Here is a 915295-nt window from a genome sequence, read left to right on the forward strand (position 1 = left end):
AGGCCAGGACGCCACCATGTGCGTCCGCCCGGAAGACATCAGCTATTCTCAATTGCTTCTTCATCTTCTGAAGAGGCTTCATTCAAGCAGAAGCTTGCAACTTACCCTTCGTATGCACCGTCATTCGTTTTTCCGGTGGCAATGTCGGAGGGGTCACACCCGTTCCCATCCCGAACACGGAAGTTAAGCCCTCCAGAGCCGATGGTACTCCGCGGGAAACCGCGTGGGAGAGTAGGTCGCTGCCGGATTCTTTTTGAAAGCCCCTGGTGCCGCAAGGCGCCAGGGGCTTTGTCTTTGCGGGCTTCGCTTCTCCCCGCCGCCCCTCTGGCTCGAGCGCTGATCCGCGCTCGCTGGAGACTGTCTTTGCGAATCAGCCCAGCAGGCGGACCGCGAGAAACACGGGGAGGGCGACATAATAGAGCGCCCGGCAACTCCATTCAGCGCCGATGCGGACGTTGCGTGCCCATCTCGGGCCCAGCCATGCGGCGCTGAAACACACTGCTTCGGCGAGGGCCCTCCAGAAGCAGCCAAACAGCAACAGCGCGAGGAACACTGGCAGCCAGGTGCGCATGAAGGACGTGAGGTACGCCGTCCATCCGTACATCTGGAGCTCTCCGAACGGACCTCCGAAGGAGATGTACTGGTGTGCCCGGAAGAAGATGCCCGCGAGCACTCCGGGCACCAGGCCGTACTTCAATGCCTGGTCGTACCAACGCCTGCGCCACTTCTCGCTTCGGGCCTGCGCATACCTCACCCGCGGGTCGTTCCGCGCCTCTCCCCGACTTCCCATCGCCGCGAGCAGCGGCATGGGCGCCTGGATCTCCAGGCCATGGTCGAATGTCCGTCCTGTGCGCAGCCGCAAGGTGAGCCCCGGGCCTGGAACGGGCAGACGCCACGGGTGGATGGACTCCAGTGCTTCGAATGGAATCTCGAAGTGGGCTCCCCCTCGCTGGGTGAGCACCAGCCCCTCTGGACGCACCGTGACCGTGGCCCTCGTGCCCAGGCGCAGCAGGTGGAGCGCGATGAACGGCAACACTCCTCCGACCGCCAGGCCCGTCGCCAGTGGCTCGGGGAGCAGCGTCTGGGTGCCCGCGAGCACGTCCTTGAAGAGCAGCGCGGTAAAGAAGCAGAGCGTGCCCAGCATCACTGCGTGCAGGAGCGCTCCCACTGCGCGCAGCCGAGGCGTGAAGGCGTGGACGGGGAAGGGGCCGGACGCGTCGACGGTCATGGTAGGGGCATGGCCGCGCGCGCATTGCCTCTCCGCGAGCGGCTTCCGTAGCATACGCACCCTGGAGGCCCCCCGAGAACATGCGTTCCCCGCAGCCTGGCCCTGAGCGTCGCACCGATTCCGATGGCGTGACGCGGGTGACGCCCTCGCGCGAATCCCCTGGCGGCGTGGGTCCCTGGCTCATCGGTGGGGCCCTGGCCATCACCGGTCTGTGCGTGGGGCTCTGCCTCTGGTGGCTCTCCCGCCCCGTTCCCGTGGACGACCTGCCTCCCATCGTGGTGGCCGCGCGCCCCGCGCCGGTGGCTCCCTCCCTGGCTCCGGCGCGCCCATCCGTGCGCCCTGCAGCAGTCCCCGTCGCCGCGACCACGCCCGTGGAGGAGCCCGCTCCCATGCCCGTTGATGAGCCGCCCCCCCCGGAAGGAAAGAGCGGGACGGCGCTGTACCAGCGCGGCACCAAGCCGTTGAAGCGTGGGCTTGTCGTGCCCGACGACTTCGAGCTGCCCCCTGGCTTCATGCGCCACTACCAGACGACGGATAACGGCCAGCCGCTCGCCGCCATCCTGATGTTCCATCCGGACTTCACGCCCAAGGACGCCAACGGGCAGCCCATCCCCATCCCCGAGAACCGCGTGGTGCCCGAGGAGCTGGCGCCCCCTGGCATGCCCCACCGGCTGCTGGAGATTCCTGTCGAGGATGGGGACTCGCAGTGACGTCTGTGAAGGGGTGGGCCGGGGCGCTCCTGGGCGTCGCGGCGACCACCGTGCTGTTCTCGCTGTTCGGACAGCTGAACCCGGGCTGGGTGTGGCTGGGCGCGGTGGCCATGGCGCCGTGGCTCGCGGCGGTGGATCGGGTTCCCTCCGCTCGTGGTGCCGTGGCCCTGGGCATCCTGCTGTCGGTGGCGTTCACCGCGGCGGTGTTCGGCTGGTTCCCGGGCGCCATCGCGGCGTACTCGCGTGCTCCGGTGTGGCTGTGCTGGGGCGTGTTCCTGCTCATCGCTCCCGTGCTGGAGCTCCAGTTCCTTACCGCCGCCTGGGTGCGGTGGTACGCGCGCCGGCAGGTGGGAGAGGCGCCTCACCTTGCTTGGGTTCCTCCCGTGCTCACCGCCCTCGCGTATGTGGGCACCGAGTGGTTCACACCCAAGCTGTTCGCCGAGACGCTGGGCCACGGCCTCTATGCCTCGGAGACGCTGCGCCAGGGCGCAGACGTGGCCGGCGCTCCGGGCCTTACGCTGGTCCTGCTGCTCATCAACGAGTGTGTCGTCTCGGTGGCGCAGGGGCTGGCTTCCCGGCGGGCCTTGCGGCTGGGGCCGGTGGTCCTCGCGGTCGTGCTCGCTGTGTCTGGCTGGGGCTACGGGCGGGTGAGGCTGGGGCAGGTGCGTGCGGCGGTGCACTCGGCTCAGTCGCTGGTGGTGGGTGCGGTTCAGGCGAACATCACCAACATCGAGAAGATGGCCGCGGAGCAGGGGACCTACGAGGTCGTTCGCAACATCCTGGATACGCACTACGCGATGTCGGATGCGTTGCTGCGCTCGGCGCCGCTGGACCTGCTGGTGTGGCCGGAGACGGTGTATCCGACGACGTTCGGTACTCCGAAGAGCGAGGACGGCGGCGCCCTGGATGATGAGATCCGTGCGTGGGTCGCGGAGCGGGGTGTGCCGCTGGTGTTCGGCACGTACGACCTGGACGGCGAACGCGAGTTCAACGCCGCCATGTTCCTGGGGCCCTCCGCTACGGGCGAACTGGCGCAGGCCGCCTACCGCAAGACGATGCTGTTCCCTCTCACGGAGTGGGTTCCGGACGCGGTGGATACGCCCGCGCTCCGCGCCTGGCTTCCCTGGACCGGCCGATGGAAGCGCGGTCCTGGCCCTCGGTTGGTGGACTTCCGGCTGAACGGCGGCCGCGTGCTCAAGGTCGCTCCGCTCATCTGCTACGAGGCGCTCTTTCCCAACTACGTCGCGGCGGAGGTGCGCCAGGGGGCGGACCTGCTCCTCACGCTGTCGAATGACTCGTGGTTCTCCGGTACCCCCGCGCCCCGGTTGCACCTGATGCATGCGGCCTTTCGCAGCATCGAGACGCGTACGGCGCAGGTTCGGGTGACGAACTCCGGCATCTCCGCGTTCATTGACCCGGCGGGGACGTGGACCTCCGAACTGGAGGACAACCAGCGCGCCAGCACCGTGATGCGCGTGCCTACGGCGGATCGGCTGAGCTCGCTCGCGGGGGCGTGGGGGGACTGGCTGGGACCCGTTGCGCTCGTGCTCTCCGTGGTGCTGGGCGCGTGGATCCGTCGGCGCGGCGTGGAACGGCCTGGTCCCGTCCCGGTGTGAGCACTTCGGTCCCGCCCGGATTTTACCTTGGCGTTTCGACCCTGGCCTCTACCTCTGACGAGGGATGGTGGGGTGTGCGAGGCGTCGCGATTCTTGGCGCAACCTCTTCACAGGAGCTGCCATGAGCGACGATCTCAAGAACCGGGGACCGAAGGACCGCGCGCGGATCAACGTCAACGAGCCTTGGGAGGTGAGTTGGTGGTGCGCCCACTTCGGGTGCACGGCGGCGCAGTTGCGCGCTGCCGTACAGGCCGTGGGGGTGATGACTGCCGACGTGAAGCGCCACCTGGGTAAGTAGAAACGCCCCCACTCCGTGGCACTGGGGCCGGAGCCCTTGTTCAGGCGGCTTCGGCTTTCTGGGCGGGGAGCTGGGCGTCTGTCTTGGGCTTCTGGGCGATGACCTGGATCTCCCTTCGCAGGTGCGTCAGCCGGCACACCTGCACCCAGGCCCATAGGAAGGCGAAGCGCACGTATTCGTAGGGGGCCCTCGCGCCCTTCGCCAGCCTCCGGCGGAGGATGTCCTTGCCTGCCTTCACTGGCTGCATCCCGGCCCGGGCGCAGGCGTCCGCGAGGTTGTGCTCGTAGAAGTACACGTGGTGCTGCCAGCCTCGCCGGTCCGGCCGGAACGAGCGGCCCTTCCGGGGCATCACGATGATCTTGTAGTACGCCGCGTCCGGGACGATGACGAACGCCACCCCTCCCGGCCTCAACACGCGCTGGATTTCACGCAGCCCGTCCATGGGCTGGTCCACGTGCTCCAGCGTGTGCTTGAGCGTGATGATGTCGAACGACGCATCCGGGAACGGCAGCTGCGTCAGCGAGCCGTACTCGGCCGTGTAGCCTCGCTCACGGCAGAGGTTCACCGAGAACTGTGAGTAGTCCAGCCCCGTGGCCTTCAGCCCCGCTCGCTGCGCGGCCTCCAGCACGTAGCCCGCTGAACAGCCGACATCCAGCAGGTCCTTCGCGTGCGGCGCGTACTCCAGGCACACCAACACCTGCCGCAGGCACTTGCGCACCCGGTGGTCCCAGCGGCTCAGGTACTTCGCGCGGTTGTGCTTGAAGTACTTCTCCTCGTAGCCGTCGCCCAGGCCCGGCTGTTGCTCGCGCTTGTAGATGAGCCCGCAGCCTGTGCAACGGCCGTAGCTCAGCTCGCGGAACGCAACGACCGGACGGGATCCGGTCTCCTTGCAGACCGGACAGGCAGAGTAGAAGGGAGCAAGCATCGCGGACCGCACCATCGGGTGCCTCGTTCCAGAGTGTCAATCGCACTCGGGACGCAGGGGGCGCGGCTCAGGGCCGCCGTGCCCGCTTCGTCAGGCCGAGCGCTCCCAGGGCGAGCAGGGCTGCGATGGCGACTCCCAGGGCCATGGGCCTCGCCGTGCCGTCGTGGCTCGCGCTCACCGCCGCGGAGGCTCCGGCCGCCAGCAGGAACTGGAGCGCTCCCAGCACCGCTGATGCGATGCCTGCCTGCTTCGCGTGCTGCTCCATCGCCAGCGCCGTCGCGTTGGGCGTGATGGCTCCCAGGCTGGAGACGAACACGAACAGCGACAGCGCGATGCCCCACAGTCCACCGAAGCCCGTCGCGGCCACCGCCACCAGCGCCAGCCCCGCGAGCGCGGCGATGCGCACCGCCTGCTTCAACACCCTTTCCGGTGAGGCGCGCGCCAGGAGCCAGTGATTGAGCTGCGACACCGCCACCAGCCCCGCCGCGTTCGCTCCGAAGAACCAGCCGAAGTGCTCCGGCTTCACGCCGTGCAACGTGATGAACACGAAGGGCGAGCCGCTGATGTACGCGAACATCCCCGCCTGCGAGAGCCCCGCCGCCAGCGCGGGCCCCAGGAAGTCTGGTGCCTTCGTGATGCCCCACATGGCCTGGAAGGGTCGGGACCGGGGCGCTCCGCTCCTCGGCGGCGCGGTCTCCGGCAGGATGGCGAAGGCCGCTCCCAGCGCGATGAGGCCGATGACCGCGTGGCTTCCGAAGATGGCTCGCCAGCCCGCGGCTCTCAGCACCCAGCCGCCCAGCAGCGGTGCGAGGACGGGCGCCAGACCCATCACCAGCACCAGGCGCGACATCATGCGCGCCGCCGCTGCTCCCGAGTGCAGGTCCCTCACGACGGCTCGCGAGGTCACCATTCCCACCGAACCGCCCAGCGCCTGCACGAACCGGCAGGCCGCGAGCACCTCCGCCGAGGGCGCGGTCGCGCAGCCGATGGAGCCCAGCACGTACAGCAGCAAACCCGCGTAGAGCGGCTTCGTCCGGCCGAACCGGTCGCTCACCGGACCGGAGAGGAGCTGCCCTACCGCGAGCCCCGCGAAGAACGTCGCGAGGGTGCGCTCCACTTCGCCGGCGGTCGCGTGCAGCGACTCGCTGATGGAGGGGAACGCCGGCAGGTACATGTCGATGGACAGCGGCCCGAAGCCGATGAGCGCTCCCAGGAGGAGGATCAGCCCGGGGCCCTCCGTGGAGCGGGACAGCTTGGGCGTGGCGGTCGTCATCCTGGCTTCCTCTTCAGCGGCTTCTTCCGGGCGCGCGCCGGCGCTTCCCGTGGGGGCAGCAGCACCCGGATGAGCTGGCGCAGCACGGCTTCGTCGTCGCCGGGGGCATAGGTGGTTCCTCCTACGTGGGCGTTGAAGCAGCGGGCCTCCAGCGCTCCACAGAGTGCTTCCGCCACGGCCCCGGGCCTGGCCAGGTCCACCCGTCCGGCTCGCTTCGCCCGGGTGAGCCACTTCGTCAGGCCCTCTCGCAGCGCGACGGGCGGCGGCGTCTCCAACTGCATGGCCCTGGCTCCGCCGAGCCCCGAGTAGTGCAGCACGAACAACCAGGGCACCAACTGGCGCAGGAAGTCCCGGTGGTGCAGGAGCGCTTCCAGGAGCTGGTCCTCGATGGACACGCGTTCCTTGGGGCCTGGCTCCAGGAGGGCCAGGGCGGTGGGGGGCACGGGGCGGAGGGCTCGGGACATCAGCGCCTCCTTGGTGCCCACCCGGTGCAGCAGCGCCGCCTGCGAGATGCCCAGCCGCTTCGCGATGTCCTGCAGCGGAGCGGACGGGCCCTGGGCCAGGAACACGGCTCGGGCGGCTTCGTCGATCTCCGGGTCGAGGACTCGAGGGGGACGGGACATGGGCGCGGGATTAGTTACTGACTGGTAGGTAACCAATCCGCGCCAGCCGTGCAAGGGGCCCGTCCTTCCGGGCCCCTTTGCGTCTCCAGCTTCCGAGGGACTCTAGAGGCGGCCGGCCTTGAGCTCGCCCACCAGGTGCGCGCAGGCGCGGACGGTGACGGCCATCATCGTCAGGGTCGGGTTCTGCGGGCCCTGCGAGGGGAAGCAGGAGCCGTCCATGACGTAGAGGTTGGGCACGTCCCAGCTCTGGTTGAAGGGGTTGAGCACGGACGTCTTCGGGTCCTTGCCCATGCGCGCGGTGCCCACCTCGTGGATGGCCATGCCGGGCTTGGAGAGCGTCTTGTTGATCTTCTCCACCGTGCAGCCGGCCTCCTCCAGCATCTCCTGGCAGGACGTGGCCGCGTCCTCCGTCATCTTCAGCTCGTTGTCGGAGTGCCGGCACTCGATGTGCGCCGCGGGGATGCCCCAGCGGTCCTTCACCGTGTCGCTCAGGGTGACGCGGTTTTCCGGGCGCGGGAGCATCTCTCCGAAGGGCACCAGGTGCATCTGGTCGTCGAAGGTGAAGACCTGCACGCCGTAGCCTCGCGCGAAGTCCGGGTGGCGCTCGGTGACGTTGCGGAACTGGGGGATGTACGCCCAGCCGTGCTCCTTCTGCTGCAGGTGCGAGGGCAGGCCCATGCGCGCCTCGATGCCCTGCAGGTACATGTGGTCCATCAGGTGCCGGCCCACGAGGCCCGAGCTGTTCGCCAGGCCGTCCGGGAACGCCCGGTTGCGCGAGTGCAACAGCAACCGCGTGGATTCAATGGTGCCCGCGGACACCACCACCACCTTCGCGCGTACCTCCTCGGACGTGCCGGAGTTCGCGTCGATGAAGGACACCCCCGTCACCTTGCCCGTGGTCGGGTCGTGCAGGATGTGGCTGGCGATGGCGTGCGAGCGCAGCGTGAGCCGCCCTGTCTTCAGCGCCGCGGGCAGCGTCACCGGCGCGTTCGAGGTGCGCCGGGCGACGACGTGGCGCTGGGGCCAGCGGGCCTTCACCTTCTCGCGCAGGCGGACCTCACCGGGAGACAGCGGCGCGGGGGCGGCGAAGACGGAGTCCGGCAGCGTGTCCACGCCGTCCGAGTTGCCGCGCAGGCCCATCCACCGCTCCACGACTTCGTAGGACGGCGCCAGGTCCGCGAGCGTCAGCGGCCAGTCCGGGCTCAAGCCGTCCAGGCTGCCCGCTCGGAAGTTGAAGTCGGACAGGCGGTAGAACTGGCGGCCGTGGCTCCTCACGCCGGTGCGCCCGCCCACCTGCCTCGCGCGGATCCAGGCGAACGGCGCGTCGTCCGGCGTCGTGTAGGGGTTGTCCACGTCATCCACGAAGGCGTGGGGATGGAAGGGCCAGGCGAAGCTCGTGGACTGCACGGACTGGCGCGAGGTCCGGCCGGAGTCCGACTCGATGCGGTAGCCCAGCTTCTGCTTCACGCGGTGCATCAAGTGGAGGGCCCGGTCCGCCTTCTCACTCCGGCCCGCCTCCAGCACCAGCACCTGGAGCCCGGCCTCCGTCAGCTGCTTGGCCGCCCAGCCGCCACAGGCGCCCGAACCCACCACCACCGCGTCATAGACCGTCTTCGACGTCTTCATGCCTGCTCACCCGGACGGTCTTTCTGCCGCCGCTGCTAAAGTTCGCCTAAACTGTAAACCAGGGGCCTGTTGGTGCCTATAGGGTCTAAGGGCCTGGAGGGTGCCAACACAAGCCCGGGGCGGGGGCTTCCGCCTCTGGTACTGGTCGCTTGCTGTCGGAGAGGGACGGACATGGCTGGGCTCTTGAAGCGAATCCGGTGGGGGCGGGTGCTGGGCGTGCTGGTGCTGCCCGTCCTGGTGGCGGCGCTGGCGCTGGCCGGCCGCGCGGCGTGGCGTTCCGAGCAGTACTTCCACTACCCGAAGCCGGCGGCGGTGCTGCCCGCGGACTTCGGCTCCGCGCGCGAGGTGACGCTGCGCACGGACGACGGGGTGGAGCTGCGCGGCTGGTACGTGCCTTCGCGGAACAAGGCGGCGTGGGTGCTGGCGCACGGCCTGTCACAGACGCGCATGGACCTGTTGCCGGAGGCCCGCGTGCTGCTCGACGCGGGCTACGGGGTGCTGCTGTTCGACCTGCGCGCGCATGGACAGAGCGGCGGCGAGACATCTACCTGGGGCGACAAGGAGCGCCAGGATGTGCGCGCGGCGCTGGCGTATGTGCGGGCGCAGCCGGACGTGGACCCCGCGCGCGTCGGGGCCCTGGGGTTCTCCATCGGCTCCGCGGCGGTGGCGGAGGTGGCGGCGAAGGATCCGCAGGTCGCGGCGGTGGTGCTGCTGTCGCCGTTCAACACGCTCTGGCTGGCGGCGGCCTATGACTTCCGGCGCTTCGGCGTCGTGACGCAGACGGGGGCGCTGATTCCGTTCTGGCGGCGGGGGATTGCGTTGGATGAGGTGCGGACCCTCGATGCGGTGGACCGCATCAAGCCCCGGCCCCTGTTCATCGTCGCGGGGACGGAGGAGTCCGGGCAGCCGCTGCTGGATGAGCTGTTCGCGCACGTCGCGCCGTATGCGCAGACGTGGCGCATCCCTGGCGCGTCTCATGGCAACTTCGTCGCGACCGCTCCGGAGGAGTATCCGCGCAGGCTGCGCGCGTTCGCGGATGCCGCGCTGAAGCCGGCTCCTGTCGTGGAGACGGCTCCAGCCGTGGCGCCGACGCCCTCGGTGGAGAAGAAGAAGGCTCCGGCGAAGAAGCCTTCACGGCGGACGAAGGCGGGGGCCCGCTGAACGGCGGCTACGCCTGCGCGGGCGGGGTGGCTTCGAGCTTCGCGAGCTGATCCAGGTACATGCGGCCCTTCACCGGATCCGTCATGTAGAGGAACGCCGCCATGCCCTTGAGCTGCTCCAGCGACTCGCCTTCGCGGCCGGGCTTGCCCTTCTGGCGGTTGTGGATGGCCGCTCGCAGGCGGCGCACCACGTCGCGGGGGACTCGCGCGGCGGGCGTGCCTTCCTTCGCCTCGTTCACCACGAGCCCCGTGACGCGCTGACGGCTGCCCTTGCGGGCGACTCGCGTCTTGTCCGGGTGCACCGTGAAGCCTTCCGTCTCCACCACGTCCTTCACTCGCGCCAGCAGCACCGCCACCGGGGCTCCCTGCGCGCGGCGGGCCTTGGGGGCCTTCGCCTTCGTCCAGGAGAAGGTCAGGTCGTCCGCGTAGCGCGTGTACGTGAAGCCCAGCTTGCGCGACAGCGCCGACAGCCGCTTGTCCAGGCGCAGGCACAGCGCGTTGGTGATGCCCGGTGAGGTAGGCGCTCCCTGCGGGAGGGCTCGCGGCCCCTTCGCCACGTGCAGCGTCTTGCCCCGGAAGGACATGCGCTCGCGCGGGGCTTCCGTGGACATCAGCGCCAGCAGTGTGGAGGTGTTCTCCGGCAGGCCTCCCTTGCGCAGCAGGCCCTTCACGCGGCGCCACGTCACCGTGGGGAAGAAGTCCTTCAGGTCCACCTTCACCACCACGTCCGCGCCCCGGTGCGCCAGCGCGTTGGTGAGGATGGAGCGCCCCGCCACGAAGCCGTGCGCCGCGCCGTGCACCGGCAGCCGCTCCACGACGTTCGACAGCACCCAGCGCTGCGCTTCCTTCAGCTCCGGCTTCGGCGACGTGATGGTGCGCTCGCCGCCCGTGCGCTTGGGGATGCTCCACGTCACGTAGTTGGAGCCCGTGTCCACGTCGCGGTGGAACGCGAAGCCGCGCAGCTTGGACACGCTCAGCCCCAGCGCCTTCGCCAGGTCCTCCGCCGAGTCCAGCGTGGGCAGGCCGTTCTGGCGCGCTCGCTCCTCGCGGTGCTCCAGGTCGAACTTGTCCGGCCCGCCGGCTTCGTTCCAGTGGATGCCCACGCCCAGGTGGTTCACGTGCGTGGCCTTCCACGCCTCGTGGGCCTGGCGCTCCAGCGCGCGGCGCTCCACCGCTTCGGCCTTCTTCTTCTCCTTCCAGGCCGTCTTCTCCTTCTCCTTCAGCGAGGAGAAGTCGACTTCATCCGCGAGCGCGCCCTTCGCCACGAGCTGCGCTTGCACCCATTCGTCGGTGCCGCCGGCGTCGGTGATGGCCTTCCAGCGCGTGAGGAGGGCGTCGTGCGCGGCCTTCGCGGCCTCGCGCTTCGCGGCGGTGTTGGGAGCGGCGGCGGGCGTGGTTTCAGCAACGGCCTGCGGCGGGGCGGCGGGGACGAACGACTCCAGCTTGGCGGTCATCGAGGTACCTTCGACGGGCGCGGCGGCTCAGGACGGGGTGCGGGACGAAGCGAGTAGTCGAGGGAGGCCAGGAAGGCACCACCAGCTCACCTGGGGCACGGTAGCCTCACCGGCTCTCCCCTCCGGTGCACTGGTACCCGGGTGGGAAAACGGCGGCTGCGTCGTTGGTTCCGCTTCCCGCCCGGGTACCAGTGCACCGGAGGGAGAGAGCCAAGAACAGGCTACCTTGCGGAGAGTGTCCAGCATTTCAACCAGAGCGGCGCAACGCCGCTCCCGCGCTCGAGGCGCTGAGGCTGATGCAGTCCAGACCTCTCTCGACTACTCGCTATTCAGTTGTCGTCCGGCACCTGAGTCCTTCCGGCCGCCCCGTCGGCGGCCGGGCCGTTGGTTGAGGGTTTACACCAGAGTCGAGGCCGCGTCGATGTAGCCGTCCGCGGTCAATTTCTCCAAACGGCTGAAGTACGCCGTCCGGGCTTCCGTGTCCGAGTCGAACCACAGGCGCTGGTGGCGCGAGTCGCCCAGGCGCGGGCCCCACGTGAGGGCCACCACCTTGCCGTCCAGTGACACGCGATACACCTGCTCCAGGCCCGTGGCCGGGTCCCGGCGCACGTACGCGCGCGTCTCCGCGCGGATGAGCTTGCGGCCCTCCGGCGTCTGCCGCAGCGCCTCTTCCTCGGCGCGGCGGCGCGCGTAGGCCAGGCGCAGCGCGAGCATGTGCTCGCACGGGCCTTCGCGCAGCCCGGAGCGGCGGAAGTGCGGACAGCCGCAGCCCGCGTCCTTCACGCGGCCTTCCAGGTCCATGGTGAAGCTGGGGAAGAAGCTGCGCACCGCCTCGCGGTCCACCACTTCGCCCTGGATGCGCGTGCCTTCACCGACGAGGTCGTGCACCTGCGTGAGCTTCACCTCGCCGGAGCCCGGGCCGCCGTCGCCGAGCAGGCGGTGGGCGCGGGCTTCCCGCTCGTTGCCGTAGCGCAGCGCGGCCTCGTCCACCGGGGTGGGCATCAGCTCGCGCGGGCGGTAGGTGCCGCGGGCCACGTCGAAGAGGACGCGGCCCCGGAGGCATTCGAGCTGGAGCGCGGCGCGCACCTGGTCCTTCGGGGCGCCCGCGTCCTTCGTCAGCACGTCGAAGGGGAGGGGGCCGTCCTGGCGCAGGCGCTGGCGCAGCTTCTCCGCCAGGCCGTCCGGCACGTCGCGCGGCATCAGCGCGTCGAAGGCGGCGGCGCTGGACCAGCCGCTCTCCGTCCAGCCGGTGAGCCCCAGCGTCAGCGTGGCCACGCCCAGGTCGATGACCCAGAACACCGGCAGGCCCGGACCCATGAGCTGCACGTGCACGCTCTTCGCGTGGGGCAGCAGGCGCGCGAGCGCGGCGAGGCGCTGACGGCCGAAGGTGCGCACCACCGCGGGCGCGCTGCCGGTGTACGCGCCGCCGTGGCACTCCAGCACCTGCTCCCAGGGCTCCAGCACCAGCCGGGGCGGCGCGCCGGGGACCAGCTCGAAGCGCAGCGCGCGGGGGGCCTTCTTCGAGCGGCGGGTGCGCAGCGCGAAGAGCAGGTTGTACAGGTCGATGGGCGCGATGGAGCAGGTGGTGGCCGGCAGCGTCGCGGCGGACTGCACCTGGAGGAAGCCTCGCAGCCAGGCGTGGGGGACCTCCACCGTGCGCGGGGCCCGGGGCTCCGTGGCCGGGGTGGCCTTCGCGGTGGGGGCGACGTGGGCCTCCAGCGTCACCGGGGCGTAGGCGCGCAGGCGGTCCAGCCGGGCGGGCAGGTCCTGCGGCACGTCCAGGAAGGTGGAGCCGTGCGCCGCTTCGCGCTTGTCGAAGAGGCTGTTGTCGAAGGCGAGGCGCGCGTAGGCGCTCTCGTCACGGGAGAAGACCTCCAGCGACACCTGGTCCGGATCCACCGTGAGGACGGGGTCCAGGACGGCGTCCTTCTTCTCCTCGCCCTCCAGCGCGTTGTCGAGGAAGGCCTTCTGCGCTTCCCAGATTTGAGCGCTGGCGCGCTTGCCCTGCTTCATCAGGTACGCGAGGTACGCGGTGCGGTCGCGGCCCCGGTAGCGCAGGTCGCTGGAGAGCACCGCGAAGGCGGCGGCCAGCGCGTCGCGGAAGAGGGTGGGGTCCTTCACCTGGCCACTGACGCCCACGGTGCCGCGCGAGCCCTCCAGGGCCAGCTGCACGCGCGAGGCGTCCGGCGTGACGACCACGTCGCTTTCCGCGGCGTAGTTCAGCGCGACGGGATGACGTGCGGTTGCGGTGCTCACGACGGTTGACCTTCCTTCCGGGCGCGCTCAGCGGCCCGGCGTGCACGTTTGTGGGCGCGGTAGGCCGCCTTGCGCAGCTCCACCGACTGCGACTTGTCGAAGGCCGCCGTCTTCAGCAGCTCCGCGGCGGCGTCTCCACCCAGCCGTCCCAGCGCGGCCCAGGCATCCTGCTTCACCTCGGGCTTCGCGTCGGCGGCCACGGACTTGAGCGGCTCCAGGTCCTTCTTCGCCAGGAGCGCGGGGACCGCGAGCCGGCGGGCCTCGCTGGCCGTGAGCGCGGACGAGGCCACCTTCGCGCCCGTGGGGCCCAGGGCCACCGGGTCGAAGGGCTTCACCTCCAGCGCCCAGGCCGAGGCCTCGGCGGGCACCAGCTCGGCCAGCACCGACGCGGCGGCGGAGCGTACGTTCGCGTCCGGGTCCCCCAGCGCGGTGCGCAGGGCCTGCGCCTCGTTCTTCGCCTTCATCCGTCCCAGCACCCGCGCGGCTTCCTGGCGCACGGCGGCGGGGGCCTGGGCTTCACCCTGGCGGAGGATTCCGGCGGAGGTCGCGACCAGCTCCTTCGCGCCCAGCCGTGAGCCCGCCCAGAGCAGGCGCTCCCAGGCGGCGGCCAGCGGGTCCTTCTTCGCGGGCTGCGCGGTGGCCCAGGCGGTGGCGGTGCGCCGTTCGGCGGCCACGAGCGCGCGGGTCAGCCCGGCCGTGTCCACGGCGCCGGCTTCGGGCGCGTCACCCGTCCAGGTGCCCACGAGCCGCGCGGCCTCCTCGCGGGCCTCCGGCTTGTCGTGGCCGAACAGGGCGATGACCTCCGGCACGGGCATCGCGCCACGGCGGGCGAGGCCTCGACGCAGGCGGAGACGCAGCTCCGCGTTGTCCAGCGTGGCCAGCCGGGGCACGAGCAGGGCCGGGTCGCCTTCGCTGGCGAGGTAGGTGGCGGCGGGCTCGGAGATGTCCTCGTGCTCGCTCTGCACGGCGAGGAACTCCACCCGCGTGCGCTCCTTGGGGAAGAGGACGTCCAAGGCCTTGCGCGCGGCGGCGCGAAGGTCGTCGTCCTCCTCGTTCAGCGCGGCGGCCAGCGCGGCCTCGGCGGCCGGGTCTCCGAACCTGCCCAGCTCCTCCGCCACCGTGCGGCGCACGTCGTCGTCGGTGTCGCCGTCGGCGAGCAGCGCCTCCAGCTTCACCCGGGCGCGCTCTCCGCCCAGGGCACGCAGGCCGCGCACGCCGGCTTCCTGGCGCTGGAAGGCGTTGCCATCCGTGGCCGCGGCTTCCACCTTCTCCTCGATGCGGCGGCGGTCCTCGCCATCGGGCATCCGGTTCGCGAGCCGGCCCAGCGCCTCGATGGCGGCGAACACCATGTCCTCTTCCGCCGGGGCGTCCGGGGTGCCTCCGCCGGCCACCGTCTCCAGCTCGGAGAGGGCGCGCACGTCGCCCAGGGTGCCCAGCGCGAGCAGGGCCCGGCCGCGCTCGTGCGGCTCACCGGCGCGCGCGTACAGGAGCAGGGGGCGCAGGGCGCTGGCGCGACGCTGGTGGGCGACGCCTTCCGCCGCGGGCAGCATCAGCTCCCGGGCCCCGGCGCGGAGGATCTCCTCCAGGGGCTCCACCGCCGCGCCCTCTTCCACCACGCGCTTCGAGTAGTGCTCCACGGCCGCCGCGCGCACGGTGACGTCGCGGTCGCTGAAGAGCTGGACGAGCAGCGCGTCCTGGCCCTCGCTCTTGCCGTGCTCCAGTTCGCGGGCGGCGGCCTTGCGGACCTCCGGGTCCTGGCTCTTCACCGCCACGCGCAGGAAGCGCACCGCGAGCGCCGCGTCACGCTTCTTCAGCTCGCGCTCGTCCTCGTCCAGCTTCTCCTGCTCCGGCGGCCAGGTGAGCTGCATCGCGGCCGTCACGCAGGTGAGGCGCACGAACGGGGCCTCGTCCTCCACGCTCTGGCGCGCGAGCACGTCCAGCGCGTCCACGCGGTGCGTGCGGCCCAGCGCGGCCACCAGCTTCGTGCGCTCCGGAATCTCCGTGGCCACCGACAGGCGCGCGGCGAGCGCGGCCACGGCGGCGGAGGTCCCCAGGCGGGCCAGGGCCTCCTGCGCGCGGCGGGTCACGGCCGGCGTCTCCGAGCGCAGGAAGGTGCCCAGCACCTCCACCGCCCGGTCGTCGCCCCGGAACGCGAGGAGCTCCGCGGCGCGCAGCCGCAGGTCCTCGTGCTCGCTGCCCATCGCGCGGCCCAGGGCCTCCGTGACGCGCGAGTCGTTGGCGCCCGCGAGCCGTTCAATCACGCCCACGCGCAGGTCGGCGTGCTCGCTGCCCAGCGCGGCCAGCAGCGGCTCCAGGCTGCCCGGCGGGCTGAGCTTCTCCAGCAGCTCGAAGGCGGACTTGCGCACCTCCGGCAGCGGCGAGTTGAGCGCCGCGGTCACGCGCGGACGGGCCTTGTCACCGCGCTCCGCCAGCTCCTCCAGCGCCGCGCGCGCCACGTCCGGCGCCAGCGACGCGAGGGCCAGCGCCAGCGGCTCGTCGCTGCCGGCGGGGTACAGCTCCTTGAGGCCCGCGAGCGCGGCGCGGCGCACGAGCTGGTGCGGGTCCTCCAGCGCGCGCAGCAGGGCGGCCACGGCGGCGGACGTGCCCGCGTAGCCTTCCTGCGTGAGCTTCACCACGCGGTCCACGGCGTCGCGGCGGACGCGGTGGCCTTCCTCGTCGCCCGCGGTCACCTGGCGCAGCAGGCCCACGTAGGCGCCGAAGGCGAGGCGGCGCAGGTGCTGACGCTCCGCCTGCGTCGCCGACTGCGGCGTCGCCGACGCGCCTTCCGCCGGCTTCACCGCGGAGAAGAGGCGGCGCAGCCAGCTCTTGCCCGTGGCGGAGGCCGTGCCCTGCTTCTCCGGCGTGGAGGGCTGCACCACGTGCGCGGCGCCCTGGGCGGTCTCCGGCTTCCAGGGAGCCTGGAGCGAGCTGGGCCGCGCGACCTTCTGCGCCTCGCGGAAGTAGTCCAGCGGCTTGTTGCGCAGCAGCAGCACCTGGGCCGCCGCGTAGCGCTGCTCCGGCTGACCGCTGGAGAGGGCTTCGGCGAGCCCAATCACGCGCTTGGCCCGCTCTTCCTCCGCGGGCCAGTCCTTCATGTCGCCGGCCTTCTCCGGACGCGGCGGCAGCAGCACTTCGACCAGGTGGGCGCGGTAGGCCTCCGGCTCCGTGCGCAGCTCCAGCGCGCGGGCCGCGGCGTAGCGCACCTCCGGACGGCCGCTGGACAGCGCGCTCGTCAGCAGGTCCGGCGGTCCGCCCTCGCGGCTGGCGCGCAGGTCCCGCGCGAGCACGATGGCGAAGACCATCTCCTGCACTTCGCGCGCGGAGTCCTCCAGGCCGTGCAAGAGGCCACCGTCGCCCTCGGGGCCCAGGGCCGCGAAGGCGAGGATGGCGCCCAGCCGGATGGGCAGGTGCTCATGGCGCAGGTTCCCGGTGAGCACCGGCAGCGCGCGCACGTCACCCAGACGCGCGAGGCCGTCCGCGGCCCACGAACGCGCCGCCACCAGCGAGTGGCCCAGCGCATCCAGCAGCGCGCCCTCGTCACCCCGGCGGCTCGCGGTGGCGAGACCGCGCGCGCCCTGCTCCTGGAGGTCCGTCAGCTCGTTGGGCAGGAGCGTGGTGGCATAGAAGCCCAGCAGGCGCCGCGAGCCCAGCGTGGCCAGCGCTCGCGACGCGCGGATGCGCAGGGGGACGAGGAAGCCGGGCGGGTACATCCGCTCCAGGTCCTTGTCCGTGATGAGCCCGCGCATGGGCTCGATGATGTCCTCCGCGCCGCGCGGGGCGAGCAGCTCCGCGGCCCGCACGCGCACCGGCAGCGCCGTCGCCGCGATGCCCGCGAGCAGCGGCCCGTTCTCGTTCGGGATGAGCTTGTCGAGCGACTCCAGCGCCGCGAACGCCACGTCCAGGTGCTCGTCCTGCACGCGCTTGAGGAGCGCGGAGCGCATGGCTTCCGCCGGGGCGTGCACGGAGGCCTTGGCGGCCTTCTCGCGCAGGGCCGGGTGCGGGGTGTTGAGCGCGGCCAGGTGCGGCTCCGGCTTCTCCTTGCCGGCCAGCTTCACCCACGCCTCGTAGGCGGCGGTGGCCACGCCCGCGTCGCGGTCGTCCACGGACTTCTTCAGCCGCTCCAGCGCCCAGTCGTCGGTGCCCTTCTGCGCGAGCACCTCCACCGCGCGGGTGCGCAGGTCCGGGAAGCGGCCCGCCAGCGCGCGGTCCAGCGCCTTCACCGGCTCCTGGTCGTTCCACGCCCACAGCGTGCGGAACGCCTCGCCGCGCACCTTGGCGGATTCGTCCTCCAGCGCGTCGCCCAGCAGGCCTTCCGCGCCCTCCGCCTTCGCGCCCAGCTTCACCAGCCGGTCCAGGCCGCGCACGCGCACGTCCTCGTGGCCGGAGCGCAGCGCGGCCTCCGCGGCGGACAGCGGCGCGTCCGAGTCCAGCGCCACCACGGCCGTCAACGCCGCCGCGCGCACGTCCCCGTCCGCGTCGTCCAGCATCCACACCAGCCGCTCGCGGGCGCGCGGATCCTGCAACGCCTGGAGCGCGGTGGCCGTCTCGCGGCGGATGGCGGCGTCGTCCTCGCGCGACAGCTGGAGCAGCGCGCCCAGGGCGCGGCCGTCACCCAGCTGCGCCAGCACGCGCGCTCCTCGCACCGCCGTGTCCGGCATGCGGCACGCCATGGCGGCGAGCAACGGCTCCAGGTCCGCTTCCGTCAGCGCCGTGCCGGCGGCCGTCTTTCCGAAGAGCTGCTCGCGCGAGGCGGCCAGCTCCGCGTCGGTGGTGAACTTCGCCTCCGCGTCCCCGGCCGTGCGCCTGGCCTGGAGCGTCAGCATGCGGGCCACTTCCCGCACCGTGCGCGCGAACTCCTCGTCCTTCGCCTCCAGCGTGGCGGCCAGCGGGCGGCGCTCCAGCACGCGCACCGCGAAGGCCACGCGGCGCACGTCCCGGTCCGCGTCGTCCAGCGCGCGCGCCACCAGCGGCTGCAGGCGCGGGTCTCCCAGCAGGCCCGCCACCGACGCGCGCAGCAGCACCTCCACCTTGAGGGCCGCGGGGCCGCGCTCGAAGGCGAGCTTCAGCGGCTCCGTGCTGCCCTTGGGCGACACGGTGGTGAGCGCGTCCAGCGCGGCGGTGCCCACCTCCGCGTTCGTGTCCGGCAGCTTGCTGGCGATGAGCCCCGGCACCAGCGGCGACGCGCTGCCTGGCTTCGCCAGCAGGCGCAGGCCCTGCACGCGCGTGTCCACGAAGCGCGAGTCCAGCGCCGCGCGAGGGGCCGCGAGCGGAGACTCCGTCTCCAGCTTCGTCAGGGCCTCCAGCGCCGCGGCGCGCACCGTCTTGTCGTCGTCGTTGAGCCGCTCGCGCAGCTTCGCCCGCGCGGCGGTGCGGCCGTGGTTGCCCAGCTCCGTGGCCGCCAGCCGGCGCGCCACGAGGTCCTTGTCCGAGGACAGCACGCCCAGGACGAAGTCCAGCGCCTCCGGCTCCTGGAGCGCCACCGCCTCCTTCACCGCGGCCTCGCGGCGGGGGAGGGCGGCCTTCAGCGCCTCGTTGAGGACGTCGAAGCCGTGCCCGTACGCCGTCGTCTCGTCCGTGGGCTTGCCGTCCGTGCCCAGCGTGATGCGCGTGACCCGGCGGTCCTCGCCGCCCACGAAGAGGAAGCCCAGCAGCTGCTTCGCCTGACGGGGGTTCGCCGGGGGCGCGAAGGCCACCGCGCTCAGGGCCTTGCTGCCCAGCTCGAAGGTGCGCGGCTTGCGGCGCTCGTCCAGGCGCCAGACCTTCAGCCTGCCGTCGCTGCCCACGGACGCGATGCGCTCCGCGGGGTCCTGCCCGGGTTCCGCCTGGGGCGTGGGCGGGAACACCAGCCCCAGCACGGAGCCCGCGTGGCCGCTGTCCTTGTCGCCGCGAACCTCGAACTCCACCGCGCCGACGAGGTAGCCGATGCGCAGCTTCCCGTCGTCGCCCGCGGAGACGAGCCGGCCGTCGCGCGGCGTGAAGGCCAGCGCCCGCACCGCGCCCTCGTGGCCCGGCATGTCACGGCGCGCACCCGTCGCCACCGTGAACGCGCGCACCACGCTGTCATCGCCCGCGCAGGCCACGTACGTGTGCGTGGGGTCCACCGCCACCGCGCGCAGCGGCTGCGACGACGCGCTCCACTCCTTGAGCTTCTTCGTGCTGTCCCAGTCCCAGGCGCGCACGAAGCCGTCCACGCCGGCCGTGTAGAGCACCTTGCCGTCGGGGCTGGCCGCCACCGCCGTGCAGCCGCCGGGGTGCGCGTTGTGGAGCTGGAACTTCACCGTGCCGTCGGTGAGCGACCCGAAGCGCACGGTGCCGTCCGCGCCCGCCGCGGCGAACTGCTCGCCGGACAGCGCGAGGCCCAGCACGTGCGCGGGCAGCGGGCTGGTCCACAGGACCTTGTTGTTCGCTGCGTCGTACGCGGTGAGGCGGCTGTCGGCGGCCGCGCGCGTACCGCCCACGAGCAGCAGGCGCGCATTGGCGGCGAGCGCACGGACCTTCTCGATGTTGCCGATGGAGAGGTTGGCCATGGTGTCGTTGTCCTAGATGCCGCCGAGCTGCACGCCCGGGTGTGCCGCACGCAGTTGCACCAGCGAGGCCAGGCAGCTCTGCCACTCGCCCTTCGCCACGGAGCCGGTGAACTCGCCCAGCACGGGCGCCACCACGCGGGCGAAGCTCTCGTCTTCCAGGCCCAGGTCGCGCACCAGCTCCACCACGCGGCGCTTGGCCACGCTCGCGGACAGCCGGCGCTGCACGTCGCCCTCACGCGCTTCCTTCGCGCGCCCGGGCGGCAGGCCGAACAGCATGCGCCGCAGGAACGTGCGCAGCGCCTCCACGTCGCCAAAGCGCGTGGTGCCGCCCGCCTCGCGCTCGTCCTTGCCGCCGCCCGCGGGCTTCCAGCCCTCCGGCAGGTGCAGGGGCCGGTGCTTCTCCCAGAGCAGCCGCACCGCGAACAGGCCCACCTCGCGGTCCGCGCTCTGCATGAGGCCGGACAGCCGCTCCGCGCCGCCCAGCCGCGCGTAGTGCCGGCGGATGAGCTCCACGGCCACCTCGCGCGTGCTGCGCTTGGTGGACTCCGTGAGCGCGAACACCTTGCCCGCGTCCAGCTCCTCCGGCTGCAGCGTGTGGCGCGCGTCGGCGCCCGGCTCGCCCGCGTTGAGCAGGGCGTCGTAGGCCAGGTTGCGGATCTCCTTCGCCTCCGAGTCCGCCAGCTCGTACACCCGCGTCTGGTAGCCCCAGGCGCGCAGCTCCGAGCGGGCGATGGTCAGCGCGAAGCGGCGCACGTCGTCGCGCGCGTCGAACAGGGCCGGCCACAGCCGCTCCGCCGAGTACGCCTTGCGCGGCGCGCGGGGGCGCAGCTCGTAGGACTTGGACTCCGGCTGCTCCGGCCCGATGCCCGGGTGGTGGCAGCGCAGGTACATCTGCGCGAACGCGCGCACCGGCGGCGGCTGCTTCGCGCCCAGCGCCAGGTCGAACAGGCGCTCCAGGCCCGCGTCCGCGTCACCCGAGTCGCTGAAGTCCGCGGGCACCACGTTCGCCAGCAGGTAGCGGTGCGCGAAGTCGTGCAGCTCCGGGTCCGCCCGCCGCGCCAGCGCCAGCAGCCAGGGCACCGTGAGCTGCCGCGCGGTGAAGAGCTTGCGGTTGCCGAGCAGCTCCAGCGCCGTGCCGCGGAACTTGCTGTTGAAGACGAGCGCCTTCACCCGCTCCACGTCCAGGCCCGGCAGGCTGTCCGCGCGGGTGAGCCACTGCGCCGCCTGACGGCCCAGGCGCGGGTGCGCGACGAGGTCCAGCACCCACTCCGGCCCGATGTCCGCGACCTTGTAGGTGGACAGGGCCTTCATCGCCACGTCCTCCACGATGCGCTGGCGCGTCGAGCGCTGCTTCGCCTCCGTGAGCGCCACCTTCCAGAAGTCCGCCGGCATCTCCCCGGCCGCGTACTTCGTGGCGACGTAGCCCTTCGCCCAGTCGAGCTGCTGCTGCTTGCCCCAGAGCAGCTCGCGCAGGAAGTCGTGCGTGAGCTCCGCGCGGTCGAAGGACTGCTCCAGCGACTTCGCCGCGAACGCCGCGGTGGGCTTGGACACGAGCAGCCGGCCCAGGAGCGGCAGCCCCAGGTCGCGCGGCTTGTGCTTCTCCAGCGCGGCGGCGGCGAACTTCTGCACGTCGTCCTCGCCCTTCTCCACCAGGTCCGCCAGCCGCTCCGGGGCCAGGTCCTGCGCGTGGCCGCGCGCGTACTCGATGGCGTAGGCGCGGGCCTTGTCGCTGGGGGAGAAGAGCAGCGCGAGCACCGCTTCGTGCAGCCCGGCGGCGCGCAGCTTGCCCTGGTGGAACTCCGGCGAGCCCTGGAGCGTCTCCACCAGGAAGTCGTGCGCGCTGCCCAGCGGACGGCGCGCCAGCCGGTCCAGCCACGCGGGCGTCACCTTGCGCAGCGCCTCCGGGTGGTCCTTGCGCAGGCCCTGGATGGCGAACTTCGCGGCCGGGTCCGACTGGCACGTGTCCAACAGGCGCATCAGCGCGTCCGGCGAGCGCTTCCACGCGTCCGGATACATGCGCTGCTTCACCATGTCGTTGGGCGGCTGGATGGCGAAGCGCGACGCCGAATAGCCCTTGCTGTTGTGCGCCCAGACGTGGTGCGCCACCCAGCACTGCGCCCACGTCGTCTCCGGCTCGTAGTGCCGAAGCACCTCCACCGCGAACTGCGGGTAGAGCTCCGGCACGGCCGCGCCCAGGTGGCGAAGGAAGCGCCACGCGCGGCGCTGGAGGTAGGTGAGGGTGCCGCTGCCCACCTCGCGCTGACGGCGCCGGCCGCCGCGCTCCGTGTCGAAGCGCCACGCCAGCGCGCCGAACATCTCCGCGTCGTGGCGCGCTTCGGACAGCTTGTAGATGCGCTTGAGGCCCGCCCACAGGCCGAACTTCAGCGGCGCGTCCTTCACCAGCGTGACGAGGGCGGCGCGCGCGGGCTCGGTGTTCTTTTCGTACAGGGACACCAGCAGGTCCGCGAGCGCGAGGCGCGGCGGCTGCGGCACGTCCTTCTGCGCGAGGAAGCGCTGCCACGCCTCATGCGAACCCTGGCGGCGGCCGGGCTTGTCGCCGCTCGCGCGGGCCTGCTCCAGCAGCTGCTTCAGCGCGTCGAAGGAGAGCGCGCCCTGTGGCAGCGGCGCGTCCGACGTGCGGTCCGGCTGGTCGAGGAAGGCCAGCACGGACTCGGCCAGGTCTGGGGCTTCCGCCCTGGCCAGACGTTCGAGGTCTGCTGCGCTCAGCGCGTCGCTCGGGGTCATGGGGTGTGGGGTTTAGCACAGCTCCCTCACACCGCGAGGCATGATGGACCCGCCTCGTCACCACGGCAGCGCGGGCACCTCCACCTCCTGCACGTCCTGCACGGTGCCCGCGCCCACCGTCACGTCCTCGCGGAAGGACAGCCAGCGTCCCTCACGTTCTTGCAACACGAGAAGCGTGTAGGGCCCGGGAGGGACGAGGACCCAGGTCCCTGAGTTGTGAATCAGCGGCGGGAGCGCCTGTTCGCGCAGCCACCGCACCTCCGTGGCGGAGGCCGATTCGGGCGGCGCGGGGACCCGGCCGGGGAGGAGGTATGAGGTGCCCTGCCTGCCGCGCTCGCTCCAGCGCAGCTTCAGCTTGAGCCCCGTCGTCGTCAGCGGCAGGTCCACCCGGTTGACGCGACGTGGCTCGACGTGCACGACGCGAGGCACGGCCCTGCCGGTGTTCCCGCCCGCGATCTTCACCACGTAGTCGCCCGGGGCCAGGTCGCGGAACATGGCCACGCCGTCGCTCGCCGGGGCGAGGCGCTGCTCGTCCGGGTCCGCCTTCGAGACGGCCGCCAGGACGATCGACGACGGACGGCCCTGCGCGTCCCGCGCCGAGACCTCCAGGCGGGTGGCGGACGGCAGGCGCAGCTCGAGCGTGTCCTCGGTGGGGCTCAGCGTGCGGTGGAGCGACGCGTGCTCCGCCTCCTGCACGGTGAGCACGTACGGCCGGGACTCCACCGCGGGGAGCTGGAAGGTGCCATCCGGGCCGGTGAGGACGTCCGCGAAGGAGCTGGAGTCCTCCGCGTTGCGGGCGTCGTCCAGCGGCAGCGCCAGGGAGACGGACACGCCGGCCAGCGGGGTGCCGGTGGCGTCGTCCACCACGCGGCCCTTGATGACGCGGCCCACGTCCACGCGCACGGTGCCCAGGTCCACGTCGCGGCCCACGGGGACGTCCACGTCGCGCTGGGTGAGGGCGTGGCCAGGCACCTCGAAGGTGAGGTGCTGGGGGCCGGGCTCGTCCACGTAGACGGTGAAGGCGCCCCTCGGGTCGCGCACCGCTTCCTCGTTCACGGTGAAGCGGGTGATGGGCGTGCCGTCCTGCTTCACCAGCCGGCCGGTGACGCGGCCCTGGAAGGCCATGACGATGCGCACGTCCATGTTCCCCGCGCGGGCGATGACCTTGGGGCCCTGCTGGTCCTCCAGCCACCGGTGGATGCGTTCGCTCATCTGCTCAGGGGTCTCGTCGTCCGGGCCCTCGTCGAGGCTGTCCTTCTTGGGTGGCCGGGGCAGCGCGTAGCCCGGCTTCACCGCCTCCAGCTCGTAGTCCCAGTCCCGCGCCAGCGGCTCCAGGACGAAGCGGCCGTCGGGGCCCGTCTTCGCGGTGAGCGGCGAGAACGAGCGGCCGCCGCTGGCCTCGTCCTCCTTGGCGGTGGCGTCCACGGCGACGTCCGCCAGGGGCCGGCCCTCCGCGTCCACGACGATGCCGCCCACGCGGCCGTCCAGGTCCAGGCGCAGCGCCAGCTCCACGGTCTCCGAGCCCCGCAGCACCACGCGGTCGGGCATGAGGCGCTCGTAGCCGCCCGGGTTGGCGCGCATCCACACGAGATAGGTGCCGGGCGGCAGGCCCTGGATGGCGAAGTGGCCGTCCTCCCCGGTGGAGCCCGCGAAGGTCCTGCGCTCGGCCTCCTCCTCCTCTTCGCTCGAGCCTTCGGAGGGGGCTTCGTCCACCTCCTGCTTCACCAGGGAGATATCGACCTCGTTGACGGGCGTGCCGCGCGAGCTGGTCACGGTGCCGCGCACCGTGGCGCCCGTGTCCAGGGCCAGCTTCAGGCCGGACGTGGGGGCGCGGACCTGGAGCTTGCGCGGCAGGTAGCCCTCCGCTTCGACGGTGAGGGTGCCGGAGACGGGCTCGTCCAGCTTGATGGCGAAGTGGCCCTCCGCGTCGGAGGTGGCGTCGAAGGTGATGGGCGCCTCGCGGGGCGGGTGCATCATGATGTGCATGCGCGCGATCACGGGCGGAGGCGCGCCTTCCGGGCGCTTCTGTTTCGGCGGACGCAGCGACAGGGAGACGTCCGCCAGCGGCTTGCCCGCGGTGTCGGTGACGTGGCCCTCCACGAGGAGGGCCGGGGCGAGGACGAACTCCAGCGGAGGGCCCCCGGCGGCCACGGTGCGGACGGCGGTGAGGTCCAGCAGCCGGTCCGCCACCACCTGGAAGGTGTAGGTGCCGGCCTGGAGCGGGCCCAGGCGCACGCGGCCGTCCGCGTCGGTGGTGCCGAGCGGCTGGAAGATGGGCGAGCCGTAGTGCTCGGCGATCTCACTCGGGAGGTCGGCGTTCACCTCCGCGTTGGCCACGGGGTTGCCGGCGGCGTCGCGCACGGTGGCCTCCACGAAGAAGGAGGTGCCCAGGCGCAGCGTCACCTGGGCCTCGCGCTGGTCCTCCGTGACCTTCACCGTCTCTCGCGCCTGGAGGCCGCCCTGCTCCGCCTCCAGGGTGTAGTCGTCGGGGGACAGGCCGTCGAAGGTGAAGCGCCCCTGGGCGTCGGTGGTGGCCACGTGGTCGCCGCCGACTTCCGTGACGGTGGCGCCCGCGACGGGCTGCTCGCCGTCCACCACCGTGCCCACGATGCGGCGGGGGGCGAACATCACCACGTCCGCCACCATGGGGCCCGTGGCCAGCTCCTGCTCCCACACGGGGAGCCTTCCCGGGTGGAAGGCGAGGAGGCCGTAGGTGCCCGCGTCAGGCAGGGGGCCCACGGAGAAGCGGCCGTCCGCGCCGGTCTTCGTCTCGAAGTAGCGCGCCGTTCCGGTGTGCAGCACGGTCACCTGGACGTTGGCGAGCGGGGCGCCGTCCTCGTCCACCACGCGGCCGGTGACGGGGTGGCTGGACTCGAGCTCCAGCGTCACGTCCCGGGTGCCGGTGACGACGTCCTCCTGGAGGCCGGCGCCGTGCGGACCCAGGGCCCAGAGCGTGACCTTTCCCCCGGGCAGGTCCTCCAGGGTGAAGGTGCCGTCCGACGCGGAGGTGGTGCGTGACAGGACGAAGGCGCTGCCCCGGTGGGCCTCCACCAGCTCCCGGACCCAGCGGGAGGCGGAGACGGAGGCGCAGTCCTCCGAGAGCAGGGAGACGCCGGGCGAGTCCGTGGCGTCGCACGGCAGCTCCGACAGGGTCTCCCCGGGCAGGCCCACGGAGGCGGACACTTCCATGCCGGCGACGGGGTGCCCCTGGAGGTCGACGACGCGGCCCCGGACCTGGAGGGCGCCCTGGGGCGGCGCGGGCGGGGTGGCGGGGAGCTGCCGGCGCGCGGTGCGGGGGGGCGGTGGGGGCGCGGGGGCGGGCGGGGTGGGGCGCAGCCACCAGAAGGCTCCGGCTCCGAGGAGGAGCAGCAGCACGACCCCTCCGATGACCACCGCCGACGGCTTCCGCATGGCGCCCCTCCAGGGTGGGCGACTGTAGCAGCAGCGCTGACGCAGGCCTCAGGGGCGGGCGGCCCGAGCCCTTGCTTCAGGGGAAGCGGAGGAAAAAAGCAGGCCCTGAACCAAGGTTTTCCGCGGCCGACGTATTGAAGGCGAGGTGGGGATGCTGGGGGCAGAGCCGCCGGTGTCCAAGGGCTCGGAACGCAGAGCGGACCGGGCAGAGGGGGAAAGGGTTTCGGGGGTCGATCTTCCGGGACTCAAGGTTTCTGGCAGTCGACGTTTTGAAGGAAAAGCAGGACGGACGCGGGTCTTTGGGGGCCGCATCCGGATGAGGGGGACCCCTCGGGGGAGGGGTTGAGTTACTGGGAGCGCGTCGAGGGGGCGCGCTCCCAGTATTTTTTTGTGCGCCGAAGTTCGCCGCTTCCCTAGCCGCTGGAGACCACCCGCAGGGGTTGGGACGCTTCGCGGGAGGGCTTCGTGGCGCCGGGCAACTCCAGCACGTGGGCGCCTTCCGCTTCGAACTGCTCGCGCAGCCACGGGTGGCAGGTGAAGGCGATGACTTGGTGGTGCTCCGCCAGCCTCGCGAAGAGCCGCACCGCGCCCCGGGCCCGCTCCGGATCGAAGTTCACCAGCACGTCGTCCGTGATGAGCGGCAGCGCGCCCCGCGTCTCTCCGAAGTCGCGGATGACGGCGAGCCGGAACGCGAGGAACAGCTGTTCCCGCGTGCCTCGCGACAGCTGCTCCGCGCTCCAGTCCTTTGCCCCGTCGCTCACGCGCAGCTCCCGAGCGTCGCCCGCCGGGATGAAGACGCGGCGGTAGCGTCCCGCGGTCAGCTCGGAGAACAGCTCGCTCGCCAGCTGGATGACGCGGGGCTGCTGCTCCTCCTCGAACCTCCGGCGCGCGCGCCCCAGCAACGCCAGCGTCAGCCGGTCCGCCGCGTAGCGCGTGGCCAGCTCCGCGGCCTTCGCCCGCAGCGTCTCCTCCTGGATGCGCAGCCGCGACACGCGGTCGTCGTTCTCCCACTGCGCCAGCTGCGTCTTCAGGCTGCCCTGCTCCGTGAGCACCGCCTTGTGCCGCTCGCCTTCCGCGCGGTGGCGCTCGCGCAGCGTGGCGAGCTGGTCCTTCAGGCCCGCCTCGCCTCCCGCCGCGTGTACCTCCTCGCGCGCCATGTTCTCGCCCAGGCCGGTGAGGGCCTGCACCCGCTGGCCATGCTCGCGCACCCGGACCGTCAGCTCCGCGTACCGGCGCGCCTGCACCGCGCGGCGGCGGAAGGTGGCCTCGTCCTGGCACCCCCCTTCCGTGAGCAGCGCCTCCCACGCCTGGTCCTCGTCCAGCACCAGCTGGTCCAGCCGCGCCTTCTCCGCCAGCAGCTCCCCGCGCTGACCGTCCAGGTGCCGCTGGTCCGCTGCCCGCGAGCGCACCTCCTCCAGCGCCACGGACACCCGCGCGGCCACCGTCTCCGCCGGGCCCGGGGGCAGGTCCGCCGCCCGCGCCTCCTGGAGCAGCCGCGCCGTCACCGCGTCACAGGCGGCCTCCGCCACCGTGAACTCCTCTTCGTCCGTGCGCAGGTCCAGCAGCCGCTGCCGCAGCGCCGCGGCGTCGCGCCACAGAGTCAGCGCCGAGGCCGCGGAGAGGGCCTCGGGGAAGCGGCGCGCCACCAGGAACGCCACCCACTCCTCGCGCAGCACCTCCCCGCGTTGATCCGCGCGCAGCCGCGCCTCCTCCACGCGCTGCTCCTCGCGCACCGCCGCGTCCCAGGCCGTGCGCAGCGTGTCCTCTTCCCGCAGGAGCAGCTCGCGCCGCTCGGCCTGCGTCAGTTGCTCCGCGAGCAGCGCCTCCTGCGCGGCCAGGTCCGCCAGCGAAGCGCCCGGGGAGAGTCCCGCCGCGCCGGACGCGTGCAGCAGCTCCCGCTGGAGCAGTTCCTCGCGCGCGCACATCGCCGCCTGCACCGAGCGGAAGCGCTCCTCCTCCTGCTGCCGCCAGCGATGCCGCGCCGCCTGCGCCTCCAGGCTGGCGTGCCGTGCCGCCTCCACGCGATGGCGCACGAGCAGGAGCAACCCCACCAGCATCATCCCGCCCGCCGCGCACAGCATGCCCACCGTCACGTTCGCGACCCACGCCGCGAGCCCCGCGAACCCCATGGCCACCACCGCCGCCGCCACCACCCACGACAGCGGCAACAGCGAGCGCAGCGGCACCGCGTCCGTGGGGGCCCGCACGCCGTCCATCTGCCGGCGCTGCTCCAGGCGCTGCTCGGCCAGCCGCTCCAGGTCCCCGCGCACCGCGCGCATCCGCCCCACCGCCGCCTGACGCTGACGCACCTGCGCGGGCCGCGCCTCGGGCAGGGACTCCACCTCCGTCCGCACCCGCGCCAGCGCTGTCTCCAGCCGCGCCCGCTCCTCCCGCGTGCGCGCCTGCTCCACCTCCACCTGCGCGAGCGCCGAGTCCGCCGCGTCCAGCCTCGCCGCGAGCGACTCCAGCTCCCCGCGCGCCCGCGCCCCCAGGTCCAGCGCGAGCAGTCCGCCCGCGTCCACCGCGAGCCCCAGCTCTCCCAGCGACTGCTCCAGCTGCCGCCGCCGCGACGTGAGCGCCGCCCTGCGCGCGGGCAGCGCGCGCAGCTGCTCCGAATGCCCCGAGTACGTCGCCAGCGCCGTGCGGAGGGACTCGGCGCGCTCGCGCACGGGCCACGGGGCCGCCAGCCGCTCCCGCGCTTCTTCGATGGGCATCAGCCGCTCATGCAGCTGCGCCTGCTGGGCCCGGTACGTCTTGCGCCGCTGGAGCACGTCCTCCAGCCTCGTCTCCGCGCCCGGCGGGAAGGTGTCCAGCACCGGCAGCGTGGCCAGCTCCGCCCGGTCGCGCGCGAGCACCACCAGGTCCCCCAGCGCGGACTCCAGCCGCGCGGCGTGGTCCAGCGCGTGCTCGGTCTGCTTGCGCGCCACCTCCAGCGCGTGGCCCTCCGCGATGCGCTCCGCCAGCCGGTCGCGCGTGGAGAAGTAGAGCGCGGGCCGGTCGCCCGCCTCGCGCAGCGCCTGCTGCACGTCCTCCAGCTCCTTCATCACGCGGTTCAGCTCGGGCTTCTGCCCGCGCGGTGCGTAGAGCCCGTCCGCGTCCTTGCGCAGCCGCTCCACCGCCTCCGGCAGCCGACGCGCGCCCTGCATGCCCGCGGCGAACAGCGCCTCCGACACGCCGCGCTGCTGCGCGAGCCGCTGGAAGGAGGACAGCTCGTCCAGGCGGAAGGCGAACACCTCGAAGAACAGCTCGCGCGGCACGTCCGCCAGCGCCTGGTCCAGCAGCGTCTCCGGCAGCGGCTGCCCCTCCGGGCTGCGCACCGTGAGCGTTCCCTCCGACGCGCGCTTGCCGCCGTGGCGGTGCACCACCAGCGGGCCGGACGCCGTCTCCAACCACAGCTCGCCGCCGAAGAGCGCGCCCTCCGGTTCGTAGCGCTCCGGCTGGCCGCGCTTCTCGAAGCCGAACAGCACGCCGCGCAGGAACGCGAGCAGCGTGCTCTTGCCCGCCTCGTTGGGCCCGTACAAGAGCGTGAGCCCCGGCCCCGGCGTCCCCGAGTACCCCCGGAAGTGCCCGAAGCCGTCCACCTGGAAGCGGTTGATGCGCAGGCCCGGCTTCATGATGCCTCCTCGTGGAGCTGCTCCACGCCGCGCTGCCCGGCCTGCGTCACCAGCTCCGGCCGGGGCGCCTCCAGCGCGTCCACGCCCAGCCGCTTGAGCCGCTGCCCCAGCGTCGTCAGGTCCTCGTCGTCCCACAGCGACGCGAGCGCCGCGTCGTCGTGCGACAGCGCCTGCGCTTCCTCCAGCAGCGTGCCCAGGAAGCCGCCCCCGGCGCGCACCGCCTCCAGGTCCACCTCCGGCCGGCTGCCATCGCGCAAGGACTCCAGCAGCACCGGCGGGTGCGCCCGCGCCAGCCTCTCGCGCAGGTCCGCCTCCAGCTGCGACCTCGCGCCCGGCCGCGCGAGCTCCCGGTGCAGCGGTCCGCGTCCGGCCAATGTCAGGCGCACCGCGTGCCCGTCGAAGTCCTCCGCGCAGCGCGACTCCACCACCTCCGTGGCCACCGCCTGGAGCATGTCCAGCGACGTGATGCCGGACAGCGGCACGTCCAGCCGGTGCCAGCGCACGCGGTCCACCGGCACGAACCTCCGGCGCGCGACGCCGTCCTCCACGTCCACCACCACGCAGCCGCGCTCGCCCGTCTCGTGGACGTGCCGGCCCTGCGGGTTGCCCGGGTACACCGCCACGCCGCCGCCGGGCAGCAGGTGCTCCGCGCGCGTGTGCACGTGGCCCAGGGCCCAGTAGTCCAGCCCGCCCGCCGCCAGGTCCGCGGCCGTGCAGGGCGCGTAGTTGGCGTGGCCCGCGTCGCCGCCCAGGTTCGCGTGCAGGAGGCCCACGCTGAAGTGCTCGCCGGTGCGGCGGAAGCGCGCGGACAGGTTCTCGCGCACCTCCACGTCCGGATAGGACACGCCCTGCACGTGGCACAGGCGCCGGCCCTCGCGCCGCACCTCCACGTCCTCCCACTCCGGGCCGAACACCTTCACCGACGCGGGCAGCCCCAGCGCGCCGGTGTCGCCGCTCAGCGGATCATGGTTGCCGTGGACGATGAAGGTCTGGATGCCCGCGCGGTCCAGTCGCGCCAGCTCCGCGCGCAGCGCGAGCCTTGCGCGCACCGAGCGGTCCTTCACGTCGAACAGGTCCCCGGCCAGCAGCAGGAACGTCACGCGCTCGCGCAGGCACACGTCCACGATGCGCGCGAGGGCGTGGAAGGTGGACTGCTGGAAGCGCTCCAGGAGCGGGCCGTGCGTGGCCACTCCCCGGAACGGCGTGTCCAGATGGAGATCCGCGGCGTGCACGAAGGAGAAGCGCATCGTGCGGGCACCGTACCCGAGTCCCGACGCCTACCCGACTTTCCCACCCCGAAGGGTGATGCACCGGTGGACACAGGGGACGTCCTGGGGTCGCACGCGGAGTCCACCGGTGGAAACCCGGCACGTTGGACGTACGTCCAACCCCCTTGCGCTTCGCGCGAAGGCAAGCGTCGGCGCCCTGCGTTTCGCACGACGCGCGGGCACCGGTCCTCCCTCCAACCTCGCGAGGTTCCTGGAGTCCCGCGCCCGCTGCCCCCCGGTACGGTGGCTGCAATCCGTCAGGGGCCATGAGACCCGTCACCTCCTGGCTGCCCTGGCTCCCGTTCCTCCCCGCGCTGCTGCTCGCGCCGAGCGCCCACGCGCAGGCCGAGGAGCGCCCCGCGCCGCTGGCCTTCGCGGACTTCTCCTGGCTGCCCGGCAACGCGGGCGCGAGCGAGAAGCCGCTCAGCTTCGGCCCGTTCACCGGCGAGTTCCGCCTGGACACGGCGTACCACTACAGCTTCAACCGCCCCCAGGACGACACGCTCTCCGGCTCCAGCGAGGTGTTCCGCCACGGCGAGGTGCAGGTCACGCAGCTCGGCATCGGTGGGGACTTCCTCTACAAGAACGTCATGGGCCGGCTGATGACCCAGTTCGGCATGTACTCACGGACCACGCCGCGCAACGACGCGAGCGCCTCGCGCGGCCAGTGGAACCTGGACGACGCGTACCGCTACGTCTCCGAGGCCTACGGCGGCTACCACTTCGAGGCGCTGCGCGGCATCAACCTGCAGGCCGGCATCTTCATGAGCTACATCGGCTTGTGGAGCTACTACAACGCGGACAACTGGACCTACCAGCCGTCCTACGTGTCGTCGAACACGCCGTGGTTCTTCAACGGCGTGCGCGCGCAGATCTTCGTCAGCGACACGCTCAAGATTGAACCGTGGCTCGTCAATGGCTGGCAGTCGTATGGCCGCTTCAACGACGGGTACGGCGTGGGCGGGCAGGTGCTGTGGCGGCCCACGGGCTGGCTGTCGGTGGTGGGCAACCAGTACTACGGCTCGGACACGCTGGGGAACCCGGGCCGCAAGCGCGTGCACACCGACGACAGCGTGATGGTGAAGTACCTGGACACGCCGGGGGGCTTCGTCACGAAGGCGGCGGCGTCGCTCACGCTCGACGCGGGCTGTGAGTTCGGCGGCGGCATGGACTGCGGGTCGCAATACTTCCTGGGCTTCATGGCGTACCACCGCGCGTGGTTCCTCCAGGACCGGCTGGCGTTGACCGTGGGCGGCGGCGCCATCACCAACCCCGGGCGCTACCTGGTGCTGCTGCCGCCCATCAACGGGACGACCGCGGCCTCCGGCACGCCGTACTTCACCGCGAACCCGGGCGACCGCTACCGCGCCTGGGACTTCCAGGTGGCCGCGGACGTCATCCCCCAGCCGTTCATCACCTTCCGCGTGGAGTTCAACCACCGCGCCGCCAACGTGCCGTACTTCTCCGGCCCGGGAGGCGTCACGCCGCCCGGTGGCAACCAGGGCGCGCCCGGTTCGCTCGTGGACGGCTGGAGCCCCGACCTGGTGAAGACGGAGAACCGCCTCACCGGCGCGTTGATGGTGAAGCTCTGAAAGGGAAGGGCGCGGGCGTGGCATCGCCCGCCCGCGCCGTCCCGAGGTCTCGATGCATCGGCCTAGCGGGTGGTCTCGTTCCCGGAGCCACCCGTGTTGCCGCCCGTCCCGGTGGTGTGGCCGCCGCTGGACGAGCCCATGTCGCCGCCGGAGCCCGGCGTCATGGAGCCGCCGGTGTCGCTGCCGGTGGTGCTGCCGGAGCCACCCGCGCCCTGGTCCATGCCGGAGCCGCCCATGCCCGCGTCACCGGCGCCGCCCATGCCCGCGTCACCGGCGCCGCCCATGCCCGCGTCACCGGCGCCGCCCGTGCTCGGTTCCATCGTCGAACCCGTGCTCGGCTCCGTCTTCGGGCTCGTGCTCGGGGTCGTCGGGCTCGTGTTCTGCTCAGACCCCGTGCCCATGCCGGCGCCCCCGGTGCCTCCCGTCCCACCCTGCTGGGAGCTGGAGCCGCCCATGCCTTCCTTCGAGCGCTCCTTGCTCTGACACCCGGTCAGGGTCATCGCGCCCGCCACCGCGCCCAGCACCACCCATCGCGTGAAACCCTTCATGTCGAACCCCCGTGTTGGTTGTGACGAACCCAAGGCTGGGGGTGGGGCGTCGCGGGAGCATCGTCCGGAGGCTGCACGCCGCCGGGCCGCCCGCCCCGCGAGGGGTGGAGTGAGCGCTCGCCGGGCCGCCCGTCCCAACACGGCACTTCACGCTTCGCGGCGCAGCACGAGCAGCGCGTACTCCAGGCCTCCGTCGAGCAGGCCCTGTTGCAGCCACAGGTGCTCACGCCGGGACTCCGCGCGCACGGCGTTGAGCGCGGCGCGCAGGTTCTTCGCCTCACCGGAAGCACAGGCCATGTGCTCGTGGATGAGCAGCTCCGAGCTCAGCGTCCAGAAGCCCACCGCCCGCGCGGACACGTCGTCGTGCGCCTCCAGCTCCAGGCCCGCCTCGCGCGCGTCGGCGAGGAACGCGGTCACGCTGCCCAGCTGCTTGCGCCACGCGTCCTCGGACGGGTGCACCGCGTTGGGGCGCACCCAGAAGCAGTCCGCGACGGCCAGCAGTCCGCCGGGCTTGAGCCGGGCGTGCACGCCGCGCAGCCACTCCGCCCGGGGCTGGGCGCAGGTGTGCTCCACGGCGATGACGGCGTCGTAGCACTCGCGGCTTCGCGGCGGCTCGCCCGAGCACAGCCGGGGCTGCACGCGCGAGCACATGCCGGCTTCGTGCACGAACCTGCGCACGTGCTCCAGGTGCGTGGGCACGGTCACCATCGTCGTCACCCGCGCGCGGTGCTCCTGGGCCCAGTACAGCGCGTTGCCGCCCAGGACGCTGCCCGCGTCCAGCACGTCGCCGCCGTCCGGGAAGGGACCCATGGCGCGCGCCAGCTCCGCGAGCAGCGTCTCCTGCGAACCCCGCAGGCGCTCCATCAGCTCCGGCCCCGGAGTGCCGGGCGGGGGCAGCCGGTCCACCAGCCCCGTGTGGCCGTACACCCGGGGGCCATGGCCCTGGCGCACCAGGCCGCGCGCGGCGAGGGCCTCCTGGTACGTCCACACGTCGCACGGCGTGAGCGGAGACGGGTCCGCGCTGGACGGGGCCACCACTTCGTTCGCGTCCCGCCCGCGCGCGAGCGGACCGGACAGGGGCGCGATGAGGGCGCTCAGGGGCTTCATGGGTACTCCCGGGGCAGCAGGATGCGGAGCAGGGCGCCGCCGCCCGGTCCGTTGTGCCGGTGCAGCAGGCCGCCGCTGGCGCGCAGCAGGCACTCGCTGGTGTAGAGGCCCAGCCCCGTGCCCTGGGACTTGGTCGTGTAGAGCTCCTCCGCGGGCGCGTTGAGTCGCTCCGGGGGGAAGCCGGGGCCGTCGTCTTCGATCTCCACCTCCAGGCGTCCGCTGAGCGGCTCGGTGCGCGCGCGGATGAAGACGCGGGACGCGCCCTGTTCGCCGTTGCCCTCGCAGGCGTTGACCACCAGGTTCTCCACCACCCGGCGCAGCGTGAGCGGTCCGCCGCGCAGGAGCGCGCGAGGGGGCCCGTGCGGCTCCAGCTCCACGTGGATGTCCACGTAGGGGAAGCGCAGGGACACCTGGGCCTGCACGGACTCCAGCACCAGCCCCAGGTCCACGGCCTCCGGCTCCGTGCCGGCGAAGCGGCGGCTCTTGGCGCGCACCTCCTTCACCATCTCCTGGAGCTGCCGCAGGCTGTCCTGGAGCTGGCGGGCCTGGTCCTCGAAGCCGCTGCGCGCGAGCAGGCCGCGCTGCGCGCCGAACGCCTTCATCATGTCCGCGGCGGTGCCGGCCTCGTGCAGCGCCTGGTCCATGCCCTCGTGGTGGCCCAGGATTTCCGCCATCGCCTGGGTGAGGCGGCCCACGTCGCGCTCCTGCTGCTCCACGAGCTGCGCGTGCACGGCGGCGCGCAGGCGGTCCGCGTCCGCGCGGGCCCGGTCGTAGCGCACCGCGAGCGCGCCCAGGTACAGCTCCGCCAGCAGCGCGGCAGGGCCCACGACGGCCAGGAGCACCACGTGCTGGGCGCTCCGGGCCAGGGGCAGGGCGCCCAGCAGGGCCGCGAGCGTGCCCACCGCGAGGAAGGGCTCGCGCCAGGTCACCCGGTAGCGCCGGCCATGCACGGCGGCGGTGCCGATGAGCAGCACGCCGAAGACGAGCGCCCCGGGGAGCTCCGCGAGCGCCATGAGGCTCGCGAGGAAGAAGTGCAGCAGCGCCAGGCCCGGCAGCCACGCGAGCCAGCCCCCCGCGTTCACGCGTCTGCGGCGCGCGAGCACCCAGGCGAAGGCGACGCGGTGGACGGCGCAGGGCAGGAAGCACGCGAGCGCGGGCGTGGGGGGCACGGAGAAGAAGGGGTGGACGCCGGGCGCCCACGCGACGACGCCCACGAGCGCCGAGCCCCGGAGGAGGAAGCCCGCGAGGGGCCGCGCGCGCAGCGAGGAGAGGAGCCGGCCCGCGTCCTGGGAGCGCATCCAGCGCCGGAAGGCGCTCACGCCACGGCACGAGGACACGGGCGGGGACTTCATGCGCGCGCACCGGTGCGGGCCCGCGACGCGGTGGCGAGGGCAGGGTGGTGCCCGGACGGATGCGGGTCTCCGCGATGTGGACGCATGCTGGTCAACCCCCCGGCACCAGGCGCAGCCCTCGACAGGGAGAAGCAAAGTGCGGAGGGGCGGGTCCGGTCAAACGCGGGGGCACGGACACTGTTGGCCAGTCCGCCGACCCTGGCCTGGGGGGCAGGGAGGCGCGGAGCGCGGTGGATTCCCCCTGTCCGGAACGACAGTGCTTGGGAGGGTGCGCGGGGCGCGATAGAGGGGCGCCCCATGCGTGACAGAATCCAGGCGGTGTTGCGGCAGCTGGTCCAGGTTCCGGAGTTGGAAGTGCGGTGGCTGCACACGCTGTCGCTGCTGGAGTTCATTGGTGCGCGGAAGATTTCGCGCACGGTGGCGGACCGGCATCCGTCGCTGGAGGTGCTGGCGCACCTGGCGGACGAGACGCGCCACGCGTTCACGTTCAAGCGGCTGGCCTGTGAGGTCGCGGGCCGCGAGGACGTGACGGAGTTCCTGAGCGTGGGCGCGGCGTCCGCGTGGTTCCAGGCGCTGGACCGGCAGCTGGCGGAGTGGGTGACGGGGGTGACGGGGACGGCGGACGTGTACCTGCACTACCTGCTCACGACGGCGGTGGTGGAGCGCCGGGCCATGGTGCTCTATCCGCTCTACAAGGCGGCCACGCGGCAGGCGGTGGTGCGCGAGGAGCTGGGGCGCGTGGTGGTGGAGGAGCAGTCCCACCGCCGGGCCATCGAGGACGCCTGTCAGCAGCGCCTGGAGAAGGCGGGCGTGACGCTGGAGCCCGCGCTCGCGCTGGAGGAGCGCCTGTTCGAGACGTTCCTCATCCAACTGGAGAAGGACGTGGCCCAAGCGCTCGCGGGAGCGCAGGCGGCCTGAGCGGCACGGATTGCATCTCCCGGGCGTGAGGGATAAGTGATTCACTTCCGCGTCAGAAGTGAGTCAGGAGTGCTCGCCATGTCCCACCGACTGCAACCCACCGTTTCCGATCCGGTCATGGAGCAGGTCCAACGGCTGCGGCGCGAGCTGGGCGGGGACGTCTCGGAGATCATCACCGAGGCCATCAGCCTGCTGGACAAGGTGGTGCTGGAGGCGCGGCGGGGCGCGCGGCTCGCCTTCGTGCCCCACGAGCCCGGGCAGCCCCTGCGCGAGTACAGCTCGCCAGCGCTGACCCGGCTGGAGTGGAGGACGATGGGGGAGGAGTCCATCGTCCTGCCCGCGAAGGACTTCGACCGGGTGGCCAGGGCGGTGGAGGCGCCCGCGAAGCCGACGCGTGCGCTGCGTGAGCTCTCCCGTCGCCGCCGTCGCGAGCGCCCTTGAGCCGGAAACCGCCCGTCATTCCCGCGCCGTACACGGAAGCACTGACGCACGAGGACGCGGCCAGCGGCTTCCAGTGCGAGCACGAAGCGCTCAACCGCTTCTTCCGACAGGACGCGGGCCAGAACCAGCGCCGTGACGTCAGCCGGACCTGGGTGCTGCGCCGGCCGGACACCCGGCCCGACTGGCCCCGGGTGCTCGGGTACTACACGCTCTCCGTGGGGCAGGTGTCGCGAGACGAGGCACCGGAAGAGGTCATCAAACGCCTGCCGCGCTATCCGCTTCCGGCGGTCATCCTCGGAAGGCTCGCCCGGGACTCGCGGGTCCGCGGCGCGGGTGTGGGCGAGCAGCTGCTGGACGACGCGCACCGCCGCGCGCTGGCCATCGGGGAGAACGCGGGCGTCGTGCTCGTCGTCGTGGATGCGAAGGATGCGTTCGCGGCCCGCTTCTACGCACGCTTCGGCTACCGGCCGCTCGTCGGTGCCGGGCCCGGCGCGCCGGAGTGGCCCCGGCGTCTGTTCCTGCCCCTGAGCTACCTGCGCGCGTCCTTCGAGGACGACGACGCCTGAGCCGTCAGGTCTCGCCCGGCGACGGTTCTTCTTCTCCGTCGCCAGCCGTGCTGGACAGCTCCAGCTTGCCGCCCGTCCACGTCGCCTGGAGGTTCCTCGCCCGGCGTGCGCGCTTGCGGCTGAGCTCCACGCCCACCGCGTCCAGGCCCAATGCGTTGGCCACCGCGAGCGCGGTGCCGTGGCCACAGAAGGGGTCCACCACCGTGCGCGTGCGCGTCTGCTCCAGGATGAAGCGGCAGGCCACCAGGCACGCGTTGAGTCCCATGCCTCGCGTCCACGTCACCTCGCCGGGGTCCGGCAACACGTCCGCCGTGGACTTCCCCGCGTCCGCCTTCAGCCCCCGGCTGAAGCACAGCAGGTGCGAGTACGCCGGCCTCCCGAACGTCACCGTCCCCGGCGTCCGGCGGCACACCACCTTGTGCCAGAGCGTGTCGCACCCCGCCGCCTCCGCCGCCTTCGACACCAGGTAGCCCTTGTCCACCCACGCCCCGTCCTTCTTCACGTCGGACTGGTAGAACACCGCCACCCCGTCCGGGGGCACCCGCGACAACACCTTCGCCGCCGCCCCCACGAACCAGTCCTTCCACTGGGGCACCGTGAGCGACGGGAACTCGGAGACGTCCGGCAGCGACGCCACCACCGAACACCCGTCCAGCACCGGCCGCGCCTCCAGCCACGCGAGCGCGTCCTCGCAGTACACCGTGCGCTTCGCTCCCGCCGTCCCGCTGCGTCCATCCGTCATGACGCCCCCGAGTCTGCCGCAAAGCGCCCACCCGCTCCCACCCCTCATTCCCACCCGTCACGTCTCCCTGCTGGGGCAGCCCGCCCTTCATCCCTCCATCCAACCCCCGAGGAGCCTGTGGACGGCCACGTCCCAATCGTGGCTTGCTACGCTTCCCCTTTAAGCCACGACTTCCCGCTGTTCCCCCCTCGGAGGAAGACCCCCATGCCCACGACGAACGCGACGGATGGCACACCCCTGCACTACCGGGTCCTGGGGGACGGTCCTCGCGACGTGGTGCTGGTGCATGGGTGGATGGTGTCCGGCGCGGTGTGGGACTCGATGCTGGAGAAGCTGGACATGACGGGGCTGCGGCTGCTGGTCCTGGACCACCGGGGCACCGGACCGTCCGGGCGGCCGACGTCGGGGTACTCGCTGGAGCAGTACGCGAAGGACGTGCTGGCGGTGGCGGACCACGCGAAGGCGCAGCGCTTCACGCTGGTGGGCCACAGCATGGGCGGGCAGATCGCCAAGTGGGTCGCGTCGGAGGCCCCCGCGCGCGTCACCGGCCTGGTGCTGCTCAACACGGTGCCCGCGTCGGGGCTGCCGCTGCCGCCGGACGCGGCCGGGCTGTTCCGCACCTCCGCGGGGGACCGGGAGAAGCAGAAGACCATCCTGGGCCTGGCGTGCAAGCAGCTGTCGCCGGAGTCGCTGGAGGCCCTGCTGAAGGACTCGGGCACGGTGGGCAAGGACGCCATCGAGCAGTGCTTCGACTCCTGGACTGCGGGTGGCTTCGCGCACCGGCTGGCCGCCATCACGGCGCCCACGCTGGTGGTGGCCACGGATGATCCGTTCCTGCCGCCGGTGTTCCTCAAGCAGGCGGTGGTGGGGCTCATCCAGAACGCGCGCCTGACGCACCTGCCGGGCCCGGGGCACTACCCCCAGGTGGAGCGTCCGGCGGAGACGGCGGCGCTGCTGTCGGCGTTCCTCGCGGGCAACGCCGCGCAGGCCTGAAGGAGGACGTGACATGGCCTGGGGTATGTCCTTCGAGCGCGACGCCGAGCACGACGTCGTCACCGCGAACTTCACCGACTGCATCCTGGCGACGGATGAGGACGTGCATCGGTGGGGGCGCGAGGTGGAGGAGCAGTTCGCGAAGTTCGAAGGCCGCGTGGACCTGCTCATCAACCTGGACGGGCTCATCGTCCGCCACACCGCGGGGCGCACCTTCGGCAAGGTGCGGCGCGAGGTGCTGGAGCGCAACACGCACCGCTCGTTCCGCTACGGCGGCGACGAGATGACGCTCACGTTCATCAACACCAGCGGCGCCATCCATGGCGCGGCGGTGAACCACTTCCCCACGCGCGAGGCCGCCCTGGCGGCCCTCATCGCCGAGCGCGAGAGCCTGCGCAGGCGCGGCTTCACGCCGTTCCTGCCGGGCGTCGTCAACACCAAGCGCTGAGCGCCCGCGCGCTACACGCCGGCGAACCACTCGTAGCCGCGGTCCTCCCAGGTGCCCCCCGTGGCCTCCGGGAGGAAGCGCACGGTGGTGAGGTACTTCACCATCTTGTAGCCCAGCTTCACGCCCGAATAGAGGCGCAGGGGCGCGCCATGGCCGGGGATGAGCGGCGCGCCGTTCATGCCGTACGCGAGCACGGTCTGCGGGTGCAGCGCGCTCGGCGCGTCCCAGGAGGAGTAGTAGCCCTGGTCGAACGAGCGGAACTCCACGAAGCCCGCGCGAGGGTCGGCGCCCACGGCCCGGGCCAGGTCGCTGACGCGCACGCCGTGCCATGACGCCACCGCGCTCCAGCCCTCCACGCAGTGGTGGCGGATCCGGAAGTCGGTCCGGGGCAGCTGGCGCAGCTCCTCCAGCGAGAAGGCGCGCGGCCGGGCCACGAGTCCACCGACCTCCAGCCGCCAGCCGGCGGGGGCCAACGGCACGGTGTCGGAGATGAAGTAGTGGGGGAAGTCGCGGGGCGGGGTGAGCTGTTCGACGGGCTCCTCGGGGGCCAGCCGGGCGGGGTGGAAGAGGGCGGTCTGCGCGCGCTGGTTGAAGCGGTCCATGACGCCGAGGAAGCCCTCGCGCGGGCGCTGGGAATCGCAGGCGCTGGTGGCGAGCGCGGCGGCGCCCAGGAGGACGCGGCGGCGCGTGAGGATGCGCTCAGACATCGGGCTTCCTCCCGCCGGTGATCATCTCCCCGAAGGTGCGCGGGTGCAGGGCGACGAGGACGACGTGGCCCACGGTGAAGAGGGCGAACAGCGCGAGCAGCAGCAGGTGGATGAAGCGCGCGGGGTCGTAGCCACCGAAGAGGGTCATGAGCCAGTGGAGCTGCACGGGCTTGTAGATGGCGAGGCCGGACAGGACGGACAGCGCGCCCATCACGAGGGTGGCGGTGTACGCCAGCCGCTGGAGCCCGTTGTAGAGGCCCGTCTGCACGGGCGCGGGGCGCAGCCGCAGGTAGTACGCGAGCGTGGCCACAGCGTCGCGAGCATCGCGGCGCGGGAGGAACAGGCGGCGTCGCCACTCGCCGCTGAGCGCGAGGTAGAGCACGTACACGACGCCGTTGAGGGCCAGGAACCAGCCGAACGCGAAGTGCCAGCTCCGCGCCCCCGCGAGCCAGTCCCCCAGGCGCAGCCACGCTGGCGGCATGGCGTCCTGGAAGGGATAGAGCGCGAACGGCCGGCCGCGAGGCCCCATGCGCGGATACGCGACGAGGATCTGCAACCCGCTCGCCGCGAGGATGGCGAGCAGCGGCACGTTGGCCCAGTGGGTGAGCCGGATGGGCCAGGGCTGGGGACGGCGCTGCTCGGGCGGGTGCACGCGGCGGAGCCCAGCATCGCGGCGTGGCCCGGGGCCATGCGGCGGGGGGATGGCGCGAACGCTCGGGAGAGGACTTCGCTGTCGAGGGGGCTAGGATTCCCGGATGGGTTCCATCTCCCGCCCCACCCACCTGATTGGCTGGATGCGGCTCTGGTGTGAGCGGCCCGGCATGTTCCTGGTGGGCGCGCCCGACTACCAGTCGATCAACGTGTCGTATCTGCGCATGTGCATCTTCGCCTACGACTGGGCGCGTGAGGACCTGGGCCATCCGCCGGAGCATTCGGCTTTCCGTGAGTGGATCTTCGCGAGGCGTCCGGACCTGCGCCATCACCCGCTCTGGTACGGAGAGGCGCTCCTGCCGGAGCTGGGCAACGACCACGCACGGGTGATTGCCCGGATAGGGCAATGGGTGGACCAGTACAGCGCCGAGCAAGGATTGCCGTAGCACCGGCCCACGGGTCGCAAGGAATTGGCAAGCATTGCACGGCGTGCCGGGCACACATGGCCGCCGGTCCCCGTGGATTGGACGTCCGGGAGTGACCCGGTATCGTTCCTGTTCCCGTCCGCCTTCCCCGAGGATGCCGTGACCCTGAAGCCCGCCAATGCGTTGCTCCTCGTGGGGGCGTTGCTGCTGACCACGTTCGGTTGCGTGGAGGAGGAGCCCTCCTTCACGGCGCCGCTGGCGGGGGGCGCGCGGGTCGTGGTGGCGGTGCCCCGGTCCGCGGAGGCCGTCGCGGTGACGACCATGGTGACGCACGCGTCGGGCGCCACGGAGTCGAAGGCGCTGGCGCCGCGGACGGATCCGGATGGCGGCGTCGCATGGGCGGCCGTCGTGAAGCCGGAGTCCCCCGAGGAGGAGCTCCGGCTGGCCGTGGACGCCCGGAACGCCTCGGACGCGGTGGTGGCCTCCGTGAGCCCGGATGCCGGCGTGAAGCTGCCGCTGTACGAAGAGGCGCTGGTGGTCCTGGTGCCCCAGTCCGCGTCCGGCCTGCCGGGCCTGGCCAACCACGCGCCCCTCATCCACGAGGTGATTGCACCGCGCTCCATCGTCGCCCCGGGCGACACCGTGGAGTTGAGCGCGCGGGCCAGTGACCTGGAAGGGGATGCGCTCACCTACGCGTGGAGCGCGACCTCGGGAGTGCTCGACTGCGCGGAAGCGACCTGCGCGTGGACGGCGGCGTTCCCGCCGCGCGATGTCGGCGATGGCGGCGTCGACCCGGAGTTCGCCCATGATGCGTTGATCCGCGTGCGGGTCACGGATGCGCAGGGCGCGGAGTCCATGCTCCAGTTCCGCATCGGCATGGGCACCACGCGCGCGCCCCCGACGCTGGATGACACGCGGTTCAACCGCTCGCCCGTGGCGTCCGCGCCTGGAGCTGCCCAGCAGGTGGGCCTCAACGTGCCCTTCCAGGTCCAGGCGGCGGTGACGGACGAGGACGGCCCCCGGGACGTGCTGAAGTACGCCTGGAGCGCGACGTGCGAGGGCACCTTCGAAGGCGGCACCACCGCCACGCCCGTCTTCACCGCGACGGCGGAGCCCGCGGACTGCGGCTGCCAGTTGAAGGGCGCCGTGACGGACGGCTTCGGCGGAAGCGCGGAGCAGCTCGTGAACCTATGCGTGCGAGCGGCCGCGCCGCCCGTCCTCGGCGATATCACGCAGTCCGCGCAGTCCGCGCTCGCGGGCGAACGCGTGACGTTCACCGTCAAGGCGACGGACCCTCGCGGCGAGGCCATGACGTTCGCGTGGACGTCGAACGTGGGCGCGCTCGGCACGGCGACGGGGGACGGCGCGACGAGCACGGTGGACTGGACGGAGCTCACCTGCCTGCCGGCGGGCGTCACGCCCACGGTGGACCTGGTGGTGACGAACGCCTCGGGCGCGAGCACGCGGCAGTCCTTCTCCGTGGCGTGGGCGGGCCGCCGCTGCGGTCCGGGGGAGTCCCCCTGCGGCATCACCCTGTCACCGGGGAAGGTGACGCTGCGCGCGGACTGCGTGGTCCAGAGCGCGGTGTTCATCCCGGACGGCCTCACGTTCGACGGAGCCGGGCACACGCTGACCGCGTCCGAGGAGGGCGCCGGGGACCACTACAAGGGCGCGGTGCTGCGCAACCGGGGCTCGGTGGCGAACGTGCGCGACGTGACCGTGACGGCGCGGAACCTGTCGGACGTGTGTGACGGGGACGTGGACCGGCTGCGCGGCATCCTGCTGGAGGGCGCGAGCGGCACCATCGAGGACACGGTGGTGGAGGACGTGAACCAGGCCGGCAACAACAGCGGATGCCAGGAGGGCTTCGCCATCGACGTGCGCAACAGCGCGGCGGGTGCCACGCCGGTGACGGTGGTCATCCGGGGCAATCAGCTGACGGGCTACCAGAAGGCGGGCGTGGTGATGCTGGGTCGGGTGGAGGCGACGGTGGAGGACAACGTCATCGACGGCCTGGGCCCCACCGACCGCATCGCGCGCATCGGCATCCAGCTGGCGTATGGCGTGTCCGGGCAGGTGGCGGGCAACCAGGTGAACGGCAATGCGTACCGGTTCGAGCGCGACTGGGGCTCCGGCATCATGGTGCTGGGCGGCGCGTACTACGGCGCGGGGCGGGAGCTGTGCCACGACCTGCTCATCCAGGACAACGTGCTGACGGAGAACGACGTTGGCGTCTACCTGCTGCAAGCGGTGGACTCGGACTTCAACCCTCCGCCCACGTCGCAGAACCTCCAGGTGCTCGGCAACACGCTGAGCAAGACGGACCTGACGGCCAGCTATCAGGCCGCCATCGCGGACAACGGGACCGCGAACCTCATCAGCCGCAACCGGATCAGCGGTGACGGGTACGACCCGGACGTGTACCCGGCGAATGCCGCCTCCGTGGACGTGACGACGCAGGGCGAGGACCGCCAGGTGGGCTTCGCCACGCCCGCGCGGACGCTGGACGTGGGGGCGTGCTCGGAGGTGCTGGCGGTGCAGGGTCGGGACCTGGCGGGCAACCTGGCGCCGCTGTCCGTGCCGGAGGTGACGCTGGCCGCGTCGGATCCGGGCGCGACCTTCCACCTGCTGCCGGACTGCTCGGATGCGCCCGTGACGGTGGTGAGCCTCAAGAACCCGCAGCGCGAGGGCCTCTTCTACGTCAAGGCCGCGACCGCGGGCACACTGACCGTCACGGCGACCGGCGACGGCGCGAGCCAGACCCAGGAGCAGACGGTCAACTGATCCACGCGCGTGCTCCGCGTGCGCGTGACGTTCCGACCCCCGGTCCGAGTGGACACATCTGTCGCAGGATGTTCGCCTCGGCGCGGAGGGCGCGGTAGACGGAGCACGTGTTCAGACGGGCGGTCATTTCCTGGGTGGGGCTCTGCCTCCTGTTGCTGCTTCCCGCGTGTACGCCACGTGCCGCGAGGCCCGTCGTCGCGCCTGAAGGGCCGGAGGACCTGGCCCGTCAGTACCTGGACGCGTGGGCGCGCAACGACGTGGCGGCGCAGCGCAAGGGGCTGGTGGACGCGCCTCCGGACTTCGACGCGCAGCACGCGCGGTGGCGGCAGGACCTGGGCGTCGTGGCCTCGCGCTTCGAGCAGCCGGAGCTCGAAGCCGACGACGGCGCCACGGCGGTGGTGAGGTTCCGTGGCGTGCACACGCTGCGGGGGCTGGGGGACTGGGAGGTGGAGTCCCGGCTGCGCTTCGAACGCAGGGGCCCGCGCTGGGGCCTGCGCTGGACGCCGGAGGTGCTCCATCCCGCCGCACGGCCTGGAGATCGCTTCGGCCGCACCCGGACCTGGGGCCCGCGCGCCGCGCTGCTCGACGCGGACGGGGATCCGCTCACCGTGCCCGGAGAGGTCATCCGCATCGGCGTGATGCCGGGCCGGGTGAAGGACCGCGCGGCCGTGGCCAGCGTGCTCCAGGCGCAGCTCGGGGTGGACCCCTCCCGGGTGCTCACCGCGCTGAACGCCGCGAGCGCGCGGCCGGAGCAGTTCGTCGCGTTCATCGACGTGCGCCCGGAGCGCTACCAGCAGGTGCGCGCCGCGCTCGCGCCGGTGCCCGGCATCTTCTTTCGCAAGAAGCCCGCGCGCCTCACGCCGGCGGAGGGCTTCGCCGCGCACACGCTGGGCCGCGTGGGCGAGGTGACGGCGGAGGCGCTCCAACTGCTGGGCCCGCCCTACCAGGCGGGGGACGTGGTGGGGCTGTCGGGCCTGGAGCGCGCGCAGGAGCGGACGCTGGCGGGACGTCCCTCCGGCGAGGTGCGGCTCTTGCGCCGCGCGGGTGACAGCGAGGTGCTGCACCGCTTCGACGGCGAGCCGGGACGTGATGTTCGCACCACGCTGCGGATGGACGTGCAGGCGGCGGCGGAGGCCGCGCTCACGGACGTCACCTGGCCCGCCGCGCTGGTCGCGGTGGACACGTCGACGGGCGAGGTCCTGGCGGTGGCCAGCCGGCCGCTCGGGGAGGCGCTGCACCGCGCGCTGACGGGGCGCTATCCCCCGGGCTCCACGTTCAAGGTCGTGACCGCCGAGGCGCTGCTCGCGAACGGCCTGAAGCCGGACTCCCGCGCGGACTGTCCCCTGGAGGTGACGGCGGGCCGCAAGCGCTTCCGCAACTTCGAGTCCGAGGTGCTGGGCACCACCACGCTGCGGCGCGCGTTCGCGCTGTCGTGCAACACGACGTTCATCCAGCTGGAGTCGACGCTGGACCCGGGAGTGCTGGAGGACGCGACCCGGCGCTTCGGCTTCGGGGTGGCCTACGACGTGGGGCTGCCCTCGCCGGGCGCCACCTTCCCGGAACCCCGCGACGACGCCGAGCGCGCGTCGGCGGTCATGGGCCAGGGCCGCGTGCTGGTCACGCCGCTGCACATGGCCACGGTCGCGGCGGCGGCGGACTCCGGCGTCTGGCACGCGCCGCGCCTGCTGGCGGACGCGGACGCGGGTCCGGAGGCCCGGCTGAGCCCGGGCACTTCCAAGTCGCTCCGGGAGCTCATGCGCGCGGTGGTGACGGAGGGCACGGCGAAGTCCGCCGCGCGCATCGCGGGGCTCATGGGCAAGACGGGCACGGCGGAGTTCGGCACCTCCGTGCCGCCCGAAACCCACGCGTGGTTCATCGGGGTGCGCGGCGGCATCGGCTTCGCGGTGTTCGTGGAGGGCGGCGGCGTGGGAGGCCGCGTCGCCGTTCCAATCGCGATCCGCTTCCTCCAGGCGCTGGACGCGCCGGGGGTCCTCTCCTTCAAGGACGACGACGCCCGCCAGGGCGCGGGCCCAAGGTGAGGCCGGCCCTCCAGGCGCCCACCTCCTCCCCGGCCGGGCGGCTGGCTTCCTGGAGGGCACTGCGCACGTTGTGAAGATGGGCGTCGCACGCTCGAACAGCCGGGGTGCCGGGGGCCTGGCGCATCTTCCGCGCCGCTCCGGCGGGCGGCGGGGCCCGGCACCGGAGCGGAAGGGACCGTCCGCCTGGAGTGCGCCGGAGGAGTCCCTCCGCGCCCGCCTGGGCAGCACGTTCCAGGGCCTGTCCCAGCAGGAAGCCGAGGCGCGGCTCGAGTCCCTGGGGCCCAACGCGCTGGAGTCCCGGCGACGCCGGCCGCTCCTCCTGGAGCTGCTGCTGCGGCTGGGCAACCCGCTGGTGCTGGTGCTGCTGGTGGCGTGCGGCATCTCGGCGGTCGTCCACGACCTGACCAGCTCCGCCATCATCGCCGCCATCGTGTTGATCAGCGTGACGCTGGACTTCGTCCAGGAGCACCGCGCCAACAACGCGGCGGAGCGCCTGCGTGGCGCCGTGGCCCTGCGCGCCCGCGTGCTGCGCGACGGCGAGGAGCAGGTGCGCCCCGCCACGGAGCTCGTCCCCGGGGACGTGGTGCTGCTGGCCACCGGCAGCCGCGTCCCCGCGGATGCGCGCCTGCTGGAGTCGCACGAGCTGACCGTGAACGAGTCGCTGCTCACCGGCGAGCCCTATCCCGTGGAGAAGGCGCCGGGCCTCGCGCCCAAGGACGCCCCGCTCGCGGAGGTGGGCAACGCCGTCTTCGCCGGGACGTCGGTGCTGGGGGGCTCGGGGAGCGCGCTCGTGTTCGCCACCGGCCGCGACACGGAGGTCGGCGGCATCGCCCGGGGGCTGGACGCGCCCGTCGCCTCCACCGCCTTCGAGCGGGACACGCGCCGCTTCTCCGTGATGCTGATGCGGCTCACGGTCCTCATGGTGCTGTTCGTGCTCCTGGTGAACCTGACCCTGGAGCGCCCGCTGCTGGAGTCCTTCCTCTTCGCCATGGCCCTGGCGGTGGGGCTGACGCCGGAGCTGCTGCCCATGGTGGTCTCGGTGACGCTCGCCCGGGGCGCCGTGCGCCTCGCGGAACAGGACGTCATCGTCAAGCGGCTGGGCGCGGTGCACGACCTGGGCTGCATGGACGTGATGTGCACCGACAAGACGGGCACGCTCACGGAGGCGAACATCCGGCTGGAGCGCACCGAGGACGCCGCCTCCCAGCACAGCGAGCGCACCCTCGCGTGGGCCTGCCTCAACAGCCACTTCGCCACCGGCCTGCGCAGCCCCATGGACGAGGCCATCCTGGCCCGGGGCGCGGCGTGCACGCAGGGCTGGGTGAAGCGGGACGAGCTGCCCTTCGACTTCGAGCGCCGCCGGGTGTCCGTGCTGCTGGAGAAGGCCGGCCGGAGCGTCCTGGTGGTGAAGGGCGCGCCGGAGGCGCTGCTGCCCCTGTGCGAGGCGCGTGAGGCGGCGGACGGGACGGTCCAGCCCCTGGACGCGGCCGGGGGCGAGGCGTTGCAGGACCGCGCGGACGCGCTGGGAGGGCAGGGCTTCCGGGTGCTGGGGCTGGCCTGGCGCGACGGCCCGTTCCCGGGCGGGCAGGTGTCCGTGGAGGAGGAGTCGGGGCTCGTCTTCGCGGGCTTCGCCTCCTTCCTGGACCCGCCCAAGCACAGCGCCCGGCCCGCGCTGACGGCGCTGCGCGAGGCGGGCGTCGCCGTCAAGGTGGTGACGGGCGACAACGCGCGGGTGGCGGTGCACGTCTGCCAGCAGCTGGGCCTGGAGGTGCGGGGCGTGCTCACCGGCGCGGAGCTGGCCCTGCTGGACGACCTGGGCCTGCGCGCGCGGGCGGAGGACACCACCGTCTTCGCGCGCGTGTCCCCCGCGCAGAAGAGCCGCATCCTCCGCGCGCTGCGGCAGCGCGGCCACGTGGTGGGCTTCCTGGGGGACGGCATCAACGACGCGCCGTCGCTGCACGAGGCGGACGTGGGCATCTCCGTCGCGGGCGCGGTGGACGTCGCGCGCGAGGCCGCGGCGCTGCTGCTGCTGCGCCCGGAGCTGGGCGTCCTGCATGACGGCATCCAGGAGGGACGGCGCACCTTCGGCAACGTCATGAAGTACATCCGCATGGGGACCAGCTCCAACTTCGGCAACATGCTCAGCATGGCCCTGGCGTCGCTGGTGCTGCCGTTCCTGCCCATGCTCCCCATCCAGATCCTCCTCAACAACATGCTGTACGACGTGTCGGAGCTGGCCATCCCGCTGGACACGGTGGACGCGGAGCAGCTCGCGCGGCCCCCCCGCTGGGACATGCGCTTCGTGCGCCTCTACATGGCGGTGTTCGGCACGCTCAGCTCGCTCTTCGACGCGGCCACCTTCACGGTGCTGCTGTACGGCTTCCACGCCGGCGCGCCGCTCTTCCAGACGGGCTGGTTCATGGAGTCGCTGACCACGCAGGTGCTGGTCATCTTCATCATCCGCACCCGGGGCGGGGCGGGGCGCAGCGCCCCCGCGCGGCTCCTGCTGCTGTCGTCGCTCGGCGTGGTGGCGGTGGCCAACGTGCTGCCCTTCACGCCGCTGGGGCACGTCTTCGGCTTCGTGCCGCCGCCGCCCGGCATCCTCGCGTCGCTGGGCGCGCTGGTGGCGCTGTACCTGGCCTGCGCGGCGTGGCTCAACCGCTGGTTCTTCCGCCGCTTCGACACCGCCTGACGCGCCCCTCGCGGGAGGATGCAATCGCTCCGCCACCGGGACGTCTGTAGGTTCATGCATGGAAGAGACCGGATGACCTGGAACCCGTTGCGCGTGCTGGGCGTGCTCGCCGTCGCCCTGCTGTTCATCCCCGTCGCCGCCGGCGCCGCGACGCGGCAGCAGGAGCTGGACCGGCTGCTGACGCAGTACCACCAGCTGCGCCAGTTCAACGGCGCGGCGCTCGTGGCCAACGAGAAGGGCGTCATCCTGAAGAAGGCCTACGGCTCCGCCAACTTCGAATGGAACGTGCCCAACACGCCGGACACGAAGTTCCGCCTCGCGTCCGTGACCAAGCAGTTCACGGCCATGGTCGTCCTCCAACTGGTCGCGGAGGGGAAGCTGAAGCTCGACGACACGCTGGCCTCCGCGCTGCCGGACTACCGCAAGGACACGGGCTCGCGCATCACCCTTGCCCAGCTGCTCAACCACACGTCCGGCATCCCCAATTACACGAACCGGCCGGACTTCTTCTCCAAGGTGTCGCGCAATCCCTACACCGTCGCGGACTTCGTGAAGCAGTTCGCCAGCGGTGACCTGGAGTTCGAGCCCGGCTCGCAATACGCCTACAGCAACTCCGGCTACTTCCTGCTGGGCGCCATCATCGAGCGCGCCACCGGCAAGACGTACGCGCAGGCGGTGCAGGAGCGCATCTTCACGCCGCTGGGCATGAAGGACTCCGGCTACGACGTCCATGCGACGGTGCTGCCCAAGCGCGCCAGCGGCTACGAACAAACGCCGGAGGGCTACGTCAACGCCCCCTACCTGGACATGTCCCTGCCGTACGCCGCCGGGTCGCTGTACTCGACGGTGGAGGACCTGTACCGCTGGGACCGCGCGCTCTACGGGAACACGCTGCTGCCGGAGGCCCTCAAGCAGAAGATGTTCACGCCCGGCCTGAAGAACTACGGCTTCGGGTTCTCCATGGACCCGCTCAAGCTGGATGACGGCAAGACGGAGCTGGCCACCATCCAGCACAGCGGCGGCATCAACGGGTTCAGCACGCGCATCTTCCGTGTGCCGCAGGGCAAGGAGGTGGTCATCCTCCTGGACAACACGTCGGGCGGCGACAATCTCAAGCCGCTGGCCACGGGCCTCTTCAGCGTGCTCCACGGCATCCCGCCCAAGGCGCCCCGCATGGGCATCCGGGAGGTGCTGCTCCAGACGCTTGGCAAGGAGCCCGTCGCGAAGACCGTCGCGCGCTACCGGGAGCTGAAGGCCACGAAGCCGGACGCGTATGACTACTCCGATGGTCAGCTCAACAGCCTGGGCTACCGGCTGCTCCAGACGGGCCGCGCGGCGGACTCCATTGAAATCTTCAAGCTCAACGTGGAGATGTTCCCCCAGGTGGGCAACGTCTACGACAGCCTGGGGGAGGCGTACCTCGCTGTCGGGGACAAGGAGCAGGCGCGGGTGAACTACCGCAAGGCCTTGGAGCTGGACCCCGCCAACGCGAACGCGGCGGCCGCGCTCCAGAATCTGGGAGCGCCCTCAAAGGCAGTCCCCTAGCGACGCCGGATGTGAGCGAATGCGGCCCGCGCCCCGGGCGTTTCCAGTCCGGGGTCATTCCACGTGGTGCTCACGAAAGGTGCCTGCATGAAGCTCTATTTCAATCCGCGGAGCCGGGCGGTGATTGGCAAGTGGATGCTCGATGAGGCGGGGGTCGAGTACGAAATCGTGCCCATCGACCTGGACAAGCGGGAGCAGAAGTCGCCCGAGTACCTGAAGGTGAACCCCGCCGGGAAGCTGCCCGCGCTGGTGGACGGAGAGGCCCGCGTATTCGAGAACGCGGCCCTCTGTCTCTACATCGCGGACAAGTACCCGCAGGCCCGGCTGGCGCCGAAGCTGGATGCGCCGGAGCGAGGCCGGTACCTGTCGCTGATGGTGTACTCGACGTCGCAGCTGGAGCCGTCCATGGGCGACCACATGGCCAAGGCCCCCACGCCGCCGCAGCGCGGATGGACGGAGTACCCGCAGACGCTGGACGCCATGGAGCGCGAGCTGGGGGACGGCCCCTATCTCTTCGGCGACTGGTTCACCGCCGCGGACGTGATGATCGGCTCCATGTTCATCTACCAGCGCATGCTCGGCGGTTCGACGGGACGGCCGAAGCTGGAGGCCTACGTGGACCGGCTGATGGCCCGTCCCAAGGGCATGAAGCTGCGCTGAGCCCCCTGGCGCGGCTGGCATGCGGGCAGGGGAGCGGGCGGCCAGGAGGACTCGCGCTCCTGGCGTCAGGTCCCCGCCGTGGGTGGCTTCGAGCGGCAGGCATCCCCACCGTTGTCGCGTGAGCGACTGGAAGTCAGGGATGGATGCCGGATGGGCGGATCCGCGGCTGCGGGCGCTGGAGCAGCTGCTGGCCCTGCCCGCGGCCGAGCTGCGCCCCACGCTGGATACCGCGGGCCAGCTCATCTCGGAGCTGCTGCGCGCCGAAAAGGTGGACGTCTTCCTCATCGAGCACTCCACCCAGACCCTCGTGGCGGTGGGCACCAGCCAGACGCCCTTGGCCCACCTGCAGAAGTCGCTGGGGCTGGACCGCATGCCGCTGGCCAACGGCGGGCGCGCGGTCCAGGTGTACGAGACGGAGACCCCCTTCATCTCCGGCCGTCTGGAGGAGGACCCGGACGAGCTTCCCGGCATCAAGCACCGGCTGGGGGTCCGCTCCAGCCTGATGGTGCCCCTGCCCATCGGCATGGAGACGCGGGGCGTGCTGGCCGTGTCGTCGGCCCGGAACGACTTCTTCACCGAGCACGACCTGAGCTTCCTCCAGGCCGTGGCGCGCTGGGTGGGCATGGTGGCCCACCGCGTGGAGCTGGGGCAGGAGCTGACGAAGCTGGCGGTGAAGCAGGCGCGCCGCAAGGCGGCCGAGGAGCTCATCACCGTGCTCGCGCACGACATGGCCAACCACCTGCTGCCGCTCCAGGCGCGCATCCAGCTCATCCAGCGGCGGGCCGCGCGAAACAACGCGCAGGAGGACGTGCGGGACGCGGCGGGCGCGGCCGCGTCGCTGCGCTCCCTCACGCGGCTCATCAACGACCTGCTGGACGTGGGACGCCTGGACCAGGGCCTCTTCAGCCTGCGTCCCCAGCCGGTGGACCTGGCGGGGCTGGTGCGGGAGCTGGCCACCACCGCGAGCACGCCCGAGCGCCCCGTGCGCTTCGAGGGGCCCGAGGAGCTGGTGACGGTCGCGGATCCGGACCGCGTGCGGCAGGTGCTGGAGAACCTGGTGGCGAACGCGCTCAAGCACTCGCCGCAGGGGCGGTCGGTGGACCTCGCGCTGCGAACGCAGCCACGTCCGGAGGGGGCATGGGTCCAGGTGTCGGTGAGCGACCAGGGGCCGGGCATTCCGGCGGAGCTGGTGCCCACGCTCTTCGAGCGCTTCACGCGGGACCCGGGCTCCACGGGGCTGGGCCTCGGCCTGTACCTGGCGCGGCGGCTCGCGGAGGCGCATGGCGGCACGCTGGAGGTGGTCGCGACGTCCCAGGCCGGAACGCGCTTCGAGCTGTCGCTGCCGCTGGTGGCGGGATAGCGCGGAGAGGAATCGCACGCGGGGGGTGAGGGGAAAAAAGGGGCATTTCCGTTGGGTGGGTGCAGGCGCGAAACCGGACGGCCCTCACGGCCGCCGGGCGCCCCCTTCCGAGGAGCAGCCTCATGACCCCATCCCCGCGTCTCCGCTGACGCGAACCTCCCGTAGCCCGCGAGTGTCTGTCCTCCCCGGGGGTCCGCGGGCGCCGGGGAATTTTCACGGATTGCCCGGCTTCTCCTGGCCGCCGATGATGCGTCCGAACGACGCTCGGTGGGAGGCCTCTTGGAGTTGCGACACGGCCCATGGACGGGTGCATCCCCGGACGCCGGGTTGGAGACGCTGCGGCGTGACCTGGGCCGGGCGCTCGCGAGCGTCTGTCCCGCGTCGCTCGCGGACCGGCGGGACGACCTGCTGCAGGTCGCGATGATGAAGGTGGTGGAGCTGCGCGGGCGCGGTCCGGGCCACGCGGAGCTGACGCCCGCGTACCTGTACCGGGTGGCGTACACGACGCTCATCGACGAGCTTCGCCGGCTGGGGGCGCGCAAGGAGGTGGCGTTGGACGAGGTGGAGCAGGGGCCGGCCCAGCCGGTGGCGCCAGGAGATCCGGAGCGGGCGGCCAGTGCCGCGCAGATTGCCCGGGCCGTGCGTGACTGTCTTCAGGGCCTGGTGCAGGACCGCCGTCTGGCCGTGACGCTGCACCTGCAGGGGCACACCGTCCCGGAGGCCGCGGAACTGCTGGGCTGGGAGTCCAAGCGCACGGAGAACCTCATCTACCGGGGGCTGAGCGCGCTGCGAGCCTGTCTCTCCACGAAGGGAATCGAGCCGTGAGCGAACGCCGTCCCGAGGACGACACCCTGGATGCCGCGAGCGTGGAGCGGCTGCGCACGGCGCTGCGTGAAGATGACGCGCAAGGGGAGCCGGTGGACGCGGACCGCGTCTGGCTCGCGGTGACGAACGCGCTTCCGGCCGAGGAGCGCCGGGAGATTGTCGAGAAGGTCGCGGCGGATCCCGCGTGGGCGCAGGCGTGGCGGTTGGCGAAGGCGATGTCGCAGGCGGCTGCGGAAGCGGAGCGGGCTCCGTCGGCGGGTGTGGAGGCGACGGAGGGCAGGGCTCCAGCGGCGGGCGGGGACGCCCCCGCGACAGGCGGTGAGGCACCCGCGAAGGTGGTGCCCCTGTCCGCCCGGCGTGAGCCGGCACGGCGCGTCTGGCAGGGGCGGCCCGCGTGGGCGGCGATGGCGGCGATGCTGGTGGTCCTGTTGGGCACGGTCGTGGTGCTGCGGCAGCAGCAGGCGGGGGAGGACCCGAATCGGATCCGCGGCGGCGCGGCGGAGACCATCACCTCGAGCGTGCCTGAGGCCACCGCGCTCCCGCGCGAAGCGTTCGTGCTCCGCTGGAGCGGAGTGCCCCAGGCCGTGTCCTGGGGCGTGCAGGTGTCGTCGGAGGATTTGAAGTTGTTCCATCGCGCGGAGCGGCTGGCGTCGCGCGAATACACGGTGCCGGCGGACGTGCTCGCGGAGCTGCCCGCCGGCTCCCGCATCCTGTGGCAGGTGGAAGCCCGGCTGCCGGATGGAAGCGTCCAGCGGAGCAACACGTTCGTGAACCGGCTGCGGTGAACGCGGCGCCGTCTGCTCCAGGCGGCGTGTCCCGCGCGAGCCGCGGGTCGCGGGTCCTTGGCTGTGCACGCGTGCGAAGCCGCACGTGGGGATGGTGGTACACGCAATGAATGACATACAGAGGGGGAAGACGATGAAGACAGTCAATGCTTGCAGGGGATGGGTGCGCGCGCTGTCCGTGATGGCGCTGCTGTGGGGCGTTTCAGCGGTGGCGCAGTCCGCGCCCACGCAGTTCACGGTGGTCCTGACCACGAAGCCGCTGGTGGGGGCCGCGCAGGACACGGTGGTGGCCTCCGTGGTGGACGCGGGCATCCTGGGGCAGGTGTCCACGGTGCCCATGACCCTGCGCATCGTGGACGACGCCGGGGCCGTGCTCGCGGCCGTCACGGGCACCGTGAGCGCGACGGTGCCGCTGCGGGTGAGCGTGACTGCGCCTTCGTCCGGTGGAGTTCGCGCGCAGCTCGTCCTGCCGCCGGGCGCCGGGAAGCTCTCCGCCGGCGTCCTGGTCATCGAGCGGGAGGGGCACGGTGAACCGCCACCTCCTCCCAAGCGGACCGTCTGTGAGATTCCCCAGACCGTCAGCCGGGATCCCAACACGGGCACGAGCGATCCTGTCACCCTCTGGGCATGCAAGGTGGAGGTCGTGCCCTGACGTGATGGGAAGGCGGCGACAGCGCGTGGGACGCCTGGGCGGCTTCACCCTTTCGGTGGGGCTGGCCCTGTGCGCCCCCGCGCGGGCCGCCGCCGCGGAGCCCTCCGCGCTCGCCCGGTGCGAGGAGGCCTTCGACGCCCACCCGGAGGACTCCGAGGCGGCGATGTGCTTCTTCCGGAAGGCCCAGGGGCAGGAGGCGCGCGACGAGGCAAGGCGCAGGCTCCAGGGGCTCATCGCGCGGCACCCGGACCGCCCCTGGCTCACGCTGGTGCTCGGCCACGTGGAGCTGCCCTCCGAGCCCGCCCTGGCGGAGGCGTCCTACCGCCGCGCGGCGCTCGCCTTCCGGAATCAGGGGGACGCGGAGGGCGAGGTGCTGGCCGGCATCAACGTGCGCAACGCGCTGGGGATGCGCGGCCAGACGGAGGAGGCGCACCAGTGGGTGCTGCGCGTGGGCGAGGTGGCCCGGGCCTCCGGGGACCCGAAGCTGGAGGTGCGCGCGCTCATCCTGGAGTCGGCCGAGCTCTCCGACCTGGGCCAGGACCTGGGGCGCGCGTACCGCCTGCTCAAGCGCGCGGAGGCCCTCGCCTTCCCGGATGGCACCGACGGCCTGAAGAAGCAGCTGCTCGGCACCCTGGCCACGGTGAGCGTGAACCTGGGCCGCTTCGACGAGGCGCTGGACGTGTACGCGCGGCTCCAGGAGCTTGCGGAGCGCACGAAGGACGCGGGCACGGAGGCGCGCGTCCGCTTCGCGCTCGCGAACCTCGCCTGGCGGCGGCTGGACGCGCGGCCCGACCCGGGAGGCCGGGCCGCGCTGCTGCGGCTGGGGCGCGAGGCGCTCACGGCGTCCCGGCGCGCGGGCAGCAAGGTCTCCGAGATGCTGTCGCTGCGCCTCGTGGGGGAGCTGCTGGGCGATGGGGCCGGGGAGCGGAGCGAGGCGGAGGACGTCCTCGGCCGCTGCATCGACCTCGCGCGGGAGACGGGCCTGCCCGAGCGGCGCATCGCCTGTCTGTGGACGCGCGCCGAACGCCGCGCGGCGGTGGACGTGGACGCCGCGTGGCGCGACGCGGACGAGGCCCTGTCGCTGGCCGCCGAGCACGACAACCCGCTCTACCTCGCCTCCGCGTGGCGCACGCGGGCGACGGTGGCCTTCCGCACGCGCCCGCTGCCGGAGGCCCTGGGACACGCGGAGCGCGCGCTCGACGCGGTGGAGGTGCTGCGCCAATGGCAGCGGGACGCCTCCAGCCAGGCCGAACTCTTCTCCAACTGGGCCAGCGATTACCACCGGCTCGCGGGCCGCACCCTGGAGGCCGGAGAAGCCTCCGCCGTGCCGCCCCGCGAGGCCCTGGAGCGCGCCTTCGCGGTGAGCGAGCGCCTGCGGGCGCGGACGCTGTTCGAGACCCTGGTGGCCTCGCGCGCGCTCCCCACGCAAGAGGAGTCACCAGAGCAGCGGAAGGCGCGGGACGGCGTGCTGCGCGGCCTGTCCGTCACCCAGCGGCGGCTGCTGGATCCAGCGCTGTCCGCATCGGAGCGAGCAATGCTGTTGGCGGAGCTCCAGGAGCTGGAGCGCCGTGAGCGCGAGCTGCGCCCCGCGACCCGGCGCACGGAGCTTCCCTTGGCGTCGCTCGACGCCACCGGGCGGCCTCGGGAACAGGAGCCGCATTCAGCGGCCCGTCGCGCGGAGCTGCCATTCGCGTCGCTCGCCGCGACCGAGCAGCACCTGGGAGAGGAAGAGGCCCTGCTCGTCTTCCTCGCGGGCGCGGACCATGACCTCCAGGGCGAGCCCGCGGGAGGCGCGTGGGTGCTGGCGGTGACGCGCGAGGGCACGCACGCGTACCGCATCCCGGAGCGTGCGCGGCTGCGCCCCGCGGTGGCGCTCCTGTCGGGCCTCATCGAGCGCCGCGATGGTTCGGAGGCCGCGGCCGCCTCGGCGCTGTACGCGCAGCTGCTCGCCCCCGCGCTGCGCGGGTTGCCATCGAAAGTATCGCGCCTGCTGCTGGTGCCGGATGGCCCGCTGCACGACCTGCCCTTCGCCGCGCTGCGGGAGCGCGCGGACGGCCCGCCGTTGATGGCCCGGTACGAACTGGCGCGGGTGCCCTCCGCGAGCCTGCTGCACTACTGGCGCGCGCAGCCCGAGCGGCCACCGGAAGGCGAGGCCCTGGTCCTGGCGGATCCCGACCGGAGTGAGTCCCACCCAGGCGCGAGGGTGGCCACCGCGAGGGGCGGCGTGTTCCTGGAGACCGCGAGCCTGGGCGCGCTTCCGGAGGCGCGACGCGAGGGGCGCACCGTGAGCGAGGCCCTGGAGGACACGGCCGTGAAGCCCCGGTTGCTCATCGGAACGGAGGCGTCCGAGCAGGCCCTCAAGTCCTCCCGCTGGGACGCGGTGCGCATCCTCCACGTGGCCGCGCACGCGGTCGTGGACGTCGAATCCCCCGAGCGCTCCGCCCTGGTGCTGGCCCCGGGCGCGGCGGGAGAGGACGGCCTGCTCCAGCCCCGGGAGATCACCGAGCTGCGGCTCAGGGACGCGCTGGTGGTGCTCTCCAGCTGCAGGGGGGCCTCCGGCGCGCTGCTCGCGGGCGAAGGCGTGCTGAGCCTCGCGAGGGCCTTCTTCGAGTCCGGCGCTCGCGCCGTGGTGGCCAGCCTGTGGCCCATGCGCGACGCCGAGGCCGCGGAGCTGCTGGAGCGCTACTACCGGCACCTGGCGGCGGGGCAGGGCACGGCGTCGGCGCTGCGCGACGCCCAGCGCGAGGCGTGGGAGGACGGCGAGCCCGCGGCCATGTGGGCGGGGTTGGGGGTGATGGGGGACGCGGCGCTGGTGCCGGTGCGGCCCGCCGCGGGGGCGGGCTCTCGCGGCGTGGGGCGGACTGTCTTCCTGGGGCTGTCGGGGCTCCTGGCGCTGGGGCTGTCCGGCCTGGGGATGTGGCGCGCGCGTCGGAAGCGGAGGGAGCGGGCAGGCGGTGGGGCGGCGTGAAACAGGAGCGCGGCGGCGGGGCGCGCGCGGTAGGGTTCCGGGGCGATGAGTGACGCGAGCCGTGAGCCGGCGCCGAAGTTGACCCTGGAGGTGCGGGACCTGCACAAGTCGTTTGGCGGGCAGCCGGCGCTGCGGGGCGTGGACCTGGTGGTGCCGGAGGGCACGACCTGCGTGCTGATGGGCGTGTCCGGTTCGGGCAAGACGGTGCTGATGAAGCACATCATGGGCCTGATGCGGCCGGACCGGGGCGTGGTGTTGGTGGAGGGCGAGGAGGTGGCGAAGATGAACGAGCCCGCGCTCAACCAGATGCGCCGCAAGCTGGGCATCCTCTTCCAGGCGAACGCGCTGTTCGACTCGCTCAACGTCTTCGACAACGTGGCGTTCCCGCTGCGCGAGCGCACGAAGATGTCCGAGCCGGACATCACGAAGACGGTGAACGAGACGCTGGGCAAGGTGGGCCTGTCGCACGCGGCCACGCGCTTCCCGGGAGAGCTGTCCGGCGGCATGCAGAAGCGCGTGGGCTTCGCGCGCGCGACCATCCTCCAGCCGAAAATCCTCCTCTACGACGACCCCACGGCGGGTCTGGATCCGCTGACCACGGCGGCGGTGAACGAGATCATCACCACGGGCAAGCAGCAGCTGGGCGCCACGTCGCTGGTCATCACCCCGGACGTGGCGTCCGCCTTCGGCATGGCGGACAACCTGGCGTTGATGCACGAGGGGCGCGTGGTGGAGTACGGCCCGCCGGACCACTTCCGCCAGTCGCAGCACCCGGAGGTGAAGGCCTTCCTGCGCAACTGGCTGCGGCGGCGCTCCGCGCAGGCGACGCCCCCGCAGGCCTGACGCCGGTTCGGGGTGGAAGCCGGAGGCCGCATGTCCCGGCAGCTGGCGCCCGAGCTGATGCCTGACGGGCTGGCTTGGCTGGAACCAATAGATTGATTTTAACTGGCAGTCAGAAGCAATCTATTGGTCATGCCCCGTCAGAACCTGTCCGAGGACACGACGCCGTTCGCCGTGGCCCGGGCCATCACCACGCTGGGACAGAACATCGCTCGCGCCCGGATCCGGCGTGGGCTCCGGCAGGTGGATCTCGCGAAGAAGACAGGGCTGGCCCTCGGCACACTCCGGCGAATCGAGGAGGGCAGCCCCACCACGGCGCTCAGCGCCTACTTCACCGTGCTCTGGGCCTTGGGGCTCGAGCGCGAGTTCAACGACCTGGCCTCTCCGGATCGGGACGAGGAGGGCAAGACGCTGGAGGCTGCACGTCAGCCCGCGAGGGTGGACCTCAAGTCGAAGGGGGGACTCGATGGCGACTTCTGATCCGTCCGGCTGCTACGTGTACCTCCAGCTTCCGGCCTCGCTCGACGTCGTCACCTGTGGTCGCTACGTGCAGCAGGAGGGGGTGGGGCAATTCGTCTACGGCAGGAGCTACCTGGCCAACCCCCGCGCCGTCGCGCTGGATCCGTTCGAGCTTCCTTTGAGAGAGGGCGTCTTCACGACGGCGCGGCTGGGGGGCATCTTCGGTCCGCTGCGAGACGCTTCTCCGGATGCCTGGGGACGCAGGGTCATCGAACGGCAACTGGGACGTGGGGACCTGACCGAGGTGGGCTTCCTTCTCAACTCGCCAGAGGACCGCGCGGGCGCACTGTCCTTCGGGGAGAGCATCGCGCCGCCCGCCCCTGTTCATCAGTTCAACAAGGTGCTCCAGCTCCAGCAGTTGCTGGAGGAGGCGAACCGCGTCGAGCAGGGGCTGCCACCGTCACCCCAGGTTAACGCACTGGTGCAGCCCGGCAGCTCCATGGGCGGCGCGCGTCCCAAGAACGTCGTCGAGGACGATGACGGCTTGTGGGTCGCCAAGTTCCCTTCGCGGAGCGACCGCTGGAACAACGCCGTGGTGGAGCTCGGCATGCTGGAGCTCGCGCGGGAGTGTGGGCTTCGCGCGGCCTCCGGGAAGCTCATCCGGGTCGCGGGACAGGACGTGCTCCTGGTCCGCCGGTTCGACCGCGAACGGACCGGTCCGAACTATCTGCGTCACCGGATGGTCAGCGCCCTGACGGTGCTTCGCGCGGACGAGGAGCCGCGCGCGGGACCGAGGGAGCGAAGTGGCTGGTCCTACCTCCTGCTGGCGGATGAACTGAAACGCTGGGTTCGCGACCCGGACCAGGACCTGCGGGAGCTGTTCTCGCGGATGGTGTTCAACGCGCTCATCTCGAACATCGACGACCATCCCCGGAACCATGCGCTCATCGCGCCCGACGTCCACTGGAGCCTGTCGCCCGCCTATGACCTGACCCCTGCGCCACAGGCCAGCACGGAACGGGACCTGGCGATGGAGGTGGGAAGCGCCCAGCATCGCCGTGCCAATCGGCGCAACCTGTTGAGTGAATGCGCCCGCTTCCGCCTATCGATGGAAGAGGCCACTCGGGTTATCGACGAAATGAAGTCTCACGTCTCGGCCCGGTGGCGTGAGGTTGTCAGTGCCCGCGGAGGCACCGAGGCGGACCTGAAGGCCATCGAACGGGCCTTCGACTACGAGGGCTTCGAGTACGGCACGGAGCCTTGAGTCAGAGCGGCGGCAGCTTCTCCAGCAATCCGGAGCGTGACAGCCACAGCATCAGCGCGAAGCTGATGGTGTTGAAGGCCGTGTGGGCGACGATGAGCGGCAGCAGCCGTCCCCGGTACCAGAGGACGAAGCCGAACCAGGCGCCCATCACGAACGTTTGGAAGACGGCCAGCGTGCCCTCGTAGAAGTGCCCCACGGAGAAGAGCGCCGCGGCCCCCAGGATGGCCGGCACCCAGCCGCCCAGCACCACCCTCAGGCGGGGCACCAGGAAGCCTCGGAAGACGAACTCCTCGAAGCCCGTCACCACCACCATGATGGCCGCGAACGCCGGCACGCCCAGCCCCGTGCCCAGCAGCGCCGCCGCCACGCCCTTGCGCGCCTCCAGCTCCTGGCCCGCCAGCTTCAGCGCCACCGCGACCGCCGCCAGCGGCACCGACGCCGCCAGGTGCACCACGTACGTGCCCACCAGCACCGCCACTCCCAGCAGCAGCTCGCGCGCCCAGCCCTCGCGCACCAGCCCCACCTGTGCGGGCCCCTGACCGTCGCGCCACAACAGCACCGCCACCAGCAGGCACATGCCCAGCGCCCGGACGACCAGCGGCGCCATGGACAGCGAGAAGCCCTTCTCCGCCTCCGCCGCGTCCGACGCCACCCACGCACCCGCGCCCGCGCCGCCCAGCGCCACCACCAGGCCCAGCACGCCCCACCAGGCGCCGCGCCGCGAGGACTCCCAGGGACGCAGGAGCATCAGTCCCCACGCCAGCAGCGCCAGCTCCACCGCGACGGCGGCGCCCTTGCCCAGCCGCGCCACCGACGACGGCCCCAGCACCGCGAAGAACACGAACGCCGCTTCCGCCAGCGCCTGGCGCTTCGACGGGGCCTTCTCCAGCAGGACGGCGACATCTCCACGAAGCACCACGGGCACTTCCTTCCGGCGCCACGGGGCAGGGACCCGTGGGGTTCCCGGACACGCTAACGGCTTCGCCCCGCCGCTCACGGGTTTTCCTCCGCGCGACGCCCGGTTCAGGACGGGAGGGCTTTCTTCCGGGCCCCTCCCGCCCCGTCACACATGCGACCTACTGGCAGGTGATGCCGGGGAGCCCCCGGTACGCGCCCTGCGCCGTCCACCGCGTGTAGGGCGTGCCGCAGGAGCCCGCGTAGGGGTCATCCGTGCCGTAGCCCGGCACCCAGTACTCGAAGTGCAGGTGCGGTCCCGTGGACGCGCCGGACGAACCCACGCGAGCAATCCAGTTGCCGCAGGCGAGCGTCGTCCCCCGGGCGAACTGCTGCGTGTAGGCCTTCAGGTGCCAGTACCAGGTCTGCGTGTTGTCCGGGTGCCGCATGATGATGTAGTTCGCCGTGTAGAGGCCGCACGCGGCATAGGGATTGGCCTGGTCCCAGTAGTTGCACCGGTCGTAGTACCCATCCACCGACGCCTCGACGTAGCCCCGGGCGGCGTTCATCGCCCAGACGCCGTAGTCCATCTTGGAGAACCCGCCCACCAGCGCGTAGTCCGTGCCCGTGTGCCCGCTGTAGCGCACGCCGCCGCAGGCGTAGTCGCGGCCGCCGTAGTCCTTGTACGCGCTTACCGTGCAGCCGCCGTTGCCGCACTGGTCCGCGAGCTGCGACGCGGGGAAGCGGAACATCGTCTGCGCGGAGGAGACCGCCGGGAGCGCGAGCAGCGCGAACGTCACCAGGAGCCGCTGAAGGGTCGAGCGCATCACTTCGCACCTCCCACGTCCGCGGCCGCGTGGCCGGTGCGCACGTTGAGCGTCCAGAAAACGCCGCCGCCCGCGTTGTAGCGGAGCACGTCGTCGCTCAACCATTCCATGTGGTGGCTGGAGACGGGCGGGGGCACGAACTCCTTCGGCGGGCCGCCGAACAACATCCAGTTCTCCAGGCCCACGTTGGTGAGCTGTCTGGCTTCTCCGCCCTCCACCGTCGTGACGAAGAACGACGCCACGCTCGTCCGGCCCGACACGAACACCACCGTCCTGCCGTCCGGGGAGATGCTCGGCGTCGCGTCCACGCCCGGGCCGTCCGCCAGCACCTTCACGCGCCCCTTCAGGTCGATGATGCCCACCGCCGTCTCATGCGGCCCCGGGACCCCCGTCTTCAGCGTGGCCACCAGCGCGTCGCCCTTCGCCGTGGGGAACAGGTCGCCGCCCACCTGCTCGGCGAGCAGCCGCTCCTGCCCGTTCGCGTCGCGCAGCCGCAGCGTGCCCGCGCCGTCCAGCAGCGCCACGTCCTGCCCCACGATGCGCGCCTCGCGGTACTTGAACTCCGGGGCCACCACGCGGACCGCGCCCGTGTCCTCGGCGTACCGGACGATGGCCAGCAGCGGCAGGTCATCCGTGCCCAGCGGCTCCACGGGGACCTCCGCGACCACGCCCGCCAGCATCTCCCGGCCCTGGCCGAAGAGCTGGACGAAGCGCGCCCTGGGCCCGAAGGCCTTCTCCACTGCGGGCACCAGGCTCTCGCGCGCCTTCGTCACGCGGCGCAGGTCCGCCGGGTTCGGAGGCGCTTCCGCGAAGGCGGGGCTGCCCACCAGCGTCATCACGGTGAGTACGAGGTATCGATTTTTCATTTCACTCCTGGGGATGGTGAGCCCGCGACGGGAGCGCGGTGACAAGGTTCTCTCGATGTCTGGGATTGAGTTGCTTTTAAACTGGTTATTCAGGAATAGATGGAAAATTGAAGAATTGATGCAAGGGCGCGGCCGGGCCCGACGTGTTACGAGCCTCCGCATGGCGAAAACCCTTCCCGACCGTCCGCGCGCGATCCTCGTCGGTGTCCAGCTCCCCGGTGTCACGGACGAGGCGCATGCCGCGGACCTCGCGGAGCTGAAGCGGCTGGTGCACACGCTGGGCTTCGACGCGGTGGGGACCCTGTCCCAGCGCAGGCAGCGCTTGGCCAACGGCACGGTGCTCGGCTCCGGGAAGCTCAAGGAGCTGGCCGCGCTCACCGGCGGCTCCGGCGTCATCCCGTCCGGCGCGCAGGGCAGGGCGTCCAAGGCGCGCGAGAAGTGGGAGGCCGAAGCCGGCGCGGATCCAGAAGGCGCGGACGCCCCCGGCGATCCGGGCGTGGACGCCGAGGCACCGCCCGACGAGGACGACGACGCCACGGACCTGGACCTGGAGGCCACCGCCATCGAGCCAGGCCCGAAGCCCACGGTGGTGGTCGTGGACCACGAGCTGTCCCCCAGCCAGCTGCGCAACCTGGAGCGGGCCACCGGCGCGCAGGTGCTGGACCGCGCGGGCGTCATCGTGGACATCTTCCACCGGCACGCGAAGAGCCACGAGGCGCGCATGCAGGTGGAGATCGCCCGGCTCAACTACCTGGCCCCGCGCCTGCGCGAATCCTCCGGAGGCAGCGAGCGCCAGCAGGGCCGCGGCTCGGGTGACTCCGCGGTGGAGCTGGACCGCCGGAAGATCCGCGACCGCCTGGCGGAGCTGCGCGAGGGCCTGGCGGCCATCCAGAAGGACCAGGACCAGCGCCGGTATGCACGGCGCGACCAGCTGCGCGTGGCGCTGGTGGGCTACACGAACGCGGGCAAGTCGTCGCTGATGCGGGCGCTGACGGGCAGCGCGGTGCTGGTGGCGGATCAGCTCTTCGCCACGCTGGACACGACGGTGCGCGCGATGCAGCCGGAGACCCGGCCGCGCATCCTCGTCTCCGACACGGTGGGCTTCATCCAGAAGCTGCCGCACGACCTGGTGGCGTCGTTCCGCTCCACGCTGGACGAGGCGCTGGAGGCGTCGCTGCTGCTCTACGTGGTGGACGCGTCCGACCCCACCTGGGCCGCGCAGCTGGAGGTCACCCGCACGGTGCTCCGCGAGATTGGTGCGGAGGTCGTCCCGAGCAAGCTGCTCTTCAACAAGGTGGACCGCCTGGACGCGGCGGCGCAGGAGGCGCTCAAGGCCTCGCACCCGGACGCGCTCCAGCTCTCCGCGCACCGCCCGGAGGACGTGGCCGGCTTGCGCCGGGAGATCATCGCCTTCTTCGAGGCCTCCATGGTGGAGGCGGACCTGGTGATTCCCTACGCGCGGCAGGCCCGCATCGGCGAGGTGTACGAGCACACCACCGTGGTGTCTCAGGCCTACGACGAGACGGGCAGCCGGCTGCGCGTGAGGGGCCTGCCGGGCGCCATCGCCCGGCTGACCCGTTCGCTCCAGGACTGACGCGTCAGCGCACGACGGGCACGGTCACCGGGTCCTTGTCGTCCACGGTGACCTCCACCTTGCCCACGCGCCACAGCACGGGCTGGAACGCGAGGTTCAGCCGGTGCCCGTCCGCGGTCTCCACCAGGGCCGTGCCCTCCTTGGGCAGGTAGTTGCCCACCTCGTACAGGAGCGACGTGAAGGTGATGCGGTCCGTGCCGGACGGGCCGGTCAGCTCGCCCGGACCGTCGAACAGCAGCGTGGTGCCGCCGATGATGGGCAGCCCCTCGCGCTTCCCCACGCGGCTGTTGATGTGGAAGCGGTGCTCCGCGCGGCCCGGCACCTGGCCCTCCACGTCCGCGAACAGGCGCGTCTCGTCCGCGCACGTGCCGTAGCCCACCTTCGCCTGGAGCGGCTGGCCGTCCACGGCCATCTCGCGCAGGTCGGCGTGCATCTCCATCAGGTCCTCGCCGCCGCGGTACTCCAGCACCGCGCGCCCGGTGAAGCGCAGGCCGTGCACGTCACAGCCACCGGACGGGAAGGTCACGACGACGGCGTCGGTGACGTCGTCCACGGCCTGCACCGTGGCCGTGGCGCAGGCCACCGTGGAGGACAGGCCCTCCACGGCGTGGTTCAGGAACGAGCGCCGGGGCTCGCCGCACGAGTATACGGGCATCAGGCCCAGCATCTCCAGCGCGCCGCGCACCAGGTGCGTGGAGGCCGCCACGCGCTCCACGCGGGCCTTCGCGTCGTCGATCTCCTCCTGCGTGGGCGCGTTGTCTCCGCAGGCGGTGGTGGCGAGGGCGGCGAGGGCAAGGCAGGCGATGCGACGCATGAAGGGCTCCGGAAGAGACGGTGCGGCTCCCCCGCGCCATCGCGGGGACCGTACCCCGGCCCTTCAGCAACCGTCGTGCCCCCCTCAACCCCGCGAATCCCCAGGGAAAGGGGTTCCCGTGACACCTCGGGCGTGTGCAGCGCGCTGCGCACCCAGGGGCGGGCCTGTCCGGGCGGCCTGGTGCCAACCGGTCCGACAGTCGGACCAGTTCACGCGGTGCGGCGCGGACGGGGCGCCACCCGCCGCCTGCGTCATGGCGGACCCCTGAATCCTTTTGCCGCCTCGGTGGCTCTCACCCAGATTGCACGCACCTTCCCGGGGGCCATCCGCCCCGGGTACCGGAATGGAGCCGCTTCATGAAGACCGTTCTCGCCGTGACCGCCGCCGCGCTCGTGGGTCTCCTCGTCGTTGCCTGTGCGCACTCGCGTCCGGACGACGCCGCCGTAGGGCCCGAGGCGCGCCGCCGGGTGGAGGCGGGCGCTACGCTGCTGGATGTCCGCTCGCCGGAGGAGTTCGCCGCCGGGCACCTGCAGGGCGCGGTGAACATCCCGGTGGACCAGCTGGAGCAGCGGCTCGGTGAGCTCGGCTCGCCACGGACGCCCGTGGTCGTCTATTGCCGGAGTGGCGCGCGCAGCAGCCGTGCCGAGCGCTTGCTGAAGGAGCAGGGGTTCCAGGACGTCTTCAACCTGGGCCCCATGTCAGCGTGGCCGTGACACGCGGGGGGCGGGCCGTGCGGTCGTCGCACCTGCTGGCCCTGTCGGTGGCTCCGGGGGCCCTTTAGAACTGCATCCGGGAGCCGAGCGTTTTTCCGGTGAGGAGGCGAAGGGCGGATGTCGACGCGAACCGATGTGCAGTTGATGGAGGCCGCGCGCACGGGCGACGACAAGGCCCTGGACGAGGTCCTCGCGCGTCACGAGAAGCAGGTGTACCGCTTCGGCCTGCGCATGTGTGGCTCGGAGGAGGACGCCAAGGAGGTGCTCCAGGAGACGCTGTTCACGGCCTTCCGGGGCATCCATGCGTTCAGGGGGGACGCGGAGCTGTCCACCTGGCTGTACCAGGTGGCCCGCACCCACTGCTTCCGCCTGCGCCGCAAGCGCGTCGGTGTGCCCGAGTCCTTCCAGCCGCTCGACTCTCCCGCGGCCACCCACGTCGCCGCGGCGGAGGCCACCCCGGACATGGTCTCCCATGCGCGGCAGATGGGAGAGGTGTTGCAGGCGGCCATCCTCGCGCTGCCGGACGCCCATCGGGAGGTGCTCATCCTCCGGGACGTGGAGGGGCTCTCCGCGGAGGAGGCGGCGAAGGTGGTGGGCATCGAGGTGCGAGCGCTCAAGAGCCGGCTGCACCGCGCGCGGCTCCAGCTGCGCGAACACCTCTCCACGCTCATGGGGGAGGGCGCGCAGGGGCAGGCCCCGGCGTGCCCGGAGCTGGCGCAGGAGCTCTCCGAGTTCGCCGCGCAGGAGGTGGACCAGGCCACCTGCGTGCGCCTCGAGGACCACCTGTCGCGCTGCCCGCGCTGTACCGAGGCGTGCGACGCGCTCAAGCGCACGGTGTCCCTGTGCCGGCGCATCCCCGGGGATGAAGTCCCAGCGCCCGTGCGCGCGGCGGTCCGGCAGGCGCTGTCACGTGCGCTGCCCGTGTGAGCCCGTGGACGCGAGGTGCCCGCGCTGCCGGCTCATCCGGCCAGGGAGGACGCGCTAGGCGCCGTCTTCGTCCGGGGATGACGCCTCGATGCCCGTCACGCCGTCGTCGTCCGCCGGTCCCGCGTCTCCCTCCAACGCGTCGTCTTCCTCCAGGTCGTCGTCCGGCTCCGCTTCCTCCACGTCCACCGGCGCGGAGTCGGACGCTTCCGTGAGCACGGTGCCCAGCGGGTAGATGACCAGGTGGCGCTGGGGCTCGCTGCCCACGCTCACGGCCTCCAGGTGGTTCTTCACGACCAGGGTGTGCTGCACCTTGCGCAGGCGCGACGGGCGCGGCGTGAGCGGCAGGCTGATGCCCTCCGCGAGCACGCGCTGGATGGCCTCCTCCGCGTCCGCCACCGCGGCGTGCACGTCCGCGGGGTCCACGCCCTCCAGCAGGTGGAACTCCGTGCGCAGCGCGCGGCGGATCTCCGTGGAGCTGTTGCGCTTGATGGCCAGCACGCGCGCCCCCACGCGCTCGGCCGCGCGGCGCAGCCGGGGAGAGTTCGCGCGGCTTCGCAGCGTGAGCACCACGTCCGCGTTCTCCGGACGGCCCACCACCACGGCCTCCACCGGCAGGTCGCGCAGCACGCGCTCCAGCAGCTCGCGGCTCACCGCGTGCGCGGCGATGCGCGTGGGGCCGGGGCGGGGCGCTCCCAACGCGGGCGTCCCCTTGGGCACGCGGCCCCCCGGCGGCGTGGCCTCCACCACCTCCGGCGCGGCCTCCACGTGCACGGCGCCGTCCTGCTGCCGGCGCTTCTCACCGCCCACGTCCGCGCCCGTGAGCAGCCGGTCCACCGCGCCGCCCGTGTCGCGGTGCACGCGCACCTCGTCGCGGCTCACCATCTCCACCACGATGTCGAAGGTGGGCGTGCCCTTGCGCTCGGTGACGGTCTTCTGCGTGCCCCGGCGCCGCGCCTCGTCGTCGCTCAGCGTGACGGTCTGCACGCCGCCCACCAGGTCCGACAGCGTCGGGTTCAGCACCAGGTTCTGCAGCGTGTTGCCGTGCGCCGTGGCCACCAGTTGCACGCCGCGCTCCGCGATGGTGCGCGCGGCGGCGGCCTCCGCGGCGGTGCCAATCTCATCCACCACGATGGCCTCGGGCATGTGGTTCTCCACTGCCTCGATCATCACGTCGTGCTGGCGGTCCGGCCGGCTCACCTGCATGCGCCGCGCGCCGCCGATGCCCGGGTGCGGGATGTCCCCGTCGCCGCCAATCTCGTTGGACGTGTCCACCACCATCACGCGCTTGCCCAGCGCGTCCGCGAGCACGCGCGCCACCTCGCGCAGCTTCGTCGTCTTGCCCACGCCCGGCCGCCCCAGCAGCAGCAGGTTGCGCCCGGACTCCACCAGGTCGCGCAGCATGTCGATGGTGCCCTGGATGGCGCGCCCCACCCGCAGCGTGAGCCCCACCACGCGCCCCTGCCGGTTGCGGATGGCGGACACGCGATGCAGCGTGCGCTCGATGCCCGCGCGGTTGTCGCCGCCCGGCTCCCCCACCCGGGCGAGCACCGCCTGGAGCGCCTCCGCGTCCACGGGCGTCTCGGACAGGCGGGCCACGCCGTGCACCAGCCGCGCCTCCGGAGGCCGGCCCAGGTCCATCACCACCTCCATCAGCTCCGCGTGGGGCAGCTTCCGCACCGCCTCCTGGAGCGGCGGCGGCAACACCGCCACCAGCAGGGCGAAGTCATTGTCGAAGGGAGTTCCCGAAGCCATCCCCCAAAAGTGCCAAGCGACGCCCGCCTGCGCACGGCTTTCCTGCGCTTTCCCGGGAGGCACCTCCCCCGGAGGACGCTCCTGCCCAGCCCGGCAGGCGGCCAGGCGCACCGGCCGTGACGGGGAGGAGCCGGACGAGGGCCATCCCTACCTTCAGGCCATGCCCATCGCGACGCAGGACCGCTCCCCCCTCTGGCCCCAGCTCGAGCAGGAGGCGCGCGAGCGCTTCGGCGTGGAGGACTTCCGGCCCGGGCAGCGGGACATCATCGAGGCGGTGCTGGCGGGGCGCGACGTGCTGGGCGTGCTGCCCACGGGCGCGGGCAAGAGCCTCACCTTCCAGCTCCCGGCCCTCTTCGTGCCCGGCGCCACGGTGGTGGTCAGCCCCCTCATCGCGCTGATGCACGACCAGCGCGAACACCTCACGGAGCGCTACGACCTGGACGCGGCGAAGCTGGACTCCACCCTGAGCGCCAGCGACCTGAAGACGCTCCAGAAGGAGATCCGCCGGGGCGAACACGAGTTCATCTACGTCACCCCGGAGCAGCTGGAGAACCCGGAGCGCCTGGCGCTGCTCCAGCGCGCCAACGTGAGCCTCTTCGTGGTGGACGAAGCGCACTGCGTCTCGCAGTGGGGCCACGACTTCCGGCCCGCCTACCTCTCGCTGGGGGACGCCATCCGCGCGCTCGGCCGGCCCCGGGTGCTGGCGCTCACGGCCACCGCCACGCCCCGCGTGCGCGAGGACATCCGCGCGCAGCTGGGCCTCCAGGATCCGGTGGTGGTGTGCACCGGCATCCAGCGCGACAACCTCACGCTGGAGGTCCATCGCACGGTGAACCCGGAGCTCAAGCGCCAGAAGCTGCTGGAGCTGCTGCGCGCCAACGACGGCAGCGCCATCGTCTACACAGCCACCGTGCGCAAGGCGGACGAGCTGTGGCGCTGGCTGCGCGCGGAAGGCCTGGAGGCGGAGCGCTACCACGGCAAGCTCAAGGCGTCCGAGCGCGAGGAGAGCCAGCGCCGCTTCATGGACGGCACCACGCCGGTGGTGGTGGCGACGAAGGCCTTCGGGCTGGGCATCGACAAGCCGGACCTGCGGCTCGTGGTGCACTACCACTTCCCCGACTCGCTGGAGAGCTACTACCAGGAGGCGGGCCGCGCGGGCCGCGACGGAAGGCCCGCGAAGGCGGCGCTGCTGTACCGCCTGGAGGACCGGCGCATCCAGGGCTTCTTCCTGGGCGGCAAGTACCCGCGCCGCGACGAGAGCCAGCGCCTCTACCAGGCCGCGACCACGCTGTGCGCGCGGGGCAGGGCCGTGGCCCTCAAGCGGCTGTCCGAAGCGAGCGGGCTGGGCGACAAGCGCACCCGCGTGCTGGTGGCGCAGCTGGTGGCCGCGGGCGTGCTGGAGAAGGGCGCGCGAGGCGTGAAGCAGCTGCGCGCGTTCGACACGCTCGAGGAGCTGGACGCGTACCTGAGCGCCTACGAGGAGCGCCACGACGGGGACCGCGAGCGCCTGGACGCGATGATGCGCTACGGCAGCACCACCGCGTGCCGCTGGAAGGTGCTGGGCACCTACTTCGAAGAGCCGCTGGAGGACGACTGCGCCCGCTGCGACAACTGCCGGGCCCGCGCGGAAGGCCGCTTCGAAGCCCGGCCGCCCGCCCGCTCGCGCCCGCCCGTACTTCACCGGGAGTCACATCATGAGGTCGCCGCCGCCCCAGCGGCGTGAGGCGTTTTCCCCACCTTCGCGCGACTTCCAAACCCGACTTCCGTACTCGAAGTGCGGGGCTCCCGGGTCTTCAGGCCTTGGGGCATTGTGCACGAATACAGGTATGGCGTATATTGCACAGCATACCTGGACGTAATGCACTTCAGACCTTTCCCTCAAGGTCCTGGAAGGCGGAGACGCGATGGCGGAAGGCAAGTTGAAGGCACTTGTGGTGGATGATGACCCACTCGTGCTCGAACTGGTGGAGCGCTCCATCAGCCGGTACGGCTTCGAGGTCGTCACCACGCGCGCGGCGCTGGGTGTGGCCAACCTGCTGCGGACCGAGCAGCCGGACATCGTGCTCCTGGACGTGAACATCCCGGCGCTGAGCGGTGACCGCATCCTGGGCGTGGTGCGCCAGTTCGCGGGGCCGGACACGCTGTTCATCCTGTACTCGTCCATGGACGAGTCGAAGCTGCGCGAGCTGGTGCGCGCGTCCGGGGCGGATGGCTACATCCCCAAGGGCGTCACCGGTCCGGAGCTGGCGCTGAAGCTGTCCGGTCTGCACCACAAGCGGATGGCGAACCGTCCCACGCCCGCGGTGCGCGTGGAGACCGCGCCCCAGTCCCAGGGCACCCCGGCCCAGGTGTCGATGGCGTCGCGGTAGGTGTAGGCGGTCTCGAATCTCCAGCGCGTGCGTCGAAGAGGCCCATCCCCCGGTGGGCCTCTTCCCTGCGCATCAGCGAGCGAGGCCTGCCGTGCCCGGCGGCGGCTTGTCCGGCAGGTCGTTCTTGGGCTCGTCATCCGGGGCTCGCGCAGGCGCGACGGACGACGCGTCCAGTCCCGCGGGGCCCGGGGGCGGCTTGTCCGGGAGATCCGACTGGCGCATGTCCTTCCCCGGCGACTGATCGGCGCTGCTCCGACAGTTCTTCATGACCGTCCTCCTGGAGGCCCGTCCACTCGCGGCCTCTTCTTGAAAACGTGTGAGGTCCGGTTCTTTTTGAAGGACCTCACGGGTATTCATTGGAACAGGAGCACGTCCTGCACCCAGCGGTCACCGGGTGAAGCCTGGAGCCACGCTTGCCGCTCGTCGCGCAGGGCCACGGCGGGAGCGGCGCCTGCGTGGATGCGCTCACGCACGTTGTTGAAGAAGCGGCCCGCCGTGTCCGGGATGTCCACCGTGGCGGCCAGCACCGCGCGCGCCCCGGCTTCGAGGAAGGCCACCGGCAGGCTGAAGGACTCGTGCGGGAAGGGCGCGGTGCGCGCGGCGCCGCACGCGGCCAGGAACACCAGCGGCGCTCCGAAGAGCCTGTGGGCCCGCACCTGTCTGGCGGTGAGCGCGTACTGGCCATCCTGCTCCGGAGCCAGCATGAGGAGCGAGGCGTCCGACAGCTCCGGGCTGAACACGCCATGCGTGTGGATCTCCACCTCGGCGGCGGTGACCATCGCCTTCAGCACGCGCGACGGCGTGGCCTGATCGCCCTCCAGCATCGCGCGGCGGGCGTCTTCCCCTGGGGGAGGTGCCATCGAAGGCAGGCGCGGAAGGCCCAGGGCCGCGGGTGTGTCCACGTTGGTGACGACCAGGTGCCTGCCGCTGTCCCCCCGCGGAGGATGGCCTGGCGTCGCGTGGCCCACCCGGTAGCTCCAGGCGATGTCCGGAGGAAGCAGCCGGGGCAGGCCGTTCACCGGAGGCGGGGCCAGCACCTGCACCTCGTCACACCCGCGCAGCGCATCCTGGAGCGCGGGGGGCACCAGTCCGGAGGCGTCCTGTCCCAGCGGGGCCGTGCGCGTCTGGGTGAACTCCCCGGACACCGCGCCGGAAGGCCCACGCGCCACCGCGAGCGTGCGCTCGTGCTGCACCGACACCGCGAGCACGCAGCGCTCCGGCACCTCCAGCACCTGGAGCTGGCGGCCCGCGAGGGTCAGCGCCTCCACGAACGCGCCCGTGCGTCCGGCGTCGGAGATGAGCGCGGCGGAGGCGCGGGCCTTCGCGCGGCGGGCGTACGCGTCGTCGGGCCACGGCTCCGCCTGGGTGAGGGCGCTTTGCAGCAGGGCGCGCCCGGCGGTGCGGTCGCGCTCCAGCTCGAACTCGCCCTGGATGGCGTCCAGCAGCGCGCGTTCGCCGGGGCGCGGCTGGCCCTGTCTCAGGTCGGAGAGGGCGCGGGACAGCGCGTCCGCGGCGCCGGGCATGGGGCCGAAGCGGGCCAGGTCCGCGAGCACACCCGCGCCATTCAGGCCTGGCGGCAGGCTGGACTCCAGGACCAGCTCCATGTGCTGGCGGGCCTCGTCCACGCGGAAGTCCATCCACGCCAGGGTGGCCAGGTTGCGGTGCACGTAGCCGAATTGCGTGGAGTCGTCGGGCATGCGCGCCAGCGACTCCCGCAGGTACGCGCTCGCGGTGGGGACGACGTGGTGGAAGCGCGCCACCTGCGCCAGCTCCTGGAGGAACGTCCGCTCCTGCTGCCATTCCCCGTGACTCTTCGCGAGCCGCCAGCCGCGCAGCGCGTGTTCGTGGGCCTCGGCGGGACGGTGCAGCTCGCTCAGGTACATGTCCGTCATCCACTGGTGCAGGTCGGCGCAGCGGTAGTCCAACCGCTCCGCCTCACACGTGCGCAGCGCCTCCAGCACGCGCGCCTCCGCCTTCCACCACTGGCCGTCACGCACCTCCTGCTGGGCGCGCTCGCGTTCGGCGATGAGGTGGAACCACGGGTCGCCCAGTCCGTCCGCGGCGCGGACGAACGCCGCCACGTCCACGGGCCGTCCCGCCTTGAGCTCGTAGCCGAGCGCGCCCACGTACAGGTCGTCCTCGCCGGAGCGCCGCAGCGCCTCCAGGTAGGCCGGAGGGAAGGGGCTTCCCCCGCGCACGAACCGCGCGTAGTCCCGGGCGAGCGGCCCGCGCTTCTGGAAGTCCCGCGCCGCCACGCGGGTGACGGTCGCGTGCAGCACCCTGCCGCCGCCATGGGCCCGGTCCAGGGCGTCCGCCAGCGGGAGCAGCCGCAGCACGGCGTCCTTCGAGGGCGCCGCGCGGACCGCGTCGTAGAAGGCCAGCCGCACGATGCCGGGCAACCGCGAGGCCTCCTCCAGCGGGAGCCTCGCGTTGGGATCCGCCATCAGGTCCTGCGTCGCCGCGAAGGCCTGCTTCCAGGCGCGGCCCCGGGCCAGCGTCTGTTCACGCAGTCCCCGCGCATGGGTTCGCGCCTCCGCGCTCCAGCCGGGCTCGCCCAGCTTCGCCACGGCGTCGAAGGCGTCCGCCGCCAGCAGGGGCAGGTCCAGGTTCCGCAGGACGAGCGCGTGGTTCCACAGGGCCTGCGGGTGGTCTGGCCGGTCGCGGAGCGCGTCCTCCAGCACGACCAGCGCCTCATTGAGCGCCCGCTGCTCGGAGGCGTCGGCATGGGCCAGCGCCAGCGCCACCGCGCGATCGGAGCCCACGTCCGGGGAAGCGGGCGCGTTGCCCAGGTAGCTCAGCGCCTGCCTTGCATCGCCCGAGAGCAGGTACGCGGAGGCGATGCCCCGCCAGTCCTGCTGGTCCTCCATCCGGGCCAGCTCCCGCAGCGGTAGCAGCGCTGGGAGGGGTGCCCCTCCGCGCAGGGGGGCGTAGGGGCGGTATCCATCCAGGGCCGCGGTGGTCAGCCGCGCTTCCATGGACCGCGTGGCCTGGAGGGATGGCCAGGGGGTGGGGGCTTCACGTGGCACCCGCGCCGCCCCGATGCCCACGAGCGCGAGGACCAGGGCGAGCGCGCCCAGGTGGCTCCAGTGAGGGCGCCCGCGGCGCGGCGGCGGGACCCTGACCTCGGCGGGCTCGAACGGGACGGACCACGGGGCTGGGGAGTCCGCCGTGGCCTCGTGAGGCGAAGCTGCTTTCGCGAGCGCCAGCCGTCCGAGGATGTCCGCCTGTAGCAGGTCATGGAACCGGACGCCGCACGCCACGCAGGAGACCAGGTGCGCGCGGAAGCCCTCGTGGTGTTCAAGGGGGAGCTCTCCGTCCACGAAGGCGGGGAGGCGGGTACATAGTGCGTTCATCCGCTCCCCAGCTTCCGACGGGTCTCGGCGATGTCGCGGAGCTGGTCACGCAGCTTGAGGCGCGCGTGGTAGAGCCACGTGCCCACCGTGCCCACGGGGGCCCCCAGCCGGCGGCCGATCTCCGCGTGGCGCAGCCCTTCCGAGTGCAGCTCGAAGGTCCGGCGCAGGTTGAAGGGCAGCGACGTGACGGCCTGGAGCAGCTCCGCCTCGGTGACGCACTCCCACAGCTCCGGGTCTGGCGCCTCCGGCTCCTCCAGGAGCTTGTGCACGTTGCCCAGGTTGATGACGTTGGTGGCCTCGGTGCGCTGGCGGCGGCACTGGTCGAGGAAGCGGTTGTGCATCACCCGCACCAGCCACGCGCGGCGCCCCGGCTCCGTCCATTCGCGCAGGGTGTCCCACTTCAGCAAGGCCCGCAGCAGGATGTCCTGGACCAGGTCGTCGCGAGCAGTGGCGTTCCCCCCGCAGAGGTTCCGCGCGACCGCCATCAGGATGGGCTGATAACGGACGGCGAAATCGGCGTACTCCATGTCGGAAGTGTCGAGTTCTTCTCTCCTCACGCATCCCCCAGTGCCTGTACTGAAAAGAAAACGTGATAGGTCTGATTCCTTTAGAACCTCGATAAAGCCTTACGGGCAGGGAAGAAGCAGCTGGCAATTCTTGGCGCTTGAGGAGGCATCCGGATCGCACCGCGCGTGTGGGCGCGGAAGATGAAAGCCATTCCTTTTGTCTGGGCGTGTCTGAGCGGGCCCGGTTGGCGTTGGAGCCTGGAGTAGGGCTCCATCGAAAGATCCGCCGACTCCGTCTGAATCCCCGCTCTGTCATTCATTGCGGGTCGGACGCATCTTCGGGGCATGACCCACGATCATTCCGCCCACGCACCCACGCATGGCTTCGGCGCCGACCGCGCGCCCCATTACGACGCCCAGGCCGCGGTGAATCTCGCCGGCTACCAGGCGGCGTATGAGCTGGGAGTCAGCGCCCTGGCGGCCCGGTTGGACGGCCAGGAAACAGCGTCGCTGCTGCACGTGGGCCTGGGCACGGGCGCGGAGCTGGTGCCCTATCAGCGCTTCAACGTGCCGGGCTGGCGCTTCACGGGCGTGGAGCCCTCGGGCCCGATGCTGGAGGTCGCGCGCAAGCGATTGGAGGCGGAGGGGCTGCTCGCGCGCACGCACCTGCACGAGGGCGAGCTGCGCACCCTGCCGCCCGGTCCCCCGTTTGATGGCGCGCAGTTGATGGGAGTGCTGCACCACGTGGACGGAGACGAGGCCCGCGTCGAGTTGCTGCGAGAGGTGACGCGGAGGCTCAAGCCGGGAGCGCCGCTGGTGCTGGGCTGCCGCGTCGGCAAGGACCCCGAGCTGACGAACGTGGAGCTGCGGCGGCTGCGGGCGTACGGCGTGACTTCAGAGAAGCTGGAGGCCCGGCGTCAGGCCTACGCGAAGATGCAGCCCATCGAGTCCGATTCCGCCCTGTTCGCGATGTTCGCCCAAGCGGGGCTGGTGGCGCCGAAGACGCTCTTCGTCTCGCTCCAGTACAAGGTCTTCCTCGCGCGCTTCGGGCCCTGAGAGGGTCAGTGGGGCTCGGGCGTTCCCGTCACGCGCTCGAACGACACACCCAGGTTCCCGACTGCTTCAAGGGCGTTCTTGATGTCCTCCGACACGATGAACGCCGTCTTGAACTTCATCAGCCGGAAGACCTGCGCGCCCTCGGTCTTCATGGGGTCGATTCGCAGTCCGTAGATCCAGTTGTACTCCCCTTCATATCCAGGGGCAGGGTCGTCCTCGTCATAGTGATGCACCTCCCGGCACCGGGCCTCGTCTATGGCATCAACCACCTTGGTGGCATTGACGACGAAGAACGGGTCGGACTCTCCCTCCACCATCACCGGAAAGAGCTGGACGTCATCGGGGGCCAGTGCCCGGAAGACGTTCGCGATGGCCTCGCTGACGATGGGGGCCTGCTCTATCACGGAGAATACGAACGCCCGCCTCTTGCCTGGGGTTGTGATGAGGGCCTTCATACGCCCTGGTTCTTCAAGGACACGGCCATCCGCGAACATCCAAGGCTCGTCAAACGCCTCACCTGTTCCTCGTGTCGGCGTCTCGATGAGCCATTGCGGCACGTCACCCAGCCTTACCCAGTAGAAATGGCGCTCCACCTCACCCCTCCACTTTCACAATGAGACTCCGCAAGTCGGAGCCCTGTGTCAGAAGCTCGTTCGCTATCCTCGCAAGCTCCTTCATCAAGCTGGCCCGGCAGGTTTCTGTCGTTCGGCATCGCTCGACAGATCGCTCCAAGCGGCCCATCACTTCTTTGTGGTAGCGCTCGGGATGAGGCCCCTCGTGTCCATTGAGCCGCACCTTGTTCGCTGCATCTTCGAGCGTCATCCCGGCCTTCTTGAAGACCTTCTCGCACCGTGGCGTCCAAGGACCGCCAGTAGCATCGGAGAGGGGGTTCTTGTTCGTGCAGATGTGATGAACAGGTCCCGTCTCGTCACCCGGAAACCGCCCATCCGAGTACATCGCCAGTGCAGCCGCGGCTCCCGGAGCCAGCGCCACGTTGAGCACACCAGCAGCCGGCAACGAGATTGAGCCCACCCCGCCGTTCAAAGCGGCAGTGAGCTGGAAGCCTGACTCAGCCTGCGCCCGAATCGCGGCCTGGGGGAATCCCGGGAGCCTGGGCCCCTGGGCCGCCATCGCGCTCTTGCCGCCAAGGGCCGCCGTAACGAGCAGAATCAGGACGCGTGTGCCGTTCGTACCGAGGACCCTCCCGAAGCGGTGTCCGATGTCCTGCAACTCGATGATGCTCGTCGCACCTTCTGCCTCGTCCCACAGCCGCACGAAGCCCCGGCCCATCTCCCAGACCGGCACCACCCCCAGGTAGGCCACCATCGCCGCCGTCAGTACCACCACGATGGCCTTCGTGACGGGTTCGGGCAGCGTCATCGTGAGGAGCACGGACAACGCGGCCGAGGTCACCATGGCCTTGAGCACCACCGGGTTCAGCATCTTGCCGATCTCCGCCTCGACACTCCCCCAGACCGTATCCAGCGCGAACGACAGGGCCATCAACGTCCGGTCCTTGCGCGAGAAGGGAAGCCCCGTTCCGCCCACCAGGGTCAAGCACTCGTCGCCGTCGGGGCAGATGTGCGAATACAGGGACTCCAGAGACGCCCCAGCCCCCGAGTCCGAGAGCCCCTTCGCGGATGCGAGCAATGACCGGGACCTCACCCAGCCTCGCTGGTCGGCCGCATCGGTCTCGCGGAAGGCAACGTCCATGCGCATGTCCAGGAGGAGCTGCGTGAGGGCCGCCTTGAACGCGTCCTCACCCACTTCGACGGGCTCGACATCCCGGGACTCGTGAACCACCTGCCTGCCGTCTCCAACATCCACGTGGACGACACGCGCCGTCGCACACCCTCCCATGAAAAGGAGTGACGCAATGAGCCCCACCCACCGCATAGATGCTCCCGAAATGGACGGCTTGCTGGGTGCCGCTGGGTTGGCTGCCGCTCTGCCATCCTGATACGTTGTCCAGTCTATGCGATTTAGCCCACTCGCAGAGGCTATCCTGCTTCTCGCACTTCTGAGCGCGGTGACCGCCAAGGCAGGCGACAAGTGCGACCGTCCCAAGCAGCGGACCATCCTGCTCTCCGAGCACCCTTCAGATGGCACCCAAACCGTCTACGTGACAGGGCAGGTCATCACGGCCTTGCGCTTCGAGGCATCCGTTGACCCCAGCAGGACGAAGGTCATTGGCTGGGAGGGCCGCCTCGAACCGCTCACGGTGGTCCGCAACAAGGTCATCATCGAGCCCATCCGGGATCTCGACAGCGATGAAGGGCTCCCCCTGGTCGTGACGCTGGTTGATGGAACCGAGATCCCGTTCCTCGTGAGGCCTCCGTGGAGAGAGAAGGACAGTGGTGGGTGGCCGCCAATTCTCGACCAACAGGTTGACGTGTTCAAAAACCGGGAGAGCTACGCGGCCATGCACTCGGCCCTGATGGACGCCCTCAAGAAGAACGACGCCCTGGCCGAGGAAAACGAGCGCCATCGCAAGGAGGAGAACTCCATCGACCACGCCTACGCGACGCTTCTGGCGAATGGGCAGGCGAAGAAGACGCCGTTTCGATTCGTTGCATCCGCCCGCCCGAAGGATCCGGGCATGGAAATGGTCGTTGAGGTCTACTCAGGCCAAGGCAAAGCAGCCGCCGTAATCTACCTGTCGAACACCGGCTACGGCGAGACATGGGAGTTCGCGGACGCTTACCTGACGCGTGACATGACGAGCTATCCAAAGCAGCCCTTCGCGCTTCGGATGACCCGTTCCGCGATTGCTCCAGGACAGTCAGGAACCATCGCCGTCGTGGCGGACAAAAGCGCCTTCGAGAAGAACGGGCAGCTCGTGGACCTGGCGCTTCAGATTTTCCGGTCTGACGGCAACCAGCAGGTCCTGGTGCGGATGGATCGCACCCTGATTCGGCAGTAAAGGTGCCGATCATGCCCACCAGCCGAGCCCTGCTGATCCCCTCTGTCATTCTACTTGCCGCGTCCTCAGCATGCACCACGACGGGTGGAGTTTCATTGCGCTCGGACGGCTCTCCTGGACCGCAGGAGTGTCCAGAGAAGGCGCTTGAGGCCATGCGATACCTGAAGCTGCATGTGGGTGACGCCGCGCTCGTAGAACTGGACGCGAACCAGATGAGGTCACGCCGCAGCACCCTCTACGATGGCCCGATTGAGAGCGTCCTCATGCGCGACTTGGGCCCACTGGAGACGACAACCCGGCTGTACGGACAGGTCTGGACGAGCGGGCCGCAGGTCGTCGTCCGGTACTACAAGGCCCACCCACCAGACGGCGACGAGGTGCCCATCTGCGCGGTGGCACGGCTGAGCGAGGACCAGATGCGGAAGCAACCCGAGTCAAAGCCCGGCACGGCCATTCTCGATGGCTCCATGGCGTCTGCCGTCGTGGTCAATGCGTTCCGGTGACACTCCAGTCCGAGGAGCGCTTCAATCCTGGCGCGAACCGTGGGGTAGCGTTGGAAAAGGGCTCGGGTCGATGAACCCGGGCCGCCAGGGATCCGAGGCCGCATCAGAATTCCGAGGCAGGTTCCTCCATCCAAGCGCGCGGAATCCCTGAGCAGCCCTCCTGGTCCACGCCTTGCTCCGGGCTGAGGCTTCACGCCTTCCATGGAGCCACGATGCGCTGGATGCGAATGCTGGGCTGTTGTCTGACGGTGATGACCCTCGCTGCCTGTGGTTCGGACGACGGGGAGAAGCTGGGGCGGTTGAAGCTGCGGGAGGGCCAGTCGCTGGACCTGGCGCAGGAGTGCGGCGTGAACCTGCCCCAGTGTCCGCAGGGCCTGTCCTGCCTCGTGCTCAAGCTGGACGGCGTGTCGAAGGCGCGCTGCGTGGATGACACCCAGGTGTGCAGCAAGCTCGTGTCCTGCACGGGCGGCACCGAGTGCGCCATCCTGGACTCGTATCCCGGCCAGGTCACCTGCTCCGGCAAGTGCACCTCGGACTGCGACTCCTCCGTGTCCAGCAGTCCCTGACGTCAGCGAGCCTGGAGTAGGTGGTTGATGGCAGAGGTCCAGAGCTCCGTTGCGAGCTTGAGCACGGAGACCTCGGTCTCGGCCTGACTGGCGTTCCCGTCACGTAGCACGCGAAAGGTGTGTCCCGTGGGAAGCGCCTCGATGCGGTGCTCCAGGGGGACGGCGTCCGTGCTGGGCAGGGTCAGCCGAACGCCCGCGCCTTCCTTGTTCCATCCGCCGATCCCTCCTCCCGGCGGGATCGCGCTGAAGGAAAGATCGATGTGCGCGCCGTGGCTGTCACCCACCAGGCCGAAGAGCCAATAGGGGGCCTTCTGGATGGAGGCCCACTCACGCTCCGTCAATGCAGGGAGTTCGGACACCCGAAGGCGCGGCCGATCTCCCTCCGGGAACTTCGCCATCAACTGCTCCGCGAAGTCCACGAGCGATCCATGAAGCACACGGACCGCTTCGTACCAACGGCCGAACTGGGATGCCGTCGCGGTCCGCGTCTTGCCCAACTGCTCCGCCAGGTAATCAATCGCAGGCTCGCGGACTTCAATGACCTCACGGGCCGCGCGCTCGTACTCATCTCCCATCCACGAAGGGATGGATCGTCTCGAACCACGCATGCGCGATGGCGCAGACGACCACGGGATGCTCGTTCTTGGCCCCGGCCAGCCACTCACCAAAGGCCCGCATCTCCTCAGGCACCCGGACCGCTTCCGGAGGGACGTGCTCCGTGCCGCCGATCCGCACGTTGATGCGCCGATAGACACCGGCATTCTCAGGGTCGATTCCGCGCAGGACGATGCCGTGCAGCTCGCGCACATCGCGCTCGCCCAGCACGGTCTCCTTGCGGGCCAGCGCTTCAACGAAGTCGAGCGCGTGCGCGAGGTTGACCGCCTCGAAGTGGTCCTTCAGCGACTTGCCCGCGATGGTGATGCCGTCCTCCACCACCGCGCGAGTCTCCGGCAGGGTCAGCCGGTTCCCCTCGATCGCATTCGAGTTGTACGTGTGATGGATCCGGAACCAGCGCCGCAGACTCTGCACCGCGGCAGGCGGCATCGTGGTGGCACGCAGCCGGCGCATCCGCTCGGTCGCCTGCTGAAGCCTGGGTTCGATGCTCTCGCTCCACCGGTACGGATGCACGCCAACCCCCTCCGCGCTCCACTGTAACCGCTCGCCGGTGCCTGCCCGTCCGCTGTCGCCCCCTTTCACCCTGCGACCCTCGCCGGCCCCCATTCCTGCATCTTGCAACCCGGCCCCACGGGCCGCTTCCGTAACCCGCTGGAATTGCTGCACGCTCCGCCCCCGGCGGGCGGTACAGGAACTGCTCCTGGGAAGGTGGACCTCATGTCAGCCCCCGAACTTGCCTCCTCGCTGCTTCAGCTGTTGTTGAGCCAGGCCCCCGAGGCCACGTCCTCTTCCTCCGTGCGCTCCCAGCTCCAGGTCGAGGGCGGCGTGGACGCCTACTACGGCTACAACTTCAACCGCCCCGGCAGCGACGTGAACTTCCTGCCGGGCACCGGCACCACCGCCCGCCGGCACAATGAAATCACCGTCAACCTGGGCTCGCTGGGCGTGAGCCTGGAGCCAGAACCCGTGGGCTTCCACGTGCTGCTCGGCTTCGGCACCGGCATGGATGTCCTGCACCGCGCGGAGCCCGAGGAGGACGCCACCGGCCCCGACGTCTGGCGTTACGTGCAGAAGGCCTCGCTGTCCTTCGAACAGGGCCCCCTCACCCTGGAGGCGGGCATCTATCCCAGCCACATCGGCCTGGAGTCCTTCCAATCCCAGCTCAACTGGACCTACACCCGCTCTTGGATGGGCGAGTTCTCGCCCTACTACCAGGCAGGCCTCAAGGGCACCTGGCGCTTCGATGAGCGCTGGAGCGCGCAGCTCCATCTGCTCAATGGCTGGCAGACCATTGGCGACAACAACGGCGGCAAGGCCCTGGGCACCCAGGTCGCCTACGCCGGGGACCGGCTGAGCGCGGCCTTCAACACCTTCGTGGGCAACGAGGGCTCCGGCGACGCGGAGGCCCTGCGTCTGTTCGCGGACACCGTCGTCACCCTGAAGGCCACCGGCACCGTGAGCCTCTCCGCCACCGCGGACGTCGGCCGGCAGGCCCGCCCCGGGACCTCCGCCGCCCTCTGGTACGCGGCGGGCGCCAACGTCCGTGTCCAGCTCGCGACCCCCGTGGCCATGACGGCGCGCGCGGAGGTGTACCGCGACCGCGACGGCCTGATCAGCGGCACCGCGCAGACCCTGGCCGAGGGCACGCTCACCCTGGAAGTGAAGCCCGCGGAACACCTCACACTCAAGGCCGAGGCGCGCCACGACCACTCGACCCAGAACGTCTTCGACGGACCCACGCGCGGGGACGAAGGGCCGCCCCTGCCGCGCTCCACCCAGACCCTGGTCGTCGTCGGCGCGACCGCCACCTTCTGAACCCGAAGCGGAGCTTCCCGCCATGGACCTCGTCCTCATCCTGGTGACCGCTGGTTTCTTCGCGCTCACGCACGCCTATTCCCACGGCTGCGAGCGCCTGTGAGGAGTCCCCTGCCATGACCTTTGAATACGTCGCCGGGACCGCGCTCGCGGTCCTGCTGTCCGCCTACCTCGTCTACGCCCTGCTCCGGCCAGAGCGCTTCTAGGAGCCTCGCCATGACCCTCATTGGCTGGTCGCAGACCCTGCTGTTCTTCGTCCTCGTGCTCGCCCTGACGAAGCCCGTGGGCGCCTACCTCTTCCGCGTCCTCGAAACGGACGCCCGCCCCCTGCCTCGCGTGCTGGGCCCCGTGGAGCGCGGCCTGCTGCGCCTGTGCGGCGTGGCCCGGGAGGAGGAGCAGACGTGGGGCCAGTACACGGCCTCCCTGCTCGCCTTCAGCCTCTTCAGCGTGCTGGGCGTCTACGCGGTCCAGCGCCTGCAGCACCTGCTGCCCTTCAACCCGCAGGGGCTGCCCGCCGTGGGCCCGGAGCTGGCCTTCAACACCGCCGCCAGCTTCACCTCCAACACCAACTGGCAGTCCTACGCGGGCGAATCCACGATGAGCTACGCCACCCAGATGCTGGGGATGACGTGGCAGAACTTCACGTCCGCCGCGGCGGGCCTGGGCGTCGCGCTCGCGCTGGCGCGCGGTCTCACCCGCCGCCCAGGTCCCGAGGGCCGCAAGACGCTGGGCAACTTCTGGGGCGACCTGGTGCGCGCCACGCTCTACGTGCTCCTGCCCCTGAGCTTCGTCGCGGCCCTGTTCTTCGTGTCCCAGGGCGTCATCCAGAACCTGGCGCCGTACCACGGCGTCACCACGCTGGAGGGCGCGAAGCAGACGCTCGCCTTCGGGCCGGTGGCCTCGCAGGAGGCCATCAAGATGCTGGGCACCAACGGCGGCGGCTTCTTCAACGCCAACAGCGCCCACCCGTTTGAAAACCCCACGCCCCTCACCAACCTGGTCCAACTGCTGCTCATCTTCGTGCTGCCCGCGGGCCTCACGTACACCTACGGCAAGATGACCGGCGACACGAAGCAGGGCTGGGCCCTCTTCGCCGCCATGTCCGTCCTCTTCCTCGTGGGCGCCGCGGCCAGCTATGCCGCCGAGTCCCAACCCAACCCCGCGCTGGCCGCCGCGGTCGCCCAGGACGGGAACCTGGAGGGCAAGGAGACGCGCTTCGGCGTCGCCGCCTCCTCACTGTTCGCCACCGTCACCACCGACGCGTCGTGCGGCGCGGTCAATTCCATGCATGACAGCTTCACGGCGCTCGGCGGGCTGGTGCCGCTGGTCAACATGCACCTGGGCGAGGTCATCTTCGGCGGCGTGGGCGCGGGCCTCTACGGCATCCTCATGATGGCGGTCCTCGCGGTGTTCATCGCGGGCCTGATGGTGGGCCGCACCCCGGAGTTCCTGGGCAAGAAGATCGAAGCGCGCGAGATGAAGCTCGCCATGCTGTACGTGCTCATCTTCCCGCTCGTCATCCTGGGCCTGTCCGCGGTGTCCGCCGTGATTCCGCAAGGCACGTCCTCGCTCAACAACGCGGGCCCCCACGGCCTGTCCGAAATCCTCTACGCGTTCACCAGCGGCGTCGCCAACAACGGCAGCGCCTTCGCGGGCCTCAACGCCAACACGCCGTTCTGGAACGTCAGCCTGGGCGTGTCGATGCTCGCGGGCCGCTTCCTGATGATGGTGCCGGTGCTGGCGCTGGCCGGCTCGCTGGTGGGCAAGAAGGTCGTGGCCGCCGGGCCCGGCACCTTCCCCACCCAGGGCGTGCTGTTCACCGGCCTGCTCGTGAGCGTCATCCTCATCGTGGGGGCGCTGACGTTCTTCCCCGCGCTGTCCCTGGGCCCCATCGTCGAGCACTTCCTCGGCGCGGCCGGAAAGGTGTACTGACCATGGCTGCTTCGTCCAAGCCGGCGTCGCTGCTGGACCCGGCGCTGCTCAAGCCCGCCGTGTGGGAGAGCCTCAAGAAGCTCCACCCGCGCGACGTGGCCCGCAACCCGGTGATGTTCGTGGTGTGGGCCGGCAGCCTGCTCACCACCGTGTTCGTGCTCAAGGACCTCACGTCCCAGCACGAAGCCAGCGCCCCCATGTGGTTCACCGTGTCCGTGATGCTGTGGCTGTGGTTCACGGTCCTCTTCGCCAACTTCGCCGAAGCCGTGGCGGAGGGCCGGGGCAAGGCCCAGGCGAGCGCCCTGCGCCGCATGCGTCAGGACACCCAGGCCCGCCGCCTCAACGACGACGGCCAGGAGGAGCGCGTCGCGGCACCCGCCCTGCGCAAGGGCGACCGCGTGGTGTGCGAGGCCGGAGACGTCATCCCCGGTGACGGCGACGTGGTGGAGGGCATCGCCAGCGTGGACGAGTCCGCCGTCACCGGCGAGTCCGCCCCCGTCATCCGCGAGTCCGGCGGCGACCGCTCCGCCGTCACGGGCGGCACCAAGGTGCTGTCCGACCGCATCGTCATCCGCATCAGCGTGGACCCTGGCGAGTCGTTCCTCGACCGGATGATTGGCCTGGTGGAGGGCGCGGCCCGCAAGAAGACGCCCAACGAGATCGCCCTGCACATCCTGCTGGTGGGCCTCACGCTGGTGTTCCTCCTGGCGTGCGTGACGCTGGTGCCGCTGGCGCTCTACTCCGGCGTGCCGCTGTCCGGCACGGCGGTGGTGGCGCTGCTCGTGTGCCTCATCCCCACCACCATCGGTGGCCTCCTGAGCGCCATTGGCATCGCGGGCATGGACCGGCTGTTGCGCAAGAACGTGCTCGCGCTCAGCGGCCGCGCGGTGGAGGCGGCGGGGGACGTGGACACGCTGCTGCTGGACAAGACGGGCACCATCACCCTGGGCAACCGCATGGCCTCGGAGCTGCTGCCCATGCCGGGCGTGCGCATGGAGGAGCTGGCGGAGGCCGCGCAGCTCGCGAGCCTCGCGGACGAGACCCCGGAGGGCCGCTCCGTCGTGACGCTGGTGAAGGACACCTACAAGCTGCGCCCGCGCGAGCTGCGCGCGCACCAGGCCACGTTCGTCCCCTTCACCGCGCAGACGCGCATGAGCGGCTGTGACCTGGTGGACCCGCACCCCCGCAGCATCCGCAAGGGCGCGGTGGACGCCATCGTGCGGCACACGCGGGAGCAGGGCGGCAGCGTCCCGGACGCGCTGACCGAGGCCGCGGGCCGCATCGGTGACGCGGGCGGCACGCCGCTCGCCGTGGCGGACGGCGCGCGGGTGCTGGGCATCATCCACCTGAAGGACGTGGTGAAGGGCGGCATCAAGGAGCGCTTCGACCGCTTCCGCGCCATGGGCATCCGCACGGTGATGATCACCGGCGACAACCCGCGCACCGCCGCCGCCATCGCGCGCGAGGCCGGCGTGGACGACTTCCTGGCGGAGGCGACCCCGGAGGCGAAGCTCGCGCTCATCCGCGCGGAGCAGGCCAAGGGCAAGCTCGTGGCCATGACGGGCGACGGCACCAACGACGCGCCCGCGCTGGCGCAGGCGGACGTGGGCGTGGCGATGAACACCGGCACCCAGGCCGCCAAGGAGGCCGGCAACATGGTGGACCTGGACTCCAACCCCACCAAGCTGCTGGAGGTGGTGGAGGTGGGCAAGCAGTTGCTGATGACGCGCGGCACGCTGACGACGTTCTCCATCGCCAACGACGTCGCGAAGTACTTCGCCATCCTCCCGGCCCTCTTCATGGGCGTCTTCCCCCAGATTGCACCGCTCAACGTGATGGGGCTGACGTCGCCGTTCAGCGCCATCCTGTCCGCCGTCATCTTCAACGCGCTCATCATCGTGGCGCTCATCCCGCTGGCGCTGAAGGGCGTGCGCTACCGCCCGCTGGGGGCCGCCGCGCTCCTGCGCCGCAGCCTGCTCCTCTACGGCGTGGGCGGCGTCATCGTCCCGTTCGTGGGCATCAAGGTCATCGACGTGCTGCTCACCACCGTGGGCCTGGCGTGAGCACGCAAGAAAGGAACACAGCCACCATGGTCTCCGCGCTCCTCACCGCCCTGCGAGTCAGCCTCGTCACGCTGCTGCTCACGGGTGTGCTGTACCCCCTGACCGTCACCGGCGTGGCGCAGGTGCTGTTCCCCCATGAGGCCAACGGGTCGCTCGTGAAGGACGACCGGGGCCGCGTGGTGGGCAGCGCGCTCATCGCCCAGGGCTTCACTCAAGCGGGCTACTTCCAGCCGCGCCCCTCCGCCGCGGGCACGGGCTGGGACGCGACGGCCTCCGGCGGCAGCAACCTGGGGCCCACCTCCCAGAAGCTCCGTGACCGCGCCGTGGCGGAAGCGGAACGGCTGCGCCGCGAGAACCCCGAGGCCGGAGGCCCCGTCCCTGGCGAACTGGTGACAGCCTCCGCGTCCGGGTTGGATCCGCAGGTGTCGCCGGAGGCCGCGCTGTGGCAGGTTCCCCGCGTGGCGAAGGCCCGAGGCGTGGACCCGGCGCGCGTGCGGGCGTTGGTGGCGTCTCAGGTGGAGGGCCGGACGTTCGGCGTGCTGGGCGAGCCCCGGGTGAACGTGCTGACTTTGAACCTCGCGATGGACCGGCAGTTCGGCGGGGCCGCTTCCCCGCCCGCGACGCCCCTGGGCGCCGCGCAGCCCGTCTCCCCGTCCCCCTGAGGCGGGCTCCCCGGAAGAGGAGGACCCTGGCATGACGACGCGGCGACCTCGCGCGGAGGACTTCCTGGAACTGGTGGAGCGCGGCCGGCGCGGCCGGCTGAAGCTCTACATCGGCTTCGCGGCGGGCGTGGGCAAGACGTTCCGCATGCTGGAGGAGGCGCACGCGCTCAAGGCGCGCGGCGTGGACGTGGTGCTGGGGTTCATCGAAACGCATGGCCGGCGGGAGACGGAGGCGCTCGTGGCGGGGCTGGAGGCCGTGCCCCGCCAGCGCGTCAGCTACCGCGACGTCACCGTGGAGGAGATGGACCTGGACGCCGTGCTCGCGCGAAGGCCCCAGGTGGCCGTCGTGGACGAGCTGGCCCACACCAACCTGCCGGTGTGCCGCCACCGCAAGCGCTACCAGGACGTGCAGGAGCTGCTGGCCGCGGGCATCAACGTCATTGGTGCATTCAACGTGCAGCACCTGGAGAGCCTCAACGACCTGGTGGAGCGCAACACCGGCGTCACCGTGCGGGAGACGCTGCCCGACAGCTTCCTCAAGACGGCGGATCAGGTGGTGAACCTGGACCTCGCGGTGGAGGACCTGCACGAGCGCCTCAAGGCCGGGAAGATCTACGCGCCCGACAAGGTGCCGCACGCCCTGGAGCGCTTCTTCACCGGCGACAACCTCTCCACGCTGCGGGAGCTGGCGCTGCGCGAGGTGGCGGAGAGCCTGGACCGTGCCACGACGGGCAGAGAGGTTCGCGCGGGCGAGGAGCCCTCACCGAAGGGAGGCGCCTGGGGCCGCGTGCTGGTGGCCCTCTCCAGCAACCCTCCGCGCGCGGCGACGCTGCTGCGCCGCGGGTCCCGCATGGCGGGCCGGCTCAACACGGACTGGTTCGTGGTGTACGTGGAGACGCCGCGCGAGGCGCCGAACCTCATCGACGCGGAGGCGCAGCGGCACCTGCTGACGAACATCGAGAAGGCGAAGGAGCTGGGCGCGGAGGTGGTGCGCCTGCGCGCGGGCGACCCGGTGGCCGCGCTGCTGGACTTCGCCCGGTCGCACGGCGTGGGGCACATCATCATCGGCCGCTCCAACCAGGCGAAGTGGCGCCAGCGGCTGGGGATGACGGCGGACGCGCGCCTCTTGCGCGAAGGCGACGGCTTCGACATCCATGTCGTGTCCTTCGAGCCCCACGAGGAGAAGCGCCCATGACGCTGCGCTCCCGGCTGCTGCTGGCCCAGGCCCCGCTGGTGGTGGCGCTGCTGCTGCTGGGCACCACGGCCGTCGTCACCCTGGCGCGCGTGGGCCGCTCCGGCCAGCGGGTGCTGGAGGACAACTACCGCAGCGTGCTCGCCACCCAGCGCATCACCGAACAGCTGGAGCGCATGGACAGCGCGGCGCTGTTCATCATCGCGGGAGAGCGCGAGCGCGGCCTGGCCCAGCAGGCCGCGCAGCGCCCACCGCTGGAGACGGAGCTGGGCGTCCAGCTGGGCAACATCACCGAGCCTGGCGAGGCGGAGGCGACGCAGCGGCTGCGCGCCGCGTGGGTGAAGTACCGGGAAGAGTTCGACGCGTTCCTCCAGGAGCGTGACGCGGAGGCCGCGCGCACGCGCTACTTCGAGTCGCTCTCGCCGGCCTTCCAGGAGGCGAAGGCGGCCGCGTCCTCCATCCTCGCGTTGAACCAGGACGCGATGGTGCGCAAGAGCGACCGGCTGCGCCAGCAGAGCGAGCGGGTGAACACGCTGATGGCACTGGCCGTGGTGGCGGCGCTGGGCTTCGGCCTGTTCTTCACCACGTCGCTGGTGCAGCGCGCGCTGCGCCCGGTGTCCGTGCTGTCGCAGGCGGTGCGCCGCCTGGGGCAGGGCGACGTGGAGGCGCGAGCGGTGGTGGAGGGGCGGGATGAAATCGCGCAGCTCGCGCGGGACTTCAACACCATGGCGGAGCGGCTGGGGCAGTACCGCAAGAGCAGCCTGGGAGAGCTGCTCCAGGCGCAAGCCGTGTCACAGGCGGCCATCGACAGCCTGCCCGACCCCGTGCTGGTGCTGGGCGCGGACGGCGGGCTGCTCAACGTGAACGCCGCGGCGGAAGAGGTGCTGCGCCTGAGGCTGGACGAGGGCGGGGACGCGCTGGGCCGCGTGGAGCCGGAGGTGCGCGCCGTGCTGGAGCGCGTGCGAGCCCACGTCGTGGGCGGAAGGGGCGCGTACCAGCCCCGGGGCTACGAGGAGGCCGTGCGGGTGGAGGCGTCCCCGGAGGGCGGCCGGTGGCTCCTGCCGCGAGGCAGCCCGGTGCACGGCGAAACGGGAGACGTGGTGGGCGCCACGCTCATCCTACAGGACGTGACGCGGCTGCGGCGCTTCGACGAACTGAAGAACGACCTGGTGGCCACGGTGGCGCACGAGTTCCGCACGCCGCTCACGTCGCTGCGCATGGCCATCCATCTGGTGGCCGAAGGGGTCGTGGGGCAGGTGACGGAGAAGCAGGCGGACCTGCTCTTCGCGGCGCGCGAGGACTGCGAGCGATTGCAGGGCATCGTGGACGACCTGCTGGACCTGTCGCGCATCCAGTCCGGGCAGCTCCAACTGGACGTGCGGGAGGTGCGCACGGAGGAGTTGGTGGAGCACGCGCTGGCCGCGCAGCGCACGCTGGCGGAAGACCGGGGCGTGCGCCTGTCGCAATCCCTGTCACCGGACGTGGAGACAGTGCGCGTGGATCCGGACCGGCTGCACCTGGTGCTGGGAAACCTGGTGGGCAACGGCGTGAAGCACACGCCCCAGGACGGCGAGGTGTCCGTGCACGTGTCGCGCGACGGAGCCCACGTGCGCTTCGAGGTGCGAGACACCGGCGAGGGCATCCCCGCCCAGGAGCAGGCGCGCATCTTCGAGAAGTTCTACCGCGCCCCGGGCGCACCGGCGGGTGGCGCCGGCCTGGGGTTGTCCATCTCAAGGGACATCGTCCAGGCCCACGGCGGCGAGCTGGGCGTGGTGAGCACGCCAGGGCAGGGCAGCACCTTCTGGTTCACACTGCCGCAGCCCGCGGAGGCCTGAAGCGGCGTCACACCGGCGCGGACGTCTCCAGCTGACGCATCGCCTCGCGGCGCGCGTCGGACGCGGAGCGGACGATGTCCTCGCTGGACGGGCCGAACACGCCCGAGTCCATCTTGCGCAGCCGGGGCAGCACCTCGCGCTCCTCTTCGGACATGTGCTGCGCCACCACGGCCTCCAGCTGCCGCACCGTGGCGTCGCGGCGGCGCGCGTCGTGGCGGATGCGCAGCAGCTCGGAGAGCAGCTGCATCATCTCCCCGTGCTCCTCCACGGCGAAGTCGATGTGCGGCCCGTCGACGACGGTTCGCGCGACGGGGTACACCCAGCGCTCCTCGAGGGTGGTGTGCAGCGTGAGCGTTTCAGCCAGGCGCAGGCACAGCTCCGGCTTCTCTTCGTCGGGAGTGTGACGCCAGGCCTCGAAGAGTGCTTCGGCGTCGCGGTGCTGCTGGATGAGCACGTCGATGAGGTTCATGACGAGCCAGGGTCTTCATGCGCGCGCCAGGGCGCAATCCACTCGCAAGGGCGAGTGTCCCTGCACGCCTCACCCCCAGGGGTCAGGCCTGCATGCACTGGTGCACAGGCCGCGCGCGTCACGTCTCCGGCTTCGCGTCCGCTTCGTACTTCTTGCGCTTGCGCCACAGCGTCGACGCGTCGATGCCGAGCAGCCGGGCCGCCTCGTCCAGCGTCGGCGCGGAGGCCATCACCCGCAGGATGTGTTCACGCTCCACCTCTTCCAGCGTGTGCGGCCCGCCCAGGCTCACCCCCGGCCCCACCGCCGCGGCGATGCGCTCCGGGAAGGCCTGGGGTTCCAGCACGCCCGACGCGCCCACGATGAGCGCCCGCTCCAATGCGTTGCGCAGCTCGCGCACGTTGCCCGGCCATGCATAGGCCCGCAGCATCGCCTCCGTGGCGGGCGACAGCTCCGGCGCTGGACGCTGCGCGGCCTTCGCGAAGAAGGCGACGAAGCGGCGTGCCAGCGGGATGAGGTCCTCCGGCCGCTCGCGCAGGGCGGGGAGCTTCACCTCCAGGACGTTCAACCGGTACATCAGGTCCTCGCGGAAGCGTCCCTCCGCCACGTCCTTCTCCAGGTCGCGGTGCGTGGCCGCCACCACGCGCACGTCCGCCTTGCGCGTGCGTCCCTCCCCCAGCCGTTCGAACTGCTTCTCCTGGAGGAAGCGCAGCAGCTGCGCCTGGAGCGACGGGCTCATCTCCGCCACTTCATCCAGGAAGAGCGTGCCCCCTTCCGCCTGCTCCACGCGCCCCGGCTGGTCCTTCACCGCGCCCGTGAAGGCGCCGCGCGCGTGGCCGAACAGCTCGCTCGCCAGCAGCTGTTCGGACAGGGTGGGGCAGTTGATGGTGACGAACGGCCGCTTGCGCCGGGCGCTCATGAAGTGCAGCGCCCGCGCCAGCACCCCCTTGCCCGTGCCGCTCTCTCCGCGCAGCAGCACCGCCGCGTCGGACGTGGCCGCGCGCGTGATGAAGCCGATGGCCGCGTGCATGGCCGGCGACGCCGTCTCCAGCGTGGCCTCCGGCACCGCCTGCGCAAGCTGCCCCTCCAGGTCCCCCAGCTGCGAGGACAGCTCCCGCTGCGCCTTCGCGCGCTCCAGCACGTGGCGGATCTGCGCGGGGGTGAAGGGCTTGGGCAGGTAGTCGCGCGCGCCCCGCTTCACCGCCTCCACGGCCGTGTCGAACGTCGCGTAGGCGGTGATGAGGATGACGTCCAGGGCCGGTGACTCGGCGAGCAGGCGGGGCAGCAGCTCCAGCCCGGACGCGTTGCCCAGCCGCAGGTCCACGAACGCCAGGTCCGCCGGCCCCTGGGCGAGCGCGGCCAGCGCGGCCTCCGGCGTGGCGGCCTCGCGCACCTCGCAGCCCAGGCCCTCCAGACACACGCGCAGGGTGTGGCGGATGTTTCGCTCGTCGTCCACCACCAGCACCCGCATGGGGCGCTCCATCGCCTCGGCACTGGCACGCACTTCCATGGACACAGTCTAAGAGCATGCCGTGTGCCGGGCCCGTCTGTCGGATGCCGGGCGGCGCAAGTCACGGCGGGTGCATCGCATCCGGCACGGTGCGCCCCGGAAGGCGGTTGCAAGGTGCAACCCCGGACGGGCTGGTGTCTGCTGCGGCGCGGCCGTGCGGCTGGCACGCGCCATGGATGGAAGGAAGCCCATGGGCAACGAAGAGACGCCCCCGGATGAAGGGGGCGAGGACAAGAACATCTTCGCGAAGGAGCTGGCCCCGCCGCCCAGCATCTGGCTGCGCAAGGGCACCTGGCTGGCCCTGGTCTTCCTGGTGCTGGTGGGCGTCTTCATCTGGCTCCAGGGCGGGGAGAACCGCGCGCTGGAAGCCATCTCCCCCTCGCAGCGGGAAGCCCTCTTCACGGAGACCCGCGCCGAGTTCCGCCTGCTGTGCCTGGTCGACGGCGGCGCCTCGCGCTGGCCCAAGAAGTGCGCCCGGGAGGCGGACTTCCTCGTCCGTTTCCCCGAGTGTGACGACGCCTGTCGCCGCGAGGCGGGGCCCTTCCTCCCGCGTCCCTCGCGCTGAGCGTGGCACGCGGCTTGCCCTGCGCGGGGGCATGGTGGCTCCGAATCCGCGTCCTGCTCCCGTGAGGGGAGGGCTGGCCCGCCCGTGGTGGCGGGACCTGCCCGGCTGGCTGTTGTTGTGGACCCTGGCGGCGGCGGTGTTCGTCGGCACGTGCTCCGAGCGCAGGGCCCTCCATGAGACCTCCCCCCAGGCGCGGGCGGCGCTCTTCCAGCGGACCTGGGAGCACTTCCACGCCCTGTGCGAAGGCACTGGCGGCAGGGACTTCCTGTCGCGCTGCCGCGAGCAGGCCCACTTCCTCCGCGAGTTTCCAGAGTGCGAGGTCGACTGCCGCGCCCGCCTGGAGCCCTGGCGGTAGCGCGGGCGCTTTCGCACCGCATCCTGCAAGGCGCCAGCGTGCAGGATGAAACCGCCCGGAGCGGGAGTCCGGGGGATTCCCCAGCAAGAACAGGGGGTTGGCGGGCAGGAGTGGCGGCACGCGGGATGCTCTTGGAAGGGGGCGCCGGATGGAAGAACACCGGCAACCAGGAGCGAAGACACCATGGGAATCGTCGCCATCTTGAACGCGTGGGCCCCGTCGCGGAGGCCCGCGGTGCGTCGTGAGCAGGCCCAGGAGGAGGGCTCGCTCAAGGCGGTGCGCATGCTGGGGGCGCAGGGGCTGGAGGACGCCCGCCGCCAGGGCGCGCGTGCGCTGGAGAAGGCGTGGCGCTGCACCTGCTGCCGCGGCCTGCTGGCGCACGTCTTCGAGCGCGTGGGCTCCACGCTGTTCCTCGACGACGACCCGGAGGTGCTCGCGCAGTCCTTCGACGACAGCGAACGGGACCCGTTCAGCGCGCGAGTGCTCGCGGCCTGCATCGTGATGGTGGGACGCGAACGCGTGGCCGTCGCCGTCTGAGCACCGGGCCCGCGCGGACAAGGAAAGGCGAAGGAGGCATGCACATGCTTTGGATGGACTTCCTGTCGGTCCAGGCCGTCCGCCCGGCCCTGCGGGCGCGCGACAGCGCGTCGCTGCTGGGAGAGCTGGCGGAGCTGCTGGCGCCGGAGGCGGAGGTTCCCCCCGAGATCCTCGCCGGGGCGCTCCAGGCGCGCGAGCGGCTGGGCACCACGGCGATGGAGGGCGGCGTGGCCATTCCGCACTGCCGCGTGGAGGGCGCGCGGCGCATCGTCACCTGCGTGGGGTTGCACCGGGGAGGCCTGGCCTTCGGCGAACCCGAGGACGGCCTCGTACACCTCTTCGTGGGCATGGTGGCCCCGCCCGACACGGCGGGCCTGCACCTCAACGTGCTGTCGCGTATCGCGTCCCTGCTGCACGCCCCCACCCTGCGCGACGCGCTCCTCGCCACCGTCACCGCGAGTGAAGCCCACGCCCTGCTGGCGCGGGCCGAGTCCGCCCTGCACCCGCACGCCGCGGCTCCCCCGCACCGTGCCGGCCTTGGCGGCTGAAGCGCTCACCGGGGTGCTGGAATGATCGCGCCCGGCTGCCTGCCTGCCCCCTCCAGGCGAACGTGGGGCATCCTCCGCCACGGGTCCCACCTGTCAGGATGAAGTGTCCCGTATGACCCTGCGGGGCAATGCCGACTCGTTTGCAGGATATTTCAAGGGACGCGGGCTTGAGTCGGGGGGAGAGGTGTTGTCTATCCTACGTGCGCTGACGAGGCCTTGGCCGTCGGGGGCCCCGCTGGGGCCGCGGAAGGATGAGCGACAATGAGCTGGCGCAGCAGGCCCGGCGCGGGTGCACGACCGCGCTTCATCGGGATGGGTGACGTGGGCCCGCGAGGGGGTGTGTGATGGCGTTGAGGCTCAAGCAGAAGATGATGGTGCTGCCGGTGGTCGCGGCGGCGTTCCTGGTGGCCATCGTGGCGGTGACGGTGGCGCTGGGCTCGCGCACGCGGGCGGCCTCGGAGCGCATCGGCTCCAGCCTGGCGCCGTCGGTGAGTCAGGCGCAGACGTCGCGCGCGGGCTTCGCGGCGTTGCACCAGGACGTGGGCGACGCGGTGGCGCTGCACGCGGTGAAGCAGCAGACGCTGGACGCGCAGGTGGCGGAGCTCAACAAGGGGCTCGCGGCGCTGCGCGCGCTGCCGGACGTGGACGGTCCGAAGCTGGAGGCGCTGCAGGGCGCCTTCGCGCGCTACTGGCAGGAGGCGTCGCAGGTGGTGGCGCTGGCGGCCCGGAGCGACGCGGCCGCGGAGGCCGCGCTCGGGAAGCTGGAGCCCGCGTACCGCGCGGTGCATGAGGGCCTGGAGTCCGTGACGGCGCAGCAGGAGGCGTCGCAGCGCGAGGCCTTCATGGAGGTGTCGTCGCTGCACGGCACGACGCTGACGTGGGTGCTGGTGCTGTCGCTCGGGTGCATCCTGGCGCTCGCGGTGGCCACGGTGTGGCTGCTGCGCGAGGTGACGGCGCCCCTGGCGCGGCTGACGGCGACGGCGACGCGCATCGTGCGGGAGGGCAACCTGTCGCTGGCCATCGACACGAGCTCGCAGGACGAGGTGGGGGAGCTGGCGCGCAGCATCCAGACGCTGATGACGCGACTGGGCTCGGTGCCGAACACGCTGCACGCGGTGGTGACGGAGCTGACGGCGGCGGCGGCGCGGCTGAACGCGGCGAGCCACGAGCAGCTCAACTTCCTGACCAGCCAGTCGCGCAGCCTCACGGAGGCCAGCTCCACCATCGCGGAGATCGCCCAGACGTCCGGCATGGCGGCCAGCCGCGCGGAGATGGTGCTGAAGGTGGCGGCGCAGGCGGACGCGTACAGCGCCTCCGGGCAGGTGTCCATCGAGCGGAGCGCGGAGGGGTTGCAGCAGATCCGCGCGCGCGTGGGCGCGCTGGTGGGGAGCATCGGCGTGCTGTCCGAGCAGGCGGTGCACGCGGGTGAAATCATCGGCAGCGTGAAGGACCTGGCGGACCAGTCCAACGTGCTCGCGTTGAACGCGGCCATCGAGGCGGCGCGGGCGGGCGAGGAGGGCCGGGGCTTCGCGGTGGTGGCCAAGGAGATGCGGGCGCTCAGCAGCCAGTCGCTGCAGAGCACGCAGCGCATCGGGAAGATCCTCCTGGAGATCAACCAGGCCATCCGCGAGACGGTGGGCATCGCGGAGGGGGACAGCCAGAAGATGGAGGAGGGCATCGAGCAGGTGCTCGCCTCCGCGACGACGCTGAAGGACATCACCCAGGTGGTGCAGGAGAGCAGCCAGGCGGCGCGGCAGATCGTCGCCTCGGTGACGCAGCAGAACGCGGGCATCACGCAGATGACGGAAGTGGTGACGCAGCTGTCGGAGATGATGAGCGACGTGGTGATGGCCACCAGCAACGCCGAGCAGGCGGTGGGGCAGATCAACACGTCCCTGGGCAAGCTCCAGGAGCTGTCCACCGCCTTCCGCGTCTAGCCGTCCGCACGCGAAGCCAGCAGGGCCCACGGGCCGCTCCGGACGCACCGGGGCGGCCCGTCGTGCGTTGAGGGGGGACTGTCAGGAGGCGTTGTCAGGCGTAACTTGTATGCTACGCCCGGATTGGAGCCTGGAGCCCTGCCATGACCCCCACGGGATTCGACCGTTACTTCGAGAAGAAGCTCAAGCGCCCGGCCTTCGCGGAGGCGTATGCGAAGGCGCGCGCGGAGGTGGACGCGGCGGACCGGCTGATCCGCGCCCTGGACGCGCGGCGCGAGGAGGCGGGCCTCAGCAAGGCGGACCTGGCTCGCAAGGCCGAGACCCCGCCGGAGGTCGTGCGCCGCCTGTTCACGGCGCCCTCCGCGAACCCCACGCTGTCCACGGTCACGAAGCTGGCCGCCGCGCTGGGCTGCCGCCTGCAACTGGTGCCAGCACCCGAGCGCCGCAAGGCGGTGCGGCCACGGGCCCCCGCCCCCCGCGTGCGCCGCAAGTAGCCCGCGCCTCAGCCGGCCCACACGCTCCGGGGACGGCGGCGCTGGTACTCGTCCCGGAGGGCACGGACCTTCGCGTAGTCGGACTCCGAGAGCACGGTGCGGAACGCCTTCGCTCTCCCGGTCAGGAGGACGAGGCTCGGGCCGCCCAGGCCCAGCGCTTCACCCTCCCGATCCAGGAGGCAGAAGAGGCGGTAGTGACGCCGGCCCCTGCCATCCGCGCGGACTTCATTGATCCCCGCCATGGCGCCGTGCATGGCTTCCCACTTGCCTCCGCCACTGAAGGCGGGAGGCGGCGCGTCCGCCACGGCCTTCACGACGGCGAGCAGCTTCGCGCTGACCGCGTCCGGACAGGCGTCCAGGAAGTCGCGGGCAGGCACGGCGCGCGCCGGGTCGTCCTCCGGATGTCGCTGGAAGAAGTGGATGCGCCAGGGCTGGGCGTGCTTCGGGTGGGGCAGGGTGGCGTGCTCCCGTCGAGTGAACGGCGGGAGACGCTAGGCCCTACCCCTGACGTCACTCGCCCTGCATCAGGCCTGTGATGCGGCCGTCGGGGTGGACGGTGACGCGGCGGGCGGCGGGTTCGCGCGGGAGGCCCGGCATGGTGAGCAGTTCTCCGGTGAGCGCCACCAGGAAGCCCGCTCCCGCGGACAGGCGCACCTCGCGCACCGTCAGCGTGAAGCCCCGGGGCCGGCCCGTCTTGGTCGGGTCGTCCGACAAGGACAGGTGCGTCTTCGCCATGCACACCGGCAGCCCCGCGCCTCCCAGCGCCCGCGCCGTCTCCAGGTCCTTGCGCGCCCCCGCCGTGAAGGCCACGTCGTCCGCGCCGTACACCGTGCGCGCGATGGCGCGGATCTTCTCCTCCGGCGTCTGCTCCAACGCGTAGAGGAAGCGCGGCTTCGGCGGCGCCGCGTCCGTCGCGTCCAGCATCGCCAGCACCGTGTCCGCCAGCTCCAGTGAACCCTCGCCGCCCTTGCCGAACCCGTCGCATACGGCGATGCCCACGTTCCGCGCCTTCGCGAACGCGCGCAGTTCGTCCAGCTCGCTCTCCGTGTCCTGCGGGAAGCGGTTCACGCATAGCACCGCCGGCAGGCCGAACGCCGCCACCGACTCCAGGTGCTTCTCCAGGTGGCCGAAGCCCTTGAGCAGCGCCTCGCGGTCCGGCTCCGCCACCTTGTCCGCCGCCGCGCCGCCGTGGTGCTTGAGCGCCCGCAGTGTCACCACCAGCATCACGCCCCGGGGCCACACGCCCGCGCTCCGGCACTTGATGTCCAGGAACTTCTCCGCGCCCAGGTCGAAGCCGAAGCCGGCCTCCGTCACCACCTCGTCCGCGTACGCGAGCGCCAGCCGCGTGCCCACCACCGACGAACACCCGTGCGCGATGTTGCCGAACGGCCCCGCGTGCACGATGGCCGGCCCGCCCTCGCGCGTCTGCGCCAGGTTCGGCATCAGCGCGTCCTTGAGCAGCGCCACCATGGACGCCGCCGCGTTCACGTCGTTCGCGCGCACCGGCGAGCCGTCCGGCGCCTGCCCCACCACGATGCGCCCCAGCCGCGCCTCCAGGTCCTTCAGGTTCTCCGCCAGCGCGAGGATGGCCATGACCTCGCTGGCTGCGGTGATGTCGAAGGACGTCTCGCGCGGCACGCCGTGCGCCTTGCCGCCCAGTCCCACGATGACGTTGCGCAGGAACCGGTCGTTCATGTCCATCGCGCGCCGCCAGCGCACCCGCGTGCCCTCCAGCGCCACCGGGTGGCCGTAGTACACGGCGTTGTCCACCAGCGCGGACAGCAGGTTGTGCGCGCTGGTGATGGCGTGCAGGTCGCCGGTGAAGTGCAGGTTGATGTCCGCCGCCGGCTCCAGGCTCGCCTGCCCGCCGCCGGTGCCGCCGCCCTTCACGCCGAAGACGGGCCCCAGGGACGGCTCGCGCAGCGCAGCCACGGCCTTGCGGCCCCGCTTGCGCAGGCCCATGGCCAGCGCCACGGACATGGTCGTCTTGCCCTCGCCCGGGGGCGTGGGGTTGATGGCCGACACCAGGACCATGCGGCCCTGGCGCGAGCTGCGCCCCAGGGCGTCCAGGGACACCTTGGCGCGGTCGCGGCCCCAGGGGAGGACGTCTTCCGGCGCGAGACCCAGCTCGGCGCCGACTTCAGCGATGGGACGGAGCGTCATGGCGGGGGACTCTCCGCGCCCGGCTGGACGAGGTCAACGCTCGCGACACGGGGGGCAGGCAGGCGCGCGTCGACGGTTGGTTCCCTGGGAGGAGGGCGGGTGGGAGGATGCAGGCGCAGGGCGGAGCTCCGGGCGCGGGATGGAATAGGCGGCCGGGAGTTCCGTCAGGGAGAGCATCATGAACCGCATTCTCGGCATCGCATCGGTGGGGTTGGCTTCGCTGGCGCTCGGAGTGGCCCTGTGGGGGCCTGGGAAGTCGGAGGCCCCTGTCACCCAGGATGCGCCCCGCGTGCAGGACTCGACGGCGGAGGTCCGGGCGCTCCAGACGCGCGTGAAGGCGCTGGAGGAGACAGTGCAGCTGCTGTCCCGGCGGATGATGGCCTTCGAGCAGGGCGGCGGCACGGTCTCCGCGGGCACGGGCGGTCCTCCGCCCGCGGGCCTGGAGGCGGAGGTCGCGAAGCTGCGCGAGGAGCTGCGCGGCGTGATGGTGGGCGAGGCGATGACCACCGACAGCGGGCGCCAGACGCTGAAGGAGCTGATGCGCACGGTGCAGGACGAGCAGCGCACCGAGCAGCGCCAGCAGTGGCAGCAGCAGGTGGACCAGATGCGGACCCAGGCGGAGGCGGAGCGCTCCGAGCGCCTCAAGGCCTTCGTCACCAACGCGCGGCTCAACTACAGCCAGGAGCAGGCGCTGACGAAGGCGATGCAGGCGGAGGACGCGAAGCGCCAGGAGCTGACGGCGTCGATGGCGGGAGGCCGGCCGGGGCGTGACATGCGTCAGCAGATGCGCGACCTGCGCACGCAGACGGACGCGGAGATGCAGAAGGTGCTCAGCGCGGAGCAGCTGACGCAGTACCAGGAGATGCGCCGCGAGGACATGGGCGGGCGCGGTGGCGGTCCCCGAGGCGGCCCGATGGGTACCGGGGCCGGCTGGGAAGCGCGCGGCACCCCCGGGCAGTAGCGCCTTCAGCCCAGGCGCAGGACGTCTTCGACATCGAAGGCGTCCGCCAGCGCCACCAACGGAGTGCAAAGCAGCACGGGGACCCGAGAGGACGCCGCGCGAGCGGCTTGGACCCGGTCCCAGACGGCACTCGCGGACTGGACGCGGAAGCCGCGCAGGAACGCGTTCATCGTCCGTACGCCAGTGCGCCGATACACGAACGCCGCGAAGCTCCCTCAAGAGCTCCGCGGCGCGCGTGATGCTCACGGCCCGTCCGGCGGTTACTTCCCGCCGAAGATGCCTTTGAGCCGCTTCTTCGCCTCTTCCTCGGCGCGCTTCTTCGCCTTCTCCTGCTCGGCGCGGGCCTGGTCCTCCAGCTTCTTCCTCTCCTCGGCGGCGCGCGCCTCTGCTTCGGCCTTGGCCTTGTCCTGGCCGCCCGTGATGATGTCCTGCACGGCCTTGCCCTTCTCACCCAGCAGGTTGCCCGCCACGGACGCCCCCGCCAGCTTCAGGATGGTCGTCGCCGCGGGCTTCACGTCCACGCCCGTCACGTCCGGGCTCCACGCCTTGCCTCCCAGCTTCACTCCCACCGGGATGGCCTCCGTCGGCGTCACCTTGCCCACCGTCAGCGTCTTGATGGTCGCGGGCGTCAGCGACACTCCGCCCGTCAGGTTCAGCGTGCCGTCCAGCCCGATGCCGCCGTCGAAGCTCATCGCCGCCTCCGGCCGCGTCCAGGTGATGGGCTTGCTCAGCTGCGCCACGCCGTTCTTGATGGTCACGCTGAAGGGCAGGTCCCCACCCAGCGACGTCACGTCACCGCTCTTGAGCGCCTTCGCGAAGGGCAGCGCCTTGGCCAGCGGCCCCGTCACGGACGACACCAGGTCCTTGCCCAGGAACGTGCCCTCCAGCAGGTTGCCGTTGATGCCGCCCAGCAGCGTCTGCTGCAGCTTCTCCGGCGTGTAGCCCACGCCCTGCACGTCCACGTTGCCGTTGAACTTGCCCGTCAGCACCTGCTTCGGCGTGCGCGCCGCCAGCGCCTGCGCCACCTCCAGGCCCTGCACCTGCACCTTCGCCGTGAAGGGCCGGGCCTCCGGCGCGGGCCCCAGGCGGATGGTCGTCCCGTCCGCCACCACCTTGCCGCCGTAGATGCCCGTCGAGAACTTCTCCACCGTGATGAGGTCGTCCACCATCTTCACGACGCCCGTCACGTTGCTCAGGTCCATCGCCGTGTAGCGCAGCGACGCGATGGCGAACTGGATGTCACCCCGGTAGCCGTTGAAGCGATTGGCCTCCACCGGCGGCTCCGGCGGCGGCTTTCCGCCCGTGCGCGCCAGCACCTCCTGCTCGCTCATCAACAACTTCTCCGCATCCAGCCGGGCGGCCTTCACGTTCGCCTTGAACGTCGTCGTGGCCTTCTTGCCCGTGCCCGCGAGCGCCACCGTGGCGTTGCCCGTCACCGTGTCGTCCAGCGCGCCCAGGCTCATGCTGGTGACGTTCACCGTCATCCCGTTGCCCGTCTTCGCCGGCGCGTACGTGCCCGCCGCCGCGACCTCCAGCCGCTGCCCCGGCGCCTTGTTCACCAGCAGGCCCGGCCGCAGGTCCACGCCGTTCATGTCCGCCTTCGCGTCGAAGTGGAGCGCGCCGCCGCTGGCCGCCGCGCCCGTCACCTTCGCGTTCAGCTTCATCGCGCCGCCGGCTTCCTTCGTCAGCTGATCCGGCACGCGCAGCCGCACCGGCGTCAGGTCCACCGCGATGTTGAGGGCCTGCGCGTCCTGCGTGCCGCTGCCGCGCACGTCCAGGCCGATGGGGCCGGCGATCATCCCTTTGAGCTGCTTGCGCAGGGGCGGGTAGTACTCGGCGAGCACGGCCGGATCCAGGTTGCGCCCCACCAACTCGAAGCCCTCCACCGCGGGCTTGTCCGTGAGCAGCCCCTTCACCTTGCCCTTGCCCGTGATGGCCGCGGGGCCCAGGTCCAGCTTCAGCTTGTCCAGCGCCAGGTCACCCGTGGTCATGTCGCCCGTCACGTCCGTGTCGAGCACCACGTCCAGCGCCTTGCCGCCCTCCGAGCCCGCGAACTTCATCCCCAGGGCCTTGATGACGCCCACGAGCTTCGTGGGCCCCTTGCCGCCGGGCACCGCGCCGCCCAGGTCCGCCTTCCAGTCCGCGTCCAGCGTGCCCGCCTGAAGCCCCACGTCCGGGGGCAGGAACGGCCCCAGCGGCGACAGGTCGATGTGCTCCGCCTTCAGCGTCACCTGCTCCGGCGTGGGGATGAGCGTCGCCGGCAGCGGCGCTGCCGCGAGCGTCATCTTGAGGTTCTGCTTCTCCGCGAGCACCGCGGCCGCCAGGTCCACCTTCAGGGGCTGGCCCACGCGCAGGTCCTTCACCTCGATGTCCAGGTCCTTCACCGCCAGCTCGCGCGCCTGCGCGCCCGCCGCGCGGTCCACGAAGCGGATGGTGCCGTCGGTGAGCGCCGCGCGCTCCACGTGCACGCCCGACAGGTCCGTGGGCTGCGACTCCTCCTCCGGCGGCTGCTCCTTGGGCTGCTGCTCGGCCAGCTTCTCCTGGAGCCGCTGCACGTTGGTGGTGCCGTCCGCCAGGCGGATGACGTTCACGGTGAGCCCGGACGCCTCCGCGTCCCGCACGCGGATGTCCTTGCCCTTGGAGGTGAGCAGCGGCATCGCCGCCACGCTCACCGTCACGTCCTTCACCTCCGCGAGCGGCAGCTCCTCGCCCTCGGCGGGGCCCACGGTGACGTTCTGGATGCGAGCGCCCACGTAGGGAAAGAGCTTCGTGGAGACGTCGCCAATCTCGATGGGGCGCCCCAGCTTCTGCGAGTACGTCGCCGCCTGGTCGCGCGCCGTCTTCAGCAGGATGGCGTCCAGACGCCACAGCACCACCGCCACGATGGCGATCAGGAGGACGAGGATGCCTCCCAGCACATACGGCCAACGCTTCTTCTTCACAGCCGCCACGGTTCCTCCTCCGTCGGGAGAGCGGTCGAACGCTTAGCGCAGCGCCAAGGGGGCCGCACCTCCCATGCACAGAGGGAGGTTGTAAGCGTGACGGTCAACAGCCGGGGGAAAGTCATACTCCCGTCGACCCTTGCATCTAGGCACGAACGACCCACCCAGGAAGGGGTGGCCGCGTGCTTTGGGGACGCAGGAGTCCGGGAGCTTTCAAGGAATCATGGGATTGATGCGCGGGGCCTCAGAGGTCGATGACCTCCGGCTCCGTGCCGGGCACGGGCGGTGAGTCCCCCTGGCCCTCCAGCGAGAAGCCCCAGGGCGCGTACACGTTGCCGCCCGTGAAGGCGTCCACGTAGAGCACCACGGGCGTGTCCAGCCCGTCGTACGTCACCTCGAAGATGGACAGCTTCCCCTGGCCCTGGCCCTGGCCATCCACCTGGGTGAACTCGCAGCAGTCCCCCATGCGGCGCCACGCCACCGGCTGACCCTGCGGGCCGCGCAGCAGCTTGAAGTACGCCATCACGCCCTTGTCGCCCCAGCCCACCCGCACCGGGTTCTCCGGCCGGGTGCCGTAGGTCAGCGGATCCGGCCGCTTCGGCATCAGGGGCTCGGTGCGGCGCATCACCTCCTGCATGGACGTGCCCGGGGAAGCGCACGCCGTCAGGAGCAGCACCGCGGCGGGGATGAAACGGAACAGGGACATCGGGACCTCCAGCTCGGCCTTGGGAACCGCCCCAAGCTGGCGTCCGCTCCGGCTGCCGCGCATCCCCTCCTCCCGGACGGACCGTCCTTCGGGAAACGCACCCCCCAGGCCAGCGCACACGCGCAAGGTCCCGGGGGGAAGGACGGCCAGGCTCCGGCTCTCAGCTGAGCGACTTCAGGTCCAGGCCCAGCTCGTGGCGGTAGCGCTCGAAGCACCGCGCGCCCGCGGTCAGCCGCAGCAGCGCCCCTTCCGCCAGGGGTCGCGCGCACGCGGGGTTCGCCGCCACCAATGGCCGCAGCACTTCCTTGTTCCACGTCTCCGAGTGCTTCACGTCCAGCGTGGAGTGCAGCGCGTAATAGCGCCGCACGCGCATGTCGAAGCCCAGACGCTTCAGGCCCTCGTTGACGCACGCGGTGCGGCCCGGCGCCGTCTCCTCCACGATGCCCAGCGCGCCCACCGCGTGGAACGTGTAGCGGCGGTTGAACGCGAACGCGCAGAGCAGGTTCGCCAGCGCGTGCGCTTCCCACACGGTGTCCTCGTCGGTGGGCCGCAACCCCAGCTTCGCCGCCATCTCCGCGAGCATCGGCCCGTGCATCGCGTCCTCGCGCCCGCGGCCCATCTCGTCCCAGTAATTGCGCGCCAGCTCCAGCTTCGCCTGCGTGGGCAGCTGCAGCTGCGTCAGCGCCACCAGGTCGTCGAAGCCCGCTTCGCCCGCGACCTCCTGCGTGAGGAACCAGTTCATCTGCTCACGCGTGGCCTGCGTGGCCAGCCACGGGAACAGCGGATCATGCTGTCCGGGACCGGACTCCTTCAGGTCCTCGAACCACGCGATGAACCCGTCCGCGTCCTCCGGTGCCTCGGCGGCCCACGCCGCCACGCGCTGTCGCTCGGCCTCCACGTACTCGCCTTCAAGTAACCGCAACTGCGTCTCTTCCTGCACGGCTGCTCGCCAGCCCTCGGTGGGAAACCCCGGCGCCAGTCGTGCGCGGTTGAAACGCAAGAGGGTCCGGTGAAGCCGTTCAGACAGGCGTGCGTCCTCCGTCCCCGCTTCCCCAGCCACCTCGCCAAGCCCGCTCATGGTGCGCACCCTCTCTACACATCCCGGAAGGCGGGAGTGCCTTCCGGCCACATGTATGGGGATGACCTTGCACACCGGCCACATCGCTCCCGCCACCTTCGCTGTCAGTCAGGTGCGCTGTGAGAAGGACCACGTCCGCTCCCGCGACTGCGCGTATCAGGTCGCCTGGAACATCAACCCGCATATGAAGCCCGGCGCCGTCGCGTGGCGCCGCGCCTGCACCCAGCACCGCGAGTTCCTGCGCACCCTGCGCAAGGCGGGCGGGACCTTCTTCGAGCTGCCCTTCGTCCACGGCGCGTTCGACTCCGTATTCGCCAAGGACAACGCGGTGCTCGTCTCCCAGGAGGGCGAGCTGCGCGCGCTGCTCGCCACCATGCGCCATGGCCAGCGCCGCAACGAGCAGCTCGCCAGGGCCCGGTGGCTCTCCGCGCGCGGCTTCGACGTCATCGAGCCTCCGCGCGTGCACATCGAAGGGGGCGACGTGGCCATGCTGCCCGCGGGCCGGGGCGCCCTCTTGGGCTGGGGCATGCGGTCCACGCAGCGCGCCGCGGGCGTGCTGGAGGCCTTCCTCTCCGCGCCCGTGACGCCGCTGGAGCTGTGCGACCCGTACCTCTACCACCTGGACACCGCGCTCACCGTGCTGTCCGACGGCACCGCGCTGGTGTGCCCGGAGGCCTTCACGCCGGAGTCCCTGCGGATGCTGGCGCGCACGGAGGGCATCCAGCAGGTGGTTCCCATCGCGCGCGAGGACGCGCTCGCGTTCGGGCTCAACCTGGTGGAGGTGGGCAACACCGTCATCATCGGCGCGCGCGTGCCTCGCGTGGAGGCGGTGCTGCGCGGCCTGGGGCGCAGGCCCGTCAGCGTGCGGTTGGATCAGTTCCACCTGGCCGGGGGCAGCGCGGCGTGCCTGGTGGCGCGGGTGCACACGCTGCCGCCCATGAACGCCCAGCGCTTTCGCGAGGAGCAGCAGCAGGACGAGGCCCAGCAGCTCTCCGCGTGACAGGCATTGAAAGACGAAGACCTCCCCGGGCGACTGGAGCGCGCGGGGAGGTCCGGGGTGAAGCGGGGGGAAGGACTGTCAGGACTGCTGTTCGCTGGAGGCTTCCGGCGCGCTCAGCCCTTCGGCGCTCCAGAAGCGGCGCGGGTGGCCGTCGCCACGGGTGCCGCCGGAGAGCTTGTCCACCCAGGGGTACTTCACCGCCTCTTCCGCCGTGTAGCCCAGGTTGAAGACGGTGGGGCTCTTGGGCTTGTCGGACGCCTTCTCGTACAGCGTGCCGAACAGGCGGTCCCAGAAGTAGTTCGTGATGCCGTAGTTGCCCTGCTCGTTGTGGAAGTGGTGGGACATGTGCAGCCGCTTGATGTCCTTCAGCCACTTCTGCTGCGGGGCGTAGTTGAGGTGCTGGATGCAGTGGCAGAACTCGTAGAAGCACGTGGTCACCATGCCCCAGCCCAGCGCCGCCGCCGCGCCGGACCGGCCGCCGATGAGGTAGCCGATGGGCGTGAGCACCAGCGCGATGGTGGGCAGCGTGGTGTGCAGCGCGCCGAAGAGCACGCGCAGGTCGTGCGGGTCCTGGTGGTGGTCGAAGTGGATGCGCTTCCACGTCACCGCCGTCGCCGCGGACTTGTAGAGGAAGCGACCGTGCAGGATGTACCGGTGGATGAGGTACCAGCCGAACGGGTACGCCACCGTGGCCACCAGCACCGCCGCGGCCATGCGCGCCGGGGCCTCGAACCACTTCACCGACAGCACGATGCAGGTGATGCCGATGAGGATGTAGGCGACGACGGCGTAGTAGGTGAAGAACGAATAGACCAGGTCGCGCAACGACATCCGGTCCAGGTTGTGTTTCCGGTTCAGGAAAGAGACCGCCACGGGGATTCCCTCACTGTTCGCTCCAGCGCGGGTCCCGGTCAGCCGGGGTGCGCGGGGCTCGAAGGCTTGCTCGCATCCCGGCCCTTGGGGTGATGCGGGGGTTCCTGAGCTATCAGTCCAGCTGCCCTTTGGCCCAGGAACGGTGGGGTCCTCTTAGCGCCTTCCTGGAGGCGTTGAGAAGCTCCACTGTTGCCGCGCACCTACATTGTCCGGCTGCCTGGCCTCCATCCGACCCGGGGCCAGACTTCCGTGCCGGGGGCACAAACCCCACCTTTCCGCCCACACGCGAGCGATCGCACGAGGGGGCAGACAGATGGCGCGCAAGGCACAGGGACCACAGGACACCGGGAACCAGGCGGGCGGGCGGCCCGCGCGGCGCAAGACGACGCCCCGGAAGAAGGCGGGCACGGCGAACGCCAGCGAGGGGCGCCTGGAGCTGCGCCGGGACATCGCGGAGTACCGCGCCGCCGCGGAGGCCCAGGCGGACGTCGTGCGCGAGCGCATCAACGCCGCGCTGGAGGTCAGCCGCCGCACCCGCGAGGAGATCGAGCAGCGCATCGCCAGCGAGCTGCACACCCCGCGCGTCACCGCCGCGAAGAAGGCCGCCCCGGCGCGCAAGCGCACCCGCGCCTCCACCCGCGCGTCGGCGAAGTAGGGCGCCGTGGGCCCTGGAGCCTCCTAGGAGCGGAGCGCGGGGACGCGCGCGGCCTGCGCCGCCCCCTCCGCGCCGGAGGACTCCAGGTCCAGGGCGGAGAGCTTGTCCGCGAGGGCCTGGACCCGGTCGCCGCTTCCTCCGAGGGGGGACGCGCCCCGGGCCCCGATGAAGCACACGCGAGCGCGCTCCAGCAGGGCCACCTGGGCGTGCAGCTGCGCGAGGAGGCGCTCCTGGCGGCGTGACAGCGCGTCCAGGTGGTTGAGCTCCTCACCCAGCGACGCGGCGGCGCGCTCCAACTGGCGCCGGGCCACGCCGTCCTGCGCGTCCTGGGCGCGCTTCTTCAATTCCTGCACCTGCGAGTCCACGCTCCCCTGAGACGCGGCGGCGAGCTGGGCCTCCAGCTCCGTGTGGGACTCCGCCAGCGTGAAGGCGTCCCGGGCCAGCTTGCCGAGCACGGCCTGGAGCTTCTCCCGGCCCGGGCCCGTGGCCAGCTTGTGCGCCTCTTCCAGGCTCTGGCGGTAGAGCGTGAGCGCCCGGGCCACCAGCCCGCGCACCTCGCCGGTGAGCGTGGCCTCCAGGCGCATGCCCCGGGTGGCCACCGCGTCCAGGTCCATGGCCAGGTTCGCCGGCAGCGTGCCGATGCTCCAGAACAGCGCCACCACCGCGTAGTCCACCAGCAGCGGGAAGTAGCCCCGGGCCGGCAGGAAGCGCGCGTCGAGCACGTCCTGCACGTACAGCCCCAGCGCCGTGGTGACGGCGGCGGCCCCGGCGCACAGCGCGATCTGCGCGGGGGTGCCCACGCTGTCGCGCCCGTTGCCCCGCCACGCCAGCAGGCCCGCGGCGAGCGCGCCCGCCACCGCGTGTTGCCAGGACGACGGCAGTCCCAGCACATAGGGCAGGGCGGGCAGCAGCACCATCGCCGCGCGCACCAGGGCGTTCTCCGCCGCCTTCGGCTTCACCGCGGTGACGGCCGCCGCCATCAGCGCGAAGTAGCCCGGATCCACCGGGACGCGCAGCACCTGCCGCGCCACGCCGGCCACCATCGCCATGGCCCCGGCGCCCACGAGCGCGGACAGGCAGCGCGACTCGAAGTCCTCCCGCCGGATGAGTTGGATGGAGAGCGACATGGCGCACCGTTCCGTACGTCGGGAGTGACTAGTAGGAGTTGCTCTGCCCGAAGTTCTTCATCGTCTTCTTCTTGAGCGCCATGGACGCATCCCGCACGTCCGCGTCGCTCCGGGCGTTCCCATAGGCTGCCTGGGTCTGGTCCACGTCCGCAAGCTCCCCCGAGAGCGCGGCCGCCGAGGTGCCGAAGAGTCGACGCGCGTTGCCCAGCAGGTCGAGCGCGCCCGTGCGGTCGCCGCTCTTCATCGCCTCCGCGGCCGCTTGCAGCTGCTGCGTGCCCAGCGCGCGGATGGCGTGGACGCGCACGTCGCGGTCCAGGTTCGCGTGCACCACCTGGACGTCGTCCGTCACCTTCGCGCCCAGGGCCAGCGTCACCTGCGACGGCTGGTTGGCCGTCACGTCCACGTACGCCACCGCGGCGTCCAGCACGTTCATGTCCTTCGCGTCCGAGGGCGCGTCCAGCGTCAGCTTCACCACCACGCGCGCGGACTGGCCGCCCGTCAGGTCGTAGAGGGGGATGCGCACGGTGTTGCCCTCGCGCGTGGACGGCAGGCCCATCACCTCCACGCCGCTCACGCCGGGCGGCAGCGTCAGCGTCAGGCTCACGTTGCGAGCGACGGTGCTGGCGGCCTGCTCCAGCTCGCGGGTGAAGATGGTGGCCAGCTGCGAGGAGTCGCTGATGAAGCCGGAGAAGCCGCCGCCGCGCTCGGCCATGCCGCGCATCAGCGTGTCGTTGAAGCCGGTCCCCACGCCCAGCGCGCTCACGGTGATGCCCGTCTCGCGGATCCTCCCCACCTCGGAGAAGAGCCCGTTGTTGGACGTCACGCCCTCGGTGGGCTCGCCGTCGCTCAGCAGGATGGCGCGCGTCACCCGGTAGTCGCTGGCGTACGCGCGCACCGCCTCCGCGCCCGCCACCAGCCCGCCGCTCATGTTCGTGCCGCCGTTCACCTGGATGGCTTCGATGGTGCCCAGGAGCTCGCGGCGCGTGGTTTCGTCAATCTTCACGCTGGGCACCACCGTCACGTCGGAGCCGTAGTGCACCAGCGCCAGCCGGTCGCCCTCGCGCAGCTGCCGCACCAGCTCCTGGGCCGCGCGCTTCGCGTCCGCCAGCTTGCCGCCATCCATGGACCCGGAGCGGTCCACCACCAGCGCCAGGTTCACCGGCACGCGCTGGGTCTTCTCCGGCAGGCGCGCGGACAGCTCGAACACCGCGAAGGCCTCACCCGGCCCCGCCTTCACGTAGGCGCCGGACAGCTTGCCCGTGAGCTCCACCGTGCCGGCGTTGCCGGAAGCGGGCCGGCCCAGCACGACGGGCAGCACCCCGTTGACGGGCGTCTCATCCGGCTGCACCACGGTGTGGGTCCGGTCCAGGGCCCCCGGGGTGGGCGTGCTCCGGCGCGTGTGCCCGTTGGGGAGCGTGTTGCCCATGGGCGGGTGCGACGAGGTCTTCGCGAAGAGCGAACGCGCGTCGAGCGCGAGCGCGCCCAGGAACAGCAGGCCAGCAAGGGACAGCAGCAGTTTGGTGCGGTTCATGCGCGGCGGACCTTCCCCCAAGGGGTGCGAGCGGACGAGCACACGCTCGCAGAGCCGTCACCCGGGCGCATCGGTCACTGGGAGGACCCTCCTCCCGATGACCGATGGGGCGGATCCGAACCGGAGGCCGCCTGGGGTCAGGCCGCGTCCGGCGGGCCGTGCCGCACCAGCTCCTCCACGGCGCCGCGCACGCGCGCCTCGTCGAAGGGCTTCTCCAGCAGCGGGTTGGGGATGCGCTCCAGGAACTCGCGCGCGCCGGAGGTGAAGGCGCCGCCGGACACGAAGACGAAGCGGCGCTCCAGGCCCGGGTATTCGCGCCGCACGGCCTCGTACACGTCGCGGCCGGCGAGGTCCGGCATCATCACGTCGCACAGCACCGCGTCGAAGCCCGGAGCGCGCGACATGCGCTCCAGCGCCTGGCGTCCGCTCGTGGCCACCTCCACGTCGTGGCCGCGCAACAGCCGCTGCAGCACGCGGCCCACCGCGGGCTCGTCGTCCACCACCAGCACGCGGCCTCGCGGCACCACGGGCGCGGCGGGCACGGGGGCCTCCGGCGGGCGGACGACGGGGTCGGGCCGCGGCGAGGGCAGCACCACGCGGAACGTGCTGCCCTGGCCCAGGGTGCTCTCCACGAGGATGTCGCCGCCCAGCCCGCTGATGATGCCGTGGCAGATGGACAGCCCCAGGCCGGTGCCCACGCCCACGGGCTTGGTGGTGAAGAACGGATCGAAGATGCGCCCCATCACCTCCGGCGCGATGCCGCTGCCCGTGTCGCGCACCTCCACCACCACCTGCTCGCCGGACGCGCGCGTGGCGAGCACGATTTCATGGTCGTGCGCGGAGCCCTCCGGGATGGCCTGCGCCGCGTTCACCACCAGGTTGAGGAACACCTGGCAGAGGCGGCCCTCGTTGGCCATCACCTGCGGCACGGTGCCGTACTCCCGGCGCAGCCGCGCGCGGTGGCGGATCTCATTGGCGGCCATCATCACCACCGAGTCCAGCACCGCGTGCACGTCCACCGGCGTCATGCGCTCTTCATCCGGCCGCGAGAACGTCTTCAGCTGGCGGACGATCTGGCGCACGCGCTCGGCGCCCTCGCACGCCTCGCCCAGCACCTCCTGCCACTCGGCCACGTCCGGCGGGCGCACGCCGCGCACGCCGGGGCCGGGGGACAGGTGTTGGCGGAACTCGTCCGACAGGAAGCCCAGGTTGGAGAGCACGAAGGCCAGCGGGTTGTTGATTTCATGCGCGATGCCCGCCGCGAGCGTGCCCACCGACGCCAGCCGGTCCGCCAGCGTCAGCCGCGCCTGGAGCTGGCGCTGCTCCGTCACGTCGCGCGCGATGGACACCACCGCGGGCTGGCCGTCGAAGCGCAGGGGCAGGCTGGCCAGCTCCACCACGCGCGTGCGCCCGTCGCGCAGCACCAGGCGCCGCTCGCTGGTGAGGGGCGTGCTGTCCACGGACGCCACGCCCGTGCCCGGCACGTCCGCCAGGAACTCCGACAGCCGGCGGCCCACCAGCTCCTCGGCGCGCGCGAAGCCCAGCGCGGTGACGAGCGCCGCGTTGGCGTAGACGATGTGGCCGTCGCGCTCGATGGCCGCCGGGTCGGGGAAGCCCTCCATCAGCGCGCGCAGGCTGGCCTCGGAGCGCTTCAGCGCCTCCTCCACCTGACGGCGCTCCGTGATGTCGCGCGCCAGGCCCTCCACCGCCACCACGCGGCCCGCGGAGTCCGTCACCGGCGCCACCACGTGCTCCAGCCACAGCAGGCTGCCGTCGGGGCGCAGGAAGCGCAGCTCCACCGTTGAGCCGTCCACGGACTGGGGCGACTCCAGCAGCCGCTCCAGCGCGGCCCGGTCATCCGGGTGCACCTGCCGGTACCACAGCTCCGGATCCGAGTAGTGCGCCTCCGGCCCCAGGCCCAGCTTGGCGTGCGCCACGCGGCTGACGTACGCGAAGCCGCGCGGTGCTTCACAGCGGTACAGGTACAGCACGTCCGACGCGTTCTCCGCGAGCTGGCGGAAGCGGTGCTCGTGCTCGCGCAGCGCCCGCTCGGACGCGCGGCGCTCCAGCGACACGGAGATGGCGCCGCTGGCCGCGGACAGCAGGTCCACCTCCAGCCGGTCCCACTCGCGCGCCTCGAAGCAGTTGTCGAAGCCCACGAACCCCACCAGCCGGCCCTGCACGCGCAGGGGCAGCACCAGCAGCGTGAGGATGCCCTGCGGCTCCAGCAGGTCCCGCTCGACGGCGGGGAAGGTGGCCACCCGCCCCGTGACGACCTCGCCGCGCTCCAGCAGGTTCACCCAGCGCCCCAGGATGGGCCGCATCGGGAGGTCCTGGAGCATCGGGTTGTCGATCTCCGCGGTCACGCCGGGCGCGCACCACTCGGCGCGCTGGCTGCACAGCAGCGCCCCCTTCGCGTCGGTGAACGTCTCGAAGACGTAGACGCGGCTGGCGCCGGAGGCCTGCCCCAGCGGCGCGAGCGCGGGGCCGTACAGGTCACCACCCTCCGGCACCGACAGCAGCCGCTGCTGCATGTCCACCAGGGCGGTGAGGTAGCGCTCGCGCCGGGCGAGCGCGTCACTCGTGCGCTTGCGCTCGGTGATGTTGTTGAGCGTGCCCGCCATGCCCACCAGCGCGCCGGTGTCGTCGAACGTCACCCGCGCGAAGACCTCCACCCAGCGGAAGCCGCCGTCGCGCGTGAGGTAGCGCACCTCGTGCTGGACGAACTCGCGCTCGCGCGTGAGCAGGGTCTTGCAGACCTCCAGCGTGCGCTCCCGGTCGTCCGGGTGCACGAAGTCCAGCGCGGAGCGGCCCAGGCTCTCCTCCACGGGGAAGCCCGTCACCTCGGTCCACGCGGGATTGAGGAAGACCCAGTTGCGCTCCGTGTCCGTCTGGAAGACGACCTCCTGGAGCGTGTCGATGACCTGCCGGAAGCGGCGCTCGGTGGGGGTGGTGCCGTCAGGCCGGGTGAACGGCATCTGCATGCTGGGGACTCGCGGTGGAAGAACTTGGCCGTGCGGGCGGAACGCCTGGGGACGCGGACGTGGACAGTCGAACGATTGAGGATCGCCGACATGCAGGCAAGGGGGCCTGCGGGAAGAGCGTGACGATGGAAAGCATTCCCTGTCCTTGAGGATGGAGTGGGCTCTGGCTTCTGTCTTCCTTTCTTCCCGGGAGGCGGCGATGACACCATGATGCGTGCGGAAAGCCTCGGCATGTCCGGCGTCACCTCTCCAGCCTCGGATGCCCGCGTGACGGACGGGGATGCCCCGCTCCTGTCAACGCGCGTCATGGACGCGGAAGGGGTTGTGCTCGTCGAGTGCACGGGCCGTGTGCCTTCATTCAACGCACAAGCCGCGGCGCACTTCGGCATCCCGGTTCCCCTCCACATCGAGCACGCCCGCCTGCCTGGGTGTGAATGGGTGCGCGCGGACGGCACACCGCTGCCGCCGGATGAGTCGCCCCTCGCGCGAGCGCTGGCGGGCGAAGCGGTGGACGCCTCCGTGTGGAACGTGCTGCGGCCGGATGGGACGCGCATCGCGCTGCGGTGCACGGCGGTGCCGGTGCGGGGCGCGGACGGGCAGGTCGCCGCGGCGCTCCTGCGCACGCATGCCTTGGACACGTTGCCCGTGGCGGTGCTGGATGCGTCGCGCCTGCTGGCGGAGGCCGGGGCGCTGCTGGGCACGTCGGTGGACGCGGAGGCGCGGCTGGAGCCGCTGCTCAAGCTGCTGGTGCCCTCGCTGGGGGACGGCGCGCTGCTCGTCCTCCGGGGCCCGGGTGGCGCGGGGCAGGAGGCCCTGCGGGTGGCGGCGTCGCTGCACGCGGACCCGGGCCGGCACGCGCTCCTGCGGGAGTTGCTCACGCGCTATCCGCTGGAGCCGCTCGTGCCGGGCGGGCTGCCCGGGGCGTTCGTGTCCGGGGCGGTGGGGCGGCTGCCCCTCCTGTCCGAGGAGCACGTCGCGGCCCTCGCGCTGGACGCGGAGCACGCGCGGCTGATGCGCGAGCTGGGGCCGCACGGCTGCCTGAGCGTGCCGCTGGGCGCGCGCGGCAACGTGCTGGGCGCGCTGCTGCTGCTGCGCTCCAACGGGCCGCGGGCCTTCGGCGCGGAGGAGGAGCACTTCCTCACGGAGCTGGCCCACCGCACCGCGCTCTACCTGGAGAACGCGCGGCTGTACCGCGAGGCGCGCGAGGCGGTGCGCCAGCGCGACGAGTTCCTGGGCATCGCGAGCCACGAGCTGAAGACGCCGCTCACGCCGCTGAGCCTCAAGGTGCAGCTGCTGCAGAAGCAGGTGGTGGTGCTGGCGCGCGAGGGCAAGGAGGTGCCCACCGAGCGCGTCGCCGAAGCGCTGGACGTGGTGCAGCGCCAGGTGCGCCGGCTGTCGGGGCTGGTGGACAACCTGCTGGACGTGTCGCGCATCACCGCGGGCCGGCTGCGGCTGGAGCTGGAGGAGCTGGACCTGGCGAGCGTGGCCGCGGAAATCCTCTACCGCTTCTCCCCCGCGGCGGCGCAGGCCGGCACGGAGCTGGGCCTGGAGGCGCCGGTGCCGGTGGTGGGCCGCTGGGACCGGCTGCGGCTGGAGCAGGTGGTGACGAACCTGGTGTCCAACGCGCTCAAGTACGGCGCGGGCCAGCCCGTCATCGTGGGCGTGGAGGCGCAGGGCTCACTGGCGCGGCTCACCGTGAAGGACCACGGCATCGGCATCGCGCCGGACGACCTGGCGCGCATCTTCGAGCGCTTCGAGCGCGCGGTGAGCGACCGGCACTACGGCGGCCTGGGCCTGGGGCTCTACATCACCCGCCAGATTGTCGAGGCGTTCGGCGGCACGGTGCGCGCCGTCAGCACGCCCGGGCAGGGCGCCACGTTCATCCTGGAGCTGCCCCGGGGCGACATCCCGGAGGAGTGGCTCAGCGCGCACGCGGCGCCGGGGCCGACCCAGGGCGAGTAGCCGCCAGTCCGCTCAGGCGACCTCCAGCACCGTCCACTCGCGCACCTCGCCCGCGAGCGTCACCTCCACCACGTCGCCGGCCTTCTTGCCCAGCAGGGCGCGGCCCACGGGCGAGCTGGGGGTGATGACGGAGAGGAAGCCGTCGCCCCCGGGGCCGGTGAGCTCGGTGCCCGCGCCGGCGGGGAGCACGAAGAAGGTGCGCTCGGCGAAGCCGTCCTCGTCCTCGGTGCTGCAGTCCACCAGGGCGCCCAGGCCCACGGGCCCCTGGCGCGGAAAGCGCGGCAGCTCCTTCTGGCCGAAGGCGGTCAGCGCCTGCAGCTCTTCTTGAAGGCGGCGGGCGCGCTGGGCCTGGCCCGTGGCGAGGCTGCCGTACTCGATGGCGGCGCGGCCGTCCTCCTTCTTCTCGGACTCCGTGGCGAGGCTGCGGGCGGCCTCGCGGGCGTCAGCCTCCGCGCGGTGGGCCAGCCGGTCGCTCTGCTGGAGCCGCTCGGCCAGTTGGTGGAGCAGGGTGTGCTTGTCGAGTCGCATGGGTATCGGTACAGGACTGTAGCGCCCGGTGCGAACGCCTCCAGTTTTCAGCCCGGCGGAGCCCCATGCTTTGATTGAATGGGACCCATGACGCCTCAGGAACGCTCGCAGAAGGCCCACGAACTCGTCGCGAAGGGCGCCGTGCTGCTGGACGTGCGCACCCCGGAGGAGTTCCAGCAGGGACACCCGGAAGTCGCCCGCAACATCCCCGTGCAGGTCCTGGCCCAGCGCCTCTCGGAGGTGGGCCCGGTGGGCACGTCCGTGGTGGTGTACTGCGCGGCGGGAGGCCGCAGCGCGGTGGCCGCGGAGCTCTTGCGCAAGGGCGGCTTCCCGGACGTGTTCGACCTGGGGTCGGTCAAGAACTGGTAGGCCCAACGGGTGAGCCCGCGCCGCCGGCCCACGTGACAGCGGGCCGGGTCTTGCGTCAGCGTGCGCGCTGAAAAGCGCCATGCAGACCCGCACCACCGGCTTCCTCCTCGTCGCCCTGTCCGGCGCCTCCTTTGGCGCGCTGGGCCTGTTCGCGCGCCTGGCCTACGCGGCGGGCACGGACATGCCCACGCTGCTGTTCCTGCGCTTCTCACTGGCGGGGCTGGTGCTCGCGGCCGTGATGGTCGCGAAGGGCGGCACGTGGCCCCGGGGCCGCGTGCTGGGTGGCCTGGTGCTGCTGGGCGCGGTGGGCTACTTCACGGAAGGCAGCGTCTACTTCATCGCGCTCCAGCACGCGTCCGCCGGGCTGGTGGCGCTCTTGCTCTACCTCTTCCCCGCGCTGGTGGCCGTCATCCAGGTGGCCCTGGGGCGTGAGCACCTGAGCCGTCCCCGCTGGCTCGCGGTGGGGCTGGCCCTGTGCGGCACGGCGCTCACGGTGGACCCGGGGCCGGACGCGAAGCCGCTGGGCATTGCCCTGGGCGTGCTGTCGGCGGTCATCTACGCGCTCTATGTCCTGTCCAGCGCGCGGGTGGCGGGGCCGGCGGGACCGCTCGCGGCGAGCACCGTCGTCCCGCTGTCCGCGGGGCTCGCCTTCGGGGCGCTGATGCTGGTGAAGGGCCCGTCCTTTCCCCAGACGTTGGGCGGCTGGGGTGCGGTGGCGGGCCTGTCGCTGCTGTCCACGGTGGTGGCGATGCTCACGTTCTTCGCGGGCCTCAAGCGCATTGGCCCGGTGAACACGTCGCTGCTCTCCACGCTGGAGCCGGTGATGGCGGTGGTGCTGGGCGCCATCTTCCTGGGTGAGCGGCTGTCGCTCCGGCAGGGCCTGGGCGGCCTGCTCATCCTCGTGGCGGTGGTGGTGCTGGCCCGGAATGACTCCGGCCGCCCGGAAGCTGGAGCGGCCGGAGCCTGAAGCGCGCGGGCTACAGGCGCTTGAGGAACTGGTGCACGTCGTGCACGAAGCGCTCCGGGCGCTCGGCGTGCGGCGCGTGGCCGGTCTCCGGATAGAGCAGGTACTTCGCGCCGGGGATGGCGCGGGCCAGGGCGCGCTGCTCGTCCACGGAGAAGAAGCCGTCATGGTCCCCGCCGATGATCAGCGTGGGCACGCGGATGCGGCCCAGGCGCGCGGAGTGGTCCTCCGCGATGAGCCCGTCCAGCGCGTCCTGCCACACGCGCGCGGGCAGCTTGGAGCTCTCCGAGACCAGGGTGTTCAGATAGGACTGGGGCACGGGCGCGTAGAAGGTGCTGGCCTGGAACTCGTAGATGAAGGCGGGGTCCACGGGGTCGGTCAGCGTGTCGACGACCTCCTTGAGGCCCAGGGCCACTTCATTGCCCGCCACGGTGGGCGCGGAGCCCACCAGCACCAGCGCCCTCACGCGGTGGGGGAAGTCCAGCGCCACCTGCTGCGCGATGAAGCTGCCCATGGAGTGGCCCACGAGCACGGCGCGCGAGACGTGCATCGCGTCCAGGAAGGCGACCACGTCCCGGGCGAACGCCTGCTGCGTGTAGCAGCACAGCGGACGGGTCGAATCACCGTGGCCGCGCTGGTCCAGCGCGTACACGTGGAAGTCGCGAGGGAAGCGCGGCAGGTCCAGGTCCCAGGTGTGGTGCGAGTCCGTATAGCCGTGCAGGAAGACGACGACGGGCCCGTCCTGACGGCCCTGCTCCACGTAGCGGAGCGTGACGCCGGTGGACAGCCGCACGGAGCCCTCACGTGCGTTGGCGCCACCCCCGCGGTCGGAGTCCTCCAGCGCGGCCGGAGCACTCACGAGGTCGGGCTCGGAACCCGAAGCCATGTCGGGTCCACAGCCGGCGAACAGCAGCACCGCGAGGAGGGCAGGAAGGAACCGCGTCATGCGTCAGGGCCTCTTTGGGATGGGACGCGGCGGGTAGGTCCGCCGCGGGGATACACGCCATCCTAAAGAGACCTCTGACATCCCATCCGAAAACCTGTCCTGACAGGTCGGAAACGACACCCGGAAGGGTCTGGCCCACCCCGGTCGGGGACGCCTAGTGGCAGGAGTACACCCGGGTGTCTTGGAGCCAATCCCGGCAGGTCACCATTCCTCCGCCGTAGTCATCCGCGCGATAGGTGCACTCCTCTTCACCGGCACAGGCGACGACACTCCCGTCGTTGCACTCGACGACCACCTGGCACGGGCCCTCGTAGCGCTCCGTGGCATAGGCCACCACGGGAACCAGCACGCCCAGCGCCAAGGCCACGCATGACACCAACGCCATCCACTTCATGGAGACGCTCCTCGCCCATGGGGCGCTATGAGGTTTTCCATGTTAGTCTGGTCTATCGGCTCCCGGCGCGTCAAACCCTGCTCAGGGCCGCCGCGCGAAGATGAACTCGCCCACGCCGCCCAGGCGCTGTTCGCGCTTGAGGATGCGGAAGCCGGCGGTCTCCACCAGCCGGAAGGTGTCCCGGTTGAGGCGGCAGCCGCCGGACAGCCGCCGCCACGCGGGTGTCAGCAGGTCCTGCGCGGTGGCGATGGCGCGGTGGGGCGCCCGCACGTGCTCCAGCAGGCGCAGCTCACCGCCCGGCCGCAGGACGCGCATCACCTCCGCGAGCGCCGTGGCCGGCGCGTCCACGCAGCAGAACACCAGGCTGGAGACCACCGCGTCGAAGGAGCCGTCCGTGAACGGCAGCGCCTGCGCGTCCGCCTGGAGCAGCGCCACGCCGCTTCTGCGCGCCCGCGCCCGCACCAGCGCCTCCAGGTCCACGTCCACCGCCGTCACCGACGCCACCGTGTCCGGATAGGCCGGCAGCGCCAGGCCCGTGCCCGCGCCCACCTCCAGCACCTTGCCGGAAAGCCCCTCCACCAGCTGCCGCCGGGCGGCGTTCAGCCCCGCCCAGCCCAGCGGCGCCATCAGCGCGTCGTACGCCAGTGCCCTCACGTGGAACCCCCCTCCCAGCGAATCGCGGACCTGCCCATGGACCCTGCTACCGCGCCGTCTCCACCCGGCCCTGCGGCGCGGACGGCTTCTGTGAGGAGGAGCTCGGCGCCTGCTTGCGCAAGAGGCCCCACAGTCCGTACACCACCAGCAGCAGGCTGCCGTACTGCGCCGGCGTCAGGCCGAAGTAGCGCGCGTCCACGTACGACAGGTCCGTGGCCCGCAGGAAGTCCAGGCTGAAGCGGGACGCGGCGTACAGGAGCGCCAGCAACGGCAAGAGCCGCCCCTTCATCTTCGGCAGGTCGCGCACCGCGTACAGCAGGGCCGTGAGCGCGAACAGCACGATGGCGTCGTAGAAGCCCAGGTCGTGCCGGTTGCCGTTGGGGAACTGCACCGCCAGGAAGAAGTCCGTCAGCTTGCCCGGGTGGTCGTGCACCGCGAAGCACCCCAGCCGCGCCACCGCCCAGCCCGGTGCCACGCCCAGCGCGAAGCTGTCCGCGTAGTCGTTGAAGCGCAGCTTCTTCACCCGGAAGAACACCACCGCCGCCACGATGCCGCCCAGAAGGCCGCCAAAGGACGACAGGCCGTCCCAGAACCGGAGGATCTGGAACGGGCTCTTGGACAGCTCCTCCGGGTGGTAGAAGAACAGGTGCACCCAGTGGCCGAAGAGCATGCCGGCCGCCACCCCCCACATCGCGAAGTCCGCCAGCGGGTTGGGATCCAACCCCTCGCGCTCCGCCTGCTTCGTCAGCAGCCGGGCAGCCAGGAGGATGCCCGCCGCCACGAAGACGTTGAAGGGGTTCAGCTCCAGGGGCCCCAGCTTGAACGAGGGGGCATGCCAATAGGGAATCAAGGGGGCTCCAGAAAGGCCAGGGACCCGCCCGGGCACTGGCCCGGAGGATGGAACGCGAACAATCGGCGCATCCCGGGCTTCCCTCCACCTCTTTTTCACCCCCACGCCCGCCGGATGCGCAAGCCCCACCCGGACGCCCTCCTGGGCCCCCGCCCCTCCTGCCTGCCCCTTCCCCACATCCGCTGGCGGACAGAGCCCGTGTGCGCCCCTCGCCATTGCCCTCGTCCCCCGGAGGGAATCCGTTGTGTTTCCAGAGGTTCGGGGAAGCCGAGCGAGGACCGAGACACCAGACAATGGGTGTCTATTACGGAAATCCCGTGATTTTTTGTCAGGGGGGCGCGGTCAAATCCCCCGGTTGGCCCCCAGCGCATGGGGAGAGGGGAGGGCAGGTGATGCAACGGCTCCGGGCGACGCCCGCGAGCCCGACCCACCGGATCCGAAGGGGCTTGTCAGGGTCCCCAGGTGGACGTGGTCGTACCGCAGGTGCTCTCCCTTCGGGGCCCGGCGCGGATAGGCGGTTCAAGGAGCACAGCCATGAAGTCTTTCCTGTTGGTACCCAAGGAGTCCATCGAGACGCAGGCCCGGCCCGGAGTGCGTGGCACGGCGCAGGGCGAGCGCGTCCTCAGCCGCAGCACCGCGCTGCGCTTCAGCGCCGGACAGAAGGCACCGGATGCCCTCACCGCCCTCGGCCTGCGGTCCGCGACGCTGCCCGGCGTGAAGCCCGCCGTCAGCGACCAGGAGCCCCGCGGCCGCAAGCGTGCCCGCGGCAAGAAGGCCAGCGACGTCGACGCCACGCCCATGCCCGGCGCTCCCGTGACGGAACAGTCCGGCACGGAGGAGGTCGGCAGCTACCGGTTCATGCCCCTCATCGGCGCCACCATGGCGCACTTCTACTCCCAGGACGCGGAGAAGGCGGCCCGGGGGGAGCTGGCGGCGGAGTTCGAGTTCATCCCGGACGTGGTGCCCCTGTCCTTCCCCGGCCCGGTGTCCGCCGGCCAGACGGGGCCGCGCAACCGTGGCATGAGCTCGCTCGCCACTCGCGAGTGGCCTGACGAGTCCGGTGTCCCCCTGGCGCACGCCCAGGGCATCCGGGGCGCGGGCGTGATGCTGGGCATCCTGGACACCGGCGTGGACGCGGACCACCCGGAGCACGCGAGCAAGACCATCCAGTTCCGCTACGTCTCGCTCTTCCCCAACTCGCCGCACAACCCGGCGCGCGACGTGCGCGGCTTCGACCCGGACGGCCACGGCACCCACGTGTGCGGCATCGCCGCGGGCGTGCACCACGGCGTCGCGCCGGAGGTGGACCTGTACGCCGCGTCCGTCATCGAATCGGAGACCATCCGCACCAGCCTGGGCCGCGTGGCCGCCGGCATGGAGTGGCTGCTCCACCAGTTCAGCCGCCCGGAGAACGCGTCACGTCCCGCCGTCGTCAACCTGTCGCTGGGCTTCCCGCTGCAGCCGCCCCCGGGCATCTCCGAGGCGGACTACCTGCTCAACCAGCGCGCCCTGCAGGCCATGCTGCGTCGGCTTCTGGACAGCAACATCCTGCCCATTGTCGCGGCGGGTAACAGTGGACCCGACACGGTTGGTTACCCAGCGGCCTTTCCCGAGGCGTTGGCTGTGGGGGCAGTCGACTTCGAGCGCAACGTGGCCACTTTCTCGGCCAGCGGCGCCGTGGGGCGGCGTGTCGTGCCTGATGTCATGGGCTACGGGGTGAACGTGTATTCGTCTACTGAACGCCGCTGCAACAATCAGGCGTTCTATGAACGAATGAGTGGCACGAGCATGGCGGCGCCTTATGTCGCGGGTATCGCTGCACTGTATCGTTGCCGTGCCCCTGACTTGACGGCATTGGAAGTGAGAGATTTGATTCTGGCCAATGCCATCAAGCTTCCTCGCTCGGCGAACCACCGGACGGGGAAGGGCCTGGCTGTTTTCAGGTGACGCGGTAGTTGCCGGGGCCGGTGCCACGTGAGCACCGGACCTGGGGAGGATGTGGCCATGCGCAGGAAGAATGGCGTGCCGGGCGAACCCCAAGACATATCGGCCCGGATGTCCTCCGTCGCCGCCGTGCGTCCGCTGCCTGGCAGCGGAGGCACGGTGCGCGCGTTGCCGGGCGCCGGTGGCCTGGAGCGTGACGCGCAGCCGAGCGGCGACATCGACGTCACGGTGATGCCCCGGGAGCCGGCCGCGCCGAAGCGTGCCGCCGCGTCCCCGCGGGCCCCCATGCGCTCGCGCGCGGAGCTCTACAAGGAGGGCCAGGCGGAGAACGCCCGCTTTCGCGAGAGCTTCATGCGCTGGCTGGAGGCACACCAGTTGGTGGGCGCCGTGCGCGCCATGAGCGAGCCGGGCGGTTCCCTGCCCATGCTGCACGTGAGGTGCGCCCCGCGCGTGCTGGACCAGCTGCGCCGTGCGCCGGAGTTCGAGGCGGGCACGATGATGCCGCTCGAGCAGCTGTACTAGTCCCGCTCCAACGCCTCCTGTCCCAGGCCCCGCTTCCCTTGTAACGGAAGGCGGCCCTCCGGCGGTCTATCCCGCCTTCGCGAAAGTCGGGCACCCACGCTGGGGGCGCCCACGCTGTCGCACCGGGAAGAAGCTTGCTCGCCGCGTTCACCCCTGTGGAACCGACGGCGGGGCTGCTTCTTCCTGATTAACCTAGAAACTCAGGATTGTAGCGGCCGGACGCCACTGAACGGCGGGACCAGTGTGCTGTCTGGGATTGGACGGTGTCAGTCAATCCGGCAGGCGTCCTCGAAGGACAGACGCGGGTTGCGCGGGAAGAGCTTCGCCGGGTCGCCGTAGCCCAGGTTGAGGAGGATGTTCGACTTCCAGCCGGTGCCCTGGAGGAAGGCCGCGTCCACCTTCGCCTTGTCGAAGCCGCCCATGGGGCCGCAGTCGAGCCCCAGCGCGCGCGCCGCGAGGATGACGTAGCCCGCCTGCAGGGAGCCGTTGAGGAAGGCCGCCTGCTCGCGCGCCTCCGGCGTCTGCCCGGCGAAGACGCTCTTCATGTCGCGCGACGGGAACAGCCTGGGCATCTGCTCGTGGAACGCGGTGTCGTACGCGACGATGGCCGTCACCGGCGCCTGCATCGTCTTGTCCACGTTGCCCGGGGACAGCGTGGGCTTGAGCCGCTCCTTGGCCTCGCGGCTCTTCACGAACACCAGGCGCACCGGCTGGCTGTTGACCGCGGTGGGCGCCATGCGCGCCAGCTCATAGATGCGGCGCAGCGTCTCCTCCGTCACCGGCCGGTCCTGCCAGCCGTTGTGCGTGCGCGCTTCCGTGAAGAGCCGCGCCAGCACCTCCGCGTCCAAGGCCGTGTTCGTCGTCGCCATGCGTGTCGTCCTCCGTTGCGAACACCCCATGGCTATCCGCGTCACTTTTATTTCGCAAGCAACTTCCAAAAAGTAAGTGCGTGCCGGGCGGAGGGGGCGGGCGCTATACTTCCGGGCGGAGGCGACACGATGCATGACGACCTGAGTCCGCTGTGCTCGCGGTTCCTGGCGGCGGCCGACCTGCTGGGCCGACGCTGGACGGGCGTCATCCTGCGCATCCTGATGGACGGGCCGTGCCGCTTCGGGGAGCTGACGGAGCGCATCGGCACCATCAGCGAGCGCGTCCTGTCGGAGCGGCTCAAGGACCTGGAGGCCGAAGGCATCCTCGAGCGCCACGTCGACCCGGGCCCGCCCATCCGCTCCGAGTACCGCCTGACGGAGAAGGGGCAGGCGTTCTGGAAGGTCATCGACGAATTGGGCAAGTGGGCGGAGCGCTGGGTGGACGTGAAGGCTCCGGCGCAGGCGCGCAAGGGCGTGGGCGCGAAGTCCACGCGGGCCGCGCCCCGGAAGCGCAAGAGCGCCTGACGTCCGGAGCGCGGTTGCAGCCTGGCGGCCTAGAAGTTGTGGCCGCCGTCCACGTCGATGGTGCGGCCGTTGAAGTAGTCGCACTCCACGATGAACTTCACGGCCACCCAGATGTCCTCCGGCTCGCCGATGCGGCCCACCGGGATGGCGGCCACCAGCGCGTCGCGGGCCTTCTGGTTCATCCCCTGCGTCATGGGCGTCTCAATCATGCCCGGCGCGATGGCGCCCACGCGGATGCCGAACGGCGCGAACTCGCGCGACCAGGTGACGGTGTTGGCGGCGAGTGCGGCCTTGGCGGACACGTAGTTGGACTGGCCGCGGTTGCCGTGCCGCGCGATGGACGACATGTTCACGATGACGCCGGGGCGCTGGTCCGTCTCCACCATCTTGGAGACGACCTCGCGCACCATCAGCGTGGCGCCGGTGAGGTTCACGCCGATGACGGCGTTCCAGTCCGCCGTGGACAGCTTCTTCACCTGGCCGGTGGTGCGGTCCTTCTTCACGAGCAGCGCGTCGCGCAGGATGCCCGCGTTGTTGATGAGGCCGTTGAGGCCGCCCATGGCGCCGTGCGCCCACTGCACGAAGTCCGTGACGTCCTGCTCGTTGGACACGTCCAGCTTGCGGCGGTGGATGCCCGCGGGCAGCGCCGCGAGCTTCTCCTCGTTGACGTCGCCAACGGCCACCTGGCCGCCCGCCTCGTGGATGCGCTGGGCGAAGTGCGCGCCCATGCCCTGCGCGCCACCCGTCACGATGATCTTCAGGTCCTTCAGCTGCATGTGCCTCTCCTTGGGCGTGTCCGAAAAACGCGCGCAGGGTACGCACACCGCGCGGGCCCTGGCCAGCGCCGCGGAGGCTGAAACCTGAATCAAGCTTCAACTTCTCATGAGGCCCGGACCCCCGACGCGGTGCGTTGGGGGCCGGGTGCTGGAACTAGAGGGCGTCCGAGATGACGGAGCCCAGCCGCTTCATGCCCTCGACGATGAGCTCGGGCGGGCGGTTGGAGTAGTTCAGCCGCATGAACTGCGGCTTCTGGTCGTTGGCGAAGAATGGCGCGCCGGGGACGAAGGCGACCTTCTGCTCCACGGCCAGGGGCAGGAGCTTCGCCGCGTCCAGCCCCCCGGGCAGCTCCACCCAGAGGAACATGCCGCCGTCCGGCCGGGTCCACTGGGTGCCCTGGGGCATGTGGGCCTTGAGCGCGTCCAGCATCGCGTTGGCGCGCTGGGCGTAGATGGGCATCAGCGCCTGGATGTGGCCCGCGTAGTCGAACGTCTCCAGCAGCCGCGCCGTGGCGCGCTGGGCGAGCGTGGCGGTGTGCAGGTCCGTGGCCTGCTTCGCGATGGTCATCGGCTTGAGCAGCGCCTTGGGGCCCGTCACCCAGCCCAGGCGCAGGCCGGGGGCCAGCGTCTTGGAGAAGGTGGACAGGGACAGCACCACGCCCTGGTCGTCCAGCGACGCCAGCGACGGCAGGTGCACGCCCTTGAAGCGCAGCTCGCCATACGGGTCGTCCTCCAGGATGACGAAGCGGTGCTCCTGGGCCAGCCGCACCAGCGCCTTGCGGCGCTCCAGGGACAGGGTGGTGCCCTTGGGGTTCTGGAAGTTGGGGATGACGTAGAGCAGCTTCGGCTGGCGCTTCTTCAGCAGGGCCGCCAGGTCGTCCGTGTCCATGCCCGCGTCGTCGCTGCGCACGGTGGCGAACTCCACCTCGTAGCCGCCGAAGGTCTGCAGCGCCGCCAGGTAGCTGGGGTCCTCCACGACCACCAGGTCACCCGGGTCGAGGAGGATCTTCCCCGCCAGGTCCAGGCCCTGCTGCGAGCCGCTGGTGATGAGCACCTGGTCCGCGTGGACGTTCTGGCCCTTGCGGGCCAGGTGCCCGGCGATCCACTCGCGCAAGGGGGCGAAGCCCTCCGTGGTGCTGTACTGGAGCGCGGAGCGCCCGTCCGCGTCGCTGGCGAAGGTCTCCGCGAACGCCTTGGCGATGGCGTCCTTCGGGAAGAGCTCCGGGGCGGGCAGGCCGCCGGCGAAGGACAGGATGTCCGGGCGCTCGGCGATCTTGAGGATCTCCCGCACCGCGGACGTCTTCATCCGGGACATGCGCTGGGACAGCCGGTAGGCCGGAGGAGGGGGCAGGGGTGCACTCATAGCGTCCGCGCTCATGTTCATTCTCCGTTCAACAGCTCATCGGGGACACGCACGTGCGTGTCTTCCTTCAAGGTCGACAGGACGATGGTGGTGCTCGTGCGGGTCACACCTGGAATGGTGCGCAGCGTCTCCACGAGCAGCGAGTCCAGCGTCCGCGTATTCGCGGTCTTCACCTTCAAGACGTACGAGTCCTGCCCCGCGACCCGGTGGGCCTCCAGCACGTCCTCCAGCTCGGCCACCTTCCGCGCGAAGCCCTCGAAGTGCTTGGGGTGCTCGATGCTCACCCCGATGAAGGCGGTGATGTCCTTGCCCAGCTGCGTCGCGTCCACGCGCGCCGTGTAGCCGGTGATGACGCCCTTCTCCTCCAGCTTGCGGATGCGCTCCGCCACCGCCGGCTGGGACAGCTTCACCCCACGTGACAGCTCCAGCTGCGTGGCCCGGCCATCGCGCTGAAGCATGTCCACGATGCGATAATCCAGGGCGTCCATGGGGCTTTAGACCTTATTTTTATAAGCGGTCTTGGCGGTCGACGGTGAAGTTATATGCATCCGACCCGGAGTGCAAGTCCGTTTGCATGCAAAGTGGTTGGTGCCGCCGGAGGGGCCTCCGCCCGACCTCCGGAGTCCCCCGGCAGGCAGGCGAAAGGTGGTGCTGGAGGGGTCGCCAGGGAGTGCTCCCGCGAGCGAAAGGGGGGCGTGGTGGACACTTCCGCGCTCACGGCCCGGCGCTGTCACGGCAGGTGTTTGACGCCGCGCGTCCGTGTCTGTCTTTGACGCAAGGAGCCATCCATCCGCTTTTGACAGGGCGGTCGGCCGGGTGCTACCCGTTCTGAAAGATGAATCGCCCTTCAACTTCAGAACGCGTCCCCGTCACGCCGCGCGGTCAGCGGACGCGGCAGAAGCTGTTGAAGGCCGCGGAGGCGGTGTTCGGCGACAAGGGCTACGAGCGCGCGTCCATCGCGGACCTCACGCGCAAGGCCAGCGTCGCGCTGGGCACCTTCTACGTGTACTTCCCCGACAAGCAGTCCATCTTCGTGGAGGTGGTGGACGAGCTGGGAGCGCGCCTGCGCCGCCTCATCGCGGAGTCCACGGCCGCGTGCACCACGCGCCTGGAGGTGGAGCGCGAGGGGCTGCGCGCCTTCTTCGAGTTCGTGCGCCAGCACCCGAACCTCTACCGCGTGGTGCGGCAGGCGGAGTTCGTGGACGCGGACTGCTACCGCCGCTACTACGACCGCTTCGCCAAGGGCTACGTGCGCGGCCTCACGCAGGCCATGGACAAGGGCGAGGTGCGCCGCATGGACCCGGAGGCGCTCGCCTACTGCCTGATGGGCATTGGCGACTTCCTGGGCATGCGCTGGGTGCTCTGGGAGGAGGACCCGGGCCTGGAGCGCGTGCTCGACACGGCGATGGCGCTGCTGTCCCACGGCCTGCCGTCCCACCTCCAGGCCGTCCCGCCCCCCTCGCGGCCCGCCGCGAAGCCTTCGAAGCCCACCCCCCCCAAGCCGTCCCCCCGCCGTCCGTCACGCGGTCCCCGGAGCTGAATCCCCGTCATGCGTTACGCGAACATCCTGTCCACCGGCCGCTACGTCCCCGAGAAGCTCCTCACCAACGCCGACGTGGAGAAGATCCTGGGCGAGAAGGTGGACGAGTGGCTCCAGCAGAACGTGGGCATCAAGCAGCGCCACGTGATGGCGGACCACCAGGCCACCAGCGACCTGGCCGTGGCCGCCGCGAAGGAGGCGCTGGCCCGCGCGAAGGTGGATCCGAAGGAGCTGGACCTGGTGCTCGTGGCCAGTGACACGCCGGACTACCTCTCCCCCGGCACGTCGTCCGTGGTGCAGGCGAAGCTGGGCGCGGTCAACGCGGGCACCTACGACATCAACGCGGCGTGCGCCGGCTGGGTGACGGCGCTGGACGTCGCGTCGAAGACGATCTCCGCGGACGACAGCTACCAGCGCATCCTGGTGGTGGGCGCCTACGGGATGACCCGGTACGTGAACTGGAAGGACAAGAAGACCTGCACGCTGTTCGCGGACGGCGCGGGCGCGGTGGTGCTGGGCGCGTCCGACAAGCCGGGCTTCCTGGGCGCGAAGCTGCTCGCCAACGGCGAGTACCACGACGCGCTGGGCATCTACACCGGCGGCACCAACCGGCCCGCCACGGCGGAGACGCTGGCGCTGACGGACGGCAAGCCCGCGGTGCAGTTCGTGCGCAAGTTCCCCTCCACGTTCAACACCGAGCGCTGGCCCATGCTGCTGGACACGCTGCTCAAGCGCGCGGACCAGACACTGGACGACGTGAAGCTGTTCGTCTTCACGCAGCTCAACCTGCGCACCATCGAAGCCACCATGAAGGCGCTCAACCAGCCCATGGAGAAGGCGCACTACACGATGGACAAGTGGGGCTACACGGGCTCCGCCTGCATCCCCATGACGCTCGACGACGCGGTGCTGCAGGGCAAGGTGAAGAAGGGCGACCTGGTCGCCTTCTGCGCCAGCGGCGGTGGCCTCGCCATGGCGTCCGCCCTCTACCGCTGGACGGCCTGACCTTACCCCCCCGCACCCCGCCTCATTCAGACAGGAGTTCTTCGCATGTTCATCGGGGACTGGATGGGGCGGGGTGCCCTTTATTGGCCGGACGCGGTGGCCGTGGTGGACGTGGCCCGGAAGGACGCGGGCCGCTTCACCTACCGACAGATGAACGCGCGCGCCAACGCGCTCGCGGGCTGGCTGCGGGACGTGGCCGGCGTGCGGCGCGGCGACCGCGTGGCCATCGTCGCGCACAACGGCGTGGAGTACCTGGACACGCTGTTCGCGTGCGGGAAGCTGGGCGCCGTCTTCGTGCCCTACAACTGGCGGCTGCACGCGGCGGAGCTGACGGATGGCGTGCGCGCCATCCGCCCGCGCGTGCTGCTGTTCGGGGACGACTTCAAGGACGCGGTGGCCCAGGTGCGCGAGCACGTGGGCGACGGCCTGCGGCTGGTGTCCCTGGAGGCGCAAGGGCTGCCCGGCGCGGATCCGTACGCGCAGGCCATGGCGTACGCGCCCGCCGCTCCTGTCACCAACGACGCGGTGAGCGAGGAGGACATCCTCTGCCTGCTCTTCACCGGCGGCACCACCGGCCGGTCCAAGGGCGCGAAGGTGTCGTACCGCATGGTGGCGTGGAACACGCTCAACACGCTGGTGCATGAGATCCGCCAGGGCGACGTGACGGTGACGCACACGCCGCTGTTCCACACGGGCGGGCTGCTCGTCTACACGCTGCCGCTGCTCACCGTGGGCGGCACCGTGGTGCTGATGCGCCGCTGGGACCCGGACGAGATGCTGGGCCTGGTCGCGAAGGAGAAGGTGACGCTCTTCTTCGCGGTGCCCACGCAGTACCAGCAGTTGATGGACTCGCCGCGCTGGAAGGGGACGGACTTCTCCTCCGTGCGCTTCGTCACCAGCGGCGGCGCGCCCCTGCCGGTGACGCTGCTCCAGGCGTGGCAGGCCGTGCACCCGGTGCCCTTCAAGCAGGGCTTCGGCATGACGGAGTTCGGCCCGGGCATCTTCAGCATGGGGCCGGAGTTCGCGGTGTCCAAGGCGGGCTCCATCGGCCGGCCCAACTACTTCATCGACGCGAAGCTGGTGGACGACGCGGGCAGGCCCGTCCCCGTGGGCGGGGTGGGGGAGCTGGTGCTGAAGGGGCCCTCCATGTGCTCCGGCTACTTCGAGGACGACGCCGCGACGAAGGAGGCCATCGACGCGGACGGCTGGTTCCACACCGGGGACCTGGCGCGCGTGGACTCGGACGGCTTCTTCACCATCGCGGGCCGCAAGAAGGACATGTTCATCTCCGGCGGAGAGAACGTGTACCCGCTGGAGCTGGAGTCCGTGCTGTACGAGCACCCCGCCGTGCAGCAGTGCGCGGTGGTGGGCGTGCCGGACGCGAAGTGGGGCGAGGCGGGCCGGGCCTACGTGGTGCTCAAGCCCGGGGCCGAGGCCTCGGCGGACGCGCTGCTCGAGCACCTCAAGGGCCGGGTGGCACGCTTCAAGGTCCCCAAGCGGGTGGAGCTGGTGAAGGCCCTGCCGGTGTCCGCGGCGGGGAAGATTCTGAAGCGCGAGTTGCGCGAGGCGGCCATCGCCGCGGACGCGCGGGCCGCTTCCTGACGCACGGGTTTTCTTCTTCAACGCAACGCAACCAGGAGCGCGCACATGGCTGATACATCCAGGAAGGTCGAGATCCGGGACATCCCCACGCAGCGGCTCCGGGTGCGCGCACGGCTCGTGGGCGAGGAGGGCTTTCCGGTCATCTTCGTGCACGGCAACTGTTCCTCGTCCGCGTTCTTCGAGTCGCTGATGAAGACGCTGCCCCAGGGCTTCCGGGGCATCGCGCCGGACATGCGCGGCTACGGGCACACGGAGGAGAAGACCATCCACGCGACGCGCGGCATGCGCGACTTCAGCGACGACCTGGTGGCGCTGATGGACACGCTGTCCCTGAAGCGCGCGGTGTTCGTGGCGCACTCGGCGGGCGCGGGCATGGTGATGCAGCTGTCCCTGGACCACCCGGAGCGCGTGGCCGGGCTGGTGGTGGAGGCGCCGCTGTCGCCCTACGGCTTCGGCGGCACGAAGGACGCGGACGGCACGCCGTGCTGGGCGGACTTCGCGGGCTCCGGCGGCGGCACGGCCAACCCGGACTTCGTGCAGCGGCTGAAGACGAAGGACCGCTCCACGGAGTCGCAGACGTCGCCGCGCAACGTGATGAACGGCTGCTACGTGAAGCCGCCGTTCCGGCACCCGGACGAGGAGATGCTCCTGAGCTCCGTGCTGGACACGCACGTGTCGGACGAGCTGTACCCGGGCAACTTCGCCCAGTCCCCGAACTGGCCGGGCGTGGCGCCGGGCACCACGGGCATGAACAACGCCATGGCGCCCGCCTACTACAACACCTCCTCCTTCGCGGAGCTGAAGAACGGGCCGGACGTGCTGTGGATCCGCGGCGCGGATGACGCCATCGTCTCCGACACGTCCCTGTTCGACTTCGGCTTCCTGGGCAAGCTGGGCGCGGTGCCCGGCTGGCCCGGGGATGAGAAGTACCCGCCGCAGCCCATGGTGTCGCAGATGCGCAAGGTGATGGAGCGCTACGCGGCCAACGGCGGCCGCTACCGCGAGGTCGTCCTCCAGGACACGGGCCACAGCCCGCACCTGGAGAAGACGAAGGAGTTCCACGACCTGCTCGTCCCGTTCCTGCAGGAGCACGCCCGCTAGTCGTTCCGCCGTCTCCTGACGCGCGCTGAAGGCACGCGAGGGCCCTTCCGGGAAGACCCTGGGGCCCGTCGTGTGTCCCGTGCGTCCTTTTGGCCTGTCGCAGTCTGCTGTCGCCGCACCCGTAACCCCCAACGGAGGTACGCATGCGAAGCACCTGGACGTTGTCACTCACGGCCGCATTGTTGATGGCAGGCTGCGGGGCGGAACCCCCCGCGGAAGCCCCCCCGGCGCAGGAGTCCGTCGCCACGGCCGAGGCCCCGCTGGACGCGGACCTGGCGCCGTACTTCGACGCCGTCCCCACCTTCACCGGCAACTACCGGGTGGTGGGCACGTACACGCCGCCCTCGTGGTCCTGGGGGCAGATTGAGTTGCTGGAAGGCAAGCAGCGCTTCCGCACGGAGTACTACAACCCGCGCACGCTGAAGCTGCGGGACCAGGACACGTACCAGTCCACCGACTACCCGCTGCGGACGTACTTCGGTTCGCTGAACCAGCAGCTGGTGAACGCGTTCAACCTCTACTACGCGAACAGCTGTGCCACGACGTCCGGGGCCACCTGCCCCACGCCCGGCCCCACCAAGCCGGAGGCGCGCTTCGTCCTCTTGCACAAGGGGCGGGCCACCGCGGCGCGCACCTGTAACGTCAACCTGACGCCGACGCTGCTGGTGCACGGCGCCATCCAGGACGGAAACGTCTGGATGTTCCCCAACGGGAACAACGGTACGGGCGGCACCTACGGCGGCGCGGCGCAGCTGACGGGCATGGTGCAGGACCTGGAGTCGAAGGGCCGCTGCGTGTACGCGGTGACGTTCGGCTCGTTCCACGGCGACAACTTCAACCACGCCATCCACGTGGCCAACGCCGTCCAGCGCATCAAGGCGCTGCACCCGGGCGTGGCGCGGGTGGACGTGGTGGCGTGGAGCAAGGGCGTGCTGGCGGTGGACCCCTGGCTGGAGAACGCGGCGACGTGGGGCGGCTTCAGCACGACGCGCTTCTTCGAGCGTCTTGCGAAGGAGCAGGCGTCGCAGGTGCCGGCGTATGACGACTCGGTGCGCGTGTACGTGCCGCTGTCCGGGCCGCACAAGGGCATCGACCTGAACTTCCGCCACCCCATCCACACGCTGACCATCGCGAGCACGGCCTCCAACGCGCCGGTGGGCCGTGGCCCGATGCCGTGGACGTACTTCTCCGCGATGCAGTGCGTGACGTTTGGTTACAGCGTGCCCTGGTTCAACAACCCCTACGCGGAGAGTGTGTGCAAGGATTCCGGCGGCGTGTGGACGGACTACTTCCGCCGCATCTACCTGTCGAACATCACGGGCCTGTCCAGCACGGGCACGCCGGTGTCCAGCAGCACGCTGCAGACGCTGAACACGAACCAGGGGCTGTCCGCGTCGTCGTTCAAGTTCGACGACTACAACATGAGCCTCTTCGGCGCGGTGAACGACAGCGGCAAGTACGTGACGGCGTACCCGGGCCAGCTGCAGGCGGCGTACGACCTGCGCGGCACGTACCCGATTCCGGACCGCAGCGCGTCCGCGTGGGACGACATCGATCCGGACGAGAACCGCTACTTCCCCTGGCTGGACACGAAGCTCGTCTACAACCCGTACAACCCCTGGGTCGCGGCGGGCTACATGGCGTCCAGCGACCACCGCGTGTGCCGCACGACGGCGTTCGACCCGGTGGGCTCGCCGTGCTTCGCGTACCACGCGTACAACACGAACCAGAACCGTGAGGCGTACGACTCGCTGATGTACGGCAAGTACCGCATCATGGACGGCCTGGGCATCAACGCGGCGATGGAGATGGGCGGCAAGTTCATCACGCGCCTGGCGGAGCACGGCCTGGATTCGCGCCTGCCGTCGCTCTACGTGCTGTACGGCACGGCGGGCGGGGCGACCCCGTTCGAGACGGACGGCATGACGTCCACCACGTCCACGCTGCGCAGCGACGGCGTCCTCTTCGAGGCGAGCATCGCAGCGATGACCCAGCTCACCCAGGGCTGGACGTCCACGAAGAAGACCGCCGACGCGAAGCAGGAGGGCATGGCCTATGACCACCTGAGCATGGGCATCACCCCGGCGGTGTGGAACAAGATCTCCGCGCACTTCGTTTCGCGGGATTGATGATGTGACGTGAGGCACGGGCGCGTTCCGCGCGTCCGTGCTTCGCGGGTCAGTGGCGTCCGCGCGTCTTTGCCTTGGCGGGTCTGGAGGCCGCGGTCTTCCTGGCGCGAGCCTTTCCTGGGAACTTCGGGCCGGGGCCGTACTCAACGGAGGGCCCGCGCTGCTGGGAAGAGACCTTGATGAGCAGTTGCCGCTCAACCATGTCCGCGAGGACGTCCCGGGCACGGGTGACGTCGATGTCGAACAGGTTCTGGAGCGTGCGATTGTTGACCCGGCCATATTCACGGACGTGGGTCATGACCTTCCGGTCCAGCTCGTCCACCGTCCGGCGTTGGTAGTCCACGGCGGAGCCCAGCTCCTTGAGAACCTCTCCACGAAGCCGATAGGCGGGATGGGCGTTGCGCGCGGTCTGCCGCGTGGCCTCCAGGATGGAGGGGTCATTGCTCGCCAGCCTGCGCAGGATGGTTTCGGCCTCCGGCACGGACTTCTGAAGCAGGGGGGCTGCTTCCTGTGCGGTCACCGTGCGACGGCGGCGCAGCCAGAACAGGATGAGGAGCGTGTCCGTGTCATCCCGCTCCTGCTCGGGAAGTTGGGCGATGAACCGGGTGATCTGGGTCCTGGCCGCGCCTCCCACCAGCTTGACCTGGACCAACTCGCTAGAGGTTTCGATGTGCGGGATTTCGCGGCCGGAGCGAATCATCTCGCGGTACATGCGGTCGACGCCCCGTCCCGCTTCCTCCGCGAAGCCGAGTGTGCGCGACGCCTTGGCCAGGAGCGCGTTGCGGGGCTTGGGTGGGTGCGTGAGGATGTTCTCGGGTGTGACGCCCGCGACGAGCGGTCCCGGCGAGCTCACGATGAAGACCTGGGGAGAGTGCTCGATGAGCACCGCGCCCTGGAGCCGGTAGTCCCGGTGGACGAGCGCGTTGACGATGGCTTCCCGGATGGCCAGGCTCGGAAAGTCGGCGACATCCAGGAGTTGTCCGTTGGGGAGTGATACGGGCACCTGGTTGAGCCTGGCTCGAATCAGCCCGAGAATTTCGCCGAACGCCAGGACCAGGGGCGCATCAATGCGCTGGATGGCCAGCGGCTCGCCTCCGGGGGTCTGGCGGTAGTGGTACTGGAGCGCGGGTGAAGGAGACGCGTCGCAGAAGAGCAGTTCGCCTGCCTTGAGAAGCTCTCCCTCCTGGGTGACCAGCCCCAGGGCACGTAGCAGGTCCTGGGGGCTTCTGAGACGCGCGTAGTTCCGGCGCTCATCCGTGAGGGTGGCCAGGCTTTCCCTCGCGGCCTGAAGGGCCAGGGGCGAAGCCTCCTGGATGTCACGTCCGCTGGGCTGCGCGGACCAGTCAAAGCTCCGGCGGTCATCGCGCAGCCTGGCGATCTCCTCCGGGCTCATGGGCAGGCAGTCACTGCCAAGCCTCCGCCGTGCACGCCCTTGTGGATCGGAGTGCACTTCAATGCCTTGGGGAACGAAGACAACGAGCAGGCGTACCCCGGCAAAGAGGTGCTCTTCCACTTCGACCAGCAGGGAGGGGCGGGTCAGCTCGTAGATGCGCCGGCGAACTTGCTCGGCTTCCAGGCTCGTTCCCAGGAACGCGGCGGGTCCGCCCTGCTTGTCATCGACTCCGATGACGAGCGCTCCTCCGTTCGCGTTCGTGAAGCAGATGGCGTCACCTGCGAGCTCACGCATGAAGTCATCGGCACTGCGCCCCTCGCGCTTGAAGTCGAGGGTGACGCTTTCCAGCTTCTGCGCAGGGTGCCCTTCCTGAACCTTCTCCAGGGTAGGGCGCAGTTGGTCCCGGATGTGGCGCATCATGGCGGTTTCCGTGCGAGTTCGCGGCGTGTTTGCGGATCTCCTTCAGAGTGTAGGGTGGTCGCAAACTCGACGCAAACTCCGGTGAGTCTCCCCCGCAGGGGGCGTGGCGTGCCTTAGAGTCGTAGGGTGCCCATCGTCCACGACTGGCTGGCCCGGCGGGCTTCGCTCGCCCCGGAGCGCACGGCGCTCGTTGATTCGCTCCGGGGTGGGCGGCGCATCTCGTGGGCGGAGTGGAATGACTCCGCCCACCGGACCGCGCTGCTGCTGCGCGACCTGGGCGTGGGCGTGGGTGACCGCGTCTCCGTCCTGGCCTTCAACGGCGTGGAGACGCTGGACCTCGTGTTCGCGTGCGCCAAGCTGGGCGCCGTGCTCCAGCCGCTCAACTGGCGCCTGGGCGTGGAGGAGCTGCACGGCCTGCTCTCCGATGTCGCTCCCTCCGTCGTCTGCTTCGGTCCGGAGTTCGGCCCTCAAGTGGACGCCTTGCGCTCACGTCTTCCGGCGCACTGGGTCTCCCTTTCGGATCCGCTCTTCTGCTCGCGCGAGACGCTGACCGGCGCGCTGCCCTCCCTCGAACTGGAGGCGGATGCACCTTGGGTGCTGTGCTCCACCGGCGGGAGCACCGGCCTTCCGAAGTCCGCCGTGCTCACGCATGGCTCGCTCACCGCCAACGCCGTGAACACCGTCGTCAGCTGGGGCCTCACCCAGGACGACGTGGCGCTCGTCAACGCGCCCCTGTTCCACACTGGCGGCCTCAACGTGTTCGCCCTGCCCCTGGTGTACGTGGGCGGCGCCTCCGTCGTGTGCCGTGCCTTCGACGTGGCGCAGACCTTCGACCTCATCGACTCGGGCTCCGTGAACCTCGTGTTCGGCGTGCCCACCATGTTCATCGAGATGCAGCGGCATCCCCGCTTCGAGGCCGTGGACTTCTCCCGCCTCAAGCTGCTCATCAGCGGCGGCGCCCCCTGTCCCGCCCCCGTCTTCGAGCGCTTCTTCGCTCGCGGCATTCCCTTCCGCACCGGCTACGGCCTCACCGAGGGCGGCCCCAACAACTTCTTCCTCCCCGACGCCGTCATGCGCTCGCACGCGGGCTTCGTCGGTGTGCCCCTGTTCCACGTCGAAGCGCGCATTGACGGCGAACAGCGCCCCGGAGACGTGGGTGAGCTGCTCCTTCGCGGCCCCCACCTTTGCGCCGGCTACTGGCGCCGGCCGGAGGAGACCGCTCGCACCTTCGTGGACGGATGGCTGCACACCGGCGACCTGGCCTCCCGCGACGCGCAGGGCTTCTTCCGCATCGAGGGCCGCGCCAAGGACCTGATCATCTCCGGCGGCGAGAACATCCACCCCTCCGAGGTCGAGAGCGTCCTCGCCGGCCACCCCGATGTCGCCGAGGTCGCCGTCATCGGCGTCCCCGACCCGAAGTGGGGCGAGGTCCCCCGCGCCCTCGTCGTCCCCCGGCCGGGCGCCGATCCGACCCTGGAGGCGCTGGTGGCCTTCTGTGCCGGCCGGCTCGCCCGGTACAAGCTGCCCCGCACGCTGCGGCTGCTGGAGTCCCTGCCGCGTACCCCGGCGGGCAAGGTGGACCGGCGGGGGCTCGCCCGGATGCACGGCGAGGGCTGAATTTCCGTTCCGTTGCGCCCGTCCCCCTGGAAGCCCCTGGGATGTCCCTGCGGACCGCCGTTCGTAATATTTCGTCATGGGCCCGTAGCCCCCTGGAAATGTACGGGTGGGAGGTTGCAGGTCGCGGCCCGGAGGCGGTCCGCATCCCCCGCGGAGACCCGAACCATGGAGAACACGCCACGCCCCACGGCCTCCGAGGAGGCCACCATCCAGGTGCTCCTCGTGGAGGACGATGAACGCCTGGCGCGGCTCACCGCCCGCTACCTCCAGGAGCACGGCATCATCGTCACCGTGTCCGCGTCCGGCACCGACGCGCTCCTCCAGACGTCCCGCCACACCTACGACGTCATCCTCCTGGACCTCATGCTCCCCGGCCGCGACGGCCTGGAGGTCTGCCGCGAGCTGCGCACCCGCACGGACGTGCCCATCATCATGCTCACCGCGCGCGGCGAGGAGGCCGACCGCGTCCTGGGACTGGAGTCCGGCGCGGATGACTACCTGCCCAAGCCCTACTCGTCGCGCGAGCTGCTCGCCCGCATCCGCGCCCAGGTGCGCCGCGCGCGCGGCAAGGTGGGCCCCACCAGCCACCCCGTGCACGCGGGCCGGCTGGTGCTGGACCCCCGCAGCCTGAGCGCGTCCCTGGACGGCAAGCCGCTGTCCCTCACGACGTATGAGTTCAGCCTGCTGCGCGTCCTGGCCGAGCGCGCCGGCCGCGTCCTCAGCCGCGAACAGCTGCTCGACCTGGTGAAGGGCAGCGCGGACGAGGTCTTCGACCGCTCCGTGGACGTGCACATCTTCCGCCTGCGTCAGAAGCTGGAGGTGGACCCCCGCAACCCGCGCCTGCTCAAGACGGTCCGCGGCGCCGGCTACATGCTGGCCACGGAGACCGAGGCGGAGTCGTGAAGTTCTTCCGCCTCCCCATGGGCCTGCTCCCCCGCATCTACCTGGTGGGGGTCATCCAGATCATCCTCGTGGGCGTGTCGCTCATGCTCGCTCGGGACCTCCTGCGCAACGAGTCCTGGCGCAACCGCTTCGACGACGAGCTGTCCTACTTCGTCGACGAGTGGGCCAACCTGCGCGACCAGCCCGCCGCGCTCCAGGCATCGCTCGACCGCGCCCAGCAGCGCATGGGCATGCGCGTCACGCTGCGCGCCGCGGACGGGACGCTGCTGGGCAACACGCGGCCGGACCCCGTGCCGCCGCTGACCTCCGAGGAGTTCTCCGCCGTCGCCTCGCGCGTCACCCGCAGCGGTCCGCGCGGCCCGTTCCCCGGGCTGGGGGGCGGACCTGGCCGCCTCCTGGTGGTGAGTCCCTACCCGGGCCCCATCCAGGTCTACGCCTCCGTGTCGCTGCCCCCGCCGCCCCCGCCGCCGGATGGAGACCGGCAGACGGCCATCATCGTGGGGCTCGTGCTGATGTGTACCGCCATCACCTCCGTTGCCTTCGCGCGCACGCTCGCGGGCCCGCTGGAGAAGCTGGCCAGCGCGGCGCGCGCGTTCGGCGCGGGGAGGCTGGACGTGCGCGCGGGCCTGCGCCGCAAGGACGAACTGGGCCTGGTGTCCGAGGCCTTCGACGAGATGGCCGGCCGCATCACCCAGCTCTTGCGCTCGCAGAAGGAGCTGCTCGCCAACGTGTCACACGAGCTGCGCACGCCCCTGTCCCGCATCCGCGTGGCGCTGGACCTGGCCGCGGAGGGCGACGCGCAGACCGCGCGCGAGCTGCTGCCCGACATCACCGAGGACCTGTCGGAGCTGGAGCGCCTGGTGTCCGACGTGCTCACCACGTCCCGCCTGGAGCTGGTGACGGATGGCGCGAGCGGCGGCGTGCCCCCCCTGCGCCTGGAGCGCGTGGACGCGAACGCGCTGGTGGACAAGGCCGCCGCCCGCTTCCGCTCCGCCCGGCCGAAGCACCGGCTGGAGGTCCAGGTGGACGGCGCGCTGCCTGCGCTGGAGGCAGACCCCGTGCTGCTGCGGCGCGTGTTGGACAACCTGCTCGACAACGCGGGGAAGTATTCGGAGGCCGGCACCACCGTGAGGCTGCACGCCCGGGCGGAGGGCGGCGGCGTCCAGGTGGAGGTCCGGGACCAGGGCATCGGCATCGACGCGCAGGACCTGGCGCGCGTGGGCACGCCCTTCTTCCGCACCGACCGCAGCCGCGCCCGCACCACGGGCGGCGTGGGGCTGGGGCTGGCGTTGGTGCGCCGCATCCTGGACGCGCACCACGGCCACCTCACGCTGGAGAGCCAGCCGGGCCAGGGCACCACCGCGCGCGTCGTGCTCCCCGGAGTGGGGGCGGCGGACACAGCGGAGGGTCGCCTCGCCGTGGGTCATCTTTCGTAATAGAGACGAGATTCGCCGAAACATTTCAAAACGTAGATAAGGGGCATGAAGGCCTTGAGCGAGATGCCGCGGGAAGCGCCGGCCCTGGCGCCGGTGGAGCTGGACGAGGACGAGGGTCGCAAGCGCGGAGTGCCGCGCTGGGCCTGGGTCCTGGCGATCCTGGTGGTGGCGGGCGCGGGGGTGTTCTGGCGCATGCGCGCCGGAAGCCAGGCGGACGCCGTCACCTACGAGACGACCCCCGCCGAGGCCCGGAAGCTCACGGCCAGGGTGACGGCCACCGGCACCGTGGCGGCGCTGGTGACGGTGCAGGTCGGCAGTCAGGTCTCCGGCCGCATCCAGGAGCTGATGGTCGACTACAACTCGCAGGTCAAGAAGGGGCAGGTCATCGCCCGCATCGACCCGCAGCTGGTGCAGGCCGCGCTGGACCGGGCGAAGGCAAACATGACGGCCTCGCGCGCGAACCTCCAGAAGGCGCGCGTGAACGCGGACGTGGCGAAGAAGCAGGCCGCGCGCTCGAAGGAGCTGCGCGCGCAGCAGTTCATCTCCCAGTCGGAGCTGGAGACGGCCGAGTCCGCCGCCGCCAGCGGGCAGGCGGAGGTCACGGCCGCGGAGGGCTCGGTGGCCCAGGCGCAGGCCGCGCTCAACGAGGCGGAGGTGAACCTCAAGTACACGACCATCGTGTCGCCCACGGACGGCATCGTCATCTCGCGCAGCGTGGACGTGGGCCAGACGGTGGCCGCGTCCCTCCAGGCGCCCGTGCTCTTCACCATCGCGGAGGACCTGCGCAAGATGCAGGTCAACACCAGCATCGCGGAAGCGGACGTGGGCAAGCTGCAGCCCGGCATGAAGGCCACCTTCACCGTGGACGCCTTCCCGGGGGAGACCTTCGACGGCGTCATCCGGCAGATCCGCAACGAGGCCATCACCGTGCAGAACGTGGTGACCTACCTGGCCGTCATCGACGTGCCGAACCCGGACCTCAAGCTCAAGCCGGGCATGACGGCGAACGTGACCATCGTCACGCAGCAGAAGGACCAGGCGCTGTCCGTGCCCAACACGGCGCTGCGCTACCGCCCCGCGCCGTCGCCGAACGCGCCCGCGCAGGCTGCGGCGGCCCAGCCGCCCCCCGCGGGCACGCGCACCGTCTACGTGCTGCGCCGCCAGCCGGAGCAGAAGCCGCAGCCCGTGGCCGTGAACGTGCGCACCGGCATGACGGATGGCACGTACACGGAGGTGGTGGAAGGGGACATCAAGGCCGGCGACCGCGTCATCACCGCGGCGAATTCGCCGGCGGGCTCGACGTCCACCGGGGCTCCTTCGGGTGCGAGCCCCGTCGGCGGCGCGGGTGGCGGCCGGGGCATGGGCGGCGGCCGCCGGGGCCCGTTCTAGGCACGCGGCCGTTCCAATCACTTTCATCGCGGGCAGGGGAAGGGACAGAGGCAGACCGATGGACGCGGAAACGAAGCGGGCACCCCCCGTCATCCAGCTCAAGAACGTGGCGAAGGTGTACCGCTCCGGCGACGTGGAGGTGCGGGCCCTGCGCGGCGTGGACTTCACGGTGGAGCCGGGCGAGTTCGTCTCCATCATGGGCTCCTCCGGCTCGGGCAAGTCCACGCTGATGAACATCCTGGGCTGCCTGGACCGGCCCACCTCCGGGGAGTACCTGCTCAACGGCCGAGAGGTGGCCCGCCTGGACCGCGACGGCCTGGCGCGCGTGCGCAACCGCACCCTGGGCTTCGTCTTCCAGAGCTTCAACCTGCTGGCGCGCACCACCGCGCTGGAGAACGTGGAGCTGCCCATGCTGTACGCGGGCGTGCCCTCCAAGGAGCGCCGCGCGCGGGCGAAGGAGGCGCTGGAGCGCGTGGGGCTGGGGGCCCGGCTGGACCACCACCCGAAGCAGCTCTCCGGCGGTCAGCAGCAGCGCGTGGCCATCGCGCGGGCGCTGGTGGGCCGGCCGCGCGTCATCCTCGCGGACGAGCCCACGGGCAACCTGGACTCGCGCACCACGGTGGAGGTGATGGCGCTGTTCCAGCAGCTGCAGAAGGAAGGCCTCACGCTGGTGCTGGTGACGCACGAGCCGGACGTGGCCGAGTACACGCAGCGGGTGGTGGTGGTGAAGGACGGGCGCATCGTGAACGACAGACGCCAGACGCCGAACCCGGCGGTGGTGCCCGCCGAGGAGGTGGGGACATGAACATCCTGGAGACGGTCGTCCTGGCGCTGCGTGCGCTCTTGCGTTCCAAGACGCGCTCGGTGCTCACCGCGCTGGGCATCATCATCGGCGTGGGCGCGGTCATCGCCATGGTGGCCATTGGCGACGGCGCGAAGGCCAGCGTGCAGAAGGTCTTCGACTCCATGGGCACCAACCTGCTCATCATCCTGCCGGGTTCGTCCAGGTCCGGTGGCGCCCGGGGCGGCTTCGGCAGCCAGCCCACCATCACCTGGGACGACCTGGAGGCCGTGCGCACGCAGCTGTCCACCGTGCGCGGCGCGGCGCCGGAGATGCGCTCCAACGCGCAGGTGTTCAGCGAGGACCAGAACTGGAACACCAGCATCATCGGCACGACGACGGACTACTTCACCGTGCGCAGCTGGACCATGGCGAAGGGCGCGCACTTCACGGACGCGGACAACGAGGCGGGCGCGAAGGTGGCGGTGCTGGGCCAGACGGTGGTGGACAACCTCTACGGCAAGGGCTTCAACCCCGTGGGGCAGGTCATCCGCATCAACAAGACGCCCTTCACCGTGATGGGCGTGACGGCGCCCAAGGGCCAGTCGCCCGTGGGCCAGGACTTCGACAACACGGTGTTCGTGCCGGCCACCACCTTCCGCCGCCAGGTGCAGGCGCAGAGCCTGGGCGCGTACATCACCGGCGCGGTGTTCGTGCAGGCGGCGAGCGCGGACCTCACGGCGAAGGCCCAGACGGACGTGACGAACCTCCTGCGGGAGCGCCACCGCCTGGGCGAGGACGACGCGAACGACTTCGACGTGCGCAACCTGGCGGAGGTGGCCAGCGGTCAGCAGCAGAGCACGGAGACGCTGAGCCTGCTGCTCGCGGCCATCGCGGCGGTGTCGCTGGTGGTGGGCGGCATCGGCATCATGAACATCATGCTGGTGAGCGTCACCGAGCGGACGCGCGAGATTGGCGTGCGCGTGGCGGTGGGCGCCCGGCCGCGCGACATCCTGGCGCAGTTCCTCATCGAGGCGCTGACGCTGGCGGTGCTGGGCGGCATCATCGGCGCGGCCGTGGGCCTGGGCGTGGCGAAGCTGCTGGCCGCGCAGTTCGGCTGGCCCATGCTGGTCCGCCCGGACGTCGCGCTGCTGGCCATCGGGTTCAGCGGCCTGGTCGGGGTCGTCTTCGGGCTGTACCCGGCGCGCAAGGCGAGCCTGTTGGATCCCATCGATGCACTGAGGTACGAGTGATGCGCGCGCTTTCGTTGACGCTTTCGTTGTGGGTCCTGCCCGTGGTCGCGGGGGCCCAGACGCCGGCTCCGGCCACGGCGATGCCCCAGGACCCGGCGGCGCCCGTGACGCCTCCCGCCGTGCGGCAGTCCCTGTCCGCGTCCGCCGCCTCCGAGGGGCGCGTCATCACCCTGGCGGAGGCGGAGACCGCAGCGCGTGAGCACCAGCCGACGCTGCGCTCGGCGCAGGCGAACACCGACGCGGCGTACGCCCGGGTGGATCAGGCCTTCTCCGGCTTCCTGCCGCAGGTGAGCGCCAGCGCCAGCTACACGCTGGGCACCAGCAACCGGGCCGTCATCCAGAACGTGCCGGGCAGCGACACCGCGGTGGTGTCCAGCTCCACGCGGCGCTTCAGCGGGGGCATCTCCGCCAACCAGCTCATCTACGACTTCGGCCGGACGTCCGGGCGCTACAACGCGTCGAAAGAGAGCGCGGGCGCGCAGGAGGACTCGCAGCAGCAGGTGCTCCAGGACGTGCTGCGCGACGTGCGCTCCGCGTACTTCAACGTCCTCACGCAGAAGGCCCTGCTGGGCGTGGCGCGCGAGACGCTCCAGAGCGAGGAGGCGCGGCTCAACCAGGTGAACGCGTCCGTGCAGGTGGGGTCGCGGCCGGAAATCGACCTGCTCCAGCAGCGCACGGCGAAGGCCAACGCGCAGGTGGCGCTCATCCGCGCGCAGAACGCCTACGCCACCGCGAAGGCGCAGCTCAACCAGACCATGGGCGCGGAGACGTCCACCGACTACACCGTGCAGGACGTGACGGTGGCGGCCGTCGCCGGTGAGGACGAAGTGCTGGACGCGCTGGTGAAGCGCGCGCTGGAGGCCCGTCCCGACGTCGCCGCGCGCGAGCGTCAGATTCTGGCGCAGGAGTCGCAGGTGAAGGTGACGAAGGGCGGCCACTGGCCCAGCCTGAGCGCCACGGGCAACGTGTCCAACGTGGGCGCGAACCCGGTCAACGGCGCCACGCTGAGCGCGCAGGGCGGGCTGCAGCTGAGCTGGGCGCTGTTCCAGGGCGGGCTCGTCAACGCGCAGACGCGCGAGGCCAACGCCAACCTGCGCGACCTCCAGGCGCAGAAGGACGCGCTCCGGCAGCAGGTGCGGCTCCAGGTGGAGCAGGCCCGGCTCAACGTGGTGGCCACGCGGGAAGCGCTCACCGCCGCGGACGAGGCCCAGGTGAACGCGCGCGAGCGACTGCGGCTGGCCGAAGGGCGCTACCGCGCGGGCGTGGGCAACATCATCGAGGTCAGCGACGCGCAGGTGGCCTTCACCAACGCCGCCGCCCAGCAGGTGCAGGCGACGTACGACCTGGCCACCTCCCGCGCGGAGCTGGCGCGCGCCCTGGGCACGGTGGAGCTATCCACCGTGGCCTCGCGGTAGGCCCGGCGGGTGAAGACGTGAAACATGAGCCAACCCTGAAGGGTGGCAGTGGCGGCAGGACGCTCGAACACCGTAGGAAACGGCGGCTCCAACGTCATGGGTCACCTCCCGACAGGCCCGGAAACCCGCGGGGATGCACGCCGTGGAGGCCGTTTCCAGAGGGCACTCCGTCTCAGAAGTGGCATGGGTGTCGGGGTTGCCCGGACTCTGAAAGTCCACCTCCCGCGCAGCGACCCTATGGGTGAACAATGGGAGGCTGACCCGGCAAGTTCTGTCTGTCTGCCTCTATACGTCCTATGCCGTCGGCCAAACGTTTCGGGTCGGCAAGCAAAGGCATGGACAAGAAACTCGCAACCACCATCGGCGCATCGGCACGGGTCGCCCGGGGCCGCATGGAGCTTACGCAGGCCGACGTCGCCGAGCGAATCGACGTGGCCACGGAGGTGTACGGCCGCCTGGAGCGCGGCGGCATGCTCCCCAGCGTCCAGACCCTGCTGAAGCTGTGCCACGAGCTGCACGTCTCCGCGGACGAGCTGCTGGGACTCGCGGCGCAGGGTGCGCCGCCGTCGCGCGCCAGCGAAGCCCCGCCGCCCACTCCGGAGCGCCCGGAAGTGCGCCGGCTTCTGCGCAGCGTGCGTCAGCTGGACCCCGCCCAGGTGAAGCTGCTGGGCCTGGTGGCCAACGCGCTCCAGCGGCGGTAGCCCTCTTCCCCTCCCGCTCCTCCCGGCTTTGGGGGACACCGGACCGCGCGCGAACCGCCTTCAGAGGTTCGACAGGACGCGATCCAGGTCGGCGGGCCGCACCGGCTTGGTGAGGTGCACGTCGAACCCGGCCTTCAGGGCCTGCTGGTAGGCCTCCGGGTCGCCGTAGCCGGAGAGCGCCACCAGCCGCAGCTGCTGCCCCACGCGCGCGCGCAGCGTCCTCGCCACCTGGTAGCCGTCCAGCCCCGGCAGGCCAATGTCCACCAGCGCCAGCTCCGGCGCGTGCTCCAGGGCCAGCGCCACGCCCTGCATGCCGTCCTGGGCCACCGCCACCTGGTGGCCCCACAGCTCCAGCAGCTCGCGCATGGACTGGCGCGCGTCCGAGTTGTCCTCCACCAGGAGGATGCGCCGCGCGCGCCGCGTGTCCATCAGGTTCGCCCCGGTCGAGCGGGGGACGCGGTCCGCGGGCAGCAGGGGCAGCCGCACCACGAACTCGCTGCCCTGGCCCAGGCCGCCGCTGGTCGCGTCCACGCTGCCGCCGTGCATCCGCACCAGCGTGCGCACGAGGGTGAGGCCAATGCCCAGGCCCCCGCGCGAGCGCTCCAGGGACGTGTCCGCCTGGGCGAACAGCTCGAACATGGCGGGCAGCTTCTCAGGCGGGATGCCGATGCCGGTGTCCTTCACCCGCAGCACCGCCTGCGCGCTGCCGTCCACGCCCTCCTGGAAGAGCTCCACGGTGACGGTGCCCTGGTCCGTGTACTTGGCCGCGTTGTCCACCAGGTTGGTGAAGACCTGCTCCAGGCGCGTGGCGTCACCCTCCAGCCACAGCGGCGCGCGCGGCAGGTGGGCCTCCAGCGTCAGGCCGCGGGACTCCACGCGGGGGCGCAGGATGGAGAGCACCTGCTGGAGGACCTCCGTCAGGCTCACCGGCTCCTGGCGCAGCTCCACCTTGCCCCGGGTGATGCGGCTGACGTCCAGCAGGTCGTCCACCAGCCGCGCCAGGTGGTTCGTCTGGCGCTGGATGATGCCGTGCATCCGCGCTTCCTTGGTGTCCGTGGACGCCTTGCGCTCCAGGATGCCAATGGCCGTCATGATGGCGGCCAGCGGGTTGCGCAGCTCGTGGGCCAGCATGGCCAGGAACTCGTCCTTGCGCCGGTCCATCTCGATGAGCTGGTCCGTGCGCAGCCGGGCCTGCTGCTCCGCGTGGCGCAGGCGCAAGAGCGAGCGCACCGTGGCGATGAGCTCCGACGGCTCGTAGGGCTGGGTGAGGTACGCGTCCGCACCGCCCTCCAGGCCCTGCACCTTCTTGTCCGGCGTGACGAACGTCGCGGACGTGTGCATCACCGCGATGGCGGCCGTGGCCGCGTTGGCCCGCAGGCGCGCGCAGACCTCATAGCCGCTGATGTCCGGCAGCTTCACGTCCAGGACGATGACGTCCGGGCGGTGCTCCTCCGCCAGCAGGAGCGCCGCCATGCCGGTGGCCGCCTCCAGCACGTGGTAGCCGGACATCTCCAGGATGCGGTTGACCAGGTAGCGGTTGGCCTCGTCGTCGTTGACGTTGAGGACCGTTGCCAGACGGGGTTGCTCAGCCACGGGGGTTCGCCTCGCGCAGTTCCCGGTTCCCCAATCCCGCCTTGGACAGCGCGTCGCGGATGCGGGTGATGGCCACTTCCCGGCTGAGCGTGTGCTTGGCCAGGATGGCGGACGTCTCGCGTGACAGCCGCGCCCGCTCCGCCTCCTGCAGCTGGTGGGAGGTGTGCAGGATGATGGGGATGTCGCGCGTGCGCGGATCCGCCTTCAGTTCGTCCAGCACGTCGAAGGCGGTGATGTCCGGCAGCACGAAGTCCAGGAAGATGAGGTGTGGGGCGTTCTCGCGCGCGATGCGCACGCCGTCACGGCCGTTGGAGGCCTCCAGCAGCTGGTAGGGCGTGTCCTTGAGCAGCTGCTTGAGCAGGTAGCGGTGCACGTCGTCGTCGTCGATGATGAGCAGCCGCTCCACCGGACCGACGCGGGCCAGCGACGCCAGCTTCTTCTGCAGGCGCACCTCGTCCACGGGCTTGAGCCAGAACTCGTCCGCGCCCAGGGCGCGCGCCTTCTGCTCGCGGTCCGTCACGGTGACGACGAGGATGGGGATGTCGCGCGTCTGCTCGCCGTTCTTCATCTCCGCGAGGAAGCTCCAGCTCGTCTCGCCCTCCAGCATCACGTCCAGCACCATGGCGGCGGGGCGCACGCGCTGCATCACCTTGCGCGCGTCCTCCACGGTGCGCACGGGCAGCACCTGGAAGCCGGAGCGCGCCAGGTACTTCTCGTAGAGGAACAGCGTCTGGCGGTCGTCCTCCAGCACCAGCACCGGCGCGCGGCCCGGGTCCAGCTTCTCGCTGCGCTGGGTGAGCCCCGTCATCTCCGACACTTCCGGGTGGACGCGCGGCAGGGTGATGGTGAAGGTGGCGCCCTGGCCCAGCGTGCTCTTCACGGTGAGCGAGCCGCCCAGGACCTCCGCCAGCTTGCGCGCCAGCGGCAGGCCCAGGCCGGTGCCCTTCACCTGCCGCTGCAGGTGGCTGTCCACCTGGATGAACTCCTCGAAGACGCGCTCGTGGTTCTCCGGCGCGATGCCGATGCCCGTGTCCTTCACGGTGAACACCACCGTGTCCTTGGGGCCCGGGGCCACGGTCACCGTGATGGTGCCGGACTCGGTGAACTTCACCGCGTTGGACACCAGGTTGCGCACCACCTGGCTGAGCTTGGACTCGTCCGTCTCCAGCTCCAGCGGCGCCTCCGGGCCCTCGAAGGTGAGCGTCACCGGCGAGTCCGGCGGCAAGAGGGGCCGCGTCATGCCGCGCAGCGCGCTCATGAAGTCGGAGGCGACGAAGCGGCTGTGGCGCAGCGTCGTCTTGCCGGACTCCACCTTGGACAGGTCCAGGAGGTCGTTGACCAGCTCGAAGAGGGACTCCGCCGAGCCGCGGATGAACTGGACCTGCTTCTCCTGCTCCGGCGCCAGGCTGCCGTTGAGCGGGTTGAGCAGCACCTTGGACAGGCCGAGGATGGAGTGCAGCGGCGTGCGGAACTCGTGGCTCACGTTGGCCACCACGCGGCTCTTGATTTCGGACGCGCGCTGGAGACTCTCCGCCTTCTCGTCCAGGGCGGCGTGCAGGCTCCTCACGCCCTTGTTGGACTCCTCCAGCTCGCGGTTGAGGCGCGTCAGTTCCTCCGCGCGGCGCTTGAGCTCGTACTGCTGGCGCTCCGTCTCGCGGTGGAGCGCGGACAGCTCTCCCAGCGTGGTGCTCACCTGGGTGAGCGCGGCGCCGTAGTCCTCCGGCACCAGGCTGCCCACCAGGGCGATGCCGCCGTCGTGCGGCCGGGCGCGGAAGGCGAACGCGGCGGGCTTGTGGTCGCGCTGGAGGATGAGCTCCCAGCCGTCCACGGCCTCGTCGCGCGCCTGCACCAGCAGCTTCTCCACCTTGCTCTCGCTGCCGTGGCTGGCCAGGCTCTTCAGCGACTGGCCGGGCTTGACGCCCAGGATGCGCGCCGCGCGCTCATCCCGCCAGACGACCGTGCCTTCCGCATCGCAGGCCAACGCCAGCTCGCGGCTGAGGAGTTCGAAGATCCCGGAGGCGCGATCATCCTCTTGCATCATGAGTGCGTCTCCTCCCACGAAACTGGCGTTCGCGCGAGCAACGTTCGCGCTTCCGGGTGAGCGCTCCCCAGGACGGTCTTTAGCGCGTCCAGGCATTGGAGAAGGTTCACGGGCGCCAGCCCCCGCTGGGGCCAGAACCCCGCGTACCACTGGAGGTGGGCGTCCCACAGGTCCGCACGGCCCAGCGCGAGCGCGTCCGAGAGATAGGACAGCTGGAGGCGCACTTCTTGTTCCAGGCGCGGGCGGCTTCCGGAAGGCAGTGGGCCCTCCAACCGCCGGACGACCGCGCTGATGAGGCCGGGGGCGTCCGCCTCCAGGGTGTGTGCGGGGCCTTCTTTATAGCGCAGCGCCTGACGGGCGGCCTGGACGTAGGTGAAGGGCAGCGAGTCCGGGCCGAAGCCCTCCGCCTGGAGGGCGCGCAGCAGCCCCTCGAAGTGCTGATCCAGGTGCAGCGAGCACATGCCCCGCGTGACGAGCAGGGTGCGCAGCCAGCGCGCGTAGTCCTCCAGGATGGCGGGGCGGGACGCGTCGAGCGCCTGGACGAGGTAGCGCACGTGGAAGACGGCGTCCTCGTCACCGAAGCGGCGGGCGCGTGCGAGGCCGTAGCGCGCGGCCCAGAACGGATCCTCGTACAAAGCTTGAACAGAATTGGGAGCGAGGGACGCGGTCCGGGCTTCCACCTGGAGACTCACGTTCGACATGGTGTCAGACCCCCAGGGTGCGGCAGGCGGAGGAGACCAGCTCGCGGACGCTCTTGCCGAAGAAGGTCACGGCCAGCTCCTCCTCGAGCACGGGACCCCAGTCGAAGGCGAGCCCGCCCACGGCGATGGGCAGGGACGGGGAGACCTCACGCACCTTGCGCACGGCCTCGCGGACCTGGGGCATGTGGAAGGGCATGGTCACGGAGAGGGCCAGGAGGTTGGGCGGGGTTTCGCGCACCATGCGGGCCAGGTGGTCCGCGGGCACGTTGGCGCCGAGGAAGCGCACGTCGAAGCCGGCCATCTCCAGGAAGTCGCTGGCCATGCGCGCGCCCACCTCGTGCAGTTCGCCCTCCACGCACGCCATCATCACGACCTTGCCGTTGGCCGGGTCGCGGGGCAGGTGGCGGTACAGGTGCGCCAGGGCGTACTGGGAGATGGCGGTGGCCAGGTGTTCCTGGGCCACGGAGATGGCGTTCTCCTGCCAGAGCCGGCCGATTTCGTACTGGGACGCCTGGATGACCTCCAGGTGCAGGTCCTGGATGGGCACGCCGCACAGCAGGCCCTCATCCACGAGCAGGCGCAGGGCCTCCTGGCGGTTTCCGGAGAGCTGCGCGGCCAGATACCGCGCCCGCAGCGTGTCGATGGCAGGGGTCGATTGGATCACGAGAACCGGGCGGGTGGCGGACGGGGCAGGGTAGGGGGGTCCCTGCTTTCGTTAAACCCTGGAGCCGTCGCCCGCACCCGGAAGTGAACAGTTCGCCGGCCCATGCGTCGACCGGCTGCTTTTCTGCTTGCAGGACAAGCGAACTCCCTGGGTGGGTGGATGGAATCCGGGAATTCCCGGCCCGGGGTGGCCGGGGTGGGGGGAAACGGGGTAGGGACGCCGCTTTCGGAAAAAGGCCGGTGACAGATTTCGGGGGCACCGGTGTTCCCCTGGCCAACCGGGAGGCGCGCGCGGTGTCCGTCGATGTGGAGGCCTATTACCGACGCTATGGCCCCCAGGTGCTCCGGCGCTGCCGCTTCCTGCTGCGCGACGAGGAACAGGCCGTGGACGCCATGCATGACGTGTTCGTTCAACTGCTGCGCTACCAGGCCGCCCTGAAGGACGCGGGGCCCTCCAGCCTGCTGCACCAGATCGCCACCCGCGTGTGCCTCAACCGCCTTCGCGGCGCGAAGCGGCGCCCCGAGGACCGCGACGACGAGCTGGTGCTGCGTATCGCCGCGTCCGGCGACACCGAGGCGCGCACCGCCGCCCGGGGCCTGCTGGACCGCCTCTTCGGCCGCGTCCCCGCGTCCAGCCGCGACATCGCCGTGCTCCACCTGGTGGACGGCATGACGCTGGAGGAGACCGCCCGCGAGGTGGGCCTGTCCGTGTCCGGAGTGCGCAAGCGCCTCCGGGCCCTGTCCGCTGTCCTGCAGGAGCTGGAGGCCGCATGACGTCCCCCCACCGCACCCCGGACTGGCTGCTGGAGCGAATCGCCCTGGGCGAGCTGCCCCCGGACGAGCTCGCCGCCGCCCGCGACCGCCTGTCCCGCGAACCCGACGGCCCCGCGCGCCTCGCTGCCCTGGAGGCCGACTCGCGCACCACCCTGGAGGCCCTGCCCCCCGACCGCGTCGCCCGCGAGGTGAAGGCCCGCGTCGCCCGCGCCGGCCCCCCCGCCGCGCCCCGCGCCGAGGCCCCACCGTCGCGCCCTTCCTGGCGCTTCCTGCCCGCCCTGGTGCCGGTGCTCGCCGCCGCGACCCTCTTCGTCCTCGTCCGGCCGGGGGCGTCGTCCCAGGAGCAGGAGGCGCGCGACCCGTGGTCGGCGACGGGGACCGGAGGCACCCCCGGCGTCCTGGAGCCCACGCGCAGCAAGGGGCTCCAGCCCCGGCTCGACGTGCACCGCCAGGCCGCCACCCGCACCGAGCGCCTCACCGACGGCGCCCCCGCCCAGGCCGGTGACGTGGTGCAGCTCTCCTACACGGCCGCCGGCCACGCCCACGGCGTCATCCTCTCCGTGGACGGCCGGGGCGCCGTCACCCCGCACCTGCCCGACATGGGCGACACGTCCGCGCCCCTGGAGCGCGGCGGCACGCACCTGCTGCCCCGCGCCTACGAACTGGACGACGCCCCGGGCTTCGAGCGCTTCTTCCTCATCACCGCCGACGCCCCCTTCGAACTGGAGGGCGTGATGGCCGCCGCGCGCGTCCTGGCCACCTCCCCCGAGGCGCGCACCGCGCCGCTGACCCTGCCCCCGGGCCTGGGCCAGACGTCCTTCCTGCTGGAGAAGCCCTCCCCATGAGAGCGCTCGTCATCCTCCTGTTCGCGCTGGGCGCGGCCACCTCCGCCCACGCCGCGGAAGCCTCCGCCGTGCGCCGGCTGGCCCTGTTCGTGGGCGTCAACGACGGCGGCCCGGAGCGCGTGCGGCTGCGCTACGCGGAGACCGACGCGAAGGCCTTCGCCCTGGTGCTGTCGGAGCTGGGCGGCGTGCTGCCCCAGGACCGCGTGCTCCTCATGGACGTGGACCGCGCGGGGGTGCTCGCGGGCTTCGACCGGGTGCGCAAGCTCGCGGAAGGCGTCCGCGCTTCAGGGGCCCGCCGCGTGGAGGTGCTGCTGTACTACTCCGGCCACTCGGACGACGAGGGGCTGCTGCTCAAGGGCCAGCGGCTGGACTACGGCGAGCTGCGCCGCTCGCTGGAGGGGTTGCCCGCGGACGTGAGGATCGCGGTGCTGGACTCGTGCGCGTCCGGCGCGTTCGCGCGCAAGAAGGGCGGCGTCGCGCGGCCCGCGTTCCTGGTGGACTCCGGCATCCAGGTGAAGGGCCACGCCATCCTCACCTCGTCCAGCGCGGACGAGGCGTCGCAGGAGTCGGACCGGCTGGGCGGTTCGTTCTTCACGCACCACCTGCTGTCCGGCCTGCGCGGCGCCGCGGACGTCACGCACGACGGCCGCGTCACCCTCACGGAGGCCTACCAGTTCGCCTTCCACGAAACGCTCGCGCGCACGGAGCGCACGCAGGGCGGCGCGCAGCACCCCAACTACGACATCGAGCTGGCCGGCACCGGCGACCTGGTGATGACCGACCTGCGCGCCACCACCGCGGGCCTGGTCCTCACCGAGCCGCTGGAGGGCCGCCTGTACGTGCGCGACGCGGTGGGCACGCTGGTGGTGGAGGTGCAGAAGGTGTCCGGCCGCGCCACCGAGCTGGGCCTGGCCCCCGGCGCCTACCGCGCCCGGCGCGAGTGGGACGGCGGCGTGTCCGAGGCGGCCTTCACGCTGAAGGAGGGCGCGCGCACGCCGCTTTCGCCCGGTGACTTCCTGGGCGTGGGCCACGAGGCCACCGTGATGCGCGGCGGCGGTGGGGGCGGCCCGGCGCTGTCCCCACAGGGCCGTCAGCTGCTGCCGGTGAACCTGAGCCTCGTGCCGAGCATGAGCACCAACACGCTGAGGGCGGGCCGGGCGCAGGTGGAGAACCGCTTCGCGCTGGGCGTCGTCAACGGCGGCACCGCGCTGGGCGGCGGGCTGGCGCTGGGCCTGGCGGGCAACGTGTACGACGCGGAGGTGTCCGGCCTGGCCATGGCGCTGGGCTTCAACACGTCCGGCGCGGACGTGGCTGGCGCGCAGCTGTCGCTCGTCACCAACGTGGCGGGCGGCGCGGTGCGGGGCGCCCAGGGGACGCTGGGGCTCAACGTGGCCAACGGGGACGTGGACGGCGTGGGGCAGCTGGCCCTGGGCGCGAACGTGGCGCGCGGCGCGCTGGGCGGCGTGCAGGCGGCGCTGGGCGCCAACGTCACCACGGCGGACGCCACCGGAGTGCAGCTGTCACTGGGTGTCAATCACGCGAACGGCACCATGAAGGGCGTGCAGTTCACGCTGGGCATCAACTCCGTGGCGACGGCCGCGCGGGGCATCCAGGGGTCGGTGCTGCTCAACCGCGCCCCGTCCCTCACCGGCATGCAGCTGGGGTTGATCAACGTGGGCGGTGACGTGTCCGGCATGCAGCTGGGGCTCATCAACGTCGCGGACACGGTGCACGGCATGCAGCTGGGGCTCGTGAACGTCTCCGACGAGGTGCACGGCGCGCCGGTGGGCCTGGTCTCCTACGAGAAGAAGGGCCAGCTGCACCTGGAGGTGTTCGGCAGCGACGTGCAGCTCACCAACCTGGCGCTGAAGTTCGGCGGCAGGCACTTCTACACGACGCTGCTCGCGGGGATTGGACCGGACGACCGCGTCCAGCGCTTCAGCCTGGGCCTGGGCCTGGGCGGGCACATCCCGCTGGGCTCGCGCTTCTGGGCGGACGTGGACGTCGCGGGCAGCCAGGTGCTGTCCACGCGCGATCCGTTCTCCGGCGGGTCCAACACCCTGCTCACGCAGGCGCGGCTCATGCTGGGCTTCCAGGTGATGCCGAGGCTGGCCGTGTTCGCCGGCCCCACCTACAACGTGGCCTTCACGTGGGGCGAGCCGGAGTTCGCGAAGCTGACCACGCTGCCGGTGCGCTCGCACGCCATCGACGCGGACACGCGCATGCAGCGCTGGCCCGGCTTCCAGGTGGGCGTGCGGCTCTGAGCGACAGCCGGGACCGGCTCAGGAGTCGGTCCCGGCGCGCAAGCAGCTCAACCGACGACGCGGGTGGCGCGCAGGACGATGGCGTCGCCCGCGGGGCCGGCCTTGAGCCGCTTGTCCAGCGAGCCCTCCAGCTTGAGGCCGGGGCCGCCCTTGGCGGCGCGCTGCAGGAGCTCGCCCATCTTCGCGTCGTCCCCGCCAGTGACGGCGCTCAGGTCGATTTCGTGGAGGGACTGGAGCTTCTTGTCCGGCGCGTCCGCGCTGAAAAGGTCGTAGTGGTCGCAGGGCGGCGCGAAGCAGCGCTTCCCGTTGTCCTTGACGATGTAGACGGTGCTGGTGGTCATGGTGGCGTCTCCGGGTGAGGGGGTGGGGGCGGCCGTGCCGGGTTCGTTGGCGGCGCCCGCGGGGGCGTCCACCTCCGTCCGCTTCAGGTCGGTGGGGGCCGCCGCGCCGGACACGTCACCGGACGGCTGCGCGGGGGGAGAGGACGGCGTGCTGCACGCCACCGGGCCGAGCACGAGCACGGCGGACAGGATCAGGGAGCGGGCGTTCATGGCGACTCCGGAAGGAGGACGGGGTGTCCTCCTTCAACGCGGGAGGGACACGACCGGGTCCACTCTGCCCGGCCGCGCGCTCGCCGGCCAGGGTGCCAGGGGCGATTTTGCTCCATGTCCTACATGGGCCGGAGCCCGTCGAGAAAGGGGTGCCAAGACGGTGCCTGTTCGTTGTACACCCGCGCCCCAAGAGATCGGCCTCCGGGGCCGTGACCTGTAAGGACGCCCACGATGGAATTCCGCATCGCCGCCGACGAGCTGAAGAAGGCCCTCTACCGCGCCCAGGGCATCGTGGAGCGCAAGACGACGATGCCCATCCTCGCCAACGTGCTGCTCACGGCGAACAAGGGCAGCATCACGGTCACGGCCTTCGACCTGGACATCGGCATCGTGTCCGAGCACGCCGCGGACGTGGCCAAGCCGGGCGCCGTCACGCTGAGCGCGAAGTACGTCTTCGACATCGTGCAGAACCTCCCGGACGCGGAGGTCACGCTCAAGAAGCTGGCGAACAACTACGTCGACATCTCCTCCGGCTCCGCGCACTTCAAGATCGTCGGCATGGCCGCCGAGGAGTACCCGAAGCTGCCCAAGGAGGAGAGCGCGCCGCTGGTGCAGATCTCCGGCAACGTCCTTCTTGAGATGATCAAGAAGACCCAGTTCGCCATCTCCAGCGACGAGACGCGCTACATCCTCAACGGCGTCTTCTTCGAGCCCCAGTCCAGCGGCAAGGTCCGCATGGTGGCCACGGACGGCCACCGGCTGTCGCTCATCGAGCGGGAGATGTCCGGCGACTTCAAGCTCAAGAGCGGCGTCATCATCCCGCGCAAGGGCCTGATGGAGTTGAAGCGCCTCCTGGACGAAGCCCCGGACGCGGAGTGCCACCTGGGGTTCGCGGAGAACTCGGCGCTGTTCAAGAAGCCGGGCCTCACCATGGTGATGCGCCTCATCGACGGGCAGTTCCCGGAGTACCAGCGCGTCATCCCCAAGGAGGGCGAGAAGGTCGTCCTCGTCCCGAAGGTGCGCCTGCTGGAGGGCCTCAAGCGCATCGCGCTGCTGTCCGCGGACAAGAGCAACGCCATCCGCATCGGGCTGGAGAAGGGCAAGCTGCTCATCACCGCCAGCAACCCGGACCTGGGTGAAGCGCGCGACGCGCTGGACGTGGACTACAAGGGCAACGACATCACCATCGGCTTCAACGCCCGCTACCTGATGGACGTGCTGGGCGTGACGGACACGGACGAGGTCAGCTTCGAGCTGGGCGACGAGCACAGCCCGGGCGTGCTGCACGGCCCCGGCGACCGCAGCTTCACCGCCGTGGTCATGCCCATGCGCGTCTGAGCCGGGCTGGCGTCCACCTTCCCACGTCGGGAGGGGGGCAGCGTTCCAAGCCTGACGCTCCGCGCCAAGGGGAGGCCTGCGCCCGGCGCGGCGGCTCCTTATGATGGGGGCGTGGCCACCCGTCCGGATGATCTGAAAGCGCGGCTGGAGGACCGAGCGGACCTCCTGGAGGCCACGCGCCTGCGCTACCGCACGCTCAAGGGCGTGCTGGAGTCCTTCTTCTGGAAGGACCGGACGCGCAACCACTTCGAGCTGCTGCGGGAGGTGGCCGCGGCCCAGCCGGAGGTGGACGCGACGCTGGCCGCGCTGCGACGCCGCGTGGAGGCGGAGGGCTGGCCGCGAGACGCGGCGCCCGTCCGGCTGATGCACGAGGTGGAGCGCCTGCGCGAGGCGGTGGAGCGCGCGGCGGAGCGGCGGCTGGCCTCGGCGTCGGATGACGAAGCGGCGGACGTGCCCGCGACGCTGGGGGCGCGGCTGTTGCGCCTGGAGACGGAGGTGCTGGACGCGGCGCCGTTCCTGGGCGGGCGTGTCTGGGCCCAGGCGGTGGAGCTGTTGCCGCGCAACCTGCCGGAGCTGCGCGCCGCGTGCGCCGCGGGCGAGGTGTTCGAGCGCGTGTTCAAGCGCCCGGTGACGGAAGGGGCGCCGGCGTTCTCCGACGACGAGGCGCGGGAGCTGGCGCGGGCGCTGCCGCTGGGGGCCGCCGCGCTGGTGGCGCTGTGGGAGCGGCTGGAGCGCTACGACAGCCGGGGGAGGGTGAAGGACTTCCTCCAGCGGCGCATGCGCCGTGCGCCGACGCGGGTGGCGCGCAGCGGGCCGGAGCTGCTGTTGCACGCGGCCTTCTGGCACGACGTGGCGAGGGTTCGCGTGCGAGCGGTGCTGGAGGCGGAGCTGGCGCCGGTGGTTCCGCGCGAGCTGGAGCTGCCCGCGCTGTTGTCCTGGCGGGCCGCGCTGTCGGAGGACCCGGCGCTGCGGCTGTCCGCGCGGAGCGTCTTCACGGAAGGGCGCGCGGGGCTGGTGGAGACAGCGGCGGCGCTGGCGGCCCTGTCGCGCGAGCGGCCCCGGGGCGCGTGGAGTGAAGAGGTCGCGTGGGCGCGGCTGGAGCAGGCCGCGCAGCGAGCGCGCACGGAGGAGGGGCCGGAGGCGGAGGCCCTGCGGGACGCCCTGCGCCTCTTCGTGATGCTGAGAGGCCAGGCGCGCACGCCCGCGCGGCTGTTCTCACCGGAGCACGCGAAGCCCGCGAGCGGAGACGTGGCGCGCAACGGGGACCTGGTCGCGCTGGTGCAGGCGGCGCGTCACGCGGCGCTGCGGCAGGGTGGCTGAAGACAGACGCCGGTTTGGGGTGATTGGAAGGCTTCTGTTAGGTTGACAGGGCCGTCTCCTTTTCCGGTTGTCACCCCGCCCATGACCCAGCCTGTTCCTCCGCCTGCCTCCGAAGAGGCATCGCTGCAGTTCGACCGCGCCGAGTTCACCGAAGCCCCCTCGGCGACGAAGTGCTCCTTCTGCCAGCGCGCCATCCGGAGCGTCTACTTCGAGGCGAACCAGCGCCTGCTGTGTCCCGAGTGCCGCGAGCAGGTGGAGTCGGCGATGACGGGCGGCTCGAAGTCGAAGCGCTTCGTGATGGCGTCGGTGTTTGGCTTTGGCGCGGCCATCGCGGGGGCGCTCGTGTATTGGGTGGTGGGCCTGACGGGCTATAACATCGGCCTCATCGCCATCCTGGTGGGGTGGATGGTGGGCACCGCCGTGTTCAAGGGCTCGGAGTCACGCGGCGGCTGGGTCTACCAGGCGCTCGCGGTGGGGCTGACGTACTTCGCGGTGGCGGGCTCGCTCGCGCCGGATGTCTACAAGGAGATCGAGGCGCCGCCTCCAGCCGAGGCCGAAGCCGCTGTGGATGCGGCCGAGCCGCCGTCCCCGGGGCGCAACCTGGTCGTCGCGGGCGTGGTCACCGTGGCGGCGCCGGTGCTCGTTGGCATCAACAGCCCCATCTCCGGGCTCATCTACGGCTTCGCCCTGTTCGAGGCGTGGCGCCGCACGAAGCGGACGGTGTTGAACATCGCGGGCCCGTTCAAGCTGCAGGAGGCACCCGCGCAGGGTGAGGCGGCGCCGGCGGAGCAGGAGCAGGCCGTTGGCTGAGGCGCTCGCGGTTTCGCTCCTCGCGCAGCGCTGTGAGGGGTGTGGTTCGGAGCTGGCGCCCCGGCTGCTCACGTGTCCGTCATGCCGGAAGCTGGTGCACGGCAAGCGGCTGACGCAGCTGGCGGCGGACGCGCAGGCGGCGTCGGAGCGGGGCGCGCCGCTGGAGGCGCTGGCGCTGTGGCGCGAGGCTTTGGACTTGTTGCCGCCGGGCTCGGCGCAGCATGCGCAGGTGACGGCGCGGGTGACGGCGCTGAGCCAGCAGGCGGACGCGCAGGGCCTGGCGGTGCCGCTGGCGGAGGCGGAGCGCAAGCGCTCGGGGATGCCGAAGGTGTTGGCCAGCATGGGCGCGGTGGGCCTGATGCTGTGGAAGTTCAAGTTCGTGCTGGCGCTGCTCCTGGGCAAGGGGAAGCTGCTGCTGCTCGGGCTCACGCAGGCGAGCACGCTGTTCTCCATGCTGTTCGCGGTGAGCGTCTACTGGACGATGTGGGGCTGGAGCTTCGCGCTGGGGCTGGTGGCGTGCATCTACGTGCACGAGATGGGGCACGTGGCGTCGCTGCGCCGGCAGGGCATGAAGGCGGATGCGCCCATGTTCATCCCGGGGTTGGGTGCGTTCGTGCGCCTGAAGCAGGTGCCGGTGGATGAGCGCGAGGACGCGCGCGTGGGGCTCGCGGGGCCCATCTGGGGCAGCGCCGCGGCGGTGGTGGTGTTGGTCGCGGCGGTGCTCACGGGATGGAAGGCATTGGGCGCCATCGCGCACGCGGCGGCGTGGCTGAACCTGTTCAACCTGGTGCCGCTGTGGCAGCTGGACGGTTCGCGAGGGTTCCGGGCCCTGGCGCGCAAGCAGCGGTGGCTGGCGGTGGCCGTGCTGGGCGCGACGTGGTTCCTCACGGGAGAGAACCTGCTCCTGCTCATCGGAGGTGTGGCGGTGTTCCGCGCCCTGCTCACGCCCGCGTCGGAGAAGGGCGACCTGCGCACGCTGGTGGAGTACAGCGCGCTGGTGGTGGGACTGGCTGCACTGGGCTGGGCCGCGCGGCACTGGACGGGGGCGACGGCGGCGCTGTGAAAAACGCCTCCACCCGGGAATCCACGCGCCCCGGCCAGGACCGATGGGTGCCGTTGTAGTTCCTGAGAGTGACGTCGAAGGGGCCGGAGGTAATTCCCGGGGTCTCCATCGTTTCCCTTACAGAGGGAGGCTCCGACAATGCTCACCGTGGCCCAGGCGTTCGAGCGGTTCATGCAGGACTTGCGGTTGCGCGAGGGGGAAGCGCGCGAGGCTACGCGTCAGCAGGAGTTCGTTTTCAATGCGATGCGCCGTCGCCTGGGGCCGAAGGAATCCATCCTGTCGGGGTCGTATGGTCGGAATACAGCCATCCGTCCCCTCCATGACATCGACCTCTTCCTCGTCTTCTCGGACGAGGCCGGTATTTGACAGCGGCTGCCGAACGAACAAGCGCAACGGTTGTTCATGGAGCAGGGATTGCTCCTGTTGGTGCTGAACGATGGGTTGCGATTCGTCCTCAGAAGGCCCCGAACCTCTTCGGACACAAGCCCTGAAGAGAGGCTCCTCTATGTAAAACCCTTCGAGGAGAACCCTGCGGGCTTGGGATGGACGTTGAGCAGGTCGCGCTGCTCACCGCGCGGATGACATTGCAGACGCTCGGAGAGCGGATCGAAGGCGGGCTCGACTACCCGAAGGCCCACGGCGATCACCTGATCTGGTCCAATCACGGCAAGTGGTCCGAAAGTGAAACTGCACAGGTTTTCGCCTTCCGTGCCGCTTCCCTCCGGTCCAGGTCGTCAAGTCAGCCCGCCCTGATACTCCCTGCTTCGCATGGCCGTGCGGAGGCTTCACGGAAGGTGAGGGGATTGTCCATGAGCGGAAGGTGGGGCGTGGCGCTGTGTCTCCTGGCGTGGGCATGGCCCGACCGAGTGGTCGCACGGGAACAAGCCCCGGATGCGACCGCCAGCGAACTTTCCTCCATCTTTCGTCACGCCTCTCAGTCCGCGAGCAGCACTCCTCACCTTCAGGCCCTGGAACTGGAACCGCCCAGCGCAGTGGAGGACTGGCACCTCCTGACCCGGCTCGAGGTGTCGACCCTTGCCCTGCTGCCTCGCGGAGGCAGCGGAACACGCGAGGGTTTCGTCCAGGTCGCTCCCACGCTGATGCTGGATGGTGGCGCGGAGTTCGCCGTCAACCTGGGTGCGCCGGTGAGGCTGCGCCTGTGGGACGGCAAGCGGAACGCAGGCGCCTTCCGCCAGGAGGACTGGGACAGCCCGTCGGACTGGGGGCAGGTGGTTCGAGCCCTCAAACTGGGGTCAAACAAAGCCCCTTGGGCGCTGTGGATGGGAGCGCTGGAGAGCTACAGCCTGCTGTCCGGGCACCTGGTGCGGCGTTACTCCAACCGCATCAACCCCGACTACCACCCGGCGGGAGGCTTCTTCACGGGGACCCTCGGCCCGCTCTACGGGGAAGTCTTCGCCTCGGACGTCCTTGGCGCGCGGCTCTTCGGAGCGGAAGCCGAGGTGGACCTGGAGCACATCCTCTTCGGCCAGCCAGCCCAAGCCGGACGGTACACGCTGGCCGTATCCGCCGTACACGAGGGTGGCAAGGGGGAGGGGACCTCGCCTCAGGTCACGCTGGCTCACCTGGATGGGACCGCGGTGGTGTGGACGCGTCCGGGCTTCGAACTGCACCTGCTGGCCGGCTGGGGAGGCCATCCTGGAACGGGTGGCGCCTGGGGCGCGGTGGCTGGAGTGGGGGCGGACGCGGAGACAACCAGGTTGAACGTGCGGCTGCGCCTGGAGGCGCGGCGGCAGCACGGAGGTTTCCGCCAAGGGGCCTTCGGCCCGGACTACGAGCTGGCGCGCTTTCGCGCGGTGGGCACCTCCGAGCAGCCCCTGGCGGAGGCGTCTTTTCCGGAGGGTGCGTCTGTTTACGCTGAAGCCGATGTGGGCTGGGACGCGGAGCGGTTGGTGGGGAGGACGCAGCGGCACCTGACCCTCTCCTGGGCGGTAGAGGTCTTCGCCTGGGGACGCGTGGACACGGACGGACGCCTCGCCCTCCAGCTCTTCGAGCGGAACCTGGAAGTCGCCGTGAGCGTGCTGGGAATGGGCCTGGGACGGCAAGGGGCCCGCTACCTCGTGTCCGGAGACCTGCGCTGGCGCTTCGCGGGGAGACTGTACGCGCTGGGGCAAGGAGGAACGCTGTTGTTTCCGGAGGCGGACGGAGCGCTGCGTCCGGGCGCCTACGCGTCTCTGGGCGTGGGGGTGGACAATGCGCGCTGAAGTGCTGCTGTTGAGCACGGTCCTGCTCCTCACGGGCTGTGCTGCCGGGCACCGCGGCATCCTGAAGCAGGGCTCGGCAGCAGCCCTCGAGCCGAGCGGGACCTCACGGCTGCGACGACATCACGTCGAGCGCTCCCTGGACACGGAGGTCGCGCGAAGCGCACGGGCCCAGGTCGCCGAGCGGGCCTTCATCCCCGACCCCCCGGAGGCAGATGCCTTCGAGCACCTGCTGGTGCTCGCGGGGCTGGACCCCTGGGACGAACTGCCCCTGCGTGCATCCGCGCTGACGCCGACGCAGGCCGCGCGATTGTTGTCGGTATTGCTGAAGAAGCCCGTGACCCTGGGCAACTTCCCGCCTCGCATGGGTGCGAGCCTGCTGCTGCGCGAGGTGCTGGAGGGTGACAGCGTGTCGCGGGAGGAACTCCTGCGCCGGATGACCCGGCTCGAACGGCTCGCGGTGTTGAGGCCTGACGGCTGTCTCGCGTGGGTCATCAACGGACGCACGCAGCAGCGCGTAGGGCCGGTGGAGTGGAAGGACGGGGCCTTCGTTGCGTTGGGCTTCGAGTTGGGGCGCTTCTACGTCGACACCGGTGGCGTGTTCCGACCGACGGATGCGCGGCTCCATCCCGTGTTCAATGGGTTCGTCGTGGAGGTGTACGACGACGCGGACATCCTCAGCCGGTCGCTGGATGGCGCCGCGGACGCGTTCTTCGAGCTGGCCATGTCCATCGGGAAGTTCTTCACCTCCCCAACGGACAGCCTCCTGGCACTTCAACATCTGCCAGAGGGCATCGCCGCCCTCGTCGCTTCCTCTCCCGAGTACCTGGAGCGCTTCGCCTCCATGCCGCGAGGAGAGCAGGTGAGGACTGTCGCGAAGCTGTTGACGACGCTCTACGCGGGAGGCGGTATCGCCAAGGGCTCTACTGTCGCCCTGACCACGGCGACGGGAGGAGTAGAAGCCATGCTCCCCATGCTGTCCCTCACCGGCGATGGGGCTCTGGTGGTGGAACGCGTCGCTGTGCCCGTGGGGCGGATGGCCACTGCGGTCGGAGCAGGCGTAGGCGGACTCTACGTCCTGTCGGGCTCCAGCGCCGCCACGAGTGGCGGTGCTCCCGGTATCGCGTCCGACGTGGCGGGAAGTTACCGGAACGTGGAGATTGTCGATTCCCGCGGAAACCCGCTGGGAGAGTTCGATGAGATCCAACCCGGAATGTTCATCGAGGACAAGTCGGCCAGGAACCTGGATGTCCTCCATCCCAGAACGGGACAGCCCATGCAGACCGCCGAGCAATGGGCCGCGAAACAGATCTACGAGAAGACGACGGTTCGGATCAGGAACCTCATGACACAGGCCAGCGCCACGCGCCCTGCCGTTGGAGGAACTCCCAAGGTGCCTCCGCTTTCGGAACTGAAGAAGTATCGAAGCATCCTCTTCAGGATTGAAGACGGGAGTCCTGCGCTGAGAGAAGTCGTGTCGAAGCAGCTCGCACGCCTGACGCAGGAAAACCCGGGCTGGTCCTTCACCGCGACGTATGGTCCGTGAGCGGGTTCGCCCAAGGAACTGGAATGTCGATCTCCATCCTCATGAAGCAGCTTCCGGAAAGCGTGACGAGCGAGGAGCTGGTTCCACTGGCGACCGAGGAGGTCTTCCGCCGGTATTGGGTTCCCGGCTGTGAGGCTCTTGGGCTGCGGTGGGTGCCCCTGTTCAGGACGGGCGTACCCCTCCAGAAGGAAGACCTCGGTCCGGTGCTCACGGAGCTGCGCGCGCTTCGTCAGTGGATGGAGGAGCAGCCAGGCGAGGGCACAGTCGCCGTGAGGCCCAGGCTGGACGCGGCACTGACGATTCTTGAGCGCGCCGCTGCCCTGCCAGAGGCGGATATCTTCATCGGGTAGTGGGACGCCTGTAGTACGAAGCACTCCCCCTTCACGGTGACGCTGTGCGCCTCCTCTCGCTCCAGGTCCAGGACTTCCGCAACCTCCCGACGGTGCAGCTCGCACCCAGCCCTCACGCGACCATCGCCGTGGGCCAGAACGGGCAGGGGAAGACCAACCTCCTGGAGGCGCTCTACTTCCTCGCCACCCTCAAGCCCCTGCGCGCCGGCCGCCTCTCGGAGCTCGTGCGCTGGGGCGCCTCCGCCGCCCGCGTCACCGGCCGCTTCCTCCTCAAGGGCGCCGAGCGTGAAATCTCCGTCGAGGTTGGCGGCGGCACCCGCCAGGCCCTCGTGGACGGCAAGAAGGCCTCCAGCCTGGAGGACTACTTCGGCGGGGTCTCCGTCGTCGCCTTCACCCCCGACGACCTGGAGGTCATCAAGGGCGGCCCCGACGCGCGCCGTGCCTTCCTCGACCGCGCCGTGTTCAACCGCTTCCCCGCCTTCCTCAAGGAAAGCCGCGAGTACGCCCGGGCCCTCAAGAACCGCAACCGCCTGCTCCGCGACGGCGCCACCGTCGACGCCGCGTACCTCGACGCGTACGACGAGACCCTCGCCCGCTCGGGCGCCCGCCTCTACGCCCGCCGCCGCGCGCTGATGGCCGAGCTCGCGCCCCGCGCCCAGGCCACCTTCGCGTCCATCGGCCGCACCGCCGACCCCGCCGTCTACGGCTACCACCCCGCGCACCTCGGCGCCGACTTCGCCCATGCCGACGAGGCCGCCCTCGCTACCGCCCTGCGCGAGGCCCTCTCCGCGCGTCTGAGACGCGACCTGGACCGCGGCTTCACCTCCGTGGGCCCGCATGTGGACGATGTCTCCGTGACGCTGGGGGGCCGCAGCGCGCGCGCCTACGCGAGCCAGGGCCAGCAGCGCGCCCTGGTGCTGGGATGGAAGATCGCGGAGATTGAAAACCTGGAGGCCTCCATGGGCTTCCTCCCCCTGCTGCTCCTGGATGACGTCTCCAGCGAGCTGGACCCCGAGCGCAATGCCTACCTCATGGGCTACCTGGCCCGGAGCGGCGCGCAGGTCTTCCTCACCACCACCGACGCGGGGCTCGTGCGAGCCGCCGCCGCCAGTGACACCCTGTGGCTCACCGTCCACGCGGGACAGGTGGCCACCGAACAAACCCCGGCATAACCCGGGTCAGTGCACCCGCCGCCGCTGCCAGGGCCAGTGCACCGGTCCCCGGCGCGCGTGGTGGTGCGGCAACTCCTGCCGCGTCACGTGCCCGAAGTACTCGAAGCGGAACTCCGCCCAGAGCATCCCGAAGGCCACCGCGAACAGGAACACCGCCAGCGTCAGCCACCACACGGTGCCCGTCGCCAGCGCGGCGATGAACAACACCCCCAGCACCGCCGCCACCCCCAGCGACAGGTCCCGCAGGCGCTTCGACTCGCTGAACGCCATCCCCATCGCCAGCATGGAGATCGCCAGCAGCGGCCACGCCAGCCAGTACGCGGTGCGCGCGTACAGGCTGGCAATCGACAAGAGGAACAGCCCGAATCCGAATATCGCCAGTCCGCCGTCCATCGAATCCTCCTCGGGAGAATCCCCCGGCTCCCGGCTGAACATGCGCCTTCCCCATGTGCGCATGCAGCCCGCCTTCCCCAGTCCGACCGGGGACACGGCGGGAGAGCGGCCCCCGGCGCATGGCTCGGAATACACGGCCTTCGCCCCCGGTCTCCTTCGTGTTCCCACGACCGCGTGCGCACGAGATGTCCGGGGACCTGACAGGGCGTCGGGCCCTCGTCCGGCGCGCGTCCGTGAGTCGACGTTCGCTCCGTCGAAGTTCTTGCGGACCCGCCGGGCGTGCACCATGACGAGCACCCCGTCCCACCGGGCCTCTCCGGTACGAACGAAATGGTGCCATGTCGCGCTTGCTGCTGACGCTCGTGCTGTCCGCCCTCCTCGCGGGGTGCCACCGCGCGACGTTCGAGGACTCGGTGCTCCAGAAGTCCGACGTGAAGTACCGCGTCGGCCCGCTGTCCAACGACGTCTGGGAGCGCCGCGGCTTCGACGACAACGACCTGGCCTTCGTGGAGCGGGGCGACACCGGCCGCGTCATCGCCACCAACTCCACCTGCCGGGACCACGACGACCCGTCCCTCCAGGTCCTCACGAAGCACCTGCTCATGGGCTTCACCGAGCGCCAGGACCTGGGCCAGCGCAGCTTCACCCTGGACGGCCGTGAGGCCCTGCGAAGCCGCTACGTCGCGAAGCTCGACGGCGTGCCCATCCAGCTGGAGCTGGTGGTCCTCAAGAAGGACAACTGCGTCTTCGACTTCAGCTACGTCGCCCCGGTGGGCACCGCCGACCAGCGCATGGCGGACTTCGAGAGCCTCTTCCAAGGCTTCCACGCGGAGCGCCAGCGATGATGCCCGAAGCGAAGCTCTTTGCCGGCGGCGGCCCCAGCCTCAAGGAGCGCCTGCGCGAGCGCATGGAGTCCCTGGGCGCCCTGTCCGTCATGACGGGCCAGGTGTTCAGCCGCGCCGTGCGCCCGCCCTATGACTGGGCCGGGCTCGTCTTCCACACCGAGTCCCTGGGCGTGCGCTCGCTGCCCATCGCGCTGCTCACCGCGACGTTCGCGGGGCTCGTCATCTCATTGCAGTTCGGCTACTTCCTCGCCCGCTTCGGCGTGCAGTACACCGTGGGCCGCGTCGTCATCCTCACGCTGTTCCGGGAGCTGGCCCCCGTGCTCACCGCGCTCACCGTGGGCGCGCGCATCGGGTCCGGCATCGCCGCGGAATTGGGCTCCATGACCGTGACGGAGCAGGTGGACGCCATCCGCGCGCTGGGCGCGGATCCGTTGCGCAAGCTGGTGGTGCCGCGCGTGTTCGCGTGCCTCATCGTGATGCCGGTGCTCACCGTGTTCTCGGACGTGGTGGGCCTGGTGGGCGGCGCGCTGGTGGTGAAGTCCCAGTACGGCATCTCCCTGGACCAGTTCTTCCAGGGCGCGCTGGACGCGGTGCTGATGGGCGACTTCGTCTCCGGCGTCATCAAGGGCGCCGTGTTCGGGCTCATCATCGGCCTGGTGGGGTGCTTCAAGGGGCTGGCGGTGGAGGGCGGCACGGAGGGCGTGGGCCGCGCCACCACGCAGACGGTGGCCATCACCTCCGTCACCGTGTGCCTGGCGGACTTCTTCATCACGAAAATCACGCTCTACTTCTGAAGCCGCACGCCCCCATGCGCAAGGCCCGCTCCGCTCACGCAGACCCCGCTGTCCCGTTCCGCTTCCGCAAGCCCACGCCGGGCGAGGAGCTCATCCGCTTCGACGGCCTCATGAAGCAGTTCGGCCCCAAGCGCATCTACGACGGCGTGGACCTGGACGTGCGCGCCGGGGAGACGCTGGTGGTGCTGGGCGGCTCCGGCGTGGGCAAGAGCGTGCTGCTCAAGTGCCTCATCGGCCTGCTGCACCCGGACGGCGGCAGCATCCTGTTCGAAGGCTACGACCTGGCGAAGTTCTCCGAGGCGCAGTTCCTGGAGGTCCGCAAGCACGTGGCCATGGTGTTCCAGGGCGCGGCGCTGTTCGACTCGCTCAGCGTGGCGGACAACGTGGCGTACCCGTTGCGCGAACACTTCCCCACCATGTCCCGCGCCGAAATCCAGAAGCGCGTGGCGGAGAAGCTGGAGCTGGTGGATCTGCCCAACACGGAGAAGCTGATGCCGTCGGACCTGTCTGGCGGCATGCGCAAGCGCGTGGGCCTGGCGCGCGCCATCGCCACGGAGCCGGAGGTCATCCTCTGGGACGAGCCGACGACGGGCCTGGACCCCGTCACCACGCAGACCATCAACGAGTTGATTGAGTCGATGCAGCAGCGCCTGGGCGCCACGTCCATCGTCGTCACGCACGACATGGTGAGCGCCTTCGTGCTGGCGGACCGGATGGCCATGCTGGCCAACCGGAAGATCGTCCAGGTGGGCACCCCGGAGGAGATGCGCCGCTCCCAGGTGCCGGAGGTGCGCGCCTTCATCGACGCGCGCCGCCTGGAGCTGAACCCCCGGGGAACACCATGAGTCTCTTCACCTCGACCTCGAAGGAAAAGCGCCTGGCCGTGCGGGCGGGCCTCTTCGTCGCCATCGGCCTCGCGGTGGCCGGCGTCGTCGTCTTCTTCATCGGCCGTGAGTCCAACCTCTTCCAGCGCCAGGTCCTCTTCCGCGCCTACTTCGCGAGCGTGGACGGCCTGAGCGACCAGTCCCCCGTGTGGATTGGCGGCCTGAAGGTGGGCCGCGTGAACAGCGTGTCCTTCTCCCAGGACCTGAAGGACAGCCGCCTGCAGGTGGAGTTCCAGGTGGCCAGCGCCTACGCGGACCGCGTCCGCGCGGACTCCGTGGCCCGGCTTACCAGCATGGGCGTGCTGGGCGACAAGGCGGTGGACATCTCCCTGGGCAGCGCGGACCAGCCGCCCGTGGCGCCCGGCGGCGTCGTGAAGTCCAGCAGCGGCGGGGACCTGTCCAAGCTGATGAGCAGCGCCAGCCGCGTCATGGATAACTCCGTCGAAATCAGCGAGTCCCTCAAGGACGCCGTGAAGGCGTACTCGAACCCGGACCTGACGCGGGACCTGGCCAAGAGCGTCGCCTCGCTGCGCTCCATCATGGAGGAGGTGGAGAAGGGCAACGGCGCCCTGCACGCCCTCATCTACGACCCGCGCACCGGCCAGGAGGTGAACACGCTGCTCGTCAACGCGTCCGGCGCCGCGAAGCGCATGGACGGGGCCCTGAGCCACGTGGAGGCCATCCTGGGCGAGGTGCGCCGGGGCGACGGCACCGCGCACGCGCTCATCTACGGCCAGGACGGCGCGGTCGCCATGCGCGAGCTGGGGGCGGCCGCCGGCCAGCTGGCGGGCCTGCTGGAGGACGCGAAGAAGAGCCCCAACGGCGCCGTGCACCAGCTCATCTATGGCGACGCGAAGGGCATGTTCGCGGACCTGGGCAGCGCCGCCGCGGACATCAAGACCATCACCGCCACCGTGGCCAAGGGCGACGGCACCCTGGGCGCGCTCGTCAACGACCCCACCGTCTACGACGACCTGCGCGAGGTGCTGGGCAACGTGAAGCGCAACCGCATCCTCCGCGCGCTGGTGCGCTTCTCCGTGAGCAACCACGAGTCCCTGGACCAGGTGGGAGCCCCGCAGACGGCCCCCACCCCGCTCACGCCCGCCGCGGACGCGGGCGCCCCCGCCACCCCGGCCTCCGCGCCTGCCACGCCTTCCTCAACGCCCTGAGCCAACGCCCCGGGCCATCCGGCCGCGTCAGGAAGGCCGGGGTGCGAAACGCCTCCTGGGTCAAAGACAGACCCCCATGTTTCACGCGGCGAGACACCGTGTGAGCCCATACGGTTTCGCAGTGTTTCCAAGACTGTCTGTGTATTGACTTGGATGGGTTTGAAGGCGTATTCCCCGCTCCCCCTGCTTTTCAAGGAGTCGGGAAACAATGCTTCGTCACGTCGCGCAGCGCAGTGGCCGTGTCGCGGTGGTCCTTGGCACGCTGATGTCCCTGGCGGGCTGCAGCAGCAACGCCCCGGCTCCCGAGGAGCAGGCGCCCCAGACTCCGGCGGAGGAGACCGCCACCCAGCAGGCCATCCCGCACCGCGGCTGCGCCACCATCGAGCCGTCGGCCGATGAGAAGCTGGAGATTGAAGCCGCGATCGCGGGCCGCGTTCAGGCCAAGCGCGCGGTGGGCTCCGTGAACGTGCCCGTGTACTTCCACGTCATCAACAACGGCACCAGCGTCTCCAGCGGCAACATCCCGGACTCGCAGATCACCAGCCAGATGAACGTGCTGAACGCGGCGTACGCGAACACGCCGTTCCGGTTCACGCTGGCGGGCACGGACCGCACCACGAACAGCACCTGGTTCAACCTGGCCCAGGGCAGCAGCGCCGAGCGCTCCATGAAGACCACCCTGCGCAAGGGCGGCAAGGAGTCGCTGAACATCTACACGGCGAACCTGTCCGGCGGTCTGCTCGGCTGGGCGACCTTCCCCTCCAGCTACACCAGCAGCCCGTCCATGGACGGCGTGGTCATCCTCTTCAGCAGCGTGCCCGGCGGCACCGCGTCCCCGTACAACCTGGGCGACACGGGCACGCACGAGGTCGGTCACTGGGTGGGCCTGTACCACACGTTCCAGGGCGGCTGCGCCAGCCCGGGTGACTCCGTCAGCGACACGCCCCCGGAGGCGTCGCCCGCGTACGGCTGCCCCGCCGGCCGTGACACCTGCTCCGGCGGTGGCGCGGACCCCATCTACAACTTCATGGACTACAGCGACGACAGCTGCATGAACACGTTCACCGCCGGCCAGAGCGCCCGCGCGGACAGCCTGACCGCGACGTACCGCTAAAAAGAGCGGAGCGGCCGTGGCCGATGTGACGACGCCGGGGTCCCCAAACAGGGGGCTCCGGCGTTTTCCATTTCCTGGATGAAACACGGACAGGCCGTATCCCGGCCTGTGACGCTTGGTTTGTCTTCAACGGGTTTCGCCGGGAATTCAATTTTACCGCACCCGTTGACTAGAACTGTTTCGTACGTGTATTGGTGTCTCCCCCACTTTTCTAGGAGTTGGGAAACAATGCTTCGTTTCGTCGCGCAGCGCAGTGGCCGTGTCGCGGTGGTCCTTGGCACCCTGATGTCCCTGGCGGGCTGCAGCAGCAGCGCCCCGGCTCCCGAGGAGCAGGCTCCGGCGGAGGAGACCGCCACCCAGCAGGCGGTGCCGCACCGTGGCTGTGCGACGGTCGAGCTGACCGCCGATGAGAAGCTCGAGGTTGACGCGGCGATCGCGGCCCGCGGCGTGAGCGCCAAGCGCGCGGTGGGCTCGGTGAGCGTGCCCGTGTACTTCCACGTCATCAACCAGGGCTCGGGCATCGCCAACGGCGACATCCCGGACTCGCAGATCACCGCGCAGATGAACGTGCTGAACGCGGCGTACTCCAACACCCCGTTCAAGTTCACGCTGGCCGGCACGGACCGCACCACGAACAGCACCTGGTACAACCTGCGCAGCGGCTCCGCGGCGGAGAAGAAGATGAAGTCCGCCCTGCGCAAGGGCACCGCCGCCGCGCTGAACATCTACACGGCGAACCTGTCCGGCGGTCTGCTGGGCTGGGCGACGTTCCCCTCCAGCTACACCAGCCAGCCCTCCATGGACGGCGTGGTCATCCTCTACAGCAGCGTCCCCGGCGGCACCGCGGCCCCCTACAACGAGGGTGACACGGGCACGCACGAGGTCGGTCACTGGCTGGGCCTGTACCACACGTTCCAGGGCGGTTGTAACAACCCGGGCGACTCCGTCAGCGACACGCCTCCGGAGGCCTCCGCCGCGTTCGGCTGCCCCGCCGGTCGTGACACCTGCTCCGGTGGCGGCGCGGACCCCATCTACAACTTCATGGACTACACCGACGACAACTGCATGAACACGTTCACCGCCGGCCAGGTGGCCCGCGCGGACAGCGTGACCGCGACGTACCGCTAGTCAGCGTCTTCGCTTCCTGAAGTGTCCGACGCCGGAGTCCCTTCTGCACGGGGGCTCCGGCGTCTTCCTTTTCCAGCGTGGACAAGCCGGGCCCGCGCTGGCCACAGTGGGGGACCGCCCTCCACTGCCCGGAGGGCTCCAGGAGGGTGTGGCGCCGTGAGAGACCTGTTGATGATTCCCGGGCCGGTGGACGTGGACGCGGAGGTGTTGCAGGCGCTGTCGGCGCCGGTGCCCGGGCACCTGGACGCGGGCTTCATCGCCACCTTCGGCCGGGCCCTGAAGCGCCTGCGCGAGGTGTCGCTCGCCCCCGGCGCGCAGCCCTTCGTCGTCTCCGGCAGCGGCACGCTGGCCATGGAACTCGCCGTGGCGAACCTCGTCGAGCCCGGCGACCGCGCGCTGGTGGTGAACACCGGCTACTTCAGCGACCGCATGGCCCACATCCTGGAGCGCCACGGCGCGAAGGTGACGCACGTGCGCGCTGCCAGCGTGGGCGGCGCCCCGGAGGTGGCCCAGGTGGAGGCGGAGCTCCAGCGGGGCGGCTTCAAGCTGATGACCGTCACCCACGTGGACACCTCCACCGCGGTGCTCGCGCCCGTGGAGCCGCTGGTGAAGGCCGCGGCAAGGCACGGCGTCCTGGCCGTGGTGGACGGCGTGTGCGCCACCGCCGGGGAGTCCTTCCACCAGGACGCGTGGGGCGCGGACGTGTACCTCACCGCCAGCCAGAAGGCGGTGGGCGTGCCCCCGGGCCTGGCGCTCCTCACGGTCAGCCCCCGCGCGCTGGCCACCTGGAAGGCGCGCAAGTCCCCCGTCGCCAGCGTGTACGCGGACTGGGCGGAGTGGCTGCCGGTGATGGAGGCCTACGAGTCCGGCAAGCCCGCCTACTTCGCCACCCCGCCCACGTCCCTGGTGTGCGCGCTGGACGTGAGCCTGGGCCACATCCTCGCGGAGGGCATGGAGGCCCGCTTCGAGCGCCACCGCCGGATGGCCCGCGCCTTCCGCGCCGCCTGGAGCGCGCTGGGGCTCAAACTGGTGCCCACCTCCGAAGCCGTGGCCGCCAACACCCTGAGCGCCGTCTACTACCCGGACGGCGTGGACGCGTCCTTCGTGGGCCGCGTGAAGGCGCAGGGGGTGGCCATCGCCGGCGGCCTCCACCCGGAAATCAAGCCGCGCTACTTCCGCGTGGGCCACATGAACCGCGTCAGCGCCGGGGACGTGCTCGTCACCGTGGGCGCCATCGAGCGGGCCCTCCACGCCGCCGGCCACCGCGCCGCCGCCGCGGGAACGGGCCTCGCCGCCGCCCAGGCCGCGCTCTCCGGGTGAGGCCCGGGTGAGGAGCCCGACCCCCACTTTTTTCTCAGGCTACGAGAAAAGCTGTCCGCACTCCCATTAGATTTGTGTAAGCTCCTGGATAATGTCAGGTACTTCCGGGCTTACTCGGATTCCTTGGCGTTTTAATGGAAATGTGTGAATAGGCTGCAAGGTGTGAGCGGGGCGTGGGCCCCGGCACCTGTGAGGGGGAAGGGCTGCGCTGGCGGACGGGACCCGTGGAACGGGTGGTCTGATTCCAGCGCCTGATGTGGAGGTGGGTATGGATCGCGGACCGGTGGAAGGTTCGTCGAGGGCGGCGGGCAGGGCGGAGGAGAGCGCGGCGTGGCACCTGACGGAGCGGTGCCTGGCCGCGACCCCGGAAGACGGGGCGCGGGGGATGTTCTTCCAGGGCGTGGTGGGCGTGGTGGGCTTCCTCCAGGGCGAGGCGGCCGCGGCGAAGTGCCTGTCGGCGTCCGGGCTGAAGGAGCTGAACCCCGCGGAGCTGTACCCGGTGACGCGCTTCCTGGCGATGTCCGCCGAGGCGACGCGGCTGCTCAGGCCCCAGCTGGGGGACTGGGCCCAGTCGCTGCGCTACATCGGGACGCAGGCCACGGTGGACTTCCTGGCCTCCATGTTCGGCCGGGACCTGATGCAGGCGGCCGGCCGCAACCCCCGGAAGATGCTCCAGCACATCGTCGAGAACTACCGCGTCGCGGTGAGCTACGGAGAGCGCGGGGTGCTCTGGACCGGGGACCACAGCGCCCGCTTCGTGATGCGCCGGGACTTCATGCCCGCGCCGTACCACGAGGGGGTGCTCCAGGCCGCCCTGGAGGCCGTGGGCGCCCAGGACATCCAGGTGCACGGGCGGCAGCTGTCCCTGCTGGACACGGAATACGACGTTTCCTGGTAGTCCGGACGCACCCCACCCGCTGCGTGGGGCCCTCTGGCGGGACGTTCACCAGCCACTGCTTGGTGCTGAACGTCCCCCATTTCTCCCGCTGGCGTGACAGGGAGGACCACTAGCATGTGGTGAGAGAGGCCCACACCCCATGGGAGGCGTCACGCGAATGGAGACAGGCGGGGCCCGGGTATGACGCCCTTCCGGCTGTTGCTGGTGGAGGACAGCGTCAACGACGCGGCGCTGGTGACGGCGGAGCTGGAGCAGGCGGGCTACCTGCCCACGGCGCGGCGCGTGGACTCGCTGGAGGCGCTGCGGGAAGCGCTGGCCGCCGAGGCCTGGGACCTGGTGCTGTGCGACTACCGGCTGCCGCGCTTCACCGCGCTGGACGTGCTGGCGCTGCTGCACGCGCACGGGCAGGACGTGCCGCTCATCGTCCTGTCCAGCCAGCTGAGTGAAGAGCAGGCCGTCACGCTGATGAAGGCGGGCGCGCGCGACTGCTTCTCCAAGGACCGGATGGCCCGGCTGGGCCCGGCGGTGGCGCGCGAATTGGAGGAGACGCGCGTGCGGCGCGAGCGCGCGCGGGCGGAGGTGGACCGGGACATCCTGGCCCGGGCCAGCGAGCTGCTCACCGCGTCCCTGGAGCAGGCCGCGCGGTTGGACCAGCTGGTGCAGCTGATGGTGCCCCGGGTGGCGGACTGGTGCGCCTTCTTCCTCCAGGACCCGGACCAGGGCGGGCTGCGGCTGGTGGCGCTGGCGCACCCGGACGCGGAGCGGCGCGCCCATGCGTGGAAGCTGGACCAGCGCTTCCCGCTGGACCCCCAGTCCGCCGCGGGCCCCGCGCACGTGCTGCGCACCGGCCAGCCGGAGTTCATGCCGGACGTGCGCAAGCGCCCGGAGCCCATCACCCGGGACGCCGCGCACCAGCGCGCCATCGAGGGGCTGGGGCTGCGCTCCGTGGTGAACGTGCCCCTGCCCGGCAACGAGGGCCGGCTGGGCGTGCTGTCCATGGGCACGCTGGGCGAGCGCCTGCTTTCGCCGGTGGACCTGGCGCTGGCGCAGGAGCTGGCGCGCCGCACGGGGCTGGTGCTGGAGAACGCCCGCCTCTTCCAGGAGGCGCGCGAGGCGGTGCGCCTGCGCGACGAGTTCCTCACCGTGGCCGCGCACGAGCTGCGCACCCCCCTCACCACGCTGCGGCTGCAGCTGGGCACGCTGCTGCAGCGCTCGGAGGCGCACCACCTGGAGCCGGACGTGGTGACGCGCCTGGAGCGCAGCGTGCGCCAGGTGCGCCGGCTGGGCACGCTGGTGGAGGGCCTGCTGGACGTGTCCCAGCTGTCGAGCGGCGAGCTGTCGCTGATGCCCGAGCGCTTCGACCTGGAGGAGCTGGTCGCGGAGGTGCTGGAGCGCTTCCAGGCGGAGGCCCGCGCGGCCGGCTGTGAGCTGCGCCAGTCCCCCCGCCGCGGGCTCTGGGGGACGTGGGACCGGCTTCGGGTGGACCAGGCGGTGGCGGCGTTGATATCCAACGCGCTCAAGTTCGGTCCGGGACGGCCAGTGGAGGTGGACGTGGGGCGGCAAGGGGGCTTCGCGCGCATCCAGGTGCGCGACCGGGGCATTGGTGTTCCCGTGGACCAGGTGGAGCGCATCTTCGAGCGCTTCGGCCGCGCGGTGAGCTCGCATTCGTATGGAGGCCTGGGCCTGGGGCTGTACCTGGCCCGCCGCGCGGCGGAAGCGCACGGCGGACGGGCCTGGGCGGAGCCCGCCACCGGAGAGGGCGCGCGCTTCACGCTGGAGCTGCCGCTGGAGAAGGAGACGCGCGAGTGAGCCGGCCGCTGTTGGTGGTGGATGACGACACGGACCTGCGGGAGGCGCTGGAGGAGGTCCTGCGCGACGCGGGCTACACCGTGCTGGGGGCGGGCAACGGCCTGCAGGCGCTGGAGGTGCTCCGCACGGAGTCGATACTGCCTGCCCTGGTGCTGCTGGACATGATGATGCCGGTGATGGACGGCGCGACGTTCGGCCGCCAGATGCGCGAGGTGGACGCGTGGCGCGACATCCCCGTGCTCGTCTTCTCCGCCTCCGCCAACGCCCGCCAGGTCGCCGAGGAGATGGGCGCCTGCAGCTACCTGCGCAAGCCGGTGGACGTGGAGACGCTGCTCAAGGCCGTGGCGGCCCACAAGGCGCCGGAAGCCGCCTGACACTCCGGGTATGTCCTTCCCTCGCGGGCGGCCCTGCTCGCGCGGGTTGACGCTGCGCGTGGGGGCTTGGTAAGTGCGTCCTTAACACTTTCCCAGCGAGGCCTGTCAGATGAATCCTCACATGCTCGCCCAGCTCCTGGTCCAGCTCATCGTCATCATCGCGGTGTCGCGGTTGATTGGCCGCGGCGCGCGCTGGCTGGGGCAGCCCCTGGTCATCGCGGAGGTGGTGGCGGGCATCGCGCTGGGCCCGTCGCTGCTGGGCTGGCTGGCGCCCGGAGCCATGCACTGGCTGTTCCCGCCGGAGTCCATGCCGTTCCTGAAGATGCTGGCCGAGGTCGGCCTGGTGCTCTTCATGTTCCTGATTGGCCTGGAGCTGGACCCGAAGCTGCTGAAGGGGCGGGGGCACGCGTCGGTGGCCATCAGCCACTCCAGCATCGTGGTCCCGTTCGCCCTGGGCGCGGCGGCGGGCGCGCTGTGGCTCTACAAGTCGCTGTCCAGCCCGGACGTGCCGTTCTCCTCGTTCGTGCTGTTCATGGGCGTGTCCATGAGCATCACGGCCTTCCCGGTGCTGGCGCGCATCCTCAGCGAGCGCGGGCTCATGCAGTCGAAGCTGGGCGCCATCGCCATCGCGTGCGCGGCGGTGGACGACGTGACGGCGTGGTGCATCCTGGCGTTCGTGGTGTCGCTGGTGCGCGCGTCGGACCTGGCGCACGCGGGGCTCACCACGCTGTTCGCGCTGCTCTACATCGGCTTCATGCTGTTGCTGGTGCGGCCGTTCCTCGCCCGGCTGGGCGCGCGCGTGGCCAACCGCGAGGGGCTCACCCAGAACGTGGTGGCCATCACGCTCATCCTCCTGCTCGCCTCCGCGTGGACCACCGAATACATCGGCATCCACTCGCTCTTCGGCGCCTTCATGTTCGGCGCGGTGATTCCCAAGGAGGGCGGGCTGGCGGCGGCGCTGGCGGAGAAGCTGGAGGACGTGGCCGTCGTGCTGCTGTTGCCCGTGTTCTTCGCCTTCAGCGGCCTGCGCACGCAGCTGGGCCTGCTGGACACCCCGGAGGCGTGGCTCACGTGCGGTGCCATCATCGTCCTCGCGTGCCTGGGCAAGTTCGGCGGCAGCGCGGTGGCCGCGCGCCTCACGGGCCTGCGGTGGAAGGAGGCGGGGGCCATTGGCGTCCTGATGAACACGCGCGGCCTGATGGAGCTCATCGTGCTCAACCTGGGCCTGGACCTGGGCGTCATCTCGCCCACGCTCTTCACCATGATGGTCATCATGGCGCTGGTCACGACCTTCATGACCACGCCGTTCCTGCGCCTGCTGTATTCACCGGAGGAGCAGGCGCGCGAACAGCTGGTGCGGGCGCCGGAGCCGCCGCTGCCTCCGTCCGCGTACACGGTGCTGTTGTGCGTGTCGCACGGGCAGGCCGGCCCGGGCATGGCGGTGCTGTCGCGCGCGCTGGCGGGCGAGCGCAACGAGGCGAACCTCTACGCGCTGCACCTCCTGTCGCCGGAGCGGTCGCTCAAGGCCCGAGGGGACGAGGCGCTGGACCCGTCCGCCGCGCCCGGTGGCGCGCTGGCGCCCCTGGTGGGACGGGCGGAGAAGCTGGGCCTGTCGGTGCGCACGCTGTCGTTCGTGTCGTCGGAGCCCGCGCGGGACATCTGCCGCACGGCGCAGGCGAAGCGCGCGGACCTGGTGCTGCTGGGCTGGCACAAGCCGCTGTTCAGCCAGACGGTGCTGGGCGGCACCGTGCACGAGGTCATGCAGGAGGCGGGCGGCACGGTGGCGGTGCTGGTGGACCGCGGCCTGACGCAGGTGCGCCGGGTGCTGGTGCCCTTCGTGGGCAGCCGGCATGACCGGGCGGCGCTGGGGCTGGCGCGGCGGCTGGTGAAGCAGGCCGGCGCGGAGGTGACGGTGCTGCACGTGACGTCGCCGGATGGCGCGGGCGCGGGCCGGGCGCAGGTGGAGGAGCTGTTCCCCGCGGAGGAGGGCGCCTCCGTGAAGCTCAAGGTGGTGCGCCACGCGTCGCCGGAAGACGCGGCGCTGGAAGAAGCGAAGGCGGGTTACGACCTCGTGGTGGTGGGCCTGGGGGCCGAGTGGGGCCTGGAAGACCGGTGGTTCGGCGTGCAGCGCGAGCGCATCGTGCGCGGCGCGCCCGCTTCGCTGCTGCTCGTGCGTCACCCGGAGGGGGCGGCGGTGCTGGCCCAGACGCCGGAGGGGGCCCGGACGCAGGGCTCGTCTCCGGAGACGACGCAGCCCGTCGGCGCGCGGAGCTGAGCGCCATGCACCTGGGTGCCACACTGCGGCTGTTGCGCGTCGACGCGGGCCTGTCCCTGCGCGACCTGGCGCGCCGCATCGGCGTGTCCAGCGCGTACCTCAGCCGCGTGGAGAACGGCGTGGACGCGCCGCCCACGCAGGAGCGGCTGACGGCCATCGCCCGGGAGCTGGACGTGCCCCCGGGGCTGCTCATGGACGTGGCCAACCGGGTGAGCCCGTACGTGGCGGGCTACCTGGAGGACGTGCCCGCCGCGGGCACGCTGCTGCTGGACATCGCGCGGCGCAAGCTCACCGGCGCGCAGCTGGCGCGCGTGCGGGCCTTCCTGGACGCGGAGTTCCCCCTGCGCGAGGTGCGCGGCGACGAACCCGTGCCGCCGCTGGCGCCGCTGCTGTCCACGGAGCGGGTGGTGGTGCAGCTCTCCTGCGGGGACTACGAGGACGCGCTGGACGTGGCGGCCGGGCGGCTGGCGGCGGCGCTGCCCGGCGTGGACGCGGCGACGCTGGCGCAGGGGCTGCGCCGGCGCGAGGGCGAGGTCCCGTCCCAGGTGGGCAACGGCGTCGCGGTGCCGCACGCGTTCGTCGCCGGCGCGGCCCCGGTGGCGGCGCTGGTGACGCTGGCCCGGCCCCTCAAGGTCGAGTCGCCGGACGGCCAGCCGCTGAGGCTGGTGGTGGCGCTGGTGGATGGCCACGTGGGCCGCGCGCGGCTGATGCGGCTGGCGCACGTGGCGAGGCTGGCGGGGCGCGGGCTGGCGGACCGGCTCCACGGCGCGGAGGACCCCCAGCGGGTGCTGGAGACGCTGGAGGAGCTGGAGGCGCTGCGCTGAAGCTCCGGTGAAGCTCCGGCTGAAGCCTCAGCCCGCCCGCGGCGGCACCCAGTGCTCCCAGGCGCCGATGTCGCGGAAGCCCAGGTGCCGGTACACGCGCAGGCCCGCCGGGGTGGACTGGAGCACCATCGCGGTGCACCCGCGCCGGCGCGCCTCGGAGATGAGCCCGCGCATCACCGCCGACGCGAGCCCCAGCCCCCGCGCGTCCGGGTGGGTGGCCACCAGGTACACGCCCGCGGTGTCCGCCACGTCCACCGCCAGCCCGCAGGACAGCGCCTTCCCGTTCTCTCGCGCCACCACCGTGTGCACCGGAACAGGCAGCGGCGGCCGCCGCCAGACGGCGAGGATGTCCCGCCACTCCTGGCCGTAGGTCTGGACGTTGAGCTCCACCAGGTCGCCCATGTCCTCCACGGTCTCCACCGGCACCCCGGGCGCCTGGTCCGGCAGCTCGTGCAGCCAGGCCCCCATGGCCACGACGGTGAAGTCCGGCCGGTAGCCGTTCCCGCCCAGCACCCGCAGCGCGTCCCGCTGCCCCGGCGTCACGGTGACGCGCCAGCGCGAAAGCCCCAGCTCCCGGTAGAAGGCCGTGACGGCCGGCAGCGCGGCGGCCAGCGCGTCCGCGTCCGTGAAGAGGACCTGCTGGAAGTGCGCGTCCTGGTACGACGGCAGGGCGAACGCGTCCACGCCGGGGAGCTGGAGGTGGCGCAGCGAGCCGCGCTCTGCCTGGAGGCGCTTGAAGGCGATGAGGTTGGTGAGAAGTCGAGAGGTGAGTTCGGCATCCGTCATGCGGGCCGGCAGCCTATGCGTGGGGACGACGGCCAAAGAACAGCCTCGGAGGAAAGGACGCGCGCACGGTCCGCCAGGGGGTTAGGTTTCCATCCCTTCCAAGCCATGACCCCGCGCTTCTTTTCATTCGATCCGCGTCCCACCCGCATCTCCCTCATCCTGGGCGCGTGCCTCCTGGCGGTCCTCACCGCCTGGGCCCTGGCGGACTACCGGGGCGGCGGGGGGCTGGTCGCCATGGCGCGGGCCGGCATCAGCGCCGGCCTGATGCTCACCTTCCTCGTCTCCGTCCACCGCCTGCGCCCCCGCGCCCGGTGGGGCATCACCCTGGATTCCGCGGGCGTGCGGGTGGCCCGTCCCTTCAGCGGCCAGCCGCTCGAATTGCACTGGGGACAGATTGATTCCGTGCGCCGGGTCGGCCGGAGGGGGAGCGTGCTCGGGCTCTTCCTCAAGGAAGAGGGAAGGGTGCTCGTCACCCGACATCTTTTCGCCCGCAAGGCTGTTTATGAAGAGTTGATCGCGGCGCTGGAGGACCGCCTCCCGCCCTCGCGTTTCGACGCCTGATTCATGAATCTTTCCGCAGCCTTGCGCGGGCTCCCGAACCTTGTCCGGGATGCCCGGTGGTGGTAGGCACAGCAGGCACAGCCCTGTCGCAACGGCAGCCTTTCCCAAGGACACGCTTCACATGGAAAAGACCCCCGCTACCGGCGCCGCGCTGGCCGCGCCGCCCGCCGAGTATGGGACGGACAGCATCACCAAGCTCGAAGGGCTGGAGGCCGTCCGCAAGCGCCCTGGCATGTACATCGGCGACACGATGACCTACGGGCTCCACAAGCTCGTCTACGAGGTCGTCGACAACTCGGTGGACGAGGCCCTGGCCGGCCACTGCACGGACATCGAGGTCATCATCCACGTGGACGGCTCGCTCAGCGTCCAGGACAACGGCCGCGGCATCCCCGTGGGCCCGCACCCCGACCCCAAGTTCAAGGGCAAGGACACGCTGGAGGTCGTGCTCACGGAGCTGCACGCCGGCAGCAAGTTCGGCAACGGCGCGTACAAGGTGTCCGGCGGCCTGCACGGCGTGGGCGTCACCTGCGTGAACTTCCTGTCGGAGTGGTTCAAGGTCCGCATCCAGCGCGCCGGCAAGGTCTACGAACAGTCCTACGCGCGCGGCGTGTCCAACGGTTCCCCGCAGGAAGTGGGCACCACGGACAAGGTCGGCACGCTGATCCACTTCAAGCCGGACTCGCAGGTCATGGAGACGGTGGACTTCAACTTCGAGACGCTCAGCCAGCGCCTGCGCGAGCTGGCGTTCCTCAACGCGGGCCTGCACATCACCATCCGCGACGAGCGCACCCAGAAGGAGCACGACTTCAAGTTCGACGGCGGCATCTCCTCCTTCGTGGAGTACCTCAACAAGGCGAAGGAGGCGCTGCACGACAAGCCCGTCTACATCAAGTCGGAGCGCGAGGGCGTGTCGCTCGAAATCGCCATGCAGTGGAACGATGGCTACGACGAGCGCATCTTCACCTTCGCCAACAACATCAACACCCACGAGGGTGGCAGCCACCTGTCCGGCTTCAAGGCCGCGCTCACGCGCACGCTCAACAGCTACGCGGAGAAGGGCGGCCTCTGGAAGGACCTGAAGGAGACGCCCACCGGCGAGGACGCGCGCGAAGGCCTGTCCGCGGTCATCTCCGTGAAGCTCTCCAACCCCCAGTTCGAGGGCCAGACGAAGACGAAGCTGGGCAACAGCGAGGTGAAGGGCCTGGTCGAGCAGATGGTGAATGATCAGCTCGCCACCTTCCTGGAGGAGAACCCGCCGCTCGCGAAGAAGGTCGTGGTGAAGATTGGCGACGCGTGCCGCGCGCGCATCGCCGCGCGCAAGGCCCGTGAGACGGTGCGCCGCAAGGGCGTGCTGGACGGCGGCGGCCTGCCCGGCAAGCTCGCGGACTGCCAGAGCCGCGACCCGCACGAGAGCGAGCTGTACATCGTGGAGGGTGACTCCGCAGGTGGCTCCGCGAAGCAGGGCCGGGACCGGCGCAACCAGGCCATCCTCCCGTTGCGCGGCAAGATTTTGAACGTGGAGAAGGCGCGCTTCGAGAAGATGCTGACCAGCGCCGAGATCGTCACGCTCATCACCGCGCTGGGCACGGGCATCGGGGCGGAGGACTACGACCCGGAGAAGGCGCGCTACCACCGCATCATCCTGATGACGGACGCCGACGTGGACGGCAGCCACATCCGCACGCTGCTGCTCACGTTCTTCTACCGGCAGATGCGCGAGCTCATCGACCGGGGCTACGTCTACATCGCGCAGCCGCCGCTCTACAAAGTCACGCGCAACAAGAAGGACAGCTACGTCAAGGACGAGCGCGCGCTCAACGAGTACCTGCTGCGCATCGCCGCGGAGCACTGCCGGGTGAAGACGCCCGCGGGTGAGCTGGGCGGCGCGGACTTCAAGGCGCTCCTGGAGAAGGTCATCACCTACGAGGAGCGGCTGGAGAAGCAGGCCAAGCGCCGCGACGCGCGCATCGTGGACGCGCTGGTGCAGGCCACCAACCTGCGCGCGGACCTGCTGGCGGACGAGGCCGCGGTGGAGGCGGAGCTCGCCACCATGCGCGACTACTGCCAGCGGCGCATGCCGGAGGTGGTGGGCCGGCTGTCCACGCGGCTGGAGCAGGACGCGGAGCACGCGTCCAAGAAGCTGGTGGTGACGACGGACGTGAACGGCTCCATGCGCGAGTCCGTGTTCGACCACGCCTACCTGTCCTCGCCGGAGTACCTGGAGCTCGTCGCCCTGCGCGAGGTGTTCCACTCGCTGGGCAAGGCGCCCTATCGCGTGCAGGTGGACGCGGGCGAGGTCACGGCGTTCTCCGTGCAGGAGGTGCTGGCCGCGGTCCGCAAGGACGCGCAGAAGGGCCTGGGCCTGCAGCGCTACAAGGGTCTGGGGGAGATGAACCCGGAGCAGCTCTGGGAGACCACCATGAACCCCACCACGCGCACGCTGCTCCAGGTGCGGGTGGAGGACGCGGTGGAGAGCGACGACATCTTCTCGCTGCTCATGGGCGAGGCGGTGGAGCCCCGCCGCGAGTTCATCGAGCGCAACGCGCTGGACGTGCAGAACCTGGACATCTGAGGTCCACCGCACGTCCTGCCTGAAGCATCACGCCGGGCCCCGGGTACAAAGACCCGTGGGCCCGGTGCCGTTTCTCGGCTCCGCGCCCACGCGCCCTTCCCATCCTTTTCGAGCCGGGCCGCGGATGCAGCACGGCGGCCCCCATGAGCCCTTACGGAAGGAACCTGGCAACCAGTGACCAGCGCGAGGACGCCCCCGCGCGCATGTTGAGGATGGCGGTGATGCCGATGACGCCCGCCATGGCGGCGATGTTCGCGATGCCGCCCGCGTCCAGCGCCCGCATCGTCTTCACGGCCTTCTCCGGCGTGCCCGCGGTGGGCGTCAGGCCCGTCTCCACGGGGACGGCGCCCTCAGGGGCCTGCTTCGCGAGGAAGGCCCCGCCGAAGATGTTGGCCGCGCCCAGCGCCACGGTGGCGCCCAGCAGCACGTCCTTCGCGATGACCAGCCCGCGCGTGGTGCGGTCGATCTCCCGGCCCGTCAGCCGCGAGCGGCCCACCAGCCAGGTGATGGCCGCCAGGCCCACCGACGCCGCGTTGACGATGTTGAAGCCGTTCCACGCGGCGTTCACCACCTGACCGCGCTCCGCCTTGGACCCAATCACCTTCACCGCGGGGTTGAGCGCCACCTTGCCGAAGAGCGAACCGCCGAAGCCGACGGCGAGCCCCAGGTTGTGCAGCACCAGGCCGGTGGAGGACAGGACAGGCATCATGGACGGACTCCGTGGGAGAAGAAGTGGATGTCCGTAAGGGTAGGCACTGCCCCCGAGCGCGGGAGCAGCGCGTCAGGGTGGGCCCGGTGTTGGATCAGACGCCTGCCTTCGGGGCGGCCGCCCAGGCGGGGGCCCGGCTGCCCGGCCGCTACCGCTCGGAGCTCTTGGCCCCGCGCAGCGCTTCCGCGCGCTCCTTGCGGGACATGTTCGTCACGTCGACGATGTCGAAGTCGAGCGCGCCCTGGTTGTCCCCCAGCTGCAGGTCGGGGAAGACGCAGCGCAGGTCCTGCACGCCGGACACCTGGTAGCGCTTGCCCGTCTCGAAGAGGCGGTGCGTGCTGCGCACGGACTCGGCCCTGGGGCCCTTCTCCACGCACAGCACCGTGTGCACGCGGCCCTGGGCGCCGGAGCGCACCTCCGCGAAGTCGTCGCGCACGGTGAAGGCGTAGGTGGACTTCGGGTTGAGCCCCTTCAGCAGCATCTGGTGCAGGGGCTTCACCTGCACGGCGTTCTTGTCGGCCTCGAACAGCACCGAGCGGGGCGGGATGTACGCGGACTGCCGCAGGTGCACGCGGATGGAGCCGCGGTTGTCCTCGGGGCCGGTGTCGTCCAGGGCGAAGAAATGGAGCTTCTTCGCGCCCTTGATGGTGCGCGGCGCGCTGCTGATGAAGCCCACGGCGTTGTCCGCCGGCAGGTCGCCTTCCGCGTAGTAGACGAGCGTGCCGGACGCGGTGCCGTCGCCTTCCGCCAGCGCCGCGCTGCCCTCGGTCCACACCGAGTAGGCGGCCCCGGGCGACACGTCGATGGTGGCCGTCGGGTACTCCGGCAGGGGCAGCGCGTTGTACATGGGGCGCAGCACCAGCAGGCGCGTGGGGTACTCCACGTGCCGCATGTCGCGGTCGGGCAGCTCCGCCTCGGCCAGGGCCCCCGCGTCGTTGGAGGCCAGGCCTGCGTCCGTCTCCGTCGCGGTGCCGCCGTCCTCGGCGGGCGCAGCCGTGGCGGCGACGACCGCGGCGGCGGTGCCCGCGTCCGGGGCTTCGGCGCCCGCGTCGGGCGTGGTGGCGGTGGGGATCTCCGACACCATCTGGGTGGTGCCGGGCGCCACCTCCAGCTCCGCCTTGACGTGGACCTCCGGCTGGTTGGGGGTGAAGCGCCGCGTCCAGGCGCGGTAGCCCGGCCGGGTGACGACGATGGTGTGGGGCGTGCGCTGATCCGCGCCGATGATGCGGCTGGGCGTGTTCCCCACCGGCCGGCCGTTGACGACGACGGCGGCACCCGCCGGGTTGGAGGTGATCCACAGGACGACGGGCGCGTCCGAGCCCTCGCCCTCTTCCGCCGGGGACAGGAAGTGGATCAACAGGCCGATGACGATGAGCACGGCGGTGACGCCGAACGCGACCATGCTCAGCTGGCGCACCTGCTTCACGCGTTTGGCCTCACGCTCGGCGGCCTCGGCGGCCAGCTGCTCGCGCGCGTCGTCCGCGGTGGTGCGGGCGCGGGGGGCCTGCTGCTCCTCGGGCTCCGGCGGCTCGGGCGCGATGGCCGTCTCCACCGGCGTGTCACGCGGCGCGGCCAGGGTGGGCAGCGTCCGGGGCATCGCCGTGGGCTCGGTGCCGCCATCGGTGTCCGGCTCGGGCGGGAGCTCGGGCGGCAGGGGGCGGCGGCCGGTGCCGGTGTTCTCGCGGGTGCCCCCCGGCGTCACGCGGCGCACGCCGGTGGTGCTCTTGCGCACGGCGGTGGCCTGGGTGGCCGAGCGGCGCGGGGCGCTGCCATCCGTCGCGGGGCGCAGGCCGGACGCGCTGGGGGCGCGCACGCCGGGGCTGGAGGGCCGCGCCACGCCCGGGCTGGACGGGCGGGCCACGCCGGGGCTGCTGGGGTTGCCCGGGCTGGAAGACCGGCCGTTGCTGGACGGCAGCCGCGCGCGGCCCTGCGAGGGCTCCGACCCCGGCGACTGCCACGCCGCCAGCTGCTCCTTGAAGCCGGGCGGCAGCTCCACCTTGCGTCCCTCGGCGGCCAGCTCCTCCGCGAAGAGGTACGTCATGAGCTGGCTCAGCATCGTGGGCGTGAAGCGGGGCGTGTCCCGGTAGAGCAGCTCCACCGCGGACTCGCTCAGGTCCTTCGCCGTCTGGTAGCGCGCCTCGCGGTCCACCGCCATCGCGTGCGCGATGATGGTCTCCAGGTCCTCGCCGATGGTCGGGTTGATGGCGGACGGGGGCAGGCAGTCGCCGGTGACGATGCGGGGCAGCACGGTGACGAACTCGCCCTCGAAGGGGCGCCGGCCGCAGAGCATCTCGTAGAGGACGATGCCCGCGGCGTACACGTCCGTGCGCGCGTCCAGGTCCTGCCTGCCTTGCGCCTGCTCCGGGGAGAAGTACGGGTACTTGCCCTTGAGCGTGCCCGGAGACGTCTTGGCCTCCACGGCGCTCGTCGCCTTGGCGATGCCGAAGTCGATGACCTTGACCTCGCCCTCGTAGGAGATGAGGACGTTGTCGGGGGACACGTCGCGGTGGACCAGGCCCAGCATCTGGCCGTCCTCGCCCACGTGGCGGTGCGCGTAGTCCAGGCCTTCGCACAGCTTGCTGGCGATGTGCAGCGCCAGGGGCTGCGGCATGAAGCCGATGCCCGCGCGCGACGCCCGGCGCAGCACCTTCGACAGGGGCTGGCCGTGCACCAGCTCCATGGCGATGAAGTACTGCCCGTCCACTTCACCGAAGTCGAAGATCTGCGCGATGTTCCCGTGCGTCAGGCCCGCCACCAGGCGCGCCTCGCTGATGAACATCTCCACGAAGTCGTGGTCGTCCACGAAGTGCGGGAGGATCTGCTTGATGACGCAGGGCTTGGTAACGCCCATCGCGCCCGTCATGCGCGCGCGGTAGGTGACCGCCATGCCCCCCGCGGCAAGCTTGGAGACCAGGACGTACTTGCCGAATTGCTGGGGACTGGGTTCTGCCACGGGCGGGAGGCGGGGCCGGGATTGGGGAAGCCCCAGCATACTCGTCTTCCGCTGAAAGTCCCGGGCGCGCTCGCATGGCATGCGAAGATTTCGCTCCGGGTGCTGGACGGGCTGCCACGGGCGCCCTGGTGGGTCGGAACCGCCCTTGGGGATGACGGGACGTCCCAGGTGGGGGCCGTGGGGGCGTGAGGCGGACTGTTGTGCCTGTTCACACTTCTTCACGCTGCTTCGTTCAGCGCATTCCGGGGGCGGGGTTATCACCTGCGCCATTCCGGGCTTCGGGCCGGCGTGGGGCGGGGTTGGAAGGCCGCCCCCAGGGAAGCGAGACGACGGTCATGGGGCAAGGGCGCCCGGTGTGGAGTGCGCGGGCCACCTTCGCGGTGGTGCTGGGGCTGGTGCTGGCCTCGGGGGCCGCGTGGGCGCAGGACGGCGGGGGCTTTCTGTCCGCCTTCGAACTGCTGGCGAGCGGCCCCGAGCTGGGCGGCAGTGACATCCCCCGGGACGTGCCGCCGCGCCGGGCCGCCGCGCCGTCGGTGGTGCCGCCGGAGGTGATGGCCCGGGTGCTGACGGAGGACGGGCCCCGGCCGGTGCCCACGGCGTCCGCGGCGGAGTCCGGCCCCGTGGTGGCGCCGGAGGGCGCCAGCGCGGCATCCCAGGTGGCGCCGGAGGGGGGCCGGGTGTCGGCGCCTCGCGTGCACCTGACGGAGAGCGGGCCGAGGCCGCCGTTCAAGGCGCTGCCGGTGGCGGTCGCGGTGGTGCCCGGGTTGCTGCTGCACGGGTTGGGGGCGTGGTCGGCGGGGGACCCGGCGACGGCGCGGGGGCTGTTCGCGGCGGAGGCGATAGGGCTGGGGTTGATTGGCGCGGGGCTGGTGCCCATCGCGTTGACGGGCGCGTCGCGCAAGACCATCGGGCCGCTGTACGCGGTGACGCTGACGGGGGCGGGGGTGTTCTCGCTGTCGATGCTGGCGAACCTGTACGCGGTGACGTCGCCGGCGTTCGACCCGGGGCGGGTGCCGGACACGCTGCCGCCGCTGGAGTTCGACCTGGGCTACCAGTACGTGAACGACGCGTCGGCGGAGTACCGGAACTTCTTCGCGCTGGGCGCGGTGGCGCGGCTGTCGGCGGTGCGGCTGGAGGCGTCCGCGCGGCTGGCGCCGGACGAGGGCAACACGTTGATCCGCGCGGGCGCGGCGTACCGGCTGTGGGGCGCGCCGGAGCGGATGCTGGGACTGGGGGACGGCACGGCGCTGGATGTGGAGGGCTTCGCGACGTACCACCGCTATCCGACGGAGGGCTTCACGCTGGGAGGCGGGGAGCTGGCGCTCAAGGGGCGCTACGCGATGGCGCGCTTCGGTCCCCGCTTCTCGGGCTCGTTCGTGGAGGGCGGCGTGGGGCTGTCCTTCCAGGGCTACAGCTATCCGGGGCGCGTGGACGACGACAACCTGTACGGCCAGCTGCTCTACACGTTCGGTTACGGCGTGTGGCTGGGGCGCGGCGGGCCGCTCCGGGGCGAGGCGGTCCTCTTCTACGACCACCGCAAGGACGGGCTGGTGGGAGGGCTCCGGGGCCGAGGCGGCGGGATGATCGGGTCGTTCGGTTTGAGGGGGCGCGTGCTGCTGACGGAGCGCTGGGGCGTGGCGGCGGAGGCGCAGGCGGGCGGGGCGCTGACGGGGCGGCTGGCGCTGGTGTACGCGGTGGGAGGTGACACGTGAGCGGGGCGCGCGAGCAGGACGCGGTGCGGAGGGGCGTGCACGAGGCGGCGCGGATCCACGCGAACGCGGGGAGAGGATCCGCTGTCACGGGCGCACGTTCACGGCACGGCCTTCGGGCGCTGGGTGCGCTGGGCCTGACGGCGGCCCTGCTATCCACGGGCTGCGTGCGTCCCAGCGAGGACCGCGCGGTGCGCGACACGCGCGTGGGTCAGGCGCAGGCGGACGCGCTGACGGTGGAGGTGGAAGGCGGGCTCGCGTCGGTGCGGACGCTCTCATCCGGCACGCTGGAGTTGTGGGGCCAGGCGCCGGTGTTCACCACGCGCGTCACCGCTGGAGCCGATGCGCGCACGGACTGGCTGTTCACGGTGCACAACGCGATGCCGGCCGCGGTGCTGGACGCGGTGGACGAAGCGGGCACGCCGCTGACGGTGGAGGCATTGCCGGACGCGCACCCGACGATGAAGGCGTGGCGCGTGGCCTTGAGGCCAGGGACGACGGCGCGCCTGACGGTGGCGCCGCCGGACTGGGACACGCGCGAGCCGTTCCGCTTCGCCGCGCTGGCGGACGTGCAGGAGGCGCTGTCGAAGGTGGGGGACATCTACGCGCGGCTGAACCAGGACCCCTCCTTGCGCTTCATCTTCTTCGCGGGGGACCTGACGGAGTACGGCACGCGCGAGCAACTGGAGGAGTTCCAGCAGCGGCTGGAGGCGGACTCGCGCATCCCGCTGTTCGCCACGCTGGGCAACCACGAGACCTTCTCGGACGACGCGCGCGAATACCAGCGGCTGGTGGGCCGTGGCAGCCAGCACTTCACCTTCCGGGGCGTGCACTTCAGCCTGGTGGACTCCGGCAGCAGCACGGTGGATCCGATGGTGGAGGAGGCGCTGGACGGCTGGCTGGAGGAGGCGCGCGACGCCGTGCACGTGGTGGCGATGCACATTCCCCCGTTGGATCCGATTGGCGTCCGGGGCGGAGGCTTCGCGATGCGCAACGAGGCTGCTGGGCTGGTGGGGAAGATGGCGAGGGCAGGGGTGGACCTGACGCTCTACGGCCACATCCACTCCTACTATTCGTTCTCGAACGCGGGCATCCCGGCGTTCATCTCCGGAGGGGGCGGCGCGATCCCGGAGCGCTTCGACGGGGTGGGCCGGCACTTCCTGGCGGTGGACGTGGATCCGTCAACCGGGGTGCGGGACGTAGGGCTGGTGCGGGTGGATTGATCAGCGCGGGCCTTGACGGTGGATGCGGGGCCGAGTTTCCGGCCGGTTAAAAGACCCCCTTGAAAGGGCACTGAACATCTGGGCAGATAGGCGGCGTTCAAACGCCTTGTGAGGAGGCCTGCCCATGTTCGATTCCCCCGAGAACGATTCCATCTCCCCCGCGCTGCGCGCGCTGCTCGAGCTGTTCGCCACGGACCTGGCGGACGTGAAGTTCCCGGACGTGGACACGGCGGTGCTGGGCGAGTCCGCGGCGCACGTGCGGGAGAAGGCGGAGGCGGTGGCCCGCGCGCAGGCGGCGCTGGACGCGGCGAGGCAGGCGCTGAACGAGAGCCAGGAGTCGTTGCTCCAGAAGGGCCAGCGCGCGCTGGCGTACGCGAAGGTGTTCGCGGAGGACGACGGGGAGCTGGGCGCGAAGCTGGAGGCCATCCACCTGCCGCGTCCGGTGCGCAAGGCGGGCGGGGCCCAGGTGGAGCCGGTGAACGCCGCGCCGGGCAACGACGACAACGCCCCGCGCCGCCGCGGCCGTCCCCCCAAGCTGCGCCCGGTGGCCAACCTCTTCACGGACGGAAGCAACGGTCCGGACTCCGTGCAGGACGACGCGCCGGCGAGCCTCCAGTCGTAGCCTGTAAAAAAGAAGACCGCGTGCCCCCGTACGGCGCTGCCGGGAGCACGCGGTCATGTGTTCACCGAAGGGCTAGTTCTTCGGGAACGCAGTCCAGCCGTTCAGCCAGTTGCTGCTGCCCACCGCGCCGACGAAGCGCGCGCTGGCGTCGAAGCCCGCGCCCGGCGTCGCCGCGTTGTCCGGGTTCAGCGCGGGGGAGCCCGCCGCCGGGGCGAAGTTCGGGGCGTCCAGGTTCAGCGCCGCCGTCAGCTGCGCGTCCACGACCTTGTTGTTCAGGCCCGCGGCCAGCACCTTCTCCGCCTCCACGAACTTGCTCACGTCCGGATCCGTCACCGTGCCCGCCGCGTCCTTCTTCGGGTTCGGCGCGTTGGGGATGGACACCGTGTCACCCTTGTTGGACCAGAAGAACGCGTTCTGGATGGACAGCTCCGGCGTGGCCGCGTTCCACAGCGCCGCGGAGGCCGTGCCGTCCACGTCGACCGCCTTGTCCGCGAAGCTCGCCACGATGACGTTGCGCAGGATGCCGCCCGCGCCCGTGTTGAACACCAGGCCCTCCTGCGCCGGGGTCGTGCCCGCCGGACGGCCGGAGCCGATGAACGTCGCGTTCCAGATCTCCGGCATCGTGTGCGGCTGCGCGGCGTTGTCGTTCTTGTTGCCGGAGGCCTCGATGCCGCGGTTGCCCACGGTGGCGTTCTGCTGCACCACCAGGAACTGCACCTTGCCGCGCCAGCCCAGGTCGAAGTCCAGGCCGTCGTCGTCCGGCTGGGTGATGACCAGGTGCTTCAGGCCCGCCGTGCCGCCGAACATCTCCACGCCGTCGTCGGCGCCCTTGTGCACCTGCACGTAGTCGATGTCCGTCGCGCTGCCGCACGCGCCCGTCGTCAGGCCGTTGAGCTCGTTGTCCTCGGCCAGCTCGTAGCCCGCGAACTCGATGCGCGCGTACTTCAGCTTGCCGCAGTCGTGCGCGTCGTCCGTGCCGCCGTACTTCGTGCGCGTGTCACCGCTGGTGGCGAAGAAGCCCTCGATGGTGTTCTCGCCGCCGGCCACGTTGATGCGCGCCTTGCCCAGCAGCACCACGCCGCCCCAGTCACCCGCCGCGCGCGTCCCCACCGCCTGCGAGCTGGTGAAGACGATGGGCTTCTCCGCCGTGCCCACCGCATTGAGCTTCGCCTCGCGGGTGATGACCAGCGCGCTGCCCGTGTCGCCCTTGATGGTGACGCCCGGCTCGATGGTGAGCGTGCCGCTCTCCACGAACACGTAGTCCTTCAGGGTGTACGTCGTGCCGGCCTTCCACGTCGTGTCGCCGGTGATGCTGCCCTTCACGTCCTGCTCGGTGGCCTGCGGGTCGCCGCCGTCCGGGGTGTTGTCGTTCTTGTCGTCGTCGCCGCAGCCGGCCAGCAGGGCCAGGCTGGAGAGGGTGAGGACGGAGGCAAAGAGGCTCTTCATGTCGGTGCGTCCTTTCGGAGGGGAAATGGGAGGAGCTACAGGGCCCAGCCGAGCGACGCGGTGAACGCCACGCCGGGCTTGTACGTCTGCACCGTCACGTCCCCCTGGCGGAGGGTGACGGACGCGTTGAGGAGGTTCGCGGCGGTCAGCTTCAGCTGCGTCGCGCCCAGCTTCTGGGTGAGGCTGAGGTCCACGCGGTGGAAGGGCCGCTCGTACACGTCCGGCAGGCCCTGCACGCCGACCTCGCTGATGCGCTGGCCGTACACGTTGTAGAGCACGGCCACTTCGGTGCCGCTCTCCGGCCGCTCGTAGCCCACGTTCACGTTGATGACGTAGGGGGACTGGCCCTGGAGCGGGCGGTCCTTGTTCGTCTGCGCGCCCACCACCGCGGAGTCACCCAGGTCCACCTGCGACTGGATGAGCGTGAGGTTCGCGCCCACGCGCACCGGGCGCAGCGTGGGGCTGAAGCGGGCCAGCGACGTGCGCGCCTCCAGCTCCACGCCGTAGCTGTCCGCGCCCGCGGCGTTCTCGAAGCCCAGGTCGCCCGAGTCCGGGTTGCGGATGACGCGCTCGATGGGGTTCTGGAAGCGCTTGTAGAAGGCGCTCGCGGCCAGCACGTCGTTCTCCCCCACGAACCACTCGGCGCGGAGGTCCACGTTGTGGATGCGCGTCTCCAGCAGGTCGGGGTTGCCGGACACGTTCCGGCGGCGCACGAAGTCGAAGAAGATGAAGGGCGCCAGCTCGCGGAAGGTGGGCCGCGCCAGCGTGTAGCTGTAGCCCGCGCGCAGGTTCACCTCCGGCGACAGCGCGTAGGTGGCGTTGAGCGACGGCAGCACGTCCAGGTAGTGCTGATCCGCGCCGCCGGTGTCGCTCTCCACGCCGGTGAAGGGGTCCTTGAGCGTCAGCTCCTGCGAGGACGCTTCCAGGCGCACGCCGCCCACCAGGCGCAGCGGCTCCACGGGCTTGTAGTCCGCGGACACGTAGCCGGCGTAGATGCCCAGGAACGCGTTGTAGGCGTCGTCCGCGCGCGTCGTCTCGCGCACGGTGATGGAGGTGCCCACGTTGTCCGGGGAGAAGAGCTGCTCGGGGGACTGGGTGCGGTCCACCGGCTCCTCGGTGAGCAGGTAGCGGAAGCGGCGCGCGTTGAAGTCGCGGAAGGACACCTGCGTGAGGCCGCCCACCTTCAGGCGGAAGTCGGAGGTGAAGGGCAGGGTGAGGTTGAGGCTGCCGCCGGTGGACGTCTCGCCCAGCTCCGCGAAGAAGCGCTCGCCGCTGTTGGGCTGGTTGGGGAAGGACAGCTGCGCGTCCGGGTCGTTGGTGGCGGCGCTGTAGAGCGTGTCGCGCGTGTCGGGCTCGTCGCGGTCCACGCGGGAGACGTTGGCCTGCCAGTCCACTTCGGAGTCACCCAGGAGGCCCAGGCGGTGGAAGCCGCGCAGCTGTGTGAAGGACAGCGCGCGGGTGATGAACTGGAGGCGGGTGCTGGCGTAGGTGTCGCCGCGCACGTTGTTGTTGCCGTTGGCGGAGTACGTGCGCGTGTCGGTGCCGCGCGTGTAGAGGCTGAAGAGGGTCAGCTCGTTGTCGCGGTCGAACTGGTAGCCCAGGCTGGCCAGGCCGCTGAGGTTCGCGGTGGAGAAGCCCTGCGTGGTGCGCGCGACGTCCTGGGAGATGAGGCTGCCGGACTCGTCGCGGGCCGCGCGGGCGAAGTCACCCGTCTGCACGCCGTCGCGGTGGCCGTAGTTGACGGTGGCCAGGTAGCCCAGGCGCTGGTTGCCGAAGCGCAGCGTGTCACCCAGGGACGCGCCCAGGCCCAGGTTGGGGGCGGCGCGCGTGGTGCGCTTCTCCCAGACGTTGGTGAAGCTCTCCCACTGGCCTTCCAACTGCTGCGCGGACTCGCCGCCCGCGCCCAGGCGGTGGTCGCGGGGGAGCGCGTCCGGCAGGGCGCGGTCGGAGGAGGCGAAGCCCAGCGTCTCACCGAAGCCGCCCTGCGCCTGCGAGTTGCGCTCGCGGAAGGTGGTGACGGTGTCGCCGCCCAGGGTGAGGCGCGGCTTGAACTCGAACTGGGACGGGTAGGTGTTGGTCTCGATGAGGAGCGTGCCGCCGCCGAAGGTGCCCGGCAGGTCCGGCGTGTAGCTCTTCACCACGTTGAGGTTGGCGAGCAGGCTCGTGGGGAACAGGTCCAGCGGCACGCTCGGCTCGTCCGGCTCCGGGCTGGGCAGCAGCGCGCCGTTGAGGAGCGTGGTGGCGTAGCGGCCACCCAGGCCGCGCAGCAGGACGTAGCGGCCGTCCACCACGGTGGCGCTGACCACGCGCTTCACGGCGTCACCGGCGCTGGAGTCCGGCGTGCGGGCAATTTCCTGCGCGCTGATGGCGTCGGAGACGGCGGCGGCCTTCTTGCGGTCCTGGAGGAGGGCGCCTTCCGCGCGGCGGTCGGAGCGGGCCTCGACGACGACCTCCTGCACCGCGCCCACGTCCGCGCTGAGCGCGACATCCAGCTTCGTGGCCTTGCCCTGCGTGACGATGACGCCCGTGATGCGGCGGCCCTGGTACACGTCGTAGAAGGCGCGCAGGTCGTACTTGCCCGGCGGCAGCGCGAGCTTGTAGTTGCCGTCCAGGTCGGTGAGGGCCTGCTTGTCGGCGCCCGTGACGACCTTCACGGTGGCCTCGATGAGACCTTCACCGTTGGCCTCGTCCGTCAGGCGGCCGTAGATGCCGGTGAAGCCCGGCGGCGGCGCGGCGGATTCGGCGACGGCTTCATCGCCCATGGCGGCTTCGTCGGAGGCCGTGGCCTCGGAAGAAGTGGCACCGTCGGCCGGAGTGCCGGACTGCGCGGCGGCCGGAGCCGAAGGATCCACGGGCTGCGCGGCCTGCGCAGGCGCGCTTCCCGGCTGCGCGGGAGCAACAGGCTGCGGGTTCGCGGCGCTCCCAGGCTGCGTGCCCAGCGACGGCGCGGGGCTGGTGGGCAGCGCTCCGTCCGGCTGCGACGGCGCGGGCGTCGTGCCCGGAGGAGGCGGAAGCTCTCCGGCGGGCTGCTGGCCGGGAGAGGCGGAGGGCGAAGGCGCGGCGGGCGCGGTGGAGTCCGCGCCGGGCGCCTGCGCGAAGGCAGGCAGGGTGATGAGCACGAGTGACGCCACGAAGGCGCGCACGAAGTTCGAACGAGACAACACGGCTCTCCTTGCCGACAGCGACGCGCACTCAACGCGACGCCCGTGGCATTGGGATGAAGGGTTTGTGACGTCTGTGGCGGCGGCGGGAAAACTCGGCGTCACGAACCCGCGCGCGGCGCACACCGCGCGCGGGGACACACGAGGCTCGCGCTCAGTCCGCGAGCCGGTCCGGCAGCACGGCGACGGTGATGTTCCCGCCCCGCGCCAGGTCCAGCACTTCCATGGCACTGCCGTACGGCACCGCGTCGCTCGCGTCGAAGAAGACGATCTTGTCCGCGCGCGCGTTCAGCATCCGTTGCAGGCGGGCCACCACCTGGTCACGGGGCACTTCCTCGTGGTTGATGCGCAGCGTGCCGGCCTTGTCCACCGTGAGCACCACGGGCGGCTTCGCGTCCGGCGGCGGAGGCGTGGCCTCCTCCTTCTTGTCCGGCTTCGCGGGCACGTTCATCCACAGGTTCTTGGTCATCAGCGGCGTGACGACCATGAAGATGATGAGGAGGACCAACACCACGTCCACCAGGGGCGTCACGTTCATCGTGGGGCGGACACCGCCGCCCTTGTTGCCACCGACGTCGAAAGCCATGGCGCGTGCCTCCCCTTACTGCTTCTTCCGGTCGATGACCTGGAGACTGATGCCCGGGAACCCGATGTCCTGCATCGCCTTGAACACGCCGCGCACCTGCGCGTACGCCACGCCCCGGTCCGCCTTGAGCACCACGGGCGCGTCCGGCTTCGCCTGGTGCAGCGCCTTGAGCTCCACCACCAGCGCGTCCCGGGTCAGCTGCTTGCGGTCCAGGTAGAACGACCCGTTGGACGCCAGGCTCACCGTGGTGGGCTCCAGGTTCTTGTTCTCCGGATCCGGGTTCATCGCCGCGGGCAGCTCCACCGCGGCGCCGGCCTCCAGTTGCGGCGTGACGACCATGAAGATGATCAGGAGGACGAGCACCACGTCCACCAGCGGCGTCACGTTCATCTCCGGCGTGAGGCTCCTACGCGTGGCCGACATCGCCCGCCTCGGTCCGCGTGGAGACGACGTCCGTGGCGCCGTGCGAGCCGCCGTGGCCCGCCACCGCGCGCTTGTCGCCGGCCATGTCCTCCAGGTGGTCCATGAACTCGCTGCGGGCCTGCTCCAGGGACAGCAGCAGCGCGTCCGCGCGGGTGGACAGGAAGTTGAACATCAGCACCGCGGGGATGGCGACCAGCAGGCCCAGCGCGGTGACGACGAGCGCCTCCGCGATGCCGGCGGACACCGCGCCCAATCCGCCGGAGCCCTCCTTCGCGATGCCGGCGAAGGCCTCGATGATGCCCACCACCGTGCCGAGCAGACCGACGAACGGCGCCACCGAGCCCACCGTGGCCAGCACCGACATGCCCCGGCGCACGTCCGCGGTGATGCGCTCGTTGATGCGCACCAGGTCGCGGCGCGTGAGCTCCACGGCGCCCAGCTTGCCGGCGGGAGCGCGGGACTTCGCGAGGAACGTCTTCATGCCGCCGCCCAGCATCATCGCGAGGTGGCTGCTCTTGTTGCCGTCCGCCTCCTTCACCAGCGCGTCGTGCTGCTGCTGCGCGAGCAGCGGACCGGCGCGGCCCGCGAACTGGCGGGACGCGGCGCGCGAGCGGAAGAAGACGAACAGGCGCTCGAAGAAGACCGCCAGCGACGCGACCGCGAAGGCGATCAGCGTCCAGGCGATGCCCAGGGCGAAGACGCCCATGTGCGCGTAGATTTCCTTGAGATTGAAGTTCATGGCGGTGGCTTTCCGGGAGGGGAAGGAAGGCGTCAGGACTTGAGGCGGAAGGGGACCTTGAAGATGCGGAAGACGGCGGTCGGCTGACCGGAGACGACGGCGGGCTTGAAGCGCCACGTGCGCACGGCGGCCAGCGCGGCGCTGGCGAAGGGCTCATCGCCGCGCATCACCTTGAGGCCGGTGACGCGGCCGTCGACCTCGACGACGCCCTTGAGGATGACCAGCCCCTCCAGGCCCTTGGAGCGGGCGTCGGACGGGTACTCGGGGATGAGGTTCGCGGCCAGCGGCTCCGGCGGCGTGCCCGTCTCCGGAAGGTTGATGGGCTGCGCACGACCACCCCCGATGGCCATGCCCTCACCGCTGCCGGTGCCACCCACCACACCGCCAGGGACGAGCGTGCCGGTGCCACCGACGGCCATGGGCGCCGCGGCGACGACCTCCTTCTCAGCCTCGGGGGGCTTGTCGAGCGGCACCGCGTCCGGGGCCTTCAGCGGCGCGGGCGCGACGGTGGGCACGGCGGGCGGAGGCGCGGCCTTGGCGACGGGAGGCGCGGCGCGCGGCGGCGGCTTCGCGACGGGCGGAGGCGGCGGGGGCGGCGGCTTCACCTCCACGACGGGAGGCGGCGGAGGGGGAGGGGGACGGAAGACGACGTCCACCTTCTTCTCCTTGATGACTTCCTTCACGGTGTTGGCTGCGGTCATCGCCGCCACGGCGATGAGTCCGAAGACGGCGACCGACGCGGTCGTGGAGAGCGCGAACCGCCGGGCGGCGGGGGCGCTGGAGGCGCTGTCGAACGTTTCGAACATGACGGGGACGCATATAGCGACGCCGTGTGTCACGAAGGTTCAGGCTCCGTGACACTTTGTCCCCGGCCGTGTCTCGATTGGGTCACGAACCGCGAGCGTTCAAAAAATTGCGCGGCAGGTGCGTCACGGCCTTGTCGGAGAGAACAGCGGTGGGCGTCCCGTGACGCCGCGTCTGCCACACCAGCGCGATCAGCAGCGCGGAGTACGCCACCGCGAACGGCCGGAAGAGCAGCACGCGCCGGGCAAGCTCCGCTCCCAGCACCGCGTCCGACACGGCCATGCCGATGAGCGCCACCGCCGCCACGCACGCCTGCCCCAGGCGCGAGCGTCCCTCCAGCGCCGCGCGGATCACCGGCCACGCGAGCAGGTAGTTCGCGCGCCACGCCAATGGTGACAACAGCGTCACGCCCAGGCAGCAGAACGCGAGCAGCTCCACGGGCCCGGGCCGCGCCCACACCAGCGCCACGACGAACAGCCCGAGCGCCACGGCCTGCGCCAGCGTCATCGCGCCGGCGGGAGGCAGCGACTCCGGAGGCAGCACCAGCGACAGCAGCAGCGTGGGCAGACCCTGCGGGTTGTGACCCAGCGCCCACGGCGGCGTGGTGCGCGCCAGGGTCTCCGTCCAGTCACGCAGCTGTGACAGCGTGCCCGTCCACCCGTAGCGGCCCAGCGTGGGCAGCACCAGCAGGGCGCCAAAGAGGGCCGTGGTCCCCACGACGCGCCAGTGCCTGCGCGCCAGGAAGAACAACCCCAGCAGCGCGGCCGGGGGCTTGAGCAGGCATGCGACGGCGAACGCCGCGCCCGGACCCCACACGCGGCCCCGCTCCGCGCCCACCGCCGCGAGCACCAGCAGCCACAGCAGCACAGCGTCCACCTGGCCGTAGAAGATCTCGAAGGAGAACGCGGGCAGCAGCACCGCGGTGGCGAGCACCGGCGCCCACGCCCATGGCGTCGCCTCTCCAGCGGCAGGCACCGCGCGGCGCGTGAGCACGGACACGGCGCCCAGCGCGAGCACGGAGCCCAGGTTCCACAGCGCCACGGCCGCGCGCGGCGGCACGGCGGTGAAGGGCAGGAACAGGGGCGCGGTGACGGGCGCGTACTTGAACGGCATGGTGCCGTCCTCGGCGCGGTAGAGGTCCGTGCCCTCGCGGAAGCGCTCGGCGGCGGTGAGGTAGACGCGGAAGTCCGCGCCGCGCCGGGGATGCTGCCCCACCGCCACGGCCGCCACGGCGAGCACCCCCAGGAGCGCCCACTCCACCTTCAGGGATGCGTGGCGGCGGGCGGGCTCAGCGGTGCTCATTCACGAGTGGGGGCACGGTGGGGCGCGCACCATTCCACGCGGGGGCGCCCCGCCGCAATCACAGGCCGTAGGCTTCCAGCAGCCGCAGCCACACCTCGCTCACGGTGGGGTACGACGGCACCGCGTGCCAGAGCGTGTCCAGCGTCACCTCGCCCGCGACGGCGATGGTGGCCGCGTGGATCATCTCCCCCACGCCGGGGCCCGTGAACGTGGCGCCCACGATGATCCGGCGCTGCTCGTCCACCACCAGCTTCGCGGTGCCCTTGAGGTCCTGGCCCATGACGGACGCGCCGGCCACGTTGCCCAGTTCGTACTGCACCGTCTTCACCGGCACGCCCGCCTTGCGCGCCTTCTCCTCGGTGAGCCCCACGCTGCCCACCTGCGGGTGCGTGAAGATGACCTGCGGCGTGGCCTTCGCGTCCGCCCACGCCTTCACGGGCTTGCCCAGGAGGACGTCACCCAACAGCCGCGCCTGGTACTTGCCCATGTGCGTGAGCAGGTTGCGGCCGTTCGCGTCTCCGCACGCGTACAGCCAGCCGCCGTCCACGCCCTTGGCGCGGAGCTGATCATCCACCTCGATGGACGCGCCGGGCTTGAGCCCCACCGTGTCCAGGCCCAGGTCGTCCGTGCGCGCGGTGCGGCCCATGGCGACGAGCAGCGCGTCCGCGCGCAGCGTGTCCCCGCCAGTCAGCGTGATGGTGTACTCGCCCTGCGCGCCGGAGCGCTGCACCTTGGTGGCCTGCGTCTCCAGCAGCACGCGCACGCCGGAGTCGCGCAGCGCCTGGGCCACCTGCTCGCCCACGAAGGGCTCGAAGCGCTTCAGCACGCGGGGACCGCGCTGCACCAGCGTCACCTCCGAGCCCAGCTCGCGCCACGCCTGCGCCAGCTCCACCGCCTCCACGCCGCCGCCCAGCACCACCAGCCGGCCCGGCACCGCCTTCGCGCCGGTGCCCTCGCGGTTGTCCCACGGCTTGGAGTCCTTCAGCCCCGCGATGTCCGGCAGGCGCGGCTTGCTGCCCGTGGCGACGACGACGGCCTGCTTCGCCTCCAGCTCGCGCACCTTGCCGTCCTTGCCGGTGACGGCCACCTTACGCGGGCCGGTGAGCCGGCCGTGGCCGCGCATGACGGTGAGCTTCGCGCCCTCCGCCCACTTCACCTGGGACTTGTCGTCGTAGCCGGACACCATCTGGTCGCGGTGCTTGAGCACGGCGTCCGCCTTGAGCGGGCCCTGGATGAGCTCGCGAACGCCGGGCGTGTGCTTCGCCAGCCACAGCGTCTCGCCAGGGTGCAAGAGCGCCTTGCTGGGCATGCAGGCCCAGTAGGAGCACTCGCCGCCCAGGAGCTCGTGCTCCACCAGCGCGACCTTCAAGCCACCCGCCGCCGCCCGCGCGCCCGCGTTCTCGCCCGCGGGCCCCGCCCCAATCACCACCACGTCGAAAGTCTCGGCCATGAAGCCTCCCGCCCCCTGCTTGCATGGGGACGGTCGCCCCGCCAATCCGACCGGCGCCCCGCGTCGGATGGTGGATGGAGCGGCTGGTCACCAGAGGACAGCGCCGCCTGTCAGGGCCCGGGTGGCCCTCGCGTCAGGGCGCGGACGGATGCGTGTGTTCCCCCGCGTCCGGTGGACGGTCCGCGCCGTGGCGCGGCGGGAGGTGTGCCATGGGACGTGTCTCCAGGGTGGTCTCGGTTCGCTCCGCGGGGTCGCGCGTCTAGCGTCACCGGCGGCGTCCAGCTCCCGTCCGAAGCCAGCGCCCTCGTGAGCGCCGTCGCGGCCGTGGAGGACGCCTTCGCCGTGAGGTCCAGACGGCGTGTCCGCGCGGGTCACTCGCGTGCACACCCCGGCCGTGCTCCGGCACGGCCAGCAGGAATCCGTCTTCGTTCATGTCCTCTTCCAGGCATCGCCGTCCCCGCGCGTCCTCCCGACGCTCGGGCTCCTCGCTGTTCCATTCCGAAGCCCCGTCCGCGCGTCACCTGCGCGTCCAGTCCACCCTCTCCGAGGAGCTCTCGCTGCTGTTCCGTGGCGAGCTGTCCGACCCCCGGCTCGAAGGCGTCGCGCTGACGTCGTGCGAGCTGTCCCCCGAAGGCCGCATCGCGAGCCTCGGCTACACGCTGCCGCACGACGCGGACCCCACCGACGTGAAGGAGGCCCTCACCCGAGCGGAGGGCTACCTGCGCTCGCAGCTCGCGCAGCACCTGAACCTCAAGCGCACCCCGCACCTGCGCTTCGTCCTCGTGGGCACCGCCCCGCGCACGGAGCCCGAAGCCGAGGACAAGGACGGAGGTGACGCATGATGCCCCGCGTCCTCGAAGTCCCACCGGGCGCGGTGCCCCTCCTCGCCTGGGCGCGCACGGTGCCCGCGGCGGCCCTGAAGCAGCTCCAGCAGCTCGCCGCGCAGCCCTACGTCACGGAGCACGTGGCGGTGATGCCGGACGTGCACCTCGCGTCGGGCGTGGCGGTGGGCACCGTCTTCGCCACGCAGGCCCATGTCGTCCCCGGCGCGCTGGGCAACGACCTGGGCTGCGGCGTGAGCGCGCACCGCTTCGCCTTCCCCGCCGCCTCGCTGTCACGCGCGGACCTGGAGCGGCTCCTGTCCCAGCTCGCGCGGGTCATCCCGGTGGGGGACGCGGTGCACCGGGGACGGGGTCTGCCCCTGCCTCCCGGGCTCGAAGCCCCGCCGCTGTCCACCCAGAAGCTGGCCCATGCCTGGGAGCGGCTGGCGCCGCGTCACCTGGGCACGCTCGGGGGCGGCAACCACTTCCTGGAGCTGGACCGAGACGGGGCGGGGGACCTCTGGCTGCTCATCCACTCCGGTTCGCGGGGCGTGGGGGGCGCCGTGGGGGAACACCATCAGCGCGTGGCCCGGGCGCTGGGCCAGGGCACGCCGCCCGCGCTGCGCACGGACACCGAAGAGGGCCAGGCCTGCGTCCATGACCTGGACCTGGCGTGCCGCTTCGCCCGCGCCAACCGGGACGTGCTCGGAGCCCGGGCCCTCGCGGTGCTGGCGGACGTGCTGGGCGTGGCGCCGGACGCGGACAGCGCCGTGGACGTGCACCACAACCACGTCGCCTCCGAGCCACACTTTGGCCGCGCGCTCTGGGTCCACCGCAAGGGCGCGGTGGGGCTGGCCGCGGGGGCCCGGGGGCTCATCCCCGGCTCCATGGGCACGGCCTCCTACGTCGTCGAGGGACGCGCGGAGCCCCGCGCCTTCCGCTCCTGCTCGCACGGCGCGGGCCGCGTCCTCACCCGCACGGAGGCCCGCGCCCGCATCCGCCCGGACGCGCTGGTCCACGCCCTGCGCCGCGTGGTGTTCGACCCGGGCCGGGCGCACGCCCTGGTGGAGGAGGCGCCCGCCGCCTACCGGGACCTCACCGAGGTGCTGGAGGACGAGGCGGACCTCGTGACGCCCCGCGTCCGGCTCACGCCCCTGGCCGTGCTCAAGGGCTGAAGGCCTGGAGGGGGAGGGGGGCGCCTGTCGGGTGGATGACAGCCCGTCCGGGTGATCCACCCCCGCACTCCACGACCGGAGGGGCCCATCGTCAGAGTGGGTTCCCGCGCCCGTCAAAGTGCCGTAGTATCGGCCCACGAGTACGCGTGCGAACCTGCTGGGGCGTCGTCTAATGGCAGGACGTCAGACTTTGACTCTGATTATCAAGGTTCGAATCCTTGCGCCCCAGCCACTCCGCTCCGGGGGGACGCGGTCCCCGTCGTCCGTCCGGAGGTAGAAGGCGGTGGGCTGATGCCGCAGAAGACGCTCCTGCTGGTCACCGTGGGCAGTCCACCGTCCGCGCTCGTGAACGGCTTGCAGGATCCGCTGGCGACCCACCTGGGCGTCAGCACGGTCGTGAGCCGGATGGCGCTGTCGTCGCCGGCCTACGCCTTCAACAAGGACCGGAGCCAGTACCACTGCAACGCCATCATGCGCCGGCTGGGCACGGTGCTGGACGACGCGCCCCAGGACCTGGTGATGGGCGTGACGGACGCGGACCTCTTCGAACCGGACTCGCCCTTCATCTTCGGCCAGGCGGACCGCGAGTCCAAGGTCGCGGTGATGAGCCTGTTCCGGCTGCGCCAGGGCGCGGAGGGTGAGACGCTCCGCCGCCGCGTGCAGGTGGAGGCGGTGCACCAGGCCGGGCACCTCATCGGCCTGTCGTACTGCGAGGACTCGCGCTGCGTGATGTTCTTCCCGCAGTCCCCGCAGGACATCGACCGCAAGTCGCTGGGCCCCTGCAACGTCTGCCGCAACGAACTGAACCGCCTCAACCGCTGAACACCCGTGCGCGCTCCCGGACACGGGTGCGCGTGAATGCCTCCGGATGCGTTGACGTCTTGTCCCGCGCGCCCTGTAGTGTTCGGGCGCGGTGTGAGTGACAGGGCCGGCACAGCGGGAGACAGGATGATGGGCATGCGGCGATGGCTCGGGGGTGTGGTGGCGGTGGGGATGTTGGGGGCGTGCGAGCCCCTGGATGACGCGGGCGGTGGCGGCACCATCGGCGACGTCCTCTTCGACCAGGGCTTCGCCTTCGTGCGCGACGACCGGAACGTCTACGTGGTGGACGACGACGGCGACCCCAACAGCCCGCAGCGGCTGACGACGGGCGGCGGCGCGTACACGCCCTCCATCTCCAAGGACGGCAGCAGCATCGTGTTCGTGCAGCGCTCGGGCAGCACGTCGTCCATCCAGACGGTGCCGACCTCCGGCGGCTCGGTGGCCACGCTCATCAGCAGCAACGACGCGGCGTGCGGCACGTGCACCAACTTCCGCGGGCCCACGTTCAGCCCGGACGGGCGCACCATCGTGTTCGCGTTCGACCGGGGCTCGGGGTCGGTCAGCTCGCTGGGGCGCATCGGGGTCAATGGCAGCGGCTTCACGGAGCTGACGCCGGGCACCACCATCTCCTACGGCTCGCCGTCCTTCTTCCCCAGCGGCAACACGGTGCTGGCGCCCGCGGGCAGCAACACGTTCCAGTACAACCAGCTCGCGTTCGTGCCGGTGGGCGGCGGCAGCCCCAGCTACGTGTCGCTGGGCAACGAGGTGCTGGCCATCGCGAACCGCGCGGTGGTGTCCCCGGACGGCCGGCAGGTGGCGCTGGACGGGCGGCTGTCGTCCGGCAGCACGCGCATCTTCGTGGGCAGCGTGACGGCCACGGGCATCAGCGGCTCCCTGCGGCGGCTGACGGACTACACGTCGAGCACCGTGCAGGAGAGCTTCCCCAGCTGGGCGGGCAGCACGCAGCTGGGCTTCCTCTTCAACGACTCCGGCGGTGACCCCAGCATCTACCGCGCGCCGGTGTCCTCCACGGCCAGCTCCGTCACGCTCGCGGTGCCCGCCGCGAACGAGCCCTTCTACGGGCCCAACTAATACGCGCCTGCCTGCCGCTTCTCCCGGGTGGGGGGAGGCGGCTTCGCGCGCGGGGGCGGCTCGTCGTAGGTCCGGAGCCTGCCCGCGGGCGTGGGCCCGCGCGGCGCCGGGGACTTCTTCGAGGGTGCGTTCATCACCAGGATGATGGCCAGGGCCATGACGACCACCAGGCCGAGCACTCCGGTCAGGACGGTGAAGAGCCCGACCTCCGCGCCCACGCGCTGGTGCCGGTGGGGGTTGTCCGGCAGGTAGAGGAACTCCAGGGAGTCTCCCTCGGAGGCGCGCTGGGACAGCAACCCGTTGCGGTGCTCCGTGTACTCGCCGCGGATCTCCCCACCGTCCGGCAGGGGGAAGACGTACTCCACGATGCGGTGCCTCGCGTTCAGCCAGCTCCTGCGGACGTGGGTCACCTCACCCCGGGCGTGCAGTCCCTGCTCCCGCAGCTCCAGCGTGAGCTGATGCTGGAGCAGCAGCCGCACCAACGTCACGAGCGCGGCTCCCACGACGAGCACCCCCATCAGCATCGCGTTCATGGGCATGGCGGCCTCAGGATGACGGGGGGAGGGAGGCGGAGGCAACCGGGGTCGCTTCGGGCACCGCCCTGCCGAACAGCGCCACGCTTCCAATGAGGGTGAGCAGCACGAGCACGACGCTGACGAAGAGGGCCAGCCCCAGCGACGTCACCCCCTGGCCCTCGGGGAAGCTGCGTCGCGGGTCGCTCTGGCCGTAGCGCACCTGGAGGCGGTCCCCCACGCGCAGCCGCCTCCACAGCTCCGGAGAGACGTTGCGCTGGTGCTCCCGCCGCGTGCCGTCCGGCGGCGTGAAGGCGTAATGCAGCACGTAGTCGCTGTCGTCCGGCGCCGCGAGGAACTCCTTCTTCACCACCGTGCCCTCCGCGTGCAGCCCCTCGCGCAGGATGCCCATGTCCCGCCGGTAGGAGCCCCAGGTCATCACCAGCATGGACAGGCCCACGACCACGAACGTCGCTCCCAGGACCCGCGCCGCGAAGAGGGCCACGCCATGCCTCCTGCCTCCCCCTTAAGCGGGCACCCGGCGGCGCGAAACGGCAATGCCCTCCACGCCCCGGCCGTAGAGCCCAGGCGCGGGGCCCTGCCCTGGCATCGCGTCCGCCGAACCGCCATGCTCCCGCGCGTCCTTGCCGGAGGTCCGCACCGTGTCCCTGTTCGATGCCGTCGCCGCGGGTGACCGCGCCGCCCTTTGCGCCCAGCTCGACGCGGGCGCGGACCCCAACCCCTTCGACGCCGAGGGGCGCACGCCGCTGATGATGGCCGCGCGCTCGGGCCAGGACGACCTGGTGCAGGTGCTCCTGGAGGCCGGCGCGGACCCCACGCTGCCGGACTCCGTGGGTGAGACGCCCTTCGTCGCCGCCGCCGCCTACGGCCACCTCCGGGTCTGCGCGCTCCTGTCCTCCCACGCCACCGCCGACGAGAAGGACATGGCGCGCACGCTGCTCCGGAACCAGGGCATCGAAGAGATCCCCGCGCGCCCCTCGCGCGCGTCCGAGGTCGCGCCCGACGACTTCCGCCGCAAGCTCGCCTCCGCGGGCGCCTACGTCGCGGGCAAGCTGGGCGACGACGGCGCCACGAAACGCCTGGAGCGCGTGCTGCGCTCGGAGGGCAACGCGCCCAAGGGCCGCAAGTAGCAAAAGCGAAGGGCCCGGCCGCTCCCGTTTCGGGGAGCCACCGGGCCCTCGTTACATCCAGAGCCGCGTTACTCCGGCTTGGCGCTCACCACGGGGCTGGGGCTCACCGTGCCGCCCTTGTTGCTCGTCTCCATCGAGTCCGCGACCAGCTCGGTGATGTCCTTCACCTGGATCTGCTCACGGCCGGTGTCGTTCTTCGCGTCGTTGAGCATGGTGGAGCAGAACGGGCAGGCCACCGCGACGATGCCCTTGCCACCCTGCTCCTTGTAGTCGCCCACCATGCCCGGCTTCTTCTTGTCCGCGGCGTCGGGGAACGGCGTGGTCGGGTCCTCCGCGTGCTTCAGCGTGAGGGCCACCTCGTTCATGCGGTTGTGGTTGATGCGCGTGCCGATGTGCTCTTCCATCCACATCCGGCCGCCACCGGCGCCGCAGCAGAAGCCTTCGCGCTGGCTGCGCTGCATCTCCACCACCTCCAGGCCCGGGATGCTCTTGAGCACTTCACGGGGCGCGTCGTACACGCCGTTGTGCCGGCCCAGGTAGCAGGGGTCGTGGTAGGTGAGCTTCGTGCCGGCGTTCATCACCGAGGACAGCCGGATGCGCTTGTCCTTGAGCAGCTCGTTGATGAGCTGCGTGTGGTTGATGACGCGGTACTCGCCGCCGAACTCCGGGTACTCGTTCTTGATGGTGTTGAAGCAGTGCGGGCACTGCGTGATGACGGCCTTCACGCCCATCGCGTTCCAGGACTCGACGTTCGTCTTGGCCAGCGTCTGGTACAGGTACTCGTTGCCCATGCGGCGCGCGGAGTCGCCGTTGCACATCTCCTGCTTGGACAGCGTCGCGAAGGACACGCCCGCCTCGCGCATGATCTTGACCAGCGCGCGGCTCACCTTCTTCTGCTTGTCGTCGTAGCTGCCCGCGCAGCCCACGAAGAACAGGTACTCGTACTCGCCGCCGTCACCCCAGGTGGGCAGCGCCAGGTCCTCCGCCCACTCGTCGCGCCGGTCCTGGCCGATGCCCCAGGGGTTGCCCTGGCGCTCCATGCCCTCGAACACGCGCTGGATTTCGGGCGGGAACTCCGCCTTCACCTGCACCTGGTAGCGGCGCATGTCGATGAGGCGCGGGACGTTCTCGATGAACACCGGGCAGGCCTGCTCGCACCAGCCGCAGCTCGTGCACGCCCACACCGTCTCCGCCTTCAGCGCGCTGCCGACAATCTCAGGCAGGGGCTCCTTCACGTGGTTGGGGCCGTAGCCCTCCTCCACCCAGCGCTCGTTGTCCCAGATCCAGTGCTTCAGGTCCTGGTTCACGCCCTTGTGCGTGAGCGGCTTGCCCGTGATGTACGTGGGACAGTGCGTCTGGCACCGGCCGCACTCCGTACAGGAGTAGAGGTCCAGGCCGTTCTTCCAGGTGAGGTCCTTCACCGTGGCGGCGCCGAACTCCTCCTTCTCCAGGTTGGGCGTGGGCAGCTTGCCGGTGGAGTGCGTGCGCTGGAAGAAGACGTTGGGCAGGCCCGTGATGATGTGGAAGTGCTTGCCCAGCGGCAGGAAGTTCAGGAACGCCAGGATGAGGGTCAGGTGGATGAAGAAGCCCGCCACGCCCAGCACGTGCGCCGTCGTGGCGCCCAGGGGCATCATCGCCAGGCCCATCAGGCTGGTGACCGGCTCCCACCACACCATCGCGGACGGCGCCGCCGGCACCTGGGTCGCGCCCATGGGCACCTGCTGCGCGGCGGCGTGCGCGGCCACCATGTGGCTGCCACCGAACATGAACTCGGTGATCATCAGGCCCGCGATGAAGCCCAGGATGAGGTAGGCCTCCCAGGACTGGGACATGCGGTCCGGCTTCACCTTCCAGCGCGTCCACACGAAGTACGCCACGCCCGCCAGCGCCAGCGCCGCGACCGTGTCCTTGGCCAGCAGGTACACCTTGTAGAGCAGGAGCAGCGGCGGGGCTGCGTCCCACGCCGGGTGGGAGAGGTCGGTGAGCACGTCCAGCGCGGTGGACGAGAAGCCCATCACGAACATCATGATGGTGCGCACCGCCAGCACCATGAACGCCGCGTAGATGAAGATGTGGAACAGGCCCGGCGTGAACTCCTCCGGGTCCACCATGCGCTTCTGGCCCAACCCGAAGCGCACCAGCTGCGCCACGCGGTAGGGGATGTGGTCCAGCCGGTTCTCCTTCTTCATCGCGAGCAGCACGCCCACGCGGCCGGACATCGTGATGACGAAGACGGAGACGAAGCCTGCGAGCAGCAGGCCGGTGATGATGGGGTTCATGGAACCTCGGGACCCTCTGAGGCCGCACGGCGGGCAACGCCGGGTTGCTGCGCTGCGGCAATTCTGGAGTGGCAGTCAACCCTAGCAGGGGTGATTCGCGAATCAAGCGCTGTGCGGAAGGCGTGTCCGGCAGCGGTCCCTGCACTGCTTCCAGACCGCCGTCCAGGCGGGTGCCCTTCTAGCCTCCATCCCCGGCCTTTCGTGCCGGAAACAGCCGCGCCCGTCGTTCCGGAGGGCAGGCTGCCGGGCGTGCGCCGCCAGACGGTCCCGGAACTTTGGGGTCCCGAGGGCTTTACAAAACAGAGGCGGGCTCCCAACATGTCGGTAAATCGGTCAAGATGAGCTTGTAAAGGGCTCCGCATGGGGCGGGCCCGGTTGACCGACGCAGGGCGTCCAAGGGGACGCGAGCCGTCAAAGGCCGTACACCCCGTGAATGGAGCGCCGAGGAGCCGGACATGAGCCACGACGAGAGCACGTACCTGGACGAGGGCCGCGAGGACCTGGAGCTGTCTGCCGAGGGCGAGTTCGGCCGGACGGTGTTGCCGCTGGAGCCCACCGAGGACCGGCGCTGGGGCCACCTGGACGAAGAGGCCTGGGGCGGCTGGCACGTGGCGGAGTGAACCGGAGCCCCCGCGGCCGGTGGACTGCGCGGGGGCCCACGTCGAAGGTCCGGGGGCGCGGCTGGCACTCCTGGAAGCTGATGCAGTGCGGTGAACACCGGTGCTCCCGGCCTTTCGGGCCAGGTCGAGCCTGGGAAGAGCGGTCCCCGGAAATGACCGGTGCCGGACCCTCCAGAAGTAAATCCGTAAAGGGTTGAACGAATCTGCCGAAACGCGGGTGTCTGTGGGTGACGCAGGGCGTCCCGAGGCGCGCCGGGTGGGGGCTTGCGGCGTTGATCGCCGGCGAGGGGATGGGGCGCGGGACGGCGGGCCCGGTCGGGCCGGACACGTTGCTTTCACGACCGGAAACCCGACATCCTCCCAGCAACAGCGACAGGACTTCCGGGCGGACGCGGGCCAGCGCAGGGGCGTCCGGGGCCAGGGGGCCGTGGCGACGAATCGCGGCGAAAGCGGGATGGGGCCCACCCACCATGCGGGAGTGCGGATGAAGCAGACGGCCTGGGCAGTGGAGCGCGACGCGGAAGGCGGCCGCGAAGTGCTGCTGCTGGTGACCCTGGAGGCCGAAGCGGAGACGCCTCGGGCCCCGGTGGCGGTGAACCTGGTCATCGACCGCAGCGCGTCCATGCGGGGCGCGCCGCTGGCGGCGGCGGTGGAGGCGGCGCGCGCGCTGGTGGAGCGCGCGGGGCCCAAGGACTACGTCGGCCTGCTCACCTTCGACGCGGACGCGGAGCAGGTGCTGCCCGTGCGCGCCATGGAGCCGAGCGCGAAGGCCTCCTTCCTGAAGACGCTGTCGCGCCTGGAGTCCGGCGAGGGCACCGCGCTGCACGAGGCCGTGGAGCAGGGCGCGGAGGCGGTGCGGCGCGTGCTGGTGCCGGGCGCCCGGCCGCAGCTGCTCATGCTCACCGACGGCGAGCCCTCCGTGGGCCCCACCGCGCTGGGCGAGTTCAAGGTGCTGGGCCAGCGGGTGCACGACTCCGGCGTGGCGCTGCACGCGCTGGGGCTGGGGCGGCACTACCTGCCCGAAATCCTGGAGGCCCTCACCGGCCCGTCCGGCACGGGCTTCACGCACGTGGACGACGCGGAAGGGCTGCCGCTGGCGGTGGGCGCGCTGGGGGCGGAGCTGTTCGGCGAGGTCGTGGCGGACGCGCGCGTGTACGTGCTGCCCACGGGCTTCGCGGACCTGCGCTGCCGGCACCGCTACCCGTCGCGCGTGGAGGGGGACGCGATGAGCGCCGCGCTGGGCGCGGTGTCCCACGCGTTCCCGCGCCGCGTGCTCTTCGCGGGCGTGCTGGAGAAGGGCGACTGGAACCTCACCGTCACCGCCTCGTACACGGAGAACGGCGACACCCGGCGGCTGTCCGTGCCGGTGACGCGCCTGTTGCCGGACAGCGAGGAGGGCCGCTTCGTGCGCGCGGTGTCCGCGGAGCTGGAGCTGGTCTCCCACGAGGCCGCCGCGTGGAAGGCGCTCTCCCGCCGCCAGCAGGACGCGGCCGAGCGGGCGCTCGAGGGCGCGGACAAGGGGCTCTACAAGCTGGCCCGCCTGGGCTCCGCGGACGTCCCCGCGCAGCGGCACGTGGACCGGCTGGCGGACCTGCGCCGGGCCGTGGAGCGCCGGGCGGCCCAGCCGTCCGCCCTGGGGGTGCGCCGGGCGCAGTCGGAGGTGTCCCGCATCACCATGAGCCGCATCGGGCCGGCGCTTCCCGCCCAGGCCCCGGTGCATGACGGCCCACCCCCGGCCCGCGCCGCCCTGCCCGCCGTGGCGAACGGCGGTGCGCCGAAGGCGGGGACCCTGGACGGCGCGGCGCTGCTGCCCTGGAAGACGGGCAACACGGAGTCGTAACCGCCCGGAGTCCTTGAACGTACGAAGGAAGGCGCGGGGCCGGTGTTGGCCCCTGACGCCGGGCGTGCGGGCGTGCGGAATGCCCGGCTGCCCGGAAGGTTGAGTGCACCCTGTGGGGACGCATCCCAGGTAGCACGGCGTTTCCAGGTGGATTAACGGGAGTCGCATGACGCATCCGTGGAGCAAGAGGTCTGGAAGCCGGCTCGGTGGGCTGGGCGCGGTGGGCGCGTTGCTGTTGGCGACGGTGGCCCAGGCCGCGCTGCCGTCCACCGCCGTGGGCAGCACCGCGCCGGACGAGGGTGACCCGCGCCTGGAGGGCGCGCTGCTCCTGGACGCCACGCAGGTGAAGGCGGGCGGCGACTTCCGCGTGGGCGTGCGCCTGCGGCTGGACCCGGAGTGGCACGTCTACTGGAAGAACCCCGGTGACTCCGGCCTGGCCACGGACGTGGCGTGGGACGCGCCGGGCATCACGGTGGGCGACCTGCGCTGGCCCTTCCCCAGCACGTTCCGCACGCCGGACGGCTTCATCACCACGCACGGCTACCACGACGAGGTGCTGCTGTTCGCGCCCGCGCACGTGTCCGACAAGGCCACGGGCACGCTGACGGTGTCGACGGCGGTGGACGCGCTCGCGTGCAAGGTGCACTGCATCCCCGCGCAGCTGGTGCTGTCGCGCACGGTGCCGGTGGGGCCGGAGACGGTGCTGGACGCGGAGTTCGCGCCGCGGTTCGACGCCGCGCAGGCCCAGGTGCCGGTGCCCGCGGGGGCGCAAGGCGCGCCGCGGGTGGCCCTGGCGCTGGATGGCACGTCGCTCACCGCCGGCAAGCCGTTCACCGGCACGCTCACCGTGACGACGGCGGACGGCAAGCCCTTCGCGGGCAACGTGGAGGATGACTTCTTCGTGCCCGGCCGCATCGCGGGCGTGGACAGCGTGACGCTGAAGCGCAAGGGGCCGGGGACGTTCGCGCTGGAGGGCCAGGCGTCGTCGGTGGTGCCCAAGAGTGAGCCCCGGCTCACGGGCGCGCTGCGCCTGGGCACGAAGGCCACGGGCTTCACGGCGGTGGAGGTGGACACGGCGCTCGCGCCGGTGGTGGCGGCGGCCGGGGCTCCGGTGGCGGGCGCGGACCCCTTGAAGGTCCCGTCGGTGAAGGACGCGCTGGGCAAGGTGAAGCCCGCGGTGGCGGCGGCGCCGGTGGCGGCCGAGGCGCCCATGGGGCTGGGGCTCGCGCTGCTGTTCGCGTTCCTGGGCGGCGCGCTGCTCAACCTGATGCCGTGCGTGTTCCCGGTGCTGGCCATCAAGGCGTACGGCTTCACGCGGATGGTGGCGGAGGAGAAGGGCAAGGTCGCGCCGCACGCGGCGGCGTACGCGGGCGGCATCCTGGCGACGATGCTGCTCCTGGCGGGCGCGGTGCTGGCGGTGCGCGCGGGCGGCAACAGCGTGGGCTGGGGCTTCCAGTTCCAGGAGCCGCTGTTCGTCGCGGGCGTGAGCGCGGTGGTGGTGGCGTTCGCGCTCAACCTGTTCGGCGTCTACACGCTGGGCACGGACGGCACGGCGCTGGCGGGCAAGGTGGACCAGAGCCACGGCCTGCTGCGCAGCGCGGGCGAGGGCGTGCTCGCGGTGGTGCTCGCGACGCCGTGCTCGGCGCCGCTCCTGGGCACGGCGGTGGGCTTCGCCTTCGCGGCGGGCGCGGCCACGGTGGTGGCGGTGTTCGTGGCGCTGGGGCTGGGGCTGGCGCTGCCCTTCTGCCTGCTGGTGCTGGTGCCGGGGCTGGCGAAGCGGCTGCCCAAGCCGGGCATGTGGATGGAGCGCGGCAAGCAGTTCCTGGGCTTCGCGCTCTTGGGCACGACGGTGTGGCTGGTGTGGGTGATGGGCGGGCTGGCCGGCGTGGACGGCATGGCGCGGCTGCTCGCGTTCCTCATCGCGGTGGGCCTGGGCACGTGGCTGTACGGCCAGTCGCAGGGGCTGGAGGGCGGGCGCCGGGGCGTGACGGTGGCGCTGGCGGTGCTCGTGCTGGTGGGCGCGGGCGCGGTGGCGCTGCGCTTCGAGGAGGCGCAGGCGTCGCTGGAGACGCGCGGCGCGGTGGCGTCGTCGCATGGCGGCTCTCAGCCGTGGGACGAGGCGGCGGTGACGGCGGCGCTGGCGGCGGGGCAGCCGGTGTTCGTGGACTTCACGGCGGACTGGTGCCTCACGTGCAAGTTCAACGAGCGCACCGTGCTGTCGCGCGACGACGTGCGGCAGGCGTTCCTGAAGCACAACGTGGCCTTCTTCGTGGCGGACTGGACGCGGCGGGACGCGCGCATCACCACGAAGCTGGCGGAGCACGGCCGCGCGGGCGTGCCCATGTACCTGGTGCTGAGCCCGGGCGCGCCGGACAAGCCGGAGGTGCTCAACGAGCTGCTCACCGCGGACAGCGTCATCCAGGCGGTGCAGCGCGCGGCGGAGTGTGGGTCGCCGTTGAAGGGTGGCTCGGTGGTGTGTGCCCGGCCTTGAGCTGGGATTGAAGTCGGGGTTGTGTTGTTCGTTGGGACGCAGCGTTCAATTCACTGGAGGTTCCGTCATGAAGCAGGTCTTCAAGGCACTGGCTCTCACCGCGGCGTTCGTGTCCGCGCCCGTCTTCGCCGCTGACACCGCGGAGGTGGGCAAGCCCGCTCCGGCGTTCACGCTGAAGGACGAGGCGGGCAAGGCCCACTCGCTGTCCGAGTACAAGGGCAAGGTGGTGGTGCTCGAGTGGACGAACCCGGAGTGCCCGTTCGTGAAGCGGCACTACGAGGCCAAGACGATGCAGAACACGCAGAAGGGCTTCGACGCGAAGAAGGTGGTGTGGCTGACGGTGGACTCGTCCTCCACGCACGACGCGAAGAGCGCGGCGGAGTGGAAGAAGAAGGAGGGCCTCAGCCAGCCGGTGCTCATCGACACGGACGGCAAGGTGGGCAAGAGCTACGCGGCGAAGACGACGCCGCACATGTACGTCATCGACGCGCAGGGCGTGGTCCGCTACGCGGGCGCCATCGACAACGACCCGCGCGGCAAGGAAGCCACCAAGGTGAACTACGTGCAGACGGCGGTGGACGCGCTGCTCAACGGCAAGCAGGTCCCCACCGCGACCTCCGAGCCCTACGGCTGCTCCGTGAAGTACAAGAGCTGAGCCGCCGCGCGTCGTGAGGTTCCAGGGCCCGTGTCCCCGCGAAGGGACACGGGCCCTTTCATTTACAGCACCTGACATAAGCAAATGCCAATCTCTGATCTCCAAGACGTTGCGAGGACTGATGCCGAGGCCAGGTTTCTTGAGGCTCTGCTGCATCTCCAACCCGAGCTTGATGTGTGGCGGCACGAGACCGCCGAGGGACATCCGTGGCTCATCGTGTCGATGGACTTCGTCGAGGGCGGATCAGTTCGCGACACACTGCGACTCGACTTCGATGGCCGAGCGATTCGTGGTGGCTGGAGTCCAGGTCTTCTAAACTGGGACGATGGGGTCCCGGCGCAAGAAGCAGGCGTTGACGTAGGACCCCCTGATGGAATCGAGATTGAACAGGGGGCTCCTGCGGAGCTGGCAGCAGTTGCGGCTTCCTGGTTCGCACGGCACGTTCGCCAGTGGAAAAGCAGTCCAAGGTGAGCCGGTTGGAACCTCTGACAGCACCTGCCGAAAGTCAGGGCTGGGCTGGCCGAGCGCAAGGGGCATCCTCTCAGCTTGTGGTGCCTGGTCCGCGAACTCGTGTTGGGTCGTAGAGCGCACGCTGGCGTGGAAGAACCAACTGCGACAACTTCGAGTCCGCGAAGAGCGTAGGGACGACGTCCACTTCGGCTTCCGCGTCCTCGGTTGCTGCGTCATGCTCCTACGGCGCCTCTGTCCTGGCATTTGTTAGGAGCTGTTCGCGTCGGACTGACACCCAGACCGGGGGTGTCGATATTGGCGTTGTCCTTTTTCTTCGGGAAATTTCGTACCACCATGCCTGCCGCCGTCCATCCTGTACTGGAACCGGGCCGCGTCTACCGGACGAAGGAGCTGGCCCCGTGGGGGGCGAACGCTCCCCCGGCTGGCCCGGCGGCTGGTGGGCGAGGGCGTGCTGGTGCCACTGGCACACGGGCTCTATGCCTGCCCGAAGCGGGGACGCTTCGGCGTGGTGGCGCCGTCTGACGAAGCCATCATGAAGGCGTTCCTGGAGGGCAGTCCGTTCGTCTTCACCGGGCCTGACCGGTGGAATGCGCTCGGATTGGGCTCCACCGCGGTCTTTGCTTCGGCGCTCGTCTACAACACGAAGCGCTCGGGTCGCTTCGAGTTGGGAGGCAGGACCTTCGAGCTGCGGCGGGTCGCCTTCCCCCAGCCCCCGACACCGGAATGGTTCGTGGTGGACCTCTTCGAGAATGCGGGGAGCGTCAGTGTCGTGCCGGCCGCCCTGTCGCGTGCATTGACGCGCGCGTTGAAGCGAGGCGCGTTCGATGCCCGGCGGCTGGGAAAGATGTCTGACCGGTTTGGCAGGCAGAGCACGCGTGAGTGGATCCACGACGCGATCCGCTCTGCCTCTGCATGACTTCACCCGGTTTCATTCCGGTTCGCGGTGGGCGTAGTCCGGGCCCAGGCCTTCGATGCGGTAGGCGTTGCCCGGGTAGGTGCGGTTGAGCGTGGTCTCCAGGGTGGAGGGATAGCGCTCCAGTGAGACGTGGCGTTTGACGTGCTTGCGCAGCTTGAGGGCGCCCCGGACCAGACCGCCGACCCAGGCGGGTGGGGATTCGAACTGGATGGCGGGCAGCAGGCGCGGGGGCACCAGGCTGAGGCTGATGGGGGAGACCAGCGGGCGCAGCGGACGCGGCACCCAGCCTGCGAGGATGTCCACGGTGGACTGCGCCACGCGGTGGCTGGCCTCGTTGGGGACGAACTCGCGGGCCTCGTAGTCGCGGATGAAGGCGTCGTAGGCGGACTTGTCCGCCGGGATGTCCTTCAGCCCCATGCGGCGGCCGATTTCACACCAGTAATGGAACCAGGCCTCGCGCTCGTGCGCGGTGAAGGGGCGCCAGCCGTAGTCCTGCATCCACTGGATGGGGAAGTCGATGAACGTCCACAGCACGAAGAGGAAGTCCTCGTTCGGGATGCGGAAGAAGGAGTGGATGTGATTCATCTGCTCCAGCGACTGACGTCCGGCCTCCACGTCCCAGCCGCACTGCATGAACCGCGCGATGAGCAGCCGCGTGTCGTCGTAGCGCTTCTGGCCGTGCTCGCGGAACTCGCCCGTGCGGTCCAGCAGGCGGGAGACGGAACGGCTGCCGTAGGTGTGGAAGAGGGCGATCTCCGTGGACCGCACGATGTCGAACGGGAACTCGTAGTTGGTCAGCAGGTGCACGATGCGCTGGCAGTCGCGCCGTGCGTCCAGGGAGGCGATCTCCCGGCCCACCTCGGGCAGGCGCGCCCGCCAGAAGGGCTTGCGGTAGACGGGGCCGGGCACATGGGGGCCGGGCTGCTTCCCTCCGGCCGTGACGGGACACCCCGCGGGGACTGCGTCCTGCGGGGGACGGGCGTGGGGCTCCGGGTCGGTCATGGCGGGAGGCTCCGGGAAAGGGCGGACAGTTGTGATGCTAGCCCGACCCGCGACGGCACGCCGTGCCCCCGAGGGCCCGGTGGGCGGCGTGACCTTGTCGGGGAAGGGGGCGCGCCGGACCTTGTCCTGGAGGGCAGGACATCCAGACAGGAGACGCGACCATGGCCAGCAACAAGGGGCCGCCGGTGAAAGGGCCCGAGCGCACGGACACCCAAAGCGCGGAGGAACTGGAGCGGGAAGCCAGACACCAGCGTCCCGGCACCGAGCGGGGTGACGTGACGGACGAAGACGTGGGCGAGGACCGCATCCTCCAGAAGGGCATTGGCGGCTACGGCGCGCAGAAGGGCACGGAGCCCGCGAGGGAGGCGCCGCCGCTCAGCGACGACGGCGACCGGTAGCGCCGCGCCGCGGAAACCTGTCCGACAGTCGGACAGGTTTTGAACGTACCGGGCGGGAGGTGCGTCTGGGGGCTTAGAGTGCCGCCATGGCCTCTGCCCGCCTCGTACGTTCCTGCTGTGTCCTGGTGCTGTTGTTCTTCGCGATGCCAGGGGTGGCGCAGGAGGCGCCCGCACCGGATGCGAAGGCGTGGCTCGCGGAGCACAACGCGGAAGCGGTGCGCGTGAACCAGACCGCCATGGGCATCCTGTTCGGCTGGGCGGTGCTGAACATCGGCACGGGCGTCGCGGGGCACTTCGCGAGCGAGGGCGAGACGCGGGCCTTCTTCCAGGCGAACGCGGCCTGGAACGTGGTGAACCTCGTCATCGCGGGGCTCGGCTATCACGGGCAGGCCACGGCGGATCCGGCCACGTGGGACCTGGCGCGCAGCCTGTCCGAAGGGCAGCGGATGGAGAAGGTGCTGCTCTTCAACGCGGGCCTGGACGTGGGCTACATCGCCTTCGGCGGGTGGTTGTGGGAGCGCGGGTTGCGCAAGGACTCGGAGCGCTTGAGGGGCTGGGGCAAGAGCGTGCTCGTGCAGGGCGTGTTCCTGCTCGTGTTCGACGGCGTGCTGACGTTCCTCAACGCGAAGCTGAACGGCGAGCTCACGGCCCGTCTGGTGCCCGCGCCGGATGGCGTGGGTTTGATGCTGACGTGGCCGTGAGCTTCCCCGGAGGGTTCAGGCCGCCACCGGCTCGCGGCGCTGGCGGGCCCGCGCGGAGACGTCCTTGCGGCGGCCCTTGCGCAGCACGTCCAGGTGCACCTCCTCCTCGGTGGCGAGCGCCATCAGCCGCTGGAGGTCGTCCACGCTGCTGACTGGCCGGCTGTTGATGCCTAGCAGCAGGTCGTCCGGCTGGAGTCCGGCGTCATCCGCGGGCGTGCCCTCCTGCACCTTCAGCACGCGCACCGCTCGCGGCTGGCCCGTGTCCTTCGCGAGCGCGGGCTCCAGGTTCACCGCCGTGGCGGCGATGCCCAGGAACTTCCGGTCCACCCGGCCGCGCTGGATGAGCAGGCTGGCGACCCAGGCCGCCGTCGTGGCACTCACCGCGAAGCCGATGCCCTGCGCGAAGGGCAGCACCAGCGTGTTGAGCCCCACCACGCGCCCTCGCGTGTCCAGCAACGGCCCGCCGGAGTTGCCCGGGTTGATGGCCGCGTCTGTCTGGAGCATCCCCTCCAGGATGACGCCGTCGGGCAGCGTGATGGCGCGGTTGATGGCGCTCACCACGCCCAGCGACACCGACTGCTCCAGGCGGAAGGGATTGCCGATGGCCATCACCAGCTGCCCCACGCGCACCGTCTCCGGATCCGCGAGCGGCAGCGTGGGGAAGCCGTCTCCCTCCGCGCGCACCACGGCGAGGTCCGTGGGTGCATCCGCGCCCACCAGCGTGGCCCGGCGCTCCTCGCCGTTGTGGAGCTGCACGGTGAGGCGCCTGGGCGTGCGCATCACCACGTGCCTGTTGGTGAGCACGTAGCCGTCCGGTGTGAGAAACAGGCCGGTGCCGTGGCCGCGTGCGTGCTCCACGCCGACCACCGCCGGAGCCGCGCCGGCCACGAGTCCTTCCAGGTCATCCGACAGCTGCTGCAACAGTTTCATGGTCGGCTCCTTTCAAGACCGCTTGCCCACGGTGATGGGCACCTCGCGCAGCTCGCCCGCGCGCAACACCTTCGCCTGGATGGACGCGCCCACCTTCTCGTCGCCCAGGTAGCCCAGCAGGTCCTCCACGCCGTGCAGCGACTGGCCGCCCAGGCTCACCAGCACGTCGCCGAGCAGCAGCCCGGCCTTCTGCGCGGGGCCGTCCGGATCCACGGAGAGCAGGATGAGGCCCGCCTTCGTGCCGTCGATTTCACGCGGCAGGCGCACCGGGTAGGCGCCCACGCCCAGGTAGCCGCGGCGGATGCCGCCGTGCTCGCGCAGCGAGTTCGCCACGCGCGTCAGCGTGCCGCCGGGGAGGATGACCGCGGCGGTGCGCGAGAAGGCCGCCGTGGGGATGCCCAGGAAGCGGCCCTGCGCGTCCACCAGCGCGCCGCCGGAGAAGCCCGGCGGCAGGTCCGCGTCGGTCTCCAGGTAGCGGTCCACCTGACCGCCCGCGTGCGTGCGCCAGTCCCCGCCGAACGCGCTGACGATGCCCCACGTGGCGCGAGCGGTGCGGCCCGGCCGGCCAATGGCCAGCACCACGTTGCCCACCTTCACGTCATCGAGCGGCGCGGGGGCGAGCGCGGTCAGTCCGGTGACGTCGGCCTTGAGGAGCGCGAGGTCGGTGCTCGGGTCGCGGCCGATGAGCTCGGCGGACACCGAGCGGCCGTCCGCGAGGCCCACCTGGATGGAGCCCTCGTGTTCGACGGCGTGGCTGGTGGTGAGGATGTGGCCGTCGGCATCCCAGACGACGCCGCTCGCGCCCCGGCGACGGCGGGCCTCGACGCGGACGAGGGAGGGAGCGATGCGCTCGACGACGGTGGAGATGGACTGCGAGAGGGACTGGAGGGTGTCGGTGGACATGGCGTGTTCCTTTCGAGCCTGAAACTAAAGGGCTCGAAATCGCGCCACATCGGCGGACCGGGCAGGACGGGGACCTACCCGTTCGGGCAGGACGCCTCTCCCTCCGGAGAGGTGCCTGGTCCTTCAGACAGACTGACCGCGGTTACACCGACTCCGAGAATCGCGCCTTCCACTCCGCTGGGATTTCCCGTGGGCTCCTTGTCTGGACCCACTCCCGCAGTCTTCGTTGGAAGGTACGGACCTCCTCCTCCCAGTCGTCCCATGCAAACGTCCCCTGCTGCCAGTCGGGATTCGCGGCGCCACCGCCAAGGCCGGCGACAATCGAGAGGAGGACGGACTCGTCGCGGCGCTCGAAGGGGAATGCCGGGCAGCCCTGGTCGCAGGAGTCGAGTGTGTAGGTTCCTCCGGCCGCGAACTCGGCCATGCGGCGTTGAATCCGTCCCACCACTCCCCCAGGCACACGTCGTCGGGTCCCCAGAATCCCATCTCGGGAACACGCCTGTCGGCGAGGGTCCAGCGCGCCTCGCCATGGATGTGGGGCTCGTCCTCATTGAGTGCGGTGAGGAGCAGTCGCTCCGTGTCCTCGCCAGGGGCATGCGCGCTCATGAGATCCTGCTCACGGGCGCCTCGGTCATACCGGTACCCCCCCTGACGAACCTAGCCCACCCTGCGGAAGTGCTCGTAACGCTCTTCCAGGTAGAGCTTCTTGGGGCGCAGTCTGGAGCGTCTTGCCCACGAAGCCCTTCAGCGCGTGCTCCAACGTGGAGCCGTCCTGGGTGGCGAGCAGGCTGGGCGCCAGCTCGATGATGCCGTCGGGATGGAAGCTCATTAGGTTCGTGTCGAAGGTGCCGTGGTGGGGTCGGCAGAGCGCCAGTCCGTTGGGGACTTCCGCGTGGCCGCGTTCGTCGCGGTCCGGAAGGATGTGGGCGCCGTCCAACAGCTTGATGCGAGGAACGGCGCAGCGGCGTTCGTAAGCGTTCAGGACATGCTGATGGAAGACCGCTTGATGCAGCCGCTTCTTGGCCCGCACCGTCGTGTAACGCCGCTCCAGGGACAGCAGCTTCGCGTCCGCCATGAAGCGCTGCCTCACCGTCTCGGGCTCGGACGTCATGACGTGGAAGGAGCGCGAGGCGCGGTCCACCTCGGAGATGTAGACGATCCACAGAGGTGAGCTAGCCCCTTCATTTGAAGATTCCCTTCGGAGAACGCATGGGGAGCCGAGCGAGCAATCCCAGAGGGAAAATCGAAAATGAGGGATGCTTCAGCTGGGCATCGTCAAGTCCTTTCGTGAGGGGCAAAGGCATTGCCGCAAAAGTCAGGGGATACGAAATCGTCGACCAGAGGTTTGGCTTGCGATCCCAGCTGCTTCCGAAGGTTGTATCCTTGTCATGTGCGGACGCAAATCACCCCGAAAGCCCACGTTCAACCCGCCGGAAGTAGGGCACGATGAGCCACAAGTTTCCGCTGCTCGTCCAGTTCGAGTTCCACCCGGATTCGAGGGAGGCCGCGACCGCTGCCGATTACCTCCACGAGGTGCTAAACGCGGACCCGGCAGTGCCAGGGCTTCAGGTTCCGACGTTCTTCACGCCCAACGATGGCTCCGGGGAGCCGCCGGAGCCTCGCGTTGCCACCGAGGCCGACCGCGTACTCGTGGTGTTGCTGGCCGACGACCATCTGGCTGTTGCTGCACGCAAGCCGACGAAGAGCGGGATGACGTGGGGCGAGTACGTGACCAAGCTCCGGTCGTTCACGGAGGCCGCCGGACATCGATTCATGCCGGTGCAGCTCACCGAGAGCGCGTTTCCGATCGACAAGCGGCTCGACGACACGAACTTTCTCCGTGCGTGGGCGATCGACGGAGTCGAGGAGCGGCACAAGTTCATCGCGCGACGTCTCGTGCATCTTCTGATTCGTCGGCTTCAACCCCGCCCCGAAAACGAGGACGCGCCGCCGGTCACCATTTTCCTCAGTCACACCAAGATGGACCTCGATCACGAGCCGCGCGTCGTGAAGACGCTGCTCGGCCATCTGACGGCCACCCAGCCCGAGAAGACATGGTTCGACAGCGGCGACATCTCGACGGGTTCAAGGTTCGCTCACGAGATCGAGAAGGGGGTCAAGGACGCGGCGCTCTTGGCGATCGTGACCGACTCGTATTCGTCGCGCTCGTGGTGTCGGAAGGAGGTGCTTTTCGCGAAGCACCATCAACGGCCTGTCGTCATCGTCGATGCGGTCCAAGAGAGGGAGACGCGCAGGTTCCCGTACTCCGGCAACACGCCGGTCATCCGCTGGCGAGGGCACGATCACGACGCTCAGGGCGTCGTTGATCTCCTCCTTCGTGAGGTACTCCGACACGCCTACGCCGAAGAGAGCCTGAAGCAGCGCAAGCGTGAAGGGGACGTGGTCCTGTCGGCAGGCCCGGAGCTGGTGACCATCGTCCACCACAGAAAGGACAAGGACCAGCCCGTCGTCCTGTATCCTGATCCGCCCCTCGGCCCAGAGGAGCTGGAGGTACTCGAGCGTACGGGTGTTCGTGTCGAGACGCCCCTACAGCGCCACGCGCTTGCCCACGACCTTCGTAGCCGCGACCTCATGGTGGCACTGTCGGTGTCGGCCTCCGAGGATCTTGCGCGCTACGGCCTGCGACGGGCCCACCTGGACTCGATCTTCCTCGAGCTGTCTCGCTACCTTCTTGTAGCTGGAGTCAGGCTGGCCTATGGCGGCAACCTCAAGGCCGACGGCTACACGCTGCGTCTCGCGGACCTTTTGCGCGACCCGATCGTGGAGCACCTTCGTGGAATACCGACCACGGAGCAAGCTCCCGCCGAACTCGTCACGTACCTCCCGTGGCCGATGCTTGCCTCGGTTCGCGACGAAGCTCGCCTCGGTCAGCTCGTCGACATGCTTCGCTGTGACCGACCGACGGACATCGACGAGTCGCTCGATCCAGCCTTCGTTGCGTCGCCGGACGTCGAGATCCTGCCTAGCTCCCCAGTTCACCGCCTTGCCTGGGCTCGAGGGCTCACCGTGATGCGTGAACGGCAGACGAACGAACTCGCGGCGCGCGTCGTGGTCGGCGGGAGGCTTGGGCATCGCGCCGACGGGTACCTGGGGCGCATGCCAGGTGTACTCGAGGAAGCACTGCTCGCCATCCGGGCGCAGCGTCCTGTGTATCTTGTCGGAGCTTTCGGCGGTTGCGCGCGGCTCGTGCTGGACGCTCTCGATGGCGTGTCGCGGACCGAGCTGACGTGGGCACACCACCAGCCCCTGCCGTACGCCGAGGAGCTGAAGAAGCTCTACGTCGAACGCGGCCTCCAGTGGGACGAATTTGAATCGATCGCAGCCGAACTGAAGGCGTGCGGCATCTCGGGACTCAAGAACGGGCTGACGGTCGAGGAGAACCGTGAGCTGGCGACGTCGCGCTCGGCCGAGCGCATCGTGGAGCTAGTCCTTCACGGGCTGCAGCAATGCAACCAGCCAGCGGTCGCTGGCGACGCGGAGTGAGGAGCATGTCGGACAAGAAGAACATCTTCATCTCTCACGTCCACGAGGACGACGCTCTTCTGCCGAAGCTGAAGGACCTGATCTCGAAAGCCGGGATGGTGGTGCGCGACGGCTCGATCAACAGCGACAAGCCCAACACCGCGTCGAATGAGGACTACATCAAGCGCGAGATCCTTGCGCCGCGCATCCAGTGGGCGAGCACGCTCGTCGTGCTCATCACGCACGACACCGCGCAGAGCGACTGGGTGAACTGGGAGATCAAGTACGCCATCGAGGAGGGGAAGAACGTCATCGGGGTCTACGCGCAAGGTGCCACGGACGCCGACATTCCCGAGGAACTCGGGAAGCACGCCGCCGCGATTGTTGGCTGGCAAAGTGAGCGTGTCGTCGACGCGATCAACGGCAACATCACCGGGTGGGATGATCCTGCCACCGGAAGCCCTCGAACCTCGGGCGACTGGACCGTCAAGAGGTATGACTGCGGATGAGGCTCTACTCCTATGTCGTCGCGCGTGACTTCGGGTTCGCCCCGAATCCGTTTTTCAAGTTCTGCACGTTGGCCACGTGCAAGCCGAAGATTCGCGAGCACGCGTCCGTGGGAGACTGGGTCGTCGGCACCGGCGCGAAGGTCGCGTATGGGTACTCGGGGCGCCTCATTTACGCGATGCAGGTGAGCGAGATCCTCGACTTCGACAGCTACTGGAACGACAAACGCTTCATTCAGAAGCGGCCCAACCTGACCGGCAGCCTGCAAGTCCTCTACGGCGACAACATCTATCACCGCGTCGGCAAGCGGTGGGCGCAGGCCGATTCGCACCACAGCTTGGAGAAGGGGCGCCTCAATCAGGCCAATCTTGAGTGGGACACGGGCGTTGATCGCCTGCTCGTCGCGAGCAAGTTCGTCTACTGGGGGCGGTCCGCACCGATGATCCCGAAGAAGTTCCGGGCCTTCGGCAAAGAAAGGGACGACATCTGCGCGGGTCGGGGCCACCGCGTTTTTGAGGACGAACTGCCCGCTGCGTTTGCTGCCTGGCTCGAGGAAGAAGGCAAGTGGGGCGTGCAGGGCGAACCCTTGGAGTTCGCCAAGCATCAGCGCGCGTCGCTCCTTGCGCCCAGGAGCACGCAGCTTCCTTCGAAGCAGCCACCTCGACGGAGGGCGCGATGACGCGGAGCCCGCAGAAAAGCTGGCTGCAGGAGTTCGCGGCAACGGCAGCGAAGACAGACAGCTTTACGGGCAAGCCGGACCACGCCGCCCTGCTGGCGGCGGGCCTAATCGGCGAGGCCGGAAGCGTCGTCGCCGAGCTGAAGAAGGCGCGCCGTGAACGTGAAGCGTACCCGGTCTACCGCGAGAGGATGGTCGAGGAGGTTGGCGACTTCCTCTGGTACTTCGTGCGCCTAGCATCAGTCGTCGCACCTGGACTGCTCGACGAGCTTCCAGTGCCGGGCAAGATCGTGATCTCGGCAGCGGATGGCCCCCTGCTCATGGGGCACCTTGAGTTCGGTGCAGCGGTGGGCGAGGTGCTCGCAGCGGTCAGTGGTTCGAAGGGCGGCGACATGCGCGCGCTCCTGCGTCGCACTTGGACTCTGCTGACGGTGATCAGCAACGATGCCAACGTCTGCCTGCGCGACGCTTCTGGGCGCAACACGGCGAAGACGAAGAGTCGGTGGCCCGACGAGAAGAACTACGCGCCGCTCTTTGACGAGGACTTTCCGGTTGAGGAGCAGCTCCCCCGGCGCCTTCAGGTCGACTTCATTGAGCGCGCACGCGGCGCCCGGCGGGCCGTCATTCTGCGGTGCAACGACATCAACTTCGGCGACCGCCTCACCGACAACATCGAGGACCCGGACGGGTACCGCTTCCACGACATCTTTCACTTCGCCTACGCGGTGCATCTCGGATGGTCGCCCGTAGTGCGTGCGCTCATGCGGACGAAGCGCAAGAGCAACTCGAGGATCGACGAGGCGCAGGACGGTGCCCGCGCTGGCATCATCGAAGAGGCTGTTTCAGCGATCGTCTTCAGCCGCGCGAAGCAGCTCAAGTTCTTCGAGGGGCTCGACCACGTCGACCTCGACCTGCTGAAGACCGTCAAGGAGTTCGTCGAGGGCTTCGAGGTCGAAGCCGTGCCGCTATGGCAGTGGGAGACGGCCATCCTCGAGGGCTACGGCGTCTTCCGCGCCCTGTGCGCCGGACCAGGCGGCCGCGTGGCGCTCGAACTCGTCGAGCGCCGACTCAGCTACACGCCTCACGCGGCGAACGAGGAATACGCTAAGGGACTTCCTTCTACTTCGCGAGGAGCGACATGAGCAGCAAGCACAAAGTCTTCGTCAGCTACCACCACGCGCTCGACGAGAACTACAAGAATATCTTCGAGTTGCGCTTCGGGAACGCGTTCGGCGCCATCGTGCCGGGCTCGGTGCAGGTGGGCGACATCAGCCCGAACCTGCCGACGGATACTATTCGTCAGAAGATCCGCGATGAGTACCTCCGCGACACTTCGGTGACTGTCGTCCTGATCGGCGAGGAGACTTGGCAGCGCAAGCACGTCGACTGGGAGATCGGGTCGTCGATCCGACACACAGAGTACAACCCTCGGTCTGGCCTGCTCGGCATTTTGCTGCCGTCGTACCCACGCATCGACAAGTCCAAATACAATCACCGGACGCTCCCTCCTCGACTCCACGACAACATCAAGTGCGGATTCGCGAGCATCCACAACTGGTCGGAGGATGCGGCGACGGTCCAAGGCTGGATTCACGAGGCCTACCTGCGGAAGAGCCGCGTGAACCCCGATAACTCGCGCGATTTTTTCGGCAAGAACCGCACTGGCTCCGAGTGGACCGACTGAGCATGCTAGCGACCTACGAGATTCGGCTGCCGGGGGGCCGCGTGCTCAAGCCGACTCCTGTGTTCGACACCTACTGGCGCTTCGCCTCGGAGCGCCAGGAGATGTTCATGCGCCGCGTGCTCGGAAGCATGCCTCCGTGGACCGAGGACCCGATCCTCAGCGTTCATCGCTTCACGAATACGTATCGCGCGTCTGACCGCGTGAGCCAGTACCTGATTCGGCACGTGATCTACGAGGGCTCGCAGAAGGCCGAGGAGGTCTTCTTCCGCACGATCTTGTTCAAGCTCTTCAACAAGATCGAGACGTGGGAGGCACTGAGCGCGAAGCTTGGCGTGCTGAGCTGGCGAGAGTTCTCCTTCGACACCTACGCGAAGGTGTTGGACCAGCTTCTCGAAGACGGCGAGCGCGTGTACTCGGCAGCGTACATCATGCCGTCGCCTGCGTTCGGCAGCCCACGCAAGCACCGGAACCACCTCCGGCTCGTCGAACTCATGATGAAGGACGGAGCCCCGAAGAAGCTCGCAAAGGTGGGCTCACTCCGAGCCGCGTTCGAGCTGCTGCGCGGCTACCCGTCGCTGGGTGACTTCCTCGCGTTTCAGTTCGCCATCGACCTCAACTACAGTGAGCTCACTGACTTCTCGGAGATGGAGTTCGTGGTCGCTGGCCCTGGCGCGCGCGATGGCATCCGCAAGTGCTTCAAGGATACGGCGGGGCTGACGGAGGCCGAGATCATCCAGGTCATGGCCGAGCGCGCCGAGGCCGAGTTCCAGCGCCTCGACATGAGCTTTCGGAATCTGTGGGGACGAAGCCTTCAGCTCATCGACTGCCAGAACGTCTTCTGCGAGGTCAGCAAGTACGCGCGCGTTGCCCACCCAGACGTCGAAGGCGAATTGGGGCGAACGCGCATCAAACAGAAGTACGCGCCCCGACCAGTGCCGATCCCGCAGTGGTACCCGCCGAAGTGGGGAATCTCCGTCGATGCGTTGCCGACACGCGGTGTCCATCGGTGAATGGCCCCCGCATTCGTCGCGGGACAGTTCGAATCCGAGAGAGCGCCCCGGCTCACGACGCGCAACCTGCTGGATTCGCAATGATTCGCAGATTTGGGACGGTGCGAACGAAGTTGGTTCGTCCTACAGAGAGCGTTGCGAACGGGCTGGTGAACGACGTCCTACGAGGGGCCAGGAGATCGCCCGCGAGTCTGCTTGAGTTTCGTGACGCGACCCGAAACAGCTCGAGGAACTGTGCGCGTCTCGCTCGCCCTCAGGAGGAGTCCGTACGGGCTGGCACGTATGCCGCCCATCTGATGAGGGCTGCGGCTGAAGCAGCCCCTCATTTTAGATTCTCCCTCTGGGTTTGCCGGCTCGGCTACCCATGCGTTCTCCGCAGGAAGTTTTCAAATGAGAGGATAGCCCAGGCCACAGCGGCCGGTAGAAGCCGGGCTCGATGCCGTAGAAGTAGATGAGCGGTGCGTCCAGTTGCTGCGCGCGCATGAGCCGGCGGTTGTCGCGGCCCTCGATGTCCGTTCCCTGGAACTTGTAGAGGAAGGCCCCGTCCGAGGCCACGTTGTCATCGTCGTACCGCGCCACCCGTGAGCCGCGCGGCACGGTGGTCTTGATGGACGGCGCGGTCTCCTGCATCTGCCGGGGCCAGAAGATGCCGCGCGTCCGGTTGGCGAAGAGGTGTTGTTCGCCGTGGAGCTGGAAGCCCTCCGCGATGCGGTCCCAGGAAAGGACTTCGCCATACAGGTCCACCAACGCCTGCAAGGCATTGAAGGCTGCCAGCCGGATGGCCTGGTCGTTGTCGGAGGGCGTGGGCACGGGTCCACGACCAGGTTACCAGGCTCAGGCCCTGTCGAGCAGGGCGCCCCCCGGGCCGAAGCCCAGGGACAGACACAGCACGCGGTGTCCCTTCACCTGGGGCGCCCGCCGCGCGGATTCGGCCGCCAGCTCCGCGTCGTTGAGCACGAACACCGGGCCTCCTGTATCCGGCAGGCCCGCGTGGGCGAGGATGTCCGGGACCAGCGAGGCCGTGCCCTCGAAGCCGTAGGTGCAGCCTCCGGGCAGCAGGTCCTCATCCAGCGGACACGGCAATGCCAGACACAGGGCGTCCGGAGGCACGCGGGCGTCCTCCGCGAGGACCGTCCGCAGCGCTCCCGCGATGAATGCCACCGTGTCCCTGAGATGATGGCCGTCCGCGGGACGTGGCTGACCGATGAACAGCGGGGGCAGCGTGGCGAGGTCCCGCTCGAAGACGCGCGTGGCGCCGGGACGCGCGACCTTGATGCTCGTCTGGCCCACGTCCACGCAGAGCGGGCTTCGCGCGCCCGTGGCTTCCAGCATGCGCAGCCCCGCGCGCACGGGGGCGAAGCGCGGTGACAACGCGATGTGCACCGGGCAGCGCAGCGACGCCGTGGCCTCCCTCAACGCGGCGGGAAAGCCGTCCAGCTCCGCCAGCCCTCCACTCAGGTACGCCGCGTCCGGCGCGTGCTGCTTCACCAGCAGGAAGAGCGCCTCCGCCAGCGCGGGCATCACGCGCGCCGCGAGCTTGGCTCCGGGCACCCCCGCGCGCCGGTCGTCCTCCACCCACGGCGAGCCCAGCAGCTCCCACAGCTCACGCCCGAACACGGGCAGGTTCCACACCTCCAGCGGCGTCACGCCCTCGGGGTGATGCCTGCGAGGACTCCACCTCGGGGGACTCACGCCACGAGCCCGGCGATGCGTTCGGCGGCGGTCCTCGCGCCGTCGTGTGCGCGGTAGGAGCGGGAAACCTCCGCCACGCGGTCGCGCATGGATGACTTCGGTGCAAGCAATTGCGCGATGGCCTCCCGGCACGACTCCACCGTGAGGGTCCGCGGGTCCCTCGCCAGCCCCGCTCCGGCCTTCTCCAGGAAGTGCGCCTGCACGGGCTGGTCGTTGCATACGGGCAGCAGCAGCATCGGCACGCCCGCCGTCATCGCCTCCATCACGGAGTTCGCGCCGCCGTGGGAGATGAACGCCGCCGCTCGCTCCAGCAGTTGGCGCTGCGGCGTGTAGCGGACCGCCACCACGTCACCGGGCAGCGTGCTCGGGAAGTCCGTGTCCGCCAGCTCGCCCGCGCACAACACCAGCGTCACGTTGAACGGCTTCGCGGCCTCCGCGATGAGGCGGAACAGCTCCGGCTGATAGGAGATCTGACTTCCGAAGGACACGTACAGCACCGGCTTGTCGCCCAGGCGCTCCCAGGGGAAGGGCACCTCGTCGCCCCGGGGCTCGGGCGGGATGGACGGGCCCACGAGCAGCGTGTCCGGGGGCACTCCCGCGTCCGGGCCCAGGAAGGCCTCGGTGGCGAAGATGACGTTGAGCCGGGGCGACAGGCACTCGCAGGTGCGGAAGCGCGCGTCGAAGCCGTGACGGCGGAACAGGGCCTGACGGTCGTCCTTGAGCGCTCGCACGTTGCGCAGCAGGGGAATCTCCGGCCGCGGCTCCAGCAGCGTCAGCGCGGAGGACACGCCCGCCCACGGGATGCCCTCCGTGTGCGCCGCGAGCACCGCCGCGTACTGCATCCCGTCCAGGGCCATCACGTCGGGACGGAAGGCGCGCACCACCTCGCGCACGGGCTCCAGCAGCGCGGGCGCCGCGTCCAGCAACAGGCCGCGGATCCACTTCCCCAGCGCCACGTCATCGAGCACCAGCTTCGCCAGCGCCTCGCCTCCCGTCTCGATTCCCGGCGGCGCGGCTTCGACGTGTGGCAGGCGCAGCACCTCCACGCCCAGGGACTCGAGCTGCGGCGCGGGTTCGGGGATGCACAGCCAGCCGACGGTGTGCCCCAGGCGGCGCAGCCACTGGGCCACGCCGACCATCGGGTTGAGGTGGCCCTTCTCGGGCGAGGTGGCGATGAGGACTCGGGACATTCAGGGAGGCGCCTCGGTGTGGGCCTGGAGCATGGCCAGGGACACGAGGCGCATCAACAACCGATCCATCGGTCCGGCCTGCGCACCGTCGGGCGGCAGGCGGACGTAGCGCTCCAGCAAGCCCAGCACCGCTCGCGAGTCGATGACCTGGAGGGGCTCCAGCCTCGCGGGAGAGAGCCACGCGCGATACAGCTCCAGCCAGCGCGACCTCACCGGGCTGGAGAGCGCGGTGTGGCCATACCGGGGCGTCTTGCGCGCGAGGCGGACCTCCTCCGGCACCAGGGAGCGCACCGCGTGCCGGAACAGCCACTTGCCGAACCCGTCCCGCGTCAGCACGGACTCCGGCAGGGCCAGGGCCACCCGCGCGAAGCCTTCATCCAGGTAGGGCGTGCGGACCGTGAGCCCGTGGGCCCGGGCGCCCCGCAGCTCGGGCGGGAGGATGAGCTCGGACAGCACCCACTTCGCGTAGCGCAGCTCCTCGGTGGGGAGCGCATCCGTCGCTGGCAGATCCCACGGCGCTGGCAGCGCGGCGAGCACGGTCCCCAGGTTGTCCACAGGGGGGGCGTGCGGAGCGTGATCGCTGTTCACGCCCTCGGAAACAGCCCTCAAGTTGTCCACAGGGGTGGAGTCTTCAGTGCGTCCCACGGCTTGATCGGAGCCGTCATTTCCAGAGGGAGCACGCCCCGTGGATGGCTTTGATTCCTGATCGCCACGCGGCGCCCCCTCCAGGGGCCTCCCCGAGTTGTCCACAGCCCCCCGGGTCGCTCCGGAGGCCTCTTCATGATCGCGCGAGCCGACTGTGAGCGGCGCCCGCAAGTTGTCCACAGCCACCAGGGCCTCGTGCCTCAAGACCTGCGCGGCCAGGGCCCGGTCCTCATCCACGCGAGCCTTCGCGGCAGACAGCGCGCCGGGGGTCCCCCGGAGCACCTCGTCCGCTCCCGCGCCGCTCAGGAGGATGGGGCCCGCGCCCTGCCGCCGGGCCTCCAGATAGAACACGTCGCTCGCCACGGCGCGGGCGTTGAGGATGACGGTCTGGTTGGCGAGGACCGCGTGCTCGAACAGGTCCGGGAGCACCGAGTCCGGGATGAGCACGTCCACCAACTCCGCGCCCGTCACCTTCGCCATCCGCCGCGCGTTGCTCCGCTCCACCGCGTCCGCGAAGTGCACGTCCATGGTCCACGCGCGCACCTTCCCCGGAGCATGCCGGGCGGCCATCGCGCACAGGGCCGCGCTGTCCACGCCGCCGCTCAGGCTCACCTCGTGCGTGCCTGCTTCGACATGCGCCCGCACGGTGTCGGACCAGGCGGCCAGCAGCCGCGCCGCGAGCCCTTCCTCATCGCGTGCCGCCGCTTCACGGAGGACTCGCGGCAGCGCCACCTGGAGGGGCTCCACCTCTGGCCGCAGCTCCGCGTTGGACGCGCGGGCGTGGAACAGCAGGTCGCTCACCGCCCGAGGAGCCAGGCCGCGCGTGGAAGTCCTTCCCTGGGGTGACGCGTTGGGAGGCCGGGTCGGCATGCGGTCTCCATCATAGGGGCTGCGTCCGGTCGTATCAGGGGGAAGCTCGGAGACGGTGGGCTATCCTCCCGGGGAGACGCTTCGCTTCACGCGAACAGGGAAGGGCGGGACATGCAGGCGGACGCGGTGGATGTCGTGTTGCGGGAGCGCTTTGGCTTGGAGGCCTTCCGGCCGGGACAGCGTGAGGTCCTCACGGCGCTGCTCCAGCCCCAGGGCTCCGCGCTCGCGGTGTTCCCCACGGGCGGCGGCAAGTCGCTGTGCTACCAGCTCCCCGCGCTGCTCCTCGACGGGCTCACGGTGGTGGTGTCACCGCTCATCGCGTTGATGAAGGATCAGATCGACGCGCTGGAGCGGCGAGGCATCCGCGCCGCGCGGCTGGACTCCTCGCTGTCATTGGAGGAGTCGCGCGAGGTGACGGAGTCCCTGCGCGACGGCACCCTCAAGCTCCTCTACGTGGCCCCGGAGCGCTTCAACAACGAGCGCTTCATGGGGCTGCTGAGCGAGCTCCAAATCTCCCTCTTCGCGGTGGACGAAGCGCACTGCGTCTCCGAGTGGGGCCACAACTTCCGGCCGGACTACCTCAAGCTCGCGCAGGCGGCGCGCACGCTTCAGGCCGAGCGCATCCTGGCCCTCACCGCCACGGCCACGCCGCAGGTGGTGCACGACATCTGCGACGGCTTCGGCATCCCGGAGTCGCACGCGGTCGTCACCGGCTTCTACCGGAACAACCTCACGCTGGAGACCACGCCCACCGGCCCGGAGGTGCGCGACGCCCTGCTGGTGGAGCGGCTCAAGTCGCGCCCGCCCGGCTCCACCATCGTCTACGTGACGCTGCAGAAGACCGCGGAGCGCGTGGCGGCGCTCCTGAGCGCGGAGGGCCTGCCCGCGAGTGCCTACCACGCGGGCCTCGAATCCGAGGAGCGCGAGCGGGTGCAGGAGGCGTGGACCCACTCCGCGAAGGACATCGTCGTGGCGACCATCGCGTTCGGGATGGGCATCGACAAGGCGGACGTGCGCGCCGTGTATCACTACAACCTGCCCAAGGGCCTGGAGAGCTACAGCCAGGAGATCGGCCGAGCGGGCCGTGACGGCAAGCCCTCCGTGGTGGAGCTGCTCGCGTGCCCGGACGACGTGCCCACGCTGGAGAACTTCGCGCTCGGGGACACGCCGCTGCCGGAGGCGCTGAGCGCGCTGGTGAAGGAGTTGCTGTCTTCGGGCCCGGAGCTGCACCTGGACCTGTACGCGCTGGGCAACCGTCACGACCTGCGGCCCCTGGTGCTGCGCACGGCGCTGACGTACCTGGAGCTGGAGGGCGTGCTGCGCCAGGGCACGCCGTTCTACGCGGGCTACAAGGTGCAGCCGGCGGGGACGGTGGACGCGCTCATCGGCAGGTTCCAGGGGGAGCGCGCGCGCTTCGTGAAGGACCTGTTCGCGCACGCGAAGAAGGGCCGCACCTGGTACACGTTCGACGTCGCCGAGGTCGCGAAGGCGCTGGAGCAGCCGCGAGACCGGGTGGTGAAGGCGCTCGACTACTTCCAGGAGCAGGGCTGGGCCGAGGTGCAGGTCGCCGAACCGCGCCAGCGCTTCACGCGGCTGCGCGAGCACGAGGACACGAAGGCGCTCGTGGCCCTGTTGCAGGAGCGCTTCCAGAAGCGCGAGGTCCAGGAGGTGTCACGGGTGCGCGACGTGCTCCGACTGGTCACGCACGACGGCTGCCAGAGCAACGCCTTGGTGGCCCACTTCGGCGAGCAGCGCGAAGCCCCATGCGGCCACTGCACCTACTGCCGCACGGGCGTGGCGCGCGTGCTGCCGCCACCGCACCCCCGGCCGGACCTGCGCGAACAGCTGGATGTGGCCACGTTCCAGACGCTCGTGGCGAAGCACCCGGAGGCACTGGGACACCCGAGGCAGGCGGCCCGATTCCTCTGTGGCCTGAGCAGCCCCGCGCTCTCCAAGGCGAAGCTCACCGGGCACAAGCTCTTCGGCACCCTGACCGAGTATCCGTTCGCCCAGGTGCTGGCGTTCTGTGAAGCCCGGCAGAGCCGCTAGACTCCCGCGCCGTGCGCTACGAGCTTCACGACAGCCGCGTCCTCACCTGGTCCCTGGAGACGCACGTCACCACGCACTGCAACCTGCGCTGCGCGCAGTGCTGCCCGCTGTCGCCGCACCTGCCCGCGTGGGCCGTGTCCCCCCAGGCGCTGGGTGAAGACCTGCGCCGGCTCTCTCGCGTGCTCAAGCCCAACGTCTTCAAGCTCACCGGCGGTGAGCCCTTCCTCCACCCGGACCTGCCCGCCGTGCTGGACGTCGTGCGCGCCTCCGGGATCGCTGAACAGGTGTCCGTCACCACCAACGGCTTCCTCGCCCAGAGCGCTCCGGACGCCGTGTACGAACGGCTCGACCGGATGACGCTGTCGTTCTACACGTCCGCGCCCCTGCCCGAACGCTCCATCGCGCGCATCACCGAGCGCTGCGACCAGCACGGCGTCCACCTCACCGTGAAGGCCATCGACCGCTTCCAGCGCATCACCCCGGACGCGCCGCTCGCGTCCGACGCGGAGGTGCAGGACGTCTTCGCGAAGTGCTGGCTCAAGCAGCGCTGCCACCTGGTCCACCGGGGCCGCTTCTACACCTGCACCCGCCCGCCCCACGTCGCCACCGTCCTCGCCGCGGAGCACCCGCACCTGCCCGCGCTCGCGGAAGGCGACGGCGTGCCGCTCGACGCTCCGGACCTGCTCACGCGCCTCCTGGCCTACCTGGAACGCGACACCCCGCTGGCCACCTGCCGCCACTGCCTGGGCTCCAGCGGCCCTTGGGAGCCCCACGCGCAGCTGCCTCGCGCTCGCGCCGCTTCTTGATCAGGCCGCGGGGGCCTCCGCTTGCAGGGGCAGCTCCACGGTGAAGACGGAGCCCTGGCCCAGGTGGCTCTCCACGCGCACCGTGCCTCCCATGGCCTGCACCAACGTGCGGGTGATGTAGAGGCCCAGTCCCAGGCCGCCGTAGTTCCGCCCGCTCACCGCGCGCTCGAAGCGGCCGAAGAGGCGCGGCAGCGAGTCCTCCGCGATGCCGATGCCCTGGTCCCGCACCGTCAACACCGCCCTGCCTTCGCGCGTCTCCAGGCGGACGTGGATGGGGCGCCCCTGGCCGTACTTGATGGCGTTGTCCACCAGGTTCACCACCACCTGCTCCAGGCGCGGCCGGTCCCACAGGCCCATCGTCACGGCGTCCGCGCACTCCAGCTGGAGCGTGGAGCCGGAGCGCGCGGCGGGGCCCTCGTAGGCGGCCACCACGTCGCGCACCAGCTCCACCAGGTCCACCGGCGTGGGCTCCAGGGACATCCGCCCGGCCGCGATGCGCGACACGTCCAGCAGGTCGTTCACCAGCTCCGCCAGCTTCTTCAGCTGCCGCGAGCCGACGTCCAGGTAGTTCTCCACCAGCTCGCGCCGCACCGGGCCCGGGGTGCGGTCCAGCTCGCGCCGCAGCGCCTGGAGCTTGAGGTTGAGCGGCGTGAGCGGCGTCTTCAGCTCGTGGCTCGCGATGGACAGGAACTCGTCGCGCAGGCGCACCGCTTCGCGCGCCTCCTGGTACAGCCGCGCGTTCTCCATGGACAGCGCGGCGCGGTTGGCCAGCTCCTGGAGGAAGGGGATGTCCGCGGCCGTGTAGCCGCGGCCGGACCGCCAGGTGGTGCCGAAGCTGAGGATGCCCAGCGGCCGCTCCCCGGCCACCATGGGCACCAGCACGAGGGAGCGCAGGCGCAGCTTGCGGAACACCTCCAGCCGCTCGGGGTCGCTCGTCAGCTGCCGCAAGCCCTCCTCGGTGACGTCCTGGATGAAGAAGGGCTGGCCCCGGAGCAGCAGCGGCATGGCGCCCCCCAGCGCGGGCGCGATGGCCTCGTACGGGGCCGGAGCCCACAGCGGCTCACGCAGCTCTGCGGGTTCGCCGGGCGCGTGCGCGACCTCCAGCCGCTGGATGCCGCCGTCCCCCGTCGTCATGTCGACGATGCACCAGTCCGCCACGGTGGGGACCGCCAGGCGCACCACGTTGCTCAGCGTGGCCTTGGAGTCCAGCGACGTGGCCAGGAAGGAGCTGGCCCCCGCCAGCAGGCGCAGGTGCTCCTCGTTGTGCGACAGCTCGCGCGCCAGCCGCTCCGCGCGCGCACGGGCGCGCACCAGGTCCGTCACGTCGAAGGCGAAGCCGGCGACGCCGTCCACCTGCCCCCGGACATCGCGCGTGGGCGTGTACGTGACGTCGAAGATGTACTCGCGGATGGAGCCGTCCGGCTGCGGCAGCTTGAGGGCCACCTCCCGGCCCATGAAGGGCTCGCCCGTCGTGTAGACGTGGTCCAGCATCTGGCCCACGCGCTCGGCCTCCTCCTTCGGGCCCACCTCCCGCGCGGGCAGGCCCAGGAGGCGCTCCGGGTTGCCCAGCATCGCGGTGTTGAGGGGGTTGGACAGCTCGAAGACGTGCTGGGGGCCGCGGAAGATGACCAGGTGCGCGGGCGCCAGCATGAACAACTCCCGCAGCCGCGCGCGTTCGTACTCGGCGGCGGCGCGGGCCGCGCGCTCGCGCTCCAGCAGGTCCGCGCGCTCCGCGTTGGCCCGGCGCAGCCGCACGTTCAACGTCGTCGCGAACAGCGAGAGCGCGAGGAAGAAGACCAGCGCGACGACGTTGGCCGCATCCAGCCGCCACGCACCCACCGGCGGGAGGAAGAAGTACTGCACCAGGAGCAGCGACAGCGCCGTGGACACGAGCCCCGGCCCCCAGCCCCCCCGCCAGCTGGAGAACACGACGGCGCCGAAGAAGGCCAGGTACGGCGTGCTGACCGCGATGGGCCACAGCGCCCGCTGGACGACGTAGGCCACCGCGACGCTCGTCACCGCCAGCCCGTAGCGGAGCAGGGCGGAGCCCTCCTCCCGCCGAGCCCCTTCAGGAGGCACCGGGGGCGCGAGCGACGGCCGGGGCGTGGGTGGTTGTTCGGGAGGGGAGGGGACAGGGACGGTCATGGGCTCGGGGGGCTGCCTGGCCTCGGGCCGGTGCTCAGCGTGCCTCGCTGGAGGTGTCGCGCTGGAGGAGGCCCTGCATGGTGGTGGGGTAGCGCTCGCCCGCGGCCACGCCCGGCGGCGCGATGGCTTCGATGGCCGCCAGGTCCTGCTCCGTCAGCGTCACGTCCAGGGCGCCCAGGTTGTCGTCCAGGTACTTGCGGCGCTTGGTCCCGGGGATGGGGACCAGGTCCTGCCCACGCGCCAGCACCCAGGCGAGCGCGAGCTGCGCGGGCGTGCACCCCTTCTGGTTCGCGAGCCGGTCGATGTGCTCCACCAGCTGGAGGTTGCGCTGGAAGTTCTCCCCCTGGAAGCGGGGCGAGTGGCGGCGGTAGTCGTCCTCCGGCAGGTCCTCGATGCGCTTGAACTGGCCGGTGAGGAAGCCGCGGCCCAGCGGGCTGTAGGGCACGAAGCCCACGCCCAGCTCGCGGCACGTTTGCAGGACGCCGTCCTCCGGGTCGCGACTCCACAGCGAGTACTCCGACTGGAGCGCGGTGATGGGGTGCACGGCGCACGCGCGGCGCAGCGTCTCCGAGTTCACCTCCGACAGCCCCAGGAAGCGCACCTTGCCGGCCTTCACCAGGTCCGCCATGGCGCCCACGGTGTCCTCGATGGGCGTCTTCGGATCCACGCGGTGCAGGTAGTACAGGTCGATGACGTCCATGCCCAGGCGCTTCAGGCTCGCGTCGCACGCCTGCTTCACGTACTCCGGCCGGCCGTTGACGCCGCGCGCCTGGGGGTTCGCGGCGTCGCGCACGAGCCCGAACTTGGTGGCCAAAACGATGCGCTGGCGGTGGGGCCCCAGCACGCGGCCCACCAGCTCCTCGTTGCGGCCGGGGCCGTAGGCGTCCGCCGTGTCGAAGAAGGTGATGCCTTTGTCCAGGGCATGAAGCAGCGTGGCCTCCGACTCCGCGTCGTCGCGGCCCGCGTAGAACTCCGACATGCCCATGCAGCCCAGGCCCAGCGCCGAAACCGTGAGGCCCTGCCTGCCCAGCTTCCGAGTCTTCATCTGTCCTCCCCGCGGGTACATCGCCCTGGGAGAATCTTCATGCGAGGCGCGGGAATCCAGGGCAAACGGCAGTGCGAGGGCCTGACCTACCCTGAAAGCGCCAGCTCGCAACGGAAGGGGAGCGGCTTGGCGACCGGCGACGGGCCCCCCTCGCCGCGCGCTTGCATCCCCGAAGCCGCCTCCACCACCGGCGCGGCCCAGCCCAGGTTGCGCAGCGCCGCGGTGAGCCGCTCGCACAGCGAGGCCACGCTGTCCGGGGGCGCGCCCGAGAGCTCCAGCGTGAAGCGCTCGCGCGTCACCTGGGTGAGCCGGAACGCGCGCAGCGGGTGGTGCTTGAAGACCCACGCCAGGGACCACGCGTCCACCGCGCGTCCGTCGGGCGTGTGGAACGCGCAGGCCCCGCGTCCCCCGAAGCCCGTCAGCGTCCAGCCGTGGAAGCCGCAGGCGCACGCGTCGCGCCGCACGGTGCCGGTGTCCCCGGGCCGGTAGCGCAAGAGCGGCAGCACGCTGGGCCGCAGCCGCGTCACCACCACGTCGTCCCCGTCCGGCTCCAGCCAGACGTCCGGTGTGAGCACGTGGAAGCGGCCCCGGTTCGCGGCCTCCAGGCACTCCCACGCGAGCGGCCCCGTCTCCGTGGCGGCGTAGTAGTTGAGGACCGGCACGCCGCGCTCCTGTCTCCAGGCGTCACGCAGCGCGTGCGGCAGGTGCTGCGCGGAGGTGAGCACCAGCCCGGGAGAAGGCACCTCCGGGTGCGCGAGCAGCCAGCGCAGCCCCTCCGGGTCGGAGAAGACGACCGCGGCCTTCACCCGTCGCAGGCGCGCCACCGCGTCGTCGCGCAGCACGGAGACGCGGTGCAGGGCGCCGTCGTGGAACAGCGGCAGGCGCACGGAGTACTCCAGCCCGCCCGGCAGCGCGTCCAGCAGCACCACGCGCGGACGCGCCGGGGGCGCGGTGTTGGCGCGGCCGGTGAAGAAGCGCAGCACGGCCCACATGAGCAGGCAGTCGCGCCGGTCGCGCAGCACGTTCACCGGATCCCCGGTGGTGCCGGAGCTCTTCACCACCACGCACTCGTCGGACGCGGCGGGCAGCGTGGGCACGTCCTCCCAGTGGCGCGCGAGCGTGGCGCGGTCCAACGCGGGGAAGTGCCGCAGGTCCTCCAGCCGCCGCAGGTCGCCCGGGTGCAGGCCGGACTCGCGCAGCACGCGCACGTAGTAGGGTGAACCGAACAGCGCCTCACGCAGGGCCGGCAGGCGTGCCTCCAGCTCCGCGCGGGCGACGGCTTCGTCCCCCGTGGCCGCGTGCCGCGCGAGCCCCGCCGCCACGTCCAGCGCCCACGGCAGGTGCGGGCGCTGCGTGTGGCTGTCTCGGCGGATGCGTGCCTTGGGCGCGACCCCGAGCGTCACTCGCGCCAGCCCCGGGCCTCGGCGTCCTTGCGCGCTGCTTCCTGGAGCATCTCCTGGCGCCGGTCCGCCTCCTTCTTGCGCGCCTCCTCCACCTTGCGCAGATCCGTCACGGCCTGCCGGTAGTCCAGGTCCTTGAGGCGGCGCTTGGACTCGGCCTCCGTCTCGCCCTCGACGTCCGCGCCCATGGCCGCCAGCCACTTGCGCAGGAACTCCTCCTGGCGGAAGGCGTTGGAGCGGATCATCTCCGCGGTGAGGGGATGCACTTCCTCGAAGAACTGCTGCAGGCGCGCTTGCGGGGTGCGGTCCGGGGTGAGGTAGAGCACCGTCTTCTTGCGCAGGTCGGACGTCAACAACACGTACGCGAGCATGCCCACCTGCTCCTGGAACAGCGGGTTCTTCAGGCGCTGCTCCAGCTTCGCCCACTCGGCCTGGGACGGGGGCCGCTGGCTGGCCATGCGGAAGGTGTCGCAGACGATGGCGACCGCCAGGTCCTGCGGATACGGCGACAGCAGGGGCATGGCCGCCAGCTGCTCACGGATGTGGGGAATCGAGACCGCCATCATTTCTCCAACAGGGCATCGGCCAGCGCCGCGGCGGCACGGCCAAAGTCAGACATCCATTGCACGGTCGCCAGCCGGAAGCGCGGGCTGCCCAGCACCGGCGCCAGCACCTTCAGGGCGGGGGCGTCATCCGGCAGCGCGAGGAAGGCCACCACCCGGCGCGACCGGCTCATCCCGCGCATCAGCCGGGGCAGCGCGCCCTCCTGCTGCATGTTGTGGAGGAAGTCGCTGTCGGAGATGACGACGCGCAGCGCGTCCGGCCGCTCCTGGGACAGCGCCTCCATCACCTCCACCGGGAACCACGTCCCCCCGCCGATGTAGTGCAGGAAGAAGTCGCGCGCCGTCTCCTCGTCGTACATCCACGGGGACACGACGGGGTTGTCCGCCGAGTAGATGATGCCGCGCACCGTGGCGCCCTTGCGGATGGCCGAGGCGGACAGCACCTGCGCGGCCAGCGTCATCGCGTTGAGCTGCTGCTCCGGGTTGGGCATGGAGCCGCTGGTGTCCAGGTAGATTTCGAGCGCGGGCACGCCCAGGTCCGACGGGGGCGGCAGGTCCGCCTCCAGCTCGCGGCGCAGCGGGTTCACCGCGGCCAGCGGGCCCTGCGCAATCACCGTGAGCGTCCAGTCGATGGTGGACGGGTCGTCGCCGTACTCCCACGCCTCCGGAATCGTGCGCAGGTAGGGCTCCGGCTTCGCGGGCGAGGCGGGCAGCTTGAGGATGTGCTGGTCCACGAGCCGCCGGTAGTACCGGGCCACCAGCGCGCGCCGCAGCCGGCCGCCGTCGGTGCCGGGCAGGTGCGCCGTCGCGCGGCGGATGGTGTCCAGCGGCTCCGACTCCTTCGTGTCGTGCGAGTCGTCCAGCCAGCCGTTCGCGCGGGCCTCCTTCAGTGCGTCCTCCCACCGGCCGCCGGACTGCACCGCCGCGTCCAGGTCCCCTTCATCCGGGATGCCGAGGTCGCCGCCCAGCGGGATGAAGAAGCTCACCTCCGAGGGCAGGTCGATGAAGCGGATGAAGCTGGCGCAGAAGTAGAGGAATTGCAGCCGCCCGTCGGCCAGCGTGTAGAACGTCTGCACGAACATGCGCGCCTGCGCGCGGAAGCCCGGGTAGGCCTCTTCCAACCTGCTCAATTGATCCGCGGGCACCAGGTGCCCGGGCTCCTTGCGCCACAGCTCCTCGTAGATGGCCAGGTAGAAGCAGAACAGCGGCGACGTGCCTCCCGGGTCCGCGTCCTTCTTGTCCTTCTTCTTCGGCGACTGGTTCTTCTTGCGTCCGTCGGGCGTGCGCTGGAAGCCCCGGTACACCTCGCACAGCGCGTCGGCGCGGGTGCGCCCCACGAACTCGTTCACCTGGAGGTCGAAGAACAGGTTGGTGAGGGACTGGCCCAGGCCCGGGATGAGACGCTGCTCCAGCACGCGCAGCTCCGCGTCCCACCCCAGCGTGTGCGGGAAGCGGACGTGGTGGCCAATCTCATGGGCCAGCACGGCGGTGAGGCTGTCGCGCGCGCCCATGCGGATGAGCAGGTCGAAGTTCACGAAGACCTGCCGGCGCACCAGGTCGATGTACGCGAGCGGTTCGTTCGCCGCGGCCTCTCCGGGCCGGAAGGGCTGGTGCGGTTCGGGCGGGCTCAACTGCACGTGCACGTCCCACAGCGCCAGCGCTTCGCGCCAGCACCGCTCCACCTCCTCCGGGGTGAAGGCCGCGCCCGCGCTCATGCCGGCAGGATGACCGCCAGCCACTGGGACGTGTGCATCGTGGCCACCGCGCGCCATTCGTTGTGCTGGGTGCTGTACCAGTCCCCCGCGCGAGGGTCGCGCTGCGCCAGCGAGGTGAGCGCCTTGGCGGGCTTGCCCGTCGAGGGCTCCAGCCGCTCGTTGCAGCCCATGGGCCCCAGCAACATGGGCTTCTTCACCAGCCACACGCCCTGCGTGGCGGCGTCGCGTCCGCCCGCGGCGGTGGCGCGGTGCCGGTCGTGCACGCAGACGACGGCGGGCGCGAGGAAGTGCATCTCCCCGGGCATGAAGCGTGCGTCCTCCTGGGACAGGTCCACCCACTGCGCGGTGGACGTGTCGCCCAGCGTCTGGGTGGGCGGCTCCATGGCCTCGTTGGCGATGGTGTGCAGGTGGCCCTCCAGGTCCTCCAGCGAGGCCAGGGTCGCGCCCAGGCGGCAGAACAGCCGCTGCACCCAGGGCGGCGCGGACTCCAGGTTCTCGCCGAGGTTCCACATGCGCGCGAGCGCCGGGGCCTGCTCCTCCTGGCGCAGGTCCGGCAGCAGGCGCGGCAGCAGGTCCGTCCACGCGAGCGTGAAGAAGTTCTCCCTGCCGGCGGACCGCGGATACAGGTAGCCCAGGCCGATGCCCTCGGCGCCCAGTCGCAGGTAGTCGCGCAGGGTCTCCTCTCCCGCCGCGGCGTCACCGCTCGTGAGCGCCCGGCCCATGCGGACCCCCGGGCCCTTGAGGAACTCGTCCCACAGCGCGGAGTCCCAGCGCACGAACCGGCCGCGGGCCTGCTTCTCCAGGTCTTCGACGAACGTGCTCATGGCTGCCCCTGACCGCCCGGGTTCTCCTTCAGCCACGTCGCGTAGTTGCGGTAGCGGCTGTAGAGGGACTTCAAGTGGATGAGGTCCTCGTACACCGGGCCGGACAGCTCCTGGCGGGTCATCAATTCATTCATCAGCACGGTGACGGCGGACAGGCGCTTCTCCGTGGTGCGCAGGTCCACGCCGGCCAGGCCCAGGTCCAGCTCCGCGCGCAGCGCGACGACCTTCTGGCGCACGGGCGCGTGCGTGCCGTAGCGGGCCATGGCCATGTCGAACATGTTGCGGATCCACGCCACGCGGTCCTGGAGCAACATCTTGTTGCCCTTGGCTTCGAAGAAGGGGCTGCGCGCGTTGGGGGTGAGCTTCTCGTGCAGCACCCAGGGGATGATCTGCCGGAAGTCCTCCAGCTCCACCGCGCGGTGGCCGCGGAAGAACGCGAGCGCCTTCGCGAAGTGGAGGATGGTCTGGTACGCGCGCACGCTGGTGCCGTTCTCCGTCTGCGTGCAGAGGTGCACCTTCTTGTCCAAGGGGCACTGCTCGTTGCACACGGCGGACACGGTCTGGCCTGCGAGCTTGAGCGTGTCCTTGTGCTTGAACTCGAAGCGCGGGGACGCCATGCGACAGAAGTCGAGCTGGCCCAGGAAGAAGGCCACGCGCTCCAGGGCGCCCTTGGGCACCTCCACGGCGAGGATGGCGTTGTAGGCCTTCTCCAGCTCGCCGGGGGTGAAGACGATGTCCTTGGGGAGCAGCTCCTCCGGGGACTTGTCGGACTCGATGCGCTGGAGCAGCGTGTCCACGAAGCCGGAGTTGAAGGGCACGGCGCGCACGACGACGTCCAGGCGGTCCTTGAGCGCTTCGATGACCTGGAAGGTGCCGCCGCCCTGGTCGTCGTTGGCGGTGAGGAACCAGGACGAGCGGCCGGTGTAGACGTACTGGTCCATCATCTCCGCATAGCCCTCGCCCAAGAGCGACAGCAGGGCGGACTGCGTCTTGGTGGGGATGCGGTTGTACTCGTCGATGATCTTCACGCGCTGGCCAATCCACTTGCGCCAGCTGACCTTCACGGCGGACAGGTCCTCCGCCTTGAGCATGTCGGAGGGCAGGGGCGCGCCGAGCAGGTCCGCGATGGACAGCTGCGGGTGGCCGCGCTGGATGCCCCGGTGCACGTCCTCGCGGCCCATGCCGGAGAGCAGCGCCATGAGGATGGCGGACGTCGTCTTGCCGCGGCCCGGGCCGCCGACGAGCAGGGCGCGGCGGCAGGTGAACAGGGTGAGCAGCGGGATGAGGACGAAGGAGCTGTAGCTCATGTCCTCCGGGAGGTGGACCTCGTCGCCCGCGGTGTTCTTGAGGGCGGCGGTGCCGCCGAACTCGATGTCGTAGTACGGGCAGATGACGGCGTTGTTGGTGATCCACCAATACGCCTGCCGCATCTTGTCGTGGAGGCTGCCGCCGTCGCGTTCGGAGAGGTGGACGCTGAGGCCCTTGTCCGCCGACGCACGCCCGGTGAGCAGGCGCGAGACCCAATCCTGGTTGGCCATGGAGGCGCGGGAGTGTAGCAGCGCGAGCGCGGATGGGGGGCACCGGGCAAGCATCTGGCGGAGCCTGTCCGGAGGCCCGCTAGGCTGGGGGGATGAAGATGGCTCCCTGGCGGTTCGTGACGGTGCTGGTCCTGGGTGGACTGCTCTGCGCCTGTGCCTCCGTGCCGAAGACCTCCGCGCCCCAGCGCGAGCCCGTGGACGCGCGGCTCCATCGGGCGGTGATCCATGCCCTGGAGAAGAAGCAGGACCTGGCGCACGCGGAGGTCGACGGGGTGCTGGAAGAGGCGCCGCTGTACCAGTCGGCGTGGATCGTCCGGGCGTGTCTGTTCCTGGAGCAGGGCAAGCTGGACGCCGCGGCCATGGGGGCGCTGTTCATCAACGGTCCCAGGCAGTTGCTGGGGCGGCTGAGGCGGACGCAGGAGCAGTTGACGCCCGAGGAGCGGCACCGGCTGGGACAGGCCGTGTGGAAGCTGGGCGTGCGCATCACGGAAGGGGGATCCTCCGTTGAGCGGGTGACGGGCCACGAGTTGATGGAGCAGGGGGCCCTGTTGACCGGAGACGAAGCCGGACGTGCGTTGGCGGCAGCGGCGGTCCAACGGGCCCTGATGGCGTCAGTGGCGGCCACCCACTTCCAGCTCAGGCCGTGGCCCCTTCCCTCCTTCCAGCGCGAGTGGCTGGATGCGCTCCTGGACGAAGAAGGACGCCTCCTGGAGACTTTCGTCGCGCGTTGAGGGAGGGACCCGAATGCTGCCTCACCTGGAAGTGGTTCACGGCGTCATCGGCGTATCGAACACGCCGGAGCTCCGCATCGAGCTCCGCAAGGGCGGAGTCCTCACGGTGACCGCCACGGCGGAGCAGGTGGAGCGGGCCTCTCGCTTGCGAGAAGTCTCCGCGATGGTGGCCATGGGCCCCAGGCCCCGGCTCATCTGGATCCGCCAGGAGGGCGTCGACGTGCCGGTTCCTCCCGCGGAGGAACGTGACGCACATGCCCTGCGCAAGTGGAGTGAGCTGCTGCGGAGGTTGGCGCAATGAGTGACTCGCAGCCGTATGACCGGTTCTGTGGCTTGTCCCGGCTCCAGGAGCTTCAGGCCAAGGGCATCGCCGCGCATGGCGGAAGATTGGGCGTCCGCGACGCCCTGGGCCCTGGCGCGACCCTGGGCGCGGCCTGGACCGCGGAGGAGTACAGCGTCGGGCCAGAAGCGGTCCCGGGGCTGATGTTCGCCGTCTACCTGCTCTTCTACATCGCGACGAAGCAGGTCTTCGTGGACGGGAACAAGCGCATCGCCTGGCTCGCCATGTGCGAGGCCCTGGCCTGCATGGGCCTGGAGGTGGAGGCCACGATTGATGAGGCGGAGGCGCTGGTGATGGCCATCTCCAACAACCAGTACAAGGACGTGGAGCCGGTGTTCCTCTGGGTCGTCGAACACCTGCGCGAGCTGCGCGTCGGCGGCTAGAGCGTCACCAGTCCCATCCGCGCGGCCCTCACCACCGCCTCCGTGCGCCGCTGCACGCCCAGCTTGGCCAGCACCGCGTTGACGTGGAACTTCGCGGTGTGCTCGCTGATGGCCAGCCGGTCCGCGATGGCCTTGTTCGACAGGCCCTCCGCCAGCAATCCCAGCACCTCGCGCTCGCGCGGTGTCAGCGTGTCCGGCCCCGGCGCTCCCGTCGGCGCCGTGCTCCGGGGCGCGGCGCGCACCTGGGACAGGCCCGGCTCGAACACCGTGAGGCCTCGCGCGACCGCGTGCAGCGCGGCCCCCAGCATCCCCGGCGCCACGTCGCGGAACAGCAGGCCCCTCGCGCCCGCCCCCAGCGCCAGCTCCCCCGCCGCCTCGTCCGCCACCAGCGCCAGCACCGGCGCGCCCAGGTCCGGCGCCGCGCCTTCCTCCAGCCGCAGGCCCGTGTCCCAGAGGACCACGTCGGGCGGCTCGCCTCGCGTCGCCTCCAGCTCCACCTGCGTGCCCGCTGCCACCACCGTCCAGGCCTCCGCCTGTTCGCTCAACACCCGTGCGAGCGCACCCCGGGCCAGGGGGTCCTCGGAGACGAGCGCGAGCCTGGGCGATGAGGAGGGCGCATCCAACATGGGCCCCTCATCCCTAACCGCCCCGGCCGGGTTCGCCACACCGCAAGGCGCCAGGATGCCTTTCCTTCCCTCTCAACGACGCTCCTGTGAAGAATCGTGAAGTCCTTCCGGGAGGGGCACGCATGGCGGTCCGGACAACGCGGTGGTGGGTGGCGGGGCTGCTCCTCGCGGGCAGCGTCCAGGCGGCGACGGCTCCCTACGCGAAGCGGGGTGATGAAATCGTCGACCTCGTGCGCACCCGCTTCTTCGATGCGGCGAAGGGCACCGCCTGGGCCGACGCGCACCAGGGCTACGCCGCCGACGCGAAGGACGTGGAGGACTTCACCCGGCGCACGAACGCGGCGCTCGCGGAGCTGAAGGCCTCGCACACGGCCTACTACCCGAAGGAGAGCCCCGGCCACGCGGAGGTGTCCTCCATCTTCCAGGTCTTCCTCAAGCAGCAGAACGTGGAGGCCACCGGCATCGGCGTAGACGTGCGGGAGACCCCGGACGGCTTCTTCGTCCGCCATGTCTTCGCGGACGGCCCTGGCGCGAAGGCGGGCCTCTTGCGCGGGGACCGGCTCGTCACCGTGGAGGGCAAGCCCTTCCATCCGTGGCACGCCTTCACGAACCGCGCGGGCCGCGCCACCCGCCTCACCGTGGAGCGCGTGAAGGGCGCCGCGCCCCTGTCGCTCACCGTCACGCCCCGTCGCATGAACCCGCGCAAGGAATGGCTCGCGGTCCAGAAGGCCAGCGGGCAGGTCGTGGAGCGCCAGGGCCGCCGCGTCGCCTACCAGCATGTCTACGCGTGCACCGGCGAGGAGTACCAGCAGGCCCTGGAGGAAGAACTCCAGGACGCCTTCGCGGACGCGGACGCGCTCGTCATCGACTTCCGCGACGGCTGGGGCGGCTGCAATCCGGCCTTCGTCAACCTCTTCAATCCCCAGGTCCCCGTGCTCGCCAACACCGGCCGAGACGGCAAGACGCAGCCCTACGCGCCGTCGTGGCGCAAGCCGGTGGTGCTGCTCGTCAACGGCAACTCGCGCAGCGGCAAGGAACTGGTGGCCTTCGCGATGAAGCGCCACAAGCTGGCGACGCTCGTGGGCGAGCGGACCGCGGGCGCGGTGCTGGGCGGCGGGCCGCAGAGGCTGTCCAACGGGGACCTGCTCTACCTCGCCGTCATGGACGTGACGGCGGACGGCGAGCGCATCGAAGGCGTGGGCGTCCCGGTGGACGTGGAGGTCCCGGACGCGCTGCCGTACGCGGCCGGCGCGGATCCGCAGCGGGAGAGGGCGCTCGACGTGGCCGCCTCCCTGGTGAAGGGCTGAAGCGTCAGCGCAGCGTGACGCCGTGCCCCGGCGCGTCCGCGTCCAGCGTCAGCCGCGCGCCCGCGTACGTCGCGCCACCCTGGAACGGGTGGCTCGCGATGAACAGCGGCGTGTCCAGGTCCGCATAGGTGAAGCCGCCCAGCCCCGCCGCCAGGTGCGCGGACGCGCTCATCGCGAGCACGCTCTCCACCATGCCGCCCACCATCAGCTCCAGCCCCGCCGCGCGGGCGAGGCTCCACATCGTCACCGCCTCCACCATCCCGCACTTCATCGTCTTGATGTTGATGCCGTGGCAGGCGTTCTCACGGATGAGCCGCAGCACGTCCTTCACCGAGCGCGCGGATTCATCCGCGCACACCGGCACCTTCGAGCGGCGCGTCACCTCCGCGAGCCCCGCGAAGTCGGAGGGCGGCACCGGCTGCTCGAACAGCGCCAGCGGCACCTCCGCGCGCTCCAGCTCCTTGAGGAACGCCAGCGCCTCCGCCACGTCGTAGCCCCCGTTCGCGTCCGCGAAGAGGCGCGCCTTCGGGGCCTCCTGGTGGATGGCCACGAGCCGCGCCGCGTCCGCGTCCGGATCCAACGCGCCGACCTTCACCTTCAACGTGTCGATGCCCCGCCCCAGGATGGCCCGCGTGGACGCCACCGCGTGCGCCACGTCCCCGGCCGTGACCGTCATGTCGATGTCCAGCGCCGTCCCCACCCCGCCGAAGAAGGCGTGCAGCGGAATCCGGTGGTGCCGCGCGAGCGCGTCCAGCAGCGCCATCTCCACGCCACACCGCGCGGAGGGCGCCAGCGCGAGCGCGTCCCCCAACGACTCCGACGCCGGCCGCCACGCCTGGACGTCCCGACCCACCAGCAGCCCGCGCACCGGCTCCAGCGCGGCGAGCGTGCTGGCTTGCGTCTCCCCGCTCACCGCGGTGAAGGGCGCCGCCTCTCCCAGCCCCACCGTGCCGTCCGCGAGCATGATTCGCACGAGCACGTTCTCCGCCGCGTGCTGCGCGCCGGTGGCGATGGCGAACGGCTCCGTCAGGGGCAGGTGCAGGGCTTCGAACGCGACGTGCGTGATGAGGGTAGGGCGCATGGCGGGGGCGAGTGTGGCCGACCTCGCTGTCGATGGGTCGGTCCTTCTGACTCCTTACCGCTTCCACTTTCACTTGTCTGTAATTCGAGAAAGTTTAGAAAGATACGAAGGTTGAGGCTGACTTGAGCCGCCGTGAGATTCGTGGCGACATGCGGGCTCCCCGGGGGGTGGGCAGTGCCGGGGCCGCGAGGAGGCGGATGTCGTCCGGGACCGAAACGACCGTGGCCCTTCCGCTCCCGGATTCGCTCCTGGCCGCGCTGGAGGAGGCCGAGCGCGAACACCCCGAGGCGTGCATGGTGCTGCGTGCCGTGCGCTCCAACAGCGGCTCCATCCTCGACTTCGAGTGGCTGTGGGCGAACCCCGCCGCCGCGCGTGCGCTGGGCCGCGTCCCGGAGTTCCTCCCGGGCCGGCGCCTGGGCGAGGTGTCCTCGAAGGACGGCATCGCCGGCCGCATGGACCTGCTGCGCCAGGTGGTGGAGTCCGGCCGGCTGCACGCGGACCACTTCACCGAAGGGGACATCCTGATGCAGGGCACCGCGGTGCCCCTGCGGCGTGACGGGGTGCTGCTGCGCCTGCGCGACATCACCAGCTCCCAGCGGGTGGAGGAGGGGCTGCGCGAGACGCTGGACTGGGTGCGCGACGTGCTGGAGAGCATGCCGGACGTCTTCTTCACCGTGGACACGGACTGGCGCATCACCTACGTGAACCGCAACGCCGCCGCGCTCACCGGCCGCACCCCGGAGACCCTCTTCCGCCGCGTGCTGTGGGACGCGTGCCCGGAGCTGTGCGGCACCCCGTTCGAGCGCGCGCTGCGCGAGGTGGCCGCCGAGGAGAGCTACCGCCTCTTCGAGCTGCGCACCGGCCGGGACCGCTGGCACGACGTGCACGTCTGGTCCAGCGGCCGCAACATCTCCACCTACGCGCGCGACATCACCGACAAGAAGCGCGTGCAGGCGGAGCGCGACGCGCTGCTCGCCCGCGAGCGCTCCGGCCGCCTGGAGGCGGAGGCGCTCGCCCAGCGCCGCACGCACGAGCTGATGGCCGCGCGCGAGCGGCTGGTGCAGTCGGAGAAGCTGGCCATGGCGGGCCAGCTCGCCGCGGGCGTGGGCCACGAAATCAACAACCCCCTGTCCTACGTCACCGGCAACCTCCAGTTCGCGGTGGAGCAGCTCACGCCGCTCGCCCGCCGCCCGGACGCCGGCCCTGGGGCCCAGGGCGCCCTGAACGAGGCGCTGGAGGCGCTGCGCGAGGCGCGCGAGGGGGCGGAGCGGATCCGCGTCATCGTGCGCGACCTGCAGACCTTCGCCCGCGCGGACGAGCTGCGCCTGGGGCCCGTGGACGTGCACGCGGCGCTGGAGTTCGGCGTCTCCATGGCCATGACCCACCTGCGCAGCCGCGCCCAGGTGGAGCGCAGCTACGGCCAGGTGCCGCCCGCGCTGGCGCACGAGGCCCGCCTGGGCCAGGTGTTCCTCCACCTGCTCATCAACGCCGCGCACGCCATCCCCTCCGGCGACTTCGAGCGCCACCGCGTGACGCTCACCACCCGCCGCGAGGGCGCGTGGGTGCTGGTGGAGGTGTCCGACACCGGCCTGGGCATGACGCCGGAGGTGCTCCAGCGCGCCTTCGAGCCGTTCTTCACCACCCGTCCCGTGGGCGAGGGCAGCGGCCTGGGGCTGTCCATCTGCCTGGGGCTCGTGCGCAGCATGCACGGCGAGCTCACCGCCACCAGCATCCCGGGCCTGGGCAGCACCTTCCAGGTGCGGCTGCCCATCGCGGAGCGGCCCGTGCACCCGGGCGTGCCCGCGGTGCGCGCGGAGGAGGGCGCGTCACGCAAGCGCGTGCTCGTGGTGGACGACGAGCCTCAGCTCACCTCGGTGCTCCGGCGCATCCTCGGCCGGCAGCACGACGTGGTGGTGGCGCACAGCGGCCGGGAGGCGCTGACGCTGCTGGAGCAGGACGACGCCTTCGACCGCATCTTCTGCGACCTGATGATGGCGGACCTCACCGGCATGGACGTGCACGCGGAGCTGGCGCGGCGCCGGCCGCAGCTCCTGTCGCGCTTCGTGTTCATGACGGGCGGCAGCTTCACGGACCGCGCCCGCGCCTTCCTCCAGGCCGTGCCGCTGCCGCGCATCGAGAAGCCCTTCGAGCCCGGGGTGCTGCACGCGCTGGTGGAGTCCTCGCCGCCGCGCACCGGCTAGCGCGCGGCGGCAGGACGGGGACTACAGCTTCACCTCGTCGCGCTCCGGCCGCGTGATGTACGCGGTGCTCGGGTTCGCGGGGTCGGCCAGCCGCTTCATCAGGCTGTCCATGCCGTTGGAGCGCGCGAAGGCCATCTCGTTCTTCGTCACGCCCACCAGCGTGAGCAGCTCCACCTGGCCGCTGGGCAGGGTGAAGTGGCTGGGGCGGTTGGCGTCCTTGACGAACACGAAGCCCGCGAGCTTCGTCTCACCGCCAGTGAGGGTGCCGTCCACCGGGTAGCGGTGGCCCATGGCGAACAGCCGCGCGCACACGAGGTTGTAGGCCATCATGTCCAGCAGGCGCAGCACCGGCCAGCGCTCCTCCTCGGGCGTGTGGATGACCATCTCGTAGCCCAGGCCGCTGCGGGCGTCGTCCGCCAGCTCCTCGCCGGGGGCCACCGTGAAGGGGTTGGACAGGCCGCTCGTCACGTAGGTCCAGTAGGGGTACTCCGCGCTGGGGGGCGCCACACGCACGCCCATGGGCAGCCAGTTCGGATCCATCTCCGTTCCCTGGGCCAGCTCGCTCTCCAGCCACCCCTCCAGCACGCCGGTGCCCTCCAGGAGGTCTACTTCCTCTCGGATGGCGCCGAACAGCTTCGGGTACTCCACCTCGTCGCGGTCCGCCCAGCAGTCTTCGTACCACTGGATGAAGTCTTCCTCTGTCTCCGGGACTTTCATGGGGGCGGACTCTAGAGGTTCACCCCGATTTCACAACTTGAACCGCGCGCGGATGCCCACTGGCCGGTGGGCTGGCGGACAGACGTTCAGGTTTTCAGGTTCCGGTGGACCCGGGGGCCGGGAGGGCGCCCCACGGCTTGAGGCCGCAGATGCGCTCCGCCTCCTCCACGGCGGGGGCCAGCCGCGCGTGCTCCATGCGCAGGAAGCTCCGCACGGCCTTGTCCAGGCGCTTGTCGAAAATCAGGTGGGCGCTGTGCACGGCGGTGGGCTCGAAGCCGCGCGACACCTTGTGTTCGCCGCCCGCGCCGGGCTCGAACACCTTGCGCCCCGAGCGGATGCAGTCATCCACCGAGTGATACAAGCAGACGTTGAAGTGCAGGAAGGGGTGCTCTTCCGTGCAGCCCCAGTAGCGGCCGTAGAGCCGCTCCGGCGTGGCCAGGTTGAAGGCCCCGGCGATGACCTTCCCGTCCTTCACCGCCTCCACCATCTCCACCGCGTGGGGCAGGTCGCGGAAGACGCGCTCGAAGAAGCCCGGGGTGAGCTGCACCTGGCCCCAGGCGTGGCGCTCGCAGGTGGACGTGTAGAAGGTGTACGCGCGCCGGGCGTGCTCCTCTGTCAGGTCCGCGCCCCGCACGGTGCGCAGCTGGATGCCCTGGGTGGCCGCGGCGCCGCGCTCGCGCTTGAGCTGGTTGCGGCGCTTGGAGTCGAAGCGGGCCAGGTAGTCGTCGTAGCTCTTGTAGCCCGGGTTCTTCCAATGGAACTGGAGCGTGATGCGGCGCGCGAGCCCGGCCTCCTCCAGGAAGTCCGCCTCTTCATCCGTGGGGTAGAGCACGTGCACGCCGGAGCAGTCCTGCTCCTGGGCGCTGTCCACGGCGGCCTGGAGGAGCGCGCGGCGCAGGCTTCCCGCGTCCTCGCCCGGGGCGGTGAGGAAGCGCGGCACGGTGGCGGGGGACAGGGGGCCACCCACGAGCAGCTTCGGGTAGTACTCCACGCCCAGCTGGGCGGCGGCGTTGGCCCAGCCGAAGTCGTAGATGTACTCGCCCATGCTGTGGAACTTGAGGTAGGCGGGCGCGGCGGCGACCAGCTTCTTTCCCCGCCACAGCGTCAGGTGGTGCGGGGCCCAGCCGGTGTCCTCGGTGGCGCTGCCGCTCTCCTCCATGGCGGACAGCCAGGCGTGGCGCACGAAGGGGGGCGCGCCCTCGGCGACCAGGGCATCCCACTGGGCGGCCGGGACATCACGGATGGCATCGAGAATGCGGACCTGGAGCGGGGTGTCGGCGGGCACGGGAGCAGTCTTAACGCGGGCCTGACTCCTTCGCTCCCGTTCGTCCCGCTGGAGGGCACCCGGGCGAGGGGGCCCGGGGCCCGAGGCCCGGCTCCCTACGAGGCCTTCTTGCGGGCAGGGGCCTTCGTCCGGGCGGTCATCACCCGGGGGAGGTTGTCTTCAATCCAGGTGGTCAGCGCCTCCACGTGGACGGCGACCTCCTCCCCCAGGGGGGTGAGGCTGTAGTCCACATGAGGGGGAATCACGGGGTGGGCCTCGCGGTGGACGAAGCCGTCCTGCTCCAGGGCCTGGAGCGTCTGGGCGAGCATCTTCTCACTCACCCCGCCCACCTTGCGGCGCAGCTCGCTGAAGCGGTGGGTGCCCTCCTCCTTGAGCGCGACGAGCACCAGCACGCCCCACTGGCTGGTGACGTGCTCCAGGACGCCGCGCGAGGGGCACGCCGCCGCGTACAGGTCCCCGCGTTGCTTCACCTTCTCCAGCAGCTGACTGCCCTTGCTCGCCTTCATGACGGGACACTTACCATGAGGTGCGTACTTACGGAAAGTGAGTACCCCCGTTAGGGTAAGTGCCAGTTCGATTTCGCGCCTGGAGCGCGGGAAGGAAAGGGCGGAGCCATGTTCGTTGTCACGGGAGCCACGGGGAAGCTGGGGCAATTCGTCATCGAGGGCCTGCTGAAGAAGGTGCCGGCGAGCCAGGTGGCGGTGGCGGTGCGCGATCCGGGCAAGGCGAAGGATTGGGCCGCGCGCGGGGTGCAGGTGCGCAAGGTGGACTACGACCGGCCGGAGACGCTGAACGGGGCGTTCGGGAAGGGCGACACGGTGCTGCTCATCTCCGCGAACGAGGTGGGGAAGCGCTTCCCGCAGCACTCGGCGGTGATTGAAGCGGCGAAGAAGGCGGGCGTGAAGCTGCTGGCCTACACGAGCATCCTGCGCGCGGATAAGAGCGGTCTGTCATTGGCGGGCGAGCACAAGGCGACGGAGGAGGCCATCCGCGCGTCGGGCATTCCGTTCGTGTTCCTGCGCAACGGCTGGTACGTGGAGAACTACACGGAGCACATTGCGCCGGCGCTCCAGTACGGCGTGGTGCAGGGCAGCGCGAAGGACGGCCGGGTGGCCACGGCGACGCGTCAGGAGTACGCGGACGCAGCGGTCGCGGTGCTGACGGGCACGGGCCACGAGAACCAGGTGTACGAGCTGGCGGGAGACGCGAGCTTCACGCTGCCGGAGTACGTGGCGGAGCTGTCGCGCCAGTCCGGCAAGCCGGTGAAGTACGTGGACCTGCCGGTGGCGGAGTTCTCCGCGGCGCTCCAGCAGGTGGGGGTGCCCAAGCCCTTCGCGGACACGCTGGCGGACGCGGACGCGGGGCTGTCGCGCGGGGAGCTGAACGACACGAGCCGGACGCTGAGCCGGCTGATTGGCCGGCCCACGGCCCCGTTCGGTCAGGCTGTCGGCGCGGCGCTGAAGCAGGGCTGAGTGTTCCAGCGCGGGCCTTCCGGACCGAGGCTGTTGGTCCGGAGGGTTGGCGTGGGGTGGCGGCTTGGGTAGGGTCCAGGTTCGATGCGACACGCCCTACCTGGCTGGTTCGTTGCTTTGTTCATCCTCGTTGCTGCCCCTGCCATGGCGGGCCCGCGTGAGAGGGCACAGGTCCGGACCCTGGTGCTGTCGGAGCATCCGGACGACGCGGCCCACCGCCTCTATGTGGCGGGTCAGATCGTGACGGTGCTCCGGTTCGAGCAGCCCTGCGACCCGCTCAAGACGAAGCTGTTGGGGTGGGAGGGGCGGTTCGAGCCGCTGCTGGTCGCGGGGAAGCGGGTGGTGATCGAGCCTCTTCGTGCCCTCGCTCCTGACGAGAGCGTTCCCCTGCTCGTGACGCTCGCGGATGGGACGGCGCTGTCGTTCCTGCTGAGGCCTCCCGTGGAGGAGTCGGGAAGGGCGGATCAGCAGGTGGACGTCTACAAGGATCGGGAGAGCTATCAGGCCCTGGTCTCCGTCCTGACGCGCACGCTCAGGGCGAAGAATGCGTTGGAGGAGGAGAACGCGCGGCTGCGTGAGGAGGAGACCTCCGCGGACCACGCGCTGGCCGCGCTGCTGGTGGCGGGGGCGGGGGCGCAGACCCCGTTCAAGCGGCAGCACACGTGGCGTGGATATGACGTGGATGCCCAGCTCTCGATGACTGTCTACTCGGGCAAGGGCAAGGCAGCGGTCATGCTCAGCGTGACGAATCAGAGCGAGAGCCGGACCTGGCGCTTGTCCCAGACGAAGCTCTTCGCGTCATCCAATCGCGCGCCGAGGACCGTGGCCATCCGCGCCGAACGCGAGTCGATCGCCATGGGCCAGACAGGTGCCATCGCGTTCGTGGTGGACCGCAGTGCGTTCCTCAACCCGGAGGGAAGGTTCGAGGAGCTGGCGCTGGAGATCTACCAGCACGATGGGCGTCTCATGGCCGCTGTGCTGTTGGACCCCCAGTTGGTGCGTGAGTAAGAGCCGGGCCATGGTCTCCAGGATGCTCGAACGTTTGTGCTGTCTTGTCTTGTCGGTACTGGCCTCGGGATGCGCGGGCCCGACGATGGGACGGGTGTCGCTTCGAGCCGATGGGACTCCAGGACCCGAGCGGTGCTCGGAAGAAGCGCTCGAGGCGATGCGCTATCTGCGGCTGCCGGTGGGGGCCGGCGCGCTCGTCGAGTTCGATGTGAACCAGGGCGACGCCGAACCCGTCACGCTGTACGAGGGCCGGGTCGAGAGCATGCTGCTGAGTGACCTGGGACCGCTGGACTCGCCCACGCGGCTCTACGGCTACGTGTGGACGACTGGTGCCCAGGTGATCATCCGCTACTACGAGGCGCGTCCCCCGAATTCGGCAGCGCGGGTGCCCATCTGCGCGGTGGTTCGCATGGCCAAGGGACAGATGCGGAAGCTCCCCGGCTCTCCCCCGGGAATCGCCGTCCTCAAGTACTCGCGAGGCGGCGTCTTCATCGTGGACAAGTTCCTCTAAAGCCTCGGGCAGGAACCCTGTGACGCTTGAGCTCTACCGGCATGACGGCCTCCGCCATGGCGACGTGGCTGTTGGGTAAGCTCCACGGGATGGCTTCCAGGACGTTTGAGTTCGCGTGCGGTCTCTTCTGCATGGCCCTGATCACGGGTTGCGCCGGTACCGCGACAGGGAAGGTGAGCCTGCGGCCCGACGGAACTCCCGGGCCCGAGAAGTGCCCGGAAGAGGCGCTCAAGGCAATGCGCTATCTGCGATTGGCCGTGGGGGACGGCGCGAGCATCGAATTCGATGTGAACCAGATGCGTAGCCGGTCCATCACCCTGCACGACGGGCGTGTCGAAAGTGTGTTGAACGACGACCTGGGGACGCTGGAGGCACCGGCGCGGCTCTACGGCTACGTGTGGACGAGCGGACCCCAGGCAGTCATCCGCTATTTCGAGGCACTTCCACCGGGTGCATCACAGCGGGTGCCGATCTGTGCCGTGGCGCGGACGGCCAAGGGGCAGATGCGGAAGCTCCCCGGCTCAGCCCCCGGAACCGCTGTCCTTGAGTTCTCCGGCGGCGGCGTCTTCATCGTGGACGAGTTCCTCTAAGCGTCGGACGTGAAGTCCCCAGGGATGAGAAGGTGAGAACCCTGCTGGCCCTCCCACGCTGGCGGCGAAACGCACGAACTGGTCCTACAGTCGGACCAGTTGGGACCGGACCGGGCGGGAGGGGGCCCACCTGGATATCCGGGGGCCTGGAACGCTCCCTGCAAGAAGCAACATGGAGGCAGCCATGATCGTCGTCACGGGAGCCACGGGCCGGTTGGGCCGTTTCGTCATCGACGGCCTGTTGAAGAAGGTGCCTGCGAACCAGGTCGCGGTCGTGGCTCGCAATCCGGACAAGGCACGCGATTGGGCCGCGCGTGGCGTGCAGGTCCGCAAGGCGGACTACAGCCACCCGGAGACGTGGGACGGCGTGTTCTCGAAGGGGGACACGGTGCTGCTCATCTCTTCGAGCGAAGTCGGACAGCGCCGCAAGCAGCACCAGACCGTGGTGGACGCGGCGAAGAAGGCCGGTGTGAAGCTGCTGGCCTACACGAGCATCTTGCACGCGGACACGTCGCGGATCGTGCTGGCGCCGGAGCACCTGGACACGGAGAAGGCCATCCGCACGTCAGGGCTTCTGTTCGTGTTCCTGCGCCACAGCTGGTACCTGGAGAACTACACGGAGGCCGCGAAGCGGACGCTGGAGCAGGGCGTGCTCCGGGGCTGCGCGAAGGACGGCCGCGTCGCTCCCGCCACCCGCCAGGACTACGCGGATGCCGCCGTAGCGGTGCTCACCGGCACGGGCCATGAGAACCAGGTGTACGAGCTCGCGGGCGACACCGGCTTCACACTGCAGGAGTACGTGGCGGAGCTGTCGCGCCAGTCCGGCAGGACGGTGACGTATCAGGACCTGCCACCCTCCGATTTCGCCTCCGCGCTCATGCAGGCGGGCCTGCCCAAGGGCTACGCCGACGTGCTGGCGAACGCGGACGAGGGCATCGCCCGGGGCGACCTGAACGACACCGGCCGCACGCTGAGCCGCCTCATCAGCCGGCCCACCACGACGCTGGCCGAAGCGCTGGCCGCCACGCTCAAGCAGGCCTGAAAAACACCACGGGGGAGCGGTCCATGACGGACGGCTCCCCCGCGTTGCTTCAAGGCTGGGCCGACGCTCAGGCCGCCTGTGCTCCCCGGGCCACTTCGCGCGGCTCCGGGTAGACGGCGCGCTGGGGCGTGGTGATGCGGATGACGCCCAGCTTCGACAGCACGCGCATTACCTGCCACGTGGGGTCGATTTCGAAGGCGCGCGCCGCGAAGTTCGGGCTGCTGCCGTACTTGTGGTGGTTGTTCTGGAACAGCTCCCCCATGCACAGCACGTCCACCGGCAGCGTGTTGCGCGACTTGTCACTGCCCTGGAAGTTCCGGTAGCCGTACTTGTGTCCGCACCAGTTCACGATGGCGCCGTGCACCGGCCCCATCACGAAGTGCACCGGCAACAGCAGGAACTGCCAGGGCGACGTCGCGAACGTCACGTAGAACGCCGTGTACAGCGCCACCCAGCCCAGCACCGCGAACCAGGACTGGCCCAGCGTCTCGTCCACCAGCTTCCACTCGGGGTAGCCCCCCTCGAAGCGCGGCTCCGGCTGGATCTTCCGCGTCAGGATGCCCGTGTAGCGCTCCTTCGTGTGCCACATCATCCGCATCACGTCCTTGAAGTAGTGCGGTGAGTGCGGATCGTTCTCCGTGTCGGAGAACGCGTGGTGCTCGCGGTGCAGGATGGCGTAGGCGCGCGGCGACAGGTACGACGAGCCCTGCACCAGATAGGTGAGCAGGTGCATCACCTTCTCCGTGCGCGGCCCCATGCTGTACATGCGGTGCGCCGCGTAACGGTGCTGGAAGAAGCTCTGGAAGAAGACGCAGAGCAGCCAGTGACTGATGAAGAAGATGACGATGGCCATGACTCTCCCGTTCTGACGGACACAGGGCTAACACCCCCCCTGTCACGGCAATGTCAGCGCTTCCCACGTCACCGGCACCGCCCCGGCTCCACCGTCCCGTCCCGGACGCACGCCATTGAGCGTCCCATTCCGCCGCCTGTCCGCTGGTGGATAAGGCCCGGTGCGGCCACCCATTCGCGCCCGTCCCACCCGTCGCACCGCGACGTTGCGGGCCGTCCCCGGGGAGGGCAGAAGGGCACGCGGCGCGTCACCCCGGGCTTCACTCCCCTCGCACCCAGGAGCCTCCACCGTGGATCGGGCAACCCTCGTCGGACTCGACAAGCAGCACGTCTGGCACCCCTACACCGCCATGGAGCAGTACATCGCGAAGACGGATCCGCTGGTCGTCGTCCGCGCGGAGGGCGTCTGGCTCCATGACGCGGACGGCCAGCGCTACCTGGACGCCAATGGGTCCTGGTGGGTGTCCACCCTGGGACACCGCCACCCGCGCCTCGTGCACGCACTCACCGAGCAGCTGGGCAGCCTGGCCCACGTCTCCCTCGCGGGCATCACCCACGGCCCCGCGGCCCGGCTGGGCGAGGAGCTGACCGCGATTGCCCCGGGCGCGGACCGGGCGGACGTGCCCGCCGGACAGAAACTGTCGCGCGTCTTCTATTCGGACAACGGCAGCACCGCGGTGGAGGTGGCCATCAAGATGGCCGCGCAGTACTGGGCGCAGAACGGCCGGCCCCGCCGCACCCGCTTCATCACGCTGACCGGCGCCTTCCACGGCGAGACGATTGGCGCCACCAGCGTGGGCGGCGTGCACGAGTTCCGCGACGTGTTCGGCCCGCTGCTCTTCGACGTGGTGCACGTGCCGTCCCCGGCCGAGCCCGACGGCCACGCCAGGGCCCTGGCGCAGGTGAAGGCCGCGCTCGCCCAGGACCCCGACGGCATCGCCGGCGTCATCCTGGAGCCCGTCATCCAGGGCGCGGCGGGCATGTGGATGTCGTCACCGGACTTCGTGCGCGAGGTGCGCGAGGCCACCCGCGCGGTGGACACCTTCCTCATCGCCGACGAGGTCTTCACCGGCATGGGGCGCACCGGCGCGCGCTTCGCGGTGGACCTGGCCGGCGTGGTGCCGGACCTCCTGTGCCTGGCCAAGGCGCTCAGCGGGGGCCTGCTGCCCTTCGCCGCCACGCTCGCGTCGGAGCGCATCTTCCAGGGCTTCCTGGGGGCGAAGGACCGGGCGCTGTATTACGGCCACTCGTACTGCGGCAACCCGCTGGGCGCGGCCGTGGCGCGCGAGGTGCTGGCCGTGTACCGCGACGAGGACGTGCTGGGGCAGGTGCAGCGCAAGGCGCCGCGCGTGAAGGCCGCCTTCGAGCGCATGGCCGCCACCCTCCCCGGGCTCGTGCGCCCGCGCGCGGTAGGCATGGTGGGCGCGGTGGACCTGGGCGGCGGAGGCTACTTCGCCGACAGCGGCTGGCGCGTGTACGAGGCCGCCCGCCGCCGCGGCTTGTACCTGCGCCCCATGGGCAACACGGTCTACATCGCCCCCGCGCTCAACATCCCGGACGCGGACCTGGACCTGCTGCTCTCCGGAGTGGAGGACAGCCTGCGCGAGGTGGCCGCGGGCTGATTCCGGGGAGCGGAGTGGCGGAGCGCTGCGTCCGCTCCCGCCAGCCGGCGCGTGCCGCGAGGCCCCCTCCCGCCTCCCGGTGCCTTTTGGGCCGTCACCGTGCACATCCGTTGGGTCAGGCGCCGTGCCGGTGCCGTCTTATCGGAGGGAACCGCCGTGACACTCGAAACCCACCGTCCGCAGACGGGCCCCCGCCTGCCCGCCGGGCTGACGCCGGACAGCGTGGAGCTGTTCCGGGCACAGCTGCGCGGGGCGCTCATCCAGCCAGGGGACGCCGACTACGCGGAGGCGTGCCAGCTTTACAACGCGATGATCCACAAGCACCCGGCCATGGTAGCCCGGTGCGCGGACGTGGCGGACGTCATCGCCGCGGTGGCCCTGGCGCGCGAGCGCAAGCTCCCCCTGGCCGTGCGCGGCGGCGGCCACAACGGCGGCGGCCTGGGGCTGGTGGATGACGGGCTGGTCATCGACCTGTCGCGCATGCGCGGCGTGCGCGTGGACCCGGAGGCCCGCACGGTGCGCGTGTCGGGCGGCGCCGTCTGGGGGGACGTGGACCACGCCACCCACGCCTTCGGGCTCGCGGTGCCCTCCGGCATCATCTCCACCACGGGCGTGGGTGGGCTCACGCTGGGCGGCGGGCTGGGATACCTCACGCGCCGCTTCGGCCTCACCATCGACAACCTGCTCGCCGTGGACATGGTGCTCGCGGACGGCCGCTTCGTCACCGCGAGCGAGGACAAGCACCCGGACCTGTTCTGGGCGGTGCGCGGCGGCGGCGGCAACTTCGGCGTGGTGACGTCGTTCCTCTTCCGGGCCAACCCCGTGGACACCGTCCTCGGCGGCCCCACGCTCTGGCCCCTGGACCGGGCGGCGGAGGTGATGCGCTGGTACCGCGAGTTCCTGCCGAACGCGCCCGAGGACCTCAGCGGCTTCTTCGCCTTCCTCACCGTGCCGCCCGCGCCGCCCTTCCCGGAGGCGCTCCACCTCCAGAAGATGTGCGGCGTCGTGTGGTGCTACACGGGCGACCCCGCGCGCGCGGACGAACTGTTCGCGCCCGTGAAGGCGCTCAAGCCCGCGCTGCACGGCGTGATGCCCATGCCCTTCCCCATGCTCCAGAGCGCCTTCGACGCGCTCTACCCGCCGGGGCACCAGTGGTACTGGCGCGCGGACTTCGTGCGCGAACTGCCGGACGCGGCCATCGAGCGCCACGTGGACTTCGCCAGCCGCCTGCCGTCCATGCAGTCCACCATGCACCTCTACCCCATCGACGGGGCGGCGCACCGCGTGGGCCCGCACGACACGGCCTTCCGCTTCCGCGACGCGCGCTGGTCGGAGGTCATCGTCGGGGTGGATCCATCACCGGAACAGGCCGGGGTCATCTCCGCCTGGGCGAAGGACTACTGGAGCGCGCTGCACCCGTACTCCGCGGGCGGCGCCTACGTGAACTTCATGATGGAGGAGGGCCAGGAGCGCGTGCAGGCCACCTACGGCGACAACTACGCGCGGCTGGTGGCGGTGAAGCGGCAATACGACCCCGACAACCTCTTCCACGTGAACCAGAACATCCTGCCCGGGCCGGTGAAGCCCCCAAGCGTCGCGCACTGACAGGCGCGCGCGCTCAGGCCCGGGCCCGGGGAGGAAGCGGCAGGTCGATGATGAAGGTGGCGCCCTGGCCGGCGGCGCTCTTCAGCACCAACTCGCCGTCGTGGCCCTGGACGATCTGCTTGGCGATGAAGAGGCCCAGCCCCAGACCGTGCACGGAGCGGGGCGGGCCGCCGCGCTCGAAGCGCTCGAAGACGCGGTCCTGGTGCTCCTGCGGGATGCCCGGGCCGCCGTCCGACACGTAGAGGATGATCCGGTCGCCGTGCTTCCGGAGGCCGATGCCCAGCGGCGTGCCCGGCGCGTACTTGATGGCGTTGGACACCAGGTTCGTCAGCACCTGCTGCATGCGCGAGCGGTCCCACCACACGCGCAGGCCCAGCTCCGCCCGCAGCTGCAGGACGCAGCCGGCCTGCTCCAGCTGCTCGTGGAAGGTGTCGAGGACCTCGTGCACCAGCTCCATCGGGTCGCTCTCCTCCATGTGGAAGTCCAGCTTGCCGGCGCGGATGCGGGAGACATCCAGCAGTTCGTCCACCAGCCGCGACATCCGCTCCACCTGCCGCTGCGCGGACTCCATCGCGGACGTCAGCTTCTGCGCGGAGGGCGGCTCGCCGCGCGAGGGTGACAGGCGACGGCGCGTCATCTCCAGGTGCAGCATCAGCGCGGTGACGGGCGTCTTCAGCTCGTGGGACGCCACGCCCAGGAAGGTGTCGCGCGCGGCGAGCGCGTGCTGGAGGTCGCGCGTGAGGGCCTCCAGCTGCTGGCGCGCGTGGGTCCGCTCGCTCACCTCCTGCACCGCGACGAGCAGCCCCAGGATGTGGCCCTCGCCGTCGCGCTGCGCGTGGATGTCCATGTCCAGCAGCAGCTCCTTGAGGCCGCCCCGGCCGTCCGGCTGGCGCGCGGGCACCTCGCGGCCCACGAAGGGTTCGCCGGTGCGGTAGACGCGCTCCAGGTGCTTGAGCAGCACGCCGTGGCCGCCCTCCGGCTGCGCTTCGCGCGCGGGCCTGCCCAGCATGTCCCGGCCCATCAGCCGCGCGAACAGCGGGTTGATGACCGTGAAGATGAGGTCCGGCCCCGTCATCACGCACATGGCCGTGGGCGCCTGCATGAAGAAGTCGGAGAGCTGCTGGCGGGCGCGTCCCAGCTGGAGCTGGCTGTCCACGCGCGCCAGCAGCTCGCGCGCGGAGAAGGGCTTCACCAGGTAGTCGTCCGCGCCGGCCTGGAGCCCCTCGATGCGGGCCTCCTCGCCCGCGCGCGCCGACAGCATGACGAAGGGGACTCCGCTCGTGCGCATGTCGCCGCGCAGCTTCCGCAGCAGCCCGAAGCCGTCCAGCCGGGGCATCATCACGTCGCTGAGGATGAGGTCCGGCTTGAGCTCGAGCGCCGCCTCGAAGGCCGCCTCGCCGTCCGCCACCGCGCGCACGCTCCAGTGCGGCGCCAGCAGGCCGCTCACGTACGCGCGCATGTCCGCGTTGTCGTCCGCGACGAGGATGCGCCCGCGCCCCTGCGGCAGCGCGAGCCCCGAGCCCAGATCCCCCAGCGCGTTGGCCCGGGTGGGGGGCGTCACCCGCTCCGGCACCGCCAGCGGGACGGACTCCGGCGCGTCCGGCAGCCAGCGCAGGGCCTCCTCGCTGAAGGCGGACCCCAGCTTGCCCGCGTGCGGGGCCCCCTCCTCCTGATGGACCTGTTCGGCGGGCAGGTGCGCGCTGCCCAGCGGCAGCTCCACGAAGAAGGTGCTGCCCTCGCCCTCCGTGCTTCGCACGCCCAGCGTTCCGCCGTGCAGCTTCACCAGCTCCTGGATGAGCGCCAGCCCGATGCCGGTGCCTTCGTGGGTGCGCCCGTGCGAGGACTCCACGCGGTGGAAGCGCTCGAACACGCGCGGCAGCTCCGCCTCCGGGATGCCGGTGCCGGTGTCCTCCACGGTGAGCCGCGCCCGCGCTCCCTCGCGCTCCAGCCGCACCGTGACGCCGCCGTGGAGCGTGAACTTGAACGCGTTGGAGAGCAGGTTGAGGACAACCTTCTCCCACATGTCCCGGTCCACGTAGACGGGCTCGCCCAGGTCCCGGGCGTCCACGGTGTACTGGAGCCCCGCCTTCTCCATCGCGGCGCGGAAGACGCTGGCCAGGTCCCCGGTGAGCCGCGCGAGGTCCGTGGGGTGGAAGCTCGCCTTCACGCGGCCCGCCTCGATGCGCGAGAAGTCCAGCAGCGAGTTGACCAGCTTCAAGAGGCGCAGCGCGTTGCGGTGGGTGAGCTCCTGGCGCGCGCGCTGGGCCGGCGGCAGGGGCTCGGCCGTGTCCGCGAGCGACTCCTCCAGCGGCCCCAGGATGAGCGTGAGCGGTGTGCGGAACTCGTGCGACACGTTGGAGAAGAACGCCGTCTTCGCCCGGTCGATGGCGGCCAGCGCCTCCGCGCGCTGCGCCTCCGCCTCGTAGGCGCGCACGCTGACGACGGCGTTGGTGACCGTGGCCTGGAGCTGCTCGTAGAAGCCGCGGTAGGCGTCATCCATCGCGCGGCGGGGGCTCACGCCGGCCACCAGGTAGCCGAAGGGCTCCGCCATGCCGGCCGGGTGGATGGGCAGCACGCGCGCGTGCACGGGCGGCTCCTCGTACGGGCCCAGGGCCACGTCCAGCGGCTCCCCAGGAACGCTCACGGCGTCCGCGCCCGCGGTGGCGAAGGGCCACGGCCCGTCCAGCCCCGCCTCCTCCGGGCTCCACGCGGTGCCCGGGGGCAGGCCCAGGCCGCCCACCCAGCGGACGCGGGGCGCGGCCTCGTCGCGGCGGTAGAAGAGGAGGAAGGGTACGTCGAGCGCGGCGTCCGCCTGCAGCTGTGGCAGCGCGGCGCCGATGTCCTCCACCGCCTTCACCTTGCCCAAGAGGGCGGACAGCTCGCGCAGCGTCTGCGTGCGCCGCGCGCTGAGCATCTTCTCCGTCACCTCCGTGATGGGGTGGAAGAGGCCGCCCACGCCCCCGGACTCGTCGCGGATGGGGCTGAAGGAGAAGGTCATGAAGGCCTCCTCCAGGTAGCCGTGCCGGTCCAGGAACATGCGTTGGTTCTCGATGTAGGAACCAATGCCCGTGCCGGCCTTCTCGAACACGCCGCCCACCACCGGCAGCGCCGTGGCCCAGCAGTCGCGGAAGCGCTGGCCCATGGACTCCGGGTGCTTCGCGCCGCAGATGGGCCGGTAGCTGTCGTTGTAGATCTGCACGCGCTCCGGCCCCCACGCGATGAGGATGGGGAAGGTGGAGGACAGGCACAGGCTGACGGTCGTGCGCAGGCTCTGCGGCCACGTCTCCACCGGCCCGAGCGGCGTCTTCGACCAGTCCATGGCGCGGATCAACCGGCCCATCTCCCCGCCGCCCGACAGCCAGTCCATCCCTGACTCCGGGGGGGACGCCGCCGTGGAACTGGCCTGGGGAGTGCTGGGGTGTTTCATGAGGCCTCGGAAGCGGGCGCCGGACTTCACCGCGCGGGAGGCGCGGCTTGCGACGGACTGGGATGTTCGTCCAGGGAAACCCGTCAAGAGTTAACGAAAATCTCCAGTCGTGGGCCGTGCTGGCGGGAGCAAGTGTGAGCTTGCTTGCTTCTGCTCCAGGTGGGGCGCGGGGGGCCGCCGTGCGCCGGGCTCAGGTGGACGGGCGGGGCTGACGCCGTTCACGCGCGTGGCGCACGGCCAGCGCGACGAGCAGCGCGGCCACGCCCGCCAGCGCGACGAAGTGCTCCACGCGGCCCACGCCCTTCGCCACGCGGTCCACGCTCGCGGAGCCCAGGTAGCCCAGCGTCACCACCAGGGGCGAGCTCAGGCACAGCGCCAGCCCGTCCCAGAGGAGGAAGCGGCGCAGGGGCATGCCCTCCGCCGCGGCCATGGCGAACACCGGCACGCGCAGGACGGACATGAACCGGCCGATGAAGACGACCCGGGAGCCGTGCTTCGCGTACAGACCCTGGACGCGCTCGCGGCGCTCGGGCGTGAACAGGCGGCGGGTGCGCCGGTGCGTGTACAGGGCCTGTCCCAGCCGCCGAGCCATGAGGAAGAGGACGGTGTCCCCGCACAGCACGCCCATGAAGCACAGCGCGATGGCGGCCGTCAGCGGCATGGCCCCGCGGTGCGACAGCACGCCCGCCGCCAGCTGCACCAGGTCCTCCGGGAACGGCAGTCCCAGCCCGCCCGCCACGAGCACGAGAAAGACGAGCGGGCCGGAGCCGTGCGTCAGCAGGAGCTGGAGCGGCGAAGCGGTCATCGGGGCCCGGCCCTTCAGGGTTCGGGGAGGACGGCGCCGGCGCGGCGCTCCTGGCGGAAGAGGAGGACCTCCCGGACGATGATCTGCACGGTGGCCGCCACGGGCACGGCCACCACCGCGCCCACGATGCCCGCCAGCTCCACGCAGAAGAGCACGGCGAGCAGGGTGACGAGCGGGTTGACGTGCACGGTGCGCTTGAACACGAGCGGCGCCATCACGTTGCCCTCCAGCTGGCCGTAGAGCAGGAAGTAGATGAACACCGCCAGCGCCTTCCACAGGCCGCCGGTGGCCAGCGTGAGCAGCGTGATGATGCCGCCCGCGATGATGGGGCCCGCGTAGGGCACCAGGCTGGAGAAGCCGCTGGCCACGCCCAGGGGCAGGTAGAAGGGCATGCCCAGCACCGCCAGCATGGTGGTGGTGAGCGTGGCGTTGATGGCGCAGATGAGCGTGATGCCGGACAGGTAGCCGCCCGTCGCGGTGTACACGTTGCGCAGCACGCGCACGTACCGCAGCCGGTGGTCGGGCCGGGCCAGGTCCAGCAGGCGCCGGAGCACGCCGCCGCCGAACACCAGCATGAACACCACCAGGAAGAAGACGGTGAGCATGCCGCCCAGCAGCCCCACCACGCCGCCGATGGCGCTCATGAGGAGCGAGGGCAGGGGCCCCGCGAGCGCGGGCGTGGCCTCCTCCAGCCGCTCGTTCCAGCCCAGGCTGTGCAGCCGCTGGTTGAGCGCGCGCAGGATGCCGGTGCCGCGGATCTGCTTCCACAGGTGAGGCCACTGCGTCACCAGCGCGTCCACCTGCTCCACCAGGTCCGGAATCACCAGCAGGCCCAGCGCCGCGATGGCGAGGAACAGCGCGACCAGCACCAGCGTGATGGCCAGCCACCGCTTGAGGCCGCGCTTCTCCAGCCGCGACACGCCGTGCTCCAGCGCCAGCGCGATGAGCGCCGCGATGCCGGTGAGCGTGAGCGCCAGGCGCGTCTTGACGACGAGCATCGCCAGGGCCATCACGCCCAGCACCACGATGCACACGGTGAACACCGTGCGGGGCGATACCTGGGACTTCGGCTGCAAGCGGACCTCGGGCTCGGGCACCAGTGGGGCTCCTGGAGACGGGCCACCAACCGCGGGCCCCATGTCTTGCGGATGCGACATCCCCCGCCCGGCGGCAACCACCGTCGTCTTCCAAGTGTGCGCGCCACGCCCGGGCCCGCCCCAAGCGTCCGGAGGGTGACACCCGGCGCCGCGAAGCGCCTCCGCCGGACGCAATCACCGGCCGCGCGGTTCGTCACCCGGACAGCCGGAAATGCCCGGCCTGGCCGCTGGCCCGTCCGTCCCCCCGAGGCCAGCCGCGCGTCCGCCACGCGACGGCGCCGCGCCGGGGCGTCCGGCACCTGACGCGCCGGGACGTCGCGGAAAAAGGGGACAGCACGGTTTGCCGGGCCCGCGCGTCAGACGGGGATGGGAACCTTCGTGGGAAGGGGCCTTTCGCGGGCCGGGAGAGGACACCATGAAAAAGATGGGTGAGCAGGAGCTGGACGGGATGCGGCGGGAGGCCCTCGAGACAGAGGCCCGGTGGCGCGGGCTGGCGAACAAGCTGGCGGAGCTGGGCGGCGAGGAGATGGACGCGCAGCTCTTGGTGACGTTCCGGAGCGCGCGGGACGCGGGCGCGGTGCCGCCGGACGCGGGCTTCTTCCTCGTCGCGCACATCCTGACGGCGATGGCGGACGAGGCCATCGCGGAGGATCCGCGCGTGCGGCTGCGCGCCGGGGAGCTGGACGCGATGGAGCGCGACTACGGCCTCACCGGCGAGGGCTGGCCGGAGGGCGACCTTCCGCCGGAGGAGTGGGAGGCGCTGTGCGTGGAGTACGAGCGCGCGTGTGACGAGGCGCGCGCCGCGTTCTTCCGCGCGTACGGCGAGGAGGAGATGGCGCGGCTGTACCTGGATCAGCGCGTCACCTTCCACCACCGCTTCGAGAGCGGGCGGCGCTTCTTCCACGGCCTGCCCATGTTGCCCACGCAGCTGCACTGAGCGGGAGGTCCGCTACACTCCGCCGCCCTGGGGCAATCCTTTTCCGGAGGCGGCGGATGCGAGTGGCGAGCCTGGCAGTGGCGGTGGGGTGTTGGGTGTGGGGCGCGCTGGCGTCCGGGGCGGTGCCCGCGCCGTCCACGCCCGCGCCCGCGCGGCTGGAGGCGAGCGCGACGTACGACGCGCTCCAGCGCATGGTGCGCATCCGCGAGGTGTCGCTGTCGCCGGACGGCACGCGGGTGGCCTGGGTGGAGTCGGTGCCGGGGACCGCGGAGGCCGCGCGGCTCCAGGTGCGGGAGCTGGCGCATCCGGAGCGGGCGCCGGTGCGCGTCACCGCGTCGAAGGACGGCGCGCCGTGCGCGGAGGGCTCGCTGTCGTGGAGCCCGGACGGCCGGTGGCTCGCGTTCCTCTCCACGGCGGGCGAGGGCCGCGCGCGGCAGCTCTACGTGGCGGACGCGTCGGGGGCGGGCGGGCCCGCGCGGAGGCTCACGACGCTGAAGGGCGTGCTGGCGGCGCCGAAGTGGTCGCCGGACGGGAAGGTCGTGGGGCTGCTCGTCATCGAGGGCGCGGAGGATGCGCAGGGGCCGCGCGGGCCGGCGGCGCGGGAGACGGGCGTGGTGCAGGCGTCCCCGCCGGTGAAGCGCTTCGCGGTGGTGACGGTGGAGGACGCGCGGCTGCGGCTCGTGTCGCCCGCGGGCCTGTTCATCCACGAGTACGCGTGGAGCCCGGATGGCGCTCGCGTGGCGGTGACGGCCTCGTTGCCGCCGGGGGATGCGAACTGGTGGAACGCGCGCGTGTACGCGGTGGAGGCGGGGACGGGGGAGACGTCGCTGTTGCACGCGCCCCGGTGGCAGGTGGCGGAGCCCGCGTGGAGTCCGGACGGCCGGCGGCTCGCGTTCATCGAGGGCCTGATGAGCGACGAGGGCAACACGGGCGGGGACGTGCTCGTGGTGTCGGTGCCGGAGCGGCTGGCGGCGAAGGTGCGGTTCGGGGAGAAGGGGGCGCTGCCGGCGAAGGTGCCGCCCGCGCTCGACGTGACGGAAGGGCTGAAGGCGACGGCCACGGACCTCTTCTGGCCCACGGCGGAGCGGCTGGTGTTCGGGGCGCAGGCGCAGGGCGAGGCCGCGCTGATGGCGGTGGCGCCGGGCGGCGGGGCGGTGACGACGCTGTGGAAGGGCCCGGAGCACGTGGCGGTGTCGCTGGGGAAGGACGGCGTGACGAGCGCGGTGGTGCGCGACTCCTTCAGCCAGCCGCCGGAGGTGTGGACGGGGCCGGTGGGGGCGTGGAAGCCGCTGACGCGCCTCAACGCGGACGTGCGCGTGCCGGTGGGCGACGTGCGCAGCGTGACGTGGACGAGCGATGGGCAGTCCGTGCAGGGCTGGCTGGTGTTGCCGGTGCCGGAGGGGTCCGGCCGCAAGGTGCCCATGGTGACGGTGGTGCACGGAGGGCCGGCGGCGGGCGTGCTGTCGACGTTCAACCCGCAGACGGCGCTGTTCGTGGCGAGGGGCTACGCGGTGTTCATGCCCAACCCGCGCGGCAGCTACGGCCAGGGGGAGGCGTTCGTGCAGGCGAACCGCCGGGACTTCGGCTTCGGGGACTTCAACGACGTGATGGCGGGGCTGGATGCCGTCCTGGCGTCGGCGCCGGTGGACCCGGCGCGGCAGGGCATCACGGGGTGGAGTTACGGCGGCTTCCTGACGATGTGGGCGGTGACGCGGACGCAGCGCTTCCAGGCGGCGGTGGCGGGCGCGGGCATCGCGAACTGGCAGAGCTACTACGGCACGAACCACATCGACACGTGGATGCTGCCGTACTTCGGGGCGTCGGTGTACGACGAGCCGGAGGTGTACACGCGCTCCTCGCCCATCAACGGCGTGAAGCAGGTGCGCACGCCCACGCTGGTGCTGCACGGCGAGCGGGACGTGGAGGTGCCCGCGTCGCAGGGCTACGAGTTCCACAAGGCGCTGAAGACGCTGGGGGTGAAGACCCAGTTGGTCATCTACGCGGATGAGGGCCACGGTCTGCGCAAGCCGGAGCACCTGAAGGACCGGCTCCTGCGCACGCTGGACTGGTTCGACGCGAACCTGCCGGCGGCGCCGGAGTCGAAGCCGAAGGTGCGGGCGCCCGCGCGGTAGGTCAGGGGCCGCCGCGGACGCCGGGTTCGGCGGGGGCCACGAGCGAGTTGAGCACGTGGTCTCGCCACTGGCCGTTGATGAGGAGGAAGTCGCGGGCGTAGCCCTCCGGGATGAAGCCCAGGCGGCGCAGGACGGCGGCGCTGCGCAGGTTCTCCGGCAGGTGGTTGGCCTGGAGCCGGTGCAGGCCCATGGCGCCGAAGGCGAAGTCGCAGAAGGCGCGGAGGGCCTCGGTCATGAGGCCCTTGCCTTCATGGCGGTTGTCCAGGCCATAGCCCAGGTCCGCGGCCTGGAGCGGCCCCCGGCGGATGTGCGCGAGCGTGGCGTTGCCGATGACGGGCGCGAGCGCCAGGGACGGGCCCTTGGGGAGGATGAACACGCGCAGGGACACGTCGTAGCGGAAGTCCTCGCGGTCCTGGGCCAGGCGCGTGCGCCAGTAGGCGGTGGAGAAGAAGGTCGCAGGGCGGGCCGGTGACACCGGGCCCAGGTGGTCCTTGTTGGCCACGTGGTACGCCAGCACCCGCTCCGCCGCGTCGGGCGGCAGCAGCATCAGGTGCAGGCGCTCGGTGGTGAGCAGGACGGGCGACTTGTCGATCATGGCGGAGCCGGGCTTCATCTCTGCATCAAGGCTGGCAACAAGGGGGGCCGGGGTCAGGCCGGGCCGTTCCCGCTCATGACCGCGTCTTCGTGGAGCTTCTTGAAGGTCTCGTTGCGATTCGTGGAACGCACCAGGGCGTCCAGTTCCGTCGGGCCGATGGCGACGACCAGGTGGTCGTCCTTCCGGAAGGTGGCGGAGCGGGTGTGGAAGCCCTCGGTGAAGCCTCCGGCCGCGACGAAGAAGCCGAGGCGGCAGCGCCCACCCCGGTTCACGAGCTTGTCGCGGAAGATGATCAGCTCGCCGGGGCCTACGTGCTTCGACCAGTTCTTGCACTCGACGAGGATGTAGCTGCTGCGCTCGCCGGCCCAGAAGGGGTCCTGGGATTCGTTGCGGATGACGATGTCGATCTCTTCGTCCGCGCTGGTCCGGTTGGTGCTGGTGTTCATCAAACCGGGCACGGTCTTGAACAGGAGGACCAGGAGTTCCTCCAGCAGGCGGCCCTTGCGGTTGCCGTTGGTTTCAGTCTGGCAGGCAGCCCAGAGGTCCTGGATCTCCTTCTCCCGCTGGGCGTGGGTGAGTGAGGCGAGGCGGCGCTCCCGGACGGCCTCGGAGGCGTTGCGCACCTTGATGCGCAACATCATGGGGAGGGTGGGGACCTTCTCCAGGTAGTCGTAGGCGCCGTCCTTGAAGGCCCGTTCAATCATCTTCGCGTCTGCGTAGGCGGTCGCGACAATGACCTTGGCGCCTGTGAGGACGATCTCCGAGATGAGGTCGATGCCGGAGTCGCCGCCTGAGGAACCCTGGAGGCGCTGGTCGAGCACGACGACGTCCCAGGAGGACTCCTGGATGCGGGCCTGGGCGGTCTTCTTGTCGGGAGCCCATTCGACGCGGTAGCCCTCCGGGACGAGGATGTCCTGGTAGGTCTCGAAGAAGGGCCGCTCGTCATCGACGACCAGTACGGTGCCTGGAGGAGTCATCGTGGGGTCCTCTCTGCCACAGGCAGCCGCATCCGGAAACGGGCACCGCCATCGGGCTTGTCCACACAGGCGACCTTGCCGTGCAGTTCGATCTCGACGACCTCTTTGACCAGGGCCAGTCCTTCGCCCGCGCCACCGGAGCGGAGGGAGATACCGCGCTGGAAGATGCGCTCCCGGTCCTCGGGGCGGACGCCGGGGCCGTCGTCGTCCACGGTCAGGAGGATGTTCCGGTTGTTGGCTTCCAGTGCGCTCTCGATGAGGACCTGCTTGGCGCCAGCCTGTTCGGCGTTCCGCAGCAGGTTGACGATGGCGAGGACGAACCGCTCCCGGTAGCCCGACAGGGAGGGAAGATCCGGGGCCACATGAAGCTGGATGCGCAGCGATGTGGCGAGGCTGGCGACTGCATCCGCGAGGACTCGAAGAACGTCGAAGCCTTCGGGAGCGCGTGCGGCCAGTTCGGAAGTCTTGAGCAGGTCCGTGACGAACTTCAGCGCGCGGTCGATACCGGGGTCGATGCGTGGACGGAAGCGGACGACCTCCGCTTCGACCTGACTGCCGACCACGGAGTTGTAGAGCGAACCTAGGGCGACCTGCGCGGGGATGAGCGCGTTCCGGATTTCGTGGACGACCAGCCGGGCTTGCCGGGCGGTGGCGATGGCAGAGGAGTTGAAGACCGTGTCGAGACCGGGCTTTCCGCCGCCCTCTTTCTCCAACGCAGTCAGTGATTCATCCTGACTAAGCGTGGCCGCAAGAACGGAGAAGGGTGATTCCGTAGGCGTCAGCAAGGACTCCAGAACGCGCTTCCCCTCATTCAGAAGCCTGTAGCCGAGGTAGGGAGTCTCGATGTCGTACAGATCTCTCATCTCGTTGATGAACTCCAGGATGCCGAGCGTGCCGAGCCGCCGGATGGCTTCCCAGGAGTGATCCATTGCGTACTCCTCCAACTCCCATTCGAACTCGGGACGAAGCTCCTCCGGATGCCCAAGAAGATATTCAGCGGTTTCTCTGCTCAATCGCCAGTCGTCGATAGGTCCCATGGATTGGGCCGCTTCGACTTGAAGGAGCCACTGGATTGCATCACGTCCGCTCAGCGCCAGCAGGACTTCTCCAATGGAAGTCACCTCATTCCGGTTTGATTTCCTACGCACAGCACGAATCTCCAAGGCGTATTTCGCAAGCTTGTTCAGTTGCGCTGTGCCTGGCGGAGGCGCCTGATGCCAAGCCTTGTGGGCGAGTCGGTCAATCTCCAGTTGGCGTGCGAGAGACGATGCCGGAAGGTCGAGGCCCATGTGACGCGCCATTCCCAGTCGTACATGCTCTTCAACGAGCGCTCGAGGCTCACCGCACAGAAAGCCCTCTTGGAGCAGGATCGCGAGGTTGCTGGCGAAGCTCACCACACGGTCATCCAGATTCCACCCGTGGTGGAGGTGCCTCAGGCTTTCTGGGGCAAGCTGTGTGCGCTCAAGCTGTTCGAAGAGTCGAACGAACTCAGCCCGAATCCATCTGGCATCTGGCATGAACGGCAGCGGGGCCTGATGGCCGTCCTGCGCCGATCGCACGTTCTGAAGATGTTCCTTCAGCTCCTCGATGAATCTCATGGCTTGGCATCATTCCACCAAGCACGCGTGCTTGCTCACGGATGATGCAACAGAGGCTCGCCGCGTTCCTTCCGCGACGAGCCCCCGGGTCCAACCCTCTCCTTCACACCGTCACTGCCCGTGGTCCATGGGCTGCTGCGGCACCTGCTGCTGTGCGGCACCGTCACCCGAGCCCTGCTCCGGCTGCGGGCTCTGGTAGTCGATGCCCGCCCCGTGCGGCTCAGGCTCCGTGCCGCTGCCGCCCGTGCTCTCCGGCTGCGCGTTCTGGCCCTGTTCATGGTTGCCCCGGGGCTCCGGCTGCTGGCCACCGCTGCCGCCCACGCCGCCCGTGCGCGAGGGCTGCGCTCCGGCCACGTTGCGCTCCACCACGATCTCCACGCGGCGGTTGTTCGCGCGGCCCTCCGCCGTGCTGTTCGAGGCCACCGGCCGCTCCTCACCCATGCCGCGGATCTGGATGCGCTCCGCGGGCACGCCCTGGTTCACCAGGAAGTTCCGCACGCTCTCCGCGCGGCGCTCCGACAGCTGCTCGTTGTAGTCATCCGTGCCGCGCGAGTCCGTGTGGCCCTCGATGAGCAACGGATTCTTCGACTCCTTCAGCGCCGTCGCCACCTCCGACAGCCGGTCGCGCGCCGCGGGCAACAGCTCCGTCGCGTTCGTCGCGAAGAGCACGCTGCCTGACAACGTCACCACCGTGCCGCGCGCCTCCTCGCGCACCTTCACGTTCTCGTCCTGCAGCCGCGTCAGCGCCTGCGACGCGCGCTGCTCCGCCTGGAGCCGCGCCTGCCGCTCCTGCTCCAGCTCCTGCGTGCGCTGCTGGAGCTGCTGGTTGAGCTCCGCCAGCCGCTGCGCCTCCGCCTGCTGCTGCTCCTGGCGCCGCTGCATCTCCGCTTCCAGCTGCTGGCGCTGCTGCGCGTCCGCCGTGCGCAGCCGCTCGGCCTCCTGCGCGCGCTGGGCGTCGTACTGCTGGCGCTGCTGCTCATACAGCTGGCGCTGCTGTTCGTACCTCGCGCGCTCCTCCTCCTGCTGACGCGCCAGCGTCTGCGCGCGCGACTCCTGCTGCTGGCGCAGGGTCGCCTCCGCCTGGGCCCGCTGCTGCGCGGCCAGGTCCGCCTCGCCGCGCGCCTCGGCGATCTCCGCCTTGCGCAGGGCCACGTACGCCAGCGAGCGCGTCCTCACCGAACCCTTGCTCTCCGCGTACTCGTTCTCCGCCTCCTGCAGGGCCGCGCGGGCCGCCGCCACGTCCGCGGGGCGCTCGCGGCCCTCGGCGCTCCTGGACACCTCGTCATAGGCCTGGCGCGCCGCCGTCAATTCACTGGGCGGGGGCCCATGGGCACACCCCACCGAGAGCGCGGAGGCTCCCGCCACCGCCAACCATCCAAGTTTCCAACGCTGCATGACTCGCTCCTCACAAGGCTAGAGGTGGGGGACTCACTGACCGCCGCGGATGGACTCGACCTGCTCGGAAGCCCGCCGCGCCTCGTTCTTCAGGGGCACCGCCCGGGCCAGCGCCGCCGCCAGGTCCGCGTCCGCCGCCGCCTGGCGGAAGCGCAGCTCCGCGGCCTCCTGCTCGCCCTCCTGAATCAGCCGCTCACCGTCGGCGATCTGCTGGCGGGCGAACTCCAGGTGCCGCGCGGCCTCCGGCACGTTCGGGGCCTGCGAGTTCTCCGCCGAGCGCAGCGCCGCCTCCGCCTGGACGCGCTGCTGATGGGTGGACGTGGGAATCACCTGCGTGCTTGCACAGCCAAGGGCCGCGACACAGAGCAGGGCGGCGGCGAACAGCTTCGGGCGCATGGATCACCTCATGCCGGTGGAAATGCTGGGACGCTCCGGCGCGGCCCAGAGGGAGTCGGTCAGAAAATGGGCGGTGTGCCGCCAGTCGGCATCGGCGACCCGTCCCCGCCAGGCACGCTGGCCAAGGGGGTTGACAGGCGTCGTGTAGGGAACGAGGCGCACAAGCGGCAGATGCCGCGCAGGGCGGGTTCCCACCGGGGCCGCGTACAGGCCGCTGGCCGTGCGGCGGGAGGGACGCTAGAGGGGGAACATGCGCCTGCACCTCGTGGACGGCACGTATGAGCTGTACCGGGCCCACTACTCGCCCCGGCCGGGCACCACCGCGCCGGATGGACGCGACGTGAAGGCCACGGCGGGCGTGATGGACTCGCTGCTCGCCCTCCTGCACGACGAGCAGGAGGCCGTGACGCACGTGGCGGTCGCGTTCGACAACCCCATCCGCTCGTTCCGCAACGCGCTGTTCGCTGGTTACAAAGGGGACGAGGGCGTGCCGCCGGAGCTGCGCGCGCAGTTCGACCTCGTCGAGGAAGCCGTTGCGGCGCTGGGCGTGCGCGTCTGGTCCATGAAGGACCAGGAGGCGGACGACGCGCTGGCCACCGCGGCGGCGCGCTGGGCGGGCGAGGTGGAGCAGGTGCGGCTGCTCACGCCGGACAAGGACCTGGGCCAGTGCGTGCGCGGCCAGCGCGTGGTGCAGGTGGACCGGCGGCAGCAGAAGGTGATGGACGCGGAGGGCGTGATGGCGAAGCTGGGCGTGGCGCCCCAGAGCGTGCCGGACCTGCTGGCACTGATGGGCGACGACGCGGACGGCATCCCCGGGCTGCCGGGCTTCGGGGCGAAGGGCGCGGCGGCGGTGCTCCAGGCGTATGGGCACCTGGAGGCCATCCCGGACAGCGCGGCGGAGTGGACGGTGAAGGTGCGGGGCGCGGACAAGCTGGCGGCGACGCTGAAGGCGCACCGTGAAGACGCGCGGCTGTACCGCACGCTGGCCACGCTGGTGGAGGACGCGCCGCTGCCGGGCACGGCGTCGCTCGCGGACCTGGAGTGGAAGGGCGTGCCGGAAGCGCGCTTCAAGGCGTTCTGTGAAGGATTGGGATTGAAGAGCCTCCAGCGCCGGCCGAAGCGCTGGGCGGCATGAGGAAGCCATGAGCATGGAATTGAAGCCCCCGCCGTCGGACGGCTGGGTCCCCACGCTGGACGACACCCCCTTCACCCGCATGGGCGGCGAGGAGGCCGTGCACGCGCTGGCGGAGGCCTTCTACGACGTGATGGACGCGGAGGAGCCCGCGCTCGCGGCCATCCACGAGCTGGACTCGCAGGGAAAGGTGAACCGGGGTACGCGCCAGCGCTTCGGCATGTTCCTGGTGGGCTGGCTGGGCGGGCCGCAGCACTACAGCGCGACGCACGGCCACCCCCGGCTGCGCATGCGCCACGGGCACCTGCCGGTGGACACGGGGATGCGGGACGCGTGGCTGCGCTGCATGCGCAAGGCCATGGACCAGCGAGGCATCACTGGCGGCCTGCGCGGCTTCCTGGACGACCGCTTCGCCCAGGTGGCGGACTTCCTGCGCAACACGGAAGGATGAGGTTCACCGAGTCCATCCGCATCACCTGTCCGCGCGAGCGCGTCTTCGCGTACACGCAGGACTACGGGCAGCGGCTCGTCTGGGACACGTTCCTGCGCGAGGCGGTGCTGATGGACGGCGCGACCGAGGCCGGGCCCGGCGTGAAGGCCTGGTGCGTGTCGTGGCACGGGCTGGGGATGGAGACGCAGTACGTGTCCTTCCAGCCGCCCGCCGTCACGGCGGTGAAGATGACGCGGGGCCCGCGCCTGTTCGAGAGCTTCGCGGGCTCGTGGCGGTTCGACGAGGACGGCCCCGGCGTCACGCGCGTCACCTTCACGTATGCCTTTGAGCTGCGGCGTCCCTTCGGCTGGCTCACGCCGCTCTTGAAGTGGACCCTGACCCGCGAGGTCCGGGGACGGCTGAAGGACCTGAAGCGGCGGCTGGACGCGGGTGTCCCCGGCGCGGCATAGCCTCGCGGGATGAGCACGCAGCCACAGCCGGCCCCCGTTCGAGGAGAAGGAGTGGATGCTCACGGTGTTGGTCGTGGCGGGACTGATGCTGCGCGTGCCAACGCAACCCGCGCCTCCCGGCACGCCGGCCGCCTGAGTGCCTGCCCGCCTGACGGTGGCCGGACAGGCGTAGCGCGCCCACCCTCCAGTTTTCACCACGCGGCTGGGGGTTGGACCCATGCGAACGAACAATGACCTGTGGACGGCGGCGGGCTTCGGCGTCCTCGCCGGGATGCGGAGCATGACGGCGCCCGCGCTCCTCACGCGCGAGCTGTCTCGCAAGCCGCCCCGCGCGCTGAAACGCGCCCTGCCGGGCCTCACGTCGAAGAAGGTGGCGAAACGCCTGGGCGTCCTCGCGCTCGGAGAGCTGGTGGGGGACAAGGCGCCCACGACCCCGCCGCGTATCAAGCTCGCGCCCCTGACGGGCCGCATCCTCTCCGGCGCCATCACCGGCGCCGCCGTGTCGCGCGACCGCAAGGGCCCGAGGATTGGCTTCGCGCTCGTCGGAGCCGTGGCCGCCGTCGCCTCCAGCTACGCCTTCTATGGCCTCCGCCGCTTCGTCACGCTCCGGCTGCGCGTGCCCGCCCTGGCCGCGGGCCTCATCGAGGATGGCCTGACGCTGGCGCTGGGCGCGCGCCTCACCCGGGCACTGCGCTAGGGCCCAGCCCGCGGCTCACCCTGGCGTCCTGCCCGCGGTGAGCCGCGCCTCCAGCCGCGTCAGCACCGCGTGCTCCGCCCGCGCCCGCTCCGCCAGGGGCGCGAAGAGCAGCCGCGAGCGCAGGCCCATGCCTTCCGTCAATTCGAACTGACGCAGGTCCTCCGGCAGCGTGAGCAACACCTCACCCAGCGGACGCACCCGGTGCAGCTGGTACGAACCCGCTGCCTCCAGCGCGCGCACCACCTCCGCCACGGGCTCCGCGCGGGCCAGCGCCTTGCGCGACTGTTCCTCGTACCGCAGGCCCGCCTCCACCCGCTCCTCCAGGTCCGCGAGCACCGCCGCCGACGTGCGCTGCGCCTCCTTCACGAGCCGCAGCGGATCCAACGCCCGCTCCACGCGCCGGCGCACCGCAGGAGACAACGCCTTGGCCCGGCCCTCCACGCGCGACAGCACCGCGTCCCGGTAGCTCGCCGCGAAGCAGACCGCGAACAGCGCCTCCTCCAGCGGCGCCCGCTCCCGCGCGGCCAGCCCTTCCGCCAGCGAGCACAGCCCTTCCCCCGTGAGCACGTAGCGGCGTCCCCGGGGCAGCCCCTTCACCGGAGCGCTGGTGCTCGCCTCCGCGTGCCCCGCGCGCACCAGCCGCTCCAGCGTGCGCCGCACCTGCGTCAGGTCGATGTCCTGCGAGGGCCGGGTGACGTCGTGCTCCACCCAGTTGGTGAACAAGAGGAAGAAGAAGCGCACGTCCGACACGCGGAAGCCGCCCGCGCGAGCCCCGGCTCCATGCGCCGCGAGCAGGGCCGCCTGCACGAAGGTGGCCTGCGTGTCGATGTAGCCCAACCGCGCCGTCAGGGTGCTGTTCCTCGCCATGCCCGGGAGGATGCCAGCCGCCGTCCCTTCCGTCCCCATCCTCCCAGGTGACAGTGTCCGCCCGGGCGAAAAGACATCCGCGGGGGCGTCATTCGTAGAAGGGACCGGTCCGCATTCACGGAAAGGATTTCCATGCTGCCCTGGCTCGTCCTCATCGCGGGTGTCTGTCTTCTCATCGAGCAACTCCCCCTGGGCTGGAAGCTGCCCCGGGTGCGCGGCTGGCACCTGCGCGTGGTGCTCATCAACCTGGCGCAGGTGGGCGTGGTGGTGCTGGGCGGGTACACCTGGGACCGGTGGTTCTCCGCGTCCTCGCTCTTCCACCTGTCCCGGCACGTGGGCCCGGTGGCGGGCGGGGTGCTGGCCTACCTCATCGCCACGTTCGTCTTCTACTGGTGGCACCGAGCCCGCCACGAGAGCGACGTGCTCTGGCGGCTGTTCCATCAAATCCACCACAGCCCGCGGCGGCTGGAGGTCATCACCAGCTTCTACAAGCACCCGCTGGAGATGGCGGCCAACAGCCTCATTGGCGGGCTGCTCGTCTACACGGTGCTGGGGTTGAGCCCGGCGGCGGGCGCCATCTACACGGCCTGCTGCGCGCTGGGCGAATACTTCTACCACACCAACATCCGCACCCCGCGCTGGGTGGGCTGGTTCTTCCAGCGGCCGGAGATGCACCGCATCCACCACGAGTACGGCAAGCACCGGAACAACTACGGCGACCTCCCCGTCTGGGACATGCTGTTCGGCACCTACGAGAACCCTGCCGCCTGGGACGCCACGTGCGGCTTCGACGACGCGAAGGAGCAGCGGCTGGGGGACATGCTCGCCTTCCGCGACGTGCACCGCTCGTAGGAGGTGGCACACTGGCGCCCCCTTCGCTTCATCCGTGAGGTTCAAGCCATGGCCAGCTCGCGTCGTCAGTTCCTGACCCACACCGTGATTGGACTCGCGAGCACCGCTGTCTCCGCGGCGCCGGACGCGGGCACGTCCGCACCCCCGGCTGGCGCGCCGCCCACGTTCGGCGCGGGCCCCACGGTGGGCCCGGAGGTCAGCCCCACCACCTTCGCGGAAGCCGAAAAGCTGATGCAGGTCCAGCTCACGCCCGCCGAGCGCACCCAGGCCGCCGGCAACTGGCGCGTGTCCCTGGCGCCGTTGCACGAGCGCCGCACCGGTCCACGCAAGCTCGCGCTGGAGCCCGAGCTGTCGCCCGCCTCGCAATGGAACCCCTCGCTGCCGGGGCTCAAGCCGACGGCTCCCGCGAAGGACCGCTTCGTGCGCAGCCGCGACGCGAAGGTGCCGCTGCCCGCGAAGGAGGAGGACATCGCCTTCGCGCCGCTCACGCAGCTGTCGCGCTGGGTGGAGTCGCGCGCCATCACGTCGGAGCGGCTCACGCAGCTCTACCTCGCGCGGCTGAAGCGCCATGACCCGAAGCTCCAGTGCGTCATCACGCTGACGGAGGAGCTGGCGCTCCAGCAGGCCCGCCAGGCGGACCGGGACCTCGCGGCGGGCCGCTACAAGGGGCCGCTGCACGGCATCCCCTGGGGAGCCAAGGACCTGGTGGACACCGCGGGCATCCGCACCACCTACGGCGCCGAGCCCTTCCGCGACCGCGTGCCCACCACCGACGCCGCCGCCGTGGCCCGGCTGCACCGCGCGGGCGCCGTGCTGGTGGCGAAGCTCAGCCTGGGCGCGCTCGCGCTCAACGACGTCTGGTTTGGCGGCGAGACGAAGAACCCGTGGCTGCTGGAGGAGGGCTCTTCGGGCAGCAGCGCGGGGCCGGGCGCGGCGACGGCGGCCGGGCTCGTGGGCTTCTCCCTGGGCAGCGAGACGGGCGGCAGCATCATTTCGCCGTCCATGCGCTGCGGCATCACCGGCCTGCGCCCCACCTACGGCCGCGTGCCGCGCACGGGCGCGATGACGCTGTGCTGGTCGCTGGACAAGCTGGGGCCCATGACGCGCGGGGTGGAGGACTCGCTGCTGGTGCTCGCCGCGCTCAACGGCCCGGACGCGGGCGACGTGGCGAGCGTGCCCGCGAAGCTGGACTTCGACGCGAACGCGGGCGTGAAGGGCCTGCGCGTGGGCTACGTGCCCGCGTGGATGAAGGAGAGCCCCGCCACGGACGTGGACCGCGCGGCGCTGGAGAAGCTCAAGGGACTGGGGCTGACGCCCGTGGAGGTCCAGTTCCCCGACTGGCCGTACTCCACCCTCAACGTCATCCTCTTCGCGGAGGCCGCCGCCGCCTTCGAGGAGCTCACGCTCACCCACGGCGTGGACGCGCTGAAGATGCAGACGCCCGACGCGTGGCCCAACCTCTTCCGTCAGTCCCGCTTCCTGTCCGCGGTGGACTACGTCCAGGCGGACCGGCTGCGCCGCAAGGTGGCCCAGGAGATGGCGCGCATCATGTCGCAGGTGGACGTGCTGCTCGTGCCGTCCCTGCGCGATGAGGCCCTCACCATCACCAACCACACGGGCCACCCGTCGCTCACGCTGCGCACCGGCTTCGTGGAGGTGTCCAAGGCCCGCAGCGACTGGGCCCCGGACCCGAAGCGCCCCGTGCCCACCTTCGCCACCCCGCGCCGAGTCCCCCACGGCGTCACGCTCATTGGCCAGCTCTTCGACGAGGGCACCCTGGGTCGCGTGGGCCTCGCCCTGGAGCGCGCGTCCGGAGTCGCCGGGGAGCGCCCGCCCGGCTTCTAGGCGCTGACAAGGCCCCGGGCTGATTGTTTTGACAGGTCAGTCCAGAATCATTACGTAGGGGGCATGGCACGCACGAAGGAGTTCGACCGCGACGAGGCGGTTCGCCGGGCGATGCAGGTCTTCTGGGAGCAGGGCTACGAGGCCACCTCCACGGATGACCTGCTGCGCGCCATGGGCATTGGCCGGCAGAGCATGTACGACACCTTCGGGGACAAGCACGGCCTCTACCTGGAGGCCCTGCGCGCCTACCAGGCGGAGTACAGCGCCCACCTGATGGAGTGCCTGCGCGCCCACCCGTCGCCCCTGGGCGCCATCCGCGAGTACCTCCTCTCCATCCCCAACGGCACCCAGAAGGCCCGAGCCCGGGGCTGCCTCTCCGTGAACGCCACCGCGGAGCTGGCGCACGCGGACGCGGAGGTCGCCACGCTGCTCAAGACCGGCGGCGCCGTGGGCCATGGCGCGCTGGAGCGCGTCGTGAAGGAGGCCCAGCGCAAGGGCGAGCTCAGCCCGAAGCTGGACGCCCGCGTCGCCGCCAGCTTCCTCCTGGCCGCCATCGGTGGCCTGCGCCTGAGCGCCAAGGCCGGCACCCCGCCCGAGGCCCTGCGCGACGTCGTGGACTTCACCCTCGCGGGCCTCAAGGCCCGGTAGCGCTCACGGTTCCACCGCGCGGGAAGCCCCGCGCGCCGTCTTCACATGCCTGAATCTGGATTGTTCAGTCCAGATAGGTCGCTGGAAGGGAGTCACATCATGTCGATGGATCGCTACTACCTGCTGGGCCGTTCGGGGCTGCGCGTCAGCCCGCTGTCGCTGGGCACGATGACGTTCGGGAAGGAGGGGACGTACGGCGGCCCCTGGGGCTCCACGGAGGACGTGTCCCGGACGCTGTTCCACCGCTACCTGGACGCGGGCGGCAACTTCGTGGACACCGCCGACCTCTACACCCACGGCACCAGCGAGACGCTCATCGGCAGGTTCTTGGAGGAGCGCGGCGACCGGGACCGCGTCGTCCTCACCACCAAGTACACGTACAACGCCACCCGGCCGGGGGACCCGAACGCGGGCGGCAACAGCCGCAAGAACATGCTGCGCGCGGTGGAGGCGTCCCTGAAGCGGCTGCGCACGGACTACATCGACCTGTACCTGCTGCACACCTGGGACCGGCTCACCCCGGCGGAGGAGGTGGTCCGCACGTTCGACGACCTCGTGCGCGCGGGGAAGATCCGCTACGCGGGCCTGTCCGACGTGCCGTCCTGGTACGCGGCGCGCGCGCAGACCTGGGCGGAGGCGCACGCGCTCACGCCGCTCATCAACCTCCAGCTCCAGTACTCGCTGGTGGAGCGCAGCCTGGAGCACGAGTACGTGCCGCTGGCGCAAACGCTGGGCCTGGGCATCACCACCTGGAGTCCGCTGGGCAGTGGCCTGCTCTCAGGCAAGTACCGGCCGAGCGAAGCCGGCGCCCAGGGTGATGGCCGCCTCACCTCCGCCGTGGGCGGCCAGCAGCTGGGCCTGTTCACGGAGCGCAACTGGCGCATCGTCGCCGCGCTGGAGCAGGTGTCCAGGGAGCTGGGCCGCGACATGTCCCAGGTGGCGCTCAACTGGGTGGCCACGCAGCCCGGGGTGGGGTCGGTCATCATCGGTGCCACCAATCCCAAGCAACTGGACGGCAACCTCGCGGCGCTCGACTTCACGATCCCCGAAGGGCTGCGCCGCCAGTTGGACGAGGCCAGCGCGCCGCCCGTGCCGTTCCCCCACGGGATGTTCTCCAATCCCTATCAGCTCAACCTGCACGGCCACGCCGCCGTGGGGGACAAGCCCGCAGGCTACACGCAGCCCGTGTTCACCGGGACGGCGCCCCGGGTCGGATAGGGCACATCCCGTCCCTCCGCCAGGGTGGGGGGGACGGGACGCTTGCGACCCCGGGCCACTGGCCCTCAGGGTGGCACACCGGCACCTTCCGCGCCTGTCAGACCGAGGAGGGTGTATGCGATTGTCCATGCCGGGAGTGAAGCTGTGGTGGATGTTGGCATTGCTGGTGGCGCCGGTGGCGAATGCCTTCACGGACGCGGACGCGGTGCGCGTGTTCACCTTCGCCCGCGCGCAGCTCGCGGACACGATTCTTGAGCTGCCCAGCGTGAACCGCTCGCCCAAGGCGTCCCTGTCCAACGGGACGTGGACCACGGTGGCCAACACGGACCGCATCGCGTGGACCCAGGGCTTCTTCCCCGGGAGCATGTGGTTCATGTTCCAGGTCGCCAACGAGCCCTACTGGCGCGACCGCGCGGACATGTGGACGCGTCCCCTGGAGGTCCAGAAGACCAACACGGAGACGCACGACCTGGGCTTCAAGATGTACAACAGCTACGGCAATGCCTGGCGGCTCACCGGCGACCCCTACTACCGCGACGTGCTGCTCACCTCCGCCGCGTCGCTGGCCACGCGCTACAACAGCACCGTCGGCATCATCAAGTGTTGTGATTGGAACCCGAACTGGAACATCCCGCTCGTCACCGACACGATGATGGACATCGAGCTGCTGCTCTGGGGCGCGCAGAACGGCGGCCCCGCGGTGTGGCGCACCATGGCGGTGAACCACGCGCTCCGCACGCTCCAGGACGCGGTGCGCACCAATGGCAGCTCGTTCCACTACGTGGACTACAACAACAACGGCACCATCCGTTCGCGGGGCACCTTCCAGGGCTACTCCACCACCTCCACCTGGGCGCGCGGGCAGGCGTGGCTCATCTACGGCTTCACGATGGTGTACCGCTACACACAGGACGCGCGCTTCCTCACCGCGGCCCGCCGCGTGACGGACTACTACCTGGCGAACCTGCCCGCGGACCGCGTGCCCAACTGGGACTTCAACGCCCCCAGCCAGTCCAAGGATTCCTCCGCCGCGGCCGTCGTCGCCTCCGCGCTGCTGGAGTTGAGCACCCTGGAGACGGACGCCACCCGGCGCACGACCTACCGCAACGCCGCGCTGGCCATGCTCGACTCGCTGGCTTCGCCCGCGTACCTGGCGCAGGGCACCAACAGCCCGGGCCTGTTGCTGCACGGCGTGGGCAACTACCCGGCGGGCCAGGAGATCAACGTCAGCCTCATCTACGGCGACTACTACTTCCTGGAGGCGCTGCTGCGCTTCAACCCGCGCCCCAACTACCCCTGGTACTCGAAGCTGAGCCTTCCGCGCAGCCAGCACCTGCTGGGCACGAGCAACACGGGCGTCCGCATCGTGGAGTTCGACCTCACGCCGCTTCGGGACAACCTGGGCGGCGGCGTGGTGGGCTGGACGGACAGCTCCACGGAGGTCACGGCCTTCAACCGGCTGAACATGGCGCTGCGCATGAGCGAGGACGGCATCTTCCAGGTGCGCAACGGCGCGGGCTACTCGTGGATCCGTCGCGTGCCGTACGTGCGCGGCCAGACGTACCACTTCCGCATGAACGTGGACCTGCTCGCGCAGCGCTACACCGTCTGGGTGACACCGCCCGGCGCCGCGGAGCTGCTGCTCGTGGACCGCGTCGCGTTCCGCGCGGACGGGCCGCCCATCAACGACCTGGGGCGCGCGGCGGTCATCTCCACCGTGGAGGACAGCGACTTCCGCGTGAACAACCACCGCGTCTACGCGCCCACCGCCAGCGTGGCGGCCGCGCTGAACGCACCGGTTCCGTTGCCGGAGGCCTTGTGGCGGGAGCTGGACGCCCCCGAGCGCCTCTCCCAGGGCCCCGTCGTTCCGTCCGAGCGCTGACAGCAGGCGCCTGTCCGGTGGCCCGCCCGGCATCACGGTGGGCCACCGCGAGTGCATGCGAGCCGGAACGCGGTTACATCCACCGCGTGACGAACCTGGACCTCTTCCTCCCGGAACCCGCCCCGCGCCCTGCCGCCGTCCCCGAGGGCCCTGGCCCGCTCGACCGGCTGCTGAAGGTGTCGCGCATCTATCTAGAGCCCGCCGTGAGGGAGTACGCGCGTGGGCGGGAGATTCTGGCGCGCTACCCGGACGCGGAGCAGGTGGAGGTGGTCTCCCACCAGCGCATCCCCGGCCTCTTTGGCAACGAAGGCAACGTGGAGGCCTGGAACCGCATCAAGGGCAGCACCCTGGTGCTGGGCGTGAAGAAGACGCTGTCCTTCATCGCCAACGACCGCAGCTCGGACTTCATCGCGCCCTCCACCGCGAACGGCTGCGTGATGGCGTGCGCGTACTGTTACGTGCCGCGCAACAAGGGCTACGCGAACCCCGTGACGGTGTTCGTGAACATCGCCCGGCTCCAGGAAGCCATCCGCAAGCACGCGCACAAGCGCGGGCCCAAGCTGGAGCCCAACACCGTGGACCCGCACGCGTGGGTCTACGACATCGGGTGCAACAGCGACTGCTCGGCGGACGCGGCCATCAGCGACAACGTGCGGGACCTGGTGCGGCTGTTCACCACGCTGCCCAACGCCAAGGCCAGCTTCGCCACCAAGCTGGTCAACCGCGAGCTGCTCACCTACGAGCCGAAGGGCAGAACGCGCATCCGCTTCAGCCTGATGCCGCATGCGCCGGCGAAGCTGCTGGACGTGCGCACCAGCCCCATCGCGGAGCGCATCGCCGCCATCGACGACTTCGTGGCGGCCGGCTACGAGGTACACCTCAACTTCTCCCCCGTCATCCTCCACGAGGGCTGGCAGGACGGCTACGTGGAGCTGTTCCAGCAGGTGGACGCGGCCATCGGCGAGCGAGCGAAGAAGCAGCTCGCATGCGAGATCATCTTCCTCACGCACAACGCGGGCCTGCACGAGGTGAACCTGGGCTGGCACCCGAAGGCGGAGGAGCTGCTGTGGCGGCCTGAAATCCAGGAGACGAAGGTGTCCCAGGGGGGCGGCGTCAACGTGCGCTACCGCACCGGATTCAAGGGCCGCCACGTGGCGGAGTTCAAGGCCCTGCTCGCCAGGCACCTGCCGTACTGCCGCGTGCGGTACGCCTTCTGACGAGGCCGCTGGAGGTTCGTTCACAAGTCCGGCACTGGACGCGAGGGACTGTCGCCGCTACCGAAGCCGTGGATCTCCCGGAGGAGGCGATGAAGGCGTGCAATCCGTCGCCCCCGTGGTGGAGGGAGCATGAGGCAAATCACCCTCTTTGAGCACCACGTGAGTGTGTCCTCCCGAGTCGGTGGATGGAGGCTCGGGCAGGTTGTCCGGAGCCGCGTCCGTCATGTCCTCTCGGATGCACTTCTCACCGTGCTCGCAGGGAGCAGGCCCCGGGGCGGCTGAAGACAATGGCGTCCCGCTGTCGCGGCCCCAGGGGAGAACCTCTGCATGGGAGCGGAGTTCCCCCGTGAGCGCCGCGGTGTCGTCGGTGGCCTCGGCGGCTGGCCCGGATGCGCCGGGTTCATGCGCATCAACGCAAGGGGATGTCTCCATCGCATCGTCCTGCCCGGTGAGGACTGACGCGAGGACGTCGGAACTACCCGTCTCAAGGCAGTGCAGTGCTTCGGGCGCAGGGTCCGACGAGGGGGCGCTGCGGCCGCACTCCTGAACGTGCGGCGCCTCGGGGGACGCATGCTTCTGAGGCGCGGGGGTGAATTGGTCGAGCATCCGCTCATCACAGGCCTTCAGCAGCGCCGGCAGCTGATGCTGGAGTGCCTGCAAGTCGCGCTCTTGCAGGGCGTCCTTCGCGCAGATGGCCCATTCGCGCAGCGACTCACCGCCCATGAAGGGCAGCAGCCGGGCCGCGATGCCCCTGAAGGCCCGTTGCAGCGATTGGATGAGGAGCAGGTGCCCGGGACGGGCAGCCGCCTGGGCCGCCAGCCGCAGCAACTCGAACTCCAGCTGCGCACAGCGCTCCCCGGGGTGCCAGCGCGCCGCGTCCCGGAGCTGGAAGAGGGTTTCTTCGAGCGGCCCCAGGCCCATGACGGAGGCATTCGCACAGCAGTCGGAGAGCAGTTCCACCAGCACCTGCCGCTTGAGGCTGAAGAAGCCCTCCAGGAGCCACCGACACTCCTGGGAGCGCTCGTCATGTAGCGCCAGGCCCAGGTTCTCCAGCGTCAAGGACTCGTCCAGCGCCACCGCGCGCGCCTGGCGCCCGGGGTGCTGCACCAGCAGGCCCCGTGCCGCCAGCCGCCGCAAGGCCTCGCGCACGGTGCCCCGGCTCACCCCATAGCGGCGCGCCATCATCCGCTCCGAGGCCAGCACCCCGCTCCTCGGCAGTCGCCCCAGCGCAATGTCCTGCTCGAGCTGCTCTTCCACGTACGCCACGAGCCCCACCCGCACCATTCCCGCCACCCTTCTCGCCAATGCTTCGCCCATCCAACCAGAGGGGTCTGACATGGACGCGCGGCCCACCGTTCACGTCGCCTGCCGGGACAGCGCGGCCTCGGACGGCAGGCGGCGCGAACTGGTCCGACAGTCGGACCAGTTGGTGGACTTCGCTCCCGGCAGGGCGCCTCCGTCCGTGACCTGTCCTGGCGGTCGTTCGGGCATACCGTCACGACACGGCGCAGCGTCCCGCCTGGTGTGTGCTCGCGGAGGGTTTCGGCGGCGCAGGGTTTGTGAACGCGCTTCTGGCGGTCTACGGAGATGACCGGCTGACGCGGTGCGCCCGCGCTGACCCAGGAGACCTCCCATCAAGCCGATGCGTTCCCAGTTGCCCGCTGCGTCTCATGAAGGGTCGCCGGGCATGTCGCCCACTTCGCCCTTGCGCCTCTGCCTCGCCGTGCTCGCGCGATGCCTCGCGGTCTGCGGCCTCATGTTGGGGGTGGCGTGTGCTTCCACTCCGCCCGTGCCGGCCGTGGACGCGCGGGCCATCATCGCGGACGCGCGGAAGATCGTGACGCGGGATGGGGTGGAGGAGCTGCTCAAGATTCCGGTGGGCGGGACCGAGCAGTGGATATCCGTCCGGGGGCGTGACCGGGACAATCCCATCCTGCTGATGATCCACGGGGGACCGGCCTCCCCGGAGCTGCCGACGAGCTGGGCCTTCCAGGGCGGCTGGGAGGATTTCTTCACCGTGGTGCAGTGGGACCAGCGCGGCAGCGGCAAGACGTACACCGCGAACGACCCTGCCCGCATCGCCTCCACGTTGTCGCTCGACCGCATCACCGAGGACGCCGCCGAGGTCGTCCAGTACCTGCGAAGCCGCTATGGCAAGGACAAGGTCTTCGTCCTGGGACACTCCTGGGGGAGCCTCGTTGGACTGGGCCTGGCCCACCGCCATCCCGAGCTGCTGTTCGCCTACGTGGGGATGGGGCAGGTCATCAGCGGCCAGGAGAACGAGCGCGTCAGCTATGCCCTCACGCTCGCCGCGGCGGAGGCCGCCCACCACACGGAAGCCCTCCAGGAGTTGAAGGCGCTCGCGCCCTATCCGGAAGCGGACGGGTCGCTGCCCCTCCAGAAGATCGGCATCGAGCGCAAGTGGTCCAACGCGTTCGGAGGCCTGGTGCATGGCCGCGACGGCATCCTCCACTACCTCAACCTGGCCGAACTCTCCCCCGACTACACCGCTCAAGACGTGGCGGCGATGGACCTGGGCTCCCAGCTGTCGTTGCCGCGCCTGCTGCCGGACATGGCGCGGTTCGACTTCCTGCGGGTCACGGACTTCGGCTGCCCGATCATCCTGTTCGCGGGGCGGCACGATACGACGACGCCCTCGCAGGTCGCGGCGGACTGGCTCCAGCGGGTGCGTGCGCCGGGCAGGCAGCTCGTCTGGTTCGAGCACTCCGCCCACATGATGATGGTGGAGGAGCCCGGACGCGTGCTCCTCCACCTGGTGCAGGACGTGCTGCCGCTGGCGGCGCGCGGCCCGGCTCAGGCTCAGTACTCGTGCTGGATGAGCCAGAACACTGCCGTGCGGTGCGACACGGGGAAGTAGACGATGTAGAGGTTGTGGAAGTCGTGCGCGCCCGCGGCCACCAGCGGGTCGTCGTAGAAGTGCGCCACCTGCGGCACCTCCGTGCCGTTGCCCAGCTCCTGCGGCAGCACCTGGCCCAGGTCCGGGAAGGCCCACGCGATGCGGCTCGCGAAGTCCGCGTACGTCAGGTTCGGATATCGCGTGAACTGCACGCGTGGGTCGGTGGACAGCTCCGGCAGCGCGGCGAAGGCGCCCTCCACCACCCAGTCCAGCTGCGTGGCCTGCGTGCCCGCGATGGAAGGCACGTTGAACGTCCAGAGGAACTCGTCGCAGAAGTTCTCGCCCGTCTTGCACCACGTGTGGCCCGTGGCCCGGGCCTCGTTGATGGCGTCGTTGTCCTCCAGCGCCGCGAGGGGCAGCGGGCCCGCGCCGTAGTAGCGCTGGTAGAAGTCCTTGCACACCGGCCACATGCGCGACGTGAAGGCGGCCTCGCCGTTGGCGCACCAGGCCTTCTGGCCGGAGGGCACCGCGCACTCCGCCAGCCAGGCGTTGTGCGCGTCCTGCGCGTCCGTGCACTGGGGCAGCGCCTGCGCCGGTGTCACCTGCTGCGTCTCCACCACGCTCTCGTCACACACCTCGATGCGCGTGGCCACGTCCAGGTCGCACGCGGTGAACAGGTCATCCTGCGCGCAGGCACTGTTGAGACAGCCCAGCGCCAGGCGGAACTGCTTGCCTGCGCCCGTGCCGGTGCTCACCACCGCCAGGTATTCGCCGCCCTGGGCCAGCGTCAGGCTGGCCACCTTGGACAGCTGGCCGTAGCCCGCGTCGTCGTCCTGCGCGAGCACCGTGGTGCCATAGCTGCCATTGGCGTTCTTCGGGCCGTAGATGAACAGGCCCGTGTCCAGGTACATGCTGCTGCCCAGGTGCGTCACCTCCAGGCTCACCTGCGCGCCCGCGGCCACGGTGAAGCTGAAGGACAGGTACTGCGGGTTCGTCGTGAACCGCGTCTGCACCGCGTCGTTCAGCCCCACCGGGCCCAGGAACGCCGTGCTGTCCACGATGTTGCCGCTCGGGGGCGCGGGCGGCGGGTACAGCACCGGCCGCGTGCTCGCACCGACCTCCGCGGGAGCCTCCGCGGACGCCACCGGCTCCTGCGACGGACCACACGCCGCAATGAGCAACGACGGCACCAGCCACCACAGCCGAGTCCAGGCGTGACGCATGAAACACTTCCTTGTCTTTGAGGGAATGCAGCTTTGAGACGGGAGGCGTGTTTCACACCCGGAGGTAGGCGTTCAAGTCACAACCGGTTCACGGGGCCGGAGGCAGGCCCTGGAACCAGGTGGCGTAGGGGGTGTTGCGCACGAGGCGCCGGTTGAGGTCCGGCGTCCCGTCCGTCCACCACGGCGGGCCCCGTTCCCCCAGGCCCACCTTGGCACGGTGCACGCGCTGACGGGCGCGGTGTTCCGCTGCCACGTCCCGCGCGCGCTTCGCCCGGCCCACGTCGGCGCGGGCTCGCATCAGCGCGGCCACCAGCAGCGCCCGCTGCCGGGGCCCGAGCGCCGGGTTGGAACGGCGCCACAGCCGCCCATCCACCACCAGGTAGCGCCCATCCGGGGTAGTGGGGGGCGGCGGCTTCGTCACTGCTTGACGGGATACAGGAAGCGCAGGATGTCGCCGAAGCGCGCGCTCCACGACGCCTCGTTGTGCTGGCCTCCCTCCACCACCGTGTACTTGAGGTCGCTGCCCAGCACCCAGCCCTTGGTCACCAGCGCGTCGCGCAGCGCCTCGGCATCCGACACCGTCTCCGCCTGGCTGCCGGAGCCCTCGTTGGTGCCGATGTCCTCCCAGATGCGCAGCGCGGGCTTCGTGCTCAGGGCGTTCACCTCCGAGAGGAGTTCCCGGTCCGCCCACCACACCGACGGCGACACCACGCCCAGGCGGCTGAAGACGTCCGGGTGCTTGAGCCCCAGCGACATGGACACCAGCCCGCCCAGCGACGAGCCCGCGAGCCCGGTGAACTCCGCCTCCGGCTTCGTGCGGAACTCCGCGTCGATGCGCGGCTTCAGCTCCTGGATGAGAAACTGGCCGTACACGTCCGCGCGGCCCGCGTCCGGGTACTCCGGCGGGAAGGGCACGGGCGTGTACTCCGCGATGCGGTCGCTGGTGTTGTAGACGCCTACGATGATGAGCGGCTCCACCTGGCCGGACTCCACCAGCGCCTGCGCCGTCTCATCCACGTTCCACTCCCCGGCGAACGCGGTGCTCACGTCCATCAGGTTCTGGCCGTCGTGCATGTAGAGCACCGGGTAGCGGCGCGCGGTGTCCGCCTCGTAGCCGGGCGGCAGCCAGATGATGACGTCGCGCGGCTTGAGCGTGGGGTCCGCGGGCACGACGTTGCGCAGGTAGCGCACGTCGCCGGTGAGCGGCGGAGGCGGCGGGGGCGTGGTGAGGTCCGCCCAGCCCTTGACCACCACGGGCACGCGCTCGAAGCCGCCGCCGGTGGTGAAGGTGTGGTTGGCCACCTCCGCGCCCGTGTCGCTCTTCTCCACCGTCTCCCACGAGCCGCGCGTCACCTTGAACTCCAGTCCCGTACCCAGGGCGAAGGTGACGGCGCCGGCGTAGGCGTTGTCCACGGCCTTGTAGAGCTCCACCTCCGCGCCATTCCAGTTCCCCAGTTCCGGCTGGTTTCCGGACAGCCACACCTTGGCTTCCACCGGCGTGATGTCCGGCACCTGGACGATGAACACGGTCCTCGCGCCTGTCTGCCCCCCCTCCGCGCCGAAGCGCTCCACCGTGAGGGCGACATTCTCCTCGTTCTCATGGACGGTGACGGTGCGCTCGGCTTCCGGCGCCCCCTGCGCGTCCAGCGCCACCTGGGCCGTGGGCGCGGTCATCCGCACGGCATAGGTGAAGGCGGTGTCCTTGGGCAGCCGGGCCTTCAGGCTGAACACCCGGCCCCCCTGATAGACGAGCTCCAGGCCCCGCCCGTCCGTGCCGCTGAACGTGGCGCTGGGGCCGGTGAGGAAGAGCTCCGCGTTGGCCGGCGTCTCCGGCGGCACGGTGAGGTCGAACTGCACGTCGGAGAACAGCTGTTCGACGGGCTTCGGGTCGTCGGACCTGCAACCCCAGAGGGCCGTCAGCGCCAGGACAAGCAACAGGGTGGGCCGCGAGGGCCGGAAGGACGACAACGCCATGGATGGATGGGCCTCCGGGGGCGCGAAGACAGGCCCCCTCGTGAAGGCGCACCCTAGCAGCGCGCCCCGACACCTTCAGGCGGGCCCGGACAACCCGGACGTCCGGTGTGGACCATCCCCGGAGGCAGGCACTTGGCAGATGATGGACAGTGCCTACCTTGCGCCGCGCACCGGGGAGGGCGGGACACATACCGCCACCCCCCTCAAGCGAAGGAGTCGTACCGCATGAAGAAGCTGACCCTGCTGGCCTTGACGCTGGGCGCCCTGTCCGTGGGCACGGGCTGTCACCGCAACACCCGCGAGGCCGCCAAGGACGACATGGAGGAGACCGGCGACAAGGCCAAGGACAAGGCCGAGGACGCCGCCGACGCCACGGGCGACGCCATGGAGAAGGCCGGCGACAAGGTCGAGGACGCGACGGACAAGTAGTCTCTCGCGGAGGGGTGAAGGCCCGTGGGTCCGGTGTCGTCTTCCGGAGGCGGGTCGGGTCGCCCTGACACACGCACCCCGGACGCCGGAACCCTTCGCGGTGCCGGCCTCCGGGGTGTTGTCGTTCGCGGGCTCGGTCCAGGAAGCTCCAGATGCTCAGGTACAGGCGGAGCGGCTGGCTGCCGCCCTGCGTGGTGCCGTAATCCGACGGTGGACGTGAGCTGCCGGTCATCGGCGCCGTTCTGCGTGGCGCTCTGGCGATGAGCGGCGCGCCGCTGTTCACACGCCAGGTGGCCTGTTCCTGCGCGCTGGCGGTGTTGCTGATGGACGTGCGCGCGCTGACGCGGCCCAGGTGGTCGAAGCGGGCGAGGCGCGGGGAACAGCCCTCCCGGGCGGTGCACGAGGCCATCCCACCCGTCGTAGCGGATCCACCGCGAGCAGTTGAGCCGCGGCCACAGCGGGTTGGAGCCGCTGAGGGTCCGACGGTGTCCTTGCCGTCATGGGAGACGCGCTTCGAGGACGCGGGCAGGTCCTCGTGGGCCGGCGCGGACAGCAGCAGGCCTCCGAGCGCGAAGGAGGAGACGGCCAGCGAGCGAAGCCAGGACGGAACGAGGCCCGGCAGGCCTTGCGAGGAGTGAGGGGGCATGTGGCAATCCCTTACGCGGAAGGGGGCCGCCCCCCGACGCTTGAGGTCGGAGGGCGGTTTCCCGTCAGGGCAGGCCCCGTACCTGGGATTGCGGCGTGTCTGCGATTGTCGCTGGCTTCGGAGGGAATGCTTGGATTCAAACTATTTTCGCGAAGTCTTTTCTTGCATTGGGATTGTATCCCTCCGCGTTACGCGAACCCCGCCGGGTGTAGCGCGGAGGGCTACAGGCCGAAGAAGGCGTTGATGCTCTGGGTCAGGACGGTCTGGTTGCCCATGCCGGTGGCGCTGTCCCACGCGCGGCCCACGGGGTTCAGGCCTCCGCCAGGGCACACCGCGACGCCCTCGACGGCGATGGCGTAGCCACCCCGCGCGCGAGCCTGGGGCTGCCAGAAGTCGATGTTGCCGTTGTAGGCATAGAAGGCCTCGCCGGACGTCTGGACGTAGCCGGAGCCGCTGCCCGAGTTGCTGACGGTGGCCGACACGTCGAAGTGGCTGTCAGGGTGCGCGAAGCGGGTCTCGTTCAGCAGCGGGCTCAGGCTGTTGCCCAGGTGGTACTTGCTCTGCTCCTTGGCCGTGGCGTTGAGGATGGTGGGCGGGGGGAAGGGCGTGGGGCTGTACGCGCCAACGATGCCGGTGATGCGGCCGAAGTGCCTGAACCGGCCGCTGCACGTCCCCGCGCAGGTGCTGTAGACGGGCTGGGGCATGAGCACGGACTTCACCAGCCCCCCCGGCTGCCGGATGCCGATGTGCTGCTGGAGGATGGAGCCCAGCGACTGGCAGCGCAGGTTCAGGGTGACCCGGCTGCTGCCCTGCGCGGACAGGCGCGCGTTCGAGGGGCGGGTCCTGCTCAGGGGGCGCGCGTACAGTTCGTGCGCCGCGCCCAGGCCCGTCCCCTGCGTGTTGCTGCGCGCATGGGAGGCCTCCCAGGAGCACCGGCAGCCCGTGGCGGGGCCGTACCGGACCAGGCCCTGGGCGTAGCCGAGGACCTCGCCGTACAGCGCGGGCTCGCGCCGGGCCACCTCGTGCACCAGGTCGAACTCCTTCTCCCCCAGTTCCTTCTCCAGGGTGGTGAGGGTCTTCTGCAGGGCGTCACTCACGTGCAGGACCTCGCGGCTGGCGGAGATGCCCGGGGCGGCCGTCAGCTGACAGGTCTTCTCGTCCTCGCAGGCGAGGCTGACGTCATAGGGCTGGCTGGCCAGCTCCTCGCCCTTGTCGCTTCGCAGCACCAGCTTCTGCGCCCAGCCCGTCTCCCACGGCTCCTGCACGGCGCCGGTGAGCTTCACCTCTGTCTCCTCGCCGGCCTTCGGCGAGAGGCGCTCGCTCGCGGTGGGCTTGTCCGTGCCGTCATAGGACAGGACCTCCACCTCCCCGGGCAGCGACGAGGACTCCGCGGCCCAGCGGATGCGCGCGGTCAGCTCGCCGTCCTGCATGGACACGTCGACGATGGTGGCGGGGGCCTCCTCCGATTCGTCGGCGTGGGCGGGCGCGGCCACCAGCAGGCCGCCCATGGCGAACGAGGAGAGGGTCAGGGCGCGAAGCCAGGACGGGGCGAGGGGGGAACGACGGGGCATGGTGCAGTCCCTTGGGAAGAAGGTTCCGCCATTGCTGACACGGGCTGTCAGGATTGGCGGGCCGCCCAAGAGCAGGTTGCGTGCCATTCATGGGCACCCGCGGGGAGGCGCGCCCGACGCTGTTTTTGTAACGCGAAACGCTACCCGGGCCGGCGCGGGCCCACGGCTTCGGGCGGTCCCGGTGCGTCGTCGCCATGCTAGAACGGGCGGGTGATTCCCGCCCTTTCCGGCCCGGGCATGCAGGCCGCCCGCGCGGGCGTCGCGCGGCTCGCGTTCGAGCGCTCCGGCCCCCGCACCGTGGTGCGCACCGCGCTGGCGCACAGCCCCCTGCGGCTGCTCACACCGCGCAACCACGGCCACGCGGCGTGGGCCTATACCTCCTCCTTCGGCGGCGGCCTGGTGGACGGGGACCACCTGCGGCTGGAGGTGGACGTGGCGGACGGCGCCTCCGCGCTGCTGGCCACGCAGGGGGCCAACCGCGTCTACCGTTCGCCCAATGGCTGCCGCAGCGACCTCCAGGCGCGCGTGGGGCGGGACGCGCTGCTGGCGTGGGTGCCGGACCCCACCGTCTGCTTCGCCGGCGCCCGCTATTCACAGACATTGGACGTGACGCTGGCGCCGGGCGCGTCGCTGGTGCTCGCGGACGTGGTGACGGCGGGGCGCAGCGCGCGGGGCGAGCGCTGGGCGTTCCTGCACTACGCCTCGCGCCTGCGCGTCGCGCGGGAGGGCCGCGCGCTGGTGGATGAGCGGTGGGTGCTGGACCCCGCGCACGGCGCGCTGCCGGAGCGGCTGGGCCGCTTCGACGCGCTGGCGTCGGTGCTGCTGGTGGGGTCCGCGCTGGCCTCCGCGCGGGAAGCCCTGGCCGCGCGCGTGGCGGGCCTTCCGGTGAAGCCCCGCGCCCGGGAGGTGGTCTCCGCCAGCCCCCTGGGCGAGGACGGCCTGCTGTTGCGCGTGGCGGCCGTGTCGCTGGAGACGCTGCTCGGCACCACGCGCGACTGGCTGTCGTTCCTGCCGGGCCTGCTGGGGGACGACCCGTGGGCCCGGCGGGTGTGACTAATAGCGGGTGATGTCGAACGCGCTGTAGTTCGAATACAGCCGGTCGATGTGCTCGGCCGTCAGGTTCACCGCGTCCTTGTGGTTGTCCGTCTTCCACTCGGCGGTGTTCGCGTCCAGCAGGCGGTTGGGGCCGTCCGTCTTGTGCAGGCCCAGCACGTGCCCTTCCGCGGCCTCGCCGCCCTTGCGCAGGCCGATGCGGTAGTGGCCGTTCTCCTTCGTGCCGTCGAACAGCTTCTGCGCGAAGGTGCTCCCGTCGATGGGCTCGAAGTCCTGCACCTTCACGCCCGGGTGACCGCCGCCACGGCCCGTGCGGAAGTCGTCCACCAGGTGGCCGATGGCCTCCTGCTTCTGGGCGATGTCGTCCTTGTCCTGGTGGAGCTTCGCCATCCCCTCCTTGAGCTCCCGGGTCAGCTGGCCACGCTGCGCCTCCAGGCCCTGACGCTGCTCCGTCGTGAGGCCCGGGTTCGTGAGCAACTCGTTGATCTGCTTGCGCTGCGCGCTCTTGCCCTGGAGTTGCTTCACGTCGTCCTGGAGCTTCTCGGCGTCGGCCAGGACCGCGCCGTTCAGCTTCGAGAGGGCGTCGCCCTGCAGGTGCTCGGCGTGCTGCTTGTCGATGAGCTTGCCGAAGTGGTTGTCCGTGAGCTTTCCGAAGGACTGCGAGCCCTTCAGCGGATCCCCGCCGGCCTCCTTGCCGGTGCGGATCCACTCGGAGGTCATCGCGCTGCACACGCCCGCGTCCGTGCCCGCGGGCAGGCCCGGCCTCTTCAGCATCGGGTGGCCGCCCTGGTCCGTGTAGCGCAGCACCTCCGAGCCCGGGACCTCCTGCTTCATCTCCTGGACCACCTGCTGGATTTCCGGGCGCACCGCGGGGGCCTTGCCCTTGCCCGGCGTGCGGCCCATGGCCAGGTCGGCGATTTCCGTCTCGGAGAGGTGGGGCGACTGCAACTGCGGCCCCTGGAGCGAGTGCGCGTCGATGTTCGGGCGCGACGACGAGGAGGCCTGGGGACTTCCGGATGGCTTGAACCCGTCCCCCTGCGGCGTCTTGTCCGGCGTGCCCGGCCGGGACACGGCGGGCGTGTTCGCGGGCGTCGTCACCTGCGCCGGGGGCTTCGTGGAGGTCGTCCCCTGCGCCACCGTGTTCGTCACCTTCGGCGGGGCGGGAGGGGCCTTCGGCGTCTTGGGGAAGCCGGCCTTGAAGCTCTTCATGGGGGACTCCAGGAGGGGGAGGACAACACTGGACGTCCTCCCATCCTGGCCCAGGCTGACGCGTCGCGCTAGGGTCTGGCCGGCCGTCGCATCCCGCACCCCGAAGAGCCCAGGGAGTCGGACCCCATGCATCTGTCCCCCCGTGACGTGGACAAGCTGCTCCTGCACCAGGCGGGCGTCGTCGCCCAGAAGCGGCTGGCGCGAGGCCTGCGCCTCAACTACCCGGAGGCGGTGGCGCTCATCGCCACCCAGTTGCTGGAGTACATCCGTGACGGCCGGAGCGTGGCGGAGTTGATGGACCTGGGGCGCCGGTTCCTGGGCCGCGCGCAGGTGATGGACGGCGTGCCGGAGATGCTGGCGGAGGTGCAGGTGGAGGGCACCTTCCCGGACGGCACCAAGCTCGTGACGGTGCACCACCCGGTGGTGGCGGAGCACGGGGACCTGTCGCTGGCCCTCTACGGCAGCTTCCTGCCGGTGCCGCCGCTGGAGCGCTTCACCGTGCCCGCCGCGTCGCCGGAAGGTCCCCCCGGCCACGTGCGCGCGGCGGACGGCGCGCTGGAGCTCAACGCGGGCCGTGAGGCCATCACCCTGCGCGTCACGCACACCGGCGACCGGCCCGTGCAGGTGGGCAGCCACTACGCGTTCGCGGAGGTGAACCGCGCGCTGGTGTTCGACCGGGGCCGCGCCTACGGCCACCGGCTGGACATCCCCGCGGGCACGGCGGTGCGCTTCGAGCCGGGCGAGGTGAAGACCGTGTCGCTGGTCCCCATCGCGGGCGAGCAGGTGGTGCGCGGCGGCAACGCGCTGGGCAGCGGCAAGGTGTCCGACGCGGGCCGCGAGCGGCTGCTCCAGGCCGTGCGCGCGCAGGGCTTCGGTCACCAGTCCGAGGCCGATGGGAACGACGAGAAGGAAGAGGAGGGCCGCTCATGAGCCGCACCATGGACAGACGCCACTACGCGGACATGTTCGGCCCCACCACGGGAGACCGGGTGCGGCTGGGCGACACCGGCCTGTGGCTCCAGGTGGAGCGCGACGCCACCGTCTACGGCGACGAGTGCAAGTTCGGCGGCGGCAAGGTGCTGCGCGAAGGCATGGGCCAGCGCGCGGGCGCGGGCGACGCGGACGCGCTCGACTGCGTCATCACCAACGCGCTCGTGGTGGACTGGACGGGCATCTTCAAGGCGGACGTGGGCATCAAGGCGGGGCGCATCTCGGCCATCGGCAAGGCGGGCAACCCGGACGTCATGGCGGGCGTCACGCCGGGCATGGTGGTGGGTGTCACCACGGAGGTCATCGCCGGTGAAGGGCTCATCCTCACCGCGGGCGGCCTGGACACGCACATCCACTTCATCAGCCCGCAGCAGGCGGACGAGGCCATCGCCAGCGGCATCACCACCTGGGTGGGCGGCGGCACCGGCCCCGCCACCGGCACCAACGCCACCACCTGCACGCCGGGCGCGTGGAACCTGGCGCGCATGCTGGAGGCCACGGACACGCTGCCCCTGAACATCGGCCTCACCGGCAAGGGCAACACGTCCCTGCCGGACGGCCTGTTGGACCAGGTCCGCGCGGGCGCCATCGGGCTCAAGCTGCACGAGGACTGGGGCACCACGCCCGCCGCCATCGACACGTGCCTCACGCTGGCGGACGCGGAGGACGTGCAGGTCACCATCCACACGGACACGCTGAACGAGTCCGGCTACGTGGATGACTCGCTGGCCGCGTTCAAGGGGCGCACCATCCACACGTACCACTCGGAGGGCGCGGGCGGCGGCCACGCGCCGGACATCATCCGCGTGTGCGGCGCGCCCAACGTGCTGCCCAGCTCCACCAACCCCACGCGGCCGTACACGGTGAACACGCTGGACGAGCACCTGGACATGCTCATGGTGTGTCACCACCTGGACCGCGAGATTCCGGAGGACGTGGCCTTCGCGGAGAGCCGCATCCGCGGGGAGACGATTGCAGCGGAGGACATCCTCCACGACCTGGGCGCCATCAGCATGATGGCCTCCGACAGCCAGGCCATGGGCCGCGTGGGCGAGGTCATCACCCGCACGTGGCAGACGGCGCACAAGATGCGCGAGCAGCGCGGCCGGCTCCCCGGCGAGCAGGGCGACAACGACAACCTGCGCATCCGCCGCTACGTGGCGAAGTACACCATCAACCCGGCCATCGCCCACGGGCTGTCCCACGAGGTGGGCTCCGTGGAGGTGGGGAAGCTGGCGGACCTGGTGCTGTGGCGGCCCGCCTTCTTCGGCGCCAGGCCGGAGCTGGTGCTCAAGGGCGGCCTCATCGCGTGGGGGCAGATGGGCGACGCGAACGCGTCCATCCCCACGCCGCAGCCCTTCATGATGCGCCCCATGTTCGGCGCGCGCGGCCGGGCGCGGGGCTCCACGAGCGTCGCCTTCGTGTCCGGGCGCGCGCTGCGAGAAGGCACCGTGCAGGGGCTGGGGCTCACCAAGCGGCTGTCCGCGGTGGTGAACTGCCGCGACCTGGGCAAGAAGGACATGCGCCTCAACGACGCGCTGCCCGTCATCACGGTGGACCCGGAGACCTACGAGGTCCGCGCGGACGGAGCGCTGCTGCGCTGCGAGCCCGCCGCCTGGCTGCCGCTGGCGCAGCGCTACTCGCTGTTCTGAAAGGGGCGCGCGCCATGGCTTCCGGCTGGAGGGTGTTGCAGCTGGCGGACTCGGGCTTTCCCACCGGGGGCTTCGCGCACTCGGGCGGATTGGAGGCCGCGGTGCAGGCCGGCGAGGTGCGCGGCCCGGGCGACGTGCGCCGCTTCGTGGAGGCGCTGGTGTGGCAGGCGGGCCTGGGCGGCCTGCCGCTGCTGGGCGCGGCGTGGCGCGAGCCCGGCTCCCTGCCCGCGCTGGACGCGAGAGCGGACGCGTTCCTCACCAACCACGTCGCGAACCGGGCCAGCCGCACGCAGGGGCGGGCCTTCCTGGACACCTGCGCGCGCATCTTCCCGGAGGCCGTGGGTCCGGTGCGCGAGGCGGCCCGCGCGGCCGGCGTGAAGTTCCACCACGCGCCCGTGTTCGGCGCGGTGCTGCGCGCGCTGGACGTGGAGCGGGAGGACGCGCAGCGCCTCTTCCTGTCGCTCACCCTGCGAGGCGCGCTGTCCGCGGGCGTGCGCATGGGCGTCATCGGCACGCATGAGTCCCACCAGGTGCAGCACGCGGCCACGCCGCTGCTGGATGCCGTCCTGGAGCAATGCACGTCATTGGGCGTGGAGGACCTGGCCCAGCCCGCGCCGCTCTGGGACCTGGTGGGCGCGACGCATGACCGGCTGTACTCCCGGCTGTTCCAGTCCTGAAGGCAGACACGAAAGGAATCGCGACATGCACGACGACGACCACCGCGGCCATGGGCAGGACGGGCACGAACACACGCACGAGGACTGGGACCACCCGGGCCACTTCGACGCGCGCGACAAGCCGCACCGGCGCGACTATTCGCAGCGCGCCTTCACCATTGGCATCGGCGGGCCGGTGGGCAGCGGCAAGACGGCGCTGGTGCTGGCGCTGTGCAAGAAGCTGCGCGACCAGTACCGCCTGGGCGTCGTGACCAACGACATCTTCACCAAGGAGGACGCGGAGTTCCTGGTGCGCAACCAGGCCCTGTCCCCGGAGCGCATCAAGGCGGTGGAGACCGGCGGCTGCCCCCACGCGGCCATCCGCGAGGACATCAGCCACAACCTGCTCGCGCTGGAGCAGTTGATGGAGGAGCTGCACCCGGAGCTGCTCATCGTGGAGAGCGGCGGCGACAACCTGGCCGCGCAGTACAGCCGCGAACTCGCGGACTACACGGTCTACGTCATCGACGTGGCCGGCGGGGACAAGGTGCCCCGCAAGGGCGGGCCGGGAATCACGCAGTCGGACCTTTTGATCATCAACAAGACGGACCTCGCACCGCACGTGGGGGCGGACCTGGGCGTGATGGAGCGCGACGCCCGGAAGATGCGCGGCGAGGGGCCCTTCGTCTTCACGCAGGTTACGCGGGATGTCGGTGTGGATGCGGTGGTGGGCCACCTGCTGGATGCCTGGCGGCGACGATAGCCACCGGACGAACAACCCTTTCCGCTGACCCCCGTCCGGCATGTGCGGGCGGGTTGTGTCAGGGTGCCCGCCGTGGAACTCCTGGAGCGCGCACGTGTGGAGTGGGTCGCGGCGGCGGTCGGCCTTGTCGTGGGCACCTCGATGGTGTTCGTGCCCTATGAGTTCGGCTCCGTCCTCTTTCAATTCATCTATCCGCACATCCGGCTGCTGGGGAGCGGGTTCCTCGTCGGCGCGGGGATGATGCTCGTCGCGCTCATGTACCCGGCGTGGCCCGCCTTCGTGGGCCGGGTGGGACGCGCGTTCATGCTGGCGGCGCTGGCGGTCTACTGGTGGAGGGTCTGCGTCCTGTCCGTGGGCCTCACGGGCACCGTCCTCTACCTGCTCCTGATGGCCCTGTTCGTCACGGAGCGGCTCACCCTGCGCCGGGGCCAGGGCCTGCTGCTGGTGTTCCTGTCCAGCGTGGCGCTGGGCTTCGGGGCGCTGATGATCTGGGCGCCCCAGGACTTCGTGCGCTTCGGCCTGGCGGCGATGGGGCCCTATGGGCGGTGGGTGGGGGGGCTCTTCGTCCTGCTGGGGCTGCTGCTCGTCGTGGCGCTGTGGCGCCGCAAGCCGCTCCAGTGCCGCCTGGCCCTGGGGGGCCTGGCCCTCCTGTTCCTGAACATGACGGTCGGGGTGGCGTCGTGGCGCTCGTGGTCGGGGTTGGGCGCGTATGCCGTGCTGACCCTGACGTGCGCGCTGCTGGCGGGTGTGCGCCGGTGGCCGTCGCTGGTGGGGGTGCGCTGGCGGCTGTTTAGAGGCATGGCGCTGGCGTCGGTGCTGCCCATCGTGGGCGTGGGCGCGGTGGCGTCGTACCTGGCGCAGAAGGCGCTGGAGGCGGAGCTGCACGGCAAGGCGCAGCAGGCGGTGGCCGCGGAGGCGGCTTGGCTGGAGCAGACGGCCGCCATGGCGAGCTCGCTGTTGCGCGTGTACAGCCGGGGGCCGGGCTTCGTCGCCCTGGTGCGCGAGGGGAACCGCGAGGGCATCCGGGAGCGGATGGCGCTGCTGGAGGGCCAGTCCGGGCTGTTCGACGCGGCCTGGCTGCTGGATGAGGCCGGCGACACGCTGATGCCCTCCGCGCGGCTGGACCGGGCCGACGGCGACTTCGCGCACCGCGCCTGCTTCCAGGACGCGGTGGAGGGCGGCGCCGAGGTGCGGCTGTCGCGGCCCTTCGTCACCCGTTCCGGCGAGCCGTACATCGTCTTCACCGTGCCCATGGACCGGGGCGCGGGCCGGCGCGCCTTCCTGGTGGGCGGGCTGTCCCTGCGGCGGCTGGGGTTGCAGCCGACGCTCGCCTCCCCCGGCTACAACGTGGAGATCTTCGACCACCGCGATGGCAGCCTCCTGCGTGAGACGGAGCGCGGGGCCGTGCTCTCCCGGGCGCCGGTGCTGGACCGGGTCAAGCCGGGCGCGCTGGCGCGGCCGGAGGGGCTGGTGGAGGTGTTCGACGACACGGGGCGCCGGATGGTGGTGGCGCACGCGCGGGTGAAGGGCACGCCATGGACGGTGGTGGTGACAGCGCGGCTGGGCGAGGCGTTCGCGCCGGTGACGCGCATGGGCGGGTGGGTGGTGGCCATCGCGGTGCTCGCGGGCGCCATCGCGCTGCTGCTGTCGCAGTGGGTGGGGCGGGACGTGGCGCAGCGGCTGGAGACGCTGCGGGACGGCTTCGCCGTGCTGGGCACGCCGTCGGCGGAGCAGCGCGTGCAGGCCCGGGGGGATGATGAGATTGCCCAGCTCGCCCTGGGCTTCAACGACATGGCGGCGCGCATCGACCGCACGCAGAAGGAGCTGCGGGAGGCCATCGCCATCCGGGACCAGTTCCTGTCCATGGCGAGCCATGAGCTGCGCACGCCGCTGACGCCGCTGAAGGCCACGCTGGACCTGCTCATCCGTCAGCTCGGCTCTGGCCAGGGAACGAACCCGGAGCGGCAGCGGGAGACCATTGCCCGGCTGAACCGGCAGGTGGACCGGCTGACGCGGTTGATTGGCGACATGCTGGACGTGTCGCGGCTGCAGTCCGGGCGCTTCACGCTGACCGTGGCCCCCATGGACGTGGTGGCGCTCGCGCGCGAGGTGGTGGAGCGCATCCAGGTCACGCGGCCGGAGCGCGCGGAGCAGCTGACGCTGGAGTTCCCCACGGAGTCGCTGGTGGGCTGGTGGGACGAGCAGCGGTTGGATCAACTGCTCACGAACCTGGTGGAGAACGCCCTGCGCTACTCACCTCCGGGGACGCCGGTGGTGGTGCGGGTGCGTGAGGATGCGGACGGGGTGCGGGTGGAGGTGGAGGACCGGGGCATCGGGATTCCGGAGGAGAGCGTGCCTCAGCTCTTCACGCCCTTCTTCCGCGCGCGCAACGCGACGGAGCACTACGCCGGAGGGCTGGGATTGGGCCTGGCCATCTGCCGCGAAATCGTGGAGCGCCACGGCGGCCGCATCGGCGCGAAGAGTGACGGGCCGGGCCAGGGGACGTGCTTCACGGTGAAGCTGCCCCGGTCGGCCGTCGCGGAAGCAGCCTGAGAGGCGACGGCGTGGCGCAGGGGAGCGACAACCTGGCCGCGTGGTCCCACCGGGTTGTGTACGCTGCCCCCGTGGGCATCCTGGAGCGCGCACGGGTGGAGTGGTTCGCGGCGGCCTTCGGGCTCGTCGTGGGCACCATGATGGTCTTCGTCCCCTACGAGTTCGGGGCCGCCGTCTTCCAGCTCATCTACCCGTACGTCCGCCCGCTCGGCAGCCTGTTCCTGGTGGGCTCGGCGCTGATGCTCGCCTCGATGCTGTACCCCGCCTGGCCCGGCATCGTGGGGTGGGCGGGGCGCGCGCTCTTCCTGGGCGCGGTGGCGTTCTACTGGTGGTCCGCCAGCATCGTGTCCCTCAGCCGGACGGGGGCCCTCCTCTACCCGCTGCTCGTGACCACGCTCCTGCTGGAGCGCATGGCCCGCTTCCAGGGGCGCGGGCTGCTGACGGTGCTCATCTCCAGCGTGTCGCTGTGCTTCGGGACGCTGATGCTCCTGATGCCCCACGGCTTCCTTCGCTTCTCCTTTCAGGGGGACGGGAGCGGGATCCGTCCGCTGGGGGCGGTCTTCCTGGTGGCGGGGGCCCTGCTGACGGTGGGGCTGTGGCGCCGGAGGCCCGGGGCGGCCCGGGTGGCCCTGGGCGGGCTGAGCGCCGCCTTCCTCTACATGATGGGCGTGCTGGCGGCGCACGCCTCGTGGATGGGGATGGGCGTGTACGGCGTGCTGTCCCTGGCGTGCGTGGTGTTGCTGGGGCTGCGCCGGGTGCCGGTGCCGGCCGGGGTGCGCTGGCGGCTGTTCCGAGGCATGGCGCTGGCGTCGGTGCTGCCCATCCTGTGCGTGGGCGCGGTGACGTCGTACCTGGCGCAGCGGGCCCTGGAGGAGGAGCTGCGCGGCAAGGCGCGGCAGGCGGTGGCCGCGGAGACGGCGTGGCTGGAGCAGACGGCCACGCTGGCGCGCTCGCTGCTGCGCGCGCAGAGTCGGGACTCGGGCTTTGTCGCCGCGGTGCGCGCCGGGGACCGCCAGCGCATGCGGGAGACGGTGGAGCTGCTGGAGAGCGAGGTCGCGCTCTTCGACGCGGCGTGGCTGCTGGACGCCGCCGGGGAGACGCTGGTGCCCTCCGTGCGGCTCAACCGCATCACCGGCAACTTCGCGCAGCGGGACTACTTCCAGGACGCGCTGAAGGGCGGCGACGAGGTGCTCCTGTCGCGGCCCTTCCTCACCCGCGCGAACCTGCCCTTCGTCGTCTTCACGGTGCCGGTGGACGCGGGGAACGGCGCGCGGGTCGTCCTCGTGGGCGGGCTGTCGTTGCAGCGGCTGGGATTGCAGCCGACGCTCGCCTCGCGCAGCTACCACGTGGAGCTGTTCGACCGGCGCGACGGGACGCTGCTGCGCGAGACGGACCGCGGCGACGTGCTCACCCGCACGCCCCTGCTGGAGCTGCTGGGAGAGGACGCGCTGGCGGCGCCGCAGGGGATGCTGGAGGTGTTCGATGAAACGGGGCGCCGCCTGCTGGTGGCGCACGCGCGGGTGGAGGGCACGCCGTGGACGGTGGTGGTGACGGCGCGGCTGCGCGAGGCGTTCGCGCCGGTGACGCGCATGGGTGCGTGGGTGGTGGCCATCGCGGTGCTCGCGGGCGCCATCGCGCTGCTGCTGTCGCAGTGGGTGGGGCGGGACGTGGCACAGCGGCTGGAGACGCTGCGGGACGGCTTCGCCGCGCTGGGCACGCCCGCGCGGGAGCAGCGGGTGCGGGCCGAGGGCGACGACGAGGTCGCGCAGCTGGCGTCGGGCTTCAACGACATGGCGGCGCGCATCGACCGCACGCAGAAGGAGCTGCGGGAGGCCATCGCCATCCGGGACCAGTTCCTGTCCATGGCGAGCCACGAGCTGCGCACGCCGCTGACGCCGCTGAAGGCCACGCTGGACCTGCTCATCCGTCAGCTCGGGTCCGGGCAGGGGATGAACCCGGAGCGGCAGCGGGAGACCATTGCCCGGCTGAACCGGCAGGTGGACCGGCTGACGCGGCTGATTGGCGACATGCTGGACGTGTCGCGGCTGCAGTCCGGGCGCTTCGCGCTGACGGTGGCCCCCATGGACCTGGTGGGGCTGGCGCGCGAGGTGGTGGAGCGCATCCAGTCCACGCGGCCGGAGCGACAGGGCTTGTTGTCCTTGGAGGTCCCGGCCGGGGCGCTGGTGGGCCGGTGGGACGAGCAGCGGTTGGATCAACTGCTCACGAACCTGGTGGAGAACGCCCTGCGCTATTCACCGCCGGGGACGCCGGTGGTGGTGCGGTTGCGTGAGGAGGACGGGCAGGTGCGGCTGGACGTGGAGGACCGGGGCATCGGGATTCCGGAGGAGAGCGTGCCGCAGCTCTTCACGCCCTTCTTCCGCGCGCGCAACGCGACGGAGCACTACGCCGGAGGACTGGGATTGGGCCTGGCCATCTGTCGCGAAATCGTGGAGCGCCACGGCGGCCGCATCGGCGCGAAGAGTGACGGGCCGGGGAAGGGCACCTGCTTCACGGTGTGGCTGCCTCGCGCGGCCGTCGCGGACGCGGCCTGATGCGCTACGTGGAGGCCAGGCCGTGCGCCGCCCTGGCGCCGTACGTCCAGTGCTACTGGGCGCTGGAGCTGTCGGGCGTGGCGCCTATGGGGGTGCACCGGGTGTTGCCGGACGGGTGTCTGGACATCCTGGTGGACCTGACGGACGGGGTGGGGCTGCGCGTGGTGGGGGCGATGCGGGCGGCGGAGGTGGTGCCGTTGTCGGCGCGCGCGTCCTTCGTCGCGGTGCGCTTCCGGCCCGGGGGCGCGCAGCCCTTCCTGCGGCTGCCGCTCCTGGAATTGACGGACGCGACGGTGGCGCTGGCAGACCTCTGGCCCCGCGAGGCGCGCGAGTGGCGGGAGCGGCTGGGCGAGGCGGCGGGGATGGCGGCGCGCTTCGCCCTGCTGGAGCGGCTGTTGCTGGACCGGCTGCCCGGGCGGGAGGGGGACGCGGGGGTGCGGCACGCGGTGGACCTCATCCTGGGAGCGAGGGGGCAGGTGCCGGTGCGGTCGCTGGAAGAGGTCATGGGGGTGGGGGCGCGGCAGGTGGAGCGGCGGTTCCACGCGGGGGTGGGTCTGTCGCCGAAGGTGCTGTGCCGCATCGCGAGGTTGCAGCACGCGGTGGAGCTGTCGCGGGGGCTGCAGGGGGCGGAGTGGGCGTTGGCGGCGGGGTACTACGACCAGGCGCACCAGGTGCGGGAATTCCGGGCGCTGACGGGGCTGACGCCGGGGGCGTACGTGCGCGAGCAGGCGGAGGTCGGATTCGTCCAATCCCCGGAGGAGGCGGGTGCGTAAGGTGGGGGTGTTCCCACTTGAGGAGGCAACCATGTCCACCGCACCGCAGCAGGCCGAGCAGCACCACCGCATCGACTACATCGAGCTTCCCGTGAAGGACATCGCGGAGGCGAAGCGCTTCTACGGCGCCGTGTTCGGCTGGAGGTTCGAGGACTACGGCCCGGACTACACGAGCTTCATGGACGGGAGGCTGAACGGAGGCTTCGACAAGGAGCGCGAGGTGTCGAAGGGGGGCGCGTTGCTGGTGCTCTATTCGAAGGACCTGGACGCGACGCTGGCGAAGGTGCGCGAAGCCGGAGGGCGCATCGTGAAGGACACGTTCTCCTTCCCCGGAGGCAAGCGCTTCCACTTCACCGACCCCACCGGCAACGAGCTCGCCGTGTGGACCGAGCCCTCCTGAAGCGCTGAAGGCCAGGAGCCCGGGCGGGGAGTTGGGTTCGGCTGCCTGCTTGGACGGAGGCTGGACAAGCTGTTTCGGTCCCAACACTCCCCGTTCACACGGGCCGTGCGGTGAGCAATGGTGCGGAGCGTGGGGATGATCCCGGTTCGCGTGGGTTCATGCCGCGCGGTAGAAATCGGGTCTGGCTCCTCCCTGGGAATGTCGCCCGTGCTCGTTACCGCCAACGCCACCGTCCTCCACGTCAACGACACGCCCGCGAGCCTCTACCTGGGCACCTTCTCCCTGCGCCAGGCGGGCTACCGCGTCCTGGAGGCGGTCACCGGCGGAGAGGCGCTGCAGCTCGCCCTCGACTCGCCTCCCGACGTCGTCGTGCTCGACGTGAAGCTCCCCGACATGAGCGGCTACGACGTGTGCCGGCTCCTGAAGGAGGATCCGCGCACCCGCGAGGTCGCCATCATCCACACCTCCGCCACCTTCATCACCGCGGAGAAGAAGGTCACGGGCCTGCGCGCGGGCGCGGACGTCTACCTCACCCAGCCGTTCGACCCGGAAGAGCTCATCGCCACCGTCAACAGCGTCCTGCGCCTGCGACGCGTGGAGCGCGAAGCCCTGGCGAACGCCGCGCGCCTGGAAGAGGCCGACCGCAAGAAGAACGAGTTCCTGGCCATGCTCGCCCACGAGCTGCGCAACCCCCTGGCCGCCATCTCCGTCGCGGTGCAGATGCTCGGGCAGAAGGACTCGAACGGCCTGTCCGAAGCGGACGCGCGCCGCCGCGACGTCATCGAGCGGCAGGTGAGCCACCTGCGCCACCTCGTGGACGACCTGCTCGACGTCAGCCGCATCACCCGGGGCAAGTACGCCCTGCGCCGCAGCCGGCTGGACCTCAACACCGTGCTGCAGCACTCGCTGGCCGCCGCCCGGCCCGTGATGGAGGAGCGCGGGCTCATCCTGCGCGAAGCCCTCATGCAGGAGCCCTGCTGGGTGGACGGCGACCGGACGCGCCTGGAGCAGGTCTTCACCAACCTGCTCGACAACGCCTCCAAGTATTCCCTCGAGGGCGGCATCATCACCGTGGGCGCCCATGTGGCCGAGGACTCCCGCGTGCGCGTGTCCGTGCAGGACACGGGCATCGGCCTGCGGCGGGAGGACCAGGAGCGCATCTTCGAGCTCTTCGCGCAGCTGGACGCGGGGCTCGCGCGCAGCCGGGGCGGGCTGGGCATTGGCCTGACGCTGGTGCGCAACCTGGTGGAGGAGCACGGCGGCCAGGTGGACGTCTTCAGCGAGGGCCCGGGCCAGGGCAGCCTGTTCACCGTCGCGCTGCCGCTGCTCACGGACGCCGCGCGGCCCGAGGCCACCGTGGAGCGCATCGAGTCCCGCCGGGGCGAATGGCGCATCCTCCTGGTGGACGACAACCCCGACGCGCGCGAGGGCCTGCGCGAGATGCTCCAGATGTGGGGCCACACCGTCGCGGTCGCCGAGGACGGCCCGGAGGCGCTCGCCATGGCGACCCCCGGCACCTACGACGTCATCATCCTGGACATCGGCCTGCCGGGCCTGGACGGCTATCAGGTGGCGCAGGAGCTGCGGGGCCGCGTGGCCTCGGACGCGCACCTCATCGCGCTGACAGGCTACGGCGCGCCGGAGGACCGGAGCCGCAGCGAGAAGGCGGGCTTCGACCTGCACCTGGTCAAGCCGGTGGAGCTGGTGGAGATCGGCCGCGTGCTCGCGCAGCTGGGCCCCGTGAAGCGCGGCGCGCCCCGCCGGCTCCAGGCAAGGAGCGCGTAGGGCCTCACGCCCGGGGCTGGAGCCCCGCCGCGGGCTGCTCCGCGCGGCCCGTCCAACGGTCGCGGATCCACCCCCGGGCGGGCTTCTCCACGCGCTCGTACGCGAGCACGCTCAGGCACCCCACGCCCACGACGAACGCCGCCACGGCCCAGGCGGACGAGGGCTCCGCGCCCAGCCGCTTGAGCACGGACTTCCAGGCGAACAGCACCGGCATGTGCAGGATGTAGAGCGCGTAGCTCGCCTCTCCCAGCAGCCGCAGCGGCCGCGACGCCAGCACCCGCGCCACCACCCCCTGGCTCCGGGGCAACAACACAATCAGCGCCGCGAACACCGGCGCCAGCAGCCCGTTGTGCAACAGCGGGAAGGGCAGCGACGTGCTCCCCACCAACGCCGCGGCCACCAGCCCTCCCAGCACCGCCAGCGCCACGGGACGCGAGCGCGGCGCTCCCCCCGCGCGCAGCAGGAAGAAGCGCCCCGCGAGGATGCCCAGGATGAACTCCGGCAGCCGCGCCAGCGGGTCGAAGCGCAGCGCCAGCATCCACGGCCCGGAGTTGTACGCGGACGCCGTGCCTCCGGTGTGGTCCGGATCCACCAGCATGTAGAGCGCCGGGAACAGCAGCGCGGCCCCGTACGCCACCGCCGCGCCCACCGCGAGCGCCCGGGGCCCCAGCCGGCCCAGCCTGCCCGCCAGGAAGGGGAAGGTCGCGTAGAAGACCGCCTCCACCGCCAGTGACCAGCCCGCGCCGTTCCACGCGAGCGCCGTCCACGGCGCCCAGCTCTGGAGCAGCAGCGGCGCCAGCAAAAGCGCCCCGGCCTGCCGCGACGCCTGCGACGGATCCACCGCCCACGCGTCGTGCAGCCCCTTGAGGAACGCGGGCGCGGCGATGGCCAGCCCCAGCGCATAGACCGGGTAGACGCGCGCGAAGCGGGCCACCCAGAACGCCTTGCGCGCCTCGCGCGTGTCCGGCGGCCGCTCCAGGTAGTTGTAGCCAAGGATGAAGCCCGACAGGACGAAGAAGAAGCTGACGCCCACGTACCCGCTGTCGAGCAACCCGTGCAGCCCCGGCGGTGCCTCCGTGCCGGTGAAGACCAGGTGATACACGTGGTAGGCGACGACGTGCGCGGCGGCGAGGAACCGCAGCCCGGTGAGTGCGTCCAGGTGCTGCCGGGAAGAAGGCATGACGCCCGCGAGTCTCGCAGCCCCGCGCGCCCCCCTCAATCCGCCCCGGCGCCGGCCGCCCGGCCGCCCCGACGCGGTCGTCCAGGCCGTTCCGACTGTCGGACAGGTTCGGTGTGGCGCTGCCGCGACGCGCCGTGTGCCCTTCGCGCGCGAAGCCGGAAATGGAGCCCCCCACTTCGGCGTAGAACGGGCCACATGCTCAGCCTGCGCAACCTGGTGAAGGTGTATCCGGGCCCGGTGACGGCCCTTCGTGGCGTGGACCTGGACGTCCCCAAGGGGATGTTCGGCCTGCTCGGGCCCAACGGCGCGGGCAAGTCCACCCTGATGAAGATCCTCTCCGGCCTCTTGGAGCCTACCTCCGGCGAGGTGACGCTCGACGGCCTGGACCTCGTGCGTCACCCGGAGGCGCTGCGCCCGCACCTGGGCTACCTGCCGCAGGAGTTCGGCTTCTACCCGTACCTCTCCGGCCAGGACATGCTCCGCTACCTGCTGGAGCTCAAGGGCGTCACCGCGCCGCAGGGGCTGAAGGCCCTGTGCGCGCAGCTGCTGGAGCGCGTGAACCTCACCTTCGCCGCGAAGCGCAAGGTGAAGGAGTACTCCGGCGGCATGCGGCAGCGGCTGGGCATCGCGCAGGCCCTGGCCGGAGACCCGAAGCTCCTCATCGTGGACGAGCCCACCGCGGGCCTGGACCCCGAGGAGCGCCAGCGCTTCTACCGGCTGCTCGCGGAGGTGGCCCACGAGCGCACGGTGCTCCTGTCCACGCACATCGTGGAGGACGTGGCCATGCTCTGCCCGCGCTTCGCCGTCATCCGCCACGGCCGCGTGATGGCCATCACCAGCCCCACGGAGGCGAAGTCCGCCCTCCACGACACCCTCTTCGAAGGCACCGTCCCCCCGGCCGACATGGCCGCCTTCCAGCAGGCCTGGCGCGTCACCCAGGCCGTGCTCTTCGAGGGCAGGAACCGCGTGCGCATCCACGCGGCCCCCGGCACGCCCGTGCCCCCCGGCTTCGAGCGCACGCCGCCCACGCTGGAGGACGCCTACCTCCTCCTGATGAAGGACGCGCCCGAGCCCGGGGCCCAGGTGCCCGCCCCGGCGGTGAGCGCGTGAACGCGTCCCGGCTCTGGCGCGTGGCGCGCACCGAGTGGCGCCACCAGGTGAGGCGCCCGCTGTTCTGGGTGCTGCTCGTGCTGCTGGTGGCCGTGGTGTGGGGCGTGTCCTCCGGCAACGTCACCATCGACGCGGGCAGCACGGAGGTGGGCGGCAAGAAGGCGTGGGTGACCAGCGCGTTCGCCGTCGCGCAGACGGTGCTGCTGCTCACCTTCATGCTGTTCATGTTCTTCGTGTCGGTGGGCGCGGGCATGTCCGTCATCTCCGACGACGAGGCCCGCGTGCAGCCCATCCTGCACACCACGCCGCTGACATCCGCCGAGTACGTGTGGGGCAAGTTCGCGGGCGTGCTGGGCGCGTACGTGCTGGCGCTCGCGTGGATGATGGGGCTGCTCGTCTTCTTCCACCACGTCGTGCCGGCGGGCGCGGACGCGGAGTTCCGCGGGCCCTTCGCGCTAAGGAACTACGTGAGCGCCGCGGTGTGGTTCGGCCTGCCGCTCATCGTCTTCATGGCGGGCGCGGCCTTCGCCACGGGCGAGCGCACGCGCCGCGCGGTGCCGGTGTACTTCCTGCCGGTGGGCCTCTTCTTCCTCTGCGCCTTCTTCCTCTGGGACTGGTCCCCGGGCTGGTTGGATCCGCGCGTGAACCGGTTCCTGATGGCGCTGGACCCCGGCGGCTTCCGGTGGCTCACGGAGACGTGGATCAAGGTGGACCGGGGCGTGGACTTCTACAACACGCAACCCGTGGGGCTGGACGCCCTCTTCGTCACCAGCCGCTGCGTGCTCATGGCCCTGGGCCTGGGCGCGGTGGCCTGGACCGAGCGCCACTTCCGCCGCGCGCTCCGGGGCGAGGTGCGCACGAAGGCCCCGCGCAAGGGTGGAGTCCTCGATGCGCCGCCGAAGCAGGTCGCGCTGTCGCACGCGGAGGCGCCGCTGTCCGCGCTGCGCATGGGCGTGCGGCCACCGGGCTTCTGGACGGGGCTGTGGACGGTGACGCGCGCGGAAGGGCGGGGCCTCTTGTCGCAGCCAGGGCTCTACCTGTTCCTGCCGCTCCTGATGTTGCAGATGGTGTCCCAGGGCGCCACGGCGGTGGGCCCCTTCGACACGAGCCTCCTGCTGGTGCCCGGCCGCTTCGCGGTGCGCACGATGGCGCAGGCGTCGGTGCTCGTGTGTCTGTTGTTGATGTTCTACGTGGTGGAGTCGCTGGAGCGCGAGCAGGCCTCCCACTTCGCGCCCATCCACGACGCGACGCCGGTGCGCACGTTGTCGGTGCTGCTGGGCAAGGCGCTGGCGAACAGCCTGGTGGCGGTGGCGCTGCTGACGGCCATGGCGCTCGCGGGCACGCTGGTGCAGGTGTCGCAGGGCAGGGTGCCGCTGTCGCTGACGCCGTATGTGCTCGTGTGGGGGCTGTTGCTGTTTCCCACCTTCCTCTTGTGGACGGGCTTCATCCTGGCCGCGCGCTCGGTGGCGGGAGGCCGCTTCGGCACGTACGCGCTGGCCCTGGCCGCGCTGGGGCTCACCGGCTACCTCGCCGTGCGGGGGGACCTCACCTGGGTGACGAACTGGCTGCTGTGGGACGCGGTGCGGTGGACGGACCTGGGCGCCTTCCAGGTGGACCGCGCCGCGCTGGTGCTCAACCGCGTGGCCGCGCTGGGAGGGGCCGTCTTCTTCACCGCGCTGGCGGTGCGCCTGGACGGGCGTCGCGTCCGCGACTCGGTGACGACGCTGGAGGGACTGAAGCCCGCGGGCCTCGCGCTCGGGCTGTGGCGACTGGCGCCGTACCTCGCGGTGCCGGCGGTGGCGTTGGTGTGGCTGGGCATCCTCGTGGGACAGGGCCACCAGGGCGCGGCGGCGAAGAAGCACGCGAAGGAGTACTGGCAGAAGAACCTGGCGACGTGGAAGGACGCGCCGCAGCCCATGCTGGCGGACGTGGACCTGGACGTGGACCTGGAGCCGGAGGCGAGCGCCTTCCGCATGAAGGGCACGTACACGCTGATGAACCGGCACGGCGTGGCGCTCCCTCGCTTCGCCTTGAGCGGCGGCGACAGCTGGACGGACGTGCGCTGGACGCTGGATGGCAGGGACGTGACGCCGGAGGACCGCGCGGGGCTGTATGTCTTCACGCCGTCCGCACCGCTGGCGCCCGGGGCGAAGGTGACGGTGGGCTTCCAGTACGCAGGCCACGTGCCGGACGGCGTGTCCCGCGCGGGCGGCGCGTTCAAGGAGTTCATCCTCCCGTCGGGCGTGGTGCTCACCAGCGAGACGCCCACGTTCGCCCCGGTGGTGGGCTACGAGGAGGAGCGCGGCATCGACCCGAGGGAGAACAAATACGAGCCGCGCGTTTACGCGGACGACTTCTACGAGGGGCCCACGGAGTCCGCCTGGGGCAGCAACATGCCGTTCCCCTTTCGCATCCGCGTGAGCGGCCCGGAGGCCTACACGCTCAACTCGGTGGGCGTGCGGGAGAGCGACACGGTGAAGGACGGCCGGCGCACCACGGTGTGGCGCAGCGATTACCCCGTGAGCTTCTTCAACGTCATCGCGGGGAAGTGGACCCGCGTGGAGGGCGCGGGCACGGTCGTGTTCCACGACCCGGCGCACGGCTACAACGTGCCGGAGATGATGCGGGGGCTGGAGGCCGCGCGCCGGTACTACTCGGAGTGGTTCCACCCGTTCCCGTGGGCGGAGCTGAAGCTGTCGGAGTTCGCCGGCCTGGACAACTACGCGCAGGGCTTCCCCACGGACATCACGTTCTCGGAGTCCATCGGGTTCCTCACGCTCACCACGCCGGAGTCGAACGCGGTGCTGCTCGTCACCGCGCACGAGGCCGCGCACCAGTGGTGGGGCAACCTGCTCATCCCCGGCAAGGGCCCCGGCGGCAACGTGCTGTCGGAGGGGCTGTCGCACTACTCGTCGCTGAAGCTCATCGAACAGCTCGACGGGCAGGAGGCGCGCAGGCAGACCGCGAAGCGCATGGAGGAGCGCTACGGCAAGGACCGGCGCGTGGACGCGGAGCAGCCGCTGGTGAAGCTGGACGGCTCGCGCGACGGCGACACGGTGGTCCTCTACGAGAAGGGCGGCTGGACGTTCTGGATGCTGGAGGAGTTGATGGGCCGCGACGCGATGCACGCGGGGCTCCAGGCCTTCCTGAAGCAATACATGAACAACGCCGACCATCCCGTGCTGCAGGACTTCCTCGCGGTGATGCGCCCCTTCGCGCCGTCTCCCGAAGCCTTCGACCGGTTCACCCGGCAGGCCTTCTTCGAGGTCGTGGTGCCCGAGTACCGCGTCACCGACGCGCGCGTGACGAAGGAGGGCGGCCAGTGGGTGACCACGGCGACGGTGACGAACGTGGGCGCGGGCCGCATGCCGGTGGAGGTGGCGGTGACGAAGGCCGCGGAGGCCGCCGCGCCCGAGGAGGCCTCCAAGACCGTGACGCGCGTGGAACTCGACGCGGGCGGATCCGCGAGGGTGACGCTGCGCTCGGGCTTCGCGCCGGAGCGGCTGGTGGTGGACCCGGACGTGCGCGTGCTCCAGCTGCGCCGCGAGCAGGCCCAGGCCGCGCTCACGCCGCCGTGACGCGATGACATGACACGCTGACACCCGTGCCTCCGAGCACTGGAGACACGGTGTCACGGTGTCGGGCCTCACCGGCGCGCGGCGCCCTCTGGGAGCAGGCTGGCACATCGATTGCGATGGGCCTTCCCCGGCATGGCGGACCTTGGGGGTCCGGCTCCATGACGGGGGTTCATCACATGGTCTCGATGCAGTGGAAGCTGGGTGTGTCGCTGGTGCTGCTGTCGGCGGTGGCGTTGGCGAAGGACGGCGTCACCACGGGGTCGTTCCCGGTGGAGCGGCGCAACGTGGTGACGGTGTCCGTCCCCATCCAGAGCCTGAATCAGCTGTCGCTGGAGGGGGAGCGCGTGATGGGGGAGCGCTTCTCCGTGGGGCTGGGCGTGTTCGCGTCCTTCAACCACGACCGCTCGCGGTTCGAGGAAGCGGAGCCTGGCGGGCTGGAGGGCTTCAACCGCACGGTCTATCAGTTCGGCGTGGCGCCCTCGGTGCGCTTCTACCTGACGGGCCGGGCACCCCAGGGGCTGTGGCTGGCACCGCGCGTGGAGGTGGGAGTGGGGCGGAGCTCCAGCACGATGGTAGGGAACCTCCCGGACGACCTGTTGAGCCATGACAGCAAAGCGGACTTCTGGTCCGTGGGTGGGTCGGCGGTCCTGGGGTACAGCGTGGTGCTGGAGCCCGGCTTCACGGTGCAGGGCGGCGTGGGGCTCGGGGCTCGCCGCGAAGCGCTCGCCTACGACTCCTTGCGCCTGGGCCCCGTGGACGAGACGAGCGTGGAGCGCATCCACCAGTCGGCGTGGTTCCTCTCCCAGCGCATCCTGCTCAACGTGGGCTGGGCGTTCTGACGGTCAGGGCACGTCGGCCTGCGTGCTCACGGTCCACGGCGTGCGCGTGGTGTCCACCCACAGGAGCTGGAGGTCCCAGCTTCCGGGCGCGGCGCCGGGCGTGTCGGTGGCGACGGCGAAGACGCGCGTGTCCGGTTGAGGCGTCACGGAGAAGCTCGTGCGCGGCGCGCGGTTGGCGTCGTTGGACGGCACCACGCCCAGCGTGACGGTGCCACCGGAAGGCAGCGGCAGGCCGTCCTGCGCGGTGGCGGTGGCGAAGGGCACGTCGAGGAAGGGCGCGTCCGGCAGCACACGACGCTCCGAGCCCAGCGGCCCCACGTCCACCGCGGGCGTGTTCGCCGCGGCGTGCACCCAGCGCAGGCGCAGGTTGGAGGGGTCGCTCGCGAAGCGGTCCGTGAGGGGCAGCAGCGTGAACGGGGACGCCGAAGGCCGGGGCGGCGCGAGGTAGCCCGCGGCGACCATCAGGTAGCGCTCGCCCGGAACGAGCGTGGGCGTCGTCGCCGTCACCACTGGTGCGCTCGTGGGCCGCTCCGTCCCGGGCGCGGCGGCGAAGAAGTCCAGCGTGTACGTGCCCGGCGGCACCTGGAGCGGCGAGGACAGCGCGCCGTACGCGAGTCCGCCGGACAGCTCGCGGTCGCTGGCGAAGAGGTCCAGCGCGGGCGCGTCCGGCGACGCGTGCAGCACGTACACCGTCGGGTTCTGCCGCAGGATGGCCAGCGTCCCGTCGCGGCCCGCGGTGAGCAGGGAGAAGCCGTCGCCCGCTCGCGCGGGGGCGGACATGAGGCCGGTGGCGACGATGAGCGTGTCCGTGCCGGAGCCGGCCGCGGGCACGGTGAAGGACGTCAGCGCCCGGCCACCGGTGCGCAGGCCCACCTGGAACGCGGCGCCCGAAGGCAGCACCCACGCCTGCTCGCCGGAGTCCTTGAAGCGCGCGAGGGACGCCACCTCCACCGAGCCGTCATTGCCCAGGTCCACGTCCACCGTGGGCGCGTCCGTGCCGGCGTTGACGATGCGCACGCGCGTCTGGCCGCCGTCCGCGGGCACGGTGTTGTCGCGCAGCAGCAGCGTGCGCAGCGCCGCGTCGGAGTCGGAAGAGGAGAGGGCGCCCGCGGCCACCACCGTCCAGCGCGTCCCGGCCTCCATGCCCACCGGCTGGGACACGACGGGCCGCGAGTCCGCCGCCGCGCCCGTGGGCCGCAGCTCCACGGTGACGGCGCCCGCTTCGCGCGTGAGGTAGGGCGTGGTGGCGCCATAGGCCACGGCCCGCGCCACGGGCGTGGGGTTGCCGGCGAGGTAGACGTCCATCGCGGGCGTGCCCGGCGCGGCCTGCACGATGCGCAGCTGCGCCTGGGTGGGCGGCACGAGCACCGGGCCGTCCTGCGTCGGAGGCGTGCCGGAGTCCTCCGCCGAGCCGCCTCCGCACGCGGGCGCGAACACCCCCAGCGCCGTGAGCGCGACGACCCGCAGTGTCTTCCCCCGCATCCAGGCCATGTCGAAGTCCCCTCCTCGGCGGGCCGCGGACGCGGCTCGGCACCGATGTCGACAGGGGTAAGGGTGGGCATCACCTCCACGCGGGCGAACCCCCACGCAAGGGCCACTGTCCGCCTCCGACGGTGTGCACCGGCGCACGTCGCAAGTCCCTGGCATCACGGGCGCGGGGCCTCCCGCGAAGACGGCGGGTGCGATCACCCGGGCGCGGAGCGTGACACCGCCCCGCCTGGCCGGCCGCCGCACCGCATCACCGGCCCGGGGCCATTCCCTGTTCAAAACGCGTCATCGCGTGGGTGGGGGGAACGGCGCGCGTGGGTGCCGGGAAGGGCGACGGCGCTGGTAGGGTCGGCGGCACCATGACCCTCGCGTCCCTTCCGCTCATCGTGTCCCTGCTCGCGGCGCAGACGCCCGCGCCCGCGCCGTCGAAGCCGCCCCCCGCGCCGGCCGCCGCGAAGGCGCCGTCCGCCGTCCCCGGCATCGCCCCGCTGCCCGGGCTGCCCAACCTGTGGGCGAGCGGCGTGCCGCCAGTTCCGCCCGCGCTCTCCCAGCGCGTGCAGCAGTACCTGGAGTCGCGCTCCGCGCAGCTGTTGGACGTGACCGGGGATGGTCAGCAGATGCTCATCTCCACGCGCTTCGCGGACGTCAATCAGCTGCACGTGGTGGAGATGCCGCTGGGCGCGCGCACGCAGCTCACCTTCACGAAGGAGCCCATCAACCGCGCGCGCTTCCTGCCGGGCAACCCTCAATTCATCTTCTACCTGCAGGACACGGGCGGCGGAGAGTTCTTCCAGGTGCTCAAGCTGGACCGGCGCACGGGCCGCTCGGAGCTGCTGACGGACGGCAAGAGCCGGCACGAGGAGCTGGTGGTGTCGCGGGACGGGAAGTGGCTCGCGTACGCGGGCACGGGACGCAACGGCAAGGACACCGACGTCTACGTGGCGCCCACGGCGGAGCCCAAGCAGGCAAAGCGAGTGACGGAGGTGGAGGGCAGCTGGGCGCCGCTGGAGTTCTCCGAGGACGGCTCGAAGCTGCTGGTGCGTCAGTTCCGCGCGGCGGATGACTCGGACCTGAGCGTGGTGGACTTGAAGACGAACGCGCGCACGCAGCTCACGCCCAAGGAGGGCAAGGGCAGCGTGGAGGCCGCCGTCTTCACGCACGACGGGCAGGGCGTGTACGTGTCCACGGACCGCTACAGCGACTTCGCGGAGGTGTACCGGCTGCCGCTCACGGGCGCGCCCCCGGCGGCGCCGCCGTCGCTGACGAAGTCGGTGCGCTGGAACATCGACCACCTGGAGCTGTCCCCGGACGGGCGCAAGCTGGCGGTGGCCGCCAACGAGGAGGGCTACGGCCGGTTGTACCTCCTGGACACGCGCACGCAGGCGCTGTCGCCGGTGGAGACGCCGCGCGGGGTGCTTTCGCAGCTCCGCTTCCCGTCGAAGCGGTCGGACCGGGTGGCGTTCTCGCTGACGTCGGCGCGCGTGCCGCTGGACGTCTTCACGGTGGACCTGGGCACGAAGAAGACCACGCGCTGGACGCGCTCCGAGGTCGGCGGGTTGGATCCGGAGACGTTCGTGGAGCCGGAGCTGGTGCGCTACCCGTCCACGGACGGCGTGAAGGTGCCGGCGTTCCTGTACCTGCCGAAGAACGCGAAGGGGAAGGTGCCGGTGGTGGTGATGTTCCACGGCGGCCCGGAAGGCCAGAGCCAGCCGAGCTTCAGCGCGCAGATCCAGCTCATGGCGACGGAGCTGGGGCTGGCGGTGCTGCTGCCCAACGTGCGCGGCTCGGAGGGGTACGGCAAGGCGTACCGCGCCATGGATGACGGCGTGAAGCGCGAGGCGAGCCTGGCGGACATCGGGGCCACGCTGGACTTCGTCGCCTCCCGGCCGGAGCTGGACGCGGCGCGCGTGGGCGTCTACGGCGGCTCCTATGGCGGCTACATGACGCTGGCGACGGTGGCGTTCTTCCCGGAGCGCATCAAGGCGGCGGTGGACGTGGTGGGCATCTCCTCCCTGCCGTCGTTCCTGCAGAACACCCAGGCGTACCGGAGGGACTTGCGGCGCGCGGAGTACGGCGACGAGCGCGACCCGGCCGTGCGCAAGGTGCAGGAGCGCATCTCGCCGCTGGGGTCGGTGGACAGGATTCGCGCGGCGCTCTTCGTGCAGCAGGGAGCGAACGACCCGCGCGTGCCGCAGTCGGAGGCGGAGCAGGTGGTGCAGGCGGTGCGCAAGAAGGGCTCGGACGTCTGGTACCTCCTGGCCACGGACGAGGGGCACGGGTTCCAGAAGAAGACCAACCGGGACCTGGCCCAGACGACGGCGCTGATGTTCTTCGAGAAGCACCTGCTGGGCCCGGCCGCAGGGCAGGGGAGCGGGGCGGCAGGCGGGAAGTAGCCCCCGGCGAGCAAGGGCCCGTGCTCGGGCGATATGGCGCCGCCCCGGGCACGTTGCACATTGTCAGTGCTGGCGAAGTGCGTTCCCGGAGGGGCGTGTCCATGAATCGCTACGGTCGGTCATTGCGTCGGGGTGTGGGGGTGTTGGCGGTGCTCGCGGGGGTGGGCGGCGCGTTCGCGGGCTCCGAGCAGGATGAGGTCTCCTTCAACATCGCGCGGACGCAGTTCAACCTGCGGATGACGGCGGACAACGTCACCGGACAGGCGTTCCAGGTGTCCCGGACGCCGGGCGAGCTGCGCGGCCGCGTGGCGGACGTCCCGGTGGCGCTGAGGCTGGAGGACGAGAAGGTGAAGGGCAAGCTCGGGTCCTCGGTGGTGAACCTGGACGTGAAGAAGGACGGCGACACGGTGAAGGCGAAGGGCGGCTTCGGTGGCCGTCCGGTCACGCTGACGCTGTCGCCGCGGGAGATGACGGTGTACGTGCACGACTGCACGTACCGGCTGAAGGCGAAGGAGCCGGGCCGCACCTACGAAGGGCCGCGCAGCTGCGACCCCTCGCTCACGCCGCCCACGGAGATCAAGCTGCCGGACGCCTTCCTCGCGGCCTCGCCCGAGGAGCAGGCGTCGCTGCTGCTCCTGGCGCTGTAGTTTCCCCATGGGCTCGGGGCGCGATGACGCGTCCCGTTTCCCGTGGAGAGCGGTCCTGGCACCGGATGCCGTCGGTGCTGGGACTGCTTTGGGTGTGCGCGTTGACCGCGTGCGCGAGCAGTGACTCCTTCGAGCGGGAGCCCTTCGAAGAGGCGGCGGGTGACGACGTCCCGGCCGAGCGCGCGCCTCGCGGGAGTCTGGTCCTTCGAGCAGCTCGCGTACTGGTACGTGGGAGGCTTCATCGCGAAGGGCATGCTCGGGGCGATGGAGGCCGTCGCGCCCACGGTGGTCTCGGTGCTCGGCAGGAGCGGCGCGAAGGGCGCGCAGTGGTTTCGCACGGTGCTGATCCGCACGCCGGCCGCTGAACGTGAAGCCCTCCAGCGAATCTGGATGAAGGCGGAGGCGGAGGGGCTGGCGGCGCTCGAAGCAGGAGAACAGGCCGAGCTGCGACACATCCTGGCCCGGGTCGAGAAGGCTCTGCATGAGCCGCTCGACCGGCAAGCGAAGAAGCGGTTACGGCAATGGGCACGGCGTGAATACTTCGAAACCGTGAACCCCCGGCTCGCCAGGGAGCTGGGACCCTTGCGGATGGAGGAGTATGAGATCCACCACCGCGTCCCCCTGGAGTATGCGCGCCTGTTCCCGCGCATGGACATCCACCAGGGGACGAACCTGGTCGCGGTCGAACGCACGGTGCACCGGAGCATCAACCGGGTCTGGGAGTCCGTGGGGCAGCAGTCCCAGCGGCTGGACAGCAGGCGGTGGAGGAACTCTCCCGGGTGATCGACCAGCAATACGGTTCGTGGTTCCATCGCGTCCACGTCCCCGCGGAATCCGCTTCCGCGCTCGCGGAGCAGAATGCGCTTCGCGCGGTGAAGGCGCTGCTGGAGCGGTGAAGGGAGCGCGGATGGAGTCCCCTCTCAAGGGCCTTGAGCGACTGATGGCACAATGCCGCGAACAGCGGCTGCCGCTGCGTCTGGGAACGGCCTCCACGGAGGACTCGACGGGCCGGGAGTTGTTCCCAGGGCAGCCCCTGGACCCCCTGCTCGCAGCTGTCTTCAGGCGGATAGGGGACGCGCGAGTGGCGGAGCTCGTCCTCTACCCGCTGCAAGGAGAGCACGGAGTCGTGGCCATCAACAGGACGCTCCGGGAGCGGGGAGAGGCTCCTTTCCCGGAGTGCCTCGTGTTTGGCCAGGTCCCGAGCCTGGCGTATCGGTTCGCGCTCGTGCCTGGACTCGCGGACCCGCACGGGCTGCAACCCGTGGTCTTCATCGATGACCACAGCGAAAAGGAAGTCCTGCCGGTCGCATCGAACCTCGATCGTTTCTTCGATGCCTATGCCCGGAGCATGGAAGCATGGGATGACATGGACTTCCCGCGCTTCGAACCCGAGCGCATCGCCGAGGACACCGTCCTCGTGGAGATGATGCGCGCGGGGCGCTTCGACGGACTCGTGACCCGGGACGAGGAGAGTCAGCGCTGGATGCGCCAGGTGCTCGGCCTGTGACGCCCCGTGCGCTCTGCCTCCTCATCGCCTTCACCGCGTTCGTGACCGCTGTGGGCACGGCCGTGTGGCTCGCGTGGCCAGGCCCGGACCTCGCCGCGCAGGCGGACCTGTCGGACGACCCCGTCCACCTGAGCTTCGAAACCAGCAACGACCCGGACAGCGCCGCGAGCGAGCCTCCCGACGTCGTCGTGCTGAGCAACGGCATCCGGCTCACGAACGTCCCCACGAACTGCCACGCCGACACCCGGGGCTCGCTCCTCTGCGAGGACCGCTGCGACGCGGATGCCGCATGTCCCGCCGACACCGTGTGCGCGCACCACCCGGACTTCGGCTTCCGCGACTGCCAGCCCCTGCACCGCTACTGCGACGACGCGTCGGACTGCACCCCCTCCGACACCTGCCACCCCGTGGACACCTCCACCTCGAGCCAGGTCCTCCGCCGCTGCGTGCCGCGCGGAACCCTGCCGGCCGGGGCGCGGTGCACGGGCTACGCACGGGAGCTGGAGGGCCAATGCGCGCCGGGGCTCCTCTGCGTCCATGAATACTGCGGCCCTCCGTGCAACGTGCACGACGCGAACGCCTGCGCCTCCGGCACCGAGTGCGCGCCCAATCCCTACCGCGTCCTCGGCGCCTGCGTCCCCAGCTGCCGCGACCGCGCCTGCCCCACGGGCGAGCGCTGTGAGACGGACTACACCGGCGAGGTGCCCATCTGCCGCCCCTTCATCGGGCCCGCTTGCCTGGACGCCGCGCCCTGCGCCGCGAACCAGGACTGCCTGCGCGGCTTCGCCGAGCCCACCCTCGAAACCGAAGCCTTCGAGTGCCGCGCCCGCTGTGATGACAAGGCCCCTTGCGACAAGGGCCTCACCTGCGACGAGACCAGCGGCTACTGCTTCCAGCCCTGCACCCGCGACACCGACTGCGCCGCCCCCGAGCGCTGCCACGTCCTCCACCGCCGCGAATCCCAGCGAGGCTGCGGCTTCATCGCGGAGGGGCTCCCCGCCTTCCACCGCTAGCCGCGCGGCAGCTCCACGGTGAAGGTGGAGCCCTCGCCCAGCACGCTCTCCACCTCGATGTGGCCGCCCATCGCCTCGACAATCTGGCGGGCGATCCACAGCCCCAGCCCGAAGCCGCCGTAGTTTCGCTCGGACACCGCGCGCTCGAAGCGGTGGAACAGGCGCGGCAGGTGCTCCTTCGCGATGCCGATGCCGCCGTCGCGCACCCGCAGCCGCGTCCGGTCGCCCTCCACGTCCAGCGACACGTGCACCGGGTTGCCCCGCCCGTACTTCAGCGCGTTGGAGAACAGGTTGGTGAAGACCTGATCCAACCGCAGCCGGTCCCACTGGCCGCGCACCTCCGGCGCCAGCGCCAGCTCCAGCGGCGTGCCCGAGCGCGCGTACTCCGGCTCGAAGCGCTCGGCCACCTCCCGCACCAGCGCCCCCAGCTCCATGGGCTGCAGCACCAACTCCAGCTTCCCCGCGCTCAGCCGCGACACGTCCAGCAGGTCGTTCACCAGCAGCGTCTGGCGCTTCACCTGCCGGTCCACCCGCTCCAGGCCGCGCTTGAGCCGCTCCAGGTCGAAGCTCGCCCCCGACCGCGCCAGCCCCGCCAGCAGGCTCTGCACCTGGAGCTGCAGCGCGCTGATGGGCGTCTTCAGCTCGTGGCTCGCGATGGACAGGAACTCCTCGCGCAGGCGGATGGCCTGACGCGCGTCCCGGTAGAGGCTCGCGTTGTCCAGCGCCAGCGCCGCCCGCCGCGCCAGCTCCTGCGCCAGCGCCAGGTCCTGCGCGTCGTACGCCCGCTTCGACGTGACGAACGTCAGCGCCCCCAGGGTGTGCCCCCGCACCCGCAGCGGCACGCACAGGTACGCGCACGTCCCGCCGGCGCGCGCGCTCGTCGGGTCCCTCTCCGACAGCCCCGAGCGCGTCTCCGGCCTCCCGGACTGGATGACCCGCGCCACCACCGCGAGCCCCGGGGGCGGCACCTCTCCGTCCCCGCCCCCCGCCGTGGCCACGCAGCGCACGCCGCCGGACTCGTCCTCCAGGAACACGCCGCAGGCCTCCGCGTACTGCGGCACCGCCAGGTGCGCCACGCGCTCCAGCGTCTCCTCCTCCTCCAGGCTCCCCGCCAGCACGCCGCCGGCCTCCGCCAGGAAGCGCTGCGCCGCCTCGCCGCGCTGGCGCTCGGTGACGTCCACCATCACGCTCAGGCACTGCGGCGGGCCGCTCGCCGGGTGCACGCGCCCGGTCCACATGGCCACCTGCACCGCGCCGCCGTCGCGCCGCCGCGCCGCCAGGGGCGCTCCGTCCAGCACCGTGCCCCGCGTGGCGCGCTCCAGCCCGTGGCGGAACGCCTCCCAGTGCTCCGGCGGCACCGCCGGCAGCACCTTCCCCATCACCTCCTCCGCCGTCCACCCCAGCATCCGCTCCGCGGCCGGATTCCACAGCCGCACCGTGCCGTCCGGGTCCAACAGCATGATGGCCATGGGGCTCGCCTGGATGATGGCCTCCAGCGTGCCGTGCGCCTCGCGCAGCGCCGCCCGGGCGCGCTGCTCCCGCTCCAGCAGCCGCGCCCGCGCCAGCGCCTGCGCCGCGTGGTGCGCCACCAGCTGGAGGAAGGCCCGCTCGTCGTCGTCGAACCCGTGCGGCAGGCCGAAGGTGAACACCAGCGCCCCCAGCGCCCGCCCGTCCGCCACCAGCGGCAGGCACGCGGAAGAGGGCGCAGGCCGCTCCGACCCCGACAGCGCGTCCTCCGCCATCAGCCACACCGGCCGCGACTCGCGCAGCACCCGCGCCACCGGCGAGTCCCCTTCCAGGGGCAGCCGCTTCAGCCGCTCCGCCGCGTCCGGCGTGCAGCCCGCGCAGCGCAGCAGCGTGGCGCTCGTCGCGTCCGGCTCCACGCCCCACAGCGCCCCGGCCTTCGCGTCCGCCACCGCCAGCCCCTGCTCCAGCACCACCTCCGCCACGCGCGACGCGGTGAGCGCCTCCGACAGCTCCGCGGTGACGTGCTGCAGCCGCGCCAGCCGCCCCGCCGCCACCTCCGCCGCCTGCCGAGCCTGCCGCTCGGACGCGTAGGCCCGCGCCACGTCCAGCGCCAGCGCCGCCCGGTCCGCCAGCTCCTGGAGCAAGAGCTGCTCCCCGGACTCGAACGACGCGGGCTCCGGCGCCTCCCGCCACACCGTCAGGGTGCCCAGCGCCCGTCCCCGCGCCCGTAGCGGCAGCACCAGCACCGCCTCCACCCCCTGCGCCTCGCCCGTGTCCAGCACCTCCGCCGCCACGCCTTCATCCGCGCGCATCCGCTGGGAGAACAGCGCCTGCAGCCGCACCCGCGCCTCCGGCACCGCCGCCGCCGACGCCACCGTGCGCAGCCACAGCCCGTCCTCCGACAAGAGCCGCAGCGCGCACGCGGAGCCCAGGATCGGCACCACCAGCCCGCACAGCCGCTCCATCACCGCCGGGGGCTCCAACGACGCGTCCGCCAGCAGCCGCGACGCCTCCGCCAGCAGCGCCAGCCGCTCTTCGATCTCCGGAAGCCGCGCTCCGTACTGCCGCGCCTCCCCCAGCCTGGTTGCGACCATCGTCATGCGACTCCCCCCGTTGCATCCACCATGGGAACACGGCCCCGCCCGCGGCGCTCTGCGTCCCAGGTCCCGTCATCCCTGATTTCTGCGGATGCTCGACACCCACCCACCGGAAGCGTTGGTGACGGGCACCCTCCTCGTTCCGCGGCCCGGCACCCTCGGGGGCATGGCGCCAGACGCGCACATGGGAGCACCTGGAGCGGTTGGAAACCAAAGGAGTGTCCAGGCTTCGGTTGCGGCGGGCCCGGGTTCGGCTAAAGCGGGGGCCGTGAACGCACCCTCGGAATCACCGGCCGCCCCCACGGACGGGCCGGACTCTCCCAAACGCATCGCGATGCTGGCCCTGAGCGCGCTGGGCATCGTCTTCGGAGACATCGGCACCAGCCCGCTGTACGCCCTGCGCGAGTGCTTCACCGGCCCGCACGGCATCACCCCGACGCCGGCGAACGTGATGGGCGTGCTGTCGCTCATCTTCTGGTCGCTCATCATCGTCGTGTCGGTGAAGTACCTCCTCTTCGTGATGCGGGCGGACAACCGGGGCGAGGGCGGCATCCTCGCGCTCATGGCGCTGGCCATGCAGCGCCCCCGGGGCCAGGCGCACCGCGCCCGGCCCGTGCTCATCACCCTGGGCATCTTCGGCGCGGCGCTGCTCTACGGCGACGGCCTCATCACCCCGGCCATCTCCGTGCTGAGCGCGGTGGAGGGCCTGAGCGTAGCCACGCCCGTCTTCGAGCCGTACATCATCCCCATCTCGCTCATCATCCTGGGGCTGCTGTTCCTCGTGCAGAGGAAGGGCACCGGCGGCATCGGCGCGGTGTTCGGCCCCTTCATGGCCCTGTGGTTCGTGGTCATCGCGGTGCTGGGGGTGAAGGAGCTCCTGCACAACCCCGCGGTGCTCTGGTCGCTGTCGCCCGTGCACGGCGTGCACTTCTTCATCGACAACGGGGGGCACGGCTTCCTGGTGCTGGGCGCCGTGTTCCTGGTGGTGACGGGCGGCGAGGCGCTCTACGCGGACATGGGCCACTTCGGCGCGGGCCCCATCAAGCGCGCGTGGTTCGCGCTGGTGCTGCCCTCGCTGGTGCTCAACTACCTGGGGCAGGGCGCGCTGCTCCTGCGCCACGCGGAGGCCGCCCGCAACCCCTTCTTCCTCCTGGCCCCCGACTGGGCCCGCTACCCGCTGGTGGCCCTGGCCACGGGCGCCGCCGTCATCGCGTCGCAGGCCCTCATCTCCGGCTCCTTCTCCATCACCCGCCAGGCCATGCAGCTGGGCTACAGCCCGCGCATGGAGGTGGTGCACACGTCCGCGGAGGAGATGGGGCAGATCTACCTGCCCGGCCTCAACGGGGTGCTGCTGGTGGGCGTGGTGGCGCTGGTGCTGGGCTTCGGCTCCTCCAGCCGGCTGGCGGCGGCGTACGGCATCGCCGTGACGACGACCATGGCCATCACCACGGTGCTCGCCTATGTGGTGGCCCGCGAGCGCTGGAACGTCGGCCGCGCCGTGGCCCTGCCCATCGCGGGGGTGTTCCTGCTGGTGGACCTGTCCTTCTTCGGCGCCAACGCGGTGAAGATTTCCGACGGCGGCTGGTTCCCGCTGCTGCTCGCCGTCTGCATCTTCACGCTGATGACCACTTGGAAGCGCGGCCGCGACATCCTCGCGGCCAAGCTGCGCGCGGCCAGCCTGGGCCTCAAGGACCTGCTGGGCAGCTTCGGGGACCACCCGCCGGTGCGCGTGCCCGGCACCGCCATCTTCATGACGGGCAACCCGGAGGGCACCCCGCCCGCGCTCCTGCACAACCTCAAGCACAACAAGATCCTCCACGAGCAGGTGGTGCTGCTCACCATCATCCCGGAGGAGATTCCCCACATCGTGGCCGGCGAGCGCGTGGAGGTGGAGCCCCTGGAGCAGGGCTTCGTGCGCGTCATCGCCCGCTACGGCTTCATGGAGAACCCCAGCATCCCGGACGTCCTCAAGCGCTGCCGGGAGAAGGGGCTCCAGTTCCAGCTCATGGGCACCAGCTTCTTCCTGGGCCGCGAGACCCTCATCCCCACCAAGAAGCCCGGCATGGCCGTCTGGCGCGAGGCCCTCTTCTCCTGGATGAGCCGCAACGCCCGCAGCGCCACCGCCTACTTCCGGATTCCCCCCAACCGCGTGGTGGAGCTGGGCAGCCAGGTGGAGCTGTAGTCCCGGCGGAGGTCCCGGGCCTGCCGCGCCGGGACTTCACCCCGTGAGTAGAAAATCTATTCAGCCCACACTGCGCGTGTTTTCCCGGACTTGGGCCGATTTTGGCCTTCTAAGCTCCTGAAAACACATGGGTAGGATTTTTGACCAGGGGGTTAAACAGACCCATGGGTGTCGGGCACTGGCTGCTACACAGCCCTTTACGCAGGGGCTTGCCTGCTCCAGATTGCACCTCCTCCCTCCGTTTTTTCCGGTTCACATAGAAAAATACGGCGGGGCAGCAACACTTTCGCCGATGAATCGAGAATCTTTTCGCGGGGCAGAGAAAAGTACTGTCCCAGCGAAATAGAACTCGGTTACCCTGCGGCCAGGTGTCCCCCGGCACCCGGCGTCCGAAACGAGGTCAGACCCCCATGCTCCAGGCCATCGCCCCCGCCCCCGTGTCGTCCCCGGTTTCCCCGGTGAAGTCGGTCATGCCGTGGATGGCCGAGCCCCGGATGCCGCTGTCGGACGCGGCGCCGTACACGGTGCTGAGCGCTCAGGAGCTGTACCCGCGCATCTGCGTGCGGGACCCGTACTTCGCGCTGAAGGACGTGACGGTGCTGCCGGGTGAGGTGGTGGCGCGCGTGCCGGTGCAGATGGCGCCGGACGCGGAGGCGATGCCGCTGGGCCTGGGCGAGGCGGGCCGGCACCTGGCCATCCTGGGCTCGTGCGGCGCGGCGCTGGTGGCGCCCAAGGACGGGCAGCACTTCTACCTGGCCAGCGCGGCGCGCGGTCAGTGGCTGCAGCCGTCCGCGCAGGAGCGCGCCACGGACATGCTGTGGGCGCTGGCGCAGGCGGAGTACACGGGCAAGCGCACCTGCACGGCGCGCACGCTGCTGTCCTCGTCGGACGGCACGCCGCTGTTCCGGCTGGAGGTGGACTACAACGTGCTGTCCGCCGCCGCCTTCACCCGCCTGTTCGGCGAGGCGCGCCAGGAGATGCGCCGCGAGCCGCGCCCCGCGGACACCGTGCAGCGCACCCCGGAGGAGTGGGCGAAGCTGCGGCAGAACCCGTACAGCAAGCCGCTGGAGCTGCGGGACTTCCAGGCGGACGGCGACAGCCTGCGCTCGTCGCTGGTCGTCACCCCGGAGCTGTGCAAGGGCCACTTCGCCATGCACCCGGTGATGCCGGTGGCCGTCGTCGCGGGCGGCATGACGCGCATGGCGACCACGCTGGGCCGCGACCTGGAGCGCAACGCCGAGGCCCGCTTCGTGGCGAAGGACGTGAAGCTGTCCGCGGACAGCCTGGCCTACGCGGGCCAGACGGTGGTGTTCGGCGCGCGCCGCACCCGCGTGCGCGGCGCGGACCACACCTTCGCCTGCACGGCGTCCGTGGGCGAGCGCGTGGTGGCGCAGCTGGACGTGACCTACACCCGCGTCGACTGAAGCACCGTGGCCTGACGCTCACCTGGACTTCTGGCGACGCGCGGCCCCGCGTCCCGCTTCAGGCCCACTCGATGTCGTAGTCCACCCGGTCGATGCCCTGCGGCTTCGCGGTGGCCTTGCCCGTCAGTCCCAGCACCTTGAGCGAACCGGTGAGGATGCCCACGTGGTACGCGGGCGGCATCATGTCCCGGCGCATGCGCAGGGTGCCGGACTTGGGCCCCGTGGTGAGGTACTCGCGGTTGCCGTAGGACACCGCCGCGCTGTACGCCATCTGCGCGCCCGCGAAGAGCTTCTGCGGATCCCCCCGGGAGATGATGCCGAACACCAGCATCCCGGGCCCCGTGGAGTAGCGGGTGATGCTCACCTCGCCGCACGCGTGGAACACCGCGTCCGTCGGGCCGAGCGCGCCCTCCAGCAGGTCCGCCGCGTTGTACAGCAGCGTGAGGAACTCCCGGGCCGGGTACGAGCGCAGCTCCGCGTAGTCGTGGTTCAGCTCCCCCACGCGCAGCGTCTCCATCCCGGTCGCGCCCGCGTGCTGCTGCACCAGGCCGAAGACGGACTTGAAGATGAGGCCGCGGATGGAATCCCCCGGCTGGAGGCTGGCGATCCGGGCGGCGAGTTCGGCCTTGTCCGACGGCATGACTTCCAACTCCTTGGTTCACGGGCGAACCCGGGAGGTAGCTTAACGGCCCCCTCTCCCCTGTCGACAAAGCCTTCACCCGGCGTGACAGCGGCCCTGATGGGAGGCGTGGTTCAGCGCTCGTCCAGCAGCACCGGCGCGAAGCCGGCCGCGTCGCATGACGCGAGCACGTAGCGCACGCCCGCCCGGTCACCGGTGAAGCCCGCGGGGATGCCGCTCGAGTGCAGGTGGCCGTACACGCAGACCTTGGGCGCGAACGCTTCGATGGGGGCGCTGAAGGCGGTGGCCCGCTCGTTCGCGTACACGGGCGGGAAGTGCACCGCCACGATGCGGGTGAGCGGCGTGGGGTGCGCGGCCTCCTTCTTGAGCGCGTCCTCCAGCGACGTGGCCAGCCGGCGCGTCTCCCGCTCCACGTAGCCGGAGTCCCCCTGCTCGTCGCCCATCTCCCCGCCGGGCATGGGCGGCGCTTCCGGCGCCGTCCACAGCCGCGTGCCCGCGATGACCCACGGCCCCAGCACCACCGCGTTGTTGTGCAGGAAGCCCTCCAGCGTGCGGAAGGGCTCCAGCAGCTTGCGCAGCTTGGACGCGGAGTCGCCCCACCAGTAGTCGTGGTTGCCGCGCACCAGCACCTTGCGCCCCGGCCGCGCGTCCAGCCACGCCAGGTCCTCCATCACCTCGTGGGCGCGGGTGGCCCAGGAGATGTCGCCCGCGACGATGACCGCGTCCTCCGGCCGCACCCTCTCATCCCACGCGCGCTGCAGGGGCAGCGGGTGGTCCGTCCAGCCGAAGCGGTGCATGTCCTTCTGCCGGGTGGAGGGCAGGTGCGTGTCGCCAATGCCGAAGAGCCGCATGATGCTGGCGTATAGCGGATGGCCCGCCCCGTGTCGGCCCTTCCCGCACGTCCCCGCCCGGACGGCCTTCCCCCCTGGGTCCGCCAAGGGTTCAAATAGTGATTAATACAAGAAATGATGTAACAATCCGTTACGTCACGGATGTCCTGAAACACGGCAGTGCGGCATCCATGCACCATGCCGGACTCCGCGTGTAGACGGGAGGCCAAGACATGTAGGTAATTCCGTGATTTCAGGTGTTTGAGGTCGCGAGGAGAATCGCGCGCTTCGTGCGAGTGGAGCATGCATGCACCGGTCGCGGAAGAAAACTGGACGAAGGTGATGGGCTGGAAGGGGCTGGCACGCATGGTGCTGAGAAGGCGGCTCCAGCCGTCTCCGTGGGAAAGCGGGGGCGGGCCGTGGAGTCCCTCCCCCGATTTTTGGAGTCCCTTCATGTCAACCTTCCGCAATCCCCTCGCGGCGGCGGCCGCCGCCCTGGTGCTGTCCGCGTGCGGCCCCCAGGCGCAGCAGCCCTCGGAGGCGCCCCCCGCCGAGACGCCGTCGCAGCCGTCGACGGACACGGCCGGCAGCGCGCTGCCGCGTGAGCTGGATCCGCTGTTCGCGCAGGCCGCGCAGGAGTTCAACGTCCCGGCGGAGCTGCTCAAGGCGGTCTCCTACGCGGAGACGCGCTGGCAGATGGTGGCCGGCGAGGCGGAGTTCCCCGGCCAGCAGCCCGCGTTCGGTCTGATGGCGCTGCGGGGCGCGGACCTGGAGCAGGGCGCGGCGCTGGCGGGCGTGACGGCGGAGGCGGCGCGCACGGACGCGCTGTCCAACCTGCGCGCGGGCGCGGCGCGGCTGTCCCAGCTGGCCACGGACGCGAAGGTGGAGCGCGGGGACCTGGCCGCGTGGGCGCCGGTGGTGGCCCAGCTGAGCGGCATCACCAACCCGGAGGCGCAGGCGGAGCACGTGCACCGCGGCGTGTACGCGGTCCTCAACCAGGGCGCGGTGGCGCTCAACCAGGACGGCTCGGTGGCCGCGTCGCTGGAGCCCGTGCAGGTGGAGGCGAAGTTCGAGCGTCCCCAGGTGCGCGCCATGGCGGCGGGGCCGGACTACGGCGCGGCCATCTGGCGCCCGTCGCCCAACTACAACACGCGCCCCACCAACAACACGGGCGACCCGTCGATGATCATCATCCACACCTGCGAGGGCAGCTACTCGTCCTGCTGGAGCTGGCTCACCAACAGCGCCTCGCAGGTGAGCGCGCACTACGTGGTGAACGAGAGCGGCAGCGAGGTCTCCCAGTTGGTGCGTGAGGCCAGCCGCGCGTGGCACATCGGCGCCACCTACGACTGCTCGCTCAACGGCAGCAAGGAGTGCTGGCTCAACGGCGTGTCGGCCAACCACTTCACCATCGGCATCGAGCACGGCGGCTACGCCAGCCAGACGTCCTTCCCGGCCGGGCAGATTGACGCGTCCGCGAAGCTGTCGTGCGACATCGCGCGCGACAACGCCATCATCAAGGACAGCTACCACATCGTGGCGCACGGCCGGTTGCAGCCGTCGAGCCGCACGGATCCGGGTCCCAACTGGCCGTGGTCCACGTACATCAGCAAGATCAACAGCTACTGCGGCACGTCCACGCCGGCCGGTGAGATCATCATCGACAGCAACAGCGCCAACAACGACGCGTCCAAGGCGAAGTTCTCGACGACGGGCACGTGGACGGACGGCTACAGCGCCGGCTACTACGGCAGCGGCTACTACTACGCGGCCACGGAGGCCATCTCCGCGCCGGCCACGTTCGAGTTCTACCTGCCCACCGCGCAGACGCGCACCGTCGACGCCTGGTGGGTCGAGGGCGCGAACCGCTCCGCCACGGCGCCGTTCATCGCCTACAACGCGTCGGGTGCCGAGGTGGGCCGCGTGTCCGTCAACCAGCAGACCAACGGCGGCAAGTGGGTGCAGCTGGGCACGTACAGCTTCAGCGCCGGCTGGAACAAGGTGCAGCTGAGCCGCTGGACGACCCCGGGCTACGTGGTCATGGCCGACGCCGTCCGGGTGCGCTGACGTGATGCACGGGGGCCTTGAACGGCATGCGCGTTCCGGGCCCTCGCGGGCACGGTGGGGGTGGGCCGTGCTCGTCTTGCTGGGCGCCATGGGCTGTCAGGGCCGCTGCGGCGGCGCTGCCACGGTCCCGGCGCCCGGCGCCCTGTCGGAGGCGGAGCGGCGGGCCCTGCCGGGCACCATCGTCTTTCTCTCCGAAAGGGCGGGGCAAAAGGACGTCTGGCGGGTGACGCCCGCCGGAGAGGAGACGCAGGTCACCTCCGCGCCGGAGGACGAGTACCCCGGCCCGCCGTCGCCCGACGGCCGCACGCTGCTGGTGATTGCGTCGGGTGAGGCGAGCGGGCGCGTCTTCCAGCAGCTGCGGGTCCAGCCGCTCGCCGGGGGGCCTTCCGTGGCGCTGCATCCGCCCCGGCCCCGCGCGCGCAACGCGAGCTGGGCGCCGGACGGCACGTGGCTGGCGGTGGAGTCCGACGCGCAGGGCTTCAGCGACGTGGTGCGCGTGCGGCCCACGGCGAACGCGGTGGACACGCCATTGACGCACGTGAAGGCGGGCTGCTTCGAGCCCGCGGTGTCACCGGACGGCACGGAGGTGGCGTGCGTGTGCAGTGGTGAGGGGGACCCGGAAGTCTACGTCTTCCGCGCGGACGGCACGGGCGAGCCCCGCCGCATCACCACGTTCTACATGGAGGACCGGACGCCGCAGTGGAGTCCGGACGGGAAGTGGCTCGCGTTCGTGAGCAACCGCGAGCGCAAGGAGCGCGTGTACCTGGTGCGGCCGGACGGCGCGGACCTGCGGGCCCTGTCCGGCGAGGGCTTCGCGGGCGACGAGCGCGAGGCGGTCTTCAGCCCGGACGGCAAGCGCGTGGCGTACGTGGCCCGGCTCGAGGACGGCAAGAGCCGCATCTGGGTGGCGGACGTGGCGGGCGGCGCGCCGGTGGCGCTGACGGACGGCCAGCACCGCGACGACATGCCGGCGTGGAGCCCGGACGGCAAGGCGCTGGTGTTCGTCTCCGAGCGCGACGGCGACACCGACCTGTACCTCATGCGCCCGGATGGCACGGGCCAGACGCGGCTCACCACGGCGAAGGGCGCGGACTGGCTGCCGCGCTGGTTCACGCCGCGCTAGCCCCTGCCTCCATGCAACGGCGTCGTCCCCTCGTTCAGGATGGCGAGGTAGCCGCGATACGCGAAGACGCGGCCTCGCTTGCGTCCTGTGACCTCCTGCACGATGCCCAGATGCTCCAGGTCCGCGAGCGCCGCGTTCACGGTGGGGGCGGTCAGTCCGGTCCGAACGACGAGTTGGTTCGAGGTCAGGTAGGGGTGAGCCTGCAAGAGCTCGTGCACACGGAGTGCTGAGCTGGTGCGCTCGCTTTTGAGGTTGATGAGCTCGCGGTCCTGCTTGAAGCGCTCGGAGATCCGGGTTGCCGCTTCGAAGGCCTGATTCGCGGTCTCCGCGACGCCCTCAAGAAAGAACTCGAGCCAGGCTTCCCACGCGCCCCGCTCGCGGACCTCCTGGATCAGCCGGTAGTAATCCGCCCGGTGCGTCTTCAGGTAGAGGCTCAAGTAGAGCAACGGCTTACGGAGCACGCCGTGGACGCACAGATAGAGCGTCACGAGGAGGCGTCCGATGCGGCCATTGCCGTCGAGGAAGGGATGGATGCTTTCGAACTGCACGTGCAGGAGCCCCGCCTTGATGAGGGCTGGCAGCCGGGACTGCTCCTCGTGCATGAAGTTCTCGAAGGCACTGAGACAACCGTCGAGCTCCGTCACCGGAGGCGGAACGTACAGCGCATTTCCAGGCCGCGTCCCTCCGATCCAGTTCTGCGAACGACGGAACTCACCTGGATCCATCGTGCCACCGCGTCCGCTTTGCAGCAGCCGCGCATGCATTTCGCGGATGAGCCGGAGTGAGAGTGGCAGTTCCTTGAGCCGCTCGAGCCCGTACATCATCGCGTCGACGTAGTTCGAGACTTCGCGGACGTCGTCGATGGGCTGTCCCTCCTGGGCGCCGAGTTCGAACTGGAGCAGGTCGGCGAGCGTCGACTGTGTCCCCTCGATTTGCGAGGAGAGCACCGCCTCCTTGCGCACGTACATGTAGAGGAACAGCTCCTGGCTCGGCAGGAGCACCGTGATGCCATCAAGGCGGCCCAGCGCCCGCTCGGCACGGCTGAGTCGGTCCAGAAGTCCCAGAACGTCGATGGATGGGGCCGGCGGTAAGGGCGGCGGCACGAAAGACCGCACGCGCTCCCCGGCGACGGTGGTCTCCACGAACCGACCCATCCTCGAAGGCGCGGATGAGGCGTCAGTCATGCCCCCAGCATTCGAATGGGGTTTATTTAAGTCAAATGGCTTTGGCTTAAATAGTGTCAGACCTAAGGAAGACAGGCTTTAAAAGCCTCATTTCCCAATGGTTCCAGCAGGTTCGCCCCGTCAGCCAGCACTGCCGGACCCTGTCGGACACATCTAGCTGGCGCGCTGCCGCGGCGATTCGGACTCAGACGGGGTGGAGGGGGCCTCCAGGGGCACGCTGAAGAAGAAGGTGACGCCCCGGTCCGGCTCGCTCTCCACCCAGATGTGGCCGGAGTGGGCCTCCACGATGAGCCGGCTGATGTAGAGCCCCAGGCCCAGCCCCTTGCCGTCCTGCGAGCGGCCGTCCTCCGTGCGGTAGTACTTGTCGAACAGGCGCGCCGCGTCCCGGGGGGACAGCCCCGCGCCCTGGTTGGTCACCGACACCACGGCGTGGTCGTGCACGGCCGCCAGCCGCACGTCCACCGGCGTCCCCTTGGGGCTGTACTTGAGCGCGTTGGTCAGCAGGTTCGTCACCACGCGCTCCAGGCGCGCGGCGTCCATGGACACCGGGGGCAGCGCCGCCGCCAGGTGCAGCCGGAAGCGCTCGCGCGCGTCGGGGGGCACGTCGCGCTCCAGCACCTCCTCCAGGAAGCGGCCCAGGTCGTGCGCCTCGCGGCGCAGCGTCACCCGGCCGGACTCCAGCCGCGAGCCCTCCAGCAGCTCTTCAATCATCGTGCTCATCCACTCCACGTTGTGGATGATGGCCTGGGCCATGTGGCCCTCGCGCTCCAGCTTCCGCTCGTGCAGCGCGCGCTGCAGCAGGTGGGCGCGCAGGTTGATGGTGTTCAGCGGGTTGCGCAGGTCGTGGGAGATGAGCCCCACGTACTCCTCGCGCAGCTTCTCCAGGTCCCGGCGCTCGGTGACGTCGCGCAGGATGGCGATGCGCGTGGCGTCGTCCTCGCCCTCCAGCGGGCTCAGCCGCACCTCCAGCGGCACGTGGGTGCCGTCCTGCCGCTGCCCGGACACCAGCCGCCCCGCGGTGGCGCGCTCCGGGCCTTCGCCCGTGGCGGACGGGCCGTGGAGCCCCTCCGGCACGAGCAGCTCCACCTCGCGGCCCAGCAGGGCTTCCCGGCGGTAGCCGAAGACGCGCTCCGCCTCCGCGTTGGCGAACCGCACGCGCCCGGTGGCGTCCACCACCACCATGGGGTCCGGCGCGGTGTCCAGGAAGGTGCGGAAGCGCTCCTCGGAGGCCTCCAGCGCGGCGGTGGCCCGCATGCGCTCCCGGTCCAGCACGTCCAGCGCGCGCGCCGCCAGCAGCACCAGCGTGACGCCGCCCGCGGCCACCACCGTGGCGAAGAGGGGCAGCTTCGCGTCGTGGCTGAGCCCGCCCGTCAGGTGCATCAGCACCAGCGTCAGCCCCAGCACCGGCGGCCCCAGCAGCGTCACCGGCACCAGCCGCCGCGCCACGAAGCCGCCCAGCGTGTCCCGGGTGAGCCGCGCCATCAGCCCCAGCTCCGGCCGGGCGCACAGCGTGCCCACGCCCAGCAGCATCAGCACGCAGGTGGTGTGCAGCCCCATGCTGCGCTCCTGGAAGAACGGCGCGGCGGCGGGCGTCACCAGGGGGCCCAGCAGGAAGCCGTTGAGGCCCGTCAGCGCCGCCATCAGCGCGAGCGCCGCCAGCGCGTCCGACCACGACAGCCGCTGCGGGTGGCCCCGGTCCACCAGCGCCAGCGCCGGGCCCAGCAGCATCAGGCACAGCGCCGTCAGGGGCGACGGCGCGACGCCGGACGACGCGATGCCCTCCTCACCGAAGGCGCGCAGCAGCAGCGCGTCCATGCCGCCGTTCCCACCCGTGATGACCCCGTCCACGAGGCTCGCCGCGCCCAGCAGGGCGGTGGCCAGCGCGAGCGCGGTGCCCAGCCGTTGGCGGGAGCGGTGGGGGGTGGCCGGCAGCCGCAGGCCCAGCGCGGCCCCGCCCAGCAGCAGCCCCAGCGCGGCGCTGGGACGCATGGCGGGAAGCGCGGCGCCCATGGACTTGAGGACCATGACGTCCAGCGCCCAGCCCACCAGCACCAGCAGCCCCACCATGCAGGAGGCCACCGCGGAGCTGCGCGCAAGGGCACGGACCAACGCCGTGCTTCGTGGCATGGAACGGCCGCTCATCATCCGCGTCCCCCCGGAACGCCAGCCCTGCATCCTGCCACAACATCTCGTCTTCGGGGGCACCCCGGCAATGAGACGCCGGGGTTGGACGCCTGTCCGCTCTAGGCAGGGATGTCCGACCTGTCGAGGGTTTGGTCAGGGCGCGTAACGGCCCGGGTACACGGTGAGGACCACGCCCAGGCCAGGGCCCACGTCGATGTTGCGCGGCACGTAGGTGTCGGTGCCCTCCACGGACAGCTGGAAGGACGACACACCGGCGCCGGAGTGCACGAAGAGGAACAGACCGTGGCCCGCGGTGCCGGTGGTGTTCACGGACGCGAGGTCCTCGGACGGGTAGTAGACGCGATCCGCCAGCTCCGCGCGGTCCAGCGCCACGCGCGCGCCGCTCACGGGCTGACCGTTGAGATCCACCACGCGCCCCAGCACGAAGCCCGCGGAGGCCAGGGTGGCCGCCGGGTCCCCGGTGTGTCCCTGGATGCGCGGCGCACCCACGGCGGCGCCCAGCTGATCCACGAACGCGGTGGGCAGGGCCCAGGCGTGCGCGTCGATGATGTCCGTGCGCGGCCGGGTGCCGGTGAAGGCGGTGTCGTAGACGAGCGTGGTGCTGCGCACGAGGCCGTCGTGCACCAGGCCCACCGCGAGCCCCTGGTGCACGTCGCGCACGGGCACGTCGGTGATGCGGAAGGAGCCGTCCTCGGACACCGCGCCGGTCGCGAAGGTGGCGGCCGAGTCGTTGACGGCCACGCGCAGGGGCTCCTCCACGCTGAGCGCCATTCCGGTGAGCGACGCGGGTGCGGCGGCCGCGCCCGCGGCCTCCGGGAACACGCGTGCCTCGCCGCTCACGAGGATGCGAAGGTTTTCAAGATCCACCGCCTCGGCGTCCTCGGTCCGCACGCCGGGGTCCGGTGTGAAGCCGCCGTCGCCACAGGCCATCGCCAACAGCCCGAGCACGGCACCACCCGCCGCCCGAATGTAGTGTTTCATCGCGCCGCAACATCTTCACGGCCCGGGGCGATCGCAATCCGTCCCCCGGCACCGTCCGTCCCCTTCAGGACGCCCCGGTGCGCCCGGAGGCTGGACGCACCAGACACCGGGCCCTCCGGGTGTTGAAAACACGTCGGCACCGGGAGCCTGCCCTCCGTCGAGGACGGAGGGCCGCGCCCGGTGCCGCGGGTCACGCCAGGGAGGAGGAGGCGGAGCGCCTACCAGCGCGTCCCGCCCTTGCTGGAGCCGGAGGACGAGCCGGAGCTCTTGCCCGTGTTCCAGCCGCCACCACTGCCGCTGCTGCTTCCACTGCTGCCGCCGCTGCTCCGGCCACTGCCGCTGCTGCTCCCGCCGCTGCCGCTGCTCCGGCTGCCGCCACCGGGGCTGCTCCAGCCGCCACCGCTGCTCCCGCTGCTGCTGCCGGAGCTGCTGCTGCCGCTGCTACCGGAGCTGCTGCTGCCGCTGTTGCTGCTCCGGCTGCTGCCGCTGTTGCCCCAGCCGCCGCCGTTGCCACGGTTGCTGTCGTTGTCGTCGTCGCGGCTCTTGCTGGCCGGGGTGTTCCAGCCGCCACCCTTGTTGTCGTCGCGGTCGTTGTCACGCGAGCTGTTCGTGTCGGGGGCGGCGTTGCTGCGGCCCCAACCGCCGGAGCTGCTGGGGGGCCGGGCGCCGGTGCCATTGCCGCCCGGGGGCGGGTTGCGGCCCTGGTGCACGGGGGCCGGAGCGGGCCGCGAGGGCGTCACGTTGTTGCGGCCGTACCCTGCGGAGGCCGCGTGGCTGTTGTCCCAGCGGTAGCCCCGGCTGCCGCGGTCGTAGGTGTAGCCCGCGCCCCACGAGCCGCGCGGGTAGTAGTCGTGCTGGTGGCGCCCGTGGAGGTTGCAGTAACCGCCGCTCGCGATGGGGTGGTAGTCCCAGTACCAGACCACCGTCGGGCCCCGGTAGTAGTAGACGTCGTCCGTGTAGACGTAGGACGCCTGGGGCGGCTGGTAGTCGTGGACGTGGGCGTAGTCTTCCGGGCACCAGCCGCCGCCGTAGTCGTCGGGGACGGGGTGCGCGCCGGCGAACCGGTACTGCGCCACGGGCTCGACGTAGGTCACGCGGCGGACGGGGCGATGCGAGTGGGCCTCGACGACACAGCCGGTCCCCATCAGCAGGGCCAGGGGGACGACCAGGGCGAGCAAGCGGTTCATGAAGGATCTCCTGGCGCGGAAGTGGACCCTCAAAGCGTCCCGCTCCGCAACCTCTGCCCCCACCGACGGCCGGGTGCGCCGTTAATTCATCCGGGACGCCTGCCCGCCGGGAAGGGGAGGGGCCCACCTGATATGACACCCGGGTCGCGGCCTCCGGGGAGCCGCGCCGGGAGGCATGCGGATGTCGGATGTGGACTTCGGACGCGCGATGGGGGCGTCCTGCGCGTTGCACCCGGGGCGGGAGGCCACGGGCACCTGCGCGCGCTGCGGCAACTTCACGTGCGACGCGTGCAGCCTGAACGGCACGTCGCCGCGCTGCCCCACGTGCCGGGAGCGCTCCGGCGCCACCTTCCCGCTGGACCGGGAGACGTGGACCTTCAGCAAGCTGTGGGACGTGTGCTGGGCGGCGTTCCAGCGCGAGTGGGGCATGCTGTCGCTCGCGGTGTTGATCTACATCGGCGTGAGCATCGGCGCGCAGCTGATGATCAACGTGGCCACGGGCATCGGCGCGGCGTTGGACAGCGGCGCCGTGGCCGTGGTGTTGAGCCTGGTGGCGCTGGCCGCGCAGCAGCTGGCGCAGGGCCTGGTGCAGCTGGGCCTCTTGCGCGTGTGCTTCGACGTGCTGCACGGCGGCCGCGTGGACGTGGCGCGCCTCTTCAGCCAGATGCACAAGGCGGTGCCCTACGCGCTGACGATGCTCCTCGTCTTCGCCATCGTGCTGGTGCCGCTGATCATCCTGGGCGTCCTGGGCTTCCTCGCGGTCATGGGCACGGGCCTGCTGTCGGGCCTCCACCTGGGCGCGGACCCGTCCCCGGGTCAGGTCTTCGACGCGCTGGTGCCCATCATGGGCGTGCTGGGGCTGGCGTTCGTGGTGCTGGTGGTCCCGCTCACGTACCTGCTGCTGCCGCTGTACCTGGTCCAGCCGGAGCTCGCGTACGACGACGTGCCGCCCTCTCCCGTCGAGGTGCTGCGCCGCAGCTGGGCGGCCGCGCAGGGTCAGCGGCTGTCCATCATGGGCGTGGGGCTCATGGCGGGACTCGTCATGGTGGCGGGGTTCTTCGTGTGCTGCGTGGGCTTCCTCCCCGGCATGGCGCTGGCCCAGCTGCTCATCGCGGGGATGTTCCTGGCCCTGCGCGCTCCCCGCGACGAAGCCGCGGAGTCCTTCCCGGGCTGAAGTCCCGCGGGAAGCCGGGCGCGCCTTCGCGAAGGAGGCGAAGGCGCGCGACGCGGACGCTTCAGTGCACCAGCCGCTCGGAGGAACCCGAGCGGGGCGCGACGACCTTGCCCAGGCACGCGAGGATGTGCTCGCGGTACTCGGACAGCTCGCGCAGGCCGCACAGCATCCAGCGGCCGCCGATGACGAGCGTGGGCACGCCGCGCACGCCGCGGCTGCCGGCCAGCCGGTGCTCGTCGTAGATGAGCCGGCGCGTCTCCTCCGAACGGAAGGCCGCGGAGAACTGGTTCATGGACAGGCCCACGCGTGACGCCAGCTCGAACACCACATCCGAGCGCGACACGTTGACGCCCTGCTCCAGCGCGGCGCGCTGCATGGACCGCGCGAGGAAGGCCCGCGCCTGCGGTCCCTGCAACCGCGCCGCCTCCAGCGCCGCCAGGGCCGGCACGCTGGAGCGCGGTGGATCACCGCCCAGCCACAGGTCCGTGGAGAGCAGCGAGGCGGTGGGGTCGGATTCGCGCTGCGCGCGCTTCACCTCCTCCACCAGCCCGCGCACTTCGCGCTCCGTGGGCAGCACGTCGTGCAGACGCAGCGGGTAGGGTCGCACGCTCCAGCGGACGGCGTCGCCAAACTCCTGGCGAAGCACCTCCAACCGTTGGTCGGCGAGGTAGCACCAGGCGCAAAGCACATCCTGGTAGACGGTGATCTGCAGCGGCTTGTGCAGCGTTTTCATCGGGGGTCGCCAGATTAGAGGCGCATCCCCGTCGCTGCCAACACCCCCGGACAATCCGCGCCCGGATGCATTCCCGTATTCCTGAGGAGCATCCAAGGCACCGTGCGCACCGTGAAGCCCCGCACGCATGCCGTGAAGCAGGCGGGCAGGCACACGGGCACTGCTCGCGTGCCTGCTGTCACACCAGCTTCAGGATGCGCGGCCCGCCCTGGCGACCAGCGCGCTGGCCCGGGTCCCCGCGTACACCAACGCGTGCTCCACGATGGTGCCCGCGATGTCCTGGCCGGTGGCGCCCTCCAGGCCCTCGAAGCCGGGGCTGGAGTTGATCTCCATCAGGCGCGGGCCCTCGCGGCCCTCCAGCATGTCCACGCCCGCGACCTCCAGGCCGATGATGCGCGCCGCCATCACCGCGGCCTCCACGTAGGCGGGGGGCAGGGTGATGGCGCGGCCCTCGCCGCCGCGGTGGATGTTGGAGCGGAACTCGCCCTTCTTCGCCTTGCGCCGCATGGCGCCCACCACGGTGTCGCCCACCACCAGCGCGCGCACGTCGCGGCCCTCGCTCTCCGCGACGAACTCCTGGAGGACGATCTCCTGGCCCAGGTCCCAGAAGGTGTCGAGGATGGTCTGCACCTCCGGCAGCGTGTGGGCGATCATCACGCCCACGCCCTGGGTGCCCTTGATCAGCTTGATGATGACGGGCAGGCCGCCCACCTCCTGCACCAGCTTGCGCACGTTGCCGCGGTCATGCGCCATCACCGTCCTGGGCATGTCCAGGCCCGCGCGGGCCAGGAACTGGAGCGCGCGCAGCTTGTCGCGGCTGCGCGCGATGGCCGTGGGCGGGTTGAGCACCGGCACGTCCATCATCTCGAAGTGGTTCACCACCGCCAGGCCGTACGCGGTGATGGACGCGCCGATGCGCGGAATCACCACGTCCACGCCCTTCACCTCCGCGCCGCGGTAGGTCATGCGCGGCTTGCCGCGGGCCAGCAACAGGCAGCAGCGCAGCGTGTCGAAGACGAGCGGGCGGTGACCCCGGGCCTTGATGGCCTCCACCAGCCGGCGCGTCGAGTACAGCGAGCGCTTGCGGGACAGGATGGCCACGGTCTTCTTCGCGCGGGGCCGCTTGGGTCGCGGCGCGTCACCGCGCTCGGGTGCCTGTGCGCCAGGCGGGACTGGCGCCTTCTTCGGCTGGGCTTTTCGGGGGGGCATGCGGGGCGCGGGACACTAGCACGCACGGGCAGGGAGGCACGGCACGTGGGAACCCTTTGCTATCCTCGCGTTCACTGATGACCGCACCGAACCCGCACCCCGACGACATCCACACCAATCCAGGAGACGTCGGCCTCGAGTTGTCGTCCCAGTCCCCCCTGCTGGGGGAGACGCTGGTGGTGGATCCGCGCGCCACCGTGAAGCTGCACAAGTGCCGGCTCCTGGTGACGTCCGGGCCGGACACCGGGCGCTCCATGGCCAGCGACAAGGAGCGGCTTCGCTGCGGCGCCCACCCGGGCAACGACCTGGTGCTGGTGGAGGACCGCACCGCCAGCCGCCACCACTTCGAGGTCCAGTACACCGAGCGCGGCTACCTCCTGGTGGACCTGAACTCCACCAACGGCACCTTCCTGGACGGTCGGCGCATCGAGCGGGCCTACCTGTCCCCGGGCTCGCAGATCCGCGCCGGCTCCTCCGTCATCACCTTCGCCCCGCTGGACGAAGAGGTGGCGGTGGAGCCCGACCGCGAAGGCGAGCTGTGCGGCATGGTGGGCCAGAGCGTGAAGATGCGGCAGGTGTTCGGGCTCATCAAGCGCATCGCGCCCATGGACGTGTCCGTCATCATCCAGGGGGAGACGGGCACGGGGAAGGAGCTGGTCTCCAGCGCCATCCATGAGCTGTCCGGCCGCAAGAAGGGGCCCATGGTGGTGCTGGACTGCGGCGCCATCCCGCCCAACCTCATCGAGAGCGAGCTGTTCGGCCATGAGAAGGGCGCCTTCACCGGCGCGACGTCCAGCCGCCCCGGCGCCTTCGAGCGCGCGCAGGGCGGCACCATCTTCCTGGACGAACTGGGCGAGCTGCGCCTGGACCTGCAGCCGAAGCTCCTGCGCGTGCTGGAGAACCGCGAGGTGCGCCGGGTGGGCGGCAACGACGTCATTGAAGTGGACTGCCGCGTCATCGCCGCCACGCACCGCGACCTGGTGAAGGAGATCGCCGCGGGCAACTTCCGCGAGGACCTCTACTTCCGCCTGTCCGTCATCCACATCCAGCTGCCGCCCCTGCGCCAGCGCCGGGACGACATCCCGCTCATCCTCAAGCAGGCGCTGGCGGAGCCGGAAGTGGTGGACAAGCACGGCCGCAAGCGCTTCTCCGCGGAGGCCCTGGGGCTGCTCATGGCCTACGCGTGGCCCGGCAACGTGCGCGAGCTGATGAACGTCCTCTCCCACGTGCTGACCTTCTCCGACGAGGGCGAGGAGATTCTGCCCTCCCACCTGCCCCCGCGCGTCCGGGGCCAGGCCCGCGAGGGGCCGCTGCCCTTCAACGAGCACCTGGCCTTCAAGGACGCCAAGGAGCAGCTCCTGGAGAACTTCGAGCGCGAGTACGTCACCAGCGTCCTCACCCGCTGCGAGGGCAACCTGTCCCGCGCCGCCCGGGAGAGCGGCCTGCACAGGAAGTCCATCGAGCGGCTGGTGAAGAAGTATCAGCTGGACGCCAAGGGCCTGAAGCCGCGCTGAAACATCGCCGTCGCATGGTTTTCACGGACGGTGTGTTTTCCCCGGGAAGTTTCCAAGGGGGGCCGACCTCTGCGACACTCCAGGCCCCCCTTCGGACCCCGACGCGGTGTGTCGGCGGTCACTTGACGGATATTGCGAGACGCCCCCGTCCCGCAGGATGAGCTTCCGTATGAGCGCACGATCCCCCCGTGAAGCAGGCGAATCCGGCCAGGCCCTGGTGGAGGCCGCGCTGTCGCTGCCGCTGGTCGTGTTCCTGATTCTGGGGGCGCTGCAGCTCTTCCTGATGATGCAGGCGCGGGTGATGACGCACTACGCGGCCTTCCGGGCGACGCGCGCGGGCAGCGTGGCGCACGGGGACTGCGAGCGGATGACCCACGCGGCCATCCTGGCGCTGATTCCGACCTTCCACTCCTTCATGGGGCAGGGGACGGGGTCGCTCAACGGTCCCCTGGGCCGCGGCGCGGGTTCGGACGCGCCCCGGCTGCTGGCGGAGGCGTTCGCGGCGCGGATGAACAACCGCTACGCGGGCTCCGGCGGCCCGGGCCCCGGCCTGGACGGAGTGCATAACCGCAGCATCGTCTGGATCCTGCGGGACCTGGCGGGCGGCGGCGTGGACAGCCCGGAGGACAGCGACTTCGACCGGCCGGGGCACCTGCGGCGGCTGGAGGTGCAGCTGGTGTTCTGGTACCCGCTGCGCATCCCGTTCGCCAACTGGGTGATGTCGCGCATGTTCCTGGCGCACTTCGGCCTGCGGCCCTACACGGACGCGAACCCGCTGCTCGTGGCCGAGCGCAACGCCAACTGGAACGGCGGTGAGGTGACGCCGTCGCACGTGCTGGACGGCGAGCTGGCGGCGGAGCTGGCGGACCGCGTGAACGCGCGGCAGTACGTCTTCCCCATCATCACCACGTTCACCATGCGGATGATGACGCCCGTGAAGTCGCGTTACTTCGCCACCATGAATTGTCCCCGGTGAAAGCCATGAAGCGCTCCTCCCCCCAGCGCGGTCAGACCCTGGTGCTGTTCGTCCTCAGCATGCTGTTGCTGCTGCTGATGGTGGCCCTCACGCTGTCGTTCACCATGAAGGTGCGCGAGCGCATCGAGGTGCAGACGGTGGCGGACGCGGCCGCGTACTCCAACGCGGTGGCCACGGCGCGCACGTTCAACACCATCGCCGTCTCCAACCGCGCGGAGATCGCCCACATGGTGGCGAACGCCGGCGCGGCCAGCCTCCTGAACTGGGCCAGCCTCTACCGGGGCGAATTGAACGCGGCGAAGGCGGGCTACGCGGCGTGGCTGCCCGTCTACCAGGCCTTCGCCCTCGCCGGTTGCCCCTGCGCCTGGAACGCCGCCTGTGCCCGCGCGTGCCGGTGCGGCTTGCGCGGGACAACGGACCTGGGCCGGCTGATGACGAAGCTGCAGCGCGAGGACCTGCGCGTGGAGGCCGTGTTCCAGTCGCTGGATCCGATGGTGGGCCTGCAGATGCGCCTGCATCAGCTGGCGGCGGGCGCGCTGTACGCCTCCTCGTATGCGGACTTCAGGAGCCTCAAGGACAAGGTGAACGACCAGGGCTTCGCCAACGACATCCTGGGGGACCTGGTGCCGGGCAAGAACCCTCGCGACGCGGGGTGGCTGGCGCCGTCCGCGGGCAACATCTCCAAGAAGGAACTGGCGGACAACACGGCATGCCTGGGTGGCGGCGCGGCCTGTGATCCGCTCCCGTTGACGGTGGCCCACGCAGTGGACGCGGCCATGGGCAGCCGCGGCTTCACCTTCGTCACGTCGCGCACCATCGAGCAGTACATCGCGCACGAGGCGAACCTGGCCTTCGTCATCATGCCGCCGGACATCGTCACGCTGCCGTTCGCCGCCGGCACGGCCCACTTCGGCAAGCCGATCCTCCAGTACGGGTTCTTTCCCCCCTATGCGCCTGCGGTCACGGCGGAAGACCAGAGCGAGGTGGCCTTCATCTACAACCATATCGCGCATGGCGGTGGGCCGCCGTGCCCGGTGATGGTGGGCGGCGTCGTGCCGACCCTGGCCCTGTTCGCGGCCTCCGGCGGCATCATGCCCACGCCCACGCATATGTGGTTTGGTGGCACGGACCCTGCGCCCTTCGCGCGGCACATGCTGGCGCCGTGTCTGGGAGGTCCGTCCAGCTGCCCGGGCATCTGGCCGCCGTTCTTGGACTACAACCTGACGGAGCTGTGGCCCAACGGCGAGGACAACAACTTCGGGCAGCCGAAGAACTTCGCGGTCATCCAGCGCGACCGCAGCAACATGCCCGCGGCGCAGCAGGACCCGTGGAACCTGGCGTTCCGCTTCCGCTTCGAGGCCAGCAACCCGAACCCGAACGCGGGCAAGTTCGACAACCGCAGCGCCACCATGGCGGATGGCACGCCGCTGGGCATCCAGACGGCGCTGTCCACGGGCATCGCGTACTACCACCGTGGGCGCAGCGCGAGCTTCTCCCACTGGAGCGAGCCGCCCAACCTGCTCAACCCGTACTGGCGCGCCACGCTGGTGCCGGTGGACACGGACGAATCGGGTCTGGATGACGCCATCGGCGCGCTGGGCGCCAGCTCTCCGGCTTCCGCCGCGACCATCCAGGAACTGCGGCGCGTGGGCTTCAAGGGGTTCCAGTGATGAACAGCCATCTTCGTCGTCACCAGCGGGCGCGGGGCCAGTCCATCGTGGAGGCGGCCATCGGCGTCACGCTGTTCATCACCATCCTGGTGTTCGGCATCCACTTCGCGGAGGTGGGCTTCCTGTCGCTGAAGGTGCAGGAGGCCGCGGTGTCCGCGCTGTGGAACGGCACGCATGGACGGATGCACAGCCTCCTGATTTCGGACTTCGACCCGGCGGAGGACTCCATGCGGCAGGGCGGCGAGGACGCCCAGGCGCGCTATGCGGACTTCAATGGCCTGTCGTCCGTGAACCACGGTGACACCATCACCCAGGTGTTCACGCAGGGCTCGGGACTGCGCGTGAACTGCGGACCGGGCGGGGGGCTGGGCTGGAATGGTCCGGTGTTGACCCGGCTGCTGTTCCGCGACCAGGGCAGCAGCTCGTGTAGCGCCCAGGCGAACCTGAGCGCGTGGAACATCCCCAGCCGGTTCCTGGACCAGACGCCGGAGACCGGCCTGTACAACCAGCAGCACCTGGAGGCCGCCAACGCCAACATCCAGGTGTGTGGCATTGGCCGCGCGGTGGGGGGCACCTGCCCGGGTCGCTTCTCCATGCTCGTGGACGACTGGGGACTGGCGAGCGAGGAGGAGACCACGACCTGCCTCCTGTTCCAGGACATGGCGGTCCCCTGCACCAACGCCGCCTTCTACGTCGTCACGAAGGGCGTCTACGAGCCCACCACGCTGCCCATCCCGACCTACGCCAGCTTCCTGGCGATGGATGCGCTCTTCATGAACCCGCTGCCTCCCCTGGTGCTCATGCAGCGCGAGAACACCTTCTGGATGAGCGCGCCGGGTGAGGAGACCAACTTCATGCAGTACTTCATGAAGCCCGCGGCGCTGGGCAACCTGTGGAACACGACGCCTGGCGCGCTCATTGGCATCACCACGCCCCACTACGGAATGTCCTATCTGGACCGTACCGGCAATGGCGGCTGTTTCCTTGGAAAGGATTGCTGAAGATGAAGATGCGAAGCCTGCTGTCGGGTGGAGTGCTGGCGTTGGTGCTGGGCATGGGCCTGGTGGCGTCTCCCGCGCGCGCGGACAGCAACTCATGCAACACCGACTGCGCGACGAAGAACGGGGACACGCTCAACGCCTGCATCACCGCCTGCCCGGCGCCGAGCAGCCCGGGGGCGGCGAAGGACAGCAGCCGCGCCTGTTCCGCGCGCTGCGCGCAGAAGTTCCAAGCCCAGTTCAACCAGTGCAAGTCCCGCTGCCCCAAGCCGGAGGGCGACACGGGTCCGAAGTCGGGCAAGTCGGTCAAGGCCGCGCGTTCGCAGCGGCAGTAGGAAGGAATCGTTGATGACGCGTGGAATCGGGCGCTGGGCCCTGCTGCTGGCACTGGCGGGCGCCTCCCCTGTATGGGCCCAGCGGGCCAACTTCACCTGGGACATCCCGAAGACCGTCAGCGTGGTGGACGTGCCGGGCCAGGTGGACGCCAACGGCGTGCCGGTGAAGCTGCGCGCGGTGCGCAGCAAGGAGAAGGCGCAGACCATCCTGCAGAGCGTGGTGGACCGCTGGCTCTCCTGGGGCTTCGTGGTGCCGGAGGCGTACAGGCAGCTGCAACTGCTGCGCGAGCCGATGGTGACCGCCGTCGACACGCGCAACTTCATCTCCTACACGGCCATCCTCCAGGTGAACCCGGACGGCACCACCACGGTGTTCCTGGGCGAGGCGAACCTGGGCGCGGCGAAGGCCCCGCAGCCCGCCGGACTGCCCGTCTTCCCGGGAGGCTCCGGGGTCCTGACGGCGGAGACGGAGGGCGCGCGCACGGTGAGCTACTCGGTGCCGGGCAAGACGACCGCAGAGGTGGAGGCCTTCTACCGCGAGGCGCTCACGAAAGCGGGCTTCAAGGAGATCCAGCCCCGCGTGTTCAAGTCCTCCACGGAAGAGGTCTCGCTCAACCTGGGCGTCACCAAGGAAGGTCCGGTGGCGGTGCGGCTGGTGCGCCGGGCCGTGGCGCCGGACGATGGGTTGACCCCGGGCGAGTGACGCCAGCGGGAGAGGGAAGACAGGAGCGACATGACGACGCGAATCGCGGTGAGGGGCTGGCTGGGACTGATGGCGCTGGGCGCGGTGCTGGTAGCGCCCCAGGCGCTCGCGCAGACGTGCGACGAGAAGTGCTCCATCAGCGCTGGCTCCACGCTCCAGGCCTGTGTGAGGAAGTGCCCCGCGAAGGACAAGTCGTGCAATGAGAAGTGCACGAAGGCGTTCCAGGCCGCGAAGGCGAAGTGCGCCAAGAAGTGCCCCAAGGGCAAGGGCAAGTCCACGCCCCAGCCGCACTCGCACGACCACGGCGACGACGACCACGAGGAGTGAGTCCTCGCGTGTGATTGAAGGACCGGCGGGAGGGTGTTACGGGCGCTCAAGCCATGAGCGACGCCCCCTCCCGCAAGGACCTCGACGCCACCGTCCACCTGCCGCGCACGGAGTTCCCCATGAAGGGGAACCTGGGCCAGCTCGAACCGCGCCTGCTCGCCTGGTGGCGGGAGCAGGACGTGTGGAAACAGTTGCTCGCGAAGAACGCGGGCCGTGAGCCCTTCGTGCTGGCGGACGGGCCGCCGTACGCCAACGGCCACCTGCATGCCGGGCATGCGCTCAACAAGGTGCTGAAGGACATCGTGGTGAAGTTCCGGAACCTCTCCGGGCGCCCGTGTGACTTCATCCCCGGCTGGGACACCCACGGTCTGCCCATCGAGCAGGCCGTGGAGAAGCGCCTCAAGGAACAGAAGCTGGACAAGCGCACGCTGTCGCGTGACGCGCTGTTGGAGCGCTGCCGCGAGTACGCGCTGGAGTTCGTGGACATCCAGCGCGCGGAGTTCCAGCGGCTGGGCGTCTTCGGGACGTGGGACGCGCCCTACCGGACGCTCGACTTCAGCTACGAGGCGCAGGAGGTGCGCGAGCTGGCCGCGTTCGCGCGCCGGGGCATGCTGTACCGGCGCAAGAAGCCCGTGGCGTGGTGCCTCCAGGACCAGACCGCGCTCGCGGAGGCGGAGGTGGAGTACGCGGAGCACACGTCGCCGTCCGTGTACGTGGCCTTCGACGCGGGGCCGGCGCTGCTGGACAAGCTGCCGCAGCTGAAGGGGCAGCGCGTGTCCTTCGTCATCTGGACCACGACGCCGTGGACGCTGCCGGCCAACCTGGCCATCGCCGTCAACCCCACGTTCGAATACGTCTTCTACCGGCTGGAGGACCGCGTCCTCTGCGTCGCGAAGGACCTGCTGGCGAAGGTGCTGGCGGAGGTGAAGTCGGACGAGCTCGCCGTGAAGCACGTGCAGCTCCCCACGAGCGAGGTGTCGTCTCCGGCGCTGGTGGATCCGTCCCGCATCCTCGCGTACGCGACGGGCGAGGACCTGGAGCACGTGACGTATCAGCACCCGCTCTATGAACGGCAGGGGCGCGTGGTGTTGGGCGAGCACGTCACGCTGGATGCCGGCACGGGGCTGGTGCACACGGCGCCGGGGCATGGCCAGGAGGACTACGAGGTCGGCCTGAAGTACGGCCTGGACATCTACAACCCGGTGCGCGCGGACGGGCGCTATGACGACACCGTGGGCGAGGTGCTCGCGGGCCGGCGCGTGTTCGACGCGAACCCGGCGGTGCTGGACCTGCTGGTGCAGCGGGGCGCGCTGCTCAATGACAAGTCAGACACCGTCACGCACAGCTATCCGCACTGCTGGCGTTGCCACCAGCCGGTCATCCAGGCGGCGACCTACCAGTGGTTCATCCCCATGGATGCGCCGTTCCACGGCACGCAGACGTTCCGGCAGGTGGTGCTGGAGCAGGTGGACAAGGTCCAGTGGGTGCCGTCGTGGGGACAGTCGCGGATCCGCGGCATGTTGGAAGGCCGTCCGGACTGGTGCATCAGCCGGCAGCGCAGCTGGGGCGTGCCCATTCCCATCGCGTACTGCGACGGGTGCGACGACGCGGTGGTGTCTCCGGAGGTGATGGAACGCGTGGCGGCGGCGGTGGAGAAGGAGGGCGCGGGCGTGTGGTACCGCACGCCGGTGAAGGAGTTCCTCGGGGAGGACTTCCAATGCCCGCGCTGCGGCAAGGGCGACTTCCACCGCGAGACAGACATCCTGGATGTGTGGTTCGACTCGGCGTGCATGGCGTCCGCGGTGCTGGAGAAGCGGCAGCGCGTGCCGGCGGACCTGTTCCTGGAGGGGAGTGATCAGCACCGGGGCTGGTTCCATTCCTCGCTGCTGGTGTCGGTGGGCACGCGCGACGTGGCGCCCTACAAGGCCTGCCTGACGCATGGCTTCGTGGTGGATGGCCAGGGCGAGAAGATGTCCAAGAGCCGGGGCAACACGGTGGCGCCGGACAAGGTCATCCAGCAGTACGGCGCGGAGGTGCTGCGGCTGTGGGTGGCGGCGAGCGACTACCGCAACGACGTGCGCCTGTCGGACGCCATCCTCAAGGGCCTGTCGGAGGGCTACCGGAAGATCCGCAACACGCTGCGGTACGCACTGGGCAACCTGCACGACTTCGACCCGGCGAAGGACGCGGTGGCCGCGGACGCACTGTTGCCCCTGGACCAGTGGGCGCGTGGCCGGCTGGCGCAGGTGGCCGCGCGCGTGCGTCAGGCCTACGAGGATTATGAGTTCCACCTCGTCTACGCGACGGTGGTGGACTTCTGCGCCAATGACCTGTCGGCCGTGTACTTCGACATCCTGAAGGACCGGCTCTACACGGCGAAGCAGGACGGGCCCGCGCGGCGCGGTGCGCAGACGGTGCTGCACGAAATGCTCACGGTGCTGCTGCCGCTGCTGGCGCCGGTGATGAGCTTCACGGCGGAGGAGGCGTGGCAGCACCTGCCGGGCGAGCGCGCGAAGAGCGTGTTCCTGGCGGGCTTCGCGGAGGTGAAGGCCGCGATGCCTCCGGAGCTGGAGGCTCGCTACACGAAGCTCTTCGCGGTGCGCAGCGCGGTGCAGGGTGTGCTGGAGGTGGCGCGGCGTGACAAGCGCATCGGCGCGTCGCTGGAGGCCCGCGTGGTGCTGAGCGCCACAGGCGCGGTGCGGGAGGTGCTGGAGGCACACCTCGCGGAGCTGCCCGGGCTGTTCATCGTGAGCCAGGTGGAGCTGGCGGAGGTTCCGGCTGATTCAGCGAAGGCCTTGGATGTTTCACAGACCTTCGGTGACGGCGCGGCCCTGTCCGTGGAGGTGCTGCCGGCGAAGGGCACCAAGTGCCCGCGCTGCTGGGTGTATTCCGAAGCAGTGGGGCAGGGAGACGATGTCTGTCTCAAGTGCCGCGAGGCATTGAGCTGAGTCAGGGCTGGGTGGCTTCCAGCCTGCGCAGCGTGTCCACCAGGTTCTGCATGCGTTCGTGGTGCGTGCCGGGCCAGAAGACGCGCTGGCAGCCGGGGCACTGTTGGAAGTGGCGGTGACGCTGGGCCACACCTTCCGGGATGCGGCCCTGCACTTCGTCCGGCGTCGCGGTGGACAGCGGCGCGTTGCAGGCGAGGCAGCGGGAGAAGGGCCGCATGCGCGACGTCAGGCCGTACCTTCGCACCACCTCCACCAGCTGGTGCGCGGGGTCGGTGGCTCTTGGGTAATAGCCCTGCACCACCTCCGAACGCTTCAGCAGGCCCAGGTCGCGCGTGAGCAGCACTCGCGATTCTTCGTGGGACACGCGCGCCAGCAGGTCGTCCGCGGAGTCGTTGCGCCAGAGCGTGTCGAAGCCGAGCATCCGCAGGAAGCCCGACAGACGCCCCAAGCCCACGTCCAGGATGAAGCGCGGCAGCTCCGGGAGCGGCACCGGGACGGATGCCGGAGACGCCTCCACGTGCGTGTCCGCCTCCGCCCGGTGCCCGAAGCCCACCGGCTCGCCATCCACCAACACCCCGTCCACTTCCGGATGCGGCGGCCCCAGTGACTCGATGAGGTCCTTCACCGAAGGGCTGCCTTGCAGCACGTGGGTGAACGTTCGCTCCCGGCGCTCCGGTGCGACGAAGTCGTTCAGTGCGCCATGGAACCGCACCGTGAGCTGCCGTGCCGACATCGTGGACTCCTCACGTCCTGCTGCGTTGTCGCCCGTGCTCCGCGCTGCCTTCCTCTGAATCCCAGGCTTCCCCGGCCGTGAGGGCGGCGGAACTCTCGGATTCTTGAAGGGCGGAGATGGCAATCCTCACGGGCTGTCAGGGGACAGCCTTCCTGCAAACTTCTATAATCACGCGTCAGTCGGCGCGCCGAAGCCGGTGGAACACCCCCTCGACCCCCTCGGAAGCAAGGATCCAGGTCCCTGTATGGCCATGAAGTTCCCCCCGTTCCTCCGCCCATTCGTGGCGCTGGGTTTCCTGGCGCTCGCTTGCGGCCCGGGTGACGAGCCCATCGCTCCTCCTGACTCGGGGACCTCGGCCGATGCTGGCACCCGCACCGACGCGGGTTCCTCCGTGGACGCGGGCGACACCGTGGACTCGGGCACCGCCGTGGATGCTGGATCCGACGTGGATGCCGGCTCCGACGTGGATGCCGGCTCCGACGTGGATGCTGGATCCGACGTGGATGCTGGATCCGATGATGCCGGCACCGCGGTCGACGCGGGCACGTCCGTGGATGCGGGTTCGACCGTCGACGCGGGCACTTCGACCGACGCGGGTTCCGCGACGGACGCGGGCTCTTCCACCGACGGCGGCTCCACGACGGACGCGGGCACGATTGACGGCCCGGACTCCGATGGTGGCGTCACGCAGATCCGCCTGATGGCGGCCAATCTCACCAGCGGCAACGGCCAGAGCTACGACCCGGGCCATGGCATCCGGCTCATGCAGGGCGTGGATCCCGACGTCGTGATGATCCAGGAGTTCAACTACAAGTCGAACTCCGCTGCGGACATCCGCGCCATGGTCGACACCGCCTTCGGCACGGGCTTCTCCTACTACCGCGAAGGCGGCGCGCAGATCCCCAACGGCGTCATCAGCCGCTTCCCCATCATCGAGTCCGGCGAGTGGACGGACACCCAGGTCTCCAACCGTGACTTCGCCTGGGCGCGCATCAACATCCCGGGCCCTCGCGACCTCTGGGTCGTCAGCGTGCACCTGCTCACCAGTGGCTCTGGCGTCCGCAACACGGAGGCCACCAACCTGGTGAAGTTCATCAAGGCCAACGTCCCCGAGAGCGACTACCTGGCCATCGGCGGCGACTTCAACACCGACAGCCGCTCCGAGGCGTGTCTCACCACGTTCAAGCAGGTGGTGGACACCGCGGGCCCGTACCCCGCGGACAAGAACGGCAACGGCGGCACCAATGCCGGCCGCAGCAAGCCGTATGACCACGTCCTCGTGGACGCCGACCTGCGCAAGTACCAGGTGTCCACCGTCGTCGGGAACAGCACCTTCGCCAACGGGCTCGTGCTCGACAGCCGCGTCTACACGCCCATCTCGGAGATCTCCCCTGCGCTGAACAGCGACAGCGGCGCCTCCATGATGCAGCACATGGGCGTCGTGAAGACCTACGTCACGCCCAACTTCTAGCGGGCACGCAGGCAACGCGGGCCGGTCATCGGGAAGCTCCGGTGCCCGGCCCGTGCCGTTTCAGAAGCTCCACTTGTGCTTGTTCTTCGCGATGAAGCGGCCCACCGGCGGGATGCGCGCGATGAGCGGCGTCAGCACGAACACCGCCGCCAGCCGCAGCGGCTTCACCGCCTGCGACGCAAGGTACGCCGCGCCCCACGCGCCCGCCTGCGCCCCCGTTCCCTGGGGCTGGAAGCCGGCCCGGATGGCCGCCCAGAAGCCCACGATGACCAGGCCGAAGATGAGGTAGTTCACCGCGATGGCCAGCGGGCCGTAGTCCACCAGCAGCGCCTTGAAGCGCGCCATCAGCGACGGCTTCGCCGCCGGGGTCGTGGTGGTTCCGGGTGGGGCAATGTCGGGAGCAGAGGGCTTCACGTCGGGCTCAACAGGCGCCATGGGCGCACCATGCCCGAAACACGCGGCCTCCGGGAGACAGAGGACAGGCGGGCTGGCGGGCCCCGGCCCGGGTCCGGGTTGTCAGGGCTCCCGGGGGCGCGATAGAGGTTCGGGCACCGCATGAAAGCCTCCCTCCGCCTCCTCCTCGTGGTGGTCCTCGCCGTGCTGGCGGCGGATCAGCTGACCAAGTACCTGGCCGTGTCCCGGCTGACGGAAGCGCTGGACGGACGCAGCGGCCTCTCGCGCGTCTCCGGCTTCCTGAGCGAGCAGAACCTGGACAACGACCCTCCGGTGGAGGGCGTGTTCCGCAAGAACACCCGGCCGTACCGCTTCATCGAGGACTACTGGCACTTCCGCTACGTGGAGAACCCGGGCGCGGCGTGGGGCATGTTCTCCAGCCTGCCGGACGCCGCTCGCAAGGCGTTCTTCCACGTGGTGAGCCTGGTGGCGCTGGCGTTCATCCTGGTGCTGTACCGCAAGACGGAGCCGTCGCAGAAGCTGGTGCGCGTGGCGCTGGCGCTCATCACCGGCGGCGCGCTGGGCAACTTCGTGGACCGGCTCATCCGGGGCTACGTCATCGACTTCATCGACTGGCACTGGCGCAACCAGCCGGGCATGCGCTGGCCCACGTTCAACGTGGCGGACGCGGCCATCTGCGTGGGCGTGGGGCTGATGCTGCTGGACTCCTTCCGCGTGCGCAGGCCGGAGGCCGTGGCCACGCCGCTCCCCCAGGGCAGCAGCCCGCAGCCGTGACGCGCGGGGGTGGGCTGGTATAAGCCCACTCCGTGCCGCGCAAATACGCCATCCTCCTCGCCCTCACGCTGGGCGTCATCGTCCTGGACCAGTGGACGAAGTACCTGGTCGTGCGGGACCTCACCACCCGCTTCGACGGGACCACCACCCTGTCGGAGCGGCTGGGCGCGTTCTATTCGCCCGCCGAGGAACCCGGCCGCAGGGGTCTGCACTTCCAGCCGAAGACGCACGTGGAGGTGGCGGAGAACTTCTTCCGCCTGCGCTACGCGGAGAACCCGGGCGCCGCGTGGGGCATGTTCCGCGACCTGCCCCCGAACGTGCGCGGCCCGCTCTTCCACCTGGTGAGCCTGGGCGCGGTGCTGCTCATCGTCTTCTACTTCCGGAAGCTGTCCGGCACGGACCCCGCGGAGGTGTGGGCGCTGTGGGGCCTGCCGCTGGTGCTGGGCGGCGCGCTGGGCAACTACATCGACCGCGTGGCGCGGGCCTTCGTCATCGATTTCCTGGAGGCCCATTGGTACGACAAGGCCGCGTGGCCGTCGTTCAACGTCGCGGACATGGCCATCTGCATCGGCGTGGGCATGCTCGTGGTGGATGCCTTCGTGCGCAAGGAGAAGCCCCAGGCCTCCGCCCCCGCGAAGGCCTCCTGAAAGCCTGGAGGTCCCCCCATGCTCCCCGTCCTGCTGCGCCTGTCCTTCACCACGCTGTGGATGCAGCTCTTGCTGTACGCCGCCGCGGTGGGGGTGGTGGCCTCCGTCGCCGTCAACGGCTGGAAGGGCACGCTGGGGCCGGTGGATGACAAGACGGGCAAGGAGGGGCCCGCGCCGCTCCAGGACAAGCTGCTGCGCGCGGCGGGGTTCGCGGTGGTGGGCGGCTTCCTCGCGTACTTCGGCCTGATGTACGCGCTGCCCGCGGACGCCTTCCCCGGCGGCAGGGGCGAGGGCATCCCGCTGCACACCTACGGCGTGCTCCTGGCCCTGGGCTTCGTCACCGCCGTGTCGGTGGCAGGCCGGCTGGCGCAGGACGAGTGGCGCCGCGTGAGCTTCGTGGAGGGCCGGGGGTGGGTGGACACGGAGGGGCCCCAGAAGCGCGAGCAGGTGATGGACCTGGCGTTCTGGGTGCTGGTGGGCGGGCTCGTGGGCAGCCGCGTGCTGTTCGTGCTGGTGAACTGGCAGGACTACGCGCGCGACTGGACGCAGGCCTTCTCCCTGGGCGGCGGGCTGGTGTTCTACGGCGGCCTGATTGGCGCGGGGCTGGCCGCGTTCCTCTTCGCGCGCAGGCACGGCCTGGACTTCCTGCGGCTCGCGGACGTGTGCATCCCCACGGTGTCGCTGGGGCAGTGCCTGGGGCGCCTGGGGTGCTTCTCCGCCGGGTGCTGCTGGGGCGACATGGCGGGGAGCCACTCCCGCACGGGCGTCAGCTTCCCGGGCTCCGGACTGGCCCAGGACCTGTTCGGCCGGCTGGGGGGAGCGTCCAGCCTGGCGTATGGCTCGCAGGCCGGGGATGACCGCTTCGTGGTGGAGGCCACCGGCCAGGTGCTCCACCAGGCGGCGCCGGGCGCGGTGCGCATCTCCGACTGGGTGGCCCGGCACGGCACCACGCTGCCGGTGTACCCCACGCAGCTCTTCGAGTCCGTGGGGCAGCTGGTGCTCTTCGTGGCGCTCCTGTACGCGCGCCGCTTCCGCCGCTTCCACGGGCACATCTTCGCCCTGTGGCTGATGGCCTACGCCGTCCTGCGCACCACGGTGGAGCTGTTCCGGGGCGACGTGGAGCGGGGCACCCTGCACGGCCTGCTGGAGTCGCTGGGGGCCCAGGGGCTGGCCGGGGCGGTGCCCCTGGAGGCCTGGTACAACGTGTCCACCAGCCAGTTCATCTCCCTGTGCATGTTCACCTTCGGTGCACTGCTGATGGCGCGCCACCGACCGGCGGGTGAGGCCGCTGGCCTGGGGCCCACACCGTCCGCGGCCTGAGGTTGCGAGCCGCGCCCGGGTTGAGGACACTCCCGGGACATGCCGCCGCCCGACAACGCACGGCCCGCCGCCAAAGGTGGGGGCCGGCCCGCGCAGGACGCCAGTTCCTCCAGCGAAGCCGCCCTTCACGAATGTGAGGAGCTGGAAGCGGCCATCGCGGAGCTGCGCCACAGCTACGAGCAGTACTTCATGGGCATGGAGCGCCAGGCGCCCATCCGCGCGCATGAGGACCTGAAGAAGCGGATGCTGAAGATCAAGGGGGCCTTCATCCGCAGCACGTCGGTGAAGTTCCGCGTGCAGAGCCTCCACAACAAGTTCCTCACCTACGAGCGGCTGTGGGTGCGCACGCTCCAGGAGATTGAAGCCGGCACCTACCGCCGTGACCTGGCCAAGGCCCGCCGCCGCGCCGGGGTGAAGCAGCCCGGTGTCGTCGGCGAGCGCCAGAAGGGCGTGGTGGACCTCACGGAAGAAGTCTCCGACATGGACTTCGAGGAGGTCGAGGAGCTCACCGGCCGCCGCCCCATCAACGAGCCGAAGCTCGCCGCGGAGTACCTGGCGGAGCAGGGCGCGGGCGGTACGCCCTTCCGGGGCCCCCCCGCGGTGGCGCCCGCTGCGGCGCCGCCCGCCGGGGCACCTCGGGGCACGCCCGCGGGGCTGGTGCCTCCGGCGAAGAGCATCCCGGCGGTGGCCCCCGTGAGCGGGCTGCCGTCCATCGCGCCCGTGGGCGGCACGCCGCAGAAGGGGACCCCGGCGGTGGGGACGTCGAAGCTGCCCTCGGTGACGCCGGCGGTGGCGCCGGGTGGGACTCCGGCGGCGGGACGTCCGGCGGTGCCTCCGGGCATGGCGGCCAGGGCCCCGGCTCCGGTTGCTGCCCAGCAGCCCGCGCGTCCGGCGGCTCCGGCAGCGGCGGCGCCCCGTCCCGCGACGGCGGGCCCCGGTGGCGGCATGTCCGACGACAAGCTGCGCGCGGTGTACGACGCGTACGTCACCGCGAAGCGCCGCTGCCAGGAGGACACGTCCAAGCTGTCCTACGAGTCCGTGGCCGCCACGCTGCGCAAGCAGGTGCCGGAGTTGCTCAAGCAGCACAACGCGAAGGCCGTGGAGTTCAAGGTCGTCATCAAGGACGGCAAGGCCTCGCTCAAGGCCGTGCCCAAGTAGCGGAAGGCACGGCATGAACCAGGACCTGGAGTCGCTCAAGGCGCGGGTGGCGCGCCTGTCGGTGATGATCTTCGACATCGACGGCACGCTCACCGACGGCCGCATCTTCTGGGTGCCCAACTCCGGCTGGACGCAGATGTACAGCGTGCGCGACGGCATGGGCATCAAGCGCCTCCAGGAGGCGGGCATCGAGGTGGCCGCCATCTCCGGCGGCGACAGCCTCTCCGCGCAGATGCGCATGCAGTCCCTGGGCTTGCGCCACGTGCACTTCGGCAGTCAGGACAAGGTGGCGCACTTCGAGAAGCTGCTCGGCATCCTCAACGTGTCCGCGGAGCACTGCGGCTACATGGGTGACGAAGTGGTGGACCTGCCGCTGCTCAACGCGGTGGGCTTCTCCGCCACCGTGCCCGAGGCCCCGGACGAGGTGCGCGCGCAGGTGCACTACGTGGCCCAGCGCGCCGCGGGCTTCGGCGCCGCGCGCGAGGTGTGCGAGTTCATCCTGAAGCACCGGACGCGCTCCGCGCCGTGACGTGAAGAGACGAGGGGGAAGCACCGCATGAAGAAGGGGTTGTGGTTCGTGGGGCTCCTGAGCCTCGCGGGGTGCGCGAGCACGCGTCCCGTGAAGGGCGAGGCCTTCTTTCAGTGTGTCCTCACCAAGACCGGCCGGGCGGAGGGCTGTCGGCTCAAGAAGCGCGAAGGCACCGTCAGCGACGCGCAGGTCACCGAAGCCCTCCGCAGCATCCAGTCGACCGACTACGCATTCCTCCGCCGCAACACGCCGCCGGTGGACGTGCCCTATACCTTCCGCTTCACATACCGGGATCCGCTTCCCACGGACGGCGGGACGGTGGCGGCACCCGCGCCCACGGAGCCGTGATGGCTACTTCCAGTCGCGTACCAGCGCGCCGTCCCTCCCGCTGACGGGGTCGCTTGGAGGCACCGGCACCTGCGCGATGCGCTTCACGGAATCATCATGCGTGGCGGCGTCCGGACGCTGCAGGTCCCACTGACCGTGGCCTTCGGGGTAGGCACCCACGACGAGGAAGTCGCCACTCGACTCCACGCGCTTGTGCCCGGTGCCCGCGGGCAGCACCACCACGTCACCCGTCTGCACGCTGACGACCTGTCCCGCTTCCCCGCCGAGCATCAGCTTCGCCGAGCCCTTCGCCACGCCCAGCACCTCGTGCGCGGTGGAGTGGTAGTGGTGGAAGTCGTAGACGCTGGAGCGCCACTGCGGCGGCCAGCCGTTCGCCTCGAAGCGCTGCTCGAACGCGGCGGCCACGTCTCCCTCGCGTGAAACCGCCGCGCGGTACACCAGCACCGGGAAGCGGCTGTTGGGCACCTGGCCGTCATCCTTGAACGTGAGCCGCGTGGGCATGACCCTCCCAACCTGGGACAGGCCCGGGGCGTGTGCAACGCGCGGATGCGGGGCCCTTCTGCCCCACCGTCAAACCGGCGGGACGGGAAAGATGCCCAAACGTTCGCTCCTGGAAACGCCTGCCACCCCATCGTGAGTCCGGGTTGTCGCTCCCCAGGCCCGTTCCTACCTTGCGCTGCCTGACGGCCGGTGTGCGGCCCGAGACACGAGGGAGGCGACGTGGGGATGCGGCGGATGTGGCTCGGACTGGCAGTGGCGGTGGGGCTCGCCGTGTCCACGGGATGCGGACAGTCCCCGGAGGACTCCGAAGCACGGATCGCGGCCCTGGAGGCCGAGGGCAAGCAGATGGACCAGGCCCTGGACGCGGTCGAGGACCGGCTCATGGGCAGCCAGGGCCGGCTGGCCATGTGGAACGAGCTGGGGCGGCGTCACCAGGAGGTGAGCGCCATCCAGTGCAAGGTGGCCGACGCCCACATCGCCGCCATCCTGAAGCACGAGGACAAGCAGAACCAGAAGGCGCGGGTCGTCAAGCAGCGCAACTCCATGGCCTCCGTGGACACCTCCGTGCTGACCTCCGGCAAGGGGCCCGCGCGGCAGCGCAGCAACTGAAGCGTCACGTCTAGCCGGGGAGGCGCGCGGTGCGCTCGCGCATGCGCTTCTCCACCGCGATGACGCCCCGGAGGAAGATGCCGGGCGCCAGCCGCCGCAGCCGCCAGAACCAGCGCGCGTCCGCCATGGGCAGCACGTGCGGCGCGTTCCGGTCCACCGCCTTGAGCAGCCGCTCGGCGACCCACTCCGGTCCAATCTTCGACTGGTCCACCAGCTTCACGCTCATGCGGCGCGTCTCCGGGTCGGAGTAGGGCGCGGCCGCCGAGGCGATGTTGGTGCGGAAGAACGTGGGGCACGCCACCGTGACGCCCAGCCCCAGCGGTCGCAGCTCCGCGTAGAGCGTCTCCGACAGCGCGACGACGGCCGCCTTGGACGTGTTGTACGCCGCCAGGTTCGGCGCGTACACGAGCCCCGCGGCGGACGCGATGTTGAGCACGTGTCCGGAGCCCTGCTTCTTCAGACGCGGTACGAACGCGTGACAGCCGTGGATGACGCCCCACAGGTTCACGTCCAGCACGCGCTTCCACTCCGACAACGGCAGCGTGCCCACCGCGCCGCCCGTGGCGACGCCCGCGTTGTTCACCACCAGGTCCACGCCGCCGAACGCTTCGTCCGTGGCGCGCGCCAGCGCCTCCACCGCGTCCGCGTCCGTCACGTCGCACGGGTGCACGCGCGCCTCGCCACCCAGCGCGGTGACGCGGCGGGCGGTCTCCTCCGCGCTGGCCACGTTCAGGTCCGACACCATCACCCGTGCCTGACGGGCCGCCAGGGCTTCACACAGCGCACGGCCAAGGCCACTGCCGGCGCCCGTCACCACCGCGCGAGGACGAGAGGGAAGGCTCATGGTTTCGGGACTCCTGGGGGGTGGGGGAAGAGCGTGACGCGACAGGGCTAGCACGCCCGGCGAAACGCTGGCCATGCGCCGGTGCTCGCTTTCCCTCGAATCCCGGCTCCAGACGGGCGGGCAGGCGGGCGCACGGTTCGTGACCCGGGGTCGGAAGTTGGCTAGAACCCGGGCCGTGCAACGCGCCTTGGTGGCAGCAATGGCGGTCGTGGCGGCGGGGCTCCTGGGATGCAACGACCTGGAGAACTGCGGCTCGACGCCGGTGGACATCACCCGCACCGACGGGGGCCTCTACCGTTGCGTGACGTCCGAGGACTGCCCCCGGACGTCGCGCGTCTCCGTGTGCGTGACGGACGTCTCCTCCGAGCGCGAGTGCGTGCGCTGCGACGAGACGCGCTGCGTGCGCCTCATCCCGGAGTCGTGCCAGTGAGGCGGGGGCTGTCGCGGTGGGCCTGCGTGCTCGCGGTGGGGGCGCTCGCCGTCACGGGGTGCCGCGACAAGCCGGTGGACCACATGCAGCGCGCCCGCGACGCCATCTTCGAGAAGCGTCCGGACGAGGCGCTGGTGGAGTACCGCAAGGCCTACGAGATGCTCCTGCGCGACGAGTCCCCGGAGGCGCTGGTGATGCGCGCCCGGGCGCTCAAGGGCGCGGCGGACGTGTACTGGCTGGAGCAGCGCAAGGTGAAGGAGGCGGTGAGCGTCTACCGCCAGCTCATCCAGCAGTGCCCGGAGTCCCCGGAGGCGCTGGACGCGCGCATCATCCTGGCGGAGCTGCTGCGGGTGCACTACCGCGACCTGCGCGGTTCGATTGATCAGCTCACCGCCGCGCTGCACCGCAACCCGCCGCAGAGCGCGGAGCTGCAGTACCAGGTGGCCAAGACGTACTTCGAGCTGCAGGACTATCCGCAGTGCGAGCTGGAGGCGAAGAAGCTGCCGGACCGCTTCGCCACCAGCCCCTACGTGGACGACGCGCTCTTCCTCCAGGCGCAGGCGCTGGCCATGGTGGAGGGCAAGCGGCAGGAGGCGCTGCGCACCTACGCGGACCTGCGCACGCGCTTCCCGGACTCGGAGCTGGCGCCGTACGCCCTCTTCGAGATGGGCAAGCTGCGCGCGGACGCGGGCGACAACGAGAAGGCCATCGAGACCTGGGTGGAGTGCCTGAAGACGCACCCCGACCCGGCGCTCGTGCAGGACGCCATCGCTCGGGCCCGCCGCCGTCTGGCCAACCTCACGGTGGAGGGCATTGGCAAGAAGGAGGTGGCGTTCGACCGCAGCAAGCAGGCGCGCACCTCCGTGGAAGCCATGGGCGGCAGCGCCGAGGAAGCCGCCCGCGACCGCGGCGACTGACTTCTCGCGTGGGAGACATTCACATGAACGTGCTGGTGACAGGGGCCACGGCGGGCATCGGGCAGGCCATCGCGCGCCGCTTCGTGAAGGAGGGTGCGCGCGTCATCGCCACCGGGCGGCGGAGCGACCGGCTGGAGGCGCTCCAGGCGGAGCTGGGCGAGCGGCTCCTGCCGGTGACGCTGGACGTGACGGACAAGGCGGCGGTGAAGGCCGTGTTCGCTTCGCTGCCGGCGGACTTCGCCCAGGTGGACGTGCTGGTGAACAACGCGGGGCTGGCGCTGGGGCTGGAGCCCGCGCAGTCGGCGCGGCTGGAGGACTGGGACGTGGTGGTGGACACCAACGTGAAGGGCCTCCTGTACTGCACGCGCGAAGCGCTCACGGGCATGGTGGCGCGCGACCGGGGGCACGTCATCAACATCGGCTCCATCGCGGGCGAGTTCCCGTACCCGGGCGGCAACGTGTACGGCGCGACGAAGGCGTTCGTGCATCAGTTCACGCTCAACCTGCGCGCGGACCTGCACGGCACCGCGGTGCGCGTGACGGACATCCAGCCGGGCCTGCTGGGCGGCACGGAGTTCTCCAACGTGCGCTTCCGCGGCGACGACGCGAAGGCCGCCGCGCTCTACGACCGGACCCAGCCGCTCACGCCCGACGACGTCGCGGACACGGTGTACTGGGTGGCCACGCGGCCCGCGCACGTGAACATCAACGTCATCTCCATGATGCCGGTGGTGCAGGCCTTCGGCCCGCTGCTGGTGAAGCGCGGCGGCTGAGCAGCCCGGCACGGTGGCGATGATGCCAGCGTGAGTGCAAGGCCTCGCCGCGATGCTGGTGGCGCGCGGGGCGCCTCAGCCCGGCACGGGCAACGCGGCTTCGAGGAGCGGCGCGGGTACCGACGGGTCGTCCGCGTCCGCCACCAGCAGCACGTGGACGCGGCCGCCCTCCACGCGCGCGTCCACGCCCTCCAGCTTCACGGGCACGTCCACCGCGTCCAGGTACACGGGCGTGCCGTCCGGCGCGAGCACGCCCACCGCCGACCCCGCCACGGGCCCATCCGCCACGCGGTCACGCGAGGCCTCCGCCGTGGCGGTGAACACCACGCGCCCGTCCGGTAGCGGCGACGCGTCCGTGAAGGACAGCCGGACGCCATTGGCCTCGCCCAGCTCCCAGCGGCGCACGGTGCGCACCGCCTCCGGCCCCATCACGCCCGCGTCCAGGCTGGCCAGCACGCGGTCCAGGTCCAGGTCCACCAGCGCGTCCACGCCGCCTTCACCGTTGCCCCGGTTGAGCAGCCGCAGCCGCTTGCCCGCCACCGCCGCGCCCTCCACGTTGAGCGCCACCAGCTCGCGCTCCAACTGCACGTAGAGCGACGTGCAGTCCACCGTGCGAGGCTCACCCGCGAGCGTCCCATCCGCGTTCAAGGGCAGCACCGACGCCCGGCGCCGCGCGGGCGTGGACCCCGAGGGCAGCGCCAGCAGCGCCCCGTGCGTGAACGACGCGGACGGGCCCAGCCGGCACAGCGCCTCCAGGTCCGGCTTGGCCGCCTTGCGCGCCGCGTGCGCGTCCGGGAGCTCCCCGGCGAAGAGGCGCACGGTGTGGCCCGGTGCGTCTCCCACCGCGGGGAACACGGCCAGATGGAGCGCGTCGTCCGCGACGACGTAGAGCCAGTCCCCCGCGCGCACCAGGCCGCTGGCGGCGGAGACGTGCGCGGGGCGGCCCGGGGCTTCGGGCGCCGCGAGGGTGAGGGTGCGGCGGCGGGTGGTGGGAATCATGGGGCCTCGAGCGTCGCCGACTACAGCAGCGTGCCGCGCAGGAAGAGGCTGGCCGCCGTGAAGTAGATGACGAGTCCGGACACGTCCACCAGCGTGGCCACGAAGGGCGCGGACGCGCTCGCGGGGTCGAAGCCCACGCGCCGCAGGATGAACGGCAGCATGGAGCCGGACAGCGTGCCGAACATCACCACGCCCACCAGCGACACGCCCACCGTCATGCCGATGAGCAGCGCGTGCTCGCCGTAGCTGTGGAACAGCCCCTGCCACACCATCACGCGCGTGAAGCCCACCAGGCCCAGCACCCCGCCCAGCGCCAGGCCCGTGGTCAGCTCCCGCCGCGCCACGCGCCACCAGTCCTTCAGCCGCATCTCCGACAGCGCCAGCGACCGGATGATGAGCGTGGTGGCCTGGCTGCCGGAGTTGCCGCCGGAGCTGATGATGAGCGGGATGAAGAGGCTCAGCACGACGGCGCGGGCAATCTCGTGCTCGAAGTAGCCCATGGCCGTGGCGGTGAGCATCTCCCCCAGGAAGAGCACCATCAGCCAGCCGGCGCGCTTCTTGAGCATCGCCATGAAGCCCACGTCGAAGTAGGGCGCGTCCAGGGCCTCCATACCGCCGACCTTCTGGATGTCCTCCGTGGCCTCCTCCTGGACGACGTCCACGATGTCGTCCACCGTCACGATGCCCTTCATGCGCCGCTGTTCGTCCACCACGGGCATGGCCATGAAGCTGTGCTCGGAGAAGGTGCGGCTCACCGCCTCCTGGTCCGTGTTCTCCGCCACGGTGATGACGTCGCGAATCATCACGTCCGCCACGCGCTTGTCCGGCGCGGCCTGGAAGAGCTGGCGCAGGGACAGCACGCCCTGCAGCCGCTGCTCCGCGTCCAGCACGTACGCGTAGTAGACGGTCTCCACCTTCTCGCGCGCCTGCTTGCGCAGGTAGCCGATGGCCTCGTCGATGCTCATGTCCGGGCGCACGCGGGCGAAGCGCGGGTTCATGAGGCCACCCGCGTCGTCCTCCGAGTACGCCAGCAGGACGTTCACCTCGCGGCGGCTGGCGTCGTCCAGCTGCGACAGGATGGCGTCCACCTGCTCCGGCTCCACGGCCTGGACCAGGTCGGCCAGGTCGTCCGGGGGGAGCAGCCGGACCCAGGTGCGGCGCTCGCCGGGGGGGAGGCTGAGGATGAGCTCGCCCTGTTCGCGCGCGGTGAGGCCCAGGAAGAAGTCGTCCGCCACCGCCGGGGGTAGCAGCCGGAAGCCCTCCAGGCGCTCGTCCGCGGACAGCACCGCCCAGGCCTCGTGGAGCTCGTCGGGGGACAACGCGTTCTGGCTCTGGGGACTCTCCACCATGACGACGGCCTCGGAAGAAGGGGGGGAGGGTGCGCGCCTCGCTGCATCGCGCGCGGGCCTCTCTACACCCCTGCCGGGGGCGCGGCGAGCGGAAGGCGCGAAACATCGCGCTTAAGTCGCGTCCGCCTGCCTGGTCCGTTCATCCGTCCCCAGAGTCCACCGGGGGCCTGGGCCTGCCTGCCCATGCGGCCCGTGCTGGTGGGTGGGGCGGCCGGGTGGGTCAGGGCTTCTGCTGGATGAGCTCCACCTTGTAGCCGTCCGGGTCCTCCACGAAGGCGATGACGGTGGTGCCGTGCTTCATGGGGCCGGGCTCGCGGACGACCTTGCCGCCGGCCTGGCGGATGGCATTGGCGGTGGCGTGGATGTCGCTGACGCCCAGGGCGATGTGGCCGTAGGCGGAGCCCAGCTCGTACTTCGCCGTGTCCCAGTTGTGGGTGAGCTCCAGCGCGGGGTGGGTGTCCTCGGGGCCGTAGCCGACGAAGGCGAGGGTGAACCGGCCGTCCGGGTAGTCCTGGCGGCGCAGCAGCGTCATGCCGAGCACGCGGGTGTAGAAGTCGAGCGACTTCTCCAGGTCGCCGACCCGGAGCATGGTGTGGAGGATGCGCATGCGGTGGCTATAACCGCGGCGCCGTGTAGGTGCGGTGGCTAAAGCGCGCCGCCCGGCCGGGGTAGGGGCCGGGTGTTCGCATCGAAGCAGGCCGTGGCGGTGCCCGTGAACGCGGCGATGAATTCTTTGCGCAATGCCTTGTCGGAGGTGAAGACCCTCATCCAAATGGACCAGTATCCGAGCGCGGTTGCCTGCCGGATGACCTGTCGCCTCATGTGAGGCGTGTCGCAAGCTGCGAGATCCGCTTTGGCTTCCTGTGCTCTCGCCCAGGCCTCCCGCCGGTGGAGCCATCTGCGGTCGCTGGCCTTGGGATTATTGGGAGGAATTTTGTCTAGGCCCGTGAGTCGCAAGGTTCGCATGGCACGTTGCCGCTCCTTGACTCCAAGCCTTGGTGCTGGTGTTACAATGCCATTGGCAGTGTGGACAAAGGCTCTGGCTGTGTTGTCGCGGTCGGGCCAATAGTAATTGGCAAGGCGGATCTTTTTGTCGCCCTTTGTGCTGTTGCAGTTTACGCAGGCGAGTAGGAAATTATGCCAATCTCGAATTAGTCTGGGGTGATGCTTCTTGGGAAGCATGTGTTCCACTGCTAGGTTTGCGTTGATTCTGCTTTCGCAGAACGAGCAGTATTCTCCCAGGCAAGCGATAAGAGCGCCCCGGGCTCTGGTGTACTCTGAGAAGGTTCGGCGCTTGCCTTTGCTGTCTACCGGCCAAGGGCCGCGTTCTACTGGCCTCATGAGTCATCACCAGGCAGACGAGCCTTCCCTCGCTGCATTTCTAGGAAGGCATGGTAAGCAACGTCATCGCTAAAGGGCGCTGACAGAGCGTCTAGTTGTTCCTTGAGTCGCTTGAGTTCTGGCCCCTTCGTCTTCTTCGCTTTCTGGAGTGCTGCGTAGTACTTCCGGGCCGCTTCCATCATTTCTTGATGTCGATGGCTGCGCTGCGGGACTTTGACGCCCATTACTTCTTCAGTGATGTCTTCAATGCTTCGGCTAGGCAGTGCCTCACGATTCTGATCGTCTAGGTTGATGAGTTCATTTTCGCGCAATGACTGGATGATAAAAGGGGAGTGAGTTGTGGCTACGAATTGCATCTCAGGAAAGGCTTTGCGGAGGTCATCGACCACTTCTCGTTGCCATCGCGGATGAAGATGTAGATCCAGTTCGTCGATCAAGACGATGCCTGGAGTCTGAGCCGGGGCTCGATCTCTTAAGTGAGGATTAAGGGTTGCGGCTCTGTATGCGATGTCGCCAACCATTGCGAGCATGCTCCTGGCGCCATCGCTCAGCATTTCAAAGGGGAGTTGCACGCCCTTTTTCTGGGCGACCAGAGTTCCCAGCCGAAGATCATAGCGAACATCTGTCCAGCCACGCATGCATTGGCGCAACGCGCGTTTGACGGCACTAAGGGTTCCAAGTGGCTGCCCCTGCTGCAGCTGGATCATCTCCATTGTCTTGAACCAGGAAACAAAACCTTTGTGGTCGGAAGAGGGGTCGAGGCAACCGTGATAACCGCGAAGGCGGGAACCAGGCTTGAGGACACGAGCTCCATCTGAGACGACAGAGCGGCGCGCGCGACGTTGCAACCAAAGGCGCCCAGTACCGTAGTAAGAGACAAGTGGAAGAACGATGTCCTTTCCTGCGCGAACTTCGTCGTTCCAAAAGTTCGCGATCTGGGAGACTTCGCTCGCCCGCCCATGGGTGGTGTGCTTGTGACGGCCCTCTAGGGTTCGTGCCCAGTCGCAGGTGTATCCCTCTACTGTTCCCCGACAGACCACTTCAGTCGGGTAGATGGACTCTAGGGTGGGGACCTCACTGCGGGTATGCATCACTTGCCGCACATCATCGCGATGGATGCCAGGCGGTGAGGGGCCGTCGAGCCCTAGGAAAATAGCCCCAGCCGCGATGGCGAGCGCATCAAGTATCGCGGTCTTTCCAGTCCCGTTGTCGCCGATCAGGACATTGAATGAGGGGGAGAAATCGAAGGTGCGGGACGCAAACCCGCGAAAATTCTTGACTTCGATGTGCTCGATCTTCATCCGCGCTCCTGCCAGTTTCTATGATGCAGCTTCATTGCAAGTATCCTGATTGCGCTAGGCCGCGCACGCCAATTCCCAGCGACATCAACGAACCTTCGCCATAGCAGGAGATGGGCTTCCTGAACGTTAGAGTCAGTAGGCTCCTCTTTCGGTTTGATGCGCCTAGTGGCCGATCGTGGGGATTGTAGGTTAGGCCCCTGACCAATGGATCAGGCGTCCGCTCGGGGGTGAAAAGGCGACACCGGAGGGCCACTCGGGGCAGGGCCGGACGTCCGGCGCGTGTTATGGAACCCGCCATGAAACACGCTCAAAGCCAGGCCCTCTTCGCCCGTGCGCAGGCGCGCATCCCGGGTGGCGTGAACTCTCCGGTGCGTGCCTTCCGTGGCGTGGGAGGCGACCCCGTCTTCTTCAAGGAGGGCTCCGGCGCGTGGCTCACCGACGTGGACGGCAACCGCTACGTGGACCTGGTGGGCAGCTGGGGCCCGCTCATCCTGGGCCACGCGTACCCGCCCATCGTGGAGGCCATCCTGGAGGCCGCCCGGCGCGGCACCACCTTCGGCGCCCCTGTCGCCGCGGAAGTGGAGTTCGCGGAGCTGCTCTGCGCGACCGTGCCCTCCGTGGAGAAGGTGCGCCTCGTCTCCAGCGGCACGGAGGCCACCGTGGCCGCCATCCGCGTGGCGCGCGGCTTCACCGGGCGCGACTACATCCTCAAGTTCGAGGGCTGCTTCCACGGCGCGGGCGACCCGTTCCTCGTGAAGGCGGGCAGCGGCGTGGAGACGCTGGGCCTGCCGGACTCTCCGGGCGTGCCGTCCGCGCTGGCGGCGCTCACGCTCACCGCGCCCTTCAACGACCTGGAGGCCGTGGAGCGCATCTTCAACGAGAAGGGCAAGGACATCGCCTGCGCCATCATCGAGCCCGTGGTGGGCAACATGGGCGTGCTGGTGCCGCGCCCCGGCTTCCTCGAAGGGCTGCAGGCGCTCTGCCAGAAGCACGGCGTGCTCTTCGTGCTGGATGAGGTGATGACGGGCTTCCGGCTCGCGCGGGGTGGAGCGCAGGAGCTGTACGGGCTCAAGCCGGACCTCACCACGATGGCGAAGGTGGTGGGCGGCGGCATGCCGCTGGGCGCGTACGGCGGCCGGCGCGACATCATGGCCAAGGTGGCGCCGGAGGGCCCCGTGTACCAGTCCGGCACGCTGTCCGGGAACCCGGTGGCGGTGGCGGCGGGCATGGCGTGCGTGAAGGCGCTGGCGGCTCCGGGGACGTACTCGCGGCTGGAGCACCTGGGCCTGCTGCTGGAGGAGGGCTTCCGCGCGGAGGCGAAGGCGGCGGGCGTGCCGGTGACGGTGAACCGCGTGGGCAGCATGCTCACCGTGTTCTTCACGGCGGAGCCGGTGTTCGACTACGCGTCCGCGAAGAAGGCGGACACGGCGAAGTTCGGGCGCTTCTTCCACGCGATGCTGCAAGAAGGGGTGTACCTGCCGCCCAGCCAGTTCGAGGCGGCGTTCGTGTCGCTGGCCATCGGCGAGCCGGAGGTGGCGCACGTGCTCGCCGCGGCCCGCAAGGCGTTCCGCGCGCTTGGCGACGCCCGTTGAACCGGAGGCCCTGACCGGGCCCGTGCGCTTCGGTCCCTACACCCTCGTGCGCCGCATTGGCGCCGGGGGGATGGGGGAGGTCTTCCTCGCGCGCGAGGAGGGCGTGCGGCGCGCGGTCGTCGTGAAGAAGGTGCTGCCGGGGCTGGTGGACAGCCGGCAGTTCGTGGGGCGCTTCCGCGACGAGGCCCGCGTGGTGGTGCGGCTGGCGCACCCGAACATCGCGCGCGTGTACGCGATGGGCGAGGTGGACGGGCAGCTGTACCTCGCCATGGAGTACGTGCTGGGCAAGACGCTCAGCCGGCTTGCGTACCGCCTCAGGCAACGTCAGCGGATGATGCCCCTGGGGCCGCTGCTCCAGATGGGCATCCGGCTGTGCGAGGGGCTGGCGTACGCGCACGACGCGACGGACGAGGAGGGGCACCCGCTGCACCTGGTGCACCGCGACCTGTCCCCCGCGAACGTGTGCGTGAGCTACGCGGGCGAGGTGAAGATCATCGACTTCGGCGCGGCGCAGTCCACGCTGAAGGAGCAGCAGACGGCGCCGCGCGTGGTGATTGGCAACCTCACGTACATGGCGCCGGAGCAGGCCCGCAAGCGCACGGTGGACCGCAGGGCGGACCTGTACGCGGTGGGCGTGGTGCTGTGGGAGTTGTTCTCCTGGAAGCCGCTGTCGCAGCGGGGGGACCCACTGGAGCGCTGGCGGCGCGCGGCCTATCCGCAGTGGGAGCCGGCGGCGCGCCACCGGCCGGACCTGCCGCGCGCGGTGGATGCGTTTCTCGCTCGGGCGCTCGCGTCCGAGCCGAACGACCGCTTCCCCACGGCGACGGCCATGGCGGAGGCGCTGGGCGCGCTGAAGGAGAAGCTGGCGCCCAACGTGACGGATCAGGACCTGGTGCGGCTGATGTCGGCGGCCTTCCCGCGCGAGAAGGTCATCGAGCAGCAGGTGCTGGACGACCTGCTGCGCGAGCAGCCCGAGCGCGCGAGCACGCGGCAGGAGTTCCCGTCGGTGCTCGCGCCGCCTGGGTCGCAAGACGCGGCGGAGGCGCTCCGCGCGCAGGAGGACATCGCGACGGAGGCGCTGGACGCGGCGAAGCTGCGGCAGGAGGAGTTCTCCAGCGTGGGCGAGGCGACCGAGGCGCTGGACGCGGCGAAGGTAGAGCAGGCGCTGCGCGCGGCGGCGGCGCAAAGGCCCTGGGTGGAGCCCGGCGACGCGTCCGGTCTGCCGCGCAAGGCGCCCCCGGTGCGGCTGCACAACCAGGAGGTCACCAAGGACGCCTGGGTGCCGGGCATCGGCGCCGCGGAGCCCACCGCGCCGGGGCATCCTCCCCAGGCTCCGGAGACGGGCATGGGCGGTGAAGTGGCCACCACGTCCGGACAAGCCCCCCAGTCCGCGTGGACTCCGGGCCCGGGCGGAGAGGACGTCACCGCCTACGGTGCCGAGCCCGCGTCCGGAACCGCTCGCGCGCACTGGACGCCCGGTCCTGGCGAGGACGAGCCCACCCCTCCAGAGCCTCCCGCCCAGATGGACTCCCCGGCCGGTCCGGGCTCCGAGGACACCACCGACCCGGGGGAGGGGACCCGCGAGGTCGTGGATTCCCTCCCGGGCAGGCAGGCTCCGGCCGAACAACCGTCCCGGCCGGATTGGAATCCGGGCCCGGACGCGGAAGACTCCGCTACACATCTTCGAGCGTCTCATCGTGAGGGGCCCCCCCCGGCCCCGGAGGACTCCCCCATGCAGAACCGCCCCTCGCGCCCGGGCTGGACTCCCGGCGCAGGCAGTGAGGACTCCACGACCAACGAGCGGCCCTCACGCAAGAGCGGAACGGGCCTGCCCGCCACCGGCAACACCGGCTGGACCCCGGGCTCCGGAGAGGACGACGCCACCGAGGGCGCCGGCCCCTCGCCCCTGGCCGCGCGCCCCGCCACCGACGACGCGGACGACGAGAGCACCGACGTCGCCAGGCCCGGCGCCCCCAAGGCGAGCCCCGCACCGCGCGCCCCCGCCGCCCCCCCGTCGCGTCCCCAGACCTCCGTGGGCGCCGCCCCCCAGGCGCGCCCCCAGACCTCCGTGGGCGCCGCCCCGCAGTCGCGTCCCCCCGAGGCCTTCCCGGACGCCACCCGCCCCATGTCCCAGGAGGAGCTGCCCGTTCCCTGGAAGCCCCAGGGCGCGGGCGAGGCCACCGAGGCCCTGGAGGCCGCGAAGATCTTCGGCGCCCTGTCCCAGACCACCGGCAACATGCCGGCCTACCTGGACGAGAAGGCCACCCCCTACGTCCCGCCCAAGGAGGCCCCGCGCCGCCAGGCCCCCGTCGTCGACGAGCGTCCCCACGAGACCCGCCCCATGCAGGTGCGGACCAAGACGCGCGAAACGCTCGTGGGCTACGACATGGACATCTCCGCGGCCCTCAAGGCAGCGGAGCTGAAGCGCCGCGAGGCCGAGCTCGCCGAGCAGAAGCGCAAGAAGAAGCAGCCGCCCGCGAAGTCCACGGGCGGCAGCCCGCTCGCGGGCCTGTGGCCCATCCCGCCCCAGTACCGCTTCTGGGCCATGCTCCTGGTGGTCGCCCTGGCGTGCGGCCTGGGCTTCGGCGTGATGTGGCTGTTCCTCAACGCCGACGGCGGCGCCTGAGTCCCAGGCCTCTCAGTCCAGCGCCGGCAGCCGGTACTGGATGCCCAGCGACACCGTGGCGGTGCTCAGCCAGTTGCTCGTGAAGCCGTCGCCGAACTCCTCGCCGTTGTCGTCCGACGTGCCGCGCGCGCCGCCGCCCAGGTAGCGCAGGTTGAGGAACGCCTCCACGGTGTCCGTGATGCGCACGCCGCCGCGCAGGCTCGCGTCCAGCAGCGCCCCTTCCGTGGCCGAGTCGTCATCGCCGTTGATGATGGCCGTGGGCGCGTAGCTGCCATCCGCCTCCAGCCCCACCCACCAGTTCCGGCTCAAGGGCCACCGCACGCGCACCTTGAGCAGCGGCACCGGCCCCACGTCCCGGTTGGCCCGCCGCAGGGTCCCGTCCGCGGACGTGAAGACGAACGTGGCGTTGCGCAGCTGGAGGGACGCGCCCACGGACAGCTCCCGCTCGGGGTCGCCCAGCAGGTCGTAGAGGTAGCTGGCCCGGTAGAACGGGAACGCGTAGCGCACGTCCAGCGGCGTGTTCTCTGGGAACGTGAGCCCGTCAATCGTGACGTCCCGCCGCAGCACCCCCTGCGTCTGGATGTCCAACGGCTGCACCAGGAACACCACCGTGTGCCGCCCGCGCAGCGACAGCTCCGCGCTCAGGCGCACGAACGTGTAGAGGTTGTCCTGCCCGCCGTCTTCCGGGAAGCGGAAGATGGTCCCGTCGCTGCCCTCCCGCAGGCTGTGCGCGAGGACGTCCAGGAAGCCCAGCTCCGCCACCGCGCGCAGCTCCACGCGCGGCGCCTCCGCGCGCGCGGCGCCCGCCATCCCGAGCAGCCCCGCCACCACGCCTGCCATCCTCTGGAACCGGTGCATCGTTTCCCCCGGGAAGTGCGTCGTCGAGGCCGGGAGCAGACCCGACCCGGGCGCATGAAGGGGGCCCCCGTGAGGGGACTGTTCACTCCCGCTCGCGCGTCCGTCAGGCGCCCGTCAGGGGCAGGGGCGGCGCCACGGGCGGCTCCAGCGGCAGGAAGAGCCGGAAGATGGTGCCCTTGCCCGTCTCCGGCGTGTCCAGCGACACCTGGCCCAGGTGCGTATCCATGATGCGCTTCACCAGGGCGAGCCCCAGCCCGGTGCCCTGCGCCTTGGTGGTGAAGAAGGGTTCGAAGACGCGCGTGCGCAGCTCCGGCGGGATGCCCGGTCCCGTGTCGAAGAACTCCACCTGGACGCCGGCCCGGTCCACCCACGCCCTGCGCGCCACCACGCGCAGCGTGCCGCCCTGGGGCATGGCCTGCACGGCGTTGAGCGCCACGTTGAGGAAGCACTGACGGATGAGCCGCTCGTCCACCGTCACCGGCGGCACGCCCTCCTCCATCACCCACTCCACCCGCACCGGGTGCGGCGAGGTGGCGCCCACGTCGGAGAGCGCGCTGCCCACCGCCTCCTCCAGCAGCTGCGCCACGGAGACCGGGTACGGGTGCGGCGACGGAGGCCGCGCGAAGGTGAGCAGGTCCGCCACCATGCGGTCAAGCCGGTCCGCCTCCTCCCCCACGATGTCCAGCAGCGGCGTCGCCGCGCTCTCCGGGCCGACGATGCGGCGGATGGTGGCCACGGAGTTGAAGATGGCGCCCAGGGGGTTGCGCACCTCGTGGGCCACCACCGCGGACAGCTCCCCCAGCGCGGCCAGCCGCTCGCGGTTCACCAGCTGCTCCTGCGTGCGCGCCAGCTTCGCGTAGCTCTGCTTCAGGTCCTCCACCAGCCGCGCGCCCTCCAGCGCCAGCGACAGCTGGTTGGCGATGGCGTCCGCCCGCTCCAGCTCCGCGGGCGTGAAGCGGCGCGGCCGGCGCGTCTCCACCATCACCGCCACGCCCACCATCTGGTCGTGCACGGCGAGCGGCAGCACCATGTACGCCAGGCCCTCCGCGGCCTGGCGAAGCTCGTCGTGCACCCGCACCTCCGTGTCCGCGTCCTCCACCCGGAGCGGCTGGCGCGTGCGGAACACCTGGCTCGCGAGCGAGTTCGACGACAGGTCCAGCGGCACCTCGCGCCCCAGCAGCTCCGGGTGGCCGCCCGTCGCCGCGCGGATGGCCAGCCGCTGGCCCTCCGCGTCCGGCAGGAGCACGTACGCGTCCGGCACGTCCACGATGCGCGCCAGGCTGGTGACGCCCGTGGCCAGCAGCCGGTCCAGCTCCAACGTGGCCGCCAGCGCCTTGCCCACCTCGTGCATCAGCGCCAGGTCCTCCGCGCGGCCGCGCACCTCGTCCAGCAGCCGGTGGGATTCGATGGCCGCCGCGAAGTGCGTGCCCATGGCCTGGAGTGTCTCCACCTCCAGCGCGGTGAGCCGCCGGCGCGCGTGGAACAGCACGCTCAGCGTGCCCACGCCCCGCGAGCGCACCCGCAGCGGCACCGACACCAGCGTCTGGAACGCCAGCGCCCGGAGCGCGTCGCGCGTGGGCGCGGGACACGCCTCCGCTTCCAGCACCTGCACCGCGTCCGGCATCCCGCCCGGACGGGGAAGTGAACCCAGCCGCGCCCGGCGCACGCGCGCCACCGCGTCCTCGGACAGGCCGCGGGAGTAGACCAGCTCCAGGGGCTCGCCCGGTTCGTGCCGCGTGTCCGCGGGCAGCAGCAGGCACACCGCGTCGCAGCCCAGCAGGCCGGAGATCTCCTCCGTGCCTGAGCCGAAGAAGGCGCGCGGGTGCGGCGCGGACGCGGCCTGCGCCGCCAGCCGTCCCAGCGCGGTGAGCGCCGTGGCGCGCACGCTCAGCCGCTGGATGGTGCGCGCCGCGTCCAGCGCGGCGGACACCTGCTGGCCGAACAGCCGCACCGCGGACACGTCCTCCTCGCTCAGCCACTCGGAGGCCAGCACCAGCATGGCCATGGGGGCGTTCTCCACGTCGATGCGCACCCCCACCGCCCGGTGCGTCTGCGCGCGGCGGAACACTGCCAGCACCGCGTCCATGCGCGCCTCGGACACGAAGCGGGACGCCTCCACGCCCAGGTCCTCCACCCACGCGTCGCCGTCGCGCCAGGTGCGCACCAGCGCGGGCGCCCAGCCGCCGGGGGCCTCCGCCCGCACGCGGCCACCCAGCGCCGGCGCGTGCGGCACCAGCCGGGGGGCCAGCCCCGCCACGGACAGCTCCACGCCCACGCCCCGGGGCGTCAGCCACGCGAAGCCCAGCTCCAGCGCCTCCAGCCCCCGGAACACCTCCTCGCGCACCGCGTCCTCGGAGTGCAGCGAGCGCACCGCGCCCCCCAGCTCCGCCAGCCGCCGCAGCACCATGCGGCGGCGCACGCGGCAGGTCACGTCGCGCACCTGCACCACCCAATCCCGGGCGTGCGGATGCACCGTCAACTCCACGCGCACCCCGCCGTCACCGACGTGCAGCCACGCCTCGTAGGTGCCCGCCACCGGCGCCGTGCCCAGCCGCCGCGCCAGCCGGTCCGCCGGGTCCTCCAGCGGCCCCGGCTCCCACAGCAGCGCCGTCACCGGCTGTCCCACCAGCTGCTCGCGCGCGACGCCCGTCAGGCGAGACATGGCGGCGTTCGCGTGCACGAGCAGGCCGTCCCGAAGCACGAACACGCCCAGGGGCATGTCGTCGAAGAGGCGGTACACCGCCCCTGGCTCCTCGGAAACCGTCCCCACCCGACGGTTCATGCGCTCTGTGCTCCTCACCCCTCCACCTTCGCACCCCTGGCCCCCCGCGGTGAAGCCACCCCCGCCCGAGAATCGCCCACCAGCGCACAACAGCCGGCCCCTCCCTGGCGCGATGCGGCGTCTCAAGACCTGGCACGTCCGCAAACCCTCTCATGTGCCTCCAACCCAAATCCTTGCATGTGTTGACAGGGTTGGTGAGAGTCTCTAGAAACATGGAATTGTAGCAGCGCGGCTTGAACCGGATTCCAACGCCTGTCGCTTCCGCCAGGAATCCCGGGGGCCGCGCCTTCGGAGGGGGATGTCTTGAACCTGCCCCACGCGACTTCCGGCGTCATCGTCCAGCAGCAGGACGGAGCCTTCTTCCTCCTGGACACCGAGGGGGGAGAGGTCTTCCGGGTCAACGAGACCGCCGCGCGCATCTTCGAGCTGTGCCAGGGCGGCACGTCCCTGGACGGGGCGGTGGCGTCGCTGGCGCTCCGGCTGGGCGCCGCGGGCCAGGAGGAGGCCATCCGCGCGGACGTCCAGCGCACCGTGACGCAGTTCCAGGAACTGGGGCTCTGCGAGCCCACGCGTTCCGTCTGACCTTCCGCCGTCCGCTGAAGCGCCTTTTCCCCTCGTGAGAGGGACAGGCCGGGTCATGTCCTGGCCTTTGGGAATCCCGTGTCCCCGGGTCGCCCCGGGTGCGCGTGATGCCAGACGTGAGACGTCTCACGGCTGGAATGAAGCACCGGTGTGTTGGCAGGCAATGTCAGACCCCCTGTCCACACTCCGCCATGTTTCACCGCAGTGGCAGTGAACGCAGCAATCCATCCCAGGAGTAACACCATGTACATCCAGTCCGAGATCGTCCGCGTGTCCGCGTCGTCCGACAAGTGCACCTGCTCCAACGGCATGGTCATTTTCACGACCACGAACGCGGAGTAGTCGCGTCCGTCGTCTGACTCGAAACCCAAACATCAACTCCAGGAGAACCACCATGTACATCCAGTCCGAGATCGTCCGCGTTTCCGCCGCCACCGACAAGTGCACCTGCTCCATGGGCATGGGCGTGATCGTCGTCGCGGAGTAACGCGTTTCACGGCCGGGAGGAGGGCCTCGGTCCTCCTCCCGGCTGTGTCTTTCCTCCCACTCGCCGACACGCCCGCCCATGCTGCCCGCATCCACGCAGTTGCTGCTCTTCACCCAGGCGGACGTCGGCGGACACGCGCTCTTTCGCGTCGTGCCCGTGGAGGTGTCCGTGCGCCCCGGCCAGGGACGGCTGTGGACGGACGTGTCGCGGGGCAATGCCTTCACCCCCGCGTGGCAGGACCATGCGCGCCACCTGTCCGCGGTGGGCCGCGCGCGCTACGCGCTGCCGTGGGATGAGACGGACCTGCACGTCTCGCCGCGTGGCCGCAACGTGACGCTGGATGGCAGGAGCGCGTCGCTGCCGCTGTTCGTCGCGTGGGTGGCGCTGCTCTCAGGGCTGCCCTTGCCGTCGCCCTTCCTGGGCACGGGCGTGGCGCTGGAGGCGCATGGGGAAAAGCTCGCGCCCGCGCCGCGCGAGTTCCTCCAGGGAAAGCTGGGCGTGGCGCAGTCCTACGTGACGCAGGTGTTTCCTCGGGCGGGGAGGGTGGCGGTGTTCGTGCCGGAGGGCAGCGGGTTCGACCCGGCGCCCCTGACGGCGCTGGACGTGCGGCCGGTGCCCACGCTCACGCAGGCGGTGGACGCGGTGCTGGGACTGAAGCGTCACGCCCATGGGGCCGACGCCGGGGAAGGGGTGGGGGGATGATCCGCCAGGGTGCCGGTGCCCTCCGGGAGATGTACGGGCTGACGCGGGGGCTGGGGAACCTGCGGGTGATGCTGGGCTCGGGGCTGCTGGGCATGGCGGCGTCCGGCCTGCTCAACCCGGTGATGCCGTTGTACCTGCGCTCGCGCGGACTGGGCTTCCAGGAGATTGGCGCGCTCTACACGGTGGGGGCGCTGCTGCCCATCTTCGTGCAGCCGGTGCTGGGGGCGCTGTCGGACCGCCATGGGCGCAAGCCCTTCGTGGTGGGCCTGTCGCTCGTCACGTCGCTGATGGTGCCGGCGGTGGCGCTGGTGGACGACCCGCAGCCGCTCGCCGCCGTGATGATCCTCAAGATGCTGCTGTCGCGCAGCGCGGCGCCGGTGTCCAACGCAATGGTGGCGGACTTCGCGCCCGCGCGGCAGCGCGCCACCCTCTTCGCGCTGCTGGACGCGACGTCGAACCTGGTGTTCGTCGCGGCGCTGTTCGCGTCCTCCGCCGTCATCCGCGCGCTGTCGGTGGCGGGCACCTTCTTCCTGGCGGGCGGCCTGTTCCTCGCGGGCAGCCTGCTCTTGCTGGGGCTGGATGAACCGGCGCGGCCTCCGCGCCCGGAGGCCACGCGGGGCGGAGCGGGCGCGGGCTGGGGGCTGGCGTTCCGGGGGCTCCTGTCGCCCTTCACCTACGTGAAGGACCGGCCGGGCGCGGCGGCGCTGTTCCTCTGGCAGTTCTTCTTCACCTTCGCGCTGGCGCTGTTCCCCACGTACCTGCCGCTGTACGCGGTGGAGCTGGGCGCGCCCCGGGAGGCAGTGGGTCCGCTGGTGGCGGCGTCGTGGCTGACGTACGCGTTCGCGCAGCCCTTCGGCGGGCGGCTGTCGGACCGGATGTCCCGGCGCGTGGGGCTGATTGCTCCGGGCCTCGCGGGCATGGCGGTGATGGCCGCGGTGCTGGGGGCCGCGGGATGGCTGCCGGCCGGCGCCGCGCTGCTGACGCTGGTGGCGGCCTGGGTGCTGCTGGCGATACCAGATGGCCTGCACCGCTCCTCCGCGTCCGCGCTGGTGGTGGAGCAGTCCCCGGGCCCCTCCGAGCGCGGCCGGTTCATGGGCGCGCTGGGCTCCTGCGGCGCGCTGGCCTCCGTGCTCGCGCCCGTCACGTACGGCTTCATCTCGCAGCGGGCCGGCATCGGCTGCGCGTTCCTCCTTTCGTCGGTGTCCCTCGTGCTGGCGCTCGGCTGTGTGTCGCGCGTGCGCGAGGCGTCCTCCCACGCCAATCCTGAACCGGCCCCCGTGGCCGCCCTCACCCCCACCTCGGAGCCCGGATGAGCCCCCTTCGCCACCTGTGTCGCTGGGGCACCGCGCTGTTGGCCGCGCTGGTGCCCACGCTGGGACACGCTGATTCGACGTACAAGGTCACCGCGACGCGGACGCAGGACGCCATCACCATCGACGGCAAGGGGGACGAGCCCGCCTGGCAGACGGCCCCGGAGATTTCCGGCTGGTACCTCACGCGCGTCAACTACGGCAAGCCCGCGCCGGACGACACCCAGGTCCGCATCCTCTACGACCAGGACAACCTGTACTTCCTCTTCCACTGCCTGGACTCCAAGCCGGAGCGCATCACCGGCTACACGGTGCAGAACGAGGGGTTCCTCCACCAGGAGGACAACATCACCATCATCCTGGACACGTTCCTGGACCACCGGAACGCGTACTACTTCTGGACCAACCCGCTGGGCGTGCGCACCGACGGGCGCATCGTGGATGACGGCGAGGCGTTCTCCACCAACTGGCGCGGCGAGTGGGAGACGAAGTCCACCATCGTGAAGGACGGGTGGATTTCGGAGGTGCGCATCCCGTTCGCCAACTTCCAGTTCGAGACGAAGGACGACATCTCCTTCGGCATGCTCCTGGACCGCGAACAGTCGCGCAACCAGGAGTGGAGCAACTGGACGCCGGACGGCGTCAACAGCGCGAAGGTGAGCCGCTACCCGCACCTGGAGGGGCTCAAGGGCATCAAGCCGCGCTCCATCTTCAGCATCACCCCGTACGTGGCCACCACGGTGGCGCTGAAGACGACGGACGACCGGGGCGTCTTCCGTCCCAACGTGGGCGCGGACGCGCGCATCGACCCGACGCCCTGGCTGTCGGTGAAGCTCACCGCCAACCCGGACTTCAGCGACGCGGAAGCGGACCAGAGCTTCCTCCTGCTGGACACGGACCAGCCGCTCCTGCCGGAGCGCCGCGCGTTCTTCACGGAGAGCGAGCACCTCTTCATCGCGCCCATCAACGTCTTCACCTCGCGCCGCATCGCGCTGCGGCCGCATGACCGGGTGTGGGGTGGCCTGCAGCTCACGGGCAAGCTGGGGGGCTTGAGCTTCTCGATGATGGACGTGCAGCACCGCGACTCCACCGGCCGGGACGCCAACGGGCGCGAGGTCTTCGAGAACGTCAACTCCGGCGTGCTGCGGTTGCAGCAGGACATCGGCAAGCGGTCGATGATTGCCCTGGTGGCCATCAACCGCAGCGGGCGGGGCGGGCTGTTCGGGGACTCGGACTTCCAGACGGTGGGCGTGGACGGCAACTTCCACCTCTTCGAGGAGTTCTTCATCCAGGCGCAGGCGCTGAAGAGCTGGAGCCCGCTGGGCAACGAGGACTCGGACGCGTACCACGTGGGCCTGCACCGCTTCGACACGCTGTCCGAGTTCTGGTTGCAGTTCGAGGACATCGGGAAGAACTACGCGAACCCGCTGGGCTGGACGCCGGTGGTGGACAAGCAGGGCTACAACTCGCGCCTGTTCCTGAACCCGTTCCCCAAGTGGCGCTTCCTGCCCCGGCTGGACGTGACGTGGGACTCGCTGTGGCGCCGCAACCACGAGGGCGAGCGCACGCGCTGGCGCAACCGCCTCAACGTGCAGCCCTACCTGCACCACGACTTCGCGCTCTACCTGGAGGGCATCTACGACGACAACCTGGGCTTCCGGGACCGGCTGGGCACGTTCGGCTTCACCCTGTTCCCGCACGACTGGCAGAGCTACACGCTGACCGCCGTCGCCGGCCGCTTCCTGGGCGGGGAGATCCGCGGCTTCAACGGCGCGGCGAACATCAAGATTGGCCCGCACATCGTCGCGCGCTTCAGCGGCTTCTACACGCGCAACTTCAACGTGCCGACGAACAGCGACCTCTACGGCGTGTCCGGGGACGGCTACAGCTTCTCCGGCTACGCGCAGCTGCGCTACCACTTCAGCCCGGACCTCTACGCGCGCCTGACCTTGCAGAAGGGCGGCGTGTACGAGCTGGCGGACTACAACGCCGTGAAGGGCACGTTCCTGGACGCGATGGTGGGGTGGCACTACCGCCAGTGGAGCGACATCTTCCTCGTCTACACGGATCAGCCCTTCGGCGGCTCCCAGGAGCGGCGGATCCTCTCGAAGATCTCCTTCAACTACTGACCTGACCCGAGGGCCTTCGCATGACCGCCGCAGACCCGCAGAGCCTCAAGCGCCGCTACGACGAGGTGTCCCCGAAGTACGACCAGGGCGCGCCCAACGCCATGGCCATCAAGCTGTTCTGGCTGACCTACGAGCACCTCACCTGGAAGCCGGTGGAGGCGCTGCTGCCCAGGGACGGCACGGCCTGGCGCGTGCTGGACGCGGGCGGCGGCGGCGGCAAGTTCGGCACGCGCTTCGCGGAAGGAGGGCACCACGTCACCGTGCTGGACATCTCTCCGGGCATGCTGGACGGCGCCAGGGCCCAGTTCGCCGCGAAGGGGCTCCTGGACCGCGTGGCCTTCGTGGAGGGGAACGTCGCGGCGCTGGAGCTGCCGGACGCGGCCTTCGACCTGGTCTTCTGCGAAGGCGACCCGGTGTCGTACTGCCTGGACGCGTACCCGCGCGCGGTGAAGGAGCTGGTGCGCGTGGCGAAGCCGGGCGCGCCCGTCGTGCTGGGCGTGGACAACCGCTACGAGGCGTTCTCCGGGTACTTGAAGCAGGGCAAGCCGCAGGAGGCCTTCCGCACGCTCCACGACGGCCGCACGACGTGCCCGTACGGCCTGCCGGTGCACGCCTTCACGGTGCGCGAGCTGGAGCGCGCGGTGGCGGACTCGGGCGCGGAGCTGCTGGAGATCTTCGGCAAGCCGGTGATGTTCTTCGACATGCTCCACGCGATGACGGCCGCGCACGGTGGCACCGCGGAGAAGCCGTGGGACGCGTGGGCCGCGCGCGAGGAGATACTGGCGTTGCAGGAGAAGCTGGCGCACGAGGGCTTCGCCGTCCTGGGGCAGCACCTCCAGGTGATGGCGCGGCGCAAGGCCTGACGCCATGGGCCTTCCCTTCCTGGGCGTGGGGCTCAGCTACCGCTGGGACCTCAATCCGCACCTGGCGCGTGGCAACCCCGGCGTGGACTGGCTGGAGGTGACGCCAGAACACTTCCTGCCGCTCACGCCGGACTCGGAGCGGCGGCTGGAGCTGCTCGCGAAGCGCTATCCCCTGGTGGGCCACAGCCTGGAGCTGTCGGTGGGCTCGGACGGCGTGGACGCGCCCGGCTACCGGGACGGCTTGAAGCGCATCCGCCAGGTCACGAAGAGCGTCTGGCACGGGGACCACCTGTGCTTCACGCGCGTGGGGAACCTGCCCCTGCGCGCGCTGACGCCGGTGCCGCTGACGGAGGAGGCGGTGGCCACGTGCGTGCGCAACGTGAAGGCGGCGCGAGCGGACCTGGACGTGCCCTTCGTGGTGGAGAACATCGCGTACCTCTTCCACACGCCGCTCAACACGCTGGACGAGGCGGAGTTCCTGCGCCGCGTGGTGGAGGGCGCGGACTGCGGCCTGCTGCTGGATTTGCACAACCTGTATTGCAACGCGGTCAACCACGGGTTCGACCCGTATGCCTTCCTGGACCGTCTGCCTTTGGAGCGCGTGGTGCAGGTGCACCTGGCGGGCGGCGTCACGATGGAGGGATTGAGGTTGGACAGCCACTCCGCGCCGTCGCCGGAGGAGGTGTGGCGCCTGCTGGAGTACGTGGCGCCACGCAGCCCGGTGCGCGGGGTGAACTTCGAGATGGACAGCGGCTTTCCTCCCTTCGCGCGGCTGGTGGAGGAGCTGGCCCGCGCGCGCGCCATCCTCCAGCGCTGCGGCGCGAGCGCGGCTTGAGCAACCGACGATGAGCTACCCACGAACGTTGGAAGTCCTGGCGCGGCTGCACGTGGATCCCCACTTCCGTGAGGCGTGGCGCCGCGACGCGCCCGGCGCCCTGACGCCGCTGGGCCTGACGCCGCCGGAAGCGGAGGCGCTCCAGCGGGTGGCTCCGGACGTGGTGGAGCGCGCCGGCCGGATGATGGACTTCCACCGCACCGAGCGCGTGCGCGAACAGCTTGCCTGGGTGGATGAGGCGAAGCGGCCGGAGCTGGTCCCGCTGCGAGCGCGCTTCCTCCAGGACGTGCCGCCGGAGGTGCTCAACCGCGAGGAGGCCATCGCGTACTGCCGCTTCCTGGAGGCGGGCGAGCACGCCCCGCACGCGAAGCTCCTCCAGCGGCTGCCCGCGTACGTGCCGCAGCTGGCGCGGTGCGAACGGCTGCGCCTGCAGCTCGCGTGGGGCCTTGCCCCCATGCCCGCGTCGGGCCCTCGCGTGGAGTCCTTCGACTACCCGGTGCTCACGCTGCTCGCAGCGCTGGACGCGCCGGGCTGGCCCCCGGTGGCGCCGAAGCCCACGTGCGTGGAGTACCTCAAGGTGCCCAACCTGCCCGCGGTGATGACGCGCGAGCTGCCGTCACCTTGAGGTGCCCCGTGCGCCTCAGTGCTTGCGGTGGTGCGTCTTCTCGTAGGTGCCCATGAGCTGGGTCTCCCCCACGATGTGGCCCTCCATCGCCTTGAGCAGCTGCGTGCGGGTGGGCTGCTTCAGGTCCGGCAGCACCGTGTCCAGGGCGTACAGCCGGAAGTAGTACCGGTGGTTGCCCACGGGCGGCATGGGCCCGCCGTAGTCCTGCCGGTTGAAGTCGTTGCGCCCCAGCTTCGCCCCTTCCGGCAGCACGTCCAGGGTGGCCCCGTCCGGGATGCTCTGGGCGTTGACGGGGAGGTTGTAGAGGACCCAGTGGCAGAAGGTGCGCTGGGGGTTCGCCGGGTCCGGCGCGTCCGGGTCCTCCACGATGAGCGCCAGGCTCTTGGCCCCGGCGGGGAGGTTCTCCCAGTGAAGGGGCGGCGCCTTGTCGTCGCCCTCGCCGGTGTAGGCGATGGGGATGGGCATCCCGTCCTTGAACTTCGGCGAGGTGAGCTCGAGCGGCTTCGGCATGCGTGCCTCCTTGGGCATGTGCGGCCAACGTGACCCTGCCAAGCTGGCGATGCCCCCGGTCCGGTGCTGAGAGGCGGCGGGCGCGACGCCCGGCCGCCCGTCACCTCCCTGGGTGCCTCCCGCCGCTGATCCACCGGGCGCCCCCCGGGCCGCCTGCCGCGAAAGCCCGCGCTTCAGAGAGAAACCACCCCTCCGGCCCCGGCGCCGTGGTAGCTGCGCTTGCGGGTGCCGCAACCGCTGCTGGCACCCCGGGCCCCCGCGCCCCCGTACCGGTTGCACGCGCCGCGCATTCGGTGCTAAGCGGCGCCCGCGCGTGTATGGGCGGGGTCGGGGTTGGTGAAGGAAACCCAAGACTTTCCCGGGGTTTGGTGAGGCGTCCGCATGTCAGACCAGGAGCCTCGGAAGCAGGCGGACGCGCCAGGCAGTGAGCTGGGCGAGACGGCCCGGCAGATGCGGGCGGCGGAGCCGTACATCTCCGCGGTCTGGAAGCTGGTGGGCGGGGCGGTGGTGGGGGTCCTGGGAGGCTACTTCCTGGACAGGTGGCTGGGGACGTCGCCCTGGCTGCTGCTGGGGCTGAGCCTGGTGGGGATTGGCGTGGGGTTCTACGGCTTCCTCCACGCCATGGCCCGGCTGGGGAAGCGCAAGTGACGGGGACGGGCGGACAGCCGAAGCGGGACCCGTTCTGGACGCACGCGGGGCTGGCGGCGGCGGTGATGGGGGTGGGCGCGGTGGTGGCGGCGGCGCTGCCCAAGGCCGCGGAGGACCGGGTCGCGGCGCTGCTGGGCGTCGGGGTGGCGGCGGTGACGGGCGTGGTGGCGCTGGTGCTGAAGCGGCGCGCGGCGATGCAGGCGGATTTGAAGGCGGCGTTGAAGGTGGTCGGTGTGGTCTTCGCCCTCAGGGGCGTGGGCGTGGGGATCGGGCTGGCGTGGGTGGTGTCCCGGGGTTTGAGCGCGATCGCGTTCGTGGGCGGCTTCTTCGGCGTCTACTTCGCGCTGCAGTGGATCGAAGTCAGCTACGTGATGGCCGCGTCGAAAGACACGGCGGGCGGAGACGAGTGATGCGCAAGGCAATGGTGCTGTTCGCCTGTCTGTTCGCGGGCACCGTGTGGGCCTCCGAGCAGGCCGGTGAGCACGGCGTCGCGAACGAGAGCAAGGACGCCGAGGGCGATGACGTCGCCGGCTACATCCTCCACCACGTGGCGGACTCGAACGAGTACGAGTTCGAGGTCCCCCTCAGCCACAACCACATCCCCATCCACCTGCCGCGCATCCTCATCCCGTTCCACGAGGGCGCCTGCACGCCCATGGCGGACACGCACGGGGGCCACGGCGAGGTGTACCCGGGCCTGGGCCAGGGCTGCCTGGACCTCTCCATCACCAAGCACACGGTGATGATGTGGCTGGCGGCGCTGCTGCTCATCGGCTCGCTGCTCATCTGGAGCAACCGCGACAAGACGAAGCTCGTGCCGCGCGGCGCCGGGGCGAACCTCTTCGAGATGCTGGTCCTGTTCGTTCGCGACGAGCTGGCCATCAAGAACATCGGCAAGGAGGAGGGCCCCCGGTACGTGCCCTACCTGCTCACCGCGTTCTTCTTCATCCTCTTCATGAACCTGCTGGGCCTGTTCCCCTGGATGGCGACCGCCACGGGTAACATCGCCGTCACCTGCGGCCTGGCGCTGTGCACCTTCTTCGTCACGCAGGCGGCCGGCATCCGCGCGGCGGGCATCGGCGGCTACCTCAAGCACCTGACGGGCGGCGTGGCCCCCTGGCTGTGGCCCATCATGATTCCGGTGGAGTTCCTGGGCCTGTTCACCAAGCCCTTCGCGCTCACCATCCGCCTCTTCGCCAACATGCTGGCGGGCCACATCGTCATCTTCTTCCTGCTGGGCCTCATCTTCATGCTCCGCAACCCCGCGGTGGCGCTGGTGAGCGTGCCGTTCGCCTTCGGCATCTACCTGCTGGAGCTGTTCGTGGCCTTCGTGCAGGCGTACGTGTTCACCATGCTGTCGGCGCTGTTCATCGGGATGAGCGTGGCCATGGGCCACCACGATGACCACCACCACGAGGGTGGCGAGAGCCACGACCACGGCAAGGCCCACCACCTGGGCTGACAAGTTGACGGGGCGCCTGTCGGTAACGACGGCGCGCCCCGGTTGAAGACCCGGCGGTTCGAAAGGCCGCCGGAGGTAGTCCTAAAGGGCCCCCACGACCCCCCCACAAGCGGGTCCCGCCTCACGAAAGAAGACGTGCTCCCATGACCAACCTCGCTCTTGCCTTCCTCGCCGCCGGTATCGGCGCCGGCCTCTCCATCATCGGTGCCGCCCTCGGCATCGGTAAGCTGGCCGCCGCCGCCATGGACGCCACGGGCCGTCAGCCGGCCGCCGGTGGCGACATCCGCACCACGATGATCATCGCCGCGGCCCTCATCGAAGGCGCCACGCTGTTCGCGCTGGTCGTCTGCATCCTGCTCGCCATCAAGCAGTAAGGCCGGCAGGTCGCAACGGGAGCCGGCGTCCTCTTCGGGAAGAAGGGGCGCCGGCGTTCCGGCTTCACGCAGCACGCTGTGCCTGTCTCACCTGAAGTCTCCCGCATCCTCCCTCCGTCTTTCCTGCTTCACCGGGACCCGCCATGTTCCTGCCCTCAGTCCTCGCCGCCAGCAGCTTCGTGGAGGTCCGTCCGGGCCTCATCTTCTGGACCATCGTCACCTTCATCATCGTCCTGCTGGTGCTGCGGGCGAAGGCGTGGGGGCCCATCCTGTCGCTCGTGGAAGAGCGCGAGAAGCAGATCACCAACGCCATCGAGAGCGCCAAGCGTGAGCGCGCCGAGGCGGAGAAGCTGCTCGCCGACCAGAAGACGGCCATCGCCGAGGCCCGCCGCGAGGCCGCGGAGACCACCCGCCGCGTGCAGGCGGACATGGAGAAGTTCCGCGACGAGCTGATGGCCAAGAGCCGCAAGGAGGCGGAGGAGCTGAAGCTGTCCGCCCGCCGCGAGATTGAAGACCAGAAGGCCAAGGCCATCGCGGAGGTCCGCTCCATGGCCGTGGACCTGGCCATGGAAGTGGCCGGCAAGCTCATCAACGAGCGCATGGACGACGCCAAGCACCGCGCGCTGGCCGAGCAGTTCGTGCAGGGCCTGCCCGGCGCCACGAGCGCCACGGCGACCCGCCGCTCGGCCTAACGGCCGGGAGTCTTCCGCCGCGCCCGCCTGTTCCAGGAATCCATCATGGCTCTCTCCATCGGCATCGTCGGTCTGCCCAACGTGGGCAAGTCCACCCTGTTCAACGCCCTGTCCGCCGCGGGCGCGCAGGCGGCGAACTATCCGTTCTGCACCATCGAGCCGAACGTGGGCGTGGTGCCGGTGCCGGACGAGCGCCTGGACCAGCTGTCGGCGCTCATCAAGCCGCTGAAGAAGATCCCCACGTCGCTGGAGTTCGTGGACATCGCCGGCCTGGTGCGCGGCGCGTCCAAGGGCGAGGGCCTGGGCAACCAGTTCCTGGGGAACATCCGGCAGGTGAACGCGGTGCTCCACGTGCTGCGCTGCTTCGAGGACGACAACGTCACCCACGTCGAGGGCGGCGTGAACCCGGTGCGGGACCGGGACGTGGTCGACACGGAGCTGTGCCTCAAGGACCTGGAGACGGTGGAGAAGCGCCGCGAGCGCTCGCTGAAGAACACCAAGATGGGGGGCAAGGCGGGCGACGAGGCGAAGGCCGAGGTCGCGCTGCTGGACCGCATCAAGGCGAAGCTGGATGAAGGCATCACGGTGCGCGCGCAGAAGCTCACCGACGACGAGAAGGCGGCCATCCAGGACCTGTTCCTGCTGACGGACAAGCCCGTGCTGTACGTGGCGAACATCAGCGAGAAGCAGATTGGCAAGGAAGACAGCGACCCCCGCGTGCAGCAGGTGCGCGAGATGGCCGCCAAGGAAGGCGCGGGCGTGGTGGTGCTGGCGGCGGCGCTGGAGTCTGAAATCCAGCAGCTCGCCGAGGCCGACCGTCCCGGCTTCCTGGCGGACTCCGGCCTGACGGAGCCCGGCCTGAACAAGGTCGTGCGTGAGGGCTACAAGCTCCTGGGCCTGTGGACGTACTTCACGGTGGGCGAGCAGGAGTGCCGCGCGTGGACCATCCACAAGGGCTTCAAGGCGCCGCAGGCGGCGGGCGTCATCCACTCCGACTTCGAGCGCGGCTTCATCAAGGCGGAAGTCTTCGGGTGGACGGACCTGGTGAAGCTGGGCAGCGAGGCCGCGGTGAAGGAGAAGGGCCTGCTGCGCGTGGAAGGCAAGGAGTACGTCGTGCAGGACGGCGACTGCATGCACTTCCGCTTCAACGTCTGACGCGGGGACTTCTCCGCTGTTGGAAGTGACGACGGGCGCTGCCTTCCACTCACGGAAGGGGCGCCCGTTTCGTTTCTAGCGGGGGCCGCTCAGCCACGTGTAGCCCCAGAGGCCCACGGCGAGCACGGCCAGCACGGTGGAGAGGATGGCGGAGCGCTTCACGCGGCCCGCGGGGTCCGGGTTGCCCAGGGCGTACTTCCACACGCCGCCCACGCGCAGCGCCAGGAAGAGGGCCAGGAGCACGGGGCCCACGACCTGCCAGCCTTCCGGGCGCTTGAGGATGACGATCCACGAGGCGATGAAGGCCACGTTGCCGAGCAACATCAGGGCGGGATAGGGCAGGGTCGGGCGGGAGGTCCTCACGGGGCTGGCAGTGTGAGCACGGGGCGCCAGGGCGCCCAACGAAAACCCGCGCGGCGTGCACGCCATGTGACAGCCGCGCGAAATGTTTCACGGTGCTACCGGGGCGGGGGCTCCACGTAGCGGGCGCGCGGACGGAGCAGGTGGCCTTGCTCGCGCTGCTCCAGGACGTGCGCGACCCAGCCCGCGGTGCGGCCCAGGCTGAACAGCACGGTGGCGGCGCCGGAGGGCAGGCCCAGCGCGTCCGCGAGCACCACCAGGCCCCAGTCCAGTGACGGGGGCGGGTGGCCGGCGTCGCGCATGGTGTCCATGACGGCGCGGGCCACGCGGACCTTCTGGGACTCGGGCTTCACGCTCAGCGCGGCGTTGAGGAGGGGCGGCGTGCGGGGGTCGCCCTTCAGGTAGAGGCGGTGGCCGAACCCCGTCACGGCCTCGCCCCGGCGCAGGCGGCCGTGGACGACCTGCGCGGCGCGTTCAGGCCGGCCGACCTCCGCGATGAGCGCCTCCACGCGGTCGCAGGCGCCGCCGTGGCGGTGGCCGGAGATGGCCGCGAGCGCCGCGCTGATGCACGCGTACAGGTCCGCGCCGGAGGAGGCCGTCACGCGGGCCGCGAAGGTGGAGGTGTTCAGCTCGTGGTCCGCGCAGAGCACCAGCGCCAGGTTGATCAGCTCCGCGGTCCGCTTCGGCTTCGCGTCCCAGGCCGTGGCGAGCGACGCGGCCACCGTGGCTTCCTTCGACGCGCGCGACACGCGGCCGGGAGCCTGGGCCACGCAGACCCACGCGCCCAGGTGGCGGATGAGGCGGCGTGCGCGGACCCGGTCCTGCTCCGCGGGCGCGGAGAAGCGGCCCGCGTCGTTCGCGGCGAGGAGCGGCACCAGCGCGGCGAGCGCGGACAGGGGAGGGGTGTCGCGCGGGAGCATGGCGGCCAGGGCGGTGGGAGACAGCGCCGCGCCCCGGGCCGGAATTTCCGGCGCGGGCCATGACGTGGGTTGCGGCGGCAGGTGCCCGGTCCACAGCAGCTCCGCGACGTCCTCGAAGCGGTGGCCCCGCGCGGCCAGCTCCACCGCGTCGTGGCCCCGGTACGCGAGCCCTTCTTCACTGATGCGCGACACCGACGAGTCGATGACGGGCTCACCCCAGCGCAGCGCCCCGGACGCCACCGCCGCGTGGCCCGCGCGGGCGTCGTGGCGCGTCTTCAGCCGCTCCACGTCCGCGCGCAGGTAGCGGTTCTCCTTCGTGCCCTTCTCCGGCACGCACCGCACGAGCCCCCGGCTCACGTAGGTGTAGAGCGTCGCCCGCTTCACACCCAGGAGGGCGGCCGCCTCCTCCGCGCGCAGAAGCTCCTCCTCAACTGGATGGTCGAATCGAGATTGAGAACGTCCCCCTGCACGACGCACCATGTTTCACGTGCCTCCCGGGAGTGGAGTCTCGACTCGACTGGATGTTCCTGTCGAGTCGACCCTTCCATGCGTGAGGCCACATCCAGCGGGGAGAGCGACCATGAACGTGGTGGATTTCGGCCGTACGTCGTCGGACTACGCGAAACACCGGGCGGGATTCCCGGACGCCTTCTACTCACGGCTCGAACAGGACGGCGTGCTCACGCCCGGCCTGAGTGTGCTCGACCTGGGCACGGGCACGGGCACCGTCGCGCGCAACCTGGCCCGGCGTGGCTGCCACGTCACCGCGCTGGATGTCTCCGCACCGCAGCTGGAGGCCGCCGCCCGGCTTGCCCGCGACGAGGGGCTCACCGTGGACTTCCGCGAGGCGCCCGCGGAGAACACGGGCCTGCCGTCCGGGTCCCTGGACCGCGTGTTCGCGGGCCAGTGCTGGCACTGGTTCGACCGCGCCGCCGCCGCGCGCGAGGCCTTCCGCCTGCTCAAGCCCGGCGGGAAGCTGATCCTCTGCCACTTCGACTGGACGGCCCTGCCCGGCAACCTGCTGGAGGCCACCGAGGCCCTGGTGGAGGAGTTCAGCCCCCGCGTGGACCTGCCCGTGGACCGCTTCGGCCAGGGCGTGGGCATCTACCCGCAGTGGTTCCGCGACGTGGGCGTGGCCGGCTTCCAGTCCCTCACGTCCTTCACCTTCGACACGCTCACGCCCTACACCCACGAAGCGTGGCGCGGACGGATGCGCGCCAACGCCCGCATTGGCGCCATGCTCCCGCCCGAGCAGGTCGCCCGCTTCGACGCCGCGCTGGCCGCGCTCCTCGCCGCGCGCTTCCCCGCGGAGCCGATGTCCGTTCCCCACCGCGTGTTCGCGCTCGTCGCGGTGCGCCCGTGAAACAGGAGCCCGCCATGTCCTCGCCTCACCTGATCCACTCGGAGGACGTCCCCTGGACGGAGCTCGCCCACGGCAGCCGCGTGGCCCTCAAGCGCAAGCAGCTGGGCGCCGCCGCGCACGGGCGCAAGCTCGGGTGCAGCCTGGTGGAGCTTCCGCCGGGCCGCCGCTCGTGGCCGCTGCACTACCACCTGGGCAATGAAGAGGCCGTCTACGTCCTGTCCGGCACGGGTTCGCTGCGACTGGGGACCCAGACGCTGCCCGTGCGCGAAGGGGACTACGTCGCGCTGCCGCCGGGCGCGGAGTCCGCGCATCAGCTCATCAACGACGGCCCGGAGCCGCTGCGCTACCTGTGCTTCTCCACCATGGAGGCGCCGGACGTCCTCGTGTACCCGGACTCGAGGAAGGTGGGCGTCTTCGCGGGTGCGGCGCCCGGGGGCGACAAGGCGTCGCGCACGCTGCATGCGTATCTGCCTTTGAGCGCGGAGGTGGATTACTGGGAGGGCGAGGAGCCCTGATAGGGTGCGCGGCCCATGGCCTCCCTGCTGGATGCGCTCGACCGCGAGCGGCTGCTCAAGGACTCCGCCGCCGCTTCCGCGCTGCTGCCGAAGGGCGAGCCTCCCCACGTGTCGATGTTGCGGCTGTGCGAAGCGGGCCTGCTCGTGGGCGGGCTCACCGTGGGGTACGGCGTCCGGCCGGATGAGCTGGTGGGGCCGCTCACCGCGGCCATGGGCGGCGCGGCCCGGCGGCTCAAGGTCGTGGACGTGCGCGAGCGCCCCGCGCTGGAGTTGCACGTCGCGGCCGGTGACGTCACGGAGCGCTGGGAGGTGGAGGACGTGCCCGCGCTCGTGCACAACCTCAACGACCTGTACCGCGACGCGGCCGACGTGCGCGCGGTGGCGGTGCTGGGGGAATGGGAGGACTCGCTCCAGTTGCTCTGCGTCGAGCGCCGCGCGCTGGGACGGCTGTTGCGGCAGCCCTTCTTCGCGCCCGTCAACGCGCGCGGACTCCAGGACCTGGTTGCGCCGCGCTGAAGCGGCCGGGCCTCCCTCGACCCCGGACGCCCGGTGGGGCACCATGGGGGCATGCGCATCACGCTGGCCCTCATCGTTGGATTGCTCCTGGCGCAGGTCGCTCGCGCGGAGCCGGATTCGTTTGGCCTGGGCACCGGCCGTGACGGCACGCTGACCGTCGTCGCGGGGGGGACCCTCCCCGTGTCCGCGGAGTCCGCCCTGGGAAAGAACGCCGTGGCGGGAGACGCGGAGCTGGTGGTGTCCAGCGCCGTCTTCGCCTCGGGTGACCTGGTGATGATCCACGAGAGCACCGGCCTGTCGCCCGCGCCCGACCTGGGCAACCCGAAGGGCGTGTCGCTGGCGGGGGCCGTCGCGCTGGGGCGCTGGGAGCTGGCGCGGGTGGAGGCGGTGACGACCACCTCGCTCGTGCTGACCGCGCCGCTCCGCTACGCCTACACCGCGAGCCGGGCACAGGTGGTGCGCGTGGCCGAGTACGTTGACGTCATCGTGCAGCCGGGAGCGCGGCTCACCACGTCGCCGTGGAACGGCAAGTCCGGCGGCATCCTCGCGATGCTGGTGATGGGCAAGGTGCTCAACGACGGCCGCATCGACGCGGATGGCCTGGGCTCGTTGGGAGGCGTCTTCCAGGCTGGCGCGGACCTTGCGGGCTGCACCGGGCTGGAGCTGGAGCGTGCCAAGGGTGGCTCCTCGCGCGGCGAGGGCGTGGCAGGAGTTTTCTCCAAGAATGGCATCCCCAGCGGGCGCGGCAACCTGGCCAACGGCGGTGGTGGCGGCAACTGCTCCGGTTCCGGGGGTGGGGGTGGCGGGCACGGCGGCATCGGAGGCCAGGGCGGACGCACGACGACGGGGGACGGGGCGCGCAACGAAGGAGGCCTGGGCGGCGCGGCGCTGAACTACTCCGTGTTCGAGCGCTTCGCGTTCGGCGGTGGCGGCGGCGCGGGCCATGGCTCCGACACGGCTGGCTCCAGCGGCGCGGCGGGCGGCGGCGTGGTGTTCATCCGCGCCACCGCGTTCGACGGCAAGGGCGTCTACAGCGCCTCCGGTCTGGCGGCGGAAGCCTCGTCGGGCAATGACGGCGCGGGCGGCGGCGGCGCGGGCGGCGCGGTGGTGCTGCGCGCGGTGGACGTCCTGAACTGCGTCGCGGTCGAGTCGCGGGGTGGCGCGGGCGGCGACACGAAGCTGGACAAGCTGCCCTTCGGGCCGGGCGGTGGAGGCGCCGGAGGCCGGGTGTTGATCCAGGCGAAGAGCATCGCGTGCTCCGCCAACGTGAGCGCGGGCAACGCGGGCATGTCCGCCTATGCGGGCGCGGGCTCCTACGGCGCGACGCCGGCCTCCACGGCGCCGGATGCCGGCGCTCCGGACGGGGGCACGTCCGCCGGGACGGTGCAGCAGGTGGATCAGGCGTTCCAGGTGCCCGTCACGCCGGTCATCACGTCGCCGGCGTCGGGTGAGGCGTACGCCACCACGCGCCCGCGCTTCGCGGGGACCGCGGACACGAACGGGCCGGTCGTCCACCTCGTCGTGGACGGGCGGGAGATTGGCGCGGCGGTGCCGGGGGCGGACGGCCGCTTCACCTACGACCCCACCACGCCGCTGGCCGCGGGCGCGCACGACGTCGTCGCCTGGTCGGAGTCGCTGGGCGTAGCGAGCAGTCCGTCCGCGCCGGTGCGCTTCGCCACGCCCGCGGTGGTGCTCGCGGACGGCGGCGTCGTGCAGATGGCGGTGCTGGTGGTGCCCGGCAACGGGGACACGGTGGGGCCCACGCCGCTGTTCGCCGGCACCGCGGCCAACGGCGTGAACGTGGGCGTGGTCATCGACGACGGGCCGGACCACATCGTGCCGCTGGACCTGCTGGGGCGCTTCCGCTTCCAGGTGCCGGACTCGGCGCCGCTGAGCGTGGGGACGCACAAGGTCACGGTGCACTCGCACAACGAGGCGGGCGATGACGGGCCGTACTCCGACGTCGTGGGCTTCGAGGTGGTGGTGCCCGGCGCGGACGGCGGAACGGATGGCGACGCGGGCACGGCGGATCCGGCGATGCCCATGGTGCTGGTGCCCGAGCAGGGCGCGACCGTGGATCCGACCTTCATGTTCGTGGGCGTGGCGCTGCCCGGCACGACCGTGCAACTGGAGCTGGACGGCACGGCGCTCGCGCTCGCCACCGCGGACGACGAAGGCGTCTTCCGGCACATGCTGACGGCGGACAAGGCGCTCGCGACGGGCGCGCACAAGGTCGTCGCGCAGGTGGTGACGGCGGAGGGCGAGGCGGGGCCTCGGTCCCCGGAGGTGGGCTTCCAGGTGCGCGGCCCCACCGACCTGGACGTGGGCTGCGGCTGCGGCGCGGCGCCCGCGGGGATGATCAGCGTCTGGGCGCTGGTGGGCCTGGGCGCCCTGGCGCGCCGCCGCCGCGCGCGGAGCTGAAGCGCCCCGCGCCCTGCTCCGGATGATCCGGAGCGGGGCGGGTCATGGCGCGTCGGCCATGTCGTCAAGCTGCTCCGTCGCAAGCTCGCGGTAGTAGGGGACGACTTCGACGGCCAGCACTTCGCGCATCTGCTGGCGCGCTTCCTCCCAGTTGCCCGCGTCCTGAAGTCGATGCATCCGGTAGAGGGCGTCCACGAGTCTGTTGGAACCGTCCGTGATGCGGCGGGCGCACTCGCGTAGGAGTGCAAGGGCTCCGGCGTCGGACTGGAGCGCCGCCGCGGCGTCGGAGACAGCCACTTCCTCGGCGGTCTGGAGCAGTAGCGCACGAACATCGTCGGTGAGGGTGAGGGGACCTCCCTCGCGCAGCACGCTCCGCGACAGTGCTCGTATTTCGTCCCAGTTCGGGCGGGCAGTCATCTAGCGTCTCTTCCTTTTCGGGCCGCACATTTCGATGGGCCATTCCTGCTGGCCTTCGCATCGTCGCAGGCAGTCGGTGCAAGGGCCGCTGTATCGGCCGTCCGCGCACTCATTCCAGGTCCGAAGGCACCGGTTCTTCCACTCGGGCAAGCGCGGGTCATCAACGTAATCGTCCAAGTCCGCGTCGGAGCTGCTGTGCGTGCCGGTGGCGCCGATGCCAGCGGCCATGATGGCGGCGGCCTCGGCGGCGGTGAGTCCACATGCCTCGGGGCGTCCCGGGTGTCGCTGGATGCAGTCCGTCTCGGTGTCCATGGCGACGGTGGCACATCCCAGGCTCAAGGCCGCGAGGAGGGGCGCGAGGTGGCGCCTCCAGGGTGCGGCTTTCGGGGCTGTCATGGTTCACGGACCCTACCGCGCGACGGCGGGCGCGGCGTGGGGGTGGCCGTTATCTTCCCGCGCTCGAAGGCGTCCTGGCTCTCGGGGCGACAGGGTGGCGCGCGTGACGACGGACGTGTCCTCGGAAGAAGCTCCCTCGCGGCGGTCCCGGCGCTCGGCCAGGGCTCCGGGCTGGCGGTGGGTGCTGTCGCTGCTGCTGGGGTTGGGCCTGCCCACCGCGCTGCACGTCTACATCGGCCTGCGCCTCTTCACCGCGCCCGGCTGGCCTGCTCCCTGGGCCGCCCTGGGCTGGGGCCTGCTGGGCCTGTGCTACCTCGTCCTGCTGGCGGGCTTTCGCGCCGCGCGCCGCGAGCCCACCGGCTTCTCCCGCGTCATCCAGTGGGGCGCCTACCTGTGGCTGGGCGCCTTCGGCGTCTTCCTCACCGCCGTGCTGGCCTCCGACGTCGTCGGCGCCGCGCTGGCCCTGTCCGGCACCGTCACCGACATGCACGCGCTCGCCCGGGGCCGCGCGGCCGCCGTGCTGGGCACCGTCGTGCCCGCCGTGGCCTTCGCCTTCGTCACCGCGCGCGGCAGGGCCCGCGTGGAGCGCACCACCGTGGCCCTCCAGGACCTGGGCCCGGGCCTGGACGGCCTGCGCGTCGTGCAGCTGTCCGACGTCCATGTGGGCCCCACCCTGGACGGCGTGTGGCTCCAGCGCGTGGTGGAGCAGGTCAACGCCCTCGAGCCGGACCTCGTCGCCATCACCGGCGACCTGGTGGATGGCTCCGTGGATCAGCTGCGCGACCAGATGACGCCGCTCGCGTCGCTCAAGGCCCCGCTCGGCGTCTACTACGTCACCGGAAACCACGAGTTCTACCACGGCGCCCGCGCCTGGATGGCCGAGGTCGCCCGCCTGGGCATCACCGTCCTCACCAACGAGCACCGCGTCGTGGAGCGCGGCGGCGCCCGGCTCGTCGTCGCCGGCGTCACCGACCACGACGCGGGCCACATCGACCCGCCCCTGGAGAGCCGCCCGGACCTCGCGCTCGCCGGCGCCCCGCCGGACGTGCCCCGGCTGCTCTTGGCCCACCAGCCCCGCACCGCCCTGTTCCTGGAGGGCCTGCGCGTGGACCTCCAGCTGTCCGGCCACACCCACGGCGGGCAGATCTTCCCCTTCATGTTCTTCGTGAAGCTCCAGCAGCCCGTCGTGAAGGGCCTGGCCACCGTCGCCGGGACCCGGGTCTACACGCACCGCGGCACCGGCTACTGGGGCCCCCCCTTGCGCCTGGGCCCCGCCCCGGAGATCGCCGCCCTCACCCTGGTGGGAACTCCCCGTTCTGGCGGTGATTCAAGCCAAGCTTGATATTTCCGTTCTTGCTGCTTATTGTTGGGGACGTGGCCACCGCACCGTCTTCCCTCCTTGTCCCGGAATTCGCTTTCAGCCGTCCCACGGCCCCCGCGGTCCCGGGTGCGCGGCGCGGGACGGTGGTCCCGATCGCGGCGCCCCGGGCGGGGAAGGCGGCGCCGGTGCTGCTGGTGGTCTCCGAGGCCCCCGAGGTCCGGCTGGCGGTGGCGCGCGAGGTGGGGCTGGGGTGCCGGATGGTGACGGCGCTGGGGGCGACGTCGGCGGACCGGCGGCTGGACCTGGGCGTGGCGGTGGACGGGCTGGTGCTGGACCTGGACGCGGATCGCCGCGTCGTGAGCGACTTCCTCTGCCGGCTGGTGGACCGGGCCTTCCACGGCCCGCGCATCCTGCTGTCCTCCGGTTTCCGTCCCGAAGCGAGCGCCACCGTCCCGACGGGCTGCCACACCCACTTCGCACTCGGCCGGCCCTGGCGCGCCGGTGAGCTGCGCTCGCTCCTGGAGAGGGTCCTTGGGGTCTCCCACCTCGCTCAATCCGCAAGCCGTCCGTGACTCCCGCCGTGACGCTCCCCGCCTGGCGCCGTTGACGGCGCGGGTTGCGGACGCGGGCCACGGGTTGTTCACCGGCATCGCCGGGGCGTCCGCGGGCGCCGCGCGCAGCGCGTACCTGGCGCTGGTGCTCTTCGCTGGCGGCATGGCCCGCTGCGCGACGGGGCGCTCGCGCGACGGCCTGCCGCAGCTCAAGCGCTGCCTGTTCCGCGCGGCGCAGGTGCCGGTGGACCTGGTGCTGATGCTGGGCGGGCGCGTGCTGTCCGCCGTGCAGGTGGTGGCGGGCCTGGAGCCCGTGGGCCGCCGGCTGACGGACGCGGAGGTGGAGCGGCTGCGCCCCATCTTCGGCGACAGCCTGGACTACCGCTGCGTGCGCGTGAAGGAAGGCGCCCTGGGCCTGCTGGGCCTGCCGGGCCGCGCGTTCGCTCATGGGGACGTCCTCTTCATCCCGCCCGGCTACGGCGCGGTGGGCTTCCGGCTCCTGGTGCACGAGCTCACGCACGTGTGGCAGCACCAGCACGGCGGGACGGGCTACCTGAGCGGCGCGCTGGCGGCGCAGTACCTGGGGGACGGCTACGACTGGCGCAAGGCCGTGGGCCACCGGCGCTGGGCGGAGCTCAACCCGGAGCAGCAGGCGCAGTTCATCGAGGACGCTGCCGACGCGCAGCTCATCCCCCACGTGGGCCGCCCCACGCCCCAGCAGCGGCTGCGCGGCTGGAGCGACGCCGCCCTGTGCCTGCTGGACGAGGCGCTGGACTGCCTCTACGCCGGACGGGGCGCGCCGTGAGGCCGCCGGCCCCCGGGGCCGCGCGGTGAACCGCCCCAACCTCCGGAGGCCCGCCCCATGACGGCGCGCACCGCCCGGCCCGGCGGCACGCCCGAGGGCCGCTGCCTGCAGGCCCTGACCTGGCGGCGCCTGGAGTCCCCCGGCACCGAGCACTTCGAGCTGTGGGAGTCCGCCGAGGGGCCCCTCCTCACGGGCACCGCGGTGCTGGTGGGCGAAGGGCTGCCGCTGCTCGCGCGCTACACCGTGGCGTGCGACCCGGACTGGCACACGCGCGAGCTGCGGCTGGCGCTGCACCAGGGCGGCACGCGCCGCACGCTGGTGCTCCAGGTGGACGACCACCAGCGCTGGTGGCGCGAGGGCCGCGAGCTGCCGGACCTGCGCGGGTGCGTGGACGTGGACCTGAGCGTCACCCCCTCCACCAACACCCTGCCCATCCGCCGGCTGGGGCTGGAGCCGGGCCAGTCCCGCGACGTCACGGCCGCGTGGGTGCGGCTGCCGGACCTGTCCCTGGAGCGGCTGGAGCAGCGCTACACCCGGCTGTCCTCCACGCGCTACCGCTACGAGAGCGCGGGCGGCGCCTTCGTGGCCGAGGTGGACACCGACGCCCTGGGGCTCGTCACGCACTACCCGGGCGGCTGGGAACGCGTCGCCACGTCCGACGGTTGAGCCCGGGCGCAACCCTTGCGCCCCAACCCGGACAATCCTTCACGCGCCTTCACGCCTCTGGGGGACTGCGTGTCGTTTCATGTGGGCTTATGGAGCCGTGAACGACGCCCTTCCGGTGGACGGGGGAATGCAGGACTACCTGTCATATAGGGATGGGCCCGGGTGACGTGGCGGGTTATAACGACCTCTGAACCGTTCCGGCGGTGGAGGGGCCGTGAGCCTTACGGCCACCCCACCGGACGTCACGTGCAAGGTTGATGTGGTGAAAACCCACCCCCGAGGTCCTCTCGCTTCCGGCCGCGTCCGGAAGAAGCGCCATGTGGCGCCCGCGTCGGCGGCCGCGCTGTCGCGGCGGCAGTTGGAGCGCAAGCTGGCGGTCAGCGTGGGCGCGGCGGCCCGGGCCGCGCGGCTGCGGGCTGGCCTCACGCAGGCGGACGTGGCGGACCGCGTCGGCATCGCGTCGGAGGTCTACGGCCGGCTGGAGCGGGGCAAGATGATGCCCAGCGTCCCCACGCTGTTCCGCCTGTGCCTGGCGCTGCAGCTGTCCGCGGACGCGTCGCTGGGGCTGGCGGTGGCGGCGGCGGCGGGCGCGGGGCTGTGGGAGGAGGACTCCACGGACAAGGACGACCTGCCGGAGATGCGCCGCCTGCTGCGCGCAGTTCGCCGGCTGCCGCGCCCCCAGCTCAAGCTGATGAGCCTGGTGGCCAGCGCCATCCTGCCCACGCGCCGCTGAAGCCCCGGCCCCCCATGCGGTTCGCCTCCCGCCCGGCGCGGTCCTTGACTGGTCCGACTGTCGGACCCGTTGCGGTCCTTCGGCCTCAGGGCGCGGACGCGGGAGGGCGGGGCGGGTTCGCGCGCGGGGCGGCTTCCGTCACCCGCCACACCCAGCCGGACGGGGTGGGGTCCCGGTGCGCGGTGTTCACGTCCACCGCGTACACGTCCACGGTGTGCTCGCCCACGGGCAGGTCCTTGAGGCGCCACGGGGACTCGCAGGGGATGTAGAGGCTGCCGTCCAGCGAGCACCAGAACACGGGCTTCAGCGTGGTGGCGGTGAAGACGAAGGTGGCCTCCCTGGAGGGCGTGGCCCCGGGTGGCCCCTCGTCGATGAAGGTGTCCGGCCCTTCGTTCCCCGCGCGCGCCAGCGACGGCGGGAACAGCACCGGCGTCAGCATCAGGCACAACAGCATCGACGCGAGCAGTCCGTGGGGAAGGTAGCGCAGGGACGGCGGGGGAATCATAAGCAGGCTCGCGTGACGCCGGACGCCGCACGCACTCGTGACCAGGGCATGTCGCTGGAGAGCGGCCTGGGAGGGCTGGGGCGTTCCATGGCGTCCGGGGAATGGGAAAGGGCGACTTCCTGGAAGGTGGGGATGGATCCGAAATGGGGCGCCCCGTCCCCAGGACGGGGCAGGGCATCCACGGCGCGACGTGACGCGCGGGGCCAATGTCCGCCAGAGGAAAAGGTACGCCGCCGGCACGGCCCCGGTCGGGCGGTGATGGCACGCGTCACGGGGCAGCGCTTGTCAGGGCGGGCATCCCCTGGCCTCATGGGTGCTGGCCGGGACCTGTCTTGCACGAACGCCATCACCCATGACCGTCTCGAAGAGGAGCACGCCCTGGCACGCCGCCGCGCTGGTGCTTTCGCTATGCCTGCTGGGGCCGGTGCTCCCCGCTCGCGCGCAGGCCACCCCCCAGGTTCCTGAAGCGGACCCCGGCAGTGCCCGGCTGGGCGACACGCTGGACGCGGGCCTGCCCGTCACCCGCCAGGACGGGGGCGCGGGCACGGTCGTGAAGGAGGCGGACCTCCAGCGCACGGACGCGGGCTGGGCGCTGGAGGCGGGCGCGGCGCCAGACGCCGGGCCCGCGCTGGCCGCCTTCGTGCCGCCCGCGCTGGTGCAGGACTCGCCCGCGCCGTACCCGCCCCGGCTGGTGGGCGAGGGCGTGGCGGGCACGGTGAAGCTGGAGCTGCTGGTGGACGAGGCGGGCGAGGTGGACACCGCCACGCTGGTGGAGGGCGTGCACCCGCTGCTCAACGAGGCCGCGCTGCACGCCGCGCCCTCCCTGCGCTTCTCCCCCGCGATGATGGAGGGGCAGCCCGTCGCGGTGCGCCTGTTCTTCGAGTACCGCTTCGAGGCCCCTGTCGCGGTGGCCAGCGGCGCGGACGGCGGCACGTTGACGCCGCAAGGGCCCATCACCCTCAAGGGGCTGGTGCGGCAGAAGGGCAACCGCCGGCCGCTCATCGGCGCGACGCTGGTGTCGGACGCGGCGCCGGACTCGCCGGTGCAGACAGACGAGAACGGCCGCTTCGAGGCGCGCTTCCCCACGGGCGGCCAGGCCGTGCGCGTGTTCGCCCCGGGCCACAAGCCCGGCCTGTTCCGCGAGGCGCTGAAGTCCACCGAGTCGCTGGAGGTCGTCTACGGCCTGGAGCCGCTCGTGGTGAACCCCTACGAGACGGTGGTGCGAGGCGACCGCGAGCGCACGGAGGTCAGCCGCGTCACGCTGCACGACGCGGAATTGCGGGAAGTGCCCGGCACCATGGGCGACCCGTTCCGCGTGGTGATGCTGCTGCCGGGCGTGGGCAGCATGCTGTCCGGCGTGGCGTACCCGGTGGTGCGCGGCAGCCAGCCCGCGTCCACGGGCTACTTCCTGGACGGCATCCGCATCCCCATCCTCTTCCACCTGTTCCTGGGGCCCGCGGTCATCCACCCGGACTTCCTGGACGCCATCGACTTCTATCCGGGCTCGCCGCCGCCGCAGTACGGCCGGCTGATGGGCGGCGCCATCGACGGGCGCCTCACCCGGCCTCGCGACGACCGCGTGCACGGCAGCGCCTACGCGGACTTCATCAACGCGGGCTTCTTCATCGAGACGCCCTTCAAGTCCACCGGCACCAACGTCAGCCTCGCGGGCCGCTATTCCTATACGCCGTGGATCATCGCGCTGGCGGCCAATCAGTTGCAGGACCCGCCGCCGCCGGGGCGCACCAACCCGAAGGTGGTGCTGGACTTCTGGGATTATCAGGCCCGCGTGGAGCAGGACGTGGGCGAGGGCAAGCTGCGGCTGTTTGCCTTTGGCTCGTCGGACACCTTCGGCTCCCAGGCGCAGGACGCCCAGAGCGACACCGCGCTCCAGTCCATCGCGTTCCACCGGGTGGACCTGCGCGGCCGCCACCCGCTGGGCAAGGGCGAGCTCGAGGTGGGCGGCACCTGGGGCACGGATGATTTCGCCGTCGTGTCGCGCGGGCCGGACAACGGGAACGAGATCCACATCGACCAGAGCACCTTCTCCGGGCGCGTGGGCTACAGCGTGCCCTTGGATGAGCGGCTCTTGCTGCGCGCGGGCGCGGACGTGGACCACAAGCGCGCCATCGTGGACGTGCTCACGGTGGAGAATGGCCAGGAGGTGGAGGAGGACTCGGTGCGCGTGCCCGTGGCGCTGGCCACATTCACCGGCGCGTACGCGGAAGGGGTGTGGACGCCCAATGACAGATGGACGGTGGTGCCCGGCCTGCGGCTGGACAGCTACCACCTGTCCGGCGGGTTCGACCACAAGGTCATCGAGCCGCGCCTCACCGTGCGCCACAAGCTCACCGACACCGTGACGCTCAAGGGCGGCGCGGGCATCTTCCATCAGCCGCCCACCACCCTCATCAGCCTGCCGGTGGTGGACGTGGGCAGTCTGTTGTTGGGCCTCCAGGAGGGCGTGCAGCTCTCCACCGGCGTGGAGTGGAAGGCCTTCGACAAGTGGGAGGTGGGGCTGGACGTCTATGTGAACCCCATGCTGCGCACCATCGAACTCACGCCCTTCTCCGACGAGGGGCTGACGGACGACCTGGACGGCGGCGGCGACCCGGACGCGCCGCCACCTTCGCCCGGCCCCGGTGGGGACTTCCACCAGAACGGCTTCCGCCGGGTGCGCGCGCGGCAGGTGGACGTGGATCCTCCGCCCGTCAGCCGCGACGACTGGGACCTCCCGGACTTCACCAGCCACGGCCTGGCGTATGGGTTGGAGCTGCTCATCCGCTACCCGCTGGGCAACAACTGGTTCGGCTGGCTTTCGTACAGCCTCCAGCGCAGCACGCGGCGCACCACCTTCTATCGATATGACTCGTCAGGTCGGGCCATCTCCGAGGACTCCGCGGACCTGCCCTTCGCGTTCGACCAGACACACATCCTGAACCTGGTGGTCAGCCACAAGTTCTCCAACAACATCACCCTGGGGGGCGTGCTCCACTTCAATACCGGACGCCCGGAGTACGGCACCCTGGGAAGCCAGACGCACCGCGAGGGCACCGACAGCGACGGCCGCCCCGCGTGGGTGCAGGTGGACAGGGACGCGGTGGACCGGCTGCCGCCCTTCTTCCGCTTCGACCTGCGCGTCTCCAAGGCCTGGGCCTACGACACCTTCAGCCTGGAGGCCTACCTGGACATGCTCAACGTCACCCTCAACACGGAGACGCTGGGCTTCGACTACGTGGGCGGCGGCTACACCCGGCAACCCCTGACCAAGAGCGCGGTGGGATTGCCCATCGCCCTGCCCATCATCGGCGTCAAGGGCCGGTACTGACCTGTCCTGGAGGGTAGGGTGAATGCTCGGGGGTGAGCACTTTTCCGCGCCCCCTGCCCCGCAGGGCTGCTCCACTCGTGGCCAGATGTGTCAGTATTCCATGAGACGCGGGTTTTTCCAGCCTGCCCGACACCGACGTGGAGGGTGGGGGACAGGCCCGAAGCGTCGGGGGGAGCACGATGATGGGTTTGTCCTGGGGGCCGGGCATGGCTCCGGCATGGGAACTGCCCGCTGACAACGAGACGCCCTGCATCCTCCTCGAGCCGCTGTACGGGGAGACAGGGGAGGCGCTCGACTTCCGGTGGACGTCCATGAACGTCCCGGCCGAGGGCTGGGTGCGCTCGCTGGAGCTGGGCCGGCACCTGTCCCTGTGGACGCGGGAGGGCGTCGCGCTGTTCGACGTGGCGGCGTTCGTGCGCGTGCTGATGCGCGGAGTCCCGCACGTGGGGCTGGTGCAGGGGGACGCGGCGGGGCGGCGGTACGTGGTGGTGCGTCACGCAGAGGGCCTGGCGATGTGGCTGTTGCCGCGCGACGAGGGGCAGGCGGCGGACGCCCACCAGGCGGAGCGGGAGCGGGCGGCGCGGCAGGAGGTGGAGGCGGCGCTGGCGCGGGCGGAGCAGACGGTGAGCGCGCTGCGCGAGGCGGAGGAGCGCTACCGGCTGGCGACGCGCGCCACGCATGACGTGCTGTGGGACTGGCACTTCGCCACGGACCGCGTGCGGTGGGACCCGGGCACGGGGGACGCGTTCGGCCACGCCACGGCGGTGCTGGAGCACAAGCTGGGCTGGTGGGGCGAGCGCGTGCACGACGAGGACCGCGAGCGCGTGGTGGACCGGCTGGTGGAGTTCGTCGCGTCCACGGGGGACGTGTGGAGCGAGGAGTACCGCTTCCAGCGCGCGGACGGCAGCTGGGCGCACGTGCTGGACCGCGGCGTGCTGGCGCGCGACGACGAGGGGCGCCCGGTGCGGATGATCGGCTCCATGATGGACGTCACCGAGCGCACCCGTCAGATGGAGACCATGGTGGAGGAGGCGCGCTTCCGGGAGCGCTTCATCGGCATCCTGGGGCATGACCTGCGCAACCCGCTCAACGCCATCGTGCTGTCGGCGCGGGCACAGAAGCGCCGGGGGCCGCTGGAGTGCACGCCCGAACAGCACCGGCAGCACGCGCAGCGCATCGAGGCCTCCGCGACGCGCATGGGGAACATGATCGCGGACCTGCTGGATTTGACGCGCGCCCGGCTGGCGGGCGGCATCCCGCTGCGCAAGGGCCCCACGGACCTGGGGGCGGTGTGCCAGCAGGTGGTGGACGAATTGTCGGCGGCGTACCCGGACCGCGCGGTGGCGGTGGACGTGGACGGCAAGGCGGAGGGCGAGTGGGACGCGGAGCGGCTGGCGCAGGTGCTCTCCAACCTGGTGGGCAACGCGCTGGAGCACGGCAGCCCGGACGCGCCGGTGTTCCTGCGCTGCTGGGCGAAGGGCGAGCACCAGGTGCTGGAGGTGCAGAACCCCGGCTCGCCCATCCCGGAGGAGCTGCGCGAGCGGCTGTTTGATCCGTTCCGCCAGGGCGAGGGCGAGCGCGAGCAGGGCGGCCGGCGCAACAGCGGCCTGGGGCTGGGGTTGTTCATCGTGAAGGAGATCGTCCAGGCGCACGGAGGGACGGTGGAGGTGACGTCCTCGGAGAAGGAGGGCACGACGTTCACGGTGCGGCTGCCGCGGCCTCCGCGTCCGAAGGCCAAGGTGAAGGCAGGCAAGGGCCGCACGCGGACGGCCTGATCTTTTGGAAGGGGTGAGCGTTCGCCGCCATGCGGTGAAGGAGAGAGCGTCCGCCGCCGCACGCCGCGCGTGTTGTGCGAAGGACCGAAGGGGATGGGCCGGGAGGGCAGGGGCGCTGCTCGCTTCGTTGGAGTGCGTTTACCGGTTGATCAGGCCGTGCGGCTCGCGCGGTCACCCACGCGGAGGCAGTCCCCATGCACCTCAATCCCCCTCGCAATGTTTCATTCCGTTCCTCACCCTGGACGGCGCTCTGGCTGGCCGCGGCGCTCGCCGGCTGCGGCGCTCCCTCCCTGGATGAAGCCACCGATGGGGTGGCCCAGTCCTCGGGCGCGCTCGCCTCCACCAATGGCCTGTCGACGAATGGCTTGTCGACCAATGGCTTGTCGACGAATGGCCTGTCAACCAACGGCTTGTCGACGAATGGCCTGTCCACGAATGGCCTGTCCACGAACGGGTTCCAGACCTGGTTCAACCAGGATCCCGCGTCGGCGGACATGGTGATGCGCTACGTGGTGCAGTGCTCGCTTTCGGCGGGGGCGACGCTGTCGTACCAGTCGCCCACCACGGGGAAGAGCTACACGTGGAAGGGGAGTCTGGGATTGGCGCCGGGGTGGGCGGGAGGCCTGCCGGCGACGGTGGCGGAGCAGCAGGTGGTGAGCGCGTGTCTGGCGGCGCACGCGAACAAGTACGGCATGCACGTGAACATCTCCGTGCTGGGGCGCGACGCGCTGGGCGGGGCGATGCCGTATTCGACGGACGAGCTGAATACATACAATGAGAAGGAGGCGTGCTTCTTCGGCAACCTCTTCACGGGCGAGGGCACGTTCGCGGCGAACGACGGCGCGTACCTGGACTACGACGAGAGCACGGTGCGCACCTGCGGCCTGTCGTCCTGGAGTGAGACGACGGCGTGCACGCCGATGAAGCACGTGGGCGCGTGCCGGTACTACTGCACGCTGGACGCCACGCGGACGTACTACACGCGCTGCACGTACAACGGCGTGACGTACCGGCCCATCACCACGCGCATGCTGCCCCAGGACATCTACCGCTGCGGCGACGGCGTGTGCCAGTTGACGGAGAAGTGCGGCGGCAGCAACACGCCGGACAGCTGCGCGGCGGACTGCGGCGCCTGTCAGTAGGCGAGGGGTGTCTGTTCAAGTGGGGCGGGGCCGCGCGGCGCGGAGCCGGTAGCGCGTGACGAGGTCCCCCCACCAGCGGCCCATCGTCGCGACGGTGGCCGGTCCATCCAGGCCATGGCGCACGGGGTGGTCCATGCGGATGGCGTCCCAGCCCCGGTGCTCGAGCACGACGCGGGTGCCGCCGAAGGTGGGCTCGAAGCGGACGTCGACCTCGGTGGTCTCTCCGGGGGCGAAGTTGCTCGCGCGCCATTGGAAGACGAGCCGCGCGCCGGGTTCCCAGACGAGCACGCGGCCGATTTCAAAGACCTGCTCCCCGAAGGACTCCAGCAGGCGGCCGCCGGGACCGGGCGGGTCGAAGCGCAGGACGGCGTCGGGGTTCTGGAGGCCGCGGTAGCGCGGGCTCTTGCCCCACCAGAGGTCGGTCTCCTCGGTGAAGACCTCGAAGGCGTCCAGCGGGGACACGGCGACGAAGGTGGTGACGCGGGCGCGGTCGGCCGTCATGACTTGCGGCCTCCGGAGGGCTTCGTGCCCCGGGTGCGCTCCGCGTGGGCCTTGAAGGCGCCCAGCTGATCCGCCCAGAAGGACTCCACCTCGTCCAGCCAGCCGCGCAGGGCGGCGAAGGGCTCCGGGCGCAGGGAGTAGACGCGCACGCGGGCGTCGTCCGCGTCGATGCGCTCCTCCACGAGCCCCGTCTGGCGCAGTACGCGCAGGTGGCGGGACATGGCGGGAGGGCTCATGTCGAACGCGGCCGCCAGCTCTCCGGCGGGGTGGGGCCGCTGGCGCAGCCGGTCCACGACGCCCCGGCGCGTGGGGTCGGCGAGGGCGGCCAGGGTTCGGTCGAGCGCGGACGGAGTGGCCATGGCGTTGGAATCTACGCCGGAGTGAAGATGCGCTGGGTGAACCACCAGCGGTGGCCTTCGAGGTCCTGGGCGCCATAGGTGCGGTTGGTGCCCCAGTCGTCGCCGTAGTTCTTGGTCTCCGGCTCCATGAGGATGACGGCGCCGGCCGCGCGCGCCTGGGCGCAGTGGGCGTCCACGTCGTCCACGTAGACCGTGAGGGTCTGCGTGTTGGCGCCCCCGTGCAGCCGGGGGCTGCGGTGGAGGTCATGGCGCCCGGAGGAGTTCACCATGATGACGCCGTCGCCGTAGACCAGCTCCGAGTGCACGATGCTGTTGTCCGCGCCCTCCACCTTGAGCCGCGTCTGGAAGCCGAAGGCGCGCTCCAGCCAGTCGATGGCGGCGGGGGCGTCCTCGTAGAAGAGGCTGGAGGAGATGCGCGGCCAGTCCTCGGGGATGGGCTTCATGCGGTGACTCCTGGCGGATGGACTTCGTTAACGTCAGGGTGAATGATTAATCCTGACGTTAACGGTCGTCAATCCTCCAGGTCCGCTAGAACACGCCGGGCACGGGCACGTCGCGGCCGGGAGCGCGGGGGGCCTGGCGGGGGTCGGTGGGCGGCGCCGCTCGCGGTCCGAGGAGGGCCGGCAGGGAAGGTGTGAGCTGCCCCACGTACAGCAGGCCCTGGAGGCCTTCGGTAGCGGAGGCTTCGCGCAGCTGGATGTACGGGCTCAACCCGGCGCGGGCCGCCACCTTCGGGGCGGGCGTCGCGCCCACGATGCCGCAGACCAGCTTGCTGTCGCTGTCCAGGTCGCAGCCCCAGCGCGTGCCCTGCGCGTAGCTCATCTCCAGCACGACGAGCGAGCGGTCCCCCTTCATCAGGTGCGCCATGGGCGTGAAGGACGGGTCCCACTTCGTGCCCTTCTCCAGCTGCGTATGCGTATTGCCCGCGAGCACCACCTGGACCTCGTCCGGCTTCGCGGCGCGGCGCTTCGTCCAGACCCGGGCCTGGGCGGCGTCGCGCTCGCTGCCGTTCCGCACGTCCGTGTCGTAGGCCACCACCGTCACCCGCAGGCCCGCGGCGCGCAGGGCCCGCGCCCGGTCGATGAGGTCCATCACCGCGCGGCTGCTGCGCCCGTCCTGGTACGTGCGCGTCCAGAAGCGGCCTTCCAGCAGTGCATCCTGGTCGGCGGGGGCGCCGGGGCTGGCCAGGTACCTGTCCACGCGCGCTTGCTCCGTGTCGGGGAGCGACAGGCCCAGCACCACCGCGAGTCCCGCCTGGGCCGCCTGGCACACCACGTGGCCGACGACGTCCGGCACTTCATTGGTGCCCAGCTGCTCACCGATGAGGAGCGTCAGGCCCGGGTGCAGGAGCTCCGGCAGTCCGCGCACGGACGTGGTGCAGGGGCCCTGCACGGGGGCCTCTTCGCTCCAGCGCTCCAGGTAGAACTCCGGTGCGCGGACGGCGGTGGGCCGCTTCTCTTCGGCCACGTTGCCGGCGAGGACCTCCACGGAGGGCGCGGACTCCAGCCGCAGCGTGAGCGCCTGCTCCAGGTCCAGGTCGCGGGTGCCGTGCTGGGCGCCGCGCAGCATGGACAGACGCTTGGTCGACGCGTCGTCCTGGTCGAAGTCCACCTCCTTCACGAAGGGATTGGACATCTGCTCGGCGCGCTCCAGGTAGACCTTCCACCACAGCTTCTTCCACTCGGCGTCATTGCCTGTCGTCTGCTGGGTCATGCGGAAGATGCGCACGACGGACTGGCGCGGGCTCAGCGCGACGCCGGTCACCAGGTAGCGCGTGTACGTGGTGTTGAGAGTGCCAGCCCGGTCAGGGTCGGACCAGGTGGTGACGAGCTGGTTGGGGTCCTCCGTGTCCTCGAACGCGTAGCCCCGCTCTTCCAGCAGCTGGCGCGTGGCCGCCATCGCCTCTGTCAGGGGCTTCTGGAAGACGTGCTCGTACTTGGGCAGTTCTGCTTCGGGAGTCCGCTTCGAGTGGGCGCAGCCAACAGCCATCACGGTCAATGCGACGACGAGCCAACGGCAGTGCATTTCAGCCCCCTGTGAGAAATGCGCAACGCCTCACATGAAAGCCCATTCCGTGCCGGGTTCAAGCCCCTCGGCCCAGGGTCAACGGTGCCAGGTCTCTGGTGCCCAGGTGGTGATGGGAGTGAGGGTGGACGTCGGCGGGATGGCCTGGGGCCTCGAGGATGGCCGGGAGGGCGGGTGTGAGCTGCCCTATGTGGAGCAGGTCCTGGAAACCCTCGCGGGAGGCGTCCCGGTTGGTGGACAGTAGGTCCGGATCCTCGGACTCCTCGAAAAGGAAGTCCGCTCCTCCCACAACTGGCGCGCTGTGGCCATCGCCGCTGTCAGCGGCTTCTGGAGGACGAACTCATATGGTTTGACGTCAGGGAATTCCGCTCGCTCAAGTCAGCGCAGGCAAGGGGCTTGCACTGGAAGGCCCACGCGGAAAATTCACACGTCGATGGTTCGCATTGACAGCTTCTTGAGATGTGAGCCTGTTGAAATGCCAGGCGCCTTGAGCCGAGGCGCAAGAGGGGTCGTTCGATGCAGGCGGGACGCTGGGTGGTCGTGCTGCTGGTGTTGGGTGTGGCATGGGTATCGAGAGCGGAAGGCGATGCCGTAGGGTGGCAGGGCCGGCTCGCGCTTCATGAGAAGGCCGCGGTGCGGGAAGCCCCCAGCCGAATGCAGTCGCACGCTGCCGTAGTGGCCACCGACCAGACACGAGCCTTTGAATCTGCCCGGCTTGCATGGGAGGAGAAGCGGGACACGCTTCATGAGCAGTTGACGCAGTCCCTGTCGCGGGCGCGTGCCGAACTCGGGCCCAGCCCCGCCTGGTGGGTGCGCTTCTGGCATCCGCCAACGGTGGGGGAAACCGAGAAGGCCGCCCTTGAGCGCTCCAGGGATGAATTGCTGCGGGCCAGGGGGCTGCTGAAGAAGGTCAAGCTCGCGGGTGACGCCGCAGCCCAGGCGCGGAGGCAACGACTGTTGCTGGCGCTCGAGCAGCAGGTGGAGTCCTTCGAAGCGCGGATGGATGGCGGCTTCTACCGGGCATGGGAGATGACGTTGGGCCAGTCACCTCAAGAGGGGATCGCGCGCCTGCAAGCGGGGCATGCCCTGCTGGGAGCAGGCCTCGTCGTGGAGGATGTGACGCAGGTCGCCCACATCGAGAAAGTGGTGATGACCGACCTGCAGGAAGGAGTCGTCGGGCAGCCCCTTCCCCAACCCGTGGCGGTGCGAGTGACGACCGCCAATGGCGAGCCGGTACTCGGGGCGGTCGTGACCTTCAAGCGAGCAAGTGGCTCCCAACCGGGCTTCCTGCCCGTTGGCGGCACGGGGCAAGCTCAGGCCCAGCTGCAGGCAATCACGGATGAAAATGGTCAGGCCGCCGTCCAGGTGCTGCCTGATACCAACATCCCACGTTTGTCTTTCTTGAGGCAGGGGACGCACTTCCCCCAGCGACTTGGCTACAACGCCGTGACAGCGGAAACCTCCAATGGGACCCAGACCTTCGTGCTGGCTGCGCCCTTTGTCGAGGTGGGCTTGCCGGATGCGCCGGCTCAGATTCCAACCTTCTACGTCCCGCCTACGACGGAAGCGGGATTGCAAATGATCGCTCCATTCTCGGGAAAGGTGTTGGACCGATACGGAAATGCCCTGGCCAATCAGCAGGTGACCTGGACCCAGTCACCGAACACCGGCCGGTTCTTCCGCTACCAGGATTCATCAACTCCCCAGGTGCTGAACTACAGCAATCCCATGCAGTTGCAGACGATGCAGGAGTGGACGGATGTCGATGGCTGGATGAGCGCGGGGTACATCCCAGGCACGACGGCGGATTACTACGCTGTGACGGCCTCTGTGGGAGGGCTGTCGCAGCCATTCGGCGTCTCTGCCTTCATTCCCACTGCCCGCTATACGCTTCGGGCGACATACAACGGTGACTTCAACGGCGTCTACCAGACGACCGGCCCCCAGGTCTTGACCCTTCAGATCCTGCGCTGGCCGGTCGGGGCTCCTGGCTGGGTTCCGGTGCGGGGAGACGAGCCCGGGCTCGTGGATGTGTTGGTGGGGGCCTTTACCTATTCGGATAGCGGTACCTTGCTGGATAGCTCAGTGGCGGCTCCTGCTTGGACGAGTTCCGAACCCCTGGACGACGAGTATTCGATGGCGTTCCGGCCGAGGTACCTCGTACGGGAAGGCTATCAACGGGTGTACTTCTACGCGCAAGGCTCCGAGCTGGATGCGAATGGGGAAGCCGTGGAAGTCTGCTGCGGCCAGGAACTCTACATCAGGCACTACTCGACCGTTCCGACGTTGAGTGCTCGCCGACAATTGCAGGGGGGAACGGTAGTCACGGCAGGAGGACAGGCGGAGACGTCTGACTCAGGCCTGGGCTTCTACGTCGTCAACAGGAGCTCTGACAATCTGTATGTCCGGGCGACGATCCAGCCCAACGTGCCTGGCGATGACGTGCTGGTTTTCGCCGCCAGTGTACCCCGCGATGTGGACGGGGACATCATCCTCCCTGCGTCCACCAATTTTCAGACGTTCCTGCCGCTGGCGGTGGGAACGCAAGGGGGACGGGTCCGCTTCGAGCTGTTCGCGAAGAACTACTCCGCGACGTCCAGCGTGAAGGTGTTGCAAGCCACCGAGGAAGTGGAGGTGCGGCCGCCGGAGCCCGGCCTTTTGATCGCGGGGCTTCCGCTGAGGGCCCGCTGGGTGTTGCCAGTGTGGGACTTCGTGTCCGCGCGAAAGGTGACGCCCGGCGAGCCGCCGCCGGATGACGCGCAGGCGCCCATCGCTTACGGCGCGCCGCTGGGCATGAAGGTCTTCGGGAACGGACGGCTGGAGGTCCGCCGCGGACAGACGGAGATCGCAAGCGCGCAGGTGTTGGCGAATGCAACGGGCATCACCCAGGTCTCCTGGCTTGGAGGTGCCGCCATCGCGTTGGGGCAGGGAGGCCTCGCGGTGATGGAGATTCCGCCTGGAACGGTGGGACAGGAGACCGTTCGGGTCACGCTCATTCCGGACAATCCCAATCAAACGTCCCTGAACCAGGAGGTCACGCTCACGACGGCCGTGGGAACGGTGGGCAGGCTGCCGGTGGGCCATACCTTCGTGAAGGGCGTCAGCGTGGTGGACGGCCACCTGGTGAAACAGGCGGTGGACGTGGAAGCCCCCAGCCGGGGCCTGGGCCTTTCGTGGCAGCGTGCCTATGCCAGCGGTGCCTCCGACGAAGGCTCGCTGGGGTTGGGCTGGACGCAAGCGTACGAAGGCGCCGTGCAGCCGCTGTTGGGGAGCTTCCGCTACGCCGTCACCAGCGGCGAGGGCGGCGGGCAGGTGTTCACCTGCACGGGGGAGGGCACGGGGTGCGTGGCCCAGCGCGGGTACCACGGCACGCTGCGCGTGGAGGGCGTGGGAGCCGCACGGGAGTTTGTCTTCCGCGCGAAGGATGGGACGGAGTACCGCCACGGACGGCTCGACAGCGCGAGCTTCCCCGTGAAGTACCGACTCACCTCCGTCGTGGCGCCCACGGGGCACCGGGTGCTGCTGCGCTACGGCGATGCCTCGGTCGAGGGGGCGCTGACGCGCGTGTTCGACGAAGCGAGCGGCCGGTTGCTGGAACTGGGCTACGCGCGTGATGCGGGCCATCTGCGAATGCACACGGTGGAACTGCGCCACGCCTTCTCGGCGGACGCGACGTCTACGACCTTCCTCGGCGTCTGTGTGCAGTACGGATACGACAGCCAGCAGCGACTGACCTCCGTGTCGCGCTACGACGGCGCGTGCGGGAGTGGAACTCCTCTGCGGACGGAGTCCTATGGGTACGAGGGAGGTGCCTCGGAGGTGGGGAGGACGCGGCTGTCCCGGTACACGGGGCCCGATGGCGAGGTGACGCGCTACACCTATTACGGCAGCACGGAGTCAATGCCGGGCGAGGACGACTTCCTGCTGCTGATGAGCAAGGACGAGCGGGTGAAGCAGGTGGTGGAGGTCATGGAGACCGCCCCGGTTCGGGAGGCCATCACCACCTTCACCTATTCCATCGCGCCGGAGCAGCGTGTCGTCCTGGGGCAGTCCCTGACTACGTACCGCACGGCGGTGAGGGGCCCCCGCTCCGAGGTTCCCGAATCCGTCTACTGGATGATGGCGACGGGGAACGTGGTGGAGATGGAGAAGCCGCTGTCGGAGGGCGTCGTGGCTCGTACCGGGGCGCTCTGGGACTCGGTCCACCGGGTTCGCGAGGCGGAGTTGGACGCACGGGGGCGCGTCACGCACCTGGCCTACGACACGCGAGGCAACCTGGTGGAGCGCCGCATCGAGGGAGCGGCGCTACCGGCCATGGGGACCGTGGCGGCCACGCTGCCCGTACTCGACGCGCAGGGGCAGCCTGTCGCGGAGGTTGTGGAGAAGTGGGGCTACGAGGCGGGCTTCAACGCGCAGGTCTGCCACGTGGACGCGGAGGGTTACGCCACGGTCTCGCGGGTGGATTCCTCCGGGGATGCGCCCGAGGACGCGCTGCCGCTGGGGACAGGGCGCCTGCTGGAGACCCGGCGCCATGTGAACCGGGTGCCGCGTCCGGTGCTGACCTCCGCCGCGACCTGTGAAGAGGCCGTGGCAGCGTTGCAGGAGTCCCCCCAGGACGTCGTGCTGAGCTGGCGCTACTGCGGGGTCGAAGGCGCAACCTGTCCGCCACGGGCTATCACAGGCGACTGGATGGAGAGCGTGGGAGCGGATGGGCACCGGGAGAAGGCCACGGCGTACGACGTCTACGGTCAGTTGAGGACCAAGACGCTCCAGGTGGACGGCGCGTCCACGGTGACGGTGCAGACCGTCTACGACGCCCGTGGACGCCTGGAGGATGTGCAGGACGGGCTGGGGCGTCATCGAATCCAACAATGGGATGGGCTGGATCGACTCAAGCGCGAAGAATGGGTGACCCCTCGCGGCACGGGACAGGTCCGCACGGCGCAGTATTACCCGGGCGGCCAGCTTCAATACGAGACCCTGGGAAGGGACTTCCTCCGCGAGCACTGGCTGGACGCCGCAGGACGCCGAGCCCGGACGGTCGAGTCTGGAGGTGGACTCACTGCTTCGTTGGAGACCGGCTATGGGTATGACGACGCCGGCAATCGCACGATGGTCATCGACCGGCGGGGTGTCCTGACGACCACGGTGTATGACTTCGCGGACCGCCCGGTGGAGGTGCTGGTGTCCGTAGCGGATGCGTCACGGTTCGTGGCCCAGGGGGGCGACACCCGCGACGTGAGCCGGACCTACACCCTCTCCCATGTGACCTACGACGCCGCTGGCAACAAGGTGGCGGAAGAGGACCTGTCCGGGTTCGACAGGCATTCCCGGCTGGACTCGCTCTATCGGGTCGTGGAGGAGCAGAGCCCCGAGGTTCGGGGCGCGGACCTCGACGCACCGCCCGTACGCTATACGCAGACATTCGCATATGACCTGACCGGCCACCGGGTGCGTCAGGTGGATGGGAATGACCACGCCCAGACGGTGGAGTACGACCTGTTGGGACGTGCCACCGTCCAGACGGACGCCGTCGGACGGGTCGAGCGGCGCGAATACGACGGGCGCGGCAATGTGACAGAGGTTCGCTGGGAGGCAGGAGGCGTCCAGCATCGGAAGCAGACCGCGACGTATGACGGCTTGAGCCGGGGGCTCTCGGTAACGAAGCGGGTGGCGACGGAGGCCGGGGAGACGGTCTACACGACGCAGACCGTCCATGACGACGTGGCACATGCCGAGTGGACGCGCGATGCACGGGGCTTCGTCCAGGCCCGGCACATGGACGGGCTGGGACGCGTCTCCACTGGGGTGGAGGACGCTGCGAATGGGCCGTTGCCGCGCCAGCCGGACGACCCGAGGGTGGGGCCAGCGCTCAACCTGGTCCACACCGTGGAGTACGACGAGTATGGCCATGAGTTCGCCCGGGTGGATGCGCTGGGACGGCGGACGGAAACGGTCCACGACGCGCTGGGCCGAATGCTGGAAGTGCACCGGCCCATGGGTGTCTTCGAGAGCCAGGAGCATGACGGAGAAGGCCATGTCATCCGCTCCCTCGATGGTCGCGGCGTGGAGCGGCGCTTCACCTACGACGCGTTGGGACGGCTGCGAAGCGAGACCCTGATGGAGAGTCTGTCCCAGGAGGGACAACCCCTGACGGTGAGCGACCGGACGTACGTGGATGCTCCGGACACGGAGGCCCTGACGCGAGAGGAGGTGCGGGACGCGCGGGGGCAGCTCGCTGTGACGTACCGCGATGGACTCCAGCGTGTCGTCCGCCGCACGGACGCGGCGGGGCTCGCCTCGGACACCTGGTTCGACGCGCTCTACAAGCGCGCGGAGAAGAACGCGAAGGGGCACCTCACCCGCTTCGCCTACGACGCCGTGGGCCGGGTGCTGATCCAGTCCGAGGCCGCATCTGTGAGCGCTCCGGCGGCCTACCACCAGGGGTGGGAGTACAGGGATGCGACCCGCGAGCGGACACACTGGGACCGGCGCCTGGTTCCCACGGTGCAACGGGAGGATGGCCTGGGGCGCAAGGTGTACTCCTCGCGAGGGCAGGGCCTGGACGTGGCGGAGGAGTCCTGGACCTATGACGCCGCAGGACAGGCGGTGCGGGCGGTGGACGCGAATGGCTACACGACCACCCGGCTCTACGACGGAGCGGCGCGTCTGGTCGAGGAGACGCTGGGTGCCGGAACACCGGAAGCGGCGACGACTGCCTTCCAGTACGACGCCGCCGGTCAGCTGACGCAGCAGAAGGGACCCCGCGCCACGGGCGTTCTCTTCGATGCGCGCTACACCTACGACGACCTGGGTCGGCGCGTGCGCGAGGAGGATGCGCTCGGGCAGGTCACGGCGTGGGCCCATGACGCCGCAGGCAACCGTGTATGCATGAAGCAGCCGCTCGGCGCTCCTTTGCTTTCACATGGGGAGGCGGCCGGGCTGACGCTGGATGAGGTGGAGGCGCAGGTCTGCACGGGCACGTACGTGACGCGGTACGACTACGACGAGCAGGGCAAGCTGCTGTCCGTCACGGATGCCGCGGGTGGGCTCACGTCCTATGTCTACGACGCGGCCCGCAACCTGGTGGCGAAGCAGGACGCGAACGGAAACCTCACGACCTACGAATACGACGTGCGCAACCTGCGCACGGCCGAGCATCAGCACCTGGACTCGCATGCGCGGTTGACGGCGGCCCAGCGGAGCCAGGTGCCGTTGTTCGAAGCGGGCGCGACGCCGTCTGGCAGCGTGGGCACGCTGACGTGGCGCCACACGTATGACGCGAACGGGAATCCGGACTCCGTGACCGACCCGAAGGGGCAGGTGACGGTGCCTGGGTATGGGCTCCTTGATCGGTTGTCGGCACGCACCTATTCGCAGCATGCGCAACCGCGAGAGCTGCCGTCGGTGGACGCGGAGGGCTTCGCGTATGACGGCAACGGGAACCTGGGGCGTGCGACCCTGCTCAAGCAGACGCCAGGCGGCGTGGTGGAGGAGGCGACGACGTACACGTATGACGCGCTCGATCGCGTGAAGACGCGGCTGAGGGAGCAGGACGGAAAGCAGCTCTCCTTCGGGTACGACGCCATGGGGCATCGTACGCACGTGACGGACTCGGACGGAGTCGTAACGGGGTATGCGTACGATGCCTTGGGGCGCCTGCGCCAGGCGACACTTCCGGTCGGCGTCGTGGAGTACCGCTACTGGCCGGACTCCTTGCTCAAGGGGGTGGTGTGGCCCAACGGCTTGTCTGAAGGGCGCTGCTATGACGCGGCCGGGCGGTTGGTTGAGCTGGTCACTGCCCGGGGTACGGTCAGCGATACGTGCCAGGTGAGTGGGTCGGTGGTCAGCCGGTTCGTTTACACCTATGACGCCAACGGGAATCGGTTGACGCAGGTGGAGGCGCGCACAGCCCCCTCGACGCAGGTGCTGGGCGTCAGTGAAACGACCCAGTACGGCTACGACGCCTTGAACCGGCTCACAGGAGTGGCTGCGCCTGACAGACAAGCCACGTTGTATCGGCTGGATGCCGTAGGCAACCGCACGGGCGAGCGTCGGATTTCAACTAAATGGGTGAGGGGGCTTGGTCCCGGTGCCTACTCCGTTTTGGAACCCAAGGCGCTCACGCGCGATGTCACCGGAACCTTCAACCGGGTGGACTGGCTGACAGGGTTCGAGGACGCGAGAGGTGCCAATCTGAATGTAGTGCTGAACTACGACCTCGCGGGCAACCTGGTGGAGAAGGCGACACAGGACAGCACCCGCACTCTCTCCTGGGACATCCGCAACACGCTCACTGCCGTTTATGACAACGGGCAGGAGGTGGGACGGTATGACTACGACAACAACCTCCAGCGGACGCAAAGGCACACGGCGTCTGAAGACGTCGCCTATGTGCTCGATGACGGTTTCATCCTGCAGGAACTGGATGGAGCCCAGGTCACGCACCCGTCGAAGCGGCGCTACCACTATGGCGGGGGCCCGCTGGCCGTCAGCGAGGCGGCTTCCGCTGCGACGAACTTCCTGGGAACGGATGCGTTGGGGAGTGTGACGGACGCACTGTCCACGACCGGCGATGTCACTGCGGCCCGGCAGTACGACACGTGGGGCACTCCCCGCAGTGGATCAGCGCCCGCGTCCAGTGAGTTCAAGCTGGGCTACACGGGGCACCAATACGACGTGGAGACGGGGCTCACGTACGCGCGGGCTCGGTACTACGACAGTGAGCTGGGGCGGTTCATCTCGCGAGACTCGTACGAAGGGCAGTTGAGTGATGCGCCGAGCCTGCACCGGTATGCATACGCGCACGGCAATCCGATGCGATTCACGGACCCGACGGGCTACTACACGTACGATCCATCGAAGGGCGAGTTCAACATCGAAGAGCGCGACACCGCAGATGACCTGTTCAACGCTGCGGCGCAATTCGAGTCCGGAGGACTCCTACCCGGTGGGGCAATGGACGGCATCACCGCCTCCGTCAACTTCGTCGAGGAGTTCTACGCCGGGGACAAGGACCTCGATTATCTCCGCAAGCAAGCGATTGCGTCGGGCATTCGCCGAGGCTTCTACGCGCGGCGGCAGAGCGGCGATAGCTTCGACCGAGAGGCAGTGGAGGGCTGGGACGGTCGCGCCTATGCGGTCAAGCAGCACAGTGCTGGCCTGAACGCGGCCGACAAGGGCGCCGAATACACCGTAATGGTGGCCGGCATGCTTGGGGTGCCTACAAGTAAGGGCGACCTCGCACTGATGGCCGCGACCGCGGGCGGCGGATACATTGTGGTGAAGGTCGGCGGGTTGGCGCTGAAGCAGGCGCGCATGTACTTCCGCAACCTCAAGTCAGCGGATGAGGTGGCAAACTGGGCGCTATCCGCAGGGCATCGTGTCCAATACGTTTCGGATGAAGCCGCGCTCAGGGCCGCTGTTGCAGGGGAGCACAGCTTCCCGACTGAAGCCTTCGAGGCTATGACGCGTGCCAATGTGGGGCGCATCACCTCGGAAGGAGACGTCGCGAGAAAGAAGATGCTGCTTGCTCTCGGTGGAGATAATGCCGCCGCTGCAGAACTCCGGTACGCCGAGTTCCTGAGGAGAGACGGAAAGCTCGCGAACTTTGTCGATGACAAGGGCAAGCGGGTCGGTTTTGGGACTCACGACTTGGACGTCGATAAGATTCGCCGCCTTGACGTGAAGAGGATTGCGGACTTGCACAAGTATACGGCCCGTACAATTGCGCATGGGGTTGAGCAAGTGGGACCGGGAGGTCGGGTTGTTGTCGTCCGGCCGGACAGCGCCCGTGCAACGCTTGAGGAGTACAGGGACTTCGTTTCGAACTTCACGCCGTCGCGCCCTGGTGTTGAAATCTCTGTAATTAACGAATCAGATCTGCCGGGCCTTCGCGAGGTTCAACTGCCGTGAGTACGGGGATGTGTACATGTTCGGAGAGGCCTTCGTTTGCATTACAGTAGAAGCGCGGGATAGGGCTGAGGTCGAGAGTGCTCTACGGGAATGCCTGGGATTGAGAGGCGATATGTCCGAGGCAAGCGTCCTTGGGTTTCATGTTTCCGTTGTGGATCTCTCCGCCGAGCTGGCTTACACGAGAGCGTTTCTTCGTACCCATCGTCTTGCTGATGAACTCAATGATGCATGGGGTTTGGATCTGGACGCATTCGTGGTGGAGGCGCAGATTTTTGGCCAGCGCGAATGCTTCGGGAAGGAGGTGGAGGCGGTGCTGGGGGATCAGCTTGGGCGAGCTCTGTCGTCTCGCCTTTCGTGCAAGACCTTGGTCTCGCTGCAGGGCGGAGAAGTGCTGCTTCGCGCCTACGATCAAGGCGTCATGATCCGAGATCTGCGGGACCGATACGCCTCCTTCCTTGCCGACAGCTCCTGGCAACCGGTTGGGGGACTGCGGAAGTGACGGCTTCCGTGTCAGCGGGACGGCGGGTACTTCTGGAGCTTCCGCTGGAGCGACCTTCGGTGGATGCCCAGCTTGCGGGCGGCTTCGGAGATGTTTCCGGCGCTGTCCGCGAGCACTCGGTGGATGTGTTCCCACTCCGCTCTCGCTAGGGACGGTGCCTGGAGCGTTTCCGGCGCCGCTACGTTCGGTGCCTCTTCCGCTCTTGCGAACGCCGCCAGGATGTCGTCCGCGTCCGCTGGCTTCGGCAGGTAGTTCACGGCTCCCAGCCGGATCGCATCCACCGTCGTGGAGATGCTTCCGTAGCCCGTCAGCACGATGACCCGTGTGGAGGCGTCCACCGCCACCAGGTCGCGCACCAGCTCCAGGCCGCTCTGTCCCGGCATTCGCAGGTCCACCACCGCGTACTCCGGGGATTCGCGCCTTGCCGCCGCCATGGCTTCGTCGTGGTTGCCTGCTGTTGTGACGTCCCAGCCTCGCTCCCGGAAGGCTCGGGCCAGTCGCTCTCGCAGCGTGGTGTCGTCGTCCACCAGCAACAGGCTGGGGCGGTGATCCACTGGCGCCGTGCTCATGCCGCTGCCTCCCTAGCATCCGTGCCCGGCAGGCTCAGCCTCGCCGTCGTGCCTTCTCCTGCCTTTGAACGCAGCTCCAGCGACCCGCCCAGCTGCTCCGCCAGCGAACGCGCGAGGAACAGCCCCAGCCCCATGCCTTCGCCCGGTGCCTTGGTGGTGAAGAACGGCTCTCCCGCTCGGGCCAGCACCGCCTCCGGCATGCCCTGGCCTTCGTCGCTGACCTCCAGCCTTGCTCCCGTGCCTTCGGAAACCACGCGCAGCTCCACACCGCTACCCACGGGCGTCGCCTGGAGCGCGTTCTTCACCAGTCCTCGCAGCACCCTGGCCAATGCTCTCGGCGGTCCGTGGACTTCGTGCTGCTTCAGCGCTTCAGGCACTTCCACCCGCACGCGCTCCCGGCCCGACAGTTCCGACAGCGTCTCGTCCACCAGCCTTTGCAGCGGGATGGCCTGAAAGGGTTCTCCCGTCGTCTGGCCCGCGTCCGCGGACATCTGCACCAGCACGTCCCTGCAACGGTCCACCTGCTGGCGGATCAGCCTCAAGTCCTCTCTCGCGGAGTCGGACGTCTGGGATACGGCTAGCGCTCGCTCCAGCTCCTTCGCCACCACCGCGATGGTGGACAGCGGCGTGGACAATTCGTGCGCCGCTCCCGCCGCCAGCGTCGCCAGCGAGGCCACCTTCTCCTGTCTCGCGTGCCTGGCCCTCGCCTGCTCCAATTCCTGCTCACGCCTTGCCAGCGCCCGGGTCACCCGCTGGATGAAATACACGATGAAGCCCGCCGCCACCGCGAACGCCACCCACATGCCGCTCAGGTGCAAGCGCATCAGCTCCGCGTGGTCCGGCCGCTCCAGGCCCGGCAGCGTCACGTCCTGCAACACGAACAGCGAACCGAACGCCACCAGCGTGAAGCCCAGCATCGCCCACGTGCGGCGCGGCGGCAGCAGCACCGTGCCCAGCGCCACGTTCACCAGGTACAGCGTCGTGAAGGGGTTGTGCGTCCCGCCACTCAACGCCAGCAGCCCCGTGAGCACCAGCGTGTCCCAGAGCATCAGCCCGAAGATGGCCGCCTCCGCCACCGGCCTCGCCCTCGTGAGCCCCGCTCGCACCGCCGCGTTCGTCACCGCCTCCACGCCCAGCAGCGCCACCAGCGCGGGCACCGGCAACGCCAGCTTGAGCCCCCACGCGGCCACCGCCACCAGCACCGCCTGCCCCACCAGCACGCCCCAGCGCAGCCTCAGCAACCACACCAGGTTGATGCGGGCTCGGGGCGACGGTTCGGAGGAGGGCGGCGGCGAGGGCGTCATGGCGTGGCGGAGGACATCGCCACGGAGCGGGCCACCGTGTCCAGCGCGGACGCCGCCGCGTCCCTGGACTCCAGGTCCACCGTCGCCAGCCACGTGTCCCAGGCGAGCGCGAAGGTGCGCTCGGCCGTTGGCTCGTCCTCGGACAGCGTCAGCCCGTCCAACACCACGTCCACCGTGGCGATGTTGGAGGACACCAGCTTGAACGGCTGCGGCTCACCGCCTCCCGCCGGCACCCGCGTCCCCTCCAGCCACAGCGTGTGCTCCAGCATGTCCACGCCGCTGTCCGCTCCCGGCAGCCCTTCCGCGTCCGCGTCCGCGGGCTCGAAGGTGAGCCGCGCCCGGCAGTAGCGCCCCGGTGGTGGACGCAGCGTGCCCAGCGTCAGCACGGTCCCGTCCGGCCGCTCCAGCCCGCTCACGTGCGGCGTGCCAAGCTTCAACGGCGACCCCACCGAGTGCGCGTGCGCCGTGCCCACGGGAGACAGCGCCTTGAGCAGCCTCCACCCCAGCGCCTCCTCGCACGGCTTCAACTCCACGCCGCCCAGCGCCACGTAGCCGCGCGTCAGCGTGAGCGTCTGTCCATCCGCTCGCGTAAAGGAGCGCTCGCCTCCCGCCCCCTGTGCGCCGTGTGCGGCCCGGTGCTCCAGGCCCAGCGTCACGCGCATTCCGTCCACGCGCTCGCCGCAGGCACCGAGGCCACACGCAAGCAACAGCCATCCCAGACGCGAGGCGCGGATCATCACAGGTCGTACGCGAGCGAGAGCACCGCGATGGGCGTGGACGACACCCGGCGCAGCTGGTTGACGAAGGGGATGCGCACCCCGGCCTGCACCACCACGTCCATGCCCGGGCTGAAGAGGACGTCCGGCGACGCGTACGCGATGAAGCCCCCTCCGGCCTCCTCCGGCGTGCCGTTCGTGTCCGGCGCCCGCTCCGCGCGGCTGTCCACGCCCAGGCGCACCGCCCACGTGGGCGACGGCTGGTACTGCGCCGCCACCTGCGTGCGCAACGACGCTCCCAGCCGGTAGTCGTCACGGCCTCGCGAGGGCAGGAAGCCCAGGGCGCTCGCGAGGAACGACCACTTGCCCCGGAAGCCCTGCCACGCCAGCCCCGCCATGGGGTCCACGGAGCCGCTGCCGGGCTGCGCGTCGATGCCCAGCGTCGTGCCGTCCCTCGCGTGCAGCCTGGGGCCCGTGGGCAGCTTCACCCCTCCCACCACGCTGACCAGCTGGTCCGGCGAGAACTCCTTGTCCTTCCACACGAACGCCTTCGCGCTCACGTCGACGTCGCCCAGCCCCCAGCCGCGCTCCATCCCCAGGCTCACGTCCTGGACCTCGCGGGCCTGGAGCGGGAGGTTCACCGCCAGCACCAGCCACGGCCGGGGCGCGTACGCCACCGCCACGTCCATGCGCAGCTCGCGCAGCCGCTGCGCGTCCACACCCGTCCGCCCTTCCGTGTGGCCCCACGCGCGCAGCATCGTGGACAGCCGCAGGCGCCCTTCAAAGGGCTGCTCGCCGCCCATGGACGTGAGGGTGGGGTCCCCGCATGCACAGCTCGCGCACGCCCACGCGGTGGACGCGGGCAGGAGGAGGAGCGCGGCGCTGAGGAGGGCCAGGGCGGGGGTTCTCAAGGCGTGGGCACCCTAACGTCCCCCCGTCCTGGCGCACTGTGGCGTGTTGTCGCAGGCCGCCGGTGCGTCACTCCGGGAACGGTCCGACTGTCCTACAGGTTGGGGAGCAGGCGGGGGAGCGGGGGCCCGCTGTCCGCCCGCCCTTCCGTGCCTATCTGGAGAATGACACCCACCCGTCCGCGTTGAGGGGGGACACGCCGGAGGCATGGAGGTCATTCATGGGGCTGCTCGCACCGCTGGGACGGCTGTTGTTCTCGGTCATCTTCATCACCAGCGGGCTCAATCACTTCATCCAGCTCCAGGCCCTCACGGCCTACGCCCAGGCGTCGGGGGTGCCCGACCCCCGGCTGGCGGTGCTGGTGTCCGGTGGGGTGCTGGTGGTGGGCGGCCTGTGCGTCCTGCTGGGCATGTTCGCCCGCCTGGGCGCGGCCATGCTCGCGGTGTTCCTGGTGGCGTCCGCCTTCATGGTCCACCACTTCTGGAAGATGGATGACCCGGTGCAGGCGCAGAACAACCTCATCCACTTCATGAAGAACCTCTCCATGGCGGGAGGCGCCCTGCTCATCGTCTACTTCGGGCCCGGCCCCTTCAGCCTGTCGCGCAAGAAGCGCGAGGCAGGCCTGGGCGGGATGAAGCTGGGCGCGCCCCTGCGCTGAAAGAGCGGGCGCGCCGTCCTGCTCGGGGATCAGGTCGCCCCGACGTGGGCGGCCTGGGTGTTGCGCAGGGTGAAGAAGGCGACCTCCGGCGTGCTGCCCCGGCGCAGGTACGGCCCGCCGAAGCCGAAGCCCAGCCCCTGGTTCACGTACAGGTGGTTGCCGTTCACGCGGTAGTGACCGCGGATGTACGGCTGGCCCGCGCGGCGGAAGAGGGCCTCCGTGAGGCCCCGGACGATGAACTGCCCGCCGTGCGTGTGCCCGGAGAACTGCACCAGCCCCGCGTGCGCGGGCAGCTTCTCCGCGGTGGGCGGCGTGTGGGCCAGCACCAGCCGCGTGCCGGACGCGGGCGCGCCCCGGAAGGTGGCCTCCACGTCCTCCATGCCGGTGAGCCCGTCGTCGATGCCCAGCACCGTCACCGGCGCGCCCTTCACGTGCACCACGCGGTGCTCGTTCTGGAGCACCGTGTAGCCCAGGGCCTCGAAGCTGGCGCGCAGGTAGGGCGCGTCCACCCAGTGGTCGTGGTTGCCCAGCACCACGAAGACGGGGCCGTTGAGCCCCTGGAGCAGCTGGCGCACGCGCGGCAGCGGCTTGGGGCTGTGCGTGACGTAGTCGCCCGTGAGGAACACCAGGTCCGGCGCCGCCTCGTTCACCGCGGCCACCGCGCGGCGGATGCGCACGTCGCTGGTCGCCTGGCCCACGTGCACGTCCGACAGCTGCGCGATTCTCAGGCCGTCATGCTCCGGGTGGATGCCGTCCAGCTGGAGCAGGTGCTCGGTGAGCACGAAGTGGTCCCGCCAGCGCAGGCGCCGATCCGGCCGGAAGGGGTCGGGGCCTCGCGCCTGGAGCTCGTTGCGGCCGTGCGGCTCCACCGGTTCGGCTTCGGCGAGGGAGGCGGCGGCACCAGCGGCGTGACGGCGGGCGAGTCTCAGGCGCATGCGTTCGGATTCCTCCGGCGGGGCGAGGGGCGATTGTAGAGAACGGTCCGGAGGGCCGTGAAGCCCGGGGGCCCGGCCCGCCTGCCCCCTTGCACCAGGGCAAGAGGGCGGAAGCAGAACCGGGCCTCCTTCCAGAACATTTCCGCGCCCTTCCAGGGGCCCCTCGGCTCCCGGGACGGCCGGGTGCGACATGCGCATCGCCCCGGCGTCAGGGTGGGATTCCTAGTGGCCGCGCAGCACCGTCAGGCCGTCGGAGGTGAGCACCAGCAGCATGCCGGAGGTGCCGGAGCCGTCGTACACGAGCTGGAGCACCTTGCTGCCGCGCACGTTCGCCACCTTCTCCAGCGTCTTGGCGGGGGTCAGCCGGTAGAGGCCGCCCGCGTTGGTGCCGATGAAGAGCGAGCCGTCATTCGTGGAGGCCAGGGCGTTGATGTCGTTGAGCGCCGCCACGTCCGCGCCGACGCGGGTGCCCTTCTGGTACGGGTTGCCGGAGGAGAGGATGGTCATCTCCCACAGGCCCAGGGACTTGCTGCCCAGGTAGTACTTGCCGTCCGTCGTCTGCTGGAAGCCGCGCCAGTAGTCGAACTCCGACTGCGAGTTGAGGTCCTGCAGGTAGGAGGACTTCACCTTCTGCTGGTTGATGCCCGGCGTGGTGGTGTCGTCCCAGTTCTCCATCTTCGTGTCGGGCGTGACGGTGCCGAAGTTCCACTCGTTCGCGATGAGCACGTCGCCGTCCGGAGCGATGCCCAGGCCGTAGGTGTAGCCCGCGTACTGGGAGCCGTTCGCGTCGAACCACACCGGGTGCCGGTGGGCGTTGTACGTCAGGTCGCGGATGCGCACGACGCCGTGGTTGGTGCCGAAGAAGACGTCGCCCTTGTTGGGGCCGCGCAGCACGGACGCGCAGCTGAGCATGGCGCGGTCCTCGTCGAAGTGGTGGTCGTTGCTGTTGCGGATGCCCAGGCTGACGCCGTCCACCACGGTGGGCCCCGTCTGGATGAAGGGCTTGCCGTTCGCGTCGATGTTGGCGCGGCGGGACTGGTTGATGTGGGTCTCGAAGGCGACCTGGCCGCTGCCATCCAGCTTCACCGCGTCCACGTCACCCTGCCGGTAGTACTGGAGCCGGCGCGAGCTGAAGGGGTAGCAGGTCTGCTCGTTCACCGGGACTTCGCACGGCTTCGCGGTGACGATGAAGTTGGTGTGGATGCCCGGGTACTCCGGGTCCTGCTGGAGGTCCGGCGCGTTGTAGCCCACGTAGGCCCGGCCCGCCGCGCCGCCGCAGATGACGGTGGAGGACTGACCGTCGCCCGCCTGTCCCGCGGCGCCCGGCATCCAGACCAGCTTCTGCGTGTCCGCGCGCACCACGCCGATGCGGTCGCCGTCCAGCACCCAGATGTTCTTGCCCAGGTCGATGCCCACCGACCGCACCCGGCCCACGCCGTAGCGGTCCGAGTAGTTCGTCACCGGATCCGCCGGCCAGGGGTCCACCGTGCCCGCGTCGGTGCCGGCGTCCGTCCCGGCATCCGTGCCCGCGTCGGTGCCCGCATCCGTGCCCGCATCCGTCCCGGCATCCGTGCCCGCGTCGGTGCCGGCGTCCGTGCCCGCATCTGTCCCCGCGTCGGCGCCTCCGTCCGTCCCCGCGTCAATCCCCGGCCTGGGGTCGACATTGTCCGTGTCATCCACGGGAGTGGTGGGCGAATCCGTCCCACCGCACCCCCACGCCGACAGCACCATCGCCCCCACACACACGCCCAGCCCCAGCAGTCGTCGATTCACGTGTTCTCCCTACGCGTACGCGCCACCTAAGCAAGCCGCGTACCCGCCCTGGAGCGCAGGCTGTCCGTGCAGCGCCCCCCGGGAGTGGGCAATCCCTTTCACATCCAGGGCAGGCGGCCGACCCTGAAGGGGCAGTAAAAAAACCGGGCCCGCCTCCCTGGTGGGAAGCGGGCCCGGCGAAGGACCGCGTAGAGGCGCGAGGCCTACTTCTTGGGCGAGGTGGCCTTGAGCTCCAGCGCGATGGAGTCATCCCCCTCCAGCTGGAACTTCGCGCGCACGGTGGCGCCCTCCGGCAGCTCGCTCGCCTTCACGGCCTTGCCGTCCAGGGTCACCTTCGTCTGCTCACGCACGTCCAGCTTCACCTCCGGCAGCGTGCCGGCGCGCGCCAGGGTGACGTCGTCGTTGTCCTTGGCCTTCACGGTGCCGTTGAGGCTGAAGGCGTCCTTCTCCTTCCACAGGCCCGTCTTGTTCGCGGCGTCCGCCTTGTCCTTGGCGGCCTGGTCCGCGCCCACCAGCTTCTTCGCGGTGTCACCGATGGCGGGGCCCACCTCCTGGGCCTCCACGCCCGTGGAGGGGCCGTTCATCTGCCGGCTGCTGGGCGCGCTCGGCGCCGGGTGCTCGGGCGTGCCGGTGGTCTCCTGCGCGAAGGCAGCCGTTCCCAGGCACATCACTGCCGCGACGATGAGCTTCTTCATGGTCCCGCTCCCTTTCGTTGATGGGTGTTCCGTGTCTGCTCTCAAGGGTGGGGCGGCCGTGTCGCGCCGCCAACCGGCCCTTCGAGTCCATGCCGTCCCGTCGCAGGTAGGGCAGGCAGGCGTCTTCAGACCGGAAGGCACAGCTGCTTCACGGTGCTGAGCAGCGCGGACAGGTCCAGCGGCTTGCGCAGGTAGGCCGCCACGCCCATCCCATCCACCGTGTCGCGCACGTCCAGGTCCGCGCTGGCCACCACCACCGGGATGTCCGAGCACGCGCGCTCGTGGCGCAGCGCCTCGCGGAACGCGACGCCGTCCATGCGCGGCATCATCAGGTCCAGGAGGATGAGCTGCGGCCGGGGCTCCGAGGAGCGCAGCCGCTCCAGGGCCTCCAGTCCGTCCGCCGCCAGCTGCACGGCGTAGCCCTCCAGCTCCAGCGCGTCCTGGAGCGCATCCCGGATGTCCATGTCGTCGTCGACGACCAGCAACGTATGATGGGCTTCCATCCCATTCCCCCTGCGAGCCTTGGAGCGCCCGCGCCGTCCCCCGAGCCGGAACGGCGGGTCCCCGCCTTCGCCAGGACGAATCTGTACCCGGGGACAGGAGAGCGGAAGCTCCAATGTAGGCGCATGCCTACCAGTGAGCACATCCAGGGCAGGCGCCCGGCTGGCTGGCTGGGGGGCTACTCGCAGCGGTCGCAGAGGCCGCGCAGCTGCACCTCCACGGCGCGCTGCGACACGGCGCGGGGGACGCCCCGGGCGGTGGTGAGGCGCACGGACTCCTCGGGGAGGCAGGCCACGGTGCCGCAGTCGGTGCAGGTGAAGTGGGGGTGGTTGTTGGCGTGCTCGGTGGCGCCGGCGCGCTTGAGCTCGAAGCGCCAGACGTGGTCGCCCAGGTCGGCGCGCACGACGAGGCCCGCTTCGGTGAGGTCGGTGAGGTTGCGGTAGATGGTGACGCGGTCGTAGCCCTCGCCGCCCAGCTCCTCCACGAGGTCCGCGTGGCTCATGGGGGCGGTGGCGGTCTCCAGCTTGCGCAGCACGGCCACGCGGGGGGCGGTGCTGCGCAGCCCCGCGGCGCGAATCCGGTCCTGGAACCCGGTCAGCTTCTCCTGCGCCGTGACTTTCTTGGCACCCATGGGCGGTCGAATAACACACCGCCGCGCCCACGTCCCCCAGGCAGGTGCAAGTCAGGTGTACCTGTAGCCCGGTTGTACCAGTGACGCGGCAGGCCAGCGGTGGGGTTCCCTGGTCCGTGGCCTTCCAACTTCCAACACTTCCGCACGGTTGCCTTGACTCAGGGGGCCCCGTCACCAGACTGCGCCCTTTCCACACCCTGGGGTGGGCCGTTGGGGTCCCACCGTCCAGAACGACCTGTCGTCCGCGCCCGTCTCCGCTGCTTCTCCGCCCCCCTTGATGAAGCCCACCCTGCTGCTCGTCGAAGCCCCGGGCCCGCGCCGGGAGCTCCTGTCCCTGGCGTTCCAGGGCCAGGGCTGGCGGGTGCTGCTGGCGGCCGGGGTGGAGCCGCTGGTGCGCGCCCTGCGCGAGTCCCCGCCGGTGCACCTGGTGCTGGCGCCGGCCGGGCTGCTCACGGTGGCGGGGCCCCTGAACGACGCGCTGCGGGAGGCGCTGACGGCGGCCGGCGCGGCGCTGTGGGTGGAGGCGCCGCCGGCCGAGCAGGAGGCCCTGCGGTGGCCCGGCGTGCCGGTGACGGGCTTCCTCTCTCCGTCCCTGTCGCTGGGCCAGCGCGTGGAGGCGGTGCGGGAGGCGCTGCCGCCGGACGCGCGCGAGGCGGATGACGGCCGGGCGCCGCTGCGGGTGCTGGTGGCGGAGGACGACCCCGTCTACCGCAAGCTGCTGCGGCTGGCGCTGACCCCCTTCCGCTTCGAGCTGCTGGAGGCGGAGGACGGCATGGCCGCGCTGGAGCTGGCGCGGCGGCGGCGGCCGGACGTGGTGCTGTCGGACGTGCTGATGCCCCGGCTGGACGGCTTCCGGCTGTGCCTGGCGCTGCGCCAGGACCCGAAGCTCGCGCGCGTGCCGGTCATCCTCACGCACGCCACCGCGCCGGACGAGCTGGACCTGCGCATGGCCGCCAACGTGGGGGCCAACGGCTTCGTGCGGCGCGCGCAGGGGGATGACGAGCTGGTGGCGACGCTCTTGCGCGAGTCGCGCGCGGAGGGGCCGCTGCCCGCGCCCGTGCCCGGCGAGCTGTCTACGGAGCCGCACCTGTACTCGATGGTGCGGCAGCTGGAGCGGCGCGTGGGGCTGCTGGAACAGGCCGAGCGCACCGCGCGCGAGAGCGAGGAGCGCTACCGGCTGGTGGTGTCCGGCTCCTATGATGGCGTGTGGGACTGGGACGTGCGCGACCAGCGCATGTACTGGAGCCCGCGGCTGCTGGAGATGCTGGGGATGAAGCCGGAGGACTTCCCCGGCACCTCCGAGGCGTTCCTCGCGCGGGTGCATCCGGAGGACCGGGACGAGGTGGCGTCCGCGCTGGCGCGGCACCTGGAGCAGGGCACGCCCTACGACGTGTCCTTCCGGCTGAGGCACGAGGCCGGGGGCTACCGCTCATGCGTGAGCCGGGGCCGGGCCCTCCGCGACGCGCAGGGGCGGCCCGTGCGCATGGCGGGCATCATCGGCGACGTGACGGAGCAGCTGCGGCTGTACCGCGAGGCGCGCGAGGCGGTGCGTGTGCGGGACGAGTTCCTGGCGGTGGCCGCGCACGAGCTGCGCACGCCCCTGGCCGCGCTGCGGCTGCGCGTGCAGGGCACGGCGGCGGCGCTCAAGCACGAGCACCGGGTGGCGCCGGAGCGGCTGGAGCGCGCGCTGGTGGCGGCGGACCGGCAGGTGCAGCGGCTGGCGGACCTGGTGGAGGGGCTGCTGGACGTGTCGCAGATGCAGGGCCAGGCGCCCCGGTTGAACCTGGAGGACGTGGACCTGGGGCAGGTGGTGCGCGACGTGGTGGTGCGCTCGGAGGAGATGGCGGCGCGCGCCGGGTGCCTGCTGGTGGTGCGCGACGTCGCGTCCGCGGTGGGCCGCTGGGACGCGCTCCGGCTGGGACAGGTGGTGTCGCACCTGCTGGTCAACGCGGTGAAGTTCGGCCCGGGCCGGCCGGTGGAGCTGGAGGTCCAGGCGGACGCGGACGCGGCCTTCCTGGTGGTGCGCGACCACGGCATCGGCATCGCGCAGGACCGGGTGGACGGCCTCTTCCGCCGCTTCGAGCGCGCCGTGCCCACCCGCAACTACGGCGGCCTGGGGCTGGGGCTGTACCGCCTGCACCGCATCGTGGAGGCGCACGGAGGGGAGGTGGCCGTCACTAGCATCCCGGGCCAGGGCGCCACCTTCCGGGTGCGGCTGCCGCGCGCGGGCCCCCCGGCCGTCCACGCCTGAGGGGCGGACGTCCGGACGTCCGCCGGCTCTGTCCGCTGACCCACACAGGGCCGCGGGCCGCCGCTGCTGGCGCCCATGGCAGGACGCAATTTCCCCCTCATGGGAAAACGACCCACCGTGTTGGTGCTCAACGGGAGCGAGGACCTCATCGAGGCGCTGGAGGAGGTGCTGGACGAGGCGGGCTTCCAGACGAAGGGCGTGCGCGTGCAGGACATCATGCGCGGGCCCCTGGACTTCGCCACGCTGGTGCGTGAGACGGCGCCGCAGGTCATCGTCTACGACATCAGCGTGCCGTTCGACCTGAGCTGGCACGCGTTCCAGAAGCTGGCCGCGAACCCGGCCGCCGCGGGCATCCCCTTCGTGCTCACCACCACCAACCGCGAGGGCGCGCGGGAGTACACGGGGCCGGATGTCATCGAGTTGCTGTTGAAACCCTATGACATCGACCAGTTCACCCAGGCCGTGTCTCAGGCGGCGAGGCGCGGGACCGTCGCGGCAAGCGCACGGTGAACCCCCGGGGCGCGGATGGCTTGCTCCATGAGGGGGTCATGGGGGCTGTATGAAAGACTTCTCATCCATGGGGGCCGCGTCGTCCCGTGATTCCTTTCCACGCTGAAAGGGCGATGAGAAGTCTCTCAGGGAGCGCCCGGGCGAGGACGGCGCGCGCAGGTCTCAGGCATGACGTCGCGGGTGTCCCCGCGAGCCACGGCGCATTGAAGCCCGGGCGGGAGCGGGGAAGAGCGGGTGCCGGATGTCGCGCACGTCCTCGGGGGCCGCCCATTCGAGCGGGCAGCCCTGGTTCCTGGTGTTCGTGCTGGGGCTCATGCTGCTGCGGCTCGTCTATGCCGGACAGGTGGAGCTGGCGCCGCAGGAGGCCTATTACTGGCAATACGCGCGACACCTGGACCTGTCCTATCTGGACCATCCGCCCCTGTGCGCGTGGTGGATGGCTTTGTCCATGCGGCTGCTGGGGAACACCGAGCTCGCGGTGCGCCTGCCGGCCATCCTGTCCTCCACGCTGCTGAGCGGTGTCTTGTACTCACTGGGCGCGCGGCTGTACTCGCCGGCCGCGGGAGTCCTGGCGGCGCTGGCCGCGAACGCCACCGTGCTGTTCGGACTGGGCGCGGTGGTGATGACGCCGGATGTGCCGCTGGTGCTGTGCTGGACCGCCGCGCTGCGCGTGCTCTGCGAGCTGGTGCTGCCGGACGGCCAGGGCCCCGGGCGCTTCGCCTGGCGCTGGTACCTGTTGGGCCTGCTCTGCGGGCTGGCGCTGCTGTCCAAGTACACCGCCGCGCTGCTGCCGCTCCAGGTGCTGGCAACTGCGCTGGTGACGCGGCGGGGCCGCGAGGCCCTGCGCACCCCGCACCCCTACCTCGCGTGCGCGCTCATGCTCGCGGTCTTCTCCCCGGTGCTCGTCTGGAATCACGCGCATGGCTGGGCGTCCTTCGCGTTCCAGACCACGTCGCGGGCGCGGACGGTGGATGGCTTCCATGGCTATCTCGTCGGGCGTTACCTCGGGTTGCAGGCGGTGGCCGTGGGGCCGCTGCTCTACCTGGCGCTGTGGCTGACCGCCGCGGTCCTCGCGCGGCAGGCGTGGAGGGGAGACGCCCGCGCGCGCCTGCTGGCGCTGGCCAGCCTGCCGGGACTCGCCCTGTTCACGCTGGTGAGTCCGCTGCACTGGGTGAAGATGAACTGGGTGGCGCCCGCGTACATCGGTCTGCTGGTGGCCGCCGCGGCCGGGGCGTGCGCGCTGCGTGAGCGCCGGGCCGTGCGCGGGTACGCCGCGCTGAGCGTGGGCGTGGGCGCGGTGCTGATGGTGGGCATGTACCTGATGCCCCTGTGCCCGTGGATCCCCTTCCGCGAGCGCGACAACCTGGTGAGCGGGTGGCGGGAGCTGGCCGAAGCGGTGCAGCACCACCGCGAGGCCGCCGGGCTCCCCGCGCCCGGAGTCGTGGGCTGGGGCTACAAGACGGCGAGCGAGCTGGCCTTCTATCTCCCGGACCGCCCGGAGACGCGGTCCGACGCCGCGCTCGGGGGAAGCGGGCTGGCCTATGACTTCTGGCCAGACCCGGCGGATCCGGGAGGGGATGCCATCATCGTCGCCGACCAGCGCCAGCCGCTGCGGGACGCGGCGACCCGGCTGGGGGCGCACTGCGCGGCCGTGGTCGAGCTGCCTTCCGTGACGGTGCATCGCGGTCCGCGGACGGTGACGACCTTCAGCCTCTGGTCCTGTCAGCACGCACGGACCCCGCGGCAGGTGGCGGCCCGGGGGCTTCCAGTGGATTCGGAAGGTGCAAGGTGAAGCGGCTCTCGCCGTCGCTGCTCCGCGCGTAGTCGAGCGTGCCGCCGTGCGCCTCCGCGAGGGTGCGCGACAGCGCGAGCCCCAGGCCCGTGCCTTCCCCCGTCCGCGCGGCGTCCGCCCGGGCGAAGCGCTGGAAGAGCCGGGGCAGGAAGGCGGGGTCCACGCCCGGACCGTCGTCGCTCACGGTGACGCGGGCCTCCGTGTCCGTCGCGTCCAGCGCCACGCGGATCCGCTGCCGCGCGTGGCGGCGCGCGTTGGACAGCAGGTTGTCCAGCACGTGGGCCAGGAGGACGGGGCTGCCCTGGACCCGCGTGGGGCCGCCCGTCAGCTCCAGCGTCAGGCGCTGGCCCCGTGCCGCCAGGAGCTGCTCCGTGCGGTGCAGGGCCGTCCGCGCCAGGAGGTGGAGGTCCACGGGCTCCGGCCTGAGGACCCGCGTGCCGGCATCCGCGCGCGCAAGCTGCAACAGCGCGTCCACGAGGCGCGACAGCCGCTGGGTTTCGTCGAGCACGACGCCCAGCGCGCGGCGGTACTCCTCGGGCGTCCGCTCGCGCCGGAGGGTGACCTCCGTCTCCCCCAGGATGACGGTGAGCGGCGTGCGCAGCTCGTGCGCCGCGTCGGCGGTGAAGGTCTGGATGCGCGCCAGGGACGCGCGCGCGTCCGCGAGCAGTCCGTTCAGGGTCGATGCCAGTTCGTCCCACTCGTCCCCCGTCCCGCGCAGGGGCAGGCTCAGGTCCAGCTCCGAGGCGCGCGCGGCGCGGACCCGGTCTCGTGCTTCGCGCAAGGGGGCCAGCGCGCTCCGTGCCAGCGCGCCACCCAACGCCGTGGCCCCCAGCACCGCGAGCGGCGTGGTGAGGACCATGGCGCCCAGGGACTGGAGCGCATCGTCGAAGAGGCCCTCATGGCGCTTCCCGGGCGCGTCTCCGCGTTGCTCCCACCACTCCCCCGTGACGAGCACCGCGGTCACCACGCCGCCGTAGAGCAGCAGGGTTCCCAGGACGGCGCTGGCGAAGAAGAGCGTCAGCCGGGCGCGGAGGGTGCGCGGGCGCCTCATGCCTGGCTCCGGAGCAGGTAGCCCACGCCCCTCACCGTGTGGATGAGCTTCACGTCGAAAGGCGCGTCCACCTTGGCCCGCAGGTAGCGGATGTAGACCTCCACGACGTTGGAGAAGGTCTCGAAGTCGTGGTCCCAGACGGCCTGGACGATGCGCGTGCGGGAGACCACCTCGCCCGCGTGCTCCAGCAGGAAGCGCAGCAGCGCGTACTCGCGCGCGGTCAAGAGGATGTCCACGCCCGCTCGGACCACCTTCCGCGTCGCGGGGTCCAGGGTCAGGTCCCCATGGCGCAAGAGCGGGCTGGGGCGGCGGTCCACGCGGCGGAGGATGGCTCGCATGCGCGCGAGCAGCTCCTCGAAGGAGAAGGGTTTGACGAGGTAGTCATCCGCGCCGGCGTTGAGCGCGCCAATCCGGTCCGCGACCGCGTCCCGCGCGGTGAGCATGAGGACCGGGGTGATGTCCTGCCGCGCGCGCAACGCCCGCAGCAGGTCCAGGCCTGACACCCCGGGCAGCATCCAGTCCAGGATGATGAGCTCGAAGCGCTCATGGCGCAGCAGCTCCTGGGCGCTCACGCCGTCTTCGCATTCCCGCACCGGGAAGCCCTCTTCCGTGAGGCCCCGGGCGATGAAGGCCCGGACACGCAGCTCGTCTTCGACGATGAGGATGGACACGCTCAGGCTCCTGGCACCTGGACCTGTGTTTCGGGCTAGGGGCGCGGTGGCTGCGACGGGGGCCGTCGCGGCAGGCGCACGGTGAAGGTGGTGCCGGTGTCCGCGGCGCTGGCCACGCCCACGTGGCCCCCGTGGGCCCGCACCACCTGCCGGACGATGAAGAGGCCCAGGCCGATGCTGCGGTCCGCGCGGTTCTCCTGGTGGGAGACGCCGCGCTCCAGGGGCTCGAAGAGGCGCGGCAGCAGGTCCTGGGGGATGGGCGCGCCGGCGTTGTGCACCTCCAGCACCACGCTGTCGGCCTCGCCCCGGGTGTCCACCTGGACGGGGGCGGCCTTGTCGCCGTAGGTCAGCGCGTTGCCCAGCAGGTTGCCCACCACCTGGGCCAGCCGGTCCGCGTCCCACGTCCCCGCGCCGTCCCCGGCCTGGGTGTGCAGGATGGCGCGGCCGGGGGCCTGCGTCTGGGCCTCCTCGATGGCGGTCTCCACCAGGGCGTGGAGGTCCGCTTCCCGGGGATGCAGGATGAGGCCGCCGTGGCGCACCTGGGTGAAGTCCAGCAGGTCGCGGATCATCCGCACGGCCCGCTCGGTGGACGCGCGGATGCGGTTGACGCGCTTGCGCTGGGCTTCGTTGAGGCTGTCGCGCTCCAGCAGCAGCGACGCGGACAGCAGGACGGCGGACAGCGGGGTGCGCAGGTCGTGGCTCACGATGCCGATGAGCTGCCGCTCGAAGTCCCCGCGCTGGCGGGCCTCCGCCTCCAGCCGCTTGCGCGCGGTCACGTCCCGCAGGGCGCCCACCACCTGCTGGACCTCGCCGTCGCTGTTGCGGACGATGATGGCCTGCTCCTCCACGTTCCGCCACGCGCCCCGCGCGTCGTGGAAGCGGTAGCCGCACCGCCATAAATCCCCGCTCCCCGCGAGCGCGTCCATGAAGCCCTGCCGGACGGACGCCAGGTCCTCCGGGTGGATGTGTTCGCGCCACCAGTCCTGGCGCGGCACCCGAGGGTCGTCCAGCCGGCCCAGGAGGTCCGGGTCCCCGCTGCTCCACTCCAGGGTGTCCGTCTGGGGGTCCCACTCCCAGATGGCGTCCTGGGTGGCGCGCGCGGCCAGCCGGAAGCGCTGGTCGCTCCTCCAGGCGCGCAGCTCCGCGGCGCGGACCTCCGCGAGCGCGCTTTCAGCCAGGGTGCGCCGGGCCAGTTCGTCGGACAGCGTCTGGCGGGTCGTGTCCAGCGCCGCCGTCGTCTGGCGCTGCCGCCAGCCCCACTGGGCGAGCCCCAGCACGCGCGCCGCCAGCTCCGAGGACCGGAACGGCTTGAACACGTAGTCGTTGGCGCCCGCGCCCAGGCCCTCGACGACGTCCTCGGGGCGCTGGTGGGAGGTGAGCAGCAGCACGGGGAGCAGCGCCGTGGCGGCGTTGCCGCGCACGAAGGCGCAGACCTCCAGGCCGGTGAGGCCCGGGGTCTCCCGGTCCAGCACGAGCACGTCCGGCACCTTCTGGAAGCCCAGGGCCTCCACCAGCGTCGCCCCGTCGGAGAACAAGACGACGTCGCACACGGGGGCGAGCGCCGCGCGCGCGGCCTGCGCCTCCGTGGGGGAGTCCTCCAGCAGCCACACCACCGGGGAACGGGCGGACGGGGAGGGTGAGCGGTGGGGAACAGGGGAAATCAAGGGGATGGGCCGGTTCCTAACCGGGCGGCCCGAGCCGCGTCCAGCCACGGCAACCCCTTTCAACCCGCCGGCAGGTGCCCAGGCATGCAGGCACGAACCTTCCGGAGGAGAAAAGACCGCGTGGGCATGCGTGGAGCTTATGCACGCGATGTCCAGAAGAGGACGCGGCGGGGGACGGTGTGCTCCACCGGCCGCCCCGGGCCCCGCGGCCGTCCGCGCGCCGTGCCCCCTCACGCCCCGGGTGGCTGCTTCGCGTCGCCGTGCGGCAGCCTCACCGTGAACGTCGTGCCCGCCGGGTGCGTGGACGTCACGTCGATGGTGCCGCCGTGCGCCTGCACGATGGTCCGGACGATGTAGAGCCCCAGGCCCACGCTGCGCGTCGCCGGGTCCATGCCCGGGACGCCGCGCTGCATGGGCTGGAAGATGCGGGGCAGCAGGTCGGGGGCGATGGGGGCCCCCGCGTTGTGCACCTCCAGGAGGACGCTGCCGGGCGCCTCCGTCAGGCGCACCGCCACCGGCGTGCCCTCCGGGGAATACTTCAGCGCGTTGCCCAGCAGGTTCGTGAGCACCTGCGTGACGCGGTCCGGATCCCAGCAGCCGCGCAGCGCCGTCGCGGGCAGGGACGTCTGGAGGACGCGCTCGGGGACGGTCATCTGCACCTCCTCCACCACCTGCCGTACCAGCGCGTTCAGCTCCAGGTCCTGGCAGTGCACCGGCAGGCCGCCGCCCAGGCGCGCCTGGGTGAAGTCCAGCAGGTCGCGGATCATCCGCACCGCGCGCTCCGCGGCGGCCTGGATGCGCAGGACGGCCTTCGTCGCGCGCTCGTTCAGGTCGTCGCGCCGCAACAGCGACGTCGTGCCCAGGAGGATGGCGCTCAGCGGGTTGCGCAGGTCGTGGGACACGATGCCCATCAGGTACTGCTCGAACTCCGTGCGCTGGAGCGCGGCCTCCTGCGCGAGCTTGTGCTCCGTCACGTCCAGCCCCGTGCCCACGAAGCGCACGGGCCGGCCGTCCGGCCCGAAGTGGAAGTGGCCCCGCCCGGAGATCCACCGCACGGGCTGGCCGCCCTGGGGAGGCCGCACGCGGAACTCGCTCGCGTACTCACCGGAGCCCCCCGGCCGGGAGGCCTCCGCCATCGCCTGCTCCACCTGGAGCCGGTCCTCGTCGTGGACGAAGCGCATGGCCTCGTCGAGCGTCACCTCGCCTTCGGCGGGCAGGCCCAGCATGGCGCGGAAGCGCGCGTCCCAGGTGGCCCGGCCCGTGGCCGGCTCAATGTCCCAGCTGCCCATGTCCGCCGCGTCCATCGCCAGCCGCAGGCGCTCCTCGCTGGCCCGCAGCGTCCCCGCCAGCGACTCCGCCTTCTGGCGCGCGCGCACGGCCTCGGTGACCTCGCTGGCGACGACGAGGATGCCCTGGATGCCGATCTCCGCCGGGTGGAGCGGCTGGTAGATGAGGTTGAAGTACGCGTCCTCCAGGGCTCCGTCCGGGGCCCGTGCCAGCCGCACGTGCAACTCGTGGCCCACGTAGGGCGTCCCCGTGGCGAGCACGCCGTCCAGCAGCTCCCGGATGCCCTGTCCCTGCACCTCCGGCAGCGCTTCGAGCACGGGGCGCTCCAGGACCTGCGCGTAGGGGCGGCCCCAGAGCTGGCAGATGCGGTCGTTGGCCAGCGCCACGACGTGCGAGGGCCCCCGGAGGATGGCGAGCGCGACGGGCGCCTGCCGCAGCAGCGCGTGCAGCTGGCTCAGCTCCGTGACCGCCTGGACGCGCGCGGTCCGGGCCTCGCGCAGCAGCTGTTCGTGCCCGTTCTCCGCCTCCCACCGGGAGGTGACGTCCTGCATGGCGCCCACCATGCGCACGCCCCGGCCCCGCGCGTCGCGCAGGATGACGCCCGTGTCCAGCACCCGCACGACGTGGCCCTGGCGGTTGAAGAACCGGTACTCGTCCTGCCAGCGCGCCTGCGTGCCCTGGATGGCCGCGTGGATGCCACGCTCCACCCGCTCCCGGTCCTCCGGGTGGATGCGGGCGACCCACCAGTCCGCCCGGGGGCCCGTCTCCCCGGGCGCGAAGCCGAGCAGCCTGCGCGTCTCCCCGCTCCAGGTCACCTCCTGGGTGAGGAGGTTCCAATCCCAGACGGTGTCCGCGGCGGCCTGGCTGGCCAGCCGGTAGCGCGTCTCCGACACCTCCAGCCGCACGTTGGCTTCGCGCAGCTGGCCCATGAGCAGCGCGCGGTCGAGGATGCCGGAGAGGTACTCCACCAGCGTCTCCAGGAAGCGCTTGGTCTGCGGCGGCACCGGCCGCGCCTCCGCGAAGCCCACGCAGAGCACGCCCATCAGGTCGCCGTGGGGCCACAGCCGCAGGCCCAGCAGCGTGCTCCACCCGGGGGCGTGCAGCCCCTCGCGCGCGGCGTCCTCCAGGCCCCGCGCCTGCGCCAGCACCAGCGGCTCCTCGGAACGGGCCACCCGGCCCAGGAAGGACGGCCCCTGCGAGTCCACCGACCGGCCGGGGGGCGGCACGAGGTGTCCCGTGTGCGCGACGGGGAGCATCCTCCGGCCGCCCGCGTCCACGAGGAACAGCTCCGCCCCGGCGGCATCGAGCGCCCGGACGATGAGCTCCACCAGCGGCCTGAGCGGGCCGTGCGGATCCGCGCCCGGCTCCAGCCACCGGGGCGCCAGCGCGTCCATCTGGCGCAGGAAGCGCTTCTCGCGCTGGCGGTCCTCGAAGGAGTAGCCGGAGAAGAGGACCACCACGTGGTCCATGGCCTCCTCCAGCTGCTGGAAGAGGCACTGGAGGCCCGTGGCGCCGGGCCTGCGCTCCGGCTGGACGTCCTCCCACAGCTGGGGGATGAGCCGTCCCAGCAGCGTGTACTCGTCCGTCGCGTCCTCCTGCGTGGCGCCCACGCGCAGGCGCAGGTTGATGTGGGCCTCCTCCAGGCGCGCGCGCGTCTCCAGCCGCTCCGGCGTGGCGCCGTCCCGGCAGATGGCCGCCACCGCGTGGAGGTATTCCGGCAGCGTGGAGATGACCTCCGAGGGCTTCAGCCCCTGGGTGCTCTCCAGCCTTCGCGCCGCCTCCGCGAAGCGCCGTACCAGGACGTCCAGGTTCGCTTCGATGAAGTCCGCGATGAGTTTCATGGGCCCGTGGAGAAGGGGGTAGGGGCTCGGGCCCCCAGGTGCAATGGCGCTTCTGTGTTTCACCGGGGATTTCCGACAGGTGGCCGCCTTCGGGGCAGGCCCGGTGTGAAATCCCCGCGCGGATGCAGGGCAGGGGGGCACGCCAATCCTGGCGGCGGCGGCGCGACCTGCGTAGGCTGCCCGGGTGCGGAGAGAGACCTCGCGTTCCACCATCCTCATCGTCGACGATGAACCGGATCTGCGCGAGGTCGTGGCGGAGCTGCTGGAGATGGAGGACTACACGGTGCTCCAGGCCGCCAACGGCCAGGCCGCCCTGGAGGTCCTGGCCTCCCAGCCCCAGCCCTGCCTGGTGCTGCTGGACCTGATGATGCCGGTGATGGACGGCCACGAGTTCCTGCACCGGCTGCGGCAGGACGAGCGCCACCGCGAGCTGCCGGTGCTGATGCTCACCGCCCACTTCTCCGCCAAGGCCCCGCCGGGCACGGTGGGCCTCTTGCGCAAGCCCGTGGACATCGCGGAGCTGCTGGCCATGGTGGCCCGGCACTGCCCCGCCGCCTGAGCGCGACCCTACGCCCGCACAGAGTGCACGGCGATGGCGTCCAGCAGCGCCTCCAGCTTCACCGGCTTGCCCAGCCGTCCGGCCACTCCCTCCGGCAGGGGCAGGGTGGGGTGCGCCGTCAGCACCAGCACCCGCGTCAGCGCGAGCGCGCCCGTGCCGCGCAGGTGTTCGATGAAGGCGTGGCCGTCCATCACCGGCATCACCAGGTCCAGCAGGATGAGGCCGGGCATCCGCTCCTGCCCCGCCAGCACGTGCAGGGCGTCCTGCCCGTTGACCGCCGTGAGGGCGTGGTAGCCCTCCGACTCCAGGATTTCACGCAGCGCCTCGCGGACGTCTTCGTTGTTCTCGACGAGGAGCAGCGTGGGGCGGTGTTGCGCGGTGGACACCCGCGCACGGTAGGGCACGGGCCCCGGCGATTCCAGGTCCCCCTGCGAACCGGAGGCCCGGAGCGCCCGGGGGCGGCGAGGGGGGCGTCCGCCGGGACTCATGGCCCGCCGCGCGGCAGCGTCAGGGTGAAGACCGTCCGCTCCGCGTCCGACGTCACGGTGAGCGAGCCCCGGTGGCCGCGGGCAATCTGGTGGGAGATGAAGAGCCCCAGGCCCAGGCCCGACGGCGCGTGGGCGCCGGTGCGCGCGCGGTGGAAGGGGTCGAACAGCAGGTCCAGCACCTGCGGCGCGATGGGCTCCCCCGGGTTGCTCACCCGCGCGACGACCTGCTCCGCCTCGCCCACGAGCGACAGCTCCACCCCGCCCTCCGGCGGGCTGTACTGCAGGGCGTTGCCCAGCAGGTTGCTCAGCACCTGCGCCAGCCGGTCCGCGTCCCAGTGCCCCGTGAGGGGGCCGGTGGTGGTCACCTTCACGGTGCGGTTCGGGTGCACCAGCTCCAGCTCGTCCACCACCTGGCGCGCCACCTGCCCCAGGTCCGTGTCGCCCGGCGTCAGCGGGATGCCGCTGCCCAGCCGGCTGCGGGTGAAGTCCAGCAGCTCGGTGATCATCCGCGTCATCCGGTCCGTGCTGCTGATGATGCGGCTGGCGGTGCGCTCCATGGGCGGGGGGAGCTGCTCGCTGGCGACGAGGAAGCTGGCGCCCATGCGGATGGAGTGGAGCGGGTTGCGCAGGTCGTGGCCCACGATGCCCAGGAAGCGCTCGCGGAACTCCGCGGTCGCGCGCAGCTCGGCCTCCGCCTGCTTGTGCCGGGTGACGTCCACCAGCACGGTGCCCACGCCCACCACCTCTCCCCGGGCGGTGCGCACCGGGTGGTAGCTGGCCATCACGTACACCTCGCCGCCGGACGCGTCCGGGTGCTCCAGCGTGAAGCCCATCTCCTCCACGGGCTCGCCCGTCTCCATGACGCGGCGGAGCAGGGGCTCCAGCAGGGGCGCGAGCCGGGGCAGGACCTGCGCCAGCGTCCTGCCGGGATAGGCGTCCACGGGCAGCCCGTCCAGCTTCGCCATGCGCGCGTTGACGCGCACGAAGCGCAGGTCCCGGTCCAGCAGCGACATGCCCACGGGCGACGACGTGAGCAGCGCGTCCAATTGCGCGAACACCTCCGCCTTCTCCTGGCTGGTGCGCCGCACGTCGTCCAGCAGCCGCTTGGTGCGCGCGAGCGCGTCCACCCGCGCGCGCACCTCCTCCGTGCGGAAGGGCTTGGCCACGTAGTCGTTGGCGCCCGCGCGCAGGCCCTGCACCAGGTCCTCCGGCCGGCCGTGCGCGGTGAGCAGCAGGACCGGCAGGGCCTCCGTCTCCCGCTGGCCTCGCAGGAACTGGCAGACCTCCGGGCCGGACATCCCGGGCATCTCCCAGTCCAGCACCACCACGTCCGGCGCACGCCCGGCGTGCAGCCGTTCGAGCATCGCGGCGCCGTCCGGGAACGTCTCCACCTGGAAGCCTGTTCCCAGTGCCGCCTTGATGAAGCGCGCCTCGCTGGCGCTGTCATCCACCACCCAGACGCAAGGTGCGGGGTCCGCGACGGGCGGAGGAGGCCCGGGCGGGCGGGGGAAGGAGGCGTCGGGCGGGGGAGGGGGGCGCATGGATGGGGTTCGGTTCCCGGAGCTGAAAATCAGGAGCGCGCAGGGTGCCGGATGTGCGGGCGCCCGTGGCGCTCCGCCGCAGGCCATGGCACATCGTCCAGGGCGGGCGTGGACCACAGAACGTTCAACGCGCGCCGGATGACTCATTTCTTTCAGCGGGTCGGAATCGATCTAGCTTGGCCGGTCGTTTCCAGAGGACGCCATGCCCGAGGTACTCGTCGTCGATGACAGCAAGGTGATGCGCGACATGGTGGTCGCCTGCCTGCGGCCCTATCCGGACAGCCGCTTCACGCAGGCGTCCAGCGGGCTGGAGGCCATCGAGCAGCTGTCGCTCAAGCCGTATGACCTGCTCGTGCTGGACCTCAACATGCCGGACATCGGCGGCATCGAGGTGGTGGAGTTCGTGCGGGGCCAGGACCACCTGCGCAACCTGCCCATCATCATCGTCACCACGCGGGGTGACGAGGCCTCGCGCGAGCGCGCGCTCCAGGCCGGCGCGGATCGCTTCATGACCAAGCCCTTCACGCCGGACTCCATCCAGGGGGCCGCCCGGGCCCTGCTGGAGAAGTCGTCGGCCGAGGCGTCGCGCGGGTGAGTGGCTCCGGGGAGTTCGCGGAGTTCCTCCCCGCCTACCTGGCGGAGGTGGATGAGCTGCTCGCCTCCGCGCAGCGGGACCTGCTCGCGGTGGAGGAGGCCGTGCGCAAGGGCCTGGCCCAGCCGCGCGCCGTGCGGGAGCTGTTCCGCGCGCTGCACACGCTCAAGGGCCTGTCCGCCATGGTGGACGTGGAGCCCGTCGTCTCCGTGGCGCACTGGATGGAGGCGTCCCTGCGGCTGGCGGACCAGGCCGGCGGGCGGCTGCCCGAGTCCAGCGTGGAGCCGCTGGTGGAGGGCCTGCGCGCCATCGAGCTGCGCGTGCGGCAGCTGGGCGCCGGCAAGACGGCGTCGCCCGCGCCCCCGGCGCTGCTGGAGCGGCTGGAGGCGCTGGGGCCCCAGGTGCTGGACGCGGCCCCGAAGCGGGCCCGGAAGCTGACGCTGGACGCGGAGGCCGCGTTCGCCTCCCGGCTGGCCCCGTCCGAGCGCGAGCAACTGGAGAGCGGCCTCACCGCCGGCCAGCGCGCGCTGCGGCTGGACTTCGTGCCGTCCTCGGAGCGCGCCGCGAAGGGGCTCAACATCAACACCGTGCGCGAGCGGGTGGCGAAGCTCGCGGACATCGTGAAGGTGCTGCCCCTGTCCGGCGCCGCCGCGGGGGGCGCGTCGCTGGCGTTCGCGTTGCTCCTGCTCACCCGCGCGGAGGACGCCGTGCTGCTGGACGCCGTGGGCGGCCCGCCCGCCACGGTGCGCTCGCTGGAGGGGGCCGCCGGGGCGCCGGAGGAGCTGCCCCCGGCTCCGCTGGACGGCGCGGCCCCGCCCGCCAGCGCCGTGCTGGACGAGGAGCTGGACGAGCCCGAGGTGCGCCGGGGCGGAGGCCTGCTGCGCGTGGAGGTGTCGCGGCTGGACGAGGCCATGGAGTGGCTGGCGGCGCTCGTCGTCAACCGCTCCCGGCTGACGCGCGCGGCGGCGGCGCTCACCCAGGCGGGCGCGCCCACGCGCGAGCTCACCGCCATCCTCCAGGAGAACGGCCGCCAGCTGCGCGACCTGCGCTCGGCCATCCTGCGGCTGCGCATGGTGCGCGTGGGCGACGTGCTGGAGCGGCTGCCCCTGCTGGTGCGCGGCCTGCGCCGCGCCACGGGCAAGGCGGTGCGGCTGGAGCTGGAGGTGGGCGACGCGGAGCTGGACAAGGCGGTGGCGGACCGGCTCCTGCCCGCGCTGGTGCACCTGGTGCGCAACGCGGTGGACCACGCGCTGGAGCTGCCCGAGGAGCGCCAGGCGGCGGGCAAGGCCCCGGAGGGCCTGGTGCACCTGCGCTGCCACGCGCGCGCCAGCGGACAGCTGGAGCTCACCCTGCGCGACGACGGGCGCGGCGTGGACGCGAAGGCGGTGGCGAAGGCGGCCAACGCCCCCGTGCCGGACTCCGCGGACGCGTTGCTGGACCTCTTGTGCCGCCCCGGGCTGTCCACGCGCCAGGAGGCCACGCGCACCAGCGGCCGGGGCATGGGCATGGACATCGTGCGGCGCATCGTCGTGGAGCAGCTGGGCGGCGAGCTGCGCATGGAGACGCGCAAGGGCGCGGGCACCACCTTCACCTTGAGCGTCCCCCTGACGGTGACGCTGATGGACGCCATCGTCTTCGAGTGCGCGGGCCGCCGGTACGCCGTGGCGGTGGGCACCGTGGAGGAGCTCATCGACGTGGCGGGCGTGGTGCGCCCCGCGGGCGCGGACGGCGTGGGGCTGGTGGAGCGCCGGGGCGCGGCGGTGCCGCTGGTGTCGCTGGCGCGGCTGCTGGACGCCGGGGACGCCGGCGCGCGGGACGGCGGCGGCAAGGCGCTCATCGTGCGGCAGCGCGGGGACCCCGTGGCCTTCGCGGTGGACCGGCTGCTGGGACAGCAGGAGATCGTCCTGCGGCCGCTGGAGGACCCGCTCGTGCGCGTGCCCGGCGTGGCCGGCGCCACGGACCTGGGTGACGGTCAGCCCACGCTGGTGCTGGACCTGGGCGCGCTGGGCGCCGCGCGCGTGGGCCGCCGCAAGCGGGCGTCGCGCGCGGGGGAGTGGGTGTCATGAACGTGCTGCACGTGTTGTTCAAGGTGGACGGGTCGGAATACGCGATGCCCGCGGCGGACGTGGTGCAGATGGAGTCCTTCACCGGCGCGACGCCGGTGCCCGGGGCGCCCTCGCACGTGGCCGGCCTGGTGCAGGTGCGCGGCCGGGTCATCCCCGTGGTGGACGCGCGCGTCCGCTTCGGGCTGCCCGCGGGGACGCCGTCGCTGGATTCGCGGGTGGTGGTGGGGCAGCTGGGCGAGCGCACCGTGGGGCTGCTCGTGGACAGCGCGCGCGAGGTCTTGAAGCTGGACCCCCGCACCATCCAGCCGCCTCCACCCATGGTGGTGGAGGGGGCGAAGGGGTTCGTGAAGGCCGTGGCGCAGGTGGGCCCGCGGCTGGTGATGCTCATTGATTTCCCCCGGGTGGTCGGGGAGGAGGCGGCGGATGTCGACGGACAACGGTAACAGCGTGCGCAAGCTGGAGGACGCTCGCGCGCTGGCGGAGCGCGCCTCGCTCCAGGTGGCGGAAGGGGGAGGGCTGGTGAAGTCCACCGAGCAGCTGGCGACGCGGCTGGCCTCGGCCGGCAACGAGCAGGCGGCGGCGGGCGAGCAGGTGAGAATCGCCATCGAGTCCGTGGCCGCGCAGGTGGAGCAGACGAGCACCGCGGTGCAGGCGCTGGTGCGCAGCCAGGTGTCCGTGGGCGACGCGGCCAGGGGCGTGCAGCAGGAGGCGGAGACCACCGCGGCCGCGATGCAGGAGGTGACGGCGTCGGTGTCCAGCGTGCGCAAGGACGCGGGCATGCTCGCCTCCACCGCGGACGTGACGGCCTCCACCCTGGAGGAGGTGGCGCGCTCGGTGAAGGGCGTGAGCGCCAACGCGGAGGACCTGGCCGCCTCCAGCGAGCAGCTGCTGGCGAGCATGCAGGAGATGACCGCCACGGTGGAGGACCTGGTGTCGCGCAACCAGACCAGCGCCGCCACCACGGAAGAGGTCGCCGCCACCATCGAGGAGATGTCCAAGGGCATCACCCGCCTGTCCTCGGACGCGCAGGGCGTGGGCGAGCGCATGGGCCAGGTGTCCGGCGCCGTCGTGTCCCTGGGCAAGACGCTCCAGGACGTGGTGCGGGACGCGACCACCATGTCCGCCAGCGTGGAGGACGCGGCCGCCGCCACGGAGCAGGTGGCGCGCAGCGTGCGCGGCGTCGCCGAGCACACGCGCACCCTGGAGGCGAGCGCGGTCACCACCGCGTCCACCGTGCAGGAGGTGGCCGCCAGCGTGGAGGAGGTGGCCGCCACCTCGGAGAAGAACGCCGCCGTGGTGGACGCCAACGCGGCCACCATCGAAGAGCTGTCGCGCTCCGCCCAGGCGGTGGCCCGCGCGGCGGAGAGCATCAACGGCCTGGCGTCCACCAGCGCCACCGCGTCCTCGCAGCTGGAGTCCTCCACGCGCCGCGCGTCGCAGCTGACGGAGGAGGCGCGGCAGGCCGCGGAGCGCGTGGGCACCAGCGCGCGCGAGGGCGGCGTCACCGTGGCGCGCTCCATCGCGGGCTTCGGCCGCATCCGCCAGTCCATCGTGGAGTCGTCCGGGGTGATGAAGGAGATGGGCCGGCGCGCCGAGGAGATTGGCGACATCGTGCAGACCATCAACCTCATCGCGGACCGCACGAATCTCCTGTCGCTCAACGCCAGCATCGAGGCGGCGCGCGCCGGGGAGCACGGCCGCGGCTTCGCGGTGGTGGCGGAGGAAATCAGGGCGCTGGCGGACCGCGCGGCGGCGGCCAGCAGCGACGTGGCCAAGATCGTCCGGGGCCTCCAGACGACGGCGCGCGAGGCGGCCGTGGCCAACACCGAGGGCGTGCGCGCGGCGGACGAGGGCGCGGCGCTCGCGGGCGACGCGGAGCGCGCGCTGGGCACCATCCTCAAGGGCGTGGAGGACCTGGGGCTGAACGTGCGCGAGGCGTCGCGCGCGTCGGTGGAGCAGGTGCAGGCGGTGCAGGCGCTGGTGCAGGCCACGGCGAAGGTGAGCGAGCAGGGCCGGGTCATCGCCGCGTCGTCGGTGGAGCAGGCGCAGGCGGCGCAGGCGCTGGCCCAGGGGGGCGCGGAGATGCGGCGCATGGCGCGGCAGACCACCCAGGCCACCCAGGAGCAGGCCAAGGCGCTGCGCGAGGCCGTGCGCTCCAACAACCAGCTGTCGGAGGTGGCGGAGAAGGTGTCGCGCGCGATGCAGGAGCAGGCACAGGCCGCCACGGACCTGGCCCGGGGCACCACGCAGATGCGCCAGCTGGTGCAGGGCGTGAGCGCCGCGGTGATGGCGCAGGGCCAGCAGGTGGGCGTGCTGGGGGCGACGGCGCAGGAGGTGGCGGCCTCCACGCAGCGCACGCTCACCGGCATCTCCGAACAGGCCAAGGCCGCGCAGGAGGTGACGCGCGCCATGGAGGCCACGCGCAAGGAGGTGGCCCAGTCCACGCGCGCCATGTCGGAGCAGGCGCGCGCGCTCAAGCAGGGCGAGCTGGCCAGCCGCCAGGTGGCCAACCTGGCCAAGGAGGTGACGCGCGCCACGGAGGAGCAGGCCCAGGCGCTCACCGCCCTGGTGCGCGGCGCGGAGGAGGTGCGCCGGGTGGCGAAGACCACCGCGCGCGCGCTGGAGGAGCAGACGGACGCCCTGTCCCTGCTCACCACGTCCGCCGCGAAGCAGGCCACGGGCGTGGCGGCGGTGGCGAAGGCCGCCCAGGAGCAGGCCTCGGTGAGTGAGCAGCTGGGCAGGTCGGTGGAGGACATGCGCGGCCGCGCACGGGAGATCGCCGTGACCACGGCGGAGCAGGCGCGCGCCACGGCCGCCACCGCCCAGGAGGTGCGGGAGGTGGCGGGCCGGCTGGGGCAGCTGGCGCGGCTGAACGGTGAGCAGGTGGAGGGGTTGAGCCACCTGAGCGGCTTGTTGGGCAACACGGAGCCGGCGGCGCCCCGGAGCACGCGGGAGCAGGGCACGTGACCGGTTCGACGGTGAGACACCACCCGCTGTCGCTGTCCTCGGACGACCGCGCCCGGGTGGAAGAGGTGGAGCAGCTGGCGCGCCAGGGCGCGGCGAGCCTGCCGGTGCTGGTGGACGGGCTGGACGCGCCGTCGTGGGCCGTGCGCCGCGCGGTGGTGTCCGCGCTGGCGCGCCTGGGCACGCCCTCCGTGGAGCCCCTGTGCGACGTGCTGCGCCACCGCCGGGACAACGAGGCGCGCATCGCCGCGGCGGTGGACGCGCTGGTGGCCGCCACCGGTGACGTGGAGGGGCCGGTGGAGGTGCTGGGGGACGACCCCAACCCGGCCATCGTCTGTGACGCCGCCCAGGTGCTGGGGCGGCGGCGCAGCCGGCGCTCCGTGCCGCTGCTGTCGCGGCTCATCGTCCACCCGGACGACAACGTGGCGGTGGCCGCCATCGAGGCGCTGGGCCGCGTGGGCGGCGGCGCGGCGGTGGACGCGCTCCTGTCCTCGCTGGGCAGCGGCAACTTCTTCCGCATCTTCCCCGCCATCGACGTGCTGGGCCGCTCCGGCGACCCCACCGTCGTGCCGGCGCTGATGGCGCTCCTGTCGGACCCCTTCTACGTCCTGGAGGCGGCGCGCGCGCTGGGGCGCACCGGCCAGGAGGCCGCGGTGCCCGCGCTCGTGGGCCTGCTCCAGCGCGGCAACGACGCGGTGGTGCGCGTGGCGGCGGTGGCGCTGGTGGAAATCCACGACGCGCAGGTGCAGCGCTTCGGCGGCGCGCGCATGGTGCCGTCGGTGCTGCGCTCCACGTCGACGGAGCCGCACCCCACCGGGCGCCGGATGGCCCAGGTCATCGCGGGCGCGGACGCGGGGGAGAAGACCGCGGTGGCGCGCCTCTTGGGCTGGGTGGGCGGCGCGGACGCGGCGGCGGGGCTCCTGAAGCTGCTGGACTCGCAGGACCTGGGCGTGTCGCGCGCGGCCGCGGCGGCCCTGGGAGAGCTGGGCGCGGAGGCGGACGCGCAGATACTGCAGTCGCTGCGCGAGGGTGAAAGCTCGCGCAGGCGGGTGCTGCTGCCGCTGGTGGGCAAGCGCTCCGCGGCGGTGCCGGACGTGCTGTTGTGCCTGGAGGACCGGGACGCGACGGTGCGCGCGCTGGCGGCGGAGACGCTGTCGCGCATTGGTGACACGTCCGCGGTGCCGGCCCTGTTCGCGCGGCTGTCGGACGAGGACCCCCGCGTGTCGCAGGCGGTGGTGGGCGCCATCCAGTCGCTGGGCAGCGAGACGACGGAGACGCTGGCGCTGGAGGCGGCGCGGTCCTCGGACGCGCGCCAGCGGCGGGCGGCGCTGCGCATCGTGGCGTACTTCGGCTATCCGCGCGGCCTGGACGCGCTGCTCCTGGCCATGCGGGACCCGGACGAGCGGCTGCGCGACGCGGCCATCTACGGCCTGCCCTTCATCGACGACCCGCGCGCGGTGGACGCGCTGCTGGTCGCGGCGAGCCACGAGTCGGAGCGCACGCGCGCCACCGCCATGCGCGCGCTGGGCCAGACGGACAAGCAGGCGCGCATCACCTCCACGCTGCTGGGCGGCCTGAACGACCGCGACCCGTGGGTGCGCTACTACGCGTGCCAGTCGCTGGGGAAGCTCAACGAGGAGGCCGCCGCGGACGCCATCGTCGCGCTGGCCAACGACGACGCGGGCCAGGTGCGCGTGGCGGTGGTGGACGCGCTGGCGCACATGCACACGGAGAGCGCCATGGCGGCGCTGCGCCGGGCGGCCTCGTCCTCGGACGCGGACGTGCGCCGCGCGGCGCTGCTGGGGCTGGGCGTGGCGCGGCGGCCGGACGCGCTGCCGGTGCTGCTGGAGGCGGTGCACTCGGAGGACCCGGCCACGCGGCTGGTCGCCCTGTCCGCGGTCGCGGAGTACGACGCGCCGGAGACATTGCCCGCGCTCTTGCGCGCCGCCGGGGACCGGGACGACAGCGTGCGCAGCGCGGCGGTGGGCTTCCTGGCCACGCGCACGGGCACGCACGCGACGCAGCAGCTGGTGTCGCTGCTGGGGGACGTGATGCTGCGCGAGCAGGTGGTGTCCGCGCTGGCGCTGCCGGTGGAGGGACGGCTGCCCGGGCTGATGGCGGCGCTGGAGGTGGCGGACGACGGGACGGCGCCCCTGCTGGTGGCGGCGCTGGCGCGCATGCGCCGGGCGGACGCGAGGGCGGCGCTGATGCAGTCGCTCATCGGCGCGAGCCCCGCTGGCCGCCGCGCGGCGGCCCCCGCGGTGGCGGCGCTGGGCACGGTGGAGGCGCGCGAGGCGCTGGACCGGGCGGCCCACCGCGACGAGGACCCCGAAGTGCGCCGCGCCTGCCTCCTGGCCCTGGGCCGCTGAAGAGAGCCCACGGCCCATGAGCACGCTGCCGCTGTCCCCGCAGGTCCTGGCCATCCTGGCCATGCTCATCGAGCAGCGCTCGGGCCTGCACTACGGGCCCGAGGACCGGGAGCTGCTGGCGGAGAAGCTGTCCGTCCGCGCGCTGGATGCCGGGTTCGACTCGCTGCTCGACTACTACTACTTCCTTCGCTACGACCCGAAGGGCCCGGAGACGCTGGACGGGCTGGTGGAGGCGCTGCTCGTCCACGAGACGTACTTCTTCCGCGAGCCCCAGGCGATGGAGGTGCTGGTGGACGAGGTGCTCGTGCCCGCGGTCAAGGCCGGCCGCAAGCCCCGGGTGTGGTGCGCGGCGTGCGCCACCGGCGAGGAGCCGCTCACGCTGGCCATGATGCTGGACTCGCGGGGCGTGCTGGGGGACGTGTCCATCCTGGCCACGGACCTGAGCGCCCGGGCGCTGGAGCGCGCGCGGACGGGGGAGCACAACCTGCGCTGCATGCGCGCGCTGCCCCCGGGCGTGGTGGGGCGCTGGCTGGACGTGGTGGACGGGCGCCCCCGCGTGCGGCCGGAGCTGATGGCGCGCGTGGAGTGGCGGCAGCTCAACCTGGTGGACACGGCGGGCTACCCGGAGCCGGGGAGCTGCGAGGCCATCCTCTGCCGCAACGTGCTCATCTACTTCCAGGACGACACCGCGCGCCGCGTGGTGGATGGCCTCACCGGGGCGCTGCGGCCCGGCGGGCACCTGTTGGTGGGCACGTCCGAGTCCCTGATGCGCTTTGGCACGGCGCTGCGCTGCGAGGAGCGCCGCGGGGCGTTCTTCTACAGCAAGGCGGACGCATGACGTTGCGCGTGCTGGTGGTGGACGACTCCGCGTTCGCGCGCAAGGTGCTGCGCAAGGTGCTGTCGGACGCGGAAGGGGTGGAGGTGGTGGGCACCGCGCGCGACGGGCTGGACGCGCTGGAGCGGGTGGCGGAGCTCAAGCCGGACGTCATCACCCTGGACCTGGTGATGCCGGCGCTGGACGGGACGGGCTTCCTGCGCGCGCTGTCCGGCATGCCGGACGCGCCCCGGGTGGTGGTGGTGAGCAGCGCGGGCACGGACAGCGAGCTGGCGGTGGCCGCGCTCCAGGCGGGCGCGGTGGACCTGGTGCACAAGCCCACGGCGCTGGCCACCGACCGGCTCTACGAGCTGGGCGCGGAGCTGGTGGAGAAGGTGCGCGTCGCCGGCCGCGCGGTGCCGCGCTACGCGAACGAGCTGAAGGCCGCCAGGGACGCCCCGCCCGCGCGGGTGCTGCCCGCCACCTCCCCGAAGCTGCTGGCGGTGGGCACGTCCACGGGCGGGCCGCAGGCGCTGACGCGGCTCTTGTCGGCGCTGCCCCGGGACTTCCCGGCGCCGGTGGTGCTCGCGCTGCACATCCCCGCCGGCTACACGGAGGCCGTGGCGAAGCGGCTGGACTCGCAGAGCGCGCTGGAGGTGGTGGAGGCCAGCGACGGCCTGGAGCTGGTGCCGGGCCGCGCGGTGCTGGCGCGCGCGGGGTACCACCTGAAGGTGGCGCGGCACGGGGCGCTGAACCTGGTGCGCCTGGACCGCCATCCGCTGGGCACCCCGCACCACCCCTCCGTGGACGTGCTCTTCCAGAGCGTGGCGGAGGTCTGGGGCAGGGACGCCCTGGGGCTGGTGCTCACCGGCATGGGCGAGGACGGGCTCCAGGGCGCGCGGGCCCTGCGCGCCGCGGGCGGCGTGGTGCTCACGGAGGCGGAGTCCTCCTGCGTGGTGTACGGCATGCCGCGCGCGGTGGCGGAGGCCGGCCTGTCCAACGGCAGCGCGCCGCTGGACGACCTGGTGCCGCTCATCTCCCGCTTCGTCTGACAGGGGCGGCGCGCCCTCTTCAGGGGCGGTGCGCGGGGGGATGCGGCGGCTCGGGCGGCGGGCCCTTCCGGGGCGGCGCGCGGCGCGGCAGCGTGACGGTGAAGGTGGTGCCGTCGTCCTCGGTGGAGGTGACGTCGATGGTGCCGCCGTGGGCGTGCACGATTTCGCGCACGATGTAGAGCCCCAGGCCGTAGCTCATCTTCAGCGTGCGCGTCTGCTGCGGGCCCTGGCGGAAGGGCTCGAAGAGGTGGGGCAGGGTGGCCTCCGGGATGGGGCGGCCCTGGTTGTGGACCGTCACCACCACCTTGTTGCGCAGGCCGCGCGTGGCCAGGCGCACGGGCGCGTCCGCCGGGCTGTACTTGAGCGCGTTCTCCACCAGGTTGGACACCACCTGCGCCAGCCGGTCCGGGTCCCAGTGCCCCTGCGTGTTGCCCTTGTGCTCCACGACGATGTCGCGCTGCGGGAAGGCCACGCGGAACTCGTGCGCCACCTTGGCCAGCAGCTCCTGCGTGTCCGAACCGCGCGGCTCAATCACCACGCCGCCCACCAGCCGGGCGCGGGTGAAGTCCAGCAAGAGGCGCGTCAGCCGCTCGATGCGCACCGCCGCGGTGGCGATGCGCCGGCTGGTGCGCGCCGTCTCCTCCGCGGGGCCCCCGGCCGCCAGCACGCGCGACCAGTTCATGATGGCGCCCAGCGGGCTGCGGATGTCATGGCTGATGATGCCCATGAGGTGCTCCTGGAACTCCGCGTGCCGGCGCACCTCCTCTTCCGCCCACTTGCGCTGGGTGATGTCGCGGCTGATGCCGAACAGGCCGAACACGTTGCCTTCCGGGTCGCGCAGCGGGCCCTTGGTGGACAGCCACACGCGCACGTCCCCGCAGGGGTCCTGCTGCGCGTCCTCGTAGGTGAGGGGGGCGCCCGCCTTGAGCACGTCCCGGTCGTGCTTCAGGTTGGCCTGGGCCTCCCCGGCCGGGAACAGCTCCGCGTCCGTGTGCCCGCGCACCTCGGACACGGTGCGGCCCAGGGCGCGCGCGCCCGCGGAGTTGATGACCTGGTAACGGCCCTCCATGTCCTTGATGTAGATGGCGTCGGTGGTGCCCTCCATCACCGCCTGGAAGAGCTGGCCCACGCGCTGCAACTCGTTGCGGGCCTGGAACTCGTGGGTGATGTCGCGGCAGTGCACCAGGAGGCCGCCGTCCACCGGGCGGGTGCTCACCTCGAAGCAGAAGCCGCCCTCGTGCCAGCGGTGCTCGTAGCGCGCGGCGGCCGGCTGCGCGGTGGCGGGCGCGTCCAGGCGCAAGTGGGGGCCCAGGCCCAGCACGTCCGCCACCTTCTTGCGCAGGTCGTCCCCGGTCTGGACGCGGGCCCCCAAGAGCTCGCGCATGCGCGGGCTCAGGTAGCGGATGCGCCAGCCCTCGTCCACGCCGAGGAAGGCCTCCGGCAGCCCCTCCAGCAGCGCGAGCAGGCCCGGGCCGGGCGCCTCCGTCGAGGACGGGGCGGAGGGACGGGAGCGCGGGCGGGCGGGAGCGTGGGCCATCGGCGGGTCGTCAGGGGTACGGGGAGCGGGGTCCCTTCAGGTGGGAAACACGGCGGTGCTTCGCGAGCGTGCCCGGCTTCAACGCCGGGACATGGAACCAGGAGGGTGCAAGGCGTCCTGACCGCCTGTTACGGGATTCATGGACTCGTGGATTTCCGAGGGTAAGGAGAAACCTCCGGGAGGAAACGGGTCAGTGCGGTTCCTGTCGCCTGCATCGCGCGCGAGGTCCGCCACGCGACAGAAGACACGGGGCTGGACGGGAACGGAATGCATCCACCAGAACCATACCCCGCTCAAGGCAAAGCGGGGGGCCACCCCGAGGGATGACGGGCTTCCGCGCGGCGCGCCACCCTCCGGGCCTCCAGCCGTGCGTCCATGATGGAGGGTTGTGGCCGGAACGGATGGGGGCGGGTCTGCCGGGCCCCGGATTTTCCCAAGTCAGGGTTTTTTTGCCTCCCGGAGCTCCTTGGCCTCGGCGTCGCCGCGCTCCAGCTTGCGGTAGAGCGTCTTGCGGTCCACGCCCAGGATGCGCGCGGCGAGCGTGCGGCTGCCGCCCACGGCCTCCAGCACGCGGTGGATGTAGCGGCGCTCCAGCTCCTCCAGCGTCACCAGCTCCGACGCGTCCGTGTTCTCCGGCACCACGCGCGGCGTGCTGTAGTTGCGGATGCGCTCCGGCAGGTCGTCCACCGTGAGCTGCTCGAAGGACGTGAGCGCCACGGCGCGCTCGATGCAGTTCTGCAGTTCGCGCACGTTGCCCGGCCACCCGTAGGCCAGCAGGCGCTGCGCCGCCGCGGGGGACAGCCCCACCACCTTCTTGCCCGTGCGGGTCGCGAACTGCTCCACGAAGCGCTGCGACAGCAGCAGCACGTCGTTGCCGCGCGCGCGCAGCGGGGGCAGCTCCAGGCCAATGACGTTGAGCCGGTAGTAGAGGTCCTCGCGGAAGCGGTCCTCCTCCACCGCCAGCTCCAGGTCGCGGTTGGTGGCCGCGACGATGCGCGCGTCGAACGGCATCTCCGTGTCCCCGCCCACCGGGCGCACCACGCGCTCCTGCAGCGCGCGCAGCAGCTTCGGCTGGAGCGTCATGGGCAATTCGCCCACCTCATCCAGGAACAGCGTGCCGCCGTTCGCCTTGATGAACAGGCCCGTGCGGGAGGCCTTCGCGTCGGTGAAGGCGCCCTTCGCGTGGCCGAACAGCTCGCTCTCCAGCAGCTGCTCCGGCATGGCCGCGCAGTTGATGGCCACGAAGGGCCCCTCCTTGCGCCGGCCCCGGGCGTGGAGGGCTCTCGCGGCCACCTCCTTGCCGGTGCCGCTCTCCCCTGTAATCAGCACCGTGGCGTCCACGTCCGCCACGCGGTCGATGAGCGCGTACGCCTGCTTGAGCGCGGGGCTCTCCCCCACGAGCGCGCCGTCGTCCTGGCGCTGGTCCAGGGCCTCGCGCAGCCGGCGCACCTCCGCGCGCAGGGCGCGGTGTTGCACGGCGCGCTCCAGCACCAGCACCAGCGCGTCCAGGTCGATGGGCTTGGTGATGAAGTCGTAGGCGCCCGCGCGGATGGCGGCCACCGCCGTCTCCAGGCTGCCGAAGGCCGTCACCACCACCACGGGGATGTCCGGCCGGTTGAGCACGATGCGCTCGCACAGCGCCAGGCCGTCCATGCCCGGCATGCGCAGGTCGGTGAGGACGGTGTCGAAGTCCTCGCCGGACAGCCGCTGGAGGGCCTCGTCCGCGGCGGCCACGGCCACGGGCTGGAAGCCCCGGCGCTGGAGGCCCTTCTCCACCATGGCGCGCATCTCGCGCTCGTCTTCGACAATCAGGATGCGGCCTGGCATGCGTGCGTCCCCGGCGGCAGGTAGATGGAGAAACAACTCCCACGGCCCGGCTCGCTTTTCACGTCAATCCAGCCGCCGTGGTCCCGCACCATCCCATAGGAGACGGACAGACCCAGGCCCGTTCCCTCGCCCACGTCCTTGGTGGTGAAGAAGGGCTCGAAGACGTGGGGCAGCACGTCCGCCGGGATGCCCGAGCCCTCGTCCTCCACGTCCAGCCGCACCCAGTCCTGCTCCTCGCCGCCCACGTCCGCGGGGGGCGTGGCGCGCAGCACCCGCGAGCGCACCCGCAGGGTGCCGGGCCGGTGCATCGCGTGCAGGCCGTTCATGACCAGGTTCGTGAGCACCTGCTGGAACTGCCCCGCGTCCACCTCCACGGTGAACCCCGAGGGCACCTCCTGGGACAGCGTCACGCCCTTCTTGGTGGCCATGGGCTTGAGCAGGGAGAAGGTGCGCTCCGCCAGGAGCGACAGGTCCTCCGGCGCGCGCGACGGCGTGCGGCGCCGGGCGAAGTCCAGGAGCTGCCGGATGATGCCGGTCATGTGCTGCGCCTGCTGGAAGATGATGCGGGCGCACTCGTTCACCTCGTCGCCCTCCGCCTCGCCGGAGGACACCATCTTCGCGCGGCCCATCACGACGTTGAGTGGCGTGCCCAATTCGTGCGCCACGCCGGACGCGAGCTTGCCCACGGTGGTGAGCCGGTCCGCGTGGCGCAGGTGCTCCACCGTGGCCAGCCGCGCCGCCGTCTCCGACGCCAGCCGCGCCCGAGTCTCCTCCAGCTGCTCGCCCATCCGGTTCATGGCCACCGCCAGGGTCGTCAGTTCGTCGCCGTGCTCGCGCCGCAGGGGCACGCGCGCGGTGAGGTCGCCTTCGCCAATGCGTCCCGCCAGATGCACCAGCTGCTCCACGGGCCGGCCCACCAGCCGGCGGCCCATGGCCATGGCGGCCAGGAGGAAGAACACGGACAGCGCCGCCGTGGCGATGAAGGTGCCCACCACCGTGGTGCGCACGTGCTGCTCCTGTTCGGACAGGGACTCGGTGATTTCAATGGCCCCCATGCGCCGGCCCAGGAAGACGGGCGTGTACGAGCGCAGCACGCCCGGGCTGGTGGACGCGTCCATCATCCAGCCGTCATTGCCCGCGCGCAGGCTGAGCAGCAGGGCCGGAGGCAGCGCCGGCGCGAAGCCGGAGCCCGGCCCGCCGTCCAGCCACACCCAGCGCAGCCGCACCTGCTCCTGGAAGCGGTTGGCCTGGTTGAGGAGCGTGAGCGCCTCGGACTCGCCCGCCAGCTGCCACGCCTTGCCAATGGAGCCCGCCAGCGTGTGGCCCAGCAGGCGGTGGTCGTGCTGCGTGTCGATTTCCGACCGGGCGAGCTCCCGGTTGACCTGGAACGCCTGGAGCCCGGCCATCACCGCGACGGCGAGCAGCACCAGGGCCAGGGTGAACTTGCGAGCGAGCTTCACGAAGAGGCAACCCCCGGTTCGTGCATGAGGGGGAAGGAAACACACGGACCGGGGAGGTACGCTACGGGTACCGCGGGTGCTGCGTCACGACAGCGTGTGGCTAGTTGCTGCTCGAGCCTTCGGCCGGGGCGGCGGGGGCCTTCTGGCTGGTGCCCTGCTTCGCCTTCTTCGTCTTGGTTCCGGCCTTCGCCTGGGCGGTGGGCGCGCTCTTGGCGGGCTTGGCCTCGGCGGCGAAGGCGCCAGAGGCGAGGGACAGGGACAGGGCGAGGACGAGGGCGGAAGTGCGCTTCATGGGTGACTCCGTGTCAGGCCCGCGAGAAGTGGGTGCGGGGCTGACCGGGGGCTAGAGCATCGGCCATGCCAACGCGCGGTCGCCGAGTGACGCGCTGCCAACGCGGGGCGGAATGGCCATGAATGCCTGGGGCACATTGCCCCGGCGGGGGCAGGATGCCCCGGAAGCCCCGGGGCACGACGGATCCACGGCCCCGGAAGGCATGGGGCGACGCACGTGGCATGCGCCGTGCTCCTCCGCAATCAAATGACGAACGCCCCTCCCCAAGAAGAAGCGACGTCCGCCGCGCGCGTCCTGGTGGCCGAGGACGACGACGCGATGCGCGCGATGCTCGTGCGCACGCTGCGGCGCGCGGGCTACACGGTGGTGGAGGTGGAGGACGGCTTCGAGCTGGGCGACTACGTGGCGATGATGCGGGGCCACGGCGGCACGCTCGCCCCGCCGGACGTCATCGTCAGCGACGTGCGCATGCCGGGGCGCACCGGCCTGGAGGCGCTCGGGCGTTTGCGTGACCAGGGCATCGCGTGCCCCGTGCTGCTGCTCAGCGCCTTCGCGGATGAGGAGACGCACGCGGAGGCCCTGAGGCTGGGCGCCCGGCGGTTGCTGGACAAGCCGGTGGACCTGGACGTGCTGAAGGCCGCGGTGCGCGACGCGGTGGCGCACGACTGATCAGGCCGTCGTCCCCGCGTCGGCCGACGGCGCTTCCGGCATGGGCTGGCCGTTGAGCTCCGCGCGCAGCCGCTCGCGGTCCAGCTCGTTCTCCCAGCGGGACACGACGATGCTGGCGACGCCGTTGCCAATGAAGTTGGTGAGCGCGCGTGCCTCGCTCATGAACCGGTCGATGCCCAGGATGAGCGCCAGGCCCGCCACCGGCACGGACGGCACCACCGCCAGCGTGGCGGCCAGGGTGATGAAGCCCGCGCCCGTCACGCCAGAGGCGCCCTTGGACGTGAGCATCGCCACGCCCAGCAGCGTCGCCGTCTGCGTGAGCGTGAGGTCCACGTTGAGCGCCTGGGCCACGAACAGCGCGGCCATGGTCAGGTAGATGTTGGTGCCGTCCAGGTTGAAGGAGTAGCCGCTGGGCACCACCAGCCCCACCACGGACCTGGAGCAGCCCAGCCGCTCCAGCTTCTGCATCAGCGGCACCAGCGCGGACTCCGACGACGACGTGCCCAGCACCAGGAACAGCTCCGCGCGGATGTAGCGCAGGAACTTCAGGATGGAGAAGCCCGTCAGCCGCGCGACGACGCCCAGCACTCCGACGACGAACAGCACGCACGCCAGATAGAAGCAGCCCATGAGGCGCAACAGCGGCCCCAGGCTGGTGATGCCGTAGGCGCCCAGCGTGAAGGCCATGGAGGCCCCCGCGCCAATGGGCGCCAGCTTCATCACCGCGCCAATCATGTGGAAGAAGGCCTTGGACAGCGCCTCGAAGAGGACGACCACGGGCTTCGCCACGGGGCCGATGGCCGTCAGCGAGAAGCCGAACAGCAGCGCCAGCAGCAGCACCTGGAGCAGGTCGCCCTCGCCGGTGAAGGCGTCCACGAAGGTGCGCGGGATGATGTGCAGCAGGAAGCCCGCGGTGGACTGGTCATGCGCCTGCTGGGCGAAGCGGGCCACGGCGCTCGCGTCCAGCGTGCGCGGGTCCACGTTGAAGCCGGAGCCGGGCTTGAGCACCGTCACCACCAGCACGCCGATGAGGAGCGCGAACGTGGAGATGACCTCGAAGTAGAGCAGCGCCTTGCCGCCCACCCGGCCCACCTTCTTCATGTCCGCCACGTTGGCCACGCCCAGCACCACGGTCAGGAAGATGACCGGGGAGATGAGCATCTTCACCAGCGCGATGAACGCGTCCCCCAGCGGCTTGAGCTTCACCGCGGTGGCGGGCGCCAGGTGGCCCAGCAGGCCCCCCGCGAAGATGGCCGCCAGCACCCACAGGTACAGGCGCGAGGACTTCGTGTCGGCGCTCATGGTGGTGTCCCCCCTCAAACCGACTTCTGGTCGGCTTCGTCCTTCTCGAACAGCAGCTCCAGCTCGCGGCGGGCGCGGACGATGACCTCCATCATCTTCTTCTCGTCCTTGAAGACCTTGGCGCTCTCCAGCATCAGGGACTCGTCGTGCTCGCGGAAGCGCTCCACGGAGCGGCGGGCCTCCGCGAAGGTGAGGCCCATCTCCTGGAGCACGTCGCCGGCCATGACGAGGCTCGCGTCGAACGTCTCACGCACCAGGTGGGTGACGCCCAGGTCCAGCAGCCGGTACGCGTGCTCGCGGTTGCGCGCCCGCGCGTAGATGGTGAGGTGCGGGAAGTGCTCCTTCACCATCTGCGCGGTGCGCAGGGACGCGGCCATGTCGTCGATGGCCAGCACGAACACCTTGGCCTTCTCCGCGCGGGCCGCGCGCAACAGGTCCAGCCGGGACGCGTCGCCGTAGAACACCTGGTTGCCGAAGCGCTGGATGAAGTCGATGTGCTCCGCGCTCGCGTCGATGGCGGTGAACCCGATGCGGCGCGCGCGCAGCAGGCGGGCCACCACCTGCCCCACGCGCCCCATGCCCGCGATGATGACCGGGTGGTCCTCCTCCGGCGCCACGTTGTACTCGCGCTGCGGGCCCTTCTTCAGGAAGCGCGGCGCCACCCATCGCTCGTGCGCGGCGGACAGGAACGGCGTCACCACCATGGACAGGCCCACCACCAGCACCAGCAGGTCCGCCTGCGCGCGGTCCATCACGTGGAAGGACACCGCCAGGGAGAAGAGGACGAAGGCGAACTCACCGCCCTGCGAAATCACCACCGCCAGGCTCACCGCGGACCCAGGCTTCTGCAACCCCACGCGCCCCAGCCCGTACAGCACCAGCGCCTTGAGGGCGGTGAGGCCCAGCACCAGCGCCAGCACGCGCAGGGGCTCGCGCGCGAGCAGCGCCAGGTTCACGGACATGCCCACGGCGATGAAGAACAGGCCCAGCAGCAGGCCCTTGAAGGGCTCGATGTCCGCCTCCAGTTCGTGGCGGTACTCGGACTCCGACAGCAGCACGCCCGCGAGGAACGCGCCCAGCGCCATGGACAGGCCCACCGCGCTGACCAGCGACGCGGTGCCCACGACGACGAGCAGCGCCGTCGCGGTGAACAGCTCCTGGCTGTGCACGCCCGCCACCGCGCGGAACACCGGCCGCAAGAGGTAGCGGCCCGCCAGCACCACCAGCACCACCACGCCCACGGCCTTCGCGGCCATCAGCCACCCGGGCTCCGTGGAGGGCGTCTCCACCACGCCCAAGAGCGGCAGCGCGGCCAGCAGCGGGATCACGGCCAGGTCCTGGAACAGGAGGATGCCGAAGGCGAGCTGACCGTGCTCGGTGGTGAGCTGGTTCTTCTCCGCGAGCAGCTGGAGCGCGAACGCGGTGGAGGACAGCGACAGGCCGAAGCCCGCGATGATGGCCGCGCCCCAGGACAGGCCCAGCACCTTCCCCACGACCGCGAGCAGCAGGCCCGTCACCACCACCTGCGCGCCGCCCATGCCGAACACGGAGCGGCGCAGGTTCCACAGGCGCGACGGCTGCAGCTCCAGGCCAATCACGAACAGCAGCAGCACCACGCCCAGCTCCGCGATGTGGAGGATGTTCTCCACGTCGGAGATGAGGCCCGCGCCATACGGCCCGATGGCCGCGCCCGCCGCCAGGTAGCCCAGCACGGAGCCCAGCCCCAGCTTCTTGAAGAGGGGCACGGCGACGACCGTGGCGGCCAGGAACACCAGCGCCTGATGCAGAAAGGACATAAGGCGCCTGCATGGCACGCTGAAGGCCACCTCGGCAACAGGCGTGGGGTGCGGCCCGGGCCTGCCCGGCGGGCCCTTCAGGGCCGTCCGGCGTCAGTGCTCGTAGGTGTCGCGCGGGCGGGACATGCCGGCCGCGGCGGCCTGCGGGGCGGCGACGGGCATGCCCACGTGCGCCACGGGCAGCGTGAAGGTGAAGACGCTGCCGGTGCCCAGGATGCTCTCCGCGCGGATGGTGCCGCCGTGCGCCTCCACCAGGCCCTTGGCGATGGCCAGCCCCAGGCCGGTGCCGCGGGCGGCCGCGTCGCGCGCCTGCCAGTAGCGGTCGAAGATGTGCGGCAGCGCGTCCGGCGTGATGCCGTTGCCCGTGTCGCGCACGTCGAAGGACACCTCGCCGCCGCGCATCACCGCCTTGACCGCCAGCGTGCCGCCCGGCGGGGTGAACTTCACGGCGTTGCCCAGCAGGTTGCCCATCACCTGGAGCACGCGGCTGCGGTCGCACTTCACGCGCAGCCCCTCCGTGGGCAGGTCCGCTTCCAGGTGCAGCCCCTTGGCCTCCGCCAGCGGCCGGATGGCCTCCAGCGCCTCCGTGGCCAGCGCCACGGCGGTGTGCTCGCCCAGTTCCAGCGGCAGGTGCCCGGCCTCCAGGCGGCCCCAGTCCAAGAGGTCGGAGATGAGCCGCGACATGCGCTCGGCCGCGTCGTTGATGCGCGTGGCCTGCTTGGCCACCGCCTCGCCGCCCGGCTTGCCCGCCGTGCCGCGCAACAGCAGCGCCGCGCCCAGCTGCACCACGCCCAGCGGGTTCTTCAGGTCGTGCGACACCACGGCGAGCAGGTCCTCGCGCGCGCGAGCGGCCCGGCGGGACTCACCCACCAGCCGCGCGTTGTCGATGGCCAGGCTCGCGCGCAGGCACAGGTCCTCCGCCAGCGCCAGGTCGTCCGGGCCGTAGCGGCGCCCGGAGCCGGAGCTCACGAACGTCACCGCGCCCAGCGTGTGGCCGCGCGCGCGCAGCGGGATGATCATGTACGAGCGCGCCTGCAACGCCTCCAGCATCGCCGGGTGCGCGGGCTCCGCCGCCGCCGCGCGCAGGAGCGACTCCGTCACCGCGGGCACCAGCTCCGGCTCGCCCGTGCGCAGCACGCGCAAGAGGCCCACCGGCGCGTCGTCGTGGACCTCCGTGCGCGTGGGCAGGCCCCGGGCGCGCTCCTGCTGCGTCGGGTCCAGGCACGCCACCGCCGCGCGGCCCACCCACGGGCCCTGCTCCAGCGCGTCCACCAGGCACCAGTCCGCCAGGTCCGGCACCGCCAGGTGCGCGAGCAGCGTGTACATGCCCTGCGGATCCGGCGGGTGCGTGAACAGCGTCGTCATCGCCTGGTAGAGGAAGGAGCGGCGGCGCTCGGCGGTCTCCACCTCCGCGCGCGCGGCCTGCTCCAGCTCCAGGGCGCGCGAATAGATGGCCTCCGCCTCCGTGAGCGCCCGCGCCGTCACCAGCACGGCCGGGGACGCGTCCGCGTCCGTGCCCAGCGGCGTGAGCACCAGCGCGTGCCGGCGGACGCCCTGCGCGCCCGGCCAGGGCGCCTCCACGGTGGTGGACTCCCGCAGCGTCACCACGCGGACGCGCGCGGCCTCCAGCGCCGTCAGCGCCTCGTGCGGCAGCCCCAGCTCGCTCCAGTGACGTCCCGAAAGCTCACCCGCCGCGCGGCCGAGCGCCCGGGCGCCCGCGGCGCTGCACGACACCAGCCGGCCCGTGCCGTCCAGGAGGTAGGCAGGGTCGGGGATGGCGGCGAAGACCGCTTCGTAGGCCGGGCCAGTCGTGGGAGCGCTCATCAAGAAAGAAGGGGCCGAGGGGTGCCCCAATTGGACCCGATATTGACACTCCGTACCAGGGTCGCCATTCCGGCCACGAACTCAGGCAAATGAATTTTGCTCAATCAACACTTCAGGGTGTCCGTACCCCAGGTTGTAGGAGCGCCAGCAGCCTGCGGGCGATCTGCCCGAGCGGCAGGACCTCGTGCGCCAGGTTGGCGCCCACCACCACGGCGGGCATGCCGTAGACGACGGACGTCGCCTCGTCCTGGGCAATCACCCGCCCGCCCGCCTGGTGCAGGTCCCGGATGCCGTCCAGGCCGTCCTGGCCCATGCCGGTGAGCACCACCGCCAGGGCCGTCTGCCCGTAGGCCCGCGCGACGGACCGGAACAGCCAGTTGGCGGAAGGCCGGAAGCCCTGGATGGGCGCGGCGCCGGACACCTGCGCGCGGTGGTCCTGGGTGACGCCCAGGTGCTTGTCGTCCGGGGCCAGGTACACGGTGCCGGGGGTGAGCGGCTCGCCGTCCTCGGCCACCTTCACCCGCAGCTTCGTGGCGGTGCCCAGCCACGTGGCCAGGCCGTTGCCGAAGCCCAGCGCGATGTGCTGCACCAGCAGGATGGGGGGCGGGGGCGTGGCCTGTCCGCCCAGGTCGGACAGGATGCGGTAGAGCGCGGCGGGGCCTCCGGTGGACGCGGCCATGGCCAGCACGGCGGGCGCGCGGAAGGCGGGGGTGGGCGTCGTCTCCTGGTGGGGCGTGGGCGTGGCGGCGCGGTCCGGCCAGCGGCGCACCACCTTCACCTGGGCCATGGCCTTGAGCGTGTCGCGCAGCCGGCGGCTGTCCGCCTCGAAGTCCGGGGACTCCGGGCCCACCGGCTTCTGGAGCACCGCCAGCGCCCCGGCCCTCAGCGCGGCCATGGACGTCTGGATGTCGCGCTCCACCAGCGTGGACACCACCACCACGGGCGTGGGCACCTCCGTCATGATGCGGCGGGTGGCGTCCAGGCCGTCCATGCGCGGCATCTGGATGTCCATGGTCACCAGCGCGGGCTGCAGCCGCTGGCACAGGTCCACCGCCTCCAGGCCGTCCTTGGCCTCGCCCACCACGGCGAGCGCCGGGTCGGTGCGCAGGATCTCCACCAGCAGCCGCCGGGCGGTGGGCGAGTCCTCGGCCACCAGGATGCGCAACGGTTCGGTCTTCATAGCAGTCGCCTCAGCGTCTCCAGCAGGCTCGTCGGATCAAACGCGCTCTTCACGATGTAGGCGCTCGCGCCGGCCTGCAGCCCGCGCGCCTTGTCCTCGGGCTTCTCGCGCGACGTGACGAGCACCACCGGCACCCGCCCGAAGCGCGGCGATGCGCGCACGGCCTCCGTCACCTGGAAGCCATCCATGCGCGGCATCTCCACGTCCATCACCATCGCGTCCGCGCCGCCCGCCTGGAGCCGCTCCCACGCCTCCGCGCCGTCCGCGCACGCGGTGACGTCGTAGCCGGCGCCCTCCAGGATGCTCTGCTCCAGCATGCGCGTCGTGGGCGAGTCGTCCGCCAGCACCACGCGCCGGCGCGCGGCCTGCTCCTTGGGCGTGGGGAAGAAGTGCGCGGAGGGGCGCCCGCCCGCGGCCCGCACCAGCGACGCGGGGCTGAGCAGGAGCGCCATGCGCCCATCCGGCATCACCGCCGCGGCGGCCACGTGCCGCGCCCGCTTCACGCGGCTGCCCAGGGAGCGCACCAGCACCTCCTGCTCCGCGATGACTTCATCCACCACCAGCGCCGCCTGCGCGGTGCCCGCCGACAGCACCACCGCGGACGGCCGCGCCTTGGGGGGCCCCGCCGGCAGGTCCAGCACGGCCGCGAGCGACGCCAGCGGCACCAGCGCGTCCGGCGTCACCCAGGACATGCGGCCCTCCACCTCGCGCACGTCGGAAGGCGACAGGCGCAAGAGCCGGTCCACGCCCTCGCTGGCGAGCGCCAGCGTCTGCCCGCCCACCGCCACCAGCAGCACGCGCAGGGTGCTCAGGGTGAGGGGCACGTCCAGCGTGAAGCGGGTGCCCTGGCCCGCCTTGAAGGCCACCTCCACGCTGCCGCGCAGGGCCTCCACCTGGGCCCTCACCACGTCCAGGCCCACGCCCCGGCCGGACACCGCCGTCACCTTCGCCGCGGTGGACAGGCCCGGCAGGAACACGAGCCTGGCCGCCTCCTCGTCGTCCTCGGGCACTTCCAGGCCCCGGGTCCGGGCGCGCTCGCGCAGGGCCTCCAGGTCCAGGCCGCGCCCGTCGTCCTCCACCGCCACCTCCACCCGGCTGCCGCGAAGCCGCGCGGACAGCACCACGCGGCCCTCCTCCGGCTTGCCGTGGCGCACGCGCTCCTCCGGCGCCTCCAGGCCGTGCGCCACCGCGTTGCGCACCAGGTGCAGCAGGGGCTCGCGCAGGGACTGGAGCAGGGAGCGGTCCAGGTCCAGCCCGCCGCCGTGCACCTCCATGCGCACGCGCCGGCCCAGGCCGTGCGCCACGTCGCGCGCGGCGCGCTCCAGGCCGGTGCAGCCCTCCTCGAAGGGGAGCATGCGCGAGCGGCGCACCTCGTCATCCAGGCCGGTGGAGGACTGGAACAGCGCGCGGCGGTCCTGCGCCAGCACGCGCGCCACCCGCGCCAGCTCCAGCTCCACGCGGCGCAGCGTCGTCTCGGACTTCGTGCCGCGCACCGTCTCGCGCAGCCCGGCCACGTCGTCGCGCAGCGCCTCCAGGGACTCGGCGTGGCCCTCCAGGCGCAGCATCGCCACGCGCAGTTCGCCGCTGCGGCCCAGCAGCGCGTCCAGCTTCTGCCCGGACACGCGCACCGGCAGCGTCTCCCCGCTGACCTGCGCGGGGACGGGAAGCTCCGGCTCGGCCTCCTCGCTGGCGGGGGGCTGCGAGGGCTTCGGGGAGGGGCCCGGCACGGGCGCCGGGGCCTGGGGCGGCAGGCCGTGCGCGGCCTGCTCCAGCTGGGGCAGCAGCGCCTCCAGCGGCGAGCCGGCCAGCTCCTGGCGCGCCGCCAGCCTGCGTCCCGCGTCGTCCAGCGCGTCCACCGTGGCGAAGCACAGCTCGAAGAGGTCCGGCGTGGGCGTGCGCCCGTGGATGAGCGGCTCCAGCACCTCCTCCATGCGGTGGCAGGCGTTCTCCACCATGGCGGCGCTGGCCGCGCGCGACGCGCCCTTCACGCTGTGCAGCGTGCGCAGCAGGCCGGGGATGAGCTCCTTCGCGCGCGCCGGGGCCTGCTCCAGCGCGAGCAGGTCCCGGTTGAGGGACACCACGTGCCCCTCCAGCTCCTCCAGGAACGAGTCCAGCAGTGCCTGCGCCAGCCTGTCGCGATCCATGGGTTAGCGCCCGAACTCCCCGAGCAGCCCCTTGAGCTTCTGGCCCATGGCGTTGATGTCCTGCATCGCGCGCTCCGTCTGCCGCGACGAGATGAGGCCCTGCTGCGTGGCCTGGTTCACGTCGTGCATCGCCTGGCGGATCTGTCCGATGCCGGTGGCCTGCTGGTTGGCGGACGCGGCGATCTGCGCGGCCGTGAGCGACGCCTGCGTGAGCAGGTCCGCAAGCTGCTGGATGGTGGTGCCCGCCTCCGTGACGACGCGGGTGGCGGCGGACACGCTCTTGGTGCCCTCCTCCGTGGTCATCACCGCGCCGTGGGTGGCCTTTTGAATCTGGCCAAGAATCTGGCGCACCTGCGCGGTGGCCTTCTTGGACTGGTCCGCCAGGGCCTTCACCTCGGAGGCGACGACGGCGAAGCCGCGGCCGTGCTCACCCGCGCGGCTCGCCTCGATGGAGGCGTTGAGCGCGAGCATGTGCGTCTGCTCGGAGATGTCGTTGACGGTGGTGATGATGTCGCCAATGGCCTGGGCCTGCTCGGCCAGGGCGAGGATGCGCGACGCGATGGACTCCACCTGGTCGCGCACGGCGCCCATGGAGGAGACGGCCTCCTCCACGGCGCGGCGGCCGGAGCGGCCCACCTCCTCCGAGTGCCGGGCGGACTCGCTCACCGCGCGGGCGCGGCCGGCGGCCTCCTCCGACGTCTTGGTGATCTCCTCGATGGTGCTCACCGTCTCCGTGACGGCGGTGCCCTGCTCCTGGGCGCCGGCCACCTGCTCGGTGGTGCTGGCGAGGATTTCAGAGGACGCGCCGGCCAGCTGGTTGACGAACTCCGCCACGGTCTTGAGGGTGTGCTCGCGCTGCTCGGCCTGCTTCGCCAGCTGCACCTCCGCTTGCTGGCGGCGCTCCGCCATGGAGTTGAAGGCGCCGGCCAGGTCGGCCATCTCGTCCTTGCCGCGCACGTCGATGCGGTGGGTGAGGTCGCCCTTGCCCAGTTGCTCCGCGCCGAAGGTGAGCTTGCGCAGGGGGTCGGTGATGCCGCGGGTGATGACGAAGCTGCCCACGCCCACGATGGCCAGGCCCAGCAGGGTGCCCAGCGCCAGCACCCAGAGGCTGCGCTGCGCGGCCTGGGTGGCGGCGTCGGAGTACTGTTTCCAGCGCTCCTCCTCCGTGTCGCGCATCTCATAGATGGTCTCCCGGATGCTCTCCATCTCCCTCTGGCCGCGGTTGGTCTTCACGATGGCCTGGGCCGCCTCGAAGCCCTGCTCACGGCGGACGCGGATGGTCTCCGCCAGCTCGTCCAGCTTGTTCAGGACCAGGGGCTCCAGCTTCGCGAAGCGCGCGCGCTGATCCGGGTAGCGGGCCATCGCCGGGCGCAGGGCGTCCAGGTCCGTGCGCAGCTCGGCCAGGGCGTTCTGGTACGGGCGCAGGTAGGTCTCTTCACCAGTGAGGATGAAGCCGCGCTGGCCCGTCTCCGCGTCCACGATGAGCGCGCGCACCTCGCGCAGCAGCTTGTAGTTGTTGTGGGCCTCCAGCAGGCCCTCGGTGGTGGTGGTGAGCTGCTGGGCGCCCTGGAAGGCCACGCCCGCGATGATCAGCAGCACCAGCAGGGACAGCCCGAAGCCCAGCGCGATGCGATTCCCGATGCTCATGCGACTCCTTCTTCGGAAAGCTCGAACACGAGACGCTCGTCGCCGAGGAGGGCCTCTCCCTCCAGGACGAGCGTTCCGTCGGGGCTGACGCCGGACACCAGCGCGCCCGCTTCCTCTTCCAGGGAGGGGGGCGCGGGCAACAGCTCCGTGCCCGTCAGCAACGCCACCTCCATCACCTCATCCGTGCGCAGGCCCAGCTCCGCGCGGGCCGTGCCCACCACCAGCACGGGGCCGGTGCCCTGCGACGCGGGCCGGCCGAACAGGGGCGCCAGCTCCACCACGGGCAGCACCTCCCCGCGCAGCAGCGTCAGGCCGCGCAACAGCGGCGGCGCGCCCGGCAGCGGGGTGAACTCCGGCGCGCGCATGACCTCCAGGATGAAGCGCGACTCCAGCGCGTACGTCTGGCCCGCGGCCTGGAAGCGCACCATCTCCCGCTGGCTGCCGGGCAGCACGGGGATGACGGGCGGGCGGGCCAGGGAGCGGGCGCGGGCGTCGAGCGCGTCGCTGGCCGCTTCGTCGGTGAAGGCGTTGCGCGCCTCGGTGGCGCGCTCCAGCGCCTCCAGCCGGGCCCGGGCCTTGTCCCAGTCGATGATTCCTTCGCGCTTCGGCATCAGCTCGCGTCTCCGCCTTCCATCCGCTCCAGGCGCCGCCACTCCGCGCGGGCCACGTCCGCCAGTGCTCCGGCCCGCTCACCTTCCGCCAGGGGCACCAGCGCCTCTGGCGGCAGCTTCCGGCACAGCCCTTCCGCCTCGCGGTAGGCCCGGGCGGCGGCGGCGGTCTGGTCCTGCCGGCGCAGCACGTGGCCCAGGAGCAGGTGGCCCACCGCGAGCCCCGGCTCCAGGTAGAGCGCCTGCCGGGCGGACTTCTCCGCGTCGGCCAGCCGCGCCTGACCCAGCAGCAGCAGGGCCTCCAGATAGCGCAGACCGGCGACCAGTGGGTGACGAACAGCGGCCTCCCCGCAGGCGAACACCGCCGCGCGGGGCTCCAGGTTGGCCAGTGCACGGACCGCGGCCAGCGCCTCCTCCGGGTCGGCCGATTGGGCCCCCGCCCGCCGTGCCCCCTCGCGCCAGTCGCCCCGGGCCAGCGCCTGGCGCACGGTCTCCAGCGCCTCCACGCTCAGCGGGAAGCGGGGCCGGGTCCCGGTCCCGGTCCTGGCCGCGGTGCCACCGGAGACGGGCCTGGCGCCCGACCCAGGCGTGCCGCCACCATGAGGCCCCGCTCCCGACGCGGGAGCACCGGAGCCGGAGGGCCCGGTTCCCCAGGGCGCGGAAGCCCCCGGGAGGGAGCCGTCGGCTCCGAAGGTCGGAGGCATCCCCGGCGCGGCCCCGCTGGAGCCCCCCGCCGGGGACGGCCGGGCCCGAGGCTCCAGCGTCGCGGGGAACGCTCCTGAGCCGGTGCGCCCCGTCCCCTGGGGCCCGGTGGGAAAGGGCGTGCCGTCCGCGCGCAGCGGCGCCAGCGGCTGGAGCGGAACGAAGTGCCCCGCGTTCGCGCCGGCCAGGGGCTTGCGGTACAGCACGCCCCACTCGGTGAGGACCGGCTCGAACGGCGCGTAGTCGCCCAGCGGCGGATCCGACGGCCCCGTGAACAGGTACCCGCCGTCATCCAGCGACGCGTGGAGCCTGCGCGCCACGCCCTCGATGGTGGCGCGGTTGAAGTAGATGAGGACGTTGCGGCAGAAGATGACGTCCAGCTGCCAGATGCCGCTCTCCGCCGAGGGCCACGTCTCCAGCGCCAGGTTGAGGTAGCCCAGCTGCACGTGGCGCTTCACGTCCTGCGACAGCCAGTAGAAGCGGCCCTCCTGCCGGAGGTGGGCGCGCATGCGGTCCGCGGAGGGGCCGCGCAGGGACCAGTCCGTGTAGCGGGCCTGCTGGGCGCGGCTGAGCGCCGTGCGCGACACGTCCGTCGCGCGCACCGTCATGTGCTCTTCCCAGCCCTCGGCCATCAGCAGCGCGGCGATGGAGTAGGGCTCCTCGCCGGAGGAGCACGCCGCGCTCCACGCGCGCACCAGGTGCTCCTGTCCCCGGCGCTCGCGCAATTCCGGCAGCACCACGCGGCGCAGGTGGTCGAAGTGCTCGTGGGTGCGGAAGAAGTACGTCTCCCCGATGGTGAGCTCGGTGAGCAGGTCATCGAAGAGCGCGTTGTCCAGCGCCACCTCATGCAGGTAGCGCGTGACGTCGTCCTTGTTGGCGCGGGCCATGGCGCGCTGGATGCCCTCCAGCGCGGCGGCCAGACAGCTGGGCGCGGCGAGCCCCGCGCGCTCCTCCACCAGGGCGAGCACTTCCTTGAAGCCCGGGGGGAGGACGCCGCCGATCAAGCGGGCTCCGGGAGGGCTCCCAGCGCGGTGTCCAGCTGCAGGGCTTCCGCCTGGGAGAGGAACGAGCGCAGGTCGTGCACGAGCACCAGCCCGTCCGGAAGCTTCGCGGCCCCGGCCACGTACCCCACGCCCGGCAGCTCCCCGGGGGACGCGTCCCATTCCCCGGGGGCGACGATGAACAGCCCTTCGGCCCGGTCCACGCGCAGCGCCACGTGTCGGCCCCCGGCGGAGGCGACGATGAAGTGGTCCATGGGGGACAGGGGGCGCGCGGGGTGGCGGAAGCGGCGGCGCAGGTCGAGCACGGGCAGCAGCTCCCCGCGCAGGTTGAGCAGGCCCTCCACCACGTCCGGGGCCCGGGGCAGGGGCGTGAGGCGCGCGGCGCGCACCAGCTCGCGCACGTCCTCCACGGGCAGCCCGTAGCGCTGCCGCTCCAGGGTGAACAGCAGGACTTCCTGTGGGCGTGCCTCCGAAGGGGGATTCATGGATGCGCGTCGCAGGCTACAGGAGGCCAGCCACCCTGGGGATTCAGGATGTTGGCCCGTCTTCCAGCAAACGCTCCACGCCGGGTGGGAGCGGTCCGACCTGTAGCCAACGCCCGGCGGAACGCCTGGAGTCCCGCGAGGAAACGCTTTTTCGCCCGGGCCGTCCTCAGAGGACAGTCGCCAGCCGGCATGGGGCCGGGCATCGTGAGGCACATGGTTCAGCACGTCATCGTCGTGGGCGCGGGCCCCGGAGGCCTGACGGCCGCCATCAACCTCGCGGGGCAGGGCTTCCGGGTCACCGTCGTGGAGAAGGACGCGGTGCCCGGCGGCCGGATGAAGGGCCTGACGCTGGGGCAGGACAGCGAGTACGCGCTGGACACCGGCCCGTCCATCCTCCAGCTGCCCGGCATCCTGAAGCAGATCTTCTGGCGCGCGGGAAAGCGGCTGGAGGACTACGTCACGCTGGTGCCGGTGGACCCGAACACGCGCGTGCACTTCTGGGACGGCACGCACCTGGACACGCGGCGCGACCTGGAGCGGATGGGCCAGGACCTGGAGACGTTCGGCGCGGGCAAGGGGCGCGCGCTCCAGGAGTGGATGGAGGACGGGCGCAGGAAGTACGCGCTCGCGTACGAGAAGTTCATCTGCACGAACGCGGGCAGCCTGGACTACTACGCGCCCTGGCGCCTGGCGCCCACGCTGCGCTTCAAGCCGTGGCAGACGCTCTACAAGCAGCTGGACTCGTTCTTCCACGACGACCGGATGACGTACGCGCTGGCGTACCCGTCGAAGTACCTGGGGCTGCACCCGACGACGTGCTCGTCGGTGTTCAGCGTGATTCCGTTCATCGAGCTGTGCTTCGGCGTGTGGCACGTGCAGGGCGGCTTCCGGGAGCTGGCGCGCGGGATGATGAGGTGCGCCCAGGACCTGGGCGTGACGTTCCGCATGGGCACGGCGGTGGAGCGCGTGCGCACGGAGGCCGGGCGCGCGGTGGGCGTGAAGCTCGCGAGCGGCGAGGAGCTGGACGCGGACGCGGTGGTGGTGAACGCGGACCTGGCCTACGCGGCGCAGAAGCTGCTGGCGCCGGAGGTGCGCGAGGGCAGCCGGCTGACGGACGCGGCGCTGGAGCGGGCGAAGTATTCGTGCAGCACATTCATGGCGTACTACGGCCTGGACACGACGTACGCGGACCTGCCGCACCACCTCATCTACCTGTCGGAGAGCGCCAGGCGCACGGACAGGGACGCGCTGGAGGACCGCACGGTGGACGTGGACGACCCGCCCTTCTACGTGTGCAACCCGGGCGTGACGGACGGCTCGGGGGCGCCGAAGGGGCACTCCACGCTGTACGTGCTGGTGCCCACGCCCAACACGGCGCGGCCGGTGGACTGGGCGAAGACGGAGGCCACGCTGCGCGAGCGCATCCCGAAGATGCTGGAGAAGGTGGGCATCAAGAACCTGCGCGAGCACGTGAAGGCGGAGCGCTACTTCACGGCGGAGACGTGGCGGGACGACTTCAACGTGTTCCGGGGCGCGGTGTTCAACCTGTCGCATACGTGGATGCAACTGGGCCCGCTGCGGCCGCGAGTGAAGAACGCGCAGGTGGAGGGGCTCTACTTCGTGGGCGGCGGCACGCACCCGGGCAGCGGGCTGTTGACCATCATGGAGAGCGCGAACATCGCGGCGGACTACCTCACGCGCGAGGCGGGCAAGGGGCCGCTGAAGGGCTGGCCGTACGTGCCGCCCATGGAGGACGCCGGAGAGCAGGCGCCGCCCGGGCCGCGGATGGCCCGGAGCGGCTGAGGGGCGAAGCGTCAGACGGCGCCGGGGCGGCAGCTCACCTCCACGAGGATGCCGCCCGGGGCCCGGCAGTAGACGAGGGTGCCCCGGTTGTTGCGGATGACGTCGGACACCTCCAGGCCGTCGGCCTTCACGCGCTCCTGGAAGGCGAGCACGGGGGCTTCGGAGTCCTGGAGGAAGCCGACGTGGAAGTCCTCGGGGAAGACGTCGGAGTCGCGCTTGCGGCGCTGGAGGACGAGCACGAAGCCCTCCGTGCCGCCGAGGATGGCGATGGCGGGCGAGTCATGGTTCTTCGCGTGCGACGTGAAGCCGCAGTAGCGCGTGAAGAAGCGGGCGGTGGCCTGGACGTCGGGGACCTGCAGATCAAGGTGATTCAGCTTCATGGTGGGCCTCGCGAAGACACACGTGTGCCTTCGAAGGGCCGTGGGTCCTGAATCCCGAAGGAGACGGACAAGTGCTTCCACCATGGAAGTGACCGGGGCTCACCGAACCGGTCCGCCGTTTTTCGACCGGTGCGGAGGGTAATGCAATGGCAGACGGAAGGCCAGACTAGGACACGTACCGTTCCGCCAGCTCCGACACCTGCCCCGTCGCCTGGGCCACCGCGGTCGCCGCCTCCTGCGTCGTCCCCAGCTGCCGCAGCGTCGCGGCCATCAGCTCGTCCATCTCGCTCACGGCGCCGAACAGCTGATCCACGCCCGCGTGCTGCTGCGCCACGGCTTCCGCAATCTGCCGCACCGCCGCCGCGGACTCGTGCGTCAGCTTGATGAGCTCCCGCAGCCGCTCGCCGCTCTTGCGCAGCGGCACCAGCGCCGCCTCCACGCCCTCCGAACTCTTGTCCGCCGTGACGACCGCCTCGCCCGTCGCGGCCTCCATGCCCTCCAAGAGCCCGCGCACCTGGCCCGTCGCCTTGATGGACTGATCCGCCAGCTCGCGCATCTGCCGCGCCACCACCGCGAAGCCCCGGCCCTGCTCGCCCGCGCGGCTCGCCTCGATGGCCGCGTTGATGGCCAGCATGTGCGACTGGTCCGCCAGCGACTTCACCACCTCCGACACCCGGCCCACCTCGCGGGCGCGCGTGCCCAGGTCCACCACCTGCTGGTTCAGCCCGTGCGTCAGGCCTCGGATGTCCGCGAGCCCCTGCTCCGTGCCCGCCAGTGACTCCTCGCCCAGCCGGCCCATCGCCGCGGCGCGCTCCGCCACCTGCAGCACGCTCCCCGCGCGGGTGGCCGCCAGCTTCGACATCTGCTGGATCTCCTGCGCCGTGGTGCGCGCCTGGTGGATGGCCGCCGCCTGCCGCGACAGCGTGCGGTTCTGCTGGTCGCTCGCCTCCGTCAGCCGCGTGCCCGCCTTCGCCAGGTGCCCCGCCGACGAGCTCAGCGCCCGGGGCAGCTCCTGCAACTGCTCGTAGAGGAGCCACGTGCGCGCGGACAGGTCGCCCAGTTCATCCGTGGACACCCACTGCGGCGGCGCCGCGCGGCCCTCCACCAGCGCGTCCAGCGACGCACCCACCGCCTTCGCGCCCTGCGCCAGCCTGCGCGCCGCCCACGCCGCGGTGAAGATGGCGCCCAGCGCCGCGAACCCGCCCAGGAGCGCCACCGGCAGCGTCAGGTCCCGCTGCAACGGCTGGATGCGCGCGCGCACCCGCGCCGCGCCCCGGTACTCGCCCGACAGCTCCAGGTCGTCCGCCAGCGACGACAGGTTCTTCTCCAGCCGCAGCTGCAACGTCGCGATGCTCGTGATGCACGTGATCAGCAGCGCGGACACGACGATGGCCGGCAGGAACCAGCTCTGCCGGGGCAGGAACAGGCCTTCGCCAGGGGGCCGCTCGTGCGGCGCGCGGCGGAACGCCTCCAGCGTCACCGCCGCCAGCGCCTTCTCATAGAGCATGTACATGATGGGCGCGCTGAAGAGGCCCGCGCTCATCGCCACCGCCACGCCCACCAGGATGACGCGCGGCGGACGGTCCAGCGCCAGGCCAATGGCGCCGTTGAAGAAGATGCCGCCCAGGAACCAGCCCGCCTGCGCCTCCACGAACGTGAGCACGCCCGGCAGCCGCAACAGCCGCCCCAGCCGCTCCGCTGGCCCCACGTCCTCCCGCAGCGCATGCCGCAAGAGCGCCCCCACCGCCCCAATGGGCACCACCAGCGCCAGCCCACCAATGACGATGGGGGTGACGACCCCCAGCACGAACCCCACGCTGCTCGCGTCCACGTCCAAGAGCTGGATGTCGACGTAGATGGCCGGCGCCACCGCCACCGTGACGACCAGCGTGCGCAGCAAGAGCAGCTTGAAGAGCAGCGCCTGGGTCGAGAGGGGCGAAGGCTGAGTCATCGGCGGACGTGTCCGGGAGGGTCACTCCAGACTGAGGGGGAAGCGCGGGGGCGTCAATGCAACGTCCGCTTCTTGTGCCGCAGACTCCCGGGTCTTCGTGAATAGCAGGGACGCAGCGGGTAGGGCGGGCAGCGCGGGTGTCGTTTCCGCGTGCGCCGAGCACTGTCCACTGTCTGACATTTCAGGTTGTGACAGTCACGTCACACCCAAGGAGGGCAGCCGTGCGGACGGGCCCGCACCACCGCCAGCTGTCGCGGGCCCGCGACGTGCGCACGTTGTCCTCCACAACGATTCACACACCGACGTCAGGAGGACGCCATGGGCGAGTGGACTGACAAGGCCAAGGGCAAGGTGAAGGAAACCGTGGGTGTCGCGACCGGCGACCGTTCGCTGGAAGCCGAGGGCAAGGCGGACACGGCCAAGGGCAAGATCAAGGGCGTGGTCGAGGACGTGAAGCACGCCATCAAGGACGCGGTCGACGACCGCGATGCCCCGCGCCGCGACGCGGATCCGTATCACCGCTAGCGACCGCTCACTGCTTGAAACCGTTCGGGCCGCGGAAGCCAGTGCTTCCCGCGGCCCGAGCTGTCTTCAGCGGGTGCTGCTCACTGCCGCAGCTTCTCGCAGGGACACGCCACCTCCAGGAAGGTGGTGGACTTGCCGCTGAGCATCACCCAGAGACAGCGCAACACACAGGCTGTTCCGAACTCCCGGTAGATGAGTCCCAGGTTGGCAACCACCTCACGTCCGGTGATGACCCCGCGCATGTCCCGCTCCCTTGCTTCCTGCCGTCCGACCCGCCGCCCATGGCCTCGTGAGAGGCCGGGAAGACGTCTCTGCAAAGGGCTGGCCGAACCCAGGAGCGCGCTCCCATTCCCCGCAGTCCACCCGTGAACGTCCCAAGCGCCTGGAACGACGGCCCTGAACGCCCGACTGCCCCGGAGTCCTTGAACGAAGCGGTGCCGCGCCCTGAAAACGTTACAGCGCGGGGCTCCGGCCGGAGGAAGGGCAGCCTGTCCGCATGCCCTGGTCCGGTGTCCTGCCGGGCTTCGCCGCTCGCGTGCCCCGCTGCCCTGCTGTGGACGTGGCGTCCTCGCAAGACGGGTGGCACATCCACCGACCCGGCTGAATGTATGTCCATGAGGGCCCGCGTGAGGCGGATGCCCCCTGAGCCGTGCGTTGGATGTTTCAGCCCGGGTGCGTGAGCCGCCAGGTCGCCACGCCCCGGAGGCCCGCGCGGCGCGTCCAAGCGGTGAGGTGGTGGAAGGAAGGGAGTCGACATGCGACCGAACGTGTCTTCCAGCAGAAAGGGTCTGCCCCTGCTCTCCGAAGGTCTCCCCCGCGCCCAGCGGGGGTTGCGGCGGGTGGCGGTGGGGTTGGACTTCTCCCTGCAATCCGAGTTCGCGCTGGCCCGCGCGCTGCGGCTCCCGCTGGCGCATGGCGCGGCCTTCAGCGTGCTGCACGTCAGCCCCCCGCTGGACGGCCACCAGGGGCCGGACGGGACGGTGGCCTGCGAGCGGTGCTTGCGCAGGTCGGTGACGTCCGCGGCGAAGCGGCTGCGGCAGCGGCCGGACGTGGACGTGCGCGAGGAGCTGCGCACCGGTGACGCGCCGCACGTGGTGGCGGAGCTGGCGAAGGACCAGGGCGTGGAGGTGCTGGTGGTGGGCCGGCCCCACCCGGCCTTTCCGCTGAAGCCGCTGCCGGACAACTCCCTGGTGCTGCGGCTGGTGCGGGAGGTGGACGCGTCCGTGCTGGTGGTGATGCCGCACCCGGGCCGCGTCTACCACCGGCCCCTCGTCGCGGTGAACTTCTCGCGCGAGTCCCGGCGAGCGCTGGAGTTGACCATGCGCCTGTGCCCGGCCTCGACGCCCATCGAGGTGCTGCACGTGGTGGACCTGCGCGCGGAGGAGGAGGCCCTGCGCCACCAGGACGGCCACCTGACGCAGGAGTTCCAGCTGCGGCAGGAGCGCGAGGACGCGGCGCGCAGGGCGCTCGGGCGCTTCCTGGCGCCGTACCGCGAGACGGGCCGCGTGATGGAGAGCCGCCTGCGCTTCGGGGACCCGCGCGAGTGCATCCTCGCGGAGGCCTTCGAGCGGGAGTCGGACCTGCTGACGCTGGGCATGTCCTCCGCGAACCCGCCGTCCGAGCTGGCCGAAGGCGTGCTGCGGCGCTCGCACTGCGACGTGCTCATCTCCCGGCACGCCGCCCCGCCCGCCGCCCTGCCGGACGGGGGGAACATCCCGGCTTCCTGAAAGCAGGGAAGTCCAGCGCGGCGGCCAGCGTGGCGTTATGAGGGGCGGCACCTTGCCACCTCCCACGCCGTCGACACCGCCTTCGCTCCGTGCCCGCCTGAAGAACGCGGGCGTCCTCTTCAAGCAGCTGCCGGGCACCTTCCGCCTCTTCTGGCGGGCGAGCCCCCGGGGCGCGGTGGTGCTGGGCGCGCTCACGCTGGTGGCGGCGGTGCTGCCGGCGGGCATCGCGTGGGTGGGCAAGCTCATCGTGGACACGGTGGTGGCCGCGGCGAAGGGCGACGCGGCGGCGCACTCGCGCGTGCTGGGGCTCGTGGCCACGGAGTTCGCGCTGATGATCGCCTCCGCGGTGGTGGACCGGGGGCTCACGCTCACGAAGGACCTGTTGCGCGCGCACCTGGGCAACCTGCTCAACGAGCGCATCCTCCAGAAGGCGCTGGACCTGGAGCTGCGGCACTTCGAGGACTCGGACACCTACGACAAGATGCAGAACGCGCGGCGCGAGGCGAACGCGCGCCCGCTGTCGCTGGTGATGCAGGCGTTCAGCATCGTGCGCAACGTCATCACCCTGTCCACCTACGCGGTGCTGCTCGTGGCGCTGTCTCCGTGGAGCGTGGCGGTGCTGCTGCTCGCGTCCATCCCCGCGTTCATCGCGGAGGCGCGCCTGGCGGCGGAGGGCTTCCGGCTGTACTCGTGGAGAGCGCCGGAGGGCCGCAAGCTCAACTACCTGGAGTGGATCCTCACGCGCGACAGCACCGTGAAGGAGGTGAAGCTCTTCGGGTTGGGGCCGCTGGTGCTGGGGCGCTACCGCACGCTGTTCCAGAAGTTCTTCGCGGAGGACCGGGCGCTCGCGCGCAAGCGCATGGTGTGGGGCCTGGGGCTGGGCCTGCTGTCGCTGGCGGCCTTCTACGGCTGCTACCTCTTCGTCGCGAGCAAGGCCGCGTCCGGCGGCATCTCCGTGGGCGACATGGTGCTGTACCTGGCGGTGTTCCGGCAGGGGCAGGCCGCGTTCCAGGGCATCCTCACCAGCGTGGGCTCCATGTACGAGGACGCGCTCTTCATGAGCAACCTCTTCGCCTACCTGGACATCCCCACGGTGGCGAGCGCGCCCCGGGCCCTGCCCGCCGTCTCGCCGCCGCGCGGACGCACCAACGCCATCGAGCTGCGCGACGTGTCCTTCCGCTACGCGGGCAAGGACGCGTGGGCGCTGCGCAACGTGTCGCTCACGCTCAAGCCCGGCCAGAAGCTGGCGCTGGTGGGGGAGAACGGCGCGGGGAAGAGCACGCTGGTGAAGCTGCTCTTGCGCATGTACGAGCCCACGGAGGGCGCCATCCTCTACGGCGGCGTGGACACGGCGCGGATGGACGCGGACGACCTGCGCGGCCGCTTCGGGGCGGTGTTCCAGGACTTCGTGCGCTACCAGTTCAGCGTGGCGGAGAACATCGGCCTGGGCCACGTGCCCGCGCTGGAGGACCGGCCCGCCATTGAACGGGCGGCGGAGCAGGGCGGGGCCAACACCGTCATCGCGACGCTGCCGTCGCAGTACGACACGATGCTGGGCGGCTGGTTCGAGAAGGGCCAGGAGCTGTCCAGCGGCCAGTGGCAGAAGCTGGCCGTGTCCCGCGCCTTCATGCGCGACGACGCGGAGGTGCTCATCCTGGACGAGCCCACCGCCAGCATCGACGCGGAGGCGGAGCACGCCCTCTTCGAGCGCTTCCAGGCGCTGGCCGCGGACCGCATCGCCATCGTGATTTCGCACCGCTTCTCCACGGTGCGAATGGCGGATCAGATCGCCGTGCTCCACAACGGGACGGTGCAGGAGCTGGGCAGCCACGACGAGCTGATGGCGCTCGACGGGCGGTACGCGCACCTGTTCCGGCTGCAGGCGCGCGGCTACCGGGACTGAGGCTTCAGGCCTGGGCCTTGGCGCCGCCGGGCAGGTGGTCGCGGATGACGCCCAGGAAGTACGGCTTGCCGTAGTACTGGCTCATCTTCCCCAAGAGCTTCCCGTTGCGGAACAGCAGGAAGGTGGGGATGCCGAACAGGCCGAAGCGCGTGGCCAGGGCCTCGTGCTCGTAGGCGTTGACCTTGACGACGCGCATGGGGGCGCCGTCCAGCTCCTGGAGGAGCTCGGGTTCGGCGGCCGCGTAGATGTCGCAGTTCGGGCAGCCGGGGCCCCAGAAGTCCACGACCACCAGCTCGTCTCGGGGTTCCATGACGAGCGAGTCGAAGGTCTCGGTCGTCGCCTCGATGCTTACGGGATGCGCCATGGCCTCCCTCTTAACGCCCGGGGGACCGGGCTTCCATGCAGGCTGCCAGCCCCGGGGGCAGGCGGACAGGAGGGATGGAGGGGGCGGGCGTGTCAGGTTGTCCAGATATGTCTACAGGCGTCGGGTGGACGAAACCCGACATGCACGCTGCGCTCGGGGGCCCAGGCACCATAAGGTGCGAGCCCTGGTGGCAGTCGATGTCGTGGAGGGGTCATGCACGAGTGGTTGGAGGCACTGCGCAAGTCGGCGAAGGCGACCTCGGAGGGTGTGCAGGCGGAGGAGGTCCGCCGCGCGGAGACGGAGTGCGGCGTCCCGTTCCCGGAGGACCTGGCGGACCTGTATCAGGCGCTCAACGGCGGTGAGTTCCAGGGCGAGGTGCGGCTGTACCCGCTGCGTGGCGGCGAGGGTGCGCCCAGCGTCCTGGAGAAGAGCCGGCTGATGGTGGTGGGCCTGCCTGCCGCGGGCGTGTGGCGCTTCGGGTTGAAGGGGGCGCACCGACACCTGTTCGTCGCGCGCAAGTCCGCGATGGAGGAGCAGGGTGACGGTGGCGGGCCGCTGCCCGGCTGGGTGGAGGCGCTGGACGGGGACGATTGGGTCTTCGGCACCTGGGACGGCGAGAAGAAGGAGATGCGGCTGTACCGCACGCTCAAGGACATGCTCGAGGTGCTGATTCCGCCCGTCGAGGAGGTGGAGAGCTTCGGGGAGCGGACCTTCGCGCGCGCGATGAACGCCGTGCTCCAGGGCGCGCTGTCCGGCGCCGCGGCCGAGGCGGCGGACGAGGACGAGGAGGCGCCCGCGGGCCGTGGCCGCGACTACTCGAGCGACCTGGCCGCCCTGGCCCGTGAAGCGGGCGAGGACGAGGAGGCCGAGGTGTCCAGCGAAGAGGAGCTGGAGGCGGAGATGGCCGAGGACACCGGCGAGGAGGAGGCCCCCGAGCAGGAGGAGCTGTTCGAGGAGCCCGAGTCGAAGCGCCCCACCGCGAAGAAGGCCCGCCGCGAGAAGACCGCCCCTGTCGCCACGGAAGCGCCGTCCGGGCCCGCCCGGAAGAGCGCCGCGAAGAAGGCCGCGGCCACCGGAGCGGAGGCGCCGAGCGAAGCCGGCCCCACCGGGACGGGAGCGCGTAAGGCGGCTGGCAAGAAGGCCGCCGCGAAGAAGGCCGCGCCCGTGCGTGGGGCCGCGAAGAAGGCCACGGGCAAGGCCGCCGCGAAGAAGGCCGCGCCCGTGCGTGGGGCCGCGAAGAAGGCCACGGGCAAGGCTGCCGCGAAGAAGGCCGCCACCGCGAAGAAGGGCGCCACCGCGAAGAAGTCCGCCCAGAATCGCGGCGCTGCCGCGAAGAAGGGCGCCGCGAAGGGCGCTGCACAGAAGCGTGGCGCTGCCGCGAAGAAGGGCGCTACCGCGAAGAAGTCCGCCGCGAAGGGTGCCGCACAGAAGCGTGGCGCCGCCGCGAAGAAGGGCGGGGCCGCGAAGAAGACCACGGGCAAGGCCGCCGCGAAGAAGTCCTCGCGCCGCCGGTCCTGAGCCCTGCGGTGGCCAGGTGGGAACCCCACGGGGCTCCCACCTGACGACAAAGGGCGCGTCCCACGCACGGGGACGCGCCCTGTCTCTGCATCCGGCTTCGGACCCGGCTACCCCTCGGGCAGCAGGTCCGGCGACTGCGCGCGCGGGCCCGGCTCATCGGGCTGCGCGGTCAGCTCGCGCTCCTCTTCCTCCTCGTCGGCCCGGCCGAAGCGCTGGATCTGATCCGGCAGGATGTCCCGCGCATCCGCCTCTTCTTCCATGGGCGGCGACAGGGCCAGGTCCTGGTCCGTGATGTTGATCTCGTCCTCTCCGGTGTCCGGGTTCCGGTGGCGCAGCGAGGTGGACTCGCCCACATCCTCGTCTCCGAGCTTGTTGAACCGCATGGGGTCTCCTCGACAGGGACGGTTGAGAAAAGCTTTCCGTGTCCCCTCGAAAATGGGACTCCGGGACGGGAGCGGCAATCGCCGCCGCCCGCCTGCCTGCCGGGCCCGGCCCCTTCAGCGAGGAGCCGTCGGCGGCTGGCCGTCAGGGCTGCCGGGCTTCACCTCCAGCAGCACCATCCCCAGCGCGAGCACCCGGGAGAGCGTCTCGCGCACGGTGTAGCGCCAGGGGGTCGCCCGTCCCTCGTCCGCCGCCACGCCCCACGCGTCGATGCCCACCGAGTTGGCGATGAAGAGCGCCCGAGACAGGTGGAAGCGCTGCGTGACGAGCACCGCCCGGTCCGCGCCGAACACCGAGTGGGCCCTCAGGCAGCTGTCGTAGGTGGACAGCCCCGCCTCGTCGCCCAGCACCGCGTCCTCCGGCACCCCGCGCTCCAGCAGGTAGTTGCGCATGGCCCGCGTCTCGTTGTGGAAGGGCGCGGAGTTGTCCCCGCTCACCAGCAGCGACTGCACCTTGCCCTGCCGCCACAGCGCGATGGCCGCGTCCAGCCGCTGCGCCAGCACCGGGGACGGCACCGCGCCCGGCGCCAGCCCCGCCCCGAACACCAGGGCCACCGGGGCCTCCGGGGCCCCCGCCAGCGGCACGATGCGGCCCTGGTAGCGCAGGCGCACGAAGTGGGACAGGCCCAGCAGGACGGCCACGGCCAGCCCGAGCAGCCCCAGGCCCCTGCGTACCCACACCCTGGTCGTGCCGCCAGCCTTCATGGACCCCGCGAAACAGTCGGAAGGGGCCATTCTCTTCCGTCGCCCCCAGGGGGCAAAGCGCCATGGGCGGCCCGGAAGCGGGAACTGTTCACGCCCGCCCGGCCCCTGAACGGGCTCCAGGGGGGCCCGGTCCGGGGCACCCCGCCGTTGACCGGCCCCCGCCCCGCCTATATAGGGGGCCCGCCGTCCCTCATGGCCAGCCCGGGCTGTCACGGGGCGCGCGCCGCACGTCGTCCTAGAGGAGTTTCCGGTCCATGGCGTCCCTTCGCGACATCCGCAAGCGCATCCGCTCGGTGAAGAACACGCGGCAGATCACCAAGGCCATGAAGATGGTCTCCGCCGCCAAGCTGCGCAAGGCGCAGGACGCCATCCTCGCCGCCCGCCCGTACGCGCAGACGCTGGAGCAGATCATCTCCGAGCTGGCCGTGCGCTCCGCCGACCAGGAGCTGGCGCACCCGCTGCTCGCCTCCCGCCCCATCCGCCGCGTGGAGCTGCTGCTCCTCACGTCCGACCGCGGCCTCGCCGGCGGCTTCAACTCCAACGTCATCCGCCGCGCCAACCGCTACCTGTACGAGAACAGCAACCTCCAGGTGCGCGTCTCCACGGTGGGCCGCAAGGGCAATGACTTCTTCCGCAACCGCGGCCAGTCCATCCGCAAGGACTTCGCCGGCCTGTACGCGACGCTGAACTACCGCTCCGCCGCCAACGTCGCGGAAGAGCTGGCCGCCGCCTTCCTCAACGACGAGGTCGACGCGGTCTACGTCGTCTACAACGAGTTCGTCTCCGCCATCACCCAGAACGTCGTCGTGTCGCAGCTGTTGCCGCTGCAGCCCGCCACGGCGAAGGCCGCCGCCGCGCCCACCCCGGAGACCGTGGCCGCCGCGCCCGCCCTGGTGGACTTCAAGTACGAGCCGTCCCGCCAGGCCGTGCTGGACCGGCTGGTGCCCCAGGCGGTCAACATCAAGCTGTACCGGGCGCTGCTGGAGAGCGTGGCCAGCGAGCAGGGCGCGCGCATGAGCGCCATGGAGAACGCCACCAACAACGCCACGGACATGATCTCCAGCTACACCCTGCTCTACAACCGCACCCGCCAGGCGGTCATCACCAAGGAGCTCATGGAGATCGTCTCCGGCGCCGAGGCCCTCAAGTAGTCCGCCTCCCGTCCGGTCGCACCCCCTCGGCTTCAGACGCTGGGCCCGATGCTTCGCGCTCCCACGAGCGCCGGGCACGGGCCCTTCGCCGTTCCAGGCTCCCCCCTTTGAGGCTCCCCAACGAGCAGGCGCGTCAGAGGGGAAGCGCAAGGGACTGGCGCTGGGGACACCGCTCCGCTAAGCGAGACTTACGTGCGCGGACCCGGGAGGCTTGACCCTGCCGGGCACCCCCCGGTAAAGGGGGCCCGCCCACACCCCTCTTTCGGGGTCGATTTCCTGACGGGCGGCGGCGCCCCGGCCGCTCGCCATACGAGACAAGGCAGAGGAGTCCCATGAGCGCTCAAGTCCCGACGACTGGCAGGATCACGCAGGTTCTCGGCCCCGTGGTCGACGTGGAGTTCCCGCCCGGCGGGCTCCCTGAGGTGTACGCCGCCCTCAAGCTGACCAACCCCAACCTGGGCGCGGAGAAGGACAACCTCACCATCGAGGTGGCTCAGCACCTGGGTGAGAACACCGTGCGCTGCATCGCCATGGACTCCACGGAGGGCCTGGGCCGCGGCATGCCGGTGAGCAACACGGGCGCCCCCATCCAGGTGCCGGTGGGCAAGGCCACCCTGGGCCGCATCATGAACGTCACCGGCGAGCCGGTGGACGAGATGGGCCCCGTGAACGCCACCGAGTACTGGCCCATCCACCGCGCGCCCCCTCCGTTCACGGAGCAGGACGTGCGCGTGCAGATGTTCGAGACCGGCATCAAGGTCATCGACCTGCTCGCCCCCTACACCCGTGGCGGCAAGATCGGCCTGTTCGGCGGCGCCGGCGTGGGCAAGACGGTGCTCCTGCAGGAGCTCATCCGCAACGTGGCCGTGGAGCGCGGCGGCTTCTCCGTGTTCGCCGGCGTCGGTGAGCGCACCCGCGAAGGCAACGACCTGTACCACGAGATGCAGGAGACCAAGGTCATCCAGACCGACAACCTGGAGAAGAGCCAGGCGGTCCTCGTGTACGGCCAGATGAACGAGCCGCCCGGCGCCCGCGCCCGCGTGGCCCTCTCCGCGCTGACCATGGCGGAGTACTTCCGCGACGTGGAGGGCCGTGACGTGCTCCTCTTCGTGGACAACATCTTCCGCTTCACCCAGGCCGGCTCGGAAGTGTCCGCCCTCCTGGGCCGCATCCCCAGCGCGGTGGGTTACCAGCCCACGCTCGCCACGGAGATGGGCGGCCTGCAGGAGCGCATCACCTCCACCACCAAGGGCTCCATCACCTCCGTGCAGGCCATCTACGTGCCCGCGGACGACCTGACGGACCCCGCGCCCGCCACCGCGTTCGCCCACCTGGACGCGACCACGGTGCTCAATCGCTCCATCGCGGAGCTCGCCATCTTCCCCGCCGTGGACCCGCTGGACTCCACCAGCCGCATCCTGTCCGCGGACGTGCTGGGCGCCGAGCACTACGCCGTGGCCCGCCGCATCCAGGGCATCCTGCAGCGCTACAAGGAGCTCCAGGACATCATCGCCATCCTCGGCATGGACGAGCTGTCCGAAGAGGACAAGCTGTCCGTGGCGCGCGCCCGGAAGATCCAGCGCTTCCTGTCCCAGCCGTTCTTCGTGGCCAAGGTCTTCACCGGCCTGGACGGCCGCTACGTGAAGCTCCAGGACACCATCCGCTCCTTCAAGGAGATCGCGGACGGCAAGCACGACGACCTCCCGGAGTCCGCCTTCTACATGGTCGGCTCCATCGAGGAGGCGCAGGAGAAGGCCCGCAAGCTGGCGGCGGCTTAAGGACACCCATGCGCCTGACCGTCGCGCTCGCCCTGCTCTTGTGTGTTGCCGCGCCCTCCGCCCTGGCGGAGGAGCGCGCCAGCCGGGCACGGGTGAGCGCGAACGGGCTCTACAGCGTCCGCACGGTGGACGTGGGCGTGGGGAAGTGCCGGCTGGAGATGCTCAAGGAGAACGGGCCCCTCTGGTCGGCGGACGTGTGCGTGGGGACGGTGGACGACCTGTACTTCGCCTCCAATGACGGGGAGAAGGTCTGGGTGCTCTACCCGCTGGTGGAGAAGGGCAAGCCGCCCCCCGGCAAGAAGAAGACGAAGGGCAGCGGCCTGGCGTGGGCGCGGGTGATGGTGGCGGCCCAGTTCGACCGCACCGGGCAGAAGCTCCAGGAGCGGCGGCTGACGGAGTTGATGACGACGAAGCAGCTGTCGGAAGTGCGGCAGATGGCCCACCACCTCAAGTGGCTGGAGGGCACCCTGGGCATCCCGGGCAAGGGCCCCCGCCTGACGGACGCCGGGGTGTTGGAGTTCGAGCCGGTGGGCGTGAAGACCCAGCGGCTGACTTTCTGATGCGGTAGTGCGGTAGCACGAGGACCTTCATGGCCAAGCTGACTGTCGAGATCGTCACCCCCGAGAAGCGCATCCTGTCCGTGCAGGCCGACGAGGCCATCGTGCCGGGCGGAGAGGGCCTGTTCGGCGTGCGGCCCGGCCACACGCCGTTCCTGTCGCTGGTGGAGCCGGGCACGCTCACCCTCATCGAGGCGGGCAAGCAGGACCGCTACTTCGTGGCCGGCGGCTTCGTGGAGGTGAGCAACGACAAGGTGCTGGTGCTGGCGGACGCCGCCGAGCACGTCACCGGCATCGACGTCGCGAGCGCCCGCCGCCGCATGGAGGAGGCCCAGGCGCGCCTCAAGGACCTGAACAGCGCGGACGCGCGCTACGCGCTGGAGCAGGCCGCGGTGCGCCGTGAGGCCGCGCGCATCGGCGCCGCCGAGTCCCGCTGAGGTCCCGCCCGCGCGTCCTGACCGGGCGCGCGTGAAGCACCGGAAGGGTGGAGCCGCGAAGCCCCGCGACCTGGGGCAGGCGCTCCACCCTTTTCGCGTTCCAGGGGCCGGACGGCGCATGATGCGGCGCTGTCATGAGCGCTCCTGAATCGCCCGTCCTGGAACTGTTCCACCGCATCGCGGATCCGCCGTCCGCCACCGCGCGCCGCTTCGTCACGGACCACGCGCTGGAGGACCGCGTGCGCTTCCGCAACCTCACCTACGAAGAGGTGGAGAAGGACTGGCGCGAGCGCGGCGGCCACACGTCCCCCGCGCTGTGGGACGGCGCGCGGCTGCATCAGGGCGCGGAGGCCGTGGTGGCGCGGCTGCTCGCGGTGGTCAACCTGGGCCGCGACGATTCGTGATCAGCGTGCATGCGCGCGCGTGGACGAAGTGAAGTCGCGCGCGTCAAGGTGAACACCTGAGCCCGTGGGCAGGGCACGCGCACGGCGCCTTGCGCACCCACGCGCGGCCACCCGTGCGTCCCTTTCGTTCCATGCGCAGCATTCGAAGTTGGACATGCACGCGTGCTCGCGCGTTTCAACGGGCTCGCCTGCTTGCTGAAACGCAGCGGGATGCGATAGCTACCGCGCCCCCGGTTGCGCCGTCGTTACGGCGAAGGAGGCGGACAGTGGCGACGCGCGCGGTGCAATCCAGCGGGACCTTTCTTGTCCAGCGCTCCACCGCATCCGTTCCGTGCACGTCAAGGCCCCATGATCGATCCGCCGTCGCGTCGCGCGCCCTCGCAGCGTTCATCTCGGTGCTCGTCCTTGGCTGAGGCTCGGGTAATCTCCGCCCCTCCGATGCCGCTGACTCCCGCAGACCGCCAGGACAGGTTCCATGCGGCATTTCTCGGGCTCGCCATCGGGGATGCGCTCGGCTTTCCGCTGAGGGGCATCCCCCCGGCGAGCCTGGCGCGGCTGCCCGGGCTGGCGGAGGACTTCGCGCCCCGGCCGCGCGGCAAGTTCGCCAAGGGCCAGTTCAGCGACGACACGCAGCTCCTGCTCGCGGCCGCGGAGAGCGTCATCCGCGAGGGCAAGGTGGACGGCCGCAGCGCGGCGGCGCACCTGGCGTGGCTGTGGCAGGAGGGCATCATCCTGCAGCCGCCGCGCAGCCTGTCCGAGGCGCTACAGCGGCTGTCGGGCGGCACGCCGTGGATGAGCGCGGGCGCGCCCCTGGGCACGAAGTGCCCGTCGGTGCTCAGCCGCGCGCTGGTGGTGGGCCTCTTCGAAAGCGGCCAGCGCGCGCGCCTGCCGCACGACGCGGGCGTGCTCACCGTCATCACGCACAAGGACCCCGTCTGCGCCGCCGCCGCGGCCGCGTTCGCGCAGGCGGTGGCGCTGGGCATGGAGGAGGAGGCCCTCACGCCCGCGGCCTTCTGCGAGGCCCTGGCGCTGTCCACCGCCGTGCACGACAAGAACCTGGCGGAGGAGATCCGCCACCTGCCGCGCCTGCTCACCTGGGACACCCAGCGCGCGCTCAACCAGCTGCGCAAGGTGGGCGTGCCCCCCAGCGAGCTGAAGGGCGTGGACGGCCTGCCGTGCCACGTGGTGCCGGTGCTGCTCACGTCGCTGTACGCGACGCTCAAGGTGCCGCACGACTTCCGCGAGGCCGTGGTCATGACGCTGCGCTGCGGCGGCGAGGCGGACGTGGCCGCGGCGCTCACGGGGGCCCTCCTGGGCGCGCACCTGGGCACCCGCGCCATCCCGGCCCGCCTGCGCAAGCAGGTGCTGTACGCGGAGAACCTGCTGGACACCGCGGACCGCCTGTTCCGGGCCCGGCAGGTGCGCGAGACGCTGGCCACGGCGATCGCGCACCAGAAGACCCGCCGCTAGGTCCTGGACCCTGGCCCGCTCCATGGGGCGGGGGTACCAGGCAGGCAGCCGGACGCGGCCGGGGTGTACGGCGGGACTTCTCCCGCCCACCCTTCCTGACCACCTTCAGGGACAGACCGGGGACAGCCGGGACGCCGAGCAGGCGTCCATCGGTGATGCCCCGGAAGTCATCCTGTCGGAGGCACGGTCGTGGACCTCGAATCGGAACGCCTGGAGCGCAGCCAGTTGGAGACGCTCTCCACCCCGGAACTCATCCGGCATGCGCTGTCGGAGACCCGCCTGCTGGTGAAGGCGGAGGTGATGCACGCCAAGAAGGAGCTCAAGCAGGAGCTGCAAGCGGCCAAGATGGCGGGCATCTTCCTGGGAGCGGGGGCCGTGCTCGCCCTCACGTCGCTGGCGGTGCTCTTCGTCGCGCTGGGCCTGGCCCTGCCGCTGGGGGCCGCGGTGGGCGTGCTCATCGTGGGCGCGGTGCTGCTGGCCGTGGCCGGCCTCCTCCTGTTCCTGGGCGCCAGGCGGGTTCCCAAGAAGCCGCTGGTGCACACCCAGGAGCGCTTGAAGACGGACCTTCAGCTGACCCGGGAGACGCTCCAATGAGCCAGGCCTCCGAGCTCGAAGCGCACAGCGACCACGCCATCACCAAGCGCATGGGTGACCGCGAGCAGGTGGAGCACACCGCGGACCGCATCCGCGACGAGCTGCTCCTCACCCTGGAGGAGCTGGACCGCCGGCGCACCCGCGCCACGGATGTGCGCTACCACGTCAACCAGCACAAGGACCTGCTCGTCACCGTGGGGGCCGCGGCCCTGGTGGCGGTGGGCCTGGGGGTGGGCATCGCCATCTACCGCGCCCGCCACCACGACGAGCGCGTGCGCCGCCAGCGCCGCAAGGCCCTGGAGCGCGCCTGGGCGCACCCGGACCGCGTGGCCACCAGCATCGAGGACAAGCCGCTGGGCGCCGAGCTGGGCCGCAAGGTGGTGATGATTTTCGCCACCTCGCTCGCCACCGCCGTGGCCCGCAACTCCATCCAGACCCTGGTCCCCTCGCGGACCGTCACCAAGGTCCCCGCGGACAAGGTGACTGTGGAGAATTATAAGAAATCCTGAATGCGTAAAAAGCGCGCATAAAGCAGACTGATGTCCATGACGGACCTGCTCTATGCGCGCGCGCAGATGGGACTGTCGCTCGCGTTCCACATCGTGTTCGCGGCGGCCGGCGTGGCGTTGCCGGTGTTGATGGTGCTGAGCGACCTGAAGCACCGGCGCACGGGGGACGCCGACTACCGGAAACTCAGCGAGAAGCTGGCCAAGGGCACGGCCATCCTCTTCGCGGTGGGCGCGGTGAGCGGGACGGTGCTCTCGTTCGAACTGGGCCTGCTGTGGCCGGAGTTCATGGGCCGCTACGGGGAAGTGATTGGCCTGCCCTTCAGCCTGGAGGGCGTGGCCTTCTTCACCGAGGCCATCTTCCTGGGCATCTACCTGTACGGCCGCGAGCGCGTGTCGCCGGGCCTGCACCTGTTCAGCGGCGGGATGGTGGCGGTGAGCGGCGCGGCGAGCGCGTTCTTCGTCACGCTGGTGAACACGTTCATGAACAACCCGTCCGGCTTCACGCCCACGCCGGCGGGGCCCACGGACGTGCAGCCGCTGGTGGCGATGTTCAGCCCCGGCTGGCAGTACCAGACGGCGCACGTGCTGCTGTCCTGCTATCAGGCCAGCGCGTTCGCGATGGCGGGCATCCACGCGTTCATCCTGCTCAAGCACCCGGGCGCTTCCTTCCACAGGAAGGCGCTGTCCATCGCGCTGCCGCTCGCGTGCGTCACCGCGCTCGCGCAGCCGCTGATGGGGGACCTGTCCGCGAAGCACGTGGCGCGCGCGCAGCCGGTGAAGCTGGCCGCGATGGAGGCGCACTTCGACACGGAGGCGGGCGCGCCCCTGCGGGTGGGCGGCTGGCCGGACGTGGAGCAGCGCACGGTGACGGGCTCCATCGACCTGCCCAAGGGGCTCTCCATCCTGGCCTTCGCGGACCCGGACGCGGAGGTGAAGGGGTTGAATGAGTTCCCCCGGGACGTCTGGCCGCCGGTGGCCAAGGTGCACCTGGCCTTCCAGGTGATGGTGGGCACGGGCAGCCTGATGGCGCTGCTCGCGCTGGCCACGCTGTGGCGCCGGTGGCGGGGCCGCGAGTGGCCGCACGGCAAGGGGATGATGCGCGCCTGGCTCTTGTCGGGGCCGCTGGGGCTGGTGGCGCTGGAGGCGGGGTGGCTCGTGACCGAGTGGGGCCGGCAGCCGTGGATCGTCCGGGACGTGATGCGCACGGGCGAGGCGGTGACGCCGGTGCCGCACCTGGCCGCGCCGTTCTTCACCTTCACGGCGGTGTACCTGTTCCTCGGGGTGACGGTGCTGTTCGTGCTCTGGCGGCAGGTGGCGGGCACGCTGCCCGGGAAGCCGGGGGCGGTGGTGGACGGTGAGGTGGCCCATGTCCACTGAGACGTGGGGGCTGGGGCTCGCGGTGGCGGGCACGTTCGTGCTGTACGCGCTGCTGGGCGGGGCGGACTTCGGCGGCGGGGTGTGGGACCTGCTGGCGCGCGGGCCGCGCAAGGCGGAGCAGCGCGCGCTCATCGCCCGCGCCATCGGCCCGGTGTGGGAGGTGAACCACGTCTGGCTCATCGTCGGGCTGGTGCTGCTGTTCAGCGGCTTCCCGCGCGCCTTCGCGGCGCTGAGCGTGGCGCTGCACGTGCCCCTGACGCTGCTGGTGCTGGGCATCGTGTTCCGGGGCACTGCGTTCACCTTCCGCGCCTACGACACGCGCGGCGACGTGGTGGAGCGCCGCTGGGGCGTGGTGTTCAGCGTCGCGAGCGTGGTGGCGCCGCTGCTGCTGGGCATGTGCGTGGGCGCGGTGGCCAGCGACGCCATCCGCATGCAGGGGCACGCGGTGGTGAGCGGCTTCTTCGCGTCGTGGCTGTCGCCCTTCGCGCTGTCGGTGGGCGCGCTGACGCTGGGCCTGTTCGCGTTCCTGGCCGCCGTGTACCTCACGCATGAGGCGCGCACGCCGGAGCTGGCGGAGGACTTCCGGCGCCGGGCGCTGGTGACGGGCGGACTGCTGTTCCCGCTGGCCCTGGCCGTCCTGTTGCTGTCGCGCGAGGGGGCGCCGCGCGTGTGGATGGGGTTGTCGCAGACGCCGTTCGCGCTGGCGCTGCACGGGGGCACCGCGGTGGCGGCGGTGACGGCGTTCGCGCTCTTGTGGACGCGGCGCTTCCGGGCCGCGCGGGTGGCGGCGGCCACGCAGGGCGGGCTCATCGTGCTGGGGTGGGCGGTGTCGCAGGCGCCCTACCTCGTCTACCCGCACCTGACGCTCCAGGGCACCGCGGCGCCGCTGGTGGTGCAGCGGCTGCTGCTCGTCGCGCTCGCGGTGGGCCTGGTGACGGTGGTGCCGTCGCTGGTGCTGCTGTTCCGCGTCTTCGGGCCCCGGGGCCAGGCGCCCCGGGCTCCCCAGGCTCCGGAGGTGCCTACGACTTGAGCACGGGGAACAGGGGCGGGTGCACGACGCGGGGCTTCTCGTCGCCCCGCGCCACCAGCACGCGGGCGCCTTCGAGCAGCTCCTCCGCGTCCAGGGCCTCCACCACGGTGCGCGCGGCGGTGTCGGGGTCCATCACGCGGCAGTGCACGCGCATGACGCCGGCTTCCGTCTCGCCGCCCTCCACCTCGCCGTTGCCCGTCCAGCCGAGCGCGTCCGTGAGCAGCTCCTCCACGGCGTTGCGCTGCTCGAAGTCATGGCCGGTGCCCTTGCCCTGCACGGTGTACTCCACGAGCAGCACGGCCATGGCGTCCGGCTCGGGCTCGTCGTAGCCGGCGTCCACCAGGGCCTCGGCCTCTTGCGCGATGACCATGTCGGGGTCCTCGTCCGGGGGGACGGGGACGGCCTTCTGCTCGCCGCCGTCACCCACGGTGCCCCAGTGCACGGTGACGACGCCCTCGTGCTCCCACGCCTCCCAGTAGCGCAGGGTGTCGCCGTCCTTCTTGTAGAGCTTCAGCAATGCGTGGCCCTCATTCGCGCGGACTCCATACCGCACCCGGGCCTAGTAGGCACGGCCCTGTCCGCCGTCCACGGGGAGGGTGGCGCCCGTCACCCACTTCGCCCGCTCCGAGCACAGGAAGGCGACCACGTCCGCCACCTCCTCGGGGGTGCCGAAGCGGCCCCAGGGAATCTGCTCGCGCACCATCTTGGCCACGGCCTCCGGGTCGTGCTGCTGGCGCCGGTCCCAGCTGCCGCCGGGGAAGAAGATGGAGCCCGGGGCCACGGCGTTGACGCGGATGCGGTGGGACGCCAGGTCGATGGCCATCTCCTTCGTGAGCGCGATGAGGCCCGCCTTGGCGGCGCTGTAGGGCGCGCTGGTGGCGTACTCGCGGCCGAAGATGGAGCTGATGTTCACGATGCTGCCGCCGCCGCGCTGGCGCATCACGGTCAGCGCGCGCTGGCTGCACCACACGGCGGACATCAGGTTGCGCTGGAGGACGTCGTTCCACTGCTGGGTGCTGGCCGCGTCGAAGGCGCCCGCGCCGCCGCTGCCGCCCACGTTGTTCACCAGGATGTCCAGCGAGCCGAAGGCGCGCACCGCGGCGTCCACCGCCGAGTACGCGCCCTCCTGCGTGGCCACGTCCGCGACCACGGTGGCCACCTGGGCGCCCTCGGAGCGCAGCTCCTTCGCGAGGACCTCCAGCGGCTCCAGGCGGCGCGCGCACACGCACACCCGGGCGCCCTCGCGCGACAGCACCATGGCGATGGCCTTCCCGATGCCCCGGCTGCTGCCGGTGACGAGCGCCGTCTTCCCCGTGATTCCGAGTTCCATGCCGTCCCTTCTACCGCCAGCACGGGCCGGGTGGGGGAGGGGATTCAGCGGGGCGTTCAGAGGCGTTCGAAGACGTCCAGGCGGTACGTGCCCTCCATCTCGCCGCGCAGGTGGCGCAGGTGGCGCGGGGTGAGCTGCCGGAAGGCGTCGTGGACCGCGTGGCCGTCCAGGCGCATGTCGCGCGTCTGGCCGGTCCAGTGCACGAGCACCAGGTGCCCGCCGGGCTCCAGGCGCTCGAGGATGCGCTGCTGCGCGAGGGCCAGCTCGCGGAGGTTCCAGTAGGCGCCGCGCTCGGACACGAGGATGAGGTCGAAGGTCTGTTCCGGGGCGCCGTGCGGCACGTCCATCCGCTGGAAGCGCACGTGCGGCAGGTGGCGGCAGCGGTGGATGGCGCGGGCCTGGGCGGACTCGGAGGGCTCCAGGGAGAGCAGGGCGTCACAGCGGGCCTGGAGCTTCTCCGTGAGCAGGCCGATGGCGCCGCCAATCTCCAGGGCGGAGCGGTAGCGCGCGCGGGGGAGCGAGGCCAGGGTGACGTCGTCGCGGCTGCGCACGCAGCCCAGCGCGTCGAAGCGCCACGAATCCTCGGCCTCCCGCGGAAGCGGAGGAGGGGTCAGCAGGAGGGCGGATGACGGTTCCATCGGGAGGCTCCTGGGGGGGAACGCGAACCCTCAGGATGGAGCCTCCCTGGGCCCGCTACATCCCGTGCGCCCGGGGCAGGCGGAGCGTCCAGCGGCGGTCAGGGAGGGCCGCGCCAGTAATCCGGCTGACAGGACCATGGGCGCTTCACGTTCCTCCGGTCGCAGTGAAAGCCCTCGGCGCAGGGGTTGGGGCCGTTCGGGTCGCAGGCCTGGAGGCAGTGGTAGCGGTCGCAGACCTGACTCTCGCCACAGGTCGAGTTCGTGGCGGAGCAGCGCTGGACGCACTCCGTCCACACTTTGCCGGGGAACTCCGAGTGCGAGAGCACCTCGCATTTGCGGCCATCAGGACAAGAGGTGTCCAGGCAGTTCGGGCCATGGGTGGACGCGCAGATGGAGGTGCCCTCCGCGAACGGGATGCAGCGCTGTCCCTGGGGACAGCCGCGCTTCTCACACGTGGGGAGGCACGAGGGCTTCGGCTTCACGTCCGCGCAGAAGAAACCCTCCGAACACGTTCCGGGCTGACCGAGGGTGCAGGAGCGAGCGCAGTAGCCATCCCTCCCCATGCACTCGAACTCCGCCTTGCATGCGGAGGTCGCATCGAAAGCAGTCTCCAGGCAGCGCTCCCCCTCCTGGCGAATGCCGACGAGCGCGCAGAGCCTGACCAGGGCTCCCGCACTGGGGACGGGCAGGGTCGTGCATCGTTGTCCTTCGGGGCACTGGCTGTCGGTCGTGCAGGCGCTGTCCGTGCAATAGCGTCGGAAGCGGACGTCGCGGTAACAGACGAGAGGGGCCTCACAGTCGGTCTGCTTCGAACAGGGATGGTGGTAGGTCACCCGCCGCATCCGCTCGTCGTAGCGGAGCATGGGGACCGTGCCCTCCGGCTCAGGCATGGGGGCGGCACGGGCCTCCCGTGCCTGTCGGAGGACGAAGAACGCGGGGGCCAGGAGGACGAGACAGGCCACCAGGCTCGCGGGGACGTGCCAGGGCCGCGTCATGGGCCACCACACAGCTCGAGGCACTCCTTGCTCGGCTCGGTGTCCTCGGGGCAGAGGCGCTTGACGTCATTCGCGTCACACCCCGTTTCGTGGATGCGCTCCAACGTGTCCTGGTGCGCCGCCCGGTCCAGCTTGCCACCCGGACGGTGCACCTCAGGACATGCCGCCATCCCGCCCAGGACGCACAGCCACAGCCCCACCGCGTGTGCTCGGCCCATGACGGTCCAGGCTAGCCGTGGCCTGGAACCGTCAGGCATTGCCCCCGCGGGCAAGGCATTGTCACCCGGCCTGGAAGCGGGCCTCCGCCGGACGCGCGCCGCCCGTGCGCTTCACGCCGTGGTCGCCATTGGCGGACAGGTGCTGCAGCAGCTTGAACACCGTCTCCACCTCATCCGCCGCGCCGATGTCCTGCGCCAGCTGCTCCGCCGAGCGCGCCTCCGCCTTCGCCGCCTTCAGCTTCGAGAGCAGCTTGCCCTGCAGCTCCAGCACGCGGCCCGCGGCCTTCTTGCCCGCCTCCACGCCCGGCTGGTGATAGGCATTGATGTTCACGAGGCTCGCGTAGAAGCCCACCGCCCGCTCGTACAGGGCCACCAGCGCGCCCAGCGTGCGCGCGCTCACGTCCGGCACGGTGAGCGTCATGGACTCGCGGCCCTTCTCGAACAGCGCCCGGCGCGTGCCCAGCAGGAACCCCAGCAGGTAGTCGCCGCTGGTGTTCTCCCCCTCCACCGCCAGGGACTTGCCGTCCCGGTCCTTCAGCACCTCCACGAAGGTGACGAAGAAGTTGTTCACGCCCTCGCGCAGCTGCTGCACGTACGCGTGCTGATCCGTGGAGCCCTTGTTGCCGTAGACGGCGATGCCCTGGTTCACCACCTGGCCGTCCAGCGACAGCTCCTTGCCCAAGGACTCCATCACCAGCTGCTGGAGGTACTTGGACATCAGCATCAGCCGGTCCTTGTACGGCAGGATGACCATGTCCTTCTGGCCCTTGCCGCCGCCCGCGTGGAACCACATCAGCGCGAGCAGCGCCGCCGGGTTCGCCGCCGCGTCATGCACGCGCGTCGCCGCGTCCATGTCCTTCGCGCCCGCGAGGAAGCCCTCCACGTCCAGCCCCTGCAGCTGCGCCGGCACCAGCCCCACCGCCGACATCACCGACGTGCGCCCGCCAACCCAATCCCACATGGGGAAGGTGCGCAGCCACTTGTGTCCCTTCGCGTAGGTGTCCAGCTCGCTGCCGTCGCCCGTCACCGCCACCGCGTGCGCGCCGAAGTCCAGGCCGCGCTGCGTGTAGGCGGCCTCCGCCTCCAGCATGCCGTTGCGCGTCTCCTTGGTGCCGCCGGACTTGCTGATGACGACGGTGAGCGTCTCCGCCAGCCGCTCGCCCAGGCCGTTGAGCACCCGGTCCATCCCGTCCGGGTCCGTGTTGTCCAGGAAGTGCACCTGCATCGCGTCCCGGCCGCTGCCCAGCGCGTCCGCCACCAGCTGCGGGCCCAGCGCCGAACCGCCGATGCCGACAATCAGCACCTGCGTGAACTTCGCCGCCTTCGCGGGCTTCACCTTGCCCGCGTGCACGTCCTTCGCGAACGCGGCCACCTGCGCCTGCATGTCCGTGATGGCCTTCTTCAGCTCCGGCTCCGGCGCCAGCTCCGGGGCGCGCAGCCAGTAGTGGCCCACGCGGCGCTTCTCATCCGGGTTCGCGATGGCGCCCTTCTCCAGCGCGTCCATGGCCTGGAACGCCGCGTCCATGCGCGAGCGCATCCCGTCCAGGAAGTCCGCGCCGAAGTTCATGCGGGAGATGTCCAGCGTGAGCCCCACCGAGGGGACGACGCACAGGTGCCGCTGGTACCGCTCCCACAACTCGCGCTCCGTCATGTCCCGACTCCCTTGCAAGGGGCGCCGACCGCATGCGCGGCGCCCGCCAGAACCGTCGCGGCGCACCGTAGCAAGGCCCGCATGGCGCGGACGCAAGGATGTCGCGCGCCGCGTTGCCTGGACGTCGGTTCCCGCCCCGGGCTGTCCTCCACCCGGAAGGCGCGGACCTCACGGGGCCGGGTGAGCGGCCTCCATGGGCGGTGGGGCTTCCGGCGGCAGCGCCCCCTTGGGCTTCCACGCCGGGTTGCGGAAGATGTAGCCCAGCCGCTGGCTCAGCGGCCCCGGGCGGGCCGCGTCCCTCGCGATGGCGGCGAACTCGTGGAACGCGATGCGCACCGGGTTGTGCGTGGTGAGGTTCTTCGTCAGCCCGTAGATGGGGCGCTCGGTCTCCGGGACGAACGTGCCGAAGAGCCGGTCCCAGAGGATGAGGATGCCCGCGTAGTTCACGTCGATGTAGGCCGCGTTGGACGCGTGGTGCGCGCGGTGGTGGGACGGCGTGTTGAACAGCCACTCCACCGGACGCGGCAGCCGGTCAATGGCCTCCGTGTGGATCCAGTACTGGTACAGCAGGCTCACCGCCTGCTGCGTGACGATCATCTCCGGGGAGAAGCCCAGCAGCGCCAGCGGCGCCCAGAACACCCAGCCCGTCATGGGCGTCCACGTCTGCCGCAGCGCCGTGGACAGGTTGTAGTGCTGGCTGGAGTGGTGCACCACGTGCGACGCCCAGAAGAGGCGGCTCTCGTGGTGGACGCGGTGGAAGGCGTAGTAGCAGAGGTCTTCCAGGAAGAAGAGCAGCACCCAGGCCAGAAGCCCGTGGCCCAGGCGCAGCGGCGTCAGGTGGTAGAGCGCCGCGTAGCCCGCGAACGCCACGCCCTTCCAGAACACGCCCACCGCCACGTTGCCCAGGCCCATGGAGAGGCTGGCCAGCGTGTCCTTCCACGTGTGGCCCTTGACGGTGTCGCCGCGCTCCTGCCGCAGCTTCTTCACCCAGAAGACCTCGGCGATGACGGTGATGACGAACACCGGGATGGCCGGGGTGATGAGGTCGGGGATGTGCGTCATGTCCATGATGACCTCCTGCGAATCAGTCCCTGGGTGCGAAGGCGACGCGCATGAAGCGCGCCAGGGTGTCCAGCATGCGGCGGTGCGCCGGGTCCTCCGGACGCGCAGAGCCGCCCACCGCCGCGCCCTGCACGGCGTCCAGCGCCAGCTCCACCACGTCGTCGAAGTCCGGGTGCGTGGCGGCCACGTCCGGGAACAGCTCGCGCGCCACGCGGTGCAGGTTCTGGCGGTGCGGGCCGTCCACCGCCGCCAGCGCCCGCTGCAGCTCCGGGACGGTGCGCGCCGCGACGTACAGCTCGACGGCGGCCTGCAGCTCCGGCCGCTGGTAGGCGGCCCACAACATGTCCACCGCCGCCCCCACCCGGTCCTTCCCGGACGGGCGCGCACCCACGCCCGCGAGGAAGTCCTGGATGATGCGAGGAAAGAGGTGCTCCACCGCCACCGCGAGCAGCTCCTCCTTCGTCTCGAAGTGCGTGAACAGCGCCCCCTGTGACACCCCCGCCCGCTTCGCCACCTCCACCGTCGTCAGCCGCGCGTAGCCCTGCTCCACCAGCGCCTCGATGGTGGCGTCCAGCAGCTTGCGGCGCGTCGTCTCACGGCGCTCCGCCTGCGTGCGGCGCACTGGCACCGCGGCCTTCCTGGGAGCGGACTTCGGGGGCATGCCGGAAGGATAACCGGTCACTTAAAAAGTGACCAGTCACTTTGTTGGCGCGGCGCGGAACGCTCCGGCTGATCCTCGGACGGGGGCCGTTCCAGGCCTGCCCGTGGGGCATCCGGGCAGACAGGCGTCTGCCTTTACCCCCGGACAGCTGAGAGGGATTGGCAGGGAGAGGTTTCAGAGGCGTCAGGGCTGCCAACCGGGCAGGCGGGGAGACAGGGGCTCCGACGCTTCGAGACGGGTTCTCCTCTGGAGTGTGGTCAAGACTCGCCCCCGTGAGACAGGGCGGGGCGCGGCTCGCCTGCTAGTGATCCGTTCGGGACTGAGCGAAAATCCCAGGGAAATAGCGCAAGGCCTTGCACCGGTTGTCCGCCCGCCCCGATATGAACATCTCCGCTCTTCTCGTCGGCTCCCTCCTTGCTTCGGCTCCCACTGTCCCTCCCTCCGCTCAGGCGGTCGCGAACCTGCCCGAGGTAGGCGTCCCGTTCGCCTGTGGCCGCGTCTATACGGTGAGCCAGGGACATGAAACGGGCAGCCACCAGCACAACGACACGTTCGCGTGGGACTTCCGCATGCCGGAAGGCACGCCCATCGTGGCGTCGCACGACGGTGTCGTGCGCATGGCGCGTGGTGACAGCCGGCAGGGCGGATGCGGCGAGCAGTTCGCGCCGCTGGCCAACTACGTCGTCATCTCGCACGGCGACGGGCTGGAGACGCAGTACCTGCACTTCAGCGCCGTGGTGGTGAAGGCCGGTGAGCGCGTGAAGGAGGGCCAGCTCATCGGCTTCTCCGGCGCGACGGGCTGGGCGTGCGGCGCGCACCTGCACTTCAAGGTCGCCAAGGAGCAGGGCTCCGGGTGGAACAACCCCTCCGTGCCCGCGCGCATCGCGGGCTATGGGGATCCGGTGCGTGAGACGCTGGTGTCGGCGCCGCTGTGCAAGGACTCCGCGCAGCCGATGATGGCCTCCAACGGCGGCGTCCACATGCCCGGCCAGGCCGTGATGTCCATGTCACCCGACAGCGCGAATCCGCTCCAGGATGCGTCGCGCGGCCTGCCGCCCGGTGCCAAGGCCCTCATCGACGGCCTCTCCCAGCCTCCTGCCCAGGGCGGCGAGGGCCTCGACAAAACGGCTCCGGCCCGCCCGGCCCGCATGGCGAGCGGCTCCGACGAGACTCGCTGACGCGAGCAGCGCCCCGGCGCCCGCGAGCAGTCCGAAGAAGGCCCCCGCGTTGAGGAAGTACTCCAACGGCAACAGGGGGCCTTCGACGTAGCCGCGCACGACGCGGTAGCCCACGTGCCCCAGCAGCGCGAGCAGGGGCAGGTTGATGAGCGGCAACACCAGCCACCGGGCCGTGCGCCACCAGCGGGCCACGGCCTCCGCGACGGCGGTGGAGGCCGTGTAGCGCCAGGCGCCCGCGCGGGCCACGCGCAGCTCCGCCAGCATCGCCTCCACGTCCGGCACGCCCAGGGTCTCCGCCTCCAGCCCCTGCGTGCGCGCCACGCTGCGCGCCTCCGCCAGGGCGGTGCGCGCGGCGGACTCCGCCAGGAAGTCGTCCTCGAAGGGCTCCACCACCGCGACCTCCGCGGCGCGCGCGCGGGTGCGGTCCCTGACGGCGTCCACCACGGTGGAGGCCGCCGCGACGGCGAGCCCCGCGGGCAGGCTGCGGCGGGCCACCAGCGCGCCCGCGCCCATGCCGGACGCGCCCCACAACGACAGCCGCAGTCCCCACGCGGCGGGACCCCAGAAGCGGCCCGCGGCCTGCCGGCGCACCTCCGACGCCAGGTGTCCGTGGGCCAGGGCCAGCCGCGCGTCGAAGTCTCCCTGGAGCGCCTCCGCCGCGCGCGCGAGCCCCGCGTCCAGCGCGGTGCGCGTCTTCGCGAGCAGTGCGTCCGTGTCGTTGAGCGCCGTCTGCACGGTGGAGGCGAGCTCCTCCAGGGCGCCCAGGGCGTTGGTGTGGCGCACGCGCGCGGCGACGGCCTGGGTGGCCAGCCCGCGCAGGTGGAAGAGGAGCGGGCCGAACTCGCCGGACACGTCCTGGCCGTCCTTCGCGGCGCGCGCGCTGATGGCGAAGACGGGCACGTCCTCCGCGGCCAGGCCGTAGTGCTGCGTGGCGACGCGGCGGATCTGGGACTTCAGCGCGTCGCGCGAATCGGCGGAGAGCTCGTCCGCGAAGTTGAGGATGAAGACGAGCGCGCGGCGGCGGGCGAACTCGGTGAGGAAGTCCACCTGGGTGGCCTCCGCGACGCTGCCCCGGTGCATGACGACGAGCGCCACGTCCGCCTTGTCCAGCGCGGCGCGCGCGACGTCCCGGTGCGCCGTGGCCACGCTGTTCAGGTCCGGCGTGTCGATGAAGACCTGGCCGCTCCACAGGCCCTGCGGGCCGGGCGTGTAGCGCACGACGCGCGCGCCCGTGCGGGACAGCTCGTCCGTGGGCGTGCCTTCCGGCGCGAAGAGGGTGGAGACGGTGCTGGTGGGGCGGTCCACGCCCTCGCGGGAGAGGGCCTGGCCGGAGAGGGCGTTGAGCAGGGTGGACTTGCCCGCGCCGGTGGCGCCCACGAGCGCGACGACGAGCGGCGCGTCCTTCCGGGCCACGCCCCGCGCGTAGTCCTCCAGGAGCCGCTCCAGGCGCGGGCCATGGGGCTGGAGCGCGGGCAGCGACAGGGCGTCGGTGAGCAGCGGGCGGAGGGCTTCGGGGTCGGGAAGGCGGGTGTCGTCCACGGAAGGGCCAGCGTGGCGTGACGCGCGCGCGCTGGCTACCGGGATGATCGGTGACGGTGCGCCAGCGTGCATTCCCCCTCGGCCCATGTTCACCGGCTCCTCCCTGGACGGCGGGGGATGACCTGCTGCTACGGTCCGGGGCGCATGCACTTCCGTGCCATTCGTGGGTGGTGTCTGTCTTTGCTGGCGGTGTCGCCGTTCCTGTTCGCGACCCTGGCCTTTGCCGCGGAAGCGCCGTCGCAAGGCGTGGTCCTCGACGCCGAGCCGCGGACCTTCGCGGAGGCGAAGGCGCTTCCCTCCAAGCTCACCGGGTCCGCTGCCTGCGACCTGGGGCTGGGCAAGACCCCCGACATCACCGTCTCCCAGACCGTGGACGTGAGTCAGGCCGTCCCAGGTTGCAAGTCCGCGGAGGTGGTCATCACCCAGACGTTGACCCTGCCAGACGGCTCACACGTCGAGCGCCGGGTCAGCATCATGGATGACGCTCCTGGCACCCAGCTGCCACCGCCTCCTCCGCGCCCCCGCGTCCGCGTCCGCTGTGAGGCGAAGCGGCTGGCGCTGTCCCTGGAAGGCGTGCCCGAGGCCCCCCTGCTGACGCTGGAGCCCATCGGTATCGGTGTCACCTCCGCCTCCGTGAAGTTTCGGGTGTCCCGGGACAGCGAAGCCCGCATGCTGCCCCTGCTGGTCCGCGACGACGCCGGGGCCCGCCGGGCGCTGGAGGAGTTGGGTCTGCTGCTCAAGGACGTTCCTGCCCGCCTGTACGGTCGTGACCTGGACCTGGAGGCGGACAGTGTCGCGGCGCTGGCCGCCGCGCTTGAGCGCGCCCGGAAGCGCGTCGCCCTGGCCTCGGGCGATGAGCCGGAACAGTTCCCCGCCCCTCCTCGCGATGTCCTGGCTCCGGACCTGGAGGGAGACCGGCCGCCGTTGGAGACAGGCGCTCCCGAGGAGCTCGGCGAGGTCCAGCCGTCCCAGGGGCGGTTCGAGTCTGGCTCGCCAGTGGACTCGGACCTGTTCTGGCGCCAGGGACGGTTGTGCGTGGCGCAGCAGGACACCGGCAAGCGGATGCGCTGCTACGACCCCGTGGCGCGGCGCTGGGGCAAGGCCGTCCCCCTGGACCGGGGTGACCAGGCCGCCTGGACCTCATTCGAGGGGTGCTCCGGGAACATCCTCATGGGGACCCGGAACGTCCGGCTTCCCGGGGAGCCGGTCCTGCGCCTGTCTCCCCGGGCCGTCCTGTTCTGGCGCGGCCGGGAACACGAGGCCGTCGTCTTGGAGGTCCCTGAAGGGGACGGCCCACCGCGCCTTCGCGCGCCGGAAGCGGAGGAGCTGAAGAAGGCGATGCGCGCGTCCACCGGCTCCCGGCTCTTCGCCGAAGGCCGGTTCATCCTGGACGAAAACAACAAGCAGTTCTGCTCAACGCACAGGCCCCTGGGGTGCTGGTCCCTCCGCTGGGACGGTCCGCAGGGGGATGAGACCTTCCATGAACTGTCGGAGGCCCGCGTCTCCCCGGACGGCCGGTGGGTCGCCTACATGCGCCGTCCCGCTCCAGGCAAGGCGGACTCGGACGACGAGACCCGGACGCTGGTCGTGCGCTCCCTGGAGCTTGGTCCGTACGTCGCGCCCCGTGTGCTCGCTTCGACGGCGCCGCGCCTGGTGCGGACGGACGTCGTGATGCAGAAGCCGACCTGGGAAGGGCCCTCGCTGAAGTGGGACGACGCCGAACGCGTCTTCCGTGCGCGGATCTCCTGCGACCTGGGCCAGGACCCGCGCATCCCCTTCGAACTGGAGACGCAGCGCCTGGTCAGGCCGTACGGCAACAACGCCTCTCTGCCTGCATGCCGCGGCGACCCGATGATCATGTATCAAAGGCTGGCCGCGCCGGGGGGCCTGGAGTTTGGCCGCGGCCCTGTCGTTGTCGCCGGGGACAGTCCGTCATCCGACGGCGACATGAAGATGCGCTGCGAGCCGGGACGTCTGTCGTTGTGGATGGAGGGCGTGCCCGGCTTCCCGGCGTTGACGCTGGCCGCGAACATGGGCGCGTTCGGAGCGGTGCGCTGGGACCTGGCGCCGGAGACCGAAGCCCGCCTCCAGGCGCTGCTCGCCCGCGACGACGCCCCTGCCCGCGAGGCCCTGGCCGCCTTCGCGCGGCTGGTGAAGATGAATGACGACGCGCGCAACAGCTCGTACGTGATGAACAAGGACGAGGGGCGCATCTCCCGCATGGGCTGTCTCTCCACGGCGCTGGAGGCCATCTCCGCCCGGCGGGCGCTCGCGGAGGGGGTCCACCCGGAGCTGCATGGCTCGCTGAAGACCGAAGGCGCCTGCGCCAGACGCTACGGCATGCGCGCCCTCCAGCAGCGGCTCAAGGCTGCCACGCCTCCGCTTCCGCTGCGCGTCGGGGCGGTGAAGGGCAAGGCGGAGGTCATCGGCCGGGTGTCGTTCGTCCCCACTCTCCCCCCGTGGAGCACGCCCACGTTGTACTGGAGGGATGGCACCCTGTGCCTGGTCCAGCCGGATGGTGCCCAGGTGCGCTGCTACGACCCGGCGGCGCGCGAGTGGGGGCCCGTGGTCGCCAGGCAGGACCGCCCGTTCCCGCGAGAGGACCTGCTCCTGAAGTCGCAGTACGTCCCCGGCATGTGCTACCTGGTGGGAAGCCGCGCCGTTCCCGGTTCGGAGCAGATGCCCAACGTCCTGCCGCTGTCGTCGCGGGCCTCGTTGCTCGCGGACCTCTCGCACGGCGAGCTGGCCCCGGAGTTCCAGGTCATCGAAGTCCCCGAGGACGCGGGCCCTGTGCGCACGCGTGCACCCACCTTGGAGGAGCTGGCGCTCGCGGCGCGAAATGGCGGAGGCTCCGCGTCCCTGGGGGAGGGCAGGTTCCTGTTGCTGTCCCCGAAGAACGAACGCTCGCCGTGGCTGTGCACGGCGGTGCGCCCGTGGATGTGCTGGAAGCTGCCCGTGGAGTCCGAGGCCTACGGCGTGCGTGCCCCCCTGGTGTCGCCCGACGGCCGCTGGCTGTCCTACGTGCGGATCCCCTGGGGCAAACCCGATGACCCGGAGAAGTACCCCAAGGAGCTCGTCCTGCTACCGCTGACGCCCATCCCTTGAGCATCTCCCACGGCCATCAGCTTGCGACGGCCTCCTCGGCCAGCGGGACCTGGCACGTGTCCCCCACGGTCTTCCACAGCCAGGCGTTCACGTCGAAGCGCGGGTCGCCCAGCTGGCGTCCCAGGTCGATGCCGTCCCAGGCCAGGTGTTGATCGTCCGGGGGACCCATGTCGCTGAGCGTGCCCATCAGCTTGTTCAGCTGCTCTTCGGGGAAGCTGTCGTTGGAGGCGCCGAACATCGCGTAGAAGGCCAGGTGGTGGGTCTGGTCCTCCTCCGGCCCGCCGTCGCCATGAAGACGGCTTGAGCGAAACCCGGTGGGCGGGAGCGGGTGTGGGTGGTTGAGGTTCCAGCGCTCGTCCCGCTCCGACGCCAGGCCATCCAATCCGGAGTCCGTGCCCGCGAACAGCAGGCCCAGGTCGCGTCCGGCCTCCGCGCCATGGATGCGCGTGGTGGGGCCGTCACCCGTGGTGAGCAGCCAGCGCACGCGCTGGGTCGCGTGGGAGAACAGCTCCAGCGCCAGCCGTCCCGCGCGGCGCTCTTCGTCGGCCCGTTCGCGCAGGAAGTCGCGCCGCAGGTGGGCGTGCTGCCGGAAGAACTCGCGCACCGCCGCGACCCGCCGCGCCGCCATGGCGGTCAGCCAGTGTCCCCGTGCGTCCAGGAACGCCACGGCCTCCGCCTGGATGGCATTGTCGGAAAGCGGCGGCGGCGGTGCGGCGGTGCGGTGCACCATGGACGTTCTCCGGGCAGGGGTACGCCCGGAATGTCGGAACGCTTCAAAAGGGCGGGAGTGGGGAGTCCCCCACGCATGTCTGCCATTGCGCATCGCGGTTGCCGACCGTGCTCCCGTGCGCAGTCGCCTGGGACGCCCGGGGTGTCAGGGGGCATCCGGTGATGTGGTTCCGCCGTGTAGTACGGTGCACCCGGTCATGCGTACTCCGTCATCCCGTGGGTGGTGTCTGTCGTTGGGTCTGCTCCTTGCGTGGCTGGGAACCGGCTGCGCCTCGCTCTCCAGGGGCATGCGGGGGCCGGAGGAGATCACCGACAAGGCGCGGCGGCTGTGCGAGCACCACCTGCTGGCCTGGCCCGACCTGGCCCGCTTCCCGGCGGACATGCGTCCCCAGGACTACGTCCGGCCCGAGGACCTGGCCTGGCTCCAGGCGCATCCGGACGTGCCGCCTCCCGTCGTGAAGCCGTCCTCCGAGCCGGGCCTCTGCGAAATCCTCCCGCCGACAATCAACGGGGACTTCGCCACCGTGGCCGTGAAGCTCCGCCCCTCCGCGGGGACGGACAAGGATGCGCCGCCCGGTGACTTCATCGCGGCCTTCCAGGAGACGGCCGACGGGTGGCGGCTGGCCTACTGGCTGCCGGAGGAGGCCGCGGTGCCTTCCCAGGCGAGCGGCGCGAACATCCCCCTCTTCTCCGAGGCCATGAAGCCGCCCCAGAAGCTGTCGGGCCCCGATCTCGGCTACACGCGGGAAGCCCTGCAAGAGGGCGTCCAGGGGCTGATGGTCATCCGCTGCGTCATTGCCCGCGCAAGGACCGTCACCCACTGCCACACCCTGAAGCCCCTGCCGCTCATGGTCCAGCCCGCCCTCGACGCGCTCTGGAACAGCCGCTTCGCCCCCGCGACCCTCGACGGCGGGTTCGTGGACGTGCGCTACACGTTCCACTTCAACCTGCGGGTGGGACGGCTCCCACCTCGCTGAGGCTGTTCATCCTCCCGCGCTCCCGAGCGCGGACGTCACGGCCGTGACCAGCCTCTTGAGCGTGACGGGCTTCTCCAGGAACGACTGGACCTGCTGGTCGCCCAGCGCCTTGCGGCTGGCGTTGGTGATGACCACCACCGGCAGCTCGCGCAGCTGACCGTGGTCGCGCATCCGCATGAGCAGCCCCCGGCCGTCCAGCAGGGGCAGCATGAGGTCCAGCAGCAACAGGTCGGGCGCGTTCCCCTCCAGCTTGCGCCAGGCCTCCAGGCCGTTGCGAGCCACCTGCACGTCGAAGCCGGCGTCCTGCAGCACGTCCTGGATGGCGTCCGCCAGGGTCTCCTCGTCCTCCACCACGAGGATGCGTGACATCACGCCTCCCCTCTGCCCGGTCCGCCGAGTCCCGGGCCGGGCGACGTCGGGTTCCGGGAGGCCTGGGCGCGGGCCTGGGGCTGTCCGGTGAGGATGGCCTCCAGCGCCGCGTACGACTCCCCGACGCGAGGACCCGCGTCGGTGATGTGCAGCTCGCGCAGGAAGGGGTCGTTGGGGCTGTCGCGCATCTTCAGCACGGTGATGAGCCGGTGCAGCTTCCCGTGCAGCTCGAAGAAGCGCAGGAACACCAGGTTGTCGCAGATGGCCTCGATGCCTCGGATGGGCGAGTGCAGCTCCGGCCCGAACATGTCGTTCGTCTGCTGGGTGATGAGCATGGTGACGTCGCGCTCACGCAGGGCGTTGATGAGCGCCGCGAGGAAGCGGGTGGTGCGCTCCGGGTCGATGGCCTCCTTGGCGAAGGGTTCCAGGCCATCCAGCACCAGCCGCTTCACCCCGTGCTGTTGGATGAGCTGCATCAGCTCCTGGGCCATGGCGTCCGGGAGCGTCTCCACCGGCGCACGCGCCTCCAGCCGCAGCATCCCCTGGCGCTGCAGGGGCTCCAGCTCCAGCCCCATGTTGCGGCACTTGACCGTGAGCTGCGCGCCGCTCTCCGCGAAGCCGAAGTAGAGCCCTGGCTCCCCGCGGCGCGCCCCCTCCGCCAGGAACGACAGGCCGATGGTCGTCTTGCCGCTGCCGGGGCTGCCCATGACCAGCGTGGAGGACAGCGTGACGAGCCCTCCGGAGCACATGGCGTCCAGCCCCTCGATGCCCCAGCGGCTGCGGTGGCGGGGGTCGGCCACCTTGCGGGACGTCTCCCGCATCACCGCCTCGAAGCGCGGGTAGACGCGCACGCCCTGCTCGTCGATGGTGAAGGTGTGGCGGCCGGGGATGTTGTTGCTGCCGCGGAACTTGGTGATTTCGATGCCGCGCGTGGCCTTGAGGCCGATGAGGTCCGCGCTCAGGGCCACGATGCCGTCGACGACGGCGGACTCCTCGCTCACGCCCTTGTTCGTCTCCGTGCCCAGCAGCAGCGTCGTGCAGTCCTGGGCGGCCAGCCGCACGTTGAGCGTCTGCAGCAACTCGCGCAGGTCCTCGTCCGGGCGCAGCCGATCCTTGAACACCGCCAGGCCGTCCAGGATGAGCGCCCGGGCCCCGCGCTCGCGGGCGGTGCGGATGAGCGTGTCCACGAAGCTCTTGCCGCCCCCCTCCCGGAGCGCGGACAGGCCGCTGATGTAGTGCACGTGGGTGCCCACCGCGTCCTTGCGGAAGAACCGGAACGAGCGAAGGTGCAGCAGCATGCGCTCGTGGGTCTCCGCGAGCAGCGTCACGTAGAGAGAGGCGCCGCCGCCCTCGGCCAGCCGGAAGCACATCTCGTTGGCGAGCGTCGTCTTGCCGCTGCCCGGGGGCCCGGCGATGAGGTACAGCCCACCCAGCAGCCAGCCGCCGCACAGGATTTCATCCAGCTGGGACACTCCGCTCTTCAACCGTGCAGCGGCCTCCTCTTCCCGCTGTTCGTCCATCGACGGGCTCCTCCCTTGACCCCAATATGGGACGTTCGTCCAAGACCCCGGACCGCCCGGAGGCGCACCAGGCGGGCAGGCTGCGTCCCTCCGTGTCCCCTTGAAACGGCACGACGCCGGACGCGAGGGGCACGGTGGCCCCTCCCGCCCGGCGTCTGTGATTGAAGCGGGCTTGCGCCTTACAGCGAGTTGACGAACTTCAAGAGCGCGTTGCGGTCCGCGGCGCTGAGGTTCACGAAGGCCTGCTTGGCGGCCTCGCCCTCGCCGCCGTGCCAGAGGATGGCCTCGGTGACGCTGCGCGCGCGGCCGTCATGCAGGTACGCCTCACCGCCGGACACGCCCGCCGTCAGGCCGATGCCCCAGAGCGGCGGCGTGCGCCACTCGGCGCCGGAGGCCTGGCCCTCCGGGAGGTTGTCCGCCAGCCCCGTGCCCATGTCGTGCAGCAGCAGGTCCGTGTACGGGTGGATGGTCTGGCCGCGGAACTCGTTCATCGCGGCGTAGGGGCTGGTGGTCAGCGTGGGCGCGTGGCACTTCGCGCAGCCCGCGTTGGTGAACACCGTCTCGCCCTGCAGCGCCGTCGCGTCCGAGTGGTCGCGGCGCGCGGGCACGCCCAGCAGGCTGATGTAGCGGGTGAGCTTGTCCAGGTCGCTGTCGCCCAGCTCCGCGCTCGTGCCCGCGCAGCCCTGCTGCGACGTGCCGCAGTCCTGCGTCTTGAACACGTTGGACGTCACGCCCATGTCGCTGTTGAGCGCCTCGGCCACCTGGTGCTTCACGCGCGCGGAGGCCGCCTTCCAGCCGAAGCGGCCCATGCGGGTGACGCCCGTCTCCGGGTCATTCACCGTCTGCATGCGGCCGGAGATGCCGTCGCCGTTCGCGTCGTTCGGATCCGCCAGGCCCGCGATCTGCGACTCGGGCACCGCCTCCAGCAGGCCCATGCCAATCAGCTGCGGCGTGATGCGCGGCGAGAAGTTCGTCGGCGTCACGTTGAGGAAGCTGTAGTTGGGCTTGCGCAGGCTGTACGCCGTCCCGCCGTTCAGCGTGCCGCTCGCCGTCGTCGTCCAGCTGCCGATGCGCACGTCCGCCTCTGGCGTGCCGGTGACGGCGCGCGGCTGCAGGCGGAAGCCCAGCGCCGGATCCACGGACACCACGCCGTTGTTCACCTTGCCCACCTTCACCACGTAGTTGTCCAGCGTGGTGTTCGTGGTGGAGGGCGGCAGGCCACGGCCGTTCTGCTTGTGGCAGGAGACGCAGGACACGTTGACGTAGTTGTTGCCCAGCTTGTTCGCCTGCGCCGTGAAGAGGGGGTTGTCCGGCTCGGAGTGGCTGCCGTCGCGGAAGTTCGTGTGGTGCAGGCGGCGGCCCTCGACGAAGGGCTGCGCGTTCACCGGCGCCAAGTTCGTGGCCATCTGCAGGAAGCGGTTGTCCGGCTCGTTGGAGAACGGCGTGTGCAGCGTGCCACGGCCGCCCGCCCAGGCCTTCTCCGGCAGGGGGAAGGAGTCGCGGATGGCGCCCTGGCCCTCGAAGGGGACGATGCCGCCCTGGCCCACGATGTAGAGCATCGCCGTGGAGTAGTAGTTGAAGCGGCCTTCCACCGGCTGCTGGAGGAACACGCCAATCTCCAGCTCCATCCGGTCACCCACGCGGATGGCGCGGCCTTCCTTGGCGTTGAAGTTCACCGACGACGTGTACTTGTAGTCGTTCACCTTCACGAAGTCCGCGTTGTGGAAGTACTCCGCCACCGTGTTGAGGCCGCGGAAGAACGCGCGGAAGTCCGGCGAGTCGTACGGATAGATGGTGTAGAGGTTCACCGTGATGGTGCTGCCGCCCTTGGCGACCTCGTCCACGATTTCAATCCAGTGGGTGCGCTTCTCGAAGTACAGCTTCAGGTAGTGGTCGTACGCCTGGTACATGTCCTCGCGCATGTGGCGGTCGCGGACGCGGTCGCCCACGCGGGTGATGATGGCGGTGGAGGTGTTCTCCACCGTGGCCGGCTCCAGCGAGGTGGCGCTGGTGAACAGCGGCACCACGGGGCCCGCGTCGCCGCTGGGCGGAGGGCCCGCGTCGACGCCCGTGCCCGCGTCCGGAGTGCCGGTGCCCGCGTCCGTGCCGGTGCCCGTGCCGCTGTGCGTGTAGCGCGCCCAGGCCGTGTCGCGCGCACAGGCGCAGGACACGTCCCAGTACGTATAGCTGTAGTCGATGTAGTTGCCGGCGGAGAGGCCGGTGACCGTGTACTGGTTGCGGCCGCCCGTCACCGTCATGCGGATGTTGAGCTGCCCGCCGTCGTTGAGCTTGTAGTGGATGTCCGCCCAGTCCGTCGTGTCGACGTAGAAGATGGCGGAGGAGCCAGACGGCGTGACGCCATACGTGGCGGCTTCTGCGGAGGGAACCGCCAGACAACTGACGGCCAGGAATGCGAGCGCGATTCCCGTGAGTCTGCTTCGGCTCATGGTTGCGAACTCCAGTGGGGTGGATGGAGCGTGGGACGGCGAGCGCTGCGAAGGGGACTTCGTAGCTTGTCCGAAGAAAGTCGGGATCGACCGGCGCGCGCAAGGTGGGAGGCCCGAGAATTCGGCTTAGGCGTGATAACTGATAAATAAGCGAAATTGATGTCATCCCTGATGCGCTGCGTTGTCAGGGATTGACGCGTCGTGTTGCGGACGGGTCCCGGGCGGGCCGTGTCCCGAGCGGCGGCGGGGGATGGGGCGGCGCGGCGTGGGTGGGTAGACTGCCGGGCCATGCGCTTCCAGCCACCGTGGGGTGGGGCCTTCCGGCTCGACACCTTCTTCCACCGCACCCCGGACGCTCTCCCCGAGGAGACGACGGCCTCCATCCGCTCGGCCATCCTGGGCTCGTCGCTGCTGGGCGAGTCGAACCTGTCCGGGCAGTTCTCCGGCACGTACGGCTTCTCGCTGACGTTCCGCCGGGAGGCGCTGCCGGACGTCACGCGGCGCTTCCCGGCCTTCGCGCCGTACCTGGCCAAGACGCTGCTGCCGGAGTGCAACGCCTTCCTGCTCAACCCGCTGCTGGTGGGGCAGGGGCGGAGCGTCGCGGCGCACATCGACCGGAGTCTTGAATTCTACGGCCCGAGTATCGGCTGCCCGGTGGCGGTGAGCGTGCTGTATGTCCAGGTTCCGAAGGAACTCCAGGGTGGCGCGCTGCGGCTGTACCACCGGGGTGGTCCGGTGGCGGAGCTCAAGCCCCAGCAGAACGCGCTGGTGATGTTCCGGGGCGACCTCTTGCACGAGGTGGAGGCCATCACGTCCGGCGGGCAGGCCCTGGAGGACTCGCGGATCAGCCTGGTGGTGGAGCAGTACCGCGCGCCGGAGGAGGTGCTGGCGAACGTGCCCCGCTTCGAGCTGCGCACGCGCTCGGGGGCCCGGGCGTGAGCGCGCTCGAACTGGAGTGGAAGCTGCCCGCGCCACCGGACGCGGTGTTCCCCGCCTTCGCGCAGCCCGCGCTCATCCGCCGCTGGTTCGGCGCGCCGCCGGGCTGCCACCGCACGCACGCGCCGGACCCCGGGGCGCTGGGCCAGCCCTACCGGGTGGGCCTGCGGGACGCGGCGGGCCGGGCGTTCGCGCAGGTGGGCTGCATCGTGGAGGTGGACCCGGGCCGGTTCCTGGCGCTGGAGATGGACTGGGAGGGCGGGCCGGTGCCGGCGGGGCGCACCCGGGCGGAGCTGACCTTCCACGCGAGCGAGGGGGGTACGCGGCTGGAGCTGCGCCAGGGGCCGTTCACGGACGACGCGGCCCGGGACGCGCACCGCGCCTACTGGGAGGCGTGCCTGGGACGGCTGGCGCGCGTGGTGGCGGGTGAGGCCGTGCCGTGCTTCGAGGAGTTCTGGGAGGAGTCGCGCGGCTACGTGGGGCCGCTGGCGGTGGCGGCCTACGCGGTGCTGGCGGGGCTGCGCGAGGCGGGCGCGCCGAAGGAGGCGGTGGCCCAGGTGGAGGACGTGCTCTACGCGCACCTGCCGCGGCTGCGAGAGGACACCGCGGACGTGCTGGGCGCGGTGCTCCAGTCGCGGGTGGAGGGCGGCGCGAGCTGAGGCGGCCGCCCTCTCCCCCTGGCGCTCAGGAGGCCAGGGCCTTCGGCGGGGGGACGTGGGCGTCCTCCTCCGGGAAGTGGGCCTCCGCGTCCTTCGCGTTGGCGATGCGCTCGTCCAGCTCCGCGGTGAGGTGCTCGAAGACCTCCTTGTTGAGCGTGCCCTGCTGGTAGGCGCTGAAGAGGGCGTCCTTCTCCACGATGAGGACGCGGCGGATGGCCTCCTGCTTCTCCTCGTCGTTGAAGCGGTTGGACTGCTGCTTGAGCGTGGTGAGCTGCTGCTCCACCGCCTGCGCCTTCTGCTGGTAGTCGCGCTCCAGGGGCTCCAGCACGTCCACCGGGATTTCGCGGCCGCGGCGCATGGCCTCCAGCGACGCGAGCGCCGCGTGGATGGCGCCCAGCTTGCCCCGGGCCAGCTCGTACTGCTCCTGGTAGACGTCCTTGAGGCCGGTGATGCCCAGCGCCTTGAGCACCGGCGCCATGGTGAGCCCCTGGACGATGATGGACAGCACCACCACGCCGAACGTCATGTTCACCAGCAGCTCGCGGTGGGCGAAGTCGTCCGGGAGGCCCAGCACCAGCACCATGGACACCGCGCCGCGCAGGCCGCTCCAGGTGAGCACCGCGCTCCACTTCCACGGCAGCTTCTCCGACGTGAACCGCAGCAGGCCGGACACGCCGTAGACGACCACCGCGCGGCCCAGCAGCACCGCCCCGTACGCCAGCAGGATGGGCAGCCACGACGCGAGCAGCGACGACAGCTGCACCTCCAGGCCGATGAGCAGGAACACCACCGAGTTGAGCGCGAACGCCAGGTACTCCCAGAAGCTCTCCACCGCGATGCGCACCGACGGGCCCATGCCCTCCTGAGCCGCCCAGTTGCCGCACACCATGCCGGCCACCACCGTGGCGATGACGCCCGAGTAGTGGAAGTGCTCCGCCACCACGAAGGACCCGTACGCGGCGATGACCGTGCAGGTGATCTCCACCATGGCGTCCTCCACGCGCAGGATGACCTTGCCCACCGCGAAGCCCACCGCCGCGCCGATGACGCCGCCCATGCCGGCGACCTTGATGAAGTCCATCACCGCGCTGCCCACGGTGAACTCCTGCCCCGCCGCCACGCCCACCACCAGGGTGAAGAGCACCACGGAGGTGCCGTCGTTGAGCAGGCTCTCGCCCTCCACCAGGATGGCCAGCCGCTTGGGCGCGCCCAGCGCCTTGAACAGGCCCACCACCGCGATGGGGTCCGTGGACACGATGAGCGACGCGAACACCATCGCGTGGATGAGGCCGAAGCCCTCCATCAGCTTCATCCCCCGCATGGCCGGCGACAGGAACAGCGCCGTCAGCGCCATGGACGCCACCACGCCCGGAATGGCCATGGAGGTGATGGCCAGCTTGTTCTTCATGAACTTGCGGAAGTCGACGTGGAACGCAGCCTCGAACAGCAGGCCCGGCAGGATGACCGCGAACAGCAGCTCCTTCGTCAGGTGCGGCGGCTCAAAGGCATGCACGATGCCCAGGCCCAGGCCCGCCAGTACCAACGCCACCGTGTACGGAAACTTGAAGTAGCGCGCCGCGATCGCCACCGCCGTCGCGATGGAGAAGAGCAGCACGAAGGCCAGCTCGAAGTGCATGAATCCCCAACCCCGTTGGTGCTCAAAAAGGGGTGAGGATGCCACGCGCGCGGGGCGGTGAGGCAACCCCCTTTCGGAGGGAATTGAGAGGGGACAGGCAGGCGTTGCAATTTGCCAGACTGTTTTCTCAAGGCCGGAGACGGAGGCGTTGTGAGGCTCCGGACCGGTGGCTAGAAGCGAGGGATGATGGACCTCTTCCTGATGTCGCCCCCGGGCCGGGGCTGGGCGCTGCGAGGCCGCTCCAACTTCCGCAGCCGGGAGGCCGCTCCGGCGGATGCGCGCGGCGCGCGGCGGGAGTGGCTGACGCTGGCCCGGCACATCGAAGCCCGAGGCGGCACGGTGGTGGCGCTGCCCTCGCCGTCGGACGCGCTGACGGGCATGCCCTACGCGGCCGAGTGCGGCCAGGTGGTGGCGCGCGAGGGCCAGGCCCCGCTGTTCCTCCTGCCCCGGATGATGAGCGCGCACCGGTTCGCGGAGCGCGACCACTGGGCGCCGCTGGCCCGGCGCCTGGGCCTGGAGGTCGTGGACCCGGGCGTGGGCATCTGGGAGGCGCACGGCGACGTGGCGACGTTCGACGGCGTGACGCTGCTGTTCTGGGGCGGGCGCACCACGCGCGACGGGCTGGAGGCTGCCCAGAAGTCCTTCCCCGGCGAGGTGCTGCGCGTGCAGGTGCGCGAGCCCGCGTTCCACGGGAACATGGCGGTGCTGCCCCTGCCCGCGGTGGACCGGCTGGTGGTGTGTCCGGACGTGATGGCGCCGGAGTCGGTGGCGCTCCTGGAGCAGCGCTTCGGCGCGAACCGGCTGGTGCGGGTGACGGAAGCGGACATCCGCCGCTACGCGACGAACGGGCTGCCCCTGGGCAGGGACCTGCTCGCGCCCACGGTGATGCCCCCGCACATCGTGGAGACCTTCGAGCGGCTGGGCATGCGCGTGGTGTCCATGCCGATGCCGGAGCTGACGGAGAAGGGCGGCGGTTCGTCGCGCTGCCTCGTGTCGCGCGCGTCGGTGGACGCCTCCCGCGTCTCGCTTCCTCCGGAGTACCGGCTGGACGTCGTGGCGAAGGACCTCGAAGCCGATGCCGGGTGAGCTCGCGCCGCTGGCCCAGGCGTTCTTCGCCTCGGCGCCGGAGCTGTCATTGCAGGCGCTGGGCTCCGGCGTGCACGTCCCGTCGCTGGACCTGGCGCCATACGGCATCCCGGTGACGCACCTGCTGGCGGAGCACAACGCGGAGCTGGCGCGGCAGTACCTCACGCTCAACCAGCTCGCGTTCGGCGGCATCGGCGTGCCGCGTTGGGTGCTGTCGGACCTGTACCTGCTGCCCGGCGCCATCGGGCTGTTGCGCTGTCCCGCGCGGCTGTTGAAGGCGCCCGCGCGCGAACGGCTGCTGCTGGCGGACGAGGAGCTGGCCATTGGCGCGGCCTGCTACGTGGCGCCGTCGCTGACGCCGGGGCTGTTCGTGGGCGTGTCGCTGTTCAGCTTCCTGCCAGGCCGGGGCGCGTCCGCGTGGGTGAAGCTGCTCACGCTGGGCATGGTGCGCGCGAAGCGGCTGCGCGGCATCACCCAGTGGGACAACCCCGCCGTGCGCGTGCACTCGCGGCTGGGGCCCATGCGGCTGGTGGGGCGCGTCCCCGGCGGACACGACTACGACGAGCGCACCTTCGTCTACGAGACGGACCTGCGCGACGAGGCCCGCGTGGCCCAGGCCATGCTCCGGGGCGACGCACCCGCGCCCGCCACGCGCATCCCCGTCACCGACCTGCTGTCGCTGGGCGCGCTGCTGGACCGCGCGGAGGCAGGGGCCCGGCTGGAGCTGGTGCCGCCCGGCCAGGACGACGGCCACGTGCTGGTGCGCGAGCTGCCCCCGGGGTGACGCTCAGGGCGCGGGGGCGTGCGGGAACTCGTCGTCCTGCTCCAGCGCCTGGCGCAGGGCGCTGGCGCCGTCCTTGAGGATGGGCGCGCCGTGCGCGAAGCAGACGGTCTGGATGGGCAGGTGGTCCAGGATGCGCTGGACGCTGGTGCGCGTGCGCAGCGGTTCGTCCTGGTACTCGCCGGGGACGAACGTGGGCGCGCCCCGGCCTTCGTGTGACAGCAGGTCGGAGATGAAGACCACGGCGTGCGGGCTCTTCTGGAGCCAGAGCGTGTACATGGCCTCCGTGGGCCCCGGCGTCTGGAACGTGTTGAGGCCGCCCGGCAGCGTGGTGCCGTTCACGTATTCGAAGTCCGGCTTCTCCGCCAGGCCCTGCGCGCCCTCCGGCGCCCACACGGGCACGCCGAACGCCTTGCGCAGGCGCCACGCGGAGCGCTGGTGGTTGCCCGCGGTGAGCACGATGGCGTCGATGTCGCCCAGCTTGCGCAGGGCCTTCTCGTCGATGGGCAGCGGGTCGATGAGGGTGACGGTGCCGTCGTCGTCCACCACCGCGTAGGCGTCGCTGCGGCCGCCGCCGACCCGGTCGTCGGAGACGGTCCAGTGGTGCACGCCGGGGAGGATCTCCTCCGTCTTCTTCGCCTGGGCCTTGGGCTCGCTCATGCCGACAAAGCTAGGCACCTGGACCTGGATGCAGGGGGGCTCGCTCCGCTGCCCGCCTGCCCCACCAGCGGCCCCTGCTGCCCCCTTCGCATCCCGCCCGCCGCGCGCACCTTTGTCATGGGACGAAGGAGGGACACGATGGGCGCGACGACCCGCGAGCTGCGACCGCTCGTGCTGTTCGATGGGGACTGCGGCTTCTGCAAGCGCTGGGTGGCGCGCTGGCGTCAGGACACCGGAGGCCGCGTGCGCTTCGCCGCGGGGACCGGCTGGCTGCGCGCGCTCCTGGGCATTCCGAAGGAGGACATGCGCCGGGCGATGCAGCTGGTGGAGCCGTCGGGGCGCCGCTCGTCCGGCGCGGAGGCCGTCTTCCGCATGCTCGCCTGGTCCCCCCGCTTGAGCACGCGCGTCGCCGCGCGGCTGGGCCTGCTGCCCGGCGTGCGGCAGGTGGCGGGCGCGGTGTACTCGGTCATCGCGCACCACAGACGGCGCGCGTCGCGCTGGGACACCTGGCTGTTCAGCCGCGTGACGGAGCCCGCGGAGCACCGGTGGGTGCGCTGGGCCTTCATGCGGCTGTTGGGCGGCACGTTCCTCATCGCGTTCACGTCGCTGGGGAAGCAGGTGCTGGGGCTCTACGGAGAGAAGGGCATCCGTCCCATCCGCGACCTGGCGCAGTCCGAGCGCTGGGCCGCGCAGGGCCGGTGGCGCCGGCCCTCCGTGTTCTGGAAGGACGCGTCGGACGCGGCGCTGGTGCGCGGCTGCCGCGTGGGGCAGGGCCTGTCGCTGGCGCTGCTCCTCAACGTGGCCCCGCGCCTGAGCACGGGCGCGCTGTGGGGCCTGTACCTGTCCTACGTGTCGCTGGGGCGCGAGTTCCTGTCGTTCCAGTGGGACGTGCTGCTGCTGGAGATGGGGCTGCTGGGCACGCTCACCGCGCCGGGCGGCGTGCGGCCCGGGCTGGGGAAGCGGGACGTGTCCGCGCTGGAGGTGTTCCTCTTCCGGATGCTCGTGTTCCGCCTCTACTTCGGGTCGGGCGTGAGCAAGTTCCACTCGGGCGACCGGACGTGGCGCGAGCTGAGCGCGTGCGACGTGTACTTCGAGACCGCGCCCCTGCCCACGCGCGGGGGCTGGGCCGCGCACCAGCTGCCGCGCCGGGTGCGCCACGCGGGCACGGCGGCGGTGCTGGCGGCGGAGACGGCGGTGCCCTTCCTCGCGTTCGGTCCCCGTCGCGTGCGGCAGGCCGCCTTCGGCGTCTTCTGCGCGTTGCAGGCGGCCATCATGGCCACGGGCAACTACGGCTTCTTCAACGTCCAGTCGCTGGCCCTGGAGCTGTGGCTGCTGGACGACGCGGCCCTGCGGCGCGTGCTGCCGGAGCGCCTGGGGCGCGACGCGGAGCCCGCGCGGCGGCCGTCGGTGCTGACCACGGCGCTGTCGGTGGTCACGGCGGTGCCGGTGCTCACGCTGGGCACGGTGGAGCTGCTGCGCCGGATGGGGTGGTGGCCGCGCGGCCCGGAGCGCCTGGTGCGCGCGGTGGACTGGCTGGAGGACCGGATGCTGCCGCTGCACTCGGTGAACTCCTACGGCCTGTTCGCGGTGATGACGGTGGACCGGCCGGAGATCACCGTGGAGGGCTCGGACGACGGCGTGCACTGGGTGGAGTACCCGTTCCGCTACAAGACCTCCGCGGTGGACCGGCCGCCGCGCCAGGTGGCCCCGCACCAGCCCCGGCTGGACTGGCAGATGTGGTTCGCCGCGCTGGGGTCGCCGTCCTCGTGGTTCCTGGCCCTGCTGGAGCGGCTGCTGGAGGGCTCGCCGGAGGTGCTGGGGCTGTTCGCGTCCAACCCCTTCCCGGACCGCCCGCCCCGGATGGTGCGCGCGGTGCTCCACGACTACCGGATGACGTCCCTGGAGGAGCGCCAGCGCACCGGGGCCTGGTGGAAGCGGGAGCGGCGCGGGCTGTATGTGTCGCCGCTGACCCTCGCGCCGGGGTCATCCGAGCAGGCGGGGCGGCTGACCTGGTACGTCTGAACAGCGCCCGGGACCCCACCCGTCACGCCCGGTGCGCCAGGACCCACACGGCGGTGTGAAGGGCGAGGGCTTCCCGGTGTGAAAGCGGGGCGCCGGGGACTGGCGGGGGATGGGGATCGCTGGGTACCGTGCAAGGGCGATGGTGTCCGGTGCTTCCCCGTCTTCACTCATCTTCGGCAGGTACGCGGTGCTGCGCCGCGTGGCCGTGGGGGGCATGGGGGAGATCTTCCTGGCGCGTCAGGTGGGCGTGAGCGGCTTCGAGCGCCCCGTCATCCTCAAGAGCCTGCTGCCGGACCTGCTGGAGCACGAGGGCTCGGTGGAGATGTTCCTCGACGAGGCCCGCGTCGCGGCGCACCTGAACCACCCGAACGTCGTCTCGCTGTACGAGGTCGGCGCGTGGCAGGGCACGTTCTATATCGCCATGGAGTACATCGAGGGCGAGAACCTGGGCCGCCTGGCGAAGGCGGCGCAGCGGGCCGGCACGCCGCTGCCCCACCGCGTCTGCGCGCAGATGATCCGCGACGCGGCGCTGGGGTTGGACCATGCGCACCACGCGCGTGACAGCCAGGGCGCGCCGCTGGAGCTGGTGCACCGGGACATCAGCCCGCAGAACATCATGGTGCGCCTGGACGGCCTGACGAAGGTGGTGGACTTCGGCGTGGCCAAGGCGACCATCCGCGCCAGCCGCACGCGCACGGGCGTGCTCAAGGGCAAGCTGCGCTACATGTCGCCGGAGCAGGTGCGCAACGAGCCCGTCTCCGGCACCAGCGACCAGTTCGCGCTCGGTGTCGTGCTGTGGGAGCTGTGCACGCGCCGGCCGTTCATCGACACGGACAACCCCGCGGAGGCCATGCGGCGCATCGCGCTGGCGGCGGTGCCCCGGCCCTCGCAGTTCGTGGAGGGGCTGTCGCCGCTCCTGGAGCAGATCATCCTGCGCATGCTCCACCGCGCGCCCGCGCAGCGCTTCGCCCGGTGCTCCGAGGTGGCGCGCGCGCTCCAGTCCTATCTGGATGAAGTGCCGGAGGTGCCGGGGGAGGGCGTCTCCGCGGTGGTGACGCGGCTGGTGGGCGACACGGTGCTCGCGAGGCTGCGCGACGCGGGCAGCGGCGAGCCCGGGCTGCCGCAGGTCCGCGAGCCCTCGAGCGTGTCGTGCCCGCGCTGTGGCCAGTCCACCAGCGCGACCAACCGCTTCTGCCCCGCGTGCGGCAACTCGCTCACGCCCGCGTCCGGGGGCCCCGCGCCGAAGCTGGCGATGATGCCCGTGCTGCGCGAGCCGCCCGTGCACCTGGGCGACGAGGACATCCCCGACGCGCCGACGGCCAAGGCGCCCGCCGCCCGCGGCGACGACGGCGCCGTGCACGAGCCGCCCACGGATCCGACGATGGAGGTGCCCGCGCCGCTGGCCTCCGTCCTGGCCGAGGCGCCACCGACGTCCGAGGAGGACGACGGGCCCCCGGCCCTGGGAGACGAGGCCCCGGGCCCCACGGTGAAGATCCGCGCGATGGACGCGCAGGCGCAGATGCGCCGGCTCACGCTGCTGGTGGTCGTGGGCGAACCGGCCCACGAGGCCCGGCTGCGCGAGGCGGTGTCGCAGGCCGCGGCGCGCCACCACGTGGAGGCCGTGGCGCTGTCGGAAGCGCGCTGGTGTCTGCCTTTCGGCCTGCCGCAGGCGCGTCCCGACGACGCGACGCGGGCGTTGAAGTGCGCGGAGGATCTGGGGAGCGCAGGGCCCGGCGTGCGGCGGGGCCTGGAGTCCGGCGTGGTGCGCGTGAGCGTGGAGGCGGGAGCGCCCCGGCCGTCCGGCCTGGAGTCCAGCGGGCTGCGCGCGGGTGCGGAGGGCGGGGCGTCCCGGCTGTCGGGCCTGGACAGCGGTGTGCGCGCGGGCGCGGAGGGCGGGGCCACGCACCTGTCCGGCCTGGGACTGGAGCGGACGCAGGCGCTGGCGGACGCGGCGGCGCCCGGTGAGTTGCTCGTGGGCGCCTCGGTGAAGGCGCTGCTGGTGGAGGCGGGCGGGGTGCGCATCGGCGTGGCGCGCGAGCTGCCCGGCGGCACCGCGTGGCGGGTGGAGTCCGGCGTGCCCGCGGCCCGCGTGGATACCCTCGTGGGGCGCGACGAGGCGCTGGCCCAGGCGCGGGCGGTGGTGGACTCGGCGCGCAAGGGCGAGGGCGGCGCGCGGCTCTTCGTGGGGCCCACGGGCGTGGGACGCAGCCGCTTCCTGGAGGCGGTGGCGGAGCTGGCCTCGGGCACATCGCCGCGCGTGGTGTACGCGTGGGGCGGAGACCCCCGCTCCGCCGGAGCGCTGGGGCTGTGGCGCACGGTGTTCACCGCGCTGTCGCGGGCCGCCACGGGCGGAGAGGCGACGCAGCCGCCGCTGACGGGCCTGGGCTTCTCCGAACCGGAGGCCGCGGCGCTCTGGCGGAGGCTCGCGCGCGGCGCGCCGGTGGGCGGACACCTGCCCGCGGGAGACGTGGCGCTGGTGGACGCGCTCCAGCGCGTGGCGAAGCCGTCCGGCCTGCTGCTGCTGGTGGACGACGTGCACCGCGTGGACGGCCCGTCGCTGGAGTTGCTCGCGGGTGTGCTCGCGGCGAAGGACACGGGCGTGGCGCTGGTGGCCACGGGCGACGTGGACGCGGTGCCCACGGCCCTGGCGTCCCTGCCGGTGACGGTGCTGGAGGGGCTGTCGCCGTCGGAGCTGAACGCCCTGCTCACCGCGAGCCTGGGCATGGCCCTGTCGCCGTCGCTGGAGCGGGCGGTGGCGGACCGGGTGCGCGGCAATCCCGCGCACGCGCTGGCGCTGGTGCGGCTGCTGGTGGCGGTGGGCGTATTGCAGCGCACGGAGGGCGGCTTCCAGGCCAATGGTCCGCTCACGGCCGCGCTGCTGCCCCAGGGGCTGGGACAGGCGCTGGGCGCGCGGCTGGAGCTGCTGCCCGCCGCGTCGCTGCGCTTCCTCCAGCGGGCCGCGGTGGAGGGCTCGCTCTTCTGCGCGGAGCTGGTGCGCGCGTCGCTGACGGCCCCGGACGGCGCGGAGGTGCTGGACGACGCGGAGTGGGTGGTGCCCGTGCCCAACCAGCCCGGCGTCTTCCGCTTCACGCGCGAGGAGGCGCGGCAGGTGCTGCGCGAGCGCCTGTCGCCCTCGCAACTGCGGAGCGCGCACCAGGCGCTGGCGGAGACGCTGGAGCTGGAGGCGTTCATGCAGGAGCCGGCCCGCGAGGTGCGGGTGGCGGATCACCTTCTGGGCGCGGAGGCCTCCGGCGCGCCGGCCGCGTGCGAGCGGGCGGGAGACTGGTTCGCGGCGCGCGGCGAGTGGCGCGCGGCGGTGGACTTCTACCGCTGGGCCCTGGGCCGCGCGCCCGGCGCGACGGCGACGGTGGTGCGCTGGCAGCTGGACGTGCTCGCGCGCGCGGCGGGGTGCCTCACGCAGACGGACCCCGCGGCCGTGGACGGGCTGGTGACGCCGTGGCTGGACCGCGTGCCGGTGATGCAGACGCCCGGGAGGTGGGCGGAGGCCGCGCGGCGCGTGGCCGTCGCGGAGCTGAAGCTGGGGCGCGTGGACGACGCGGAGGTGCGCCTCGGCATGGCGCAGGGGCCGGCGGGCTCGGAGCCGGAGGTCGAGGCCCTGGTGCTGGGCGAGCTCGCGCGGGTGCGCGAGGCCAAGGGCGAGACGACGGCGGCGGTGGAGCTGCTGGCGCGGGCCTTCCAGCGCATGGGGAACCGGACGCCCCAGTCGGCGGACTTCTTCTGGGAGCACTACCTGCTGCTGGGGCGGCTGCAGCAGCGGCTGGGGCAGCTGGACCGGGCGCGGGTGGCCTTCACGCGCGCGGCGGAGCAGGCGCGGTCGGTGGGCAGCGCGGTGGGGCAGGCGCGGGCGCTGTCGCAGCTCGCGGGCCTGCGGGTCCTCGCGGGCGAGCCGGCCCAGGCGCTGTCGGACCTGGAGCGCGCGCTCACCCTGGCCGAGCAGGGGGGTGACGCCCAGGAGGTGGCGCGCATCCACTTCAACGCCGGGCGCCTGCTGGTGGCGGGCGGGCGTGGGGCGGACGCGCGCGAGCGGCTGGAGCAGGCGAGGGAGCGTGCCCGGGTGGCGGGCTGGCGGGAGGGGGAGGCCCTGGCCGCGCAGGTGCTGGGGGCGATGGAGGCCCGGACCCCGCGCCGCTGAAAGTGGCCGGAAGTCGTCAGCAGGCGTGCAGGCGTCCGGACTTCGGCGCGGACGCGCGCGGTTTTCCCGCCCGTCGAGTGGTCAGCCGGTAGACTTCGCCTCTCCCCACCGCCCCCCGTGCCTGCCTTCGTGAAGACGTCACGTCCACCGTCCCTTTCCCTGTTGGGTTTCCTCGCGCTGGGTGTGCTCGGTGCGTGTGGACCGTCGCCCACGACCATCACCCTGGAACAGCCCGAGCAGCGCTACCTGCGCACGCAGGGGCAGAACCTGCCGCTCAACTACACCGTGCTGGACGCGGACGGGCGCAAGATGATGGACACGCGCCTGCGCTGGACCAGCTCCGCGCCGGAGGTGGCCTCCGTGCTGGAGGACGGCACGGTGGTGGCGCGCAAGTCCGGAAAGACAATCATCGGCGTGCAGGGCGGCCGCGCGAAGGCGGCGCTGCCGCTGGACCTCACCATCCTCGCGTCGCTGGACGTGCGCGCGCCGGGCGCGGACTTCGTGGAGGTGGGGCGCACCATCAAGCTGCGCGTGGTGGCGCGCAATGAAGCGGGCCACGTCATCCCGGACGCGGCGCCCGCCTTCCGCTCCAGCAACGAGGAGGTGGCGCGCGTGGAGAACGGCGAGCTCATCGCCGCGTCCGCCGGCGTGGCCACCGTCACCGCGACGCTGGGGCACCTGAACCGCGCCATCGCCGTGCAGGTGGTGCCGCCGGACTTCGTGCGCCTGGGGCTGAACCTCACCTCGTACACGTTCAAGAAGAAGGGCCAGTCGGTGATGGTCCAGGCGCGCGCGTACAACCGCAATGGCGTGGCGCTGGAGAAGGTGCCGCTGGAGTGGTTCAGCTCGAACTCCGCCGTGGTGACGGTGTCGCCCGAGGGCCGCGTGACGGCCGTGGGCCAGGGCCGCGCGGTGGTGTCGGTGGTGGCCGGCCGTCGCCGCACCGCCGCGGACTTCATCGTCGAGTAGGCCTGTCCCCCGAAGCTCGGCGAAGTGCCGGGCCCGCCGCCGTGGAGCGGCGGACCCTGGGACTTCCGCTACGGCTTCTTCGCGGGCGGCGCGGCGGGTTTGGTGGGCGCCGCCTTCTTGCCGCCCTTCTTCTTGGACGCGGCCTCCACGTCATCCGGGCAGGGCGGGCGGGGGCCGTCGCTGGGCGGCTGGATGGTGAACTCGACGCGGCGGTTGAGGGCCATGCCCTCCTCCGTGGCGTTGTCGGCCACGGGCATGCTGCGCCCGAAGCCCTGCGAGCACACGCGCTCCGCGGCGACGCCGCTCTCGATGAGGAAGCGCTTCACGCTGGCGGCGCGGCGCTTGGACAGCTCCAGGTTGTACTGGTCGCTGGCGCGCGAGTCGGTGTGGCCCTCGATGAGGATGCGGTCCATCTTCGGGTTCTCCTCCATCACCCGCGCGACCTCCTCCAGCACGGGGTAGGACTCGGAGAGGATGACGTCCTGGTCGGTGGCGAAGTTCACCTGCTCCAGGATGACGATCTTGTTGCCCGACGTGCGCGCGAGCGGACAGCCGTCACGGCCGCGCTTGCCCTGCGGGACGTCCGGGCACTTGTCGATGCGGTCCACCACGCCGTCGGAGTCCGCGTCGGTGTCCGGGCAGCCGGCGTTCTCCACCGGGCCAAAGAGGTTGGGGCAGCGGTCGCGCTCGCCGATGACGCCGTCGTTGTCGGGGTCCACGGGCGGCGGGGGCGGCGGGGGCGGCTCCTTGAAGCGCTCGATGGCCTCCCACTCGCGCGTCTTGGCGGGCACCCAGATGATGGAGGTGAAGAAGCTCAGGTTCGGCGACGCCAGCGAGCAGCCGCAGCCCAGGCCGCCGCCGAAGGTGAAGGTGACGCCCAGCGAGCTGTACCAGCGCAAGCCGATGAGCAGCTCCGCGGGAATCTGCCGCTCCTGGCCGGGCGCCTTCTTGAGGCCGAACGCGCCGTTCACCATGCCCAGCGCGGTGATGCCGCTGCCGCGCAACAGGGGCACCTCCGTGCCCAGGCCGAACGGGGCCATGTCCCCCAGCTGCGTGCCGCTGAAGATGATGTCCGGCCGCTTCCAGAAGCCGCCGTTGAAGGCGAGGAGGATGCCGGACTTGAAGCGGTAGTCGAGCACCAGGCCCGGCGCCCAGGTGAGCTCGCCGTCGCCCGCGAAGGCCTCCTGCACGCCGGTGGGGAAGCTGACGTTGAGCGTGAGCGCGGCGCCCCAGCCGTGGCCCTCCGCGGAGCGGCGGAAGCCGGGGATGGCCACCTTGCCGGTGAGGCGCAGGTCGCCCAGGGCGAAGCTCTCCACGGGCCCTTCGGTGCCGATGACCTCCAGGTTCTGGCCGCCCTGCAGGAGCACCAGCGGCAGGTCCACGCCCACCTCGGCCCAGTCGAAGAGGCCGACGGTGGCCATGACGTCCAGCTGGAGCCGGTTGCCCACGAGGCTGATGGAGCCCAGGTCTCCGTCCTTGGGGACGAGGGAGAGCGGGTTGATGGAGTAGCTGAAGTAGGGCCCGGCGGCGACGGACAGGTGCGACAGGGGCCGGGACTGGGTGACCATCACCAGGTCCTGCGGCGCGCCGGACGGGCGGAAGACCTGGATGTTGAAGCGCGGATCCGGCGCGGCGTGGGCGGCGGTGGACAGCGCGAGGGCCAGCAGCAGCGGGAGGAGCGGCGTGCGGGAGGGCTTCATCGGACGCGGCGGGCGGAGCGCAGGAAGAGGAAGCCCAGGGCGAGGGTGACCAGCATGGCGGTGCTGCCGGTGGGGGTGTCCTCGGCGGTGGTACCGCAGCAGAAGGCCCCGCCCTGAGGCTCGGTGCCGGGCTTGCGGCGGCCGCGCTCGCACTGCTGGGTTTCGGCGGAGCAGAACTCGACGCCCAGGCAGTCGCCGCTGTCGGCGCAGGTTTCGAGGCAGGTGTTGGTGGTCAGGTCGCAGGTGCCGCCGCAGGGGCAGTGCGCGTCGGCGAAGCACTGGACGCACGCGGAGCCGTCGCACACGAGCCCTTCGGCGCACGTCACCGCGCAGGCGCCGGTGTTGGAGCAGGTGCGCGTGGTGGGGTCGCAGGTGCCGCTGCCGCAGTCGGAGTCGTTGACGCAGCCCACGCACACGCTGTTCTGCACGGTGCCGTCGGAGAGGCAGAACGGGGTGTCCTCGCCGCAGGAGTCGCAGCGCGGGCCGCAGCGCTTGTCGGTGGTGCAGGAGCTGCACTCACCGCTGACGCAGGTCTGGCCGTCGCCGCATTCCAGGTCGTTGCGGCACTGGACGCAGACCTCGCCGTCAAGACAGTAGGGGCGCTCGCCGGGGCACTTGGAGCAGCCGGGGCCGCAGCGGTCGGAGGTGTTGCACTCCGGGACGGCGTCGACGCAGGTGCCGTTCAGCGTGTCGCAGGTCTTGCCGTTGGAGCACTGGCTGTCGGTGGTGCACTCGACGCAGGAGGGCGGGGCGCCGGGGGTGGGCGCGGCGCACTGGGTGCCATTGGGGCAGCAGTTGCAGGAGTTGCCGGCGCAGGCGTCGTTGGTGTTGCAGGGCGTGCAGACGTGGTTGGAGCAGCTCTCACCCCGGTCGCATTGGGTGTCTTCGTTGCACTCGACGCAGGAGTTCGCGGTGAGGTCGCAGACCTGGCTGCCGGGGCACTCCGCGTCGGAGGTGCACTGGACGCAGGTGAAGTTCGGCTCGTCGCAGACCTGGCCGGAGCCGCAGTCGGAGTCGCGGACGCAGCCGGTGCAGACGTTGGTGGCGGTGTCACAGCGGCCGGTGGCGCAGTCGCTGTTCTGGGTGCACGCGACGCAGGTGAACTGACCGTTGACCTGGGCGCAGATGGGCGCGGTCGGTCCGCACGGCGAGCACGTGTCGCCGCACAGGAGGTTCGTGTCACAGGGTGCGCAGAGCGCAGCGGAGTTGCAGTAGTAGGACGGACCGCAACTGCCATTGCCGGGCTGATTGGCGAACTGACGGTTGCACTGGACGCACTGGTCCAGGTTCGCGGGGAACGACGGCCGGCCGGTCTCCGTCTGGAACAGCTGCGCAGGCTGGACCAGGGAGAAGCCCGCGGTGTTGAGCGGGACGACTGGAGGCTGGTTCGCGGGCCGGTCAAAGTCCGTGAAAGTCCCATCCAGGACGGCGAACTCCAGTGCCGCGTGCTCGACGATCTGCACGTAGAGCAGCTCGATGGGATACAGCCCGGACTGGGTGAAGGTGACCGAGTTGGTGGTGCGCCGTGTCGGCGCACCGATTTCCGGTGGCCGGATGACGATGCTGTAGCGGTTGTTGACCTTGTCGAACAGCACGAGGCTGATGGCGTCGTCGGCGTAGAAACCGAAGTGCAGGACGCGCCCGACCATGGCCTGGGTGACGTTCAGGTAGCCGCGGAAACGGGAGACAAATTTGATGCTCGGGTCGTTGTAATGGAAGGGGCAGCCACCCTGGGCACATCCTGAGACCACGTTGACGAAGTCGCCGTAGCTCAGCACGCGACCGTCATTCAGGTTGTTCGACAGGTCGAACGTGGAGCGCAGTACGGAGGTCATGCGCGTTGCGCTGTTCTCCTCCATGTATGCATTCAGGCTGTCCGTGTAGAGCGACTGGCTCGTCGGAAACTCATTCGCAGTGCGCGTCCACACGTTGGACGCCATGCAGAGCCCTGTACCGGTATCCGTGGGCGACGGCGCCGCGGGTGCCCCCGTCACCACCACATCCGGCAGCTTCTGCGCCACGGCGGGCGCGCTCGCGAGGCACACGGCGAGCAGGGACAGCGCGGCGTACGCGCGGACGGGGAGGGGAGCTGTGCGCAAAGCGCGCGCAGCCTTACAGATTAAGTTGACGTTCTCAACCTTCCGCCCACGTCCCGAGTCCCCGTGCACGAATGCGACCTCCAGGGTCCTCTGTCCCTCGGAGCCGCAATCAATCCGTGCAACATGCAAAACGGGAAACCGTCACCGTGCCGGAAGCGTCACACGCGACGGCACGCCACGTCCCCGTCCTGCGAGCGGATGAACGCCGCGGCGAGCTCGCTGCCCAGGGCCGCGCACAGCACCTCGTACGTCCGCCGCCGTGCTCCGCCGAAGAAGCCCGGCTGCCGGGTCAGCGTCTCCGGGTGACGCACGAAGACGTTGTACCCGAGGATGCACCCATCCGCGCGCAGCACGGTGATGCCGTCGGTGGCCATCATGCCGCGCAGGAGCTGCGCGGTCGCCCGCACCGCCGACGCCGCGCTGCCGTCCTGGGTCGCGTGGTGCCGGTCCAGCATCGCCACCACGTCCATGGGCCGGGGCAACAGGATGCCGTCCACGAACAGCGCCGAACCCGCGCGCTCCCGAGGCAGCACCGCCACCAGGGTGCCGTGCGAGGACTGCATCACCTCGAACAGCACCCGCCGGAAGAACCCACGCGCGTACTCGCGGCTGGAGGGCAGGACCTGTTCGGTCACCGCGCTGGCCAGCGTGTCCAGCACCACCGAGGGCGGCTCCAGGTCGATGCGCGCACCGGACAGGTACACGTGCCGGCACAGCCCGCCGCCGCCACGCAGCTCGAGGATGTTGTCCGCGAGCTGCAACATGCCCACCACACGCGCGCCCCGGTCCGGCGCGTGCCGCAGGCGCTCCAGCGGCGTCTCCGCCATGGGGAACGGATCCGTGCGGAAGATGCCGTAGGTGAGGCCCGCGGAGTCGCGCAGCAGGTACAGCGCCCACCAGCGTCCCTGCCCCAGCGGCGCGCACTGCTTGAGCGCCCGCTGGATGGTGGCGCGGTTGCGCGGCCCCGAGCCGAGCGGAATCGGGTCGTGCCCGCCCAGGAGCTCCATCATCGCCCCCAGGTCATCACCCAGGAACGCGGTGGGGAACAGCAGCGCGCCCTCCTCGCGGTAGCGCGACAGCGTCACCAGCAGCTCGCTGAGCGCGTCCGCCGTCTGCGGACACGTCATGTCCGCCTCGTCGAGGAACGCACTGACGGACTCGGTCAGCAGGTGACGAAACGACAGGATGAGAGGTGAACCCGACTCCGGGCCCGGACCGGTCATGGCGGACCCAGCATGACGCATCGGTGGCGGCGAGGCACGAAGTCTTGCCTCCCTCCCGGAGGCTGGGGCCTGTCGGGAACCGGGCGCCTACTCCGCCGCCCGCCGCGCGGTTTCCAGGGTGGTCGCGGTGCGCATCCAGCCCTCCGCCTGGGCATCCAGGTGGGACAGGAGGTCCGCGAAGAAGCGCGCCTCCATGGCCTGCGCCAGCGTGGCCCCGTGCGAGTCCGCCCACTTGCGCGTCACCGTCGCGCGCACCTGGGCGCCCAGCAGGTCCACGAAGCGCTCCAGCAGCGGCGTGGACAGCAGCGTCCCCGCCCACACCACCGCGTCATGCCCCAGCCCACCCGTGGCCACCGTCACCACCGCCGCCGCCCCGGATGGCACCGAGTACACCAGCGTGGTGAGCGCCTGGAGCAGCTCCTCGCGCATGCCGCCTTGCAGCTCGGTGCCCACCAACTGGCGGCAGAAGTCGTACAGCGTCGCCCGGTCCGCCGCGTGCGCGTGCAGCGCGTCCAGCTCCAGCGAAGCGTCCAGCCGGCCCAGCATCGCGGGCCCGAAGGCCTGCGCCAGTTTCTCCCGCGTCTCCGCGTCCCCGCGCCACGCGGCCACCTCCGGCGCGAAGGCGTCCACCAGCCGGCGCAGCCCGTCCTTCAGCGAGTCATCCACCGCCTGCGAGGGTAGCGCTTCATGGGGCCGGGGCCCGGTGAAGGACTCGCGCACCTTGCGGCTCACGAACGTGAGCGCCGTGGCCAGCCCCCGGAACGGCAGGCGCACGAACCGGTGGAAGGTGCTGCGCGCATCCAGTTCGTCGCGAAACGCATCCACCAGGACATCCGCGGGCACGGCCTTGAGCGCCGCCTGCGCACCAATGCCTTGCAGGTCATGCCGCAGCCGCTGCCTCAGCCGCTCCGGCTCGCGGGCCGCGCGGGTCGCCGCCCGGGCCACCGCGTCCAGCTCCGAGCGCGCATCCGACAGCGACGCCTCCAGCGCCCGCGCCTTCAGCTCGCGCGCATGCTCGGCCTGTCCCAGCAGCGCGGCGAGCGGTGGCCGTCCGTCCAGCGCCTGCGTGGCCAGCGGCTTCAGTCCCGCCTCCACGTCCGGCTGGTGCGGCGCCAGGTAGCGCGCGAGCGGCGGGTGGCCCACGTCCTGGGCCAGCTTGTCCAGGTGGCCGCGCGCCACGTCCTCGCGCGTGGCCTCGTTGTAGACGAGCAGGTACGGCTTGCCGTGGCCCACCGCCGCGCGCAGGAAGTCCACCAGCGCCGCGTTCTGGTACGTCTGCCGGCTCACCACGAACACCAGCACGTCCACCGTGACGAGCAGCGCCTCGGCCCGCTCGCGGTTGTCGCGGTACACGCTGTCGAAGTCCGGCGTGTCCATCACCAGCAGCCCGCGCGGCACCGCGTCCGACAGCACCAGGTACAGCCGGCCCGCGGGCCCGGCCTCGTCCACGGGCGCCACCGTCCCGTTGGCCACCGGGACGATGTCGTAGCGCTGGGTGAGCACGTCCTTCAGCGCTCCGGTCCACGTCTCCGGGTTCGCCGCGGCCAGGCACTGCTTGGTGAGGCCGCCCTCGGGGCGCGCGGGGGACAGGGACGCCTTCGCCAGCGCGTTGAAGAGCGTGGACTTCCCGACGTTGTTGGGCCCGGCGATGGCCACCAGGAGCAGCGGAACGTCGTCGGCGCCGGAGCCCAGGCGGGGCAGCAGGTCGCGGCGCAGGCGTTCGGCCAGGCGGCGGGCCAGGTCGGCGTCGGCGCCGTCGGGGAAGCGCTCGGAGGCGGGCAGGGCGTCCAGGGCGGACGCGAGGGCGGTGCGCAGGGCGCGAGGGTCCTTCATGGGCATAGGGGCCACGCGCAAGACAGCACGCACGCCGCGCGGTGCCCAGACAAGTGTGCGCACACTGTCCACCGAGGACACCCCTCGGGAGGCGCGATAGGGTGCGCCGCATGCGCTCCCTCCTCGCCTGCCTGCTTCTGTCGGGGTCCATCGCCTGCACGGCCACGCACGCCAACGCGCCCGCGCCCGCCGAGGCCCACGCCGAAGGCCCTCTGCCCTTCATCCCGGATGACTACGCCCGCGCGCTCGCGGACGCGAAGGCGAAGGGCGTGCCCCTGTTCGTCGACACCTGGGCGCCGTGGTGTCACACGTGCCGCTCCATGCGCGCGTATGTCTTCACGGACAAGGCGCTGGCGAAGCACGCGGACCGCTTCGTGTGGCTGGAGCTCAACACCGACCTGACCCAGAACGCGACGTTCCAGGAGAAGTACCCGGTGGAGTTCTGGCCCACCTTCTTCATCATCGACCCGCGCGAGGAGAAGGCCCTGCTGCGCTTCGCCGGCAGCGCGACGGTGCCGCAGTTGGAGCGCCTCTTCGAGGACGGCGAGCGCGCCTATCAGGGCGGTGCCACCGGCGCGGACGCGCTGCTCGCCCGGGGTGACGCCCTCTACGGGGAGCGCAAGCCCGCGGAGGCCGCCGAGGCCCTGACGCTCGCGCTCGCGGAGGCCCCCGCCGACTGGTCCCGCCGGGGCCGCGCGCTGGAGTCGCTGCTGATGGCGCAGTACGGGGCGAAGCAGTACGTGCCCTGCGCGCAGAAGGCGGTGGCGGAGCTGCCGGGGGTGCCGCGCTCGCTCAACCTGGCCAACAGCGTCCTCAACGGCCTCACCTGCGCGCTGGCCATCCCCGAGGGCACGCCCGAGGCCGCGGACCTGCGCCACACGCTGGAGGCGAAGGCGCGCGACGTGCTGGCGCCGCCCGCCATCGACATGGAGGCGGATGACCGCTCCGGCCTGTACGAGGTGCTGGTGGAGGCGCGCAAGCAGGACCAGGACACTGCGGGCGCGAAGCAGGTGGCGCAGGAGTGGCTGACGTTCCTGGAGGGCGAGGCCGCGAAGGCGCCGAACCCCGAGGCGCGCACGGTGTTCGACTCGCACCGCATGCTCGCGGCGATGACGCTGGAGCAGCCGCAGCGGGCCATCCCCGCGCTGGAGCAGAGCGAGAAGGACCTGCCCCAGGACTACAACCCGCCCGCGCGGCTCGCGACGCTGTACCGCCTGTCGGGCCGGCTCGACGACGCGCTCGCCGCGAACGACCGGGCCCTGGCGCGGGTGCAGGGAGCGCGGCGGCTGTCCGTGCTCTCCGGCCGCGCGGACATCCAGGTCGCGCGCAAGGACACCGCGGGCGCGGTGAAGACGCTGGAGGAGGCGCTGACCTTCGCGAAGACGCTGCCCGCCGCGCAGGTGTCCCCGCGTCAGGTGGAGTCGCTGGAGAAGAAGCTCGCCGGGCTCAAGTCGCCGGCCGCTGCTCCAGGCGCGGCGCCGTAGCAGGCCCATCACCCTCGCGTGTGCTCCGGATGCGGCACACGCGAGGAGTCGTCACGGGACCCGCGGCACCGCGCGACGGGCGTCCAGGTCGAACAGCTCGAAGTCCTCCGCGCGTCCCTCGCGCATGGCGCCATCCGTGAAGACCATCACCGCTTCACCCGGGCCCGTCATTGGCGGCGGTCCGTGCGCGTAGTCCACGCGCGTCCCATCCGTCACCAGGTGGCGCAGCACGCCATCCCGCGCGGGGCCCGGCACCCCCACCAGCTCCCGCACCCGCTTGTCTCGCGTGTGGCCCACCACCTGGGACAACCCCAGCGGCAAGCGCCGGGGATCGAACCTGCGCCGGGGCGTCCCCCGCACGCGCTCCGCATCCTCCGCGGCCAGGCTGGGCCGCTGGTAGAAGATGCCCACTCCCTCGCCATCCTTCGCATTGCCCGGATGGTGCAACCCCGGCAGCACGAGCGGCCCGCTCTTCCACGCCTCCACCGCCCGGTCCATCACCCCGTTGAGCGCCTCCGCCACCGCGCGCGCGTCCGCCCACCGCCCAGGCTCGAGCCCCACGACCTCCAGGTCCTCGCGCGTGACGCCCGCGTGCAGCACCAGCAGCGAATCCCCGGCCGCATGCGCGACGCGGAACCTCCGTGCGCGCAGCAGGTGCTCCACCCACGCGCGCTGCTCCTCGGTCCAGGTGCTGAAGTCCCGCGCCGCCAGCTCCGCGCTCGGCAACCCGGGCCAGCGCTGGAGGAAGGCCCGCTCCGCCGCCGCGTCGGTGTCATCCCCCGCGTAGACCCGGTCCGCGTCCACCTGCGCGGCGCGGAAGGTCGCATCGGTGAAGTCCGCCAGCTCTCCCACGCGCCCCAGGTCGTGGTTGCCCAGGAGCAGCACCGCTTGATCCGCCGGATGGGACGCGAGCCACGCCACCCACCGCAGCGCGCTCCGGGCCACGCGCTCGCGGTCGGCCGCGGGACCCCAGTCGAAGTGGTCGCCCACGGACACCAGGCACACGTCCGGGCGCAGCCCTCCATCCCCATCCAGCAACCCGTGCAGCGAGAGGATGGACAGCACCCGGTCGAAGTCCGCCTGCGGGTCCCCCATCGCCACGTGCAGCGTGCGGCGCTGGCCATCCGTCGCGACCGCGTGCGGCCCCTCCGCCACCGCCGCGTCGGCGCGAGCCAGCGCCTTCCTCAAGAGCGCGTCATCCATCCCTCCATCCTAGTCACGCCGGGGGCGGTGCCCACGGCGCATCAGGACTGGAAGAAGCGGGAGATGAGCGCGGAGCGGCTCTCCACCTGCGCCTTGTTCAGGAGGTGCGTGACGTGCACCTCCACCGTGCGCTCGGCGCAGCCCAGGTGCAGGGCGATGGCCTTGTTCGTCTCCCCCTGCACCACGTGCTCCAGCACCTGCGCCTCGCGCGCGGTGAGCCCCCAGCGCTGGGTCAGCACCGGCAGGCGCGACGTCGGCTCCATCGGGGGGCCGGGGTCCAGCACCAGGTAGTGGTCCGGCAGCCCCTGCGTGCGCAGCGGGCCGGAGGAGAACAGTGGCCCCGTGCCCGGCGGGCTCCGCAGACACTCGCGCACCTGCGCCGCCAGCGCCTGCGAGTCCTGCTCCCACCGCGCCTGCCCCGCCTTGTTGGCGTGCATCACCCGGCCGCTGAACGTGACGACCCACGCGGGCCGCCCCAGCACCTCCAGCGCCGCGCCCAGGGCCGGGCCCAGCAGGCCCGCCTCGCGCAGCCGCCGGTCCATGGCCATGCGCCGCTGGATGGCGGGCGTCAGCGCCTGGAGCAGCCGCTGCTCCCGCTCCGTGAAGGGCTCGGACCGGAAGGCGCCCACCCAGCCCAGCATCATGTCGCCTTCGCACACCAGCACCCGCAGCTGCGCCAGGTGCTCCAATCCCAGACGCCGGTACAGGTTCGAGGCGTTCCCGGCCAGCTGCGCCCGCGCGTGCTCCCACTCGGCCTCGCTCAGCCCCAGCCGCTCCCACAGCGGCCCCTCGCCCTCGCCGGTGATGGGCAGGGCCCGCAGGGGCTCCGGCATGCCCAGCGGTGAGAAGCGCATCGCCCGGTTGCGCTGGGCCAGCGGCGGACGCGCGGGATCGAAATAGCCGAACCGGCTCCCCGCCGGTGGCAGGGCCGCGTCGAAGGCCTCCGAAAGGGCCGAGGACGGCTGCGGGAAGCCCGCGCCGTACACGAAGGCCGTGTGATAGCGGTCCGGGCCCACATCCACGCCGTAGGCCGCCGTCCGCTCCGCGCGCAGGGCGCCACGGAGCGCGGTGAGGACCGCCGGCAGTGCCTCGGAGCCGGGCTCCAGCCCCTCCAGCAGGCCCTCCAGCTCCTGCAAGAGGCGTTGGTCCTCGGAAATCAAATCAATCACGATTTGCTTACTATAGCGGCTGGGGCCAATTGGAAGACTTGTGAGGTCGGGAGTGGAATCAATGCTTCTTCCGCCTGTCCAGGTGGGAAGTGATTCCCTGCCCCCCGGGTCGTCTGAGACTCGCGTGATTTCCTCAATAGAAATGACTTTCGGCTGACGGCACCATGGCGTTCCGTGCCCTTCCGGGGGGGTGGGCCGACCCAGGAGTCGAAGAATCCGTGTGTGCGCGCGCCGGGCGTTCCCCCAGGAATGTCCGGCGCGCTGCCCCTTTTCCGGCGCCTCCTCCCCGCCCTGTCCACCACCCTACGAGCCTGGTGACACCAGGCCCTGGACACGATGGCGCGCGGAGATGATGACCTTCTGCCGTGGAGCCCGCGCCCGGAGGTCCTGACATGTCGCGTGATTACGCCTGGTACGCCCGGGCCCTGGAGGGGCGGCGGCTGCCGCTGGCCTTCGCGGACGTGGACCTCCTGGACGAGAACGCGGCGGCGCTGCTGCGGCGCGCGGGGGGCCTGCCCGTGCGGGTGGCCACGAAGTCGGTGCGGTGCGTGGCGCTGCTGCGGCGCGTGCTCGACGGGCATCCCGGCTTCCAGGGCCTCATGTGCTTCAGCGCCGACGAGGCCGTGCGCCTGCGCGAGCGCGGCTTTACCGACCTGCTCATGGGCTACCCCGTCGTGGATGCCGAGGCCCTGGCGGAGCTGTGCCGGCCGCCAGCGCCCGTGACGCTGATGGTGGACTCGGCCGAGCACGTGGCGCTCGCGGCCCGGGCGGCCCGGGGGCAGGGGACGCGCGCCCCGCTGTGCCTGGACGTGGACCTGTCCGTGGACCTGCCGGGCCTGCGCTTCGGGGTGCACCGCTCGCCGGTGCGCTCGCCGGAGGACGCGCTGGCGGTGGCGAAGCGCATCGCGGCGGAAGGGGACGCCGTGTTCCTCGCGGGCGTCATGGGCTACGAGGCGCAGCTCGCGGGCGTGCCGGACGCCGCCGCGCACGCGGGGGCGAAGAACGTGGTCATCCGCGCGCTCAAGCGGGCCTCCGTGGGCCGCGTGCACGCGCGCAGGCAGGCGGTGGTGGCCGCGCTGAAGGAAGCGGGCTTCGCGCCACGCTTCGTGAACGGCGGCGGCACGGGCAGCCTGGAGTCCACGCGCGAGGACGCGAGCGTCACCGAGCTGACCGCGGGCAGCGGCCTGTACTCGCCCGCGCTCTTCGACGGCTATCGCGGCTTCCACCACCAGCCCGCGGTGGCGTTCGCCATCCCCGTCACGCGGCGCCCGGGGCCGGGCCTCTTCACGCTCCAGGGCGGCGGCTACGTGGCCTCTGGCTCGGCGGGCGTGGACAAGCTGCCGGTGCCCTACCTGCCCGAGGGCGCGAAGCTCCTCCCGCTGGAAGGCGCGGGCGAGGTGCAGACGCCCATCGCCTACACGGGCCCGGTGCCGCTGCCCCTGGGCGCGCCGGTGTTCTTCCGGCACGCGAAGGCGGGCGAGGTGTGCGAACACTTCCGCACGCTGCTGCTCATCTCCGGGGGCCGCGTCGTGGAGGAGGTTCCAACCTACCGGGGCGAATGGGGGTGACGGCATGACGAGCGGGGTGAAGGTGAAGACCTGGCGCAACTGGTCCGGCGCGGTGGTGGCCCATCCGTCGAGCTTCCTCCAGCCGGAGTCCGTGGACGCGCTGAAGGCCGCGCTCCGCGACGCCAGCGCCCGGGCGGGCACCGTGCGCGTGGTGGGCAGCGGCCACTCGTTCCCGCCCCTGTGCGCGACGGACGAGACCATGGTGTCGCTCGAAGCGCTGCACGGCCTGGAGTCCGTGGACGCCGCCGCGCGCGAGGCCGTGGTGTGGGCGGGCACGAACCTGCGCGAGCTGGGAACGCTGCTCGCGTCGCACGGGCTCGCGATGGAGAACCTGGGCGACATCAACAAGCAGTCGCTGGGCGGCGCGCTGGGCACGGGCACGCACGGGACGGGCGTGGGGCTGGGCATCCTCTCCACGCAGGCGGCGGCGATGACGCTCGTCACGGCGAGCGGGGACGAGGTGACGTGCTCGGAGGACGCGTCGCCGGAGCTGCTCCAGGCCGCGCGCGTGTCGCTGGGCGCGCTGGGCGTGGTGACGCGGGTGCGGCTGCGGCTCCTGCCCGCGTACCGGCTGCGGCTGACGCGGCGGAACCTGGGGCTGGAGGAGTGCCTCGCGGGGCTGGAGGAAGCGCGCGCGCGCCACCGGCACTACGAGTTCTTCTGGTTCCCGCACTCCGACCGGGTGATGACGAAGGCGATGGACCTCACGGACGAGCCCCCGCACGGGGTGGGCGTGGGGCGCTGGCTCAACGAGATGGTGATGGAGAACGCGGTGTTTGGCGCGGTGAGCCGCGCGTGCCGGCTGCGGCCCGCCCTGTGCGCCCCCGTGAGCCGGCTGTCCGCGAAGCTGGCGTCGGAGGGCGTGCTGGCGGGGCAGAGCCACACCCTGTTCGCCACGCCGCGCCTCGTGCGCTTCCAGGAGATGGAATACGGCGTCCCGGTGGAGCGCGGGCCGGACTGCCTGCGCGAGCTGGCTGAATACATCACGCGCCAGCAACTGCCCGTGCACTTCCCGGTGGAGTACCGCTTCGTGCGCGGCGACGACGTGTTCCTCAGTCCGGCGCACGGCGGGGACCGCGCGTTCATCGCGGTGCATCAATACCGGGGCATGCCGTTGGAGCCCTACTTCTCGGGCGCGGAGGCCATCTTCCGCAACCACGGGGGCCGGCCGCACTGGGGCAAGCTGCACACGCAGACGGCGGCGACGCTGAAACATCTGTATCCCCGCTGGGACGACTTCCAGCGCGTGCGCGAGCAACTGGACCCGGAGGGGCGCTTCCTCAATCCCTATCTGAGACGTCTCTTCCTGGAGGAGGGCGCGAAGTCCGCGACGCACCCCCGGGCCTGATTTTTCGCGTCGTATCGCGTCAGACGATCCACCAACCGCCCGAAAATGCACAATCCAGGGCCCGGCATGCGGTTGGCTAGGGCATGGGTAGGCGGTTGGCGCCAGGCCCGGTGGCGCCCTTTCGAGGGGGATGGATGCGGACGAAGTCTTCATGGAAGCGCGTGGTGACGGCGTCGATGCTGGTGCTCGCCGTGGGGTGCCGCACGCCCTCCGCGGGGTTGAGGGCCGCGGGGGCGTCGGACTCGGGCAACTCCAGCCAGGGCGACTCCAGCCAGTCGGACTCCGGCAACTCCAGCCAGGGTGACTCCAGCCAGGGCGACTCCAGCAAGTCGGATTCGGGCAACTCCAGCGGTGGGGATTCCAGCCGGTCGGGCTCCAACGGCTCCAGCGACGAAGGCTCCAGCGAGTCGGGCTCGGGTGAATCCAGCGACTCGGACTCGGGCAACTCCAGCCATGGGGATTCGAGCAAGTCGGACTCGGGTGGCTCCTCCGGCTCCAGCGACCACAGCTCGGAAGAGGGCTCCAGTCACTCCGGCTCCAGTGAGCACAGCTCCGAGTCCAGCGAGCACAGCAACTCGGGCTCCAGCGAGTCGAACCAGGTGGACCAGGGCGACGACTCGCGCACGCGCAGCGAGAGCAGCAACGGCCGCGAGAATCAACTCCTGTCCACGGCCACGGTGGCGCTGACGGTGATGGGCCTGGGCATCATCATCTGGCAGTCGTACGAGCGCGCCGCGCGGCGCAAGGGCAAGCAACCCTCGCCGAAGGAAGTGGGGCACGCGGCCCAGGTGTACCTGCGCGCCCGCACGCACCAGCTGCGAGAGGACCTGGCGCTGGGCGCGGGCCCGACGGTGGACGACCTGGCGCAGGCGGCGCGCATCCGTCGCGAGAACCTGGACGTCTTCGGCAAGCTCTTGCGGACGCACCGCAAGGAGCTGCTGATGATGGCGGATGCGAAGCAGCTCACGCCCGAGCGCGCCCGCGCATGGCTGGAGCGCGTGGGCGAACTGGCGCGCACCGAGCCGCGACTCGAGGAGGACCGGCAGGCCTTCCTCCTGGACCAGGAAGGAGCGACCCAGGCGGCCGAGGCCCTCCAGTGAGGCCCCGCACAGCCTGGCTGGGATGGCTCACGGTGCTGCTGTTGCCCGTGAGTGCGCAGGCGCGTGAGCAGGCCCTGCAAGATCCTCCGTCCGAAGGAGCCCCGGGCCACCTCGCGGTGCCCGCGTTCCTGGACGGGGCGTTCATGGACGTCGCCCTGGCCTCACGGGTCGCGGGACTGGAGGCCACGGCGGGCATCGTCCTGCGCGGCGACGCGGCGCGGGATGCCGCGCTGGTCTCGGACGTGGAGGCGGGCCTCGCCGCCCTGCCTCCCGCGATGCGCCGTCCGCCAGGGGGCCGGTTGGAGCTCGTGCTCCACCCGGAGCCCGCGCCCCTGGGCCTCGGTGACGGCACGAAGGCGCGCCCCGACTGGTCGGAGCAGCGCGAGCAGTTCCACCTCTATCGCTATGCCCCTTCCGAGGAGCGCCGGGCCACGCTGCGCCTGTCGCGCCTCACCGACACGGAGGCCGAACACCTGTGGCGCCGCCGCGCCGTGGTGCACGCCGTGATGCAGCGCTGGGACGACGCGCGCGGCTGGAGCAAGAGTCCCCAGTGGCGCAGGCTGGACGGGTGGCTGCTCCCCTTCGAGCGCCCCCTCACGTGGAAGGAGTCCGCGAGCATCACCTACGCGGGCGCCTTCAGCCGCGCCCGGGGCCAGGCCAGCGCCTCGCTGGACCTCGTCACGTTCGCGGAGGAGCTGTTCGTCCCCGTGGAGTCCCTGCGCCCGGACGCGTTGCCCGAGGATGATCAGGTCCGCTGCCAGGAACTCTCCAAGACGCGAGCCATGTCCGGGTTCCTCACGGAAGCGCGCCTGGGCACCCTGCCCGCGAGGGGCGGCTGCCCGGCCTTCGACGCCTGGGCGGAGGCGGATGCGCTCTCCCACCTGGAGGTCCTGCTCGTCGCGGCCACGGGCCGGCAACCCCAGTCCCTCTTCGGCCACCTCCTCCTGCGCCCGGTCTGGCGCGAAGGCGCCACGGTGCAGGGCCCCGGCTTCGAGCGCGTCGTGCAGCTGGTGGCCCTCACCGGCATGGAGGAGAAGGGCCTGGGCTACCTGATGAAGGGAATGACGGGCGGCTACAGCACCGTCTTCCTCACGGGCACCCTGGGCGACATCACCCACGAATCGCTGGAGCTGGAGCAGCGCACCATCCGCCGCTTCCGGCTGAACCTCACGCCCGGCGAATCGCAGCGCATGCTGGAGCGCATCTGGGAGCTCGAGCGTCGCGGCTACCTGGGCTACTACTTCTTCACCGACAACTGCGCCGCCGCGCTCCTCTTCCTCCTTAATGGCTCGCTGGAGAACGGCCGCCACGTGAGCGCCCCCGGCACGCTGTGGGTCCTGCCCACCGCCACGCTGGACACGCTGGCGAAGACGAACGTCGTGGACGCGAGCGGGCGCGCGGTGCCGCTCCTGGAGCACGTCCCGGACGCCTTCGAGTCCACGGGAGACCGCGCCCGGCGCGCGCTCGTGGAGCAGGAGCGGCTGCTCACGAAGCTGGCGGCCCTGCTTCCATCCAGCGCGCTCGCGCCCCTGCACCTCGTGCACCGCCGCCTCCAATCCCCGGAGCCCGACGTCCGCCGTCAGGCCTACGAGCAGTTGCCTCGCGCCGTGACGACCGCGCTCGACGCGGCTTCCCAAGCAGCGCGCGCCGAAGCCCGTGATGCCCTGCACGCCTACGTGGCGCACGCGGTGCGGGTGGAGCGCGCGGCGGTGGACCAGGCTGAAGCGGAGAAGCTCGCCATCGACCGCGAGCGCCTCATCGCCCTCGACCTGAAGGGGGAGGGGGGCGCCGCCCAGGGCGTCAAGGAGCGGCAGCTCCTCTTCGAGCGCGAGGACGCCATGCAGCGCAAGCTCGCGGTGCTGGACCGCACGGCCCTGCTCCAGCAGGCCCTGGACACCGCCACCAAGCGCCTGCCCACGCCGGACGAGCTCAAGACCCTGGTCCGCGCCGAGCACACCGAAGCCGCCTTCGCCGCCGCCACCGAGGCGCAGGGCACCCTCAACGACGGACCGCTCGCGGACGTGGATCCGCGCGCCTTCCTCGCGAAGGACCACCAACGGAAGACGGAGGCGGAGGCCACCTGGGCCCGGGGCGCGCTGCGCGAATCCGGCGCGGCCCGCACGGTGGTGAGCGGCGGCGTGGACTTCCCGGAGGTGGGCGCCGCGCGGCCTGTGGTGAGCCTGCGCACCTCCGCGATGAACGAGACGCTGGGCGATGCGCGCCTGCACGGCTTCCAGTCCAGCAGCGAGCTGCGCGTGCTGGACGGAGAGCTGTCGGTGGAGCCCCGCTGGGGCGTGCCGCGCATCCTCGGCTCGCGCCTGACGCTGGTGGGCTACCGCACGCTGATGCCGGAGCTGCCCCAGCAGCAGCGGTCGTTCTCCGACTCGCTGGGCTGGGGCGCGGAGGCGAGGATGTCCACGGACATCGACCGCCCGTTGCCCTACCGCGCGTCGGTGGAGGCGGAGGCGCTGGGCGTCGTGGCGGCCTCGGAGCGCTTCGACACCTTCCTCGCGGTGGGGCTGGGCGCCCAGGCCACGATGGCCTGGAGCCCCTTTGAAACAGTCCCGACCGTCGGGCCCCGTCTGTCATTGTCCCAGCGCACGGCCCTGCCCGGTCCGGGCAACAGCGCGCTGCGGTTGGATGCCACGTACGTGCCGGCGTGGCGCGCGGGCATCACGCCGGGCTTCACGCACGAAGCGGACGCGACGCTCCAGGTGGAGTGGTACCTGGGGCGCATCGCCCGCTGGAGCGTGCTGCTCACTCCCCGCGCACAGGTCCACTGGGAGGGGACACTTGCGTCGTGGGCAGGTCCCGGGAGAAGTCTCGCGAGCCTTCCGGAAGGACGGGCGCGACATCGCCTTGCGCTAGGAGTGGAGCTCCGCTGACGCGCGGCGCGAGGACGGCGCGCACATCGCCGCTGAACATCGGGCGGCTGGAGGCCCCGGCGAGGGCGCCGATGAACAGGCCGATGGCGTGCAGCATCGTCCAGTTCAGCCAGCCCATTCCGTAGAAGACGCGCACGGAGCCCACGCTGAAGACGTTGAAGAACACGTAGAGCGTGGCGGGCACCGCCACCGCGGCGACGAGCGCGGCGGCCAGGGCGCGGCGGGGACGCCCCGCGTGGAAGCCGCCGAACGTGCCCGCCAGCAGGCCGTTGAACAACGGGATGAAGAACGTGACGGCGCTGATGAGCACCATGGTCAGCACGCTCACGTCGAACCGGTTGTGCTTCCACACGACGCGGCTCTCCTCCACGCGCGCGTCGAGCGGGAGGTCCGAGTAGGCGATCTGCTCATCCCTCAGGTGAAGGCGGCGTGCCGAATCGGTGAAGTGAGCCGAGCCCTCCGTATAGGTCTCATCCATGGAGCGTTGACCTCCGTGCGGGCGGGGGAAGGACGGTGCCCGGACACACCTTGGGAGATGGTGCCGGAAGGGGGCGGGTGGAAGGGCTGACGGCTCCACCGGTCCCTGAGGAGGAGGGCGCACGCCGTGCCTGCCCGCCGGGAATTTCCGCGACCCGGCGTGGGACGGATGCCGTACGCCGGGGCCGTGACGCACGGGAGACTTGGCGTCTGGTGGCTGGCGGCTATGCTGCCGCGCCTCCGCCGTACCGCTTCCCAGCCTGGATGGATTCCATGAGCCTTCGCCGCAACCTGCTGACCGTCGCCCTCCTCTCCACCACGCTGCTGTCCGCTTGCGCGCTGCGCCCGCGCTACAACGACATCGTCCAGGCGAACGGCACCACCGCGCTCCAGGAGAACCAGCTCGTGGTGCTGCGCGTGACGGACGCCGCCACGGGCAAGCCGGTGAAGGGCGCCAAGGTGCTCGGCGGCGAGTACCGCAACCACCTCAACGCGACCAGCGACGAGAACGGTGAGGTCTCCCTCCAGCTCGACCCGGGCCTGGTGAAGGAGAACCCGCTGGTGGAGGTCGTGCTGCCCAAGGGCGTGCGCCGCTACAAGCTCCAGGTGGTCCCCTCCGGCCAGGCCCCCGCCCCCGAGGGCGAGCCCATCAACGCCCCCGCCGCGGCGCCGTCCGCGACGCCGGAGCCGTCCACCACGCCCGCGACGCCCGCGACGCCGTCGGAGACCACGGTCCCGGCGAGCCCCGACACGACGACGAAGTAGGTCCGGCCGTCAGGTGAACCAGCGGATCAGGCGCCTGCCCTGCAAGCGCCTGAACGCGCCCAACCGCCGCTGGAAGTCCCCGCCGATGGTGACGAAGCGCACGCCACAGCGTCCCCGCGTGCGCTCCCCGGCGGAGCGGCGGGCCCACATGACCTGGGCCTGGAACGGCACTTCCTCGTCCCCCAGCAGCAGCGCGCCCTCCAGGAGATCGCCCGCCTTCATCGGCTGGAGCATCTCCGCGCAGAAGCCGCCCTCCGACACATCCCGCGTGTAGAGCGGCAGCATGCCGCGCAGACGGACGGCCAGGCGATGCTCGAAACGAGGCACGGCTCGGGGCAGGTGCATGGTCCAGATTCTGACGGATTCCGTCTCGGCAGTAAAATTGCGCCAATAGAAAGCGGCCAGGCGAGCGGACCCACCGTGCAAAGCCCGGGAAACGTTGAGAAATCTCCTGGGAGGAGGGAGCGGCCCATGTCGAAGGCATTCACCAAGGAAGACGGGGGCGGCGACGAGGGGCTCACCCCCGCGCGTCCCCGGTCGGCGTCGGCGGAGCAGCGCTACATCACGCCGGAGGGCTACCGCGCGCTCCAGGAGGAGCTGCTGGAGCTGCAGGGTCCCGCGCCCCGGGACTGGCCGGAGCTGGAAGCAGGCGTGCGCAAGCGCGAGCGGGAGCGCCGCGCGCGGGAGCTCACCGCCATCCTGGAGGACGTGCGCGTGGTGGTGCCGGATCCATCGCAGGCGGGCCGCGTCTTCTTCGGCGCGTGGGTGGTGCTGGAGGACGAGGAAGGCAGCCAGATGCGCTACCGCATCGTCGGCCCGGATGAGGCGGACGTGAAGGCGGGGCGGCTGAGCGTGGAGTCCCCGCTGGCGCGCGCGCTCCTGGGCAAGGAGGCCGGCGAGGTCGTGCAGGTGGAGCGCCCCCGCGGCCCGGTGGAGTACGAGCTCCTCGCGGTGGAGTACGCGGAGTCCGAAGCCAGCGCCGCCGCGCCGTAGCGCGCCGCTCAGCGCTTCGTGGCGATGACGGTGACGAGCCGGCCGAAGGGCTCCGGCATGTCGCCCTCGCGCACCTCCACGTCGAACCCCGCCGCCTCCAGCAGGACGCGCGCGCGGGGCACGAGGAACGTCAGGTAGTACATGACGAACGGCGGCTTCCAGAGCGCGTTGCGCACGCGCATGGCGGCGTTGAAGCCCTTCGCCACCCAGTAGCCGGGGTTCAGCGCGGACGGCGGCTGGCCGGTGACGAAGACGAAGCGGCCCCCCGGCTTCAGCGCCCGCGCGATGCCCGCGACGAGGCGTGGCTCGTCCTCCTCCAGGATGTGCCCGAAGGCGCCGAAGCTGGTGACCAGGTCGAACGCCGCGTCGAAGGGCAGCGACAGCGCGTCCCCGCGCACGAACTCGAGCGCCGCGGTGCCCGGCGCATCCGCGAGCCTTTGCCTCGCTTCGTCCAGCATGCCCTGGCTCAGGTCGAACCCGACGACGCGCTCGCGGCACAGCGGGCGCAGCACGCGCATCGCGGCGCCCGTGCCGCAGCACACGTCCAGCGCGCTGCCCACGCCGTCTGCATGCGCGAGCGCGGCCTTGAGCACCGGATCCGGCGTGCGGAACGGCGTGTGCTCGAACTTGGGCGCGAGCAGGTCGTAGCCCTGCTCGACGGAGGTGAGGGCCTGCCGTGCAAGTTCGCGGAAGGTGGGGCCGTCGCGGTGGAACATGGGATGAGGTGTACCCACATCTCCCCGCCCCTGCCACCGGGGTTCAGGGCGACCCGACGGGATTTGAATGTTCCGGCGGGGGCCCCGTCAGTCAGGACAAGCAACTCGGACGGAGGATGGAAGACATGGCTTTCAAGCTCGGACTCGCGACCCTGGCCTTCGGTGCACTGCTGCTCGGTTCCTCCACGTCGATGGCGGCGGACTGGCGCGGCCCGACGCAGGCGGATGCGCGCTGGGGCGGCCACGAGCAGCGCGGTGGCTGGGAAGCGCCGCGGGACCAGGCGTTCCGCTACGTGGATGACGACGCGAAGACGCGCCGCTTCATGGGCTGCCGCGGCCCGAACTGCAACTACGGCCCCATGCCCCGCCCGGTGGACTCGCGCGGCCGCTACGAGCTGCAGACGGTGGAGCGCTGGGTGCCGGAGCGCTACGAGCAGGTCTGGGTCCCCGAGCAGTGCGTGTCCCGCGGCCGCCGCGGCCGCCACGTGCGCTGCACGCCGGGCTACTACGACCAGCGCTATGTGCCGGGCGGCTACCAGGCGGTGACGGAGTGGGTCTGGGTGCCGTACGTCGGGCGCCGCTGGCAGACGGTGGTCTACTACCCGTAGCGAGGACGTGAGGGACTGACGGACGGACGACGCAAGGGGAAGCAGGGGACACGCGGGGCGGTGCCTGGAGAGGGGGTTCTCCGGGTGTCGCCCCGCGGTGTTTTTTCGCGGGCGGGCCTGTTAGTCAGGGCCCGCATATGGGGACCGCATTCATCACGGGCGCGGGCGTGCGCGTTGGAAGCGCGGTGGCTCGCGCGCTGGGCCGCGCCGGCTACGACCTGGCGCTTCACGCGAACCGCTCCATGGAGCCGCTGGAGGTATTGGCGGAAGAGCTGCGCGCGCTGGGCCGCGACGTCGCGCTGTACAGCGGAGACCTCTCCGACGCGCAGGCGGTGGACGCGCTGGGCGCCCGGGTCCGCGAGGCGCACCCCGCGCTGGACGTGGTGGTCCACAACGCGGGGCTCTACGAGCGGGTGGACTTCGCCGCCGTGACGCGTGAGCAGTACCGCCGCATGCTCGCGGTGAACGTGGACGCGCCCTTCTTCCTCACGCAGGCGCTCCTGCCGTCGCTGCGCGCGGGGAAGGACCCGCTGGTGGTGCACCTCACGGACATCGGTGGGGAGCGGGCGGTGAGCCACTACGCGCACTATTCGGTGAGCAAGGCGGGGCTCGTGATGCTGACGCGCGCGCTGGCGGTGGAGCTGGCGCCGCACGTGCGCGTCAACGCCATCTCGCCGGGCGTGGTGGCCTTCCCGGAGCACTTCGACGAAGCCGCGCGCCAGGAGGTGCTCCAGCGCGTGCCCATGGGCCGCGAGGGCAGGGTGGAGGACGTGGCGCGCACGGTGGTGTTCCTCGCGCGCGAGGCGCCGTATCTCACCGGGCAGGTCATCGCCCTGGACGGCGGAAGGAGCGCGCAGCTGTGAGCCAGGAACCCGTGTGGATCCACCCGGTGGTGAACGACGCGCAGGGCCGCCCGCTGGACGTGATGGAGCTGCGCGGGCTCACGGTGGACGTCATCGTGGGCGTCTACAACCGCGAGCGCGTGACGCCGCAGCCGCTGCGCCTGGACGTGGCGCTCTTCCTGGACGCGCGCCAGGCGGCGGTGGGCGGGAGGCTGGCGAACACGGTGCACTACGGACGGCTGGCCGGGGAGCTGCGCTTCCTCCTGGATGCGTGCCGCTTCGAGCTGCTGGAGTCCGCGGCGGAGGCGGTGTGCCGCTACCTGCTGGCGCCGCCCACGGACGCCGCGCCGCACGCGCACCTGTACGCGGCCACGGTGCGGGTCACCAAGCCGGAGGCGCTGACGGGGTGGGCCATCCCGTCGCTCCAGGTGCACCGGACCTCCGAGGAGATGGTGTACCGGACGGAGGCGAAGGCCTTCGGCCACGTGGACGTCATCCACGAGGGGGCGACCTACGGCGTGTACCGGCTGCGGGTGGCGCCGGGCAGGGGCATCCCTCCGCGGGCGGACGGGCACACGGAGGGCATGGAGCTGGTGCTGGGCGCGGGGATGCTGCTCCAGGGGCAGCCGGTGGGGCGGGGGCTGGCGTTCAGCGGGCCGGGCGTCTTCGGGCACCGCTACGACAACCCGACGGCCACGGAGCAGACGGTGCTGGGCGTGTACCGCCCGCGCCTGGTGCTGTCGGAGCAGGAGGCCGCCGGGAGCGCCGCGCCCGTGGGGCCGGGCACGCTGTACTACCTGCCCGAGTAGACCCCGGGCGGCCAAGCGACGGGGACGGGAGGGTGTGCTAGCTCTAGGGGCGCCTCGCTCTCGAAGGACGCATCGGATGAACCTGGACCGGCGGATTCAGCTTTTCGTGGTGCTCGCGGGGCTGTTCTTCACCTCGCTGGTGGTGGGCGACATCATCGGGGTGAAGCTGTTCGAGGTTCACCTGGGCCCGGTGGTGGCGGTGATGTCGGTGGGCATGTTGCCGTTCCCGGTGACGTTCCTGCTGACGGACATCCTCAACGAGTTCTATGGCAAGAAGGTCGCGCGGTTCGTGACGTGGGTGGGCTTCTTCATGGCCATCTTCACGTTCGTCATCATCGCGCTGGCGGGCCAGGTCCCGTGGGCGCCGATGACGGAGGCGAAGGACTACAGCGGGACGGTGGCGGCGTCGTTCAACAACGTGTTCGGCGGCTCGCAGCGCATCCTGATGGCGTCGATGGCGGCGTACCTGGTGGCCCAGTTCCTGGACATCTCGGTCTTCAACCTGCTCAAGCGGGTGACGAACAACCGGATGCTGTGGCTGCGGGCCACGGGCTCCACGGTGGTGTCGCAGTTCATCGACACGGTGGTGGTGCAGTTCATCGCCTGGACGGGCGTGCTGCCCCGGGACGTCATCTTCCGGATCATCTTCACCTCGTACGCGGTGAAGCTGCTGGTGGCCATCGGCCTGACGCCGCTCGTCTACCTGGGGCACGCGCTGGTGGAGCGCAAGCTGGGCATCGCCCCCGTGGTCCTGGGCGAAGACGGTGAGCCGGTGAACCTCTCGCCTGGCGGCACCGAGCCCCCGCCCGCCGCCACGGCCTGAAGGGTGTCTTCAGCGCGCGTTCGCTGCCGGGTGCTTGAGCACCTGCATCGTGCCGCGCGTGACGCCGAACTGTTCGTGCACCGCCGCGCGCTTCACCGCCTCCGCGGGCGACAGCCGGCCCGTGAGCAGTTCCTGGTACGCGGCCAGCACGCGCGTGGCCTCTTCCCGCGTCTCGCGCACGAACTCCACGCGGAACCTGCGCACGCCGCGCTCCAGCAGCCGGGGTACCAGTGACGCCGCGCTCTGCGCCTGCGCGTTGAACACCGTGTTGCGGCACCCCACGTCCACGATGACCGGGTGCTCCAATCCCAGCCGGTCCTTCAGCGCGATGGCGTGCTTCTCACACGGCCGCCCGCAGGCCTTGTAGTCGCGCCCGTTGGACAGCGTGTGTGAATACACGCAGTGCTCCGTGTGGAACGTCGCGATGTGGTGGTGCAGCGCCACCGCGAACCGGTGCGCCGGCGCCTGCTCCAGCAGCGCGAAGAGCTGCTCCGAATCCAGGTCGTGCGACACCGTCAGCGTGTCCAGCCCCAGGCTCAACAGGTGCGCCGCCGTCAGCGAGTTCGTGACGTTGAGCGAGAAGTCCCCGTGCAGCACCGGCCGCGACGCCCCCGCCGGCTGCTCCAGGAAGTGCATCATCGCGCCCCAGTGGCGCACCAGCACCGCGTCCGGCCGCAGTCGGTCCAGGCGCGTGTCGTAGCCCTCCTCGCCCGGCTTCTGCACGCGCACCGTGGCGATGGTGACGCGCAACCCCGCCGCGCGCGCCCGCTCCACCGCCTTCTGGAGCCCCACCAGCTCCATCCAGTCCAGCTCCACCTCGCGCAGCCCCGCGGCGATGACCGCCTCCAGCTGCGCGTCGTTCCGGCACAGCGGCAGCAACCGGGGCGCGTCCTCCGCCGGCCGAGGAGCCACCTTCGCCAGCAGGCCCTGACGCACGTCGGCCTCCACCGGCTCAATGCTCACGGTCCGCTCGGGGCCGCGCTCCACGTCCGCCGTCAGCTCCGCCACCAGCTGCCGGCGCAGCGCCTTGAGCTCCGACACCGGCAGGTGCAGCCCCGGCGCCAGCCCGGACGCGTCCAGCGCCGCCAGGTGGAACGACGTGCCGCCCAGCGCGGCCAGCTTGTCCTTGAGCAGCGCCGCGTCCACACCCGCGCCCCGCGACGGCGCGAGCAGCGTCGTGCCCACGGCCTCGCGCGTGAACCGCCCGGTGCTCATCCGCACGCGCAGCGGCTCACCCGCCACGCCGGACACCCACAGCGACAGCGGGATGCGGCCCTCCGGCTCACCCTCCGCCAGCAGCTCCCCCGTGCGCCGCGCCAGCGCCGGGTCGCTGTTCAGCCACACGCGCTGCCCGGGCGCCACGCGGCCCAGGTCCGGCCCGGGATGCCCGAAGCCCAGCACCCACGCGTCGCCCTCGCGCTCCACGCGGAAGATGGGGCCGCCCGGCTCGTGCTTGTCCTCCGGCGCGCCCGCGTCGAACACCACGCCCATGCCCGGACGCGGATCCACGTCCGCGGGGTCGGGCTCACCCGTGAGCGGCGCGGACACGTTGCCCGCCGGGGCCTCGGGCCGCTCGTCCATGCCCAGCGCGCCCGTCCACGGCCGGTCGTCCGGCACCACGAGCACGTCCTTGCCCGCCACCGCGCGCACGCGGCCCAGGTACAGCCCGCGGTGCTTCGGGAAGCGCCCCTCCACCAGCGTCTGGTGGTCGGAACCCGCCAGGAACCCGTGCGAGAAGCCCCGGCTGTACGACAGCGACATCTCCGCCAGGTCCTTCGCCAGCCGCGCGCCGTCGGGCTTCCCCGCCATCACGCCGTCCAGCCAGCGGCGGTAGCCCTGCACCGTGCTGGAGACGTACTGCGGCCCCTTGAGCCGGCCTTCGATCTTCAGGCTGTGCACGCCGATGTCCGCCAGCTCCGGCACCGCGCGCACGCCCGCCAGGTCCTTGGGGCTGAGCAGGTACTTCACCTCGCCCAGGTCGCGCGTCTCGCCGTCCACCACCAGGTCGTACGGCAGCCGGCAGGACTGCGCGCACTGGCCGCGGTTGGCGGACCGGCCGCCCCAGGCCTCGCTCGTGAGGCACTGGCCGCTCCACGACATGCAGAGCGCGCCGTGGATGAAGACCTCCAGCTCGATGTCCGTCTGCGACGCCAGCCGGCGGATCTCCGCCACCGACAGCTCGCGCGGCACCACCATGCGCGTGAAGCCCAGGCCCGTGGCGAACCGCGCGCCCTCCGCGCTGGACAGCGTCATCTGCGTGGACGCGTGCAGCTCCAGCTGGGGGCACACCGCCCGCGCCAGCAGCGCCACCGCCGGGTCCTGCACGATGAGCGCGTCCACGCCCGCCTTCGCCACGCCGCGCAGCAGGTGCTCCACCACCGGCAGCTCCGGCTCGAACACCAGCGTGTTCAGCGTCACATAGGCCCGGGCGCCCGCCCGGTGGATGAGCCCCACCGTCTCCGGCAGCCGTTCGAGCGAGAAGTTCTCCGCGCGGGCGCGCGCGTTGAAGCCTTCATCGAGCCCGAAGTACACGGCGTCCGCGCCACTGGCGAGGGCGGCACGCAACGACTCCAGGTCACCAGCGGGGGCGAGGATTTCGGGGCGTCGGGGAGACATGCCTCCCTAACTACCACGCCCACCCCGGCTGCTCCCGGCTTGATGCCCGTCCACTCTCCAGACGGGCGTCCCGCCGGCCCTGCTGATTCCAGCACAACCCACCGCGTCAGATGGGTGCTTGGCGTGACAAGGACTCCAGTGGCGAAGGTGTATCCGCCGAATGTTTGTCTTTGAGGGGGGCGGTGATATTCCTGTCAGCAGGCGCGCAGGGCAGGCACCCGCGAATGGCGGGTGGGGGATGCCATCAAGAACCGCGCGCCCTCTTCCGAAAGGATTCCCAATGCAGCGCGAGCAGGTGTCGGGGGCGCGCTCCGCCTCTGGGCGGCTGGAAGCGGTGGATGCCATGCGGGGCACGGTGATGCTGCTCGTGTTCCTGTCGCACTTCGCGGATGCGTATCTCTATCCGCTGGGCGGTGAGGCCGCGCACCTGCGCGAGCGGATGAACCTGCTGACGATGATGGCCACGCCCGGCTTCATGGTCATCAGCGGCCTGATGCTGGGGCTCTTGCACTCGCGCAGCCGCGACTTCGGCCCGCTGCGCAAGCGGCTCCAGCGCCGCGGCCTGTTCCTGCTCACCGCGGGCCACCTGCTCATCGTGCCCACCTGCCGCTTCTGGGCGAACGAGCCGCTGTACCTGCTGCGCATCCTGCCGGTGACGGACACCATCGGGCTGGCGCTGCTCGTGGGGCCCTGGGTGGTGACGCGGCTGAACGGCCGGGCCCGCGCGGCGCTGGGCCTGGCGCTGTTCGCGCTGAGCTGGACGGTGAGCCTGGGGTGGTGGCCGGAGTCGGCCGTGGCCCGCACGCTCAAGGAGGCCTTCTTCGGCCAGCGCGAGCTGTCCGTGATGCTCTCCACCTTCCCGGTGGTGCCGTGGCTGGGCGTGTACCTGGTGGGCAGCATGTTCGGCGAGTGGCTGGGGACCTGGGGCCGCGCGGACGTGAAGGGCGTGGGCCGGCGCTTCGAGTTCGTGGGCCTGGGCATCGCCGTGGGCGGCGCCGGGCTGGTGGTGCTCCACATCGCGGTGCGCCACCTGTGGCACGGCGCGGGCTTCGACACGCTGATGGCGCTCACGTCGCAGGCGCAGAAGTACCCGCCGGGGCCCGCCTACGTCGCGCTCTATGGCGGCACGGTGCTCGCGCTGATGGGCTTGCTGATGCGCGCCGAGCAGGCCGGCTACCTGTCGCGCTACCTGAAGGCGGCGAGCGTCATCGGTCGGCACTCGCTGCTCGCGTTCGTGCTCCAGTTCTACGTGTACTACGTGGGCCTGTACCTCCTGCGGCTGCACTACACGCCGCTGTGGCCGCTGCTTTTCGTCTTCACTGCGGGGCTCCAGTGGTGCGCCCTGTACGCGTGGGACCTGCGCGACCGTGCCCGGGAGGCCGCCACGCGCCTGCCCGCGGGCGTGCCCGTGTCCGGCGCTCGCTGAGGGTGACGAGCAGGGGAGCGAGCGAGCTCACGCCGGGTGGCGGACCGTCGAATGCGTCCCCACCCTTCGACGCAGGAGGTCGTGATGCTCGAGGTCGTCGTCTACATGAAGCGGACCTGCCCCTATTCGCGGCAGGCCATGGACCTGCTCAACGAGAAGGGCTGTGAGTTCCAGAAGGTGGATGTCGCCGCGGACGAGAAGCGGCGCGAGGAGATGATGGAGCGCTGCGGCCGCCACACCGTGCCGCAGATCTTCATCGCGGGCCGCCACGTCGGTGGCTGCGATGACCTGTACGCGCTGGAAGAGCGCGGGGAGCTGGATGCGCTCCTCGGCCGCGAGGCCCGGGACTCCACCGCGCCCTGACGCCGTCATCCGTTGTCGTGCCCGGGCCGTGCCCTCCTTCCGGAGGACGCGGCCCGCGTGTCTCCAGGGCAGCGGCGTCGTCCCCCCGGGCAGTGGCCGTGACAGGCCCGGCGGCGGAGCTTGTCGCGCCGCTGGGACGGGGACTCCCGGGTGGGAGCCTTGAAGCCCGTCCTGCGCGCGGTGCCCACCCGCCGGCACACTCGCGGGCCCCTGTCGCCAGGCCCAACCGCGCGGATTCACATTCCTGCCCGGACGCCCGGCAACCAGGCGTCGGAGATGGCCCGGGCTGACGGGGAATGCGCGGCACGCGTGTTCCCGTTGCCGGCCGACCCCGCGAGCGCACCCCCGCGCCGTGAACCCCACGAGGAGCCCCCATGCGCTTCCGCCTGACCCTGACGACCCTCGTCTGCGCCACCGGGATGCTCGCTGGCACCGTCGGCTGTACCGGCAAGGTCGAACCCGCGCCCGCGACAGCCACGCCTCCGGGCACGTCCAGTCCACCCATCGTCACCCCGCCGGCGCGGCCCCAGCCGCCGGCCGACGCGGGCACCGGTGTGGACGGCGGGGTCGCCACGGAGGACGGCGGCACGCCCACGGATCCGCCTACGGATCCGCCCACGGATCCGCCTGCGGATCCGGTAGACCCACCGCCCACGGAGCCGCAGGAGCCCGAGCCTCCGCCCCCCGCCGAATCGCAGTACACGCGCGTGCTCTGGGTGTCCCCCAGCGGCAACGACTCCGCGGCGGGCACGGAGAGCCTGCCCCTGCGCACGGTCGCGCGAGCGCTGTCATTGGTGAAACCCGGTGAGGCGGTGTTCCTCCTGTCCGGCACGTGGCGCGAACACGTGCAGCTGACGGAGCGGCAGGGCACGGCGGCGAAACCGCTGACGCTCCGGGCCGCGCCGGGCGCCACCGCCATCCTCAAGGGCGGCTCCATTGGCGAGACGGCGCTCGTGGACGTGAGCGGCGCGTACTGGAACCTCCAGGGGCTCACGGTGGACGTGGGCGGCGAGCGCACGTTCGCGGTGATGTGGCGCGGCGCGGGCGCGCACCACGGCGTGCTCAAGGACAGCATCCTGAAGAACGGCAGGGAGGGCGCGGGCGCCTACGTGACGGACAAGGCGCACGACGTCCTCATCGAGAACAACGACATCTCCCACTTCGACCAGGGCGAGGTGGACAGCCACGGCGTCGCGGTGCAGACCTCCGCGTTCAACGTGGTGGTGCGCGGCAATGACATCCACCACAACTCCGGCGACGGCGTGCAGTGCCTGGGGCCGGAGGGTGGCGCCACCAACCCGGGCACGCCGTTCGACAACCTGCTCGTGGAGGACAACCGGCTCCACGACAACCGGGAGAACGGCGCGGACATCAAGACGTGCACCCGCGTCACGCTGCGCGGCAACACCATCTACAACCACCGCGCCGTGTCCACCGCCGCGGGCGAGGGCATCCTCGTCCACATGTCCCCGTCCGACGTCACGCTGGAGGACAACGTCTTCTACGCCAACGCGCGCGCCATCCAGATTGGCGGCAACCGCGAGGGCGCGCCCCCCACGCGCGTCATCCTCCGCCGCAACCTCATCCACGACGGCCTGGGCGAAGCGGACGGCGAGGAGGGCACCGGCATCCGCGTGGACGCGTCCGTGGACGTGAAGGTGCAGCACAACACCGTGTGGAACCTGAGCGGCGCGTGCCTCATCTTCGGCGCGGGCTCCAACGGCTCCAGCCAGGGCCTGGACGTGCGCAACAACATCTTCGCCGGCTGCGGCACCGCCGCGCGCGCGGGTCCGGGCCGGAGCGGCGCGGTGGTGGACGGCAACCTGTACTACCGCGGCGGCGGCGCGGTGGCCTTCAACCTGGAGGGCGCCACCGTGGGCCTGGCGGACTGGCGCTCGAAGGCAGGCCTGGACAAGCGCTCCCAGGAGCGCGCCCCCGCCTTCGTGGACACGGGCGCGGACGACTACCAGCTGGCGGCGCAGTCCCCCGCTCGCGAGGCGGGCCTGTCCCTGGGGTTGCCCTTCTGCGGGGCGGCGCCGGACCAGGGCGCCTTCGAGTCAGGCTGCCCCTGACCCCCGGGGTTGTGTAGACTCCGGCCCCCCTCGCTCCGGAGTCCTGCGCCCCGTGTCGGCCCCGTCGGAACCCGCCTTCGGCATCGTCCTGGTCCCCCCGGGGTCGGTGGCCCGCGAACCCCTGAACGCCTGCGCCGAACGCGCGGGCCTGCGCGTGGTGAACGACCCGGACGACGCCTCGCTGGCGCTGGTGGACCTCACCGCGCCCGGCTGCGGCCCCGCCGTGGTGGAACTGCTCACGTCCCTCAACGGGCCCCACCTCACGCTCATCGCGGTGGTGTCCCCGGAGCCGCGCGGCTTCGCCGCCGTGGACACGCTGCGCCCCGCGGACATCGTCACCCACCAGGGGCTGCCGCACGAGCTCACCTGGCGCCTGCAGCGCGCCGCGGAGCGCCACCGCGAGCGCGAGGAGCAGGCCCGCAGCCAGACGGACCTGGCGCTGCTGCTGGAGCTCACCGCCGACTACGCGGAGAGCTCCGACGTGGAAGCGCTCCTGCACGGCGTGACGCGGCGCCTGGCGGAGCAGCTGGACATCGCGCGCGCCACGCTGGTGATGGTGGGCGGCGGCGCGGACGAGGGCGTCATCGTCGCCGCCAGCGACGACCCGGGCATGAAGGACCTGCGCATCGACCTGGCGCGCTATCCCGAAATCCGCGAGGTCGTCCGCACCGGCAAGCCCGTCGTGATGCAGGAGGCCGCCACGCACCCGCTGCTGGGCGACCTGGAGCGCCGGGCCGTGGCCGCGCGAGGCATCCACGCCATCGCCGCGCTGCCGCTGCCCATCCGGGGCCAGGTGCGCGGCGTGCTGCTGTTGCGCGCGGCCGGGCGCAGGCGCGCGTTCAGCACACGGGAAATCGACTTCCTCACCACCGTGGCCCACGCGACGGCGGTGGCGCTGCGGAGCGCGTCGGTGCTCCAGTCCGTGCAGACGGCGCGGCTGGCCGCGGAGGAGAAGGCCGCCTCGTTCAAGCCCTACCAGCTCTTCTTCGCCCACGTGAGCGAGGGCGTGGCCATCCTCGACGACGAGGCCGCCGTGCTGTCGCTCAACCCCTCCGGCGCGTCCATGCTGGACACGACCGCCAGCGAGGCCCGGGGCAAGCACCTGAATCAAATCACGCAGCCGGTGGACGACGGCGTGCTGATGGAGCTGGTGACGTCCGCGTCGCGCGGCGAGGCGCGCATGGGCGTGGACGTGGTGGTGCGCACGCCCGCGGGAAGGTGCCTCACGCTGTCCATGTCCGCGGCGCCGCTGCGCGACGAGGACGCGGCCACCATCCTGTCCTTCCGCGACGTGACGCACGCGCGCAAGCTGGAGGACGAGCTGCGCAACACGAAGGACTTCCTGGAGCGGCTCATCGACTCGTCGGTGGACGCCATCATCGCCGCCGACCTGAAGGGGCGCATCATCCTCTTCAACAAGGGCGCGGAGGCCATGTGCGGCTACACCGCGCAGGAGGCCCAGGAGAAGCTCACCGCGCACCAGCTCTACCCGCCCGGCGTCGCCCAGCGCATCATGGCCCAGCTGCGCGGGCCGGAGATGGGCGGCAAGGGCCGGCTGTCGCTCACGCGCCAGGAGCTGATGCACCGCTCCGGTGAGCGCGTGCCCGTGAACATGACGGCCTCCATCGTCTACGAGGGCGGCCGCGAGTCCTTCACCGTGGGCATCTTCACGGACCTCCGGGACCGGGTGCAGCTGGAGCGCAAGCTGTCCGACGTGGAGACGCGGCTGGAGGAGAGCGAGAAGAACGCCGTCATCGTCGCGCTCGCCGGCACCGCCGCCCACGAACTCAACCAGCCCCTCACCTCCGTGATGGGCTACGCGGAGCTGCTCAAGCGCAAGCTCAAGGAGGAGGACTTCGCCTTCAGGCCGGTGGACATCATCTACCGCGAGGCGGAGCGCATGGCGGAGATCGTCCGGAAGATCGGGAAGATCACCCGCTACGAGACGAAGTCGTACGTGGGGGCGCAGCAGATCCTCGACCTGGACAAGGCCAGCTCCCATGAAGAGTGAGGTCCGCGCCGTGCGTCCGTCCGGAACCCTGGCCCCCGACGCCTTCCAGGCCTTCTTCGACGCGCTGGACGAGCCCGCCGCCGTCTGCGACGTGGCCCTGCGCATCGCGGCCGTGAACCCCGCGCTGCGCCGCTTCTGCGCCGGGCACGACATCAGCGTGGACGTGCTGGCGGAGGCCCTGGCGGGCGCCATCGCGCCGGAGGACGGGCAGTCCCACGAGGTCGACCTCGTGCTCCAGAGCGGCACCTCGCTGGTGCTCTCCCTGTCGCGCCGCGCGGACACCGTGGCGGTGCGCGCCCGCGTGGACACGGAGGTCATCAGCGGCCGGCTGGTGGTCGCGGAGCGGGCCCTCTTGGAGCAGGCGCGCACGGAGGGCGTGCTCCTGGACCTGGGCCGCAGCGTGGCGGAGGCCGGCGGCGAGGAGGAGCTGGTGGCCGCGGTGGCGCGCGGCGTGAAGGAGCTGTTCCCCGGCCGCGCCTTCTGCATCCGCATCGTGGACGCGCGCTCCGGCGGCCTCACGTCGCTCTACGCCGAAGGCCGGCTCAAGGAAGGCGCGCACGAACCGCTGGTCCTCTTCCAGCGCTCCGTGGAGAAGACGAACCTCACGCCCACGGCGCTGCCGCAGGGACGGGTGACCATCTCCGAAGAGGTGCCGCTGCTCTTCCACGGCAGCACCCGCGCGGTGAGCGCGCCCCTGGTCGCGAGCGGCCAGCTCTTCGGCGCCATCAACATGGAGTACCCGGAGGGGCTGGACGCGGACCCCGCGCACGACGAGCGCGTGCTGCTCCAGCTGGCCAGCCAGGTCGCCGTGGCGGTGAAGAACGCGAAGCTCATCGACGAGCTGACGTTCGTGCGCAAGTACCTGGAGGAGCTGCTGGAGAAGGCCAACGCGCTCATCCTGGTGGTCAACCGGGACAAGCAGGTCGTGGTCTTCAACCAGGCCCTGAGCGCGCTCACCGGCCTGTCCAAGGAGCAGGTGCTGGGGCGGGATTTGTCCTCGCTGGTGGCGGCCAGCGAACAGCTGCGGCTGGTGCCCGTGCTGGCCGCGGCCATGCGCGGCGAGTCCGTGAACAACTTCGAGACGCGCCTGCTCACCCGCGACGGCGGCGAGGTGCGCGTGTCCTTCGCCACCTCCTCCATGCTCACCCAGCCCGGGGAGGTGGAGGGCGTCATCGCCATTGGCCAGGACGTCACCGTGGTGAAGGAGCTGGAGAAGCGCATCATCCACGCGGAGAAGCTGGCCTCCATCGGGCAGCTGGCGGCCAGCGTGGTGCATGAAATCAACAACCCCATGACGGCGGTGGCCACCTACGCGGACGCGCTGCTCCAGCGCTCGCGGATGACGCCGGGCGCGAACCCCGCGGACCAGGAGAAGCTGAAGAAGATATTGGAGAGCAGCCACCGCATCCTGCGCTTCACCCGCGACCTGGTCAGCTACGCGCGGCCCGCGCAGGACCGGCCGGAGCGCGTGTCGCTCAACGCCGTCGTGGACATGGCGGTGGGCTTCTGCGAGCACGTCGTGTCCCAGGCCCGCGTCAGCGTGCAGCGCGACTACGCCAGCGACGTGCCGCCCCTGGCCGCCGTGCGCGCCAACCTGGTGCAGGTGTTCGTCAACCTCATCACCAACGCCTGCCACGCCATGCAGCCCGGGGGACAGGTGCAGCTGACCACCCTGCAGGAGGGCACGGAGGCGGTGGTGCGCGTGCGCGACACCGGCACCGGCATCGAGCCGCGCAACCTGTCGCGCATCTTCGAGCCCTTCTTCACCACCAAGCCCGAAGGCCGCGGCACGGGCCTGGGCCTGTCCATCTGCCAGGGCATCGTGGAGAACCACGGCGGGCGCCTCACCGTGGAGAGCGCGCTGGGGCAGGGCACCACCTTCACGGTGCGGCTGCCCCTGGCGGCGGACTGACGACGACGGCGGGCGCGGCCTCAGCCCTCGCCGCCCTCGTCGTCCAGCTCCCGCCGGAACTCCTCGTTCGTGAGCAGGCCCTTGCGCGCCATGATGCGCATGAGGGCCCAGAAGCGGCGCTCCAGCTCCTCCAGCCGGTCCGGCTCCTCGCGCGCCGCCTGCCCGAAGAGGTAGTCCAGGTCGTCCAGCACGCCGCCCCCGGACGACGGCGCCCGCGCCTTGCCCTTGTCCCCCGCGCCAGCACCCGCGCCGCCGCGCTTGCGTTTCGCCTGCTCCTCTCGCTCGCGGATGAGGTCCGCCAGCGACGTGCGCTGCGTCTTCTCCGCCGCCGGCAGCTCCTCGCCGACGATGACCTCCTCGTCGTCCTCCACGGCCGGGCGTGCGGGGGGAGGAGCGGGTCTTGCAGGCGGACGCGCCGGGGCAGCGCGAGGGCCCGTGGCCACGGGGACCTTGTGGTAGTAGCGCAGGATGGCGCCGCGCACCGCGGACAGCGCCGTCACCCGGCCGCTGACCTTCAGGCCGCTGGTGAACTCGATCTCCTCGATGGCGGTGATGTTCAGCGGATCCGCCATGGCCACCACCAGCTGGCGCCGGCCGCCCGCGTTCTCCAGCGCGTAGGGGAACAGGTCGTGCTGTTCGCAGAAGCGCGCGCGCAACAGGTGCACCGCCGCCCAGTCCGGTGTGATCGCCGCCAGGTCCACCTGCGGCATCTCCAGGGCCTCACTGAGCGCCTGGGCGAGCGTGGCCTCCGTGATGGCGCCTTGCCCGATCAGCGTCACGCCCAGCCGCTGCCGCGTCTGTCGCTGCGCCGCGAGCCCCGCCTCCAACTGCGCGGGGGTGATCGCACCGCGTTCCACCAGCAGCTCACCAATGCGCTTCCTGGCCATGGTTTCCCCGCCTAACACGGCACCCGAAGGTGCCCAAATCGCTGGCACGTCTGTTGCGCAAGCCACTGGAAAGGGCCCGCCGTGTGCCCTGTGGAGCGACTTGGCAAGCGGCGAGCCAACGCAAAATTCCTGTGAGATTTCAGTAACTAACGCTGAGGGTGCCTGCCTTGACACGCCTGGGAGCGGTTCCTAGACTCGGCGCCACCGTGATCCAAAATTCCTGCTTCTGACCTGGGTGGATGTCCACCCGGCCGGTCGCAGTGCGGAGTGGCCCGCAAGCGCGTGTCGCTCCGCCCATCTGGAGGCATTCCGTGATGAACCTGGGGTTCGTAGCCAATCTGTCCGTCCTCGCCAACGCCGCCGGCGGCAATGAGACCTTCCTGCAGGAACTGGGGCGCCGCTGGGAGTCCGGTCAGGCCGGTATGTACCCCATCGCGGTCTGTCTGGTGGTCGCGCTCTCCATCATCATCGAGCGCAGCATCGTCCTGTTCGGCAAGGCCTCCATCAACAAGGAAGGCTTCCTGCGCGGGCTGAAGAAGCACATCTACGCGGGCGACCTGGACAAGGCCATCAACTACGTGGCCGGCCAGAAGAACACGCCGCTGACCAACGTCATCAAGGCCGGCCTGATGAACGTCCCCAAGGGCCAGGAAGAGGTCCAGGCGGCGCTCGACGAGGCCAGCCTGCGTGAGACGCCCCGCCTCGAGGCGCGCACGGGCTACCTGGCGATGCTCGGCAACGCGGCGATGCTCGCGGGCCTCCTGGGCACGGTGAACGGTCTCATCACCTGCTTCGAGGCGGTGGCGAACGTGAACCCGGCCGACAAGGCGACCATTCTGGCGAACGGCATCTCGGAAGCCATGAACTGCACGGGCTTCGGTCTGCTCACGGCCATCCCGGCGCTGATCGCCTTCTCCGTGCTGATGGGCCGCACCCAGGGCCTCATCAACGACATCAACGAGACCAGCGTCTCCGTGCTGAACCTCATCGTGGCCAACCGCGACAAGTTCAAGAACCTGAACATCCCGGCCTCCGCCCACGCGCACGCCGAGGAGTAGTCCTCCTCACGGCCGTCGCCGGTTGGAACCGGATGTACCGGCGCGCTGTCTGGTAGCCCCGAGTGGTGGACCCGGACAGCCGCGTCGGTTTCCCAGAGTCTTCTTGAAACGTCGTTCGTGCGCGAAGAGCGCGGTAGAGCAGGGAGGTAGTCGCCATGGCCGGCGGAATGGACCTGGGCACCGGTGGGAAGGGTGGCAAGAAGCCGCTCGACACCGCCATCAACATGGTGCCCTTCATCGACCTGATGGCAGTGACCATCAGCTTCCTCATCATGACGGCGGTCTGGACCCAGATCGGCCGTCTCCAGGTGTCGCAGGCCGGCGGGGCCTCCACGGACGAGCAGCAGGAGGAGGAGAAGACCAAGACGGTCCAGCTCACCCTCCTGGTGTCGCCCACGGAGATGCGCCTCACCGCCGACCAGAGCGCCTTCGACCCCATTCCCCTCACCCGGGATGACAAGGGCCGGCCGGACCTGACCAAGCTGGTGGCGCGCTTCAAGGAGTTGAAGGCGCAGCTTCCGGACCAGGCCGCCATCACCCTTCAGACCGAGGATCTGGTCCGCTACGAGGACCTGGTCCGCATCATCGACGAGTGCATCGGCTCCGGGTTGCCCCAGGTGTCGGTCTCCGCGGCGATGGGCTAACAGGAGAGCACCCAAGCCATGGGCATCAAGGTTCCCGGTAAGCGGTACGGCAAGCGGCTGGAGCACTCCAAGGTCTTCGGCCACGGCGGTCACGGCAAGAAGAACGGCAACGCGGACCTGCTCATCACCCCGCTCGTCGACATGTTCGTCATCATCGTGCTCTTCCTCATCGCGAACTTCTCCGCGACGGGCGAGGTGCTGATGATGACCAAGGACATCGTCCTTCCCGAAGCGGTCAACGTGAAGGAAGTGGAGATGCACCCGGTGGTGATGGTGTCCAACGACCAGGTCAGCGTGTCGGGCACCATCGTGGGCCGGGTGGAGGACCTCACCAAGGACGAGTACCTCAACATCCCCGCGCTGGAGGAGAAGCTGCGGGACATGAAGAAGCAGTTCGAGGACCTGCACTCCATGGCCGGCGGTGGCGAGACCTTCAAGGGCGACGTCAACATCCAGGCCAACAAGGACGTCCAGTTCAAGGTCATCAAGCGGGTGATGTTCAGCTGCGCCACGGCCGGCTACAGCAACATCAACTTCGCCGTCATCCAGGCGGGTGGCGCCGCGGCCGGTGAGAAGACCGCCGCCGTCACCCCGTAACAACAGCTTCGCGGCGGATCCCGGCCGGTTCCGGGTTCCGCGCTTTACAAAAGACGCCCTGACCCTGCCTGGGTCGGGGCGTTCGCGTTTCTGCTAGAGAAGCGCCCATCATGCTCCTGCGCGCCGTGCTCTTCGACCTGGATGGGACGCTGGTGGACTCGCTGGGGGACATCGCCACGGCGATGAACCACGCGCTGGAGCAGCACGGCCTGCCGCCGCACCCGGAGGCCGCCTACCTGCGCTTCGTGGGAGAGGGCGTGGCGAAGCTCGCCGAGCGGGCCACGGCCGGCGCACCCCCCGCGCTCCAGGGGCAGGTGCTGTCCACGTACCACGCCCACTACGACGCCCACCTGTTCGACCGGACGCGCGCCTACCCGGGCGTGGAGGACGCGCTCGTGGCGCTGGCGGCGGACGGCGTGCGGCTGGGCGTGCTCAGCAACAAGTCCGACGACTTCGTGAAGCGGCTGGCGGCGCGGCTGCTGCCGGGCGTGCGCTTCACGGCCGTGTACGGCGAGCGGCCGGGCATCCCGCGCAAGCCGGACCCCACCGCGGCGCTGGCCCTGGCGGCGGAGCTGGGCGTGGCGCCGGCCGCGTGCGGCTTCGTGGGGGACACCTCCGTGGACATGGACACCGCGAAGGCCGCGGGCATGTACGGCGTGGGCGTCACCTGGGGCTTCCGCACGGCGGAGGAGCTGCACGCGCATGGCGCGCGCGCGGTGGTCTCCTCGGCGGGCGAGCTCCTGGCCGCGCTGCGGACCGCGGGCGCCTGAAAAGCAGCAGGGGCCGCCTCCTTCTCGTGGAGGACGGCCCCTGGGGCTTACAGCGCGGTCGCTTGAGTGGTTCAGGCCGCCACGGCGAGGTCCGGCTTGGGCTGCTCCGGGACGGCGTCCACGGCGGGCGGACGGCCCAGCAGCTTGAGCATCCGGTAGTGCGACGCCACGGCGCTGCGGAAGGTCTTCGCCTCGATGTAGGGCAGGCCGTGCTCCTCGGCGGTGGCCTTCACGATTTCACTCAGCGCCGGGTAGTGGATGCTGCACACCTTGGGGAACAGGTGGTGCTCCACCTGGAAGTTGAGGCCGCCCACGTACCAGCTCAGCAGGCGGTTCTTGCGGGCGAAGTTCGCGGTGGTGCGCAGCTGGTGCACCATCCACGCGTCCTCCACCTTGCCGTCCGTGTCCGGCACGGGGAACTCCGCGTTCTCCACCACGTGGGCCAGCTGGAAGACGATGCCCAGGATGAAGCCCGCCGTCATGTGCATGGCCAGCTGCCCCACCACGAACTGCCACCAGGTCACGTCCAGCACCAGCCACGGAATCACCAGCGTCCAGCCGTAGTACACGGCCTTCATCGCCAGCAGGCGGGCCCACTCGACGCCTGCGTGCTTCTTCCCCTTGTAGGGGCCCAGGTCCTTCTGGAAGAAGTACTTGTAGTCCTTCGCGAACACCCAGAAGACCGTGGTCAGCGAGTACGCCGCGAACGCGTACAGGTGCTGGAAGCGGTGGTACCCCTTCCACTCGCTGTACGGCGACAGCCGCAGCTGCGGGCTCACCGTCAGGTCCTCGTCCATGCCCTGGATGTTGGTGTACGTGTGGTGCAGGACGTTGTGGGTGATGCGCCACATGTAGCTGTTCGCGCCGATGAGGTCGAACGCGAGGCCCACCACCGTGTTCACCTTCGCGTCGTCGCTGTAGGAGCCGTGCACGCCGTCATGGCCGATGCAGAAGCCGATGCCCGCGATGGCCACGCCCATCAGCACCGCCAGGCCCAGCATGCCCCAGGCATTGAAGTGGCCGCTGAGCAGCAGCCCGTAGACCCCCGCGGTGAAGCCCAGGATGGACAGGGCCTTCACGTACATGGCCTTGTTGGCTCGCTGCGAGAGGTTCCGGGTCTCGAAGTATTCGGAGACGCGTCGCTTCAAGTCCTCCGCGAAGGAGGCATCGCGCTGGCCAAAGGTCACACGGGTCGGGTTTGTCACTGGGAGGGACGCCTCACGATTGGGGTCTGCAGGGGTGAATCCGGGACGGGGCATCCACGATAGGCCACGTCCGGGTGGAAGTGTTCAAGGCTGAAAACTATTCCGGAACACCGGGCCCCTCCAGAGGTGTCACTCCTGGCCGCCTGGAGCGTCAGCCAGCGGGAAATGGACCGCCCCACGAAGGCGTTTCACTGCCGGATCGAGGTTGTTACCTTCGACGGCGTGAGAAGGGACGGGAGTGGTTCCCGGCTCGACTTCATGCCTGTTCAGGGCTAAGGCGCGGTCTTCGCCCCAAAATTCGGGGGCGGGCAGTCCGGCGATTTCGCAGGGTTGCCAGTGGGACAAGGAAGCAGATCATGGCAAGTGGTACGGTGAAGTGGTTCAATGATGCGAAGGGTTTTGGGTTCATCACGCAGGACAGCGGTGGTCCGGACGTGTTCTGCCATCACACGGCCATCGTGGCGGACGGTTTCCGCACCCTGGCCGAGGGCCAGAAGGTGGAGTTCGACGTGAAGAAGGGCCCCAAGGGGCTCCAGGCGGAGAACGTCCGCCCGGTCGGCTGAGCCTTCCGGCTCTGCTGCTTTTCACGCATCCACGAGGTCCGGCCTTGAAGGGGCCGGGCCTCTTTTTCGCTCAATGTTTCCCAGGAGGTTCCATGCAGGGAAGGTCCACGAAGCGGCAGAAGGAAATGGCGCGCCAGCAGAAGCAGCGCGAGAAGGACGCCAAGAAGGCCGAGCGCAAGACCGAGAAGGATCAGCGTCCGGCGCGCGGGCCGGGCGAAGAGGATCCCGACATCGCCGGTATCATCCCGGGCCCGCAGCCGCTGCCCGACGCGTTCAACACCTGAGTCTGATGAAGCAACACCGCCCCGGCCCATGAGGGCACCGGGGCGGCGGTGGGCGAGGGGCCGGTGGGCCCCTTTTTCATGTCCGCACGCGCGCTTCCGCGTGGGCTAGCCCAGGCCGTATCTCAACCGCTCCTTGTCCTCCGCGCGGTTGTACGCGGTGGCCGCGGCGATGACGTGGCACACCCAGCCGAGGATGCCGCCCGTGCCCAGCCAGAAGCCGGGCGTGACGATGAGCCAGAAGACCCCGCGCAGGATGTCACCGTTGTAGATCTGCCCCACGCCGGGGATGAAGAACGACAGCAGCGCAGCAAGACCGGGACGCGACATGAGATTCGTTCCTCCTTGTCCCTTCCTACGGTCCCGGAGGAGGCCCATTGCATCGCCCGCCGGACACCGCCTGCCTGCCGGGCGGGCCTCCCCGCGGACGGGGTGCAACGCCCTGCCGTCCCCGCTAGCATGACGCATGTTCCTCCGGCCCTGGCGTCACGGCCCTGAAGGGACGGGGGGAGTCATCATCCAAGGTCGTTCCCAGGCCCGTGTGGCGGCGTTCCCGGTCCGGGGCCTCGTGGAGGTCCTCGCGCTGACGGCGGTGTACCTGCTGGCGGCGCGGGTGGCGCTGTCGCTGTCCGCGGAGAAGAGCCACATCTGTCCCGTCTGGTTGCCGTCGGGCGTGGCCCTGGGCGGGCTGCTGCTCCTGGGCGTGTCGCGCTGGCCCGCGGTGGCGCTGGGCGCGGGCGTGGTGGCGTACGCCATGGGCGTGACCCCGGGCGTGGGGCTGTCCGTCGTGCTGGGCTCCACGCTGGAGGCGGTGCTGGCGGCGCTGCTGTTCCGGCGGATGGAGGGCGCGCGGGAGCTGCACCGCGTGCGCGACGTCGTGGGGCTGGGCGGGGGCGCGGGGCTGGGGGCGCTCGTGGGCGCGGGGCTGGGCACGCTGGGGCTGGTGCAGGCCGAGGTGGTGCCCGCGGCGCTGTGGGGCCCCTCCGGCTGGCTGTGGTGGATGGCGGACCTGCTGGGCATGGTGCTGGTGACGCCGGTGCTGTTCCTGCGCAGGCCGCGGCGCGCGGAGCGGTCGTGGGAGGCGCTGCTGCTGCTGTCGCTGACGGCGGCGGTGTGCGTGGGCGTCTTCGCCTTCCCCCGGCCGGGCTCCGGGGCGGCGCACGCGCTGACGTTCCTGCTCTTTCCGCTGACGGCGTGGGCGGCCCTGGGCTTCGGGCTGCGGGGCGGGGCGCTGTCGTCGCTCACCGTCGCGCTGGCGGCCATCGCCGGCACCGCGCGGGAGCTGGGGCCGTTCTTCATGGCGGACCTGCCGCACCGGGGGCTGGTGGTGCTGCAGCTCTTCATCGGCATCACCGCGCTGACGGGCCTGCTGCTCGCGGCGGCCCGCGCGGAGCGCCGCCAGGCGGTGGAGCTGCTGGAGCTCCTGGCCACCACCGTGCGCGCGGTGCACGAAGGCGTGCTCATCTGCGAGGTGCGCGAGCCGGGCGTGCTCAACACCGTGTTCGCCAACGAGGCCCTCTGCGCGCTGGTGGGCCGGCGGCGCGAGGAGCTGGTGGGCACGGCGCCCGGGGAGCTGCTGGCGTCCGGCGACGGCGGGGACCGGCAGCGGCTCTTGGAGGCGCTGCGCGAGGAGCGCTCGCTGCGCGCGGAGGTGGCGCTGACGCGGCCGGACGGCACGCGCGTGTGGAGCGAGATGCAGCTGTCCCCGGTGCGCGCCAACGGCGAGGCCGTGACGCACTTCGTGGCCACCCACCGCGACGTCACCGCGACGAAGGAGCTGCAGGCGCGGCTGGTGGCCGCCGAGCGCGTGGCCGCCGTGGGCACGCTGGCCGCGGGCGTGGGCCATGAAATCAACAACCCGCTGGCCTACCTGTTGATCAACCTGGACGCCGCCCAGCACGACCTGGCCGCGCAAGGGACGGCGGCCCCGGAGGGTGTGCGCGACGCGCTCGCCTGCGTGCGCGAGGCCCAGGAGGGCGCGGAGCGCATCCGACTCATCGTGAGGGACCTCCAGGTGTTCAGCCGCGAGGGCGCGCCGGAGCGCGGGCTGGTGGACCTGAACGCGCTGGTGCCCCCCGCGGTGCGCGTGGTGCTGCACGCCCTGCGCACGCGCGCGCGGCTGGTGGAGGACTTCGGGCCCGTGCCCCGCGTGCTGGGCAGCGAGGCGCGGCTGGGGCAGGTGCTGCTCAACCTGCTGGTGAACGCCCTGCAGGCCATCCCGGAGGGGGACCCCGGCCGCCACGAGGTGCGCGTGCGCACCAGCACGGACGCGTCCGGCCACGCGCGCGTGGAGGTGGAGGACACGGGCGGCGGCATCCCGCCGGATGTGCTGCCGCGCATCTTCGACCCGTTCTTCACCACCAAGGGCAGCGCCGAGGGCACCGGCCTGGGGCTGGCCATCTGCCAGCAGATCGTCCGCACGCACGGCGGCGAGCTGCGCGTGCACAGCGTGCCGGGGCAGGGCGCCACCTTCACGCTGCTCCTGCCGCCCGCGCCCGTGCAGAGCGCGGGCAGCCCCCAGGCCCCGTCGCCGCGCGGCGCGGGGGCTTCAAGGCGGGCCGCGGCGGCCTCCGGGCGCAGGGGGCGGGTGCTCATCGTGGACGACGAGCCCCGGCTGGCGCAGTCCATGCGCCTGTTGCTGGAGCCTGACCACGACGTCGTCGCCGTCACGCGCGGCGAGGACGCGCTGGCGAGGGTGGCCGGGGGCGAGTCCTTCGACGTGGTGCTGTGCGACCTGCAGATGCCGGAGATGGACGGCATCGCGGTGTACCGGCGGCTCCAGCAGGAGGCGCCCGCGCTGGTGTCGCGGGTGGTGTTCATCTCCGGCGGAGCGTCGTCGCCGGAGGCGCGCGCGTTCATGGAGACCGTGGCCAATCCGGTGCTGGAGAAGCCGGTGCGCCCGGACGTGCTGCTGGCCACCGTGGAGGCGGTGCTGGAGGCCGGCCCCCCTGAGTCGCGGCAAGCCGCGGCCCTGGAGGTGGTGGCGCGCGGCGCGGTGGGCGGCACGCGCCGCGGCTAGCCGCGCCTCAGACGCGCAGCCACTTGCGGGCAGTGGGGCCGAAGAAGCGCACCACGCTGCCCACCAGGAAGAAGCGCACCGAGCGGCCGATGACGGACGCCAGCAGGAAGCGCTCCAGCGGCACCGACACCAGGCCGCTGCCAATGGCGACGATCTTGAACGGCGTGGGCAGGATGGAGCACAGGAGCGCCAGCACCCAGAAGTTCCTGCCCAACAGCTCACCCACCGTGCCGGACACGCCAAAGCGGTCCACGCGCACGTCCAGGTCGATGTGCAGCAGTTGCGTGATGCCCTCGCCCACGCCCGCCCCCAGCGCGTAGCCGATGAGGCCGCCCACCAGGCTCGCCAGGGTGCCCAGCAGGCAGTAGCGCACCCACTTCTTCGGCTGGGCGAGCACCATGGGCACCAGCACCGCGAAGGGCGGGATGGGGAAGACGGACCCGTCCACCACCGACACCGCCATCATCGTGGCGAGCGCGTGCGGGGTGGAGGACGCGGCCTCCACGCGCAGGTACAGCCGGCGGTACCAGGACAGCTTCGGGGCGTCAGCGGCCGGGGAGGCCGGGGCGGGAGGCGAGGAGGGCTCTGTGGGAGACATGCGGGGGCGCACCCTAGCGGAACCGGGGGCCCTTGCCACCGGGACGCCGGGCCCGGATGCCTGCCTGATTGGAATGCGCCCCCTGCCCCTGGGTCTTACACACGGGGAAGGTGACCATGTCCGCACAAGAAACCGTGGAACGCGCCATGGGCGCGCTGAAGGTGTTTCCCCTGCCGTCGGCGGTCCTGTTTCCGCACACCGTGATTCCCCTGCACATCTTCGAGCCGCGCTACCGGGCGCTGGTGAAGGACGCGCTCGCCACGGACCGGGTGCTGGCGCTGGGCCAGCTGGAGCCCGGCTGGGAGGGCAACTACGGGGGCCGCCCGCCGCTGCAGCCCCTGATGTGCGCGGGCGTCATCGTCTGGGACGAGCAGGTGGAGGACGGGCGCTACAACATCCTCCTGCAGGGCGTCAGCCGGGTGCGGCTGGTGGAGGAGCTGGCGCCGGGCACGCTCTACCGCCAGGTGCGCGCCCAGGTGCTGCCGGATGCCCCCTACACGGGGCCGGAGGAGGAGCAGCTGCGCCAGGCCGTCTTCGAGCTGGCCGGCCGGGTGCCCCCCTCGTTCGCGGAGAGCCTGCTGCCGGTGGCCGCGCGCACCGGGGGCGGCATGCTGGCGGACGTGGTGGCGTCCGCGCTGGTGCCGGAGCCCGGGCGGCGGCAGGAGTTGCTGGAGGAGCTGGACGTCCGGCGCCGCCTGGAGGCGGTGCTGGGGGACGTGAGCGACCTCCTGGGCCAGCTGCAGCCCATGCGCCCCAGCGGACCGCTGAACTAGCGGCGCGGGCCTCCAGGGCCCCGCGGAACTGAACGGCCGGGGCGGGGGGCCGCATCCTCCGCTTGCCCTGGCCCCCCCATGCGCGCATTGCTCGGGGCCTCACGCCTCTTGAGGGAGAGCGACGCACCATGCGGCTCGTGAAGATTGGCATCGCCAGCGTCAACACCACCGTGGGCGCCTTCCCGGCGAACACCGACCGCGTGCTGGACCTGGCGAGGAAGATGGCGGCGGAGGACGTCACGCTGGGCGTCTTCCCTGAACAGGTCATCGCGGGCTACCCCGCCGAGGACCTGGTCCAGTGGCAGGGCTTCATCGACCGCCAGTGGCCGGAGCTGGAGCGCTTCGCGAGGGAGACCGCGGCGCTGCCCCTGGTGAGCATCCTGGGCGTGGGCGTGGCCCTCCAGGGCGTGCGCCTCAACTGCGCGGCGGTGGTGGCGGGCGGCAAGGTGCTGGGCCTGGTCCCGAAGGAGAAGCTGCCCACGTACAACGTCTTCTACGAGGGCCGCACGTTCGGCCACGGCCAGCCCGGCATGGCGGAGGAGCACCGGGGCGTGCCGCTGGGCGACTACCTGTTCCAGTTCGACTTCGGCACGGTGGCGCCGGAGGTGTGCGAGGACATCTGGAGCGCGGACGGCCCCATGCGCCGGCGCGCGTACTCCGGCGGCGAGCTGGTGGTGAACCTGTCCGCGTCCCCCTTCCGGCTGGGCTTCTGGGAGACGCGCCGCGAGCTCATCGCCACGCGCGCGTCCGACCACCAGGTGACCATCGCCTACGCGAACGCGGTGGGCAGCAACGACGGCCTCATCTTCGACGGCGGCGGCTTCATCAACCAGAACGGCCGCCACGTGCTGGAGACGCCGCGCTTCCAGCAGGGCTTCACCACCGCCGTGGTGGACCTGGACCGCACGCTGCGCCTGCGCACGGAGAACACCACCTGGCGCGTGGACCAGGAGTCGTGGGTGTCCGCGGGCGGCAGGAAGGTGCCCACCCTGGACTGCACCCGGGCGGTGAAGACGCGGCGCGAGCAGCTGCCCTATCCCGTGCCCGCGCACCGCAGCTTCTTCCTGCCCGCGCCGGACACCCGCCGCACCGCGCGCGTGGCGCTGTGCGAGGACATCCTGGACGCGCTGTCCCTGGGCGTGGGCGACTACTTCGAGAAGACGCGCGCCTTCAAGCTGTTCGGCATCGCGCTGTCGGGCGGGCGGGACTCGCTGCTCACGCTGCTCATCGCGCACCGGTACGCGAAGCGCGCGCGGCCGGACAACCCGGGCTCGCTCATCCAGGCGTTCTACATGCCCAGCCCCTACTCCAGCCAGCAGACGCGCGACGCGGCGGAGACCATCGCGCGCGAATTGGGCGTGCCCTTCCAGGTGGTCTCCATCGAGGAGGCCTTCGAGCGGGAGAAGGCCGCCGCCCAGCAGATGCTGGGCGAGGCGAAGCTCACCCCCATCACCGAGCAGAACATCCAGGCCCGCATCCGCGCGCAGCGCATGTGGAACTGGAGCAACTCCTGCGGCGGCCTGTTCCTGCAGACGGGCAACATGAGCGAGAAGTCCGTGGGCTACACCACCATCGGCGGCGACCTGATGGGCGCGCTCGCGGTCATCGCCAACGTGCCCAAGACGGTGGTGATGTACCTCTTGGACTACCTCCAGGAGACCACCGGCTACGAAGGCATCCGCAAGGTGCTGGCCAAGCCCGCCGGGCCGGAGCTGGCGCATGATCAGGTGGGCGAGGAGGAGCTGATGCCCTTCCCCATCCTGGACGCGTGCTTCTACTTGCACGCGGGCGAGAAGCTCACCCCGGTGGAGATGCGCACCGCGCTCACCGCGATGTTCCCGGAGGTGGACGCGCAGCGGCTGGGCGGCTACGTGGACCGCTTCGTGCGCCTGTTCCAGCAGTCCATCTACAAGTGGGTGCAGGCGCCGCTGTCCCTGCACATCGGCAACCTGGACCTGGACCGCGAACGCGCGCTGCAATTGCCTGTCGTCACCGGCTCGGCGTGGCTGCGCGACGCGTGACGAATGTCTTTCAACGTCTGTATTTGACGCTGGGCAGGGGGGCGTCCGGGCCCTCCGCCCCCGTGAAGTGGCTCTGAAGCCACGCCTCCTCCCCTGGAGGGGGGACGGGCAGGTCAGCTGTCTTTGACCTTCCGCGCAAGGCTTGCCGGACGTCCCTCGCACGACAACCTTCATGTCAGTCAGTCGACGATGGAGGGTTGGATGAAAGCAAAGATTCTGGCGGGCGCCATCGCGGCGCTCATGTATGGGACGGGCGCAGGTGCGGCGGAGAAGGATTGCCCTCCAGGGCAGACCGCGGTCCCCAAGGACAAGTCGGCGCAGTCTTCCCAGGGCAACGTTCAGGAGGAGGACCTCACCATCGAGGAAGCGCCGGTGGATGAATCGCTTCAAGGCACGGGCGGCAGCGGCCAGTCCGGGTCGTCGATGGAGGGCTCCTCGAAGAACCTGGGCACCAGCGACCAGGGCCTGAGCAGCCCCAGCGCGAGTGGCACGGGCGGCAGCGGCGCGGTGTACCTGAACATGCCGCTGCGGTGCGAGCCGGTGAACAACCAGTCCGGTACGGGCGGCAGCGGCGCCAGTGGCATCACGCCGCAGACCGAGCCGACTCCTCCGCCTCCCGCGGTCGAGCCCCCCGCGCCTCCGCCTCCGCCTCCGTCCGGCTCCAGCAGCGGCGGCATGAGCCAGCAGGACAGCTCACTGTCTGGCCATGAGGCCACGGGCGGCAGCGGCATGAGCACGCCTCCTCCGAGCTACACGCCCACGGCGTCGGCCAATGAGGTCCAGCCGCTGGAGGTGGAGAAGAAGAACAAGAACAAGAACAAGGGTCTGACGCTCCTCATCGGTGGCGGTGTGGAAGGCTACACCGGCGCCCTGGCTCCGCAGCTCGCCCCCGGCCCCTCCGCGGCCGTGACGGCGTCGCTCAAGCCGACGTCCGTCCTGGGCGTCGAGGTCGGCTACTCCGGTGCCTTGAACAACATCAAGGACGCGGGCGCCGCGGGTGCGGACAGCGGCCCGGACCTGGTGCGCAACGGTGGTCAGGCGGCCCTGACGCTCGCCATCGCGCCGACGGCGGTGCAGCCGTACCTGCTGGGCGGCATCGGCATCAGCAACTACCACTTCCGTGGCGGTGAGGCGCTCGGCTACAGCGACGACACCGTGGGCAACGTGCCGGCGGGCGTGGGCGTGCGCGGCCACTTCGGCCACTTCACGGCGGACCTGCGTGGCTACTACAACTTCCTGTTCGACAAGCAGTTCGCTCCGGACATCGATCCGGGCGGCAGCGACCCGTCGGGCGGCGGCAGCTACACCACCACGCTGAACGTGGGTGGCACGTTCTGACCTGAAGTTTCAGTCACGGCCTCCATGGCAGGAGCGGGCGGCGGGGTCTCCGGAATCATCCGGAGCCCCGCCGTCACTTTTTTATTCCGGCGCGGGGGCCGGGCTTTCAAGGAGGCAGGAGGCTTCGCCCGGCGTTAGAGTGCGCATTTTTCCATGGCGGATTCCCGCCGAGGAGCCTGCATGAGCTTGAAGACGGAAGACGTGAAGGTCGGGACCGGCACGGAAGCGGTCGCGGGCAAGCGGGTGACGGTCCACTACGTGGGCACGCTCACCGACGGCAAGAAGTTCGACAGCAGCCGGGACCGCGGGCAGGGCTTCACCTTCTCGCTGGGCGCGGGCCAGGTCATCCAGGGCTGGGACCAGGGCGTCGCGGGCATGAAGGTGGGCGGCGTCCGCAAGCTCACCATCCCGCCGGAGCTGGGGTACGGCTCGCGCGGCGCGGCCGGTGTGATTCCCCCCAACGCCACCCTCCTTTTCGAGGTGGAACTGTTGGACGTTCGTTAGGAGGTCATCATGGCGACGCTCGAGATCACGAAGGACAACTTCAAGGAGACGGTGGGCAAGGGCGGCATCGTCATCCTGGACTGGTGGGCGACCTGGTGCGGGCCCTGCAAGGCGTTCGAGCCCGTGTACAAGACCTCATCGGAGACCCATCAGGACATCGTCTTCGGGAAGATCGACGTCGACGCGCAGCCGGAGCTGGCGGGGGCCTTCGAGGTCCGCGCCATGCCCACGCTGATGGTGTTCCGTGACGGCATCCTCCTGTTCGACCAGCCGGGCGCGCTGCCCAAGGCGGCGCTGGAGGACCTCATCCGGCAGGTCCGCGCGCTGAACATGGACGACGTGCGGCGCGAGGTCGAAGCGCAGCGCGCCTCCAAGGAAGCGCCCAAGGCCTGACGTCCCGCCGGGGCCTTCCTTCCACAAGGGGAAGGCCCTACGGCGCGGCGACGGGCAGGGGGCTCAGTCCTGGGTCCAGAACGGCGACAGCTGGAGGTCCACGCGCTCGAAGGGTTCGACGCGCACCTGCTCCTCGCCGACGAAGCTCTTCATCAACACCCAGCGCTCGCCTTCCTGGCGGAACACCTCCACCACGCGGTGCACGGGGTTGATGACCCAGGCGTTGCGGATGCCCGCGCGGGCGTAGCGCGGCAGCTTGGCGGCCAGGTCCAGCTTCGCGGTGGCGGGGGTCAGCACCTCGCAGATCCAATCCGGCACGCGGTCGATGAACGCGCCGTCGGGCAGCGTCGGCGGCCGTCCCCCCACCCAGCCCGCCATGTCCGGCACGAGCACGTCCTGGCCCAGCAGCAGCCGGGGCTCGGCGGTCCACCACCAGCCCTCCGGCGCGCGGCCCAGCAGCGGCGTCAGGCCCTGCTTGCGCGCGATGGGCGGCGACGAGACGTAGAGGACGCCATCGAGCGCCTCGCCCACCAGGTAGTGGGGCAATGTCTGCACTTCCTCGTAAGGGGCGAGCATCCTGCGGGTCGCTGCGTTGCGCATGCGGTGGGCCTCCGAGTCCGAGAGAGACCGTCACCGTAGCGGGCAGCTTCCACCGCGGCATTGGACCGCCAGGGCGGCCCACCTTGTCCTGGTGGACGCACGCCCTTCCCGCGGGTCGTGTGGGGCTTGCGATTCACGCTCCAGCACGAACTGGATGGAGCGGAAGCGCGCCTGCGGCAGCGGTCATCCGGTTTCAGATGCAATGAACTTGCATTGACTGGAGGGCGTCCGGGGAGTGTCGTGCAGGGGGAGGTCGTCACCTCGATTCCACGCAGGAGGTCTTCTCCTGGGGCTCCGGCGTGTCGAAGATGGGGCGCTTTTTGTCCCGCAGGCCCCGAGGTGCCGTGAAATGAGAGGGTCGTCCTTCTTGTCGCGAGTCCTGGTGTTGACGGTGCTGGTGCTCCCCGCGTTGGCGCAGGCGGGCTCGTACCTCCGGGTGGTGAGCTGGAACCTCCGCCACGAGGGCTGGGCCGCGGAGCAGTCGTACCTGGATGACGCGAAGCAGCTGTGGAACCAGTTCGGCGCGAACAGCACGTCCAACAACGGCTGTGACCTGGTGTTCCTCCAGGAGGTGATGGACGCGGCGGCGGCGACGGCCATCGCGCAGAACCTGACGCAGGTGTCCGGGGTGACGTGGACGGCGGTGGTGACGCCGCTCATCGGCCGGTCGTCCTACAAGGAGTCCTACGCGGTGCTGTACCGGACGGACACGGTGTCGCTACTGTCCTCCACGGTGTGGACGGACACGGGGGACCTGTTCGAGCGCGAGCCGCAGGTGGTGAAGGTGCGCCACGTGCCCACGGGCGCGGACTACACCTTCCTCAACTGGCACGCGGTGTGGGGCACGGCGACGGACCGCACGCTGGAGGCGCAGGCCATCGACGGGGTGTTCGCGTCCGTGCAGGCCGCGAGCGGCGCGGACCAGGACGTCATCCTCCTGGGCGACCACAACATGGCCTGCACCCACGCGTCCTGGAGCCAGCTGAAGGCCGTGTCGCCCGCGGTGACGTGCAAGCTGGACGTGGCCACCACGCTGAACACGTCCGGCGGCTACGCCAACGCCTATGATCACTTCTGGATGCAGGACAGCTACGTGACGGAGTTCTCCAGCACGGGTCGGGACTACATCGCGAACACGGTGGACTACGTCACCCGGCTGTCGGACCACGCGCCGGTGTGGCTGTCCCTGTACTCCACCAGCGACACGGACTGACGACGCATGCGCTTGAAGCGGGTCCTGTGTGGGACGATGGTGGTGCTGCTGCTCGGCGTGGGCGCGTGGATGCTGTTGCGTTCGGAGCCCGTGGCCTTGCCGCCCCCGCGTCCCGTCGTGCTCACGCGCGTCGAGGACGCCGGTGTGCCGGACGTGGTTCCTCCGCTGGAGACAGTGGAGGCACCGGACGCGGGCCTGTGGCTGACGGCGACGCTGGAGGGGGCGCATCCCTTCGCGGGCGAGGCGCGCGTGGGCGCGGCGTTCGTCGTCGAGGGGGACGAGGGGTGGTGGGAGGAGGAGAAGCGGCAGAAGGCGCTCAACATCGTGGGACCCTCGAGCCTGGAGGACCTGGCCAACGTGCGCGAATGGATGAAGGCACCCGTCAGCGCCTCTTCGCGGGGCGGTGTGGTGGGGCCCGTCGCGGTGCCCCCCGCGCCGCGCTACCAGGTGGTCGCGTTCGAACCGGACGGGACCTTCTGGTGGGCGGACTTCGTGCCGGGCACGGCACTGCCGACGACGGGCACGCTGGACGCGGGCGTGCTGCGCGCGAACCGGCCCACGGGCGTGAGCATCCGGCTGGACGGTGCGCGGAACACGCAAGGGACATTCTCCGTGCGCATCGAGCGCGACGTGGATCCCCATGACGCCGAGCGGGCCAGTGCCCTGCAGCCGGTGCTGGCGCTCGTGAACCCGGACCTGGGATGGGCGCTCGTGAATGGGACGCCGGTGCCGCTGCGCTCGGACGCGGACACACGGCTGGCGCCGCTGCCTCCGGATCGAGCGGTGCGGCTGTGGTTGCGCGCGCCCTCGGGACGCGAGGGCGGTCCGGTCGAGGTGCCCCTGCGTGAGGGCACCGTGAACCCGGTGACGCTGGACGTGGCGCGGCTGTTCCCTGAAGGCATGAGCCGCTCGGTCACCCTGCGTGGACGGGTGTTGCTGGGGAACACGCCCCGGCCCGCCGGGCGGATGGTGGGCTGGGTGGGCGGAGAGGAGCCGGTGGACGCGGACGGACGCTTCACGATTCCCAACGTGCCGGCCTGGCGCGCGACGCGCTTCAACGTCTGGCTGGGGATGGAGGAGGACGGTCGTCCCGAGGCGCCTTCGATGTGGGACTTCGACTTCACGCCCACGGAAGGGATGCCGGACACGGTGGACGTGGAGTGGCGCGTGCCGGTGTACCGGTGGCTGGTGGTGCGGATGGATGGCTTCACGCGGGCGCAGTTGAAGGAGCGCTCGGAGCGGCCCTATCCGGTGTACCTGCTGGAGCGCCGCGACGCGCAGGGCCTGTGGAGCGCGGTGCCCTCGCAGAAGTTCGTCCCGGAGGAGGACGGCGTCGCGGTGTCCCTGCTGGAGACCGGCACCTACCGTGTCCAGGTCGCGTCAACGCCGTACGCGTCAAGGCCGAGCAGCGTGGCGCAGGTGGGCGCGGACGACACGACCGTGGACGTGCGGCTGTCGCCCGCGCCGTCCGTCGATTCCTCCTGTGAGGTTCACGTCACCCATCAGGGACGCCCCGTGGCGGGAGCCCTGGTGATGGTGGGCGGGCAGTACCGTTCGATGCCTCCCGTGCGCGGGGAGACAGACAGCGCGGGGCGCTGGCGGATGGGGACCGTGACCTCCGACGCGCTGCCGATGTTCGTGCAGGGCGTAGGGAACGAATGGGAAGGCGACGGCGCGGAGGCCTGCCGCACCTCGGGCATCGTCGAGGTACGGCTGTAGGCTTCGTCAGGCGGCCGAGGCCCTTAGAAGCTCGTCGGGGACGCTGGCCAGCTCGGCGTTCTCCTCGGCCACTTCCTCCGCGGTGCGGGCCTGGACGGTGAGGGCCTGCACCCACAGCTCCAGGATGTCCATCAGCGCGCTGCGCGTCTCGCCCTGGAGCGGGGACAGCAGCTTCGCCATGCGCTCCTGCACCTGCGCGTTGAGCTCGTCCGTCAGTGCATGGCCCGCTTCGGTGAGGCGCACGCGCACGCGCCGCCGGTCATGCCGCACGGAGCGCTCGCGGCGCACGAGGCCGCCCGCTTCCAGGCGGTCCACCAGCCGGCTCAGGCGCGGCATGGCGAGTCCTCCCAGGCGCATGGCCAGCACGCCCACGGGCAGCAGGCTCTCCGCGCGCAGCCACCAGAGCGCCTGGAGTTCCATCGGCTCCCAGTGGGGATGGGACAGGGCGGCCAGCGGGCTCGCCAGCGAGCCGCAGCGGGCCGCGTCCACGAGGAGGTTCCGCCACCGCGCCACCTGCACGCGCACATCCACCGAGAGTTCCGTCATGCACCCCTCCGTGCCGTGGACTCGCTCCCGCGTCCGGCTCCGCGGGCATCGCTCCCGGCATCCCGCGGGCTCCAAGGTCCCGCCAAGGACACAACGGGAATACGTGACGGACATATCGCTCCGGTTTCTGACCGGATTTCCGCGGGCCCTGCTGGGAGGGCGTCTACTCTCCGCTCGCCGCCTTGCGCTTCGCGGTCCTCGCCTTGGCGTGCGCCTTGTCGAAGCCTTCGTAGAAGCGCACGGCCTGCTCACCCACCATCTGGATGTGCTGGTTGTTGAGGTACGCGGTGATGGGCGCCGCGACCAGCGGCATCGCGCGGCCCAGCGTCGTCATGCCGCCCTTCGCGAGCAGCAGCGCCGCCAGCTTCCCCAGCACCTTCGGGCCGGAGCGGTGCAGCGGCCCCAGCCCGTTGGCGTAGCCGAACAGGTCCAGCAGCTCCCCCCGCGCGCGCTCCGTCTTGAGGTTCGCCTTGTAGAGCGTGGCCACGTCCGTGAGCAGGACGATCTGCAGGTACGCCATGAACGTCAGGTCCGCCGGCAGCGAGATGAGCCCGAACACGCCGCTCACGCCGCCCACCATGCTCGCGAGGCTCTTCTTCTCATCCACCAGCCGCTGCGCCAGCTCCTTGGTCGTCGCGGACGGGTAGCGCTTCTCCAGCGCCGCCACGCGCACGCGCGCCCGGCCAATCTCCCCCTGGATGAGGTCCGACAGCCGCAGCGCCCCCAGCTTCTTCAGCTCCGCGGGGGTCAGCTTCTTCATGAAGCCCAGCCGCTCCGTCACGCCGTCGTAGAAGGCCATGTCCTCCTCCTTTGGGCCGCGATGCGCGCGGCCGGTCGTCTCTAGTAACCCCGTTCCGCCAGGTACAGGTCCACGAGCGCGCCCTCTTCGTACCAGGCGTGTCGCATCTCCGACTTGAACCACCGCGAGTCCGGACGCGCCGAGCGCACCTCCAGCTTCACCCGGTTGGGCCCCGTGTCGATGACCGCCGCGCGCGCCTTGCACGCCGCGCCGGGCTCCTCGCCGAAGCCGCCCTCCAGGCACACCTCGTCCCCCACCGCCAGGCGCCGGCTGTACTCCTGGGCCAGGTAGAGGGCGTCGTCACAGCTGCCGCGCACGGAGGCCTTCCCCAGCGCCGCGCAGCGGTCCTGCGCGGGCGCCCGGATGACCGGCACGTTGGAGACGAACGCGTCCTCCTCGTTGGGGTCGCGCTGATACGGGCCCACCTGCTTGCACCCCGCCACCGCCACCAGGGCCACCAGGCCCGGCCACGTCCACCTCATCGCGTCATCGCCTCCGGGACGCGCGTCGCCGCGCCCCCGCGCCTGCAAGGAAAGGCGGGAAGCATGGCAGACAGGGCAGGGGGCGGCAAAAGGTGCCGCCAGGGGCCCTACAGCGTCCCTACGCGATACGGCGCGCGGGCCCGGGGATTTCCTCGGTGACGCCAGGGACCGCCCGGTTCTTGCCGTCCACGAAGACGACCGTGGGCTTCCAGTTCGCGACCTCCGCCTCCTCGACCTCCGCGAAGGTGGCCAGGATGACCAGGTCGCCCGGCTGGTTCAGGTGCGCGGCGGCGCCGTTGATGCAGATGACGCCGCTGCCGGACTCGCCCTCCAGGGCGTACGTCTCCAGACGGGTGCCGCGCGTGACGTTCCACACCGCGACCTTCTCGAAGGGGAGGATGTCCGCCGCCTTCAGCAGGTCTTTGTCGATGGTCACCGAACCCTCGTAGTCGAGGTCGGCCTGGGTCACCGTCGCGCGGTGGATCTTGGACTTGAAGAGGATGCGGCGCATGGGGGGCCCTCGGGAAGCGGCGCAACCGTAACGGCTCCCCTGCCCGGGGACAACATCCCCGGTGTCCCACGCACCGCCCGCCTCCCTGCATGCCCTGCCTACTTCGTGAAATTCACCAGCTGGCTCAGGTTCAGGGGCACGGACTGCGCGTCCGACGTCAGGTTGCCCGTCAGGCTCACCTGCGCGTTGCCGCCCGAGCGCAGCGCCATGGCCGCGGACGCGGCGCTCGCGAAGTTGATGGTGAGCGGCAGCGTCACCTGCTTGGTCCCGCTGCCGTCCAGCATGCCCAGGTTGCCCGTGGACAGGTTGCCCACGTTGGCGCCCGCCACCTTGAGCGCCCCGGTGATGCCCGCCACGGGCAGGGGGAAGGCGTTGCGGTTGGTGATGGCCAGGGGGAACTCCACCGTGGCCCCGCTGATGGTGATGTTCGTGATGCGCGGCGCCTGGAACTGCACCTGGGGAATCTTGGGGACGGGGAACGTGCCCTCCTTCTCCAGGGGGAACTTCAGCACGCCCAGCGGCGTCTGGATGCCCAGCGAGCCCTGCGCCTTGAAGGCCGCCACGTCCTTGTTGAGGAACGTGGTCACCACCGGCGCGATGTCCGCGAACTTCACGTTGGCGGGGAAGACAATCTGGCTCTTGCTGTTGGACTTGAGGTTCAGGCCCTCTCTCGGCTTGCCGGCCACCAGCTGCTTGCCCTCCACGAAGAAGGCGTAGTCCACCGACGCCAGCTTCAGGCCCAGGCTGTTGGGGTTGTCCAGCTCATAGACCAGGTCCACCGTGGCGTCGGACAGGGATGCGCTCGACAGCCGGGCCGTCTTGAACTTCAGCGTGGGCTTCTTGAAGGCGCCGTTGAGCAGGCTCTGCAGCGCGGCGCAGCCGGAGAGCGTGGTGAGCGACAGGGCGAAGAGGACCAGGAACGCGCGTTTCTGTTTCTTCATGGGCATGGGCGTAGCAGAGGACGCCCCGCGTTCGCGCGGATTCAATCGCCGCGCGTGTCGGGGCTGTGACGGGTGCACCTTCGGCACGCCAATGGTATGCGCCAGGGGGACTCCCCCGTGCTGGAGGTTGGCCCCTCGTGACAGGTGGTATCTTGTCTCACCCCCTTGCGCTGGCGGTGCTGGCGGCGCTGTCACTCACGGGCTGCTCGAAGTCCTCGGGCGCCGAGCCTGACTCCGCCGGGCCCGGTAGCGCGCGGCAGATGGCCCTGAAGCCGTGCCGGCTGGACGGGGTGGCCGCGCAGACGCTGTGCGGCACGCTGGAGGTCTTCGAGGACCGGGCCGCGGCGAAGGGGCGCAAGATCTCCCTGCGCGTGGTGGTGGTGCCCGCGCTCGCGTCGCAGCCGAAGGAGGATCCGCTGTTCTTCCTCGCGGGCGGCCCCGGGCAGGCGGCGTCCCGCACGCGCATCCTGCCGGCGCTGGAGCGCATCCGGCGCCAGCGCGACATCGTGTTCGTGGATCAGCGCGGCACGGGGGACTCGCACCCGCTGGACTGCGAGGCGATGAACCCGTCGCGCACGTCGCTGGCGGAGCGCTTCGAGGACCGCGAGGACGCGGACGTGATTCCCCAGTGCCGCAAGGGCTGGGACGCGGACGAGCGGCTCTACACCACGTCCATCGCGATGGACGACCTGGACGACGTGCGCGCGGCGCTGGGCTACCGGCAGGTGAACCTGTGGGGCATCTCCTACGGGACGCGCGCGGCGCTGGTGTACATGCGCCAGCACCCGGACCGCGTGCGCACCGCCATCCTGGATGGCGTGGCCCCCATGGGGCAGTACCTGCCGCTGTACGCCGCGCGCGACGGCCAGCGCGCCCTGGACCTGCTGCTGGAGGCGTGCGCGAAGGACAGCGTCTGCGCGAAGGCGTACCCGGACCTGCGCGCCCGCACGGAAGGACTGCTCGCGAGGCTGGAGGCCGCGCCCGCGAAGGTGCACCTGGCGCACCCGCGCACGGGCGTGCCGGAGGACTTCACGCTCACCCGGCGCGTCTTCCTGTCGGAGCTGTTCTCGCTGCTCTACAGCCCGGACGTCGCGTCGCTGGTGCCGCTGATGCTGGACCGCGCCACGAAGGATGACTGGACGTCCTTCGTCGCGCTGTCCCTGGGGCTCACGGATGAAGTGGCCCGCACCACCAGCCGCGGCATGTTCATGGCGGTGGTGTGCGCGGAGGACGCGCCCTTCTTCACGGAGGAGGACGCCGAGCGCGAGGCGAAGGGCACTTGGTTCGGCCCGCGCATGGCGCTGGACGTGAAGCGCGCGTGCTCGAAGTGGCCGCAGGCGAACGTGCCGAAGAGCTTCCGCGAGCCGGTGAAGTCGGACATCCCCACGCTGCTGTTGTCCGGCGAGCTGGACCCCGTGACGCCGCCGCCCTGGGGCGAGGAGGCGAAGCGGACGCTGACGCACAGCCTGCACGTGGTGGTGCCGGGGCTGGGGCACAACACGGTGGGCGCGGACTGCGCGCGCACGCTGATGGCGGAGGTGCTCACGCGCGGCAGCGTGGAGGGCCTGACGCCGGACTGTGGCGCGGGCCTCAAGCGGCCGCCCTTCTTCACCTCCTTCGCTGGCCCCGTGCCGTAGGACTTCACGCGCCCATGATTGAAGCCAGGAACCTGCACAAGCGCTTCGGCTCCGTGACGGCCGTGCACGACGTGTCCTTCACCGCGGAGGACGGCGTCATCACGGGCCTCTTGGGCCCCAACGGCGCGGGCAAGACGACGACGCTGCGAATGCTCTACACGCTGGTGCGCCCGGATGGCGGCACCGCCACCGTGGACGGCGTGGACGTGGCCCAGAAGCCGGAGGTGGCCCGCAGGGCCCTGGGCGTGCTGCCCGACGCGCGCGGCCTCTACCCGCGCCTCACCGCGCGCGAACACGCGCGGTACTTCGGCGAGCTGCACGGGCTGTCCGGCGCGGCGCTGGATGCGCGCGTGGAGGAGCTGGTGGAGCTGCTGGACATGAAGGACATCGCGGACCGGCGCACGGAGGGCTTCAGCCAGGGCGAGCGCGTGAAGGTGGCGCTGGCGCGCGCGTTGGTGCACGGGCCTCGCAACGTGCTGCTGGACGAGCCCACCAACGGCCTGGACGTGATGGCCACGCGGTCCGTGCGCACGCTGTTGCGCAAGCTGAAGGCGCAGGGCTGCTGCGTGGTGTTCTCCAGCCACGTGATGCAGGAGGTGGCCGCGCTGTGTGACCGCATCGTGGTGGTGGCGCGCGGGCGGGTGGTGGCGGACGGGACGGCGGACGCGCTGCGCGCGAGCACCGGCAAGGACAGCCTGGAGGAAGCCTTCGTGAGCGTGATTGGCAGCGAGCAGGGGTTGCGCGAATGAGGGGCCAGGTCGGGACGGTGCTGCGCAAGGAGGTGCTCGACCACCTGCGCGACAAGCGCACGCTGGGCTCCGCGGTGATGTGGCCGCTCTTGGGCCCGCTGGTGTTCCTGGTGATGTTCAACGTGATGGCCTCCTGGTACCGGCAGGACCGGCCGCTGGAGATGCCCGTGGTGGGCCGCGAGCACGCGCCCAGCCTGATGGCCTTCCTGGAGCGCTACGGCGCGAAGCTGTCGGAGGCCCCGAAGGACTACGAGGCGCTGGTGCAGGCCGGCAAGCTGGACGTGGTGCTGGTGGTGCCGGACGACTACGCGCAGGACTTCGCGGACGGACACACCGCCGCGGTGCGGCTGGTGGTGGACAGCTCGCGCAACAAGGCCCGCCAGTCCGTGCAGCGCGCGCAGCGGATGCTGGGCGCGTACTCGCAGCAGACCGGCAGCCAGCGCCTGTTCGCGCGCGGCGTGTCCCCGGAGCTGGCGGTGCCCGTGCGCGTGGACGAGCTGGATTTGTCCACGCCGGAGCGCACCGCGGCCACGGTGCTCACCACCATCCCGCTGTTCCTGGTGATGGCGGCGTTCGCGGGCGGCATGCAGCTGGCCAGCGACACCATGGCCGGCGAGCGCGAGCGCGGCTCGCTGGAGCCCCTCCTGCTCAACCCCGCCCCGCGCGGCGCGGTGGTGGCGGGCAAGTGGCTGGCCACCTGCGCCATGGCGGCCACGGGCGTGCTGTTGTGTCTGGTGGGCTACTTCCTGGTGGTGAAGCGCGTGCCGCTGGAGGACCTGGGCGTGCGCGCCCGCTTCGACACGCCGGCCGCGCTGGGCATGCTGGCCGCGGTGCTGCCGCTGGTGCTGGCCGCGTCCGCCGTGCAGATGTGGGTGTCCACCTATGCACGGTCGTTCAAGGAGGCGCAGACGTACCTGTCGCTCCTGATGGTGCTGCCCACGCTGCCCGGGATGATGCTGGCCCTGTCCCCCATCCAGACGCAGACGTGGATGTTCGCGGTGCCGGTGCTGGGGCAGGAGCTGCTCGCGGGCGAGGTGATGCGCGGCGAGTCGCTGGGGCCCGTGCCCTTCCTGCTCGCGCTCGTGTCCTGCGTGGCGGTGTCGGCGGTGGCGCTGCGCTTCACCACGCGTCTGTTGTCCCAGGAGCGCATCATCTTTGGCAGGAGCTAGCGGGCAGGCGCGCGGGGTCCCGAGTGTCGTCGGGGCGCCGCTTGGCCTGCGTGTTCGCGTGACAGCGCCAGCGAAGTGCCGTCCAATGTTTCGAGATGACGCTCGAGCGTGAACGAGAAGCCTTGCTGCCCTTCGCCCCGGCCTCGGTGGCCTCCACGGAAGGGGAACCGCGGTTCGGCACGTACCAGGGAGAGCTGCCGGAGGTGGACCTGCCCCGGCTGCTGGGGAAGTGGGCCCCGGGGCGCACCACGCGGCTGCTCAAGCGCAAGCGCTGGCACTACACCTTCGTCGCCACGCAGGAGGTGGCGGCCCTCTTCGCGGTGGTGGACCTGGGCTACACGGCCAATGCCTTCGCGGTGGCGGTGGACCTCCAGGAGAAGAGGCCCCTGTGCGACGTGAGCTTCCTGGGCGTGCCCGGGCCGCTCGCGGAGGTGAGCGACAAGCCGGGCGCGGGGCTCGTGGCGGCCTTCCGCACGCTGGGCGGGCGCATGTCCGTGAAGCGCGGCGAGTCCGACGAGCGCTACCAGGTGGAGGTGGACGTCAGCCGCATGCGCACGCAGTCGCTCCAGTCGTTCCAGTGGAACGGCGAGCTCCTGGTGGCGGGCGGCCCGCCGGCCCTCACCGTCATCGCGCCGGTGGAGGGCGACGGCCTGGTCAACGTCACCCAGAAGCGCAGCGGCCTCCTGGCCTTCGGCAGCCTGGAGGCGGGCGGCCGGCGCTTCCGGCTGGACGGCGGCGTGGGCGGCATGGACTACACGCAGGGCTACCTGGCGCGGCACACCGCCTGGCGCTGGGCCTTCGCGGCCGGACGGCTGGCGGACGGCACGCCCGTGGGACTCAACCTGGTGGAGGGCTTCAACGAGGGCGCCACCCAGGCCAACGAGAACGCCGTCTGGCTGGGCGACCGGCTCTATCCGGTAGGCCGCGCGCGCTTCGAGTACGACGCGAAGGAGCTGCTGGACCCGTGGCGCCTGACGACGGAGGACGGCGCCGTGGACCTGCGCTTCAAGCCCATCTACGTGCACCGCGAGGAGCGCAACCTGCGCCTCGTCGTGAGCCACTTCGCCCAGCCCGTGGGCTTCTTCGAGGGCACCCTGCGCGTGGGCGGCCAGGAGCTGAAGCTGTCCAACGTCCCCGGCGTCACCGAGGACCAGGACATGCTCTGGTAGGTGCGGTTCTCCTGGACGGCCTGATTCGCGGGGAGGTCCAGGGTTGTCTGTGACCCGGTGCTTTGCCAGTGTGAGCGCACTTCACCTGGAGAGCACCGCATGTCCGTCCGAGGAACTGGCGTCGCGTTGGGCTGTGTCGTGGGTCTGGTCACCAGCGCGTGTGGTTCCGACCCTGCGCCCGCGCAGCAGCGGGAGATTGGCACGGGGCTGGCGCTGGAGGGTGACGCCGTGCGCGTCGTCTACGGCAATGGGCCGGGCACGGCGGTGGAGGGGAATGATCCGCGCCTGGCCGCCGCGGGGCAGGGCATCCGCAACGGGACGGAGCCGCAGGACGCGTCGTTCGCGGTGGCGGGCACGGGGCAGGTGCGCGGTCGGCTGACGGCGAACGCGGAGGTGTTCCAGGACGTGAGCGCGTCCGCGAAGGACACGGTGCCGCTGTTGCGCGTGCGGAACACCGTGTCCGGAACCAACGAGCCCACGTGGGACAACTACCGGGTCTTCACGGTGGACTCCGCGGGCGGGCTGCTCGCGCGCGGTGAGCAGGGGGTTGGCAACATCCCCATGACGGGCGCCGGGGACCGGATGATGTGGCACCCGTTCAAGGCGGCCTTCCGCGTGGGCCACGCCGACACGGAGTGGGACGAGGCAAACATCGGCTTCGTGTCCGTGGCGGGCGGCAGCAAGACGCTGGCCAGCGCGTACGGCTCCGTCGCGTTCGGCGACCAGTGCACGGCGTCCGCCACGGTCGCGGTGTGCATGGGCTCCAGCAACAAGGCCACCGGGACCGCGTCCTTCGCCGTCGGCGCCTCCACCACCGCGAGCGGCTTCTCCTCCGTGGCGGCGGGCTACACCAACGTGGCCTCGGGGCAGGGGGCGGTGGCGCTGGGGTACCGCACCAACGCGGACGCGGACTACTCGACGGCGCTGGGGCAGCGCGCGGGCTCCGGTGGCTTCAGCGGGTCCTTCATCTGGGCGGACCAGTCCACCACCTCCGGCGTGGTGACGAACACGGCGAGCAACCAGTTCATGGCGCGCGCGTCCGGTGGGTTCCGCTTCCGCACGAGCAGCAACCTCACCACCGGCTGCGACCTGCCGGCGGGCTCGGGCGCGTTCAGCTGCACGTCGGACCGGACCACGAAGGAGGACTTCCGCCGCGTGGACGCGGAGGCCGTGCTGGCGAAGGTGGCCGCGATGCCGGTGGAGAGCTGGCGCTACAAGGCGGAGGCGGACGGCGTGCGCCACGTGGGCCCGGTGGCGCAGGACTTCCGCGCGGCGTTCGGCCTGGGCACGGATGACAAGAGCATCGGCCTGCTGGACATCGACGGCGTGAACATGGTGGCCATCCAGGCGCTGGCGCGGCGCACGGAGGAGCTGAACGCGAAGAGCGCGGAGGTGGACGCGCTCAAGGCGCAGATGGCGGAGCTCCAGCGCAGCCTGTCGCGTCTGGAGGCGGCCGTGCACGCGAAGGGTTCGAAACCCTGAGCGCCGGGGAGGTTCATGGATGCCCGGGGGCGCGGTGTAGGCTTTCGCGCCCGTGGTTTCGCCTGAGGAGGACTCCGCGCCATGTCCTGCCCGCACTGTGGTCAGCCGCTCCCTGAAGGCCTGTCGTCGCGGACGTGTCCCCACTGCGGCGGGGACGTGAACGCGCCCGGGTCGCCGGTGATGGACGAGGTGGCGGACAAGGCCCAGAAGGCGGCGGACTCGGCGGGCCGCGCGGTGCAGGACGTGCTGGACGACCCGAGGCTGCGCGAGCGACTGCCGGGAGGTTCGCTGCCGCTGCTCGGCTCCGGACTGGTGGCGGCGGCGGTGGTGGTGCCCGTGCTGCCCTTCTTCGACGGCGGGCTGGGGCTGCCGTGGGCGGTGCTGATGCTGGTGGGCAGCGGCATGCTGGGCGCGCGCGAGTGGGTGGCCGCGGGCCGGAAGCTGCCCCCCGCGCTGGCGCCGGCGGCGACGTGGGCCGCGCATCCGGCGTTCCTGCCGATGTTCACCGCGCTCACCGTGACGCAGGCGTTCCTGTCGCTGGGGCTGGGCGTGGCGCCGCTGTTGTGGGTGCTGGCGGCGGTGGTGCTGGGCTTCGTGCAGTGGCGGGCGTTCAAGGCGTCGTCGCTGGCGGAGCCGTCGCTCCCCCGTCGGCCCTCGGACGTGCGGCTGAAGCGGTGGGTGTTCGCGGGCGTGGCCGCGTGCGCGCTGGGGCTGCTGCTGCCGTGGAGTTCGGCGTGGACGGGCTCGCTGGTGCCCACGGCGCACCTGCAGCGCGAGCGCACCATCACCATCGACGACAACTTCGGCCAGGAGATCGAGGACCACGACACGTGGAGGTTCAACGCGCTGGTGTTCCCGTCCTCCGTGCCGGGGGCGGGGACGGGGCGCGGCCGGCTGGGCGCGACGGGCGTGGTGCTGGGGCTGCTGGCGCTGGGCGTGCTGGGGTCGGTGCGGCGCGCGCGGGAGGCGCTGCCTCCGGTGGTGCCGGTGGTGCTCGCGGGCCTCATCACCGTGTGGGCGCTGACGGGCCTGTCCTCGCGGCCCGGGCCGTGGCTGTTCCTCCTGGGCATCCTCGCGGTGGACGTGGCGGTGGCGCGCGAGTGGCAGGGGCCCCGCGGCGCGGTGCCTCCGGGGCAGCCGCCCGCGTCAGCGTGACGCGTCCGCGCGGCCCTGGACGATGGCGCGGAAGGAGCGGCTGCGCAGCTCCTCCAGCGTCAGGCCGGTGGCGCGGGCCTCCTCTTCCGTGAGGGCCCCACAGGCGAGCCCGCGCAGGAAGAAGTTGAGCAGCCCCTGGCCGGTGGCGGCGTCGTCGAACACGTCGCCCAGCAGGGTGGCCTGGGCGGCCTTGTCCACGAAGGCCTTGAGGCGCTGGGACGCGGGCTCCAGGCCCTCCAGGAAGAAGGCGTAGACGGCGGCGTAGCGCACGGGGAGCTGGGCGGGGTGCAGGTCCCAGCCCTGGTAGTAGCCGCGCTCCAGCGAGTGGCGCGTGTGCCGGTACGCCACCTGCCACGCGCGGTGCACGGCGTCGGTGTTCTCGCGCAGCTGCGTGGGGAGCAGCGCGGTGTCGCCCTGCTTGCGGTGGGGGCCCACGGGCATGACGTTGGTGGCGCCGTCGGACAGGCGCACGCCGCTGCCCGCGAGGAGCACCTGCACGGTGTCGCGCAGATAATCGCAGGCGGGGTGGAGCATGTGCTGCATGTGCGCGCTGACGTCCAGGGCGGCGGTGTAGTCGTAGACGCCCAGGTGCACGTGGGAGCAGCGGCCCTCGCCGGCCTCCACCAGCGAGCGCAGGTGGGGCCGGCCGCGCGCGTCGAAGAGGGCCTGGGGCGTCTCCACCATCAGCTCCAGCGAGAGCGCGCCGGGGGGCAGGTGGTGGGCGGATTCCAGCTCCGACAGCAGCTTCGCCAGGGCGGTCACCTGTTCGGGCACGGTGACCTTGGGCAGGGTGACGACGAAGGACGGCGGCAATCTGCCACCGGATTGCTCCAGCAGCGTGGTGACGAAGAGGTCCAGGGTGCGCGAGGCGCGGGCGTAGAGCTCTTCCGTGAAGGACTTCACGCGGATGCCGATGAACGGCGGGAGCGAGCCCTGCTCCAGGCCCCGAGCCACCTCCGTGGCGGCGGCGACGGCGTGGGCGTCTTCTTCGGTGTCGGGGCGGTGGCCGTAGCCGTCCTCGAAGTCGATGCGGAAGTCCTCCACGGGCTCGCGCTGGAGCTTGTCCACGACGCGGTCATGGACGCGCTGGGCGAAGCCGCCGCGCTGGGGCAGGCCCAGGCCATGGGCGAGCTGGGAGCCGTCGGCGGCGTGGTCGCGCAGCGCCGCGAGCGCCAGGTCCCCCATCTTCCGCGCGGTGCCCGCGCGGAAGAGGTGGGCGCCGCCGTAGACGGTGTGCACGGGCTGGCGCCGATTGGAGTCGCCCGGGTACGCATGGGCGAACGCCACGTTGGCGCGGCGCAGGGCCTCACGGGAGGCGGCGGAGGCTTCGGGCGTGAGCGTGGTCTTCATGGGGTGGGGGCTTCCGGAGCGGGGATGAACAGGCGCCGCATCCAGGTCACGAAGCGCTGGGCGAGTTCGTGGTTGGCTTGGAGGTAGTGCTTGGCCACGGCCTGACCGAGAGGCGTGCCGGGTTCTTGCTGCCAGGCGAGCCAGGTGTGGATGGCGGCCTTGGAACGGTAGGTGGGCTTGAAGCGGCGCTCGGGAAGGGCGTCCAGGGCCGTGAAGGCCGCGGGCAGGAGTGGGTCTTCCTGCGTGACGAGCTGCTGGAGGAAGTCCTCCAGGATTCCGGTGAGCTGGTTGTCCGGCATCATCCAGATGCCGATACGCGGCAGCGTGCCTTGAGCGGGGATGATCATGCCGGCTGCTTCGGGCTGCCCTGGCAGTTGGGTGTAGCCGGAGTGCTCGAGCACGTCGCGGAGGGATTGCCAGCGGTGGGCAAGGTCTTCATCCGCGTCGACAACGACGCCGATGGTCTTCACGCCGGGAACACGCGGACGGACCTTCAAGTCGTCGCGCAGCCGCTCGTAACCGTCCTTGGCCTCAACGGCGAAGTGTTGCTTGTTGTCGAGCTTGTGGTGGTTGCAGAGGTGGTAGACGACCTCGCGGTCCTCCGCACCTTCGACCAGGAGGATCCGCTCTGGCTTGGGCGGCATCAGCGGACCTCGATGGATTCCCGGGTGATGATCTCCAGGTCGCCCTCGTTGAAGACAGTGGCTTTGATGTCGCCATCCGTCTGGGCGAGGCTGATCAGCATTCCGTCCTCGGGATGGGAGGACGCTGCCTTCTGGAAGGCAGAGATGCAGTCCCAGCTGTGCGTGGTGGCGAAGACCTGCACGTTGAGCTGACTGGCGGCCTCGAAGATGAACCGCCAGAGCTGTTCTTGGGCCGAGTAGTGGACGCCGTTCTCCACTTCGTCGATCAGGAACAGTCCATCCCTGGCGCTTACGAGGCTCAGCGCGAGTTCGAAGATGCGGTTCATCCCGTCGCCCATGCTGTGAAGGGGCTCGGGGGTAGAGCGAGTCTTCCTGACGATGAGCGCGTAACGCACCCCTTGCTGTCTGGGGTCTTCAACGAGAGAAACGCGCTCGATATCTGGAGCGATGATCCGCAAAGCCTGAAGTGTGGACTGCTCATTCGCAGTCAGGACGATGCTGTCCCAAAGTGCCCCGATGCTTATCCGATCAATCCCCCTGGCAGGTAGATAGCCACAAGTCAGGACGTTTGTTGTTTCATGGCGCGATTCCCAATAGCGCATGGCCGTAGCTTCGCTAGATGGGATACTGCCGATTGTGAGAGGAAAGAAATGCTGGACGGCAGTGCCTCCTACGCTCACCCGCCAGACTTCTTCGCTTTCTTGGGCTTTGCCTTCGGGACGGACCTGAGTGGAGGAAGGCTCCTCGGTGGGTTTTTTGAGAACTATTGGGTTGATGTGAAGTTGCTTCTCTTTGTCCGAGGGACCCAGGTGGATGGATGCGTGCCTGCCCGGCGATATGGGCTGGAAGAAGATGCGCTCAATATCAATCTGCGCAGAAGTCTTCTCGCGGGGTGATCCTCGGCGGATTTCCTGGCGGCGTTCCAGCAGCTCCCGAATCTCCCACGGAGCTTCTGAACCCGCCGCATAGACCTTGAGTGCCTCCAGGACCGTGGTCTTCCCCACGTTGTTCTTGCCGACGATCAGATTGACGCGGCCCAGGCGCGGAATCTCCAGGTCCCTGAACGCTCGGAACCCCTGGATGCGGAACGAGGGGAGGAGGGGAGCGGAAGGGGGCGGCATGGCAGCGGTGTCCTGGCGCACGGGTGGGCCCCGAGCAATGCGCCTCGGGTGAGCCCCGAGGCATCTCGAACCATCCCCAGAACCCCCCGGCCGCGCAACTTCCAGATGCGCGGCCGGAGGCGTCCTTCAGGGCCTCACGGCCGGCGCTTCAGCCACGCGGCCACCTCCGGGGCCACGCGCTCGCGCAGGGCCACGTCCTGCGCCAGCCGCTCCAGCGTCTGCGCCGTGGCCTGCTGCGCCTCCGGGATGGGGTTCGCCTGGAGCAGCGCCTTCACCTGCTCCAGGTGCTCGCGCGTGCGCAACAGGCCCAGGCCTTCCACCACCCGGCGCAGCAGCATGGGCGCCGCTCCCGTGCGCGTCACCAGGTCCTTCCAGCGCTTCCGCAGCTGCTCCCACCAGGCGTCGCGCCCGGCGCGGTTGCCCAACAGGCCCGTCGCGAAGCTCGCCACGTCCTGCGTCTTCACCGTCTCCGTGAACAACAGCCCCTGCGCCCGCTCCGTCAGCTTCGCGTCCTCGAAGGACGTGAGCGCCATCAGGTAGCGCCGCTGCGTCGCGGGGTCCGGCTCCTTCGGCATCCGCTGCAGCAGGTCCTCGAAGAGCGTTGCGTCGCCCGCGCGCGCCACCATGCCCACCGCCGTGTCCAGCAGGTTCGCGTCCAGCGCCGCCTTGTCCCCCTGGAGCATCCGCGCCACCAGCGGCCGCGCCTGCGCCAGCACCTCCGGACTGCGCGCCAGACCGCCCACCGCGCGCACCAGCGCCGCGCGGCGCAGCTTCACGCGGTCCGGCTCGCCCTGCGCCGCCTGCCAGCCCAGCTTCTTCAGGCCGCCGCCCAACAGCCCCTCCACCCACCGGCGGAAGCGCTCCTGGTCCTCGCCGTCCGTCAGCCGGTTCTCGATGTAGCCCAGCCGCCCGACGAGCTCGTCCAGCACCGCCTCGTCCTCCTCGTCCCCGAAGCGCGCCGCCAGGTCCAGCAGGTCCGCCACCGGCGCCTGCCCCGCGCGCACCAGCGCCCACGTGTCCGCCAGGAGCGAGATGCGCTCCGACGGCGCCAGCGTCCCCAGGTTCGCCGCCAGCGCGTCCAGCGCCGGCTTCTCGTACGCCACCCGGTAGAAGCCCGTGGAGCCGCCGTTGGCGCACAGCCACTTCACGTCCCCCGCGCCCTCCAGCGTCACCGTCGCCTGCGCGTCGCGGAAGAGCACGCGCTGCTCCTTCACGCCGCTTGCGTCCTCGAAGCGCAGCACCATGGGCACCGGCCACGTCTCCGGGCTCTTCACCCCTGGCTCCGAGTAGAAGCGCCGCTGCGACAGCGCCACCTTGCGCCCCTCCAGCTTCACCGACACCAGCGGGAAGCCGCTCTGGCCAATCCACTTGGTGGCCAGCTCGTTCACCGGCTGCTTCGCCGCTTCCCCCAGCGCGTTCCACAGGTCTTCCTTCACCGCGTTCGCGCGCGCGTGCTTGCGCATGTACAGCCGGATGCCTTCGCGGAAGGGCCCCTCCCCGAGGAACCCTTCAATCATCCGCAGCACCGCGCCGCCCTTCTCGTAGGTGATGGCGTCGAAGCTCTCCCCGGCCTCGCCCGCGTTGCGCACCTCCCCGTGGATGGGGTGCGTGGACTTGAGCGCGTCCAGCGCCAGCGCGCTCGCGCGGTGCGCGTCGAAGTCCAGCCACATGCGCCAGTCCGGCCGCCACTGGTCGACGATTTTGAAAGCCATCCACGTCGCGAACGCCTCGTTGAGCCAGAGGTCGTCCCACCACACCATCGTCACCCAGTTGCCGAACCACTGGTGCGCCAGTTCGTGCGTCACCACCTCCGCCACGCGCTTCTGCACGGACAGTGGCGCGGTGGCCGGGTCCAAGAGCAGCGCCACCTCCCGGTACGTGATGAGGCCGGCGTTCTCCATGGCGCCCGCCTCGAAGTCCGGGATGCCCACCTGGTCCACCTTGCCAAAGGCATACGGCAGCCCGAAGTAGTCCCGCAGCCGCGGCAGCACCTGGAGCGCCGCGTCCTGCCCGAACTTCGCCAGGTGCGCCTTCTCCGGCAGCGCCCACGTGCGCACCGGGACGCCCTCGGCCTGCTCCTCCGGCGTGCCCACCAGCGGGCCCACCACCAGCGCGATGAGGTACGAGCTGAGCAGCTCCGTCTCCTCGAACGTCACCTTGCGCAGCGCCCCGTCCTTCTCATCCTTCACCACCCGGCCGTTGCCCAGCACCGTGTGGCCTTCGGGCACGCGCACCGTGAGCGCCCAGCGCGCCTTGAAGGCCGGCTCGTCGAAGCAGGGGAACAGCCGCCGCGCGTCCGCGGCCTCGAACTGCGTGGCGGCCACCTTGCCCGCCGCGTACAAGCCGCGCAGGCCTTCACTGAAGTGCCCCGTCCACAGCACGTCCAGCGTGGCGCTGCCCGCCGGCAGGGGCGCATCGAACGTGAGCACCACCGTCTCGCTCACCGGAGATGCGCGCTTGGACGCGGGCTTGCGCACGTCGTTGCCCACGCGCAGGGTGACCTCGCCCAGCTCCAGCGCGTTGGCGTGGAGGATGATCTCCGTCGTGGGCTGGGACAGCTCCAGCTCCACCCGCTCTTCACCCGTGAAGCTGCGCCCCTCCAGGTCCAGCGTCACCGTCGCCTGATAGCGGCGCGGCCGGAGGGTGGTGGGCAGGCGGAAGTTCTTGTCGTCGGTGGGATGCGCCATAGGGGCGGCAATCTAGCGCCGGCCGCGCCTTGTGCCCGTGCTCCATTTCCCAGTGTCCTGCGCTTCACGGCCCTCCACGCCCCGACCCTCCGGGTTGGGACGCGCCGTACATCCACCTCCACGGGGCGACACCTCCGTTGGCCGGCGAGCAGGGAGGTGCCTCCGTGGATGGCTTTGGACCGCGGGCCTCGCGCAGACTGCCGGCCATGGTCTCCCGTTTCTTCCGAGTGGTCCTCTTGGCGGTGGTCACCGTGCTGGGGCTGTCCGTCGCGCAGGAGCTGGGCGGGCGCTGCGTCCAGGGGCTGGAGGAGGGCCTGCGCGTGGCGGCCTTCTGGCGGCTGTCCGTGGTGGAGAAGGGCGTGGTGCACCGGCTGGCGGAGCTGGCCATCTTCGCGGGCGTGGGCGCGCTCTTGGGGGCCTTGCAGTCGCGCGTGCTGCGCGGGGCGGGGTTCCAGGTGCCCGGCTGGGTGGGGATGACGGCGGTGGGCGTCGCGGTGGGCCTGGTGGGCTCGGAGGCGCTGGCCGGGGCCCTGGGCGTGTCCCCCAGGATGGCGCCCGTGGGCATGGGCCTGGTGCTGGGACTGGCGCAGGGCTGGATCCTGCGGCGCGAGGTGCATGGCGCCGCCGTGTGGGTGGCGGCGTGCGTGGTGGGCTATGGCATGGCCGGGCCGGTGGCGGACTGGAAGCTCCAGGCGGGGAGGACGGCGATGCTCGAGAACGCGACCGGGCGCCTGTCCTCCATCGTCATCACGGCGCAGGCCATGACGTGGGTGGCGCTCGCGCTGAGCATGGGGATTGGCGGCGTGTTCATCTTCACCAGCCTGCGCACGCAGGTGCTGCCCGCTCCGGGTTCGCGGCTGCCCGGCGCCCTGGGGCAGCTCGCGTTCCTGGGGCTGGCCCTGCCGCTGATGGTCGCGCTGGAGGCCCGGGAGAAGAGCGAGCCGCGGTGGGTTCCCTCCGCCAACCCTCCGGCCCGGATGCAGCCCCGGCCCACGCGGACCTGGGGACCGGCGCGCACGCCGTCCGGCGACGGGGTCTTCAGCCCGGGATGCACCACCCAGGGCTGCGGGCCGCCGATGCACGTGGAGGCGCCCTCGCCGCCGACCGTCCATGACGAACACCTGTTCCAGCTGCCCCCGCCGGACCGGATGCGGGTGTCGCCGTCCGGGCGCCGGTGGAACAACGCCGCGAGCACGGAGGCCGAGCCCATCAACGCGGCCTCGGGGCCCGGAGCAGGGCGGGGCTCCTCGGGCACCGTCATGTACTGAGGGCCCCAGGGCGCGCGGTTGCCGTGGGTGGGAACTTCCTTGCCCACCGCATGCAGGCGGGTGCGCGCCATCCGTCGTGAGGTGGACACGCGCAAGGCCGCGAGGGCCGGGCACGGCGGTTGCTCTGTCGCGTCCGCATGGGACGAGGCGTGTGGGTGGGCGCGTTGGTGAGCGCGCTGGTGTGGGGCGGGGCGGCGGAGGCCGCGAGCAAGGTCACGGCGACGAAGAAGGCCCGGCCGGTGGTTCAACTGTCGGAGCGGGCGCTGTGGCGGGCGAAGTCCTGGGTGGGGATGACGACGCTGGCGAAGATGAGCTCGGCGGTGACGGATGACTGCTCGGGCATGACGCGGCTGGCGTTCCAGCAGCGGCGGCTGGACCTGCTGCCGGACGACGTGCTGCCGGAGGAGAACGGCGTCACGGCCATCCACCGCAAGGCGCGCGCGCTGGGCATGCTGTCGGACACGCCGACGCCGGGCGCGCTGGTGTTCTTCCAGAACACGTTCGACCGCAACCGCGACGGCCTCTTCAACGACGGCCTCACGCACATCGGCATCGTGGAGCGGGTGGGCGCGGACGGCACGGTGACGTTCGTGCACAAGTCGGGCGGGCTGGTGAAGCGCTCGCGCTTCAACCTGCTGCAGCCGGAGGCGCGCAAGGACGCCAAGGGGCACGTCCTCAACGACTGGCTGCGCCGCAAGGGCAAGAAGACGCGCGGCTACCTGGCGGGCGAGCTGGTGGCGGGCTTCGCGGCGGTGGACGAGCGCTGGCGCTCTCCCGAGCCGCCGCGGCTGGCGTCCGCGAAGCTCACCGTGAAGGGTGACGCCCGGACGGCGCGGCGCTAGACACGGCCGGCAGATGTCCACCGTCGAAGGTCCGCCCGAGGCCCTGAGTCCCGAACCCGCCGAGCCCGTCCGGCCGTCGCCGCCGCCGGAGGTGCGGCCGTCGCCGCCGCGCGGAAGACGGCGGTGGACGCGCTGGGTGCTGGGGGGCGTGCTGGCGCTGGGCCTGGGGACCGCGGCGGCCACGGTCGTCGGGCTGCCGGACGCGGGCCCGCTGGTGAAGGAGAACCCGAAGACGACGGCGCTCATCGAGCAGCGCGCCAGCGAGGCGCGCGAGGCCGGGCGCAAGCCGCGCCGCCGGCAGCAGTGGGTGCCGCTGTCGGCGGTGTCCAAGCCCGCGGTGGACGCGGTGCTGCTCTCCGAGGACGCGAGCTTCTACCTGCACGACGGCGTGGACACGGTGGAGCTGGCGCGCGCGGTGGGGCAGGCGGTGGAGGAGGGGAAGCTGGGGCGGGGGGCGTCCACGCTCACGCAGCAGCTGGCGAAGAACCTCTGGCTGTCCACGGACCGCAGCCTGTTTCGCAAGCTGAAGGAGCTGGTGCTCGCGCACCGGCTGGAGGAGGCGCTGACGAAGCAGCGCATCCTCACGCTGTACCTCAACGTGGTGGAGTGGGGGAACGGCGTGTATGGGATTGAGGCGGCGGCGCGCGAGCACTTCGGCGTGTCCGCGTCCCAGCTCTCCGTGGCGCAGGGCGCGGTGCTCGCCGCGATGTTGCCGTCCCCGCGCAAGCGCTCGCCGGCCAGCGGTTCGCGCGCGCTGTGGAAGCACGCGCACCGCGTGGTGGACGCGCTCAAGACCTACAAGCGCATCAGCCCCGCGCAGGCGGAGGGCGCGCACGCGGAGGTGGACCGGCTGCTCGGCCGCGCCCCCGCGGATGACGGGGGCGCGGACGACGCGGAGGACGACGGCCCCTAGGTCAGAAGACCCAATGCGGGGTCAGGGGCGCGCTCGCCACGCCCTCACCGCCGACGTAGACGTCCGCGAAGCACATGCCGAAGTACGTGCCCGCCGCGTACGGCGCGGTGCACTGCACGCTCTGGGTCTTGATGTTGCCCGCCCCCTTCTGCGGTGAGACGCAGACGGCGGCGCCGCCGGTCCCGGTGGCCGAGTAGTACAGCCGGTTGTACATGCCGATGGTGGCCGTCTTCGCGCACGTCACCGTGCAGGTGGCGGTCATCTGCGTTCCATCCGCGGACCGGCCCACCGTCTGGGTGATGGTGCACTGGCCGTTCGCGGGGCCGGGCTGGGAGTCCGTCATCGTCCCCGCGGGCGGGGGCGTGCCTCCGGTGCAACTGCCGCCGGAGCAGGTCTGTCCGCTGGGACAGCTCACGGTGACGACCTTGTTGTTGAGGTCGCAGTACGCGTACCGCGAGCTTCCGTCACAGACGGGGTTCGTGGACGTGGGCGCGCCCGCGGCACCGCAATCGATGCCGCGCTGCTCCATGACGCCGGGCGGCAGGTCCTCGGACTCCGCCTGCGTGCCACCACAGCCCAGCATCAGCACCACCGAACCCAACGCCAGCAGCACCTTCTTCACGGGAGACGCTCCATCCGATGGCGGGGAAGTGGACCTGCGAAAACCATCGGTGCGAAGAAGGAGCGCCGAGGCCGGAAACGGCCACACCGCCCGCGGGACCGCCGCCCGGCCAGGATGGCGGCTGCTCAGGTTCCGGCCTGCTCCAGCGTCCAGCGCGCCAGTGTGTCCTTTCGCGCGAACCAGACGCCCGGCTGGCGCTGCGCGTAGCGGATGAACTCCTCCAGCATCTTCACGCGGCCCGGCCTGCCGGAGATGCGGTCGTGCATGCTGATGGACATCATCCTGCGGCGCTCGCCCGCTTCGGCATACAGCGCGTCGAACTCGTTCTTGAGCTCGCTCGCGAACTGGTCGGCGGTGTAGTGGCGCGACTCGAAGTTGAGGATGTCGTTCATCCCCAGCGTGTAGGGCACCACCGCGAAGGGCTTGCCCCGCACGTCCACGACGAAGGGCTCGTCCCGGCTCACGTCGTCGATGTGATACAGGAACCCCAGGTCCTGGAGGATCTCCAGCGTCCGGGGCGTGCTGCGCATCCAGAAGGCATTGAAGCCCACCGGCGTCCGCCCCGTGGCGCGCTGGATGGCGCGCACGTTGGCCTCGTAGGAGGCGCGCTCCTCCTCGGGCGTCATGGAGAACTGCGGCGTCCAGGTCTGTCCATGCGCGGCGGCCTCGTGTCCGCGCTCCACGATCTCCTTCGCCAGCGCCGGGTTGCGCTCCACCGCCTGCCCCACCATGTGCGAGGTCACCTGGACGCCCCGCCGCGTGAACATCTCCAGCAGCCGGGGGATGCCCTCCCTCACGCCGTACTCGTACCAGGTGGCCACCGGCAGGTCCGGGTACTTCGCGTCGATGGGCGGGAACGGACTGCTCGCGCCGCGCTCGGGCTGCGCGCCGGCTTCGAACTGGAGCGACAGGGAGATGGCCAGCCGGGCTCCTCCCGGCCAGAAGCCCTTCTTCGCGGAGGCCTTCGGGGTGCCGCGCGCGGGGGCTTGCGCGGCAAGGGCCCCCGGCACCGCGAGCGCGCCGGCCGCCAGGGCGGTACCGGACAGGAACTGGCGCCGGCTGCTCACGGGACGCTCCGGGGCGTCGCGGCCGGCGCGGACAGGCGCAGCCGGTCCAGGGCCAGGGCGTTGAAGCGGGCGGTGCCCAGCAGCGCGGCGTAGAGGCTCACGTAGAGCATCTGTACGCTCAACATCTCCCACTCGCTCCGCAGCGCCGTGCCGAACACGAGCGCCAGCATCAGCAGCCCTCCCACCGCGAGCGCATGGCGCGTCAGCAGCCCCAGCAGCAGCAGCGCGCCCACCGCCGTCTCCGCGAAGGGCAGCACCCACGCGAAGGGCCGCACCAGCGCTCCGGGCAGCAGGGAGGTCTCGAAGGCCTTCACCAATCCGTCGGCGAAGGCCCCGGGCCCCCCCACCAGCCGCACCACGCCGTGCAGCAGGATGTTGAGGCCCAGGGTGATGCGCAGCAGGGCGTAACCGGCCTCGCCGTCGGTGAGGCCGAACAGGCGTCCGGATTCAGGGGAAGGTGTCCGCATGGGTGCTCCTCCAGAAGGGGACGCGGTGGGCGTCCCCGATGCCCTTCTCTTGCGCCGGGGGACCGGGATTGGGAACGTGGTCCCGAGGAACGACGCCTGTGCCCCAGCGGAAAAAGCCGAACCCCCTGCTCTTCGACGAGGTGATGCCGCTGCACGCCTTCGTGCGGGCCGTGGAGGACGGCGGCTTCTCCGCGGCGGCGCGAAGGCTGGGCCTGACGCCTTCCGCGGTGAGCAAGCAGGTGGCCCACCTGGAGTCGCGCCTGGGGGCGCGGCTGCTGCGGAGGACCACGCACCACGTGAGCCTCACGGAGGCCGGCAGCGTCTTCTACGAGCACTGCCGCCGGGTGCTGGCGGAGTTGGACGCCGCCGCGCTGTCCGTCACGGCCCTGGATGAAAAGCCCCGGGGGCTCCTGCGCATCGCCGCGCCCGCGGTGCTGGGGGAGGTCCACGTCGGCGCGATGGCCGCCGCGTTCCAGGCCGTCCATCCCGAGGTGCGGGTGGACCTGGACGCGAGCGACCGGTGGGTGGACCTGGTGGAGGAGGGCTTCGACGTGGCGATCCGCATCGCGGACGCGCTGGAGGACAGCACGTTGGTGGTGCGGCGCCTCGGCCCGGAGCAGCGCCTCCTCTGCGCGAGCCCCGCCTATCTCCAGCGGCGCGGGACGCCGCGCACGCCAGACGCCCTGCTGGAGCACGACTGCCTGACGTTCAAGCGCGGGCACTCGCCCATGGCGTGGCAGCTCGACGGGCCTGAAGGCAGACACAGCCTGCGGGTCTCCGGGCCCTTCCAATCCAACAACAACCTCGTCCTGCGGCAGGCCGTCCTCCAGGGGCGGGGCATCGCCAACCTGCCCGGCTATCTGGTGCTGGACGACCTGCGCGCGGGCACGCTGGTGACGCTGCTGCCGGAGGCCCCGGTGGTCGGGCGTGGCATCTTCCTCGTCCATCCGCACCGCCGGCTCGTCCCCGCCAAGGTACGCGCCTTCGTGGAGTTCTGCGTGCACGCCTTCGCGCGCTTCCTCCAGCCTCCTCCGTGATGCGCGGCCTGCGACACCGGCCCTAGAGTCCGCCGACCTCCAGCGCTCCACCCAGCCCCGGGAAGGTCTTGGTGACGTTGGCGCTGAAGACGATGTTCTCCAGCACGATGTTCACCGGCAGCCCGCCCGTGGGCAGGCCGCTGGTCCGCGTGACGGTGTTCTCCACGATGAGCCACACGCGCTGCCGGCCCAGGGCCTCCTTCAGCGCCGGGCTGTTCACCGTGAGCGGCGTGCGGCTGTTGGGCGCGAACGTGCGCGGCGCCAGCAGCAGCGTGGACGCCGCGTAGTACGGCGGCAGGTTGGCCTCCGTGTACGTCTTGGGCGTGCCCGGCTCCGCCTGCCCGGTGAAGGACAGCCGCGCGCTCAGCTCCAGCGTGAGGACCGGGGAGGGATTGGCCACCGTGAGCGCGGCCTGCACCGTGTTGACGGTGACGACCGACAGGTCCCGCGTCTCCTCCGGCAGGTCCAGCGCCACCTCCGCGTACACCGGCGCCAGCACCGACGTCACCGGCACCGCCTGGGTGAACGGCGCCGTCTCCACGTTGATCTCCGCCGAGCACGACGCCAGCAACAGGCCGCATAGGCCCACGACGCACCGCCGCATCATCGGAAGCTCCAGGACAGGTCGAAGGTGGGCAGCACGGGCAGGTCCTGCCCCGGGAGCGCCGGGTCGCTCAGGTCCACGTAGGCCGCGCCCAGCGCCAGACCGAGGTGCTCGCCGCCGTAGCGCACGCCCGCGGCGGCCTTGAGCTTCGCGCCGCCCTTCACGCGCATGCCCCCTTCCGCGATGAGCGACCACGCCCCGGTGAAGTTCCACGCCACCGCGCCGGTGAAGGCCAGGTAGTCGGAGTCGTACCGCGCATAGCGCGCCTCGCCCTGCACCAGCACCGGCCCCAGCGACAGGCCATACACGCCGTAGAAGGCCGGGCCGGACAGCTCCGGAGTGAAGCTCTGGATGGCGGGCTCGCGCGACTCCACGCGGCTGGAGTACGCGGACGCGCCCACGAAGTGCGTGTAGCGCGCGCCCAGCACCACCCGGTGCGGCCCTCCGGCCACCGCCCACCGCACCCCCAGGTTCGGCGCGAGCAGCGCGTCCGCGTACAGCGAAGTGTCCACCGACAGCCCGGCGAACAGCGGCAGCGCCGTGCGCTGGAGTCCCACCACCGGCGCGTCGATGACCTCCGCCGCGTCCGAGGTGAGCAGCCGCGCGACGTTGGTTCGCACCTGCGCGAGGGCCGCGGCCGGCAACAGCAGCGCGGCGATGAGCAACCCGGTGGACGGAATGAGACGGTGTGGGGACACGGTGCACGGCTCCGGAAGAACGCGGGGACGTCTTCCCTTAGTGCGGAGAAGCCGCCGGAGTGGATCCATTCCCGCGCGCTCCACCCGGGGAGGGTGCACTTCCACACGGTCCGTCCAGGAAGGGCCCTGCCTCCCCGGGCGGCTTTGGCTGGCGGGCCGCTGCGGTGGGACGTAGTTTGAACGCAAACACCATGGCCGACTCCCCCCAGGACACCACGGGCGACGCGCGCGAGCGGGTGCTGGCGCTGCTCAAGCGCCACGGCTGGAACGCGACGTCCTTCCAGGTGCTCCAGCCGGGCTTCCAGTACTGGTTCGCGCCGGAGGGGGACGGGTGCATCGCCTACGTGGACACGGGCGGCGCGTGGGTGGCGGGAGGAGGCCCCATCGCCGCGCCGGAGCGCGTGCACGACGTGGTGGCGGCCTTCCACCGGGCGGCCCGGAGCGCGGGCCGGCGCGTGAGCTTCTTCGCCACGGAGGCGCGCTTCTCCCGGCTCGTCCCGTTCGAGGAGCTGCCCATCGGCGAGCAGCCCGTGTGGGACCCGGCGAACTGGGAGCGGGTGGTGAAGGGCAGCCGCAGCCTGCGTGAACAGCTCCGCCGCGCGCGCTCCCACGGCGTGCGCGTGCGCGAGGTCCCCGCCGAGGTGATGGAGACGGACGGCCACCCGCTGCGCGCGGCGGTGGAGGTGCTGGCCGAGCACTGGCTCGCGTCGCGCCGCATGGCGACCATGGGCTTTTTGGTGGGGCTGGCCCCGGGCGCCTTCGCCCGCGAGCGCCGCGCCTTCGTGGCGGAGGTGGAGGGCCGCGTGGTGGGCTTCCTGTCGGTGACGCCCGTGTACGCGCGCGACGGCTGGTTCCTCCAGGACCTCCTGCGCGAACCCACCGCGCCCAACGGCACCGCGGAGACGCTGGTGGACGCCGCGATGCGCGCCGCCGCCGTGAACGGGCGCCGGTACGTGACGCTGGGGCTGGCGCCGCTGGCCGGCCCGGTGCGGCCGTGGCTGCGGTTCGCGCGCAGCGCGGGGCGCCCGCTGTTCGACTTCGAGGGCCTGCGCTCCTTCAAGGCCAAGTTCCGCCCTGACTCCTGGGTGCCCCTCTATCTGTCCCACCCGAAGGACGAACCGGTGACGTGGGCGATGTACGACGCGCTCCGGGCCTTCGCGCGGGGCAGCCTGGTGAAGTTCGGGCTCGTGACGCTGCTGCGCCGGCCGCGCTTCTTCGTGCGCACGCTGACCGCGCTGCTGGTGCCGTGGACGGCGCTGCTCGCGCTGCCCATGAGCGCGCACTGGTTCCCCTCGCCGTGGGTGCAGCACGGCTGGGTGGTGTTCGACGTGGCGCTCATCGTGGGCCTGCTGCTGCTCTTGCGCCGCTGGCGCGACGGGCTGGCCACGCTGCTGGGACGGCTCACCACCGCGGATGCCTGTCTCACGTTGCTCCAGGCGGTCAGCTTCAACGCCGCCCGCGCGCGGGGCCCGTGGGACTGGAGCATCATCATCGCGTCGGTGCTCGCCCCGGCCACGGCGTCCGCCATGCTGCTGCGCTCCCGCGACCTGCGCGTCCCGGAGCCTTGAGGATGCTGTCCGGGGTGGACTCTTCTGCCAGGAAAGAATGGATCCAACGCGGGGGGACTCCTTCACTTCTTCCTGGAGCTTTCCCTCCGCATCGGAGCAATCCATGAACGTCCTCGCCAGGAACAACGTCAAGGTGAAGGGGCAGGGCGCGCGGCCCATGGTGTTCTCCCATGGCTTCGGTTGTGACCAGAACATGTGGCGGTTCGTCGCGCCCGCGTTCGAGCAGGACTTCCGCACCGTGCTCTTCGACCACGTGGGGGCTGGCGGCTCGGACATCGCGGCCTACGACCGCAACCGGTACGGCACGCTGGACGGATACGCCGAGGACGTCCTGGAGATCTGCCGCGAACTGCGCCTCGAAAAGGTGGTCTTCGTCGGTCACTCGGTGAGCGCGATGGTGGGCGTGCTGGCGGCCATCAAGGAGCCGGAGCGCTTCGACAAGCTCGTGCTCATCGGCCCCTCGCCCTGCTACGTCAACGACGGCGAATATGTCGGAGGCTTCTCGCGCGAGGACATCCTGCAGCTGGTGGAGTCGCTCGACGACAACTACCTGGGCTGGTCCAGCACGATGGCGCCGGTCATCATGGGCAACCCGGACCGGCCCGAGCTTGGCGCGGAGCTCACCAACAGCTTCTGCCGCATGGATCCCGACATCGCGAAGCACTTCGCGAAGGTGACCTTCCTCTCCGACCACCGGGCCGAGCTCCCGAAGGTCCAGACGCCTTCGCTCGTGCTCCAGTGCTCGAACGACGTCATCGCGGGGGAGGCGGTGGGGCAGTACGTGTGTCGGCAACTGCCCGCGGGCCAGCTGGTCTTCCTCAAGGCGACCGGGCACTGTCCGAACCTGAGTGCTCCAGAAGAGACGGTCGCCGCGATGAAGCCGTTCCTGGGTTACTGAAAGGGACGATGCAAGGCGGCGCTGACACGGAACAGGAGCAGGAGCCTTCCGAGGACTCGGCGGAGGAACTCTATGAGAATGCTCCGTGCGGCTACCTGTCCACGAGCCCGGACGGGCGCATCATCAAGGTCAACCAGACCTTCCTGACCTGGACGGGCCATTCCAGGGAGGCGCTGCTCGGCGGCAAACGGTTCTCGGAGCTGCTCACGGTCGCGGGCCGCATCTTCCACGAGACCCACTACGCGCCCCTGCTCCAGATGCAGGGCTTCGTCCACGAGCTCTCGCTGGAGCTCGTCTGCGCGGACGGCCGTCCGCTGCCCGCGCTGATCAACTCCGTGCAGAAGAAGGACGCGCTCGGAAGGCCGCGGTTCGTGCGGACGACGCTCTTCAACATGACGGAGCGCAAGCGCTATGAGCGTGAGCTGCTGCTGTCCCGCCGGAAGGCCGAACAGCTGGCCCAGGCCAAGGCGGCGCTGCTCGCGACCCTCAGCCATGAGCTCCGCAACCCGCTCAACGCCATCACCGCCGCCACGCGGCTGCTGGGGATGACGCCGCTCTCCGACAAGCAGGCGAAGTACCTGCGCATCCTCGGCTCCGCGTCCGGCAACCTGCTGGCGCTGGTCAACGACATCCTGGACTGGAGCAAGATTGAAGCAGGCAGGCTCTCGCTGGAGCAGCGCGAGTTCTCCCTGCGCGAGCTGCTCGGCGACATCCTGAACGGCCAGGCCGCCCGGGCCGAGGAGAAGCGGCTGGGGCTCCAGACGGAGTTCGACGAGCGGCTCCCGGCCAGTCTGCTGGGGGATCCCGTCAAGCTCGGGCAGATCCTCACGAACCTCGTGAGCAACGCGCTCAAGTTCACGGAGAAGGGTGGGGTCAAGGTCAGCGTGGCCCTCCAGTCCCGGGACGGCGATGCGTATGACCTGGCCTTCCAGGTGAGCGACACGGGCATCGGGATTCCACCGGACCGCCTGTCCGCCATCTTCGAGGAGTACACCCAGGCGAACTACGACATCGGGATGAAGTACGGCGGGACGGGGCTGGGCCTCTCCATCAGCCGGAAGCTGGTGGAGCTGCATGGCAGCAAGCTGGTCGTGGAGAGCGAGGTGGGGAGGGGAACCCGCTTCTCCTTCCACCTGCGCCTGAAGGCCGTGGCGAAGGGCGCTGGCGCCGGCACGGCTCCCAGCGGCGAGTCGTCCGCGCAGGCCCTGCGGGGCCTGAAGGTGCTGGTGGTCGAGGACAACGAGGTCAACACCTACGTGCTCGCCCGTTGGTTCGAGCACTGGGGCGTTTCCTTCGACGCCGTCAGGAACGGGCGCGAGGCGGTGGAGCGCCTCCGCCAGGGCGGCTACGAGCTGGTGCTCATGGACCTGCACATGCCGGTGCTGGATGGCTACGACGCGCTGAAGGTCATCCGGCAGCTCCCGGACGAACGGCTCCGCCAGATTCCCATCATCGCCATCTCCGCCTCCACGCGGGCCTGGCAGGAGAGCAAGGTCCTGGCCTCGGGGTTCACGGACTTCATCGGCAAGCCCTTCGACGAGGGCGTCCTGTTCAGGAAGATGGCGCGGTGCACCTCCCGCGAGGTTCCAGAGGCGCCCGCGCCGCCGCCGGAAGCGGCCCTCCGCGCCTCCGGGGCCGGCGAGGACTCCCTGGTCCTGGCGCCCGACTTCAGCTTCACGAAGCTCCGGCAGTGGGCGGGGGGAGATGCGCGGGCGAGCTCCGCGCTGGCCCGCTCCTCCGTCCAGACGCTGGAGCAGGCCCGGCTGGCGCTCACGGCGGCGCTCAAGAAGGGCGCCCGCGACGAATACGAGCGCGCGTGCGAGGCCCTCGCGGGGACCCTGCACCTGCTCGAAGCGCACGGGCTCGCGGCGGCCCTCCGCCGGGCCCGGGCGCTGTTCACCGGCAACGCCCCGGACGCCGCGCGGGTGCAGGCCGCGGCGTTCGCCATCGACTGGGAGGTGGAGAACCTCGTCGGGGCGCTCGTCGCCATCGCGAGCGAGGCCGACGCCTGAGCTGACGGCGCGGGCGCTCACCTTCAACGCCGCCCGCGCGACCCGCGCGTCCCCTGGCGCGTCAGGGCCTCGGCTCGCGGTCGAGGTTCTGTCCCACGAAGCGCGCGAAATCGTCTCCGACCTGGAATGCCCGCGCGGGGGGATTGGGTCCTGTAGGCGTCGCGGACAACGCCGGAACCTGTCCGACTGTCGGACAGGTTCGTGGGGTGCGCCGCGGAGGTTCGTCTCCCGGCCAACCCTCCACCGGGCCACGTCCGTGCACGCGGGAGCCGCGCGGCTACGGTGCGCCGCGAAACCATGGCCTCCGCCTCCCTCGCGAATCCCTCCCTGACGCTGGGCCTGTCCCTGGTGGCGGGCATCCTGGCGCAGTTGTTGGCCCGGCACCTGAGCGTGCCTGGCATCGTCGTGCTGCTGTCCGCGGGCGTGCTGCTGGGGCCGGAAGGGCTGGGGCTCATCCAGCCCGCGTCCCTGGGCCCCGCGCTCCAGACCGTGGTGGGCTTCTCCGTGTCCGTCATCCTCTTCGAGGGCGCCATGAGCCTGGACGTGCGCAAGCTGCGCCGCGAGGCCCGCTCCATCCAGCGGCTCGTCACGCTGGGCGCTGGCGTCACCGCCGTGGGCGGCACCCTGGCCGCGCGCGCCCTCATGGGCTGGGACTGGATGGTGTCCGCCCTGTTCGGCACCCTGGTGATGGTCACCGGCCCCACCGTCATCACGCCGCTCTTGCGCCGCGTCCGCGTCACCCACCGCGTCGCCACCGTGCTGGAGGCCGAGGGCATCTTCGTGGACGCCGTGGGCGCCATCATCGCCGTGGTCGCGCTGGACATGGCGCTGCACGCGGAGGAAGGGCCGTGGCTGCTGGTGAGCGCGCTGGGCTCGCGCTGGGGCGTGGGGCTCGCGGTGGGCGGCGTGACGGGCCTCCTCATCACCGTGGGCCTGCGCAAGTCCTCCTGGGTGCCGGAGGACATGACCAACGTCTTCGCCCTGGCCCTGGTGCTGGGCGCCTTCCAGGTGAGCAACGCGCTCGCGCCGGAGAGCGGCGTGCTGGCCGCCATCGCGGCGGGCCTCGTGGTGGGCAACGGCAAGGTGCCCGCCCGCCGCGAGGTGCTCGCCTTCAAGGAGCAGCTCACGCTGATGCTCCTGGGCATGCTCTTCATCCTGCTGGCCGCGGACATGCGGCTGTCCCAGGTGACTGCGTTGGGCTGGCGCGGGCTCGTCACGGTGCTCGTGCTGATGCTGGTGGTGCGGCCCGTGGCCGTCGCCGTGTCCACCACCGGCTCCGGCCTGTCCCGCAACGAGAAGGCCTTCATCGCGTGGCTGGGCCCGCGCGGCATCGTCGCCGCCGCCGTGGCGTCGCTGTTCGCCACGCGCCTGGGAGCCCAGGGCGTGGAGGAGGGGCAGGCCCTGCGCGCGCTGGTGTTCCTGGTCATCGGCGTGACGGTGGTGGTGCAGGGGCTGTCCGGCGGAGTCGTGGCGGGGTTGCTGGGCGTGCGCCGCGTGGTGCCGAAGGGCTACGTCCTGCTGGGCGCGAACGCGCTCGCGCGGCAGGTGGCGCAAGCGCTCCAGGCGCGCGGCGAGGCCGTGCTGCTCGTGGACTCCAGCGACGCGACCTTGAAGCGCGCGCAGCAGGAGGGCTTCCGCGTCCTCTTCGGCAACGGGCTGGACGAGCGCACGCTCTTGCGTGCCGAGCCCGAAGGCCGCCAGGGCTTCGTGGGCCTCACCCACAACGAAGGCGTCAACCTCCTCTTCGCCGAGCGGGTGCGCGCCCTCCAGCGCACCGCCCGCAGCTACTCCGCCCTGCACCGGGGGCACGTCGGCGTATCCACCGACACCGTGAGCGCCACGGGCGGCCGCGTCCTCTTCGGCGCGGAGCGCGACCTGGACGTCTGGGTGGCCCGCTGTGAGCAGGGCGCTGTCACCCGCGAGTCCTGGCGCCTGGAGGCCCCGCAGGTGGAGGCCACCGTCCCTCCCGCCACCGGCAACCTGGAGGAGGCGCTCGTCCCGCTGGTGCTGGAGCGCCCCACGGGCACCGTGCTCTTCGACGAGACGGCCGTCCCCGTGGCCGGCGACCGCGTGGACTTCCTCGTCGCGCACGGACGGAGAGAGGAAGCCCATGCGTGGCTTTCATCCCATGGCTGGCGGCCCGTGACGTCTGACGTTCCAATCCCAGACACTCTCCCCACCCCGGCGACCTAGAGACCGTTGAACGGTTGGCGTGAATTGCGTGAAATGTGCCTTCCGGGCCCGGACCGCGCGGATGTCCCGCGGCGATTCCAGAGGCCGGGTGGGAGGGGTGTCCATGCGGCTGCCTTCGGGCGTCGTCACGGTGCTCGCCGTGGTGCTCAACTCCGGCGTGGGACTGGCAGCGTCTCCGCCTTCGCGGCAGGCCCCCTCCGCACCTCCGCCGCTTCCGCCGGGCGTCTCCGCGACGCTGTGGCGGCTGTCGGTGCCCAAGGGCCTGGAGCCCACGCCGGAGCGGGTGGCTCTGGGAGAGAAGCTCTTCCGCGAGAAGCGCCTGTCGGTGGACAACACCGTGGCGTGCATGACGTGCCATGAGCCGGAGTTGGGCTTCACCGACGGCAAGCCGTTGTCGGAGGGCGTCAAGCAGCAGAAGGTGACGCGCAACAGCCCCACCGTGCTCAACGCCCTCTTCAACGCCACCCAGTTCTGGGACGGCCGCGCGGGCACGCTGGAGGACCAGGCGAAGCTGCCCATCCTCAACCCGCGGGAGATGGGCATGCCGGACGCGGACACCGTCATGAAGAAGGTGCGCGGCATCCCGGAGTACGTCACCGACTTCCAGGCGGTCTTCGGCCGCGAGCCCACCTTCGACGACCTGGCCGTCGCCATCGCCGCCTTTGAACGGATGCAGTTCTCCGGCGACGCGCGCTTCGACCGGTTCATCATGGGCGACAGCAAGGCGCTCACCGCGTCGGAGAAGAACGGCTGGGCGCTCTTCAACGGCAAGGCGCGCTGCAACTCCTGCCACGCGGGCAACGCCGTCTCCCCGCTGTTCAGCGACCAGAAGTTCCACAACATCGGCGTCGCCGCGCACAAGCAGGACTTCGTCACCCTGGCGCGCAAGGGCGTGCAGGTGGTGCGCACCGGCGACGAGAAGCAGATCGACGAGCTGGCGCTCAACTCGGAGTTCTCCGAGCTGGGCCGCTTCCTCGTCACCCAGCAGGAGAACGACGTGGGCTCGTTCAAGACGCCCACCCTGCGCAACGTGGGCATCACCGGCCCGTACATGCACGACGGGTCGCTCGCCACGCTGTGGGACGTGATGGACCACTACAACAAGGGCGGCGTGGCCAATCCCTACCTGGACGGAGGGATGCAGCGCCTGGGGCTCACGGAGCCTGAAATCGACGACCTGGTGGCGTTCCTCTTCACGCTCACGGACACGAAGTTCGACAAGCTCAACAAGGAGCAGCTGACGAAGCAGCGCGCCCGGAAGAACACCCGGCCGGAGCGGGACACCGCCATCGCCATGGGCAAGAAGGGCAACCTGGGCGACCTGGCGCCCAACCCGGACCTGAGCGTGAAGAATCCGGCGGACCTGGGCATCTACGGCGACGTCACCCCGGTGACGGCCACGAAGCAGCGGTAACGGAGGCGCGCCATGGGCAACAAGTTCCAGAGCATCGAGACGAAGCACTACGCCGAGCGCGAGGCCTTCTTCGAGGGCCTGAAGAAGCTGGACCGCCGCGCCTTCATGCGCGTCGCCGGCATCTCCGCGGGCATCGTGGCGGGCATGGGCAAGCTCACGCCCAACAGCTTCCAGTTGGTCAACGTGGCGGAGGCGCAGGGGGAGAAGCCGAAGTTCTCCTTCGCGTACATCTCCGACACGCACCTGTACGAGAACAAGCTCAACGACCGCTTCGTGCGCGCCATCCTCAAGGCCGTGGACGACGTCAACGCGCTGGACCCCCAGCCGGACTTCGTCCTCTTCGGCGGTGACCTGGCGCAGCTGGGCCAGGCCGGCGAGCTCAAGCTGGGCGCTCAAATCCTCAAGTCCGTGAAGGCCCCCATCAAGATGATGGTGGGCGAGCACGACTGGTTCCTGGACATGGGCGAGCTGTGGCGCGACCTGTTCGGCGCGCCCAACTACTCCTTCGACCACAAGGGCGTGCACTTCGTGGTGCTCAACTCCATCCACGAAAAGGACTTCTGGACGGAGCGGAAGCTCTCCCCCATGGAGCGCATGAAGATCGTCGCCGGCCTGGACAACGGCATCCAGTCCCGCTTCGAAGTGGGCGCCGAGCAGCGCCAGTGGCTCCAGAACGACCTGGCCAAGGTGGCGAAGAACACGCCGCTCATCGTCTGCAGCCACTCGCCGCTCTACAAGTACTACAAGCCCTGGAACTTCTGGACCGACGACGCGGACGAGGTGCAGGCCCTGCTCAAGCCGTACGAGAAGGTCACCGTCATCCACGGCCACACGCACCAGCTCTTGAGCAACCGCATCGGCAACATCTCCTTCCACGGGATGCTGTCCACCGCGTGGCCGTGGCCGTACGCGCCCGAGGGCCTGCCCACGCTCACGGTGCCCATGAACCGCGCGGATCCGTTCAGCCAGTTCGACGGCTGCGGGGATGGCCGCATGGACGTGCTGGAGTCGGGGCTCGTGGACAAGCTCTACAACCTCTGGCAGCGCGACCCCATCACCGTGCGCGCCAGCTACCTGGGCTCCAACGGCAAGCAGTCCGCGCCCCCCAAGCCCAAGCTGCCCACCTACTAGGACCGGAAGAGGAACCCCCTCCCATGAACCTGCGAATGAAGCTGCTCGTGGTCCCGTGCGCGGCCCTGTCCTTCGCCGGCGGCGTGGCGCTCGCCACGTCTCCGGAAGCGAAGCCTGAGCCGCTGCCCAGGCACGTCCTGCCCGCGTCCAAGGACGGCAACCTGGTGCTGGGCCTGTGCGACGGTGAGACGTCCATGGAAGTCCCCGGCGTGAAGGACGGCCAGAGGCTCACGCGGGCCCAGGCCATCACCGCCACCGCGCAGTTGATGGATGACTGGCGCAAGAAGAACCCGGACGCGAACTGGGACGACGTGCCCGGCCCGGTGCTGGCGCAGGCCACGCCTCCGGCCGCGAAGAAGAGTCCTCCGCCCGCGCCCCAGCCCAACCCCGGCGCGAAGTCCTCGGGCAACGACGTGCGCCAGGGCGGCGTGGGCGCGCAGACGGGCGCGAGCGCGGTGCCCCAGCAGCAGAAGGCCAACCTCCAGACGGGCCACACCTACGGCGCCTACTCCGAGCGCGACGAGCAGGTGTGGGCGGACTCCGTGCAGGCCGCCGTGAAGGAAGGCCACCGCGTGTTCCATGACGCGGAGGCGCTGGGCGGCACGGTGGGCGTGTCGTGCGACATGTGCCATCCGGACGGCGCCAACACCCACCCGGAGACCTACCCGAAGTACCAGGTGCAGCTGGGCCGCGTGGCGCTGCTGCGCGACATGATCAACTGGTGCATCGAGAACCCGGTGCGCGGCAAGCCGCTGGCGGACGGCGACCCGAAGATGCGCGCGATGGAGGCGTACATCTATGCGCAGCGCAAGGGCGTGAAGCTGGAGTATGGCAAGCACTGACGCCCGGGCTGGACCTGGGGCTCCGGTGCTTCGGCGCTCAGGGGCCCAGGTACAGGTCCAGGGCCGCGTAGGCCGCGCAGAACGGATACGCGAACAGCAGGCTGTAGAAGACCTGGAGCGGCGTCAGGCGCCGCCGGTCGATGAGGCCCCCACTGGGGCCGCGTTCATCCCGGCGGCGCAGGTACGCCCCCAGCGCGAAGGACACCACCCCCGACACGAGCCATGGGTTCATGGGGGAAGGCATCAAGCGCGCTCGGACGGGGGGGCGCAAGCCGGTCCCCGTCACATCCGGTTGATGAGGAAGCGGACCACCAGGAACAGCGCCATCGCGTAGGCGTACCCCAGTAGGACGCGCCCGGCGATGCGCTGGGGCGTCGGCTTGCGAGGGGAGGCGTCCTCCGCCGGGGGCGCGCGGCGCTGGTCGCGCATCATGAGGAAGCGCCCCAGCCCGAGCGCGACGATGACGGAGATGATCACGAGGTCGAAGGCGTCCATGGCGCGGGAGCTTCGGGCCGGGGCCTGACGGGATTCAAGGCAAAGGGGAGCCTCCCCCCGCCAAAGGCACACCGTACGAACCTGTCCGACAGTCGGACCACTTGGGAGGAGCGTGGCAGGGGGACGCTGCATGAACCTGTCCGACAGTCGGACCAGTTGGGCGGACCGTGGCGGGGGGCGCACGCTCCAGCCGAGCCGCAGGAACCTGTCCGACAGTCGGACCACTTGAGAGGACCGTGGCATGGGGACTCCGCACGGACCTGTCCGACAGTCGGACTCGTTGGGAAGCCCGTGGCAGGGAACCTCCGCTCCATCCGAGCCGCATGAACCTGTCCGACAGTCGGACCAGTTGGGAAGATCGTGGTAGGGGACCCTCTGCCCCGGCCGAGCGGTGGAAACCTGTCCGACAGTCGGACAGCTTTGGACAGCGGCGTCGGGCGGGAGGTGGCCCCCGCGGATGTCCGGGGGCCTGGCGCGACGATGGCGGAGACACTCTTGAGGTCGAGGGCCTTGGGCCGTGGCTTGAGGGGATTCACGGCAGGGGGCTTGCTTCACACCCGTCAGCCCCCGGTTGAATGCGGGCCATGTCCCTCACCCCTGTCTCGGACCCCAGCGGCCTGCTGGAGCGCGCGCCGCGTCTGACGGAACTCCTGCCAGACTCCGCGCTGTCGGAGGCGCTGTCGCGGGGCGATGCGTGGGCGGTGCACGCGGTGCTCTGCCGCAGGCTGGAGCTTGAACCGCCCGGGCCCACTCGGCTGCTGCTGACGGCGCTGGTGGAGGACCGGGGCGCTTTCGTCATCGCGGGTCGCCCGCCGCCCACGTCCTCCGTGCTGGGGACAGGCGTCCGGTGGAAGGGCGCTCCTCCGCGCGCCGCCGCCCCGGACTCGCCCTACGTCGCCGAGCGCACGGTGACGGTGCTGGGCATTCCGGTGTGGCCGCTGGACGGCTACCTCGTGCGCTCGGACGACAAGGCGTCCGTGCAGGTCATCGGGCAGGTGCCGCCCTCGCCCGGATGGGCTCGCCGCCGCGCGGCTGCCCTGGCCGTGATGGCGCTGGGGCTCTGTGCCCTCGCGGGGGCGGGCGCGGTGTGGCTGGAGGCGCGGAGCCTGCGCGCCGTGACGGTCGTCAACGGCCTGTCGCGGCCCGTGGACGTGCGCATCGGCGGCGAACACTGGGTGGTGGCGCCCGGGACGCAAGAGCAGGGGCGCGTGAAGCTGGGCGACGACCTGCTCCGCGCGGTGACGACCTGGCCCGGCCAGGAGGCGGTCCTCGAGGACGTGGTGCTCCCGACGGAGGGCGAGCGGATCCTCTACAACGTGAAGGGCGCGGCGATGCTGGAGGCGGTCCCGGATGCGGAGGCCACCTACGCGAGCCCTCGCTCCCGGTCCTTGCCGGAGAACGCCATGGTGCTCCAGTCGGGTGAGCGGCTCTCCGTCCAGGCCGCGAACTGGGAGGCCGCCGCGCGCGCCTTCGCGGAAGAGGGACGCTGGCAGGCCGCGGGCCGCGTGGCGTCCGCCGTCGCGGAGGTGGAGCCCGGGAACACCCTGGCGCGGGAGACGGCCGCGCACGCGTGGCTCACCGTGGACACGCAGGTGCCCGCGAACCTTCCGGCCGACCTGCGCTGGCGCAACACGCGCGACTACGCGGCGATGCTGATGCACACCTGGCAGGAGGACCCGGAGGCCCAGGCGCTGGCGCTGGAGTTGATGCGCTTCATCGGCCAGGGGGCCCAGGCCCGCGCACGCTACGCGGAGCACGCGCAGCAGCATCCGGACTCACCGCTGGCGGCCCTCTACCTGCAGCGCGCGAGCCCTCCGCATCCGGGCTCCGCGGACGCCGTCGATGCCTACGCGAAGCTGGCGACACGTTTCCCGGACTCGCCCGAGGTGAACCGCGCGTGGCTGGAGGCGCGGTGGCGCTTCGAGCTGGAGGACCCGCCGGACTGGGGGGACCGCGAGCGCCAGGAGTTCATCACCGAGACGGCGAGGCTGCTGACCGCCCTCGAGCAGAAGCACCCGCCAGAAACACTGAAGGCGCTGGAGCTGGACGTGCGCATCCTCCTGCGCGCGCGGCTGCGCGACGCGGCGACGACCCTGGTGCGCCGCCACGGCGAGGACCCGCGCCGCCGGACCTGGGACTTCCTGGTGCTGGCCGGACGCACGGCCGCCGCCGCCGGGCCCGAGCACACGTCCTACGTGATGCGCGACTGGATTCCCCCCGCCCTGGCGCGGCAGCCGGAGCGGATGGCGCTGCTGGACCTGCTCACCGGCCAGCGCTCGCCAAAGGACGCGGAGCTCGCCGCGCTGGTGTCCCCCGTGGACCGCGCCGTGCTGCGCATCACCCGGGACGTGCTGCTGGACCCGAAGCGCGTACTGGAAGAGGCCAGGGGCGACCCCAAGGCCGTGCTGCCCCGGCTGGACCCGGAGGTCCTCGCGCTCCTCGCCCTGGAGCTCACGCGCACCGGCGACGCCTGGGGGAAACAGCTCTTCAATGTCTCGCTGCCGCTGATGCTCGCGCGCGAACCGCTGCGACAACACGTCCTGTCCGCCTCGGACGTCCCTGGACCGGAGCTCCGCCGCCTGCCCCCGGGCCTGCGCGCCGCCGCCACCCTGGTCCACGCCCGGCGCAATGCGAAGGAGGGCTACCCGGTGTTCACGGAGCGCCTGGACGGCCTGGCCCGCATGGACGCCCTGGGCGGCTTCGCCGTCCGCGCCGCCAGCTCCTGGATGCGGCGCGCCTTCGACGCCTGCATGGACACGAAGGTGGACACGAAGATGGACACGAAGATGCCGCACTCCCTGCCGCTGGGAATCATGCTGAGGGGGGACCTGGTGCGGGAGCAGTCCCGCAGGGAGGACGACCCGGAGGGCCGCCGCTCGAACTGCGAGGCACGCATCGTCGCGCCCACGGGCTTGCCGCTGCCCCGGGCCGCCGCCACCCCACCGCCCGGAAACGCGAACGGCGCCGACCCCTGAGCGAGGTCCGGCGCCGTCACGATGCATCGGAAGAGGGGAGCCTCAGCCCGGCTGGCAGACCTGGCGGAGGATGTCCAACGACTCCAGCGCCTTGCCCGCGCCAATCACCACGGCGGACAGCGGGTCCTCCGCGAGGAACACGGGCAGGCCCGTCTCCTCGCGCAAGAGCGTGTCCAGGTTCTTGAGCAGCGCGCCGCCACCGGCCAGCACGATGCCCCTGTCGGCGATGTCACCGGCCAGCTCCGGCGGCGTGCGCTCCAGCGTCAGCTTCACCGCTTCCACGATGCCGTTGACGGGCTCCGCGAGCGCGTCGCGCACCTCGTCGCTGGACACCGTCAGCGTGCGCGGCACGCCGGCCACCAGGTCGCGACCCTTGATCTCCATGGTCATGACCTCGTCCGTCGGGTACGCCGTGCCGATGCCCATCTTGATGAGCTCCGCCGTGCGCTCACCGATGAGCAGGTTGTACTTGCGCTTGACGTACTGGATGATCGCCTCGTCCAGCTTGTCGCCGCCGATGCGCACGGACTTGGCGAACACGATGCCCGCGAGGCTGATGACCGCGACGTCGGACGTGCCACCGCCGATGTCCACAATCATGTTGCCGCTGGGCTCCGTCACCGGAAGGCCCGCGCCAATCGCCGCGGCCATGGGCTGCTCGATGAGGTAGACCTCGCGCGCGCCCGCGTTGGCGGCCGCCTCACGCACCGCGCGGCGCTCCACCTCCGTGATGCCGGACGGGATGCCGATGATGATGCGCGGGTTCACCAGCGTCTTGCGGTTGTGCGCGCTCTGGATGAAGTAGCGCAGCATCGCGGCGGTGATTTCGAAGTCGGCGATGACGCCGTCCTTCATGGGCCGGATGGCCACGATGTTGCCCGGCGTCCTGCCGAGCATCTCCTTGGCCTCCTTGCCCACGGCGAGCACCTTCTTGCCGCCGCGCGAGTCCTGCTGCACCGCCACGACGGAGGGCTCGTTCGACACGATGCCCTGGCCGCGGATGTAGATGAGCGTGTTCGCCGTACCCAGGTCGATGGCGAGGTCGCGCGAAAACAGGGTGTGGAGCCAGTCGAACATACGGGGACGGAAACTTTCGGAAGGGCCGCGAAACTTCCCCGCCCTTCAGACGGAGTGCGTTGTCGAAACTACTACGCGCCGCAATACGGAGGAAGAAAAGCCGGAGCCCCCTTGGGGCGCCGCTCGCTGGACAACCAACCGCACCCGCCGCTCTGTTCCCTTCTCCGCATTCGACGCGGCCCCGCGCGGAAGAGCGGGCCGCATCCTCCCCCGGACAGCGACCGGGCGGACGTCAGCGCTTCACGGAGTACTTCGCGATGGCGTAGAGGGCGCGCACGCCGTCCTTCCAGCCAATCTTCTTGCCCTCCTCGTAGGTGCGCCCATGGTAGCTGATGGGCACCTCGAAGACCCGCCAGTCGCCGCGCGCCACCTTGGCGGTGATTTCGGGCTCGAAGCCGAACCGGTCCTCCTCCACATGCACGGAGCGCAGGACTTCCGCGCGGAAGGCCTTGTAGCAGGTCTCCATGTCCGTGAGGTTCAGTCCGCTCGTCATGTTGGAGAGCGTGGTGAGCACGTTGTTGAGGACGGTGTGCCAGTAGTACAGCACCCGGCGCGGCGACCCGATGAAGCGGCTGCCGAAGACGACGTCCGCCTCGCCATCGATGATGGGCTGGATGACGCGCGGGATGTCCTTGGGATCGTACTCCAGGTCCGCGTCCTGCACGAGGATGATGTCCCCGGTGGCCTCGGCGAAGCCCCGGCGCAGCGCGGCCCCCTTGCCCTGGTTCTTCTCCTGGAAGAGCACCCGGATTTCGTTCCGGTTCTTCGGCGTGCCACCCAGGACGTCCAGGCCCTGTTCGGACAGCTGGCGGAGGAACTCGCGGCTGCCGTCCTTGGAGCAGTCGTCCACCAGGACGAGCTCCTTGGGGAAGTCCACGGCGGTGCAGCGGCGGAGGATTTCCGCCAGGGTAGGAATCTCGTTGTAAACGGGAATGACGAGCGAGACGAGCATGGCGGCCCCGCCCTATCGCATTTCCTCCGTCCGGGCGACTCCCTTGCACACAAAATTCAGGGCCGGGCCGCCATCCGGAGCGCGTCCAGCAGGGCCTCCAGGTCCGCGTCCCCCGTGAGCGGGTGGATGAGCGTTGTACGCAGGTACACCCCCCGGGGCAGCCGCGTCTGCACCAGGTAGAAACTTCCACGGGTAACCAACGCCTCGCGCAGGCGGACCTGGAGGGCGTCCCAGCCCTCCGGGGGCACGTGCGCGGGGGTGTGGCGGAAGCAGACGATGTTGCAGTCGGGCTCCAGCGCCAGCTGGAAGTCCGGGGCGGCGGTGAGCATGCCCGCGAAGCGCCGGGCCTGGTCATAGGACGCGGTGACGGCCTCCTCGAAGACGCGCGTGCCCAGCACGGACAGGCACGCGTAGACCTTGAGGGGCATCATCTCCTTGGTGCACTCCAGCGTGCGCAGGCCCACGTCGCTGTAGGGGCGCGCGTCGTCGCCGTCGCCGTGGAAGAGGTAGTGGGCCTCCTGGGAGAAGGCGTCGAAGGAGCGCGCCCCGTCGCGGAAGAGCACGGCCGTCACCAGCGCGGGCATGAGCAGCCCCTTGTGCGCGTCCCACACCACGGAGTCCGCCCTTTCAATGCCCTTCACCTGCGCGCGGTACTTCGGGCTCAGCGACGCGGCGGCCCCGTGCGCGCCGTCCACGTGGAACCACAGGCCGTGCTTTTGCGCGAAGTCCGCCACGGGTTCCAGCGGGTCGAAGGCGCCGGTGGCGGTGGAGCCCGCGCTGGCCACCACGGCGATGGCCTTGCGCCCCGCGCGGGTGGCCCCGGCGAGCGCGTCCTCCAGGGCGTCCGGCCGCACGCGGAAGTGGTCGTCCACGTCCACCGGGGTGAGGCCGCCCTCGCCCCAGCCCATGATGCGGACCGCGCGGGCCAGGCAGTAGTGCGCGGAGCGGGGCACGAGCACCGTCAGGGGCGGCCCCGCGTGCGCGCCGCCGTTCCACGCGTCGTAGCCGGCCTTCGCCTGCCGCGCGGCGAGCAGGGCGGTGAGGTTGCCCGCGCTGCCGCCGGAGGTGAGCACGCCCCGGGCGCTGGAGGGCAGCCCCAGCTTCGCGGCCATCCACGCGAGCACGTGGTGCTCCATCGCGGTGGCGACGGGGCCCATCTCGTACACGGCCATGCCGTTGTTGAGCAGCGACGACACGGCGTCGCACAGCGCGGAGAGCGGCACGGGCGCCGTCACCTGGTGGCCCACGTAGCGCGGGTGGTGCAGGTGGTGCGAGCCCTCCAGCACGCGCGCCATCAGTCCCGCGAAGGCCGAAGCCAGTTCCTGGGGCGGCTCTTCTGGAAAGGCCGTGGCGAAGCGCTCCTGGTTCACCGCGGGCGGGGCCCAGGGGAGCACCGGCATCGCGCCCCCTCCAAGCGCGGCCTTCAGGTAGTCCGCGAGCTGATCCATCAGGGCGTGGGCGGTGGCCCGGAAGGCCTCCGGGTCGTAGGCGGCACGCAGCGGGGGGAAGACGGGGGTCGTCATGACGGGCGCAAGCTAACGGGAGCGCCCCCTCCGGGCCCGGGGAAACTCCAGGCCGCTCCTCCTACCCAGGGGCCGGGCGGGCAGGGGGCCGGCTCGAGGCCGGGCGGCTCGCGGCGCCTCCGGACCGTCCCCACCTTTCCCTCGCACGGGAGGAGGCGACCGATGGCTTTCGACGACACGCCGTTCGAGCGGCGCTCCATCATTGGCGGCATGCGGGTCCGCTCGGCGGACGGGAAGATGCTGGGCTACGTGGCCTTCATCGGCCAGGAGCACATCTATGTCCGGCGCTCGCCCTTCAACCACCACTGGAAGGAGGTGCCCCTGTCCGCCGTGGGCCGGGTGCTCCCGGGCGCCGTGGTGCTGCGCGAGGGCACCGGCCCGCTGGTCCCCGCGGACAAGCAGCATCACGGGGAAATCCTGTCGATGACCCATCCGCTGGCGCTGGTGCCGGGCGCGACGCACGTCTGACGGCCGTCCGGCGGTGGACACTCAGGAGGGGCGCGGACCGCTGAAGTGTGATTGAACTTCGCGTCATGGCGACATCCCTCGAAGAGCTCTCCCAGCGGGTGTCCGCGGCGTTCGCGGACCGGGCGAAATTGAAGGACGCGGACACCGTGGCGGCGGTGCGCGAGACGCTTGCGCGGCTGGATGCCGGCGAGCTGCGCGTCGCGGAGAAGGGCCCGGAAGGCTGGCGGGTCAACGCCTGGGTGAAGGAGGCCATCCTCCTGTTCTTCGCCGTGTCGGAGATGCAGGTGATGGAGGTGGGCCCCTTCGAGTTCCACGACAAGGTGCCCCTGAAGAAGGGCCTGGAGGCGGCGGGCGTGCGCGTGGTGCCCCCGGGCACCGTGCGCTACGGCGCCTTCGTGGAGCGGGGCGCGGTGGTGATGCCCGGGTACGTGAACATCGGCGCGCGGGTGGGCGCGGGCACCATGGTGGACACCTGGGCCACCGTGGGGTCGTGCGCGCAGGTGGGCCGGCATGTCCACCTGTCGGGCGGCGTGGGCCTGGGCGGCGTGCTCGAGCCGCCTTCCGCGACGCCGGTCATCATCGAGGACGGCGCCTTCCTGGGCAGCCGCTCCATCGTGGTGGAGGGCGTGGTGGTGGAGGAGGAGGCGGTGCTCGGCGCCAACGTGGTGCTGACCGCGTCCACGCAGATCATCGACGTCACCGGGCCCCAGGAGGTCATCCACAAGGGCCGCGTCCCGGCCCGGAGCGTGGTGATTCCGGGCATGCGGGAGAAGCAGTTCCCCGCCGGGAAGTACATGGTCCCGTGCGCGCTCATCATCGGGCAGCGCAAGGCGTCCACCGACCAGAAGACCAGCCTCAACGCGGCCCTGCGGGAGTTCGCCGTCCCGGTGTGAGCGGCGCGAAAATCCGCCGCTGGCGCGGACGCGTATAGATGTCACGGGACGTGATACGTCCGCTGTCCTTCCAGGAACCCATGGAACACCTCGACGACATCCTCCCCGAGTGGCTGCTCGGGACCCTGGAGCCGGCCCGGCGCGACGCCGCGGCCCGGCACCTGGACGGCTGCGCGCGCTGCCGGGCGGAGCTGGCCCGGCTGACGCCCGCGGTGGATGCGCTGGGGGCGCTCGTCCCGCCGGTGACGCCTCCGGCCTCGGCGCTCACGCGGCTGATGGGCCAGATGGAGGGCCCCGGCCGCTTCGCCCGCTGGGCCGGGAGGGTGGCCGCGTTCCTGGACGTGACGGAAGGACGGGCCCGCGAGCTGCTGGAGTCCATGGCGGACGCCAGCAACTGGATGCCCGGACCGGTGGCGGGCGTGGAGCTGATGCCCGTGGAGACGGGGCCTGCGCGCGAGGGGATGATGGCCGCCGTCGTGCGCCTGATGCCCGGCGCCCGCTACCCGCGTCACGCGCACCTGGGCCGCGAGTGGAACCTGGTGCTGGAGGGCGGCTTCCGCGAGGACACCGGCCACGAGGTGTGGCCCGGCGACGAGCTGGAGAAGACGGACGGCTCGCTGCACGACTTCACCGCGCTGCAGGGCCCCGCGTGCATCTGCTTCACCGTGCTGGATGGCGTCACGTCCTTCGAGGAACTGGTGGACGGCGGCGCCTGACGGGACGGTGTGTCGGGCGCGGGCGGGGAGTATGGTGCTGCGCGCATGGCCTCCATCGACCTCGCCACCCGCCTCGCCCAGACGACGCTCGAGTTGTGTCGCATCGACAGCCCCATTGGCCACGAGGGTCCCATCGCGGACCACGTGGAAGGCTGGGCGCTGAAGCACTTCCGCCGCGAGGAGGTCTTCCGCGTCGGGCACACGCTGCTGCTGGGGTCGCTGGAGGACCCGCGCCCCACGGTGGCGCTCATCGGCCACCTGGACACGGTGCCCATGCACCCCGGGGACGTGGGCCGCGCGCCGCGCATCGAAGGGGAGCGCGTGCACGGGCTGGGCGCGTCCGACATGAAGGGCGGCGTCGCGGTGATGATGGCGCTGGCGGAGGACCTCAAGCGCGACGCGCTGCCCGTCAACGTGGCCTTCCTCCTGTACGAGCGCGAGGAGGGCGCCTATGCGGAGAGCGGCCTCATCCCGCTGTACGAGCAGCGGCCGGACCTGTCCCGCGTGAAGTTCGGCATCGCCATGGAGCCCACGGACGGCGTGGTGCAGGTGGGCTGCGTCGGCAGCATGCAGGTGACGGTCCGCTTCACGGGCAAGAGCGCGCACTCCGCGCGGCCGTGGCAGGGGGAGAACGCCATCCACAAGGCGGGGCCGCTGCTCACGGAGCTGCTGGGGCGCGAGCGCGTGGAGGTGAACGTCGCGGGCTTCCCCTTCTATGAAGTCCTCAGCGCCACGCTGGCCAAGGGCGGCCGCGCGCGCAACGTGGTGCCGGAGGCGTTCGAGCTGAACCTCAACTACCGCTTCGCGCCGGGCAAGAGCGTGGCGCAGGCGAAGGAGGACGTGCTGGCGCTGGTGGCGGGCCGCGCGGAGGTGGAGTTCACGGACGCGTCGCCCAGCGGGCCGGTGGCCGCGGGCAACCCGCTGTTCCAGCGGCTGATGGCGCTCACGGGGCTGCCGGCCGCGTCGAAGCAGGCGTGGACGGACGTGGCGCGCTTCGGCGAGTGGGGCGTGGACGCGGTGAACTTCGGGCCCGGTGAGACGGCGCAGGCGCACCAGCTCCACGAGAGCGCGCCCATCCCTCCCCTGGCCGTCGCGTACGAGAAGCTGGCCGCGTTCCTGAAGGGCGCGGCGTAGCGGTCCGCGTGACCGCCGTGCGCTCCGAGGCCGGATTTTCGGCCTCGCGCGGGATGTAGCACCGCGCGCATTCGTCAAGTGGAGTGCATCTGCATGGTGGGGCATGCGTGCACTTCTGGCGGATGCGCTTACCCTTCAGGTGTTGTCATCCCTGGAGGTTGTTGATGCACGCCGAGTCGAACATGCAGGACCCGAACGGAACCCCGTCGTCCAACACGATGCTGCCGGTCGGTGAGGCGACGTCCGCCACGCCGTCGCGCCGCCGCTCCTCCGGCGCGCGCAAGGGCGCCCGCAAGGCGTCGTCCCGTCGCACGGGGGCCGCGAAGAAGGCGACCGCCAGGCGCACCACGGCGAAGAAGGCCGCGGGCAAGCGCACCGCGAAGAAGGCCGCCGGCAAGCGCGGCACCGCGAAGCGTGGCGCCGCGAAGAAGGCCACCGCGAAGCGTGGCGCCCGCAAGGCTCCGGCCCGCCGCGCCGCCGCCGGCCGCACCGCCCGCAAGACGTCCAGCCGTGGCACGTCCGCGCGCAAGACGTCCGCTCGCAAGACGTCCGCTCGCAAGAGCCCGTCGCGCCGCTCCACGCGCCGCTAGCACTCCCTTCGCTGGCGGAACCGCGGGGAGCCGGCTGTCCCTTGAAAGGGATGCGCTCCCCGCACCGCGGCGTTTCGTCCTCTCAGGTGTTGGGAAGAAAGGCTGTTCCGGCCTGCGGTCTGTCATGGCCGTGAGTGGCGGGAATGCCCACCACCACCGGGTTCCCGCCACCTCTCCGGGTGGGCTCATGTCCCATCCCGGCCAGTCCTTATTCGCCGGATTACTCAAGTTCTCCGGTTGGGCAGGTTTGTCGTGGTGTCGGCCAGTGGACGTCGGTACAAGCCCTCGGGGTCCAACGAGGGGTGTGCATGTCCAAGGGGCGACAGAAGCAACCGTTCCAGCTGCCGGATTTCTATGTGCCCTGGCCGGCGCGGCTGAACCCGAACCTGGAAGCGGCCCGCGCGCACACCAAGGCGTGGTCGTACCAGATGGGCATCCTGGGGCCGCCTCGGGACGGCACGGACCGCGAGGTCTGGTCCGAGCGCCGCTTCGACGGCATGGACTACGCGCTGCTCTGTGCGTACACGCACCCGGAGGCGCCGGGCCCGGAGCTGGACCTCATCACGGACTGGTACGTCTGGGTCTTCTACTTCGACGACCACTTCCTGGAGGTCTTCAAGTACTCGCGCGACGTGAAGGGCGGGCAGGCCTACCTGGACCGGCTGCCGCTGTTCATGCCGCTGGACCTGTCCCAGACGCCGCCGGAGCCCGTCAACCCGGTGGAGCGCGCCCTCTGGGACCTGTGGCAGCGCACCGTGCCCTCCATGTCCATGGACTGGCGCCGCCGCTTCTTCGAGAACACCAAGCACCTGCTCGATGAGTCGATGTGGGAGATCGAGAACATCAGCGAGGCGCGCGTCTCCAACCCCATCGAGTACATCGAGATGCGCCGCAAGGTGGGCGGCGCGCCCTGGTCGTCGGACCTGGTGGAGCACGCCGTGGCCGCGGAGATTCCGGCGCGCGTCGTGAAGAGCCGCCCGATGCGCGTCTTCAAGGACACGTTCTCCGACGCGGTGCACCTGCGCAACGACCTGTTCTCCTACGAGCGCGAGCTGGAGGAGGGCGAGCTCTCCAACGGCGTGCTGGTGGTGGAGAAGTTCCTCGACTGCGACACCCAGCGCGCGGCGGACCTGGTCAACGACCTGCTCACGTCGCGGCTCCAGCAGTTCGAGACCACCTTCGCCACGGAGCTGCCGTGGCTCTTCGCGGAGTACGCCCTTAACCCGGTGGAGCAGGCGCAGGTGCTCACCTACCTGCGGGGCCTGCAAGACTGGCAGTCCGGCGGCCACGAGTGGCACATGCGCTCCAACCGCTACATGAACCAGCACTCGGAGGAGCGCCCGGCGCTGTCCATCCCCGTGCCCTCCGGCCTGGGGACCTCCGCGCTGCGCATCCCGCTGACGCCCGGCGCGCTGGGGCTGGGGCCCCGTGCCCGGTCCCTGAGCCACGTGCCCCGCCAGCACGTGGGCCCCACGAAGCTGCCGAAGTTCTACATGCCGTACAGCACGTACCTGAGTCCGCACCTGGACCGCGCGCGCAAGCACTCCAAGGACTGGGCGCGGCGGGTGGGCATGCTGGAGGTGCTGCCCGTCGTGGGGCTCTACGTCTGGGATGACCACAAGTTCGACGCGGCGGACGTGGCCCTCTGCGGCGCGCTCATCCACCCGGACGCGACGCCGGAGCAACTGGACCTGACGGCGTGCTGGCTCGTGTGGGGCACCTACGCGGACGACTACTTCCCCATGCTCTACGCGAACACGCGGGACATGGCGGGCGCGAAGGTGTTCAACGCGCGGCTGGGCCAGTTCATGCCGGACGACGTGGAGGCCGCCAACGCCGCGGTGCCCACCAACCCGGTGGAGCTGGGCCTGGCGGACCTGTGGAAGCGCACGGCGGGCCCGCTGTCGCCGCGCGGCCGCAAGCTGTTCCGCAAGGCCATCCAGGACATGACGGACAGCTGGGTGTGGGAGCTGAACAACCAGCTCATCAACCGCGTGCCGGACCCCGTGGACTACGTGGAGATGCGCCGCAAGACGTTCGGCTCGGACCTCACCATGAGCCTGTCGCGCCTCTCCAAGGGCGACGCGGTGCCGGAGGACGTCTTCAACACCCGCACGCTGCGCGGGCTGGAGAACTCCGCCGCGGACTACGCGTGCTTCGTCAACGACCTCTTCTCCTACCAGAAGGAGATTGAGTTCGAGGGCGAGCTCAACAACTGCGTCCTGGTGGTCCAGAAGTTCCTGGGCGTGGACAAGGACGAGGCCGTGAGCGTGGTCAACGCGCTGATGACCGCGCGCATGAAGCAGTTCCAGCACCTGGTGGCCAAGGAGCTGCCGGTGGTCATCCGCGCCTTCGACCTGGACGCGAAGGCCCAGGAGAAGCTGCACAAGTACGTGGAGCAGCTCCAGCAGTGGATGGCGGGCATCCCCCGGTGGCACGCGGGGGTGACGCGCTACACGGAAGACGAGCTGCGCCACGACGCGGCGCCGAAGCTCAAGGCCGGGAACCGCTCCGGCCTGGGCATGTCCGCGGCCCGCGTCGCCGAGCTGTTCCGCGCCGGCAAGCCCTGAGTTCAACCGCAGTCCGAACCCTTTTGAATCCTTAACCTGGAGACGGTGACCCCATGTCCAATGACCTGAAGAAGTTCGACGACAACAACCAGAGCCTTGGAACGCAGGCGGCGCGCCAGCTGGCGACGACGACCAAGTCCGAGCCGCAGATGCAGGGCATCTCCTCGCGGTGGCTGCTCAAGCTGCTGCCGTGGGTGCAGGTGTCCGGCGGCACGTACCGCGTCAACCGCCGCATGACCTACGCGGTGGGCGACGGCCGCGTCACCTTCACCAGCACCGGCGCCAAGGTGCAGGTGATTCCCCAGGAGCTGGGCGAGCTGCCCCTGCTGCGCGGCTACGAGGACGTGGACGCGCTCACCGCGCTGGCCAACCGCTTCGTGCAGAAGGAGTACAAGGCCGGTGAGGTCATCACCGAGGCCGGCAAGGAAGCGGACTCCATCGTCCTCATCGCCCACGGCAAGGTGAACCGCATCGGCACCGGCAAGTACGGCGAGCCGCTGGTGCTGGAGACGCTGGCGGACGGCGACCACTACAGCTACCAGGCGCTGCTGGAGTCGCAGGACTACTGGCAGTTCACGGCGAAGGCCGTCACGCCCGTCATCGCGCTCATCCTCCAGCAGTCCGCCTTCGAGGCGGTGGTGGCGCAGGTGCCGTCGCTGCAGAAGCACATCGAAGACTTCAAGGCCCGCTCCCGGAAGAAGCAGGACACCTCCGGCCAGAAGGCCATCGAGCTGGCCGCCGGCCACCACGGCGAGCCCGTGCTGCCCGGCACCTACGTGGACTACGAGACGCACCCGCGCGAGTACGAGCTGGCCGTCGCGCAGACCGTGCTGCAGATCCACACGCGCGTCGCGGACCTCTTCAACGACCCCATGAACCAGACGCAGCAGCAGCTGCGGCTGACGGTGGAGGCGCTGAAGGAGCGCAAGGAGCACGAGCTCATCAACAACCGCGAGTTCGGCCTGCTGCACAACGCGGACCTGAAGCAGCGCATCCACACCCGCTCCGGCGCCCCGACGCCGGACGACATGGACGAGCTCCTGGCCACGGTGTGGAAGGAGCCGTCGTTCTTCCTGGCCCACCCGCGCGCCATCGCCGCGTTCGGGCAGGAGTGCAACAAGCGCGGCATCTACCCCACCAGCATCGACATGAACGGGAACATGATCCCCGCGTGGCGCGGCATCCCCATCGTGTCCTGCAACAAGCTGCCCATCAGCGAGTCGCGCACCACGTCCATCATGCTGATGCGCGTGGGTGAGAAGAACCAGGGCGTCGTCGGCCTGCACCAGGCGGGCATCCCGGATGAGATCGAGCCCAGCCTCAACGTCCGGTTCATGGGCATCAACGAGAAGGCCATCATGAACTACCTGGTGACGGCGTACTTCTCCGCGGCGGTGCTCACCCCGGACGCGCTCGGCATCCTGGAGAGCGTGGAGCTGGGCCGCTCGTAGTCCGTCCCACTCTAGCGACCCGGAGATTCTTCCATGGCGAATCCAGTGAAGGACGTAGCGGCGCACGAAGGCCAGAGCCTCAGCACGGCCGGCGCGCGTCAGCTCGCGACGACGACGAAGACGCAGCCGGTGATGCAGGGCATCTCGCCCCGCTGGCTCCTGCGCGTGCTGCCGTGGGTGCAGGTGTCCGGCGGCACGTTCCGCGTCAATCGCCGGCTGACGTACACCGTGGGCGACGACCGGCTGAACTTCAGCAACGTCGGCGTCAAGGTGGAGGTCATCCCGCAGGAGCTGCTCAAGCTGCCGCTGATGCGGGGCTTCGAGGACGTGGATGACCTGCTCATGCGCACCCTGGCCAGCCGCTTCACGCAGCGGCAGGTCAAGGCGGGGGAGAACATCGTGGAGGCGGGCCAGTCCGCCGAGCACGTGTACCTGCTGGCGCACGGCAAGGCGCAGAAGCTGACGGCCGGCAAGTACGGCGACCCGGTGGTGCTGGACACGCTGGCGGACGGTGACCACTTCGGCGACCAGGCGGTGGTGGAGTCGAACGACGTGTGGCCCTTCACCGTCAAGGCCCTCACGGCCTGCACGGTGATGGCGCTGCCGCAGGAGGTGTTCGAGTCCCTCATCGCCCAGTCCCCGGCGCTCAAGGCGCACGTGGACCGCTACAAGGCGAACCTCAAGAAGCCCCAGGACAAGGCGGGGCAGGCCGCCATCGCGCTGGCCGCCGGTCACCACGGCGAGCCCGCGCTGCCCGGCACCTTCGTGGACTACGAGCTGAAGCCGCGCGAGTACGAGCTGAGCGTGGCGCAGACCATCCTGCGCGTGCACACCCGCGTCTCCGACATCTTCAACGACCCGATGAACCAGACCGCGGAGCAGCTGCGGCTGACCATCGAGGCGCTGAAGGAGCGCAAGGAGCACGAGCTCATCAACAACCCGGAGTTCGGGCTGCTGCACAACGCGGACCTGAAGCAGCGCATCAACACGCGCTCCGGCCCGCCGACGCCGGACGACCTGGACGAGCTGCTGTCGCGCCGCCGCAAGACGCGCTTCATGCTGGCCCACCCGCGCGCCATCGCGGCGTTCGGCCGGGAGTGCAACAAGCGCGGCCTCTACCCGACGGTGGTGGACGTGGAGGGGCAGAAGATGCAGGCGTGGCGCGGGGTGCCCATGCTCCCCTGCGACAAGCTCCCCATCACGCGGGAGAACACCAGCGCCATCATCGCCATGCGCATCGGTCCGGACGACCAGGGCGTCATCGGCCTGCACAACGCCGGCATCCCCGACGAGGTGGAGCCGAGCCTCACCGTGAAGCGCATGGCCGTCAACGACCAGGCCATCACGAACTACCTGGTGAGCACGTACTACTCCGCCGCCGTGCTCGTCCCGGACGCGCTGGGCGTGCTGGAGAACGTGGCGCTCGGCGGCTGAAGCGGTTCACGTCGTGAAGCATGAGCGGGCCCGGTGCTCTTTGAGTGCACCGGGCCCGTTTCGCGTTCAGCGGCACCGCGCGAAGTCCCCCCGGTCTAGTACTTCACGCGCACCAGGAACACGTCGCCGCGCGTGGGCTTGAGCTTGTCCACGCCGAAGTCCGTGACGCGGTCCGTGTAGCCGAACAGGACCGCGTCCCCGTCCGGCATCAGCGTCACCGCCGGCACCGCCTCCACGCCGTACAGCTCGCCGCGCGCCTCCGGCGTGGCGCCCAGGAAGAGCCGCGACGCCAGGGGCTGACCCGTGGGGTCGAAGCGCTGGGTGAAGAGCTGCGCGGACCCCAGTCCGTCCGTGCCCGTGGTGCCGTTCTCCAGCCACGAGTACGTGTAGCCCACCACCAGCACCTCGCCGGTGGAGTGGATGGCCACGCCCTGCACGGACGCGTCCACGCCCAGGTCGCGCGCCCAGCGCTCGGTGCCGTCCGCGCCCGTCACCACCACGAAGGGGCTGGGGCTGGAGGCGCCCTTCAGCGACGCGCCCGCCCAGGAGAAGCTGCCCTGGAAGTCGCCGCCCGCCACCACGTCTCCGGCGGCGTCGCGGCTCACGTCCCGGACGCTGCCCTTCACGCCCGGCCGCACCTTCGCCCAGCCGAGCGTGCCGTTCCCCCGGTACAGCGCCACGAAGGGGCTGCCCGAACCGGATCCCTGCGTGACGGTGGTGCCGAAGCGCACCGTGCCCACGTAGCGCCCCGCCACCGCCACGCTGCCGTCCGCGCCGGGTGACAGGGACAGGGGCTCCGCGCCCGCGCCCTCGGACTCCGCGCTGCCCACGGCGAAGGCCCGCTCCGCCGTGCCGTCCGCGGCGAACACCGCCACGCCGGCCGAAGCGCCCCTCACCTCGTTGCCCAGGTCCACCGCGCCCGGCGCGGTATAGGCCACGTAGAGCCTTCCTTCCGCGTCCGCCGCCACGTCCTTCACCGTCAGCTCGCCGGGCACCCGGTGCGCCCAGAGCGTCGCGCCGTCCGCGTCCAGCCGGGCGACGATGGCGCCGTTGCTGAGCTTGCCCGTGCCCAGGTCCACCGTGCCCAGGACGTTGCCGGCCAGGAGCATGCCGCCCGCGCCGTCCGCCGCCACGCGGGCGTGCACGTCGGCGCGCAGCGCTTCGGGCGTGGGGTCCACGCGCACGTCGTACGCGTGCGTCCACAGCGTCTGTCCCTTACCGGAGCGCCGCGTGAGCACCAGCTCCACGGCGTCATCCGTGGGGTTGCGCGCCTCCAGGTCGTCGTAGCCGTGCACGGCGGCGGTGAAGAAGTCCCCGGTGGCGGCGTCCACCGCCAGGTCCAGCGCGAGGTCGTCCTGGGCCGCGCCCTCCTTCGCCAGCCACAGCGTGGCCCCCGAGGCGGGTGGCACCTGCTCCGGCTGCTTGTCCGGAGGCGGCTGGGTCTGTGGGTTCTCATTGCCCGGCGGCGTCTGCGTGCCGCTTCCCGGCGGTGGAACGTCGCCCGGCACCCCGGGCTGCTCCGCGGGGGGACATCCCATCTTCGAATCCTGGCAGTCGTTCGGGTCGGGCGTCTCCGCCCCGCCCCCGCACCCCCACCCTCCGCCGATCGCGAAACCCAGCACCGTCGCACCCACGACAGTCCGGCGCCACCCCCGCCCCAGATACATGGAATCCCCTCCGTGTACGGCAGGGTTCTCACGCCAGCCCACACCGGCAAATACGGCGCGGGAGGCTGCTCGGCCGCCCGCTGCCAGAAGGTGCGAGTGGGGCTCCGGACGCCGTGGATGGACGACGCGAGCACCCAGGAAGGTCCTCGCGTTTACCCACCCGGCGATCAAAGCCAGACACTACCGCCAGAAGCCGATGGAGACGCCCCAGTTGGAGTAGCGGCTCGCCAGGTCGAACGACGCGGTGATGGCCCAGTCCTCCCAGTAGCGCAGCACGAACAGCTCGAAGCCGCCGGTGAGGTGCGGCCGGGGATTCCTGTCCGGGAAGGGGGACGCCTCCAGCCAGGTGCCCGCGCGCAGGCGCAAGAGGCCCGGGAAGGTGTCCCATTCTGCGCCCAGGCGCGGCTGGAAGGTGGCGGTGTCGCCCACGAACTGCGGCGCCGTGGCGGTGGCGAACGAGCGCGCCGACACCGCGTTGCTCACGCTGGAGATGAGGTCCACCTGCGCGGTGATGAGCCACCGTCCCGCCAGCGCGTCGCGGGGCTCCTCCTCCGGCACCGGCAGCGCGTCCCCGTCCACCTGGAGCTGCCGGCGGGCGGCGGGGGACAGCCGGTTGTAGCGGTGCGCGCCCTCGCCCAGCCGCCAGCTGGCGCCCAGCGACAGCACCGCGGGGGACACCACGGCCGCGTAGACCTGCCGCCCCGCGATGAAGGGGCTCTGGCCGTCATCGCGGCGCCAGCCCGCCACCACCTCCGGGCGCACCGCCACGCCAATGCGGTAGGGCCGCCCGTGCGGACGGAAGAGCATGTCCACCGCCACGCCGGTGTCTCCGTAGCGCCAGGATTCGTCGCCCAGCTCACTGAAGCTGGCCTGCGCGGAGAAGATGCCCAGCGACAGGATGAAGTCGTCCTGGCCGAAGGCCACGGAGCCCGCGAGCACGGACTGGGTGAGGGAGACGCGCAGCTTCTCGCCCTCGCCCCGGCAGCCCAGGGTGATGCAGTAGCCCGTGCGGCTGTTGCGCCACAGGAAGCCGATGCCGAAGCGCTTGTATTGCAACATCAGCGCGCCCAGCAGCTGGCGGCTGTCCACGGAGTCGTCGGCCAGGCCGTCGTTGTCCACGTCCCGGCGCTTGGTGCCGGTGAAGGGCAGGTCCAGCCAGGACAGGGTGACGCCCAGGTCCCAGTCGCGCTCCAGGGAAGAGCTGCGCTGGGCCAGGGCGGACAGGTTGCTGGACACGCCCGCGGCGCCCTCCGCGATGCCCACGTAGGCGCCGCCCAGGCCCACCATGCGCGCAGAGCCCAGGAGCGCGCCGGAGTTGAAGTACAGCCGCTCCGGGCGGGGCTCCGTGGGCACATCGTCCTGGGCGGAGGCCGGCAGCGCGGTGAGGGACACCGCGCACGCCAGGGCCGCCAGGGTACCGCGCACGCCGTGAATCACCGGACCGCGGCCCCTTCGCTGAAGAGGCGGTCCGCCTCCGCGGCCAGGGAGGTGTCGCGGGCCGTGAGGCCGCCCGCGTCGTGCGTGACCAGCGCCAGCGTCACCTTGCGCCACCGGATGTCGATGTCCGGGTGGTGGTCCGCGGCCTCCGCTGCCTTCGCCACGCGCTCCACGAAGGCGATGCCGTCCAGGAACGAGGGCGCTTCATAGGTGCGGCGGATCATCCCGCCCTCGTGCTTCCAGGCGGGGTGCTGGGCGAGGAAGGTCTGGAGCGCATCCGGGGAGAGCAACGTGCGGTCGTAGGCCATGGCGGCCGTTCTACCCGCTCCCCCGCCCGATGGAAGCCCCGGCGCGTTCAATGCGCCGGGCTTCGGTGTCTCATTTCACGCTCGCGCAACCGCCCGCTTCCACTTTTCCAGGTGGCGCGCGCGGACCTCGGGCTTCATCTTCGGCTTGAAGGTCCGGTCCGCCTTCCACGCGCGGCGGATGGCGTCCGGGCTGGTCCACACGCCCGCGCCCAGGCCGCCCAGGAAGGCCGCGCCCAGGGCCGTGGTCTCAAGATTTCGCGGGCGGACCACCGGCACTCCCAGCAGGTCCGCCTGGTACTGCATGAGCAGGTTGTTGGCCGCCGCGCCGCCGTCCGCCTTGAAGACGGGGATGTCCCGCCCGCTGTCGCGGCGCATGGCCTCCGCCAGGTCGTGGATTTGGAGGGCCACGCCCTCCAGCGTCGCGCGGGCCAGGTGCGCCACGGTGGTGGAGCGGTCGATGCCGGCGAACAGGCCGCGCGCCTCCGGGCGCCAGTGCGGCGCGCCCAGGCCCGCGAGCGCCGGGACGAAGACGACGTCGCCGGAGTCCTTCACGCTGGCGGCCAGCGCCTCCACGTCCGGGGCCTTCTTGATGACCTTGAGGCCGTCGCGCAGCCACTGCACGGCGGCGCCCGCGATGAAGGAGCTGCCCTCCAGCGCGTAGTGCGTGGTGTTGCCCAGCTTCCACGCCACGGTGGTGAGCAGCCCCGCGGTGGAGCGCACCGGCTGGGTGCCGGTGTTCATGAGGAGGAAGGCGCCGGTGCCGTAGGTGCACTTGGATTCACCGGGGTTGAAGCACGCCTGCCCGAAGAGGGCCGCCTGCTGGTCCCCCGCCATGCCCGCGACGAGGATGCCGTCCGGCAGGCTGCGCATGCCGCGCGTGGTGCCGTACACCTCCGCGTTGCCGCGAATCTCCGGCAGGCACGCGCGGGGCACGCCCAGGAGCGAGCACAGCTCGTCGTCCCAGTTGAGCGAGCGCAGGTCCATGAGCAGCGTGCGGCTGGCGTTGGACACGTCCGTGACGTGGGCGGCGCCGCCGGTGAGCTTGAAGACGAGCCAGGAGTCCATGGTGCCGAAGCACACGTCGCCGCGCTCGGCGCGCTTCTTGGCGCCCTTCAGGTGGTTGAAGAACCAGGTGAGCTTGGTGCCGGAGAAGTAGGGGTCCAGCACCAGGCCCGTGACCTCACGCACGCGGGGCTCCACCCCTTGCGCCTTGAGCCGCTGACAGATGTCCGCGGTGCGGCGGTCCTGCCAGACGATGGCGCGGGCCAGGGGCTCCGCGGTTTCACGGTCCCAGAGGCCCGTCGTCTCACGCTGGTTGGTGATGCCCACCACGGCGATGTCGCGGCCGGTGAGGCCGGCGTCCTTGAGGGCGCGCGCGATGCACCACTCGCTGGTGTTCCAGATGTCGATCAGGTCGTGCTCCACCCACGACGGCTTGGGGAAGTGCTGGGGCAGCTCCTTGTAGGAGCGGCCCACCACCTGCAACCGGGTGTCGAGGATGGAGACGTGGGTCCCCGTGGTGCCCTGGTCCAGGGCCAGGACGTATTTCGCCTTCGCCATGCGTGCGGAGCCTCTTTCATCGGCCGGTGGCCGGACACGGAAGAGGGGACCCTACTCCAAGCGGAGGCGCCCGCAGCGACGGAGCGTGCGAGGTGTCAGGCACCGGGAGCTGTCCGTGGAACGCTCCCGTGCCTGCGTGGGGGTGCCGTGGGGGGACGCCTGGCCGGGGGAAGTCCACGGTACTTCCCGGCGCCACCCGCGCACGGCGGCCCGCTAATAGCCTGCTGGCCGCGAGCGGCTGTTCATGAAGCGGCGCAGGCCGTAGGCGCCCAGGCCCGCGAGGACCATCCGGCCCAGCGAGCCGCCCGCGCCCGAGGACCGGCGTCCCCGGTAGCCGTAGCCGATGGGACGGCGGCCATAGGCGCTGCGTCCCCGGTTCCAACCGCCGCCGGTGAAGACGCTCCGGCGGGAGCCGCTCAACGCTCCCAGCAGGTTCGATAGCAATGCCATGGTGTCACTCCGTGGTGAAGGGTACGGGGCCCGTGTGTCCTTCCGGGGGTTGGACCCGTGAAGGACGCGCGTGCATTGAAAGGTGGGCCCTACGCCGTGCGTCGACACCCCGTGTCGGACAGTGCGCACGGGGCGCCGTGCCCCGGGCCGGAGGGCAGGCGGGCGGGCCCGTGGGAATGGCGGCTACGGGAGCCCGAGCAATCCGGATGCATGTCATTGAGTGGGAGGGCATTGGCTGCCTGCCCATCGAACGAAAGCTTCGGAGGGGTGAAGCGTGGCCCACCCGGTTCCCTGCCATGTGCGGCGTCTCCACTTTCGTTCAGGAGCGCGCCATCCCCCGCGCTCCGAACGTGAAGGACTCAGTCGCAGGCGGCAGCACGCGTGGGGGTCCGTCATCCCTGTGGGGCGGACCCCCATGTTCTTCTCAGGCCTTCGGTACGAGCCCCTCTTCACGCAGGAAGGCCACCGTGCGGGCCACGCCGTCGGTGAGCGGGGTGGGGCGGAAGGCCAGCTCGCGCTGGGCCTTGGCCGCGTTCACGTGGGCCTCCCAGCGCATGAAGGACAGCTGGCCGGGCGCGACGAGCGGCGTGAAGGGGAATACGCGCGCGAGCGGCGCGGACACGCGGGCCAGGGCCTCCATGAGGAAGACGGGCGCGACGGCGGGCGGCTTGCCTGTGCCGGCGGCCTGGCTGATGGCGAGCGCGAGGTCCGCGTTGCTCACGTACTGGTCGGAGACGAGGTAGCGCTCGCCGTTGACGCCGCGCTCGGCGGCGGCGAGGTGCACGTCGGTGCAGCCGTCCACGTAGACCACGGACATGCCGCCCGGCGGGAGCAGCGGGGCCTTCTTGTTGAGCAGCTGGATGAAGAAGGAGTTGAGCCCCACGTGCACGGGGCTGGGGCCGTAGACGGCGGCCGGGTTGACGAAGACGACGTCCAGGCCCTGCTGGCGGATGGCCTCCACGGCGCGCTCGGCGTCCTGCTTGGAGCGTTCGTAGGCGGTGGGCTTGGGGTGCGGGTCGATGTGGGCTTCGGTCAGCTCGCCGCCCCGGGGCGCGGCGAAGACGTCCATGGTGGACGTGTAGACCACGCGGCGCACCTTCGCGGCGTGCGCGGCGGACAGGACGTTGACGCTGCCCTGGCGGTTCACGCGGTCGAAGATGGACGCGTCCCGCTGCCACTGCTCCGGCATGCCCGCGGCGTGGAAGACCAGCTCCACGTCCTGCATCGCGGCGGGCAGGGTGCCGGGGGACGTGACGTCACCGGGAACAAGCTGCACGGAAACAGGGAGCAGCTTCGCGGCGCGGGCCGGGTCGCGCACGAGCGCGCGCACGGAGGCGCCCTGCTTCACGAGCCGCTGCGCGATGGCGTTGCCGATGAGGCCGGTGGCCCCGGTGACGAGGACGTTCATGGGCCGGCAATCTAGCCGGAGTCACCGGTGCCGCGCGCCGCGCGGCTCGGGGCGGCAGCGCAGCCCGTCGAAGAACATCCCGGTGAGGCGGGGGACGCGCTTGGGGTCCGAGGCGTTCTCCGCGGCCGCGAGCGAGATGGCCATGGCCATGCACACCACGTCATCCAGGAGGATGTCGCTTCGCACCTCGCCCGCGCGCTGGGCGGCCTCCAGCAGGCGTTGGCCCTCGGCCGTCGTCGCGTCACAGCCCACGGTGTGGTTCTTCAGGACGATGCCCAGCGACGCCGCGAGCCCCTTGTACATGCCCGCGCTGTGCACGAGCTCCGTGAGGAAGACGCGCAGCGCATCGAGCGGGGGCAGGGACTCCGAGCGTTCACGGCTCTTCTTCGCGAGCGTCAGGAGCTGCTCGTCGCACGTCGCCGCGAGCAGCGCCTCCCGCGACTCGAAGTGCCGGTAGAGCGTGCCAATGCCGACCTCCGCCTGCTTCGCGACGTCGGCGAGTGACGCGTCCGCGCCACGCTCGGAGAACACGGCATGCGCCGCCGCGAGCAGCCGCTCCCGGTTGCGCCGCGCGTCCGCGCGCAAGGCTCCGCCCTTCGCGTCCTCCACCGGCGGATTCTGGGCGTGCTTCGCCTTCACTTGAAAAACGGAGGATAGCTCCGTATTTAACCGGAGCAATCCTCCGTTTAGCAAGCGAAAGGCAGGACCGGATGACGACGAAGCGCGAGACCGTGTTGGTGCTGGGCGCGACAGGACAGCAGGGAGGCGCGACGGCGCGGGCGCTGTTGAAGGATGGCTGGCGGGTCCGCGCGCTCGTGCGCGATCCGTCGACCGCGAAGGCCCGGGAGCTTGAAGCGGCGGGCGTGGAACTGGTGCGCGGGGACATGGGGGACCGCGCGTCGCTCGACCGGGCGGTCGCGGGGGCGTACGGCGTCTTCAGCATCCAGCCGGCCTCGCCACAGGTGAACCATGGCTTCACGGACGAGGACGAGGTCCGTTTCGGCCTCTCCATCGCGGACGCGGCGAAGGCCGCGGGCGTGCAGCACTTCGTCTACACGTCCGTGCTGGGGCTGCGTCCTGGCTCGGGCGTGGGCCACTTCGAGAGCAAGTGGCGCATCGAGGAGCACGTCCGGGCGAGCGGCCTGCGCGCGACCATCGTGCGGCCGGGGACCTTCTTCGAGCTGTTGCTGGTGCCGGACTTCGGCCTGAGCCCGCGCGGGTTCCAGTTCTTCATGCGTCCGGACCAGCCCATGCAGTTCATCGCGGCGGAGGACATCGGCGTGCTGACCGCGCGCGTGTTCGCGGATCCGCGCACCTACGTGGGGGCCACGCTGGAGATGGCGGGGGACTCGCTCACCGGCGACCAGCTCGCGGAGAAGATCAGCCGGGCCACCCGGACGTCCCTCTCCTACGCCCGGTTCCCGCCGGAGGTGCTGGAGGCGGTCCCGATGCTGCGCAAGCTGGTGAAGATGATTGATGCGGGGGGGTTGGACGGGAGCGCGGACATCCCGGCGCTGCGGCGGCTGGCCCCGGGCCTGCTCACGTTCGACGCCTGGCTGGAGCGCGGGGGTGCCGCGGCGCTCCGGGAGCGCCTCGCGGCCTGACGCCCCGCATGCGCTGGCGCTTCATTCGCTGTTTCCGCGCGTGATAGACCCGTACCCGTACGACTTCAGGGGAGGACGTCATGACGGGAGCCATCAGCCTGGAAGCCTTGGCGGCGTACATCCGGGACGCGTTCAAGGACGTGCACATGGATGCGCGGACGCCGGACGTCTTCTTCTTCGCGGGAGACGAGCGGCAGCACCCCTTCGCCACCATCGTCACGCGGGACACCGAGCTCGACCACCACTCGAAGCTGGACCGCCCGGGCGTGTTCCGGCTGAACCTGTGCGTGGGGAAGGACAGCTTCCAGAAGCTGTTCCCCGAGCCCCACCCGAACGTCGACTTCACGGCCCAGGACGTGCTCCTGCCGCACCCGGTCCATGCGCGGATGTTCTGGCTGAGCGTCCTCAATCCCAGCCACGAGACGTTCTACGTGCTGCGCCCGTACCTGCGCGAGGCCTACGACCTCCAGATAGGCCGGGGCGCCCGGGGCTGAGTCACGGCGTGCGGCTGCGGACCGTCTGCTCGTCCCGGGGCACGTCCGCGTACCCGGTCATCTCCAGGTAGCCGCGCCCCTGTACGGGCTGGCCCTCGCGCGTGCCGTCCACGGACACCGCGCCCTCCCAGTAGCGCACCAGCACCGGCAGCTCCTGGTCCGGGAGCTTCGGCGTCACGGTCAGCTCCAGGGACACCTTCGGGACCTGGACGCGCCAGCCCGCCGGGTACTCGCCGCCGCGCGGGCTCTTCCAGGTGCCGCGCCGCTCCAGCTTCATGTCCTCCGCGGACAGGTGCACGGCCTCCCCGGTCGCGGGGACGTACGTGCCCGCGCTGAACGGATCCTTCGTCCCGTCCTTCTTGCGCAGCTGGTAGAGCATCAGCTCGCTGCCGTCGGAGAGCTGGAGCGCGAACCAGTCCCAGCCCACCTGGTCCCCGCTCAGCGCGCTGGTGCTCCACTCGCGGTCCATCCAGCTCTCGCCCCGCACCTGCACCGTCTGACCGTCCACCGACACCGTGCCCCGCGAAGGCATGCGTGGCATCGAGTAGTAATAGGACGCGTTGCCCCGCCCCGGCCCCTTCTGGCTCAATCCCTTGTCACCCTGGAGCACCGGCGGCTTTCCCTCGTCCAGCGTCAGCTCCAGCGTCACGCCGTCGCCCTGCGCGCGCAGGTGCATGGGCCACGTGCCGCCCGTGCCCTCGCTGCGCACGTCCCAGTCCTGAAGCCAGACATGGAAGGGCGCTCCGTCCGCGCCCGCCAGTCCCTGCGCCGCGCGGCTGAAGCGCTCGGTGACGTGGAACCGCCCGGCGCTCACGTCCGTCAGCGTGAAGTGCCCCATGAACACCTGCCGCGTGCCCCAGCCGGACTCCCGCCGCGGCTTCTCTGGCGACAAGGCGCTGCGGAACAGCGTGAACTGGTAGCCGAAGGCGCGTCCGTCCTGCGTCTCCAGGTTGCCCGTCCAGTACCACCACTCGGTGCGGAAGTCGGGGTGGGGGCCGTGGTCCTCCGGGAAGTGGAAGGGCCGGGGCTCCATCGCGCGCGCGTAGCCCTCCATGCTTCCGTTGCCGCCCATCGCGGACGCGACCGTCATGCCACCCGCGTTCGCGGGTCCGGTGTCCTCCGTGTCCCGCAACACCACGCCCACCGCCACGCCCAGCGCGGCGAGCACCAGCACCACCCCGATGACGAGTCCCCGCCCCATGCTCACTCCTCCCGCAGCGCCATGGCCGGGTTCGCCCGCGCCATGCGCCACGCCGGGTACAGCCCCGCCAGCGCCGCCGCCACCAATGCCAGCACCAGCGCCTGCAACACCACACCGGGCGCCACCACCAGCTGCAACGTCCACCCGAACGAGCGCTGGTTGATGACGTGCACCAGCACGTACGCCAACGCCAGGCCCAGCGGGATGGAGAACAACCCCGCGAGCAAACCCAGCAGGCCCGTCTGCAAGGACACCATGCCCCACAGCTGTCCCGGCGTGAGCCCCGTCGCGCGCAGCACCGCGAACTCGCGCGCCCGCTCCAGTTGCAACGACATCAGCGCGCTCAGCACGCCCACGAACGCGACGCCAATCGCAAGCAGCCGCAGCACCTGCGTGATGGTGAAGGTGCGGTCGAACACCTCCATGGAGGCCTGCCGCAGCGCCCGGTTCGCGCGCACGTTCAAGGCCTGCTCACCGCCCGCACGGTCCCGCACCTTGGCGACCAGTTCGTCCACGTCCTGTCCGGGCGCGGCGAAGAGGGACAGGCCGGACACGCCCCGGTCCTCGTACCAGTGCTCATACGTGGCGCGCGGCATCAGCACCGTGCCCACGTCCGAGCCATAGTCGAAGTACACGCCCGCCACGCGGAAGTCGTGCGGTCCCTTGTCCGTCGCGACGCGCAGCGTGTCGCCCGCGTGCACGTCCCGGTGGAACGCGAAGGGCTCCGACACGATGAGCGCATCGGGTGACGCCTCCAGCTGCCGCCACACGTCCTCCGCGCGCCCTTCCTTGAAGCGGTACGTCCGCTCATGTCCCTTCGCGAAGTCCACCGCCAGCAGGTCCGTGTCCACGTCGTTGATACGCACGTGGATGACCCGGATGGAGCCGCTCGCCTCGACGCCCGGGGTGGACCGCAGCTTCTCCGCGAGCCCCGGCACCAGCGAGGAGTCCCCGCGCCGCGCCACCAGCGACGGCGGTGACACGAACACGTCCGCTTGCAACGCGGACTCCAGCCACGCGGCCACCGTGCCCCGGAAGCTGGACACCATCAGGCCCACGCCCACCGTCGTCGCCACCGCGACCATCAGCGCCGCCAGCGCCACCGCCGTGCGCGACAGGCTCGCCGTCACGCCGCGCGCCGCCATGCGTCCCAGCGGACCGAACAGCGCGCCCAGGGGCCGTGCCGACGCCACCGTCAGCTTCTCCGTCACCCAGGGCACCAGCAGCGCGCTGCCCAGCAGTACAGCAAAGAGCCCCGCGTACGCGGGCAGCAGGGCCTGCGTGGGCCACGCGAGCACCGCCGCCGCGACGGCCAGGATGCTCAACCCCAGCACCGCCAGCCGGGGCGCCCGGTTGCGCGACACGTCCTCCACCGTCGAGCGCCGCAGCGCCGTCACCGGGGCCGCCCTCGCTGCCTCCCATGCGGGCACCAGCGCCGCGAGCACCGTCGCGCCCAGGCCCAGGCTCAGGCCCTTGATGAGCGTGAACGGCTCCAATGACAGACGCCGCACGTTCACCACGAAGTACAGGTCATTGATGGTGCGGGTGATGAGGCCCACCAGGCCGCTGGCCATCAGGATGCCCAGGAGCAGCCCCGCCGCGGTGCCCACGATGCCCAGCATCAGGGCCTCCCCCAGCACCAGCGCGAACAGTTCGCCGCGCGTCACGCCCACCGCGCGCAGCCGGCCCAGCATCCCGCGCCGCTGCACCACGGAGAACGTCATCGTGTTGTAGATGAGGAACATCCCCACCACGAGCGCCAGCAGCGACAGCGCGGTGAGGTTGGTGCGGAACGCCCGCGTCATCTGCTCCACCGTGCCCGCGCGTCCGGAGGTCTGCACCAGCTCCGCGCCCGGCGGCAGCGCGGCCCTGAGCGTCGCGGCCTGCGCCTCTCCGCCCTTCAAGCGCAGGTCCACGCGCGTCAGCCGGCCCTCCATCCCCAGCACCTCCTGCGCGGTGGAGATGTCCGCGATGAGCAGCGACTCCAGCGCGCGCTCCGTCGTCTCCTGCGCCGGCGTCAGCAGGGCCGACACGCGCAGCTCCCGCCGCAGCCCCGTCACCATCACCGGCAGCGTGTCCCCGGCCTTCACGCCCAGGGCCCGCGCCGTCTTCGCGCCCATCACCACCGTGCCGGGTTGGGTGAGCAGCGCGCCCACGTCGCCCACCGCGCCCCCGGTGGAGAAGTCCCGGAAGGGTCCTTCCGCGAACGGATCCAACCCCAGCAGCGTGAGCGTGCGGTGGTTGCCGCCCTCCACCTGCACGAAGCCCTGCACCACGGGAGCCGCGTCGGGCGCGTCCGGCCGCAGCTTCAGCGCCGTGTAGACGCCCTCCGGCAGGCCGGACGTACCGCCGATGAGCTGATGCGTGGCGCGGCCCGCGACGACGTCCGTGGATTGCTCGAAGGCGCGCAGCGCGCTGCCGCTCGCCAGGTCGATGGACACCACCACGGCCACGCCCATCGCGATGCCCAGGAGCGACAGCGCCGTGAGCCACGGGTGTCCGCCCAGGTGCCGCAGGCTGGAGCGCGCGAGCAGCGTCCTCATGACGTCGTCCCCCGGCCGCGCCCGCCGGGGCGGTCCACCAGCCGTCCATGCTCCAGGGTCAGCACGCGGTCCGCGCGCGCCGCCATCGCGGGCTCGTGCGTGACGATGAGCGCGCAGGCGTTGCCCTGCCGCGTGAGCCCCTCCAGCAGGTCCAGCACCTGTCCGCCCGTCTCCTCGTCCAGGTTGCCCGTGGGCTCGTCCGCCAGGAGCAGCGGCGGGGCGTGGGCCAGCGCTCGTGCCACCGCCACGCGTTGCTGCTCGCCGCCGGACAGGCGGTCCGGGAAGCTGTTCGCGCGGGCACCCAACCCCACACGTCCCAGCAGCTCCCGCGCCCGCGCGCTGGCCTCCGCGCTGGAGCGGCCGAGCAGCTCCAGCGGCAGCCGCACGTTCTCCTCCACCGTCAGCGTGGGCAGCAGGTTGAAGGCCTGGAAGATGAAGCCGATGCGCTCGCGGCGCAGCAGCGTGCGGTCGCGCTCCGGGAGGCGCCCCAGGTCGCGGCCCTCCACCAGGATCTCGCCGTGCGTCGCCTGGTCGATGCCGCTGATGAGGTTGAGCAGCGTGGACTTGCCGGAGCCGCTGCGGCCCAGCAGCACCACGAACTCGCCCCGGTGCAGGGCGAGCGACGTGCCGGAGAGCACCTCGCGCACGGAATCGCCTTCCGCGTAGGACTTGGTGACGGCGCGCAGTTCGACGAGGGGCCGCGAATCAGGAGGAGAGGAAGGCATGCCGGGCATCCGACATAGCCGATGCCCGGCGCCCGGGAGCGTTTCCGCGCCCGCCGGAACGGATGCCCGCTACTGGACGCCAGCAGCGCCAGGGAGCGCTCAGCCCATGACACCTGGCAGGTTGGCTGGGTTGCTTTTCGTGCCATGCGGCACGTCCGGGTGTTTGATGGCCACCTCTTCTCGCCGGAAGGCCCTGCCTTCCGCCGGGGTGGGGGGGGCTATACACATGAAAGATGCCCAAGCCGGGTGGGTGGCGGCGCCCGGCGGCGTGCCCCCGCGGCTGCATGAGCTGCTTCAACAGCTCCCCGCCTTCTTCGGCCTCTATCGCGGCCCCGTCCACCTCATCGAGTTCAGCACCTCCACGCGCCTGACGCTGCTCGACACGCGCGGCCAGGTGGGCCTGCCGCTGCGCGAGGCCTGCCCCCTGCTGGAAGGCCCCGGCTGGCACGAGGCTTGGGACCGCGTCTTCACCACCGGAGAGGCATTGCACCTGCGCGAGGCGTCCGCCCGCGCACGCCCCACCGACGAGGAGCTCTTCTTCAACCTCTCCCTGCTGCCGCGCCGCGATGCGCGAGGCCAGGTGGAGGGCGTGCTCGCGTTCGCGGTGGACGTGACGGAGCTCGTGCGCATGCGCCGCGCCGCGTGGACCACCGCGGCCTGGCGCACCGAACGCCTTCAGGCGATGACCGCCGCGCTCTCCGAAGCGCTCACCCCCGCGCAGGTGGTGGAGGTGGCCGCGCGCGAAGGCGCCCTCGCGATGGGCGCCCTCACCGGCCTGGTGGTGGTCCCCGTGGGAGCGGCCCTGGACGTCTTCGAGCGCGCCGCCGCGCATGGCTTCTCCCCAGGGGAGCTGGAGGGCTGGCAGCGCTTCGAGGTCTCCGCCACGTGCCCCCTCACGGACGTGACGCGCACGCGCGAGCCCTGCGCGCTGGGCTCGTGGGCGGAGTGCCTGGCGCGCTACCCGCGCCTCGCGCAGCTGTCATTGGAGCGGACCCTGGCGGCGTGGGCCTCGGTGCCGCTGGTGAGCGGCGGGCGCGTGTTCGGCGCGCTGGGTCTGGGCTTCGGCGACGCGCGCGACTTCGACGCGGCGGAGCACGCCTTCCTGCTGACGGTGGGCCGGCTGTGCGCGCAGGCGCTGGACCGGGCGCGGCTGTACGACGAGGAGCGCGCGGCCCGGAGCGCCGCGGAGGCCGCCAGCCGCGCCAAGGACGCGTTCCTCGCCACGGTGTCCCATGAGCTGCGCACGCCGCTCACGTCCATCCTCGGCTGGTCGCAGATGCTGCGGCAGGGCCTGCTGGCGGAGGACAAGCGCCAACGCGCGGTGGAGGCCATCGAGCGCAACGCCCGCGCGCAAAGACAGCTCATCGAGGACCTGCTCGACATCAGCCGCATCGCCAACGGCCGGCTGCGCCTGGAGCGGGTGCCGCTGGAGCTGGGCAGCGTGGTGGAGGCGGCGCTGGACGCCGTCAGGCCCACGGCGCTCGCGCGCGAGTTGCAGCTCACCGTCTCCGTGGACGCGGACGGCGTGCCGCTGTCCGGCGACCCGGACCGCTTGCAGCAGGTGGTGTGGAACCTGCTCTCCAACGCCATCAAGTTCACCCCCCACGGCGGCCACGTGACGGTGTCCGCGCGCACGCGCGACGAAGGCGCGGAGCTGGTGGTGCGCGACGACGGCGAGGGCATCCCGCCCGACTTCCTGCCGCTCCTCTTCCAGCGCTTCCAGCAGGCGGACACCGGCGTGAGCCGACAGCACGGCGGCCTGGGCCTGGGCCTGTCCATCGTGCGGCACCTGGTGGAGCTGCACGGCGGCTCGGTGACGGCCGCGAGCGAAGGCCTGGGGAAGGGCGCCACGTTCACCGTCCTGCTGCCCTGCTCGCGCGTGGGCACGGCGCCGGGCTCCTCGCGCGAGCCGCGCCCCGTGGAGGGCCTGACGCTGCCGCGCTTCCCGGAGCTGGAGGGCCAGCGCGTGCTGGTGGTGGATGGCCAGCCGGACGCGCGCGAGTGGATGTCCGTGCTGCTCACCCGCGTGGGCGCGCACGTGCTCACCGCCACCAACGTCACCGACGCCATGGACGAGGTGCGCCGCTCTCCGCCCACGGTGCTGGTGACGGACGTGACGCTGGCCGGCGAGGACGGCTATTCGCTCCTGTACCGGCTGCGCGCGCTGCCGTGGGAGGCCGGAGGCGGCGTGCCCGCGCTCGCCGTCACCGCCGCCGCGCGCCGCGAGGACCGCGACCGGGCCCTGCGCGCGGGCTTCAGCGCCTTCGTCACCAAGCCGCTGGACGCGGTGGAGCTGCTCACGGCGGTGGCGCGTCTTGCGCCGGCCCCTCCGGCCAGCTCCTGAAGTCGTCGTCCCGTCCCGAAGGCTGGAGGAAGTCCCCCACCTCCTGGGCCAGCCGGGCCCCGCACACGTCGCGCGGGATGATGTGGAAGCCCTCCGGATACGCCACCAGCCGCACCGCCGGGGACGCCGTCATCCGCCGCGCCAGCCAGCGTCCGCCCTCCGGATCCACCACGTGGTCCTGCTCCGCGGTGGCCACCAGCACCGGGCAGCGCACCCGGGACGCGTCCACCACCGCCAGGTCCTGAAGGGTGCACAGGTCGCGCAGCCGGGCCACCGGGAACGCGGGCAGCACGGGCGCCTGGGCCAATGTCTTCGGGTCGGAGATGTCCGTGCCGCCCTTGTCCACCCACGGCGTCGTCCACTCGAGCAGCGGCGTGCGGCACAGCTGGCGCACCAGCGCCATGCGCGCACCCCGGAAGCGGATGGCGGGCGCCACCAGCGCGAGCGCGTGCACGGCCTCCGGCTGATGCGCGGCCAGCCGCAGCGCCAGCAGCGCGCCCATGGACAGTCCTGCGACGAACACGCGGCGGTACCCGGAGAGCGAGGCCAACGCTTCGTCCGCGCACGCCTGCCAGTCGCGGTAGTCCACGTCCAGCATCGCCTCCGGCGTGGTGCCGTGGCCCGGGAGCCGGGGCGCCACGACGCGCATGCCCCGCGCCGCCAGGGCCTCCCCTAGAGGGCGCACCTCCCACGGGCTGCCGGTGAAGCCATGCAGGAGCAGGCAGGCGTCCGGCCCCCGCCCCAGCGCGAAGGGCGCGGTGGACTCCCCGTCGATGTCCCGCCAGCGCGTGCTCACCGGGAGGACACTGGCCACGACGGGCCCCAGGCGCTATGCCGCCTGCCTCATGGCGGACACTCCGACGAAGCCCCCCGAAGTGCAGCTCCAGGTGCAGATGACCGAAGAGGTCTCCAATGGCCAGTACAGCAACCTGGCCCTGGTGAACCACACGGACTCGGAGTTCGTCCTGGACTTCCTCTACGTGCAGCCGCAGCAGCCCCTGGCCCGCGTGCGCTCGCGCATCATCACCAGCCCGCGCCACTTGAAGCGCCTGCTGAAGGTCCTCCAGGACAACGTGCAGCACTACGAAGCCCGCTTCGGCCCCATCCCCCTGGGCGAGGACGAAGGCCCCCGGCACTGAGGGGCGGGTCTCCAGGGACTTTCCTGGCGGCCGTTCCCGGCGCACACTGCGCGGCACCGTGTTCCGCGCCCTCGTGTTCGCCGCTGCCCTGTTGTCCGCCGCCACCGCCTCCGCCCAGTGCACGGGGGATGGCGTGCAGCTGTATCCCGCGCCCGGGGGCATCGTCCCCACCAACATGCGCCTCCTGCTGGAGGGCGTGGGCACCGCGAAGTCGCCGGTGCTGGGGCTGGTGGGCAAGCCGCTGAAGCTGGTCTCCACCGACCACGAGGTGAAGCTCAAGGTCACCAAGGGCTGGGAGAGCAGCCTGGGCCGCGCCACCGTCATCCTCAAGCTGGCGGAGCCGATGCAGCCCGACAAGCGCTACTTCCTGAACCTGCAGGAGGTGCTCCCCAACGTGTCCCTCCTCAACGGCCAGGTGGGCGCGCAGCCCTCGTGGCTGAGCGGCAAGGGGCCGGACGCCAAGGCCCCCAAGTGGGTGAAGCGCCCCGCCGTGTCGGAGGGCTTCGTGCGCCGCTCGCCCCAGGGCATCGCGCGCTTCGTGAAGCTCAACCTCGCCCTGCGCGAGGAGAGCCCCTCCTTCCTGGTGGTGAAGCTGTCGCCGCGCCGCCTGGGCCTCTCCCCCCAGCAGTACCTGCTGCCCGTGCAGGGCAACACCGCTTATCTGGGCCATGAGGCCTGCGGCGGGGCGTTCTCGCTGGAGGACGGGCGCAGCTACCGCGCGCGCATCGAGGCCTTCGATGCGGCGGGCAACCTGGCGCCGTCGACGCCTCCCGTGGACTTCGAGGCCCCGTCCGCCCAGGGCCCCTAGTAGTGTGTCCGCCCGTTCAACCCACGACAGGGAGACAACGGGCATGACGGCGACGGTGGACGTGGAGGGCTTGAAGGCGCGCATGACCGCCTTCATCCAGAAGCTCCAGGACGACATCTGTGGCGCGCTGGAACAGCTGGACGGCCAGGGCCGCTTCCGCGAGGACGCGTGGACCCGCCCGGGCGGCGGTGGCGGCCGCAGCCGCGTGCTGGAGGAGGGCGCCGTCCTGGAGAAGGCGGGCGTCAACACCTCCATCGTCCACGGCGAGCTGGAGGAGGCCTTCGCGAAGAAGCTCCAGGGCGAGGGGCGCACCTTCTGGGCCGGCGGCCTGTCGCTGGTGCTGCACCCGCGCAGCCCGCACGTGCCCACGGTGCACGCCAACTACCGCTTCATCCAGCAGGGCGGCCGCGCGTGGTTCGGCGGCGGCGCGGACCTGACGCCGTACTACCTGCACGACGAGGACGCGGCCCACTTCCACCGCGTGCACAAGGCCGCGTGCGACGCGCACGACCCCACGTACTACCCGCGCTTCAAGGCCGCGTGCGACCACTACTTCCACCTGCGCCACCGGGGCGAGGCGCGCGGCGTGGGCGGCCTCTTCTTCGAGAACATGGGCGGCGACCTGGAGCGTGAGTTCGCCTTCGTGCAGGCGTGCGGCAACAGCTTCATCCCCGCGTACCTGCCCATCGCGCGGAAGCACAAGGACACGCCGGTGACGGAAGAACAGCGCTTCTGGCAGGAGGTGCGCCGGGGCCGCTACGTGGAGTTCAACCTGGTCTACGACCGGGGCACCATCTTCGGCCTGGAGACGCAGGGGCGCACGGAGTCCATCCTCATGTCGCTGCCGCCTCGCGTGCGCTGGCGCTACGACCACCACCCGGAGCCCGGCACCCCGGAGGCCCGGCTGGTGGAGGTGCTGCGCAACCCCCGGGAGTGGGCCTGATGTCATCGCCTCCGGAGCCCGGCCCCGCGAAAGCGCGCAACACGGGCGTGCGCCTGGGCATCGCCGTCACCGTGTTCGCGGCGATGGCCGCCACCGCCCTGTTCATCACGCAGCTGCCGGCGATGAAGGGCGGCGGGGCCGCGTCCCCGGAGCAGGTGGCCAACGAGGCCCGCATCCAGGTGCTGGCCCTGTGCGACGCGGTGCAGGGCTTCCGCGACGAACACGGCGACTACGTGACCATCGCGCCCTATCCCGTCCCCGTGCCCCAGCGGGGAGAGGCCGTGCCGTTCCCGAAGGACCACGAGGACTTCCGCCGCATCGGCTTCGACCCCGGCCCCACCGTGCACCTGCAGTACGAGGTGCGGGTGGAGGAGAGCCCCGTGGGCGAGCCGGAGGTGTCCTGCCTCGCCCGCGCGGACACGGACGGCGACGGCCTCAACGCCGTCTACCGCATCCGTCTGGATGCCAACGGGATGACGACCCCCGTGCAGGTGGAGCACGAGGGGGAGTAGCCCCCCATGCAACTCCGGGTTCTCGTTGTGAGAGAATCCTGGCAATGGGAAACGTCGGCGACATCCGCGGCCCCCGCGTGGGTGGGAATCAAGGCCCCGGCGGGCCCCGCTCTGGCGGTGGGCCCTCGGGGCCCGCGCCCACGTCGCCGGCCTCTCCGTTCCGCGATGACGGGATGGAGACCTCCACCCCCACCACCTCGCCCGGGGACCGCACCCGCATCGGAGCCCCGCCCGTGGGCCTTCCTCCGGAAGCGGACGGCGGCGCGCCGCTGGAGCCCGGTGAGCAGGGGCTCCCCAGTGGCGAGGCGACGGAGAGCAGCGGCGAAGGTCTGGAGGCCGGCGCCTCCCCGGACGGCGCCAGCGCGGACGGCACGCCCCAGGACGTGGGCGCGCGCTCGCTCCGCGTCGGCGTTCCCAACCGGGGCCCGCTGCCCCCGCGCACCGACAAGGGCGGCGGCACGGCGCGGGCGCCCCGCGCGGACGCCGGCACCGGCTTCGAGTCCTCCGGCACGGCCACCCAGACGCCCCGGCGCAAGGGCGGCGACGGCTTCCGCACGCCCGGCGCGGGCCCCACCACCGCCAGCCCCTACCTGGGCGCGGGCGAGGCGCGCGGGCCGGTGCTGGACGTGGAGTCGCTCATCCCCTCCGACTTGAAGGACCTGGAGGGCCAGCTCGCGGTGGGCAAGCGCTTCGCGTCGGACGGGGCGCTCTTGGCCGCGCAGGTGCGGCCCTCGTCGCTGCCCTCGTCGGACCGGGTGGCCCGCCTGTGGGCCTTCTTCGCCGCGTACGCGGAGGCCGCCGCCTGGCACCCGCCCGCTCCGGAGGGCAGGGCCGCCTTCGCGCAGGCCCTCAAGGACCAGGGCTTCGCCGGGCTCCAGGACGCCCACACCGGGCAGGACGGCGTGGAGGCCGGCCTCTGGGTGATGGACGCGCCCACGCCCGAGGAGGCCCGCGAGCGCGCGGACGCCGTCCGGCTGGAGCCCCCGCCCGACGTGCGCCACTCCGAGCAGGCCGCCCCGCTCACCCCCGGCCTCTACCAGCCCCTTCCGGGGCCCTTCGTGCGCCGGGACGCCCAGGGCCAGCCCCTCCAGAACGACGACCCCCACGACCGCAACCGCACGGACCGGCGGCTGGGCGGCCGGATGTTCTGGAACGTGCTCCACGCCTTCCGGGCCGGTGAGGACACCGAGGACTCCGCCGTCTCCCAGGCCCAGTGGGACCGCATGGTGTTCGGGGCGGTCCTGGCCATGGTGGGCCTGGCGCTGGCCGCCATCGCGCTCGTCAGCTCCCTCTAGGAGCGACGGGCCGCGTCGAAAGCCTTGGGGTTGTCGCGGCCTGTGCTACGGTGCCGCGCACTTGGCCACCGACGACCTCACACTCGTCAAGCGCGTCCGCAGCGGGGACCAGCGCGCCTTCAAGCTCCTCGTCGAGCGTTACCAGCGCAAGGTGTACGCCGTCGCGCTCGGAATGCTGAAGGACAAGGAGGAGGCGATGGACGTCTCCCAGGAGGCGTTCGTCAAGGTCTACAAGTACCTGGACCACTTCAAGGGCGACGCGTCCTTCTACACGTGGCTCTACCGCATCACGTCCAACATCTGCATCGACGTGCTGCGCAAGCGCCGGGGCAGCGGCGAGCCCGTGGAGTTCGACGAGACGCAGGACGTGGACCTGTCCGAGGCCCGCATCGGCGCGCTGGGCAGCCGCCTGGGGACGAACCCCCAGAAGAGCGCCCTGCGCAAGGAGCTGGCGGAGAAGATCCAGGAGGCGCTGGCCACGGTGCCGGAGAAGCACCGCGCCATCCTCCTGCTGCGCGAAATCGAGGGAATGTCCTACGAGGACCTGGCCCGCACGCTGGACATCCCCAAGGGCACGGTGATGAGCCGCCTGTTCCACGCGCGCGCCAAGGTGCAGAAAATCCTGGGGGATTACCTGGAGCTGGACGAAGCCAAGAGCGGGGTGGGCAACGAATGAGGGTGCCAGAAAGGCCTCCTCGAATATCTGTGGGCCCGAGCGCGTCCCCACCGACGAATTCCCACCAGCCCGCAGGGTGAAGAGTATGGCCGGAAATCCCGCGTGTGAGCGTTTCGTACCGCTCCTGTCTCCCTACATCGACGGTGAACTCGCTCCCGGGGAGCGCGTGAACGTGGAGCGGCACCTGGCCGCCTGCCGGGACTGCACGGGCCGCGCGGCGGACCTGCGCGCCGAGTCCGGGCTGCTGCGGGTGGGCCTGGACATGGCGGTGGACGACGTCGACTTCAAGGACTTCGCCCAGAAGGTCATGGCCCGGGTGACGCCGGAGAAGCCGCCCCTCATCGAGCGGCTGCGGCTGGCCCTGTCGGAGATGTTCCTCTACCAGCGCACCGCGATGATCTCGTCGCTGGCCACCGCCGCGGTGGTGCTGCTGGTGGCGCTGCCGCTGGTGCTGCGCGACACCGCGCCGGAGGGCTACGCCGCCGAGCGCATGACGGTGAAGTCCATCCAGTCCTACCAGGGCGCCCGCGTGGCCCCGGTGGTGATGGAGACGGAGGGCGGCGGCTCCATCATCTGGATGGTGGACGAGCAGGAGCAGGCCCCGGAGACCGTGAAGGGCGCCGCCGACGGGCAGAAGAAGCCGGGCGTGACGGAAGGCCAGGAATCGAGCGTGGAGCCGGACGACCAGGGAGGACAGCCGGCGGCGGCTCCGTCCGTCCCGCCGCGGCCCACCGGAGGAGCGCTATGACGAAGCCGACGTGGGCGGTGCTGGCACTGCTGTTCGCCGTGGGCTGGGTGCTGGGGCCGTCGGTGGCCTTCGCCCAGGAGCAGAAGGTGAAGGTCCAGGTGGAGGTGGTGCTGGCCTCCAACAAGGGCACGGTGGTGGACCCGCCGGAGCTGGGCAAGATGAAGGAGGCGTTCCAGAAGCAGAACTTCAGCTTCACGTCCTTCAAGCGCATGTCGCTGGACACGGTGGAGGTGGGCGCCCAGAAGCCCACGGAAGTGAAGCTCCCCAACGGGACGAACGCGTCGCTCCAGCTGCTGGGCATGAAGGACGGCAGCGCCACGCTGCGCGTCATCATCCCGAACCAGTCCTCCGTGGAGGTGGAGCTGGGCCGCCAGGGCGCCGTGTACCAGAAGGCCGGCAAGCACGTGGGCGGCGAGCTCATCCTCGTCCTGGTGCCGCCGTCGAAGTAGCCGTGTGAGCCGTGACGGATGCGCGCCGCCCTCGGGCAGGCGCCGTCCGGTGGAAGCACCCCTCCCTGACGCCTGGATGGCCCCCTCCTTCCCGGGCGGCCCCGCGTCAGGGTCCCGCTGCTCCTGAATCTTCCCTCCTCCTCGCACATCCACCCCTGCGTGGGCGGTGTGCTGGCTGTCCAGGTGTCGGAGCGCTCCGTCCCGCGCCTGACGTGCGCCGGGGTGCGCCTGCGACCGCGGGGCAGGAAAGAGGGCGGAACTACCTGGAGCCGGGCTGAAAGAAAGTCAGTCCTGCCCGCTTCCCACGGCGTGCCTCAGGGTTTCTTCCCTCGGAAAACGCCGGGTTGAGCGACGGCACGGCAGTTGCTCTTGGGTCTGAGGGCAGGACGGGCGGGACGGTGGGCGGGCAGGGCGGCGGGGCGGGGCGGGCAGGACGGGGCGGTACGGGCGGGACGGGGTCGGGGCAGCAAGGCAGGCCGGGGCAGTACGGGCGGGACGGGGTCGGGGCAGCACGGGGCGGTACGGGCGGGACGGGGTCGGGGCAGCAAGGCAGGACGGGGCGGTACGGGCGGGACGGGGTCGGGGCAGCAAGGCAGGACGGGGCGGGACGGGCGGGACGGGGTCGGGGCAGCAAGGCAGGACGGGGCAGGGCGGGTCGGGGCGGTACGGGCGGGACGGGGCAGGGGCAGCACGGCAGGACGGGCGGTACGGGGCGGTACGGCACATCACGCAGACGGGCAGACACTTCATCCTCAGGAGACAAAGACCATGGCGACCAAGACCCAGAAGCAGACCATCCAGCGCAAGGCCCGTCAGATGAAGGCGAAGACGGTCAAGGCCGTGTCCTCCGCTGGCAAGCAGGCGAAGCGCGTGCAGGTGACGCTCGGTGACCTGATCGCCGCGGCCTTCGACACCGTGGGCGGCGAGGCTCGCAAGGTGGCCAAGGTTGTCTCCTCGACCGACATGACGCTGGCGACCGGCAAGCACATTGTCTTCGTGGGGTGATTGCTGCCGCCGGCCGGGCGCGGACACATCAGGGATCCACTCCAGGGCCAGGTGAACGACGTGAAATCCATTCTCATCCCCGGACGCAACTGCTGGACGCGGACGGAAACGCATGACGCGGGCGTGCTGGTGGACGCCCGGGATTACTACCGAGAGCTGTATCGGGCCATCCGGAAGGCCCGCCGCTCCATCGTCATCACCGGTTGGCAGTTCGACAGCGACGTCACGTTGCTGCGCGGTGAGGACCTGGAAGAGGCGAACGGAGGCGAGGTCCGGCTGCTGCCGCTGTTGGACCAGATGTGCCGGGAGAACCCGGAGCTGCACGTCTACATCCTCGCCTGGGACTTCAGCATGCTGCTCGCCATGGAGCGCGAGTGGATGCAGAACGTGCTCTTCAACTGGACCACGAACGAGCGGCTGCGCTTCCGCTTCGATTCCTCCAGCCCGCTCTACGGAGCCCATCACCAGAAGCTCGTCGTCGTCGACGGCGTGATGGCCTTCACCGGCGGCATGGACGTGTGTGACTGCCGCTGGGACGACCGGGACCACCCCGCGCGCTCGAAGCTGCGCTGCGACTCCGGCCGCGACCCGCATGGGCCCTACCACGACGTGCAGACGGTGCTGACGGGCCCCGCGGTGAAGCCGCTCGCGGAGCTGTTCGAGGCGCGCTGGGCGCACTCGGGCGGTGGCGAGCTCCACCTGGAGCCCGTGAACCGCGACGACCTGACCTTCGAAGCGACGATGCCCGCGCCTCCGGGCCCGGTGGCCATCAGCCGCACCTTTGGAAAGACCATCCTGCCGCCGCAAGCGGAGGTGCAGGAGATCCGCGCGCTGTACGTGGACGCCATCGACGCGGCCGAACGCTTCATCTACATCGAGAACCAGTACTTCTCCTCGCGCGCCATCTACGACGCGCTCGTCAAGCGCATGCGCGCGGCCGGACGGCCCAGGCTCCAGGTGATGCTGGTGCTGCCCCGTCAGCCCGAAGCGCTGCGCGAGCAGATCGCCATGGGCGTGGCCCAGGTGCGCCTGCTGCGCGCGCTGCGCGAGGTGGCCTCCGAAACGGGCCACGGCTTCGCGGTGTACGGCTCGGCGGCGAAGGACGAGGACGGCTCGGATGTCTTCACGTACATCCACTCGAAGGTCCTGATCGTGGACGACACGTTCATGACCATCGGCTCCGCGAACACGACCAACCGCAGCCTGGGCCTGGATTCAGAGCTCAACCTGAGCTGGGAGGCGCAGGCGCCCGGGGACGCCGTGTCGAGCGCCATCCGCCGCGTGCGCGTGTCGCTGATGGCGGAGCAGGCGGGCCTGGCGGGCGTGGCCGCGCTGCGCCCGCTGGTGGCCGCGACGCACATGGTGGAGACGCTGGACCGGCTGGCCCACGACGGGCAGCACCGGCTGCGTCCACACCCGCTGGAGACGGTGTTCGACCAGAACCCCCTCTTCAAGCCGCTGGAGCCGGAGGAGTTCCTCATCGACCCGGAGGAGTCGGTGCTGGACGAGTCCCTCTTCGAGGCCCTGCACAAGGGCGACGACGGCCTCTTCGCCTCCGGCGTTCGCCTGCTGTCGCGGTGGCTCGTCGGCAAGTCGTGCGACACGGCCCGGCACAGCGCCATCCTGCCTTGCGCTTCCGTGCAGGAGGAGGGCGGGACGGCGGAGAGCTAGCGGCGGGCGAAGTCCACGCCCACGCCAGCGCCCACGCTCACGCCGCGCACCAGCGTGTCATCCGGCTGCGGGAAGTACAGCGTGGCGCCGGCGCCCCAGACGTACATGGCGGGCAGCACGCGCTGCCGGAACTCCGCCGCCACCGAGTAGCGGGGCTTGTCACCCAGGCCCACCACCACCACGCGCGCGATGCCGCGCGACTCGCCCCCCGGGCTGCTGATGCTCAGGGACAGGTCGCCGTCCGTGCGGCCGAAGGCGGAGTACTCCACGGCGCCGCTGGCCACCACCTCCGCGGAGTCCGGCCCGTCGCCGCGCGCCACGGACAGCTCCAGGTAGCCGGAGAAGTCCTGGGGCACGCGCTGGTCCGCCTGGGGCTCCTCGGAGAGGCCCACGGCGGAGAAGCGCGACAGCTCATAGCCCGCGCCGAAGTAGCCGAAGCGGAAGCCGCCGCCCTGCCGGCGCCCCTGCACGGTGACGCTGAGCTGCGTGCCCTTGAAGTTGCCCTCGAACGCGACGCCCAGCAGGGCGCCCACGTCCTGTGCGCCCTCGTTGAGCCGCGCGCCGCCGGCGACCAGGGCCCACGAGCGCAGCCGCTCGCCCTTGTACATGGCGAACTCGCCGCCCACCGACGCGAGCGTGGCCTCCGGCGTCACGCCGCCCGCCTCGCCGAAGTCGTGCGCCGCGGAGGCGCGCACCAGGTAGCGGTCGAAGTTCGCCTCGCTGTCGCTGACGATGCGGCCGATGTCCAGCAGCAACTCGCCGGAGAACACGCGCGCGGCGAGCACGTCGCTGGCCAAGAGTTGCACGCGCGCGGGCCCCGCGGTGAACGACACCGTGCCGCCCGCCGGGTGGTAGTTCGGGTTGAGCTGGTTGTCGTAGCGGTTCACCAGGTAGCCGCGCCCCAGCGACTCCTCCAGGAACGGCTGCACGCGCAGACCGAAGCGGCCGGACTCGTCGCCAATGCGCAGCAGGCGCACCACCTGGCCGTAGTCGCTGCGCTCGTCCCAGTCCTCGCGCCGCAGCCACGCGCCGTAGTCCTGGTCCTTCTGCTTCGGGTCGTTGTCCAGCAGCCGGAAGCGCAGCGGCGCACCCAGCATGAACGCGAAGTCCTCGCCGCCATCCACGCCCAGTGACGGGTACGCGTACCCGAAGAGGTCCTGCTCCCCACCGCGCGTCCCCGACGGGAAGCTCAGCGGCCCCACCTCCAGCAACGCCCGGAAGCCGATGCCCTCCGAGCTGCCCGGACTCCCCGAGGACTCCGGCGCGGACGCCTCCTCCCGCGGATCATTGGGGACCTCCTCGATGGTGGAGGACTGGGAGTGAAGCAGTGCGATCAGGGCCACGAAGGGAGCACCAGTCATTGGTGCTCACTCTAGTTGGCGGGGCGCGGGGTGGACAGACGAATACCCGGCGCGGCCCGCGTGCGGGCTTTACCGGGTATCCGCCCTCACGTGGGGCGCGAGGCTAATTGGTGGGGTCGGGCGTGGCGCCGGACTCGACCTTGGAGCTGTCGGTGCTGGAGTCGTCGGTGTCGCTGTTGAGGGCACCGGACTCGGTCTCGCCGCTCACGTCCTTCACGTCGCTCTTGCCGTCGGTGCTGGTGGATCCGGAGCCGCCGGTGCCGCCCTCGGTGCCCAGGTTGCCCTTCTCATTGGGGTCGCGGTTCTGGTTCACCGCGCCGGAGGGAGCCTGGGTGTCACCCAGGTCGGTGGGCGTGTTCTGCTGCACGTCCCACTTCTGGCCGTCCTGGGTCTTCACGGTCTCGTCGGCGGCGCCGGAGCCGCCGGTGGCCTCGCCTTCGTAGACGGTGGGCGCGTCCATGCGGTCGCGCTTCTCCAGGTCGCTGACGTTGCCCGTCTCACCGGGCAGCTCCTGGGAGGCGGAGTCCGAGGACGAGGAGTCCATGCTCCCGCTGCTGGTGTCCTGGGTGCTGCCCGCGCTGCCCGAGCCGCCGATGGCGCCTGCCTCCGGAGACGAGGCCTCACGCGCGCTGGAGGAGTGGCTGCAACCGTACAGCGACAGGGCGGCGATCGCCGCGAACAGAGGGAGCTTCATGGGAAATCTCCGTGTGTGTCGGGTTTGAAGTCGGCTTGAGGAAATCTGGTTGTCCTTCCGACAGAGACAAGGACACACACGAGCTCCTCCCAACCGGCACGCCCCTGAGCGGCCGGGAGAGCAGGCCCACGGCACCCTGACAGTGCGCGCGGGGCTCCTGCGCTTCCGCACAAGGCCCGTGCGCTTCATCCACTTCGAGTTGACTACGCCTGTAGTCAGGCGTACCTTGCTTTCTGACTACAGCTGTCGTCACGAAGGGCAGGGCGCATGAAGAAGCCGGTGGGAGAGCAGGAGCTGGCGGTGCTGCGGTACGTGGCCGAGCACGGGCCCGCGACCGTGGGCGAGGTGGCCGAGCGCTTTGGTGAGGCGCAGGGGCTGGCGCGCTCCACCATCCTGACGGTGATGGAGCGCCTGCGGCTCAAGGGGCACCTGACCCGGAGCAAGGTGGACGGGGTGTTCCAGTACGCCTCGCCGGTGGCGACGCAAGAGCTGCTGCGCGACGTCGTAGGGAACTTCGTGCAGCGCACGCTCAGCGGCTCGCTGTCGCCGTTCGTCACCTACCTGTCGGAGACGGAGGACGTGTCCGACGAAGAGCTGAAGCAGCTCCAGGACGTCGTGGCGCGCCTGCGCCAGAAGCGGAAGGAGTGAGCCCCATGACGCCTCTCGTGACCTCGCCGTGGTGGTCGTCGTGGTCGGAGTCGGTGTGGCGCGCCTCGTGGCAGGGGGCGCTGTGCGCGCTGGTCGTCTGGGGCGTGGCCCGGGCGCTGCCGCGCCTGCCCGCGGCCCTTCGCGCCGGCCTGTGGTGGCTGGTGGCGCTCAAGTTCGTGCTCACGCTGGGTTGGCCCAGGCCCATGCCGCTCGCGCTGCTGCCCGTGGAGTCCGCGACGGCGGCGCAATCCCAGACGTCCGGCGCGGGAGGCGCGCAATCCCAGACACCGGCCGTGATGATCACGATGCGCACGGCGTCCGACGCGCACGGTGGCGCCACGCGCATCCAGGTGTCCCGGCCCGTGCCATCGGAAGGCACGGCCCCGGCTCCCACCGCGGTGGCCTCGGAGGCTCCTTCGCACGGGGCGCGGCTCGCGGCGTTCGTCCGGGGCGCCGGCGAGTCGCTGCGCTCGCATCCGTGGACGGTGGGCCTGGCGTGGGCGCTGCTCGTCCTGTGGGGCGCGGGCGTGGTCTGGAAGGTGCGGGGGCACGTGCAGGCGTATCGCCAGGTGCGCGGCATGCGCGAGCGTGCGCGGCCCTTCCGTCACCCGGTGCTGGAGGAGGAGGCGGAGTTCCTCGCGAACGAAGCGGGCCTGCGCCGTCCGCCCACGCTGCTGGTGTCGGACGAGGTGGTGAGCCCGCTGGCCGCGGGGCTCGTGTCGCCGGTCATCGTGCTGCCCGCGAAGGCGGTGCGCGACCTGCCGGAGGACGCGCTGCGCATGGCGCTGGCGCACGAGGTGGCGCACCTGCGTCGCGGGGACCTGTGGCTGGGCTGGGTGCCGGCGCTGGCGGAGACGGTCCTCTTCTTCCACCCGCTCGCGCGCCAGGCGGCCCGTGAGTACGCGCTCGCCCGGGAAGAGGCGTGCGACGCGGAGGCGCTGCGCCTCACCGGCGCGGAGCCCGCGGACTACGGCGAATTGCTCATCGCCTTTGGCATCACCCGGCCCCCCGGCAGCGCAGCGGCGCTTGGGGCGTCGGCCCACCTTCACGCGCTGCACAGGAGGCTCCGCATGCTGGAACATGTCGACGTCGTCCCCACCCAACCCCGCCGGTGGCTGAAGGGTGCGCTGTTCGCCCTCGGCGCCGTGGTCCTGATGCCCTTCCAGGTCGTCGCCAAGGCGCCCGCGGAGAACGCCGCTCCCGCCGCGAAGGACGCGGCCCCCGCCCCCGTGAAGGTGGGCACCGTCCGGCAGCTGCCCCAGGACGCCGCGCCGGCCGCGAAGCCCACCGTGACGGAGCACACCGCGAAGGCGCCGGGAACGCCCGCGGACGCGCCGCCGCTGCCCGCGCTGTCCGCGCTGCCTCCTCCCACGCCGGGGCGGGCCACGGCGCTCACCACGCACGTCGCCGCGCCCCCCGCGCCCGCCGCTCCTGCCATGGGTGGCAAGCTGGCCCCGGTGCCGCCCGCTCCTCCGGTCCGTGGCGCGCTGGCCCCGCTGCCGCCCGTGCCTCCCGCGTCCCCGGCCGGTGGTGCGCTGCGCCCGCTGCCGCCCATGGCCCCCATGCTCGCCGCCGCGCCGCGTCCTCCGGCGCCTCCCGCACCTCCCGCGCCCATGGACATGGAGGACGACGACACCTTCGCGTACATCTCCGACGGCCGCACGATGATGGCCGGCTCCACGGACGACCTCTACATGGCGCGCACCTTCAAGCAGAAGGGCAAGGACCTGCTCTTCGTGCGCCGTGACGGCAAGCCCATGCTGATCCGCGACGCCAAGACGCTGGAGCAGGTGCGCAATCTGATGGAGGACGACCGCAAGCTGGGCGACGCGCAGGGCGCGCTCGGTGAGAAGCAGGCCGCGCTCGGTGAGAAGCAGGCCGCGCTGGGCCAGAAGCAGGCGGAGCTCGCCTATCCCATGTCGCAGATCGCCGCGAAGCACGCCGCCATCGCCGCCAAGCGCGCGGAGATCGCCATGGAGCGCGCCCGCCTCCACTCGCTCGGGGACAGCCCCGAGCGCGACCGCAAGGAGGCGGAGCTCGACAAGCGCGACGAGTCCTTCGACCAGGAGCTGGAGGGCCTGGACAAGGAGCAGGAGGCGCTCAGCCAGAAGATGGAGGCCCTGGGCGACGAGCAGGAGAAGCTGGGCGAGCAGCAGGGGAAGCTCGGCGAGGAGCAGGGGAAGCTGGGCGAGCAGCAGGCGGCCCGCGGCCGCGAGAACATGAAGAAGGTCATGGCCGTCATCGACGATGCCATCCGCAAGGGCCTGGCCGAGCCCCTGCCTACCTGAGGACGGAGGGCGCGGCCCCTCGGTGACGGCGCACGCGGGGGTTCCCTATACCGGGACCCGGTGTGAAGCCTGTCTCGGAGGTCGCCATGTCCGCCGCCGTCCCGCAGTCCACGTCACGCACCACCATCGACATCCTGGTGCGCCGGGTCCGTGAGGGCTCGAGCGCGTGGGTGAAGCTCGCCCTGAAGGAGCGCATCCGGCTCCTGGAGGACCTGCGCCACGCGTACGTCGCCATCGCGGAGCCCAGCGTACGCGCGGCCTGCGAGGCGAAGGGCATCGACCCCGGCGGTCCACTCGCGGGTGAGGAGTGGCTCGCCGGGCCCATGGTGGTGGTGCGCAACCTGCGCCTGCTGGCGGACGCGCTGAAGGACATCCAGGCGCACGGCGTGCCCGTCATCCCCAGGAAGCACCTGCGCACGCTGGAGGACGGCCGGCTCGCCGCACGGCTGTTCCCTCGCGACCGGCTGGAGGGAATGCTGCTGCCCGGCACCACGGGCGAGGTCTACTTCCAGCCCGGCGTCACCGCGGACAACCTGCGCGACCACCAGGCGTCCTTCTACAAGAAGCCCCACAAGGGCCGCGTCTGCGCGGTGCTGGGCGGCGGCAACGTCAACTCCATCCCGCCGCTGGACTGCCTCTACAAGCTCTTCGTCGAGGGCACCGTCTGCGTGCTCAAGATGAACCCCGTCAACGCGTACCTGGGCCCGTTCCTGGAGCAGGCCTTCGCGCCGCTCGTCGCGCGCGACGCGCTGGCCATCGTGTACGGCGGCGCGGAGGAGGGGGCGCAGCTGGTCCACCACGCCGCGGTGGACGAGGTGCACATCACCGGCAGCGACAAGACCCACGACGCGCTCGTGTGGGGTCCGCCCGGCCCGGAGTCCGACGAGCGCCGGCGCAAGAACGAACCGCTGCTCGCGAAGCATGTCTCCAGCGAGCTGGGCAACATCTCCCCCGTGGTGGTGGTGCCGGGGCCGTACTCGGACGGCGAGCTGCGCTTCCAGGCGGACGACATCGCCGGCATGGTGTCCAACAACGCGTCCTTCAACTGCAACGCGGCGAAGCTGCTGGTGCAGCCGAAGGACTGGCTCAAGCGCGGCGCGCTGGTGGACCGCATCCAGGCCAGCCTGGGGCAGGCGCCCGTGCGCCGCGCGTACTACCCGGGCGCGCAGGAGCGCTGGCACCAGTTCACGGACGCGCGCCCCAACCTGCGGCTCGTGGGCAACCCCGGCGAGGGCGACCTGGCCTACGCGCTGATTCCGGACGTGGACCCCGCCAGGACGGACGACCGCGTGTTCCGCCACGAGCCCTGGTGCACGGTGCTGTCGGAGACGGGCCTGCCGGGCTCCGACGAACCCGTGGCCTTCCTGGAGGCCGCGGTCGCGTTCCTCAACGAGAAGGTGTGGGGCACCCTCAACGTGATGCTCATCGTCCACCCGAAGACGATGCGGGACCCGAGGGTGCGCGCGGCGGTGGAGAAGGCGGTGCGGGACCTGCGCTACGGGACTGTCGCCATCAACACCTGGCCCGCCGCGGGCTACGCGCTGGGCAGCCTGCCCTGGGGCGGCCATCCGTCCGCGTCGCCCCGGGACATCCAGAGCGGGCAGGGCTGGGTGCACAACACGTCCATGCTGGAGTCCATCGAGAAGGCGGTCCTGCGCGCCCCCATCACGTCCCTGTTCCCGCCCCCGTGGGTGCCCGGTCACAAGGGGATGGCGACGCTGTCCCGCCGGCTGGTGGAATTCGAGCAGTCCCCGTCCTGGTGGAAGCTGCCCGGTGTCGCCCTGGCGGCGCTGCGCCGGTAGGGGCAGGCGGGGAGGCGGGGTTTCTGGAGGCTCGTGGTAGGTAGGGGGCCATGGCATCCAGGTACGCGCAAGAGGGTGGGCAGTTGCTCCAGCAGGGCCAGCCCGCGGAGGCGGTGAAGAGCTTCCAGAAGGGCCTCTCCATCGACCCGAAGGACGTGGACTGTCTGATGGGGCTGGTGCGCACCCACCTGAGCACCGGCGCCGCGAAGGACGCGGAAGGGGCCGTGACGCGGCTGTTGCAGGTGCAGCCGGACAACACGGAGGCGCAGGCCCACCTGGCCATGCTCAAGGCGCAGGCCGGCGACGCGGTGGCGCTGGTGACGCTCAAGGCGCTGGCCGCCGCGCCCACCGCCGGCTACTTCGAGCGCTTCAACCTGGGCACGCTGCTGGCCGAGCGCGGCGACCTGGAGGGCGCGAAGGCCGCCTTCGAGGCCGCGCAGGTGGTGGCGCCCCACAGCGCCTACCCGCACTTCGAGCTGGGCCGCATCGCGGTGCAGCGCAAGGACACGGCGGCGGCGGCCGAGCACTTCCAGCAGGCCACGGCGCTGGCGCCCCAGGAGGCCCTGCCGCACCTGATGCTGTCGCGCGCGCACGCGGCGAACGGCGCCGTCGGGCTGGCCATCGCGGCGGCCACGCGGGCCCTGGAGAACGCCCAGGGCCGCACGCGCGTGGCGGTGTTGCAGGACCTGCTGCGCCTCTACCTCCAGGCCAACAGCCAGGACGCGGCCCGCCGCACCATCCTGGAGCTGCGCGAGCTGGAGCCCACGCAGGTCCGCTACATCCACCTGCACGGCCTGGCCTGCATGCTGGCCGGGGAGCTGGCGGAGGCGAAGGCCCTCTTCGGCGAGGCCCTCCAGCGCGCCCCGAACCAGTGGGACATCCTCCACTCGCTGGCGCAGGCGCACGAGGCGCTGGGCGAGCGCGCGGAGGCCCGCAAGCACCTGGAGGCGGCCGTGGCGGCGGCGCCGCAGGAGCCCGGTCCCACCAACGACCTGGTGCGCCTGCTCATGGGCGACCAGGACCACGCGCGCGCCCGCGTGCTGCTGGAGCGCGTGCTGGAGGCGAACCCCCAGGACGCGCTCACGCACCTGAACCTGGCGCGCGCCACCCAGCCGTTCGACCGGGCGGAAGCCACCCGGCACGCCCGGCAGGCGCAGTCGCTGGGCGCGGACGTCGCCGTGAAGGACGAAGCGGCGCGGCTCCTCACCGAACTGAGCGGTTGACGCACCCCGTCTTCCCCCGCTCCAGGCCCGTGCCTACCTTCAGGCCCGGTCCAATCAGCGGGTAGCGGGGGCGGCGCATGCGCAAGGCGGAGCAGGCACTCATCGAGCAGCTGGAAGCGCGCTTCCGGGAGGTGACGCGGCTGCTCTACACCACGTCCATTCCCGCGTCGGTGCTGGACGCGGAGCTGCTGCCGATGATCGCCGAGGACGTCACCTTCACGGACCCCTGGCAGAAGGGCGGCGGCAAGGACACGTACCGCAAGGGCGCGGCGGGCTTCCACTGCATGTTCCGCTTCGACTTCGACATCTTCCAGCTCAACGTCCAGCTGGAGCCGGATGGGAAGAGCGGGCGGGCCATCGTGGACGGGGTGATGAACCTCAAGCAGTTCGCGTGGCTCTACACGTACCCGCTGCGCACGATTCTCGTCTACGACTTCACGCTCCAGCGCGGCGAGGGCGGCGGAGAGGTGCTGCCGCTCATCCACGCGCACGAGGAGATGTGGAGCTTCGGCGACATGATCGCCAACGTGCCCGGCGTGGGGATGCTCTACAACCGCTTCCGCGACGCCTTCAGCGTGGGCTTCCTGGCGGCGTCCGCGGTGTGCGGGCGCCTCAAGCGGGGATGAGCTTCTCCGCCTGGAGCTGACGCATCAGCGCGACCATGGCCTCCGTGCTGTCCAGGTGCATCTCCTGGAAGCCGAAGCGGCGGGCCTTGTTCACGTCGAAGAAGGCGTCGTTCTCCACGCCGAAGATGAAGTCGCCGAAGGCCCAGTTGGCCAGCTTCTTCAGGCCGTGCGGCTGGAGGCCGTGGCGCTGCGTGAGTGCCTCCCAGACGGGGAACTTGTCCTTCATCGCCTCCGTCAGGGAGAAGGGCTGCGGGTCCGCGCACGGGATGCCGAACGCGTCCGCGATGCGCGGGAAGACCTGGCTCCAGCGGAAGACGTCGCCGTTGGTGATGTTGAAGATTTCGCCCGCGCACGCCTCGTTGAGGGCGGACCACTCCATGGCCTTGGCCAGCACCGTGGCGTCCGTCACGTTGGCGAGGATGGAGTACGCGCGAGGCGTGGACGGGAAGCGCAGGGGCACGCGCAGCGTCTTGCACAGCGAGGCATAGACGCCGATGAGGTTGCCCAGGTTCATGGGGTTGCCCACGGCGAGCCCCATCATCATGTCGGGCCGCAGGGCGGTCCAGCTCCAGCGCCGGCCCTGGGACGCGTCGCGCAGGTAGTCCTCCTGGTCGTAGTAGAAGTTCGGCGGGAAGTGGCGCGGGTCGGTCTCCTTGGCGGGCGTCTTGTAGAGGCCGAACTGCGCGCCGTACGCCTTGCCGCCCTGGATGAAGGACACGTGGCGGAAGCCCGGCGCGTGCTTCTCCACCGCCTCCACGATGTTGCGCAAGAGCGACACGTTGATGCGCGTGAGGTCCGCGGGGTCTGGATGCTCCTGGTACGCGGCGAAGAAGACGTGCGTGACGTCGCGCAGCCACTCGGCCGCGCTGGCGAGCGAGTCCTGCGACTGGAGGTCCAGCGACTTCACCTCCGCGCGCGTGGCGAAGTCCGGAGCGCGGCGCGACACGGCCTTCACCTTCCAGTCCGGCCGCGTGTCCAGGTACGTGAGGAGGTTGCGGCCGATGATGCCGGTGGCGCCCAGCACCAGCGCCGTGTGCTTCGTCGTCATGGGAAAAGGCCCTTGAGGGGAAGGTGTCTGTCTTCAGCGGCCGAACAGCCCGCGCCGCTTCGCAGGCTGCGCCTGTCCGCCCAGCCGCGACAGACGCTGCCCCAGGATGCGGCTCATCTCCAGCGCGACGGCGGGGTTGGCCATCATCACGCCGCGGAAGTCCTCGCGGCCCACCGCGGCCAGCTCGCACGGCGTGGCGGTGACGGCGGTGGCGTTGCGTGGCTCGCCCGTGAGCAGGGCCAGCTCTCCGAAGAAGCCGCCCTGCTTCACCGTGGCCATCGTCTGCCGGGCGCCGTCCTTCATCGCCACCTCGCCGGAGATGACCACGTAGAACGTCTCGCCCGCGTCGCCCTGGCGGAACAGCTCCGTGCCCGCGGGCGTCTGGAGCAGCTCCGCGCCGCGCGCCACCGCCTCCAATTCGTCCTCACTCAGCGGCGCCAGGAAGTCCAGCTTGCGCAAGGTCTGCGCCAGCGACGACGCCAGGCCCTCGCCCAGCGGCGGCTCCGACGTGAGGAACTCCACCGCCTTCGCCACCTGGGAACGCCGCGCCACGAGGATGACGTTGTGCCCGGCCTTCAGCTGCGTGTTGCCCTCCGGCAGCGCGGTGTGGCCCTGCGGGTCCACCAGGGCGATGAAGATGCACTCGCGCGGGAAGCCCTCCATGCCGCGCACCTGCGCCACCGTCTGCCCCGCCACCCGGGCACGCACGGGGATGGCCAGCTCGAACAGCAGCGCGTCGCCGCTGCTGAGCGGCAGCGACCCGGACACCTGCGGGAAGTCGATGGCGGTGGTCATCTTGGAGACCACGACGTCCGCCTCGGCGACCAGCTCCTTCACGCCCGCCAGCCGGTACGCGTCGCGGTAGTTCGTGTCCAGCATGCGCACCATCAGGCGCGCGCTGGACACCGCGCGCACCAGCATGGTGAACGCCAGGTTCGCCGGATCGTGCGCCAGCACCGCCGCCGCCACGTCCGCCGTCCCGATGCCCGCCGCCTCCAGCACGCGCGGGTTGGTGGCGTCCCCGCACACCGTCACCACGCCCACCTCCTCGAAGAGGCGCGCGCAGATGCCGGCGTCGCGTTCAATCACCGTCACCGTGTGCTGCTCCGACACGAGCCGCGCCGCCAGCGCGCCGCCCACCCGTCCTCCCCCCGCGATGACGATCTTCATGACGCCTTGTGCTCCTTGCTGTCCTTGCCCGCGTGCCCGCCGTGCAACACCTTCTCCAGGTCCAACATCCGCGCGTCCAGGTGCGCCAGCATCTCCTCCGCTGTCGCCTCCGGAATCAGCCCGTTGCGCCGAGCGCCCTGCAACGCCGTGCGCTCCGCGTCGATGAGCCGCCTGCGCATGCTCAACAGGTCCTTCGCCCCTTCCGCCAGGTGCTGCTCGCTGATGCGCCGCAGCTCCCGCTCCGCCCGGGCGATGTTCACCTGGTACTCGCTGCGCAGGTGCTCATAGGCCGCGCGCGGCAGCAGGCCCTGCGTGTGCAGCGCGTCCAGTTCCACGTGCGCCGCGCGGCTGGCGATGAGCTTCCCGCGCTGCCCCGCCATCTCCAGCGCCACCGCGTCCTGCTGGAACAGCCCCAGCGCCTTGAGCGCGCTCGTGAGCATCAGCCCCTGGCCCACCATGGACACCAGCGTGACGCCGAACGCGATGGAGACGATCTGCTCGCGCGCGGGCGTGGACTCCGGGAGACCCAGCGCCAGGCCAATGGACAGCGCGCCCTTGATGTTGCCCACCAGGAACACGTGCTGCCAGCGCAGCGGGATGGTCTCCGCGGGCTTGAACAGGCGCAGCAGCAGGAAGGGCAGGTAGATGGCCACCGCGCGCCCCAGCACCACCGCCACCACCGCGATGCCCACGCCCGGCAGGTGCCCCTGGAGCGCCTCCGGCCGCGTGTCCAGGCCCACGGAGAGGAAGAGGAACGTGTTGACGCCGAAGGTGGCGTACTCCCAGAAGGAGTGGATGGCCACCTGGCTCTGCGGTGCCACCTCCCGCCGCAGCGTCACGCCCACCGCCAGCCCCGCCACCACCGCGGAGATGGCGCCCGACAGGTGCACCTCTTCCGCCAGCACGTAGGACGCCAGCGCCACCGCCGTCGTCACCATGATCTCCGCGAGCGGATCCTCCGCGCGCCGGATGATGAAGCCGCCCAGCAGGCCCAGCGCCAGACCCACCACCGCGCCGCCCACCGACGCGAGCAGCACGTGGCCGCCCAGCGAGCCCAGTGACGGCGCCGCCCCGCCCGCCACCACCGCCGCGATGGCCGTGTACGCCACCAGCGCGGTGCCGTCGTTGAAGAGGCTCTCACCCTGGATGATGCCGGCCAGGCGCCCTGGCACCGGCGCGCGGCGGAAGGCGTAGAGGATGGACACCGTGTCCGTCACCGCGAGGATGGAGCCCAGGAGCAGCGCGGGCCCCCACGCCAGGTGCAGCATCCAGTGCATCGCGGCGCCGGTGGCGCCAATGGCGAGCACCATCCCCAGCGTGGACAGCAGGCCAATGGGGACCGCGTTCGCGCGGATGCCATTGAGGTCCGCCATGATGCCGCCCTCGAAGAGCAGCAGCGGCAGACAGATGAGGAAGACCACCTGGGGGTTGAGCGGTGGCACGCCCGGCAGCAGGTGTGCGACGGAGATGAGCAGGCCACCAAGCACCAGCGCGACGTTGTACGGCACGCTGGCCCGCTTGGCGGCGATCGCGAGTGCGATGGCCGCCACCATCAGGCCGATGAGGATGGGCACTTCCAGCAGCACGGCGACTCCACTGGGTCCGGGGGAGGGCGCGAAGCTTTCCAGATTCGATCCGCGTGGTACAGCGGGACCCCAGATGAACTCCGGCTCGCTGGACACCCAGGTGCTCTCCGTCACGGCCCTGCGCAAGACCTACGGCGCCCACACGGCCGTGGACGGCATCTCCTTCGACGTGCGGCGCCGCGAAATCGTGGGGCTGCTGGGACCCAACGGCGCGGGCAAGAGCACCACCATCAACATGCTCCTGGGCGTGCTCCAGCCCACCTCCGGCACCATCGCCATCGAGGGCACCGACCTGGGCACCCACCGGGTCAAGGCGCTGTCGCGCACCAACTTCGCCGCCGTCTACTCGCCCCTGCCCGGCAACCTCACCGTGGCGCAGAACCTGCGTGTCTTTGGCCTCATCTACGGCGTGAAGGGGCTGTCCGCGCGCATCGAGGCGCTGCTGGAGGAGTACGACCTGAAGCGCTTCCGCGACACCAAGTGCGGCGTGCTGTCCTCCGGCGAGCAGACGCGCGTGTCGCTGGCCAAGGCCATGCTCAACGAGCCCCGCCTGCTGCTGCTGGACGAACCCACCGCGTCGCTGGACCCGGCCACCGCGGTGGACATCCGCACCCGCATCAAGGCCTTCGCCGCGAAGGGAAACAGCAGCGTGCTGTGGACGTCGCACAACATGTACGAGGTGGAGGCCGTCTGCGACCGCGTCCTCTTCCTCGCGCGCGGCCGGGTGCTGCTGGAGGGCGACCCCAAAACGCTGCCCCGCGAGCACGGCAAGGCCTCGCTGGAGGAGTTGTTCATCGCCGTGGCCAACGAGCCGCTGGCGCTGGAGAGGACCGAAGCGCCATGAACCTGAGCCACGTCGCCGGCATCGCGCTGCGCCAGTTCTATCTCTACAAGGGCAACTTCGCGCGCGTGGTGCCGCTGTTCGCGTGGGTGGCCATCGACATGGTGCTGTGGGGCTTCATGACCCGGTACCTCAACAGCGTCACGTCCGCCGGCTACAACTTCGTGCCGGCGCTCCTGGGCGCGGTGCTGCTCTGGGACTTCTTCGCGCGCGTGATGCAGGGCCTCACGACGGGCTTCTTCGAGGACGTCTGGTCGCGCAACTTCCTCAACGTCTTCGCCACGCCGCTCACGCTGACGGAGTACGTGAGCGGCCTGGTGGTGACGAGCGTCGCGACCAGCGCCATCGGCCTGTGCGTCATGCTGCTCCTGTCCACCACGGTGTTCGGGCTGTCCTTCGCCGCCTACGGCGCGATGTTCCTCCCCTTCGTGATGGTGCTGTTCCTCTTCGGCATCGCGCTGGGCATCCTCAGCAGCGCGCTGGTGCTGCGGCTGGGCCCCGCGTCGGAGTGGTTCGTCTGGCCCATCCCCAGCCTGCTGTCCCCGTTCGTGGGCGTCTTCTACCCGCTGTCCACGCTGCCGCAGTGGATGCAGTGGGTGGCGAAGGCGCTGCCCCCGTCCTACGTCTTCGAGGGCGTGCGCACGCTGGTGGCTGGCGGCGAGTTCTCCGGCGCCATGCTGGGCTGGGGCTTCGCGCTGGCGCTGCTGGACATCGTGCTGGCGGGCTGGGTCTTCCAGCGGGTCTACCGCTACGCGGTGCGCACGGGCCTGCTGGCCCGCTACAGCGCGGAGAGCGTGAGCTGATCAGCGCCGGACGCGCAGGAGCAGGTCCTTCCTCGGGCCGCACTCGCCCCGGCCGTCGCAGTTGCTGGTGGTGACGTACAGGTGGCCGTCGGGGCCCATCAGCACGTCGCGCAGGCGGCCCCAGGTGTCGCGCAGGTAGACCTCGTGCCGGGCCACGCGCCGGGGGTTCCGGGCATCGAACTCCACCCGGTGCAGGTGCCGGGACTTCAGCGTGCCCACCAGCAGCGAGCCCCTCCACTCCGGGATCGCGGTGCCCGTGTAGACGGCCGCGCCGCCCGGGGGCGCCGCGTCGTCGAAGGTGAGCGACGGGGTGATGCGCCCGCCCTGCGTCTCGCATGAATAGATGCCGGGCCAGCCCAGGTTGTCGCCCGCCTTCACCACGTTCACCTCGTCGTGGCCAAAGCGCATCGTCTCACCGCTGGGGCCGTGGTCGGTGAGGTACAGCGTGGTGGCGTCCTTCCAGTCAAAGCCTTGCGTGTTGCGCACACCCAGCAGGAACGCGGGCGAATTCGGAAAGGGATTGTCCCCGGGCACGGCGCCATCCGGCGTCAGGCGCAGCAGCTTGCCCGCGGGGCTGTTCACGTCCTGGGACAGGTCCGGGTCGCGGGAGTCCCCCGTGCCTACGTACAGCATGCCGTCCGGCCCGAAGCGCAGCCGCCCGCCGTCGTGGTACTTCGCGGACGGGATGCCCCCGAAGATGACGCGCTCGAAGGTCGCGCTCGTGCCGTCCGGCGACAGCGTCCAGCGCTCCACCCGGTTCTGAGCCTTCCCGTCCGATTGCGTGGTGACGTACAGGTAGAACTGGCGGTTCGTCGCGAAGTCCGGGTGCGCGGCGATGCCCAGCAGGCCGCCCTCGCCGTTCGCCGCCAGGGGCAGCGTGGCCACGGCCTCGGGTTGCAGCTTGCCGCCGCGGAGCAGTCGCACGCGGCCCGGCCGCTCGGTGATGAGCGCGTCTCCCTCCTGGCCTGGCAGGAAGGCGACGCCCCAGGGCACCTCCAGCCCTTCGGCCACCACGTCCACGGTGACGGGCACGCTGCCGTCCTGCCCCCAGCCGTCCTCCACCAGGATGCAGTCCTCGGGAGAGGCCGTCCCCTGCGCCTGGCTCCTGCGGCAGGCGGAGGCGGAGGCGGCGAGCACCACGAGGGCGGACAGCAGCAGGCGTCGGGAGCGCATGGCGGGAATCTAGCGTTGGTGGACGCCGCCCACCGACCTGGAAGGGGGGCAGGCGAGCGCATGCGGCACCCGAAGACGGTCCCGGGTGACGTTGTCCCGGCCACTGTCGTGGGCACCTTGCTCGGGCGGGTTCACCGGCAACCATTGCCCAGCGGGAGGCAGTTCCATGGCGCGCATCGCATTCATCGTGGCCAACGACTTCGAGGACTCCGAGTTCCAGGTCCCCTTCGACAAGCTCAAGCAGGCGGGCCATGAGCCCGTCGTCATCGGCGTGGAGGCAGGCAAGACGCTCAAGGGGAAGAAGGGCGCGGAGATCCGCACGGAGAAGGCGGTGAAGGAGCTGAAGGCCGCGGACTTCGCCGCGCTGGTGATTCCTGGCGGCTACTCGCCGGACCACCTGCGCATGGACATCGGCATGGTCGGCTTCGTGCGCGACTTCTTCAAGGCGGACAAGCCCATCGCCGCCGTGTGCCACGGGCCGTGGATGCTGGTGGAGGCGGACATCGCGGACGAGCGCACCGTCACGTCGTTCCCCTCCATCAAGACGGACCTCATCAACGCCGGCGCGCGCTGGGTGGACCGCCAGGTGGTGGAGGACGGCAACCTCATCACGTCCCGCAAGCCGGACGACCTGGACGCCTTCTGCGCCGCCGTGCTGCGCCAGCTGAAGGACGGCATCGCCCCGCGTCTGGAGTCCCCGCTGGCCCCGGAAGCCGCCGCGGACCGCGCACCGCCAGTGCACTGAGCCGCCAACAGGGCGGAACGTGGTCCAACAGGACCCAGGCCCCCGGGGTGCCACGCGCGCTCCGGGGGCTTGTACGCAGGGGCGGATGGAGCGGATTTCCCGCGCGCCTTCCCGCGGAGGGAGCCCCCTTTTCGGAGGGAAGTGTTGCCGAGCGAACCTGTCTGCCCTGACGACGCATGGCGCTGTCGGGTCCATGCGTCAGGTTTTCGCTGCTCTGGAATTGTTCCGTTGTCTTTGGGCCTCCGGTACAAGACACTCAGACATCTGTACGGGGTTTCGCCAACCCCAGGGGAGTCATTTATTCCCCGAATTTTACAGCTGAGTTGCGATTGTGCAGTGTCGCTGCTTATTATTCCGGCCGCAGCGACCCCCTGACGGACCGCGCCATCACTGACGGTCTCCGTGGACCCCCTCATGAATCCGGCCCCCCGACCCGTCATGTCCCAGCCCCGTCAGGTCGTCCGGGCGGTGCTGAACGAAGCCCTGGAGAGCAAGCTGGGAGGCGAGGTGGTGGTGAAGTCCGCCACGGTCTCCGGCCGCATCTTCGTGGTGGAGCGCAAGGTGGCGTGGACGGTGCTGACGGGCCCGGGTGCGCGCAGCTTCTCCACGGCGCTCATCGACGCGCGGCTGGTGAGCCGTGAGGACGTCGAGCAGGTGATGGCGGAGTGCCGCAAGAGCGGCGGCAACTTCTGCGAGACGCTGGTGGCGTGGGGCCTGGTGCCGCGCGACACGCTGCGCGACCTGCTGTGCCGGCACCTGGGCGCGCAGCTGGAGGCGCTCTTCGGGCTGACGGAGGCGCAGGCCCTCTTCGTCCCGCAGCCGCGCTCCTACTCCAGTCAGCTGACGTTCGAGCTGGCGGAGCTGAGCGCCGACGCCACGCAACCGCAGCCCGCCAGTTCGCAGTCGCAGTCCCCTTCGAGTCCCCCCGTCCTATTGGAAAGAGAAGTCATGGCGAACGTGAAGCAGGCGCTGGAAGAGGCGATGAAGATTGACGGTGCGTTCGCGGTTTGTCTGGCGGATGCGAACAGCGGCATGACGCTGGGCAGCCTGGGTGGGTCCTCGACGTTCAACGTCGAGGCGGCGGCCGCGGGCAACACGGAAGTGATGCGCGCCAAGATGAAGACGATGAAGGCCCTGGGCATCAAGGACCGCATCGAGGACATGCTCATCACCCTGGGCGAGCAGTACCACATCATCCGCCCGCTCGCGGCGCGCGAGGGCCTGTTCCTCTACATCGCGCTGAACCGCTCGAACGCGAACCTGGCGATGGCGCGCTTCCGGATGGCGGACGTGGAGAAGGCCATCCAGCTCTGAGGTTCCATCACCCCTGACGCCCCACGCCGCCCGTTTCCCTCCCCGGGGAAGCGGGCGGTGGCGTTTCAGCGCGTCAGTGGTCGCCCGCGCGCTTCTCTCCGGCTTCCACGCGCAGGGCCAGGCGGTTGCCGCGCGGGGGCAGCGGGCAGGTGGCGAAGCGGGTGAAGGCGCACGGCGGATTGTAGGCGCGGTTGAAGTCCAGCACGACGCGCCCGTCCTTGTCCGGCAGCGGCGCGGAGAGGAAGCGGCCGGCGCCGTAGGTCGCGTCGCGGTTCGTCTCGTCGCCGAAGATGACGAACAGCTCGTCCGAGCCCTCCTCCAGCACCGGCATCAGGCGGTGCTCCTTGCCCGCCACCGTGAAGACGAGCGTGCCCGCGGACTTCATCTCCTCCGACATGCCCAGCACCGTGGGCACGCTGAGCATGCGCGGCTTCTCGTCCGGCACCAGCCGGGCCTCCACCTTCCAGTCCGCGCTGGCCGGGTACAGCGGGATGCCGTGGAACTGCTTGCGCGCCGCGGCCTCCGAGTCCTTCACCCGCACGCCCAGCCGGTCCCCGCGACGGATGACCTGGAAGCTCACGCTCCCCAGCCGCAACACGTCCGGCGCGCCCTTCTCGTCTGTCTTCAGCGCGCCCCCCGTGAAGGGCTTGCCCTCCAGCGTGAAGGCCACGCCCGCCGCGGGCTGGAAGCGCACGGTGTCACCCTGGCGCACGAACGTGCCCGCCTGGGCGGGCACCGGCGCGGGCAGCGGCACCGCGCTGTCGGGTGCGGAGCCGGCCTGCTGCTCGCCCTCCTTCAACCACGTGAGCCCCACCAGCGTCAGCCAGCCGTCCGGCGACGTCAGGCGTTGCAGCCGCTCGGCCTGCCACGCCTGGGTGGCGGCGGCGACGTCCTCCGTGGGGGCCTTCTGCTGCTCGGCCTTCGCGGCGGGCTTCGGGAGGGGCTTCGCGGGCGGCGCGGCGTGCAGGGCCAGGGACAGGACCAGGGCGAGGGTGCTCATGCGGATGGGGCCTCGAAGCGCGGGAGGGAAGGGGCGCTGGGCCATTGTCTAACAAAGCCCGCCCCCCATTGCGCGCGGCGCTCCCGCCGTGCAAAGGCTTGGGAAACCTTCCGTGAACCTGGACCTCCACCCCGCGCCCCCCGCCAGTGCCCTGCGCAAGCTCGCGCTGGGGACGTGGCGCGCGCCCCGCGACCCCACCGCCTACGCGGCGCTGGACGTGCGCATGGAGGCGGCGCTCGCGTTCATGGCCACGCACCGCACGCGCACCGGCCGCCGGCTGACGGTGACGCACCTGGTGGCGAAGGCCGCGGCGGACGCGCTGCGCCGCTACCCGGAGGCCAACGTCGTGCTGCGCGGCCAGCGCCCGTGGCTGCGCGAGGACGTGGGCGTCTGCGTGCTGGTGGTGCAGCCGGCGAGCGGTGCGTCGCGCGTGGACCTCACCACCGCCACCGTGCACCGCGCGGACCAGAAGTCGCTGGAGGCCCTGGCGGACGCCATGGAGTCGCGCGTGTCGCGGGTCCGCGCGCGCGAGGACGTGGAGATTGAACGGGGCAAGCGCCGCTCGTCGCTCCTGCCCGGCTGGCTGATGGGCCCCGCGCTGCGGCTGCTGTCCTTCGTCTGGTACGGCCTGAACGTGGACCTGCGCCGGGTGGGCATGCCCTTCGACCCGTTCGGCTCCGTGGCGGTGACGAACCTGGGCTCGCTGGGGCTGGAGCGGGGCTTCGTCGCGATGGTGCCCTACACGCGCGTGCCGCTCTTGCTGGCGCCCGGGCTCGTGCGGGACGTGCCCGTGGTGGAGGACGGCGCGCTGGTGCCCGGCAAGGCCATGACGCTCACCTGCACCTGGGACGCGCGCCTCATCGACGTGGACCTGGCGGCCCGGGTGCTCCGGCACATCGGCGGCGCGCTGGAGGACCCCCGGGGGTGGGATGCACCGGAGGACGAAGCGCGGTAGAACGGGGGCGTCATCCGGAGGTCAACGCCATGTCCGTGGATCCCTACCGTCGCGTCGGCTCGTCCCGTCCCGTGGGGCGGGTGCTGGGCGGCCAGGACCGCTTCGAGAAGGAAGCCCTGGAAGGCCCCCCCGAGGGCCCCCTCGCCATGGACCGCCGCCAGCGCATGGCCGGCGGCCCGTTGCCGGTGAACGGCGAGAGCCCCTTCGCCGCACGGCTGCGCAAGCTGGCCGCGTCGAACCCGGACGGCAAGGAGGACTGAAGCCCTCCAGCGCCGGGTTGCTCAGACCTGTCCGGCGCCGCCGTCCACGAAGAGCTCCGCGCCGTTGACGAAGCTGCTGTCGTCCGAGGCGAGGAACAGCGCCGCCTTCGCCACCTCGTCCGGCTGTCCCATGCGGCCCAGCGGGATGAGGCTGGTGAGGTAGTCCTTGATCTGCTTCGCCCCCGCCGCGTCGGGCGCCAGCCCGTTGAGTCCCGGCGTGTCGATGGGGCCCGGGCTGAGCGTGTTCACCCGGATGCTCCGCCCCTTCAAGTCCGTCGCCCACGTGCGCGCGAACGAGCGGATGGCCGCCTTCGTCGCCGCGTAGACGCTGAAGGCCGCCGAGCCGTCCGAGCCCGCGGTGGAGCCCGTCAGGATGACGGAGCCGCCGTCCTTCAGCAGCGGCAGCGCCTTCTGCACCGTGAACAGCGTGCCCTTCACGTTGACGTTGAACGTCTGGTCGAAGTGCGCCTCCGTGATGGTGCCCAGCGCCGCGAACTCGCCCCCGCCCGCGTTGGCGAACACCACGTCGAGGTGCCCCGACTCCTCCTTCACCCGCGCGTAGAGCCCATCCAGGTCCGCCATTACGGACACGTCCCCGCGCACGCCCACCGCGCCGTGGCCAATCTCCTTCACCGCCCGGTCCACCTCCGCCTGCCGGCGGCCGGTGAGGAACACCTTCGCCCCCTCCTGCGCGAAGCGCTTCGCGGTCGCGAAGCCGATGCCCGTGGTTCCACCCGTGACGACCGCCACCTTCCCGTCGAGCCTGCCCATGGTCCTGCTCCTTGTTCCGGGGCGCATGCGGCCCCGTGAAGCGCCAGCCCACCTGCTCCCCGTGTCACCGAGGAGTTATGGACTTTGTGGTCCATATCTAAGAATGGTGGACCGAACGGTCAATAACTTTTAATTTCAGGGCATGGCTCGGCCTCGGACATTCGATGAAGCCCAGGTGCTGCGCGCGGTGCGCGACCAGTTCTGGAACAAGGGATACGCGGCGACCTCCATGGATGACCTGATGCAGGCCACGGGGTTGGGCAAGGGCAGCCTCTACGGCGCCTTTGGCGACAAGCATCAGCTCTTCTTGAAGGTGTTCGACGCGTACTGCGTGAGCTCCGTGGAGTCGGTGAAGAAGACGCTGGAGGGGCCGGACGCCGGAGCGCTGGAGCGGCTGCGCCAGTACCTGCTGGGGGTGGCCACCGCGTCCGCGGCGCCCGCGAACCGGCGCGGGTGCCTGCTGGGGCGCGGCACCTCGGAGCTGGCGGCGCAGGACGCTCGGGTGGCGGACCGGGCGCTGGAGACCTTCCAGGGCCTGGAGGCCGCGTTCGTGCGCTGCCTGGAGCAGGCGAAGGCGCAGGGGGACCTCGCGGCCCACGCGGAGCCCCGGAAGCTGGGCGCCATGCTGCTCGCGGTCATGCGGGGGCTGGAGGCCGTGGGCAAGGCGGGCATGGACGAGGCCTCCTTGCGCGGCATGGTGGAGACGGCGTTCGAAGGCCTGCCCGTCGCGCCGAAGCGCCGCCGTTAGGGCCGCCCCTCTTCCGGGGACCCCCGCCTTCGGGCTAGGCACGGGGGCCTGACCGCCGGTGCGGGCGGTCACTCAACGGGATTGGGGGCATTGATGCGGAAGGCACACGCGGTGGCGGCGTCCATGGCGGCGCTGATGCTGGGGCAGACGGGCTGTTATCGGACGAGCATCGTCACGAACCTGCGGCCGGAGCCCACGGTCCACCAGGACCGGCAGTGGTTCACGGTGGCGGGCCTGGTGCCCGTGTCCAGCCCTCCTGGCAGCGAGTGCAAGAACGGCGTCGCGTGGGCGCAGAGCCGGGCGACCGTCAGTGACTTCCTCATCCAGGCGGGCCTCGCGGTGGCGGGCGCGTTCATCGGGTCGGCGGTGTGTGCCGGCGGCAACCGGACCACCGAGGAGCAGGGCAACTGCGCCGCGATCGGCCTGCTGCTGCCCACGGTCCTGGTGGGTTCGCGCACCGTGGCCTACTCCTGCGTGTCGGAGTACCAGAACGTCAATCCAAGACAGGACCTGGGCCCGCGCCCGGAGGCGCCCGCACGTGTCCCGGACGACGCGAACACGCCGGAGGAGGGCGAGGTGCCGGTGCCTGGAGCGCCGACCCCGCCGCCGCTGCCGCCGCCCGGCGCGGTGCCGGAGACGAGCCCCGGCCTCTGAACCACGCCCGGACGCGGCGTGGAGTCCTTTTCCGCGCCGCGCCCGGGATGTCTGTCTATTCGCCGCGCTTCAGGCGCGCCCGCGCCGGGCCCTCCTTGGAGCGGTTGCGCTCCATCCGCTTGTGCTCCCGCTGCGCGGCGGCGTCCGTCTGGCGGTGCAGGAAGGCCTGTTCGCGCTGGAGCTTCTCGAAGCTCGCGCGCCGCTCCTGGGAGAGCGTGCCGTCCTCCACCGCCGCCCTCACCGCGCACCCCGGCTCGTTCTGGTGGCCGCAGTCGTTGAAGCGGCAGCCGGTGGCCAGCGCGAGGACGTCCGCGAAGGCGTGGGCCAGGCCCTCGTCATCGTCGCCCCACAGGCCCACCTCGCGCATGCCGGGCCCGTCGATGATGAGGCCGCCGTGCTCCAGCACGAACAGCTCGCGGTGCGTGGTGGTGTGCCGGCCCCTGTCGCCCTCCGCGCTCACGGGCTGGGTGGCGAGCCGCGCGGCGTCCAGCAGCCGGTTGGTGAGCGTGGACTTGCCCACGCCGGACGAGCCCAGCAGCGCGCCCGTCCTCCCGGCGGGAAGCCGCGCGCGCACGTCCTCCACGCCCAGGCCCGTGCGTGCGCTCACCGCGAGCACGTCCACGCCGGGGGCCAGCGCCTCCACCTCCAGGACGCGCTCGGCGGCGTCGTCCGCGAGGTCCGCCTTGGTCAGGAGCACGACGGGCGTGGCGCCGCTGTTCCAGGCCACGGTGAGGGAGCGCTCGATGCGGCGGGGGTTGAAGTTGCCGTCCAGCCCCACGACGAGGAACACCACGTCCACGTTGGCGGCGATGAGCTGCCCGTCGTGTTCGCTGCCCGCCTCGCGCCGCTTCAGGAGGCTGCGGCGGGGCAGCACGGCGTGCATCAGCGCCTCGCCGTCACCGGAGGCGGGCGGTTGCAGGAGGACCCAGTCGCCCACGGTGGGCAGGGCCTCCACGCCCTGGGCCTGATGGAGGAGGCGTCCGGCGGCGCGCGCGAGGAAGGCCGAACCGGCGGTCTGGACGGTGAGCAGTCCCCGCTGCTGGCGCACGACGCGCCCGGGGACGAGGGACGCGGAGGAAGACGACTGCGAAACGAAAGAAGACAGCGCGAGGTCGAGGTCGGGACCCCAGCCGAGGGTTTCAAGTGACACTTGGGGAACTCCGGGCAGAGCGATGCCAGGGCCGCGCGGAGGAGGACTCCGGGGCGCCGGGCGTGAAGGAAGCGGGGCTCGCGCTGCGACGGACGACGGTGCTGCGACCGGCTCAGCGGATGAGCGCCCGCGTGGCGGACAGGGCCGCGACGACGACAAGGGGCGGCATCACAGGACAGGCCTCCTCATGGTTCGGGGTCAGCGGCGGTCATCGCCGGACCGGACATCGGACGGGGACCCTAGCAATTCCTGTCGGCGGCTGGCCACCCCTTGAAGGGCCCGGGTGTTTTCCCTCTTGAACCTCACGCGACGTGAGGTTGTACCCATCGCATCCAGTCACGCGAAGGGCGGTGACTGGAAAGGGGTGAGGCATGCAGCACACGGAGCTGAAGGTAGGGGAGCTGGCCCGGCGCACGGGGCTGTCCATCCGCGCGCTGCACCACTACGACGAGATTGGCTTGCTCAAGCCCTCGGCGCACACGGCGTCGGGGCACCGGCTCTACACGGCGGCGGACATCGCCCGCCTGAGTCACATCCTGTCGCTCAAGCAGCTCGGGTTCTCGCTGGAGGAGATCTCCGAGATGCTGGGCCGGGCGGACTTCTCCGCCCTGCGCGTGGTGGAGCTGCGGCTCCAGCGGGCCCGGGAGCAGCTGGCGGAACAGCGTCAGCTCTGCGACCGCCTGGATTCCCTCGCACGACAGCTGCGCGCGGCGGAGCCCGTCTCCGCCGACGACTTCCTACAGACCATCGAGGCCATGACCATGTTCGAGAAGTACTACACCCCGGAGCAGTTGAAGGAGCTGGAGGCCCGTCGCCAGGCGATGGGGGACGACGCCATCCAACAGGTGGAGGCCGAGTGGCCCCGCCTCATCGCGAGCATGCGCGAGCAGATGGAGCAGGGCGCCGACCCCGCGTCCGAGCCGGTGCGCGCGCTGGCCACGCGCTGGCGCGAGCTGATCCGCGCCTTCACGGGCGGCAACCCCGGCATCGAGAAGTCACTCCAGACGCTGCACCAGCAGGAGCCGCAGGTGGCCCAGCGTCAGGGCCGCGACCCGAAGCTCATGGAGTACGTGGGCCGGGCGATGGCCTGTCTGGACGCGCCGAAGTAAAGCCAGACATGGCGGCGGCCGCCAGCGAAGGGCTGGCGGCCGTACCGTCATTCAAAGGCATCCACGCGGAAGGCTACTGGCCGCCGACGGTGCCGGCGGACGAACCATTGGAGCCGCTGGTGCCGGTGCCGCCCACGCCGCCGATGGTGCCGCCGGAGCCGCTGGTGCCGGTGCCGCCGACGCCACCCGTGCCGGTCGTGCCGCTGGTGCCGCCCGTACCGGTGCCGCCCGGGTTGATGACGGTCGAGCCGTTGCTCTCGGTACCGGGCGCGGTGGAGCCGGTGGTGCCGGTGTTGGAGCCACCGATGGTGCCGGTGCTCCCGGAACCACCGATGGTGCCGTTGCTCCCGGAGCCATTGATGGTGCTGCCGGTATTCGTGCCGGAGCCGCCGTAGGTGCCGGTGCTGGTTCTGGGCGAGGTGTCACCGGTGCCGTAGTTGCCGGTGCTCGTCCCCGTGGAGGGCACGGTGCTCCCGGTGCCGAAGGTGTCCGAGCTGGAGCCGGTGTTCGTGGGCGAGCCCGTGCCGATGCCGCTGGTCCCGGTGCCGCCCGTGCCGGAAGTGCTGCCGCCGGTGGTGCCGGTGCCGGTCGTGCCCGGAGTCGCGGTCGTGCCGGAGCCAGATCCGCCCGTGCCGGTGGCCGTGTTGCCCGTCTCCACGCCCGTGGAGTTGTTGGTGCCCGGGGTGTACGTGCCGCTGGAGCCGGCGGTGCCCGTCTGCCCGCTGTTGACCATCTCCGGAGAGCCGCCCGTGGAGCCGGGCGTCGTCCCGGGGCTCGATCCGTCGCCTACCTGCTGGGCGAACGCGCTGGTGGAGAGCAGGAAGCTGAAGGCCAGTGCCGCGGTGCCAATGGAGCGTCGCATGTGAAGAACCCTTTCATGCCGTTTGAGGCGTAAAGGTGTGTGCTTCAGGCGACACGGCAACCCGTCGAAAGAAGCCAGCACATGGCAGGCCGCCAGCTCGCAGGTCGTTCATGGGACAAAGCGCGCGGGGCAGGGCTTGCACGCATGTGCTCCCGATACCTCGGTGTGACTGCAACGAAGCACGAAGCCCGGAAGTCCCGTGTGCTGGGATCCAGGAGGGACGCCACGTGATGTTCAGGAAGCAGGCTTCCGTGTCGCGGTGAGCAGTCTTCGCTCCCGTTCTGTGCTGTCCTCCCGGTCCGGAAGGGAGCGCGCGTGAGCGGACGGGAGGTGCAGCTGGCGGCGGGCCGCAAGAGCGCGCGACAGACGCGAAGCGCGAGCGCACGCGCCTGGACGCTCACGCTCGTCATCGCCGCGAGCCTGGGCCTGCTCCTCTACGTCGCCACCACCAGCCTCCCGTACCTCATCGCCTCACCCGCTGGAGACGCGCACCTGGGCGCGCTCAATGACTGTCTGGCGCGACAGCTCGAGGGGGCCACTCGGCTGGGCTGGGCCGTGGCGCCGGATGCGTCGCGCGCGGCGGTGTTCGGGCCCCGCGTCGTCGCGGTCTGTGGCGAGGACGGGTCGCACTCGCGGCTGGAGGTCCCCGGTGCCACCGCGCTCACCTTCGACGGCGAGCGCCACCTGTGGGTCGCCACCGGAGGCCGCCTGCTGCGTGAACGGGACGGCGCGCTCCAGCCCGTGGGCGACATCGCGCCGCCGGAGTGGCTGATCGGCCACGCGGGCGGCGTCCTCGCGCTGGACGCCACTGGACAGCTCGTCTCAGTGGCACCGGACGGCAAGGTGCTGGGCCAGGCGCAGGTGCCGGGCCCCGGAGGGCGGCTGTCCGTCGGCCCCGGGGGCGTGCTGGCTGCGGTGGAGTGGGGCGGCGGCGTCATCGTCTACGACGCCCGCACCCTGGAACTCGTGCGAGCGGAGGCCCCCTGCACCGTGGAGTTCCTCTGGTGGCTGGACGGCGCGGATCAGGTCTTGCTGGCCTGTGGCGCGCCCGCTTCCCCGGACGCACCGGGGCCCACTTCGCTCCGCTTCAACGTTCGCACCGGCGCCCGTGAAGCCGTGCCCGCCAGCACGCGCGCGCCTGCCCGGAGGCTCTCGGGCCGGGCGCTGTATGTGCAGGGGTGTGATGGGTTCCCGTGCACGGCCTCGCCCCCCTGAAACTGTTATGGGGAGGTTCCGCTCCGGGAATCGCCGTCCTCGTCAGGGCTTTCGGGGTTGGTGGGACCCACGGTCAGGTAGGGCGTTGAGTGCCTGACACAAGGGGCCCTCCCACCCCGGCTTAACATTCGACAAACCCGCGAACTCATTGGACGTTCCTGGGATCGCGGGCCGGTTTCCCAGTACCAGCCGCAACGCATTCGCCGATCAGGGGTCTCACACGTGGACGACACCAAGGTTTCCAGCTCCTCCGCTCCCCGCAAGCGCGCCAACGGGCGCAAGACTGCAGGGACCGCAGCAAGTCAGGACGCTGGCCTGCCAGGGGGCCGCTCCTCCGCCAACGTGGCGGCCAACCGGCTGAGCAACGCCGCCGAGCCCGCGCCCACCCGCCGCGCTCCTGCTCGCGGACGCAACGGCAACAGCCGTCAGGCGGCGGATGACGGTCTGCGCCCCGGTGGCCCGCCTCCGCTCCAGCAGCTGCTGGCGGCGCTCCGGGCCGTGCAGGGCGGTGACTTCTCCGTGCGGCTGCCTTCGGGCGCGCAGGACGTGGTGATGGATGAGATCGCCCGCGCGTTCAACGCGGTGGTGACGCTCAACTCCACGCTCACCCACGAGATCGTCCGTGTGGAGCGCGTCGTCGGCCGCGAGGGCCGCATGGGCGAGCGCGTGACGCTCGGTGACGTGCGTGGCGACTGGGCCACCAGCGTCCAGTCCATCAACGCCCTCATCGGCGACCTGGTGCAGCCCACCACGGAAGTCGCCCGCGTGCTGGTGGCGGTGGCCGAAGGCGACCTCACCCAGAAGATGGCGCTGGAGATCGACGGCCAGCCCGTGAAGGGCGAGTTCCTCCGCATCGGCACCACCGTGAACGCGATGGTGGATCAGCTCAACAGCTTCGCCGCCGAAGTGACGCGCGTCGCGAAGGAGGTCGGCACCGAAGGCAAGCTGGGTGGCCAGGCCGACGTGAAGGGCGTGTCCGGCGTGTGGAAGGACCTCACGGACAACGTGAACGTCCTCGCCGGCAACCTCACCGCGCAGGTGCGAAACATCGCGGAGGTCACCACGGCGGTGGCCCGCGGTGACCTGTCCCGCAAGATCACGGTGGACGTGAAGGGCGAGGTCCTCGAACTGAAGAGCACCATCAACACGATGGTGGACCAGCTCAACAGCTTCGCCTCCGAAGTGACGCGCGTCGCGCGCGAAGTGGGTACGGAAGGAAAGCTGGGCGGTCAGGCCGCGGTGTCCGGCGTGTCCGGCACGTGGAAGGACCTCACGGACAACGTGAACTTCATGGCGTCCAACCTCACGACGCAGGTGCGCGGCATCGTGAAGGTGGTGACGGCGGTCGCCAACGGCGACCTCACCCAGAAGCTGATGGTGCCGTCGCAGGGTGAGATCGCCGCGCTGGGCGCCACGCTGAACAACATGACGGACACGCTCAACGTGTTCGCGCAGCAGGTGACCAGCGTCGCGCGCACGGTGGGCGTCGAGGGCAAGCTGGGCGCCCAGGCCCAGGTGCCCGGCGCCGCGGGGACGTGGAAGGACCTCACGGACAACGTGAACCTGATGGCGTCCAACCTCACCAGCCAGGTGCGCAACATCGCGGAGGTCTCCACCGCCGTCGCCAATGGCGACCTGTCGCGGAAGATCACCGTGGACGTGAAGGGCGAGGTGCTGGAGCTCAAGAGCACCATCAACACGATGGTGGACCAGCTCCGCGCGTTCGCCGCCGAAGTGACCCGCGTCGCGAAGGAAGTGGGTACGGACGGCAAGCTGGGTGGTCAGGCCGCGGTGCCCGGCGTCGGCGGCACGTGGAAGGACCTCACGGACAACGTGAACAGCATGGCGTCCAACCTCACCACCCAGGTGCGCAACATCGCCCTGGTGACGACGGCGGTGGCCACCGGTGACCTGTCCAAGAAGATCACCGTCGACGCGCGCGGCGAAATCCTGGAGCTGAAGAACACCATCAACACGATGGTGGATCAGCTCAACAGCTTCGCCTCCGAAGTGACCCGCGTCGCGCGCGAGGTGGGTACGCACGGCAAGCTGGGCGGTCAGGCGGAAGTGAAGGGCGTGTCCGGTACGTGGAAGGACCTTACGGACAACGTGAACTTCATGGCGTCCAACCTCACCACGCAGGTGCGCGGCATCGCCAAGGTCGTGACCGCGGTCGCCAACGGCGACCTCACCCAGCGCCTGAAGATGGAGGCCAAGGGCGAGGTGGCGGAGCTCGCGGACACCATCAACGCGATGACCCAGACGCTCTCCATCTTCGCGCAGCAGGTGACGGACGTCGCGCGCACGGTGGGCGTGGAAGGCAAGCTGGGCGCCCAGGCCGTGGTGCCGGGCGTCGCGGGCACCTGGAAGGACCTCACGAACAACGTGAACCTCCTGGCGAACAACCTCACGGACCAGGTCCGTAACATCGCCGAGGTCACGACGGCGGTCGCGAAGGGCGACCTGTCCCGCAAGATCACGGTCGATGCGAAGGGCGAGGTGCTGGAGCTCAAGAGCACCATCAACACGATGGTGGACCAGCTCCGCGCGTTCGCCGCCGAAGTGACGCGCGTCGCGAAGGAAGTGGGCACGGACGGCAAGCTGGGCGGTCAGGCCGACGTGAAGGGCGTGTCCGGCGTGTGGAAGGACCTCACGGACAACGTGAACAGCATGGCCTTCAACCTCACCACCCAGGTGCGCGGCATCGTCAAGGTGGTGACGGCGGTGGCCGACGGCGACCTGTCCCAGAAGCTGGTGATGGAAGCCAAGGGTGAGATCGCCGCGCTCGCGGACACCATCAACGCGATGACCCAGACGCTGTCCGTCTTCGCGCAGCAGGTGACGGACGTCGCGCGCACGGTGGGCGTGGAGGGCAAGCTGGGCGCCCAGGCCGAAGTGCCGGGTGTGGCCGGTACGTGGAAGGACCTCACGAACAACGTGAACCTGCTGGCCAACAACCTCACGGCCCAGGTGCGAAACATCGCGGAGGTCACGACGGCTGTCGCGAACGGCGACCTGTCCAAGAAGATCACCGTCGACGCGAAGGGCGAGGTGCTGGAGCTCAAGAGCACCATCAACACGATGGTGGACCAGCTCCGCGCGTTCGCCGCCGAAGTGACGCGCGTCGCGAAGGAAGTCGGTACGGAAGGCAAGCTGGGCGGTCAGGCGGACGTGAAGGGCGTGTCCGGCGTGTGGAAGGACCTCACGGACAACGTGAACGTCCTCGCCGGCAACCTGACGGACCAGGTGCGCAACATCGCCAAGGTGACGACGGCGGTCGCGAACGGCGACCTGTCCCAGAAGATCACCGTGAGCGTGAAGGGCGAGGTGCTGGAGCTGAAGAACACCATCAACACGATGGTGGACCAGCTCCGCGCGTTCGCGTCCGAAGTCACGCGCGTCGGCAAGGAAGTGGGTACGGAGGGCAAGCTGGGCGGCCAGGCCGCGGTGCCCGGTGTCGCGGGCGTGTGGAAGGACCTCACGGACAACGTGAACGTCCTCGCCGCGAACCTCACGGACCAGGTGCGCAACATCGCCAAGGTGACCACGGCGGTGGCCTACGGCGACCTGTCGCAGAAGATCTCCGTGGAGGCGAAGGGCGAGATCCTGGAGCTCAAGAGCACCATCAACACGATGGTGGACCAGCTCCGCGCCTTCGCTTCCGAAGTGACCCGCGTCGCGAAGGAAGTGGGTACGGACGGCAAGCTGGGTGGTCAGGCCGCGGTGCCTGGCGTCGCCGGTACGTGGAAGGACCTCACGGACAACGTGAACAGCATGGCGTCCAACCTCACCAGCCAGGTGCGCAACATCGCGCTGGTGACGACGGCGGTCGCGAACGGCGACCTGTCCAAGAAGATCACCGTCGACGCGAAGGGCGAAATCCTGGAGCTGAAGAACACCATCAACACGATGGTGGACCAGCTCAACAGCTTCGCCTCCGAAGTGACCCGCGTGGCCCGAGAGGTGGGCGCGGAAGGAAAGCTGGGCGGTCAGGCGGAAGTGAAGGGCGTGTCCGGCACGTGGAAGGACCTCACGGACAACGTGAACTTCATGGCCCGCAACCTCACGACGCAGGTGCGCGGCATCGTGAAGGTGGTGACCGCGGTCGCCAACGGCGACCTCAAGCAGAAGCTGGTGGTGGACGCGAAGGGCGAAGTGGCCGCCCTGGCGGAGACCATCAACAACATGACCGACACGCTGGGCATCTTCGCGGAGCAGGTCTCCACGGTGGCCCGCGAGGTGGGCGTGGAAGGGAAGCTGGGCGGCCAGGCCCGCGTGCCCGGTGTGGCCGGCACGTGGAAGGACCTCACGGACAACGTGAACTTCATGGCGTCCAACCTCACCACCCAGGTGCGCGGCATCGTGCGCGTGGTGACGGCGGTGGCCAACGGCGACCTGACCCAGAAGCTCATCGTGGACGCGAAGGGCGAAGTGGCGGCGCTCGCGGACACCATCAACAACATGACCGACACGCTGGGCACCTTCGCGGAGCAGGTCTCCACGGTGGCCCGCGAGGTGGGTATCGAAGGAAAGCTGGGCGGCCAGGCCCGCGTGCCCGGTGCGCGCGGCACGTGGCGGCAGCTGACGGACAACGTGAACCAGCTGGCCGGTACGCTCACCAGCCAGCTGCGCGCCATCTCCGACGTGGCCACCGCCGTGACCAAGGGCGACCTGACCCGCAGCATCACGGTCGTCGCCGAAGGCGAGGTCGCGGCGCTGAAGGACAACATCAACCAGATGATCGTCAACCTGCGTGAAACGACGCAGAAGAACCAGGAGCAGGACTGGCTCAAGACGAACCTGGCGAAGTTCAGCGGCATGATGCAGGGCCAGAAGTCCCTGGACGCCGTCAGCCGCCTCATCATGAGCGAGCTGACCCCGCTGGTGTCCGCGCACCACGGCGCCTTCTTCCTCTCCGACCCCGAGGGCGGCATCCCGTCCCTCAAGCTCACCAGCACCTACGCGTACCGGGAGCGCAAGCACCTGGCGAACCGCTTCCGGCTGGGTGAGGGGCTCGTCGGCCAGTGCGCGCTGGAGAAGAAGACCATCCTCCTCACGCGCGTGCCGTCGGACTACATCACCATCTCCTCCGGCCTGGGCGAGTCCGCGCCGCTCAACATCATCGTCCTGCCCGTCCTCTTCGAGGGCGAGGTGAAGGCGGTCATCGAGCTGGCCTCGTTCCACCCGTTCAGCGCCATCCATCAAATCTTCCTGGATCAGCTGACGGAGAGCATCGGCGTGGTGCTCAACATGATCATGGCGAACATGCGCACGGAGACGCTGCTCTCCGAGTCGCAGCGCCTGACCCAGGAGCTCCAGAGCCAGTCGCGCGAGCTGACCCAGCAGCAGGACGAGCTCAAGCGCACCAACATCGAGCTGGAGGACAAGGCGAAGGAGCTGGCGGACCAGAACACCCGCGTGGAGGAGAAGAACCGCGAGGTGGAGCTGGCGCGCGTCAGCCTGGAGGAGAAGGCGGAGCAGCTCACCATCATCTCCAAGTACAAGAGCGAGTTCCTGGCCAACATGAGCCACGAGCTGCGCACGCCGCTCAACTCGCTGCTCATCCTGGCCAAGCTCCTGTCCGACAACAAGGACGGGAACCTGTCCAACAAGCAGGTCGAGTACGCCAACACCATCTACGCGTCCGGCGGGGACCTGCTCAGCCTCATCAACGAGATCCTCGACCTGTCCAAGGTGGAGGCGGGCAAGATGCAGGTGGAGCCCCGGGACATCGTCCTCACGGAGCTCAACCAGTTCATCGAGCGCAGCTTCCGCCCGGTGGCGGACCAGAAGGGCCTCACCTTCCAGGTGGAGGTGCTGGCCGGAACGCCGCGCCACGTGCGCACGGATCCGCAGCGGCTGCAGCAGGTGCTCAAGAACCTGCTCTCCAACGCCTTCAAGTTCACCGACGACGGCGGCGTGAAGCTCACCGTGCGCCTGGCGGACAAGGGCATGCGCTTCGACCACGAGGCGCTGCGCCGCTCGCGCCACGTGCTGGCCTTCGCCGTGAAGGACACCGGCATCGGCATCGCCAAGGACAAGCAGCGCATCATCTTCGAGGCGTTCCAGCAGGCGGACGGCTCCACCGCGCGCAAGTACGGCGGCACGGGCCTGGGCCTGTCCATCAGCCGTGAAATCGCCAAGCTGCTGGGCGGCGAAATCCGCCTGGAGAGCGAGCCGGGCAAGGGCAGCACCTTCACCCTCTACCTGCCCCCGGAGTACCAGGGCGCGGACGAGGACGGCGCGCAGGGCAGTGACTCGGCTGGCCGCGCGCTGGGGGCCCTGCCGGAATCGCACCTGCCCCCGGCCTCGTCCGGCACCGCCACGCCGCCGCCCCTCGCGCCGTCGCCCCTGGTGTCGGAGCCGCAGGCCCACGTGCTGGATGCCGCGTTGCCTCCGCAGGTGGAGGGCTCCCACACGCCCGTCGTGGTGGAGGACGACCGCGAGCTCATCCGCGAGGGTGACCGCACGCTGCTCATCATCGAGGACGACCTGAAGTTCGCCCGCATCATGGTGCAGATGGCGCGCGAGAAGGGCTTCAAGGCCCTGGTCGCCACGCGCGGCGACAGCGGCCTGTCCATGGCGCACGAGTACCAGCCGGACGCCATCACCCTGGACATCCAGCTGCCCGTGGTGGATGGCTGGAGCGTGCTGGACCGCCTCAAGCGCAACCCGCGCACGCGCCACATCCCCGTCCACATCATCAGCGTGATGGACAAGCACCTGGGCAACACCCAGGGCGCGTTCGGCTACCTCACCAAGCCCGTGAGCAAGGAGGGCCTGGAGCGCGTCTTCGGCCAGCTGTCGCGCTTCCTGGAGCGCCGGGAGCGCCGCCTGCTCGTCATTGAAGACGACGACGTGCAGCGCAGCAGCCTCACCCAGCTGCTCAGCGACGGCGGCGACGTCGTCGTCACCCCGGTGGCGTCCGGCGCGGAGGCCCTCCAGAAGCTGGAGGAGAACGAGTACGACTGCCTCGTCATCGACCTCCTGTTGCCCGACATGGACGGCATCAAGCTGGTGGAGGAGGTAAAGACGCAGCAGCGCTTCCGCGACCTGCCCATCGTCGTCTACACCGGCCGTGAATTGACGCCCAAGGACGAGGCCCGGCTGCGCCGCTACACCGGCAGCGTCATCCTGAAGAGCGGCGCGAAGAGCCCGGACCAGCTGCTCAGCGACACGGCGCTCTTCCTGCACCGCCTGGACGAGAACCTCCCGGCGCGCGCGCGCGCGGCCCTGGCGCAGCGCAACGACCAGGACGCTCCGCTGGCGGGCAAGAAGGTGCTCCTGGTGGATGACGACATGCGCAACATCTTCGCGCTCACCAGCGTGCTGGAAAATCACAGCATGCAGGTCGTCTTCGCGGAGAACGGGCGGGCCGCCATCGAGATGCTCGGCCAGCACCCCGACGTGGACGTCGTGCTGATGGACGTGATGATGCCGGAGATGGATGGCTATGAAACCATGCGTGCCATCCGCAAGGACGCCAAGTACGCCAGCCTGCCCATCATCGCCGTCACCGCGAAGGCGCTGAAGGACGACCGCGAGAAGTGCATGGCCGCCGGCGCGAGTGACTACCTGCCCAAGCCGGTGGACACCGACAAGCTGTTGGAATTGGTCCGGTTGTGGGTGAGTGCTTGATACTCAACGAGGACGATCCATCCTCCTGCCCCCTTTGCACTTCCGTCTGGAAGGGGGCAGCCCTAGCCTTGTCCGCCGTGTCTCGGGTCACCTGACCCACGCGCTCACCCACCGCGCACATGAACTCCACTGAGCACACTCCGGAACGTCCCCAGGAAGCCGCCGCCTCGCCGCGCGCGGCCATCCTGATGGTGGACGACCATCCGGCCAACCTGCTGGCGCTGGAAGCCATCCTCGAGCCGTTGGGCCAGGACCTGGTGAAGGCGACCAGCGGCGAGGAGGCGCTCAAGCAGCTGTTGCAGCGCGACTTCGCGGTCATCCTGATGGACGTGCAGATGCCGGGCCTGGACGGGTTCCAGACGGCGGCGCTCATCAAGCAGCGCGAGCGCACGCGCACCATCCCCATCATCTTCCTCACCGCGCTCAGCCGTGACGCGGCGCATGTCTTCAAGGGGTACGCGCACGGCGCGGTGGACTACCTGCTCAAGCCCTTCGACCCGGAAATCCTCCGCTCGAAGGTCAGCGTCTTCGTGGACCTGTTCCTCAAGGAGCAGCAGCTCCAGCGCCAGGCCACCCTGCTGCGCCAGCGCGACCGCGAGGCCCTGGAGCGCCAGAGCGCGCTGCGCTACCGCCGGCTCACGGAGGCCCTGCCGGAGCCCATGTGGGCGGCCCGTGCGGATGGGTCGCTGACGTACGCCAACCGGGCCTGGCGCGACTACACCGGCCACCAGGAAGGGTATGAGCTGTCGCTCTCCTCCTTCCTCCAGGACGTGCACCCGGCGGACCGCGAGCGGATGCGCACGGTGTGGGCGGACGCGGTGGTGCAGCTGCAGAACAGCACGGAGGAGTTCCGGCTGCGGCGCAAGGACGGCGTCTACCGCTGGCACCTGGCGCGCGCGGTGCCGGAGCACGACGAGCACGGGGCGCTGGTGGGCTGGCTGGCCATCGCCACGGACATCGACGACAAGCGGCGCGCCGAGGAGGCGCTGGCGCGCTTCAAGACGACGCTGGACGCCACGCTGGACTGCGTCCTGATGTTCACCCCGGACACGCTCACGCTCGCGTACGCGAACGCGGGCGCGGCCAAGCAGCTGTCCGCCACGGTGGAGGAGCTGGTGGGCCTGTCGGTGCTGGAGGTGGAGAGCGCCTTCGACGAGACGGGCTTCCGCAAGCTGCTGGCGCCGCTCATGTCCGGCACGCTGCCGTCGCAGACGTACTCCACCAACCACCGCCGCCGCGACGGCACGGAGGTGCCGGTGGAGGTGGTGCTCCAGTACGTGGCGGAAGGCGAGGGCTCCGGCCGCTTCATCTCCGTGGCGCGCGACATCACGGAGCGTCAGCGCGCGGAGACGGCGCTGCGGCTGGCGAGCGAGGCGAAGGACGCGTTCCTCGCCGCCGCGAGCCACGAGCTGCGCACGCCGCTGGCCGCGGCGAAGGGCCACGCGCACCTGGCGCTGCTCAAGCTGGGCGGCCAGACGGAGGCGGGCCCCGGCAAGTCGCTGCAGATCATCAACCGGCAGATCGACCGCATGGCGAAGCTGGTGGAGGACCTGCTGGACATCAGCCGCCTGCAGGCGGGCCGGCTGTCGCTGGAGCTGGAGCCGTTTGATTTGTCGCAGCTGGTGCTGGAGACGCGGGACCGCATGGCGGTGCTGTCGCAGACGCACGAGCTGAAGGTGGAGGTCCCCGAGCGGCTGGAGGGCACGTGGGACCGCGGGCGGTTGGACCAGGTGCTGACGAACCTGCTGTCCAACGCCATCCGCTACTCGCCGGAGGGCGGCCAGGTGCTGGTGCGCCTGGTGGCGGAGGGCGACAGCGGCGTGCACCTGTCCGTGAAGGACCAGGGCGTGGGCATCCCCAGCGAGAAGCAGCGCATCATCTTCGAGCGCTTCGGCCGCGCGCACGGCAGCAAGTACGGCGGGCTGGGGCTGGGGCTCACCATCAGCCAGGGCATCGTGGAGCAGCACGGCGGCCGCATCTGGGCCGAGTCCACGGGCACCGCCGGCCAGGGCTCCACCTTCAACGTCTGGCTGCCGCGGCGCACCGAGGCCCAGGCGGCGACGCCGACGGAAATCTCGCGCACCCCGAGCTGAACGTGCGCGTCGGGTGGGGACGCGGCCTGCGTCCCCCCGGGACGCCGCGCGCGGGGTGAGGCGGCAGGGGCCAGGGGGAAGGGGCGTTGGTATGGGCCGTGCTCTGCCTGGGGCCATGCCCTCGTCCTCGCGCCCCAACATCCTCATCCTCACGGTCGACCAGCTCCAGTTCCCCCGCTTCGCCTATGGGCCGGAGGGCGGCTTCCTGCCCGCCATCAAGGACATCCTGGGCTTCGTGGAGGAGGGCGGGGAGGACAACCCGTTCCGGAAGTTCTTCCCCGGCTTCGAGGCGCTGCGGAAGAACGCGGCGGTGTTCCGCAACCACACCATCGCGGCGTCGGCGTGCACGCCCAGCCGCGCGGTCATCTACACGGGGCAGTACGGCACGCGCACGGGCGTCACGCAGACGGACGGCCTGTTCAAGAGCGGCGACGCGGCGGCCTTCCCGTGGCTGTCGGCGCAGGGGATTCCGACGCTGGGGCACTGGTTCCAGAAGGCGGGCTACCACACGCACTACTTCGGCAAGTGGCACGTGAGCAATCCGCCGGACCACTCGTTGAAGCAGTACGGCTTCGACGACTGGGAGCTGTCGTATCCGGAGCCGCACGGGGCCTCCATCAACAACCTGGGCGCGTTCCGCGACGAGGGCTTCGCGGACCTGACGTGCGGCTTCCTGAGGCGGATGGCGCTGGGTGAGCCGTACAACCGGGCGCTCGGGGAGCAGTCCTACGCGGCGCCCCGGGCCGCCGCGCCGAGTGATGAGGCTCAGCCGTGGCTGGCGGTGGCGTCGTTCACCAACCCGCACGACATCGCGACGTATCCCATCCTGCCGCGGCAGTTGGATCCGAACGGGCCCAAGGTGGGGCCGCTGACGGTGCCGGCGCAGGGGGCGCGGTCGGTGACGCCCACGGCGGGGACGTTCACGGTGCCGCTGAACCCGCTGGGGTTCCCGCAGGACAACGCGGGCGTGCCGACGAACCTGCGCGACACGCTGAAGAACAAGCCGGACTGCCAGCGGGACTACGCGTACAAGATGGGGCTCGCGCTGTCGTCGAAGACGGGGCTGACGCTGCACCAGGCGAACGAGAACATCGACCCGGTGACGGTGACGTTGAACTCGGGCATCCCGTTCCAGCTGACGCACGACCCGGACAAGGCGGCGGAGCGCTTCCAGCAGTACTACGCGTGGCTCATCCACCTGGTGGACGGGCACATCGCGCGGGTGCTGCGGACGCTGGACGAGACGGGGCTGCGGGAGAACACGATGGTGGTGTTCCTCTCCGACCACGGCGAGTACGGCGCGGCGCACGGCTACCTGATGGAGAAGTGGCACGCGTCCTACCAGGAGGCGCTGCACGTGCCGCTGGTGGTGCAGTTCCCGCAGGAGCAGGCGACGCGGTACATCGACGCGCTGACGAGCCACGCGGACATCGTGCCCACGGTGCTGGGGTTGGCGGGAATCAGCCGGGAGGAGCAGGCGGCGATCCGCACGGACCTGCGGCTGCACCGTCCGGTGCCGCCGTTCGTGGGCGCGGACCTGAGCCCGCTGGCGAGGGGCGAGGCGACCACGGTGCTGGAGCCCAACGGCACGCCGCGCGAGGGCGTGCTCTTCGTGACGGACGACGAAATCACGGAGCCCCTGCCGCGCACGGGAGACCCGCACCAGGTGCACGACGACGCGCTGTTCGCCGTCTACACGCGCGCGGTGGCGCGGCTGCGCGAGCAGGGCAAGGTGCCCGGCTTGAAGCAGGGCGCGGTGTGCCAGCCCAACCACGTCCGCTGCGTGCGCACGCCCCGCTGGAAGCTGGCGAGGACGTTCGACCCGTCCGGGGAGCACGCGGACCAGTGGGAGCTGTATGACCTGGAGACGGATCCGCTGGAGATGGACAACCTGCTCGTCTTCGACCAGCCGTTCCCGACGCTGATTGAGTCCCTGCCGCGAGGGCTGTCGCGCGTGGAGGTGGAGGAGGCCGCGCGAGCGACGCATGCGCTGCTGGAGCGGTACGAGGTGGAGAAGCTGTCGCCGTGGCCGCAGGGTTAGAGGAACCGGCGGAGCCACCGGTTCGTGTCGCGCCTGTCGAGGGGTAGGTCCTCCCCTTCGTACTGGAAGAGGAAGGGCTCCATCAGGCGGGCCAGTGCGCGGTACTGTGGGGGAATGGCCTTCGCCTGCGTGTCGATAGGGTCTGGCCATTCATCCAGGGTGACGAGGACGCGGTCACCGTCCATGGGGAGCACAGAGACCTTCGGGAAGGGGAGCGCGTTCCGGAGCGCGTCGATGCCGCCCATCTGTCCCAGTAAGGGCTGGCCCAGGAACGTGAGCCAGGCGGGGCTGAGGGCTTGGGTTCCGAGGATGGAGCCGAAGTCCTCGATGTTGTGAAGGTCCATGCCCGGGTATCGGAGGAGGAGGGCTTCGATCAGCTCTCCTCTGGAGGCGCTCCAGTGGCTTCCCGGAGAAATGATGGCGAAGCTGGCGTAGCCGAAGCTGAAGGGCAGATCTTCAGCCAGCTCCAGTGCCAGGACGCGAAACGAGGCGGCTCCGTTCTCCTGGAGGAGTTCGGTGGGAAACGTGAATGATACCGAGACGAAGGGCGCCTTGCCGAAGGGATTGTCGCTGGACCAGCCTTCGTATTCGAAGATGTAGCCGCTGGAGACCTCTCCTCCTCCTGGGCTTTCCATCAGCAGCGCACTGCCGCTGTAGTCCGAGGGGCGCTCGATCATCTGCTGGCGAGCGACCTCCCAGCCTCTGTCGTCGAGTTCCAGGATGTCGCCATCGTCCGCTCCGTACCAACCCAGCGAGCCAGGGGGAATGGTCTGACGATAGCGCTGCAACGCACGCCACACCTTCAGCGCGACCTCCTTGTGCTCACGCTGGATGAAGAAGCGGAGGACGACGCCATCGCGGGCTGTGGGAACGGGGGGCTCGCCTCTCGACCACAGGCGGATGACTGGGTAGTCCTTTGTCATGGCGTCACCTCTCGATTCCTCTGCGGGGCGAAACGAGCAGGGCCTGTCCCCCCAGCGCGTCCTGATAGAGGGTTTTCTGAGACATGTCTTCGTAGGGGCTGCCCCGGCCGTAACGCGTCCAGTGCGGGAGATTGCTATCAGGGCAGGGGAACTTGAAGTCGAGGGTGAGCGCAGCCTTCAACAGGTTGCGGTCGCCGTGAAGCACGAGGTCCGGCTTGAGGGTGCCCCGAAGTTCCTCGGTGCAGCCTTCGGCGATGAGTCGTGCTTCCTCCTTCCGGCTGACTGTCTCCACCATCCGGGCGTTCGGGTAGTAGCGGTAGCGCTGCTCGATGCTGAAGGGCGCGGGCCACAGCTCCTTCAGCACCTGCTCCGCGCATGCCAGGGCGAGCACGTGCTTCCGCTTACCGAGTTGCATGGCCCGGGTGACGGGCTTGCCGCAGCGGTCCGTCTCCACCACCTCGGCGCACTCCTGCCGCGTCGGGGCCGGTCCTGGAAGTAGCGCGCGTTTCCCACCTGCTCGGCCTGCACGGCACACGCGGCGAGCTGCTTCTCGAGCTCATCCGCATCGTGGTTCTCCTGCATCAACGCGAGCACGGCCGGTGGAATGGCCCGGAGCAGGGGAGACACCATGGCCCGGGTCGCAGCCCGCGCGGATGCCTGCTCCGCGACGTAGGCCGCGTGCCGTGCCTTCCCGGCCGTCTCCGTATCCACGAAGCCCAGTTCCCCGTGCCGCGAGTGCCTTGAACCGCCTGCACACGCCGTCAGCAGGGCACAGGCCACCCAGAGGCTCGTCACGGAACGCACGCTCCGGACTCTATCCGGCGTCACGCCGAATCAAGCGACCCGTGAGAACCACTCCCCCGTGGAGAACTGGGCCTCCAGCACCGCCGCCAGGTGCGCATCCTCCAGCAGTACCCCCACTTCGATGTTCCGCGTCTGTCCCCGGTCAGTGAAGTTCGCGGACGTCACGAAGACCCACCGCTCATCCACCACGACGCACTTCGCATGCAGGCTGGCGAAGACGCCCTTCTCAGGGGAGAAGCCGTGGCACTCCGGGAACGGTGGACCGAAGGGCCAGTGCTCCTGCAGGAATGACGACGCTACCGATGCGCTGGCATAGAGCCGGCAGCCTACGCCCCGCTTGAGGGCTTCATGCAGCGGCCGCAGGACGTCCGCCGCGTGGTCGAACGCGAACCCGGCCACCAGCACCGTGCTCGTGGCCTTATGGAACAGGTCCGCCAGCACCACCGCCGTGTCACGGGCGCCGCTCCAGCGGGTCTCCGGCCCCGTCCAGACCAGCTCTGGCCGCCGGGCACTCGCACGCCGTTCCACGAGCAGTGTGTCTAGCAACACGAGCGTTCCGTCCCGTCCCAGCGCGTTCAACGACTCGGCCTCGCCCGCCAGCGGTTCCAGCCCCTCCCCGCGGAGCGCCAGCCGCGACAACGGAAACCCGAGCCGCCGTGCGGCGACCCCGGTCCGCAGCCGCTCCAGGTCCAATGTCGCCACGCCGCTCAGGTCCACGGCGTCTTCAGGAAGGCGACGTCCTCGTGGCCCAGAGTGGGCACGACGAGCGCGCGGTCGAGGTACTGGTTGAAGCGCTCGCAGGAGCACTCCGGAAGGAAGAGGCAGCCGTGGCACGCGGCGCCCTCCAGGTCGCGGTCGTCGCGGCCGGTCGGCTCGTGGTGCGCGCACACGGGGTCGTTGGAGCAGAGCCGCGCGTCCTCCATCGCGCGGGTGAGGTGACGGCCCAACCGCCGCCCCTCCTCCACCAGTCCGCCCAGCGTGCCCTCCGCGCCCGTGGTGCCCGTCATCAACAGGATGCCTGCCATGGGGACCGCATCGCTGTGAGGTGCGCAGTACAGACGCTCGCGGATGGAACTCGCGGGGTAGCCACACTCCAGCGCCACCTCGGTCATCAAGAGGTGCGCCAGCGAATGCAGCAGGTAGAGCCGCACTCCTGGAAAGGGGAGCTTCGACCCGGAGCCCTGCTTCCAACGCTCCCACCCGGTCTTGAGCACCTCCTCACGTCGTCGCACCGGGGTGGACGTCTCCCACGCATGCACCTGCTGCTCGTCGAGCACCAACAGCATGCCCTCGCCCTGCATCTCGGTGACTGGCACCCAGTCCCGGTGCAGCGACATTGGCGCGAGCGCCACGTCCAGGTCGTAGCGCCCCTGGAGGTCCTTCGACAGCGGCTCCAGCCGGGTGAAGCCGACCTGGGCCTGCACCTCCCGCAGCCGCCGCGCCAGCACCACGCGTTCGACCAGCGACGGCAACCCTTGAGGCTGGGCGATGCGTCGTGCCCAGAAGACCTCCGTGCGGTCCCGGGGCATCTCGCCCGGCTTCTCTTGCGGCTGCGCTAGGAACTGGAGCCACTCAGCGGTGCGGATTTCAGGGACGGCTTCGGGCGTGTGCTCGCGCTCCGCCGCGATGGCCGCCAGCACCTCCGCATTGGACGCGGGGCCCAGCGCTGCCTGGACCTGGGGAATGGTCCGGAATGCAGGGAGGCTCTCCTCGGTGGCGGCCTGGAGGATGCTCCACGCGGACTGCACCTTTCGCCGGAGCGACTCCGGTTCGGGGATGGTGATGGCGCTGGTGGTCTGCGCGAAGTAGCCGTTGCTGGCGGTGCGGACCAGCAGCCGCTGCTTCTCGTCGCAGCGCTCCCGGGCCTCCAGGCCCAACCAGGGCCGTTCCCCGTCGCAGCGGTCCTGCTGCTCCTTGTGCGTCATGTCGATGAGGCGCCTGCGCTTGCCGCACGTCGAGCACGCGACCTCGATGTCGCTGAAGTCACCGCTCACGCCCTCCTCCAGCTTGAGCTGCGGGGCGTCGCAGGGCTTGCGCTCGTGCATCCACCAGGACCAGTCAATGTCCGACAGGTGGCCCCGGGGACAAGCCGCGACGAAGCGCACCGGCACACAACGCTCCGGCTTCGCCTCCACGCCCGAGCAGCGGTGGCGGTACTCCTGGTTCACCCGCTCCAGGCTGTTGGCCTTCACGAGCGCGCGGCAGCGAGGGTTCTGGCAGACGAACCAGCGCGGAAACTCGTACACCTGGATGCCGCAGGACTCCGTCGGCTCCCGTTCGTCGCCGGCGGGCGGCTTGCGGAAGGGGGCCTCCTTGCTGAGGGGCCACTTGTTGCGGTGGTAGAGCGGTTCAACGATCTCCAGCAGCCGCGGCTCGTTGACCACCTCGCCCTGGCCCTTGAGCCGCCAGAAGTCCAGGCCGCCCACGAGGACGGCGTCGTTCAAGAGGTCCAGCATGCTGCCCGGGCCGAAGGTGGAGACCACCTGGCTCTGGCGCACGCGTCCATCGGGAGGCCGCGTCGAGCGGGCCCTCGTCCACTTCCTACGGTTCGTCATGCGCCACCTCCTCCGCTGCTGCCTTCGGGGCGCGGTAGCCGCCCAGGGGTTGACGTGAAATCCACAGGTGCACGGAGGACTCCACGTCGCGCATGGACGTGGGCGCCTCGAACTTGAGCTCGTCCTGGGTGAGGTTGTCGGTCGAGTCCAGGAAGCCGCGCAGCAGGGGCTTGAGTCCTTTTCCCTCCGGGTCGTAGGGCGAGTACGCGCGTTGGGCGGCGTCCTTCTTGGCCTGCTCGATGATGTTCCGCCAGGAGTCGAGCAGGCTCCTTGCCCGCTGCATCACGATGCGGCTGGCTCGCTCCGACTCCTCCTTGGGCAATCCGCGCCCGGCGCGTCTGGCCAGCACTTCGAGCGACTCCTCCAGGGCGTCCCGGTGCGCCTGGAGCGACTTCCACTCCAGGGGCGCGGTCATGGCGGTGTCGAGCAGCCGGCCCAGCGCCACGACGACGCCGGCCAGGCCCCGGTCGAGCGCGGGCGCGGAGAAGGGCGTCACCGAGGTGGCTTCGACGAAGCGGTAGAAAGACTCGTGGTACGTCCCGAAGCGTTCGTAGTGGCTGCGGTCGCGCGGCTTGGCGGCGTTGAGGCACGTCACCACGAGGCCGGGCTTGTTCACGTTGCGGCCCACGCGGCTGGACGCCTGGATGTACTCGCTGGTCGTCTTGGGTTGGCCCGCCACGACCATGAGCCCCAGCCGGTCAATGTCCACGCCGACGGAGATCATGTTGCTGGCGAGCACGACATCAATGCTCTGGGGCTGGCCGTGCGTGAGCTCCAGGCGGTTCTTCGCGGCCTTGATGTCGGCGGTCTTCTCACGGCTGGTCAGCTCGATGGGCTCGCCGCGGATGGTCCGCCCCTGGTACCAGGGGTGCTCGGCCTCGCTGTCGAAGTCCTCGGGCCGGCGCCGGACGCGGTCCATCACCAGCCGGCGCACCTCGTCCTCGACGAGCCGGCGCATGCCGCCCAGCTCGCGCAGGCTGTTGAAGTAGCCGACGAGCGTCAGGTACGGGTCGGCGCTCGGGGCGCCGTGGAGGTGTTCACCGCGCGCGGCGGCAGCGAGCACGCTGACGTAGACGCGCAGCAGGATGGCCTTCATGGGCCGGCCAGGTGCCGCTACGCCCACGTACTGGCGCGCGCCCTTCTTTCCCACGGAGGCGAAGAAGGTCTCGGAGGCGTCCACGCCGGGCGGCGGGAAGAGCGCCACGTCCCGTCCATAGAGGCGGCTCACCTGCTGCCGCGAGCGGCGGACCGTGGCCGTGGAGGCCACCAGCTTCGCCCGGGGCGCGAGCGTCAGGACGGCGCCCTCGTAGAGCCCCACCATGGACCCCAGGGGCCCGGAGATGAGGTGCAGTTCGTCCTGCACGATGAGCTCCGGGGGACGCAGCCCCTTGGGGAGCGTCACGAGCGCCGCCTTCAGGTCCGCGGCGTCGTCGCACGGGCCCACGAAGCGCTTGCCGGTGCGGCCCAGGGCGCGGCCGAAGAGGAGCCCCGTCTCACCGCGCCAGGGCAGCATGGCGAACTTGTCCACCGTGGCGACAAGGAAGCATGGCAGCTCGCGGTAGATCTGCTCGTCGACGAAGAGGACGGGGAGCCCTTCCGGGTTGCGGCCCAGGTTGAAGGCGCACGCGATGTTCGCGCAGCCGACCAGCACCTCCTCGGGCCTGGACTTGGAGGGGCGGAGGATGAAGCACTCCCGCTCGAAGGGAGTGGCGCACCAGGGGCAGGTGGCAAGCGGGAAGGGAGACTGGGCGCGAGCGCTGTTGTCGTTCTTGTACTCGGTGATCTGCGTCGCCACCTGCTCCAGCGTGTTGGCGGTGGCGGAGCGGCCGACCCACAGGCCAATCGAGAAGCGCACCACTCCCAGGCGCTTTGGCTCCTGCTGGCGGAGCACGTCGAGTGCGCAGATGAGCGTCGCCGCGCGGCCCAGCTGGTCGAGCGTGAGCAGCCGCAGCGTGTAGCGCAGCAGCACGGCAACGCCCAGGCCGCCGTGGGGATGTGACTGGCCGCGGAGGCGGCGCAGGAGCAGGGTGAAGGCGATGAGCCCCAGGTAGGCCTGTGTCTTTCCGCCGCCGGTGGGGAAGAAGATGAGCTCCACGAGCTCTCGGTCCGCGTGGGCTTCGTCCTCGACGGAGGGGAGGTTGAGCAGGATGAAGGCGAGCTGGAAGAGGCGCCACTCGGGAGCGTGCTCCGGCCGGGCCTTGCGCTCGGCCTGGGCCATGACGCTGTTCATCCAGCGGAAGGCGTCGAAGGCAAGCGGCTCGCGCTCAAGGAGCTGGATGCCCTCCTCGATGCGGGTGGCCGCGCGGTGGGCCCGGCGGACGAGCTCCTCCCGCGTCTCCTGTCGGCGTTCGCTGCCCACGTCGATGGCGGCCTGGGTGTTCACCCAGTCGCGGTAGGCCCGCACCAGGGGGCTCAAGGCCTCCGTGGCCTCCGAGGGGGTCGTGAACGCGGCGAGCTGTTCCATCCGCACGGTGACTTCGGGGATGCGGCGCGCTTCGACGGGGAGCACTTCCACGCGCGGCAGCCAGTCCGTTTCCACGCGGGTGACCGGCATGGCTGTGGATGGGATGCGTACGGAGACGCCGTGGCCCACGGCCCACTGCTGGCGGTGGCGGAACTGGAGGTCGTTGACGCGATCGTCATCGTCCTCGCTCCTGGCATCGCTTGCGTCCTGCCGGCCGACGAAGCCCTGGGCGCACTCCAGGGCAAGGTGGGTCTGGAAGGCATAGGCCTCGTCACGCTCAACGGCGGTGCTGGTGGGCGGGCGTGCATTCACCAGGAAGATGGCGACAGCCAGCTCTCCTTCGGGCGTCTTCTCCACGTGGCCTTCCAGGCGCAGGCCCCGGCTGTCCTGGAGGTTCACGCCTTCCCGCAGCACCGCGTCGTGGAGGGAGAGGGTGACGGTGCGTTGGTGGAAGGTCCGGCTCCACTGCTTGCGCTCATCGACCTCGATGCGCTGGTAGTCCGCCCAGCAGACGTGCGCGGTGAGTTGAGACGTGTTCGAGGGGACGAAGACGGACAGGCCCATGGACGCGGGAAGGCGCCGCACCTTCTTGGCGGTGGGATCGGGGCGGGATGACTCCTCGTTGTCCTCGTCGTTGCCCGCGGCCAGGTCGTCTTCCTCGTCGTCGGGTTCGTCCTCGATGACGCCCTGGTCGAGAGGGACGAGGAACCCCGTCAGGTACCAACGGGAGGGAGGATTGCGGAGGACCTCCGGGGCGTCCGATACGGGCGTGCCTGGGGGCTTGTGGAAGGGACCGACGAGGTCCGCTTCGAGCGCATCAATGAGGTGGGAGCGGACTGCTCCAGCATCATGGGCATTCATGGGAGGCCTCAAGCGGTCTGGGCGCGGGACTTCGAGGGACGGCGGGACGTGGGATGGGCTTCCTCGTAGGCGCGGCGCTCGTTCAGGTCGAAGAGGCGGTCGAGCACGTCGTCCTCGAAGGCTTCGAGCTGGGCGGCGGTGGCGCCGCAGTACGGAGGGGCGTGGATGTCGTTCCAGCCGTAGGCGTCCAGGACAGCCTGGTCCACGGCCACGTGCAGGTCCCGCAGGCGCTGCGTCGCTGTGTCGGTGACGGACTTGTCCTTGAGCCGGTTGTACGTGGTCGTCAGCCCGATGCTGTTGGCCTGCATGTACTGGCTGCGTTCGAAGTGCAGCCGCTTCCCCATCGTGTCGAGCGCTGTGCTGTGCGCTTCGTCGGGGAAGGGGAAGGTCTCGAAGCAAGTGCTCGGCGTGTAGCGAAGATCGTTGCGCATCGACGAGGACAGAAGCCGTGCCCAGACCTCGTGAACCCGCGATTGCAGGGCCGCAAGCCATCGGTCTTGATCCAGAGTGTAGACGTAGGCCGCATGTGAGAAAACACCACCCGTAAGTCGCCAATCAAAAACAAGGTGTTTAGATACTTGTGAGTTCACGAGGCAGCGGCGGAAGGAATTAAGCGTTTGGTATAATTCCTGTCTGGGACGGATGAACTGCCACCAGAGCCGATTGGCTCCCTTGTCTTTCACTTTGTCGCGCTCAGGCTTCACCAGATCCCGCACGATGCGGAGAAGGTCGGGCCAGCGCTCAGCTTCCTTCAGCTCCATCTGCCCGAAGTTGATGACGTGCCGTTCGAGTTCCGGGCTTGGATCGGAGTTGATCTCCTCGCCACCCACGTAGCGAAAAATGCGCTCCGCGTTCTTTGAGGACTTCGCGACAAGCTCCGCCCGCTGCTCGGGGCTGAGCACGAACCCCATGCCGAGCACGATGCTTCCTTGGAAGCTCTTGCCCGTGTTGGCAACAAGCACCACGGGATCCGCTCGTTCGGGCTTTCCCCTCAGCCGGGAGTTGAGGTGCTTCACGGGCACTCCGTCCAGGCGGGGCTCCAGCGTCAGTCCGGAGACGTGGCCCTTCGCCAGATGCACCACGGACACCGAGACATTGGCCCCAGAGACCGGCCACTTCATGGAACGCACGGCGTCGTACAGATGGCCGCCTTGGTCCACCAGGTACTTCAACCCAGTGGCCCTGGTGTCTCCCTGCGCGATGGTGTTGGTGGCGATGAAGCCGAAGCTGCCGTGCTCACCCAGCAGGTGGAACGCGCGGCGGAAGAAGTGTGAGGCGAGATCCGCGTTTCCGTGCGCGCCCTCGTGGACCGCCTGGAGCCAGGGCAGATAGTTCTCTCCGCCTGTCTCAATGATGGCGTTCTTCCCCGCGAATGGCGGGTTCCCCACGAACCCGTCGACCCACGCCGCTTTGTTGGGCTGCTCGTTATCAAGTGGGTCGGGTCGGCTCCCGTGGAATACCTCCGGGAACTCCAGCGGCCAGTGGAACGTCCATGCCGGCGCGGAAAACGCCGCGATCTCCGCGGGCATGGGAGGCAGAACGCCCTTCTTCTCCTTGGAGAGCCAAGTCCCAATCAGGTCCAGCCGACGAACGCGCTCCTTCTCCCGCTCCTTGTCGGAGCCGTTAGCGAAGAACGCTCCGACGCAGGCATCGGCGATCCTCTTGACGTCCTCGAGCGCCGCATCCGCGTCACGGAGAAGCCCTTCCTTGACCCGGCCAGGGTCCAGGTCCAGCTGCAACGGCTTGCGGTCCGGCCCTTCCAGGTCGAGTGCGAGCTGGAGGATCTCGTCGCGCTTTTTCTGCGCCCGTGTCAGTGCGTTCTTGATGAACGTCCATGACAACTCCGACTGCTTCTTGCTGTTCGGGTCCCAGTGGAACGCTTGCAGTTGTTCAAGGTCGAGCCCTACCAGTGAGTCTCCGCACTTGAGCGCATGGTCCAGGAACGTGAAGGGCTCCGTCTTCGCCAGCGTCACGAGCCACAGCGACAACTTCGCGAGGCTCACCGCCCACGGGTTCTTGTCCACGCCATACAGGCATCGCTGTGCCACCAGCCGGCGCGCCCGCATCACCTCGTCTTCGTGCTTGTCACGCTTCAGCACACCCTCGCGCGTCCAGGCCGCGATGACCTGGTCCGCGAGGAAGCGGCACGACTCCACGAGGAACGCCCCGGACCCCATGGCCGGGTCGCAGATCTTCAGGTTGAGGAGCCGCTCCGAGGAGGGCTTCGGCCCCATGGTCTTGAGCAGCGGCTCCAATGCACGCTGGACGATGGGCGTGGAGAGCCTGCGAGGCGTGTAGTGGCTGCTGGTCCGCCGCCGTTCGTCACCGGGCTGGAGCACGAGCTGGGATGCCCGCCGCGTCTCGGTCCCCTTCACACGGTAGGGCTCCAGCGCGGCCAGGACTTTCTGCTGCGTGTCCGCCTGCTCCAGCGCCTTCAACACGGCCTTCACCACCTTCGTTTCGACTCCGGCTTCCTCCTCCAGCCACGCGGCGCGCCGCTTCGCGGGTTGTGCCAGTACCTCGGTCGCGGAGACCCAGACCTTCCAGGGCTTGAGGCAGATCCCGGCGCCTGTCAGGCGCTTCACGTGGAAGCCCATCAGCCCCTCGTACACGGAGCCGATCTGCTCCACGTCGAGCGACTTGAAGCTCAGCCGCTGCCCCTTGAGGAAGATGAGTCGTTCCAGGACCTGGTAGACAGTCTCGTCATCAATGGAGGGTGCCGGCCTGTCCGTGCCCGACTCGTCGGAGCTCCCGCCTCCCAGGAAGGGAAACGTCTCGGGGTCGAACAGCTGCCCTCGACGTGCCGGCATTCTCAGCTTGTCGTGGGATGCGCCCAGGTAGACGCACCGGAAGAGCGCCAGCAGCCGTGGCCATGCACCGAATCGCCGGTTCATCGCATCGGGGTACAGGCTGGCGTCCTCGACCAGTTGCTCGTGGAGCGCCTTCACCGACAGGTCGTCCCGGTAGGGCTCCTGGTCCACGGGAAGCAGGCCCCGGTCCTCCGCGTAGAGGATGAAGACGAGCCGCAAGAGCGTGGAGAGAAGCCCACCGTAGACATGCTCCTCGCCCCGTGAAAACGCTTCATCCAAGGTGCGGGAGCCATCCCGTTCGGCAGCCGTCTCGAAACCCGTGAGGAGGATGCCGAGCGCTTCCAGCACCTGACCTGCCAGTTCCTCGGTGACATCCGCCTGACGGCGGCGCGAGCTCTCCAGGAGCGAGGGGAGCTGATGCTCGGACAGCACGCCGAAGAAGCGGCGCGCGTGCAGGAGCATCACCATCGCGTCGAACAGGGGCCGGCCGCTGGAGGTGATGAGGTCCTTGAAGCGGAAGGTGAGGTGCCCGGAGGTCTCTCCGTGGGGCGCGTAGACCAGGCGCACGGAGTCACCGTTGAACAGCAGGCCGATGGGAACCCGGGCGGCGCGCAGCAAGCGGTCGAACTTCGCGGTGGGTTCGTAGAACCACGTGCCTGTGGTGTCCTCCTTCTTGTCCAGGTCCAGCCCCGAAGGCAGTTCCCAGGTCAGGAGCGCGAACCCTTCCGCGGCCCGGCTGATGGGCGTGGAGTCGTCCGGCAGGCCTTCTGGCTTCGCGGGAGGAGGACCACGCCGCCGCAAGCCCCGCGTAGGCCTGAGGGTCTGTTGCCCTTCCGCGATGTCGAGCCGGAGCTCCTCTGGAAATTCCGTGACGAAGTCATCCTCGGCGTAGCCCAGCACCTCCCGGAGGAAGCGCGGAACATCCGTCACTCGAGGTGACTCCCGGCCCGCCAGCAGGATGAACCGCGATTGGGCGGACACCGGCAGGCGCTGCATGCACTGCGCGTCTTCAAGGACCGGGATGGAAACCACCAGTCCTTCAATGGGCTGCGCCATCCCCAGCCATGTCTGGTGATAGCGACGTTCGACGTCGTTCATGAATTCCCCCCTGTGAAGAAATCGGTGGGCGTCAGCGCGAAGCCGGCCAGAGGTACACCATGCCCACGGGCATGACCCTCACGAGCCGGACGGCGAAAAGCCCCTTCAACGCTTCTGGCTGCGTCGCGAGTTCTGTCTTGAGCGCTGCCAATCGCTGCGTGAGGTGGGTGCGATCACGCCGCCACTGTTCGAGCTCTTCACGAATCCCCAGCTCGAGCTGCGCACCCAGGGCGTCCCGGATGGCCTCCTCCTGGTTCAGGAGGATTTCCGTCAGCGCCTTTGCTTCGGTGGTTCCGCGCGCTGCCAGCTTCTTGCGCGCGTCCTTTTCTCGAAGCTCCACCTGCTCTTCCACCGCGGGCCAGAGCTTCGCGAAGTCGGACGCTGCTCCAGCCAGCAACCGCTTCTGGACGGCCTGGGGTGTCGCGGAGAGCGCAGGTGCTTCCGCCAGCGTGGTCTCCAGTTGCTCAATCGCCTTGCGGTCCGCTTCATCCGCGAAGGGCTTCAAGTGCCCGCGGCCACCACCGTCCAGCCACTTCGCTGAAACAGAGACCACTTCGTCATGGAGTCGAGCGGCGCCCTCGCCAAAGAGCGACAGCCGGCCGAAAACGATGACGCGCGCCACCGAGTCGCGCTGGGTCTGCACCACCGTGACGCGGCTCAGGTCGTTCGCGGAGAACCCCTGTGCCAGGAATCGCTGGAGCACCCTCTGGACGAGCGGATGGGACAGGTGCAGATGGGCGAGCTTGCTGGAAACGCCTGACGGCGCTTCGAAGACCACGGGAGACACGGGGCGCTTGCGCCACTCCCACGGCGCCTCGTCCGGCTCCCGCCGGGGACGGATGGAGTCCAGGGTCGTGTTCCACGAGGCGGGGAGGGCGGGGACCTTCCAGGCTTCCACCGTCCGACCCTCCTCCGTGACCTTCTCCTGCTCCAGCCGTCCGGCGCCGGCCAGCTCGAAACCCACGTCCAGCGCGTCGCGCAACAGGGCGGGATTGAAGTCCATCACCTTGCCGCTGCGCTCACGGAGTTCGCCAATCGCATCCAGCTCCTTGCGCAGGGACTGGAGCGTGCGCTGCGACTCCAGCTCCCGCTTCGTCACGTCGGTGCGGGTGGAGGTCGCGGCACGGGAGAGACTTTCCAGCGTGCCCTTCGTGATGCCCGTGGCGAGGGCATCGTGCATCTGGTCCATCAGCACGCTGCCCAGGCTGCCCAGTTCGCGGGTGATGGTCTCCACCTTGCGGGCCAGGGTGTCGAGCACCGCGTCCTCGGCGCGCTGGCTGTAGACGAAGTAGCCGCAGCGCACGGTGGGGGCGGGCTGCAGGGCACGGTCGATGCGGCCGTTGCGCTGCTCCATGCGCGAGGGATTCCAAGGCACGTCGAAGTGGAAGAGGTCCGCGCAGTGGCCTTGCAGGTTGATTCCTTCGCGAGCGGCGTCGGTCGCGAGGAGGACCCGGACGGGGAACTCGTCCATCGGACCGTTGAAGGCGGCCTGGGCCTCCGCACGCCTTACGTCATCGATGCCGCCCGTTAGGGTGAGGATCCGCTCGTCCCCGCGCTGGGTGCCTTCGAAGGCGGCGCCGAGCTGCTCCTTGAGGAAGCGGAGCGTGTCGCCGTACTCGGTGAACACGATGACCCGGCGAGGTTTCCACGCGGCGCCCCGGGTGAGGGGGCATTGATGCTCGCGAATCCAGTGGAGCAGGGCCCGCAGCTTTGCGTCTCGCGAGGTGCGGTGCCGGGCGCTCAGCTTCAGCATGTCATCCAGGAGCTTGCGGGCCTGGACGCTGGCGGACAGGCGCTGACTGTCTTCGTGGATGCTCTCCGCGAACGCCAGCTCAAGGGAGTCGTCCGTCTCGCCGTGCTCCTCGGACTCGGGGGCCGGGGCACCGGTGAGCGCTCCGCCATCCGGGGCCAGAGCTCCCGCGCCGAAGGCCGCCGCGTGGACGGAGAGGGTCCGGTGGAAGGCCTCGATGCTGGAGAGGAGGCGCTTCTGGAGGTTGATGAAGACCAGTCGCCCCTGCTTCGTGCCAGGCGCCATCAGCTCCGTGTAGCGAGCGAGCTTCTGGGACAGCTCCAGCTCGGGGGCGGCTCCCTCGCCCAGGTCCACGCGCTGCTCGACGGTCTTGCCGTCCAGGCCAAGCCACTCGGCGTGCCATCGCCCCGAGTCATGTGTCAGCCGCACGCCCACCACGTGCCGCTCGGGGTATCGCTGGGCGCTGCCCAGCGCGCGCAGGTCGCCCTTGAGCCGGCGCACCATGACGGGCGCCAGCTGGGATTCGCGGACGCGGGTGCCCCGGGTGAAGCGCTGGGGGTCGAGCATCTCCAGCAGCGCGGAGAAGCTGTTGGAGTGGCCGTTGTGGGGCGTGGCGGAGAGGAACAACCGGTGTTCGAAGCGCTCCGCCAGGGATCGGATGCTGCGGGTGGTCTCCGTGTCGATGGCGTACCGGTTGGCCGATGCCGGGGCGACGACGTGCGCCTCGTCGAGCACCAGCATGGATTTGTGGTGGCCCTTCTCCTCCAGGAGGGTCTTCAGCGGCTCGAAGTACTCGCTGCGCCGCAGCGTCTGATACGACACGATGAAACGCGAGTGCGTGGCCCAGACAGGGACCTGGAAGCCGCGCTCCTGTCGGCGGCGGGAGACGAACTCGCTGTTGAAGATCTCGAAGCGCAGGCCGAAGCGCTTCTCCATCTCATCGCGCCACTGAAGCGTCACGGACGCCGGGCAGACAATGAGGACGCGGTCGACGCGCTGGCGGAGGATGAGCTCCTGCATCACGAGCCCGGCTTCAATGGTCTTCCCCAGACCGACGTCATCCGCGATGAAGAGGTTGACCCTGGGCAACTCAAGCGCCTTTTTAAGAGGCGTGAGCTGATGATTCATCAGGTGGATGCCCGCGCGGAACGGCGCCTGGAACAGTCGGGCATCGGTGGCGGTGACGGAGCTCCACTTGAGCGCGTGCAGGTACGCGGCGAAGTGACGGGGTTCGTCGAAACGCTCGGGCGTCCCCAGTCCACCCTGCTCGGGACGAATGACCCGAGCGGCGAGTTCGCGCTCCCACAGGACAGACAGGGAGCGACCCTGTGCGTCATCATCCAGGCAGGTGAGACGAACGAGGGTGTGTTGCTCCTGGACATCCGAAGGAGCCACGACCTCGTTGACCAGATATTGGCGGTGTCGGACCTGCGCGATATCACCCGCGCACGGCATGGGAGCGGTGGGCACGCCAAACACAGTGCCTGCTACAAATATGTAGCGGAATTCCTCCAAAGAGTGAGGAACGGATTTTCAGTGCTTTGGCGACCCTTTAATCACACTGTGTGCTTGGTGTGTAAAGGTGTCGCTGGATCCATTGGTTCGTGTCCCGCTTGTAGAGAGGGAGTTCTTCTCCTTCGTATCTGAAGAGGAAGGGCTCCATCAGCCGGGCTAGCGCGCGATACTGCGGGGGGATTGACTTCGTCTGTGTATCGATGGGGTCTGGCCATTCATCGAGGGTGACGAGCACGCGGTCTCCGTCCATGGGGAGCACGGAGACCTCCGGGAAGGGGAGCGCGTTCCGGAGCGCGTCGATGCCGCCCATCTGTCCCAGTAAGGGCTGGCCCAGGAACGTGAGCCAGTACGGGCCCAGGGTTCGGGTTCCGAGGATGGAACTGAATCTCAAGGCATGAGGCGCATCCAGACCGGGGTATCGAGCGAGGAGCGCTTCAGTGATGTTCCAATCGCCTGCGGCCCAGGAGCCTTGTGCCGAGACAAGGGCGAAGCTGGCGTAACCAAAGTTGAAGGGCAGCTCACGAGCCAGCTCAAGCACCAGGGAGCGAAGGCGGGCCACTCCATGCTCCACGAGGTACTCCGTGGGGAACGTAAACGCCAAAGTCGTGACGGGCGCATCATGAAAGAGGCTGTCGAGCAGTCGCCCGTAGTATTCGACTTGATAGCCACCGGTTTCACTGGGGCTCTCCCTCAGCTCCACGGACCGGCTCCCGCCTCCAACACGCTCTGTTACGACATGGCGGTTGTGTTCCCAGCCTTCGGCATCCAGGGGAACCATGTCGCCATCCGCCGACGTGTACCAGTTGAGTGAGTCAGGCGGGATGGCATGAAGAAAGGTCTGGATCGAGCGCCAGATCGCGGGACCTACCTCCGTGTGTGCACGATGGATGAAGAAGGCCAGCACGATGCCATCTCGGCCTGCGAGCCAGTTGCCTCGATCGCGAAGTCGAATGACTGGGAATGCTGGACTCATCGCTCGAATGGCTCCATGCCTGCCTTGGGTGACACGAGCAGGGCCTGTCCACCCAGTGCCTTTTCGTAAATTGCCCCTTGGGACTCGTAGGCATAGGGGTTGTTGCTCCCATACTCCGTCCATCGTGGCGCATTGCTGTCCGGACAGGGGAACTTGAAGTCCAGGATGAGCACGGCCTTCAGCAGGTTGTGGTCGCCGTGAAGCACGAGGTCCGGCTTGAGGGTGCCTCGAAGTTCCTCGGTGCAGCCCTCTGCGATGAGCCGCGCTTCCTCTTTTCGACTCACCGTCTCCACCATCCGGGCGTTCGGGTAGTAGCGGTAGCGCTGCTCGATGCTGAAGGGCGCGGGCCACAGCTCCTTCAGCACCTGCTCCGCGCATGCCAGGGCGAGCACGTGCTTCCGCTTACCGAGTTGCATGGCCCGGGTGACGGGCTTGCCGCAGCGGTCCGTCTCCACCACCTCGGCGCACTCCTGCCGCGTCGGGGCCGGTCCTGGAAGTGGCGTGCGTTTCCCACCTGCTCGGCCTGCACGGCACACGCGGCGAGCTGCTTCTCGAGCTCATCCGCCTCGTGGTTCTCCTGCATCAACGCGAGCACGGCCGGTGGAATGGCCCGGAGCAGGGGAGACACGGCGGCCCGCGTGGCGGACGCGGACGCCTGCTCCGCCACGTAGGCCGCGTGACGCGCCTTCCCCGCGGTCTCCGAATCAACGAACTCCAGCTCCCCGTGCCTCGAACGCCGTGCCCCACCGGCACACGCCGTGAGCAACGCACACGCCAGCCACAGGGCCGCGAACCGGCTCACCGCTTGCCGCGGGCCAGCAGCATCACCGCGACCAGGATGGCGCTCATCGCCCCCAGGGTCAGCGGACCCAGCGTCTCTCCCGCGAACACCACGCCCAGCAGCACCGCCACCGCCGGGTTCACGTACGCATAGCTCGTCGCGAGCGCCGGCCTCGCGTGCCGCAGCAGATAGCCGTACGCGCTGAACGCCACCAGCGAACCGAACACCACCAGGTACACGAACGCCACCACCGCGCGCGGGGGCACCACGTCCGCCATCCGCTCCCCCAACACGAAGCTCACCGCCATCATCATCACGCCCGCGCTCAACATCTGCGTCGCCGGCGTCATCAACCCCGCGGGCATCGGCAACCGCCGGCTCCACACCGAACCGAAGGCCCACGTCGCCGGCGCCACCAGCAGCGCCAGCGCCGCCATGCCCCCGCCGCCCATGTCCCCACCCAGGTTCAGCAGCACCACCCCCGCGAAGCCCAGGCCCAGCCCCGCCAGCTCCGCGCGGCCCGGCTTCTGCCCGAAGGCCGCCCCGAAGATGGCCGTCCACAACGGCATGCTCCCCACCACCAGCGCCGCCACCCCGGACGGCACCCCCAGGTTCTGCGCGAACGCGATGCCCCCGTTGCCCATCACCAGCAAGAGGAAGCCCGTCGCCGCGCCCGCCCCCCACTGCCGCAACCCCGGCCCCGGCTGCCCCTTCAGCCGCAACCCCGCGAACAACAGCCCGCCCGCCAGCAGGAAGCGCAGCCCCGCCATCCGGAAGGGCGGGAAGCCCGTCAGCGCGAACCGCATCGCCAGGTAGGTGGACCCCCAGATGACGTAGAGCGAGAAGAGGCTGAACAGCAGCCGGCCCCGGTGGGGCGCGGGCTCGGCAACGTCGGGGGTCGCGGTCGCGGTCGTCACGGCGGCCGGCTTCTAACCCCCGCCACCCTCCAGGGCGATGTGCGCTTTGCCGTACCCGCCCCCCGGGCCAGGAAGCCAGCGCCCCGCCTGCCTGCCCTCCTGGACGGCGCGCCCGATTGAATGCCCCGGGCGTCCCTTTTAGAATTCTACAGGAGCCATGGAGACCCGGAGGTCGGGTCGACAGCTTTCCGGAGCGTGAGCGGGAATGCCCGACGAATTGGGTGAGCGCGAGAAGGAAGTCCTCCGGGCCGTGGTGCAGGAGTACATCACCACGGGCGGACCGGTCGGCAGCCAGCAGCTGACGCGGCGCGGAGAGTTCGAGGTCTCCTCCGCGACCATGCGCAACGTGCTCGCCGACCTGGAGGCCCTGGGCTTCCTGGAGAAGCCCCACACCTCCGCCGGCCGCGTGCCCACCGACCGCGGCTACCGCTTCTACGTGGACACCCTGGTGAAGCTGCGCGACCCCGCCCCCCGCGACCGCGAGCTCATCCACGCGGGCCTGGTCCACGAGTCCAGCCTGGACGACATCCTGTCGGAGGCGAGCCGCGTGCTGCACTCGCTCACCCGGCACGCGGGCGTCGTCCTCACGCCCCGCCCCGACGCCGCCGTGTTCCAGCGCATCGAGTTCCTGCGCCTGCGCGAGAACCGCGTGCTCGCCATCCTCGTGGGCCAGAACGGCCAGGTGCACAACAAGGCCCTCACCGTGGACTTCCCGGTGACGTCCGACGAGCTGATCAAAGCCAGCAACTACCTCTCCGAGCTCCTGCACCAGGTGCCCCTGGAGGAGGCGCGCGAGCGCATCCGCGCGGAGATGGACCAGGAGCAGGCCCTCTACAACGCGCTGACCGCCAAGGCCCTCCGGCTGGGCGCCGCCGCCACCGACCTGCAGACGCCCGAGCGCGTGCTCATCGAAGGCACCGGCTCCTTCCTGGAGCAGCCCGAGTTCGCCGACGTGGAGCGCATCCGCGCGCTGTTCCGCGCCCTGGATGAGAAGCACAAGCTGCTGCACCTGCTGGACCGCGTGCAGCGCACCAAGGAGATGCACGTCTTCATCGGCGCGGAGAGCGAGTTCTCCGCCGCCGGCGACGTCACCGTCATCGCCAGCCCCTACGGCACGGCGGAGGCGGTGCTGGGCACCGTCGGCGTCATCGGGCCCACGCGCATGGACTACCGGCGCGTGATTCCCCTGGTGAACTTCACCGCCCAGGTGCTCTCCAGCGTGCTGGAGAAGGTGTAGCGCCAGGGGCCCTACTGCGGCGCGGGCGCGTAGACGCGCAGCGCCGCGGGGGCGACCTCGAAGCGCATGGGCGTCATGCCCACGTTCTCCCCGTCCGCGTTCACCTCCATGGGCGGGTCCGTTTCCACGACGAGCCGCGAGGTGTGCAGGTGCACGACGGACTCGTGCTCCAGGTGCCCGCCGCTGCGCATGCCCAGCGCCACGCGCGCCAGCGTGGCCACGTCCTGCAGGTGGCCCAGCCCCGTGCGCTCGCCGCCGTCCGCCACGGACGGGGCGGTGATGGCGTAGACGTGGAACCGGCGGTCATCCAGCGTGGCGTCCGGCGCCACCATGTTGCCCGCGCCGTGGTAGCGGCCGTTGCCCACCACCAGCTGGAGCGCGTCCACCTCCAGTGTCTGCGTATCCGCCTGGAGCCGGACGTGGAAGGGCTGCAGCGTGCGCATCTCCGCGGCGGCGGCCATGGGGTAGGCCAGCTTCCCGGCGCGCTGCTTCAATTCCTGCGTGAGCCGCTTCGCGATGGCGGTGGTGAGCCCCAGGCTGGCGGCGTTGAGGAAGGGCCGCCCGTTGACGAGCCCCACGTCCACGCGCGCCGTGTAGCCCCCGGCGATGACGTCGCACGCGGCCTCCAGCGTGTCCGGGATGCCCAGCGAGCGGGCGAAGTCGTTGCCGGTGCCCAGTGGCACCACGCCCAGCGTCACGTCGCGGCCCATCAGCGCCTGCACCGCGCAGCTGATGGTGCCGTCACCTCCCCCCACGAGGATGCGGCGGGCCCCCTGCGCGATGGCCTCCTCCACGACCTTGCGCAGGCGCTTGGGCCGCGTCAGCGCGTGCGCGGCCATGAGCGGGATGCCGTGGGCGGCGAGCAGCTCGCGGGCGTTCTCGAAGGCGTCGCGCCCCGAGCGCGAGCGCGTGTTCACCACCAGGACCGCGGGCCCTTCATCCAGGTGGCGGAGGCGTGGCGGGGCGTTGAGTGCGGGTTCCAGGAGAAACCTCGGCTTTCTGTGCGGCGTCTCCAAGCTGCGCACGACAGCCCTCGGGCACCAGCGGGACCCGGGCGAAAAGGGCGGGGGCACTGTCCATTCCCCATCCCCGGGACACGGCATGCTTCCGTGAGTGGACAGGGGTAGGGCGCCAGCGGGTTCCCTCCCTGGGTAGGCGTGCTCACCTTCCAGGCGACGCGGACTCCGTGCCTCGGACCCGCGCCGGGACCGTTTCCAGGAGGGTTTTGCATGGCACGAGGAAGCAAGGAGAAGTACTCGGCGAAGCAGAGGCGCATGGCCGAGCACATCGAGAAGGGCTACGAGGACAAGGGCACCGGCGAGAAGACCGCGGAGGCCCGCGCCTGGGCCACGGTGAACAAGCTCACCGGTGGTGGACTGAAGGGTGGCTCCGGCAGCAAGGCGAAGGTGGCCCGCCGGCGTCCCACGGCCCGCAAGAACGCGCGCAAGGCCGGGCGCGTGGGCGGAAAGCGCCGCGCGGCCACCGCGAAGAAGAGCGCCACCTCCAGCCGCAAGCGGGCCACGCCCGCCCGGGCGAAGCGCACCACCACCGGCCGCAAGGCCACCTCGCGCACCGGCACCGCCGGCAAGCGCTCCACGGCCCGCAAGAGCAGCACGGCGCGCCGGGGCACCGCTCGCAAGAGCACCGCGTCCCGCTCCCGCGCGAAGCGCGGCGGTTCGCGCAAGTAGCGCCTCCCGGGCTCCGGGTGACGGGCTCCACCGGTGGCCACGGGTGCGTGGCCGCCGGGGGCGCTTGCAGTGCTTGCGTGACGTCAGCGCGACGCCGGGTCCTTCGGAGGCCACGGGTTCGTGGCCGCCTTCACGCTGTCCTTCGCCTCAGCGCGACTCCTCGTCCTTGGAGGTGTCCCGCGACGCCGCGTCCCACGGCCAGGCCTCGGGGTCCTCTTCCAGGCGGCGCAGGAGCTCCGCGGGGTCCTTCACCAGCGTGCGGCAGCCGGCCGTGCGCAGGTCGTCCGCGCGGAAGCCGCCGCACAGCACGCCCACGGACGCCAGGTGCAGCTTGCCCGCGGCGAGCGCGTCGTACGGCGTGTCTCCCACCACCACCACCGTGGCGGGGTCCGGCTTGCCCAGCTTCGCGAGCGCGGCCTCGAAGATGTCCGGGTGCGGCTTGCTCTTGTCGACCTCGTCCTTGTTCGTCTTCGCCTCGAACAGGCCGTCGATGCCGCACAGCTCCACGTAGCGCTTGAGCTCGTCGTCCTTGGCGCTGGAGGCCAGGGCCACCTTGCGGCCGCGCTTGCGCAGCTGCTGGAACAGCTCCTTCACGCGCGGGAAGGGGCGCACCTTGGGCAGGAACTCGCGCTTGAAGAGCGCGGAGCGGTACTCCTCCAGGTCCTTGCCGAAGCGCTCCAGCTCCTCGTCGTTGAAGAAGACGGGCAGCAGCTGGTCGGCGCCCTTGCCAATCTGGCTGCGCACGTGCGCGAACGGGATGTCCCGCCCGAACTCGATGAACGACCGGCGCCAGGCCTCGGCGTGCTCGTCCACCGAGTCGATCAGCGTGCCATCCACGTCGAAGATGACGTTCTCAACCATGCGCGGCGAACCTCCGCCGCCCAAGGTGGCGATGGCTGACGGAACGGTCAACCGCCCGAGGGTGGCTTCGGTCCACTCTCCTGCGCTTCGCTGTCCACGAGTGTCCGGGTCTGCACGCTGTATCCGTCCGGCGTGGCAGGGGTGAAGGCGTCGTTGGGCAGCGAGCCCTTCAGGTCCACCTTGGACAGCACCGTCTCCCCCTGCTTCGCGTCCCCCAGCCAGCGGGTGAGCTTTCGCGGCACGCACAGGCCCAGCGAAGCGTCGCAGTGCTCCTCCTCCATCCGCACCTCCGCCCGGGTGCCGTCCGGCGCGCGCGTCTTCTTGGCCAGGAAGTCCAGCGTGGGCCAGCGCAGCACGTACGTCACCTCCACGCCGCCGCCCGCCTCGCCCTCCAGCCCCATGGACAGCTCCACCGCCTCCTTCGCCTGGGGCAGGCCGGTGGTGCGCTTCGCCTTCGCGCTGCGCAGGAGCAGCGGCGCGCGGAAGCCGTCCGGCACGAAGGGGGTGAAGATTTCAGTGAGGAACGCGGACAGCTTCTCCGCGGAGACCTGCGACGTGAAGGTGGTGAACTGCTTCGTCGCCTCCACCTGCTCGTACAGGTGCTTGCCGTCCCACCACACCTGCCGCGCCTGGGGGGCGGACACGGTGCCGCGCATCTTCTGGGGCGCGCGGTACGCGAAGGTGAAGCCCGCGGAGGCCGTATCCCCTTCCGTCTGGGTGCCCTCCAGCTGGTAGGCCTGGAGCTTCGCGTCGCGCGCGGCCAGCTTCTCGCGCACCTGGGCCATCAGCTCCGCGTCGTTCGCGCCTCCGGAGGAGGACGAGCGGCACGCGAGGAGGCACACGAGGGGCAGCAGGAGGAGGGCGCGCATGGGGGGGCTCAGGGACGGGCTCGGAGACGGGCTGGAAATGGAAAAGGCCCCGCTGTCGCCAGGGGGCCTTCGGACTGCCTCGGTGAGGAGGCAGCGTGGACTACTTCACCGCCACGCCGGTCGCGGAGGAGCTGGTGATGCCGATGATGGTGCCGAACAGGGCGAAGATGCCGTGACGGGGCGTGGTGCTCGCCGACTTCAGGTCCACCTTGGAGGCGCCCATGGCCTTCGCCTCGGTGATGAGGAGCTTGTTCACCACGGTGTCCAGGTCGCTCTGGACGATGTCGATGATGTGGAAGATCGCGGTCAGGCCCAGCGAGCTGCCCTGGATGACGGCCACGGCCTCGCCGTTGGCGGCGATCTCGGAACCGGAGACGACGGCGGACTCGACGCTGGTGCAGCCCACGAGCGAGGCGGCGGCGACGGCGGACAGGATGAACTTCTTCATGGTTATCTCCCCAACTGACGGTGGCTTGGATGGTGGCGGGACGGCCCGGACGGGCGCTCCGCCGTTCGGTGAAACCGCAAGCGGCGCGGTTCGTAGCAGAAGGCTTTTTCAAGTCAAGGACCCGGGACGGAGTAATCCGGGTTGTGTTTGACACTTCATCCGCCAGGCGCCCCCGGACCGGTCGCCCCTCTTGCGGACGTGAGGCATCTTCGCGCATGCACCCGGTTTCCCTTCCGCGTCCCGCCCCGTCCCGCGTCTGGCTGCACCTGCTGCTGTTCGGGGTGACGCTGGGGACGACGTTCCTCGCGTACCTGCTGCTCTTCGGGCGCTCGTTCCCGTTCAGCGGGGGCGGACTGCTCGCGGAGGACCGGACGCAGGCGCTGTTCTTCAGCGTGTCGCTGCTCTCCATCCTGGGCTCGCACGAGATGGGGCACTACGTGCTCGCGCGCTGGCACCGGGTGGACACGTCGCTGCCGTACTTCATTCCGCTGCCGGTGCCGGGGAGCCTGGGCACGCTGGGCGCGGTCATCCGGCTGCGCGGGCGCATCCCCACGCGCAACGCCCTGGTGGACATTGGCGCCGCGGGGCCGCTGGCGGGCCTGGTGGTGGCGCTGCCGCTGCTCTACTGGGGGCTCTTGCACTCCACGGTGGTGGACTCGCCGGCGGTGCCGTCCGCGTTCCCCGGTGAGTCGTCGCTGTGGGTGCTGGGGCAGAACCTGCTGCACTGGGTGATGGAGAGGGTGACGCAGGCGCCGCCGGCGGCGGACCCCGTCTACACGAGCCACCAGACGCTGTTCGGCGACAACCTCATCATGAAGGCGCTGACGTGGCTGGCGCTGGGCCCCGTGCCGGAGGGCAAGGACGTGGTGGTGCACCCGGTGGTGATCGCCGCGTGGTTCGGCCTGCTGGTGACGCTGCTCAACCTGTTGCCCGTGGGGCAGCTGGACGGCGGGCACCTGACGTTCGCGGTGTTCGGGGCGAAGGCCCGCCTGGTGGGGCAGGGCGTGGCGCTGGTGCTGCTCTTCCTCACGGTGTTCGTCACCGCGTCGTGGGGCCTGTGGCTGGTGGTGGCGAGCAAGGTCGTGGGCTTCGGCCACCCGGAGGTGGTGCGGCCGGAGGAGCCCCTGAGCCGCTCGCGCAAGCTCATCTGCGCGCTGTGCCTGCTGGCGCTGGTAGGGTGCGCGATGCCCATTCCGCTGCGAGAGGTGTGGTCATGAAGTACCAGTGCGAAGGCTGCGAGCGGCTGGTCCCGGTGGAGTCTTTCCGCATCGAGGACGGCCAGCTGGCCGTGACGTGCCGGGTGTGTGGCGCGAAGACGCTCGCGGGGCCGTCCCCGTCCGCGTCGCCCGTGGCCCCGCAGGAGGTGTCCCGGGAGGACGCGCCGGGAGCTCGCGGAGGGGACGGCGCCGCCGTGGCGCTGCCCGCGCCGGAGGTGTTCGTGCCCCCCGCGCCCGCTCGCGCCAGCGTCACCGCGCTGCGGGTGGTGCGCTCCGATGCGGCCTCCATCGTCGCGCCGGACTTCGACGGGGACCCCTTCCAGGCACCGCCGGGCCACTGCCCCAAGTGCGTGGCGCCCATGCGTGACGACGCCGGAGCCTGCGCGCAGTGCGGGCTGGTCTACGCCAACTTCATCCCGGACGAACACCAGCCCTCCGGGCTCCTGGCCACGGAGTGGCACGCGCTGATGGGCACGTGGCACGACTGGGACGCGCACGACCGCCTGCTGTCCCAGGCGATGGTGCGAGGGGAGCTGGCCATGGTGGGCCGGCTGTACCGCCTGCGGCTGGCCCGGGCGCCGAACGACGCCCAGGCGCTGCGCGGGCGGGAAGAGGTGGTGCGCCGGGTGACGTCCGCGGCGCCGCTCGCCTCCGACGGTCCGTCCCCGGCGCTGGCTCGCAAGGTGAAGAACACGGTGATGGGCGCGGTGCTGGTGGTGGCCCTGGTGCTGGTGCTGGTGCTCTTCCAGATACTGCGCGGGTCCTTCTAGGCAAAAAGGCCCCCAGGGGGCGCTGGCCGGCCCGCTTCCCGGGCGGGCGGGGGCCAGGGCTTCAAGGCCGTGTGACGGAACGCGCGGGGGGCGCCGGGCGCTGTTATCCTGCGGGGCCTCCTTTTCCGCGCCCTCCTGCCCCCCGAAGACCGCCGCATGTCCGCGCCCGCGCCCCGTCCCCCTTCTGTCGACAGCCTGCTGGGTCCTGGTGGCGCGCTGGAAGAGGCGCTGCCCGCGTACGAGCACCGCCCGGAGCAGCTCCAGATGGCGCGCGCCGTGGAGCGGGCCTTCACGGAGGGCAGCTACCTGCTGGCGGAGGCCGGCACGGGCACGGGCAAGACGCTGGCCTACCTGGTGCCCGCGCTCCTGTCGGGGCGCAAGGTGGTGGTGTCCACGGCCACGAAGACGCTGCAGGACCAGGTGTTCTTCAAGGACCTGCCGCTGCTCAGCGAGAAGCTGGGGCTGCGCTTCGAGGCGGCCTACCTCAAGGGGCGCGGCAACTACCTGTGCCTGCACCGCTACGAGTCCTTCGAGAAGGATCCGCAGTTCGTCTCGAAGGAAGAGGCGAAGCAGTGGCCGCTGCTCAAGAAGTGGGTGACGCAGACGGAGACGGGGGACCGGGCGGAGCTGGACCTGCCGGAGTCCTTCGCCGCGTGGTCGCGGCTGTCCACCACGTCGGAGACGTGCCTGGGCTCGCGCTGCTCGCTGTATGAAACCTGTTTCGTCACGCGGATGCGCAAGCGCGCGGAGGTCGCGGACCTGCTGGTGGTGAACCACCACCTGTTCTTCGCGGACCTGGCGCTGCGCAGCTCCGGCAAGCGCACGGAAGGGGTGCTGCCCTTCTACGACGCGGTCGTCTTCGACGAGGCGCACGCGCTGGAGGACGCGGCCAGCAGCCACTTCGGCTGCAGCGTGTCCAACTACCGGCTGGAGGAGCTGTCGCGCGACGCGGTGGCGGCCCTGCCGGTGAAGGACGAACGGCACGCGACGCTCTCCGCGCTGGCCCAGCGGGTGCGCTCGCACGCGGACGCGCTGTTCCTCCAGGCGCCGCGCGCGCTGGGGCTGTCCAGCCAGGAGTCCACCGTGGCCCTGCGCCCGGAGACGATGGGCAAGCTGTCCGGCGCGCTGGAGCAGGTGCGCGAGGGACTGGCGGCGCTCGCGTCCTTCGCGGGCAGCGAGCGCGAGCCGGAGCTGGCCGCCATCCACCGCCGCGCGGAGGAGATGGCGGAGCAGCTCACGTTCCTGGAGAAGTCCGAGTCCGCGGACCACGTGTACTGGGCGGAGGCGCGAGGCAAGGGGCTGTTCCTGCGCGCGAACCCCATCGACGTGGCGAAGGAGCTGCGCGACCGGCTCTACGGCGCGCTGGACACGGTCGTCTTCACCTCCGCGACGCTCGCGGCGGACAGCCGCTTCGACTTCTTCGCCAAACGCATGGGCATGTACGACGAGGAGGGCCAGCCGGTGACGCGCGTGCGCACGCTGGCGGTGCCCAGCCCGTTCGACTTCCCGCGCCAGTCCGCGCTGTACCTGCCCACGCACCTGCCGGACCCCAGCGCCCCGGGCTTCATCGAGGCGGCGGCCGAAGAGATCATCCAGCTGTGCGAGGTGACGGGCGGCCGCGCGTTCGTGCTCTTCACGTCCCTGCGCAACATGGTGCGCGCGTACGAGCTGACGGCGACGCGGCTGCCCTATCAAGCCCTGCTCCAGGGCGAGCGGCCCAAGCAGCAGCTGCTGGACGCCTTCCGCCAGACGCCCAGCGTGCTCTTCGCCGCGCACAGCTTCTGGGAGGGCGTGGACGTGCCCGGGGACGCGCTGAGCCTGGTCATCATCGACCGGCTCCCGTTCGCCTCACCGGGCGACCCGCTGGTGGCCGCGCGCATCCGCCAGATCCAGGCGCGCGGTGAGGAGCCGTTCGACCAGTACCAGCTGCCGCAGGCGGCGCTGGCGCTGCGGCAGGGCTTCGGGCGGCTCATCCGCACGCAGGCGGACCGGGGTATCGTGGCGATGCTGGACCGCCGCATCGTGACCAAGAGCTACGGCCGGGTGTTCCTCTCCAGCCTGCCGCCCGCGAAGCGGATGGAGGACACGACGGAGCTGAGCCGCTGGTTCAACGGCCCGGTGCGCCCGGTGCCGCCCGTGCGCTCGATTCGCTGAACACGTCGCGCAGGCGCAGGCCCACGCGCGCCTGGAAGGGCGGGGCCAGCGTGTCCACGCCCGCGCGGCCCGCGAGGTACTGGCGGTCGAAGAGGTTCTCCACCGCGCCGAACGCGTCCACCTTCCAGAAGAGGTGGCGGCTCACGAACAGGTCCACCACCGCCGCGCCGCCCATGCCGCGCGTGTTGAGGTCGTCCTCGTACTGCGGGCCGAAGACGCGCAGCTGCGCGGTGACGGAGACGATGGACGGGTCGTCGAAGGTGACCGCCAGGAAGCCGCGATGCCTGGGGTCCTGCGGGAGCTGGCGACCCACGAGGTCGGGCTGACCGGGCGCGCGGGTGACGACGGGGTCCACGAAGGTGTACGCGGCGAGCGCGAGCCACTGGCGGGACAGGCGCCAGTCCGCGCCCAGCTCCACGCCTCGCACGCGGGCGCGGCCCAGGTTCTGGCGCTGGCGGGTGGTGCCGTCCGGCAGGGGCGTGGCGAGGGTGACGTTGGTGATGGGCGCGTCCAGCACGTTCCAGAAGCCGGTGACGCGGCCGGTGAGCCCCCGAGGGCTGGTGGCCTCCACGCCCGCCTCGGTGCCCCAGAGGCGCTCGGCGCCCAGGTCCGGATTCGCGGCGGTGAGGACGGTGCCCACCTGGAAGGGGCGGTAGAGCTCGTTGAGCGTGGGGGCGCGGAAGGCGCGGTATGCGGAGGCGCGCAGGGTGAGCCAGTCCAGGGGCCGCACGCGCGCGGCGAGGCGCGGGCTGAGCTGGCGGGCGGTGCGGGGCTCGAAGTCGGTGGAGGGCGTGGCGCCGCCCGCGAGGCTCTCCAGCTGGTGGCCGTCGAAGTTGCGCCACGTGTCCCAGCGCAGCGTGCCGGCGAACTCCAGCGCGGGGGACACGGTGTAGAGGTCCTGCACGAAGACGCCGCCAGACACCTGCGTGCCCCGCGTGGTGCGCGCGTAGAGCGTCGTGGGGGTGTAGGCGTTGGGGAAGAGCAGCTCGTCGGCCCTGCCGTTGGAGCGGCGCACGTCCACGCCCGCGGCGAGCACGTGGGTTCCGCCCAGCGTCAGGTCCGGGCCGGTCCAGACGAGCGAGCCGCCCTGATCATTCGCGGGCACGTCCTGGAGGGCGGAGCGGACCTCGAAGTTCCGGTCCGGAGTGAGGCGGGCGCGGTCCTGCGCGAAGTGCTGGACGCGGCCGAAGAGGCCCAGCTCGAACGCGCCGGCGGTGTCCGTGCGGAGGCGGGCGCTCGCGGCGAACCACGCGAGGTCCACGCTGGCGACGGTGTACTGGGTGCCGCCGTTCTGCGTCTCGCGGAACACGCCCGCGTGGGCGGAGAGGGAGAGGTGGTCGGTGGCCTCCGCTTCGACGCGCGCCTGGGCGCTGACGTGCCTGGACGGCGTGTCGCCGTCGACGCGGCCGCGCTGGTTCTCCGGGACGATGCGGTAGCCGTCGCTGGTGAGCCCTTCGACCTCCAGCGAGGCGCCCACGCGGCCCCAGCGGTCCGCGACGCGAGCGGCGACGAAGCCGGTGCCCAGGTTGCCCACGGACATGTCAGCGTCCAGCACCGGGCCGGTGATGGGCCGGGAGAATAGCTGCACGACGCCGCCCAGCGCCGCGCTCCCGTAGAGCGCGGAGCCGCCGGTGGGGACGACCTCGATGCGGTCCAGGCCCAGGCGGGGCAGGGCGCGCCAGAACACCCAGCCGCCGTAGGGGTCGTTGAAGGGAAGCCCATCCAGCAGCACCAGCCCGCGCGCCACGCCGGAGGGCGCGAGCCCGCGAAGGTTGAGCCCCTGCGCGGTGGGGTCCGCGACCAGGGACGGCGTGCGGCGGAACGTGGCGACGGAAGGCAGCGTGCGGACGAGCGCGTCCTGCGTGAGCGTGGGGCTGCGCTCCAGCTCCTCGCGCGGAATCACCACCGTGGTGGCGGGCACGTCCCGGAGCGGACGCGGCAGGCGCGTCGCGGTGACGACGGTCCGTGTTTCGGTTGGAGGCTCGCGCTCGGTGGCAGGGGCCGTGCCCCCCTCCACGTCCTGCGCGATGGCCACTCCGGGCAGCAGCAACGCCAGACCGATGCCGTAGGAGAGCGACAGCCGGGAAGGAACGCGCGGTCCAGTCATCGCGCTCCGCTCTACTGGATGTCGGACCGCCGGGCGAGCAATGGCGGGGCTTCCGAAAACACGAACGGCGGTGAAGCGACCGGGAGGCCACTCCACCGCCGCCGTTCACGGCCGGAAGGCCGTGGGGAACTACGCCGCGGCCATGCCGCCGCCGGAGGCGGACGGGCCCTGGTACTGCGCGTCGCCGAAGCCGAGGATGGCGTAGAAGACCGGACCGAGCAGCGCCAGGCCGATGCCGAAGCCCACGCCCTTCCCGAAGGACTTCGCCATGTCGATGCTGAGGATGATCAGCGCGATGATGTTCACGCACGGCAGGATGGCCAGCACCACCCACCACGCCGGACGGCCGACAATCTTGGTCATCACGTACAGGTTGTAGAACGGCACGATGGCCGCCCACCCCGGCTCGCCGGCCTTGGTGAACGTCTTCCACATGCCCGCGACGACCAGGCCGATGAAGGCCAGGTAGAAGATCCAGAACAGCGGCCCCGGGCCCGACGCCTGCTGGTCCTGCATCTGCTGCATCATCTCAAGCTGCTGCTGATCCATGACTTCCCCCTCGGAAGTGTGTGGGCCCGACCCCGGTGGGCGGGTCCCCGTTCACTCCCGAACAAACGCGAAGTCGGGGGGGGAATGCAAATACCTTCACCTCCCGGGGGGCGCGGTCACGCCTTCAGCGTCTCCGGCACCTGCCAGTCCGGCTTCAGCCGCTGGATGACCTTCACGAAATTCTCCTTGTCCTGGGCTTTCTCCAGGGCGGCTTCCGGGACGATGACGTCGTCCTTCACCAGCCGCTCCAGGTGCATGTCCAGGGTCTGCATGCCCATGCTCTGGCCGGCCTGCATCTTGGAGGCGATTTGAAACACCTTGCCCTCGCGGATCATCGCGGCGATGGCGGGCCCGCCCACCAAAATCTCCAGCGCGGCGACGCGGCCCTTGCCGTCCGCGGTCTTGATGAGCTGCTGGGCGACGATGCCGGCCAGCGACTCCGCGAGCATGCCGCGCACCTGGCCCTGCTCGTCCGCGGGGAAGGCGTTGATGATGCGGTCGATGGTGGCGGGGGCGCTGTTGGTGTGCACCGTGGCGAAGACGAGCACGCCGAAGCTGGCCAGCTGGAGCGCCAGCTTCATGGTCTCGTTGGTGCGCAGCTCGCCGATGAGGATGACGTTGGGGTCCTCGCGGCCGGCGGAGCGGATGGCGGTGGCGAAGCTGGAGGCGTGCGGGCCCACCTCGCGGTGGGTGACCTGGGCCTTGAGCGACTCGTGCACGAACTCCACCGGGTCCTCGATGGTGAGCACGTGCGAGGCGCGCGTCTTGTTGATGTGGTTGATCATCCCCGCGAGCGTCGTGGACTTGCCTGAGCCCGTGGGGCCCGTCACCAGCACCAGCCCGCTGCGGCGGTCCGCCAGCTTGCGCACCACCTCCGGCGTCTTCAGGTCCTCCAGCGACAGCACCTTGCTGGGGATGGTGCGGAACACCGCGCCAATGCCGGTCATCTTGTAGAAGTAGTTCGCGCGGAAGCGGGCCTTGGTGCCGTAGCCGTAGGCGAAGTCCAGGTCCAGCTCCTCCACGATCTGCCGCTTCTGTTCGGGCGAGCAGATTTCGAAGAGCAGCGACTCCAGCTCCTCGGAGGTGAGGGGCTCGTCGCGCAGGGGCACGAGCTCGCCGCGGATGCGGCCCAGGGGCGGGTAGCCCACGCCCAGGTGCAGGTCGCTGCCCTTCCTGTCCAGCAGCACGTCGAACCAGGTCGCGATGCGAGGGGTGTCCGTCATGTCAGGCGCCCTTCTTGCCAAGCAGTGAGCCCACCTTGGACAGCATCCGCGCGCCCTCCTGGGCGGACGCGGGCGGGGACACGGTGGGAGCGGCGCCGGGCCTCCTGCCCGTCACCATGGCTTCAATCTCGTCCGGGTTCTCCGCGAAGCCCTTCACGGTCTCCAGCGTCGCCTTGCCGGAGCGCGCCAGGTCCGCGAGCGAGTCCTCGAAGCGGATGATGCCCAGCGACTTGCCGCGCTGCTGGAGCGAGGGGATCTGGAACGTCTTGTTGTCGCGGATGAGGTTGCCCAGGGCCACGGAGCCGGTGAGCACCTCGGCGGCGGCGACCATGGACTTGCCGTCCGCGCTGGGCATCAGCCGCTGGCTGACGATGAGGCGCAGGCCGCTGGAGAGCGACAGCCGCACCTGCTGCTGGTCTCCCGGCGGGAAGAGGTCGATGAGCCGGTCGATGGTCTTCGCCGCGCTGGGCGTGTTCATGGTGCTGATGAGCAGGTGGCCCGTCTCGCTGGCGGCGAGCGCCATGCGCACGGTCTCCGTGTCGCGCAGTTCGCCCACGACGATGACGTCCGGGTCCTCGCGGAGGCTGCCCTTGAGGGCGCTGGCGAAGGTGCGGGTGCTGGTGCCCACCTCGCGCTGGCTGATGAGGGCGCGCTTGCGCGGGTGCACGAACTCCACCGGGTCCTCCACGGTGAGCACGTGGTGCGTCGTCTCCCGGTTGATGATGTCCACCAGCGCCGCGAGCGTGCTCGTCTTGCCGTGGCCGGACGGGCCGGTGAGCACGATGAGGCCCTGGTGGTGGTGCGTGGCCTTGGCGATGTCCGCGGGCAGGCCCAGCGACTCCAGGGTGGGGATCTCCCGGGCGATGAGGCGGAAGGTGCCCTTGAGGCCCGTGCGCTGGCGGCCCACGTTGACGCGGAAGCGGCCGGTGTCCTCGGAGTCCAGCGCGAAGTCCACGCTGCCGTCCTTCTCCAGCACGGGCCGCAGCCGCTCCGGGATGATGGGCAGCAGCAGCCGCTCCACCGTCTCCGGTGACAGCGGCGTGTCCTGGGGCAGCAGCTCCCCGGCGATGCGCAGCAGCGGAGGCCGTCCCGCCACCAGGTGCAGGTCGCTGGCGAGCATGCTGCGCGCCTGCTCAAGCAGCACGGCCAGGTCCCGGCCCGGAGCGGAGGTCGTGCGCGAGATGGGGATGATCCGCGCGGGAGGATTCGACGCGGCTGGCGGATGGGCCGCCGCGCCCCCGTGGGCCGCGGATGCGCCCGCGTGGGGGGCCGCACCGCCGTACGCGGAGGCCGCGCCCGCCTGCGGTGACGCGGCCGCGACGCCGGCGGCTCCGCGCGCAGCGGCGCCCACCGTGGCGCCTCCCGCACCGAAGCCACCGGGCGGAGCGGCTCGCGCGGCCGCCTCCGCAGGGGCGGACACGGCGGGCATGCCCGCGTAGGGCGTGCGCGTAGGGGCCTGCGCGGACACCGCCGGCACTCCCGCGTAGGGCGTCCGAGTGGGCGCGGGAGCCGGGGCCTGAGCCGCCGCCGCCGCGGGAGCCGGGGCCTGCGCCGCACCCTCCGCGCCTCGCGTGAGGCGCACGTTCATCAGCTCGCCCCGGCGCACCGCCGCGATGGAGATGGAGCCCAGGCCGGTGGCGTTCACCGTCCACTGCACCGGCGTCTCCGACACCGTGGACGCCCGCGCCATGCCCACCATTGCCTGGAGGGCCTTCACGAGATCATCGGTGGAGAGGGCGCCGGGATCGACGGGCTCGTAGCCGGTGGCGCCGCGCACCATCGGAGGACGGCCGCTGGCCAGGGCCAGCTCGGTGATTCCGGGACGCGACAGATGACGCAGCAGCTCAGCGAGCGGTTTCATTCGGGGGGAGGCCCCACCGCTGCCGTGCGTCAGGCCCGGCGGGGTGGAAACGCCCGCGAGGATAGTCGACCGCCGCGTCCCAGGTCATCCTGTGGGCATGTCCCCCAACGCACGACGGGAGCGGCCGTGTGAGGGCCCCTCCCGTCGGGTACAGCTGGTGGCTGGGGTGCGGCGGACTACAGCTCGCGCGACATCAGGAGCCGCAGCTTGCCGGACTTCTTGGAGACCACCGTGGCCACCGTGGTGAAGCCCGCCTTGCGGTAGAAGCCCACCGCGGGCGCGTTCGCGGGGTCCACGCGCAGGGCGATGGTCTTGCGGTACATGTCGCGCGCCGCGTCCAGCGCCTTGTCGAGCAGCTTCTCGCCCACACCCTGGCGCCGCAGCTCCGGCTTCACCACGATGTTGCGCAGGTAGGCCGCGCCCGGCACCGGGCCGTCGCGCTCCACCGTCACGTAGCCCACCACCTGGTTCTGGATCCGCGCCACGTGGAGGAAGGGCTTGAGCTGGGTGAGGGCCTTGAGGCTCTCCTCCTGGCTCTCCCCCCGCCCCTTCCAGGGCTCGGAGTTGGCGCGAAGGGCCGACACCGTGGTGAGGTCCTCGTCGGTGGGCGGCCCGAATTTGACCCCGTTCACCAGATCATTGGGGAGCGTCGCTCCATCCAGCACCGGCGTGGGGGCCGCCACCTCGACGCCAGGGTCCACCTGCTTCATCGTCATCGCCTTGCTCCTCCGTCGCGTCCGCGATCCTAACCGGTCCCCCCGTACCCATGCACGCGATCATTCCGCGCGCATTGTCCTGTTTTCCGTGTGGGGAGACGTCCTCCTCCCAGGCGGGGAGCAGGAACTTCTGGAAACGTCGCGCGCGGCGGCGTCATTCCGGGAAGACGCGTCCCGCCCCGTCGTCTGGACTGCGAGCGGCCTTCCGCGCGGGACGTGAGGCCATTATAAAACCCCTGTCCGGGTCCCCCTCGGTCCGAGCTCTGCCCCTTGCAACTCAATCACGCCCAGCGCGAGCTGACGCTCAAGATCGTCTATTACGGCCCCGGGCTCAGCGGGAAGACGACGAACTTGCGCAAGCTGCACGCGCGAGCGCGGCCGGACGTGCGAGGGCGCCTCCTGTCGGTGGACACCCACGACGACCGGACGCTCTTCTTCGACCTCCTGCCCGTCTTCTTCTCCACCTCCACGGGCTTCAAGGTGAAGGTGAAGCTCTTCACCGTGCCCGGCCAGGTCATCCACAACGCCACGCGGCGGGTGGTGCTCCAGGGCGCGGACGCGGTGGTCTTCATCGCGGACAGCCGCAGGGGCGCGGCGCAGGAGAACAACAGCTACTGGCGCAACCTCCAGGAGAACCTGCGGGAGATGGAGCTGGACCCCACGCAGGTGCCGGTGGTCATCCAGTTCAACAAGCGCGACCTGCCGGACAGCCTGACGGACGCGGAGCTGGCGGAGGTGCAGCGCCGGGGCAGCCAGCCGGTGGTGGGCTCCGTCGCCGTGCGAGGCGAGGGCGTGGTGGAGACCTTCCACGCCGTGGTGCAGACGGCCTGGCGCGCGCTGGAGGGCCGGGCGCAGCTGTCGCGCAACGTGGGCCTCAGCGAGGAGGAGTTCCTGGGGCAGATCTTCCGTCACATCGACCTGAGCGGGACGGCGTTGGAGGGGCGGTACGGGCCCGGCGCCATTCCCGGCGGCAGGGAGAGCGGGAGGGCGCCATGAGCGGCCCATCCAGCGGAGGACCCCGGAACACCGCGAGCGCGCCCCGGCGCGAGTCCGCGCTCCAGCGGCGGCTGTCGCTGGGGGACCTCTTGGACCTGCCGTCCTTCACGGAGGTGGTGAAGGGCTTCAGCGACCTGTACCGCGTGGGCATCAAGGTGCTGGACACGCGCGGCAACAAGCTGGCGGACGTGAAGGTGGGCCACGGCGACTTCTGCGCCTACGTCTTCTCCTTCCCGGACGGCCGCCACGCGTGCACCGCCATGGTGGGCCGGGTGAAGGACGGCCCCGTGCTGCCGGAGGCCGGCGGGCGCGTGGCGGACGGCGACGTGTCAGAGGCGGCGGGCCTCATCGCGCTCACGTGCTTCACCGGCCTGCGCTACGTGGTGATGCCGGTGCGCTGGGACGGCGACATGCTGGGCCGGGTCATCCTGGGGCCCTTCACGCCGGAGGAGCTGGCGGACTTCCCCCAGACGCTCACCGGCATCCAGGGGCTGGACCTGGAGCGCGCGCAGGAGCTGCTGGGCCGCGTGCGCCGCGTGCCGGAGCGCACCGCCGCGCAGGTGCTGGGCCACTTCGGGCAGGTGCTGGGGGCGCTCGTCGCCAGCGGGCAGAAGGCATACCTGGCCACGCACCTGCATCTGGAGTCCACGCTGGAGGTGCACCGCGAGCTGGAGGCGCAGAACGCGCGGCTGCTCCAGGCGAACGCGCGGCTCAAGGAGCTGGACCGGCTGAAGTCCACCTTCCTGGGCACGGTGAGCCACGAGCTGCGCACGCCGCTCGCGTCCATCCTCGGGTACTCGGAGATGATGGCGGAGGGGCTGGCGGGGCCGCTCAACCCGGAGCAGCTCCAGTACGTGCGCACCATCGTGGAGAAGGGCGAGACGCTCCTCTCGATGATCTCCTCGCTCCTGGACCTGAGCCAGATTGAAGCGGGCCGCCTGCGCCTGTCCATGGCGCCGGTGGACCCCGGCTACGTCATCCAGACGGCGGTCTCGAGCGTGCTGCCGCAGGCGCAGCGCAAGGGCCTGGAGCTGGAGGTGCGGCTGCCGCACACGCCGCAGCCCCGGCTGGCCGGGGATTTGGACAAGCTGCGCCAGGTGGTGGTGAACCTGCTGGCCAACGCGGTGAAGTTCACGCCCGCGGGCGGCCGGGTGAAGGTGACGCTGTCGGACGCGGCGATGCAGCAGGAGCTGGGCGTGCCCGGCTACCGCATCAGCGTGGAGGACACCGGCGTGGGCATCCGCGCCGAGGAGTTCGAGCGCATCTTCCAGAGCTTCTACCAGGTGGACGGCAGCTCCACGCGCGAGTTCGGCGGCGCGGGGCTGGGCCTGGCCATCGTGAAGAGCCTGGTGGAGGGCCACGGCGGCCGGGTGCGCGTGGAGAGCGAGTTCGGCCACGGCTCGCGCTTCATCGTCCAGCTGCCGCTGCACCCGCCCATGCAGGACCGCGGGCTGTCCGCCGCGCCGCCCATGCCGGAGCCGGACCGCTTCTGAAGACAGACAGCCCTGCCCGGGCGCGGCTGGCACCCGGACAGGGACTGGCTCACCACGGGGACCGCGAGACGGCCTACGGGTAACCCCAGCAGGCGGAGCGGCGCACCGTGCCGAAGTAGTAGAGGCAGAAGCTGTCGGAGGCCTCGATGCAGCGGCCGTAGCCGCCCACGTACGGGTCGCTGTAGTAGCCCACCACGTAGAGCGTGTTCGACGGGTCGCCCGCGCACGTGGTGAGGCAGTAGTTGTAGTTCCAGCCGGTACACACGGCCATGGCGTTGACCTCGCGACCTTCGCCGCTGTCACCGGCGTAGTCCGCCACCGAGACCAACGGAGGCACGGGCACGTCCTGCTGCTGCGCGTCCGTGACGGCGGGCGTCTGGGTCTCCTCGCCCATGCCCTCCTCGGGAGCGGGACCACAGGCCACGGCGAGTGCCGCCATCGCGGACGCAAGGAACAGCTTCGAAGCCTTCATCGGGACCTCCAGGGGGTGGTTTCGGCAATGCCTCTGCCTGGGGCGGGCGCCCCGGGCGCGTGAAGCCAGACGGCTTCGCGCATTGCTGATTTACCAAGCTAAACAGGTATTAGCATCTTAAGGGCTATATCCTGTTTAGTCCTGGAAAGTCGGAAAGTGACATGGACGACGGTCCAGGTCAGGGGAGGAGGGTGGGCAGGCGCGTCTGCACCAGTGCGCCCGCGAGCCCCAGCAGCATGACGACGCCCAGCGCGCGGCCCAGCCGCAGCGTGAGCGAGCGTTGCTCCGACACGCGCGCCACGAGGATGAAGTTGATGGCGGCGCTGGCGAGCGACGCGATGATGGCGCCCACGCCGGCCGTCGTGGGGGAGATGGTGCCGTTGGCGCACAGCGACGCGGCGGACGCCACGGCGGACGCGCTGGACACCAGTCCGCCCAGGGCGCTCACCGCGTAGAAGCCCCAGCGACCCAGGAGCGTCTGGCCCACGGTGCCCACCACCTGGAGCGCCAGGAAGATGAGGCCGAACTTCAGCGCGGACGGCAGCGAGAAGGGCGACTTCAGGGGCAGGGCGGGCGGTTCCGCGCCGGGCGCGACCTCCGTGCGCGAGCGCATCAGCGCCAGGCCCGTGCTGGACAGGAGGATGAGGACCAGCGGGATGGCGGAGTCCACGAGCGCCCGGAAGGAGAGCAGCCCCAGCAGGACGGCGTTGCGCAGCGCCATGGCGGCCGTGGCCAGCATCACGCCCCGGTACGCCACGTCGAGCAGGCGCCCGGACGTCTCACGCACGCGGTTGGCCAGCTCCGCCACGGTGACGGTGCTGTTGACGAGCCCGCCCAGGAACCCCGTCACCTCCACGCCGTGCGTGCCGAACACCTTCCACAGGAGGTAGTTCACGAAGCCGATGGCCGCGATGAGGATGACCGTGACCCACGCGGCGCGCGGCTCGATGAGGCCCCACGGGTCCACCGGCTGCGCGGGCAGCACCGGGTAGATGGCGAAGGCGAGGATGGCCAGGAGGATGGCGCTCCTCAGCTCCTCGGCGGTGATTTTGTGGCTGAAGGTGGCCAGCCGCTCCTTCCACGCGAGCAGGCCCGCCGTCGTCACGCCCACGGCCGCAGGCGTCACGGTATGGCCCAGGCCGCAGAGTACGCCGGTGAAGCCCGTGACGAGCAGCGCGGCGGACGTGGTCAGCTCCGCGCCGCCGTTGGCGCGCAGGGACTGCCAGTTGAGGAAGCACAGCAGCACCCCCAGCAGCGCGAGGCTGAGCAGCGCGAAGTTCGGGCCCAGCAGGCCGCCCATGCCGCCCAGCAGCGCCGCGAAGCCGAACGTGCGCAGGCCGGCCTCCTTGCCGCGCCACTCGCGCTCCAGCCCGACGAACAGGCCCACCGCGAGCGCGAGCGTCAGCCGCATCAGCGTCTGCAGCGGCGGCCAGGAGACGACGGGGGGAAGACCTTCCATCATGGCGAAACCCTCTCTGCATCCCTCATGCTCGCCCGAGGCGCGGACGTCAACGCCGCGGCCCGTCACGCCAGGCCTCGCCTCAGGTGAGGGCGCGGGGGCCTTCCGGGGCGGGGCCGCCGCCGCTGACGACGTGCAGCCGCTCCCAGCCCCGGCGCGCGAGGAGTTGCTGCAGCTTGGGCCGCAGCGCCGCCTGCAGCGCCTTCGCTCCGGCCTCGTCCTTCAGCGACAGCGCGGGCAGCGACCAGCGCTCGCGCACGCGCGCGTCCATGCCGGGGGCCTGGCCCGCGACGTCGATGAGGACGTTGTGCGACGCGGGCACGTTCCGGTCGCGCGCTGGGGCGGCGCGCAGGTTCGCCTCGCGCATCAGCGTCGCCACGGCGAGCGGCGGCCCGTCATCCAACCCCGAGCCCGGAGGCGGCGACACCACCGCGTGGGCCCGGTCCGGGTGCGCCAGCGTGTTGAAGAGGGCGGCGGCCAGGTGCGCGGGCCCTGCCTCCGCGCACTCGAAGACGACGGTCTCCACGGCCGTGGCCACGGGCCGGGGCGTGCCCCCCAGCAGCCACCGGAAGAGGAACACCGCCAGCGCCGCGCCCAGCAGCTGCGCCGCGATGAAGGACTCCACCTCCCACGGGCTCATCACGCCCATGTGGGCGCTGGCCGCGCGCGCCAGCACCAGCGCCGGGTTCGCCAGCGAGCGCGAGTCCGTGAACCACACCGTCGCGGCCACGTACCCCGCGATGGCCAGCGGCGTCGCCGACGGCCGCGTGCGCACGCAGCCGCGCACCACCACCAGCAACCCGAACGTCGCCACCATCTCCGTGAGGAACCGGGCCCCGTCCGCCGCGGGCAGCTTCGAGGTGAGCAGCAGCGGTTCGTTGCACATGCGGTGCGCCACGAGCCGCCCCACCAGGCTCCCGGACAGCTGCGCCAGCGCGTACAGCGGCACCTCGCGCCAGGGCGTGCGGTCCCCCAGCGCGTCCGCGAAGGTGAGCGCGGGGTTCAGGTGCGCGCCCGACAGCGGCCGGAGCACCCACAAGAGGCACGCCAGCACCGCGCCGCACGACAGGGACATGAAGAGGCGGCCCTCGGTGGCGCTCGCGCCCAGGTGCTCCGCGACGTGGTGCGACCCCTCCAGCGCCACCACCAGCAGCCCGCACCCCAGCGCTTCCGTCACCAGCCGGCGGCGCAGGTCCATGGGGTTGGCGGAAGAGGGCACCCCCAGTCCTATGCCTGCACGGTCCGACACCGTCAACGCCATGGGGGCCCGCTCCCGCCCGCCGGTTCGCGGGTCGGCATTGCGTCACCGGGCGCGGGCGTGGTCTCTCTCAGCCTCCATGCCCGGCGAGTTCGACCTCATCCAACGCTTCCTCGCCTGCTTCCCACGCGCGCGGGTGCCGGTGGGGCCGGGGGACGATTGCGCCGTGCTCGCCCCCATGAAGGGCGCGCTGTGCGTCACCACCGACGCCGTGGTGGAGGACGTGCACTTCACCCGCGCGACGTTCTCCGCGGCGGACATCGGCCACAAGGCGCTCGCGGTGAACCTGTCGGACCTGGCCGCCATGGGCGCCACGCCGCGCTGGTTCGTCTGCGCGCTCGCGCTGCCCCGGGACTTCCCCGCCCGGGAGCTGTCCGCGCTCGGCCGGGGCATGGCCGCGCTCGCGAAGGAGCACCGCATCATGCTCGTGGGCGGCAACTTCACCTCCGCGCGCGAGGTGTCCGTCACCCTCACCGTCACCGGGGAGCTGTCCCGGCCGCCCATCACCCGCGCGGGCGGCAGGCCCGGGGACGCGCTCTACGTCTCCGGCACGCTGGGCGACGCCCGCCTGGGCCTCCAGCACCTCCTGGCCGGGGTCCGCCGGGGCGCGGCCGTGAAGCGCCAGCGCCGCCCGGAGCCCCGCCTCGCCCTGGGGCGGCTCGCCGCGCGCTTCGCCTCCGCCGGCATGGACGTGTCGGACGGGCTGGCCCAGGACCTGGGGCACCTGTGCGCCGCGTCCCGGGTGGGGGCGGAGCTGGAGCTGGACCGGCTGCCCCTGTCCCCTGGCGTGCGCTCGGCGCTGGGCCCGGAGGGGGCCCTGCGGGGAGGGGAGGACTACGAGCTGCTGCTCGCCGTCCCACCTTCACGCATGCAGGCGTTCGAGCGGGCGTGTGCTCGCGCCGGGCAGGCGGTGACGCGCGTTGGCGCGCTCACCCGGGAGCGGACGTTGCGGGTTCGCGACAGAGGGGGGCGCCTTCTGACCCCGCCCGCCGGATTCGACCACTTCGCCCGGTCAGGCAGGCAGATCCGGCCGGATGATTGACCCGTACCGGACAGCAAGGCTAAACCCCTGGGCTGTTTTCCGCCCCTCCCGCTGAAAGCACTCCGTGCGCCGCCCCCTTCGCGACGACCCCTCCTCTGGCCTCACCCCCCGACGCGAGCCGGTGCAGCGACTGCTGCGCGCCGTCGAGGGCCCCAAGGTGGTCCGCGAGCAGTCCCTGCACCGGAAGATCACCACCGGCTACATCCTCCTGGGCCTGCTGCTGGGCACGTGGCTGCTCTGCACGGAGAGCCTCTTCGACGCGTCCTGGGGCCGCTGGGCCTTCATCATCCGCGTGGGCGTGGGCGTGCTCCTCACCTTCGGCGGCGCGGCGTACCTGCCGGCCCTGCTGGCGCGCGTCACCCGCGTGAAGGTGCTCAGCCGCTCCGCCTTCGAGATTTCGCAGGGCGACCTGTCCAAGCCCGTGGCCGCGGAGGTGCACAGCACCCGCGACGAAATCGACGAGCTGACGGGCGCCATCTCCCGCATGCAGGAGAACCTGCGCGAGCTGGTGGGCAAGATTCAAGACACCGCCAAGAGCGTGGCGGACACCGCCATCGACCTCCAGCGCAGCGCGGAGAACGTCAACGGGTCCACGGAGGAGGTGGGCTCGTCCATGGAGAAGATCGCCAGCGGCGCGGAGACCCAGTCCCAGCTGGTGTCCCAGGCCTCCAAGGTCATCACGGAGATGGCCGGCAGCATCCAGCGCACGGCGGCCAGCGCCCTGGACGCGGCCCGCACGTCCGCGGAGACCAGCAGCAGCGCGGAGGACGGCTCCAAGGCGGCGCGGCTCGCGGGCGACAAGGTGAAGAAGGTCTTCAACCGCATCGAGTCCGCCAGCCAGCAGGTGTTCGCCTTCGGCGAGAAGACGCAGGAGATTTCGAAGATCGTCGACGCCATCACCCAGGTGGCGCAGCAGACGAACCTCCTGGCCCTCAACGCCACCATTGAAGCGGCGCGCGCGGGCGAGTACGGCCGCGGCTTCGCGGTGGTGGCGGATGAAGTGCGCAAGCTGGCGGAGAGCGCGGGCCGCTCCGCGGAGCAGATTTCCCGCCTGGCGCGCGACATCTCCGGCCAGTCCACCTCCGTCGTGAGCGCCATGAAGGAAGGCATCGCGGAGCTGGCGGAGGGCCGTGAGGACCTCACCGACATCATGCGCTCCATGGGGGCCATCACCGACACCGCGCGCAAGGGCGCGGAGAAGGTGACGCTCATCTCCGACAGCACCCGCGAGCAGATGAAGGGCAGCGAGGAGATGGTGAAGGCCATCGAGGAGATCAAGCTCGTGGCGAAGAACAACGCCAGCTCCACGGAGGCCATCCAGGCCGTCATCCAGGAGCAGACGGCCGCGGTGTCGCGGATGACGTCGCTGGCGAGCGAGCTGACCAACCTCTCCGTGGAGCTGCAGAGCGTGGTGCGCAGCTTCCGCCTGGGGCCCTGAGCCCCCGGGCCCCCGAGGGCCTCCACCGTGCGGCACGTCATCTTCCGGGTCGAGAAGGAACGCTACGGGTTGCCCTTGTCGGCCGTCCGGGAGGTCGTCGTGCCCCCGGAGCGCTACACGCGGGTGCCCCGCGCCCCGGCCGCCATCACCGGGGTGATGAACCTGCGCGGCCGGGTGGTGACGGTGGTGGAGCTGCGGCAACTCTTGCACCTGCCAGAAGGTCCCACGCCTTTGTGCCGTGTCGTGCTACTGGACCGGGGTCGCAGGGACTTGGGCCTCCTGGTGACGGATGTGGACGGCATCGAGGCGGTGGAGCGCGTGAGCGCGGCGCCGGGCAAGGCCATGCCCGCGGTTCGCGGTGTTGCCCGCCTGGGCGGTCTGGGAGTGACCGTGCTGGATCCGGAAGGACTTGATGCGGCGGTCGTTGCCTTGTTCACTCCCTCCAAGTGAGTAGCCCCCCGGAAACGGCCGGTGATAGGGTGCGCTCCCTCTAGGCCTGAAACGGAGGCGGAGTTCTTCACATGGCTAAGCGGGTGCTGGTCGTCGACGACGCCATCTTCATGCGCAACATGATCAAGGACATCTTTGCGTCTGGAGGGTTCGAGGTCGTCGGTGAGGCGGCCAACGGCCTGGAGGCCGTGGAGAAGTTCAAGGAGTTGAAGCCGGACCTCACGACGATGGACATCGTGATGCCCTTCAAGAGCGGCATCGAAGCGACGCGGGAAATCATCAAGGCCGACAGCAGCGCGGTCGTCATCATGTGTTCCGCGCTCGGGCAGGAGAGCCTGGTGATGGAGGCCATCGAGGCGGGCGCCTCGGACTTCATCGTCAAGCCGTTCCGGGCGGAGGACGTGCTGGCGGTCGTGAAGAAGGTGCTGGGCGAGGCCTGAAGCGGCGCGAAAGGGGGCCGCGCCCGCCCGGGTCGCGGCCTTGGTCCGCCTGAAGGAGGTGCCGGCTCATGACGATGGACATGTCCCGGTACCTGGGCCTCTTCATCTCGGAGGCCACCGAGCACCTGGAGGCGCTCGGGCGGGACCTCGTGGCGCTGGAGCGCGAGGCCACCGCCAGCACCGTGGACTCGATGTTCCGGCACGCCCACTCGGTGAAGGGCATGGCGTCGTCCATGGGCTTCGAGCCCATCGCGATGCTGGCGCACCGGGTGGAGGACCTGGTGGACGCGGTGCGGCAGGACCGCAAGCTCCTGGACCGGGACCTGGTGGACCTGCTGCTCAACGCCGCGGACACGCTCACGGCCCAGGTGCGCGCCGTCGCGTCCAACCGTGAACCGGAGCAGGCCGAAGGGCTGCTCAAGCAGCTGGGCACCCGCGTGGAGGCGCTCACCGGGCATGCCCCCGCCACGACCCGCGTGGCCCAGGTCACCGTGCTCAAGTCCTCGACGCCCGGAGACGGCGGCGAGGGGGCGGGCGGCGGTGAGGGGCCTGACGGAGCCTCGGGTTCGGGGACGCCGGGCGGTTCCGCCGGGCCTGCCTCCGGCGCGGGCGGTCCGGGCAGCGCCTCGGGAGCCGGTGCATCGGGCGCGGGAACCCCGGGCAGTGCGGCGGGAGCCGGTGCGTCGGGCGCGGGAGCTCCGGGCAGCGCGTCGGGAGCCGGTGCATCGGGCGCGGGAACTCCGGGCAGCGGGGCAGGAGCCTCGGGAGCCGGTGCGTCGGGCGCGGGCGGGGCGGGAGCCTCGGGAGCCGGTGCGTCGGGCGCGGGCGGGGCGGGAGCCTCGGGAGCCGGTGCGTCGGGCGCGGGAGCTCCGGGCAGCGCGGCGGGCGCGGGAGCTCCGGGAGGTTCCGCGGCTTCGGCCTCGGGCGCCTCCGCGTCGGACGGGACCGGTGGCGCTTCGACTCCAGGAGCCACGGGGACGGGGGCTCCGGCGGGGGCTTCCGCCGCGATGGTGTCCTCCGCGCAGACGGTGATGCCGCCGGCCACCCTGATGCCGCCGCGCGACCTGAGCGGCCCGGAGGCCCTGTACGGCGCCCCCATCGCGCGGGCCCTGGCGGCGGTGCCGGAGGGAGACCCCGCCGCCTCCGTGGCGACGCTCGCCACGGGCCTCAAGGCCGTCGCCAGCGTCGCGGACGGCAAGCCCGGCACGCCCCGCTGGTCCGTGCGGCTGCGCATCTCCCCCACCTGCCAGGTGCCCGGCGTGCGCGCGTTCCTCGTGCACAAGCGGCTGTCCACCCTGGGCACGCTCGTGGACCTGCGGCCGCCCCTGGAGGAGCTCAAGGCGGGCCGCATCCCCGACGGCTACATCCAGGTGGACGTGGAGACCGGCGTGGGCGAGGCCGGCATCCAGACGGCCCTGCGCAACGTGGCCGAGGTGGAGGTCGTCTCCGTCGCCCCCTCCGTCCCGGAGCCGCCCCCGCTCCCCGTCGCCGCGCCCGCGTCGGACGCCGCGCGGGGCGCCACCGCGGACGCGGGCTCGCGCACGGTGCGCGTGCGCACGGAGCTGCTCGACTACTTCCTGGACACGGTGGGGGAGCTGATGCTCGCCACCGCGCGCCTGCGCGAAGTGGGCAAGGTGCTGCCGGAGAACACCCGCCCCGCGCTGGAGGAGGGCGTCTACCGGCTGCACACGCTGGTGAAGGACCTGCACGACAAGGTCATGAGCGCGCGCATGACGCCGCTGTCGCTCATCACCGACCGGCTGCCCCGCGCCGCGCGCGACCTCGCCCGCCGCAAGGAGCGCGAGGTGGAGCTGGTCATCACCGGCGCCGAAATCGAGCTGGACCGCGCCATCCTCGACGAGCTGGCGGATCCGCTGCTGCACCTCTTGCGCAACTGCATCGACCACGGCCTGGAGTCGCCGGAGGACCGGCTGGCCGCGAAGAAGTCCGCGCGCGGCCGGGTGACCGTCACGGTGCGCCGCGCCCGCGACCGCGTCATCATCGACATCGAGGACGACGGCCGGGGCATGGACCCCGCGAAGCTCAAGGCCGCGGCCCTCAAGCGCGGCCTCATCACCGAGGACGCCGCCCAGCGCATGGCGGACCGGGACGCGTTCCTGCTGTCGTGCCTGCCGGGCGTCTCCACCGCCAAGGACATCACCGACATCTCCGGCCGCGGCGTGGGCATGGACGCGGTGAAGCGCGTGGTGGAGAGCGTGGGCGGCACGCTCGAAATCGACAGCGAGCGCGGCCGGGGCACCGTCTTCACGCTGCGCCTGCCGCTCACCGTGGCCGTGGTGCACCTGCTCCTGGTGGAGGTGGGCGAGGAGGTGTTCGGCCTGCCCATCGCCAAGGTGGTGGGCGCCACGGAGGCGGACCCGCAGGCCCTGAGCAAGAGCCGGGAGACGGCGCTCCTGCCCCACGGCAACGGCCTGTTGCCGGTGCATGCCCTGGAGGTGCTGCTGGGCGTGCCCGCCGCGCCGAAGCCGGGCTTCCGGCCCTTCGTGGTGATGGAGGGTGACGCGGGCACCGGCAAGGTGGCGCTGGCGGTGGATCGCCTCCTGGGGCAGGAGGAAGTCGTACTCAAACCCTTGTCCCGCCCCCTGGACTTGCTGCCGGGATTGTCCGGCGTGACCATCCTGGGCAGCGGTCGTCCCGTGTTCATCCTGGACGTCCCGAGGTTACTGACCGCGTGAGCCCCCCCCTGCCCAGTGACGCGCAGCTCGACGCCCTGCGCGAGGTGGCCAACATCGGCTGCGGACATGGCGCCAACGCCCTGGCCCGGCTGGTGGGTGGCCGCGTGGACCTGTCCGTCCCGGAGGTGCGCGTCACGGACGCGGCCCACGGCCCGGCCCTCTTCGTGGACGACGCCCCGGCCGTCGCGGTGCGCCTGGGCATGACGGGCGAGCTGCGCGGCGCGCTGGTGCTCACGCTGCCGTCCGGGGACGCGGAGGCGCTGGAGTCCGCGCTCGTGCGAGGCCACCCCGCGTCCCCCGAGGAGCGCGAGAGCGCCCTGGCGGAGGCCGCGAACATCCTGGCCAGCGCGTGCCTGTCGGCCATCGGGCGGCTGACGGGCTGGCGGCTCTTGCCCTCCGTCCCCCACCTCCAGCGGGGGCCCGTGCGGCCGGTGCTGGCGGGCGTGCTGGGCGACGTGGAGCCCGGGCCGGGCGTGGTGCTGGCGGCGCGCTTCGCGGCCACGGGCCCCACGAACCTGGGCGGCCAGATGCTGCTGGTGCTGGAGCGCGGGAGCGCCCAGGCGCTGCTGTCCCGGCTGGGCCTGTAGTCCGCCGCCTGTCGTCCGCCTGGAGGACCGGGGGCGGCTGGGGTAGACGGACGCCATGGACGAGAAGGCGCTCAGGGCCCTGCTGGGCCAGGTGAAGACGGGCAAGGTCAGCCTGGACGACGCGGTGGGCAAGCTGAAGGACCTGCCGTACGCGGAGCTGGGCTACGCGACGGTGGACACGCACCGCAACCTCCGGTTCGGCTTCCCGGAAGTGGTGCTGGGCGAGCCCAAGACGGTGGAGCAGCTGCTGGGCATCGTCGGTGCGCTCGTGGAGCGCAAGCAGACGGTGCTGGTGACGCGCCTCCAGCCGGAGAAGGCGGAGGCCCTGGTGGCGCGCTTCCCCAAGGGCCAGTACCACCCGGTGGCGCGCATCTTCCACCTGCCCCAGCGCAAGGTGAAGGCGGGCCGCGTGGCCATCGTGACGGGCGGCACCAGCGACATCCCCGTGGCGGAGGAGGCCGCGCTCACCGCGCAGGCCATGGGCGCGGACGTGCGGCGCGTCTACGACGTGGGCGTGGCGGGCATCCACCGGCTCCTGCGCCGGCGCGACGAGATTCAGGAGTGCCACGTCGCCGTGGCGGTGGCGGGCATGGAGGGGGCGCTCGCGAGCGCGCTGGGCGGCCTCGTCGGCATCCCGGTGGTGGCGGTGCCCACGTCGGTGGGCTACGGCGCGAACCTCGGCGGCATCTCCGCGCTGCTCTCGATGGTGAACTCGTGCGCCTCCAACGTGGCCACGATGAACATCGACAACGGGTTTGGCGGCGGCTTCTACGCGGCGCTCATCTCCCGCACGAAGGGCCGGAGCTAGCGCGCCATGCGACGCATCCTCTACCTGGAGCCCGTGGGCGGCATCGCCGGGGACATGTTCCTGGCGGCGGGCATCGACCTGGGCGTGTCACCGGACGCGCTGACGCAGGCCCTGTCCGGCCTCAACGTGCCGGGCTGGAAGCTGGCGGTGTCGCGCGCGGTGCGCCACGCCATCAGCGGCACGCACCTGGACGTGGTGCTGGACGCGAAGGAAGCGCACCCGCACCGCGCCTACGCGGACATCCGCCAGCTCATTGAAGCGGCGCCCACGCTGCCGGAGCGCGCGAAGGCGCGGGCCCTGGCGGTGTTCCGCGCCATCGGCGAGGCGGAGGCGAAGGTGCACGGCGTGTCCATCGACGCCATCCACTTCCACGAGGTGGGCGCGGTGGACTCCATCGTGGACATCTGCGGCGCCGCGGTGGTGCTGGAGCTGCTGGGCGACCCGGAGGTGCACGCCGCGCCGCCGCCGCTGGGCAGCGGCACCATCCGCGTGGCGCACGGCCAGATGCCCATCCCCGTGCCCGCGACGCTGGAGCTCTTGCGCGACGTGCCCGTGCGCTTCGAGGGCGTGGGCGAGCTGACGACGCCCACGGGCGCGGCGCTGCTCAAGGTGCTGACGAAGATTGGCCACCCTCCGGACTTCATCGTGGAGAAGGTGGGCTACGGCGTGGGGACGAAGGACTTCCGCGACCGGCCCAACGTGCTGCGCGCGTCGCTGGGTCGCGTGGAGAGGCAGGCCACGGAAGGGCTGTGGGTGGTGGAGGCGAACCTGGATGACGCCACGCCGCAGCTGCTGGCGCACCTGGTGGAGCGGCTGCTGGAGGTGGGCGCGAAGGACGCGTGGGTGGCCCCGGTGGTGATGAAGAAGGGCCGGCCGGCGCACCTCCTGGGCGCGCTGGTGGAGGGCGGCCTGCGAGAGGCCGTGGTGGACGTGCTCCTGAGTGAGTCCACGTCGCTGGGCGTGCGCTACCACCGGGTGGAGCGCCACGCGCTGGAGCGCGACTTCGTGGAGGTGGAGACGCCCTGGGGCAGGGTCCGCGTGAAGCGCGGCCTGCGCGACGGCCGGGTGCTCAACGCGCACCCGGAGTTCGACGACTGCGTCCGGCTGGCCCGCGCGGCCGGGGTGCCGGTGAAGCAGGTGATGGCCGCCGCGATGGCGGCCCTCACGCCCTGAGGTTCGGGACGGGGCCTGGGCCTACGCCGGCCGCGCCAGCGCGATGACACCGAAGGCCGCGCCGCCGGGGTCGGCGACGATGGCGATGCGGCCGTAGGGTGAGTCGAACGGCTGCATGAGCACCTTGCCGCCCTTGGCGGTGACGGTGGCCGCGGCCTGGTCGGCGTCGGCCACGGCGAAGGTGGTCATCCAGTGGGCCGGCACCTCGGCGGGCGTCTTGTCGTCCAGTTGCATCACGCCGGCCGTCTCACGGCCGTCCTTCTTCACGACCCAGTACTGCATCCGCTCATCCGGCATCTTGTCCGCGGTCATGCCGAAGAGGTCCTTGTAGAAGGCCACGGCCTTCGCGCCGTCGCGCGACTTGGCCTCGTGCCAGGCCATGGCGCCGGGCTCGTTCACCAGGCCCGCGCCGTTGAACAGGTTCGGCTGCCAGAAGCCGAAGGCCGCGCCGGTGTTGTCCGTACAGACGGCCATGCGCCCTGCGTCCATGACGTCCATGGGCTCCATCATCACCTTGCCGCCCAGCTCCTTCAGACGGGCGACGGAGCGGTCCACGCTCTCCACGGTGAAGTAGGTGCTCCAGGCCGGCGGAAACGGCGCGTCCTTGGGACGCGGCATCATCGCCGCCACGTGCTGGCCGTTCTTGCGGGCCATCGTGTAGTAGCCGTTCTCCTTGGTGCCGGGGTCGAACGTCCAGCCGAACAGCGCCCCGTAGAAGTCCTGGGCCTTCTCCAGGTCCCAGGCCGCCAGATCCACCCAAGACACCGTCCCCGCAGCGTGCTTCGTCATCGCAGGCATCGTCGCTCCCCTCGCAGTGCGGCCCCGGCGGCAGACCGGGGCTACCTGCAAGGTAACAGCGCTCGGGAGGGATACTGAAAGGAATTTCAGTGCCGCTTTGTGTCAACGAATGGGCTGACGCGCGAGCCCCTGCGCGAACGCATCCGTGTTGCCGGGGGCCACGCACACCGGCAGGCCCTCCACCGCGCCGCACTTCGCGCCCGCGTCCAGGAAGGGCCGCAGGTGCTCCGGCAGCACCACGTACGCGGTGCTCGCGTCCAGGCCGCCCGGAGGCAGCGGCGCGTGGCACTCCGCCGTGAGCGCCTCCGGCGTGCGCGACGCGTAGCCGCTGTTGAACGTGAGCTTCAGCCGGTACGCCTGATACGCCAGCGCGTTCACCAGCGGCTCGTCGTAGCGGCACACCCACTGCACATGCGGTGGGAAGAGGGCCAGGTGCTGATAGGAGCCCTTCAATGCGTCCCAGTCCGCTGACCTCAGCCGCTGGAAGCGCACGGGCTTGAAGAGGGCGCTCTTCTGTTCGCGCACGTCGTACGCCTGAAGTGCCAGCGCCACCGTCAGCGCGGCCACGGCGACTGCGGGCACGCCGCGCCACAGGCGCACCACGCACAGCACCGCGCCCACGACGAGCAGGTAGTGCAGCGGCCAGACGAAGCGGCCGGACGCACGGAACGCGTTCGTCATCTTCGCCAGCGGCGCGTACAGACTGCCCAGGTCCGCCACCGGCTGGCCCAGCCACGTCACGCGGGAGGACAGCGCGTACACGGCCATGAGCAGGACCACGACGGCCGCGGGCAGCACCCGGCGCCAGTCCAGCGCGCGCGCTTCACGCCAGCGCGCTAGCAGGCTCACCCCGGCCAGCACGATGAGCAGCAGCGCTCCCGCGCCCAGGTAGCCGAAGCCCTCGCCCTGTCGGGGCCCGGCGGGCAGGTCCGGCAACACGCGCGACCACCCCATCGGGTTCACCAGCGTGGCCAGGTCCGCGGAGAACTCCCCGAAGCCCTCCGCGCCCAGCCCGCTGCCGCCGAAGTAGCCGAAGAGGGCGAACAGCACGACGTCCAGCGCCGCGATGCCCGCGCACGCCGCCGCGACGCGTCCGGGGCCGGGTTTCCGGCTCCAGCCGAGCCGCACCCCGAGCGTCAGCGTCAGCGGCATCAGCATGGCCACCCAGTACGGATGGGTGCCCGCCGCGATGGCGTTGAAGAGGGCGGCGAGGCCCAGGCTCCGCGTCGCGGTGCGCGCGTCCGGGACGTCGCGCAGGTTGAGCCACAGCAGGGCCAGCAGCAGCCAGTGCGCGCACAGCGTGGGGTGGCTGAAGCGCGCCGCCATCACCGGGGACAGCGCCAGCAGCGTGCCGCCCAGCACCATGGGCACCGGACGCGGGGACACCGTCTCCACCAACCGCGCGCCGAAGTAGCCCATCAGCGCGTAGCACAGCGCCAGCCACGGCCCGGTGTACTGGAAGTCCACGGGCAACAGCGGCGAGAGGGGCTTGAACAGCACCGCCAGCCACGGGTTGCCGTCCGTGAGCGCCACCGACGAGCCGTACGGGTAGAAGTGGTTGGGCGCCGCGCCCAGGGGCAGCGTCCAGTCCGCGTTGCGGAAGAAGAGCCAGCCGAAGATGTGCGCGGCCCAGTCCTCGCGCATCATCCAGTCGATGCGCGTGGGCGGCAGCACCTGCCCGCCGCCCAGCCACAGGAACCAGCCCACCCCGCCGAGCACCGCCAGCGCTCGCGCCACGACGAGGGCCCGGTGGGAGGAGGACGCAGGGGGCGGGGGACTCAGGGAGGGGACGGACTCGCTCAAGGCGCGGCGACTGTAGGCGCCGGCTTCCGTACCCCGCAACCGCCCGCTTCCCGCGCGGACCTCAAGGGCAGTAGTGCGCGTAGCTCAGGCCGCGCGTGACCTTCGGCAGGCCGCCGCCCGCCGGATAGGTGTAGTGCGCGTAGGAGAGGCCCACCTGGACCCGGCCCTGGTCATCCACCTGGAGCGAGGAGGGACCGGGAAGCGCATTCCCGCCGTCCAGCGTCTCCAGGACGAGCGGCGGCGTCGTGGCGACGGGGTCCGTGCCGTACAGCGCCTTCACGACCAGCCGGCTGGCGCTCCCGTTCACGTTCGCGTCCGGGTCCGCGTCGTCCAGCAGGGCGTGACGGATGTTCGGGAAGAGCGCGCTCCGCGTCAGCGCGGGCCCCCGGCTCCGGAAGGCGCCCAGCCCGTACGACTTCCAGCCGCTGTCCTCCTTCACCCACAGCCACGCCCCCTGGTCGTCGGAGCCCAGCAGGGAGGGCCGCCCCGTCGCGTCCACCTCCAGCGCGATGCGAAGGCGCGGCGAGCCCGTGGGCAGCCACCAGCTCAGCGGCTCGGCGGCCCAAGTCCCCGACACGTTGCTCGCGTACACGACCTGGCTCTGCGCGCCGGACATGCGTGCGAACACGAAGTGCACGTGGCCGTTGGCATCCACGGTCATCCGCTCGCGGTCGCCCACGGCCCCGACCTCCTCCAACACGGCCTGGCTCCAGGTGCCCGTGGCGGACTCGAAGCCATACAGGTAGCCCACCAGGGGGGCGGGCCGGGCGATGAGCACGTGGGGCCGGCCCTCGGCGTCGAGCGCGATGGCGCTCGCCCAGCCCCTCTCCAGGTACGAGAACTCCCAGGCCCCGTTGGCATCGGTCGCGTAGCCGACGTGTTCTCCGTACTGGTACAGCACGTGGTGCGTGCCGTCCGGGGCCAGCTTCATGTGCACGTCGAAGCCGGTGGTCCACACGTTCTCCACCCGCGCTGGCGCGTCGCCCGGCCGGGTGGTGCCCACGTACAGGTGGGCGTCCTTCGAATAGGCGTAGTGGCCCACGCCCTGCGCGTCGAAGACGAACGCGGTGGCGAGCGAGTCGATGTTTTCGTCCAGCACCTGCGCCGTCCAGCCCGGTCCGGCGCCGCACACGCCTCCGTCCGTGCCCGCGTCGGGGTCGCCGCCCGCGTCGCCCGCGTCACCGGTGCCCGGACCGGCATCCTCCCCGGCGTCGGGTTGGGTCACCACGACCTGCACGCAGGTGCCGGCGGCGTTCCGGGTCACCTTGCCCTGCCCGGGGCCGGAGACCCCATCCGTGCAGATGGGGTCGCAGCCGGCCAGCAGGATCGCGGCCACGGCGGCGCTCGACAGCGCGGTGTGCACGAGGAAGGAACGGGACACGGGAGGACCGTCAGGGCTCGAGGTTGGCGCTTGCGGGGCGCGACACCAGCGCACCCGCGCGCGGACACGGCCGGGCCCGACGGCCCGCGTCCGCTAGCGTCGCAGGGAGATTTCCAGGCCGTACTGCGGATCCATCCCGGTCTGGCCGTTGGCGGTGACGCGGTCCATGCCCACCTGGGCGGACAGCCGCAGGGGCATGCCCCCCAGCCGCCCCATCACGCCCGCGGCCACGTGGCCGGTGAGCAGCGCGGGGTCCGCCTGACGGAAGCCCGGCGCCGTGAGGCCCAGGAGCCCCCAGCCCAGCCCCACCTCCGCGAACAGCGGCGTGCTCGCCGGGGCCTGCAATCCCAGCAGGCCCTCCACCGTGAAGCGGTGCAGTCGGATGCCGTCCCGGGCCGCGAGCGGCGTCACGCCGTACGCCCCGCGCACGCCGTAGTAGAGCAGGTGCAGCGAGGACGACGGCGTGCGCCACGACAGGCTGGGCCCGGTGGCGAACTTCGCCAGCCCCAGCGGCGAGCGCCCCGCGCCCAGGCCCAGCTCCAGCTTCGACGTCCAGTCGGACGGCGCCGCCACGGCCAGCGGGGCGTGCGCCCCACCGACGACGGGCGGCTGGAAGGGGTGGCTGAAGTCCACCGGCACCAGCCCCACGGCGGCGACGTACTCGTCGTAGAAGGACCGGTCCAGCGGCACGGCGAACAGGCCCTGGCGCAGCGCCTCCTCCGCGGGACCGCGCTCCTGCAATTCACGCGGGCGCAGCTCCGGCGTACCCGAGGACAGCTGCGCCAGCGTGACGCGCGCCTCCGCGTTCGGCGCGCGCACCCAGTACACGTCGCGCAGCGGCAGGAGGATCTGCGTCCACTGCTGCTGCGAGCGCCGCACGTCCACCAGCCGCTGGCCGTCCGCGTCCTCCACGGAGAGGCGCGCGTACTCGAAGCCCGCGGGGAAGGTGACGGAGGGGCCCTCCGGCGCGGGGCCCACCAGCGGGCGGCGGGGCTCGGCCGTGGGCGCGAAGGCGTTGACGGACAGGCGCGCGGGCATGCCCTTCACGCCGTGCAGCGACGCGGCCACGAACGCGGCCAGCTCGCTGTACTCCACCTGCCCGTCGCCGTTGATGTCCGCGCCGCCCAGCAGGCCGGAGCGCGCCACGTGGCTGAAGACGCCCGCGCGGATGCGGGACCACTCGTGCGTCTCCCCGTCCTCGCTCTCCGCGAAGAGGGCGCCCACGTGCGGGCGCGACGCCAGTTGCTCGCGCGCCAGCACCCCGCGCAGCTCCGCCAGCACCGCCGCGTCGGGCGTGCCCCCGCGGCTGCCCACCACGCCGGAGGCGCGGCACGCATCCGCGATGACGTGCACGTAGTCCGCGCCCAGCGGATCCACGACCTCCGCGTAGAGGCTGGTCCGGTCCAGGCGCGCGTCGGCGAGCGTGAAGTAGGCGCGCCCCGCGTCGTCCGTGTTGCCGTGGCCCACGTAGACGATGAGCACGTCCGTCTGGCGGCCCGCCGCGTGGTCCGCGAGCGCCGCCGCCTGCAGGTGCTTCACCGCCTGCTCCACCGCGGCGCGCGTGGGGGCCCGCGCGTCCTTCAGCACCAGACTGCCGCCCTTGCGCGTGGGCTCGTCCGGATCCACCAGCAGCGTGGTCTCCACGCCCAGCCGCTTGAGCGTCTCCGCCCACAGCACGCCGTCGTCGTCCGCGTAGCGCAGCGGCGCGAGCGCCGGGTCGTCACTGCCGTTGTGGGCGATGACGAGCGCGCGCCGGACGGTGTCCGCGAATGCCTCCGGAGCCGCCACCAGCAGGGCCGCTCCCAGGAGCACTTCCAGCTTCTTCATGGAGAATCCTTTACCCGGACCTCCTGCCTGAGCACCACCACCCCCTCCGTCGTCCCGTCACGCAAGGCCGCCAGGGTGGCGTCCGGGTGCTCGGAGAACGTCGCGGTGACTTCCGCCATATCGGAGTCCGCGGGCAGCGCGACCGTCAGCTCCAGGGGGTGTTCCTCGCCGGCCTTGCCGCTGAGCGGGAAGGGGCCGCTGACCTCTTCGTGGCCGCCGGCGCGGACGCGCACCGCGACGTGGGTGTAGGGCGGACGGGCCCCCGCCGCGAAGGCGAGCGTGGCGCCCGGGGTGCACGCCGTGCCGGTGCGCAGCTCGCGCAGGGACTGGCCGGGCGCCGCGCAGAAGACGCGCAGGACGGGCTGGGCCAGCGGCGCGGTGGGCGGCGTGGGGTCATGCACGGCCCCCCGCGGGCTCCACTCGGGTTCGGCGGGGGCGGCGGGCCCGGTGGGGCCGACGGACGCGGGCGTCACCACCACCGCCAGGAAGAGGGCCGCGAGCGTGGCGCCGAGCACCGCCAGGGTGGGCCACCGCGCGGGGGCGGAGTCCGCGGGGGCGGCGGCGGTGAGGGCGGCCTCCAGCCCCGCGGCGGTGAGCGTCTCCAGCTCCGTGGAGGTGGGCGTGTCCGTCTGGCCGGACTCGAAGACGCGGTGGGCGCGGGCCCACTTGTCGTAGCGGGTGCCGCAGCGGGCGCAGGCGTGGGCGTGGCGCAAGAGCCGCGAGGATTCGGGGGCGGACAGCTCCCCCAGGGACCAGCGCGTCAGCCCCGCGTCCACATGTCGTTCGTACCACTTCATGGGAGGCTCCCGAATGGGATGGCGCACAGCAGGGCCAGGGTGGCCAGCAGGGCGCCCAGCTGCAGGCGCCCCGGTGCGACGTCACTGTCCAACCAGCCCGAGTCCTTCAGGTGTTCGGTGAACTGCAACCGCAGGCGGCGCTCGCGCACCCGCACCTCGCCGCGGGTGAGCTTCAGCTGGTCGGCGGCGGACTCCTGGGACAGGCCGTCCATGAACCGCAGCTGCGCCAGGGCGCGCCCTTCGGCGGGCAGGGCCTCCAGGAAGCGGCGCACGATGGAGCGGACCTCGGCGCCCAGGGCCTCCTCCTCGGGGCTCTGGCCCTCCGTGGGGGCGTGGGCGAGCTCCGGCGCGTCATCCAGCGGGATGGCCTCGCGGGCCACGCGGCCGGAGGCGCGCATCAGGTCAATGGCGGTGGAGCGGGCGACGGTGAGCAGGAAGCCCAGGTAGGGGCGCACGCCGTCGTAGGCCTGGCGCATGTGGGGGCGGAAGGCCCGCACGAACGTCTCCTGGTGGGCGGCGTCCAGGTCCAGGGGCGTGAGCGCGAGGGAGCGCGTCCCGGTCTCCGAGTGCACGGAGAAGCGCCGCGACAGGTAGCGGAGCACTTCCGGCGAATAGGTGCGGTAGACCTGGGTGAGCACGGCGGTGTCACCCCGGCGGAAGGCCTCCAAGACTGACCGCTCTGTTCCTGGCAGCACGCGGAAGGCTCCGTCCAAGGGCCCGGCCGGACCCCTTCTGAAATGAGATACGAAATGACCCGGAAAATCCGGTCGTCGCCACACGCACGGCGCGCGTTTTCTTGAGCCCGGGCCCCGGGGTTGTTGCGAACGCGGATGTAGGCCTCCGGAGCCAAAGGCCACGGGTTCGAATCCTGCATCGAGCGTTGGGGAGGTTCGCGGAAGCTTAGACGCTGAAGCGTCGCCCTGCCCGCGGACAAGAAAGTGTCACCGCGGGTGACACAATTGCCATGGACCCATCACCTCATCATCCTGAGCGAGGCGAAGCCCGTCCAGACGCGCGAATCGACCGCGACATGAAGAAGCCGCACGAGCGGCCCTCGATCGGCGTGCTGCTCTGCGCGTCGAAGGACGACGAGGTCGTCGAGTTCGCGCTCGCGCGCACGACGTCGCCCACGCTCGTCGCCGAGTACCTGGGCCTCGCGACTTGCAACGACAGCCCTGGAAGTGGCAACCCGGCTACGACGTCGGTTGGGTCCCCAATAATGGGCACGCGGCGATACAGCATGCTCGCCGCGACCCTGGTACGTCACGTCTACGGGAACGCGTCCACCACGGTGTAGCCCGCGGTCCGGGGAAGGAGCGCGGCACCGGGCTTGGAGCCCGTCTCCCTCGGCCAGAAGCCATCGTCGTTCCCGAGGCCGAAGCAGACAGGATAGGTGCGGCCGTCAGGCGTCTCCGCTCGCGTGTAGCGGCCCCTGACCCGTTCTCCCCCTGTCCACAGCCGTCCGTAGAGAAGGGTACCCTTCGGAAGACCGCCGTATGCCTCCTCCTGGACGCTGACGATGTCGCCGTCGTGCACGGCAATCATGTCGGCATCCAGCCGGTCGGGATAACGGATGTCGACCGTGATGGTGACCTTCGCATCCCGCCGCAGCTTCAGCGCCTTCATGGCCTCCAGCGCTTCCGTGGGGCATCGCTGGGGCTTGGGCAACACCTGCGCACCCGAGCAAGCAATGAGGGTTGTCGCCGCTCCGACAGCCCACGTGCAGCCGCGTGACAGCGAACGTCCGCGGACAGGTGGGTCCTGCTTCAAGGGAATGCTCATGGTGTCCTTCTCCGGCGGGAGCGGCGCAGGGGAAGGAGGGGCCGCTCCGGAGGCGGCAGCTTGGTCGGGCCCAGGCGCCCGCGCCACGGAAGGCAGGGACGGGCGAACGGGCGCATCCCCGCCGGACCTTGAAAAGAGTCCCAGGCCCCATCCCAGACAGGCCATGGCCGCCACACATGCGAATGCGACGGCCCCCTGACGCCACAGCGCCCGCAGCGTCTGTCGGCGGCGCACCGTGCTCGCGGCGAGGATGTCCTGGGCCTGCATCCGCGCGACATGGCGGGGAAGCCGGCGACGCAGCTCGCGGGCTTCGCGAAGGCGTTCGATCCGGTCCAGGCGCTGAAGACGTGCGTGCTGGAGCGGCACCTCCTGACCCGGAGCCACTGGCCCCGCCATCCCGGGCGCCTCCTGCGTCGTGCGTGAGGAATCAGAGGCAGGTGTGGCCCAATCGAACAGGGGCTGGTCCCAGGTTGCATCCGCATGGGCCAGGACCTGATGCAGTTCGAAGGCCAGGGCGGAGGCGCTCGGAGGCCGTGCTTCGGGCGCGAACGCGAGCAGGCGGGTGACAAGCGAAGCCAGTGCCTCCGGCACCAGCGGGTTGGGCCATGCGCGTTCGGGGCCTTCCCCCTCCAGCGCGAGCGCCGGATAGCTGTCGGTCAGCAATCGATGGAAGGTGACGCCCAGTGCGTACAGCTCATCCGTCACGCCGTAGCGAGGACACTCCTGCGACGGCACCGCCATTCGCCAGCGGTGGAGCTGGGGACTCAAGTAGTGAGCCGTGCCAGGAGGCAGTTGGCCTGTTCCGGTCAGAGGCTTCGCTTCGGGATGCCAGCCCGCACCCCAATCCAGCAGGGTGAGCCGTCCACCGGGCTGGACGCGGAGGTTGTCCCCTTTGACGTCGCGATGCAGGACACCCTGCTGGTGCGCGAAGGCCAGAATCTCCACGGCCTGGAGGAGCAATGCGCCCACTTCGCGGGCTGTGGGGTTGCGCGTCCGGGCCCATTCGTAGAGCGATTCGCCGTCCACGAGCCCCATCACCAGGAATGGGTAGCTCCCGGAGCCTGGCCGCCATGCCCCGGCCTCCACGAAGCGAGGCACTCCCGGATGCCGCAGGCGGGACAGCACCTCCGCTTCGCGTGAGAACCAGGGGCTGTCGGGTTGGCGTGCCAGCTTCAGGGCGTACCGCTTGCCGCGAGGACGGTGCTTTGCATGAACGACGTAGACCGTGCCGTACCCGCCTGACGCCACTCGACGGAGGACGCGCCAGGGACCGATGGGGGTACCCGGAGGAAGCGCATCCACCATCAGCAGCAACGATGGTCGGGCAGGGCCATGGGCCTTCTGCGCGGGCTGGGTGGATGGAGGATGCTCAGGCCCGGCCTGTTCGCCGGGCGTTGCCTCGGGCGGGCTCATGGCTCCACCTCTTCCCAGCGGACGCCGCGTTCGCCCTTCGCGTCCAGCAGCTCCAGGGTGAAGTGCGTGCCAGGGGGCAGGTCCGGAAGCGCGTGCCATTCCACCACCACGGTGGCTTGCTCCCCGGGCGCCAGCTGCTTCACCTGCATGAGCAGAGGGAACTCACGGGCCGGCAGCGCGTTGGGCCCGCGCGGTGTCATCCGAGCGAAGCCCGGTATCCAAGGGGCACTCCCCACGGCGTTGATCAGCGAGGTCGACAGGGCACGGGTGCTCGCCGTGCGGTAGAGCACATGGGGGCCTTTGGCGGTCATGCCCGGGCTCAACGAAGGCTTCGGGAGGTGCTCCACCGCGACACCTTCACGGGTGACATCCCCCATCAACACCGCGCCGCCCAGTCCACGCAGCGCGCACTGCGCACGCAGCGTCGCGAGCCCCGCCTCGGTGAGCGCGCACCGGGCCCGCAGGTCCGCGAGCTCCTTCCCCAGGTCCTGCGCGGTGCGCCCCTGTCGGAACACCTCCACCTGGGAATCCACCTCCGCCGCCACGGTCGTGAGCACGAGCGCCACCTGCGCAGGCGCACCCGGCCCCGCGAAGCGCACGGTGACCACGGGCTCCTTTCCGGCGGGGACGTCCATGGCCGCCTTGAGCACGAGGACGTCCTCATGCACCGCCACGCGGGAGAAGAAGGGCGCGAGCACGCTCCGGTCCACGGACTCTGGAACGATGGGCGCATCGAAGGTGACGGTGGTCACTTCATGGGCGGTGACATGCAGTGCATGCAGCACCGGAGGGTCCTCCGCGCGCAGCGTGAGCTGCCGGGCCTTGCGCTCCCGCACCGTGGGAGTCCGGGACTGCGCCACCGCCGTGGTGCCCATCAGGACCGTGAGCACCAGGGGAATGACCGAAGCGGACAGCGACATCACGGGTCACCTCCATCCTTCAAACCTAACAGATAGGGGTGACACGCATGGAAGTCCACGGGCCTGGGAAGCCCGGACGCAGCTGCAAGGAGAAGGAAAAGCCAGCCTACCTCAAGCGTCCTTGAGAGAAATACCTACCTGGAGGTCGTCTACGACCGCCGCCCCGTCTTCCGGGCGAAGTACGCGCGGTTGAACGTCCCAAGTCCCCACATGCGCGGGTCGTCCGGGAACTCCGCCTTCGCCAGCGACTCGTCGCTCTGTTCCCCGAGCCAGCGGATGAACTCGTCACGAGACGCGAAGGTCTGCTTCGCCTGGGAGTGCCCCTGGATGTACCGGAGCCCATGCGCGTACGAGCCGTCCCCGGCCCTCCACAGCGCGCGGGACACGCCGTCGCGCGGATCCACGGTGATGGACAGGTCCGCCCCCGCATCCATCAACTCCGCCACCCGCTGCGCCAGCGCGCGTCCGTAGTGCCGTGAATCGAAGTGGGCCTCCGCGCGGGCCCGCTCTTTCGCATCCTGTTGCCGCTGTACCTCATCCATCCACTGGACGCGGGGTGCCGCATGCGCGTCGCAGACGATGGACAGCGCGATGTCCCCCAGCCCGGGAGCCGACGCGTGATACCGCCGCATCAGCTCCTGGACCTGGGCGCGAGGTGCCTCCGGCAGCGACCCGAACGTCAGCGCGCCGTCCGGCGCCGTGAAGATCAACGTGTCGTCATGAAGCGTGCCCTGGTGCTTCAACGACGCGGACAGCTCAAGGCGGGTCAGCCCACGGGCCTTGAGTTCGGCGCGCAGCCAGCGGACGACGTCGGAGTCTTCGGTCAGCAGGGAGGACATGGTTTGGGCCGGGACTCTCGCACGGCGTGCCCCGCCCTGGCCCGCATCGAAAGCCTGACATTCCTGTCGCGCTTCAGGGCCATTCCCACGCTCCACGCCCCTCGAAGCCGGGGCGCCCGCATCAGGGAGCCCCTGGCCGCGCGCTTGCAGTGCGTGGCGCCGCCAACCTCCAACGCCGTCGGACGACGGCCCTTCTCCCTGGACGACATGACTGCTCGACACTTCATCGCATCGCTGGTTCTGGCCTCCTGCCTGGGTGCACTGCCGGCGGCGGCGCAGGAGCCCTCGAACTCCGGGCTCGCGCTGGGCGTGCGCGGCGCCTTTGGCATTCCGGTGGGCGACGCCGGCACGGACCTCTCGCTGAAAGACACGTTCGGCAGCACCGTGGCGCCGCAGGTGGACGTCTCCTACTTCTTCAACCGGCAGCTCTCGCTGGGCGCCTATTTCCAGTACGGCATCGGCTCCGGTCCCGGTGACGAGTGCTCGGATGGAGTGGACTGCAAGAGCAAGGTCCTGCGCTTCGGCATCGACCTGGACTACCACTTCCGGCCGGCCGGTTTCGTCTCGCCCTGGGTGGGCGTGGGCGTGGGCTATGAGATCGGCTCGCTGGAAGTGGGCGAAGGGGCGGGGAGCTCCTGGTTCAAGCTCGAGGGCTATGACCTGGGCCACGCCCACTTTGGCGTGGACCTCCAGCTCACCCGCTCCATCGCGGTGGGGCCCTACATCTCCGCGTCCGTGGGGCAGTACAACAAGGGCACGGTCCGTCTGGGCAATGCCGCGGAAATCAGCGACGACCTCTCCAGCGACGCGAAGCAGATCCACGTCTGGATCCAGCCGGGCGTGCGCGTGCAGTTCCGGCTGTAGTCACCACCGCGAAGCCCTCACGTCTCCGACGAAGGAGGCGTGGGGGCGGGCAGGGGATAGAGGACGCGGTAGTCGATGCGGTGGTGGTAGGCCGCCAGATACGGCGCCCCCGCGATGTCGATGACCACCTGCTGGGGCGGCGTGGGCTGCTGGTTCATCCACGCCTCCGCCTCCGCCTTCGTGGCGAAGGACAGGCCCGAGGGCGTGAGCCTCTGGTCCGCCATCTCCTGGAGATAGAACTCGAGTCGAGGCTGACGACCCAGGCCTCTCCACCCGCTCGTGGGATTGAAGAAGACGGAGAAGTACTCATCCGCCACCAGGATGGATGCAAACGACGGTGGACGTTTCTGGGCCATCAGCCAGGCATCGGCATCCTGCCGGGTGTCGAACCGGGCGATGGCCAGAGGCGGCGCGTAGGCCTCCAGGTTCCGGACGTAGTCCTCGAAATCGGCGGCCTGCCCTGTCGCGTCGATGAACTGGATGGCAGCCGCGGCGGTGCGCATCGCCTCTTCGCCCCCAGGAGTCTTCGGGGCATCGTCGAGCAGGACGCGCCCGAGCACTTCAATCTGGTCGAAGAGGCTGGTCATGGACGGGTTTCCGCAAGAGGGAGGACGGAAGCACTGTCGTGGGCTGTCATGAGCAACGCTGGGGCCAGGATGATCAGCCCCGCGCTCGCGGAGACAACAACAAAGGCGACCCCTGCGATGACGATGACGCTGCCCACAAGCAGGGATTCGCGGTGGCGGCTCGCCCAGTCAGACAGTGCCTCGGTGGAGGACAACTCCTGGGGACGAAGCTTCTCCAGTTCGAGGCAGTCCTTGTAGGCCGGCTCGCACTGCCTGACGCAGTGGTCATTCTTTCCGCCCGTGCCTCGCGGGATGCGGACATGGCCATATCCACGAGGCAGAGGAGTGCTCATACACTGCTGGATGCACTCGACGTTCTCCGCATCGCAGTCCCGCACGGAGCGCGCGGTCCGCACGATGCGCCGGCCCTCGGGCGCCCTCACGTAGGGGGCGAGGTCGAACTCCCCCGCCGGCCGCCACTCCTGGGTGAAGCTCCCATCCGGGGCCTCCCGCAGGAGCAACACCCGCCGGGGCAGCTCTTCCTGTGAGGGCGGAGGCACCGCCGCGCGGGTGGCTCCACAGGCCGCGAGCCACAGGCACAGCGCCACGGCCGTGACGCCCCTCCCGACCTGAGCCCCGACATGCATCCTTCCACCCAAGCAGAACCCCGGGTGGAAGTCATGTCACCGCGAACCGCTCAGAACGCGGAGCCGTTCGCGCGGTAGCCCGGGGTCGACGCGTAGAGGTAGCCCCCCACGTTGTAGCAGAGGTCCCAGCTCCCCGTGGCGCTCCTGTCCGGGGAGCGGTTGAACGAATAGCCCTGGGTCACGGTGACGTTGGAGCTCTGGTACGAATGGCTGTCCTGCACCGTGCCGTCCGCGCGCACCAGGTACACCGCGTCGCCCGCGCCACCCTGGTTGACGCCCTTGTCGAACCGCAGCCCGTAGCCACCATTGTTGGCATACGTCGCATACGTCGCCCCCACCGGCACCGCGGACACCCCCGAGTACACCACGTACGCCTTGCCCGCCGGCAGCACCGTGCCCGTCACGAACGTGTGCCGCGCCGCCTCCACGCCCGAGTACGACTTCGCGTCGTGGATCTTCCAGCCACTCAGGTCCACCGACCCTGGACCCGCGTTGTAGATCTCCACGAACTGCTGGTCGTAGTCCGGCGTCGTCCCGCCCCCGGGCGGCGGGTAGGGCTGCGGCAGGTACTCGTTGATGAACACCGTCTGCGTCGGCCGCGTCATCGTGAACGCTCCGTCGCTCACGTCCGCCACGTCCGCGCGCGCCGCGTCCGCCACTCGCACCCGCGCGGCCGTGGAGGACTCGCTCGGCACCGTCCACGTGTAGCGCCCGGTGGACGCCGCCACGTTGGACGCCACCGTGCGCCACACCGTCCCGTCCAGCGTGTACGTGAGGTTCACCTGCGACACGTTGCTCGACGTCCAGGTGATGTTGAACGTCGTGCCCGCCTGCAGCGTCTCACCGCCATTGGGCGCCGTGACCTTCACGCTGCCCGCCTGCGCGACCGAGCCGAAGTTGAACCGGCTGAAGATGGGGTAGTGGTCCGACGTGGTGTTCTTGTAGCTGACGATGTTCGGCCTGAGCACCTCCGCGGAGTTCGCCACGTAGTAGGCCGCCAGCTCGTTGGTCACCAACTGGTGGTCGATGAACTGGCTGTTGCTCACCGTCGAGCGCTCACCGGACTCCGACAGCGGCTGGGTGAGGAACTTGTACCGCGCGGAATCGCTCACCAGGTTCGCGTACGGCGACGGGTTCGGCGTGTAGATGGACGCGTCCACGTCGTCGTTCCAGTCGCCCAGCACCATCACGTTCTGCGTCGGCAGGGACGTGTCCAGGTAGCTCTTGAGGCACGACGCCGCGCCCTGGCGCCGCGCGTACGAGTCCGCGTCCGCGTACGCCTTCATGTGCAGCACCATCACCGTCAGGTCCACCTTCGCGCCGCCGCGGATCACCTTCAGGTCCACGCGCAGGGGCGGCCGGTAGGCGAAGTCCGACGCGCACTCCGTCAGCACGACGTTCGAGTTCACCAGCTCCACCGCGTCCGTCTTGTAGAGCAGGCCCACCTTCTGGTCCGTCGTGCCGTAGGGCCACTCGCTGGCGAGCAGGCCGCTGTAGCCGGAGAGCCCCGCCTTCAGCGAGTTGAACGCGTCCACGCCGACGATCTCCGCCACGCCCAGCACGTCCGGCCCCGCGTCCGCGATGACCGCCGTCGCGTTGGCCAGCTGCAGCGCCTCGTCCGTCGGTCCTTCGGCGGTGGAGCCGAACCACTCGATGTTCCAGTTGCCCACCTTCAAGCCCACCGCCGTCGGCTGCGTCCCGCCATCCGTCCCGCCGTCCGTCTTCGTCCCGCCGTCCGTCTTCGTCCCGCCGTCCGTGATGGGACCCCCGTCGGGCAGCTCTCCCGACTGGGTTTGCACGGGCAGCTGGATGACCGCCTCCGCGTGCGCCCCGTTGGCGTCCTCCACCCGCAGCGTGAACTCATACAGTCCCGGACCCTGCGGCGTGCCGCTCAGCACCCCGTCCTCCGTCACGTCCAGGCCCGGCGGAGTCGCGCCTCCCTCCTGCGACCAGGTCAAAGGCGGCGCGCCCCCCGTGGCGCTGAAGGTGAAGGTGTAGGCGCTCCCCTCTTTCACGGCCGGCAGCGGCGAGCCCGTGGTGATGGCCGGCGCCGGCCACACGCGCAACGCATAGCCCCGCGTGTGCTGGATGCCCTTCGCGTCGCGCACGCCCACCGTCATCGTCCACTCGCCGGGCGTCGTCGCGGGCCCCACCAGCCGCCCGGTGTCTCCGTAGAAGGAGAAGCCCGGCGGCACCTGGTCCACGGAGTACGTCAGCGGCGCCGTGCCGCCCGTCGCCGTGAACAGCTTTTCGAAGGCCGCGCCCACCGTGGCCGCCGGCAGCGTCACCTGGGGCAGCACCGGCCCCGCCGACTCCGGCTCCTGCGAACCACAGGCGGCCAGCGTGACGAGGGAGGTGACGAGGACGAGCGACGCGAACGCTCGGAGGGACCGGGACGACATAGAGGAACGCTCCAGCACCGGGCCCGCCCCAACGCGGCCTTCCCGGAAGAGGGCACGCACCTTAACGTGTCTGGCAGCCGACTGTCGCCAGCTCCCCCGCTTGCACCCCGGCGGAGCCCCTGACGCACTGCCACACGGCAATGGATGGCGCGCTCCGCCGTCCTTCACGGACAGCGCGGAAGGCTTTGCGCCCGGTCCGCACGTGCAGTTGGATGGGTTCGAGCAGACGGAGGAGACGCGTCATGGCCGAGAAGTGGGACAGGCAGTTGATGGACTTCCTCAAGCGCACCGGCGAGGACCTCAAGCGCACCACGGACGACCTCCGCGGCGAGGCCGAGCGCCTCCTCAAGGAAGTGAAGGATCCGGAGAAGCAGGCCAAGGTGAAGGAGGGCCTGGTGCAGCTGCGCACCTGGGCCGCCGCCACCACCAAGACGGCCGCGGACAAGATCGAGACCGCCGTGCGCCGCGTGGAGACCTCCGTCGAGGAGGCCTTCAAGCCCGGCTCCAGCGCCAGCCCCGGCTCCACCCCTCCGCCCGGCGAGGCCGCCAGGGCCGCCCCGGCGCAGGAGGCCGCCCCCAGCCGCCCGGCCCGCGCGAAGACCGCCGCCAAGCCGAAGGCCGCCGACAAGTCCATCGGGCGCAAGAAGACTGCGGGCGCTCCCGCCGCCCCCAAGGGCGCCCGGGCCGCGAAGAAATCAGCTTCCAAGAAAACGTTGGGCCGCAAGAAACCCGCGCCCGGGGCGTGAAGTTCCGTTCCCCATGAAGTCGCGCCTGCCCGCACGCCGGGTACGCGCCTCCTCCTCGGGTCCTGTTGGATCGCTCCCCGGCGCGTGAGATAGTGCGCGCCGTGTCGGGTACCCAGGACAATGACAAGGGCAGCATCCAGACGGACATCGGGCAGGACGTGATCGACGAGGCGGTTCGCAGCGTCGAGCGTCGGATGGACGAAGACGCCGGCAGCGCGGGCACGGAGGTGGAGCTGGACGTCTCCGCCCCGGCCGCCGAAGCGGACGCCTCCACCCCCGAAGTCGCTCCCCCCACCGAGGACGCGGCCGCGCTCCGCCAGGAGGTGGAGTCGCTGCGCGCGCAGCTGGACTTCAGCCAGACCAAGGCCCGCGAGACGCTGGAGCGCTTGAAGGAAGCGCACGAGCGCGCCAAGGACTTCCAGGACCGGGCCATCCGCTCCGCCGCGGACCTGGAGAACTACCGCAAGCGCGCGCAGAAGGAGAAGGAGGACGTCCAGAAGTTCGGCGTGGAGAAGCTCCTCAAGGACCTGCTCCCCGTGGTGGACAACCTGGACCGCGCGCTCGACGCCGCCGGCAAGTCCCCCGACTTCGACAGCTTCCAGAAGGGCGTGGCCATGACGCGCAAGTCCTTCGAGGACTCGCTCAGCCGCCACGGCGTGAAGGGCTTCTCCGCCAAGGGCCAGCCCTTCGACCCGCGCCTGCACGAGGCCATCCAGCAGGTGGAGACCGCTGAGGTGCCGGCGGGCCACGTCGTCTATGAGGTGACGCGCGGCTTCTACCTCAACGACCGCCTGGTGCGTCCCGCCATGGTCGTCGTCGCCCGCGCGCCGGAGCCCGTGGCCGCGGCGCCGCAAGCCGCGCCCGCCAGCACGGAAGCGCCGAAGTCCGCTGAAGAAGGAAGCAGCGCGGCGCCCCAGACGCCCGCGCCGTCCGACAGTTCCTCCGGGGGGAGTCAGTAGTCATGGCGAAGGTGATTGGAATCGACCTGGGAACCACCAACTCCTGCGTCGCCGTGATGGAAGGCGGCGAGCCGGTGGTCATCCCCAACAGCGAAGGCAGCCGCACCACGCCCTCCATGGTGGGCTTCACCGACTCCGGTGAACGCCTGGTGGGCCAGATTGCCAAGCGGCAGGCCATCACCAACCCGGAGAACACGGTCTTCGCGGCCAAGCGCCTCATCGGCCGCAAGTACGACTCGCCGGAGGCGAGGAAGGCCATTGGCGTCTCCTCCTTCAAGGTGGCGCCCAGCCCCAACGGCGACGCGTGGGTGGAGATCCGGGGCAAGGGCTACAGCCCGCCGGAAGTCAGCGCCATCGTGCTGATGAAGATGAAGCAGACGGCGGAGGACTACCTGGGTGAGCCCGTCACCGAGGCGGTCATCACCGTCCCCGCCTACTTCAACGACAGCCAGCGCCAGGCGACGAAGGACGCGGGCCGCATCGCCGGCCTCAACGTGCTGCGCATCATCAACGAGCCCACGGCCGCGGCGCTCGCGTACGGCCTGGACAAGGTGAAGGACGCCACCACGGAGCGCGTCGCCGTCTACGACCTGGGCGGCGGCACGTTCGATATCTCCATCCTGGAGCTGACCGCCGGCGTGTTCGAGGTCAAGAGCACCAACGGCGACACGTTCCTGGGCGGCGAGGACTTCGACCAGCGCCTCATCGACTACCTGGCCAAGCGCTTCGCGGAGCAGAACAACGGCCTGGACCTGCGCAAGGACCGCATGGCGCTCCAGCGCCTGAAGGAAGCCGCCGAGCGCGCCAAGCACGAGCTGTCCAGCGCCCCGGAGACGGAGGTCAACCTCCCGTTCATCACCGCGGACGCGTCCGGCCCCAAGCACCTCACGGAGACCGTGGACCGGTCCACCTTCGAGGCCCTGGTGGCGGACCTCATCGACCGCTCCATCGAGCCGTGCCGCATCGCGCTCAAGGACGCGGGCGTCACCGCGCAGGCCATCAACCAGGTCCTCCTGGTGGGCGGCATGACGCGCATGCCGCGCGTGCAGCAGAAGGTGAAGGAGTTCTTCGGCAAGGAGCCCCACAAGGGCATCAACCCGGATGAAGTGGTGGCCGTGGGCGCCGCCATCCAGGGCGGCGTGCTCAAGGGCGAGGTGAAGGACGTCCTCCTCCTGGACGTCACGCCGCTGTCGCTGGGCGTGGAGACCGCGGGCGGCGTCTTCACGAAGATCATCGACAAGAACACCACCATCCCCTGCAAGAAGGGCCAGGTGTTCTCCACCGCGGTGGACAACCAGCCGCTCGTGTCCGTGCACGTCCTCCAGGGCGAGCGCGAGATGGCGGCGGACAACAAGACGCTGGCGCGCTTCGAACTGGTCGGCATCCCGCCCGCGCCGCGCGGCGTGCCGCAGATTGAGGTGTCCTTCGACATCGACGCGAACGGCATCGTGCACGTGAGCGCGCGCGACCTGGGCACCGGCAAGCAGCAGCAGGTGCGCGTGGTGGGCAACTCCGGCCTCACCGAGGCCGAAATCCAGGCGATGATCACCGACGCCCAGTCGCACTCCGCGGACGACAAGAAGAAGAAGGAGCTGGCGGAGCTGCGCAACAACGCGGACGGGCTCATCTACACCACGGAGAAGAGCCTGGAGGAGTACGCCAACCTCCTGTCGGAGAAGGACAAGGGCGAAATCCAGGCGGACCTGGAGCGCCTGCGCTCCGTGCTCAACACCTCCGACGCGGGCGTCCTGAAGGAGGCCTTCCAGCGCCTGGAGGGCAGCGCCTACCGCATCGCGGACGCCATCTACACCGACCAGGCCAAGTCCGGCTGACGCCTCACCCCGGGACGCGGCCGGGCCGGGTGCAATCACCCGGCCCCCGCGTTCGTAGGCCCGGGGCCGCCTCACTTCCTCCCCGGAGCCTCCCCCATGCAACTGACAGAAGCCGTGATGATCATCATGGTCACCGGCATGACCGTCGGCGTGCCGCTGCTCGGCCTCACGCTGCGCTTCGCCCTCAAGCCCGTGGTGGAGACGTGGCTGCGCGTGCGCGAGGTCCAGGCCCGGGGGCAGGTGGCCGCCGGGGAACTGGAGGGGCTGCGCGCGCGCGTGGCGCACCTGGAGCACATGCTGGACCGGCACGGCATGCTGGAGCACCCCGTCACCCGTGGGACGCCGGAGCCGAGGGAGCTGCCCGAGCACCTGTCCGCGGTGGTGCGCGTGGAGCGCGAGCGCGTCTGACGTCCCACCCGGTGGGCGCTCCATTGCGCCCGGGTTTTCGGGTATTGATGGACGCGTGGCGTTCCAATCCCCGGAAGAAGAGCTGGCCTTCCTGCGCGGCCTGATGGCCGTGAACCGGATGGCCGACGACATCCTCGAGGACTGCCTGGAGCGGGGGCTGGACCTCGACACCGGCCTGGACGTGTTCCTCACGCAGTGCGCCCGCATGGTGCACGCGAAGGCGGGCTTCGTGTCCCTCCGGGGCACGCGGGGGCCCGTGCTGACGCGCGTGCTGGGCGAGCTGGGCGTGGACGTCTTCGAGGCGGCGCACTGGCGCGGCCCCCGGAAGCTGCGCGAGGGCCGGATGCTCTTCTGCCAGCAGCTCACCCTGGGACGGCTGAACCTGGGCGGGCTGGGGCTGCTGGTGGAGGGGGACTTCGAGGACGGCGGCGCGCGGGTGATGGGGCTGGTGGAGGCGATTGGCGAGCAGCTGGACTCCGCGGTGCTGTCCTTCCTGGCGCTGACGGACGGCCGGGGCCCGCTGGAGCGGCTGGACGAACTGGACGTGGACGGCACGCCGGTCAACCGCGGGCGCATTGGCCGCTATGAAATCGTGAGGCCCCTGGGCACGGGCGGCATGGCGCAGGTGCTCATCGCGCGCACGCGCGGGCCGGAGGGGCTGGGGCGGCTGGTGGCGCTCAAGCGCATCCTGCCCCACCTGACGGCCCAGCCAGAGATGGTGCAGCAGTTCCTGGACGAGGCGCGCATCGGCCTGCGGCTGTCGCACCCCAACCTCGTGCACGTCTACGACTTCGGCGAGGCGCAGGGCGCGTACTACATCGCCATGGAGCTGGTGAACGGCATCGACCTGGACCGGCTGCTGCGCGCCAACAAGGGCCCCGTGGAGCCGGCGGTGGCGTCCGCCATCGTGTCGCAGGCGCTCCTGGGGCTGCACGCCGCGCACGCGCTCAAAGGCGAGGACGGCGCGTCGTTGGAGCTGGTGCACCGCGACCTGTCGCCGCACAACCTGATGGTGGGCTTCGACGGCCAGGTGAAGGTGCTGGACTTCGGCGTGGCCAAGGTGCGCGCGCAGCGCACGGTGACGCTGCCGGGCATCGTGAAGGGCAAGCCGCTCTACATGTCCCCGGAGCAGGCGCTGGGCCAGAAGCTGGACGCGCGCAGCGACCTGTTCGCCATGGGGCTCATCCTCTACCAGGCCCTCACGGGCCGGCGCGCCTTCGAGCGCGACGACGAGCTGGCCACCATGAAGGCCATCTGCCAGGAGAAGCTGACGAAGCCTCCGGAAGTGCCCGCGCCCCTGTGGAACGTGCTGTCGGTGGCGCTCTCCAAGGCGCCGGAGGCCCGCTTCGACTCCGCCCACGCCATGGCGGACCGGCTGCTGGCCGCGTGTCCCCCCGCGCGCGACACGGCGCTGGCGGCGCTCGCGGGCCGGCTCTTCCCGGAGCGGCTGCGCGACTCGCAGCGGCTGGAGACCGCGGTGGACCGCGCGCGGGAAGCCCCCACCCGCGCCACGCCGCCCGCCCGTGCCCCTCGCTGAAGGCAGCGGAAGCAGTGCGCCACCCCCCGCACACCGCGCGCGTGAAGGCGCGGCCTGCGGGGCGGAGCACAAGGCCTGTCTCTTCATCCCGTGGCGCTAGGAGCGCTTGAGCGGGTCGATGTCCGGGTTCGCCTTGTAGCCGGCGCGGCGCTTCTCCTCGTCCGCGTCGCCCTCGGTGCGCACCACCGTCACGTCACCCAGTTCCTCGTGGCGGACGCGGCCCTCCATGCTGCGGCGCTCCTCGATGGGGCGCTTGTGGATGGTGATCTCCTCATCCGTGTACGCGCGCCTGGTGAGCTCCGCCTCCTCCGCGTGCAGGGGGATGCGGATGGTCTCCTCCTGGAAGGTCGCCACGTCGCCGGGGATGGGGTCCTTCGCCACGCGGCGCACCACCTCCACCTCCTCGTGGCGCAGGGGCACCTCCACCGTCTTCGTCTCCTCCACGACGATCTTCCGCACCTGGGCCTCGCCCGCGGAGCGCTGGTGCTTGGTGACGCCCAGCTCCTCATGGTGCGTGCGCAGCGTGACGTCCTCGTTCGCGATGCGCTCCGCGCGCAGGTCGCGGTCCTTGATGCCGGCCTTGTCCGTGCCCAGGCCGGTCCTCGGCACGTCGGTCACCTTCGCGGTGCCCGTCTTCAGCCCCGCGCCAATCCCGCCCGTGGTGCTGCCCGTGGCCGTCGCCGCCGTCGCGCCCACCGCGCCGGGACCCACGCCCGCGCCGCCACCCCGGCCCGCCATCACCGCGGTGTCCGAGTCCGACAGCCCCCGCAGCGCCTCGCGGCCGTGGTTGAGGTAGATCTCCCCGTTGCGGATGTCGCTCACCTCCGAGTAGCGGACGAGATAGTCCTTCGGGAAGAACATCCCCTTCTCGATGTGGAACTCGGCGTCGCTCACGGCGAAGACCTTGCCCAGCTTCTCGCCGTCGCTGCTGCGGACCGTCATCCCTTCCTTGATGTCGTTGCGCTTGATCATCATTGACTGGCTCCTTGTGCCTTCACGTCGGGTCGGGTGTGGTCGGAAGCGGAGCGCTCGGATCATCCGTCTGGCTTGGGGTCGGCTTCCTGGGGGGAAGTGGACGCGAGCTGCCCGCCACGGCCATCACGAGGAATGTGGGTGCCCTGGTGCCCGGGGAAACCCCTGACGCTGGATGCTTCGGGGGCTCGACGCGCCGCACGCCGCTCGCGACGCCACCCCGAACGCCCTCCTGCCTCCTGTCCGGACACCGAGCGTGCAGGGCGAACGCCACCGGGCTTCACGCTGGCCGCGCGCGTGCCCACGCCCCACTGTGTGGGGGGACGCGAGCCTGGAGGTCCGGCCCGCGCGCGGAAGGAGCCTTCGATGCGAACCACGAGGTCAGGCGGGGGACTCGGGTGGATGGCCGGCGCGGTGGGGCTGTGGTTGGCGGGTAGGCTGTGGCGCCGCCGCTCGGGCGCGTCCGTTCCGGAGTCCGTGTCAGGGACGGCGTCCTTCCCGGAGCCCGACCCCCGGGCCCCCGCCGCGCCGGAGGTCCCGCCCGCCTGGCCGCCGGACGATGAAGCGGCTTCCGACTCACGCTGGGAGCTGACGCAGGAGGACGCGGCGCCCTGGGAGGACGGGCCCGGGAGCCCGCCGATCCGCCGGGGGCCGTCGGGCCGGGAGCACTTCTGGCTGGAGCCCTGAAGCGGGGCGGGGGCGCACCCGCCGTGGGACAGGGGGGGCGCGACAGCGATGTTCCGAGGTGTTGGCGGGACCCCGGAGCCAAGCTGTGCGCTTGACCCATGGGGAGGGCTCCCCTAGAAAACCGGGGCTTTGCCCGTCATCTCCCCCGGAGGAATCCCCCGCATGCGACGACTTGCCCCGATGCTCCTCGCCGCGCTCGCCGTCCTGGCGGCCGCCTGCGAGAAGAAGACGCAGCCCACGGGAGAGGCGGGAGGCCAGCCCGCGGCACAGGCCCCGGCCACCGCGCAGGGCGGCGGCACGCCCCCGGCGGGTGACGACGTCATCGTGCTGGGCGAAGTGGGCGCGCTGACGGGCGGTCAGGCGACGTTCGGCATCTCCAGCCGCAATGGCATCGCGCTGGCGCTGAAGGAGGCCAATGCCGCGGGCGGCGTGAAGGGCAAGAAGCTGGTCGTGCGCGTGTACGACGACCAGAGCAAGCCCGAGGAGGCGGCGCAGGCCGTCACCCGCCTCATCACCCAGGACAAGGTGGTGCTCATCCTGGGCGAGGTGGCGTCCTCCAGCTCCCTGGCCATGGCGGAGAAGGCGCAGGCGGCCGGCGTGCCCATGATCACCCCGTCGTCCACCAACCCCTCCGTGACGGAGAAGGGCGACAACATCTTCCGCGTCTGCTTCATCGACCCGTTCCAGGGCTTCGTGATGGCGAAGTTCGCGCGGGAGAACCTCAAGCTCAACAAGGTCGCCGTCCTCCAGGACAACAAGAGCGCCTACTCCATTGGCCTCACGGAGGTGTTCCGCCAGAAGTTCGCGGAGATGGGCGGCAAGATCACCGTCACGGAGAGCTACAGCCAGGGTGACACGGACTACCGCGCGCAGCTGACCGCCATCAAGAAGACGCAGCCGGAGGGCATCTACGTGCCGGGCTACTACAGCGAGGTGGGCGTCATCGCCCGCCAGGCGCGCGAGCTGGGCCTGAAGGTGCCGCTGATGGGCGGCGACGGCTGGGACTCCGAGAAGCTCTTCGAGCTGGGCGGCAGCGCCATCGACGGCAGCTACTTCTCCAACCACTACTCGCCGGACAACCCGGACGCGCGCGTGAAGAAGTTCATCGCGGACTACAAGGCGGACTACAACGGCGCGGTGCCGGACGCGCTCGCGGCGCTGGCGTATGACGCCGCGCGCGTCGCCATCGAGGCGCTCAAGAACGCGCCGGACACCAGCGGCCCGGCCCTGCGCGCGGCCATCGCGAAGACGAAGGACTTCCCCGGCGTGGCGGGCAACATCACGCTGGATGAGAAGCGCAACGCGGTGAAGTCCGCCGTGGTGCTGAAGGTCGCGGACGGCAAGTCCACCTACGTCACCACCATCTCTCCGTAGTCCAGGGCCACCCCCGGCATGTCGCAGCTTCTCCAGCACCTCATCAACGGTCTGGCCGCCGGCACCATCTACGCCCTCGTCGCCCTGGGCTACACGATGGTGTACGGCGTCCTCAAGCTCATCAACTTCGCCCACGGCGACGTGATGATGGTCGGCGTCTACATGGGCTACGCGACCGCCTTCGCCCTCGGGCGTCAGGCGCAGCGTTCCCTGTGGGGCGTGGTCGTCATCTTCGCGGTGGCCATGGTGGGGTGCGCGCTGCTCGGCTTCCTCATCGAGCGCTTCGCCTACCGGCCGCTGCGCGAGAAGCCGCGCCTCACCGCGCTCATCACCGCCATCGGCATCTCGTTCGCGCTGTCGTACGGCTTCCAACTGGACATCGGCTTTTTGCCGGGCGCGTCCCCCCGGGCCTTCCCGGAGGTCATCGTCCCCAGCGAGTGGTTCATCATTGGCGACCGTGACGTGGTGGTGTGGAACTGGCAGGTCATCAGCTTCCTCATCGCCGTGGGGCTGATGGCCGCGCTCCAGTTCCTCGTGTACCGCACGCGCTTCGGCAAGGCGATGCGCGCGGTGTCCTTCGACCACCGCACCGCGGCGCTGATGGGCATCCCCACCGACCGCATCATCGCGCTGACGTTCATGCTCTCCAGCGCGCTGGCGGCGGGCGCGGGGCTGCTCTACGCCATCAAGGACACGTCGGTGAGTCCGCTCATGGGTCTGTACGTGGGCCTGAAGGCCTTCGTGGCGGCGGTCATCGGCGGCATCGGCAACGTGCCGGGCGCCGTGGTGGGCGCGCTCTTGCTGGGCCTGGTGGAGGAGTTCGTCGTGGGCTACGCGGCCAGCACCTGGCGTGACGCGGTAGCCTTCGGCTTCCTCATCCTGGTGCTGCTGGTGAAGCCGGGCGGCCTCTTCGGCCGCGTCGCGGCGGAGAAGGTCTGATGGCGGCCCCTGGCGTTACGACGCTGTCCGACGTGGACGCGGGCCGCGTGCCCCCGGCCCTGCGCGGCATCCTGCCCGTGCTCATCGCGCTGCCGGTGCTGGCGCTGGCGGAGGTGCTGCTGGGCGCCTCGCCCTTCGCCACGTACCTGCTGTCCGTGGTGGGGGTGAACATCATCCTCGCGGTGAGCCTCAACATCGTGAACGGCATGACGGGCCAGTTCTCCATTGGCCACGCGGGCTTCATGGCCGTGGGCGCGTACATCGCGGGCGTCACGTCGCTGGAGCTCAAGGAGGTGGCGCTGTCCTTCCTGCCGGTGGCCGCCAGCGACCAGGTGCTCTTCACCGTGGCGCTGCTCGCGGGCGGCACCTGCGCGGCGCTGTGCGGCTTCCTCGTGGGCCTGCCGTCCCTGCGGCTGCGCGGGGACTACCTGGCCATCGTCACGCTGGGCTTCGGTGAAATCATCCGCGTGGTGGTGCAGAACACGGAGGCCTTCGGCCGCGCGCTGGGGCTGTCCGGCATCCCGCAGTACTCCAGCGTGGCCATGGTGTACTTCTGGGTCTTCCTGGTGGTGCTGGTGGCCCGGCGCATCGCGGGCTCCAGCCACGGCCGCAGCCTGTGGGCCATCCGCGAGGACGAGGTGGCCGCGGAGGCCATGGGCGTGGACACCACCGGCTACAAGGTCCGCGCGTTCGTCATCTCGTCGTTCTTCGCGGGCATCGCGGGCGGCCTGTTCGCGCACTTCGTGCCCATCATCAACCCGGGCTCGTTCACCTTCGTGAAGTCCATGGAGGTCGTCGTCATGGTGGTGCTGGGCGGGTTGGGCTCCAGCACGGGCGCCATCGTCGCGGCCATCTTCCTCACGCTCCTGCCTGAAGGCCTGCGCTCGCTGTTCGGCGCGCTGGGCGCCGAGGGCAGCCTGGCGCAGAAGGTGGATCAGATCCGCATGCCCGTGTACGGCCTGCTGCTGGTGGTGCTGATGCTGGCCCGTCCGCAGGGCCTGTTCGGCACGAAGGAGCTCTGGGACGTGCTGCCCCGGTGGCTTCCCCGGAAGAAGAAGGGGCTGACATGAGCGCCGCCGTGACGCCGGGCCCTGGAGACGCGCTGCTCCAGGCGACGGGCGTGAGCATCCGCTTCGGGGGCCTCAAGGCCCTCACGGACTTCAACCTCACCGTGCGCCAGGGGGACCTGCTGGGCCTCATCGGTCCCAACGGCGCGGGCAAGTCCACCGCGTTCAACGTGCTCACCGGCGTGTACCAGCCCACCGAGGGCGAGGTGCGCGTGGCCGGCCAGCGCGTGAACGGCTGGGTGCCGCATCAGATCAACCACCTGGGCTTGGCGCGCACGTTCCAGAACATCCGCCTGTTCCGCGCGCTGACCGCGCTGGACAACGTGAAGGTGGCCTGCCGCGCTCAGGGGGGGCTGCACCCGGTGCGCCTGGGCGCCATGGCGAAGGCGGGCACGGCGCTGCGCAACTACCGCGACTGGTGGCGCGCGCTGCTGCTCACCCCCGGCTTCCAGGCCGAGGAGCGCGAGCTGACGCGCCAGGCGGAGCACCTGCTGGAGGTCATGGGCCTGTCGCACCGCCGCGACGAGGAGGCGAAGAACCTCCCCTACGGCGAGCAGCGCCGGCTGGAGATCGCCCGCGCGCTGGGCACGCGCCCCAAGGTGCTGCTGCTGGACGAGCCCGCGGCGGGCATGAACACGCGTGAGAAGGCGGACCTGATGGTGCTCATCCGCCGGCTGCGCGACGAGTTCTCGCTGGGGGTGCTGGTCATCGAGCACGACATGAAGCTGGTGATGGGCATCTGCGAGCGCATCACCGTGCTGGACCACGGGGAGACCATCGCCCGCGGTGCTCCGGCGGAGGTGCGCAGCGACCGCAAGGTCATCGAGGCGTACCTGGGCGACAGCTACCTGGAGTCCCACGGAGGCGCGGCGTGAGCGAGCCGGTGAAGGTGCTGGGGGAGCGGCGCGCGTTCGACCCGCTGTTGACGGTGGACGGCATCCAGGTCCGCTATGGCGCCATCCAGGCGCTGCGGGGCGTGTCCCTGACGGTGGGCAAGGGCGAGATGGTGGCCCTCATCGGCGCCAACGGCGCGGGCAAGACGAGCACCCTGCGCGCGGTGAGCGGCATGCTCAAGCCGTCCGCGGGCCGCATCACGCTCGCGGGGCAGGACATCACGGGCCTCAAGGCGCACCAGCTGGTGCCGCGCGGCATGGCGCACGCGCCGGAGGGGCGGGGCATCTTCCCCAACCTCACCGTGTTCGAGAACCTGGAGCTGGGCGCGTACCTGCGCAAGGACACCGCCCAGGTGCGCCTGGACATGGACAAGGGCTTCAGCCTCTTCCCGGTGCTGCGCGAGCGCCAGCGGCAGCTGGCGGGCACGCTGTCCGGTGGTGAGCAGCAGATGCTGGCCATTGCCCGGGCGCTGTTGAGCAAGCCGCAGCTGCTGCTTTTGGACGAGCCGTCCCTGGGCCTGGCTCCGCAGGTGACGGAGACCATCTTCCGCACGCTGCGCGAGGTGAACGCCACCGGCGTCAGCGTGCTCCTGGTGGAGCAGAACGCGCACCTGGCCCTCAACGCCGCCCACTACGGCTACGTGCTGGAGACGGGCGAGGTGGTGATGGCCGGCCCCGGAAGGGCGCTGCTGGACAGCGCCGAGGTGCGGCGCGCGTACCTGGGCGAATAGCCCTCCCGCGCCGACTTTCCGGCCTGGGCGCGTTGTCCGCCCCCGGACGCTTCCGGGGGCGGGGCGTGGGCAAGTTCCTCGCGCCGCGTTGAAACTCGGGTAGTCAGCGGCGGAGCACTTCGTCTAGCGTCCGATAGGACTCCCTGTCTCATTCCTCTTCCCTCTCAGGAAGCGTGCCCATGCGTCCGTTGTCCCGCCTCCTCCTTGCCTCGCTCACTACCCTCGCGCTCATCGCCGGCGCGTGCGCCAACCAGCAGAAGACCGACGGCTCCTCGGGCGGCACCGGCGGCCCCCAGGCCCAGTCCACCATCGAGGACGTGCCCAACGAGCCCACTCCGGGCGCGGACGGCACCGCCCCCGCGGCCGCCGCCCCGGCCTTCAAGACCTACGAGGCAACGGAAGGCTTCACCATCGGCATGCCGATGGAGCCCCAGGTGGAACGCAAGCAGGTTCCGCTGGGCGCCAACACCGTGAACACCGCCGCCTTCTCCGCGCGCACCGAGGACGGCACCATCTACTCCGTCAGCACCGCGGACTACCCGGAGAAGCTGGTGTCGAGCCGTCCTCCGGAGGCCCTGCTGAACGAGGGCAAGGACGGCCTGGTGAAGCAGGTCCAGGGCACCATCAAGGAAGAGTCCGACGTCACCCTGGATGGCTACCCCGGCAAGGCCTACACGGTCAGCTCGCCGGTGGTGGGTGAGCTGAAGGCGCGCAACTTCCTGGTGGGCCCGCGCCTGTACACGCTGCTGGTCATCTACAACCCCAACCACCCCAACACCACGGCGGACGCGTTCCTCACCTCGCTGAAGCTGGTGAACCCGCCTCCGGCCGTCACCACGGCCACGCCGGACGCCGGCACGTCCATGGACGCGGGCACGCTCGAGGGCGCGGACGCGGGCATGGCCACCGACGCGGGCACCACCGCCCCGCGCCGTCGCAAGGCGAAGTAGTCGCAAGACACTGACGCGACGCTCCCACCTGTCTCGGGGGCGTCGCGCGGTGTGGGTGTGTTCACCTGTCCGCGTGGAGAGTGTCGGGCCCTCCGGGTCCGCCTCCGCCGGATGCCGCCCACCCGATTGCTCCCGGCTCCCGCGTCCCTACCTTTCGCGCGGGGATACGACAGGGGGCGCAATCACATGATGTCCTGGGTGGGAGCCCTGCTGACCACGGTGGTGGCGGCGGGTGGGGTGCCCATGGTGCCGGCTGGCGGGGGCAATGCCCTGACGCTGCCGGCGCATCGGCATGCGGTGCGGATTGAGACGGGCAACGGGCATGCGCCCACGTGGCTCCTGGCCATCCAGCAGCAGGGGGCGGAAGGCGAGGGGCTGAACCTCTTCCGCTCCGAGGACGGCTTCGAGAGCTTCACGAAGCTGGCCGCCATCCAGCCGGATGCGTCGCACCACGACCGCGCGGAGCTGGTGGCGGTGGGGCGGGACGTGGCGATGGTCTACGCGTACGAGGGGCCCTCGCTGGCGGCGTCGTCGCGGCACGACGTGTACTTCCAGTGGTGGCGCTACGACGAGGCGCGGGACACCTGGGCGCCGGAGCCGGCGGTGCGGGTGTTCAACGCGGACAGCACCCAGGCGTACTCGCGGGCCTTGCTGGCGCGGGATTCCAAGGGGCGGCTGTGGGTGCAGGCGTTCCGGCTGGAGTCGGACGGCGGCGCCACGGCGGTGGTGGCGGTGTCCACCGACGGCGGCGCCAGCTTCCAGAAACAGCCGGACCTGGGGCGGACGCGGAAGCGGGGCGGGGGGCGGCTGCTCAGCGTGGGGTCGAAGCTGGTCTTCTTCTGGGCCATGCACGACGGCTTCGAGCCGACGCGGATGCGGGTGCGCGACGCCGCGGACCCCGTGGACACGTGGGGGCCCCAGCGGGACGCGTTCTCCGACGGCATCTACCACGGCGCGGCGCTGAGCGCGGTGGAGGACGGCAAGGGCGGCATCCACCTGGTCTACAAGGACGAGACGGAGCGGCTGTACTACCGGCGCTTCGACGGGACGTCGTTCGGCTCGCGCATCCTGGTGGAGGGGACGCCGGACTGGGCGCTGCAGCCCGCGGTCACGCGCGTCGGGGAGGCGCTGTATGTCTTCTACAATCACTTCCAGACGGCCACGGATTACGAAGTCCAGGTGCGGGTGCTGCGCGATGGCGTGTTCAGCGCCCCGGTGACGCTGGATTCCCGCACGAGCTTCAAGGGCTACCTGAGCGCGCTGGACGTGCTGCCGGACAGCGTCACGGAGGTGCCGTGTTTCTACGGGGACGCGGTGGACGCGAACTCCAGCGGCCGGGTGATGCGCGTGGCCCTGCCGCGCCAGCCGGAAGGGGGCGGCTCCGGGCAGGACGGTGGGAGCGGCGGCGGCGTGGATGGCGGGAGCGTGCCGGATGGCGGCGTGGACGCGGGGACGCCGGACGGCGGTGGCGCGAGTGACGGAGGCTCGGGCACGGACGGCGGCGTGGACGCGGGGACGCCGGACGGTGGCGCGGGCACAGATGGGGGCGTGGACGCGGGGACGCCGCCGGTGGATGGCGGGGTGCAGGGGCCGGTGACGCTGGAGCCGGTGTTCACGAACACGACGCACGAGGTGCTGGCCGTGGACGGCGCGGGCACGGTGTACGCGCTGGCGCTGGACGGGAGCCGCTCGAAGCTGTGGGCCAGCACGGATGGCGGGCGCACCTTCAGCGCGAGAGGGCAGGGGGTGGGCGGGGCGTCGTTCTGGGTGATGGCGGCGCTGAAGGACGGGACGCTGCTGGCGCAGATGAGCCGCAGCGGCAGCTACCACCTGGAGCGCTCCACGGACGGCGGAGCGACGTGGGTGGACGTTGCATCGCTGGGGAACTACCGCGCGATGTCACCCGCGAGCTTCGCGGAGCTGGGCGGCACGGTGTTCTTCCTGGAGTACCAGACGTTCACGTCGGCGAGCACGCCGCTGCGGCTGTGGGCGAGCACGGACGGCGGGGCGACGTGGGCGGTGCGGGCCACGTTCCAGGACCACCGGCACGGCACGGCGCTGCACGCGGACCCGGCGCGGAGCGTGTTGTGGGCCACCTTCGGCAGCAGCAGCACGCAGGCGGCGGTGGTGCGCTCCACGGACGGGGGCCGCACGTGGACGAAGGTGATGGGCGGCTACGCGGCCAACGCGGTGACGGGGGCGGTGTTGTCCGGAGGGGAGCTGCTCATGGGGCAGTCCACGCTCTACGAGCCGGAGCACCCGAAGCTCCTGCGCGTGTACGCGAGCGGAAGGGTGGACGCGCTGATGACGTTGCCAGGCCCGGCGTACTCGCTGGACGCGCTGGCGGGAGGCGGCTTCGTCATGGGAACGGCGAGGGCGGACGTGGGGGACGTGCAGCCCGCGTCGGACGTGTACGCGCGGTTGTTCACGAGCACGGACGGCGTGACGTGGACGGAGGCCCGGAGGTTCGAGCGGGCCGGGAGCACGTCCCTGGCCCGGGCGGAGGTCTGGGGCGTGCTGCCCAACGGCGACCTGGTGGTGCGCGCGGAGAACCTGATGGGCTTCGGAACCGGAGGGAAGGGGTTCCAGGTCCTGCGGGTGAAGCGCTGAGGCGGTGACACGGGCCGGACTTCCACGGTGGAAGTCCGGCCCTGTGCTTCAGGGGCTACTGGGGCGCGGCCGGATAATGGAAGACGTTGCTGAACCGACCGACCAGCCAGAGGTCATCTGGCCGGGTTCCAGCAATCCCATACAGGCTTCCGCCACCCAGTGGTGACACGGACCAGTTATTGCCGTTGAACCGCAACAGAGAGCCATCCTCGGCGGTGATGTAGATGGAATTGCTGCCGAACGCCCAGACGCCGGAGAAGGCCTTCGGGGTTCCGGTGGGGACTGGCACTCCCGTCACGATCGACCATCCGGTGCCATCCCACTTCAGCACCTTGCTGTCGTTGCTCACGGCATAGGCCAGCTTGCCGTTGACGACATGCACTGCCCTCAGGACGCCGATGTCGGGGACCCCCGTCTCATCAGCCCAGGAGGCGGGCGTGGGAGTGGGCTTGTAGCGAAGGATGGCTGACTTTCCGTTCTTGGCTCCTACCGCGAAGAGCAATGCCTCCGACGTGCCATGGATGGCGTAGAGCGGCGTGCCGTTGACCTGGGGCGCGCTCACGCTGGCGGTTCCGCCATCCCACACCAGCGTTCTTCCGTGCGCGAGGTCGCCTTTCACGCCTGCACCAAAGACCTTGACCCCCCCTGCATCGGCGAAGCCCATCAGGCCCGTCACGTCGGTATCCCCCGGGGTCACGGATGTCCTGGGCGTGCAGGTCGTGCTGTCCTGGGTCTGGTAGATGAGTTGCCCGGAGTCCCGTCCAATGTAGGCGTCCCCCGTCGTCGGGTGGGCCCACACACTGAGAAGTCGCTGGGGGCTGGTTCCATCCGTGCACTTGTCGGAATGGAAGTCGAAGGCCATGACGCCAGGCTTCTTCACGGCGCGGGCCGAATTGTCACCCACGATCCAGACACCTCCATTGCCGAAGACAGAGACGCCGTTCCAGATCTGCTCGGGGTTGGTGAGGCCTACCTTCTGTGTGGCCCACTGAGGAGCGGCCGCGCAGACCGGAAGCTCGGGATTGTCGACGATCGTGTCGCAGTCGTTGTCCTGCTCATCGCAGAGTTCGGCTGCTCCCATATACCGGAAGGGATTGCCGTCGTCGCAGTCCCGGCCGTCCTGGATGTAGCCAGCCGGGGGCGCCAGGCAGGTGGCAACGAAAACGGTGGAACTTCCCTGGGTGTCACCATCCTCGTCGGCATGCCAGGTGGGGACTGGGTTCTTCGGTTCGCACTTCGTACCTCCGGAGGTGTTGGCGCACGCCACCAGACCGGCGCACTGACTGTCGGGCGTCGTGCAGTCCTGTGGCGGCAGGTTGTCCGAAGGGCCATCGCAGTTGTTGTCGAGGCCATCGCAGATTTCGGCAGCCTGCGGATTGACGTTGCTTCTGCTGTCGTCGCAGTCGTCATGGGGCGCGGACGTAGGGATGCGGTTCGTCGGAAGCGTGGCCGCGCAGACGGCGATGGCCTGCAGGTTCTTGTCGCCGTGCTTGTCCCCGTCCTCGTCGGCCCAGGCCATCAGGGGATCCAGGCTGTTACAGACAGCCGCGCCTGTTGCCATGTTGCAGACGACAGTACCGGGGCAGCCGGTCTGGCCGGTGCAGGTCGCATTGATGCCCAGTTCCTGCGCATCCGGGACGTCGTTGCAGTCGTTGTCGACGACGTCGCAGCGCTTGGGCGCGCCCGGGAACGCACTCCCGCGACTGTCATCGCAGTCCGAGCCGCCAGACTTGTCGCTGACGTAACCATCCCCGTCCACGTCCGCGGCTTCCGCCTTCAGCGTCAGCTCCGCGGGCTTGCCGTCCTTGGTGCTGCCCTTCGGGACATTGAGTCCCTGCTGATGGTTCGTCACGTAGGTGCCGACGCAGGTCCCGTCCTGCGGGACCGCTTCGTAACCGTACGCATCCACCGTGATGTCCGGTCCCCACGTCTCCGGCAGCAGCACGCCCACCACGATCTGGCTGTTGGGCGCGGGCTTCTTCTCCCGGACCGCGACGTCCGTGGAGCGCGTGTCCCCGCTGGCTTTGTCCGTGGCCGTGACCCGCACGCAGCCCGGAACGAACTGGCCATACGTGACCGTGACCTTCACCCCGTCCTGGGGATCCTTACAGCCCGCGAGGGCCCACAGCGGCAGCAGCAGTAGAAGGCGTTTCATGGGCGCCCATCCTACCGGCCCTTCCCCCCACGTGTGAGTCCCTGGCCGCCTCTTGAATCCTCAGGGGATGACGCGGCCTCAGCGCGCCTGCTCGAAATCCGAATACACCACCGCCAGCCGAGCATCCGCCGCCAGGCTCGCCGGCGTCACCAGCTCCAGGTCCACCGGCACCGGACCCCGGTAGCGCTCGGCGATCTCGCGCTTCAGTCCCGCCACGTCCAGGTCCCCCAGCCGCTCCATCCTGCCGTACTCCACGCCGGCCCCCGCCGCGTACGCCTTGCGCACCAGCTCCGAGCAGTACATCGCCTCGTCCCCCCACCCGAAGAGCGCGTCGTACGGCTTGCCCAGGTGCCGCTTCGCCTCCGCCACCGCGCGCGCCTTCGCCGCGTCGTCCACCCCCCGCGGCCGCATCACCAGGAGCCGCCCCTTCACGCCGCGCGCCTTCCACCGCGCGAAGGGCGTGCGCTTCACCGGCTGCACGGCCTCCACCACGAACACCCCCTCCGGCGTCACCTCCACCAGCCCCACGTGCGACAGCGGGCTGTGCGTGGCCACCTGGATGGGCTTCGACTGGCGTGATCCCGACGTCTGGAACACCACGTCCCCCGTCCGCACCTTCGCCGCCACGGCCTCCGCCCCGCGCGGCGCCGCCTCCGAACCGCGGGCCAGCAGCCACGTCACCCCCACCAGCACGAGGGCCAGGGGCCACGGTCCTCTCACGCTCCCGCTCATCCACACGTCCCTTCCAGGGGTTGCATCCGTCCACCCACCCCCAGTGCACCCCCGGTGCCATCCCCCTTCGAGCCGGATTTCACACACCGTACACCCTGGTCCCTCCCGACCCAGGGTCAGAACGTGGTAAACCTGGGGAACCTACTTATTGCAGTGATTCAAGAATAGTGTGGCAATGTCGTAAATTTTAAGGTAGGTAGGGAGCACCCGCGATCCGGCTTTCCGGGCTCGCGGCAGAGGGGGATCCATCGGAGGAACTCGTCGTGACCGCATCGAACTCGCCCATCCGTTGCCTGCTCTATCCGTCCCTGGGCGAGATACGTGAGCACGTGCGCGTGGAGCTGTTCGCGCGGGCGCTGTCGGAGCGCATGGGCCGCCCGGTGGTGATGTCCATGGCGCCCACCTACGAGTTCCTGGAGGCGGAGCTCGCGGCCGGCCGCGTGGAGATGGCCTGGGGCACCGCCGAGCAGTGCAACGCCTTCGAGCCGCAGGCGCGCGCGGTGCTGCGCGCGGTGCGTTCAGGCAGCTGGCACTACCACTCCGCCTTCATCTGTCGCGCGGACGAGCCGCTGACGCTGGAGACGCTGTCGGGCAAGCGCGTGGCGTGGGTGGCGCCGCGCTCCACCGGCGGGCACCTGCTGCCCGTGCGCCACCTGGAGTCGCTGGGCCTGCGCCCCGACACGCTCTTCTCCGAGCAGCGCTTCCTGGGCACCTACCGCAAGGCGCTGGACGCGGTGCTGCGGGGCGAGTCCGACCTGTGCGCGCTCTTCAGCAACCACTCGGACGCGCACGCCATGCGCGCCACGCTGACGTCGTACCTGGGCGCGGACGCACCGCGGCTCATGCCGTTCCTCTTCACCATCTCCACGCTCGCTGACGGCCTCATCCTCACCAAGAGGCTGCCGGAAGCGGACGCGCAGGCGCTCATCTCCGTCCTCACCCGGATGAACACCGACGGCGCGGGCCTGGAGATGCTCATGGGCCCCTTCCGGGTGGAGGGCTTCGTGCGCTCGCCCGGGCCAGGCGCGCCCGTGTCCAGCCCGCGCCCCTCGTCGGGCGCGGAGTACCTGGCGGGCGAGCTGGACGCGGAAGGGCGCTGCCTCCGGCTGTGGTCCCCGTCCGGCCGGGCCTTCGGCCTGGATGTGCGCGGCGCGGAGGGGCGCAAGCTGGAGGAGACCCTGGGCACCGCGGCGAGCAAGCCGCTCATGTCCCTGCTCCAGGCCGTCCTCCGGGGCGGCTCCGACGGACGGCTGGAGTACCGGCTCAACGTGAACGGCGACGAGCGCGTCTACGCGGCGGAGATCACGCCCTGCGAGCCCTCGCCGGAGGACACGGGCGTGCGGCTGGGCCTGCTGGTGCGCGACGTGAGCGGCCTGCGCGCGCTGGAAGACCCCCTGTACCGGCTGGCGTCGTTCCCGCTGCTGCACCCGGAGCCGCTGCTGGAGCTGGGCATGGACGGGGAGCTGCGGTACGCGAACCCCGCCACCCACGCGGCCTTCCAGGACCTGGTGGAGAAGGGCCCGGAGCACCCGCTGGTGCACGCGGCGCTCACCTGGGCGTGGCGGGGCTCGCCCCCGGGAGAGCCCGCGCCCACGGTGCACCTGGACGGCCGCTACTGGGAGCTCACCGTCGCGCAGCTGTGGGACCCGCCGGGCCTGCGCGTGTTCGCGCGCGACGTGACGCTGCGCAAGCAGATGGAGGCGCGGCTGTTCCAGGCGGACCGGCTGTCCGCGCTGGGGTCGCTCGCGGCGGCGGTGGGCCATGAGATGAACAACCCACTGGCCTTCGTGCTGGCGAACCTCTCGTTCATCCGCGAGGAGATGGACCGGCTGAAGCAGCCGTTGCTCGACGGCGAGCCGGTGCCGCGCGCGGACCTGGAGGACATGCTGGAGGCGCTGGGCGAGACGGTGGAGGGCGCCACCCGGCTCAAGCACATCGTGCAGGACCTGCGCACGCTGTCGCGCAAGCCGCCGGAGCACCGCGCCCGCGTGGCCGTGCAGCCGGTGCTGGAGAACGCGCTCAAGCTGCTGCGCGGCGAGCTGCAGCACCGCGCGCGGCTGGAGCGGGACTTCCACGACATGCCCACGGTGGACGCGGACGAGGCGCGCCTCACCCAGCTCTTCCTCAACCTGCTGCTCAATGCCCTGCAGCAGATGGACACCCAGGACTCCGCGCACAACGTGCTGCGCGTGGCGGCCTACACCAGCGAGGACGGCGAGGTGGTGGTGGAGGTGCAGGACTCCGGCAAGGGCCTGACCCAGGACGCGCTCGCGCACATCTTCGAGCCCTTCGCCACCGCGCGCCCCAACAGCACCGGCCTGGGCCTGTCCGTGAGCCACACCATCGTCACCGGGCTGGGCGGCACGCTGCGCGCGGAGAGCCGCGAGGGCCGGGGCACGCTGCTCACCGTCACGCTGCCGGCGGCCGTGCCCGTGGCGGAGTCCCTGCGCGCCTGCTGAAAGAGGGCGCGCGCGGTACCGGGAAGAGGCTCACAGTGACTTCAAGGCCAACTGCTTCGCCACCTCCACGAAGAGGCGCAGCGGCGTCGAGCGCTGGGCGCGGTTGGGGTAGTAGAGGAAGAAGCCGGGGACCGTGGGCGCGTAGGCCTCCAGCACCGCCACCAGCCGCCCGTCGCGGAGCTGCTCCTTCACCGCGGGCTCGAAGGCGTACGCGAGCCCCAGGCCTGTCTCCGCCAGGGCCGTGCTCAGCGCGTTGTCGTTGCTGACCACGCCCCCGCGCACCGGGACGCGCCAGTTCCTGCGCCCGCGCTCGAGCTCCCAGGCGTAGAGGTTGCCGGTGCTCCGGGAGCGGAAGGTGATGCACTCGTGGCGCAGCAGGTCCTCGGGCTTCTGGGGCGTGCCGTGCTTCTCCAGGTAGGCCGGCGAGCCCACCACCACGAAGCGGAACGCGTCTGTGAGGCGCACCTGCACCATGTCGCGCTCGATGGCCTCGCTCAGCCGCACGCCCGCGTCGTAGCCCTCGGCCACGATGTCCACGAAGCGCTCCTCGACGGCGACCTCCACCTCCACGCGCGGGTGGCGTTCGTGGAAGGTGGGCAGCACCGGCTTGATCATGAAGGGCACCGCCATCTGGGGCACGGACAGCCGCAGCCGGCCCACCGCCTCTCCCGGCTGGGCGGACGCCTCGGAGAGGGCGGTGAGCGCCTGGCTCATGGCCGGGCCCGCGCCCTCCACCAGCCGCCGCCCCGCGTCCGTCAGCGCCACGCTGCGCGTGGTCCGCGTGAAGAGCACGACGCGCAGCTGCTCCTCCAGCTGGCGCACCGCCTGGCTCACCGCGGAGGTGGAGACGCCCAGCTCGCGCGCCGCGGCGCTGAAGCTGGCGAGCCGCGCCACGGCGAGGAACACCTGGAGCTGCGGGAAGGGCGCCGGGTTCATTCGCGAGGACCGCCTTCCCCGGCGGCGATGAGCGGCACCTCCACCCGGGGCACGTAGTGGCCGCGCGTGCTCTCGAACAGCACCAGCCGGTCCACGCGCCCCTCGCCCCAGGAACTCCATGCAGCGCCTTGCAGCTCGCGCGCGCACGCCGCCAGGGCCGGGTCTCCGCGCGGCGGCCTGGCGCGGGCCAGCGTCAGGTGCGCGGTGTACTCGGGGTGCTCGGACGTGAAGCCCAGCGGCTCCAGCGCGCGGGCCACGTCCGCCTGGAGCGCCTTCAGCGCGGCGGTGTCCCCGCGCACGTCCGCCCAGAGCACGCGCGGGTGGGAGGGCGGACCGAACGTCCCGCCCCCCGCCACCGACAGCACGAAGGGCGCGTGGTACAGCCCCACCGGCTCCAGCGCGTCGCGCAGCTCCGGCAGGCGGCCGTCGTCCACGTCTCCCAGGAACAGCAGCGTCAGGTGCACGCCCTCCGCCCGCACCCACTTCGCGTCCGGCGCGAGGGCGCGCAGGCGCTCGATGCCCCGCCCGGTTTCAGCGGTGAGGGCGTCTCCCAGCGTCACGGCGGTGAACAGGCGCATCGCGATGCTCCTCCTTGCGAACCGGCCTCAGGGAACCTGGACGCTCCGGGCCGCGCGCGCCTTCCGGGGCCACAGCGCGTACAGCCAGGCGGGCAGGAACACGAGGAACTCCACGCCGCTCACGTACAGGCCTCGCGCGGACAGCATGCCCGCGCCGATGGGCGCCACCGGCAGCGGCCGCAGCGGGGCGAAGACGCGCGCGTGGGAGAAGGGCCAGAAGAGGGCCGCGCCCAGCCCGCCGTCCGTGAGCGTGTCCAGGATGCCGTGGCTGGCCACCGCCGCGAGCGTCAGCAGGCCCCAGCGCGTGGCGGGCTCCCCCTTCCACCGGGCCAGCGCCGCCACCGCGAGCGCCACCCCCGCCGCGAAGACGAACGAGTGCGACGCACCGCGGTGCCCCCACGTCGCCGCGTAGGGGATGCGCAGCGCGAACGCCACCACGTCCGCGTCCGGCAGGAGGGCCATCAGCGACAGGAACCCCATCACCGCCAGCCGCCGGCGCCAGGGCACCGCCGCGCCGGTCTCGTAACGTCCCAACGCCATGCCCACGGCCACGTGCCCGATGCTCGCCATGCGCGGGACCCTAACGCAGCGGGGGCTGCCTGGAGAGGGCCCCCTTCCGTGGGGTAGCCTCCGTTGAGACATGCGGTTCCTGTTCTCACGCGCTCGTATCGAAGCCACCCTGCAACGGCGTCTGGAGGAGTGGCGGGCCGACGTCGGCTCGTGGCTCAACATGACGCGCGTCGGCGCCACCACGGCGTGGCTGCTGCTGGCCATGGCGGACGACTGGAGCGTGTCGCGCGGCGTGCTGGGGGCCTACATCGCGCTCGCGGCCCTGTCGTGGGCGGCGGCGCGCCGGGTGCCGTACCTGCTGCGGCGGCCCGCGCTGGGCGTGGCGCTGCTGGACATGCCGCTCATCTACTTCCTCCAGGCGCAGGCCATCCCGGCCACCGCCAACGGCGTGCCCACCGCGCTGCTCACCATGGGCGTGTACCTGGTGCTGGTGGTCATCGTGTCCATGGTGACGCTGTCGCGGCTCATCGTCGCGGGGGCCACGGCGCTGGGCATCGTCGCGGTGGCCCTGCTCACCCTGAGCGCGGGCCTGGAGCCCTCCCAGTTCCTGCCCGGCATGGTGCTGGTGATGGTGCTCGCGTCGTCCGTGGCCTTCTTCATCAGCCGCACGGTGATGGGGCTCGTCACGGACGTGGTGCGCGAGGAGATGCAGCGCGAGCGGCTGGGGCGCTTCTTCTCCCCGGAGGTCGCGCGGCGCATCTCGGAGAAGGGCACCGACGGCGAGGCGGGCGAGCACCGCGAGGTGACGCTGCTCGTCTCCGACATCCGCGGCTTCACCACGCTGTCGGACCGGATGGAGAGCCCCCAGGTGGTGGCGCTGCTCAACGAGTACCTGTCGCGCATGGTGGAGGTGGTGTTCCGCCACGGCGGCACGCTCGACAAGTTCATGGGCGACGGCATCCTCGCGTACTTCGGCGCGCCCCTGGACCAGCCCGGCCACCCGGCCGCCGCCGTGTCGTGCGCGCTGGCCATGCTGGAGGCGCTGGACACGCTCAACCAGGAGCGCGCCGCCCGGGGCGAGTTCCCGCTGAGCATCGGCGTGGGCGTGCACACCGGCCGCGTGGTGGTGGGCGCGGTGGGCAGCGAGCAGCGCCGCGAGTACACCGTCATCGGCGACGCGGTGAACCTGGCCAGCCGCATCGAGGGCCTGACGAAGAAGGTCGGCGCCCCGGTGCTCGTCTCCCACGCCACGCGCGAGCGCTGCCAGGACAGCTTCGACTTCGAGGCCGCCGCCCCGCTGCCCGTCGCGGGCAAGCCGGAGCCCGTGGCCACCTTCCTGCCCCGCAAGCGGAGCCTGCTCGCCGCGAGCTGACGGGCTCAAAAGACAGCGGGGCCGGGAGTCGCCTCCCAGCCCCGCGGGTGTTGCGCTCCGGGAAGGCTCAGTACGCCTTGGAGAACACGATGCGGCCCTGCGACGGGTTGCCGGTCATCACGCACTTGCCCGGCTCCTGCTTGAGGCTGAACGGGCGGCAGCGGGTGGTGAGGCCCGTCTCCTCCTTGATGCGCGCCTCCGTCTTCGGGTCGCCGTCCCAGTGCGCCAAGAGGAAGCCGTCCTCCGCGCGCGCCTTCAGCTCCTCGTAGGAGTTGACCTCGAAGGTGTGCGAGTCGCGGAAGTCCTTCGCCTTCTGGAACAGGTCCTTCTGCATCTGGTCCAGCATCGTCTGGGCCTTGGCGGCGGCCTCGTCCAGCGACACGAACTCCTTCTGGCGCAGGTCGCGGCGCACCATCACGCAAGAGCCCTTGGCCAGGTCCTTGGGCCCCAGCTCGATGCGCAGACACGTGCCGATGAGCTCGTGCTCGTTGTACTTGAAGCCCGGGCCCTTCGTTTCGTCGTCGTCCACCACCACGCCCAGGCCCGCCTTGCGCAGGTCCGCGGCCAGCGCGTGCGACTTCTCCATCACCTGCGTCTTCTCCGCGTCCGTCGCCTTGCCCGCGATGGGGATGATGACCACGTGCGTGGCGGCGATCTTCGGCGGCACCACGAGGCCCGCGTCATCCGAGTGCGTGAGGATGAGCCCGCCGATGAGGCGCGTGGAGGAGCCCCACGACGTCTGCCACACGTAGTGCACCTTGCCGTCGCGGCCCTGGAACGTGGTGTCGAAGGCCTTGGCGAAGTTCTGGCCCAGGTTGTGGCTGGTGCCCGCCTGGAGCGCCTTCTTGTCCTGCATCATGGCTTCGATGCTGTACGTGCGCAGCGCGCCGGCGAACTTCTCCGACTCCGACTTGCGCCCCGGCAGCACGGGCATGGCCATGTAGTCCTCCGCGAACGTGCGGTAGACCTCCAGCATCTGCAGCGTGCGCTCCTCCGCGTCCGCCTCCGTCTCATGGCAGGTGTGGCCCTCCTGCCAGAGGAACTCCGTGGTGCGCAGGAACAGGCGCGTGCGCATCTCCCAGCGCATCACGTTGGCCCACTGGTTCACCAAGAGCGGCAGGTCCCGGTAGCTCTGGATCCACTTGGAGAAGCTGCGGTTGATGATGGTCTCGGACGTGGGCCGGATGACGTACGGCTCCTCCAGCTTCTGGCCACCCGCGTGCGTGACGACCGCCAGCTGCGGGTTGAAGCCCTCCACGTGCTCGGCCTCCTTCTTGAGGAAGCTCTCCGGGATGAGCAGTGGGAAGTAGGCGTTCTTCACGCCCGTGTCCTTGAACATCTTGTCCATCGTCCGCTGGATGTTCTCCCACAGCGCGTAGCCGTTGGGGCGGATGACCATGCAGCCCTTCACGTCCGAGTAGTCGGCGAGCTTCGCCTTCTGGACCAGGTCGACGTACCACTCGGAAAAGCCCTTCTCGCGGGGCGTGAGCTTCTCGGCCATGTGCTGGGCACCTTGCTTGGGGATGGAAAGAGGGGGGTTGCCTACGATGGGATGTTCCGGAAATCAACGCCGGACCGAGGCCAGACTCGTCCCCGGAACGCCGCCCGTGCTTGGAGAAGGACCCGCCATGCCTACGCCCCCTGACGCCGCGCCCCACGGGCTCGCCGACGACGTCTTCGTGTTCGAAGCCCCCTTCTCCCTCTTCGGCGTCCCCGTAGGGGGCCGGATGACGGTCCTCCGCCTGCCGGACGGCGGGCTGTGGGTGCACTCGCCCGTCGCCTTCACGCCGGAGCGGAGGGCCGCCGTGGAGGCCCTGGGGAAGGTGCGCTTCCTCGTCGCCCCCAACCTCTTCCACCACCTGCACCTGCCGGACTGGGCCGCGGCCTTCCCCGACGCCCGGGTGGTGGCGCCCGCAGGGCTGCGCGCGAAGCAGCCGGCGCTCAGAATCGACCAGGAGCTGGAGGACACGCCCGACCCCGCCTGGGCCCCCGTGCTGGACCAGATGCACGTGCGCGGCATGCCCCAGCTCAACGAGTTCCTCTTCTTCCACCGCCCCAGCCGCACGCTCCTCGTCACCGACCTGGCCTTCCACTATCCGCGCGCGGTGGGCTGGAAGCTGCGCGCGTACCTGTGGCTGGACGGCGTCCTGGGGCGGTTCGCGGCCCCGCGCTTCCTGCGCCTGTTCACGAAGGACCGGGAGGCCGCGCGCGCCGCGCTCCAGCGTGCGCTGAGGTGGGACGTGGAGCGCGTCGTCGTCTGCCACGGCCAGGTGCTGGAGCACGGCGGCCACAAGGCGCTCCACGACGCCTTCACCTGGCTGTAGGGCGCGGTACACCCAGCCCCCGCGTCACGGGGCAGTGTCGCCTGCTGCACTCCACGCCGCGCTGCGCTAGAAGGGAACCTCCTTGTCTTTCCTGAATTCCCCCCAGGAGGTTCGTTCCATGCGGTCCATTCTTTCGTCCGTGGGCGCGGTCGCGGTGTGCCTCGTCGCGGGCTCCGCGTTCGCCAACTCCACCGGCATCAGCGGGCGCAGCGGCAAGCAGAGCGTGTCCTGCACCGCGTCCGGCTGCCACGGCGGCGGGGCGAGCACCCCCACCGTGACGCTGGAAGGGCCCACGGCGCTGACGGCGGGCCAGACGGGTCAGTACTCGCTGGTCATCACGGGCGGCCCCGGCGTGAAGGCGGGCATGAACGTGGCCACGGACGGCGCGACGCTGACCGCGGGCTCGGGCACGAAGCTGCTGAACGGTGAGCTGACGCACTCGCTGCCCAAGGCCTTCACCAGCGGCTCCGCGCGCTTCGACTTCTCGCTGGTGGCCCCGGCCACCAACGGCACCTACAAGGTCTACGCCGCGGGCAACTCCGTGAACGGCAACGCCGAGTCCACGGGCGACTCGCACGCCAACGCGACGCTGGACGTCGTCGTCACCGGCGGCACCGACCCCGTCCCCATGGAGGAGGACAAGGGCGGCTGCTCCGTGGCCACCAGCGGCGCGCCGGCGGCGCTCATCGCCGTGTTCGTGGCGCTGGCCGCGCGCCGCCGCCGGAAGAACGCGCAGGGCTGACGCCCGGCTGCCCTCCGGCCGTGCCCGGGGGGTGGGACGACAGCGCGAGGGCGGGCGGCCTACCATCGCCCCCCTTGATGCGACCAAGCCCCCTCCTGACCGCATTGTTCGTCGCGGGATCGCTGGCCTGTGCCTCCGGTTCCGCGATGCGTCCCACCCTGTCCTCGGGCACCACGCCCGTCGCCGCGGCGCCCAGGCCCGCGCGTGACGCGGGCGCCCTGCGGGTGATGACCTTCAACATCCAGTCCGGCCTCGGGGGCCTGGAGGGGGTGGCGGACGTCATCCGCCAGGAGGGCCCGGACGTCGTCGCGCTGCAGGAGGTGGACGTGGGCTCCACGCGCGCGCACGGCGAGGACCAGGTGGAGCGGCTGTCGGCGCTCACCGGCCTGAAGTACCGCGCGCACTTCGGCACCACGCGGCTGTACGGCGGCGCGTACGGCATCGCGCTCCTCTCGCGCTACCCGCTGGCGTCGCTGGCGCAGTACCCGCTGCCCACGCCGAAGGGCGCGGAGCCGCGCACGCTGGCGCACGCCGTGCTGGACGTGGACGGGCGCGAGGTGAGCGTCTACGCCACGCACCTCATCCGCCGGCCCTTCAACGGCGCGGCGCGCGTGCGCCAGAGCGTCTTCATCTCCCAGTTGTTGGCGAAGGACTCCCGGCCCCGGCTCCTGATGGGCGACCTGAACGACGACCCGGACTCGCGTCCGGTGCGCCTGTTGCGCCGCCAGCTCCAGGACGTGGCGCGCGCCACCCGCTCCGACGGGAAGGGCACCTACCCGATGCCGCTGTTCCTGCCGTCCTTGCGCATCGACTACGTGATGGCGTGTGGCGCGTTCACCCCGGTGTCCACGCGCGTGCTGCGCGTGGGCGTGTCCGACCATTACCCCGTGGTGGCGGACCTGCGGCTCCAGCCCGCCGCCGCGCCCGTCGTCGTGGCCCCCGCGGGCGCGGCGCCCGCCGTCACGGCCGCCGCGGAGCGCTGAGTCCTTCCGGGCCTGCTACGGGGCCGCGGTGGGCAGGGTGAAGCGGTAGAGGACCTCCAGGTCCCCCTTGCTGAAGCCCTTGAGGACCTCGTGGTGGATCTCCTTGCGGCCGCTCAGGTACGCGAGGCCTCCGGCGGCGAAGCCCATCACGGCGAGCTCGAAGTAGACGTGCGGCCGGGGCACGCCGGTGATGCGCAGCTCCACGGTGTCGCCCTGCAGCTGCGCGGTCAGGTCGCCCTCGGTGAAGTAGCCCTTCCAGATGCCGGGGGTGAAGAGGGCGAAGCGGCGGAAGTCGTCCTTGCCGAACATCGTCTTGAGCTGGCCCTGGCTCAGCGCGTACTCGGCGGACTTGATGCCGTATTGCCAGTAGGCCTTGGTGTCGCCGCCGTAGAAGCGCTGGGTCATGGCCTCGTTGAAGCGCAGGAAGGCATCCGCCGGGATGCGCGACACGGGCATGATGAGCTGTCCGAAGATGGGGTCCCGCTTCGCCTGCTCCGCGACGAAGGCCTTCCATGCCGGTTCGCCGAAGGCCTGCACCATCATGGTCTGCCGTGCCAGGAATGCGACGCCTTTGACATCCATCCGTATGCCTCCCACCGGCCGCTCCGGGTTCGCCGCGGACCCCGGCCGGGTGTCTTTCGCATTGTGTCTCCGAGCCCCCCTCCCGGGCGATACGCATCGTGACAATTCACCGGGTCGTCCGTCGGGCCCAACACGGTGAAACCTGTTATCGCGGACACAGTGCTTCACTGAAGGTGTATCCGGGGCGGCGGGATGTCCGGTGCAGGACTAGGTTCCCGACGGTGCGGCCCCTTGCCCTCCTTCCCAGACCCGGTCGTGCGCGCCGGGCGCTGCTCCTGTGCGCGGGCGTGCTCACGGGCGGTGTGTTCGGGCTCGCGTGGTGGGTGGACCGCTTCGGCCGGCGCGAGCACGTGGGTGGCGCGGACGCGCTGGTGGTGCTGGGCGCGCGGGTGCTGCCGGGCGGTGTGCCGTCCGGTGCGCTGGTGGCGCGCGTGGAGCAGGCGGTGGCGCTCTACCACCGGGGCGTGGCGCCGTGGCTGCTGCTGTCCGGCGGAGCGGGCGCCCATCCACCGTCCGAGGCGCGCGTGATGCGCGAGCTGGCGGTGGCGGCGGGCGTGCCCGCGTCCGCGTGCGTGCTGGAGGAGGACAGCCACTCCACGCAAGGCAACGCGCGGTTCAGCGCGCGGCTGCTGCGGGAGCGCGGGGCGCGCCGCGTGGTGGTGGTCTCCGACCCGTATCACCTGCTGCGCGCGCGCCAGTGCTTCCGGCGCGAAGGGCTGGAGGTGGCCACCAGTCCGGCGCGCATCGCCGGGCGGATGCGCGCGTGGGACCGGGCGTACTGGACGGTGCGCGAGGCGTTCGCGCTGCTGCTGCACCCGCGCCTCCTGCTGGCGCGGGCACCGGGCGGGCGCTGAGGCTTCAGGTGCCCGACGCGGGGGCTTCCGGCGCGGGGGTGTCCAGCTTGAGGAGCACCTTCTCCAGGACGCGGAAGAGGGCCTGGCGGTCCTCGGGGTCGAGCATGCCCATGACGACGCCCATCGCGCGGTGCATGGAGCGGTCGAGCTTGGCGAAGGTCTGCTTTCCCTTGTCGGTGAGCCGGCAGCGCACGACGCGTCGGTCGGTCTCTCCGCGTTCGCGTTGCAGGTGGCCTTCACGTTCCAGCCGGTCCACGACGCCGGTGACGGTCTTCTCGGTGACGCCCAGTCGCTTGGCCAGCTCGCCCATGGTGAGCGAGCCATCCAGGCCCAGCCACAGCAGGGCGTGCACCTGGGGCGGCGTGAACTGGAGCTGCTCGCAGGTGCTGGCGATGGGATCACGGAGCGAACGGCGACGGCCCAGCGAGAACATCAACTCCTGGATGCGGTCGACGTCCTTCGAGAGCGCTTCATCCTCTTTATGGATATTCCGTGACACAGAGTATTCATTAGCGGCGAGGTGCGTGCGGGTCAACTTGTAGGCTGCGAAGGACACCCGGAGGTGCGTGCGATGCGACGTGCATGGTGGGGGCTGTTGCTGGCGTGGGTGTCGGTGTCGTCGGCGCGAGCGGAGGAGGTGCTGGTGTTCGCGGCGGCGAGCACGACGGATGCGCTCCAGGCGCTCGCGCCCGCGTTCCAGCAGGCGTCGGGGCACCGGGTGCGGTTCGCGTTCGGCGCGTCGAGCGACCTGTCACGTCAGGTGGTGGCGGGGGCTCCGGCGGATGCCTTCCTCTCCGCGGACGAGGCGAAGCTGGACGTGGTCGACCGGGCGGGGCTCGTGCAGGCGGGCTCGCGTGTGGACCTGCTGTCCAACCGGCTGGTGGTGGTGGTGCCGGTGGGCTCCATGGCGAAGGTCGCCGGGCCGGCGGACCTGAAGGGGCTCAAGCGGGTGGTGCTGGCGGAGCCGGCGGCAGTGCCAGCGGGCGTGTACGCGAAGGCGTGGCTGACGAAGGCGGGCGTGTGGGCGGACGTGGCGCCGCGAGTGGTGCCGGCAGTGGACGTGCGGGCCGCGCTGGCGGCGGTGGAGGCGGGGAGGGCGGACGCGGGCGTGGTGTACGCGACGGACGCGGTGGGCTCGAAGAAGGTGAGGGTGGTGTTCACGGTGCCGGAGGCGGACGCGCCGCGCATCGTGTATCCGGCGGCGGCGCTGACGCGGGGCAAGGCGCCTGAAGCGGGGCTCGCGTTCGTGCGCTTCCTCCAGACGGAAGGCGCGCGGAAGGAGTTCCGTCGCCTGGGCTTCCTGGACGCGAGCGCGGCGAAGGCCGAGTCACCGGATGCGGGCAAGGGGCATCCCTCGCCGTGATGGATGAAGGACTGACAGGGCTGGTGCTGTTCACGGTCGCGGTGGCGGCCCTGTCCACGGCGCTCATCCTGGTGCCGGGCGTCGCGGCGGCGTACGCGCTCGCGCGTTGGAAGGGGCCGGGGCGGGGCGTGGTGGAGACGGTGCTGGCCCTGCCGCTGGTGCTGCCTCCGACGGCGGTGGGTCTGGTGCTGCTGGAGTTGCTCGCGCGGGACTCGGTGCTGGGCCGGCTGCTGGATGCGATGGGCGTGGAGGTGGTGTTCACACCGAAGGCGGTGGTGCTGGCGAGCGCGGTGATGGCGTTCCCCCTGCTGGTGCGCTCCGCGCGCGCGGGCTTCGAGGAAGTGGATCCACGGCTGGTGGCGGTGGCGCGCACGCTGGGGGACACGCGCACGCGGGCCTTCTTCCGGGTGACGTTGCCGCTGGCGTGGCGCGGGGTGCTCACGGGCGCGCTGCTCGCGTTCTCGCGGGCACTGGGTGAGTTCGGCGCGACGGTGCTGGTGGCGGGCAACATTCCAGGACGCACGCAGACGCTGTCCCTGGCCATCTTCCAGCGCACGCAGGTGGGGCAGGACGCGGAGGCGCTGAAGCTCGCGGGCGTGGCGGTGGTGCTCGCGTTCGGGGCCATGTACGTGACGGAAGTGGTGACGCGGCGGCGCGGGGCCCGGGGGCTCGCGTGATGGAGCTGTCGCTGCGGCTGCCCCTGGCGCGCTTCACGCTGGAGGTCGAGGCACGTTTCACGTCCGCGTCGGTGGCGGTGCTGGGACGCTCCGGCTCCGGCAAGACGTCGCTGCTGGAGGTGCTCGCGGGCCTTCGACGGGGCGCCTCCGGACGTGTGGTGCTGGATGGCCGCGTGCTCCTCGACACGGCCTCCCGTATCGACGTGCCTCCCGAGTCCCGGCGCATGGGCTACGTGCCTCAGGACGCCTTGCTCTTCCCGCACCTCACCGCCGGACAGAACGTGCGCTTCGGCGTGCGCGCCGGACGGCCATCGCGTGTGGACGAAGCCGTGCACCTGCTGGAGCTGGAGCCGCTGCTGCACCGCTACCCGGTGACGCTGTCCGGAGGCGAGAAGCAACGGGTCGCCCTGGCGCGGGCGCTCGCCACCAACCCCGCGCTGCTGCTGCTGGACGAACCCCTGGCCGCGCTGGACGTCGCGTTGAAGGAACGCGTGCTGCCGTATCTCTTGCGCGTGCGCGACGAGGCCCGCGTGCCCCTGCTGTACGTCACCCATCAGCTCGGCGAAGCACGGGCCCTGGCCCGCGAGGCCCTGCTGCTGGATGGCGGCGCCGTGAAGGCCGTGGGCCCCGCGGACACGGTGCTGGGCACGGTGGCGCGCGGCCTGCTCACCGGTGAGCCCGAGGAGAACATCCTCGAAGGCGCGCTGGAACATCCCGAGTCCGGAGGCACGCGGCTGCGCATCACGGAAGGCCTTTCACTCTGGGTGCCGGATGCGCCGGAGCTGCCTCACGGCACCCGCGCCGCCTATGCCGTGCCGGCCGAGGACATCCTCCTGTCCACCGGACCCCTCACCGGCGTCTCCGCGCGCAACGTGCTCGAAGGCACCGTGACGAAGCTGGAGGACGCGGGAGCAGGGGAGTGCGCGACCCACGTGGACGTCGCGGGCATCCACTGGGTGGTCCGCCTCACGCACGCCGCCGTGCGCGAGCTGTCCATCACACCGGGCCTGTGCGTGTACCTCGCGGTGAAGTCCTCCGCCTGCCGTCGCCTAGCGGGCAGGGCTTCCTAATCCCCTTCAGGAAAGTTACCGAAGGTTGAGGGAGGGTGATGCCCAGCAGGAACTCCGTTACTTCACGGGGGATTAGTCAACGGGAGTGGCGGTCGGCGCGAGCCTCACCGCGCCACCCTGCCCCTACATGGGCTGCTCTATGCTGCTCCTTCCCGGTCGGGTGCTAGAGCCCAGACCCGCAGCGAGGGCATTGATGGGCGGCAAGTTCACCGAGAGCTACAATCGCTTCCCCGACGGGCGCCGCGCTTGGATGTTCCAGGCTTCCGACGAAGCTGGCTGGAACTTCGAGAAGCTCTTCGCTGCCCTGCCAGGCAGTGAGGTAGCGGTGCAGATGTGCGGCGACCGCTGGGTAGGATCAGCCTCAAGCCGCAAGCGTATTCGGGAGGAGTTCCAACCCGGCGACCTCGTGTTTCTCTACCAAGCGGAGTCCCAGAAGGCGGTGGTCGGCCTCGCACGCCTCGCCTCTCACGGATATGCGCAGCGCTGGAAAGGCATGCCCAAGGGCAAGGGCACCTTCTTCGACCTCGACTGGTGGATGCGCACTGTTCCTTTACCGTACAAGGCCTTCAAATCGGATCCAGTGCTCGCGGGCATGGAGAAGGCTCGGATTGCCCAGGGCACTATCTCCCGGGTATCGGAAGCGGAGGCAAAGCGGCTACTTGCGATCATCGCTCTCGATGCAGGACAACGAGCACAGGTCGAGCGGGAATGGCGATTTCCGGCTAAGAGTGGCGGACTGGCCACACCAACCCCGAAACCCAGCAAAGCGGGTGGTCGCGAAGATGATCCAGTGGTTCGTCGTGCTATCGAGGAGCACTCGATGCGCATCGCACAAAAGCACTACGAGGCTCTCGGCTACGAGGTGGAAAACACTGCCTCCACTCAACCATTCGACCTGCGATGTCGCCGAGATGCAGAGGAAGTGCGCGTGGAGGTGAAAGGGACGCGCAGCGATGGCGGGGCCGTTGAGCTTACGGCCGCCGAGGTGAAGAACGCTCGGGGCAGCGGGTGGCGCACCGACCTCTTCATCGTGGCGAAGATCCGCGTGGAGTCGTCGGCTACCGCTCCGGCCGCACACGGCGGGCAGTTTCGGAAGATCGAAGCGTGGACCCCGAATGACGAGGATCTGCTCCCTACTCACTTTCGGTACACCCCTCCGCGTTAGGGGCGAGAACCAAGTCCAATTCCGTTCTCTCTGGGCATCCTCCCCGCCCACCCTTCGGCAATTTTGCTGAAGGGGATTAGTCCCCGCGCGCTTCGGCTTCGAACCGCCGATGCGCGGCCTCCATCCGCTCCAGCGCTTCCCGCAGGCCGCGCTCGATGTCCTCGCGCTGGGCCTGCACCAGGGCCTCCGGAAAGCCCATGCGCTCCAGCAGGTTCAGCTGCATGTAGAACTCCTCGCACTGTCGGCGGCCGCCCTTGCCATCCAGGTACTCGCCTGCCCGCAGGAGGAAGTCTCCCCAGGAGATGGACCCGTCACGGTGGCGAAGGAGCAGGCTCGCCAGGTGGTCCGCGTCCTCCACGTCCCGCTCCTCGACGGTGAGCAACCGCGGAAGGCCCGGCATGTCCAGGAGCAATCCGTGCGCCCTGTCGAGCTCGGGCACCGTGCACAGCTCCAGCAACCAGAGTGGCGGCGCATCCAGCTTCATCACCCAGGCATCCGCCCAGGCAATGAGCTGCCGGAGCCCCACCAGCCCCGTCCTCACCATCACCGCGATCCGCGCGACGGCGACCGGGTCAAACGGCGTGCCGTCCCTCATCGCTTCGCTCCCGGCTTCTTCGCCGCCCCCCGCCCCGCCGGCTTCGCGTGGTAGCCCTCCACGCGCATGCCCAACTCATGCACCACGGACATCGCGGTGTCCTGCGGGATGCGCGTGTCCTTCAGCTTGTTGCGCGCGGGGTCGAGCACCAGGCCCGTGGCGCCGGAGAAGTCCGTCCGGGTCAGCGTGCAGCCGCGGAAGTTGCTGCCGGTGAGGTCCGCGCCGGTGAAGTCCGCGTCCGTCAGGTCCATGTCGAAGAAGTTCGCCTCCCGCGCCACGCAGCGCACGAAGGACGTCTGGCGCAGGCCCACCCCCACGAACGAGCTGTACGGCATGCCGCACTCCTCGAAGTTCACCTCCGGGTTCGCCGCCACGCCCGTCCAGTCGATGCCCATCAGCTTCGAGCCCTCGAAGCGCACGTCCCGCAACCGGATGGCGTTGAAGTTCGCGCGCGTCAGGTTGCAGCCCTGGAACACGCACGCCTCCAGCAGCGTGTCCTTCCACCGGCCCTCCTGCAGCTCGCAGTTCAGGAAGGTGCACCGGTAGAACTCCTTGTCGCCCAGGTCGACGCCCTGGAGGTCCAACCCCTCGAACGTCTCCCGCTCGAAGGAGTCCTCCTGCTGGAGCCGCTTCACCACCGCGCTGTCGTCCTGGGCCATGCCCGGCGTTATACCGACCCGCGAAGGACCCGGCGACAAGGGCCGGGTCCTCCACGGCCTTCACGCTACTTGGCCACCAGCACCAGCACGCCGCGGCCGCACAGGCTGTAGTTCGTGGCCTCGCCGCCGAGCGCGGTGACCGGGTTGAGCAGCACCTGGTCCACGCCCAGGCTCTCGCTCCACGAGCAGGTGTCCGTCACGCGGTACCACTGCTTGCCATTGCCCGGCCACGGCAGCGAGAAGTTCACGGCGGCGGACCAGCCGTTGTACGCGACGTAGATGGCGCCCACCGTCTCACCGGAGAACTCCGACGCGTCGATGCGGTAGGCCAGCGCGTGGTTGCTCGCGCTGTTGAAGTACGTCGCGTCCGGAACGAAGCCGTCCGGCTTGAACCAGCGGTGCTGCTCCATCACGTTCCCGTTGTTGTCGTTCGTCTTGTAGAACTCCGCCGGACGCAGCGCGGGGTGCGCCTTGCGGAACGCGATGAGGTTCTTGGCGAACAGGCGGAAGTTGGACTGGTCCGCGCTCCACGCGTAGTTCAGCCAGTTCGCGTTCGAGTCCAGGTTGTACGCGTTGTTGTTGCAGTACTGCGTGCGCAGGAACTCGTCGCCGCCCGTCAGCATGGGCACGCCCGCGCTCAGCATCAGGAACGCCAGGCCGTTGCGCGCCGCCTGCCGCTGGAGCGTCGCGCTGCCGCCCTGGTCCCAGCTGTGGTTGCTGTCCTCGCCGCCGTCGGACGGCCCCTTGGGCCACGCCTGGGTGTTGTCCTTGCTGTTGCACGAGTACAGGTCCTTCAGGGTGAAGCCGTCGTGGGCCACCATGAAGTTCACGGACGCGGCCGGCTTGCGGCCGTCATCCGAGTACAGGTCCGACGAGCCCGCGAAGCGCGTGGCCAGGTCCGCCGGCGTCACGTTCTCCACGCCCAACTGGTTCTGGTCCTTGCGGAAGGTGTCGCGGAACGCGCCGTTCCACTCGCGCCACTTCGCCGGGAAGTTGCCCACCTGGTAGGAGTTGCCGCCAATGGCCCACGGCTCCGCGATGAAGTCCGTGCCCGCGCCGCCCGCCTCCGGACGCGGATCCAGCTGCGTGGTGATTTGATTGAGCGCCGTGTTCGGGTCGTCGCGGTTGTATTCGTAGCCCGGAGTCGTGGCCGTCTCGTGCTCGTAGATGTTGCCCAGCACCGACGCCAGGTCGAACCGGAAGCCGTCCACGCCCAGCGTGTCCTTCCAGTACGACAGCGAATGGAGGATGACGTTGCGGGCCGTGGGGTTGCGCGTGTTGAAGTTGCCGCCCACGCCCGTGTTGTCCCAGTTGAACTTCATGTCCTTCGTGAGGCTGTAGTACGTGGGGTTGTCCAGGCCCCGGTACGACATGACGTTGTACGTGCTGGGATCGCCGCTCACCCAGCCGCCGCCCTCGCCCGTGTGGTTGTAGACCACGTCCACCAGCACCTTGATGCCGGCGTCGTGGAACGCCTTCACCATGCTCTTGAACTCGCGCGTGGGGCCGCCCGGCGTCTGGTCGCACGCGTAGCGGCGGTCCGGCGCGAAGTAGCTGAGGTTCATGTAACCCCAGTAGTTGTCGCCCGCGGTGGTCGCGACCGTGTCGTTGTTGCCGTTGTCCGTCTCGTGCAGCGGAAGGAACTCCACCGCCGTCACGCCCAGCGCCGCCAGCTGCGCGGCCTTCTGGCCCGCGGTCTTGTAGGTGCCCAGACAGGCGGCATCCAGCCCGGAGCCGGTGTCCTGCTTCGTCAGGCCGCGCAGGTGCACCTCATAGACGACGTCGTCCTTGAAGGCGCGCGTGGGCTTGGTGCCGGTGGCCGTGGTGTCCGGCGGAAGCACGATGCTCTTGGGCGCGTACGGGCCGCTGTCCTTGTAGCGGTGCGTCGGTCCGGACGCGAACACCGTGGCGTCCGCGTTGCTGGGGTTCACCGGGTCGTGCGACAGCTCCAGCGCGTACGGGTCCCACAGGAGCTTGTTCGGGTTGAAGCGGTTGCCCGAGGTGTCCACGTCCGCGATGAAGCCCGCCGCGTTGTTCGTCTTGGTCCAGCTGGCGTCGTACGGCCAGTTGGGGCCCCACGCGCGGTAGCCGTAGTAGACGGTGCCGGTGACGCCGTAGGTGTTCTTCAGCGTGGAGACGGAGACGGACTTGGACCAGACGTTGGTCGTCGCGTTCTTCGTCATCACGTACTTCACGACCTCCTGCGCACCCAGGGCCGTCTTGTAGATCCACACCTCGATGCGCGTGGCGCGCGACGAGTACACGTTGAAGTCGATGTTGGCCTGCGTGGCGTCGTACTTCGCGCCCAGCGTCCAGGTGAGCAGCTCCTGCTTGCTCTGCCCGGTGTCCTCCACGGCGGGCGCGGCAGGGGCGGGGGCTTCGTCAGGCGTCTCGGAGGCGGCGCAGGAGACCAGCACCGACGCGAAGCCCGCGGCGACGAGGGGATGCCACCGCGTGAGCCAGGGGCTCCGGCGGTGACGACGGGGAGGGGTCATCATGGATGTGGCTCCAGACGCGGCAAGCGAGGGTCACGACCGCTGCAAGGCCACCGGGCCCGCGACTGCCCGGGGCCGTCCGGTTCACCACCCCCACGGCGGTCAAGTCAACCGCACGTCCCCCCACCCGCGCCCCTCCACGCGCCCCCGTACAACGCCGGACATGGCCCGGTGCGTCAAGGCGCCGGGACGCAGGTCTTGCTGGCCCCACACACCAGGTCGCGAGCGCAGTCCTCGTTGCCCACGCACCGGATGCCCTCGGTGCAGTCGTAGCCGCTGCCGCCACTCAGGCCGACCACCTTGAAGGCGCTGGCGGTGATCTTCTCCGTCATCGCCTGGTTGCCGATGGTGCCCTGCAGCTTGTGGGTCACGTTCACGTTGGAGCTGTTGGTCGCGACCGACGCCTGGATTTCGAAGGGCTCCGTCACGGAGTTGATGGCGTCCCGGATGTTGAGGGCGATCTGCGTCGAGGTCGTGTTGTTCTCCACGAGCACCCGCTGGTTGTCGGCGTTCTTGAGCTTTCCATCGCGGTCCACCTCGAAGGTGATGGTGGTGATGCCGTCGCTGATGGTGAACGTCTCCCCGTCGTTCATGTTCGCGCTGGAGGAGGCCGTGATGATGCCCGTCGCCGCCTGGAGCGTCTTCGTCTTGCAGTTGGCGCTGCACGAACCGCAGGTGGCGGTGTTGCCGTCGTCGCAGACCTCGTTCGCGTTGTTGGCGTCCTTCACGCCGTCGCCGCAGACGTTGCCCTGGAGCGACAGGACCTCCTGGCAGTCCTTGCTGCACTTCTGGCAGCTCGCCGTGCCGTAGGGGCAGGCGCCCTCCGTGGTGGTGTTGCCGTCGTCGCAGGCCTCGTGGTCCGGGTCCTTCACGTTGTCGCCGCAGACGTTGCCCTGCGCCGTCAGCACCTCCTTGCAGTCGAAGCGGCACACCTGGCAGCTCGCCGTGCCATAGGGGCAGGAGGTCTCCGTGGTGGTGTTGCCGTCGTCGCAGACCTCGTTCGCGGCGCTGGGGTCCTGCTTCTTGTCCCCGCAGACGTTGCCCTGGAGCTCGAGGATCTGCTGGCAGTCGTTGCTGCACTTCTGGCAGCTCGCGACGCCGTAGTCGCACGCTGTCTCCGTCTTCGTGTTGCCGTCGTCGCAGACCTCGTGGTCCGGGTCCTTCACGCCGTCGCCGCAGGTGTTGCCCTTGCGCGGCAGGCTCTCCTTGCAGTCGAAGCGGCACACCGTGCAGTTGGCGGTGCCATAGGGGCAGGCCTCCTCCGTCTCGGTGTTGCCGTCATCGCAGGCCTCGTTCGTGGGGTCCTTCACCAGGTCGCCGCAGACGTTGCCCTTCAGGTCGAGCGCCGCCTTGCAGTCGCCGCTGCACGCCTGGCAGCTCGCGGTGCCGTAGTCGCACGCGGTCTCCGTCTTCGTGTTGCCGTCGTCGCAGGCCTCCGGGCGGTCCGGGCCGTTGACGTTGACCACGGTGTCGCCGCAGACGTTCGGCTTGCAGGTGCCCAGGCAGTCGTCGTCGTCGTTCGTGTTGCCGTCGTCACACTGCTCCTTCGCCGCCGTGTTGGTGACGCCGTCGCCGCAGGCCGTGGGGGTGCAGTCGACGTCGCAGATGGCGGAGTTGGGCCCGTCGTCGCACTGCTCGCCCGCCGCGGTGTTGAGGAACCGGTCGCCGCAGGCCGCGGGCGTGCAGTCCGCGTTGCAGGTGCGGGAGTTGCCCGCCGTGTCGCACAGCTCGCCGCGCGTCGTGTTGGTGAAGCCGTCGCCGCAGAAGGCGATGGAGCAGTCCGCGTCGCAGGTGGGGCTGTTGGCGGGGCCGGGGTTGTCGCACTGCTCGCCGGCCGACGTGTTCACCACGCCGTCGCCACAGGCGCGCAGCGTGCAGTTGGCGTTGCAGAAGGCGGACTCGCCCTTGTCGTCGCACAGCTCGCCCGCGGTCCGGTTCACGATGCCGTCGCCGCAGACGCGCACGGTGCAGTTGAGGTTGCAGGTCGCGGACTCACCCTTGTCGTCGCACTGCTCCTCGCCGTCGCGGACGCCGTTGCCGCAGCCTTCCGCCGAGCGGCAGTCCGCGCTGCACCCGTCCTCGCTGACGTTGTTGCCGTCGTCGCAGATCTCCCCCTTGATGGTGTCGAGGACGCCGTTGCCGCAGGTCTCGTCGGACTTGCAGTCGGAGCTGCACCCGTCGCCATTGGAGTTGTTGCCGTCGTCGCACTTCTCGCCCTTGGCCGTGTCCACGTAGCGGTTGCCACAGCTCTCCTGGGAGCGGCAGTCCGCGCTGCACCCGTCGCCGCTGACGGTGTTGCCGTCGTCGCAGCGCTCCTCCTTCGAGGGGTCGGTGTACTTGTTGCCGCAGACCTCGGTGGACAGGCAGTCCGCGCTGCACCCGTCGCCGGAGGTGTTGTTGCGGTCGTCGCACTTCTCGCCCACGGCCGTGTCGACGACGCCGTTGCCGCACAGTTCGTTGGACAGGCAGTCCGCGCTGCACCCGTCGCCGTCGACGGTGTTTCCGTCGTCGCACTTCTCGCCCCTGGCCAGGTCCACGACGTCGTTGCCACACGTCTCGTTGGACTGGCAGTCGCGGCTACAGCCGTCGCCGTCCACGACGTTGCCGTCGTCACACTGCTCGGTGTCCTGGATGACGCCGTCGCCGCAGTCCGTGGAGATGCAGACGTCCTGGGACGCGGCGCACTTCAGGCCTTCCGGACAGACGAGCCCGGAGGCGCAGTCCACGGTGGTGGGCTGGAAGCACGAGGTGAGGAGCAGCAGCGGCGCGGCCACGAGCAGCAGGGCGCGCGCCACGGAGGAGCCGCCGGAGAGCGGGGAGGAGGGGACGCGTGTCATGCGGAAGACCTCAGAAGCGGAACGTGGCCACGGCACCGCCCGAACCCGCGCCGAGGAGCGGCGTGACCTGCACGGTCGCCGCCTCCTGGCCCGGTTCGATGCGGTACGGCTTGGGTTGGTTGAGGACGGCGAGCACCGCGCCGGTGACGAGCACCGCGCCGCCCACGGCGTACCCGGCGATGGCGCCGGTCTGCAGCAGGTTGCCCTGGGAGCGCTCGTCGGCGACGGCGGTGGGCGGCACGCAGCCCCCGCATTCGGCGATGCCCGACTCGAAGGCGCGGAAGTGGTCGCGGGACTGGAGGTGGAGGAAGGCGCTGCCGCCCGCCACGGCCACGCCCGCGCCCATCACCAGCCAGGGCATCGCGGCGGACCAGCGGCGCTTGTAGCGGATGAGGTCGTCGGAGGTGAAGAGCTTCAAGTCCAGCGTCGTCGTCTCACCGGGCAGGAGCGTGCGGCTCTGGTCGCTGGGCACGAAGCCCGTCATCGTCGCGACGATGCTGTGCGCGCCGGGGCGCACCAGCCCTTCGAAGCGGCCGGGGGCCACGAACAGCGGCTGGCCGTCCATCGTCACCGTGGCGCCGGGCGTGGCGCAGGTGATGTCCACCCGCGCGAGCTGCTTCTCCACCAGCGTCTTGTAGTTGCGGGCGTACTCGAACTTCTCCTTCTCCAGCGGCGCCGGCCCGAAGCGCAGCGCCGCCACCAGGTGCTCGTGCACCTCCACGGGCTGGTCCAGGTTCATCAGCGCCAGCGCGAGGTTGTAGTGGATGGCCGGGTGGTCCCAGCGCGCCAGCGCCTGGCGGTACTTCTCCACGGCCTGCACGAAGATGGACTCCTTCAAGAGCGCGTTGCCTTCACCGAACAGCGCGAGCGACGCGTCCTGGTCCGTCTTGGAGATGCCCTTCGCCCAGGGGCGCTCCTCCGAGCCGGTCGAGCCGGTCGAGCCGGTCGAGCCCGCCAGCGAGCCCTCCAGCGTGTCGCTGGCCTGCTCCTCCTGGGCCTTCGGCGCGGGGGGCGGGGGCAGGGGAAGGGACTCGGAGAGGGGCGCGTCCGTGGGCGCCGCGGCGGGCACCTGCGCGGCCTCGGCGGCGGGCTTGCGCCGGCGCTTCGACGCGGTGCCGGACAGCTTCGTCGCGCCCGCGGCCTTCGGCGACGTGGACTTCTTCGCCGTGGTGGACTTCTTCGCGGTGCCCGGCGTCTTCACGCCCGTCTTCCGCGCGCCCCGGGACGTCTTCGTCGTGCCCGTGCGTGGCGCCGGCTCCTGCGCCCACGCGGGCACGGTCTCCAGCGCCAGCAGCACCGACAACACGACCGCGGACCTGCTCATCAGCCTGTTCACGTTGCTTCTCACTTCAGGACCTCGATGACCGGACTGCCCAACTGGGATTGCAGGCGGGAGACGCGCTCCTTCTCCCGCTTGAGCAACGTGGAGAGCTCTTCCGCCGCGCGGAGGGCTTCCTCGCGGGCGTCGCGGGCGGAGTCGGCGCTCTCCTCGGCGCGCTTCTTGGCGAAGCGGGCGCGCAGCTGCGCCTCCTGGGCGCGCTGGAGCGCGGACACCAGTTCGTCGTTCTTGCTGAGCAGCTCCTGGTTGGCCAGCGCCACCTGCGCGTTGGCCGCCTCCGCCTCCTGCTGCGCCTTCTGGCGCTCCAGCTCCTTGGCCTGCACTTCGGCCAGCCGCTGCTTGGCCTCGGCCTCCGCGCCGCGGGCGTTGGACTCCGCGGCGCGCGCGATGATTTCGGCCGCCGTCGCCGCCTGGGCCTGCTTCTCGGCCTCCTGCTGCGCGTTGCGGATGACGACGAGCGCCACCACCGCCGCCACCACCAGGAGTCCCAGGAACGTCGCGCTGCCGATGAGCAGCGCCCGCTTCAGCCGGCGCCCCTTCTTCTCCTGCGCGAACACCGCCGTGAGGAAGTCCTGCTGCAACCGGGGCAGCTCTCCCCGGTAGCGCCGCTGGAAGCGCTGGGCCTCCTCCACCAGCTCACCGCGCCACAGGAGGTGCGCGTCGAAGTTCTTGCCCTGCCACTGCCGGGCCGCGTTGCGCAGCTGCTCCAGGAACGCGGAGTCCTCCTGGCCCTCGTCCAGCCAGCGCCGCAGCGTGGGCCAGCTGTGCAGGAGCGACTCGTGGACGATCTCCACCGTCGCGCCCGTGGCGCCGCCGCCGGTCTGCACCACCAGCAGGCGCGCCTGCACCAGGTGGTCGATGAGGCGCTGCATCTCGCCGGTGTCCTTCGTCAGCTCGCGCAGCTCGTCCAGGGACACGATGGCGCGCGTGCGCTCCGGGGTGACCAGCCGCAGGAAGAGGGCGCGCACCAGGGTGCGCTCCTGCGGGGACAGGCTCTCCAGCACGCTGTCCGCGTGGCTGGCCAGCGCGCCCGCGATGCCGCCCATGGCCTGGTAGGCGCTCTCCGTGAGCAGCCGGTTCGTGACGTCGCGTGCCTCCCACAGCTGGGTGGCGGCGAACTGGAGCAGCGGCAGCGCGCCCTGGCTGGCGTCCAGGTGCTCCAGCATGCTGGCCACCATCGCGGGGCTCTCGAACTGGTAGCCCGCGCGCTCCGCCGGCTGCACCAGCGCGTCCTTCAGGCCCTCGCGGGCGGGCGCGGTGAGGAAGTAGAGCCCCTGGCTGAGCTCCGCCATGAAGCGCTCGTCCTCCGGCACCCGGTCCAGGAAGTCCGAACGGATGGAGAGGATGACGCGGATGGGCGTGGTCGCGTCGTCCGCGATGCCGGACAGGCACGCGGTGAAGGCCAGCCGCTCCTGCGCGTCCGGCACCAGCGTGTACAGCTCCTCGAACTGGTCGATGAAGAGGAGGATGCGCCGGCGCTCCCGCCGCGCGCGGCTGCGCAGCACGTTGCCCACGTAGCCGGGCTCCGCGCGCAGCCGCTCCACCAGCCGCTGCTGCTCCTGGAGGTCGTCCTCGATGGTGGTGGAGGAGCTCATCAGCGGCGCGACGATGCTGGCCAGCGCCGACAGGGGGTTGCGCCCGGGGCGGATGACGAGCGCCTCCCACGGCGTGCCGGAGCGCTTGAGCACGGGCACCAGGCCCGCGCGCACGAACGACGACTTGCCCGTGCCGGACGGGCCCACCACGGCCAGCAGCGGCCGGTCGTTGATGCGGTTCACCAGCGCGGCGATTTCCCGGGTGCGGCCGAAGAAGCGGTCCGCGTCCGCCTCCTGGAAGGAGCTGAGGCCCGCGTAGGGGCTCTCGTCCACGCGCAGCTCGCGGCTCATGCGCCCGGGGAGGAAGGGCTCCAGCGCGCGCAGCAGCGAGGCCGCGTCCGGGAAGCGGTCCTCCTTGCGCTTGAGCAGGCAGCGGTCCACGACGGCCGCCAGCTCCTGCGGGACGTCCGGCGCCATGCTCTTCAAGAGCGGCATCGGTTCATCCAGCATGCCCGTCACCATCAGCTGCGGACCGCGCAGCGGATCCAACGGGTGCTTGCCGGCGAGCATGCGGAACAGCATCAACCCCACGGCCCAGATGTCCGTGCGGTTGTCCACGGCCACCCCGATGCCCCACTGCTCCGGGGACATGAAGGCCATGGTGCCCATGATGGCGCCCTTGCGGGTGAGGTTGGACACGTCCTCGCCCATGCCCTCCACCGAGTGCAGGCGCGGCTGGGCCTGGGGACCGCCCGTGGGGGCCTCCACGGGTTCGTCGCCCTGGAGCACCTTGGCGATGCCGAAGTCGAGCACCTTGATGGCGCCCGAGTCCGTCACGACGATGTTCTCCGGCTTGAGGTCGCGGTGGACGATGCCCTGCTCGTGGGCGCACTCCAGCGCCCTCACCACCGGCACCATCAGCTCCACCGCGCGCGCGGGCGGCAGGCGCTGGTTGCCCAGCACCTTCGTCAGCGGCTTGCCCTGGAGGTACTCCAGCACCATGAAGGGGCCGCCGGGGAACTCGCCGACCTCGTAGATGATGACGATGTTCTCATGGCTGCACCGCGCGGTGGCGCGCGCCTCCAGGATGAAGCGCCGGGTGATGTCGGCGTCCTCGCTGTGCAGGAACTTGATGGCCACCCGGCGTCCCAGCCGCACGTCGCGTGCGAGGAACACCGTGCCCATGCCGCCGGAGCCCAGCTCGCGGATGAGCTCGTAGTGCTGCAGGCGCATGCCCGGGCGCAGCGCGTGGCCCTGGATGGAGGGCCCGGTGTCGTTGCCGGTGTCACCCGTGCCCGAGCCGGTGACGGGACGCGACGGCCCGTCCCAGGTGGACGAGGACCCCGTGTTGGACGCGCGCGACGGCGGCTCCACGGGCGCGGGCGCCGCTCCGAAGAGCGACTCCACGTCCGCGGCCTGTGTCCGGTCCGTCAGGTCCGAGGACACACCCGTCACGCCCACCGCGGAGGGACTCCGCCGCGCGGCACCTGCTTCGTTCTTCATCATGTCCGGCCACTTTTCCCGCGACGCATTCACAGCCATGGAGCGACCCGGGCGGATTTGCCCGGTGCATCCGTGCGCTGGGTACAGCCCCCCGGCCCTGCCACCACGGAGCGAAATCATACACGGACACTGGAGCGCGGACACTTCACGGCATTCCCCACGAGGCGTGTCTGTTTTGACCTTGGGAAGCAGGAAGGCAGACGGGCGGATGGTTCAACAATGTGTGACAGGCGTGCTCCGCGCATACGGAGAGTCATTGACGCGGCCGCGCCTGACGGCCCCGCGGAGCGCGTCACACCGTGGCGACTTTCCATAACGGCGGAATTGTTCCAATGACGCGCATGGTCAATGGAGGGAGCCGTCAGAGGGAAAATCCCCCTGTTCCAGTAAAAATCCAATCAATCTGTTTTGCTTGATTGAAACAAGGAATCCATGGTTATTTGGATTCCCATGGTTCCTCCCGTTCCGACCCAGACTTCCGCTCCCGGTCCTTCGCGTGGACGAGGTGTCACCCGGGTGCTGGTGGGAGCAGGCCTGGTGGTCGTGGTGGCCGCCGTGGGGCTGCTGTGGCGCGGCGGTGATGCCGCACAGGCGCCCTCCACGACGGCCGCTCCCGCGAAACCCACCCAGGCCGGGGGCTCGCATGGTGGTGGCGGTGGCGCGGGGAAGGCGTCCTCCGGCGTGGAGGAGGCGGAGGCCGCGGAGCGCCGCTTCTCCGACCAGACGTGCTTCCCGGAGCTGGCGCGCTTCAACGACGGCGTGACGATGGAGACCTTCCGGGACTGGGCCGCGCCGCTGCTCGCGTCGAAGGACCCGCTGGTCCGCGACTACCTGAAGTCGAAGCTCGCGGAGCTGATTGGCGACGACGCGGGGAAGGCGGGGCAGGTGGTGGACTGGGCCCGGGACGCGCAGGGCGCGGAGTTCAAGGTGCTGCTGTCGGGCCTGCGCGAGTCGGACGCGGTGCAGCGGCCGCAGGTCGCCGCGCGGCTCTTGGAGGCGGGGCTGGACAAGGGGCTGCCCCTGGAGCGGCGCGCGGGCATGCTCTCCGCGCTCGACTCGCAGAAGCGCCTGACGCCGGACGCGATGGACCGGATGGCGGAGTTCGCGCGTGACCCCGCGTCCGCCGAGGCCGGCTGGGCCGCCACCCGCACCCTGGGCCGCGTGATGACGCGCGAGTCGGAGAACCTGGGCGACGCGTCGCCCTACCTCGACCGGCTCATCACCATCGCCACCGATTCACCGGACGAGCAGATCCGCCACCTGGCCCAGACGGCGCCGCTGCACACCTCGCCCGTGCTGGACGCGAAGACCACGGACCGCTTCGCGCGCATCCTTCAGAGCGAGGGCAACGAGGACGGCCGCGACGCGGCGGCGCAGGTGCTGGCCATGTCCTCCGACAAGGAGCGCGTGCTGAAGCTGTTCACGGACTCCTTCAACCGCGAGCAGTCCGTGTGCGTGCGCTGGGCGCTGTTCCGCTTCTCCGCGCGCGTCGCGGGCCGGGACGCGCTGCCCGTCATGGCGCGGATGGCGACCGTGGACCCTCGCTTCCAGCCGCTCTACGGCATCTTCGAGATGCTCTACGCGCAGGGCAACGTCGACTTCATCCGCGTCTGGAACGAGCTGCCGGACCAGAACCCCTTCGGCTGCATGGACCGCCACCAGTAGGAGCCCTCCGCATGCCCCGCTTCCCCCAAGGTCTTCGCGCGCTCGGTGGCCTGGCGCTGATGCTGGCGTCCTCCCCCGCGTGGTCCACGTCCCCCGCCGCGAAGCCCGCGCTGAAGGGGGAGAGCTGCTCCGTCGAGGGATTGATGGATCAGCTCCGTCAGGGATTGGGCTCCAGCTCCAAGGCCTACCGCGACTACCTGAACGCCGTGCTGCGCGAGGCCGCGGTCTCGCTGCCCTCCGGGGAGCTGCGCGCGGCGTTCGACCGGGAGACCGACCCCGCGATGGTGGAGCAGCTGGCCGCGGCGCTGGTGTCGCGCAGCGAGCGCGAGGCGGAGAAGGACGCCATCCAGGCCGTGGCCCGCCGCGCGCTGGAGGACCGCGACCCGTCCGTCCGCGCCGCCACCGTGCGCGCCATGCGCCGCACCGGCGCCCTGGAGAAGACGGGGGACATGTACGAGCGGCTCATGCGGGACGGCTCGCCGGAGGTCCGCATGGAGGCGGCGACAAACCTCATTGAAGACAACCAGTACGTCTACTCCGGCTACCACGGTCCGGCCACGGACACGGCCGTCAACGCGGCGACGGCGTCCACGGATCCGAAGGTGACGGCGAAGATTCTGGAGTCCCTGGACACGCGCAAGCTGGGGCCGGAGGCGGGGCAGAAGCTGCTCGGGATGCTGGGCCACGAGAGCGCGGACGTGCGGCGTTCGGCGGCGCTCGCGCTGGGCGGTGTGCCGGCGGCGCAGATGGGGCCCGCGCGTGAAGCCCTGGTGGGCATGTACCGGGGAGAGCGGGATGCGGGGGTGCGCAAGGCGCTGGTGCAGGGCATCGCGGAGCTGGGCTTCGCGGACGCCGTGCCGGAGCTGCGCAAGCTGCGGAGCGTGGACCCCGGCATGGCGCCGGAGATCGACGCGTGGATCCGCGCATTGGAATCAGGCGTTCAGGAGTGGGGCCTGCTCCTGAGAGAGAAGCAGCGGCTGCAACAGGTCCGTTGAGCGGCACCCTCACATGGGGCCGGACTCACCGGCCCGAAAGGAACACCCCCGATGCGTCTCATGAAGAAGACGGCCCTCGCGGCCATCCTGGCCCTCGCGATTCCCTCCGTCGCGGCTGCGTACTCGTACACCGTGAAGTCGCCCTTCCCGGGCACGGTGACGGCGACGACGTACTACTCCAGCGGCACGTTCCACGGCGCGGTGGACATCTCCAGCGGCCGTTGCAACTACTGGGGCGTGGAGACGGGCGTGATGGCGTCCCTGTCCTGGAACGTCACCATCCGCACCTCCGGCGTCTACTGCAACGGCACGGGCAGCGGCACGCAGAACGAGGCGAAGCACACGTTCTCCAACGGCAAGACGTTCCGCCTGTGGCACTTCATCAAGACGTCGGACTCGTTTGACCGCACGTGCAACCGCTGCCAGGTCGGCAACGAGGGCGGTACGGGCAACGCCACGGGTCCCCACGTCCACATGCAGTATGACCTGTCCGGCAGCAACCTGACGGGCTGGTACAGCGGCTACACCACCAAGGGTGAGGCCGTGGACCGCTCGGAGACCGTCGGCGTGCTGGAGTAGTCACGCGGTGCCCGCCGGAGGCGGAGTCGTGGGGACTCCGCCTCCCGTGGGGTTGAGCGCTACGGCGCGGGCACCGCGACGGTCGCCTGGACCGGCCGGTGGTCGCTGCCCGTCTGGGCCAGGTGGTGCAGGTTGGCGCTGCTCATGGCGGCCGCGATGTAGAAGCCGTCGATGCGCAGCCCGGAGTCCGGCCCGCGCGGCTTCAGGCCCGTGCGCGCGCCAATCTCGTTCGGGTCGTCATCCACCACCTTGTTCCAGTCCGCGCCCAGCACGAGCATCCGGTCGCTGCGCTTCGCGAACGCCACGACGTTGTCCGCCATGACCGCGTAGGGGCTGCCCGGGCCGTCCTGGCAGCGCTCCGGGGGCATGTGCAGCGACGCGGCGCGGATCCACCGGCCGTTGTTCAGCTGGACGTCCACCCGGGCAATCCACCGGGTCATGATGCCATCACCCTGCGTGCCGCAATTGCTGGCATCCGTGCCCTTCACCAGCACCAGGTCGTCGATGCTCTTCACCGCCGACTTGCGGATGACCACGGCGCTGCCCTGCCGGTCGTCCGACGACGTGTCCTGACGCACCGCCCAGCCGTCCCCCAGGATGTCGCGCAGCCGGACGTTCTTCGCCTCCTGCACGAACACGATGTCCGCCTCCGGCCCGATGACCTGCCAGTCCTGGCGGACCGCGTCCGGGCCCCGGAAGGCCAGGTTCGCCGTCACCACGCGCAGGCTCTCCGAAGCCACCGTCGCCGCCGGCGCGGCGGACTGGACGCTGGCGAGCGCCACGCCAGAGGCGGCCATCACCACGAAGGTTGCAATTCGTTGCATCAACGGCGCGGGACGGGGGCTCATGTTCGTGGCTCCTCTTGAACGGGGAGGCTCCAGCGTCTCCGGGGTTTTCAGTCAGGTCAAGGAAAACACGATTACGTCAGGAATGTTTCCAGTAACTCCTTTCTTCACACAGCCCCGCTGAAGCATACGGACATCCAGCGGCCCGGGCTGAAGCGTTGCCGGCCGGCCGCTGTTCCAACTCAAAGGGAGATTCCCCCATGCGTCTGCCATTCGCAGGTCCGCGAGCCGGTTGGCTCGTGCTCGCGGCATTGATCAGTTGTTCCCCTCCTCCGGTGGAGGAGGGTGGGACGCCCGCGACCTCGCGCGCGGGTCTGACTTCACCGCGGCCGCAATTGCTTGCATCCGCAATCAATGCCCCCTCGGATGGGCTGGCCTATGTGACCCTCACCGTCACGCCGCGCGACGCGAACGGAGATCCGCTGGGGGCGGGACTTCACGTCGAGCTGCTGAGCAGTGACGCGGCCATCACGCTGGGCGGCACGGGGACCTCCGCCTGCACCGTGAACGCGCCGGGCGCGACGTGTCTGACGGCGGTGGACTCCGGTGCGGGGAGCTATGTCGTCACCGCGCGGAGCTCCACGCCGCTGAGCGTGCCCACGACGTTCTCCGCCACCGTCACGGATGGGAGCGGCACCACGACGCTGCCGGACACGGCGGCCGTCACGTTCGACTCCGCGCTGTTCGATGGCGGCGCGGGGTGCACCGCTCCGTGCGGCACCACCGTGACCACGGGCAACGTGACGATCACGTCCGGCCATGCGGGCGGCCGGAACCTCTACATCACCGGAGGCACCGTCACCTTCGACGCCAGCACGGTGGGGCAGACCTTCGGCGACGTCTTCATCACGGGCGGCACGGTGACGCACCTCCAGGCCACCAACGCCGCCATGTTCAAGCTGGACGTGCTCACGGGCTCGTGGAACCTGCTGGGTGGCGCCGTCAACACCACCAACAAGGGCTACGGCATGACCTGCTTCGCCAATGGCTCCTGCAGCGGCAACGGCCTGGTCAGCTTCGGTCCCAATGGCGTGCCTTCGGCGTCGCTCGCGGGCACCAGCAAGCTGTACGGCGCGAGCCACGGCGGCATGGGCTCCGGCAACTACCGGATGAACATCTCGCAGGCCAACAACAACCAGGCGGGCAACGCGGGCACGACCTATGGCGACTACCGCGACCCGAAGTACCCCGGTGCTACCAATGACACCTATTCGGGCTCCCACGGGGGCGGGGTGGTGCGCATCACGTCCGCGGGACCCTGCGTGCTGGCGGGGAGCGCCACCCTCGCCGCGTCTGCTTCGTTCAACGCCGCGGGAGGCTCCATCAACCTCCGGTGCGGAGGCATCATCACCACGGGCTGGACGGGGAGCATCAGCGCGGACGGAGGCCAGGGCGCGGGCAACTCCTCCGTCCCGCTGGGCGCGGGCGGCGGTGGCCGCATCGCGCTGGTCAGCACCGGTGACGCGGCGACGCTGACGGGCGCGGTGAGCTACCCGCCCGTGAATCTCACGGCCCGGGTCCACGCCTTCGGCGGCGCGCCGGCCAACTCCAGCTACGTGGTGGGCGCCGGTGGCGCGGGCACGGTCTACCTGAAGCACAGCGGCCTGACGTACGGCGACCTCGTCATCGCGAACAACTCGCCCGCGCATTACCAGAACGAGGGCACCACCCGGCTCCCCGCGCTGGCCGGCACCGTCACGGCGAACGTCACCGCGGGCGCCACCGCCATCCCCGTCTCCGTCGCGAGCACGATGTTCAACGCGACCTACTACGAGAACGCGGGCGCGCCGCTGAACTACAACCCCGCGCTCACCCAGAACACGACCCCGTCGTCCTCCTCCGTCTACAACGGTGTGTTCGCGGGCGGCTGGCTGCGGCCGGACATCACCGCCGTGGGTGGGGCGCTGCTGGACCCGTCCAACCTGGTGAGCGTCACCACCAACGCGGCGGGCAACCTGACGACGAGCGCCGTGCCCTCCGACGTCGCGGCCGGCGCGTTCTTCCGCAGCGTGGACGTGCTGGACCACCTGGACGTGCTCGGCAACGCGATGCTGGAGACCAACGGCGACATCCTCGTGCTGTCCGGCAACACGACGGGCTCCGGCGCGGCCACGATGACCGTGAACGGCCTGGTGCTCTTCGACACGACGAGCGGCAGGACGGGCCGCATCGAGTACGCGGGCGGCGCGGTGAACGTCGTGCAGGCCACGCAGGCCCTGCCCGCCCTGGGGGGCGGCACGCTCGTCGCGGACAACGTGACCGTGTCCGCGGGCTCCATCACGGTGCCCGCCATCGTCGCGTCCGGTGACGTGACAGTGAGCGGCGGCACGCTGGTCACCAACTCGCTCAAGGCGGCGCGCTACACGCAGACGGCGGGCACCCTGAAGCACTACCTGCCGCTGTTCAGGCTCTCGCCGGCCGTCGCGCAGGTGTCCAGCCTGGACATGACGCTCGCGCAGACCTTCAGCCTCACGGGAGGTGCCGTCGACGTCGCGGGGCTGGGCTACCCGGTGTCGATGGATGCCCAGGGCGCGCCGTCGACCCTCTGGGGCTTTGGCGCGACGGGCCCCGCGAGCGCGGCCAGTCCGGCGGGCGGCTACGGCGCGGGTCACGGTGGCGTCGGTGGCGGATACGCGGCTGGCGCGGTGCGGGGCATGGTCTACGACGACTACCGCGACCCGCGGTATCCGGGCGGCGGCGCGACGACCGTTGGCGGTTCGCCGTCGTACCTGGGCTTCCGGAGCCCCGGCGGCGGTGTCTTCCGGCTCAATGCCGCTGGCGTCTGCACGCTGGGCGGGACCTCCCTCATCAAGGCGGGGGCGGTGACCACGGGCTCCCAGTACGGCGCGGCGGGAGGTTCCATCTCCCTGCGCTGCGGGGGCTTCGACACCACGGGCTGGAACGGCACCCTCACCGCCAATGGGGCGAATGCCTATAACTCCAGCTCGGTCGGCTCCACGCGCGCGGGCGGTGGTGGCCGCATCGCGCTGGTGAGCACGGGGGACGCGTCCAGCTTCGTCGGGGCCGTGAGCTACCCGTACCCCACGACCAGCGCGCAGCTCCAGGCGCGCGGCGGCACCGGCATCAACGCCACGTACACCGACGGCGGCGCGGGCACGGTGTTCCTCAAGCACAGCGGCGTGGCGTACGGCCAGTTGCTCATCAACAACTTCAACCAGACGCACTACGCCACGGGCGGCTACACCCCGTTCGTCTCCGTCGCGGGCACGGTCAGCAGCGCGGCCAACGCCGGTGACACGGCGCTCAGCGTGAACATCACCAGCACGCCGCTCCACAGCTCGGCCGCGTTCAACCAGCTGCTCGCCGGCATGTGGCTGCGGCCTGACACCAGCGTGAACAGCGGCACGCTGCCCGCGGACAACCTGGTCACGGTCAACGGCAACACCTTCGTCAGCACCACGCAGTCGCAGCTGACGACGTCGCCGCTCCTGGCCCCGGTGCCGGCGGGCGCCAGCTTCAAGAGCGCCGACCTCTTCGACGTCTACAACGTCGTGGGCGGCGCCATCACCCAGACGAACGGCGACCTGTACGTCGTTCCGTAGTCCCGTTCCCTCTCGGCCCGCCGCGCGACAGGGGCGGCGGGCCGGGGACGCTAGCCCGGAGGCGGTGCGCGCAAGGCCACGGCGCCGCGTCCCCGGCGCTGCTCGCGCACCCACTGCTTGGAGGCGTGGAGCTGGCGCAGCACGTCCTGCAGCGCGGGCTGCTGGCTGGCCATGAGCAGCAGGTAGCTCCACACGGAGCTGCCCCGGCGGTTCAGCAGGGCGTAGGCGAAGGCCGTCGCGTCCTGGTTCACGTAGCTGGGGACGTTCTCGAACCACTCGGAGCTGCTGCGCGCCGCCAACTGGATGGCCAGCAGGGCGGCTCGGCGCTCCTCGTCATAGGCGTCGAGCGCGGCGGGAAGGTCTTCCGGATGGGCCCGCAGCTGCTGCGCCAGCCCGATGGCGTCCTGGATGGCCAGCTTCGTCCCGGAGCCGATGGAGAAGTGGGTGGTGTGCGCGGCGTCGCCCATGAGCACCATGTTGTCGTGGCACCAGCGCTCGTTGGTGATGCGCTTGAAGTTGAGCCAGGGCGCCTTGCCCATGCCCTTCAGCTGGTTGAACAGCGACTTGCCCTGGAGTCGGCTCTGGAAGATGCCCTCCAGCTTCCGGAGCGTCTCGTCCGGCCCCAGCGTGTCGAAGCCCAGCGCCTTCCAGGTCGTCTCCTGGCACTCGACGATGCAGGTGCTGGTCTCGCTGTTGAAGCGGTAGCCGTGGAACCAGAGCCAGCCGGCGGGCGTCTCCTCGAAGGCGAAGGTGAACGCGTCGAACACCTTGTTGGTGCCCAGCCAGATGTACTTGTTGCGTCCCTCCTCCACGTGCGTCTGGAAGTGACTCACATGGCGCTGGCGCAGCCGGCTGTTGACGCCGTCGCAGGCGACGATGAGGTCCGCGTCCGCCAGCTCGGAAGGGTCCGTGACCTCGCGCTGGAAGCGCACGTCGACGCCCAGGCCCTTCGCCCGCCGGATGAGGATGTCCAGCAGCCGGTCGCGTCCCAGCGCGAACCCGTAGCCGCCGATGTGCGTGGCGTACTGGCCCCGCAGGTGCACCTCCTGCGTGTCCCAGCGTGCCGCGGAGTCCGCGATCCGCCGCGCGCTCACCGGGTCGTTCCGGTAGAGGTCGTCCAGCAGGTCGTCCCAGAACACGACGCCCCAGCCATACGTCACGCCCGCGGGGTTGCGTTCAACGACAGTGACGTCGTGCTTGGGATTGGACAGCTTCGCCAGGATTGAGAAATAGAGCCCCGCGGGGCCTCCGCCAACACAGACCATCTTCATCGCACCCCTCCTGAGCGAACGGCCCGGATGCTACCGGCCCGCTCCAAACGGGGACGCTGGCCAGAAGCGCTGTCTGTCGTTGCTGGCAGGACAGAAGAGGGGAGGTGGGGCTTCAGCGGCTCCGCCCTGGACGAGCCATTGTCCGAAACCATCGAATGCGGGTTTGCACCGCATGGCCATTGTCTCGGAGGCTCACGGCGCGCATATCCACGGCCTGAGCCGTTCTCCTCTCTTCTCTCAGGGACGCCCCATGCGCATCGAACTCACTGGAAGGATTGCTCTCGTCACCGGCTCCACGGCCGGCATCGGCCTGGCCACGGCGAAGGGGCTGGCGGCGGCGGGCGCCACGGTCATCGTCAACGGCCGCACACAGGCGGCGGTGGACCGGGCCATCGCGGCGGTGCGCGAAGCGGCCCCGGGGGCCACGGTGCGGGGCTTCGCGGGCGACCTGAGCACGGCGGAGGCTTGCGCGGCGCTCGTCGCGGCGCACCCCCACTGCGACATCCTCATCAACAACCTGGGCATCTTCGAGCCGAAGGACTTCTTCGACGTGTCCGACGACGACTGGCGCCACTTCTTCGAGGCGAACGTCCTGTCCGGCGTGCGGCTGTCGCGCGCGTACCTGCCCGGGATGCGGAAGCAGGGCTGGGGCCGCGTCGTGTTCGTCTCCTCCGAGTCCGCGCTGAACATCCCGACGGAGATGATCCACTACGGCGTCACCAAGACGGCGCAGCTGTCCGTCGCGCGAGGACTGGCCAAGCGCATGGCGGGCACGGGCGTCACGGTCAACTCCGTGCTGCCGGGCCCCACCCTCTCCGAGGGCGTCCGCGGGATGCTCCGCGAGGAGCAGGAGAAGTCGGGCCGGTCCTTCGAGGACCTGGGCGTGGACTTCATCAAGGCGAACCGGCCCAGCTCCATCCTCCGCCGCCCGTCCAGTGTGGAGGAGGTGGCGAACATGATTGTCTACGTCGCGTCGCCCCAGGCCTCCGCCACCACCGGCGCCGCGCTGCGGGTGGATGGCGGCGTGGTGGACTCCATCGCCTGACGCGTCGGGGGAAAACGTCCCCCCTTGCGACCTGGCCGCCGCTGTCCGAGCGTATACGGTGGCGGGTCTTCCGGGCCGGGGAAGCCCTTCAAGGGTGGGGAGATGACGGACAAGATTGGAAGCCGGGGGCGGACCTGGCTGCCGCGTCGCAATGCGTTGCTGCTGTTCGCCCTGGCCTCGGTGCTCGCGCTGGGCACCGCCTGTCCCAGCAACAATCCCTCTCCACCGGATGGTGGCACGAAGGACGCCGGAAGCGTGCCGGACGCGAGCGTTGCCTGCGCGCCGCCCGAGGACGCGGGGGCGCCGTGGGCCAGCCGTTGCGCGTCCCCGGTGGCTGACGTGTGCGCCTCGCTGGTGCTGCCGGAGGCGGGCCCGGTTCCCACCGCGGACCGTTGGTGCGAGGACTCCGCGCAGCGGCTGTGCGCGGCTGGCGTGGACGGCGGCACGGTGGAGCCCACGGCCGAGGCCGGGTGCGTCGAGCGGGAGCGGGTGAATTGCGAGGCCCGCTTCCCGCGCTCGCGTCGCGATGCAGGGTCGCTCACGTACTGGCCGGAGGCGGCGTCCGCGTGTCTCACGGGAGCCGCGGGCCCGTCCTCCACGGCATGCGGCTGTGCCTTCGTGGGCAGCGCTCCGGGTGGGGCCTGCGGCGCGGATGCCCATTGCCGCACGGGCTACTGCCTGAAGGACGAAAGCGATGCGGGCGTCTGCGTCGCGTGTCCCGACAAGCGCCCCGTGGGGAGCGCCTGCGGCCAGCCGGGAGATGCGCCGTGTGACGGCCATGGCTACTGCTCGCAGGGGTGCTGCGTGCCAAGGCCCAACGCAGGGGAGGCCTGCAGGATTGGCCTCATCGAGCCCAAGCCGTGTGACACGGCGACGTCGTTCGAGTGCCATACGGCCATCGAGGACATGTCGGGCAACGGCACCTGCAAGGCGTACAGGATGTTGGGCGAGACGTGCGGGCAAAACCCCAAGTGCACCCTGATGCCCGAGATTCTCTGCCGGATAGGTCCGTGTGAGTCCGGCCTGACGTGCACGGCCGTCAGCCCGGACGCCTCCGTTCCCCGGGAGTGTCACCCCGACGGCGTGCGGTGCGGCGCCGACCGCCAGGGCTGCGGCCCCGACCAGGTCTGCACCGGCCCCAACGGCCTCTGCATCGAGCCCGCCTCGCTCATCGAAGGGGAGGCCTGTGGCGGCCCCGGCCAGTGCGCGGAAGGCCTGCTGTGCGACAAGGCGGACGCGGGCACCGGCACCTCCGGGGTGTGCATCGCCGCGGCCCCGGGCGAGTGCCGCTACGACGTGGAGTGCCCTTGGGCCCAGCGGTGCACCGACGGGCACTGCACCGAGGGCAAGGCCCTGGGAGCGGCCTGTGCCAGTCCCCGGGATTGCGCGAACTACCTCATCTGCGCGAGGGGAGAGGACGCAGGCACCTGCGCCCGCGAGCCGCGCCTGGGCGAGCGCTGCCTCTTCACCGGACCGGATGGGGGTACTCCCTATTGGGCCTACTCCTGCATCGAGGGGCGCTGCGACAGCGCGACGGGGCGCTGCCAGTAGCCCGCTCCGGGCGTCGCGTGTGCAACAGTGTGCCCCGCCCCGGAGGTTCAGGGGCGGGCAGGTCCAGCGATACACCGTCGCATCCGGCCGTGCAGGGGGTTAATCCTGTGACCCGGCTCCCTGAGTGGGAACCCTCCAGGACCTCATGCCCAGCACGACCCGTCACGACCCCGCGCCATCCCCTTCGTTGAGCGCGGTAGGACGCGCGCTCCCCCCACACTACGCCAGCCAGGAGCAGCTCATCGCGGCGCTGCGCGACCTGTGGGCGACGAAGCACTTCAACCTGGAGCGGTTGGAGGACCTGCACCGCAACGTGCAGGTGGGCGGCCGGCACCTGGCGCTGCCGTTGGAGGAGTACCCGGCGCTCGCGACGTTCCAGCAGCGCAACGACGCGTGGATCCGCGTGGCCACGGAGCTGTCGGAGAAGGTGGCGCGTGAGGCCCTGGCGCGCGCGGGCCTCACCCCAAAGGACGTGGACCACGTCTTCTTCGTCACGGTGACGGGCATCGCCACGCCCAGCGTGGACGCGCGGCTGGTCAACCGGATGGGCCTGCGCGACGACGTGAAGCGCACGCCCATCTTCGGCCTGGGCTGCGTGGCGGGCGCGGCGGGGCTCGCTCGCGCGGCGGACTACCTGCGCGCGTTCCCGAAGCAGACGGCGCTGCTCATCGCCACGGAGCTGTGCTCGCTCACGCTCCAGCGCGAGGACCTGTCCATCCCCAACATCATCGCCTCCGGCCTCTTCGGTGACGGCGCGGCGTGCGTGGTGCTGCGGGGCGCGGAGGCAAGGGCCACGGGCCCGCGTGTGGTGGGCTCGCGGTCGGTGTTCTACCCGGACACCGAGCGGGTGATGGGCTGGGACGTCGTGGACACGGGCTTCAAGGTCGTGCTGTCCGCGAAGGTGCCGCAGCTGGTGAAGGAGCACATCCGGGGCAACGTGGACGGCTTCCTCGCGGAGCACGGGCTCACGCGCAAGGACGTGCGGCACTGGGTGGCGCACACCGGCGGCCCCAAGGTGCTGGAGGGCTTCGAGTCCGCGCTGGAGCTGGAGCCCGGGGCGCTGGAGCGCTCGTGGAGGTCGCTCAAGCAGGTGGGCAACCTGTCCAGCGCGTCGGTGCTCTTCGTGCTGGGTGAGACGCTGGAGGAGGCGGGCGCGAAGCCAGGGGACTGGGGCGTGGTGATGGCCATGGGCCCCGGCTTCTGCGCGGAGATGGTGCTGGTGCGATGGTGACCGGCACGCAGGCGTTGTTCGCGGGCTTCATGGGGCTGCTGGTCGCGGAGCGGCTGCTGGAACTGGTGCTGTCCAAGCGCAACGCGGCGCGGGCCTTCGCGCGGGGCGGGGTGGAGACGGGCCAGGGGCACTACCGGTTCATGGTGGTGTTCCACACGCTGTTCCTCGTGGCGTGCGTCGTGGAGGTGTTCGGCTTGCAGCGGCCCTTCTGGGGCGCGTGGAGCTGGGCGGCGCTCGTGGGCGCGGGGGTGGCGCAGGGCTTGAGGTACTGGGCCATCGGGACGCTGGGCGACCGGTGGAACTCGCGCATCATCGTGGTGCCGGGGCTGGCGCCGGTGACGGGCGGGCCGTACCGGTTCCTGCGGCATCCGAACTACGTGGCGGTGGTGCTGGAGCTGTTGTGCGTGCCGCTCATCCACGGGGCGTGGGTGACGGCGCTCGTGTTCACGGTGGGAAACGCGGCGCTGCTCTTTGTGCGCATCCGCGCGGAGGAGGCGGCGCTCGGGGCGGTGTACTCCGAGGCCTTCGCCCACCGTCCCCGCTTCATTCCGGAGGTTCGCCGTGGCTGACATCGAGACGGAGGCGGTGGCGGAGATCCGCCGCATCGCCCGCGAGGAGCTGGAGTTCGAGGGCGCGGTGGAGCCCGCGCACGACCTCTTGCGCGACCTGCACCTGGACAGCCTGGGGCTGACGGTGCTGGCGGTGGGGCTGGAGAACCGCTTCCGGGTGCTGCTGTCGGAGGAGGACGCGCAGGGCGTGCGCACGGTGGAGGACCTGGCGCGGCTGGTGGCGGCGCGGGTCGCGGCGGCGAAGCCGGATGTGGGAGCGCACCCGTGAAGGGGCCGCCCCTGCCGGCGCTGAAGCACGCCACGGTGAACGCGATGCTGAAGGCGACGTCGCGCACGTCGCTGGGGCTGGTGTTCGTGGACGCCGCCGAGCGCGAGACGTCCCTGCCGTGGGCGCAGGTGTACCAGCGGGCGAAGCGTGCGGCGGGAGGGCTGGCGCGGCTGGGCGTGCGTCCGGGGGACCGTGTGGCGCTGCTGTTGCCCACGTCGCCCGCGTTCATGGATGCGTACTTCGGCGCGCTGCTGGCGGGCGCGGTGCCGGTGCCGCTGTATCCGCCGGTGCGGCTGGGACGGCTGGACGAGTACCACCGCTCCACGGCGCGCATGCTCCAGCTGACGGGCGCGGTGGCGGTGCTGACGGACACGCGCGTGCGGCTCTTGCTGGGGCCGAGCATGGCGCTGGCGCGTCCCCGGCTGGGCTGTCACACGGTGGACGCGGTGATGCACGGCGACGAGGACCTGGAGGTGGAGGTGTCCCCCGACGCGCTGGGGCTCATCCAGTTCTCCTCCGGCTCCACGGTGGAGCCGAAGCCGGTGGCGCTGACGCACGGGGCGCTGGTGGCGCAGGTGGCGGCGCTGGAGGCGGCGATGCCGGTGTCCGCGGGCGTGATGCCGGTGGGCGTGAGCTGGCTGCCGCTGTACCACGACATGGGGCTCATCGGCTGTGTGCTCGCGGCGCTGTACTACCCGGGCAGCCTGGTGCTGATTCCGCCGGAGACGTTCCTGGTGAAGCCGGCGCTGTGGCTGCGCGCGCTGTCGCGGCACCGGGGCTTCGTGTCGCCCGCGCCGAACTTCGCGTACGGGCTGTGCTTGAAGCGGGTGAAGGACGCGGACATGCAGGGCGTGGACCTGTCCGGGTGGCTGCACGCGCTCAACGGCGCGGAGCCGGTGAGCGCGGACACGCTGCGCCGCTTCGCGGAGCGGTTCGAGCGGTGGGGGTTCTCCGCGAGGGCGCTGCGGCCGGTGTACGGCCTGTCGGAGGCGTCGCTGGCGGTGACGTTCCCGCCGGGGGGCCGGGGTCCTCGCGAGCTGGGCGTGGATCCGGACGTGCTGGCGCGTGAGGGACAGGCGCGTGAAGGGTTGCGGACGCTGGTGAGCGTGGGCGCGCCGGTCGCGGGCTTCGAGGTGCAGGTGCGCGGCGAGGACGGCGCGGTGTTGCCGGAGCGCCGGGTGGGGCGCGTGTTCGCGAAGGGGCCGTCGGTGATGCGCGGCTACTTCGAGGACGCGGAGGCGACGGCGCGAGCGCTGGTGGACGAGGGCTGGCTGGACACGGGAGACCTGGGCTTCAGCGCGGACGGGGAGCTGTACCTGACGGGCCGCGCGAAGGACCTGGTCATCATCCGGGGCGCGAACCACGCGCCGCAGGCCTTCGAGGAACCCCTGGGCAAGGTGGACGGCGTGCGCACGGGCTGCGCGGTGGCGCTGGGCTTCACGCCCGAAGGCAGCGAGGACGAAGCGCTGCTGATCCTCGCCGAGCGCGCGGAGCGGGGCGCGGACGTGGCGTCGGTGGAGGCGGACATCCGCGCTGCGGTGGTGGAGGCGACGGGAGTGCAGCCGCACACGGTGCGCCTCTTGGAGCCGGGGACGCTGCCGCGCACGTCCAGCGGCAAGCTGCGCCGGAGTGAAGCGCTGCGACGCTACCTGGCCGGAGAGCTGACCGCGCCGAAGAAGGTGGGCGCGGTGGGGCTCGCGGTGGAGATGGCGAAGAGCGCGCTGGCGATGGTGCGCGCGGAGCACGACTCGTGATGGATCAGGGCGCGTGAAACGCCATGATGTAGTCGTGGTGGGCGGAGGCCCGGCGGGGCTCGCGGTGGCCATCACGGCGGCCCGGCGTGGGCTGGACACGGTGGTCTTGGAGCGTGCGTCCACGCCCGTGGACAAGGCCTGCGGTGAAGGGCTGATGCCTTCGGGCCTCGCGGCATTGGAGCGGCTCGGAGCGCTCGCGCACCTGGACATGCGCGACAGTTCCCCCTTCGTGGGCATCCGCTACGTGCAGGAGGACGGCAGCACGGCGGAAGGAAAGCTGCCCGCGCCCGGTGGGCTGGGGGTGCGCAGGCTGGCCCTGTCCCATGCGCTGGCTTCGCGCGCGCGCGAAGTGGGCGTGGACCTGCGCGAGAACGTGCACGTCGTGGCGCACGTGCGCACGCCGGACGGCGTGACGCTGGAGACGCCCACGGGGCCGGTGTCCGCGCGGTTCCTCGTCGCGGCGGACGGCTTGAACTCACCGCTGCGCCGGGCCGAGGGCCTGGACGTGGAGCGGGACGTGCCCCGGCGCTACGGCCTGCGGCGCCACTTCCGGCGCGTGCCCTGGACACCCTACGTGGAGGTGCACTTCGCCTCCGGCGTCGAGGCGTACGTGACGCCCGCGGGGGCGGAGCGCGTGGGCATCGCGTTCCTCTGGGAGGATGGCACCGTGGAGGGCCGCGTGGGCTTCGACGCGCTGCTGGAGCGCTTCCCCCGGCTGGCGGAGCAGCTCACCGGCGCGGAGCCGGACTCGCAGCCGCGAGGCGCCGGCCCCCTGGCCCGCGTGGTCCGCACTCGCATCGCGGATCGCTTCGCCCTCGTCGGCGACGCCGCGGGCTACGTGGACGCAGTGACGGGCGAAGGTCTCACCCTGGCCTTCGCCTGCGCGGAGTCCCTGGGCGCGCTGCTCCCGGATGCCCTGGCGAAGGGCGCTGGCCGCGACACGTTGTTGCCCTACGAGCGCACCTTCCAGCAGGTGTTCCGAAAGTACGCCTGGACCACGCAAGGCCTGCTGATGCTCGCGCGCCGCCCGCGCCTGCGAAGGCCCGTGGTGCGGCTGCTGGGCCGCGCCCCCTGGCTCTTCGAGCGCATCCTCGCCGCCGTGGTGAGCTGATCCGGAAAGCCCGGAGCCACCCGGAAGCCGCACGCGGATCCGCACGGCCTGGCCCTTGTCCCACCGCCGCGCGCCGGGGACACTCCGTCCCCATGGCACCTGGCCCCGCGGCTTCGCGTCCCTGGTTCGCGTTCTCCCTCGACCTGGCCCCGGCCGCGGCGAGTCGGCACCTGCACGGCCTGCCCCCCGTGCCCGACTTCCCCGAGGGCGAGCTCGCCGAGGCCCTGGACGTGGACGTCGTCTACGACGTGCACGTGCCCAACTGGGGCGGCCGGGTCGCACGCCTCGTGGAGGCTCCCGGACACCGGCTGTCCGGGCGCCTGCGCCCCATCCCCGCCGAGTCCTGGCCCGCCCTGGCCCGCCTGGAGACCGCGCTCGCCCTGGCCACCGAGGAGCTCCCCGTGAAGGTGCGCACCGCCTCCGGCGCCGTGGTGGACGCCCACGCCTTCACCCCCGCCGCCCGCAACACCTCCACGCAGGGGCCCGTCAGCGAAGCCTTCCTGATCACCCTCGCCGTCGCCGCCGAGCGCGCCCGCCTGCCTGCCGCCGTCGTCGAAAAACTCCAGGCCGAGGCCCGCATCGTCCACGCCGTCCAGCACGCCCCGGTCGCGTCCAAGTCCGGCATTAAGTGACAGCCGGGTCGGACCGGACCGAAAAACGCCCTGGCGCCTGAGAAAAAGGGCGGTGTGACGCAACCGGGCGCCGCGTCGCACCGACGATGGAGGGGAAGGGCCCTCTCTTCCGACCGTCTCCCCCGCCGGCCCCGAGGACGTTCACCGCATGTCGCTGCGAATCCCGACCGGAGTCTCCACTCCGCGCCCCACGCCCGCGATTGCCCCCGCCGCCGCGCCCGCGAACACCGCGGTGCCCGCCGGGGCGGACCTCCCCGCCAGCGCGCCCGCCGCCAACGTCGTGGCGCCCACGGGTGGAAGCTGGAAGCGCTCCGCCACCAAGGAGGTGGCCATCTCCGACCTCCAGCAGAAGTTCGGCTGGCCGGATGAGAGCTGGCAGGGGCGTCTGCTCCACGCGGCGGACGAGGGCGCCGACGGAGGCCGCGCGCAGAACGGCCAGGTGTCCGCGGCGGAGCTGGAGGCGTACCTCTCCGCGCCCACGGACGCGCAGTTCCTCACGTCCACGGCGCTCCAGCAGCAGCGCGCGGCGCTCGACGCGAAGCTCGCCGGGGGCGCGCAGTCCGCCAAGGTGGACAGCTTCGAGAGCCCCTGGCAGCAGTCCGTGGCGAAGCGCGCGGACCTGCTGGGCGGCAACGGCGACGGGCAGCTCTCCGCGGACGAGCTGACGGCCTACATCAACGCGTCCAAGGCGAACCAGGCCAAGGGCACGGGCACCGCCGCGAACACGCAGTGGGTGCCAGACCAGCAGATGGCCGCCTTCCAGAGCCGCGTGGCGGAGGTCGCGGGGGAGGCGGATCCGCTCCAGGCCGTGGGCGCTGGCGGCGCGACGCCCGGGCTGAGCATGGTGAAGGAGTACTCGCGCACGCTGCTGGACACGGACAAGAACGTGCCCACGTTCGTGAGCTACCTGTTGTCCGCGGCGGACGTGAAGGAGACGCCCGCGGACGTCAGCCGGCTGGAGAGCACCTTCGTGCGCGACCCGGAGCTGAAGCAGGGCGGCGTGGTGGACTCCGACTACAACAACACCGGCTTCGACCGGGGACACATGAAGGCGGCCGAGGACTCGCCCACGCAGGCGGCGATGAACGAGAGCCACTACATGAGCAACATCGCGCCCCAGTACGGCAACCACAACCAGCAGATCTGGCGCACGCTGGAGCGCGGCGTGTCCGAGCTGGTGAAGGAGACCGGCGGCAAGGCCTACATCGTCACGGGCAACCTGTTCCTGGACGACAAGGGCAAGCCGCTGCCGCCCGAGTCCCTCCAGACGACGGGCTCGAAGGACGACCGGCGCATCGCGGTCCCCACGCACAACTTCAAGACGGTGTTGCTGGAGCTGCCCAACGGCAACCTGTCGATGTTCGCGTACATGGTGCCGAACTTGAAGGACGGCCCGTCCAAGAAGGAGGACATCCTCCCGCTGCTCCAGGAGTCGCGCGTGCCGGTGGACCAGCTGGAAGGGCTGCTGGGCCAGGACCTCTACGCGCAGCTGCCCAAGAGCGTGCAGGACAAGCTGGAGAAGGACACGTCCGCCGCGGGCGTCTTCCAGCAGCAGAGCCTCTACGAGGCCGCGACGCTGCTGCGCGCCCCGCCTTCCGCCTGAGCGTTCTGTCGGAGGCCGCGCACGTGAGCGGCCTCCTGCGCGCCCGGGCGCGTGCAGCCGGCCGGGCTCAGCGGCGCACGCGGTACCGGAGCCACACGATGCCGGAGTCCCGGCGCTCCACGTGGGTGAGCTCCAGCGCGGCGCCCATGCCGGTGGAGCCCTGGGGCCGGTCGAACAGGGTCGGCGTGCCGGGCAGGCCATCCGCGGTGGGGTGCACGAGGAGGCTCACCTCGTCGATGAGGCCCGCGGCGAGGAAGGAGCCGTTGATGCCGCCGCCGCCCTCCAGCAACACGGTCTTGATGCCGAAGGTGCTCCCGAGCGTCTCCAGCACGCGGGCGAAGTCGATGTCCTGCTTGCCGCCGAAGACGTAGGAGACGCCGCGCTCGCGCAGGTGGGCGAGGTGCGCGTCGGGGACGGACTCGGTGAGCACGACGACGAGAGGGTCGTCGTCGATGGCGCCGGACTCCCAGTTGAGCTTGCCGTGGGCATCCAGGGCGATGGCGTAGGACTCGGCGTCCTTGCGAGCGACGAAGTCCGTGCGGGGCAGGGGGGCCGCGGGGGGCGGCTTGGGCACGTCCCCTTCCGCGGCGAAGTCCTCCATGGTGATGCGGCCGCACATCCACGCGTCCGCGTCGAAGGTGTCGGCGGTGCGCTCGTATTCACCGCGCATCGACTGGGGGTCGGGCCAGTGCTTGACGACGATGCGCCCGTCGATGGACGAGAGCATGTGGCAGATGACGTGGGGCTTCATCGGGCGGCTCCGGAGCACGGCCCGCCTTCAGGTGGCGGGCGGCGGAGCGCGGATGCTTCCCGAGGCGCCACGGCCTGTCGAACCGGATCCGCGCCGGTCCGTTCACAATCCCGCGAGCCGTTACTGCGTCGCGCCGGGAGCGTCGGAGGCCTCGGCGGTGGAGGCCTCCTTCGACGGAGCGGACTCCTCGGCCTTCGGCGTCTTGAGGGGCTCGGACTTCGTCTCGCCGATCCGAACGACCACCGGCTGTGAGGTGGAGTTACCGCCGAACCGGGTCCCCGGAGGTGAGGTGAGGCCCACATAGGAGCAGCCGACCAGGACGAACAGTGGAACGGCGGCGAGCAGACGGCGCATGAGACGGGACCCCCGGGACAGGGTGGACTGCGCGCGCATTCAACCGGACGCGTGGGTGAGAGGTCCAGGGCCGGAGGTGGGAGCCTTCAGCCGGTGGCCGCCACTCGGGTGAACTCCATCACCCAGTTGGTCTCCCAGGTCTCTCCGTCGAGCGAGAAGGACTGTTCCCACCGCGCCTTGTCGTTGCCCTGACGGGTCCAGTGGAACACGACCTGGACCGGGCGGCCTCCCTCGGTGTCCTCGCCGTAGAAGCGGCCGTGGTCGCCCGTGAAGCCTCCGTGCACCGGCGGCTGGAGCACCGCGTGACGGCTGTCGATCCAGTGGATGGACCAGCGGCGTTCGCGCACGTCGAACAGGCGCAGCGCCATGCCGGAGAAGCCTCGCTCGAAGACGGTCTCCTCGACGTTGGACAGGCCTCCCAGGTGGGGCTGGCAGCGCATCCTCGATGTGAACACGTCCCAGTCGTCACTGCCCGCCAGCCGTTGCTTGAGCCGCCGGTTCATGCACGTCCACTCGCCCATGAGGAAGTCGAAGTCGTGCACGTCGCCCGTGGGGAGTGGGGGAAGGGGCTTCATGGAACAGGTCCTTTCTGGGGACGGTCAGCGCAGCTCGGACCGTGCGGTGGGGGACAGCGTCAGGTGTTCGAGCGACGCGCTCAGCCACGGCTGGAGCGGCTCCGCCCAGGCCTTCGAAGCGGCTCGGCGTCGAAGGTGCTCGCGGTGATGCCCGGCATCCGGGAACACGGTGAGCCAGGCGAAGACATGTTCACCCCTTCGCACGGGCAGGGCAGGGAAGGTGTTCTCCGCGGACTCGGTCTGGAACAGGGCTCGGGGCGTGGCGCCCAGCTCTTCGAGTACAGGACGCACGTGCTGCTTGAAGGAGGCCGTGAGGGCCTCATCGGCCGGGGCCTTCAGGTAGCAGAGCGTCACTTCGACCCGGGAGTCGGGCCGAGCGACCGCACCGGGGGGTGGCCGAGGCGTACCAGGATGCACGAGCCCCGCGTCCGGCCGCACGGGCCGCAGGAGCAGGACGTTGTCGGAGTCCACCATCGTCGCGTTCGCCGCGTTCCGGTGCTCCTTCCACACCGGGCCGCCGTAGAACGCGCTCAGGGCGTCGCGTCGTGACGCCATGTCGCGGAAGCCTCGCAGCCACACGAACCGGTCCGGCCGGTCCTCGTCGCGGAACTGACCGATGAGGTGCATCCCGGCGGCCTCCTGCGACTCGACGAACGCCCGTTCAAAGAGCGAGAGGAGGGCCTCACGCTGACCGGGATGCAGCGTGTACTGGCGCAATTCGAGGACCGAGCAGCAGGCGGACGGGGACGGCATGCGGCCTTCCGGGGTGCGGGTGCGGAGGCCATCCTTGGCAGGGAACTGGTAGGGTCATGAAGACCACTTTCGCCAGAATCGGCCATACCAGTTGAAGACCTCTCCCGGCGTCGCGTCCTCGCTCCTCCTGCGGCTCGATTCACGCAGCCCCACGCCGCTTCACGAGCAGATCTTCGAAGGCATCCGCGCGCGCATCCTCGCGGGGGCGCTGGCGCCGGGACTGCGGATTCCCTCCTCCCGCCAGTTCGCGGCCGAGTTGGACGTGGCCCGCAGCACCGTCCTCCAGGCACTGGATGCGCTGACGGCGGAGGGCTACCTCGTGACCCGTGCGGGCTCCTGCACGCGCGTCGCGCCCGAGCTGCCCAATCCCTCCGAAGACCGGAGCCGGAGCGCCATGCCCCGTGCCCCGCGAGGGCCGCGGCTTGCCGCATCCGCTCGGACGCTGAAGCCCGCGCCCGTCGGTGCTCCGCGTCTGGGCTCGGCGCCTCGCGCCTTCAGGCCCGGTGTGCCCGCGCTCGACCTGTTCCCGACCGCGCTCTGGGCCCGCACGGTGTCTCGCGTCCATGCTCGCGCGAGCACGGGCCTGCTCGACGGTGGCGACCCTTCCGGCCATGCGCCGTTGCGCGAAGCCATCGCCACCCATGTGTCTTCGTCACGTGGCGTGCGCTGCGTGCCAGCGCAGGTCTTCGTCACGGCGGGCACCCAGCAGGCCTTCGATGAAATCCTCCGGCTCGCGCTCGACCCGGGGGACTCCGTCTGGGTGGAGGACCCCGGCTATCCCGGTGCCCGTCGTGCCGTGCTCGCCGCGGGAGGTCGCCCCGTGCCCGTCCCCGTGGACGCGGAGGGGCTCGACGTGGGCGCGGGCATCGCTCGTGCGCCCAGGGCCCGCGTCGCGCTGGTGGCGCCTTCGCACCAGTATCCGCTGGGCGCCACGCTGAGCCTGGCGCGACGGATGTCGCTGCTTGAGTGGGCGGAGCGCACCCGTTCGCTGATCATCGAGGACGACTACGACAGCGAGTTCCGCCACCGGGGCCGTCCCCTCACCGCGCTCCAGGGGCTCGATGACGCCGGCTGCGTCGTCTACGTGGGCACGTTCAGCAAGTCGATGTTCCCCGGCCTGCGCCTGGGCTTCTTCATCGCGCCGCCCTCGCTGGTGGATGCCTTCTCCGCCGCCCGCGCCGCCGCGTCCGCGCCGGCCTCCACGCTGGAGCAGGCCGCGCTCGCCGCGTTCCTCGCGGAGGGCCACTTCGCCCGCCACCTGCGCCGCATGCGCGCGGCCTACCGTGAGCGCGGTGAAGCCCTGCTCGACGCCCTGCGCGCCGACTGCTCCGGCGTCCTCACGCCCCGGTCCTGTGACACCGGCATGCAGGTGTGCGCGTCGCTCGCGGCGCCGCTGTCCGACCTGCGCGTCCGCGACGAAGCCGCCCGGAAGGGCGTGGAGGTCGCCGCCCTGTCGGACTACTTCCTCGGCCGGCGCAGGGAGTCCGGCCTCGTCTTCGGCTTCGGTGGCGTGCGGCCGGATGCCCTCCGCGCGGGGACGCGCACCCTGGCCCGGGTGCTGGAAGCCGCGCACCGCCACTGACATCCCTTCGCGGGCGCGGGCCGTCTACGATGGCGCCATGACCTGGCGTTCCCTCCTCCTCCCGCTGGCGCTGCTCGGTGCCATGTCCGCATGCGGGCAGCGGCGCAGCGACCCCGCACGCGTGGCGGAGGACCTGATGCGCCCCGCGCCCGTGGGCGCCTTCGCCGCGGGCACACCCCCGGCCACCACCGCGGACTGCACGGTGCGCACGGCGAAAGACTGCTTCGACCAGGCGCTCACCCTGCTGGCGGCGAACGCGCAGGGCCCGGAGCGGCTGCGCGCGCTGTCGCTGATGGGCAAGGCGTGTGACGGGCAGGTGAAGGATGCCTGCGCCTGGCTGTCCCAGCACGTGAAGGAGCCCCGGCGCGTGCGCGGCGGTCCGCCGGACGACCCGGTGTTCCAGGAGGCCTTCGAGCGCTGGCGCGAGGGCCGCAAGCACCACGTGCGCGTGACGTGCCGGCTGGTGCAGGGCGGCGTGCCCCAGCGCTGCGAGGTGCGGGAGGCGAACCTGCCCCCGGACCTGCTGGCGCAGGCGCTCAACAGCATCCAGGCCTCGCGCTACGCGCTGCCCACCCTCGACGGAGAGCCCTTCGAATGCGACTGGACCATCGTCATCAAGTGACGCGGCTGTGGCCCGTGCTGGCCTTGTCGCTGTTCACGGGCTGCTTCGCCGGCACCGTGCACCGGGGCCCGGCGACGGACCACTTCGACGGCGAGTCGTTCCAGAACCTGGGCGAGGCGCCGAAGCTGTCCCCGCTCACGCTGGTGCGGGCCGCGATGGAGGAGAAGCGCGGCCCGTGGCGGGACTACGCGGAAGAGCCCTTCGGCCCGAAGCCGCCGGAGCGCGTGGGCGCGGGGGAGCTGCGCGTGACGTTCATCAACCACGCCACGGTGCTGCTCCAGGCGGACGGCGTGAACGTGCTGACGGACCCCATCTACTCGGAGCGGGCGAGCCCCGTGTCCTTCGTGGGCCCCAAGCGCGTGCGGCCCCCGGGCATCCGCTTCGAGGACCTGCCGCCCATCGACGTCGTGGTGGTGAGCCACAACCACTATGACCACATGGACCTGCCCACGCTGCGGCGGCTGGAGGCCGCGCACCACCCGCTCTTCGTCGTGGGGCTGGGCAACCGCGCGCTGCTGAAGGGCGAGGGCTTCCAGCGCGTGGAGGAGCTGGACTGGTGGCAGTCCGCGCAAGGCGGGCCGCCGGGGTTGAAGGTGTGGGCGGTGCCCGCGCAGCACCGCTCGAACCGGGGGCTGACGGACCAGGAGGAGACGCTGTGGGCGGGCTACGTGCTGGAGACGTCCGGTGGGCCGGTGCTCTTCGCGGGCGACACGGGGCTGGGGCCGCACTTCGAGCGCATCGCGGAGCGCTTCGGGCCCATGCGCCTGTCGGTGCTGCCCATCGGCGCGTTCCGCCCGCGCGTCCTGCACGCGGTGCACATGGGGCCGGAGGACGCGCTGAAGGCGCACCGCGTGCTGCGCTCGAGCACGTCCGTGGCGATGCACTACGGCACCTTCCCCATGGCGTGGGACGGCCAGGACGAAGCGAAGTACCTGCTCTTGCGGTTGCTGATGCGCGAAGAGGTGCGGCCGCGCTTCTGGGCGCTCGGCTTCGGCGAGGGCCGGGACGTGCCGCCGCTGTCACCGGGGACTGACGGACGGGCCGATGCCGGACGCTGAAGGGGCGATGCCGCCGGAGGTGGAGGCGAAGGAGAAGATGGACCGGGCGCGCGCGTGCATCCGCTCGGGCGACCTGGACGAGGCGATTCCCCTCTGTGACGAGGTGTACCGACGCTTCACGCTGTCGAAGTCACCGGCGCTCCAGCTCCAGGTGGCGCGGGCGCTGGGGCACCGGGGCGCGGCGCTTTCGGAGAAGGGGATGTTCCGCGAGGCGCTCGTCCACTTCGACGAGGTGGAGCGCCGCTTCTGGAGTCCGCGCAGGCCCGAGCTGTGGGAGGGCATCGCGTGGGGGATGCTGTACCGGGCCCGCGTGCTCCTGGAGATGAACCAGGAGCCCATGTGCAGCAACTGGCTGGAGCGGTTGCTGAGCCGCTTCGGGGCCTCCGCGCAGCGGCCCGACCTGCGCGTTCCGGTGGAGATGGCGCGCACGGCGGTGCTCGCCGCCCACAACCAGGCGGAGCGGTTCGAGGCGTCGCTGAGCCTGTCCGAGGAACTCCTGAAGGAGTACGACGGAAAGGAGGATCCGTTCCTGGTGGAGCAGACGGCGGTGGCGCTGCTGCAGCGGGCCATCGCACTCCAGGGGCTGGGGCACGTGGATGAAGCGCTGGAGGCGTTCGACGAGGTGGACGTGCGCTACAGCGAGGACCCGGACCCGAGGTTGAGAGCCCTGGTCTCCACCGCGCTCATGGGCCGGGCCATCGTGTTGCTCCGGGAGGAGTTCCTGCCCGAAGCGCTCTCCGCGCTGGACGCCATCCTCGAACACGCCGGCCCGAACCCGAGCCGGCGGCTGCTGGAGCCCGTGAACTTCGCGAAGTTCCACCACGAGGTCGTCGAGCGCGAGCTGCGACTCGAACGTGAGCGGAGGGCCCGGAGGCCGAAGCCCCCGCCCCTTGCCAGGCCGAAGCCGCGTTAGCCCGGAGGCGGAAGCAACTTCCAGAGCCAGCCCAGCCGCAGGTCGCGCTCCTCGAAGGGCGGGGCGCGGATGAGGTCGTCTTCCTCGCCGTAGACGCCCACCTCCACCCAGAGCCCGTCCCGCAGCTCGCTCACGGTGAGCGTGCGCACGTCCAGATCGATGAACCACAGGTGCTTGATGCCGATGCGTGCGTAGAACGGCCGTTTGATGCGCGTGTCGTAGGCCCGCGTGGACGGTGACAGGATTTCGCACGCCCAGTCGGGGACATCGGTCCACTGTCCCTTGGGGAAGGTGGGCACCCGCTCGCGCCGCCAGCCCGCGAGATCCGGACTGAACTCCGGAGAGCCGCCCACCCGGATGCCGGGCTCGGTCATGAGCCACCAGCCGCCCGGTCCTTCCTCGCCCAATTGGAAGGCCTCATCCAACTCCCGGAAGAGCCTCAGTTCGAAATAGCCATGCGCGGCGCGCGGCCGCGCCTGCGTATACAGCGTCCCATCGATGATCTCGCCCACCACGCCCTCGGGCAGGGCCTCGATGTCAGCGAAGGTCGCCGGACCTTCGAGTGGTTTCGCGCCATAGGCCATGCCCGGAGTGTGGAGTTAGCAGCACCGTCTGACAAGCAGGCGGCACCGCGCCTGCTACTCCGGCTGCGCGATGATCAACGTCTGCAACGGCAGATGCCGGATGGGCCTGGTGCTCTGCACCTTGAAACCCGCGTCATCCAGGAAGCCCTCGACCTCCGCGGGCGTGTACGACGCCGCGCCGGACGTGAGGAAGTAGTGCAACCCGATGAGCGGCGCGGACGTGCCCTGGGTGTCCCGCTCCTCGCGCAGGTACTCCAGCACCGCCAGCGTGCCCCGGGACGCCATCGCCCCGCGCACGCGCCGCAGGAGCGCCACGTTCTGCGCGGGCGTCAGGTGGTGCATCACCTGGAACAGCAGCACGCCGTCATACGGCCCGCCCAGCTCCGCGTGCAGCACGTCCCCTTCCTTGTGCGTCACCCGGTGCGACAGCCCCGCCTGGGCGATGATTTCCCGCCCCACGCGCACGCTGCCCTCCAGGTCCACCACCGTGGCCTTCAAGCCCCGGTGCGCCCGGCACAGCTCCGCCGCGTACCAGCCGTGCGCGCCGCCCAGGTCCAGGAGGTGCCTTGCTCCCCGGGGCAGGGGAATGGCCGCCGCCACCTCCGGCGAGGCCAGCCGCGCCAGCTGGTACATGGCCTGGATGTAGTCGCGCCAGCGCGGGTCGTCCGGAGCGAACTGGTGGATGTCCACCGACTGCCCGCTCTTCACCGCGTTCTCCAGCTGCCCCCACCAGTCCCACTGCGCGTAGTTGAACTCCAGGAACGCCGTGATGGCCTGCGGCGAGCGCGGGTCCAGCCACCGCCGCGCCCGGGGCGCCAGCCGGAAGCGGCCCCGGTGCAGCTCCACCACCTCGCAGGCGATGAGCGCTTCCAACAGCGCCCGCATGCCTTCGGTGCTCGTCTTCAGCCGCGCCGCCAGCGCCTCCGCCGTCGCCGCGCCGTCCGCCAGCGCCGCGTAGACGCCCAGCCGCGCGCCGGCCATCAGCGTGCGCGACGCCATCATCCCGAAGAAGGCGTGCGCCAGCGGCTGCGGCGCCAGGTTGAGGAAGTCCGCCACCCGCTCCAGGAGGTTGTCCGCCTTGAGGCCCAGCCGCATCGCGCGTCGCTCCTTGGAATGGGGGGAGTGGGCTTGAGCGCTAGCGGCGGCGCCGCGAGCCCGCCACGGCGGCCACGCCCAGGATCATCAGCGCCGCCTGCGGGCCCAGCAGGCAGCCCTGCGTCTCCGCCTGGCGGATGCCCGTGTACTTGCACTTGCCCGAGTTGCAGCTGAAGCGCGGCGCGCAGTCACTGGTGCTGCGGCAGTCGGTGGGCACGCGCCCGGTGTTGTCGTCCCCTTCGGGGGAGTTGGGGTCGTCCGGCTGGCCCGCGTCCTGCGGCTGGCCCTCCTGGCCCAGCGCCACCAGCGGGGAGAACAGGAGGAATCCGGCCAGGAGCCCTGCCGGGTGGATGCGGGAGAAGAGGGAGGACATGAGGCGGGCGCCACCCTAACGCCACATCGGGGCGCTTGCATCCATCCTCTGAAGGGGACGGCCCTCCGGGGTTCCCTGGAATCGCTGGCCGCCGGGGCGCCCGAATCTGCTACGGTCCCCCCGCGATGGCGCCTCGAATCCTCGTCGTGGACGACAACCAGGAGCTCCTCTCCCTCCTCACGCAGCTGTTCGAGGACGCCGGGTACGAGGTGGTGGGCGCCAGCCGTGGCAAGCAGGCCATCGAGGCCGCCCGCGCCCAGCCTCCCGGCTGTGCTGTCTTGGACATCCTGCTGCCGGACATGATGGGTTACCACCTGGCGGACACGCTCAGGAAGGACAACCCCCAGCTGCCGCTGCTCTTCATCACCGGCGTCTTCAAGGGCGGCAAGCACGCCACCGAAGCGCGCCAGAAGTACCAGGCCGCCGGCTACTTCGAGAAACCCTTCGAGGCCCAGAAGCTGCTGGAAGCGGTGGCCAAGGTGCTGCCCGCGGAGAAGAAGGTCCCCGCCGCCTCCATGCAGGACGCCTTCGAGGTGGAGCTGGACATCGACGTGGAGGAGGAGGGCCCGCAGGACGCCATGGAGCTGACCGGCCGCATCAAGGTCACCGGCGGCGGCAACCTCACGGCCGAAATCCGCGGCGCCAACCTCACCGCCACGCCCATGCAGAAGGTGCCCTCCACCCAGGTGCGGGCCCCCACGCCGGGCCGTCCGCCGGATCCGCTGCCGGTGGGCGCGGGCTCGCCGGGCAGCCGCCGCGGAGAGCTGAAGGACAACCTGCCGTCGCTGCTCACCGCCTTCTACCTGTCGCGCGAGACGGGCGAGCTGGGCGTGCAGCGCGGCAAGGTGAAGAAGGTCGTCTACTTCGAGAACGGCACCCCGGTGTTCGCGCTCTCCAACCTGCTGGCGGACCGCTTCGGGCAGTTCCTGGTGCGCGTGGGGAAGATCAAACCCGAGCAGCTCCAGGACGCGTCCGCCGTCGCCGCGCAGAGCCACCGCCGCACCGGCGACGTGCTGGTGGAGCGCGCCCTGCTCAAGGACACGGAGCGGCTGTACTACGTGGGCCAGCAGGTGAAGGCCATCATCTACTCGCTCTTCTCCTGGGAGGAGGGCACGTACGTGATGAGCTTCAAGGAGAAGGCCTCCGCGGAGTCCATCAAGCTGGACGTGCACCCGGCCAACCTCATCGTCCGGGGCATCAAGAAGCTCTACAAGCCGGAGCGCCTGCGCCGCCTGCTCCAGCCCGAGGACCGGCTCATCCCCGCCGTCGCCCCCGCCTACGGCCTCAACGAGGTGGAGCTGGAGCGCTGGGAGGCGGAGCTGCTGCCGAAAATCGACGGCAACCGCGTGGTGGCGGAGCTGCTCGCGTTCGCCAACCGCCCGGAGCACGTCGTCTACGGCTTCCTGGTGTCGATGATGGCGCTGGGCATCCTGGACAAGCGCTCGTAGCGGTCCGGCGCGGCGGGAAGGGGCGCCCGGCTTCCGGATGCCCCCCGTCGTGCGACATCACTTCAGCCGAGCCGCGAGCCGATCCAGAACAGGCCCAGCGCGCCGGAGCCCAGCGCCACGCCGCGCTGGATCCACAGGCTGATGCGCGCGTTGGCGCGCGACAGGCCTTCGGCGAACAGCAGCCCCACCGCGCCCATGCCGATGAGGATGCCCAGCGCGAAGCCGGGCAGGTACGTCCACGCGGACAGGCTCATGCTGCCGCCCACCAGGAGCGGGGGCAGCGCGATGAGCAGCGACCGCACGCCGCTCACGGCCATGAAGGCGCCCGCGGCGGTGCTCACGGTGTGCACGTGCTCGTGCGGCTCGCGGTCGTGGCCGGGCAGGTGCGGGTGGCCGTGGTCCAGGCTGTGCGGGAAGAGCAGGGCGGTGACGGCCAGCGCCACCAGCACCGCGCCGCCGAACACCTCCGCCCACCGCTCGAAGGTCTCCGACAGGCCCACGCCCGCGAAGAGGCACACCGCCGCGATGCCGCCCAGCATGGCCGCGTGGCCCAGGGCGAAGCGCAGCGCCGTCTTCAGCGCGACGCGGCGACGGCCCCCACCCAGGGTGCCGAGCGTGGCCATGGCGGCGCAGTGGTCCGGCCCCAGGGCGTGGAGCAGACCTTGGGTCAGGCCGAGCAGGAAGGCGAGGAGGATGGGAGCCACGACGGCGCACCCTAGCCGTGGTTTAACCGGGTGGCCAGCAGGAGGAAGCCCCACACCATGCGCATTGCTCATCTCCGACATTCCGCCGCGCTGCTGTTGGCGGGGCTGCTCGCCCTGTCGGGCTGCTCCACCGACCCCGGTCCGGAGCAGCTGCGCAAGGCCGAGGGACGCTACCAGGAGCTGATCAACCAGAACCTCCCCGCGCAGGACCCGGCCTGGGCGGAGGTCGTCGCCCAGTTCGAGGCCGTCCCCAAGGACTCCAAGGCCCGCCCGGAGGCCGAGAAGCGGCTGGCCGCGCTGAAGGCCGCCCGCGAGAAGGTCCCGCCGCGCCCCCTGGCCCGCCCCGGCGCCACCGGCCAGGGCGCCAGCGACGTGGAGGCCAAGCGCGCCGCGTGTGAGGCGCTCGCGAAGAAGCTGGGCGAGGCCAACACGGACGCGACGCGCGACGTGCTGCGCAAGGTGCTGGAGACCTGCCAGGCGGAGCTGGTCCGGCTGGAGGCCAATGACCACCCGCCGGGCGAGGAAGTGCATCCGCCGGGCGAAGGCGCGCACTGAGCCCGCTCAAAGCGCGCGTGGAGTTGAGAAGCCCGCGGGGTCTGGATATGGAGCCGACGCATGCCCATGCCCCAAGCAGGTGACAAGGCCCCCGGCTTCTCGCTCCCCGACCAGAGCGGCGCCACCGTCTCCCTCTCGCAGCTCAAGGGGCGGCACGTCGTCCTCTACTTCTACCCGAAGGACGCGACCCCCGGCTGCACCACGGAGGCGTGCGACTTCCGCGATGAGCACTCCGCGCTGGTGAAGGCCGGCGCGGTGGTGCTGGGCGTGTCGCCGGACAGCGTCGCCTCCCACCAGAAGTTCGCCACGAAACAGGGGCTGCCGTTCTCGCTCCTGGCGGACCCGGACCACGCGCTGGCGGACGCGTACGGGGTGTGGGGGGAGAAGTCCCTCTATGGGCGCAAGTTCATGGGCCTCATCCGCGCGACCTTCCTCATTGGTCCGGACGGCAAGGTCGTCCGCGTGTGGCCCAAGGTGAAGGTGGCCGGCCACGTCGCGGAGGTCCTGTCCGCGCTCCAGGGCGGGTCTTCCGACAAGGCGCCGGCCCCGAAGGCCCCCGCGGCGAAGAAGGCTCCGGCGGCGGAGGCGAAGCCGGCGGCTGTCAAGAAACCGGCGGCGAAGAAGGCCCCGGCCGCGAAGCCGGCGGCGAAGGCCGCGGCCCGGAAGGGTGCTCGCGGCTGAGCGGGCGTGGGGTGGCGGGCGCCGGTGCACTCCTGGCGGGACAGGGAGGCCGGGACCGTGTATGCCTGCGCCCGTGGCTGGCTCCTCTCTCCCCGGGCGGGGCTGGCCGTTCACGATGAAGCCCTGTCGGCCTCCGGGCCGGACAGCGAGCGGCCGGCAGGGCCAGCCCCCGGGTGGATGCCCGGTGGTTGGCGAGGACGGCATGACCATTCCTCGGGGATGGCGGAGACGATGAACATGCGCGAGCGAGGCATTCAGCGGTGGATGGGAGCGGCGGCGCTGACGGCGGGCGTGCTCCTGGGCACGGCCTGTGGCGGGCTGCCGGAGACGGGCGGCAAGCAGCCGGATGAGTCGCGGGGCAATGCCTTCGCGCAGCGCGGTACGCAGCCGGAGGCCGTCTACAACGTGGCCGAGCAGCAGGGGCATGAGAACCCCGCTGACGCGCACCACGGCGACGCGGCCGCGAAGCTGCCCCGCCACGTGCTGACGGTGGACCGGGGCTACAACTCCACCATCGGGAAGATTGGCTCCAGCATCGACCCGCGGACGAAGGCCAACGAGGGCCAGTCCAACAACTCCAAGTGGGACGACGCGGGCGGCATGATGGCGCACCGCTACGGCGTGCTCGGCGGGGCGACCTACTCGCCCGCGGCCCAGGGGCTGGGCGGCTGGAATGTCTCCCCCGCGAACGAGGGCACGCGCGGCTTCGAGGCGCCCTACAGCTACGTCAGCCCGCCCATCTACCTGCGCGACCGGTAGCTGGACGAAAGTCCCAGGGGCGCCCGCCGGCCAGCGTGCCAGCAGGCGCCCCGTGCTCCGGCCCCGCCACTCCCGGTGGGGCGCTGGGGTGGCCACTCCTTCAGTCGAGGCCGTGACGGCTTCCGGAAGGAGCAGGCCATGCACTCAAAAAGACTGCATCACTGGACCCTGGTGGCCGTGTGCGCCGCGACGGCCGCGCTGGTCGGCCCCGGCTGCAATCGTGACGAGCCCCTGATGCCGCGCGCGGGGAGCCGTTACCAGGGCGTCGCCAACACGCAGCAGCCCGCGCCTCCGGGCACGGGGGGCGCTGGCGCGAGCACGCCCACGGACGCGAAGGGGTCGCCGCTGAAGCCGCAGCCCGCCGGGGCCCAGGGCCTGCAGAACCAGATTGGCGCGCCCGGCTTCACCACGCCCCAGGAGCCGGTTCCCGGAGACCGGGGCGGGGCGGACCGCTTCGAGGGCCCCATGGGCCAGGGCTCGGAGCTAGGCTCCAGGCACGCCCCCGACTAACGCGACGCGAGCATGACCTCCGTGGGGTCCTTGCCGGTGAAGGCACTGGCGAGGCCCTCCGCCAGCGAGCGGTGCTCCGCGTCGCCCAGCGTGGCGAGCCGGTCCTCGGCGGGGTGCGCGAAGCGGGCGGCGAGCGCGTCCAGGCGCCGGTGCGCTTCGGTGATGCGCTCGCGCGGGACGCGGCCGGACTCCACCGCCTTCACCAGCGCTTCGATGGCGGTGCGCTGCACGTCCGCCTTGTGGCACACGAGGAACAGGTCCACGCCCGCGAGCGTCCCCTGCACCGCGGCCTCCGCCACGGAGTAGTGGTCCGCGATGGCCTTCATCTCCAGGTCATCGGAGACGAGCACGCCGTCGAAGCCCAGCTCCTTGCGGAGCAGGTCGTGCAGCGCGCGGTGGCTCATGGTCGCCGGGACGCCCTGCTCCAGCGCGTCGAACAGCACGTGCGCGGTCATCAGCGACGCGAGCCCCGCCTTCGCGAAGGCCTGGAACGGCACCAGCTCCACGCGGCGCAGGCGCTCCAGGTCGTGCGGCAGCCGGGGCAGGGTGAGGTGGCTGTCCGTCGTCGTGTCGCCGTGTCCGGGGAAGTGCTTCCCGCAGGACGCCACGCCGCCGGCTTCCAGGCCCTTCGCGAGCGCCACGCCCAGACGGCCCACCTCCACCGGGTCGCGGCTGAAGCTGCGGTCGCCAATCACGGGGTTGGCCGGGTTGGTGTCCACGTCGAGCACGGGCGCGAAGTCCCAGTCGAAGCCCACGGCGCGCAGCTCGTGCGCGAGGAGCCGGCCCACGCGCTCGGCCAGGGCTTCGTCGCCGCGCTGTCCCAGCTCGCGCATGGGGGGCAGGGCGGTGAAGGGCTCACCGCGAAGGCGCGCGACCCGGCCGCCCTCCTGGTCCACGGAGAGGATGAAGGGCCGGCCCGCGCGCGTCTTGATTTCACGGCACAGCGCCGCGGTCTCGGCAGCGGTGCCGACGTTGCGCTTGAAGAGGATGGCGCCGTAGATGCCGTCATCCATCAGCGCCGCGAGGTCGGCGTCGATGCGGGTGCCAGGGAAGCCCACCATGAAGAGGCGGGCGCAGTCGCGGTAGAGGGCGGAAGCAGGGCTCACGGCCGCGCAGTGTGGCAGAGCCCGCCGCCCGTGGGGCACCTCGTGTGTATCCCGAGCGTCGGCTGCCTGTCAGGGCGCGGAGCGGCCAGGGCTACTTCCGGAGCAGCGTGCCCTCGAAGAAGAACGCCAGGCACGCGGCCAGGATGAGCCACGTCCACAGCGGCACGGCGGGCTTGTCCGCGTCCCCCGTGGAGGCCTTCACCGTGTCCTCGCCGAAGTAGGCCGTCAGCGTGTCCTGCGGCACTCGCGTCAAATCGCTCTCCGCCGGATCCAACGTGGCGGCGAAGTCCAGCGCCGCCACGGGCTTCCCCTCCGCGCCCAGCACCGCGTGTACGCCTGGCTCCACCGTGGGTCCCGCCACGAACGAGCCGTCCGGCTGCGCCTTCACCGGCACCTCGCTGCCGTCCGGCGCGCGCACGCCCGTCACCTTCTGCGTGCCCTCCGGGCGCAGCGTCACGGTCTCCCCCACGCGCACGCGCACCTCCTCGCGCTCCTCCAGCGAGCCCGTGAGGTACGCGGCGAAGCGCTGCATCAGCGGCAGGAAGCTCGTGCGGATGGCGAAGTCGCTCCAGTCGCGGTCCACCGTGCTGGTGAACAGCGCCACGCGCCCCTTGCCCCGGCGGGCCACCGCCACCGCGGGGGCTCCGTCCTCGTACGTGGCCAGCACCTGGCTGGTGCCCGGCGCGGACGGGCTGTCCGCCTCCAGCAGCATGTACTTGTAGAAGCGCGCCCCGATGAGCCCCTCCTCCGCGCGGCCCGTGAAGGGCGCGAACAGCGGATGGTCCACCTTCACCTGCGCCAGCTTCGCCGTCTTCGTCTCCGCGTCGGGGTCCTCGCGCTCGGCGCTCGTGCGCACCAGGCGCAAGGGGCGCGGCAAGAGCGTGCCCAGCCGCTGGTTGTACGCCTCCGGGTTCACGTGGTCGCCCACGCTCACGAAGAGGCCGCCGCCGTTCTCCACGAAGGCCGCCAGCTTCTGGGCCTCCTCCTCCGACGGCGCCGTCGCGTTCAGCAGCAGCACCAGGTCATACGCGCTGAAGTCCTCGCGCAGCCCCACCTCCGCGTCGCGCACCGCCACGTCCACCGGTGAGCCCGGCGACGTGAGCGCCGCGTCCACGAAGAAGGCCTCGTCCCGGTAGCGCGTCGCGTGCGGCGAGCCGTTCACCACCAGCGCCTTCAGCCCGCGCGGCACCGGCAGCACGAAGGCCCGCCGGTCGTCCTCCGCCAGCGAGTCCTGCGCGAGCGTCACCTGGCCCACCACCGTGCCGCCCTGCGGGAAGCGCACCGTCAGCGTCTTCTGCGTCGTGCCGCCCGCGGGCACGTCCACGAAGCCCTTGGCCAGCGTGGACTCGCCCACGCGCACCGCGGCCTCCAGGTCCTTCGCCGGCTTCGTGCCGAAGTTGCGCACCGTGAACGTGAACTGGTACGCGCGCGGCCCGGCCTGGAGCGCGGGCTCCACCCGCAGGTCCACCAGCGCGTGGTTGTCCAGCGACTCGCGCCCGGACGCCACGTCGCGCAGCACGACCTCCGGCTTCACCATCGCGCCCGTGGGCCCCTTCACCGTGGGCGGCGGCGCTTCCAGCCGGAAGCCGGAGGCCGTCATGTCGGAGACCACCACCAGGCGCTTGCCCGGCATCGGGTTCTCCTCCAGCGCCCGCGCGGCCATGTCCAGGCAGCGCGACAGGTCCGCCGTGCCGTAGGTGGGCTTCGCCTCGTCCACCAGCGCGCGCAGGCGGGCCCGGTCGAAGCCCGGCGGCGGCGGCGCTTCCGGCGAACCCGTGCACACCATCACCGTCGCGGGCTCCTCCGGCAGCAGGTCCTTGAGCGCGTCGCGCGCCTCGTCGCGGCCCTTCTCGAAGTTCGACGTGCCGTCCGACCAGCGCATGGACAGCGACGCGTCCAGGATGACCGCCGTGGCCGCCGGCCCGCGCGTCACCGTGGCCGCCTGCGCGTCGCGGGTGAACTCCGGCCGCGCCAGCGCCAGGGGAATGGCCAGCAGGATGAGCGTGCGCAGCGTGTAGAGCAGCAGCCGCTTGAGCTTGAGCCGGCTCGCCGTGCGCTTCTGGCTGCGCAGCACGAACGCGAGCGGCCCGAACGGATGCGCCCGGGGCCGGCGCCGGTCGAACAGGTGCACCAGCACGGGGATGAGCGCACCCAGCGCGCCCAGCAGGAACCACGGGTTGCCGAACGTCACCGGCGCCTCCCGCGACGTCCCAGGAAGCGCAGCAACACCTCATCCAGCCGCTCGTCGGTGCGCACCAGCTCGTAGTCCACGTCGGCCTCGGCGCACTTCGCCTTCACGTCCGCGAGGAACGCGCCGAACTCCTCCAGGTAGCTCTGCTTGATTTCACGCGGGTTCACCTCGATGCGGCCCTCGCCCTCCATGTCCAGGAAGAGCGTCGGGTCGTCGAAGGGGAACGTCAGCTCCGCGGGGTCCACCAGGTGGAACACCGCCACGTCGTTCTTGCGCTGCCGCAGGGCCAGGATGCGTTTGAGCGCCTCCTGCCGTTCATCCAGCAGGTCCGACAGCACGATGACGGTGGAGCGCCGGGGCAGCACCTCCGCGAGGTGATCCGCCGCGCTGCCCAGGTCCGTGGGGCCCTTGGCCTCCGTGTGCTCCAGCGCGTCCAGGAGCACGTTGAGGTGCCCGGCGGAGGCGCGGGGCGGCACGTCGCGGAACGCGCCGCCCACCATGACGGCCAGGCCCGCCGCGTCCTGCTGGCGCACGAGCAGGTAGCTGAGCGCGCCCGCGAGCGTCTTGGCCACCTCCAGCTTGGACATCGCGCCGCTCTGGTAGCCCATGGACGCGGACGCATCCACGACCATCACCGAGCGCAGGTTCGTCTCGTGCTCGAAGCGCTTGACGTAGTACTTGTCGAACTTGCCGTAGGCCTTCCAGTCCAGGTGGCGCAGCTCGTCGCCGGGGGCGTACTCCTTGTGTTCGGCGAACTCCACGCTCTGACCCTGATGGGGGCTCTTGTGGAGGCCGGACAGCACGCCCTCCATCACGGCGCGGGCGCGCAGCTTCACGCCCTGGAGGCGGGACAGCGTCTGGGCGTCGAGCAGCGCCATGGGGTGGAAGCGCCTAGCCCTTCACCACCGTGAGGAGCTGGTCGATGAGCTTCACGGACGTGATGCCGTCGCTCTCCGCGGTGAAGTTGGGCAGCACGCGGTGGCGCAGCACGGGCCGCGCCAGCGCCCGCACGTCCTCCACCGTGGCCACGAAGCGGCCGTTGAGGATGGCGCGCGCCTTGGACGCGAGCACCAGGTACTGGCTCGCGCGAGGACCCGCGCCCCACGACACGTTCTTCGCCACGAAGTCCGGCACGCCCGCTTCCTTGGGGCGCGTGTGGCGCACCAGCTCCACCGCGTAGCGCACCACGTGGTCCGGTACCGGCACGCGGCGCACCAGCTCCTGGAGGGCGAGGATGCGCTCGGGGGACAGAATCTTCTCCAGCTTCGGCGGCGCGCCGGCGGTGGTGCTCTTGACGATCTGCACCTCCTCCTCGGCGGTGGGGTAGCCCACGTCCACCAGGAACATGAAGCGGTCCAGCTGCGCTTCGGGGAGGGGATAGGTGCCCTCCTGCTCGATGGGGTTCTGCGTCGCGAAGACGAGGAAGGGCAGCTCCAGCGGGTACGTGCGGCCACCGGCGGTGATGCGGTACTCCTGCATCGCCTGGAGCAGCGCGGCCTGCGTCTTGGGCGGCGTGCGGTTCACCTCGTCCGCGAGGATGATGTTCGCGAACAGCGGCCCCTGCATGAAGCGGAAGGAGCGGCGGCCCGTCGTCTTGTCCTCTTCCAGGATGTCCGTGCCGGTGATGTCCGACGGCATCAGGTCCGGCGTGAACTGGATGCGGTTGAAGGACAGGTTGAGCACGTCCGCCAGCGTGGAGATGAGCAGCGTCTTCGCCAGGCCGGGCACGCCCACGAAGAGGCAGTGGCCGCGGCTGAAGAGCGAAATCAGCAGGTGCTCCACCACGTCCCGCTGGCCGACGACGCGCTTCTCAATCTGTTCGACGATGGCGTTGCGGGCCTGGGCAAGCTCCTCGACGGCGCGCAGGTCCTCGGGGGTGGCGTCGGACGGGGGGAGTGGGGCGGGGGCGGCGCTTTCCATGGAAGGGTTCTCTTAATCGGCGCGCGGGGGGCGGACCAACGGTTTCCGTCGCCCTGGAGCCCCGAGCGTGGGGTGGCAACCGTTCCAGGGGCCCCGTATTCCACGCGTCAAGCCACGGGTCCGCCCGGCCCCGCGCCCGGCCCCCCGTCCGCCCCCCGGCCTGTTTCAGTACCCCCTGGACAGGGGGGAATGCCGGACCGTGGACACACTGCTTACGTTCCCAAGGCACCTGCGATGGGGCAGGGCAGGCATGGGAGCACGGCATGCGTTCAGCACGGCGAGTCATCTGGGGCGGGTGGGCACTTCTGGGCGCGGGACTCCTCGGGCTGGGCGGCGCTGCGTGTGGAGGGGCTTCGGCGGAGGAAGCTGGCGATGTGACCCCCAGTGCGGAAGCCCAGGGCACGGTCCCCTCTCCGGCCCCCCAGACGGCTGCTCCCTCGGCCGGTACCCAGGCCCCCGCGCAGGCCCCCACGGCGGAGGCTCCCCGGCCCTCGGCCCCGGCGGTGAGCCCCTGGTCGTTCACGCTGGGCGGCCCGCAGGATGACACCGGCGCGGGGCTGGCGGTGGGGCGGGGCGGAGATGTGCTGTGGGTGACGTCCGGCACGCCGCGCTCGGACGAGGACCGTGAGCAGGTGGACGGCGAGCGGCTGGTGATGACGCTGTCGCGGTATTCGGCGGACGGCACGAAGCGGTGGGCGAAGGAGTTCGAGCGCAACCGCTTCTCCGACCTGCGCGTGGCGGGCTCCACGGGGGCTGACGGCGCGGTGTTCCTGTCCGGCAACGCGTTCCTGTACTCGGCGGACTTCGGGCTGGGCGAGGCGCAGGACGGCTTCCTGGTGAAGTTCTCCCAGGCGGGCACGCCCGAGTGGCAGACCCGCGTGGGGCAGAAGGTCTACGCGGTGTCCGCGGACGCGGCGGGCGGCGTGGTGGCCCTGGGTGAGGAGTGGACGACGGAGGCCCACACGCCCCGGCTGGTGCGCTACGCGGCGGACGGCGCGGTGCAGTGGACCAAGACGTTCGACGGCGCGAAGGACGGCACGCAGCTGTCGGCGGTGGTGCTGTCGGCCACGGGCACGTCGGTGGTGGCTGGCCGGCTGGTGGGCCCGGTGACGGTGGACGGGCGCACGTTCGACGCGCAGGGCACGGGCGGCTTCGTGGTGCTGGCGTTCGGCGCGGACGGCGGGCTGGCGTGGGGCCGCGAGGTGCCGGGCGTGAACGGCCGCGTGGGCTCCGTGTCGGTGGGCGCGGACGGCACGGTGGCGGTGGCGGGTGAAGCGGTCGGCCTGCTGGTGTGGAACGGCGTGGCGCTGGATGAGGGCGGGCCGTTCGTGCTGACGGCGAGCGCGGACGGGCAGGAGCGCTGGGTGAAGCAGCCCACGTGCGGCTCGGCGTCGGTGGGCACGGTGGCGGCGGTGGAGGCCGCGGGCCCGGTGGCTGCTGCCTGCGGCAACACGCTCACGCGCTACGCGGCGGACGGCGCGCTCCTGGGCTCGAAGACGCTGGCGCCGGAGGGGTGCGAGAGCGGCACGTGCTCGCTGGCGACGACGGCGCTGGTGGCGGCGCCGGACGCGGGGCTGGTGGTGTCCGGCTGGCAGCGCGATGGCGCGGGCGACACCTGGAACCAGGATGCGTTCCTGCGGCTCGTGACGCCCTGAACCTGACAGCGTGACTTGAATGGGGTGCGCGGCCGGTGGCGCGCACCCCTTTTTCTATGCGGGCTCCAGGCCCACGGCGCGGACGGCCTCCTGCACGAGACCGCGGACCCAGGCGTGCTTCGGGTCGCTCTCGTTCCCCAGATGCCAGGCCAGGAGCATCTCGAGCGGAGGCATCGCGACAGGCAGGGGCCGCAGCTCGAGCCCGAGCGCCTTCGCGTGCGCGGCGGCGAAGCTGCGTGGAAGGACGGCGAGTCGGTCCGAGCCCTGAATGAGCGGCAGTGCCAGGGAGAACGTGGTCACCACGCGCGTCACGCGACGCGGGAAGCCCTCCTTCTCCAGGAGCACGTCGATGCCGCCGCGGCGCGACTGCGCGAGTGGGGCGACGAGGACGTGCTCCCACTCGGTGAATCGCTTCAGCGACATGCGCCCGGTGGCGAGGGGATGCGCCCCGCGCATGACGCAGACGAACTCGTCGACGAACAAGCGCTGCGAGCGCAGGTCCCGCTCCTTCGCGATGTCCGGGACGATGGCGAGCCCGCCGTGCTCCCGCAGGAACGCCCCCAGGTCCGGCGTCTGGGTCCGGAGCGTGAGCAGGGCCCCGGGAGCACGCGCCGCGAGGAGCCGGTCGAGCGTCGGCAGGAGCAGTTCCGCGACGCGGTCCGACGTCGTCACGTAGATGTCCCAGGTCGCCGTCGCCGGGTCGAAGGGACGCCCCTGGTCGAACAGCCGCCCGGCCGCCAGCATCACCTCTCTTGCGGGCGCGCGAAGCGACTCGGCGCGCTGCGTTCGCACGAGCGCCCTCCCGTTGCGGACCAGGAGTGGGTCGTCGAAGTCGACGCGCAGCCGGTGCAGGGCATTGCTCGCCGCCGCGGGCGTGATTCCCAGCTTCTTCGCCGCGCGCGTGACGTGCGCTTCCTCAAGCAGGTGGTGGAGCGAGCGCACGTGATTCAGGTCGAAGGCCGATAGATTCACAGCGTGAACAATAGACCTTCCCACCATCAAGTTCCGCGAATGAGTGCTGCCCCGTAGCTTGAGGGGCATGAACGCACTCACCTACAGCCGCTTCGGCGGTCCTGACGTCCTCCAGCACACCCAGCAGCCGGCGCCCCGCGTCCGCGCCCACCACCTCCTCATCCGCGTCCGAGCCGTCTCGGTGAATCCCATCGACGGGAAGATCCGGCGCGGCGAGCTGCGACTGCTCAGCGGTGCTCGCTTCCCGAAGTCGCCCGGCTCGGACTTCGCTGGTGTCGTCGAGGAGGTGGGGGAGGGCGTCGAAGGTTTCTCGGTCGGAGACCGCGTGTTCGGCTTCCCCGGAAGCATGCGGGAGGGAACGCTCGCCGAGCTCATCACGGTCGCGGCGACCTCCGTCGCCCGGATTCCGCCGGGGCTCGACGACGTCGGGGCCGCGGCGGTCTCGATGGTGGGGCTCGCGGCGCTCCAGGCCTTGCGTGACGTCGCGAGCGTCGCCCCCGGTGAGCGCGTGCTCGTGAACGGCGCGACGGGCGGGGTGGGGCTCATGTTGATCCAGCTCGCCCGGTCACGTGGCGCGCACGTCACCGCCGTCACCTCCGCCGCTGGTCTGGACGTGGCACGGCGGTTCGGTGCCCAGGCGGTCCACGACTACCGCGCCCGGCCGCTCGCGATGCTCGGCGAGCGGTTCGACGTCGTCTTCGACCTGAGCACGAAGCTGTCCTTCGCCGAGGCGCGTGGCCTCCTCACGCCTCGTGGCCGGCACGTAGGGTTCGAGCCGTCGCCCGCGTCGCTCATCGCCTCCAAGGTGCTCGGCCCCTTCCGCAGCCAGAAGCAGCTGCTGCTCGTCACCAGGCCGTCCGGCCGGGACCTCGCGGACCTCGCTGTGAAGCTCCAGGCCGGGGAGCTCCTCCCGCCGCCCGCGGAGGTGTTCGAGCTGTCCGACGCTCGCGGCGCGTTCGAGCGGTCCGAGCGCGGCGGCGTCATCGGCAAGGTCGTCATCCGAGCCGCGCCCTGAAGCTCCCGCCTTTCAACGCAACCCCACACACCGGCACATCCCAGGAGTCACCCATGTCCACCCGTCATCTCGTCGACCCGTCCCTCCTTTCCCTCACCGCTTACGAGTTCCTCCCGGGGCTCTCCCGCGAGAACCACACGGACGCCCGCGTGTTCATGGACCAGATGATCGCGTCCATCGCTCCCCGGACCACCGCGCTCCGCGGCGAGGTGCGCATCCCCGGGCGGAACGGAGCGCCCGACGTCCGGCTCGTCATCCAGACTCCGCCGGGTCAGACCACGGCGCGGCCCGCAGTGCTGTTCCTGCACGGCGGCGGCATGGTGATGGGCAGCGCCACCATGGGCGAGGGCTTCGACGCGGAGCTCGCCCTCGCGCACGACGCCGTCGTCATCTCCGTCGACTACCGCCTCGCGCCGGAGGTGCCGTTCCCGGGTCCCATCGACGACGCCTACGCGGCGCTGCGCTGGGTCCACGCGAACGCCGCGTCACTCGGCGTCGACCCGTCGCGAATCGTCCTCATGGGGCAGAGCGCCGGTGGCGGGCTCGCCGCCTCATTGGCGCAACTCACCCGCGATGACAACGGGCCCCGGCCCGCGGCGCAGATCCTCATCTACCCCATGCTCGACGCCCGCACGGGGACGGCCCTGGAAGCGGACCCCAACCCGACGACGGGCGAGTTCTCGTGGACGCGTGCGCACACCCGCTTCGGCTGGGAGTCCCTGCGCGGGGACTACCTCCCGACCGACGCCCGCGCCGGGCACTTCTCGGCCTCGCTCGGCCAGGACGTCTCACACCTGCCCCCCGCCTTCATCGCCGTGGGGTCGCTCGACGTCTTCTTCGACGAGTCCATGGACTACGCCCGCCGTCTCTCCCGCGCGGGAGTCTCGGTGGAGCTCCATGTCTACCCCGGGGCCATCCACGGCTTCGATGCCATCCCGAACGCCTGGATGACCACGAGCTTCAAGCGCGAGCTGAACGAGGCGCTCGCCCGGGCGCTCCGTGCGCCGACCGAACTTGCGGCGTGAGCTCTTCAGTCCCGGTCCGGCGCGCCCAGCGGGAAGAGGTGGCGGAACGGGCGCCCTCCGTCCACCGCTCGGGCGACGGACGGGTGGGCCAGCAACCGCGCGCGGTAGGCGCGCAACTGAGGACAGGACTCGGGGATGCGGTGGGTCCAGTCCGCGTAGAAGAGTGACGGCGCGGCCGCGCAGTCCGCCAGCGTGAAGTCCGCGCCCGTGGCCCAGGTCCTGCCAGCGAGCTGCCCCTCAATCCAGGCGTAGGCGCGCTCCAGGTTCTCCACGGCCGTGGCCAGGCCGTCCTTCCGCTTCGTGGCATCCCCTGTCAGCGCGCCATTCACGGCGTGCTGGACCATGTTCATGACGTGCAGGTCGAAGAAGCGGTCGAGGAAGCGCACGTCCAGCGCGGTCATCGGATCCGCGGGCAGCAGGCGGACCTGCCCGGGATGCGCCAGCTGCAGGTACTCGATGATGACGCTCGTCTCGACGACCTGGCGCTCGCCGTCCACCAGCAGCGGGAACTTGCGCAGCGGCCAGCGACGCAGCCACTCGGCCGTGTGCTCCGGCGTGTCCGGCCCGATGTTCCGGAACTCGAAGGGCGTGCCGTTCTCGTACAGCGCGATGAGGACCTTCTGCGTGTAGGAGGAGAAGGGGTGACCGTAGACCGCGAGCGCCATCGGAAGACCTTTCAACCACTTGTGATTTGCAAGTGGTTGAACCGTATCCGCGCTACTTGCATATTGCAAGTATCACCCCTGGGAGGACGGCCATGCCGCAGACAGGACGCTCCGGCTGTCCCATCAACCTGACGCTCGAACAGCTTGGAGACCGGTGGAGCCTCATCGTCATCCGCGACGTGATGTTCGGGAACCGGCGCACCTATGGGGAGCTGCTGGAGCAGAGCGAGGAGGGCATCGCCTCCAACATCCTCGCGGACCGGCTGAAGCGGCTGACGGCATCCGGCCTGCTGTCGCGACGCCCGGATCCGAACCACCGGCAGAAGGGCATCTACAGCCTCACGGAGGCCTCCATCCAGCTGGTGCCCCTGCTCTCGCACATGGCGGCCTGGGGCCGCCGGCACACGCAGCCGAGCGAGGAGCTGTCGGTTCGCGCGGAGTTGCTGGAGAAGGGCGGCCCGCCCCTCTGGGACGGGTTCATGGACGAGCTGCGCCACCTGCACCTGGGCAAGCCGCGCCCGGCGCGCTCGGTGTTCGGTGAGCTTCAGGCCGCGTACGAGAAGGCCGTCGCGCGGCGTGCCCGGCGGTGATCAGGCCGTCGCGGTGTTCAGCTTCAGGTCCTGGTTCAGGCCCGCGTCCTTACGCACGCGCCAGATGTACTGGTCCAGGAAGTAGTGGTGCAGCGCGAAGCCCCAGATGAAGCCCTCCATCAGGTCTCGCAGCGTGAGCCCCGCGCCCCCCAGCGCCACCTTCGCGTCGAACGCGCCGCAGCCCGGGTGCACGCCCATTCCGCAGCCCAGCGTCCGGTACGCCAGCGTGAACGCGAGCCCACAGAGCGCGTAGACGATGAAGCGCTGGCTCACCTTCGGCGCCTGTCCGAACGCCGCGCGGTCCACGCCGTCCGCGTGATAGCGGTTGCGGTGAAAGAACCAGACGATGCCGTGGTACTGCACGTTGTGGAACGCGGTCACCGCCACGGTGAACATCAGGAAGTCCATCCGCCGCGACACCGACGGCCAGAACACCAGCGACGTCAGCCCCAGCGCCGCGCCCAGCATCAACAGCTTCGGCCCGTTCACTCCCAGCCCCCGGCGCCACCGCCACACCTGCCGCGCCGCGAGCACGCCCACCACCGCGAGCACCAGGGCGAAGCACGCGTGCGCCGCCCCGACCTCCCAGGTCGGCTCCGCCATCAGCCCCAGGCGGCGCCGCGCCCCCGGATGCGTCAGCGCGAACGCCACGAACGGCGCGAGCAACCCCACGTACAGCGTCACGCTGTCCAGCCGCCGGTCCCACGCGTCCTTCTCCCCGGCCTTGCGCTGGTAGAGCACCATGATGCCGTAGTGCTGCCGCACCACGTGCCAGTACGCCCAGAGCGCCGCCAGCGTCACGAACACCGCGAAGGGCCAGCGCTGCCCGGCCAGCACCGACACCGCGAACACCGCCGGCCCCGCCACGAACCAGCCCAGGCTGCCCCACAAGAGCCGCGCCCGCGCCTTCCGCTCGCGCGCGTCCAGGTACGTGCGCGACACCGTCGCGAACAGGTGCGGCCCGTCCAGGAGCAGCACCCACGCCCACCACAGCGGCGGCCCGCTCACGCCTCCCAGCACGTGCAGCGCCATCAGCGCGAGGCTCGCGCCCAACCCCCCGACCGTGGAGAGCAGGTCGTGCCGCCGGTCCACCAGCCACCGCGCATGCAGGGGAACCGGGGCGAAATGGGGAACCGCGTTCATCAGGGGACTCCCGTCCGGCGGACCCGGACCGCTTCCTTGGGGGACAACGAAGTCCCAGGATAGCGGGGACGTACAGGTAAGACGCAGGCGCACCTGGGGTCTCGAAGGGGTACCGGACAACCGGGCGGGGGGCCAGAACCCCCTTGAGGGAATGGCCCCCGGACGCGACAGTGCCGAACCATGGATCAAGGTCGGCGTACCTCGGACCGCAAGTCGGTCGGTCTGCTGGTGAAGCTCAAGCATGAGTCCGTGGGGAGCTTCACCGAGGAGTTCGCCACCAACCTCAGCCCCGGGGGCATGTTCATCCGCTCGCGCACGCCGCAGCCGGTGGGCACGCCCGTGCGCTTCGAGGTGCAGATCGCCAACGGCGTGCGCGTGCTCCAGGGCACCGCCACCGTGCGCTGGGTGCGCGAGGTGAACGACCCCGCGGGGCCTCCGGGCATGGGCCTGGCGTTCGAGGAACTGGATACGGCGAGCCGCGCGCTCGTGGACCTGATGCTCCAGCGCAAGCCGGGCGCGAGTGCCGCTCCTGCCGCCGCGCCGCTGCCGTCCATCGCGCCGGCTGTCGCTCCGGGAATCGCGCCGGTCGTGGCGCCGGGCATCGCCCCGGTGCGTCCGCTCGTGGCCGCGCCTCCGCGTCCCGCCGCCGTGGCACCCGTGCGTCCCGCCGCGCCGCCCGCCGCGCCCGCGCGTCCCACGCCGCAGGCCCCGGGGGGCGCCGCGCTCGATTCGCTGTTCGACGACCTGGATGCTCCGTCCGCGCCGTCCAGCCCCGCGCCCGATTCGCTGTTCGACGACCTGGATGCTCCGTCCAGCCCCGCGCCCGCCGCGGATGAGCCGCTGTCGCTGGGTGGGGCGGACGAGCCGTTCTCGTTGGGGGCTCCGGAAGAGGACCTCGGGCTCGCGTTGGCGGACCCCGCGAACGACGTGGACATCCCGCTGGACGAGCTCATCGCGGGGACGCCTCCGCCCACCGTGCCGGGAGTGCTGTCGGGAGGCGACGAGCCGCTGCCGGGGTTCGACTTCGAGTTCGAGGCGCCCTCGGGGGACGGGCCCATCGCGATGGGAGAGCCGCTCGACGAGGCGCCCATCGAGGTGGGCATCTCGGTGGAGGACGGCGCGGCTTCGGGCGCTGGCGATGCGGGTGGGTTCGAGCTGGATTTCTCGGATGCCTTCGACCCCGCGCCGCCGCCTCGCGCCGCGCCGGTGGCACCGCCGCCCGTGCAGCGCGCCGTCCCGCCGCCGCCGCCCGCCGCGCCGCCAGCGGCGCCCGCGCAGACCTCCGGTGGCAGCACCGAGTTCGACCTGGACCTGTCGTCCCTGGACGACGACGGCCCGCTGGAGCTGGCGCGCGAGCCCGCGTCCTCGCCGGGCCGTCACCGGCCGATGGGGCGTGAGCCCGCGTCGTCTCCGGGCCGCGCCGCCGCGCCGGGCCTGGGCCGTGAGCCTGGATCCGCGGCCGGTCGTGCCGCCGCGCCGAACCTGGGCCGTGAGCCGGGATCCGCGGCCGGCCGTGCCGCCGCGCCGGGCCTGGGCCGCGAGCCGGGATCCGCGGCCGGTCGTGCCGCCGCGCCGGGCCTGGGTCGCGAGCCGGGATCCGCGGCCGGTCGTGCCGCGCCCGGATTGGGACTCGAGCCTCTCTCCTCGGGTGGCCGTGCGGCGGCTCCGGGCCTGGGCCGTGAGCCGGGCTCCGTCGCTGGACGGTCCGCCGTGCCGGGGCTGGGACTGGAGCCTGGATCCGCTGGACGCGCTTCCGTGCCGGGGCTGGGACTGGAACCCGGCTCCGCGAACCGCGCCGCCGCGCCGGGCCTGGGACGTGAGCCCGGCTCCGTCGCCGGACGTCCCGCCGCGCGCGCCCCCGGTGAGCTGCCGCTGGAGCCCGGTTCCTTCGCCAACCGTCCCGCGGCGCCGGGCCTGGGCCGCGAGCCCGGCTCCGCAGCGGGCCGCGCCGGTGCCCCCGACCTGTCCCAGGAGCCTGCCTCCTCCTGGGGCCGCGCCGTCCCGCAGCAGCCGCCCGCGCCGCAGCGCCCGTCCGGCGGTAGCACCGAGTTCGACCTGGACCTGTCCGTGGACGACGACGGACCGCTGGAGCTGGCGCGCGAGTCCACGTCGTCTCCAGGACGTCCCGCAGCGCGGCCCGTGGCCCCGCCGCCGCCGCCGAGCGTGCTGCCTCCCTCCGTGCGCCAGGCCCCGCCAGCCCCCGCCGCGCCGAGCGCCCCTGCGATGCTCGCGCCCGCCGCCGCTCCGGCCGCGCCCGCGCCGCCTCCGGCCCTGGACGCCAACGGCCAGGTGCGCCCCATCTACCTCACGCCGCCGCAGACGCTGGCGGGCACGGGCCCCGTCATCGGCATCGACCTGGGCACCACCAACTCCTGCGTGGCGCTCCTGTCCAACGGCCGGCCCGTCGTGCTGCGCTCGCGCGAGGGCTACAACACCATCCCGTCCGTCATCTCGCTGAGCGCGCAGAACAAGCTGCTCGTCAGCCACCGCGCGAAGAACCAGCTGGTGCTGCGCCCCACGCACACCATCTACGGCGCGAAGCGCCTCGTCGGCCGTCCCTACGACAGCGCCGTGGTGAAGCAGGTGCGCGAGCGCTTCCACTACGAAATCACCCCCGACGCCGCCGGCCGCGCCGCCGTGCGCCTGGGCAACGACGTGCTGTCGCTGGAAGAGGTGCAGGGCATCATCCTGCGCGAGTGCAAGGAGATGGCCGAGACCCACCTCAACCAGAAGGTGGAGCGCGCCGTGGTCACGGTGCCGGCCTACTACTCCGAGCCCCAGCGTGAGGCGGTCCGCAAGGCGGGCCACATGGCCGGCCTCAAGGTGGAGCGCATCCTCAACGAGCCCACGTCCGCGGCGCTCGCGTACGGCCTCAACCGCGAGCTCAACAAGAAGGTGCTCGTCTACGACCTGGGCGGCGGCACCTTCGACGCGACCATCCTGCGCATCGAGAAGAACGTCTTCGAGGTGCTGGGCACCGGCGGCGACATCTTCCTGGGCGGTATCGACTTCGACAACCTCATCGTCGACTTCCTCCTGGAGCGCTTCCAGGAGAAGGAGGGCGTCGCGTTCAACGGGGACGGCATCGCCCTGTCGCGCGTGGCCGACGCCGCCGAGCGCGCGAAGATGGGGCTGTCCGAGCGCAGCACCTTCGAGGTCCACATCCCCATGCTGATGATGGACAACGCTGGCCGCCCCCGGGACCTGCGCGTGACGATGTCGCGCCAGGACCTGGAGAAGATCTGCGACCCGCTGCTCAACCGCACCATCGACGTGGTGCGCGACGTGCTCCTGGACGCCAAGCTGCGCGCCAACGAGGTGGACGACATCATCCTCGTGGGCGGCATGAGCCGCATGCCGCTGGTGCGCGAGAAGCTCAAGGGCCTCTTCGGCAAGAACGCGCAGGCGAGCGTCAACGCGGACGAGGCCGTGGCGCTGGGCGCGGCGCTGTACTCGGGTTCGGTGGACAAGGTGAGCAGCGTGGTGCTCATCGACGTGCTGCCCATGACCATTGGCGTGGCCATGCCCGGCGGCGGCTTCAAGCGCGTCGTCGAGCGCAACAGCCCGCTGCCCACGCAGCGCTCGTTCGCCATCAGCACGTCGCAGGACAACGAAGAGCGGATGGAGCTGTCCATCTTCCAGGGCGAGGACAACCACATCTCCGCCAACGAGTACCTGGGCACCGTGCGCATGGAAGGGCTCCCTCGAGGCCCCAAGGGCTCCGTGCGCGTGGCCGTGACGCTGAAGCTCGACTCCGAATGCGTGCTGCACGTGGAGGCGCGCGAGTACTCGACGCGCAAGGAAGTGAAGGCGACGCTCGCCACGCGCTACTCGCCGGAGGAGCTCCAGAGGCAGCTCCAGGTGAGCAAGGAGGCGGTGAACGCCGCCGAGGAGCGCCGGGGCGCCGACCTCAAGGACCGCGCGGGCCGCTTCTGGGGATTCGTGAAGAAGGCGCTGGGCCGCAAGTAGACTGGGGCCCATGACCGCCTCCGCCCCCCGCTACATGGCGCGCTTCCGCTGCATCGCGGAGGCGTGCGAGGACACCTGCTGCGCGGGGCTCACGGTGCCCATCAGCGAGTCGCGCTGGAGCCTGCTGCGCCAGAAGGTCGCGGGCAGCCCGGACGAGGCGCGCGTCGCGGCGTTGATTTCACCGAACCCGGAAGGCGCCACGGGCCAGCAGGCGGGCATCCTGGGCAAGCGCGCGGACGGACACTGCGCCTTCCTGGATGAAGCGAAGCTGTGCTCGCTCCAGCGCCGGTATGGCGAAGCGGTGTTGCCGGACGGCTGCTCCGTCTTTCCGAGGGTGCTCACGCGCTGGGGCGCGCAGGTGGAGATGGCCGGGTCGCTCGCGTGTCCGGAGACGGCGCGCCTGTGCCTGCTGGCGGAGGACGCGCTGGTGCGCGAGCCCGTGCCCGAGGAGCAGGCCCTGCGCCCCCAGGTCGCGCGGCAGGTGGCGGCGGGTGACGACGCGTGGACGGCCCACGCGGACACCGTGCGCGAAGCGATGCTGCGGCTCCTGGCGCGGCGTGAGGTCCCGTTCGCCGCGCGCCTGTTCGCGCTGGGCCGCATGGCGCTGGGCCTGGGCGACTTCTACTTCCCGGGGACGACCGACGACGCGGCCGGCGAGCGGCTCACGACCCTCCTCCGCGAGTACGAATCCGGTGAGACGCTCGCGTCCCTGCACGCGCAGCTCGAAGCGCTGGAGCTGCCCGGAGGCCCGTGGGCCGGCATCTGCGGCGCCGTGCTCCGCTCGCGCGAGGCCGCCGTGAGCAGCCCGCGCTTCCTCTCGCTCATGCACGCCGTGCGCGCGAGCTACGGTGGCGCGGACACGAGCCCGGACGACGCATGGCGCCTCCACGCGGCCCGGCGCTCCGCCCTGGAGTCCCTGCACGGTGAGCGCGTGCACCAGTACTTCCTGCACCACGCGCTCAACCACGTCCTGCGCCACCCGTTCACGGAAGCCCCGAGCCTCCTGAACGCCGTGTTCCTGCTCGTGCTGCGCGCCTCCGTGGTGCGCTGGGTGCTGCTGGGACACCCGGCCGTGGTGGCGCTGCTGGACGCTCCCGGTACGCCCGAGGCCGCGCTGGACGCCGCCGCCGTGGAGGCCTTCCAGGTCGTCGCCAAGCACGTGGAGCAGGCGCCCACGTTCCTGGACTTCGCCAGGGGCCTGGCCGGCGAAGGTCCGGAGACCTTCGCGCGGCTGCTCATCCTGGTGAAGGGCCTGTAGCGCCCGCGCTCAACCCTGCGACTTCGGCTTCGCGCCCAGCTGCTGCATGGCCTTCTGGAACGACGGGTACTCGTGCGCGCCCTGGATGGCCAGCTTGTCGCCCAGGATGAAGGTGGGCACCGCGCGGATGCCCATCTCCTGGGCCTCGCGCACGGACTCCTCCACGAGCTGCCGGTAGCGGCCCTCCTCCACGGCGCGCTGCAGTTCGTCCGGATCCAACCCGGCCTCCGCGCCCGCGCCGCGCAGCGTGTCCCACTGCCAGAGGTCCTGACCCTCGCTCCAGTAGCGCCGCAGGATGGCGGCCTGGAAGGGCTCCAGCCGGCCTTGCGCCCGCGCGTACTCCGCGGCCTCGTGCGCACGGCGCGTGGACGGGATGATGTCCCGTTGCACCATCGTCAGCCCGGCCTTCGCGGCGCGGAGCTTCAGCGGGTTGTTGGGGTCCTTCATCCCCTGGCGCACGTACTCGGGCAACGGCAGCCCTTCCGGAGGCGTCTCCGGGCGCAGGAAGTAGGGGTGCCACTCCACCTGGACGTCGTATTCCTTCTTCAGCTTCTCGACCTCACCGAGGCCGACGTAACACCAGGGTCAAACGAAGTCGGACCAGATGTGGACAACGATGGGTGCGCTCATGGGCTGAAGCTCTAGCACCGCGCGTCGGAGCCTTCCACCCCTTCCACCCGGCCTGCATCCAGCGGTGGACAGCCCGCCCTCCCAAGGGCACGGTCCGCTTTCCATCCTTGCGGAGGAACCACCCGTGCCCCTGTCGCTCCTCGCGGCCCTGGCGCTCGGCGCCAACCCGGCGCCCGCGCCCCATCCGTTCAATCAACAGGACCTGGTCACGCTGCGCCGGCTCAGCGGCCCGCGCGTCTCGCCTGACGGCCGCCAGGTCGCCTACGTCCTGCGCTCCACCGACCTGGAGCAGAACCGCGGCCGCACCGACCTGTGGCTCGCCAACCTGGACGGCACGGCCCCTCGCCAGCTCACCTCCCACCCGGACAGCGACAGCGACCCGGTCTGGGCCCCCGACGGCAAGAGCCTCTTCTTCCTGTCGTCGCGCGGCGGCTCGTCGCAGGTGTGGCGCCTGCCCGTGGACGGCGGCGAGCCGCTGCCCGTCACGAAGCTGCCGCTCGACGTGAACAGCTTCGCGCTGTCGCGCGACGGCCAGCAGCTCGCGGTGGCGCTGGAGGTGCGCCCGGACTGCGCGGACCTCGCGTGCAACACGCAGCGCGCCGCGGAGGCCTCCAAGAAGAAGACCACCGGCCGCGCGTATGATCAGCTCTTCGCGCGCCACTGGGACACGTGGGGGGACGGCACGCGCTCGCATCTGTTCGTCGTCCCCGTGGCCGGCGGCACGGCCGTGGACGTGATGAAGGGCATGGACGCGGACGCGCCCAGCAAGCCCTTTGGCGGCGCGGAGGAGTTCACCTTCACCCCGGACGGCAAGAGCGTCGTCTTCGCCGCGCGCGACGTGGGCCGCACCGAGTCCTGGTCCACCGACCTGGACCTGTTCGTCGCGCCCATCGACGGCAAGGCGAAGCCGCGCAAGCTCACGGAGAAGAACCGCGCCACGGACACGAGCCCCGTGTTCAGCCCGGACGGCAAGACGCTCGCGTACGTGGCCATGTCCCGCCCCGGCTACGAGTCCGACCGCTTCCGCGTCATCCTGCGCACGTGGCCGGGCGGCCAGGAGCGCGTGCTCACGCAGGACTGGGACCGCTCCGCCGGCTCGCTCGCCTGGAGCAACGACGGCGCCACGCTCTACACGACGGCCAACGACGTGGGGCAGAACGCCGTGTTCGCGCTGGACGTGGCCACCGGCAAGCCGCGCCGCCTCACTCAAGGCGGCAACGCGGAAGGCGCCCAGCCCGCGGCGGACGGCCAGGTCGTCTACGCGCTGGATGACCTGGACTCGCCCTCGGACCTGTACGCGATGAAGGCGGATGGCACCGGCGCCCGTCAGCTCACCCAGGTGAACCAGGAGGCGCTCGCGGGCCTGAAGTTCGGCGCCTTCGAACAGTTCAGCTTCCCGGGCTGGAACAACGAGACGGTGCACGGCTACGTCGTGAAGCCGGTGGACTTCGACCCGAAGCGCCAGTACCCGCTGGCCTTCCTCATCCACGGCGGGCCGCAGGGCAGCTTCGGCAACCACTTCCATTACCGGTGGAACCCGCAGGTGTACGCGGGCCGCGGCTACGTGGCGGTGATGATCGACTTCCACGGCTCCACCGGCTACGGCCAGGCCTTCACGGACTCCATCGCCGGGGACTGGGGCGGCAAGCCGCTGGAGGACCTGAAGAAGGGCGTCGACGCCGCGCTCCAGAAGTACCCCTTCATCCACAAGACGAAGCGGTGCGCGCTGGGCGGCAGCTACGGCGGCTACATGATCAACTGGATCGCCGGCAACTGGGCGGACGGCTTCCAGTGCCTCGTGAACCACGACGGCATCTTCGACGAGCGCGCGGCCTACTACGACACGGAGGAACTCTGGTTCCCCGAGTGGGAGCACAAGGCGCTGCCGTGGGAGAAGCCGGAGACGTACGAGAAGTTCAACCCGGTGAACCAGGTGGCGAAGTGGAAGACGCCCATGCTCGTCATCCACGGCGGCAAGGACTACCGCGTGGTGGACACGCAGGGCATCGCCACCTTCACCGCGCTCCAGCGCCGGGGCATCCCGTCCCGCTTCCTCTACTTCCCGGATGAGAACCACTGGGTGCTCAAGCCCCAGAACAGCATCCAGTGGCACGACGAGGTGCTGGGCTGGCTGGACCGCTGGACGCGCAAGTAGCGCATTCGGCGGAGTGTCCCCCGGGGCTTCTGGCCCCGGGGCTTCACCGGCGCCTCAGGGGATGCCGAAGCAGTCGTCGATGCAGCTGGCGAGGACCTCCGAGCAGGTGCGGTCGGAGATGCACTCCGCGCACTCCGCGGTGCGCGCGCGGCGGTCGTCCTGCTCGCTCTCCTTCTCGTCCTCCCAGGCGCCAATCTTGTCGGCGCACTTGCCGGTATCCAGGTCGGCTTCGAAGCACTCCTTGCGTTTGTCGCAGATGGCGTCCGCGTTGTTGGAACAGCCGGTGAGCAGCAGCACGGAGACACAGGAGGCCAGGGCAATCAGTCGTGACATGGCGCGGCAGTATGCAGACGAAGACGCCTCCCGGGAATGCACTTCCCAGGAGGCGTCCCGGTCTTCAGCGAAACTGGATTACTTCGTCTTCGTCGTATCGCCCGTGGTGCCACCCGTGGAGCCGCCCATGGTGCCCGTGGAGCCGCCCATGGAGCCGTGGTTCATGGAGCCGTGGTCCATGGAGCCGCCCTGCATGCCGGCGCCGCCCACGCCCATGGCGTCGTCCAGCTTGCCCAGCGCCTGGTAGGCCATGTCGCGGTGCTTGGGCAGCTCCTGGCTGAGCTGGGTCAGCATGGTGGTCATCTCGGCGGGGGCGGAGGTCATGCCCTGCTTCGCCGCCATCACCATGCCGATGGCCGCGTCATGGGCGCCCACCTGGTTGGACATGTAACACGAGTCGAACGGCATGCCCTTGAGGGTCTGGAGCTTGTCCATGAGCGCCTTGTCGGCGGCCATGGCTTTCTTCTCCATGTCGTTGGTGGCCTTGGGCATCTCCGCCAGCTTCAGGTTCTGCGTCTTCGCAAAGTCCATGACCTGCTTGTCCGCGGCCGTGTGCGAATCAATCATCATCTTCGCGTAGCTCTTCACGTCCGGGTTCTCCGAGCTCTTCTGCGCGAGCTCGGCCTGCTTGATCTCCGACTGGTTGACGTAGTGCAGGCGCTCCAGGAAGGCCTTCGGGTCCGTGGGGGCCATGAAGCCCTTGAACTCGGCCATGCCCTTGGCGGCGGGGGCGGGCTTCGTGGCGGGCGTGGTGGGCGCGGCGCTCTGGGCCAGCGAGACACCGCCGGTGAAGAGGACCGCGGCGAGGGTGACTCCGTGCAGGGTGCGCTTCATTGGGTGCTGCTCCTTTTCAGGGCCTCGGAAGTGAGGCGGGACAAAGTCGGTGGACCGGGGGCTCCCGGGTCCGCGCGGCGCACCTTGGAGCAGGGCGCCACGGCGAACCCAGCGGGTGGGGAGGCGGACGTGTGCCAATTCACGTTGCGTTCGCGGTCGGGTGCGCCAGTGGACAGCGCCACTGCCCCCGGGACCGGGCGCGCACGTTCAGCACCACACGACTGTCTGGGAACGCCATCCCGTCGTCCTCCTCGTGCCCGAAAAGCTAGGCATCCCGGGAGGGCGGGGAGGAAACGGAGGCATGGCCCCGGCTGGCTGGCAGCCGGGGAGGGGGGCTACTTCGCGGGGAGCGGCGCCGGGGAAGGTTTCGGCGCGTCCTTCCGCGGCGGAGCGGACTTCGGCGCGTCGGGCGTGCCGGCGGGGACGTTCTTCGTCTCCGACAGCTCGTCCTCCGCGCGCAGGAAGGCCTGGGCGGCGCGGTCCACGTCGTCGGGCTTGAGGCCCGTGAGGTTGGCGGCGGCCACGCGCGTGCGCGACGCGAGCGCCGTCTCCCCCAGCGCGCCGTGGATGCGCGTGAGGGCCACGTGGATTTCCGGGTCGAACGGGTCGGAGGCCAGCGCCTCCAGGTACGCCGTCTTCGCCTTCGGGTAGTCCTTGCGGAACAGCAGGATGCGGCCCAGGTGCACGTTGGTGGAGGGCGAACCCGGGTGCATGCGCAAGGAGCCGCGCAGCACGGACTCCGCCTCATCCAGCCGGCGCAGCTCCAGGAGCGCGAGCGCGAACTTGTTGGAGACGGACTCGTACTTGTCGCCCACCAGCTTGTGCGCCCGCGCGTACTCCTCCGCGGCGGCCTTCACGCGGTTGCGCTCGCGCAGCACCTCGCCCAGGTGCGCGAACTTGCGCGCGGGGACCTCCGTCACCTCGGCGAAGCCGCCGAAGGAGATCTCCCGCCCCTTCTTCTCGCTGTCCTTCTTCTCTCCTTTGGCGTCCTCCTTGAGCACCACGCGGTCGTCGCGCGGCACCAGCTCCTGGGGGAAGGGCTGCTTCTTCACGTAGGACAGCCACGTCTTCTCGAAGAGGGGGAAGGGCATGCCCGTGGCCGCCTCCACCGCCTTCTTGTCCGGCTGGCCCGCCTTCAATTCCTGCAAGAGGGTGCGCAGGCCCGCGGTGCCCTTGGTGCCGTGGATGTAGTCGATGGCGTAGAACACCTCCGCGAACGCGGTGGCCGCGTCCTCCGCCGTGGGCAGCATGGCGATGGAGGGGTGCATCTTCTCGAAGGGGATGAGCTTGTCCTCCTTCACGCGCTTGCCCAAGAGGGCCTGCGTGGAGGGCGTCATGGCCAGGCCGCCCTTGCCGCGCCAGCGCGACTCCAGGAACTTGGCCAGGCCCTCGTGCAGCCAGATGGGCACGGTGTTGTGGGACAGCTGGCTGACCACCAGGTGCACGTACTCGTGCGCCAGCGTGTCCTGCCAGTCGTAGCCCTGCGCCACGGCCTTGGGGCTCGTGACCATCAGCTTGTTGAACTTGCAGATGGCGATGGTGCCGGTGGTGCGGATCTGCTTCTCCGTCAGGGTGCTGACGCGGGACAGCTCGCGCGCGTTGTTCACCACCTCCACGCGCACCTTGCCCGGCGGCGTCCAGCCCAGGTCCTCCGACAGCGCGCGGTGGATGGACTCCAGCGTCTCCAGCGCGTAGGGCACCAGCACCTCTTCCTTGCCCTTCGGGTAGAAGAAGATGAAGTGCTCGCTCTCCGCGCGCTGGTGTCCCTTGACGATGGCGCGCGTGTCCTTCGCGAGCCGCAGGTAGCTGCCCGGCTTGTCCTCGATGTTGGCCGCCTCCAGCAGCGTCACCGCGTCCTCGTACTGGCCCTCCTCGAAGGCCACGCGCCCCTGGAAGTACTTCAGGGGCTCCAGTTCGGACGGCACGCGCTTCTCGACCTCGGCCAGCTCGCGCCGGGCGGTGCCCACGTCCCAGTCGTCCAGGGACTGCTCCACCTTGCCCAGCCGCTGCTTCACCTCTTCCTTGAGGGCGGCGTCGGGCGGCTGCGCGAAGGCCGTGGGGACGGCGAGGAGGAGGGCGCACAGGACGCCCAGGCAGGGGATGGACGCGTGCGTGCGGCGGCTCACTTCACCAGCTCCTCGTAGTAGCGCTTCACCTGCTCGCGGTACTTCTCCGGCGCGCCCTGCTTCATCGCGTCCAGCAGGTCCTTGCGGAACTCGCGAGGCGCCTGGAAGGCGTCTTCATCCGGCAGCTCCACCTTGTCCTGCGGGTTGCGGCCGTTGCCCTCCTGCTGGCGGCCGGAGCCCATGGGCATGGGCAGCCCGCGGCCGCCCTTGCGGCCCTGCTGGCTCTGCTTCATCTGCTGCTGGAAGCGCTTGAGGCCCTCCATGGCGGCCTGCTGTTCGCCGTAGCCGCGGCCGGGGTCCTTGCCCTGCATGCGCTGGGACGCCTCGCCCATGCGCTGGCCAATCTCATCCATCTGCTGGCCGGCCTCCTCCCCGAACAGCGGCGCCGTCTGCTCCATGTCCTCCATCTGCTGGCGCAGGCCCTGCGCGCGCTGCTCCAGCTGCTGCTGGCGCTGGCCCAGCTGCTGGAGCTGCTGCTTCTCCTGCTGCGACAGCTGCGAGCCCGGCGGCGGGAAGAGGCTCTGGAGTTGCTGGCTCACGTCCGACACGTCGCGCGCGTCCTTCTTGAGCTGCTCCGCGAGCTTCGCGGACTGCTGACGCACCTCCGGCGGGTTGCCGAACATCTCGTCCAGCTGGCGCTGCTGCTCGCCCATGCTGGACAGCTGGCGCGCGGCGTCCTCCGCGCGGGCGGCGGACTCGGCGGCCAGGTCGAAGTCGTCCACCTTGAGCGCGTTCTCCACGTTGCGCAGCTCGGACTGGGCCTCCTCCAGCGGGCGGGCCGCGCGGCTGTTGAGACGACCCGGGTCGAGCTTCTGGTAGTGCTCCTGCACCTGCTGCACCTTGCGCGCGAGCTCGTCCTTGAGGGCCTGGCCCTTCTCCTTGAGCCGGTCGCGGTTCTGGCCGCGGGCCTGGTCGCGCAGGGCGCGCGTCTGCTCGGCGACCTTCTGCTGCTCGTCCATGGTGCCCTGCAGGTCGTCCATGAACTTGCCGAACTTCTCCGCCAGCTCCGGGTACTGCTCCGCGCCGAAGTCCTCCTGGGACTTGTCCATGGAGTCGAGCATCTCGTCCATCTGCATGCCCAGCTCCTGGAGCTTCGCCAGGGCCTCGTCCGCCTTGCCCTCCTGCATCAGGCGCTCCACTTCATCCATGGCGCCCTGCATGTCCTCCTGCTCCATCATCTCCGACAGCGCCTCGGCGTTGAGGTGCTCGTCGCGGATGCCCTTGCGCAGCTCCGCCATGCGCTGCATCAACTCCTGGATGCGCGACTTGAGCTGCTGGATCTGCTGCATCACCTGCTCGCGCGCGGCCTCGTCCGGGTTGGCCTTGAACTGTTCGATGAGGCGCGACAGGTCGCGGCGCTCGTTGGCCAGTTGCTTCGTCAGCTCCTGGAGCGCCTCCAGCTTCTGCCGGTCCAGCAGCGACTCCAGGTAGAGGATGTCGCGCTCCAGGCCCTCGATTTCGTCCTCCACCACGGCGGTGAGCCGGGTGCCGGTGCCCCAGTCCTCGCCGCGCGCGCGCTGGGTGCGCAGGTACAGGCGGCGGAAGTCGGAGGTGGTGCCCACGCTGCGCTTGAGCTCCCCGCCGATGTTCAAGAGCGCGGAGATGATCTCCTTGGGCACGTCCTTCTCGCGCGACAGCTCGGAGCCCTGGGCGCGGAAGTCGTCCGCGAGCTGCTGGCCGCCCGTGTCCACGGACTTCGCGGCCTCCACCGCCTGCGCGTCCTTCTGCTTCGCGCGGTCGGGCCCCTCCAGGCGGTCCGCCAGGTGGTCCACGAGCCGGCCCCACAGCGCTTCGGCCTTCTCCAGAGCGGCGCGGCGGTGCTCGGCGGCGCTGTAGACGCGCAGGGTCTGGGTGCGGCTGACGCCCTTCTTGGGGCCCTCCACCGCGTCGTTGTCCTTCGCCTCCACGTAGTAGGTGATGCGGTCGCCGGGGGCGGGCTTGAGCGGGCCCAGGTTCCAGTTGAAGGTGCCCCGGCTGCGGCGGCTGTCCTCGCGCGGCAGGTTCACGCGCGTCTCCTGCTTGGCGCCGGGCATGCGGAACACCAGCGCGAGGCCGGACAGGCCGTAGTCGTCGGTGGCCTCGTACTTGAGCGTCACCGTCTGGCCGGGGTCGACCTCGATCTCCGTGGACGGCGTGAGCAGCGTCACCTGGGGGGACTTGTCCGCCTCCACGGTGAGGGGGATGTCCGGGCCCACCGCGAGCGGCTTCGCGCGCGCGCCGTAGAAGACGAAGTGGTAGTGGCCGCCCTGCTTCGCGACGAAGCTGCCGGTGAGCTCCCGGCCGCCGGTGACGGTGAGGGGCAGCGTCTGGTCGTTGACGACGACCTCCGCGCGCTCGATGGGGCGGTCCGAGCGCGTCTTCAGCGCGACCTCGGTGCCGGCGGGGGCGCTGACCTCGCCGTTGGTGCCCGGCACGGTGCGCGGCGCGAGGCCGGTGTACGCGGGGTAGCGGTACGTCAGCTCGATGTCGCCGGTGATGGGCTCCACCTGCGCGGCGGTCTCCGGCCGCGCGGCCTGCTCCCGCAGGTGCTTCCAGCCCGCGGCCCACCGGCCGCCCACGAAGAACAGCAGCACCGCGAGCAGCAGCACCGCGCCGCCGCACGCCATGGCCACGCGGCGCAGCGGCTGGCGGTCCACCACGAGCCCGGGGTCCACCGTGCGGGCCCGCTCGTCCATCTGCCGCAGGAACGCGTCCGCGAGCTGGGGGGACCAGCCGGCCTCCTCCCGGCGCTCGCGCGACAGCTCCACCGCGGCGAGCACGTCCAGCGACAGCTCCGGGCGGCGCTGGCCCACGAGCCGGGCGGTGAGCAGGTCGTCGCCCACCTGCCGGCGCGCGAGCACGACGCCGAACAAGCCCGCCACCGCCGCGCCCACCGGCACCGCGAGCCACAGGAGCCCCTGGGCGAACCCCGGCGCCACCCGTCCCAGCAGGCCCGTGGCGAACAGCAGCACGAGGGCCGCGACGGCGCCCAGCAGGACGCCCTGGGCCCAGAGCTGGCGGCGCTGACGGGCGCGCACCTGGGCGAGCAGCTCCGCCACGCCCCCGGAGCGCGCTTCGCGCCGGGCCTGGGGAGGCGGGGCCGGGGGAGGAGGCGGGGGCGGCAGCTCGGGGCCTGGGCTCTGCGGTGTCTCGAGGTTCACGCTGGCTTGTCCGCTCGTCGGTCGCGAGCCAACCCCGGGCGGGGCGGGCTATTTCCCAATTGTGACGCACTCCCGCCGTCTTCGCGCGTGCATCGCCGGGGCGGAAGGCGGAAGGGGACGGCCTGTGTCCGCCGCAGGAAGGAGGGGCGGACGGCAGGGTTCTGGGGACAACGCGGAAGGGGGACCCGCGCCCTCCCCGCCCGCTGGGGACGGTGGGAGGGCAGGGCGGCGCGCTCAGCCCTCGGCGGAAGGAGGGGAGCGGGGGGCGGCCGCGGCGTCCTCCATGGGGGCGGAGAGGCCGCCCAGCTCCTCGGCGAGCGCGGTGAGCACTTCCTGGGTGAAGACGATGCGGTCGCGGGGCATGCGGGCGAGCACGCGCTGCACGGCGGACTCGACGGTGCCCTCGGACGGGATGTCCAGCGCGCGGCCGGTGTCGGTGAGCGCGAAGAGGGCCTTGCGGCCGTCGAGCGGATCCGACTTGCGCTCCAGCAGGCCTCGCTTCTCCAGGCGCTTGAGCACCCCCGTGAGGGTGCTGGGGTGCACGTGGAGGATGTTGGCGAGCGTGCCGGCGGTGATGCCCGGGAAGCGCCCGACCAGCCGGATGACCAGCCGCTGCGGGCCGGTGAGCCCCAGCGTGGACTCCATCCGCTTGGACGTGGACTGCAGGCCATGGTCCACGGCCCACAGGAGGCGCATGAACTCCAGCACCTCGCCCAGCTGCTGGTGCGATCCCCGGGACTTGCTGCCCTCCGGGCCTGCCATCGACTCCGGGGCGTGTGTGTCCTTCATGGGCGCATCCTCCTTCAACTCCGGCCTCCCTGTCTTTCCGATGTGTTCCAAAGGTTGGGCGTGTCCTACCGCGTCGGCCTGTGGGTTCCAGCAAAATCCGGAAGGGGTGCTCGCGGCTGGACGGGGACGCCCGCCCGGAGGCCTTGGAAGGCGGCGACAAGGGCCGCCCCCCGGGCATGCCGGAGCCCGGGGGGGACCCTCATGAGCCTGACTCAAACCGTGGATTTCATGGGTTCGTGACGCTTCCCTCCCTTCCCGGCGGCGACCCGGCGGGGACCTGCTCCACCTTGAGCGTCGTGGGGCCGCTGAGGGCCAGGTGGGCCCTCAGCTTGAGGAACTTCTTCTTGCCGAAGCCCTTGACCCGGACCAGCTCCTCGACGCGACCGAAGGGCCGCTTCTTGCGGTGCTCGAGGATGCGCTGCGCCGCCTTCTCACCCACGCCCGGCAGCAGGTCCAGCTCCGCCGCCGTGGCTTCGTTCAAGTTGACCACCCCCACGTATTGCGTGCGCGAGCTGGCGGCCTCCGCACGCCCCGCTCCCATCAGCACGCAGCCCAACACCCACGCCCAGGCCCACTTCACGAGTGGCCCCCCACGCCCGTCTCCGTCCCCGCGTCGCCCGCGAAGCGTCCGCCCGCCGCCGTGTCGCGCTTCTCCGCCGCCTCGCGCACGTGCAGCTTCCCGTCGAGGGGCAGCACGTCCAGCAGCACGTTGAGCGAACCGTCCTTGTTCACGAACGCGCTGCCGGCGCGCACCCAGATGCTTCCGCCCTTGCCCTCGCGGATGGAGAACACCGCCAACCGCTTCCCCGCCATCAGCATCGACACGCTTCCCCCTTCAGAATCCCGCGCCACCACGGCCGGGGCACCTCGCTGGCTCGACCGCCTGAGGTCGCGTCGGGGCATGAGCAGTCCGCGTGCCAGCGGCGTGCTCCTCTGAGGTCGCGTCAGTGCACCGTGCGGCGGTGCGCGCGGCGTCCACGCACGGGGATGGGCGTGGATGCTCCAGCGCGTGTCTTGCGCGGTGAGAGACGTGGCCTGCCGAGAACGCACCGAGCTTCTGGGCTCGCATCAGGCAGTGGGGCCGGTCGAGTCGGGCGCGGCGGCACCGGTGCTGCATGGCGTTGGAGCAGTGGGGCTTTGACCTCTGACCGCGACACCTTTCCAGGAACCGCCATGAAGATGTCGCGCAAGAGGGGAGGCAGTACCGTAGGGACGCCTGAACGCTCGCGCGAACTGCTTGTTGTCGCGCCCGGCGACCAAGAGGTTTCAATGCTCGTCCACGACCTCAGTTCAATGATCGAGGCGGCTCGCCAGCAGGTCGCGGTCACCGCGAACGCCACGCTCACGACGCTGTACTGGCAAATAGGACATCGCGTCCTCACCGAGGTGACGGGTGGGCAGCGCGCGGAATACGGTGGCCAGATTGTCTCCGCAGTGGGGAGACAATTGGAGGCCCGCTACGGACGTGGCTTCGGCGAGAAGAACCTGCGCCGGATGGTGCAGTTCGCCACCGTGTTTCCCGACGCGGAGATTGTCGCAGCACTGCTGCGACAATTGGGGTGGACCCACTTCACCCTGCTGATTCCGCTCAGCGACCCGCTAAAGCGCGAGTTCTACGCCGAGATGTGCCGCGTCGAGCGATGGAGCACGCGCGAGCTGCGCCAGAAGATCGACAGCATGCTCTTCGAGCGCACGGCACTCTCCAAGAAGCCGGAGGAGTTCATTCGCGGGGAGCTCGCGGCGCTCCGCGAGAAGGGCGAACTCACGCCGACGCTCGTGTTCCAAGACCCATACATGCTCGATTTCCTCGAGCTCTCCGACACCTACAGTGAGAAGGATCTCGAGTCAGCCATCCTCCGCGAGATCGAGCGCTTCCTCCTCGAACTCGGAGTGGGCTTCGCCTTTGTCGAACGTCAGAAGCGCATCACTCTCGACGGCGACGACTACTACCTCGACCTGCTCTTCTTCCATCGGCGCATGCGAAGGCTCGTCGCCATCGAACTGAAGATCGGCGACTTCAAGCCCGCGGACTCCGGCCAGATGGAGCTCTACCTGCGGTGGCTCGATCGACACGAACGCCAGCCTGCCAAGCAGGCTCCGCTCGGAATCATCCTATGCGCGGGCAAGAAGCGCGAGACGGTCGAATACCTCGACCTCGACGCGCGTGGAATCCATGTCGCCGAGTACCTGACTGAATTGCCTCCGCGTGAGGTCCTCCAGGAACGCCTCCACCGTGCCATCGAGTCCGCGCGTGCAAGGCTCGAAATCAGGACAGGGGTCGATGTGGACGCAGCTTCGAGCACGCCGGCCGCGGCGACTCGAGGCCCGAAGCGGAAGCCCAAGGGGAGGAAGTGAAGGGCTCCAAGGTCACACGGCCCGCGCCTTGACGGGCCTGGGGTGACCTCCTGGAAGGACCGTGCCCTTGGGTGCCCAGGCCGGGCCTTCAAGAGGGAAGCCGGTGCGAGTCCTGGGCGGTCTGGCCGTCATCCGGAAAGAGTCTCAGCGCTCGCTGTCGAGCAGCTTCATCTGCTGCTCGGGGTAGCGGGTGCCGGCGATCGCCTCCTTGGGGAGGATGGCCTCGACGGCGGCCACGTCGTCGGACGACAGGGGCTTGTCGAGCGCGCCGAGCACGTCGAGCAGCTGTTTGCGCGTGCGTGCGCCGACCACGGGCACGAGCGCCGGTTGCTTCGCCAGCACCCACGCCACGGAGAGCTGCGCGGGCGTCATCCCGCGCTCCGCGGCGTATGCGTGGAAACGCGCGACGGCCGCTGCGTTGCGTTGGCCCGCCTCGCCACCAAAGCGGGGGTAGTGCAGGCGGACACCTTCCGCCTTCGCTCCCGTCAGCAGGCCGCGGGAGAGCACGCCGTACAGGGTCGCGCTCATGCCAAGCTCGGCGAGCGTGGGGAAGAGGGTCTTCTCCGGCTCGCGCGTGATGAGCGCGTACTCGATTTGAAGGTCGCTCAAGGGGTGCACCTTCGCCGCGCGGCGGATCGTCTCGGCACCCACCTCGGAGAGCCCGATGTTCCGCACGTAGCCGCCCTTCACCAACTCGGCGATCGCGCCCACTGTGTCTTCGATCGGCACGTTCGGGTCCAGCCGGGCGGGGCGATAGACGTCGAGGTAGTCGACGCCGAGCCGCCGCAAGCTGTACGTGACGAAGTTCTTCACCGCCGAGGGGCGCCCGTCGAAGCCCACGAAGGCGCCGTCCGGCCCCCGCATGGCTCCGAACTTCACCGAGAGCTGCACCTTGTCGCGCTGGCCCTCGATGGCGCGGCGAATGAGCAGTTCGTTGTGCCCGCTGGCGTAGAAGTCGGCGGTATCGAGCAGCGTCACGCCGCGCTCGATGGCCTCGCGGAGGGTGGCGACACTCTCGTTCTCATCGGACGGTCCGTACGCTCCGGACATGCCCATGCAGCCGAGGGCAATGGGAAACACCTGCGGGCCTGTCCTACCGAGTTGCGTCGTGCGGTGGGTGGGAGTCATGGCTTCCTCTCGTCCAACGGCTGGGCTATACGGAACATTGTTCCGGTCTGAATGGAGATATGCGGAACGTTGTTCCGTTTGTCAAGGCGATGAAGAAAACCAACAGAGCGGATGCCCAGCGCAACCTCGACGCGCTGCTCGAGGCGGCGAAGGCCGTGTTCGCCGAATCCGGAGTCGACGCGCCGGTACGCGAGATCGCGAGTCGCGCGGGCGTCGGCATCGCGACGGTGTATCGGCACTTTCCCCAGCGGGCTGATCTGATCGCCGCCGTGTACCGGCGCGAAATCGACGCATGCGCGGCCGAGGCCCAGGTGCTGGCACGCGAGCATGAGCCGTTCGAAGCGCTGACGCGGTGGCTTCATCGATTCACGAGCCTGATCGCCACCAAGCGAGGGCTTGCCGCGTCGCTCAATGCCCAGGATCCGGCGTATCAGGCGGTGCCGGCGTATTTCCGGGAGCACCTGGAGCCTGCGCTCCAGTCGCTGCTCGGCGCGGCGGCCGCGGCGGGTCAGGTGCGCAAGGACGTCGACGCGTACGAACTCCTGCGGGGCATAGGGAGTCTCTGCATTCCTGTCTCGGAGGTCGGCCCGGGCTACACCCGGAGAATGGTCGACCTGCTCATCGACGGACTGCGCTACGGCGCACGGCCCGCGCCTTGACGGGCCTGGGGTGACCTCCTAGAAGGGCCGGGCCCTTGGGTGCCCATGCCGGGCCTTCAAGAGGGAAGCCGGTGCGAGTCCGGCGCGGTCCCGCCACTGTGAACGGGTTGCCCTGAGGTCCAGGGCCGGAAGCCTCGGCTGTCACCACTTTCGCGTCAGCGGATGCGAAGGGAAGGTGGAGGGTTCCTTCCAGAAGGGCGCAGCGTGCGCCCACGTCTGGAGCCTGTCAGCCAGGAGACCTGCCCAGGGGTGCGGCAGCGGTGCTGCCGTCAAGCCTTCTCTCTTCGACGGAGGGAGCGGAAGGCGGAGCATGTGGCGCTCGCTTCTCGCCCGGACCGTCGTCGGTCTGGTGCTCAGCTTCCAGGGACGGGCCCAGGCCGGGCACGAGCCTCCTGCGCCCGACGAGCCGCCCCTCCCTGAGTTCGTCCTCCCCACCGTGGAGGTCATCGGCAAGGACGTCCCCGGGACTCCCGTCGACTCCGCCCAACGCCGTGACCCCACCGGCGCCATCACCGTCATCGACGCCCGTGAGCGCGCGGGGGAAGCACGCGACACGGCGGAGCTGCTCGGCGGATCCGCGAGCCTCGTGGTGCAGGACTCCGGCGGCTACGGCCAGAGCAAGAGCCTCGTGGTGCGCGGCGCGTCGTCCAATGGCGTGCTCGTGTTCCTGGATGGCATTCCGCTCAACGGCGCGGGCGGCGTCGCGGACCTGTCGCTCATCCCCGTCGCGCTGCTGGAGCGCATGGAGATCCTCCGCGGCGCGGCCGGAGCCCGCTACGGCGCGGGCGGGCTGGGCGGCGCGGTCAACCTCGTCACCCGCGCGCCTTCGTCGCGGCTGCTCTCCAGCGGCGAGGTCACCTACGGCAGCTTCGAGACCGTGATGGCCCACGTCGCCGCGTCGGGCGCGCTGCTCGACGGCCAGGCGCTGGTGCTGCTGCACGGTGGCCGCTCGCAGGGGGACTACAGCTACCGCGTCGACGAGCTGCCCGCGTTGGACGACAACCCGCTCACGCAGGAGGTGCGCACCCGCAATGACGCTCGTGGTGGCGGCGCGCTCCTGAAGTACCGGCACGGCCTGGACGGTGGCGGACGCGTGGACGTGCTGGCGGAGCTGTCCCTGGAGGACCGCGCGCTCGCGGGCACCGTGCAGAACCCCACCGTGTCCCGCCGCCAGGACCAGACGCGCCTGTCATTGGGCGCTCGCTGGGGACGGCCCTTCGGCGACACGGGCGAGGGCAGTGCTCGAGGCTTCTTCCGCCGCGACTGGCTGGACGTCACCGGCGGCACCACCGGCGTGGACTCCGGCGCGCAGCACTACACCGTGGGCGGCGTGGAGGTGGAGGGCCGCGCGGTGCTGGGACGCAACGCGCTCGCGGTCACGCTGGCTGGGTCTTCGGAGTCGGTCACGCAGGCGGTGGGTGGCCAGGCCGCGTCGTGGTGGCGCGCGAGCGTCATGGCCATGGACGAGCTGTCCCTGTTCTCCGAGCACCTGAAGCTGGTGCCTTCGCTGCGCGTGGAGCGCGTGGGGCACTACTCGCTCCTGTCGCCCAAGCTGGGCGCGAGCGTGGACCTGGGCCACGGCTTCGGCGTGCGCGCGAACGCGGGCCAGTCCCACCGCGCACCGTCGTTCCTGGAGCTCTACATCCGTCAGGGCCTGCTGCTCCCCAACCCGGAGCTCAAGCCCGAGCGCGCCCTGTCCGTGGACGCCGCGGCCCTGTGGCGCAACGACGTGTGGAGCGTCACCGCGGGCGGCTTCGCGGCGGTGTACGAGAACCTCATCGCCTACGAGCTTTACCCGCCCAACCTGGCCAGGCCCTACAACTTCGCCGCCGCTCGCGTGTGGGGCGCGGAGATGGAGGTGGAGGTCCGTCCTCGCGCGTGGCTCACCGCCACCAGCAGCCATGCGTGGACCCGCACGCAGAACCGCTACGGCGACCCTCGCTACTTCGGGAAGGAGCTGCCGTACCGGCCGCGTCACAAGTGGGTGGGGCGGCTGCGCGTGGGACCGGACTGGCTCAACGGTCGCACGGAGGTGCTCGTCCAGTCCGCGCAGTTGATCAACCGCGTCGGTGAGGCGCGCCTGTCCCTGCCTTCGCGCACCTGGGTGAGCGTGGGGGCCTCCAGCACCTTCCTGCACAAGCCCGACCTCACCGTGTCGTTCGACGTGAAGAACCTGCTCGATGCGCGGACCGCCGACTACACCGGCATGCCGCTGCCCGGCCGCGCCGCCTACGTCACGCTCTCCGTGGCGCTCGACCCTTCTCCCCCCGAGGCCTCCCATGTCGCGTCCCCTCCTTGATGCGCGGCTCGCGCTGCTGCTGTCGGTCCTGGCGGCGGTGGTCCTCACCGGCTGTCCGGAGGAGAAGGTCCTGTGCACGTCCGGCCTGAATGTCTGCGGCGCGGAATGCGTGGACCTCCAGGGCGACCCTTCGAACTGCGGCGCGTGTGGCGCGGCCTGCGGGGCAGGGGAGACGTGTCAGGCGGGCGTGTGTGGCTGCCAGCCGGGCACGGACGTCTGTGGTGATGCGTGCGTCGCGCTCGCGAGTGATGCGCTGAATTGTGGCGCTTGCGGCGCCGCGTGTCCTTCCGGCCAGGTGTGTGAGTCCGGCACCTGCCGCGAGGGCTGCTCCGCCGGTGCCGAGCGGTGCGGGGACAGCTGCGTCGTCCTCACGAATGATCCGCTCAACTGCGGCGCTTGCGGCGCGGTGTGCCCGGACGTGCAGTCCTGCCACGCGGGCCGGTGCATGTATGACGTGGTGACGGCCTGCTTCACCAACGGGCAGCTCGTCGGCATCCAGGCGGGGACGGACCGGATGGGGCCCCGGCGGCAGTTCGGCTCGGGCGTGCAGGCGCTGGCGGCGTGGGATGGCGTAGTGCTGGCGGCGGACGCGGCGCGCTCCGTGTTGTCGCAGGCTCCGGCGGGTGCGCTGGGGACGATGGTGGAAGAGGACTCGCTGGGCGCGGTGGCCGCTTCGCCCAATGACATCCTCGTGGCCCCTCCGTATGTGTATGTCCTCGACTCGGTGAACAACACGCTCCAGGTGCTCAAGCGGGAAGGGGCCGCGCAGGGCGGTGGGCTGGGATTGCGCACGGTGGGGCAGGTGAACCTGGGCGCGAACACCAGCCCGCAGGTCCTCACGAAGCGCGGCGACACGCTCTACATCCCGCTGTTCGGCACGGCCGGCTCCGACTTCCGGCAGGGCAATGCCGTGGCTCGCGTCAACGTGAGCGACCCGGAGCACCCCCGGCTCGTGGACACCGTCGCGCTCACCGGCCTGGACCTGAAGTCCTTCGACGGCGGGACGACGATGGCGCTGCCGTACGCGGCGGTGTCGGTGGACGCGGGAGTGTACGTGGCGCTCACCAACCTGAACCCCGCGAATGACTACCTGCCCAATGGCCCCGGGATGCTCGCGCGCATCGACCCGGCGGATGGCGGGGTGAAGGCCATCGACCTGGGCGCGAAGGACTGCCTCAACGCGGGCGACGTGCAGGCCGTGGGCGACCAGCTGGTGGTGAGCTGCCTGGGCGAGGCGGTGTTCGACACCGCGGGCGGCTACCGCGCGAAGGCCGTGCGCGCCACGGGGCTGGTGCTGGTGAAGGATGACAAGCCCGTGTCGTCGTATGCGCTGTCGCCGGGCTGCACCGGGGGGCCGGAGAACGGCTGTGACCTCGCGGTGGGCGGGCGGCTCGCGGTGGTGGGCAATGCCGTGTACGTCACGGACGTGAACGCGGGCCGCGTGTTCGTGGTGGAGGTGCGCGACGGCCGGCTCGTCGAGCGGCGCGGCAACTCCACGCCGGAGGCGAAGGGCCCCGCGCTGGATGCATGTCCGGTGGATGCTCGGCGCGGGGTGTCCAACGCCATCGACATCACCGCAGTGCCTTGAAGCGTTGCATTGACAAGCCTTGCCGTCCGCCATACTCCAGCGCGCGTCGTTGGTACGCCGCATCCGCACGATGTGGCGTTTAAAGGGAACCCGGTGTGAATCCGGGACTGCCCCGCAGCGGTGAGCAGGAACGAACGCCGTCCTCGCAAGCACTGGCCCTTCATTGGGCTGGGAAGCGACGGCCAGTAGGTGGGTGACCCGATGAGGGCTTCCCGCGCCTGTGAGTCCGAAGACCTGCCACGACCCATGCCCCCGGGCATGGCCAGACCGGAGCCTCCGAGGGGAGGTGACGGAGGTCTTCCGCTCGCGCGGCGTGTCGTGTCCTGACGTGTCCCTCGTTCGCGGTCCGCTCTCCGTCCATGCCCCTTGGATTCACCTCGCCCGTGGGGGCGATGCAAGGGAGCAGTCGCGGATGAAGACAGAGCGGATGATGACGGGGCGGGGACTCCAGGGCTTCGCGTGGGTGCTGACGACCCTCGCGATGGCGCTGGGCAGCACCGGTTGCGGCGATGCGTGCGTCGATGATTTCGACTGCCGCGACCAGGGCACCCCCGCCGAGGGACAGCGCTACGCCTGCGTCGAGAACCGTTGCGAGCTGACGTCCAACCCCGTGCCTGATGCGGGCACCGGGAGCGATGCCGGCACGAGCACGGACGCGGGGACGACGACCGACGCGGGCTCGACGGTGGATGCGGGAACAGACGCGGGCACGAGCACGGATGCGGGGACGACCACCGACGCAGGCACTGGCACCGACGCGGGCACGGGCGGTGATGCAGGCACGGCGGCGGACGCGGGCACTGGCACCGATGCAGGTACATCCACCGACGCCGGTTCAGACACGGATGCAGGCACGGACACGGATGCAGGCACGGACACCGACGCCGGAACGGATCCGTGCGCGAGCGCCACGTACGACCCGAAGCTGGGCACGCTCCAGCTCCAGACGGGCTTCGTGGCGGGTGAGTCCGCGCCGCTGCCCGGGGCCGCGGGTCCGGTGGGCGTGACTCCTGGCCCCACGTATTCGCTCTACACGGTGGTGTCGGAGGGCTACGTCGGCCCGCATGCGCTGTACTCACTGGGCACGTGGCCCCAGGTGTCGCTGGGCGCGACGCCGCTGTTCGACGTGGCCGCTCCCTCCGACCGGGGCCCCTCCGCCGCGCTCTTCCTCAGCCCCTTCGTGGAGACGGATGGCCAGCGCGTCCTCACCGGCTACACGAAGTCCGGCGGGGGCTTCCCCGGCTCCGTGGGCGTGTATGACAGCGCCGCGCCGTCCGCTCCCACCTACGTCTCCGCCCCGAGCAACTTCTCCGCGGGCGTCGTGCCGGGCGCGTTCCTCGTCAACGGCGGCGGGCTCGGCACGGTGTCTGCCGGCCTGGGCATCTACGCGCTGAAGACGGACACGTTTACCGCGCTGAAGGTGGGCACGCTGCCTCCGGAGACGGGCGGCAGTGGCTTCACCGCCGTGTCCACCAACGGCGTCGCGATGCTCGGCTACTTCTCCGACGAGACCTTCCTCAACGAGGGCCGCGCGGTAGGCCCCGCGACCATCGCCCAGGCGCTCACCTCCGGCACGCCGTTCGACGTGGCGGCCGCGCCCGCGCTCGACGTGGGCTCCAACTTCGTCGCCGCCTCCGGCCACGGCGAGGGCGTGTCGGTGCTTCGCGGCGACTACGTTCCTCCGAACTACAACTTCGCCGGCACGGACATCTCGCGCTTCGCCTTCACCGTGACGGATGCCGGAGCGACCGTGACCATCGGCGCCCGTCAGCCGGTCCTCGTCTACGTGGACCAGTGCACGAGCGTGACCGGGCTGACCTCCCTCGGCACGGACCTGCTCGTCGGCGTGGATGACAAGAACGGCACGCGCCTGGTGCGCATCCAGCAGGCCCCGCAGGCCCGGTGAGGACGCCCATGACGACCTTTCTTCAGAAGTCGTTCGCGCTGGGCTTCACCGCGCTGCTGGCCGTGGCGTGCGGTGGCGAGGACTGGCAGGACTCCGCCCGGGGACAGCCACTCGTAGGCGATGCGTTCGCGGACCGCATCGTGTCCTTCTCGCCGGGCACCGGCGCCGGGTTCGGCCAGGCCCAGTTGCCGGGCATCGTGCTGGGCGCTCCGCAAGGGGCCGGCGCGGGGTCTGGCTCGCTGGACGTGCTGTCGCTCGGGTTCAACGGCGTCATCGTCCTGGAGTTCACCGACATCGCGGTGACGGACGGGCCGGGCGTGGACCTGCTCGTCTTCGAGAACGCGTTCATCAAGCCCAGCGGCAATCCGTTCGCGGAGACGGGCGTGGTGGCCGTCAGCGACGACGGCGTCAGCTGGCACGAGTTCCCGTGCGCGTCCTCGGACGCGGCGAACAACTACCCGGGCTGCGCGGGCGTCACGCCCGTGTACTCGAGCTCCGCCAATGGCAGCTCGCCCACCGACCCGGCCGTGGCGGGCGGGGACGGCTTCGACCTGGCGGACGTGGGCCTCACCCGCGCCCGCTTCGTGCGCATCCGCGACTCCGGCGCCAACGGCTACGCGGGCACCAGCGGCGGCTTCGACCTGGATGCCGTCGCCGTGGTGAACGGCGTGCAGTTGCCGTAGTCGCGCCGCGAGCACCGGGGCCGTTCTCCAGCGGACGGTCCCGGCGGTCTCGCGCGCCCATACGGTGTGTCCGGGCCGCGCGAGGCTTCCGGGGTGGGGGTTGCGGCATTACATGCGCGCTGTCCCTCCCCCGGATGTGCCTCCATGAACCGTCGTCTCGCTTCCCTCCTCGTGCTGCTGGGCGTCCTGCTCGGCGCGGCCGCCACCTTCCTCGTGCCTTCGGCGGTCTGGGCCCAGACGTCGCGCACCCGGGCCGCGCCACCGAAGGAAGCGCCTCCGCCTCCGCCCGCGCCTCCGCCGGCACCCGCGTACGAGTACACCTTCCTCAAGCGCGAGGGCCCGGACGAGGACCTCGTGGAGCTCCAGCGCCTGGGCGGGGAGGGCTGGCGGGTGGTGTCCACCGTCGTCGTGGATGGCAGCACGCGGCGCTACGTGCTGATGCGTGACCGACGCGCGGAGCCCGCGCCGCATTGACTTTGCCTCGGGGCCGCCATAGTCCCGCCCCGTCATCGATGTCTTCACGCCATGGGGCGTGAGGGCTTCCAGGGAACCCGGTGTGAGTCCGGGACTGCCCCGCAGCGGTGAGCAGGAGCGGCGTTCACACGAACCCCGTTCCCGCGAGTCCGAAGACCTGGCGATGATCCGGTGTCCTCCCCACGGAGGACCTGGCGACAGACCGGAACCTCCGCGGGGAGCTGACGGCGAAGGCAGGCCTCCAGGGCGCGACATGCGCCTGGGGGTCCGGTGCCTCGCGTCCGTGCCGCCCTCCGCCAGGGGAATGCCTTCTTCCGCCAGCGTGCGGGAAGGCCAGGAGCGAGGACGCGATGCGGACCGACATGAAGCGGATGGGCACGAAGGGCCAGCGCGCGGCGCTGATGGGCGCCCTGCTGGCGGTGGTGCTGGGCGGCACGGGCTGCGGCGAGGAGTGCGTGGACGCCTTCGACTGCCGCGACAAGGGCACGCCCCCGGAGGGCCAGGTCTGGTCCTGCGTCGAGCAGAAGTGCACCCAGGTCACCATCTCCCTCGGGGAGGATGACGCGGGCACCGATGCCGGCACCGGCACGGACGCGGGCACCGGCAACGACGGTGGCACCGGGACGGATGCGGGCACGGACGGTGGCACCGGCACGGACGGTGGCACCGGCACGGACGGCGGCACGGCCTCTTGCGGCCCGCTGCCTCGCGAGTCGGTGCTGGGCACGCTCCAGCTCCAGACGGGCTTCAGCGTCGGGGAGTCCGCGCCCCTGTCCACGGAGGTGATCGCGGTGGTGTCCACGCCCGGTCCCACGTACTCGCTCTTCGGGCTGCGCCAGACGGCCACGGGCCGCGACGTCTTCTCGCTGGGCACCTGGCCGGACGTGATGCTGGGAAGCTCGGCGCTCGACACGGTGCTGGCGCCCGCGGACCGCTCCAACGCGGCCGGCACCTTCCCGTCCTACTTCCTGGCCCATGACGGCACGCGCCTGCTCGCGGGCTACACGAAGAGCGGCTTCCCCGCCCCGGGCTCCGTCGCGGTGGTGGATGCGGCCGCGCGAGCCGCGACGGACTACCTCAACGCGCCGGACAACTACACCGCCGTGGGCACCACGGACGCGTTCTTCATCAATGGCGGCGGCCTGGACACGGTGTCGGAGGGCAAGGGCATCTACGCGCTGGTGACCTCCGCCAAGCCCTACGCCGCGGTGAAGGTGGTGGACTTCCCGGCGCAGGTGGGCGCCAGCGGCTTCTCCGCCATCGCGAGCAACAACATCACGGTGTTCGGCTACGCGCTGCCGGACACGTACGTGAACGTGGCCTACGCCGTGGCCTACGCGAAGCTGGGCGAGGCGCTGGCCTCGCGCACGCCGGTGGTGCTCACGGACGAGCCGAAGGTGGACGTGGGCACGGACTTCAACGCCGCCGCGGGCTTCGGCAACGGCGTGGCGATGGCGCGCGGCGCCTACGGTGCCTCCTTCAACTTCGAGGTCACCGACGTGTCGCGCTTCTCGCTCACCCCGGGCCTGGGCGGTGGCCAGCCCATCAGCGTGGGCACCCGCGAGCCGGTGCTCACCGCCACGGACGCGTGCACGAGCGTGAACCTGCTGTCGTCGCTGGGCTCGGACCTGCTCGTGGGCGTGACGGACGTCAACGGCCGCCGCCTCGTGCGCATCCGGCAGGGCCAGTGATGAAGCGCCCGCTGCTCGCGCTCGGCGCGCTGCTGGCCCTGGGCGCGTGCACGGGCGACTCCGAACCCGTCCCCATGCCTGATGGTGAAGTCCTGGACGCCGGCACCGCGGATGCCGGCGTCCCCGACGCGGGGACGGAGGCCGACGCGGGGACGGACGCCGACGCGGGCTCGCGGCCGGTGGATCCGTTCGCGGACCGGGTGACGGCGTATCACTTCGGCGACTCGGCCGGCTTCGGGCAGGACCGCTTCCCGGACGTCGTGCTAGGGCCTCCGGTGGGGGCGGGCCAGTACACGGGCTCGCTCGACGTGCTGTCGCTGGGACGCGAAGGCTCCATCACCCTGGAGTTCACCGACCTGCTCGCGGTGGACGGTCCGGGCGTGGACCTGCTCGTGTTCGAGAACGCCTTCCAGAAGGTGGGCGGCGACATCTTCGCGGAGCCGGCCCGCGTGGCCGTCAGCGACGACGGCCTCACGTGGTTCGACTTCCCCTGCGCCGCCACCGACAAGGACGGGGGCTTCCCGGGCTGTGCCGGGACGCATCCGGTGCACTCGACCCCGGACAACGGCGTGTCCCCCACCGACCCGGCCGCGGCGGGCGGGGACGGCTTCGACCTGGCGGACGTGGGCCTCGCCCGCGCCCGCTTCGTGCGCCTCACCGACACGGGGCTCAACAGCTACGGCGGCACGTCCGGCGGCTTCGACCTGGACGCGCTGGCCGTGGTGAACGGGCAGCTGGCGGACGGCGGTGTGCCGTGAGCCACACCCTGCGCGTGGGGAACGCCCGCTTCATCCACCGCCCCAGGTGAAGTCCGACCCGGGCCCGGCTCCCGTACGAGGCCGGGCCCCCCGGGTATGACGCGACGCGGGAGGGCTTCCGGGGCCTCGGCCGGACGCCCGCATTCCAGGGGAAAGCGTCTCGGACTCTCGGAAGATTGGGAGGTCGTGTAATGTCGTGCGCCCGATGTGGCAGATCATCATCAACGGGCCCGGCTACTTCGACACGTCGTACGACCTGCCCGAGGGCGTCACCAGCCTCGGCCGTGCGGACGAGAACGACATCGTGCTGGGCGGTGACCTCGTGTCGCGCCGGCACGCGCGCCTCTATGTCGAGGGCGATGCGCTGCGCATCGAGGACCTGGGCAGCCGCAACGGCAGCCGGGTGAACGGCGCGCCCTTGCAGGGCAGCAAGCACCTGAACGCGGGCGACACCGTGACGCTGGGGGAGAACACCCTCGCGGTGCGCCAGCCGCACACGGTGGAGAACGCCGCCACGGAGATGATGGACCTGGGCGCGGGCGGCGTCGTGCGCTTCGGGCACGGCACGGACGTGGGCCCAGCAGTGCTGATGGCCAAGAACGTCAAGGACGCGGACGTGCTGCGCCTGCTGGACAACGTGGGGCCGCTGCCGTTCGACGACGCGTTCTCCGGCCCCTCGCCCGTGCCCGCGGGCTCCGCCGTCGCCAGCCCGCGCGTGTCGTACGAGACGCTGGTGCTGCTGGTGCACGCCGCGGAGGCGCTGGCCACCGCGCGCACGCTGACCGCGTTCCTGGAGTCCGCGATGGACCGGCTCCTGGAGCGCACCGACGCCACGACGGCGGTGGTGCTGCTCAAGCACGCCACCGGGCCGCTGGTGCCCGCGGCGGTGCGCCACCGGGGACGGCTGGCCAAGGGTGAAGTGCCCGTGTCGGACGCCATCGTGGACGAGGCCCTGCGCCAGGGCCGCGCGCTCGCGGTGGGCGACGTGAAGGACGACCGCCGCTTCGCCGGACGCGAGAGCGTCATCATGTACGGCGTGAACCGGGTGCTGTGCATCCCCGTCGGCACCGAGCCGCCCTTCGCGGGCGTGCTCTACGTCAACGTCCCCGGCGAGGGCGACACCAGCCTGGAGCTGATGCTGGATGCGTGCACCGCGGTGGCCCACCTGGTGGCCAGCGGCGTGCAGCGCTTCGCCGTGCGCGACGGCTCCAGCACGGACCGGCTGCGGCGCAACCTGGAGCGCTTCCACTCGCCGGAGGTGGCCGAGCGCCGCTCCGCCGAGGCCCAGCGCACCGGCGGCAAGCTGCCGGGCCTGGAGGAGAAGAACCTCACCGTGCTGCACGCGGAGCTGGCGGACTTCGGCGCGGTGATTGGCCGGCTGGGCGCGGCGCGGGCCACGCAGCTGCTCAACGACTTCCACGCGCGCATGAGCGGCATCGTCTTCAGCTTCGAGGCCACCGTCGAAGGCTTCATGGGCGAGTCCATGCGCGCGCTGTTCGGCGTGCCCTACGCCAAGGGCGACGACGCGGTCCGCGCGGTGCGCGCGGCGCTGGCCCTGCGCGCGGACTGGGAGCGCGGCATGGCCCGCCGGCCCCAGGACGAGCGCTGCGACCTGCGAATCGCGCTGCACTCCACCAAGGCGCTGGTGGGGATGATCGGCACCGAGGCGCGCACGGAGTACAGCGCCGTGGGAGAGGGCATGGGGGTGGCCGGCTGGCTGGCCTCCACTGCGGCCCCCGGTCAGGTGCTGATGACGGGCAAGCTGCTGGCGGCCACCGGGGCGCGCTTCGACGTCATGCCGCTGGGGGAGCGGGTGGTGCGGCCTCCCCGCGACAAGGTGGCGGTTTTCGAGGTGATTGAAGAGGACATGGGCATGCTGACCAACCCCGGTATCCGGTGAGGCGGCCGGCGCGGCCGGTTGACGGGTTGAAGCGGGAGCCCTGCCCGGGGTTCAATGCGCTTTCCGTGGTGGACCCCCGCACCGCATGAACTCTTCGACCCAGCCCGCCCGATTGCGTCCCTTCCGGCCGCAGCCCTTCGGCCGGTACACGCTCCTGTCGCACCTGGCCACCGGCGGCATGGGGGAGATCTACCTCGCCCGCCTGGAGGGCGCGCAGGGCTTCGAGAAGCTGTGCGTCATCAAGAAGATCCTCCCGCAGTTCGCGGAGGACCAGGACTTCGTCGACCGCTTCGTCGGTGAGGCGCGCACGCTGGTGCGGCTGGGGCACGGCTCCATCGCGCAGGTGCTGGACATGGGCGTGCACGAGGGCGAGGCCTACATGGCCCTCGAGTACGTGGACGGCAAGGACCTGCGCAAGGTGGCCGCGCGCGTGAGGGACCGGCAGACGCCGCTGCCGCTCACGTTCGTGCTCTACGTGATGGGCCGGGTGCTGGACGCGCTCGCGTACGCGCACAGGAAGCGGGACGAGGACGAGAAGGAGCTGAAGCTCGTCCACCGGGACATCTCCCCGCAGAACATCCTCATCTCCTACGAAGGGGAGGTGAAGGTCATCGACTTCGGCCTGGCCAAGAGCCGGCTGTCGGCGGCGAAGACGAACCCCAGCATCATCCTGGGCAAGTTCCTCTACATGTCGCCCGAGCAGGCCCGGCACCAGCCGGTGGACCGCCGCAGCGACCTGTACGCGGTGGGCCTGTGCCTCTACGAGCTCATCTCCGGCAAGAACCCCTTCGACGCGCTACCGCCGGGCGAGCTGATGTCCGCGGTGGCGAACCCGAAGGTGGCGCCGCTCGGTGAGGTGGAGCCGCTGACGCCGCCGGCGGTGTCGCAGCTGGTGGCGAAGGCGCTGGCGGTGGAGCCGGCCCAGCGCTTCCAGACGGCGGAGGACTTCCGGGTGCGCCTGCAGGCGTGCCTGATGGAGATCGACACCAGCGCGGGCCCGGAGAGCGTCAGCCGCTTCATGCGCGACCTGTTCTCCTCGGACTACCAGTCCGAGCGCCGCCTGCTGGCGTCCCTGCGCGAGGTGTCGCGCGACATGCGCGCCAGCGGCACGTACGAGTCGCTGGGCGCCGCGCCGCGCCCGACGATGCAGGTGCCCACGCTGCCGGCGAAGACCATCCGCCTGGATGGGCCGGTGGAGCCGCTGTCCTTCCACCCCACGCCCCGCAGCCGCGAGGACGGCGGTGGCGCGCGCGACGACGGGGAGACGCGCCCCGGCGTGATGGTGGACGAGTCCACCCGCCCCGCGTTCCCGGTGGAGGCGCTGGAGGAGGCGGCCCGCGCGAAGATGCGGCCCAGCCCCGCGTCGTCGGAGCCGTCGCTCACGGTGGAGGTCCGCCAGGACGCGATGGAGCGGCCCACCATCCTCGAGGGCCTGCCGGCCATCCGGCTTCCTTCGGACCGCCCGGTGGAGGCGGAGGTCCTGGCCCCGCCGCCCGGCGAGCCCACCGCGCCCCGGGCGGAAGCGCTGCCCTCGGCGGAGGCGCCAGGGGAGCCCACCGCGCCGCGCGCCACGTCGCTGCCGTACTCCGACCCCGGGCTGGCGTCGCGCGACGCGCCCGTGGTGCCGGACGTGCCGGTGTCGCGGCCGTTCGCGGACGCGGGCCGGGGGGCGTCGCTGCCCTTCTCGGATTCAGTGGGGCCTCGGGGCGTGCCGCCTGTCGCGGAGCCCCGGTCGTTCGCGCCGCCGCCTCCGCCCATGGCGGCGATTCCAGCCGTGCGGCCGGCGGATGGACCCGTGCCCGTCGTGCCGGCGGATGCGTCCCGGCCGGTGTCGCCTCCTCCGATGCCGTCCTTCGACTCCGGGGCGGGGCGGTTCGAGGCGTCGGGTGAGTCACTGCCGTTCATGGAGCCGCCGCCTCCGCCGGACGGCCCGTTCCTCGATGACGAGGGGCTCCCCGAGAGCGACTACCCGTGGCCGGAGCCCATCCCCGAGGGAGGCCGGGCCGAGCTTCGCGCCGCCGAGGTCCGCATCCCGGAGGGGCAGCGTCCCACCGCCGCGATGCCGTCGGTGCCGTCTTCGCGCCCCGGTGTGACGACGCCGTCGAATGGCAGCCGTCCCGCGCCGCCGTCCGCGTTCGACGCGGCCCTCACCCCGGAGCCCCTGCCGAGCTTCGAGCCGGTGCGCGCGTCGGAGTCCGCTCGCGGCTTCGATACGCCCCGCGCCGCTGAACCCGCGCGTGCCGCCGAGCCGCGCATCCCGGAAGGCCAGCGCCCCACCGCCGCGATGCCGTCGGTGCCGTCTTCGCGCCCCGGTGTGACGACGCCGTCGAATGGCAACCGGCCGCTGCCGGCCTACGCCGCGCCCACCATCCAGGTGCCCTCCATCCAGTCCGGGGCCTCGCGCTCCACCGACTTCGATGAGGAGCCGCTGGTGGGCTCCGAGCCGCTCGACCCGGGTCCCGCTCCCCGGCCCACGATGCAGGACACGCGGCCGTCGGAGGAGCTGGTCTCGGTGGATCCGCGCGCCCTGGAGGTGGACTCCAGCGTGCCGTACATCTCCGCGGATCCGGACGACGTCCTGTCCGCGCGCGAGGGCGACGCGGACACGCACCCGCGCATCCCCATGCCCCGCGCCCCGCGCCGCGAGGAGCCCCAGCCCCGCGTGATGCTGGACGAGGCCGCGCTGCGCGAGCCTTCCTCATCCTCCAGCAAGCGCGAGCCCGACACCGGTCCGGCCCGGGGCCGCACGGGGTCTCGCCGCGCCGTGCGCGGTTCGTCGCCTGGCACGCCGCCTGCGCGCTCCAGCACCGCGTCGAGCATGCGCGCCGTGGCTCCCGCCCGCGCCCCCGCGCCCGCCGTGGATCCGGACGAGTCCTCCACCTCGCGCTCGTCGCGCGACGACTCGACCCGGCGCAAGGCGATGCCCGTGCGGCCGGAGGCCTCGGAGCCGCCCCGTGCCGCGCGGCGTGAGCCCGCGCCGGTGCGCAAGGGCGGCGCGCTGCGCTCCGTGCTGGTGTTCACGCTGCTGCTGGTCGTGGCGCTGTCCATCGTGGGCGCGGGGCTCTACTTCGTCCCCGAGCTGCGCGTGGCCGTGGGCCTGGAGCAGTCGCGGACGTCGAAGCCGCCTCCGCCCACGCCGGTGCGTCCGTCCACTCCCGCCGCGGCCCAGAACACGCCGCCCGCCAAGGAGGTGGCCGCGACGCAGGCTGAGGCCACGCCGCCGCCCGCCAGGGAGGAGGCCGCGACGCAGGCCGAGGCCACGCCGCCGCCCGCCGAGCCCGCTCCGGCCGTGGCTCCCGCCGTGGCTCCGACGCTGAACTCGGATGACCTGCTCGCTCCGGATGAGCCGACGGAGGCGGCCGCCGCTCCCACTCCCGCGGCGAAGAAGGCGGTCCCGTCACGCCCGGGCAAGCGCCCCGCCCCGGTCCGCGCCCCCGCCAAGGAGGGCGGTGCGACCACGGAGCTGGAGCGGGAATGGGCGGCGACGAAGGCCCTCTTCCTGACGCTCGAGAGCAATCACGGCTGCGGCGCCATGGGGCTGACCTGCAACGTCTACGGGACGATGGTGGAGGACTTCAACCAGGGCGGCAGCAAGACGCCGACCCTCAAGCAGGTGAAGCTCCTGCACCAGCAGCTCCGGGACGTGAAGCGCCGTCAGGAGTAGCGCCCCCGAAAGGGCGCTCCCCACGCGGTCGCGCCTAACGCCGCGTGCCCGCGTCGCGCGTCGTGCCCGCGTCCATCATCCCCGTGCCCGCGTCGCGCGTCGTGCCCGCGTCCATCATCCCCGTGCCCGCGTCGCGGCCGGAGCCGCCGGTGCCCTCCGAGGACGCCGTGCCCTGGTAGCTCTCCGCGAGCCCCGTCCCCAGCTCCCGGTTGCCGCCGGTCTGCTGGCCGGAGCGGTTCGCGGCCTCGCCCTCCATGCTGTTGGGGGCCGAGGTGCCGCCACCCAGCGCGGCCTTGCTGTCGCTGTTGTAGGGCTTGCCGCCGCCCTCGTTGGAGGGATGGCCCAGGTTGCTGCCAGCCGGCTCACCGGCCGGCGCCGGCTGGGAGCGGTGCTGGAGCTGAACGGGGTCCTGGAACCCCTGGGGGCCTCTCGAGGACTGTTCGCTGTTGCAGCCCCAGGCTCCGAAGGCACCACCCACCAGCAGTCCCAGCCCCACCGCGCGCTTGAAGCCCTTCATGGTTTCCCCCTCTGGCGCGAGCACCTCCGCGCCTGTCCGTCCCGGAAGTTAGGGCCGACGCTTCCCGGGGCCACCCACCCCAGCAGCTGCCTGCCTGCTCGCCCGCCGGGCTCCAGGACGTGCCCGTGTTGACAAGACTGTCGTCCAGGCGGGAAACACGGAGCGCGCGGGATTCCTACGCCGTGCGTCTCCCCCCGAGGTCGCATGGTTCGCTACGCCCTCGCCATCTTCACCAGCGCCTTCCTGCTCTTTGGCGTCCAGCCTCTGGCGGGCCGCTACGCGCTGCCGTGGTACGGCGGCACGCCCGCGGTGTGGACGGCGTGCATGCTGTTCTTCCAGGCCGTGCTGCTCGCGGGCTACGCCTACGCGCACGCGGTGGCGTCCCGGCTGCGCCCGCGCGCGCAGGCCTTCCTGCACCTGGGCCTGCTGGTGGTGGCGCTGGGCGCGCTCGTGGCGCGGGCCTCGTGGACGGGCTCGCCGCTGGCGCCGGGGGACGGCTGGCGCCCGGTGGATGATCACCTGCCCGTGCTCCGGCTGATGCGGATGCTGGCCGCCACGCTGGGCCTGCCCTTCTTCGTGCTCAGCACCACCGGCCCGCTGCTCCAGTCGTGGTTCGCCCGCGCGCGGCCGGAGCGCTCGCCGTACGTGCTCTACGCGCTCTCCAACGCGGGCTCGCTGCTGGCGCTCCTGGGCTACCCGTTCCTCGTGGAGCCCTGGGTGGGCCGGAGCGCGCAGGCGTGGGGCTGGGCCGCGGGCTTCGTCCTCTTCGTCCTCTGCGTCCTGGCCTGCGCTCGCGACCTGCTGCGCCGCGCGCCAGCGGCCAACGCCCCCGACGCCGCCCCGAACCCCCTCGGGGCCTCCGCCGGGGCTCTTTCCGAGGCTCCCGAAGAAGCGCCGCGCCCGGGCGTGGGCCGCACGCTGACGTGGCTGGCGCTGAGCACGTGCGCGTCGGTGCTGCTGCTGGCCACGACGAACAAGCTGTCCCAGGACGTGGCGGCGGGCCCTTTCCTGTGGGTGATGCCGCTCGCCGTGTACCTGGTCACCTTCATCCTGGCCTTCTCGCGCGAGTCCCTCTACGCGCGCACGCCGTACTCGGTGGCGCTCATCGCCTCCGTGGTGCTGGTGACGTACGCGCACAAGGAGGGCCCCGCGCTGGGCCTGGGGTGGCAGGTGCTCTTCCACGCGTCCGCCCTCTTCACGGGCGCCATGGTGTGCCACGGCGAGCTGTACCGGCGCCGCCCGGCCCCGCGCTACCTGAGCGCCTTCTACCTCTGGGTGTCCGTGGGCGGCGTGCTGGGCGGCGTGTTCGTCAACCTGGTGGCGCCCGCCCTCTTCAACACCTACTGGGAGCACCCGCTGGCCCTGGCCGCGTGCTGCGCGGTGGCCTTCGCGGGGCTGATGCGCCGGCCGAAGGAGGAGACGGTGGTGGTGCGCACGCAGCGCCTGCTGCGCGGGGCGATGCTGGTGGGCGTGGCAATGCACCTGCCGCTGCTCGTCGCCTCGGACCAGGCTCGCGTGCGCTTCGCCGCGCGCAACTTCTTCGGCGTGGTGCGCGTGCTGGAGCTGTCTCCGGAGGACCCGAAGCAGCACCAGTTCGCCCTGCGCCACGGCGCCATCACGCACGGCTGGCAGTACATCCGCCCGGAGCGCCGCAACCTCCCTTCCGCGTATTACACGCCGGACAGCGGCCTGGGGCTCGCGCTCACGGAGCAGCGCCGGTGGCGCCAGGCCCAGGGGCTGCCCACCGGCCTGCACGTGGGCATGCTGGGGCTGGGCGTGGGCAACAGCGCCGCGCTCCTGGTGGCCGGGGACGACGTGCGCTTCTACGAAATCAACCCCGTCATCATCGACCTCGCGCGGGGGAAGGGCGGCTTCTTCAGCACGCTGACGGACACGCCCGCGCGCGTGGAGGTCGTCGAGGGCGACGCGCGCATCTCGCTGGAGCGGGAGCTGGAGCACGGCTCGCGGAAGTTCGACGTGCTGGCGCTGGACGTCTTCAGCTCGGATGCCATCCCGGTGCACCTGCTGACGCGCGAGGCGGTGGCGCTCTACCTCCAGCACCTGGCGCCGCACGGGGTGCTGGCGCTGCACATCAGCAACCAGCACCTGGACCTGGTGCCCATCAGCCTGGCGCACGCGCGGGCCTCCGGCCTGGCCGCGGCGCTCGTCACGGTGGACAGTCAGGGCGACACGGTGTCGAGCTCGTGGATGCTGCTGAGTCCGGAGCCGGAGTTCTTCTGGGGCGCCACCTTCAACGGGAGCCGCGCGCACGTGCGCCGGCTGGGGCTGCGCGGCGAGCCCGCCTACGTCTGGACGGACGAGCGCAGCAGTGTGCTCCAGGCCCTGCGCCCCAGGGCCCAGGGCCGCGCCGCGGCGGACCCGAACGTCATGGACGCGCCCGCGCCGGTGGCCCGGCCCTCGGCGCCCTGACGCACGCGGCGCGCGTCAGTGGCCCGGCGCGGCGGGGGACGCCGCGGGCTTGATGTTCATCCGCACGTCCAGCGCGGCCAGCACGCCCAGCACCGCGCACGGCAGCAGCAGCGTCACCGCCCCGTGGCGCAGGAACAGGTACGGGCCCAGCGCGGAGCCCGCGAGGAACGCCAGCGCCAGCCCCAGGTGCAGCCGCGTGCGCTCGAACTGCACGGCGGAGGGCAGGTCCCTCACGCGGCGCCACAGCCCTGGCGCGCCTTCTCCCCGGACGCCGTCGCGCACCCACGCCAGCATCTGCACCAGCTGGATGCCGATGTCCGTGAGCAGCCCCGTCACGTGCGTGGTGCGCACCACCGCGCCGGACACCCGTGTGACGAGCGCGTTCTGCAGCCCCATGGCGAAGGCGATGCCCCAGAGCAGCGCCGGCGCGCGCGTGCCCGGCATGGACGCCATGCCCAGGCCCACGCCGCCCAGCACGAGCGCCTCCACCAGCAGCGCGGCCACGTGCCGTCCTCGCGTGCGGTGCCGGGAGGCGTCCAGCAGCCCCGTCGCGCAGAAGGCCCCGGCGACGAACAGCCCCATCAGCTGCGCGGGCAGCCGCGCCGTGTCCCAGCGGCCCTGGGCCAGGGACTCGCCCAGCGTGGCCATGTTGCCGGACATGTGGGACGCGTGCGCGCCCAGCGCCACGAACCCCACGGCGTTGACCGCGCCGGCCACGGAGGACAGCAGCACGGCGAGGCGGGAGTAGGCACGGCGGGACTGGGGCGACGACTGGGCACTGAACATGACGGGCGGGCCCGCCCGGGAAGAGGGGCGGGCCACGCGCCCGGGAACGCTAGCACCGGGCGCCCCGGGCGTGGGCACCGCCCAGGGGCGGACGGCGGGGAACGGCTAGCCCGGCGGCCAGTGCAGGGGGCGGCCCGCGAGCAGGTGCAGGTGGATGTGGAACACCGTCTGGCCCGCGTCGCGCTGGGTGTTCATCACCACCCGGTAGCCCGTGTCCGCGAAGCCCCGCTCGCGCGCCAGCTTCGCCGCGCCGATGTAGAGGCTGCCCACCACCTCCCGGTCCTCCGCCGTGAGGTCGTTCACCGTGGGGATGTGCCTGCGCGGGATGAACAGCACGTGGGTGGGGGCCTGGGGGTTGATGTCCTCGAAGGCCAGGCAGTCCTCGTCCTGGTAGACGACCTTCGCCGGGATGAGGCCATCGCGAATCTTGCAGAAGAGGCAGTCGGATTCGGGCATGGCCCTGGCTTACCAACCCCCCGGTGGAGCAGGAAGGGCCTTCTGGCCCCGGACTGTCCCCCTCAGGGCAGTCGCCACGAATAGCCGGGGTCCGGCGTGCAGCCCGCGATGGGCAGCTTCACCAGCACCCGCGAGCCCTCCCGGGCCACCGCCGTCCCCGCGCCCTCGTAGCCCGCCAGGGTGACGACGTGGCTGAAGCGGTTGGAGCCCCGGCCGGGGCCGTTGTGGGGATACAGCGGCACCTTCCGGTGGAAGTAGCTGTAGCCCCCCGTCCACGCCTGGTGGACCGTCTCCACCTTCAGGCCGCACACGTCGTCGCGCCTTCCCGCGGCCTCCAGCAGCCGGTTGACCGGACCCTGGTCGTCCCACGCGCTGTCCTGGGGGCGCACGCGTTCGTACTGGCCCAGCTCGCCGAAGGTGAGCGCCCCCGCGTTGGCGCCGGACAGCAGCGCCGCCGCCACCACCGCCACCGTGGCGGTGGCCCGCGCGGGGAAGCCGCGAAGCACGCGCAGCACCGAGTCCAGCCCCACGCCCGCCAGCGCCGCCAGCAGGGGCAGCACCGGCACCAGGAAGCGCAGCTCCTTGTGCGGCTGGTACGCGTGCAGCAGCACGAAGACCGCCGTCAGGAAGGCCAGGCCCCGCGCCCGGGGCAGCGCCAGCAGGGCCAGCGCGCCCACCAGCACGGACAGGCCCGGCATCGCCCGGCGCAGGATGCGCGGGTAGTAGTCGAAGGCCTCCGTGCCCCACTGGGCTGCCTTGCCCTGCACCAGGTTGAAGTCCAGGTACACGATGGCGGAGTGGAACCACCGGCCCCAGGTGAGCTTGTCCAGCAGGCCGAAGGCGAACGCCCACCCGGACAGCACCGCCAGCGCCACGCCCGCCTGACGCCACTGGCGCCGCGCCAGGAGCACCGCCAGCAGCCCCACGCAGAAGACGCCGTTCTGCAGCCGCAGCAGCACCGCCAGCCCCAGCAGGGACGCCCCCGTCACCAGGGCCCGCCGGGACGCGGAGGCCGGCAGCGCCAGGGCCAGGCCCAGCGCCACCGGCAGCACGGAGGCGTTCTCGCTCATGGCCCGGGGGGCGAAGTACAGGGGCACCGACGCCAGCGCGAACAGCGCCGCCCCGGCGGAGGCCGCCAGGGTGGAGGCCCCGGACGCGCGGGACAGCCGCCACGTGGCCCACGCCGTCGCCGTGCCCACCAGGGCGAAGAAGGCCTTCACGAGCCCCAGGTAGCCCGCCGGGTCCGTCAGCCCCACCAGCCGCCCCAGCCCCAGCAGCCCCGCCACCAGCGCCGGCAGGGCCCAGTTCCGGGCCCCCTCCACGAACTCCCAGGCGACCAGGCCGTAGCCGTAGACCAGGCGGTGGGCGGGCTCCAGGCTCTGGTAGACCTCGTCCGGCCAGTAGATGCCGTCGTCGTGCAGCGCCCAGTACAGGCGGAAGGCCGCGCCCAGGACGAGCACCCCTCCCAACAGCAGCAGGCCCAGCCGGCGCTCGAACGGAGCTTCGGGGGCGGCTTCGGTAGGAGCCCCGGCTTCCGTTGGGACTCCGACCAGCGCTCCGGACCGGGGCTCGGCGGCGGCTGTAGGGGAGGCGGGGGGGACGGCGGACACGGTGCGGTTCACCTCCGGAGGCCGGTGGGTGATATCCACGTCCTGACGATGAAATCCATTCGCATCTCCCAGCTCCTCGAGGACCAGGGCCACGACCTGCGGCTGACCCTGATGGCGGGCACCCAGGGGCTGAAGCGCACGGTGGACTCCTCGCGCATCCAGAAGCCCGGGCTGGCGCTGGCGGGCTTCACCGAGCACCTCCACCCGCACCGCGTCCAGGTCTTCGGCAACACCGAAATCTCCTACCTGGCCACCCTGCCGGAGGACGCGCAGCGCGCCTCGCTGGCCAAGCTCTTCGGCGAGGAGGACCTGGCCTGCGTCGTGGTCACCAAGGCGCTGGACGTGCCGCGCGCGCTGGTGGACGCCTGCGAGGCGGCGGGCCTGGCGCTGATGAAGACGCCGCTGCTCTCCAGCGAGTTCATCCAGCGGGTGCAGAGCTTCCTGGAGGACGCGCTCACGGAGTCCAGCAGCCTGCACGGCGTGCTGATGGACGTCTTCGGCGTGGGCATCCTGCTGCTGGGCAAGAGCGGCATCGGCAAGAGTGAAATCGCCCTGGACCTGGTGATGCGGGGCCACCGGCTGGTGGCGGACGACATCGTGGACGTCACCCGGCGCAAGGGGGCCGTCTACGGCGCGGGCAACCCGGTCATCAAGCACCACATGGAGATCCGCGGCCTGGGCATCATCAACATCAAGGACCTCTTCGGAGTGTCCGCCGTCCGGGAGCAGAAGAAGATTGAGCTTGTGATCGAGCTGCAGGAGTGGGATCCGCACCAGGAGTACGACCGCCTGGGCGTGGAGGACAAGCACCTGCAGATCGTCGGCGTGGACATCCCCTTGTCGGTCGTGCCGGTGCGTCCTGGACGCAACATGGCCACCATCGTGGAGGTGGCCGCGCGCAACCAACTGTTGAAGCTTCAGGGCCACCATTCGGCGCGAGAGTTCGCCGAGCGACTCAATCGAGCCATCGCCCAGGGGGCGATGCGCCGCACCTTGGGAGAAGAGGTCGAGTGACCGCCCCCGCGAAGCAGATCATCGTCATCACCGGCATGTCAGGTTCCGGAAAGTCCACCGCCATCCGGGCGCTGGAGGACGCCGGGTTCTTCTGCATCGACAACCTGCCGGTGCTCCTCTTGCCCAAGCTCACGGAGCTGGCCGGTGGCGGCAACATCGAGCGCATGGCGCTGGTGATGGACGCGCGTGAGGGCGTCTTCCTCAAGGACGCGCCGCGCGTGCTGGACGAGGTCCGCCGCGCGGGCCACCAGGTGGACGTGCTCTTCCTGGACGCCAGCGACGACAGCCTCATGCGCCGCTTCAGCGAGACGCGCCGCCGCCACCCGCTGGCCCCGGACGGCACGGTGGCGGAGGGCATCCACCTGGAGCGCGAGGCGCTCAAGGACCTGCGCGAGCTGGCGGACCAGGTCATCGACTCGTCGGCGCTCAACGTGCACGACCTGAAGCGCATGGTGCAGGGGCGCTTCAGCCCGGAGCCCACGACGGGCCCCAGCCTGTCCATCATGTCCTTCGGCTACCGGTACGGCGTGCCGCCGCAGGCGGACCTCGTGTTCGACGTGCGCTTCCTGCCGAACCCGTACTTCGTGCCGGAGCTCAAGGGGCTCACGGGCAAGAACCCGAAGGTGTCCGGGTACGTGCTGGAGCGGGAGGAGACGCAAGCGTTCCTGGACAAGGTCGTGGACCTCTGCCGCTTCCTGTTCCCCCGCTACCAGAAGGAGGGGAAGGCGTACCTCACGGTGGCGCTGGGGTGCACGGGCGGCAAGCACCGCTCCGTGGCGCTGGCGGCGGAGATGGTGCGCCGGCTGTCCACGGACTACGGCCGCGTGCAGCTGTGGGACCGGGACATCGAGAAGGAGTAGCCCCCCTCCGGAGCCCGGTCAGTGCCGGGTGTCCGTGACGGGGGTGAAGCGCGCGCCGGTGACACCCTCCTTCTCCAGGGCCTCCTTCACGGCCTCGGAGACGACGAGGGTGACGGGCCAGCCCCAAGGGCGGAACACGCGGGCGCGGCCCACCTGGGTGGGGTCGATTCGCAGGCCGCGGACGGAGCGGTACTGGCCCACGCGCGCGGGGAGGCCGTCGCCGGGGCCGTAGTGGAGGAGCTCCAGGCAGGCGGCTTCGTCCACGCAGCGGATGAGGCGCGTGGCGACGACGAGGAAGTACGGCTCCCGCTGACCCTCGATGTCCACGGGGATGAGCTGCACGTCCTCCGGGGCCAGGCGCGCGAACACGGCGGCGACGCGAGGGTGCACCACGGGGGTGAGGCCGGCGCCGGCGAGGCTGAAGTCCAGCGGGGCGGCCCTCGCCTCGTTGGGGATGTGGAGGGGGCCGGGCGGGTCCACGGGGCGCCCGGCGGTGAACATCCACACGTCGCCCACCACCTTGTCCTCCAGGTCCTGCGGGTCGCCGGGTTCCCAGCGGCCGGGGGCGCGGAAGTCGTCGTGCAGGTCGTAGAAGCGGGTGGTGGTGACGCTGCCGCGGCGAGCCTTCTTCCGGTTGCCGGCGTGCGGGGCGGCCCCGTGCGCGACGATGCGGACGGCCGGGCGGCGGGGACGGCTGGTGCCGTGCTTCGCCTGGGGCGAGGGCTCCTCCGCGACCGACGCACGCGAGCGCCGGGGCGAGGCGGCGGCAGGCTCGGAGCCGCCGGCCGGGCTCTGCCGGTCCGGAGGGCTGCTTTCGGCGGGGCGGTGCCACAGCCGTCGCAGCGCGTTGGTGAGACGCCTGAACATCAAGCGATGTTACCCAAGCGCCCGCTGGAGGGGAGCCCCATCGTGGGGCTTCCTCGCCCGTTCTCAAGGCAGGCCGGCAGCCGTCGCGGTGCGGCGCACGGGGGCCAGGGCTTTTGGGGCCACTAGGAGTGCCGCTCCAGGCGTGGCCCGGCCGCGACGGGCCATGCCATGGTCCGCGCCCATGACGACTCCGAGCCCGAAGTCCGAAGCCCCGTCCACTCCGGACGCTGTGTTCGCCAGCCTGCTCCAGAAGCTGGCGGATGCGGGCCGGAGCGCTCGTGGAGCGGTCGCATCCCCGAAGACGCCCGAGGCCCTGGCGACGGCCCTCTTCGACGTCGCGGGAAGCACGGGCGCGGCGATGTTCTCCGTCTGGGCGGCGGACGACACGGACAGCGCCGCGGACGGCGACGAGGATCCTGAAGGCGTGGATGCAGACGGCAACGAAGCCGGAGCGGCGACGGACGACCGCGTGATCAACGCTGGCATCTCGCTGTTCTTCATCGCGAACGACACGCCGGGCACGGTGGGCTTGCTGGGCGCGGAGCGGGTGCCGGTGCGACAGCCCATGGCGTACGCGCTGTACCAGCCGCTGGGGAAGGCGCTGGCGGCGCACGCGAAGCGGGGCGCGAACACGGTGATGCCGGACCGGGGCACCGTGTCCTTCCCGGCGGGAGCGACGGATCCGGACATCGAGTTCCGGGTGTCGTTCCGCGAAGACGCCCTGGGCACCTGGACCACGGCACTGGCGAGGGACCGGGAGACGCGCCAGGCGTACCCGAGCATCGCTAGCCTTCCGCTCTCCGCCGAAGCGGCGGCGTTCCTCACCAGTCTCTTCAACCGCCTGGACCAGAAGCTGTTCAACGGCCAGTTGGTGCTGCTCACGGGAGCCTCCGGCACGGGCCGCAGCACGACCCTGCGGGCGGTGATGGATGCTCTGCCCGACAACGTGCACGCGCTGGCGGCGGTGGAGGAGCCGAAGGGCGGGCCGGGAGGTGCCATCGGTATCGTGAAGGTGGGCCCGGAGCTGAAGCTGGTGCAGGCGCTGCGGTCATTCCTGCGGCAGGACCCGGACCTCCTCTTCGCGGACGAGGTGCGCACGCTGGAGGACATGCAGATGCTCTGCAACGCGGCGTTCACGGGACACGCCACGGTCAGCGTCCTGGAAGCGAAGACCCCCGAGGAGGGCTACGCGTGGCTGACGGAAGCCATGCCGGGCCTGCCCATTCATGCGCTCATCGTGCACCACACGCGCGACGCGGGTGCCCTCGCGATGACGCTCCACGAGACGAAGCCCCAGGAAGAGAGCAACACACTGCGTGTCGTCCCGTGGACGCCGCCCGGGTGAGGCGGGTTGGGATCGACGCCACGGTGACGAACAGGCGATCGCGGAGTTCTTCGGCGCGGTCAGAAGCGGGCGGTGTTGTAGCGGGGACGACGCGGCGTCATCGCGGGAGGGCGCGCACACCAACGGTCGAGCAGCCACTGGCCTAGCAGAATCACGCAACAGGACCAGGGCACGGCGAATACCGCCAGCGAACCCATGAACATGTGAGACTGCACCAGGTTCAGGACCAGCGGGATGGGCGCGTATGCCAGGATGAAGAACACTGGGGTGATCAGCAGCGCCTTGAAGCCGCGCCAGAAGCATTGAACAAGGCCCAGAAAGAGGCCGGTGACGGTGAAACCCAGCGCCATCCCCAGGGGGAACTGCTTGTTGAACATCAGCATGTAGACCCCCAGGAGCGGGAAGAAGTGGGGGATGCCGAAGAGCCAGATGAAGACAGCGGCAGAACTCCAGCGATGCCAGGACGGGGACGCGGACATGAAGAAACATCATCTTACGGCCTGAAGCCGGACAACCGCAGTCCGCGGACACTGTCTGTGCGGCGCGCCAGTGCGATGGCCGCCACGACATGCGCGGTTGCGAGAGCACCCGCAGGGAACCGTCACTCCTCGTCCGTCCTCGGGAGCTGATCAGCGTTGCCGAATCGCGGTCAGCTGACGCATCCCCCAGCGCAATGGAACGCTGCCATCCGAGCGTCGCAGCGGCTCCACGGCCTGGAGGAACGCGGCCTGAAGAGACGCCTGGGCCGCCGGAGACAGGCGGTCCGCGTCATACGTCGTGAGCAGTGACTCCCAGACCTCACCGGGCGAACCATCCCCCTGCACGGAGAGGCTCCGCACCGTGACGTCCGCGAAGCCCTCGGCGAAGAGGGTTCGCAGCCCTTCAACGGAGCGGACACGCGCGTCGCCCAGCTTCGCGGGAGGAACCGCCTCCGCGCTCAGCAGGGGCTTCATGAGCCCGGCGAACACCTCCAGCGCCTGGCCCGGCACCATGTCTCCCCCCACGACGATGGACACCCGTCCGCCCAGCTTCAGCACGCGTCGCAGCTCCGCGAGCACGGTCTCCACGTCATCCATCAGCATGAGCGCCAGGTGGCTCAGCACCACGTCGACGCTGGCATCCCCGAGCGGAAGCGACTGCGCCCGCCCTTGAATCAGCGTCGCCGCGCCATTCAACCGAGCCCGTGCCGCATCAAGCTCATGCGCGCTCATGTCCAGCCCCAGCAGCGCCAGCCCCGGCTGTTGCCTCTGAGCAAGCAGCTCCAAGAGGTGTCCATCCCCGCAGGCCAGGTCGAGCACCACCAACGCACGCTCATCCCGAGGCACCACCGCCTCCAGCAGCGCATAGCTCGAAGGCGCCGTTGCTCCCTCCACCTCCACCGGAGCGGAGGCGAACCACCGCGAAGTCACCCCCGCGAGGCGCGCATGGAAGTCGAGCAGGTAGGACTCGGAAGGGGAGGGCATGGGCACCTTTCAGCGCCGGGGCTTCTTCTGCCCCGCGTTCGTGGCCTCGGCGGTGAGGGCCAGCACGGAGTACAGGTTCATCGTGTAGACGCTGTTCTCCGGCTCCAGGTCGGAGGCCTTCTGGAAGAAGGCACTGGCGCGCTCGTAGTCGCGCTGGTGGTTCAGGAGGATCATCCCCATGCGGTTGTAGAGCGGCGCGGGCTTCGGCAGCAGCCCGATGCTGCGCTCCAGCAGGTCCAGCGCCTCCGCCAGCTTCCCCGCCTGCTCCAGCCGCACGACGCGCTGGAGCACCTCTTCCTGCGCGTCCTCTTTCCGGGGCGCTGACGCCGACGGCACGGCGGGAGGCTTCGCCGTCAACGCCGCACCCAACGTCACGGCCGGCATCGGCGGCGACCGCGCACCCGCCGGGGCCGCCGCCACCTTCGCGGACGGCGGCGACCTCTGCTCACCGCGCCCGAACACGGGCGTGCCATCCCCCGAGAACGACGTCTCCCCCGCAGCCGACGCCTTCGGCCGCACGAACGCGGGCACGCCATCCCCCGTGAACGACGCATCCACCGAGGCCAGCGTGCCCACCAGCTTCGTCACGCCGCGCTCGGACAGCGACTCGAACACCGCGCGCAGCTCCAGCTCCGTCACCTGGGTGATCAGCGCCATGTCCGACAGCGCAGTGCGCCCGTCCACGAACGACAGCACGTAAGCCTCGAACGGGCTCAGCGGCTGGTTCACCAGGTCCAGCCCCGCGACGATGACCGGCCGCACCGGCGGACCCTTCGTCTTCGCCGCGGCCTGCGCCTGGAACGACACCACCCGCGTCGCCTCCTCACGCGGCGGCCGGGGCACGCCGCGCGCTCCCGTCTGCTCGGGCTTCGTGAGCAGCGCGCGCACCAGCGACACGTTGTCCTGGGGCGGCAGGTCCTCCACGCTGCGCACCAGCAGCAGCTCACAGCGCGCGCACTGGAAGTCCCCCGGCTTGCAGGACGCACCACAGTGCGGACACACCAGGTCCTCCGGCGGGTGCTCGAAGGCGTTCGCGTCCGCGTAGTAGTGCTTGCGGATGGCCGCGCGGATGGACCTTCGCACCGCCACGAACGGCAGCACCTGCGCCACGCCCACCGTCTTCGCGATCTCCTCCAGCGCCCGCTGCCGCTGCGGCTCGGAGATGGCCACGTACAGCACGTCCTGCGCCAGCCGCAGCGGCATGAAGTCGAAGCCCTCCGCCAGCCGCACCGGCACGCGCTCCAGCAGGCCCGCGTCCACCTTCGCCTGCGCCAGCTTCTCCGTGGACACGAAGCGCGTCTTCAGCTCTTGCGCGAGCAGCCGCAGCACCGGCGTCTCGTCCACGCCCAGCCGCACCAGGCACTCGCCCAGCTTCAGCCCCGTCTCCTGCTGCCGCGCGAGCGCCCGGGACAACAGCTCCGGCGTCAGCACTCCATCCAGGACCAACTGCTCCCCGAGCTTGCGCGTCATGCCCCCGATTCAAGGACGCCCGGGCCCACCCCGTCCACCGGCATCCACACCTCCTACACCGCTTTCACCCATTCTCCATTGCGAACGTGTATTGATGACACTAAGATGGTGTCGAAGTTACACAAACATGACGTAGCAGGTGAGGGGGATGCGCGGATGTTCTTCGGGTACATGAAGTCAACGCCGACCACGTACGTGATGCAGTACCGGGACGGCGAGGTGGTCCGCGAAGGTGCGGGCCTGTCGTTCCTCTACTGGAAGCCGGCGACGACGCTGGTGGCGGTGCCGCTGTCGAGCGCGGACGTCCCGTTCGCCTTCAACGAGGTCACCCGGGACTTCCAACCGGTGACGGTGCAGGGACAGCTGACGTACCGGGTGGACGACCCGCGCAAGCTCGCGGGGCTGCTGGACTACTCCATCACGCCGTCGGGGCGGCACCGCTCGGAGGACCCGGAGAAGCTCGCGGACCGGCTGGTGCAGGCCGCGCAGGTGCGCGCCCGCGCGGTGGTGCAGTCCCTGAGCCTGCGCGAGGTGCTGGTCCAGTCCGACATGCTGGAGGCCCGCGTGCTGGCGGCGCTGGCGGAGGCCGAGTCCGTGAAGGCGCTGGGCGTGCACGTGATGGCCTTCTCCGTGCTCTCCATCGCCCCCACGCCGGAGATGGCGCGCGCCCTGGAGGCCGCCGCGCGCGAGGGGCTCCAGCGCGAAGCGGACGAGGCCATCTACGCCCGCCGCAACGCGGCCGTGGAGCAGGAGCGGCGCATCAAGGAGAGCGAGCTGGCCACGGAACTGGTGGTGGAGGAGCGCCAGCGCCAGATTCGCGAGGCGAAGATGGCCGCGGACATCTCCGTGGAAGAGCAGCGCGCCGCCCTCATGGAGCGCTGGGTCCAGAACGAGCGCCAGTCCGCGGACGCGCGCGCGTACACCCTGGAGAAGACGCTGGAGCCGGTGCGGAACATGGACTGGAAGACGCTGCTGGCCACGTCCGCCAACGGCGGCGACCCTGCACTGAACATCGCCCTGGCCTTCCGCGAGATGGGCGAGAACGCGGAGCGCATCGGCGAGCTCAACGTGTCTCCGGACCTGCTGCGCTCGCTGCTGCCGTCGAACGCCGCTCCGCCGAACCCCAAGCCCAACAAGCCCGGCCGCGCGGACGTCCACCCCTTCAACCCCCAGGACCGCTGAAGGCCCGCCATGAACACCCCGTTCGAGAAGGTGGTCCTCGTCACGCGCAAGACGCGGCTGGCGGACCTGGTGGTGCGCTTCAACACGAAGAAGCAGGCGAAGTTCTACGTGGAGCGCAACAACCAGGACTTCAACGCCTTCGAGGCCGAGGACGACACCTACCGCCGCGCGGTGGACGGCCTGCGCTCGCAGCTGGACGTGGGGCTGCCGGTGCAGCAGGTGGACCGCTCGCTCGTGCCCACCTTCCTCTTCACCGGCAAGGAGATTGTCGTGGCGGTGGGACAGGACGGCCTCGTCGCCAACGTGGCCAAGTACGTGGGCAGCCAGCCGCTCGTGGGCGTCAACCCGGACCCCGCGCGCTTCGACGGCGTGCTGTTGCCCTTCCTCCCTCGCGACGCCCGGAGCGCGGTGCTGCGGACGTTGGAGGGCCGCGCGAACGTGCGCCAGGTGCAGCTGGCGGAGGCGCGGCTCCAGGACGGCCAGCGGCTGCTCGCCTTCAACGACCTGTTCATCGGCGCGCGCACGCACGTGTCCGCCCGCTACGAGGTCCGCTACGGCGGCCGCGAGGAGTCGCAGTCCTCCAGCGGCGTGCTCGTGTCCACCGGCGCGGGCTCCAGCGGGTGGCTGTCGTCCGTGTTCGCGCTCGCGCGAGGCCTCACCCGATGTACGGGCGGCACGCCCGGGAAGCCCTGGACGCTCGGCTGGGAGGACGCGCGGCTCGCCTTCGTCGTGCGCGAGCCCTTCGTCAGCCGCCACTCGGGCGCGGACATCGTCGGTGGCTTCGTCACCGCGCAAGAAGAACTGGTGCTCGAATCCCGCATGCCCCAGGGCGGCGTCATCTTCAGCGACGGCATGGAGGAGGACTTCCTCACCTTCGGCGCTGGCGCCACCGCGCGCATCCGGCCGGCCGAGCAGAGGGCTCGCCTGGTCGTCCACTGAGACACCGCACCCGATGCGACAGGTCCCAGGATTCCGGTGGGCCCCGAGTACCATTGGACCTCGCGGGCCCTCCCGGGATTTCCGGGTGATACGGCCGCTTCCGTGCGACGGCCCGGCCGCCTTCCTACCCACCGAGCGGGGATGGAGGTCTCATCCCGGAGGGCACGCATCGCGCGGGGGCGCCGTGCATCTCTACAGCGTGGGGAGACCGCGCCCGGTTCCCCGTCCGGCAGACGACACCGTGTCCCTTCCCCGGACCTGAAATTCCAGGCATGGTGGGCGCAGTCGCCTTACCTTCGAAGCGGAGTCGTTGGGGAAGCAGTCCCAGGTGCAGGCGGAAAACTTCGCCGGAGTTGCGTCCGGTCGTTGATGGGCGTAGGACGCAAATCTCCCGGGAAGTTGCTCAGGGGTGATCAATGGTCGGCCTCGTCATCGCATCGCACGGGCGTCTCGCGGATGAGCTTGTCTCAACCGCTGAACAGATCGTGGGCAAGCTGCCCGCCGTGGCCACCTGCAACATCGAGCCGGGGGCGCCCGTTGAGGACCTCCGCGCCAAGATGAAGCAGGCGGTGAAGACCGTGGATGAAGGGGACGGCGTCATCATCATGGCCGACCTCTTCGGAGGTACCCCCTGCAAGGAATCGCTGATGATGTGTCAGCGGATGAATCTGGAGGTCCTGGCCGGCGTCAATCTGCCCATGCTGCTGAAGGCCAACTCGCTCCGTTCGGAGCAGATGGCCCTGTCGGACATGGCCAACCAGCTGGCGTCGTACGGCCAGCGCAACATCACCTGTGCATCCGCCCTGCTTCGCGAGGCCCAGCAGCAGCCGCGAACTTGACGGACCCGTACGGGTCGGCGATTCGAGACTGCCGTGATCACCCTGGTCCGCGTCGACAACCGCCTCATCCATGGTCAGGTGGTCGAAGCCTGGCTGCCCCACCTCAAGGTGTCCCGTGTGGTGGTGGCGGACGATGAGGCGGCCTCCAGTCCCCTCATCCGTGCCGCCATGGCGCTCGCCGTGCAGAGCGCCATCGAGGTGCAGATCCTCCCCCTCGCCCAGGTGGACTTCGCCGCCCTGTCCAAGGACGGCGTGCGCACCCTCGTCCTCTTGAGGGACGTCGCCTCCGTGCCGTTCGCCTTCCAGCACGGGCTGGTGATGGACCAGCTCAACCTGGGCAACGTGCACTTCGGCACCGGCCGGCGGCAGGTGTCGCCGTCCGTCTTCCTGGCGGAGGGCGAGCTGCAGGCCCTCCAGCAGCTGTCCGCGCAGGGCGTGCGCGTGGAGGCGCGCGCCGTGCCCGCGGAGAAGTCCGTGGACCTGCCGGACCTGACCGAGCGCTGGTCGAAGGCCGGGTGAGCCGGTGAACGTCGGCTGGACCCAGGTGGCGCTCGCGTGTCTCTGGGGGGGCCTGGTGGCCGTGGAGCGCAAGGCGTTCCTCCAGGCCATGCTGTCCCGGCCCCTGGTGGCGGCCACGTTCATGGGCGCCCTGCTGGGTGACGTGGGCGGGGGCCTGTCCGTCGGCATGCTGCTGGAGCTGTTCTACCTGGGCACCGCCAACCTGGGCGCCTCCCTGCCGGAGAACGACACCGTCGCGGCCACCGGCACCGCCGCCGCCGCCGCCACCCTCACCGCCGCCACCGGCGCGGGCTCCACGCCGGCCATCTGGTCGCTGGCCGTGCTGCTCTTCATCGGCCTGGGGCGGGTGGGGCGCCGGATGGACCGGCTGCTGGAGGGGTACTCCGCCCGGCTCGCGCGCGTGGCGCTGGCGTCCGCGGAGGCCGGCAACCTCACGCGCGCCATGCGCCAGAACCTGTGGGGCATGTGGCCGCACTTCGTGTGCTACGGCGCCATCACCGGCGCGTGCGCGCTGGCCGGCTACTTCCTGGAGCCGGTGATGGTGGCGCTGCCGCACGGGCTGGTGCGGGGCCTTGCCTGGGCGTACCCCGCCATGGCGTCCGTGGCGGCGGCCATCGCCGCGCAGTCCAGCCACGCGAAGCGCGCGCCCCTGTACGCGGGGCTCGCCGCGGCGGCCGTCACCGCGGCGGTGGTGCTGGTGCAGTTGCAGGAGCAGCGGCCATGAGCGTGCAGCCGACGCCTGTCCCCGCGGCCGCGCCCGCCTTCACGCCGCCCGCGCGGCTGTCGCGCGGCACGGTGCTGCGCGTGTTCCTGCGCTCGCTCTTCCTCCAGGCGTCGTGGAACCCCAAGGGCATGCAGAACCTGGGGCTCGCGTACGCCGTGTACCCCGCGCTGGAGCGGCTGTACCCGCCGGGCCCGCAGCGCGAGGCGGCGGTGCGCCGGCACCTGGTCTTCTTCAACACGCACCCGTACGTGGCCGCGGCCATCGTCGGCGGCGTGGTGAACCACGAGCAGAAGATCGCCCGGGGGGAGGAGACGCCGGACCGGGTGGTGGGCTTCAAGGCGGCGCTGATGGGGCCGCTCGCGGCGCTGGGGGACGGGTTCTTCTGGCTGTCGCTGAAGCCCGCGGTGGGCGGCCTGTGCGCCGCGATGGTGCCCCTCCTGGGCGTCTGGGCGGTGGTGCTCTTCCTGGTGCTCTACAACCTGGTGCACCTGCTGTTGCGCATCCGGCTGTACTGGCTGGGCCTGAGCCTGGGAGACCGGCTGGTGGAGGCCGTGGCGCGGGTGAACCTTCCCGCCAAGGGCGCGCGCTTGAGGGGCGTGGCGGCGGCGAGCGCGGGAGGGCTGGCCGCGTGGCTGGCGGTGAGCTTCGGGGCGACGGCGGGCGGGACGTGGGCGCCGTTCCTGGCGGTGGGGTGCCTGGCGGTGGGCGTGTTGGCGTACGTGCTGGTCCACCGGCGCGTCCCCACCTACGTGGTCCTCTACGTCGCGGCGGGATTGGCCTGCGCGGCGGGCGCCTTTCTGTGAGTACGAACACCTTCTCAGCGAAGCAGGAGTCGCACGATGGCGAGTGAAGCCGAGGGAACCTTCGAGATCATCAACGCGCTGGGGCTGCACGCCCGGGCCGCGGCGCAGATGGTCAAGGTGGCCAACCGCTTCAAGAGCGAGGTCTCCATCCAGGCCTCCGGGCAGCGCGCCAACGCCAAGTCCATCATGGGCGTGCTGATGCTCGCGGCGGCCCAGGGCACCCAGGTGAAGCTCACCTGCAAGGGCGAGGACGCCGAGGCCTGCCTGTCCGAATTGAAAAAGCTCATCGAGGACCGGTTTGGCGAAGCGCAGTGAGCGTCGAAAGGGGAGGTAGACTCCCCTAGAGGTCAGGAAAAACCGTGAGCAGCCAGGCCACCCCTACACTCAGGTTGACGGGCATCGGCGCCTCCCCGGGCGTGGCGGTGGGCCACGCCTTCATCCTGGACAGGAAGCGCATCCGCACCCCCAAGCTGCGCCTGGCGGACGCGGAGGTGGAACCCGAGCGGATGCGGATGAAGACCGCCATTGATTTGTCCGACCGCCAGCTCGCGGAGCTGAAGGACCAGATCACCCGCACGGAAGGCAGCGACCACGCCCTCATCCTGGAGGCGCACCGGCTGATGCTCCACGACCCCATGCTCGTGGACGAGGTCAACCGCCTCATCGTGGAGGACCGCATCAACGCGGAGTGGGCGGTGCGCCGCACGGCCCGGAAGATAAAGCACCTCTTCGACAACATCCCGGACGAGTACTTCCGCGAGCGCCGCTCGGACGTGGACTACGTCGCGGACCGCATCATCCGCAACCTGATGGGCCAGGTGGTGGACGAGGACGTGGAGGTGCCGGCGGAGGCCATCGTCGTCGCGCATGACCTGCCGCCCGCGGACGCCGCGATGATGGCGCGCAGCGGCCGCGTGGCGGGCTTCGTCACCGACCTGGGCGGGCAGACCAGCCACACCGCCATCGTCGCCCGCGCGCGGGAGACGCCCGCGGTGGTGGGCGCGGGGCGCGCGAGCGAGCAGATTTCGCCGGGCGACCTCGTGGCCATGGACGGCACGCGCGGCGTGGTGCTGGTGAACCCCACGGAGGACCAGCTGGCGCTCTTCCGCGAGGAGCAGCGCCGCTACCTGGAGAGCGAGCAGCTGGCGCTGGCCACGAAGGACCAGCCCGCGGTGAGCACGGACGGCTTCCGCATCCGGCTCAACGGCAACATGGAGTTCCTGGAGGAGATCCCCTCGCTCCTGGCGCACGGCGCGGAGGGCATCGGCCTGTACCGCACGGAGTTCATGTTCCTGGACCGCAAGACGGCGCCCACGGAGGAGGAGCACTACCGCGCCTACAAGCAGGTGCTGGAGGCCATGGGCGGCCGGCCCGTCACCATCCGCACGCTGGACCTGGGCGGCGACAAGGTGCCGGGCAAGACGAAGCACGAGAAGGAGCCCAACCCGGCCATGGGCCTCAGGGCCATCCGCTACTGCCTGTCCAACCGGGAGCTGTTCCGCGTCCAGCTGCGCGCCCTCTTGCGCGCGAGCGTGCACGGCAACCTGCGCCTCATGTTCCCGCTCATCTGCGGCGTCAGCGAGCTGCGCGAGGCGCGCAGCGAGCTGGAGGCGTGCCGCACGGCGCTGGGACGCGCGGGGGTGCCGGTGGGCAAGCGCTTCCCGGTGGGCATCATGGTGGAGACGCCCAGCGCGGCGACCATCGCGGACCGGCTGGCGCAGGAGGCGGACTTCTTCTCCATCGGGACGAACGACCTCATCCAGTACTCGCTCGCCATCGACCGCCAGAACCGGGAGGTCGCGTACCTCTACCGGCCGCTGCACCTGTCGGTGCTGCGCATGCTCCAGGGCATCGTGGACGCGGCGAAGAGCGCCAACATCCCCGTCTCCATGTGCGGCGAGATGGCGGGCGACCCGCTCTTCACCCTGGTGCTCCTGGCGCTGGGCTTCGACGAGCTGTCCATGACGTCCGGGCAGATTCCGGTGGTGAAGCGACTGATGCGCCGGGTGAGCCGCTCCGAGGCGGTGGAGATGCTCCAGGGCGCCATGGAGCTGACCACCGCGGAGGAGATCGAACGCTTCGTGCGCACGGAGATGGACCGGCGCTTCAGCGGCCAGGAAGGCTCGCTGCTGTCGCCGATGCACGACCCGGAACCGGAGCCCGTGTAGGCCCCGCTCCCCCCGCTGAATGCGGCGGGGAGGGGGTCGCCGTTTCCAGGCGGAGTGCACACTTTGGCCGGACACGGATGCAGGAGGCAGCGGCGTGTTCAAGCCAACGGACATTCAGCGGGGCATGACGGTGCGGGACCGGGACGGCGAAGCGCTCGGCGGCATCGTCGCGGTGGACCCGCGCGGCTTCACCATCGGCAAGGGGCGCATCTTCGAACGGGAGTACCCCGTGCGCTTCTCCGACGTCGCGGACCTGGACGGGGATGACGTCTACCTGCGCCGGGACCTGGCCAGCCTCCCGGGCGCCACGCTGGCCGCGGGCGCGCTGGACCTGGAGGACGACAAGTGCCACCCGGGCGCGGCGCAGCGGCCGGTGGCCTACACGCACGACCTGACGGGCGCGCTGGTGCCCATGGAGTAGTGGCGGCTGGCGGGCGCACGCACGCGCCGCGCCTCACTCGGGACGGGACTCCTCTTCACCGGAGGGGGGCCCGTCCTCGCTGTTTCCGCCGCCGGAGCGCTCCCGGGGGTGTCCGCCGTGGCGCTCCCTGTCGGGCGTCAGCAGGCGGGAGACGGGGCGCAGCACCACCAGCGACAGCAGGGCCAGGGCCACGGTGGCGCTGGCGGCCACGTAGAGGCCCAGGCCACACGCCAGGCCCACCGCCGCCGTCACCCAGAGGTTGGCCGCGGTGGTGAGCCCCTTCACGGCGCCCCCGTGGCGCAGGATGACGCCCGCGCCCAGGAAGCCGATGCCCACGACAATCTGGCTGGCGATGCGGCTGATGTCCGTCTGCGTGCCGCTGGGGTTCGCGCCCGCCCGGAGCAGCTCCTCCGTGTACACGCTGGAGAGCGTGAAGCAGCACGCCCCCAGCGCCACCAGCGTGTGCGTGCGCAGCCCCGCGGCCTGGTTGCGCGCCTCGCGCTCCACGCCCAGCACGCCTCCCAGGAACGTGGCCAGCACCAGGCGCCAGATGATGACTTGAGGATCCACTCGGGGCGCGACGCTACTCGCCCAGTTCGATCTTCTCGTCCTTGTCCGCCTCGTTCAGTTCGGGATTGGGCAGCGTGTCCAGCGTGGCCACCAGCAGCTTGTAGGACGGCACCACGTAGGGCTCCACGTCCGGGCCCAGCTCCTTCACGTACTGCTCCTTGCGCTCCACGTACTTCTTGTCCTCGGAGTCCCAGCTGCCGCCGGCCTCCGCGGCCCACACCTCCTGGCCGTCCCGGCAGCGCAAGAGCTGCGCCTTCAGCGCCACCTCCGCGCCGTCACCCACGCGCTTCACCGTCGGGTCCAGCCAGAGCACGCCCTCGATGCCCTCCACGCACTGGTCCTTGAAGGTCGGGTCCGTGGGGCGCTCGGGCAGGGACGTGTTGGCCTTCACCAGGTAGTCCCGGTTCTGGTTGAGCCACTGCCGCGCGATGAGGCTCCACAGGTCGCCCACGTACTGCTGTCCCTGGGGGAACGGCTGCGTCACCACCGCCAGCCGCTTCACCTGCAGCCGGTCCACCGTGGCGTAGTCGTCGCGCAGCCGCTGGCTCTTCACCGTGCTCGCGCAGCCCGTGAGCACCATCAGTCCCAGCACCGCGCCCACCCGCTTGAACGTCCCCATGGCTTGAAGCTCCCGAAGAAAAAGAGCGGCCCCGCGCTTCCCTTGGGGGAAGGCGGGGCCGTGAGGTCCAGCGCGGATACTAAGCGCTTCTTTCGCGTTGTCAGGCGGCGCGTGTGGAGGACGAATCCCCGCCCGGGGCGGAACCGCCCTCTTGCGAACGTCCCGCGTCCTTCTGCCGCTTGTCGTGCATCAGCTGCATCACCGCCGCCAGCACCGTGAAGGACACCAGCAGCGTGGTGATGAGGCCGATGCAGGCCACGAGGCCCATGGAGCGCAGGCCGTTGTGGCTGGCCACCAGCAGCGCCGCGAAGCCCGCCACCGCCGTCAGCGTGGAGGACGCCACCGCCGCGCCCACGCTGCGCAGCGCCACCAGCGGGGACGTGCCCTCCAGGAAGCGGTGCAGCAGGTACAGGCCGTGGCTCACGCCGAAGCCCAGGAGGATGGGTAGGATGATGATGTTCATGAAGTTCAGGCGCAGGTCGAACAGCGCCATGAAGCCCATCATCATCGCCAGGCCCACCGTCAGCGGAATCACGGACGCCAGCGCCAGCTTCGCGTTGCGGAAGTCCGCGAAGTGCATCACCAGGATCCAGAGCGCGGTGAGGATGACCGTGAGCTTCGCGTCCTTGAGCACCATGCGCGCCAGCGACGCGTACAGCTGCGTGGCGCCCGCGGCGCGGAACTCCTTCTCCACCGGCGCGCCCGTGGGGCCGCCCGGCGTGAACTTGCCCGGCGTCACCATGCCCTTGATGGAGCTGGTCTGGTCCGCGAACTGGAGCATCTGCTTGCCGTCCCACAGGTCCACGCTCGGGTAGATGAACGTGAGGTAGCCGTGGTTCTCCGGGCTCGTCGTGGGCAGGTGGCGGAACTGCGAGGCATAGATTTCCGGCACGTGGTGCACGTCGAAGGGCCGGGCCTCCAGCATCTTGAAGAACAGGGCCGCCTTCTCCTGCGTCTCCGGCGGCAGCGCCTTCACGTCGATCTCCTTCAGCTCCTCCTGCCACTCCTCCAGGATCTTCGCGTTCGCCTGCGCGATGCCCTCCGGCGGCACGAAGGTGAAGAGGCTCATCACCTGGGAGATGGCGGGGCGCTTCTTCGGGTCGGTCGTCAGCTCCTTGTAGAGGGCCTCCGTCTCCGCCAGGTCCTTGGTGTAGACGGCGAGCGGGTCGCTGGCGATCTTGAAGCGCGCGTTGATTTCATCCTGCAGCACCACGGACGGCTGGTTCGCCGGCATCAGCGCGCGGGTGTTGTAGTTGAAGCGCACGCCGTAGGGCAGCCGCGCGAAGAAGCCCGCGTCCGCCGGGGGCTCGCCGCTCTTCCACGGGATGGCCGCGCCGCACACCACCGCGACGATGACGCAGCCCACCGCCAGCACCAGGCCGGGACGGGGGATGCGCAGCTCCTTGCCGGTCGCGTTGACGGCGGGCGGCGGCTTCATCACGCCGATGAGCTTCTGCGGCAGCTCCGGGTTGCGGCGGCCGGCCAGCGCCAGCAGCGCGGGGCACCAGGAGAACAGCGTGAAGCCCAGCATCAGCGTGCCGGTGCCGGCCAGGAAGCCGAACTGGGAGAAGCCTTTGAACTCGCTCACCATCAGCACGTAGAACGAACCGGCCACCACCACCGCGGACACCAGCGCCGGACGGCCCGCGTTGATGACCGCGTCGCGGATGGCCACGTCGTAGCGCTTGCCCGCGCCCAGCTCCAGGCGCGTGCGGAAGATGAAGTGGATGCCGTAGTCGATGCCGAACCCCATCAGGATGCCGCCCAGGATGGAGGTGATCATGTTGAGCTCACCCAGCGTCGCGTAGGTGAAGCCCAGCGTGTACAGCGTGCCCGCCACCGTGCCGCTCACCACGATGAGCGTGGGCGCCCACTTGCGGAAGAACGCGATGGTGATGGCGAAGATGGCGACGAGCGCGATGATGGTGACCGGCTGGAGCGAGTCCTCGATGGCGTACGAGTCGTCCACCGCCGTCTTGTAGGAGCCCGTGAAGCCGTAGGCGACCGTCTTCTTGTCGCCCATCTTGTAGTAGTCCTCCACCAGCTGCACGCCCGCGGCGTTGCTCTTGGAGTACTCGGCCAGGTCCCCGCGCAGCTTGTCCACGTACTGCTTCGTCTGGCCAATCTGGTTGGTGTCCCACATCGGCTTGATGAGGAGCAGCAGCAGCTTGCGGTCCTGGGAGATGTAGTAGTCGTCCGCGATGCTCTTGTTGCCAACGCTGGAGTACTTGTCGACCAGGTCCTGCAGGTCCAGCTTCACCGGCTCCGTCTTCTTGATTTCGATGTAGAAGGGGTTCGCGCGGCGGATCTGATCCTTGAGGAACGCCATGATGCGGCGCTTGCCCTCGGCCAGGTCCTCCGTCTTCACGAACAGCACCATGTTGTTCTGAACGAACTCGACGGGGATCTTGTAGGTCAGGGAGCGCGCGTGCTCCTTGTCCTTGCCCACCATCACGGCCAGGTCGTCCGCGACCTTCTTGAGCGTGGCCTCGTCATCGCCGCGCAGCGCGACCATGAAGAAGCCGCTGCCGCCCACCATGTCGATGACGCGCTTGACGTCCTTCACCTCCTGCAGGTCCTGGGAGATGAGGTCCAGCTGGTTGGAGTTGATGGTCAGCTTCGACGTGCCCCACACCGCCACGCCGAGCAACAGCAGCAGCACGGTCATGACGGTGCCGGGGCGCCGGACCAGCATCTCCGCGTAGGCGAGGGCGAGACGGGGCGGGGGATGGGACGAGGGATTGCCGCTCATGGGCGCGGGACCCTATCGCCGAACGTCCCCGCCCGGAAGCAAAGCCAGGGATGCCTGTCCGCCCCTCCTCCGCGCGGGACAGGGCTCCCCACTGCGTGGGAATAACCCCCCGGTGCCGGTGTCCCGTCAGGCCCCGGGAGGCCCGGCCAGGGGGACGACCCGTGCCTCCGTCCCCAGGGGCACGGGCTCGTCACGGGGTGGGACGAGGAAGGGGATGGGGTTGCGCAGGAAGCGCAGGGCCACGGCCCCCAGGAAGCGCAGGCCCTCGCGCACCGGGACGTCGCGGGCGCGCAGGGCCACGCCCAGGGCCAGCGCGAAGGACACGCCGAAGTTGAGGACGCCCACCACCAGCACGCCCGCCACGGCCGCCAGGAAGCCCGGCTCCATCACGGCGGAGGGCCCCAGCGCGCACCCGGCGAAGGCCAGCGCGCCGAAGGAGAAGGTGACGTGCCGCACGTCCAGCGGGAGGCCGAAGAAGCCGCCCACGCCCGGCATCACCGCCAGCAGCACGCCCAGGGTGACGCCGCCGCCCACGCCCGCCGCGTGGTGCATCAGCGCGTCCGCGACCTTGCGCGCGCCCGTCACGCCCAGCAGCGCGCGCAGCACGCGGTGGTGGGCGAGCGCCTCCGGCAGGCGGCGGTAGACGATGAAGTTCTCGAACCAGCCGGCGGCCAGGCTGGAGGCCCAGAGCAGCACGCCGGTGAGGGCGGCGTAGAGGAGCGTCGCGCTCTTCCAGGGGTGCAGCGTCTCCACCACGTGCTGCGCCTGCTGGGCGGTCAGGTACGCATGGCCCTTGAGGAACTGGAACCCCAGCCCCAGCGCCACCGCGACGGGCAGGACGCAGCCCAGGTTGCCCAGGATGGCCGCCAGCTGCGAGCGGGTGATGCGCGGCACCAGCGCCGCCAGGCGCTCCATGCGCCGGGTGCCTCCGTCCAGACCCGCGTCCTCGCCCACCGCGGCCGCCAGCGTGGAGGCCGTCATGGACGGCTGCTTGGTGGCCAGCGTGAGGCCCAGCATCTGCATCACCACGAAGCCGCCCGCGTAGTTGAGCGCGACGAAGAGGCCCGCGAAGAAGGGGGCCAGCGGCAACCCGGTGAGGAGGAACTTCAGCGCCACGGCGAACGCGGCGACGAAGCCGCCGCCCGCCGCCGAGTGCACCATGTGGTGGAACTCACCCTGCGTGGACGTGATGTAGTGCTCGCCCGTGTTGCCGGTGCGCTCGATGATTTTACGGGCCATCAGCCGCGCGTTGCGCCGGACCAGCGCGCGCACGGAGCGGTCCGCGTGCGCGTGCTCCAGCAGGTCCGACAGCAGCGCCAGCGCCTCGCGCCACCGGGGCTCGCCGCGCGGCGCGACCAGCACCCGTGCGATGGCCTCCATCCGGTCCAGGCCGTGCCGGATGCGCTCCAGCCGGTACACCAGGTCCACGCTGACGCCGGACTCCTCCAGGTGACGCGTGACGGTGCCCACCACGCCCCGGCAGTCCTCCACCACGCGGGCCAGGTCCGCCAGCGCCTCCTGCGCTCCGTCGCGCGCCAGCACCGCGTCGCACACCAGCCGCAGCCGCAGGAAGGGGGACGCGCGGAAGGACATCTCCGGGGTGCGGTCGCGCACGTCCTCCGCCAGCCCCAGCCCCGCCACCTGCACGCCCAGCAGCAGCAGCGCGTCCATCAGGTCCCCGCGCACACGCGAGGACGGGGTGGGGTCCGGTGGGGGCGGCTCGCCCACCAGCGCCGTCAGCCGCGCCAGCAGCGCAGGCGACAGCGCGCCCAGCCACTTCGCGTCCTGCGGCACCGGGAACAGGCGCAGGAGCAGCTCCGACAGCTTGCCCGGCTCCGGCGGCGCGGGCAGCACGCCGCGCACGAAGCGGTCCGTCAGCTCGGAGAAGAAGCCGTTGCCCGCGCTCAGGCCCACCTGGGCGAAGAGCTTCAGCCCCCGGCTGCCCGCGCACACCCCCGACACCAGTCGGGTGACGGACGCGCGGAAGGGGGGCTCGCCCTCCAGCACGCGCACCAGCAGCGCCAGCCGGGAGTTCGCGGGGGACAGCGCGCCGTCGTCCGCGTCCGTGAGGCCATGGGCGGGGATGCGGTCGCGCATCCAGTGGATCCACTGCTCCACCCACGCCAGGCGCGGCTCCAGGCCGTCACCGGGGACCTCCAGCAGCAGCCGGAGCAGGTCCCGGACCGCGGGGTGCCCGGGGGCCCGGGGCGCGTACTGCACACAGAACGCGTCCATCTCACGGTCGGACGGCGCGCCGCGGAGCAGAAGCCGTGGGGCGGGGGTCGAAACACTCATTCGCCAGGCGCTCCAGGGGAGGGGAACGCCCAAGCCTACCCGGCCCGCGCCTCCCCAGGAACCCATGGGGAGGACGAGGGCCTGGTTGTCTGGCTGCTTGGGAGCGGGGGCAGCTGGATTACTTCAGCTTCACCGTACCCAGCTCATCGTTCTTCTTGCGCATGGCGCCGAGCAGGCCGTCCCAGCCGCCTTCCTTGAAGAGGGGGCGGACCTGATCATCGCGGATGCCGGTGAGCATGGAATCGCCCAGCACGGACACGTCCACGACCTTCCAGCCGCTGCCCACCTTCTCCACGGCGTACTTGAGCTTCATCTCCTGCTTCTTCAGCGGGTGGTTGATGAAGATGGTGGAGCCCACGAGCGCCTTGTCGCCCGTCACCTGGGGCTCGTCGTAGGTGATGGAGTCCAGGTTCTTGAAGTTCTCGCGGACCTTGGGGAAGGCGATCTTCGCGAAGAGGTTCTGGAAGAGCTGGGTGAATTCCTTGCGCTGGGCGTCCGTGGCCTTGGTCCACTCGTCGCCGAGCAGGAAGAGGCCCTGCTGGTCGCTGCCCAGGTTCTCCAGGGCCTTGAGGTCCTTCTCGTAGCGCACGGACTGCACCACGGTCTTCACCGGCTTGGTGATGGCTTCCGAGGCCTTGGGCGCGGCGAGCGCGGGCACGGCGAAGGTGAGGGCAACCAGGAAGGGAAGGGTGCGAATGCGAGCGTTCACGTTCATATGGGTCGGTGACCTCCAGAAGAAGGGCGCGGGTCCTGTAGCCCAGGGGAACGCCCCGCGGACCATTAAATTCATCCGGCGGGCAGGCGCACCCGCCGCGTCGGGTCCGCCCGGCCGACAGGCGCTTTGCCCGAATAAACCCGGGCCGCTGCAGGTTTGACTCTGCTGGGACCGCACGTTTAGTGTCCGCCCCCTGCGCTGCGTCACCGAATTAGCGCGAAGCCCGAGACGACATGCCTACCGACTTCCTGTTCACGTCTGAATCCGTCACCGAGGGCCACCCGGACAAGATCGCCGACCAGATCTCCGACGGTGTGCTCGATGCCATCATCGCCAAGGATCCGCAGGCGCGCGTCGCCGTGGAGACGCTCGTCAAGACGGGCCTCGCCATCGTCGCGGGTGAGGTGACGACGAACACCTACGTGGACATCCCGAAGATCGTCCGCTCCACCATCACGCGCATCGGCTACACCGATAGCTCCATGGGCTACGACGGCAACACCTGCGGCGTCATGGTGGCCATCGAGGGCCAGAGCCAGGACATCGCGCGCGGCGTGGACAACAAGAAGGACCAGGGCGCCGGCGACCAGGGCATGATGTTCGGCTTCGCGTGCGACGAGACGCCGGAGCTGATGCCCGCGCCCATCCACTACGCGCACGCGCTGACCCGCCGCCTGGCGGAGGTGCGCCGCAAGAACCACCCGTGGATCCGCCCGGACGGCAAGAGCCAGGTCACGGTGGAGTACAAGGACGGCAAGCCGGTCCGCATCGACGCGGTGGTGCTGTCCACGCAGCACTCGGATGACGTCTCCAACAAGAAGATCCAGGAGGCCATCCGCGAGGACGTCATCCTGAAGGTCCTGCCGAAGAAGCTCATCGACAACAAGACCAAGTTCTTCATCAACCCCACGGGCCGCTTCGTCATCGGCGGCCCCATGGGCGACTCGGGCCTCACCGGCCGCAAGATCATCGTCGACACCTACGGCGGCATGGGCCGTCACGGCGGCGGCGCGTTCAGCGGCAAGGACCCGTCCAAGGTGGACCGCTCGGCCGCGTACATGGGCCGCTACATCGCGAAGAACGTCGTGGCGGCGGGCCTGGCCAGCCGTTGCGAGGTGCAGGTCTCCTACGCCATCGGCGTGGCGGAGCCCGTCAGCGTGATGGTGGAGACCTTCGGCACGTCCACCGTGCCGGAAGAGCAGATTGCCCGCGCCGTGCGCCAGACGTTCGGCCTGCGTCCGCGTGAAATCACGGAGCACCTGGACCTGCTGCGGCCCATCTACCAGAAGACCGCCGCGTACGGTCACTTCGGCCGCTCGGACAAGGAGTTCACCTGGGAGCGCACGGACAAGAAGGACGCGCTCCGCGAGGCGGCCTCCTCCGCCGCCCCCGCCAAGACGCGCACGCCGCGCCTGAAGGCGGTCTGACGCACCACCGGAAGCACTTCGGTTGAGCCCACGCGCTCGTCCCCTCCCGGGGGCGAGCGCGTTTTCATTGGCCGGGCATGCAGGCGGGCTGAAGGCGCCCCCTCTGCCTGCTGCGCGCGGTGACACGACACGCTGGCGCGTCCCACGCGACGCTTCGGCCAGAAAGACAGACATGGCCTCCCGGCGCGGCGCGCGGTGAAGGCGGAGTGAAGCGGGCCTGCTGATTGCAATCGCTGTCATCCCGGAAGGCAGAGGGGCCTTCCGTGAGGGACACGCCGACAACGGCCTGGGCCGTCGGTGTGCCGGAAAGACAGACATGGACAAGAAGAAGCGCCGTCAGCGCGGCATGACGCTGATTGAGATCATGGTCGTCATCACCATCCTGGGCCTCATCGCCGCCGCCGTGGGCGTGTCGGTGATGGGGCAGTTCGGCCAGGCGAAGCGGCAGCGGGTGACGCTGGACTTCGGCTCGCTGGGCCAGGGCCTCCAGCTGTACGCGATGAAGAAGGGAAAGCTGCCGGACACCACGGCAGGGCTGCGCGCATTGGTGGAGGAGCGCGTCCTCAACGAACTGCCGCGCGACCCCTGGGGCAATGACTACGTGTACACGCTGGACCGGGGTGTGCCGGCCATCGTGTCGCTGGGCGCGGATGGCGCGCCGGGCGGCGACGGCGATGACCAGGACCTCTCGTCACTCGACCGGGACGCGCGGTCCAAGGGGTGACGGGAGGAAAAAAGGGTGCTGCCCGAGTGGAGAAGCCACGATTGGGTGGCGTTTCAGGCCAAGGCGGATTCGAACCGCGGGCTCCCGTGAAGGAGCCCTACCAGAGCGTGTAGGGCCTCTCCGGCCGGGCAGCACTCCCAGGGACGCAGGCGCCGCGAAAATCCTGACGGGGGATTTTCGCGGGCCTTTTTCAGTCCGTGGGGAAGGTGTCGAGCGTGAGGGTCTCCGGAGGGACCTTCAGCTCGCGCGGCAGCTTGAGGACGCCGTCCAGGTAGCGCCAGCCGGTGCCGTCGTGGCGGAAGTCCGAGCGCTCCACGAAGGACTGGTCCTTCCCCTTCTCGAACACCCTGGCGAAGAAGAGGACGCGGGAGAGCCCCGTCGCGTCCGGGGGCTGGTGGCCCAGCACCACCAGCCCCGGGTACTGGTGGGCCTGCGCGAAGGCGCGCAGCTCGCGCACGACGTCCGCTTCCGGACGGGCCCGCATCGGGTGGTCGGGGTGGAGCGTCTTCCACAGGTAGGCGGCTTCACGCTGGGCGAAGGCGCTGTAGCGGCTGCGCATGAGGCGCTCGGCGTCAGGGGCTTCCGCCTCGCCTTTGTGGAAGGGGGCGCAGCACTGCTTGTAGCGCTGGCCGGAGGAGCAGGGACACAGGGGGGCGGGGGGCATGGCGGGGCCCAGCCTACCCGGGTTGCCGGGGCGGACGGTCGGGTGGCGGACCCGGGCCCCGGGGTGGGGAACCTTCGCGCTTGCGGGGCAGGGGGGCAGGGCATATCCCTGGCGGCCACGCCCCCTATGAGCCTGCTCGAAGCCATCGTCCTGGGTCTGGTCCAGGGTCTCACGGAGTTCTTGCCCATCAGCTCCACCGCGCACCTGCGCATCGCGCCGGAGCTGTTCGGCTGGCCCGACCCGGGCGCCGCGTACTCGGCCATCATCCAACTGGGCACGGTGGCCGCGGTGCTCATCTACTTCCGCAAGGACATCGTCGCGCTGGTGAAGGCGTTCGTCCTGGGGCTGGTGAAGCGCGACCCGTTCGGCACGCTGGAGGCGCGGCTCGCGTGGTTCGTGGGCGTGGGCACGCTGCCCATCGGCATCTGCGGGCTGGCGTTCAAGAAGGTCATCGAGACGCAGTTCCGGTCGCTGTACGTCATCGCGTTCAGCCTCATCGTGCTGGCCATCGTGCTGTTCGTCGTGGAGAAGCGCGCGTCGCACCAGCGCACCGTGGCGGACATGACGTGGAAGGACGGCATCGTCATTGGCCTGTGGCAGGCGCTGGCGCTGGTGCCGGGCTCGTCGCGCTCCGGCACGACGCTCACGGGCGGCCTGTCGCTGGGGCTCAAGCGCGAGGACGCGGCGCGCTACTCGTTCCTCTTGTCCATCCCGGCGACGACGCTGGCGGGCATCTTCGAGTTGAAGCACCTCCTGGAGGCCACGCAGCGTCCTTCCACGGTGGCGCTGGTGGTGGGGACGCTGGTGGCCTTCCTGTCGGGCATGGCCGCCATCGCGTGGCTGTTGAGCTTCCTGAAGCGCCGCACCACGCTGGTGTTCGTGGTGTACCGCATCGCGCTGGGGCTGGTGCTGCTGGGGCTGTTGCAGGCGAGCATCCTCAAGCCGATGTCCGGCGTGGAGAACCTGTCCACGCCCGACGCCCCGACGAAGCCGCCGGTGGAGAAGCAGGTCACGGATTGAGGAAGGGGGAGGTCGTGCGTGTGCAGGCCCTGTTCGATGCGCTGGAGACGCGGCTGAAGGCGAGGCCGGCGCGGACCTTCGAGTGGAAGGGCCGGGCGCTGCGAGAGGCCGCGGTGCTCCTGCCCCTGTTCGAGCGGGAGGGCGTGCCCTACGTGGTCTTCACCCGGCGGCCCGCCACCCTGCGCACGCACGCGGGACAGTACGCGTTCCCGGGCGGCGGCCAGGAGGCGCGGGACGTCACGCCGCTGGAGACGGCGCTGCGCGAGAACGAGGAGGAGCTGGGCATCTCGCGCGCCAGCGTGCGGGTGCTGGGCCTGCTGGACGAGACGCCCACCACGTCCGCGTACCGCATCCGTCCCTACGTGGGCGTCATCCCGGGGGACGGCAAGTACGTGCCGAACCCGGTGGAGGTGGACCTGGTGCTGGAGGTGCCGCTGGTGCGCCTGCTGGACCCCGCCATCGTCCGCGTGGAGCGGCACCTCTGGGAGGGGATGGAGCACGACGTGCACTTCTACACGCACGGCGAGCACGTCATCTGGGGCGCCACGGGGCGCATCCTGCGCAACTTCCTGCAGTTCGTGGCGGAGGTGCCGGGCATCCAGGGGCTCCCAGCCGCTCCCCCGCCTGCCGGGCACTGAGCCCCGGAGCCCCTGCGGGCGGGCGGTCCGGACGGGAGGACGTCTTGTCGCCCCGGAGGGAAGGTCCCACGTTGAGGGACACACCCTTCGAAGGGACGGGACGTGGACGGTGGCAATGGGTACGGGGTGGCAGAGGTGAGGGAGGCCGCGCTGACCGCGTTGGGTGAGGCCCTGCGCGCCACGGGCTATGCCTTCACGACGGTGACTCCGGAGACGCACCGGCGGGTGAACGCGCGGCCGGGGGCGAAGGAGGCCCATTCGCTCCGGGACGTGTTCGGGTGGAGCCGTCGCTTCGGGCCGGGCGTGGTGGAGCCTCGGATGCTGGCGCTGCTGGAGCAGGCGGGCGCGCTGGTGGAGTGCGAGGACGGGACGCACCGGAGCCGGGTGCGGTTCTCGACGCTGGGGTCGGGGCTGTATGTCCATTCCGCGTGGCCCACGTCGGAGAAGGACGCGGTGTTCTTCGGGCCGGACACCTACCGGTTCTGCGCGCTGCTCCAGCGGGTGCCGGGCACGTTCCGGCGCGCGGTGGACCTGGGCTGTGGCTCCGGAGCCGGGGGCCTGTCAGTGGCGGCGCGGAGCGCGGAGGTGGTGCTCGCGGACCTGAACCCGTTGGCGTTGGACTACTCCCGGGTGAACGCGAGGTTGAACGGCGCGCACGGGGTCGAGGTCGTGCATTCGGATCTGCTGCGGGACGTGTCCGGCCGGTTCGACCTCATCATGGCGAACCCGCCGTACCTGGCGGACACGGACGGGCGCACGTACCGGGATGGCGGCGGCACGCACGGCACGGAGCTGTCGGTGCGCATCGTGTGTGAGAGCGTGGAGCGCCTGGAGCCGGGCGGCACGCTGGTCCTCTACACGGGCGCGCCAGTGGTGGACGGCGAGGACCTGCTGCGCACCGCGCTGGAGCCGGTGTTGCGGAGCGCGCCCCTCGAGGACGTGGTCTACGAGGAGCTGGATCCGGACGTGTTCGGCGAGGAGCTGGAGAAGGAGCCCTACGCGGGCGTGGAGCGCATCGCGTTGGTGGCGCTGACGGCCAGAAGGCGCTGACCGCTGGCTCAGGGCTGGCGGCTCACGTCGCAGCGGGCGGAGGCCTTCCTTGCGAGGTCCTCCGCCACGGAGCGCAGGAGGCTTCCGAGCAGCGGGGGACGGGCTTCGGTGGTCGCTTCCGAGGCTGTCTCCTGGGTGAGCCAGCGCGCCATGCGGCCCAGGCTGGTGGCCGTCACGACCTGGAGCCGCACCTCCACCTGGACGACGAAGTGCTCCTCCGCGTCGGGCCTCGCATCCAGCGTCCAGGCCACTCGCTCCAACTCCAACGTGCCCACGCCTCCTGTCAGCTCCCGTCCGTCCAGCAGATAGCCCGCGCGGGTGAAGGCGAGCACCTGGGTCACTCGCGCATTGTCCACGTGCGCGTCGAACCAGAAGGCGCGGCGGCGCCAGAGCGTCAGCTCCACCTCCAGCTTCCCCGCGAGGCCCAGCCGTACCAGCCGGTCCAGCTCCGGGGAGATGAAGGCGCGCGCCTCCGGCCGGACCATCACGCGCCTCCCGGCGAGCGTCGCGGTGCAGGCGGCGGAGGCCTCCTCCGCCCGCGCTCCGGACGCGAGCAGGCCCGCCGCGACGACGAGCGCCGCGCCACGCCTGCTCTTTGTTCCGTGCCTTCCCATGGCTCAGAAGGTCCGGTTGAACAGCAGCCGCGCCTCGGGCGTGAGCCGGGCCTTGTCGTCGATGCGCCACGCGGCTTCGAAGCGCACGTCGTCACCGAAGTGGAAGCTGCCGCCCAGGCCCAGCTGCGCGTTCGACCACGCCGACGCGGCATGCACCGAGCCCAGGTCCGCGAAGATGCCCAGGCCGTGCCAGCGGTACTCGGCGCTCGCCAGCACGGAGCTGTCGCCCCCTCGGAACTCCTTGAAGCCGAAGCCTCGCAGCGCGGTCCAGCCGCCCAGCGCCTCCTGCTTCTGGAGGGGCAGGTCGTGCCCCGTCGCGGCCCGCAGGCGCAGGCTCAGGCCCGTGTGCCAGTTGACCGGCAGGTCCATGGCGACGTCGCCCACCAGCTTCCAGAAGCGCGTGTCCGCGCCGTCCGCTCCCGGCCCTTCGCCCACCTCCAGCGTCACGAAGCCGCGCAGCGTGGGCTCGCGCTTCCAGCCTTCGTGGCGCTCGAAGAGGGTCGTCTCCGGCGTGCGGAAGAGGGATCCCACGCGCGTGCCACGCTCCGCCGCGCCGCTGTACTCCAGCCGCACCACCGCCGAGCGGAAGCGTCCCTCGTTCACGGGCGCGTTCGGGAACGGCGGGTCGTCGCTGCGGAAGAGGCTGAGCGGCGGGGTGAAGGACTGGAGCGAGCTGACCGTGTCCCCGCGCACCTCCACGCCCGCGAGCCACGACCGCTGCCAGCGCCAGGTGGCGAAGGCCATGAAGCCCTGACGGCGGAAGTAGTCCCGGTCCGGCCGGTTGATGAGGAACGAGTAGAAGTACGAGTCGAAGTCCCCCAGCCGCCAGCGGTCCAGCGTGTCGATGAAGTCATGCACCTGCGCGCCCAGTTCCTCGATTCCCAGCGCGGGCAGCTGCACCTTGGCGCCGCCCAGCAGGTTGACGCGGCGCTGACTGCTCGTGCCCTCCGGATCACCCGGCAGATGCTGCCCACCCAGCCGCAGGGGGATGAAGAAGGCCCCATCCAGCGTCGTGTGCACCCGGTCCTTCGAGTCCCAGATGCGCAGGTTCGCGGAGAGCCCCGGGGCGAAGCCCGTCACCTGCGTGTGCACGGGCAGCAGGTCCACGTCCAGGTCCGGAGGACGGGGACGCACGTGCACGATCAGCCGCTTCCCCTCCAGCGTGAGGCCTTCACTGTGGGCATCGTCTCCGTCGTGGAACAGCCGGTGCCAGCCCACCTCGAACTCCACGCGCTCGTGGCGCCGCGACTTGCGTGCGGCCTCCTCGCGGGTGCTGTAGCGGCGCGTGCCGTCGGCCTCGCGCTCCTCGACGATGCGCACGGTCGTGCGCTCCTCGCGGGAGTCATCGCGGTCCTCGGCCTGGAGGAACGGCAGCCGCGACTCCATGCGCTCGACGGCGCGGCGGGCGTCGCTTCGGAGGAAGACGTCGCCGGGCTCCAGGCTCAGGGCCTCGCGCACGCGAGCCGCCATCGCCTCGTCCACGCCCCGCACCTCCACGGCCTCCAGCCGGCCCTCGTCCACGGTCACGACGAGCCGTCCTTCGGGAGACAGCGTCGCGCTCACCGTGGCCAGCAGGTAGCCCTCGTCCTCGCGGAGGGTCTTGAGGATGCGCTCGAGCGCGGCGTCCAGGCCTCCCAGCATGATGCCGGGGCGGAACGTTCCGTCCTCCCGCCGTGCCAGCCAGGTCCGGGGCGGGCGCGGCGCAGGGCACGGGCTGACGACCCGCAGCGTTCCATGGCGCTTGTGGATCCGCAGCGTCGCGACCTGCTCCTGCGTGTCGTCGTCGTCGGGGAAGCGGGAGGGCAGCTCAAGCAGCGCGTCCCAGAGGTCGTCGGGACGGAGGTCCTGAAGGCCCGCGAACTCCACCGACGTGAGCGTGGGGTTCTCCTCCAGGGTCACTTCGAGCACGGCCGGTCCCTGCTCACTGACGCGGACGCGGGGCTCCACGCGGGCGAAGAGGCCGGTGCGCGCCAGGCGATGCAGCAGGGGCTGCACTTCGCTGCCCGTCAGGGCGCGTGAGGCGTCCGCGGGAGGTGCCCCCACGAGCTTGCGGACCTGCGGATCCGTGAGCCGCTGGAGTCCGCGAAGCTCCAGGCTCGTGGGCGTGAGTCCCTGGCCGGCGACCTCGACCTGCATGGCCCCGAGGACCGTGGAGTCCGCGAGGTCTCCCGCCTCCTCGTTGAAGCCCTCCGGGCACGTTGGATATCCGGAGTCCTCCGAGCCGGCTGTGTCTTCAGGTGGAGTGTCGGTCGCGGACGCGGTGGAGCTGGCTGCCTCCGGTGAAGGAGGCGGCGCGGTGACGGCGGCGGGAGCGTCGGAGGTGCCGGCCTCCTGTGGAGGTTGGGCCTGGGCCGTGAGCGAGACGAAGCAGAGCGCGAGTGCGAGACGGTTCATGAGCAGCGGCAGGAGCATGGGCCGTTCCAGGCGGGGGCTCACGGCAAGTGCCCGGAACGACGAGGGGCGAGCAGGCGGGCGGATGTCATGGACACATCCGGATGTATCGGGCGGTTGTGGCCGTGACATCGCCCGTCCTCCGCGCGGGGTCTCAGGAGTCGATGGGCAGGTCCAGGGCCTTGATGCGCCGGTAGAGGTTGCCCCGGTCCACCTGGAGGAGGCGCGCGGCCCCGGCGATGCTCGCTCCTTCGCGGAGCGCGGCGCGGATGAGGTCCCGCTCGAAGTCCTCCACGTGCTCGCGGTAGCTCTTGTCCCCCAGGGTCCTGCGCGGTGCGGGCGCGGCGGCCGTCGGTGCCGCCACCGCGTCCGGACCCAGCTCCAGGGGACCGTCGCCCCGGAGCAGGTTCAGCCGTTCGATGACGTTGCGCAGCTCGCGCACGTTGCCGGGCCACGGATAGGCGCGGAGCGCGGCCTCCGCTCCCGGCGCGAGCACGAGCGGCGTGCGGGGCCCCGCGAGCTCCGCGGCGAAGACTCGCGCGAGGGGCAGCAGGTCCTCGGGGCGCTCGCGCAGCGGCGGCAGGTGCAGCGGCAGCACGTTGAGCCGGAAGAAGAGGTCCTGCCGGAAGCGGCCGTCCTTCACCGCGCGGCCCAGGTCCTGGTGCGTCGCCGCCAGGATGCGCACGTCCACGGACACCGGCAGCGTGCCGCCCAGCCGCTCCACCTGACGCGTCTCCAGCACGCGCAGCAGCTTGGCCTGGAGCTCCAGCGGCATGTCTCCCAACTCGTCCAGGAACAGCGTGCCGCCCTGGGCCTGCTCGAAGCGGCCCGCGCGCCGGGCGACCGCGCCGGAGAAGGCGCCTCGCTCGTGGCCGAACAGCTCGCTCTCCAGCAGCGTCGCGGGAATGGCCGCGCAGTTGACCGCCACCAGCCGGCCCTTGCGCCCGGAGGCCTTGTGCAGCGCCTGCGCCACGCGCTCCTTGCCGGTGCCCGTCTCGCCGGTGATGAGCACCGCCGTGTCGCTGGGGCCCACGCGCGCGATGAGCTGGCGCAGCGACTCCATGGCCGGGCTTTCGCCCACCAGGTTCCCCGGCTGGGCCAGCGCGTCCAGCAGGCGCTCCCGCTCCTCGCGCAGCGCTCCCAGCGCCAGCGCGTTGTGCAGCGCCGTGAGGAGCCGCTCGGGGGAGGGGGGCTTCTCCACGAAGTCCGTGGCCCCCAGCTTCAAGGCCTGCACCGCTTCGGAAGGGGAGGCCTCTCCGGACAGGACCACCACCGGCACGGGCAGTGGCTTGGGCAGACGCGCCAGCAGCTCCAGGCCCGTCTCGCCCGGCATGCGCAGGTCCAGCAGCATCAGCGCGGGCGGCGCGTCCGGCGCTTCGAGCAGGCGCTGCGCCTCCGCCGTGGAGCGGGCCTCCACGGGAGAGAAGCCTCCGTCTTGCAGCAGTCCACGCACGGCCCGGAGGACGCCGGGGTCGTCGTCGACGATGAGGATGCGGGCTCCGGGCTTCATGCGGCCACCTGGGCGACGTCGGAGGAGGGGACTCGCGGCAGCACCACCTGGGCTCGCGTGCCACCCTGGGGGCCCGGCTCCAGGCGCAGGCTGCCGCCGTGCTCGTGGGCGATCTTCTGCGCGATGGGCAGGCCCAGCCCGCTGCCTCCGGGCTTGGTGCTGAACAGCCCCCGCGTGAGGACGGGCCCCTCCAGCACTTCAGGGACGCCGCTGCCGCCGTCGCTCACGGTGACGTGCACGCGGCCGTCCTCCGCTGCGTGCAGCGCCACGTGGACGGGCGGGGCGCCGGGTGGAGAGGCCTCGGTGGCGTTCTTCACCAAGTTGCCGAAGAGGCGGCGCAGTCCGTCGGGGTCCGCGCGCAGCGACACCTCCTCGCCCGGGTCCAGCACCACGGGCACCGGGGAGTTGCCCGCGTACAGCGCGCACACCTCCGCGAGCAGGGGACGCAGCGCCACGTCCTGGAAGCGGGGGGCAGGCAGGCGCGCGAAGGTGGAGAAGCTCTGGGTCATGCGCATGAGCAGGTCCACCTCCTCCTGGAGGAGCGCCACCGCTTCGGCGAGGCGCGTCGGGTCGGGCGGGGTGCTGGCATCCCGCGGAGACAGACGCGCGAGCGAGAGCCTCATTGCCGTCAGGGGATTTTTCAGCTCATGGGCGAGCGCCCGCGCCACGTCCTGCCACGCGGCGATCTGCTCGGCGGCCTTGAGGTGCTCGCGCTGGTCCAGCAGCTCCTGCCCCATGCGGTTGAACTGGCCCAGGAGGAACTGGAGCTCGTCGCGCGCGGGTTCGGGGACGGGCAGGCGGACCGACAGGTCTCCGCGCGAGTAGGCCCGCATGCCTTCCAGGAGCGTGGCCATGGGACGCGTGAGGACGCGGCCCAGGAGCACCGCGGACACGGCCAGCACGACGGCGGCGATGGCGCCCACGCCCACGATGAACACGGGCACGCGGCGCACCAGGGCCCGCCGCGCCAGCTCCGCCTGCGCCAGGTTCAGCCGGGCCTCGTCGAGCGCATCCGGGGGCAACCCCCGGCGGGTCAGCTCGTCGGACACGCCGTCCAGCACGCCCTCCACGGGAGCGATGGAAATGGAGAGCACGCGCTCCAGCACGCCCTGGGCGAGCGCCCCCAGCAACGCCAGCGGGATGAGGCCCGCGAGCAGCATCACCGCCAGCAGGCGCCGGCGGAAGCGGAACGGAGGCGGCGGTGGGTCCATCGGCGGTGCACGGCGCATGGCACGCCGTTCATATCGCGGCGAGCCAAGGCCGTGGCCGTGCATCGTTCACGCGGATGGAGACTCCTCAAGGGATGCCACGGCCCATGAGGGGCCGGACGTCGGGAGTCCCCATGCGCAAATCCTGGAGGTCGTTCGCGTTGGCCGTTGTCTTCTGGGGGGTGGCCCTTCCCGCGCGGGCCCATGACTCGCTGCGCGAGCGCATCGACGCGTACGTGCGCACGGAGCAGAAGCGGCTGGGCGTGCCGGGGCTCGCCGTGGGTGTGGTGAGCCATGGACGGGTGGTGCTGGCGAAGGGCTATGGCTCCGCGAACCTGGAGCACCAGGTCCCGGTGGGGACGGACACGCTCTTCCAGTCAGGTTCGCTGGGGAAGATGTTCACGGCGACGGCGCTGATGCTCCAGGTGGAGGCGGGGCGCGTGTCGCTGTCGGACAGCGTGACGAAGTACTTCCCGGATGCGCCCGCGACGTGGAAGCCCATCACGGTGCGCCACCTGCTGACGCACACGTCCGGCGTCCAGGACCTGGAGGGGCAGCTCGACGAGCGCAAGGACTACACGGATCAGCAGTTCGCGGAGTTCATCTACGCGCTGCCGTTGGATTTCCCGGCGGGGCTGCGGTGGCGCTACAGCAACTCCGGCTACGTGCTGCTGGGCATCCTGGTGAACCGCGTCGCGGGCATGACGTATCAGGAGGTGCTGGGGCGTCAGGTCTTCAAGCCCGCGGGCATGAAGACGGCGCGCGGTATCAGCGAGGCGGACGTCATCCCGAACCGCGCGGCGGGCTATCAGTGGGTGGGCGGCGTGGTGAAGAACCAGCAGTGGGTGTCGCAGTCGTTGAACACGACGGGGGACGGGGCGCTCTACTTCTCGCTGAAGGACATGTTGGCCTGGGAGGAGGCGGTGTCGGAGCGCGCCATCCTGACGCGGGACAGCTGGCGGGAGATGTTGTCGCCGGCGAAGTTGAACAGCGGTGCGACGTATCCGTACGGCTTCGGGTGGGAGGTGCTGGAGCGCAACGGCCAGCCGCTGCATCAGCACACGGGAGCGTGGCAGGGGTTCCGGACGGCCTATTCGCGCTTCCTGGGGGACGAGCTGTCCATCGTGGTGCTGGCGAACCTGGACCGGGCGAACCCGTCGCAGTTCGTGGAGGGCATCGCGGCCATCGTGAATCCGGCGCTCGCCGTGCCGCCGCTCAAGCCCATTCCGGATACGGAGCCGCAGGTGACGGCGATGCTCACGGCGCTGCTGGAGAAGACACGGCAGGGCGCGTGGGAGCCGTCCATGTTCGCCTACGTTCCGGACGGGTACGTGGCGAAAGCCGGTCCCCACTTCGAGGCCTTGTTGCAGGAGCTGGGGCCCGCGGGGCCGCTGGTGCTGGCGAAGCGTGAGGCGAAAGGCGACGACCGCATCTACACGTACCTGGTGCAGTTCGGCGCCGCGACCTGGCGCTACCGGGTGGGGCTGACCGCTGATGACCGGGTGACCTTGTTCACCCTCCAGGCGAACTGAGGCGGTCAGGTAGACTCGGCGGGACAGCGCGTCCCGCCGAGGCGCCGTGGGGTTCCAATGTGGCGCATCCTTCTCCTGGCTCTTGGCGTCGTGCTGGCCTGCACGAGTTCCAGGCTCTACTACCTGCGAACGGAGTTGCCCTTCCTGGATGACGATCCCAACCTGGCGGTCGTCCCTGGTCCCTGGAAGCATCCGGACGTTCCGGTCGTCCTGTCGAATGCGGCAACCATTCCCGATGATCTGGTGCTTCCGGCCCTCAAGGCTCTGATGGCCTTGCCTGGGGCCGCGGATGCGTGTGATCCGAACACGAGGCGGCAGAGACGGGATGCGGTCGAATACTGCGTCTCCATCTACAAGACGCCGCAGGATTGGCGCGTCTCATGGCCCATCCGGAGCTTCGTGGGAGAAGAAGACGGTTGTCGTCCGGCCTATGGCGGCGTGAATGATGAGGAATTCGGACCCGATGTGCCCATCTTCGGGTTCGCTCACAACCATCCCTGCGGAACCCCTGTCAGCAGCCGCGACCTGAAGGTCTTTCCCGCGATGCGGCTGGAGCAAGGCGGATGGGTGGTCGTGACCTATAGCGCGACGCCAAGTGGCAAGCTGATCAGGGACTCACGCGGTGAGCTGGTTCCTGCCTGGGGGTGGCTCGCGACAGGGCACCGGGACTCGCCTCGCTTCTACAAGTGGAATCAGTCCGGACGGATGTACCAGTGGAGTGAGATGCGTCGTGATTGGGAGCTGGTGTCGACCTGCCAACCGGGAACACCTCCAGGACCTCTCAGCCCGCGCGGAGGTCCTCCGGAGTGCATCCCCGCATTGCAGTGGTAGAAGGTTCACGGCTCCAAGCGAGGAGACGTCCATGCTGAGACCCCACGCCCTGTTCCTCCTCGTGTCCCTTCTCCAGGATGGGGGGACGGAGACCGCGGCACCCCGGCTCTCGCATTCTGTCGTGAGGAATCCCGCGTTTCCGGCCGCGACGGTGGGCTCGGATGCAGGGGCGCCTGTCTCAACGCACGGGCCCATTGTCGCGGAAGGCATCCAGTGGCCTGACGACCTTCAACCCCTGGCGACGCTGGACGGGCCCGCGGTTCTTGCCGCGCACGCCGCATTGCAGCGGAGGCTCTCCCGCTATCCCAAGGAGTACGCAAAGAGCTGTGCGTTCTCCGCGAAGGGGATGGAAGTCATCGTGGGGGAAGAGCGGGGGATGTACTTCGTCCGCATCAACCCGCGACCCGACAAGTGCGGTTGGGCGCCCGGCACCGTGCTCGCGTTCGACGAATTTGAACTGTACGCCGTCTCGCCCGAGGGCAAGGTGCTGGCGCGCTATCCGTACATGCCCTGAGCGCAATGTTCAGGACCTGAGCTAGGCTGTGAAGGGTGGTGGCTGCGGGTAGCGCGAGACCCGTGATGACCGGAGTCGAGTGGAATGCATCGGAAGCTCCAAATCTTCATTTCTTCGACCTATGTGGACTTGATCGACGAACGACAAGCCGCAGTCGATGCCGTACTGAAGTCAGGACACATTCCTGCAGGCATGGAGTTGTTTGCTGCCGGAAGTAAGAGCCAGATGGAGACCATCAAACGTTGGATTGATGAATCCGATATCTACATGCTTATTCTGGGGAGTCGGTATGGATCTATTGAGCCCCAGTCTGCAAAGAGCTATACGCATATGGAGTATGAGTATGCTTTGAGTATGAAGAAGCCGCTCTTTGCTGTTGTTTTGAGCGAGGCTGCTATTGATAAGAAAGTACAGGTGCTCGGGCGTCGAGTGGTTGAAATGGAGAATCCGAAGGATTTGAAGGATTTTCGTTCTCAGGTATTGAGCCGAGTTTGTCGAATCGTTGAGGACTCTCGCGACATAAAACTGGCTATCCATGAGAGTATTTCCGAACTCGCACGGCGGCATACTTTCAGGGGGTGGGTTTCCGGTGAAAAGGTGGAGGGGCTTGAAGAGTCGTTAAGAAAAGTAGAGGAGTTGCAAAAGGAAAATAATGAGCTGCGGAGAAAGCTGAACAGGAGAGAACCATCCTCCGCAAGATCACATGTTGAAAGTACAGGTGGAGGGCTGGATAGAGACAGACTGGAGCGAACTCTTCGCTCCATGAGGGTCTCCTTTATTCTTGATGGTAGGACTTCTGAACGCAGCGTGTTGTCATGGTTCTATTTCCATCGAGAGGCGTTTGTTCGAGGAGTTGATAATAGCCCTCAGGCCAGCGTGGAGACCTTGTTTATGTATAACAGTGTGGCGCCTGCTCTCGCGATACATGGTCTCGTGGAAGATGAAAAAGTTGCGGGAGTTCGGTGGCGCAGGTTCCGGACAACTAAGGTAGGAAATGAGTTTTTGGCCTACTTGGTTGCCTCTATGTCGGAGTCTACGAATCCTATGCTTGGAGTGCCGCCAAGGCCCAGAATTACGGTTGAGCAAATGGCTGTGACGTCGCCAGGTGTCGCTGGCCCCGGCGGCAATCAAGATGCTGCAAAAACAAGCTCGAAGGTTGGTAAGAAGCCAAAGCCCTGAGTTGAAGTGAGTTGTGTCTAGGGCTGGTAGGGGGAACGCGTGATGTTCCCGTCTGGAGAGATCGCATACAGCTCGAACCAGTCGGTTTCGAGGCCCGTGACACCTGGGCCGAAGCCGGGACATTGGTCCACACGGCGATTGACGCGTGCGAAGTACCAGCCCGCCTCCTGGCCGATGACGACTTCCAGGGCCCGAGCGGAAAAGGCGCACTTGTCCGTGGACTCCTCGGGGAATCGCTTCAGCGCTTCTTCCAGCGCTGCATGCGCGGCCTGGATGGCAGGGCCTTCCAGGGTGGCGAGAGGCGTCAGGTCTTGTTTCGGCCAGGGAATGGCAGCGGGCTCGCTTGGGCCCGACGGACGAGCCCCTGCGCACGCGGTGCCAAGCCAGACAGCGAACGTGGCAAGGACTCCGAGGAAACAGTGTCTGCCGGGCAGCGTCATGACTTCTTCACCCGCTTGCGTCTGGGAGCCGTCGGCTTCTTGAGCTGTCTGGCGACCTTTTCGAATTCGGCATCGACGGCGCGGGGTTTGACGTCGAGCAACGCGTGATAGCGAGCGTATTCCTGCTCGGCCTTCGCCTTGGCGGCCTCAGCGGACACGCTTCCGGCGTGAGTCAGAAGCTGGCGCCCGGAGATCTTCATGAACTCGTCGAGCTTCGTGATCCAGTCGCGCATCGTCATCTGCTTGCGATCCAGGGCCTGAAGCTCGGCGTACTCGATGTACAGGCTCACGATACGAAGGAGGACGGCGAGTTCGCTCTCAGTGAGGTAATTCTTCGCGACGCTGGCGTCCTCCCTGCGAATGATTCCACCGGGACGCGTGCTCCGCATGCCCATGAGTGGTTGGGTGGCATCGGCGCGCTCGTGAATGATCTCCGCTGCGGTGTGGCCATGCGCTGCCCAATGCATCTTGTTCTGCACCGTGGCGAAGAAGCGCTGCGAGGTTTCGACCCGCGGGTCGTAGTCAACGCTGGTTGCGTAGATATCGAGAACCTTCTGGTAGAACCGCCGTTCGGATGCGCGGATCTCCCGGATGCGTTCGAGGAGTTCGTCGAAATAGTCGCGCTGACCTGGACCGGGCGGGTTCTTCAGCCGTTCGTCGTCCAGCGTGAAGCCCTTCACCAAGTACTCGCTGAGGCGGTCCATGGCCCACTGCCGGAACTGCGTGCCACGGTGGCTCCGCACTCGGAAGCCAACGGCAAGGACGGCGTCGAGGTTGTAATGGCGCAGGTTGCGTGTGACCTGGCGGGTGCCCTCCTGGCGAACTTGTAAATACGGCTTACAAGTTGCCGCCTCGTCGAGCTCTCCCTCGGCGAAGATGTCCTTCAGGTGCAGGGTGATGTTCTGCGGAGTCGTCTGGAACAGCTCCGCCATCTGCGCCTGGGTCAGCCAGAGGGTCTCACCTTCGAAGCGGCACTGGATGCGCGTTCGCCCGTCCTCGGTCTGGTAGAGGATGAGCCCGGAACTGCCGCTGGCGTCGTCGGTCATCGGACTGCAGCGTACTCAGAACTGCAGGT

At 70.9% G+C, this 915295-nt stretch carries 777 protein-coding genes, 1 tRNA gene, 1 rRNA gene, 2 pseudogenes and 3 riboswitches (1 of these 784 cut by a window edge); of the genes and pseudogenes, 443 read left to right on the top strand and 338 right to left on the bottom strand.

Annotated features, from left to right (window positions below; translation table 11 throughout):
* Positions 1-131 precede the first annotated feature (131 nt).
* Positions 132-248: ribosomal RNA gene (rrf, locus tag AABA78_RS08005) — 5S ribosomal RNA — on the top strand.
* Positions 249-370: 122 nt separating this feature from the next.
* Here the strand turns inward: rrf and AABA78_RS08010 are convergent.
* Positions 371-1228 (bottom strand): hypothetical protein, encoded by an 858-nt coding sequence (locus AABA78_RS08010; RefSeq protein WP_338262392.1) that lies wholly within the window; start codon positions 1226-1228, stop codon positions 371-373.
* Between the two features lie 80 nt (positions 1229-1308).
* On the opposite strand from AABA78_RS08010, the gene AABA78_RS08015 reads away from it, so the two are divergent.
* The 3 genes from AABA78_RS08015 (at position 1309) to AABA78_RS08025 (ending at position 3852) form a co-directional block, all read left to right on the top strand.
* Complete coding sequence (locus AABA78_RS08015) at positions 1309-1938, top strand: hypothetical protein (RefSeq protein ID WP_338262393.1); 630 nt, start codon at positions 1309-1311, stop codon at positions 1936-1938.
* Positions 1935-3554, top strand: coding sequence for an apolipoprotein N-acyltransferase (gene lnt / locus AABA78_RS08020; protein WP_338262394.1), 1620 nt, complete (start codon positions 1935-1937; stop codon positions 3552-3554). Before AABA78_RS08015 ends, lnt begins: the two co-directional genes overlap by 4 nt.
* 121 nt (positions 3555-3675) lie before the next feature.
* Positions 3676-3852: a DUF3606 domain-containing protein gene (locus AABA78_RS08025; protein ID WP_338262395.1), complete on the top strand. Its 177-nt coding sequence runs from the start codon at positions 3676-3678 to the stop codon at positions 3850-3852.
* Positions 3853-3892: 40 nt separating this feature from the next.
* Here AABA78_RS08025 and AABA78_RS08030 read toward each other — a convergent pair whose 3' ends face one another.
* From AABA78_RS08030 to AABA78_RS08045, 4 genes are all read right to left on the bottom strand, one after another.
* Positions 3893-4777: a class I SAM-dependent methyltransferase gene (locus tag AABA78_RS08030; RefSeq protein ID WP_338262396.1), complete on the bottom strand. Its 885-nt coding sequence runs from the start codon at positions 4775-4777 to the stop codon at positions 3893-3895.
* 67 nt (positions 4778-4844) lie between these two features.
* Positions 4845-6050 carry a multidrug effflux MFS transporter gene (locus AABA78_RS08035; protein ID WP_338262397.1) on the bottom strand — a complete coding sequence of 402 codons (1206 nt, stop codon included), beginning with the start codon at positions 6048-6050 and terminating at the stop codon, positions 4845-4847.
* Positions 6047-6673 carry a TetR/AcrR family transcriptional regulator gene (locus AABA78_RS08040; protein ID WP_338262398.1) on the bottom strand — a complete coding sequence of 209 codons (627 nt, stop codon included), beginning with the start codon at positions 6671-6673 and terminating at the stop codon, positions 6047-6049. Before AABA78_RS08040 ends, AABA78_RS08035 begins: the two co-directional genes overlap by 4 nt.
* Positions 6674-6775: 102 nt before the next feature.
* The gene (locus AABA78_RS08045) at positions 6776-8299 is read right to left on the bottom strand and encodes a GMC oxidoreductase (protein WP_338262399.1); all 1524 of its coding nucleotides are present in this window, start codon (positions 8297-8299) and stop codon (positions 6776-6778) included.
* A 171-nt stretch (positions 8300-8470) separates the two neighbouring features.
* On the opposite strand from AABA78_RS08045, the gene AABA78_RS08050 reads away from it, so the two are divergent.
* Positions 8471-9460 carry an alpha/beta hydrolase gene (locus AABA78_RS08050; RefSeq protein ID WP_338262400.1) on the top strand — a complete coding sequence of 330 codons (990 nt, stop codon included), beginning with the start codon at positions 8471-8473 and terminating at the stop codon, positions 9458-9460.
* A 7-nt stretch (positions 9461-9467) separates the two neighbouring features.
* Here AABA78_RS08050 and AABA78_RS08055 read toward each other — a convergent pair whose 3' ends face one another.
* From AABA78_RS08055 to AABA78_RS08085, 7 genes are all read right to left on the bottom strand, one after another.
* Positions 9468-10913 carry a reverse transcriptase family protein gene (locus AABA78_RS08055; RefSeq protein WP_338262401.1) on the bottom strand — a complete coding sequence of 482 codons (1446 nt, stop codon included), beginning with the start codon at positions 10911-10913 and terminating at the stop codon, positions 9468-9470.
* A gap of 396 nt (positions 10914-11309) precedes the next feature.
* Complete coding sequence (locus AABA78_RS08060; RefSeq protein ID WP_338262402.1) at positions 11310-13169, bottom strand: SWIM zinc finger family protein; 1860 nt, start codon at positions 13167-13169, stop codon at positions 11310-11312.
* Positions 13166-19696, bottom strand: coding sequence for a HEAT repeat domain-containing protein (locus AABA78_RS08065; protein WP_338262403.1), 6531 nt, complete (start codon positions 19694-19696; stop codon positions 13166-13168). Before AABA78_RS08065 ends, AABA78_RS08060 begins: the two co-directional genes overlap by 4 nt.
* Positions 19697-19708: 12 nt before the next feature.
* On the bottom strand, positions 19709-22441 hold the full coding sequence (locus AABA78_RS08070) for a hypothetical protein (protein ID WP_338262404.1): 2733 nt from the start codon (positions 22439-22441) through the stop codon (positions 19709-19711).
* A gap of 57 nt (positions 22442-22498) precedes the next feature.
* A complete protein-coding gene (locus tag AABA78_RS08075; RefSeq protein WP_338262405.1) occupies positions 22499-25852 on the bottom strand; it encodes a carboxypeptidase regulatory-like domain-containing protein in 3354 nt (1117 codons plus the stop codon).
* Between the two features lie 413 nt (positions 25853-26265).
* Positions 26266-29466, bottom strand: a complete 3201-nt coding sequence (locus AABA78_RS08080) for an AAA family ATPase (protein WP_338262406.1) — start codon at positions 29464-29466, stop codon at positions 26266-26268.
* Positions 29463-30713: a metallophosphoesterase family protein gene (locus AABA78_RS08085; protein WP_338262407.1), complete on the bottom strand. Its 1251-nt coding sequence runs from the start codon at positions 30711-30713 to the stop codon at positions 29463-29465. Before AABA78_RS08085 ends, AABA78_RS08080 begins: the two co-directional genes overlap by 4 nt.
* 287 nt (positions 30714-31000) lie before the next feature.
* Here AABA78_RS08085 and AABA78_RS08090 point away from each other — a divergent pair, with 287 nt between their 5' ends.
* Positions 31001-32326 carry an outer membrane beta-barrel protein gene (locus AABA78_RS08090; protein ID WP_338262408.1) on the top strand — a complete coding sequence of 442 codons (1326 nt, stop codon included), beginning with the start codon at positions 31001-31003 and terminating at the stop codon, positions 32324-32326.
* 62 nt (positions 32327-32388) lie between these two features.
* On the opposite strand, the gene AABA78_RS08095 is transcribed toward AABA78_RS08090, so the two are convergent.
* The 3 genes from AABA78_RS08095 to AABA78_RS08105 form a co-directional block, all read right to left on the bottom strand.
* On the bottom strand, positions 32389-32874 hold the full coding sequence (locus AABA78_RS08095; protein WP_338262409.1) for a hypothetical protein: 486 nt from the start codon (positions 32872-32874) through the stop codon (positions 32389-32391).
* A gap of 147 nt (positions 32875-33021) precedes the next feature.
* Positions 33022-33981: an SAM-dependent methyltransferase gene (locus tag AABA78_RS08100; RefSeq protein ID WP_338262410.1), complete on the bottom strand. Its 960-nt coding sequence runs from the start codon at positions 33979-33981 to the stop codon at positions 33022-33024.
* Positions 33978-35333: a sensor histidine kinase gene (locus tag AABA78_RS08105; RefSeq protein ID WP_338262411.1), complete on the bottom strand. Its 1356-nt coding sequence runs from the start codon at positions 35331-35333 to the stop codon at positions 33978-33980. Before AABA78_RS08105 ends, AABA78_RS08100 begins: the two co-directional genes overlap by 4 nt.
* 297 nt (positions 35334-35630) lie before the next feature.
* Between AABA78_RS08105 and AABA78_RS08110 the strand changes: the two genes are divergently transcribed.
* From AABA78_RS08110 to AABA78_RS08120, 3 genes are all read left to right on the top strand, one after another.
* On the top strand, positions 35631-36251 hold the full coding sequence (locus AABA78_RS08110) for a hypothetical protein (protein ID WP_338262412.1): 621 nt from the start codon (positions 35631-35633) through the stop codon (positions 36249-36251).
* 78 nt (positions 36252-36329) lie between these two features.
* A complete protein-coding gene (locus AABA78_RS08115; RefSeq protein WP_338262413.1) occupies positions 36330-36692 on the top strand; it encodes a hypothetical protein in 363 nt (120 codons plus the stop codon).
* Positions 36689-37258 carry a GNAT family N-acetyltransferase gene (locus tag AABA78_RS08120; protein ID WP_338262414.1) on the top strand — a complete coding sequence of 190 codons (570 nt, stop codon included), beginning with the start codon at positions 36689-36691 and terminating at the stop codon, positions 37256-37258. The genes AABA78_RS08115 and AABA78_RS08120 overlap by 4 nt, the downstream gene beginning before the upstream one ends.
* 4 nt (positions 37259-37262) lie before the next feature.
* Here AABA78_RS08120 and AABA78_RS08125 read toward each other — a convergent pair whose 3' ends face one another.
* Positions 37263-38000, bottom strand: coding sequence for an SAM-dependent methyltransferase (locus AABA78_RS08125; RefSeq protein ID WP_338262415.1), 738 nt, complete (start codon positions 37998-38000; stop codon positions 37263-37265).
* 204 nt (positions 38001-38204) lie between these two features.
* Here AABA78_RS08125 and AABA78_RS08130 point away from each other — a divergent pair, with 204 nt between their 5' ends.
* Positions 38205-38993 (top strand): alpha/beta fold hydrolase, encoded by a 789-nt coding sequence (locus AABA78_RS08130; protein ID WP_338262416.1) that lies wholly within the window; start codon positions 38205-38207, stop codon positions 38991-38993.
* Positions 38994-39006: 13 nt separating this feature from the next.
* A complete protein-coding gene (locus AABA78_RS08135) occupies positions 39007-39441 on the top strand; it encodes a hypothetical protein (RefSeq protein WP_338262417.1) in 435 nt (144 codons plus the stop codon).
* An 11-nt stretch (positions 39442-39452) separates the two neighbouring features.
* Here AABA78_RS08135 and AABA78_RS08140 read toward each other — a convergent pair whose 3' ends face one another.
* Complete coding sequence (locus AABA78_RS08140) at positions 39453-40148, bottom strand: molybdopterin-dependent oxidoreductase (protein WP_338262418.1); 696 nt, start codon at positions 40146-40148, stop codon at positions 39453-39455.
* The gene (locus tag AABA78_RS08145) at positions 40141-40800 is read right to left on the bottom strand and encodes a cytochrome b/b6 domain-containing protein (RefSeq protein WP_338262419.1); all 660 of its coding nucleotides are present in this window, start codon (positions 40798-40800) and stop codon (positions 40141-40143) included. Before AABA78_RS08145 ends, AABA78_RS08140 begins: the two co-directional genes overlap by 8 nt.
* A gap of 103 nt (positions 40801-40903) precedes the next feature.
* Between AABA78_RS08145 and AABA78_RS08150 the strand changes: the two genes are divergently transcribed.
* From AABA78_RS08150 to AABA78_RS08215, 14 genes are all read left to right on the top strand, one after another.
* Positions 40904-41245: a hypothetical protein gene (locus tag AABA78_RS08150; RefSeq protein WP_338262420.1), complete on the top strand. Its 342-nt coding sequence runs from the start codon at positions 40904-40906 to the stop codon at positions 41243-41245.
* Positions 41246-41383: 138 nt separating this feature from the next.
* Positions 41384-44008, top strand: coding sequence for a right-handed parallel beta-helix repeat-containing protein (locus tag AABA78_RS08155; protein WP_338262421.1), 2625 nt, complete (start codon positions 41384-41386; stop codon positions 44006-44008).
* Between the two features lie 134 nt (positions 44009-44142).
* Positions 44143-46047, top strand: coding sequence for a penicillin-binding transpeptidase domain-containing protein (locus tag AABA78_RS08160; RefSeq protein WP_338262422.1), 1905 nt, complete (start codon positions 44143-44145; stop codon positions 46045-46047).
* 76 nt (positions 46048-46123) lie between these two features.
* Complete coding sequence (gene mgtA, locus AABA78_RS08165) at positions 46124-48739, top strand: magnesium-translocating P-type ATPase (protein ID WP_338262423.1); 2616 nt, start codon at positions 46124-46126, stop codon at positions 48737-48739.
* A gap of 72 nt (positions 48740-48811) precedes the next feature.
* Entirely contained in the window at positions 48812-50284 is a 1473-nt protein-coding gene (locus AABA78_RS08170; protein WP_338262424.1) for a serine hydrolase, read from the top strand.
* A gap of 87 nt (positions 50285-50371) precedes the next feature.
* The gene (locus AABA78_RS08175; RefSeq protein ID WP_338262425.1) at positions 50372-50944 is read left to right on the top strand and encodes a glutathione S-transferase family protein; all 573 of its coding nucleotides are present in this window, start codon (positions 50372-50374) and stop codon (positions 50942-50944) included.
* A 139-nt stretch (positions 50945-51083) separates the two neighbouring features.
* Positions 51084-52304: a sensor histidine kinase gene (locus tag AABA78_RS08180; RefSeq protein ID WP_338262426.1), complete on the top strand. Its 1221-nt coding sequence runs from the start codon at positions 51084-51086 to the stop codon at positions 52302-52304.
* A 279-nt stretch (positions 52305-52583) separates the two neighbouring features.
* Positions 52584-53129, top strand: a complete 546-nt coding sequence (locus AABA78_RS08185) for an RNA polymerase sigma factor (protein ID WP_338262427.1) — start codon at positions 52584-52586, stop codon at positions 53127-53129.
* A complete protein-coding gene (locus tag AABA78_RS08190) occupies positions 53126-53914 on the top strand; it encodes a hypothetical protein (protein ID WP_338262428.1) in 789 nt (262 codons plus the stop codon). The genes AABA78_RS08185 and AABA78_RS08190 overlap by 4 nt, the downstream gene beginning before the upstream one ends.
* Before the next feature lie 133 nt (positions 53915-54047).
* Positions 54048-54566: a hypothetical protein gene (locus AABA78_RS08195; RefSeq protein WP_338262429.1), complete on the top strand. Its 519-nt coding sequence runs from the start codon at positions 54048-54050 to the stop codon at positions 54564-54566.
* Between the two features lie 25 nt (positions 54567-54591).
* A complete protein-coding gene (locus AABA78_RS08200; protein ID WP_338262430.1) occupies positions 54592-57534 on the top strand; it encodes a CHAT domain-containing protein in 2943 nt (980 codons plus the stop codon).
* A gap of 45 nt (positions 57535-57579) precedes the next feature.
* Positions 57580-58377, top strand: coding sequence for an ABC transporter ATP-binding protein (locus AABA78_RS08205; protein WP_338262431.1), 798 nt, complete (start codon positions 57580-57582; stop codon positions 58375-58377).
* A 129-nt stretch (positions 58378-58506) separates the two neighbouring features.
* A complete protein-coding gene (locus AABA78_RS08210) occupies positions 58507-58854 on the top strand; it encodes a helix-turn-helix domain-containing protein (protein ID WP_171418389.1) in 348 nt (115 codons plus the stop codon).
* Positions 58841-60097: a type II toxin-antitoxin system HipA family toxin gene (locus AABA78_RS08215; RefSeq protein ID WP_338262432.1), complete on the top strand. Its 1257-nt coding sequence runs from the start codon at positions 58841-58843 to the stop codon at positions 60095-60097. Before AABA78_RS08210 ends, AABA78_RS08215 begins: the two co-directional genes overlap by 14 nt.
* Before the next feature lies 1 nt (position 60098).
* Here AABA78_RS08215 and AABA78_RS08220 read toward each other — a convergent pair whose 3' ends face one another.
* From AABA78_RS08220 to AABA78_RS08230, 3 genes are all read right to left on the bottom strand, one after another.
* A complete protein-coding gene (locus tag AABA78_RS08220; protein WP_338262433.1) occupies positions 60099-61016 on the bottom strand; it encodes a CPBP family intramembrane glutamic endopeptidase in 918 nt (305 codons plus the stop codon).
* Between the two features lie 157 nt (positions 61017-61173).
* A complete protein-coding gene (locus AABA78_RS08225) occupies positions 61174-61818 on the bottom strand; it encodes a M23 family metallopeptidase (RefSeq protein WP_171418385.1) in 645 nt (214 codons plus the stop codon).
* A complete protein-coding gene (locus tag AABA78_RS08230) occupies positions 61818-62684 on the bottom strand; it encodes a TolB family protein (RefSeq protein WP_338262434.1) in 867 nt (288 codons plus the stop codon). Before AABA78_RS08230 ends, AABA78_RS08225 begins: the two co-directional genes overlap by 1 nt.
* 160 nt (positions 62685-62844) lie before the next feature.
* On the opposite strand from AABA78_RS08230, the gene hflX reads away from it, so the two are divergent.
* A complete protein-coding gene (hflX, locus tag AABA78_RS08235) occupies positions 62845-64278 on the top strand; it encodes a GTPase HflX (protein WP_338262435.1) in 1434 nt (477 codons plus the stop codon).
* 4 nt (positions 64279-64282) lie between these two features.
* Here hflX and AABA78_RS08240 read toward each other — a convergent pair whose 3' ends face one another.
* The gene (locus tag AABA78_RS08240; protein ID WP_338262436.1) at positions 64283-65092 is read right to left on the bottom strand and encodes a hypothetical protein; all 810 of its coding nucleotides are present in this window, start codon (positions 65090-65092) and stop codon (positions 64283-64285) included.
* 356 nt (positions 65093-65448) lie between these two features.
* On the opposite strand from AABA78_RS08240, the gene AABA78_RS08245 reads away from it, so the two are divergent.
* Both AABA78_RS08245 and AABA78_RS08250 read left to right on the top strand, forming a co-directional pair.
* A complete protein-coding gene (locus tag AABA78_RS08245; RefSeq protein ID WP_338262437.1) occupies positions 65449-65805 on the top strand; it encodes a rhodanese-like domain-containing protein in 357 nt (118 codons plus the stop codon).
* A gap of 117 nt (positions 65806-65922) precedes the next feature.
* Complete coding sequence (locus AABA78_RS08250) at positions 65923-66732, top strand: sigma-70 family RNA polymerase sigma factor (protein ID WP_338262438.1); 810 nt, start codon at positions 65923-65925, stop codon at positions 66730-66732.
* 54 nt (positions 66733-66786) lie between these two features.
* Here the strand turns inward: AABA78_RS08250 and AABA78_RS08255 are convergent, their stop codons facing one another.
* Complete coding sequence (locus AABA78_RS08255; protein WP_338262439.1) at positions 66787-68484, bottom strand: AAA ATPase domain-containing protein; 1698 nt, start codon at positions 68482-68484, stop codon at positions 66787-66789.
* Positions 68485-68644: 160 nt separating this feature from the next.
* Here AABA78_RS08255 and AABA78_RS08260 point away from each other — a divergent pair, with 160 nt between their 5' ends.
* On the top strand, positions 68645-70207 hold the full coding sequence (locus tag AABA78_RS08260) for a RecQ family ATP-dependent DNA helicase (protein ID WP_338262440.1): 1563 nt from the start codon (positions 68645-68647) through the stop codon (positions 70205-70207).
* A 211-nt stretch (positions 70208-70418) separates the two neighbouring features.
* Positions 70419-70853: a response regulator gene (locus AABA78_RS08265; RefSeq protein WP_370469447.1), complete on the top strand. Its 435-nt coding sequence runs from the start codon at positions 70419-70421 to the stop codon at positions 70851-70853.
* 72 nt (positions 70854-70925) lie between these two features.
* Here AABA78_RS08265 and AABA78_RS08270 read toward each other — a convergent pair whose 3' ends face one another.
* From AABA78_RS08270 to AABA78_RS08280, 3 genes are all read right to left on the bottom strand, one after another.
* On the bottom strand, positions 70926-71120 hold the full coding sequence (locus tag AABA78_RS08270; protein WP_171418374.1) for a hypothetical protein: 195 nt from the start codon (positions 71118-71120) through the stop codon (positions 70926-70928).
* Positions 71121-71206: 86 nt separating this feature from the next.
* Positions 71207-74206 carry a CHAT domain-containing protein gene (locus AABA78_RS08275; protein WP_338262441.1) on the bottom strand — a complete coding sequence of 1000 codons (3000 nt, stop codon included), beginning with the start codon at positions 74204-74206 and terminating at the stop codon, positions 71207-71209.
* Complete coding sequence (locus tag AABA78_RS08280) at positions 74203-74733, bottom strand: RNA polymerase sigma factor (protein ID WP_338262442.1); 531 nt, start codon at positions 74731-74733, stop codon at positions 74203-74205. The genes AABA78_RS08275 and AABA78_RS08280 overlap by 4 nt, the downstream gene beginning before the upstream one ends.
* A gap of 324 nt (positions 74734-75057) precedes the next feature.
* Between AABA78_RS08280 and AABA78_RS08285 the strand changes: the two genes are divergently transcribed.
* Positions 75058-75768 carry a class I SAM-dependent methyltransferase gene (locus tag AABA78_RS08285; protein ID WP_338262443.1) on the top strand — a complete coding sequence of 237 codons (711 nt, stop codon included), beginning with the start codon at positions 75058-75060 and terminating at the stop codon, positions 75766-75768.
* Positions 75769-75773: 5 nt separating this feature from the next.
* Here the strand turns inward: AABA78_RS08285 and AABA78_RS08290 are convergent, their stop codons facing one another.
* On the bottom strand, positions 75774-76361 hold the full coding sequence (locus AABA78_RS08290) for an imm11 family protein (protein WP_338262444.1): 588 nt from the start codon (positions 76359-76361) through the stop codon (positions 75774-75776).
* A gap of 1 nt (position 76362) precedes the next feature.
* Positions 76363-77664: an AHH domain-containing protein gene (locus AABA78_RS08295; protein WP_338262445.1), complete on the bottom strand. Its 1302-nt coding sequence runs from the start codon at positions 77662-77664 to the stop codon at positions 76363-76365.
* A gap of 133 nt (positions 77665-77797) precedes the next feature.
* On the opposite strand from AABA78_RS08295, the gene AABA78_RS08300 reads away from it, so the two are divergent.
* The 3 genes from AABA78_RS08300 to AABA78_RS08310 all read left to right on the top strand — a co-directional run bounded on the left by AABA78_RS08300 (position 77798) and on the right by AABA78_RS08310 (position 79760).
* Entirely contained in the window at positions 77798-78691 is an 894-nt protein-coding gene (locus tag AABA78_RS08300) for a DUF2381 family protein (protein ID WP_338262446.1), read from the top strand.
* Positions 78692-78702: 11 nt separating this feature from the next.
* A complete protein-coding gene (locus AABA78_RS08305; RefSeq protein ID WP_120527331.1) occupies positions 78703-79194 on the top strand; it encodes a serine/threonine protein kinase in 492 nt (163 codons plus the stop codon).
* A 212-nt stretch (positions 79195-79406) separates the two neighbouring features.
* Entirely contained in the window at positions 79407-79760 is a 354-nt protein-coding gene (locus tag AABA78_RS08310; RefSeq protein ID WP_338262447.1) for a hypothetical protein, read from the top strand.
* 2 nt (positions 79761-79762) lie between these two features.
* On the opposite strand, the gene AABA78_RS08315 is transcribed toward AABA78_RS08310, so the two are convergent.
* Together AABA78_RS08315 and AABA78_RS08320 are read right to left on the bottom strand one after the other, a co-directional pair.
* Positions 79763-80335: a hypothetical protein gene (locus AABA78_RS08315; protein ID WP_338262448.1), complete on the bottom strand. Its 573-nt coding sequence runs from the start codon at positions 80333-80335 to the stop codon at positions 79763-79765.
* The gene (locus tag AABA78_RS08320; RefSeq protein ID WP_338262449.1) at positions 80325-80888 is read right to left on the bottom strand and encodes a Fic family protein; all 564 of its coding nucleotides are present in this window, start codon (positions 80886-80888) and stop codon (positions 80325-80327) included. The genes AABA78_RS08315 and AABA78_RS08320 overlap by 11 nt, the downstream gene beginning before the upstream one ends.
* A gap of 204 nt (positions 80889-81092) precedes the next feature.
* On the opposite strand from AABA78_RS08320, the gene AABA78_RS08325 reads away from it, so the two are divergent.
* The 7 genes from AABA78_RS08325 to AABA78_RS08355 all read left to right on the top strand — a co-directional run bounded on the left by AABA78_RS08325 (position 81093) and on the right by AABA78_RS08355 (position 89874).
* Positions 81093-82190 carry an outer membrane beta-barrel protein gene (locus AABA78_RS08325; RefSeq protein WP_338262450.1) on the top strand — a complete coding sequence of 366 codons (1098 nt, stop codon included), beginning with the start codon at positions 81093-81095 and terminating at the stop codon, positions 82188-82190.
* A gap of 116 nt (positions 82191-82306) precedes the next feature.
* Complete coding sequence (kdpF, locus tag AABA78_RS08330; RefSeq protein WP_120543943.1) at positions 82307-82396, top strand: K(+)-transporting ATPase subunit F; 90 nt, start codon at positions 82307-82309, stop codon at positions 82394-82396.
* Between the two features lie 10 nt (positions 82397-82406).
* Entirely contained in the window at positions 82407-84122 is a 1716-nt protein-coding gene (kdpA, locus tag AABA78_RS08335; RefSeq protein ID WP_338262451.1) for a potassium-transporting ATPase subunit KdpA, read from the top strand.
* A 2-nt stretch (positions 84123-84124) separates the two neighbouring features.
* Complete coding sequence (gene kdpB, locus AABA78_RS08340; RefSeq protein ID WP_338262452.1) at positions 84125-86185, top strand: potassium-transporting ATPase subunit KdpB; 2061 nt, start codon at positions 84125-84127, stop codon at positions 86183-86185.
* A 26-nt stretch (positions 86186-86211) separates the two neighbouring features.
* Complete coding sequence (gene kdpC / locus AABA78_RS08345) at positions 86212-86847, top strand: potassium-transporting ATPase subunit KdpC (RefSeq protein WP_338262453.1); 636 nt, start codon at positions 86212-86214, stop codon at positions 86845-86847.
* 31 nt (positions 86848-86878) lie between these two features.
* A complete protein-coding gene (locus AABA78_RS08350; protein ID WP_120527320.1) occupies positions 86879-88042 on the top strand; it encodes a sensor protein KdpD in 1164 nt (387 codons plus the stop codon).
* Complete coding sequence (locus AABA78_RS08355) at positions 88039-89874, top strand: HAMP domain-containing sensor histidine kinase (RefSeq protein WP_338262454.1); 1836 nt, start codon at positions 88039-88041, stop codon at positions 89872-89874. Before AABA78_RS08350 ends, AABA78_RS08355 begins: the two co-directional genes overlap by 4 nt.
* Positions 89875-89881: 7 nt before the next feature.
* Here AABA78_RS08355 and AABA78_RS08360 read toward each other — a convergent pair whose 3' ends face one another.
* Both AABA78_RS08360 and AABA78_RS08365 read right to left on the bottom strand, forming a co-directional pair.
* The gene (locus AABA78_RS08360; RefSeq protein ID WP_338262455.1) at positions 89882-90343 is read right to left on the bottom strand and encodes a hemerythrin domain-containing protein; all 462 of its coding nucleotides are present in this window, start codon (positions 90341-90343) and stop codon (positions 89882-89884) included.
* Between the two features lie 118 nt (positions 90344-90461).
* On the bottom strand, positions 90462-91811 hold the full coding sequence (locus tag AABA78_RS08365; RefSeq protein WP_167497724.1) for a sigma-54-dependent transcriptional regulator: 1350 nt from the start codon (positions 91809-91811) through the stop codon (positions 90462-90464).
* A gap of 229 nt (positions 91812-92040) precedes the next feature.
* Between AABA78_RS08365 and AABA78_RS08370 the strand changes: the two genes are divergently transcribed.
* The 6 genes from AABA78_RS08370 to AABA78_RS08395 all read left to right on the top strand — a co-directional run bounded on the left by AABA78_RS08370 (position 92041) and on the right by AABA78_RS08395 (position 96286).
* Positions 92041-92415 (top strand): hypothetical protein, encoded by a 375-nt coding sequence (locus AABA78_RS08370; RefSeq protein ID WP_338262456.1) that lies wholly within the window; start codon positions 92041-92043, stop codon positions 92413-92415.
* Between the two features lie 31 nt (positions 92416-92446).
* A complete protein-coding gene (locus tag AABA78_RS08375; RefSeq protein WP_338262457.1) occupies positions 92447-92770 on the top strand; it encodes a hypothetical protein in 324 nt (107 codons plus the stop codon).
* A gap of 183 nt (positions 92771-92953) precedes the next feature.
* Positions 92954-93307 (top strand): hypothetical protein, encoded by a 354-nt coding sequence (locus tag AABA78_RS08380; protein WP_338262458.1) that lies wholly within the window; start codon positions 92954-92956, stop codon positions 93305-93307.
* A gap of 44 nt (positions 93308-93351) precedes the next feature.
* Positions 93352-93855: a PTS sugar transporter subunit IIA gene (locus AABA78_RS08385; protein ID WP_338262459.1), complete on the top strand. Its 504-nt coding sequence runs from the start codon at positions 93352-93354 to the stop codon at positions 93853-93855.
* Positions 93856-94199: 344 nt separating this feature from the next.
* On the top strand, positions 94200-95792 hold the full coding sequence (locus tag AABA78_RS08390) for a methyl-accepting chemotaxis protein (RefSeq protein ID WP_338262460.1): 1593 nt from the start codon (positions 94200-94202) through the stop codon (positions 95790-95792).
* A gap of 143 nt (positions 95793-95935) precedes the next feature.
* Positions 95936-96286: a helix-turn-helix domain-containing transcriptional regulator gene (locus tag AABA78_RS08395; RefSeq protein ID WP_338262461.1), complete on the top strand. Its 351-nt coding sequence runs from the start codon at positions 95936-95938 to the stop codon at positions 96284-96286.
* An 8-nt stretch (positions 96287-96294) separates the two neighbouring features.
* Here AABA78_RS08395 and AABA78_RS08400 read toward each other — a convergent pair whose 3' ends face one another.
* Together AABA78_RS08400 and AABA78_RS08405 are read right to left on the bottom strand one after the other, a co-directional pair.
* Positions 96295-96663 carry a hypothetical protein gene (locus AABA78_RS08400; protein ID WP_338262462.1) on the bottom strand — a complete coding sequence of 123 codons (369 nt, stop codon included), beginning with the start codon at positions 96661-96663 and terminating at the stop codon, positions 96295-96297.
* Positions 96664-96796: 133 nt separating this feature from the next.
* Positions 96797-98449 (bottom strand): formate--tetrahydrofolate ligase, encoded by a 1653-nt coding sequence (locus AABA78_RS08405; protein WP_338262463.1) that lies wholly within the window; start codon positions 98447-98449, stop codon positions 96797-96799.
* A 178-nt stretch (positions 98450-98627) separates the two neighbouring features.
* Here AABA78_RS08405 and AABA78_RS08410 point away from each other — a divergent pair, with 178 nt between their 5' ends.
* Positions 98628-99410, top strand: coding sequence for a hypothetical protein (locus AABA78_RS08410; RefSeq protein ID WP_338262464.1), 783 nt, complete (start codon positions 98628-98630; stop codon positions 99408-99410).
* Positions 99411-99415: 5 nt separating this feature from the next.
* On the opposite strand, the gene AABA78_RS08415 is transcribed toward AABA78_RS08410, so the two are convergent.
* The 4 genes from AABA78_RS08415 to AABA78_RS08430 all read right to left on the bottom strand — a co-directional run bounded on the left by AABA78_RS08415 (position 99416) and on the right by AABA78_RS08430 (position 103998).
* On the bottom strand, positions 99416-99580 hold the full coding sequence (locus tag AABA78_RS08415; protein WP_338262465.1) for a hypothetical protein: 165 nt from the start codon (positions 99578-99580) through the stop codon (positions 99416-99418).
* A 90-nt stretch (positions 99581-99670) separates the two neighbouring features.
* Complete coding sequence (locus AABA78_RS08420) at positions 99671-102361, bottom strand: AsmA family protein (protein ID WP_338262466.1); 2691 nt, start codon at positions 102359-102361, stop codon at positions 99671-99673.
* Positions 102362-102596: 235 nt separating this feature from the next.
* Entirely contained in the window at positions 102597-103058 is a 462-nt protein-coding gene (locus AABA78_RS08425) for a fibril protein (protein ID WP_338262467.1), read from the bottom strand.
* Positions 103059-103218: 160 nt separating this feature from the next.
* Positions 103219-103998 (bottom strand): iron-containing redox enzyme family protein, encoded by a 780-nt coding sequence (locus AABA78_RS08430; protein WP_338262468.1) that lies wholly within the window; start codon positions 103996-103998, stop codon positions 103219-103221.
* Between the two features lie 199 nt (positions 103999-104197).
* Here AABA78_RS08430 and AABA78_RS08435 point away from each other — a divergent pair, with 199 nt between their 5' ends.
* A complete protein-coding gene (locus AABA78_RS08435; RefSeq protein ID WP_338262469.1) occupies positions 104198-105136 on the top strand; it encodes a dimethylarginine dimethylaminohydrolase family protein in 939 nt (312 codons plus the stop codon).
* Between the two features lie 78 nt (positions 105137-105214).
* Here the strand turns inward: AABA78_RS08435 and AABA78_RS08440 are convergent, their stop codons facing one another.
* The gene (locus AABA78_RS08440; RefSeq protein WP_171412617.1) at positions 105215-105967 is read right to left on the bottom strand and encodes a sterol desaturase family protein; all 753 of its coding nucleotides are present in this window, start codon (positions 105965-105967) and stop codon (positions 105215-105217) included.
* A gap of 355 nt (positions 105968-106322) precedes the next feature.
* Here AABA78_RS08440 and AABA78_RS08445 point away from each other — a divergent pair, with 355 nt between their 5' ends.
* Positions 106323-106664: a hypothetical protein gene (locus AABA78_RS08445; protein WP_338262470.1), complete on the top strand. Its 342-nt coding sequence runs from the start codon at positions 106323-106325 to the stop codon at positions 106662-106664.
* 23 nt (positions 106665-106687) lie between these two features.
* Here AABA78_RS08445 and AABA78_RS08450 read toward each other — a convergent pair whose 3' ends face one another.
* From AABA78_RS08450 to AABA78_RS08460, 3 genes are all read right to left on the bottom strand, one after another.
* Entirely contained in the window at positions 106688-107791 is a 1104-nt protein-coding gene (locus tag AABA78_RS08450) for a hypothetical protein (RefSeq protein WP_338262471.1), read from the bottom strand.
* 28 nt (positions 107792-107819) lie between these two features.
* Complete coding sequence (locus tag AABA78_RS08455; RefSeq protein ID WP_338262472.1) at positions 107820-109322, bottom strand: vWA domain-containing protein; 1503 nt, start codon at positions 109320-109322, stop codon at positions 107820-107822.
* Between the two features lie 137 nt (positions 109323-109459).
* Entirely contained in the window at positions 109460-112306 is a 2847-nt protein-coding gene (locus tag AABA78_RS08460; protein ID WP_338262473.1) for a PAS domain S-box protein, read from the bottom strand.
* 207 nt (positions 112307-112513) lie between these two features.
* Here AABA78_RS08460 and AABA78_RS08465 point away from each other — a divergent pair, with 207 nt between their 5' ends.
* A complete protein-coding gene (locus AABA78_RS08465; protein WP_338262474.1) occupies positions 112514-114268 on the top strand; it encodes a sensor histidine kinase in 1755 nt (584 codons plus the stop codon).
* Between the two features lie 12 nt (positions 114269-114280).
* Here AABA78_RS08465 and AABA78_RS08470 read toward each other — a convergent pair whose 3' ends face one another.
* Positions 114281-114796 (bottom strand): GreA/GreB family elongation factor, encoded by a 516-nt coding sequence (locus tag AABA78_RS08470; protein ID WP_171412609.1) that lies wholly within the window; start codon positions 114794-114796, stop codon positions 114281-114283.
* A gap of 87 nt (positions 114797-114883) precedes the next feature.
* On the opposite strand from AABA78_RS08470, the gene AABA78_RS08475 reads away from it, so the two are divergent.
* Positions 114884-115165, top strand: a complete 282-nt coding sequence (locus tag AABA78_RS08475; protein ID WP_120526937.1) for a rhodanese-like domain-containing protein — start codon at positions 114884-114886, stop codon at positions 115163-115165.
* Between the two features lie 79 nt (positions 115166-115244).
* On the top strand, positions 115245-116132 hold the full coding sequence (locus AABA78_RS08480; protein ID WP_338262475.1) for a DMT family transporter: 888 nt from the start codon (positions 115245-115247) through the stop codon (positions 116130-116132).
* Positions 116133-116142: 10 nt separating this feature from the next.
* Here the strand turns inward: AABA78_RS08480 and AABA78_RS08485 are convergent, their stop codons facing one another.
* The 4 genes from AABA78_RS08485 to AABA78_RS08500 form a co-directional block, all read right to left on the bottom strand.
* Complete coding sequence (locus tag AABA78_RS08485; RefSeq protein ID WP_338262476.1) at positions 116143-117075, bottom strand: alpha/beta fold hydrolase; 933 nt, start codon at positions 117073-117075, stop codon at positions 116143-116145.
* Between the two features lie 154 nt (positions 117076-117229).
* Positions 117230-117469 carry a hypothetical protein gene (locus AABA78_RS08490; protein ID WP_338262477.1) on the bottom strand — a complete coding sequence of 80 codons (240 nt, stop codon included), beginning with the start codon at positions 117467-117469 and terminating at the stop codon, positions 117230-117232.
* Between the two features lie 81 nt (positions 117470-117550).
* Positions 117551-118123, bottom strand: coding sequence for a class I SAM-dependent methyltransferase (locus AABA78_RS08495; protein WP_338262478.1), 573 nt, complete (start codon positions 118121-118123; stop codon positions 117551-117553).
* A 46-nt stretch (positions 118124-118169) separates the two neighbouring features.
* Positions 118170-118973 (bottom strand): prolipoprotein diacylglyceryl transferase, encoded by an 804-nt coding sequence (locus AABA78_RS08500; RefSeq protein ID WP_338262479.1) that lies wholly within the window; start codon positions 118971-118973, stop codon positions 118170-118172.
* A 534-nt stretch (positions 118974-119507) separates the two neighbouring features.
* Here AABA78_RS08500 and popC point away from each other — a divergent pair.
* Both popC and popD read left to right on the top strand, forming a co-directional pair.
* Entirely contained in the window at positions 119508-120920 is a 1413-nt protein-coding gene (gene popC, locus AABA78_RS08505; protein ID WP_171421347.1) for a subtilisin-like protease PopC, read from the top strand.
* A gap of 57 nt (positions 120921-120977) precedes the next feature.
* A complete protein-coding gene (popD, locus tag AABA78_RS08510) occupies positions 120978-121439 on the top strand; it encodes a PopC secretion inhibitor PopD (RefSeq protein ID WP_338262480.1) in 462 nt (153 codons plus the stop codon).
* 266 nt (positions 121440-121705) lie between these two features.
* Here popD and AABA78_RS08515 read toward each other — a convergent pair whose 3' ends face one another.
* Positions 121706-122308: a malonic semialdehyde reductase gene (locus AABA78_RS08515; protein WP_338262481.1), complete on the bottom strand. Its 603-nt coding sequence runs from the start codon at positions 122306-122308 to the stop codon at positions 121706-121708.
* A 129-nt stretch (positions 122309-122437) separates the two neighbouring features.
* On the opposite strand from AABA78_RS08515, the gene AABA78_RS08520 reads away from it, so the two are divergent.
* Positions 122438-122833: a winged helix-turn-helix transcriptional regulator gene (locus AABA78_RS08520; RefSeq protein ID WP_338262482.1), complete on the top strand. Its 396-nt coding sequence runs from the start codon at positions 122438-122440 to the stop codon at positions 122831-122833.
* 29 nt (positions 122834-122862) lie between these two features.
* Here AABA78_RS08520 and AABA78_RS08525 read toward each other — a convergent pair whose 3' ends face one another.
* The 3 genes from AABA78_RS08525 to AABA78_RS08535 form a co-directional block, all read right to left on the bottom strand.
* Positions 122863-123609, bottom strand: coding sequence for an SDR family oxidoreductase (locus tag AABA78_RS08525; RefSeq protein ID WP_120529762.1), 747 nt, complete (start codon positions 123607-123609; stop codon positions 122863-122865).
* 154 nt (positions 123610-123763) lie between these two features.
* Positions 123764-124987, bottom strand: a complete 1224-nt coding sequence (locus tag AABA78_RS08530; protein WP_171421343.1) for an aminotransferase-like domain-containing protein — start codon at positions 124985-124987, stop codon at positions 123764-123766.
* A 2-nt stretch (positions 124988-124989) separates the two neighbouring features.
* Positions 124990-125460, bottom strand: coding sequence for an Lrp/AsnC family transcriptional regulator (locus AABA78_RS08535; RefSeq protein ID WP_120529763.1), 471 nt, complete (start codon positions 125458-125460; stop codon positions 124990-124992).
* A 347-nt stretch (positions 125461-125807) separates the two neighbouring features.
* Between AABA78_RS08535 and AABA78_RS08540 the strand changes: the two genes are divergently transcribed.
* From AABA78_RS08540 to AABA78_RS08560, 5 genes are all read left to right on the top strand, one after another.
* Positions 125808-126512 carry a TetR/AcrR family transcriptional regulator gene (locus tag AABA78_RS08540; RefSeq protein WP_338262483.1) on the top strand — a complete coding sequence of 235 codons (705 nt, stop codon included), beginning with the start codon at positions 125808-125810 and terminating at the stop codon, positions 126510-126512.
* A gap of 9 nt (positions 126513-126521) precedes the next feature.
* The gene (locus AABA78_RS08545; protein ID WP_338262484.1) at positions 126522-127517 is read left to right on the top strand and encodes a 3-oxoacyl-ACP synthase III family protein; all 996 of its coding nucleotides are present in this window, start codon (positions 126522-126524) and stop codon (positions 127515-127517) included.
* Between the two features lie 45 nt (positions 127518-127562).
* Positions 127563-129119, top strand: coding sequence for an acyl-CoA synthetase (locus tag AABA78_RS08550; protein WP_338262485.1), 1557 nt, complete (start codon positions 127563-127565; stop codon positions 129117-129119).
* Positions 129120-129164: 45 nt separating this feature from the next.
* Entirely contained in the window at positions 129165-130220 is a 1056-nt protein-coding gene (locus tag AABA78_RS08555) for an alpha/beta hydrolase (protein WP_338262486.1), read from the top strand.
* A gap of 143 nt (positions 130221-130363) precedes the next feature.
* A complete protein-coding gene (locus AABA78_RS08560) occupies positions 130364-132349 on the top strand; it encodes an esterase/lipase family protein (protein WP_338262487.1) in 1986 nt (661 codons plus the stop codon).
* A gap of 49 nt (positions 132350-132398) precedes the next feature.
* Here the strand turns inward: AABA78_RS08560 and AABA78_RS08565 are convergent, their stop codons facing one another.
* The gene (locus AABA78_RS08565) at positions 132399-134162 is read right to left on the bottom strand and encodes an RNA/DNA-binding domain-containing protein (RefSeq protein WP_338262488.1); all 1764 of its coding nucleotides are present in this window, start codon (positions 134160-134162) and stop codon (positions 132399-132401) included.
* A gap of 126 nt (positions 134163-134288) precedes the next feature.
* Between AABA78_RS08565 and AABA78_RS08570 the strand changes: the two genes are divergently transcribed.
* The 8 genes from AABA78_RS08570 (at position 134289) to AABA78_RS08605 (ending at position 143657) form a co-directional block, all read left to right on the top strand.
* Positions 134289-135779 (top strand): acyl-CoA synthetase, encoded by a 1491-nt coding sequence (locus AABA78_RS08570; RefSeq protein WP_338262489.1) that lies wholly within the window; start codon positions 134289-134291, stop codon positions 135777-135779.
* A gap of 165 nt (positions 135780-135944) precedes the next feature.
* Positions 135945-136682, top strand: a complete 738-nt coding sequence (locus tag AABA78_RS08575; RefSeq protein WP_338262490.1) for a response regulator transcription factor — start codon at positions 135945-135947, stop codon at positions 136680-136682.
* Positions 136679-138118, top strand: coding sequence for a HAMP domain-containing sensor histidine kinase (locus tag AABA78_RS08580; RefSeq protein WP_338262491.1), 1440 nt, complete (start codon positions 136679-136681; stop codon positions 138116-138118). Before AABA78_RS08575 ends, AABA78_RS08580 begins: the two co-directional genes overlap by 4 nt.
* A gap of 45 nt (positions 138119-138163) precedes the next feature.
* On the top strand, positions 138164-139507 hold the full coding sequence (locus AABA78_RS08585) for an efflux RND transporter periplasmic adaptor subunit (protein WP_338262492.1): 1344 nt from the start codon (positions 138164-138166) through the stop codon (positions 139505-139507).
* Between the two features lie 58 nt (positions 139508-139565).
* Positions 139566-140312 (top strand): ABC transporter ATP-binding protein, encoded by a 747-nt coding sequence (locus tag AABA78_RS08590; protein ID WP_171420741.1) that lies wholly within the window; start codon positions 139566-139568, stop codon positions 140310-140312.
* Entirely contained in the window at positions 140309-141541 is a 1233-nt protein-coding gene (locus AABA78_RS08595; RefSeq protein WP_171420742.1) for an ABC transporter permease, read from the top strand. Before AABA78_RS08590 ends, AABA78_RS08595 begins: the two co-directional genes overlap by 4 nt.
* Complete coding sequence (locus tag AABA78_RS08600) at positions 141541-142956, top strand: TolC family protein (RefSeq protein ID WP_338262493.1); 1416 nt, start codon at positions 141541-141543, stop codon at positions 142954-142956. The genes AABA78_RS08595 and AABA78_RS08600 overlap by 1 nt, the downstream gene beginning before the upstream one ends.
* 335 nt (positions 142957-143291) lie before the next feature.
* The gene (locus tag AABA78_RS08605; protein ID WP_120529550.1) at positions 143292-143657 is read left to right on the top strand and encodes a helix-turn-helix transcriptional regulator; all 366 of its coding nucleotides are present in this window, start codon (positions 143292-143294) and stop codon (positions 143655-143657) included.
* Between the two features lie 60 nt (positions 143658-143717).
* Here the strand turns inward: AABA78_RS08605 and AABA78_RS08610 are convergent, their stop codons facing one another.
* From AABA78_RS08610 to AABA78_RS08625, 4 genes are read right to left on the bottom strand one after another with little or no spacing between them, the layout of a single operon-like run.
* Positions 143718-145250 carry an ATP-binding response regulator gene (locus AABA78_RS08610; protein WP_338262494.1) on the bottom strand — a complete coding sequence of 511 codons (1533 nt, stop codon included), beginning with the start codon at positions 145248-145250 and terminating at the stop codon, positions 143718-143720.
* Entirely contained in the window at positions 145243-147291 is a 2049-nt protein-coding gene (locus tag AABA78_RS08615; protein ID WP_338262495.1) for a hybrid sensor histidine kinase/response regulator, read from the bottom strand. Before AABA78_RS08615 ends, AABA78_RS08610 begins: the two co-directional genes overlap by 8 nt.
* Positions 147288-147992 (bottom strand): hypothetical protein, encoded by a 705-nt coding sequence (locus AABA78_RS08620; RefSeq protein ID WP_338262496.1) that lies wholly within the window; start codon positions 147990-147992, stop codon positions 147288-147290. The genes AABA78_RS08615 and AABA78_RS08620 overlap by 4 nt, the downstream gene beginning before the upstream one ends.
* 4 nt (positions 147993-147996) lie before the next feature.
* The gene (locus AABA78_RS08625) at positions 147997-148656 is read right to left on the bottom strand and encodes a cobalamin B12-binding domain-containing protein (protein WP_338262497.1); all 660 of its coding nucleotides are present in this window, start codon (positions 148654-148656) and stop codon (positions 147997-147999) included.
* A gap of 293 nt (positions 148657-148949) precedes the next feature.
* Here AABA78_RS08625 and AABA78_RS08630 point away from each other — a divergent pair, with 293 nt between their 5' ends.
* The 3 genes from AABA78_RS08630 to AABA78_RS08640 are packed head-to-tail and all read left to right on the top strand — an operon-like array spanning position 148950 to position 152538.
* Positions 148950-149429: an RNA polymerase sigma factor gene (locus AABA78_RS08630; protein WP_120565395.1), complete on the top strand. Its 480-nt coding sequence runs from the start codon at positions 148950-148952 to the stop codon at positions 149427-149429.
* A complete protein-coding gene (locus AABA78_RS08635; protein WP_338262498.1) occupies positions 149426-150274 on the top strand; it encodes an ActD-like protein in 849 nt (282 codons plus the stop codon). The genes AABA78_RS08630 and AABA78_RS08635 overlap by 4 nt, the downstream gene beginning before the upstream one ends.
* Positions 150271-152538: a caspase family protein gene (locus AABA78_RS08640; RefSeq protein ID WP_338262499.1), complete on the top strand. Its 2268-nt coding sequence runs from the start codon at positions 150271-150273 to the stop codon at positions 152536-152538. The genes AABA78_RS08635 and AABA78_RS08640 overlap by 4 nt, the downstream gene beginning before the upstream one ends.
* A 47-nt stretch (positions 152539-152585) precedes the next feature.
* Here the strand turns inward: AABA78_RS08640 and AABA78_RS08645 are convergent, their stop codons facing one another.
* Complete coding sequence (locus AABA78_RS08645) at positions 152586-153089, bottom strand: hypothetical protein (RefSeq protein ID WP_338262500.1); 504 nt, start codon at positions 153087-153089, stop codon at positions 152586-152588.
* 231 nt (positions 153090-153320) lie between these two features.
* Here AABA78_RS08645 and dnaN point away from each other — a divergent pair, with 231 nt between their 5' ends.
* The 9 genes from dnaN to recF all read left to right on the top strand — a co-directional run bounded on the left by dnaN (position 153321) and on the right by recF (position 162907).
* The gene (dnaN, locus tag AABA78_RS08650) at positions 153321-154427 is read left to right on the top strand and encodes a DNA polymerase III subunit beta (protein ID WP_338262501.1); all 1107 of its coding nucleotides are present in this window, start codon (positions 153321-153323) and stop codon (positions 154425-154427) included.
* Positions 154428-154538: 111 nt separating this feature from the next.
* Positions 154539-155747 (top strand): ATP-binding protein, encoded by a 1209-nt coding sequence (locus tag AABA78_RS08655; protein WP_338262502.1) that lies wholly within the window; start codon positions 154539-154541, stop codon positions 155745-155747.
* Between the two features lie 81 nt (positions 155748-155828).
* A complete protein-coding gene (locus AABA78_RS08660; RefSeq protein WP_338262503.1) occupies positions 155829-156557 on the top strand; it encodes an RING finger protein in 729 nt (242 codons plus the stop codon).
* On the top strand, positions 156550-157620 hold the full coding sequence (locus AABA78_RS08665; protein WP_338262504.1) for a site-2 protease family protein: 1071 nt from the start codon (positions 156550-156552) through the stop codon (positions 157618-157620). The genes AABA78_RS08660 and AABA78_RS08665 overlap by 8 nt, the downstream gene beginning before the upstream one ends.
* Before the next feature lie 138 nt (positions 157621-157758).
* Positions 157759-157986 carry an SMODS domain-containing nucleotidyltransferase gene (locus AABA78_RS08670; protein ID WP_338262505.1) on the top strand — a complete coding sequence of 76 codons (228 nt, stop codon included), beginning with the start codon at positions 157759-157761 and terminating at the stop codon, positions 157984-157986.
* A gap of 443 nt (positions 157987-158429) precedes the next feature.
* On the top strand, positions 158430-159842 hold the full coding sequence (locus AABA78_RS08675; RefSeq protein ID WP_338262506.1) for a hypothetical protein: 1413 nt from the start codon (positions 158430-158432) through the stop codon (positions 159840-159842).
* Positions 159832-161385 (top strand): hypothetical protein, encoded by a 1554-nt coding sequence (locus AABA78_RS08680; protein WP_338262507.1) that lies wholly within the window; start codon positions 159832-159834, stop codon positions 161383-161385. The genes AABA78_RS08675 and AABA78_RS08680 overlap by 11 nt, the downstream gene beginning before the upstream one ends.
* Before the next feature lie 23 nt (positions 161386-161408).
* The gene (locus tag AABA78_RS08685) at positions 161409-161735 is read left to right on the top strand and encodes a hypothetical protein (protein WP_338262508.1); all 327 of its coding nucleotides are present in this window, start codon (positions 161409-161411) and stop codon (positions 161733-161735) included.
* Between the two features lie 44 nt (positions 161736-161779).
* Positions 161780-162907: a DNA replication/repair protein RecF gene (gene recF / locus AABA78_RS08690; RefSeq protein WP_338262509.1), complete on the top strand. Its 1128-nt coding sequence runs from the start codon at positions 161780-161782 to the stop codon at positions 162905-162907.
* 6 nt (positions 162908-162913) lie between these two features.
* Here recF and AABA78_RS08695 read toward each other — a convergent pair whose 3' ends face one another.
* Entirely contained in the window at positions 162914-163300 is a 387-nt protein-coding gene (locus AABA78_RS08695; RefSeq protein WP_338262510.1) for a hypothetical protein, read from the bottom strand.
* A 338-nt stretch (positions 163301-163638) separates the two neighbouring features.
* Between AABA78_RS08695 and AABA78_RS08700 the strand changes: the two genes are divergently transcribed.
* The 12 genes from AABA78_RS08700 to AABA78_RS08755 all read left to right on the top strand — a co-directional run bounded on the left by AABA78_RS08700 (position 163639) and on the right by AABA78_RS08755 (position 176734).
* Entirely contained in the window at positions 163639-164145 is a 507-nt protein-coding gene (locus tag AABA78_RS08700; RefSeq protein ID WP_338262511.1) for a hypothetical protein, read from the top strand.
* A complete protein-coding gene (locus AABA78_RS08705) occupies positions 164142-164939 on the top strand; it encodes an MlaE family ABC transporter permease (protein WP_338262512.1) in 798 nt (265 codons plus the stop codon). Before AABA78_RS08700 ends, AABA78_RS08705 begins: the two co-directional genes overlap by 4 nt.
* Positions 164940-164953: 14 nt before the next feature.
* Positions 164954-165784 (top strand): ABC transporter ATP-binding protein, encoded by an 831-nt coding sequence (locus AABA78_RS08710; protein WP_338262513.1) that lies wholly within the window; start codon positions 164954-164956, stop codon positions 165782-165784.
* Entirely contained in the window at positions 165781-166992 is a 1212-nt protein-coding gene (locus tag AABA78_RS08715; RefSeq protein WP_338262514.1) for an MlaD family protein, read from the top strand. Before AABA78_RS08710 ends, AABA78_RS08715 begins: the two co-directional genes overlap by 4 nt.
* A 208-nt stretch (positions 166993-167200) precedes the next feature.
* Positions 167201-168106 (top strand): zinc metalloprotease, encoded by a 906-nt coding sequence (locus AABA78_RS08720; RefSeq protein ID WP_338262515.1) that lies wholly within the window; start codon positions 167201-167203, stop codon positions 168104-168106.
* A gap of 228 nt (positions 168107-168334) precedes the next feature.
* On the top strand, positions 168335-169234 hold the full coding sequence (locus AABA78_RS08725) for a zinc metalloprotease (protein WP_338262516.1): 900 nt from the start codon (positions 168335-168337) through the stop codon (positions 169232-169234).
* Between the two features lie 156 nt (positions 169235-169390).
* Positions 169391-170554: a pyridoxal-phosphate-dependent aminotransferase family protein gene (locus tag AABA78_RS08730; protein WP_338262517.1), complete on the top strand. Its 1164-nt coding sequence runs from the start codon at positions 169391-169393 to the stop codon at positions 170552-170554.
* A 268-nt stretch (positions 170555-170822) separates the two neighbouring features.
* Positions 170823-171452, top strand: coding sequence for a DUF2378 family protein (locus AABA78_RS08735; protein ID WP_338262518.1), 630 nt, complete (start codon positions 170823-170825; stop codon positions 171450-171452).
* Between the two features lie 180 nt (positions 171453-171632).
* Positions 171633-173261, top strand: coding sequence for a sensor histidine kinase (locus tag AABA78_RS08740; protein ID WP_338262519.1), 1629 nt, complete (start codon positions 171633-171635; stop codon positions 173259-173261).
* Positions 173258-173635 carry a response regulator gene (locus AABA78_RS08745; RefSeq protein ID WP_338262520.1) on the top strand — a complete coding sequence of 126 codons (378 nt, stop codon included), beginning with the start codon at positions 173258-173260 and terminating at the stop codon, positions 173633-173635. The genes AABA78_RS08740 and AABA78_RS08745 overlap by 4 nt, the downstream gene beginning before the upstream one ends.
* 109 nt (positions 173636-173744) lie before the next feature.
* Entirely contained in the window at positions 173745-175910 is a 2166-nt protein-coding gene (locus AABA78_RS08750) for a cation:proton antiporter domain-containing protein (protein ID WP_338262521.1), read from the top strand.
* A 5-nt stretch (positions 175911-175915) separates the two neighbouring features.
* Entirely contained in the window at positions 175916-176734 is an 819-nt protein-coding gene (locus tag AABA78_RS08755) for a helix-turn-helix domain-containing protein (protein WP_338262522.1), read from the top strand.
* A 27-nt stretch (positions 176735-176761) separates the two neighbouring features.
* Here AABA78_RS08755 and AABA78_RS08760 read toward each other — a convergent pair whose 3' ends face one another.
* Positions 176762-177520 carry a GNAT family N-acetyltransferase gene (locus tag AABA78_RS08760; protein WP_338262523.1) on the bottom strand — a complete coding sequence of 253 codons (759 nt, stop codon included), beginning with the start codon at positions 177518-177520 and terminating at the stop codon, positions 176762-176764.
* A 105-nt stretch (positions 177521-177625) separates the two neighbouring features.
* Here AABA78_RS08760 and AABA78_RS08765 point away from each other — a divergent pair, with 105 nt between their 5' ends.
* Positions 177626-178081, top strand: a complete 456-nt coding sequence (locus AABA78_RS08765) for a hypothetical protein (RefSeq protein WP_338262524.1) — start codon at positions 177626-177628, stop codon at positions 178079-178081.
* Between the two features lie 121 nt (positions 178082-178202).
* The gene (gene gyrB / locus AABA78_RS08770; RefSeq protein ID WP_338262525.1) at positions 178203-180656 is read left to right on the top strand and encodes a DNA topoisomerase (ATP-hydrolyzing) subunit B; all 2454 of its coding nucleotides are present in this window, start codon (positions 178203-178205) and stop codon (positions 180654-180656) included.
* A gap of 151 nt (positions 180657-180807) precedes the next feature.
* Here the strand turns inward: gyrB and AABA78_RS08775 are convergent, their stop codons facing one another.
* Together AABA78_RS08775 and AABA78_RS08780 are read right to left on the bottom strand one after the other, a co-directional pair.
* Complete coding sequence (locus tag AABA78_RS08775; protein ID WP_338262526.1) at positions 180808-181365, bottom strand: hypothetical protein; 558 nt, start codon at positions 181363-181365, stop codon at positions 180808-180810.
* 148 nt (positions 181366-181513) lie between these two features.
* Entirely contained in the window at positions 181514-184252 is a 2739-nt protein-coding gene (locus AABA78_RS08780) for a protein kinase domain-containing protein (protein ID WP_370469448.1), read from the bottom strand.
* Between the two features lie 401 nt (positions 184253-184653).
* Between AABA78_RS08780 and AABA78_RS08785 the strand changes: the two genes are divergently transcribed.
* The 3 genes from AABA78_RS08785 to AABA78_RS08795 all read left to right on the top strand — a co-directional run bounded on the left by AABA78_RS08785 (position 184654) and on the right by AABA78_RS08795 (position 187872).
* Positions 184654-186030 carry a hypothetical protein gene (locus AABA78_RS08785; protein WP_338262528.1) on the top strand — a complete coding sequence of 459 codons (1377 nt, stop codon included), beginning with the start codon at positions 184654-184656 and terminating at the stop codon, positions 186028-186030.
* Positions 186031-186149: 119 nt separating this feature from the next.
* A complete protein-coding gene (locus AABA78_RS08790; RefSeq protein ID WP_338263574.1) occupies positions 186150-187250 on the top strand; it encodes a metallophosphoesterase family protein in 1101 nt (366 codons plus the stop codon).
* A 124-nt stretch (positions 187251-187374) separates the two neighbouring features.
* Positions 187375-187872 carry a hypothetical protein gene (locus tag AABA78_RS08795; protein WP_338262530.1) on the top strand — a complete coding sequence of 166 codons (498 nt, stop codon included), beginning with the start codon at positions 187375-187377 and terminating at the stop codon, positions 187870-187872.
* 72 nt (positions 187873-187944) lie between these two features.
* On the opposite strand, the gene AABA78_RS08800 is transcribed toward AABA78_RS08795, so the two are convergent.
* From AABA78_RS08800 to AABA78_RS08835, 8 genes are all read right to left on the bottom strand, one after another.
* On the bottom strand, positions 187945-189318 hold the full coding sequence (locus tag AABA78_RS08800) for a beta-helix domain-containing protein (protein WP_338262531.1): 1374 nt from the start codon (positions 189316-189318) through the stop codon (positions 187945-187947).
* Positions 189319-189353: 35 nt separating this feature from the next.
* Positions 189354-192482 (bottom strand): TonB-dependent receptor domain-containing protein, encoded by a 3129-nt coding sequence (locus tag AABA78_RS08805; protein ID WP_338262532.1) that lies wholly within the window; start codon positions 192480-192482, stop codon positions 189354-189356.
* Positions 192483-192633: 151 nt separating this feature from the next.
* Positions 192634-193065, bottom strand: a complete 432-nt coding sequence (locus AABA78_RS08810; protein WP_338262533.1) for an ExbD/TolR family protein — start codon at positions 193063-193065, stop codon at positions 192634-192636.
* Positions 193066-193080: 15 nt separating this feature from the next.
* On the bottom strand, positions 193081-193488 hold the full coding sequence (locus tag AABA78_RS08815; RefSeq protein WP_171421235.1) for an ExbD/TolR family protein: 408 nt from the start codon (positions 193486-193488) through the stop codon (positions 193081-193083).
* On the bottom strand, positions 193472-194227 hold the full coding sequence (locus AABA78_RS08820; RefSeq protein WP_338262534.1) for a MotA/TolQ/ExbB proton channel family protein: 756 nt from the start codon (positions 194225-194227) through the stop codon (positions 193472-193474). Before AABA78_RS08820 ends, AABA78_RS08815 begins: the two co-directional genes overlap by 17 nt.
* 32 nt (positions 194228-194259) lie before the next feature.
* Positions 194260-195033, bottom strand: a complete 774-nt coding sequence (locus tag AABA78_RS08825) for an energy transducer TonB (protein WP_338262535.1) — start codon at positions 195031-195033, stop codon at positions 194260-194262.
* Positions 195034-195115: 82 nt separating this feature from the next.
* Positions 195116-196333, bottom strand: coding sequence for a glycosyltransferase family 87 protein (locus AABA78_RS08830; RefSeq protein ID WP_338262536.1), 1218 nt, complete (start codon positions 196331-196333; stop codon positions 195116-195118).
* Between the two features lie 58 nt (positions 196334-196391).
* Positions 196392-197783, bottom strand: coding sequence for a dihydrolipoyl dehydrogenase family protein (locus AABA78_RS08835; RefSeq protein WP_338262537.1), 1392 nt, complete (start codon positions 197781-197783; stop codon positions 196392-196394).
* Positions 197784-198214: 431 nt separating this feature from the next.
* Here AABA78_RS08835 and AABA78_RS08840 point away from each other — a divergent pair, with 431 nt between their 5' ends.
* The 5 genes from AABA78_RS08840 (at position 198215) to AABA78_RS08860 (ending at position 201693) form a co-directional block, all read left to right on the top strand.
* Positions 198215-198625, top strand: a complete 411-nt coding sequence (locus tag AABA78_RS08840) for a ribosome-binding factor A (protein WP_338262538.1) — start codon at positions 198215-198217, stop codon at positions 198623-198625.
* A complete protein-coding gene (locus tag AABA78_RS08845; protein ID WP_338262539.1) occupies positions 198622-199779 on the top strand; it encodes an RtcB family protein in 1158 nt (385 codons plus the stop codon). The genes AABA78_RS08840 and AABA78_RS08845 overlap by 4 nt, the downstream gene beginning before the upstream one ends.
* Positions 199780-199937: 158 nt before the next feature.
* A tRNA-Gln gene (locus AABA78_RS08850) sits at positions 199938-200011 on the top strand.
* 59 nt (positions 200012-200070) lie between these two features.
* The gene (locus tag AABA78_RS08855) at positions 200071-200601 is read left to right on the top strand and encodes a non-proteolytic archaemetzincin-like protein (RefSeq protein WP_338262541.1); all 531 of its coding nucleotides are present in this window, start codon (positions 200071-200073) and stop codon (positions 200599-200601) included.
* A 135-nt stretch (positions 200602-200736) separates the two neighbouring features.
* Complete coding sequence (locus AABA78_RS08860; RefSeq protein ID WP_338262542.1) at positions 200737-201693, top strand: TolB family protein; 957 nt, start codon at positions 200737-200739, stop codon at positions 201691-201693.
* Here AABA78_RS08860 and AABA78_RS08865 read toward each other — a convergent pair.
* Together AABA78_RS08865 and AABA78_RS08870 are read right to left on the bottom strand one after the other, a co-directional pair.
* Positions 201690-202232: a DUF3592 domain-containing protein gene (locus AABA78_RS08865; RefSeq protein WP_338262543.1), complete on the bottom strand. Its 543-nt coding sequence runs from the start codon at positions 202230-202232 to the stop codon at positions 201690-201692. The two genes, AABA78_RS08860 and AABA78_RS08865, sit on opposite strands and share 4 nt — an antisense overlap.
* A gap of 7 nt (positions 202233-202239) precedes the next feature.
* Positions 202240-202710 carry a DUF3592 domain-containing protein gene (locus AABA78_RS08870; RefSeq protein WP_338262544.1) on the bottom strand — a complete coding sequence of 157 codons (471 nt, stop codon included), beginning with the start codon at positions 202708-202710 and terminating at the stop codon, positions 202240-202242.
* Positions 202711-202867: 157 nt separating this feature from the next.
* Between AABA78_RS08870 and AABA78_RS08875 the strand changes: the two genes are divergently transcribed.
* Complete coding sequence (locus tag AABA78_RS08875; RefSeq protein ID WP_338262545.1) at positions 202868-203356, top strand: ankyrin repeat domain-containing protein; 489 nt, start codon at positions 202868-202870, stop codon at positions 203354-203356.
* Positions 203357-203424: 68 nt separating this feature from the next.
* Here AABA78_RS08875 and AABA78_RS08880 read toward each other — a convergent pair whose 3' ends face one another.
* Positions 203425-205635, bottom strand: coding sequence for a (Fe-S)-binding protein (locus AABA78_RS08880; protein ID WP_338262546.1), 2211 nt, complete (start codon positions 205633-205635; stop codon positions 203425-203427).
* Between the two features lie 455 nt (positions 205636-206090).
* Between AABA78_RS08880 and AABA78_RS08885 the strand changes: the two genes are divergently transcribed.
* From AABA78_RS08885 to AABA78_RS08905, 5 genes are all read left to right on the top strand, one after another.
* Complete coding sequence (locus AABA78_RS08885; protein ID WP_338262547.1) at positions 206091-206255, top strand: hypothetical protein; 165 nt, start codon at positions 206091-206093, stop codon at positions 206253-206255.
* A 484-nt stretch (positions 206256-206739) separates the two neighbouring features.
* Positions 206740-208095: a vWA domain-containing protein gene (locus tag AABA78_RS08890; protein WP_338262548.1), complete on the top strand. Its 1356-nt coding sequence runs from the start codon at positions 206740-206742 to the stop codon at positions 208093-208095.
* A gap of 166 nt (positions 208096-208261) precedes the next feature.
* Positions 208262-210586, top strand: a complete 2325-nt coding sequence (locus AABA78_RS08895) for a protein-disulfide reductase DsbD family protein (RefSeq protein ID WP_338262549.1) — start codon at positions 208262-208264, stop codon at positions 210584-210586.
* 67 nt (positions 210587-210653) lie between these two features.
* Positions 210654-211241 carry a redoxin domain-containing protein gene (locus AABA78_RS08900; RefSeq protein WP_171421702.1) on the top strand — a complete coding sequence of 196 codons (588 nt, stop codon included), beginning with the start codon at positions 210654-210656 and terminating at the stop codon, positions 211239-211241.
* 919 nt (positions 211242-212160) lie between these two features.
* On the top strand, positions 212161-212628 hold the full coding sequence (locus AABA78_RS08905) for a hypothetical protein (RefSeq protein ID WP_338262551.1): 468 nt from the start codon (positions 212161-212163) through the stop codon (positions 212626-212628).
* Positions 212629-212640: 12 nt separating this feature from the next.
* Here AABA78_RS08905 and AABA78_RS08910 read toward each other — a convergent pair whose 3' ends face one another.
* Positions 212641-213630 carry an oxygenase MpaB family protein gene (locus AABA78_RS08910; RefSeq protein WP_338262552.1) on the bottom strand — a complete coding sequence of 330 codons (990 nt, stop codon included), beginning with the start codon at positions 213628-213630 and terminating at the stop codon, positions 212641-212643.
* Between the two features lie 161 nt (positions 213631-213791).
* Between AABA78_RS08910 and AABA78_RS08915 the strand changes: the two genes are divergently transcribed.
* Positions 213792-214028: a hypothetical protein gene (locus tag AABA78_RS08915; protein WP_120526126.1), complete on the top strand. Its 237-nt coding sequence runs from the start codon at positions 213792-213794 to the stop codon at positions 214026-214028.
* A gap of 86 nt (positions 214029-214114) precedes the next feature.
* Positions 214115-214729, top strand: a complete 615-nt coding sequence (locus AABA78_RS08920) for a DUF6992 family protein (RefSeq protein ID WP_338262553.1) — start codon at positions 214115-214117, stop codon at positions 214727-214729.
* A gap of 15 nt (positions 214730-214744) precedes the next feature.
* Here AABA78_RS08920 and AABA78_RS08925 read toward each other — a convergent pair whose 3' ends face one another.
* The 4 genes from AABA78_RS08925 to AABA78_RS08940 form a co-directional block, all read right to left on the bottom strand.
* The gene (locus AABA78_RS08925; RefSeq protein ID WP_338262554.1) at positions 214745-215659 is read right to left on the bottom strand and encodes a S1C family serine protease; all 915 of its coding nucleotides are present in this window, start codon (positions 215657-215659) and stop codon (positions 214745-214747) included.
* A gap of 12 nt (positions 215660-215671) precedes the next feature.
* Positions 215672-216562: a S1C family serine protease gene (locus AABA78_RS08930; protein WP_338262555.1), complete on the bottom strand. Its 891-nt coding sequence runs from the start codon at positions 216560-216562 to the stop codon at positions 215672-215674.
* A 142-nt stretch (positions 216563-216704) separates the two neighbouring features.
* Complete coding sequence (locus AABA78_RS08935; RefSeq protein WP_338262556.1) at positions 216705-216986, bottom strand: hypothetical protein; 282 nt, start codon at positions 216984-216986, stop codon at positions 216705-216707.
* Positions 216987-217193: 207 nt separating this feature from the next.
* Positions 217194-217637: an HNH endonuclease gene (locus AABA78_RS08940; protein WP_338262557.1), complete on the bottom strand. Its 444-nt coding sequence runs from the start codon at positions 217635-217637 to the stop codon at positions 217194-217196.
* A 371-nt stretch (positions 217638-218008) separates the two neighbouring features.
* Between AABA78_RS08940 and AABA78_RS08945 the strand changes: the two genes are divergently transcribed.
* From AABA78_RS08945 to AABA78_RS08970, 6 genes are read left to right on the top strand one after another with little or no spacing between them, the layout of a single operon-like run.
* A complete protein-coding gene (locus AABA78_RS08945) occupies positions 218009-220066 on the top strand; it encodes a TIR domain-containing protein (protein WP_338262558.1) in 2058 nt (685 codons plus the stop codon).
* 5 nt (positions 220067-220071) lie between these two features.
* Positions 220072-220554, top strand: coding sequence for a TIR domain-containing protein (locus AABA78_RS08950; RefSeq protein ID WP_338262559.1), 483 nt, complete (start codon positions 220072-220074; stop codon positions 220552-220554).
* Complete coding sequence (locus AABA78_RS08955) at positions 220551-221231, top strand: Nmad2 family putative nucleotide modification protein (RefSeq protein ID WP_338262560.1); 681 nt, start codon at positions 220551-220553, stop codon at positions 221229-221231. The genes AABA78_RS08950 and AABA78_RS08955 overlap by 4 nt, the downstream gene beginning before the upstream one ends.
* Positions 221228-222370: a MazG C-terminal domain-containing protein gene (locus AABA78_RS08960; protein ID WP_338262561.1), complete on the top strand. Its 1143-nt coding sequence runs from the start codon at positions 221228-221230 to the stop codon at positions 222368-222370. Before AABA78_RS08955 ends, AABA78_RS08960 begins: the two co-directional genes overlap by 4 nt.
* Positions 222367-222912: a TIR domain-containing protein gene (locus tag AABA78_RS08965; protein ID WP_338262562.1), complete on the top strand. Its 546-nt coding sequence runs from the start codon at positions 222367-222369 to the stop codon at positions 222910-222912. Before AABA78_RS08960 ends, AABA78_RS08965 begins: the two co-directional genes overlap by 4 nt.
* Positions 222913-222914: 2 nt before the next feature.
* Positions 222915-223922 (top strand): nucleotide kinase domain-containing protein, encoded by a 1008-nt coding sequence (locus AABA78_RS08970; protein ID WP_338262563.1) that lies wholly within the window; start codon positions 222915-222917, stop codon positions 223920-223922.
* 327 nt (positions 223923-224249) lie between these two features.
* Here the strand turns inward: AABA78_RS08970 and AABA78_RS08975 are convergent, their stop codons facing one another.
* From AABA78_RS08975 to AABA78_RS08990, 4 genes are read right to left on the bottom strand one after another with little or no spacing between them, the layout of a single operon-like run.
* The gene (locus AABA78_RS08975) at positions 224250-224732 is read right to left on the bottom strand and encodes a hypothetical protein (protein WP_338262564.1); all 483 of its coding nucleotides are present in this window, start codon (positions 224730-224732) and stop codon (positions 224250-224252) included.
* Positions 224733-224756: 24 nt separating this feature from the next.
* Entirely contained in the window at positions 224757-225614 is an 858-nt protein-coding gene (locus AABA78_RS08980; protein ID WP_338262565.1) for an ROK family protein, read from the bottom strand.
* Complete coding sequence (locus AABA78_RS08985) at positions 225611-226804, bottom strand: glycosyltransferase (protein WP_338262566.1); 1194 nt, start codon at positions 226802-226804, stop codon at positions 225611-225613. The genes AABA78_RS08980 and AABA78_RS08985 overlap by 4 nt, the downstream gene beginning before the upstream one ends.
* A complete protein-coding gene (locus AABA78_RS08990; protein WP_338262567.1) occupies positions 226805-228319 on the bottom strand; it encodes an asparagine synthase-related protein in 1515 nt (504 codons plus the stop codon). It abuts the gene before it with no gap.
* A 111-nt stretch (positions 228320-228430) separates the two neighbouring features.
* Here AABA78_RS08990 and AABA78_RS08995 point away from each other — a divergent pair, with 111 nt between their 5' ends.
* Positions 228431-230368 (top strand): RecQ family ATP-dependent DNA helicase, encoded by a 1938-nt coding sequence (locus AABA78_RS08995; protein ID WP_338262568.1) that lies wholly within the window; start codon positions 228431-228433, stop codon positions 230366-230368.
* Positions 230369-230379: 11 nt separating this feature from the next.
* A complete protein-coding gene (locus AABA78_RS09000; RefSeq protein WP_338262569.1) occupies positions 230380-231174 on the top strand; it encodes a radical SAM protein in 795 nt (264 codons plus the stop codon).
* Here the strand turns inward: AABA78_RS09000 and AABA78_RS09005 are convergent, their stop codons facing one another.
* The 7 genes from AABA78_RS09005 to AABA78_RS09035 form a co-directional block, all read right to left on the bottom strand.
* Positions 231175-233319 carry a sensor histidine kinase gene (locus AABA78_RS09005; RefSeq protein WP_338262570.1) on the bottom strand — a complete coding sequence of 715 codons (2145 nt, stop codon included), beginning with the start codon at positions 233317-233319 and terminating at the stop codon, positions 231175-231177.
* A 34-nt stretch (positions 233320-233353) separates the two neighbouring features.
* Positions 233354-234364 (bottom strand): aldo/keto reductase, encoded by a 1011-nt coding sequence (locus tag AABA78_RS09010; RefSeq protein WP_338262571.1) that lies wholly within the window; start codon positions 234362-234364, stop codon positions 233354-233356.
* A gap of 86 nt (positions 234365-234450) precedes the next feature.
* A complete protein-coding gene (locus tag AABA78_RS09015; RefSeq protein WP_338262572.1) occupies positions 234451-235767 on the bottom strand; it encodes an AMP-binding protein in 1317 nt (438 codons plus the stop codon).
* Positions 235764-236327, bottom strand: coding sequence for a hypothetical protein (locus AABA78_RS09020; RefSeq protein WP_338262573.1), 564 nt, complete (start codon positions 236325-236327; stop codon positions 235764-235766). The genes AABA78_RS09015 and AABA78_RS09020 overlap by 4 nt, the downstream gene beginning before the upstream one ends.
* Positions 236327-238042, bottom strand: a complete 1716-nt coding sequence (locus AABA78_RS09025) for a M48 family metalloprotease (protein WP_338262574.1) — start codon at positions 238040-238042, stop codon at positions 236327-236329. The genes AABA78_RS09020 and AABA78_RS09025 overlap by 1 nt, the downstream gene beginning before the upstream one ends.
* Positions 238039-238866, bottom strand: a complete 828-nt coding sequence (locus AABA78_RS09030; protein WP_338262575.1) for a hypothetical protein — start codon at positions 238864-238866, stop codon at positions 238039-238041. Before AABA78_RS09030 ends, AABA78_RS09025 begins: the two co-directional genes overlap by 4 nt.
* Positions 238863-240404, bottom strand: coding sequence for a MoxR family ATPase (locus AABA78_RS09035; RefSeq protein WP_338262576.1), 1542 nt, complete (start codon positions 240402-240404; stop codon positions 238863-238865). The genes AABA78_RS09030 and AABA78_RS09035 overlap by 4 nt, the downstream gene beginning before the upstream one ends.
* A 92-nt stretch (positions 240405-240496) precedes the next feature.
* Between AABA78_RS09035 and AABA78_RS09040 the strand changes: the two genes are divergently transcribed.
* Genes AABA78_RS09040 through AABA78_RS09050 form a run of 3 tightly spaced genes read left to right on the top strand, consistent with a single transcriptional unit; the run spans position 240497 to position 241858 of the window.
* Complete coding sequence (locus AABA78_RS09040) at positions 240497-241135, top strand: hypothetical protein (protein ID WP_338262577.1); 639 nt, start codon at positions 240497-240499, stop codon at positions 241133-241135.
* A gap of 13 nt (positions 241136-241148) precedes the next feature.
* Positions 241149-241436 carry a hypothetical protein gene (locus AABA78_RS09045; RefSeq protein WP_338262578.1) on the top strand — a complete coding sequence of 96 codons (288 nt, stop codon included), beginning with the start codon at positions 241149-241151 and terminating at the stop codon, positions 241434-241436.
* Positions 241433-241858, top strand: coding sequence for a type II toxin-antitoxin system death-on-curing family toxin (locus tag AABA78_RS09050; RefSeq protein WP_338262579.1), 426 nt, complete (start codon positions 241433-241435; stop codon positions 241856-241858). Before AABA78_RS09045 ends, AABA78_RS09050 begins: the two co-directional genes overlap by 4 nt.
* Here the strand turns inward: AABA78_RS09050 and AABA78_RS09055 are convergent.
* Positions 241855-242484: a LuxR C-terminal-related transcriptional regulator gene (locus AABA78_RS09055; RefSeq protein ID WP_338262580.1), complete on the bottom strand. Its 630-nt coding sequence runs from the start codon at positions 242482-242484 to the stop codon at positions 241855-241857. The genes AABA78_RS09050 and AABA78_RS09055 overlap by 4 nt on opposite strands.
* Positions 242485-242606: 122 nt before the next feature.
* Here AABA78_RS09055 and AABA78_RS09060 point away from each other — a divergent pair, with 122 nt between their 5' ends.
* Positions 242607-243791, top strand: coding sequence for a S41 family peptidase (locus AABA78_RS09060; RefSeq protein ID WP_338262581.1), 1185 nt, complete (start codon positions 242607-242609; stop codon positions 243789-243791).
* A 4-nt stretch (positions 243792-243795) separates the two neighbouring features.
* Here AABA78_RS09060 and AABA78_RS09065 read toward each other — a convergent pair whose 3' ends face one another.
* On the bottom strand, positions 243796-244872 hold the full coding sequence (locus tag AABA78_RS09065) for a dipeptide epimerase (RefSeq protein ID WP_338262582.1): 1077 nt from the start codon (positions 244870-244872) through the stop codon (positions 243796-243798).
* Positions 244873-245093: 221 nt separating this feature from the next.
* Here AABA78_RS09065 and AABA78_RS09070 point away from each other — a divergent pair, with 221 nt between their 5' ends.
* The gene (locus tag AABA78_RS09070; RefSeq protein ID WP_338262583.1) at positions 245094-247073 is read left to right on the top strand and encodes an ATP-binding protein; all 1980 of its coding nucleotides are present in this window, start codon (positions 245094-245096) and stop codon (positions 247071-247073) included.
* A 21-nt stretch (positions 247074-247094) separates the two neighbouring features.
* Here the strand turns inward: AABA78_RS09070 and AABA78_RS09075 are convergent, their stop codons facing one another.
* The 3 genes from AABA78_RS09075 to AABA78_RS09085 all read right to left on the bottom strand — a co-directional run bounded on the left by AABA78_RS09075 (position 247095) and on the right by AABA78_RS09085 (position 249581).
* Complete coding sequence (locus tag AABA78_RS09075) at positions 247095-247790, bottom strand: suppressor of fused domain protein (protein WP_338262584.1); 696 nt, start codon at positions 247788-247790, stop codon at positions 247095-247097.
* 94 nt (positions 247791-247884) lie between these two features.
* Positions 247885-249075: a GNAT family N-acetyltransferase gene (locus AABA78_RS09080; RefSeq protein WP_338262585.1), complete on the bottom strand. Its 1191-nt coding sequence runs from the start codon at positions 249073-249075 to the stop codon at positions 247885-247887.
* A 95-nt stretch (positions 249076-249170) separates the two neighbouring features.
* Complete coding sequence (locus tag AABA78_RS09085) at positions 249171-249581, bottom strand: winged helix-turn-helix transcriptional regulator (protein ID WP_338262586.1); 411 nt, start codon at positions 249579-249581, stop codon at positions 249171-249173.
* 108 nt (positions 249582-249689) lie between these two features.
* Here AABA78_RS09085 and AABA78_RS09090 point away from each other — a divergent pair, with 108 nt between their 5' ends.
* The 5 genes from AABA78_RS09090 (at position 249690) to AABA78_RS09110 (ending at position 253698) form a co-directional block, all read left to right on the top strand.
* The gene (locus AABA78_RS09090) at positions 249690-250547 is read left to right on the top strand and encodes an SDR family oxidoreductase (protein WP_338262587.1); all 858 of its coding nucleotides are present in this window, start codon (positions 249690-249692) and stop codon (positions 250545-250547) included.
* A gap of 84 nt (positions 250548-250631) precedes the next feature.
* On the top strand, positions 250632-251555 hold the full coding sequence (locus AABA78_RS09095; RefSeq protein WP_338262588.1) for a DUF2381 family protein: 924 nt from the start codon (positions 250632-250634) through the stop codon (positions 251553-251555).
* An 85-nt stretch (positions 251556-251640) separates the two neighbouring features.
* The gene (locus tag AABA78_RS09100) at positions 251641-252066 is read left to right on the top strand and encodes a serine/threonine protein kinase (RefSeq protein WP_370469449.1); all 426 of its coding nucleotides are present in this window, start codon (positions 251641-251643) and stop codon (positions 252064-252066) included.
* An 89-nt stretch (positions 252067-252155) separates the two neighbouring features.
* Positions 252156-252656 (top strand): serine/threonine protein kinase, encoded by a 501-nt coding sequence (locus AABA78_RS09105; RefSeq protein ID WP_338263575.1) that lies wholly within the window; start codon positions 252156-252158, stop codon positions 252654-252656.
* A 184-nt stretch (positions 252657-252840) separates the two neighbouring features.
* Positions 252841-253698, top strand: a complete 858-nt coding sequence (locus AABA78_RS09110; protein ID WP_338262590.1) for an SDR family oxidoreductase — start codon at positions 252841-252843, stop codon at positions 253696-253698.
* 67 nt (positions 253699-253765) lie between these two features.
* Here AABA78_RS09110 and AABA78_RS09115 read toward each other — a convergent pair whose 3' ends face one another.
* The gene (locus AABA78_RS09115; protein ID WP_338262591.1) at positions 253766-254551 is read right to left on the bottom strand and encodes an acyl-CoA desaturase; all 786 of its coding nucleotides are present in this window, start codon (positions 254549-254551) and stop codon (positions 253766-253768) included.
* A 289-nt stretch (positions 254552-254840) separates the two neighbouring features.
* On the opposite strand from AABA78_RS09115, the gene bioA reads away from it, so the two are divergent.
* Positions 254841-256172: an adenosylmethionine--8-amino-7-oxononanoate transaminase gene (bioA, locus tag AABA78_RS09120; protein WP_338262592.1), complete on the top strand. Its 1332-nt coding sequence runs from the start codon at positions 254841-254843 to the stop codon at positions 256170-256172.
* Positions 256173-256328: 156 nt separating this feature from the next.
* A complete protein-coding gene (locus tag AABA78_RS09125) occupies positions 256329-257777 on the top strand; it encodes an FAD-binding oxidoreductase (RefSeq protein WP_338262593.1) in 1449 nt (482 codons plus the stop codon).
* A 13-nt stretch (positions 257778-257790) separates the two neighbouring features.
* On the opposite strand, the gene AABA78_RS09130 is transcribed toward AABA78_RS09125, so the two are convergent.
* From AABA78_RS09130 to AABA78_RS09140, 3 genes are all read right to left on the bottom strand, one after another.
* Positions 257791-261144: an ATP-binding response regulator gene (locus AABA78_RS09130; protein ID WP_338262594.1), complete on the bottom strand. Its 3354-nt coding sequence runs from the start codon at positions 261142-261144 to the stop codon at positions 257791-257793.
* A 250-nt stretch (positions 261145-261394) separates the two neighbouring features.
* Positions 261395-262009 (bottom strand): DedA family protein, encoded by a 615-nt coding sequence (locus AABA78_RS09135; RefSeq protein WP_338262595.1) that lies wholly within the window; start codon positions 262007-262009, stop codon positions 261395-261397.
* 14 nt (positions 262010-262023) lie between these two features.
* Positions 262024-263106 (bottom strand): AI-2E family transporter, encoded by a 1083-nt coding sequence (locus AABA78_RS09140; protein WP_338262596.1) that lies wholly within the window; start codon positions 263104-263106, stop codon positions 262024-262026.
* Positions 263107-263521: 415 nt separating this feature from the next.
* Here AABA78_RS09140 and AABA78_RS09145 point away from each other — a divergent pair, with 415 nt between their 5' ends.
* Both AABA78_RS09145 and AABA78_RS09150 read left to right on the top strand, forming a co-directional pair.
* Positions 263522-264043, top strand: a complete 522-nt coding sequence (locus tag AABA78_RS09145) for a hypothetical protein (protein WP_338262597.1) — start codon at positions 263522-263524, stop codon at positions 264041-264043.
* 56 nt (positions 264044-264099) lie between these two features.
* Positions 264100-266175: a S9 family peptidase gene (locus AABA78_RS09150; protein ID WP_338262598.1), complete on the top strand. Its 2076-nt coding sequence runs from the start codon at positions 264100-264102 to the stop codon at positions 266173-266175.
* Between the two features lies 1 nt (position 266176).
* Here AABA78_RS09150 and AABA78_RS09155 read toward each other — a convergent pair whose 3' ends face one another.
* The 5 genes from AABA78_RS09155 to AABA78_RS09175 form a co-directional block, all read right to left on the bottom strand.
* Positions 266177-266788 carry a GNAT family N-acetyltransferase gene (locus AABA78_RS09155; RefSeq protein WP_338262599.1) on the bottom strand — a complete coding sequence of 204 codons (612 nt, stop codon included), beginning with the start codon at positions 266786-266788 and terminating at the stop codon, positions 266177-266179.
* Between the two features lie 35 nt (positions 266789-266823).
* Entirely contained in the window at positions 266824-267747 is a 924-nt protein-coding gene (locus tag AABA78_RS09160; protein WP_338262600.1) for a response regulator, read from the bottom strand.
* Positions 267744-269345, bottom strand: coding sequence for a sensor histidine kinase (locus tag AABA78_RS09165; RefSeq protein WP_338262601.1), 1602 nt, complete (start codon positions 269343-269345; stop codon positions 267744-267746). The genes AABA78_RS09160 and AABA78_RS09165 overlap by 4 nt, the downstream gene beginning before the upstream one ends.
* Positions 269346-269456: 111 nt before the next feature.
* Complete coding sequence (locus AABA78_RS09170; RefSeq protein ID WP_338262602.1) at positions 269457-270740, bottom strand: OmpA family protein; 1284 nt, start codon at positions 270738-270740, stop codon at positions 269457-269459.
* A gap of 33 nt (positions 270741-270773) precedes the next feature.
* Complete coding sequence (locus AABA78_RS09175; protein WP_171416972.1) at positions 270774-271136, bottom strand: DUF4398 domain-containing protein; 363 nt, start codon at positions 271134-271136, stop codon at positions 270774-270776.
* Between the two features lie 250 nt (positions 271137-271386).
* On the opposite strand from AABA78_RS09175, the gene AABA78_RS09180 reads away from it, so the two are divergent.
* The 4 genes from AABA78_RS09180 to AABA78_RS09195 all read left to right on the top strand — a co-directional run bounded on the left by AABA78_RS09180 (position 271387) and on the right by AABA78_RS09195 (position 273865).
* The gene (locus tag AABA78_RS09180) at positions 271387-272271 is read left to right on the top strand and encodes a 5'-3' exonuclease (protein WP_338262603.1); all 885 of its coding nucleotides are present in this window, start codon (positions 271387-271389) and stop codon (positions 272269-272271) included.
* 7 nt (positions 272272-272278) lie between these two features.
* The gene (locus AABA78_RS09185) at positions 272279-272719 is read left to right on the top strand and encodes a group II truncated hemoglobin (RefSeq protein WP_338262604.1); all 441 of its coding nucleotides are present in this window, start codon (positions 272279-272281) and stop codon (positions 272717-272719) included.
* Positions 272716-273168, top strand: a complete 453-nt coding sequence (locus AABA78_RS09190) for a type II toxin-antitoxin system RatA family toxin (protein WP_338262605.1) — start codon at positions 272716-272718, stop codon at positions 273166-273168. Before AABA78_RS09185 ends, AABA78_RS09190 begins: the two co-directional genes overlap by 4 nt.
* Before the next feature lie 217 nt (positions 273169-273385).
* Positions 273386-273865, top strand: a complete 480-nt coding sequence (locus AABA78_RS09195; protein ID WP_338262607.1) for a DUF4126 family protein — start codon at positions 273386-273388, stop codon at positions 273863-273865.
* A gap of 15 nt (positions 273866-273880) precedes the next feature.
* On the opposite strand, the gene AABA78_RS09200 is transcribed toward AABA78_RS09195, so the two are convergent.
* Complete coding sequence (locus AABA78_RS09200; protein ID WP_171416979.1) at positions 273881-274732, bottom strand: hypothetical protein; 852 nt, start codon at positions 274730-274732, stop codon at positions 273881-273883.
* A gap of 132 nt (positions 274733-274864) precedes the next feature.
* Between AABA78_RS09200 and AABA78_RS09205 the strand changes: the two genes are divergently transcribed.
* The 6 genes from AABA78_RS09205 to AABA78_RS09230 all read left to right on the top strand — a co-directional run bounded on the left by AABA78_RS09205 (position 274865) and on the right by AABA78_RS09230 (position 282394).
* Positions 274865-275584 (top strand): sterol desaturase family protein, encoded by a 720-nt coding sequence (locus AABA78_RS09205; protein WP_338262610.1) that lies wholly within the window; start codon positions 274865-274867, stop codon positions 275582-275584.
* Positions 275585-275632: 48 nt separating this feature from the next.
* Positions 275633-277429 (top strand): amidase, encoded by a 1797-nt coding sequence (locus AABA78_RS09210; RefSeq protein ID WP_338262612.1) that lies wholly within the window; start codon positions 275633-275635, stop codon positions 277427-277429.
* Positions 277430-277492: 63 nt separating this feature from the next.
* Entirely contained in the window at positions 277493-278077 is a 585-nt protein-coding gene (locus tag AABA78_RS09215) for a TetR/AcrR family transcriptional regulator (RefSeq protein ID WP_338262613.1), read from the top strand.
* A gap of 99 nt (positions 278078-278176) precedes the next feature.
* Complete coding sequence (locus AABA78_RS09220; RefSeq protein WP_338262614.1) at positions 278177-279295, top strand: aldo/keto reductase; 1119 nt, start codon at positions 278177-278179, stop codon at positions 279293-279295.
* Positions 279296-279410: 115 nt separating this feature from the next.
* Positions 279411-281177 carry a glycoside hydrolase family protein gene (locus AABA78_RS09225; RefSeq protein WP_338262615.1) on the top strand — a complete coding sequence of 589 codons (1767 nt, stop codon included), beginning with the start codon at positions 279411-279413 and terminating at the stop codon, positions 281175-281177.
* Between the two features lie 86 nt (positions 281178-281263).
* Positions 281264-282394, top strand: coding sequence for a spore photoproduct lyase family protein (locus AABA78_RS09230; protein WP_338262616.1), 1131 nt, complete (start codon positions 281264-281266; stop codon positions 282392-282394).
* Between the two features lie 57 nt (positions 282395-282451).
* On the opposite strand, the gene AABA78_RS09235 is transcribed toward AABA78_RS09230, so the two are convergent.
* On the bottom strand, positions 282452-283678 hold the full coding sequence (locus AABA78_RS09235; RefSeq protein ID WP_338263576.1) for a GntR family transcriptional regulator: 1227 nt from the start codon (positions 283676-283678) through the stop codon (positions 282452-282454).
* A gap of 403 nt (positions 283679-284081) precedes the next feature.
* Here AABA78_RS09235 and AABA78_RS09240 point away from each other — a divergent pair, with 403 nt between their 5' ends.
* Positions 284082-285272: an alpha/beta fold hydrolase gene (locus tag AABA78_RS09240; RefSeq protein WP_338262617.1), complete on the top strand. Its 1191-nt coding sequence runs from the start codon at positions 284082-284084 to the stop codon at positions 285270-285272.
* Here the strand turns inward: AABA78_RS09240 and AABA78_RS09245 are convergent.
* From AABA78_RS09245 to AABA78_RS09255, 3 genes are all read right to left on the bottom strand, one after another.
* Positions 285215-286474, bottom strand: coding sequence for a hypothetical protein (locus tag AABA78_RS09245; protein ID WP_338262618.1), 1260 nt, complete (start codon positions 286472-286474; stop codon positions 285215-285217). The genes AABA78_RS09240 and AABA78_RS09245 overlap by 58 nt on opposite strands.
* 88 nt (positions 286475-286562) lie before the next feature.
* The gene (locus AABA78_RS09250) at positions 286563-286895 is read right to left on the bottom strand and encodes a hypothetical protein (protein ID WP_338262619.1); all 333 of its coding nucleotides are present in this window, start codon (positions 286893-286895) and stop codon (positions 286563-286565) included.
* Positions 286892-288448, bottom strand: coding sequence for an alpha/beta hydrolase-fold protein (locus tag AABA78_RS09255; RefSeq protein WP_338262620.1), 1557 nt, complete (start codon positions 288446-288448; stop codon positions 286892-286894). Before AABA78_RS09255 ends, AABA78_RS09250 begins: the two co-directional genes overlap by 4 nt.
* A gap of 225 nt (positions 288449-288673) precedes the next feature.
* Here AABA78_RS09255 and AABA78_RS09260 point away from each other — a divergent pair, with 225 nt between their 5' ends.
* The gene (locus tag AABA78_RS09260) at positions 288674-288877 is read left to right on the top strand and encodes a YtxH domain-containing protein (protein WP_120526557.1); all 204 of its coding nucleotides are present in this window, start codon (positions 288674-288676) and stop codon (positions 288875-288877) included.
* An 867-nt stretch (positions 288878-289744) separates the two neighbouring features.
* Here the strand turns inward: AABA78_RS09260 and AABA78_RS09265 are convergent.
* Positions 289745-291094 carry a hypothetical protein gene (locus AABA78_RS09265; RefSeq protein ID WP_338262621.1) on the bottom strand — a complete coding sequence of 450 codons (1350 nt, stop codon included), beginning with the start codon at positions 291092-291094 and terminating at the stop codon, positions 289745-289747.
* A gap of 237 nt (positions 291095-291331) precedes the next feature.
* On the opposite strand from AABA78_RS09265, the gene AABA78_RS09270 reads away from it, so the two are divergent.
* Positions 291332-292147, top strand: coding sequence for an urease accessory protein UreD (locus AABA78_RS09270; protein ID WP_338263577.1), 816 nt, complete (start codon positions 291332-291334; stop codon positions 292145-292147).
* On the opposite strand, the gene AABA78_RS09275 is transcribed toward AABA78_RS09270, so the two are convergent.
* The gene (locus AABA78_RS09275; protein WP_338262622.1) at positions 292148-293356 is read right to left on the bottom strand and encodes a hypothetical protein; all 1209 of its coding nucleotides are present in this window, start codon (positions 293354-293356) and stop codon (positions 292148-292150) included.
* Between the two features lie 126 nt (positions 293357-293482).
* Between AABA78_RS09275 and ureA the strand changes: the two genes are divergently transcribed.
* The 9 genes from ureA to AABA78_RS09320 all read left to right on the top strand — a co-directional run bounded on the left by ureA (position 293483) and on the right by AABA78_RS09320 (position 305480).
* Complete coding sequence (ureA, locus tag AABA78_RS09280; protein WP_338262623.1) at positions 293483-294286, top strand: urease subunit gamma; 804 nt, start codon at positions 293483-293485, stop codon at positions 294284-294286.
* Entirely contained in the window at positions 294283-295998 is a 1716-nt protein-coding gene (gene ureC, locus AABA78_RS09285) for an urease subunit alpha (RefSeq protein ID WP_338262624.1), read from the top strand. Before ureA ends, ureC begins: the two co-directional genes overlap by 4 nt.
* A 14-nt stretch (positions 295999-296012) precedes the next feature.
* Entirely contained in the window at positions 296013-296675 is a 663-nt protein-coding gene (locus AABA78_RS09290) for an urease accessory protein UreF (protein ID WP_338262625.1), read from the top strand.
* Between the two features lie 25 nt (positions 296676-296700).
* Positions 296701-297417, top strand: a complete 717-nt coding sequence (gene ureG, locus AABA78_RS09295; protein ID WP_171420868.1) for an urease accessory protein UreG — start codon at positions 296701-296703, stop codon at positions 297415-297417.
* Between the two features lie 72 nt (positions 297418-297489).
* Complete coding sequence (locus AABA78_RS09300) at positions 297490-299970, top strand: ATP-binding protein (protein ID WP_338262626.1); 2481 nt, start codon at positions 297490-297492, stop codon at positions 299968-299970.
* 11 nt (positions 299971-299981) lie between these two features.
* The gene (locus tag AABA78_RS09305) at positions 299982-302522 is read left to right on the top strand and encodes an ATP-binding protein (RefSeq protein ID WP_338262627.1); all 2541 of its coding nucleotides are present in this window, start codon (positions 299982-299984) and stop codon (positions 302520-302522) included.
* Positions 302522-303295: an AraC family transcriptional regulator gene (locus AABA78_RS09310; protein WP_338262628.1), complete on the top strand. Its 774-nt coding sequence runs from the start codon at positions 302522-302524 to the stop codon at positions 303293-303295. Before AABA78_RS09305 ends, AABA78_RS09310 begins: the two co-directional genes overlap by 1 nt.
* 31 nt (positions 303296-303326) lie before the next feature.
* Entirely contained in the window at positions 303327-303695 is a 369-nt protein-coding gene (locus AABA78_RS09315; protein WP_171419214.1) for a VOC family protein, read from the top strand.
* A 198-nt stretch (positions 303696-303893) separates the two neighbouring features.
* On the top strand, positions 303894-305480 hold the full coding sequence (locus AABA78_RS09320; protein WP_338262629.1) for a response regulator: 1587 nt from the start codon (positions 303894-303896) through the stop codon (positions 305478-305480).
* A gap of 4 nt (positions 305481-305484) precedes the next feature.
* Here AABA78_RS09320 and AABA78_RS09325 read toward each other — a convergent pair whose 3' ends face one another.
* On the bottom strand, positions 305485-306660 hold the full coding sequence (locus AABA78_RS09325; protein WP_338262630.1) for an acyltransferase family protein: 1176 nt from the start codon (positions 306658-306660) through the stop codon (positions 305485-305487).
* Between the two features lie 195 nt (positions 306661-306855).
* Between AABA78_RS09325 and AABA78_RS09330 the strand changes: the two genes are divergently transcribed.
* The 3 genes from AABA78_RS09330 to AABA78_RS09340 all read left to right on the top strand — a co-directional run bounded on the left by AABA78_RS09330 (position 306856) and on the right by AABA78_RS09340 (position 312187).
* The gene (locus AABA78_RS09330) at positions 306856-307770 is read left to right on the top strand and encodes an ABC transporter ATP-binding protein (protein WP_338262631.1); all 915 of its coding nucleotides are present in this window, start codon (positions 306856-306858) and stop codon (positions 307768-307770) included.
* Complete coding sequence (locus AABA78_RS09335; protein ID WP_338262632.1) at positions 307767-311348, top strand: M1 family aminopeptidase; 3582 nt, start codon at positions 307767-307769, stop codon at positions 311346-311348. The genes AABA78_RS09330 and AABA78_RS09335 overlap by 4 nt, the downstream gene beginning before the upstream one ends.
* Before the next feature lie 176 nt (positions 311349-311524).
* Positions 311525-312187: a hypothetical protein gene (locus tag AABA78_RS09340; RefSeq protein WP_338262633.1), complete on the top strand. Its 663-nt coding sequence runs from the start codon at positions 311525-311527 to the stop codon at positions 312185-312187.
* Positions 312188-312190: 3 nt separating this feature from the next.
* Here AABA78_RS09340 and AABA78_RS09345 read toward each other — a convergent pair whose 3' ends face one another.
* The gene (locus tag AABA78_RS09345) at positions 312191-313678 is read right to left on the bottom strand and encodes a DUF4397 domain-containing protein (RefSeq protein WP_338262634.1); all 1488 of its coding nucleotides are present in this window, start codon (positions 313676-313678) and stop codon (positions 312191-312193) included.
* Between the two features lie 356 nt (positions 313679-314034).
* Here AABA78_RS09345 and AABA78_RS09350 point away from each other — a divergent pair, with 356 nt between their 5' ends.
* From AABA78_RS09350 to AABA78_RS09370, 5 genes are all read left to right on the top strand, one after another.
* Positions 314035-316068: a S9 family peptidase gene (locus AABA78_RS09350; RefSeq protein ID WP_338262636.1), complete on the top strand. Its 2034-nt coding sequence runs from the start codon at positions 314035-314037 to the stop codon at positions 316066-316068.
* 101 nt (positions 316069-316169) lie between these two features.
* Positions 316170-316715: a hypothetical protein gene (locus AABA78_RS09355; protein ID WP_338262637.1), complete on the top strand. Its 546-nt coding sequence runs from the start codon at positions 316170-316172 to the stop codon at positions 316713-316715.
* 159 nt (positions 316716-316874) lie between these two features.
* Positions 316875-317498, top strand: coding sequence for a hypothetical protein (locus AABA78_RS09360; protein ID WP_338262638.1), 624 nt, complete (start codon positions 316875-316877; stop codon positions 317496-317498).
* 298 nt (positions 317499-317796) lie between these two features.
* Positions 317797-318222, top strand: coding sequence for a hypothetical protein (locus AABA78_RS09365; RefSeq protein ID WP_338262639.1), 426 nt, complete (start codon positions 317797-317799; stop codon positions 318220-318222).
* Positions 318219-319235 (top strand): hypothetical protein, encoded by a 1017-nt coding sequence (locus AABA78_RS09370; protein WP_338262640.1) that lies wholly within the window; start codon positions 318219-318221, stop codon positions 319233-319235. The genes AABA78_RS09365 and AABA78_RS09370 overlap by 4 nt, the downstream gene beginning before the upstream one ends.
* On the opposite strand, the gene AABA78_RS09375 is transcribed toward AABA78_RS09370, so the two are convergent.
* Complete coding sequence (locus AABA78_RS09375; protein ID WP_338262641.1) at positions 319232-321802, bottom strand: sensor histidine kinase; 2571 nt, start codon at positions 321800-321802, stop codon at positions 319232-319234. The genes AABA78_RS09370 and AABA78_RS09375 overlap by 4 nt on opposite strands.
* Before the next feature lie 181 nt (positions 321803-321983).
* On the opposite strand from AABA78_RS09375, the gene AABA78_RS09380 reads away from it, so the two are divergent.
* Positions 321984-323981 (top strand): potassium transporter Kup, encoded by a 1998-nt coding sequence (locus AABA78_RS09380; RefSeq protein ID WP_370469450.1) that lies wholly within the window; start codon positions 321984-321986, stop codon positions 323979-323981.
* Positions 323982-324391: 410 nt separating this feature from the next.
* Positions 324392-325405, top strand: a complete 1014-nt coding sequence (locus AABA78_RS09385) for a hypothetical protein (protein WP_338262642.1) — start codon at positions 324392-324394, stop codon at positions 325403-325405.
* Between the two features lie 58 nt (positions 325406-325463).
* On the opposite strand, the gene AABA78_RS09390 is transcribed toward AABA78_RS09385, so the two are convergent.
* Together AABA78_RS09390 and AABA78_RS09395 are read right to left on the bottom strand one after the other, a co-directional pair.
* Positions 325464-326045, bottom strand: a complete 582-nt coding sequence (locus AABA78_RS09390) for a DUF2378 family protein (protein WP_338262643.1) — start codon at positions 326043-326045, stop codon at positions 325464-325466.
* 113 nt (positions 326046-326158) lie between these two features.
* Positions 326159-326896, bottom strand: a complete 738-nt coding sequence (locus AABA78_RS09395; protein WP_171422121.1) for a metallophosphoesterase — start codon at positions 326894-326896, stop codon at positions 326159-326161.
* 432 nt (positions 326897-327328) lie between these two features.
* Here AABA78_RS09395 and AABA78_RS09400 point away from each other — a divergent pair, with 432 nt between their 5' ends.
* Both AABA78_RS09400 and AABA78_RS09405 read left to right on the top strand, forming a co-directional pair.
* Positions 327329-328942: a golvesin C-terminal-like domain-containing protein gene (locus AABA78_RS09400; protein ID WP_338262644.1), complete on the top strand. Its 1614-nt coding sequence runs from the start codon at positions 327329-327331 to the stop codon at positions 328940-328942.
* Positions 328943-329018: 76 nt separating this feature from the next.
* Positions 329019-330065 carry a TolB family protein gene (locus tag AABA78_RS09405; RefSeq protein WP_338263581.1) on the top strand — a complete coding sequence of 349 codons (1047 nt, stop codon included), beginning with the start codon at positions 329019-329021 and terminating at the stop codon, positions 330063-330065.
* Here the strand turns inward: AABA78_RS09405 and AABA78_RS09410 are convergent.
* From AABA78_RS09410 to AABA78_RS09425, 4 genes are all read right to left on the bottom strand, one after another.
* On the bottom strand, positions 330062-331207 hold the full coding sequence (locus AABA78_RS09410) for a Fic family protein (RefSeq protein WP_338262645.1): 1146 nt from the start codon (positions 331205-331207) through the stop codon (positions 330062-330064). The two genes, AABA78_RS09405 and AABA78_RS09410, sit on opposite strands and share 4 nt — an antisense overlap.
* A gap of 195 nt (positions 331208-331402) precedes the next feature.
* A complete protein-coding gene (locus tag AABA78_RS09415; protein WP_338262646.1) occupies positions 331403-333376 on the bottom strand; it encodes a sensor histidine kinase in 1974 nt (657 codons plus the stop codon).
* Positions 333377-333526: 150 nt separating this feature from the next.
* Positions 333527-334375 carry a carboxypeptidase regulatory-like domain-containing protein gene (locus AABA78_RS09420; RefSeq protein ID WP_338262647.1) on the bottom strand — a complete coding sequence of 283 codons (849 nt, stop codon included), beginning with the start codon at positions 334373-334375 and terminating at the stop codon, positions 333527-333529.
* A gap of 218 nt (positions 334376-334593) precedes the next feature.
* Entirely contained in the window at positions 334594-335562 is a 969-nt protein-coding gene (locus AABA78_RS09425) for a hypothetical protein (protein ID WP_338262648.1), read from the bottom strand.
* Positions 335563-335737: 175 nt separating this feature from the next.
* Here AABA78_RS09425 and AABA78_RS09430 point away from each other — a divergent pair, with 175 nt between their 5' ends.
* On the top strand, positions 335738-336736 hold the full coding sequence (locus tag AABA78_RS09430) for a hypothetical protein (RefSeq protein WP_338262649.1): 999 nt from the start codon (positions 335738-335740) through the stop codon (positions 336734-336736).
* Between the two features lie 61 nt (positions 336737-336797).
* Here AABA78_RS09430 and AABA78_RS09435 read toward each other — a convergent pair whose 3' ends face one another.
* On the bottom strand, positions 336798-337469 hold the full coding sequence (locus AABA78_RS09435; RefSeq protein WP_120526339.1) for a DsbA family oxidoreductase: 672 nt from the start codon (positions 337467-337469) through the stop codon (positions 336798-336800).
* Positions 337470-337658: 189 nt separating this feature from the next.
* Complete coding sequence (locus tag AABA78_RS09440) at positions 337659-338678, bottom strand: ATP-grasp domain-containing protein (RefSeq protein ID WP_171420510.1); 1020 nt, start codon at positions 338676-338678, stop codon at positions 337659-337661.
* Positions 338679-338755: 77 nt separating this feature from the next.
* On the opposite strand from AABA78_RS09440, the gene AABA78_RS09445 reads away from it, so the two are divergent.
* The 8 genes from AABA78_RS09445 to ileS all read left to right on the top strand — a co-directional run bounded on the left by AABA78_RS09445 (position 338756) and on the right by ileS (position 348149).
* Positions 338756-340192, top strand: coding sequence for a sigma 54-interacting transcriptional regulator (locus tag AABA78_RS09445; RefSeq protein ID WP_338262651.1), 1437 nt, complete (start codon positions 338756-338758; stop codon positions 340190-340192).
* A 169-nt stretch (positions 340193-340361) separates the two neighbouring features.
* Positions 340362-341168 carry a TadE/TadG family type IV pilus assembly protein gene (locus AABA78_RS09450; protein WP_338262652.1) on the top strand — a complete coding sequence of 269 codons (807 nt, stop codon included), beginning with the start codon at positions 340362-340364 and terminating at the stop codon, positions 341166-341168.
* A gap of 5 nt (positions 341169-341173) precedes the next feature.
* Positions 341174-342838 carry a pilus assembly protein TadG-related protein gene (locus AABA78_RS09455; RefSeq protein WP_338262653.1) on the top strand — a complete coding sequence of 555 codons (1665 nt, stop codon included), beginning with the start codon at positions 341174-341176 and terminating at the stop codon, positions 342836-342838.
* A complete protein-coding gene (locus tag AABA78_RS09460) occupies positions 342838-343839 on the top strand; it encodes a pilus assembly protein (RefSeq protein WP_338262654.1) in 1002 nt (333 codons plus the stop codon). Before AABA78_RS09455 ends, AABA78_RS09460 begins: the two co-directional genes overlap by 1 nt.
* A 2-nt stretch (positions 343840-343841) precedes the next feature.
* The gene (locus AABA78_RS09465; protein ID WP_338262655.1) at positions 343842-344171 is read left to right on the top strand and encodes a hypothetical protein; all 330 of its coding nucleotides are present in this window, start codon (positions 343842-343844) and stop codon (positions 344169-344171) included.
* 13 nt (positions 344172-344184) lie between these two features.
* The gene (locus AABA78_RS09470; RefSeq protein ID WP_338262656.1) at positions 344185-344874 is read left to right on the top strand and encodes a hypothetical protein; all 690 of its coding nucleotides are present in this window, start codon (positions 344185-344187) and stop codon (positions 344872-344874) included.
* A 30-nt stretch (positions 344875-344904) separates the two neighbouring features.
* Positions 344905-345201, top strand: a complete 297-nt coding sequence (locus AABA78_RS09475; RefSeq protein WP_338262657.1) for a hypothetical protein — start codon at positions 344905-344907, stop codon at positions 345199-345201.
* Between the two features lie 53 nt (positions 345202-345254).
* Entirely contained in the window at positions 345255-348149 is a 2895-nt protein-coding gene (gene ileS, locus AABA78_RS09480) for an isoleucine--tRNA ligase (RefSeq protein ID WP_338262658.1), read from the top strand.
* 1 nt (position 348150) lies between these two features.
* Here ileS and AABA78_RS09485 read toward each other — a convergent pair whose 3' ends face one another.
* Positions 348151-348882, bottom strand: coding sequence for a Mut7-C RNAse domain-containing protein (locus tag AABA78_RS09485; protein ID WP_338262659.1), 732 nt, complete (start codon positions 348880-348882; stop codon positions 348151-348153).
* A 244-nt stretch (positions 348883-349126) separates the two neighbouring features.
* Here AABA78_RS09485 and AABA78_RS09490 point away from each other — a divergent pair, with 244 nt between their 5' ends.
* Positions 349127-350353, top strand: coding sequence for an endonuclease/exonuclease/phosphatase family protein (locus tag AABA78_RS09490; protein ID WP_338262660.1), 1227 nt, complete (start codon positions 349127-349129; stop codon positions 350351-350353).
* Positions 350354-350413: 60 nt separating this feature from the next.
* On the opposite strand, the gene AABA78_RS09495 is transcribed toward AABA78_RS09490, so the two are convergent.
* Positions 350414-350788 (bottom strand): hypothetical protein, encoded by a 375-nt coding sequence (locus AABA78_RS09495; RefSeq protein ID WP_171414467.1) that lies wholly within the window; start codon positions 350786-350788, stop codon positions 350414-350416.
* Between the two features lie 120 nt (positions 350789-350908).
* On the opposite strand from AABA78_RS09495, the gene lspA (AABA78_RS09500) reads away from it, so the two are divergent.
* The 6 genes from lspA (AABA78_RS09500) to AABA78_RS09525 are packed head-to-tail and all read left to right on the top strand — an operon-like array spanning position 350909 to position 355543.
* A complete protein-coding gene (gene lspA, locus AABA78_RS09500; protein ID WP_338262661.1) occupies positions 350909-351541 on the top strand; it encodes a signal peptidase II in 633 nt (210 codons plus the stop codon).
* A gap of 32 nt (positions 351542-351573) precedes the next feature.
* Positions 351574-352188 carry a signal peptidase II gene (gene lspA, locus AABA78_RS09505; protein WP_338262662.1) on the top strand — a complete coding sequence of 205 codons (615 nt, stop codon included), beginning with the start codon at positions 351574-351576 and terminating at the stop codon, positions 352186-352188.
* Between the two features lie 18 nt (positions 352189-352206).
* Positions 352207-353508 carry a prolipoprotein diacylglyceryl transferase gene (locus AABA78_RS09510; RefSeq protein WP_338262663.1) on the top strand — a complete coding sequence of 434 codons (1302 nt, stop codon included), beginning with the start codon at positions 352207-352209 and terminating at the stop codon, positions 353506-353508.
* Between the two features lie 39 nt (positions 353509-353547).
* A complete protein-coding gene (locus AABA78_RS09515) occupies positions 353548-354666 on the top strand; it encodes an MXAN_5187 C-terminal domain-containing protein (RefSeq protein ID WP_338262664.1) in 1119 nt (372 codons plus the stop codon).
* Between the two features lie 13 nt (positions 354667-354679).
* Entirely contained in the window at positions 354680-355195 is a 516-nt protein-coding gene (locus tag AABA78_RS09520) for a KdsC family phosphatase (RefSeq protein ID WP_338262665.1), read from the top strand.
* A 27-nt stretch (positions 355196-355222) separates the two neighbouring features.
* Positions 355223-355543 carry a hypothetical protein gene (locus AABA78_RS09525; protein ID WP_338262666.1) on the top strand — a complete coding sequence of 107 codons (321 nt, stop codon included), beginning with the start codon at positions 355223-355225 and terminating at the stop codon, positions 355541-355543.
* A 3-nt stretch (positions 355544-355546) separates the two neighbouring features.
* On the opposite strand, the gene AABA78_RS09530 is transcribed toward AABA78_RS09525, so the two are convergent.
* Entirely contained in the window at positions 355547-356044 is a 498-nt protein-coding gene (locus tag AABA78_RS09530) for a cupin domain-containing protein (protein ID WP_338262667.1), read from the bottom strand.
* Positions 356045-356278: 234 nt separating this feature from the next.
* On the opposite strand from AABA78_RS09530, the gene AABA78_RS09535 reads away from it, so the two are divergent.
* Positions 356279-356653, top strand: a complete 375-nt coding sequence (locus AABA78_RS09535) for a hypothetical protein (protein ID WP_338262669.1) — start codon at positions 356279-356281, stop codon at positions 356651-356653.
* Positions 356654-356663: 10 nt separating this feature from the next.
* Here AABA78_RS09535 and AABA78_RS09540 read toward each other — a convergent pair whose 3' ends face one another.
* Complete coding sequence (locus AABA78_RS09540; RefSeq protein WP_338262670.1) at positions 356664-357497, bottom strand: SDR family NAD(P)-dependent oxidoreductase; 834 nt, start codon at positions 357495-357497, stop codon at positions 356664-356666.
* 199 nt (positions 357498-357696) lie between these two features.
* Between AABA78_RS09540 and AABA78_RS09545 the strand changes: the two genes are divergently transcribed.
* Genes AABA78_RS09545 through AABA78_RS09555 form a run of 3 tightly spaced genes read left to right on the top strand, consistent with a single transcriptional unit; the run spans position 357697 to position 359617 of the window.
* Positions 357697-357927, top strand: a complete 231-nt coding sequence (locus AABA78_RS09545; protein WP_171414448.1) for a hypothetical protein — start codon at positions 357697-357699, stop codon at positions 357925-357927.
* The gene (locus AABA78_RS09550; RefSeq protein ID WP_338262671.1) at positions 357924-358844 is read left to right on the top strand and encodes a tetratricopeptide repeat protein; all 921 of its coding nucleotides are present in this window, start codon (positions 357924-357926) and stop codon (positions 358842-358844) included. Before AABA78_RS09545 ends, AABA78_RS09550 begins: the two co-directional genes overlap by 4 nt.
* A gap of 23 nt (positions 358845-358867) precedes the next feature.
* Positions 358868-359617: an SDR family NAD(P)-dependent oxidoreductase gene (locus AABA78_RS09555; protein WP_338262672.1), complete on the top strand. Its 750-nt coding sequence runs from the start codon at positions 358868-358870 to the stop codon at positions 359615-359617.
* Between the two features lie 75 nt (positions 359618-359692).
* Here AABA78_RS09555 and AABA78_RS09560 read toward each other — a convergent pair whose 3' ends face one another.
* From AABA78_RS09560 to AABA78_RS09580, 5 genes are all read right to left on the bottom strand, one after another.
* Positions 359693-360616 (bottom strand): DUF6929 family protein, encoded by a 924-nt coding sequence (locus AABA78_RS09560; protein WP_338262673.1) that lies wholly within the window; start codon positions 360614-360616, stop codon positions 359693-359695.
* Positions 360617-360636: 20 nt separating this feature from the next.
* On the bottom strand, positions 360637-361965 hold the full coding sequence (mgtE, locus tag AABA78_RS09565; protein ID WP_338262674.1) for a magnesium transporter: 1329 nt from the start codon (positions 361963-361965) through the stop codon (positions 360637-360639).
* A gap of 220 nt (positions 361966-362185) precedes the next feature.
* Positions 362186-362572: a lactoylglutathione lyase gene (gloA, locus tag AABA78_RS09570; RefSeq protein ID WP_143906143.1), complete on the bottom strand. Its 387-nt coding sequence runs from the start codon at positions 362570-362572 to the stop codon at positions 362186-362188.
* 38 nt (positions 362573-362610) lie between these two features.
* Positions 362611-363306 (bottom strand): HNH endonuclease, encoded by a 696-nt coding sequence (locus AABA78_RS09575; RefSeq protein ID WP_338262676.1) that lies wholly within the window; start codon positions 363304-363306, stop codon positions 362611-362613.
* Complete coding sequence (locus AABA78_RS09580) at positions 363303-364607, bottom strand: AAA family ATPase (RefSeq protein ID WP_338262677.1); 1305 nt, start codon at positions 364605-364607, stop codon at positions 363303-363305. The genes AABA78_RS09575 and AABA78_RS09580 overlap by 4 nt, the downstream gene beginning before the upstream one ends.
* 296 nt (positions 364608-364903) lie before the next feature.
* Here AABA78_RS09580 and hemL point away from each other — a divergent pair, with 296 nt between their 5' ends.
* Positions 364904-366199: a glutamate-1-semialdehyde 2,1-aminomutase gene (gene hemL, locus AABA78_RS09585; protein WP_338262678.1), complete on the top strand. Its 1296-nt coding sequence runs from the start codon at positions 364904-364906 to the stop codon at positions 366197-366199.
* Positions 366183-368825: a protein kinase domain-containing protein gene (locus AABA78_RS09590; protein ID WP_338262679.1), complete on the top strand. Its 2643-nt coding sequence runs from the start codon at positions 366183-366185 to the stop codon at positions 368823-368825. The genes hemL and AABA78_RS09590 overlap by 17 nt, the downstream gene beginning before the upstream one ends.
* Before the next feature lie 12 nt (positions 368826-368837).
* Here AABA78_RS09590 and AABA78_RS09595 read toward each other — a convergent pair whose 3' ends face one another.
* Together AABA78_RS09595 and AABA78_RS09600 are read right to left on the bottom strand one after the other, a co-directional pair.
* A complete protein-coding gene (locus AABA78_RS09595) occupies positions 368838-369653 on the bottom strand; it encodes an outer membrane protein (protein WP_338262680.1) in 816 nt (271 codons plus the stop codon).
* Positions 369654-369786: 133 nt separating this feature from the next.
* Positions 369787-372465, bottom strand: coding sequence for an ATP-binding protein (locus AABA78_RS09600; protein WP_338262681.1), 2679 nt, complete (start codon positions 372463-372465; stop codon positions 369787-369789).
* A 303-nt stretch (positions 372466-372768) separates the two neighbouring features.
* Between AABA78_RS09600 and AABA78_RS09605 the strand changes: the two genes are divergently transcribed.
* From AABA78_RS09605 to AABA78_RS09635, 7 genes are all read left to right on the top strand, one after another.
* A complete protein-coding gene (locus tag AABA78_RS09605) occupies positions 372769-373047 on the top strand; it encodes a PqqD family protein (RefSeq protein ID WP_171422221.1) in 279 nt (92 codons plus the stop codon).
* A 565-nt stretch (positions 373048-373612) separates the two neighbouring features.
* Complete coding sequence (locus AABA78_RS09610) at positions 373613-374236, top strand: hypothetical protein (RefSeq protein ID WP_338262682.1); 624 nt, start codon at positions 373613-373615, stop codon at positions 374234-374236.
* Complete coding sequence (locus tag AABA78_RS09615) at positions 374233-375549, top strand: MFS transporter (protein ID WP_338262683.1); 1317 nt, start codon at positions 374233-374235, stop codon at positions 375547-375549. Before AABA78_RS09610 ends, AABA78_RS09615 begins: the two co-directional genes overlap by 4 nt.
* On the top strand, positions 375546-377675 hold the full coding sequence (locus tag AABA78_RS09620) for a carbohydrate binding family 9 domain-containing protein (RefSeq protein ID WP_338262684.1): 2130 nt from the start codon (positions 375546-375548) through the stop codon (positions 377673-377675). The genes AABA78_RS09615 and AABA78_RS09620 overlap by 4 nt, the downstream gene beginning before the upstream one ends.
* 20 nt (positions 377676-377695) lie before the next feature.
* Positions 377696-378538: a methyltransferase domain-containing protein gene (locus AABA78_RS09625; RefSeq protein ID WP_338262685.1), complete on the top strand. Its 843-nt coding sequence runs from the start codon at positions 377696-377698 to the stop codon at positions 378536-378538.
* Positions 378539-378542: 4 nt separating this feature from the next.
* Positions 378543-379373, top strand: a complete 831-nt coding sequence (locus AABA78_RS09630) for an MbnB/TglH/ChrH family RiPP precursor modification enzyme (protein WP_338262686.1) — start codon at positions 378543-378545, stop codon at positions 379371-379373.
* Between the two features lie 10 nt (positions 379374-379383).
* On the top strand, positions 379384-379998 hold the full coding sequence (locus tag AABA78_RS09635; RefSeq protein ID WP_338262687.1) for a hypothetical protein: 615 nt from the start codon (positions 379384-379386) through the stop codon (positions 379996-379998).
* A gap of 15 nt (positions 379999-380013) precedes the next feature.
* On the opposite strand, the gene AABA78_RS09640 is transcribed toward AABA78_RS09635, so the two are convergent.
* Complete coding sequence (locus AABA78_RS09640) at positions 380014-380508, bottom strand: YbhB/YbcL family Raf kinase inhibitor-like protein (RefSeq protein ID WP_338262688.1); 495 nt, start codon at positions 380506-380508, stop codon at positions 380014-380016.
* Between the two features lie 381 nt (positions 380509-380889).
* On the opposite strand from AABA78_RS09640, the gene AABA78_RS09645 reads away from it, so the two are divergent.
* The 6 genes from AABA78_RS09645 (at position 380890) to ychF (ending at position 384839) form a co-directional block, all read left to right on the top strand.
* A complete protein-coding gene (locus AABA78_RS09645) occupies positions 380890-381156 on the top strand; it encodes an AtpZ/AtpI family protein (RefSeq protein WP_338262689.1) in 267 nt (88 codons plus the stop codon).
* Positions 381153-381566, top strand: a complete 414-nt coding sequence (locus AABA78_RS09650) for a hypothetical protein (protein ID WP_338262690.1) — start codon at positions 381153-381155, stop codon at positions 381564-381566. The genes AABA78_RS09645 and AABA78_RS09650 overlap by 4 nt, the downstream gene beginning before the upstream one ends.
* Positions 381566-382618, top strand: a complete 1053-nt coding sequence (atpB, locus tag AABA78_RS09655; protein ID WP_338262692.1) for a F0F1 ATP synthase subunit A — start codon at positions 381566-381568, stop codon at positions 382616-382618. Before AABA78_RS09650 ends, atpB begins: the two co-directional genes overlap by 1 nt.
* A gap of 143 nt (positions 382619-382761) precedes the next feature.
* Positions 382762-382992: an ATP synthase F0 subunit C gene (locus tag AABA78_RS09660; protein ID WP_120560834.1), complete on the top strand. Its 231-nt coding sequence runs from the start codon at positions 382762-382764 to the stop codon at positions 382990-382992.
* A 143-nt stretch (positions 382993-383135) separates the two neighbouring features.
* The gene (gene atpF / locus AABA78_RS09665; RefSeq protein ID WP_171421142.1) at positions 383136-383684 is read left to right on the top strand and encodes a F0F1 ATP synthase subunit B; all 549 of its coding nucleotides are present in this window, start codon (positions 383136-383138) and stop codon (positions 383682-383684) included.
* A 45-nt stretch (positions 383685-383729) separates the two neighbouring features.
* The gene (gene ychF / locus AABA78_RS09670; RefSeq protein ID WP_171421141.1) at positions 383730-384839 is read left to right on the top strand and encodes a redox-regulated ATPase YchF; all 1110 of its coding nucleotides are present in this window, start codon (positions 383730-383732) and stop codon (positions 384837-384839) included.
* Positions 384840-384914: 75 nt separating this feature from the next.
* On the opposite strand, the gene AABA78_RS09675 is transcribed toward ychF, so the two are convergent.
* On the bottom strand, positions 384915-385202 hold the full coding sequence (locus AABA78_RS09675) for a hypothetical protein (protein WP_338262693.1): 288 nt from the start codon (positions 385200-385202) through the stop codon (positions 384915-384917).
* Between the two features lie 95 nt (positions 385203-385297).
* On the bottom strand, positions 385298-386599 hold the full coding sequence (locus AABA78_RS09680; protein ID WP_338262694.1) for a citrate synthase: 1302 nt from the start codon (positions 386597-386599) through the stop codon (positions 385298-385300).
* Between the two features lie 100 nt (positions 386600-386699).
* On the opposite strand from AABA78_RS09680, the gene AABA78_RS09685 reads away from it, so the two are divergent.
* The 4 genes from AABA78_RS09685 to agmC are packed head-to-tail and all read left to right on the top strand — an operon-like array spanning position 386700 to position 390934.
* The gene (locus AABA78_RS09685) at positions 386700-387482 is read left to right on the top strand and encodes a class I SAM-dependent methyltransferase (RefSeq protein WP_338262695.1); all 783 of its coding nucleotides are present in this window, start codon (positions 386700-386702) and stop codon (positions 387480-387482) included.
* 14 nt (positions 387483-387496) lie between these two features.
* Positions 387497-387997, top strand: a complete 501-nt coding sequence (locus AABA78_RS09690) for a cupin domain-containing protein (RefSeq protein WP_171421137.1) — start codon at positions 387497-387499, stop codon at positions 387995-387997.
* Positions 387998-388012: 15 nt separating this feature from the next.
* Positions 388013-388513 carry a hypothetical protein gene (locus AABA78_RS09695; protein ID WP_338262697.1) on the top strand — a complete coding sequence of 167 codons (501 nt, stop codon included), beginning with the start codon at positions 388013-388015 and terminating at the stop codon, positions 388511-388513.
* A gap of 51 nt (positions 388514-388564) precedes the next feature.
* The gene (gene agmC, locus AABA78_RS09700) at positions 388565-390934 is read left to right on the top strand and encodes an adventurous gliding motility protein AgmC (protein WP_338262698.1); all 2370 of its coding nucleotides are present in this window, start codon (positions 388565-388567) and stop codon (positions 390932-390934) included.
* A gap of 42 nt (positions 390935-390976) precedes the next feature.
* On the opposite strand, the gene AABA78_RS09705 is transcribed toward agmC, so the two are convergent.
* The gene (locus AABA78_RS09705; RefSeq protein WP_338262699.1) at positions 390977-391351 is read right to left on the bottom strand and encodes a DUSAM domain-containing protein; all 375 of its coding nucleotides are present in this window, start codon (positions 391349-391351) and stop codon (positions 390977-390979) included.
* Positions 391352-391850: 499 nt separating this feature from the next.
* On the opposite strand from AABA78_RS09705, the gene AABA78_RS09710 reads away from it, so the two are divergent.
* The 5 genes from AABA78_RS09710 to AABA78_RS09730 all read left to right on the top strand — a co-directional run bounded on the left by AABA78_RS09710 (position 391851) and on the right by AABA78_RS09730 (position 395823).
* The gene (locus tag AABA78_RS09710; protein ID WP_370469451.1) at positions 391851-393089 is read left to right on the top strand and encodes a metallophosphoesterase; all 1239 of its coding nucleotides are present in this window, start codon (positions 391851-391853) and stop codon (positions 393087-393089) included.
* Positions 393090-393211: 122 nt separating this feature from the next.
* Positions 393212-393640 carry a hypothetical protein gene (locus AABA78_RS09715; protein ID WP_338262700.1) on the top strand — a complete coding sequence of 143 codons (429 nt, stop codon included), beginning with the start codon at positions 393212-393214 and terminating at the stop codon, positions 393638-393640.
* The gene (locus tag AABA78_RS09720) at positions 393600-394424 is read left to right on the top strand and encodes an eCIS core domain-containing protein (RefSeq protein ID WP_338262701.1); all 825 of its coding nucleotides are present in this window, start codon (positions 393600-393602) and stop codon (positions 394422-394424) included. The genes AABA78_RS09715 and AABA78_RS09720 overlap by 41 nt, the downstream gene beginning before the upstream one ends.
* A 57-nt stretch (positions 394425-394481) precedes the next feature.
* Positions 394482-395090: a putative glycolipid-binding domain-containing protein gene (locus AABA78_RS09725; protein WP_338262702.1), complete on the top strand. Its 609-nt coding sequence runs from the start codon at positions 394482-394484 to the stop codon at positions 395088-395090.
* Positions 395091-395448: 358 nt separating this feature from the next.
* Complete coding sequence (locus AABA78_RS09730) at positions 395449-395823, top strand: helix-turn-helix transcriptional regulator (RefSeq protein ID WP_167497754.1); 375 nt, start codon at positions 395449-395451, stop codon at positions 395821-395823.
* An 85-nt stretch (positions 395824-395908) separates the two neighbouring features.
* On the opposite strand, the gene AABA78_RS09735 is transcribed toward AABA78_RS09730, so the two are convergent.
* Positions 395909-396328, bottom strand: coding sequence for a hypothetical protein (locus AABA78_RS09735; protein ID WP_338262703.1), 420 nt, complete (start codon positions 396326-396328; stop codon positions 395909-395911).
* Positions 396329-396680: 352 nt separating this feature from the next.
* On the opposite strand from AABA78_RS09735, the gene AABA78_RS09740 reads away from it, so the two are divergent.
* The 3 genes from AABA78_RS09740 (at position 396681) to AABA78_RS09750 (ending at position 402573) form a co-directional block, all read left to right on the top strand.
* Positions 396681-399656 (top strand): TonB-dependent receptor domain-containing protein, encoded by a 2976-nt coding sequence (locus tag AABA78_RS09740; protein ID WP_338262704.1) that lies wholly within the window; start codon positions 396681-396683, stop codon positions 399654-399656.
* A gap of 206 nt (positions 399657-399862) precedes the next feature.
* Positions 399863-401431: a PAS domain-containing sensor histidine kinase gene (locus AABA78_RS09745; RefSeq protein WP_338262705.1), complete on the top strand. Its 1569-nt coding sequence runs from the start codon at positions 399863-399865 to the stop codon at positions 401429-401431.
* A 194-nt stretch (positions 401432-401625) separates the two neighbouring features.
* Positions 401626-402573 (top strand): hypothetical protein, encoded by a 948-nt coding sequence (locus AABA78_RS09750; protein WP_338262706.1) that lies wholly within the window; start codon positions 401626-401628, stop codon positions 402571-402573.
* A 15-nt stretch (positions 402574-402588) separates the two neighbouring features.
* Here the strand turns inward: AABA78_RS09750 and AABA78_RS09755 are convergent, their stop codons facing one another.
* The 4 genes from AABA78_RS09755 to AABA78_RS09770 all read right to left on the bottom strand — a co-directional run bounded on the left by AABA78_RS09755 (position 402589) and on the right by AABA78_RS09770 (position 405458).
* The gene (locus AABA78_RS09755; protein ID WP_338262707.1) at positions 402589-403074 is read right to left on the bottom strand and encodes an SRPBCC domain-containing protein; all 486 of its coding nucleotides are present in this window, start codon (positions 403072-403074) and stop codon (positions 402589-402591) included.
* A complete protein-coding gene (locus AABA78_RS09760; protein WP_207054426.1) occupies positions 403071-403433 on the bottom strand; it encodes an ArsR/SmtB family transcription factor in 363 nt (120 codons plus the stop codon). The genes AABA78_RS09755 and AABA78_RS09760 overlap by 4 nt, the downstream gene beginning before the upstream one ends.
* Before the next feature lie 11 nt (positions 403434-403444).
* Entirely contained in the window at positions 403445-403876 is a 432-nt protein-coding gene (locus AABA78_RS09765) for a VOC family protein (RefSeq protein ID WP_338262708.1), read from the bottom strand.
* Between the two features lie 85 nt (positions 403877-403961).
* Positions 403962-405458, bottom strand: coding sequence for a hypothetical protein (locus AABA78_RS09770; RefSeq protein ID WP_338262710.1), 1497 nt, complete (start codon positions 405456-405458; stop codon positions 403962-403964).
* A 534-nt stretch (positions 405459-405992) separates the two neighbouring features.
* On the opposite strand from AABA78_RS09770, the gene AABA78_RS09775 reads away from it, so the two are divergent.
* Positions 405993-415373 carry an RHS repeat-associated core domain-containing protein gene (locus AABA78_RS09775; RefSeq protein WP_338262711.1) on the top strand — a complete coding sequence of 3127 codons (9381 nt, stop codon included), beginning with the start codon at positions 405993-405995 and terminating at the stop codon, positions 415371-415373.
* A 112-nt stretch (positions 415374-415485) separates the two neighbouring features.
* Positions 415486-415872 carry a hypothetical protein gene (locus AABA78_RS09780; RefSeq protein WP_338262713.1) on the top strand — a complete coding sequence of 129 codons (387 nt, stop codon included), beginning with the start codon at positions 415486-415488 and terminating at the stop codon, positions 415870-415872.
* Positions 415873-415883: 11 nt separating this feature from the next.
* Here the strand turns inward: AABA78_RS09780 and AABA78_RS09785 are convergent, their stop codons facing one another.
* Genes AABA78_RS09785 through AABA78_RS09800 form a run of 4 tightly spaced genes read right to left on the bottom strand, consistent with a single transcriptional unit; the run spans position 415884 to position 419372 of the window.
* The gene (locus AABA78_RS09785; protein WP_207054432.1) at positions 415884-416441 is read right to left on the bottom strand and encodes a response regulator transcription factor; all 558 of its coding nucleotides are present in this window, start codon (positions 416439-416441) and stop codon (positions 415884-415886) included.
* A complete protein-coding gene (locus AABA78_RS09790) occupies positions 416438-417745 on the bottom strand; it encodes an ATP-binding protein (RefSeq protein WP_338262714.1) in 1308 nt (435 codons plus the stop codon). Before AABA78_RS09790 ends, AABA78_RS09785 begins: the two co-directional genes overlap by 4 nt.
* Positions 417742-418482: a hypothetical protein gene (locus AABA78_RS09795; RefSeq protein ID WP_338262715.1), complete on the bottom strand. Its 741-nt coding sequence runs from the start codon at positions 418480-418482 to the stop codon at positions 417742-417744. The genes AABA78_RS09790 and AABA78_RS09795 overlap by 4 nt, the downstream gene beginning before the upstream one ends.
* Positions 418482-419372, bottom strand: coding sequence for a transporter (locus AABA78_RS09800; protein WP_338262716.1), 891 nt, complete (start codon positions 419370-419372; stop codon positions 418482-418484). Before AABA78_RS09800 ends, AABA78_RS09795 begins: the two co-directional genes overlap by 1 nt.
* Positions 419373-419590: 218 nt before the next feature.
* Between AABA78_RS09800 and AABA78_RS09805 the strand changes: the two genes are divergently transcribed.
* On the top strand, positions 419591-420028 hold the full coding sequence (locus tag AABA78_RS09805) for a DoxX family protein (protein WP_171422054.1): 438 nt from the start codon (positions 419591-419593) through the stop codon (positions 420026-420028).
* A gap of 29 nt (positions 420029-420057) precedes the next feature.
* Here the strand turns inward: AABA78_RS09805 and AABA78_RS09810 are convergent, their stop codons facing one another.
* The 5 genes from AABA78_RS09810 to AABA78_RS09830 form a co-directional block, all read right to left on the bottom strand.
* Complete coding sequence (locus tag AABA78_RS09810) at positions 420058-420963, bottom strand: metallophosphoesterase (RefSeq protein WP_171422055.1); 906 nt, start codon at positions 420961-420963, stop codon at positions 420058-420060.
* Positions 420964-421185: 222 nt separating this feature from the next.
* Positions 421186-422736: a ligand-binding sensor domain-containing protein gene (locus AABA78_RS09815; RefSeq protein ID WP_338262717.1), complete on the bottom strand. Its 1551-nt coding sequence runs from the start codon at positions 422734-422736 to the stop codon at positions 421186-421188.
* Positions 422737-422939: 203 nt separating this feature from the next.
* Positions 422940-423431 carry a hypothetical protein gene (locus tag AABA78_RS09820; protein WP_338262718.1) on the bottom strand — a complete coding sequence of 164 codons (492 nt, stop codon included), beginning with the start codon at positions 423429-423431 and terminating at the stop codon, positions 422940-422942.
* A 125-nt stretch (positions 423432-423556) separates the two neighbouring features.
* Entirely contained in the window at positions 423557-423934 is a 378-nt protein-coding gene (locus AABA78_RS09825; protein WP_120527797.1) for a response regulator transcription factor, read from the bottom strand.
* A 176-nt stretch (positions 423935-424110) separates the two neighbouring features.
* A complete protein-coding gene (locus AABA78_RS09830; protein WP_120527796.1) occupies positions 424111-424563 on the bottom strand; it encodes a Fur family transcriptional regulator in 453 nt (150 codons plus the stop codon).
* Between the two features lie 277 nt (positions 424564-424840).
* Between AABA78_RS09830 and AABA78_RS09835 the strand changes: the two genes are divergently transcribed.
* The 3 genes from AABA78_RS09835 to AABA78_RS09845 all read left to right on the top strand — a co-directional run bounded on the left by AABA78_RS09835 (position 424841) and on the right by AABA78_RS09845 (position 429116).
* Positions 424841-426814: an ATP-binding protein gene (locus tag AABA78_RS09835; RefSeq protein ID WP_338262719.1), complete on the top strand. Its 1974-nt coding sequence runs from the start codon at positions 424841-424843 to the stop codon at positions 426812-426814.
* 99 nt (positions 426815-426913) lie between these two features.
* Positions 426914-427324, top strand: coding sequence for a hypothetical protein (locus AABA78_RS09840; protein ID WP_338262720.1), 411 nt, complete (start codon positions 426914-426916; stop codon positions 427322-427324).
* Between the two features lie 241 nt (positions 427325-427565).
* A complete protein-coding gene (locus AABA78_RS09845; protein ID WP_338262721.1) occupies positions 427566-429116 on the top strand; it encodes a glycosyltransferase family 39 protein in 1551 nt (516 codons plus the stop codon).
* Here the strand turns inward: AABA78_RS09845 and AABA78_RS09850 are convergent.
* The 4 genes from AABA78_RS09850 to AABA78_RS09865 form a co-directional block, all read right to left on the bottom strand.
* Complete coding sequence (locus AABA78_RS09850; protein ID WP_338262722.1) at positions 429031-430167, bottom strand: sensor histidine kinase; 1137 nt, start codon at positions 430165-430167, stop codon at positions 429031-429033. The two genes, AABA78_RS09845 and AABA78_RS09850, sit on opposite strands and share 86 nt — an antisense overlap.
* Positions 430164-430838 (bottom strand): response regulator, encoded by a 675-nt coding sequence (locus AABA78_RS09855; RefSeq protein WP_338262723.1) that lies wholly within the window; start codon positions 430836-430838, stop codon positions 430164-430166. Before AABA78_RS09855 ends, AABA78_RS09850 begins: the two co-directional genes overlap by 4 nt.
* A gap of 35 nt (positions 430839-430873) precedes the next feature.
* Positions 430874-432502: a sensor histidine kinase gene (locus AABA78_RS09860; RefSeq protein ID WP_338262724.1), complete on the bottom strand. Its 1629-nt coding sequence runs from the start codon at positions 432500-432502 to the stop codon at positions 430874-430876.
* A gap of 230 nt (positions 432503-432732) precedes the next feature.
* Positions 432733-435630: a sensor histidine kinase gene (locus AABA78_RS09865; protein ID WP_338262725.1), complete on the bottom strand. Its 2898-nt coding sequence runs from the start codon at positions 435628-435630 to the stop codon at positions 432733-432735.
* A gap of 184 nt (positions 435631-435814) precedes the next feature.
* On the opposite strand from AABA78_RS09865, the gene AABA78_RS09870 reads away from it, so the two are divergent.
* The gene (locus AABA78_RS09870) at positions 435815-436189 is read left to right on the top strand and encodes a response regulator (RefSeq protein WP_338262726.1); all 375 of its coding nucleotides are present in this window, start codon (positions 435815-435817) and stop codon (positions 436187-436189) included.
* Between the two features lie 8 nt (positions 436190-436197).
* Here the strand turns inward: AABA78_RS09870 and AABA78_RS09875 are convergent, their stop codons facing one another.
* Entirely contained in the window at positions 436198-436593 is a 396-nt protein-coding gene (locus AABA78_RS09875; protein ID WP_338262727.1) for a response regulator, read from the bottom strand.
* A gap of 80 nt (positions 436594-436673) precedes the next feature.
* Positions 436674-438218, bottom strand: coding sequence for a response regulator (locus tag AABA78_RS09880; protein ID WP_338262728.1), 1545 nt, complete (start codon positions 438216-438218; stop codon positions 436674-436676).
* 202 nt (positions 438219-438420) lie between these two features.
* Here AABA78_RS09880 and AABA78_RS09885 point away from each other — a divergent pair, with 202 nt between their 5' ends.
* The 7 genes from AABA78_RS09885 to cheB (AABA78_RS09915) are packed head-to-tail and all read left to right on the top strand — an operon-like array spanning position 438421 to position 448075.
* A complete protein-coding gene (locus AABA78_RS09885) occupies positions 438421-438813 on the top strand; it encodes a response regulator (RefSeq protein ID WP_171420544.1) in 393 nt (130 codons plus the stop codon).
* On the top strand, positions 438810-440876 hold the full coding sequence (locus AABA78_RS09890; RefSeq protein ID WP_338262729.1) for a chemotaxis protein CheA: 2067 nt from the start codon (positions 438810-438812) through the stop codon (positions 440874-440876). The genes AABA78_RS09885 and AABA78_RS09890 overlap by 4 nt, the downstream gene beginning before the upstream one ends.
* On the top strand, positions 440873-441319 hold the full coding sequence (locus tag AABA78_RS09895) for a chemotaxis protein CheW (protein WP_171420546.1): 447 nt from the start codon (positions 440873-440875) through the stop codon (positions 441317-441319). Before AABA78_RS09890 ends, AABA78_RS09895 begins: the two co-directional genes overlap by 4 nt.
* Positions 441300-443843 carry a methyl-accepting chemotaxis protein gene (locus tag AABA78_RS09900; protein WP_338262730.1) on the top strand — a complete coding sequence of 848 codons (2544 nt, stop codon included), beginning with the start codon at positions 441300-441302 and terminating at the stop codon, positions 443841-443843. Before AABA78_RS09895 ends, AABA78_RS09900 begins: the two co-directional genes overlap by 20 nt.
* Positions 443840-446209 carry a HEAT repeat domain-containing protein gene (locus AABA78_RS09905; protein WP_338262731.1) on the top strand — a complete coding sequence of 790 codons (2370 nt, stop codon included), beginning with the start codon at positions 443840-443842 and terminating at the stop codon, positions 446207-446209. Before AABA78_RS09900 ends, AABA78_RS09905 begins: the two co-directional genes overlap by 4 nt.
* Positions 446210-446225: 16 nt before the next feature.
* Entirely contained in the window at positions 446226-447047 is an 822-nt protein-coding gene (locus AABA78_RS09910; RefSeq protein WP_338262732.1) for a CheR family methyltransferase, read from the top strand.
* Complete coding sequence (gene cheB, locus AABA78_RS09915; RefSeq protein WP_338262733.1) at positions 447044-448075, top strand: chemotaxis-specific protein-glutamate methyltransferase CheB; 1032 nt, start codon at positions 447044-447046, stop codon at positions 448073-448075. Before AABA78_RS09910 ends, cheB (AABA78_RS09915) begins: the two co-directional genes overlap by 4 nt.
* A 19-nt stretch (positions 448076-448094) precedes the next feature.
* Here cheB (AABA78_RS09915) and AABA78_RS09920 read toward each other — a convergent pair whose 3' ends face one another.
* The 4 genes from AABA78_RS09920 to AABA78_RS09935 all read right to left on the bottom strand — a co-directional run bounded on the left by AABA78_RS09920 (position 448095) and on the right by AABA78_RS09935 (position 453191).
* The gene (locus AABA78_RS09920) at positions 448095-449612 is read right to left on the bottom strand and encodes a sensor histidine kinase (protein WP_338262734.1); all 1518 of its coding nucleotides are present in this window, start codon (positions 449610-449612) and stop codon (positions 448095-448097) included.
* A gap of 438 nt (positions 449613-450050) precedes the next feature.
* Positions 450051-451439 carry a sigma-54-dependent transcriptional regulator gene (locus AABA78_RS09925; RefSeq protein WP_171420408.1) on the bottom strand — a complete coding sequence of 463 codons (1389 nt, stop codon included), beginning with the start codon at positions 451437-451439 and terminating at the stop codon, positions 450051-450053.
* On the bottom strand, positions 451421-452899 hold the full coding sequence (locus tag AABA78_RS09930; RefSeq protein ID WP_338262735.1) for a sensor histidine kinase: 1479 nt from the start codon (positions 452897-452899) through the stop codon (positions 451421-451423). Before AABA78_RS09930 ends, AABA78_RS09925 begins: the two co-directional genes overlap by 19 nt.
* A 100-nt stretch (positions 452900-452999) precedes the next feature.
* On the bottom strand, positions 453000-453191 hold the full coding sequence (locus AABA78_RS09935; RefSeq protein ID WP_338262736.1) for a hypothetical protein: 192 nt from the start codon (positions 453189-453191) through the stop codon (positions 453000-453002).
* A gap of 246 nt (positions 453192-453437) precedes the next feature.
* Between AABA78_RS09935 and AABA78_RS09940 the strand changes: the two genes are divergently transcribed.
* Complete coding sequence (locus AABA78_RS09940) at positions 453438-453860, top strand: response regulator (protein ID WP_338262737.1); 423 nt, start codon at positions 453438-453440, stop codon at positions 453858-453860.
* Here the strand turns inward: AABA78_RS09940 and dctA are convergent, their stop codons facing one another.
* The 9 genes from dctA to AABA78_RS09985 form a co-directional block, all read right to left on the bottom strand.
* Positions 453861-455162, bottom strand: coding sequence for a C4-dicarboxylate transporter DctA (gene dctA / locus AABA78_RS09945; RefSeq protein WP_338262738.1), 1302 nt, complete (start codon positions 455160-455162; stop codon positions 453861-453863).
* 14 nt (positions 455163-455176) lie between these two features.
* Positions 455177-456958, bottom strand: a complete 1782-nt coding sequence (locus tag AABA78_RS09950; RefSeq protein WP_338262739.1) for a monovalent cation:proton antiporter-2 (CPA2) family protein — start codon at positions 456956-456958, stop codon at positions 455177-455179.
* 93 nt (positions 456959-457051) lie between these two features.
* A complete protein-coding gene (locus AABA78_RS09955; RefSeq protein WP_338262740.1) occupies positions 457052-458782 on the bottom strand; it encodes a sensor histidine kinase in 1731 nt (576 codons plus the stop codon).
* Between the two features lie 112 nt (positions 458783-458894).
* A complete protein-coding gene (gene cheB / locus AABA78_RS09960) occupies positions 458895-459962 on the bottom strand; it encodes a chemotaxis-specific protein-glutamate methyltransferase CheB (protein ID WP_338262741.1) in 1068 nt (355 codons plus the stop codon).
* Positions 459959-462106 (bottom strand): hybrid sensor histidine kinase/response regulator, encoded by a 2148-nt coding sequence (locus tag AABA78_RS09965; RefSeq protein ID WP_338262742.1) that lies wholly within the window; start codon positions 462104-462106, stop codon positions 459959-459961. The genes cheB (AABA78_RS09960) and AABA78_RS09965 overlap by 4 nt, the downstream gene beginning before the upstream one ends.
* 3 nt (positions 462107-462109) lie before the next feature.
* Entirely contained in the window at positions 462110-463753 is a 1644-nt protein-coding gene (locus tag AABA78_RS09970; protein WP_338262743.1) for a methyl-accepting chemotaxis protein, read from the bottom strand.
* Positions 463750-464364, bottom strand: coding sequence for a chemotaxis protein CheW (locus AABA78_RS09975; protein ID WP_338262744.1), 615 nt, complete (start codon positions 464362-464364; stop codon positions 463750-463752). Before AABA78_RS09975 ends, AABA78_RS09970 begins: the two co-directional genes overlap by 4 nt.
* Complete coding sequence (locus AABA78_RS09980) at positions 464364-466067, bottom strand: CheR family methyltransferase (RefSeq protein WP_338262745.1); 1704 nt, start codon at positions 466065-466067, stop codon at positions 464364-464366. Before AABA78_RS09980 ends, AABA78_RS09975 begins: the two co-directional genes overlap by 1 nt.
* The gene (locus tag AABA78_RS09985) at positions 466064-466549 is read right to left on the bottom strand and encodes a chemotaxis protein CheW (protein WP_338262746.1); all 486 of its coding nucleotides are present in this window, start codon (positions 466547-466549) and stop codon (positions 466064-466066) included. Before AABA78_RS09985 ends, AABA78_RS09980 begins: the two co-directional genes overlap by 4 nt.
* A gap of 213 nt (positions 466550-466762) precedes the next feature.
* On the opposite strand from AABA78_RS09985, the gene AABA78_RS09990 reads away from it, so the two are divergent.
* Complete coding sequence (locus AABA78_RS09990) at positions 466763-468352, top strand: phytoene desaturase family protein (RefSeq protein ID WP_338262747.1); 1590 nt, start codon at positions 466763-466765, stop codon at positions 468350-468352.
* 11 nt (positions 468353-468363) lie between these two features.
* Here the strand turns inward: AABA78_RS09990 and AABA78_RS09995 are convergent, their stop codons facing one another.
* Both AABA78_RS09995 and AABA78_RS10000 read right to left on the bottom strand, forming a co-directional pair.
* Complete coding sequence (locus tag AABA78_RS09995) at positions 468364-468732, bottom strand: VOC family protein (RefSeq protein ID WP_338262748.1); 369 nt, start codon at positions 468730-468732, stop codon at positions 468364-468366.
* Between the two features lie 166 nt (positions 468733-468898).
* Positions 468899-470683, bottom strand: a complete 1785-nt coding sequence (locus tag AABA78_RS10000) for a methyl-accepting chemotaxis protein (protein ID WP_338262749.1) — start codon at positions 470681-470683, stop codon at positions 468899-468901.
* Positions 470684-471001: 318 nt separating this feature from the next.
* Between AABA78_RS10000 and AABA78_RS10005 the strand changes: the two genes are divergently transcribed.
* On the top strand, positions 471002-471208 hold the full coding sequence (locus tag AABA78_RS10005; protein WP_338262750.1) for a CsbD family protein: 207 nt from the start codon (positions 471002-471004) through the stop codon (positions 471206-471208).
* Positions 471209-471288: 80 nt separating this feature from the next.
* Here the strand turns inward: AABA78_RS10005 and AABA78_RS10010 are convergent, their stop codons facing one another.
* The gene (locus AABA78_RS10010) at positions 471289-471450 is read right to left on the bottom strand and encodes a hypothetical protein (RefSeq protein ID WP_171412808.1); all 162 of its coding nucleotides are present in this window, start codon (positions 471448-471450) and stop codon (positions 471289-471291) included.
* A gap of 513 nt (positions 471451-471963) precedes the next feature.
* Here AABA78_RS10010 and AABA78_RS10015 point away from each other — a divergent pair.
* Together AABA78_RS10015 and AABA78_RS10020 are read left to right on the top strand one after the other, a co-directional pair.
* Positions 471964-472935, top strand: a complete 972-nt coding sequence (locus AABA78_RS10015) for a universal stress protein (RefSeq protein ID WP_338262751.1) — start codon at positions 471964-471966, stop codon at positions 472933-472935.
* A gap of 37 nt (positions 472936-472972) precedes the next feature.
* Complete coding sequence (locus AABA78_RS10020; RefSeq protein WP_338262752.1) at positions 472973-474838, top strand: ABC transporter ATP-binding protein; 1866 nt, start codon at positions 472973-472975, stop codon at positions 474836-474838.
* Between the two features lie 4 nt (positions 474839-474842).
* On the opposite strand, the gene AABA78_RS10025 is transcribed toward AABA78_RS10020, so the two are convergent.
* Positions 474843-475202, bottom strand: a complete 360-nt coding sequence (locus AABA78_RS10025; RefSeq protein WP_120603835.1) for a thioredoxin family protein — start codon at positions 475200-475202, stop codon at positions 474843-474845.
* A gap of 213 nt (positions 475203-475415) precedes the next feature.
* Between AABA78_RS10025 and AABA78_RS10030 the strand changes: the two genes are divergently transcribed.
* Entirely contained in the window at positions 475416-476720 is a 1305-nt protein-coding gene (locus AABA78_RS10030) for an SMI1/KNR4 family protein (RefSeq protein WP_338262753.1), read from the top strand.
* 107 nt (positions 476721-476827) lie between these two features.
* On the opposite strand, the gene AABA78_RS10035 is transcribed toward AABA78_RS10030, so the two are convergent.
* Positions 476828-477103: a hypothetical protein gene (locus tag AABA78_RS10035; RefSeq protein WP_171412812.1), complete on the bottom strand. Its 276-nt coding sequence runs from the start codon at positions 477101-477103 to the stop codon at positions 476828-476830.
* 114 nt (positions 477104-477217) lie between these two features.
* The gene (locus AABA78_RS10040) at positions 477218-477865 is read right to left on the bottom strand and encodes a SanA/YdcF family protein (RefSeq protein ID WP_253894947.1); all 648 of its coding nucleotides are present in this window, start codon (positions 477863-477865) and stop codon (positions 477218-477220) included.
* 254 nt (positions 477866-478119) lie between these two features.
* Here AABA78_RS10040 and atpG point away from each other — a divergent pair, with 254 nt between their 5' ends.
* From atpG to AABA78_RS10090, 10 genes are all read left to right on the top strand, one after another.
* Positions 478120-479016, top strand: a complete 897-nt coding sequence (gene atpG / locus AABA78_RS10045) for an ATP synthase F1 subunit gamma (RefSeq protein ID WP_338262754.1) — start codon at positions 478120-478122, stop codon at positions 479014-479016.
* A 332-nt stretch (positions 479017-479348) separates the two neighbouring features.
* The gene (gene atpD / locus AABA78_RS10050; RefSeq protein ID WP_171412815.1) at positions 479349-480794 is read left to right on the top strand and encodes a F0F1 ATP synthase subunit beta; all 1446 of its coding nucleotides are present in this window, start codon (positions 479349-479351) and stop codon (positions 480792-480794) included.
* A gap of 8 nt (positions 480795-480802) precedes the next feature.
* A complete protein-coding gene (locus tag AABA78_RS10055; protein WP_338262755.1) occupies positions 480803-481354 on the top strand; it encodes a hypothetical protein in 552 nt (183 codons plus the stop codon).
* 29 nt (positions 481355-481383) lie between these two features.
* Positions 481384-481788: a F0F1 ATP synthase subunit epsilon gene (locus AABA78_RS10060; protein ID WP_338262756.1), complete on the top strand. Its 405-nt coding sequence runs from the start codon at positions 481384-481386 to the stop codon at positions 481786-481788.
* 134 nt (positions 481789-481922) lie between these two features.
* Complete coding sequence (locus AABA78_RS10065) at positions 481923-482192, top strand: hypothetical protein (RefSeq protein ID WP_171412818.1); 270 nt, start codon at positions 481923-481925, stop codon at positions 482190-482192.
* A gap of 438 nt (positions 482193-482630) precedes the next feature.
* Entirely contained in the window at positions 482631-483662 is a 1032-nt protein-coding gene (locus AABA78_RS10070) for an ADP-ribosylglycohydrolase family protein (protein WP_338262757.1), read from the top strand.
* Positions 483663-483851: 189 nt separating this feature from the next.
* Complete coding sequence (locus AABA78_RS10075; protein WP_338262758.1) at positions 483852-484256, top strand: phage holin family protein; 405 nt, start codon at positions 483852-483854, stop codon at positions 484254-484256.
* Positions 484253-484765 (top strand): hypothetical protein, encoded by a 513-nt coding sequence (locus AABA78_RS10080; protein WP_338262759.1) that lies wholly within the window; start codon positions 484253-484255, stop codon positions 484763-484765. The genes AABA78_RS10075 and AABA78_RS10080 overlap by 4 nt, the downstream gene beginning before the upstream one ends.
* A 36-nt stretch (positions 484766-484801) precedes the next feature.
* A complete protein-coding gene (locus AABA78_RS10085; RefSeq protein ID WP_338263583.1) occupies positions 484802-486142 on the top strand; it encodes a cytochrome ubiquinol oxidase subunit I in 1341 nt (446 codons plus the stop codon).
* Positions 486132-487172, top strand: a complete 1041-nt coding sequence (locus AABA78_RS10090; RefSeq protein ID WP_338262760.1) for a cytochrome d ubiquinol oxidase subunit II — start codon at positions 486132-486134, stop codon at positions 487170-487172. Before AABA78_RS10085 ends, AABA78_RS10090 begins: the two co-directional genes overlap by 11 nt.
* Here AABA78_RS10090 and AABA78_RS10095 read toward each other — a convergent pair.
* The 7 genes from AABA78_RS10095 to AABA78_RS10125 all read right to left on the bottom strand — a co-directional run bounded on the left by AABA78_RS10095 (position 487162) and on the right by AABA78_RS10125 (position 493727).
* Positions 487162-487689, bottom strand: a complete 528-nt coding sequence (locus AABA78_RS10095) for a hypothetical protein (RefSeq protein ID WP_338262761.1) — start codon at positions 487687-487689, stop codon at positions 487162-487164. The two genes, AABA78_RS10090 and AABA78_RS10095, sit on opposite strands and share 11 nt — an antisense overlap.
* Positions 487690-487731: 42 nt before the next feature.
* On the bottom strand, positions 487732-488502 hold the full coding sequence (locus tag AABA78_RS10100; RefSeq protein ID WP_338262762.1) for an SDR family NAD(P)-dependent oxidoreductase: 771 nt from the start codon (positions 488500-488502) through the stop codon (positions 487732-487734).
* Positions 488503-488558: 56 nt separating this feature from the next.
* Positions 488559-489140 (bottom strand): SAM-dependent methyltransferase, encoded by a 582-nt coding sequence (locus AABA78_RS10105; protein WP_338262763.1) that lies wholly within the window; start codon positions 489138-489140, stop codon positions 488559-488561.
* 991 nt (positions 489141-490131) lie between these two features.
* Positions 490132-490353, bottom strand: a complete 222-nt coding sequence (locus AABA78_RS10110) for a hypothetical protein (protein ID WP_338262764.1) — start codon at positions 490351-490353, stop codon at positions 490132-490134.
* A 61-nt stretch (positions 490354-490414) separates the two neighbouring features.
* Positions 490415-492004 carry a glucose-6-phosphate isomerase gene (locus AABA78_RS10115; RefSeq protein ID WP_338262766.1) on the bottom strand — a complete coding sequence of 530 codons (1590 nt, stop codon included), beginning with the start codon at positions 492002-492004 and terminating at the stop codon, positions 490415-490417.
* Positions 492005-492172: 168 nt separating this feature from the next.
* Positions 492173-493072, bottom strand: coding sequence for a sterol desaturase family protein (locus AABA78_RS10120; RefSeq protein ID WP_338262767.1), 900 nt, complete (start codon positions 493070-493072; stop codon positions 492173-492175).
* 16 nt (positions 493073-493088) lie between these two features.
* Positions 493089-493727, bottom strand: coding sequence for a TetR/AcrR family transcriptional regulator (locus AABA78_RS10125; protein WP_338262768.1), 639 nt, complete (start codon positions 493725-493727; stop codon positions 493089-493091).
* Positions 493728-494344: 617 nt separating this feature from the next.
* On the opposite strand from AABA78_RS10125, the pseudogene AABA78_RS39210 reads away from it, so the two are divergent.
* A pseudogene (locus AABA78_RS39210) lies at positions 494345-494509 on the top strand (M23 family metallopeptidase); the annotation flags it as partial.
* Positions 494510-494734: 225 nt separating this feature from the next.
* Here the strand turns inward: AABA78_RS39210 and AABA78_RS10135 are convergent.
* Positions 494735-496444, bottom strand: a complete 1710-nt coding sequence (locus tag AABA78_RS10135) for a GTPase (protein WP_338262769.1) — start codon at positions 496442-496444, stop codon at positions 494735-494737.
* A gap of 144 nt (positions 496445-496588) precedes the next feature.
* On the opposite strand from AABA78_RS10135, the gene AABA78_RS10140 reads away from it, so the two are divergent.
* Positions 496589-499549 carry a hypothetical protein gene (locus tag AABA78_RS10140; RefSeq protein WP_338262770.1) on the top strand — a complete coding sequence of 987 codons (2961 nt, stop codon included), beginning with the start codon at positions 496589-496591 and terminating at the stop codon, positions 499547-499549.
* Positions 499550-499565: 16 nt separating this feature from the next.
* Here AABA78_RS10140 and AABA78_RS10145 read toward each other — a convergent pair whose 3' ends face one another.
* Positions 499566-500279, bottom strand: a complete 714-nt coding sequence (locus AABA78_RS10145) for a hypothetical protein (protein ID WP_338262771.1) — start codon at positions 500277-500279, stop codon at positions 499566-499568.
* Between the two features lie 232 nt (positions 500280-500511).
* Here AABA78_RS10145 and AABA78_RS10150 point away from each other — a divergent pair, with 232 nt between their 5' ends.
* Positions 500512-501255 (top strand): energy transducer TonB, encoded by a 744-nt coding sequence (locus AABA78_RS10150; protein WP_338262772.1) that lies wholly within the window; start codon positions 500512-500514, stop codon positions 501253-501255.
* 6 nt (positions 501256-501261) lie between these two features.
* On the opposite strand, the gene AABA78_RS10155 is transcribed toward AABA78_RS10150, so the two are convergent.
* The 3 genes from AABA78_RS10155 to AABA78_RS10165 form a co-directional block, all read right to left on the bottom strand.
* Positions 501262-501624, bottom strand: a complete 363-nt coding sequence (locus tag AABA78_RS10155) for a response regulator (protein ID WP_338262773.1) — start codon at positions 501622-501624, stop codon at positions 501262-501264.
* Positions 501624-503144, bottom strand: coding sequence for an ATPase domain-containing protein (locus tag AABA78_RS10160; protein ID WP_338262774.1), 1521 nt, complete (start codon positions 503142-503144; stop codon positions 501624-501626). Before AABA78_RS10160 ends, AABA78_RS10155 begins: the two co-directional genes overlap by 1 nt.
* A gap of 179 nt (positions 503145-503323) precedes the next feature.
* Entirely contained in the window at positions 503324-505591 is a 2268-nt protein-coding gene (locus AABA78_RS10165; protein ID WP_338262775.1) for a di-heme oxidoreductase family protein, read from the bottom strand.
* A 288-nt stretch (positions 505592-505879) separates the two neighbouring features.
* Between AABA78_RS10165 and AABA78_RS10170 the strand changes: the two genes are divergently transcribed.
* Both AABA78_RS10170 and AABA78_RS10175 read left to right on the top strand, forming a co-directional pair.
* Complete coding sequence (locus AABA78_RS10170) at positions 505880-506530, top strand: 2OG-Fe(II) oxygenase (RefSeq protein WP_338262776.1); 651 nt, start codon at positions 505880-505882, stop codon at positions 506528-506530.
* Positions 506527-507186: an SRPBCC family protein gene (locus AABA78_RS10175; RefSeq protein WP_338262777.1), complete on the top strand. Its 660-nt coding sequence runs from the start codon at positions 506527-506529 to the stop codon at positions 507184-507186. Before AABA78_RS10170 ends, AABA78_RS10175 begins: the two co-directional genes overlap by 4 nt.
* Before the next feature lie 25 nt (positions 507187-507211).
* Here AABA78_RS10175 and AABA78_RS10180 read toward each other — a convergent pair whose 3' ends face one another.
* On the bottom strand, positions 507212-508822 hold the full coding sequence (locus tag AABA78_RS10180; RefSeq protein WP_171413114.1) for a cation:proton antiporter: 1611 nt from the start codon (positions 508820-508822) through the stop codon (positions 507212-507214).
* 183 nt (positions 508823-509005) lie between these two features.
* On the opposite strand from AABA78_RS10180, the gene AABA78_RS10185 reads away from it, so the two are divergent.
* Positions 509006-509908, top strand: a complete 903-nt coding sequence (locus tag AABA78_RS10185; RefSeq protein WP_338262778.1) for a dimethylarginine dimethylaminohydrolase family protein — start codon at positions 509006-509008, stop codon at positions 509906-509908.
* On the top strand, positions 509898-510692 hold the full coding sequence (locus AABA78_RS10190) for a hypothetical protein (protein ID WP_171413113.1): 795 nt from the start codon (positions 509898-509900) through the stop codon (positions 510690-510692). Before AABA78_RS10185 ends, AABA78_RS10190 begins: the two co-directional genes overlap by 11 nt.
* A 3-nt stretch (positions 510693-510695) precedes the next feature.
* Here AABA78_RS10190 and AABA78_RS10195 read toward each other — a convergent pair whose 3' ends face one another.
* Positions 510696-511349 (bottom strand): MBL fold metallo-hydrolase, encoded by a 654-nt coding sequence (locus AABA78_RS10195; protein WP_338262780.1) that lies wholly within the window; start codon positions 511347-511349, stop codon positions 510696-510698.
* A gap of 138 nt (positions 511350-511487) precedes the next feature.
* Between AABA78_RS10195 and AABA78_RS10200 the strand changes: the two genes are divergently transcribed.
* From AABA78_RS10200 to AABA78_RS10210, 3 genes are all read left to right on the top strand, one after another.
* Positions 511488-513371: a lipase maturation factor family protein gene (locus AABA78_RS10200; protein WP_338262781.1), complete on the top strand. Its 1884-nt coding sequence runs from the start codon at positions 511488-511490 to the stop codon at positions 513369-513371.
* A 139-nt stretch (positions 513372-513510) separates the two neighbouring features.
* A complete protein-coding gene (locus AABA78_RS10205; RefSeq protein ID WP_338262782.1) occupies positions 513511-517524 on the top strand; it encodes a protein kinase domain-containing protein in 4014 nt (1337 codons plus the stop codon).
* Between the two features lie 183 nt (positions 517525-517707).
* Positions 517708-518493 carry an Ig-like domain-containing protein gene (locus tag AABA78_RS10210; RefSeq protein WP_338262783.1) on the top strand — a complete coding sequence of 262 codons (786 nt, stop codon included), beginning with the start codon at positions 517708-517710 and terminating at the stop codon, positions 518491-518493.
* Between the two features lie 68 nt (positions 518494-518561).
* Here the strand turns inward: AABA78_RS10210 and traB are convergent, their stop codons facing one another.
* From traB to AABA78_RS10230, 4 genes are all read right to left on the bottom strand, one after another.
* Positions 518562-520193, bottom strand: a complete 1632-nt coding sequence (traB, locus tag AABA78_RS10215) for an outer membrane exchange protein TraB (protein WP_338262784.1) — start codon at positions 520191-520193, stop codon at positions 518562-518564.
* Complete coding sequence (gene traA / locus AABA78_RS10220; RefSeq protein ID WP_338262786.1) at positions 520190-522292, bottom strand: outer membrane exchange protein TraA; 2103 nt, start codon at positions 522290-522292, stop codon at positions 520190-520192. Before traA ends, traB begins: the two co-directional genes overlap by 4 nt.
* Before the next feature lie 158 nt (positions 522293-522450).
* Positions 522451-523515: a hypothetical protein gene (locus tag AABA78_RS10225; protein WP_171413797.1), complete on the bottom strand. Its 1065-nt coding sequence runs from the start codon at positions 523513-523515 to the stop codon at positions 522451-522453.
* 87 nt (positions 523516-523602) lie between these two features.
* Entirely contained in the window at positions 523603-525348 is a 1746-nt protein-coding gene (locus AABA78_RS10230; RefSeq protein WP_338262788.1) for a GTPase, read from the bottom strand.
* Positions 525349-525458: 110 nt separating this feature from the next.
* Between AABA78_RS10230 and AABA78_RS10235 the strand changes: the two genes are divergently transcribed.
* Positions 525459-526832: a thioredoxin family protein gene (locus tag AABA78_RS10235; RefSeq protein ID WP_338262789.1), complete on the top strand. Its 1374-nt coding sequence runs from the start codon at positions 525459-525461 to the stop codon at positions 526830-526832.
* A 51-nt stretch (positions 526833-526883) separates the two neighbouring features.
* Here AABA78_RS10235 and AABA78_RS10240 read toward each other — a convergent pair whose 3' ends face one another.
* Positions 526884-528035, bottom strand: coding sequence for a metallophosphoesterase (locus tag AABA78_RS10240; protein WP_338262790.1), 1152 nt, complete (start codon positions 528033-528035; stop codon positions 526884-526886).
* A 41-nt stretch (positions 528036-528076) separates the two neighbouring features.
* Positions 528077-529204, bottom strand: a complete 1128-nt coding sequence (locus tag AABA78_RS10245) for a helix-turn-helix transcriptional regulator (RefSeq protein ID WP_338262791.1) — start codon at positions 529202-529204, stop codon at positions 528077-528079.
* Between the two features lie 392 nt (positions 529205-529596).
* Between AABA78_RS10245 and AABA78_RS10250 the strand changes: the two genes are divergently transcribed.
* The 5 genes from AABA78_RS10250 (at position 529597) to AABA78_RS10270 (ending at position 537347) form a co-directional block, all read left to right on the top strand.
* On the top strand, positions 529597-530772 hold the full coding sequence (locus AABA78_RS10250) for an amino acid deaminase/aldolase (RefSeq protein WP_338262792.1): 1176 nt from the start codon (positions 529597-529599) through the stop codon (positions 530770-530772).
* A gap of 4 nt (positions 530773-530776) precedes the next feature.
* Positions 530777-532120 carry a D-arabinono-1,4-lactone oxidase gene (locus AABA78_RS10255; RefSeq protein ID WP_171413792.1) on the top strand — a complete coding sequence of 448 codons (1344 nt, stop codon included), beginning with the start codon at positions 530777-530779 and terminating at the stop codon, positions 532118-532120.
* Between the two features lie 134 nt (positions 532121-532254).
* Complete coding sequence (locus AABA78_RS10260; protein ID WP_338262793.1) at positions 532255-533220, top strand: hypothetical protein; 966 nt, start codon at positions 532255-532257, stop codon at positions 533218-533220.
* A complete protein-coding gene (locus AABA78_RS10265) occupies positions 533217-536105 on the top strand; it encodes a lipoprotein N-acyltransferase Lnb domain-containing protein (RefSeq protein WP_338262794.1) in 2889 nt (962 codons plus the stop codon). The genes AABA78_RS10260 and AABA78_RS10265 overlap by 4 nt, the downstream gene beginning before the upstream one ends.
* A 750-nt stretch (positions 536106-536855) precedes the next feature.
* A complete protein-coding gene (locus AABA78_RS10270; RefSeq protein ID WP_338262795.1) occupies positions 536856-537347 on the top strand; it encodes a hypothetical protein in 492 nt (163 codons plus the stop codon).
* Between the two features lie 9 nt (positions 537348-537356).
* Here AABA78_RS10270 and AABA78_RS10275 read toward each other — a convergent pair whose 3' ends face one another.
* Positions 537357-537692, bottom strand: a complete 336-nt coding sequence (locus AABA78_RS10275) for a PilZ domain-containing protein (protein WP_120526972.1) — start codon at positions 537690-537692, stop codon at positions 537357-537359.
* Positions 537693-537818: 126 nt separating this feature from the next.
* Between AABA78_RS10275 and AABA78_RS10280 the strand changes: the two genes are divergently transcribed.
* On the top strand, positions 537819-538340 hold the full coding sequence (locus AABA78_RS10280) for a GreA/GreB family elongation factor (protein ID WP_338262796.1): 522 nt from the start codon (positions 537819-537821) through the stop codon (positions 538338-538340).
* Positions 538341-538348: 8 nt separating this feature from the next.
* On the opposite strand, the gene AABA78_RS10285 is transcribed toward AABA78_RS10280, so the two are convergent.
* Complete coding sequence (locus AABA78_RS10285) at positions 538349-539056, bottom strand: methyltransferase domain-containing protein (protein WP_338262797.1); 708 nt, start codon at positions 539054-539056, stop codon at positions 538349-538351.
* Between the two features lie 125 nt (positions 539057-539181).
* Between AABA78_RS10285 and AABA78_RS10290 the strand changes: the two genes are divergently transcribed.
* The 4 genes from AABA78_RS10290 to AABA78_RS10305 all read left to right on the top strand — a co-directional run bounded on the left by AABA78_RS10290 (position 539182) and on the right by AABA78_RS10305 (position 542138).
* A complete protein-coding gene (locus AABA78_RS10290; protein WP_338262798.1) occupies positions 539182-539664 on the top strand; it encodes a hypothetical protein in 483 nt (160 codons plus the stop codon).
* Between the two features lie 137 nt (positions 539665-539801).
* On the top strand, positions 539802-540527 hold the full coding sequence (locus AABA78_RS10295) for an SDR family oxidoreductase (protein ID WP_338262799.1): 726 nt from the start codon (positions 539802-539804) through the stop codon (positions 540525-540527).
* Positions 540524-541315 carry a dihydroneopterin aldolase gene (locus AABA78_RS10300; RefSeq protein WP_338262800.1) on the top strand — a complete coding sequence of 264 codons (792 nt, stop codon included), beginning with the start codon at positions 540524-540526 and terminating at the stop codon, positions 541313-541315. The genes AABA78_RS10295 and AABA78_RS10300 overlap by 4 nt, the downstream gene beginning before the upstream one ends.
* Positions 541316-541391: 76 nt before the next feature.
* Positions 541392-542138: a queuosine precursor transporter gene (locus tag AABA78_RS10305; RefSeq protein WP_338262801.1), complete on the top strand. Its 747-nt coding sequence runs from the start codon at positions 541392-541394 to the stop codon at positions 542136-542138.
* A gap of 9 nt (positions 542139-542147) precedes the next feature.
* Here the strand turns inward: AABA78_RS10305 and AABA78_RS10310 are convergent, their stop codons facing one another.
* Positions 542148-544754: a U32 family peptidase gene (locus tag AABA78_RS10310; RefSeq protein ID WP_338262802.1), complete on the bottom strand. Its 2607-nt coding sequence runs from the start codon at positions 544752-544754 to the stop codon at positions 542148-542150.
* Between the two features lie 280 nt (positions 544755-545034).
* On the opposite strand from AABA78_RS10310, the gene AABA78_RS10315 reads away from it, so the two are divergent.
* From AABA78_RS10315 to AABA78_RS10335, 5 genes are all read left to right on the top strand, one after another.
* Positions 545035-546180 (top strand): heparan-alpha-glucosaminide N-acetyltransferase domain-containing protein, encoded by a 1146-nt coding sequence (locus AABA78_RS10315; RefSeq protein WP_338262803.1) that lies wholly within the window; start codon positions 545035-545037, stop codon positions 546178-546180.
* Between the two features lie 51 nt (positions 546181-546231).
* Positions 546232-546543, top strand: coding sequence for a glutaredoxin 3 (grxC, locus tag AABA78_RS10320; protein ID WP_338262804.1), 312 nt, complete (start codon positions 546232-546234; stop codon positions 546541-546543).
* Between the two features lie 374 nt (positions 546544-546917).
* The gene (locus tag AABA78_RS10325; protein ID WP_338262805.1) at positions 546918-548615 is read left to right on the top strand and encodes a right-handed parallel beta-helix repeat-containing protein; all 1698 of its coding nucleotides are present in this window, start codon (positions 546918-546920) and stop codon (positions 548613-548615) included.
* A 52-nt stretch (positions 548616-548667) separates the two neighbouring features.
* Entirely contained in the window at positions 548668-550626 is a 1959-nt protein-coding gene (locus tag AABA78_RS10330) for a PAS domain S-box protein (RefSeq protein WP_338262806.1), read from the top strand.
* Positions 550616-552538, top strand: a complete 1923-nt coding sequence (locus AABA78_RS10335) for an ATP-binding protein (RefSeq protein WP_338262807.1) — start codon at positions 550616-550618, stop codon at positions 552536-552538. Before AABA78_RS10330 ends, AABA78_RS10335 begins: the two co-directional genes overlap by 11 nt.
* A 20-nt stretch (positions 552539-552558) precedes the next feature.
* Here the strand turns inward: AABA78_RS10335 and AABA78_RS10340 are convergent, their stop codons facing one another.
* Positions 552559-553425: a cyclic di-GMP-binding domain-containing protein, MshE-related gene (locus AABA78_RS10340; protein ID WP_338262808.1), complete on the bottom strand. Its 867-nt coding sequence runs from the start codon at positions 553423-553425 to the stop codon at positions 552559-552561.
* Positions 553426-553739: 314 nt separating this feature from the next.
* Here AABA78_RS10340 and AABA78_RS10345 point away from each other — a divergent pair, with 314 nt between their 5' ends.
* The 4 genes from AABA78_RS10345 (at position 553740) to AABA78_RS10360 (ending at position 556494) form a co-directional block, all read left to right on the top strand.
* Positions 553740-554483, top strand: a complete 744-nt coding sequence (locus AABA78_RS10345; protein ID WP_171417378.1) for a MotA/TolQ/ExbB proton channel family protein — start codon at positions 553740-553742, stop codon at positions 554481-554483.
* A 155-nt stretch (positions 554484-554638) separates the two neighbouring features.
* A complete protein-coding gene (locus AABA78_RS10350; RefSeq protein ID WP_120629553.1) occupies positions 554639-555127 on the top strand; it encodes an ExbD/TolR family protein in 489 nt (162 codons plus the stop codon).
* Between the two features lie 18 nt (positions 555128-555145).
* On the top strand, positions 555146-555724 hold the full coding sequence (locus tag AABA78_RS10355; RefSeq protein WP_120529976.1) for an ExbD/TolR family protein: 579 nt from the start codon (positions 555146-555148) through the stop codon (positions 555722-555724).
* A gap of 110 nt (positions 555725-555834) precedes the next feature.
* Entirely contained in the window at positions 555835-556494 is a 660-nt protein-coding gene (locus tag AABA78_RS10360) for an HAD family hydrolase (RefSeq protein ID WP_338262809.1), read from the top strand.
* A 71-nt stretch (positions 556495-556565) separates the two neighbouring features.
* Here the strand turns inward: AABA78_RS10360 and AABA78_RS10365 are convergent, their stop codons facing one another.
* Positions 556566-557642, bottom strand: a complete 1077-nt coding sequence (locus AABA78_RS10365) for a fatty acid desaturase family protein (protein ID WP_338262810.1) — start codon at positions 557640-557642, stop codon at positions 556566-556568.
* Between the two features lie 413 nt (positions 557643-558055).
* Between AABA78_RS10365 and AABA78_RS10370 the strand changes: the two genes are divergently transcribed.
* A complete protein-coding gene (locus AABA78_RS10370; RefSeq protein WP_120529979.1) occupies positions 558056-558262 on the top strand; it encodes a cold-shock protein in 207 nt (68 codons plus the stop codon).
* 92 nt (positions 558263-558354) lie between these two features.
* A complete protein-coding gene (locus tag AABA78_RS10375; protein ID WP_120529980.1) occupies positions 558355-558546 on the top strand; it encodes a hypothetical protein in 192 nt (63 codons plus the stop codon).
* Between the two features lie 105 nt (positions 558547-558651).
* Here the strand turns inward: AABA78_RS10375 and AABA78_RS10380 are convergent, their stop codons facing one another.
* A complete protein-coding gene (locus AABA78_RS10380) occupies positions 558652-558873 on the bottom strand; it encodes a hypothetical protein (RefSeq protein ID WP_171417372.1) in 222 nt (73 codons plus the stop codon).
* 211 nt (positions 558874-559084) lie between these two features.
* Here AABA78_RS10380 and AABA78_RS10385 point away from each other — a divergent pair, with 211 nt between their 5' ends.
* A complete protein-coding gene (locus AABA78_RS10385; protein ID WP_338262811.1) occupies positions 559085-561562 on the top strand; it encodes an ATP-binding protein in 2478 nt (825 codons plus the stop codon).
* A gap of 7 nt (positions 561563-561569) precedes the next feature.
* Here AABA78_RS10385 and AABA78_RS10390 read toward each other — a convergent pair whose 3' ends face one another.
* Positions 561570-562160 carry a YqaA family protein gene (locus tag AABA78_RS10390; RefSeq protein ID WP_338262812.1) on the bottom strand — a complete coding sequence of 197 codons (591 nt, stop codon included), beginning with the start codon at positions 562158-562160 and terminating at the stop codon, positions 561570-561572.
* A 116-nt stretch (positions 562161-562276) separates the two neighbouring features.
* On the opposite strand from AABA78_RS10390, the gene AABA78_RS10395 reads away from it, so the two are divergent.
* The 5 genes from AABA78_RS10395 to trxA all read left to right on the top strand — a co-directional run bounded on the left by AABA78_RS10395 (position 562277) and on the right by trxA (position 567189).
* Complete coding sequence (locus AABA78_RS10395) at positions 562277-562933, top strand: LON peptidase substrate-binding domain-containing protein (protein WP_338262813.1); 657 nt, start codon at positions 562277-562279, stop codon at positions 562931-562933.
* A gap of 128 nt (positions 562934-563061) precedes the next feature.
* Positions 563062-564954 (top strand): NAD(+) synthase, encoded by a 1893-nt coding sequence (nadE, locus tag AABA78_RS10400; protein WP_338262814.1) that lies wholly within the window; start codon positions 563062-563064, stop codon positions 564952-564954.
* 201 nt (positions 564955-565155) lie between these two features.
* Entirely contained in the window at positions 565156-566292 is a 1137-nt protein-coding gene (locus AABA78_RS10405) for a hypothetical protein (protein ID WP_338262815.1), read from the top strand.
* Positions 566293-566472: 180 nt separating this feature from the next.
* On the top strand, positions 566473-566796 hold the full coding sequence (locus AABA78_RS10410; protein WP_120527497.1) for an FKBP-type peptidyl-prolyl cis-trans isomerase: 324 nt from the start codon (positions 566473-566475) through the stop codon (positions 566794-566796).
* Positions 566797-566805: 9 nt separating this feature from the next.
* On the top strand, positions 566806-567189 hold the full coding sequence (gene trxA, locus AABA78_RS10415) for a thioredoxin (protein WP_171416048.1): 384 nt from the start codon (positions 566806-566808) through the stop codon (positions 567187-567189).
* A 63-nt stretch (positions 567190-567252) separates the two neighbouring features.
* On the opposite strand, the gene AABA78_RS10420 is transcribed toward trxA, so the two are convergent.
* Positions 567253-567789 carry a Uma2 family endonuclease gene (locus AABA78_RS10420; protein ID WP_338262816.1) on the bottom strand — a complete coding sequence of 179 codons (537 nt, stop codon included), beginning with the start codon at positions 567787-567789 and terminating at the stop codon, positions 567253-567255.
* A 367-nt stretch (positions 567790-568156) separates the two neighbouring features.
* On the opposite strand from AABA78_RS10420, the gene AABA78_RS10425 reads away from it, so the two are divergent.
* Positions 568157-569002, top strand: a complete 846-nt coding sequence (locus AABA78_RS10425) for an endonuclease/exonuclease/phosphatase family protein (RefSeq protein WP_338262817.1) — start codon at positions 568157-568159, stop codon at positions 569000-569002.
* A gap of 6 nt (positions 569003-569008) precedes the next feature.
* Positions 569009-570721: a carboxypeptidase regulatory-like domain-containing protein gene (locus AABA78_RS10430; RefSeq protein ID WP_338262818.1), complete on the top strand. Its 1713-nt coding sequence runs from the start codon at positions 569009-569011 to the stop codon at positions 570719-570721.
* A gap of 6 nt (positions 570722-570727) precedes the next feature.
* Here AABA78_RS10430 and AABA78_RS10435 read toward each other — a convergent pair whose 3' ends face one another.
* The 5 genes from AABA78_RS10435 to AABA78_RS10455 form a co-directional block, all read right to left on the bottom strand.
* Positions 570728-571267 (bottom strand): MarR family transcriptional regulator, encoded by a 540-nt coding sequence (locus AABA78_RS10435; protein ID WP_171416040.1) that lies wholly within the window; start codon positions 571265-571267, stop codon positions 570728-570730.
* A gap of 163 nt (positions 571268-571430) precedes the next feature.
* Entirely contained in the window at positions 571431-572066 is a 636-nt protein-coding gene (locus tag AABA78_RS10440; protein ID WP_171416038.1) for an EcsC family protein, read from the bottom strand.
* Positions 572067-572107: 41 nt separating this feature from the next.
* Entirely contained in the window at positions 572108-572548 is a 441-nt protein-coding gene (locus AABA78_RS10445; RefSeq protein WP_338262819.1) for a hypothetical protein, read from the bottom strand.
* Positions 572549-572666: 118 nt separating this feature from the next.
* On the bottom strand, positions 572667-573059 hold the full coding sequence (gene panD / locus AABA78_RS10450) for an aspartate 1-decarboxylase (RefSeq protein WP_120527400.1): 393 nt from the start codon (positions 573057-573059) through the stop codon (positions 572667-572669).
* 98 nt (positions 573060-573157) lie between these two features.
* Positions 573158-574000, bottom strand: coding sequence for an LEA/WHy family protein (locus AABA78_RS10455; RefSeq protein WP_338262820.1), 843 nt, complete (start codon positions 573998-574000; stop codon positions 573158-573160).
* Positions 574001-574137: 137 nt separating this feature from the next.
* Here AABA78_RS10455 and AABA78_RS10460 point away from each other — a divergent pair, with 137 nt between their 5' ends.
* The 6 genes from AABA78_RS10460 (at position 574138) to AABA78_RS10485 (ending at position 581361) form a co-directional block, all read left to right on the top strand.
* On the top strand, positions 574138-575637 hold the full coding sequence (locus tag AABA78_RS10460) for an alpha/beta hydrolase (RefSeq protein ID WP_338262821.1): 1500 nt from the start codon (positions 574138-574140) through the stop codon (positions 575635-575637).
* Positions 575638-575651: 14 nt separating this feature from the next.
* Positions 575652-576386: an ABC transporter ATP-binding protein gene (locus tag AABA78_RS10465; protein WP_120527397.1), complete on the top strand. Its 735-nt coding sequence runs from the start codon at positions 575652-575654 to the stop codon at positions 576384-576386.
* The gene (locus AABA78_RS10470; RefSeq protein WP_338262822.1) at positions 576383-577555 is read left to right on the top strand and encodes an ABC transporter permease; all 1173 of its coding nucleotides are present in this window, start codon (positions 576383-576385) and stop codon (positions 577553-577555) included. The genes AABA78_RS10465 and AABA78_RS10470 overlap by 4 nt, the downstream gene beginning before the upstream one ends.
* Positions 577556-577650: 95 nt before the next feature.
* Positions 577651-578724 carry a DUF2804 domain-containing protein gene (locus AABA78_RS10475; protein ID WP_338262824.1) on the top strand — a complete coding sequence of 358 codons (1074 nt, stop codon included), beginning with the start codon at positions 577651-577653 and terminating at the stop codon, positions 578722-578724.
* 99 nt (positions 578725-578823) lie between these two features.
* On the top strand, positions 578824-580206 hold the full coding sequence (locus tag AABA78_RS10480; protein WP_338262825.1) for a tail fiber domain-containing protein: 1383 nt from the start codon (positions 578824-578826) through the stop codon (positions 580204-580206).
* 81 nt (positions 580207-580287) lie between these two features.
* Positions 580288-581361, top strand: coding sequence for a zinc ribbon domain-containing protein (locus tag AABA78_RS10485; protein ID WP_338262826.1), 1074 nt, complete (start codon positions 580288-580290; stop codon positions 581359-581361).
* On the opposite strand, the gene AABA78_RS10490 is transcribed toward AABA78_RS10485, so the two are convergent.
* The 4 genes from AABA78_RS10490 to AABA78_RS10505 all read right to left on the bottom strand — a co-directional run bounded on the left by AABA78_RS10490 (position 581353) and on the right by AABA78_RS10505 (position 587163).
* Entirely contained in the window at positions 581353-582711 is a 1359-nt protein-coding gene (locus AABA78_RS10490; RefSeq protein ID WP_338262827.1) for a DUF6986 family protein, read from the bottom strand. The two genes, AABA78_RS10485 and AABA78_RS10490, sit on opposite strands and share 9 nt — an antisense overlap.
* Complete coding sequence (locus AABA78_RS10495; RefSeq protein ID WP_338262828.1) at positions 582708-583355, bottom strand: DUF3226 domain-containing protein; 648 nt, start codon at positions 583353-583355, stop codon at positions 582708-582710. The genes AABA78_RS10490 and AABA78_RS10495 overlap by 4 nt, the downstream gene beginning before the upstream one ends.
* The gene (locus AABA78_RS10500; RefSeq protein WP_338262829.1) at positions 583355-584497 is read right to left on the bottom strand and encodes an AAA family ATPase; all 1143 of its coding nucleotides are present in this window, start codon (positions 584495-584497) and stop codon (positions 583355-583357) included. The genes AABA78_RS10495 and AABA78_RS10500 overlap by 1 nt, the downstream gene beginning before the upstream one ends.
* A gap of 113 nt (positions 584498-584610) precedes the next feature.
* The gene (locus AABA78_RS10505) at positions 584611-587163 is read right to left on the bottom strand and encodes a M1 family metallopeptidase (RefSeq protein ID WP_338262830.1); all 2553 of its coding nucleotides are present in this window, start codon (positions 587161-587163) and stop codon (positions 584611-584613) included.
* A 206-nt stretch (positions 587164-587369) separates the two neighbouring features.
* Here AABA78_RS10505 and AABA78_RS10510 point away from each other — a divergent pair, with 206 nt between their 5' ends.
* From AABA78_RS10510 to AABA78_RS10520, 3 genes are all read left to right on the top strand, one after another.
* A complete protein-coding gene (locus tag AABA78_RS10510) occupies positions 587370-588431 on the top strand; it encodes a hypothetical protein (protein ID WP_338262831.1) in 1062 nt (353 codons plus the stop codon).
* Between the two features lie 137 nt (positions 588432-588568).
* Entirely contained in the window at positions 588569-589273 is a 705-nt protein-coding gene (locus tag AABA78_RS10515) for a CHAP domain-containing protein (protein WP_338262832.1), read from the top strand.
* Between the two features lie 13 nt (positions 589274-589286).
* Complete coding sequence (locus AABA78_RS10520; protein ID WP_338262833.1) at positions 589287-590186, top strand: transglycosylase domain-containing protein; 900 nt, start codon at positions 589287-589289, stop codon at positions 590184-590186.
* Position 590187: 1 nt separating this feature from the next.
* On the opposite strand, the gene AABA78_RS10525 is transcribed toward AABA78_RS10520, so the two are convergent.
* From AABA78_RS10525 to AABA78_RS10535, 3 genes are all read right to left on the bottom strand, one after another.
* A complete protein-coding gene (locus AABA78_RS10525) occupies positions 590188-590808 on the bottom strand; it encodes a hypothetical protein (protein ID WP_338262834.1) in 621 nt (206 codons plus the stop codon).
* Between the two features lie 125 nt (positions 590809-590933).
* Entirely contained in the window at positions 590934-591875 is a 942-nt protein-coding gene (locus tag AABA78_RS10530) for a polysaccharide deacetylase family protein (RefSeq protein ID WP_338262835.1), read from the bottom strand.
* Positions 591872-592342: a MauE/DoxX family redox-associated membrane protein gene (locus AABA78_RS10535; RefSeq protein WP_338262836.1), complete on the bottom strand. Its 471-nt coding sequence runs from the start codon at positions 592340-592342 to the stop codon at positions 591872-591874. The genes AABA78_RS10530 and AABA78_RS10535 overlap by 4 nt, the downstream gene beginning before the upstream one ends.
* Positions 592343-592440: 98 nt before the next feature.
* On the opposite strand from AABA78_RS10535, the gene AABA78_RS10540 reads away from it, so the two are divergent.
* A complete protein-coding gene (locus tag AABA78_RS10540) occupies positions 592441-593379 on the top strand; it encodes a LysR family transcriptional regulator (RefSeq protein ID WP_338262837.1) in 939 nt (312 codons plus the stop codon).
* 22 nt (positions 593380-593401) lie between these two features.
* Here AABA78_RS10540 and AABA78_RS10545 read toward each other — a convergent pair whose 3' ends face one another.
* The gene (locus AABA78_RS10545) at positions 593402-593986 is read right to left on the bottom strand and encodes a hypothetical protein (protein ID WP_338262838.1); all 585 of its coding nucleotides are present in this window, start codon (positions 593984-593986) and stop codon (positions 593402-593404) included.
* Entirely contained in the window at positions 593983-594681 is a 699-nt protein-coding gene (locus tag AABA78_RS10550) for a hypothetical protein (RefSeq protein WP_338262839.1), read from the bottom strand. Before AABA78_RS10550 ends, AABA78_RS10545 begins: the two co-directional genes overlap by 4 nt.
* Positions 594682-594872: 191 nt before the next feature.
* Here AABA78_RS10550 and AABA78_RS10555 point away from each other — a divergent pair, with 191 nt between their 5' ends.
* The 7 genes from AABA78_RS10555 to AABA78_RS10585 all read left to right on the top strand — a co-directional run bounded on the left by AABA78_RS10555 (position 594873) and on the right by AABA78_RS10585 (position 604739).
* Positions 594873-596249, top strand: a complete 1377-nt coding sequence (locus tag AABA78_RS10555) for a bifunctional lysylphosphatidylglycerol flippase/synthetase MprF (protein WP_338262840.1) — start codon at positions 594873-594875, stop codon at positions 596247-596249.
* 103 nt (positions 596250-596352) lie between these two features.
* Positions 596353-597147, top strand: coding sequence for an alpha/beta fold hydrolase (locus tag AABA78_RS10560; protein WP_338262841.1), 795 nt, complete (start codon positions 596353-596355; stop codon positions 597145-597147).
* Positions 597148-597155: 8 nt separating this feature from the next.
* A complete protein-coding gene (locus AABA78_RS10565) occupies positions 597156-599159 on the top strand; it encodes a PAS domain-containing hybrid sensor histidine kinase/response regulator (protein WP_338262842.1) in 2004 nt (667 codons plus the stop codon).
* A gap of 297 nt (positions 599160-599456) precedes the next feature.
* The gene (locus AABA78_RS10570) at positions 599457-601352 is read left to right on the top strand and encodes a cation:proton antiporter (protein ID WP_338262843.1); all 1896 of its coding nucleotides are present in this window, start codon (positions 599457-599459) and stop codon (positions 601350-601352) included.
* 103 nt (positions 601353-601455) lie between these two features.
* Complete coding sequence (locus AABA78_RS10575; protein WP_338262844.1) at positions 601456-602766, top strand: cytochrome-c peroxidase; 1311 nt, start codon at positions 601456-601458, stop codon at positions 602764-602766.
* 12 nt (positions 602767-602778) lie between these two features.
* Complete coding sequence (locus AABA78_RS10580) at positions 602779-603897, top strand: metallophosphoesterase family protein (protein WP_338262845.1); 1119 nt, start codon at positions 602779-602781, stop codon at positions 603895-603897.
* Positions 603898-603920: 23 nt separating this feature from the next.
* Entirely contained in the window at positions 603921-604739 is an 819-nt protein-coding gene (locus AABA78_RS10585; protein WP_338262846.1) for a c-type cytochrome, read from the top strand.
* Positions 604740-604776: 37 nt separating this feature from the next.
* Here the strand turns inward: AABA78_RS10585 and AABA78_RS10590 are convergent, their stop codons facing one another.
* Together AABA78_RS10590 and AABA78_RS10595 are read right to left on the bottom strand one after the other, a co-directional pair.
* On the bottom strand, positions 604777-604971 hold the full coding sequence (locus AABA78_RS10590; protein ID WP_338262847.1) for a hypothetical protein: 195 nt from the start codon (positions 604969-604971) through the stop codon (positions 604777-604779).
* A gap of 50 nt (positions 604972-605021) precedes the next feature.
* On the bottom strand, positions 605022-605234 hold the full coding sequence (locus AABA78_RS10595) for a hypothetical protein (RefSeq protein ID WP_338262848.1): 213 nt from the start codon (positions 605232-605234) through the stop codon (positions 605022-605024).
* A 584-nt stretch (positions 605235-605818) separates the two neighbouring features.
* Here AABA78_RS10595 and AABA78_RS10600 point away from each other — a divergent pair.
* A complete protein-coding gene (locus AABA78_RS10600; protein ID WP_338262849.1) occupies positions 605819-608209 on the top strand; it encodes a tetratricopeptide repeat protein in 2391 nt (796 codons plus the stop codon).
* Positions 608210-608251: 42 nt separating this feature from the next.
* On the opposite strand, the gene AABA78_RS10605 is transcribed toward AABA78_RS10600, so the two are convergent.
* The 3 genes from AABA78_RS10605 to AABA78_RS10615 form a co-directional block, all read right to left on the bottom strand.
* A complete protein-coding gene (locus tag AABA78_RS10605) occupies positions 608252-609286 on the bottom strand; it encodes a rod shape-determining protein (RefSeq protein WP_014400170.1) in 1035 nt (344 codons plus the stop codon).
* 232 nt (positions 609287-609518) lie between these two features.
* Complete coding sequence (locus AABA78_RS10610) at positions 609519-610238, bottom strand: glycosyltransferase family 2 protein (protein ID WP_171414864.1); 720 nt, start codon at positions 610236-610238, stop codon at positions 609519-609521.
* A 56-nt stretch (positions 610239-610294) separates the two neighbouring features.
* Positions 610295-611761: a pyridoxal phosphate-dependent decarboxylase family protein gene (locus AABA78_RS10615; protein ID WP_338262850.1), complete on the bottom strand. Its 1467-nt coding sequence runs from the start codon at positions 611759-611761 to the stop codon at positions 610295-610297.
* Positions 611762-611923: 162 nt separating this feature from the next.
* Here AABA78_RS10615 and AABA78_RS10620 point away from each other — a divergent pair, with 162 nt between their 5' ends.
* The 8 genes from AABA78_RS10620 (at position 611924) to AABA78_RS10655 (ending at position 621017) form a co-directional block, all read left to right on the top strand.
* Positions 611924-612229: a hypothetical protein gene (locus AABA78_RS10620; RefSeq protein ID WP_338262851.1), complete on the top strand. Its 306-nt coding sequence runs from the start codon at positions 611924-611926 to the stop codon at positions 612227-612229.
* 65 nt (positions 612230-612294) lie between these two features.
* Positions 612295-613122: a 2,3,4,5-tetrahydropyridine-2,6-dicarboxylate N-succinyltransferase gene (locus tag AABA78_RS10625; RefSeq protein ID WP_338262852.1), complete on the top strand. Its 828-nt coding sequence runs from the start codon at positions 612295-612297 to the stop codon at positions 613120-613122.
* 80 nt (positions 613123-613202) lie between these two features.
* Complete coding sequence (locus AABA78_RS10630) at positions 613203-613838, top strand: cupin domain-containing protein (protein WP_338262853.1); 636 nt, start codon at positions 613203-613205, stop codon at positions 613836-613838.
* A 45-nt stretch (positions 613839-613883) separates the two neighbouring features.
* Positions 613884-614972: a succinyl-diaminopimelate desuccinylase gene (dapE, locus tag AABA78_RS10635; RefSeq protein ID WP_338262854.1), complete on the top strand. Its 1089-nt coding sequence runs from the start codon at positions 613884-613886 to the stop codon at positions 614970-614972.
* A gap of 164 nt (positions 614973-615136) precedes the next feature.
* Positions 615137-615562 (top strand): cell envelope biogenesis protein TolA, encoded by a 426-nt coding sequence (locus AABA78_RS10640; protein WP_338262855.1) that lies wholly within the window; start codon positions 615137-615139, stop codon positions 615560-615562.
* Between the two features lie 308 nt (positions 615563-615870).
* The gene (locus tag AABA78_RS10645) at positions 615871-618132 is read left to right on the top strand and encodes a family 2 encapsulin nanocompartment cargo protein terpene cyclase (protein ID WP_338262856.1); all 2262 of its coding nucleotides are present in this window, start codon (positions 615871-615873) and stop codon (positions 618130-618132) included.
* 53 nt (positions 618133-618185) lie between these two features.
* Complete coding sequence (locus tag AABA78_RS10650) at positions 618186-619583, top strand: family 2B encapsulin nanocompartment shell protein (RefSeq protein ID WP_338262857.1); 1398 nt, start codon at positions 618186-618188, stop codon at positions 619581-619583.
* A gap of 33 nt (positions 619584-619616) precedes the next feature.
* Positions 619617-621017: a family 2B encapsulin nanocompartment shell protein gene (locus AABA78_RS10655; protein WP_338262858.1), complete on the top strand. Its 1401-nt coding sequence runs from the start codon at positions 619617-619619 to the stop codon at positions 621015-621017.
* Between the two features lie 95 nt (positions 621018-621112).
* Here AABA78_RS10655 and AABA78_RS10660 read toward each other — a convergent pair whose 3' ends face one another.
* The 7 genes from AABA78_RS10660 to AABA78_RS10690 all read right to left on the bottom strand — a co-directional run bounded on the left by AABA78_RS10660 (position 621113) and on the right by AABA78_RS10690 (position 628486).
* Positions 621113-622555: a PQQ-binding-like beta-propeller repeat protein gene (locus AABA78_RS10660; protein ID WP_338262859.1), complete on the bottom strand. Its 1443-nt coding sequence runs from the start codon at positions 622553-622555 to the stop codon at positions 621113-621115.
* A gap of 309 nt (positions 622556-622864) precedes the next feature.
* Entirely contained in the window at positions 622865-624109 is a 1245-nt protein-coding gene (locus AABA78_RS10665; protein WP_338262860.1) for a hypothetical protein, read from the bottom strand.
* An 8-nt stretch (positions 624110-624117) separates the two neighbouring features.
* On the bottom strand, positions 624118-624429 hold the full coding sequence (locus AABA78_RS10670) for a 4a-hydroxytetrahydrobiopterin dehydratase (RefSeq protein ID WP_171418102.1): 312 nt from the start codon (positions 624427-624429) through the stop codon (positions 624118-624120).
* A gap of 75 nt (positions 624430-624504) precedes the next feature.
* Complete coding sequence (gene glpK / locus AABA78_RS10675; protein ID WP_338262861.1) at positions 624505-625989, bottom strand: glycerol kinase GlpK; 1485 nt, start codon at positions 625987-625989, stop codon at positions 624505-624507.
* 213 nt (positions 625990-626202) lie between these two features.
* A complete protein-coding gene (locus AABA78_RS10680; protein WP_171418107.1) occupies positions 626203-626439 on the bottom strand; it encodes a hypothetical protein in 237 nt (78 codons plus the stop codon).
* A 424-nt stretch (positions 626440-626863) separates the two neighbouring features.
* The gene (locus AABA78_RS10685; protein WP_338262862.1) at positions 626864-627847 is read right to left on the bottom strand and encodes an SDR family NAD(P)-dependent oxidoreductase; all 984 of its coding nucleotides are present in this window, start codon (positions 627845-627847) and stop codon (positions 626864-626866) included.
* Positions 627848-627868: 21 nt separating this feature from the next.
* On the bottom strand, positions 627869-628486 hold the full coding sequence (locus AABA78_RS10690; RefSeq protein WP_338262863.1) for a TetR/AcrR family transcriptional regulator: 618 nt from the start codon (positions 628484-628486) through the stop codon (positions 627869-627871).
* A 71-nt stretch (positions 628487-628557) separates the two neighbouring features.
* On the opposite strand from AABA78_RS10690, the gene AABA78_RS10695 reads away from it, so the two are divergent.
* Complete coding sequence (locus AABA78_RS10695; RefSeq protein WP_338262864.1) at positions 628558-629451, top strand: NmrA/HSCARG family protein; 894 nt, start codon at positions 628558-628560, stop codon at positions 629449-629451.
* Between the two features lie 80 nt (positions 629452-629531).
* Entirely contained in the window at positions 629532-629945 is a 414-nt protein-coding gene (locus AABA78_RS10700; protein ID WP_338262865.1) for a DUF6194 family protein, read from the top strand.
* A gap of 1 nt (position 629946) precedes the next feature.
* Here AABA78_RS10700 and AABA78_RS10705 read toward each other — a convergent pair whose 3' ends face one another.
* The 3 genes from AABA78_RS10705 to AABA78_RS10715 are packed head-to-tail and all read right to left on the bottom strand — an operon-like array spanning position 629947 to position 634414.
* Positions 629947-631146: a lipocalin-like domain-containing protein gene (locus tag AABA78_RS10705; protein ID WP_338262866.1), complete on the bottom strand. Its 1200-nt coding sequence runs from the start codon at positions 631144-631146 to the stop codon at positions 629947-629949.
* Positions 631147-631148: 2 nt separating this feature from the next.
* Positions 631149-633689: an ABC transporter permease gene (locus tag AABA78_RS10710; RefSeq protein WP_338262867.1), complete on the bottom strand. Its 2541-nt coding sequence runs from the start codon at positions 633687-633689 to the stop codon at positions 631149-631151.
* The gene (locus AABA78_RS10715) at positions 633686-634414 is read right to left on the bottom strand and encodes an ABC transporter ATP-binding protein (protein WP_338262868.1); all 729 of its coding nucleotides are present in this window, start codon (positions 634412-634414) and stop codon (positions 633686-633688) included. Before AABA78_RS10715 ends, AABA78_RS10710 begins: the two co-directional genes overlap by 4 nt.
* Before the next feature lie 226 nt (positions 634415-634640).
* Here AABA78_RS10715 and AABA78_RS10720 point away from each other — a divergent pair, with 226 nt between their 5' ends.
* On the top strand, positions 634641-636758 hold the full coding sequence (locus tag AABA78_RS10720) for a hybrid sensor histidine kinase/response regulator (RefSeq protein WP_338262869.1): 2118 nt from the start codon (positions 634641-634643) through the stop codon (positions 636756-636758).
* On the opposite strand, the gene AABA78_RS10725 is transcribed toward AABA78_RS10720, so the two are convergent.
* Complete coding sequence (locus tag AABA78_RS10725; RefSeq protein WP_338263584.1) at positions 636712-637533, bottom strand: alpha/beta hydrolase; 822 nt, start codon at positions 637531-637533, stop codon at positions 636712-636714. The two genes, AABA78_RS10720 and AABA78_RS10725, sit on opposite strands and share 47 nt — an antisense overlap.
* 70 nt (positions 637534-637603) lie before the next feature.
* Between AABA78_RS10725 and AABA78_RS10730 the strand changes: the two genes are divergently transcribed.
* The 10 genes from AABA78_RS10730 (at position 637604) to AABA78_RS10775 (ending at position 646004) form a co-directional block, all read left to right on the top strand.
* Positions 637604-637897: a DUF3467 domain-containing protein gene (locus tag AABA78_RS10730; protein WP_338262870.1), complete on the top strand. Its 294-nt coding sequence runs from the start codon at positions 637604-637606 to the stop codon at positions 637895-637897.
* A 58-nt stretch (positions 637898-637955) separates the two neighbouring features.
* Positions 637956-638705: a hypothetical protein gene (locus tag AABA78_RS10735; RefSeq protein WP_216623148.1), complete on the top strand. Its 750-nt coding sequence runs from the start codon at positions 637956-637958 to the stop codon at positions 638703-638705.
* Positions 638706-638748: 43 nt separating this feature from the next.
* Positions 638749-639648 carry an oxygen-dependent coproporphyrinogen oxidase gene (gene hemF, locus AABA78_RS10740; RefSeq protein ID WP_171418124.1) on the top strand — a complete coding sequence of 300 codons (900 nt, stop codon included), beginning with the start codon at positions 638749-638751 and terminating at the stop codon, positions 639646-639648.
* The gene (locus tag AABA78_RS10745) at positions 639648-640160 is read left to right on the top strand and encodes a hypothetical protein (protein ID WP_338262872.1); all 513 of its coding nucleotides are present in this window, start codon (positions 639648-639650) and stop codon (positions 640158-640160) included. Before hemF ends, AABA78_RS10745 begins: the two co-directional genes overlap by 1 nt.
* A gap of 173 nt (positions 640161-640333) precedes the next feature.
* Positions 640334-641455 (top strand): Immediate early protein ICP0, encoded by a 1122-nt coding sequence (locus AABA78_RS10750; RefSeq protein ID WP_338262873.1) that lies wholly within the window; start codon positions 640334-640336, stop codon positions 641453-641455.
* A gap of 61 nt (positions 641456-641516) precedes the next feature.
* The gene (locus tag AABA78_RS10755) at positions 641517-642131 is read left to right on the top strand and encodes a sigma-70 family RNA polymerase sigma factor (protein WP_120530574.1); all 615 of its coding nucleotides are present in this window, start codon (positions 641517-641519) and stop codon (positions 642129-642131) included.
* A gap of 85 nt (positions 642132-642216) precedes the next feature.
* Complete coding sequence (locus AABA78_RS10760) at positions 642217-642879, top strand: anti-sigma factor family protein (protein ID WP_338262874.1); 663 nt, start codon at positions 642217-642219, stop codon at positions 642877-642879.
* Positions 642876-643328 carry a hypothetical protein gene (locus AABA78_RS10765; RefSeq protein ID WP_171422125.1) on the top strand — a complete coding sequence of 151 codons (453 nt, stop codon included), beginning with the start codon at positions 642876-642878 and terminating at the stop codon, positions 643326-643328. Before AABA78_RS10760 ends, AABA78_RS10765 begins: the two co-directional genes overlap by 4 nt.
* A 768-nt stretch (positions 643329-644096) precedes the next feature.
* Complete coding sequence (locus AABA78_RS10770; protein ID WP_171438659.1) at positions 644097-644333, top strand: chaperonin; 237 nt, start codon at positions 644097-644099, stop codon at positions 644331-644333.
* Positions 644334-644393: 60 nt separating this feature from the next.
* The gene (locus tag AABA78_RS10775; RefSeq protein ID WP_338262875.1) at positions 644394-646004 is read left to right on the top strand and encodes a phospholipase D-like domain-containing protein; all 1611 of its coding nucleotides are present in this window, start codon (positions 644394-644396) and stop codon (positions 646002-646004) included.
* Here AABA78_RS10775 and AABA78_RS10780 read toward each other — a convergent pair.
* Positions 646001-647347, bottom strand: a complete 1347-nt coding sequence (locus AABA78_RS10780; protein ID WP_338262876.1) for a hypothetical protein — start codon at positions 647345-647347, stop codon at positions 646001-646003. The two genes, AABA78_RS10775 and AABA78_RS10780, sit on opposite strands and share 4 nt — an antisense overlap.
* Before the next feature lie 121 nt (positions 647348-647468).
* Entirely contained in the window at positions 647469-648059 is a 591-nt protein-coding gene (locus AABA78_RS10785; protein ID WP_338262877.1) for a hypothetical protein, read from the bottom strand.
* 267 nt (positions 648060-648326) lie between these two features.
* Here AABA78_RS10785 and AABA78_RS10790 point away from each other — a divergent pair, with 267 nt between their 5' ends.
* The 5 genes from AABA78_RS10790 (at position 648327) to AABA78_RS10810 (ending at position 654646) form a co-directional block, all read left to right on the top strand.
* Positions 648327-648707 carry a BlaI/MecI/CopY family transcriptional regulator gene (locus tag AABA78_RS10790; protein WP_014400122.1) on the top strand — a complete coding sequence of 127 codons (381 nt, stop codon included), beginning with the start codon at positions 648327-648329 and terminating at the stop codon, positions 648705-648707.
* Between the two features lie 5 nt (positions 648708-648712).
* On the top strand, positions 648713-650995 hold the full coding sequence (locus AABA78_RS10795) for a M56 family metallopeptidase (RefSeq protein WP_338262878.1): 2283 nt from the start codon (positions 648713-648715) through the stop codon (positions 650993-650995).
* An 86-nt stretch (positions 650996-651081) separates the two neighbouring features.
* The gene (locus AABA78_RS10800; protein ID WP_338262879.1) at positions 651082-652797 is read left to right on the top strand and encodes an aldehyde dehydrogenase family protein; all 1716 of its coding nucleotides are present in this window, start codon (positions 651082-651084) and stop codon (positions 652795-652797) included.
* Positions 652798-652847: 50 nt separating this feature from the next.
* Positions 652848-654020 (top strand): tetratricopeptide repeat protein, encoded by a 1173-nt coding sequence (locus tag AABA78_RS10805; protein ID WP_338262880.1) that lies wholly within the window; start codon positions 652848-652850, stop codon positions 654018-654020.
* Between the two features lie 77 nt (positions 654021-654097).
* Entirely contained in the window at positions 654098-654646 is a 549-nt protein-coding gene (locus tag AABA78_RS10810) for a hypothetical protein (protein ID WP_338262881.1), read from the top strand.
* Here the strand turns inward: AABA78_RS10810 and AABA78_RS10815 are convergent.
* Genes AABA78_RS10815 through AABA78_RS10825 form a run of 3 tightly spaced genes read right to left on the bottom strand, consistent with a single transcriptional unit; the run spans position 654633 to position 658450 of the window.
* On the bottom strand, positions 654633-655694 hold the full coding sequence (locus AABA78_RS10815) for an SDR family oxidoreductase (protein ID WP_338262882.1): 1062 nt from the start codon (positions 655692-655694) through the stop codon (positions 654633-654635). The two genes, AABA78_RS10810 and AABA78_RS10815, sit on opposite strands and share 14 nt — an antisense overlap.
* A 33-nt stretch (positions 655695-655727) precedes the next feature.
* Positions 655728-656864 carry a cyclic nucleotide-binding domain-containing protein gene (locus AABA78_RS10820; RefSeq protein ID WP_338262883.1) on the bottom strand — a complete coding sequence of 379 codons (1137 nt, stop codon included), beginning with the start codon at positions 656862-656864 and terminating at the stop codon, positions 655728-655730.
* Positions 656861-658450: a cation:proton antiporter gene (locus AABA78_RS10825; protein ID WP_338262884.1), complete on the bottom strand. Its 1590-nt coding sequence runs from the start codon at positions 658448-658450 to the stop codon at positions 656861-656863. Before AABA78_RS10825 ends, AABA78_RS10820 begins: the two co-directional genes overlap by 4 nt.
* Before the next feature lie 73 nt (positions 658451-658523).
* Here AABA78_RS10825 and AABA78_RS10830 point away from each other — a divergent pair, with 73 nt between their 5' ends.
* Both AABA78_RS10830 and AABA78_RS10835 read left to right on the top strand, forming a co-directional pair.
* The gene (locus tag AABA78_RS10830; RefSeq protein WP_338262885.1) at positions 658524-659294 is read left to right on the top strand and encodes an ABC transporter ATP-binding protein; all 771 of its coding nucleotides are present in this window, start codon (positions 658524-658526) and stop codon (positions 659292-659294) included.
* A complete protein-coding gene (locus tag AABA78_RS10835; RefSeq protein ID WP_338262886.1) occupies positions 659291-660094 on the top strand; it encodes an ABC transporter permease in 804 nt (267 codons plus the stop codon). The genes AABA78_RS10830 and AABA78_RS10835 overlap by 4 nt, the downstream gene beginning before the upstream one ends.
* On the opposite strand, the gene AABA78_RS10840 is transcribed toward AABA78_RS10835, so the two are convergent.
* On the bottom strand, positions 660095-661267 hold the full coding sequence (locus tag AABA78_RS10840) for a PQQ-dependent sugar dehydrogenase (protein ID WP_338262887.1): 1173 nt from the start codon (positions 661265-661267) through the stop codon (positions 660095-660097).
* 166 nt (positions 661268-661433) lie between these two features.
* Here AABA78_RS10840 and AABA78_RS10845 point away from each other — a divergent pair, with 166 nt between their 5' ends.
* Together AABA78_RS10845 and AABA78_RS10850 are read left to right on the top strand one after the other, a co-directional pair.
* Entirely contained in the window at positions 661434-662012 is a 579-nt protein-coding gene (locus AABA78_RS10845; protein WP_338262888.1) for a type 1 glutamine amidotransferase domain-containing protein, read from the top strand.
* A 438-nt stretch (positions 662013-662450) separates the two neighbouring features.
* Entirely contained in the window at positions 662451-663326 is an 876-nt protein-coding gene (locus AABA78_RS10850) for a hypothetical protein (RefSeq protein ID WP_338262889.1), read from the top strand.
* Between the two features lie 73 nt (positions 663327-663399).
* Here the strand turns inward: AABA78_RS10850 and AABA78_RS10855 are convergent, their stop codons facing one another.
* Positions 663400-664326 carry a DUF1684 domain-containing protein gene (locus AABA78_RS10855; RefSeq protein WP_338262890.1) on the bottom strand — a complete coding sequence of 309 codons (927 nt, stop codon included), beginning with the start codon at positions 664324-664326 and terminating at the stop codon, positions 663400-663402.
* A 112-nt stretch (positions 664327-664438) separates the two neighbouring features.
* Between AABA78_RS10855 and AABA78_RS10860 the strand changes: the two genes are divergently transcribed.
* A complete protein-coding gene (locus AABA78_RS10860) occupies positions 664439-665281 on the top strand; it encodes a 2-oxo acid dehydrogenase subunit E2 (protein ID WP_338262891.1) in 843 nt (280 codons plus the stop codon).
* Between the two features lie 29 nt (positions 665282-665310).
* Positions 665311-665541 (top strand): hypothetical protein, encoded by a 231-nt coding sequence (locus tag AABA78_RS10865; protein WP_171422034.1) that lies wholly within the window; start codon positions 665311-665313, stop codon positions 665539-665541.
* A 21-nt stretch (positions 665542-665562) separates the two neighbouring features.
* Here the strand turns inward: AABA78_RS10865 and AABA78_RS10870 are convergent, their stop codons facing one another.
* A complete protein-coding gene (locus AABA78_RS10870; RefSeq protein ID WP_338262892.1) occupies positions 665563-666312 on the bottom strand; it encodes an SDR family oxidoreductase in 750 nt (249 codons plus the stop codon).
* Positions 666313-666454: 142 nt separating this feature from the next.
* On the opposite strand from AABA78_RS10870, the gene AABA78_RS10875 reads away from it, so the two are divergent.
* A complete protein-coding gene (locus tag AABA78_RS10875) occupies positions 666455-667060 on the top strand; it encodes a TetR/AcrR family transcriptional regulator (RefSeq protein ID WP_171422032.1) in 606 nt (201 codons plus the stop codon).
* Between the two features lie 93 nt (positions 667061-667153).
* Complete coding sequence (locus tag AABA78_RS10880) at positions 667154-667714, top strand: hypothetical protein (RefSeq protein WP_338262893.1); 561 nt, start codon at positions 667154-667156, stop codon at positions 667712-667714.
* A gap of 55 nt (positions 667715-667769) precedes the next feature.
* On the opposite strand, the gene rsgA is transcribed toward AABA78_RS10880, so the two are convergent.
* On the bottom strand, positions 667770-668864 hold the full coding sequence (rsgA, locus tag AABA78_RS10885; protein ID WP_338262894.1) for a ribosome small subunit-dependent GTPase A: 1095 nt from the start codon (positions 668862-668864) through the stop codon (positions 667770-667772).
* Between the two features lie 371 nt (positions 668865-669235).
* On the opposite strand from rsgA, the gene AABA78_RS10890 reads away from it, so the two are divergent.
* Positions 669236-669973, top strand: a complete 738-nt coding sequence (locus AABA78_RS10890; RefSeq protein WP_338262895.1) for a MerR family transcriptional regulator — start codon at positions 669236-669238, stop codon at positions 669971-669973.
* A gap of 73 nt (positions 669974-670046) precedes the next feature.
* Here the strand turns inward: AABA78_RS10890 and AABA78_RS10895 are convergent, their stop codons facing one another.
* Positions 670047-670835 carry a hypothetical protein gene (locus tag AABA78_RS10895; protein ID WP_338262896.1) on the bottom strand — a complete coding sequence of 263 codons (789 nt, stop codon included), beginning with the start codon at positions 670833-670835 and terminating at the stop codon, positions 670047-670049.
* A 315-nt stretch (positions 670836-671150) separates the two neighbouring features.
* Between AABA78_RS10895 and AABA78_RS10900 the strand changes: the two genes are divergently transcribed.
* The 4 genes from AABA78_RS10900 (at position 671151) to AABA78_RS10915 (ending at position 683822) form a co-directional block, all read left to right on the top strand.
* Positions 671151-672050: a hypothetical protein gene (locus AABA78_RS10900; RefSeq protein WP_338262897.1), complete on the top strand. Its 900-nt coding sequence runs from the start codon at positions 671151-671153 to the stop codon at positions 672048-672050.
* Positions 672051-672272: 222 nt separating this feature from the next.
* Positions 672273-679688: a HAMP domain-containing protein gene (locus tag AABA78_RS10905; RefSeq protein ID WP_338262898.1), complete on the top strand. Its 7416-nt coding sequence runs from the start codon at positions 672273-672275 to the stop codon at positions 679686-679688.
* Between the two features lie 119 nt (positions 679689-679807).
* Entirely contained in the window at positions 679808-681781 is a 1974-nt protein-coding gene (locus tag AABA78_RS10910) for a hybrid sensor histidine kinase/response regulator (RefSeq protein WP_338262899.1), read from the top strand.
* A 115-nt stretch (positions 681782-681896) separates the two neighbouring features.
* Positions 681897-683822: a sulfatase-like hydrolase/transferase gene (locus tag AABA78_RS10915; RefSeq protein WP_338262900.1), complete on the top strand. Its 1926-nt coding sequence runs from the start codon at positions 681897-681899 to the stop codon at positions 683820-683822.
* Here AABA78_RS10915 and AABA78_RS10920 read toward each other — a convergent pair.
* The 10 genes from AABA78_RS10920 to yedA all read right to left on the bottom strand — a co-directional run bounded on the left by AABA78_RS10920 (position 683819) and on the right by yedA (position 701273).
* Positions 683819-684745, bottom strand: coding sequence for a type VI immunity family protein (locus tag AABA78_RS10920; protein ID WP_338262902.1), 927 nt, complete (start codon positions 684743-684745; stop codon positions 683819-683821). The two genes, AABA78_RS10915 and AABA78_RS10920, sit on opposite strands and share 4 nt — an antisense overlap.
* Positions 684746-684749: 4 nt before the next feature.
* Positions 684750-685202 (bottom strand): nucleotidyl transferase family protein, encoded by a 453-nt coding sequence (locus AABA78_RS10925; protein ID WP_338262903.1) that lies wholly within the window; start codon positions 685200-685202, stop codon positions 684750-684752.
* Between the two features lie 377 nt (positions 685203-685579).
* Positions 685580-686266: a DISARM system phospholipase D-like protein DrmC gene (gene drmC / locus AABA78_RS10930; protein ID WP_338262904.1), complete on the bottom strand. Its 687-nt coding sequence runs from the start codon at positions 686264-686266 to the stop codon at positions 685580-685582.
* The gene (gene drmB, locus AABA78_RS10935) at positions 686257-688104 is read right to left on the bottom strand and encodes a DrmB family protein (protein WP_338262905.1); all 1848 of its coding nucleotides are present in this window, start codon (positions 688102-688104) and stop codon (positions 686257-686259) included. The genes drmC and drmB overlap by 10 nt, the downstream gene beginning before the upstream one ends.
* Positions 688091-691429: a DISARM system helicase DrmA gene (gene drmA, locus AABA78_RS10940; RefSeq protein WP_338262907.1), complete on the bottom strand. Its 3339-nt coding sequence runs from the start codon at positions 691427-691429 to the stop codon at positions 688091-688093. Before drmA ends, drmB begins: the two co-directional genes overlap by 14 nt.
* 8 nt (positions 691430-691437) lie before the next feature.
* Complete coding sequence (locus AABA78_RS10945) at positions 691438-695337, bottom strand: DNA methyltransferase (RefSeq protein WP_338262908.1); 3900 nt, start codon at positions 695335-695337, stop codon at positions 691438-691440.
* Positions 695338-695368: 31 nt separating this feature from the next.
* A complete protein-coding gene (drmD, locus tag AABA78_RS10950; RefSeq protein WP_338263585.1) occupies positions 695369-698542 on the bottom strand; it encodes a DISARM system SNF2-like helicase DrmD in 3174 nt (1057 codons plus the stop codon).
* A 97-nt stretch (positions 698543-698639) separates the two neighbouring features.
* Positions 698640-699506, bottom strand: a complete 867-nt coding sequence (locus AABA78_RS10955; RefSeq protein ID WP_338262909.1) for a DUF3396 domain-containing protein — start codon at positions 699504-699506, stop codon at positions 698640-698642.
* A 65-nt stretch (positions 699507-699571) separates the two neighbouring features.
* The gene (locus AABA78_RS10960; protein ID WP_338262910.1) at positions 699572-700033 is read right to left on the bottom strand and encodes a hypothetical protein; all 462 of its coding nucleotides are present in this window, start codon (positions 700031-700033) and stop codon (positions 699572-699574) included.
* A gap of 340 nt (positions 700034-700373) precedes the next feature.
* Positions 700374-701273 carry a drug/metabolite exporter YedA gene (gene yedA, locus AABA78_RS10965; protein WP_338262911.1) on the bottom strand — a complete coding sequence of 300 codons (900 nt, stop codon included), beginning with the start codon at positions 701271-701273 and terminating at the stop codon, positions 700374-700376.
* Between the two features lie 205 nt (positions 701274-701478).
* Here yedA and hrcA point away from each other — a divergent pair, with 205 nt between their 5' ends.
* Complete coding sequence (gene hrcA / locus AABA78_RS10970) at positions 701479-702510, top strand: heat-inducible transcriptional repressor HrcA (RefSeq protein ID WP_120524719.1); 1032 nt, start codon at positions 701479-701481, stop codon at positions 702508-702510.
* An 11-nt stretch (positions 702511-702521) separates the two neighbouring features.
* On the opposite strand, the gene AABA78_RS10975 is transcribed toward hrcA, so the two are convergent.
* Complete coding sequence (locus tag AABA78_RS10975) at positions 702522-703430, bottom strand: lipid kinase (RefSeq protein WP_338262912.1); 909 nt, start codon at positions 703428-703430, stop codon at positions 702522-702524.
* Positions 703431-703739: 309 nt separating this feature from the next.
* On the opposite strand from AABA78_RS10975, the gene AABA78_RS10980 reads away from it, so the two are divergent.
* Entirely contained in the window at positions 703740-704198 is a 459-nt protein-coding gene (locus AABA78_RS10980; protein ID WP_338262913.1) for a transcriptional regulator, read from the top strand.
* A gap of 147 nt (positions 704199-704345) precedes the next feature.
* On the opposite strand, the gene AABA78_RS10985 is transcribed toward AABA78_RS10980, so the two are convergent.
* The 3 genes from AABA78_RS10985 to AABA78_RS10995 all read right to left on the bottom strand — a co-directional run bounded on the left by AABA78_RS10985 (position 704346) and on the right by AABA78_RS10995 (position 706376).
* The gene (locus tag AABA78_RS10985; RefSeq protein WP_338262914.1) at positions 704346-705059 is read right to left on the bottom strand and encodes an HAD family hydrolase; all 714 of its coding nucleotides are present in this window, start codon (positions 705057-705059) and stop codon (positions 704346-704348) included.
* 47 nt (positions 705060-705106) lie between these two features.
* The gene (locus tag AABA78_RS10990) at positions 705107-705928 is read right to left on the bottom strand and encodes a hypothetical protein (protein ID WP_338262915.1); all 822 of its coding nucleotides are present in this window, start codon (positions 705926-705928) and stop codon (positions 705107-705109) included.
* Between the two features lie 100 nt (positions 705929-706028).
* Complete coding sequence (locus AABA78_RS10995; RefSeq protein ID WP_120551649.1) at positions 706029-706376, bottom strand: hypothetical protein; 348 nt, start codon at positions 706374-706376, stop codon at positions 706029-706031.
* Between the two features lie 215 nt (positions 706377-706591).
* On the opposite strand from AABA78_RS10995, the gene AABA78_RS11000 reads away from it, so the two are divergent.
* The 3 genes from AABA78_RS11000 (at position 706592) to yoaA (ending at position 710517) form a co-directional block, all read left to right on the top strand.
* Positions 706592-707593, top strand: a complete 1002-nt coding sequence (locus tag AABA78_RS11000; RefSeq protein WP_338262916.1) for a site-2 protease family protein — start codon at positions 706592-706594, stop codon at positions 707591-707593.
* Entirely contained in the window at positions 707590-708363 is a 774-nt protein-coding gene (locus AABA78_RS11005; RefSeq protein WP_338262917.1) for a hypothetical protein, read from the top strand. Before AABA78_RS11000 ends, AABA78_RS11005 begins: the two co-directional genes overlap by 4 nt.
* A gap of 156 nt (positions 708364-708519) precedes the next feature.
* Complete coding sequence (gene yoaA / locus AABA78_RS11010) at positions 708520-710517, top strand: DNA repair helicase YoaA (protein WP_171419171.1); 1998 nt, start codon at positions 708520-708522, stop codon at positions 710515-710517.
* On the opposite strand, the gene AABA78_RS11015 is transcribed toward yoaA, so the two are convergent.
* From AABA78_RS11015 to AABA78_RS11035, 5 genes are all read right to left on the bottom strand, one after another.
* The gene (locus AABA78_RS11015) at positions 710471-712624 is read right to left on the bottom strand and encodes a TonB-dependent receptor (RefSeq protein ID WP_338262918.1); all 2154 of its coding nucleotides are present in this window, start codon (positions 712622-712624) and stop codon (positions 710471-710473) included. The genes yoaA and AABA78_RS11015 overlap by 47 nt on opposite strands.
* A 129-nt stretch (positions 712625-712753) precedes the next feature.
* Positions 712754-713173, bottom strand: a complete 420-nt coding sequence (locus AABA78_RS11020; RefSeq protein ID WP_338262919.1) for a DUF5684 domain-containing protein — start codon at positions 713171-713173, stop codon at positions 712754-712756.
* A gap of 116 nt (positions 713174-713289) precedes the next feature.
* Positions 713290-714396 (bottom strand): type IV pilus twitching motility protein PilT, encoded by a 1107-nt coding sequence (locus AABA78_RS11025; protein ID WP_338262920.1) that lies wholly within the window; start codon positions 714394-714396, stop codon positions 713290-713292.
* Position 714397: 1 nt separating this feature from the next.
* A complete protein-coding gene (locus AABA78_RS11030) occupies positions 714398-716257 on the bottom strand; it encodes a type IV pilus twitching motility protein PilT (RefSeq protein ID WP_338262921.1) in 1860 nt (619 codons plus the stop codon).
* 176 nt (positions 716258-716433) lie between these two features.
* Entirely contained in the window at positions 716434-716973 is a 540-nt protein-coding gene (locus AABA78_RS11035) for a GNAT family N-acetyltransferase (protein ID WP_120524697.1), read from the bottom strand.
* Between the two features lie 270 nt (positions 716974-717243).
* Here AABA78_RS11035 and AABA78_RS11040 point away from each other — a divergent pair, with 270 nt between their 5' ends.
* Together AABA78_RS11040 and AABA78_RS11045 are read left to right on the top strand one after the other, a co-directional pair.
* Positions 717244-717969 (top strand): GTP-binding protein, encoded by a 726-nt coding sequence (locus tag AABA78_RS11040; protein WP_338262922.1) that lies wholly within the window; start codon positions 717244-717246, stop codon positions 717967-717969.
* Positions 717966-719462 (top strand): ATP-binding protein, encoded by a 1497-nt coding sequence (locus AABA78_RS11045; protein WP_338262923.1) that lies wholly within the window; start codon positions 717966-717968, stop codon positions 719460-719462. Before AABA78_RS11040 ends, AABA78_RS11045 begins: the two co-directional genes overlap by 4 nt.
* A gap of 73 nt (positions 719463-719535) precedes the next feature.
* Here the strand turns inward: AABA78_RS11045 and AABA78_RS11050 are convergent, their stop codons facing one another.
* The 3 genes from AABA78_RS11050 to AABA78_RS11060 form a co-directional block, all read right to left on the bottom strand.
* Positions 719536-719934: a hypothetical protein gene (locus tag AABA78_RS11050; RefSeq protein ID WP_171419183.1), complete on the bottom strand. Its 399-nt coding sequence runs from the start codon at positions 719932-719934 to the stop codon at positions 719536-719538.
* 178 nt (positions 719935-720112) lie between these two features.
* The gene (locus AABA78_RS11055) at positions 720113-721396 is read right to left on the bottom strand and encodes an MgtC/SapB family protein (RefSeq protein ID WP_171419185.1); all 1284 of its coding nucleotides are present in this window, start codon (positions 721394-721396) and stop codon (positions 720113-720115) included.
* A gap of 79 nt (positions 721397-721475) precedes the next feature.
* Positions 721476-722612: an aquaporin gene (locus tag AABA78_RS11060; RefSeq protein WP_338262924.1), complete on the bottom strand. Its 1137-nt coding sequence runs from the start codon at positions 722610-722612 to the stop codon at positions 721476-721478.
* Between the two features lie 118 nt (positions 722613-722730).
* Between AABA78_RS11060 and thiL the strand changes: the two genes are divergently transcribed.
* The 8 genes from thiL to larC all read left to right on the top strand — a co-directional run bounded on the left by thiL (position 722731) and on the right by larC (position 731285).
* Entirely contained in the window at positions 722731-723693 is a 963-nt protein-coding gene (thiL, locus tag AABA78_RS11065; protein WP_338262925.1) for a thiamine-phosphate kinase, read from the top strand.
* 64 nt (positions 723694-723757) lie between these two features.
* Positions 723758-725131 carry a methyl-accepting chemotaxis protein gene (locus AABA78_RS11070; protein ID WP_171422024.1) on the top strand — a complete coding sequence of 458 codons (1374 nt, stop codon included), beginning with the start codon at positions 723758-723760 and terminating at the stop codon, positions 725129-725131.
* Between the two features lie 27 nt (positions 725132-725158).
* Entirely contained in the window at positions 725159-725581 is a 423-nt protein-coding gene (locus AABA78_RS11075) for a chemotaxis protein CheW (RefSeq protein ID WP_120578197.1), read from the top strand.
* 71 nt (positions 725582-725652) lie between these two features.
* Positions 725653-726021: a response regulator gene (locus AABA78_RS11080; protein WP_014400067.1), complete on the top strand. Its 369-nt coding sequence runs from the start codon at positions 725653-725655 to the stop codon at positions 726019-726021.
* A gap of 68 nt (positions 726022-726089) precedes the next feature.
* On the top strand, positions 726090-728717 hold the full coding sequence (locus tag AABA78_RS11085; RefSeq protein ID WP_338262927.1) for a chemotaxis protein CheW: 2628 nt from the start codon (positions 726090-726092) through the stop codon (positions 728715-728717).
* Positions 728714-729304, top strand: coding sequence for a chemotaxis protein CheC (locus tag AABA78_RS11090; RefSeq protein WP_171421466.1), 591 nt, complete (start codon positions 728714-728716; stop codon positions 729302-729304). The genes AABA78_RS11085 and AABA78_RS11090 overlap by 4 nt, the downstream gene beginning before the upstream one ends.
* A gap of 55 nt (positions 729305-729359) precedes the next feature.
* Positions 729360-730112 (top strand): nickel pincer cofactor biosynthesis protein LarB, encoded by a 753-nt coding sequence (larB, locus tag AABA78_RS11095; protein WP_338262928.1) that lies wholly within the window; start codon positions 729360-729362, stop codon positions 730110-730112.
* A 6-nt stretch (positions 730113-730118) separates the two neighbouring features.
* Positions 730119-731285 (top strand): nickel pincer cofactor biosynthesis protein LarC, encoded by a 1167-nt coding sequence (gene larC / locus AABA78_RS11100; RefSeq protein WP_338262929.1) that lies wholly within the window; start codon positions 730119-730121, stop codon positions 731283-731285.
* A gap of 21 nt (positions 731286-731306) precedes the next feature.
* Here larC and AABA78_RS11105 read toward each other — a convergent pair whose 3' ends face one another.
* From AABA78_RS11105 to AABA78_RS11130, 6 genes are all read right to left on the bottom strand, one after another.
* Entirely contained in the window at positions 731307-732074 is a 768-nt protein-coding gene (locus tag AABA78_RS11105) for a VOC family protein (protein WP_338262930.1), read from the bottom strand.
* A 111-nt stretch (positions 732075-732185) separates the two neighbouring features.
* Complete coding sequence (locus AABA78_RS11110; protein WP_338262931.1) at positions 732186-733886, bottom strand: DUF6311 domain-containing protein; 1701 nt, start codon at positions 733884-733886, stop codon at positions 732186-732188.
* Between the two features lie 61 nt (positions 733887-733947).
* Complete coding sequence (locus AABA78_RS11115) at positions 733948-735267, bottom strand: hypothetical protein (RefSeq protein WP_338262932.1); 1320 nt, start codon at positions 735265-735267, stop codon at positions 733948-733950.
* 93 nt (positions 735268-735360) lie between these two features.
* Positions 735361-737094, bottom strand: coding sequence for a caspase family protein (locus tag AABA78_RS11120; protein ID WP_338262933.1), 1734 nt, complete (start codon positions 737092-737094; stop codon positions 735361-735363).
* On the bottom strand, positions 737091-737891 hold the full coding sequence (locus tag AABA78_RS11125) for a hypothetical protein (protein WP_338262934.1): 801 nt from the start codon (positions 737889-737891) through the stop codon (positions 737091-737093). Before AABA78_RS11125 ends, AABA78_RS11120 begins: the two co-directional genes overlap by 4 nt.
* Complete coding sequence (locus AABA78_RS11130) at positions 737888-738559, bottom strand: RNA polymerase sigma factor (protein ID WP_338262935.1); 672 nt, start codon at positions 738557-738559, stop codon at positions 737888-737890. Before AABA78_RS11130 ends, AABA78_RS11125 begins: the two co-directional genes overlap by 4 nt.
* Positions 738560-738855: 296 nt before the next feature.
* On the opposite strand from AABA78_RS11130, the gene AABA78_RS11135 reads away from it, so the two are divergent.
* Positions 738856-739188 (top strand): PDDEXK nuclease domain-containing protein, encoded by a 333-nt coding sequence (locus AABA78_RS11135; protein WP_338262936.1) that lies wholly within the window; start codon positions 738856-738858, stop codon positions 739186-739188.
* Here the strand turns inward: AABA78_RS11135 and AABA78_RS11140 are convergent.
* The 3 genes from AABA78_RS11140 to AABA78_RS11150 form a co-directional block, all read right to left on the bottom strand.
* Positions 739161-741086: a serine/threonine protein kinase gene (locus AABA78_RS11140; RefSeq protein WP_338262937.1), complete on the bottom strand. Its 1926-nt coding sequence runs from the start codon at positions 741084-741086 to the stop codon at positions 739161-739163. The two genes, AABA78_RS11135 and AABA78_RS11140, sit on opposite strands and share 28 nt — an antisense overlap.
* Entirely contained in the window at positions 741083-742006 is a 924-nt protein-coding gene (locus tag AABA78_RS11145; RefSeq protein ID WP_338262938.1) for a DUF2381 family protein, read from the bottom strand. The genes AABA78_RS11140 and AABA78_RS11145 overlap by 4 nt, the downstream gene beginning before the upstream one ends.
* Positions 742007-742155: 149 nt before the next feature.
* On the bottom strand, positions 742156-742845 hold the full coding sequence (locus AABA78_RS11150) for a hypothetical protein (RefSeq protein ID WP_338262939.1): 690 nt from the start codon (positions 742843-742845) through the stop codon (positions 742156-742158).
* Between the two features lie 207 nt (positions 742846-743052).
* Between AABA78_RS11150 and AABA78_RS11155 the strand changes: the two genes are divergently transcribed.
* Positions 743053-743709 carry an outer membrane beta-barrel protein gene (locus AABA78_RS11155; protein ID WP_338262940.1) on the top strand — a complete coding sequence of 219 codons (657 nt, stop codon included), beginning with the start codon at positions 743053-743055 and terminating at the stop codon, positions 743707-743709.
* Between the two features lie 17 nt (positions 743710-743726).
* Here AABA78_RS11155 and AABA78_RS11160 read toward each other — a convergent pair whose 3' ends face one another.
* From AABA78_RS11160 to AABA78_RS11170, 3 genes are all read right to left on the bottom strand, one after another.
* Entirely contained in the window at positions 743727-744296 is a 570-nt protein-coding gene (locus AABA78_RS11160) for a head protein (protein ID WP_338262941.1), read from the bottom strand.
* Entirely contained in the window at positions 744293-744883 is a 591-nt protein-coding gene (locus tag AABA78_RS11165; protein WP_338262942.1) for a hypothetical protein, read from the bottom strand. Before AABA78_RS11165 ends, AABA78_RS11160 begins: the two co-directional genes overlap by 4 nt.
* A gap of 89 nt (positions 744884-744972) precedes the next feature.
* Positions 744973-747324, bottom strand: coding sequence for a lamin tail domain-containing protein (locus tag AABA78_RS11170; RefSeq protein ID WP_338262943.1), 2352 nt, complete (start codon positions 747322-747324; stop codon positions 744973-744975).
* 242 nt (positions 747325-747566) lie between these two features.
* Between AABA78_RS11170 and AABA78_RS11175 the strand changes: the two genes are divergently transcribed.
* The 5 genes from AABA78_RS11175 to AABA78_RS11195 all read left to right on the top strand — a co-directional run bounded on the left by AABA78_RS11175 (position 747567) and on the right by AABA78_RS11195 (position 752806).
* A complete protein-coding gene (locus tag AABA78_RS11175; RefSeq protein WP_338262944.1) occupies positions 747567-748070 on the top strand; it encodes a transcriptional regulator in 504 nt (167 codons plus the stop codon).
* 101 nt (positions 748071-748171) lie between these two features.
* Positions 748172-749029 carry a nucleotide exchange factor GrpE gene (gene grpE / locus AABA78_RS11180; RefSeq protein ID WP_338262945.1) on the top strand — a complete coding sequence of 286 codons (858 nt, stop codon included), beginning with the start codon at positions 748172-748174 and terminating at the stop codon, positions 749027-749029.
* A 2-nt stretch (positions 749030-749031) separates the two neighbouring features.
* Complete coding sequence (dnaK, locus tag AABA78_RS11185; protein ID WP_171420366.1) at positions 749032-750861, top strand: molecular chaperone DnaK; 1830 nt, start codon at positions 749032-749034, stop codon at positions 750859-750861.
* Positions 750862-750957: 96 nt separating this feature from the next.
* Complete coding sequence (locus AABA78_RS11190; protein ID WP_338262946.1) at positions 750958-751269, top strand: hypothetical protein; 312 nt, start codon at positions 750958-750960, stop codon at positions 751267-751269.
* Positions 751270-751372: 103 nt separating this feature from the next.
* Complete coding sequence (locus tag AABA78_RS11195) at positions 751373-752806, top strand: serine/threonine-protein kinase (protein ID WP_338263586.1); 1434 nt, start codon at positions 751373-751375, stop codon at positions 752804-752806.
* Positions 752807-752902: 96 nt separating this feature from the next.
* Here AABA78_RS11195 and AABA78_RS11200 read toward each other — a convergent pair whose 3' ends face one another.
* Complete coding sequence (locus tag AABA78_RS11200; protein ID WP_338262947.1) at positions 752903-753781, bottom strand: YsnF/AvaK domain-containing protein; 879 nt, start codon at positions 753779-753781, stop codon at positions 752903-752905.
* 363 nt (positions 753782-754144) lie between these two features.
* Here AABA78_RS11200 and AABA78_RS11205 point away from each other — a divergent pair, with 363 nt between their 5' ends.
* The 8 genes from AABA78_RS11205 to AABA78_RS11240 all read left to right on the top strand — a co-directional run bounded on the left by AABA78_RS11205 (position 754145) and on the right by AABA78_RS11240 (position 763029).
* Positions 754145-754465, top strand: a complete 321-nt coding sequence (locus AABA78_RS11205) for a hypothetical protein (RefSeq protein ID WP_338262948.1) — start codon at positions 754145-754147, stop codon at positions 754463-754465.
* A 162-nt stretch (positions 754466-754627) separates the two neighbouring features.
* Entirely contained in the window at positions 754628-755839 is a 1212-nt protein-coding gene (locus tag AABA78_RS11210; RefSeq protein ID WP_171420363.1) for an ABC transporter substrate-binding protein, read from the top strand.
* A gap of 18 nt (positions 755840-755857) precedes the next feature.
* Complete coding sequence (locus tag AABA78_RS11215) at positions 755858-756778, top strand: branched-chain amino acid ABC transporter permease (RefSeq protein ID WP_120528500.1); 921 nt, start codon at positions 755858-755860, stop codon at positions 756776-756778.
* Positions 756778-757848: a branched-chain amino acid ABC transporter permease gene (locus AABA78_RS11220; protein WP_171420361.1), complete on the top strand. Its 1071-nt coding sequence runs from the start codon at positions 756778-756780 to the stop codon at positions 757846-757848. The genes AABA78_RS11215 and AABA78_RS11220 overlap by 1 nt, the downstream gene beginning before the upstream one ends.
* Positions 757845-758720: an ABC transporter ATP-binding protein gene (locus AABA78_RS11225; RefSeq protein WP_171420360.1), complete on the top strand. Its 876-nt coding sequence runs from the start codon at positions 757845-757847 to the stop codon at positions 758718-758720. The genes AABA78_RS11220 and AABA78_RS11225 overlap by 4 nt, the downstream gene beginning before the upstream one ends.
* Positions 758717-759469: an ABC transporter ATP-binding protein gene (locus tag AABA78_RS11230; protein WP_353536477.1), complete on the top strand. Its 753-nt coding sequence runs from the start codon at positions 758717-758719 to the stop codon at positions 759467-759469. The genes AABA78_RS11225 and AABA78_RS11230 overlap by 4 nt, the downstream gene beginning before the upstream one ends.
* A 179-nt stretch (positions 759470-759648) precedes the next feature.
* A complete protein-coding gene (locus AABA78_RS11235) occupies positions 759649-760419 on the top strand; it encodes a hypothetical protein (protein WP_338262950.1) in 771 nt (256 codons plus the stop codon).
* 186 nt (positions 760420-760605) lie between these two features.
* Complete coding sequence (locus AABA78_RS11240; protein WP_338262951.1) at positions 760606-763029, top strand: WD40/YVTN/BNR-like repeat-containing protein; 2424 nt, start codon at positions 760606-760608, stop codon at positions 763027-763029.
* 55 nt (positions 763030-763084) lie between these two features.
* Here AABA78_RS11240 and AABA78_RS11245 read toward each other — a convergent pair whose 3' ends face one another.
* Both AABA78_RS11245 and AABA78_RS11250 read right to left on the bottom strand, forming a co-directional pair.
* Positions 763085-765184 (bottom strand): MopE-related protein, encoded by a 2100-nt coding sequence (locus tag AABA78_RS11245; protein WP_338262952.1) that lies wholly within the window; start codon positions 765182-765184, stop codon positions 763085-763087.
* A gap of 78 nt (positions 765185-765262) precedes the next feature.
* A complete protein-coding gene (locus AABA78_RS11250) occupies positions 765263-765904 on the bottom strand; it encodes a YiiX/YebB-like N1pC/P60 family cysteine hydrolase (protein WP_338262953.1) in 642 nt (213 codons plus the stop codon).
* Positions 765905-766179: 275 nt separating this feature from the next.
* Here AABA78_RS11250 and AABA78_RS11255 point away from each other — a divergent pair, with 275 nt between their 5' ends.
* Positions 766180-768375 (top strand): PhnD/SsuA/transferrin family substrate-binding protein, encoded by a 2196-nt coding sequence (locus AABA78_RS11255; protein ID WP_338262954.1) that lies wholly within the window; start codon positions 766180-766182, stop codon positions 768373-768375.
* A gap of 30 nt (positions 768376-768405) precedes the next feature.
* Here the strand turns inward: AABA78_RS11255 and AABA78_RS11260 are convergent, their stop codons facing one another.
* Genes AABA78_RS11260 through AABA78_RS11270 form a run of 3 tightly spaced genes read right to left on the bottom strand, consistent with a single transcriptional unit; the run spans position 768406 to position 770459 of the window.
* Complete coding sequence (locus tag AABA78_RS11260) at positions 768406-769311, bottom strand: LysR family transcriptional regulator (protein WP_338262955.1); 906 nt, start codon at positions 769309-769311, stop codon at positions 768406-768408.
* Positions 769308-769889, bottom strand: a complete 582-nt coding sequence (gene thpR, locus AABA78_RS11265; protein WP_338262956.1) for an RNA 2',3'-cyclic phosphodiesterase — start codon at positions 769887-769889, stop codon at positions 769308-769310. Before thpR ends, AABA78_RS11260 begins: the two co-directional genes overlap by 4 nt.
* Before the next feature lie 27 nt (positions 769890-769916).
* Entirely contained in the window at positions 769917-770459 is a 543-nt protein-coding gene (locus AABA78_RS11270) for a metal-dependent hydrolase (RefSeq protein ID WP_338262957.1), read from the bottom strand.
* 70 nt (positions 770460-770529) lie between these two features.
* On the opposite strand from AABA78_RS11270, the gene AABA78_RS11275 reads away from it, so the two are divergent.
* Positions 770530-771771 carry an adenylate/guanylate cyclase domain-containing protein gene (locus tag AABA78_RS11275; RefSeq protein ID WP_338262958.1) on the top strand — a complete coding sequence of 414 codons (1242 nt, stop codon included), beginning with the start codon at positions 770530-770532 and terminating at the stop codon, positions 771769-771771.
* Between the two features lie 67 nt (positions 771772-771838).
* Here AABA78_RS11275 and proS read toward each other — a convergent pair whose 3' ends face one another.
* Positions 771839-773272, bottom strand: coding sequence for a proline--tRNA ligase (gene proS, locus AABA78_RS11280; protein ID WP_338262959.1), 1434 nt, complete (start codon positions 773270-773272; stop codon positions 771839-771841).
* Positions 773273-773399: 127 nt separating this feature from the next.
* Between proS and AABA78_RS11285 the strand changes: the two genes are divergently transcribed.
* The 3 genes from AABA78_RS11285 to AABA78_RS11295 all read left to right on the top strand — a co-directional run bounded on the left by AABA78_RS11285 (position 773400) and on the right by AABA78_RS11295 (position 775820).
* The gene (locus AABA78_RS11285) at positions 773400-774095 is read left to right on the top strand and encodes a DUF4336 domain-containing protein (protein WP_338262960.1); all 696 of its coding nucleotides are present in this window, start codon (positions 773400-773402) and stop codon (positions 774093-774095) included.
* A gap of 118 nt (positions 774096-774213) precedes the next feature.
* On the top strand, positions 774214-774837 hold the full coding sequence (locus AABA78_RS11290) for an MXAN_6652 family MXYO-CTERM-anchored protein (protein WP_338262961.1): 624 nt from the start codon (positions 774214-774216) through the stop codon (positions 774835-774837).
* A gap of 146 nt (positions 774838-774983) precedes the next feature.
* Entirely contained in the window at positions 774984-775820 is an 837-nt protein-coding gene (locus AABA78_RS11295; protein WP_338262962.1) for an endonuclease/exonuclease/phosphatase family protein, read from the top strand.
* 15 nt (positions 775821-775835) lie between these two features.
* Here the strand turns inward: AABA78_RS11295 and AABA78_RS11300 are convergent, their stop codons facing one another.
* Complete coding sequence (locus AABA78_RS11300) at positions 775836-776402, bottom strand: hypothetical protein (RefSeq protein WP_171417578.1); 567 nt, start codon at positions 776400-776402, stop codon at positions 775836-775838.
* 221 nt (positions 776403-776623) lie between these two features.
* On the opposite strand from AABA78_RS11300, the gene AABA78_RS11305 reads away from it, so the two are divergent.
* Complete coding sequence (locus AABA78_RS11305) at positions 776624-777256, top strand: YdcF family protein (RefSeq protein ID WP_338262963.1); 633 nt, start codon at positions 776624-776626, stop codon at positions 777254-777256.
* Between the two features lie 4 nt (positions 777257-777260).
* Here the strand turns inward: AABA78_RS11305 and AABA78_RS11310 are convergent, their stop codons facing one another.
* Complete coding sequence (locus AABA78_RS11310; protein WP_338262964.1) at positions 777261-777755, bottom strand: MarR family winged helix-turn-helix transcriptional regulator; 495 nt, start codon at positions 777753-777755, stop codon at positions 777261-777263.
* 72 nt (positions 777756-777827) lie between these two features.
* Between AABA78_RS11310 and modA the strand changes: the two genes are divergently transcribed.
* The 4 genes from modA to AABA78_RS11330 all read left to right on the top strand — a co-directional run bounded on the left by modA (position 777828) and on the right by AABA78_RS11330 (position 781531).
* Positions 777828-778619, top strand: a complete 792-nt coding sequence (modA, locus tag AABA78_RS11315; RefSeq protein WP_338262965.1) for a molybdate ABC transporter substrate-binding protein — start codon at positions 777828-777830, stop codon at positions 778617-778619.
* Positions 778619-779296 (top strand): molybdate ABC transporter permease subunit, encoded by a 678-nt coding sequence (modB, locus tag AABA78_RS11320; protein ID WP_338262966.1) that lies wholly within the window; start codon positions 778619-778621, stop codon positions 779294-779296. The genes modA and modB overlap by 1 nt, the downstream gene beginning before the upstream one ends.
* Positions 779296-780366: a molybdenum ABC transporter ATP-binding protein gene (modC, locus tag AABA78_RS11325; RefSeq protein ID WP_338262967.1), complete on the top strand. Its 1071-nt coding sequence runs from the start codon at positions 779296-779298 to the stop codon at positions 780364-780366. The genes modB and modC overlap by 1 nt, the downstream gene beginning before the upstream one ends.
* Positions 780367-780559: 193 nt before the next feature.
* Complete coding sequence (locus AABA78_RS11330; protein ID WP_338262969.1) at positions 780560-781531, top strand: protein NO VEIN domain-containing protein; 972 nt, start codon at positions 780560-780562, stop codon at positions 781529-781531.
* A 76-nt stretch (positions 781532-781607) separates the two neighbouring features.
* Here AABA78_RS11330 and AABA78_RS11335 read toward each other — a convergent pair whose 3' ends face one another.
* From AABA78_RS11335 to AABA78_RS11360, 6 genes are all read right to left on the bottom strand, one after another.
* Positions 781608-782126, bottom strand: coding sequence for a hypothetical protein (locus tag AABA78_RS11335; protein ID WP_338262971.1), 519 nt, complete (start codon positions 782124-782126; stop codon positions 781608-781610).
* On the bottom strand, positions 782123-782785 hold the full coding sequence (locus AABA78_RS11340) for a pentapeptide repeat-containing protein (RefSeq protein ID WP_338262972.1): 663 nt from the start codon (positions 782783-782785) through the stop codon (positions 782123-782125). Before AABA78_RS11340 ends, AABA78_RS11335 begins: the two co-directional genes overlap by 4 nt.
* A 65-nt stretch (positions 782786-782850) precedes the next feature.
* Positions 782851-785283 carry an alpha-amylase family glycosyl hydrolase gene (locus AABA78_RS11345; RefSeq protein ID WP_338262973.1) on the bottom strand — a complete coding sequence of 811 codons (2433 nt, stop codon included), beginning with the start codon at positions 785281-785283 and terminating at the stop codon, positions 782851-782853.
* A gap of 173 nt (positions 785284-785456) precedes the next feature.
* Complete coding sequence (locus tag AABA78_RS11350; protein WP_338262974.1) at positions 785457-788117, bottom strand: DUF4215 domain-containing protein; 2661 nt, start codon at positions 788115-788117, stop codon at positions 785457-785459.
* Between the two features lie 10 nt (positions 788118-788127).
* A complete protein-coding gene (locus AABA78_RS11355; RefSeq protein WP_338262975.1) occupies positions 788128-789441 on the bottom strand; it encodes a peptidase associated/transthyretin-like domain-containing protein in 1314 nt (437 codons plus the stop codon).
* A gap of 20 nt (positions 789442-789461) precedes the next feature.
* Positions 789462-792497 (bottom strand): serine/threonine-protein kinase, encoded by a 3036-nt coding sequence (locus tag AABA78_RS11360; protein WP_338262976.1) that lies wholly within the window; start codon positions 792495-792497, stop codon positions 789462-789464.
* A 513-nt stretch (positions 792498-793010) separates the two neighbouring features.
* Here AABA78_RS11360 and AABA78_RS11365 point away from each other — a divergent pair.
* Genes AABA78_RS11365 through AABA78_RS11375 form a run of 3 tightly spaced genes read left to right on the top strand, consistent with a single transcriptional unit; the run spans position 793011 to position 795733 of the window.
* Positions 793011-794159 (top strand): hypothetical protein, encoded by a 1149-nt coding sequence (locus AABA78_RS11365; protein WP_338262978.1) that lies wholly within the window; start codon positions 793011-793013, stop codon positions 794157-794159.
* A gap of 11 nt (positions 794160-794170) precedes the next feature.
* Positions 794171-795154, top strand: coding sequence for a HEAT repeat domain-containing protein (locus tag AABA78_RS11370; protein WP_338262979.1), 984 nt, complete (start codon positions 794171-794173; stop codon positions 795152-795154).
* Positions 795155-795205: 51 nt separating this feature from the next.
* Positions 795206-795733: a hypothetical protein gene (locus AABA78_RS11375; protein ID WP_338262980.1), complete on the top strand. Its 528-nt coding sequence runs from the start codon at positions 795206-795208 to the stop codon at positions 795731-795733.
* 59 nt (positions 795734-795792) lie between these two features.
* Here AABA78_RS11375 and AABA78_RS11380 read toward each other — a convergent pair whose 3' ends face one another.
* On the bottom strand, positions 795793-796581 hold the full coding sequence (locus tag AABA78_RS11380) for an endonuclease/exonuclease/phosphatase family protein (protein WP_338262981.1): 789 nt from the start codon (positions 796579-796581) through the stop codon (positions 795793-795795).
* A 377-nt stretch (positions 796582-796958) separates the two neighbouring features.
* Here AABA78_RS11380 and AABA78_RS11385 point away from each other — a divergent pair, with 377 nt between their 5' ends.
* On the top strand, positions 796959-800141 hold the full coding sequence (locus tag AABA78_RS11385; protein WP_338262982.1) for a beta strand repeat-containing protein: 3183 nt from the start codon (positions 796959-796961) through the stop codon (positions 800139-800141).
* A gap of 50 nt (positions 800142-800191) precedes the next feature.
* On the opposite strand, the gene AABA78_RS11390 is transcribed toward AABA78_RS11385, so the two are convergent.
* Positions 800192-801412, bottom strand: coding sequence for an FAD-dependent monooxygenase (locus AABA78_RS11390; protein ID WP_338262983.1), 1221 nt, complete (start codon positions 801410-801412; stop codon positions 800192-800194).
* Positions 801413-801662: 250 nt separating this feature from the next.
* On the opposite strand from AABA78_RS11390, the gene AABA78_RS11395 reads away from it, so the two are divergent.
* The 9 genes from AABA78_RS11395 (at position 801663) to AABA78_RS11435 (ending at position 811176) form a co-directional block, all read left to right on the top strand.
* On the top strand, positions 801663-802457 hold the full coding sequence (locus tag AABA78_RS11395; RefSeq protein WP_338262984.1) for an SDR family NAD(P)-dependent oxidoreductase: 795 nt from the start codon (positions 801663-801665) through the stop codon (positions 802455-802457).
* Positions 802458-802559: 102 nt separating this feature from the next.
* Positions 802560-804008: a hypothetical protein gene (locus tag AABA78_RS11400; RefSeq protein WP_338262985.1), complete on the top strand. Its 1449-nt coding sequence runs from the start codon at positions 802560-802562 to the stop codon at positions 804006-804008.
* A 145-nt stretch (positions 804009-804153) separates the two neighbouring features.
* Entirely contained in the window at positions 804154-805239 is a 1086-nt protein-coding gene (locus tag AABA78_RS11405; RefSeq protein ID WP_338262987.1) for a type III polyketide synthase, read from the top strand.
* A complete protein-coding gene (locus AABA78_RS11410; RefSeq protein WP_338262989.1) occupies positions 805233-805808 on the top strand; it encodes an isoprenylcysteine carboxyl methyltransferase family protein in 576 nt (191 codons plus the stop codon). Before AABA78_RS11405 ends, AABA78_RS11410 begins: the two co-directional genes overlap by 7 nt.
* A complete protein-coding gene (locus AABA78_RS11415) occupies positions 805801-806076 on the top strand; it encodes an acyl carrier protein (RefSeq protein ID WP_338262990.1) in 276 nt (91 codons plus the stop codon). The genes AABA78_RS11410 and AABA78_RS11415 overlap by 8 nt, the downstream gene beginning before the upstream one ends.
* Complete coding sequence (locus tag AABA78_RS11420) at positions 806073-807830, top strand: fatty acyl-AMP ligase (protein WP_338262991.1); 1758 nt, start codon at positions 806073-806075, stop codon at positions 807828-807830. The genes AABA78_RS11415 and AABA78_RS11420 overlap by 4 nt, the downstream gene beginning before the upstream one ends.
* A 13-nt stretch (positions 807831-807843) precedes the next feature.
* Complete coding sequence (locus tag AABA78_RS11425) at positions 807844-808941, top strand: NAD(P)/FAD-dependent oxidoreductase (RefSeq protein WP_338262992.1); 1098 nt, start codon at positions 807844-807846, stop codon at positions 808939-808941.
* A gap of 92 nt (positions 808942-809033) precedes the next feature.
* Complete coding sequence (locus AABA78_RS11430) at positions 809034-809573, top strand: gamma-glutamylcyclotransferase (RefSeq protein WP_338262993.1); 540 nt, start codon at positions 809034-809036, stop codon at positions 809571-809573.
* Between the two features lie 148 nt (positions 809574-809721).
* On the top strand, positions 809722-811176 hold the full coding sequence (locus AABA78_RS11435; protein ID WP_338262994.1) for a DNA/RNA non-specific endonuclease: 1455 nt from the start codon (positions 809722-809724) through the stop codon (positions 811174-811176).
* 67 nt (positions 811177-811243) lie between these two features.
* On the opposite strand, the gene AABA78_RS11440 is transcribed toward AABA78_RS11435, so the two are convergent.
* The 4 genes from AABA78_RS11440 to AABA78_RS11455 all read right to left on the bottom strand — a co-directional run bounded on the left by AABA78_RS11440 (position 811244) and on the right by AABA78_RS11455 (position 813609).
* On the bottom strand, positions 811244-811927 hold the full coding sequence (locus tag AABA78_RS11440; protein WP_338262995.1) for a dihydrofolate reductase family protein: 684 nt from the start codon (positions 811925-811927) through the stop codon (positions 811244-811246).
* Between the two features lie 120 nt (positions 811928-812047).
* Complete coding sequence (locus AABA78_RS11445; protein ID WP_338262996.1) at positions 812048-812281, bottom strand: hypothetical protein; 234 nt, start codon at positions 812279-812281, stop codon at positions 812048-812050.
* Positions 812282-812367: 86 nt separating this feature from the next.
* Complete coding sequence (locus AABA78_RS11450) at positions 812368-812856, bottom strand: hypothetical protein (protein ID WP_338262997.1); 489 nt, start codon at positions 812854-812856, stop codon at positions 812368-812370.
* Between the two features lie 24 nt (positions 812857-812880).
* The gene (locus AABA78_RS11455; protein ID WP_338262998.1) at positions 812881-813609 is read right to left on the bottom strand and encodes an NIPSNAP family protein; all 729 of its coding nucleotides are present in this window, start codon (positions 813607-813609) and stop codon (positions 812881-812883) included.
* Between the two features lie 91 nt (positions 813610-813700).
* Between AABA78_RS11455 and pdxR the strand changes: the two genes are divergently transcribed.
* Genes pdxR through AABA78_RS11475 form a run of 4 tightly spaced genes read left to right on the top strand, consistent with a single transcriptional unit; the run spans position 813701 to position 817784 of the window.
* Positions 813701-815191 carry a MocR-like pyridoxine biosynthesis transcription factor PdxR gene (gene pdxR / locus AABA78_RS11460; protein WP_338262999.1) on the top strand — a complete coding sequence of 497 codons (1491 nt, stop codon included), beginning with the start codon at positions 813701-813703 and terminating at the stop codon, positions 815189-815191.
* 37 nt (positions 815192-815228) lie between these two features.
* Positions 815229-815813, top strand: a complete 585-nt coding sequence (locus tag AABA78_RS11465; protein WP_338263000.1) for a hypothetical protein — start codon at positions 815229-815231, stop codon at positions 815811-815813.
* Entirely contained in the window at positions 815786-816871 is a 1086-nt protein-coding gene (locus AABA78_RS11470) for an MBL fold metallo-hydrolase (RefSeq protein WP_338263001.1), read from the top strand. Before AABA78_RS11465 ends, AABA78_RS11470 begins: the two co-directional genes overlap by 28 nt.
* Positions 816858-817784 carry a tetratricopeptide repeat protein gene (locus tag AABA78_RS11475; RefSeq protein WP_338263002.1) on the top strand — a complete coding sequence of 309 codons (927 nt, stop codon included), beginning with the start codon at positions 816858-816860 and terminating at the stop codon, positions 817782-817784. Before AABA78_RS11470 ends, AABA78_RS11475 begins: the two co-directional genes overlap by 14 nt.
* Here the strand turns inward: AABA78_RS11475 and AABA78_RS11480 are convergent.
* The 3 genes from AABA78_RS11480 to AABA78_RS11490 are packed head-to-tail and all read right to left on the bottom strand — an operon-like array spanning position 817781 to position 819836.
* Positions 817781-818368, bottom strand: coding sequence for a Uma2 family endonuclease (locus AABA78_RS11480; RefSeq protein WP_338263003.1), 588 nt, complete (start codon positions 818366-818368; stop codon positions 817781-817783). The genes AABA78_RS11475 and AABA78_RS11480 overlap by 4 nt on opposite strands.
* Positions 818369-818422: 54 nt before the next feature.
* On the bottom strand, positions 818423-819463 hold the full coding sequence (locus AABA78_RS11485) for a class I SAM-dependent methyltransferase (protein WP_338263004.1): 1041 nt from the start codon (positions 819461-819463) through the stop codon (positions 818423-818425).
* Between the two features lie 40 nt (positions 819464-819503).
* On the bottom strand, positions 819504-819836 hold the full coding sequence (locus AABA78_RS11490; RefSeq protein ID WP_171412565.1) for an MXAN_6627.5 family MYXO-CTERM protein: 333 nt from the start codon (positions 819834-819836) through the stop codon (positions 819504-819506).
* A gap of 125 nt (positions 819837-819961) precedes the next feature.
* Here AABA78_RS11490 and AABA78_RS11495 point away from each other — a divergent pair, with 125 nt between their 5' ends.
* Positions 819962-821284, top strand: a complete 1323-nt coding sequence (locus tag AABA78_RS11495) for a response regulator (protein ID WP_171412566.1) — start codon at positions 819962-819964, stop codon at positions 821282-821284.
* A gap of 62 nt (positions 821285-821346) precedes the next feature.
* Here AABA78_RS11495 and AABA78_RS11500 read toward each other — a convergent pair whose 3' ends face one another.
* Complete coding sequence (locus AABA78_RS11500; protein ID WP_338263006.1) at positions 821347-821988, bottom strand: hypothetical protein; 642 nt, start codon at positions 821986-821988, stop codon at positions 821347-821349.
* A gap of 57 nt (positions 821989-822045) precedes the next feature.
* Here AABA78_RS11500 and AABA78_RS11505 point away from each other — a divergent pair, with 57 nt between their 5' ends.
* The 4 genes from AABA78_RS11505 to AABA78_RS11520 all read left to right on the top strand — a co-directional run bounded on the left by AABA78_RS11505 (position 822046) and on the right by AABA78_RS11520 (position 824493).
* Entirely contained in the window at positions 822046-822543 is a 498-nt protein-coding gene (locus AABA78_RS11505; protein WP_338263008.1) for a hypothetical protein, read from the top strand.
* A 66-nt stretch (positions 822544-822609) separates the two neighbouring features.
* On the top strand, positions 822610-823224 hold the full coding sequence (gene bcp / locus AABA78_RS11510; protein WP_338263009.1) for a thioredoxin-dependent thiol peroxidase: 615 nt from the start codon (positions 822610-822612) through the stop codon (positions 823222-823224).
* Positions 823225-823461: 237 nt separating this feature from the next.
* Positions 823462-823983 (top strand): hypothetical protein, encoded by a 522-nt coding sequence (locus AABA78_RS11515; protein WP_338263011.1) that lies wholly within the window; start codon positions 823462-823464, stop codon positions 823981-823983.
* A gap of 138 nt (positions 823984-824121) precedes the next feature.
* Positions 824122-824493: a hypothetical protein gene (locus tag AABA78_RS11520; protein ID WP_338263012.1), complete on the top strand. Its 372-nt coding sequence runs from the start codon at positions 824122-824124 to the stop codon at positions 824491-824493.
* On the opposite strand, the gene nagZ is transcribed toward AABA78_RS11520, so the two are convergent.
* From nagZ to AABA78_RS11540, 4 genes are all read right to left on the bottom strand, one after another.
* The gene (gene nagZ, locus AABA78_RS11525; protein WP_370469458.1) at positions 824490-825554 is read right to left on the bottom strand and encodes a beta-N-acetylhexosaminidase; all 1065 of its coding nucleotides are present in this window, start codon (positions 825552-825554) and stop codon (positions 824490-824492) included. The two genes, AABA78_RS11520 and nagZ, sit on opposite strands and share 4 nt — an antisense overlap.
* Positions 825555-825690: 136 nt before the next feature.
* Positions 825691-827790 carry a BatA domain-containing protein gene (locus AABA78_RS11530; RefSeq protein ID WP_338263015.1) on the bottom strand — a complete coding sequence of 700 codons (2100 nt, stop codon included), beginning with the start codon at positions 827788-827790 and terminating at the stop codon, positions 825691-825693.
* The gene (locus AABA78_RS11535; RefSeq protein WP_338263016.1) at positions 827787-828668 is read right to left on the bottom strand and encodes a DUF58 domain-containing protein; all 882 of its coding nucleotides are present in this window, start codon (positions 828666-828668) and stop codon (positions 827787-827789) included. Before AABA78_RS11535 ends, AABA78_RS11530 begins: the two co-directional genes overlap by 4 nt.
* Before the next feature lie 13 nt (positions 828669-828681).
* The gene (locus AABA78_RS11540; protein ID WP_338263017.1) at positions 828682-829710 is read right to left on the bottom strand and encodes an AAA family ATPase; all 1029 of its coding nucleotides are present in this window, start codon (positions 829708-829710) and stop codon (positions 828682-828684) included.
* A 374-nt stretch (positions 829711-830084) separates the two neighbouring features.
* Here AABA78_RS11540 and AABA78_RS11545 point away from each other — a divergent pair, with 374 nt between their 5' ends.
* Complete coding sequence (locus AABA78_RS11545; protein ID WP_338263018.1) at positions 830085-831365, top strand: hypothetical protein; 1281 nt, start codon at positions 830085-830087, stop codon at positions 831363-831365.
* Between the two features lie 54 nt (positions 831366-831419).
* Here AABA78_RS11545 and AABA78_RS11550 read toward each other — a convergent pair whose 3' ends face one another.
* Positions 831420-832307 (bottom strand): LysR family transcriptional regulator, encoded by an 888-nt coding sequence (locus AABA78_RS11550; protein WP_338263019.1) that lies wholly within the window; start codon positions 832305-832307, stop codon positions 831420-831422.
* Between the two features lie 97 nt (positions 832308-832404).
* Between AABA78_RS11550 and AABA78_RS11555 the strand changes: the two genes are divergently transcribed.
* Both AABA78_RS11555 and AABA78_RS11560 read left to right on the top strand, forming a co-directional pair.
* Positions 832405-833352 carry an NAD(P)-dependent alcohol dehydrogenase gene (locus AABA78_RS11555; RefSeq protein WP_338263020.1) on the top strand — a complete coding sequence of 316 codons (948 nt, stop codon included), beginning with the start codon at positions 832405-832407 and terminating at the stop codon, positions 833350-833352.
* Positions 833353-833405: 53 nt separating this feature from the next.
* Positions 833406-834377, top strand: a complete 972-nt coding sequence (locus tag AABA78_RS11560; protein WP_338263021.1) for an alpha/beta hydrolase — start codon at positions 833406-833408, stop codon at positions 834375-834377.
* A gap of 5 nt (positions 834378-834382) precedes the next feature.
* Here AABA78_RS11560 and AABA78_RS11565 read toward each other — a convergent pair whose 3' ends face one another.
* Entirely contained in the window at positions 834383-835042 is a 660-nt protein-coding gene (locus AABA78_RS11565; RefSeq protein ID WP_338263022.1) for a glutathione S-transferase family protein, read from the bottom strand.
* 92 nt (positions 835043-835134) lie between these two features.
* Between AABA78_RS11565 and AABA78_RS11570 the strand changes: the two genes are divergently transcribed.
* On the top strand, positions 835135-835632 hold the full coding sequence (locus AABA78_RS11570) for a winged helix-turn-helix transcriptional regulator (protein ID WP_338263023.1): 498 nt from the start codon (positions 835135-835137) through the stop codon (positions 835630-835632).
* Here AABA78_RS11570 and AABA78_RS11575 read toward each other — a convergent pair whose 3' ends face one another.
* The gene (locus AABA78_RS11575) at positions 835633-836775 is read right to left on the bottom strand and encodes a hypothetical protein (RefSeq protein ID WP_338263025.1); all 1143 of its coding nucleotides are present in this window, start codon (positions 836773-836775) and stop codon (positions 835633-835635) included.
* Positions 836776-836955: 180 nt separating this feature from the next.
* Here AABA78_RS11575 and AABA78_RS11580 point away from each other — a divergent pair, with 180 nt between their 5' ends.
* Together AABA78_RS11580 and fliB are read left to right on the top strand one after the other, a co-directional pair.
* Positions 836956-840744 carry a TIGR02266 family protein gene (locus AABA78_RS11580; protein ID WP_338263027.1) on the top strand — a complete coding sequence of 1263 codons (3789 nt, stop codon included), beginning with the start codon at positions 836956-836958 and terminating at the stop codon, positions 840742-840744.
* A 10-nt stretch (positions 840745-840754) separates the two neighbouring features.
* On the top strand, positions 840755-842002 hold the full coding sequence (gene fliB / locus AABA78_RS11585) for a flagellin lysine-N-methylase (protein ID WP_338263028.1): 1248 nt from the start codon (positions 840755-840757) through the stop codon (positions 842000-842002).
* Positions 842003-842011: 9 nt separating this feature from the next.
* On the opposite strand, the pseudogene AABA78_RS11590 reads toward fliB, so the two are convergent.
* Positions 842012-842575: pseudogene (locus AABA78_RS11590) on the bottom strand (DsbA family oxidoreductase); the annotation flags it as partial.
* A 181-nt stretch (positions 842576-842756) separates the two neighbouring features.
* Between AABA78_RS11590 and AABA78_RS11595 the strand changes: the two are divergent.
* The gene (locus tag AABA78_RS11595) at positions 842757-844787 is read left to right on the top strand and encodes a prolyl oligopeptidase family serine peptidase (RefSeq protein ID WP_338263029.1); all 2031 of its coding nucleotides are present in this window, start codon (positions 842757-842759) and stop codon (positions 844785-844787) included.
* 54 nt (positions 844788-844841) lie between these two features.
* Here AABA78_RS11595 and AABA78_RS11600 read toward each other — a convergent pair whose 3' ends face one another.
* The 7 genes from AABA78_RS11600 to AABA78_RS11630 all read right to left on the bottom strand — a co-directional run bounded on the left by AABA78_RS11600 (position 844842) and on the right by AABA78_RS11630 (position 852828).
* Positions 844842-845120: a hypothetical protein gene (locus AABA78_RS11600; protein ID WP_171438469.1), complete on the bottom strand. Its 279-nt coding sequence runs from the start codon at positions 845118-845120 to the stop codon at positions 844842-844844.
* Between the two features lie 78 nt (positions 845121-845198).
* Positions 845199-845954: a DUF4142 domain-containing protein gene (locus AABA78_RS11605; protein WP_338263030.1), complete on the bottom strand. Its 756-nt coding sequence runs from the start codon at positions 845952-845954 to the stop codon at positions 845199-845201.
* 335 nt (positions 845955-846289) lie between these two features.
* Entirely contained in the window at positions 846290-848080 is a 1791-nt protein-coding gene (locus AABA78_RS11610; protein ID WP_370469452.1) for a peptidase MA family metallohydrolase, read from the bottom strand.
* Complete coding sequence (locus AABA78_RS11615; RefSeq protein ID WP_338263031.1) at positions 848077-851220, bottom strand: DUF4175 family protein; 3144 nt, start codon at positions 851218-851220, stop codon at positions 848077-848079. The genes AABA78_RS11610 and AABA78_RS11615 overlap by 4 nt, the downstream gene beginning before the upstream one ends.
* Positions 851221-851454: 234 nt before the next feature.
* Entirely contained in the window at positions 851455-851982 is a 528-nt protein-coding gene (locus tag AABA78_RS11620; protein WP_338263590.1) for a MarR family winged helix-turn-helix transcriptional regulator, read from the bottom strand.
* Between the two features lie 253 nt (positions 851983-852235).
* A complete protein-coding gene (locus AABA78_RS11625) occupies positions 852236-852550 on the bottom strand; it encodes a ComEA family DNA-binding protein (RefSeq protein WP_216623169.1) in 315 nt (104 codons plus the stop codon).
* A gap of 35 nt (positions 852551-852585) precedes the next feature.
* Positions 852586-852828: a hypothetical protein gene (locus tag AABA78_RS11630; RefSeq protein ID WP_171418415.1), complete on the bottom strand. Its 243-nt coding sequence runs from the start codon at positions 852826-852828 to the stop codon at positions 852586-852588.
* Between the two features lie 354 nt (positions 852829-853182).
* Here AABA78_RS11630 and AABA78_RS11635 point away from each other — a divergent pair, with 354 nt between their 5' ends.
* A complete protein-coding gene (locus tag AABA78_RS11635; RefSeq protein WP_338263032.1) occupies positions 853183-854364 on the top strand; it encodes a PDDEXK nuclease domain-containing protein in 1182 nt (393 codons plus the stop codon).
* Between the two features lie 144 nt (positions 854365-854508).
* On the opposite strand, the gene AABA78_RS11640 is transcribed toward AABA78_RS11635, so the two are convergent.
* Positions 854509-855492 carry an aldo/keto reductase gene (locus AABA78_RS11640; RefSeq protein WP_338263033.1) on the bottom strand — a complete coding sequence of 328 codons (984 nt, stop codon included), beginning with the start codon at positions 855490-855492 and terminating at the stop codon, positions 854509-854511.
* A gap of 59 nt (positions 855493-855551) precedes the next feature.
* On the opposite strand from AABA78_RS11640, the gene AABA78_RS11645 reads away from it, so the two are divergent.
* The 10 genes from AABA78_RS11645 to AABA78_RS11690 all read left to right on the top strand — a co-directional run bounded on the left by AABA78_RS11645 (position 855552) and on the right by AABA78_RS11690 (position 871114).
* Entirely contained in the window at positions 855552-856151 is a 600-nt protein-coding gene (locus AABA78_RS11645) for a TetR/AcrR family transcriptional regulator (RefSeq protein ID WP_338263034.1), read from the top strand.
* Positions 856152-856171: 20 nt separating this feature from the next.
* A riboswitch (cobalamin riboswitch) is annotated at positions 856172-856412 on the top strand.
* Positions 856413-856461: 49 nt separating this feature from the next.
* Positions 856462-858450 carry a TonB-dependent receptor plug domain-containing protein gene (locus AABA78_RS11650; protein ID WP_338263035.1) on the top strand — a complete coding sequence of 663 codons (1989 nt, stop codon included), beginning with the start codon at positions 856462-856464 and terminating at the stop codon, positions 858448-858450.
* Positions 858431-860038: an MXAN_6577-like cysteine-rich protein gene (locus tag AABA78_RS11655; RefSeq protein WP_338263036.1), complete on the top strand. Its 1608-nt coding sequence runs from the start codon at positions 858431-858433 to the stop codon at positions 860036-860038. Before AABA78_RS11650 ends, AABA78_RS11655 begins: the two co-directional genes overlap by 20 nt.
* 32 nt (positions 860039-860070) lie before the next feature.
* Positions 860071-860294: riboswitch (cobalamin riboswitch) on the top strand.
* Positions 860295-860450: 156 nt separating this feature from the next.
* Positions 860451-861944, top strand: coding sequence for a hypothetical protein (locus tag AABA78_RS11660; RefSeq protein ID WP_338263037.1), 1494 nt, complete (start codon positions 860451-860453; stop codon positions 861942-861944).
* Positions 861945-861952: 8 nt separating this feature from the next.
* The gene (locus AABA78_RS11665) at positions 861953-862627 is read left to right on the top strand and encodes a cell surface protein (RefSeq protein ID WP_338263038.1); all 675 of its coding nucleotides are present in this window, start codon (positions 861953-861955) and stop codon (positions 862625-862627) included.
* A 144-nt stretch (positions 862628-862771) separates the two neighbouring features.
* Positions 862772-863101, top strand: a complete 330-nt coding sequence (locus tag AABA78_RS11670; RefSeq protein ID WP_338263039.1) for a hypothetical protein — start codon at positions 862772-862774, stop codon at positions 863099-863101.
* A 19-nt stretch (positions 863102-863120) separates the two neighbouring features.
* A riboswitch (cobalamin riboswitch) is annotated at positions 863121-863280 on the top strand.
* Between the two features lie 171 nt (positions 863281-863451).
* Entirely contained in the window at positions 863452-864792 is a 1341-nt protein-coding gene (locus tag AABA78_RS11675) for a hypothetical protein (RefSeq protein WP_338263041.1), read from the top strand.
* Positions 864792-865550 carry a cell surface protein gene (locus AABA78_RS11680; RefSeq protein ID WP_338263042.1) on the top strand — a complete coding sequence of 253 codons (759 nt, stop codon included), beginning with the start codon at positions 864792-864794 and terminating at the stop codon, positions 865548-865550. Before AABA78_RS11675 ends, AABA78_RS11680 begins: the two co-directional genes overlap by 1 nt.
* A 205-nt stretch (positions 865551-865755) precedes the next feature.
* Complete coding sequence (locus AABA78_RS11685; protein ID WP_338263592.1) at positions 865756-867450, top strand: adenylate/guanylate cyclase domain-containing protein; 1695 nt, start codon at positions 865756-865758, stop codon at positions 867448-867450.
* A gap of 178 nt (positions 867451-867628) precedes the next feature.
* A complete protein-coding gene (locus tag AABA78_RS11690) occupies positions 867629-871114 on the top strand; it encodes a serine/threonine-protein kinase (RefSeq protein WP_370469459.1) in 3486 nt (1161 codons plus the stop codon).
* Positions 871115-871148: 34 nt separating this feature from the next.
* Here the strand turns inward: AABA78_RS11690 and AABA78_RS11695 are convergent, their stop codons facing one another.
* Positions 871149-871631 carry a hypothetical protein gene (locus tag AABA78_RS11695; protein ID WP_338263044.1) on the bottom strand — a complete coding sequence of 161 codons (483 nt, stop codon included), beginning with the start codon at positions 871629-871631 and terminating at the stop codon, positions 871149-871151.
* A gap of 204 nt (positions 871632-871835) precedes the next feature.
* Between AABA78_RS11695 and AABA78_RS11700 the strand changes: the two genes are divergently transcribed.
* Complete coding sequence (locus tag AABA78_RS11700; RefSeq protein WP_338263045.1) at positions 871836-874061, top strand: spermidine synthase; 2226 nt, start codon at positions 871836-871838, stop codon at positions 874059-874061.
* 15 nt (positions 874062-874076) lie between these two features.
* Here the strand turns inward: AABA78_RS11700 and AABA78_RS11705 are convergent, their stop codons facing one another.
* From AABA78_RS11705 to AABA78_RS11715, 3 genes are all read right to left on the bottom strand, one after another.
* Positions 874077-874847 (bottom strand): YoaK family protein, encoded by a 771-nt coding sequence (locus AABA78_RS11705; protein ID WP_338263046.1) that lies wholly within the window; start codon positions 874845-874847, stop codon positions 874077-874079.
* A 105-nt stretch (positions 874848-874952) separates the two neighbouring features.
* Complete coding sequence (locus tag AABA78_RS11710) at positions 874953-875303, bottom strand: histidine triad nucleotide-binding protein (protein ID WP_338263047.1); 351 nt, start codon at positions 875301-875303, stop codon at positions 874953-874955.
* A 62-nt stretch (positions 875304-875365) separates the two neighbouring features.
* Entirely contained in the window at positions 875366-876952 is a 1587-nt protein-coding gene (locus tag AABA78_RS11715) for a glycosyltransferase family protein (protein ID WP_338263048.1), read from the bottom strand.
* Between the two features lie 9 nt (positions 876953-876961).
* On the opposite strand from AABA78_RS11715, the gene hprK reads away from it, so the two are divergent.
* Positions 876962-877927: an HPr(Ser) kinase/phosphatase gene (hprK, locus tag AABA78_RS11720; protein ID WP_338263049.1), complete on the top strand. Its 966-nt coding sequence runs from the start codon at positions 876962-876964 to the stop codon at positions 877925-877927.
* Positions 877924-878787 carry an RNase adapter RapZ gene (gene rapZ, locus AABA78_RS11725; protein ID WP_338263050.1) on the top strand — a complete coding sequence of 288 codons (864 nt, stop codon included), beginning with the start codon at positions 877924-877926 and terminating at the stop codon, positions 878785-878787. The genes hprK and rapZ overlap by 4 nt, the downstream gene beginning before the upstream one ends.
* A gap of 18 nt (positions 878788-878805) precedes the next feature.
* Here the strand turns inward: rapZ and AABA78_RS11730 are convergent, their stop codons facing one another.
* Entirely contained in the window at positions 878806-879654 is an 849-nt protein-coding gene (locus tag AABA78_RS11730) for an imm11 family protein (RefSeq protein ID WP_338263051.1), read from the bottom strand.
* Positions 879655-879835: 181 nt separating this feature from the next.
* Here AABA78_RS11730 and AABA78_RS11735 point away from each other — a divergent pair, with 181 nt between their 5' ends.
* Entirely contained in the window at positions 879836-880999 is a 1164-nt protein-coding gene (locus AABA78_RS11735; RefSeq protein ID WP_338263052.1) for an ATPase, T2SS/T4P/T4SS family, read from the top strand.
* Positions 881000-881058: 59 nt separating this feature from the next.
* Here AABA78_RS11735 and AABA78_RS11740 read toward each other — a convergent pair whose 3' ends face one another.
* From AABA78_RS11740 to AABA78_RS11750, 3 genes are all read right to left on the bottom strand, one after another.
* Positions 881059-881478 carry a hypothetical protein gene (locus tag AABA78_RS11740; protein ID WP_338263053.1) on the bottom strand — a complete coding sequence of 140 codons (420 nt, stop codon included), beginning with the start codon at positions 881476-881478 and terminating at the stop codon, positions 881059-881061.
* Between the two features lie 150 nt (positions 881479-881628).
* Positions 881629-882462: a class I SAM-dependent methyltransferase gene (locus AABA78_RS11745; RefSeq protein ID WP_338263054.1), complete on the bottom strand. Its 834-nt coding sequence runs from the start codon at positions 882460-882462 to the stop codon at positions 881629-881631.
* Between the two features lie 9 nt (positions 882463-882471).
* A complete protein-coding gene (locus AABA78_RS11750; RefSeq protein WP_338263055.1) occupies positions 882472-883932 on the bottom strand; it encodes a GspE/PulE/PilB domain-containing protein in 1461 nt (486 codons plus the stop codon).
* A 156-nt stretch (positions 883933-884088) separates the two neighbouring features.
* On the opposite strand from AABA78_RS11750, the gene AABA78_RS11755 reads away from it, so the two are divergent.
* The 9 genes from AABA78_RS11755 (at position 884089) to AABA78_RS11795 (ending at position 891527) form a co-directional block, all read left to right on the top strand.
* On the top strand, positions 884089-885114 hold the full coding sequence (locus AABA78_RS11755; protein WP_338263057.1) for an SPFH domain-containing protein: 1026 nt from the start codon (positions 884089-884091) through the stop codon (positions 885112-885114).
* A gap of 9 nt (positions 885115-885123) precedes the next feature.
* On the top strand, positions 885124-886053 hold the full coding sequence (locus AABA78_RS11760) for a diacylglycerol kinase catalytic domain-containing protein (protein ID WP_338263058.1): 930 nt from the start codon (positions 885124-885126) through the stop codon (positions 886051-886053).
* 416 nt (positions 886054-886469) lie between these two features.
* A complete protein-coding gene (locus tag AABA78_RS11765) occupies positions 886470-886892 on the top strand; it encodes a PTS sugar transporter subunit IIA (RefSeq protein ID WP_120551834.1) in 423 nt (140 codons plus the stop codon).
* A gap of 33 nt (positions 886893-886925) precedes the next feature.
* Positions 886926-887411: a PTS sugar transporter subunit IIB gene (locus AABA78_RS11770; protein WP_171417725.1), complete on the top strand. Its 486-nt coding sequence runs from the start codon at positions 886926-886928 to the stop codon at positions 887409-887411.
* 4 nt (positions 887412-887415) lie between these two features.
* Positions 887416-888135 (top strand): PTS sugar transporter subunit IIC, encoded by a 720-nt coding sequence (locus AABA78_RS11775; protein WP_338263059.1) that lies wholly within the window; start codon positions 887416-887418, stop codon positions 888133-888135.
* Positions 888132-888938, top strand: a complete 807-nt coding sequence (locus AABA78_RS11780) for a PTS system mannose/fructose/sorbose family transporter subunit IID (protein ID WP_171417723.1) — start codon at positions 888132-888134, stop codon at positions 888936-888938. The genes AABA78_RS11775 and AABA78_RS11780 overlap by 4 nt, the downstream gene beginning before the upstream one ends.
* A gap of 36 nt (positions 888939-888974) precedes the next feature.
* Complete coding sequence (locus AABA78_RS11785; protein ID WP_171417721.1) at positions 888975-889253, top strand: HPr family phosphocarrier protein; 279 nt, start codon at positions 888975-888977, stop codon at positions 889251-889253.
* A gap of 44 nt (positions 889254-889297) precedes the next feature.
* The gene (ptsP, locus tag AABA78_RS11790; RefSeq protein WP_338263060.1) at positions 889298-891106 is read left to right on the top strand and encodes a phosphoenolpyruvate--protein phosphotransferase; all 1809 of its coding nucleotides are present in this window, start codon (positions 889298-889300) and stop codon (positions 891104-891106) included.
* A 94-nt stretch (positions 891107-891200) separates the two neighbouring features.
* Positions 891201-891527 (top strand): hypothetical protein, encoded by a 327-nt coding sequence (locus AABA78_RS11795; protein WP_338263061.1) that lies wholly within the window; start codon positions 891201-891203, stop codon positions 891525-891527.
* Between the two features lie 33 nt (positions 891528-891560).
* Here the strand turns inward: AABA78_RS11795 and AABA78_RS11800 are convergent, their stop codons facing one another.
* The 5 genes from AABA78_RS11800 to AABA78_RS11820 form a co-directional block, all read right to left on the bottom strand.
* Positions 891561-892097, bottom strand: a complete 537-nt coding sequence (locus tag AABA78_RS11800) for an MgtC/SapB family protein (RefSeq protein ID WP_171417715.1) — start codon at positions 892095-892097, stop codon at positions 891561-891563.
* A 13-nt stretch (positions 892098-892110) separates the two neighbouring features.
* Positions 892111-892716: an MXAN_6521/LA_1396 family lipoprotein gene (locus AABA78_RS11805; protein WP_338263062.1), complete on the bottom strand. Its 606-nt coding sequence runs from the start codon at positions 892714-892716 to the stop codon at positions 892111-892113.
* Between the two features lie 100 nt (positions 892717-892816).
* Positions 892817-895468 carry an efflux RND transporter permease subunit gene (locus AABA78_RS11810; protein WP_338263064.1) on the bottom strand — a complete coding sequence of 884 codons (2652 nt, stop codon included), beginning with the start codon at positions 895466-895468 and terminating at the stop codon, positions 892817-892819.
* A gap of 126 nt (positions 895469-895594) precedes the next feature.
* The gene (locus AABA78_RS11815) at positions 895595-897763 is read right to left on the bottom strand and encodes a site-specific recombinase (protein WP_370469453.1); all 2169 of its coding nucleotides are present in this window, start codon (positions 897761-897763) and stop codon (positions 895595-895597) included.
* Between the two features lie 118 nt (positions 897764-897881).
* The gene (locus AABA78_RS11820; protein ID WP_338263594.1) at positions 897882-898472 is read right to left on the bottom strand and encodes an ABC transporter substrate-binding protein; all 591 of its coding nucleotides are present in this window, start codon (positions 898470-898472) and stop codon (positions 897882-897884) included.
* Positions 898473-898711: 239 nt separating this feature from the next.
* On the opposite strand from AABA78_RS11820, the gene metK reads away from it, so the two are divergent.
* Together metK and AABA78_RS11830 are read left to right on the top strand one after the other, a co-directional pair.
* A complete protein-coding gene (gene metK, locus AABA78_RS11825) occupies positions 898712-899905 on the top strand; it encodes a methionine adenosyltransferase (protein ID WP_338263066.1) in 1194 nt (397 codons plus the stop codon).
* A 316-nt stretch (positions 899906-900221) separates the two neighbouring features.
* Entirely contained in the window at positions 900222-900629 is a 408-nt protein-coding gene (locus AABA78_RS11830) for a type II secretion system protein GspG (RefSeq protein ID WP_338263067.1), read from the top strand.
* 190 nt (positions 900630-900819) lie between these two features.
* Here AABA78_RS11830 and AABA78_RS11835 read toward each other — a convergent pair whose 3' ends face one another.
* Entirely contained in the window at positions 900820-901293 is a 474-nt protein-coding gene (locus AABA78_RS11835; RefSeq protein WP_338263068.1) for a YchJ family protein, read from the bottom strand.
* A gap of 126 nt (positions 901294-901419) precedes the next feature.
* Here AABA78_RS11835 and AABA78_RS11840 point away from each other — a divergent pair, with 126 nt between their 5' ends.
* The 3 genes from AABA78_RS11840 to AABA78_RS11850 all read left to right on the top strand — a co-directional run bounded on the left by AABA78_RS11840 (position 901420) and on the right by AABA78_RS11850 (position 904001).
* A complete protein-coding gene (locus AABA78_RS11840; protein ID WP_338263069.1) occupies positions 901420-902313 on the top strand; it encodes an undecaprenyl-diphosphate phosphatase in 894 nt (297 codons plus the stop codon).
* A 14-nt stretch (positions 902314-902327) separates the two neighbouring features.
* Positions 902328-902951, top strand: coding sequence for an NUDIX hydrolase (locus AABA78_RS11845; RefSeq protein WP_338263070.1), 624 nt, complete (start codon positions 902328-902330; stop codon positions 902949-902951).
* Between the two features lie 126 nt (positions 902952-903077).
* The gene (locus AABA78_RS11850; protein WP_338263071.1) at positions 903078-904001 is read left to right on the top strand and encodes a methyltransferase; all 924 of its coding nucleotides are present in this window, start codon (positions 903078-903080) and stop codon (positions 903999-904001) included.
* An 8-nt stretch (positions 904002-904009) separates the two neighbouring features.
* Here AABA78_RS11850 and AABA78_RS11855 read toward each other — a convergent pair whose 3' ends face one another.
* From AABA78_RS11855 to AABA78_RS11870, 4 genes are all read right to left on the bottom strand, one after another.
* Complete coding sequence (locus AABA78_RS11855; protein WP_338263072.1) at positions 904010-904615, bottom strand: hypothetical protein; 606 nt, start codon at positions 904613-904615, stop codon at positions 904010-904012.
* 3 nt (positions 904616-904618) lie between these two features.
* Positions 904619-907027, bottom strand: coding sequence for a BamA/TamA family outer membrane protein (locus AABA78_RS11860; RefSeq protein ID WP_338263073.1), 2409 nt, complete (start codon positions 907025-907027; stop codon positions 904619-904621).
* Positions 907028-907160: 133 nt separating this feature from the next.
* Positions 907161-908516 (bottom strand): sigma-54-dependent transcriptional regulator, encoded by a 1356-nt coding sequence (locus AABA78_RS11865; RefSeq protein WP_338263074.1) that lies wholly within the window; start codon positions 908514-908516, stop codon positions 907161-907163.
* Positions 908513-909745: a sensor histidine kinase gene (locus AABA78_RS11870; RefSeq protein WP_338263076.1), complete on the bottom strand. Its 1233-nt coding sequence runs from the start codon at positions 909743-909745 to the stop codon at positions 908513-908515. Before AABA78_RS11870 ends, AABA78_RS11865 begins: the two co-directional genes overlap by 4 nt.
* A gap of 113 nt (positions 909746-909858) precedes the next feature.
* Between AABA78_RS11870 and AABA78_RS11875 the strand changes: the two genes are divergently transcribed.
* The 4 genes from AABA78_RS11875 to AABA78_RS11890 all read left to right on the top strand — a co-directional run bounded on the left by AABA78_RS11875 (position 909859) and on the right by AABA78_RS11890 (position 913780).
* The gene (locus tag AABA78_RS11875) at positions 909859-911256 is read left to right on the top strand and encodes a serine hydrolase domain-containing protein (protein WP_338263077.1); all 1398 of its coding nucleotides are present in this window, start codon (positions 909859-909861) and stop codon (positions 911254-911256) included.
* Between the two features lie 57 nt (positions 911257-911313).
* Positions 911314-912087: a hypothetical protein gene (locus AABA78_RS11880; protein ID WP_338263078.1), complete on the top strand. Its 774-nt coding sequence runs from the start codon at positions 911314-911316 to the stop codon at positions 912085-912087.
* Between the two features lie 121 nt (positions 912088-912208).
* On the top strand, positions 912209-912601 hold the full coding sequence (locus AABA78_RS11885) for a hypothetical protein (RefSeq protein WP_338263079.1): 393 nt from the start codon (positions 912209-912211) through the stop codon (positions 912599-912601).
* Positions 912602-912685: 84 nt separating this feature from the next.
* The gene (locus AABA78_RS11890) at positions 912686-913780 is read left to right on the top strand and encodes a DUF4062 domain-containing protein (protein ID WP_338263080.1); all 1095 of its coding nucleotides are present in this window, start codon (positions 912686-912688) and stop codon (positions 913778-913780) included.
* A 17-nt stretch (positions 913781-913797) separates the two neighbouring features.
* On the opposite strand, the gene AABA78_RS11895 is transcribed toward AABA78_RS11890, so the two are convergent.
* The 3 genes in view from AABA78_RS11895 to AABA78_RS11905 are tightly spaced (at most 15 nt apart) and all read right to left on the bottom strand, a layout consistent with a single transcriptional unit that may run on beyond the window.
* Entirely contained in the window at positions 913798-914220 is a 423-nt protein-coding gene (locus AABA78_RS11895; RefSeq protein WP_338263081.1) for a hypothetical protein, read from the bottom strand.
* Entirely contained in the window at positions 914217-915266 is a 1050-nt protein-coding gene (locus AABA78_RS11900; RefSeq protein ID WP_338263082.1) for a virulence RhuM family protein, read from the bottom strand. The genes AABA78_RS11895 and AABA78_RS11900 overlap by 4 nt, the downstream gene beginning before the upstream one ends.
* A 15-nt stretch (positions 915267-915281) precedes the next feature.
* A protein-coding gene (locus AABA78_RS11905) for an MBOAT family O-acyltransferase (RefSeq protein ID WP_338263083.1) crosses the window boundary here: on the bottom strand, positions 915282-915295 show its 3' end. It continues 1459 nt past the right edge of the window; only the last 14 of its 1473 coding nucleotides appear in the window; the start codon falls outside the window, past its right edge; it ends in the stop codon at positions 915282-915284.

It is taken from the genome of Corallococcus caeni (genome assembly GCF_036245865.1).
GTDB lineage: Bacteria > Myxococcota > Myxococcia > Myxococcales > Myxococcaceae > Corallococcus > Corallococcus caeni.

What these genes read in the sequence shown, in the direction of transcription:
- AABA78_RS08010 (WP_338262392.1), bottom strand. Translation starts at nt 1,228, where the DNA reads ATGACCGTCGACGCGTCCGGCCCCTTCCCCGTCCACGCCTTCACGCCT.
- AABA78_RS08015 (WP_338262393.1), top strand. Translation starts at nt 1,309, where the DNA reads ATGCGTTCCCCGCAGCCTGGCCCTGAGCGTCGCACCGATTCCGATGGC.
- AABA78_RS08025 (WP_338262395.1), top strand. Translation starts at nt 3,676, where the DNA reads ATGAGCGACGATCTCAAGAACCGGGGACCGAAGGACCGCGCGCGGATC.
- AABA78_RS08030 (WP_338262396.1), bottom strand. Translation starts at nt 4,777, where the DNA reads ATGCTTGCTCCCTTCTACTCTGCCTGTCCGGTCTGCAAGGAGACCGGA.
- AABA78_RS08035 (WP_338262397.1), bottom strand. Translation starts at nt 6,050, where the DNA reads ATGACGACCGCCACGCCCAAGCTGTCCCGCTCCACGGAGGGCCCCGGG.
- AABA78_RS08040 (WP_338262398.1), bottom strand. Translation starts at nt 6,673, where the DNA reads ATGTCCCGTCCCCCTCGAGTCCTCGACCCGGAGATCGACGAAGCCGCC.
- AABA78_RS08045 (WP_338262399.1), bottom strand. Translation starts at nt 8,299, where the DNA reads ATGAAGACGTCGAAGACGGTCTATGACGCGGTGGTGGTGGGTTCGGGC.
- AABA78_RS08050 (WP_338262400.1), top strand. Translation starts at nt 8,471, where the DNA reads ATGGCTGGGCTCTTGAAGCGAATCCGGTGGGGGCGGGTGCTGGGCGTG.
- AABA78_RS08055 (WP_338262401.1), bottom strand. Translation starts at nt 10,913, where the DNA reads ATGACCGCCAAGCTGGAGTCGTTCGTCCCCGCCGCCCCGCCGCAGGCC.
- AABA78_RS08065 (WP_338262403.1), bottom strand. Translation starts at nt 19,696, where the DNA reads ATGGCCAACCTCTCCATCGGCAACATCGAGAAGGTCCGTGCGCTCGCC.
- AABA78_RS08070 (WP_338262404.1), bottom strand. Translation starts at nt 22,441, where the DNA reads ATGACCCCGAGCGACGCGCTGAGCGCAGCAGACCTCGAACGTCTGGCC.
- AABA78_RS08075 (WP_338262405.1), bottom strand. Translation starts at nt 25,852, where the DNA reads ATGCGGAAGCCGTCGGCGGTGGTCATCGGAGGGGTCGTGCTGCTGCTC.
- AABA78_RS08080 (WP_338262406.1), bottom strand. Translation starts at nt 29,466, where the DNA reads ATGAAGCCGGGCCTGCGCATCAACCGCTTCCAGGTGGACGGCTTCGGG.
- AABA78_RS08085 (WP_338262407.1), bottom strand. Translation starts at nt 30,713, where the DNA reads ATGCGCTTCTCCTTCGTGCACGCCGCGGATCTCCATCTGGACACGCCG.
- AABA78_RS08090 (WP_338262408.1), top strand. Translation starts at nt 31,001, where the DNA reads ATGAGACCCGTCACCTCCTGGCTGCCCTGGCTCCCGTTCCTCCCCGCG.
- AABA78_RS08095 (WP_338262409.1), bottom strand. Translation starts at nt 32,874, where the DNA reads ATGAAGGGTTTCACGCGATGGGTGGTGCTGGGCGCGGTGGCGGGCGCG.
- AABA78_RS08100 (WP_338262410.1), bottom strand. Translation starts at nt 33,981, where the DNA reads ATGAAGCCCCTGAGCGCCCTCATCGCGCCCCTGTCCGGTCCGCTCGCG.
- AABA78_RS08105 (WP_338262411.1), bottom strand. Translation starts at nt 35,333, where the DNA reads ATGAAGTCCCCGCCCGTGTCCTCGTGCCGTGGCGTGAGCGCCTTCCGG.
- AABA78_RS08110 (WP_338262412.1), top strand. Translation starts at nt 35,631, where the DNA reads ATGCGTGACAGAATCCAGGCGGTGTTGCGGCAGCTGGTCCAGGTTCCG.
- AABA78_RS08115 (WP_338262413.1), top strand. Translation starts at nt 36,330, where the DNA reads ATGTCCCACCGACTGCAACCCACCGTTTCCGATCCGGTCATGGAGCAG.
- AABA78_RS08125 (WP_338262415.1), bottom strand. Translation starts at nt 38,000, where the DNA reads ATGACGGATGGACGCAGCGGGACGGCGGGAGCGAAGCGCACGGTGTAC.
- AABA78_RS08130 (WP_338262416.1), top strand. Translation starts at nt 38,205, where the DNA reads ATGCCCACGACGAACGCGACGGATGGCACACCCCTGCACTACCGGGTC.
- AABA78_RS08135 (WP_338262417.1), top strand. Translation starts at nt 39,007, where the DNA reads ATGGCCTGGGGTATGTCCTTCGAGCGCGACGCCGAGCACGACGTCGTC.
- AABA78_RS08140 (WP_338262418.1), bottom strand. Translation starts at nt 40,148, where the DNA reads ATGTCTGAGCGCATCCTCACGCGCCGCCGCGTCCTCCTGGGCGCCGCC.
- AABA78_RS08150 (WP_338262420.1), top strand. Translation starts at nt 40,904, where the DNA reads ATGGGTTCCATCTCCCGCCCCACCCACCTGATTGGCTGGATGCGGCTC.
- mgtA (WP_338262423.1), top strand. Translation starts at nt 46,124, where the DNA reads ATGGGCGTCGCACGCTCGAACAGCCGGGGTGCCGGGGGCCTGGCGCAT.
- AABA78_RS08170 (WP_338262424.1), top strand. Translation starts at nt 48,812, where the DNA reads ATGACCTGGAACCCGTTGCGCGTGCTGGGCGTGCTCGCCGTCGCCCTG.
- AABA78_RS08175 (WP_338262425.1), top strand. Translation starts at nt 50,372, where the DNA reads ATGAAGCTCTATTTCAATCCGCGGAGCCGGGCGGTGATTGGCAAGTGG.
- AABA78_RS08180 (WP_338262426.1), top strand. Translation starts at nt 51,084, where the DNA reads ATGGATGCCGGATGGGCGGATCCGCGGCTGCGGGCGCTGGAGCAGCTG.
- AABA78_RS08195 (WP_338262429.1), top strand. Translation starts at nt 54,048, where the DNA reads ATGAAGACAGTCAATGCTTGCAGGGGATGGGTGCGCGCGCTGTCCGTG.
- AABA78_RS08205 (WP_338262431.1), top strand. Translation starts at nt 57,580, where the DNA reads ATGAGTGACGCGAGCCGTGAGCCGGCGCCGAAGTTGACCCTGGAGGTG.
- AABA78_RS08210 (WP_171418389.1), top strand. Translation starts at nt 58,507, where the DNA reads ATGCCCCGTCAGAACCTGTCCGAGGACACGACGCCGTTCGCCGTGGCC.
- AABA78_RS08215 (WP_338262432.1), top strand. Translation starts at nt 58,841, where the DNA reads ATGGCGACTTCTGATCCGTCCGGCTGCTACGTGTACCTCCAGCTTCCG.
- AABA78_RS08225 (WP_171418385.1), bottom strand. Translation starts at nt 61,818, where the DNA reads ATGCGCTCGACCCTTCAGCGGCTCCTGGTGACGTTCGCGCTGCTCGCG.
- AABA78_RS08230 (WP_338262434.1), bottom strand. Translation starts at nt 62,684, where the DNA reads ATGAAAAATCGATACCTCGTACTCACCGTGATGACGCTGGTGGGCAGC.
- hflX (WP_338262435.1), top strand. Translation starts at nt 62,845, where the DNA reads ATGGCGAAAACCCTTCCCGACCGTCCGCGCGCGATCCTCGTCGGTGTC.
- AABA78_RS08240 (WP_338262436.1), bottom strand. Translation starts at nt 65,092, where the DNA reads ATGCGTCGCATCGCCTGCCTTGCCCTCGCCGCCCTCGCCACCACCGCC.
- AABA78_RS08245 (WP_338262437.1), top strand. Translation starts at nt 65,449, where the DNA reads ATGAAGACCGTTCTCGCCGTGACCGCCGCCGCGCTCGTGGGTCTCCTC.
- AABA78_RS08250 (WP_338262438.1), top strand. Translation starts at nt 65,923, where the DNA reads ATGTCGACGCGAACCGATGTGCAGTTGATGGAGGCCGCGCGCACGGGC.
- AABA78_RS08255 (WP_338262439.1), bottom strand. Translation starts at nt 68,484, where the DNA reads ATGGCTTCGGGAACTCCCTTCGACAATGACTTCGCCCTGCTGGTGGCG.
- AABA78_RS08260 (WP_338262440.1), top strand. Translation starts at nt 68,645, where the DNA reads ATGCCCATCGCGACGCAGGACCGCTCCCCCCTCTGGCCCCAGCTCGAG.
- AABA78_RS08270 (WP_171418374.1), bottom strand. Translation starts at nt 71,120, where the DNA reads ATGAAGAACTGTCGGAGCAGCGCCGATCAGTCGCCGGGGAAGGACATG.
- AABA78_RS08275 (WP_338262441.1), bottom strand. Translation starts at nt 74,206, where the DNA reads ATGAACGCACTATGTACCCGCCTCCCCGCCTTCGTGGACGGAGAGCTC.
- AABA78_RS08280 (WP_338262442.1), bottom strand. Translation starts at nt 74,733, where the DNA reads ATGGAGTACGCCGATTTCGCCGTCCGTTATCAGCCCATCCTGATGGCG.
- AABA78_RS08285 (WP_338262443.1), top strand. Translation starts at nt 75,058, where the DNA reads ATGACCCACGATCATTCCGCCCACGCACCCACGCATGGCTTCGGCGCC.
- AABA78_RS08295 (WP_338262445.1), bottom strand. Translation starts at nt 77,664, where the DNA reads ATGCGGTGGGTGGGGCTCATTGCGTCACTCCTTTTCATGGGAGGGTGT.
- AABA78_RS08305 (WP_120527331.1), top strand. Translation starts at nt 78,703, where the DNA reads ATGCCCACCAGCCGAGCCCTGCTGATCCCCTCTGTCATTCTACTTGCC.
- AABA78_RS08310 (WP_338262447.1), top strand. Translation starts at nt 79,407, where the DNA reads ATGCGCTGGATGCGAATGCTGGGCTGTTGTCTGACGGTGATGACCCTC.
- AABA78_RS08315 (WP_338262448.1), bottom strand. Translation starts at nt 80,335, where the DNA reads ATGGGAGATGAGTACGAGCGCGCGGCCCGTGAGGTCATTGAAGTCCGC.
- AABA78_RS08325 (WP_338262450.1), top strand. Translation starts at nt 81,093, where the DNA reads ATGTCAGCCCCCGAACTTGCCTCCTCGCTGCTTCAGCTGTTGTTGAGC.
- kdpF (WP_120543943.1), top strand. Translation starts at nt 82,307, where the DNA reads ATGACCTTTGAATACGTCGCCGGGACCGCGCTCGCGGTCCTGCTGTCC.
- kdpA (WP_338262451.1), top strand. Translation starts at nt 82,407, where the DNA reads ATGACCCTCATTGGCTGGTCGCAGACCCTGCTGTTCTTCGTCCTCGTG.
- kdpB (WP_338262452.1), top strand. Translation starts at nt 84,125, where the DNA reads ATGGCTGCTTCGTCCAAGCCGGCGTCGCTGCTGGACCCGGCGCTGCTC.
- kdpC (WP_338262453.1), top strand. Translation starts at nt 86,212, where the DNA reads ATGGTCTCCGCGCTCCTCACCGCCCTGCGAGTCAGCCTCGTCACGCTG.
- AABA78_RS08350 (WP_120527320.1), top strand. Translation starts at nt 86,879, where the DNA reads ATGACGACGCGGCGACCTCGCGCGGAGGACTTCCTGGAACTGGTGGAG.
- AABA78_RS08355 (WP_338262454.1), top strand. Translation starts at nt 88,039, where the DNA reads ATGACGCTGCGCTCCCGGCTGCTGCTGGCCCAGGCCCCGCTGGTGGTG.
- AABA78_RS08360 (WP_338262455.1), bottom strand. Translation starts at nt 90,343, where the DNA reads ATGAACCTCATCGACGTGCTCATCCAGCAGCACCGCGACGCCGAAGCA.
- AABA78_RS08365 (WP_167497724.1), bottom strand. Translation starts at nt 91,811, where the DNA reads ATGCGGGTGCTGGTGGTGGACGACGAGCGAAACATCCGCCACACCCTG.
- AABA78_RS08370 (WP_338262456.1), top strand. Translation starts at nt 92,041, where the DNA reads ATGGGCAACGAAGAGACGCCCCCGGATGAAGGGGGCGAGGACAAGAAC.
- AABA78_RS08375 (WP_338262457.1), top strand. Translation starts at nt 92,447, where the DNA reads ATGGTGGCTCCGAATCCGCGTCCTGCTCCCGTGAGGGGAGGGCTGGCC.
- AABA78_RS08380 (WP_338262458.1), top strand. Translation starts at nt 92,954, where the DNA reads ATGGGAATCGTCGCCATCTTGAACGCGTGGGCCCCGTCGCGGAGGCCC.
- AABA78_RS08385 (WP_338262459.1), top strand. Translation starts at nt 93,352, where the DNA reads ATGCTTTGGATGGACTTCCTGTCGGTCCAGGCCGTCCGCCCGGCCCTG.
- AABA78_RS08390 (WP_338262460.1), top strand. Translation starts at nt 94,200, where the DNA reads ATGGCGTTGAGGCTCAAGCAGAAGATGATGGTGCTGCCGGTGGTCGCG.
- AABA78_RS08395 (WP_338262461.1), top strand. Translation starts at nt 95,936, where the DNA reads ATGACCCCCACGGGATTCGACCGTTACTTCGAGAAGAAGCTCAAGCGC.
- AABA78_RS08405 (WP_338262463.1), bottom strand. Translation starts at nt 98,449, where the DNA reads ATGACGCTCCGTCCCATCGCTGAAGTCGGCGCCGAGCTGGGTCTCGCG.
- AABA78_RS08410 (WP_338262464.1), top strand. Translation starts at nt 98,628, where the DNA reads ATGAACCGCATTCTCGGCATCGCATCGGTGGGGTTGGCTTCGCTGGCG.
- AABA78_RS08415 (WP_338262465.1), bottom strand. Translation starts at nt 99,580, where the DNA reads ATGAACGCGTTCCTGCGCGGCTTCCGCGTCCAGTCCGCGAGTGCCGTC.
- AABA78_RS08425 (WP_338262467.1), bottom strand. Translation starts at nt 103,058, where the DNA reads ATGTCCCTGTTCCGTTTCATCCCCGCCGCGGTGCTGCTCCTGACGGCG.
- AABA78_RS08435 (WP_338262469.1), top strand. Translation starts at nt 104,198, where the DNA reads ATGACCTTGCACACCGGCCACATCGCTCCCGCCACCTTCGCTGTCAGT.
- AABA78_RS08440 (WP_171412617.1), bottom strand. Translation starts at nt 105,967, where the DNA reads ATGTCGTTGCGCGACCTGGTCTATTCGTTCTTCACCTACTACGCCGTC.
- AABA78_RS08445 (WP_338262470.1), top strand. Translation starts at nt 106,323, where the DNA reads ATGGCGCGCAAGGCACAGGGACCACAGGACACCGGGAACCAGGCGGGC.
- AABA78_RS08450 (WP_338262471.1), bottom strand. Translation starts at nt 107,791, where the DNA reads ATGTCGCTCTCCATCCAACTCATCCGGCGGGAGGACTTCGAGTCGCGC.
- AABA78_RS08455 (WP_338262472.1), bottom strand. Translation starts at nt 109,322, where the DNA reads ATGAACCGCACCAAACTGCTGCTGTCCCTTGCTGGCCTGCTGTTCCTG.
- AABA78_RS08460 (WP_338262473.1), bottom strand. Translation starts at nt 112,306, where the DNA reads ATGCAGATGCCGTTCACCCGGCCTGACGGCACCACCCCCACCGAGCGC.
- AABA78_RS08465 (WP_338262474.1), top strand. Translation starts at nt 112,514, where the DNA reads ATGATGCGTGCGGAAAGCCTCGGCATGTCCGGCGTCACCTCTCCAGCC.
- AABA78_RS08470 (WP_171412609.1), bottom strand. Translation starts at nt 114,796, where the DNA reads ATGCGACTCGACAAGCACACCCTGCTCCACCAACTGGCCGAGCGGCTC.
- AABA78_RS08475 (WP_120526937.1), top strand. Translation starts at nt 114,884, where the DNA reads ATGACGCCTCAGGAACGCTCGCAGAAGGCCCACGAACTCGTCGCGAAG.
- AABA78_RS08480 (WP_338262475.1), top strand. Translation starts at nt 115,245, where the DNA reads ATGCAGACCCGCACCACCGGCTTCCTCCTCGTCGCCCTGTCCGGCGCC.
- AABA78_RS08485 (WP_338262476.1), bottom strand. Translation starts at nt 117,075, where the DNA reads ATGACGCGGTTCCTTCCTGCCCTCCTCGCGGTGCTGCTGTTCGCCGGC.
- AABA78_RS08490 (WP_338262477.1), bottom strand. Translation starts at nt 117,469, where the DNA reads ATGAAGTGGATGGCGTTGGTGTCATGCGTGGCCTTGGCGCTGGGCGTG.
- popC (WP_171421347.1), top strand. Translation starts at nt 119,508, where the DNA reads ATGAAGTCTTTCCTGTTGGTACCCAAGGAGTCCATCGAGACGCAGGCC.
- popD (WP_338262480.1), top strand. Translation starts at nt 120,978, where the DNA reads ATGCGCAGGAAGAATGGCGTGCCGGGCGAACCCCAAGACATATCGGCC.
- AABA78_RS08515 (WP_338262481.1), bottom strand. Translation starts at nt 122,308, where the DNA reads ATGGCGACGACGAACACGGCCTTGGACGCGGAGGTGCTGGCGCGGCTC.
- AABA78_RS08520 (WP_338262482.1), top strand. Translation starts at nt 122,438, where the DNA reads ATGCATGACGACCTGAGTCCGCTGTGCTCGCGGTTCCTGGCGGCGGCC.
- AABA78_RS08525 (WP_120529762.1), bottom strand. Translation starts at nt 123,609, where the DNA reads ATGCAGCTGAAGGACCTGAAGATCATCGTGACGGGTGGCGCGCAGGGC.
- AABA78_RS08530 (WP_171421343.1), bottom strand. Translation starts at nt 124,987, where the DNA reads ATGAGCGCGGACGCTATGAGTGCACCCCTGCCCCCTCCTCCGGCCTAC.
- AABA78_RS08535 (WP_120529763.1), bottom strand. Translation starts at nt 125,460, where the DNA reads ATGGACGCCCTGGATTATCGCATCGTGGACATGCTTCAGCGCGATGGC.
- AABA78_RS08540 (WP_338262483.1), top strand. Translation starts at nt 125,808, where the DNA reads ATGAATCGCCCTTCAACTTCAGAACGCGTCCCCGTCACGCCGCGCGGT.
- AABA78_RS08545 (WP_338262484.1), top strand. Translation starts at nt 126,522, where the DNA reads ATGCGTTACGCGAACATCCTGTCCACCGGCCGCTACGTCCCCGAGAAG.
- AABA78_RS08550 (WP_338262485.1), top strand. Translation starts at nt 127,563, where the DNA reads ATGTTCATCGGGGACTGGATGGGGCGGGGTGCCCTTTATTGGCCGGAC.
- AABA78_RS08555 (WP_338262486.1), top strand. Translation starts at nt 129,165, where the DNA reads ATGGCTGATACATCCAGGAAGGTCGAGATCCGGGACATCCCCACGCAG.
- AABA78_RS08560 (WP_338262487.1), top strand. Translation starts at nt 130,364, where the DNA reads ATGCGAAGCACCTGGACGTTGTCACTCACGGCCGCATTGTTGATGGCA.
- AABA78_RS08565 (WP_338262488.1), bottom strand. Translation starts at nt 134,162, where the DNA reads ATGATGCGCCACATCCGGGACCAACTGCGCCCTACCCTGGAGAAGGTT.
- AABA78_RS08575 (WP_338262490.1), top strand. Translation starts at nt 135,945, where the DNA reads ATGGAGAACACGCCACGCCCCACGGCCTCCGAGGAGGCCACCATCCAG.
- AABA78_RS08585 (WP_338262492.1), top strand. Translation starts at nt 138,164, where the DNA reads ATGAAGGCCTTGAGCGAGATGCCGCGGGAAGCGCCGGCCCTGGCGCCG.
- AABA78_RS08590 (WP_171420741.1), top strand. Translation starts at nt 139,566, where the DNA reads ATGGACGCGGAAACGAAGCGGGCACCCCCCGTCATCCAGCTCAAGAAC.
- AABA78_RS08595 (WP_171420742.1), top strand. Translation starts at nt 140,309, where the DNA reads ATGAACATCCTGGAGACGGTCGTCCTGGCGCTGCGTGCGCTCTTGCGT.
- AABA78_RS08600 (WP_338262493.1), top strand. Translation starts at nt 141,541, where the DNA reads ATGCGCGCGCTTTCGTTGACGCTTTCGTTGTGGGTCCTGCCCGTGGTC.
- AABA78_RS08605 (WP_120529550.1), top strand. Translation starts at nt 143,292, where the DNA reads ATGGACAAGAAACTCGCAACCACCATCGGCGCATCGGCACGGGTCGCC.
- AABA78_RS08615 (WP_338262495.1), bottom strand. Translation starts at nt 147,291, where the DNA reads ATGATGCAAGAGGATGATCGCGCCTCCGGGATCTTCGAACTCCTCAGC.
- AABA78_RS08620 (WP_338262496.1), bottom strand. Translation starts at nt 147,992, where the DNA reads ATGTCGAACGTGAGTCTCCAGGTGGAAGCCCGGACCGCGTCCCTCGCT.
- AABA78_RS08635 (WP_338262498.1), top strand. Translation starts at nt 149,426, where the DNA reads ATGACGTCCCCCCACCGCACCCCGGACTGGCTGCTGGAGCGAATCGCC.
- AABA78_RS08640 (WP_338262499.1), top strand. Translation starts at nt 150,271, where the DNA reads ATGAGAGCGCTCGTCATCCTCCTGTTCGCGCTGGGCGCGGCCACCTCC.
- AABA78_RS08645 (WP_338262500.1), bottom strand. Translation starts at nt 153,089, where the DNA reads ATGAACGCCCGCTCCCTGATCCTGTCCGCCGTGCTCGTGCTCGGCCCG.
- dnaN (WP_338262501.1), top strand. Translation starts at nt 153,321, where the DNA reads ATGGAATTCCGCATCGCCGCCGACGAGCTGAAGAAGGCCCTCTACCGC.
- AABA78_RS08660 (WP_338262503.1), top strand. Translation starts at nt 155,829, where the DNA reads ATGACCCAGCCTGTTCCTCCGCCTGCCTCCGAAGAGGCATCGCTGCAG.
- AABA78_RS08670 (WP_338262505.1), top strand. Translation starts at nt 157,759, where the DNA reads ATGCTCACCGTGGCCCAGGCGTTCGAGCGGTTCATGCAGGACTTGCGG.
- AABA78_RS08675 (WP_338262506.1), top strand. Translation starts at nt 158,430, where the DNA reads ATGAGCGGAAGGTGGGGCGTGGCGCTGTGTCTCCTGGCGTGGGCATGG.
- AABA78_RS08680 (WP_338262507.1), top strand. Translation starts at nt 159,832, where the DNA reads ATGCGCGCTGAAGTGCTGCTGTTGAGCACGGTCCTGCTCCTCACGGGC.
- AABA78_RS08685 (WP_338262508.1), top strand. Translation starts at nt 161,409, where the DNA reads ATGTCGATCTCCATCCTCATGAAGCAGCTTCCGGAAAGCGTGACGAGC.
- AABA78_RS08695 (WP_338262510.1), bottom strand. Translation starts at nt 163,300, where the DNA reads ATGGACGGCGGACTGGCGATATTCGGATTCGGGCTGTTCCTCTTGTCG.
- AABA78_RS08700 (WP_338262511.1), top strand. Translation starts at nt 163,639, where the DNA reads ATGTCGCGCTTGCTGCTGACGCTCGTGCTGTCCGCCCTCCTCGCGGGG.
- AABA78_RS08705 (WP_338262512.1), top strand. Translation starts at nt 164,142, where the DNA reads ATGATGCCCGAAGCGAAGCTCTTTGCCGGCGGCGGCCCCAGCCTCAAG.
- AABA78_RS08710 (WP_338262513.1), top strand. Translation starts at nt 164,954, where the DNA reads ATGCGCAAGGCCCGCTCCGCTCACGCAGACCCCGCTGTCCCGTTCCGC.
- AABA78_RS08715 (WP_338262514.1), top strand. Translation starts at nt 165,781, where the DNA reads ATGAGTCTCTTCACCTCGACCTCGAAGGAAAAGCGCCTGGCCGTGCGG.
- AABA78_RS08720 (WP_338262515.1), top strand. Translation starts at nt 167,201, where the DNA reads ATGCTTCGTCACGTCGCGCAGCGCAGTGGCCGTGTCGCGGTGGTCCTT.
- AABA78_RS08725 (WP_338262516.1), top strand. Translation starts at nt 168,335, where the DNA reads ATGCTTCGTTTCGTCGCGCAGCGCAGTGGCCGTGTCGCGGTGGTCCTT.
- AABA78_RS08735 (WP_338262518.1), top strand. Translation starts at nt 170,823, where the DNA reads ATGGATCGCGGACCGGTGGAAGGTTCGTCGAGGGCGGCGGGCAGGGCG.
- AABA78_RS08740 (WP_338262519.1), top strand. Translation starts at nt 171,633, where the DNA reads ATGACGCCCTTCCGGCTGTTGCTGGTGGAGGACAGCGTCAACGACGCG.
- AABA78_RS08750 (WP_338262521.1), top strand. Translation starts at nt 173,745, where the DNA reads ATGAATCCTCACATGCTCGCCCAGCTCCTGGTCCAGCTCATCGTCATC.
- AABA78_RS08755 (WP_338262522.1), top strand. Translation starts at nt 175,916, where the DNA reads ATGCACCTGGGTGCCACACTGCGGCTGTTGCGCGTCGACGCGGGCCTG.
- AABA78_RS08760 (WP_338262523.1), bottom strand. Translation starts at nt 177,520, where the DNA reads ATGACGGATGCCGAACTCACCTCTCGACTTCTCACCAACCTCATCGCC.
- AABA78_RS08765 (WP_338262524.1), top strand. Translation starts at nt 177,626, where the DNA reads ATGACCCCGCGCTTCTTTTCATTCGATCCGCGTCCCACCCGCATCTCC.
- gyrB (WP_338262525.1), top strand. Translation starts at nt 178,203, where the DNA reads ATGGAAAAGACCCCCGCTACCGGCGCCGCGCTGGCCGCGCCGCCCGCC.
- AABA78_RS08775 (WP_338262526.1), bottom strand. Translation starts at nt 181,365, where the DNA reads ATGATGCCTGTCCTGTCCTCCACCGGCCTGGTGCTGCACAACCTGGGG.
- AABA78_RS08780 (WP_370469448.1), bottom strand. Translation starts at nt 184,252, where the DNA reads ATGGCGGTCACCTACCGCGCGCGCATGACGGGCGCGATGGGCGTTACC.
- AABA78_RS08785 (WP_338262528.1), top strand. Translation starts at nt 184,654, where the DNA reads ATGGGGCAAGGGCGCCCGGTGTGGAGTGCGCGGGCCACCTTCGCGGTG.
- AABA78_RS08795 (WP_338262530.1), top strand. Translation starts at nt 187,375, where the DNA reads ATGTTCGATTCCCCCGAGAACGATTCCATCTCCCCCGCGCTGCGCGCG.
- AABA78_RS08800 (WP_338262531.1), bottom strand. Translation starts at nt 189,318, where the DNA reads ATGAAGAGCCTCTTTGCCTCCGTCCTCACCCTCTCCAGCCTGGCCCTG.
- AABA78_RS08810 (WP_338262533.1), bottom strand. Translation starts at nt 193,065, where the DNA reads ATGGCTTTCGACGTCGGTGGCAACAAGGGCGGCGGTGTCCGCCCCACG.
- AABA78_RS08815 (WP_171421235.1), bottom strand. Translation starts at nt 193,488, where the DNA reads ATGTCGGCCACGCGTAGGAGCCTCACGCCGGAGATGAACGTGACGCCG.
- AABA78_RS08820 (WP_338262534.1), bottom strand. Translation starts at nt 194,227, where the DNA reads ATGAACTTCAATCTCAAGGAAATCTACGCGCACATGGGCGTCTTCGCC.
- AABA78_RS08825 (WP_338262535.1), bottom strand. Translation starts at nt 195,033, where the DNA reads ATGTTCGAAACGTTCGACAGCGCCTCCAGCGCCCCCGCCGCCCGGCGG.
- AABA78_RS08830 (WP_338262536.1), bottom strand. Translation starts at nt 196,333, where the DNA reads ATGAGCACCGCTGAGCCCGCCCGCCGCCACGCATCCCTGAAGGTGGAG.
- AABA78_RS08835 (WP_338262537.1), bottom strand. Translation starts at nt 197,783, where the DNA reads ATGGCCGAGACTTTCGACGTGGTGGTGATTGGGGCGGGGCCCGCGGGC.
- AABA78_RS08840 (WP_338262538.1), top strand. Translation starts at nt 198,215, where the DNA reads ATGTCCTCTTCCAGGCATCGCCGTCCCCGCGCGTCCTCCCGACGCTCG.
- AABA78_RS08845 (WP_338262539.1), top strand. Translation starts at nt 198,622, where the DNA reads ATGATGCCCCGCGTCCTCGAAGTCCCACCGGGCGCGGTGCCCCTCCTC.
- AABA78_RS08855 (WP_338262541.1), top strand. Translation starts at nt 200,071, where the DNA reads ATGCCGCAGAAGACGCTCCTGCTGGTCACCGTGGGCAGTCCACCGTCC.
- AABA78_RS08860 (WP_338262542.1), top strand. Translation starts at nt 200,737, where the DNA reads ATGCGGCGATGGCTCGGGGGTGTGGTGGCGGTGGGGATGTTGGGGGCG.
- AABA78_RS08865 (WP_338262543.1), bottom strand. Translation starts at nt 202,232, where the DNA reads ATGCCCATGAACGCGATGCTGATGGGGGTGCTCGTCGTGGGAGCCGCG.
- AABA78_RS08880 (WP_338262546.1), bottom strand. Translation starts at nt 205,635, where the DNA reads ATGAACCCCATCATCACCGGCCTGCTGCTCGCAGGCTTCGTCTCCGTC.
- AABA78_RS08885 (WP_338262547.1), top strand. Translation starts at nt 206,091, where the DNA reads ATGAGCCACGACGAGAGCACGTACCTGGACGAGGGCCGCGAGGACCTG.
- AABA78_RS08890 (WP_338262548.1), top strand. Translation starts at nt 206,740, where the DNA reads ATGAAGCAGACGGCCTGGGCAGTGGAGCGCGACGCGGAAGGCGGCCGC.
- AABA78_RS08895 (WP_338262549.1), top strand. Translation starts at nt 208,262, where the DNA reads ATGACGCATCCGTGGAGCAAGAGGTCTGGAAGCCGGCTCGGTGGGCTG.
- AABA78_RS08900 (WP_171421702.1), top strand. Translation starts at nt 210,654, where the DNA reads ATGAAGCAGGTCTTCAAGGCACTGGCTCTCACCGCGGCGTTCGTGTCC.
- AABA78_RS08910 (WP_338262552.1), bottom strand. Translation starts at nt 213,630, where the DNA reads ATGACCGACCCGGAGCCCCACGCCCGTCCCCCGCAGGACGCAGTCCCC.
- AABA78_RS08915 (WP_120526126.1), top strand. Translation starts at nt 213,792, where the DNA reads ATGGCCAGCAACAAGGGGCCGCCGGTGAAAGGGCCCGAGCGCACGGAC.
- AABA78_RS08920 (WP_338262553.1), top strand. Translation starts at nt 214,115, where the DNA reads ATGGCCTCTGCCCGCCTCGTACGTTCCTGCTGTGTCCTGGTGCTGTTG.
- AABA78_RS08925 (WP_338262554.1), bottom strand. Translation starts at nt 215,659, where the DNA reads ATGAAACTGTTGCAGCAGCTGTCGGATGACCTGGAAGGACTCGTGGCC.
- AABA78_RS08930 (WP_338262555.1), bottom strand. Translation starts at nt 216,562, where the DNA reads ATGTCCACCGACACCCTCCAGTCCCTCTCGCAGTCCATCTCCACCGTC.
- AABA78_RS08935 (WP_338262556.1), bottom strand. Translation starts at nt 216,986, where the DNA reads ATGGCCGAGTTCGCGGCCGGAGGAACCTACACACTCGACTCCTGCGAC.
- AABA78_RS08940 (WP_338262557.1), bottom strand. Translation starts at nt 217,637, where the DNA reads ATGGCGGACGCGAAGCTGCTGTCCCTGGAGCGGCGTTACACGACGGTG.
- AABA78_RS08945 (WP_338262558.1), top strand. Translation starts at nt 218,009, where the DNA reads ATGAGCCACAAGTTTCCGCTGCTCGTCCAGTTCGAGTTCCACCCGGAT.
- AABA78_RS08950 (WP_338262559.1), top strand. Translation starts at nt 220,072, where the DNA reads ATGTCGGACAAGAAGAACATCTTCATCTCTCACGTCCACGAGGACGAC.
- AABA78_RS08955 (WP_338262560.1), top strand. Translation starts at nt 220,551, where the DNA reads ATGAGGCTCTACTCCTATGTCGTCGCGCGTGACTTCGGGTTCGCCCCG.
- AABA78_RS08960 (WP_338262561.1), top strand. Translation starts at nt 221,228, where the DNA reads ATGACGCGGAGCCCGCAGAAAAGCTGGCTGCAGGAGTTCGCGGCAACG.
- AABA78_RS08965 (WP_338262562.1), top strand. Translation starts at nt 222,367, where the DNA reads ATGAGCAGCAAGCACAAAGTCTTCGTCAGCTACCACCACGCGCTCGAC.
- AABA78_RS08970 (WP_338262563.1), top strand. Translation starts at nt 222,915, where the DNA reads ATGCTAGCGACCTACGAGATTCGGCTGCCGGGGGGCCGCGTGCTCAAG.
- AABA78_RS08985 (WP_338262566.1), bottom strand. Translation starts at nt 226,804, where the DNA reads ATGTCCCGAGTCCTCATCGCCACCTCGCCCGAGAAGGGCCACCTCAAC.
- AABA78_RS08990 (WP_338262567.1), bottom strand. Translation starts at nt 228,319, where the DNA reads ATGCCGACCCGGCCTCCCAACGCGTCACCCCAGGGAAGGACTTCCACG.
- AABA78_RS08995 (WP_338262568.1), top strand. Translation starts at nt 228,431, where the DNA reads ATGCAGGCGGACGCGGTGGATGTCGTGTTGCGGGAGCGCTTTGGCTTG.
- AABA78_RS09005 (WP_338262570.1), bottom strand. Translation starts at nt 233,319, where the DNA reads ATGACCGTCCCTGTCCCCTCCCCTCCCGAACAACCACCCACGCCCCGG.
- AABA78_RS09010 (WP_338262571.1), bottom strand. Translation starts at nt 234,364, where the DNA reads ATGAAGACTCGGAAGCTGGGCAGGCAGGGCCTCACGGTTTCGGCGCTG.
- AABA78_RS09020 (WP_338262573.1), bottom strand. Translation starts at nt 236,327, where the DNA reads ATGGCGGTCTCGATTCCCCACATCCGTGAGCAGCTGGCGGCCATGCCC.
- AABA78_RS09025 (WP_338262574.1), bottom strand. Translation starts at nt 238,042, where the DNA reads ATGAGCGCGGGCGCGGCCTTCACCCCGGAGGAGGTGGAGCGGTGCTGG.
- AABA78_RS09030 (WP_338262575.1), bottom strand. Translation starts at nt 238,866, where the DNA reads ATGAGCACGTTCGTCGAAGACCTGGAGAAGCAGGCCCGCGGCCGGTTC.
- AABA78_RS09035 (WP_338262576.1), bottom strand. Translation starts at nt 240,404, where the DNA reads ATGGCCAACCAGGATTGGGTCTCGCGCCTGCTCACCGGGCGTGCGTCG.
- AABA78_RS09040 (WP_338262577.1), top strand. Translation starts at nt 240,497, where the DNA reads ATGAAGATGGCTCCCTGGCGGTTCGTGACGGTGCTGGTCCTGGGTGGA.
- AABA78_RS09045 (WP_338262578.1), top strand. Translation starts at nt 241,149, where the DNA reads ATGCTGCCTCACCTGGAAGTGGTTCACGGCGTCATCGGCGTATCGAAC.
- AABA78_RS09050 (WP_338262579.1), top strand. Translation starts at nt 241,433, where the DNA reads ATGAGTGACTCGCAGCCGTATGACCGGTTCTGTGGCTTGTCCCGGCTC.
- AABA78_RS09055 (WP_338262580.1), bottom strand. Translation starts at nt 242,484, where the DNA reads ATGTTGGATGCGCCCTCCTCATCGCCCAGGCTCGCGCTCGTCTCCGAG.
- AABA78_RS09060 (WP_338262581.1), top strand. Translation starts at nt 242,607, where the DNA reads ATGGCGGTCCGGACAACGCGGTGGTGGGTGGCGGGGCTGCTCCTCGCG.
- AABA78_RS09065 (WP_338262582.1), bottom strand. Translation starts at nt 244,872, where the DNA reads ATGCGCCCTACCCTCATCACGCACGTCGCGTTCGAAGCCCTGCACCTG.
- AABA78_RS09075 (WP_338262584.1), bottom strand. Translation starts at nt 247,790, where the DNA reads ATGAAAGTCCCGGAGACAGAGGAAGACTTCATCCAGTGGTACGAAGAC.
- AABA78_RS09085 (WP_338262586.1), bottom strand. Translation starts at nt 249,581, where the DNA reads ATGAAGGCGAGCAAGGGCAGTCAGCTGCTGGAGAAGGTGAAGCAACGC.
- AABA78_RS09090 (WP_338262587.1), top strand. Translation starts at nt 249,690, where the DNA reads ATGTTCGTTGTCACGGGAGCCACGGGGAAGCTGGGGCAATTCGTCATC.
- AABA78_RS09095 (WP_338262588.1), top strand. Translation starts at nt 250,632, where the DNA reads ATGCGACACGCCCTACCTGGCTGGTTCGTTGCTTTGTTCATCCTCGTT.
- AABA78_RS09100 (WP_370469449.1), top strand. Translation starts at nt 251,641, where the DNA reads ATGGGACGGGTGTCGCTTCGAGCCGATGGGACTCCAGGACCCGAGCGG.
- AABA78_RS09105 (WP_338263575.1), top strand. Translation starts at nt 252,156, where the DNA reads ATGGCTTCCAGGACGTTTGAGTTCGCGTGCGGTCTCTTCTGCATGGCC.
- AABA78_RS09110 (WP_338262590.1), top strand. Translation starts at nt 252,841, where the DNA reads ATGATCGTCGTCACGGGAGCCACGGGCCGGTTGGGCCGTTTCGTCATC.
- AABA78_RS09115 (WP_338262591.1), bottom strand. Translation starts at nt 254,551, where the DNA reads ATGGCCATCGTCATCTTCTTCATCAGTCACTGGCTGCTCTGCGTCTTC.
- AABA78_RS09130 (WP_338262594.1), bottom strand. Translation starts at nt 261,144, where the DNA reads ATGGACTGGCTGTCGGGCGGCGGGGAGATGGGCCGGTTGATCCGCGCC.
- AABA78_RS09135 (WP_338262595.1), bottom strand. Translation starts at nt 262,009, where the DNA reads ATGACCGCTTCGCCGCTCCAGCTCCTGCTGACGCACGGCTCCGGCCCG.
- AABA78_RS09145 (WP_338262597.1), top strand. Translation starts at nt 263,522, where the DNA reads ATGAAAAAGATGGGTGAGCAGGAGCTGGACGGGATGCGGCGGGAGGCC.
- AABA78_RS09150 (WP_338262598.1), top strand. Translation starts at nt 264,100, where the DNA reads ATGCGAGTGGCGAGCCTGGCAGTGGCGGTGGGGTGTTGGGTGTGGGGC.
- AABA78_RS09155 (WP_338262599.1), bottom strand. Translation starts at nt 266,788, where the DNA reads ATGAAGCCCGGCTCCGCCATGATCGACAAGTCGCCCGTCCTGCTCACC.
- AABA78_RS09160 (WP_338262600.1), bottom strand. Translation starts at nt 267,747, where the DNA reads ATGACTCCTCCAGGCACCGTACTGGTCGTCGATGACGAGCGGCCCTTC.
- AABA78_RS09165 (WP_338262601.1), bottom strand. Translation starts at nt 269,345, where the DNA reads ATGAGATTCATCGAGGAGCTGAAGGAACATCTTCAGAACGTGCGATCG.
- AABA78_RS09170 (WP_338262602.1), bottom strand. Translation starts at nt 270,740, where the DNA reads ATGCAGCGTTGGAAACTTGGATGGTTGGCGGTGGCGGGAGCCTCCGCG.
- AABA78_RS09175 (WP_171416972.1), bottom strand. Translation starts at nt 271,136, where the DNA reads ATGCGCCCGAAGCTGTTCGCCGCCGCCCTGCTCTGTGTCGCGGCCCTT.
- AABA78_RS09180 (WP_338262603.1), top strand. Translation starts at nt 271,387, where the DNA reads ATGCGCCTGCACCTCGTGGACGGCACGTATGAGCTGTACCGGGCCCAC.
- AABA78_RS09185 (WP_338262604.1), top strand. Translation starts at nt 272,279, where the DNA reads ATGAGCATGGAATTGAAGCCCCCGCCGTCGGACGGCTGGGTCCCCACG.
- AABA78_RS09190 (WP_338262605.1), top strand. Translation starts at nt 272,716, where the DNA reads ATGAGGTTCACCGAGTCCATCCGCATCACCTGTCCGCGCGAGCGCGTC.
- AABA78_RS09195 (WP_338262607.1), top strand. Translation starts at nt 273,386, where the DNA reads ATGCGAACGAACAATGACCTGTGGACGGCGGCGGGCTTCGGCGTCCTC.
- AABA78_RS09200 (WP_171416979.1), bottom strand. Translation starts at nt 274,732, where the DNA reads ATGGCGAGGAACAGCACCCTGACGGCGCGGTTGGGCTACATCGACACG.
- AABA78_RS09205 (WP_338262610.1), top strand. Translation starts at nt 274,865, where the DNA reads ATGCTGCCCTGGCTCGTCCTCATCGCGGGTGTCTGTCTTCTCATCGAG.
- AABA78_RS09210 (WP_338262612.1), top strand. Translation starts at nt 275,633, where the DNA reads ATGGCCAGCTCGCGTCGTCAGTTCCTGACCCACACCGTGATTGGACTC.
- AABA78_RS09215 (WP_338262613.1), top strand. Translation starts at nt 277,493, where the DNA reads ATGGCACGCACGAAGGAGTTCGACCGCGACGAGGCGGTTCGCCGGGCG.
- AABA78_RS09220 (WP_338262614.1), top strand. Translation starts at nt 278,177, where the DNA reads ATGTCGATGGATCGCTACTACCTGCTGGGCCGTTCGGGGCTGCGCGTC.
- AABA78_RS09225 (WP_338262615.1), top strand. Translation starts at nt 279,411, where the DNA reads ATGCGATTGTCCATGCCGGGAGTGAAGCTGTGGTGGATGTTGGCATTG.
- AABA78_RS09235 (WP_338263576.1), bottom strand. Translation starts at nt 283,678, where the DNA reads ATGGTGCGGGTGGGGCTCGTGGCGTACGTGGAAGAGCAGCTCGAGCAG.
- AABA78_RS09240 (WP_338262617.1), top strand. Translation starts at nt 284,082, where the DNA reads ATGTCGCCCACTTCGCCCTTGCGCCTCTGCCTCGCCGTGCTCGCGCGA.
- AABA78_RS09245 (WP_338262618.1), bottom strand. Translation starts at nt 286,474, where the DNA reads ATGCGTCACGCCTGGACTCGGCTGTGGTGGCTGGTGCCGTCGTTGCTC.
- AABA78_RS09255 (WP_338262620.1), bottom strand. Translation starts at nt 288,448, where the DNA reads ATGGCGTTGTCGTCCTTCCGGCCCTCGCGGCCCACCCTGTTGCTTGTC.
- AABA78_RS09260 (WP_120526557.1), top strand. Translation starts at nt 288,674, where the DNA reads ATGAAGAAGCTGACCCTGCTGGCCTTGACGCTGGGCGCCCTGTCCGTG.
- AABA78_RS09265 (WP_338262621.1), bottom strand. Translation starts at nt 291,094, where the DNA reads ATGCCCCGTCGTTCCCCCCTCGCCCCGTCCTGGCTTCGCGCCCTGACC.
- AABA78_RS09270 (WP_338263577.1), top strand. Translation starts at nt 291,332, where the DNA reads ATGCAGGCCGCCCGCGCGGGCGTCGCGCGGCTCGCGTTCGAGCGCTCC.
- AABA78_RS09275 (WP_338262622.1), bottom strand. Translation starts at nt 293,356, where the DNA reads ATGAAGAGCTTCAAGGCCGGCTTCCCCAAGACGCCGAAGGCCCCTCCC.
- ureA (WP_338262623.1), top strand. Translation starts at nt 293,483, where the DNA reads ATGCATCTGTCCCCCCGTGACGTGGACAAGCTGCTCCTGCACCAGGCG.
- ureC (WP_338262624.1), top strand. Translation starts at nt 294,283, where the DNA reads ATGAGCCGCACCATGGACAGACGCCACTACGCGGACATGTTCGGCCCC.
- AABA78_RS09290 (WP_338262625.1), top strand. Translation starts at nt 296,013, where the DNA reads ATGGCTTCCGGCTGGAGGGTGTTGCAGCTGGCGGACTCGGGCTTTCCC.
- ureG (WP_171420868.1), top strand. Translation starts at nt 296,701, where the DNA reads ATGCACGACGACGACCACCGCGGCCATGGGCAGGACGGGCACGAACAC.
- AABA78_RS09310 (WP_338262628.1), top strand. Translation starts at nt 302,522, where the DNA reads ATGCGCTACGTGGAGGCCAGGCCGTGCGCCGCCCTGGCGCCGTACGTC.
- AABA78_RS09315 (WP_171419214.1), top strand. Translation starts at nt 303,327, where the DNA reads ATGTCCACCGCACCGCAGCAGGCCGAGCAGCACCACCGCATCGACTAC.
- AABA78_RS09320 (WP_338262629.1), top strand. Translation starts at nt 303,894, where the DNA reads ATGTCGCCCGTGCTCGTTACCGCCAACGCCACCGTCCTCCACGTCAAC.
- AABA78_RS09325 (WP_338262630.1), bottom strand. Translation starts at nt 306,660, where the DNA reads ATGCCTTCTTCCCGGCAGCACCTGGACGCACTCACCGGGCTGCGGTTC.
- AABA78_RS09330 (WP_338262631.1), top strand. Translation starts at nt 306,856, where the DNA reads ATGCTCAGCCTGCGCAACCTGGTGAAGGTGTATCCGGGCCCGGTGACG.
- AABA78_RS09340 (WP_338262633.1), top strand. Translation starts at nt 311,525, where the DNA reads ATGGTCTCGATGCAGTGGAAGCTGGGTGTGTCGCTGGTGCTGCTGTCG.
- AABA78_RS09345 (WP_338262634.1), bottom strand. Translation starts at nt 313,678, where the DNA reads ATGGCCTGGATGCGGGGGAAGACACTGCGGGTCGTCGCGCTCACGGCG.
- AABA78_RS09350 (WP_338262636.1), top strand. Translation starts at nt 314,035, where the DNA reads ATGACCCTCGCGTCCCTTCCGCTCATCGTGTCCCTGCTCGCGGCGCAG.
- AABA78_RS09355 (WP_338262637.1), top strand. Translation starts at nt 316,170, where the DNA reads ATGAATCGCTACGGTCGGTCATTGCGTCGGGGTGTGGGGGTGTTGGCG.
- AABA78_RS09375 (WP_338262641.1), bottom strand. Translation starts at nt 321,802, where the DNA reads ATGACGATGGTCGCAACCAGGCTGGGGGAGGCGCGGCAGTACGGAGCG.
- AABA78_RS09380 (WP_370469450.1), top strand. Translation starts at nt 321,984, where the DNA reads ATGGGAGCACCTGGAGCGGTTGGAAACCAAAGGAGTGTCCAGGCTTCG.
- AABA78_RS09385 (WP_338262642.1), top strand. Translation starts at nt 324,392, where the DNA reads ATGCTCCAGGCCATCGCCCCCGCCCCCGTGTCGTCCCCGGTTTCCCCG.
- AABA78_RS09390 (WP_338262643.1), bottom strand. Translation starts at nt 326,045, where the DNA reads ATGCCGTCGGACAAGGCCGAACTCGCCGCCCGGATCGCCAGCCTCCAG.
- AABA78_RS09395 (WP_171422121.1), bottom strand. Translation starts at nt 326,896, where the DNA reads ATGCGGCTCTTCGGCATTGGCGACACGCACCTGCCCTCCACCCGGCAG.
- AABA78_RS09400 (WP_338262644.1), top strand. Translation starts at nt 327,329, where the DNA reads ATGTCAACCTTCCGCAATCCCCTCGCGGCGGCGGCCGCCGCCCTGGTG.
- AABA78_RS09415 (WP_338262646.1), bottom strand. Translation starts at nt 333,376, where the DNA reads ATGCCACGAAGCACGGCGTTGGTCCGTGCCCTTGCGCGCAGCTCCGCG.
- AABA78_RS09420 (WP_338262647.1), bottom strand. Translation starts at nt 334,375, where the DNA reads ATGAAACACTACATTCGGGCGGCGGGTGGTGCCGTGCTCGGGCTGTTG.
- AABA78_RS09425 (WP_338262648.1), bottom strand. Translation starts at nt 335,562, where the DNA reads ATGAACCGCTTGCTCGCCCTGGTCGTCCCCCTGGCCCTGCTGATGGGG.
- AABA78_RS09430 (WP_338262649.1), top strand. Translation starts at nt 335,738, where the DNA reads ATGCGGATGTCGGATGTGGACTTCGGACGCGCGATGGGGGCGTCCTGC.
- AABA78_RS09435 (WP_120526339.1), bottom strand. Translation starts at nt 337,469, where the DNA reads ATGAAAACGCTGCACAAGCCGCTGCAGATCACCGTCTACCAGGATGTG.
- AABA78_RS09440 (WP_171420510.1), bottom strand. Translation starts at nt 338,678, where the DNA reads ATGCCCCCCCGAAAAGCCCAGCCGAAGAAGGCGCCAGTCCCGCCTGGC.
- AABA78_RS09445 (WP_338262651.1), top strand. Translation starts at nt 338,756, where the DNA reads ATGACCGCACCGAACCCGCACCCCGACGACATCCACACCAATCCAGGA.
- AABA78_RS09450 (WP_338262652.1), top strand. Translation starts at nt 340,362, where the DNA reads ATGAGCGCACGATCCCCCCGTGAAGCAGGCGAATCCGGCCAGGCCCTG.
- AABA78_RS09455 (WP_338262653.1), top strand. Translation starts at nt 341,174, where the DNA reads ATGAAGCGCTCCTCCCCCCAGCGCGGTCAGACCCTGGTGCTGTTCGTC.
- AABA78_RS09460 (WP_338262654.1), top strand. Translation starts at nt 342,838, where the DNA reads ATGAACAGCCATCTTCGTCGTCACCAGCGGGCGCGGGGCCAGTCCATC.
- AABA78_RS09465 (WP_338262655.1), top strand. Translation starts at nt 343,842, where the DNA reads ATGAAGATGCGAAGCCTGCTGTCGGGTGGAGTGCTGGCGTTGGTGCTG.
- AABA78_RS09470 (WP_338262656.1), top strand. Translation starts at nt 344,185, where the DNA reads ATGACGCGTGGAATCGGGCGCTGGGCCCTGCTGCTGGCACTGGCGGGC.
- AABA78_RS09475 (WP_338262657.1), top strand. Translation starts at nt 344,905, where the DNA reads ATGACGACGCGAATCGCGGTGAGGGGCTGGCTGGGACTGATGGCGCTG.
- ileS (WP_338262658.1), top strand. Translation starts at nt 345,255, where the DNA reads ATGAGCGACGCCCCCTCCCGCAAGGACCTCGACGCCACCGTCCACCTG.
- AABA78_RS09485 (WP_338262659.1), bottom strand. Translation starts at nt 348,882, where the DNA reads ATGTCGGCACGGCAGCTCACGGTGCGGTTCCATGGCGCACTGAACGAC.
- AABA78_RS09490 (WP_338262660.1), top strand. Translation starts at nt 349,127, where the DNA reads ATGGCCATGAAGTTCCCCCCGTTCCTCCGCCCATTCGTGGCGCTGGGT.
- AABA78_RS09495 (WP_171414467.1), bottom strand. Translation starts at nt 350,788, where the DNA reads ATGGCGCCTGTTGAGCCCGACGTGAAGCCCTCTGCTCCCGACATTGCC.
- lspA (WP_338262661.1), top strand. Translation starts at nt 350,909, where the DNA reads ATGAAAGCCTCCCTCCGCCTCCTCCTCGTGGTGGTCCTCGCCGTGCTG.
- AABA78_RS09510 (WP_338262663.1), top strand. Translation starts at nt 352,207, where the DNA reads ATGCTCCCCGTCCTGCTGCGCCTGTCCTTCACCACGCTGTGGATGCAG.
- AABA78_RS09515 (WP_338262664.1), top strand. Translation starts at nt 353,548, where the DNA reads ATGCCGCCGCCCGACAACGCACGGCCCGCCGCCAAAGGTGGGGGCCGG.
- AABA78_RS09520 (WP_338262665.1), top strand. Translation starts at nt 354,680, where the DNA reads ATGAACCAGGACCTGGAGTCGCTCAAGGCGCGGGTGGCGCGCCTGTCG.
- AABA78_RS09525 (WP_338262666.1), top strand. Translation starts at nt 355,223, where the DNA reads ATGAAGAAGGGGTTGTGGTTCGTGGGGCTCCTGAGCCTCGCGGGGTGC.
- AABA78_RS09530 (WP_338262667.1), bottom strand. Translation starts at nt 356,044, where the DNA reads ATGCCCACGCGGCTCACGTTCAAGGATGACGGCCAGGTGCCCAACAGC.
- AABA78_RS09535 (WP_338262669.1), top strand. Translation starts at nt 356,279, where the DNA reads ATGTGGCTCGGACTGGCAGTGGCGGTGGGGCTCGCCGTGTCCACGGGA.
- AABA78_RS09540 (WP_338262670.1), bottom strand. Translation starts at nt 357,497, where the DNA reads ATGAGCCTTCCCTCTCGTCCTCGCGCGGTGGTGACGGGCGCCGGCAGT.
- AABA78_RS09545 (WP_171414448.1), top strand. Translation starts at nt 357,697, where the DNA reads ATGGCGGTCGTGGCGGCGGGGCTCCTGGGATGCAACGACCTGGAGAAC.
- AABA78_RS09555 (WP_338262672.1), top strand. Translation starts at nt 358,868, where the DNA reads ATGAACGTGCTGGTGACAGGGGCCACGGCGGGCATCGGGCAGGCCATC.
- AABA78_RS09560 (WP_338262673.1), bottom strand. Translation starts at nt 360,616, where the DNA reads ATGATTCCCACCACCCGCCGCCGCACCCTCACCCTCGCGGCGCCCGAA.
- mgtE (WP_338262674.1), bottom strand. Translation starts at nt 361,965, where the DNA reads ATGGTGGAGAGTCCCCAGAGCCAGAACGCGTTGTCCCCCGACGAGCTC.
- gloA (WP_143906143.1), bottom strand. Translation starts at nt 362,572, where the DNA reads ATGCGCATCCTCCACACCATGCTCCGGGTCGGCGACCTGGAGAAGTCG.
- AABA78_RS09575 (WP_338262676.1), bottom strand. Translation starts at nt 363,306, where the DNA reads ATGAGGCCAGTAGAACGCGGCCCTTGGCCGGTAGACAGCAAAGGCAAG.
- AABA78_RS09580 (WP_338262677.1), bottom strand. Translation starts at nt 364,607, where the DNA reads ATGAAGATCGAGCACATCGAAGTCAAGAATTTTCGCGGGTTTGCGTCC.
- hemL (WP_338262678.1), top strand. Translation starts at nt 364,904, where the DNA reads ATGAAACACGCTCAAAGCCAGGCCCTCTTCGCCCGTGCGCAGGCGCGC.
- AABA78_RS09600 (WP_338262681.1), bottom strand. Translation starts at nt 372,465, where the DNA reads ATGAACCGTCGGGTGGGGACGGTTTCCGAGGAGCCAGGGGCGGTGTAC.
- AABA78_RS09610 (WP_338262682.1), top strand. Translation starts at nt 373,613, where the DNA reads ATGCTGCCCGCATCCACGCAGTTGCTGCTCTTCACCCAGGCGGACGTC.
- AABA78_RS09615 (WP_338262683.1), top strand. Translation starts at nt 374,233, where the DNA reads ATGATCCGCCAGGGTGCCGGTGCCCTCCGGGAGATGTACGGGCTGACG.
- AABA78_RS09620 (WP_338262684.1), top strand. Translation starts at nt 375,546, where the DNA reads ATGAGCCCCCTTCGCCACCTGTGTCGCTGGGGCACCGCGCTGTTGGCC.
- AABA78_RS09625 (WP_338262685.1), top strand. Translation starts at nt 377,696, where the DNA reads ATGACCGCCGCAGACCCGCAGAGCCTCAAGCGCCGCTACGACGAGGTG.
- AABA78_RS09630 (WP_338262686.1), top strand. Translation starts at nt 378,543, where the DNA reads ATGGGCCTTCCCTTCCTGGGCGTGGGGCTCAGCTACCGCTGGGACCTC.
- AABA78_RS09635 (WP_338262687.1), top strand. Translation starts at nt 379,384, where the DNA reads ATGAGCTACCCACGAACGTTGGAAGTCCTGGCGCGGCTGCACGTGGAT.
- AABA78_RS09640 (WP_338262688.1), bottom strand. Translation starts at nt 380,508, where the DNA reads ATGCCGAAGCCGCTCGAGCTCACCTCGCCGAAGTTCAAGGACGGGATG.
- AABA78_RS09645 (WP_338262689.1), top strand. Translation starts at nt 380,890, where the DNA reads ATGTCAGACCAGGAGCCTCGGAAGCAGGCGGACGCGCCAGGCAGTGAG.
- atpB (WP_338262692.1), top strand. Translation starts at nt 381,566, where the DNA reads ATGCGCAAGGCAATGGTGCTGTTCGCCTGTCTGTTCGCGGGCACCGTG.
- AABA78_RS09660 (WP_120560834.1), top strand. Translation starts at nt 382,762, where the DNA reads ATGACCAACCTCGCTCTTGCCTTCCTCGCCGCCGGTATCGGCGCCGGC.
- atpF (WP_171421142.1), top strand. Translation starts at nt 383,136, where the DNA reads ATGTTCCTGCCCTCAGTCCTCGCCGCCAGCAGCTTCGTGGAGGTCCGT.
- ychF (WP_171421141.1), top strand. Translation starts at nt 383,730, where the DNA reads ATGGCTCTCTCCATCGGCATCGTCGGTCTGCCCAACGTGGGCAAGTCC.
- AABA78_RS09680 (WP_338262694.1), bottom strand. Translation starts at nt 386,599, where the DNA reads ATGGTGCGTCGTGCAGGGGGACGTTCTCAATCTCGATTCGACCATCCA.
- AABA78_RS09685 (WP_338262695.1), top strand. Translation starts at nt 386,700, where the DNA reads ATGAACGTGGTGGATTTCGGCCGTACGTCGTCGGACTACGCGAAACAC.
- AABA78_RS09690 (WP_171421137.1), top strand. Translation starts at nt 387,497, where the DNA reads ATGTCCTCGCCTCACCTGATCCACTCGGAGGACGTCCCCTGGACGGAG.
- AABA78_RS09695 (WP_338262697.1), top strand. Translation starts at nt 388,013, where the DNA reads ATGGCCTCCCTGCTGGATGCGCTCGACCGCGAGCGGCTGCTCAAGGAC.
- agmC (WP_338262698.1), top strand. Translation starts at nt 388,565, where the DNA reads ATGCGCATCACGCTGGCCCTCATCGTTGGATTGCTCCTGGCGCAGGTC.
- AABA78_RS09705 (WP_338262699.1), bottom strand. Translation starts at nt 391,351, where the DNA reads ATGACTGCCCGCCCGAACTGGGACGAAATACGAGCACTGTCGCGGAGC.
- AABA78_RS09725 (WP_338262702.1), top strand. Translation starts at nt 394,482, where the DNA reads ATGACGGCGCGCACCGCCCGGCCCGGCGGCACGCCCGAGGGCCGCTGC.
- AABA78_RS09735 (WP_338262703.1), bottom strand. Translation starts at nt 396,328, where the DNA reads ATGATTCCCCCGCCGTCCCTGCGCTACCTTCCCCACGGACTGCTCGCG.
- AABA78_RS09740 (WP_338262704.1), top strand. Translation starts at nt 396,681, where the DNA reads ATGACCGTCTCGAAGAGGAGCACGCCCTGGCACGCCGCCGCGCTGGTG.
- AABA78_RS09745 (WP_338262705.1), top strand. Translation starts at nt 399,863, where the DNA reads ATGGCTCCGGCATGGGAACTGCCCGCTGACAACGAGACGCCCTGCATC.
- AABA78_RS09750 (WP_338262706.1), top strand. Translation starts at nt 401,626, where the DNA reads ATGCACCTCAATCCCCCTCGCAATGTTTCATTCCGTTCCTCACCCTGG.
- AABA78_RS09755 (WP_338262707.1), bottom strand. Translation starts at nt 403,074, where the DNA reads ATGACGGCCGACCGCGCCCGCGTCACCACCTTCGTCGCCGTGTCCCCG.
- AABA78_RS09760 (WP_207054426.1), bottom strand. Translation starts at nt 403,433, where the DNA reads ATGGCCACTCCGTCCGCGCTCGACCGAACCCTGGCCGCCCTCGCCGAC.
- AABA78_RS09765 (WP_338262708.1), bottom strand. Translation starts at nt 403,876, where the DNA reads ATGAAGCCCATCCCCGAGGACTGGCCGCGCATCTCCTCCAGCCTCTTC.
- AABA78_RS09770 (WP_338262710.1), bottom strand. Translation starts at nt 405,458, where the DNA reads ATGCACTGCCGTTGGCTCGTCGTCGCATTGACCGTGATGGCTGTTGGC.
- AABA78_RS09780 (WP_338262713.1), top strand. Translation starts at nt 415,486, where the DNA reads ATGTCCGAGGCAAGCGTCCTTGGGTTTCATGTTTCCGTTGTGGATCTC.
- AABA78_RS09785 (WP_207054432.1), bottom strand. Translation starts at nt 416,441, where the DNA reads ATGAGCACGGCGCCAGTGGATCACCGCCCCAGCCTGTTGCTGGTGGAC.
- AABA78_RS09790 (WP_338262714.1), bottom strand. Translation starts at nt 417,745, where the DNA reads ATGACGCCCTCGCCGCCGCCCTCCTCCGAACCGTCGCCCCGAGCCCGC.
- AABA78_RS09795 (WP_338262715.1), bottom strand. Translation starts at nt 418,482, where the DNA reads ATGATCCGCGCCTCGCGTCTGGGATGGCTGTTGCTTGCGTGTGGCCTC.
- AABA78_RS09805 (WP_171422054.1), top strand. Translation starts at nt 419,591, where the DNA reads ATGGGGCTGCTCGCACCGCTGGGACGGCTGTTGTTCTCGGTCATCTTC.
- AABA78_RS09810 (WP_171422055.1), bottom strand. Translation starts at nt 420,963, where the DNA reads ATGCGCCTGAGACTCGCCCGCCGTCACGCCGCTGGTGCCGCCGCCTCC.
- AABA78_RS09820 (WP_338262718.1), bottom strand. Translation starts at nt 423,431, where the DNA reads ATGAAGAAGCTCATCGTCGCGGCAGTGATGTGCCTGGGAACGGCTGCC.
- AABA78_RS09825 (WP_120527797.1), bottom strand. Translation starts at nt 423,934, where the DNA reads ATGGAAGCCCATCATACGTTGCTGGTCGTCGACGACGACATGGACATC.
- AABA78_RS09830 (WP_120527796.1), bottom strand. Translation starts at nt 424,563, where the DNA reads ATGGGTGCCAAGAAAGTCACGGCGCAGGAGAAGCTGACCGGGTTCCAG.
- AABA78_RS09835 (WP_338262719.1), top strand. Translation starts at nt 424,841, where the DNA reads ATGAAGCCCACCCTGCTGCTCGTCGAAGCCCCGGGCCCGCGCCGGGAG.
- AABA78_RS09840 (WP_338262720.1), top strand. Translation starts at nt 426,914, where the DNA reads ATGGGAAAACGACCCACCGTGTTGGTGCTCAACGGGAGCGAGGACCTC.
- AABA78_RS09845 (WP_338262721.1), top strand. Translation starts at nt 427,566, where the DNA reads ATGTCGCGCACGTCCTCGGGGGCCGCCCATTCGAGCGGGCAGCCCTGG.
- AABA78_RS09850 (WP_338262722.1), bottom strand. Translation starts at nt 430,167, where the DNA reads ATGAGGCGCCCGCGCACCCTCCGCGCCCGGCTGACGCTCTTCTTCGCC.
- AABA78_RS09865 (WP_338262725.1), bottom strand. Translation starts at nt 435,630, where the DNA reads ATGAAACTCATCGCGGACTTCATCGAAGCGAACCTGGACGTCCTGGTA.
- AABA78_RS09880 (WP_338262728.1), bottom strand. Translation starts at nt 438,218, where the DNA reads ATGCGCCCCCCTCCCCCGCCCGACGCCTCCTTCCCCCGCCCGCCCGGG.
- AABA78_RS09885 (WP_171420544.1), top strand. Translation starts at nt 438,421, where the DNA reads ATGCCCGAGGTACTCGTCGTCGATGACAGCAAGGTGATGCGCGACATG.
- AABA78_RS09895 (WP_171420546.1), top strand. Translation starts at nt 440,873, where the DNA reads ATGAACGTGCTGCACGTGTTGTTCAAGGTGGACGGGTCGGAATACGCG.
- AABA78_RS09900 (WP_338262730.1), top strand. Translation starts at nt 441,300, where the DNA reads ATGTCGACGGACAACGGTAACAGCGTGCGCAAGCTGGAGGACGCTCGC.
- AABA78_RS09910 (WP_338262732.1), top strand. Translation starts at nt 446,226, where the DNA reads ATGAGCACGCTGCCGCTGTCCCCGCAGGTCCTGGCCATCCTGGCCATG.
- cheB (WP_338262733.1), top strand. Translation starts at nt 447,044, where the DNA reads ATGACGTTGCGCGTGCTGGTGGTGGACGACTCCGCGTTCGCGCGCAAG.
- AABA78_RS09920 (WP_338262734.1), bottom strand. Translation starts at nt 449,612, where the DNA reads ATGGCCCACGCTCCCGCCCGCCCGCGCTCCCGTCCCTCCGCCCCGTCC.
- AABA78_RS09925 (WP_171420408.1), bottom strand. Translation starts at nt 451,439, where the DNA reads ATGCCAGGCCGCATCCTGATTGTCGAAGACGAGCGCGAGATGCGCGCC.
- AABA78_RS09935 (WP_338262736.1), bottom strand. Translation starts at nt 453,191, where the DNA reads ATGAAGCGCACTTCCGCCCTCGTCCTCGCCCTGTCCCTGTCCCTCGCC.
- AABA78_RS09940 (WP_338262737.1), top strand. Translation starts at nt 453,438, where the DNA reads ATGACGAACGCCCCTCCCCAAGAAGAAGCGACGTCCGCCGCGCGCGTC.
- dctA (WP_338262738.1), bottom strand. Translation starts at nt 455,162, where the DNA reads ATGAGCGCCGACACGAAGTCCTCGCGCCTGTACCTGTGGGTGCTGGCG.
- AABA78_RS09950 (WP_338262739.1), bottom strand. Translation starts at nt 456,958, where the DNA reads ATGTCCTTTCTGCATCAGGCGCTGGTGTTCCTGGCCGCCACGGTCGTC.
- AABA78_RS09955 (WP_338262740.1), bottom strand. Translation starts at nt 458,782, where the DNA reads ATGAGCGCTCCCACGACTGGCCCGGCCTACGAAGCGGTCTTCGCCGCC.
- cheB (WP_338262741.1), bottom strand. Translation starts at nt 459,962, where the DNA reads ATGAAGACCGAACCGTTGCGCATCCTGGTGGCCGAGGACTCGCCCACC.
- AABA78_RS09965 (WP_338262742.1), bottom strand. Translation starts at nt 462,106, where the DNA reads ATGGATCGCGACAGGCTGGCGCAGGCACTGCTGGACTCGTTCCTGGAG.
- AABA78_RS09970 (WP_338262743.1), bottom strand. Translation starts at nt 463,753, where the DNA reads ATGAGCATCGGGAATCGCATCGCGCTGGGCTTCGGGCTGTCCCTGCTG.
- AABA78_RS09975 (WP_338262744.1), bottom strand. Translation starts at nt 464,364, where the DNA reads ATGCCGAAGCGCGAAGGAATCATCGACTGGGACAAGGCCCGGGCCCGG.
- AABA78_RS09985 (WP_338262746.1), bottom strand. Translation starts at nt 466,549, where the DNA reads ATGAATCCCCCTTCGGAGGCACGCCCACAGGAAGTCCTGCTGTTCACC.
- AABA78_RS09990 (WP_338262747.1), top strand. Translation starts at nt 466,763, where the DNA reads ATGGTTCAGCACGTCATCGTCGTGGGCGCGGGCCCCGGAGGCCTGACG.
- AABA78_RS09995 (WP_338262748.1), bottom strand. Translation starts at nt 468,732, where the DNA reads ATGAAGCTGAATCACCTTGATCTGCAGGTCCCCGACGTCCAGGCCACC.
- AABA78_RS10000 (WP_338262749.1), bottom strand. Translation starts at nt 470,683, where the DNA reads ATGACTCAGCCTTCGCCCCTCTCGACCCAGGCGCTGCTCTTCAAGCTG.
- AABA78_RS10005 (WP_338262750.1), top strand. Translation starts at nt 471,002, where the DNA reads ATGGGCGAGTGGACTGACAAGGCCAAGGGCAAGGTGAAGGAAACCGTG.
- AABA78_RS10010 (WP_171412808.1), bottom strand. Translation starts at nt 471,450, where the DNA reads ATGCGCGGGGTCATCACCGGACGTGAGGTGGTTGCCAACCTGGGACTC.
- AABA78_RS10015 (WP_338262751.1), top strand. Translation starts at nt 471,964, where the DNA reads ATGCGACCGAACGTGTCTTCCAGCAGAAAGGGTCTGCCCCTGCTCTCC.
- AABA78_RS10020 (WP_338262752.1), top strand. Translation starts at nt 472,973, where the DNA reads ATGAGGGGCGGCACCTTGCCACCTCCCACGCCGTCGACACCGCCTTCG.
- AABA78_RS10025 (WP_120603835.1), bottom strand. Translation starts at nt 475,202, where the DNA reads ATGGCGCATCCCGTAAGCATCGAGGCGACGACCGAGACCTTCGACTCG.
- AABA78_RS10030 (WP_338262753.1), top strand. Translation starts at nt 475,416, where the DNA reads ATGCACGAGTGGTTGGAGGCACTGCGCAAGTCGGCGAAGGCGACCTCG.
- AABA78_RS10035 (WP_171412812.1), bottom strand. Translation starts at nt 477,103, where the DNA reads ATGCGGTTCAACAAGCTCGGAGACGAGGATGTGGGCGAGTCCACCTCG.
- AABA78_RS10040 (WP_253894947.1), bottom strand. Translation starts at nt 477,865, where the DNA reads ATGAAGGCTGGCGGCACGACCAGGGTGTGGGTACGCAGGGGCCTGGGG.
- atpG (WP_338262754.1), top strand. Translation starts at nt 478,120, where the DNA reads ATGGCGTCCCTTCGCGACATCCGCAAGCGCATCCGCTCGGTGAAGAAC.
- atpD (WP_171412815.1), top strand. Translation starts at nt 479,349, where the DNA reads ATGAGCGCTCAAGTCCCGACGACTGGCAGGATCACGCAGGTTCTCGGC.
- AABA78_RS10055 (WP_338262755.1), top strand. Translation starts at nt 480,803, where the DNA reads ATGCGCCTGACCGTCGCGCTCGCCCTGCTCTTGTGTGTTGCCGCGCCC.
- AABA78_RS10060 (WP_338262756.1), top strand. Translation starts at nt 481,384, where the DNA reads ATGGCCAAGCTGACTGTCGAGATCGTCACCCCCGAGAAGCGCATCCTG.
- AABA78_RS10065 (WP_171412818.1), top strand. Translation starts at nt 481,923, where the DNA reads ATGAGCGCTCCTGAATCGCCCGTCCTGGAACTGTTCCACCGCATCGCG.
- AABA78_RS10070 (WP_338262757.1), top strand. Translation starts at nt 482,631, where the DNA reads ATGCCGCTGACTCCCGCAGACCGCCAGGACAGGTTCCATGCGGCATTT.
- AABA78_RS10080 (WP_338262759.1), top strand. Translation starts at nt 484,253, where the DNA reads ATGAGCCAGGCCTCCGAGCTCGAAGCGCACAGCGACCACGCCATCACC.
- AABA78_RS10085 (WP_338263583.1), top strand. Translation starts at nt 484,802, where the DNA reads ATGACGGACCTGCTCTATGCGCGCGCGCAGATGGGACTGTCGCTCGCG.
- AABA78_RS10090 (WP_338262760.1), top strand. Translation starts at nt 486,132, where the DNA reads ATGTCCACTGAGACGTGGGGGCTGGGGCTCGCGGTGGCGGGCACGTTC.
- AABA78_RS10100 (WP_338262762.1), bottom strand. Translation starts at nt 488,502, where the DNA reads ATGGAACTCGGAATCACGGGGAAGACGGCGCTCGTCACCGGCAGCAGC.
- AABA78_RS10105 (WP_338262763.1), bottom strand. Translation starts at nt 489,140, where the DNA reads ATGGAACCGTCATCCGCCCTCCTGCTGACCCCTCCTCCGCTTCCGCGG.
- AABA78_RS10110 (WP_338262764.1), bottom strand. Translation starts at nt 490,353, where the DNA reads ATGGGCCGAGCACACGCGGTGGGGCTGTGGCTGTGCGTCCTGGGCGGG.
- AABA78_RS10115 (WP_338262766.1), bottom strand. Translation starts at nt 492,004, where the DNA reads ATGACGGAGCGCGAGTTGTGGGAGCGGTACCAGCGGCACCTGTGCGTC.
- AABA78_RS10120 (WP_338262767.1), bottom strand. Translation starts at nt 493,072, where the DNA reads ATGGACATGACGCACATCCCCGACCTCATCACCCCGGCCATCCCGGTG.
- AABA78_RS10125 (WP_338262768.1), bottom strand. Translation starts at nt 493,727, where the DNA reads ATGCCCCCGAAGTCCGCTCCCAGGAAGGCCGCGGTGCCAGTGCGCCGC.
- AABA78_RS10140 (WP_338262770.1), top strand. Translation starts at nt 496,589, where the DNA reads ATGCACTTCCGTGCCATTCGTGGGTGGTGTCTGTCTTTGCTGGCGGTG.
- AABA78_RS10145 (WP_338262771.1), bottom strand. Translation starts at nt 500,279, where the DNA reads ATGGTGCACCGCACCGCCGCACCGCCGCCGCCGCTTTCCGACAATGCC.
- AABA78_RS10155 (WP_338262773.1), bottom strand. Translation starts at nt 501,624, where the DNA reads ATGTCACGCATCCTCGTGGTGGAGGACGAGGAGACCCTGGCGGACGCC.
- AABA78_RS10160 (WP_338262774.1), bottom strand. Translation starts at nt 503,144, where the DNA reads ATGGACGAACAGCGGGAAGAGGAGGCCGCTGCACGGTTGAAGAGCGGA.
- AABA78_RS10165 (WP_338262775.1), bottom strand. Translation starts at nt 505,591, where the DNA reads ATGAGCCGAAGCAGACTCACGGGAATCGCGCTCGCATTCCTGGCCGTC.
- AABA78_RS10170 (WP_338262776.1), top strand. Translation starts at nt 505,880, where the DNA reads ATGCGCTTCCAGCCACCGTGGGGTGGGGCCTTCCGGCTCGACACCTTC.
- AABA78_RS10180 (WP_171413114.1), bottom strand. Translation starts at nt 508,822, where the DNA reads ATGCACTTCGAGCTGGCCTTCGTGCTGCTCTTCTCCATCGCGACGGCG.
- AABA78_RS10185 (WP_338262778.1), top strand. Translation starts at nt 509,006, where the DNA reads ATGATGGACCTCTTCCTGATGTCGCCCCCGGGCCGGGGCTGGGCGCTG.
- AABA78_RS10190 (WP_171413113.1), top strand. Translation starts at nt 509,898, where the DNA reads ATGCCGGGTGAGCTCGCGCCGCTGGCCCAGGCGTTCTTCGCCTCGGCG.
- AABA78_RS10195 (WP_338262780.1), bottom strand. Translation starts at nt 511,349, where the DNA reads ATGAGCGAGCCCAAGGCCCAGGCGAAGAAGACGGAGGAGATCCTCCCC.
- AABA78_RS10200 (WP_338262781.1), top strand. Translation starts at nt 511,488, where the DNA reads ATGGGCGCGACGACCCGCGAGCTGCGACCGCTCGTGCTGTTCGATGGG.
- AABA78_RS10205 (WP_338262782.1), top strand. Translation starts at nt 513,511, where the DNA reads ATGGTGTCCGGTGCTTCCCCGTCTTCACTCATCTTCGGCAGGTACGCG.
- traB (WP_338262784.1), bottom strand. Translation starts at nt 520,193, where the DNA reads ATGAAGCCCTCCCGCACGCCGCTCCTCCCGCTGCTGCTGGCCCTCGCG.
- AABA78_RS10225 (WP_171413797.1), bottom strand. Translation starts at nt 523,515, where the DNA reads ATGACCGGTCCGGGCCCGGAGTCGGGTTCACCTCTCATCCTGTCGTTT.
- AABA78_RS10230 (WP_338262788.1), bottom strand. Translation starts at nt 525,348, where the DNA reads ATGAAGGACCCTCGCGCCCTGCGCACCGCCCTCGCGTCCGCCCTGGAC.
- AABA78_RS10235 (WP_338262789.1), top strand. Translation starts at nt 525,459, where the DNA reads ATGCGCTCCCTCCTCGCCTGCCTGCTTCTGTCGGGGTCCATCGCCTGC.
- AABA78_RS10240 (WP_338262790.1), bottom strand. Translation starts at nt 528,035, where the DNA reads ATGGATGACGCGCTCTTGAGGAAGGCGCTGGCTCGCGCCGACGCGGCG.
- AABA78_RS10250 (WP_338262792.1), top strand. Translation starts at nt 529,597, where the DNA reads ATGTCGCGTGATTACGCCTGGTACGCCCGGGCCCTGGAGGGGCGGCGG.
- AABA78_RS10255 (WP_171413792.1), top strand. Translation starts at nt 530,777, where the DNA reads ATGACGAGCGGGGTGAAGGTGAAGACCTGGCGCAACTGGTCCGGCGCG.
- AABA78_RS10260 (WP_338262793.1), top strand. Translation starts at nt 532,255, where the DNA reads ATGCGGACGAAGTCTTCATGGAAGCGCGTGGTGACGGCGTCGATGCTG.
- AABA78_RS10270 (WP_338262795.1), top strand. Translation starts at nt 536,856, where the DNA reads ATGAGCCTTCGCCGCAACCTGCTGACCGTCGCCCTCCTCTCCACCACG.
- AABA78_RS10275 (WP_120526972.1), bottom strand. Translation starts at nt 537,692, where the DNA reads ATGCACCTGCCCCGAGCCGTGCCTCGTTTCGAGCATCGCCTGGCCGTC.
- AABA78_RS10280 (WP_338262796.1), top strand. Translation starts at nt 537,819, where the DNA reads ATGTCGAAGGCATTCACCAAGGAAGACGGGGGCGGCGACGAGGGGCTC.
- AABA78_RS10285 (WP_338262797.1), bottom strand. Translation starts at nt 539,056, where the DNA reads ATGTTCCACCGCGACGGCCCCACCTTCCGCGAACTTGCACGGCAGGCC.
- AABA78_RS10290 (WP_338262798.1), top strand. Translation starts at nt 539,182, where the DNA reads ATGGCTTTCAAGCTCGGACTCGCGACCCTGGCCTTCGGTGCACTGCTG.
- AABA78_RS10295 (WP_338262799.1), top strand. Translation starts at nt 539,802, where the DNA reads ATGGGGACCGCATTCATCACGGGCGCGGGCGTGCGCGTTGGAAGCGCG.
- AABA78_RS10305 (WP_338262801.1), top strand. Translation starts at nt 541,392, where the DNA reads ATGAACCTGGACCGGCGGATTCAGCTTTTCGTGGTGCTCGCGGGGCTG.
- AABA78_RS10310 (WP_338262802.1), bottom strand. Translation starts at nt 544,754, where the DNA reads ATGTCTCCCCGACGCCCCGAAATCCTCGCCCCCGCTGGTGACCTGGAG.
- AABA78_RS10315 (WP_338262803.1), top strand. Translation starts at nt 545,035, where the DNA reads ATGCAGCGCGAGCAGGTGTCGGGGGCGCGCTCCGCCTCTGGGCGGCTG.
- grxC (WP_338262804.1), top strand. Translation starts at nt 546,232, where the DNA reads ATGCGTCCCCACCCTTCGACGCAGGAGGTCGTGATGCTCGAGGTCGTC.
- AABA78_RS10325 (WP_338262805.1), top strand. Translation starts at nt 546,918, where the DNA reads ATGCGCTTCCGCCTGACCCTGACGACCCTCGTCTGCGCCACCGGGATG.
- AABA78_RS10335 (WP_338262807.1), top strand. Translation starts at nt 550,616, where the DNA reads ATGAAGAGTGAGGTCCGCGCCGTGCGTCCGTCCGGAACCCTGGCCCCC.
- AABA78_RS10340 (WP_338262808.1), bottom strand. Translation starts at nt 553,425, where the DNA reads ATGGCCAGGAAGCGCATTGGTGAGCTGCTGGTGGAACGCGGTGCGATC.
- AABA78_RS10345 (WP_171417378.1), top strand. Translation starts at nt 553,740, where the DNA reads ATGAACCTGGGGTTCGTAGCCAATCTGTCCGTCCTCGCCAACGCCGCC.
- AABA78_RS10350 (WP_120629553.1), top strand. Translation starts at nt 554,639, where the DNA reads ATGGCCGGCGGAATGGACCTGGGCACCGGTGGGAAGGGTGGCAAGAAG.
- AABA78_RS10355 (WP_120529976.1), top strand. Translation starts at nt 555,146, where the DNA reads ATGGGCATCAAGGTTCCCGGTAAGCGGTACGGCAAGCGGCTGGAGCAC.
- AABA78_RS10360 (WP_338262809.1), top strand. Translation starts at nt 555,835, where the DNA reads ATGCTCCTGCGCGCCGTGCTCTTCGACCTGGATGGGACGCTGGTGGAC.
- AABA78_RS10370 (WP_120529979.1), top strand. Translation starts at nt 558,056, where the DNA reads ATGGCAAGTGGTACGGTGAAGTGGTTCAATGATGCGAAGGGTTTTGGG.
- AABA78_RS10375 (WP_120529980.1), top strand. Translation starts at nt 558,355, where the DNA reads ATGCAGGGAAGGTCCACGAAGCGGCAGAAGGAAATGGCGCGCCAGCAG.
- AABA78_RS10380 (WP_171417372.1), bottom strand. Translation starts at nt 558,873, where the DNA reads ATGTCGCGTCCCGGTCTTGCTGCGCTGCTGTCGTTCTTCATCCCCGGC.
- AABA78_RS10390 (WP_338262812.1), bottom strand. Translation starts at nt 562,160, where the DNA reads ATGTCTCCCACAGAGCCCTCCTCGCCTCCCGCCCCGGCCTCCCCGGCC.
- AABA78_RS10395 (WP_338262813.1), top strand. Translation starts at nt 562,277, where the DNA reads ATGTCCGCACAAGAAACCGTGGAACGCGCCATGGGCGCGCTGAAGGTG.
- nadE (WP_338262814.1), top strand. Translation starts at nt 563,062, where the DNA reads ATGCGGCTCGTGAAGATTGGCATCGCCAGCGTCAACACCACCGTGGGC.
- AABA78_RS10405 (WP_338262815.1), top strand. Translation starts at nt 565,156, where the DNA reads ATGAAAGCAAAGATTCTGGCGGGCGCCATCGCGGCGCTCATGTATGGG.
- AABA78_RS10410 (WP_120527497.1), top strand. Translation starts at nt 566,473, where the DNA reads ATGAGCTTGAAGACGGAAGACGTGAAGGTCGGGACCGGCACGGAAGCG.
- trxA (WP_171416048.1), top strand. Translation starts at nt 566,806, where the DNA reads ATGGCGACGCTCGAGATCACGAAGGACAACTTCAAGGAGACGGTGGGC.
- AABA78_RS10420 (WP_338262816.1), bottom strand. Translation starts at nt 567,789, where the DNA reads ATGCGCAACGCAGCGACCCGCAGGATGCTCGCCCCTTACGAGGAAGTG.
- AABA78_RS10430 (WP_338262818.1), top strand. Translation starts at nt 569,009, where the DNA reads ATGCGCTTGAAGCGGGTCCTGTGTGGGACGATGGTGGTGCTGCTGCTC.
- AABA78_RS10435 (WP_171416040.1), bottom strand. Translation starts at nt 571,267, where the DNA reads ATGACGGAACTCTCGGTGGATGTGCGCGTGCAGGTGGCGCGGTGGCGG.
- AABA78_RS10440 (WP_171416038.1), bottom strand. Translation starts at nt 572,066, where the DNA reads ATGGCCTTCTACGACGGCGTGACGGAGCGGCTGGGCTTCATGAAGAAG.
- AABA78_RS10445 (WP_338262819.1), bottom strand. Translation starts at nt 572,548, where the DNA reads ATGAGGTGGACGTGGCCGGGCCTGGTGGCCCTGGTGGCGGTGGCGGGG.
- panD (WP_120527400.1), bottom strand. Translation starts at nt 573,059, where the DNA reads ATGCGCCGCATCCTCTTCAAGTCCAAGATCCACCGCGCGACGGTGACC.
- AABA78_RS10455 (WP_338262820.1), bottom strand. Translation starts at nt 574,000, where the DNA reads ATGAAGAAACAGAAACGCGCGTTCCTGGTCCTCTTCGCCCTGTCGCTC.
- AABA78_RS10465 (WP_120527397.1), top strand. Translation starts at nt 575,652, where the DNA reads ATGATTGAAGCCAGGAACCTGCACAAGCGCTTCGGCTCCGTGACGGCC.
- AABA78_RS10470 (WP_338262822.1), top strand. Translation starts at nt 576,383, where the DNA reads ATGAGGGGCCAGGTCGGGACGGTGCTGCGCAAGGAGGTGCTCGACCAC.
- AABA78_RS10475 (WP_338262824.1), top strand. Translation starts at nt 577,651, where the DNA reads ATGACGCTCGAGCGTGAACGAGAAGCCTTGCTGCCCTTCGCCCCGGCC.
- AABA78_RS10480 (WP_338262825.1), top strand. Translation starts at nt 578,824, where the DNA reads ATGTCCGTCCGAGGAACTGGCGTCGCGTTGGGCTGTGTCGTGGGTCTG.
- AABA78_RS10485 (WP_338262826.1), top strand. Translation starts at nt 580,288, where the DNA reads ATGTCCTGCCCGCACTGTGGTCAGCCGCTCCCTGAAGGCCTGTCGTCG.
- AABA78_RS10490 (WP_338262827.1), bottom strand. Translation starts at nt 582,711, where the DNA reads ATGAAGACCACGCTCACGCCCGAAGCCTCCGCCGCCTCCCGTGAGGCC.
- AABA78_RS10495 (WP_338262828.1), bottom strand. Translation starts at nt 583,355, where the DNA reads ATGCCGCCCAAGCCAGAGCGGATCCTCCTGGTCGAAGGTGCGGAGGAC.
- AABA78_RS10505 (WP_338262830.1), bottom strand. Translation starts at nt 587,163, where the DNA reads ATGGCGCATCCCACCGACGACAAGAACTTCCGCCTGCCCACCACCCTC.
- AABA78_RS10510 (WP_338262831.1), top strand. Translation starts at nt 587,370, where the DNA reads ATGGTCTCCCGTTTCTTCCGAGTGGTCCTCTTGGCGGTGGTCACCGTG.
- AABA78_RS10515 (WP_338262832.1), top strand. Translation starts at nt 588,569, where the DNA reads ATGGGACGAGGCGTGTGGGTGGGCGCGTTGGTGAGCGCGCTGGTGTGG.
- AABA78_RS10520 (WP_338262833.1), top strand. Translation starts at nt 589,287, where the DNA reads ATGTCCACCGTCGAAGGTCCGCCCGAGGCCCTGAGTCCCGAACCCGCC.
- AABA78_RS10535 (WP_338262836.1), bottom strand. Translation starts at nt 592,342, where the DNA reads ATGCGGACACCTTCCCCTGAATCCGGACGCCTGTTCGGCCTCACCGAC.
- AABA78_RS10545 (WP_338262838.1), bottom strand. Translation starts at nt 593,986, where the DNA reads ATGATGCGGCGGTGCGTCGTGGGCCTATGCGGCCTGTTGCTGGCGTCG.
- AABA78_RS10555 (WP_338262840.1), top strand. Translation starts at nt 594,873, where the DNA reads ATGGCCGACTCCCCCCAGGACACCACGGGCGACGCGCGCGAGCGGGTG.
- AABA78_RS10560 (WP_338262841.1), top strand. Translation starts at nt 596,353, where the DNA reads ATGAACGTCCTCGCCAGGAACAACGTCAAGGTGAAGGGGCAGGGCGCG.
- AABA78_RS10565 (WP_338262842.1), top strand. Translation starts at nt 597,156, where the DNA reads ATGCAAGGCGGCGCTGACACGGAACAGGAGCAGGAGCCTTCCGAGGAC.
- AABA78_RS10570 (WP_338262843.1), top strand. Translation starts at nt 599,457, where the DNA reads ATGGCCTCCGCCTCCCTCGCGAATCCCTCCCTGACGCTGGGCCTGTCC.
- AABA78_RS10575 (WP_338262844.1), top strand. Translation starts at nt 601,456, where the DNA reads ATGCGGCTGCCTTCGGGCGTCGTCACGGTGCTCGCCGTGGTGCTCAAC.
- AABA78_RS10580 (WP_338262845.1), top strand. Translation starts at nt 602,779, where the DNA reads ATGGGCAACAAGTTCCAGAGCATCGAGACGAAGCACTACGCCGAGCGC.
- AABA78_RS10585 (WP_338262846.1), top strand. Translation starts at nt 603,921, where the DNA reads ATGAACCTGCGAATGAAGCTGCTCGTGGTCCCGTGCGCGGCCCTGTCC.
- AABA78_RS10590 (WP_338262847.1), bottom strand. Translation starts at nt 604,971, where the DNA reads ATGAACCCATGGCTCGTGTCGGGGGTGGTGTCCTTCGCGCTGGGGGCG.
- AABA78_RS10595 (WP_338262848.1), bottom strand. Translation starts at nt 605,234, where the DNA reads ATGGACGCCTTCGACCTCGTGATCATCTCCGTCATCGTCGCGCTCGGG.
- AABA78_RS10600 (WP_338262849.1), top strand. Translation starts at nt 605,819, where the DNA reads ATGTCCCTCACCCCTGTCTCGGACCCCAGCGGCCTGCTGGAGCGCGCG.
- AABA78_RS10605 (WP_014400170.1), bottom strand. Translation starts at nt 609,286, where the DNA reads ATGTTCGACTGGCTCCACACCCTGTTTTCGCGCGACCTCGCCATCGAC.
- AABA78_RS10610 (WP_171414864.1), bottom strand. Translation starts at nt 610,238, where the DNA reads ATGCTCGTCTCGCTCGTCATTCCCGTTTACAACGAGATTCCTACCCTG.
- AABA78_RS10615 (WP_338262850.1), bottom strand. Translation starts at nt 611,761, where the DNA reads ATGACGACCCCCGTCTTCCCCCCGCTGCGTGCCGCCTACGACCCGGAG.
- AABA78_RS10620 (WP_338262851.1), top strand. Translation starts at nt 611,924, where the DNA reads ATGGCTTTCGACGACACGCCGTTCGAGCGGCGCTCCATCATTGGCGGC.
- AABA78_RS10625 (WP_338262852.1), top strand. Translation starts at nt 612,295, where the DNA reads ATGGCGACATCCCTCGAAGAGCTCTCCCAGCGGGTGTCCGCGGCGTTC.
- AABA78_RS10630 (WP_338262853.1), top strand. Translation starts at nt 613,203, where the DNA reads ATGGAACACCTCGACGACATCCTCCCCGAGTGGCTGCTCGGGACCCTG.
- dapE (WP_338262854.1), top strand. Translation starts at nt 613,884, where the DNA reads ATGGCCTCCATCGACCTCGCCACCCGCCTCGCCCAGACGACGCTCGAG.
- AABA78_RS10640 (WP_338262855.1), top strand. Translation starts at nt 615,137, where the DNA reads ATGCACGCCGAGTCGAACATGCAGGACCCGAACGGAACCCCGTCGTCC.
- AABA78_RS10645 (WP_338262856.1), top strand. Translation starts at nt 615,871, where the DNA reads ATGTCCAAGGGGCGACAGAAGCAACCGTTCCAGCTGCCGGATTTCTAT.
- AABA78_RS10650 (WP_338262857.1), top strand. Translation starts at nt 618,186, where the DNA reads ATGTCCAATGACCTGAAGAAGTTCGACGACAACAACCAGAGCCTTGGA.
- AABA78_RS10655 (WP_338262858.1), top strand. Translation starts at nt 619,617, where the DNA reads ATGGCGAATCCAGTGAAGGACGTAGCGGCGCACGAAGGCCAGAGCCTC.
- AABA78_RS10660 (WP_338262859.1), bottom strand. Translation starts at nt 622,555, where the DNA reads ATGGGATGTCCCCCCGCGGAGCAGCCCGGGGTGCCGGGCGACGTTCCA.
- AABA78_RS10670 (WP_171418102.1), bottom strand. Translation starts at nt 624,429, where the DNA reads ATGGCCTACGACCGCACGTTGCTCTCCCCGGATGCGCTCCAGACCTTC.
- glpK (WP_338262861.1), bottom strand. Translation starts at nt 625,989, where the DNA reads ATGGCGAAGGCGAAATACGTCCTGGCCCTGGACCAGGGCACCACGGGG.
- AABA78_RS10680 (WP_171418107.1), bottom strand. Translation starts at nt 626,439, where the DNA reads ATGGCATTGCTATCGAACCTGCTGGGAGCGTTGAGCGGCTCCCGCCGG.
- AABA78_RS10685 (WP_338262862.1), bottom strand. Translation starts at nt 627,847, where the DNA reads ATGAACGTCCTCGTCACCGGGGCCACCGGCCTCATCGGCAACGCCATC.
- AABA78_RS10695 (WP_338262864.1), top strand. Translation starts at nt 628,558, where the DNA reads ATGACGACGAAGCGCGAGACCGTGTTGGTGCTGGGCGCGACAGGACAG.
- AABA78_RS10700 (WP_338262865.1), top strand. Translation starts at nt 629,532, where the DNA reads ATGACGGGAGCCATCAGCCTGGAAGCCTTGGCGGCGTACATCCGGGAC.
- AABA78_RS10705 (WP_338262866.1), bottom strand. Translation starts at nt 631,146, where the DNA reads ATGGGGCGGGGACTCGTCATCGGGGTGGTGCTGGTGCTCGCCGCGCTG.
- AABA78_RS10710 (WP_338262867.1), bottom strand. Translation starts at nt 633,689, where the DNA reads ATGAGGACGCTGCTCGCGCGCTCCAGCCTGCGGCACCTGGGCGGACAC.
- AABA78_RS10715 (WP_338262868.1), bottom strand. Translation starts at nt 634,414, where the DNA reads ATGCCTTCCTCTCCTCCTGATTCGCGGCCCCTCGTCGAACTGCGCGCC.
- AABA78_RS10720 (WP_338262869.1), top strand. Translation starts at nt 634,641, where the DNA reads ATGAAAGATGCCCAAGCCGGGTGGGTGGCGGCGCCCGGCGGCGTGCCC.
- AABA78_RS10730 (WP_338262870.1), top strand. Translation starts at nt 637,604, where the DNA reads ATGGCGGACACTCCGACGAAGCCCCCCGAAGTGCAGCTCCAGGTGCAG.
- hemF (WP_171418124.1), top strand. Translation starts at nt 638,749, where the DNA reads ATGACGGCGACGGTGGACGTGGAGGGCTTGAAGGCGCGCATGACCGCC.
- AABA78_RS10745 (WP_338262872.1), top strand. Translation starts at nt 639,648, where the DNA reads ATGTCATCGCCTCCGGAGCCCGGCCCCGCGAAAGCGCGCAACACGGGC.
- AABA78_RS10750 (WP_338262873.1), top strand. Translation starts at nt 640,334, where the DNA reads ATGGAGACCTCCACCCCCACCACCTCGCCCGGGGACCGCACCCGCATC.
- AABA78_RS10760 (WP_338262874.1), top strand. Translation starts at nt 642,217, where the DNA reads ATGGCCGGAAATCCCGCGTGTGAGCGTTTCGTACCGCTCCTGTCTCCC.
- AABA78_RS10765 (WP_171422125.1), top strand. Translation starts at nt 642,876, where the DNA reads ATGACGAAGCCGACGTGGGCGGTGCTGGCACTGCTGTTCGCCGTGGGC.
- AABA78_RS10770 (WP_171438659.1), top strand. Translation starts at nt 644,097, where the DNA reads ATGGCGACCAAGACCCAGAAGCAGACCATCCAGCGCAAGGCCCGTCAG.
- AABA78_RS10785 (WP_338262877.1), bottom strand. Translation starts at nt 648,059, where the DNA reads ATGAAGCTCCCTCTGTTCGCGGCGATCGCCGCCCTGTCGCTGTACGGT.
- AABA78_RS10790 (WP_014400122.1), top strand. Translation starts at nt 648,327, where the DNA reads ATGAAGAAGCCGGTGGGAGAGCAGGAGCTGGCGGTGCTGCGGTACGTG.
- AABA78_RS10795 (WP_338262878.1), top strand. Translation starts at nt 648,713, where the DNA reads ATGACGCCTCTCGTGACCTCGCCGTGGTGGTCGTCGTGGTCGGAGTCG.
- AABA78_RS10800 (WP_338262879.1), top strand. Translation starts at nt 651,082, where the DNA reads ATGTCCGCCGCCGTCCCGCAGTCCACGTCACGCACCACCATCGACATC.
- AABA78_RS10805 (WP_338262880.1), top strand. Translation starts at nt 652,848, where the DNA reads ATGGCATCCAGGTACGCGCAAGAGGGTGGGCAGTTGCTCCAGCAGGGC.
- AABA78_RS10810 (WP_338262881.1), top strand. Translation starts at nt 654,098, where the DNA reads ATGCGCAAGGCGGAGCAGGCACTCATCGAGCAGCTGGAAGCGCGCTTC.
- AABA78_RS10815 (WP_338262882.1), bottom strand. Translation starts at nt 655,694, where the DNA reads ATGACGACGAAGCACACGGCGCTGGTGCTGGGCGCCACCGGCATCATC.
- AABA78_RS10820 (WP_338262883.1), bottom strand. Translation starts at nt 656,864, where the DNA reads ATGAAGATCGTCATCGCGGGGGGAGGACGGGTGGGCGGCGCGCTGGCG.
- AABA78_RS10830 (WP_338262885.1), top strand. Translation starts at nt 658,524, where the DNA reads ATGAACTCCGGCTCGCTGGACACCCAGGTGCTCTCCGTCACGGCCCTG.
- AABA78_RS10835 (WP_338262886.1), top strand. Translation starts at nt 659,291, where the DNA reads ATGAACCTGAGCCACGTCGCCGGCATCGCGCTGCGCCAGTTCTATCTC.
- AABA78_RS10840 (WP_338262887.1), bottom strand. Translation starts at nt 661,267, where the DNA reads ATGCGCTCCCGACGCCTGCTGCTGTCCGCCCTCGTGGTGCTCGCCGCC.
- AABA78_RS10845 (WP_338262888.1), top strand. Translation starts at nt 661,434, where the DNA reads ATGGCGCGCATCGCATTCATCGTGGCCAACGACTTCGAGGACTCCGAG.
- AABA78_RS10850 (WP_338262889.1), top strand. Translation starts at nt 662,451, where the DNA reads ATGTCCCAGCCCCGTCAGGTCGTCCGGGCGGTGCTGAACGAAGCCCTG.
- AABA78_RS10855 (WP_338262890.1), bottom strand. Translation starts at nt 664,326, where the DNA reads ATGAGCACCCTCGCCCTGGTCCTGTCCCTGGCCCTGCACGCCGCGCCG.
- AABA78_RS10865 (WP_171422034.1), top strand. Translation starts at nt 665,311, where the DNA reads ATGTCCGTGGATCCCTACCGTCGCGTCGGCTCGTCCCGTCCCGTGGGG.
- AABA78_RS10870 (WP_338262892.1), bottom strand. Translation starts at nt 666,312, where the DNA reads ATGGGCAGGCTCGACGGGAAGGTGGCGGTCGTCACGGGTGGAACCACG.
- AABA78_RS10875 (WP_171422032.1), top strand. Translation starts at nt 666,455, where the DNA reads ATGGCTCGGCCTCGGACATTCGATGAAGCCCAGGTGCTGCGCGCGGTG.
- AABA78_RS10880 (WP_338262893.1), top strand. Translation starts at nt 667,154, where the DNA reads ATGCGGAAGGCACACGCGGTGGCGGCGTCCATGGCGGCGCTGATGCTG.
- AABA78_RS10890 (WP_338262895.1), top strand. Translation starts at nt 669,236, where the DNA reads ATGCAGCACACGGAGCTGAAGGTAGGGGAGCTGGCCCGGCGCACGGGG.
- AABA78_RS10895 (WP_338262896.1), bottom strand. Translation starts at nt 670,835, where the DNA reads ATGCGACGCTCCATTGGCACCGCGGCACTGGCCTTCAGCTTCCTGCTC.
- AABA78_RS10910 (WP_338262899.1), top strand. Translation starts at nt 679,808, where the DNA reads ATGAACTCCACTGAGCACACTCCGGAACGTCCCCAGGAAGCCGCCGCC.
- AABA78_RS10915 (WP_338262900.1), top strand. Translation starts at nt 681,897, where the DNA reads ATGCCCTCGTCCTCGCGCCCCAACATCCTCATCCTCACGGTCGACCAG.
- AABA78_RS10920 (WP_338262902.1), bottom strand. Translation starts at nt 684,745, where the DNA reads ATGACAAAGGACTACCCAGTCATCCGCCTGTGGTCGAGAGGCGAGCCC.
- drmB (WP_338262905.1), bottom strand. Translation starts at nt 688,104, where the DNA reads ATGACGAACCGTAGGAAGTGGACGAGGGCCCGCTCGACGCGGCCTCCC.
- drmA (WP_338262907.1), bottom strand. Translation starts at nt 691,429, where the DNA reads ATGAATGCCCATGATGCTGGAGCAGTCCGCTCCCACCTCATTGATGCG.
- AABA78_RS10945 (WP_338262908.1), bottom strand. Translation starts at nt 695,337, where the DNA reads ATGAACGACGTCGAACGTCGCTATCACCAGACATGGCTGGGGATGGCG.
- drmD (WP_338263585.1), bottom strand. Translation starts at nt 698,542, where the DNA reads ATGCCGTGCGCGGGTGATATCGCGCAGGTCCGACACCGCCAATATCTG.
- hrcA (WP_120524719.1), top strand. Translation starts at nt 701,479, where the DNA reads ATGCCCGACGAATTGGGTGAGCGCGAGAAGGAAGTCCTCCGGGCCGTG.
- AABA78_RS10980 (WP_338262913.1), top strand. Translation starts at nt 703,740, where the DNA reads ATGGCACGAGGAAGCAAGGAGAAGTACTCGGCGAAGCAGAGGCGCATG.
- AABA78_RS10985 (WP_338262914.1), bottom strand. Translation starts at nt 705,059, where the DNA reads ATGGTTGAGAACGTCATCTTCGACGTGGATGGCACGCTGATCGACTCG.
- AABA78_RS10990 (WP_338262915.1), bottom strand. Translation starts at nt 705,928, where the DNA reads ATGCGCGCCCTCCTCCTGCTGCCCCTCGTGTGCCTCCTCGCGTGCCGC.
- AABA78_RS10995 (WP_120551649.1), bottom strand. Translation starts at nt 706,376, where the DNA reads ATGAAGAAGTTCATCCTGTCCGCCGTCGCCGCCGCCTCGCTCGTGGGC.
- AABA78_RS11000 (WP_338262916.1), top strand. Translation starts at nt 706,592, where the DNA reads ATGCACCCGGTTTCCCTTCCGCGTCCCGCCCCGTCCCGCGTCTGGCTG.
- AABA78_RS11005 (WP_338262917.1), top strand. Translation starts at nt 707,590, where the DNA reads ATGAAGTACCAGTGCGAAGGCTGCGAGCGGCTGGTCCCGGTGGAGTCT.
- yoaA (WP_171419171.1), top strand. Translation starts at nt 708,520, where the DNA reads ATGTCCGCGCCCGCGCCCCGTCCCCCTTCTGTCGACAGCCTGCTGGGT.
- AABA78_RS11015 (WP_338262918.1), bottom strand. Translation starts at nt 712,624, where the DNA reads ATGACTGGACCGCGCGTTCCTTCCCGGCTGTCGCTCTCCTACGGCATC.
- AABA78_RS11020 (WP_338262919.1), bottom strand. Translation starts at nt 713,173, where the DNA reads ATGGATCAGCAGCAGCTTGAGATGATGCAGCAGATGCAGGACCAGCAG.
- AABA78_RS11025 (WP_338262920.1), bottom strand. Translation starts at nt 714,396, where the DNA reads ATGACGGACACCCCTCGCATCGCGACCTGGTTCGACGTGCTGCTGGAC.
- AABA78_RS11030 (WP_338262921.1), bottom strand. Translation starts at nt 716,257, where the DNA reads ATGAAACCGCTCGCTGAGCTGCTGCGTCATCTGTCGCGTCCCGGAATC.
- AABA78_RS11035 (WP_120524697.1), bottom strand. Translation starts at nt 716,973, where the DNA reads ATGACGATGAAGCAGGTGGACCCTGGCGTCGAGGTGGCGGCCCCCACG.
- AABA78_RS11045 (WP_338262923.1), top strand. Translation starts at nt 717,966, where the DNA reads ATGAGCGGCCCATCCAGCGGAGGACCCCGGAACACCGCGAGCGCGCCC.
- AABA78_RS11050 (WP_171419183.1), bottom strand. Translation starts at nt 719,934, where the DNA reads ATGAAGGCTTCGAAGCTGTTCCTTGCGTCCGCGATGGCGGCACTCGCC.
- AABA78_RS11055 (WP_171419185.1), bottom strand. Translation starts at nt 721,396, where the DNA reads ATGATGGAAGGTCTTCCCCCCGTCGTCTCCTGGCCGCCGCTGCAGACG.
- thiL (WP_338262925.1), top strand. Translation starts at nt 722,731, where the DNA reads ATGCCCGGCGAGTTCGACCTCATCCAACGCTTCCTCGCCTGCTTCCCA.
- AABA78_RS11080 (WP_014400067.1), top strand. Translation starts at nt 725,653, where the DNA reads ATGGCTAAGCGGGTGCTGGTCGTCGACGACGCCATCTTCATGCGCAAC.
- AABA78_RS11085 (WP_338262927.1), top strand. Translation starts at nt 726,090, where the DNA reads ATGACGATGGACATGTCCCGGTACCTGGGCCTCTTCATCTCGGAGGCC.
- larB (WP_338262928.1), top strand. Translation starts at nt 729,360, where the DNA reads ATGGACGAGAAGGCGCTCAGGGCCCTGCTGGGCCAGGTGAAGACGGGC.
- larC (WP_338262929.1), top strand. Translation starts at nt 730,119, where the DNA reads ATGCGACGCATCCTCTACCTGGAGCCCGTGGGCGGCATCGCCGGGGAC.
- AABA78_RS11105 (WP_338262930.1), bottom strand. Translation starts at nt 732,074, where the DNA reads ATGACGAAGCACGCTGCGGGGACGGTGTCTTGGGTGGATCTGGCGGCC.
- AABA78_RS11120 (WP_338262933.1), bottom strand. Translation starts at nt 737,094, where the DNA reads ATGAAGAAGCTGGAAGTGCTCCTGGGAGCGGCCCTGCTGGTGGCGGCT.
- AABA78_RS11125 (WP_338262934.1), bottom strand. Translation starts at nt 737,891, where the DNA reads ATGAAGTGGTACGAACGACATGTGGACGCGGGGCTGACGCGCTGGTCC.
- AABA78_RS11135 (WP_338262936.1), top strand. Translation starts at nt 738,856, where the DNA reads ATGGACCCATCACCTCATCATCCTGAGCGAGGCGAAGCCCGTCCAGAC.
- AABA78_RS11140 (WP_338262937.1), bottom strand. Translation starts at nt 741,086, where the DNA reads ATGAGCCCGCCCGAGGCAACGCCCGGCGAACAGGCCGGGCCTGAGCAT.
- AABA78_RS11145 (WP_338262938.1), bottom strand. Translation starts at nt 742,006, where the DNA reads ATGTCGCTGTCCGCTTCGGTCATTCCCCTGGTGCTCACGGTCCTGATG.
- AABA78_RS11150 (WP_338262939.1), bottom strand. Translation starts at nt 742,845, where the DNA reads ATGTCCTCCCTGCTGACCGAAGACTCCGACGTCGTCCGCTGGCTGCGC.
- AABA78_RS11155 (WP_338262940.1), top strand. Translation starts at nt 743,053, where the DNA reads ATGACTGCTCGACACTTCATCGCATCGCTGGTTCTGGCCTCCTGCCTG.
- AABA78_RS11160 (WP_338262941.1), bottom strand. Translation starts at nt 744,296, where the DNA reads ATGACCAGCCTCTTCGACCAGATTGAAGTGCTCGGGCGCGTCCTGCTC.
- AABA78_RS11170 (WP_338262943.1), bottom strand. Translation starts at nt 747,324, where the DNA reads ATGTCGTCCCGGTCCCTCCGAGCGTTCGCGTCGCTCGTCCTCGTCACC.
- AABA78_RS11175 (WP_338262944.1), top strand. Translation starts at nt 747,567, where the DNA reads ATGGCCGAGAAGTGGGACAGGCAGTTGATGGACTTCCTCAAGCGCACC.
- dnaK (WP_171420366.1), top strand. Translation starts at nt 749,032, where the DNA reads ATGGCGAAGGTGATTGGAATCGACCTGGGAACCACCAACTCCTGCGTC.
- AABA78_RS11190 (WP_338262946.1), top strand. Translation starts at nt 750,958, where the DNA reads ATGCAACTGACAGAAGCCGTGATGATCATCATGGTCACCGGCATGACC.
- AABA78_RS11195 (WP_338263586.1), top strand. Translation starts at nt 751,373, where the DNA reads ATGGCCGTGAACCGGATGGCCGACGACATCCTCGAGGACTGCCTGGAG.
- AABA78_RS11200 (WP_338262947.1), bottom strand. Translation starts at nt 753,781, where the DNA reads ATGATGATCAAGCGCAACGACATCAAGGAAGGGATGACGGTCCGCAGC.
- AABA78_RS11205 (WP_338262948.1), top strand. Translation starts at nt 754,145, where the DNA reads ATGCGAACCACGAGGTCAGGCGGGGGACTCGGGTGGATGGCCGGCGCG.
- AABA78_RS11210 (WP_171420363.1), top strand. Translation starts at nt 754,628, where the DNA reads ATGCGACGACTTGCCCCGATGCTCCTCGCCGCGCTCGCCGTCCTGGCG.
- AABA78_RS11215 (WP_120528500.1), top strand. Translation starts at nt 755,858, where the DNA reads ATGTCGCAGCTTCTCCAGCACCTCATCAACGGTCTGGCCGCCGGCACC.
- AABA78_RS11220 (WP_171420361.1), top strand. Translation starts at nt 756,778, where the DNA reads ATGGCGGCCCCTGGCGTTACGACGCTGTCCGACGTGGACGCGGGCCGC.
- AABA78_RS11225 (WP_171420360.1), top strand. Translation starts at nt 757,845, where the DNA reads ATGAGCGCCGCCGTGACGCCGGGCCCTGGAGACGCGCTGCTCCAGGCG.
- AABA78_RS11235 (WP_338262950.1), top strand. Translation starts at nt 759,649, where the DNA reads ATGCGTCCGTTGTCCCGCCTCCTCCTTGCCTCGCTCACTACCCTCGCG.
- AABA78_RS11240 (WP_338262951.1), top strand. Translation starts at nt 760,606, where the DNA reads ATGATGTCCTGGGTGGGAGCCCTGCTGACCACGGTGGTGGCGGCGGGT.
- AABA78_RS11245 (WP_338262952.1), bottom strand. Translation starts at nt 765,184, where the DNA reads ATGAAACGCCTTCTACTGCTGCTGCCGCTGTGGGCCCTCGCGGGCTGT.
- AABA78_RS11260 (WP_338262955.1), bottom strand. Translation starts at nt 769,311, where the DNA reads ATGAACCCGGCGCCCTTCCCGCAGCTCCAGGTGTTCCTCGCCGTGGCG.
- thpR (WP_338262956.1), bottom strand. Translation starts at nt 769,889, where the DNA reads ATGCGCCTGTTCACCGCCGTGACGCTGGGAGACGCCCTCACCGCTGAA.
- AABA78_RS11270 (WP_338262957.1), bottom strand. Translation starts at nt 770,459, where the DNA reads ATGGCGAGCATCGGGCACGTGGCCGTGGGCATGGCGTTGGGACGTTAC.
- AABA78_RS11275 (WP_338262958.1), top strand. Translation starts at nt 770,530, where the DNA reads ATGCGGTTCCTGTTCTCACGCGCTCGTATCGAAGCCACCCTGCAACGG.
- proS (WP_338262959.1), bottom strand. Translation starts at nt 773,272, where the DNA reads ATGGCCGAGAAGCTCACGCCCCGCGAGAAGGGCTTTTCCGAGTGGTAC.
- AABA78_RS11285 (WP_338262960.1), top strand. Translation starts at nt 773,400, where the DNA reads ATGCCTACGCCCCCTGACGCCGCGCCCCACGGGCTCGCCGACGACGTC.
- AABA78_RS11290 (WP_338262961.1), top strand. Translation starts at nt 774,214, where the DNA reads ATGCGGTCCATTCTTTCGTCCGTGGGCGCGGTCGCGGTGTGCCTCGTC.
- AABA78_RS11295 (WP_338262962.1), top strand. Translation starts at nt 774,984, where the DNA reads ATGCGTCCCACCCTGTCCTCGGGCACCACGCCCGTCGCCGCGGCGCCC.
- AABA78_RS11300 (WP_171417578.1), bottom strand. Translation starts at nt 776,402, where the DNA reads ATGGATGTCAAAGGCGTCGCATTCCTGGCACGGCAGACCATGATGGTG.
- modA (WP_338262965.1), top strand. Translation starts at nt 777,828, where the DNA reads ATGCGACGTGCATGGTGGGGGCTGTTGCTGGCGTGGGTGTCGGTGTCG.
- modB (WP_338262966.1), top strand. Translation starts at nt 778,619, where the DNA reads ATGGATGAAGGACTGACAGGGCTGGTGCTGTTCACGGTCGCGGTGGCG.
- modC (WP_338262967.1), top strand. Translation starts at nt 779,296, where the DNA reads ATGGAGCTGTCGCTGCGGCTGCCCCTGGCGCGCTTCACGCTGGAGGTC.
- AABA78_RS11330 (WP_338262969.1), top strand. Translation starts at nt 780,560, where the DNA reads ATGGGCGGCAAGTTCACCGAGAGCTACAATCGCTTCCCCGACGGGCGC.
- AABA78_RS11335 (WP_338262971.1), bottom strand. Translation starts at nt 782,126, where the DNA reads ATGAGGGACGGCACGCCGTTTGACCCGGTCGCCGTCGCGCGGATCGCG.
- AABA78_RS11340 (WP_338262972.1), bottom strand. Translation starts at nt 782,785, where the DNA reads ATGGCCCAGGACGACAGCGCGGTGGTGAAGCGGCTCCAGCAGGAGGAC.
- AABA78_RS11345 (WP_338262973.1), bottom strand. Translation starts at nt 785,283, where the DNA reads ATGATGACCCCTCCCCGTCGTCACCGCCGGAGCCCCTGGCTCACGCGG.
- AABA78_RS11350 (WP_338262974.1), bottom strand. Translation starts at nt 788,117, where the DNA reads ATGACACGCGTCCCCTCCTCCCCGCTCTCCGGCGGCTCCTCCGTGGCG.
- AABA78_RS11355 (WP_338262975.1), bottom strand. Translation starts at nt 789,441, where the DNA reads ATGAGCAGGTCCGCGGTCGTGTTGTCGGTGCTGCTGGCGCTGGAGACC.
- AABA78_RS11360 (WP_338262976.1), bottom strand. Translation starts at nt 792,497, where the DNA reads ATGATGAAGAACGAAGCAGGTGCCGCGCGGCGGAGTCCCTCCGCGGTG.
- AABA78_RS11370 (WP_338262979.1), top strand. Translation starts at nt 794,171, where the DNA reads ATGCCCCGCTTCCCCCAAGGTCTTCGCGCGCTCGGTGGCCTGGCGCTG.
- AABA78_RS11375 (WP_338262980.1), top strand. Translation starts at nt 795,206, where the DNA reads ATGCGTCTCATGAAGAAGACGGCCCTCGCGGCCATCCTGGCCCTCGCG.
- AABA78_RS11380 (WP_338262981.1), bottom strand. Translation starts at nt 796,581, where the DNA reads ATGAGCCCCCGTCCCGCGCCGTTGATGCAACGAATTGCAACCTTCGTG.
- AABA78_RS11390 (WP_338262983.1), bottom strand. Translation starts at nt 801,412, where the DNA reads ATGAAGATGGTCTGTGTTGGCGGAGGCCCCGCGGGGCTCTATTTCTCA.
- AABA78_RS11395 (WP_338262984.1), top strand. Translation starts at nt 801,663, where the DNA reads ATGCGCATCGAACTCACTGGAAGGATTGCTCTCGTCACCGGCTCCACG.
- AABA78_RS11400 (WP_338262985.1), top strand. Translation starts at nt 802,560, where the DNA reads ATGACGGACAAGATTGGAAGCCGGGGGCGGACCTGGCTGCCGCGTCGC.
- AABA78_RS11405 (WP_338262987.1), top strand. Translation starts at nt 804,154, where the DNA reads ATGCCCAGCACGACCCGTCACGACCCCGCGCCATCCCCTTCGTTGAGC.
- AABA78_RS11410 (WP_338262989.1), top strand. Translation starts at nt 805,233, where the DNA reads ATGGTGACCGGCACGCAGGCGTTGTTCGCGGGCTTCATGGGGCTGCTG.
- AABA78_RS11430 (WP_338262993.1), top strand. Translation starts at nt 809,034, where the DNA reads ATGGCACCTGGCCCCGCGGCTTCGCGTCCCTGGTTCGCGTTCTCCCTC.
- AABA78_RS11435 (WP_338262994.1), top strand. Translation starts at nt 809,722, where the DNA reads ATGTCGCTGCGAATCCCGACCGGAGTCTCCACTCCGCGCCCCACGCCC.
- AABA78_RS11440 (WP_338262995.1), bottom strand. Translation starts at nt 811,927, where the DNA reads ATGAAGCCCCACGTCATCTGCCACATGCTCTCGTCCATCGACGGGCGC.
- AABA78_RS11445 (WP_338262996.1), bottom strand. Translation starts at nt 812,281, where the DNA reads ATGCGCCGTCTGCTCGCCGCCGTTCCACTGTTCGTCCTGGTCGGCTGC.
- AABA78_RS11450 (WP_338262997.1), bottom strand. Translation starts at nt 812,856, where the DNA reads ATGAAGCCCCTTCCCCCACTCCCCACGGGCGACGTGCACGACTTCGAC.
- AABA78_RS11455 (WP_338262998.1), bottom strand. Translation starts at nt 813,609, where the DNA reads ATGCCGTCCCCGTCCGCCTGCTGCTCGGTCCTCGAATTGCGCCAGTAC.
- AABA78_RS11465 (WP_338263000.1), top strand. Translation starts at nt 815,229, where the DNA reads ATGACCTGGCGTTCCCTCCTCCTCCCGCTGGCGCTGCTCGGTGCCATG.
- AABA78_RS11470 (WP_338263001.1), top strand. Translation starts at nt 815,786, where the DNA reads ATGCGACTGGACCATCGTCATCAAGTGACGCGGCTGTGGCCCGTGCTG.
- AABA78_RS11475 (WP_338263002.1), top strand. Translation starts at nt 816,858, where the DNA reads ATGCCGGACGCTGAAGGGGCGATGCCGCCGGAGGTGGAGGCGAAGGAG.
- AABA78_RS11480 (WP_338263003.1), bottom strand. Translation starts at nt 818,368, where the DNA reads ATGGCCTATGGCGCGAAACCACTCGAAGGTCCGGCGACCTTCGCTGAC.
- AABA78_RS11485 (WP_338263004.1), bottom strand. Translation starts at nt 819,463, where the DNA reads ATGCGGCTGGGCCTCAAGGCGGACAACCTCCTGGAGCGGGTGGCGGAC.
- AABA78_RS11490 (WP_171412565.1), bottom strand. Translation starts at nt 819,836, where the DNA reads ATGTCCTCCCTCTTCTCCCGCATCCACCCGGCAGGGCTCCTGGCCGGA.
- AABA78_RS11495 (WP_171412566.1), top strand. Translation starts at nt 819,962, where the DNA reads ATGGCGCCTCGAATCCTCGTCGTGGACGACAACCAGGAGCTCCTCTCC.
- AABA78_RS11505 (WP_338263008.1), top strand. Translation starts at nt 822,046, where the DNA reads ATGCGCATTGCTCATCTCCGACATTCCGCCGCGCTGCTGTTGGCGGGG.
- bcp (WP_338263009.1), top strand. Translation starts at nt 822,610, where the DNA reads ATGCCCCAAGCAGGTGACAAGGCCCCCGGCTTCTCGCTCCCCGACCAG.
- AABA78_RS11515 (WP_338263011.1), top strand. Translation starts at nt 823,462, where the DNA reads ATGCGCGAGCGAGGCATTCAGCGGTGGATGGGAGCGGCGGCGCTGACG.
- AABA78_RS11520 (WP_338263012.1), top strand. Translation starts at nt 824,122, where the DNA reads ATGCACTCAAAAAGACTGCATCACTGGACCCTGGTGGCCGTGTGCGCC.
- nagZ (WP_370469458.1), bottom strand. Translation starts at nt 825,554, where the DNA reads ATGGTGGGCTTCCCTGGCACCCGCATCGACGCCGACCTCGCGGCGCTG.
- AABA78_RS11535 (WP_338263016.1), bottom strand. Translation starts at nt 828,668, where the DNA reads ATGGCGCTGCTCGACGCCCAGACGCTGTCCCGCCTCCAGGGCGTGAAG.
- AABA78_RS11540 (WP_338263017.1), bottom strand. Translation starts at nt 829,710, where the DNA reads ATGGAAAGCGCCGCCCCCGCCCCACTCCCCCCGTCCGACGCCACCCCC.
- AABA78_RS11555 (WP_338263020.1), top strand. Translation starts at nt 832,405, where the DNA reads ATGAACGCACTCACCTACAGCCGCTTCGGCGGTCCTGACGTCCTCCAG.
- AABA78_RS11560 (WP_338263021.1), top strand. Translation starts at nt 833,406, where the DNA reads ATGTCCACCCGTCATCTCGTCGACCCGTCCCTCCTTTCCCTCACCGCT.
- AABA78_RS11565 (WP_338263022.1), bottom strand. Translation starts at nt 835,042, where the DNA reads ATGGCGCTCGCGGTCTACGGTCACCCCTTCTCCTCCTACACGCAGAAG.
- AABA78_RS11570 (WP_338263023.1), top strand. Translation starts at nt 835,135, where the DNA reads ATGCCGCAGACAGGACGCTCCGGCTGTCCCATCAACCTGACGCTCGAA.
- AABA78_RS11575 (WP_338263025.1), bottom strand. Translation starts at nt 836,775, where the DNA reads ATGAACGCGGTTCCCCATTTCGCCCCGGTTCCCCTGCATGCGCGGTGG.
- AABA78_RS11580 (WP_338263027.1), top strand. Translation starts at nt 836,956, where the DNA reads ATGGATCAAGGTCGGCGTACCTCGGACCGCAAGTCGGTCGGTCTGCTG.
- fliB (WP_338263028.1), top strand. Translation starts at nt 840,755, where the DNA reads ATGACCGCCTCCGCCCCCCGCTACATGGCGCGCTTCCGCTGCATCGCG.
- AABA78_RS11600 (WP_171438469.1), bottom strand. Translation starts at nt 845,120, where the DNA reads ATGTCACGACTGATTGCCCTGGCCTCCTGTGTCTCCGTGCTGCTGCTC.
- AABA78_RS11605 (WP_338263030.1), bottom strand. Translation starts at nt 845,954, where the DNA reads ATGAAGCGCACCCTGCACGGAGTCACCCTCGCCGCGGTCCTCTTCACC.
- AABA78_RS11620 (WP_338263590.1), bottom strand. Translation starts at nt 851,982, where the DNA reads ATGGCAGGCCCGGAGGGCAGCAAGTCCCGGGGATCGCACCAGCAGCTG.
- AABA78_RS11625 (WP_216623169.1), bottom strand. Translation starts at nt 852,550, where the DNA reads ATGGGAGCGGGGCGTGCGGAGGCCGCCAGCTCGCGCACGCAATACGTG.
- AABA78_RS11630 (WP_171418415.1), bottom strand. Translation starts at nt 852,828, where the DNA reads ATGCTGATGGCGGGGAAGCGGTTGGCGGTGTTCTCCATCCGCGAGGGC.
- AABA78_RS11635 (WP_338263032.1), top strand. Translation starts at nt 853,183, where the DNA reads ATGAAGATGTCGCGCAAGAGGGGAGGCAGTACCGTAGGGACGCCTGAA.
- AABA78_RS11640 (WP_338263033.1), bottom strand. Translation starts at nt 855,492, where the DNA reads ATGACTCCCACCCACCGCACGACGCAACTCGGTAGGACAGGCCCGCAG.
- AABA78_RS11645 (WP_338263034.1), top strand. Translation starts at nt 855,552, where the DNA reads ATGCGGAACGTTGTTCCGTTTGTCAAGGCGATGAAGAAAACCAACAGA.
- AABA78_RS11650 (WP_338263035.1), top strand. Translation starts at nt 856,462, where the DNA reads ATGTGGCGCTCGCTTCTCGCCCGGACCGTCGTCGGTCTGGTGCTCAGC.
- AABA78_RS11655 (WP_338263036.1), top strand. Translation starts at nt 858,431, where the DNA reads ATGTCGCGTCCCCTCCTTGATGCGCGGCTCGCGCTGCTGCTGTCGGTC.
- AABA78_RS11660 (WP_338263037.1), top strand. Translation starts at nt 860,451, where the DNA reads ATGAAGACAGAGCGGATGATGACGGGGCGGGGACTCCAGGGCTTCGCG.
- AABA78_RS11665 (WP_338263038.1), top strand. Translation starts at nt 861,953, where the DNA reads ATGACGACCTTTCTTCAGAAGTCGTTCGCGCTGGGCTTCACCGCGCTG.
- AABA78_RS11670 (WP_338263039.1), top strand. Translation starts at nt 862,772, where the DNA reads ATGAACCGTCGTCTCGCTTCCCTCCTCGTGCTGCTGGGCGTCCTGCTC.
- AABA78_RS11675 (WP_338263041.1), top strand. Translation starts at nt 863,452, where the DNA reads ATGCGGACCGACATGAAGCGGATGGGCACGAAGGGCCAGCGCGCGGCG.
- AABA78_RS11680 (WP_338263042.1), top strand. Translation starts at nt 864,792, where the DNA reads ATGAAGCGCCCGCTGCTCGCGCTCGGCGCGCTGCTGGCCCTGGGCGCG.
- AABA78_RS11685 (WP_338263592.1), top strand. Translation starts at nt 865,756, where the DNA reads ATGTGGCAGATCATCATCAACGGGCCCGGCTACTTCGACACGTCGTAC.
- AABA78_RS11690 (WP_370469459.1), top strand. Translation starts at nt 867,629, where the DNA reads ATGGGGGAGATCTACCTCGCCCGCCTGGAGGGCGCGCAGGGCTTCGAG.
- AABA78_RS11695 (WP_338263044.1), bottom strand. Translation starts at nt 871,631, where the DNA reads ATGAAGGGCTTCAAGCGCGCGGTGGGGCTGGGACTGCTGGTGGGTGGT.
- AABA78_RS11700 (WP_338263045.1), top strand. Translation starts at nt 871,836, where the DNA reads ATGGTTCGCTACGCCCTCGCCATCTTCACCAGCGCCTTCCTGCTCTTT.
- AABA78_RS11705 (WP_338263046.1), bottom strand. Translation starts at nt 874,847, where the DNA reads ATGTTCAGTGCCCAGTCGTCGCCCCAGTCCCGCCGTGCCTACTCCCGC.
- AABA78_RS11710 (WP_338263047.1), bottom strand. Translation starts at nt 875,303, where the DNA reads ATGCCCGAATCCGACTGCCTCTTCTGCAAGATTCGCGATGGCCTCATC.
- hprK (WP_338263049.1), top strand. Translation starts at nt 876,962, where the DNA reads ATGAAATCCATTCGCATCTCCCAGCTCCTCGAGGACCAGGGCCACGAC.
- AABA78_RS11730 (WP_338263051.1), bottom strand. Translation starts at nt 879,654, where the DNA reads ATGTTCAGGCGTCTCACCAACGCGCTGCGACGGCTGTGGCACCGCCCC.
- AABA78_RS11735 (WP_338263052.1), top strand. Translation starts at nt 879,836, where the DNA reads ATGACGACTCCGAGCCCGAAGTCCGAAGCCCCGTCCACTCCGGACGCT.
- AABA78_RS11740 (WP_338263053.1), bottom strand. Translation starts at nt 881,478, where the DNA reads ATGTCCGCGTCCCCGTCCTGGCATCGCTGGAGTTCTGCCGCTGTCTTC.
- AABA78_RS11745 (WP_338263054.1), bottom strand. Translation starts at nt 882,462, where the DNA reads ATGCCCTCCCCTTCCGAGTCCTACCTGCTCGACTTCCATGCGCGCCTC.
- AABA78_RS11750 (WP_338263055.1), bottom strand. Translation starts at nt 883,932, where the DNA reads ATGACGCGCAAGCTCGGGGAGCAGTTGGTCCTGGATGGAGTGCTGACG.
- AABA78_RS11755 (WP_338263057.1), top strand. Translation starts at nt 884,089, where the DNA reads ATGTTCTTCGGGTACATGAAGTCAACGCCGACCACGTACGTGATGCAG.
- AABA78_RS11760 (WP_338263058.1), top strand. Translation starts at nt 885,124, where the DNA reads ATGAACACCCCGTTCGAGAAGGTGGTCCTCGTCACGCGCAAGACGCGG.
- AABA78_RS11765 (WP_120551834.1), top strand. Translation starts at nt 886,470, where the DNA reads ATGGTCGGCCTCGTCATCGCATCGCACGGGCGTCTCGCGGATGAGCTT.
- AABA78_RS11780 (WP_171417723.1), top strand. Translation starts at nt 888,132, where the DNA reads ATGAGCGTGCAGCCGACGCCTGTCCCCGCGGCCGCGCCCGCCTTCACG.
- AABA78_RS11785 (WP_171417721.1), top strand. Translation starts at nt 888,975, where the DNA reads ATGGCGAGTGAAGCCGAGGGAACCTTCGAGATCATCAACGCGCTGGGG.
- AABA78_RS11805 (WP_338263062.1), bottom strand. Translation starts at nt 892,716, where the DNA reads ATGGGGACGTTCAAGCGGGTGGGCGCGGTGCTGGGACTGATGGTGCTC.
- AABA78_RS11810 (WP_338263064.1), bottom strand. Translation starts at nt 895,468, where the DNA reads ATGAGCGGCAATCCCTCGTCCCATCCCCCGCCCCGTCTCGCCCTCGCC.
- AABA78_RS11815 (WP_370469453.1), bottom strand. Translation starts at nt 897,763, where the DNA reads ATGAGTGTTTCGACCCCCGCCCCACGGCTTCTGCTCCGCGGCGCGCCG.
- metK (WP_338263066.1), top strand. Translation starts at nt 898,712, where the DNA reads ATGCCTACCGACTTCCTGTTCACGTCTGAATCCGTCACCGAGGGCCAC.
- AABA78_RS11830 (WP_338263067.1), top strand. Translation starts at nt 900,222, where the DNA reads ATGGACAAGAAGAAGCGCCGTCAGCGCGGCATGACGCTGATTGAGATC.
- AABA78_RS11835 (WP_338263068.1), bottom strand. Translation starts at nt 901,293, where the DNA reads ATGCCCCCCGCCCCCCTGTGTCCCTGCTCCTCCGGCCAGCGCTACAAG.
- AABA78_RS11840 (WP_338263069.1), top strand. Translation starts at nt 901,420, where the DNA reads ATGAGCCTGCTCGAAGCCATCGTCCTGGGTCTGGTCCAGGGTCTCACG.
- AABA78_RS11855 (WP_338263072.1), bottom strand. Translation starts at nt 904,615, where the DNA reads ATGGGAAGGCACGGAACAAAGAGCAGGCGTGGCGCGGCGCTCGTCGTC.
- AABA78_RS11860 (WP_338263073.1), bottom strand. Translation starts at nt 907,027, where the DNA reads ATGCTCCTGCCGCTGCTCATGAACCGTCTCGCACTCGCGCTCTGCTTC.
- AABA78_RS11865 (WP_338263074.1), bottom strand. Translation starts at nt 908,516, where the DNA reads ATGAAGCCCGGAGCCCGCATCCTCATCGTCGACGACGACCCCGGCGTC.
- AABA78_RS11870 (WP_338263076.1), bottom strand. Translation starts at nt 909,745, where the DNA reads ATGCGCCGTGCACCGCCGATGGACCCACCGCCGCCTCCGTTCCGCTTC.
- AABA78_RS11875 (WP_338263077.1), top strand. Translation starts at nt 909,859, where the DNA reads ATGCGCAAATCCTGGAGGTCGTTCGCGTTGGCCGTTGTCTTCTGGGGG.
- AABA78_RS11880 (WP_338263078.1), top strand. Translation starts at nt 911,314, where the DNA reads ATGTGGCGCATCCTTCTCCTGGCTCTTGGCGTCGTGCTGGCCTGCACG.
- AABA78_RS11890 (WP_338263080.1), top strand. Translation starts at nt 912,686, where the DNA reads ATGCATCGGAAGCTCCAAATCTTCATTTCTTCGACCTATGTGGACTTG.
- AABA78_RS11895 (WP_338263081.1), bottom strand. Translation starts at nt 914,220, where the DNA reads ATGACGCTGCCCGGCAGACACTGTTTCCTCGGAGTCCTTGCCACGTTC.
- AABA78_RS11900 (WP_338263082.1), bottom strand. Translation starts at nt 915,266, where the DNA reads ATGACCGACGACGCCAGCGGCAGTTCCGGGCTCATCCTCTACCAGACC.